Origin of the sequence: Nocardioides piscis (assembly GCF_011300215.1) — a bacterium.
Classification (GTDB): Bacteria; Actinomycetota; Actinomycetes; order Propionibacteriales; family Nocardioidaceae; genus Nocardioides; species Nocardioides piscis.
Genome location: NZ_CP049866.1, coordinates 1,131,143 through 2,036,836, shown reverse-complemented (window position 1 = coordinate 2,036,836; position 905,694 = coordinate 1,131,143). Strand labels below are relative to the sequence as shown.

Annotated in this window: 876 protein-coding genes, 7 tRNA genes, 24 pseudogenes and 2 riboswitches (1 of these 909 running past the window's edge); of the genes and pseudogenes, 377 read left to right on the top strand and 530 right to left on the bottom strand. The window is 69.6% G+C overall.

Features of this window, described 5'->3' with window-relative positions:
- From G7071_RS10020 to G7071_RS10000, 5 genes are all read left to right on the top strand, one after another.
- Positions 1 to 768: the 3' portion of a cytochrome P450 gene (locus G7071_RS10020; RefSeq protein WP_068111724.1), read on the top strand. Its footprint begins 639 nt before the window's first position; 768 of the gene's 1,407 nt are visible here — the last part of the coding sequence; the start codon falls outside the window, past its left edge; it ends in the stop codon at positions 766 to 768.
- Complete coding sequence (locus tag G7071_RS10015; protein ID WP_068111721.1) at positions 765 to 1,967, top strand: NAD(P)/FAD-dependent oxidoreductase; 1,203 nt, start codon at positions 765 to 767, stop codon at positions 1,965 to 1,967. Before G7071_RS10020 ends, G7071_RS10015 begins: the two co-directional genes overlap by 4 nt.
- A gap of 62 nt (positions 1,968 to 2,029) precedes the next feature.
- Complete coding sequence (locus G7071_RS10010; RefSeq protein WP_229856503.1) at positions 2,030 to 2,818, top strand: lysophospholipid acyltransferase family protein; 789 nt, start codon at positions 2,030 to 2,032, stop codon at positions 2,816 to 2,818.
- Positions 2,819 to 2,859: 41 nt separating this feature from the next.
- Positions 2,860 to 3,471: a TetR/AcrR family transcriptional regulator gene (locus G7071_RS10005; protein WP_135268398.1), complete on the top strand. Its 612-nt coding sequence runs from the start codon at positions 2,860 to 2,862 to the stop codon at positions 3,469 to 3,471.
- Positions 3,472 to 3,604: 133 nt separating this feature from the next.
- Positions 3,605 to 4,702 carry a BtrH N-terminal domain-containing protein gene (locus G7071_RS10000; RefSeq protein ID WP_068111716.1) on the top strand — a complete coding sequence of 366 codons (1,098 nt, stop codon included), beginning with the start codon at positions 3,605 to 3,607 and terminating at the stop codon, positions 4,700 to 4,702.
- A gap of 400 nt (positions 4,703 to 5,102) precedes the next feature.
- Here G7071_RS10000 and G7071_RS09995 read toward each other — a convergent pair whose 3' ends face one another.
- Positions 5,103 to 5,435 carry a MarR family winged helix-turn-helix transcriptional regulator gene (locus G7071_RS09995; protein WP_166318101.1) on the bottom strand — a complete coding sequence of 111 codons (333 nt, stop codon included), beginning with the start codon at positions 5,433 to 5,435 and terminating at the stop codon, positions 5,103 to 5,105.
- 333 nt (positions 5,436 to 5,768) lie between these two features.
- Between G7071_RS09995 and G7071_RS09990 the strand changes: the two genes are divergently transcribed.
- From G7071_RS09990 to G7071_RS09980, 3 genes are all read left to right on the top strand, one after another.
- Positions 5,769 to 6,371: a TetR/AcrR family transcriptional regulator gene (locus G7071_RS09990; RefSeq protein ID WP_068111710.1), complete on the top strand. Its 603-nt coding sequence runs from the start codon at positions 5,769 to 5,771 to the stop codon at positions 6,369 to 6,371.
- Between the two features lie 31 nt (positions 6,372 to 6,402).
- The gene (locus G7071_RS09985) at positions 6,403 to 8,742 is read left to right on the top strand and encodes an MMPL family transporter (protein WP_068111707.1); all 2,340 of its coding nucleotides are present in this window, start codon (positions 6,403 to 6,405) and stop codon (positions 8,740 to 8,742) included.
- 960 nt (positions 8,743 to 9,702) lie between these two features.
- Entirely contained in the window at positions 9,703 to 10,257 is a 555-nt protein-coding gene (locus G7071_RS09980; protein WP_068111705.1) for a TetR/AcrR family transcriptional regulator, read from the top strand.
- A gap of 333 nt (positions 10,258 to 10,590) precedes the next feature.
- Here the strand turns inward: G7071_RS09980 and G7071_RS09975 are convergent, their stop codons facing one another.
- Together G7071_RS09975 and G7071_RS09970 are read right to left on the bottom strand one after the other, a co-directional pair.
- Positions 10,591 to 11,070 carry a PaaI family thioesterase gene (locus tag G7071_RS09975; protein ID WP_068115057.1) on the bottom strand — a complete coding sequence of 160 codons (480 nt, stop codon included), beginning with the start codon at positions 11,068 to 11,070 and terminating at the stop codon, positions 10,591 to 10,593.
- A gap of 5 nt (positions 11,071 to 11,075) precedes the next feature.
- Positions 11,076 to 11,702 carry a TetR/AcrR family transcriptional regulator gene (locus G7071_RS09970; protein WP_068111701.1) on the bottom strand — a complete coding sequence of 209 codons (627 nt, stop codon included), beginning with the start codon at positions 11,700 to 11,702 and terminating at the stop codon, positions 11,076 to 11,078.
- Between the two features lie 229 nt (positions 11,703 to 11,931).
- Here G7071_RS09970 and G7071_RS09965 point away from each other — a divergent pair, with 229 nt between their 5' ends.
- A complete protein-coding gene (locus G7071_RS09965) occupies positions 11,932 to 13,110 on the top strand; it encodes a cytochrome P450 (protein WP_068111696.1) in 1,179 nt (392 codons plus the stop codon).
- A 360-nt stretch (positions 13,111 to 13,470) separates the two neighbouring features.
- A complete protein-coding gene (locus tag G7071_RS09960; RefSeq protein WP_166318098.1) occupies positions 13,471 to 14,067 on the top strand; it encodes a hypothetical protein in 597 nt (198 codons plus the stop codon).
- Between the two features lie 656 nt (positions 14,068 to 14,723).
- On the opposite strand, the gene G7071_RS09950 is transcribed toward G7071_RS09960, so the two are convergent.
- The 17 genes from G7071_RS09950 to G7071_RS09870 all read right to left on the bottom strand — a co-directional run bounded on the left by G7071_RS09950 (position 14,724) and on the right by G7071_RS09870 (position 28,487).
- On the bottom strand, positions 14,724 to 15,650 hold the full coding sequence (locus tag G7071_RS09950; RefSeq protein WP_084527694.1) for a tyrosine-type recombinase/integrase: 927 nt from the start codon (positions 15,648 to 15,650) through the stop codon (positions 14,724 to 14,726).
- Positions 15,651 to 16,070: 420 nt separating this feature from the next.
- The gene (locus tag G7071_RS09945; protein WP_166318095.1) at positions 16,071 to 16,397 is read right to left on the bottom strand and encodes a YidH family protein; all 327 of its coding nucleotides are present in this window, start codon (positions 16,395 to 16,397) and stop codon (positions 16,071 to 16,073) included.
- 200 nt (positions 16,398 to 16,597) lie between these two features.
- The gene (locus G7071_RS09940) at positions 16,598 to 17,725 is read right to left on the bottom strand and encodes a cation diffusion facilitator family transporter (protein ID WP_166318092.1); all 1,128 of its coding nucleotides are present in this window, start codon (positions 17,723 to 17,725) and stop codon (positions 16,598 to 16,600) included.
- On the bottom strand, positions 17,722 to 18,096 hold the full coding sequence (locus G7071_RS09935; RefSeq protein WP_166318089.1) for an ArsR/SmtB family transcription factor: 375 nt from the start codon (positions 18,094 to 18,096) through the stop codon (positions 17,722 to 17,724). The genes G7071_RS09940 and G7071_RS09935 overlap by 4 nt, the downstream gene beginning before the upstream one ends.
- A 77-nt stretch (positions 18,097 to 18,173) precedes the next feature.
- Entirely contained in the window at positions 18,174 to 18,836 is a 663-nt protein-coding gene (locus G7071_RS09930; RefSeq protein WP_206062756.1) for a hypothetical protein, read from the bottom strand.
- Positions 18,836 to 19,114: an SHOCT domain-containing protein gene (locus G7071_RS09925; RefSeq protein ID WP_166318086.1), complete on the bottom strand. Its 279-nt coding sequence runs from the start codon at positions 19,112 to 19,114 to the stop codon at positions 18,836 to 18,838. The genes G7071_RS09930 and G7071_RS09925 overlap by 1 nt, the downstream gene beginning before the upstream one ends.
- 68 nt (positions 19,115 to 19,182) lie before the next feature.
- The gene (locus G7071_RS09920; protein WP_166318083.1) at positions 19,183 to 19,536 is read right to left on the bottom strand and encodes a DsrE/DsrF/TusD sulfur relay family protein; all 354 of its coding nucleotides are present in this window, start codon (positions 19,534 to 19,536) and stop codon (positions 19,183 to 19,185) included.
- An 85-nt stretch (positions 19,537 to 19,621) separates the two neighbouring features.
- A complete protein-coding gene (locus tag G7071_RS09915; protein ID WP_166318080.1) occupies positions 19,622 to 20,287 on the bottom strand; it encodes an ArsR/SmtB family transcription factor in 666 nt (221 codons plus the stop codon).
- Entirely contained in the window at positions 20,280 to 21,593 is a 1,314-nt protein-coding gene (locus G7071_RS09910; protein ID WP_166318077.1) for an MFS transporter, read from the bottom strand. Before G7071_RS09910 ends, G7071_RS09915 begins: the two co-directional genes overlap by 8 nt.
- Positions 21,590 to 22,945 (bottom strand): MBL fold metallo-hydrolase, encoded by a 1,356-nt coding sequence (locus tag G7071_RS09905; protein ID WP_166318074.1) that lies wholly within the window; start codon positions 22,943 to 22,945, stop codon positions 21,590 to 21,592. The genes G7071_RS09910 and G7071_RS09905 overlap by 4 nt, the downstream gene beginning before the upstream one ends.
- Before the next feature lie 130 nt (positions 22,946 to 23,075).
- Positions 23,076 to 23,645: a hypothetical protein gene (locus G7071_RS09900; protein WP_166318071.1), complete on the bottom strand. Its 570-nt coding sequence runs from the start codon at positions 23,643 to 23,645 to the stop codon at positions 23,076 to 23,078.
- Between the two features lie 40 nt (positions 23,646 to 23,685).
- On the bottom strand, positions 23,686 to 24,159 hold the full coding sequence (locus tag G7071_RS09895; RefSeq protein ID WP_246209921.1) for a methyltransferase family protein: 474 nt from the start codon (positions 24,157 to 24,159) through the stop codon (positions 23,686 to 23,688).
- Positions 24,156 to 25,073 carry a cation diffusion facilitator family transporter gene (locus G7071_RS09890; RefSeq protein WP_166318065.1) on the bottom strand — a complete coding sequence of 306 codons (918 nt, stop codon included), beginning with the start codon at positions 25,071 to 25,073 and terminating at the stop codon, positions 24,156 to 24,158. Before G7071_RS09890 ends, G7071_RS09895 begins: the two co-directional genes overlap by 4 nt.
- The gene (locus tag G7071_RS09885; protein WP_343043482.1) at positions 25,073 to 25,867 is read right to left on the bottom strand and encodes a cation diffusion facilitator family transporter; all 795 of its coding nucleotides are present in this window, start codon (positions 25,865 to 25,867) and stop codon (positions 25,073 to 25,075) included. Before G7071_RS09885 ends, G7071_RS09890 begins: the two co-directional genes overlap by 1 nt.
- A complete protein-coding gene (locus tag G7071_RS09880) occupies positions 25,864 to 26,247 on the bottom strand; it encodes an ArsR/SmtB family transcription factor (RefSeq protein WP_166318062.1) in 384 nt (127 codons plus the stop codon). Before G7071_RS09880 ends, G7071_RS09885 begins: the two co-directional genes overlap by 4 nt.
- Positions 26,248 to 26,344: 97 nt before the next feature.
- On the bottom strand, positions 26,345 to 27,358 hold the full coding sequence (locus G7071_RS09875) for a site-specific integrase (protein WP_166318059.1): 1,014 nt from the start codon (positions 27,356 to 27,358) through the stop codon (positions 26,345 to 26,347).
- Between the two features lie 145 nt (positions 27,359 to 27,503).
- Positions 27,504 to 28,487: a nucleotide kinase domain-containing protein gene (locus G7071_RS09870; RefSeq protein WP_166318056.1), complete on the bottom strand. Its 984-nt coding sequence runs from the start codon at positions 28,485 to 28,487 to the stop codon at positions 27,504 to 27,506.
- Between the two features lie 94 nt (positions 28,488 to 28,581).
- On the opposite strand from G7071_RS09870, the gene G7071_RS09865 reads away from it, so the two are divergent.
- Complete coding sequence (locus G7071_RS09865) at positions 28,582 to 29,526, top strand: DUF4231 domain-containing protein (RefSeq protein ID WP_166318053.1); 945 nt, start codon at positions 28,582 to 28,584, stop codon at positions 29,524 to 29,526.
- Here the strand turns inward: G7071_RS09865 and G7071_RS09860 are convergent.
- The 10 genes from G7071_RS09860 to mobF form a co-directional block, all read right to left on the bottom strand.
- Positions 29,507 to 29,965, bottom strand: a complete 459-nt coding sequence (locus tag G7071_RS09860; protein ID WP_166318050.1) for a TIR domain-containing protein — start codon at positions 29,963 to 29,965, stop codon at positions 29,507 to 29,509. The genes G7071_RS09865 and G7071_RS09860 overlap by 20 nt on opposite strands.
- Complete coding sequence (locus G7071_RS09855) at positions 29,965 to 30,768, bottom strand: hypothetical protein (protein WP_166318047.1); 804 nt, start codon at positions 30,766 to 30,768, stop codon at positions 29,965 to 29,967. Before G7071_RS09855 ends, G7071_RS09860 begins: the two co-directional genes overlap by 1 nt.
- A complete protein-coding gene (locus G7071_RS09850; protein ID WP_166318044.1) occupies positions 30,752 to 32,068 on the bottom strand; it encodes a hypothetical protein in 1,317 nt (438 codons plus the stop codon). Before G7071_RS09850 ends, G7071_RS09855 begins: the two co-directional genes overlap by 17 nt.
- A 307-nt stretch (positions 32,069 to 32,375) precedes the next feature.
- A complete protein-coding gene (locus tag G7071_RS09845) occupies positions 32,376 to 35,177 on the bottom strand; it encodes a TrlF family AAA-like ATPase (protein ID WP_166318041.1) in 2,802 nt (933 codons plus the stop codon).
- A gap of 111 nt (positions 35,178 to 35,288) precedes the next feature.
- Entirely contained in the window at positions 35,289 to 35,999 is a 711-nt protein-coding gene (locus G7071_RS09840; protein ID WP_166318038.1) for a YgjP family zinc-dependent metalloprotease, read from the bottom strand.
- Positions 35,996 to 39,298, bottom strand: a complete 3,303-nt coding sequence (locus tag G7071_RS09835) for a type I restriction endonuclease subunit R (protein ID WP_166318035.1) — start codon at positions 39,296 to 39,298, stop codon at positions 35,996 to 35,998. Before G7071_RS09835 ends, G7071_RS09840 begins: the two co-directional genes overlap by 4 nt.
- The gene (locus G7071_RS09830) at positions 39,295 to 40,473 is read right to left on the bottom strand and encodes a restriction endonuclease subunit S (RefSeq protein WP_166318032.1); all 1,179 of its coding nucleotides are present in this window, start codon (positions 40,471 to 40,473) and stop codon (positions 39,295 to 39,297) included. Before G7071_RS09830 ends, G7071_RS09835 begins: the two co-directional genes overlap by 4 nt.
- The gene (locus G7071_RS09825) at positions 40,466 to 42,871 is read right to left on the bottom strand and encodes a type I restriction-modification system subunit M (protein WP_166318029.1); all 2,406 of its coding nucleotides are present in this window, start codon (positions 42,869 to 42,871) and stop codon (positions 40,466 to 40,468) included. Before G7071_RS09825 ends, G7071_RS09830 begins: the two co-directional genes overlap by 8 nt.
- A 348-nt stretch (positions 42,872 to 43,219) precedes the next feature.
- A complete protein-coding gene (locus tag G7071_RS09820) occupies positions 43,220 to 43,540 on the bottom strand; it encodes a sulfate permease (RefSeq protein ID WP_166318026.1) in 321 nt (106 codons plus the stop codon).
- A gap of 107 nt (positions 43,541 to 43,647) precedes the next feature.
- Positions 43,648 to 47,130 carry a MobF family relaxase gene (mobF, locus tag G7071_RS09815; RefSeq protein WP_206062755.1) on the bottom strand — a complete coding sequence of 1,161 codons (3,483 nt, stop codon included), beginning with the start codon at positions 47,128 to 47,130 and terminating at the stop codon, positions 43,648 to 43,650.
- A gap of 523 nt (positions 47,131 to 47,653) precedes the next feature.
- On the opposite strand from mobF, the gene G7071_RS09810 reads away from it, so the two are divergent.
- The 17 genes from G7071_RS09810 (at position 47,654) to G7071_RS09730 (ending at position 63,344) form a co-directional block, all read left to right on the top strand.
- The gene (locus tag G7071_RS09810) at positions 47,654 to 48,079 is read left to right on the top strand and encodes a hypothetical protein (protein ID WP_166318023.1); all 426 of its coding nucleotides are present in this window, start codon (positions 47,654 to 47,656) and stop codon (positions 48,077 to 48,079) included.
- Entirely contained in the window at positions 48,067 to 49,026 is a 960-nt protein-coding gene (locus G7071_RS09805; protein WP_166318020.1) for a hypothetical protein, read from the top strand. The genes G7071_RS09810 and G7071_RS09805 overlap by 13 nt, the downstream gene beginning before the upstream one ends.
- 33 nt (positions 49,027 to 49,059) lie before the next feature.
- A complete protein-coding gene (locus tag G7071_RS09800; RefSeq protein WP_166318017.1) occupies positions 49,060 to 49,731 on the top strand; it encodes an SAF domain-containing protein in 672 nt (223 codons plus the stop codon).
- 41 nt (positions 49,732 to 49,772) lie between these two features.
- The gene (locus G7071_RS09795) at positions 49,773 to 50,498 is read left to right on the top strand and encodes a CpaE/TadZ family protein (RefSeq protein WP_237089434.1); all 726 of its coding nucleotides are present in this window, start codon (positions 49,773 to 49,775) and stop codon (positions 50,496 to 50,498) included.
- Complete coding sequence (locus G7071_RS09790; RefSeq protein ID WP_206062754.1) at positions 50,495 to 51,964, top strand: TadA family conjugal transfer-associated ATPase; 1,470 nt, start codon at positions 50,495 to 50,497, stop codon at positions 51,962 to 51,964. Before G7071_RS09795 ends, G7071_RS09790 begins: the two co-directional genes overlap by 4 nt.
- Positions 51,961 to 52,818: a type II secretion system F family protein gene (locus tag G7071_RS09785; protein WP_068111637.1), complete on the top strand. Its 858-nt coding sequence runs from the start codon at positions 51,961 to 51,963 to the stop codon at positions 52,816 to 52,818. The genes G7071_RS09790 and G7071_RS09785 overlap by 4 nt, the downstream gene beginning before the upstream one ends.
- The gene (locus G7071_RS09780; protein ID WP_166318014.1) at positions 52,815 to 53,720 is read left to right on the top strand and encodes a type II secretion system F family protein; all 906 of its coding nucleotides are present in this window, start codon (positions 52,815 to 52,817) and stop codon (positions 53,718 to 53,720) included. The genes G7071_RS09785 and G7071_RS09780 overlap by 4 nt, the downstream gene beginning before the upstream one ends.
- Before the next feature lie 44 nt (positions 53,721 to 53,764).
- Entirely contained in the window at positions 53,765 to 53,953 is a 189-nt protein-coding gene (locus tag G7071_RS09775; RefSeq protein ID WP_068111631.1) for a hypothetical protein, read from the top strand.
- 22 nt (positions 53,954 to 53,975) lie between these two features.
- Positions 53,976 to 54,329: a TadE/TadG family type IV pilus assembly protein gene (locus tag G7071_RS09770; RefSeq protein ID WP_246209920.1), complete on the top strand. Its 354-nt coding sequence runs from the start codon at positions 53,976 to 53,978 to the stop codon at positions 54,327 to 54,329.
- Positions 54,326 to 54,751: a TadE/TadG family type IV pilus assembly protein gene (locus G7071_RS09765; RefSeq protein WP_166318008.1), complete on the top strand. Its 426-nt coding sequence runs from the start codon at positions 54,326 to 54,328 to the stop codon at positions 54,749 to 54,751. The genes G7071_RS09770 and G7071_RS09765 overlap by 4 nt, the downstream gene beginning before the upstream one ends.
- Entirely contained in the window at positions 54,748 to 55,173 is a 426-nt protein-coding gene (locus tag G7071_RS09760) for a pilus assembly protein TadG-related protein (RefSeq protein WP_068111623.1), read from the top strand. The genes G7071_RS09765 and G7071_RS09760 overlap by 4 nt, the downstream gene beginning before the upstream one ends.
- Positions 55,170 to 58,265, top strand: a complete 3,096-nt coding sequence (locus tag G7071_RS09755; RefSeq protein WP_166318005.1) for a LysM peptidoglycan-binding domain-containing protein — start codon at positions 55,170 to 55,172, stop codon at positions 58,263 to 58,265. The genes G7071_RS09760 and G7071_RS09755 overlap by 4 nt, the downstream gene beginning before the upstream one ends.
- A gap of 201 nt (positions 58,266 to 58,466) precedes the next feature.
- On the top strand, positions 58,467 to 59,372 hold the full coding sequence (locus tag G7071_RS09750) for a bifunctional DNA primase/polymerase (RefSeq protein WP_166318002.1): 906 nt from the start codon (positions 58,467 to 58,469) through the stop codon (positions 59,370 to 59,372).
- A 343-nt stretch (positions 59,373 to 59,715) separates the two neighbouring features.
- A complete protein-coding gene (locus tag G7071_RS09745) occupies positions 59,716 to 60,573 on the top strand; it encodes a hypothetical protein (protein ID WP_166317999.1) in 858 nt (285 codons plus the stop codon).
- Positions 60,566 to 61,552 (top strand): ParB N-terminal domain-containing protein, encoded by a 987-nt coding sequence (locus G7071_RS09740; protein WP_166317996.1) that lies wholly within the window; start codon positions 60,566 to 60,568, stop codon positions 61,550 to 61,552. The genes G7071_RS09745 and G7071_RS09740 overlap by 8 nt, the downstream gene beginning before the upstream one ends.
- Positions 61,553 to 61,580: 28 nt before the next feature.
- Positions 61,581 to 62,243, top strand: coding sequence for a hypothetical protein (locus G7071_RS09735; RefSeq protein WP_166317993.1), 663 nt, complete (start codon positions 61,581 to 61,583; stop codon positions 62,241 to 62,243).
- Positions 62,244 to 62,249: 6 nt separating this feature from the next.
- A complete protein-coding gene (locus G7071_RS09730; RefSeq protein WP_166317990.1) occupies positions 62,250 to 63,344 on the top strand; it encodes a M23 family metallopeptidase in 1,095 nt (364 codons plus the stop codon).
- Between the two features lie 12 nt (positions 63,345 to 63,356).
- Here G7071_RS09730 and G7071_RS09725 read toward each other — a convergent pair whose 3' ends face one another.
- Entirely contained in the window at positions 63,357 to 63,746 is a 390-nt protein-coding gene (locus G7071_RS09725) for a hypothetical protein (RefSeq protein ID WP_166317987.1), read from the bottom strand.
- Between G7071_RS09725 and G7071_RS09720 the strand changes: the two genes are divergently transcribed.
- The 5 genes from G7071_RS09720 (at position 63,745) to G7071_RS09700 (ending at position 67,997) form a co-directional block, all read left to right on the top strand.
- Complete coding sequence (locus tag G7071_RS09720; RefSeq protein ID WP_246209919.1) at positions 63,745 to 64,113, top strand: DUF6112 family protein; 369 nt, start codon at positions 63,745 to 63,747, stop codon at positions 64,111 to 64,113. The two genes, G7071_RS09725 and G7071_RS09720, sit on opposite strands and share 2 nt — an antisense overlap.
- Positions 64,110 to 64,841 carry a DUF6349 family protein gene (locus G7071_RS09715; RefSeq protein WP_166317984.1) on the top strand — a complete coding sequence of 244 codons (732 nt, stop codon included), beginning with the start codon at positions 64,110 to 64,112 and terminating at the stop codon, positions 64,839 to 64,841. The genes G7071_RS09720 and G7071_RS09715 overlap by 4 nt, the downstream gene beginning before the upstream one ends.
- A gap of 55 nt (positions 64,842 to 64,896) precedes the next feature.
- A complete protein-coding gene (locus tag G7071_RS09710) occupies positions 64,897 to 65,211 on the top strand; it encodes a DUF6112 family protein (RefSeq protein ID WP_425489391.1) in 315 nt (104 codons plus the stop codon).
- A 28-nt stretch (positions 65,212 to 65,239) separates the two neighbouring features.
- Positions 65,240 to 66,529 carry a type IV secretion system protein gene (locus tag G7071_RS09705; protein WP_166317981.1) on the top strand — a complete coding sequence of 430 codons (1,290 nt, stop codon included), beginning with the start codon at positions 65,240 to 65,242 and terminating at the stop codon, positions 66,527 to 66,529.
- Positions 66,530 to 66,719: 190 nt separating this feature from the next.
- A complete protein-coding gene (locus G7071_RS09700; protein WP_246209917.1) occupies positions 66,720 to 67,997 on the top strand; it encodes an SCO6880 family protein in 1,278 nt (425 codons plus the stop codon).
- Between the two features lie 57 nt (positions 67,998 to 68,054).
- Here G7071_RS09700 and G7071_RS09695 read toward each other — a convergent pair whose 3' ends face one another.
- Together G7071_RS09695 and G7071_RS09690 are read right to left on the bottom strand one after the other, a co-directional pair.
- Complete coding sequence (locus tag G7071_RS09695; protein ID WP_166317978.1) at positions 68,055 to 68,771, bottom strand: hypothetical protein; 717 nt, start codon at positions 68,769 to 68,771, stop codon at positions 68,055 to 68,057.
- A 43-nt stretch (positions 68,772 to 68,814) separates the two neighbouring features.
- Positions 68,815 to 71,406 carry a UvrD-helicase domain-containing protein gene (locus G7071_RS09690; RefSeq protein ID WP_166317975.1) on the bottom strand — a complete coding sequence of 864 codons (2,592 nt, stop codon included), beginning with the start codon at positions 71,404 to 71,406 and terminating at the stop codon, positions 68,815 to 68,817.
- Positions 71,407 to 71,673: 267 nt separating this feature from the next.
- On the opposite strand from G7071_RS09690, the gene G7071_RS09685 reads away from it, so the two are divergent.
- From G7071_RS09685 to G7071_RS09645, 9 genes are all read left to right on the top strand, one after another.
- Complete coding sequence (locus tag G7071_RS09685) at positions 71,674 to 72,078, top strand: hypothetical protein (RefSeq protein ID WP_166317972.1); 405 nt, start codon at positions 71,674 to 71,676, stop codon at positions 72,076 to 72,078.
- Positions 72,075 to 73,610 (top strand): ATP-binding protein, encoded by a 1,536-nt coding sequence (locus G7071_RS09680; RefSeq protein ID WP_166317969.1) that lies wholly within the window; start codon positions 72,075 to 72,077, stop codon positions 73,608 to 73,610. The genes G7071_RS09685 and G7071_RS09680 overlap by 4 nt, the downstream gene beginning before the upstream one ends.
- Positions 73,607 to 74,662 carry an ArdC-like ssDNA-binding domain-containing protein gene (locus G7071_RS09675; RefSeq protein ID WP_166317966.1) on the top strand — a complete coding sequence of 352 codons (1,056 nt, stop codon included), beginning with the start codon at positions 73,607 to 73,609 and terminating at the stop codon, positions 74,660 to 74,662. Before G7071_RS09680 ends, G7071_RS09675 begins: the two co-directional genes overlap by 4 nt.
- 2 nt (positions 74,663 to 74,664) lie before the next feature.
- Positions 74,665 to 75,153 carry a hypothetical protein gene (locus tag G7071_RS09670; protein WP_166317963.1) on the top strand — a complete coding sequence of 163 codons (489 nt, stop codon included), beginning with the start codon at positions 74,665 to 74,667 and terminating at the stop codon, positions 75,151 to 75,153.
- Positions 75,150 to 76,913, top strand: coding sequence for a type IV secretory system conjugative DNA transfer family protein (locus tag G7071_RS09665; RefSeq protein ID WP_166317960.1), 1,764 nt, complete (start codon positions 75,150 to 75,152; stop codon positions 76,911 to 76,913). Before G7071_RS09670 ends, G7071_RS09665 begins: the two co-directional genes overlap by 4 nt.
- 403 nt (positions 76,914 to 77,316) lie before the next feature.
- Complete coding sequence (locus tag G7071_RS09660; RefSeq protein ID WP_166317957.1) at positions 77,317 to 77,745, top strand: single-stranded DNA-binding protein; 429 nt, start codon at positions 77,317 to 77,319, stop codon at positions 77,743 to 77,745.
- 81 nt (positions 77,746 to 77,826) lie between these two features.
- Positions 77,827 to 78,342: a hypothetical protein gene (locus G7071_RS09655; RefSeq protein WP_166321026.1), complete on the top strand. Its 516-nt coding sequence runs from the start codon at positions 77,827 to 77,829 to the stop codon at positions 78,340 to 78,342.
- A gap of 121 nt (positions 78,343 to 78,463) precedes the next feature.
- Positions 78,464 to 78,760, top strand: a complete 297-nt coding sequence (locus G7071_RS09650) for a hypothetical protein (protein ID WP_166317954.1) — start codon at positions 78,464 to 78,466, stop codon at positions 78,758 to 78,760.
- 443 nt (positions 78,761 to 79,203) lie between these two features.
- Positions 79,204 to 80,076 (top strand): hypothetical protein, encoded by an 873-nt coding sequence (locus G7071_RS09645; RefSeq protein WP_166317951.1) that lies wholly within the window; start codon positions 79,204 to 79,206, stop codon positions 80,074 to 80,076.
- Here the strand turns inward: G7071_RS09645 and G7071_RS09640 are convergent, their stop codons facing one another.
- The 10 genes from G7071_RS09640 to G7071_RS09595 all read right to left on the bottom strand — a co-directional run bounded on the left by G7071_RS09640 (position 80,077) and on the right by G7071_RS09595 (position 87,706).
- Positions 80,077 to 80,400, bottom strand: a complete 324-nt coding sequence (locus tag G7071_RS09640) for a hypothetical protein (protein ID WP_206062752.1) — start codon at positions 80,398 to 80,400, stop codon at positions 80,077 to 80,079.
- Positions 80,384 to 80,758 carry a hypothetical protein gene (locus tag G7071_RS09635; protein ID WP_206062751.1) on the bottom strand — a complete coding sequence of 125 codons (375 nt, stop codon included), beginning with the start codon at positions 80,756 to 80,758 and terminating at the stop codon, positions 80,384 to 80,386. Before G7071_RS09635 ends, G7071_RS09640 begins: the two co-directional genes overlap by 17 nt.
- Positions 80,755 to 81,951, bottom strand: coding sequence for a tyrosine-type recombinase/integrase (locus tag G7071_RS09630; RefSeq protein ID WP_166317948.1), 1,197 nt, complete (start codon positions 81,949 to 81,951; stop codon positions 80,755 to 80,757). Before G7071_RS09630 ends, G7071_RS09635 begins: the two co-directional genes overlap by 4 nt.
- A 6-nt stretch (positions 81,952 to 81,957) precedes the next feature.
- Positions 81,958 to 82,188 (bottom strand): helix-turn-helix transcriptional regulator, encoded by a 231-nt coding sequence (locus G7071_RS09625; RefSeq protein WP_166317945.1) that lies wholly within the window; start codon positions 82,186 to 82,188, stop codon positions 81,958 to 81,960.
- Positions 82,189 to 82,370: 182 nt separating this feature from the next.
- Positions 82,371 to 82,444 (bottom strand) — tRNA-Met (locus G7071_RS09620).
- Positions 82,445 to 82,493: 49 nt separating this feature from the next.
- On the bottom strand, positions 82,494 to 85,391 hold the full coding sequence (locus G7071_RS09615) for a UPF0182 family membrane protein (RefSeq protein ID WP_246209915.1): 2,898 nt from the start codon (positions 85,389 to 85,391) through the stop codon (positions 82,494 to 82,496).
- Positions 85,388 to 85,930 carry a PPA1309 family protein gene (locus G7071_RS09610; protein ID WP_166317942.1) on the bottom strand — a complete coding sequence of 181 codons (543 nt, stop codon included), beginning with the start codon at positions 85,928 to 85,930 and terminating at the stop codon, positions 85,388 to 85,390. The genes G7071_RS09615 and G7071_RS09610 overlap by 4 nt, the downstream gene beginning before the upstream one ends.
- The gene (locus G7071_RS09605) at positions 85,927 to 86,976 is read right to left on the bottom strand and encodes a YlbL family protein (RefSeq protein WP_166317939.1); all 1,050 of its coding nucleotides are present in this window, start codon (positions 86,974 to 86,976) and stop codon (positions 85,927 to 85,929) included. The genes G7071_RS09610 and G7071_RS09605 overlap by 4 nt, the downstream gene beginning before the upstream one ends.
- A gap of 42 nt (positions 86,977 to 87,018) precedes the next feature.
- Positions 87,019 to 87,249, bottom strand: a complete 231-nt coding sequence (locus tag G7071_RS09600) for a hypothetical protein (protein ID WP_166317936.1) — start codon at positions 87,247 to 87,249, stop codon at positions 87,019 to 87,021.
- A gap of 4 nt (positions 87,250 to 87,253) precedes the next feature.
- Positions 87,254 to 87,706: a molybdenum cofactor biosynthesis protein MoaE gene (locus G7071_RS09595; RefSeq protein WP_166317933.1), complete on the bottom strand. Its 453-nt coding sequence runs from the start codon at positions 87,704 to 87,706 to the stop codon at positions 87,254 to 87,256.
- 36 nt (positions 87,707 to 87,742) lie between these two features.
- Here G7071_RS09595 and G7071_RS09590 point away from each other — a divergent pair, with 36 nt between their 5' ends.
- The gene (locus G7071_RS09590; RefSeq protein WP_166317930.1) at positions 87,743 to 89,056 is read left to right on the top strand and encodes a zinc-dependent metalloprotease; all 1,314 of its coding nucleotides are present in this window, start codon (positions 87,743 to 87,745) and stop codon (positions 89,054 to 89,056) included.
- On the top strand, positions 89,053 to 89,634 hold the full coding sequence (locus tag G7071_RS09585; RefSeq protein ID WP_166317927.1) for an NUDIX hydrolase: 582 nt from the start codon (positions 89,053 to 89,055) through the stop codon (positions 89,632 to 89,634). Before G7071_RS09590 ends, G7071_RS09585 begins: the two co-directional genes overlap by 4 nt.
- Here the strand turns inward: G7071_RS09585 and G7071_RS09580 are convergent.
- Entirely contained in the window at positions 89,624 to 90,433 is an 810-nt protein-coding gene (locus tag G7071_RS09580) for an SGNH/GDSL hydrolase family protein (RefSeq protein ID WP_206062750.1), read from the bottom strand. The two genes, G7071_RS09585 and G7071_RS09580, sit on opposite strands and share 11 nt — an antisense overlap.
- A gap of 155 nt (positions 90,434 to 90,588) precedes the next feature.
- Here G7071_RS09580 and G7071_RS09575 point away from each other — a divergent pair, with 155 nt between their 5' ends.
- On the top strand, positions 90,589 to 91,794 hold the full coding sequence (locus G7071_RS09575) for a helix-turn-helix domain-containing protein (RefSeq protein ID WP_166317924.1): 1,206 nt from the start codon (positions 90,589 to 90,591) through the stop codon (positions 91,792 to 91,794).
- Positions 91,795 to 91,796: 2 nt separating this feature from the next.
- On the opposite strand, the gene G7071_RS09570 is transcribed toward G7071_RS09575, so the two are convergent.
- The 3 genes from G7071_RS09570 to G7071_RS09560 all read right to left on the bottom strand — a co-directional run bounded on the left by G7071_RS09570 (position 91,797) and on the right by G7071_RS09560 (position 94,549).
- Positions 91,797 to 92,369 carry a M48 metallopeptidase family protein gene (locus tag G7071_RS09570; protein ID WP_166317921.1) on the bottom strand — a complete coding sequence of 191 codons (573 nt, stop codon included), beginning with the start codon at positions 92,367 to 92,369 and terminating at the stop codon, positions 91,797 to 91,799.
- Positions 92,362 to 93,396, bottom strand: coding sequence for a PHP domain-containing protein (locus G7071_RS09565; RefSeq protein WP_166317918.1), 1,035 nt, complete (start codon positions 93,394 to 93,396; stop codon positions 92,362 to 92,364). The genes G7071_RS09570 and G7071_RS09565 overlap by 8 nt, the downstream gene beginning before the upstream one ends.
- A gap of 334 nt (positions 93,397 to 93,730) precedes the next feature.
- Positions 93,731 to 94,549 carry an enoyl-CoA hydratase/isomerase family protein gene (locus tag G7071_RS09560; protein WP_166317915.1) on the bottom strand — a complete coding sequence of 273 codons (819 nt, stop codon included), beginning with the start codon at positions 94,547 to 94,549 and terminating at the stop codon, positions 93,731 to 93,733.
- Between the two features lie 148 nt (positions 94,550 to 94,697).
- On the opposite strand from G7071_RS09560, the gene G7071_RS09555 reads away from it, so the two are divergent.
- Together G7071_RS09555 and G7071_RS09550 are read left to right on the top strand one after the other, a co-directional pair.
- A complete protein-coding gene (locus G7071_RS09555; RefSeq protein WP_166317912.1) occupies positions 94,698 to 94,856 on the top strand; it encodes a DUF5679 domain-containing protein in 159 nt (52 codons plus the stop codon).
- Positions 94,857 to 94,978: 122 nt separating this feature from the next.
- Positions 94,979 to 95,506: a hypothetical protein gene (locus G7071_RS09550; protein WP_166317909.1), complete on the top strand. Its 528-nt coding sequence runs from the start codon at positions 94,979 to 94,981 to the stop codon at positions 95,504 to 95,506.
- A gap of 12 nt (positions 95,507 to 95,518) precedes the next feature.
- Here G7071_RS09550 and G7071_RS09545 read toward each other — a convergent pair whose 3' ends face one another.
- From G7071_RS09545 to G7071_RS09525, 5 genes are all read right to left on the bottom strand, one after another.
- Positions 95,519 to 95,677 carry a hypothetical protein gene (locus G7071_RS09545; RefSeq protein WP_166317906.1) on the bottom strand — a complete coding sequence of 53 codons (159 nt, stop codon included), beginning with the start codon at positions 95,675 to 95,677 and terminating at the stop codon, positions 95,519 to 95,521.
- A gap of 132 nt (positions 95,678 to 95,809) precedes the next feature.
- Positions 95,810 to 96,007: a hypothetical protein gene (locus G7071_RS09540; protein ID WP_166317903.1), complete on the bottom strand. Its 198-nt coding sequence runs from the start codon at positions 96,005 to 96,007 to the stop codon at positions 95,810 to 95,812.
- A 44-nt stretch (positions 96,008 to 96,051) separates the two neighbouring features.
- Entirely contained in the window at positions 96,052 to 96,381 is a 330-nt protein-coding gene (locus G7071_RS09535; protein WP_166317900.1) for a WhiB family transcriptional regulator, read from the bottom strand.
- Between the two features lie 152 nt (positions 96,382 to 96,533).
- A complete protein-coding gene (locus G7071_RS09530) occupies positions 96,534 to 96,788 on the bottom strand; it encodes a hypothetical protein (RefSeq protein WP_166317897.1) in 255 nt (84 codons plus the stop codon).
- 74 nt (positions 96,789 to 96,862) lie between these two features.
- Positions 96,863 to 98,914, bottom strand: a complete 2,052-nt coding sequence (locus G7071_RS09525; protein ID WP_166317894.1) for an ATP-dependent DNA helicase UvrD2 — start codon at positions 98,912 to 98,914, stop codon at positions 96,863 to 96,865.
- Positions 98,915 to 98,987: 73 nt separating this feature from the next.
- Here G7071_RS09525 and G7071_RS09520 point away from each other — a divergent pair, with 73 nt between their 5' ends.
- Positions 98,988 to 99,233 carry a mycoredoxin gene (locus G7071_RS09520; protein ID WP_166317891.1) on the top strand — a complete coding sequence of 82 codons (246 nt, stop codon included), beginning with the start codon at positions 98,988 to 98,990 and terminating at the stop codon, positions 99,231 to 99,233.
- Here G7071_RS09520 and nudC read toward each other — a convergent pair whose 3' ends face one another.
- Positions 99,234 to 100,100, bottom strand: coding sequence for an NAD(+) diphosphatase (nudC, locus tag G7071_RS09515; protein ID WP_166317888.1), 867 nt, complete (start codon positions 100,098 to 100,100; stop codon positions 99,234 to 99,236).
- Positions 100,101 to 100,181: 81 nt separating this feature from the next.
- Between nudC and deoD the strand changes: the two genes are divergently transcribed.
- Entirely contained in the window at positions 100,182 to 100,892 is a 711-nt protein-coding gene (gene deoD / locus G7071_RS09510; protein WP_166317885.1) for a purine-nucleoside phosphorylase, read from the top strand.
- On the opposite strand, the gene G7071_RS19660 is transcribed toward deoD, so the two are convergent.
- The 6 genes from G7071_RS19660 to moeZ all read right to left on the bottom strand — a co-directional run bounded on the left by G7071_RS19660 (position 100,889) and on the right by moeZ (position 109,640).
- Positions 100,889 to 103,720 (bottom strand): ATP-dependent helicase, encoded by a 2,832-nt coding sequence (locus G7071_RS19660; RefSeq protein ID WP_281351645.1) that lies wholly within the window; start codon positions 103,718 to 103,720, stop codon positions 100,889 to 100,891. The genes deoD and G7071_RS19660 overlap by 4 nt on opposite strands.
- On the bottom strand, positions 103,717 to 104,091 hold the full coding sequence (locus G7071_RS19655) for a UvrD-helicase domain-containing protein (protein ID WP_281351644.1): 375 nt from the start codon (positions 104,089 to 104,091) through the stop codon (positions 103,717 to 103,719). Before G7071_RS19655 ends, G7071_RS19660 begins: the two co-directional genes overlap by 4 nt.
- A complete protein-coding gene (locus G7071_RS19200; RefSeq protein WP_246210633.1) occupies positions 104,088 to 105,440 on the bottom strand; it encodes a PD-(D/E)XK nuclease family protein in 1,353 nt (450 codons plus the stop codon). The genes G7071_RS19655 and G7071_RS19200 overlap by 4 nt, the downstream gene beginning before the upstream one ends.
- 116 nt (positions 105,441 to 105,556) lie before the next feature.
- A complete protein-coding gene (locus G7071_RS19195) occupies positions 105,557 to 107,323 on the bottom strand; it encodes an ATP-dependent helicase (RefSeq protein ID WP_246209913.1) in 1,767 nt (588 codons plus the stop codon).
- Between the two features lie 132 nt (positions 107,324 to 107,455).
- A complete protein-coding gene (locus tag G7071_RS09495) occupies positions 107,456 to 108,331 on the bottom strand; it encodes a hypothetical protein (protein WP_166317882.1) in 876 nt (291 codons plus the stop codon).
- A gap of 109 nt (positions 108,332 to 108,440) precedes the next feature.
- Positions 108,441 to 109,640, bottom strand: a complete 1,200-nt coding sequence (gene moeZ, locus G7071_RS09490) for an adenylyltransferase/sulfurtransferase MoeZ (protein WP_166317879.1) — start codon at positions 109,638 to 109,640, stop codon at positions 108,441 to 108,443.
- 249 nt (positions 109,641 to 109,889) lie between these two features.
- Between moeZ and G7071_RS09485 the strand changes: the two genes are divergently transcribed.
- The 3 genes from G7071_RS09485 to G7071_RS09475 all read left to right on the top strand — a co-directional run bounded on the left by G7071_RS09485 (position 109,890) and on the right by G7071_RS09475 (position 111,179).
- Positions 109,890 to 110,489 (top strand): TetR/AcrR family transcriptional regulator, encoded by a 600-nt coding sequence (locus G7071_RS09485; RefSeq protein WP_166321022.1) that lies wholly within the window; start codon positions 109,890 to 109,892, stop codon positions 110,487 to 110,489.
- Positions 110,490 to 110,544: 55 nt separating this feature from the next.
- Positions 110,545 to 110,763 carry a DUF3107 domain-containing protein gene (locus G7071_RS09480; RefSeq protein ID WP_166317876.1) on the top strand — a complete coding sequence of 73 codons (219 nt, stop codon included), beginning with the start codon at positions 110,545 to 110,547 and terminating at the stop codon, positions 110,761 to 110,763.
- Positions 110,764 to 110,906: 143 nt separating this feature from the next.
- Entirely contained in the window at positions 110,907 to 111,179 is a 273-nt protein-coding gene (locus G7071_RS09475; RefSeq protein ID WP_166317873.1) for a GlsB/YeaQ/YmgE family stress response membrane protein, read from the top strand.
- A 78-nt stretch (positions 111,180 to 111,257) separates the two neighbouring features.
- On the opposite strand, the gene G7071_RS09470 is transcribed toward G7071_RS09475, so the two are convergent.
- Positions 111,258 to 111,959 (bottom strand): ferritin-like fold-containing protein, encoded by a 702-nt coding sequence (locus G7071_RS09470; RefSeq protein ID WP_166317870.1) that lies wholly within the window; start codon positions 111,957 to 111,959, stop codon positions 111,258 to 111,260.
- 64 nt (positions 111,960 to 112,023) lie between these two features.
- Here G7071_RS09470 and G7071_RS09465 point away from each other — a divergent pair, with 64 nt between their 5' ends.
- Positions 112,024 to 113,589: a DEAD/DEAH box helicase gene (locus tag G7071_RS09465; RefSeq protein ID WP_166317867.1), complete on the top strand. Its 1,566-nt coding sequence runs from the start codon at positions 112,024 to 112,026 to the stop codon at positions 113,587 to 113,589.
- 83 nt (positions 113,590 to 113,672) lie between these two features.
- Here G7071_RS09465 and G7071_RS09460 read toward each other — a convergent pair whose 3' ends face one another.
- Genes G7071_RS09460 through G7071_RS09450 form a run of 3 tightly spaced genes read right to left on the bottom strand, consistent with a single transcriptional unit; the run spans position 113,673 to position 116,111 of the window.
- Complete coding sequence (locus tag G7071_RS09460; protein WP_166317864.1) at positions 113,673 to 114,539, bottom strand: endonuclease/exonuclease/phosphatase family protein; 867 nt, start codon at positions 114,537 to 114,539, stop codon at positions 113,673 to 113,675.
- 60 nt (positions 114,540 to 114,599) lie between these two features.
- Positions 114,600 to 115,244, bottom strand: coding sequence for a L,D-transpeptidase (locus G7071_RS09455; RefSeq protein ID WP_166317861.1), 645 nt, complete (start codon positions 115,242 to 115,244; stop codon positions 114,600 to 114,602).
- Positions 115,245 to 115,247: 3 nt separating this feature from the next.
- The gene (locus tag G7071_RS09450; protein WP_166317858.1) at positions 115,248 to 116,111 is read right to left on the bottom strand and encodes a ParA family protein; all 864 of its coding nucleotides are present in this window, start codon (positions 116,109 to 116,111) and stop codon (positions 115,248 to 115,250) included.
- A 79-nt stretch (positions 116,112 to 116,190) separates the two neighbouring features.
- Here G7071_RS09450 and G7071_RS09445 point away from each other — a divergent pair, with 79 nt between their 5' ends.
- Positions 116,191 to 116,943, top strand: a complete 753-nt coding sequence (locus G7071_RS09445; protein WP_166317855.1) for an SDR family NAD(P)-dependent oxidoreductase — start codon at positions 116,191 to 116,193, stop codon at positions 116,941 to 116,943.
- On the opposite strand, the gene G7071_RS09440 is transcribed toward G7071_RS09445, so the two are convergent.
- The 5 genes from G7071_RS09440 to G7071_RS09420 form a co-directional block, all read right to left on the bottom strand.
- The gene (locus G7071_RS09440; protein WP_166317852.1) at positions 116,894 to 117,763 is read right to left on the bottom strand and encodes a PHP domain-containing protein; all 870 of its coding nucleotides are present in this window, start codon (positions 117,761 to 117,763) and stop codon (positions 116,894 to 116,896) included. The genes G7071_RS09445 and G7071_RS09440 overlap by 50 nt on opposite strands.
- 28 nt (positions 117,764 to 117,791) lie before the next feature.
- Entirely contained in the window at positions 117,792 to 118,421 is a 630-nt protein-coding gene (locus G7071_RS09435) for a DUF6758 family protein (protein ID WP_246209911.1), read from the bottom strand.
- Between the two features lie 30 nt (positions 118,422 to 118,451).
- On the bottom strand, positions 118,452 to 119,051 hold the full coding sequence (locus tag G7071_RS09430) for a histidine phosphatase family protein (protein WP_166317849.1): 600 nt from the start codon (positions 119,049 to 119,051) through the stop codon (positions 118,452 to 118,454).
- Positions 119,052 to 119,073: 22 nt separating this feature from the next.
- Positions 119,074 to 120,120, bottom strand: a complete 1,047-nt coding sequence (locus tag G7071_RS09425; protein WP_166317846.1) for a MaoC family dehydratase — start codon at positions 120,118 to 120,120, stop codon at positions 119,074 to 119,076.
- 77 nt (positions 120,121 to 120,197) lie between these two features.
- Positions 120,198 to 120,371: a DUF5302 domain-containing protein gene (locus G7071_RS09420; RefSeq protein ID WP_166317843.1), complete on the bottom strand. Its 174-nt coding sequence runs from the start codon at positions 120,369 to 120,371 to the stop codon at positions 120,198 to 120,200.
- 233 nt (positions 120,372 to 120,604) lie between these two features.
- On the opposite strand from G7071_RS09420, the gene G7071_RS19190 reads away from it, so the two are divergent.
- Both G7071_RS19190 and G7071_RS09415 read left to right on the top strand, forming a co-directional pair.
- Entirely contained in the window at positions 120,605 to 121,015 is a 411-nt protein-coding gene (locus G7071_RS19190) for an alpha-hydroxy-acid oxidizing protein (RefSeq protein WP_246209909.1), read from the top strand.
- Positions 121,015 to 121,782, top strand: coding sequence for an alpha-hydroxy-acid oxidizing protein (locus tag G7071_RS09415; RefSeq protein ID WP_425489390.1), 768 nt, complete (start codon positions 121,015 to 121,017; stop codon positions 121,780 to 121,782). Before G7071_RS19190 ends, G7071_RS09415 begins: the two co-directional genes overlap by 1 nt.
- A gap of 45 nt (positions 121,783 to 121,827) precedes the next feature.
- On the opposite strand, the gene G7071_RS09410 is transcribed toward G7071_RS09415, so the two are convergent.
- The 11 genes from G7071_RS09410 to G7071_RS09360 all read right to left on the bottom strand — a co-directional run bounded on the left by G7071_RS09410 (position 121,828) and on the right by G7071_RS09360 (position 133,125).
- Positions 121,828 to 122,847 (bottom strand): hypothetical protein, encoded by a 1,020-nt coding sequence (locus G7071_RS09410; protein WP_166317840.1) that lies wholly within the window; start codon positions 122,845 to 122,847, stop codon positions 121,828 to 121,830.
- A 27-nt stretch (positions 122,848 to 122,874) separates the two neighbouring features.
- The gene (locus tag G7071_RS09405; protein WP_166317837.1) at positions 122,875 to 124,074 is read right to left on the bottom strand and encodes an acyl-CoA dehydrogenase family protein; all 1,200 of its coding nucleotides are present in this window, start codon (positions 124,072 to 124,074) and stop codon (positions 122,875 to 122,877) included.
- A 133-nt stretch (positions 124,075 to 124,207) separates the two neighbouring features.
- Positions 124,208 to 125,290, bottom strand: a complete 1,083-nt coding sequence (locus G7071_RS09400; protein WP_166317834.1) for a hypothetical protein — start codon at positions 125,288 to 125,290, stop codon at positions 124,208 to 124,210.
- A 4-nt stretch (positions 125,291 to 125,294) separates the two neighbouring features.
- Positions 125,295 to 125,489 carry a DUF6752 domain-containing protein gene (locus G7071_RS09395; protein ID WP_166317831.1) on the bottom strand — a complete coding sequence of 65 codons (195 nt, stop codon included), beginning with the start codon at positions 125,487 to 125,489 and terminating at the stop codon, positions 125,295 to 125,297.
- Positions 125,486 to 127,075, bottom strand: coding sequence for a class I SAM-dependent methyltransferase (locus G7071_RS09390; protein WP_166317828.1), 1,590 nt, complete (start codon positions 127,073 to 127,075; stop codon positions 125,486 to 125,488). Before G7071_RS09390 ends, G7071_RS09395 begins: the two co-directional genes overlap by 4 nt.
- 7 nt (positions 127,076 to 127,082) lie before the next feature.
- Positions 127,083 to 127,985, bottom strand: coding sequence for a glycosyltransferase family 2 protein (locus G7071_RS09385; protein WP_166317825.1), 903 nt, complete (start codon positions 127,983 to 127,985; stop codon positions 127,083 to 127,085).
- A complete protein-coding gene (locus G7071_RS09380) occupies positions 127,982 to 129,049 on the bottom strand; it encodes a hypothetical protein (RefSeq protein ID WP_166317822.1) in 1,068 nt (355 codons plus the stop codon). The genes G7071_RS09385 and G7071_RS09380 overlap by 4 nt, the downstream gene beginning before the upstream one ends.
- Before the next feature lie 81 nt (positions 129,050 to 129,130).
- Positions 129,131 to 130,873, bottom strand: coding sequence for an RCC1 domain-containing protein (locus tag G7071_RS09375; RefSeq protein WP_484549353.1), 1,743 nt, complete (start codon positions 130,871 to 130,873; stop codon positions 129,131 to 129,133).
- Positions 130,813 to 131,055: a hypothetical protein gene (locus tag G7071_RS09370; RefSeq protein WP_166317816.1), complete on the bottom strand. Its 243-nt coding sequence runs from the start codon at positions 131,053 to 131,055 to the stop codon at positions 130,813 to 130,815. Before G7071_RS09370 ends, G7071_RS09375 begins: the two co-directional genes overlap by 61 nt.
- 165 nt (positions 131,056 to 131,220) lie before the next feature.
- The gene (locus G7071_RS09365; RefSeq protein ID WP_166317813.1) at positions 131,221 to 132,648 is read right to left on the bottom strand and encodes a phospholipase D-like domain-containing protein; all 1,428 of its coding nucleotides are present in this window, start codon (positions 132,646 to 132,648) and stop codon (positions 131,221 to 131,223) included.
- A gap of 78 nt (positions 132,649 to 132,726) precedes the next feature.
- The gene (locus G7071_RS09360) at positions 132,727 to 133,125 is read right to left on the bottom strand and encodes a hypothetical protein (protein WP_166317810.1); all 399 of its coding nucleotides are present in this window, start codon (positions 133,123 to 133,125) and stop codon (positions 132,727 to 132,729) included.
- A 103-nt stretch (positions 133,126 to 133,228) separates the two neighbouring features.
- On the opposite strand from G7071_RS09360, the gene G7071_RS09355 reads away from it, so the two are divergent.
- Genes G7071_RS09355 through G7071_RS09340 form a run of 4 tightly spaced genes read left to right on the top strand, consistent with a single transcriptional unit; the run spans position 133,229 to position 136,534 of the window.
- On the top strand, positions 133,229 to 134,497 hold the full coding sequence (locus G7071_RS09355) for a magnesium transporter MgtE N-terminal domain-containing protein (RefSeq protein ID WP_166317807.1): 1,269 nt from the start codon (positions 133,229 to 133,231) through the stop codon (positions 134,495 to 134,497).
- Positions 134,494 to 135,027, top strand: a complete 534-nt coding sequence (locus G7071_RS09350; RefSeq protein WP_166317804.1) for a DUF1003 domain-containing protein — start codon at positions 134,494 to 134,496, stop codon at positions 135,025 to 135,027. Before G7071_RS09355 ends, G7071_RS09350 begins: the two co-directional genes overlap by 4 nt.
- Positions 135,028 to 135,060: 33 nt before the next feature.
- Complete coding sequence (locus G7071_RS09345) at positions 135,061 to 136,206, top strand: Mrp/NBP35 family ATP-binding protein (RefSeq protein ID WP_166317801.1); 1,146 nt, start codon at positions 135,061 to 135,063, stop codon at positions 136,204 to 136,206.
- Positions 136,207 to 136,210: 4 nt separating this feature from the next.
- Positions 136,211 to 136,534, top strand: a complete 324-nt coding sequence (locus G7071_RS09340; protein WP_166317798.1) for a sec-independent translocase — start codon at positions 136,211 to 136,213, stop codon at positions 136,532 to 136,534.
- 16 nt (positions 136,535 to 136,550) lie between these two features.
- On the opposite strand, the gene G7071_RS09335 is transcribed toward G7071_RS09340, so the two are convergent.
- Positions 136,551 to 137,096: a hypothetical protein gene (locus G7071_RS09335; protein ID WP_166317795.1), complete on the bottom strand. Its 546-nt coding sequence runs from the start codon at positions 137,094 to 137,096 to the stop codon at positions 136,551 to 136,553.
- A 40-nt stretch (positions 137,097 to 137,136) separates the two neighbouring features.
- Entirely contained in the window at positions 137,137 to 137,733 is a 597-nt protein-coding gene (locus tag G7071_RS09330; protein WP_166317792.1) for a hypothetical protein, read from the bottom strand.
- Between the two features lie 164 nt (positions 137,734 to 137,897).
- Here G7071_RS09330 and G7071_RS19650 point away from each other — a divergent pair, with 164 nt between their 5' ends.
- Positions 137,898 to 138,608, top strand: a complete 711-nt coding sequence (locus G7071_RS19650) for a LysM peptidoglycan-binding domain-containing protein (RefSeq protein WP_281351643.1) — start codon at positions 137,898 to 137,900, stop codon at positions 138,606 to 138,608.
- Entirely contained in the window at positions 138,605 to 139,111 is a 507-nt protein-coding gene (locus G7071_RS09320; protein WP_166317789.1) for an Rv3235 family protein, read from the top strand. Before G7071_RS19650 ends, G7071_RS09320 begins: the two co-directional genes overlap by 4 nt.
- A gap of 1 nt (position 139,112) precedes the next feature.
- On the opposite strand, the gene secA is transcribed toward G7071_RS09320, so the two are convergent.
- The 13 genes and pseudogenes from secA to G7071_RS09255 form a co-directional block, all read right to left on the bottom strand.
- The gene (secA, locus tag G7071_RS09315) at positions 139,113 to 141,992 is read right to left on the bottom strand and encodes a preprotein translocase subunit SecA (protein WP_166317786.1); all 2,880 of its coding nucleotides are present in this window, start codon (positions 141,990 to 141,992) and stop codon (positions 139,113 to 139,115) included.
- 202 nt (positions 141,993 to 142,194) lie between these two features.
- A pseudogene (locus G7071_RS09310) lies at positions 142,195 to 143,100 on the bottom strand (winged helix-turn-helix domain-containing protein); the annotation flags it as partial.
- A 179-nt stretch (positions 143,101 to 143,279) separates the two neighbouring features.
- Positions 143,280 to 143,954 carry a response regulator gene (locus G7071_RS09305; protein ID WP_246209907.1) on the bottom strand — a complete coding sequence of 225 codons (675 nt, stop codon included), beginning with the start codon at positions 143,952 to 143,954 and terminating at the stop codon, positions 143,280 to 143,282.
- Between the two features lie 70 nt (positions 143,955 to 144,024).
- Complete coding sequence (hpf, locus tag G7071_RS09300; protein ID WP_166317783.1) at positions 144,025 to 144,648, bottom strand: ribosome hibernation-promoting factor, HPF/YfiA family; 624 nt, start codon at positions 144,646 to 144,648, stop codon at positions 144,025 to 144,027.
- 209 nt (positions 144,649 to 144,857) lie between these two features.
- A complete protein-coding gene (locus G7071_RS09295) occupies positions 144,858 to 145,565 on the bottom strand; it encodes a ComF family protein (protein ID WP_166317780.1) in 708 nt (235 codons plus the stop codon).
- 57 nt (positions 145,566 to 145,622) lie between these two features.
- A complete protein-coding gene (locus G7071_RS09290) occupies positions 145,623 to 147,362 on the bottom strand; it encodes an LpqB family beta-propeller domain-containing protein (RefSeq protein ID WP_166317777.1) in 1,740 nt (579 codons plus the stop codon).
- Positions 147,359 to 148,999: an MtrAB system histidine kinase MtrB gene (gene mtrB, locus G7071_RS09285; protein WP_246210596.1), complete on the bottom strand. Its 1,641-nt coding sequence runs from the start codon at positions 148,997 to 148,999 to the stop codon at positions 147,359 to 147,361. The genes G7071_RS09290 and mtrB overlap by 4 nt, the downstream gene beginning before the upstream one ends.
- A 7-nt stretch (positions 149,000 to 149,006) precedes the next feature.
- The gene (gene mtrA, locus G7071_RS09280; RefSeq protein ID WP_166317774.1) at positions 149,007 to 149,705 is read right to left on the bottom strand and encodes an MtrAB system response regulator MtrA; all 699 of its coding nucleotides are present in this window, start codon (positions 149,703 to 149,705) and stop codon (positions 149,007 to 149,009) included.
- Positions 149,706 to 149,720: 15 nt separating this feature from the next.
- Positions 149,721 to 151,148: an adenosylhomocysteinase gene (gene ahcY / locus G7071_RS09275; RefSeq protein WP_166317771.1), complete on the bottom strand. Its 1,428-nt coding sequence runs from the start codon at positions 151,146 to 151,148 to the stop codon at positions 149,721 to 149,723.
- A 129-nt stretch (positions 151,149 to 151,277) separates the two neighbouring features.
- Positions 151,278 to 152,306, bottom strand: coding sequence for a DUF808 domain-containing protein (locus tag G7071_RS09270; protein ID WP_166317768.1), 1,029 nt, complete (start codon positions 152,304 to 152,306; stop codon positions 151,278 to 151,280).
- A gap of 47 nt (positions 152,307 to 152,353) precedes the next feature.
- A complete protein-coding gene (locus tag G7071_RS09265; RefSeq protein ID WP_166317765.1) occupies positions 152,354 to 153,385 on the bottom strand; it encodes an SIS domain-containing protein in 1,032 nt (343 codons plus the stop codon).
- A 12-nt stretch (positions 153,386 to 153,397) separates the two neighbouring features.
- Entirely contained in the window at positions 153,398 to 153,562 is a 165-nt protein-coding gene (locus tag G7071_RS09260) for a Trm112 family protein (protein WP_166317762.1), read from the bottom strand.
- On the bottom strand, positions 153,559 to 154,944 hold the full coding sequence (locus tag G7071_RS09255) for a phosphomannomutase/phosphoglucomutase (RefSeq protein WP_166317759.1): 1,386 nt from the start codon (positions 154,942 to 154,944) through the stop codon (positions 153,559 to 153,561). Before G7071_RS09255 ends, G7071_RS09260 begins: the two co-directional genes overlap by 4 nt.
- A 110-nt stretch (positions 154,945 to 155,054) precedes the next feature.
- On the opposite strand from G7071_RS09255, the gene G7071_RS09250 reads away from it, so the two are divergent.
- Entirely contained in the window at positions 155,055 to 155,429 is a 375-nt protein-coding gene (locus G7071_RS09250; protein ID WP_166317756.1) for a hypothetical protein, read from the top strand.
- 178 nt (positions 155,430 to 155,607) lie between these two features.
- The gene (locus tag G7071_RS09245) at positions 155,608 to 156,414 is read left to right on the top strand and encodes a DUF222 domain-containing protein (protein ID WP_166317753.1); all 807 of its coding nucleotides are present in this window, start codon (positions 155,608 to 155,610) and stop codon (positions 156,412 to 156,414) included.
- Between the two features lie 734 nt (positions 156,415 to 157,148).
- Here G7071_RS09245 and G7071_RS09240 read toward each other — a convergent pair.
- Positions 157,149 to 157,508: a DUF3499 domain-containing protein gene (locus G7071_RS09240; protein WP_166317750.1), complete on the bottom strand. Its 360-nt coding sequence runs from the start codon at positions 157,506 to 157,508 to the stop codon at positions 157,149 to 157,151.
- A 50-nt stretch (positions 157,509 to 157,558) separates the two neighbouring features.
- On the opposite strand from G7071_RS09240, the gene G7071_RS09235 reads away from it, so the two are divergent.
- Positions 157,559 to 157,984, top strand: coding sequence for a metallopeptidase family protein (locus G7071_RS09235; protein WP_166317747.1), 426 nt, complete (start codon positions 157,559 to 157,561; stop codon positions 157,982 to 157,984).
- Between the two features lie 3 nt (positions 157,985 to 157,987).
- Here G7071_RS09235 and G7071_RS09230 read toward each other — a convergent pair whose 3' ends face one another.
- Genes G7071_RS09230 through G7071_RS09220 form a run of 3 tightly spaced genes read right to left on the bottom strand, consistent with a single transcriptional unit; the run spans position 157,988 to position 162,563 of the window.
- The gene (locus G7071_RS09230; protein ID WP_166317744.1) at positions 157,988 to 159,382 is read right to left on the bottom strand and encodes a DUF5719 family protein; all 1,395 of its coding nucleotides are present in this window, start codon (positions 159,380 to 159,382) and stop codon (positions 157,988 to 157,990) included.
- Complete coding sequence (locus tag G7071_RS09225; RefSeq protein ID WP_166317741.1) at positions 159,375 to 162,275, bottom strand: glycosyltransferase family 2 protein; 2,901 nt, start codon at positions 162,273 to 162,275, stop codon at positions 159,375 to 159,377. The genes G7071_RS09230 and G7071_RS09225 overlap by 8 nt, the downstream gene beginning before the upstream one ends.
- Before the next feature lie 30 nt (positions 162,276 to 162,305).
- Complete coding sequence (locus tag G7071_RS09220) at positions 162,306 to 162,563, bottom strand: WhiB family transcriptional regulator (RefSeq protein ID WP_166317738.1); 258 nt, start codon at positions 162,561 to 162,563, stop codon at positions 162,306 to 162,308.
- Between the two features lie 194 nt (positions 162,564 to 162,757).
- Between G7071_RS09220 and cofD the strand changes: the two genes are divergently transcribed.
- The 3 genes from cofD (at position 162,758) to G7071_RS19180 (ending at position 165,481) form a co-directional block, all read left to right on the top strand.
- Entirely contained in the window at positions 162,758 to 163,774 is a 1,017-nt protein-coding gene (gene cofD / locus G7071_RS09215; RefSeq protein ID WP_166317735.1) for a 2-phospho-L-lactate transferase, read from the top strand.
- 26 nt (positions 163,775 to 163,800) lie between these two features.
- Positions 163,801 to 164,697, top strand: coding sequence for a coenzyme F420-0:L-glutamate ligase (gene cofE / locus G7071_RS09210; RefSeq protein ID WP_246210595.1), 897 nt, complete (start codon positions 163,801 to 163,803; stop codon positions 164,695 to 164,697).
- Positions 164,698 to 165,070: 373 nt separating this feature from the next.
- Positions 165,071 to 165,481, top strand: a complete 411-nt coding sequence (locus tag G7071_RS19180; RefSeq protein ID WP_246210594.1) for a DUF3105 domain-containing protein — start codon at positions 165,071 to 165,073, stop codon at positions 165,479 to 165,481.
- Between the two features lie 16 nt (positions 165,482 to 165,497).
- On the opposite strand, the gene G7071_RS09200 is transcribed toward G7071_RS19180, so the two are convergent.
- A complete protein-coding gene (locus tag G7071_RS09200) occupies positions 165,498 to 166,580 on the bottom strand; it encodes a mannose-1-phosphate guanylyltransferase (RefSeq protein WP_166317729.1) in 1,083 nt (360 codons plus the stop codon).
- Between the two features lie 79 nt (positions 166,581 to 166,659).
- On the opposite strand from G7071_RS09200, the gene G7071_RS09195 reads away from it, so the two are divergent.
- Positions 166,660 to 167,376 (top strand): TIGR03089 family protein, encoded by a 717-nt coding sequence (locus G7071_RS09195; protein WP_166317726.1) that lies wholly within the window; start codon positions 166,660 to 166,662, stop codon positions 167,374 to 167,376.
- A 30-nt stretch (positions 167,377 to 167,406) separates the two neighbouring features.
- On the opposite strand, the gene G7071_RS09190 is transcribed toward G7071_RS09195, so the two are convergent.
- The 11 genes and pseudogenes from G7071_RS09190 to G7071_RS09145 all read right to left on the bottom strand — a co-directional run bounded on the left by G7071_RS09190 (position 167,407) and on the right by G7071_RS09145 (position 180,495).
- Complete coding sequence (locus G7071_RS09190; RefSeq protein WP_166317723.1) at positions 167,407 to 170,139, bottom strand: FG-GAP-like repeat-containing protein; 2,733 nt, start codon at positions 170,137 to 170,139, stop codon at positions 167,407 to 167,409.
- Positions 170,140 to 170,434: 295 nt separating this feature from the next.
- Positions 170,435 to 171,397: a hypothetical protein gene (locus G7071_RS09185; protein ID WP_166317720.1), complete on the bottom strand. Its 963-nt coding sequence runs from the start codon at positions 171,395 to 171,397 to the stop codon at positions 170,435 to 170,437.
- A 116-nt stretch (positions 171,398 to 171,513) separates the two neighbouring features.
- Positions 171,514 to 172,302, bottom strand: coding sequence for an ABC transporter ATP-binding protein (locus tag G7071_RS09180; protein ID WP_166317717.1), 789 nt, complete (start codon positions 172,300 to 172,302; stop codon positions 171,514 to 171,516).
- Positions 172,302 to 173,237 (bottom strand): ABC transporter permease, encoded by a 936-nt coding sequence (locus G7071_RS09175; protein ID WP_166317714.1) that lies wholly within the window; start codon positions 173,235 to 173,237, stop codon positions 172,302 to 172,304. Before G7071_RS09175 ends, G7071_RS09180 begins: the two co-directional genes overlap by 1 nt.
- On the bottom strand, positions 173,234 to 175,258 hold the full coding sequence (locus tag G7071_RS09170) for a glycosyltransferase (protein ID WP_166317711.1): 2,025 nt from the start codon (positions 175,256 to 175,258) through the stop codon (positions 173,234 to 173,236). The genes G7071_RS09175 and G7071_RS09170 overlap by 4 nt, the downstream gene beginning before the upstream one ends.
- On the bottom strand, positions 175,255 to 176,469 hold the full coding sequence (gene glf / locus G7071_RS09165) for a UDP-galactopyranose mutase (protein WP_166317708.1): 1,215 nt from the start codon (positions 176,467 to 176,469) through the stop codon (positions 175,255 to 175,257). The genes G7071_RS09170 and glf overlap by 4 nt, the downstream gene beginning before the upstream one ends.
- Positions 176,470 to 176,570: 101 nt before the next feature.
- Positions 176,571 to 177,023 (bottom strand): glycosyltransferase family protein, encoded by a 453-nt coding sequence (locus tag G7071_RS19175; RefSeq protein ID WP_246210676.1) that lies wholly within the window; start codon positions 177,021 to 177,023, stop codon positions 176,571 to 176,573.
- Between the two features lie 122 nt (positions 177,024 to 177,145).
- Positions 177,146 to 177,349: pseudogene (locus G7071_RS19170) on the bottom strand (glycosyltransferase); the annotation flags it as partial.
- 71 nt (positions 177,350 to 177,420) lie between these two features.
- The gene (locus tag G7071_RS09155; RefSeq protein ID WP_166317705.1) at positions 177,421 to 178,356 is read right to left on the bottom strand and encodes a glycosyltransferase family 2 protein; all 936 of its coding nucleotides are present in this window, start codon (positions 178,354 to 178,356) and stop codon (positions 177,421 to 177,423) included.
- 36 nt (positions 178,357 to 178,392) lie between these two features.
- Positions 178,393 to 179,910 (bottom strand): LCP family protein, encoded by a 1,518-nt coding sequence (locus G7071_RS09150; protein ID WP_166317702.1) that lies wholly within the window; start codon positions 179,908 to 179,910, stop codon positions 178,393 to 178,395.
- A gap of 81 nt (positions 179,911 to 179,991) precedes the next feature.
- Positions 179,992 to 180,495, bottom strand: a complete 504-nt coding sequence (locus G7071_RS09145) for an acyl-CoA thioesterase (protein WP_166317699.1) — start codon at positions 180,493 to 180,495, stop codon at positions 179,992 to 179,994.
- 274 nt (positions 180,496 to 180,769) lie between these two features.
- Here G7071_RS09145 and G7071_RS09140 point away from each other — a divergent pair, with 274 nt between their 5' ends.
- From G7071_RS09140 to G7071_RS09125, 4 genes are all read left to right on the top strand, one after another.
- Positions 180,770 to 181,720, top strand: a complete 951-nt coding sequence (locus G7071_RS09140) for an LCP family protein (protein WP_166317696.1) — start codon at positions 180,770 to 180,772, stop codon at positions 181,718 to 181,720.
- Entirely contained in the window at positions 181,717 to 182,583 is an 867-nt protein-coding gene (locus G7071_RS09135; RefSeq protein ID WP_166317693.1) for a crotonase/enoyl-CoA hydratase family protein, read from the top strand. The genes G7071_RS09140 and G7071_RS09135 overlap by 4 nt, the downstream gene beginning before the upstream one ends.
- A 120-nt stretch (positions 182,584 to 182,703) precedes the next feature.
- Positions 182,704 to 183,411 (top strand): PadR family transcriptional regulator, encoded by a 708-nt coding sequence (locus G7071_RS09130; protein ID WP_166317690.1) that lies wholly within the window; start codon positions 182,704 to 182,706, stop codon positions 183,409 to 183,411.
- Entirely contained in the window at positions 183,411 to 183,794 is a 384-nt protein-coding gene (locus G7071_RS09125; protein ID WP_166317687.1) for a DUF1707 SHOCT-like domain-containing protein, read from the top strand. The genes G7071_RS09130 and G7071_RS09125 overlap by 1 nt, the downstream gene beginning before the upstream one ends.
- Before the next feature lie 6 nt (positions 183,795 to 183,800).
- Here G7071_RS09125 and G7071_RS09120 read toward each other — a convergent pair whose 3' ends face one another.
- Genes G7071_RS09120 through G7071_RS09110 form a run of 3 tightly spaced genes read right to left on the bottom strand, consistent with a single transcriptional unit; the run spans position 183,801 to position 186,696 of the window.
- A complete protein-coding gene (locus G7071_RS09120) occupies positions 183,801 to 184,454 on the bottom strand; it encodes a helix-turn-helix transcriptional regulator (protein ID WP_166317684.1) in 654 nt (217 codons plus the stop codon).
- A 48-nt stretch (positions 184,455 to 184,502) separates the two neighbouring features.
- A complete protein-coding gene (locus tag G7071_RS09115) occupies positions 184,503 to 185,669 on the bottom strand; it encodes an acyl-CoA dehydrogenase family protein (protein ID WP_166317681.1) in 1,167 nt (388 codons plus the stop codon).
- 10 nt (positions 185,670 to 185,679) lie between these two features.
- Positions 185,680 to 186,696, bottom strand: coding sequence for a Gfo/Idh/MocA family protein (locus G7071_RS09110; protein WP_166317678.1), 1,017 nt, complete (start codon positions 186,694 to 186,696; stop codon positions 185,680 to 185,682).
- A 100-nt stretch (positions 186,697 to 186,796) separates the two neighbouring features.
- On the opposite strand from G7071_RS09110, the gene G7071_RS09105 reads away from it, so the two are divergent.
- Genes G7071_RS09105 through arfB form a run of 3 tightly spaced genes read left to right on the top strand, consistent with a single transcriptional unit; the run spans position 186,797 to position 188,066 of the window.
- Positions 186,797 to 187,237, top strand: a complete 441-nt coding sequence (locus G7071_RS09105; protein ID WP_166317675.1) for a nitroreductase family deazaflavin-dependent oxidoreductase — start codon at positions 186,797 to 186,799, stop codon at positions 187,235 to 187,237.
- Complete coding sequence (locus tag G7071_RS09100; RefSeq protein WP_166317673.1) at positions 187,234 to 187,650, top strand: CoA-binding protein; 417 nt, start codon at positions 187,234 to 187,236, stop codon at positions 187,648 to 187,650. The genes G7071_RS09105 and G7071_RS09100 overlap by 4 nt, the downstream gene beginning before the upstream one ends.
- Entirely contained in the window at positions 187,647 to 188,066 is a 420-nt protein-coding gene (gene arfB, locus G7071_RS09095) for an alternative ribosome rescue aminoacyl-tRNA hydrolase ArfB (protein WP_166317670.1), read from the top strand. The genes G7071_RS09100 and arfB overlap by 4 nt, the downstream gene beginning before the upstream one ends.
- Before the next feature lies 1 nt (position 188,067).
- Here arfB and purE read toward each other — a convergent pair whose 3' ends face one another.
- The 5 genes from purE to G7071_RS09070 all read right to left on the bottom strand — a co-directional run bounded on the left by purE (position 188,068) and on the right by G7071_RS09070 (position 192,042).
- A complete protein-coding gene (gene purE, locus G7071_RS09090) occupies positions 188,068 to 188,559 on the bottom strand; it encodes a 5-(carboxyamino)imidazole ribonucleotide mutase (protein WP_166321017.1) in 492 nt (163 codons plus the stop codon).
- A gap of 42 nt (positions 188,560 to 188,601) precedes the next feature.
- On the bottom strand, positions 188,602 to 189,759 hold the full coding sequence (locus G7071_RS09085; RefSeq protein ID WP_166317667.1) for a 5-(carboxyamino)imidazole ribonucleotide synthase: 1,158 nt from the start codon (positions 189,757 to 189,759) through the stop codon (positions 188,602 to 188,604).
- Between the two features lie 35 nt (positions 189,760 to 189,794).
- Positions 189,795 to 190,097 (bottom strand): winged helix-turn-helix domain-containing protein, encoded by a 303-nt coding sequence (locus tag G7071_RS09080; RefSeq protein ID WP_246210593.1) that lies wholly within the window; start codon positions 190,095 to 190,097, stop codon positions 189,795 to 189,797.
- 104 nt (positions 190,098 to 190,201) lie between these two features.
- A complete protein-coding gene (locus G7071_RS09075) occupies positions 190,202 to 191,218 on the bottom strand; it encodes an adenylate/guanylate cyclase domain-containing protein (protein ID WP_166317658.1) in 1,017 nt (338 codons plus the stop codon).
- 38 nt (positions 191,219 to 191,256) lie between these two features.
- A complete protein-coding gene (locus tag G7071_RS09070) occupies positions 191,257 to 192,042 on the bottom strand; it encodes a biotin--[acetyl-CoA-carboxylase] ligase (protein ID WP_166317655.1) in 786 nt (261 codons plus the stop codon).
- A 42-nt stretch (positions 192,043 to 192,084) separates the two neighbouring features.
- Here G7071_RS09070 and G7071_RS09065 point away from each other — a divergent pair, with 42 nt between their 5' ends.
- Genes G7071_RS09065 through G7071_RS09055 form a run of 3 tightly spaced genes read left to right on the top strand, consistent with a single transcriptional unit; the run spans position 192,085 to position 195,680 of the window.
- Positions 192,085 to 193,707, top strand: a complete 1,623-nt coding sequence (locus G7071_RS09065; RefSeq protein ID WP_166317652.1) for an acyl-CoA carboxylase subunit beta — start codon at positions 192,085 to 192,087, stop codon at positions 193,705 to 193,707.
- Positions 193,707 to 193,946, top strand: a complete 240-nt coding sequence (locus tag G7071_RS09060; RefSeq protein WP_166317649.1) for an acyl-CoA carboxylase subunit epsilon — start codon at positions 193,707 to 193,709, stop codon at positions 193,944 to 193,946. The genes G7071_RS09065 and G7071_RS09060 overlap by 1 nt, the downstream gene beginning before the upstream one ends.
- 45 nt (positions 193,947 to 193,991) lie before the next feature.
- Complete coding sequence (locus G7071_RS09055) at positions 193,992 to 195,680, top strand: DUF885 domain-containing protein (RefSeq protein WP_246210592.1); 1,689 nt, start codon at positions 193,992 to 193,994, stop codon at positions 195,678 to 195,680.
- Positions 195,681 to 195,714: 34 nt separating this feature from the next.
- Here the strand turns inward: G7071_RS09055 and G7071_RS09050 are convergent, their stop codons facing one another.
- On the bottom strand, positions 195,715 to 196,710 hold the full coding sequence (locus tag G7071_RS09050; protein ID WP_166317643.1) for a type IV toxin-antitoxin system AbiEi family antitoxin domain-containing protein: 996 nt from the start codon (positions 196,708 to 196,710) through the stop codon (positions 195,715 to 195,717).
- A gap of 144 nt (positions 196,711 to 196,854) precedes the next feature.
- Between G7071_RS09050 and G7071_RS09045 the strand changes: the two genes are divergently transcribed.
- Positions 196,855 to 197,454, top strand: a complete 600-nt coding sequence (locus tag G7071_RS09045; protein WP_166317640.1) for a Maf family protein — start codon at positions 196,855 to 196,857, stop codon at positions 197,452 to 197,454.
- Between the two features lies 1 nt (position 197,455).
- On the opposite strand, the gene G7071_RS09040 is transcribed toward G7071_RS09045, so the two are convergent.
- Positions 197,456 to 197,923 (bottom strand): GtrA family protein, encoded by a 468-nt coding sequence (locus G7071_RS09040; RefSeq protein WP_166317637.1) that lies wholly within the window; start codon positions 197,921 to 197,923, stop codon positions 197,456 to 197,458.
- Positions 197,924 to 198,031: 108 nt separating this feature from the next.
- A complete protein-coding gene (locus tag G7071_RS09035; RefSeq protein ID WP_166317634.1) occupies positions 198,032 to 199,246 on the bottom strand; it encodes an acyl-CoA dehydrogenase family protein in 1,215 nt (404 codons plus the stop codon).
- A 33-nt stretch (positions 199,247 to 199,279) separates the two neighbouring features.
- Between G7071_RS09035 and G7071_RS09030 the strand changes: the two genes are divergently transcribed.
- The gene (locus G7071_RS09030; RefSeq protein WP_166317631.1) at positions 199,280 to 199,933 is read left to right on the top strand and encodes an FMN-binding negative transcriptional regulator; all 654 of its coding nucleotides are present in this window, start codon (positions 199,280 to 199,282) and stop codon (positions 199,931 to 199,933) included.
- A gap of 43 nt (positions 199,934 to 199,976) precedes the next feature.
- Here the strand turns inward: G7071_RS09030 and G7071_RS09025 are convergent, their stop codons facing one another.
- Positions 199,977 to 200,462, bottom strand: coding sequence for a GNAT family N-acetyltransferase (locus G7071_RS09025; RefSeq protein WP_166317628.1), 486 nt, complete (start codon positions 200,460 to 200,462; stop codon positions 199,977 to 199,979).
- A 55-nt stretch (positions 200,463 to 200,517) separates the two neighbouring features.
- Positions 200,518 to 201,714 (bottom strand): acyl-CoA dehydrogenase family protein, encoded by a 1,197-nt coding sequence (locus G7071_RS09020; RefSeq protein WP_166317625.1) that lies wholly within the window; start codon positions 201,712 to 201,714, stop codon positions 200,518 to 200,520.
- An 84-nt stretch (positions 201,715 to 201,798) separates the two neighbouring features.
- On the opposite strand from G7071_RS09020, the gene G7071_RS09015 reads away from it, so the two are divergent.
- The 7 genes from G7071_RS09015 (at position 201,799) to G7071_RS08990 (ending at position 212,101) form a co-directional block, all read left to right on the top strand.
- Positions 201,799 to 202,812 (top strand): iron ABC transporter substrate-binding protein, encoded by a 1,014-nt coding sequence (locus G7071_RS09015; RefSeq protein ID WP_166317622.1) that lies wholly within the window; start codon positions 201,799 to 201,801, stop codon positions 202,810 to 202,812.
- 47 nt (positions 202,813 to 202,859) lie between these two features.
- A complete protein-coding gene (locus tag G7071_RS09010; protein ID WP_206062959.1) occupies positions 202,860 to 204,338 on the top strand; it encodes an ABC transporter permease in 1,479 nt (492 codons plus the stop codon).
- Positions 204,339 to 204,348: 10 nt separating this feature from the next.
- Entirely contained in the window at positions 204,349 to 205,374 is a 1,026-nt protein-coding gene (locus G7071_RS09005; RefSeq protein ID WP_166317619.1) for an ABC transporter ATP-binding protein, read from the top strand.
- Between the two features lie 46 nt (positions 205,375 to 205,420).
- Positions 205,421 to 207,919 carry an AMP-binding protein gene (locus tag G7071_RS09000; RefSeq protein WP_166317617.1) on the top strand — a complete coding sequence of 833 codons (2,499 nt, stop codon included), beginning with the start codon at positions 205,421 to 205,423 and terminating at the stop codon, positions 207,917 to 207,919.
- Positions 207,920 to 207,991: 72 nt separating this feature from the next.
- Positions 207,992 to 209,782 carry an acetyl/propionyl/methylcrotonyl-CoA carboxylase subunit alpha gene (locus G7071_RS08995; protein WP_166317614.1) on the top strand — a complete coding sequence of 597 codons (1,791 nt, stop codon included), beginning with the start codon at positions 207,992 to 207,994 and terminating at the stop codon, positions 209,780 to 209,782.
- 58 nt (positions 209,783 to 209,840) lie between these two features.
- Complete coding sequence (locus tag G7071_RS18685) at positions 209,841 to 210,449, top strand: TetR/AcrR family transcriptional regulator (RefSeq protein ID WP_206062958.1); 609 nt, start codon at positions 209,841 to 209,843, stop codon at positions 210,447 to 210,449.
- Positions 210,446 to 212,101, top strand: coding sequence for an FAD-binding dehydrogenase (locus G7071_RS08990; RefSeq protein WP_206062957.1), 1,656 nt, complete (start codon positions 210,446 to 210,448; stop codon positions 212,099 to 212,101). The genes G7071_RS18685 and G7071_RS08990 overlap by 4 nt, the downstream gene beginning before the upstream one ends.
- Here the strand turns inward: G7071_RS08990 and G7071_RS08985 are convergent.
- On the bottom strand, positions 212,081 to 213,316 hold the full coding sequence (locus tag G7071_RS08985) for a SpoIID/LytB domain-containing protein (protein ID WP_166317611.1): 1,236 nt from the start codon (positions 213,314 to 213,316) through the stop codon (positions 212,081 to 212,083). The genes G7071_RS08990 and G7071_RS08985 overlap by 21 nt on opposite strands.
- Before the next feature lie 126 nt (positions 213,317 to 213,442).
- Between G7071_RS08985 and G7071_RS08980 the strand changes: the two genes are divergently transcribed.
- Complete coding sequence (locus G7071_RS08980; RefSeq protein WP_166317609.1) at positions 213,443 to 213,739, top strand: antibiotic biosynthesis monooxygenase family protein; 297 nt, start codon at positions 213,443 to 213,445, stop codon at positions 213,737 to 213,739.
- Positions 213,740 to 213,916: 177 nt separating this feature from the next.
- Positions 213,917 to 214,687: a hypothetical protein gene (locus G7071_RS08975; RefSeq protein WP_166317606.1), complete on the top strand. Its 771-nt coding sequence runs from the start codon at positions 213,917 to 213,919 to the stop codon at positions 214,685 to 214,687.
- 4 nt (positions 214,688 to 214,691) lie between these two features.
- Here G7071_RS08975 and G7071_RS08970 read toward each other — a convergent pair whose 3' ends face one another.
- Both G7071_RS08970 and lpdA read right to left on the bottom strand, forming a co-directional pair.
- The gene (locus G7071_RS08970; protein WP_166317604.1) at positions 214,692 to 216,104 is read right to left on the bottom strand and encodes an NAD(P)H-quinone dehydrogenase; all 1,413 of its coding nucleotides are present in this window, start codon (positions 216,102 to 216,104) and stop codon (positions 214,692 to 214,694) included.
- A 1-nt stretch (position 216,105) separates the two neighbouring features.
- Positions 216,106 to 217,512 (bottom strand): dihydrolipoyl dehydrogenase, encoded by a 1,407-nt coding sequence (gene lpdA, locus G7071_RS08965; RefSeq protein WP_166317601.1) that lies wholly within the window; start codon positions 217,510 to 217,512, stop codon positions 216,106 to 216,108.
- A 45-nt stretch (positions 217,513 to 217,557) separates the two neighbouring features.
- Here lpdA and G7071_RS08960 point away from each other — a divergent pair, with 45 nt between their 5' ends.
- Positions 217,558 to 218,010 carry a gamma-glutamylcyclotransferase family protein gene (locus G7071_RS08960; protein ID WP_166317598.1) on the top strand — a complete coding sequence of 151 codons (453 nt, stop codon included), beginning with the start codon at positions 217,558 to 217,560 and terminating at the stop codon, positions 218,008 to 218,010.
- A 4-nt stretch (positions 218,011 to 218,014) separates the two neighbouring features.
- On the opposite strand, the gene G7071_RS08955 is transcribed toward G7071_RS08960, so the two are convergent.
- Positions 218,015 to 220,315 carry a PD40 domain-containing protein gene (locus G7071_RS08955; protein ID WP_206062956.1) on the bottom strand — a complete coding sequence of 767 codons (2,301 nt, stop codon included), beginning with the start codon at positions 220,313 to 220,315 and terminating at the stop codon, positions 218,015 to 218,017.
- Positions 220,316 to 220,422: 107 nt separating this feature from the next.
- On the opposite strand from G7071_RS08955, the gene G7071_RS08950 reads away from it, so the two are divergent.
- The 6 genes from G7071_RS08950 to G7071_RS08925 all read left to right on the top strand — a co-directional run bounded on the left by G7071_RS08950 (position 220,423) and on the right by G7071_RS08925 (position 229,028).
- A complete protein-coding gene (locus tag G7071_RS08950; RefSeq protein ID WP_166317592.1) occupies positions 220,423 to 223,212 on the top strand; it encodes an AfsR/SARP family transcriptional regulator in 2,790 nt (929 codons plus the stop codon).
- A gap of 106 nt (positions 223,213 to 223,318) precedes the next feature.
- Positions 223,319 to 224,125 carry a purine-nucleoside phosphorylase gene (locus G7071_RS08945; protein WP_246210591.1) on the top strand — a complete coding sequence of 269 codons (807 nt, stop codon included), beginning with the start codon at positions 223,319 to 223,321 and terminating at the stop codon, positions 224,123 to 224,125.
- A gap of 10 nt (positions 224,126 to 224,135) precedes the next feature.
- Positions 224,136 to 224,942 (top strand): NAD-dependent epimerase/dehydratase family protein, encoded by an 807-nt coding sequence (locus tag G7071_RS08940; RefSeq protein ID WP_166317584.1) that lies wholly within the window; start codon positions 224,136 to 224,138, stop codon positions 224,940 to 224,942.
- A 7-nt stretch (positions 224,943 to 224,949) separates the two neighbouring features.
- Positions 224,950 to 226,767 carry a helix-turn-helix domain-containing protein gene (locus tag G7071_RS08935; protein WP_166317581.1) on the top strand — a complete coding sequence of 606 codons (1,818 nt, stop codon included), beginning with the start codon at positions 224,950 to 224,952 and terminating at the stop codon, positions 226,765 to 226,767.
- A 78-nt stretch (positions 226,768 to 226,845) separates the two neighbouring features.
- On the top strand, positions 226,846 to 227,613 hold the full coding sequence (locus G7071_RS08930) for a 3-hydroxybutyrate dehydrogenase (RefSeq protein WP_166317578.1): 768 nt from the start codon (positions 226,846 to 226,848) through the stop codon (positions 227,611 to 227,613).
- 41 nt (positions 227,614 to 227,654) lie between these two features.
- Positions 227,655 to 229,028, top strand: a complete 1,374-nt coding sequence (locus tag G7071_RS08925) for an MFS transporter (protein WP_166317575.1) — start codon at positions 227,655 to 227,657, stop codon at positions 229,026 to 229,028.
- A gap of 52 nt (positions 229,029 to 229,080) precedes the next feature.
- Here G7071_RS08925 and G7071_RS08920 read toward each other — a convergent pair whose 3' ends face one another.
- Genes G7071_RS08920 through G7071_RS08900 form a run of 5 tightly spaced genes read right to left on the bottom strand, consistent with a single transcriptional unit; the run spans position 229,081 to position 232,538 of the window.
- Positions 229,081 to 229,581, bottom strand: a complete 501-nt coding sequence (locus G7071_RS08920; protein ID WP_166317572.1) for a gluconokinase — start codon at positions 229,579 to 229,581, stop codon at positions 229,081 to 229,083.
- Positions 229,581 to 230,891: a DUF2252 domain-containing protein gene (locus G7071_RS08915; protein WP_166317569.1), complete on the bottom strand. Its 1,311-nt coding sequence runs from the start codon at positions 230,889 to 230,891 to the stop codon at positions 229,581 to 229,583. The genes G7071_RS08920 and G7071_RS08915 overlap by 1 nt, the downstream gene beginning before the upstream one ends.
- A gap of 20 nt (positions 230,892 to 230,911) precedes the next feature.
- On the bottom strand, positions 230,912 to 231,319 hold the full coding sequence (locus G7071_RS08910) for an SRPBCC family protein (RefSeq protein ID WP_246210590.1): 408 nt from the start codon (positions 231,317 to 231,319) through the stop codon (positions 230,912 to 230,914).
- Between the two features lie 35 nt (positions 231,320 to 231,354).
- Positions 231,355 to 231,999: an MOSC domain-containing protein gene (locus G7071_RS08905; protein WP_166317566.1), complete on the bottom strand. Its 645-nt coding sequence runs from the start codon at positions 231,997 to 231,999 to the stop codon at positions 231,355 to 231,357.
- A 35-nt stretch (positions 232,000 to 232,034) separates the two neighbouring features.
- Positions 232,035 to 232,538 (bottom strand): SRPBCC family protein, encoded by a 504-nt coding sequence (locus G7071_RS08900; protein WP_246210589.1) that lies wholly within the window; start codon positions 232,536 to 232,538, stop codon positions 232,035 to 232,037.
- Positions 232,539 to 232,633: 95 nt separating this feature from the next.
- Here G7071_RS08900 and G7071_RS08895 point away from each other — a divergent pair, with 95 nt between their 5' ends.
- Positions 232,634 to 233,224 carry a TetR/AcrR family transcriptional regulator gene (locus G7071_RS08895; RefSeq protein ID WP_166317563.1) on the top strand — a complete coding sequence of 197 codons (591 nt, stop codon included), beginning with the start codon at positions 232,634 to 232,636 and terminating at the stop codon, positions 233,222 to 233,224.
- 28 nt (positions 233,225 to 233,252) lie between these two features.
- Positions 233,253 to 234,893, top strand: a complete 1,641-nt coding sequence (locus G7071_RS08890; RefSeq protein ID WP_166317560.1) for a phospho-sugar mutase — start codon at positions 233,253 to 233,255, stop codon at positions 234,891 to 234,893.
- Position 234,894: 1 nt separating this feature from the next.
- Here G7071_RS08890 and G7071_RS08885 read toward each other — a convergent pair whose 3' ends face one another.
- Positions 234,895 to 235,482: a hypothetical protein gene (locus G7071_RS08885; RefSeq protein ID WP_166317557.1), complete on the bottom strand. Its 588-nt coding sequence runs from the start codon at positions 235,480 to 235,482 to the stop codon at positions 234,895 to 234,897.
- Positions 235,483 to 235,534: 52 nt separating this feature from the next.
- Between G7071_RS08885 and deoC the strand changes: the two genes are divergently transcribed.
- Genes deoC through G7071_RS19640 form a run of 4 tightly spaced genes read left to right on the top strand, consistent with a single transcriptional unit; the run spans position 235,535 to position 238,851 of the window.
- Positions 235,535 to 236,500, top strand: a complete 966-nt coding sequence (deoC, locus tag G7071_RS08880) for a deoxyribose-phosphate aldolase (protein WP_246210588.1) — start codon at positions 235,535 to 235,537, stop codon at positions 236,498 to 236,500.
- 11 nt (positions 236,501 to 236,511) lie between these two features.
- Positions 236,512 to 237,987, top strand: coding sequence for an aldehyde dehydrogenase family protein (locus G7071_RS08875; RefSeq protein ID WP_166317551.1), 1,476 nt, complete (start codon positions 236,512 to 236,514; stop codon positions 237,985 to 237,987).
- 1 nt (position 237,988) lies between these two features.
- Positions 237,989 to 238,477, top strand: coding sequence for an aldehyde dehydrogenase family protein (locus tag G7071_RS19645; RefSeq protein WP_281351768.1), 489 nt, complete (start codon positions 237,989 to 237,991; stop codon positions 238,475 to 238,477).
- On the top strand, positions 238,474 to 238,851 hold the full coding sequence (locus G7071_RS19640) for an aldehyde dehydrogenase family protein (protein ID WP_281351767.1): 378 nt from the start codon (positions 238,474 to 238,476) through the stop codon (positions 238,849 to 238,851). The genes G7071_RS19645 and G7071_RS19640 overlap by 4 nt, the downstream gene beginning before the upstream one ends.
- Before the next feature lie 60 nt (positions 238,852 to 238,911).
- Here G7071_RS19640 and G7071_RS08865 read toward each other — a convergent pair whose 3' ends face one another.
- Positions 238,912 to 240,582 (bottom strand): VWA domain-containing protein, encoded by a 1,671-nt coding sequence (locus G7071_RS08865; RefSeq protein ID WP_166317548.1) that lies wholly within the window; start codon positions 240,580 to 240,582, stop codon positions 238,912 to 238,914.
- Positions 240,583 to 240,697: 115 nt separating this feature from the next.
- Here G7071_RS08865 and G7071_RS08860 point away from each other — a divergent pair, with 115 nt between their 5' ends.
- The gene (locus G7071_RS08860; RefSeq protein WP_166317545.1) at positions 240,698 to 241,297 is read left to right on the top strand and encodes a nucleoside/nucleotide kinase family protein; all 600 of its coding nucleotides are present in this window, start codon (positions 240,698 to 240,700) and stop codon (positions 241,295 to 241,297) included.
- Positions 241,294 to 241,872: a hypothetical protein gene (locus tag G7071_RS08855; protein WP_166317542.1), complete on the top strand. Its 579-nt coding sequence runs from the start codon at positions 241,294 to 241,296 to the stop codon at positions 241,870 to 241,872. Before G7071_RS08860 ends, G7071_RS08855 begins: the two co-directional genes overlap by 4 nt.
- Here G7071_RS08855 and G7071_RS08850 read toward each other — a convergent pair.
- Positions 241,838 to 242,914, bottom strand: coding sequence for an adenosine deaminase (locus tag G7071_RS08850; RefSeq protein WP_425489422.1), 1,077 nt, complete (start codon positions 242,912 to 242,914; stop codon positions 241,838 to 241,840). The genes G7071_RS08855 and G7071_RS08850 overlap by 35 nt on opposite strands.
- Before the next feature lie 33 nt (positions 242,915 to 242,947).
- On the opposite strand from G7071_RS08850, the gene G7071_RS08845 reads away from it, so the two are divergent.
- Positions 242,948 to 243,400 (top strand): MaoC family dehydratase, encoded by a 453-nt coding sequence (locus G7071_RS08845; protein WP_166317536.1) that lies wholly within the window; start codon positions 242,948 to 242,950, stop codon positions 243,398 to 243,400.
- Positions 243,401 to 243,406: 6 nt separating this feature from the next.
- Here G7071_RS08845 and G7071_RS08840 read toward each other — a convergent pair.
- The 15 genes and pseudogenes from G7071_RS08840 to G7071_RS19165 all read right to left on the bottom strand — a co-directional run bounded on the left by G7071_RS08840 (position 243,407) and on the right by G7071_RS19165 (position 261,346).
- Positions 243,407 to 244,692 (bottom strand): annotated as a pseudogene (locus G7071_RS08840) (thymidine phosphorylase).
- 2 nt (positions 244,693 to 244,694) lie between these two features.
- Complete coding sequence (locus tag G7071_RS08835) at positions 244,695 to 245,846, bottom strand: cytochrome P450 (RefSeq protein WP_166317533.1); 1,152 nt, start codon at positions 245,844 to 245,846, stop codon at positions 244,695 to 244,697.
- The gene (locus tag G7071_RS08830; RefSeq protein ID WP_166317530.1) at positions 245,818 to 246,210 is read right to left on the bottom strand and encodes a cytidine deaminase; all 393 of its coding nucleotides are present in this window, start codon (positions 246,208 to 246,210) and stop codon (positions 245,818 to 245,820) included. Before G7071_RS08830 ends, G7071_RS08835 begins: the two co-directional genes overlap by 29 nt.
- Positions 246,207 to 247,478: an ABC transporter permease gene (locus tag G7071_RS08825; protein WP_166317527.1), complete on the bottom strand. Its 1,272-nt coding sequence runs from the start codon at positions 247,476 to 247,478 to the stop codon at positions 246,207 to 246,209. The genes G7071_RS08830 and G7071_RS08825 overlap by 4 nt, the downstream gene beginning before the upstream one ends.
- Complete coding sequence (locus G7071_RS08820) at positions 247,475 to 248,578, bottom strand: ABC transporter permease (RefSeq protein WP_166317524.1); 1,104 nt, start codon at positions 248,576 to 248,578, stop codon at positions 247,475 to 247,477. The genes G7071_RS08825 and G7071_RS08820 overlap by 4 nt, the downstream gene beginning before the upstream one ends.
- Positions 248,575 to 250,155: an ABC transporter ATP-binding protein gene (locus tag G7071_RS08815; RefSeq protein WP_166317521.1), complete on the bottom strand. Its 1,581-nt coding sequence runs from the start codon at positions 250,153 to 250,155 to the stop codon at positions 248,575 to 248,577. The genes G7071_RS08820 and G7071_RS08815 overlap by 4 nt, the downstream gene beginning before the upstream one ends.
- A 149-nt stretch (positions 250,156 to 250,304) precedes the next feature.
- A complete protein-coding gene (locus G7071_RS08810; protein ID WP_246210587.1) occupies positions 250,305 to 251,390 on the bottom strand; it encodes a BMP family lipoprotein in 1,086 nt (361 codons plus the stop codon).
- Positions 251,391 to 251,514: 124 nt separating this feature from the next.
- Positions 251,515 to 252,708 (bottom strand): amidohydrolase, encoded by a 1,194-nt coding sequence (locus tag G7071_RS08805; RefSeq protein ID WP_166317518.1) that lies wholly within the window; start codon positions 252,706 to 252,708, stop codon positions 251,515 to 251,517.
- Between the two features lie 26 nt (positions 252,709 to 252,734).
- A complete protein-coding gene (gene meaB / locus G7071_RS08800) occupies positions 252,735 to 253,742 on the bottom strand; it encodes a methylmalonyl Co-A mutase-associated GTPase MeaB (protein ID WP_166317515.1) in 1,008 nt (335 codons plus the stop codon).
- Positions 253,732 to 255,873, bottom strand: coding sequence for a methylmalonyl-CoA mutase (scpA, locus tag G7071_RS08795; RefSeq protein WP_425489427.1), 2,142 nt, complete (start codon positions 255,871 to 255,873; stop codon positions 253,732 to 253,734). Before scpA ends, meaB begins: the two co-directional genes overlap by 11 nt.
- A 68-nt stretch (positions 255,874 to 255,941) precedes the next feature.
- The gene (locus G7071_RS08790) at positions 255,942 to 257,708 is read right to left on the bottom strand and encodes a methylmalonyl-CoA mutase family protein (RefSeq protein ID WP_166317509.1); all 1,767 of its coding nucleotides are present in this window, start codon (positions 257,706 to 257,708) and stop codon (positions 255,942 to 255,944) included.
- 60 nt (positions 257,709 to 257,768) lie between these two features.
- Positions 257,769 to 258,149 (bottom strand): VOC family protein, encoded by a 381-nt coding sequence (locus tag G7071_RS08785; protein WP_166317506.1) that lies wholly within the window; start codon positions 258,147 to 258,149, stop codon positions 257,769 to 257,771.
- A gap of 112 nt (positions 258,150 to 258,261) precedes the next feature.
- Positions 258,262 to 259,041, bottom strand: coding sequence for a succinate dehydrogenase/fumarate reductase iron-sulfur subunit (locus G7071_RS08780; RefSeq protein ID WP_166317503.1), 780 nt, complete (start codon positions 259,039 to 259,041; stop codon positions 258,262 to 258,264).
- Positions 259,038 to 260,888, bottom strand: a complete 1,851-nt coding sequence (locus tag G7071_RS08775) for a fumarate reductase/succinate dehydrogenase flavoprotein subunit (RefSeq protein WP_246210586.1) — start codon at positions 260,886 to 260,888, stop codon at positions 259,038 to 259,040. The genes G7071_RS08780 and G7071_RS08775 overlap by 4 nt, the downstream gene beginning before the upstream one ends.
- A gap of 26 nt (positions 260,889 to 260,914) precedes the next feature.
- Positions 260,915 to 261,346, bottom strand: a complete 432-nt coding sequence (locus G7071_RS19165; RefSeq protein WP_246210585.1) for a hypothetical protein — start codon at positions 261,344 to 261,346, stop codon at positions 260,915 to 260,917.
- A gap of 555 nt (positions 261,347 to 261,901) precedes the next feature.
- On the opposite strand from G7071_RS19165, the gene G7071_RS08765 reads away from it, so the two are divergent.
- The 3 genes and pseudogenes from G7071_RS08765 (at position 261,902) to G7071_RS08755 (ending at position 265,409) form a co-directional block, all read left to right on the top strand.
- Positions 261,902 to 262,585, top strand: coding sequence for a succinate dehydrogenase cytochrome b subunit (locus G7071_RS08765; protein WP_246210584.1), 684 nt, complete (start codon positions 261,902 to 261,904; stop codon positions 262,583 to 262,585).
- A 75-nt stretch (positions 262,586 to 262,660) separates the two neighbouring features.
- Positions 262,661 to 264,657, top strand: a pseudogene (locus G7071_RS08760) (fumarate reductase/succinate dehydrogenase flavoprotein subunit).
- Between the two features lie 8 nt (positions 264,658 to 264,665).
- On the top strand, positions 264,666 to 265,409 hold the full coding sequence (locus tag G7071_RS08755; protein WP_166321010.1) for a succinate dehydrogenase/fumarate reductase iron-sulfur subunit: 744 nt from the start codon (positions 264,666 to 264,668) through the stop codon (positions 265,407 to 265,409).
- A 75-nt stretch (positions 265,410 to 265,484) separates the two neighbouring features.
- Here the strand turns inward: G7071_RS08755 and G7071_RS08750 are convergent, their stop codons facing one another.
- From G7071_RS08750 to G7071_RS08745, 3 genes are read right to left on the bottom strand one after another with little or no spacing between them, the layout of a single operon-like run.
- Positions 265,485 to 266,543, bottom strand: a complete 1,059-nt coding sequence (locus G7071_RS08750) for a YihY/virulence factor BrkB family protein (RefSeq protein WP_166317497.1) — start codon at positions 266,541 to 266,543, stop codon at positions 265,485 to 265,487.
- A gap of 14 nt (positions 266,544 to 266,557) precedes the next feature.
- Positions 266,558 to 266,725, bottom strand: a complete 168-nt coding sequence (locus G7071_RS19160) for a hypothetical protein (RefSeq protein WP_246210583.1) — start codon at positions 266,723 to 266,725, stop codon at positions 266,558 to 266,560.
- Positions 266,722 to 267,078, bottom strand: a complete 357-nt coding sequence (locus G7071_RS08745; protein ID WP_246210582.1) for a 2'-5' RNA ligase family protein — start codon at positions 267,076 to 267,078, stop codon at positions 266,722 to 266,724. The genes G7071_RS19160 and G7071_RS08745 overlap by 4 nt, the downstream gene beginning before the upstream one ends.
- 24 nt (positions 267,079 to 267,102) lie before the next feature.
- Between G7071_RS08745 and trpS the strand changes: the two are divergent.
- Both trpS and G7071_RS08735 read left to right on the top strand, forming a co-directional pair.
- A pseudogene (gene trpS / locus G7071_RS08740) lies at positions 267,103 to 268,187 on the top strand (tryptophan--tRNA ligase).
- A gap of 141 nt (positions 268,188 to 268,328) precedes the next feature.
- A complete protein-coding gene (locus G7071_RS08735; RefSeq protein ID WP_206062955.1) occupies positions 268,329 to 269,558 on the top strand; it encodes a lipase family protein in 1,230 nt (409 codons plus the stop codon).
- 74 nt (positions 269,559 to 269,632) lie between these two features.
- Here the strand turns inward: G7071_RS08735 and G7071_RS08730 are convergent, their stop codons facing one another.
- Positions 269,633 to 270,766, bottom strand: coding sequence for an MFS transporter (locus G7071_RS08730; RefSeq protein ID WP_166317494.1), 1,134 nt, complete (start codon positions 270,764 to 270,766; stop codon positions 269,633 to 269,635).
- Between the two features lie 52 nt (positions 270,767 to 270,818).
- Positions 270,819 to 273,029 (bottom strand): NADP-dependent isocitrate dehydrogenase, encoded by a 2,211-nt coding sequence (locus tag G7071_RS08725; protein ID WP_166317491.1) that lies wholly within the window; start codon positions 273,027 to 273,029, stop codon positions 270,819 to 270,821.
- A 173-nt stretch (positions 273,030 to 273,202) separates the two neighbouring features.
- Here G7071_RS08725 and G7071_RS08720 point away from each other — a divergent pair, with 173 nt between their 5' ends.
- Entirely contained in the window at positions 273,203 to 274,273 is a 1,071-nt protein-coding gene (locus tag G7071_RS08720) for an MIP family channel protein (protein ID WP_206062954.1), read from the top strand.
- A 24-nt stretch (positions 274,274 to 274,297) separates the two neighbouring features.
- On the opposite strand, the gene G7071_RS08715 is transcribed toward G7071_RS08720, so the two are convergent.
- On the bottom strand, positions 274,298 to 275,005 hold the full coding sequence (locus G7071_RS08715) for a hypothetical protein (protein WP_166317488.1): 708 nt from the start codon (positions 275,003 to 275,005) through the stop codon (positions 274,298 to 274,300).
- 102 nt (positions 275,006 to 275,107) lie between these two features.
- Between G7071_RS08715 and G7071_RS08710 the strand changes: the two genes are divergently transcribed.
- Positions 275,108 to 276,094, top strand: coding sequence for a malate dehydrogenase (locus tag G7071_RS08710; RefSeq protein WP_166317485.1), 987 nt, complete (start codon positions 275,108 to 275,110; stop codon positions 276,092 to 276,094).
- 1 nt (position 276,095) lies between these two features.
- Here the strand turns inward: G7071_RS08710 and G7071_RS08705 are convergent, their stop codons facing one another.
- The 6 genes from G7071_RS08705 to G7071_RS08680 all read right to left on the bottom strand — a co-directional run bounded on the left by G7071_RS08705 (position 276,096) and on the right by G7071_RS08680 (position 282,207).
- Complete coding sequence (locus G7071_RS08705) at positions 276,096 to 276,548, bottom strand: DUF3017 domain-containing protein (RefSeq protein ID WP_166317482.1); 453 nt, start codon at positions 276,546 to 276,548, stop codon at positions 276,096 to 276,098.
- Between the two features lie 10 nt (positions 276,549 to 276,558).
- Positions 276,559 to 277,407 (bottom strand): bifunctional methylenetetrahydrofolate dehydrogenase/methenyltetrahydrofolate cyclohydrolase, encoded by an 849-nt coding sequence (locus G7071_RS08700; protein ID WP_166317479.1) that lies wholly within the window; start codon positions 277,405 to 277,407, stop codon positions 276,559 to 276,561.
- Positions 277,404 to 278,681 (bottom strand): MFS transporter, encoded by a 1,278-nt coding sequence (locus G7071_RS08695; RefSeq protein WP_206062953.1) that lies wholly within the window; start codon positions 278,679 to 278,681, stop codon positions 277,404 to 277,406. The genes G7071_RS08700 and G7071_RS08695 overlap by 4 nt, the downstream gene beginning before the upstream one ends.
- Positions 278,681 to 280,243, bottom strand: a complete 1,563-nt coding sequence (gene purH, locus G7071_RS08690; protein ID WP_166317476.1) for a bifunctional phosphoribosylaminoimidazolecarboxamide formyltransferase/IMP cyclohydrolase — start codon at positions 280,241 to 280,243, stop codon at positions 278,681 to 278,683. Before purH ends, G7071_RS08695 begins: the two co-directional genes overlap by 1 nt.
- A 20-nt stretch (positions 280,244 to 280,263) precedes the next feature.
- Positions 280,264 to 280,341: riboswitch (ZMP/ZTP riboswitch) on the bottom strand.
- 1 nt (position 280,342) lies between these two features.
- Positions 280,343 to 280,954, bottom strand: a complete 612-nt coding sequence (purN, locus tag G7071_RS08685; RefSeq protein WP_166317473.1) for a phosphoribosylglycinamide formyltransferase — start codon at positions 280,952 to 280,954, stop codon at positions 280,343 to 280,345.
- Positions 280,955 to 280,965: 11 nt separating this feature from the next.
- The gene (locus G7071_RS08680; RefSeq protein WP_166317470.1) at positions 280,966 to 282,207 is read right to left on the bottom strand and encodes a cell division protein PerM; all 1,242 of its coding nucleotides are present in this window, start codon (positions 282,205 to 282,207) and stop codon (positions 280,966 to 280,968) included.
- A 113-nt stretch (positions 282,208 to 282,320) separates the two neighbouring features.
- Between G7071_RS08680 and G7071_RS08675 the strand changes: the two genes are divergently transcribed.
- Positions 282,321 to 284,210, top strand: coding sequence for a hypothetical protein (locus G7071_RS08675; RefSeq protein ID WP_166317467.1), 1,890 nt, complete (start codon positions 282,321 to 282,323; stop codon positions 284,208 to 284,210).
- A 57-nt stretch (positions 284,211 to 284,267) separates the two neighbouring features.
- Here G7071_RS08675 and sucD read toward each other — a convergent pair whose 3' ends face one another.
- Both sucD and sucC read right to left on the bottom strand, forming a co-directional pair.
- Entirely contained in the window at positions 284,268 to 285,149 is an 882-nt protein-coding gene (gene sucD / locus G7071_RS08670; RefSeq protein WP_166317464.1) for a succinate--CoA ligase subunit alpha, read from the bottom strand.
- A 25-nt stretch (positions 285,150 to 285,174) separates the two neighbouring features.
- A complete protein-coding gene (gene sucC, locus G7071_RS08665) occupies positions 285,175 to 286,341 on the bottom strand; it encodes an ADP-forming succinate--CoA ligase subunit beta (protein WP_166317461.1) in 1,167 nt (388 codons plus the stop codon).
- 113 nt (positions 286,342 to 286,454) lie between these two features.
- On the opposite strand from sucC, the gene G7071_RS08660 reads away from it, so the two are divergent.
- Positions 286,455 to 287,774, top strand: a complete 1,320-nt coding sequence (locus G7071_RS08660) for a cryptochrome/photolyase family protein (RefSeq protein WP_166317458.1) — start codon at positions 286,455 to 286,457, stop codon at positions 287,772 to 287,774.
- A gap of 181 nt (positions 287,775 to 287,955) precedes the next feature.
- Positions 287,956 to 288,792 carry a M23 family metallopeptidase gene (locus G7071_RS08655; protein WP_166317455.1) on the top strand — a complete coding sequence of 279 codons (837 nt, stop codon included), beginning with the start codon at positions 287,956 to 287,958 and terminating at the stop codon, positions 288,790 to 288,792.
- Here G7071_RS08655 and pcrA read toward each other — a convergent pair.
- Positions 288,787 to 291,231, bottom strand: coding sequence for a DNA helicase PcrA (pcrA, locus tag G7071_RS08650; RefSeq protein WP_246210581.1), 2,445 nt, complete (start codon positions 291,229 to 291,231; stop codon positions 288,787 to 288,789). The two genes, G7071_RS08655 and pcrA, sit on opposite strands and share 6 nt — an antisense overlap.
- A gap of 302 nt (positions 291,232 to 291,533) precedes the next feature.
- Between pcrA and G7071_RS08645 the strand changes: the two genes are divergently transcribed.
- On the top strand, positions 291,534 to 292,553 hold the full coding sequence (locus G7071_RS08645) for a type IV toxin-antitoxin system AbiEi family antitoxin domain-containing protein (protein ID WP_166317452.1): 1,020 nt from the start codon (positions 291,534 to 291,536) through the stop codon (positions 292,551 to 292,553).
- A 26-nt stretch (positions 292,554 to 292,579) separates the two neighbouring features.
- Positions 292,580 to 292,933, top strand: coding sequence for a hypothetical protein (locus G7071_RS08640; protein WP_166317449.1), 354 nt, complete (start codon positions 292,580 to 292,582; stop codon positions 292,931 to 292,933).
- Between the two features lie 175 nt (positions 292,934 to 293,108).
- On the opposite strand, the gene G7071_RS08635 is transcribed toward G7071_RS08640, so the two are convergent.
- The 4 genes from G7071_RS08635 to G7071_RS08620 form a co-directional block, all read right to left on the bottom strand.
- The gene (locus G7071_RS08635; protein ID WP_166317446.1) at positions 293,109 to 293,582 is read right to left on the bottom strand and encodes a universal stress protein; all 474 of its coding nucleotides are present in this window, start codon (positions 293,580 to 293,582) and stop codon (positions 293,109 to 293,111) included.
- Between the two features lies 1 nt (position 293,583).
- Positions 293,584 to 295,011, bottom strand: a complete 1,428-nt coding sequence (locus G7071_RS08630; RefSeq protein ID WP_206062952.1) for an APC family permease — start codon at positions 295,009 to 295,011, stop codon at positions 293,584 to 293,586.
- 72 nt (positions 295,012 to 295,083) lie between these two features.
- Positions 295,084 to 295,767 carry a LuxR C-terminal-related transcriptional regulator gene (locus tag G7071_RS08625; protein ID WP_166317443.1) on the bottom strand — a complete coding sequence of 228 codons (684 nt, stop codon included), beginning with the start codon at positions 295,765 to 295,767 and terminating at the stop codon, positions 295,084 to 295,086.
- Positions 295,764 to 297,035: an ATP-binding protein gene (locus tag G7071_RS08620; RefSeq protein ID WP_166317440.1), complete on the bottom strand. Its 1,272-nt coding sequence runs from the start codon at positions 297,033 to 297,035 to the stop codon at positions 295,764 to 295,766. The genes G7071_RS08625 and G7071_RS08620 overlap by 4 nt, the downstream gene beginning before the upstream one ends.
- Positions 297,036 to 297,191: 156 nt before the next feature.
- Here G7071_RS08620 and G7071_RS08615 point away from each other — a divergent pair, with 156 nt between their 5' ends.
- The 3 genes from G7071_RS08615 to G7071_RS08605 are packed head-to-tail and all read left to right on the top strand — an operon-like array spanning position 297,192 to position 298,683.
- Positions 297,192 to 297,956, top strand: coding sequence for a PspC domain-containing protein (locus G7071_RS08615; protein WP_166317437.1), 765 nt, complete (start codon positions 297,192 to 297,194; stop codon positions 297,954 to 297,956).
- Positions 297,957 to 297,958: 2 nt separating this feature from the next.
- Positions 297,959 to 298,381 carry a LiaF domain-containing protein gene (locus G7071_RS08610; RefSeq protein ID WP_166317434.1) on the top strand — a complete coding sequence of 141 codons (423 nt, stop codon included), beginning with the start codon at positions 297,959 to 297,961 and terminating at the stop codon, positions 298,379 to 298,381.
- Positions 298,378 to 298,683, top strand: a complete 306-nt coding sequence (locus G7071_RS08605) for a hypothetical protein (protein ID WP_166317431.1) — start codon at positions 298,378 to 298,380, stop codon at positions 298,681 to 298,683. The genes G7071_RS08610 and G7071_RS08605 overlap by 4 nt, the downstream gene beginning before the upstream one ends.
- An 18-nt stretch (positions 298,684 to 298,701) precedes the next feature.
- On the opposite strand, the gene G7071_RS08600 is transcribed toward G7071_RS08605, so the two are convergent.
- Entirely contained in the window at positions 298,702 to 299,718 is a 1,017-nt protein-coding gene (locus G7071_RS08600; RefSeq protein WP_166317428.1) for a glycerophosphodiester phosphodiesterase family protein, read from the bottom strand.
- A 118-nt stretch (positions 299,719 to 299,836) separates the two neighbouring features.
- Between G7071_RS08600 and G7071_RS08595 the strand changes: the two genes are divergently transcribed.
- The 5 genes from G7071_RS08595 to G7071_RS08575 are packed head-to-tail and all read left to right on the top strand — an operon-like array spanning position 299,837 to position 306,050.
- Positions 299,837 to 301,549 (top strand): ABC transporter ATP-binding protein, encoded by a 1,713-nt coding sequence (locus G7071_RS08595; protein WP_206062951.1) that lies wholly within the window; start codon positions 299,837 to 299,839, stop codon positions 301,547 to 301,549.
- Complete coding sequence (locus G7071_RS08590) at positions 301,546 to 303,294, top strand: ABC transporter ATP-binding protein (RefSeq protein WP_246210580.1); 1,749 nt, start codon at positions 301,546 to 301,548, stop codon at positions 303,292 to 303,294. Before G7071_RS08595 ends, G7071_RS08590 begins: the two co-directional genes overlap by 4 nt.
- A 43-nt stretch (positions 303,295 to 303,337) precedes the next feature.
- Positions 303,338 to 304,378, top strand: a complete 1,041-nt coding sequence (locus tag G7071_RS08585) for an LLM class F420-dependent oxidoreductase (RefSeq protein ID WP_166317425.1) — start codon at positions 303,338 to 303,340, stop codon at positions 304,376 to 304,378.
- Positions 304,366 to 305,298: an oxygenase MpaB family protein gene (locus G7071_RS08580; RefSeq protein WP_166317422.1), complete on the top strand. Its 933-nt coding sequence runs from the start codon at positions 304,366 to 304,368 to the stop codon at positions 305,296 to 305,298. Before G7071_RS08585 ends, G7071_RS08580 begins: the two co-directional genes overlap by 13 nt.
- A complete protein-coding gene (locus G7071_RS08575) occupies positions 305,295 to 306,050 on the top strand; it encodes a phosphodiesterase (protein ID WP_166317419.1) in 756 nt (251 codons plus the stop codon). The genes G7071_RS08580 and G7071_RS08575 overlap by 4 nt, the downstream gene beginning before the upstream one ends.
- On the opposite strand, the gene G7071_RS08570 is transcribed toward G7071_RS08575, so the two are convergent.
- The gene (locus G7071_RS08570) at positions 305,968 to 306,489 is read right to left on the bottom strand and encodes a hypothetical protein (protein ID WP_166317416.1); all 522 of its coding nucleotides are present in this window, start codon (positions 306,487 to 306,489) and stop codon (positions 305,968 to 305,970) included. The genes G7071_RS08575 and G7071_RS08570 overlap by 83 nt on opposite strands.
- Positions 306,490 to 306,568: 79 nt before the next feature.
- On the opposite strand from G7071_RS08570, the gene G7071_RS08565 reads away from it, so the two are divergent.
- On the top strand, positions 306,569 to 307,717 hold the full coding sequence (locus G7071_RS08565) for an acyl-CoA dehydrogenase family protein (RefSeq protein ID WP_166317413.1): 1,149 nt from the start codon (positions 306,569 to 306,571) through the stop codon (positions 307,715 to 307,717).
- 16 nt (positions 307,718 to 307,733) lie between these two features.
- Here the strand turns inward: G7071_RS08565 and G7071_RS08560 are convergent, their stop codons facing one another.
- The 7 genes from G7071_RS08560 to arr all read right to left on the bottom strand — a co-directional run bounded on the left by G7071_RS08560 (position 307,734) and on the right by arr (position 314,006).
- Positions 307,734 to 308,012, bottom strand: a complete 279-nt coding sequence (locus G7071_RS08560) for a hypothetical protein (protein ID WP_166317410.1) — start codon at positions 308,010 to 308,012, stop codon at positions 307,734 to 307,736.
- A 22-nt stretch (positions 308,013 to 308,034) separates the two neighbouring features.
- Positions 308,035 to 309,420 carry a hypothetical protein gene (locus G7071_RS08555; RefSeq protein ID WP_166317407.1) on the bottom strand — a complete coding sequence of 462 codons (1,386 nt, stop codon included), beginning with the start codon at positions 309,418 to 309,420 and terminating at the stop codon, positions 308,035 to 308,037.
- A 184-nt stretch (positions 309,421 to 309,604) separates the two neighbouring features.
- Positions 309,605 to 310,558: a GNAT family N-acetyltransferase gene (locus tag G7071_RS08550; protein WP_166317404.1), complete on the bottom strand. Its 954-nt coding sequence runs from the start codon at positions 310,556 to 310,558 to the stop codon at positions 309,605 to 309,607.
- A 180-nt stretch (positions 310,559 to 310,738) separates the two neighbouring features.
- Positions 310,739 to 311,533 (bottom strand): hypothetical protein, encoded by a 795-nt coding sequence (locus tag G7071_RS08545; protein ID WP_166317401.1) that lies wholly within the window; start codon positions 311,531 to 311,533, stop codon positions 310,739 to 310,741.
- Between the two features lie 70 nt (positions 311,534 to 311,603).
- On the bottom strand, positions 311,604 to 312,419 hold the full coding sequence (locus G7071_RS08540) for a M4 family metallopeptidase (RefSeq protein WP_166317398.1): 816 nt from the start codon (positions 312,417 to 312,419) through the stop codon (positions 311,604 to 311,606).
- 4 nt (positions 312,420 to 312,423) lie between these two features.
- Positions 312,424 to 313,524, bottom strand: coding sequence for a hypothetical protein (locus G7071_RS08535; protein ID WP_166317395.1), 1,101 nt, complete (start codon positions 313,522 to 313,524; stop codon positions 312,424 to 312,426).
- A gap of 83 nt (positions 313,525 to 313,607) precedes the next feature.
- Positions 313,608 to 314,006 (bottom strand): NAD(+)--rifampin ADP-ribosyltransferase, encoded by a 399-nt coding sequence (arr, locus tag G7071_RS08530; RefSeq protein WP_206063001.1) that lies wholly within the window; start codon positions 314,004 to 314,006, stop codon positions 313,608 to 313,610.
- Positions 314,007 to 314,070: 64 nt separating this feature from the next.
- Between arr and G7071_RS08525 the strand changes: the two genes are divergently transcribed.
- Together G7071_RS08525 and G7071_RS08520 are read left to right on the top strand one after the other, a co-directional pair.
- Positions 314,071 to 314,664: a GNAT family N-acetyltransferase gene (locus G7071_RS08525; RefSeq protein ID WP_166317389.1), complete on the top strand. Its 594-nt coding sequence runs from the start codon at positions 314,071 to 314,073 to the stop codon at positions 314,662 to 314,664.
- 123 nt (positions 314,665 to 314,787) lie between these two features.
- A complete protein-coding gene (locus G7071_RS08520) occupies positions 314,788 to 315,477 on the top strand; it encodes a hypothetical protein (protein WP_166317386.1) in 690 nt (229 codons plus the stop codon).
- Positions 315,478 to 315,498: 21 nt separating this feature from the next.
- On the opposite strand, the gene G7071_RS08515 is transcribed toward G7071_RS08520, so the two are convergent.
- The gene (locus tag G7071_RS08515; protein ID WP_166317383.1) at positions 315,499 to 316,419 is read right to left on the bottom strand and encodes an MBL fold metallo-hydrolase; all 921 of its coding nucleotides are present in this window, start codon (positions 316,417 to 316,419) and stop codon (positions 315,499 to 315,501) included.
- Between the two features lie 111 nt (positions 316,420 to 316,530).
- Between G7071_RS08515 and G7071_RS08510 the strand changes: the two genes are divergently transcribed.
- Together G7071_RS08510 and G7071_RS08505 are read left to right on the top strand one after the other, a co-directional pair.
- The gene (locus tag G7071_RS08510) at positions 316,531 to 316,746 is read left to right on the top strand and encodes an amphi-Trp domain-containing protein (RefSeq protein ID WP_166317380.1); all 216 of its coding nucleotides are present in this window, start codon (positions 316,531 to 316,533) and stop codon (positions 316,744 to 316,746) included.
- Positions 316,743 to 317,078: an antibiotic biosynthesis monooxygenase family protein gene (locus G7071_RS08505; protein ID WP_166317377.1), complete on the top strand. Its 336-nt coding sequence runs from the start codon at positions 316,743 to 316,745 to the stop codon at positions 317,076 to 317,078. Before G7071_RS08510 ends, G7071_RS08505 begins: the two co-directional genes overlap by 4 nt.
- Here the strand turns inward: G7071_RS08505 and G7071_RS08500 are convergent.
- From G7071_RS08500 to G7071_RS08490, 3 genes are all read right to left on the bottom strand, one after another.
- The gene (locus G7071_RS08500; RefSeq protein WP_166317374.1) at positions 317,039 to 317,395 is read right to left on the bottom strand and encodes a hypothetical protein; all 357 of its coding nucleotides are present in this window, start codon (positions 317,393 to 317,395) and stop codon (positions 317,039 to 317,041) included. The two genes, G7071_RS08505 and G7071_RS08500, sit on opposite strands and share 40 nt — an antisense overlap.
- On the bottom strand, positions 317,352 to 318,431 hold the full coding sequence (locus G7071_RS08495; protein ID WP_166317371.1) for a hypothetical protein: 1,080 nt from the start codon (positions 318,429 to 318,431) through the stop codon (positions 317,352 to 317,354). The genes G7071_RS08500 and G7071_RS08495 overlap by 44 nt, the downstream gene beginning before the upstream one ends.
- Positions 318,432 to 318,494: 63 nt before the next feature.
- Positions 318,495 to 319,055 carry a sugar O-acetyltransferase gene (locus tag G7071_RS08490; RefSeq protein WP_166317367.1) on the bottom strand — a complete coding sequence of 187 codons (561 nt, stop codon included), beginning with the start codon at positions 319,053 to 319,055 and terminating at the stop codon, positions 318,495 to 318,497.
- 94 nt (positions 319,056 to 319,149) lie between these two features.
- On the opposite strand from G7071_RS08490, the gene G7071_RS08485 reads away from it, so the two are divergent.
- From G7071_RS08485 to G7071_RS08465, 5 genes and pseudogenes are all read left to right on the top strand, one after another.
- Positions 319,150 to 321,003 (top strand): AMP-dependent synthetase/ligase, encoded by a 1,854-nt coding sequence (locus tag G7071_RS08485; RefSeq protein WP_166317364.1) that lies wholly within the window; start codon positions 319,150 to 319,152, stop codon positions 321,001 to 321,003.
- Entirely contained in the window at positions 321,000 to 321,863 is an 864-nt protein-coding gene (locus tag G7071_RS08480) for a glycerophosphodiester phosphodiesterase (RefSeq protein ID WP_166317361.1), read from the top strand. The genes G7071_RS08485 and G7071_RS08480 overlap by 4 nt, the downstream gene beginning before the upstream one ends.
- Entirely contained in the window at positions 321,860 to 322,906 is a 1,047-nt protein-coding gene (locus tag G7071_RS08475) for a hypothetical protein (protein ID WP_166317358.1), read from the top strand. Before G7071_RS08480 ends, G7071_RS08475 begins: the two co-directional genes overlap by 4 nt.
- Positions 322,907 to 323,003: 97 nt before the next feature.
- A complete protein-coding gene (locus tag G7071_RS08470) occupies positions 323,004 to 325,151 on the top strand; it encodes an MMPL family transporter (protein WP_166317354.1) in 2,148 nt (715 codons plus the stop codon).
- A gap of 48 nt (positions 325,152 to 325,199) precedes the next feature.
- Positions 325,200 to 327,760, top strand: a pseudogene (locus G7071_RS08465) (bifunctional FO biosynthesis protein CofGH).
- On the opposite strand, the gene G7071_RS08460 reads toward G7071_RS08465, so the two are convergent.
- The 8 genes and pseudogenes from G7071_RS08460 to G7071_RS08430 form a co-directional block, all read right to left on the bottom strand.
- Positions 327,757 to 329,256 carry an arylsulfotransferase family protein gene (locus tag G7071_RS08460; RefSeq protein WP_166317351.1) on the bottom strand — a complete coding sequence of 500 codons (1,500 nt, stop codon included), beginning with the start codon at positions 329,254 to 329,256 and terminating at the stop codon, positions 327,757 to 327,759. The pseudogene G7071_RS08465 and the gene G7071_RS08460 overlap by 4 nt on opposite strands.
- A 29-nt stretch (positions 329,257 to 329,285) precedes the next feature.
- A complete protein-coding gene (locus G7071_RS08455) occupies positions 329,286 to 329,999 on the bottom strand; it encodes a type 1 periplasmic-binding domain-containing protein (RefSeq protein ID WP_166317348.1) in 714 nt (237 codons plus the stop codon).
- On the bottom strand, positions 329,996 to 331,570 hold the full coding sequence (gene guaA / locus G7071_RS08450) for a glutamine-hydrolyzing GMP synthase (RefSeq protein WP_206062950.1): 1,575 nt from the start codon (positions 331,568 to 331,570) through the stop codon (positions 329,996 to 329,998). Before guaA ends, G7071_RS08455 begins: the two co-directional genes overlap by 4 nt.
- A 232-nt stretch (positions 331,571 to 331,802) precedes the next feature.
- Positions 331,803 to 333,515 (bottom strand): GMC family oxidoreductase N-terminal domain-containing protein, encoded by a 1,713-nt coding sequence (locus tag G7071_RS08445; RefSeq protein ID WP_166317342.1) that lies wholly within the window; start codon positions 333,513 to 333,515, stop codon positions 331,803 to 331,805.
- Positions 333,512 to 335,128, bottom strand: coding sequence for a succinic semialdehyde dehydrogenase (locus G7071_RS08440; RefSeq protein WP_166317339.1), 1,617 nt, complete (start codon positions 335,126 to 335,128; stop codon positions 333,512 to 333,514). The genes G7071_RS08445 and G7071_RS08440 overlap by 4 nt, the downstream gene beginning before the upstream one ends.
- A 99-nt stretch (positions 335,129 to 335,227) precedes the next feature.
- Positions 335,228 to 335,773, bottom strand: a complete 546-nt coding sequence (locus tag G7071_RS19155) for a glycerol-3-phosphate dehydrogenase C-terminal domain-containing protein (protein ID WP_246210629.1) — start codon at positions 335,771 to 335,773, stop codon at positions 335,228 to 335,230.
- 66 nt (positions 335,774 to 335,839) lie between these two features.
- Positions 335,840 to 336,885, bottom strand: a pseudogene (locus G7071_RS19835) (glycerol-3-phosphate dehydrogenase/oxidase); the annotation flags it as partial.
- A gap of 44 nt (positions 336,886 to 336,929) precedes the next feature.
- Positions 336,930 to 338,036: a GuaB3 family IMP dehydrogenase-related protein gene (locus tag G7071_RS08430; RefSeq protein ID WP_166317336.1), complete on the bottom strand. Its 1,107-nt coding sequence runs from the start codon at positions 338,034 to 338,036 to the stop codon at positions 336,930 to 336,932.
- Positions 338,037 to 338,081: 45 nt separating this feature from the next.
- Here G7071_RS08430 and G7071_RS08425 point away from each other — a divergent pair, with 45 nt between their 5' ends.
- The 3 genes and pseudogenes from G7071_RS08425 to G7071_RS08415 all read left to right on the top strand — a co-directional run bounded on the left by G7071_RS08425 (position 338,082) and on the right by G7071_RS08415 (position 341,115).
- Positions 338,082 to 339,104 (top strand): AraC family transcriptional regulator, encoded by a 1,023-nt coding sequence (locus tag G7071_RS08425; protein WP_166317333.1) that lies wholly within the window; start codon positions 338,082 to 338,084, stop codon positions 339,102 to 339,104.
- A gap of 54 nt (positions 339,105 to 339,158) precedes the next feature.
- On the top strand, positions 339,159 to 340,292 hold the full coding sequence (locus tag G7071_RS08420) for an MBL fold metallo-hydrolase (RefSeq protein ID WP_166317330.1): 1,134 nt from the start codon (positions 339,159 to 339,161) through the stop codon (positions 340,290 to 340,292).
- Positions 340,289 to 341,115 (top strand): annotated as a pseudogene (locus G7071_RS08415) (SDR family oxidoreductase). The gene G7071_RS08420 and the pseudogene G7071_RS08415 overlap by 4 nt, the downstream one beginning before the upstream one ends.
- A 111-nt stretch (positions 341,116 to 341,226) precedes the next feature.
- Here G7071_RS08415 and guaB read toward each other — a convergent pair.
- Positions 341,227 to 342,729, bottom strand: coding sequence for an IMP dehydrogenase (gene guaB / locus G7071_RS08410; protein ID WP_166317327.1), 1,503 nt, complete (start codon positions 342,727 to 342,729; stop codon positions 341,227 to 341,229).
- A 21-nt stretch (positions 342,730 to 342,750) separates the two neighbouring features.
- The gene (locus G7071_RS08405; protein ID WP_166317323.1) at positions 342,751 to 343,644 is read right to left on the bottom strand and encodes a GNAT family N-acetyltransferase; all 894 of its coding nucleotides are present in this window, start codon (positions 343,642 to 343,644) and stop codon (positions 342,751 to 342,753) included.
- Between the two features lie 91 nt (positions 343,645 to 343,735).
- Here G7071_RS08405 and G7071_RS08400 point away from each other — a divergent pair, with 91 nt between their 5' ends.
- The gene (locus G7071_RS08400) at positions 343,736 to 345,250 is read left to right on the top strand and encodes a hypothetical protein (RefSeq protein WP_166317320.1); all 1,515 of its coding nucleotides are present in this window, start codon (positions 343,736 to 343,738) and stop codon (positions 345,248 to 345,250) included.
- Positions 345,251 to 345,269: 19 nt separating this feature from the next.
- On the opposite strand, the gene G7071_RS08395 is transcribed toward G7071_RS08400, so the two are convergent.
- On the bottom strand, positions 345,270 to 346,199 hold the full coding sequence (locus G7071_RS08395; RefSeq protein ID WP_166317317.1) for an NAD-dependent epimerase/dehydratase family protein: 930 nt from the start codon (positions 346,197 to 346,199) through the stop codon (positions 345,270 to 345,272).
- 81 nt (positions 346,200 to 346,280) lie between these two features.
- Between G7071_RS08395 and G7071_RS08390 the strand changes: the two genes are divergently transcribed.
- From G7071_RS08390 to G7071_RS08380, 3 genes are read left to right on the top strand one after another with little or no spacing between them, the layout of a single operon-like run.
- Positions 346,281 to 347,198: an NAD-dependent epimerase/dehydratase family protein gene (locus G7071_RS08390; RefSeq protein WP_166317314.1), complete on the top strand. Its 918-nt coding sequence runs from the start codon at positions 346,281 to 346,283 to the stop codon at positions 347,196 to 347,198.
- Entirely contained in the window at positions 347,195 to 349,384 is a 2,190-nt protein-coding gene (locus G7071_RS08385; RefSeq protein ID WP_166317311.1) for a glycosyltransferase, read from the top strand. Before G7071_RS08390 ends, G7071_RS08385 begins: the two co-directional genes overlap by 4 nt.
- Entirely contained in the window at positions 349,381 to 352,086 is a 2,706-nt protein-coding gene (locus G7071_RS08380) for an arabinosyltransferase domain-containing protein (RefSeq protein ID WP_166317308.1), read from the top strand. The genes G7071_RS08385 and G7071_RS08380 overlap by 4 nt, the downstream gene beginning before the upstream one ends.
- A 152-nt stretch (positions 352,087 to 352,238) precedes the next feature.
- On the opposite strand, the gene G7071_RS08375 is transcribed toward G7071_RS08380, so the two are convergent.
- The 5 genes from G7071_RS08375 to G7071_RS08355 form a co-directional block, all read right to left on the bottom strand.
- Complete coding sequence (locus tag G7071_RS08375; RefSeq protein ID WP_166317305.1) at positions 352,239 to 352,901, bottom strand: class I SAM-dependent methyltransferase; 663 nt, start codon at positions 352,899 to 352,901, stop codon at positions 352,239 to 352,241.
- Between the two features lie 216 nt (positions 352,902 to 353,117).
- Complete coding sequence (groL, locus tag G7071_RS08370; protein WP_166317302.1) at positions 353,118 to 354,740, bottom strand: chaperonin GroEL; 1,623 nt, start codon at positions 354,738 to 354,740, stop codon at positions 353,118 to 353,120.
- A gap of 91 nt (positions 354,741 to 354,831) precedes the next feature.
- The gene (gene groES / locus G7071_RS08365) at positions 354,832 to 355,125 is read right to left on the bottom strand and encodes a co-chaperone GroES (RefSeq protein WP_166317299.1); all 294 of its coding nucleotides are present in this window, start codon (positions 355,123 to 355,125) and stop codon (positions 354,832 to 354,834) included.
- Between the two features lie 201 nt (positions 355,126 to 355,326).
- Positions 355,327 to 355,926, bottom strand: a complete 600-nt coding sequence (locus tag G7071_RS08360) for a hypothetical protein (protein ID WP_166317296.1) — start codon at positions 355,924 to 355,926, stop codon at positions 355,327 to 355,329.
- A complete protein-coding gene (locus G7071_RS08355; protein ID WP_166317293.1) occupies positions 355,923 to 356,366 on the bottom strand; it encodes a hypothetical protein in 444 nt (147 codons plus the stop codon). Before G7071_RS08355 ends, G7071_RS08360 begins: the two co-directional genes overlap by 4 nt.
- A 62-nt stretch (positions 356,367 to 356,428) precedes the next feature.
- Between G7071_RS08355 and G7071_RS08350 the strand changes: the two genes are divergently transcribed.
- Positions 356,429 to 357,613 (top strand): class I SAM-dependent methyltransferase, encoded by a 1,185-nt coding sequence (locus tag G7071_RS08350; RefSeq protein WP_166317290.1) that lies wholly within the window; start codon positions 356,429 to 356,431, stop codon positions 357,611 to 357,613.
- On the opposite strand, the gene G7071_RS08345 is transcribed toward G7071_RS08350, so the two are convergent.
- From G7071_RS08345 to glmS, 12 genes and pseudogenes are all read right to left on the bottom strand, one after another.
- Positions 357,610 to 359,181, bottom strand: a complete 1,572-nt coding sequence (locus tag G7071_RS08345; RefSeq protein ID WP_166317287.1) for a glycoside hydrolase family 3 protein — start codon at positions 359,179 to 359,181, stop codon at positions 357,610 to 357,612. The genes G7071_RS08350 and G7071_RS08345 overlap by 4 nt on opposite strands.
- Before the next feature lie 226 nt (positions 359,182 to 359,407).
- The gene (locus tag G7071_RS08340) at positions 359,408 to 360,016 is read right to left on the bottom strand and encodes an MBL fold metallo-hydrolase (protein WP_166317284.1); all 609 of its coding nucleotides are present in this window, start codon (positions 360,014 to 360,016) and stop codon (positions 359,408 to 359,410) included.
- Positions 360,013 to 361,101 carry an S-(hydroxymethyl)mycothiol dehydrogenase gene (locus G7071_RS08335; RefSeq protein ID WP_166317281.1) on the bottom strand — a complete coding sequence of 363 codons (1,089 nt, stop codon included), beginning with the start codon at positions 361,099 to 361,101 and terminating at the stop codon, positions 360,013 to 360,015. Before G7071_RS08335 ends, G7071_RS08340 begins: the two co-directional genes overlap by 4 nt.
- 72 nt (positions 361,102 to 361,173) lie before the next feature.
- A pseudogene (gene tsaD / locus G7071_RS08330) lies at positions 361,174 to 362,219 on the bottom strand (tRNA (adenosine(37)-N6)-threonylcarbamoyltransferase complex transferase subunit TsaD).
- Positions 362,216 to 362,680, bottom strand: coding sequence for a GNAT family N-acetyltransferase (locus G7071_RS08325; protein ID WP_166317278.1), 465 nt, complete (start codon positions 362,678 to 362,680; stop codon positions 362,216 to 362,218). The pseudogene tsaD and the gene G7071_RS08325 overlap by 4 nt, the downstream one beginning before the upstream one ends.
- Entirely contained in the window at positions 362,677 to 363,324 is a 648-nt protein-coding gene (gene tsaB / locus G7071_RS08320; protein WP_166317275.1) for a tRNA (adenosine(37)-N6)-threonylcarbamoyltransferase complex dimerization subunit type 1 TsaB, read from the bottom strand. Before tsaB ends, G7071_RS08325 begins: the two co-directional genes overlap by 4 nt.
- Positions 363,325 to 363,334: 10 nt before the next feature.
- Complete coding sequence (tsaE, locus tag G7071_RS08315; protein ID WP_343043556.1) at positions 363,335 to 364,255, bottom strand: tRNA (adenosine(37)-N6)-threonylcarbamoyltransferase complex ATPase subunit type 1 TsaE; 921 nt, start codon at positions 364,253 to 364,255, stop codon at positions 363,335 to 363,337.
- Between the two features lie 14 nt (positions 364,256 to 364,269).
- Positions 364,270 to 365,310, bottom strand: coding sequence for an alpha/beta fold hydrolase (locus G7071_RS08310; RefSeq protein ID WP_166317272.1), 1,041 nt, complete (start codon positions 365,308 to 365,310; stop codon positions 364,270 to 364,272).
- A complete protein-coding gene (alr, locus tag G7071_RS08305; RefSeq protein ID WP_166317269.1) occupies positions 365,307 to 366,440 on the bottom strand; it encodes an alanine racemase in 1,134 nt (377 codons plus the stop codon). The genes G7071_RS08310 and alr overlap by 4 nt, the downstream gene beginning before the upstream one ends.
- Positions 366,441 to 366,461: 21 nt before the next feature.
- Positions 366,462 to 367,853: an NAD(P)H-hydrate epimerase gene (locus G7071_RS08300; RefSeq protein ID WP_206062949.1), complete on the bottom strand. Its 1,392-nt coding sequence runs from the start codon at positions 367,851 to 367,853 to the stop codon at positions 366,462 to 366,464.
- A 2-nt stretch (positions 367,854 to 367,855) separates the two neighbouring features.
- On the bottom strand, positions 367,856 to 368,209 hold the full coding sequence (locus tag G7071_RS08295; protein ID WP_166317266.1) for a holo-ACP synthase: 354 nt from the start codon (positions 368,207 to 368,209) through the stop codon (positions 367,856 to 367,858).
- Between the two features lie 2 nt (positions 368,210 to 368,211).
- Positions 368,212 to 370,068 (bottom strand): glutamine--fructose-6-phosphate transaminase (isomerizing), encoded by a 1,857-nt coding sequence (gene glmS, locus G7071_RS08290; protein ID WP_166317263.1) that lies wholly within the window; start codon positions 370,066 to 370,068, stop codon positions 368,212 to 368,214.
- Between the two features lie 65 nt (positions 370,069 to 370,133).
- Between glmS and coaA the strand changes: the two genes are divergently transcribed.
- Entirely contained in the window at positions 370,134 to 371,102 is a 969-nt protein-coding gene (gene coaA / locus G7071_RS08285; RefSeq protein ID WP_166317260.1) for a type I pantothenate kinase, read from the top strand.
- Positions 371,103 to 371,118: 16 nt separating this feature from the next.
- Here the strand turns inward: coaA and G7071_RS08280 are convergent, their stop codons facing one another.
- From G7071_RS08280 to G7071_RS08255, 6 genes are all read right to left on the bottom strand, one after another.
- Positions 371,119 to 371,439, bottom strand: coding sequence for a hypothetical protein (locus tag G7071_RS08280; protein ID WP_166317257.1), 321 nt, complete (start codon positions 371,437 to 371,439; stop codon positions 371,119 to 371,121).
- A 178-nt stretch (positions 371,440 to 371,617) separates the two neighbouring features.
- Positions 371,618 to 372,964 carry a phosphoglucosamine mutase gene (gene glmM, locus G7071_RS08275; RefSeq protein WP_166317254.1) on the bottom strand — a complete coding sequence of 449 codons (1,347 nt, stop codon included), beginning with the start codon at positions 372,962 to 372,964 and terminating at the stop codon, positions 371,618 to 371,620.
- 10 nt (positions 372,965 to 372,974) lie between these two features.
- Positions 372,975 to 373,484 (bottom strand): 30S ribosomal protein S9, encoded by a 510-nt coding sequence (gene rpsI / locus G7071_RS08270; RefSeq protein WP_166317251.1) that lies wholly within the window; start codon positions 373,482 to 373,484, stop codon positions 372,975 to 372,977.
- 17 nt (positions 373,485 to 373,501) lie between these two features.
- A complete protein-coding gene (gene rplM / locus G7071_RS08265; protein WP_166317248.1) occupies positions 373,502 to 373,945 on the bottom strand; it encodes a 50S ribosomal protein L13 in 444 nt (147 codons plus the stop codon).
- A 176-nt stretch (positions 373,946 to 374,121) separates the two neighbouring features.
- Entirely contained in the window at positions 374,122 to 374,793 is a 672-nt protein-coding gene (locus tag G7071_RS08260; RefSeq protein WP_166317245.1) for a response regulator, read from the bottom strand.
- Positions 374,790 to 375,914 carry a sensor histidine kinase gene (locus tag G7071_RS08255; protein WP_166317242.1) on the bottom strand — a complete coding sequence of 375 codons (1,125 nt, stop codon included), beginning with the start codon at positions 375,912 to 375,914 and terminating at the stop codon, positions 374,790 to 374,792. Before G7071_RS08255 ends, G7071_RS08260 begins: the two co-directional genes overlap by 4 nt.
- Positions 375,915 to 376,058: 144 nt before the next feature.
- On the opposite strand from G7071_RS08255, the gene G7071_RS08250 reads away from it, so the two are divergent.
- The 6 genes from G7071_RS08250 to G7071_RS08225 all read left to right on the top strand — a co-directional run bounded on the left by G7071_RS08250 (position 376,059) and on the right by G7071_RS08225 (position 382,603).
- The gene (locus G7071_RS08250) at positions 376,059 to 376,721 is read left to right on the top strand and encodes a hypothetical protein (RefSeq protein ID WP_166317239.1); all 663 of its coding nucleotides are present in this window, start codon (positions 376,059 to 376,061) and stop codon (positions 376,719 to 376,721) included.
- Between the two features lie 156 nt (positions 376,722 to 376,877).
- Positions 376,878 to 378,188: a citrate synthase gene (locus tag G7071_RS08245; protein WP_166317236.1), complete on the top strand. Its 1,311-nt coding sequence runs from the start codon at positions 376,878 to 376,880 to the stop codon at positions 378,186 to 378,188.
- 129 nt (positions 378,189 to 378,317) lie between these two features.
- Positions 378,318 to 379,490 (top strand): S1C family serine protease, encoded by a 1,173-nt coding sequence (locus G7071_RS08240; protein WP_166317233.1) that lies wholly within the window; start codon positions 378,318 to 378,320, stop codon positions 379,488 to 379,490.
- 95 nt (positions 379,491 to 379,585) lie between these two features.
- Positions 379,586 to 380,737, top strand: coding sequence for an acyl-CoA dehydrogenase family protein (locus tag G7071_RS08235; protein WP_166317230.1), 1,152 nt, complete (start codon positions 379,586 to 379,588; stop codon positions 380,735 to 380,737).
- 1 nt (position 380,738) lies between these two features.
- Entirely contained in the window at positions 380,739 to 381,842 is a 1,104-nt protein-coding gene (locus G7071_RS08230; protein WP_166317227.1) for an acyl-CoA dehydrogenase family protein, read from the top strand.
- A complete protein-coding gene (locus tag G7071_RS08225) occupies positions 381,842 to 382,603 on the top strand; it encodes an ABC transporter ATP-binding protein (protein WP_166317224.1) in 762 nt (253 codons plus the stop codon). Before G7071_RS08230 ends, G7071_RS08225 begins: the two co-directional genes overlap by 1 nt.
- Positions 382,604 to 382,618: 15 nt before the next feature.
- Here G7071_RS08225 and G7071_RS08220 read toward each other — a convergent pair whose 3' ends face one another.
- Positions 382,619 to 383,854: a PucR family transcriptional regulator gene (locus tag G7071_RS08220; RefSeq protein WP_166317221.1), complete on the bottom strand. Its 1,236-nt coding sequence runs from the start codon at positions 383,852 to 383,854 to the stop codon at positions 382,619 to 382,621.
- Positions 383,855 to 384,000: 146 nt separating this feature from the next.
- Here G7071_RS08220 and G7071_RS08215 point away from each other — a divergent pair, with 146 nt between their 5' ends.
- From G7071_RS08215 to G7071_RS08195, 5 genes are read left to right on the top strand one after another with little or no spacing between them, the layout of a single operon-like run.
- Positions 384,001 to 384,762, top strand: coding sequence for an ABC transporter ATP-binding protein (locus G7071_RS08215; protein WP_166317218.1), 762 nt, complete (start codon positions 384,001 to 384,003; stop codon positions 384,760 to 384,762).
- Entirely contained in the window at positions 384,762 to 385,466 is a 705-nt protein-coding gene (locus tag G7071_RS08210) for an ABC transporter ATP-binding protein (RefSeq protein ID WP_166317215.1), read from the top strand. Before G7071_RS08215 ends, G7071_RS08210 begins: the two co-directional genes overlap by 1 nt.
- Positions 385,467 to 385,480: 14 nt before the next feature.
- Complete coding sequence (locus tag G7071_RS08205; protein WP_166317212.1) at positions 385,481 to 386,359, top strand: branched-chain amino acid ABC transporter permease; 879 nt, start codon at positions 385,481 to 385,483, stop codon at positions 386,357 to 386,359.
- Entirely contained in the window at positions 386,359 to 387,432 is a 1,074-nt protein-coding gene (locus G7071_RS08200) for a branched-chain amino acid ABC transporter permease (protein ID WP_166317209.1), read from the top strand. The genes G7071_RS08205 and G7071_RS08200 overlap by 1 nt, the downstream gene beginning before the upstream one ends.
- The gene (locus G7071_RS08195; RefSeq protein WP_166317206.1) at positions 387,429 to 388,763 is read left to right on the top strand and encodes an ABC transporter substrate-binding protein; all 1,335 of its coding nucleotides are present in this window, start codon (positions 387,429 to 387,431) and stop codon (positions 388,761 to 388,763) included. Before G7071_RS08200 ends, G7071_RS08195 begins: the two co-directional genes overlap by 4 nt.
- A 3-nt stretch (positions 388,764 to 388,766) precedes the next feature.
- On the opposite strand, the pseudogene G7071_RS08190 reads toward G7071_RS08195, so the two are convergent.
- Positions 388,767 to 390,445, bottom strand: a pseudogene (locus tag G7071_RS08190) (ABC-F family ATP-binding cassette domain-containing protein).
- Between the two features lie 86 nt (positions 390,446 to 390,531).
- Between G7071_RS08190 and G7071_RS08185 the strand changes: the two are divergent.
- Entirely contained in the window at positions 390,532 to 391,242 is a 711-nt protein-coding gene (locus G7071_RS08185) for a sortase domain-containing protein (protein WP_206062948.1), read from the top strand.
- Positions 391,243 to 391,337: 95 nt separating this feature from the next.
- Positions 391,338 to 391,631, top strand: coding sequence for a hypothetical protein (locus G7071_RS08180; protein WP_166317203.1), 294 nt, complete (start codon positions 391,338 to 391,340; stop codon positions 391,629 to 391,631).
- A gap of 6 nt (positions 391,632 to 391,637) precedes the next feature.
- Here G7071_RS08180 and G7071_RS08175 read toward each other — a convergent pair whose 3' ends face one another.
- Positions 391,638 to 392,237, bottom strand: coding sequence for a class I SAM-dependent methyltransferase (locus tag G7071_RS08175; protein WP_166317200.1), 600 nt, complete (start codon positions 392,235 to 392,237; stop codon positions 391,638 to 391,640).
- Positions 392,230 to 393,066: a tRNA pseudouridine(38-40) synthase TruA gene (truA, locus tag G7071_RS08170; protein WP_166317197.1), complete on the bottom strand. Its 837-nt coding sequence runs from the start codon at positions 393,064 to 393,066 to the stop codon at positions 392,230 to 392,232. Before truA ends, G7071_RS08175 begins: the two co-directional genes overlap by 8 nt.
- A 36-nt stretch (positions 393,067 to 393,102) precedes the next feature.
- On the opposite strand from truA, the gene G7071_RS19995 reads away from it, so the two are divergent.
- From G7071_RS19995 to G7071_RS08150, 4 genes are all read left to right on the top strand, one after another.
- The gene (locus G7071_RS19995; protein WP_206062947.1) at positions 393,103 to 394,146 is read left to right on the top strand and encodes a thrombospondin type 3 repeat-containing protein; all 1,044 of its coding nucleotides are present in this window, start codon (positions 393,103 to 393,105) and stop codon (positions 394,144 to 394,146) included.
- A gap of 104 nt (positions 394,147 to 394,250) precedes the next feature.
- Positions 394,251 to 394,631, top strand: coding sequence for an ArsR/SmtB family transcription factor (locus G7071_RS08160; RefSeq protein ID WP_166317194.1), 381 nt, complete (start codon positions 394,251 to 394,253; stop codon positions 394,629 to 394,631).
- Positions 394,628 to 395,134: an SRPBCC domain-containing protein gene (locus G7071_RS08155; protein WP_166317192.1), complete on the top strand. Its 507-nt coding sequence runs from the start codon at positions 394,628 to 394,630 to the stop codon at positions 395,132 to 395,134. The genes G7071_RS08160 and G7071_RS08155 overlap by 4 nt, the downstream gene beginning before the upstream one ends.
- Entirely contained in the window at positions 395,131 to 395,700 is a 570-nt protein-coding gene (locus G7071_RS08150; RefSeq protein WP_166317189.1) for a TIGR03086 family metal-binding protein, read from the top strand. The genes G7071_RS08155 and G7071_RS08150 overlap by 4 nt, the downstream gene beginning before the upstream one ends.
- Here G7071_RS08150 and G7071_RS08145 read toward each other — a convergent pair.
- From G7071_RS08145 to G7071_RS19125, 14 genes and pseudogenes are all read right to left on the bottom strand, one after another.
- Positions 395,684 to 396,598 (bottom strand): PfkB family carbohydrate kinase, encoded by a 915-nt coding sequence (locus tag G7071_RS08145; RefSeq protein ID WP_166317186.1) that lies wholly within the window; start codon positions 396,596 to 396,598, stop codon positions 395,684 to 395,686. The genes G7071_RS08150 and G7071_RS08145 overlap by 17 nt on opposite strands.
- A gap of 88 nt (positions 396,599 to 396,686) precedes the next feature.
- Positions 396,687 to 397,508 (bottom strand): 50S ribosomal protein L17, sunset domain variant, encoded by an 822-nt coding sequence (gene rplQ, locus G7071_RS19830; RefSeq protein WP_166317183.1) that lies wholly within the window; start codon positions 397,506 to 397,508, stop codon positions 396,687 to 396,689.
- Positions 397,509 to 397,580: 72 nt separating this feature from the next.
- Positions 397,581 to 398,597, bottom strand: coding sequence for a DNA-directed RNA polymerase subunit alpha (locus G7071_RS08135; RefSeq protein WP_166317180.1), 1,017 nt, complete (start codon positions 398,595 to 398,597; stop codon positions 397,581 to 397,583).
- A 102-nt stretch (positions 398,598 to 398,699) separates the two neighbouring features.
- Positions 398,700 to 399,307, bottom strand: a pseudogene (gene rpsD / locus G7071_RS08130) (30S ribosomal protein S4).
- A gap of 29 nt (positions 399,308 to 399,336) precedes the next feature.
- The gene (gene rpsK / locus G7071_RS08125) at positions 399,337 to 399,732 is read right to left on the bottom strand and encodes a 30S ribosomal protein S11 (protein WP_010831742.1); all 396 of its coding nucleotides are present in this window, start codon (positions 399,730 to 399,732) and stop codon (positions 399,337 to 399,339) included.
- Between the two features lie 70 nt (positions 399,733 to 399,802).
- Positions 399,803 to 400,177, bottom strand: coding sequence for a 30S ribosomal protein S13 (gene rpsM / locus G7071_RS08120; RefSeq protein WP_166317177.1), 375 nt, complete (start codon positions 400,175 to 400,177; stop codon positions 399,803 to 399,805).
- 245 nt (positions 400,178 to 400,422) lie between these two features.
- Positions 400,423 to 400,536: a 50S ribosomal protein L36 gene (rpmJ, locus tag G7071_RS08115; protein WP_056707964.1), complete on the bottom strand. Its 114-nt coding sequence runs from the start codon at positions 400,534 to 400,536 to the stop codon at positions 400,423 to 400,425.
- Between the two features lie 26 nt (positions 400,537 to 400,562).
- Entirely contained in the window at positions 400,563 to 400,784 is a 222-nt protein-coding gene (gene infA, locus G7071_RS08110) for a translation initiation factor IF-1 (protein WP_056927040.1), read from the bottom strand.
- A gap of 346 nt (positions 400,785 to 401,130) precedes the next feature.
- Complete coding sequence (locus G7071_RS08105; protein ID WP_166317174.1) at positions 401,131 to 402,654, bottom strand: transglutaminase-like domain-containing protein; 1,524 nt, start codon at positions 402,652 to 402,654, stop codon at positions 401,131 to 401,133.
- The gene (locus tag G7071_RS08100; protein WP_166317171.1) at positions 402,651 to 403,289 is read right to left on the bottom strand and encodes a hypothetical protein; all 639 of its coding nucleotides are present in this window, start codon (positions 403,287 to 403,289) and stop codon (positions 402,651 to 402,653) included. The genes G7071_RS08105 and G7071_RS08100 overlap by 4 nt, the downstream gene beginning before the upstream one ends.
- Before the next feature lie 59 nt (positions 403,290 to 403,348).
- Entirely contained in the window at positions 403,349 to 404,527 is a 1,179-nt protein-coding gene (locus G7071_RS08095; protein WP_166317168.1) for a DUF58 domain-containing protein, read from the bottom strand.
- Positions 404,528 to 404,535: 8 nt separating this feature from the next.
- The gene (locus tag G7071_RS08090; RefSeq protein WP_166317165.1) at positions 404,536 to 405,504 is read right to left on the bottom strand and encodes an AAA family ATPase; all 969 of its coding nucleotides are present in this window, start codon (positions 405,502 to 405,504) and stop codon (positions 404,536 to 404,538) included.
- A gap of 35 nt (positions 405,505 to 405,539) precedes the next feature.
- Positions 405,540 to 407,366 (bottom strand): fibronectin type III domain-containing protein, encoded by a 1,827-nt coding sequence (locus G7071_RS19130; protein ID WP_246210628.1) that lies wholly within the window; start codon positions 407,364 to 407,366, stop codon positions 405,540 to 405,542.
- A gap of 821 nt (positions 407,367 to 408,187) precedes the next feature.
- Positions 408,188 to 410,995 carry an Ig-like domain-containing protein gene (locus G7071_RS19125; protein WP_246210579.1) on the bottom strand — a complete coding sequence of 936 codons (2,808 nt, stop codon included), beginning with the start codon at positions 410,993 to 410,995 and terminating at the stop codon, positions 408,188 to 408,190.
- A gap of 213 nt (positions 410,996 to 411,208) precedes the next feature.
- Here G7071_RS19125 and G7071_RS08080 point away from each other — a divergent pair, with 213 nt between their 5' ends.
- The 3 genes from G7071_RS08080 (at position 411,209) to G7071_RS08070 (ending at position 414,549) form a co-directional block, all read left to right on the top strand.
- Complete coding sequence (locus tag G7071_RS08080) at positions 411,209 to 411,619, top strand: hypothetical protein (protein WP_166317159.1); 411 nt, start codon at positions 411,209 to 411,211, stop codon at positions 411,617 to 411,619.
- A gap of 327 nt (positions 411,620 to 411,946) precedes the next feature.
- Positions 411,947 to 413,155: an FHA domain-containing protein gene (locus G7071_RS08075; protein WP_166317156.1), complete on the top strand. Its 1,209-nt coding sequence runs from the start codon at positions 411,947 to 411,949 to the stop codon at positions 413,153 to 413,155.
- Positions 413,152 to 414,549, top strand: coding sequence for a serine/threonine-protein kinase (locus G7071_RS08070; RefSeq protein ID WP_166317153.1), 1,398 nt, complete (start codon positions 413,152 to 413,154; stop codon positions 414,547 to 414,549). Before G7071_RS08075 ends, G7071_RS08070 begins: the two co-directional genes overlap by 4 nt.
- Before the next feature lie 12 nt (positions 414,550 to 414,561).
- On the opposite strand, the gene G7071_RS08065 is transcribed toward G7071_RS08070, so the two are convergent.
- From G7071_RS08065 to rpsJ, 25 genes are all read right to left on the bottom strand, one after another.
- On the bottom strand, positions 414,562 to 415,584 hold the full coding sequence (locus tag G7071_RS08065) for a TerC family protein (RefSeq protein WP_166317150.1): 1,023 nt from the start codon (positions 415,582 to 415,584) through the stop codon (positions 414,562 to 414,564).
- Between the two features lie 230 nt (positions 415,585 to 415,814).
- Positions 415,815 to 416,585 carry a type I methionyl aminopeptidase gene (gene map, locus G7071_RS08060; protein WP_246210627.1) on the bottom strand — a complete coding sequence of 257 codons (771 nt, stop codon included), beginning with the start codon at positions 416,583 to 416,585 and terminating at the stop codon, positions 415,815 to 415,817.
- Positions 416,586 to 416,649: 64 nt separating this feature from the next.
- Entirely contained in the window at positions 416,650 to 417,225 is a 576-nt protein-coding gene (locus G7071_RS08055) for an adenylate kinase (RefSeq protein ID WP_166317145.1), read from the bottom strand.
- 2 nt (positions 417,226 to 417,227) lie between these two features.
- Positions 417,228 to 418,526, bottom strand: coding sequence for a preprotein translocase subunit SecY (gene secY / locus G7071_RS08050; protein ID WP_166317142.1), 1,299 nt, complete (start codon positions 418,524 to 418,526; stop codon positions 417,228 to 417,230).
- A gap of 197 nt (positions 418,527 to 418,723) precedes the next feature.
- On the bottom strand, positions 418,724 to 419,164 hold the full coding sequence (gene rplO, locus G7071_RS08045; protein WP_166317139.1) for a 50S ribosomal protein L15: 441 nt from the start codon (positions 419,162 to 419,164) through the stop codon (positions 418,724 to 418,726).
- On the bottom strand, positions 419,164 to 419,346 hold the full coding sequence (gene rpmD, locus G7071_RS08040; protein ID WP_166317136.1) for a 50S ribosomal protein L30: 183 nt from the start codon (positions 419,344 to 419,346) through the stop codon (positions 419,164 to 419,166). The genes rplO and rpmD overlap by 1 nt, the downstream gene beginning before the upstream one ends.
- Positions 419,346 to 419,981 carry a 30S ribosomal protein S5 gene (gene rpsE, locus G7071_RS08035; RefSeq protein ID WP_166317133.1) on the bottom strand — a complete coding sequence of 212 codons (636 nt, stop codon included), beginning with the start codon at positions 419,979 to 419,981 and terminating at the stop codon, positions 419,346 to 419,348. Before rpsE ends, rpmD begins: the two co-directional genes overlap by 1 nt.
- Positions 419,982 to 420,026: 45 nt before the next feature.
- On the bottom strand, positions 420,027 to 420,410 hold the full coding sequence (rplR, locus tag G7071_RS08030; RefSeq protein WP_166317130.1) for a 50S ribosomal protein L18: 384 nt from the start codon (positions 420,408 to 420,410) through the stop codon (positions 420,027 to 420,029).
- A gap of 1 nt (position 420,411) precedes the next feature.
- Positions 420,412 to 420,954: a 50S ribosomal protein L6 gene (gene rplF, locus G7071_RS08025; RefSeq protein WP_166317127.1), complete on the bottom strand. Its 543-nt coding sequence runs from the start codon at positions 420,952 to 420,954 to the stop codon at positions 420,412 to 420,414.
- Positions 420,955 to 420,986: 32 nt separating this feature from the next.
- A complete protein-coding gene (rpsH, locus tag G7071_RS08020) occupies positions 420,987 to 421,394 on the bottom strand; it encodes a 30S ribosomal protein S8 (protein WP_166317124.1) in 408 nt (135 codons plus the stop codon).
- Between the two features lie 75 nt (positions 421,395 to 421,469).
- Positions 421,470 to 421,655: a type Z 30S ribosomal protein S14 gene (locus G7071_RS08015; protein ID WP_056599702.1), complete on the bottom strand. Its 186-nt coding sequence runs from the start codon at positions 421,653 to 421,655 to the stop codon at positions 421,470 to 421,472.
- A gap of 1 nt (position 421,656) precedes the next feature.
- Entirely contained in the window at positions 421,657 to 422,232 is a 576-nt protein-coding gene (gene rplE, locus G7071_RS08010; protein WP_166317121.1) for a 50S ribosomal protein L5, read from the bottom strand.
- Between the two features lies 1 nt (position 422,233).
- Positions 422,234 to 422,587 carry a 50S ribosomal protein L24 gene (rplX, locus tag G7071_RS08005; RefSeq protein WP_215727637.1) on the bottom strand — a complete coding sequence of 118 codons (354 nt, stop codon included), beginning with the start codon at positions 422,585 to 422,587 and terminating at the stop codon, positions 422,234 to 422,236.
- A gap of 3 nt (positions 422,588 to 422,590) precedes the next feature.
- Positions 422,591 to 422,959, bottom strand: coding sequence for a 50S ribosomal protein L14 (gene rplN / locus G7071_RS08000; protein WP_166317118.1), 369 nt, complete (start codon positions 422,957 to 422,959; stop codon positions 422,591 to 422,593).
- A gap of 103 nt (positions 422,960 to 423,062) precedes the next feature.
- Positions 423,063 to 423,347 (bottom strand): 30S ribosomal protein S17, encoded by a 285-nt coding sequence (rpsQ, locus tag G7071_RS07995; protein ID WP_166317115.1) that lies wholly within the window; start codon positions 423,345 to 423,347, stop codon positions 423,063 to 423,065.
- The gene (gene rpmC / locus G7071_RS07990) at positions 423,344 to 423,592 is read right to left on the bottom strand and encodes a 50S ribosomal protein L29 (protein ID WP_166317112.1); all 249 of its coding nucleotides are present in this window, start codon (positions 423,590 to 423,592) and stop codon (positions 423,344 to 423,346) included. Before rpmC ends, rpsQ begins: the two co-directional genes overlap by 4 nt.
- A complete protein-coding gene (rplP, locus tag G7071_RS07985) occupies positions 423,592 to 424,011 on the bottom strand; it encodes a 50S ribosomal protein L16 (RefSeq protein WP_166317109.1) in 420 nt (139 codons plus the stop codon). Before rplP ends, rpmC begins: the two co-directional genes overlap by 1 nt.
- A 4-nt stretch (positions 424,012 to 424,015) precedes the next feature.
- Positions 424,016 to 424,861 carry a 30S ribosomal protein S3 gene (gene rpsC, locus G7071_RS07980; RefSeq protein WP_166317106.1) on the bottom strand — a complete coding sequence of 282 codons (846 nt, stop codon included), beginning with the start codon at positions 424,859 to 424,861 and terminating at the stop codon, positions 424,016 to 424,018.
- Complete coding sequence (rplV, locus tag G7071_RS07975) at positions 424,861 to 425,325, bottom strand: 50S ribosomal protein L22 (RefSeq protein ID WP_166317103.1); 465 nt, start codon at positions 425,323 to 425,325, stop codon at positions 424,861 to 424,863. Before rplV ends, rpsC begins: the two co-directional genes overlap by 1 nt.
- Positions 425,322 to 425,603, bottom strand: coding sequence for a 30S ribosomal protein S19 (rpsS, locus tag G7071_RS07970; protein WP_166317100.1), 282 nt, complete (start codon positions 425,601 to 425,603; stop codon positions 425,322 to 425,324). Before rpsS ends, rplV begins: the two co-directional genes overlap by 4 nt.
- A gap of 5 nt (positions 425,604 to 425,608) precedes the next feature.
- Entirely contained in the window at positions 425,609 to 426,445 is an 837-nt protein-coding gene (gene rplB / locus G7071_RS07965; protein WP_166317097.1) for a 50S ribosomal protein L2, read from the bottom strand.
- Positions 426,446 to 426,467: 22 nt separating this feature from the next.
- Positions 426,468 to 426,770, bottom strand: coding sequence for a 50S ribosomal protein L23 (rplW, locus tag G7071_RS07960; RefSeq protein WP_056887115.1), 303 nt, complete (start codon positions 426,768 to 426,770; stop codon positions 426,468 to 426,470).
- A complete protein-coding gene (gene rplD / locus G7071_RS07955; protein ID WP_166317094.1) occupies positions 426,767 to 427,504 on the bottom strand; it encodes a 50S ribosomal protein L4 in 738 nt (245 codons plus the stop codon). Before rplD ends, rplW begins: the two co-directional genes overlap by 4 nt.
- A gap of 2 nt (positions 427,505 to 427,506) precedes the next feature.
- The gene (gene rplC / locus G7071_RS07950; RefSeq protein ID WP_166317091.1) at positions 427,507 to 428,169 is read right to left on the bottom strand and encodes a 50S ribosomal protein L3; all 663 of its coding nucleotides are present in this window, start codon (positions 428,167 to 428,169) and stop codon (positions 427,507 to 427,509) included.
- 8 nt (positions 428,170 to 428,177) lie between these two features.
- Positions 428,178 to 428,486 carry a 30S ribosomal protein S10 gene (gene rpsJ, locus G7071_RS07945; protein ID WP_007078637.1) on the bottom strand — a complete coding sequence of 103 codons (309 nt, stop codon included), beginning with the start codon at positions 428,484 to 428,486 and terminating at the stop codon, positions 428,178 to 428,180.
- Between the two features lie 554 nt (positions 428,487 to 429,040).
- On the opposite strand from rpsJ, the gene G7071_RS07940 reads away from it, so the two are divergent.
- The 6 genes from G7071_RS07940 to G7071_RS19120 are packed head-to-tail and all read left to right on the top strand — an operon-like array spanning position 429,041 to position 433,983.
- Complete coding sequence (locus G7071_RS07940; RefSeq protein WP_166317088.1) at positions 429,041 to 429,964, top strand: hypothetical protein; 924 nt, start codon at positions 429,041 to 429,043, stop codon at positions 429,962 to 429,964.
- Entirely contained in the window at positions 429,961 to 430,575 is a 615-nt protein-coding gene (locus tag G7071_RS07935; RefSeq protein ID WP_166317085.1) for a DUF4129 domain-containing protein, read from the top strand. Before G7071_RS07940 ends, G7071_RS07935 begins: the two co-directional genes overlap by 4 nt.
- Positions 430,572 to 431,690 (top strand): DUF4350 domain-containing protein, encoded by a 1,119-nt coding sequence (locus G7071_RS07930; protein WP_166317082.1) that lies wholly within the window; start codon positions 430,572 to 430,574, stop codon positions 431,688 to 431,690. Before G7071_RS07935 ends, G7071_RS07930 begins: the two co-directional genes overlap by 4 nt.
- A complete protein-coding gene (locus G7071_RS07925) occupies positions 431,687 to 432,667 on the top strand; it encodes an AAA family ATPase (RefSeq protein WP_166317079.1) in 981 nt (326 codons plus the stop codon). The genes G7071_RS07930 and G7071_RS07925 overlap by 4 nt, the downstream gene beginning before the upstream one ends.
- Before the next feature lie 24 nt (positions 432,668 to 432,691).
- Positions 432,692 to 433,705, top strand: a complete 1,014-nt coding sequence (locus G7071_RS07920; RefSeq protein WP_246210578.1) for a DUF58 domain-containing protein — start codon at positions 432,692 to 432,694, stop codon at positions 433,703 to 433,705.
- Positions 433,702 to 433,983 (top strand): hypothetical protein, encoded by a 282-nt coding sequence (locus tag G7071_RS19120; protein WP_246210577.1) that lies wholly within the window; start codon positions 433,702 to 433,704, stop codon positions 433,981 to 433,983. The genes G7071_RS07920 and G7071_RS19120 overlap by 4 nt, the downstream gene beginning before the upstream one ends.
- Before the next feature lie 6 nt (positions 433,984 to 433,989).
- Here the strand turns inward: G7071_RS19120 and G7071_RS19115 are convergent.
- A pseudogene (locus G7071_RS19115) lies at positions 433,990 to 434,597 on the bottom strand (stage II sporulation protein M).
- A 535-nt stretch (positions 434,598 to 435,132) separates the two neighbouring features.
- Between G7071_RS19115 and G7071_RS07910 the strand changes: the two are divergent.
- Complete coding sequence (locus G7071_RS07910) at positions 435,133 to 435,822, top strand: RDD family protein (RefSeq protein WP_246210576.1); 690 nt, start codon at positions 435,133 to 435,135, stop codon at positions 435,820 to 435,822.
- A gap of 7 nt (positions 435,823 to 435,829) precedes the next feature.
- The gene (locus G7071_RS07905) at positions 435,830 to 436,216 is read left to right on the top strand and encodes a hypothetical protein (RefSeq protein WP_166317076.1); all 387 of its coding nucleotides are present in this window, start codon (positions 435,830 to 435,832) and stop codon (positions 436,214 to 436,216) included.
- Here G7071_RS07905 and trmB read toward each other — a convergent pair.
- The 6 genes and pseudogenes from trmB to G7071_RS07875 form a co-directional block, all read right to left on the bottom strand.
- A complete protein-coding gene (gene trmB, locus G7071_RS07900; RefSeq protein ID WP_166317073.1) occupies positions 436,210 to 436,944 on the bottom strand; it encodes a tRNA (guanine(46)-N(7))-methyltransferase TrmB in 735 nt (244 codons plus the stop codon). The genes G7071_RS07905 and trmB overlap by 7 nt on opposite strands.
- A 180-nt stretch (positions 436,945 to 437,124) precedes the next feature.
- Positions 437,125 to 438,316 (bottom strand): annotated as a pseudogene (gene tuf, locus G7071_RS07895) (elongation factor Tu).
- Between the two features lie 81 nt (positions 438,317 to 438,397).
- Positions 438,398 to 440,458, bottom strand: coding sequence for an elongation factor G (fusA, locus tag G7071_RS07890; protein ID WP_281351780.1), 2,061 nt, complete (start codon positions 440,456 to 440,458; stop codon positions 438,398 to 438,400).
- Positions 440,459 to 440,597: 139 nt separating this feature from the next.
- Positions 440,598 to 441,068 carry a 30S ribosomal protein S7 gene (rpsG, locus tag G7071_RS07885; RefSeq protein ID WP_166317067.1) on the bottom strand — a complete coding sequence of 157 codons (471 nt, stop codon included), beginning with the start codon at positions 441,066 to 441,068 and terminating at the stop codon, positions 440,598 to 440,600.
- On the bottom strand, positions 441,068 to 441,439 hold the full coding sequence (gene rpsL, locus G7071_RS07880) for a 30S ribosomal protein S12 (protein WP_166317064.1): 372 nt from the start codon (positions 441,437 to 441,439) through the stop codon (positions 441,068 to 441,070). The genes rpsG and rpsL overlap by 1 nt, the downstream gene beginning before the upstream one ends.
- Positions 441,440 to 441,664: 225 nt before the next feature.
- Positions 441,665 to 443,125: an NCS2 family permease gene (locus tag G7071_RS07875; RefSeq protein WP_166317061.1), complete on the bottom strand. Its 1,461-nt coding sequence runs from the start codon at positions 443,123 to 443,125 to the stop codon at positions 441,665 to 441,667.
- A 64-nt stretch (positions 443,126 to 443,189) separates the two neighbouring features.
- Here G7071_RS07875 and G7071_RS07870 point away from each other — a divergent pair, with 64 nt between their 5' ends.
- Both G7071_RS07870 and G7071_RS07865 read left to right on the top strand, forming a co-directional pair.
- Positions 443,190 to 443,471: a DUF2530 domain-containing protein gene (locus tag G7071_RS07870; protein WP_246210575.1), complete on the top strand. Its 282-nt coding sequence runs from the start codon at positions 443,190 to 443,192 to the stop codon at positions 443,469 to 443,471.
- Positions 443,468 to 444,067, top strand: coding sequence for a class I SAM-dependent DNA methyltransferase (locus G7071_RS07865; RefSeq protein WP_206062946.1), 600 nt, complete (start codon positions 443,468 to 443,470; stop codon positions 444,065 to 444,067). Before G7071_RS07870 ends, G7071_RS07865 begins: the two co-directional genes overlap by 4 nt.
- Before the next feature lie 3 nt (positions 444,068 to 444,070).
- Here G7071_RS07865 and G7071_RS07860 read toward each other — a convergent pair whose 3' ends face one another.
- Entirely contained in the window at positions 444,071 to 444,871 is an 801-nt protein-coding gene (locus tag G7071_RS07860) for a DUF3027 domain-containing protein (protein WP_246210574.1), read from the bottom strand.
- 97 nt (positions 444,872 to 444,968) lie between these two features.
- Here G7071_RS07860 and G7071_RS07855 point away from each other — a divergent pair, with 97 nt between their 5' ends.
- Complete coding sequence (locus G7071_RS07855; protein ID WP_246210573.1) at positions 444,969 to 446,405, top strand: MFS transporter; 1,437 nt, start codon at positions 444,969 to 444,971, stop codon at positions 446,403 to 446,405.
- Positions 446,406 to 446,411: 6 nt separating this feature from the next.
- On the opposite strand, the gene G7071_RS07850 is transcribed toward G7071_RS07855, so the two are convergent.
- The 3 genes from G7071_RS07850 to G7071_RS19105 are packed head-to-tail and all read right to left on the bottom strand — an operon-like array spanning position 446,412 to position 448,323.
- Positions 446,412 to 446,807 (bottom strand): cold-shock protein, encoded by a 396-nt coding sequence (locus G7071_RS07850; RefSeq protein WP_166317052.1) that lies wholly within the window; start codon positions 446,805 to 446,807, stop codon positions 446,412 to 446,414.
- A gap of 59 nt (positions 446,808 to 446,866) precedes the next feature.
- Complete coding sequence (gene larE, locus G7071_RS19110) at positions 446,867 to 447,469, bottom strand: ATP-dependent sacrificial sulfur transferase LarE (RefSeq protein WP_246210572.1); 603 nt, start codon at positions 447,467 to 447,469, stop codon at positions 446,867 to 446,869.
- A complete protein-coding gene (locus G7071_RS19105; RefSeq protein ID WP_246210571.1) occupies positions 447,406 to 448,323 on the bottom strand; it encodes an HAD hydrolase-like protein in 918 nt (305 codons plus the stop codon). The genes larE and G7071_RS19105 overlap by 64 nt, the downstream gene beginning before the upstream one ends.
- Positions 448,324 to 448,461: 138 nt before the next feature.
- Here G7071_RS19105 and G7071_RS19100 point away from each other — a divergent pair.
- The 3 genes and pseudogenes from G7071_RS19100 to G7071_RS19095 all read left to right on the top strand — a co-directional run.
- A pseudogene (locus G7071_RS19100) lies at positions 448,462 to 449,784 on the top strand (S8 family serine peptidase); the annotation flags it as partial.
- A pseudogene (locus G7071_RS19990) lies at positions 449,673 to 450,152 on the top strand (S8 family serine peptidase); the annotation flags it as partial. The pseudogenes G7071_RS19100 and G7071_RS19990, both read left to right, overlap by 112 nt.
- Before the next feature lie 177 nt (positions 450,153 to 450,329).
- Positions 450,330 to 450,587: a hypothetical protein gene (locus G7071_RS19095; RefSeq protein ID WP_246210626.1), complete on the top strand. Its 258-nt coding sequence runs from the start codon at positions 450,330 to 450,332 to the stop codon at positions 450,585 to 450,587.
- Positions 450,588 to 450,589: 2 nt separating this feature from the next.
- Here G7071_RS19095 and G7071_RS07825 read toward each other — a convergent pair whose 3' ends face one another.
- Genes G7071_RS07825 through G7071_RS07815 form a run of 3 tightly spaced genes read right to left on the bottom strand, consistent with a single transcriptional unit; the run spans position 450,590 to position 453,548 of the window.
- Complete coding sequence (locus tag G7071_RS07825) at positions 450,590 to 451,687, bottom strand: RDD family protein (protein ID WP_166317046.1); 1,098 nt, start codon at positions 451,685 to 451,687, stop codon at positions 450,590 to 450,592.
- 17 nt (positions 451,688 to 451,704) lie between these two features.
- Complete coding sequence (locus tag G7071_RS07820) at positions 451,705 to 452,733, bottom strand: FHA domain-containing protein (RefSeq protein ID WP_166317043.1); 1,029 nt, start codon at positions 452,731 to 452,733, stop codon at positions 451,705 to 451,707.
- Positions 452,730 to 453,548 (bottom strand): PP2C family protein-serine/threonine phosphatase, encoded by an 819-nt coding sequence (locus G7071_RS07815; protein ID WP_166317040.1) that lies wholly within the window; start codon positions 453,546 to 453,548, stop codon positions 452,730 to 452,732. The genes G7071_RS07820 and G7071_RS07815 overlap by 4 nt, the downstream gene beginning before the upstream one ends.
- A gap of 63 nt (positions 453,549 to 453,611) precedes the next feature.
- Between G7071_RS07815 and G7071_RS07810 the strand changes: the two genes are divergently transcribed.
- Genes G7071_RS07810 through G7071_RS07795 form a run of 4 tightly spaced genes read left to right on the top strand, consistent with a single transcriptional unit; the run spans position 453,612 to position 458,705 of the window.
- Positions 453,612 to 455,882, top strand: coding sequence for a helicase-associated domain-containing protein (locus G7071_RS07810; protein ID WP_166317037.1), 2,271 nt, complete (start codon positions 453,612 to 453,614; stop codon positions 455,880 to 455,882).
- 16 nt (positions 455,883 to 455,898) lie between these two features.
- A complete protein-coding gene (locus G7071_RS19090; protein ID WP_166317035.1) occupies positions 455,899 to 456,423 on the top strand; it encodes a CGNR zinc finger domain-containing protein in 525 nt (174 codons plus the stop codon).
- 39 nt (positions 456,424 to 456,462) lie between these two features.
- The gene (locus G7071_RS07800) at positions 456,463 to 458,112 is read left to right on the top strand and encodes a DNA repair helicase XPB (RefSeq protein WP_166317033.1); all 1,650 of its coding nucleotides are present in this window, start codon (positions 456,463 to 456,465) and stop codon (positions 458,110 to 458,112) included.
- On the top strand, positions 458,109 to 458,705 hold the full coding sequence (locus tag G7071_RS07795; protein WP_166317030.1) for an HD domain-containing protein: 597 nt from the start codon (positions 458,109 to 458,111) through the stop codon (positions 458,703 to 458,705). Before G7071_RS07800 ends, G7071_RS07795 begins: the two co-directional genes overlap by 4 nt.
- Here the strand turns inward: G7071_RS07795 and G7071_RS07790 are convergent.
- The 4 genes from G7071_RS07790 to G7071_RS07775 all read right to left on the bottom strand — a co-directional run bounded on the left by G7071_RS07790 (position 458,702) and on the right by G7071_RS07775 (position 464,325).
- Entirely contained in the window at positions 458,702 to 459,424 is a 723-nt protein-coding gene (locus G7071_RS07790; RefSeq protein WP_166317028.1) for a GntR family transcriptional regulator, read from the bottom strand. The genes G7071_RS07795 and G7071_RS07790 overlap by 4 nt on opposite strands.
- A gap of 80 nt (positions 459,425 to 459,504) precedes the next feature.
- Positions 459,505 to 462,039, bottom strand: coding sequence for an ABC transporter permease (locus G7071_RS07785; protein ID WP_166317025.1), 2,535 nt, complete (start codon positions 462,037 to 462,039; stop codon positions 459,505 to 459,507).
- Between the two features lie 4 nt (positions 462,040 to 462,043).
- A complete protein-coding gene (locus G7071_RS07780; protein WP_166317022.1) occupies positions 462,044 to 462,799 on the bottom strand; it encodes an ABC transporter ATP-binding protein in 756 nt (251 codons plus the stop codon).
- A gap of 77 nt (positions 462,800 to 462,876) precedes the next feature.
- Positions 462,877 to 464,325: a tyrosine-protein kinase domain-containing protein gene (locus tag G7071_RS07775; RefSeq protein ID WP_166317019.1), complete on the bottom strand. Its 1,449-nt coding sequence runs from the start codon at positions 464,323 to 464,325 to the stop codon at positions 462,877 to 462,879.
- 180 nt (positions 464,326 to 464,505) lie between these two features.
- Between G7071_RS07775 and G7071_RS07770 the strand changes: the two genes are divergently transcribed.
- Complete coding sequence (locus tag G7071_RS07770) at positions 464,506 to 465,123, top strand: alpha-ketoglutarate-dependent dioxygenase AlkB (RefSeq protein WP_166317016.1); 618 nt, start codon at positions 464,506 to 464,508, stop codon at positions 465,121 to 465,123.
- 12 nt (positions 465,124 to 465,135) lie between these two features.
- Here G7071_RS07770 and G7071_RS07765 read toward each other — a convergent pair whose 3' ends face one another.
- From G7071_RS07765 to G7071_RS07735, 7 genes are all read right to left on the bottom strand, one after another.
- On the bottom strand, positions 465,136 to 465,588 hold the full coding sequence (locus G7071_RS07765) for a hypothetical protein (RefSeq protein ID WP_166317013.1): 453 nt from the start codon (positions 465,586 to 465,588) through the stop codon (positions 465,136 to 465,138).
- An 84-nt stretch (positions 465,589 to 465,672) separates the two neighbouring features.
- On the bottom strand, positions 465,673 to 466,239 hold the full coding sequence (locus G7071_RS07760) for a hypothetical protein (protein ID WP_166317010.1): 567 nt from the start codon (positions 466,237 to 466,239) through the stop codon (positions 465,673 to 465,675).
- 133 nt (positions 466,240 to 466,372) lie between these two features.
- Positions 466,373 to 468,010: a chaperonin GroEL gene (gene groL / locus G7071_RS07755; RefSeq protein ID WP_166317007.1), complete on the bottom strand. Its 1,638-nt coding sequence runs from the start codon at positions 468,008 to 468,010 to the stop codon at positions 466,373 to 466,375.
- 203 nt (positions 468,011 to 468,213) lie between these two features.
- On the bottom strand, positions 468,214 to 469,401 hold the full coding sequence (locus tag G7071_RS07750) for a hypothetical protein (RefSeq protein WP_166317004.1): 1,188 nt from the start codon (positions 469,399 to 469,401) through the stop codon (positions 468,214 to 468,216).
- On the bottom strand, positions 469,398 to 469,913 hold the full coding sequence (locus G7071_RS07745; RefSeq protein ID WP_166317001.1) for a SigE family RNA polymerase sigma factor: 516 nt from the start codon (positions 469,911 to 469,913) through the stop codon (positions 469,398 to 469,400). Before G7071_RS07745 ends, G7071_RS07750 begins: the two co-directional genes overlap by 4 nt.
- 135 nt (positions 469,914 to 470,048) lie before the next feature.
- Complete coding sequence (locus G7071_RS07740) at positions 470,049 to 470,927, bottom strand: ATP-grasp domain-containing protein (protein WP_166316998.1); 879 nt, start codon at positions 470,925 to 470,927, stop codon at positions 470,049 to 470,051.
- Positions 470,928 to 470,950: 23 nt separating this feature from the next.
- Positions 470,951 to 471,556 carry a LysE/ArgO family amino acid transporter gene (locus G7071_RS07735; protein WP_166316995.1) on the bottom strand — a complete coding sequence of 202 codons (606 nt, stop codon included), beginning with the start codon at positions 471,554 to 471,556 and terminating at the stop codon, positions 470,951 to 470,953.
- 87 nt (positions 471,557 to 471,643) lie between these two features.
- Between G7071_RS07735 and G7071_RS07730 the strand changes: the two genes are divergently transcribed.
- A complete protein-coding gene (locus G7071_RS07730; protein WP_166316992.1) occupies positions 471,644 to 472,825 on the top strand; it encodes a DUF2157 domain-containing protein in 1,182 nt (393 codons plus the stop codon).
- Entirely contained in the window at positions 472,822 to 473,316 is a 495-nt protein-coding gene (locus G7071_RS07725; RefSeq protein WP_166316989.1) for a GDYXXLXY domain-containing protein, read from the top strand. Before G7071_RS07730 ends, G7071_RS07725 begins: the two co-directional genes overlap by 4 nt.
- 37 nt (positions 473,317 to 473,353) lie before the next feature.
- Here the strand turns inward: G7071_RS07725 and G7071_RS07720 are convergent, their stop codons facing one another.
- From G7071_RS07720 to G7071_RS07700, 6 genes and pseudogenes are all read right to left on the bottom strand, one after another.
- A complete protein-coding gene (locus tag G7071_RS07720) occupies positions 473,354 to 473,632 on the bottom strand; it encodes a MoaD/ThiS family protein (RefSeq protein WP_166316986.1) in 279 nt (92 codons plus the stop codon).
- Between the two features lie 50 nt (positions 473,633 to 473,682).
- Positions 473,683 to 474,960 carry a threonine synthase gene (gene thrC, locus G7071_RS07715; RefSeq protein WP_166316983.1) on the bottom strand — a complete coding sequence of 426 codons (1,278 nt, stop codon included), beginning with the start codon at positions 474,958 to 474,960 and terminating at the stop codon, positions 473,683 to 473,685.
- 13 nt (positions 474,961 to 474,973) lie between these two features.
- A riboswitch (SAM riboswitch) is annotated at positions 474,974 to 475,108 on the bottom strand.
- Between the two features lie 66 nt (positions 475,109 to 475,174).
- The gene (locus tag G7071_RS19085) at positions 475,175 to 475,414 is read right to left on the bottom strand and encodes a trehalose-phosphatase (protein WP_246210675.1); all 240 of its coding nucleotides are present in this window, start codon (positions 475,412 to 475,414) and stop codon (positions 475,175 to 475,177) included.
- Positions 475,415 to 475,488: 74 nt separating this feature from the next.
- Positions 475,489 to 476,010, bottom strand: a pseudogene (locus tag G7071_RS19080) (trehalose-phosphatase); the annotation flags it as partial.
- A gap of 113 nt (positions 476,011 to 476,123) precedes the next feature.
- Positions 476,124 to 476,630 carry a LytR C-terminal domain-containing protein gene (locus G7071_RS07705; protein ID WP_246210569.1) on the bottom strand — a complete coding sequence of 169 codons (507 nt, stop codon included), beginning with the start codon at positions 476,628 to 476,630 and terminating at the stop codon, positions 476,124 to 476,126.
- 40 nt (positions 476,631 to 476,670) lie between these two features.
- Positions 476,671 to 476,967, bottom strand: coding sequence for a DUF3263 domain-containing protein (locus G7071_RS07700; protein WP_166316977.1), 297 nt, complete (start codon positions 476,965 to 476,967; stop codon positions 476,671 to 476,673).
- 162 nt (positions 476,968 to 477,129) lie between these two features.
- Between G7071_RS07700 and G7071_RS07695 the strand changes: the two genes are divergently transcribed.
- Positions 477,130 to 478,572 (top strand): alpha,alpha-trehalose-phosphate synthase (UDP-forming), encoded by a 1,443-nt coding sequence (locus G7071_RS07695; RefSeq protein WP_166316974.1) that lies wholly within the window; start codon positions 477,130 to 477,132, stop codon positions 478,570 to 478,572.
- Here G7071_RS07695 and G7071_RS07690 read toward each other — a convergent pair.
- The 4 genes from G7071_RS07690 to G7071_RS07675 are packed head-to-tail and all read right to left on the bottom strand — an operon-like array spanning position 478,569 to position 482,171.
- Positions 478,569 to 480,107 carry an FMN-binding glutamate synthase family protein gene (locus G7071_RS07690; protein WP_206062945.1) on the bottom strand — a complete coding sequence of 513 codons (1,539 nt, stop codon included), beginning with the start codon at positions 480,105 to 480,107 and terminating at the stop codon, positions 478,569 to 478,571. The two genes, G7071_RS07695 and G7071_RS07690, sit on opposite strands and share 4 nt — an antisense overlap.
- A 38-nt stretch (positions 480,108 to 480,145) precedes the next feature.
- On the bottom strand, positions 480,146 to 480,865 hold the full coding sequence (locus tag G7071_RS07685; protein ID WP_166316971.1) for an anti-sigma factor: 720 nt from the start codon (positions 480,863 to 480,865) through the stop codon (positions 480,146 to 480,148).
- The gene (locus tag G7071_RS07680) at positions 480,852 to 481,493 is read right to left on the bottom strand and encodes an RNA polymerase sigma factor (RefSeq protein ID WP_166316968.1); all 642 of its coding nucleotides are present in this window, start codon (positions 481,491 to 481,493) and stop codon (positions 480,852 to 480,854) included. The genes G7071_RS07685 and G7071_RS07680 overlap by 14 nt, the downstream gene beginning before the upstream one ends.
- Positions 481,494 to 481,529: 36 nt before the next feature.
- On the bottom strand, positions 481,530 to 482,171 hold the full coding sequence (locus tag G7071_RS07675; RefSeq protein WP_166316965.1) for a fasciclin domain-containing protein: 642 nt from the start codon (positions 482,169 to 482,171) through the stop codon (positions 481,530 to 481,532).
- A 100-nt stretch (positions 482,172 to 482,271) separates the two neighbouring features.
- Between G7071_RS07675 and G7071_RS07670 the strand changes: the two genes are divergently transcribed.
- From G7071_RS07670 to G7071_RS07650, 6 genes are read left to right on the top strand one after another with little or no spacing between them, the layout of a single operon-like run.
- Positions 482,272 to 483,573, top strand: coding sequence for an alpha/beta fold hydrolase (locus G7071_RS07670; protein ID WP_166316962.1), 1,302 nt, complete (start codon positions 482,272 to 482,274; stop codon positions 483,571 to 483,573).
- A 12-nt stretch (positions 483,574 to 483,585) separates the two neighbouring features.
- Entirely contained in the window at positions 483,586 to 484,932 is a 1,347-nt protein-coding gene (locus G7071_RS07665; protein ID WP_166316959.1) for an MFS transporter, read from the top strand.
- Complete coding sequence (locus tag G7071_RS19075; RefSeq protein WP_246210568.1) at positions 484,925 to 485,881, top strand: aminotransferase class V-fold PLP-dependent enzyme; 957 nt, start codon at positions 484,925 to 484,927, stop codon at positions 485,879 to 485,881. Before G7071_RS07665 ends, G7071_RS19075 begins: the two co-directional genes overlap by 8 nt.
- The gene (locus tag G7071_RS19070; RefSeq protein WP_246210567.1) at positions 485,839 to 486,363 is read left to right on the top strand and encodes a hypothetical protein; all 525 of its coding nucleotides are present in this window, start codon (positions 485,839 to 485,841) and stop codon (positions 486,361 to 486,363) included. Before G7071_RS19075 ends, G7071_RS19070 begins: the two co-directional genes overlap by 43 nt.
- Positions 486,360 to 487,088, top strand: coding sequence for a uracil-DNA glycosylase (locus tag G7071_RS07655; RefSeq protein WP_166316956.1), 729 nt, complete (start codon positions 486,360 to 486,362; stop codon positions 487,086 to 487,088). Before G7071_RS19070 ends, G7071_RS07655 begins: the two co-directional genes overlap by 4 nt.
- A 57-nt stretch (positions 487,089 to 487,145) precedes the next feature.
- Complete coding sequence (locus G7071_RS07650) at positions 487,146 to 487,919, top strand: dioxygenase family protein (RefSeq protein WP_206062944.1); 774 nt, start codon at positions 487,146 to 487,148, stop codon at positions 487,917 to 487,919.
- Between the two features lie 3 nt (positions 487,920 to 487,922).
- Here G7071_RS07650 and G7071_RS07645 read toward each other — a convergent pair whose 3' ends face one another.
- Both G7071_RS07645 and G7071_RS07640 read right to left on the bottom strand, forming a co-directional pair.
- Positions 487,923 to 489,479 (bottom strand): succinic semialdehyde dehydrogenase, encoded by a 1,557-nt coding sequence (locus G7071_RS07645; protein ID WP_166316953.1) that lies wholly within the window; start codon positions 489,477 to 489,479, stop codon positions 487,923 to 487,925.
- Positions 489,480 to 489,483: 4 nt separating this feature from the next.
- On the bottom strand, positions 489,484 to 491,109 hold the full coding sequence (locus G7071_RS07640; RefSeq protein ID WP_166316950.1) for a GMC family oxidoreductase: 1,626 nt from the start codon (positions 491,107 to 491,109) through the stop codon (positions 489,484 to 489,486).
- A gap of 97 nt (positions 491,110 to 491,206) precedes the next feature.
- Between G7071_RS07640 and pdxY the strand changes: the two genes are divergently transcribed.
- Positions 491,207 to 492,058, top strand: a complete 852-nt coding sequence (pdxY, locus tag G7071_RS07635) for a pyridoxal kinase PdxY (RefSeq protein WP_166316947.1) — start codon at positions 491,207 to 491,209, stop codon at positions 492,056 to 492,058.
- Between the two features lie 27 nt (positions 492,059 to 492,085).
- On the opposite strand, the gene G7071_RS07630 is transcribed toward pdxY, so the two are convergent.
- Positions 492,086 to 492,487 carry an HNH endonuclease signature motif containing protein gene (locus tag G7071_RS07630; protein WP_166316944.1) on the bottom strand — a complete coding sequence of 134 codons (402 nt, stop codon included), beginning with the start codon at positions 492,485 to 492,487 and terminating at the stop codon, positions 492,086 to 492,088.
- Positions 492,488 to 492,518: 31 nt separating this feature from the next.
- Positions 492,519 to 492,590, bottom strand: a tRNA-Thr gene (locus tag G7071_RS07625).
- A 108-nt stretch (positions 492,591 to 492,698) separates the two neighbouring features.
- On the opposite strand from G7071_RS07625, the gene G7071_RS07620 reads away from it, so the two are divergent.
- Complete coding sequence (locus G7071_RS07620; protein WP_166316941.1) at positions 492,699 to 493,904, top strand: DUF4032 domain-containing protein; 1,206 nt, start codon at positions 492,699 to 492,701, stop codon at positions 493,902 to 493,904.
- Here G7071_RS07620 and G7071_RS07615 read toward each other — a convergent pair.
- The 10 genes from G7071_RS07615 to cysS form a co-directional block, all read right to left on the bottom strand.
- On the bottom strand, positions 493,901 to 494,695 hold the full coding sequence (locus tag G7071_RS07615; protein WP_166316938.1) for a hypothetical protein: 795 nt from the start codon (positions 494,693 to 494,695) through the stop codon (positions 493,901 to 493,903). The two genes, G7071_RS07620 and G7071_RS07615, sit on opposite strands and share 4 nt — an antisense overlap.
- A gap of 77 nt (positions 494,696 to 494,772) precedes the next feature.
- A complete protein-coding gene (locus tag G7071_RS07610; RefSeq protein ID WP_166316935.1) occupies positions 494,773 to 495,306 on the bottom strand; it encodes a hypothetical protein in 534 nt (177 codons plus the stop codon).
- A 12-nt stretch (positions 495,307 to 495,318) separates the two neighbouring features.
- Entirely contained in the window at positions 495,319 to 496,995 is a 1,677-nt protein-coding gene (locus tag G7071_RS07605; protein ID WP_166316932.1) for a choice-of-anchor P family protein, read from the bottom strand.
- Positions 496,992 to 497,699, bottom strand: coding sequence for an ABC transporter ATP-binding protein (locus G7071_RS07600; protein WP_166316929.1), 708 nt, complete (start codon positions 497,697 to 497,699; stop codon positions 496,992 to 496,994). The genes G7071_RS07605 and G7071_RS07600 overlap by 4 nt, the downstream gene beginning before the upstream one ends.
- A complete protein-coding gene (locus G7071_RS07595; protein WP_166316926.1) occupies positions 497,696 to 498,478 on the bottom strand; it encodes an ABC transporter ATP-binding protein in 783 nt (260 codons plus the stop codon). Before G7071_RS07595 ends, G7071_RS07600 begins: the two co-directional genes overlap by 4 nt.
- Positions 498,465 to 500,420 carry a branched-chain amino acid ABC transporter permease gene (locus G7071_RS07590; RefSeq protein ID WP_166316924.1) on the bottom strand — a complete coding sequence of 652 codons (1,956 nt, stop codon included), beginning with the start codon at positions 500,418 to 500,420 and terminating at the stop codon, positions 498,465 to 498,467. Before G7071_RS07590 ends, G7071_RS07595 begins: the two co-directional genes overlap by 14 nt.
- Before the next feature lies 1 nt (position 500,421).
- A complete protein-coding gene (locus tag G7071_RS07585; RefSeq protein ID WP_166316921.1) occupies positions 500,422 to 501,903 on the bottom strand; it encodes an ABC transporter substrate-binding protein in 1,482 nt (493 codons plus the stop codon).
- Positions 501,904 to 502,069: 166 nt separating this feature from the next.
- Entirely contained in the window at positions 502,070 to 503,521 is a 1,452-nt protein-coding gene (locus G7071_RS07580; protein ID WP_246210566.1) for a metallophosphoesterase family protein, read from the bottom strand.
- Positions 503,522 to 503,558: 37 nt separating this feature from the next.
- Entirely contained in the window at positions 503,559 to 504,518 is a 960-nt protein-coding gene (gene rlmB, locus G7071_RS07575; RefSeq protein WP_166316915.1) for a 23S rRNA (guanosine(2251)-2'-O)-methyltransferase RlmB, read from the bottom strand.
- Positions 504,518 to 505,948 carry a cysteine--tRNA ligase gene (gene cysS, locus G7071_RS07570; protein WP_166316912.1) on the bottom strand — a complete coding sequence of 477 codons (1,431 nt, stop codon included), beginning with the start codon at positions 505,946 to 505,948 and terminating at the stop codon, positions 504,518 to 504,520. The genes rlmB and cysS overlap by 1 nt, the downstream gene beginning before the upstream one ends.
- Before the next feature lie 93 nt (positions 505,949 to 506,041).
- Here cysS and G7071_RS07565 point away from each other — a divergent pair, with 93 nt between their 5' ends.
- The 3 genes and pseudogenes from G7071_RS07565 (at position 506,042) to G7071_RS07560 (ending at position 507,270) form a co-directional block, all read left to right on the top strand.
- The gene (locus G7071_RS07565; protein WP_166316909.1) at positions 506,042 to 506,998 is read left to right on the top strand and encodes a C39 family peptidase; all 957 of its coding nucleotides are present in this window, start codon (positions 506,042 to 506,044) and stop codon (positions 506,996 to 506,998) included.
- Positions 506,935 to 507,108, top strand: a pseudogene (locus G7071_RS19985) (hypothetical protein); the annotation flags it as partial. The gene G7071_RS07565 and the pseudogene G7071_RS19985, both read left to right, overlap by 64 nt.
- A gap of 9 nt (positions 507,109 to 507,117) precedes the next feature.
- Entirely contained in the window at positions 507,118 to 507,270 is a 153-nt protein-coding gene (locus tag G7071_RS07560) for a cysteine peptidase family C39 domain-containing protein (RefSeq protein WP_166313523.1), read from the top strand.
- Here the strand turns inward: G7071_RS07560 and G7071_RS07555 are convergent.
- Positions 507,260 to 508,783, bottom strand: a complete 1,524-nt coding sequence (locus tag G7071_RS07555; RefSeq protein WP_166316906.1) for a molybdopterin-dependent oxidoreductase — start codon at positions 508,781 to 508,783, stop codon at positions 507,260 to 507,262. The two genes, G7071_RS07560 and G7071_RS07555, sit on opposite strands and share 11 nt — an antisense overlap.
- 94 nt (positions 508,784 to 508,877) lie before the next feature.
- Here G7071_RS07555 and ispF point away from each other — a divergent pair, with 94 nt between their 5' ends.
- Positions 508,878 to 509,291 (top strand): 2-C-methyl-D-erythritol 2,4-cyclodiphosphate synthase, encoded by a 414-nt coding sequence (ispF, locus tag G7071_RS07550; protein WP_425489426.1) that lies wholly within the window; start codon positions 508,878 to 508,880, stop codon positions 509,289 to 509,291.
- A gap of 21 nt (positions 509,292 to 509,312) precedes the next feature.
- Here the strand turns inward: ispF and G7071_RS07545 are convergent, their stop codons facing one another.
- From G7071_RS07545 to G7071_RS07520, 6 genes are all read right to left on the bottom strand, one after another.
- Positions 509,313 to 510,431 carry a uroporphyrinogen-III synthase gene (locus G7071_RS07545; RefSeq protein WP_166316900.1) on the bottom strand — a complete coding sequence of 373 codons (1,119 nt, stop codon included), beginning with the start codon at positions 510,429 to 510,431 and terminating at the stop codon, positions 509,313 to 509,315.
- Positions 510,428 to 510,742 carry a nitrite reductase small subunit NirD gene (gene nirD / locus G7071_RS07540; RefSeq protein ID WP_425489420.1) on the bottom strand — a complete coding sequence of 105 codons (315 nt, stop codon included), beginning with the start codon at positions 510,740 to 510,742 and terminating at the stop codon, positions 510,428 to 510,430. The genes G7071_RS07545 and nirD overlap by 4 nt, the downstream gene beginning before the upstream one ends.
- A 35-nt stretch (positions 510,743 to 510,777) precedes the next feature.
- Complete coding sequence (nirB, locus tag G7071_RS07535; protein ID WP_166316894.1) at positions 510,778 to 513,405, bottom strand: nitrite reductase large subunit NirB; 2,628 nt, start codon at positions 513,403 to 513,405, stop codon at positions 510,778 to 510,780.
- Between the two features lie 76 nt (positions 513,406 to 513,481).
- Positions 513,482 to 514,150: a class F sortase gene (locus tag G7071_RS07530; RefSeq protein WP_246210564.1), complete on the bottom strand. Its 669-nt coding sequence runs from the start codon at positions 514,148 to 514,150 to the stop codon at positions 513,482 to 513,484.
- Between the two features lies 1 nt (position 514,151).
- Positions 514,152 to 515,138: a hypothetical protein gene (locus tag G7071_RS07525; protein WP_166316891.1), complete on the bottom strand. Its 987-nt coding sequence runs from the start codon at positions 515,136 to 515,138 to the stop codon at positions 514,152 to 514,154.
- 160 nt (positions 515,139 to 515,298) lie between these two features.
- Positions 515,299 to 515,991, bottom strand: a complete 693-nt coding sequence (locus G7071_RS07520) for a GAF and ANTAR domain-containing protein (protein WP_166316888.1) — start codon at positions 515,989 to 515,991, stop codon at positions 515,299 to 515,301.
- A gap of 111 nt (positions 515,992 to 516,102) precedes the next feature.
- Here G7071_RS07520 and G7071_RS07515 point away from each other — a divergent pair, with 111 nt between their 5' ends.
- The gene (locus G7071_RS07515; protein WP_166316885.1) at positions 516,103 to 516,240 is read left to right on the top strand and encodes a hypothetical protein; all 138 of its coding nucleotides are present in this window, start codon (positions 516,103 to 516,105) and stop codon (positions 516,238 to 516,240) included.
- Between the two features lie 78 nt (positions 516,241 to 516,318).
- Here the strand turns inward: G7071_RS07515 and G7071_RS07510 are convergent, their stop codons facing one another.
- Positions 516,319 to 517,119: a DUF2382 domain-containing protein gene (locus tag G7071_RS07510; protein ID WP_166316882.1), complete on the bottom strand. Its 801-nt coding sequence runs from the start codon at positions 517,117 to 517,119 to the stop codon at positions 516,319 to 516,321.
- A gap of 96 nt (positions 517,120 to 517,215) precedes the next feature.
- Complete coding sequence (locus G7071_RS07505; RefSeq protein WP_166316879.1) at positions 517,216 to 518,013, bottom strand: mechanosensitive ion channel family protein; 798 nt, start codon at positions 518,011 to 518,013, stop codon at positions 517,216 to 517,218.
- 203 nt (positions 518,014 to 518,216) lie between these two features.
- Here G7071_RS07505 and G7071_RS07500 point away from each other — a divergent pair, with 203 nt between their 5' ends.
- Together G7071_RS07500 and G7071_RS07495 are read left to right on the top strand one after the other, a co-directional pair.
- Complete coding sequence (locus G7071_RS07500) at positions 518,217 to 519,002, top strand: TetR/AcrR family transcriptional regulator (RefSeq protein ID WP_206062943.1); 786 nt, start codon at positions 518,217 to 518,219, stop codon at positions 519,000 to 519,002.
- Positions 519,003 to 519,041: 39 nt separating this feature from the next.
- Complete coding sequence (locus tag G7071_RS07495; RefSeq protein WP_206062942.1) at positions 519,042 to 519,446, top strand: DUF1622 domain-containing protein; 405 nt, start codon at positions 519,042 to 519,044, stop codon at positions 519,444 to 519,446.
- Here the strand turns inward: G7071_RS07495 and G7071_RS07490 are convergent.
- From G7071_RS07490 to G7071_RS07480, 3 genes are read right to left on the bottom strand one after another with little or no spacing between them, the layout of a single operon-like run.
- Positions 519,443 to 520,840, bottom strand: coding sequence for an FAD-dependent oxidoreductase (locus tag G7071_RS07490; RefSeq protein WP_166316876.1), 1,398 nt, complete (start codon positions 520,838 to 520,840; stop codon positions 519,443 to 519,445). The two genes, G7071_RS07495 and G7071_RS07490, sit on opposite strands and share 4 nt — an antisense overlap.
- Complete coding sequence (locus tag G7071_RS07485) at positions 520,837 to 522,939, bottom strand: molybdopterin oxidoreductase family protein (RefSeq protein ID WP_166316873.1); 2,103 nt, start codon at positions 522,937 to 522,939, stop codon at positions 520,837 to 520,839. Before G7071_RS07485 ends, G7071_RS07490 begins: the two co-directional genes overlap by 4 nt.
- On the bottom strand, positions 522,939 to 524,492 hold the full coding sequence (locus G7071_RS07480) for an MFS transporter (RefSeq protein WP_246210563.1): 1,554 nt from the start codon (positions 524,490 to 524,492) through the stop codon (positions 522,939 to 522,941). The genes G7071_RS07485 and G7071_RS07480 overlap by 1 nt, the downstream gene beginning before the upstream one ends.
- A gap of 199 nt (positions 524,493 to 524,691) precedes the next feature.
- Between G7071_RS07480 and G7071_RS19620 the strand changes: the two genes are divergently transcribed.
- The 3 genes from G7071_RS19620 to G7071_RS07470 all read left to right on the top strand — a co-directional run bounded on the left by G7071_RS19620 (position 524,692) and on the right by G7071_RS07470 (position 526,355).
- On the top strand, positions 524,692 to 525,123 hold the full coding sequence (locus G7071_RS19620) for an IspD/TarI family cytidylyltransferase (protein WP_281351757.1): 432 nt from the start codon (positions 524,692 to 524,694) through the stop codon (positions 525,121 to 525,123).
- Positions 525,033 to 525,371 (top strand): 2-C-methyl-D-erythritol 4-phosphate cytidylyltransferase, encoded by a 339-nt coding sequence (locus G7071_RS19615; protein ID WP_281351779.1) that lies wholly within the window; start codon positions 525,033 to 525,035, stop codon positions 525,369 to 525,371. Before G7071_RS19620 ends, G7071_RS19615 begins: the two co-directional genes overlap by 91 nt.
- 96 nt (positions 525,372 to 525,467) lie before the next feature.
- On the top strand, positions 525,468 to 526,355 hold the full coding sequence (locus tag G7071_RS07470) for a mechanosensitive ion channel family protein (RefSeq protein ID WP_166316870.1): 888 nt from the start codon (positions 525,468 to 525,470) through the stop codon (positions 526,353 to 526,355).
- A 48-nt stretch (positions 526,356 to 526,403) separates the two neighbouring features.
- Here the strand turns inward: G7071_RS07470 and G7071_RS07465 are convergent, their stop codons facing one another.
- Positions 526,404 to 526,922, bottom strand: coding sequence for a 2-C-methyl-D-erythritol 4-phosphate cytidylyltransferase (locus tag G7071_RS07465; RefSeq protein WP_166316867.1), 519 nt, complete (start codon positions 526,920 to 526,922; stop codon positions 526,404 to 526,406).
- A gap of 41 nt (positions 526,923 to 526,963) precedes the next feature.
- The gene (locus G7071_RS07460; RefSeq protein ID WP_166316864.1) at positions 526,964 to 527,449 is read right to left on the bottom strand and encodes a CarD family transcriptional regulator; all 486 of its coding nucleotides are present in this window, start codon (positions 527,447 to 527,449) and stop codon (positions 526,964 to 526,966) included.
- Between the two features lie 190 nt (positions 527,450 to 527,639).
- On the opposite strand from G7071_RS07460, the gene G7071_RS07455 reads away from it, so the two are divergent.
- The 3 genes from G7071_RS07455 to G7071_RS07445 are packed head-to-tail and all read left to right on the top strand — an operon-like array spanning position 527,640 to position 529,788.
- A complete protein-coding gene (locus tag G7071_RS07455; protein ID WP_246210562.1) occupies positions 527,640 to 528,476 on the top strand; it encodes a UbiA family prenyltransferase in 837 nt (278 codons plus the stop codon).
- 21 nt (positions 528,477 to 528,497) lie between these two features.
- Entirely contained in the window at positions 528,498 to 529,013 is a 516-nt protein-coding gene (locus G7071_RS07450; RefSeq protein ID WP_166316858.1) for a hypothetical protein, read from the top strand.
- A 31-nt stretch (positions 529,014 to 529,044) separates the two neighbouring features.
- Positions 529,045 to 529,788 (top strand): phosphoglyceromutase, encoded by a 744-nt coding sequence (locus G7071_RS07445; protein ID WP_166316856.1) that lies wholly within the window; start codon positions 529,045 to 529,047, stop codon positions 529,786 to 529,788.
- Between the two features lie 64 nt (positions 529,789 to 529,852).
- On the opposite strand, the gene phoU is transcribed toward G7071_RS07445, so the two are convergent.
- On the bottom strand, positions 529,853 to 530,509 hold the full coding sequence (phoU, locus tag G7071_RS07440) for a phosphate signaling complex protein PhoU (RefSeq protein WP_166316853.1): 657 nt from the start codon (positions 530,507 to 530,509) through the stop codon (positions 529,853 to 529,855).
- Positions 530,510 to 530,628: 119 nt separating this feature from the next.
- On the opposite strand from phoU, the gene G7071_RS07435 reads away from it, so the two are divergent.
- The 3 genes from G7071_RS07435 (at position 530,629) to G7071_RS07425 (ending at position 533,598) form a co-directional block, all read left to right on the top strand.
- On the top strand, positions 530,629 to 531,825 hold the full coding sequence (locus G7071_RS07435) for a sensor histidine kinase (RefSeq protein ID WP_166316850.1): 1,197 nt from the start codon (positions 530,629 to 530,631) through the stop codon (positions 531,823 to 531,825).
- Positions 531,826 to 531,889: 64 nt separating this feature from the next.
- Entirely contained in the window at positions 531,890 to 532,567 is a 678-nt protein-coding gene (locus tag G7071_RS07430) for a response regulator transcription factor (protein ID WP_166316847.1), read from the top strand.
- 95 nt (positions 532,568 to 532,662) lie between these two features.
- Positions 532,663 to 533,598: a DMT family transporter gene (locus tag G7071_RS07425; RefSeq protein WP_166316844.1), complete on the top strand. Its 936-nt coding sequence runs from the start codon at positions 532,663 to 532,665 to the stop codon at positions 533,596 to 533,598.
- Between the two features lie 246 nt (positions 533,599 to 533,844).
- Here G7071_RS07425 and G7071_RS07420 read toward each other — a convergent pair whose 3' ends face one another.
- From G7071_RS07420 to G7071_RS07410, 3 genes are read right to left on the bottom strand one after another with little or no spacing between them, the layout of a single operon-like run.
- Positions 533,845 to 534,366: a type III secretion system chaperone family protein gene (locus tag G7071_RS07420; RefSeq protein ID WP_166316841.1), complete on the bottom strand. Its 522-nt coding sequence runs from the start codon at positions 534,364 to 534,366 to the stop codon at positions 533,845 to 533,847.
- Entirely contained in the window at positions 534,363 to 535,616 is a 1,254-nt protein-coding gene (gene mshA, locus G7071_RS07415) for a D-inositol-3-phosphate glycosyltransferase (RefSeq protein ID WP_166316838.1), read from the bottom strand. The genes G7071_RS07420 and mshA overlap by 4 nt, the downstream gene beginning before the upstream one ends.
- Positions 535,617 to 535,660: 44 nt before the next feature.
- The gene (locus G7071_RS07410) at positions 535,661 to 536,530 is read right to left on the bottom strand and encodes a ribonuclease HI family protein (RefSeq protein ID WP_166316835.1); all 870 of its coding nucleotides are present in this window, start codon (positions 536,528 to 536,530) and stop codon (positions 535,661 to 535,663) included.
- 42 nt (positions 536,531 to 536,572) lie between these two features.
- On the opposite strand from G7071_RS07410, the gene G7071_RS07405 reads away from it, so the two are divergent.
- Both G7071_RS07405 and G7071_RS07400 read left to right on the top strand, forming a co-directional pair.
- Positions 536,573 to 537,319 (top strand): SDR family NAD(P)-dependent oxidoreductase, encoded by a 747-nt coding sequence (locus tag G7071_RS07405; protein WP_166316832.1) that lies wholly within the window; start codon positions 536,573 to 536,575, stop codon positions 537,317 to 537,319.
- A gap of 17 nt (positions 537,320 to 537,336) precedes the next feature.
- Positions 537,337 to 538,029: an aspartate/glutamate racemase family protein gene (locus tag G7071_RS07400; protein ID WP_166316829.1), complete on the top strand. Its 693-nt coding sequence runs from the start codon at positions 537,337 to 537,339 to the stop codon at positions 538,027 to 538,029.
- 3 nt (positions 538,030 to 538,032) lie between these two features.
- Here G7071_RS07400 and G7071_RS07395 read toward each other — a convergent pair whose 3' ends face one another.
- A complete protein-coding gene (locus tag G7071_RS07395; protein WP_166316826.1) occupies positions 538,033 to 539,355 on the bottom strand; it encodes a M4 family metallopeptidase in 1,323 nt (440 codons plus the stop codon).
- Positions 539,356 to 539,526: 171 nt separating this feature from the next.
- On the opposite strand from G7071_RS07395, the gene typA reads away from it, so the two are divergent.
- A complete protein-coding gene (gene typA / locus G7071_RS07390) occupies positions 539,527 to 541,416 on the top strand; it encodes a translational GTPase TypA (RefSeq protein ID WP_166316823.1) in 1,890 nt (629 codons plus the stop codon).
- Between the two features lie 205 nt (positions 541,417 to 541,621).
- Here typA and G7071_RS07385 read toward each other — a convergent pair whose 3' ends face one another.
- Positions 541,622 to 542,221 carry a rhomboid family intramembrane serine protease gene (locus G7071_RS07385; protein WP_166316820.1) on the bottom strand — a complete coding sequence of 200 codons (600 nt, stop codon included), beginning with the start codon at positions 542,219 to 542,221 and terminating at the stop codon, positions 541,622 to 541,624.
- Positions 542,222 to 542,272: 51 nt separating this feature from the next.
- Entirely contained in the window at positions 542,273 to 542,911 is a 639-nt protein-coding gene (locus tag G7071_RS07380) for a hypothetical protein (RefSeq protein ID WP_166316816.1), read from the bottom strand.
- A gap of 103 nt (positions 542,912 to 543,014) precedes the next feature.
- Here G7071_RS07380 and G7071_RS19980 point away from each other — a divergent pair, with 103 nt between their 5' ends.
- The 4 genes and pseudogenes from G7071_RS19980 to G7071_RS07365 all read left to right on the top strand — a co-directional run bounded on the left by G7071_RS19980 (position 543,015) and on the right by G7071_RS07365 (position 545,791).
- Positions 543,015 to 543,431 carry an acyl-CoA dehydrogenase family protein gene (locus G7071_RS19980; RefSeq protein WP_425489419.1) on the top strand — a complete coding sequence of 139 codons (417 nt, stop codon included), beginning with the start codon at positions 543,015 to 543,017 and terminating at the stop codon, positions 543,429 to 543,431.
- The gene (locus G7071_RS19975; protein WP_425489418.1) at positions 543,428 to 544,174 is read left to right on the top strand and encodes an acyl-CoA dehydrogenase family protein; all 747 of its coding nucleotides are present in this window, start codon (positions 543,428 to 543,430) and stop codon (positions 544,172 to 544,174) included. The genes G7071_RS19980 and G7071_RS19975 overlap by 4 nt, the downstream gene beginning before the upstream one ends.
- Before the next feature lie 8 nt (positions 544,175 to 544,182).
- Positions 544,183 to 545,207 (top strand): annotated as a pseudogene (gene fgd, locus G7071_RS07370) (glucose-6-phosphate dehydrogenase (coenzyme-F420)).
- 59 nt (positions 545,208 to 545,266) lie between these two features.
- Positions 545,267 to 545,791 carry a type 1 glutamine amidotransferase domain-containing protein gene (locus G7071_RS07365; protein WP_166316813.1) on the top strand — a complete coding sequence of 175 codons (525 nt, stop codon included), beginning with the start codon at positions 545,267 to 545,269 and terminating at the stop codon, positions 545,789 to 545,791.
- On the opposite strand, the gene G7071_RS07360 is transcribed toward G7071_RS07365, so the two are convergent.
- Positions 545,788 to 546,477: a dihydrofolate reductase family protein gene (locus G7071_RS07360; RefSeq protein WP_206062941.1), complete on the bottom strand. Its 690-nt coding sequence runs from the start codon at positions 546,475 to 546,477 to the stop codon at positions 545,788 to 545,790. The two genes, G7071_RS07365 and G7071_RS07360, sit on opposite strands and share 4 nt — an antisense overlap.
- 32 nt (positions 546,478 to 546,509) lie before the next feature.
- Here G7071_RS07360 and G7071_RS07355 point away from each other — a divergent pair, with 32 nt between their 5' ends.
- Positions 546,510 to 546,749 carry a hypothetical protein gene (locus G7071_RS07355; RefSeq protein ID WP_166316807.1) on the top strand — a complete coding sequence of 80 codons (240 nt, stop codon included), beginning with the start codon at positions 546,510 to 546,512 and terminating at the stop codon, positions 546,747 to 546,749.
- Complete coding sequence (locus tag G7071_RS07350) at positions 546,746 to 547,411, top strand: dihydropteroate synthase (protein WP_246210561.1); 666 nt, start codon at positions 546,746 to 546,748, stop codon at positions 547,409 to 547,411. The genes G7071_RS07355 and G7071_RS07350 overlap by 4 nt, the downstream gene beginning before the upstream one ends.
- Here G7071_RS07350 and G7071_RS07345 read toward each other — a convergent pair.
- Positions 547,408 to 548,340, bottom strand: a complete 933-nt coding sequence (locus tag G7071_RS07345) for an alpha/beta hydrolase (RefSeq protein WP_166316801.1) — start codon at positions 548,338 to 548,340, stop codon at positions 547,408 to 547,410. The genes G7071_RS07350 and G7071_RS07345 overlap by 4 nt on opposite strands.
- Positions 548,341 to 548,373: 33 nt before the next feature.
- Between G7071_RS07345 and kynU the strand changes: the two genes are divergently transcribed.
- Positions 548,374 to 549,603, top strand: coding sequence for a kynureninase (kynU, locus tag G7071_RS07340; protein ID WP_166316798.1), 1,230 nt, complete (start codon positions 548,374 to 548,376; stop codon positions 549,601 to 549,603).
- Between the two features lie 39 nt (positions 549,604 to 549,642).
- Here kynU and galE read toward each other — a convergent pair whose 3' ends face one another.
- A complete protein-coding gene (gene galE / locus G7071_RS07335; RefSeq protein WP_166316795.1) occupies positions 549,643 to 550,656 on the bottom strand; it encodes a UDP-glucose 4-epimerase GalE in 1,014 nt (337 codons plus the stop codon).
- Positions 550,657 to 550,698: 42 nt separating this feature from the next.
- On the opposite strand from galE, the gene gmd reads away from it, so the two are divergent.
- From gmd to G7071_RS07320, 3 genes are read left to right on the top strand one after another with little or no spacing between them, the layout of a single operon-like run.
- The gene (gene gmd, locus G7071_RS07330; protein ID WP_166316792.1) at positions 550,699 to 551,679 is read left to right on the top strand and encodes a GDP-mannose 4,6-dehydratase; all 981 of its coding nucleotides are present in this window, start codon (positions 550,699 to 550,701) and stop codon (positions 551,677 to 551,679) included.
- Positions 551,676 to 552,608: a GDP-mannose 4,6-dehydratase gene (locus G7071_RS07325; protein ID WP_166316789.1), complete on the top strand. Its 933-nt coding sequence runs from the start codon at positions 551,676 to 551,678 to the stop codon at positions 552,606 to 552,608. Before gmd ends, G7071_RS07325 begins: the two co-directional genes overlap by 4 nt.
- Before the next feature lie 55 nt (positions 552,609 to 552,663).
- Complete coding sequence (locus G7071_RS07320; protein ID WP_166316786.1) at positions 552,664 to 554,097, top strand: sugar transferase; 1,434 nt, start codon at positions 552,664 to 552,666, stop codon at positions 554,095 to 554,097.
- Here G7071_RS07320 and rfbA read toward each other — a convergent pair.
- Complete coding sequence (gene rfbA / locus G7071_RS07315; protein ID WP_166316783.1) at positions 554,094 to 554,978, bottom strand: glucose-1-phosphate thymidylyltransferase RfbA; 885 nt, start codon at positions 554,976 to 554,978, stop codon at positions 554,094 to 554,096. The two genes, G7071_RS07320 and rfbA, sit on opposite strands and share 4 nt — an antisense overlap.
- A 54-nt stretch (positions 554,979 to 555,032) precedes the next feature.
- Between rfbA and G7071_RS07310 the strand changes: the two genes are divergently transcribed.
- The 4 genes from G7071_RS07310 (at position 555,033) to G7071_RS07295 (ending at position 561,411) form a co-directional block, all read left to right on the top strand.
- A complete protein-coding gene (locus G7071_RS07310) occupies positions 555,033 to 556,904 on the top strand; it encodes a DUF4012 domain-containing protein (RefSeq protein WP_166316780.1) in 1,872 nt (623 codons plus the stop codon).
- Positions 556,905 to 556,909: 5 nt separating this feature from the next.
- Complete coding sequence (locus tag G7071_RS07305) at positions 556,910 to 558,766, top strand: DUF4012 domain-containing protein (RefSeq protein WP_166316777.1); 1,857 nt, start codon at positions 556,910 to 556,912, stop codon at positions 558,764 to 558,766.
- A 10-nt stretch (positions 558,767 to 558,776) separates the two neighbouring features.
- The gene (rfbB, locus tag G7071_RS07300; RefSeq protein ID WP_166316774.1) at positions 558,777 to 559,775 is read left to right on the top strand and encodes a dTDP-glucose 4,6-dehydratase; all 999 of its coding nucleotides are present in this window, start codon (positions 558,777 to 558,779) and stop codon (positions 559,773 to 559,775) included.
- Between the two features lie 199 nt (positions 559,776 to 559,974).
- Positions 559,975 to 561,411: a sugar nucleotide-binding protein gene (locus G7071_RS07295; RefSeq protein ID WP_166316771.1), complete on the top strand. Its 1,437-nt coding sequence runs from the start codon at positions 559,975 to 559,977 to the stop codon at positions 561,409 to 561,411.
- A 40-nt stretch (positions 561,412 to 561,451) separates the two neighbouring features.
- Here the strand turns inward: G7071_RS07295 and G7071_RS07290 are convergent, their stop codons facing one another.
- Entirely contained in the window at positions 561,452 to 561,805 is a 354-nt protein-coding gene (locus G7071_RS07290) for a phosphomannose isomerase type II C-terminal cupin domain (protein WP_246210560.1), read from the bottom strand.
- An 81-nt stretch (positions 561,806 to 561,886) separates the two neighbouring features.
- Between G7071_RS07290 and G7071_RS07285 the strand changes: the two genes are divergently transcribed.
- Positions 561,887 to 562,174, top strand: coding sequence for a DUF2516 family protein (locus G7071_RS07285; RefSeq protein WP_206062940.1), 288 nt, complete (start codon positions 561,887 to 561,889; stop codon positions 562,172 to 562,174).
- 127 nt (positions 562,175 to 562,301) lie between these two features.
- Here the strand turns inward: G7071_RS07285 and G7071_RS07280 are convergent, their stop codons facing one another.
- Both G7071_RS07280 and G7071_RS07275 read right to left on the bottom strand, forming a co-directional pair.
- Positions 562,302 to 562,901: a hypothetical protein gene (locus G7071_RS07280; protein WP_166316762.1), complete on the bottom strand. Its 600-nt coding sequence runs from the start codon at positions 562,899 to 562,901 to the stop codon at positions 562,302 to 562,304.
- 50 nt (positions 562,902 to 562,951) lie between these two features.
- Positions 562,952 to 563,344 carry a helix-turn-helix domain-containing protein gene (locus G7071_RS07275; protein WP_281351756.1) on the bottom strand — a complete coding sequence of 131 codons (393 nt, stop codon included), beginning with the start codon at positions 563,342 to 563,344 and terminating at the stop codon, positions 562,952 to 562,954.
- Between the two features lie 121 nt (positions 563,345 to 563,465).
- On the opposite strand from G7071_RS07275, the gene G7071_RS07270 reads away from it, so the two are divergent.
- Positions 563,466 to 563,885 carry a VanZ family protein gene (locus tag G7071_RS07270; protein WP_166316759.1) on the top strand — a complete coding sequence of 140 codons (420 nt, stop codon included), beginning with the start codon at positions 563,466 to 563,468 and terminating at the stop codon, positions 563,883 to 563,885.
- On the opposite strand, the gene G7071_RS07265 is transcribed toward G7071_RS07270, so the two are convergent.
- On the bottom strand, positions 563,879 to 564,838 hold the full coding sequence (locus tag G7071_RS07265) for an asparaginase (protein ID WP_166316756.1): 960 nt from the start codon (positions 564,836 to 564,838) through the stop codon (positions 563,879 to 563,881). The two genes, G7071_RS07270 and G7071_RS07265, sit on opposite strands and share 7 nt — an antisense overlap.
- A 40-nt stretch (positions 564,839 to 564,878) precedes the next feature.
- On the opposite strand from G7071_RS07265, the gene G7071_RS07260 reads away from it, so the two are divergent.
- The 4 genes from G7071_RS07260 (at position 564,879) to G7071_RS07245 (ending at position 568,769) form a co-directional block, all read left to right on the top strand.
- Positions 564,879 to 565,619: a hypothetical protein gene (locus G7071_RS07260; RefSeq protein WP_166316753.1), complete on the top strand. Its 741-nt coding sequence runs from the start codon at positions 564,879 to 564,881 to the stop codon at positions 565,617 to 565,619.
- Positions 565,562 to 566,779: an adenylyl-sulfate kinase gene (gene cysC / locus G7071_RS07255; protein ID WP_206062939.1), complete on the top strand. Its 1,218-nt coding sequence runs from the start codon at positions 565,562 to 565,564 to the stop codon at positions 566,777 to 566,779. The genes G7071_RS07260 and cysC overlap by 58 nt, the downstream gene beginning before the upstream one ends.
- Positions 566,779 to 567,789 (top strand): sulfite exporter TauE/SafE family protein, encoded by a 1,011-nt coding sequence (locus G7071_RS07250; protein ID WP_166316750.1) that lies wholly within the window; start codon positions 566,779 to 566,781, stop codon positions 567,787 to 567,789. The genes cysC and G7071_RS07250 overlap by 1 nt, the downstream gene beginning before the upstream one ends.
- A gap of 140 nt (positions 567,790 to 567,929) precedes the next feature.
- Positions 567,930 to 568,769, top strand: a complete 840-nt coding sequence (locus G7071_RS07245; RefSeq protein WP_166316747.1) for a DUF559 domain-containing protein — start codon at positions 567,930 to 567,932, stop codon at positions 568,767 to 568,769.
- Positions 568,770 to 568,812: 43 nt separating this feature from the next.
- Here the strand turns inward: G7071_RS07245 and G7071_RS07240 are convergent.
- The 3 genes and pseudogenes from G7071_RS07240 to G7071_RS07230 form a co-directional block, all read right to left on the bottom strand.
- Positions 568,813 to 569,642, bottom strand: a pseudogene (locus G7071_RS07240) (beta-keto acid cleavage family enzyme).
- A 45-nt stretch (positions 569,643 to 569,687) separates the two neighbouring features.
- Complete coding sequence (locus G7071_RS07235) at positions 569,688 to 570,818, bottom strand: glycoside hydrolase family 16 protein (protein ID WP_166316744.1); 1,131 nt, start codon at positions 570,816 to 570,818, stop codon at positions 569,688 to 569,690.
- A 113-nt stretch (positions 570,819 to 570,931) separates the two neighbouring features.
- Positions 570,932 to 572,752, bottom strand: a complete 1,821-nt coding sequence (locus G7071_RS07230) for a polysaccharide biosynthesis protein (RefSeq protein WP_166316741.1) — start codon at positions 572,750 to 572,752, stop codon at positions 570,932 to 570,934.
- Positions 572,753 to 572,920: 168 nt separating this feature from the next.
- On the opposite strand from G7071_RS07230, the gene G7071_RS07225 reads away from it, so the two are divergent.
- From G7071_RS07225 to G7071_RS19965, 7 genes are all read left to right on the top strand, one after another.
- Positions 572,921 to 573,709 (top strand): YveK family protein, encoded by a 789-nt coding sequence (locus G7071_RS07225; RefSeq protein WP_166316738.1) that lies wholly within the window; start codon positions 572,921 to 572,923, stop codon positions 573,707 to 573,709.
- Positions 573,652 to 574,398, top strand: coding sequence for a CpsD/CapB family tyrosine-protein kinase (locus G7071_RS07220; RefSeq protein ID WP_166316735.1), 747 nt, complete (start codon positions 573,652 to 573,654; stop codon positions 574,396 to 574,398). Before G7071_RS07225 ends, G7071_RS07220 begins: the two co-directional genes overlap by 58 nt.
- 107 nt (positions 574,399 to 574,505) lie before the next feature.
- Positions 574,506 to 575,420 carry a sulfate adenylyltransferase subunit CysD gene (gene cysD, locus G7071_RS07215; RefSeq protein WP_166316732.1) on the top strand — a complete coding sequence of 305 codons (915 nt, stop codon included), beginning with the start codon at positions 574,506 to 574,508 and terminating at the stop codon, positions 575,418 to 575,420.
- The gene (locus tag G7071_RS07210) at positions 575,420 to 576,706 is read left to right on the top strand and encodes a sulfate adenylyltransferase subunit 1 (protein ID WP_166316729.1); all 1,287 of its coding nucleotides are present in this window, start codon (positions 575,420 to 575,422) and stop codon (positions 576,704 to 576,706) included. The genes cysD and G7071_RS07210 overlap by 1 nt, the downstream gene beginning before the upstream one ends.
- A gap of 656 nt (positions 576,707 to 577,362) precedes the next feature.
- A complete protein-coding gene (locus G7071_RS07205) occupies positions 577,363 to 578,256 on the top strand; it encodes a GNAT family N-acetyltransferase (RefSeq protein WP_166316726.1) in 894 nt (297 codons plus the stop codon).
- A complete protein-coding gene (locus G7071_RS19970) occupies positions 578,243 to 578,692 on the top strand; it encodes a polysaccharide deacetylase family protein (RefSeq protein WP_166316723.1) in 450 nt (149 codons plus the stop codon). The genes G7071_RS07205 and G7071_RS19970 overlap by 14 nt, the downstream gene beginning before the upstream one ends.
- A gap of 14 nt (positions 578,693 to 578,706) precedes the next feature.
- The gene (locus G7071_RS19965; RefSeq protein WP_166320989.1) at positions 578,707 to 579,030 is read left to right on the top strand and encodes a polysaccharide deacetylase family protein; all 324 of its coding nucleotides are present in this window, start codon (positions 578,707 to 578,709) and stop codon (positions 579,028 to 579,030) included.
- 1,299 nt (positions 579,031 to 580,329) lie between these two features.
- Here G7071_RS19965 and G7071_RS07190 read toward each other — a convergent pair.
- The 19 genes from G7071_RS07190 to G7071_RS07100 form a co-directional block, all read right to left on the bottom strand.
- Positions 580,330 to 581,196, bottom strand: coding sequence for an IS3 family transposase (locus tag G7071_RS07190; protein WP_166316720.1), 867 nt, complete (start codon positions 581,194 to 581,196; stop codon positions 580,330 to 580,332).
- Positions 581,193 to 581,489, bottom strand: a complete 297-nt coding sequence (locus tag G7071_RS07185; RefSeq protein WP_166316717.1) for a transposase — start codon at positions 581,487 to 581,489, stop codon at positions 581,193 to 581,195. Before G7071_RS07185 ends, G7071_RS07190 begins: the two co-directional genes overlap by 4 nt.
- Before the next feature lie 331 nt (positions 581,490 to 581,820).
- Positions 581,821 to 583,092, bottom strand: coding sequence for an O-antigen ligase family protein (locus G7071_RS07180; RefSeq protein WP_166316714.1), 1,272 nt, complete (start codon positions 583,090 to 583,092; stop codon positions 581,821 to 581,823).
- Positions 583,093 to 583,772: 680 nt separating this feature from the next.
- Positions 583,773 to 584,615 (bottom strand): glycosyltransferase, encoded by an 843-nt coding sequence (locus G7071_RS07175; RefSeq protein ID WP_166316711.1) that lies wholly within the window; start codon positions 584,613 to 584,615, stop codon positions 583,773 to 583,775.
- Positions 584,616 to 585,203: 588 nt separating this feature from the next.
- Entirely contained in the window at positions 585,204 to 586,136 is a 933-nt protein-coding gene (locus tag G7071_RS07170; protein ID WP_166316708.1) for an NAD-dependent epimerase/dehydratase family protein, read from the bottom strand.
- A gap of 582 nt (positions 586,137 to 586,718) precedes the next feature.
- A complete protein-coding gene (istB, locus tag G7071_RS07165) occupies positions 586,719 to 587,519 on the bottom strand; it encodes an IS21-like element helper ATPase IstB (RefSeq protein WP_166316705.1) in 801 nt (266 codons plus the stop codon).
- Positions 587,519 to 588,745, bottom strand: a complete 1,227-nt coding sequence (gene istA / locus G7071_RS07160) for an IS21 family transposase (RefSeq protein WP_166316702.1) — start codon at positions 588,743 to 588,745, stop codon at positions 587,519 to 587,521. Before istA ends, istB begins: the two co-directional genes overlap by 1 nt.
- A gap of 240 nt (positions 588,746 to 588,985) precedes the next feature.
- Positions 588,986 to 589,606 (bottom strand): methyltransferase domain-containing protein, encoded by a 621-nt coding sequence (locus G7071_RS07155; protein ID WP_166316699.1) that lies wholly within the window; start codon positions 589,604 to 589,606, stop codon positions 588,986 to 588,988.
- Positions 589,607 to 589,847: 241 nt separating this feature from the next.
- Positions 589,848 to 590,984 carry a glycosyltransferase family 4 protein gene (locus G7071_RS07150; protein ID WP_166316696.1) on the bottom strand — a complete coding sequence of 379 codons (1,137 nt, stop codon included), beginning with the start codon at positions 590,982 to 590,984 and terminating at the stop codon, positions 589,848 to 589,850.
- Entirely contained in the window at positions 590,981 to 592,126 is a 1,146-nt protein-coding gene (gene wecB, locus G7071_RS07145) for a non-hydrolyzing UDP-N-acetylglucosamine 2-epimerase (RefSeq protein ID WP_166316693.1), read from the bottom strand. Before wecB ends, G7071_RS07150 begins: the two co-directional genes overlap by 4 nt.
- On the bottom strand, positions 592,123 to 593,241 hold the full coding sequence (locus G7071_RS07140; protein WP_166316690.1) for a polysaccharide biosynthesis C-terminal domain-containing protein: 1,119 nt from the start codon (positions 593,239 to 593,241) through the stop codon (positions 592,123 to 592,125). Before G7071_RS07140 ends, wecB begins: the two co-directional genes overlap by 4 nt.
- Positions 593,238 to 594,284, bottom strand: a complete 1,047-nt coding sequence (locus G7071_RS07135; RefSeq protein ID WP_166316687.1) for a polysaccharide biosynthesis protein — start codon at positions 594,282 to 594,284, stop codon at positions 593,238 to 593,240. The genes G7071_RS07140 and G7071_RS07135 overlap by 4 nt, the downstream gene beginning before the upstream one ends.
- Positions 594,285 to 594,314: 30 nt before the next feature.
- Positions 594,315 to 595,010, bottom strand: a complete 696-nt coding sequence (locus tag G7071_RS07130; protein WP_166316684.1) for an HAD family hydrolase — start codon at positions 595,008 to 595,010, stop codon at positions 594,315 to 594,317.
- 5 nt (positions 595,011 to 595,015) lie between these two features.
- Complete coding sequence (locus G7071_RS07125; RefSeq protein ID WP_166316681.1) at positions 595,016 to 595,990, bottom strand: ATP-grasp domain-containing protein; 975 nt, start codon at positions 595,988 to 595,990, stop codon at positions 595,016 to 595,018.
- The gene (locus G7071_RS07120) at positions 595,983 to 597,227 is read right to left on the bottom strand and encodes a glycosyltransferase family 4 protein (protein WP_246210623.1); all 1,245 of its coding nucleotides are present in this window, start codon (positions 597,225 to 597,227) and stop codon (positions 595,983 to 595,985) included. The genes G7071_RS07125 and G7071_RS07120 overlap by 8 nt, the downstream gene beginning before the upstream one ends.
- A gap of 32 nt (positions 597,228 to 597,259) precedes the next feature.
- Entirely contained in the window at positions 597,260 to 597,877 is a 618-nt protein-coding gene (locus G7071_RS07115) for a sugar transferase (protein ID WP_166316675.1), read from the bottom strand.
- Complete coding sequence (locus tag G7071_RS07110) at positions 597,874 to 599,004, bottom strand: DegT/DnrJ/EryC1/StrS family aminotransferase (RefSeq protein ID WP_246210559.1); 1,131 nt, start codon at positions 599,002 to 599,004, stop codon at positions 597,874 to 597,876. The genes G7071_RS07115 and G7071_RS07110 overlap by 4 nt, the downstream gene beginning before the upstream one ends.
- Position 599,005: 1 nt before the next feature.
- Entirely contained in the window at positions 599,006 to 600,841 is a 1,836-nt protein-coding gene (locus tag G7071_RS07105; protein ID WP_246210558.1) for a polysaccharide biosynthesis protein, read from the bottom strand.
- A 130-nt stretch (positions 600,842 to 600,971) separates the two neighbouring features.
- Positions 600,972 to 601,265 carry a hypothetical protein gene (locus G7071_RS07100; protein WP_166316670.1) on the bottom strand — a complete coding sequence of 98 codons (294 nt, stop codon included), beginning with the start codon at positions 601,263 to 601,265 and terminating at the stop codon, positions 600,972 to 600,974.
- Between G7071_RS07100 and G7071_RS07095 the strand changes: the two genes are divergently transcribed.
- The gene (locus G7071_RS07095; protein WP_166316667.1) at positions 601,254 to 601,766 is read left to right on the top strand and encodes a hypothetical protein; all 513 of its coding nucleotides are present in this window, start codon (positions 601,254 to 601,256) and stop codon (positions 601,764 to 601,766) included. The two genes, G7071_RS07100 and G7071_RS07095, sit on opposite strands and share 12 nt — an antisense overlap.
- Complete coding sequence (locus G7071_RS07090) at positions 601,763 to 603,214, top strand: nucleotidyltransferase domain-containing protein (protein WP_166316664.1); 1,452 nt, start codon at positions 601,763 to 601,765, stop codon at positions 603,212 to 603,214. Before G7071_RS07095 ends, G7071_RS07090 begins: the two co-directional genes overlap by 4 nt.
- Here G7071_RS07090 and G7071_RS07085 read toward each other — a convergent pair.
- Positions 603,211 to 603,702 (bottom strand): hypothetical protein, encoded by a 492-nt coding sequence (locus G7071_RS07085; protein WP_166316661.1) that lies wholly within the window; start codon positions 603,700 to 603,702, stop codon positions 603,211 to 603,213. The two genes, G7071_RS07090 and G7071_RS07085, sit on opposite strands and share 4 nt — an antisense overlap.
- Positions 603,703 to 603,960: 258 nt before the next feature.
- On the opposite strand from G7071_RS07085, the gene G7071_RS07080 reads away from it, so the two are divergent.
- Both G7071_RS07080 and G7071_RS07075 read left to right on the top strand, forming a co-directional pair.
- Positions 603,961 to 605,052 carry a YveK family protein gene (locus tag G7071_RS07080; protein ID WP_166316659.1) on the top strand — a complete coding sequence of 364 codons (1,092 nt, stop codon included), beginning with the start codon at positions 603,961 to 603,963 and terminating at the stop codon, positions 605,050 to 605,052.
- Positions 605,040 to 605,393, top strand: a complete 354-nt coding sequence (locus G7071_RS07075) for a CpsD/CapB family tyrosine-protein kinase (RefSeq protein WP_166316657.1) — start codon at positions 605,040 to 605,042, stop codon at positions 605,391 to 605,393. The genes G7071_RS07080 and G7071_RS07075 overlap by 13 nt, the downstream gene beginning before the upstream one ends.
- A 6-nt stretch (positions 605,394 to 605,399) precedes the next feature.
- Here the strand turns inward: G7071_RS07075 and G7071_RS07070 are convergent, their stop codons facing one another.
- The gene (locus G7071_RS07070; protein ID WP_166316655.1) at positions 605,400 to 606,548 is read right to left on the bottom strand and encodes a glycoside hydrolase family 16 protein; all 1,149 of its coding nucleotides are present in this window, start codon (positions 606,546 to 606,548) and stop codon (positions 605,400 to 605,402) included.
- A gap of 226 nt (positions 606,549 to 606,774) precedes the next feature.
- Between G7071_RS07070 and G7071_RS07065 the strand changes: the two genes are divergently transcribed.
- Complete coding sequence (locus G7071_RS07065) at positions 606,775 to 607,362, top strand: hypothetical protein (RefSeq protein WP_166316653.1); 588 nt, start codon at positions 606,775 to 606,777, stop codon at positions 607,360 to 607,362.
- 1 nt (position 607,363) lies between these two features.
- Here the strand turns inward: G7071_RS07065 and G7071_RS07060 are convergent, their stop codons facing one another.
- The 5 genes from G7071_RS07060 to G7071_RS07040 all read right to left on the bottom strand — a co-directional run bounded on the left by G7071_RS07060 (position 607,364) and on the right by G7071_RS07040 (position 609,781).
- Positions 607,364 to 607,621: a hypothetical protein gene (locus tag G7071_RS07060; protein WP_166316651.1), complete on the bottom strand. Its 258-nt coding sequence runs from the start codon at positions 607,619 to 607,621 to the stop codon at positions 607,364 to 607,366.
- Between the two features lie 49 nt (positions 607,622 to 607,670).
- Positions 607,671 to 608,087: a DUF4395 domain-containing protein gene (locus G7071_RS07055; RefSeq protein ID WP_166316649.1), complete on the bottom strand. Its 417-nt coding sequence runs from the start codon at positions 608,085 to 608,087 to the stop codon at positions 607,671 to 607,673.
- Positions 608,084 to 608,404 carry a thioredoxin family protein gene (locus tag G7071_RS07050; protein WP_206062937.1) on the bottom strand — a complete coding sequence of 107 codons (321 nt, stop codon included), beginning with the start codon at positions 608,402 to 608,404 and terminating at the stop codon, positions 608,084 to 608,086. Before G7071_RS07050 ends, G7071_RS07055 begins: the two co-directional genes overlap by 4 nt.
- Before the next feature lie 220 nt (positions 608,405 to 608,624).
- Entirely contained in the window at positions 608,625 to 608,921 is a 297-nt protein-coding gene (locus G7071_RS07045) for a DUF1416 domain-containing protein (protein ID WP_166316645.1), read from the bottom strand.
- The gene (locus G7071_RS07040; protein ID WP_166316643.1) at positions 608,921 to 609,781 is read right to left on the bottom strand and encodes a sulfurtransferase; all 861 of its coding nucleotides are present in this window, start codon (positions 609,779 to 609,781) and stop codon (positions 608,921 to 608,923) included. The genes G7071_RS07045 and G7071_RS07040 overlap by 1 nt, the downstream gene beginning before the upstream one ends.
- A gap of 348 nt (positions 609,782 to 610,129) precedes the next feature.
- On the opposite strand from G7071_RS07040, the gene G7071_RS07035 reads away from it, so the two are divergent.
- Complete coding sequence (locus tag G7071_RS07035) at positions 610,130 to 610,930, top strand: class I SAM-dependent methyltransferase (RefSeq protein ID WP_166316641.1); 801 nt, start codon at positions 610,130 to 610,132, stop codon at positions 610,928 to 610,930.
- On the opposite strand, the gene G7071_RS07030 is transcribed toward G7071_RS07035, so the two are convergent.
- Positions 610,899 to 611,849 (bottom strand): glycosyltransferase family 4 protein, encoded by a 951-nt coding sequence (locus G7071_RS07030; protein ID WP_246210622.1) that lies wholly within the window; start codon positions 611,847 to 611,849, stop codon positions 610,899 to 610,901. The genes G7071_RS07035 and G7071_RS07030 overlap by 32 nt on opposite strands.
- 252 nt (positions 611,850 to 612,101) lie before the next feature.
- Positions 612,102 to 613,076, bottom strand: coding sequence for an NAD-dependent epimerase/dehydratase family protein (locus G7071_RS07025; protein WP_166316639.1), 975 nt, complete (start codon positions 613,074 to 613,076; stop codon positions 612,102 to 612,104).
- 196 nt (positions 613,077 to 613,272) lie between these two features.
- Here G7071_RS07025 and G7071_RS07020 point away from each other — a divergent pair, with 196 nt between their 5' ends.
- Together G7071_RS07020 and G7071_RS07015 are read left to right on the top strand one after the other, a co-directional pair.
- A complete protein-coding gene (locus G7071_RS07020) occupies positions 613,273 to 614,388 on the top strand; it encodes an acyltransferase family protein (protein ID WP_166316637.1) in 1,116 nt (371 codons plus the stop codon).
- On the top strand, positions 614,388 to 615,461 hold the full coding sequence (locus tag G7071_RS07015; protein ID WP_166316635.1) for a glycosyltransferase family 4 protein: 1,074 nt from the start codon (positions 614,388 to 614,390) through the stop codon (positions 615,459 to 615,461). The genes G7071_RS07020 and G7071_RS07015 overlap by 1 nt, the downstream gene beginning before the upstream one ends.
- Here G7071_RS07015 and G7071_RS07010 read toward each other — a convergent pair.
- Positions 615,403 to 616,617 (bottom strand): lipopolysaccharide biosynthesis protein, encoded by a 1,215-nt coding sequence (locus G7071_RS07010; protein WP_166316633.1) that lies wholly within the window; start codon positions 616,615 to 616,617, stop codon positions 615,403 to 615,405. The two genes, G7071_RS07015 and G7071_RS07010, sit on opposite strands and share 59 nt — an antisense overlap.
- Before the next feature lie 56 nt (positions 616,618 to 616,673).
- Positions 616,674 to 617,693 (bottom strand): YveK family protein, encoded by a 1,020-nt coding sequence (locus G7071_RS07005; RefSeq protein WP_166316631.1) that lies wholly within the window; start codon positions 617,691 to 617,693, stop codon positions 616,674 to 616,676.
- A gap of 62 nt (positions 617,694 to 617,755) precedes the next feature.
- Between G7071_RS07005 and G7071_RS07000 the strand changes: the two genes are divergently transcribed.
- A complete protein-coding gene (locus G7071_RS07000) occupies positions 617,756 to 619,009 on the top strand; it encodes an O-antigen ligase family protein (protein WP_166316629.1) in 1,254 nt (417 codons plus the stop codon).
- On the opposite strand, the gene G7071_RS06995 is transcribed toward G7071_RS07000, so the two are convergent.
- The 4 genes from G7071_RS06995 to G7071_RS06980 all read right to left on the bottom strand — a co-directional run bounded on the left by G7071_RS06995 (position 618,913) and on the right by G7071_RS06980 (position 622,566).
- The gene (locus G7071_RS06995) at positions 618,913 to 619,719 is read right to left on the bottom strand and encodes a class I SAM-dependent methyltransferase (RefSeq protein WP_166316627.1); all 807 of its coding nucleotides are present in this window, start codon (positions 619,717 to 619,719) and stop codon (positions 618,913 to 618,915) included. The genes G7071_RS07000 and G7071_RS06995 overlap by 97 nt on opposite strands.
- A 173-nt stretch (positions 619,720 to 619,892) precedes the next feature.
- Positions 619,893 to 620,822 (bottom strand): hypothetical protein, encoded by a 930-nt coding sequence (locus G7071_RS06990; RefSeq protein ID WP_166316625.1) that lies wholly within the window; start codon positions 620,820 to 620,822, stop codon positions 619,893 to 619,895.
- Positions 620,768 to 622,063 carry a carboxypeptidase-like regulatory domain-containing protein gene (locus G7071_RS06985; RefSeq protein ID WP_166316623.1) on the bottom strand — a complete coding sequence of 432 codons (1,296 nt, stop codon included), beginning with the start codon at positions 622,061 to 622,063 and terminating at the stop codon, positions 620,768 to 620,770. The genes G7071_RS06990 and G7071_RS06985 overlap by 55 nt, the downstream gene beginning before the upstream one ends.
- 206 nt (positions 622,064 to 622,269) lie before the next feature.
- The gene (locus tag G7071_RS06980; protein ID WP_166316621.1) at positions 622,270 to 622,566 is read right to left on the bottom strand and encodes a MoaD/ThiS family protein; all 297 of its coding nucleotides are present in this window, start codon (positions 622,564 to 622,566) and stop codon (positions 622,270 to 622,272) included.
- Between the two features lie 45 nt (positions 622,567 to 622,611).
- Here G7071_RS06980 and G7071_RS06975 point away from each other — a divergent pair, with 45 nt between their 5' ends.
- Positions 622,612 to 623,364, top strand: a complete 753-nt coding sequence (locus G7071_RS06975; RefSeq protein WP_166316619.1) for a winged helix-turn-helix transcriptional regulator — start codon at positions 622,612 to 622,614, stop codon at positions 623,362 to 623,364.
- Positions 623,365 to 623,422: 58 nt separating this feature from the next.
- On the opposite strand, the gene mshD is transcribed toward G7071_RS06975, so the two are convergent.
- From mshD to G7071_RS06955, 4 genes are read right to left on the bottom strand one after another with little or no spacing between them, the layout of a single operon-like run.
- Positions 623,423 to 624,229, bottom strand: a complete 807-nt coding sequence (gene mshD, locus G7071_RS06970) for a mycothiol synthase (protein WP_166316617.1) — start codon at positions 624,227 to 624,229, stop codon at positions 623,423 to 623,425.
- Positions 624,226 to 625,170, bottom strand: coding sequence for a CAF17-like 4Fe-4S cluster assembly/insertion protein YgfZ (gene ygfZ, locus G7071_RS06965; RefSeq protein ID WP_166316615.1), 945 nt, complete (start codon positions 625,168 to 625,170; stop codon positions 624,226 to 624,228). Before ygfZ ends, mshD begins: the two co-directional genes overlap by 4 nt.
- On the bottom strand, positions 625,167 to 625,601 hold the full coding sequence (locus tag G7071_RS06960; protein ID WP_166316612.1) for a Fur family transcriptional regulator: 435 nt from the start codon (positions 625,599 to 625,601) through the stop codon (positions 625,167 to 625,169). Before G7071_RS06960 ends, ygfZ begins: the two co-directional genes overlap by 4 nt.
- Before the next feature lie 5 nt (positions 625,602 to 625,606).
- Positions 625,607 to 626,101, bottom strand: coding sequence for a heme-binding beta-barrel domain-containing protein (locus G7071_RS06955; protein ID WP_166316609.1), 495 nt, complete (start codon positions 626,099 to 626,101; stop codon positions 625,607 to 625,609).
- Between the two features lie 23 nt (positions 626,102 to 626,124).
- Here G7071_RS06955 and G7071_RS06950 point away from each other — a divergent pair, with 23 nt between their 5' ends.
- The 4 genes from G7071_RS06950 to G7071_RS06935 all read left to right on the top strand — a co-directional run bounded on the left by G7071_RS06950 (position 626,125) and on the right by G7071_RS06935 (position 630,492).
- Entirely contained in the window at positions 626,125 to 626,487 is a 363-nt protein-coding gene (locus G7071_RS06950; RefSeq protein ID WP_166316606.1) for a DsrE family protein, read from the top strand.
- An 83-nt stretch (positions 626,488 to 626,570) separates the two neighbouring features.
- Positions 626,571 to 628,778, top strand: coding sequence for an RNA degradosome polyphosphate kinase (locus G7071_RS06945; protein ID WP_206062936.1), 2,208 nt, complete (start codon positions 626,571 to 626,573; stop codon positions 628,776 to 628,778).
- 85 nt (positions 628,779 to 628,863) lie between these two features.
- Complete coding sequence (locus G7071_RS06940) at positions 628,864 to 629,481, top strand: DUF47 domain-containing protein (RefSeq protein WP_166316603.1); 618 nt, start codon at positions 628,864 to 628,866, stop codon at positions 629,479 to 629,481.
- Positions 629,482 to 629,487: 6 nt separating this feature from the next.
- A complete protein-coding gene (locus G7071_RS06935; RefSeq protein ID WP_166316600.1) occupies positions 629,488 to 630,492 on the top strand; it encodes an inorganic phosphate transporter in 1,005 nt (334 codons plus the stop codon).
- Positions 630,493 to 630,589: 97 nt separating this feature from the next.
- Here the strand turns inward: G7071_RS06935 and G7071_RS06930 are convergent, their stop codons facing one another.
- The 6 genes from G7071_RS06930 to G7071_RS06905 form a co-directional block, all read right to left on the bottom strand.
- Complete coding sequence (locus G7071_RS06930; RefSeq protein WP_166316597.1) at positions 630,590 to 631,687, bottom strand: hypothetical protein; 1,098 nt, start codon at positions 631,685 to 631,687, stop codon at positions 630,590 to 630,592.
- A gap of 213 nt (positions 631,688 to 631,900) precedes the next feature.
- Entirely contained in the window at positions 631,901 to 632,671 is a 771-nt protein-coding gene (gene pstB / locus G7071_RS06925) for a phosphate ABC transporter ATP-binding protein PstB (RefSeq protein ID WP_281351777.1), read from the bottom strand.
- Between the two features lie 131 nt (positions 632,672 to 632,802).
- Positions 632,803 to 633,708, bottom strand: a complete 906-nt coding sequence (pstA, locus tag G7071_RS06920) for a phosphate ABC transporter permease PstA (RefSeq protein ID WP_166316591.1) — start codon at positions 633,706 to 633,708, stop codon at positions 632,803 to 632,805.
- Entirely contained in the window at positions 633,708 to 634,649 is a 942-nt protein-coding gene (gene pstC, locus G7071_RS06915) for a phosphate ABC transporter permease subunit PstC (RefSeq protein WP_166316588.1), read from the bottom strand. Before pstC ends, pstA begins: the two co-directional genes overlap by 1 nt.
- A gap of 22 nt (positions 634,650 to 634,671) precedes the next feature.
- Positions 634,672 to 635,637: a PstS family phosphate ABC transporter substrate-binding protein gene (locus G7071_RS06910; protein ID WP_206062935.1), complete on the bottom strand. Its 966-nt coding sequence runs from the start codon at positions 635,635 to 635,637 to the stop codon at positions 634,672 to 634,674.
- Between the two features lie 201 nt (positions 635,638 to 635,838).
- A complete protein-coding gene (locus tag G7071_RS06905) occupies positions 635,839 to 636,696 on the bottom strand; it encodes an NUDIX hydrolase (protein WP_166316585.1) in 858 nt (285 codons plus the stop codon).
- 44 nt (positions 636,697 to 636,740) lie between these two features.
- Here G7071_RS06905 and G7071_RS06900 point away from each other — a divergent pair, with 44 nt between their 5' ends.
- The gene (locus tag G7071_RS06900) at positions 636,741 to 637,814 is read left to right on the top strand and encodes a hypothetical protein (protein WP_166316582.1); all 1,074 of its coding nucleotides are present in this window, start codon (positions 636,741 to 636,743) and stop codon (positions 637,812 to 637,814) included.
- A gap of 12 nt (positions 637,815 to 637,826) precedes the next feature.
- Here G7071_RS06900 and G7071_RS06895 read toward each other — a convergent pair whose 3' ends face one another.
- The 6 genes from G7071_RS06895 to G7071_RS06870 form a co-directional block, all read right to left on the bottom strand.
- Positions 637,827 to 638,003, bottom strand: coding sequence for a hypothetical protein (locus G7071_RS06895; protein WP_166316579.1), 177 nt, complete (start codon positions 638,001 to 638,003; stop codon positions 637,827 to 637,829).
- Between the two features lie 189 nt (positions 638,004 to 638,192).
- Positions 638,193 to 638,396, bottom strand: coding sequence for a transcription antiterminator/RNA stability regulator CspE (cspE, locus tag G7071_RS06890; RefSeq protein WP_036491281.1), 204 nt, complete (start codon positions 638,394 to 638,396; stop codon positions 638,193 to 638,195).
- Positions 638,397 to 638,684: 288 nt separating this feature from the next.
- Positions 638,685 to 639,227 (bottom strand): class F sortase, encoded by a 543-nt coding sequence (locus G7071_RS06885; RefSeq protein WP_166316576.1) that lies wholly within the window; start codon positions 639,225 to 639,227, stop codon positions 638,685 to 638,687.
- Between the two features lie 100 nt (positions 639,228 to 639,327).
- Entirely contained in the window at positions 639,328 to 640,533 is a 1,206-nt protein-coding gene (locus G7071_RS06880; protein ID WP_425489425.1) for a DUF5979 domain-containing protein, read from the bottom strand.
- The gene (locus tag G7071_RS06875; protein ID WP_166316570.1) at positions 640,452 to 641,624 is read right to left on the bottom strand and encodes a DUF5979 domain-containing protein; all 1,173 of its coding nucleotides are present in this window, start codon (positions 641,622 to 641,624) and stop codon (positions 640,452 to 640,454) included. Before G7071_RS06875 ends, G7071_RS06880 begins: the two co-directional genes overlap by 82 nt.
- Positions 641,625 to 642,595: 971 nt before the next feature.
- Positions 642,596 to 642,668: transfer RNA gene (locus G7071_RS06870), tRNA-Lys, on the bottom strand.
- Between the two features lie 154 nt (positions 642,669 to 642,822).
- On the opposite strand from G7071_RS06870, the gene G7071_RS06865 reads away from it, so the two are divergent.
- Positions 642,823 to 643,470 carry a PaaI family thioesterase gene (locus G7071_RS06865; RefSeq protein ID WP_166316567.1) on the top strand — a complete coding sequence of 216 codons (648 nt, stop codon included), beginning with the start codon at positions 642,823 to 642,825 and terminating at the stop codon, positions 643,468 to 643,470.
- A gap of 3 nt (positions 643,471 to 643,473) precedes the next feature.
- Here the strand turns inward: G7071_RS06865 and G7071_RS06860 are convergent, their stop codons facing one another.
- Together G7071_RS06860 and G7071_RS19065 are read right to left on the bottom strand one after the other, a co-directional pair.
- Positions 643,474 to 644,442 (bottom strand): NAD(P)/FAD-dependent oxidoreductase, encoded by a 969-nt coding sequence (locus tag G7071_RS06860; protein WP_246210556.1) that lies wholly within the window; start codon positions 644,440 to 644,442, stop codon positions 643,474 to 643,476.
- 5 nt (positions 644,443 to 644,447) lie between these two features.
- Positions 644,448 to 644,948, bottom strand: a complete 501-nt coding sequence (locus tag G7071_RS19065) for an NAD(P)/FAD-dependent oxidoreductase (protein ID WP_246210555.1) — start codon at positions 644,946 to 644,948, stop codon at positions 644,448 to 644,450.
- Between the two features lie 232 nt (positions 644,949 to 645,180).
- Here G7071_RS19065 and G7071_RS06855 point away from each other — a divergent pair, with 232 nt between their 5' ends.
- From G7071_RS06855 to G7071_RS06845, 3 genes are read left to right on the top strand one after another with little or no spacing between them, the layout of a single operon-like run.
- Entirely contained in the window at positions 645,181 to 646,107 is a 927-nt protein-coding gene (locus G7071_RS06855) for an ATP-binding protein (RefSeq protein ID WP_166316564.1), read from the top strand.
- The gene (locus tag G7071_RS06850) at positions 646,104 to 646,499 is read left to right on the top strand and encodes a fluoride efflux transporter FluC (protein WP_166316561.1); all 396 of its coding nucleotides are present in this window, start codon (positions 646,104 to 646,106) and stop codon (positions 646,497 to 646,499) included. The genes G7071_RS06855 and G7071_RS06850 overlap by 4 nt, the downstream gene beginning before the upstream one ends.
- A complete protein-coding gene (locus G7071_RS06845) occupies positions 646,496 to 646,831 on the top strand; it encodes a fluoride efflux transporter FluC (RefSeq protein WP_166316558.1) in 336 nt (111 codons plus the stop codon). Before G7071_RS06850 ends, G7071_RS06845 begins: the two co-directional genes overlap by 4 nt.
- A 10-nt stretch (positions 646,832 to 646,841) precedes the next feature.
- On the opposite strand, the gene G7071_RS06840 is transcribed toward G7071_RS06845, so the two are convergent.
- The 3 genes from G7071_RS06840 to G7071_RS06830 all read right to left on the bottom strand — a co-directional run bounded on the left by G7071_RS06840 (position 646,842) and on the right by G7071_RS06830 (position 647,518).
- Positions 646,842 to 647,195 carry a metallopeptidase family protein gene (locus G7071_RS06840; protein ID WP_166316555.1) on the bottom strand — a complete coding sequence of 118 codons (354 nt, stop codon included), beginning with the start codon at positions 647,193 to 647,195 and terminating at the stop codon, positions 646,842 to 646,844.
- Positions 647,196 to 647,257: 62 nt separating this feature from the next.
- Positions 647,258 to 647,334: transfer RNA gene (locus G7071_RS06835), tRNA-Asp, on the bottom strand.
- Between the two features lie 111 nt (positions 647,335 to 647,445).
- A tRNA-Glu gene (locus tag G7071_RS06830) sits at positions 647,446 to 647,518 on the bottom strand.
- A 132-nt stretch (positions 647,519 to 647,650) separates the two neighbouring features.
- Between G7071_RS06830 and G7071_RS06825 the strand changes: the two genes are divergently transcribed.
- The 3 genes from G7071_RS06825 (at position 647,651) to G7071_RS06815 (ending at position 650,283) form a co-directional block, all read left to right on the top strand.
- Positions 647,651 to 647,727: transfer RNA gene (locus tag G7071_RS06825), tRNA-Phe, on the top strand.
- 69 nt (positions 647,728 to 647,796) lie between these two features.
- Positions 647,797 to 649,116, top strand: coding sequence for a hypothetical protein (locus G7071_RS06820; protein WP_166316552.1), 1,320 nt, complete (start codon positions 647,797 to 647,799; stop codon positions 649,114 to 649,116).
- Positions 649,117 to 649,209: 93 nt separating this feature from the next.
- Entirely contained in the window at positions 649,210 to 650,283 is a 1,074-nt protein-coding gene (locus G7071_RS06815; protein WP_166316549.1) for a Glu/Leu/Phe/Val family dehydrogenase, read from the top strand.
- Positions 650,284 to 650,348: 65 nt separating this feature from the next.
- Here G7071_RS06815 and G7071_RS06810 read toward each other — a convergent pair whose 3' ends face one another.
- The 7 genes from G7071_RS06810 to G7071_RS06780 all read right to left on the bottom strand — a co-directional run bounded on the left by G7071_RS06810 (position 650,349) and on the right by G7071_RS06780 (position 656,931).
- Positions 650,349 to 650,534, bottom strand: a complete 186-nt coding sequence (locus G7071_RS06810; RefSeq protein WP_166316546.1) for a DUF3073 domain-containing protein — start codon at positions 650,532 to 650,534, stop codon at positions 650,349 to 650,351.
- A gap of 145 nt (positions 650,535 to 650,679) precedes the next feature.
- Positions 650,680 to 651,741, bottom strand: a complete 1,062-nt coding sequence (gene purM / locus G7071_RS06805; RefSeq protein WP_166316543.1) for a phosphoribosylformylglycinamidine cyclo-ligase — start codon at positions 651,739 to 651,741, stop codon at positions 650,680 to 650,682.
- Positions 651,742 to 651,780: 39 nt separating this feature from the next.
- The gene (gene purF, locus G7071_RS06800) at positions 651,781 to 653,307 is read right to left on the bottom strand and encodes an amidophosphoribosyltransferase (RefSeq protein WP_166316540.1); all 1,527 of its coding nucleotides are present in this window, start codon (positions 653,305 to 653,307) and stop codon (positions 651,781 to 651,783) included.
- Between the two features lie 184 nt (positions 653,308 to 653,491).
- Positions 653,492 to 654,832, bottom strand: coding sequence for a dipeptidase (locus G7071_RS06795; protein WP_166316537.1), 1,341 nt, complete (start codon positions 654,830 to 654,832; stop codon positions 653,492 to 653,494).
- Positions 654,833 to 654,860: 28 nt separating this feature from the next.
- Positions 654,861 to 655,658: a GNAT family N-acetyltransferase gene (locus G7071_RS06790; RefSeq protein ID WP_166316534.1), complete on the bottom strand. Its 798-nt coding sequence runs from the start codon at positions 655,656 to 655,658 to the stop codon at positions 654,861 to 654,863.
- A gap of 1 nt (position 655,659) precedes the next feature.
- Positions 655,660 to 656,019: a sterol carrier family protein gene (locus tag G7071_RS06785; RefSeq protein ID WP_166316531.1), complete on the bottom strand. Its 360-nt coding sequence runs from the start codon at positions 656,017 to 656,019 to the stop codon at positions 655,660 to 655,662.
- A 63-nt stretch (positions 656,020 to 656,082) separates the two neighbouring features.
- Entirely contained in the window at positions 656,083 to 656,931 is an 849-nt protein-coding gene (locus tag G7071_RS06780; RefSeq protein WP_206062934.1) for an alpha/beta hydrolase family protein, read from the bottom strand.
- 116 nt (positions 656,932 to 657,047) lie between these two features.
- Between G7071_RS06780 and G7071_RS06775 the strand changes: the two genes are divergently transcribed.
- Positions 657,048 to 658,622 carry a M28 family peptidase gene (locus tag G7071_RS06775; protein WP_166316528.1) on the top strand — a complete coding sequence of 525 codons (1,575 nt, stop codon included), beginning with the start codon at positions 657,048 to 657,050 and terminating at the stop codon, positions 658,620 to 658,622.
- A 214-nt stretch (positions 658,623 to 658,836) separates the two neighbouring features.
- On the opposite strand, the gene purL is transcribed toward G7071_RS06775, so the two are convergent.
- Positions 658,837 to 661,152, bottom strand: coding sequence for a phosphoribosylformylglycinamidine synthase subunit PurL (gene purL / locus G7071_RS06770; protein ID WP_166316525.1), 2,316 nt, complete (start codon positions 661,150 to 661,152; stop codon positions 658,837 to 658,839).
- 90 nt (positions 661,153 to 661,242) lie between these two features.
- On the opposite strand from purL, the gene G7071_RS06765 reads away from it, so the two are divergent.
- A complete protein-coding gene (locus tag G7071_RS06765; protein ID WP_166316522.1) occupies positions 661,243 to 662,586 on the top strand; it encodes a glycoside hydrolase domain-containing protein in 1,344 nt (447 codons plus the stop codon).
- 37 nt (positions 662,587 to 662,623) lie between these two features.
- On the opposite strand, the gene G7071_RS06760 is transcribed toward G7071_RS06765, so the two are convergent.
- From G7071_RS06760 to G7071_RS06720, 9 genes are all read right to left on the bottom strand, one after another.
- Positions 662,624 to 663,076, bottom strand: a complete 453-nt coding sequence (locus G7071_RS06760; protein ID WP_166316519.1) for a DUF3817 domain-containing protein — start codon at positions 663,074 to 663,076, stop codon at positions 662,624 to 662,626.
- Positions 663,073 to 663,741 (bottom strand): phosphoribosylformylglycinamidine synthase subunit PurQ, encoded by a 669-nt coding sequence (gene purQ / locus G7071_RS06755; protein ID WP_166316516.1) that lies wholly within the window; start codon positions 663,739 to 663,741, stop codon positions 663,073 to 663,075. Before purQ ends, G7071_RS06760 begins: the two co-directional genes overlap by 4 nt.
- A complete protein-coding gene (gene purS, locus G7071_RS06750) occupies positions 663,738 to 664,010 on the bottom strand; it encodes a phosphoribosylformylglycinamidine synthase subunit PurS (protein WP_166316513.1) in 273 nt (90 codons plus the stop codon). Before purS ends, purQ begins: the two co-directional genes overlap by 4 nt.
- A gap of 68 nt (positions 664,011 to 664,078) precedes the next feature.
- Positions 664,079 to 665,365 (bottom strand): calcium-binding protein, encoded by a 1,287-nt coding sequence (locus G7071_RS06745; protein ID WP_166316510.1) that lies wholly within the window; start codon positions 665,363 to 665,365, stop codon positions 664,079 to 664,081.
- Positions 665,366 to 665,440: 75 nt separating this feature from the next.
- Entirely contained in the window at positions 665,441 to 665,626 is a 186-nt protein-coding gene (locus G7071_RS06740) for a hypothetical protein (RefSeq protein WP_246210553.1), read from the bottom strand.
- Entirely contained in the window at positions 665,626 to 667,182 is a 1,557-nt protein-coding gene (locus G7071_RS06735; RefSeq protein ID WP_166316507.1) for a long-chain-fatty-acid--CoA ligase, read from the bottom strand. The genes G7071_RS06740 and G7071_RS06735 overlap by 1 nt, the downstream gene beginning before the upstream one ends.
- A 123-nt stretch (positions 667,183 to 667,305) precedes the next feature.
- Positions 667,306 to 667,740 carry an SRPBCC family protein gene (locus tag G7071_RS06730; RefSeq protein ID WP_166316504.1) on the bottom strand — a complete coding sequence of 145 codons (435 nt, stop codon included), beginning with the start codon at positions 667,738 to 667,740 and terminating at the stop codon, positions 667,306 to 667,308.
- Positions 667,740 to 668,636 carry a phosphoribosylaminoimidazolesuccinocarboxamide synthase gene (locus G7071_RS06725; RefSeq protein WP_166316501.1) on the bottom strand — a complete coding sequence of 299 codons (897 nt, stop codon included), beginning with the start codon at positions 668,634 to 668,636 and terminating at the stop codon, positions 667,740 to 667,742. The genes G7071_RS06730 and G7071_RS06725 overlap by 1 nt, the downstream gene beginning before the upstream one ends.
- A 21-nt stretch (positions 668,637 to 668,657) precedes the next feature.
- Positions 668,658 to 669,209, bottom strand: coding sequence for an antibiotic biosynthesis monooxygenase (locus G7071_RS06720; protein ID WP_206062933.1), 552 nt, complete (start codon positions 669,207 to 669,209; stop codon positions 668,658 to 668,660).
- Positions 669,210 to 669,300: 91 nt separating this feature from the next.
- Here G7071_RS06720 and G7071_RS06715 point away from each other — a divergent pair, with 91 nt between their 5' ends.
- The gene (locus G7071_RS06715; protein WP_166316498.1) at positions 669,301 to 670,716 is read left to right on the top strand and encodes an MFS transporter; all 1,416 of its coding nucleotides are present in this window, start codon (positions 669,301 to 669,303) and stop codon (positions 670,714 to 670,716) included.
- Complete coding sequence (locus G7071_RS06710; protein ID WP_206062932.1) at positions 670,709 to 671,074, top strand: DUF5655 domain-containing protein; 366 nt, start codon at positions 670,709 to 670,711, stop codon at positions 671,072 to 671,074. Before G7071_RS06715 ends, G7071_RS06710 begins: the two co-directional genes overlap by 8 nt.
- A 12-nt stretch (positions 671,075 to 671,086) precedes the next feature.
- On the opposite strand, the gene purB is transcribed toward G7071_RS06710, so the two are convergent.
- The 4 genes from purB to G7071_RS06690 all read right to left on the bottom strand — a co-directional run bounded on the left by purB (position 671,087) and on the right by G7071_RS06690 (position 676,005).
- Positions 671,087 to 672,505: an adenylosuccinate lyase gene (gene purB, locus G7071_RS06705; RefSeq protein WP_166316495.1), complete on the bottom strand. Its 1,419-nt coding sequence runs from the start codon at positions 672,503 to 672,505 to the stop codon at positions 671,087 to 671,089.
- A gap of 1 nt (position 672,506) precedes the next feature.
- The gene (purD, locus tag G7071_RS06700) at positions 672,507 to 673,790 is read right to left on the bottom strand and encodes a phosphoribosylamine--glycine ligase (protein WP_166316492.1); all 1,284 of its coding nucleotides are present in this window, start codon (positions 673,788 to 673,790) and stop codon (positions 672,507 to 672,509) included.
- Positions 673,791 to 673,863: 73 nt separating this feature from the next.
- On the bottom strand, positions 673,864 to 674,670 hold the full coding sequence (locus tag G7071_RS06695; protein WP_166316489.1) for an SDR family oxidoreductase: 807 nt from the start codon (positions 674,668 to 674,670) through the stop codon (positions 673,864 to 673,866).
- A 51-nt stretch (positions 674,671 to 674,721) separates the two neighbouring features.
- Complete coding sequence (locus G7071_RS06690) at positions 674,722 to 676,005, bottom strand: adenylosuccinate synthase (RefSeq protein ID WP_166316486.1); 1,284 nt, start codon at positions 676,003 to 676,005, stop codon at positions 674,722 to 674,724.
- Positions 676,006 to 676,148: 143 nt separating this feature from the next.
- Here G7071_RS06690 and G7071_RS06685 point away from each other — a divergent pair, with 143 nt between their 5' ends.
- Positions 676,149 to 677,054 (top strand): diacylglycerol/lipid kinase family protein, encoded by a 906-nt coding sequence (locus G7071_RS06685; RefSeq protein WP_166320981.1) that lies wholly within the window; start codon positions 676,149 to 676,151, stop codon positions 677,052 to 677,054.
- Between the two features lie 14 nt (positions 677,055 to 677,068).
- On the opposite strand, the gene G7071_RS18675 is transcribed toward G7071_RS06685, so the two are convergent.
- The 3 genes from G7071_RS18675 to G7071_RS06670 all read right to left on the bottom strand — a co-directional run bounded on the left by G7071_RS18675 (position 677,069) and on the right by G7071_RS06670 (position 682,185).
- Positions 677,069 to 679,627, bottom strand: coding sequence for a hypothetical protein (locus G7071_RS18675; RefSeq protein WP_206062931.1), 2,559 nt, complete (start codon positions 679,625 to 679,627; stop codon positions 677,069 to 677,071).
- A complete protein-coding gene (locus G7071_RS18670) occupies positions 679,624 to 681,114 on the bottom strand; it encodes an NHL repeat-containing protein (protein ID WP_206062930.1) in 1,491 nt (496 codons plus the stop codon). Before G7071_RS18670 ends, G7071_RS18675 begins: the two co-directional genes overlap by 4 nt.
- Positions 681,115 to 681,255: 141 nt before the next feature.
- On the bottom strand, positions 681,256 to 682,185 hold the full coding sequence (locus G7071_RS06670) for a LuxR C-terminal-related transcriptional regulator (RefSeq protein WP_166316483.1): 930 nt from the start codon (positions 682,183 to 682,185) through the stop codon (positions 681,256 to 681,258).
- A 248-nt stretch (positions 682,186 to 682,433) separates the two neighbouring features.
- Between G7071_RS06670 and lysS the strand changes: the two genes are divergently transcribed.
- Positions 682,434 to 684,137: a lysine--tRNA ligase gene (gene lysS, locus G7071_RS06665; protein ID WP_166316480.1), complete on the top strand. Its 1,704-nt coding sequence runs from the start codon at positions 682,434 to 682,436 to the stop codon at positions 684,135 to 684,137.
- 60 nt (positions 684,138 to 684,197) lie between these two features.
- Here lysS and G7071_RS06660 read toward each other — a convergent pair whose 3' ends face one another.
- Positions 684,198 to 685,154 carry a hypothetical protein gene (locus tag G7071_RS06660; RefSeq protein ID WP_246210552.1) on the bottom strand — a complete coding sequence of 319 codons (957 nt, stop codon included), beginning with the start codon at positions 685,152 to 685,154 and terminating at the stop codon, positions 684,198 to 684,200.
- Between the two features lie 291 nt (positions 685,155 to 685,445).
- Between G7071_RS06660 and G7071_RS06655 the strand changes: the two genes are divergently transcribed.
- Positions 685,446 to 685,859 carry a DUF3151 domain-containing protein gene (locus G7071_RS06655; RefSeq protein WP_166316474.1) on the top strand — a complete coding sequence of 138 codons (414 nt, stop codon included), beginning with the start codon at positions 685,446 to 685,448 and terminating at the stop codon, positions 685,857 to 685,859.
- A gap of 122 nt (positions 685,860 to 685,981) precedes the next feature.
- Here the strand turns inward: G7071_RS06655 and fbaA are convergent, their stop codons facing one another.
- Positions 685,982 to 687,016, bottom strand: a complete 1,035-nt coding sequence (gene fbaA, locus G7071_RS06650; protein WP_166316471.1) for a class II fructose-bisphosphate aldolase — start codon at positions 687,014 to 687,016, stop codon at positions 685,982 to 685,984.
- 87 nt (positions 687,017 to 687,103) lie between these two features.
- Here fbaA and G7071_RS06645 point away from each other — a divergent pair, with 87 nt between their 5' ends.
- From G7071_RS06645 to G7071_RS06630, 4 genes are all read left to right on the top strand, one after another.
- A complete protein-coding gene (locus G7071_RS06645; protein WP_166316468.1) occupies positions 687,104 to 687,655 on the top strand; it encodes an RNA polymerase sigma factor in 552 nt (183 codons plus the stop codon).
- A 90-nt stretch (positions 687,656 to 687,745) separates the two neighbouring features.
- The gene (locus tag G7071_RS06640) at positions 687,746 to 689,851 is read left to right on the top strand and encodes a M14 family zinc carboxypeptidase (protein WP_166316465.1); all 2,106 of its coding nucleotides are present in this window, start codon (positions 687,746 to 687,748) and stop codon (positions 689,849 to 689,851) included.
- Between the two features lie 463 nt (positions 689,852 to 690,314).
- A complete protein-coding gene (locus G7071_RS06635) occupies positions 690,315 to 690,863 on the top strand; it encodes a hypothetical protein (protein WP_166316462.1) in 549 nt (182 codons plus the stop codon).
- A complete protein-coding gene (locus G7071_RS06630; RefSeq protein WP_166316459.1) occupies positions 690,860 to 691,357 on the top strand; it encodes a SigE family RNA polymerase sigma factor in 498 nt (165 codons plus the stop codon). Before G7071_RS06635 ends, G7071_RS06630 begins: the two co-directional genes overlap by 4 nt.
- Before the next feature lie 234 nt (positions 691,358 to 691,591).
- Here the strand turns inward: G7071_RS06630 and G7071_RS06625 are convergent, their stop codons facing one another.
- A complete protein-coding gene (locus G7071_RS06625; protein ID WP_166316456.1) occupies positions 691,592 to 692,260 on the bottom strand; it encodes an RNA methyltransferase in 669 nt (222 codons plus the stop codon).
- A gap of 37 nt (positions 692,261 to 692,297) precedes the next feature.
- On the opposite strand from G7071_RS06625, the gene G7071_RS06620 reads away from it, so the two are divergent.
- Positions 692,298 to 693,020, top strand: coding sequence for a DedA family protein (locus G7071_RS06620; protein ID WP_246210551.1), 723 nt, complete (start codon positions 692,298 to 692,300; stop codon positions 693,018 to 693,020).
- Between the two features lies 1 nt (position 693,021).
- Here the strand turns inward: G7071_RS06620 and pyrE are convergent, their stop codons facing one another.
- Positions 693,022 to 693,561 (bottom strand): orotate phosphoribosyltransferase, encoded by a 540-nt coding sequence (gene pyrE, locus G7071_RS06615; RefSeq protein ID WP_206062929.1) that lies wholly within the window; start codon positions 693,559 to 693,561, stop codon positions 693,022 to 693,024.
- Between the two features lie 30 nt (positions 693,562 to 693,591).
- Here pyrE and G7071_RS06610 point away from each other — a divergent pair, with 30 nt between their 5' ends.
- A complete protein-coding gene (locus G7071_RS06610; protein ID WP_166316453.1) occupies positions 693,592 to 694,782 on the top strand; it encodes a pyridoxal phosphate-dependent aminotransferase in 1,191 nt (396 codons plus the stop codon).
- Here G7071_RS06610 and G7071_RS06605 read toward each other — a convergent pair.
- The 3 genes from G7071_RS06605 to G7071_RS06595 all read right to left on the bottom strand — a co-directional run bounded on the left by G7071_RS06605 (position 694,748) and on the right by G7071_RS06595 (position 697,365).
- The gene (locus G7071_RS06605; protein WP_166316450.1) at positions 694,748 to 695,725 is read right to left on the bottom strand and encodes a hypothetical protein; all 978 of its coding nucleotides are present in this window, start codon (positions 695,723 to 695,725) and stop codon (positions 694,748 to 694,750) included. The genes G7071_RS06610 and G7071_RS06605 overlap by 35 nt on opposite strands.
- A 44-nt stretch (positions 695,726 to 695,769) precedes the next feature.
- Entirely contained in the window at positions 695,770 to 696,270 is a 501-nt protein-coding gene (locus G7071_RS06600; protein ID WP_166316447.1) for a hemerythrin domain-containing protein, read from the bottom strand.
- 66 nt (positions 696,271 to 696,336) lie between these two features.
- Positions 696,337 to 697,365 (bottom strand): NAD(P)H-binding protein, encoded by a 1,029-nt coding sequence (locus G7071_RS06595; RefSeq protein ID WP_206062928.1) that lies wholly within the window; start codon positions 697,363 to 697,365, stop codon positions 696,337 to 696,339.
- 146 nt (positions 697,366 to 697,511) lie between these two features.
- Here G7071_RS06595 and G7071_RS06590 point away from each other — a divergent pair, with 146 nt between their 5' ends.
- The 5 genes from G7071_RS06590 to G7071_RS06570 are packed head-to-tail and all read left to right on the top strand — an operon-like array spanning position 697,512 to position 701,885.
- Positions 697,512 to 698,075, top strand: coding sequence for a hypothetical protein (locus tag G7071_RS06590; protein ID WP_166316444.1), 564 nt, complete (start codon positions 697,512 to 697,514; stop codon positions 698,073 to 698,075).
- Entirely contained in the window at positions 698,072 to 698,890 is an 819-nt protein-coding gene (locus G7071_RS06585; RefSeq protein ID WP_166316441.1) for an NAD-dependent epimerase/dehydratase family protein, read from the top strand. Before G7071_RS06590 ends, G7071_RS06585 begins: the two co-directional genes overlap by 4 nt.
- A gap of 9 nt (positions 698,891 to 698,899) precedes the next feature.
- Entirely contained in the window at positions 698,900 to 700,039 is a 1,140-nt protein-coding gene (locus G7071_RS06580) for a CDP-glycerol glycerophosphotransferase family protein (protein ID WP_166316438.1), read from the top strand.
- Positions 700,040 to 700,056: 17 nt separating this feature from the next.
- Positions 700,057 to 701,475: an FAD-binding oxidoreductase gene (locus G7071_RS06575; RefSeq protein ID WP_206062927.1), complete on the top strand. Its 1,419-nt coding sequence runs from the start codon at positions 700,057 to 700,059 to the stop codon at positions 701,473 to 701,475.
- Between the two features lie 5 nt (positions 701,476 to 701,480).
- Positions 701,481 to 701,885 (top strand): DoxX family protein, encoded by a 405-nt coding sequence (locus G7071_RS06570; protein ID WP_166316435.1) that lies wholly within the window; start codon positions 701,481 to 701,483, stop codon positions 701,883 to 701,885.
- Between the two features lie 210 nt (positions 701,886 to 702,095).
- Here the strand turns inward: G7071_RS06570 and clpB are convergent, their stop codons facing one another.
- Positions 702,096 to 704,678 (bottom strand): ATP-dependent chaperone ClpB, encoded by a 2,583-nt coding sequence (gene clpB, locus G7071_RS06565; RefSeq protein WP_166316432.1) that lies wholly within the window; start codon positions 704,676 to 704,678, stop codon positions 702,096 to 702,098.
- Between the two features lie 174 nt (positions 704,679 to 704,852).
- On the opposite strand from clpB, the gene G7071_RS06560 reads away from it, so the two are divergent.
- The 11 genes from G7071_RS06560 to G7071_RS19060 all read left to right on the top strand — a co-directional run bounded on the left by G7071_RS06560 (position 704,853) and on the right by G7071_RS19060 (position 715,358).
- On the top strand, positions 704,853 to 705,587 hold the full coding sequence (locus G7071_RS06560; protein WP_166316429.1) for a DUF2786 domain-containing protein: 735 nt from the start codon (positions 704,853 to 704,855) through the stop codon (positions 705,585 to 705,587).
- Between the two features lie 156 nt (positions 705,588 to 705,743).
- Positions 705,744 to 706,070, top strand: coding sequence for a competence type IV pilus major pilin ComGC (locus G7071_RS06555; protein WP_166316426.1), 327 nt, complete (start codon positions 705,744 to 705,746; stop codon positions 706,068 to 706,070).
- Positions 706,071 to 706,150: 80 nt separating this feature from the next.
- Positions 706,151 to 707,251 carry a type IV pilus twitching motility protein PilT gene (locus G7071_RS06550; RefSeq protein WP_166316423.1) on the top strand — a complete coding sequence of 367 codons (1,101 nt, stop codon included), beginning with the start codon at positions 706,151 to 706,153 and terminating at the stop codon, positions 707,249 to 707,251.
- Between the two features lie 4 nt (positions 707,252 to 707,255).
- A complete protein-coding gene (locus G7071_RS06545) occupies positions 707,256 to 709,001 on the top strand; it encodes a GspE/PulE family protein (RefSeq protein ID WP_246210542.1) in 1,746 nt (581 codons plus the stop codon).
- Between the two features lies 1 nt (position 709,002).
- Positions 709,003 to 710,208, top strand: a complete 1,206-nt coding sequence (locus tag G7071_RS06540) for a type II secretion system F family protein (protein ID WP_166316420.1) — start codon at positions 709,003 to 709,005, stop codon at positions 710,206 to 710,208.
- A gap of 1 nt (position 710,209) precedes the next feature.
- Positions 710,210 to 710,692, top strand: coding sequence for a prepilin-type N-terminal cleavage/methylation domain-containing protein (locus G7071_RS06535; RefSeq protein ID WP_166316417.1), 483 nt, complete (start codon positions 710,210 to 710,212; stop codon positions 710,690 to 710,692).
- Positions 710,683 to 711,336: a type II secretion system protein gene (locus G7071_RS06530; RefSeq protein WP_166316414.1), complete on the top strand. Its 654-nt coding sequence runs from the start codon at positions 710,683 to 710,685 to the stop codon at positions 711,334 to 711,336. Before G7071_RS06535 ends, G7071_RS06530 begins: the two co-directional genes overlap by 10 nt.
- Entirely contained in the window at positions 711,333 to 713,444 is a 2,112-nt protein-coding gene (locus G7071_RS06525) for a hypothetical protein (protein WP_166316411.1), read from the top strand. Before G7071_RS06530 ends, G7071_RS06525 begins: the two co-directional genes overlap by 4 nt.
- Positions 713,441 to 714,226: a prepilin peptidase gene (locus G7071_RS06520; RefSeq protein WP_166316408.1), complete on the top strand. Its 786-nt coding sequence runs from the start codon at positions 713,441 to 713,443 to the stop codon at positions 714,224 to 714,226. The genes G7071_RS06525 and G7071_RS06520 overlap by 4 nt, the downstream gene beginning before the upstream one ends.
- A gap of 57 nt (positions 714,227 to 714,283) precedes the next feature.
- Positions 714,284 to 715,048 carry a lysophospholipid acyltransferase family protein gene (locus G7071_RS06515; protein WP_166316405.1) on the top strand — a complete coding sequence of 255 codons (765 nt, stop codon included), beginning with the start codon at positions 714,284 to 714,286 and terminating at the stop codon, positions 715,046 to 715,048.
- A gap of 67 nt (positions 715,049 to 715,115) precedes the next feature.
- Positions 715,116 to 715,358, top strand: a complete 243-nt coding sequence (locus tag G7071_RS19060; protein ID WP_246210540.1) for a hypothetical protein — start codon at positions 715,116 to 715,118, stop codon at positions 715,356 to 715,358.
- Here the strand turns inward: G7071_RS19060 and G7071_RS19055 are convergent.
- The 8 genes and pseudogenes from G7071_RS19055 to G7071_RS06475 form a co-directional block, all read right to left on the bottom strand.
- A pseudogene (locus tag G7071_RS19055) lies at positions 715,268 to 715,504 on the bottom strand (heat shock protein transcriptional repressor HspR); the annotation flags it as partial. The gene G7071_RS19060 and the pseudogene G7071_RS19055 overlap by 91 nt on opposite strands.
- Positions 715,505 to 715,510: 6 nt before the next feature.
- Entirely contained in the window at positions 715,511 to 716,686 is a 1,176-nt protein-coding gene (gene dnaJ / locus G7071_RS06505; protein WP_166316402.1) for a molecular chaperone DnaJ, read from the bottom strand.
- 91 nt (positions 716,687 to 716,777) lie between these two features.
- Positions 716,778 to 717,434, bottom strand: coding sequence for a nucleotide exchange factor GrpE (gene grpE, locus G7071_RS06500; RefSeq protein WP_246210539.1), 657 nt, complete (start codon positions 717,432 to 717,434; stop codon positions 716,778 to 716,780).
- Positions 717,431 to 719,292 (bottom strand): annotated as a pseudogene (dnaK, locus tag G7071_RS06495) (molecular chaperone DnaK). The gene grpE and the pseudogene dnaK overlap by 4 nt, the downstream one beginning before the upstream one ends.
- A 185-nt stretch (positions 719,293 to 719,477) precedes the next feature.
- Positions 719,478 to 721,178: an ABC1 kinase family protein gene (locus tag G7071_RS06490; RefSeq protein WP_166316399.1), complete on the bottom strand. Its 1,701-nt coding sequence runs from the start codon at positions 721,176 to 721,178 to the stop codon at positions 719,478 to 719,480.
- Positions 721,175 to 721,420: a CDGSH iron-sulfur domain-containing protein gene (locus G7071_RS06485; RefSeq protein WP_246210537.1), complete on the bottom strand. Its 246-nt coding sequence runs from the start codon at positions 721,418 to 721,420 to the stop codon at positions 721,175 to 721,177. The genes G7071_RS06490 and G7071_RS06485 overlap by 4 nt, the downstream gene beginning before the upstream one ends.
- The gene (locus tag G7071_RS06480) at positions 721,417 to 722,424 is read right to left on the bottom strand and encodes an iron-containing redox enzyme family protein (RefSeq protein WP_246210535.1); all 1,008 of its coding nucleotides are present in this window, start codon (positions 722,422 to 722,424) and stop codon (positions 721,417 to 721,419) included. Before G7071_RS06480 ends, G7071_RS06485 begins: the two co-directional genes overlap by 4 nt.
- Complete coding sequence (locus G7071_RS06475; protein WP_166316393.1) at positions 722,424 to 723,068, bottom strand: methyltransferase; 645 nt, start codon at positions 723,066 to 723,068, stop codon at positions 722,424 to 722,426. The genes G7071_RS06480 and G7071_RS06475 overlap by 1 nt, the downstream gene beginning before the upstream one ends.
- A gap of 420 nt (positions 723,069 to 723,488) precedes the next feature.
- Here G7071_RS06475 and G7071_RS06470 point away from each other — a divergent pair, with 420 nt between their 5' ends.
- Positions 723,489 to 723,938, top strand: a complete 450-nt coding sequence (locus G7071_RS06470; protein ID WP_166320973.1) for an SGNH/GDSL hydrolase family protein — start codon at positions 723,489 to 723,491, stop codon at positions 723,936 to 723,938.
- A 63-nt stretch (positions 723,939 to 724,001) separates the two neighbouring features.
- On the top strand, positions 724,002 to 725,201 hold the full coding sequence (locus tag G7071_RS06465; protein ID WP_246210533.1) for an MFS transporter: 1,200 nt from the start codon (positions 724,002 to 724,004) through the stop codon (positions 725,199 to 725,201).
- On the opposite strand, the gene G7071_RS06460 is transcribed toward G7071_RS06465, so the two are convergent.
- The 3 genes from G7071_RS06460 to G7071_RS06450 are packed head-to-tail and all read right to left on the bottom strand — an operon-like array spanning position 725,188 to position 726,733.
- Positions 725,188 to 725,793 (bottom strand): hypothetical protein, encoded by a 606-nt coding sequence (locus G7071_RS06460; RefSeq protein ID WP_166316391.1) that lies wholly within the window; start codon positions 725,791 to 725,793, stop codon positions 725,188 to 725,190. The genes G7071_RS06465 and G7071_RS06460 overlap by 14 nt on opposite strands.
- A gap of 20 nt (positions 725,794 to 725,813) precedes the next feature.
- Positions 725,814 to 726,299, bottom strand: coding sequence for a nitroreductase family deazaflavin-dependent oxidoreductase (locus tag G7071_RS06455; protein ID WP_166316388.1), 486 nt, complete (start codon positions 726,297 to 726,299; stop codon positions 725,814 to 725,816).
- Between the two features lie 11 nt (positions 726,300 to 726,310).
- On the bottom strand, positions 726,311 to 726,733 hold the full coding sequence (locus G7071_RS06450) for a nuclear transport factor 2 family protein (protein ID WP_166316385.1): 423 nt from the start codon (positions 726,731 to 726,733) through the stop codon (positions 726,311 to 726,313).
- Between the two features lie 41 nt (positions 726,734 to 726,774).
- On the opposite strand from G7071_RS06450, the gene G7071_RS06445 reads away from it, so the two are divergent.
- The 4 genes from G7071_RS06445 to G7071_RS06430 all read left to right on the top strand — a co-directional run bounded on the left by G7071_RS06445 (position 726,775) and on the right by G7071_RS06430 (position 730,998).
- Positions 726,775 to 727,653, top strand: a complete 879-nt coding sequence (locus G7071_RS06445; protein WP_166316382.1) for a TIGR03619 family F420-dependent LLM class oxidoreductase — start codon at positions 726,775 to 726,777, stop codon at positions 727,651 to 727,653.
- Positions 727,650 to 728,792 (top strand): hypothetical protein, encoded by a 1,143-nt coding sequence (locus G7071_RS06440; RefSeq protein WP_166316379.1) that lies wholly within the window; start codon positions 727,650 to 727,652, stop codon positions 728,790 to 728,792. Before G7071_RS06445 ends, G7071_RS06440 begins: the two co-directional genes overlap by 4 nt.
- A 269-nt stretch (positions 728,793 to 729,061) precedes the next feature.
- Complete coding sequence (locus tag G7071_RS06435; RefSeq protein WP_166316376.1) at positions 729,062 to 729,859, top strand: SDR family oxidoreductase; 798 nt, start codon at positions 729,062 to 729,064, stop codon at positions 729,857 to 729,859.
- Positions 729,856 to 730,998, top strand: coding sequence for a sulfotransferase family protein (locus G7071_RS06430; RefSeq protein ID WP_166316373.1), 1,143 nt, complete (start codon positions 729,856 to 729,858; stop codon positions 730,996 to 730,998). The genes G7071_RS06435 and G7071_RS06430 overlap by 4 nt, the downstream gene beginning before the upstream one ends.
- Here G7071_RS06430 and G7071_RS06425 read toward each other — a convergent pair.
- The 8 genes and pseudogenes from G7071_RS06425 to G7071_RS06395 all read right to left on the bottom strand — a co-directional run bounded on the left by G7071_RS06425 (position 730,961) and on the right by G7071_RS06395 (position 740,019).
- A complete protein-coding gene (locus tag G7071_RS06425) occupies positions 730,961 to 731,746 on the bottom strand; it encodes a sucrase ferredoxin (RefSeq protein WP_166316370.1) in 786 nt (261 codons plus the stop codon). The genes G7071_RS06430 and G7071_RS06425 overlap by 38 nt on opposite strands.
- Positions 731,743 to 733,422, bottom strand: a complete 1,680-nt coding sequence (locus tag G7071_RS19610; RefSeq protein ID WP_281351750.1) for a helix-turn-helix transcriptional regulator — start codon at positions 733,420 to 733,422, stop codon at positions 731,743 to 731,745. Before G7071_RS19610 ends, G7071_RS06425 begins: the two co-directional genes overlap by 4 nt.
- A 68-nt stretch (positions 733,423 to 733,490) precedes the next feature.
- Complete coding sequence (locus tag G7071_RS06415) at positions 733,491 to 734,666, bottom strand: ATP-binding protein (RefSeq protein ID WP_166316367.1); 1,176 nt, start codon at positions 734,664 to 734,666, stop codon at positions 733,491 to 733,493.
- A 56-nt stretch (positions 734,667 to 734,722) separates the two neighbouring features.
- Positions 734,723 to 734,851 carry a hypothetical protein gene (locus G7071_RS19605; RefSeq protein ID WP_281351749.1) on the bottom strand — a complete coding sequence of 43 codons (129 nt, stop codon included), beginning with the start codon at positions 734,849 to 734,851 and terminating at the stop codon, positions 734,723 to 734,725.
- Positions 734,852 to 735,136: 285 nt separating this feature from the next.
- A pseudogene (gene hutI / locus G7071_RS06410) lies at positions 735,137 to 736,335 on the bottom strand (imidazolonepropionase).
- Entirely contained in the window at positions 736,332 to 737,645 is a 1,314-nt protein-coding gene (locus G7071_RS06405; protein WP_166316364.1) for a formimidoylglutamate deiminase, read from the bottom strand. Before G7071_RS06405 ends, hutI begins: the two are co-directional and overlap by 4 nt.
- A complete protein-coding gene (locus G7071_RS06400) occupies positions 737,642 to 738,835 on the bottom strand; it encodes an allantoate amidohydrolase (protein WP_166316361.1) in 1,194 nt (397 codons plus the stop codon). Before G7071_RS06400 ends, G7071_RS06405 begins: the two co-directional genes overlap by 4 nt.
- A gap of 74 nt (positions 738,836 to 738,909) precedes the next feature.
- The gene (locus tag G7071_RS06395; RefSeq protein ID WP_166316358.1) at positions 738,910 to 740,019 is read right to left on the bottom strand and encodes a PLP-dependent cysteine synthase family protein; all 1,110 of its coding nucleotides are present in this window, start codon (positions 740,017 to 740,019) and stop codon (positions 738,910 to 738,912) included.
- Positions 740,020 to 740,044: 25 nt separating this feature from the next.
- Between G7071_RS06395 and G7071_RS06390 the strand changes: the two genes are divergently transcribed.
- Together G7071_RS06390 and G7071_RS06385 are read left to right on the top strand one after the other, a co-directional pair.
- The gene (locus tag G7071_RS06390) at positions 740,045 to 740,674 is read left to right on the top strand and encodes a nitroreductase family protein (RefSeq protein ID WP_166316355.1); all 630 of its coding nucleotides are present in this window, start codon (positions 740,045 to 740,047) and stop codon (positions 740,672 to 740,674) included.
- Between the two features lie 47 nt (positions 740,675 to 740,721).
- Positions 740,722 to 741,753, top strand: coding sequence for an NADPH:quinone reductase (locus G7071_RS06385; RefSeq protein ID WP_246210531.1), 1,032 nt, complete (start codon positions 740,722 to 740,724; stop codon positions 741,751 to 741,753).
- Positions 741,754 to 741,768: 15 nt separating this feature from the next.
- Here the strand turns inward: G7071_RS06385 and G7071_RS06380 are convergent, their stop codons facing one another.
- On the bottom strand, positions 741,769 to 742,542 hold the full coding sequence (locus G7071_RS06380) for a DUF427 domain-containing protein (RefSeq protein ID WP_166316352.1): 774 nt from the start codon (positions 742,540 to 742,542) through the stop codon (positions 741,769 to 741,771).
- Positions 742,543 to 742,630: 88 nt separating this feature from the next.
- On the opposite strand from G7071_RS06380, the gene G7071_RS06375 reads away from it, so the two are divergent.
- From G7071_RS06375 to G7071_RS06355, 5 genes are all read left to right on the top strand, one after another.
- Positions 742,631 to 743,179 (top strand): DnaJ family domain-containing protein, encoded by a 549-nt coding sequence (locus tag G7071_RS06375; protein ID WP_166316349.1) that lies wholly within the window; start codon positions 742,631 to 742,633, stop codon positions 743,177 to 743,179.
- 101 nt (positions 743,180 to 743,280) lie between these two features.
- Entirely contained in the window at positions 743,281 to 743,637 is a 357-nt protein-coding gene (locus G7071_RS06370) for a hypothetical protein (RefSeq protein ID WP_166316346.1), read from the top strand.
- 51 nt (positions 743,638 to 743,688) lie between these two features.
- A complete protein-coding gene (locus G7071_RS06365) occupies positions 743,689 to 744,759 on the top strand; it encodes an HpcH/HpaI aldolase/citrate lyase family protein (RefSeq protein ID WP_166316343.1) in 1,071 nt (356 codons plus the stop codon).
- A 2-nt stretch (positions 744,760 to 744,761) separates the two neighbouring features.
- Positions 744,762 to 745,634, top strand: a complete 873-nt coding sequence (locus G7071_RS06360; protein WP_166316340.1) for an HpcH/HpaI aldolase/citrate lyase family protein — start codon at positions 744,762 to 744,764, stop codon at positions 745,632 to 745,634.
- A gap of 91 nt (positions 745,635 to 745,725) precedes the next feature.
- A complete protein-coding gene (locus tag G7071_RS06355; protein ID WP_166316337.1) occupies positions 745,726 to 745,869 on the top strand; it encodes a hypothetical protein in 144 nt (47 codons plus the stop codon).
- A gap of 13 nt (positions 745,870 to 745,882) precedes the next feature.
- Here the strand turns inward: G7071_RS06355 and G7071_RS06350 are convergent, their stop codons facing one another.
- Together G7071_RS06350 and G7071_RS06345 are read right to left on the bottom strand one after the other, a co-directional pair.
- A complete protein-coding gene (locus G7071_RS06350; RefSeq protein ID WP_166316334.1) occupies positions 745,883 to 746,860 on the bottom strand; it encodes a hypothetical protein in 978 nt (325 codons plus the stop codon).
- On the bottom strand, positions 746,857 to 747,165 hold the full coding sequence (locus G7071_RS06345; RefSeq protein WP_166316331.1) for a hypothetical protein: 309 nt from the start codon (positions 747,163 to 747,165) through the stop codon (positions 746,857 to 746,859). Before G7071_RS06345 ends, G7071_RS06350 begins: the two co-directional genes overlap by 4 nt.
- A gap of 225 nt (positions 747,166 to 747,390) precedes the next feature.
- Here G7071_RS06345 and G7071_RS06340 point away from each other — a divergent pair, with 225 nt between their 5' ends.
- Positions 747,391 to 747,642 (top strand): hypothetical protein, encoded by a 252-nt coding sequence (locus G7071_RS06340; protein ID WP_166316328.1) that lies wholly within the window; start codon positions 747,391 to 747,393, stop codon positions 747,640 to 747,642.
- Between the two features lie 359 nt (positions 747,643 to 748,001).
- On the opposite strand, the gene G7071_RS06335 is transcribed toward G7071_RS06340, so the two are convergent.
- Positions 748,002 to 749,543, bottom strand: coding sequence for an Ig-like domain-containing protein (locus G7071_RS06335; RefSeq protein WP_166316325.1), 1,542 nt, complete (start codon positions 749,541 to 749,543; stop codon positions 748,002 to 748,004).
- A 259-nt stretch (positions 749,544 to 749,802) separates the two neighbouring features.
- Positions 749,803 to 751,458, bottom strand: a complete 1,656-nt coding sequence (hutU, locus tag G7071_RS06330; RefSeq protein ID WP_166316322.1) for a urocanate hydratase — start codon at positions 751,456 to 751,458, stop codon at positions 749,803 to 749,805.
- 111 nt (positions 751,459 to 751,569) lie between these two features.
- Between hutU and G7071_RS06325 the strand changes: the two genes are divergently transcribed.
- From G7071_RS06325 to G7071_RS06310, 4 genes are read left to right on the top strand one after another with little or no spacing between them, the layout of a single operon-like run.
- Positions 751,570 to 752,430 carry a hypothetical protein gene (locus tag G7071_RS06325; protein WP_166316319.1) on the top strand — a complete coding sequence of 287 codons (861 nt, stop codon included), beginning with the start codon at positions 751,570 to 751,572 and terminating at the stop codon, positions 752,428 to 752,430.
- A gap of 3 nt (positions 752,431 to 752,433) precedes the next feature.
- The gene (locus G7071_RS06320) at positions 752,434 to 752,790 is read left to right on the top strand and encodes a hypothetical protein (RefSeq protein ID WP_166316316.1); all 357 of its coding nucleotides are present in this window, start codon (positions 752,434 to 752,436) and stop codon (positions 752,788 to 752,790) included.
- Positions 752,703 to 753,707 carry a methyltransferase gene (locus tag G7071_RS06315; protein WP_166316313.1) on the top strand — a complete coding sequence of 335 codons (1,005 nt, stop codon included), beginning with the start codon at positions 752,703 to 752,705 and terminating at the stop codon, positions 753,705 to 753,707. The genes G7071_RS06320 and G7071_RS06315 overlap by 88 nt, the downstream gene beginning before the upstream one ends.
- Positions 753,704 to 754,327, top strand: a complete 624-nt coding sequence (locus G7071_RS06310; RefSeq protein ID WP_166316310.1) for a TetR/AcrR family transcriptional regulator — start codon at positions 753,704 to 753,706, stop codon at positions 754,325 to 754,327. The genes G7071_RS06315 and G7071_RS06310 overlap by 4 nt, the downstream gene beginning before the upstream one ends.
- An 18-nt stretch (positions 754,328 to 754,345) precedes the next feature.
- Here the strand turns inward: G7071_RS06310 and hutH are convergent, their stop codons facing one another.
- Entirely contained in the window at positions 754,346 to 755,899 is a 1,554-nt protein-coding gene (gene hutH / locus G7071_RS06305) for a histidine ammonia-lyase (protein WP_166316307.1), read from the bottom strand.
- Between the two features lie 175 nt (positions 755,900 to 756,074).
- On the opposite strand from hutH, the gene G7071_RS06300 reads away from it, so the two are divergent.
- The 4 genes from G7071_RS06300 to G7071_RS06285 all read left to right on the top strand — a co-directional run bounded on the left by G7071_RS06300 (position 756,075) and on the right by G7071_RS06285 (position 763,507).
- A complete protein-coding gene (locus G7071_RS06300; protein ID WP_166313521.1) occupies positions 756,075 to 756,683 on the top strand; it encodes a hypothetical protein in 609 nt (202 codons plus the stop codon).
- Between the two features lie 6 nt (positions 756,684 to 756,689).
- Positions 756,690 to 757,433, top strand: coding sequence for an IclR family transcriptional regulator (locus G7071_RS06295; RefSeq protein WP_166316304.1), 744 nt, complete (start codon positions 756,690 to 756,692; stop codon positions 757,431 to 757,433).
- Positions 757,434 to 757,491: 58 nt separating this feature from the next.
- Positions 757,492 to 759,939 carry an amidohydrolase family protein gene (locus G7071_RS06290; RefSeq protein ID WP_166316301.1) on the top strand — a complete coding sequence of 816 codons (2,448 nt, stop codon included), beginning with the start codon at positions 757,492 to 757,494 and terminating at the stop codon, positions 759,937 to 759,939.
- 157 nt (positions 759,940 to 760,096) lie between these two features.
- A complete protein-coding gene (locus G7071_RS06285) occupies positions 760,097 to 763,507 on the top strand; it encodes a (Fe-S)-binding protein (protein WP_166316298.1) in 3,411 nt (1,136 codons plus the stop codon).
- A gap of 123 nt (positions 763,508 to 763,630) precedes the next feature.
- On the opposite strand, the gene G7071_RS06280 is transcribed toward G7071_RS06285, so the two are convergent.
- Entirely contained in the window at positions 763,631 to 764,581 is a 951-nt protein-coding gene (locus G7071_RS06280; protein WP_246210529.1) for a siderophore-interacting protein, read from the bottom strand.
- A 40-nt stretch (positions 764,582 to 764,621) separates the two neighbouring features.
- Complete coding sequence (gene dcd / locus G7071_RS06275; RefSeq protein WP_166316295.1) at positions 764,622 to 765,197, bottom strand: dCTP deaminase; 576 nt, start codon at positions 765,195 to 765,197, stop codon at positions 764,622 to 764,624.
- Between the two features lie 58 nt (positions 765,198 to 765,255).
- Here dcd and G7071_RS06270 point away from each other — a divergent pair, with 58 nt between their 5' ends.
- The 5 genes from G7071_RS06270 (at position 765,256) to G7071_RS06250 (ending at position 769,082) form a co-directional block, all read left to right on the top strand.
- Positions 765,256 to 766,038: an SGNH/GDSL hydrolase family protein gene (locus G7071_RS06270; RefSeq protein WP_166316292.1), complete on the top strand. Its 783-nt coding sequence runs from the start codon at positions 765,256 to 765,258 to the stop codon at positions 766,036 to 766,038.
- Between the two features lie 17 nt (positions 766,039 to 766,055).
- Positions 766,056 to 766,131 (top strand) — tRNA-Gly (locus G7071_RS06265).
- Positions 766,132 to 766,302: 171 nt separating this feature from the next.
- Positions 766,303 to 767,382 (top strand): C39 family peptidase, encoded by a 1,080-nt coding sequence (locus G7071_RS06260; protein WP_166316289.1) that lies wholly within the window; start codon positions 766,303 to 766,305, stop codon positions 767,380 to 767,382.
- Complete coding sequence (locus tag G7071_RS06255; RefSeq protein ID WP_166316286.1) at positions 767,382 to 768,443, top strand: hypothetical protein; 1,062 nt, start codon at positions 767,382 to 767,384, stop codon at positions 768,441 to 768,443. Before G7071_RS06260 ends, G7071_RS06255 begins: the two co-directional genes overlap by 1 nt.
- Positions 768,444 to 769,082 carry a DUF2461 domain-containing protein gene (locus G7071_RS06250; RefSeq protein ID WP_166316283.1) on the top strand — a complete coding sequence of 213 codons (639 nt, stop codon included), beginning with the start codon at positions 768,444 to 768,446 and terminating at the stop codon, positions 769,080 to 769,082.
- Positions 769,083 to 769,086: 4 nt separating this feature from the next.
- On the opposite strand, the gene G7071_RS06245 is transcribed toward G7071_RS06250, so the two are convergent.
- Positions 769,087 to 769,539 (bottom strand): nuclear transport factor 2 family protein, encoded by a 453-nt coding sequence (locus G7071_RS06245; RefSeq protein ID WP_166316280.1) that lies wholly within the window; start codon positions 769,537 to 769,539, stop codon positions 769,087 to 769,089.
- A 321-nt stretch (positions 769,540 to 769,860) separates the two neighbouring features.
- On the opposite strand from G7071_RS06245, the gene G7071_RS06240 reads away from it, so the two are divergent.
- Together G7071_RS06240 and G7071_RS06235 are read left to right on the top strand one after the other, a co-directional pair.
- Positions 769,861 to 770,097, top strand: coding sequence for an acyl-CoA thioesterase (locus G7071_RS06240; protein ID WP_166316277.1), 237 nt, complete (start codon positions 769,861 to 769,863; stop codon positions 770,095 to 770,097).
- 53 nt (positions 770,098 to 770,150) lie between these two features.
- A complete protein-coding gene (locus G7071_RS06235) occupies positions 770,151 to 770,681 on the top strand; it encodes a hypothetical protein (RefSeq protein WP_166316274.1) in 531 nt (176 codons plus the stop codon).
- Positions 770,682 to 770,720: 39 nt separating this feature from the next.
- Here the strand turns inward: G7071_RS06235 and G7071_RS06230 are convergent, their stop codons facing one another.
- Together G7071_RS06230 and G7071_RS06225 are read right to left on the bottom strand one after the other, a co-directional pair.
- Positions 770,721 to 771,179, bottom strand: a complete 459-nt coding sequence (locus tag G7071_RS06230; protein WP_166316271.1) for an RrF2 family transcriptional regulator — start codon at positions 771,177 to 771,179, stop codon at positions 770,721 to 770,723.
- Between the two features lie 79 nt (positions 771,180 to 771,258).
- Complete coding sequence (locus G7071_RS06225; protein ID WP_166316268.1) at positions 771,259 to 772,164, bottom strand: sulfite exporter TauE/SafE family protein; 906 nt, start codon at positions 772,162 to 772,164, stop codon at positions 771,259 to 771,261.
- A 206-nt stretch (positions 772,165 to 772,370) separates the two neighbouring features.
- On the opposite strand from G7071_RS06225, the gene G7071_RS06220 reads away from it, so the two are divergent.
- From G7071_RS06220 to G7071_RS06190, 7 genes are all read left to right on the top strand, one after another.
- On the top strand, positions 772,371 to 774,245 hold the full coding sequence (locus G7071_RS06220; RefSeq protein WP_166316265.1) for an acyl-CoA dehydrogenase: 1,875 nt from the start codon (positions 772,371 to 772,373) through the stop codon (positions 774,243 to 774,245).
- A 160-nt stretch (positions 774,246 to 774,405) separates the two neighbouring features.
- A complete protein-coding gene (locus tag G7071_RS06215) occupies positions 774,406 to 775,302 on the top strand; it encodes an ABC transporter ATP-binding protein (RefSeq protein WP_166316262.1) in 897 nt (298 codons plus the stop codon).
- Positions 775,303 to 775,420: 118 nt separating this feature from the next.
- Positions 775,421 to 776,104, top strand: a complete 684-nt coding sequence (locus G7071_RS06210) for an ABC transporter permease (RefSeq protein WP_166316259.1) — start codon at positions 775,421 to 775,423, stop codon at positions 776,102 to 776,104.
- Positions 776,101 to 777,150 (top strand): sensor histidine kinase, encoded by a 1,050-nt coding sequence (locus G7071_RS06205; protein ID WP_166316256.1) that lies wholly within the window; start codon positions 776,101 to 776,103, stop codon positions 777,148 to 777,150. Before G7071_RS06210 ends, G7071_RS06205 begins: the two co-directional genes overlap by 4 nt.
- The gene (locus G7071_RS06200; protein WP_166316253.1) at positions 777,147 to 777,752 is read left to right on the top strand and encodes a response regulator transcription factor; all 606 of its coding nucleotides are present in this window, start codon (positions 777,147 to 777,149) and stop codon (positions 777,750 to 777,752) included. Before G7071_RS06205 ends, G7071_RS06200 begins: the two co-directional genes overlap by 4 nt.
- A gap of 53 nt (positions 777,753 to 777,805) precedes the next feature.
- Positions 777,806 to 778,624, top strand: a complete 819-nt coding sequence (locus G7071_RS06195; RefSeq protein WP_166316250.1) for a maleylpyruvate isomerase family mycothiol-dependent enzyme — start codon at positions 777,806 to 777,808, stop codon at positions 778,622 to 778,624.
- Complete coding sequence (locus G7071_RS06190; protein ID WP_166316247.1) at positions 778,621 to 779,544, top strand: oxidoreductase; 924 nt, start codon at positions 778,621 to 778,623, stop codon at positions 779,542 to 779,544. The genes G7071_RS06195 and G7071_RS06190 overlap by 4 nt, the downstream gene beginning before the upstream one ends.
- A 5-nt stretch (positions 779,545 to 779,549) precedes the next feature.
- Here the strand turns inward: G7071_RS06190 and G7071_RS06185 are convergent, their stop codons facing one another.
- From G7071_RS06185 to G7071_RS06165, 5 genes are all read right to left on the bottom strand, one after another.
- A complete protein-coding gene (locus G7071_RS06185) occupies positions 779,550 to 780,635 on the bottom strand; it encodes a hypothetical protein (protein WP_166316244.1) in 1,086 nt (361 codons plus the stop codon).
- 14 nt (positions 780,636 to 780,649) lie between these two features.
- A complete protein-coding gene (locus G7071_RS06180) occupies positions 780,650 to 781,003 on the bottom strand; it encodes a carboxypeptidase-like regulatory domain-containing protein (protein WP_166316241.1) in 354 nt (117 codons plus the stop codon).
- A 104-nt stretch (positions 781,004 to 781,107) separates the two neighbouring features.
- On the bottom strand, positions 781,108 to 782,742 hold the full coding sequence (locus G7071_RS06175) for a hypothetical protein (RefSeq protein ID WP_166316238.1): 1,635 nt from the start codon (positions 782,740 to 782,742) through the stop codon (positions 781,108 to 781,110).
- 659 nt (positions 782,743 to 783,401) lie between these two features.
- The gene (locus G7071_RS06170; protein WP_166316235.1) at positions 783,402 to 784,646 is read right to left on the bottom strand and encodes a fatty acid desaturase family protein; all 1,245 of its coding nucleotides are present in this window, start codon (positions 784,644 to 784,646) and stop codon (positions 783,402 to 783,404) included.
- A 25-nt stretch (positions 784,647 to 784,671) separates the two neighbouring features.
- Entirely contained in the window at positions 784,672 to 785,802 is a 1,131-nt protein-coding gene (locus tag G7071_RS06165) for a ferredoxin reductase (protein WP_166316232.1), read from the bottom strand.
- Between the two features lie 103 nt (positions 785,803 to 785,905).
- Here G7071_RS06165 and G7071_RS06160 point away from each other — a divergent pair, with 103 nt between their 5' ends.
- Positions 785,906 to 787,087, top strand: coding sequence for an RsbRD N-terminal domain-containing protein (locus tag G7071_RS06160; RefSeq protein WP_246210527.1), 1,182 nt, complete (start codon positions 785,906 to 785,908; stop codon positions 787,085 to 787,087).
- An 83-nt stretch (positions 787,088 to 787,170) separates the two neighbouring features.
- Positions 787,171 to 787,434, top strand: a complete 264-nt coding sequence (locus G7071_RS06155; RefSeq protein WP_166316226.1) for a hypothetical protein — start codon at positions 787,171 to 787,173, stop codon at positions 787,432 to 787,434.
- Here G7071_RS06155 and G7071_RS06150 read toward each other — a convergent pair.
- A complete protein-coding gene (locus tag G7071_RS06150; protein ID WP_206062924.1) occupies positions 787,418 to 788,938 on the bottom strand; it encodes an amidohydrolase in 1,521 nt (506 codons plus the stop codon). The two genes, G7071_RS06155 and G7071_RS06150, sit on opposite strands and share 17 nt — an antisense overlap.
- A 152-nt stretch (positions 788,939 to 789,090) precedes the next feature.
- Here G7071_RS06150 and G7071_RS06145 point away from each other — a divergent pair, with 152 nt between their 5' ends.
- The 4 genes from G7071_RS06145 to G7071_RS06130 are packed head-to-tail and all read left to right on the top strand — an operon-like array spanning position 789,091 to position 792,081.
- On the top strand, positions 789,091 to 789,336 hold the full coding sequence (locus G7071_RS06145; RefSeq protein WP_166316223.1) for a BatC protein: 246 nt from the start codon (positions 789,091 to 789,093) through the stop codon (positions 789,334 to 789,336).
- A 53-nt stretch (positions 789,337 to 789,389) separates the two neighbouring features.
- Positions 789,390 to 790,577 (top strand): cupin domain-containing protein, encoded by a 1,188-nt coding sequence (locus G7071_RS06140; protein WP_246210525.1) that lies wholly within the window; start codon positions 789,390 to 789,392, stop codon positions 790,575 to 790,577.
- A complete protein-coding gene (locus G7071_RS06135) occupies positions 790,574 to 791,449 on the top strand; it encodes a sucrase ferredoxin (protein ID WP_166316217.1) in 876 nt (291 codons plus the stop codon). Before G7071_RS06140 ends, G7071_RS06135 begins: the two co-directional genes overlap by 4 nt.
- A gap of 5 nt (positions 791,450 to 791,454) precedes the next feature.
- Positions 791,455 to 792,081 (top strand): hypothetical protein, encoded by a 627-nt coding sequence (locus G7071_RS06130; protein ID WP_166316214.1) that lies wholly within the window; start codon positions 791,455 to 791,457, stop codon positions 792,079 to 792,081.
- Positions 792,082 to 792,084: 3 nt separating this feature from the next.
- Here G7071_RS06130 and G7071_RS06125 read toward each other — a convergent pair whose 3' ends face one another.
- From G7071_RS06125 to G7071_RS06115, 3 genes are read right to left on the bottom strand one after another with little or no spacing between them, the layout of a single operon-like run.
- A complete protein-coding gene (locus G7071_RS06125; protein ID WP_166316211.1) occupies positions 792,085 to 793,122 on the bottom strand; it encodes a glycosyltransferase family 2 protein in 1,038 nt (345 codons plus the stop codon).
- 9 nt (positions 793,123 to 793,131) lie between these two features.
- Positions 793,132 to 794,124: a glycosyltransferase family 2 protein gene (locus G7071_RS06120; protein ID WP_166316208.1), complete on the bottom strand. Its 993-nt coding sequence runs from the start codon at positions 794,122 to 794,124 to the stop codon at positions 793,132 to 793,134.
- Positions 794,121 to 795,599, bottom strand: coding sequence for a serine/threonine-protein kinase (locus tag G7071_RS06115; protein WP_166316205.1), 1,479 nt, complete (start codon positions 795,597 to 795,599; stop codon positions 794,121 to 794,123). The genes G7071_RS06120 and G7071_RS06115 overlap by 4 nt, the downstream gene beginning before the upstream one ends.
- 20 nt (positions 795,600 to 795,619) lie before the next feature.
- On the opposite strand from G7071_RS06115, the gene G7071_RS06110 reads away from it, so the two are divergent.
- The 5 genes from G7071_RS06110 to G7071_RS06090 all read left to right on the top strand — a co-directional run bounded on the left by G7071_RS06110 (position 795,620) and on the right by G7071_RS06090 (position 801,304).
- Complete coding sequence (locus G7071_RS06110; RefSeq protein ID WP_166316202.1) at positions 795,620 to 796,168, top strand: RNA polymerase sigma factor; 549 nt, start codon at positions 795,620 to 795,622, stop codon at positions 796,166 to 796,168.
- Positions 796,165 to 797,676 carry a M1 family metallopeptidase gene (locus G7071_RS06105; protein ID WP_166316199.1) on the top strand — a complete coding sequence of 504 codons (1,512 nt, stop codon included), beginning with the start codon at positions 796,165 to 796,167 and terminating at the stop codon, positions 797,674 to 797,676. The genes G7071_RS06110 and G7071_RS06105 overlap by 4 nt, the downstream gene beginning before the upstream one ends.
- A gap of 10 nt (positions 797,677 to 797,686) precedes the next feature.
- Positions 797,687 to 799,159, top strand: a complete 1,473-nt coding sequence (locus G7071_RS06100; protein ID WP_206062923.1) for a carboxyl transferase domain-containing protein — start codon at positions 797,687 to 797,689, stop codon at positions 799,157 to 799,159.
- 331 nt (positions 799,160 to 799,490) lie between these two features.
- Positions 799,491 to 800,246 (top strand): SDR family oxidoreductase, encoded by a 756-nt coding sequence (locus tag G7071_RS06095; RefSeq protein WP_166316196.1) that lies wholly within the window; start codon positions 799,491 to 799,493, stop codon positions 800,244 to 800,246.
- 56 nt (positions 800,247 to 800,302) lie between these two features.
- Positions 800,303 to 801,304 carry a DnaB-like helicase C-terminal domain-containing protein gene (locus G7071_RS06090; RefSeq protein ID WP_166316193.1) on the top strand — a complete coding sequence of 334 codons (1,002 nt, stop codon included), beginning with the start codon at positions 800,303 to 800,305 and terminating at the stop codon, positions 801,302 to 801,304.
- 120 nt (positions 801,305 to 801,424) lie between these two features.
- On the opposite strand, the gene G7071_RS06085 is transcribed toward G7071_RS06090, so the two are convergent.
- The 3 genes from G7071_RS06085 to pdhA are packed head-to-tail and all read right to left on the bottom strand — an operon-like array spanning position 801,425 to position 805,091.
- On the bottom strand, positions 801,425 to 802,924 hold the full coding sequence (locus tag G7071_RS06085; RefSeq protein ID WP_166316191.1) for a dihydrolipoamide acetyltransferase family protein: 1,500 nt from the start codon (positions 802,922 to 802,924) through the stop codon (positions 801,425 to 801,427).
- Positions 802,925 to 802,935: 11 nt separating this feature from the next.
- Positions 802,936 to 803,922 (bottom strand): alpha-ketoacid dehydrogenase subunit beta, encoded by a 987-nt coding sequence (locus tag G7071_RS06080; RefSeq protein ID WP_166316188.1) that lies wholly within the window; start codon positions 803,920 to 803,922, stop codon positions 802,936 to 802,938.
- Positions 803,919 to 805,091, bottom strand: a complete 1,173-nt coding sequence (gene pdhA, locus G7071_RS06075; RefSeq protein ID WP_166316185.1) for a pyruvate dehydrogenase (acetyl-transferring) E1 component subunit alpha — start codon at positions 805,089 to 805,091, stop codon at positions 803,919 to 803,921. The genes G7071_RS06080 and pdhA overlap by 4 nt, the downstream gene beginning before the upstream one ends.
- Before the next feature lie 203 nt (positions 805,092 to 805,294).
- Between pdhA and G7071_RS06070 the strand changes: the two genes are divergently transcribed.
- Together G7071_RS06070 and G7071_RS06065 are read left to right on the top strand one after the other, a co-directional pair.
- On the top strand, positions 805,295 to 806,332 hold the full coding sequence (locus G7071_RS06070) for a family 43 glycosylhydrolase (RefSeq protein ID WP_166316182.1): 1,038 nt from the start codon (positions 805,295 to 805,297) through the stop codon (positions 806,330 to 806,332).
- 80 nt (positions 806,333 to 806,412) lie between these two features.
- Positions 806,413 to 807,651, top strand: coding sequence for a family 43 glycosylhydrolase (locus tag G7071_RS06065; protein ID WP_206062922.1), 1,239 nt, complete (start codon positions 806,413 to 806,415; stop codon positions 807,649 to 807,651).
- Here the strand turns inward: G7071_RS06065 and G7071_RS06060 are convergent.
- Complete coding sequence (locus tag G7071_RS06060) at positions 807,648 to 808,628, bottom strand: glutathione S-transferase family protein (RefSeq protein ID WP_206062921.1); 981 nt, start codon at positions 808,626 to 808,628, stop codon at positions 807,648 to 807,650. The genes G7071_RS06065 and G7071_RS06060 overlap by 4 nt on opposite strands.
- Before the next feature lie 46 nt (positions 808,629 to 808,674).
- Positions 808,675 to 809,748, bottom strand: coding sequence for a histidinol-phosphate transaminase (gene hisC / locus G7071_RS06055; RefSeq protein ID WP_166316179.1), 1,074 nt, complete (start codon positions 809,746 to 809,748; stop codon positions 808,675 to 808,677).
- A gap of 56 nt (positions 809,749 to 809,804) precedes the next feature.
- Here hisC and G7071_RS06050 point away from each other — a divergent pair, with 56 nt between their 5' ends.
- The 5 genes from G7071_RS06050 (at position 809,805) to G7071_RS06030 (ending at position 813,037) form a co-directional block, all read left to right on the top strand.
- Positions 809,805 to 810,194: a phage holin family protein gene (locus G7071_RS06050; protein ID WP_166316176.1), complete on the top strand. Its 390-nt coding sequence runs from the start codon at positions 809,805 to 809,807 to the stop codon at positions 810,192 to 810,194.
- On the top strand, positions 810,191 to 810,694 hold the full coding sequence (locus tag G7071_RS06045; protein ID WP_166316173.1) for a low molecular weight protein-tyrosine-phosphatase: 504 nt from the start codon (positions 810,191 to 810,193) through the stop codon (positions 810,692 to 810,694). The genes G7071_RS06050 and G7071_RS06045 overlap by 4 nt, the downstream gene beginning before the upstream one ends.
- Entirely contained in the window at positions 810,691 to 811,560 is an 870-nt protein-coding gene (locus G7071_RS06040; protein WP_166316170.1) for a fructosamine kinase family protein, read from the top strand. Before G7071_RS06045 ends, G7071_RS06040 begins: the two co-directional genes overlap by 4 nt.
- Before the next feature lie 69 nt (positions 811,561 to 811,629).
- Positions 811,630 to 812,343, top strand: a complete 714-nt coding sequence (locus G7071_RS06035; RefSeq protein WP_166316168.1) for an ANTAR domain-containing protein — start codon at positions 811,630 to 811,632, stop codon at positions 812,341 to 812,343.
- Entirely contained in the window at positions 812,336 to 813,037 is a 702-nt protein-coding gene (locus tag G7071_RS06030; RefSeq protein ID WP_166316165.1) for a GAF and ANTAR domain-containing protein, read from the top strand. The genes G7071_RS06035 and G7071_RS06030 overlap by 8 nt, the downstream gene beginning before the upstream one ends.
- Positions 813,038 to 813,055: 18 nt before the next feature.
- On the opposite strand, the gene G7071_RS19960 is transcribed toward G7071_RS06030, so the two are convergent.
- Entirely contained in the window at positions 813,056 to 813,190 is a 135-nt protein-coding gene (locus G7071_RS19960; protein ID WP_166320965.1) for an ANTAR domain-containing protein, read from the bottom strand.
- 166 nt (positions 813,191 to 813,356) lie between these two features.
- Here G7071_RS19960 and G7071_RS06020 point away from each other — a divergent pair, with 166 nt between their 5' ends.
- From G7071_RS06020 to G7071_RS06015, 3 genes are read left to right on the top strand one after another with little or no spacing between them, the layout of a single operon-like run.
- Entirely contained in the window at positions 813,357 to 814,046 is a 690-nt protein-coding gene (locus G7071_RS06020; RefSeq protein WP_166316162.1) for a response regulator transcription factor, read from the top strand.
- A 37-nt stretch (positions 814,047 to 814,083) separates the two neighbouring features.
- Positions 814,084 to 814,401 carry a hypothetical protein gene (locus tag G7071_RS19045; protein WP_246210523.1) on the top strand — a complete coding sequence of 106 codons (318 nt, stop codon included), beginning with the start codon at positions 814,084 to 814,086 and terminating at the stop codon, positions 814,399 to 814,401.
- A 14-nt stretch (positions 814,402 to 814,415) separates the two neighbouring features.
- A complete protein-coding gene (locus G7071_RS06015; protein WP_246210521.1) occupies positions 814,416 to 815,504 on the top strand; it encodes a sensor histidine kinase in 1,089 nt (362 codons plus the stop codon).
- 7 nt (positions 815,505 to 815,511) lie between these two features.
- Here the strand turns inward: G7071_RS06015 and G7071_RS06010 are convergent, their stop codons facing one another.
- From G7071_RS06010 to G7071_RS05985, 7 genes are all read right to left on the bottom strand, one after another.
- Positions 815,512 to 816,756 (bottom strand): anthranilate synthase component I family protein, encoded by a 1,245-nt coding sequence (locus G7071_RS06010; RefSeq protein ID WP_166316159.1) that lies wholly within the window; start codon positions 816,754 to 816,756, stop codon positions 815,512 to 815,514.
- Complete coding sequence (locus G7071_RS06005) at positions 816,753 to 817,313, bottom strand: anthranilate synthase component II (protein WP_166316156.1); 561 nt, start codon at positions 817,311 to 817,313, stop codon at positions 816,753 to 816,755. Before G7071_RS06005 ends, G7071_RS06010 begins: the two co-directional genes overlap by 4 nt.
- A gap of 15 nt (positions 817,314 to 817,328) precedes the next feature.
- Positions 817,329 to 819,056, bottom strand: coding sequence for a sulfatase-like hydrolase/transferase (locus G7071_RS06000; protein WP_166316153.1), 1,728 nt, complete (start codon positions 819,054 to 819,056; stop codon positions 817,329 to 817,331).
- Positions 819,057 to 819,145: 89 nt separating this feature from the next.
- Positions 819,146 to 820,642 carry an anthranilate synthase family protein gene (locus G7071_RS05995; protein WP_343043565.1) on the bottom strand — a complete coding sequence of 499 codons (1,497 nt, stop codon included), beginning with the start codon at positions 820,640 to 820,642 and terminating at the stop codon, positions 819,146 to 819,148.
- Positions 820,588 to 821,079: a hypothetical protein gene (locus G7071_RS19040; RefSeq protein ID WP_246210519.1), complete on the bottom strand. Its 492-nt coding sequence runs from the start codon at positions 821,077 to 821,079 to the stop codon at positions 820,588 to 820,590. Before G7071_RS19040 ends, G7071_RS05995 begins: the two co-directional genes overlap by 55 nt.
- A gap of 174 nt (positions 821,080 to 821,253) precedes the next feature.
- Positions 821,254 to 823,431, bottom strand: coding sequence for a HelD family protein (locus G7071_RS05990; RefSeq protein WP_166316150.1), 2,178 nt, complete (start codon positions 823,429 to 823,431; stop codon positions 821,254 to 821,256).
- 302 nt (positions 823,432 to 823,733) lie between these two features.
- A complete protein-coding gene (locus G7071_RS05985) occupies positions 823,734 to 824,477 on the bottom strand; it encodes an enoyl-CoA hydratase-related protein (protein WP_246210517.1) in 744 nt (247 codons plus the stop codon).
- 203 nt (positions 824,478 to 824,680) lie between these two features.
- On the opposite strand from G7071_RS05985, the gene G7071_RS05980 reads away from it, so the two are divergent.
- The 11 genes and pseudogenes from G7071_RS05980 (at position 824,681) to G7071_RS05935 (ending at position 833,940) form a co-directional block, all read left to right on the top strand.
- Positions 824,681 to 826,198, top strand: coding sequence for a molybdopterin-dependent oxidoreductase (locus G7071_RS05980; protein ID WP_246210510.1), 1,518 nt, complete (start codon positions 824,681 to 824,683; stop codon positions 826,196 to 826,198).
- 99 nt (positions 826,199 to 826,297) lie between these two features.
- The gene (locus G7071_RS05975) at positions 826,298 to 826,966 is read left to right on the top strand and encodes a fasciclin domain-containing protein (protein ID WP_166316144.1); all 669 of its coding nucleotides are present in this window, start codon (positions 826,298 to 826,300) and stop codon (positions 826,964 to 826,966) included.
- A gap of 36 nt (positions 826,967 to 827,002) precedes the next feature.
- Positions 827,003 to 827,617 (top strand): ECF RNA polymerase sigma factor SigK, encoded by a 615-nt coding sequence (gene sigK, locus G7071_RS05970; protein ID WP_166316141.1) that lies wholly within the window; start codon positions 827,003 to 827,005, stop codon positions 827,615 to 827,617.
- Positions 827,614 to 828,318: an anti-sigma factor gene (locus G7071_RS05965; RefSeq protein WP_166316138.1), complete on the top strand. Its 705-nt coding sequence runs from the start codon at positions 827,614 to 827,616 to the stop codon at positions 828,316 to 828,318. Before sigK ends, G7071_RS05965 begins: the two co-directional genes overlap by 4 nt.
- Positions 828,315 to 828,677: pseudogene (locus tag G7071_RS19825) on the top strand (NAD(P)-binding protein); the annotation flags it as partial. The gene G7071_RS05965 and the pseudogene G7071_RS19825, both read left to right, overlap by 4 nt.
- Before the next feature lie 203 nt (positions 828,678 to 828,880).
- Positions 828,881 to 829,630, top strand: coding sequence for an FAD-dependent oxidoreductase (locus G7071_RS18665; protein ID WP_246210506.1), 750 nt, complete (start codon positions 828,881 to 828,883; stop codon positions 829,628 to 829,630).
- Complete coding sequence (locus G7071_RS05955) at positions 829,621 to 830,367, top strand: DUF1365 domain-containing protein (protein ID WP_166313519.1); 747 nt, start codon at positions 829,621 to 829,623, stop codon at positions 830,365 to 830,367. Before G7071_RS18665 ends, G7071_RS05955 begins: the two co-directional genes overlap by 10 nt.
- A complete protein-coding gene (locus G7071_RS05950; protein WP_166316132.1) occupies positions 830,364 to 831,722 on the top strand; it encodes a class I SAM-dependent methyltransferase in 1,359 nt (452 codons plus the stop codon). The genes G7071_RS05955 and G7071_RS05950 overlap by 4 nt, the downstream gene beginning before the upstream one ends.
- Positions 831,723 to 831,753: 31 nt before the next feature.
- A complete protein-coding gene (locus tag G7071_RS05945; protein WP_206062919.1) occupies positions 831,754 to 832,365 on the top strand; it encodes an RNA polymerase sigma factor in 612 nt (203 codons plus the stop codon).
- Positions 832,362 to 833,240, top strand: coding sequence for a hypothetical protein (locus G7071_RS05940; RefSeq protein WP_166316129.1), 879 nt, complete (start codon positions 832,362 to 832,364; stop codon positions 833,238 to 833,240). The genes G7071_RS05945 and G7071_RS05940 overlap by 4 nt, the downstream gene beginning before the upstream one ends.
- Before the next feature lie 124 nt (positions 833,241 to 833,364).
- Positions 833,365 to 833,940 carry a protein-L-isoaspartate O-methyltransferase family protein gene (locus tag G7071_RS05935; protein ID WP_166316126.1) on the top strand — a complete coding sequence of 192 codons (576 nt, stop codon included), beginning with the start codon at positions 833,365 to 833,367 and terminating at the stop codon, positions 833,938 to 833,940.
- A gap of 6 nt (positions 833,941 to 833,946) precedes the next feature.
- On the opposite strand, the gene G7071_RS05930 is transcribed toward G7071_RS05935, so the two are convergent.
- The 6 genes from G7071_RS05930 to G7071_RS05905 all read right to left on the bottom strand — a co-directional run bounded on the left by G7071_RS05930 (position 833,947) and on the right by G7071_RS05905 (position 837,573).
- Positions 833,947 to 834,333, bottom strand: a complete 387-nt coding sequence (locus G7071_RS05930; RefSeq protein ID WP_246210505.1) for a PLD nuclease N-terminal domain-containing protein — start codon at positions 834,331 to 834,333, stop codon at positions 833,947 to 833,949.
- 38 nt (positions 834,334 to 834,371) lie between these two features.
- Positions 834,372 to 834,743 carry an MmcQ/YjbR family DNA-binding protein gene (locus tag G7071_RS05925; RefSeq protein WP_166316123.1) on the bottom strand — a complete coding sequence of 124 codons (372 nt, stop codon included), beginning with the start codon at positions 834,741 to 834,743 and terminating at the stop codon, positions 834,372 to 834,374.
- A 32-nt stretch (positions 834,744 to 834,775) separates the two neighbouring features.
- A complete protein-coding gene (locus tag G7071_RS05920; RefSeq protein WP_166316120.1) occupies positions 834,776 to 835,165 on the bottom strand; it encodes a hypothetical protein in 390 nt (129 codons plus the stop codon).
- Between the two features lie 49 nt (positions 835,166 to 835,214).
- The gene (locus tag G7071_RS05915) at positions 835,215 to 836,297 is read right to left on the bottom strand and encodes a phage tail protein (RefSeq protein ID WP_166316117.1); all 1,083 of its coding nucleotides are present in this window, start codon (positions 836,295 to 836,297) and stop codon (positions 835,215 to 835,217) included.
- A 12-nt stretch (positions 836,298 to 836,309) separates the two neighbouring features.
- Positions 836,310 to 836,795, bottom strand: coding sequence for a hypothetical protein (locus G7071_RS05910; RefSeq protein WP_166316114.1), 486 nt, complete (start codon positions 836,793 to 836,795; stop codon positions 836,310 to 836,312).
- A gap of 109 nt (positions 836,796 to 836,904) precedes the next feature.
- Positions 836,905 to 837,573, bottom strand: a complete 669-nt coding sequence (locus tag G7071_RS05905) for a winged helix-turn-helix transcriptional regulator (protein ID WP_166316111.1) — start codon at positions 837,571 to 837,573, stop codon at positions 836,905 to 836,907.
- 110 nt (positions 837,574 to 837,683) lie between these two features.
- Here G7071_RS05905 and G7071_RS05900 point away from each other — a divergent pair, with 110 nt between their 5' ends.
- The gene (locus G7071_RS05900) at positions 837,684 to 839,099 is read left to right on the top strand and encodes an FAD-binding oxidoreductase (RefSeq protein WP_166316108.1); all 1,416 of its coding nucleotides are present in this window, start codon (positions 837,684 to 837,686) and stop codon (positions 839,097 to 839,099) included.
- 3 nt (positions 839,100 to 839,102) lie between these two features.
- Here the strand turns inward: G7071_RS05900 and G7071_RS05895 are convergent, their stop codons facing one another.
- The 11 genes from G7071_RS05895 to G7071_RS05845 form a co-directional block, all read right to left on the bottom strand.
- Entirely contained in the window at positions 839,103 to 840,263 is a 1,161-nt protein-coding gene (locus G7071_RS05895) for an acyl-CoA dehydrogenase family protein (RefSeq protein ID WP_166316105.1), read from the bottom strand.
- Complete coding sequence (locus tag G7071_RS05890) at positions 840,260 to 842,215, bottom strand: ATP-binding protein (RefSeq protein ID WP_166316102.1); 1,956 nt, start codon at positions 842,213 to 842,215, stop codon at positions 840,260 to 840,262. Before G7071_RS05890 ends, G7071_RS05895 begins: the two co-directional genes overlap by 4 nt.
- Positions 842,216 to 842,282: 67 nt before the next feature.
- Positions 842,283 to 843,836, bottom strand: a complete 1,554-nt coding sequence (locus G7071_RS05885) for an acyl-CoA carboxylase subunit beta (RefSeq protein WP_166320961.1) — start codon at positions 843,834 to 843,836, stop codon at positions 842,283 to 842,285.
- 20 nt (positions 843,837 to 843,856) lie between these two features.
- Positions 843,857 to 844,324 (bottom strand): SRPBCC family protein, encoded by a 468-nt coding sequence (locus G7071_RS05880; RefSeq protein WP_206062918.1) that lies wholly within the window; start codon positions 844,322 to 844,324, stop codon positions 843,857 to 843,859.
- A complete protein-coding gene (locus tag G7071_RS05875) occupies positions 844,321 to 845,490 on the bottom strand; it encodes an acyl-CoA dehydrogenase family protein (protein ID WP_343043548.1) in 1,170 nt (389 codons plus the stop codon). Before G7071_RS05875 ends, G7071_RS05880 begins: the two co-directional genes overlap by 4 nt.
- Complete coding sequence (locus G7071_RS05870; RefSeq protein ID WP_206062917.1) at positions 845,487 to 847,211, bottom strand: acyclic terpene utilization AtuA family protein; 1,725 nt, start codon at positions 847,209 to 847,211, stop codon at positions 845,487 to 845,489. Before G7071_RS05870 ends, G7071_RS05875 begins: the two co-directional genes overlap by 4 nt.
- Positions 847,204 to 847,986, bottom strand: coding sequence for a TIGR03084 family metal-binding protein (locus tag G7071_RS05865; RefSeq protein ID WP_166316099.1), 783 nt, complete (start codon positions 847,984 to 847,986; stop codon positions 847,204 to 847,206). The genes G7071_RS05870 and G7071_RS05865 overlap by 8 nt, the downstream gene beginning before the upstream one ends.
- A 94-nt stretch (positions 847,987 to 848,080) precedes the next feature.
- The gene (locus tag G7071_RS05860) at positions 848,081 to 848,692 is read right to left on the bottom strand and encodes a TetR/AcrR family transcriptional regulator (RefSeq protein ID WP_166316096.1); all 612 of its coding nucleotides are present in this window, start codon (positions 848,690 to 848,692) and stop codon (positions 848,081 to 848,083) included.
- A 59-nt stretch (positions 848,693 to 848,751) separates the two neighbouring features.
- Positions 848,752 to 851,400, bottom strand: a complete 2,649-nt coding sequence (locus G7071_RS05855) for an FtsX-like permease family protein (protein ID WP_166316093.1) — start codon at positions 851,398 to 851,400, stop codon at positions 848,752 to 848,754.
- On the bottom strand, positions 851,397 to 852,113 hold the full coding sequence (locus G7071_RS05850; RefSeq protein ID WP_166316090.1) for an ABC transporter ATP-binding protein: 717 nt from the start codon (positions 852,111 to 852,113) through the stop codon (positions 851,397 to 851,399). The genes G7071_RS05855 and G7071_RS05850 overlap by 4 nt, the downstream gene beginning before the upstream one ends.
- Entirely contained in the window at positions 852,110 to 852,727 is a 618-nt protein-coding gene (locus tag G7071_RS05845) for a PadR family transcriptional regulator (protein ID WP_166316087.1), read from the bottom strand. The genes G7071_RS05850 and G7071_RS05845 overlap by 4 nt, the downstream gene beginning before the upstream one ends.
- Before the next feature lie 241 nt (positions 852,728 to 852,968).
- Here G7071_RS05845 and G7071_RS05840 point away from each other — a divergent pair, with 241 nt between their 5' ends.
- Together G7071_RS05840 and G7071_RS05835 are read left to right on the top strand one after the other, a co-directional pair.
- Positions 852,969 to 853,568, top strand: coding sequence for an RDD family protein (locus G7071_RS05840; RefSeq protein WP_166316084.1), 600 nt, complete (start codon positions 852,969 to 852,971; stop codon positions 853,566 to 853,568).
- 433 nt (positions 853,569 to 854,001) lie between these two features.
- On the top strand, positions 854,002 to 854,628 hold the full coding sequence (locus tag G7071_RS05835) for a hypothetical protein (RefSeq protein ID WP_166316081.1): 627 nt from the start codon (positions 854,002 to 854,004) through the stop codon (positions 854,626 to 854,628).
- Between the two features lie 10 nt (positions 854,629 to 854,638).
- Here the strand turns inward: G7071_RS05835 and G7071_RS05830 are convergent, their stop codons facing one another.
- The 4 genes from G7071_RS05830 to G7071_RS05815 all read right to left on the bottom strand — a co-directional run bounded on the left by G7071_RS05830 (position 854,639) and on the right by G7071_RS05815 (position 860,560).
- Positions 854,639 to 856,204, bottom strand: a complete 1,566-nt coding sequence (locus tag G7071_RS05830) for a hypothetical protein (protein WP_166316078.1) — start codon at positions 856,202 to 856,204, stop codon at positions 854,639 to 854,641.
- Positions 856,188 to 856,883, bottom strand: coding sequence for an ABC transporter ATP-binding protein (locus G7071_RS05825; protein ID WP_425489416.1), 696 nt, complete (start codon positions 856,881 to 856,883; stop codon positions 856,188 to 856,190). Before G7071_RS05825 ends, G7071_RS05830 begins: the two co-directional genes overlap by 17 nt.
- A 157-nt stretch (positions 856,884 to 857,040) precedes the next feature.
- Positions 857,041 to 859,242, bottom strand: a complete 2,202-nt coding sequence (locus G7071_RS05820; RefSeq protein WP_166316072.1) for a 3-hydroxyacyl-CoA dehydrogenase NAD-binding domain-containing protein — start codon at positions 859,240 to 859,242, stop codon at positions 857,041 to 857,043.
- Positions 859,243 to 859,348: 106 nt separating this feature from the next.
- A complete protein-coding gene (locus G7071_RS05815; protein ID WP_166316069.1) occupies positions 859,349 to 860,560 on the bottom strand; it encodes an acetyl-CoA C-acetyltransferase in 1,212 nt (403 codons plus the stop codon).
- 95 nt (positions 860,561 to 860,655) lie between these two features.
- On the opposite strand from G7071_RS05815, the gene G7071_RS05810 reads away from it, so the two are divergent.
- Both G7071_RS05810 and G7071_RS05805 read left to right on the top strand, forming a co-directional pair.
- Positions 860,656 to 861,267 carry a MerR family transcriptional regulator gene (locus G7071_RS05810; protein ID WP_166316066.1) on the top strand — a complete coding sequence of 204 codons (612 nt, stop codon included), beginning with the start codon at positions 860,656 to 860,658 and terminating at the stop codon, positions 861,265 to 861,267.
- Positions 861,264 to 862,562, top strand: a complete 1,299-nt coding sequence (locus tag G7071_RS05805) for a cation:proton antiporter (RefSeq protein WP_166316063.1) — start codon at positions 861,264 to 861,266, stop codon at positions 862,560 to 862,562. The genes G7071_RS05810 and G7071_RS05805 overlap by 4 nt, the downstream gene beginning before the upstream one ends.
- Positions 862,563 to 862,587: 25 nt before the next feature.
- Here G7071_RS05805 and G7071_RS05800 read toward each other — a convergent pair whose 3' ends face one another.
- The 9 genes from G7071_RS05800 to G7071_RS05760 are packed head-to-tail and all read right to left on the bottom strand — an operon-like array spanning position 862,588 to position 872,239.
- The gene (locus G7071_RS05800) at positions 862,588 to 863,763 is read right to left on the bottom strand and encodes an acyl-CoA dehydrogenase family protein (protein ID WP_166316060.1); all 1,176 of its coding nucleotides are present in this window, start codon (positions 863,761 to 863,763) and stop codon (positions 862,588 to 862,590) included.
- A gap of 11 nt (positions 863,764 to 863,774) precedes the next feature.
- Positions 863,775 to 864,926: an acyl-CoA dehydrogenase family protein gene (locus tag G7071_RS05795; protein ID WP_166316057.1), complete on the bottom strand. Its 1,152-nt coding sequence runs from the start codon at positions 864,924 to 864,926 to the stop codon at positions 863,775 to 863,777.
- 2 nt (positions 864,927 to 864,928) lie between these two features.
- Complete coding sequence (locus G7071_RS05790) at positions 864,929 to 865,831, bottom strand: 3-hydroxyacyl-CoA dehydrogenase family protein (RefSeq protein ID WP_166316054.1); 903 nt, start codon at positions 865,829 to 865,831, stop codon at positions 864,929 to 864,931.
- Positions 865,831 to 866,613: an enoyl-CoA hydratase/isomerase family protein gene (locus tag G7071_RS05785; protein ID WP_166316051.1), complete on the bottom strand. Its 783-nt coding sequence runs from the start codon at positions 866,611 to 866,613 to the stop codon at positions 865,831 to 865,833. The genes G7071_RS05790 and G7071_RS05785 overlap by 1 nt, the downstream gene beginning before the upstream one ends.
- 5 nt (positions 866,614 to 866,618) lie before the next feature.
- A complete protein-coding gene (gene pcaF / locus G7071_RS05780) occupies positions 866,619 to 867,815 on the bottom strand; it encodes a 3-oxoadipyl-CoA thiolase (protein WP_166316048.1) in 1,197 nt (398 codons plus the stop codon).
- Positions 867,812 to 869,458, bottom strand: coding sequence for an AMP-binding protein (locus tag G7071_RS05775; protein WP_246210501.1), 1,647 nt, complete (start codon positions 869,456 to 869,458; stop codon positions 867,812 to 867,814). Before G7071_RS05775 ends, pcaF begins: the two co-directional genes overlap by 4 nt.
- Positions 869,459 to 869,498: 40 nt before the next feature.
- Entirely contained in the window at positions 869,499 to 870,239 is a 741-nt protein-coding gene (locus tag G7071_RS05770; RefSeq protein ID WP_166316045.1) for an SDR family NAD(P)-dependent oxidoreductase, read from the bottom strand.
- 47 nt (positions 870,240 to 870,286) lie between these two features.
- Complete coding sequence (locus G7071_RS05765; protein ID WP_166316042.1) at positions 870,287 to 871,432, bottom strand: acyl-CoA dehydrogenase family protein; 1,146 nt, start codon at positions 871,430 to 871,432, stop codon at positions 870,287 to 870,289.
- Positions 871,433 to 871,444: 12 nt separating this feature from the next.
- The gene (locus tag G7071_RS05760) at positions 871,445 to 872,239 is read right to left on the bottom strand and encodes an enoyl-CoA hydratase-related protein (RefSeq protein ID WP_166316039.1); all 795 of its coding nucleotides are present in this window, start codon (positions 872,237 to 872,239) and stop codon (positions 871,445 to 871,447) included.
- 133 nt (positions 872,240 to 872,372) lie between these two features.
- On the opposite strand from G7071_RS05760, the gene G7071_RS05755 reads away from it, so the two are divergent.
- Positions 872,373 to 873,035 carry a TetR/AcrR family transcriptional regulator gene (locus tag G7071_RS05755; RefSeq protein ID WP_166316036.1) on the top strand — a complete coding sequence of 221 codons (663 nt, stop codon included), beginning with the start codon at positions 872,373 to 872,375 and terminating at the stop codon, positions 873,033 to 873,035.
- A 21-nt stretch (positions 873,036 to 873,056) separates the two neighbouring features.
- On the opposite strand, the gene G7071_RS05750 is transcribed toward G7071_RS05755, so the two are convergent.
- The 7 genes from G7071_RS05750 to G7071_RS05720 all read right to left on the bottom strand — a co-directional run bounded on the left by G7071_RS05750 (position 873,057) and on the right by G7071_RS05720 (position 881,090).
- On the bottom strand, positions 873,057 to 874,220 hold the full coding sequence (locus G7071_RS05750) for a luciferase domain-containing protein (protein ID WP_166316033.1): 1,164 nt from the start codon (positions 874,218 to 874,220) through the stop codon (positions 873,057 to 873,059).
- Entirely contained in the window at positions 874,217 to 874,726 is a 510-nt protein-coding gene (locus G7071_RS05745; protein WP_166316030.1) for a VOC family protein, read from the bottom strand. Before G7071_RS05745 ends, G7071_RS05750 begins: the two co-directional genes overlap by 4 nt.
- Before the next feature lie 143 nt (positions 874,727 to 874,869).
- The gene (locus G7071_RS05740; protein ID WP_166316027.1) at positions 874,870 to 876,348 is read right to left on the bottom strand and encodes a DEAD/DEAH box helicase; all 1,479 of its coding nucleotides are present in this window, start codon (positions 876,346 to 876,348) and stop codon (positions 874,870 to 874,872) included.
- 184 nt (positions 876,349 to 876,532) lie between these two features.
- Entirely contained in the window at positions 876,533 to 877,975 is a 1,443-nt protein-coding gene (locus tag G7071_RS05735; protein ID WP_206062916.1) for a flavin-containing monooxygenase, read from the bottom strand.
- Between the two features lie 17 nt (positions 877,976 to 877,992).
- Positions 877,993 to 878,727, bottom strand: a complete 735-nt coding sequence (locus tag G7071_RS05730) for a glutamine amidotransferase (RefSeq protein WP_166316021.1) — start codon at positions 878,725 to 878,727, stop codon at positions 877,993 to 877,995.
- Between the two features lie 2 nt (positions 878,728 to 878,729).
- A complete protein-coding gene (locus G7071_RS05725) occupies positions 878,730 to 879,878 on the bottom strand; it encodes a CaiB/BaiF CoA transferase family protein (RefSeq protein WP_281351744.1) in 1,149 nt (382 codons plus the stop codon).
- Between the two features lie 45 nt (positions 879,879 to 879,923).
- Positions 879,924 to 881,090, bottom strand: coding sequence for a trans-sulfuration enzyme family protein (locus G7071_RS05720; protein ID WP_246210496.1), 1,167 nt, complete (start codon positions 881,088 to 881,090; stop codon positions 879,924 to 879,926).
- Between the two features lie 96 nt (positions 881,091 to 881,186).
- Between G7071_RS05720 and G7071_RS05715 the strand changes: the two genes are divergently transcribed.
- The 3 genes from G7071_RS05715 to G7071_RS05705 are packed head-to-tail and all read left to right on the top strand — an operon-like array spanning position 881,187 to position 884,297.
- A complete protein-coding gene (locus G7071_RS05715) occupies positions 881,187 to 881,669 on the top strand; it encodes an Lrp/AsnC family transcriptional regulator (protein WP_166316015.1) in 483 nt (160 codons plus the stop codon).
- A 52-nt stretch (positions 881,670 to 881,721) separates the two neighbouring features.
- Positions 881,722 to 882,309, top strand: coding sequence for a PadR family transcriptional regulator (locus G7071_RS05710; protein ID WP_166316012.1), 588 nt, complete (start codon positions 881,722 to 881,724; stop codon positions 882,307 to 882,309).
- Positions 882,306 to 884,297, top strand: a complete 1,992-nt coding sequence (locus G7071_RS05705; protein ID WP_166316009.1) for an NADPH-dependent 2,4-dienoyl-CoA reductase — start codon at positions 882,306 to 882,308, stop codon at positions 884,295 to 884,297. Before G7071_RS05710 ends, G7071_RS05705 begins: the two co-directional genes overlap by 4 nt.
- Before the next feature lie 106 nt (positions 884,298 to 884,403).
- Here G7071_RS05705 and G7071_RS05700 read toward each other — a convergent pair whose 3' ends face one another.
- Positions 884,404 to 885,579, bottom strand: coding sequence for a DUF4062 domain-containing protein (locus G7071_RS05700; protein WP_166316006.1), 1,176 nt, complete (start codon positions 885,577 to 885,579; stop codon positions 884,404 to 884,406).
- A 127-nt stretch (positions 885,580 to 885,706) separates the two neighbouring features.
- Positions 885,707 to 885,871, bottom strand: a complete 165-nt coding sequence (locus G7071_RS05695) for a hypothetical protein (protein ID WP_166316003.1) — start codon at positions 885,869 to 885,871, stop codon at positions 885,707 to 885,709.
- Positions 885,872 to 886,058: 187 nt separating this feature from the next.
- Between G7071_RS05695 and G7071_RS05690 the strand changes: the two genes are divergently transcribed.
- Positions 886,059 to 886,919: an alpha/beta fold hydrolase gene (locus tag G7071_RS05690; RefSeq protein WP_206062915.1), complete on the top strand. Its 861-nt coding sequence runs from the start codon at positions 886,059 to 886,061 to the stop codon at positions 886,917 to 886,919.
- Between the two features lie 95 nt (positions 886,920 to 887,014).
- Here G7071_RS05690 and G7071_RS05685 read toward each other — a convergent pair whose 3' ends face one another.
- Both G7071_RS05685 and G7071_RS05680 read right to left on the bottom strand, forming a co-directional pair.
- Positions 887,015 to 888,265 carry an HNH endonuclease signature motif containing protein gene (locus G7071_RS05685; RefSeq protein ID WP_166316000.1) on the bottom strand — a complete coding sequence of 417 codons (1,251 nt, stop codon included), beginning with the start codon at positions 888,263 to 888,265 and terminating at the stop codon, positions 887,015 to 887,017.
- Between the two features lie 114 nt (positions 888,266 to 888,379).
- On the bottom strand, positions 888,380 to 888,802 hold the full coding sequence (locus G7071_RS05680) for a pyridoxamine 5'-phosphate oxidase family protein (protein ID WP_166315997.1): 423 nt from the start codon (positions 888,800 to 888,802) through the stop codon (positions 888,380 to 888,382).
- 159 nt (positions 888,803 to 888,961) lie between these two features.
- Between G7071_RS05680 and G7071_RS05675 the strand changes: the two genes are divergently transcribed.
- A complete protein-coding gene (locus G7071_RS05675; RefSeq protein ID WP_166315994.1) occupies positions 888,962 to 890,152 on the top strand; it encodes a nucleotide sugar dehydrogenase in 1,191 nt (396 codons plus the stop codon).
- Positions 890,153 to 890,209: 57 nt separating this feature from the next.
- Here G7071_RS05675 and G7071_RS05670 read toward each other — a convergent pair whose 3' ends face one another.
- The 6 genes from G7071_RS05670 to G7071_RS05650 form a co-directional block, all read right to left on the bottom strand.
- Positions 890,210 to 891,652 carry a glycosyltransferase family 2 protein gene (locus tag G7071_RS05670; protein WP_166315991.1) on the bottom strand — a complete coding sequence of 481 codons (1,443 nt, stop codon included), beginning with the start codon at positions 891,650 to 891,652 and terminating at the stop codon, positions 890,210 to 890,212.
- On the bottom strand, positions 891,649 to 893,358 hold the full coding sequence (locus G7071_RS05665; RefSeq protein WP_166315988.1) for a hypothetical protein: 1,710 nt from the start codon (positions 893,356 to 893,358) through the stop codon (positions 891,649 to 891,651). The genes G7071_RS05670 and G7071_RS05665 overlap by 4 nt, the downstream gene beginning before the upstream one ends.
- On the bottom strand, positions 893,355 to 894,329 hold the full coding sequence (locus tag G7071_RS05660) for a glycosyltransferase family 2 protein (protein WP_206062914.1): 975 nt from the start codon (positions 894,327 to 894,329) through the stop codon (positions 893,355 to 893,357). The genes G7071_RS05665 and G7071_RS05660 overlap by 4 nt, the downstream gene beginning before the upstream one ends.
- Positions 894,329 to 895,387: a sulfotransferase family protein gene (locus G7071_RS05655; RefSeq protein WP_166315985.1), complete on the bottom strand. Its 1,059-nt coding sequence runs from the start codon at positions 895,385 to 895,387 to the stop codon at positions 894,329 to 894,331. The genes G7071_RS05660 and G7071_RS05655 overlap by 1 nt, the downstream gene beginning before the upstream one ends.
- 83 nt (positions 895,388 to 895,470) lie before the next feature.
- Positions 895,471 to 895,725: a family 1 glycosylhydrolase gene (locus G7071_RS19600; protein ID WP_281351743.1), complete on the bottom strand. Its 255-nt coding sequence runs from the start codon at positions 895,723 to 895,725 to the stop codon at positions 895,471 to 895,473.
- Complete coding sequence (locus G7071_RS05650; RefSeq protein WP_281351742.1) at positions 895,722 to 896,819, bottom strand: glycoside hydrolase family 1 protein; 1,098 nt, start codon at positions 896,817 to 896,819, stop codon at positions 895,722 to 895,724. Before G7071_RS05650 ends, G7071_RS19600 begins: the two co-directional genes overlap by 4 nt.
- Positions 896,820 to 896,836: 17 nt before the next feature.
- Here G7071_RS05650 and G7071_RS05645 point away from each other — a divergent pair, with 17 nt between their 5' ends.
- Positions 896,837 to 897,520 carry a pirin family protein gene (locus G7071_RS05645; protein WP_166315982.1) on the top strand — a complete coding sequence of 228 codons (684 nt, stop codon included), beginning with the start codon at positions 896,837 to 896,839 and terminating at the stop codon, positions 897,518 to 897,520.
- 18 nt (positions 897,521 to 897,538) lie between these two features.
- Here the strand turns inward: G7071_RS05645 and G7071_RS05640 are convergent, their stop codons facing one another.
- Together G7071_RS05640 and G7071_RS05635 are read right to left on the bottom strand one after the other, a co-directional pair.
- Complete coding sequence (locus tag G7071_RS05640; protein ID WP_166315979.1) at positions 897,539 to 898,432, bottom strand: diacylglycerol/lipid kinase family protein; 894 nt, start codon at positions 898,430 to 898,432, stop codon at positions 897,539 to 897,541.
- The gene (locus G7071_RS05635; protein WP_246210494.1) at positions 898,432 to 900,003 is read right to left on the bottom strand and encodes an FAD-binding oxidoreductase; all 1,572 of its coding nucleotides are present in this window, start codon (positions 900,001 to 900,003) and stop codon (positions 898,432 to 898,434) included. The genes G7071_RS05640 and G7071_RS05635 overlap by 1 nt, the downstream gene beginning before the upstream one ends.
- Before the next feature lie 17 nt (positions 900,004 to 900,020).
- Between G7071_RS05635 and G7071_RS05630 the strand changes: the two genes are divergently transcribed.
- Together G7071_RS05630 and G7071_RS05625 are read left to right on the top strand one after the other, a co-directional pair.
- Positions 900,021 to 900,596, top strand: a complete 576-nt coding sequence (locus tag G7071_RS05630; RefSeq protein ID WP_166315976.1) for a TetR/AcrR family transcriptional regulator — start codon at positions 900,021 to 900,023, stop codon at positions 900,594 to 900,596.
- A complete protein-coding gene (locus G7071_RS05625; protein ID WP_166315973.1) occupies positions 900,593 to 902,254 on the top strand; it encodes a glycerol-3-phosphate dehydrogenase/oxidase in 1,662 nt (553 codons plus the stop codon). The genes G7071_RS05630 and G7071_RS05625 overlap by 4 nt, the downstream gene beginning before the upstream one ends.
- Here the strand turns inward: G7071_RS05625 and G7071_RS19955 are convergent.
- A pseudogene (locus G7071_RS19955) lies at positions 902,186 to 902,329 on the bottom strand (hypothetical protein); the annotation flags it as partial. The gene G7071_RS05625 and the pseudogene G7071_RS19955 sit on opposite strands and share 69 nt — an antisense overlap.
- Before the next feature lie 247 nt (positions 902,330 to 902,576).
- Positions 902,577 to 903,737, bottom strand: a complete 1,161-nt coding sequence (locus G7071_RS05620; RefSeq protein WP_166315970.1) for an FAD-dependent monooxygenase — start codon at positions 903,735 to 903,737, stop codon at positions 902,577 to 902,579.
- A gap of 59 nt (positions 903,738 to 903,796) precedes the next feature.
- Here G7071_RS05620 and G7071_RS05615 point away from each other — a divergent pair, with 59 nt between their 5' ends.
- The 3 genes from G7071_RS05615 to G7071_RS05610 all read left to right on the top strand — a co-directional run bounded on the left by G7071_RS05615 (position 903,797) and on the right by G7071_RS05610 (position 905,435).
- On the top strand, positions 903,797 to 904,405 hold the full coding sequence (locus G7071_RS05615; protein WP_166315967.1) for a TetR/AcrR family transcriptional regulator: 609 nt from the start codon (positions 903,797 to 903,799) through the stop codon (positions 904,403 to 904,405).
- Between the two features lie 232 nt (positions 904,406 to 904,637).
- Complete coding sequence (locus tag G7071_RS19595) at positions 904,638 to 904,766, top strand: hypothetical protein (RefSeq protein WP_281351741.1); 129 nt, start codon at positions 904,638 to 904,640, stop codon at positions 904,764 to 904,766.
- 96 nt (positions 904,767 to 904,862) lie between these two features.
- Complete coding sequence (locus G7071_RS05610; RefSeq protein ID WP_166315964.1) at positions 904,863 to 905,435, top strand: YceI family protein; 573 nt, start codon at positions 904,863 to 904,865, stop codon at positions 905,433 to 905,435.
- The last annotated feature ends 259 nt before the right edge of the window (positions 905,436 to 905,694 follow it).

The window sequence follows — 905,694 nt, the reverse complement described above, 5'->3', positions numbered from 1 at the left end:
CACAAGCTCGTCGAGTGGTCGGACCTGGCAACCTCGATGGAGCAGACCAACGGCGGCCCGGCCACTACCGACAACGACGAGCTGTTCCGGGGCATGCTCGAGATGGCGCGAGGACTCACTGAACTCTGGCACGACAAGGCCGCCCGGCTCGCGGCCGGCGAAGAGCCCGGGTTCGACCTGGTCACGATGCTGCAGAGCGATGAGAGCACCAAGGACCTGATCAAGCGTCCGATGGAGTTCATCGGCAACTTTGTTCTGCTGATCGTGGGCGGCAACGACACCACACGCAACTCGATGAGCGGCGGAGTTCTTGCACTCAACCAGTTCCCCGACCAGTTCGAGAAGCTCAAGGCCAATCCGGACCTGATCCCGAACATGGTCTCGGAGATCATCCGCTGGCAGACGCCGCTCGCGTACATGCGGCGGATCGCGAAGACCGACACCATGCTGAACGGTCAGTTCATCCGCAAGGGCGACAAGGTGGTGATGTGGTACGCGTCCGGCAACCGCGACGAGACGGTGTTCGAGCGGCCGGACGAGCTGATCATCGACCGTCGCAACGCCCGCAACCACATCGCTTTCGGCTTCGGCGTGCATCGGTGCATGGGCAACCGGTTGGCCGAGCTGCAGCTGCGGATCCTCTGGGAGGAGCTGCTCCCGCGCTTCGAGAGGATCGATGTGGTCGGTGAGCCGCAGTACGTGCAGTCCAACTTTGTTCGCGGCATCAGCAAGCTGATGGTCGAGCTCACCCCCAAGGGCAGCGGATGAGCTCAGGGCGCGCGGTGGTGGTCGGCGCCAGCCATGCCGGGGTGCAGCTGGTCACCAGCCTCCGCCGAGAGGGTTGGTCGGGTGAGATCGTGCTGGTCGGTGACGAGTCGGCGCTGCCGTACCAAAGGCCTCCGTTGTCGAAGGCATATCTGGCCGGGAAGTGCTCGCTGAAGGAGCTGGCCATCCGGTCGGAGGACTTCTACGTCAAGCAGGACGTCGAGCGCGTGACTGCCAGCGTGCAGGAGATCGACCGGCCGGCGGGCGAGCTCGTGCTCGGCACCGGGGACCGCTTGTCCTATGACGCTCTTGCTCTGTGCACGGGAGCGCACCCCCGACGTCTCCGCGCCGAGGGTGCCGACCTCGACGGGGTGCACTACCTGCGTCAATCGTCGGGGGTGGAGCGGATCCGCGAGGACGCGATCCCCGGGCGCAACGCCGTCATCGTGGGTGGTGGGTACATCGGGCTGGAGACCGCCGCCTCGCTGCGCTCGTTGGGCCTCCACGTCACGGTCCTCGAGGCCGCAGACCGGGTCCTCGAGCGGGTCACTGCCCCTGAGGTGTCGGCCTTCTTCACACGGATCCACCAAGAAGAGGGCGTCGACGTGAGGACGAACGCCTCGGTAGAGGCCCTGGTCGGCGACACCCGCGTGCGAGAGGTGGTGCTGGCCAGTGGCGAGTCGGTCCAAGCGGACTTTGTGATCGTCGGGATCGGGATCGAGCCGACCACCGAACTCGCCGAGGCAGCCGGCCTGGTCGTGGACGACGGGATCCTCATCGACGCCCACGCCCGCACCAGTGACCCTGACATCGTGGCGGCCGGGGACTGTACGTCGCAGGACATCCCCCGCTACGGCCGACGAATCAGGCTGGAGTCGGTCCCGAGTGCAGTGGAGCAGGCCAAGGTGGCAGCGGCGACTATCTGTGGAAATGACAAGGAGGTGGCGGCGCTCCCGTGGTTCTGGTCGGACCAGTATGACCTCAAGCTCCAGATCGCGGGACTCAACACCGCCTATGACGACATCGTCATGAGCGGTGACCCGACCCGTGACCGCGACTTCACCTGCTACTACCTCCGGAAGGGCGAGCCGATAGCTGCTGACTGTGTCAACCGTCCCCGGGACTTCATGACCACCAAACGCATGCTCACCCAGGGGACTGCGGCCGACATGGCCGCCCTGACAGCGGAGGTGGCGGTGTGAGAAGCCGCAGTGACCGCTGGTCGTGGTCACCATCGAGCCATTGCCCGCCGAGGTGAGCAAGGATGGCTTGGAGGTCGACGGTCTGGACGGCGATGGGAGTCCTGCGTATCGTTCCGGACTTGCGTGACTCGGGTCGGTCCGCGGGCGCGAGAGGCGTCCCCAGAGACGCCCGCGGGCCTGCGTGGTGGCTGGCGTTGCTCGTCTGCAAACCGCTGCTGCTGCTGGGCAGGAGAGCGGACTGGCGCGGTACGGAGCGCCTGCCCGGGTCGGGAGGCGCGGTGCTGGCGGCCAACCATGTCTCCCAGGCCGACCCGCTGTTCCTGGGGGAGATGATCCTCGCCCAGGGCCGGACCCCCCGGTTCATGGCCAAGGCGAGCCTGTTTCAAAGTAGAGCAGTCGGCTGGTGGTTCCGGTCGGCCGGCCACGTCGAGGTCGATCGGTCCGACGGCCGGTCAGGGATCCGTGCCGCGGTCGAAGCCGTGGAGCGTGGCGCTCTTGTCGTGGTGTATCCGGAAGGATCGATCACAAAGCGACCGGATGGACGTCTGATGTCGCTCAGGTCGGGTGCTGTCCGCATCGCACTCGAGACGTCGGCTCCATTGATTCCCGTTGCTCAATGGGGCGTGCAGGCGATCGTGCCAGCCTACGAAGGGAGGGTGGTGCTGGGCCGCCGCCGTCGTCGGGTCACCCTGCTGGTCGGGGACCCGGTGCAACTCGAGGACCTCCGAGAGTTGCCGAGGGCGACGGCAGTCGCTGTAGGGGTGCAGAGGCTTCAGGACACCCTCGCCGTCATGGTCGACCAACTGGCCCACGAGCACGCTAGGAGCGTGCGGGCGTGTCCAGGTCAGTGACGCGAGTCGGTCGCGAGACACGAATCGCTAACCTCTCTGACATGCGGGGACCCTCCATGCGCGAACGGTTCAGGGAGCACATGCGCGCCGCTGTCCTCGAGGCTGCCCACGACCTGATCGTCGACCGCGGCTGGGACCGGGTGCGCATGGGAGAGGTGGCGCATCGTGCCGGGGTGTCGCGAGCGGCGCTCTACAAGGAGTTCGGTGACAAGGCCGGCCTTGGAGAAGCCCTCGTGCTCCGCGAGGCCTCGCGCTTCCTGGAGGGCATCCAGAAGGCGCTGGAGGCACACATCGGCGATGCGAAACGCGGCATCGCAGCAGCCGTCGACTACACCTTGATCGAGGCCGAGCGCAGCCCCCTGCTCAAGGCAGTGCTCATCTCCAACCGAGACCTGGATGCGGGCAGTCAGCCGTCCACAGGGATGCTCCCGCTGCTCACGACATCCGCGCGGCTTCTCGACCTCGCCTCCGACACCCTAGCCGCATGGGTGGCGAAGAGTTACCCGAGTCTTCCCCCAGACGACGTCGTCGACGCGGCCGACACCATGGTGCGCCTGACGGTCAGTCATCTGGCGCTCCCCAAGTGGGACCGAACCGCGACGGCGCGCAAGATCTCCGACGTCGCCGTCCGGTTCCTGTCCCTCGAATCGTGACCTGCACCAGCCCTCACGACCGCCGTCGACCGCGAGCCCCTGCGTGCCTCAGCGAAATGTAGAGTCGCGGAACCCGCCGCGCCCGACCCACCGGCGTACGCACAGAGCGCTGCGAGCCCATCCAGGAGTTGCCATGTCAGCTGAGTTCCTGCCCCGACAGCCGGAGCCGCGGCGGATCCTGCTGGACTATCCCCACCGCGAGGCCGGTCATTGCGGTTCCGGAGCGCTGAGAGACCTCCTGGAGTGGGCCGGTCTCGGCTGGGAGGAGGTACCGAGCGAAGGTCTGGTCTTCGGGATGGGCGGCGGTCTGGGTTTCACCTATCTGCGCGTGCCGGCTCTCACCCCGCCCATCTACTTCGTCGGGCGTAGCAGCGACCTTGAGGTCGACCTTCTTTCGAGGCTCGGTGCAGAGGTCGACGTCCGTGGCACCGACGACCCCGTGACCGGTTGGGGCTGGGTCCGCAGGGAGCTCCAGCGAGGCCGTCCCGTGCTGATGTGGGCGGACATTGCTGAGCTGCCCTACCTCAATGTCCGCCTTCAGATGAGTCGGCATGACATCGTCGTGATCGGTTATGACGACGAGACGGAGAAGGCTTTTGTGGTGGACAACGACCGAGCCGAGGTGCAGGAAGTCTCCTACGAGGCTCTTGCGCGGGCGCGCGCGTCACGGTCGTTCCCCGTGCCCACGAGGCACACCACGTACTTCGTGAACTGGCCCCAGAGCCTGCCCGGTCTCCGCCCGACCGCGGCTTCGGCCCTCGTCGCCTCGGTCGAGAACATGCAAGCGCCGGTAACCGCGATTATCCCGGATACGTCGGCGCTGCCGCCGGATGCCGTTGCTGCTGCGGGGATCAGTGGAGTCGCGGTATTCGCCGAGGATGTCGACCGGTGGCCGGGGCTCATGCCCGAACCGGAACTAGACGTCGCGCTGCGTTCACTCCACGCCTTTGTGGAGAAGGCAGGGACCGGCGGCGGCCTGTTCCGCCGGTTGCAGGCACATTTCTGTGCCGACGTGGCTCGGCTAACGGGGTCCGCTGAGATGGCGAAGGCCGGAACCGCGCTCCTGCGCTGCGCGGACACGTGGTCGGCGCTGGCTGCGGCCGGCCGTAGCGACGCAGCGACGTTCGACCGCTGGCGACGGGTGAATGAGCTCGTCGCGACGCTCCCCAGAGACGAAGACCATGCCATCTCTCAGATGCGCAAAGCGGCGGGCGAACTCAGCGATGGGTGACCAATCGTAGGCAAGTCAGCGAACGCCAGCACGCGAGCACCACCGCCGAGCTCGGGACTGCTGGCTCGGACGTTTGTCTGCTACACCGGCCTCCTGGTGACTCTCGTGCCTGCATCTCCGATGGTGGGTGTGCCCGAAACAGAGGCGTCTCCAACTTCTCGAACCGGCGAACGTGCGCGGCCCCACTTCGCCCTGATGGAGGCGGCTTAGGTCAGACCCTCGCAGGTCCTACGACGGGGCGCAGGGGAGATGCGGGCCCTCGCGTCAGTCCGTCGGTCGTAGTCGGATGGGCTCGGCCGTCGCCGCCCGTGCCAACAGCTGGCCACGCACCACCCGAGCGCGCTCGTCCCGATCGGCCGGCCGCAGGCGCCGGCTCCTCCCGCGTCCGTGCGTGCAAGTGTCAGGCCAACTCCGAGACAAGGTCAATGATATGACGCAGCAGCGGGACCGCGATCGACCGCTCCTCGGCGCTGAGCGATGCCCAGGCCACTGATAACCGGTCGGCAACCAGTCCGCGCTTAGATGCCAGGAGGTCCTCACCGCGTTCGGTGAGCGTGAGGACCCGCCGGCGCCGATCGTTCTCGGCTGCGATGCGACGCAGAAGCCCGGCGGCTTCTAGCGCGGCGGCCTGCTGGGTCACGGTCGGTTGGCTGAGCAACGTGTACTCCGAGATTGCGACGATGCCTTCCCGCCCGCAGGCCTGGACAGCATCCAGCAGTACCAGCTGCGGCACGGTGACGTCCTCGAAGAGGGGCTGCAGTCGGCCCCTGGTCCGCCGAGCGACCGCCAGTAGAGCCAGCACGGCGTCAGCGAACTGCGCGCCGTCAGCCAGCTGCGTGAGGTCCGCTACGCGTCCAGCGTCCGTCCCATCCCCCGCAGTGCCCATGCGCGCACTCCCATCCTTGGACGCCCACCCAATGCCACCCGCGGCGCCGGAGGGCGATGGCGAGCTGTTGCCGCCACGCTACCGAGCGCGTCGGACTGTTGCGGTCCATGGCGCCCCGAAGCCACGGCTCTGCTCGGTGGGCAATGTTGCCCATTGGGCACGACAGGTCATACTGCGCACATGGATCGTGGACTGCGTGACCTCAAGCGAGAGGCGACGGGACAGACGCTGGCCGTGGCGGCGTTCCAGCTCACCCGAGAGCGTGGCCTGTTCGGTTTCGTCACCGCGGACGTGGTCGACCGAGCGGGCTACTCGCGACGCACCTTCGCGAACCACTTCTCCTGCAAGGAAGAGGCGGTCGCTTCGGTCGCGTTCGGCCGGGTCGACGACGTCAGCGAGATCCTGACCAGCCTCCCCGCAGACCTGCCCTTGCTCGATGCCCTGCTGGCCGTCATGAGGGAGCAGTTCACCGAAGACACGTTGCTGACGATGCGCGAGCTGATGACGATGGCGCGGCAGTACCCGACCCTGGAGCCCTACGTCCTGGGTGTTCAGCAGCGCATGCGTCATACCGCCCAGGAGCTCTTGGGGTCGGTGGCCGGGGACCGGTACCCCTCGATCTATGTGCCGCTGCTGTTCGGCGCGGTGTACGGCGCCGTGATGGCCGCCCTGGAGGGCACCCTCGACGTCCACCTCAGCGGCGAGAGCGACCTCAGCTCCGCCGCGATGGACTACAGCTCGTTTCTCGACCTGACCTTCGACTACCTACGCAACGGCCTCTAGAACCCCCTCGCCCTCAAGGAGCACCAGACCCATGTCCACCTTCCTGTACCGGCTCGGACGAACCGCCTTCGGCAAGCCGTGGCTGTTCATCTCGGGCTGGCTCGCGGTCCTCGCCGTGGTCGTCGGTGCGGTCGCTATCAACGGGGTCAGTGTCAGCTCCGAGATGAAGATCGAGGGCACCGAGGCACAGACCGTGCTCGACCGCGTAGCCGATGAGCTGCCTGCAGCCTCGGGAGGTCAGGCCAGCGTCGTCTTCACCGTCCCGGAGGGTGAACGACTCGACACCGCGGACCGCCTTTCGGTGATCACCAACACCGTCAACGACGTCTATGACCTCGACAAGGTCGTAAACCCCCTCGACCTTGCTCCGGGTGCGGCTGATCAAGGCGCTCCAGGCACTCCCGAGGAGAATGCACCGGGCACTCCCCCGACGGGATCGGCGCAGGGGCAGACGCCTCCCTACCAGCCGCTGCTGGTGGACGGAGCACCTGTGCCCGGCGTGCTGGTGTCCTCCGACGGTCAGGTCGCGCTGTTCCAATTCCAGTTCACGGTCGCCTCGACCTCCTTGACCGACGATGACGTCACCTCGGTGGTCGAGGTGGTGGAGCGCGCGGAGCACGGGACCGGGATCACCGTGCTCCCGAGCGACTCGCTCAAGGCCATCGAGATCCCGGTCGGCATCGGCGAGGTGATCGGTCTCGCCGTCGCCGCCCTGGTGCTGGTGCTCACCCTGGGCTCGCTGATCGCGGCCGGCCTTCCCCTGGTCACCGCGCTGGTCGGGGTCGGCATCGGCGTCGGCGGAGCGTACGCGCTCTCGACGGCCGTCGAGATGAACTCCGCCACCCCAGTGCTCGGTCTCATGGTGGGCCTCGCCGTCGGCATCGATTACGCGCTGTTCGTCGTCAACCGGCAGCGACGGCTCATCCTCGACCGCGGACTCACCGCGCAGGAGGCGGCCGGCAGAGCAGTCGGCACCGCGGGCAGTGCCGTCTTCTTCGCCGGCGTGACCGTCCTCATCGCACTGACCGCACTGACCGTGATCGGCATCGCCATGCTCTCCACGATGGCCCTGGTCGCGGCGTCCACGGTGGCCCTGGCCGTCCTCATCGCGCTGACCCTGCTGCCCGCACTGCTAGGGCTGGTCGGTGAGCGGATCTGCTCGGACAAGGCCCGAGCCCAACGCCGCGCCAAGGTCAAGGAGGAATCACACAGTGTCGCCGACCACTGGGTCAAAGGCGTGATCAGGTTCCGGTGGCCCGTCATAGTGGGTGTGGTCGCCATCCTGGGCGTGATGGCGATCCCCGCCGCCAGCATGAACCTGGGCATCCCCACCGGGGCCACCGCGAACCAGGACACCGCCGCCCGGCAGAGCTACGAGGCAGTCTCGCAAGGCTTCGGCGAGGGATTCAACGGTCCCCTACTCGTCACCGCAGAACCCACCGGCACCGCCGGCCGCGTCACACCCGAGCTGACCGCGAAACTGATCGCCGACCTCCAGGACCGAGACGACATCGTGCTGGCCGCCCCGGTCGGCGTCAACGAAGCCGGCGACCTGGCCGTGTTCAGCGTCATCCCCACTTCCGGCCCGAGCGACGAGGTCACCAGCGACCTGGTGACTTCGCTGCGCGAGCCCGACAACGCGATCGCCGGCGACAATGAGGTACAGTTGGGCGTAACTGGGTTCACCGCCATCGGCATCGACATGTCCGACAAGCTCGCCGACGTCCTTCCGCTCTACCTCGGCATCATCATCGCGCTTTCCGTGCTGATCCTGATGCTGGTCTTCCGCTCGGTAGTCGTCCCGATCAAGGCCACAGCCGGCTTCCTGCTCAGCATCCTGGCCACCTTCGGCGCCACCACTGCCGTCTTCCAGTGGGGCTGGCTCAGCAGCCTCTTCGGGTTCGACACCGGGGGGCCGCTGATGAGTTTCATGCCGATCATCGTCACCGGCATCCTCTATGGACTGGCCATGGACTACGAGGTCTTCCTGGTCTCCTCAATGCGCGAGGCACACATCCACGGTGAGGGAGCACGGCAGAGCGTCGTCCACGGGTTCGACCAAGCCAGCCGGGTCGTCGTCGCAGCCGCCATCATCATGGTCGCGGTCTTCTCCGGCTTCATCTTCAGCCACGACATCATGATCAAGCAGATCGGCTTTGCCCTCGCCGCTGGCATCCTTATCGACGCCTTCGTCGTCCGGCTGACGCTCGTCCCGGCGCTCATGGCCGTCTTCAACGAGCGAGCATGGTGGCTGCCCCGCTGGCTCGACCGCGTGCTGCCAGACCTCGACATCGAGGGGGACAAACTGCTCACGATGCTCAACGAGGAGGCTGAGGCTCCGGGTCGTCAACACCTCGAGGTCCGCAACTGAAGTAGGCGAAGCTTCCAGAGTCGAACGTCGGGCGATGTTTCAGGAGCCGCCCCAGACCTACGGCGTCTGCCAGCCTCTCTGAACGTGGGCGGCCATCGGCCCTTTGGCTCGACAGTCAGCCTGGACCGCTCCGCGAGTCACACAAGCGCAGCTCCGTTAGTGCCAGCTCGCTGCGCGGAAAGCGCTCAACGTCGCTGCTGGGGTTGATGGAGTTGCTTGGTGGCCGCCATCGCCGGGCCCCCGGACGGGGTGTCTGGGCCCGCCCATCAGCGATGAGTTAGCGAACGGCTGACCGAGGGCGTCCGGCGCGATGGAGGTTGGCTTACCGCCGGGGCGCGCCTGGGCGCCTCCACGTGCGAAACCGCGCGGGACGAGAAGGAACATCGTGGGGGCAGGCTGGACCGCGTTCGCGCAGGTACTCCTCGAGGTCGCCCAGCCCTCGGGCGATATCCCTGCGCAGCTTGCGTTCGGCAACGAACCGGAGGCGCGGAGGCGGATGCTCGCGAACCCACGCGGTGTACATGAACTGGCCCATGAACCAGCATGAGCCGAACGCGATGCTGCCAGCCACCAGCGTCCACAACACGACTGCCAACGCATCCCACAACGCGCTTCCCAGCTGTTGCCATGCCGGCCCGTACGGATCTCCGTACCTCACTTCGTTCACCTCCACCCCTAGCGGCGAGCCGGGCCTCACGATCACCCCAGCCACAGTGGCACAGCCCACGGTACGCCGAAATACATAGGAGGAACAGGGTAGATTCGGGAAGCGCGCTATCGAGCCTTGTCAGCGTCGATTCGGCTCCGCCGGCGATCCCCGGGACGGAGAGGCGACGCCAGCATCCACACTGAGCACGGAGTGAGTTGTGTATGGAGCAACCTTCTGGCCGAACAAAGACCCCCGGGACGGCAACGCCCAGGCTCAGCCCGGGAGGTTCAGGACGCCGACCGGGGCACAGCGTGACACGCGAGCAGATAGCTCGGGCCGCTCGCGAGCAGTTCGCCGCCGGCGGCTACGACCGCGTGACCATGAGGTCAATCGCGGCACAGGCAGGCGTCGATGCCGCCCTGGTGGCATACTTCTTCGGCTCGAAACGGGAGCTCTTCGACGAGGTGACCGTCCTCTCTTTCGATTCGGCCGCGTTGAGGGCTCAGCTCCTCGACGGCGACTCCAGGGACGTCGGCGAGCGCCTAGCCAGGTGCCTGATCGAAGCCCTCGATGAAGCAGGCCGGCGGCAGCGTATCCTCGCAATCATCCGCACCGCCGGGGTCGAAGCCGACACTGCCCGCATGATTCGGGACAAGTTCACGACGGGGGTGCTGGAACCGATCGTGTCCCAGCTCGGAGCCGGGCAGGCACCATTGCGCGCCGTGCTCGTCATGTCGCAGATCCTGGGCATTGCCGTGGCTCGCCACGTCGTCGGACTCGAAGATCTGACCTCGGCAAGCCAAGACGAGCTGGTGGCCGCGTTTGCTCCTACGTTGCAGCGCTACCTGGTCGGCAACATCTCCTGACACGGCGTCCGTCTGCCCGCGGACACTCGGCCCTATCTTCGACCCGCGTCGGCTTGCAGCCTGCCCACCGCCACCCGTGGGTCGCGGCGCCTGCGCAGGCGTCCCCGGCTATGGCGCAAGAGACAGAGCAGGATTCCCCCTCGGCTAGCGGTATGGGTGCTACATGCAACAAAAAGCGGAGGGCGAGCTGGTCTCGGTGGAGACAATCGAGCAGGAGCTGACGTTGTTGGTGCGTGGCGCCCAGAAGGTGCACTTGCGCGGCGGGATCGAGCGGCCCCCACGAGCGCGGCTCGGAACCCTCTGGTCCGGAAGAACGGCGCCGGACTGTCTGCGTCAGATTGGCAAGCCCTGGTTGAAGTGGGTCACGTCCACAGAAAGGAAGAGGGCCGAGGCGGAGGCGACACGTGACCCTCCGAGCTGCTTCATGTCGGCTTCCATGAAGAGTTTGCGCCCTTCTGTGCGGGTGACCCTGGCGGCGAGGTCGTAGGTAGTGCCGAGGATGACCGGTGAGTCGTAGAGCACCTCGAGCTTCCGGGTCACCGCAGGACCGCCCGTGAGGTAGAGCAGGAACCCGAAGAGGTCGTCGAAAACGGTTGCTACGGCACCGCCGTGGGCGATCCCGGGTGCGCCCACGTGACGTTCATCGAAGACGTGGGTCGCGTGCACCTCCTCTCCTCGACGATTGACGGTGAGGTGGTGGCCGTGCGGGTTGTCGGGTCCACAGGCGAGGCAGAGGGTGTGGTGCGGGGGAAGTTGAGCACCATCAGCGTGCAGCCGGAACTTCTCGTTCCAGCTGGCGAGGAGCTCCTCCATGCTGCTCACAGCGGGTCACCCCGCCGCTGGTCGCGACTGCCAGGTGTCGCGAGACCGTCGAGGACCAGCTCGGTGATCGCGGCGGAGAACCGTGCTGCGTCGGCGGACGGGTCGGCGGAGGGCCCCTCGACGGCCGCGCTGAGGCCAGCGACGGTGATGGCACCGAAGACGCTCAAGGCCACGGCTGCCGGGTCGGCGACCTGGCGCAGGGACCCGTCGGAGACACCGTCAGCCAATAGTTGCTCGATCGGTTCGTAGAAGGCAGTCCGCAGTGCCGCCGCCAACTCGGGCAGCCGGGTCGCGCGTCCGAGGTCGCCGACCAGTGCCCGGCACAAGGACGGGTGCTCGAGCATCACGCCCAGCTGCGCCAGCACAGCCGCCTCGAGTCGGGTCCGCGCGTTCTCCTCACTCGTGACCGCAACACCGACGGCTCCGGCGATCATGTCCAACAGGTCGCCGAGGAGAAACTCCAGCACGGCATTCTTGCCGTCGAGGTGGTAGTAGATCGTGGCCTTGGGGATGCCCGTGGCTTCGGCGATGTCTTCGATCTTGGTGCCGTCCAGACCGCGCTCCGCGATCAGCTCCGCCGCCCCGTAGAGCTGACTGGCCAACTTCGCCGGAAGCTTCCTCATCCCACACGTCTCCGTTCGGGTGCCGTCGATCTCGGTGAGGTCGCGGGTCTCGACCTATGCGACATCGTATGTTGTACTCACAGTACAAACCAAGAGTTCAGAAGATGACGCGGCCCACCGAGCGACGGTCGGTGGGCGGCACGGTCGTCGCCCCCGCCCACTGTCCGTACTCGACATCGATCACAGCCGAGGGCTGCGGATGAAGGAGCGACCGCGAAGGAGATGTTCGATGAGCGATCAGCCACTGACCTACAGCCCGTTCGACGCCGAGGTGATAGCTGACCCCTATCCCGTCTACCGAGAGCTGCGGGCCAACTCCCCGGCCCACTGGTCGCGCGAGGCCAACTCGTGGGTACTCAGCCGGTACGACGACGTCTCCGCCGCCCTGGCCGACCCGGCGACGTACTCCTCAGCGTCGGGCATCTTCCCAACCCCACCCGGGGTCGACATGACGGAACTGTTCCTGCCGATGCTCATCATGAGCGATCCACCCCGGCACACCCAGCTGCGCCAGATCGTCAGTCGAGCCTTCACCCCGCGTCGCATCGCAGCGCTCGAGCCGCACATCGAGACCTTGGTCAAGGACCTCCTCGACCAAACTCCGGAGGCAGGCAATTGGGAGTTCGTCTCCGGGTTCGCCGGCCCGCTTCCCGCCATCGTCATCGCGGACATGCTCGGCGTTCCGCGTGACGACCGTGATCAGTTCCGGGCATGGTCCACCACGCTGATCCAGTCGAATCCTGTCCGAGGAGAGTTCGGCGCCGGGCTGGATGCCGCCGCCGCGCTCTACGAGTACTTCACAGCCTTCCTCGCCGAGCGACGCGCGCACCCTCAAGACGACCTCATGACGGCACTCGTCCAGGCCGAAGTCGACGGCGAGTACCTCAGCGAAGAAGAGCTGCTCGGGTTCTGCCTACTGCTGCTCGTCGCCGGGCACGAGACCACCACCAACCTACTCTCCAACAGCGCCGTGGTGCTCGCCCAGCACCCCGATGTCCGACAGCAGCTGGCGGACGACCCAGAACTCGTGCCGGCCGCGGTCGAGGAACTACTTCGCTTCGACTCACCCGTCCAGGGCCTCGCGCGAACCCTCACCGCGCCGGTGGAGCTGCACGGGGAAAGCATGCAGACCGGTGACACGGTGCTGCTTCTCTTCGGTTCGGCCAACCGCGACGATCACGCCTTTCCCCACGCAGACCGCTTCGACGTCAACCGGCACCCCGAACGACAGGTTGCCTTCGGACGCGGCATCCACTTCTGCCTCGGCGCATCCTTGGCCCGCCTCGAAGCACGCATCGCTCTCCAGACACTGCTGACTCGCCGTCCTGACTGGGACGTCGACCTCGACGCGGCCGTCAGGCTCCACTCCGGCCCGATCCGGGGCTACATCTCGCTGCCCATGCAGTAGACGCCCAACGCGGAACGGACGACATACGAGACGATCCGCGATCGACCCGCACCGTGTCCTCGACACCGAGGACGTCGCAGACGCTCCGCTGGCTCCTGGCACGGGTCGTCCACCGCAGAGCCGAGCCAAGCACCTACGGCGACCTCCAAGACTGGGAGGGCACGGTCATCGAGGGCTGCGGCATGCCGTCGAGACGCTCCGGGAATGCTGTGGTCACGACCCTGTGCGAACGTCAACTTCGCCGCCGTTTCGTCACGGTCTGGTCGACCACTCCGCCGGTCCGCACACGCGCGAGTGCGGACTCCTGTCCCGGTCCGAGGACGTCCGCTGACCAGTAGCCGCGCGGGTACCCTGAGACGCATGCCCTACCGTCGCTGGACCCGGCTCGGGATAGTCGCCGTGGCCAGCCACCTCGGCTACGAGCTAGCCGTCGGGGTCGGGGTGCCGGGTGCCCCGCGGATCGGCGTGCGGCCCGCCGTCGCGGGGTACGCCCTGGCGACCGCCGGCGCCTACCGGACCGCCGGTCGTCTCCCTGGCCCGCGCGGAGACCGTAGGTTCGCGGCCGCGAACGGGCTGTTCGCGGCCGCGGTGATCTCGCACTATGCGAGCTGGCCGCGGGCGACCTGGCACGGACTCCCCTGGCTGGTGGAGTGCGAGGGGATCGAGGGCGTGTTGATCGTTCCCTACAACATGGTGCTCCAGGTGTCGGCCGTGGCCGTCGTGGGCGGACTGGTCGAGAACCTCAGCGCCTGGCCGTGGGCGCTCGCTCGCGGCCGGCCTCGTCGCCGTACCGGCACTGCGCTGGCTGACACCGCGCGAGTACGACCGTCTGCTGGCGCAAGCGGCCGCCCAGCCGGGCTGGTGGAACCGGCGGCTGGCAATCCGGATGCGAAGCGGCAGCTAAGAAGGCATGGGCACCGACAGATACCAAGCAGTCACGGACGGCACGGTTCATGAGCTCACGCGTACGGGCACGCTTCTGCGGGTCGAGGCCGGGTCGGCTCGCGACGAGGTCGGGAAGACCTGGTCGAGGATCTAGTCCATCCCCTCCGCCTGGACGAGCCCGTCTCGGCCAATGCCCATCAGCGAGTCCCGGAGATGCTCGGGTAGAGCACGTCTGCGTCGCAGAGGACGACGAACAGCACCGTCAAGCACGCCCTTCTCCTGGTCAGTCCGTCGGCGGCGTCGCGGGGCGGCCCCTGTTCATCACGGCCATGTAGACCATCAGGGGCTGGCCTTGATCCGGCGGTGCTTGCCGACCTTGCGGTACTCGTGGTCGCCGGCGGCGAGCAGACCGATGAGGCAGGGCCGGCTGACGTCGAGGAGCTCTGCGGCCTGCTGGGTGGCGAGCTCGACTGCGCCAGCACAACAAGCGTCTCCTTGGGGTCGCGGCCGGGAGGAGTCGGATGACGCTGTCGGGGTGGGTGGCGAGGTCGTCCTTGACGTGCGGCGCGGCGCGACGGCGGCGCTGCCGGGGTTGGACGGGACGAGTGGTCAATGCGGTCATGGTGCTTCTTTTCTCGAGGCGGGCACGAATTCGCAATACTCGAAGCAAACGGAGCGTTTCAATCTTCGGGTGGGTCTTCTTCCGCTCTCCCGAGGCTCCAACGCGTTCACAGGTTCCCGAGGTCGAGACGCCGGGCTTCGGCGGCGGCGCGTTCGCTGGCGTTGGCGCGGGTGTAGCGGATGAGCATCTCGACGCGGGTCCAGCCGGCCATGGCCATCAGGCCGGACTCGGAGCCGCCGGCGGCCAGCCAGCGGTGGGCCGCGGTGTGGCGGAGTCGGTGGGGTCGGAACCCGGTGATGCCGGCTCGTTCGGCGCGTCGGCGCAGGGAGCGGTAGAGGGCGTCGGCGGCGAGCCCGCAGCGACGTTCGCCGAGCCAGAGTTCTTCGCGATCGGCATGGGGCTGGGTGGTGCGAACGGCGAGGTAGGTGCGGATCGCGGTAGCTGTGGCCTGGCCGATGGGGATGACGCGGCCGCGGCCGCCCTTGCCGCGCCGGATCGTGACGAGGCCAGTCGCGAGGTCGAGGTCGCCCGCGGTGAGGGCGATGACCTCGCTGAGCCGGATCCCGGTCTCGGCCATCAGCCGGATGATTGCCTCGTCGCGGGCGTGCCGTAGCGGACGCGCCGTCGCGGGAACGTCGGCGGCCTCCGGCTGGCAGGTCTGCAGGAGCGCGCGGACCTGCGCGACAGTGAGCGGGTCGACCACGGGCTGGTCCAGCTTGGGCGAGGTCATGCCCTGGAACGGGGCACCATCCAGGTGCCCGACTGCGAGAAGCCAGGCAGCGTAGCGGCGCACGGCCTGTTGCCGGATCCGCGCCGTGCTGGGCGACCGACCGGCAGCCAGCATGGTCGTGATCCAGGTCTGCAGGCTGGTGCGTCGCATCGGCGGCAGGTCCTGGGTCTCGGTCCAGGTCAGGTAGCGGCCGACGGCGTCGAGGTAGAGGGCGATCGTCTTGGGGCTCTTGCGCTCGGAGGTGAGCGCGAGGCGCCACTCGGGCAGGAGGTCGCGGGCGGTGGTGGTAGTGAGGTCAGTCATGGCGACAACCGACCAGCGGGCCGTCAGCGTCACGCGCTCAGCAAAGGCCGACGACTACGACGCGAAGCGGGGACGTGGTTGGTCCGGATAACTCAGCCGTAAGTGGTACGAGAATCAAGTCTCTAAATGCTTTCAGGCTCGGAATCCGTAGATTCCGAGCCTGAACTTTGTAGCGGGGGCAGGATTTGAACCTGCGACCTCTGGACAAGATCGGAGTGCCTGCTCGCGCTACATCAAACTTCGGGTTCCTCTGGGAAACCTCGGGTGGTTGAGGAGGTTCCCCATCGAACGCCTTCAACTCTATCGGAACGTCTCGGAACAGTTGCTCATCGTTTCCGATGACCTTCTGATGACGTGTTGAATCCTTGACACCGGGATGGCCCACATGTCGCCAGCCGAGTGGGCGATGGGCCGCTCCAGTTAGGTGAGGACCAGAACGATGACCGCGAGCGACACGACACCGACAACGACGGCAAGGACCGCGTGGGCGCGCGGCGGCGGTGCGGGTCGCCCATCCAAGATCGCAGCTTCCACCTTCCGCCAGCGATCCCAAGCGATCACCGCTGCCGCCGCTGCCGCCGCAGCAAGCAGCACCGCGAGTCCCCGTTCCGCGAAGGCGGGCCAGGGCAGGTCAACGGCGACCAAACCTGCAGACACCGCCAGCATGCCCAACGACGTACGGATCCAAGCCAGGAACGTCCGTTCGTTGGCGAGCGAATAGCGCGGATCTACGTCGCCGCCCGTCATATCGACAGTCTCGCACCGACCGGGTCCAAATCTCGGTGCGACTCAACACCGGCAGGTGTCAGCCATTCACAGCGTTTTAGACGGCCTTCCGATTGCCGTGACGCGCTGGCCAGTGCGAGAACAACGGCGGCGCGGCAAGGATCGCGAATGGTGGGCGGCCTTCATGTTTAACAGGCATGCCCCTACTCGGGCGCCGGTGTTCAGTTGCGCGCCGACACGTGGTGATGGGCGAGCACCTGATGCGGGTCGCCGTTCTCGTCGCTGGGGCTGGTGTGCACGGTCGCGCCGACGAGTTTCGGGATCGCGTGAAGGAGCCGGTGATGGGCGTCGGTGGCGATCGCGTGCGCGGCGACGATATCGAGCGTGCTGTCAACGACGATGCCGGCCTCAGCACGGAGCCGGTGCCCGATCCAGCGAAGCCGGACCTGCTCGATGCCGCGGACCCCGTCGGTGCGCCGGAGGGTTGTCTCGGCGGTCGCGGTGAGCTCGGGATCTACGGCGTCCATGAGCCGCCGGTAGACGTCACGGGCAGCGTCGCGCAGCACCAGCAGGATCGCGATCGTGATGAGAAGTCCCACGATGGGGTCTGCGAGGGGGAAGCCGAGCAGCACCCCGATTGCGCCGAGAACGACAGCCAGGGAGGTGAAGCCGTCGGTGCGGGCATGCAGGCCGTCGGCGACCAGGGCCGCGGAGCCGATCTGTCGGCCGACCCGGATCCGGTAGAGCGCGACGAGCTCGTTGCCTGCAAAGCCGATCAGTCCGGCCGCGACCACGACCCACGGGTATGAGAGGGGCTGAGGGTCGAGCAGCTTGCGCAGCGACTCGTACCCGGCGATCCCCGCGGACAGGACAATCATCGCGACGATGAAGATCCCAGCAAGGTCCTCGGCGCGTCCATAACCGTAGGTGTACGACGAGGTCGGGCGTCGGCGACCGAGGACGAAGGCGATCCACAGCGGGATGGCGGTCAGGGCGTCGGAAAAGTTGTGAATGGTGTCGGCGAGCAGCGCGACCGACCCGGTCAGCACGACGATCACCGCCTGCGCGAAGGCGGTCACCAAGAGCACCAGCAGGCTAACCTTGACAGCTCGGATGCCCAGCGTGCTGGATTCCAGCGCGGAGTCCACTGAGTCAGCGCTGTCGTGACTGTGCGGCCGGAACGTCTCTGCGAGGAACCGCCGGAGCGCACCACGGGGCCCGTCCTCATGCCCGTGACCGTGACCATGCCCGTGACCGTGCTCGGCGCGATGCGCAGCCTCGTGGGCTCGGAGCGCCTCGGTGACCTCGGGATCCGGCTCGTGCTCGTGGGGAGGGAGTTCGTGGGTCATCGAGCGTCCTTGAGGTCGACGACGTCTCCGCGGTGGTGGGCAGGGACCCCGGGACCGGCGTGCTCGGCGTGATACAGAGCGTCGGCAACGAGCTGCCGGACGTGATCGTTGGCAACCCGGTAGAAGACCTGGGCTCCCTGCTTGCGGGGAAGGACGAGCCGGGCCAACCGCAGCTTGGCAAGGTGCTGGGAGACCGCGCTCTGCGGCTTGCCGAGGATCTCCACGATCTCGTTTACCGACCGCTCCTCAGCGAGTACGGCCCACAGGATCCGGACCCGTGTCGGGTCGGCGAGCATGCGGAAGACCTCGACTGCGAGGTCGATCTGCTCGTCGCCAGGCTGCCCTTCATCCGCAGCATCATATGCACGCATGCGCATATGATTACACATTGGGCCGCGAGGCGCCCTCGTGGGCGCCCAGGTCGTGGCAGGCCAACATGCTTGGTTGGCTACGAGCCCTCGGACATCTCTTGGAAGTCACCGTGCCAGTTGTGGTACCAGACGGCGCCGGTGATGGCGTTGACCGAGAGCATGCCCTCGATGCGTCCGTCGTTGAGGGTGTGCAGGGTGTAGTAGCCGGGAAAGGCGTCCGGTTCGGCGACGGTGAGACCGTCGCGGTCGGCGGACCACGCTTGGGCAATTTCCTGGGCCTGCTTGGGGCTGATCTGGGTCGGGGCGCCGGCTCGGGCCATCACCCCGTAGCGGGTGTTCCACATCATGGCGGGCCCGAACTCCAGCTGTACGGCCCCGGTGGACGGGTCGACCAGCACCTCGGTGGCCAGGGTCTCGTCGGGTTCCTCGAGCTCGGCGTAGTAGTTGTTGGCGAAGCGCATCACCTCGCCAACGCGCAGGTCCGGCGCGAGTCTGTCGGCGAACTCCTCGGCTCGGTCCCGCGCCTCGGCCAGGGCATTCACGGGGTCGCCATCCCCGGCCAGCCACCCGGCCCTGGGGTTGCCGCCCATCATGGGCCCGCCCATCATGGGGCCGCCCATCCCGCCCCAGGGACCGGACCCGCCTGCGAAGCCGTCCTCTTGGGTGGCCAGCCACGCGCCGGAGCCGAGCATCGCGAGCAGGGCAACCAGCGGGACCCACAGTCTGCTTGCCGTGCGCATCACCGGGGCTCGTTCTGGCCGGCCCGTGAAGTGCGCAGGGTGGTTCGCATTGACCGGTAGGTCTCTTCGTCCAGTTCCCCGGCCGCGAAGCGGCGGTCCAGGATGTCCTCGGCGCTGTCTGCCCCGTTGTCTTGCGGCGGCGTGGAGTCGCGGCCCCAGGCATTCCCGCTGAGCAGGGCGCGGGAGATGGTCCAGATGATCAGGGTAATCAGGGCGACCCAGAAGATGGTCATGGCGATCCAGCCTCCAGCGCCCATGCCGTACCCGTAGCCCATCATCGGTGGCTCCTCTCGTTAGGGGTGAAGATCGATAGGGCGGGCGGCGCTGTTCTCGCCGACGACCGGGTTCAGAAGGTGAGGACTTGGTCGGCTTCTACGGTCCATGCCGCGAGCTCGTCCATGTTGGACCGGGGCGCCTCTTCGATGAGGTGTTCCTTGGTGAGCCCGCGCGCGTCCAGGCAGGTTCCGCAACAGGCGATGTGCCCGCCATGACGGGCGAAGGTCTTCAGCATCCGGTCCAGGGTGTAGTAGCCGTCCGGGGTCTTCTGCCCGGCGATCGCGCAGGTCACCGCGTCCCCCATCAGGAAGACCGTGACGTTGGTGTCGTCGCGCTTGGTCAGCGCGGTTGCCAGGCGGATCGCGTTGAAGGTCTCGTCCGCCCCGTAGGCGGGCTGGTTGAGGATGAGCAGGACCTTCTTCATACCCCGATGGTCGCGCGCCTTGTGCTGTAGCCATAGGGAAGAAGGCCACATCTAGGAGGGTCACATGGCCGTTTGCCGAGGACCCTCAGGCGGCGCCTGTGGCGACCGGCATCCCGGCCAGCTTCCACTCCAAGATCCCCTGGGCGGCCCGTCGCGCGGTCAGACCGTGGGCGGCCAGAAGTCGGACGGCGTCGTGGGCCAGCACGCAGTACTGGCCGCGGCAGTAGGCCACGATCTCCCGGTCGCTGGGCAGCTCGGACAACCTGGTGGCCAGTTCCTCCAAGGGGATGTGGATCGCGCCGGGCAGATGGCCGGCGGCGTACTCCGGAGTGGGACGAACGTCGATCACAACGGCGTCACCGGCATCGAGCCGACGCAGCAGTTCCTCGGTGTCGACGGCTTCGGTGTCCTCGGGGCCGAGGTAGGTGCGACGGGCCAACTCAGTGTGGGGGCGGTGGATCTGCGCGACCCGACGCAGGTGTGCCCAGAGGGCGGCGACGTCGTCACCGCTGAGCGAGTAGTAGATCCGTTTGCCCTCGCGGCGGGGCTCGATGAGGCCTGCTTCCCGCAGGGTCTGCAGGTGCGCGGAGCAGGTGCTCATCCCCAGGGACGCCGTGTCTGCGAGCTCCTCCACGCTACGAGGGCCTTGGGCGAGCAGGTCGAGGAGTTCGAGTCGCTTGGGGTTGCCGAGGACCTTGCCGACGGCGGCGAACTCGGCGAACAAGGCTTCCTTGCTGGATCGGTCACTCATCGCTGGCCACCTCCTGCTCGGCCATCACGGGTCGGTGGTGGGTCTCGTACATGCGTAGGGCCACCACAAGGCCAGAGATCGCGGTGAGCACGGCGACTGCCCACACCGCGGCGTGGACTCCCAGGAGGTCGGCCACGATGCCGGCGAGCAGCGCCCCGACCGCGAAGCCCCCGTCTCGCCAGAGCCGGTAGACCCCGACCGAGCGGGCCCGCCAGGCCGGATGCGCCACATCGCCGATCGACGCGAGCAGGGTCGGGTAGACCATCGCCGTCCCGGCGCCGAGCAGCACCGCCGCGACGGCCCAGACCGGGAACGAGTCGGCCAGCGCAATCAGTCCGAGGGCGAGAGCCTGCAGCCACATGCCCGAGGCGATCAGCCACTTCCGCCCCCACCGGTCGGACATGGCGCCGGTGAACAACTGCCCCACTCCCCACACCGCCGGGTAGAGGGCCGCCAGGATGCCGATCTTCCCGACCGACAGGCCAGCAGCGGCGAACAGGATCGGGAACAGCCCCCAGGCGAGGCCGTCGTTGAGGTTGTTGACGAGTCCGGCCTGGCTCGCCGAGGACAGCGCGGGCTCCTTGAAGCTGGTCTGCACGAACACCTGGCCGTTGCTCAGCTCACCGTGCAGGTGGTCGTGCTTGCCGTCGGCGCGGGCCACGTGCCCGGCCGCCTCGAGGCGGGCGTGCTCGCGAGTCTCCCGGACCACCAGGGTCGACAACCCCAGGCCGAGGGCGGCGAAGGCGATGCCGAGGAAGAACGGCTCGGGACGCAGGCCGTAGGTCTCGGCCAGGTAGCCGGTGGCGAGCGCCGTGACCGCAACGGCGCCGTAGCCGGCGGCCTCGTTGAAGCCCATCGCCAGGCCTCGTCGCGCCGGGCCGACCAGGTCGATCTTCATCACCACGGTGGTCGACCAGGTCAGGCCCTGGCTGACTCCCAGCAGCACGTTGGCGACGATGATCCACGTCCACGAGGGCGCCCAGATCAGCATGAACGGCACCGGCACGGCGATCAGCCAGCCAGCCACCAGGACGGGCTTGCGACCGAACCGGTCCATCCAGGCGCCGGCGAAGTAGTTCGTGGCGGCCTTGGCGATGCCGAAGGCCAGGATGAAGCTCAGCCCGGCGGTGTAGGCGGTGAGGCCGAACTCCTGCTTGCCGAGAAGCGGGAGCACCGTCCGCTCCTGGCCCAGCATGCCCCCGACCAGGGCGTTGACCACGACCAGCAGCGTGAACTGGGCGGCGTTCTGCCGCAGTCCCAGCTCGATGCCACGACCGGTGCCGGTGGCCTCGGCGGTGGCGTTCACGGGCCGACCTCCAGCGCGTTGCCGGTCTGGTCGACCCAGTCGTCGGGTCCACCCTCGAGGACGGTGATGTCACGGCGGCCGGCGCGGGCCAGCATGCTGGCGGCGCTCATCGCACGTTCGCCGTGGCCGCACATCACCACCAGCGGCTCGTTCGGGACGTCCCTGGCATGGTCGATCAACGCGCCGAGTTCGAGGTGCTCGGCGCCGGGCAGGTGACCCGCGCGGTACTCGTTGTGCTGACGGATGTCGAGGACGCGGGCACCGTCGAGCGCCTCCACGCCCGCCACCGGGATGGAGCCGGTGGGCTCTCCGGCGGCGATCCAGGCAGCGACGCCACCGTCGAGTTCCCCGACGATCTGGTCGTAGCCCACTTTGCGGGCCTGCCAGAGGATCTCGCCCGGGTCCTGGTCGGCGTCGCGAACGATGACGATCGGCGTGCCGGCATCGACGAGCCAGCCGAGCCAGGTGGCGAACACCGGTCGCAGCGGGATCGACACCGAGCCCGGCACATGGGCGTCAGCGAAATCCCGGACCGGGCGGACGTCGACGACCTGTGCGCCGCTCGCGCGCAGCCGGACCACCTCGTCGGCGGTGAGGACGGGAAAGTTCTCGCCCTTCACGAGTTCCGGGCCGCGGCGGTTGATCTCGCCGAGGGTCAGGAAGTACGGCGGGAAGCTGCCCAGGGAATCGAGCAGCTGCTTGACGAAGGTGTCCTCGGAGTCCGCACGAAGCAGGGAGTTGGTGGCCCGTTCGGCGCCGATGGTCGTGGTCCGCTCCGAGCCCGGAGGTGCCGAGCAGAACGAACCGGCGCCGTGGGTCGGCCAGACCGCGACGTCGTCGTCGAGCTCAGCAAGACGGCGCAGGGAGCGGTACTGGGCACGGGCGAGCTCCTCGGTCCGATCAGGTGAGACCAGATCGGTCCGTGCCGCCGAGCCGACGATCAAAGAGCCACCGGTGAAGACGCCGAGGGTTCGTCGGTCGTCGAGCAACTCGAAGGCGATGTGCTCGTGGGTGTGGCCCGGGGTGGCCAGCGTCCGCAGTCGGAGCCCGCCGAGGTCGACCTCGTCTCCGTCCGTCAGGCCCCGGTGCGGGAACAACCTGTCGCCGGCGCGTGACGCGAGCACCGTGGCGCCGTCGTCAGCGGCCAGCTGGACCGCACCGGTGAGGAAGTCGGCATGCAGGTGGGTGTCGGCGGCGTACGCGATCCGAAGGCCCCGACGATCGGCCTCGGCACGCAACGCGCGCAGGTCCCGGCTGGCATCGACGGCAAGCGCGCGACCGTCGGCAAGGTCCACCAGGTAGGCGGAGTTGCCGAGGCCCTTATCGACGACCGGGGTGATGGAGAAGCTCATGACACGCACTCTACGTCATTCCATGGATCGTTGGAATGACGTAGCAGCTAGTCCCCTGCCGGCCTGGTGGCGCACAGGCACCTGATTCCGACCTTGAGCCGTTCGGACGCCTCCACGAGGAACCCGGCAGTCAGCGAAGCGTCAGGATGATCTGTTGGTTCGGCTCCAGGCGGAGTTCGGCCGGGTCTCCCGTGACGTCGGCGCCATTGCTGGTGAGCTGGACCTGTTGCCCGGGCTCCGCACGGACGCCGCCGATCTGCTGTCGTGTCAGGTCCACGCCCCACTGGGTGAAGAGTTGACCGAGGGTGAACACCTCACCCACGGAGTCGGCCTCAATATGGATGGTTCCATCGCCCTCGTGGGTGTGAAGCGCCGACATCGCACCGGTGGCGGGGTCGACTCCGATGTTGGACGGAACCGGGACGTCGGCGCCGTCGATGATGATGCGCAGCTGCGGGTGGTAGTGCTCGGCGGTCCCCATCGGGCCCAGGTCAAGTCCGGCGGCTGCCACGCGAGCGGACACATCGGTAGGCACCGACCACGGCGGCATCGAGGTGTCGTCGACAGTCGCAGCACCATTGGAGCCGGGTTTCGACATCAACGAATCTGAGCTGGGGTCAATGGGATCGGTGTCGTTGGCGCAACCACTCAGTGCGATGAGTGTGGCGAGTGCGAGGGCTGCGTACGGGCGGCTCTTCATACAGATGGCTTCCTTCGTGCGTGCGAGCGGAGGATGGAGATCAGAAGCTGAGCCATCGGGGTGCTCGGGCGGCATACTCGGCGTAGTCGTGACCGAAGAGCTCGGCCATGGCTGCTTCTTCGGCGGGTATCTGGACGCGGTCGATGACCGCGACGAACCCGAGGACCGGCAAGCCTGCGACCCAGTTTCCCCGGGTCACCGCATGTGCCAGGAGCAGTCCAGCCATCCCGACGTACATCGGATTCCGCGACCTTTGGTGAGGGCCGCCGGTTACGAGGGATGTTGCCTTGTCGGGTGCGACGGGGTTGACGGTGGTCTGGGCGCGCCGGAACTCGCGGACCGATCCGGCGATGAACCCGCCTGCGGCCAGTGCCAGAGCACCGCCCGCGAGCCCTCGGGCCGCCCCGATGTGTCGGTGTTTGCGTGAGAGCAGGTGTTGGGCGGCTGCGGCCGCGCCGAGGACTGCGACGGGCGGGACCGGGCGACGGCGAGACGTCGTTGGCGGCTCGGTCACCAGTTCACCTCGTGGCATCGATTGGTGGGCGTTTCCTCGACCTGGAGGGTGGCGTGCTCGATGTGATGGCGCTCAGCGAGGACACGATGCGCCGCGGCAAGCACCTCCTGGGCGGCGGCGCCGTCGCCGACGACGAGGTGGGCCGTGGCGACGTTCATCCCCGAAGTGAGGGTCCAGATGTGCAGGTCGTGGATGTCGCTGACGCCCGGAACCGACTCCAGGTCATCGACGACCTCTGCGAGCGTCATGCCTTCGGGGATGTGCTGGCCGAGTACGGCGAGGACCTGGCGGCCGAGCACGACGGCGCGGACGGCGACGAAGATGCCGATGGCGAGAGCGACCAGGGTGTCCCCCAGTCCGTTGCCGGTCAGGGTGACCAGCACACCGGCGATGATCACACCGACGCTGCCCGCGGCGTCGGCGACGACCTCGAAGTAGGCGCCCTTGACGTTGAGGGACTCCTGGGATCCGGCCCGCAGCAGAAGCATGCAGGCGATGTTGATCGCCAGGCCGAGGGCACCGACCACAAGCATCGGGGTCGAGGCGACGTCGGGTTCGCCGCTGATCCGGCTGATCGCTTCGATCACGACGTAGGCGGCGACGCCCAGCATGATCAGGACGGTGAGGCCAGAGGCGAACACCTCGGCACGATAGGAGCCGTAGGTGCGGCGTCCGGTGGAGTCGGGTCGGGTGGCGATCTTGGTGGCGACCAGGGCCGCACCGAGGGCAACTACGTCGGCGGCCATGTGCCCGGCATCGGAGATAAGCGCGAGAGAGCCCGACGCGATCCCGGTGACAAGCTCGACGACGAAGAACCCGGCAACAAGCGCGAACGCCGCAGCCAGTCGGGTCCGGTAGCGACCACCGGCATGTCCGGCGGGCGCAGCGTGGGCGTGTCCGTGCCCTGCGCCCATCAGCGACTGTCCTTCTTGAGCTCGCCGAGGGACATGAGCACCGGGCCGTCCGGGGCAGGGGTGCAGCAGCCATCGCCGCAGCCGGCATCGGCATCGGCGCCGGCGGCGGCTTCGGCGTCGGCGTCGGCGGCGGCGGCGGCGTCGGGGGTGCTCGTGCCGGTGGGCGCGCAGCAGCCCTCGCCGCGCCAGGCCTCGAGTCCTTCCTTGACCGCGACGGCGGCGATGACCAGCCCGGCGATCGGGTCAGCCCAGGACCAGCCGAGTGTCGCGTTGAGGACCAGGCCGACGAGCAGCACGGCGGACAGGTAGGTGCACAGCAACGTCTGGGTGGAGTCGGCGACGACAGCGTTGGACCCCAGGGCCTTGCCGGTGCGGCGCTGCGCCCAGGACAGGAACGGCATGATCACCAACGAGGCGGCTGCGAGCCCGATGCCGACCGGAGAGGGATCCGGGTCGTGACCGCTCGTCAGGGCTCGGACTGATTCGAACGTCACGTAGGCGGCGAGCGCGAAGAACGAGAACGCCATCAGCCGCAGTGCCTGCTGTTCGCGGGACTCGGGGAGCTTGTGACGGAACTGCCACAAGATGATGAGCCCGCTGGAGACCTCGACCACCGAGTCCAGGCCAAAGCCCACGAGGGCGACGGACCCGGCGACGATGCCGGCGGTGATCGCGATGATCGCCTCGATGACGTTGTAGCCCACCGAGGCGGCGGCGAGCAGTTGCGCCCGTCGCCCCAACTGCGCCGTCTCGGTCACGTCCAGGTCCTGATGGGTGTGCACGTGGGCGCTCACGAACTGCCCTCCAAGGTGGCCGCACCGAAGTTCGGGCACAGGGTCACGGCATCACCGGTCGCGGCGAGCAACCGCTCGGCGGCCGAGAGCAGTTCCAGGACGGTGTCGGTGTGGTTCAGCGACCACATCGAGGCCCGCCCCTCCGGTCGGGAGGTGACCAGCCCGCAGTCCTTGAGGCAGGCGAGGTGCTTGGAGACAGTGGACTGCGCGAGGCCCAGGTGATCGGTCAGGTCCACCACGCGGTGCTCGCCGAGGGCGAGGTGGCGCACGATCGTCAGCCGGGACGGGTCGGAGAACCCGTGGAACAGGCAGGCTGCTGCTGTCATGGCCGCGCTCTCGTCGAGGACGTCGGTCTCGGCGCCCGTCGCTTTCATCGTCATGCGGCGATGTTATCCGAGGGTGGCGGTCTGACGTCAAGTGGGTGGCTCTCGGCGGACGAGCCGGTGGTCGTCTGGCGCGGCCGGATCCCGTGGGGCTTCACAGGCCGAGATGCTTGCTAGAGGTGTGCGCGAGGGCTTCGAGTGGGCGGATGTAGCGGTTGACGAGGACGGTGAGGTCCTTGTGCCGGGTCTGGGCGGCGATCCGGTGCAGTGGGACTCCGGCCAGCGCCGCAGTGGTGGCGTGTCCGGCGCGCAGGGAGTGGGCGGTGATCCGGGTGCCGTCGAGGCCGGCGGCAACGGCTCGGGCGCGGAGCATGCGGGCGGGCACGTGACCCGAGAGCGGTTCCAGGCTGACCTTGGTGGCCCAGATCCGGGTGAACAGGGCGCCGGGGGCGTCGCCGCGTACGGCTCGCCAGGCGTTGAGGGCGGCGACTGGGTCGGTGAGGGCGTGTTGGCCGTGGGCGACGGCGACGCTCTGGCCGTGTCCTTCTTGGTCGGTCTTGGACTGGCGGATGGTGAGCAGCAGGCCGGCGGGCTTGTGCTCGACGTCGGCGAGGTGGAGTGCGACGAGCTCGGCGCGGCGCATCGCGGAGGCGAAACCGAGCAGGATGATCGCGGCGTCGCGAATGCCGATGGGTGTGCTGCGGTCGATGCAGCCGACGATCTGGCGGATCTCCTGCACCGAGAGCGGCCGAGCGAGTCGGCGTGGTGCGGCACCGTGGGTGCGGCGCAGCCCGCGCCGTACCTGGCGGACGGCCTCGGAGTCGACCGGGTCGGTGATGCCGCAGGTGCGGTGGACGTGCCGGATGACGGTGCAGGCCATGTCGAGGGTGCCGGTGGCCTTGCCGGCTTCGGCGCGCTCGGTGAGGTAGGCGCACAGCGCGAGCGGGTCAGCGGGCAGTGCACCGATCCCGCGCGCGGCGCACCAGCGTTCCCATTGCGCCCAGACCAGGGCGTAGAGGCGGCGGGTGGACTCGGTGCGGGCGGCCGCGATGGCCGAGCTGATGCGGGCGGTGTCGAGGTCGGTGAGTCCGGCGGGCAGCAGGTCGAGGTCGGGGGTGGGCGCAACTATGGCGGTGGCCGGCAGGGCGGCGGTCAGGAGGTTGGTCATGGCGCCGTCGTAGCGGCGTCTCCCCCACCGCCACGGGACCGGGTGCCGGGTCACCGGCGACCCCTCATGAGGAGGCAAGGTCAGATAAGGCTGACTAGCCCGACATTGGTCGCCAGCCCCTCAACGCCTTAGGTCCTGTTCGGCGTTAGACCATTGCTAATTCAGTGGCAGAGGCTGCGAGCTGCCATTTGGGTGGGAAGAACATCGAGATCGGATCCGATCGGGGATTGAATCGCGACTTGATGCGTGTGCGCGCACTCGTCAGCTCGGGCAGCGCGACTCGGCAGTACTTATCTGTCTCACAGAAAAGGTTCTGCGCGTCGATCGCGTGCAGGGGCCTACCCCACAGCCCGTTGAACGCAAGGCCAAGACGGTCAAATTCGATGACCTGGCGTTCGACCATCCAGTGGATGATCTCCGTTGGCGTGTAGTCGCCCAGCGACACAAAGCACTTTTTGATGCCACGCAGCGCTCCAGGTCCGGGCCGGGTGAAGTCGTTCTCACTAAAGTTGATGAGTTCTGAGTAGTTGAGATCGACAGCGACCTGGTAGGACATGAAGTCACCCATGAGCGGGAACCTACGAAGAAGCAGGAAGACCTCTTCAAGCGAGCATGCTTGCAGGACATCGTCATCGAGGGATCCAGTCAGGAACATGTGCCGAAAGAGTTCGACGTGGTTGCGGTGCTTAAGGCGCTGCCCGTAGGCGTCCGTGGCACACAAGATGAATGCGCCGGTGTATAGGCCGCCGTTAGTCGCACGTGCTTCGTCTAGGGCACGGGCGAAGGATCCATCGGCCAGGTCTTCCAGGGTCGGGTGGCGGCCAAGTAGCAACCGGATCGACTCCCAGGTCTCGATCTTGCTGAACGTTCGAAACGCCACGATCTGGAACACGCGGTCGTGAAACGAGCAAGGCTCGGCGTGGTAAGCGACCTCGCGAATCAGGTACTGAGATACCCGGTCCGCAGCTCTGAAGACGTTGCAGAACTTGTACGTCTGGATGATCTCGTCATCACTCCAGGGCCCAGGTTCACCTGCAAGTCGCTTCTCGAATGAATTGTGACGTTCAGCCGTGAAGCGCCAGTAGAGATCGAACGCCTCGGTTCGAGGGGTCGGCTCTGTCTTCACCACGTATCGATCCTATGGCGTGCGAGGCTCCAGAACCGGGACCCGTGATCCGCGGGTCCGATGCGACGGCCGTCGACGCTGCCCTGGACTCCCAACTGTGGCCGATACCATCTCGATCATGTTCGGACGGAATGATGCGGTTACTCCTGACCCGGAGCCACCTGTGATGGCAGACAGTGACTACCCGTCCCTATACACGTTCGCCAGCACAACGTCGACCACGGGCCGGGACAACACGTTCCTGCAGACGCGGTGGTATCTGGTGATGCTGACCATCGGCGCCCTGGCAGGTGCTGTCACTTGGAAGGTCGGTTCGCAGGACGCCATGGGGTGGGTTTCGGTGGTCGCGTTCCTGACTTCAAGCGCCCTAGCGCTGCTGCTTGCTTTTCGCCGCCCCGCCGAGGCCTGGTACCAGGGCCGCGCTGCCGCCGAGTCGGTGAAGTCGCTCACGTGGAGTTACGCAACGGGCGCCGACCCGTTCCCGATCGACGCCGCGGACGTCGACCAAACCTTCATCGACCGCCTGCGCCAAATCGTCCGCGAACTCAGCCAGGTCGATACTCAGGCAGCAACCGGTGAGCAGATCACAGCCCGAATGCGCGAACTCCGCGCTTCCACGTTTGAGGAACGGCGGGACGCGTATGTCCTGGGACGTATCGAGGATCAACGTGGTTGGTACGCAGGCAAGGCCACTTTCCATCGAAAGCGCGCGAAGCAACTCATTGGCGGCGCCGTCGCGAGCTCGATTGTCGGTCTCGTCCTCGGCGTGCTCCGCGCGCAGATGGTGATCTCGATTGACCTCCTCGGCGTATTCGCAGCGCTCGGCGCGGCCTTGGTGGCCGAGTCGCAGCTGCGGCAGCACACCATCAACGCGAGCGCTTACGCGCTGACCTGCCAGGAACTGGGGATGGCGAGTTCACTGGCCAGTCGCGCAGATGAAGAGTCCTGGCCGCGAGTGGTCAGCGAGGCCGAAGAGGCCATTTCCCGCGAGCACGTCATGTGGTGCGCTCGGAACGGCGTGCTCAACGCGAGCAGTGGCTGATCGAGTTTCGAGGCATGTTCTGACCTCTTGTTGTCCCTTTGACGGCGCGCTCAACCGCTGGGCCGAACTGGGCGACGTCGGCGGGCTTGTTCCAATCAAGGATCTCAGCGCCTGCTTCGAGCAGGCCCGCCGGAACTTCAGCACCTGGGTCAATCTGGATCCCGACGATCGCGTTGCCCTTCTCACGGCTCCACTCGATCTCGCGCGCCACCCAATCGCTCTTGGCTGTGTCCTTTCCAATGAGGACCACCGTTGCGCTGGTGTACTTGAGCTGCTCCTTGATCTTTCGCGAGATGTACTGTTGGTCCGAGCTCTTGACCGGGTCCACCAGGTGGCGAACCGAGAAATCCAGTTTGAGGTTCTTGTTGTAGGACATCAGGTTGAAGCCCTTGGCTCGCATCTGATCGCGGTGCTGATAGGACAGGAAGACCCGACGCATCAGCCCTCACCGCCGAGTTCGGGTGTGAGTGTTCCGGTTTCACCGCAGGCCGGGCACCTCTTCAACAATGCCTTGTTTTCGACGATCCGATCGCAACTGCCGCAGCGCCAGCGTCCGGTGGGGCTGCTGTTGGGAGTATCGACCGCCGGGGTTGCATCATCCAGGGGCAGATAGGTGGCGGCGTCTGACCAGTTAAACCCGGCCTCGCGGCCCCACGAGGGATACGCGAACTCTGAGTGCTCGCGCGAGAACTGCTCGAGCCGTGCAACTTCACCGATGTATTCGTCGGTTCGCGAGTCCCGACCATCGATCTCGTTACGCAGCTGATTGACGATCTGAGCATCGATCGGCTTCTGGGTGCGGAACTTCACGAGAAGCGCCGCCTTCGCCGGTTGCGAGAGAGTTCGGGGGTCGATGGGATCGACGAATCTGATGACGTCGGCTGCTAGCGCATAGTCCCCGCGGCTAGCCCCGCGCACTCCAGGTGCGTACCACCCGATGTGGTAGTAACCGGTCAGCCAGCGCACCCCTTCACGTGTTGTCATGAAGAAAATGGAACTCGCACCGCGAGCCACGATCGCCTTGCGCATCGATGGCTCGCAGGTGGAGAACAGGCCGTAGCTGCCTGTCTCGATGTTGGGGTCGCTCTTGTTGTCGGCTGGCTTGGTGATCTCGCGCACCGGCCAGCGCGCGAGAGGGTCGTTCAGATAGACCGACAGGTAGCCCCCGCCCTTGTCGACTAGAGGCTGCCACGGAGGGTTCGGCGGTCGGACGTCAGGATCCGACTTACTCATCAGCACCATCCCGCATAGTGAAAGGGGTCTTGGAGTATTTCAGGTGGCCGGCGTCCAAGTCCGCCAACACGAACCCGCCACGATTTCGGGCGAGCGCTCCCAGCACCGCGAAGCCCTGACAGATCGCCTCGGCCCAGAGCCACAACGGAAGCACAGACACTTCTAGGTCGTCGGTCACGCTGGCGATGAGTTCCAGTAGTTCTTCGGGGACCTTCCGCACATCGAGGTAGTTGTCGTTGACGAAGGCCTGCTTGGCCAGGATCGCAGCCAGCCCTTCCTCTGCAAAGATCGCGCGGGCACCGTCCTCGGCATCGTCGATCTTCGGGTCGAACTTTCGTTTCACCTTCAGGAGGCTGCGCAGGTTGGGTGACCACTGGAGCACGGCAAGGAACCCGAGGTGGATGGCGTCGTGATAGCGGTAGGCGTCGCTGGAGTGGGAGTTGTCGTTGACCGGGTCGCCCAGTCGTTCCCCTGCGGTGTAGCCCTTCCATTTGTCGTTCGGCAGTGGGATCGCGCCGTCGGGAAAGGCATTCGGGACGGCGTCTCGAAGGATCATCGTCACGACTGGTTCGCCGCTCTCTTGGCTTTCAACAAAGCGGAGTTGAAGTTGCCGAGGGAACCGTTCGTCAAGCGGGGCGTCCTCGTCGAAGGTCAGAAATCTCTTGGTAGCGCCCGCGAACTCCATGCCCTGCAGCCGGTCCGCGTCGCTCTGCATCACGACGTCGAGGTCCGATCCCAGATGCCGGCATACCGCCGAGACATACCAAAGGAGGTCGCCCAGTTCTTCGGCGATGAAGGCCGGCCAGTCTTCGCGCTCGCTGTCACCTCGGTAACGCTTCTTCTGCTCGAGAAACAGGCTTCCGACCTCGCCTGCCATACCTAGCAACGGCACGCTCAACTCGAGCGGATCAGAGCCCACTCCAATGTCCTGGTCCGTCTCCGCCGCGAGCCGACTGTAGGTCGAGAACGTGAGTGCAGTGCCCATATCTGGGACCAGTGCGGTGATTCCGGAGAGTCCCAGCTCTCGATGCCGCCGATCGACCTTGCGTAGGTTGGCGTGCGCGATCAGGTTAAGTTCCAAGCCATTCTGATTCGCGACTACCGCACACCAACGCACCAGGCGACCCAGGGCTCGCTCGATCGCACGGGTTCGACCTGGCGCAGATACTCGGTCGCGTAAGAATCTCTGCTGAGCGTCCAAAATCGCTCCCGCGTGCGCACCCGTCCCGAGAAGCGGCACGAGTTCGTGTGCCGTGTCGAACTCCCCTTGGAACGCGGTAACGACCGTCTGATACTCGGCGAACTCCACGAACCCACCTCCCCTCTCAACCCATCGGAACACTTGTAAACATGCTGCATGACAGATCTTGACACCTACCGCCGACATCAGTCGTGAACACAGCATCGCGCGTCGGTGCCAGACGCACATCTCACCAAGAGGACGACGATCGCAACCTCAGCCGTAGACCGGCCGGCGCGAGCGATTTCGGTTAGCCGCAGGCTGCTGAAGCGGTCAGCGCTGATCTGGACTTTCGGCATACATCGACCCTAGGGCGAGGTACCGACGCAGGCTCGGAACTTCGGCGAACAGGCGTTGCACGCGGTCTTGCCAGCGATCAGAACCCGTAGCGCTCCTTACGGAGCCTGAACGCCTTTTCCCCGCCCTCCATGACACGAGTGATCTCGTCCCGGACTGCCGGTACGTCGATCGCGCCCTCGAGCTTTACCCGGCCGCCCGACTGGTCGCCCTGTTTGCGGTAGTCGAAGGCAATGACAAGTTCGGCATCGCCGTTCACCACCAGGTTGGCGTTGTGGCTCGCGAAGATCAGTTGGCGCTTCTGTTTGGCAGACCAGATCCGGGTCACGACGTCCTGCACGACCTGACTGTCGAGGTCTTCCTCGGGCTGGTCGATGATCAGCGGCACGCCGGTCTGCGCCAGTAGAACCCGAAGCAGCGCCGTCGCCTGTTGTCCAGCCGAGGCTGCACTGAACGCAATGAACTCGTTCTCCTTGGTTTGGTACTCGAAGAGAGGCTCGTCTCGAATCGGCGTCAGGGCGAGATCCAACCACCCGTCAGCCGTCATGCGAGTCCTCGCTCGCTGCTGGTCAACAAGCGGGAAGCCCAGACGGGTGAGAATGGGGGTCGTTTCTGAGGTGTGGACGGCGTCCGCTTCCAGCCGGAGAAGACTCTCCAACTCCGTGAGAACAAGTTCCCAGGTACCGAGTGGGTCGGTCTCTCCACGAAGGCCGGCGAACAGCTGGTCGATCTTGCCGCCCCGAACGCCGGATCCTTGAATGTAACCTCGGAATCGCTCTTCAACGGGTGCGAGTCCCTGACCCAGGTTGATACTTGCCCTCAAGAGCCCCTCTGATAGCCCAGTCAGCCGTGCTGTTTCCTCGCTGAGCAGTTCGGATCGCTCTCGGTACTGGGCGATCAGCTCGCCACGTAGCTCGGTGTGCGCCTTGAATGGATCCCCGATCGCCTGGCGATCGCGCTTGTGAGTAGCCAGCAGCCCGGCGGCCTGGGTTCGGCGATCCTCGACCCCTGCGAGTTCATCCAACTTGGCCTGGTGTGCACTCGAGCGACGTTTGACCTCCTCGTAGCGCTCGTTAAACGAACTGATGGCCTCGCTGATCGTGACTGCTGCGGCGTGCTCCGCAGCCCCTTCGGTGCGCGCAGACGCCGCTGTGTTGAGTGCCTCAGAAATGGCGCCCTGGAGGTTCTGGATCAACTGCTGTCGAGCGGCGGCCAAGGCGGCAACCGCATCAGCAATGTCAGCAGGGACATCGGCAGGGACGTCAAGGTTGGTCTGCACAACGCCAAGCCGCTCCACTACGGCGTTCGCTTGTGCGAAGGCGTCCTGCAGCTCACGCTCCTGTGAGACGAGGGACTCCCGAACCGAATCAAACTGTGGCTTCGCGCTGAGTGTGGCGCGATCCTCCTCGGACAGATCGGTGAGGGCTCCACGCAGGTTGGCTGCCTGCTCTGCAAGTGATCGCTCGGTCAACTGTTGGCGCGATACGGACGAGTCCAGCTCGCGAGCCCGTTGCACCTTGGCGTAGTTCTCGCGCAACTTGCCGGCCGACTCCGCGACCCGCTGGTCGATGCTGTCAAGCGATCGCTGCACCGGCGCGGTCACGAAGCGCGTTAACTCATCCATCCGCAGCGCCACGCTGCTCAACTGCTTCTGACTGTAGGCGTGGACCGGCAGAAGCGATCGGACGTGCTCTTCTCGAACCTTTGCGAAGTCTTCCTCTCCGACCTTCAACTGGATCTCACCCGTGGCCGCGTCACGACGCACCACATGGGGGATCTCGTTGATGGTGAAGAAGACCTCGACCTGGCCGCCAACAGGCTTGAGGGTGTTCTCGATCAGCCGTTCGCGCCGAACCGTCGGGTTCGCCAACTCCTCGTCGCCCGCCTGCGCCGCTTGGTCGCACAGTCCCCATCGGACGTAGTCGAGGATCGTTGACTTACCGGTCCCTCGGCCACCGATGATGGCGTTGTACTGCGAGTTGAAAACGACATCGACGGGCCCAAGGAACTTGCTGTTGGAAACGGTGATCCGTGAAATGAAGACGGTCGGAATCTGAGGGACGACATGCGCGATGCGGGATTGATGTCCCAGGCATGCCTGCCGAAGCGCTTCGCCGGTCGGCTCGGCCCACTTAACCCAAGTCGAAGGTGCACCCAGGCTTGCGAAGTCCTCGGATCGGGCATCGGACGTCTGGAAAATGGCGAGCGGCTTGTTTCCCCACGAGGCATCCACACCGGCGAAAATACGCTGGTTGCCCGTCCCGATCTTGTCGACTGAGCCGTCCAGGTAGCCGCCCACGCAGGGCATGTCCTTGTACTCAGCCTGCATGCCCTTGCGCATGATCGTCTTGTGGCCGCTGTCGCTGGCGTTAGGCAAGACGATGTAACGGCCCTTCAGCCAATCGTGCTCGTCGAGCTTCTTGTGCAGGTCTGCCAGAGAGGTGATGTGATCCAGCGGCTTCACGTCGGGGAGGGTTGCTGCGGTCGGATCGTGCGGGGTAATCGCGAGAGCCTGGAGGACCGACGGCAGCCGATCATCTGGGAAGTCGGCGTCGAGTATGAGGAGCGCCTGTCGGGCGAGAGCCAATGTGAGTTCCACACCAGGGAACACCGTCAGACGCTGGGCGGGCGAGTAGTGCTCGCCGTGTTCGTCCAGTTCCTCTGCGGCAGCCCGTCGGATGAACGGAGCAAACACGAGGTCGTGGTGGTCGGTGATCGCGACCGCGTTCAGCCCGATCCGGCGGCAGGCAGCGACGAACGACTGCGCATAGGCCGCGCGGTCGTCATCAGAGACTGGCTTCTTTCCCTTCCACTGCCCATCCCTCGGCGTGTGAACCTGGAAGTCCGCCCGGTGGAAGTGCGCCCCGCGATCACGATCCACGGCGAGCTCCAGCGTCGGCAGTCAGCAAACTCATGCCATTCCCGTCCCCGAGGCGAACAGTTCCGCCTGCTCTAACATCAGCCCGACGGTCAAGTCTTGGGCAGCCCAGGCTCATGAGGGTCCTCCAATCCAGAGCCCAGCTCCGACTCGAGCGAGCTCGTTCTTGCGATCCTCGAAGTCCGGAAGAACCCGCCCAAGCAGTTGCCAGAACAACGGCCCATGGTGCGGCTCTCTGAGATGGGCCAGTTCATGAGCCAACACGTACTCGACCAGTGAGGGCCTTAGTTGAAGGGTTGCCCAATGAACACGGATGCGTCGGCCGGCGGTCGCGCTCCCCCACTTGTGCCCCAAGTCAGCCACCTCAAGTTCAGTTGGCTCGACTCGTAGTCGCTGAGCCCAGTCGGCGACTCGTGGCCGCAACCACTGAAGGCCGCGGGTGCGGTACCAATCGATGATGGCGGCTTCACCGGACTCAACATCCGTGCGGGGCATCAGGAGCCTCCCGCGTTCCAAACGAACGGTTCCAGAGTCATCGACGACTCGAAGTCGATAGCTGCGGCCGAGGTACAGGAAGCCTTCTCCGTCAACAAGCTCCTTGGTCACTGGTTCGTGTCGCAGGAGTTCCTTCTCCGACAACTTCCGATAGACCCAGTCACGCTTCGAGGCGAGAAAGTGCTGCAGCTCATCCGTAGCGACGTCGCCGGCCGCCCGGAGGCGCAGCGATCCGTCGGCCTCGATGGTCAGTCGCGCCTTCCGAGTCGAATCGTCCGTGTCCACGGGAACCGTCATACCGTCGAGTTCGAGGACGAGCGCGGTATTCATGCCGGCCCTCCCGCTCCATGGCGCTGAGCGATGAGCGGTTGGTTCGCCTTGGCCAGTTCCATCAATCGGTCGGCCACGGCCGCTTGCTCCTCGAACGGGAAGAGGTCGCAATCATCGAGGGTATGGATCAATGAGCGACGGAGCCCGTCCTGGGCGTGTGCGTTGTGCCAGAAGCGGACGATGCGCGCGTAGTGCACAACGTCGATGACGATGTCCTCGGCAAGACGGACAATGTCGACGCGAACCTCGCTCGGCAGGTCGGAGCCTGTCGCGAACTCGGCCTCCAGAACCCCGTAGAACCGAGCGATCAATGGGTCGTCGTGCACCGCGCCCGTGGGGCCCTCCTTGGCGTCATCGAGAAGTTCTTCAAGCGCCAGGCTCAGTTGCTCCCACTTGCCAGTCAGGGTCTTGAGGATCTCGTCGAGACGCTCTGACAGCTTTGTGAAGTGAGCCGGATCCTCGTCGAAGTTCTTGCGGATGTGGAACCGCAAGGCGTGCTCCATCTCAGAAGCCTTGGCCTTGTCCGAGGTGAGTCCCTTCACCTTCGCAAGGAAGTCAGGGTCAGTTATCGACACCGGTGGGATCTTGGTGGCGATGTCCAGCGCGGTGACGTGCTCGTCGATGAGTGCCCGCACCTTCTCGCCATACAGCGACGGGTCGAAGTCGCCGAGCCCGTCGTCGCGATACCGACGCCGGGCCACCTTCTGGATGATGCCCAGCCGCTTTGCATCCCGAACGAATGGCAAGCCCTCGGGCCGTGGCAGGACGGTGTCCAGCGTGTTGAGGAACTGCTTCAGCAGAACGCCGAAACGCGACCTCAGAGCCTCATCGGCCAACACGTCAACACAGGCTTCGATGTCCTCGGCTGTATCGAAGGTGTCGATACCCGCCTGAGCAAATACAGCCACGGTCCGAGCATGCCGATCCGTGAGTTTGGGAACCTCGTCCTTGATCGAGGCGAGCGCTCCCGTTGTGTCCGCAGCATCCTCGGGGGCGTACGCCTTGAGCGCCTTCTGTAGATGGGCTCCGACTCCGTAGTAGTCGACCAGGAGACCCGCGTGCTTGCCTGGAGCAGTTCGATTCACGCGAGCGATCGCTTGCAACAGCTCGGCATCTTGGATGAAGCGATCGAGGTAGAGCACCTGCTCGATCGGTGCGTCGAAGCCGGTCAACAGCATCGTGCGAACGAGCAGGAACGCGACCGGGCTCGAATTGTCCCCTGCCGGACCGAGGGGCTTCTTGAAGTCAGCGATGACTGTGTCTTGGCGGGCCTTGTCCGTCCACTGCGCCCAGGTCGGGTCGTCGTTGTGGTCACCCGAGATGACGGGCACAAAGTCCAGGATTCGAATCAGGTCGAGTTGGGGCAGTGCGCGGACAAGACCCTGAGTGCGTCTATCAAGACCGTCGATGTTCAGGGTGCCGTCAGCTGCGCCCGAGACGACGTTCTGGGGCAGGCCCTCGATCTCGGCAACGAGGTCATCCCGGGCTGCAAGAAGTGCCTCTCGGTAGCGGATCGTGGCCAGACGGCCGTTCGCAGCCACCTGTGCCTTGAACCCACCTGGAAGCACAGTCGTCACGTAGTGCCAGATCATCGAGCGCGCTTTGGCTGCTATGAGCTTGGGTGCGTCGAGCACGGCCCCCGTGGTGGCATAGCGCGCCTTCAGCTTCTCCAGTTCCTCTGGCGTGTGCTCAACGAACATGTCCTCGAACAGCTCGTCGAGGTCGGTGCCGCCGGCCACGGCTCCCTTGGCAGTACGCCCCTCGTAGAAGATCGGAACCACGGCGCCGTCAGCCTCAGCGTCGCGAATCGTGTACTCATCGATGTACGAGCCGAAGATCGCGGTCGTCTTCTTCTTGCCCTCGCTCATGATCGGCGTTCCCGTGAAACCGATCTTTGCGGCGTTCGGGAGCGCTGCCATCAGATTGGCATGCAGCGTCGACGTCTGTGAGCGGTGGGCCTCGTCGACCATGATCACGATGGCCTCGTCTGTGTTGAGCACTCCGAGTGTCTCGGTGGAGTCGTCTCCGGCGAGTGTCTGACCGCCCACACCCGCCTTGATCTCGTCAGTGTCGCGATACTTCTGGATCATGGCGAAGACGAGTGCTGGGCCCTTCTCAGAGAGTAGGGATCGGAGTTTGGCGGCTTTCCTTGCGCGCTGAATGACCTCGCCCGAGAGCTTGGCTGTCTCGGCGAGCTGCTTCTCCAGATCGGTGCGGTCGGTGACGATGACGACCTTGAAGGCACGCAGAACTGGATCGGAGCGCATGGCTCGAACCAGGAACACCATCGTGAGCGACTTGCCCGATCCCTGGGTGTGCCAGATCAGGCCACCGCGTCGATCGTGCTCTCCGTCGAGCGCCCGGGTCTTGCCTGCACGCATGCGGTTCAGTGCTCGACCCACAGCGCGGTACTGCTGGTAGCGAGCAACGATCTTGTACCGCTTACCGCCACCCTCGGCGAACAGCGTGAAGTGGCGGACGATGTCGAGCAGGTTCGACGGAGCAAACATGCCTGCGACGAGACGTTCTTGGCCAGTCAACGTCGCGGCAGGCTTGCCGAGGTGACCGGCGAGGTCGTCAAGAGACATGGGCGCGGGGTCACGCCACTCAAGGAAGTGTTCGGCGCCAGAAGTGAAGGTGCCGACACGAGCACGGTCTCCATACGTCGAGACGACGAACTGGTTTGTCCAGAACAACTGCTCGTTGCCCTCGGGCATGCCCATCCCACGCTGGTTGGCGTAGCGGCGCAGCTGCTTGATGCCCTCAGCCATCGGGTCGGTGATGTACGGGCTCTTGCACTCGATCACGACCAGAGGGATGCCGTTGACGAAGAGCACGACGTCTGGCGCGACGTACTTCTTGGCCTGACCACCCGGCTCATCCATACGGAACTGGTTGATCGCAAGGAAGTCGTTGTTCTCGGGGCAGTCGAAGTCGATGAATTTGATGCGCTGGCTGCGCCCTTGATCCCAATCCGGCGAGCCGGACACGGACACACCCTCCAGCAGGCGCTCAGTGATGACTTCGTTGATCTCGATGAGGCGACCCACGTCGACGCGCTTCAATGCGGAGACGGCCTCGGACAAGCGGGCGTCGTCGAGCCAGGGCATGCCATCAGGTCCGGGATTGATCTTGGCGAGGGCTGCTCGCAGCCGGTCCTCCAAGATCGACTCGCGGAATGACTCGCGTTCAGTGATGGTCGGATCCGACTTGGATCCTTCGATGATCTCCCAATCGAGGCCGGCCAGCTGATCTAGAAGCGGCCTTTCCACCTCTGTGAACTCGGGGCCATCGCTCATGAACTCGCTCCTGACGGAACGCGAACGAGACCAGTGAGCAGATCGCGCATTAGGCCGACCTTGAGCAACCTGGTCTTCTGGAGTTGTTCCAGTTCCAGGTCGAGTGCACTCCTCAAGCCAACAACGGCCGCGACGATCCGATCCTGATCCACGGGTGCGGGGACAGGAAGAGTCAACGCTTCGACAATCGACCTCGAGACCTTCACCATGCTCCCGGATGTCCCGCTCGCGACATTCATGATCTGGCGCCTGACACTTGCGCTGTTGAGCACGATCGCGAGGTATTCAGCGCCGATCGATTCGGACGGAACTAGTCTCATCATGAGGTCGGGGTAGTAGCAGGGCGCCCCTACGTCACGAAAGATTCCGACCTGCCCTACAAGCTCTCGAGTGTTCGATCGCGACATGAGCACATCGCCATCCCGGAGCAAGAAGGGTTGCAGTCGGGTATCTCTCCTAGGCGCGTGTTTGAGCTGCCTAGGAACGAACCCCCGCCTGGTAAGGCACCCCAAGCCGAGCATGTACGCCCCCGTTTGCTCCGACGCCGCTACCGGCGAGTATCCATTCTTGGGCGGGGTCAGGAGCAGATCCCCGAGTCGGCGGTCCGAGCCTTCCGGAATGCCACGGAGCAGGTCATTGAGCACAGCGCCCTCAATCGTGACCAGTTTTTCCGTGATCGATTCGGCCGCACGGATCTGCTCGTCCAACGTGTTCAGGACTTTGGCGATCCTCACTTGCTCGTTTCGTTGCGGCAGCCGTACGGAATGGCTCGCCAGGTCGCCCCTAGTGATGTGCTTCATGGTTGTTCCATGTGACCGCGCAGCCAGTGCCTCGAGGTGGAAGTTCAGCAGGTGATTCAAGAAGTCGCGGTCGACGTCGGCGGCCGGACTGACTTTGAAGAGGTGCTGGTTGAGGAGGGCCGGACCCCGCGTCCAGATCAGCGCGGCCAGGGTGGCGCTCCAAGAGAAGATCAGGTCACCGTCATCGATCTTGAACGCAGCAGCTTCGTTCCCCGCGTAGCGGTCGGGTTCAACATCTTCATCGAGGAGCTCGCGGATCCGCACGATAGGCAAACCCTCGTCCCCCCAATGGCGAGGCTTGAATGCGTACCCGTTGAGATAAGTCGCTAGTGACTCCAGGGTGCGGTCTGGCCACTCAAGTGTTGTGTCAGACATACCCGATGTCCTTCATCAGCGCTTCTAAGACTTCTCTGGCCTTCTCGCGTTCTGCGTCAAGACTTGAGAGCGGCACCTGGTACTTGTTCCACCACGTCTCAACAACAGAGATCACCTGACGACGGTGGCGGGTGATTCTGTCCTCCGCTTCCCCAAACAGGTCATGCTTCAAGGCAGTGAGGACGACCTCTCGAGCGGACTGACTGTCGAGTGCCTCACCCGCTTTGACCAGTTGGGTTGCAAACGCCTGCTTCTCGATCTTGAGCTTGCGCCTCACAGCGCCCAATCTCGTCTTGAGAGCCTTGATCTCGGTGGGCGACAGCGAAGCCTCATCCGCCTCTGCCTCATCCTCGTCATCGTCCGTCGACGTCGCCGTCTTGATGGTTGAGGCGAGTTCAGTTGCCTCCGCTTGAAGGTCGGCCAGAGCTTGCAAGTAGTCGGGGATCAAGGCCCGGGCAATTTTGTGGTCCAGTGGGTCGATCTTTGACTTCTCTTCGTCCAAGGCATCGAGAACTGTCGCCACCCAAGCCTCTACGAGGCCTTTGTACCCGATCGACGCAAGGGCCTTTAGATCCGGGAGGCTCTTGCCCCACCAAGATGCGACGACCCCACTGATCGCGAAGCGGTCAAGCAGCTTCGTTGCTTCCAAGGCTGTGTGGAAGGTGCCCATGAATTCCCGGTGGAGGTCAACGAGATCGCCCACCGACTGCAATTTGTCGAAGCGGGGTTCCTCGGCCGCCCACCACTGGCCGATCGAACTGATCACGGCTGATTCGGCTGCGGACACACCTGTGTCCACCTCAATCAGCGCCTTGATGTCACTGCGTTTCGCCACGCTGCTAGCGAAGTCCAAGTAGGAACCGTCCCTTGGGACCAACAGCCGAGCAGGATCCAATCCGTGAGCGCTGAAGAGCTCCGCCTTCGCTTCGACTTCAACCGTTGGGATGCCGCCGTGCATGTGAGCCCTCACATCCTGGGGCTCCGGAGGTGGCGTGGTGTCGACATACCGACGGATGTTGAGGGTGTCGTCGTTCTCTCTGAGTTCAGCGCGGGTGACAACGCGCGCGAAGTTCGGGATATCCGTGTACCGCCGAAAGGCGGAGACGATCTTCTCAATGTGGTCGGGCTCGAGATAGTTCTGAGCACGGCCCTCCCGATAGTCACGATCGGCGTTGATAAACAGGACCTTGCCTGCGCGGTCGTCCGGCTTCGAACCCGATGGACGCAGAACCAGGACGCAAGCAGGGATACCCGTGCCATAGAACAGCTGTGGGCCAAGCCCGATAACCGCTTCGATCGCATCAGCATCAAGGAGACCCGTGCGGATCTTGCCCTCGTCGCCAGCTCGGAACAGCACACCGTGCGGCATGACCGTCGTGACGACGCCGTCTGGTCTCGTCACCCCCAACATGTGCTGGACGAACATCAGATCGGCCTTCTTGCCCTTCTCAGGCGTGTAGCCGTACCGGAAGCGTTCGGGGAACGGGATGCCGTCCTTGACGTAGTTCATAGAGAACGGCGGGTTGGTGATGACGCGGTCGAAGCGTTGAAGTTCTCCGTTGACGACATGCGCGGGATCCTCGAGCGTGCCCTCATCGTTGTTGCGTAGATCGGCGTCGGCGATGCCGTGCAGGAGCATGTTCATCTTCGAGATGGCCCAGACGCTGCCGTCCTTCTCCTGGCCGGCAAGGTGCAGGTTCTGACCATCGCCGCCGTTCTCCTCGATGAACTCCTTGGAGAGGATGAGCATGCCGCCGGAGCCGGAGCACGGGTCGTAAACGCTCATGCCCTCAGAGGGCTGAGCGATCTGGACGAGCAGTCGCACGACGTCACGAGGTGTGTAGAACTCCCCGCCCTTCTTCCCCGCGGAGTCGGCGAAGTCCCGGATCAGGTACTCGTAGGCGGCACCGAGCAGGTCCGGGAACTCGAAGTCCTTCTGACGAAGCGGCTCCCTGTTGAAGTGCATGATGAGTTCGCGGAGCTTCTTGTCCGACATCGACGACTGGCCGACCTTGCGGTTGAAGTCGATGTGCTGCAGCACGCCGTCGAGAGACCTGTTCGAGTGTTCAAGCTCTTCGAGCGCCTTGTTGATGCCGCTACCCACGCTCTGGTGGAGGTGGTCGCGGAGCTGATCCCACCGGGCCCTCTTGGGGACGTAGAACGACTTGTAGAAGGCCGGCGACTCGGCGCGCTGCTCCGCCTCTGCCTGGGAGCGCCCCTTGGCGAGCTGGTCTGCGATGACCTTCTCCTGCTCCACCTCGAACTGGTCCGAGGCGTACTTCAGGAAGAGCATGCCGAAGATGTATTCCTTGTAGGCCGAGGCCTCCATGGAGCCTCGGAGCACGTCAGCAGCGCCGAAGAGATGGCGCTCAAGTTTGGCGAGTGTGAGACGAGCCATCAGACGACTCCCCTGCTCAGGGACTTAGGGCTCCAGAGGAACGAAGCGTTCCGGTTCCACATCTTCAACGCCACTACTACTCCATGCTCTCGTTGAGCAGCCTGCGCGACGGGCGACTGCGCTACTCGATCTCTCGACCCTGCCGCGACGAGCGACCGGTTCGACCACCCTAGTAAGGAGAGCCGACATCCTTGGGAGAACGAGGCGATACCCGCCGCTCCTAGCCGAAGAAGGCAGCGACTGGGCCGGGGCACGTAGTCAGCGATCGGCGCTTGCTGCCGGACTGACCGGGCGTTGCATCGCTGGATCGATCCCCCACGCCGTCAACGGTCGCCTCACGCAATGAGCCTACGAAGTGGCTGCCGTCCCTCGCCCCAGCATCGGCCTCAAGATGGCCAGCGGCGCAAGGACTGCGACCCATGCGAACTTGAGGGCGTTCCACAGGAAGATGATGACGAGAACGTTCATCCAGCCGAATCCCGGCGATGCTGAAATGACCGCAGCGATGCTCATCGCGTACAGGTACAACGGCGTCCCGACGACCGCGATTGGGATCGCCCATTTGAGGCCACGCGGGGTACGTAACCAGTCGAGGGCGCGGTTGGTCGGCATGTAGAAGCGCAGGTAACCGCGGATGGCGGCGCTGATGTTCCAAAGCAGGGCAAGCATTGGGTTCTCCCTTCGGTTCGTGTGACCGAACGTGGTACTGCCCGACGCGGCCGGGACTGGCTGTGGGCGGAGTGGTGGATAACCGCGACCAACGCCGACCTGTGGACCTACGCGATCGAAGCGGCGCGTCGGAGCACCCTGTTGTGATCGATCTTGGCGGCCTCAGCCTTCGAGGTGGACCGTGCCCGGCGAATGGCTTGTTCAGCTCGACCGGCGTCACGGCGTTGGGCCATCGTCGCGGGTTCTTCGCCGAGCGCCCTTCGAGCAGAGATCCCGTAGCGGTCGCGGTAAGCGGCGACAGTCGCGACCTCACGCATCCACCGCCGCCGCTCAGCGTCGTCCTCGGGTGCCGCGCCGAGCCGCTTGAGCCATCCTGCATCGGTTTCGACCGCAGATGCGGCGAGCGCAAGTGCTCGATCCTCGATGAGGTGAGCTCGCTCTCGCAGCGCGTCCGCCATGTCCCTCGCCATCGGACCGTCGGTCGCCGGGACCAGCCCGGCGATGAGGTTGGGCTCGGCGCTGCGCTTCCCGCGACGGGCACGCCCGGTCTCGTGGCTGATGCGACTCATGAGGACGGCGCCGACGTCGACGGCATCACCGAAGCCCCGCCTCCCGACAACCGACGGCAGGACGAGGTCGAGGTCGTAGTGGTTCGCCTCGGCTCGTCGAAGCTCGGCCGTCAGTGGACCGAAGGAGTCCGACTGGACGACGTCGTCAACCTGTTGGCGCGTGAGTCCCGAGCGATCGAGCAGTTCGACCCAACGGTCTCGTTGAGCGGCGGCCGCGATGGTTTCGTACTCAGCGGCCAACTGGGCGATCGAGCTCCAGGCATCCTGCTCAGTACGGATCGTTTGATGGGCGGACAACTCAACACCCGAGTGTTGGAGGACGCCGTAGATAACCGTTCGGGCAGTCACCTCGTCGGGCTCGGGAGCGGCGTGGCTGTCGTCCGGTTGGTCGAGCGCGACGTACGCGGTGTTGCACTCGCGCCCCCGGGTCATCGAGACGTAGAGGTTCTCGCGAGTGGTGTTGCCGGCGACGACGACATGTGAGGTATCGACCGTTATGCCCTGGGCGCGATGAGCGGTGACGGCGTACCCGAGGTCGACGTGTTCGGCGACGTACGACGCTGGCAGCCTGACGGTGCCGTGTCCGGTGCCGGAGACCCTGCGCACCTCGGCGGAGCCGTCCCTACCGACACTCAGAATCTGCCACCGGTCGCCATTTCGGACCCAGCCGCCTCGCAGCGGCTTGAGCCGCCGGTCATTGCGTCGGGTGATGATGAGGTCGCCTTCCGAGGCGTGGCTTCCGTCGACGAGCCGGACCTCGGTGCTGGCCCGAGTGTCGCCGTCGAGGATCCGCTCGGCCCGGGCCCGCTTGTTGAGCTCGAGGACGGACCGCGCTGCCTCCGTGACGAGCACGCTGGATCGGCCGGACCTGGTGTCGGCGCGCCAGGCGGCGTACGCGGCGTCCGTCATCTCATCCGTCGTTCCTTCCTTCAGACGGTCATGTTCGGCGTACACGCCGATGACCTCGCTGCGTCCGAAGCGGAGATCGAGCGACGCCTCGCGCTCCCACTCGCTGACGAACCGATGCACGTCGGTCAGTTCGGCGACATCCGGCCGTTCGCTGACGAGCAGCGAGAAGGCACCGCCGGCGTCGACCGACTGGAGTTGGGCCCAGTCGCCGACCAGCAGCACCTTGGCGCCAGCCTCGGCCGCGGTTCGGCTGATCCGGTCAAGCGTCAGGGTGCCGGCGAGGGTCGCCTCGTCGATGATCACGAGTTGGCCGGCGTGCAATCCGACTCGCCCGCGGTCGTACTCATGTAGCCACTTGGCGGTGTTCTCGCATTCGATGCCGAGGTCTTCAGCCAGGACCTGGGCTGCCACCGCGCTCGGCGCGAGACCGAGGACGCTGTCGCGCCCGTGCTCGGCGCGCCAGGCCCGTTGGAGAGCGTGCATGGCCGTGGTCTTCCCCGCACCGGCCGGGCCAACGAGTAAGTCGAGTTGACGCCCAGAGGTGCTGACCTTCGCGAGAGCGTCGGCCTGGCTCTCGCTGAGAGGGTGTTGACCGTCCTCCGTGGGAGCGGCTCGGGCGACTCGATCGGCGCCGACAAAGGGCGCGTCCGTGAAGCGGCTCAGTTCGAGGAGCCTGTCCTCGGCGGCCAGCAGATCCGCCGACGAGTACGTGGTCGAGTGGTGCGGCCGGAATCGCGAGGTGCCGTCCGTGCGGCGGAACATCTCCGGAACCGGCGCGAGATCGGGTGGGGTCAGCATGACCGACCGGTCCTTGGCCTCGGCGACGATCAGCCCGACGACATGCTCGCGGTCGTCGGCGCTCTGGAATCTCCATCCCATCGTCTGGCGTGAGGCCTCAGCCCAGAGGTTCCAGTGACGCCAGGTCGACCGTTTCTCGCTGACGGATCCGACGACTGCCACGGCGACCTCGTCGACTGCCTCCTGCGGGATGTCATCGGCGCGCAGTAGCCCTGCGGGATGAGGACGGGCGCCCGTCGGTCCTGTGACCCGGCGCGCCCATTGGGGGGCGCCCGTCCCAAGGATCTGACCCGCCCGTCCTCGCCACTCCTCCGTGAGATCCGCCAGGGATCGGATGGTCTTCTCGGGCCGCGTCGACAGAGTCGCCATGGCTCTGAACCGGATGATGGCGGCGGAGGACGGGCGCCCTCCGTGCTCGCGGACGTACGCCTCGACGAGGCGGTCAGTCTCCAGTTCGATGCCGCGTGATCGGGAGGAGAACTCGTGGACCAGTTCGTCCGGCACAGGCACCAGTTCCCAGGAGGACGACCGGTTGTCGCCGCGGGTTCGCTGTTCCCACTCGACTCCGAATGCGCGTGTGAGCCGGTCAGCCAGCACAGCGTTGTAATGCTCCGACAGGGCGACGACCGACGCGTGGAGGGGGCGCCCGTCCAGGCTGCGCCACCGCCCGTCCTCGGTCGTCCGGACCTTGTTCGAGACGACGACGTGAGTGTGGAGCTGCGGGTCGCCGAGACGTGAGTCCCAGTGGTCGAAGGCGGTCGCGATCACACCGACCACGTCGGCTTGGGCGACGGCGCCGCTGCCCGCGCTGACGCCTCGACGGGTGGCGGCGACCTCGCGCTCGACAAGATCCATGACGTCGGCCACCGCGCGGTGATGAGCCTCGACGATCAAGGCTTGGGTGCCCTCATCTGCCACGCCCCAGAGAGCCGACACCGACTTCGGGACGCTGAACGTCAGGTCGTACCCGGCGACGGCCCTGCGGGCGGAGAGCCGAGCATTGGAGCCGTACTCATCGGCCTTCGCGTCGTGCACTGGAAACGCGCGTCCGAGCGGCTGGCCAGTCACCGGATCGCTGCCCGTACCCAGAAGCAACGCGAGCTGCTGCTCGCCCACGACATCGCCGTGGCGGATCTCCCCATTGCCGAGCGCGTGGAGTCCCGACCCGAGCCAGCGGCCGGGCGGCGTACCCGCCTCGGTGTAGTACCTCGTGAGAGGCGTTGAGAGCTGCCTGTTGCCGTCACCGGCGGCCACGCTCCTGAGCAGGTACTGGTAGCCGGAGCCGGCTGACATCACGCGCAGGGAGACAGTCACCGCGCCTCACCTCCTCGACCAGGAGGTGTCGGTTCAGGTCCACAACCCGCCAGCAGCGGGTGTTCGTCCACAGTTGACGGCGGAGCCGGCCGGGCCTCGTTCTGCAAGAGGTGTAGGACGAAATCGAGGTCGGCGTGGCTGCAGGACGGGCGGCCTTCGACACCTGCAGGGTGACGGGCACTCGACTTGGAAAGGAGCCTCGGATGAGCAACGGTTGCGCAGGGACCATTTGTCGTGACTCAATAGGACTGATCGGCGTTCGCGTCGGACCGCTGGCCGGACGCCGTTTGAACTTCCTCGGGGGAATCTCGGGGAGTTTCGCAGGGACTCGGCCATGACGAACTCACGAGGAGCACTCTCACTCGCGACCGCGGTACTGCTGCTGGTCGCAGGGACGTCGTGTGCGGATGACGATGGCGATCCGACCGACCCGCGTTCCAATCCGCCGGCGTCGAGCCCTTCCTCCAGCAGCGCGACGCCCACGTCCCCCTCGGAGTCCGCGACAGCGGCAGCGACTGCGACGGTGAACGACTACTACGCGATCCGGAACCAGCTCCGGCGTGACCCGACCCAGCCGCTGTCGAGGCTGAAGTCAGTGGCGATCAGCACCGAGCTGACGACGCAGCAGACACTCTTCAAGCGGGAGCGCAAGCAAGGCCTGCACCAGACCGGCGAGACGAAGGTGGTCGAGCTTCAGGTCCAGTCGGTCAACCTCGACAACTCGGATCCGCAGGCCGGCAAGGTCCCGACCGTGCAGATCGATGTGTGCTTCGACGTCAGCGGCGTCGACGTACTCGACGCGGACGGCAAGTCCGTCGTAGCTCCGGAACGACCGGACACGGGATGGATCCGCTACTCGGTCGCGAACTATCAGTGGGACTCCGATCCCGATGGTGCGTGGCGTGTTGCCGCCAGCCAGGACATCGAGCGAACGCCATGCGACGCCTGATCACCGATGCCGTCCTCCTGCCGCTCGCCGTCGCGAGCTTCCTCCTCAGCGTTGGGTCGCCAGCAGCCGCCGACACGGTCTGCCAGGTCACTGACCCGGAAACTGGCGTCTGCCTGATCTGGATCGAGGTTCCCGGGAGTCCCGGCCAGCCGGGCGATCCGGGAGACGACGGGCCGAAGGACACAGGGTCCGGGCAGGCCTGCTACTGGGACGGGACGGCTCAGAACATCCACAAGCCGCCGCCGGGGCCGGTGCCGTGTTCGAGCGAGTACGGCTACTGGTCCAACAGCTACAACTGCTACATCCAGTTGGTCGATCCACAGCCGCCTGCGGGCGATCCAGCGTGGCAAGGACACGAGCCGGGCGATGGCGCCGTGTATAGGTGCTACCAACCGCAGACCGACATCGACATCTACATCTGGTCCGCCGACCCTCCGCCGAACTCAGGCGCAGGACCCAGCCCGCGTGAGGTCGCGACTCTCGCAATCGACCAGATGAACCTGTCGGCGATCAACATCGGCATCGCCCCGAAGCCCGGACCCGGCAGCATCGGCATCGTCGGCATGCCCGTCTGGATGTGGGCAGCAAACCCCGACAGTCACACGGTCGGGCCCATGAGCGCCTCGGCATCCGCCGGCGGAATCACGGTTACCGCGACCGCTCGTCTCCATCGCGTCACGTGGGACATGGGCGACGGCACCACGGTCACCTGCAACGGGCCCGGAACGCCCTACAAGGCCGAGTACGACGACGAGTCGTCACCGACGTGTGGCCACACATATCAGAAGTCGAGCGCCGGCAAGCCCGGCGACAAGTACACCGTCACGGCCACCTCGGACTGGGTCATCACCTGGGCCGGCGCCGGGCAGACCGGAACGATCCGACTGAACGGCCTGACCCGTGCTGTCGAGATCTCCATCGGAGAGGCGCAGGTGCTCGTGAACTGAGCGACCTGCGCGGGGAGGACAAGCGAGGGACCCATGACGACATCCATTCGGGACGACAAGACCATCGGCCGCGAACCGCAAGCGACTGACGGCGGGATCGCCCCGCCTCCAAAACTTCGACGGAAGCCCGGGATGGTCGCGATCGCGATCGTCGCCATCTGTCTGGGTGCGGTGGTCGCAGGCTGGACCTGGTCGGCGACGACCAACAGTCAGGAAGTCCTCGTTGCACGGACGGACATCGAGCGCGGCTCAGTCATCGACGAGAACGATCTGACGACGGTGCGCCTCAGTTCCGACCCGGCCCTCACCCCGGTGTCAGCGGACAGGTTCGAGTCTGTGGTCGGCCAACGCGCGACCTTCGATATTGCGAGCGGATCGGCGCTGACTCCCGGCTCTTTCTCGAACGCATCTCTGCCTCCGACTGGCCAGTCTGTCGTGGGTGTTGCACTCACATCGGCCCAGGCGCCCGGGTCGGCGTTGCACTCGGGCGATCACGTCAGGGTCGTTGTCACACCAGCCCAGGACGGCGATGCACCAGGCGGCACTCCGGAGTACAGCGAGGCCGAGGTAGTCGCCGTGCATGTCAACGAGGAGACGGGCGAGACCGTCGTTGACCTGCTCGTTCGCCACGAGGACGCGGCAGTGCTGGCGGCTCGGGTCGCCACAGGTCGTGTGGCTCTGGTTCTGGACTCCCGGGACCGCTGATGGCTGTCATCGCTCTCACGTCCGCGTCCGGCTCGCCCGGCGTGACCACCACCGCGGTGGCCCTGGCGTTCCTCTGGCCGCGTCCGGTGGTATTGGTCGAGGCCGACCCGACGGGCGGTTCCGCCATCCTGGCCGGCTACTTCCGAGGAACCCGCGAGTACGACGTGGGCATCGTCGAACTCGCACTCTCGGCGCTACCGCCATCCGACGCGCTCAGGGAGGCAATCGGACTGATTCCCGACACGCACGTCAGCCTGCTGGCCGGCACGCGCTCCCGCACCCAGGCGGCCGCGCTACGTGATGTGTGGACACCGCTAGCCGAGACCCTGGGCCAGCTCGAGGAGAACGGGCAGGACGTCGTCATCGACGCCGGTCGGCTTGGACTGTCGGGCTCCCCGGAGGCACTCATGGACACAGCGGACCTGACTCTGTTGGTTACTCGCACCAACCTCCCGGCGCTCTCCGCAGCGCGGACGTGGGCAGACGCGATTGCTCGACCAGCAGGTGATCTGCGGCAGGCAGGCATCCTCCTGATCGGCGAAGGCAAGCCGTATGGCGCCACCGAGGTGAGCTCGGTCGTGGGTCAGCCTGTGGTTGCCAGCATCGCCGACGACGCCGAGGGCTCTGCGGTCTTTCACCGCGGATCTCAGCAGCCCAAGCACTTCGACACGGCCCCGTACGTGAGAAGCATCCGGGCCAGCATCGAGGCGATCCATGGAGTCATCCAGCGACGGCGCACGGCACTCCTCGCGCAGGTGAACTCATGACTTCCGGGCGGTTCGTGGACGATCCAAAGTCCCTGCCGCTGTTCGCCCAGCCGGCAGCCGACGTCGATGCTGCAACGCCGCGCCACGTCGGGTCCGTGTTGCGGATGCCAGTCGCGCCCCCGCAAGCCGCCAAGGGCGTCGATTGGCAGGTGGTCGCTTCCCTGCGCGCGAAGGCCTCAGACCAACTCAGTCAGGCAGTCGCGGCTGACCGCGGTCGCCTCGACAAGACCGGCCAGCAGGAACTCGGACGTGCCATCGTCCTGGAGCTCATCGACACGGCCATGGTCGACCGGGTGAATGCCGGCTCCGCGTCGATGTCAGCGGCTGAACAGTCCCGCCTGGCCCACGCGGTGTTCGACTCCCTCTTTCGGCTCGGTCGCCTCCAACCGCTCGTCGACGACGACCGCATCGAGAACATCATCATCACCGGCCACGACCGCGTACTGCTCGAACTGATCGACGGTTCGCTGCTCGAAGGTCCCGCGGTCGCCGACTCCGACGAGGACCTGATCGACTTTCTGGTCTTCCTCGCCTCTCGCAGCGAGGTGAACGCACGCGGCTTCTCGGAGGCACAGCCTCGCCTACACATGCGGCTGGACGGCGGATCCCGGCTCGCAGCTGCGGCCTGGGTCACACCTCGACCCTCCGTCGTCATCCGCCGCCACCGACTCATGGAAGTCAGGCTCGAGGACCTCGTCGATCGTCAGACGCTGACGCCGGTGGCCGCTTCCTTCCTGTCGGCCGCAGTGAAGGCACGTCGGAGCATCGTCGTCTCGGGGTGTCAGGGAGCAGGCAAGACCACTCTCGTGCGCGCTCTGTGCGCCGAGATCGACCCGCTTGAGGCGATCGGCACGTTCGAGACCGAGTACGAGCTCCACCTCCACGAGCTGCCCGATCGGCACCGAATCGTGCACCCCTGGGAAGCCAGGCCGGGCTCCGGCGAGCGCGGTGCCGACGGACGGCAGGCGGGCGAGTTCACGCTCGACGAAGCCCTCGTCGACTCCTTCCGGTTCAACCTCGCGCGCCAGATCGTCGGCGAGGTTCGGGGCAAGGAGATCTGGGCGATGATCAAGGCGATGGAGTCCGGCACCGGCTCCATTTCGACAACACACGCCTCAGATGCCGCCGCAGCTGTCCGCAAGCTCGTGACATGCGCCATGGAGGCGGGATCTCACGTCACTCAGGCACTCGCCACCAGCAAGCTCGCGGCGACCGTCGACATCATCGTCCACCTCGACCTCCAGACGACCACTGGTCCGGCCGGACCGACACGTCAGCGACGGGTGGCCGAGATCATCGCTCTCGATCCTGGCGAGAAAGAGACCGGCTACGCCACGACTCACGTCTTCTCGCCAGACGCCAACGGAGTGGCCGCCCCGAATGTTCTGCCCGACGCCTACCGGGCGCTCACCGTGCACGGCTTCGACCTCTCTGGCTACCTGCTCCAGCAAGGACGCACGTCATGATCGTCCTCGTCCCGGCTCTCGCAGGTGCGTTGATCGTCGGCGGAGTGATCGCACTCGTCGTCGGCCTGACGCCGTCAGAAGTCGTGCAGCGACCGCCACGCAAACGCCACTTGAAGCCGCTACCGAGGCAGACCCAATGGCTTCTGGCCGCAGGAGCCATCACCGGACTGATCGCTGTCATGGTGACGGGCTGGGCGATGGCGCTCTTGCTCGTCCCGATCGCATTCGTCGGCCTTCCCGCTCTGCTGTCGTCTGGCCCAGCTCAGACGCGGATCGGGCGACTCGAAGCGATGGAGGAATGGACCCGGTCGCTCGCGGGCGTCCTCACGGTCGGTGTCGGACTTGAGCAGGCGTTGGTCGCAACGCTGCGATCCACTCCCGCTGCAATCGCGCCCGAGGTGACACGGCTCGTGGCACGGCTCCGGGCGCGTTGGTCGACAGAACAGGCCCTCCGCGCTTTCGCCGACGAACTGGACGACTCCACCGGGGACCTCGTTGCCGCCAACCTGATCCTCGGCGCTCGACGTCGCGGGGCGGGCCTGGCCAGCGTGCTCGACGGCCTCGCGGAGTCGGTGGCAGCTGACGTTCGCGCTCGGCGGCAGGTCGAGGCCGATCGAGCCAAGCCCCGTGCGACAGCGCGGTGGGTGACGATCATCAGCGCCAGCGTCCTCGTCGTGCTCGCAGTATCCGGGACGTACGTTGAGCCGTACCGAAGCCCGTTTGGCCAGGTGATTCTCGTCGGACTTCTTGCGGCGTACATCAGTTTGCTCGTGTGGATGAAACGGATGGCGATCGGCCGGGAGTTGCCCAGATTCCTCGGAGCTCGGATCGCTCGGACGGGTGATGCGGCATGACTCCCGGTCTCCTGACAGCCCTCGCCAGCGGCGCTCTCGTCTCGTTCGGGCTGGCACTTCTCGTCATCCGCATCATGCCGACAGAGCCGGACCTCGCCGACGCACTCAGTCGGCTCGCGCCCGGGAACCCTCGCCGGCCCGCGGGGCCATCGAACGTCGCACCGCAGGGCAAGGAACGGATTGGGCTGTGGGCCATCAAGTCGCTCCCTGCAGGCCTCTGGGTGCGCACGCCAACTCGCGAGCTTGCGGTGCTCCGCATCTCGGTGGCGCAGTTCTACGGCGACAAGATCGTCTTCGCGTTCCTCGGCCTACTGATTCCGCCCCTGCTGTCCCTGTTCTTCAACCTTCTCGGATTGGGGCTCCCGATCACCCTGTCTGGCGCAGCGTCGGTCGGCCTCGCCGCAGTGATGTTCTTCGTGCCCAACTACAACGTGATCGACGACGCCAAGAAGGCTCGACGCGAGTTCGCGCGTGCCTTGGGCGCCTACATCGATCTCGTGGCTCTGGAGCGCAACAACGGTTCGGGCGTCCGGCAAGCGATGGAGGCCGCGGCACTTGTCGGCGACTCGTGGGTGTTCACCCGACTGTCGGAGGAACTGACCCGATCCCGGTGGTCGGGTCAGCCTCCGTGGGACGCGCTCCACACCCTTGCGGACGAGCTCGGCCTCCCGGAACTCGACGACTTCGCAGACATCATGCGGCTCTCCGGAGAGGAAGGCTCCAGCGTGTACAGCCACTTGCGTGCCCGGTCGGCCGCCATGCGAACGGCGATGCTCAACGACGAGGTCGCCGAGGCCAATGCCGTCGGCGAGCGGATGACCATCCCCGGATCCCTGCTCGGCGTCGTGTTCATGGCGCTGCTCGTCGCACCGTCCCTGCTCCGGATGTTCAGCAACACCTAATAGCCAGCCCGACGGGGAAGGACCGCGGACAGGAAGGAAACGAGATGAACCGACTGATCGGACTCCTACTCGGAGTCGCCCTCGGGTTCGACGCACGGATGCGTGCGCGTACCGAGCGCGGCTCAGTGACCACGGAGCACGTGCTCTGGGCTGTCGCCGTGATCGCCATCGTCGGCGTGGTGGTGGCAGCGGTGAAGGCCTATGTCACAGCACAGGCCGGCAACATCAAGTAGGCGAAGGGACGAGCACGGGTCGGTGTCGATTCAGCTCGTGATCCTGCTGCCTGCGTTGTTCGCGGTGATGTTCCTGGGGATGCAGGCCGCGTTGTTCTACCACGCCCGAAGCGTGGCGATTGCCGCCGCGCAGGAGGGTGCTCGTGCGGCAAGTGCGGAGTCTGGAACGCAGTCGGACGGCGTCGCTGCCGCCGACGCGTTCGTCTCCGACGCTGGCGGCGACGACGTCTTGTCGGGCGTTAGCGTGACGGCTGATCGGACGGCTACGACAGTCACCGTGACGGTGATAGGGAAAAGTCTGAGCGTCATTCCGGGCTGGACGCCGCGAATCGAGCAGTCGGCTTCGCTTCCGACTGAGAGGATCACGGCGCCGTGAGCGGCCGGGACGAGCGAGGTTCTGCCGCCGTCGAGGCAGTGATTGGCGTGCCTGCCTTCGCTCTGTTCGTCGGCCTGATCATCTTCGGCGGGCGCACTGCGATGACTCACGGAGCGGTCGAATCCGCCGCCGCCGACGGTGCGCGAACTGCCTCGATCGCACGAACCAGCCAGGAGGCACGCTCCGGCGCCGAGGAAGCAGCGCGGGCCAGCCTGGCGAACCAAGACATCGACTGCATCACCGTCCAGGTCTCGATCGACTCATCCGACTTTGCGAAGCCCGTCGGAACCCCCGGGTCCGTCGAGGTCACCGTCTCTTGTCGTCTCAACCTCGGAGATTTGGCCGTTCCCGGCGTCCCCGGATCGCGGACCGTGACGGCCACGGTTACCTCGCCGCTTGACTCGTTCAGGGAGCGGTCATGACCCGCCGCGTGCGTGACGAGCGCGGCTCGATCAGCGTCTGGCTGGTCACCGCAAGTTTCGTGATGATCATGCTTGTCGGTCTCGCCGTCGACCTCGGTGGCCAAGTGCATGCTCAGCAGCGAGCCCACGACATCGCGGCCCAGGCCGCCCGCGCCGGAGGGCAGAGGATTCAGGCGCCGGCCGCGATCGAGGGCCGCTCGGTTGACGTCGATCTGGCCGCTGCACGGACCGCCGCCAAGGAGTACCTCGCGGCTGCTCACGTCGAAGGGACGGTCGAGATCACCGGCGGCGACACGGTCACCGTGACAGTGACCGACCACTACGACCCCCAGTTCCTCGGGGCCATCGGCTTCTCGAACCTGACCGTCACCGGCGAGGCATCCGCTCGGGTCGTACGAACCATTGGAGGCACGGAGCAATGACGACACTCGGCCAACGGATCCGCGGGCTGTCCGCCTGCCTTGCCCTGCTCGGGCTGGTGGTGGCCTTCCCAGCCATCCTCATCGCCATCGGCTTCGCCCCCTGGGACGCAGACCTAGCCGAACTCCGGCGAATGCTCACCCGACCAGATGACGGGAGTCTTGCGTTCGCGGCTTTCGCAGCCGTGGGCTGGTGCGCTTGGGCAGTCGTGACGGGATCCGTCCTGTTGGCAGCCGTCGCGGAGGTACGTCGTGTACCGGCGCCAGCGCTCCCCGGACTCGCAATGCCCCAACAGTTCGCAGCCCAGTTGGTCGGCGCTGCTGCCCTGCTCTTCATGGCCGCTCCGACCATCGCCGCCGCTCTGCCGAGTCCGCCTGCGTACGCCGCCGCTGCTGTTGCGCCCGTGTCGCCTACGCCGATGGGCGCCGAGGCGGTCTCGGCGGAGCCAGTTCCGCAGGTGTCTGTCGAACCCAAGTCGACGGCCGAGAAGCGACAGACACGCGAGTACACCGTCGCCCGGGGTGACAGTCTGTGGCGGATCGCCGAGCGGCTGCTCGGGGACGGCGCTCGCTTCCCCGAACTTGTCGGCCTCAACGCCGACGTACTCGATGGACGTCCGGACTTCATCACGCCCGGAACCGTCCTTCGCGTGCCGGTCGTCGAGTCGAGCGAATCCGAGACCGTCGTGGTTGAGCCCGGCGACACGTTGTCGGAGATCGCCGAGCAGGAGCTCGGAGACGGCACTCGGTATCCGGAGATCTTCGAGGCATCGCGCGCTACCGAGCAGCCCGACGGCGCCCGCTTGGAGGATCCCGACCTGATTCGCCCAGGCTGGGAGCTGACGATTCCGCAAAGGGACGAGCCGGCTCAGTCTCATGACGACGAGACCACGGACGGGCCGCCCCCAACCGCAGAGCCACCGTTTGCTGAGCGGCCCGAGGCTGAAGTCCCGGCGCCTCAGGCCGAGCCGACGCAGCCCGCGGCCGAGCCGAACACGCCGGTGGCCGATGCAGAGGACCCGGCGGCAGAAGGCGCGCCTGCCTGGCTGCTGCCGGGAGTGGCCGGCGGCGGGCTCCTCGCTGGTGCCGTTCTCCTGGCGGTGCGCGCACATCGCCGCACGCAACTCCGTTATCGCCGGCCGGGTCAGACCCTTGCCCCCAATCCGCCCGAGCTGATCAAGATCGACAAAACTGCGGCGACACACGGCGACCGGTCGGCCTACGACATCGAAGGGCTCGACGCCGCGCTCAACAACATCGCTGCTCAGTCGCGCGACACGGAAACGCCACTCCCGGCCCTGACATCCGTGTCGCTATCTCGTGGAGTCGCGACGTTCCATTTCGCCGAGCGCGTGGAGCTCGCTGCTCCATGGAAGGGCGACGAACAGCACTGGCAGGTCGAACTCGGCACCGTCAAAGTCGACGACGACGTGCTGTCGCCGTACCCCATGCTCGTCAGCGTCGGCCGTGACGACAGTCGAGCGTTGTGGTTGGTGAACCTCGAGCCGTTGGGCTCCATCGCTCTGACCGGCGACGGCGAACAGACCTTGGCATTCGCCCGGCACGTCGCCGCCGAGCTGGCCCTGAACCCATGGTCGGTACTCGTGCAGACCGACACCTTCGGCATCGGCGAGGAACTCGGCGACCTGGACACCTTGCGGCTGCGCACTCACGAGGCCGACGACGCTGCTGTGGACTCGGTGACGGCCGAGATCCAGACTGCGAGCCGACGGCAGGGCGACGAGCCCGATCCGTGGCAGGTGGTCATCGCGGCCAACGTCGACCTGGCCGCCGTCATTTCCGAAGCCCGGGCCCAGTCGGCAGGGCGATTCGGGGTCGCAGTCGTCACCGTGGCCGCAGCGCCGCCGGAGAGTGCGACCGCCTTCGAGTTCACTGCAGCTGGCCGCCTCATGGCGCCGTCCATCGGGATCGACGTTGCCGCTGCTGGGCTGACATCCGAGGAAGCAACGCTCTGCGCCGCCATCGTCGACGTCACGCGGGTGACGCCGACGACCGACATTCCGGGCTTCGCGCAAGCCGCAGATGGTTGGCGGTCGGTTGCCGATCAGGCCGGAGCGCTGCGCAGCGAGTACACGCGTCCGCGCCTGGTCGGCGCGACCGACTCCACCTCACTGCTGCCAGAGCGCACCCAGGCGTACGTCGAGGTCGCGGCGGCGACAGAGGAGGACATCAACGAGCTTGCGCCCAGTGCCACCCACGAAGTTGCTGAGGCTCTCGACGACCTCGACCCGATGCTGGACGCGGACGTGGCGGCATGGTTCGACGACGACTCACGGCTTCCACGGCTCACGCTCCTCGGCCCGGTGCGGGTCACGGCCCACGGCAAGGTGGTCGAGCAGATCGTCAAGCGCCGGCCGTACTACTCAGAACTGCTCGCCTTCGTGGCACTCCACCCCGAGGGCGTGATGTCGCGAACGATCGCTGAGGCATTCCACATCGGTCAGCCTCGCGCCCGAACAGACATCGGCTACCTGCGCGAATGGCTCGGCAAGGATCCACGTACCGGCGAGTGGCACATCCCCAAACAGGGCGACCACCCGGACGCGGAATGGCACGGGTATCAGGTCGAGGACCTCCTCGTGGACGTCGACCTCTTCCGTCGCCTCCGCGCGCGTGGTCAAGCACGGGGTCACGATGGCATGGCTGACCTCGTCCAGGCGCTGCAACTCGTGGGCGGCAAGCCTTTCGATCAGCTGCGCGACCAGGGGTGGAACTGGCTTCTCGACGGGGAGCGCCTACAGGACCTGATTCCGTGCGCCATCGCCGACACGGCTCACATCGTTGTCCTCGACGCCCTCCAGCGAGGTGACCTCGACCTAGCCCGTCAGTCCGCCGAGAAGGCGTGCACGGCCGCGCCGTACGACGAAGTCAGTCGGCTGGATCTCGCCAAGGTCCTGGAAGCTCAGGGCCACGCCGACGCCGCCGACCAGATGCTCAGCGAGGACGTCTTCGACCGGCGCGACGACCACGAGCCGCCGGTCGATTTGCCTGTGCGCACCAAGGAGATCGTGAAGAACAACGGCTGGGGTCAACAACGTGCGCCGAGAGCACCCCGCCGCCCTTCAGCCTCCTGAAGGCCACGAACTCTGTCGGCTCCGCGTGGGCATCACGACCAATCTCAGCGGCGCGCAAGGCCTCTGCTGAAACTTCTTCAACTTTAGGACGGGCCCCCACCTGACCTGCACAAACGCTTCCTGCCGGGGGCGCCCGTCCTTGGGACGGGCCCCCTGAGGACGGGCGATAATTGGTGCCCCCCTGGGCGCAACGTGGTCGGCATGAACGACTCAACCGCCACCACACGCTGGTCACCTCAGCTCGTACGCGACTTGGGCGCACCCGACGTCTCGACGGCATCCGCGGCGCGCAACCTGGCTGCGCACGGCATTCCGGTCTTCCCCTGTGCGCCAGGCGAGAAGCGGCCCCTGACTCCCCACGGATTCCACGACGCCACAGCGGAACCGGGCCTTGTGTCCCGATGGTGGTCGGCGTGGCCAACGGCGAACCTCGCGATCCCCACTGGCGCTGTGTCTGGCATCGATGTCGTCGACGTCGACGTTCACGCTGGCGGCTCGGGTTTCGACGCTTTCGAGAAGGCCCAGCACGCTGGCCTCGTCTCTGGCTGGGCGTGGCAGGTCAGAACGCCCTCAGGCGGCCTCCACGCCTACTTTCTGCGATGGCACGGCCAGGAGCACCGTTCATGGCAACTGCCTGGGGATCACGTCGACTTCCGAGGAGACGGTGGGTACGTCATCGCCCCGCCCTCGCGAGTTGTCGTCGCCGACGGCAGCGAGCGCGGGTACGAACTGGTCGCTCTCGCCTCCCACCAGCCTCGCTCCGTCGATGGGACAGCACTGCGGAACTTCCTCGATCCACCTCGACGTCACGCCCCGCCGCCTGACCTTCCCAGCGCGGGCGCCCGCCCGGACAAACTCGCGGGCTGGGTCGCGAGCCGCCCCGAGGGCGATCGCAACGGCAGTCTGTTCTGGGCCGCGTGCCGCATGGCTGAGTCCAACTACCCGTTCCAGACGGCGGCTGGCGTTCTGGGCGAGGCAGCCCAGCAGGCCGGACTATCCGATCGGGAGGCCACCGCGACCATCCGTTCGGCGTACCGGATCGCGACGAGACTCGGGCCGGCGAACCTCGCGGGCCCTACCCGAGCGGTTGAGGCGGTGACGTTGTGAACACCGACCCGTACGAGCGCCACCTCGACCGCTCCCTCGACGCCCCCGAGGAAGCCCGTGAACCGGCAGAGTCCGAGTTGAACGCGCTTGCCCAACACGCGGATCCGTCAGTTCGAACGGCCAGGAGCGCCGCGACACCGGGACCAGCCTCGTCCGTCGCATGGGTCCGCCCAAGCGACCTTCCGACGGTTGTCGGCTCCAAGTTCATCCGTCGCGGCATCGACCTACAGGCCGAACTGAACCGTCGAGCCCAGCGTGCGCCCCGCTCCGCCGCCCGGGTCACGCGACGCACGATCGCGCGCCCGCTGCCGAGCACACCCACCACAGATCGAGGAGTCGAGCTATGAGCGACATCCACCCGTTTGACGACCCCGAGCGCCTGCGCCTGCTCCTCGTCGACGTTCATTACGGAGGCGACCGTCCATGGGAGCACGACCCTGACGTCGCCGAACTGATGGCGCTGACCACCCGGAAGTACGCCGGCCTCGCAACAAAGCATCATCGCGATCCGGCCGAGGCCGCTGCCGCTGCGTGGGACGTCATGCGCACTCGCGCGGCTCGGATTGCAGACGACCCCTGGGCAGTGATCACACACGCCGTGGCGCTCCAGATGTTCTACGAGGAGCGCGCACAAGGACTGCTCTGCGGCACTGACCAGGTCCGCACCGACGACGTCACTGACTTCCACGACGCCGACCGCATCAGCGATCACGAGACGAGCCTCGCGGACTTCCATCCCTCGTTCTGGTCACTCGACGACCTGTCGGACGTGGAAGACCCGCTGGCGGTCGATCCCGACAGCGAGGAACCAGACGCCGAGCCGACGAACGCCTGGGTCGCGCTCGAGACTGCGGTCGAGTTCTTCGTGGATTCGGGATGGTCGCGAGCGGCGGCCCAGATGGCCTTGGAATGCATCGCCGCGCGCCTTATCCGAACCGGAAACAAGCGGAGCACCTTCGAGTCGCTACGCCGCGACCCTTCGATCCGATGCCATCTGGATATCGATCAGGACTCGTGGATCGCTGTCCTCCATGCGGTGCTCGGACACGATCTGCCGAATCTCGAACACACGGCCTCAGGGCGAGGCATTCTCAAGCGTCTCCTGACCGGTGAGCGCTACGACGAACTGTTTCACCTCACTGGCATCGCCGACGTCATCGCAAAGGCAGCCCCGATCGCAACGGAGCGTGCAAATGCCTGAGTCACGCGGTCGCGCCGAGCTCCAGCGAAGCATCGAGTCCATTCGGGTCGGCGCGCGTCACCGGCGCGATCCCGGCAACCTCGATCAGCTGAAGAAGTCACTCGAACGCTTCGGCCTCTTGCAGCCGATCACGATCACCACGGACGGCTTCCTGATCTGTGGGTTCCGTCGGCTCGAAGCGGCCCGAGAGCTCGGATGGAGCAACGTACGGGTTTGGGTGCGGTCGGGGCTCAGCGACGAGCTGACCCTCTTGCTCGCCGAGCGCGACGACAACCTGACCCACAAGCCGCTGACGACATACGAAGCGGCGCAGCTCTACAAGGAGATGGTGGCCCTTCTCGAAGAGGACGCAGCGCGTCGGCAGGAGGCCACTCAGTTCGGCGGCCCCCGCGATGACGGTGGCACTGAGGACGGTGCCGCCGATTCGGCGGCACCGTTCCCCCGGGGTCACGGCGACGGGCGACGACGGGCTGCCGAGATGATCACCGGCTCCGCGTCGTACACCCGGCTGAACCAGATCCTCGCGATGGAACGCGTGGCGGCTGACCGGGACCTGTCCGCTGGGGTACGTCAGGTGGCCACCGATGAACTTGAGCGGATTCGCAACGGCGGTCCTGTCGATCCCGGCTATCAACGCGTTCGAGCTGTGGTCGAGGCCGCCGAACGGCGCATGGATTCCCCTGACGTGGATGTGGACGCAGAGGCTGACGCGAAGCGCGCCCGGGACGACGCCGACCGGTTGCGACGGATGCGCGAGAACCGGGCGAGGCGAGCTGCCGCAGCAGCGAACGCCAAGCGGTCCGTGAAGTCGTTCGCGATGGTCTGGCGCGAGATGGACGGCTGGTCCAAGCACTACGACGCCAACCAAGTCGCAGCTGAGCTCTCCGCCGAGGACTGGGCGATGTTCAACCGCGTCCTGGACGAGACGGCGACCTTCGCGCGAACGGTCGAGGCGGAGCGCGCACTCACGCCGGCCTGATGGCCCACCAGAAACGAAAGGACGACGCATGTGGATCCAGCTTCCCGATGCGACCGAAACGCGGTGGCGCCGCCTCCTCGTGCTCGCGGTCGGTGTCCTGCTCCTCCTTGTGGCCGTGGTCAGCTATGCGTCGTTCGCGAACCGCGATCCGTCCGCGGAGCCACGTACGACGGCCGCACCTCCTTCGTCAGAACCGATCGCGACCCAGACCTCGCCGCCGGCACTGGACGCGGCTGAACCGCAAGCCTTCGCGCGACAAGTCGCGACGGCATTGTTTGCTTGGGACACACGGACTACGAGCTCTCCGAAGTCGGTGACCGAGCAGTTGGTCTCCGTGGCGGACCCGACGGGCGAATCGTCCGCAGGACTGGTTTCTGATATCGCCAACTACCTCCCGACCGACCGAATCTGGATCGAGCTCGGGACGTACGAGACCCGGCAGTGGATCGAGATCACCTCGGTCGAGATTCCGGATCTCTGGGCGACCGCCGAAGCACAGGCCGGTGACGAGCTCCTGCCTGGCACCACCGCGTTCACAATCAGAGGCACTCGCCACCGCGAGGGTGTCTGGGAGGGCGAGCACGTCGCTAGCCAGCACGGCGTCGCGTTCACCGTGTTCATCGTCTGCGCGCCGACGTATCCAACGTGCCACCTACTGCGCCTGTCCAGGCTCGACGATCCGCTGGAGTGACCGCGGATGCGCAAGGCAGTCCTCAGCGGCGTGCTGGCGTTGACCCTCGGTCCAGCCGCCTTCCTGCTCGCCCTCGGCGCCCTGCTCAATCCCGCCGCCCAAGCCTCCTGCCTGCCGACGACGACGAGCAGTGCTTTCAGCAACATCGGAAACACGCCTGTCTCGATCCCAGAGACCTCACACGTGGTGATGCCGTTGCCGGCCGGTACGTGGGTCAAGACGAGTGGGTTCGGTATCCGGGTTCACCCAGTCACCGGCGAGACGAAGCTCCACACGGGGGTTGACCTCGCGGCACCGACGGGAACGCACATCCTCGCCGCTGCCGACGGGCGCGTCGTGTTCGCCGGTGCTGCCAGCGGATACGGGAACCTGATTCTCATCGAACACAACGTTGGCGGCAGGACCATCGCCACCGGGTACGCGCACATGTACGCCGATGGGATTCACGTCGAGGTCGGCCAGTCCGTGACGGCTGGCGAGTACATCGCCGACGTCGGCGTGGCTGGCTACTCGACCGGTCCGCATCTCCATTTCGAGGTTAGGCCCGGCGGTGCGGACGGCACACCGATCGACCCGGAGCCGTGGTTAGCGAGCCACGGAGCGGTCGAGATCGAAGCCGGCGTCGACCCTGCCTCCGCGGGCTGCGCAGCCACTGGTGGCCCGGCATCACCGTTCAACGGCGACAACCCTGGAAACCTCGTCGACGACCCGACGACCGACGGCCAGATAACCGAGCGAACCGCGCACATTCTCGCCCAGATCCGGTCCAAGTTCCCGGAGAGTTCGTGGGCCTGCTGGTCGCCGCGGCCAGGCCAGCCCTCTGAGCACTCGCTTGGCCGCGCTTGCGACGGCACCTTCGGCAACGCCCTCGGCACAGCCGCGACTGGTCACGCCCTCGACTACGGCTGGCAGGTCACCAACTGGGTGAAGGACAACGCGAGAACCTTGGGTGTCGAGTACGTCATCTGGCAGGGCCGGATCTGGTCAGTCGCTCGCGCCGACGAAGGCTGGAGGAAGTACGACGGCGGCGGCATGCACGACCCCAATAACGTCACCGGCGGGCACTACGACCACTTGCACTGGACGGCTGAGCCAAAGTGATCTTGTCGACACTTAGCTCGGGGAGTCGAAAGCGGCCCGCAATCGCCGCGCAACGCTGGCAAAAGTTCGAGCTGAGTCTCGCAAGAAGCCCTCAACATCGCCACCCGTCTCCTGGTAGTAGTCGGGTACGCGACCGGTGTCGAGAACGTGCTTCAACCCATCGATCGCATCCGCCGCAACGAGCAGATGGTCGGGAAGGTCGCTGTCGTGCTTGTGGATCCAGTCAACGACATTCGCACCGAAATTTCCGTCGGCACCCTTGGTCTGGAAGCGCTCGGCGAAGGCCCGCCATCCCAAAACCTCGTGCCAGATGGTGGTCTCGTGAGGGGACGCTGCGTCGAACATCTCGTCGCGCGCAGCCATCACCGAGTTCCAGTCGACTGGGTGCTCGTTCTTCGCCATGGCAAAGACGATCGCACAAGCGTCCGACAATACGGCCGGTTTCCCTGTCGGCGAAGGTGGCAGCGGCACACCTGATGGCATGAGGCTTCGATCATTGCTCCCGCTCGTCGGACCGGACTTCGGTGCCGTCGGCGGCTCCAGCCAACTCCGGGCGATCGTGGGCGCCCTGCTCACCTACGGCCTGATCATCTCCGTGCTCATGGTCGTCACCTGCGGCGCGACATGGGCGATCTCCTCCTCGAACGGCAGTTGGCACGCGGCGAGCAAGGCGAAGACCGGACTGTTCGTTGCGCTCGGGGGCGCCGCATTGACCGGTGCCGCACTCGCCTGGGCGAACTGGCTGCTCGATGTCGGTGCGCAGCTGTGACCGATGAACAACTCGCCTTCGACATCGAGGCGATGCTCCACGCATCCGCCGTCGAAGCAGCGCCCGGGTGGTCCGGAGCTCCGTTGGGCTTCACTGCGGCGTACTGGCCGGCGGTAGACCTGGAAGCGGCACACGAGCACTGGCAGTTTCTGCACAAGCTCGACCAGTCACGAACGCAGAGCCGGATGTGGCACCGGGCGATCGCCGTGCCCGGCAGCGTCGCCGTTGGTGAGCACGGTTTTGATCTCTTCACGGCCGACCTGCGTTGCGAGCCTTGGACGCATGGCGAGGCGCACGGTGGGTGCCAGTGCGTCGGAGACCTGATCTACCAAGCGATCTGCGAGCCGGACGGCTGGCATGTGATCGCGGGTGATGAGAACACTGCGGTCGAGGGCTGGCACGACCACGCCTTCCCTGGCTGGCGCGAGCTGCCGATCGTGCCTGCGCGACTGCGTTCCGTTGACCAGCCCGGGCTGTCGAAAGCCGCAAAGAAGTGGATCGCGGAGCACTACCCACCGCCAATGCAGGTCGTCGGCGCACCGGTCATCACCGAGCGCAGCAACGGCGGCACTCGACACGTCCCAGGCCGCTCCCCCTGGGCCGGCTACGACATCTCTCATACGGCTGTGGAGCCCAACCTGAGGGTCTCGCAGCGTCGATCGAGAGCGGTGTCACGCGAACCAACTCGGCCTCCCACGGCGAGCCTTGGTCCCGCTCTCGGAGCTTGAGCGGACGACGACGAACACCTGACCGACGTAGGCCCTACCCAACCTTGGAGGAACCGTGAATCAGATCGGACTGCACTCAGTGGTGTCCCTGCTCCCTATGGACATCGAGATCGACCCCAACTCGAACGGCCTGCCCGGCATCGGCCAGTTGCGCGGCATCGTCGGCGCCTCGATGACCGTGGGCCTGATCCTCGCCGTACTCGCCCTGATCATCTCCGCAGTCGTGTGGGCGCTCGGCGCCAACTCGTCGAACCCGCACCTCGCGGGGCGAGGCAAGCTCGGCGTTCTCGTCGGCCTCGGCGCCGCGATCATCACCGGCGCGTCTGTCGCACTCGTGAACTTCTTCTGGAACGTCGGCCAGGCCGTCTGACCGGTGACTACGGATCAAGGAGGCCGTGATGGTCGACGTATGCGATGTGCCAGTGATCTCGGGGGTTTGCGACGTGGCTGGCGAGGCCGCGGGTGCTCTCGTGTCCGCGCCGTTCGACTGGCTCGCTCAAGCGATGGGCAATGCCGCCGCGTGGATGTTCGAGTCTGTTTGGCAGGTCTTTGACTCGACCACCATGGTCGACATCTCGAGCAGCCAGTACACGAAGGTCTACAACATCCTGTTCGGCGTCGCCGTCTTCATCATGCTCGGCTTCTTCATGCTCCAGGTGATCGGCGGGATGGTGCGCCGAGAACCGGCCGCGTTGACGCGCGCTGCCCTCGGTTTGGCGAAGTCCATCCTCGGATCGTTCGTCGCGCTCGCGCTGCTGGCGATCGCACTGGAGATCACCGATCAGCTCTGCATCGGGATCGTGAACGCCGCGGGCACCAACATGACCGAGATGGGTGATCGCATCGGCCTCCTCACGGCTGGGCTCGTCGGCATCAATGTCGCGGCGCCCGGCGCTGGCGCGATCCTTACGATCTTCCTCGCTGGGCTCGCGATCGGTGCGGCTGTCATCGTGTGGATCAGCCTGCTCGTCCGGAAGGCCCTCCTCCTCGTTGCCATCGTCTTCGCACCGATCGCCCTTGCCGGCTCGAGCTGGGACCAGACTCGCGGCTGGCTCGGCAAGTGGGCGCAGTTCGTTATCGCACTGATCCTGTCCAAGGTCGTCCTCGTCGTGATCTTCCTGCTCGCCACGGCTCAGGTCTCTGCGCCTATCGACGCCGACCTGCAGTCGGTCAGCGAACCCATCGCGGGCGTCGTACTGATGCTCATCGCCGGCTTCGCGCCGTACATGACCTACAAGGCGATCAGCTTCATGGGCTTCGACATGTACCACGCGATGTCGGCCGAGCAGGAGGCGAAGTCCGCGCTGAACCGGCCGATGCCGATCCCGATGAGCCGACGCCCGATGGCCGAGCCCGCCCAGGTCCTTGGCGGGGGTTCGGGTGGTGGCGGCGGTACGCCGCCCACACCAGCTATGGCGCCTTCGGGCGCGGGGAGCATGGGTGGGGCCGATGCTGCGTCGGGAGGCGGCGCAACAGCGAGCGGAGGTGCAGCGGCGGCAGGAGGAGCTGTGGTCGGTGGCGTGATGGTCGCGCGGGAGGCCGCCAGCGCCGGACCGCGAACAGGTGCGTCCGTCGCGGGCCACGCCGATCAGCAAACAGAGGCGGCATCACTGCCTGCGCCTCCTTCACCGCCTGTGCCGTCCACGGCCGATTCGGTACCTGCCGGCGCCGGACGTTCAGGGAGCTGACCATGAGCACCGCAAGCACTGGTCCGCGCGACTACGAGCTCTCGACCGTCAAGTTCTCCCGGCTGACTCGCCGCGGGGTACTTCTTGGGCTGTCCGCAAGCCAACTGCTCGTGGTCGGCGTCGGTGCAGTGGTGTTCGTCTTCGCGCTGTACTCGGGGGCGGCGCTGCTCTGGCTTACGCCCTTCCGATCATGGCCGTCTCAGCGGGACTTGCATGGATCGGGGTTGGCGGACGAAAGCTCGTCGAGTGGTTCCCGATCGTGTCCCGGTGGGTATGGCGCTCCAGCGGCGGCCAACTGCTCTTCCGGCGTCACGTAGTGAAGGCCCGGCCTGCGGGAACGCTGGCCCTTCCGGGCGACGCCGCGCGACTGCGCCAGTGGCACGACCCCGAGACCGGCGCCGTCATGGTCCAGGACCCGCACCGCTCCACGCTCACCGCGATCGTCGGCGTCACACACCCCGCGTTCATACTGCTCGACCCAATCGAGCAGCAGCGGCGTGTGACGAGCTGGGGACGCGTGCTCGCTACGGCATGCCGGTCGGGTCGCATGTCGTCGGTCCAGGTCATGGAGCGCACTCTCCCCGACTCGGGGAAGGGCCTCGCGGAGTGGTGGTCTCAGCACGGCGCGAACGACGAGTCCTTCACGTCAAACACCTATGCCGAACTGATCGAGCGCGCTGGGCCAGCCGGCGAGCGCCACGCGAGCACCGTCTCGATCTCGCTCGACATGAAGGCAGCCGCGCGCGCCATCAAGGCGGCGGGCGGCGGGAACCGTGGGGCGGCAGCCGTGCTGCGCCAGGAGATGGCGACGGTGACGGCCGCCTTGCGGGCTGCGGATCTCTCGCCCTCAGCATGGCTGGAGCCGGGCGATCTCGCAGTGATCCTTCGCTCGGCCTACGACCCCGTCGTTGCCGGAGCCCTGGAGCGTCACGGCGACATGGGGCGCGACCTTGCGACCGCCGGTCCGGTGGCGGTGAGCGAGAACTGGTCCAGCGTTCGAAGCGATTCCGCGCATCACTGCGTGCTCTGGATTAGCGAATGGCCGCGGTCGCTCGTCTACCCAGGATTCCTCGCGCCGGTCCTGCTCTCCTCTGGCGTCAGGCGCACCTTCACCCTGCTCTACACGCCGCTCCGCACGGACCAGGCAGCGCGAGACATCCGCAAGAAGAAGACCGAGTACATCTCCGACGCGTCCCAGCGGCAGCGCATCGGCCAGATCGAGGACGCGCAACAGAGCGCCGAGTTCAACGACGTCCTCCAGCAGGAAGCCGACCTGACCGCCGGCCACGGCATCCTCCGCACCACGGGACTCATCGCGGTCAGCGCTCAGGACCCGGATGAGCTCGAGCGTGCCGTTGCCGATATCGAGCAGGCGGCGATCCAAGCGTCCTGCGAGACCCGGCGGCTTTGGGGGCAGCAAGCGCAAGCATTCTCGGCGGCAGCCTTGCCCCTCTGCCGCCCCGTCTGAGCGACCAGCGTGGACTTTCTGGCCACTGCTGAGCACGACGTCCTGCCAGGTCAGCGGTCAGATCGCATAGCCGAGCTGCTTGAAGACGTTGCGGAGCCGCCCCTTCGGACCAACAGCAACAAGCCGGTTGCCGTTGCAATCGACCAGCTCAACGGCGAAGTTGAGGCCCTTGGCAGCGACCCGAACCGTCGCGATGTCGTCCTTGAAGACCTCGGCGAATCCCGAGAAGTTGCGGCCCATGAATTGCAGGGCCAGAACACCCTGCGCGGGATAGCTGTTGAGCACCCATGTTCCATCAAGCTTCGTTGAGAACCGGGAGCTCCGGAACTCCTCCCAGCCACCGTCGATGTAGCCGCCGGCGGTCGCTATCAGCGACGTGGGATCTGCATCGAGGGCGGGCTCATTACGAATGCCGCGCGACACTGGTAGCGGATCTTCCAGTTCGGACCCTGCGTCAGAATCAGCATCTCCGTCTGGAAGCGTTGCGCCGTCGAGCCGGCCCCCAGGTGCGACGTCCTCACTGATGTGGCTACCGACGTACTCGTAGAACCTGCGAACCATCCCGCAGTCGTCGAGCGTGTGCCCGACCTTGAGCCACCGTCCGGCGGCCTCAGCACCAGCGACTTGGGCCGCGAGAGCAGCCAGGTCCGGGGTGATGACAGCTCCGGGCTCCCCCACCGTTGCCATCGCGGCAAAGATCTCCCCCGCCACCTCGCCTTCATCAGGCAGCATCGCCATCATTCGCTGCCTCTCACGCTCGTCACGCTTCGACATTTGGTGCTCTCCTATAGGTCTGGCCATGGACGCCCGGCGTCGGTCAGCTGGTGATTGATCGCTTCGAAGTGCAGGCCGGGAAGCGGTTGCATGCCAGGAACGGTCCGTACTTCCCCTGCCGCACGACCATCAGCCCTCGGCCGCATTGCGGGCACCTCTCGGGAGCCTCGCCTGCCTCGTGGTCGCCAAGTAGGGATATCACTCCATCGCTGATCAACTCGGTCACGAACTCCGACTCGCGGCCGCCTCGGGCAATCAGTAGCACCGAGTCCCGCGCTCGGGTGAGCGCGACGTAGAAGAGTCGCCGCTCTTCTGCGTGCGGGTAGTCATCGCCCTCCGGTAGCGCAAGGCGCAGAAGCGGGTCGTCTTCCTTGGTGCTCGGAAATCCACCGCGGTTGAGTCCCGGGATGATCACGTGGTCCGCCTCGAGTCCCTTCGATGAGTGAACTGTTTGGAATGTGACGTCGAGCCCGCGATATCGGGTGCGCGGGACAAGCTCTTCCTCGTAGCGGTAGCGGCCAAGGATCTTGACCGACAGGCTCGACCCCTCGGAGACCGCTGCAGAAAGCTCGCTGAGTCTCTGGGCGATCGCGTCGGTGACCCCGGCGTCGGTGTCGACCAGGGCGAGTTCTACCGGCGCCGGGTGGGAGCCTTCCGAACGGACCTTCTTCGCCAGTTGGTTCGGGTTCTTCATGACGAAGTCGCCCGCGAGCGTGCTGAGCTCTTGGGAACTCCGGAAGGTTCGTTCCAGGCGCATGACGTGACCAGCCCCGAAGGTCTCCTCAAATTGCGTCATCGCCGAGATGTCGGAGCCCGCGAACCGGTAGATCGACTGCCAGTCGTCTCCAACGGCGAAGAGAAAGTGGGCCGGGCGGTTGACCAACGCCTTCACCAGCCTCGCGCGCGCGTGGCTGGCGTCCTGGAACTCGTCAACGAGGACGACCCGGAAGGGGGACAGCCACTTCCCGGCTTCGACGAGATCCGTCGCCTGGTTCAACATGTCTTCGAAATCGACTTCGCTCGCCTCGCGAAGCCGGGAGTCCCACTCCTCGCGCACGTCATCGAAGAGATCGAGGAACAGGGACTCGCGGAGATCAGGGGTGCCGTTCCGCGCCTTGGCGACGCGCGACCGAAGATCCGCTGGCTCAAGCCGGTTGCTCTTCGCGTGCGCCAAGAAGGTCCGAAACAGGTTGAGCATCTCCCTGTCCGTCAGGAGAGGGCTTCCGGGGACGGACCGATCCGGGTCGAAGTCAGGTTCGACGCCGCCGGCTCGGAGCTGGCGTTCCAGCTGGGCGAACAAACTGCCGTTGCCGAGGTCCTTCGCCGCAGTCTCGATGAGGGTGGTGCCGTTGGCAGAGTGAACTCTCTTCTTCCAGGCACTGGACTCGAGATACCCCTCGTACCCGGGAGGCTCCACCTGACCGTGCACCAGCGCCCAGTGCTCGTGGTACACACCGATCGATGGATAGAAGAAGTCGGGACGATACTGCGAGTGCTGCGCATCCGCGACGTTGACCTCGTATGGACGCTCGTATTCAAAATCGACACCGGCCTTGATGAGCCAGTTCGCGATCGCTCGCTCGCCGGCGCTCTTCATGATGTCGAGGTTGAGCGCGCGGTATCCGCTTCGACGTTTCTGCGGATCCCATGCGTCAGGCTCAGGCTCCGCCTCGGCGCTCACGGGGACACCCAAGACGTTTTGAAACAGCGACCAGCGTGCTGCGAACTCCGGCGACCTCCGTCGCAACGCCCGCACGACATCGGCCAAGAGACCGACCCCGTTGTTGTTGTCGAGGCCTGGGGCAAGGCGCGGCTTCTCACCGGTCGCTTCACCGATCACCCTCAACCCAAAGGCGTGGAACGTCGTGGCGTTGAGACCGTCGGACGGGATGCCTGCGTTGGCAAGCCGGGCCGCGCATCGGTCGCCGAGCTCCGCTGCGGCCGCCTTGTTGAACGCGAGCAGCAGTATCTCGTCGGCGTCGGCGAGGGCCTTCCGGATCGTCCATCCGGCCTTGGCGACCATCGTCGATGTCTTCCCAGAACCCGCGGACGCGACGAGCTGCACCCTGTTGTCGAAGCAGATGACGGCACGCGCCTGCTCGTCGGTGAGTGGGGTCTTCTCGATCCTGTCGAAGAATAAGCGTTCATCGATCAGTTCAAGGTTCACGAGCGCGTCGTTCTGATCGGCCGCGTGTGACCGGACGGTCCAGTCGCCGAATGCTGCGTTGAAGGCCTCCGCCTCGACGCCGCTCACCCTTGCTGAGAGCGCTCGCTGCTGGCCTGTAGAAAGCGCGGTGCCCGAGACCGTGTGGCCGAGGGACCGGTCCCACTCGACGATGAACTCCTCCGTGAGCCAATGCCGCATCTTCCAGGCATCGCGAGTCGCCTCTTGAAATGAGGACCACCAGAGAACCAACGCCTCGAGGAAGGGTTGGAGGTCAAACGTGGACTCGTACTCCGCGAACTCACGCGCCACTGCAGCGTTGAACGCCTCGACAGCCCGTTTCGCGAGGCCAGTCAACGGCTGAACGATCCCGAGCTCGGGAGCTGACAGGCGCACCCAAACAGACCCGCCCTCGAAGCGAAGCTTCTCGCGCTCGGCGACGTGAAGGTTCACGATCCCTGTCGGCGTCATGACGGTGATGTGCTGCTCAGCGACGCCGACCGTCCAATACGGGGCCCGACCGAAGTGTCGTGCCCAGATCGACGGGGACCAAGAGTTTTCCTGCCGACCTCCGATCACGTGCCCAACTCCTTCTCCCCGCACCTCATTCGTCGCTAGTGAGCCTGTCAGAGACGTCCGACGGATGCTGCGAAACGTGGTGCCCCACAGCAGAAAGCGCCGACACGTTCAGAGCACGCCACCTCTTCAGTGACGGACTGCCCAATGAGGAGCGACACGATGCCGACATTCGAGGATCCGGCGGCCGACGCCGACGAAGTACAGACTGCCCTGCGCGCGCTCGCCCACGCGACCCGCTCCATCGACGACCCGCGCGAGATCTATTCGGTGCTCGGCTCGCTGACAGCGGCGCTCGCTTCGATGAGTCAATCGCTGCACCAGATCGCCACGTTTCATGACGACGGTCCACGAAAGAGCGAGTGGATGCCCGAGGCATCCGCCAAGGCCCGCTCCGCCTCCTACCGGGTGTCGTGGGATCTGCACCGTGCTGGCGAGATGCTCCGCCAAGTCGGCGAGACTGTCGCGAACGCTCACGTGGCCGAGGCGATGCTCGCCTACCACCGAGAGTTCCCAGAGCACTCCCGGTCAACGACACCCGCGGCTGATCACAGGATCGGGCTGTGAGCGGCTGGCAGGATGGCCGGCTCCACAGCGCCGTGCTGGTCTCACCTCGCCGAGAGCGACGCGGTGACCGTCGATTGCGTAGAGCCGCAGCGAAGTCGCGGCTGGCCGAGGACCGCGAGACACGCAAGGCCGAGGCGAAGGCCAAATCCGATGCACTCACTGCGGAGCGCAAAGCAACGATCGTCTTGCCGAAGTCCGGCGACCATGGGCCGGCTGCTCTCCGGACGCCGGGGCGGCTTCGGATCCCCCGCCACCAGGACACGTCCGCAACTTTGGCCGGCGCCTACCCATTCCTGGCCGAAGGCGGTCTCGGCAGCGACGGCGTCTTCGTAGGCCAGGACCTCTACAGCGGCAGCTCGTTCGTCTATGACCCGTGGGTTCTCTACGCGCGCGGCCTGATCACCGCACCCAACCTCGTGCTCGCTGGCATCGTCGGCTCTGGAAAGTCGGCCCTGGCGAAGAGCCTCTACACACGGTCGATTCCCTTCGGGCGACGGGTCTACGTGCCGGGAGACCCGAAGGGCGAGCACACCGCCGTTGCCGAAGCAGTTGGCGGCCGCGCCATCGCTCTCGGGCACGGGATGTCCAACCGCCTGAACCCTCTGGACGAGGGGCACCGCCCCGAGTCGGTCGACGACGCCCAATGGCAGGCCCAGGTCACAGCTCGACGCCGCGACCTGTTGGGAGCTCTGGCGGAGACGGTCCTCGACCGTCGGCTCAGTCCACTCGAACACACGGCAATTGACGTCGCGCTATCCGATGCCGTCAGTTCGACCGAGGTGCCCGTGCTTCCGATGGTCGTCGAGCGGCTTCTCGCTCCGGACCGTTCGACCGATACTGACGGTCGGCTCGCCGAGGACGGGCGGCTCGTCGGACACGCCCTCCGACGGCTGGTCGCCGGCGACCTGGCGGGACTGTTCGACGGCCCGAGCACCGTGCGTTTCGACCCCACGTTGCCGATGGTCTCGCTCGATCTGTCCCGCGTCACCGAGAACGCCACCTTGATCTCGGTCCTCATGACCTGCGCTTCAGCCTGGATGGAGTCGGCGCTTCTCGACCCCGCTGGCGGGCAGCGATGGGTGGTGTACGACGAAGCCTGGCGCCTGATGTCGCACCCGGCCTTGCTACGGAGGATGGACGCCCACTGGCGCCTCGCCCGGCACTACGGGATCGCGAACATGCTGATCTTCCACAAGCTCAGCGACCTCGACAATGTTGGCGACCAGGGCAGCGCGATGCGCGCTCTCGCATCGTCGCTCCTCGCGAACGCCGAGACGCGGATCGTCTATCGGCAGGAGTCCGACCAGCTCGGCTCGACGGCCACCGCGCTCGGGCTTACCGGCACGGAGCAGTCGCTGCTGCCGACTCTGGGAACCGGCCAAGGGCTCTGGCGGATCAAGCACCGCTCGTTCGTTGTCCAACATCAGCTGCATCCGGCCGAGCTCGAATTGTTCGACACGACCGGTCGGATGAATGCGGCCAATCCTTCACACCTGCCTTCCGAGACGACACCGGACGGAGGAACACGATGAGGACTCAGACCAGCGGCCTGGCCGAACGCGAAGCCAAGATCGACGCCCTGCATCAGAAGCTCACCAATGCCGTCGGCGCGCTAGTCAGCGGCGACGACTGGCGACGTGCGTTGGAGTTCGCCGCACAGTTCCGAAGCCGGTCGTTTAACAACACCCTCTTGATCTTCAGCCAACACAACGCGGCGTACCAGGAGGGCCGGGTGCCCGGGCCTGTGCCGACGAACGTGGCTGGTTTCAAGCAGTGGTTGAGCCTGAACCGTCATGTGATGAAGGGGCAGGGCGGGTACGCGATCCTCGCCCCGGTGACGGCCCGGTTCGCCTCAGCGACCCCGCAGAATCCCGAGTCGTGGCGACGACTCGGGCGCGGTGAGAAGCCACATGGGGGCGAGACCGTCCACTCTCGGATGATCGGCCTCAAGCCAGCCCACGTCTGGGACATCTCCCAGACCGACGGCGAACCGATCCCCGAGCCGCCGCGCCCGCAACTGCTCGAAGGCGAGGCGCCGGACGGCCTGTGGGACGGGCTGGCAGACCAGATCGTTGCCCGCGGGTTCGAGCTGCGACTGGTCTCCACCGCTCGCTCGATCGGCGGAGCAAACGGACTGACCGACTACCTCACCCAAGAGGTCTCGGTCCGGATGGACATGGATGACGCTGCGCAGGTGAAGACGTTGGCCCACGAACTCGGTCACGTCATGCTCCACGGGCCCGACAACGTCGACGCAGCGATGCACCGCGGAATCGCTGAGGTCGAGGCCGAGTCGGTCGCGCTCATGGTCGGTGCTGCTCATGGGCTCGACACGACGAACTACACGGTTCCTTACGTCTCGACATGGGCCAGCGACGTGCCCGGCAAGTCACCGGTCGAGGTCGTCCAGGCAACAGCCGACCGTGTCCGCGCTGCGTCGCTCACCATCCTCGACAACCTCCCGACCACGAAGGTCGGTGACGGGAACCCTCCGGGGCTGGACCGAGACACTCCTGCAGCCCATCGGGCACCAGCACAGGCCTCGCCGGCCGCTCGGACTCACGTCGATGTCCTGGGGCACTGACCATGCTCAACACCACGGCGCCCTACCGGCGCGACGACCACGGAACGCTCAAGGTGCCCGTCGTGATGCCCTTGGTCGAGGTGGTCGTCAACGACACTGGATTTCTTGACGTCCGCCTTGACCGCGAGCCGTATGCCGCGGACGGGAGTGTGACCCGCGACGACCTCGCTAGCGTCGTGAAGTCGATTGCCGACGACCTCGGCGCACCCGTGCGTGTCGAGGTCTACGAGTCCGACGGCAACACCTTCACCGACATCGTGACTCCAAGACCACGACCCACTGAGCACCGTGCAGCCGACCAAGCTCCGACAGAGACCGCTGATGGATTCCTCCCCGACGAGGAGGTGTCCATCGCCGTCATCCTTGGACGTCACCAGCACGGAGTCGACCCGCTGGAGAACCGCCTGCCGCCTGCTTTGCTGTCCGCCCACCGAGGCAACGTCGTGTTGCTGGGGCGGACCTCAGGAACCGTCAGGGTGATCGGCGCATGAACCCGCGCGGCCAGTCGGTCGACAACGACTTGGTCAACCTCGGGCTCATCGGAATCGCTGCCCTGGGCTGCCTCGCTGCCGCACTGAGACTCGCAGGCACGGTCACCGCTTGGGCGACGGGTGCCGATCTGCCGAGGTACGGCTGGGCGTCAGGCTTGCGCGTCCTAGCCGACCCCGAGCGACCGGGGAGGGCGCTGGGCACGCCGGGCATGTCCCCATGGCTCTACTGGCTCGTGGTCGCCCTGATGGTCGCTGGCGTCGTCTGTGCGGCGCTCGTTGTCTGGCGACGAGTCAGCGGATGGCGCGAGCACACCACACGCGACCCGCACCGACTCGCCGGTACCGCCACGTCCCGCGACGTTCGAGTGACGGCATCGAAGAAATCCCTCCTGGCGCGCGGCCGAACTCTCCGACCATCGCTTGACCGGCCGGACGCCCCGGACATCGGCTACCTCCTGGGGCGAGCTCGCGGCACCGAGGTGTGGGCCTCGGTCGAGGACTCGATCCTTCTTCTGGGACCGCCTCGCTCCGGCAAGGGTCTGCACGTCGTTATCAACGCCATCCTCGACGCGCCGGGCGCGGTCATCACCACCGCAACGCGGCCAGACAACATCGCGGCCACGATCACTGCCCGCAGTCGACGTGGCCCCGTCGCGGTCTTCGACCCCCAGCGTCTGGCAGACGGACTCCCGTCCGGGTTGCGGTGGTCGCCGGTGCGGGGCTGCGAAGACCCGCTGACCGCGATGATCCGAGCAACGGGCCTTGCGTCCGCGACTGGCTTGTCGACGGGAGGGGTCGAGTCGGGCGGATTCTGGGAAGGCAAGACCCGCACGGCGTTGCAGTCCCTGCTCCACGCCGCAGCACTCGACCGGCGTAGCCCCGCTGAGTTGTTCGCGTGGACGCTCTCGCCGTCAGCAGCAGCGGACGCAGTAGCCATCTTGAGCAGCGACCCACACGCCGCCCCTGGCTGGGCCGACTCGCTCGAGTCGATGATCCACTCCGACCCGCGCACCCGGGACTCCATCTGGATGGGGGTCTCCCTCGCGCTGTCATGTCTGGCCGACCCGCGCGTCCTCGACGCGGTCTCGCCGGCAGCCGGCGAAGAGTTCGACCCCGCGAGCTTCCTGACCAGCAACGGCACGCTGTACTTGCTCGCGACCGGTGCTGGCGCCGGCGCCTCCTGGTCACTGGTCGCGGCGTTCATCGAGGACCTCGTCGAGACGGCCCGTCACCTCGCTGCGGCCTCCCCCGGAGCCCGGCTCGATCCACCACTGCTGATGGCCCTGGATGAGATCGGCAACTTGTCACCGCTGCCGTCGATGCCGGTCCTGATGGCTGAAGGCGGAGGAACTGGCATCACGACGATGCCGGTGTTGCAGTCCCTCTCGCAGGCACGCGACAAGTGGGGTGACCACGCGGCCGGCGCGATCTGGGACGCGTCGATCGTGAAGGTCGTACTGGGCGGGACATCGGCCGCGCGTGACCTGCAGGACCTCTCTGCCCTCATCGGCGAGCGCGACGAACGGACCGACACCATCTCTGTCGGCGACTACGGCTCTCGGTCCCTCCAACGCTCCATGCGCCGTGTGGCGGTCATGCCACCAGAGGCGATCCGGACACTGCCGTTCGGCACAGCTCTCGTCCTCCTCCGCAGCGCCCCGCCCGTGGTGACCGAATTACGCCCATGGACCGTGCGCCGCGACGCCGAGGAACTGCGTATCGACCGGACCGCCATCGAGGCAACCCTCCGACGCCGGTGACCGACAAGCTGGCGCTGATCACCACTGCCGCTGCTTCTGACTTGTCACGTGCCATGCCCCTCGGTGGCCCGAGAAGCAGGGATGGATCGACTGAACAGGTCGTCCCTGCTCTTGCAGTTTCTCCAACACGCGACGCGCGAGCCAGCGGTTGGCGTACGGGATCTTGGTGCACATGGCGCCCTCCAACAGAGATACCTGAATGGAGTGGCGCCTCGCCTCTAACGACGAACGACACGTTGGCGGTATGCGCTGATGCGCCCGGCTCACCCGCATTTGTAGGTCCATGGAGCCGAAGGGACACCCTCAGATTAGCAAGACACCGCCCCGGTTGCGGCCTGTCGCAGACACCTGATTTCTGAGAGCGGGCGCCATTCGAGGGTCCGCGAGATCGCAGGAGTCAGCAATGACCATCCCGACCCAGATGAGCCTCCACGGCTTCATCGCTACCGCACCCGAACTGAGCAAGCCCGACTCGAAGGACGCCCGGTTCTACGCCCGCGTCGGCGTCGAGCACTGGCGCAAGGAGCCCGACGGCTCGTTCACCAAGCTCGACCCGACGTTCCACAACCTCGTGATGTACGGCGAGTCCGCCAAGCGGGCCTACGCCCGCTTCAGGGTAGGCGACCAGTTCGTCGCCTCGGGCTACATCACCGAGTACGAGAAGACGTGGAACGAGCAGACCGTGACCCGGGAACAGTTCGTCGCCAAGCACATCGGCCACGACACCACCTGGACCCGGTACTCGGTCGATCGGACGCCGGCGAACCAGCCCGACCCGCCGGCCGACCAGTTGACCGCGGCGAGTGAGCCGCCGCGAGTCGTCGGCCTTTAAGTCGGAGCAACTGCCATGCCGACTGTCGACGGCCCGCAGGAGTCACTGCTCGACCCCGACTTCGACGCGAGCATCCATCCGATGTTCAACGGCTCAGTCGAATACTCCGGGCCCGAGGAGCCAGAAGAGCCGCTCCGGCCGCTGAACTGGAACCTCCTCTCCAGCGAAGAGGCTGAAGCGGAGTGGCTGGACCTCAACGCGTGGGTGGACTGGCTCCGGTCGACCTACGGTCTCCCGCCGACGGTGATCCCGCCTTTCTGGCATCGCCATGACGAGCTGGTCTGGGAGCTCTCAGCACTGCACCTGCACTGGCTGAACTCCTACGACCCGGATGGGTCGCCGTCAGCCCCGATCATGTGGCACCGCGACTTCGCCGACGCCCGCCAGCGACTGCGCGAATGGGTCGCCACCTGCGGGACCCGCCTCGACCACGACCGACCTACGCGACAGACGACCTGGCCGGGTGAAGACGCCCAACCTGCCGGGGCCGAGGTCGTCATTGAGGACCGCGGCGCCGACTTCATCGAGTTCGTGGTCGAGGACGTCGCTGCTCGCCGCCGGATCGAGGAGCGGGTCCGCGCTGCCCGGGCTGGCTGATCCACAGCAGCGACGCCGCCCAGCACCGTCCACAGCAATCCACACAGCCGGCCCTGGATGCCGTCCTGGCAGGTGGAGTCATCAAGCGGGACTCAGGTCCCGGAATCGAAAGGAACCATTCATGTTGCTCTCTCACGCGATCACTCTCGCTGAGGCCCGGTCGCACCTCGCGGCGCTTGCAAGGCGCGCGTACAACGACGAAGCATCAGCCGAGTACGAGCGCGTCCTGCTCCATCTCGATGTCATTCACGGCGACTACATCCCCGGCATAAGCGACGTCTACGACGAGGGCGCCGAGATCCTCTACGGGATCGCTGAGCGGGCGATCGAGGACCTCCTGGGCCACGGCGTCGACGCGCTCCAGGTCGAGCTTCTGCTTGACATGCTCGACGCGGCCAAGGCGAAAGACATCCCCTGATGTACGCCGAGAACGGCGGCCACCTGCGCGCCGAACTCAGCACACTGCTGCGCCAGCACCGCGTCCAGCAACGCCTCGGCGGCGCAGGAAGCCACAGCATTCCGGAGACCACAAGCGTCGACGAACGTCGCCTCCTTGGAGAGCAGATCGGCAGGTACCGCCATTCAGGGCTCGTGTGGTGCGTTCAGGCGGTACGCGCCGCAAACCCGCGGATGAACCTTCAAGGAACCAGCACGCGGACTCGCGGCCCGGCCGAGGAACTGCGCTACCGGCTCGATGTGGCGATCGCCCACTCGAGCGGGCTTCCTGGGCTCGACGAGCTGACTTCCGAGCAACCATTTGCGATGGTCGAGTCGTGGCGGCAGGTCGCGCGAGCCGCAACGCTCGGTGAACACGACTTCGATGCGGGCCTCGGATACGGCCGGCTCTCCCAGGTGCAGTGCATGACCTTGCTTAAGGACGCCTCCGCCGTGGCCCGGGGCCTCGTCGGACTCGACCGCCGCTACTCCAACATCCCCGGCTGGCAGCCGCTCAAGGACGCCGGCTGGCTCGCTCGCGCGGCGGAGACGTGCGCGACCTTCGCCGGGTACGACGAGCCCGACTACACGATCGACCTTCGCGGATGGCAGCCCCGCCGCACTCTCGTTGAGGGACCTGGGCTGCCCGGACTCACGGGCGTACTCCAGGCGCAGCACAACCTGCTTGTTCACCTCGGCGAGTTCCCCGACGCCCGAAGCCTGCGACTCGTCCTCGACTCCCAGCGCATCGTCTCCCGCGACGCAGCCACCCTCGATCCACGCGCCTCGGCCGAGTGGACCGACCGCGCCTCGACCTACCTCCGGCTCATCCACGCGACCCATGACATCGGCGGGATGGTTGGCAACGGCGGCCCTGCCGCCGGCCAAGCGGCCCTCGCAGCGAGCCGTATCGAGCAGTTCAGACGCGCTGTGCAGGCAGGAACCGCCACCGACGAGTCTGGGGCCCTTCGTCACCTCGCCCAACTCGGGCGCGAGATCGACGAGCGCATCACCCAGGTGATCCAGCAGGGCGCCCGAGAGCGGATCTACTTCGCCCGCGTGCCCTTCCCCCGTGTCGACAAGGACGCGGCTGGCTTCGTGAAGCCGGGCCGACAGCGCTACGTGCCCATGACCGCCGACGTGTGCCAGGAACTCCTTGAACTGGTGCGTAATGAACTGCGCCCCGAGGCTGAGACACCCCGGGCGCCGAAGAAGGCCGCTGCGAGTCGGGAAGAGCTCGCTGCAGCCCTCGTGCATCGACCTGAGGCGCGCCGGGCACAGTCCGGCCCGGCGATGTGATCAGGCGCTAAGCGCCTTGCGCCGTACCGCGGCCAGATCACTTTCGAGCCGATCGAGTGCGGCCTTCAGATCGTCCGCAGGTGCGATCGCCTGCAGCACGAGCATGCGGACGACCGTCGACACCGGGAGGCCGCGCTGGTCGGCGTACTCCGCGAGCTCGTCGAACTCCTCATCCCGAAAGCGGACCTGGAGGTTCTTCGAGCGCGCGGTTCCGCGAGTGACCTTCACGTGCGCCGGCAGCGGCGCGTTCGCGTCGCTGGTTGCCTCGGCCGCCTCAGCCGCTTCGGCCTCTGCTGCGAGCAATTCCTCAATCCCGTTGGTCATCCGCTTCTCCTTCGCTACCCGCGGCGTAGAGCCGTCGGTCCTTCTCGTTTGCTGCCCATCCGTTGACGCCGTACTCGGTCCCGTCGTTCTCCAGAACGATCACGCTGATCACGTCATCCGCCGCGACCGAGAATCCGATGATCCTGACGCTCTTGCCGCTCTCGCTGTTGTAGTCGGGGTCGATCATGACCCGGTTGGGGTCTTCGAGCGCCTCGTCGGCGATCGCTGGCGTGATGCCGTGCTTGCCTTGCATGTAGGCGCCGCGATGTGACCAGTCGACGCGCTCGAACACTCGCCCATCGTAATGCATTGCATTACGATTCGGAAGAGGCGTCGGTTCCACCATGTCGTCGTTCACGGCTGCCCCTCCACTCGCTTCGGGGCAAGCGCCTCCAGGATCTCGGCCGTCACCGGATCGACTGCCTCGTCGGGCTGGATGTAGTGCTCTTTGGTGATCTTCGACGAGGTGTGACCGAGAAGTTCGGCAGCGAGGTCAGGCCCACTTGCCCGATCGAGAACGGTCGCGACCGTGCGGCGGAAGGCGTGCGGGGTGACGCCCTCGATCCCCGCCTCCGACAGCACCGCCCGCAAGCGCCGGCGAATGTTGTTGGTCGTGAGAGGCGTGCCGTTGCGGGTGAAGAACAGCAACTGGTCCGGCCCCTCGGGACCGACGACGACGAGTCTCTGCCGGATAACTTCAGCTGCGAAGCTCGGAACCGACACCACACGTGTCGACTTCTGCGTCTTCGGGTGAGCCTGTCGGTACGTCGGCTTGCCCGCCGGCGAGACGATGGCCCCGCAGATCCGCACCGTGGCCGGCGACACGGTCACGTCGACATCGCACTTGCGGATCGCGAGCACCTCGCCGATGCGGGCAGAAGTGCCCAGCATGGCCTCGATGATCTGCTCCAACTGACCGTCCGGCGGCGGACCCGGCGTTCCTGGCGCGCGGCGCCAACCTCGTGCGGCGTCTCGGATGGCGTCGACTTGCTCAAGAGTCAGCGCCATGGTCTGCGACGGCGGCTTGTGCATCCGGGCGATGCCGCGGACCGGGTTCTCCTTAAGAGCGTCGTACCGGACCGCCAGACCAAAGGCGAGGCTGAGGACCGTTCGCGCCTGCTTGGCCGTGCTGTAACTCTTGGTGGACGCGAGCTTCTTGATGAACTGGTCGACCTTGCGCACATTGATCTCGCGGAGCGTGTGGGACTCGAAGGCCGGCATTACAAGTTGGCGCATGTTGCGCTCGTAGAGCGCACGTGTGCTCGGCGCAAGCTTGTCGGTGAGATCGAGATCTGCGAGCCACACCTCGACAAGACGACCGAACGTACTGTCGCCCGACAGGTCTCGGCTGCCGGCGGAAAAGCGATCACGACGCGTGAGCTTCTGCTTGAGTGCGCGCTCGGCAGACTTGCGAGTGCCTCCCGTCGCTTGGACGAGTCGAAGTTGTCCATCGTCGTCGCGGAAGCGCACGCGCGCCTTGATCCTGCCGTTGGGGGCCGGAACGTAGGTGAACTCGCCGAAGGTGCCGATCGCGGTGCGTGGTCGTCCCATCTCAGGTCACCGTCCGTCCGGGTTCCCGCCGGGCCGAACCTCGCGCTGGGCCTCGATCCAGGCGAGAACGTCGCTCTGTGTGAACTTCACATGGCGCCCAACACGGACGCCGCATGGACCCTTGCCGTCGACACGCCAGTCGTAAATGGTCGTGACTGGCACCCCGAGGTACTCCGCAAGGTCCTCGATGCTGAGCAGCGGGTCGAGCCCACTGAGTGGATGCGCTTGGGTCTTCATGACCAGTAGGTGGGCCGGACGCTCCGAGCCGCTCCATGGCAACCCGCGATGCTCCAAGGCAACCGGGCGCACGGACCGCGGATCGCACCTGCTGAACAGGTAGATGATGACTTTGTGATGACCGAGTCAAGTTAGAAAGCTTTCAGGCTCGGTTCCCCAGAGGGAACCGAGCCTGAAATTCGTAGCGGGGGCAGGATTTGAACCTGCGACCTCTGGGTTATGAGCCCAGCGAGCTACCGAGCTGCTCCACCCCGCGTCGGTGAACAGAACCTTACGGGATGCCCGGCGGCCGACCCAAATCGGGCCTACTGAGCGGCGAGCTCGACCGCCTCGGTGATCAGCTCACGGCCTTCTTCCATCAGCCGCGCCCAGCCCACGGTGTTGCCGTTGGCCTGGGCCTGGTCGGCAGCCTCGAACTTCGCCTCGGCCTGGTCGAGCAGGTCCCGGATCTGGTCGTCGACAGACCCCTGGGGTTGTGTCGGCGGATCCTCGTCACCGCGACCTGGTCGCTCCGGCTCGGGCTCCGGTGTCGGGTCGCTGGCATCGACCCCGAGGACGTCCGCGATGGCCTCACGCAGCGTCTCACCGATGCCGATCCGTCCGCCGTAGGAGACGAGCACGAACCGCAGGATCGGGAAGCTCGCTTCGGTGTCTGCGGACCGTTGGGTGTAGACGGGCTGCACATACATCAGGCCCTCGCCGACGGGCAGGGTCAGCAGGTTGCCATAGATCGGCGTCACCCCGCCCTGGGTGTAGCCGAGAAGCTCCTCGCGCACCCCGTCGTCGGAGCTCAGCTCGTTGGCGATCTGGCCCGGGCCCGCAGTGCGCTCGTTGGGCAGCTCGAGGACCGAGATCTTGCCGTAGTCCTCGCTGGTCGCGTCGCTGTTGACCGACATGAACGAGGCCAGGTTGTTCTTGCCGCGCGGCACGTAGACCGACGTCAGGGCCCAGGTGTCGTCGACGAAGAGGCGGTACGGCGGCTGCTGGGTCGTCGGGTCCTGCGGGTCCTCCGGCACCTCCCAGCGGTTGGCTCCGTCGTACCAGTCGCCGGGCTCGGTCAGGTGGTATCGGGCGAACTGGTGGCGCTGCACCTTGAAGAGGTCGTCGGGGTAGCGCACGTGCTCCATCAAGGTCTCGGGGATCTCCGACTTCGGCTGCACGACGCCGGGGAAGACCTCGCTCCACGCCTTGAGGATGGGATCCTCCTCGTCCCAGGCATAGAGGGTGACGGTTCCGTCGTAGGCGTCGACCGTGGCCTTGACCGCGTTGCGCATGTAGTTGATCTCGTCGGTCGGCAGCGTCTGGAAGCCCGGAGGATCGGCCAGCGAGTCCTCGGTCATCTCGTCGAGCGACTCCCGCTGCGACAGCGGGAACTGGTCGGTGACCGTGTAGCCGTCGAGGATCCACTGGATCCGGCCGTCGATCACGGCGGGATACGGGTCGGAGTCGACGGTCAACCAGGGTGCGACCTTCTCCACCATCCGGCGCGGGTTGCGGTCATAGAGGATCTTGCTGTCCTCGTGCACGCGTCCCGACAGCACCAGGTTGGGTTCGCCGAACTTCACCGCATAGAGCAGCTTGTCGATGGCGCTGCCAATCGGCACGCCGCCCTTGCCGTCGTAGGTCGTCGTCTGGTTCTCGTCGTCCCGCTCCCCCTTGGGCAGGTCCAGCTCGACAGCGGGCTCGTCGCCGCGCTGGCCCACGACTGAGTAGGAGGGACTGAGCTCACCGAAGTAGACGCGCGACTCGTAGCCACCCTCCGAGAGCTCCGTCAGGTCGCTCTCGCTGTCCTCCTGGCCCTCTGCCCACTGGATCGACTGCGACTGCTCGTCGTCCTCGTCGGCGCGCTGGTTGCCGTAGGCCGCGATCACCCCGTTTCCATGGGTGTAGACGACGTGCTGGTTGAACCAGTTCTTGTCACTGTCAGCCAGCCCGGACTGATCGAGCTCGCGCACGCCCAGGACCAGGGCCCGGTCGCGGCCGTCGATCTCGTAGCGGTCGACGTCGAGCACAGGCGGCACCGAGTAGTAGGCGCGCACCTGCTGCTGCTGCTCGAAGGTCTGGCTGACCACCTTGGGGTCGACGACCGGCACCTTGGCAGTGGCCTCGTCGAGCGCACCCAGCTCGCCGCCCGCGACACTGGGATCAGAGGAGTAGGACGTCTCCTCGACGGCGTCGAGGTTGTAGGCCATGCGGGTCGCGTCGATGTTCCGACCGATGTAGGGGCCCTCGCGGTCCGGGACGTTGGGGCTGACCTGGAACTGCTGGACGGTGCCGGGGACGATCAGGCCCAGGATCACCGCGGACAGTGCGAGCAGGGCGATGCCCATGGTCGGCAGCAGCCAGGTGCGTCGCCAGATGTTGAGGAAGAAGAGCACGGCACAGATCAGCGCGATGCCGGTCAGGATCTCCTTGGCCGGTAGGACTGCCTTGTCGTCGGTGTAGCCCATCCCGGTGAAGAGCGAGCCCGAGCCGGTGACGAGGTCGAAGCGGTCGAGCCAGTAGTCGGCGGCCTTGGCGAGCACGAAGACGCCCAACAGGGCGGAGATGTGGACCTGCGCCGCACCGCTGAGCCGGTCGCGTGCGACCGAGAGCCTGATGCCGCCGTACAGGTAGTGCACGAGGAGGGACGCCATCAACCCCACCACGGCGAGCGCCATCGCGAAGTCGACGAGGTAGTGCCACCACGGGAGCTCGAAGACATAGAAGCTCGCGTCGCGCTCGAAGTAGGGGTCTGAGTGCCCGAACGGCGTGGAGTTGCGCCACAGCGAGAACTCGCGCCACTGCCCGGCGGCCGAGGCGCCGGCGAATGCACCCATCAGCGCAGACACCCCGCCGAGGATCCAGCCGGTGGCGGGCGAGACAGCGTCGCGATAGCGCGCGAGGTTGACGTCCCCGCCGCCGCCCAGCAGCGGGCGCATCCGGTAGGCGAGGGCCAGGTTGAGCGCGACCACGGCGGCCATCACGGCGCCGAAGACGAGGAACAACCCGATCCGGGTCCACAGCAAGGTCCCGAAGACGCTCGAATAGCCGGCCGCCTTGAACCACAGCCGCTCGGTCCAGAAGCTCGCGAAGGTCGTCAGGCTGAGGAAGAGCACCACCATCACTGCGGCGGTGATGATCAGGGTGCGCGAGCGTCCGTTCCGCGGCGGCGGGGCGGGCGCCTCGGCGCCAGCGGACGGACGGCCATACATTCCGCTCATGCCTCACCCTCCAAGGTGCCGCGCAGCAGGTCGAGCAGACCCGGCACGAGCTCGGTGCCGTCGACCACCGACTGGTCGTCGTCATGGGCGCGCAGGCGCAGGGCACAGTAGGTCGCACCGGCCCGGGTGGCTCCGGCGACGATCCTGACCTCCTGGCGAAGCGGGTGCTCGCGCGCGAACTCCTCAGCCGCCTCGGGGTCCTCGGGGATCTCGTCGTCGACCTCCGGCGGCAGGACGAGACGCTCCACCACGGCAGCGCAGCCCGTGACCTCCGGCGGCCAGCCGATTGACTCCAGCGTCACCTCCAGGCGCTGGTCCTGTGGCGTGTCCTGCTCGACCGGGGTGAAGGAGCCCTCGGCCGCGGCGACGTCGAGGCCCATGTCCGCGGCCAGCTCCGGCTCCTGGGCCACGATCCTGGCCGTGTCGACCAACGCATAGAGCCGCGCCGGCTGGTCCCAGCCCCCGTCGGCGATGTGCGACTCGATCTCCAAGATGGCAGCGGCCAGCGCCGGATCTTGCGGAAGGGAAATCTCGCTCATGACTCGTCCTCACAGGTCGGCAGGGCTGCGTCTGGGTCGTCGACCCAGGTGGTGATCGCCTCAACGGCGTCGTGCATGGTCTCGACCCGGACCAACCGCAGGTCCTCGGTGTCGATCCCTGTCGTGTCGGAACAGTTGTCGGCCGCGACCAGGAAGAGCTTGGCGCCCGCTGCTGCTGCGCCGGCGATCTTCTGCTGGACCCCACCGATGGGGCCGGCCCGGCCCTCCGCGTCGATGGTGCCGCTGCCGGCGACCACCTCTCCCCCCGTCAGCGAACCCGGGGTGAGCGTGTCGTAGATGGCCAGGGAGAACATGAGCCCGGCGCTGGGTCCGCCGATGTCGTCGCCGACGTCGACGGAGACCTCGAACGGGAACACGAACCCGGGCCCGGGGGTGATGCCGATGCGCGTGTCACCGTCGACCTCGCGTGGGGTCACCCGCTTGGTGAGCACCTGTCCCTGACGCCGGATCCTGAACTCCACCGGTTGTCCCTGCGTCGCACCGTCGACCGCGTCGACGACGTCCTGGGCGGAGTCGATCTCCTTGCCGTCCACCTCGAGCAGGATGTCTCGGACCTTGAGGACGCCGTCGGCCGGCAGGTCCTCCTCGACATACAGCACCTCGGTCTTGGGCTCGACGTCGTAGCCCAGCTCCTTCAGCGCGGTCGCGACCGCCGCGTCCTGCGAGGAGACCATCTGCACGAACGACTCGGCATCGTTGGACTCGTCGGTGTCGTCGGGGCCATAGACGGCGTCATAGGGATAGACGGCACGCTCGGGGTCGATCCAGGCGCGCATCAGCTGGTCGAGCCGGATCCTGTCCTGGGGCTGATCGACATAGATGGTGGTCAGGTGGAGCTCACCGGAGTCGCGATAGGTCTCGGCTCCCTCGACCTCGACGATCTCCTCACCCTTGGGCGCTCCCAGGATGTCGACGGTCGGTCCGGGACGATAGGTGACATAGGGAAGTGGCTGGGTCGCCACGACGACCAGCAGACCGAGGAGCAACGGGACCGCGAGGATCGCCGCAAGCGTCCGCTGACTCATGGCGTCAGCCTCTCAAACGCCTGCAACTCGCGCAGACGCGCCCTAGGAGGCGCGACGGGTGGGGCGTACGGCGATCCCCGTGCTCCGGTCGACCGGACGGGTCGGTCCGTCGACCTGGCTCACGCCGTGGTCCTTCTCGAGGGCCCGCGCAAGACGGCGTATGGCGACGTCCCGGTCGACCTCGCCGCGACCCTCACGAGCCTGCCAGCCCACCCAGACCATCGTCATGACGGTCACGAGGGCGGACGGCACCAGCCACAAGAGGATCTCCACCCGGTCAGGGTAGGCCGACCCACTCCTCATCACCGTCCGCGAAACGCTGGTGCTTCCAGATCGGCACCTGCGCCTTCAACGTGTCGATCAACGCCCGCGAGGCCGTGAAGGCCACGTCGCGGTGGCTGGCGGTGGTGGCGACGATGACGGCGATGTCGCCGATGTCGAGGTGACCGACGCGGTGCACAGCCGCGACACCGTGCACCTCGTGCTCGGCCACCACCTGGTCGCACACCGCGCGCAGCCGCCGGAGGGCGGTGGGGTGGGCCGAGTAGTCGAGAGAGGTGACGCCCTGTCCCCCGTCGTGGTCACGGACGCGGCCGACGAAGAGCGTCAGCCCCCCTGCGGCCGGGTCGTCGAGGGCGTTGACGACCTCGCCCACGTCCAGCGGCTCCTCACGCAGGTCGACGAGGCGCACGGCAGCGTCTCGATCGGGTCGCTCGTGCTCGTCCACCATGCTCGCGAGTGTAGGGGCGGTGAGTACGGTTGTGGCATGAGCACCCCCGGCGATGGATCGGACGAGTCGAACCCGTTCAAGGGCACCCCGTTCGAACAGATCTTCAACGCTCTCGGGGGCGGGCTGCCCGGGCCCGGGCAGGGCGGCGCCATGCCCGACCTCGGTGCGTTGATGGGCCAGTTCCAGGCGTTCCTGCAGCCCCATGAGGGCCCGGTCAACTGGACGCTGGCGACCGACATGGCGCGCAAGGTCTCGGCGCAGCAGCCCGATCCCACGCCGACCCAGTCCCAGCGTGACGCCATCGCCGACGCGGTCCGGCTCGCCGACCACTGGCTCGACGCCGCCACCGACTTCCCCTCCGGGGTGACCACGACAGCCGCGTGGAGCCGGGCCGACTGGATCGTGGAGACCACCGAGGTGTGGAAGCGCCTGGTGGAGCCGATCGCGGGTTCCGCCGCCGGTGCGCTCGGCAACGCGCTGCCCGAGGAGGCCCGAGCGATGGCCGGGCCCCTGCTCGGCATGCTCGGCAAGGCCACGGGCGCGATGGTCGCCAGCCAGGTCGGCCAAGGCGTCGGCGCCCTCTCCGGCGAGGTCCTCGGGGCCTCCGACATCGGGCTCCCCCTGGGCCCCGACGGCAAGGCCGCACTGCTGCCCACCAACGTGCAGCGGTTCGCCGACGAGCTCGATGTCAGCACCGACGACGTGCTCCTCTACCTCGCCCTGCGCGAAGCAGCCCACCAGCGGCTCTTCGCCAATGCACCGTGGTTGCGCGAGCACCTCATCGGTGCCGTCACCGACTACGGCCGCGGCATCGAGATCAACACCAGCGGCATCGAGGAGAAGCTGCGCGGCATCGACCCCACCGACCCGGCCTCGATGCAGTCGGCGATGGAGGGCGGACTCTTCGACCTGGCCAAGTCGCCGGCCCAGCAGGCTGCCCTCGAGCGCCTCGAGATCACCCTCGCCCTCGTCGAGGGCTGGGTGGACGAGGTCGTCGGCCAGGCCACCGCGCAGCGCATGCCCGCCGCAGGCAAGCTGCAGGAGGCCGTACGCCGACGCCGGGCCGCCGGCGGTCCCGCGGAGCAGGTCTTCGCCACCCTGGTCGGACTCGAGCTGCGACCGCGCAGGCTCCGTGACGCCTCGACCCTGTGGGGGTCGCTGCGCACCCGTCAGGGCACCGAGGCCCGCGACGGCGTCTGGATGCACCCCGACCTCCTGCCGACTGCCGCCGACCTGGACGACCCGCTGGGCTTCCGGGAGGACGCGGCGGCGCCCGATTCCCTGACCGACGAGGACTTCGACGCCGGGCTGCGCGAGCTGCTCGACGGCCCGACCCCCGACGACGAGTGATCCACGACGACGCGCTGGCGGTCCTGGGCGCCTGGGCACCCCCGTCGCCGCGCGACGCAGCCTTGCGTGAGCGCTACCTCGACCACCTCCACGCACATCCGGACGGGTTGCTGCGGACCTGCTTCCCCGACCACCTCACGGCCGGGGCCGTGGTCGTCTCGCACGCCGGCGACGCCGTCCTGCTCAACCACCACCGCAAGGCCGACGCCTGGCTCGCCTTCGGCGGACACGTCGAGCCCGGCGACCAGACCCTGGCAGGTGCTGCCCGCCGGGAGCTGGTCGAGGAGTCCGGCCTGGTCGAGTTCGACTTCGACCCCGTGCCGCTCTCCCTCGACGAGCACGCTGTGGAGTTCTGCTCCGACGCCGGCACGGTGCACCACCTCGACGTACGCTTCCTCGCCCTCGCCTCCCCCGATGAGAACCACGTCGTGAGCGAGGAGTCCAACGACGTCCGGTGGTGGCCGGTGGCGGCACTGCCGAAGACGTTCGAGGACATGTATCTCCTCATCGAGGCCGCTGTGCGGCGGGCCCGGGAGGCGCACCCGCGAACGTCTTCGGCAGTGCGGGTCAGCCGATGACCGACCTCACCGCCGGGACATAGCCCTTCGCGTAGCCCGTGCGGGTCGGGTGATACATGTCGGCGACGCTCCAGGACTTGCCGTTGAGCCACGGCTCGCGCGTGCACACCTCGTGCCCGGCCCACGACTGGACCGAGCTCTTGTAGACGAAGTTGCTCCCGGCGGCTGCGACCCGCGCGCCGATGGTGGCGTCGAGCAGGTCTGCCGCCTCGTTGGCCCAGGTGGCCTCCTGGGCGGTGATGCCGTTGGCTCCCGCACAGGACAGGCTCTTGCCGAACATCCGGCTGTAGCCGAGGACGACGACCTTCGCGTTGGGCGACTTCGCCTTGATCGCGTTGTAGGTGGCATCGAGCTTGGCGGGCAGCTCGTCGGTGATCTTGGCCTTCATCTGGTTGACGGCGTTCTGGCAGTTGAAGCTCCAGCTGTCGGCGCAGTTGAAGATGACGTTGGCGAACCCGACGTCGTTGCCGCCGATGGTGATCGTGACGAAGTCGGTCGCTGCACTGAGCGACGGCACCTGCTTCTCGATGACGTCTCCCGTCACTGCTCCCCCGCAGGCCACGAACGTCAGGTCGGTGTTGGCACGCTGCTGGGCCACGAGGTAGGGGTAGGCGTAGGTGTTGCGGAAACAGCTGCCGAGGTTGTTGCTGAACGCACCGTTGCCGGCGGAGTAGGAGTCGCCGAGAGCGACGTATTCATCCGGGTCCACGGCCCCGGCACTGCCGGTCGGGACGACGGTCAGGGCGACGGCGGCGAGGCCGGCTGCGGCCAGGGAAGCGGCATTGCGGAAAAGACTCACGGGGATCCTCCGAGACAGGGTGGCTGGGGATCCCACGCTAGGCACGTCCGCGCCCGGCGGGAATCGTGCGGAGACCCAGCGTCCTGGAGTCCACGTGGTGACCGGTCACAACAGGGGTATTGCGCGGCCGGGCGGATGGGTTCACCATCACCGGCATGCTCCAGCCTGCGCGCGACGACCGGCTCGCGCTGCGTGAGCGGCTCGCCGGCACGCTGCCCGGGATGCTGGACGAGGCCCTGGCCCGGGTGACGAGCGAGGTGGCCTTCACCCGCCACACCGAGGCCGGGGCCAGCTCCGACGTGGAGCGGGTCATCCGGCAGAACCTCGACCACTTCGGCTCCCTCCTGCGGCAGGAGCGGCTGCCCGCTCCGGAGGAGATCGAGCTGATGATGCGCGCGGCTGCCCGGCGTGCCGAGGAGCGCGTGCCCCTGCCCGAGGTGCTGGCTGCCTACTTCACCGGCTTCCGCTACTGCTGGGAGCAGTCGGGCAAGCTCATCGAGGGCGACGAGTCCGCCGACCTCGTCGAGGTGGGCAGCCTGGCCCTGTCCTACCTGCAGACCGTGACGACCGCCGTCATCGACGCCTACGTCGAGACGACGACCGCGCTCTCGGGCCAGGACCGGGAGGGCCGGGCGACGCTGCTCGCGGCCCTGCTCGCCGGGACGGACAGGGCAACCGACTGGCACGCAGCCGGCCTCGACGTCTGGGACGAGCACTCGGTCGTCGTGCTGCGGCTCGCCAGGCCCCGGCACGAGGACGACGCCACCATGACCATCGAGGCGCGACGGCGGACCCGCGCCATACGCAAGGCACTCATCGAGCTCACCGGCAGCGAGGTCCTCGACGATCTCACGACCCTGGGAGGTGTGGTCGTGCTCGACGGGCGGGTCGACCCCGTCCGGCTGCGCCAGGCCCTCTTCCCGATCCTGGGGTCGCGCTGGCACGCGGGGCTCGCCGTCGCCGATGCTCACTGCCCCACCCCCGAGGCCGCGGCAGCTGCCGCTGACTGCGCGGAGGTTGCCGACCGGCTCAACCATCCCTCAGGCGTCCACCAGCTGGCCGACCTCCTCCTCGAGGTGCAGGTCACCAGGCCGGGCCCGGCCCGGACGGCGCTTCGACAGCTGCTGCGGCCGCTGGAGGACAGCACCGAGCTCGTGCAGACGCTGGCCGTCTATGTCGAGGAGAACGGGCGTCGGGCGGTGACGGCCGCACGCCTGCACGTGCACCCGAACACGCTGGACTATCGGCTGAGGCGGATCCGCGAGCTCACCGGCATCGACCCGTGCGAGCGGGAGGGCGGCCAGCTGTTGCGAGCCGCGCTGGTCGTGCGCGAGTTCGTGGAGAGCATCCCTCGACACTGACGTCAGTCGTCGCTGCCCGCCGTCTGGCCGGCTGACCCGCCGTCGTCGGCATAGCCGTCCGGCAGCTCCAGCCGCGCGGCCGCCGACCAGCCGGAGAGGTAGCCCTTGGCGCGCTCGGCCTTGGGATAGCGGTCCACCCACGCCCAGAAGGCCGGGCCGTGACCCGGCTCGAGGAGATGTGCGAGCTCGTGGAGCAGCACGTAGTCGACCACCCAGGTCGGCATCTGCTGGAGGCGCTCGGAGAGCCTGATCGATCGGTCGCCCGGCGAGCAGGAACCCCATCGGGTCTTCTGGTTGGAGACCCAACGCACGCTCGACGGGGAGGCCATGCCGCCGAGCCAGGCGTCGCTGAGCGTGATCGCGCGCGCCAGCAGCTGCTCGTCGCTCGGCCGGCGACGCGTCTCCTGCCGCTCGAGCCGGGCCACCATCTCGGCGACCCAGGTCCGCTCGTCGCGGCGACTCATCGCGGCCGGGATCTGCACCACGATGACGTCTCCGTCGCGGTATGCCGACACCGTGCGCCGCCGGCGCTTGGACCGGCGAACCTCGACCTTCGGACCGTGCTCGTCAGCCATGCTGGGCCCACTCAAGCAGTCGCTCCCGGGGCCAGGTGTTGATGATCCGCTCCGGCTCGATGCCTGCCTCCTCGGCTCGTTCGCAGCCATAGTCGAGCATGTCGAGCTGGCCGGGCGCGTGCGCGTCGGAGTCGATGGAGAACAGGCAGCCGATGTCGCGCGCCAGCTCGAGGAGCCGGGTCGGGGGGTCCCGGCGCTCGGGACGCGAGTTGATCTCGACCGCGGTGTGGTTGTCGCGGCAGGCCTCGAACACCGCCCGGGCGTCGAACTCACTCTGCTTGCGCACGCCACGGTTGCCGGTGACGAGGCGTCCGGTGCAGTGACCGAGGACGTTGGTCCGCGGGTTGCGCACCGCGCCGATCATCCGCTCGGTCATTGCGTCGGCGTCCATCCCGAGCTTCGAGTGGACGCTGGCAACGCGCAGGTCGAGCTGGGCCAGCATCTCCTCGGTCTGGTCGAGGGACCCGTCGTCGAGGATGTCGACCTCGATCCCCTTCAGCAGGGTGAAGTCTCCCCCGAGGTGGTCGTTGATCGCCTCCACGACCCCGAGCTGGCGCGCGAGGCGCTCGGCACTCAGACCCCGGGCCACCTTGAGTCGCGGCGAGTGGTCGGTGAGGACGAGGTAGTCGTGGCCCAGCTCCATGGCCGTCATCGCCATCTCCTCGATCGGCGAACCGCCGTCGGACCAGTCGGAGTGGGAGTGGCAGTCGCCACGGAGCAGCGCTCGCAGCGCCCGACCGCCCTTCGCCAGCGGCCCGGAGTGCTCGGCCTCGAGCCTGGCCAGCCGTTCGGGCAGCTCGCCACGGCAGGCGTCGGCGATCACGGCGGCCGTGCTGGGACCGATGCCGGGCAGGTCGGTCAACGTGCCGTTCCCCGCTCGTTGCGCGACCTCGTCGTCATCGAGGGGCAGGATCACTGCGGCGGCTGACCGGAAGGCCTGGATCCGGCGGGTGTCCTCCCTGGCCCGCTCCAGCAGGAAGGCGATGCGACGCAGCGCGGCGACCGGGCCGGCGGCATACTCGCTCATCGCTGAGCCTCTCGCTGGGAAAGAACCTTTGCTCCACAGGGCGTGGATGACCATTGTGGCCGGTCAGCGGACCAGCGCCGCCCCACTCCGGGCGTGTCCCCCACAGCGTTCTCCCCCGCGAGCCGGCACTTCTCCACCCTCACACCCCAGTCCTGCACAGCTTCTGCACAGGTCTCTCCACAGGCGTGGAGAACCCCGCGTTGACCTGCCCGTGCACCGGTGTCTAGGTTGGCACCCAGATGAGGCCCTCGATCCGTCGGCCCCGACCGACGTGGGGAAGCGTCCGGTCGGACGCCAGCGGACCGAGGGCCTCCTCTCATGCTCCAGCGCCTGCTCAGTGGCCGGTGAAGACCGGGGCTCGCTTCTCCCGGCTGGCCCGGATGCCCTCCTGCAGGTCCGCGGTGGCCAGGGTCATCGGCTGGGCCAACGCCTCCCACTGCAGGGCGCTCTCGAAGTCGGCGTGCCCACCGTCGGCCAGGGCCAGCTTCGTGAGCCGGGTCGCGATCGGCGCGTTGCCGGCCACGTCGGCGGCGATGGCCAGGACCTCGTCGGCGAACTCGTCGTGCTCGATCACCCGCGAGACCAGTCCGATCCGCAACGCCTCCTCGGCCTCGACGACCCGACCGGTCAGCAGCAGGTCGCGGGCATGCGCCTCACCGACGACGTTGGGCAGGAGGTAGGTGCCGGCCATGCCGGCGTGCATCCCGAGCTTCACGAACGGGACGCCGAGCTTGGCACCGGTCGCCGCGAACCGCAGGTCGCAGGCCAGCGCCAGGCACAGCCCGGCCCCGATCGCGTGGCCGTTGACAGCAGCGATGGTCGGCACCTCGAGCTTCCTGATCGAGAGCCAGGCGCGATAGAAGGGCACCATCCGGTTGCGCAGGTGGTCGACCGAGGCATCCGGCTCGCTCGAGATCCAGCCGGTGTTGCCGCCGGAGCAGAAGGCCGATCCCTCACCGGTCACCAGCACGGCTCGCACCGACCGGTCCGCTGCCAGGTCGTCGATGGCGCGGACCCAGGACTCGGTCATCTCGTCGCTCATCGCGTTGCGCATCCCGGGGTTGTCCAGGGTGATCCGGACGACCCCCTCGACCGGTCGGTCCAGCCTCAGGTGGGTGTACGTGGGCGTGCTCGTGCCAGCTTGTTCAGACATGGTCCGAACCCTACTGAGTGCGCGTCCTGCGGCTCGTGACAGCACCGTTGGCGTAGGATTTCTAGCGGACCAGCGGCTGAGTCGTCGGTCCCCGACGGGCTTCCCCACCCCTCCCGTCGTGACCAGACAGAGCAATCAAGGAGACGTCATGACGGAGACCTGGAGCGGCGAGTTCTACTGCGTCAAGTGCAAGGAGAAGCGCGAGGCGTCGGGCGAGGTCAAGGTCAACGACAAGGGCACCCGGATGGCGAAGGCCGTCTGCCCCGTCTGCAGCACCAACCTCAACCGCATCCTCGGCAAGGCCTGAAGACCCGGCCGATTCAGCCGGTCTGCCGGCGGCGCCACCCTGGCCGGGGTGGCGCCGCCGCTGCCATTTCCTCCTGTGGAGAGCCGCGTGCGAGGCCGCCGGGGTGCTGGTTGGGTGAGGGCATGTTCCCCAGCCGCCGACACGAGCCGCCCAGGGCCCAGGTGCACGCCCCGGGGCCGTACGCCGATGTCGTCACCACCGTCGTGACGGCAGCCGGGCTCCGTCCGTGCCCCACGGCAGACGTCGCGCTGCTCCTGACCACCTCCCAGGACCCGGGGGTCGCCGACCGGTGGCTGGTGGACTCGCTGCCCCACCTGGTGGTGAGCGTGACGTCGGACGAGGGACGCATCGGTCCCTTCGTCGATCCGGGAGCGACCGCCTGCTTGCGATGCCTGACGGCTGCCGGGGCCGAGCCCGGGCCCGCTCCTGGCGCTCCGGCTGTGCCCACGCTCTCCCCACCCGATCCTGCTCTGCTGGTGCTGACCCTGGGCTGGGCGGTGCACGAACTGGAGACCTGGCAGGCCGGGGAGCTGCCGGTCACCTGGTCGAGCACGATCACCGTGCGCCGTGGCGCCGAGCCCGAGGTCACCCGATGGTTGCGACACCCCCACTGCGGATGCGCCTGGGACCTGTTCGAGGTCGCCGGCTGACTGACCGGCGGATCACCACCACTCGCTGTCGAGCTTGCCCTCGATCGCCCGCAGGTTGGTGCGCGAGCACTCGTCGCAGTAGGTGCGCCGGCCGCCCGCCTCCACCGAGGTGATCCAGGTCAGGGCGTCGGCGTCGGTCGCCTCCCGCCCGCAGCGGTCACAGGTGCGCATGCCCAGCACGCTACGCCGCCGCTGCCCTCGGATCGAGCCAGGAGGTTCTGCGGCCGCGAATGCCAGTGCCGGCACGACCACGTGGTCGTGCCGGCACTGAGTGCATCACCCGCGATCAGGGCGAGGCTGGTCCTAGATCGCGCGGGCGAGCGCGAGACGCGCCTGCTGCGCGGCCTTCTCGGCCTTGCGGCTCATGCGACGGGCCAGGACCAGCTGGTGGGCCTGTCGCTGCAGCTGCGCCTCTCCCAGGCGCGCGGACATCTGCGCCCTGGCCAGGTCTTCGTGCATCGTGTTCATCTTGGTGTCCTTCGTGCTGGGGGTGAGTGTCATGGAAAGTGGTGCTCCGGTGGATCTCGAGAAGGGTTGGCGCCGCGTCACGCGGCGACCTCGTTCTTGCGGGGTCGACCGCGGGGGCGCTTGCGCGCAATCACCGCGCCCTGGAGGAAGAGCTCGCCGCCCCAGACGCCCCACGGCTCACGCCGCTCGAGGGCACCACTGAGGCACAGCGCCTGGACGGGACAGTCCTGGCACAGGGTCTTGGCGAACTCGACGTCGGACGGGGATTCGGCGAACCACAGCTCTGCGTTGTTGGTTCGGCAGGGCAGCAGCTCGTCCTCCACCTGGGCAGCCGCGTCGTGGAGGTCGCCCAGGTCGCGCGGGCTGACGTCCTCGGTCAGGTTGCGGTCGAGAACACTGATGGTCATGTGTGTCACCTCCTTCTCGTTGACCTGATCGCTGGTGCAAAAGACTGCTGACTAGGGGTTCGGAGCCCGCGGCTTCGCTTCGCGAGAAACGAAAAGGCCGCGGATCCCGGTGATGGGATCCGCGGCCTGGAGGTGAGCCGGTCAGTTGTTGGTCAACTGATCGGTGGTCTCCAGGCGGAGGATCCCCGGTGTGCTCGCTTGACGCGGACATCGACGCACACGTCGGCCGTGCCGAGCTGGTTGATGCCCGCCGGCGTGCCATAGGCAGCCGTCTGGGCAGCACGGAAGGCCGGACCGAATGCGGGCATGCCGAAGTTCGGCGCGACGGCCGTGGTGTGCCAGGTGTTGTTCTCCATGCGGTCCACCTCCTTCAGGTGCTGTGGGCGCTGACCGGTGCCAGTGGTCATGGGTGCGCGTTGGATGTTGGAAGAAAACTAGCGGCTGCTCGTTGTAATGGGCAAACCATTTAGTGCGTATTTCGTCAGATTTCTCGTCCGGCGAGCAGGGCAAGCACGTCGTCGCCGTATTTCTCCAGCTTGGAGGCGCCGACCCCGCTGATCTTGAGCAGCCCCCGCTGGTCGGTGGGGCGGTGTTCGGCGATGAGCTCCAAGGTCGCGTCGGTGAACACGACGAATGCCGGGACGCTGTCGTCGCTTGCGCGGGCGAGGCGCCACTCGCGCAGCCGCTCGAAGAGCGCCATGTCGTAGGAGGCCGGGCACCCCGCGCACCGGCCGATCTTCTTCTCCGCGGGCGACCCGAGGGCGCCGCCGCACTCACGGCAGTGACGGGCCTTGCGGTTTCGGTCCCGCGACGTGGTGACGGCGGCCGAGCGCTCGACCTCGGCGACCCCGTGCAGGAAGCGCGAGGGCTTGCGCGACCCACGCCCGCCCGGGTTGCGGGCAGCGGCCCACGAGATCGAGAGGTGGGACCTGGCTCGGGTCATGCCGACGTAGAGGAGGCGTCGCTCCTCCTCGACCGCAGCCGGGGTGTCGGCGTAGGTGATCGGCATGGTCCCGTCCTGCATGCCGCAGAGGAGGACGGCGTCCCACTCCAGGCCCTTGGCCGAGTGGAGCGTGGCCAGGGTGACACCGTCGGCGACCGGAGCGTGCTGCTCGGCGGCTCGCCGGTCGAGGTCGTCGACGAAGGCACCCAGGTCGGCGTCGGGATGCTCGATGGCGAACTCGCCGGCCTGGTCGACCAGTGCCTGCAGCGACTCCCAGCGGTTGCGGGTCTCACCGCGGGTGCTCGGCGGCTCGCTCGACCAGCCCATCCCGGACAGCGTGGCACGCACGAGCTGACTCACTGACCCGTCGGCCTGGCCGGAGCGGGCGGTCCCCCGCAGCAGGGTCACGGCCTGGCGCACCTCGGCACGCTCGAAGAAGCGTGCTGCCCCGCGCACGACGTAGGGGATCTTGCGCTGGGACAGCGCGTCCTCGAAGCTCTCGGACTGTGCGTTGATGCGGAAGAGGATCGCCATCTCCCCGGCCGGCACCCCGCCGGCCCGCAGCGACGCCACCTGGTCGGCTGCGGCAGCCGCTTCGGCCACCTCGTCGGGGAAGGCCCGGTAGGTCACCTCGGGCCCGGCCGGCCGCTGGGCGAGGAGCTTGACACCTGCACTGCTGGTGCCGGCGAGCAACCGGTTGGCGGCGGCGACGACCTGGGGCGACGAGCGGTAGTTGCGGACCAGCTCGATGGAGGTGGCGCCGGGGTGCTTGGTGGTGAAGTCGCGGAGGTAGGAGGCGTTGGCACCGGCGAAGGAATAGATCGTCTGGGCCGGGTCTCCGACCACGCAGATCTCGTCCCGACCGCCGAGCCAGAGGTCCAGCAGCGCCGACTGGAGGGGCGACACGTCCTGGAACTCATCCACGACCAGCCACTTGTACTGGCGCCGGACCTGGGCGGCCACGGCCTCCTCGTCGGCGAGGAGGCCGGCCGCGAACAGCAGCACGTCCTCCATGTCCATCCGGCTCTGGCCGCGCTTGATCTCCTCATAGCCCTCGAACACCCGCGCCACGGTCGCCGCGTCGAGATGGGCGACCGAGCGGTCGCGCTGCTCGGCCACCGACGCATAACGGTCGGGTGAGACGTTGCTGACCTTGGCCCACTCGACCTCGCTCGCCAGGTCGCGCAGCAACGCCTGGTCGCTCTGGATCCGCAGGCGACGCGCAGCGCCCGCCAACAGCCCGATCTTGGAGTCGATCAGGTCGGGCAGCTCGCGCCCGTGCACACGCGGCCAGAAGTAGCGGAGCTGGCGCAGTGCGGCCGAGTGGAAGGTCCGCGCCTGGACGCCGCCAGCCCCCAGGGTGCGGAGCCGGCCGCGCATCTCCCCGGCTGCTCGGGTGGTGAAGGTGACCGCCAGCACCTCGGAGGGGGCATAGACGCCGGTCGCGACGCCATAGGCGATGCGGTGGGTCACCGCCCGGGTCTTGCCCGTCCCGGCGCCCGCCAGCACCCGCACCGGACCGCGGATCGCCTCGGCGACCTGCCGCTGCTCGGGGTCGAGGGCATCGAGCAGCTCATCGGGCGTGGGCATCGGCTGGGAACATCTCCTGCGGGTGAGCGGTTGGTCATGACGGACACCTTGAACCCTAGACGTCAGGACCGACATGAGCTTCACGATGTACAGCACCCCCTGGTGCGGCTACTGCCACCGCCTGAGCGGCCAGCTGGACCGCGAGGGCATCAGCTATGACGTGGTCGACATCGAGCAGCACCCGGAGGCGGCCCAGGTCGTCGAGCAGGTCAACAACGGCAACCAGACCGTCCCGACCCTCGTCTATGCCGATGGGTCGGCGCAGACCAACCCGTCGCTGAAGCAGGTCAAGGAGAAGCTCGCCTCGCTGGCGAGCTGATCACCAGCCGTCCGCGAGCGGCTCCCCGAGCCAGCTCTCCATCAGCGACGACGAGATCGAGATCCCGGACGGTACGGCGATTCCCCGCTCGGTCTCGCCACGCAGGTCGGCGCGGGTGAACCAGTGCGCCTCGGCCAGCTCGTCGCCGTCGACGACGATCTGCTCGCTCAGCGCGCGAGCCGTGAACCCGAGCATCAGGCTCCCCGGCAGCGGCCAGGGCTGGTTGCCGAAGTAGGCCACCTCGCCGACGCGCACGCCGGTCTCCTCGAGCACCTCGCGGCGTACGGCATCCTCCAGGGTCTCCCCCGGTTCACAGAAGCCCGCCAGGGTGGAGAACCGTCCCGGCGGCCACGACGGCGCGCGGCCCAGCAGGATCTTCTCCTCGTCACTGCCCGGCTCCCCCAGCGTCACCGCCATGATCACCGCAGGGTCGGTCCGGGGGAACTGTGGCTTGCCGCAGCCTTCGCACGTCAGCTCGTGGCCGGCGTGGGTCGAGCGGAGCCGACCGCCGCAGCGCGGGCAGAACCGGGTCGACCAGTGCCACTCGGCCAACCCGATCGCGTGGAAGAGCCACGGCACCTGCGTCGCCAGCGCCGGGTCGGACGAGATCAGGCGGGGGAACAGCGCACGAACCCCGACCCACTCCTCTCGCCGGCCGGGCACGGAGTCGGGGTGGGCGATCACGGCGAACCGGGTCACGCCGTCGGTGTGACCGAGCAGCACACGGGTGCCGTCCGGCGACTCGGCCGGACGCACCCACTGCGGCAACCCGTCGACCGGCCGGAGCCTCGTACCGGCCAGGACCAGCACCTGCGTGGAGTCGTCGGCCCAGCGCTCCGCCAGCCAGGCCTCGTCGGTGCGGCGCATCCCTCCCGATCGTGGGCGTGCGCGGAGAGGGCGACATGGGGCAGCTCGCGGGTCACCCCCTCAGGGTGCCAGCATGGAGTGATGAGCACGCACATCGGCGCCGCGCCCGGCGAGATCGCCCCTGTCGTCCTGTTGCCCGGAGACCCCCTGCGAGCGAAGTGGATCGCGGACACCTTCCTCACCGACGCGCGCTGCTATTCGCAGGTGCGGGGGATGTTCGGCTTCACCGGGACCTGGCGAGGAAACCGGGTCTCGGTGCAGGGCTCGGGGATGGGCCAGCCCTCGGCAGCGATCTATGTCAACGAGCTGTTCCGCGACTACGACGTCGAGACGATCGTCCGCGTCGGCTCCTGCGGGGCCCTGACCGAGACGGTCGGGGTCCGCGACGTCGTCCTGGCCAGCGGGGCCTGCACCGACTCCTCCATGAACACCCACAGGTTCGGCGGCTACGACTACGCCCCGGTCGCGGACTTCGGTCTGCTGCGACGCGCGCATGACGCCGCGTCGGCGATGCCCGACGTCACCACGCACGTCGGCCTGGTCTTCTCGAGCGACTCGTTCTACTCCCCGCGTCCTGAGCTGACCCAGCGGATGGCCGAGCACCGGGTGCTGGCGGTCGAGATGGAGGCGAGCGCGCTCTACACCCTGGCCGCGGCCCACGACCGGCGGGCGCTGGCCGTGTGCACCGTCAGCGACCACATCGTGACGGGCGAGGAGACGACCTCGGCCGAGCGGGAGCAGAGCTTTCCGGCGATGGTCGAGATCGCCCTGGGCGCCGCGCTGGACTCCTAGCCGGAGACGATCTGCTCGAGCTCGGCACGACCGGGCAGGCCGTCGGGCTCCACGGTCCGTCCGGTCCTCACGTAGTGGAACGCCGCCCGCACGGACTCGGGCGCCAAGTCGTGGATCTCGGCCCAGGCGAGGCGATAGATGGCCAGCTGGAGCGGATCGGTGGTCTCGCTGCGGCTGGTCTTCCAGTCGATGATCGAGAAGGTGCCGTCGTCGTCGCGATAGACGGCGTCGATGCGACCCCGGACGACCTGCCCGGCGAGCACGATCGCGAAGGGAGCCTCGACCGCGTAGGGCGCCCGGTCGGCGAAGGGGCCGGCCTCGAAGCTGGCGATGACCTGCTGCAGCTCGTCGGCGTCGTCGAGGTCGGCGTCGGCTCGACCCCACAGGTCGTCGGGCTCGATCAGTGCCTGCTGGCCGAAGCGCTTCTCCACCCAGGCGTGGAAGTCGGTGCCGAACCGAGCCTGGTGCGAGGGTGGGCGAGGCATGGGCCGGGCCAGCTCGCGGGCGAGGGCGTCGGGGTCGGAGTGGAGCCGGGCCAGTGCCGTGGCCGACAGGCTCGAGGGGAGCGGCACGCTGACGTGCGTCGCGTGGACGCTGCGGGCCTCGGCCACCAGCTGGCCGAGGTCGTCGTCCCAGTCGGCGACCCGCGCCGCCTCGACGAGGTCGAGACCCTCGTCGGGCATCGTGGGATCGACAGCCCGGACGAGCTCGGCCGCCGCCCGTCGTCGGCGGGCCTCCTCCCCCGGACCCGGGACCGGCCAGGGCCGGGACAGGTCGATGTCGTCGTTGGGATTGGGCGGCCTGCCCTCGGGCTTGTCGAGCCAAGCCCCCACCGGCGCACCCCACGCCTCGAGCTGGTCGCGCACGACCCGCTGATAGGTCGAGGGGCCGAACGCGCTGGCTCGCTGGGCCCACACGTAGGACGTGACCGCGAGGTGGTGAGCCGCGCGGGTGAAGGCGACATAGCCCAGACGCAGCTCCTCCTCGGCGTCGTGCTCGCGGGTGGCGGCGCGATAGGCCTCGAGGGCAGGCTTGTCATAGCCCTGGAGCTGCGGCTGGTCGGCGCGGTCGCCGCGCAGGGGCGCCGGCAGCACCGCTGGGGAGGAGGTCCACAGAGTGCGCGACCGGCCGCTGGGGAACCGGGTCTCCCCGACGCCGACACAGAACACCGAGGACCACTCCAGGCCCTTGGCCCGGTGGACGGTGAGGAGCTTGACCGAGTCGGCGGCGCTCGGGGTGGCGATGTCGAGGCCGTTGCCCTGGTCGTCCTCGGCCGTGAGGTAGGCCAGGAGTGCGGGTAGGCTGACGTCGCCGTCGACGGACTGGAACTCCGCCACGGCCTTGACGAACAGGTCGAGGTTGTCGCGGCGAGCAGCCGCTGCGGGGGCGGTGGCCGACGCCAGCTCCACGTCGACGCCGGTGGTGTCGATGACCCGGCGCACGACGTCGAGGAGCGGATCGCCGACATGTCCGCGCAACCGGCGCAGCTCTGCCGACAGCAGGGCGAACCTCTCGCGGGCCTCGGCCGAGTAGGGGGCGTCGCCGGGATCTGCCAGGGCGTCGCTGAGCGCCGGCAGCTCGGAGACGTCGATCCCATCGGCGATCCGCAGGAGCTGCTGCGCGATCGAGGCCGCCTCATCACGGTCCCGGCCACCCCCGATCGTCGCGGCCCGCTCGGCGAGCAGGCGCAGGTCGCGGGGTCCGATGGCCCACCGTGGCCCTGCCAGCAGGGTCAGCACGGCGGTGTTGGCGGTGACGTCGTGGAGCAACGTCAAGGTCGCGACCACCTCGGCCACCTCCGGCAACCGGATGAGTCCCGAGAGGCCGACGATCTCCACCGGGATCCCGGCGCCGGTGAGCGCGTCGTAGACGTCCTCGGCCTGGGCGTTGTCGCGGCTCAGCACCCCGATCTCCGACCACGGAGTGCCTGCGTCGTGGACACGCTGCACCGCCGCGGCGAGCCACTCGAGCTCGTCGAGCGCGCGCTCGAAGACGTGGGTCTCCACCACCCCGTCCGGAGTCCCCTCCGGGGCCCGGAGCCGGGCGACCTTGTCGCCGTACGTCGCCAGCAGTGGCTCGGCGAGCCGGTTGGCGACGTCGAGGATCCGCCGGTCGGAGCGACGGTTGACGGTCAGCGGCAACCGTCCCGGATCACCGTCAGCGGCCGGGAACGTCTCTGCGAAGTTGAGGATGTTGGACACCGAGGCGCCCCGCCAGCCATAGATGGCCTGGTTGGGGTCGCCGACGGCCATGACGGGGTGGCCCAGGCCCGACCGAGCGTCGGGACCGGAGAAGAGCCGGGCCAGCATCGTCGCCTGGGCGACGGAGGTGTCCTGGTATTCGTCGAGCAGCACGACCTTGAACCGTGCTCGCTCGGCCACTCCGACGTCGGGCTGCTCATCGACCAGTCGGGCGGCCAGCGCGATCTGGTCACCGAAGTCCATCAGTCCCAGGTCGGTCTTGACCCGGCGATAGCCCGCCACGAGCTCGAGGAGCTCCGCCCGGCGGTCGAGGGCGTTGACCGCCTTGTCGATCACCTCGAGGTAGGTCTTGCGGGCCTTGCCCTGCATCTCCTCCGCGCGGGCGCGCTCGAACCCCTGGCGTGCCTCGGCGTCGACCCGACGGACGTCGTCAGCGTCCACGAGGTGTTCGCTCATCGCCCCGTCGAGGGCCAGGAGGTTCTGGATGACCGTCGCCGGGTGGTCGGAGAGGAGCTTGATGTGACCGGTGAAACGCTCGATCACCCGGGACCCGAGCTGGTAGCGGGAGGCGTCTGAGACGACCCGGGTGTCGGGTTCGTGGCCGATCCGCAGCCCGTGATCGGTCAACAGGGTCCCGGCGTAGGCGTGATAGGTCGCGACCGTGGGCTCGAGGACGTCCTCCCCTCGGCGACGACCGACTCGTCGAGGAGTCCCGCCTTCGACAGGGCGAGTCCGATCCTGCTGCGCAGCTCGGCCGCGGCCTTGGTGGTGAAGGTGAGGCCCAGCACCTCCTCGGGGCGCACCCGACCTGTGGCCACGAGATAGACGACGCGTTGGGCCATCAGGGTGGTCTTGCCGCTTCCTGCCCCGGCCACCACCACGGTGGGTCGTAGCTCGGCGGTGATCGCCTCCCACTGCTCCGGGCTCGGGGCATGGCCTCCCATCAGGGCCTGCAGGTCGGCCGGGGTGTCGAGCCGGATCGCGGCGGGCGCGCTCACTGGGCCGTCACCGACCCTGCACTGCGGGCCGGGCAGATCGAGGTGAAGGTGCAGTCACGGCAGTGGGGACCGGGAACGGCCGGGAAGGTCTCGTCGCGGATCATCGTCGCGGCGCGCGACAGTCCGAGCCGCAGACGCTGTCGCTCCGGGCCGTCGGCAGCGTGCGCCTCCTGCACCTGCACCTTGGCCACGGGCGTGTCGTCGGAGATGCCGAGCTGGACCAGCTCGGCGCCGCCGGAACGCAGCGACCTGCCGGCCTGCTCGTCGAGCGCTCCGGCATCGACTGCGTATTGATAGAGGGCCAGCTGCAGATTGGCCTTGACCGAGGGTCCGCTGGGCGCACCGCGACTGGTCTTGAAGTCGACCACGACGACGTCCCCGTCGCTGGTGAGCTCGAGCCGGTCTGCGGTGCCGTTGAGCATGATCTCCTGCCCGTCGACCTCCACGGCCGTGGCGAAGCGTGTCTCGGAGTCGAGGAACTCACGCGGATTGACCGCATGCCACTCGACGAAGCGCGAGATCGCCTTGCGGACACGGTCGTGCTCGCGCTTGCGCGACCACGGCGTCCGGAAGGCCAGACGCTCCCAGACGGCGTCGACCTCGAGCATCAAGGCCTCCACGTCGGCCGGCAGCTCCCCGGTGGCCACACGTTCGGCCAGCGCATGCACGATCTGGCCGAGGTTGACGGCCTGGTGCGCCGCGGAGATGCCGCCCGCCTCCCGTCCGAAGAACCACTGGGCCGGACAGGTCGTCAACGCCTCGAGCATGCTCGCCGAGATCGGGACGGGGCGGTCGGGGTCGCGAACCGGCCGCGCGGAGGTGGACGGCGCGCGGGTCCCCCACCACGACGCAGGGTCGGCCTGCGGGACCAGCTGACGGCCCCCGGCCTGCTCGGCCGCCAGGGCAGCCAGGCGCCGCGCGGCAGCCTCGCGCAGGGGCTGGGAGGTCGTGGGTTCGGCGACCGTGCGTCTCAGCTCAGCCACGAGACCTCCCAGGGACAGCGGCCGAGGCGGCCGGCCGATGCGGTGCTCGGGTGTGATCTCGAGCTCGGCCAGGAACCTGGACGGCTGCTCACCCTCGTCGTCGGTCGACGCCACGGCAGTCACCACGAGCCGCTTGCGGGCTCGTGTGCAGGCGACGTAGAAGAGGCGGCGCTCCTCCGTCAGGAGCGCACGAGAGGTGACCGGCGGGACGAGGTCTGGAGCGCCGGAGGGATCCAACCCGATCCGGTCGGCACCCAGCAGGCTCGAGCGGCGGCGCAGGTCCGGCCACCCGTCCTGCTGCACGTGAGCGACCACCACCAGCTCCCACTCGAGGCCCTTGGAGCGGTGGGCGGTGAGGAGCCGCACCGCCGAGCCGCGCACTCCACGCTCGGCCAGCGTGTCTCCGGGGATCTGCTGGGCCACGAGGTTGGCGAAGAAGGCGCCGACCCCGACGTGGTCCCGGTGCTCGACAGCGCGCGCGGTCACCTCGAACAGGGCGCAGATCGAGTCGAGGTCCTTGTGGGCGCGGCGCGCCCCGGCTCCGCCCTGGTCGACCTGACGCCGCAGCCGGTCGGGCCACCCTGTGCCCGACCAGAGGTGCCACAGGACGTCCTCGACACTGGCGTGCTCCTCGAGCAGCGCAGCACCGGCACGCAGGAGGGCGGCCAACGCCCGGCAGCGTTCCACCTCGGCCCCGTCGAGGTCGTCGAGGAAGCCGTCGGCGACCACGGCGAGCCGCAGCAGCTCTCGGCTGGGACGGGGCGAGTCGCTGGTCTTGTCGCGTAGTCGAAGCCGTCGCACCAGGGCTCGCAGGTCGCCGGCATCGAGCCCCCGAGCGGGGAGAGCAGCAGGGACTCGATCCGACCGGGGTCGAGGAAGTCGGCTGAGTCGGGGTCGTGGTTGTCGATGTTGACCACGGCCCGGAGACCGTCGAGGAGCGGCAGCACGGCCGGGTCACGCACGAGCGGCACCTCGTCAGCGGCAACCTCGACCGGGACCCCGGCGGCTGCCAGCGCCCGCCGCAACGGCGGGATCGAGGCCTGGCCCGACCTGACCAGGACAGCCATCTCGGACCAGTCGACACCGTCCTCGAGATGGGCCCGCCGCAGCAGGTCGGCGAGGTGCTCGGACTCAGCGCGATCGGTGTCGAAGGTGAGGACCTCGGCGCGGCCCTCACCGTGCGGGCCGGGGACGGCCTGCGGGGAGAGGAATGCCTCGCGTGCGTCCGCCCCGATGCTGCCGCTCAGGGGCAGCCGGCCGGCGATCCGGCCCGCGCAGAGCAGCAGCCGTGGCCCGAACCGACGCGTGCGACGCAGGACCAGGACCGGCGCCCGATCGCCGCCGCTGGTGGGGAACTGGCCCGGGAAGTCGAGGATGCCGCGCACGTCTGCCCCGCGGAAGCCATAGATGGACTGGTGCGGGTCGCCCACCACCGTCAGGTTGCGACCGTCGCCCGCCAGCGCTCGCAGGAGCGCGACCTGGCCCGGATCGGTGTCCTGGTATTCGTCGACGAAGACGTGACTGAACCGAGCGCGCAGCTCGTGTCTGTGGGCCTCGGCCGTGATGACGGCCCGCCGGATCAGGTCTGGATAGTCGGTGGCACCCAGGTTGTCGAGGATCGTGAGGTATTGCTCCAGGAAGCGCCCCGCGGCCACGAGCTCCGGGAGGCCGTTGGCCGCGCCCAGCGCCTCCAGCCCGGTCGGGTCGAGTCCCTTCTCCCGGGCCCTGGACAGGACCGCGTGCACTTCACGCGTGAAGCCACGTGTGCCCAGGGCGTTCCTGAGCGACGGGGGCCACGACACCGCCTCGGGGTTGTCGTCAAGCAGCTCGCGGAGCACCACGTCGGCCTCGGGTGCGGAGAGCAGCCGCAGCGGCGCGTCGTAGAGGTCGAGTGGACTGTAGGCCCGGATCAAGGAGTAGGCGAAGGAGTGGAAGGTCGAGCACGTCGCCGCCGAGGTGGTGCGCCCGACGCGCGACGCCACCCGGTCGCGCAGCTGCTCGGCAGCCTTCCGCGAGAAGGTCAACGCCAGGACCTGGTCGGGATGCACCCCCCGCTGCTCGACCAGCTCCGCGATGGTCTCCACCATCGTCGTGGTCTTGCCGGTGCCCGGGCCGGCCAGCACCAGCAGCGGCCCGCCGGGGTGGTCGACCACGGCCTGCTGGTGCTCGTCGAGCACCGGCGGCTCGACCGCCTCGCCACTCGCCCGGACCAGGCGATAGGTGCTGCGCGGCGCGGGGCTCGTGGGCATGGGAGCACTCAAACAGACGTCACCGACAACGACGGACCGGGGCGGGCTGTGCGTCGGCGTACGGCGCGAAGGAAATGACCGACGGCCCCACCCCCCACAGATGGAGCCGCCGGCGCTTGTCGTCCCCTGGGATCAGAGGATCGGGCTGAACGCCTCGGTGCCGGGCACGAGGCGGAGGCCGGTGAAGCCACCGTGCTGCTGGGCGTAGGACAGCTCGTGGTTCAGGTCGCCGACGCCGTTGGAACCGGCCAGCGGTGCGATGGCCAGTGTCGACAGGGTGCCGAGGGCGTTGCCGTCGGCGTCGAGGAACGCGCTCCCGGAGTCGCCGGGGACACCGGGGCTGACGGTGTAGACGGCGTGCGACCAGCCCTCACCCTCGGTGCCGACGCTGGTGCCCTCCTTGGGCGAGAGCTCCTCGACACCGGCGCGCAGGCTGGAGTTGCCGTAGGAGTAGACCGTGTCGCCGACGGCCGTGCCGGTCGTGTTGATGCCGACCGGGCCACCCCAGAACGGGATGGAGGGGTTGACCTTGGCGACGTCGGCGGCGTCGACCTTGACCAGGGCGAAGTCGTTGTAGGCGCAGGCGTTCTCGTCGGTCTCGCCGAGCTTCTGCATGGTCAGCCAGGAGGAGTAGACCAAGGTGCCGCGTCCGACGGTGGTGCCGTCGGTGACCAGCGACCCACCCTCGACGAAGTCGACGCGCGTCCCCAGCGGGAGCGAGCCCGCGTCGCAGCCGTTGGTGTCGGTGGCCGCGCCAAGACCTGCGCAGTGGGCGGCATAGCCGACGAAGGTGGCGCCGGAGCCGTCACTGAAGACGAAGTTGCCCGTGCACTGGGCACCGTCGGTGTACATCTGGACGCCGGGGTGGATCTGGGCCGTGGCGGCCGGGGCGTAGGAGACGGTGCGGGGCTTGCCCTTCTTGGCGGCGAGCGCTGGGGCGGAGGTGGCGAGCGCGGCCGTGAGGGCGACGCTGGCGGAAGCGGCGAGAATGGTGCGAGTCGAGCGCATGGGTTCCTCTCCCGATCGGTTTCTCCGCACCCGAGGCGGGCGGAGCAGTCCGAAACGCCAACGAGGCGTGACCCCGAAGGGTTACGCCTCGCTGGAGGGGAGCCTTGAGTCAGTAGGTCGGCTGGCTGGGGTCGATCTGGTTGACCCAGGCCACGACACCGCCGCCGACGTGCACCGCGTCGGCATACCCCGCGCCCTTGACGATCGCCAGGGTCTCGGCGGAGCGCACACCGGACTTGCAGTGCATCACGATCTGCTTGTCGCTCGGCAGGTCGCTGAGCGCGTTGCCGTTGAGGAACTCGCCCTTGGGGATCAGCACGGAGCCGGGGATCTTGTTGATCTCGAACTCGTTGGGCTCGCGCACGTCGATCAGGACGAAGTCCCGCTCGCCGTTGTCGCGTTCCTTGATCATCTGCTCGAGCTGGGTCACCGAGATCGTCGAGCCCGCGGCGGCCTCGACGGCCTCCTCGGAGACGGCACCACAGAAGGCGTCGTAGTCGATCAGCTCGGTGACCGTTGCGTTGTCGCCGCACAGGGCGCAGTTGGGGTCCTTGCGGACCTTCAGCTTGCGGTATTCCATCTCCAGCGCGTCATAGATCATCAGCCGGCCCGCGATCGGCTCGCCGATCCCCGTCAGCAGCTTGATCGCCTCGTTGACCTGGATCGAGCCGATGCTGGCGCACAGCACGCCCAGCACGCCACCCTCCGCGCAGCTCGGCACCATGCCCGGCGGCGGGGGCTCGGGGTAGAGGCACCGGTAGCAAGGCAGGTCGTCGCCCAGCATCGGCGCGAAGACCGAGGCCTGGCCGTCGAAGCGGTAGATCGAACCCCACACGTAGGGGATGCCGAGGAAGTATGCCGCGTCGTTGACCATGTAGCGGGTCGCAAAGTTGTCGGTGCCGTCGACGATCAGGTCGTAGCCGCGGAACACCTCGAGCACGTTGTCGTTGTCGAGCCTGTCCTCGTGGAGGATCACCTCGACATAGGGGTTGATCTCGGCGATCGACTCCTTGGCCGAGAGGCCCTTCGGCTTGTCGATGTCGCTGACGCCATGGATCACCTGGCGCTGCAGGTTGGACTCGTCGACGGTGTCGAACTCCGCCACTCCGAGCGTGCCGACCCCGGCCGCTGCGAGGTAGAGAAGCGCAGGGGAGCCCAGCCCGCCGGCGCCGATGACGAGCACCTTGGCGTTCTTCAGCCGCTTCTGTCCGGTCATGCCGACATCGGGAATGATCAGGTGGCGGCTGTAGCGCCGTACCTCATCGATGGTGAGCTCGGCAGCTGGCTCGACCAGCGGGGCGAACGACACAACAACTCCTCAGACGTCAGTGGCGGATGTCCGGCCCAACACCGGTGACCGCGCTTCTTGTTCCCCATCGTCGCCGCGGCCACCGATGGGGGGCGACCGATCCCGCCATCCGGACCCGACCACCGGATGGGCCCGCCCGCCTCCTCAGCAGGGCTACGTGTGAGTAGGCTTCGGGTCACTGCACCGGGAGGAACACACGTGAGCGTCGACCGCTTCGACTCCGGCGAGGCACGACCCCGAGGGGGACGGATGCCGCGCCGGGAGCGCCGTGCCCAGCTGATGGAGGCGGCCCTGGAGGTCTTTGCGACCCAGGGCTACCACGCGGCAGCGATGGACGACATCGCCGACCGCGCCGGGGTCTCCAAGCCGGTGCTCTACCAGCACTTCCCCGGCAAGCTCGACCTCTATCTCGCGCTGCTCGACACGTCCTGCGACACGATCATCGACAACTGTCGCCAGGCACTCGCGTCCACGACCGACAACAAGCTGCGAGTGCAGGCGACGATGAAGGCCTTCTTCGACTACGTCACCTCCGACACCGGCGCCTTCCGGCTGGTCTTCGAGTCCGACCTGACCAGCGAGCCAGCGGTCCGTGAGCACGTCGACCGGGTGACGACCGAGTGCGCGACCATGATCGCCGAGGTGATCCGGGAGGACACCGGCCTCCCCGACGAGGCCTCGCGCCTGCTGGCCGTGTCACTGGTGGGAATGTCCCAGGTCAGCGCACGGTTCTGGCTGCGCGAGAACGGCGTCAGCAGCGGGGCCATCCCGCTCTCCGACGCCGCTGCCCTGGTCTCCGGCCTGGCCTGGCGCGGCATCCGCGGCTATCCCAAGACCGAGGACAACTGACCCGTCGACACCCCGTCGACGACACACCCCCCACCAACTGCACAAGGAGTGACCCATGGAGGTCAAGATCGGCGTCCAGTACGCCCCCCGCGAGCTGGTCGTGGAGACCGACGTCAGCCCCGACGAGTTCGAGGCGCAGCTGCGTGAGGCCGTCAGCTCCGACGGTCTCCTCGCCTTCACCGACACCCGCGGGCGCCGCGTCGCCGTGCCGGGCAGCAAGATCGCCTACGTCGAGATCGGCTCCGGAGCCTCGGGCACCGTCGGCTTCCGCTGAGCCGAGGCCGCTAGCAGCACGAAACGGCTCGCCGCGCAATGGTCAGAATTGATCATCCGAGCGCGAACGACCATAGTGAGACCGTGCCAACGTCTTCGGCGGCATGCGCTGCTGCGCACAACTGAAAGGGAACCATCATGCTCATGACCATCCTCTTCTACCTGATCGTCGGCGCTATCGTCGGCCTGCTGGGCAAGTTCCTTGCCCCTGGCGACAAGGACAACATCCCGCTCTGGCTCACCATCCTGTGCGGCATCGGCGGCATGATCCTCGGTGGGTTCATCTACCAGGCCTTCGGTGGCGACGGCAGCGACGGCCTGGACTGGGTCCAGGGAATCGTCGCCGTGGTGACGGCACTCGTGCTCGTGATGATCGCGTCGACCGTGACCGGTCGCAACACGAAGTCGCACGTCTGAGACTCACCTGACAAGAAGGGCCCGCACCGATCGGTGCGGGCCCTTCTCCATGTCTTCAGCACGTATGGCGACGGGTGCTCAGGAGTCGAGCCCCAGGTCGCTCATCCGCCTGGCGTGGTTCTCGGTCAACCTGGCGAACATCCGACCCAGGGCGGCGAGGTCAAGCCCCGGGCGGTCGACGCCGCCGGCGAGCAGGGCGCTGAGGGCGTCGCGCTCCCCTGCGACCCGCTGGGCCTGCGTCAGCGCCTCCCCCATCAGCCGCCGCCCCCACAGGGCGAGCCGGCCACCCATGCGCGGGTCCGCCCGGATCCCCGCACGCACCCGGTCGACCACCAGCTCTGCGTAGCCCACGTCGACGAGCGACTCGATGACGGCGTCGCGGGTCACGGGGTCGAGGTAGGCCGCGATCTCGCGATAGAAGTCGGCAGCGAGGCCGTCGCCGACGTAGGCCTTGATCAGGCCCTCGTACCAGTCGGCGGGCCGGGTGTGGGCATGGAACTCGTCGAAGCCCTTCTTGAAGATCCGCATCGTGGCGTAGGGGTCGGCACCCAGCTCACGCAGTCGCTCGAGCAGCGTGGTCAGGTGTCCGAACTCGGCTGCGGCCATCGACATGAACGCGACCTTGTCCTCGAGCGTCGGGGCCAGCTTGGCGTCCTCGGTGAGCCGCTCGAAGGCGGTCAGCTCGCCGTAGGCGATCGCCCCGAGGAGCTCGGTCACCGCCTGGGTGTAGACCGGATCCTGGTCCGGGTCTGCTGTGGGGGCACCCGACGATTGAGTCATGGCCAAACCCTAGGCGATACAGTGACGGAACCGCGCGCGGCAAACATCTCGCTGCGCCGGTCGAATGTGCGCGGCAGGCTTTCTCTTACGAGTCCGCCGCACGACGACTCGCAAGACAACAGAAAGCGACACAGCCGTGACCACCACCTTCCGTGAGCTCGGGGTCCTGCCCCTGATCTGCGACGCCCTCGAGCGCGCCGGCATCACCACCCCGTTCGCCATCCAGGAGATGACCCTCTCTGTCGCGTTGATGGGCACCGACCTGATCGGCCAGGCTCGCACCGGCACCGGCAAGACCCTCGCCTTCGGCATCCCGGTGATGCAGCGCAGCGTCACCATGAGCGACCCGGCCTACGCCGACCTGCCCCAGGGCAAGCCGCAGGCGCTGATCGTCGCCCCGACCCGTGAGCTCGCGCTCCAGGTCTCCAACGACCTCCACCTCGCCAGCAAGGACCTCGGCCTGCGCGTGCTGACCGTCTATGGCGGCGTCGGCTACGACACCCAGCTCGACACGCTGGCCGCAGGCGTCGACATCGTCGTGGGCACCCCGGGTCGCCTCATCGACCTGGCCAACCGCAAGGCCCTCGACCTGTCCCACGTCCACGCGCTGGTCCTGGACGAGGCCGACGAGATGCTCGACCTGGGGTTCCTCCCCGACGTCGAGCGGCTGCTGAGCATGACCCCGGAGACGCGTCAGACGATGCTGTTCTCGGCCACGATGCCGGCTGCGATCGTCTCCTTGGCCCGCACCCACATGCGTCACCCGATGAACATCCGGGCCGAGTCGTCCTACGAGAACGCGACCGTCCCGGCGACGGCGCAGTTCATCTACCTCGCCCACGACCTCGACAAGCCCGAGATCATCGGGCGGGTCCTGCAGGCCGACGACGCGGAGAAGATGATCGTCTTCACCCGCACCAAGCGCCAGGCCCAGCGCATCGCCGACGACCTGGCCGAGCGCGGGTTCTCCGCCGCTCCGCTGCACGGCGACATGGCCCAGGTGGCCCGCGAGAAGGCCCTGGCGAAGTTCCGTGAGGACAAGCTCAAGGTGCTGGTGTGCACCGACGTCGCCGCTCGCGGCATCGACGTACGCGGCGTCTCCCACGTCGTCAACTACACGTGCCCCGAGGACGACAAGACCTACGTCCACCGCATCGGCCGCACCGGCCGGGCGGGCGCCTCGGGCACCGCGATCACCTTGGTCGACTGGCCCGACATCGCGCGCTGGAAGATGATCAACAAGACGCTCGACCTGCCGTTCCCGGACCCGCAGGAGACCTACTCCACCTCCGAGCACCTCTTCCACGACCAGGGCATCCCGGCCGGCACCAAGGGTCGGATCGTGGACGCTGCCCCGGTCGAGCGCAAGCCGCGCGAGGACCGTGGCAGTGACCGGGGCGGTCGCAGCGACCGCAGCTCCTCCGAGCGTCCCGCACGCAGCCGCGACCGCAACCGCACCCGTACCCGCAGCGGCGCCCCCGCAGCCCAGGACGCAGCCAGCGGCCAGACCGACTCCGCCGCACCCGCCACAGCGGGCGAGGGCAAGCCTGAGGTCAGCCGCACCAACCGGCGCCGGCGCACCCGTTCGGGTGGCAGCAAGCCGACCGGGGCCACGACCACCGAGGCCTGACCCGGCCCTCGTCGCGACCTGCACAAAGCGGCGAAGTCCCCGCCTGAGCGGGGACTTCGCCATCAGAGCTGTGCCGCGGCGGCCTACTTGTTGGACGGCACCCATGCCCGCGCGGTGAGCGCGGGGTGGTCGCTGATCCCGTTGTAGACCTTCTCGAAGTCGGAGAACTCGGCGCCCGAGCCCAGCATCCAGTCGGGACCACCGAAGCGCGGCACCGGGCACGGGTTCTTCGCCGTGCCGCCGTTCATCGACACCAGCGGGGTGGCCGCGGCGAACTTCTGGCAGAACTCCGAGCGCTCGTTCACGTCACCGATCACGAAGACCGGCCGGTCACGACCGGCCAGCATCTTCTTGACCAGCTTGATCTCCGCCGCGGTGGACACGTCGCGCTCCCGCTCCTGGCCGCCGGGGGCGTTGTGGATGGCCACGACCCAGAAGCCACGGCCGGTCTCACGGTCGCGCAGGCGGACGTAGGGGATGGGCCGCGCCCAGCCCAGGAACGGGCGCATGATGTGGCCGGTCTCCATCTTCTTCACCGTCTTGGTGTTCCAGGCGATCTGGATCGCCGAACCACGGGTGCCCAGCGAACGGCGGGGGAAGAAGCTGTAGCGCGGCATCACCGTCTGCATCTGGCGCAGCTGGTCCTTGGCAACCTCCTGGAAGGCGGCCGCGTCGGCGCCCTGGTCCTGGACCCACCGGGCGGCGCGGGTCGCGCGGTCGACGCCGCCGCGAGCGATGGAGCTGCTCAGAATGTTGAAGGTGGTCAGCCGCACGCCGTACCCGTTGCGGGGCGCCGGGGTCGCTGCCGACTCCGCGTCGGACGCAGAGGCCGCTGCCGACGCGGGTCCGGCCGTCAGGACGGGGGCCAGAGCGAGGGTGACGAGGAGGGCGACGACACCGGCCACGACACGGGACAGGGCCTTGGACAGGACAGTGGGTGAGCCAAGCATCCGGACACCATGGCAACGCCCCCGGCGGGTCGCCAAATCGTCGCCGCCGCGACCCGCACCTCAGACCACGACGACGGCGGTGCCCTCGGGGGCGAACTTCCACAGCGCGACCGCGTCGGCCCTGGCCTGCCGGATGCAGCCGTGGGACAGCGGCGTGCCCAGCTCGGCCCGGGTCTGCAGGGGTTGGCCGAGCTTGGTGGGGATGGTGTGGAAGCCGATCGCCGCGTGCTCCCCGCGGGTGAACCGGACGAAGAACTCCATCACCCCCGAGTCGTCGATCCCGACGGCCCAGCGCGAGCGCGAATAGACCTGATAGGTCCCCGGGTCCAGGTTGTCCTCGATGCTGCCCGAGACGAGGTGGGTACGGCGGACGCTGCCGTTGCCCCGCACGAGCCACACCCGCTGGTGCTCCTCGCTGAACACGACGCGCCTCCCCTCCCCCGATCCCTGCGGCAGCAGGGTCGCGGCGAGCGACTCGACCGCATCGGCCGGCATGCTCGGACCCGCCACCACCGGCTCCGGCGCCGACCGGACAGGTGGGGCGACCGCGCTCGGTGGCGTCACCGAGAGCCTCTCCCCCGCCGCGCTGGACGGCGTCGGGACCAGTCCGACCCCGCCGAGCACGGACACCGTCGTCACCCCCAGCGCCGCAGCGGCCAGCACGATCCGGCCGTAGCGAGGCGAGGCGGACCGGTGACGACTCATGGATCAGGCCTTCTGGGCCGACTTCTTCTGGGCCGACTTCTTCTGGGCCGACTTCTTCTGGGCCCCGGCCTTGCTCGGCCGCGGACGCTCGGCACGCTTGACCAGGTTGGCGGCGACCTCGCGGTAGGCCACCGCGCCCTTGTTGCTACGGCTGGTCGACAGGATCGACCGGCCGGCCGCCGGCGCCTCGGCGAACTTGATCGTCTTGGGGATCGGCGGGCCGACGACCTCGAGGTCGTAGGTGTCGCTGATCGTCTCGAGCACGGTGCGGGCGTGGTTGGTCCGACCGTCGTAGAGCGTCGGCAGGACCCCCCAGACCTCGAGCTTGCGGTTGGTGAAGCGGCGCACGTCGTGCACGGTGTCGAGCAGCTGGCCCACACCGCGGTGGGAGAGCGTCTCGCACTGCAGGGGGATCAGGACCCCGTCGGCAGCCGTCAGCGCGGCCACGGTGAGCACACCCAGGGAGGGCGGGCAGTCCAGGAGCACCCAGTCGTAGGCGACGTCGCTCTCCTCCAGGGCCTCGATCGCACTCTTGATGACGTGTTCACGGCCGGTGCGGGTGAGGAGGTCGGCCTCGGCGCGGGCGAGCTCGATCGTCGCCGGCATCAGGTCGACGCCGTCCGGGGTCTCCACGATCACCTCGGTCGGGTCGAGCCCCTTGGTCAGCACGTGGTGGACCGAGAGGTCGAGGTCCTCGGGATCGATCCCCAGGGAGAAGGTGAGGCACGCCTGCGGGTCGAGGTCGACGAGCAGCACCGAGTGGCCCAGCTCGGCGAGAGCAGCCCCGATCGAGGCGACGGAGGTCGTCTTGGCGACTCCGCCCTTCTGGTTGGCGATCGCGAGGGTCACCGTTCGTGGTCTGGTCATCACCGCCCATCATGCCCGACCGACCGATTCATGCCGGGACGAATTGCCGCGATTGGGACGACACCTGTTTGCTGATGGCATGACTTCCGTACTCGTGACCGGCGCGACCGCCGGCATCGGCCTCGAATTCGCCCGCCAGCTCGCGGAGCGTGGCCACGACCTCGTGCTGGTCGCCCGCGACGAGGCTCGGCTGGCGACCGTGGCAGCCGAGCTGTCATCGACGTACGAGGTGGAGGTCGAGACGATCGCCGCCGACCTCGTCGTCCCCGAGCAGCTCGCCACGGTGGAGGCGCGGCTCGCCGATCGTTCCCGCCCGATCGAGCTGCTGGTCAACAACGCCGGCTTCGGACTCAAGAAGCGCTTCCTCGAGAACACCATCGAGGAGGAGCACGCGATGCTCGAGGTGCTGGTCACCTCGGTGCTGAGGCTCTCGCACGCCGCTCTCGGGCCGATGGCCGAGCGCGGGCGCGGCGGGATCATCAACGTGTCGTCGGTCGCGGCGTGGCTGCCGCGCGGCACCTACTCGGCCGCGAAGGCCTGGGTCAACAGCTTCAGCGAGTGGGCCCACTACGAATACAAGCCGCAGGGCGTGAGCGTGATGTCGTTGTGCCCAGGCTTCACCAAGACCGAGTTCCACCAGCGCATGGACGTCGAACGCGGTGAGGGCTTCATGTGGCTCGACGCCGAGTTCCTCGTCCGGACGGCGCTGGCCGACTTCGAGAAGGGCCGCGCGTTCTCGATCCCGGGTGCTCAGTACAAGGCGATCAAGCAGCTCACGCGGATCATCCCGACGCCGCTCGCCCAGCGCTTCCAGTCGATGGGACGGAAGTAGCCTCGCTGAGGATGCGCTCGAGCTCTGCGGGGTCGGTGGTGTTGCAGCCGAGGTCGTGATCGACCTTGCCGAGGCCGTGATGGTCGCTGGACCCGGTGACGATCAGGTCGAGGTCGCGAGCGATGGCGCGCAGCGCGTCGCGCTCGCGGGGTGAGTGCTCCTGGTGGTCGACCTCGATGCCGCGCAGGCCCAGGTCGGCCAGCCGGGCGACCTCCTCCTCGGTGATGACACCGACCGAGCGACCCCACGCATGGGCGATCACCGGGACACCACCGGCTGCCACGACCAGCGACACGGCCTCGTCGAGCGGGCAGGCGTAGCGCTTGACGTAGGCAGGACGACCGGGGTTGAGGTAGGTCGCGAAGGCCTCCTCCCGACTGGCGACGAACCCCGCCGCGACCATCGCGTCGGCGATGTGGGGTCGGCCGGTGGCCGCGGCGTCGCCGGAGACGCGGTGCACGTCCTCCTCGGTCACCGCGAGCCCGAGGCCCTGCAGCTTGGAGCACACGGCGGGAAGGCGGGAGTTGCGTCCGTCGAGGATCGCGTCCAGCGCGGTCACCAGCGGCGGATGGGTCGGGTCGAGGAGATAGGCGAGCAGGTGGACGCTCGCGGACCCGAGCCGGGTGCTGATCTCGATGCCCGGCACGAACCCGATGCCGACCTCCTCCGCCGTGCGCTGCGCCTCGGCCCAGCCCCTGGCGGTGTCGTGGTCGGTCAGCGCAACCACGTCGAGGCCGGCCGCCTTGGCTGCGCGTACGAGGTCGGCGGGCGTATCCGTCCCGTCGGAGACCGACGAGTGGGTGTGGAGGTCGATACGCACGGTTCCAGTCTGGCATCTGCAGCCGAGATCACCACCGCGGCGGCGTGCCCCCGAAGGTCATCTCGATCAGCGCGGCTCCCGCACCGGAAGCGTCCCGGAGGATCCAGTCGTCGCGCATCAGGAGCATCGCCGACGCCGGGTGCAGGACGATCCACAACCATCGCCCCGAAGCCTCGCCGACGAGCACCGCCCGGTCGAACTCCCCGTCGGCTGCGCTCGTCGACACCGCCCACAACGGAACCTCCCGCCCGTCCACCTGGACCCTCGCGACCGGCGGCTCCTCAGCGACGTCGCTGGGATAGCTGCGGTCGAGGCGCGCGACCCGCGCACCGAGGCCTGTGCCGGGCTCCTCGGAGACGACGAACACGTCGACTGCTCCGTCGAGCTCGCTCACGCCCGAGCAGCACGTCACCGTCGCCTGCGGCTTCCGGCCCGCCCTGGCGACCACGCCGAAGTCGCTGATCTGCCAGCCCGGCGACAGGGGCCACGGCAGGAGCGTCGGGAAGCCGTCCGCCTGCTCGAGGTGGGCGACGAACGCGGCGTACGTCGATTCGCGCGCCCGCCACAACGGCGGCTGGACACCGTGCAGGCCGCACACCCGGTCCGGGCCCTCGGCGCGCACGGGCCGCGCGCAGCGGGGACAGCCGGCGTCGAGCACGCCCCCAGTCTCACGCCTGTCGCGGCGGCGTCAAGGGCCGACCAGTGCCACTGCGGAGTTCCAGCGCAGCAACACCGGCGTCTCGCGCTCGTAGCCGAGCACGGACAGGGTCGAGGTGTCGAGACGGTAGTAGCGACCGTCGGTCACCGATTGCTCGAGCCACCGCGCAGTCAGCGCCCGCAACGAGTGCCCGTGGGCGAAGACGAGGGTGCGGCCGTCGTTGGCGCGGGCCCTGGCGATCACCCGGTCCAGGCGCTCGGAGACCTGCTGGGCGTCCTCGCCGCCCGGCACCGGGTGGGACCACACCGTCCAGCCCGGCACCGTCTCGCGGATCTCTGCGGTGGTGATGCCCTCGTAGTCGCCGTACGCCCATTCAACGAGGTCGTCGTCGACGGCCGCATCGGGGAAGCCGGCGAGCTCGGCCGTCACCCGCGCACGCGTGCGCGGGCTGGTGAAGACCTGGGCGAACTCGACGCCGGCCAGCCGGGGACCGAGCGAGCGGGCCACCTCGGCGCCCTTGTCGGTCAGCGGGAGGTCGGTCGTCGACGTGTGCCTGCCATCGCGGCTCCACTCGGTCTCGCCGTGGCGGATGAGCCACAGCTCGGTCGTGATGGTGGGGTCGGCGCTCATGGGCCGACCCTAGACTCCTCGCTCAGACCGGGATCAGGGCCCAGTAGTCGAGGTCGAGCAGGACGCCGTCGGCATACTTCCCGTCGTCGCCGCGCAGCGTCATCGACTCGTCGCGGCCGCGGGTTGCCACGAGGCGAAGACGCAGAGCGCCGACGCCCGGCGCCTCGGTCTCGCCCTTCTCGAGGACCTCCGACCAGGCATAGACGGTGCGGTCCGCATACGCCGGAGCCGTGTGCGCGCCGGCGTTGATCGCGGCGACCAGCTGGGCGTTGGCGAGACCGTTGAAGCTCAGGGCGCGCGCCATCGAGATGACGTGGCCGCCGTAGACCAGCCGGTTGCCGTCCGCACGAGCCTGGGTGTTGAAGTGCACCTTCGCGGTGTTCTGCCACAGCCGGGTCGCCATCATGTGCTCGGCGTCGGTGAGCGTCACCCCGTCGACGTGGTCGATCTTCTCGCCGACCTCGTAGTCACCGAGGCGGTGCGGCTCCCCTGCCGCCGCGAAGTCGTAGGACGTGAAGTCGAGGCCGGCAGGGACCTTCAGGTCCGACGCCTCGAGCACGGGCTTGAGGTCCGGCACGAACGTGTCGGGCGCCGGGGCATCGACGTCCCGCTTGTGCACCATCACCCACCGGCACCAGTCGATGGCCGTCTCGCCGCGCTGGTTGACCGCGGTGGAGCGGACGTAGACCACGCCGGTCTTGCCGTTGGAGTTCTGCTTGAGGCCGATGACCTCACTCGTCGTACGCAACGTGTCGCCCGGCGCCACCGGCTGGTGGAAACGGCACTCGGCATAGCCGAGGTTGGCGACCGCGTTGAGCGACACGTCGGGGACGGTCTTGCCGAACGCGACGTGGAAGCCGATCAGATCCTCGACCGGGTGCCGCTCGAGACCGACCTGCCGGGCGAACTCCGCGCTGCTGGGGAGCGCGAACCTCGTGGGATAGAGCGCCTGGTAGAGCGCACGGTCGCCCTCGGTGATCGTGCGCGGCGTCGCGTGCTCGATCACCTGGCCGACGGTGAAGTCCTCGAAGAAGTTGCCCGCGTTGGTCTTGCTCGTCGTCTTGCTCATGGCCCACATCGTGCCGCACCCGCGCCCTGGTGGACGCGGGTGCTCACGTGGTCATTCTCACGACGGTGCCCCTCGGGTCAGCTGCCGCCGCCGCCTGCCTTGCGGCGATGCATCTTCGGGCCGGCGCCACCCTCGACTTCCGAGCCGTGCGCCTTCTCCGGCACCGGGCCGTCCTGGTGGACGCCCTTCTCCTTGTTGTTCTTCTTGTCCAGGGCCTCGCGCATCTTGGCCTTGAGGTCTTCGTTCGACATGTGGTCCTCCTCTGCTCAGGGGGCCAGCCTGCCAGTCGCGTCAACTCGGGGTCGAGGGGGTTTGTGGCCGGCGTCCCTAGCGGGCGCCGGGACGCCGCCCGATGCATTTCCACGCACCTGCGTCGATGTTCGGGCCACGCACGGCCCCGGGACCTGCACTTCCACGCACCTGCGTGGAAGTACGACGATGCGTGCGCCGCGGCCGGGCTCCTCCCGGCGACGCCGAACCCCGCATGTTGCATGCTTTCGCCCATGGCCAACCTCTCCGACTTCAACACCGGCATCTACTTCGCGGGACTCGGCGGGCAGCTGCCGCCGTACCCCTGACCCAGGAGAAGTGGGAGGCGGCAGCGGCCGAGGTCCTGGAGGAACGGCTCTTCGACTACGTGGCCGGCGGCGCCGGCGACGAGCAGACCCAGAACGCCAACGTGGAGGCCTTCAGCCGGTGGGGCACCGTGCCGCGCATGCTCTCCGGCGCCGCGGAGCGTGACCTGTCGGTCGAGCTCTTCGGACGGCGCTACCCCACCCCGATCTTCATGGCCCCGATCGGCGTCGTCGGGATCATGGACGCCGGGGGCACGGTGACCTGGAGGTCGCCCGCACGGCTGCCGCGACCGGCGTCCCGGCGGTCATCTCCACGCTGATGCAGGACCCGTTGGAGGACGTCGCCGCCGAGCTCGGTGAGACCCCCGGCTTCTTCCAGCTCTACACGCCCAACGACCGCGAGCTGGCCGAGAGCCTCGTGCGCCGCGCCGAGGCTGCCGGGTATGCCGGGATCGTGGTCACCCTGGACACCTGGACCCTGGGTTGGCGTCCGCGCGACCTGCAGCACGCGACGTTCCCGCAGATGCGCGGCGAGTGCCTGGCCAACTACTTCAGCGACCCGGTGTTCCGCAGCCGGCTGGAGAAGTCGCCGGAGGAGGACCTGGCTACGGCGACGATCACCTGGGCGCTCACCTTCGGCGATCCGACGCTCACCTGGGACGACCTGGCCTGGCTGCGCGGCCTGACCGACCTGCCGCTGCTGCTCAAGGGGATCTGTCACCCCGACGACGTCCGCCGCGCGAAGGAGGCAGGCGTCGACGCGATCTATTGCTCCAACCACGGCGGGCGCCAGGCGGCGAGCGCGCCCGCGCTGGAGCTCCTGCCCGGAGTCGTGGCAGCGGCCGAGGGGATGCCGGTGCTCTTCGACTCAGGGGTCCGCTCGGGCGTCGACGTGGTCAAGGCGCTTGCGCTGGGTGCGACGGCGGTCGGGGTCGGACGCCCCTATGGCTGGGGCATCGCGATGGGCGGCGCGGCCGGGGCGCAGCACGTGCTGCAGTGCATCCTGGCCGAGGCCGACCTGACCATGGGGCTCAACGGCCTCCGCACGGTCGCGGAGCTGGGACGAGACGCCCTGATCCGGCTCTAGCGAGCGCGGCTGGGGCGGGGTCTCGTGACAGGCCTTCGGCCTTCCTCAACCGTCGGTCCGGATCTGCTCGGCCAGCAGCCCGGCCAGCCCGGCGATCGCGGCGTCGGCGACGAGTGAGGCGTCGATCGTGGCCGGATCGACGCCCGGCACGTCGACGGGCGTGAGGTCGTTCCAGGCGCCGACGAGCGCCACGTCGAGGTCCTGAAGGGCCGTGACCATGTGGTCGGCGTGGTCACGGACCCACGGCGCGACGGGCAGTCCGGTCGAGGGCTCGACCGACTTGCGGGCCGCGAGGACCTGCTTGGCCAGCACGCCCTTGCGCAGGTCGGTCCCCTCCGGGAACGGCAGTCCGGCCTCGTCGAGGAGCTCGTTGAGCCGGCGGATGACCAGCGTCGAGGCCGCGCCGACGGACTCGTTGTCCAGCCGCGCCGGCGCGAACCCGTCGGGCGAGGTGCCGAGGACCGAGCAGAAGCGCTCCCACAGCAGCTCGCGTGGAGCGCCCGGTGGAGGCACGGTGACGAGGGTGACGGGCGCGCCGACCTCCTCGCCCCAGGTGCGGGCGATGCGGACGAGGTTCTGCTGTCGCCAGAACGTCCGCCCCGACTCGGGGGCGTCCCGGGACTCGTCGCGGTGGCCCGGGCGCCACTCCTCGATCCCGGCGAGGTAGTCGGCGAAGGTCCAGGTCCGGCCGTTCTGGACCGTCTCCTGCCACATCGCCGCGATCGACCGGTTGAGGTCGCGCGCAGTGACCACGACGTCGACCTGGTGGTCGGGGAAGGTGTCGAGCACTCGGCGTACGACGACCGGGCGCGCCGGCCCGAGATATTCCATCGAGATCACCGAGGTGCCCTCGTGGGCGTGCACCTTGCCGGCCATCTTGGCCCACTGCGCGTCACCGGAGCCCAGGACGTCGCGGGCAGCCATCACCTGCGAGAGCCAGTTGAGCCCCGGCACGAGGATGCCTCGCTCCTCCAGCAGCAGCCGCTTGTTGGCGAAGAGGCGCGACTGGACGAACGAGGTCCCCGACTTCATCACTCCGACATGGAGCACGAGACGGGGCGACATGCGCGTCACCCTATCCACGCGGGCCGGTCAGCCCTTGAGCTTGTAGTCCTTGAGCAGCGAGCGGCCGATGATCATCTTCTGGATGTCGGACGTGCCCTCACCGATGAGCATGAACTTGACCTCGCGCATCAGGCGCTCGATCTCGTATTCCTTCGAGTAGCCATATCCGCCGTGGATGCGGAAGGAGTCCTCGACGACCTCGTTGGCATATTCGGAGGCGACCATCTTGGCCATGCCGGCCTCGACGTCCAGCCGCTGGCCGGTGTCCTTGAGCCGCGCCGCGCGGACCATCATCGTGTGGGCGACCTCGACCTTGGTCGCCATCTCGGCGAGCCGGAACAGGACCGCCTGGTGCTCGGCGATGGCCTTGCCGAAGGTCTTGCGCTGCTGGGCATAGGCGACACCCAGCTCGAAGCCGCGCCACGCCAGGCCGCAGGCCCGGGCGGCGACGTTGACCCGACCGACCTCGACGCCGTCCATCATCTGGAAGAAGCCCTTGCCGGGCTCCCCACCGAGGATCTGGTCGGCGGAGATCTCGTGGCCCTCGAGGATGAGCTCGGTCGTCTCGACGCCCTTGTAGCCCATCTTGTCGATCTTGCCGGGGACGTTGACGCCCTGGGCGGTCTCGCCGAAGCCGGCTTCCTTCTCCACCAGGAACGTCGTCATGTTCTTGTAGACCGAGTCGGCGCCCTCGTCGGTCTTGACCAGCACGGCGACCAGGGTCGAGGTGGCGCCGTTGGTCAGCCACATCTTCTGGCCGGTGATGGAGTACGAGCCGTCGTCACCCTTGGTGGCCTTGGTGGTGATGGCCGAGACGTCGGAGCCCAGGCCCGGCTCGGACATGGAGAAGGCGCCGCGCACGTCACCGGCGGCCATGCCGGGGAGGTACTTCTTCTTCTGCTCCTCCGTGCCGTGCTGCATCAGCAGGTAGGCCACGATGAAGTGGGTGTTGATGACGCCGGAGACGCTCATCCAGCCGCGGGCGATCTCCTCGACCACGAGCGCGTAGGTCAGCAGCGACTCCCCCAGCCCACCGAACTCCTCGGGGATGGTCAGGCCGAAGACACCCAGCTCCTTGAGGCCCTCGATGATGTCGGTCGGATATTCGTCGGCGTGCTCGAGCTCCTGGGCCACCGGGATGATCTGCTCGTTCACGAACTGTCGAACAGCCTTGAGGATCTCGGTCTGGTCCTCGTTGAGTCCGTCGGTCTGGCACAGGCGACCCATCAGGCGTCCCTTCGTTCGTCAAGCAGCGTCGTGGTTATCGCGGAGTTTAGGCGCGTACGTCGACCGGCCGCCCCTCGGACCACAATGAGAGTTCTCACACGGCCCCGGCCCACACGGCCCCGACCGGCGGCGGTCAGCGGCCGCGCAGTGCCTGCATGAGCCTTGTCCGACGTGGGACGGGCTCGGGTCGGCGCTGACCGCGGTCGGCGCGACGTTGCAGCTCACCCAGCAGGGAGGCCGTCAGGTCGAGCGCCACGTCGGCGACCTCGGCGTCGGTCACCGAGTCGGGATGCCGGCGCTCCGGGAGCTCGTCGGGGACCAGCAGCAGGTCCACGTCCCCGATCACGTCGTATGCCGATGCGCGGATCTTCGCGACCGCACGCGCCCCTCGTCTTCGCGCATCCGCGACCTGGTCGGGAGCCGGCCAGAAGCGCTCGCCGCCGCGCGGCACCAGCATGGAGTCGGCGAGGAACGACCGGAGCCAGACCCCGCGGGCCCGGGCGGTGTTGAAGCCGCGCAGCCGTTCGTTGATCCGGCGCATCGTCTCTGCCTCCACCACCCCCATCGAGGCGTTGGCGAAGCCCTGCGAGGTGTCGCAGGTGTCGGGCGCGATGCCGAGGATCCCGCAGAGCCTGGTCCACAGCTCCTCGCGAGGTGCACCGGCCGGCGGGGGCGCGATCAGGTGGAGTCGCTCCGGCGGCAGCGTCGGCGACCAGCGGTCGAGCACGAGCCCCAGGTCGAGGGCACGCCAGTCCCACACGGCGCGGGGATCGTCGGACTCGCCCCGGCCGTAGTCGGCGAGGGGCGTGGTCGACTTGTTCTTCAACGACTCCTGCCAGCTGCTGGCGAGGAGCCCCAGGGAGTCACGGGTGGTGACGACCAGGTGGACCTCGGCCGGAGCCAGCTGGTCGACCATCCGCTGCGCCTGCAGATGCGAGGCGGCGCAGAAGAACTCATGGCTGATCAGCACGTCGCCGTCCCAGGCGGCGGTGTCCGCCAGGATCCGGTCCCACGCCTGCGCCGCGCCCGGACCGCGCCGGCTGACGCCCGGGTCGTCGCGCACGATCATCGAGGCGAACAGGTGGTCGCTCTTGCGCGCGCCCGGGAGCAGGACGCCGGCGTCACGGAGCCGTGCACGACCGGGCCAGGCGATGGCCTGGAGGTAGGACGTGCCGGTCTTCGGCAGCCCGATGTGGACGAAGACGCGACGAGCCATGCGCCTAGGAGCCCAGCTCGTCGACGTATCGCTCGACCTTCGACTGGTCGGCGCCCGGCAGCAGCTCGGTCACCACGTCGAGGAGCTCGGCGAACCGCTGGTGCAGCACCGCCCCCTCCTCCACTCGGGCGCTCAGCGCGGCCACCTGCTCCTCGAGCTCGCGCACGCGCTCCTCGAGGTCCTTGCGAGAACTCCTCATTGCCACTCCACCTCCAGGCGGCACGACCGCCACTGCTTGCCCTGGGACAACTCTTCCCCATAGCCGTAGTCGATCGGTTGACCGACCAGGTCGGTCCGTCCGGTGACCCGGCCACCGCGGCGCTCGACGTCCGCCACCACGTCCTCGACGAGCAGCGGCACCACGAGTGGCGGCCGCCCGTCGTCGTCGACGATCTCCTCGGTCAGGAACTCCAGGTGCACCCGCTCCCCCGGCCGCAGCACCATCGACACCAGCCGCCAGAAGTTGTCCACGCCGTAGGGCGAGGTGGAGTCGATGACGTGCCGGGCCAGCACGGTCCGCGGTCCGGACCGCGCGGCGAGCTTGGCACCCCAGGCCAGCACGTGTCGCAGCTCGAGCAGGTTCATCGTGCGCAGCTCGAGCGGCCAGTCGTTGGCAGCGGCCTTGGCGGCCACGAACTGCATCGCCACCCCGGAATAGTCGAGCCCGACGCACGCGCGGCCCTGCTTGGCGAGCCAGCGACCGTCGCGCCCGCGGCCGCACCCCACGTCGAGCACCCAGGCGTCCGGGTCCTCGCGCTCGTGGAGGACGCGGGAGATGTCGTGGGGCGGCTGGTAGGGCGGGAGCAGCCGGGCCAGCCCGTAACGGTGGTCCCAGGCGGCACGGTGGAGCCGGGTGCCGCGGAACCACTCGTCGAAGCGCCGCTGGACGGCCGGGTCCTTCTCGTAGCGGAACGCCGGGTCGGGGACCCGCCAGCCGGGCCCATAGGTCTCGACGAGCAGCCGCTCCGGGTCGGCCGGTGCCGGCAGCACGCGGCCGTCGAGGGTGACCGTGCCGAGCGGGAAGATCCACTCGCGCTCGTACGGCGCCCAGATCTCACCCAGCAGCGCGAGGTGTCCCTCGGAGAAGAAGCCGCCGAAGACGTCCAGCCCCCGCACCGAGCCGTCGGCGTCGGGGACGTCGATCTTGAACGCCGCACCGCTGTGCCGGCTCGTCGCATAGCCCTGGCGCTCCATGGCGCGCTGAACCCGGTGGGACTCACCGATCACGTCGATCGGGTGGGTGTGCTCGCTGACATAGCCGACGTCGGCGTCGTTGTCGTGGCCCAGGAAGGTCCCCTCGCGGACCGCTCCGAGCAGGGTGCCGTAGGCCGGGAAGGCGGCCAGTCCCTGGTCATGGAGGAGGTCGAGCACCGTCTCCAGCGCGTCGAGCAGCGGCGTGAGCTCGGCCTCGTCCTTGGTCTCGAACGTCTTGACGAGCCGGCCATACATGTCGATGCCGAGCAGCGCCCCGTCGCGGCCGACCACGGTCAGGCGCCGGTCTTCGTCACCGAAGCGCACCTCCTCGTCGACGACGACGTCCCCGTCGCCGAGGGTGAGGGTGAGCCGCGTGACCCCGACGAGGTGCATCGTGAGCCGCTCGGGCCACGCCACGCGCCGCGCAGCCGCCCCCGCGTCGTCGCCGTCGTCGGCGACGCTGTCGCGCAGCGACCAGAACGACCAGATCCGTCGACCGTCGAAGCCCACGTTGCACAGGACGTCGTCGACCGCGGTGAACCGCAGTCCGTCGTCGTCGATGCGGACGTCGCTCAGCCCAGCACGAGCCATGAGCGCATCACACCCGGCCGAGGAACCGGTCCGGGACGCGCACGAACGGCCGGTTGCGCATGGCCTGGACCTGGCCGCCGCCCACCGCTCGCCATACGTCCGGCGCCGACTGCTCCACGATGCCCGGCAGCTTCTTCAGGGGCGGCCCGAACGGCTTGATGGCGTCGTGGTCGATCTCGGCGGTGATCTCGTCGAGCAGGTTGACCATGTCGCCGCCGCTGCGCTCCCAGCTCGTCTTGGCGGCGCGACCGTCGGTGCGGAACATCTCGTGCCGCCGGTCGGCCACGGCCTTGAGGTGGTCGCGGTCGGCGAACTTCATGTGGAACATGAACAGCTCGGGGTCCACCTCGAACGGGCACCGGATGCCGTGGGAGGCCAGGGCCCAGTTGGCGGGCTCCCACTTCAGCGACGGCTTGCACATCAGCGGCAGGAACTTGGCCAGCTGGCGCTGGCCCAGGATCGGCTCACCCTCGACGAGCGCGGGCTCGCGGGTCACGTCGTGGACGAGGTTGAGACCCATCACCCCGACGGCCTGTCGGCCGGGACGAGCCGCCACGAAGTGGCGCAGGGACGCGTGGACCTTGGGATCGGCGACGATGAACTCGTCGACGTCGCAGAAGATCGCAGCGTCATAGGCCTCGAGCAGACCGGCCGAGAGCCCGCCGAGCAGGCCCATGCGTGCCGGCTCGAACGACTTCTTGGTCAGCGGCGGGATGCGCAGAACCGGGCAGGGCAGGTCGTCGGTCGAGCCGTCGGTGCTGTTGTCGTCGACGACGACGAGGTTGTGCGCGCCGACCTCGCGGGAGTAGTGCTCCACCCACCGACGCAGCATCGGCCCCTCGTCGCGTGCCATCGTGATCACCGCGACCTGGGGAAGGTCCGCAGGGGACGGACCGTCGGTGGGGCTCATGCCTTCCTCCGCTTCTTCGCGCGGCGCAACCGCTGCCGGTGCATCGCCTCGCGCTCCATGCTCAGCTCGGTCATCCGGGTCAGCCCGTCCATCGCCGCCTCCAGCTGGGTCTGGGTGGAGACCTGGTCGGGATGGATGCCGCGCACGGGTCGGGGCTGGAGCTCGTCGAGGTCGCCGATCACACGGTGCCCCTGCTTGCGCAGGGCCGTCACCTCGGCCGCTCCCCGCTTCATCACCCAGCGCTCGTCCACCCCCAGGGTCGGCTCGCCCGCCCGGGCGGCCAGGCTGCGCTTGGCCAGCAGGTGCTTGACGAGGAGGTCATAGAACTTGTGGTCGGCCGCGGGCGTGCCACCGCGTCCGAGCAGCTCGTTGAGCTGACGCAGCGTCAGTGCGGTCGCGAGCCCAATCGACCGGTTGGCCCGGACGTCGAGCTCGAAGGCGTCCGGGTCGAGCTGCAGCACGGTTGCGAACCGCTGCCACAACAGGTCGCTGGGCGCGCCCTTCGGCGGCACCGTCATCAGGGTGAAGTGCTCAGCGCCCACCACGTCGCTCCAGCGCCGCGCGATCGCAGCCAGGCCCTGGTGGTTCCAGAAGTTGCGGGCGACGGGCGACTTGCCGTCCTCGGAGCGTACGGCGGCGAGGTAGTCGTCCCAGGTCACAGCCGACCCGTTCTGCACCGACTCCAGCCACATGGCCGCGAGGTTGCGGGCAAGGTCACGCCCGGTCAGCACGACCTCGAGCCGTCCCTGCAGCCCGTCGCGGATGATCTCGATCTTGCGCGTCACCCGGGGAGCCAGGAACTCCATCGAGACGACCGCGGTGCCCGGCGTGGCATTGATCTCGTCGACCAGCGACTGCCAGGGCCCCTCAGGGTCGAGAGCGGCCTGGCGGGGCCCGCCGTGGGCGATCAGGTCCTGCACCGCGGCGACCTGGTCTCGCCAGCGCTCGCCGGCGAACGTGATGCCGTGCTGGGCCAGCGCCTCGCGGTTGTTGCCCAGGACGTTCTGGATGAAGCTCGTGCCCGACTTCATCGAGCCGATGTGGAGGACGACGCGCTCTGCCACGTCATTCCCCTTCCTGCTCGACTGCTCTTGGCCCCGCCGCTGCGTGACGTGCGGGTGGAGCCTATCGAGCGGACTGCCGGGCTAGGGCAGGCGTACGTCGACCAGCGCCATGTTGTGGTCGGTGACGAGGCTCAGCAACGGCGGTCGGGTGTATTCGAAGTTGCTGTACGCCGCCTCCGGTGACCCGAAGATCCAGTCCACCCGCATCCGGCTGGGTGGGTTGGTGCAGCGCTTGGTGACCGGGTCGTAGGAACCGCCGTACGGGCTGACGAGGTCGGTCTTCTTGAGCACGTTGCACAGCAGCGTGCGCTTCTCGTTCATGTCACCGATGTAGAACACCGGCACACCCGTGGCGCGCAGCTCGTTGATCTTGGCGAGCTGCACCCGCGTCGCCTTGTCCCGCTTGAACTGGTAGTCCCACGGGGCGTTGTGGACGTTCAGCACCCAGATCTCCTTGCCGGTGATCCGGTGACGCAGCCTGACCAGCGGACGCGGCAGCTCCTTGCTGATGAACTGCGTGGTCAGCGTGGTCTTCTCGACCGCCTCCCACACGCTCGTGCGCCAGGCCAGCGGGGCCTCGACCGCGTCGTCGCCCGACTCGGGCCGGGGCCACACGTCCCAGGTGCCGCGTGCGGCCTTGAGGAAGTGGAACATCTGGTCGGAGTTGGGCTCCTGCAGGCCCATGATGTCGATCGCGCTGTTGTCGAGCTGGTCGGCCAGCCAGCTCATCCGCGTGGTCGCCGGCGCGAAGGCGTCGTCGTGGGCGTAGGGGCGGGTGTGACCGTTGCCCAGGGCGTTGACGGTGGCGATCCGGAAGTCCGTGGCACCGGCGGGGTCGGGCGCGGGGAGGGGCTCGACCTCGAGGGGGGACGGGCTGCTGGTCAGGGTGCCGTTGCCGAGCTGGGCGCGGTCGTTGGCGCCCCAGCAGGTCGAGCCGGTGGCGGTGAGGCCGCAGACGTGTCGCCAGCCGCCCTCGATCTCGGTGAGACCGCTCGGCCCGGCGACGGGCTCGGCCGTGAAGGGGACGCTGCCGTCACCGATCAGGCCGTAGGCGTTGTTGCCCCAGCACCACGCCTGACCCTTGTCGTCGAGCAGGCAGGAGCCGCCCTCGAAGGTGGCCAGGTCGACTGCCTTGTGGTTGCCCAGCACGGTCTGCGGGCTCGGGGTGGTGGTGACGTTGCCGTTGCCGAGCGCGCCGTAGGTGTTGCGGCCCCAGCACTGGACGGCGCCGGCGGTCGATCGCGCACACGTGTGGGTCCAGGAGGTCGAGACCTCCGCCCAGCTGGTCGAGCCACCGATCCGGACCGGGCGCGACTTCCCGGCATACGAGCCGGTCCCGAGCTGGCCGAACAGGTTGCCGCCCCAGCACCGCAGTGAGCCGTCGGTCTTGGTGCCGCACACGAAGCGGCTGCCGACCGAGACGGTGGTCCAGCGACCGCCGGGGAGCTTCACGGGCTTGGGGGACTGCTTTGCCCTGGTCTTGGGGCCGAGCTGGCTGGCGGCGTTGTCGCCCCAGCAGAAGAGCTTCTTCTTGCTGGTGATGGCGCAGGTGTTGAACCAGCTCGCGTCGACGCTCTTCCACTTGGTCTTCTTCGACACGACGACGGGCTTGGCCCGGACCTTCGTGCTCCCGTCACCGATCTGTCCACGGTGGTTGAGGCCCCAGCAGAACAGCTTGCCGCTGTTCTTGATCCCGCACGTCGAGGCACCACCCGACGAGACCGAGCGCCACTTCTTGCCGCCGCGCACCGCCTGCGGAGCGCTCACGTCGGGGCCGACCTTGCCGTCGCCCAGCTGGCCGTACTGGTCGCGTCCCCAGCACAGCAGCGAGCCGTCACCTGGCAGGCGGCACCCGTGCTCACCACCGGCCGAGAGGGTGCCCCCGAGGAGGAGGCCCGCGCTGCGGGTGCGCTCGGGGCGGTGGTCGTCGGGGTGAGGGCGACTGCACCGGCAACCGGGGTCAGCAGGCTCGCGAGCAGGGCGATGAGGGCGATGTACGCCTTCATGGCGACCTCCGGGGTAGACGGCACGGACGACAGGTGTCACCAGCAACACCAGTCACGTTAGAACACATTCGTCACAGGAGCCAGCAGACCTCGTGGTCCCGACCCTGCAAGGGAGGGGACGCACGAGGTCCTGGATTGGTTGCCGATCAGGTCGGACGAGCGGGATCAGGGGGCCGGCGTCATCCGGCCCATGCCCATCTCGTCGCGGACCTGGGCGAACGGGTCGAAGCCGGCCCGCTGGCGCAGGATGATCTCCTTGGTGAGGTCCTCGCCCTGGGGCGGCGGGTTCTTGAAGAGGTAGTTGATGAAGCGCGAGTACTTCTGCTCCAGCTTCTTGCTGCGGATGATGAAGCCCTGCTCGTCGGAGAGGGTGCTCATGCCCGACCAGTTGGCGCTGCCCTGGTAGACGATGTGCGAAGCGCGCTTGCCGTCGTAGTTGCCCGAGATGGTCAGTGCCTTCATGTGGATGTAGCGGTCGACATAACCGTCGTCGTTGGTGTCCTCGAGGATCGTCCTGCGCGGGATGTCCTCCAGGTTGGAGCGCGACAGGTTGTTGAGGACGCCATAGACGATCTTGATCCGACAGCCGCGCTCGTGGAGACCCTTGAGCCTGCCGGAGACGGCCGAGCCGGGTCGTCCGTTGAAGACGGCCTGCGAGACCCGGATCACCGTGTGGCCGTTCCTGCCGGCCTCGCCGACCGCGCCCTTGCACTTGACCTTGTCGAGCATGCGCAGCACGTTGTAGTTGCGCAGCTTGCCCATGTTGGGGAAGAACCAGCCCTCGTAGGGACCGTCGGTGAACTTGTAGAACGCCTTCTTCACCGGCTTGTCGCGCGACATCTGCTTGAAGATCTTCTCGTAGTGAGCCCAGGTGACCGGGCGCTCCATGACGGTCAGCAGGTCGTTCCACTGGACGTAGGCGGCAGCATCGGTCAGGTTGGCGGAGGTCGACATGACGACGTTGTTGCGACCGCCGGTGTGGCTGAACATGAAGAACTTGCCGTGCTGGATGCCCTCCTTGCCGCGGCAGGAGTTCTTGCAGGTGCGGAACCAGCTGACCATGTCGTCGGCGCGCTTCTTGTTGCCCTTGGCCAGCGCGTCACGGGTGCGGGGGTAGTAGCTCCCCGGTCCCTGACCCTTGGCCAGGCCGTTGGCCATGATGATCTGCACGCTCACCCCGCGCTTGTGCGCTGCGATCACGTCGTTGACGAAGAGCGCGTTGCTGTAGTTCCAGGTCACGAGCCGGATCTTCGAGCCCTTCGGGCTGTTGGCGATGGCGTTGCGGATGTAGCGGTTGATCTTGTGCGACTTCTCGGCCTGACGCGGCTCGTTGAACCGCACCCCCGCCTTGGGCTCCCACTTGCTCGTCGACTGCGTCTCCTCCTCGGAGGGGGTCGCCGTGGGCGTGGCGGGCGGCGGGGTCGTCTCGGAAGCTGTCGGCGACGCCAGGACAGGAGCTGCGGTGGTCGTGGACGTGGGCTTGGACAGCACGCCGCTCGCCTGCGAGGCGTTGGCCTGGGTCGAGAGGGCGGTCAGCGGTGCGACGACCGCCAGGACCGAGGCTGCGACCGTGATGGTCATGCGTGACTTCATGAGGTGACTTGTCCCTTTGCTGTGAACTCGGGCGTGCTCGTTCCTGCTGAGATGCCGCCCGGCGATGATCGGTTGTCGTCAGGCCTGGCAGCTGCTCAGCAGCTGCTGGTAGTCGTCGTTGGTCTCGAGGTCGCCCGCGTCCGAGATCGGCTTGCCCAGCATCGCGAAGTAGCGGCCGTCGTGCTCGAGCAGCTTGGCTCCGAAGCCGCACGTGCGCTTGACCGGCTTGACGGTCTCACCGTCGCTGGTGCAGGCCGTGTAGTCCTTGGGCAGCGTCGCCCCGTCGACCCACACGTCGGCGCACTCGGGGATCGCACCGTCGGGGAGGGGTGACTCGCTGGATGACACCGACGGCGAGTCCGACGCCGACTCGCGCGTCGTCGGAGCCACCTCGGAGTCGTCGCCACAGGCGCTCAGCGCGGCCGTGGCGAGAAGGGCCACGAGCGCGGCGACGATCCGGTTCGGTTGGGTTGCCATGCGCTCGATGGTAGGTGACACCGCATGCCCTGACACATCTTCGCAGCCCCCGGCCCGTCGCGTTGCCGCCTGACGAGGGAGCAGCCCCGGTAGCCTTCGCGCCATGAGCAGCACGCCGACCCGGGTCTATCTGGCCCGCCTCGTGGGTCTGCCGATCTTCGACCCCCAGGGCGACCAGGTGGCGAAGGTGCGCGACATCGTGGTCGCGCTCCGCTCGGAGGCCAACCAGCCCCGGGTCCTGGGGATGGTGGCCGAGGTGTTCGGTCGTCGTCGGATCTTCGTCCCCATGACGCGGGTGACCAACATCGACAGCGGACAGGTCTACACGACGGGGCTGCTCAACATGCGCCGCTTCGAGCAGCGCTCGACCGAGACGCTGGTCATGGGCCAGATGCTCGACCGTCGCGTGACCATCAAGGACTCGGGGATCCAGGGAACCGTCTACGACGTGGCGATGGAGCAGGCGCGCAACCGTGACTGGGTGCTCTCGCGTGTGGCAGTCCAGGAGCCCTCCAAGGGATTCCGGCGCCGAGGCCAGTCCCACATCGTGGAGTGGCGCGACGTCGAGGGGCTCAGCCGGCGCGACGAGACCCAGGGCGCGACTCGCCTGATCGCCACCCTGGCCGAGATGCGACCGGCCGACGCCGCCAACGTGATCCACGACCTGCCACCCGAGCGTCGCGCTGCCGTGGTCGCCGCCATGGGCGACGAGCGGCTCGCCGACGTGCTCGAGGAGCTCCCCGAGGAGGACCAGGTCGAGATCCTCGAGCACCTCGACTCCGAGCGCGCCGCCGACGTGCTCGAGGAGATGTCGGCCGATGACGCGGCCGACCTGATCGCCGACCTCAGTCCGGAGACCGCAGCCACCCTGCTCGGCCTCATGGAGCCGGACGAGGCCGAGGACGTCCGCCGCCTCATGTCGTACGCCGACGAGACAGCGGGCGCCATGATGACCCCCGAGCCCGTGATCCTCTCCCCCGACGCCACCGTCGCCGACGCGCTGGCGCACGTGCGCAACCCGGAGCTCACCCCCGCCCTGGCTGCGCTGGTCTATGTCTGTCGCCAGCCGCTGGAGACCCCGACGGGGCGGCTGCTGGGCGCGGCCCACATCCAGCGGTTGCTGCGCGAGCCGCCGTCGACGCTGGTGGCCGCAGCCCTCGACGAGTCGATGGACCCCCTCCGCCCCGACGCCGGGATCGACGAGGTGGCGGCCCACCTGGCGACATACAACCTGGTGGCGGCTCCGGTCGTCGACGAGGAGGGGCGACTGCTGGGAGCCGTGACCGTCGACGACCTGCTGGACCACATGCTCCCGGACAACTGGCGTGACCAGGCGGTGCGGCCCGGTCCGATCTCGGGGAGCGGCCGATGAGCGAGCAGCGGACCCGGACCCGGACCCGGCTGGACACGCCCCGCGACACCCGTCGGGCGATCATGCCCCGGCGCTCCTACGACTCCGACGCCTTCGGCGTCTTCGCCGAGCAGTTCGCCCGCTTCATGGGCACGGCGAAGTTCCTGATCTACATGACGCTCTTCGTGATCGTGTGGATGCTCTGGAACACCCTGGCGCCCGTGGAGTGGCGCTTCGACAAGTTCCCCTTCATCTTCTTGACCTTGATGCTGAGCCTGCAGGCGTCCTACGCCGCACCCCTGATCCTGCTGGCGCAGAACCGGCAGGAGATCCGGGACAAGGTCGTGGCCGAGCAGGACCGCCAGGCCAACGCGCGCGCCCACGCCGACATGGAGTTCCTCGCCCGCGAGGTGGCCTCCCTGCGGATGTCGGTGGGCGAGGTCGCGACCCGCGACTTCCTGCGCTCGGAACTGCGTGGGCTCTACAGCGACCTGGAGGAGCTGACCCGGCCCGAGGACGGCATTGACCACCCCTCGCCACCCACGGACTGAGGTGCCCGGTGGGCTCGTAGACTCGGGACCATCATGAGCATCCCTTCTGTCGAGCAGGTCACTGCTGCTCTCGCCCAGGTCAACGACCCCGAGATCAAGCGCCCCATCACCGAACTCAACATGGTCGACTCCGTCGTCATCTCCGAGACCGGCCAGGTTGCCGTCACCGTGCTGCTCACCGTGGCCGGCTGCCCCCTCAAGGACACGATCACCCGTGACGTGACCGCCGCCGTCTCCACGGTGCCGGGCGTCACCGGCGTCGACCTCACCCTGGGCGTGATGAGCCCGGAGCAGCGCGCCGAGCTCAAGGGGGTGCTCAGCGGCGGCAAGGCCGAGCGCGAGATCCCCTTCGCGCAGCCGGGCTCGCTGACCAAGGTCTATGCCATCGCCAGCGGCAAGGGCGGTGTCGGGAAGTCGTCGGTGACGGTCAACCTCGCCCTCGCCATGGCGAAGCAGGGACTGAAGGTCGGTGTCGTCGACGCCGACATCTATGGCCACTCCGTCCCCGCCATGCTGGGCGTCGCCGACGCCCGTCCGACCCAGGTCGACGACCTGATCATGCCGGTCCCGACGCCCAGCGGTGTCTCGGTGATCTCCATCGGCATGCTCAAGCCGCGTCGCGACCAGGTCGTTGCCTGGCGCGGCCCGATGCTCGATCGGGCGCTCGTCCAGATGCTCTCCGACGTCTACTGGGGCGACCTCGACGTGCTCCTCCTCGACCTGCCGCCGGGCACCGGCGACGTCGCGATCTCGCTGGGCCAGCACCTGCCCAACGCCGAGGTCGTCGTCATCACCACGCCGCAGGAGGCCGCCGCCGAGGTGGCAGAGCGCGCGGGGACGATGGCCTCGATGATGCACCAGCGCGTCGTGGGCGTCGTGGAGAACATGAGCTTCCTGACCCTGCCCGACGGTTCCACGATGGAGGTCTTCGGCAGCGGTGGTGGCGACCGGGTCGCCCGGACGCTCTCGGAGCGGTTCGGCTACGACGTCTCGGTGCTGGGCCGGATCCCGCTCGACCCCTCGCTGCGCGAAGGGGGCGACGCAGGCAAGCCGATCGTCGAGTCCGACCCCACCTCACCGGCTGCCCGCGAGCTGCTGTCGATCGCCGACGCGCTCGCCGGGCGCGGACGCGGCCTGGCCGGGATGCAGCTGGGCCTCACCCCGAGCGCGAAGTTCTAGAGCCGTGTTCGACGTCGGGCTGATGGAGCTCGCGCTCATCGCGTTCGTCGCCATCATCGCCTTCGGGCCCGACCGGCTCCCCGTCCTGGCCAAGCAGGCCGGCGTCATGATCCGCAAGGCCAAGGCGATGGCCAACTCGGCACGCGACGAGCTCCGTGAGGAGCTCGGCCCCGACTACGCCGACCTGCAGCTGCGCGACCTCGACCCGCGCAACATCGTCCGGCGTCACATCATCGAGGCGATGGAGGACCCGGACCCCGGGCCACCCACGGGTGGGGCCGTGCTGCTCGAGGGGCAGCTGCCGCCGTACGACGTCGACGCGACCTGATCCCAGGCGCGAGGCCTCAGTCGCGGCTCTGCACCGCGCTGATCGACTCGAAGGCGACCAGCAGCCGAGCCTGGCTGGGGGTCAGCACCTCGACGAAGTCCGAACCCACCCGGCGCACCAGTGCCTCGTGCTGGGTGCCTTCGACCAGGTGCACGATGCAGCGGGCCTGCGACTCGGCCAGCCGGCGCAGGGCCGAGCCGAGTCCCAGCTTGTGCAACGGCGACCACGCGACCTCGGGCACGGACCGCTCAGAGGCGCCCTGCACGACGCGCACGGCGGCTGTCCGCACGATCCAGTCCTGGGCGTGACCGCTCATCAGTCCCCACCCCTCACCGACGCGCTGGAGCTCCCCGTCGATCCGGCCCACCCCCGCGACCTCGAGCGTCAGCTGCTCACCGAGGCTGGCCACCAGCCGCGAGTCCAGGGAGACGCGGTGATAGACGCTGCGGCTGCGGTCGACGAGCTCGGCATCGCGCTCCAGCTCGAAGCGAGCCGCCGCTTGGCCCTCCAGGTCGTCGAAGAGGGCGAAGAGCTGCTCGTCCCAGGACTCGTGGGGTGCCATGCAGGCAGCCTAGTGACGCGGGGGGAGACCGGGTCGAGCCTCAGCCGGCCCAGGACCAGCTGGCGAGCACGGAGCCGGTGACCTCGGCACGCTCCCTGTCGCTGACGTCCTTGCTGAAGGAGAACGTCACGACGAAGGTCTCGTCGTCGGTGGCGGCATAGAACTGCTCGACCTGGTAGTCGTTGTCGTTCAACGACATGCCGGCCGACACGTGGGCGGCCTCGCGGCCCCCCACGTCCACCCGGTCCTGCACGGCGACCCCGGTGGCCCCGGCTGAGGTCAGCTCGTCCTCGGCGCCCACCTCGGCCTGCTCGGCTGACATCGCTCCGCCGGGAGCCAGGAGCACGTTGACGTTGTCGGTGAAGCCGTCGTCGTCATCCAGGTCGAGTGCGAACGTGTCCGGGTCGAAGCCGGGGATCTCCTGGTCCGACGGCCCCCAGTCCTTGGGGACGCGGTAGGCGTAGCCGGCACCCTCCAGGCGCGGACCGTCGGCGGGGGTCGCGGACGGCTTCGCCGGCTCCGACGACTGTGCGGGCCTTGCTCCTGCGTCCGACGAGCCCGGCGACCCCTCGGAGCAGGCAGCGCAGGCGAGGACAGCAGCGGCCATGACCGCGGCACGGGCGAAGGTTCGAGGCATGGCGCGAACTCTAGGGGCGCCGCCGGGCACTTCCTCGGGCAGGGCGACAACAGACCCGCGACCGATGCGTGCCAACGACGGCGGTCGATCCTGTGCACAACTGGTTGACGACGTTGGCAAAGTTCCTTTAGATGAAGCAAACACACGCAAACGGAAGGTTCGCCATGACTCGGGACTTGGCGGTTTCAGCGACACCCGCACGGTGCCTGCTCGTCTGGCTCGTCGTGACGGTCGGCGCGATGGCGACCATGAGTACGGCGGGGGGTGCCGCCGCGACACTCCTCACCCCGGCTCCGTGGCACGACACCTTCGAGGGCCTGCTCGTGTCGGTCGCAGCAGCCGCAGTCCTGGCCTGCGCCTCCTGGCTGTGGCTGGTCACGACCCTCACCGTGCTCGAGCTCGCCGCCGGCCGCCCCCGGCACCGGACCGTCGGCGGCACCCGGCGGCTGGTGCTGATCGCCTGTGGGGCCGCAGTGGTCGCCGGACTCGGCAGCCCTGCCGTGGCGGGCAGCGGCACCGCGGGGGGCGCTCGCGAGGACCTGGTCGGCCTGCCGCTGCCCGACCGGGCCGTGGCTGCCGTCGTACCGGTTCGACCCCGACCCGCACGCCAGCCACCCGGGGCCGTCGTCGCCACCCCGGTGGCGCCGGAGCCCCCACCACACGTCGTCATCGTCCGTCCTGGCGACTCGCTGTGGTCGATCGCCGCGGCCTCCCTGCCGCCTCGCGCGACACCGGCCGAGGTGGATGGGGCCTGGCGGGCTCTCTACGCCGCCAACCGGGCGGCCATCGGCGCCGACCCCGACCTCGTCCTCCCCGGCACCGAGCTCGTCGTCCATCCCGCCCTCGACCCCGAACCGCGAAAGGCACGCCCATGAACGCCCCGGTCATCCAGCTGCGCCGCCAGGTCCCCATCGCCAGCGTCCAGGGTTCACTCGCCCTCGACCTCACTCCTCGGCTCGACCCGCCGGAGCCACCTCCAGCGGGGGTGCCCACCCGACGTGGTGACCTGGTCACCAGCGACCCGGAGCGCCGGCTCGCGATCGAGCGATTCGTGCACGCCTACCTCGTGCGCGCCGCGGAGATCGCGTCCGGCGACCGCCCTCCGACCCAGCTCCTGAGGCAGTCCAGTCCCCGGATCTACGCCGACCTGGGCCGTCGGGCCCAGCTCGTGACGGCCGCGGCCGGGACCTCTCCTGCCGGCGGCCGCGGTCGGGGCGCCGTCCGTCCGGTCATCCGCTCCATCCGCACGAGCCTCGTCGCCGACAACGCCCTCGAGGCCGCCGCCCACCTGCGCTACGGCGCCCGCTCCAGGGCGCTGGCCGGGCGGTTCGAAGTGGTCGGCGACCGGTGGCAGTGCGTGGCCCTGGAGTGGGCCTGAATCAGCTTCCGACCGCGGCCGAGCCGGTGGCCCCGCCCGGGGCGCCGTGGCACTTCTTGAACTTCTTGCCCGAGCCGCACGGGCACTCGGCGTTGCGGCCGGTGCCGGCGAACGGGTCGTCCGCCGCCGGCGGCGCCACGACCTCGGGCTCACCGTCCTCGCTGGGCGCCGAGTAGGCGAGCCGCGTGGGCGCCGCCTTGCGTTCGAGGCCCTTCGCCCGGATCTGGGGCGCCTCGGCCCGCGCCCGCGCCTGCTGGGCCTGCTGGGCCTGCTGGGCCTGCGCGAAGTCGATCTGCGGCTGGGCAGGGTCGAGCGTGGGCGCTGGGGTCGCCGCTCGGTCGGCCTCGGTGGACAGGTCTTCGTCCTCGCCACCGGCCTGTGGCTCCTCCTCGACCTCCACCTGGAGGTTGAACAGGAAGCCGACCGACTCCTCCTTGATGCCATCCATCATGGAGGCGAACATGTCGAAGCCCTCGCGCTGGTATTCCACGAGCGGGTCGCGCTGGGAGTAGGCGCGCAGCCCGATCCCCTCGCGCAGGTAGTCCATCTCGTAGAGGTGCTCGCGCCACTTGCGGTCGAGCACCGAGAGGATGACCCGACGCTCCAGCTCGCGCATGACCTCCTCGCCCACCTCGGCCTCGCGGCGGTCGTAGGCAGCCTGCATGTCCTGCTTGATCTGCTCGATGAGAGCCTCACGGCCAAGGCCGCTGCGGCCGCCGGCTGCAGTGACGACCCCGTCGGCGGTGAGGTCGGTCGGATAGATCTGGCGCAACGCGGTGAACAGGCCGTCGAGGTCCCAGTCCTCGGCGTAGCCCTCCGTCGAGCTCAGGACGTAGCCCCTGGCCGTGTCGTCGATGAAGGTCCGGACCTGCTCCTCGAGGTCGGCTCCCTCGAGCACCCGGCGGCGCTCGCCATAGATGACCTCACGCTGGCGGCTCATCACGTCGTCGTACTTCAGGACGTTCTTGCGAGACTCGAAGTTCTGCGACTCGACCTGGCCCTGGGCGCTTGCGATGGCGCCAGTGACCCTCTTGTTCTCGATCGGGACGTCGTCGGGGACCTTCAGCACCTGGAGCACCCGGTCGACCCAGTCCGACTTGAACAGCCGCATCAGCTCGTCCTCGAGGGACAGGTAGAAGCGGGACTCCCCCGGGTCCCCCTGGCGACCGGAGCGGCCACGGAGCTGGTTGTCGATGCGCCGCGACTCGTGCCGCTCGGTGCCGACGACGTAGAGGCCGCCGAGCGCCTTGACCTCGTCGTGCTCGTTGGCGACCTGGCTCTTGATCGTCTCGACCATGGCCGGCCACGCGGCGTCGTACTCCTCGGCGTTCTCGACCGGGTCGAGACCCTGCTTGCGCAGCGCGTCGTCGGCGAGGAAGTCGACAGAGCCACCGAGCATGATGTCGGTGCCACGCCCGGCCATGTTGGTCGCGACGGTGACAGCGCCCTTGTGGCCGGCGAGCGCGACGACCTTGGCCTCGTCGGCGTGCATCTTGGCGTTGAGGACGGTGTGCGGCACGCCCTTCTTCTTGAGCAGGCCCGAGAGCAGCTCGGACTTCTGCACCGACACGGTGCCGACGAGGATCGGCTGGCCCTTGGCGTTGCGCTCGGCGATGTCCTCGACGACGGCGTCATACTTCGCCGCCTCGGTGCGATAGACGAGGTCACCCTGGTCGACGCGCGACATCGGCTTGTTGGTCGGGATCGGAACGACCCCGAGGCCATAGATCTTGTCGAACTCGGAGGCCTCGGTCATGGCCGTGCCGGTCATGCCCGAGAGCTTGGTGTAGAGACGGAAGTAGTTCTGGAGCGTGACGGTGGCCAGCGTCTGGTATTCCTCGCGGACCGTCACCCCCTCCTTGGCCTCGATCGCCTGGTGGAGACCGTCGTTGTAGCGACGCCCTGCCAGCATGCGACCGGTGTGCTCGTCGACGATGAGCACCTCCCCGTCGATCACGACATATTCCTTGTCGTTGCGGAAGAGCTCCTTGGCCTTGATGGAGTTGTTCAGGAAGGAGATCAGCGGCGTGTTGACCGAGTCGTAGAGGTTGTCGATGCCGAGGTGGTCCTCCACCTTGGTGATGCCGGGCTCGAGGACCGAGATGGTGCGCTTCTTCTCGTCGACCTCGTAGTCGACGTCCTGGACCAACGAAGCAGCGATCGTGGCGAACTCGGCGTACCACTTCACCTCGTCCTGCGTCGGGCCGCTGATGATGAGCGGCGTACGGGCCTCGTCGATCAGGATCGAGTCGACCTCGTCGACGATCGCGAAGTTGTGGCCGCGCTGCACGCAGTCGGCGAGGTCCTCGGCCATGTTGTCGCGGAGGTAGTCGAAGCCCAGCTCGTTGTTGGTGCCGTAGGTGATGTCGGCGGAGTAGGCGACGCGCCGCTCGTCGGGGCGCATGCTGGGCAGGATGACGCCGGTGGTGAGCCCGAGGAAGTGGTGGATGCGGCCCATCCACTCGGCGTGGTACTTCGCGAGGTAGTCGTTGACGGTGACGACGTGGACCCCGTCGCCGCTCAGCGCGTTGAGGTAGGCCGGGAGGGTCGAGACGAGGGTCTTGCCCTCACCGGTCTTCATCTCGGCGATGTTGCCGAGGTGAAGCGCAGCACCACCCATGATCTGGACGTCGTAGTGCCGCTGGCCCAGGACCCGCTTGGCGGCCTCGCGCACCACCGCGAACGCCTCCGGCATCAGGTCGTCGAGCGTCTCGCCCTTGGCCAGCCGTTCGCGGAACTCGCCCGTCATCGCCTGCAGCTCGGCGTCGGACATCGAGACGAACTCGTCCTCGATGGCGTTGACCGCCTTGGCGATCGTCTCGAGCTCGCGAAGGATCTTGCCCTCGCCGATGCGGAGGAGCTTGTCGATGATGGCAGGCACGGGGATGCGACTCCAGAGACGAGGGTGAGCGGTGAGGATGGCCGTCGATCATGCTACCCACGTCACCCAGCGGCAGCCGCAGCGGCGGCGAGTGCGGGCGCCAGGTCGCCCCGGGGGCCACGACGAGCTCCGGGACCCCGAGCCAGCCGCCCAGCCTCGCCAGCTCGGCGGCCAGCTGCTCGGCGACGTCGGCCGGAGGGTGCGGCTCGGCATACGCACCCTGGACGAGAAGCCGTCCGGTGGCGCGGTCTGCCTTGAGGTCCACCCGGGCGACGATCCGCTCCCCCAGCAGGAACGGCAGCACGTAGTAGCCGTGGACCCGCTGGGCGGCCGGCACGTAGATCTCGATCCGGTAGTGGAAGTCGAAGAGCGCCTCGAGGCGCGCCCGCTCCCACACCAGCGGGTCGAAGGGGCTCAGGACGGCTCGTGCGCCGACGCGCCGAGGGAGCTTCGCGCCGACGTGGAGGAAGGCAGGGCGCGCCCAACCCTGCACCTCGACGGGGGTCAGCTCCCCCGCGTCGACCAGGGCCTGCGTGGCAGTGCGGGTGTCGGCGACGGACATGCGGAAGTAGTCGGCCAGGCACCGCACGCTGGCGATGCCGTGGTAGCGCGCAGCCCGACGCACGAGCTCGATGTCGGCGTCGGCCTTCGACGGGGTCGGGGCGGACAGGACAGCCGAGGGCAGGACCCGTTCAGGCAGGTCGTAGAGGACCTCGAAGGAGCTGTTGCGACCAGCGATGGCCACCTCGCCGACCAGGAAGAGATAGTCGAGGACCTTGCGGGCCTCGGACCAGTTCCAGCCCCAGTGCTCCCGGTTGCGCGGACCGCCGATGTCGCTGTCGAGGTCGCGCGCGGTGACCGGACCCCGCTGCGCCACAGCGGCCAACACCCGTTGTTCGATGGTGGGGTCCGCCACGAAGCCCCACTTCCCGCGTTGTGCGCGGTAGCCGGCCATCCGGTGCTGCATCACCGGCCAGAGCTCGACCGGCATGAAGGCCTGGACGTGGGCCCAGTACTCCACCAGCACTCGCTGTCGACGGCCGGTGCTGCTGGACGCCTGCCTCAACAGGTCGACGTCATAGGCACCCATGCGCGAGTAGAGCGGCATGAAGTGTGCACGTTGGAGCACGTTGACCGAGTCGACCTGGAGCACGCCGGTGTGGGCCAGCGTGCGCCGCACCGTCGCCATCGTGGTGGTGGCGTGGGGCCTGCGGGTAAAGCCCTGCGCGGCGAGCGCGATGCGCCGGGCCTGCAGGTTGGACAGTGACTGCGCGTGTGCCATCGCCGTCAGGGCAGGTCGAGCAGCTTTTCCTTCATGGCATACATGACGGCCTCCATGCGCGAGTGGAGCTGCAGCTTCTCCAGGATGTTGCGCACGTGGTTCTTGACCGTGTTCTCGGAGATGAACAGCTCCTTGGCCACCTCGCGGTTGTTCAGGCCCTTCGCCACCAGTCGCAGCACCTCGAGCTCGCGGTCGGTGAGCTTGAGCTGGGTGCCCTGCTGCTTGTCGGGCTTGGACATCTGCTTGAACTCGTCGATCAGCTTGACCGCCATCGACGGGCTGATCAGCGACTGGCCCTCGTTCACCACCCGGATCGCCTGGGCGACCTCCTCGATGGAGGAGTCCTTGAGGAGGTAGCCCGCCGCACCGTTCTTGACGGTCTCGTAGAGGTCGCCCTCCTCGTCGGAGACGGTGAGCATGATGATCTTGGCCGCCGGAACGGCCTCCTTGATCGCCCGGCAGGCCTCGACGCCGCTGCGCCGCGGCATCCGGACGTCCAGCAGCACGACGTCGGGTGCGAGCGACTCGGCCAGCTCGGTCCCGGTGATGCCGTCGTCAGCCTCGCCGACGACCTCGATGTCGGCGTCCTGCGTCAGCAACATCGTCAGTCCTCGACGGAAGAGCTCCTGGTCGTCGACCACGAGAACGCGGATGGGCTCATTGCCTGTTGCCTCGGTCACGTCGGCATCATGTCAGACGTGCGCTAGACCAGTGGCACCTCAGGCCCATCCGCGTCGCTCGTGTCATGCCTCAGTCGAGCTCGAGCGAGATCACGCCGTAGTCATAACCACGGCGGCGGTAGACCACCGACGGCTTCTCGCTCTCCTTGTCGACGAAGAGGAAGAAGTCATGGCCGACGAGCTCCATCTCGTACAACGCAGTGTCCAGGGTCATCGGCGTGGCCGGGTGAGACTTCTCCCTGACCACCAACGGCCCGTCGCCGGTCACCGTGATCGGACCGACCTTGCGCTCGGTCACCGTCTCGTCCTCGGAGGTCGACAAGGACTCGACCAGCTCGTCGGCGCTGCCGGCCAGCGCCTGGCCCACGGAGACGGGCGTGTGTCGACCACGGTGGACGCGACGCCGGTCGGCTGCACGTCGCATCTGGGAGGCCATCTTGTCCAGCGCCAGGTCGAGGGCGCCCATCTTGTCCTCCGCCGCGGCCTCGGCGCGGATCACGGGACCCTTCGAGAACGCCGTCAGCTCGACTCGGGTGGCTCGGTCATGTTGTCGGGGGTTTCGCTCCTGCTCGACCTCGACCTGGACCCGGATGATCCGGTGGTCGTGCTTCTCGAGCCGGGCGAGCTTGTCCGCGACGTGTTCACGAAACCTGTCCGACACCTCGCAGTGCCGACCGGTGACGACAACATCCATGTGAACCTCCTGGTAGCTGGGCTACTGAGCGCACACACCTGCACATTTGGCAGGGCGTGATGGAGCCGGGTGTGGCGCGACCCGCGCAGAGGCAGGTCGCCGGGTCCGGCAGCGCAGGACCGCGCGCACAGGACCTGAGGTACGAACACCTGGACCCGGACGGACTCCATGAACTGACGCTAGCCCCTCCGGGGTCAGGACAAAAGGAATCACGGGGTTTGGGACCAGCTCCGGCGGCGGGTCGCGGCAACGGCGGCGATCGCGACGGGGACGAGTCCCACCGCCGACAACGCGCGCTGGGCCTCTGCGGCCGTGGCGCCCGTGGTCAGCACGTCGTCACACACCACCACCCTCGCGTGCGTATGGCGCCTGGCGAGCCTGGCCAGGCCGGGTGACGGGCACGTCATCGACCCGGCCAGGTTGACCGCTCGCTGAGCCGCGTCCAGGCCCGCCTGGTCGACGACGGACCGGCTCGAGACCAGGAGCGGAGCCGCGCACGCCGAGTGCCCCTCCTTCCTCAGCCGGGTGGCGACGATCCGGGTCAGGGTGCCCATGGGGTCGTAGCCCCGCCGACGGCTGGACCCCGGCCGGGACGGCACCGGAACCAGCACCAGGGTCGCGCCCGGCTCCCCCGCCGCCGCTCGGACCGACTCGAGCAGGAGCTGGGCGAGGGTGCGCCTGAACGCGAACTGACCTCGGTCCTTGTGGCCCACGATCATCGCCCGCACTGCACCGTCGTAGTCGGTCATCACCCACGGCGTCGCCAGCCCGGGCGGCGTCGGGTGCGGCCAGGCGACGCGCGCCCGCCGGGGCAGGCCCTCTCGACACGCGCGACACAGCATCCGGCCGGGCGCCTCGCACCCCACACAGGCGCTGCCCGTCACCAGGTCCAGCACCACGTCGCGCACGTCCGTCATCGCAGCACCTCTCCGCGCGGCCCGGCAACCGTCGCGTGCGCGCCCTGTGGAGACGGATCAGCCGACGTAGGTCAACGAGACCAGGTCCTTGGGCAGGGACGCGACGGGGAGCTCGGGCGCGGTCACGTCGCTCACGTCGTCGCCCGAGAGTGCGAAGATCTCGATCCCCTCCACGGGCGATCCGACCAGCTCGCGCGTCCCGCCCTGCACGCGGGTCGCGCCGCCGATGCCGGGGTCGCCCGGGGCGCCGTCGACCGAGATGGTCTCGACCAGCGAGAGGTCGCGGCTGAGGTCGCTCAGCACCGAGATCGCGCTGGGCGAGCGCCAGGTGATGTCGCGGATGACCAACGAGGGCGCCTGCGGCGCGAACGCCAGCGGCACCGCACGGGTGGTTCGCAGGACCCCGCCGGCTTCGTCGTGGAGGATCCTGCTGACCAGGACGCGGTCGCCGTCGGGCCGGCGTACGACTGCCACCAGCCGACTCCCGTCGCGAGAGACCAGGACGTGCCGCACGTCGCGGCCGGTGACCCCCTGGACCTCGATCTCGCGTGGGGGCCGGTCGCCGGCGACGACGCTCACCCGCGCCCGGCCGGCGCCTCGTTCGACGAGCCAGAGACGGTCGGCGAAGTCCCAGGCAGGCGGGAGCAGGTCGCGGGCCGCGCTCACCACCTGGACGGCTCGGCCCTCCTCGTCGACGGGTGCGACCAGGACGCTGCCGCCGTCGCCCGAGACGGCAGCCACGCGCACGCCGGACAGGTTGACCCCGATCGACCTGGCACCCAGACGCTGGGTTCCCAACGGGCCGGCCGTGGGCTGCAGGGCACCGATGGACGACCCGCGCACCAGGAGCCCGTCGACCAGCCCGAAGAGGTCGCTGCTGGCCTCCGCGCCCGTGGGGTCGAAGGCGCTGCCGACGTCGAGCCCGATCTGGGTGGTGTCACCGGGGGCGACGAGCTCTTCTTCGCCCACGGTGAGGCTCACGGCCCGGATGCGGGGTTCCTGCCTCATCGTCCAGACGAGCTGGGTCAGGATCCGCTGGGTGATCTCGGCGTCCACCTTGATGGTCGGGCCGGCCAGCGAGACCTCGGCGATCCCGTCCTCGGTGATCGGCACCGACAGCCCGCGCAGCAGCTCAGGGGGGAAGAACGTGCGCGAGATCCGGGGGTCGATGCTCGGGTCGTTGACCAGCCCGTCGACCAGTGACGAGGCGAGCTGGTCGCCCTCAGGGACGAACACCGGCTCGGGGACGAGGATCTGGCCGGTGGGGTCGAAGTAGTAGAGCGAGACCCGTCGGAACTGGCTCTCGAACCACGACGCGGGCACCACCATGCCGTCGGGCAGCCGGTCGATGCGCCACTCGCCCTCCTCCGAGGTGAGGCCGAAGGACAGCTCCTGGGTGCTTCGCGACCGCTGCCAGGCCCCGCGGGCGTCGTACTGCTCGATCTCCTCCATCGGCAGCACGACCTCGAAGGTGCCCACCGGGTCGCCGAGCTCGGCATAGGTGAGGATCGACTCCTCGGGCTCCCAGGCCTTCTGCGCCTCGACGCTGAGGAACTCGCGCGCCACCCCCATCTGGATCGGGGTCGCTCTCATCGCCTCGAGGAAGTTGAGCACGATCTCGGTCTGCGACTCCCCCGGCTGGGGCGGCTTGGGGTCGAAGTAGGTCCCCGGCGTGTTGTCCGAGCGCGACTCGCTGTCGACCTCGGAGACCGGGCCCTCGCTCGGCATCCGGACGCAGGCCGAGGCCAGGATCACGACGCAGATCGCGATCACGGCGTGGGCCAGACGGGTCCTCATGCCGACTCCTTCGCATCGACCGGCACCAGTGGCAGCGGGCTGTGGCGCAGCGGCTGGCCCAGGCGTCGAGGCAGCGTCAGCCGGAACTGCGAGCCCTCGCCCGGCCGTCCCCAGGCCTGCAACCAGCCGCCGTGGAGACGGGTGTCCTCCAGCGAGATCGACAGGCCCAGGCCGGTGCCGCCGCTGGTGCGGGCACGGGCGGGATCGGCGCGCCAGAACCGGTTGAACACCATGGCCGACTCCCCCGGCCCGAGACCGACCCCGTGATCGCGTACGGCGATGGCCGCCGAGTGCTCGTCGCCCCCGACGAGCAGGTGGATGTCCCTGCGCTCGGCGTGGTCGATGGCGTTGGTCACCAGGTTGCGCACGATCCGCTCGACCCGTCGCACGTCCGCCTCGGCCAGGCAGGCGTGGGCAGGGCCGGTCACCAGCACCTTCGTGTCACGCTGCTCGGCCAGGGCGCGGGTCATGTCCACCACCCGGTGGGCGACGTCGACCAGGTCGACGTCCTCGGCGTCGAGGACGGCGGCGCCCGCGTCGAAGCGACTGATCTCGAGCAGGTCGGCCAGCAGGACCTCGAAGCGGTCGAGCTCGGTCTGCAGCAGCTCGGCCGCCCGCAGCGTGTCGGGGTCGAAGCTCCTGCGCGCGTCGTGGAGGACGTCGCCGGCCATCCGCACCGTGGTCAACGGGGTGCGGAGCTCGTGGGAGACGTCGGCGACGAACCGGCGCTGCAGTCGGCTGAGCTCCTCGAGCTGGCGGATCTGCTTCTGCAGGTTGCTGGCCATCTGGTTGAACGACATCGCCAGCCGGGCGAGGTCGTCCTCGCCGGTGACGCGCAGCCTCTCCTGCAGCTGCCCGGCGGCGAGCCGCTCGGCGACCCGTCGGGCCATCCTGACCGGGGTCACCACCTGGCGCGCCACCAGCCAAGCAAGACCCGCCACCAGGAGGAGCAGCAGTGCGGCCGTCGTCAGCAGGGCCCGGCCGACGAGGGCCAGCGTGCCCCGCTCCTCGTCCAGGGAGTAGAGGTAGTAGAGGGTGTAGGTGTCGTTGTTGTCGGCCGGGAGGGTGACCTGGCTGGCCACGACGATCCCGGGCCCTTCTGGAAGCCCCGGGATCGGCCGGGTCGTGCGGATGTCGGTGAACGTCCAGGCAGTGGAGGCCGGTCCGTCGAAGTGGCGCTGGAGGGACAGGGGCACGCTGTCCAGGTCGAGGCCCTGGGTGAACTTCGCCCCGCCGTCGGCCAGCCGGCCGCCGGTGGCCTCGGACGGGGAGAGGATCGCGGCGAAACCGCGCGAGGCGCCCCGGCTGATGATCGGCTCGATCAGGTCGTCCTGCTGCCTCGACTCGTCCACGTCCGTGCCGGGTGCGAAGGCGAGCTTGGTGCGCACGTCTGCGGTCTCGTTGAGTGCCTCCGCGACGACCTTGTCCACCCGGTTGTCGACCAGCCCGTCGCGGGTCTGCTGCATCAGGAACGCGCCGACGATCCCGACGACGGCCGCGGACAGCAGCACCGTGCTGGCGACCACGCGCGCCTGGACCGAGCGTCGCCAGAAGGTCAGGGCACGGCGCACCCCGTGTCTTGCCCGCTCCGGCGGACTGCTCAGGGGTGAGGCGGGGTGGGCCTCCGGGTCGGACACGGGAGGCCTAGGAGGTGCCGGCCTTGTATCCCACGCCCCGGACCGTCACCACGATCTCTGGGTTCTCCGGGTCGTGCTCGACCTTGGACCGGAGCCGTTGCACGTGGACGTTGACCAGCCGGGTGTCAGCACTGTGGCGGTAGCCCCACACCTGCTCGAGCAGCACCTCACGGGTGAAGACCTGCCAGGGCTTGCGGGCCAGGCACACCAGGAGGTCGAACTCCAGGGGCGTGAGGTTGACCGGCTGCTCGTCGCGGGTCACCGAGTGCCCGGCGACGTCGATGGTGAGGTCGCCGATGTTCAGCGACTCCCCGGTCGGCGTGTCGTTGCGTCGCACGCGCGCACGGATCCGGGCGATGAGCTCCTTGGGCTTGAACGGCTTGACGACGTAGTCGTCGGCACCGGACTCCAGCCCCACGACCACGTCGATGGTGTCGCCCTTGGCCGTGAGCATGACGATCGGCACCCCCGACTCGGCGCGGATCTCCTTGCAGACGTCGATGCCGTCCTTGCCCGGCAGCATCAGGTCGAGGAGCACCAGGTCGGGCTTGAAGCTGCGGAAGGCCTCGAGAGCCTGGTCGCCACGGGTGACGACCCGGCTCTCGAAACCCTCCTGGCGCAGCACGATCGACAGCATCTCGGCCAGTGACGAGTCGTCGTCCACCACCAGCACGCTGCCCCTCGTGGGCTGCTCGGTCGGGCTCATGCAGGCAAGTCTGCCTCAGTACCGATACAGATCGGACTTGTACGGTCCGGCGACGTCGACGCCGAGGTAGGCAGCCTGCTCCTTGGTGAGCTCCGTCAGCTCGACCCCGAGGGCGTCGAGGTGCAGGCGAGCCACCTCCTCGTCGAGGTGCTTGGGCAGGACGTGCACGCCGAGGTCGTACTCGTCGGCCTTGGTGTAGAGCTCGATCTGCGCCAGCACCTGGTTGGTGAAGGAGTTCGACATCACGAACGACGGGTGGCCCGTGGCGTTGCCGAGGTTGAGCAGACGGCCCTCGGAGAGGACGATGACCTTCTTGCCGTCGGGGAAGATCCACTGGTGGACCTGCGGCTTGATCTCGTCCTTGACGATGCCGGGGATCTTGGCCAGGCCCGCCATGTTGATCTCGTTGTCGAAGTGGCCGATGTTGCCCACGATGGCCTGGTGCTTCATCTTGTGGAAGTGCTCGACCGTGATGATGTCGAAGTTGCCGGTCGTGGTGATGAAGATGTCGGCCGTCTCGACGACAGACTCGAGGCGCTTGACCTCATAGCCGTCCATCGCCGCCTGCAGCGCGCAGATGGGGTCGATCTCGGTGACGATGACGCGGGCGCCCTGGCCACGCAGCGACTCGGCCGAGCCCTTGCCGACGTCGCCGTAGCCGCACACGACAGCGACCTTGCCGCCGATCATCACGTCGGTCGCCCGGTTGAGACCGTCGATGAGCGAGTGGCGGCAGCCGTACTTGTTGTCGAACTTGGACTTGGTGACCGAGTCGTTGACGTTGATCGCCGGGAAGAGCAGGGTGCCGTCGCGGAACCGGTCGTAGAGGCGCAGCACACCGGTGGTGGTCTCCTCGGAGACGCCCTTGATGTCCTGGGCGATCTTGGTCCAGTGCTGCGGACGGGTCTCGACCGAGCGGGCCAGGACGCGCAGCACCTCCTTGAACTCCTCGTTGTCGGTGCTGTCCTGCGACGGCACGACACCGGTCTTCTCGAACTCGACACCCAGGTGCAGGAGCATCGTGATGTCGCCGCCGTCGTCGAGCAGGACGTTGGGGCCACCCTCGGCGAAGTCGAAGACCTTCTCGGCCTCGTCCCAGTACTCGGCCAGCGTCTCGCCCTTCCAGGCGAACACCGGGGTGCCGGCGGGGGCGTCGACGGTGCCGTCGCGACCGACGACGACCGCAGCGGCAGCGTGGTCCTGGGTGGAGAAGATGTTGCACGTGGCCCAGCGCACGTCGGCACCGAGCGCGGTGAGCGTCTCGATGAGGACGGCCGTCTGGATGGTCATGTGCAGCGAGCCGGCGATGCGGGCTCCGGCGAGCGGCTGGCTCGCCCCGAAGCGCTCACGCATGGCCATGAGTCCGGGCATCTCGTGCTCGGCGAGCTCGATCTCCTTGCGGCCGTACTCGGCCAGGCTGAGGTCGGCGACCTTGAAGTCCATCGTGTCTCCTGAGTTCAGTGGAGCGAGTCTGCGCCGCACATCTGTGCACCGTCGGGATCTCCCGCGCTGACCTTGAAAAGCGTAGGACGCGGCTCACAGATTCACAGAATCCTCGGCGCCCTGCTCGTCTCAGTGCGCGGCGGCCGGATCCTCGTCGTGCTTGGCCGTGCCGTGCCCGAACGGCAGGACGCTCAAGATCGCCACCACGAGGGCGCCGACCACGACACCGACCAGCGCGGAGAGCAGCGTGTTGACCAGCCAGCCGGCGACAGCACCCGCGGAGCCGAGAGCGTGGTGGGCGTCTTCCTCGAGGCTGTGCACGAGGGCGTACGGCGCGTGCAGCACGTCGGCGAACGTCCCGCTCAGCGACGTGGACAGCTCGTCGAGGCTGATCAGCAGGATGTGCCCGCCGACCCACAGCATGGCGGCCGTGCCGATCACCGAGATGACGGTGAGCACCTTGGGCATCGCCGTCACGAGGGCACGTCCGACCTTCTGCGCCAGGCTGGAGGCCTTGGTGGCGAGGTGGACGCCCACGTCGTCCATCTTGACCAGCAGCGCGACGAAGCCGTAGACGGCGATCGTGATGAAGATCGCCACCACGATGAGGATCGCGGCGCGGGTCACGAACCCGGCGTCGGGCTGGGAGTCGACGACCTCCTTGAGGGCGATCACCATGATCTCGGCCGAGAGGATGAAGTCGGTGCGGATGGCGTTGGCGATCGTGGTCTTCTCGTGCTCCGGGCTGAGCTGGCCGGTCGCGGTCAGCTGCTCCTCGGCCTCTGCCTCGTGGTCCTCGTGGCCGCTGATCTTCTCCCAGACCTTGTGGGCGCCCTCGTAGGCGAGGAAGGTGCCGCCGAAGATCAGCAGGATCGGCAGCAGCCAGGGCGCGAACTCGCTGAGCAGCAGCGCTGCGGGCAGGATGAAGAGCAGCTTGTTGCGCAGCGACCCGATCGCGATCTTCTTGATGATCGGCAGCTCGCGGTCGGCTGCGGACCCCTCGAGGAACTGTGGCGTCACGGCCGTGTCGTCCACGACGACGCCCGCGGCCTTGGCGCTCGCCCGGCCGGCAGCGACGCCGATGTCGTCGACCGAGGCGGCGGCCAGCTTGGCCATCGCGGCGACGTCGTCGAGGAGGGCGAACAGTCCTGCGGCCATCAGGCGGGCTCTCTCGCGTCGTTCACGCAGGTCACCCTATCGAGGTCTCAGTCCTCGACGAGCCCCACGCGGAGGTATTCGGCCGCGTAGGTGCCTTGGAGCACCAGCGAGGAATAGCGCGCCACCTCCGTCGGGGCCTGGGTCGTGAGCGTCTCGGTGCGCACGCCCCGGCTCGCGGCGGCGGCCTGGAGGCGTCCGCGCTGCTCGCGCACGACCGGATCCTCGGTCCCGTCGTCGAGCACCAGGAGCAGGGGACGCAGATCGCCACCGCCGTCGGCGAACGGGTCCTGGAAGACGTCTCGCGCCTTGGCAGCCTCGATCAGCGGCAGCAGGTGCTCGGCGTCACCGGCGACTGCTCCCCGACCGCTGGAGCGCCGGAAGGACTCCGCGACCCGACGGGCAGCACGTGCCGCGAGGACCGATCCGCCCCACACGACGGGCAGCGCGTCGGCCAGCGAGATCGCCAGCATCTTGGCGGGGTTGACCGCGAGGTCACGGTGGGGAGAGCAGGCCTGCGCGACCTCGTCCAGCGCCGTGGCGACGCTGTCGGCGTCGGCCTGCGGTCCCAGGTTGACCTGCGCGAGGTAGTCGAGCATCACGACGGCGGTGGCGAGCTGGTCGCCGGTGACGGTCGGCAGGATCGTCGTGTAGCGACCAGCGGCGTGCTCGGCGACCAGGGAGTCGGGCGGGCAGGCCACGACCACCTGGGCTCCGCGGCGTACGGCCTCCGCGACCGCGGACGCCGAGCCCGGGTCGGAGCCTCCGGGCGCCAGCATGACGACCAGGTCGAGGCTGCCGGCCCAGCCGGGAAGCGCCGGGGCGGGCCAGGCGACGAACGGGACCGGGCAGCGCGGCTCGAGCACCGCGCGGAGCAGTCGGGAGTCGGGTCCGGCCGCGATCACCGCTCGCGGCTGGGACATGGCCAGGTCGCGGGCGATCGCCTCGGCGGTCGCCGTCGCAGCGTCGTGCGACTCTCGCCGCACCCGCGCGCCACTCTCAGCCAGCGAGCGCAACCGGGCGTCGATGGCGGCCAGCGCCGACTCGTCGTCGAGCCGGGATTCGTCGAACCACGTCGCCATCGCCGTCCCCGCTCAGGCCGGCTTGCGGGCCTCGTCGACCAGCAGCACCGGGATGTCGTCGCGGACGGGGTAGGCCAGGCCGCACGCGGTGCAGACCAGCTCCTCGGCCTCCTGACGGAGGTCGCCGTGACAGTCGGGGCACACGATGATCTCGAGCAGCTCGGGGTGGATGTTCATGACTGCCTCCTGATGACAGCTAGTACGTCGTCGCGGACCCGCTCCATGGTGGCGGTGTCACTGCCTTCGGCGTTGAGCCGCAGCAGGGGTTCGGTGTTCGAGGGCCGGACGTTGAACCACCAGTCGTCGTGACTGACCGTGAGTCCGTCGAGCCGGTCGACGGTCACACCGTCGCCATCGGCGTACGTCGCCTCGAGCTCGTCGACGATGCTCGCCTGGTCGGTGACGGTGGAGTTGATCTCACCGCTGGTGACATAGCGCTCGTATTCGGCGAGCAGCCCGCTCAGGGGCTGGTCGGTCTCCGCCAGGGCCGCCATCGCGTGGAGCGCGGCGAGCATCCCGGAGTCGGCCTTCCAGAAGTCGCGGAAGTAGAAGTGTCCGCTGTGCTCGCCGCCGAAGATCGCGCCGGTCTCGGCCATCGTCGCCTTGATGTAGGAGTGGCCGACGCGGGTCCGGACCGGCTTGCCGCCCAGCTCGGTGACCAGCTCCGGCACCGACCGGCTCGTGATCAGGTTGTGGATGATCGTCGAGCCGGGCTCCTTGGCGAGCTCGCGTGCCGCGATCAGCCCGGTCAGGGTCGACGGCGAGACCGCCTCCCCTCGCTCGTCGACGAGGAAGCAGCGGTCGGCGTCGCCGTCGAAGGCCAGGCCGATGTCGGCCCCGGTCTCGAGGACCTTGGCCTGGAGGTCGTGCAGGTTCTCCGCCTCGATCGGGTTGGCCTCGTGGTTGGGGAAGGTGCCGTCGAGCTCGAAGTACATCGGCACCATCTCGGCCTGCTCGGTGCCGATCAGGTCGAAGACCGTCGGCGCGGTGAGACCGGCCATGCCGTTGCCCGCATCGACCACGACCTTGAGCTTGCGGCCCTCGACCGGGGCGAGCGAGAGGAGGTGAGCGGCGTAGGCCTCGAGCACGTCCTGCTCGCTGATGCTCCCCGCGGTGGCAGCCGGCTCGTGCCCGCCACGGATGACGACGTCGCGGATCTCGGCCAGGCCCGTGTCGGTGCCGATGGGCAGCGCACCTGCGCGGCACATCTTCATCCCGTTGTACTGGGCCGGGTTGTGGCTCGCGGTGAACATCACGCCCGCATGGTCGAGGTGACCGGAGGCGAAGTAGAGCTGGTCGGTCGACGCGAGGCCGATCATGACGACGTCGGCGCCGGCCGCGGTCGCACCGGCCGCGAAGGCGCTGGCCAGGCCCGGCGAGCTGGGCCGCATGTCATGGCCGACCACGATCGTCGGCGCACCGATCACCTCGACGAAGGCTGCGCCCGTCGCCTCGGCAAGGGCCTCGTCGAGCTGGTCCGGGACGGTGCCGCGGACGTCGTAGGCCTTGAAGATCGCGTTGAGGTTGTCTGGGTCCAGGGTGCTGGAGCTTGATGCCATGGGTGCAGCGTAGTCAGGACGCGCCCCTCGTGGGCCGTGGCACTGGTCGTCGGGGCCGCTACGCTCGCCGCCGCAGGACCGCAGACGCGGTCCCGGAGGGGGAGCCGAAGATGACTCAGCACAGCGTCGCCGACACCAGCATCCACGAGACAGGCCACGAGACCAACGTCGACCGTGGCGCCCGCACGCGGGGACTGCTCGGTCTCGTGCTGTCCTTCGTCGCCCTGATGGGTGGCGGGGTCCTCGCCAGCGGCCTCTTCTACGTCCTGCTCCACAGCGAGCAGACATCAGACCCGCAGCTGGAGATCCTCGTCCGGGCGGTGCCAACGGTCCTCCTGGGAGTCGTCGGCGCAGCCCTTGGCGTCTCGGTGGCCAGGTCAGCCGACGACGTGGCAGCGCCGTCGGGTCAGTGCGCGGTGTTCCTCGGACTGCTTGCGGTGCTGGTGGCCGTCGGGATCGGTGTCGTCGACGCCTCGTACGTCTAGGGACAACTGGTCGCGGGGCGTCGCACCGACTGCGCCCGGTGGTTGAGGAAGGCCGGAGGCCCGTCACGAAACCCTGGGTGCCCGGGCCGGGAAGACTTGTGGAAGTAGTTCTCCCCAGACCTTGGAACCAGGCCATTTCCGGGGTCTCGTTGTCGGTGGTCCCTGCTTGGCTTGTCCCATGGCATCGACCACCACATCCGCGACCGAGACCCTGCCGGACACCCCGGCCGAGGTGCTGGCCGCGCTGCGGACCGAGCAGGACGAACGGTCCGCGTCCGAGGTCAAGTCGATGCGGCTCGCAGCGCACTGGGTCGCCCTGCACCCCGCGTTGGACCCGGAGTTCGCCGGCGCGTGCTTCCAGTCGCCGAAGACACTCGCCGGTGAGGGGTCCCCGGTCATCGACGAGTTCTGCATCCCCGAGATGGCCACCAAGCTCGCCATGACCTGTGACGCGGTCGGGTCCTACCTCACCGACGTCATCGAGCTGGCCTACCGCCTGCCCAACCTGTGGGCCGGGATCCTCTCCGGCCACATCACCCCCTGGCGGGGACGGATGATCGCCCAGACGACCGTCGACCTCACCCAACAGGCCGCGGCGTTCGTCGACGAACAGACCGCGTGGTGTGCCAACCGCCTCACCCCCTCCCAGCTCCGCCGGTTGATCGACCACGCCCGTGTCCGGTTCATGCCCGACGCGGTCGCGAAGGAGCACGAGGAAGCCCAGGACCGGCGCCACGTCACCTTCGAATGCGACCAGGTGTCCTTCGACGGCACCATCCACCTCGAGGCAGACCTCGAGTCCCCGACGCCCTCGGGCTTGCCGAAGCCGTCACCGCCGGCGCCGAGCGGCTCGCGCGCCTGGGGTCCACCGACACCATCGACGGCCGTCGTGCCACCGCCCTCGGCGACCTCGCCCGCCACCAGCTCGCGTTCGGGTTCCCCGACGACGAAGAAGACGAGTCCCAGGAGTCCGGAGGTCTCGTGACAGGCCCTCGGCCTTCCTCGACCACCGGATGCCGGCCCCCGACCACGCAGGCCGTCCTGCACGCCCACCTCTCGGTCGACGCCCTCACCGCTGCCGGTGTGCGCGACGAGACCGGTCAGTGCCTCACCGGGTTCGTCGAACAAGCCGGCGGCAGGGTGCTCACCGCAGAGCAGATCCGCGCCTGGTGCGGACGCCCCGACGTGTCCGTCACCGTCAAACCCGTCCTCGACCTCCACGAGCGCCTCGAGACGTCCGGCTACGTCCCCACCCAGCGCATCCGCGACCACGTCATCGCCCGCGACCGCACCTGCGCATTCCCCTGGTGCGGACGCACCGCCCGTTCATGCGACCTCGACCACATCACCCCCTACGACCACGAACACCCCGAGCTCGGCGGAACCACGTCGACCGACAACCTCGCCCCGCCCTGCAGGCGACATCACCGCCTCAAGACCCACGGCCGCTGGCGCTATGAGATGACCACCCCCGGCGTCTTCGTCTGGACCAGCCCCCTCGGCGACGAGTTCCTCCGCGACCACACCGGCTCCCGGCCCGTCACCCCCACCGCCGACCCGCCGACCACTAGCCACACCGCCCCGCACCCCGCAGACCAACACCTGCGGGGTCACAGGCACGCCCGAGCTCAGCAGCCGGCGACTGCAGCGCGAGCCATCGCGAGCCGACTGGCGCCGGGCCGGGACCGAGGGACAGCTCGCCCCTGGAGTCGCGACACCTCAGTCCGAGCTGAAGACCCGGAGGTGTCCCCGCTTCTCTCCGCGCTGCGGGTCGTCGGTGGAGTGCAGCGGCGCTGGAGGCTCAGGCGGACGGGCAGCCTCTCGAACTGCATCGGCGAGCGCAAGCAGGTCGTCGGAGCTCGGGCCGCGGGCGGGCTTGTCGGACGCCAGGCGCAGCACCTCCCAGCCACGGGGGGCGGAGAGTCTCTCGCTGTGCGCGTCGCAGAGGTCGTAGGCGTGGGGTTCGGCGTATGTCGCCAGCGGGCCGAGGACGGCGATCTGCTCGGCGTACACATAGGTCAGCGTGTTGACGGCGCTGCGACCGCAGGCAGTGCGCGAACAGCGACGGGCGAGACTCACGTCCCAGACGCTACCCGCGCTGGGGCCCTGCGACCCTTAGGCTCGCGGCTGTGAGTCAGCGAACCCGATCGACGCGCGACCGGCGCGGTCGGGGCCAGCGCGGACCGGGGATCGTGCCGCGCGAGCCGGGTGTGCCGGAGCGGCCGACGCGGCGCGAGCGCTTCGACCGGCTCGTCCTGGCCATCGTCACCGAGATCGACGAGCGGTGGCAGCGTCAGCTCGGGCTGGTGGAATATGCCGTCGAGGACACTCCCCTGCTGCCCGAGGACTGGGGCGACGAGACAGTCCCGCTGTCCAGCCTCATCCGCGGCACGGGCGGTGACCCGACCCGGCTGGTGCTCTTCCGCCGCCCGATCGAGCACCGCTGCGAGTCCCGCTCGGAGCTCGAGGCGATGGTGCTGACCGTCATCGTGGAGCAGGTCGCCGAGCTGCTGGACCTGCCGCCCGAGGACGTCGACCCCCGCTACGGCACCTGAGGCTCAGCGCAGCGCCGGTCTGACGTCCGCGATCCGGCCGGTGAGGACCAGCTCGGTCAGCGGCAGCACGGAGAGACCGGGTGGGCCCGCCTCCAGGGCCACGACGGCGCCCGCGTCCTCCATCCGCACATCCACCACGGCACCGTCGGCGGGCAGCTTGACCCGGCTCGAGGTCCCGGGCGTCAGCTCGACTCGCTCGCGTGCGACCTCCTCGCCCTCCTCGTCGGTCACGACGTAGGTCGCCGCCCCGAGGGCATCGGCCCCTCCGAGCACCAGCCGGGTCGGGCCCTGGGGCAACGCCAGGGCTGCGCGACTCTCGACGAGCTGCCCGGCGACCGCGTGGGAGAGGTCGCCGTCGGCGAGGGTGCGCAGGGACGCGGTGACCGGCACGTTGGAGACCAGGCGCAACCCCGTGGCTCCGGCCGCCGCACGCCCGCCCAACAGGTCGGTGAGGTCGACGGTCTCGGTCGACATCGGCGCCACCCGGATCTCCTCGACGTCGGCCGGCGCGAACTCGCTCTCCTTGGTCACCACCTGCAGGTCCACCCGGGCCTCGTCGGCGCCGGGGTTGGCCACGACGAGCGTCCGGTCACCCGCTCGACCCCCCAGCCCCAGGAGGTATGCCGATGTGCTGGCCTCGCTCTGGGACGGCAGCCAGTCGCGGCTGCGGGCGCCGCGTCCGAGCTCGTCGACCTGGTCGACGACACTCGCGCCCAGCCGACCCCGCGAGACCAGCACCCGCACGGCCAGCTCGTCGCGGGTGGGCACCACCTCGGCCAGGTCGAAGCGCAGCGTTTCACCACCCGGCACCGTGACGCCCCGCAGGGCCGGGACCTCGACCGGGCCGGTGGGGCCGAGCACAGTCACGTCGGCGACCGCCGGGCCGCCGTCGGGGTTGACCAGCTCCAGGGTGGACGAGTGCTCGGGGGCGGCACCGACCCCGGTGAACCATTGCTCCGGCTGCGGTGCACGGCACAGTGTGGCCGCGGCGTCGCCGTACCTCGTCGCGATCAGGCCGGCCGCGAGGTCGCCCTGGGCCTGCGCGACGAACGAGCGGTCCACGCCCCGGCGACTGGTGCCGTCGACCTCGATGACGTCCTCGTCGGGGATGCGGCTGGTCACCTCGCCGGTCGCGCCGTCGGCGTTGGCCAGGGCGACCGTGCGCGACGCGTCGAGTGCGGCGGGGCAGACGAGGGTGGCGCTCACCAGCGGTGCGTCCGTCGGTGCACGGTCGACGACCGGGTCGACGAGTGGCCGGACCAGCGCGAGAGCGGCGATGGTGAGGATCGGCAGCACGATCGCGACGAGCTCGACCGGGCCCAGCCTGGCGCCGAGACGACGTCGCAGTCCCTGGTCGGGCAGCCGGGCGGCTCGACGGCCGGGCGTGCGCTCAGTCATCGCGACCCCTCCGAACGGTCGGCGCGGCAAGCACCAGCACCACCACGACGGCCAGTCCCTGGACGACCAGCAGCACGATGCGCAGGACGCTCGTGCGACTCTCCACGCCCTCGGCAGCAAGGGGCCGGTCCACCCGCCACGCGCGGGTCGACCTGTCCTCGGCACTGGCCTGGTCGAGACCCGGGGTCGCGTCGAGTCCGGCTGCGACCGCGCCGTCAGCGGGCGAGGGCAGCACGACGTATTCGACGCCGGCGTCACCGAGGGTCTTGACGACCCCGGAGGTCGGCGCCGAGACGAGTGCGCGCACGGCGGCATCGAACTCCCGGTCGACGTCGGCCAGGGCCAGGATCTCGTCCTCTCCGAGGGTGACCCCGTCGCCCCGGAGGACGCGGTAGTCGATGCCCTCGTCGACCGAGCCGCGCACCACCAGCACGCCGTGCTCGTCGCCGAGCTGCGCGCTCTGCTCCATGTAGGCCGGCACGACCGACGCCTCGACCGCCGTCAGCGTGTGGTCGTCGGCCACCAGCCACCACCCGAGTCCGCCCAGCGGCACGGCGATGCCCACGACCGCCAGCAGCCCGGCGACCAGTCGCTGCCACGCAGGCTGCGTGCGCGCGTCCTGCAGGTGCCGGATCACGGCCTCCGCACCGATCACCGTCGCCGTCACGGCCACGCCCTGCAGCACGACGACGAACAGGCCGAGGCTCGGCCGGACCTCGACCATCGGCAGGGGCAGCCGCACCCAGGCGAGGGCGGCCACGACCACCGCGGCGGCCAGGGCGAGCAGCCAGCACACCAGCACCGGCAGCCGGGTCGAGCGCGGCACGAGCGCCAGCACCGCGAGCACCCCGACCAGGGCGCCCAGCCACCAGGGGGCGCCGGCGTCGCCGAGGCGTCCGGTGAGCAGCCCCACGAAGTCCACGCGGTCGCCCGGCAGTCGCCCTGCTTCGAGCAGCAGGCCCGACGCGGAGCCGGTGGTCACCAGTGGCAGCAGCCACGGTGCGAGCAGCAGGGGTACGGCGACGAGGCTGGTCACCGGCGGCCCCCACACCGACCGGTCCTTGAGCAGGCGCGGCGCGACGACGACCGACGCGCCCAGCACGACGGTCCCCGCCAGCAGCGCGAACAGCCACACGCCGGGGACGAACGCCGCGCCGAGGGCCAGCAGCAGCGCCGTACGCCATGCAGCGCGCCAGCGGCCGTCGGGTTCGGGATCGGCGAAGCCGAGGGCGGCGCGCACCATCCAGGGCAGGAGTGCGGCGACCGCGACGGTGCCGAACCGCCCCTCGCCCCACGCGCCCGAGGTCGCCGGCACGAGTCCATAGGTGATGGCGCCCCAGACGTGCACCCAGCGGGGCAGGTCACGGGTGTCGACCAGGTGCCCGATCACCGTCAGCAACCGCCAGGCACCCCAGGCGCCGAGCGGCACGGCCAACAGCATCAGGGCCGAGACGACCAGGCCCGTGTTGGCGCCCAGCAGCGTGCCGAGCAGCGCGAACGGCAGCAGATAGGCAGGAGCCGGGACGTCGGTCCCGGTCCCGAGCGGATGGCGGGCCTCGATGTGCAGACGCCACCAGTCGGCCACCTCGGGCGGCACGGGGGACAGTGCCCCTCCGGTGACGGCGCCGAAGGCCGGCCGGGCCGCGACGATCGCCAACACCCCGAAGACCAGGAAGATCACCGTCACCGGGTTGGTGAGCCATCGGGCCCAGGGTCCCGGCTCGGCGAAGAACTCCTCGTCCTCGCCGGGTGTCGACCGCGGGCCGCCCGTGGCGGAATTCGAGACCGGGTCGGCGACCGCGAGCCGGGCTGCACGACGTCGCTCGGCGACGTCGGCGGCCTGGCTGGTCGCCGCAGAGAGCAGGTCGGTGACGAAGTCGAGGCCGTGACGGTAGGGAAGCCACCACGGCGCGAGCAGTCGTCGGACGTCCTGGGGCTGGTCGACCCCTGCACGGCTGCGCGCCTCGGCCCGAGCCCGTCGCGCGCTTCGTAGGTGACCGGGCCGCGAATAGACCGACAGCACGGCCGCCAGCTCGTCGAGCGCCTCCCCCACCGAGCGGACGACGAGGAAGCCGAGGACCCGCAGGATCGAGCCCAGGAACAGCCGCACCACCTGCCACGGCAGCCGCCGGCCCGACGCGTTGGCCAGCATGGTGAACAGGGCGGCCCGCCGCTCCTGGTAGTGCGTGTGACGACCCGTCAGCGGTGTTCGCCGGGTGCCGCGGTGGGCAGCCTCGGCGTGGAAGACCACCGCCTGGGGGATCACCACGGTCTGGTGCCCGGCCCGGGCGGCGCGCCAGCCGAAGTCGAGGTCGTTGCCGAAGATGGGCAGCTCGTCGTCGAAGCCGCCGAGGCCCTCCAGCACCGAGCGGCGCACGAGCATGCCCGCCGTGTTGACGGCCAGGACCTCGCGCGGCTCGTCGTGCTGGCCCTGGTCGTACTCCCCCCGCTCCAGCCCGGTCTCGCGGCGGCCGGTGCCGGTGATGGTCAGGCCGAGCTCGAGCAGTCGGCGCAGCGACGGCCACTCCCGGAGCTTGGGACCGAAGATGTCGGCCGCGGGGAAGACCTGCATCGCTGCGGTCAGGGCGAGCAACGCGTCCGGGTCGGGGGTCGAGTCGTCGTGGAGCAGCCAGATCCAGTCATCGTCCGAGACCGCCGGCGGCAGCGTCGCGAGGCCGGCACGGACGGCCTGCGGGAAGGTGGTGCCGCTCTCCACGGCGTGGACCGCACCGGAGCCCCAGGCCTCTCGGAGCAGGGCGGCACTGTCGTCTCGGCTGCCGGTGTCGACGGCGACGAAGGCGTCGGGAGCCAGGGACTGGGCGGCCACGCCGGCGAGCACCGTCGGCAACCACCGGGCACCGTCATGGCTGACGAGCAGGGCAGTGACGGTCACCGGAGCACCCTAACGAGGGGTGCCGCAGGGTCAGACGGCGCGCTTCTTGAGCTTGCGGCGCTCGCGCTCGGACAGCCCGCCCCAGATGCCGAACCGCTCGTCGTTCATCAGTGCGGACTCGAGGCAGTCGTCGCGCACCTCGCACGTCAGGCACACCTTCTTGGCCTCACGGGTGGATCCGCCCTTCTCCGGGAAGAAGGCCTCGGGGTCGGTCTGCGCGCAGAGCGCACGGTCCTGCCACCCCATGTCCTCGGCGTCTGGCTCGAGGAGAAACAGTTCTGCTCTCATGGCTCTCGCCCTTTCGACCCTTGGTGGTGCTGTGTGTGGTGCTGTGTGTCGTGCTGGGGTGTCGAACGGTGTGAACAACACTGTGGGAATTACATGCCTGTCGTACCCACGAAGTCAAGCCCGAATCTGGTATAGCCCGAACGGGCCATGGACGCGCGACAATCGGGCGGTGGCGAGTAGGGCAGGCTATCGCCATGCAGAAGATCACCGTCCTCTCCGGTGGCGTGGGCGGCGCCACGTTCCTCCAGGGCCTGCTCCACGGCATCGCCGCCGGGTCGTTGCCGGGAGTGGCGGCCGAGGCCGAGGTGACCGTCGTCGCCAACACGGCCGACGACATCTGGCTGCACGGGCTCAAGGTCTGCCCCGACCTGGACACGGTGATGTACACCCTCGGCGAGGGCATCGACGCCGAGCGCGGCTGGGGACGCAGCGAGGAGACGTGGAGCGCCAAGGAAGAGCTCGAGCGCTATGGCGTCGAGCCCACCTGGTTCGGGCTGGGCGATCGCGACATCGCCACCCACCTCGTCCGGACGCAGATGCTCGAGGCCGGTTATCCGCTCTCCGAGGTGACGCAGGCGTTGTGCCGGCGCTGGAGCTCCGCGCCGTCGTGGGGCGGGGTCACGCTGCTGCCGATGTCCGACGACCGGGTGGAGACGCACGTCGCCATCGCCGATGCCCAGGCGCCGAGCGGGAAGCGGGTCGTCCACTTCCAGGAATACTGGGTGCGCCTGCACGCCGAGGTCCCTGCGGAGGCTCTCGTGTTCGTCGGGCTGGCCGAGTCGACCCCGGGTCCCGGGGTCCTGGCTGCCATCGCCGAGGCCGACCTCGTGATCGTTCCGCCGTCCAACCCGGTCGTGTCGATCGGCACGATCGTGGGGGTGCCGGGCATCCGCGACGCGCTCCGGTCCACGGCCGCGCCCGTCGTCGGGCTCTCCCCCATCGTCGGCGACACCCACGTCCGCGGCATGGCGCACCAGATGCTGACCTGCATCGACGTGGAGGTCTCCGCGGCCGGCGTCGCCCGTCACTACGGAGCGCGTGCGCAGGGCGGGATCCTCGACGGTTGGCTGGTGGACGAGCGCGACGCCCACCACGTGGCCGCGGTCGAGGCCGCCGGGGTCGCGTGCGCCGCCGTACCCCTGATGATGGTCGACCCCGCAGCGACCGCAGTCATGGCGGCCGAGGCGATCCGGCTGGTCCGGCCCTCGTGACTCCCGCGGGTGGGCCCAGGCTCGAGGTGACGGCGCCCGAGGGCCTGCCCGAGATCACCGTCGACAGCGACCTCGCCGCACTGATCGTCGCCGCGGTCGACCTCCTCGACGGGGATGTCGTCGTGGTCACGAGCAAGGTCGTCAGCAAGGCGGAGGGGCGGGTGCGCACCGGCGACCGCGACTCGGCCCTCGCCGAGGAGACGCAGCGCGTCGTGGCTCGCCGCGGCACCACCACGATCGTCCGCAACCGGCTCGGCCTGACGATGGCCGCAGCCGGCATCGACGCCTCCAACGTCGCTGCGGGGTCGATCGTGCTGCTGCCGATCGACCCCGACGCGAGCGCTCGCACCCTGCGCCGCCGGATCCACGACCTCACCGGCACCGTCGTCGCCGTCGTCGTCACCGACACCGCCGGCCGCGCCTGGCGCGACGGCCAGACCGACATCGCGATCGGCGCCGCCGGTCTGCAGGTGGCCGTGGACCATGCGGGCCTGACCGACTCCTACGGCAACGAGCTCGCCGTCACGCTGCCGGCCGTCGCCGACGAGATCGCCTCCGCCGCCGACCTGGTCCGCGGCAAGCTCGGCGGTCGGCCGGTCGCGGTGCTGCGGGGGCGGGCCGACCTGGTGCTGCCGCTCGACGACGCCGGGCCGGGCGCGGCGTCGCTGGTCCGGCCTGACGGTGCCGACCTCTTCGGGTATGGCGCCCGCGAGGCCGTCGTCCGGGCACTGGCCGGGGACCTCGACGACCAGGCTGCCTTCGGTGCCCGGGCCGAGCGGGCCGAGCTGGCGCAGGCCCTGGCCCGGGTCCCCGCCGAACCCGCGTCCCGGGCGGCTGTCTGCTTCGCGCACGGCTGGACGCTCGAGGACTGGCAGGCCGCCCAACCGGACGGGGCTGGCGCATCCCCACCCCACACTCCGTAGACTCCCCGAGGCAGCGCGCCCCCGAGCCGAGGACACATACGTTGAGCAAGAAGGACAGGACCGACCGACAGGCGGTCATCGACTCCATCCGCAACAAGCAGAAGGGCGCCGAGAAGCGGCGCGGCTACGCCGTCGTGGGCGCGTGCGTCGTCATCGCCCTGCTCATCGTCGGAGCCGCGGCCTACAAGCCCATCAAGAACTGGGCCGACCTGCGCGGCTACGAGGGCAAGTCCCTGGACGAGATCGGCGCCGCCGCCAAGGACGCATGCAGCGAGATCACGACCAAGAAGGCCAACGGCGAGCAGGACCACGTGCCCCCGGGCACGCCGATCCAGTACGAGGACTCGCCCCCGCCTTCGGTCAGCACTACGACGTGTGGGACACGATCGACCGCAAGCTCTACACCACCGCCGACCGTCCCGACGTCGGCGAGCTCGTGCACAACCTCGAGCACGGCTACACCGTCCTCTGGTATGACGAGACCATCGCCGAGGACGAGTCGATGATGGACGACCTGCGTGGCATCGCCTCGAAGTTCGACGACGACGCCAACCTCCGCAACAAGTTCAAGGCGGTTCCGTGGACCTCCGACGACGGCGAGGCATTCCCCGGTGGCAAGCACGTGGCCATGACCCACTGGTCGGTGGGCGGCACCGCGGCAGCGGAGGGTGAGCAGAAGGCCGTCGGTGCCTTCCAGTACTGCGACGCCCCGAGCGGCGACGCGCTGGCGGAGTTCATGGAGAAGTACCCCTACACCGACTCCCCCGAACCGGGCGCGATCTGACGCAGCGCCCCAGCGCTCAGGTCAACGACTCGTGGCCGTCCTCCTTGAGGGCGGCCACGATCGATTTCACGTCCTGGGCCCGCGCAAGCGTGGTGACGAGGACGGCGTCGCCGGTGTCGACGACCACGACGTCCTCCAGCCCGACGACGGCGACCAACCGCCCGCTCGCGGGAACGACGAGACCTGAGGCGTCGACCGACCGCACCAGCTCACGCTGTCCCACCACGGCCACCGGGTCTTCGTCGGACACGAGCGCGTGGAGGGAGCCGAAGTCGCCGATGTCGTCCCACGCGAAGGCACCCGGAACGACCGCCACCCGACCCGCAGCCGCGGCCGGCTCGGCGACGGCGTGGTCCACGGCGATCTTCGGCAGCGTCGGCCAGACTTGCGCCAGCGTCGAGGGATCGGCCGCGATGCCGCGCAGGGCCGCGGCGAAGGCCTGGTCCTGCTCAGCCAGGAGGTCGAGCAGGACGCCCGGCCGGGCGACGAACATCCCGGCGTTCCAGCGATAGCCGCCGGCGACATAGACCGCTGCGACCTCCACCGTCGGTTTCTCGACGAACTCCTCCACGACGTTCGCACCGGGCACGTCTTCGAGCGACTCCCCGACGCGGATGTAGCCGAAGCCGGTCGCCGGGTGCGTCGGCTCGATCCCGATCGTCACCAACCAGCCCTCGCGTGCTGCTGCGACCGCCGTCGCAGCAGCAGCGTGGAACGCCTCGGTCGCCGGGATGACGTGATCGGCGGCGAAGGAGCCCATCACCGCGTCGGGGTCACGCACCTCGAGCAGGGCTGCCGCGAGGCCGATCGCCGCCATCGAGTCACGCGCCGACGGCTCGGCGACCAACGAGTCTGCCGGGAGCTCCGGCAGCTGGCGAGCCACCTCGTCGCGGTGCGCCTCGCCGGTGATAACCAGCATCCGCTCCTCGACCAGCGGCGCGAGCCGGTCCCTGGTCGCCTGGATGAGGGTGCGACCCTCGCCGGTCAGGTCGTGCAGGAACTTCGGGGACCCCTGGCGCGACAGTGGCCACAGACGGGTGCCGGCACCTCCCGCGGGGATCACGGCCCAGAAGTGCTCGAGTTCGGTCGGCTCGCTCATGGCGCGAGACTAGGCCACGTTCCCCGCCCCCGACCCAGTCGGTCTCGTGGCGTCCAGGACGGCCTCTACGCTGGCTCGCGTGACCACCTTCCCGGCCGTCCTGGCCCGACAGCTCCGGGGGGACTCGGCCCGCCCCCTGATCACCTTCTACGACCATCGGACGCAGGAGCGCGTCGAGCTGTCGGTGACGACGTATGCCAACTGGGTGGCCAAGACCGCCGGGCTGCTCGTGGAGGAGGCCGACCTCGAGCGGGGCATGCGACTTCGCATCGACCTGCCGACGCACTGGCTCGGTCCGGTGTTCCTCGGAGCGGCGTGGACGGTGGGGCTCGTGGTGACCACCGACGACGACCCCGACGCCGTCGTGTGTGGCCCCGACTCACTGGCCCACTGGGCCGACCGGGCCGACGACATCCCCGTCCTTGCCTGCAGCCTGCTGCCTCTCGGCGTGCGGTTCGCCGAACCGCTGCCGCCGGGGGTGCGCGACGTCGGCGTCGAGGTGTGGTCCCAGCCCGACGCGTTCACCGCCTTCGACCCCCCGGCCGGCGACGACCTCGCGCTCGACGCGGACGGCGAGCAGTCCACGCAGCGAGAGCTGATGGAGGCGGCCGCCGCCGGGAGTCTTCTCACCGACGGCGGCCGTCTCTTCTCGGCGACGAACCCGGCTTCCCCACCGGGAGTCGTCACCTTCACCGAACCGCTCGCTCGGAGCGGCTCGCTGGTCCTCGTGCGGCACCTCGACCCCGAGCGGTCGCCGTCGACGTACGACGCAGAACGCGCCACGCACCGCTGCTGACCGATCGACCGGGCTCGGCCGCCAGCCGGGTCACCCGGCCAGGTCGTAGGCCCCCAGTCCCTCGCCGATGAACCGCGGTCGCGCGACCCCGGAGGTGGTCCCCGCATAGAGATAGAGGGCGCCCGTCGTGGCCTTGCGGACGAGGTAGTCGCCGGTGCCCTTGGCCTTGATGTCGCTGACGGGGATCACCCAGTCGAAGCGGGTCAGGTCTGCAGGCAGCCCTGCCCGTGACACCGAGCGGCCGGCCACCTCGCGACTGGGTGCGAGGCCGGTCCCGGTGCCGGCCCACACCGACAACCGACCGTTGGTTCCGGTTCCGAGCAGGTCCGGGAAGCCGTCACCGGTCACGTCACCCACCGCCGTGACTCCCGAGATGGTTCCCCAGCCGGAGCCGATCTGCGTGGGTGCGGCCAGCTGACCCGCGTTGTTGCCGCGATAGAGCCACAGGATGCCGTCGGTCGAGCGGCTGATGACGTCGCCGGCACCGTCACGGTCCCAGTCACCGGCATTGATGAGCAGGTCGGAGCCGGCGAACGAGACGCCGGTGTCGATCGGTGCACCGATCTCGTAGGTGCCCTTGTTGGCGACGACCATCAGGCTGTTGCCCTTGACCCCGACGAGGTCCGGCGCGGCGTCGCCGACGAGGTTGCCCGCCGAGCTGAGCGACCGGAGCGAGCGCACGTTGGCCGTCGGTCCGACCGCCGGCGAGAAGCTGCCGTCCCCGTGGCCGAAGTGGACGAACACCTTGCCCTTGCGGTCACGTCCGACCAGGTCGCCGCGACCGTCGCTGTTGAAGTCCGCGCCCCCGGTGACCTGGGTGTAGCGCGACCAGGGACCGGCCACCTTGGAGCGTGAGCCGAAGCCACCTGTCCCGGTGCCGGAGAAGAGCTGGAGGGAGCCCTTGACGTGACGGACCACGAGGTCGGCCGTCCCGTCGCCGTTCTGGTCACCGACGCCGATGAACTGGGCGTAGTTGCCCATCCCCTTGCCGAGCACCGTTCGCTTGAAGCCGCCCTTGGCCGTGCCACGCAGGGTGACCAGCCGGCCCTTGTGCCTGGCGACGAGGTCATTGCGGGCGTCACCGTCGAGGTCGCCGACAGCGGCCAGCAGCGTGTGGTCCCGAGTCATCTTGACGACCTTGGAGGTCGCCCCGAACTTGCCTTCCCCGCTGCCGGGACGGACGCGCAGCACCCCCTTCCTGCTGGTGGAGACGAGGTCGATCACACCGTCCCCCGTCACGTCGGGACTGACGAGCACCTCGGGCCGGTTCGACCAGCCCTTGGTCGACACGGCGGTCGCCTTGCTGAAGGCGGTCAGCCCGCCGGTCGGCAGGATGAGGCCCTGGCCGTCGCTGGCTCGCCGTACGACCAGGTCGGGATAGGCGGCGCCCACGAGGTTCGACTGCGGAGCCGGGTCGCCGATCTCCAGCGGCGGTGTGGGAGCCGGCGCTGTGGGAGCAGCCGATCCCGCATAGCTGCGGATGGTGCCGATCTTGGCGTAGAGGAACTTGCCCGGACATGCGGTGCTCCCGGCGTCGCGGTGGCCGCTGATCGCCGGGAAGGTGGACCGCCCGATCTTCTGCGACATCGAGGACGGCGAGACGCCGTTGATCCCGAGCTTCCAGGCGAACAACGCGCCATACGCGCGCAGCATGACGTCGGGTGCGGCCACCACCTCGAAGTTGCCGATCGCCGACATGGCGAAGGAGTACTCGTTGTAGCCCAGGGTGTGTGCCCCGACGACGTTCTTGTCGACACCGCCGTAGCGGCCTTCCCAGATGCGGCCGAAGCGGTCGACGAGGAAGTTGTAGCCGATGTCGCTCCAGCCTCGCGACTTCACGTGGTAGGCGTAGATGCTGCGCATGATGCCCGGCACCTGGGCCTCTGTGTAGTCGTTGGCGTTGACCGTGTGGTGGACGAAGCCGCCGTTGACCGAGCCGTAGCGCAGGCTCGACTTGTCGCGCATCGCCTCGTTGGCGCCCCACTGGGCCCGGGAGAAGATCGTCGGCATGGCAGCGGCCCTGGCCGACTGCAGCGAGATCGCCTCATCGGCGTTCTCGCCGGTCCGCTCGCCGAACTCCTCGTCGTAGGACGCGCCGGCCGAGGTGCCCGCCGCGGGGGCCACCTTCTCGGTGTCCTGTGCCGTCCCCGGCTCGATCACGGCGAGCTTGAGGTCCGCGGGGAGTGCGTCGCTCTCGGCGCCGTCCACGACTGCCTTGACCTGGACTGCATCGACGTCACCGATGATCAGCGGGTCGGTGCCGGGACGGGCGCCCTGCGCCTCGGCGCTCGCCGGGTCGGGACCGTGGTCGTCGTGGAACTCGACCGTGTCCCAGTCACCCCAGGTGGCGCCCTCGCGCGTTCGGACCAGGACCTCGAGACCGTCCTCGTCGACCTGTTCTCCGGCCGCCCAGGTGACACCGACCGCGCCATAGCCGGTGACCGGCTGCGGGCGGCTGGTCACACGGTCGGTCGACACGGTGCTCGGCTGGACCGTCGTGCCCGCCAGCGCACGGGCGCTGCCCGACTCGTCGGTCAGCGCGACCTCGGTCACCTCGGCCTCGACCGGGGTCGTCGGCACGGTCGCCGAGCTGAGAGCACCGGTCGGCGCGACGGGCGCTGTCCCGACGAGCTCGCTGCCGGCACTGCCGGAGACGATGTCGAGGGAGAGCACGGCGGCCGCCGGGGTGAGGACGGCGAGGACCACACCGAGAGCCAGGAACTGCTGGCAAGCGGTGACGAGACGAGCCTGAACAGGTTGCATGAGGGGCTACTCCAGTGCGCGGGGAAGGTCACACGAGTAGCAAGGTTCACATCAGTCACACGCGTTTCGCTAGACTTCGCGAGTAACTACAAGCATGTAATTTCCAGTCGACACGCCGACGCGCGCTCGATTTGTCAAGTTTTCTGGCTGAAACGTACCCGAGTCGGCGCGCAGTGACCCCCGAGATGGCGCGAAATACCCGCCGAGTCGGCGCGGGACGCACGCCGAGTCGGCGCGCGACGCGTGCCGAGTCGGCGCGGATGGCATGTCGAGTCGGCGCGGACCACGCCGACCCTCAGAAGATGATGCGGCGTCGCCGTAAGGCGAAGGTCTCCTTGGCCCGTTCGTATGCCGCCTGCAACCGCACCTCGGCATCCTGCTCGGCCCCGAAGACGTGCGTGTGGTCCAGCAGCTCGATCTCGTAGCCGTGCCGCTCGGTGAGCTGACGAAGGCGAGCGGCATCCAGGCTCCGATCCGCGGACGAAGAGTGCCACCTGCGGCCTTGGTATTCGACGCCGAACAGCAGCTCCGGCAGGCCGAGATCGACCCTGCGGACGACCACGCCATCGCGCTCGATCGGGATCTGGGTCGCGGGCCAGGGAAGGTCCGCAGCGTGCCATCGACGACGAGTGGCGGACTCGCCGAAGGACTCCGAACCCGCGTCCACGATCGGTGCGAGCTGGCGAAGCTGCACGACACCCCGCTGGCCCTTGAGCCTGCCCACTCCCCTGACCAGCTCCTCGACCTCGAACGCCCCGAGCCGCGCCACCGAGTCCATCCCTGCCAGGGCGACGTCCGGCAGCTGGAGCCGTCCGAGGTCGAGCGCGGTCCGCAACGGTGTCGTGGTCAGGACGCCATGCACCTCCATCAGGTCGTCCGAGTCCACCGCTCGCTCCCCACTCACGCAGAGTCCGTTGCGCAGTCGCCCTGCGTCACTGGGCCGGAAGAACGACACGCGAGGCAGCAACACGTCCTCGTTCGGGGCCAACGTCATGTCCGCACCCAACAGCCAGCCGGCGCACCGGTCGGTGACGAAGCAGCCGGCCGGCATCACCAAGGACAGACAGGCGGCACGCAGGAGCAGGTCGTCGCGTACGGCGCTGGACACGTACACCGAGCGCAGTGGGCGCCGCACGACGCGCGCCCGGAGCAGGTCCGGGAGCCGCCTGTCGACCCGCGCGGCGCGGGCCTGGTGAATGGTGAAGGGTTGGTCGGGCGGCAGGGGCCAGCCGGTGGGCAGTCTGTGTTCGGTCAACATCACCGAGTCATGCCCGCGATGGGCGGCGTGCTCACCTCATCGGGTCAGCCTGTGGACAGGCGCGCCGACTCGGCAGGTGCTCAGCGCCGACTCGGCAGGTGCTCCGCGCCGACTCGCTAGATGTCTGCGCCCAGGCCGTCGTCGGTCGAGCCCTTGGCGCCCTTGCCGTTGTCGTCGTCATCGTCGTCGTAGTGCAGGAACCGGATGCCCTCGTCGACGTCGCCGTCGTAGGCCAGCTTGCCGTGGTCGAGGATCAGGACCCGGCTGCAGAGGCTGCGGACCGAGCCGGGCGCGTGGGAGACGTAGAACATCGTCACGCCCGACTTCACGATCTCGTCCATGCGCTTGCGGCACTTGCGCTTGAAGGGCCGGTCGCCCACGGCCAGCGCCTCGTCGGCGATGAAGATGTCGGCGTCGACGTTGATCGCGACCGCGAAGCCGAGCCGGGCCTTCATGCCTGAGCTGTAGTAGGCGACCTCGGTGTCGAGGAACTTGCCGAGGTCGGCGAAGTCGACGATCTCGTCGAACTTCTTCTGCGTCTCCGCCTTGGACATGCCCAGGATCGCGGCGTTGAGATAGAGGTTGTCGCGGCCCGAGAGCTGCGGGTCGAAGCCGGCGCCCGTCGCGATCAGGCCCGCGATGCGTCCCCGCGTCAGCACCGACCCCGAGTCGGGACGCATGACGCCGCTGACGAGCTTGAGCAGGGTGGACTTGCCTGAGCCGTTGAGGCCCATCAGACCGATCGACTCCCCCTCCTGCACGGAGAAGGTCACGTCATCGACGGCGTTGAAGACGTCATGGGTCTTGCGGCCCGTGGCCTTGGCGATCGCAATCTGCTTCAGCGAGCGCTGGTAGGACATCGTGAACGACTTGGTGGCGTTGTCCACCTTGATCATGGTGGTCATCAGAGCCGCTCCGGGACGCGCGACTCGAGGCGCGCGAAGAGTCGCTGGGCCAGCACTACGCACACCATGGCGATTCCGGTCATGATCAGCCCACGGGTGAAGAGGTGATCGGGCAGGTGGACCGCCTCGGTGGCGCTGGGGTCCGTCGTCGTCCCCGTCCAGAAGCCACGTTGGATCAGCAGCACGGCCTCGGCCATGGGGTTGAAGAGGTAGTAGCTGGCGATCGGCTCACCGAACCGGTCCTGGACCATCGTGAACGGGTACATCATCGGGACGCTGAACGTGACGAACTGCGTCAGGGTCTGGGCCACCTTGCCGAAGTCGCGCATGAAGACGTTGGCCACACTGAAGACGAGGCCCAGCGAAAGCCCAAGCAGTGCCGTCAACAGGACTCCGAGGATCGCGGCGGCCAGACCGACGAGGTCGGGCCTCCAGCCCAGCAGGACGCACACGAACACCAGGATCAGGAGCATGGGCACGGTGTGCCAGGCCGCCACCAGCATCCGCGAGACCGGGAACATCTCGCGCGGCACCGGCAGCTTGGTGATCAGCGACCGGTTCTGGATCAGCGACTGGGTGCCACCGTTGAAGGTCTCGGTGAAGAAGTGCACGATGACCATGCCGGAGAAGAGGTGGACGGCGAAGTTCTCCATTTCGTCGCCGCCGCGCCCGATCATCACCTGGAACAGGAAGTAGAACAGGCAGAACCGGATGGCCGGCTGGATGTAGCTCCACACCCAGCCCAGCACCGTGCCCTGGTAGCGCGACTGGATCGTGTTGCGCACCAGCATCCGCAGCAGGTAGCGCCGGCGCACGACCTCGCGCAGGCCGGCACTGGAGGGAGCGACCAGGGGCAGCGCCTCCAGCTCCTCGGGGGTGCTGCGTCGGACCACTGTCGAGCCGGTCGATCCCTGCTGCTCGGCAGGCTCCGTCATCGAGGCTCGCTCGAGGTGTCCGACTCGTGCAGCCAGGGCTCGAACGTCTTCTCCCACGCCTCGGGCGAGGTGATCTCGGGCAGGGCCGCGCGGTACTGCTCGGCCAGGCGCGGCCACTCGCGGCTGAAGCGGCGGTGGATCTCGATCGTCCGCTTGAGCAGGTCGCGGTAGAGCTCGGGGTCACGCTTGTAGAGCGCAGCCGACGAACCGTCGTTCATCGACACGACCACCGAGTCATATTTCACGAGGTTGAACCACGCCGCGTCCATCGCCGGCAGCTCGGCCTCGGGGAACTCCCGAGACAGCGGCCGCAGCGGCCGCAGCTGGCGGATGGGAGCCAGTCCGGCGGCGACCAGGGTGCCGATCCGGCTCGGGATCTCGATGTCGCTCTTGCCCTTCTTCGGCGGCTTCTTGCGGCGCACCGGCGGGAAGTCCTCGCGGTCGGCGTGCAGCTGCGCGTCGCTGAACTGCTTGCGGAAGGCGTTGATCTCGCTGAGCTTCGTCGGCAGCTCGCTGTGCAGCGTCTGCGGACCCGCGAGGATGTCCTCGAGGGCGAGGTGGCGCAGCTCGGCGGTGGAGTACTGCAAGGACGCCAGGTGCTTGATCTGGTGGTTGAGGCTCTCGCGCACCATCCGTCCACCACGGGGGTATGGCGAGTGGAGCAGCGCCGCGATGAAGCGGTTGCGCTGGTGGAAGTAGGACTGCCAGTCGACGCCGTCGTTCTTGTCGGTCCACGGCACGTGCCACACGGCCGCACCGGGGAAGGTGACGGTCGGGAACCCGGCCTCCTTGGCGCGGAGGCCGAACTCGGAGTCGTCCCACTTGATGAACAGGGGCAGCGACAGTCCGATCTGCTCCAGCACGGGGCGCGGGATCAGGCACATGAACCAGCCGTTGAAGTCCACGTCGGCACGCTTGTGCATCCACCGGGACGAGCGCAGGTTGCGCGCCGCCAGGTCCCAGTCGCTGTAGCCGTCGAGGCGGGTCTGCCACCAGAAGCGCCACGGCTGGACGATCTCGCCGAAGGAGTGGAGGCGCGAGCGGGAGTAGATCGAGAACATGTGGCCACCGACGATGGTCGGCCGCTTCGCGAGGTCGCCGAACGTGACGGCGCGCACGACGCCCTCCGGCTCGCAGACCACGTCGTCGTCCATCATCAGGGCGTACGTCGCCGTACCCTTGCGCACCGATTCGAGCTGCCCGCGGGCATAGCCGCCCGAGCCGCCGAGGTTGCCCTGGACGATCACGCGCAACCGCTCGCCCAGGAGGTCCTCGGCCTCGCCGAAGAACTCCGACTCGGTGACCGGCTGGGAGCCCTGCTCCATCACGAAGACCGTGTCGAGATAGGGACGCAGGGTCTCGTCCTCACCCAGCTGGCCCAGCAGCTTGGCGCAGAAGTCGGGGCGGTTCATCGTGGTGATGCAGATGTCGACGCTGCCGTGCTCGGCCCGGTCCTGCGGCACCTGGGCGGTCCACTCGCCCGACTCCACGACCGCGTCCTCGTCACCGGCGACGACGTCGTACCAGTACCAGCCGCCGTCGACGAAAGGGATGAGCGTCAGGTCGAACTCGAAGGTCCCGGAGTCACCCTCGACGGTGCCGGAGTCGACCCGCTGGGAGTGACCCGCGGCCATCGACTTGTAGACGGTCACGCTGGCGCCGCGGCCCTTGAGCGTGACAGTCAGCCGGACCTTGTCCACGATGGTCCAGCGCCGCCAGTAGGAGGCGGGGAAGGCGTTGAAGTAGCTGCCGAAGGAGAGCTGCTGGCCCTGGGGGATGCGCAGGGCGGTCCGCGACAGGATCTGGTCGGGGTGCAGCTTGCGTCCGGTCGACGTCGACTGCCGGATCGCCGCGTTGTTGAGGTCCTTGGCGGCCTTGCTGCCGCCGACCTCGTGCCGGGAGGTGTCGAGCTTGGCCTCCTCGAGGTCGACGTAGAGCGCGAACACGTCGGTGTCCTTGTCGATCGGCAGGATCTGCCGCTGGAGCAGGCGCGTCACGGTCTCCGTGGTCTGCTGGCTCATTCGTCCACTCCTCCGCTCGTGAGCGGCACTCCGTCGGCGAAGTGCGGCTTGAGCTTGTTGTCGTACATCGACAGGGCGGACCCGATGGCCATGTGCATGTCGAGGTACTTGTAGGTGCCGAGACGGCCGCCGAAGAGGACCAGCGGCTCCTTCTTGGCCAGGTCGCGATACTTCAGCAGCTTCGCCCGGTCCTCGGCGGTGTTGATCGGGTAGTAGGGCTCGTCGTCGTCCTCGGCGAACCGCGAGTATTCGTGCACCACGATCGACTTGCCGGGCAGGTAGGTGCGCTCGGGGTGCAGGTGCTTGAACTCCAGCACCCGCGTCCACGGGACGTCCTGGTCGTTGGCGTTGACCACGCCGGTGCCCTGGTAGTCGTCGACGTCGACCGTCTCCTGCTCGAGGTCCACGGTCCGCCACGACAGCCGGCCCTCGCAGTTGTCGAAGTATTCGTCCACCGGGCCGGTGTAGACGACCGGCACCAAGCCCTTGAACTCGTCCTGGACGTCGAACCAGTCGGTGTCGACGCGGACCTCGATGTTGGGGTGGTCGGCCATCCGGGTCAGCCACGCGGTGTAGCCGTCGACGGGCAGGCCCTCGTAGGTGTCGTTGAAGTAGCGGTTGTCGAAGGTGTAGCGGACCGGGAGGCGCGTGATGATGTCGGCGCTCAGCTCCTTGGGGTCGGTCTGCCACTGCTTGGCGGTGTAGCCCTTGACGAAGGCCTCGTAGAGCGGTCGCCCGATCAGGCTGATCGCCTTCTCCTCGAGGTTGGTGGCGTCCTCGGTGGCGATCTCGCTGGACTGCTCGGCGATCAGCGCACGCGCCTCGTCGGGGGTGTGGGCCTTGCCGAAGAACTGGTTGATCAGCGCCAGGTTCATCGGGAACGAGTAGACCTGCCCCTGGTACTTCGCGAACACCCGGTGCTGGTAGTTGGTGAAGTCGGTGAACCGGTTGACGTAGTCCCAGACCCGCTTGTTGGAGGTGTGGAAGAGGTGGGTGCCGTACTTGTGCACCTCGATCCCCGTCTCCTCGTCGATCTCGCTGTAGGCGTTGCCACCGAGGTGGTAGCGACGCTCGATGACGAGGACCTTGAGGCCGAGCTCGGTGGCGCAGCGTTCGGCGACGGTGAGGCCGAAGAAACCTGAGCCGACGACGACGAGGTCGGGGCGGTCCTGGTCGGCGTGGTCAGCGTGGTCGGGTGAGCCCTGGGACAAGGGGATGACTCCTGTTGGGTCGAAGGCGAGCCGAGTCTAGCGAGGCGGAGCGGCCGAGCTCGTCAGGTGGCGCATCCCCCGCGCCGAGGCAATGGCACGGATCACGTTGCAGGCCTCCCCCGTCCGCCCCGCAGCGGGCTCAGGAGCACCACCACGAGCGCGATCAGCCAGGGCTTGAGCCGGACGAGGACGTTCTCGCCGTAGCGGAAGTGCACGACGAACAGGTTGCGGAACATGTAGAAGCCCTTCCAGCCAGCCAGGTCGTGCTGCTGGTTGAAGTCGAGCTGACGCACCAGGCGGGCGTCACGCACCGCCCAGATCCGATAGCCGGCACGCCGCGCGCGGATGGCGAAGTCGACGTCGTCGTAGAAGATGAAGAAGGAGGGGTCGGGGAAGCCGATCCGGGAGATCACCTCGCGGCGAACCATGAACCCCTCGAAGGCGACGTTCTCGATCTCGACCCGCTCGGGCAGGTCCTCGCGGGCGGCGTACGTCGAGTCGACGCTCGCCGTCTTGGGCCGGATCGCCAGCGGGTTGGCCAGGTCGAAGCGCACCGCGGCCTTCTCGACCAGGCCCCCTCGAGGTCCTCGCGGACCGCCATCAGGCACGCCTCGTCGGTGGCCATCAGCACAGCCAGGCAGGTGGGGTCGGGCACCACGTCGTCGTCCATCAACCAGATGCGGTCCCACCCAGCGTCGTACGCCGCCCGCATCCCCACGTGGAATCCGCCCGCTCCTCCGAGGTTGCTCTCGGTGGTCGTGACGTGGAGGGCCAGGTCGGTTCGCGCCGAGAGCACCTCGCGCGTGTGGTCGGTGCTGTGGTTGTCGACCACGATGACGGCGTCGGGCGGGTGGGTCTGGGCCGCGAGGCCGTCGAGCATGCGGGCCAGCAGGTCTGCCCGGTTGAAGGTCACGATGACCACCGCGACCGTCTCACTCAGCTCCGGACCGCTCATGCCAGGAACCTCTCGTGCCCGTCGAACTCCCCCGCCAGGCCGTCGGCCATCGCCCTGGCGCTGAGGCGCAGCCGGGCGAGGCTGGGGCGCGTGATGCTGTAGAACCACAGCGTCTTGACCACGAAGGCCAGGGCGTGGAGCGGACCCCGGTAGTCGCGCAGGTTGACCAGGTTGTTGCGGGCCATGCAGTAGTGCTTGAGGTCGCTGGGGCTGTGGTTGTAGGTGGTGCGGCCCCACATCATCGGCTTGCCGAGCTCCCCGACGCTCGGGTGCAGCACCACCGCGTCGGTGACCGTCGCGACTCGCGCCCCGGCCTCACGCGCCCGCCAGAGATATTCGACGTCGTCGCCCCAGATGAAGAACTCCTCGCGGGGCAGACCGATCCGGTCGACGAGCTCGGCTGTGACCAGCACGCCGTTGAAGGGGATGACGATGTCGCGGAGCACTCCCTCGACCGACCGGTCCCGGGCCTGCTGGAGGCTCTGGACGACCTTGGCCCGGCCGGGCAGCCTGATCGGGAAGACCAGCCGGTCGGGATCGGCCTCGTCCACCACCAGCGGTCCCCAGAAGTCGTAGTCGTGGGCCAGCAGGAGCTGGAGGCAGTCATGCTCCGGCAACCCGTCGTCGTCCATCAGCCACACGAGGTCGGCACCCCGGTCGATAGCCCAGGCGAGTCCGTCGTGGAACCCGCCTGCGCCACCCCGGTTCTGATCGAGGGTGCGAGCCAGCAACGGGGTCTCCCCCGTCGTCGGGGTCGCTGCGAGCCAGGCGCCGGTGCCGTCGGTGGAGGCGTTGTCGAGGACCAGCACCTCGTGGATCCCGGCCACCTCGCCGAGCCGTTCGAGCAGTCGCTGCAGCAGCGGAAGACGGTTGAAGGTCACCACGACCGCGATCGTGCGGCGGTCGGGGCGTCCGTCGTGGCCGTGGGTCACGGCGCCCACCCTAGGTCCACGACCGGCACCGGGTGATCAGCAGGCCGATCCCAGGTCGTCGGCCTGGTTGGCGGCGTAGCCCTCCTTGAGCGATCCGATCGAGCCGCCTGTGACCGACGGCGGCGGGACGGGCTCGCTGGTCGGCGTTGGATCGGGCGTCGGCGAGCCGTCACCTTCCGGCTCGGCCGGCGCCTGGGTTGCCAGGACGCTGGTCGGCTTCTCGCCCTCGGCGCGGTCGATCGCCGCAGCCACCATGGAGTGGACCACGTCGATGTCCGGGTCGGCGGTCACGACCTTGGGGGGCACCAGGCTGACGGTGCCGATCTTCTGCGACTTGGCCTTGACCGCCAGGTCGAGGAAGGTGTCGACCTCGCTCTGGGGGACGTTGGTCGAGATCATCTCGGACGAGGCGGCGGCTATCTCGGAGAAGTTGCTCAACGCATCCTGGGGGCTGATCTGCTGCAGCATCGCGTTCATGACGCACTTCTGGCGCGCCATCCGCGAATAGTCGTCCGAGCCGTCGCGCGCGCGGGCGAACCACAAGGTGTCCATGCCGTTGAGCTTGCGGGTGCCCGGCTCGATGAAGCGATAGAAGTCGTCGTGCGGCAGGCCGACCGGGATCGGGTCGCGGACGGTCAGGGTGACGCCACCGACCGCGTCCACGAGACTGCGGAAGCCGGCGAGGTTGACCATGGACCAGTAGTTGATCTCCAGCCCCGTGATGCCCTCGACCGCCATCTCGGTGGCGTCGACGCCCGGGGTCTTGGACCCCTTGAACAGCTCAGGGTGGTCCTGGGCCCAGGTCGAGACCCCGTTGAGATAGCAGTCGGGGCAGTTGAAGCCGTTCGGGAACTTCTTGGCCATGACCGACCCCTCGGCGAACGGGAAGTTGGCCATGTTGCGCGGCAGCCCGACGAGGACTGTCTTCCCGGTCCGGGCGTCGATGCTGGCGACCGTCAGGGAGTCGGGCCGCAGGCCCCAGCGCCCAGCCCCGGAGTCGCCGCCGAGGAGCAACACGTTGAACCGGCCGTCGGAGGCCCCGACGACCTCACCGTCCCCGAACATCGTGATCATGAACTGGCGTTGCACCCCCACCATGTGGGCGCCGAACAGCAGCGTGCCTGCGACCGAGAAGCACAGCAGGCCGTTGACCCCCACCACGGCCAGGCGCTGCCGCTGGTGCAGTCCCATCGGCTGTCCCAGTCGCCACGCGTCCAGGAACAGCAGGGCCCAACCGACGGCCAGGGCCATCAGCAGCAGGCGAAGCAGCCCGAGCAGCGCCGTGTTGGACACCGCCCAGAACGCGAAGCCGTGGAAGAACCAGGAGACCCCCATCGAGACGAGGGTGAGAACGAGCAGACCGATCCAGACGCGCATCGCGATCCGGCCGACCCGGCGGTTGCCCGCCACCAGCTGTGCCGAACCCGGGACGAGCACGGTCATGACCATCAGCGCGACGGCGCGACGGAAGCGAACTCGTTGGGCGCGGTCGAGGGTGGTGAACCTCGTGACCGGCGACCCGGGCGGGAGCCCTGGTGTCGAGCTGGGCGGCATCGGGGGTGCCTCTCTTGCTGGGGGAAGTCAGCCCGACCAGTATCACCAGTCACACCCGTCACACGCTGGTGCGACGCGCCGCTATTCGCGCCCCTGGTCGATCTCCATCTTGCGCGCGAGCCGGTGAGCGCGCCGGATCTGGGCCTCCCGCTCTCGGCGGACCTCGGTGGGTGTCTCGGTGATCAGCTCCGGCACCTGCCGTGACGAACCGTCGTCGTCCACGGCGACGAAGACGAAATAGGCACTCGCGACGTGGACCGGCTCGTCGGTGGCGTTGCCGAACGGCTGCGCCTCGACCCGGACCCCGATCTCCATGGAGGAACGACCCGCCCAGTTGACCTGCGCGTAGGTCTTGACGATGTCACCGACGTGCACCGGGCGCAGGAAGCTCATCTCGTCCATCGCCGCCGTGACCGCGGGGCCGTCGCTGTGCCGGAAGGCCACGGCCCCTGCCGTGGAGTCGGCCAGCTTCATGATCTCGCCACCGTGGACGTTGCCGAGGATGTTGGCGTGCGCCGATCCGACCGCGATCGCGAGCGAGACCCGGGAGAAGGACACCGGACGCGGGGTGAGCGCTGCACTCATGGCCGCACGGTAGCGTCACGGCCATGGCAGATCGTCCCAAGGGGCCGGGCGGCCCCGACGAGGGAACCCCGGAATACAACTGGCTCTACGGCTCGGGCGGATCCTCCTCCGACGACGCCACCCGGATGGTGCCGACCCAGAACGGCCCCGAGGAGACGCGGGTCATGCCCGCCCAGCCCGCAGCTCCCTCGTCGCCGCGCCGACCGCGTAGCCAGCAGCGGCCGGCTCCGAGCGCACCCCCAGCGGCTCCCCCGCGAGGTCACGGTCGCGGCGGTTGCCGCGGTTCCGCTTCGGCATCATCAAGCTGGTGCTGCTCGCGTGGGTGGTCTTCATGGTGGCCGTGCCGCTGTGGGCATGGTCGAAGGTCGACAAAGTGGACGCGATGCCCCCCGGGGAGCGCCCCGGCGACCAGCCCGGCAACACCTACCTCATTGTCGGCTCCGACTCTCGCGACGACCTCTCGCAAGCCGAGCGCAAGCAGCTCGGCACCGGCGGGGCGGTGGGTCAGCGCACCGACACGATCATGCTGCTCCACACCGGTTCCGGGCCCAACCTGCTGATGTCCATTCCCCGCGACTCGATCGTCGAGATCCCTGAACACGGCACCACCAAGGTCAACGCGGCCTACGCCTTCGGCGGCGCCAAGCTTCTGATCAAGACCTTGGAGAACGAGACCGGGATCCGCATCGACGACTACATCGAAGTGGGCTTCGGCGGCTTCGTCGGCATGGTCGACGCCGTCGGCGGGGTGGAGATCTGCCCCAAGGCGGCCATGGAGGACCCCTTGGCCAACCTCGACGTACCTAAGGGCTGCCAGGAGGCCGATGGCCAGACGGCGCTCGGCTATGCCCGATCGCGCAAGACCTACTCCCAGCTCGGCGACATCGACCGGGCCCGCGCCCAGCGCGAGGTCGTCTCGGCCATCGGCAGCAAGGCACTGTCACCCTGGACGTTCGTCAACCCGGTCCGCTACTTCCGGTTGAGCAGTTCATCCGCAGAGTCGTTCTCGGTCAGCGAGGGCACGAGCCCGATCTCGCTGGGTCGGTTCGCGTTTGCCATGACGCGCGTCGACGGGGAGAACGGGTTGACGTGCGGCGTCCCGATCAGGGACACGGCCGTCAACTGGGACGAGGAGCGGTCCGAGGCCCTCTTCGCCCTCATCCGGGACGACGACACCGCCTCGATCCCCGACCGCCTGTGCACCCCTAGCGGCCTGCCCAAGTGAACTTCGAGACGCTGGTCGTCGAGACCGACGCCGACGGCGTGACCCTGCTGACCCTGTCGCGGCCCGAAGCACTGAACGCCTTCTCGGTGACGATGGCCTACGAGCTCGAGAGCTTCTTCCACTACGCCGCACACGACGACGCGATCAGGGCGATCGTCGTGACCGGTGCGGGCCGGGCGTTCTGCGCCGGGATGGACCTCTCGGCGGACGGCAACGTCTTCGGCCTCGACGAGTCACTCTCCCCGGCCCCAGAGGAACTGCGTCGCCACCTGGCCGAGGAGCCCTACCAGTCCGGGGTGCGCGACACCGGCGGCAAGGTCGCGCTCGCGATCCACGCCTGCCCCAAGCCGGTCATCGCTGCGATCAACGGCGCCGCCGTCGGCGTCGGCGCCACGATGACGGTCGCGATGGACCTTCGACTGGCGTCGACCAAGGCCCGTATCGGTTTCGTCTTCGGGCGCCTCGGCATCGTTCCGGAGGCGTGCTCGACGTGGTTCCTGCCGCGGATCGTCGGCACCCAGCAAGCGCTGGAGTGGCTCTACTCGGCTGACATCCTCACGCCCGAGGCCGCCCTCGAGGGCCGGCTGGTGCGTTCGGTCCATGAGCCCGAGGAACTGGTGCCGGCAGCCCTCGAGCTGGCCCGATCCTTCGTGGTCGGCCGCTCATCGGCAGCACTCGCCCTGACCAAGCAGCTGATCCATGCCGGGACGGCCGCACCACACCCGCTGGACGCCCACGTCGCCGAGTCGATCGCGATGCACTACACGTCGATCAACGACGGCAAGGAAGGTGTCGCCGCGATGCGCGAGAAGCGCTCGCCCTCCTTCACCGGCCGCGCCTCGCAGCTGCCACGGATCTTCTAGACCGCTCCTCGGGGTCGAGTCCCCCGGATGACCTCTTGATCCGGCCGTGGCTTCGTGCCTACTATCGCGATATATCGCAATAGTTCGACGATATGTCGACCGAACCTTCAGGAGACCGGCATGGGACGCAACAACACCCCGTGGGAGCAACGCTTCCAGCAGCATGGCAACTGGCAGAGCAGCTGGGCGGGCTGGGAGGGCGGCCAGCGTGGGCGCCGTCACGGTGGCGGAGGGCCCGGCGGCCCGCCGCCGTGGGTGCAGGGCCTGATCGGGTGGGCAGTCCCTGGCGCGACCAGCGAGGGCCCGGGGCCGCGGGCCCGGCGCGGTGACGTCCGCCTGGCGATCCTGTCGGTCCTCGGTGGCGCCGCTCAACGCGAGGAGCCCTTGAACGGCTACCAGGTGATCCAGCAGATCGCCGAGCGCAGCGAGGGCGCGTGGCGTCCGAGCCCCGGGTCGGTCTATCCCACGATCCAGCAGCTCCAGGACGAGGGGCTCGTCGAGGCTGACGACGATCGGGGCCGCAAGACACTGAGGCTCACCGACGACGGCACGGCGTACGTCGCCGACAACTCGCGCGAGCTGGAGGCGATCTGGGCTCCCTTCGCACGCGCCACCGCGCGGGCCACGACCGGCACCTCCGGCGACCTCAAGTCCGAGATCGGGCAGATGATGAGCGCCGTGTGGCAGATCGTGACGCAGGGCTCGGACCTGCAGCGTCAAGCCGCGATCGGCGTCCTTGTCGACACCCGCAAGGCGCTGTACGGGATCTTGGCGGACGGCGCCCGGCCCAAGGAACGTGACGCGGAGATCGACGACGGAGACCTGTGATGGACCCTCGCATCGGCAACGCTGAGCGGGAGACTGCGACGGGACTCCTCGGGGAGCACTACGCCGCGGGCCGTCTCGACCACGAGGAGTACGACGAGCGGTTGGATGCCATCTGGTCAGCGCGCACGGCCGCCGACCTGGAACAGCTGTTCTGGGACCTCCCGCGGCCTGTCTCCGCCTCGCCCGCCCGAACGACTCGGACCCCGCGACGTCGCGGTCCGGGCGTCTCTCCGCTCCTGCTCGTCGCGGTCGTCGTCGCGTTCGCCGTGGTCCTCGAGGCGCCCTGGCTCGTGCTCGTCGGGGCGGCCTGGCTCTTCCTCGCCCGGCCCGGTCGTGCACGCGCGCACGCCTGGCACGGCGGACGCGGTCACGGCTGTCGCTGACCGGGACTAGGCAGTCAGACCGGCAGCCTCGGCGCGGGCCGGCTGGGCGAGATAGCCGCGGCGTACACCCCACAGCACTGCTTGCGTGCGCGAGGTGACCCCCATCTTGCGATAGGCGCTGCGGATGTAGGACTTCACCGAGTTGATGCTGATGCACCCCTGCTCGGCGATGGACTGGTTGTCATAACCCTGGGTGATCATCGCGATCACCTGCGCCTCCCGGGGAGTCAACGCTTCCACCATGCGGGGAGCGCTGGCAGGGCGACGCTCGTCACCGAGGTCCACCACAGGCCGACCGTGGTGGATCGACTCGAGGGCGGCCACCAACCGGGCTGCGGGCAGCTGCTTGGACAGCACGCCGCTCGCTCCGTTGCCGAGGGCCATCTCGACCAGGTCGGGCCGCGCGTTCCACGTCCAGGTGACCAGCTGACCGTCGTGGACCACGACGGGCGCATTGGCGACAGGAGGGGCTTCGGCGCCTGCGAAGGTGTCGTGCAGGGTCACGTCGGCCCCAGACGCCGGCTGGCCCCCGGGAGATGCGAGCAGCTCGATGCGGTGCGCGTACGGCGCCAGCATCACCGCCAGCCCGGCGGTGGCCAGCTCGGACTCGTGGGCAGTCGTGACGCGGAGGGCGCGACGTCGGTGGGGGATCGCAGTCATGGCCACCCCGTACCCCTCCGGGTGTGATGCATGCGGCGACGGTGAAGATCAGATTTGTGACTGGACCCCGGCCAGCAGCTGACGCGCCATCACGATCCGCTGGACCTGGTTGGTGCCCTCGTAGATCTGGGTGATCTTGGCGTCGCGCATCATCCGCTCGACGGGGTAGTCGCGGGTGTAGCCGTAGCCACCGAGCACCTGCACGGCGTTGACGGTCACCTCCATCGCGACGTCGGAGGCGAAGCACTTGGCGGCCGCGCCGAAGAAGGTCAGGTCCTTGTCGCCGCGCTCGGACCGGCCGGCGGCGGCATAGGTCATCTGGCGCGCGGCCTCGACCTTCATGCCCATGTCGGCCAGCATGAACTGCAGGCCCTGGAAGTCGGCGATCGACTTCCCGAACTGCTGGCGCTCCTTGGCATAGCCCAACGCATAGTCCAGCGCGCCCTGCGCGACCCCCACAGCCTGGGCCGCGATCGTGACGCGGGTGTGGTCGAGAGTCTGCATCGCGGTCGCGAAACCACTGCCGACCTCGCCGATGCGCCGGTCGTCACTGATCCTGACCTTGTCGAGATAGACCTCGCGCGTCGGCGAGCCCTTGATGCCCAGCTTCTTCTCCGGCGCGCCGAAGGAGACGCCCTCGTCCGACTTCTCCACCACGAAGGCAGAGATCCCGCCCCGGGTCTTCTTCTCGGGGTCGGTCACGGCCATGACGGTGTAGAACTCCGACTCGCCGGCATTGGTGATCCAGCGCTTGACGCCGTCCAGCACCCAGTCGTCGCCGTCGCGCACGGCACGGGTCTTCATGCCACCGGCGTCCGAGCCGGCGTCCGGCTCGGAGAGGCAGTAGGAGAAGCCACCCTCACCGCGTGCCAGCGCGCCGAGATACTTGGTCTTGAGCTCCTCGGACCCAGCGATCTGCACCGGCAGCGAGCCGAGCTTGTTGACCGCCGGGATCAGGCTCGAGCTCACGCACGCACGAGCCACCTCCTCGATCACGATGACGGTGGCGAGGGCGTCGGCACCTGCGCCGCCGTACTGCTCGGGCACGTGGGGGGCGTGGAAGTCTGCGGCCAGCAGGGCGTCAGCCGCTTCCTGCGGATAGCGGGCCTCCTCGTCCACCGCTGCCGCATGAGGTGCGACCTTCGCGTCGCAGATCGCGCGCACCGCTTCGCGGATCGCCTGGTGCTCCTCGGGCAGGGAGTAGAAGTCGCTCATGGCGCTGATCCTACTCGTGGGTAACCCCGGTGACGCATCGTGGTTTCTCCGACGACCCGCTGTCCACACGCGTGGTGCCGAGCTGGGTCAGTGTCTCCTCCATCACCCACTGCACGTCGAGGGTGTCGGCGAGCGGCATCGTGGGTGACTCGGTGAGACCCGCGGTCAGGCAGCGCGTGACCTCGTCGATCTCGTGGACGTAGCCGCGGCCACGCACCGGGCACTCGAGCATCTCCGCGCCTCCGCCGTTGCGACGCACGACCAGCTGGGTCGGGTGGTGGAAGCGCGGGGCGATCTCGATCGAGCCCCCGGTGCCCCACAGCACCGCGCGGCCGGGCGACTCGGTGGACAGCGCGAAGACCAGGGACGCGGCGCGCCCGTCGGCGTAGTGCAGCGTGACAACGGCGCTGGCGTCAGCCCCGTTGGGGTAGAGGCTCCCGCTGGCGACGACCTTGTCGGGGGTGCCGAGGAAGTGCTGGGCCATGGAGATCGGGTAGACCCCGAGGTCCAGGGTCGCGCCGCCGCCGAGCTCGATCGCGAACAGCCGCGACGCCGGGTCGTAGGCCCGATACGCACCGAGGTCGGCCTGGAGGGCGAACGGATCGCCGATCGCTCCCTCCGCGACGAGCCGCCTGGCCTCGACCACGGCCGGCTGGAAGCGAGTCCACATCGCCTCCATGCAGAAGACCCCTCGCGAGCGAGCGAGCTCGACCACCTCGCGGGTGTGGGCCAAGGACGCGGTGAAGGCCTTCTCCACCACGACGGCCTTGCCGGCCTCGATGGCCGCCATCGCCAACGCGTGGTGCTGGGCGTGCGGGGTGGCGACGTAGACGACGTCGACGTCCGAGCGCAGCAGGTCGTCGATGGTGCCGACGTCCGCGATCTCGTATGGCGCGGCGAACTCGCGGGCCCGATCGGGCGTCCGGCTGCCGATCCTCACGACCTCCGCCCCGTCGGCAAGCGCGAAGTCGGGGAGGATCGCCGCGGCCATCGACCCGGTGCCGGCGATGCCCCATCGCGTGGTCATGGGCCCGAGCCTAGGTGGGACCGTCACGTGCTGCCACCGTCGCCGGGGGCGCCCAGGCGGCCCGGTTGATCGGCGCGCGAGCGCGGAGGACAGTGGTCCCATGACACTTCAGGGAACCTACGAGCCCAGCCCCAGCGAATGGGTGCGCAACCACGTCGAGGAGTACGAGGCCTCCGGCGGCACCGCCGACATCAAGGTGATGGGGCGTCCGATCGTGGTGATCACCTCACGCGGCGCGAAGTCGGGCCTGCTGCGCAAGAACCCGGTCATGCGGATCGAGCACGACGGCGTCTACGTCGCCGTCGCCTCCAAGGGCGGCGACACCGACAACCCGTCCTGGTATGCCAACTTCAAGGCCAACCCGGTCGTCGACCTGCAGGACGGTCCGACGCCGCTGCCCTATCGTGCACGGGAGGTCACCGGCGACGAGCGCGCGCAGTGGTGGGAGCGAGCCGTGGAGGCCTTCCCGCAATACGCCGAGTACGCCAAGGCGACCGACCGCGAGATCCCGGTCTTCGTCCTCGAGCCGGTCGCCGAGTGAGCGCCGACTGGCAGGACCCAGCAGCGGTCGACCTGATGCTCGACGACCTCGACACGTGGGCGATCGTCGGGCTGTCGGGCGACCCCGGCAGGACCGCGTTCTCGATCGCGAGCCTCCTCCAGTCACGGGGGAAGCGGATCGTCCCCATCCACCCGTCCGCGCCGACCGTCCTTGGCGAGCAGGGCTATGCCAGCCTGTCCGAGGTGCCGTTCCCGATCGACGTCGTCGATGTGTTCCGGCGCTCGGAGTCGGCCGGTGAGTTCGCCGACCAGGCCGTCGAGGTGGGCGCCAAGTCCGTGTGGTTCCAGCTCGGGGTGATCGACGAGGATGCCTTCCAGCGGACCCGCGCCGCGGGCGTGCCGATGGTGATGGACACCTGCCCCGCCATCGAGTGGCGCAAGCGGAGCGCGTGAAGGTCTCGCCCGGCCCCGGGCTCCCCGAGGGGCTGGAGATCCCCGACTCCAGCCTCGTCGAGCGGTTCTCCCGCTCCCCCGGCCCTGGCGGCCAGTCGGTCAACACCAGTGACAGCCGGGTCGAGCTGGAGCTCGACCTCCGGTCCCTGTCCTGCCTGTCCACGGCCCAGCGTGCCCGCGCCCTCAAGCGCTGGCCCGGCGGTGTGATCGTGATCAGCGCCTCCGAGCACCGATCCCAGCACCGCAACCGCACCGCCGCACGCGAGCGGCTGGCCGACCTGCTCCGCTCCGCCCTGGCTCCACCACCGCCCCCGCGCAGGCCCACCCGGCCGACCCGGGGATCGAAGGAGCGGCGGCTGCGCGCGAAGAAGGAGCGTGGTCAGACCAAGGCGCTGCGCGGGCGGGTCAACGACTGATCTAGAAGCCCGTACGCCGCGTGCCGGTCGAGGAGTCGCGGACCACCTGCCCCTTGGCACGTGCCGTCTCCACCAGTGCGGCCTCGAACTCGACCAGCCGCTGTCGCAGCGCCTCGTCGGACGTGCCCAGGATGCGTGCGGCCAGGATGCCTGCGTTGCGGGCGTTGCCGATCGCGACCGTGGCCACGGGGATCCCGGCCGGCATCTGCACGATCGACAGGAGCGAGTCGAGCCCGTCGAGATACTTCAGGGGCACGGGCACGCCGATCACCGGGAGCGGGGTGACCGACGCCAGCATGCCGGGCAGCGCCGCAGCGCCACCGGCGCCGGCGATGAGGACCCGCAGTCCGCGCTCGTGCGCCTGCTTGCCGTAGTCGAGCATCTGCTGGGGCATGCGGTGCGCCGACTGGACGTCGGCCTCCCAGGTGATGCCGAACTCGTCGAGCACCTCGCCGGCGGCCTGCATCACCGGCCAGTCGGAGTCCGAACCCATCACGATCCCCACCCGGGGCGTCGCCTGCTCACTCACGTGCCGTCACTCACTTTCGTTGCCGAGGTCGCCCCGGAACCACGCGGCGGCGTGCCGCGCGCGCTCGAGACAGTCGTCGAGGTCGTCACCGTAGGCGTTGACGTGGCCGACCTTGCGGCCCGGTCGCAGGTCCTTGCCGTAGAGGTGCACCCGCAGCCCGGGGTCGCGGGCCATCGCGTGGGGGAAGCCGTCATAGAGGCGGCCGCTGTCGGTGGGCCCGCCCAGGATGTTCACCATCACCGTCCAGCGAGCCCGCGGGGCGGGTGAGCCCAACGGGAGGTCCATGACGGCGCGGAGATGATTCTCGAACTGGGACGTCACGGCGCCGTCCTGGCTCCAGTGGCCGGTGTTGTGGGGGCGCATCGCCAGCTCGTTGACCAGGATCCGGCCGTCGACGGTCTCGAAGAGCTCGACGGCGAGGATGCCCGTGACGTCGAGCGCACCCGCGACGCGCAGGGCGATCTGCTGCGCCTCGCCGGCCAGGGCGGGCGAGAGGTCCGGAGCCGGCGCCACGACCTCGTGACAGATGCCGTCCAGCTGGGTCGAGGCGACCACCGGATAGGCCGCTGCCTGGCCAGACGGTGACCGAGCGACCAGGGCCGACAGCTCGCGGCGGAAGTCGACGAGCTCCTCGGCCAGGATCTGGACCCCGGCTGCGGCGGCCGCCTCGAACGCCGCGCTCGCGGCGTCGAGGTCTCGGATGATCCAGACCCCCTTGCCGTCATAGCCGCCTCGGGTCGTCTTGAGCACGCACGGAAGCCCGAAGGCCTCGACGTCGGCCAGGTCGGCGACGACCGCGTTGCGGGGGCACGGCACGTCGAGCTCGGCCAGCCGGCGCCGCATCACGGCCTTGTCCTGCGCGTGCACGAGGGCGTCCGGCCCGGGGCGTACGGCGATGCCGTCGGCCGCCAGCGCATGGAGGTGCTCGGTCGGCACGTGTTCGTGGTCGAAGGTGACCACCGGGCAGTCGCGGGTCACCGCGCGCAGCGTGGCCAGGTCGGTGTAGTCGCCCACCAGCTGGTCGGGGATCACCTGGGCTGCGGAGACACCCGGCGCCTCGGCGAGCAGTCGCAGCGGCAGTCCCAGCGCGATCGCGGGCTGCGCCATCATCCGGGCGAGCTGTCCGCCACCGATCACGGCAAGGGTGGGGGCACGCTCGGACACGCACGGCACCCTATGCCAGGGCGACCCCTCGGCGGCTACCGCGTCGAGCCGGTGGCTGCGGTCGAGTCCGCCTCGAACCGCAGGCCGACTCCACGCACCGTCGTGATCAGCACGGGGCAGCGCGGATCGTCCCCGAGCTTGCGCCGCAACCAACCCAGGTGGACGTCGATGGTCTTGGAGGACGACCAGAAGGTGGTCTCCCAGACCTCGAGCATCAGCTCGGAGCGCGACACGATGGCACCCGCACGCACCATGAGCACCCGGAGGAGATCGAACTCCTTGCGTGAGAGCTCCAGCTCTCGATCCCCCCGCCACGCCCGTCGTGCCTGCGGGTCCAAGACAACATCCTGAACAGACAGCACGAGCACAACGTAGGGATCCCGGGCGGCCGTGACGACCGATCGTGCGAACTTCGCTGCACTGGTCCAGTCCAGTCGACCTCTCAGCGCCGGCGGACGGCCACCGGCTCGACGAGGCCGAACCCGCGCACCGGCCTGGCGGGGAGCCGACGCCACTCGAACTCGTCGGACGGCAGGAGGTCGGCGGTCGTCTGGTCGATGATGAGCCGGTTTCGCCGAGCCACGGTCGTCAACCGCGCCGCCATGTTCACCGGCGGGCCGAACACGTCGCCGAGCCGCGGGACCACCGCACCCGAGGCGAGACCGACCCGGACGTCGGGCATCCGCGCGTCCCGGCCAATGACGTTGATGATCCCCTCGGCGACCGCGATCGCCGCGGTCGGATCACTGATCACGAACAGCACCGAGTCACCCAGGCTCTTGATGATCCGGCCACCGTGGACCGAGACCACGTCGTGGCACCGCGCCTCGAACTTCTCCACGAGGTCGCCGAGCTCGTCCCGGTCGATCTGGTTGGACAACGCGGTGAAGGACACCAGGTCGGCGAAGCCGACCGTCACGTCGACGGTGTGGAGGTCCTCGCGCTCAGCGCCCATGGCCTCCATCCGCGCCACCGCTGCCGCGAGGTGTCGCCGCCACGCATAGACCAGCATCTCCTCGAAGGGTCCGCTCATCTCCTCGATCAGCCGCAACGCAGACCCGACCCGCGAGCCGGTCGCGTCCTCACCGGCCTCCAGCTCCTCCACCCTGCCGGCGAGCGTCGCGACCTCCCAGTCGGCCAGGCGCGACATCGTCTGCCCGATCCCCCGCGTCATGTTGACGGCCATGTCGAACTCGATCACCCCGGAGTCGACGAGTGTCATGAGGGTCGAGACGGCGGTGGCGTCCGACTCCCCGAACGCCCGCTCGGTCGCCATCTCGGGGAACCCCAGGGCTCGCCACAACCGGCGCACCTGGTCGATCGTCACGCCGGTCTCGGCGGCGACGTCGAGCGCCGTCAGGGTCGGCTGCTCCCGCAGGACCGCCTGGTCGAGGCGCTCGGGGACCGACCCCGGCTCGTCTGCGGCCGACGAGGTCGGACGACGACGCTCACGCGCCATGACGATGCCTGCTCCGTAGTGCCACGGGCCCGATCATGTCACTGCTGGGGACGCACGTGAACGACGTCGCCGGCACCCACGGTGAAGGTGCCCTCGGGACCGGCCACCACCAGTGCACCGCGGTCGTCCACGTCGAGCACCTCGCCCCGACGGACCTGGTCGCCGGGCAGGTGGACCTCGACCTGCCGTCCGATGGTGGAGCACACGTCGGCATACGCCGAGCGCAGTGCCGCTGTGTCACCGATGAGTCCCTGGAGGCCGTGCAGAGAGCCCAGGACCGTCCCGAGCAGGTCGGTCCGGTCCACGGGCTCGCCCGTCTCCAGCTCGACCGACGTGGCCAGCGCGACCGGCAGCTCATCGATGGACTGGGAGACGTTGATCCCGATGCCCACCACCGCGGCCGGGCCGGTCGGGGTGTCGATCCGCTCGACCAGGATCCCGGCGATCTTGCGTTCCTCGACCAGCACGTCGTTGGGCCACTTCAGGGCGATCTCGGGCAGCCGGTCGGCGAGCGCGGCCTGGACGGCATAGCCGGTGAGCAGCGACAGCCACGGCCAGTCCGCAGCAGGCGCGTCGGGGCGCAGCAGCACGGACAACGTCAGCGAGGTCCGCGGCGGGGTCTCCCACACGCGGTCCAGGCGGCCGCGCCCGGATGTCTGGTGCTCGGTGACGACGACGAGGCCGTCGGGCTCGCCGGCCCGGGCCCGGTCGGCGACGGCGGCGTTGGTCGAGGGCGTGGCCTCGGTGATCTCCACCCGCCAGCCGTGCGGAACGGCGAGGCGGACGGGATCGAGGGCTGGGCGAGGTGAGGGCGTGGAGGTCATGGGCACTAGATTGACCGACGCAGACGAGATGGAGGAACTCCAGTGAGCGCACAGGTTCAGCCCGGCGAGGGCACGGACGTCCCGGCGGACATCGACATCCACACGACCGCGGGCAAGCTCGCCGACCTCGAGCGTCGCCTCGACGAGGCCGTGCACGCCGGGTCGGCCAAGGCGATCGAGAAGCAGCACGCGAAGGGTCGCAAGACTGCCCGCGAGCGGATCGAGATGCTCTTCGACGAGGGGTCGTTCGTCGAGCTCGACGAGCTCGCCCGACACCGTTCCGTGGCGTTCGGCCTGGACAAGAAGCGCCCCTACGGCGACGGCGTGGTCACCGGCTACGGCACCGTGGACGGCCGGCAGGTCTGCGTCTTCTCCCAGGACTTCACCGTCTTCGGCGGCTCGCTCGGCGAGGTCTATGGCGAGAAGATCACCAAGGTGATGGACCTCGCGATCAAGACCGGCTGCCCGATCATCGGCATCAACGAGGGCGCCGGAGCCCGCATCCAGGAGGGCGTCGTCTCCCTCGGCCTGTATGGCGAGATCTTCCGCCGCAACGTGCACGCCTCCGGCGTGATCCCGCAGATCAGCATGATCATGGGCAACTGCGCCGGTGGGCACGTCTACTCCCCCGCGGTCACCGACTTCACGATCATGGTCGACCAGACCTCGGCGATGTTCATCACCGGCCCCGACGTGATCAAGACCGTCACCGGCGAGGACGTCACGATCGAGGAGCTGGGCGGCGCCCGGACGCACAACACCAAGTCGGGCAACGCCCACTACATGGCCTCCGACGAGGAGGACGCGATCGAATACGTCAAGGCGCTGCTGTCCTACCTGCCGCAGAACAACCTCGACGAGCCGCAGGTCTATGACGAGGACATCGACCTCGGCCTCAGCGACACCGACAAGGCGCTCGACACCCTCATCCCGGACGGCGCCAACCAGCCCTACGACATGCACACCGTGATCGAGGCGGTGCTCGACGACGAGGAGTTCCTCGAGGTCCAGCCGCTCTTCGCGCCCAACATCATCATCGGCTACGGCCGGGTCGAGGGCCGCCCGGTCGGGATCGTGGCCAACCAGCCGATGCAGTTCGCCGGCACGCTCGACATCGACGCGAGCGAGAAGGCTGCGCGCTTCGTCCGCACCTGTGACGCCTTCAACGTCCCCGTCCTGACCTTCGTCGACGTGCCTGGCTTCCTGCCCGGCACCGACCAGGAGTACAGCGGCATCATCCGTCGCGGCGCCAAGCTCATCTACGCCTACGCCGAGGCCACCGTCCCGCTCGTCACGGTCATCACCCGCAAGGCCTACGGCGGCGCCTACGACGTCATGGGGTCCAAGCACCTCGGCGCCGACATCAACGTCGCCTGGCCGACCGCCCAGATCGCGGTCATGGGTGCTCAGGGCGCGGTCAACATCCTCTATCGCAACGAGATCGCCGAGGCGACCGAGGCGGGCAACGTCGAGGAGCGTCGGGCCGAGCTGGTCCAGGAATACGACGACACCCTGGCCAACCCCTACGTCGCGGCCGAGCGCGGCTACATCGACGCGGTCATCGCCCCCCACGAGACCCGCGCCGAGATCGTGCGCTCGCTGCGGCTGCTGCGCTCCAAGCGCGAGACCCTGCCGGCGAAGAAGCACGGGAACATCCCGCTCTGATGACCGAGCCGAGCAGCCCCAGCAGCGACGCGCAGGGCGCGCCCCTCCTCCGCATCGTCAACGCCGACGCGACCCCCGAGGAGATCGCTGCGCTCGTCGCGGTGTTCGCCTCGATCGGGTCGGGCGGCGGTGGGGTCAGGCGTCGGCGTACGCCCGCGTGGTCGCAGCCGGCCCGTCTCGTGCGGACGCCCGTCGCGCACGGCCCCGGCGGCTGGCGCACCAGCGGCCTCCCCCGCTGACAAACCCCTTCGCACCCGCGGGCCCGCGATGGCAGGGTGGCCCCCGTGACCACCCGGACCATCGATGCCCTGTGTGACCAGTTCGTCGAGGACTACGCAGCCCTCGACCCCATCGCCGCCACCGGCATGGGGGTGGCTGGCCACGACGATCGGCTGACGGACCTCTCGCCGGCCGGCTACGACGCACGGATCGCGCTCGTCCGGGCCGCCGTCGAGGCCGTCGAGGCGGCGACGCCGGTCGACGACCGCGAGGCCGCCGCCCGTGACTCGTTCCTCGAGCGCAACCGGCTGGAGCTGGAGCTGGAGGAGGCCGGTCTGAGCCGCTCCCGGATGTCGGTCCTGTGGAGCGGCCTGCACGAGGTGCGGGAGGTCTTCGACCTCATGCCCACCGACGGTCCGGAGGCCGTCGCCGACATCCGCGCCAGGCTGGCGGCCGTGCCCGCTGCCGTGGAGGGGCTGCGGGTGACGCTGTCGGACGAGGCGCGCAAGGGCAACGTCGCCGCGTCGCGGCAGTATGCCGAGGTGGCCGAGCAGGTCCGCCGCTGGACAGGCGAGGTCGGCGACGGCGGCGACTTCTTCGCCGGACTGGTCGACCGGCTGGTGAGCGACGACAAGGACGAGCTGCGCTCGCTCGCCAGGGCGGCCAGCCGCGCCTTCGCTGGCTTCGGGTTGTTCCTGTCCGACGAGCTCGAGCCGCAGGGACGCGAGCGGCAGGCCGTGGGCCGGGAGCACTACCAGCTGGCCAGCCGCTACTTCCTCGGCGCCGAGGTCGACCTCGACGAGGCCTACGCCTGGGGCTGGGCCGAGCTGCAGCGGATCAACGACCTGATGTCCGAGACCGCCGAGGCGATCCTGCCCGGAGCGGGCGTCGACGAGGCCGTTGCCCACCTCGAGGCCGACGAGAGCCGGGTGATCAGGGGCCGCGAGGCCTTCCGCGACTGGATGCAGCAGCTGGCCGACCGGACCATCGCCGACCTGGCCGACGTCCACTTCGACATCCCCGAGCCGGTCCGCCGCATCGAATGCCTGCTCGCGCCCACCAACGACGGCGGGATCTACTACACCGGCCCGTCCGAGGACTTCACCCGCCCGGGCCGCATGTGGTGGTCGGTGCCCGACGGCATCGAGGACTTCCACCCGTGGCGCGAGGTGACCACCGTCTTTCACGAGGGCGTGCCGGGCCACCACCTGCAGGTGGGACAGACCGCCTATCGCAAGGAGAGCCTCAACCGCTGGCAACGCCTGATGTGCTGGACCAGCGGGCACGGCGAGGGTTGGGCGCTGTATGCCGAGCGGCTGATGGACGACCTGGGCCACCTCGCCGACCCGGCCGACAAGCTCGGAATGCTCGACGGCCAGTCGATGCGGGCCGCCCGCGTGATCGTCGACATCGGCATGCACCTCGAGCTCGAGATCCCGGCCGACAACACGCTGGGAGCCGGTGGTGCCGCGTTCCACCCGGGTGAGACCTGGACCCCCGAGCTCGGGCTGGAGTTCATGCGGCTGCACTGCCGGATGGACGACGAGGTCATCCAGTTCGAGGTCAAGCGCTATCTCGGACTGCCCGGTCAGGCGCCGTCATACAAGCTCGGCGAACGCATCTGGCTCGACGCACGCGCGGACGTCCAGCGACGCCACGGCGAGTCGTTCGACCTCAAGGCCTTCCACCGCGCCGCCCTCGACCTGGGCTCGCTCGGCCTCGACCCCCTCCGCGCCGCACTCGCCCGGCTCTGACGGCCAGCTGTGGGCGGTCGCAGTCAACTGTTGACTAGGACTGCCCACGGTCTCGCACCGCACAGTCGGGACCACAGGGGCGCGGAGCACCGGACCACCCGCGAGCCTGGAGGATGACCGCCACCGACGCGGCGACACGGCACGGTCCGAGCACCTGCGCCCACCCCAGCCTGATGGTCACCAGCGACTGCTCCGCCGCCGCGAGGTCCCGGTCGAGGTCGGCCCAGCGGTCGAGCGCGTCGGAGTGGCCGAAGCGGCCGTCGAGCTCGACCACCACCCCCTGCGCGGCATACTTCCCGTCGCGGATCGCCACGCGACCCCCCGCCCCCTCCCGGACCTGCCGCTGGGCAACGGGCAGTCCGTGCGCCCGCTCCACGTGTCGCAGGTAGCGCGTCTCCAGCACCGAGTGGGCGCCGCTCGACACGTCGTGGAGCACCTCCACCAGCGCGGCCCGACCGGGCAGCGTCGGGAGCCGTTCCACCGCGAGCAGCAGCCTCGTGACGTCGGTGCGTCGCTGCTGGCACCCGTCCGCGAGCACGGCGATCGCCCCCGCGAGGTCGCGTCCGGAGGCCACCTTGAGCAGGGCGAGCTCGACCTGGACGCGGGGCGGCCAGTGGTGCGGGGTCAGCCAGGACCGGGCGTCGCGGAGCCGCTCGACCTCGATGCCGGGGACGGTCGCGGGCGTACGGCGAGCAGCATCGATCGCCAGCCTGACCGGCTCCTCGGTGCGGCTGCGACGGCGGTCCTGCTTCAGGCCGTGGAGCTCCAGGGCTGACTCCCGGTGGACCGCCGCCGGCCAGTGGAGGAGGACCGCTGCCCACATGCGCTGGGCGCGGGTCAGCGGCCCCGTGTGGGCGACGTAGACGCCCGGATGCACCGGAGCCCACTCACGGCGGCGAATCTTTCGACGGATGTCCACGTCGTCACCGCCGAGCTCGAGGACCTGGGAGCGGCTGATCACCCCCTCCTGTCGCGCCATCAGCCGCGCAAGGGCGAGCGGCTCGAGCCGGCAGGTGCGGGTCCGGGGCATGCGCGGATCCTGCTCGGGTCGGCGGCGCCGTACACCCCGAGCCGGCCGGCTGTGGACGACCCGACTGTGGGCAGCTGCCGTCAACTGATGACCACGACCGCCCACGCTCATCGCGCCGAGGCGAGGCGCCCTAGGGTCAGCGCCATGGAGTTCGTCCTCGCCTCCGCCTCACCGGCCCGTCTCGCCACCCTCACCGGCGCCGGGCTCGATCCCCTGGTGATCGTCAGCGGGGTCGACGAGTCCGCGCTCGACGGGCTCGCGCCTGCCGAGCTGGCGCTGCGGCTGGCCGAGCTGAAGTGTCGAGCCGTGGCCGCCCGCGACGACCTACCACGTGATGCCCTCGTGCTGGGCTGCGACTCGGTGCTCGAGCTCGACGGCGAGGCGCTCGGCAAGCCGGGCACCCCCGACGAGGCGCGGCGCCGCTGGCAGCGGATGCGGGGGCGCAGCGGGGTGCTGCACAGCGGACACTGCCTGATCGACGTCGCCGCCAGCCGGGAGGCCGTCCGGCTCGTCTCCACCACCGTCGACTTCGCCGACGTGAGCGACGCGGAGATCGATGCCTACGTCGCGACGGGCGAGCCGCTGCACGTGGCCGGGGCCTTCACGATCGACGGCTTCGGTGGTGCCTTCGTCACCCGGATCGACGGGGACCACCACAACGTCGTGGGAGTCAGCCTGCCGGCGCTGCGTGAGCTGGTGATCGGTCTCGGTCACCAGTGGACTCACCTGTGGCGGCGCCCCTGACTCACACGTGGCTCGCCGGCTCCCCCTCGCGGTGGTGGGCGAAGACGAACTGGCGCGTGAGCACGAAGCGGGCTGCGTTGCCGAGGGCCAGCCCGATCAGGTTGGCCGAGATGTTGTCGGAGAACGGGTCGTCGAGGCCGAGCAGATTGCGGCTGACCCACAGGCACGCCATCGGGATCAGCATGGTCACCAGGCTGATCAGCACGAACGCGGTCCGACCGCCGTCGGGGTGGCTGGTGGTGCGGTGGCGGAAGGCCCACGACCTGGTGCCGCGGTAGGCCACCGCCGTACCAACGAGGTTGGCGAGGACGTAGCCCGTGATCGGGTGGTCGTTGAGCGGGGCCCAGTCGGCGGTGTTGAGCCCGTGCACGAGGAAGTTGAACAGCACGACCGAGACGATCGTCGCGCCCAGTCCGACGGCGAGATAGCGCCCGATCTCCCCGGCCAACCGGCGACTGCTCCCTGTCACACCCGCAAGGGTACGGCCAGCAGTCAGCGAACCCTCATCTCACTCCATGACACGCCCAGGTCGGTCGATGTCCACGCACTGGTCTGGTCCGGCCCGATGGTCGGCCGCTCAGCGGATGGGCGCACCCGAGATCGCCCGGGCGATGACCAGGCGCTGGATCTCGGAGGTGCCCTCGAAGATCGTGTAGATCCGGGCGTCGCGCGCCAGCCGCTCGACGGGGTAGTCGCGGGTGTAGCCGTTGCCACCCAGGATCTGCATCGCCTGGCCGGTCACCCTCACGGCGCTCTCACCGGCATGGAGCTTGGACATCGACCCCTCAGCAGACGTGAAGGTCTTGCCGGTGCTGGCCATCCACGCCGCCCGCCACACCAGCAGCCGCGATGCCTCGATCGAGGTCGCCATGTCCGCCAGGGTGAAGGCGATCGCCTGGTTCTCGATGATCGGCTTGCCGAACTGCTCGCGGGTCTTCGCATAGTCCAGGGCCACCTCGTATGCCGCGCGCGCGATCCCGATCGCCTGGGCACCCACGGCCGGGCGGGTCCGCTCGAAGGTCGCCATCGAGGGCTGGCCCTTCGACCGCGCGCCCTCGCGGGCCTTCGCGAGCCGCGCGTCCAGCTTCTCCTTGCCTCCCAGCAGGCAGCGGCCCGGCACGCGCACGTTGTCGAGCACCACCTCGGCGGTGTGCGAGGCGCGGATCCCGTGCTTGAGGAACTTCTGTCCCTGGCTGAGCCCGGGGGTCCCGGGTGGCACCACGAAGCTGGCTTGGCCACGGGTGCGGAGCTCCGGCTCCACGACACAGGTGACGACGTGGACGTCGGCCAGCCCGCCGTTCGTGGCCCACGTCTTGGTGCCGTTGAGCACCCACTCGTCGCTGGCCTCGTCGTAGGTCGCGCGGGTCCGCATCGCCCCCACGTCGGAGCCGGCGTCGGGCTCGGATGAGCAGAACGCGGCGAGCTTGAGGTCGCCCGGCTCGCCGAACATCTGCGGCACCCACTCTCCGACCTGCTCCGGGGTGCCGTTGGAGCTGACCGCCGCGGCAGCCAGCGCCGTACCGACGATGGAGAGACCGATGCCGGCGTCCCCCCAGAAGAGCTCCTCCATCGCGACCGGGATGCCGAGCCCGGTCTCGTCGAAGCTCTGGGTGGCGAAGAAGTCGAGCGAGTAGAGCCCGATCTTGGCTGCCTCCTCGACCACGGGCCAGGGGAACTCCTCGCGCTCGTCCCACTCGACGGCGGCGGGCCGGACCACGTCGCGAGCGAAGGCGTGCACCCAGTCGCGCAGGTCGAGGTGGTCCTGGCTGAGGCCGAACGAGGGCGTGGTCACGCGCCGATGCTACGAGGGCATAGCGTTCGGATCGTGTACACACCGCCGTTCAACCGTGCCGACGACGAGGACGCGCTGCGCGCCTTCGTCGCCGAGGTGCGCGCAGGGTGGTGGGTGACGAACGGCGGCCAAGCTGCCCCCTTGGCCACCTACCTTCCCGTGATCTGGCGCGGTGGCACCGTGATCGCCCACCTCGCCAGGGCCAACCCCCACTGGCGCGAGATCGGGTCCGGGACCCCGGCGCTCGTCATCGTCACCGGCCCCGACGCCTACGTCTCGCCGACCTGGTATGCCGCGAAGGCGGAGCACGGCAAGGTCGTGCCCACGTGGAACTACAGCGCGGTGCACCTGTCTGGCCTGGCGCGCGTGCACGACGACCCGGCATGGCTGCGTATGGCGGTGGAGGAGCTGACCGACGAGCACGAGCGTGGCCGCGACGCGCCCTGGCAGGTGTCGGACGCCCCCGGCTCCTTCGTCGACGGCCAGCTGCGCGGCATCGTGGGTGTTGAGCTCACGGTGTCCCGTGTCGAGGGCAAGGCGAAGCTCAGCCAGAACCGCACCCGCGCCGACCGCGCCGGGGTCGTCGATGGCATCCGCCAGGGCGGTCGCGCTGGCGAGCAGCCCGTCGCGGACCAGATGGCCTCGGCGCTCGACGACGAGCAGGAGCCCGAGGGCTCGGCCGGCTGAACGGGGACCGATCCTGCCTGCGCGGTGGGCACGAGATGAAGCGCTAGTCCAGTGCGGGGCGGCGCAGCTCCATCCAGATGTCGTCGGGCCCACCCTTCTCGTCAGGCCCGCGGTGAGTCTCGACGAACCCTGCCCGCTCATAGAACGCCTGAGCTGAGGAGTTGCCTTCCATGTACGCCACTGTCACCCGATCAGCGGAGTCACCGGTGGCAGAGATGACGCTGCGGAGCAGCGCGCGGCCCGTGCCCTCGCCTTGTCTCTCTGGACGGACGTAGAGCTTCCAGAGCTCTACGACGCGGTCCCTGACCCCGTACATCGCCATTCCTGTGATCTTGCCGTCGTCCTCCGCGACCCAGACTCGACCGTCCGCAATGGCAGTCATCGTCCCGGATTCGGTCCACCACGACCGGAGTGCCTCCTGGACGTAACTCTCGCCGACCAGGGGTGTGTAGGTCGGCGGCCAGGTGACCCGACCGACCTCGAGGACGCCCTCGAGGTCGGCGGGGTGCGCGAGGCGGATCACGGTCATGGCGGGCATGGTGCCGATCGCCGGGCCAGGCGGCGTCGGACAGGCTCGGACGACATCACTCGACCGGCAGGCCCAGACCCCGGGCGATCAGCATCCGCTGGACCTCCGAGGTGCCCTCACCGATCTCGAGGACCTTGGCGTCGCGATAGAAGCGGGCGACCGGATATTCCTCCATGAAGCCGTAGCCGCCGAAGATCTGGGTCGCGATCCGGGTGGCGGAGACGGCCGACTCGGTGGCATAGAGCTTGGCGATCGCCGCCGCCTGCTTGAAGTCCTTGGTCGAGACCCCCGCGCCGGCGTCCATCGCGTCCTTCATCGCCGCGGCCTTGTAGGTCAGGAGGCGTGACGCCTCGAGCATGACCTGGAGGTCGGAGACCTGGAACGCCACGCCCTGCTTGCGCCCGATCGGGCCGCCGAAGGTCTGGCGGTCGAGGGAGTACTCGACCGAGAGGTCGAGACATGCCTGGATGCAGCCGACCGCCAGGGCAGCGATCGCGACCCGGCCGTCGTCGAGCGTCGCGAGGAACTGCGCGTAGCCGCGGCCCCGCTCGCCGAGCAGGTTGGCCTCGGGCACGCGCACGTCCTCGAAGGACAACGGGTGGGTGTCGGAGGCGTGCCAGCCGAGCTTGTCGTAGGGCTTCTCGGCGGTGAAGCCGGGCGTCCCGCTCGGGATGATGATCGTGGAGAGCTCGGGCCGACCGCCTTCGCGCTCGCCCGTGCGAGCGGTGACGGTGACCAGCGAGGTGATCGAGGACCCGGAGTTGGTGATGAACTGCTTGGCGCCGTTGACGACCCACTCGCCGTCGGTCAGCACGGCCTTGGTCTTGGTCGCCCCGGCGTCCGACCCCGCGCCGGGCTCGGTCAGCCCGAAGCCGGCCAGCTGCTCGCCGGCGACCAGGGAGGGCAGGTGTGCCGACTTCTGCTCGTCGGTGCCATAGGTCAGGATCGGGTTGATCCCCAGGCCCACCGCGGCCTCGAGGGTGATCCCCATCGACTGGTCGACGCGACCGATCTCCTCGATGGCCAGGCACAGGCTGGTGAAGCCGCCGTCCTCGCCGGCGAGCCCGGAACCGCCGTACTCCTCGGGAGCGGTCAGGCCCATCAGGCCCAGTGCGCCCATCTTCTGCACGACGTCGGTCGGGAAGTGGTGGTCGCGGTCCCACTGCGCGGCGTGCGGCGCGATCTCGCTCTCGGCGAAGTCACGGACGCTGCGGCGGAACTGCTCGTGCTCGGGGGACAGCTCGAAAGTCATGGGAGCAGCGTAGCGGCGATGGGTTAACGTTCGCTAACCCAGTAAGGTTAGCCGACCCTAAGATCGACGTCAGGATCAGAAACCGTGACCTCCCTTCCCCGCCGCCTGCTCGCCGTCGCAGCCACGACCGCACTGCTGGCCCCGCTGAGCGCCTGCGGCGTCTTCTCCAGCCCCGACCTGGTCATCTACAACGCCCAGCACGAAGAGCTGCTCGACGAGATCGTCCCGCTCTTCGAGGAGCAGTCCGGCCTCGACGTCGAGCTGCGCAGCGGCAAGGACCTCGAGATGGCCAACCAGATCGTCGAGGAGGGCAAGGACTCGCCCGCTGACGTCTTCCTGACCGAGAACTCCCCGGCGATGAGCATCGTCGACAACGCCGGCCTCTTCGCTCCCGCGCCGGCGGCCGCACTCGAGAACATCCCGGCCGACTACGTGCCGGGCTCGAAGAACTGGGTCGGGTTCCTGGGCCGGTCGACCGTCGTCATGTACAACACCGACAACCTCGACGAGTCCGAGCTGCCGGCCAGCATCCTGGAGTTTGCCGAGCCGGAGTGGGAGGGCCGGGTCGGGTTCTCCCCCACCGGAGCCGACTTCCAGGCGATCGTCAGCGCCGTGCTGGAGCTCGAGGGCGAGGACGCGACGCGCGCCTGGCTCGAGGGCCTGAAGACCAACGGGGTCATCCTCCAGAACAACCTCGTGGTGATGCAGTCCGCCGACGCGGGTGAGATCGACGCCGGGATCGCCTACCACTACTACTGGTATCGCGACCGCGAGGAGAGCGGGACCGACTCGGACAGCTCGGCTCTCTACTTCTTCGCCGACCAGGACCCCGGCGCGTTCCTGTCCGTCTCCGGCGCCGGCATCCTCGCCAGCTCCGAGAACCAGGAGGCGGCCGAGGAGTTCGTCGGCTGGCTCACCGGCACCGAGGCCCAGCAGGCCATGGCCGAGTCCTACGCGCTCGAATACCCGCTCAACCCCGACGTGAGCCTCAACCCCGAGGTCAAGCCGTTCGACGAGCTCGAGCCGCCCACCGTCGACATCGCGAGCCTCAACGGTCCCCAGGTGACCGACCTGATGACCGAGGCCGGCCTGCTCTGAAGGCCAACGCCCAAGCCAAGACGCCACCCCTGCTGCTCGCAGCAGGGGTGGCTGTCGCGCTCCTGGCGCTGATCCCGCTGGCGTACGTCGCCACCTACACCGTCATCATCGGGCCGGTCGAGATCTGGGAACTCGTCGCTCGCCCGCGGATCGTCGAGCTGCTGCGCAACACGGTGACGCTCGCGGCCGCCTGCATGGCTGCGACCGTGGTGCTCGGCCTCGCCCTGGCCCTGCTGGTCGAGCGCACCGACCTGCCCGGGAGACGCCTGTGGCACGGCCTCCTGGTCGCTCCGCTCGCCGTGCCGGCCTTCGTCAACGGCTATGCCTGGGTCTCGATCGACCGCTCGATCAACGGCTTCAGCGGAGCCTTCCTGGTCATCACCCTGTCCTACTACCCCCTCGTCTACCTCCCCGCCGCCGCCGCCCTCCGGGGGCTCGACCCGGCGCTCGAGGAGGTGTCGTGGGCCCTGGGCCACAGCAGGTGGCGGACCCTCGGCAGGGTGGTGCTCCCGCAGCTGCGGCCCGCCCTGCTCGGTGGCGCCCTGCTGGTCGGACTCCACCTCCTGGCCGAGTTCGGCGCCCTGGCCCTGCTCCGCTTCCCCACCTTCACGACCGCCATCTATGACCAGTACGGCTCCACCTTCAACGGCTCGGCCGCGACCGCGATGGCCGGCGTGCTGGTGATGCTGTGCCTGCTGCTCCTCCTTGCCGATCTCCGCCTGCGCGGCCACCGGCACTATGCGCGGATCGGACAGGGCGCCGCCCGCGACGCGAGTCGCACCCCGCTCGGGGCGCTGCGCTGGCCTCTCGTGGCAGCCGTCGCCGCACTGCTCGTGCTCGCCCTGGGAGTGCCGACCTATGCGCTGGTCCGGTGGCTGGCCGTCGGCACCTCCACCGAGTTCCCCCTCGACGAGCTCGCCACCGCCGCCCTCACCACGGTGGCCCTGGCGGCGGCCGGTGCGGTCGCCACGACGCTGGCCGCGATCCCGGTCGTCTGGCTGGCGGTCCGCCATCGCAGCAGGGTCTCCACCCTCGTCGAGCGCAGCGCCTACGTCGCCAACGCGCTGCCGGGCATCGTCGTCGGCCTGGCCCTGGTGGTCGCCTCGCTGAAGGTGGTGCCGGTGATCTACCAGACCTCGCTCCTGCTGGTCATCGCCTACGCCATCCTCTTCCTGCCGCGCGCGCTCGTCTCGGTCCGGGCCGGACTCGAGCAGGCCCCGGTCGTGCTCGACCACGTCGCGCACAGCCTCGGCGTCGGCCCCGTCAGGACGGCCCAGCGGGTCACGCTCCCGCTGATCGCCTCCGGGCTGGGCGCGGGCACTGCGCTGGTCTTCCTGGCGATCTCGACCGAGCTCACCGCCACCTTGATGCTGAGCCCGATCGGGACGCACACGCTGGCGACCGAGTTCTGGTCGGCCTCCTCCGAGCTGAGGTACGGCGCGGCGGCGCCGTACGCGCTGCTGCTGGTGCTGATCTCCATCCCGGCCACGGTCCTGTTGATGCGGCACGAGAGGATCACCCCGTGAGGACCGCACCATGAGCCGGGTGACGCTGCGCGGCGTCAGCCGCAGCTTCGGCTCCGTCCACGCCGTCGACGGCGTCGACCTCGACGTCCAGCAGGGATCCCTGACGGCCGTGCTGGGCCCGTCCGGCTGCGGCAAGACCACGCTGCTCCGGCTCGTCGCCGGGTTCCTGACGCCCCAGGCCGGCACCATCGCCTTCGACGACCGGGTGGTGGCCGGCGAGGGTCGCTCCATCGCCCCGCAGGAGCGCCGGGTGGGATATGTCCCGCAGGAGGGTGCCCTGTTCCCCCACCTCGATGTCGCTGCCAACATCGCATTCGGCCTGCCGCGGGCGGAGCGCTCGGGCGGTCGGGTCGCCGAGATGCTCGACCTGGTGGAGCTGCCCGCCTCCTTCGCCCGCCGTTCGGCCCACGAGCTCTCCGGGGGGCAGCAGCAGCGGGTCGCGCTGGCGCGAGCGCTGGCGCCGCGGCCGTCGGTCGTGCTGCTCGACGAGCCCTTCTCCTCGCTCGACGCCTCGCTGCGGATCAGCACCGGCCGGGCCGTGGCTCGTGCGCTGCGTGCCGCCGGGGCGACTGCCCTGCTGGTGACCCACGACCAGGACGAGGCGCTCTCGCTCTCCGACCAGGTCGCGGTGATGCGAGCGGGTCGCCTGGTCCAGGCCGCCGACCCGCGCGACCTCTACCGCTTCCCGGTCGACGACGAGGTGGCCCGGTTCGTCGGGGGTGCGGCGATCCTGGCGGCGACCGTGACCGGCGGCGTCGCGACGTGCGCGCTGGGAAGCGCTCCCGTCCACGCCGACGTCGCCGACGGGGCGGTGCGGGTCGTCGTACGCCCCGAGCAGCTGGCCCTGGTCCACGAGGGTGCGCCGGCGCGGGTCGTCGACGTGTCCTTCTACGGGCACGACGCGGCCGTGCAGCTCGAGCTGCCCGACGGTCAACGCGTGGTGGCGCGCGGCCCGGGGCTGGACGCGCCCCAGGCGGGCAGCGAGGTCAGGATCGCCATCCAGGGCGCGGTGCACTGCCTGCCATCCGGTCTGTGACGCGAGACAACTTTGAAGTAGGTAAGGCTTACCTTACAGTTCTTGGGTGACCCTTCTGCTCCAGCCCGCGGAGACCACCGCTCCCCGGGTCCTCGACCTCGCCGCCCACGGCACGCGGGTCGCACTGCGCACGGCCACCGAGGTCGTGACGTATGCCGAGCTCAGCGGTCGGGTGGACGACGTGGCAGCGCGGCTGGGCAGCACCCGCCGGCTCGTGCTGGTCGAGGGAGCCACCGGCATCGAGCCGCTGGTGACCTATCTCGCCGCGCTCACCCACGGTCACGTCGTGCTGCTGTCTGCTCCCGGAGCCCCGGCCGACAACCTCCTGACCGCCTGGGATCCCGACGTGGTGGCCAGTGCCGGCGACCTCGTCGAACGGCGCGAAGGGTCCGCTCACGACCTGCACCCCGACCTCGCGCTGCTGATGAGCACCTCGGGCACGACCGGGGCCCCGAAGCTGGTCCGGCTCTCCCACGACAACCTGCTGAGCAACGCCGCGAGCATCGCCGACTATCTCGCCCTGACCCCGCAGGACGTCGCGATCACCTCGCTCCCGATGCACTACTGCTACGGCCTCTCCGTCGTGCACAGCCACCTGCTCGTCGGCGCCGGCCTGGTGCTCACCGACCTCTCCGTGGTCGACGAGTGCTTCTGGCGGCTGGCCAGCGAGTCGGGCGCGACCTCGTTCGCCGGTGTGCCCTACACCTTCGAGCTCCTGGAGCAGTCCGGGTTCGACCCCTCGCACGTCCCGACCCTGCGCTACGTCACCCAGGCCGGCGGACGGATGGACCCCACCCGCGTGCGGGAGTGGGCGACCCGCGGCCGCCGAGCGGGATGGGACCTGGTCGTGATGTACGGCCAGACCGAGGCCACCGCGCGGATGGCGTGGCTGCCCCCGGAGCTGGTGGCTGAGCGGCCCTCGAGCATCGGCCGGGCGGTGCCGGGGGGCGCGCTCCGCCTCGAGCCCGTCGCCGGAGCCGAGCCCGGCGTCGGCGAGCTCGTCTACACCGGGCCCAACGTGATGATGGGGTATGCCGACACGGCAGCCGACCTCGGCCGCGGACCCGAGCTGACCGAGCTGCGCACGGGCGACCTCGCCCGCGAGGTCGACGGCCTCTGGGAAGTCGTCGGCCGCTCCGGGCGCCAGGTGAAGCTCTTCGGCCTGCGCCTCGACCTGGACCACCTCGAGCGACTCGTCGGCGACGGGGCAGAGGTCCGTTGCGTCGTCGTCGACCAGACCCTCCACGCCTTCACGACCCGCCGACGGACGAGCGAGCGCCTCCGGCAAACGCTGATGGCGGCGAGCGGCCTGCCCCCGGTCGCGATCCGGGTCGTCGTCATGGAGGCGCTCCCCCGCACCAGCAGCGGCAAGCCCGACCTGGCCGCCCTCTCCAGCCATGCTCGCGCCCTCGCCCTCGCCGAGGCGGAGACCGCCGGCGCCGGTCCGGCGAGCCCCGAGGCGTTGCGCGCCGACTTCGCGGCGGTCCTCGGCCGCAGCGACGTCGGCCTGGGCGACACCTTCGTCGGCCTCGGCGGCGACTCCCTGTCCTACGTCGAGCTCGCGACCCGGCTCGGACGGCGGCTCGGCGACGTGCCGGCCGACTGGCACACCCGTCCGATCGGCGACCTGGCCGCAGCCACGCCTGCACCACGTCGGGGAGTGCCGCTCGACACCACCGTCGTGCTGCGAGCCGCAGCCATCGTGGCGATCGTCGCCTCCCATGCCGGACTCGTCACCGTCCTGGGCGGGGCACACCTGTTGCTGGCCGTGGCCGGCCACAACTTCGCGCGCTTCCAGCTGTCCAGGTCGACCCGGCCCGACCGCCTGCGCCACGGACTGGCGTCGCTGACGCAGGTGGCGCTGCCTGCCGCCGTGTGGATCGGTGTCGTCGGGCTCGTGGCCGGCACCTATGACCCGGCCACGGCCCTCTTCCTGAACGGTCTCGTGGGCAGCGACGCCTGGACGGACCAGTCGCAGTTCTGGTTCCTCGAGGCACTGGTGTGGACCACGGCGGTTGCGCTGCTGTTCCTCGCGGTCCCAGCCCTGGACCGGCTGGAGCGGCGAGCGCCATACGCCCTCGCGATCGGGCTGGTGCTCGCTGCCCTGGCCGTGCGTTTCGCCTGGGTCGGCCTGGAGGCCGGGCCGATGCAGCGCTACCGCGTGGGGGTCGTGGCGCTGTGGTTCGTCCTCGGGTGGGCGACGGCGCGGGCCGCGAGCCCGGCGCGGCGGTGGACGGTGGTGCTCCTGGCCGCGGTCGGCACCGTCGGCTTCTTCGGCGACCCGTGGCGCGAGGCGCTCATCGTGGGCGGCATCGCACTGATGGTCCATGTCGGGTCGGTCCGGGTCCCCCGCCGCCTCGTCGTGCCGATCTCGACGCTGGCGTCCGCGTCGCTGTTCATCTACCTCACCCACTGGCAGGTCTATCCGCACCTCGAGCCGACCTCCCCGCCGGCCGCCACCATCGCCTCGCTGGGCGTCGGAGCGGCCGTGTGGTGGCTCGCCCGGCCGGCACTGCGCCGGGTCGCCCGAGCGTTCCACGGTTGAGCAGACGCGGGTCACCGACCGGGATCCGACCACTGGCACGGACGCGCTTCCCTGAGCGATACGCTGCGCTGCGTGCCTGAGACGACGCCGCTGAAGAAGGTCCTGATCGCCAACCGGGGCGAGATCGCCGTTCGCGTGATCCGCGCCTGCAAGGATGCCGGCATCGGCAGCGTCGCGCTCTATGCCGACCCCGACCGGGATGCCCAGTTCGTCCGGTTGGCCGACGAGGCCCACGCCCTCGAAGGCGCGACCCCGGCCGAGACCTATCTCGACATCGCCAAGATCATCGCGGTCGCGGAGAAGTCCGGCGCCGACTCCGTCCACCCGGGCTACGGCTTCCTGGCCGAGAACGCCGAGTTCGCCCAGGCCGTCATCGACGCCGGGCTGATCTGGATCGGCCCGCCCCCCGCTGCGATCGAGTCCCTCGGCGACAAGGCCAAGGCCAAGCACATCGCCCAGAAGGCCAACGCCCCGCTCGCGCCCGGCCTCCCGGACGCCGTCAAGGACGCCGACGAGATCGTCGAGTTCGCTCGCGCCCACGGCCTGCCCGTTGCGATCAAGGCCGTCTTCGGCGGCGGTGGCCGCGGCCTCAAGGTCGCCCGCACGCTCGAGGAGATCCCCGAGCTCTATGAGTCGGCCGTCCGTGAGGCCGTCGGCGCCTTCGGCCGCGGCGAGTGCCTGGTGGAGAAGTTCCTCGACCGGCCGCGCCACGTCGAGACCCAGTGCCTGGCCGACCAGCACGGCAACGTCGTGGTCGTCTCCACCCGCGACTGCTCGCTGCAGCGTCGCCACCAGAAGCTGGTCGAGGAGGCGCCCGCGCCGTTCCTCACCGACGACCAGGTCGCCAAGCTCTACGAGTCCTCCAAGGCGATCCTCACCGAAGCCGGCTACGTCGGCGCCGGGACGTGCGAGTTCCTCGTGGCAGCCGACGGCACCATCTCCTTCCTCGAGGTCAACACCCGCCTCCAGGTCGAGCACTGCGTCTCCGAGGAGGTCACCGGCATCGACCTGGTGCGCGAGATGTTCCGCATCGCCGCCGGCGAGGAGCTCGGCTTCAGCGACCCCGAGATCATCGGCCACTCGATCGAGTTCCGGATCAATGCCGAGGACGGCGGCCGCAACTTCATGCCCGCCCCCGGCACCCTGACCGAGTGGCACCCGCCGCAGGGACCCGGCGTCCGCCTCGACGGCGGCTACAACAAGGGCGAGACCATCCCGGGCAACTTCGACTCGCTGATCGCCAAGCTGATCGTCACCGGCCGCGACCGCACCCAGGCCCTCGAGCGCTCGCGTCGCGCGCTCGACGAGTTCGTCGTCGACGGCATGCCGACCGTCATCCCCTTCCACGCCGCGGTCGTCAGCGACCCGGCCTTCGTGGGGGCGTCCACGCCGTCGGGTGAGGGTGACTTCACCGTCTACACCACCTGGATCGAGACCGACTTCGACAACCAGATCGAGCCCTACTCCGGCGACACCGCCGAGGACGAGGAGCCTGTCGAGCGCCAGCGCGTGACCGTCGAGGTCGGCGGGCGTCGGCTCGAGGTCGTGCTGCCGACGGGCCTCGGTGGCCTGTCGACCGGCGGCGCCGCGGCCGGTGGCGCCAAGAAGCCCAAGCGCTCGGCCAAGAAGGCCGGCGCCGCCGCATCGGGCGACTCGGTCACCTCGCCCATGCAGGGCACCATCGTCAAGGTCACCGTCACCGAGGGCCAGGAGGTCGCCGAGGGCGACGTCATCGTGGTGCTCGAGGCGATGAAGATGGAGCAGCCCCTCAAGGCCCACAAGGCCGGCACCGTGACCGGCCTCGAGGCCGAGGTCGGCGCAACGGTCACCAACGGCGCCGTGATCTGCGAGCTCAAGGACTGATCCACGGCAATTCCTAGTTAGAGAGCGACCGCTCTCTAACTAGTGTTACGGTTGTCCCATGCCGCCCCGCCGAAGCCAGGCCGAGCGCCGTGACGAGACCGTCGCACGGCTGCTCGACGCCACCGAGACCGTGATGGCCTCCGTGGGCTATTCCCGCACCACGGTCGCCGCCATCTGCGCTGAGGCCGGCCTCAGCCAGGGGGCACTCTTCCGCCACTTCCCGAGCCGTCGAGCCCTGCTCGTCGCCACCGCCGAAAGAGTGGCTGCGCGCCAGACCGACGAGTTCGCCCGGGAGTTCACCGACGTCGACCCGAGCCGCTACACCGTCTATGCCGCGCTGCTCGCCCTGCGCCGCCTGGTGCGCTCGCAGTCCAACCAGGTCTGGCACGAGCTCATCGGCGCCGCCCGCACCGACGCCGACCTGCGCGCCGAGCTCGGCCCGGCGCTGCGCGACTACCACCGCCGTACGGCGATCGCCGCCCACTCCTTCGCCGGGGACCTCTGGACCGAGGAGTTCCAGGGCGTGCTGCGCATCATCATCAACTACCTCGACGGCGAAGCCGCCGTCGCCAGGGTCCTGCCCGACCAGGAACGCGACGACGCGACGCTGCGTCTGCTCGCCGAGCTTGCCCGCCCCACCTTCAACCCACGGGAGCACCAGAAGTGAAGCCAGATGTCATCGTCGTCGGAGCCGGTATCGCCGGACTCGTCGCGACCCACGAGCTCGTCAAGGCCGGCAAGCGGGTCCTGCTGCTCGACCAGGAGAACCGCAACAACCTCGGCGGTCAGGCGTTCTGGTCCCTCGGGGGCCTGTTCTTCGTCGACTCGCCCGAGCAGCGACGCATGGGGATCAAGGACTCGCCGGAGCTCGCCATGCAGGACTGGCTCGGCTCCGCGGGCTTCGACCGCCTCGACGACGAGGACAAGTGGGGCGCCCGCTGGGCCAAGGCCTACGTCGAGTGGGCGGCCTCCGGCAAGCGCGACTACCTCGCCGACCTGGGACTCGGAGTCCTGCCCCTCGTCGGCTGGGCCGAGCGCGGCGGCACGGCCGAGGGTCACGGCAACTCGGTCCCCCGCTTCCACCTGACCTGGGGCACCGGCCCCGAGGTGGTGCGCGTGTTCGCCGAGCCCGTGCTGGCCGGCGAGGCCTCCGGATTCGTCGAGCTCGGGTTCCGTCACCGGGTCGACGAGCTCATCGTCGAGGACGGTGCCGTCGTGGGTGTTCGCGGCGCGATCCTCGCACCCGACGACGACCTCGAGCGCGGCAAGAAGTCTTCGCGCGAGGAGGTCGACTCCTTCGAGCTGCGGGCTCCAGCGGTGATCGTCAGCAGCGGTGGCATCGGCCACAACTACGAGCTGATCCGCAAGCACTGGCCCACCGAACGACTCGGCCCGGCGCCCGAGCACCTGATCGCCGGGGTGCCCGCCCACGTCGACGGGCGCATGCTCCAGATCAGCGAGGACGCCGGAGCGGCCATCGTGAACCGCGACCGGCTGTGGGCCTACACCGAGGGCATTCACAACTGGGACCCGATCTGGCCCGACCACGCCATCCGCATCCTGCCCGGCCCGTCGTCGCTGTGGCTCGACGCAGAAGGCAAGCGCCTGCCCGCTCCCAACTTCCCGGGCTTCGACACGATGTCGAGCATGCGCGAGATCCTGGCGACCGGCTACGACTACTCGTGGTTCGTGCTGACCCAGAAGGTCATCGAGAAGGAGTTCGCACTCTCCGGGTCGGAGCAGAACCCCGACATCACCGGCAAGGACGTCAAGTTCCTGCTCAAGAGCCGGCTCGCCAAGGGTGCTCCCGGCCCGGTGGAGGCCTTCAAGCAGCACGGTGAGGACTTCGTGGTCGCCGACACGATCGAGGAGCTGGTCGTGGGGATGAACGAGATCGCCCGCGGGCCCAAGCTCGACGTCGACGACCTCCGTGAGCTGGTCACCGCCCGAGACCGCGAGCTCGACAACTCCTACTCCAAGGACCTGCAGCTGATGGCGATCGCCAACGCGCGGCGTTCACGCACCGACAAGCTCGTCCGGGTGGCCAAGCCGCACGCGTTCCTCGACCCCGACAACGGCCCACTCATCGCCGTACGCCTCAACATCCTGACCCGCAAGACCCTCGGCGGCATCCAGACCGACCTCGACTCGCGGGTGCTGGGCGAGTCGGGCGACCCCGTCCCGGGCCTGTATGCCGCCGGCGAGGTCGCCGGCTTCGGGGGCGGCGGGGTCCACGGCTACAACGCGCTCGAGGGGACCTTCCTCGGCGGCTGCATCTTCTCCGGCAGGGCAGCCGGGCTAGCGGTCGCGCGCGGCTGAGTTGCGGGCCTGCAGCGGCGCGACGCTGAACGTGAACCACGAGGACTTCAGACCCATGAGGCTCCGCAGCGTGTCGCCGCTCAGGGCCACCCTGCTCCTCGAGCCGACGAGGGTCATGTCCTCGACCCGGCCGCCCCAGTCGCCGTTGCCGTCGCGCTCCACGACCTCGATCGAGGTCAGGTCGCCGATCTGGGGATAGTGCTTCTCGAAGTCACGATCCGAGAGGGTGACGGCCCAGGTGTGGTTGGTGTTGCCGCTCCAGCCGTCGTAGGGGTCCTCCTTCGCGACCAGATAGGGCACCGATCCTGCCGAGCTGAAGCCGCCGTTGCTCGAGGAGAACTGGGTGAAGGCAGGCTCGCCCTCGTAGAAGAGACCCTGCCTGGCGGTGTCCTGGATCGCCTGGGTGGCGGCCGGGTGTTCGACGTCGAAGCCGCCGTAGACCTGGCAGGCCGTGGTGTCGCAGATCTGGTAGTGCGAGCCGCGTCGGTCGGCGCGCTCCTTGGCGGCATAGGTCCGCGCGGCCACCGACTGTGCCCGGACCGCGTCAGCGCTCCACAGCGCCGGGATCTCCAGCGGCACGACCCCGCGCAGGTAGGACTCGAGGCTGAGGACGTTGACGGTGTCGCGGGCGGCACCGCCTGGGGTGACGAGAGCCGACCGGAGACGGCCCCGGTAGGTCTTCGGCCCGGCCGGGGTCCGCAACGTCAGCTTGTTGTTGGCCGACGAGAACTGACCGCTGCCACGGAATGCCTTCCACGTCCGCCAGGACCCGGACTTGCGGAACTGCAGCTGGCTGCGACCGCCGGACAGGCCGTTGATCCGCCACTGCTTGGCACCGTTGGCCGGCAGCGTCCAGGTCTTGCGGGGCGCGAGCCGGGTGACCTTGAGCCCTGATCGCGCTGACACGGCAACGTCGTCGCTCGTGTCGCCGGTGATCCACACCTTGATCGAGCCCCGATGCTCCCCCCATGAGGTGCCCGGGTAGTAGAAGTCGATGATCTGCTGCCACGTCAGCCCGGCCCGGGCGGCCCCCTCGGCGCCGTACTGCGACATGCCGTGACCGTGGCCGTAGCCGTGGCCCGTGAGCGTGATCGTGCTCGGCCCGGCGACAGCGTAGGCCTCACCGGCCCGACTCGCACTGGCTGACGGGCTCATCGAGGTGGCCACCAGCAGGGCCAGGACGACGGCGAGCCAGGGTTGGACGAGACGGCGCATACGAAGGGTCTTCCGTGGTCTGTGGGTCTGTTGTGACAGACGTGACCATCGATGAGAACACGCCGCTGACACAGCCACAACCGGATGGCGGGAACTACAAGCGTGTAGTTGTGCCACCATCCTCGGGTGATCCTCGAACACGCGCTCCTGCCCGTCGTCGCCGGCCGAGAGACCGAGTTCGAGGAGGCGTTCGCCCAGGCCAAGGAGATCGTCGCCGCGGTGCCCGGCTTCGCCGGTCTGACGCTGTCGCGGTGCCTGGAGCGGCCGTCGGGCTACCTCCTGCTGGTGCAGTGGGAGCGGCTCGAGGACCACACCGAGGGGTTCCGGGGCTCACCCGGCTATCAGCAGTGGCGTGCCCTGCTCCACCACTTCTACGAGCCGTTCCCGGTGGTCGAGCACTTCACGACCGTGCTCACGGCGTGATGTCACGAAATGGACGTCCGTCAGGCAGATCGCAACCTGACTGACGTCAGTCAGCTTCAGAAAAGGCCAGCGGCAGCGGCTGGCAGACCACGTCGATCGGGCCTATCTTGGTGCTGTCCCGGGGTGCGTGCTCGACGCTGGGCGGACCTGGGCGACGTGCGAACTTGGTGAGACCCAATGCCTAGATTCTCGATCGGCAAGTCGCGGCGAGAGGCCCGGCTCGCCGCCCTCGATGCGTTCCGGCACTCGCGCCGCGCTGTCAACGAGGACGTCACCACCTTCGGCGAGGAGCTCGCCGAGCTCCACGTGGAGACACTGGCCACCCCACTCGACGAGGGCATGCGCCAGGACTACCAGCGCGCGCTGGACGCCTACGAGGCCGCGAAGGACCGGCTTGCCAGGGCTGAGGTCGCAGACGACGTCAGCGCGGTCACCCGAGCCCTTGCCGAAGGCCGCTTCGCCCATGCGTGCGTCCTGGCAGCACGCGACGCGCGCCCCCGCCCGACCCGTCACGAGCCCTGCTTCTTCGACCCCGCCCATGGCCCTGCGGAGCGCGACGTCGAGTGGGCGCCCCCGGGTGGGGTCCCGCGCAGCCTCCCCGTCTGCTTCCGCGACTTCGAGCGACTGACGATCGGCGACGAGCCTGACGCCCGGCTGGTGCCACTCGGCAACCGTCGCGTCCCGTGGTTCGCCTCCGGTCCGCTCTACGCACCCTGGGCGGCGGGGTGGTACGACGACTACATCCACGACGGCCGGATGGAACCCGCGCGGCTCACGATGGTCTATGCAGCCGCCGGCATGGCCGGGACGGCAGCGGGGACCTGGTCGGACCCGGGGAGCTGGGACGGCGGCGGCTTCAGCGGCGGCCACTTCGGCGGCACTGTCGGTGACTTCGGCGGCGATGGCGGCGGGGGCGGCGGGGGCGGCGCCGACGGCGGCGGCTTCTGAGCCGTCAGGACTCCACGCGGTGCAGTCGACGGGCCGCCTCGGCGATCGAGCCGCTCATCGACGGATAGACCGTGAACGCCTGGGCTAGCTGATCGGCGGTGAGCGACTCAGCGACCGCGATCGAGACCGGGTGGATCAGCTCGGACGCGCGTGGACCGACCACGACCCCGCCCACCACGATCCCGGTGCCAGGGCGGATGAAGAGCTTCACGAACCCGTCGCGCACACCCTGCATCTTGGCCCGCGCGTTGCCGGCCAACGGCAGCGTCACCACGGTCGCGTTGATCTCGCCGGCGTCGACCGCCTGCTGCGACCAGCCGACCGTGGCGATCTCGGGCGCGGTGAAGACGTTGGACGAGACCTTCTTCAGGTCGAGGGGGGCCACGGCGTCGCCGAGGAAGTGCCACATCGCGATCCGCCCCTGCATGGCCGCGACGGAGGCGAGCATCAGCACGCCGGTGCAGTCGCCGGCGGCGTACACCCCACGCGCTGAGGTGCGGGAGACGCGGTCGACCTTGACGAAGCCACCGTCGTCGGTGACGACGCCAGCGTCCTCCAGCCCGAGATCGGCGGTGTTGGGGACCGACCCCAGGGCCAGGATGCAGTGGGAGCCGGTGACCTCGCGGCCGTCGGTGAGACGAACGGTCACGACGTCGCCCTCGCGCGTCACCGACTCCATCCGCGACTTCGACAAGACCTCCATGCCGCGTCGGGTCGCGACCTCCTCCAGCACGGCGCTGGCGTCTGCGTCTTCGCCGGGCAGCACCCGGTCGCGGGAGCTGACGAGCGTGACGGGGATGCCGAGGGCGAGGTAGGCACTGGCGAACTCCGCGCCGGTGACGCCTGACCCGACGACGATCAGCTTCTCCGGCACGTCGGTCAGGTCATAGACCTGCTCCCAGGTGAGGATCCGCTCGCCGTCGGGCACTGCGGTGGGCAGCACCCGCGGCGCCGCGCCGGTGGCGATCAGGATCGCGTCGGCCTTGATCGTCTCCTCGGTGCCGTCGGCGGCCGTTGCGACCACGGTGAGGTCGGGCGCCAGCCGCCCCCTCCCGTGCACCAACCGGACGCCGTCGCGGTCGAGCCGGGCCGCGATGTCGCTGGACTGGTCGGCGGCCAGCTGCTTGACGCGCGCGTTGACCTTGCCGAGGTCGACGCGCAACGTCGTCGCCACATCGCCCTCGTGGTCGGAGAAGTCGATCCCGAGCTCGGCGGAGTCGGCGACCTCCGTCATCAGCTCGGCCGTCGCGATCAGGGTCTTGCTCGGCACACAGTCGGTCAGGACCGCCGAGCCGCCGACCCCGTCGGTGTCGACGACCGTCACCTCGGCGCCGAGCTGGGCCGCGACGTGGGCGGCTTCATAGCCACCGGGGCCACCGCCGATGATGACGACGCGGTCCTTCGTGCCGGCGGCCATGTCAGAGATTGATCATGTGGCCGGTGATGCCGTGCACGGCTTCCTTGACGGCCTCGGTCAGGGTCGGGTGGGCGAAGACGTTGCGAGCGACCTCGTCGGCGGTGAGGTCCCACTGCTGGGCCAGGGTCAGGACCGGCAGCAGCTCGGTGACGTCGGGGCCGATCATGTGGGCGCCGAGGATCTCGTTGTGCTCGGCGTCGGCGACGACCTTGACGAACCCGACCGCCTCGCCCAGGCCCATCGCCTTGCCGTTGGCGGTGAACGGGAAGGTGGCCGTCTTGACGTCGTATCCCTTGTCCTTGGCCTGCGCCTCGGAATAGCCAAAGGAACCGATCTGCGGCATGCAGTAGGTCGCACGCGGGACCATGTCGTAGTTGACCGGCATGGTCTCGGCGCCGCTGATCGTCTCGGCCGCGACGATGCCCATCGCTTCCGCGACGTGGGCGAGCATCATCTTGCCGGTGCAGTCGCCGATGGCATAGACACCCTCGACGTTGGTGCGCATGTAGTCGTCGATCTCGATCGCCCCGCGCTCGGAGATCTTCACCCCGATCTTGTCCAGGCCGTAGCCCTCGACCCGCGGAGCGAAGCCGAAGGCGGCGAGGAACTTGCCGGCCTCGAGCACCTGCTCGTCGCCGTCGCCGGACGCGGGCGCGACGGTCACCTTGACGCCCGAGCCGGTGTCCTCGACGTTCTTGACCGCGGTCGAGGTGAGCACCTTCACGCCGAGCTTCTTGTAGTGCTTGGCCAGCTCCTTGGAGACGTCGGCGTCCTCGGTGGGGACCATCCGGTCGAGGAACTCCACGATCGTCACGTCGACGCCGAAGTTGGCCATGACATAGGCGAACTCCACCCCGATCGCACCGGAGCCACCGATGATGATCGACTCGGGGAGCTGGTCGGTGAGGATCTGCTCCTCATAGGTCACGACGTTGTCCGACAGCTCGACACCGGGGACGAGGCGCACGGTCGCGCCGGCCGCCACGATCAGGTTGTCGCAGGTGTATGCCGTCGTGTTGCCGTCCTTGTCCTTGACCTCGACCTCGGTGGGGCTGGTGATCGTGCCCCACCCGTCGATCTCGGTGATCTTGTTCTTCTTCATCAGGAAGTGGACGCCCTTGACGATCCCCGCGCTGACCTTGCGCGAGCGCTCGTGGGTGGGACCGAACGACATCGTGGCGTCGCCCTCGATGCCGAACTTGGCCTTCTCGTGCTGGAGCGTGTGGGCCAGCTCAGCGTTCTTCAGCAGCGCCTTGGAGGGGATGCAGCCGACGTTGAGACAGACACCGCCCCAATACTTCTCCTCGATCACGGCGACCTTCTGGCCGAGCTGGGAGGCGCGGATGGCGGCGACGTAGCCACCGGGGCCGGCGCCGAGGACGAGGGTGTCGAAGTGCGTGTCGCTCACGCCGCCCACCCTAGCCCTCGGCCGCACCCTCGCTACCCTTGCCCCGTGACGCTCTACGCCGCCTACGGGACCAACCTGGACCCGGCACGAATGGGCGAGCGTTGCCCGCACTCTCCGCTGCGCGGCACCGGCTGGTTGACCGGCTGGCGCCTGACCTTCGGCGGCGAGCACCACGGCTGGGACGGATCGCTGGCCACGATCGTGCAGGACCCCCTCGAGCAGGTCTTCGTGGCCGTCTATGACGTGACGCCCGAGGACGCCGGCCTGCTCGACGGCTGGGAGTCCGCCGACACCGGTCTCTATCGCCGGACCCGCGTGCGGGTGGCCACCATGGCCGGTGAGGTGGTCGCCTGGGCCTACGTCCTCGACGCCTACGAGGGCGGGTTGCCCAGCGCCTCCTACCTCGGCGTGCTCGCCGACGCAGCCGAGGCAGCGGACGCCCCCGTCGACTACGTCGCTGCCCTGCGCCGGCGAGCCTGCCGATCCACGGGCCTGTGATCGATCAGCGCCGGACCCGGAACTTCTCGACCGCCCGGGAGCCCTCGATCCCCTCCGAGCCCAGGAACCGCACCGTCACCTTGTAGGCACCGCGCGGCAGCTTGGGGAGCCTGACCGCCGCCGTACCGCCCGTGATCGTCGCCGTGCTGGAGATCTTCTTGCTGCCGGTGACTGCCCGGAGCAGGACCTTGGCCTTCCCGTCGATGCCGTCGATGCTGCCGAGGCTCGCGGCGCCGGTGACCTGCACCTTGAGCCGACCGCCGCGCGTGGTGGTCGGCACCTTCGTCAGCACCGCCTTCGTCACTGTCGACATCTGGGCCGCGGTGGTGGTCGTGGTGGTGGTCGTGGCGGTGGGACCGGTGGTCGGGGTCGCCGTGGGCGGCGTCGTGGGGGTCGCCGTCGCGGGGGGCGGCGGTGACACCACGGTCCAGGCCGCGGTCACGGGCGTGAGGTCGACGCGTCCGACCGGATCGATGGCGCGGGCCCTGAACTGGTGCGCGCCCAGGCCGAGGGACGTGTGGACCACCGGCGACGAGCACGGCATGAACGCCGCGCCGTCCAGGCTGCACTCCAGGGTCGAGCCGGGCTCGTTGGAGGCGACGGTGATGCTCACGCCGGTGGCTGTCGTCTCGCCCGACGGTGCTCCGGAGAGCGTGGTCTCGGGAGCGGTCGAGTCCTCCTGCCAGTCCGGCTCGATGTCGTGGCTGGTGGCCGTGTCGACGAACGAGCCCCCGGATCCGTTGGACGACATCACGGCCACGTTGCGATCGGTGCCGGCCGTGCCGATGTAGGCGATCTTGGTGCCGTCAGGGGAGAACACCGGGTCGGTGGCCGAGCGCGAGCTGTCGGTCGACACGCGGGTCATCGCGGACCCGTCGGGCTTGATCGTCCACACGGCCGGCAGTCCTCCGGCGTTGGGCAGGAACGTGTGGGTGTAGGCGATCCGGCCGTCCGGGGTCCACGACGGAGAGTCGTCGTGACCCTGGTAGGGCAACCCGGCGTACTGGCCGTAGGGCGTGAGGTTCTTGACGGCGCCCCCGGTCGGTGACATCACGTAGATGTTGCGGTCGGTGTCACCCGTGCGGGCGCTCACGAAGGCAATCAGGCCCTGCGGCGCGCCACCCAGCGGCTCCGACCAGGTCGGGTCGGTGTCGGGGAACGTGTTGTCGGTGAGCTGCGTGGCCGCTCCGCTGCCGTCCGCGGCCCGCACCATGATCTCCTGGTCGGCCCCGACGCCCCTGGCGGAATAGACGAGCCGCGTCCCGTCGGGTGACCAGTCGGGCGTCTGCTCGACCTCGGCGGTGTCGGTGATCCGGCGCTTGCCGGTGCCGTCGATGTCCATCGTCCACACGTCGCCGCCGTGGATGTAGGCGAGCCTGGTGCCGTCGGGCGAGACGGCCGGGTGCGTGTTGGCGCCGTCATGGGTGAGCCGGGCCAGCCTCGAGCCGTCGGGGTTCATCGAGAACAGCTCCATCCCGCCGGCCCGGTCGCTCTGGAAGAAGATGCGTCCCGTCACGGGTCCCGGGATCGGGGTCGGGGTCGGAGTGGGGGTGGGCGTCGGGGTCGGGGTCGGGGTGGGCGTCGGAGTCGGCGTCGGAGTCGGAGTCGGGGTGGGCGTCGGAGTCGGAGTCGGAGTCGGAGTCGGCGTCGGAGTCGGAGTCGGGGCCGCTCCGATCTCGACGGGGCCTGACACGGGCCTGAGGATGGGGTTGTCGTTGCCGTCGACGATCCGGACGGGAAGGGTGAAGGTCTTGATGCCGGGCGCAGCGGCGACCACCGGCACCTGGATCTCGTAGCCGACGCCCGTCGGGATCTTCCACGTCCCGCCGTCCGACTTCCCCAGCCCCACCGTGCCTCCGCTCTCAGGAGCCGAGGTCGTGGTCGGGCAGAGGCTGGTCTCCGGGGTCGGGCTCGCGGTCCCGCCCGAATAGGTCCACTTCGTGCACCGGATCGGGTTGGTGGACGAGATCGCCACGCTGATGCCGCTCGGGAGCGTCAGGTCAGGTCGCATCGACTGGTCGGCGCACGGATAGGGGTTGCCCACAGCCCCGACCTCGATCCCGACATAGAACACCTCCCCGGCGCGCGGTGGCTTCGCGTCGTCGTAGTGCACGGACGCGACCGCTCCTGCGCCGGTCTCGCGATAGGGGGTGCCCCACACGACGCTCTCGCAGTTGTAGACCGAGGTGAACAACGGGACTCCGTCGTGACGGGTGACCCCGGCCTGGGCGGGTGTGCCCGTGAGCAGGACGACGCTCGTGGCGAGGGTGAGGGTGCCGGCGGCGGCGATGGTCTTGCTGGACATGGCGACTCCAGGAAAGGGGTGGGTTGCGACGTCAGCAGGCTGGGCCAGAGCGCTCAACAATCGCTCAATCGGTTCCTTGAGCGGCGCGGCTGAGGCAGAGTTTCCCCATGTCACCTCCCCTGCGCTTCCAGGCGCTCGGTCCGCTCGAGGTCCGGCGAGGAGACGAGCTGGTGGACCTCGGCGCGGCCAGGCCGAGGCTCGTGCTGGCCATGCTCCTGGCGGCTGCCCCGGACGCCGTCCCGGTCGAGCGCCTCAGCGAGGAGATCTGGCCCGGTGGTGGGCCAGCCGATCCCCTCCGCAACCTGCAGGTTCACGTCTCCGCGTTGCGCCGAGCGCTGGGAGACCAAGCCGGGACCCTCGTCACCGTCGGTCGGGCCTACCGGCTCGACCTGGCCGCGAGCTCCTTCGACGTCGACGAGTTCTCGGCCCTTGCCGCGAAGGCCCACGACCTCCTGCTCGCCGGGCACAGGGAGGAGTCGTTGCGGGCCTGCGACCTGGCGCTGGACCTGTGGCGCGGCGAGGCCTGGCAGGACGTCCGCGAGCTGCGGGCGATCGATGCCCTCGCCCACAGGCTGGACTCGGTGAGGGTGGACGTGTCGGCCCGGCGCGCCGAGGTGCTGCTCTCCCTGGGGTGCCACCGCGACCTCGTCGCGGACCTCGAGGCCCTGGTCGCCGCCCACCCGCTGCGAGAGGACCTGCGTGGCCACCTGATGCTCGCGCTGCACCGCTCCGGGCGGCAGTCGGAGGCGCTCGCGACCTACGCCGCCGGCCGGGCCAGGCTCGTCGCCGAGACCGGCCTCGAGCCCGGCGTCGAGCTCCAGGGGCTCCACATGGGCGTGCTTGCCGACGATCCGAGCCTGCGCCTCGACGACGCCGACCTCAGGGCACGACGCCACCTGCCTGCTGCGGCCACCCAGCTCATCGGGCGACGGGTCGAGGTCACCGAGCTGGTGTCCCAGCTGGGCGCCGGTGCTCGTCTGGTCACCCTCACCGGACCCGGTGGGGTCGGCAAGACCCGGACGTCGATGCAGGCTGCGCACGAGTATGCGGCCTCGTGCGCCGACGGGGTCTGGTTCGTCGACCTCGCCAGCCTGGTCGATCCCGAGCTCGTGCCGCAGGCCGTGGCGGAGTCGCTGGGGATCGACGCGCTGGGCGACGACTTCCTCGCCCCCTTGTTGTCGCACCTGGCGAAGAGACGGCTCCTGCTCGTCATCGACAACTTCGAGCAGGTCCTGGGTGCGGCGGCGTTCCTCGCGTCCGTCCTGACCGCCGCACCAGGCGTGCAGGTGATCGTCACCAGCCGGATCCCGCTGCAGATCTATGGCGAACGGGTCCACGCCATCGACCCGCTTCCCGACGCCGACGCGGTCAAGCTCTTCTGCGAGCGTGCCACCGCCGCGGACCACCGGTTCGACACCTCACGGACCGAGGCCATCAGTCGGCTCTGCGCCGCCGTCGACAACCTCCCCCTGGCCATCGAGCTCGTCGCCGCCCGGGTGGGCGAGATGACCTTCGACGAGCTCGTGGCCCCCACCGAGATGCGGCTGGACCTCGCGGCCAGCGGCCCTCGGGAGCGGCCGGACCGGCAACGCGCGTTGCGCGCTAGCATCGACTGGAGCGTCAACCTGCTGGCGCCTGACGACCAACGGGCGTTCCGCTCGCTCGCCGTGTTCGCGGGCGGGTTCCAGGCGGCTGCCGCCGAGGAGGTCTGCACCGTGTCTCGAGACCAGCTCATGACCCTGGTCCGGGCCAGTCTCGTCGTCCGGGACGAAGCACGCTTCGGCTTCTTGGAGACCATCCGGGAGCACGCCCTCGAACAGCTCACCGCCGACCCCGACGAGGGCGCCGTCCGGGATCGGCACGCCGACCAGCTCGTGGCCCTCGCCGACCAGATCCGTGCCGGGATGGCCGGCACAGAGGCGACCGCGCTGATGGCGCGGCTGACCCAGGAACGAGCCAACCTCCGGGCCGCGCTGGAGCACCTGGAGCGCACCGGACGCTTCGACGACCTCCTGCGACTCGCCACCGCCCTCACCGTGTTCTGGTATCGCGTCACTCCGGCCAGCCCGGACGTCGAGTGGGCCGAACGCGCCCTGGCCCTGGCACCGCACGCCGACCCGCACCTGCGGGCACGGGCGATGTACGGCCTGGCCATCTGCCGCGGCGAACAGGGACGCAGCGACCTGAGCAACCCGCTCCTCGAGCGGAGCCGAGCCCTGTTCCAGGAGTCCGGCGACGAGCACTGGGCCGCCCGTGCCCTCAACAGCCTGGCGGGCGCGCTGCGCGACCTCGGACGCACAGCAGAGGCGGTCTCGCTCATGGACGAGTCCATCGCCCTGCGCCGCCGCCTGGACAACCCCGACCTCGACATCTCGATCACCCTCCAGAACCGGGGGCTGGCAGCCCTCGACCAGCGCGACTTCACCGTCGCGAGAGGTTGTCTGGCCGAGTGTCGCGCCCTGGCCGGTGACGAGCGTGTCCGCGCAGAAGCCGACCTGCTGCTGGCAGACCTCGAGCTGGAGGAGGGAAACCTCGCCGAGGCTCGACGGCTCCTGCTCGAGGCAGTCCCGGTCCTGGAGCGGCACGGCGTCGACTACCGCCGGATCGAGGCCCTGGACACCTTGGCGTTCCTCGCGATCCGGATGGACCGCCTCGAGGAGGCCGCCGTGCTCGTCGCGGCCGCCGACCGCGCGATGGCGATCGACGGCACCACCCAGGTGCCCGCCGACGCTGCGCTGCGGGAGCGCCGCGTCGGCGTCCCGCTGGCCGCCTTCGACGACCGGGCCAGGGACCGGGCTGCCGGCGTCGGCGGCCGGCTCGACCTCGACCAGGCACTCGACCGGGGGATGTCGCTGCTCTGCCGCGACGACCTGCCTGTTCCAGGCGAAGGTCAGTGACAAGCTGGTCGGATGACCGGAGCCGAGCCGGCACCGTGTGGCGGGGCAGCCCTCTCGGGGGCTGCCCTGCTGTCTGTCGTGACCGATGCCACCTACAGTTCGAGGCGTGACCGACCAGCACCCCGACACCCAGGCCCTCGCCGCTGCCGCCGCCGCTGAGCTCCAGGCACTCACCGGGGTGGAGTCCCACGACGTGGCGCTCGTGCTCGGCTCCGGGTGGCTGCCGGCCGTCGACGCCCTCGGCACGCCCACGGCAGAGATCGACAGCACCGACCTCCCCGGCTTCCACGCCGCCGCGGTGGCCGGTCACCGCGGCCGGATCCGCAGCATCCGGGTCGGCGACAAGCAGGTCCTGGTCTTCCTCAGCCGGACCCACTTCTATGAGGGCAAGGGGGTCGCGGCCGTCGTCCACCCGGTCCGGACGGCCGCCGCCGCGGGCTGTCGCGCCCTCGTCCTCACCAACGGGTGCGGCGGCCTCAAGCAGGGCTGGACCCCGGGCCAGCCGGTCCTGATCTCCGACCACATCAACCTGACCGCCACCAGCCCCCTCGTGGGCGCCACCTTCGTCGACCTCACCGAGGTCTACTCCCCGCGGCTGCGCGCCCTGTGCAAGGAGATCGATCCCGGTCTCGACGAGGGCGTCTATGTCCAGGTCACCGGACCCCACTACGAGACGCCTGCCGAGATCGGCATGGTCCGAGCGATCGGTGGCGACCTCGTCGGGATGAGCACGGCACTGGAGGCCATCGCCGCTCGTGCTGCCGGGCTCGAGGTGCTGGGGATCAGCCTGGTGACCAATCTCGCCGCCGGGATGAGCGGCGAGCCGCTCGACCACTCCGAGGTGCTCGAGGCCGGCAAGGCCGCCGCCAGCCGGATGGGCGGCCTGCTCGGCCAGCTCGTCCCGCGGATCTGAGAGGCACGCGATGCGCGTCCTGGTGACCGGAGCAGCCGGCTCGATCGGTCGCACCGTGACGATCGGCCTGTGCGAGCGCGGTCACGAGGTGGTGGGCCTCGACCTCGTGCCGGAGCCCGAGGGGTTCACCGGGGCCTGGCACACGGCCGACTGCGCCGACCCTGACGCCGTCCGCGCCGTGTTCACCGAGGAGCGGCTCGATGGGGTCGTCCACCTGGCCGGGGTCCCGGACGAGCGCTCACTGCCCGACGAGCTCACTTCCCACGTCATCACCACCGCTGCGCTGCTCGACCAGATGGTGAGCCACCGGATCACACGCATCGTCTATGCCTCCTCCAACCACGCCGTCGGGCGAACACCGCGGCCGAGCAGCAGTGACCCCGTCTCCGACCAGGCGCTCCCCCGCCCCGACACCTTCTACGGCGTCGCCAAGGTCGCCGCCGAGGCGCTGCTCCGGTTGTATGCCGACCGCCACTCGCTCGACGTCATCACCTGCCGGATCGGATCGTTCCTCGACGAGCCCACCACCGCGCGAGCCTTGTCGACGTGGCTCTCCCCTGCTGACTGCGTCCGAATGGTCGAGGCGGCGCTGCTCGCGCCCTCTCCCGGGTTCGCTGTCCTCTACGGCATCAGCAAGAACACCCGGGCCTGGTGGGACCTCGAGCCGGGCCGGCGACTGGGCTACGAGCCGCAGGACGACGCCGAGGCGTTCGCCGACCGCATCCCGGCGCGGGACGAGGACGACGAGGAGGCAGCCCACGTGGGTGGGCCCTTCGTCACCGAGCAGTTCCATCGACCCGCGCTCGACCCCGAGTGAGTCGCACATGCCCGACAACGGCGAGCAGAGCTTCGTCGAGCTTCTCTACACCGGCGCCCCGCGGGCAGAGTTCGACCGACTCGTGGCGGAGCGTCCGGAGACTGCGGGCGAGTACGACGTCGCGCTCCGCCTGCGCGAGCTGATCGCTCGCCACCGGGCTCGTGAGGCCGAGCTGTCCGCCCTCTACGAGACCGCCCACGACCTCACGGCCATCAGGGACCTGGACGAGGTCCTCAGTGCGATCGTGCGCCGGGCACGCCAGCTCCTGGGCGCCGACATGACCTACCTCTCGCTCAACGACGAGGTGGAGGGCGCCTCCTACATGAAGGTCACGGCCGGCGCGCTGACCCGCGAGTTCCAGGACCTCCGGCTCCCGCTCGGCACCGGCCTGCTGGGGCTGGTCGCCCAGACCGGCGCCCCCTACTTCACCGAGGACTACCAGGCCGACGAGCGATTCGTGCACCGCGGCTACATCGACGACGCAGTGGCCGGGGAGCGGATCCGGGCGATCCTCGGCGTGCCCCTCCTGGTCGAGGGGAGGGTCATCGGGGCACTGCTTGCCGTCCACCGCACGGTCCGGCGCTTTCCTCCGGACGAGGTCTCGTTGTTGATGTCCTTCGCCGCGCACGCATCGGTGGCGCTGGAGAACGCGCGCCTGTTCGCCCGGCTCGACGAGGCCAACCGCACGATGGCTGCCCATGCCGCGTCGGTCGAGGCGGCAGCCATGGCACACGAGCAGATGACGGGCCTCCTCCTGGCGGGTGGCGGCGTCGCCGAGGTGGTCGATGTCCTGGCTCACGTGCTCAGGGGCAAGGTGGCTGCCTGGAACCCCGCAGGCACCCTGCTTGCTGGCGTCGACGTGGAGCCCAGCGCGCGACCGGCGATCCTCGCGGCTGCTTCCGGGTCTGCGCGCTCGGCGCACACAGCGCACGTCGACGGCGCCTGGGTGGCGGCCGCGGTGGCGGCCGGTGAGCACGTGGCGACCCTGGTCCTCCACGGTGGCGGTCGTGCGCTCGACCCGGTCGAGCAGCGCACGCTCGAGCGCGGGGCGCTGGTGACGGCCCTGGTGCTCGTGTTCGCCCACAGCGTCGCGGAGGCCAGCGAGCGCCTGGGCACGCAGCTGCTCGTGGATCTCGTCGAGGGCCGCGAGACCGACCCGGACCGGCTCCGCGAACGGGCCCGGCGCCACGCGTTCGACACCGACGCCGCGCTCGCGATCGCGACCGCCGTGGTGGACCATGACGACCGGGCGCCTGCCGCCCGGGCAGCGTCCGGGGTTGCGATGCAGAACGACGGGATCTCCGCGGCCCACCACGGCGACGTGCTCGTCCTGGCACCGACGACCGACCCGCTTGCGCTGGGGCGGGCCCTGCGCTCGGCCCTCGGCCGGAGCGCCACCGTCGGGGTCGCAGCCACGACCGTGGGCGAGGTGCCGGCGGCATACGCAGCGTCGCGGCGAGCGGCTGTGGCTCTTCGCGCCCTCGGTCGGACCGGTGAGGTCGCCTCCGAGTCCACCCTCGGGATGGCCGGACTGCTCCTGGGCGATGCCACCCCGGGGGCCGTCTCGGACTACCTCGAGGCCACCCTCGGGCCGGTCCTCGAGCACGACGCCCGCAGAGGAACGGCCCTGCTGCCCACGCTTGCCGCCTGGTTCGACCATGCCGGGGCCCTGGTCCCCACCGCCGAGGCCCTGCACGTGCACCCCAACACCGTCCGGCAGCGGCTCGCCCGGATCGGGGAGCTGCTCGGGCAGGGCTGGCGTGATCCGGCCCGGGCGCTGGAGATCCACGTGGCGATCAAGCTTCGACTGCTCCAGGATGTGTGACGTCCCCACATCCGACATCGCCAACTGTGGCGACGTGAGCCATAGGAACCCACCCTGCCGAGGCCTACGTTGTGGCGCATGCCTGAGAGCCATGTCACACCCCTGACCGGGCGGACCGCTGTCGTGACCGGAGGCGCCAGCGGCATCGGCGCCGCCACCGCCACCCGCCTGGCCGACGCCGGCGCCAGCATCATCGTCGTCGACCGCGACGCCGCCGGTGCCGCACGCATCGCCGACCTGGTGGGCGGCAAGTCCCTGACACTCGACCTGAGTGACAGCGACGCCATCATCGACGCCCTGGTCGGGGTGGACGCCGACATCCTCGTCAACAACGCCGGCATCCAGCACGTGGCCCCCATCGAGGACTTCGACCCCGGGACGTTCGCCACCATCCACGCGATCATGCTCCAGGCGCCGTTCCTCCTGGCGCGTGCACTCCTGCCCGGGATGTATGCGCGCGGCTGGGGTCGACTGGTCCACATCTCCAGCGTCCACGGACACCGCGCGTCGGCCTACAAGAGCGCCTACGTCAGCGCGAAGCACGGGCTCGAGGGCCTCTCCAAGGTGATCGCCCTGGAGGGCGCCGAGCACGGCGTCACGAGCAACACCGTCTGCCCCGGCTACGTGCGGACCCCACTCGTCGAGGGCCAGATCGCCGACCAGGCCAGCACCCATGGCATCCCCGAGGACGAGGTCGTCGAGAAGGTCCTGCTCGAGCGCTCCGCCCTCAAGAGGCTCGTCGAGCCCGCCGAGGTCGCAGAGGTCGTCAACTTCCTGTGCACCGACGCCGCCCGGTCGATCACCGGCTCCTCCCACCTGATGGACGGCGGCTGGACCGCCGCCTGATCCCCCCGATTCCCGCGCCACCCCCGAGAAAGGCACCACCCATGTCAACGTCGACCCAGTCATCCGGAAGCCCGGCCAGCGCGACAGAGCCGGAGAAGGCCAACATCGTCAAGGTCGTGTTCGCCTCGCTCATCGGCACCGCCGTCGAGTGGTACGACTTCTTCCTCTACGGTTCGGCAGCCGCTCTCGTCTTCGGCAGCCTGTTCTTCCCCGAGAGCGAGCCGGCCACCGCGACGCTCCTCGCCTTCGGCACCTACGCCCTCGGCTTCGTGGCCCGTCCCCTCGGCGGCGTCGTCTTCGGCCACTTCGGAGACCGGGTCGGGCGAAAGAAGATGCTCGTCGTCTCGCTGCTGCTGATGGGCGTGGCGACGTTCGCGATCGGCCTGCTGCCGACGTACGCCTCCATCGGCATCGCCGCCCCGATCCTGCTCCTCGCCTGTCGGCTCGTGCAGGGCTTCGCCGTCGGCGGCGAGTGGGGTGGCGCGGTGCTGATGGCAGCCGAGCACGGGACCGACAGCCAACGCGGCTTCTGGTCCTCGTGGCCGCAGGCCGGCGTCGCTCTGGGAAACCTGTTCGCCACCGGGGTGCTCTGGGTGCTGGCCTCCGTGCAGTCCGACGACGCGTTCAACGCGTGGGGCTGGCGCATCCCGTTCCTGCTCAGCGCCGTGCTCGTCATCATCGGCCTGTGGGTCCGCCTGTCGATCGAGGAGTCGCCGGTCTTCAACGAGGCCCACGCCGAGATCGAGGCGAGCGGCAAGAAGCACCTGCCCATCCTCGCGGTGATCAAGCTCTATCCCCGGGAGGTCTTCGTGGCGATGGGCATGCGGATGGCCGAGAACATCTCCTACTACCTCTTCACCGTCATCTCGATCACCTTCCTGACGACATATGTGGGCACTGCCGAGGACAAGGGGATGATCCTCAAGGCGCTCCTCATCGGCGCGGTCGTGCACTTCGTGACGATCCCGCTCTTCGGAGCGCTGTCCGACCGGGTCGGCCGGCGTCCGCTCTACCTCGCCGGTGCCGTCGGCGTGGCCGCCTGGTCCTGGATCTTCTTCGACCTGATCGGCAGCAAGGACGAGTCCACGATCATCCTCGCGGTCGTCGTCGGGCTGATCCTGCACGCGTTGATGTACGCCCCCCAGGCTGCCTTCTTCTCCGAGCTGTTCGGGACCTCGGTGCGCTACACCGGCGCCTCGGTGGGCTACCAGCTGGCGTCGATCTTCGCCGGCGCGCTGGCGCCGATCATCGCGGTCGCACTGCTCGGCGCCGCCACCCTGGGTGACACCAACGTCAACCTGGTCGCGATCTACATGACGGTCGCCTCGGTGATCACGCTGGTCGCGGTCTACTTCGCCAAGGAGACGCGGGCATCCTCACTGCGTCATGACCGGGTGCTCCCCGACGCCCACTGACGCGTCAGCATCTGCCCAGGCCGGCCCGCGTCCCCGACGCGGGTCGGCCTGGTCACGTCCGGCCGGATGCCTCGACGTATTTCTCCACGATGTCTGCGACACCCGTGCCGGCGTCGACGACCATGCCTGGCTCATCGGGCTCCAGAGGCTCGAGCGTCTCCAGCTGTGAGCGCAACATGGCCGGAGGCATGAAGTGGCCAGACCTGCTCGCCAGGCGCTCCGCCAGCACGTCGGCGTCCGCGCTCAGGTGCAGGAAGCCGACAGCGGGGGCATGGCTGCGCAGCAGGTCGCGATAGGAGCGCTTCAGCGCCGAGCAGGCCGTCACGCCGCCGCCCTCGGCGTGGTCGGCGAGCCAGTGACCGACGAGCTCCAGCCACGGCAGTCGGTCGCGGTCGTCCAACGCTCGACCCGAGGCCATCTTCGCGACGTTCGCCTCCGGGTGGAGGTCGTCGGCGTCGCAGAACGGGACGTCGAGCGCGCGGGCGAGTGACGCGCCGACGGTCGTCTTGCCGGAGCCGGAGAGCCCGGTCACCACCACGAGCGGCGCCGGCATCAGGTCGCCGCGATCCCCATCTTGCCCTCGCGGAAGGCATCCACGAAGAGTGCGTGGTCCTCGCGCACACGCAGCGCGTAGTCGATCCCCCACTGGCCGAGCCAGTCGACGAACTCCCTGCGCCCACCCTTGACCGAGGCGATGACGGCGTCCTCGACGGAGATGTCGACGAGGTCCTGCTGACTGTCCTCGTCAGAGGCACAGTGGATCTTGGCGGTGGCCCGGCCCAGGTGGTCGACGACGACCTGCATCTGCTTCGGCTCGTTGATGTCGCCCCAGTCGAGGTCCACCTCGTAGGGCGAGACCTCGCTGACGACGTAGCCCACCCCGTCGATGCTCGTGTGACCCGCCAACGGGTCGGTGTGGACCTGGAGAGCGCGCTGGCTGACGATCGTGCGCTGTCCCTCGTGCTCGAAGTAGCTGTCGACCTCCTCGGTGTCGACGAAGCGTGAGACGGCCGGGACGTTGGCCTGCTTCATCGACAGCACGACGTCGTTGTCGAGCGCCTGGCTGTAGCCCTCCACCAGCACGTTGTAGGCAGGCAGCCCAGCGCTGCCGATCCCGAAGCCGCTCTTGGACACGACGTCGCGCAGCTCGTAGAAGAGGTCGCGGTCGAAGCGCTTCGACTCCGGGATGGTGTCGAGGTAGGCCCTGAACGCCGCGACCACCTTGGCGCGGTGCTCGCGGTCGAGGCGCTGCGCTGACTCGTCCTCGATGAACCGTCGCACCCCGCCGGTCACGACTGTCACCGAGTCGAGCAGGTCTGCCCGGCGGAGCATCCGTGCACGCTCCAACGCGCCGAGCACCGGACCGGTGGCGTTCTCGAGCGTGATCGCGAAGTCCTCGTCGTCGTCGACGTCGGCGTAGTGGTCGACCTGGGCGAGGTAGGAGCGGGCGTAGCGTGCGATGAGCCGTCGGACTGCTTCCTCGGGCAGCGCCTTCTGCCAGCCGATCAGGGCCAGGCTGGCGGCGAAACGCTGCAGGTCCCAGGTGTAGCGGCCGAGATAGGCCTCGTCGAAGTCGTTGACGTCGAAGATCAGTCGGCCGTGGGAGTTGAGGTAGGTGCCGAAGTTCTCCACGTGCAGGTCGCCGTGGATCCAGATCCGCTCGGCGCCGTGTTGCGCCCACCCGGCTTCCTCCTGGGTGACGTCGGCATAGAACAGGCACGCGGTGCCGCGATAGAACGCGTGCGGATCGCTCGCCATCTTTCGATACTTCGCACGGAAGGCTGTCGGGTCGGCCCTCATCATCGGCGCGAAGGCGTCGCGCAGCACCTCCACGATGACGGCCGTACGGTCCGCTCTGGGCATGCTTGGCACTCTAGGGGCACCTAGGCGTCGGGGCGCGCCGTCCGGGCTCCCAAGCCGCCCTCACATCCGGCCATCATGTGGTCGTGGTTCCACTCCAGCAGCGGACGGAGCACGCGGGCGGCAGCTGACAGCCCGCGGTGGGCCACGCTGACCTCCTGGGTGTAGGACACCCCGGTGCCGTCGGCGTCGCCCACGAGCTCGAAGGTCGCCGAGCCACTCAGGTCGCCATGGATCTTGACCTCCAGGAGGCCGGGTTCTCGGCGTCGGGCGTGGAGCACCAGGTCGAGGGTGTAGGGAAGCCGCGACCGGCACAACACGCGCGCGGTGTCGTCGTCGATCTTGGCCACCGCCATCACCTGGGGCCACCAGTGGGGGTAGTGCTCGAGGTCGACCAGGACACCCTGGACGTGTTCGACCGGGGCAGCCACCCACCATCGTCGATCGAACCGGAACGTGGCCGGCCTCATCGCCTGGCGGCCAGCCACTCGTGCTCCTCGGCCCAGAGCACCTCGGCCGCGAGGACCTGGCGGGAGAGGTCGCGATCGCCCATCAGCGCCCTGAAGACCATCGGCACCGTCACGTCGTGACCCGGACGTTCGACGACCTCGATCGGGTCGCCCCGTTCGATGACGCCTGCCTCGCGGACCGCGAGATAGGCACCGGTGCGTCCCCTCGCTGCGAACCGCCTGATCCACTGCGCCTCGCCCATGTGGGCGGCGAAGGTCCCGCAGGGGATCCGTGGTCCGCAGACCTCGAGCAACGCCGCTCCGACCCGCCAGGTCTCGCCGACCAGGGCGTCGTCGACAGCGAGCCCGCGGGTGGTGAGGTTCTCCCCGAAGACGCCGTCGGGCAGCGCACGCCCCAGGTCGGCAGCCCAGCGGTCGAGCTCCTCGCCGGCAAAGGCATAGACGGCCTTGGTGTCGCCGCCGTGGTGCTTGCGCGAGCCGATCTCGTCGCCGACCACCCCGCTGCCGAGCCCGTCGTGCCGCGGGCCCGGCCGGCGGACCTCGATCCGGGGCTGGGGCTGCTTGCGGATCGCGCTGCCCCTCCTCAGACCGGGCACAGGGCTCAGGGCGCCGGTGTTGACGGAGCGAACGGTGGCACGCACGTGGCACACGCTAGCCGGGTCGCCGACAGGCCGACTCAGCCCTCGGCGGCGACCTTGATCCGCTCGAGCGTCTCGCGCATGCCCGCGCGCAGGACCTGCGTGAAGACCTCCTGGCCCCCCATGAAGCCGTCGGTCAGCTGGCGGGCCAGGTCGGAGATCCCCTCCGGGACCGCACGCCGCTCGATGAGCCGGGTGCCGCCGTCGGCGCCGGGCTCGAGGGTGAAGGACCACACCGCCCAGTTCTCCTCCACCCGGAACGCGATCTCGCGTTCGGGGACGAACCTGACCACCTCGCTGTGGGTGGTCCACGTCAGGTCCTGCCCGTCCGGCGATCTCTCGAGGTTGTGGTTGACGAACCGGGCGCCCGACCCGATCTCGGCGCTGTCCGGGAGGAGCTCGCAGTGGGTCACCTGTGGGCTCCAGTCGGCCAGTCGCCGTACGTCACCGACCAGCTCCCACACCCTGCCAGGGGGCGCCTCGATGTCGACAGCGTCCTCGAGCAGCGGTTCGACACCTGCGGTCATGTCGTGCGTGGCCATGGTTCCTCCCAGAATGCGATCGATCGGACGTAGAGTTCTGCCGCAGGCTATCGATCCGCGAACTCGACGTCCAGTCGGACGCATACACTGGCCTCATGACCTCACCGCAGCGCCTCGACGGCCGTCGGGTCCGGGGAGACGCCACCCGCCGGCGGGCGGCGCGCCAAGCCGCCGACATCGCCACGACCCACGGCCTCGACTCGGTCACGGTGGGTTCGCTGGCGACCGCCACAGGCCTGAGCAAGAGCGGCATCCTCACCGTCTTCGGCAACCGCGAGGCCATCCTGGTCGCCGCGGTCGCCGAGGCCCGGACGGTCTACGTCGCCAACGTCATCGCCCCGGCGTGGCACCACGAGCCGGGGGCCCCAAGACTCCGCGCTCTCCTCGACTCCTGGGTGGACTACCTGCGCCGGAGGGTGTTTCCCGGTGGCTGCTTCATCAACGCCACCTCGACGGAGTTCAGCCACCGGGAGGGCCCGGTCGCCGACGCGGTCCGCGAGCTCGCCCGTGAGTGGCTCGACCTGCTGGAGACCGAGCTCGAGACGGCCGGCTCGGCCCGGCCGGCAGACGACGCCTTCACGATCGACGCCCTCCTCAACGCCGGCAACGTCCGGCGGGAGCTGTTCGACGACGACGCCGAGCTCGACCGCGCCCGCGCACTCGCCCTCGAGGTCATCGACCGCTGATCTGCGGCCACAGCGATAGCGTGCCCACATGGACGCCGACCTGATCACCCGTGCCCGCGCCTGGGCAGCCGAGGACCCCGACGAGCTGACGCGCGCCGAGCTGGAGCGGATCGTCGAGGCCGTCGAGGCGGGTGCCGACCGGGCAGACCTCGCCGACCGCTTCGCAGGCACCCTCGAGTTCGGTACGGCGGGCCTGCGCGGCGCCCTCGGGGCCGGACCCAACCGGATGAACCGCGTCGTCGTGGTCCGGGCGGCGGCCGGCCTGGCGGCCTACCTCAACGACACCGGACACCGCGGCGGCAGCGTCGTCATCGGCTTCGACGCCCGCCACAACAGCGACGTGTTCGCCCGCGACACCGCCGAGGTGATGACCGGCGCCGGACTCAAGGCGCTGGTCATGCCCAGGCCGCTGCCCACCCCGCTGCTGGCCTACGCCATCCGCGAGCTCGGGTGCGCCGCAGGGGTGATGGTCACCGCGAGCCACAACCCGCCCCAGGACAACGGCTACAAGGTCTATCTCGGGGACGGCAGCCAGATCGTGCCGCCGGCCGACACCGAGATCGCGGCCCGCATCGCCGCGGTCGGAGCGCTCGCCGACGTCCCACGCGGCGGCGTCGGCACCGTGGTCGGGGAGAACATCGTCGACCGCTATCTCGACACCGTCGCCGACCTGGCCCAGGACGGACCGCGCGACCTCAACATCGTCTACACCCCCCTGCACGGTGTCGGCGGCAGCACGGTCGTCCAGGTCCTCGAGACGGCTGGCTTCAGTGCCCCGCACGTCGTCGAGCAGCAGGAACAGCCCGACGCCGACTTCCCGACGGTGGCCTTCCCCAACCCCGAGGAGCCCGGCGCCATGGACCTGGCCATGGCCCTGGCGGCGAAGACGGACGCCGACCTGGTCGTGGCCAACGACCCGGACGCCGATCGCTGCGCCGCTGCGATCCGCGGTCCCCACGGCTGGCGGATGCTCCGCGGCGACGAGGTCGGCGCGCTCCTGGCCGACCACCTCCTCGCCGCCGGCCGACAGGGCACGTTCGCCTGCTCGATCGTGTCCTCGAGCCTCCTCGGCAAGCTCGCCGCCGCGGCAGGACAGCCCTATGCGGAGACCCTCACGGGCTTCAAGTGGATCGCCAAGGTCGACGGTCTCGCCTTCGGCTACGAGGAGGCCCTCGGCTACTGCGTCGACCCGGAGCACGTCAAGGACAAGGACGGGGTCTCCGCCCTGCTGATGGTCTGCGAGATCGCAGCGCAGGCCAAGGCGGACGGCCGGACCCTGCACGACCTGCTCGACGACATCGCAGCCCGGCACGGCTTGCACGCCACCGACCAGCTCTCGGTGCGCTTCGAGGACCTCGCCGCGATCCCCGCCACCATGCAGCGCCTGCGCGAGGCACCTCCTGCCGTCCTCGGTGGACTTGCCGTCGAACGGGTCGAGGACCTCTCGCTCGGCAGCGACGCCCTCCCGGCGACCGACGGCCTGCGGTTCTTCCTCGCCCACGGAGCGCGGGTGATCGTCCGCCCCAGCGGCACCGAGCCCAAGGTGAAGTGCTATCTCGAGGTCGTCATCCCGGTCGACGCCGAGGACGGGGTCGACGCAGCGCGCATCGCGGCGGTCGGGCGGCTCGACGCCATCAAGGGCGACATCCGGGCGGCCGCCGGACTCTGAGTCAGAGCAGGAGGGCGGCCACCAGGGCCACGGCCGAGGCGAGCAACAACCCCGTCGGCAGCCAGGCCACCTGTCGGCGTACGCCCCGGGCCAGCTCTGCCTGCTCGTCGGAGAGGAGGGTCACGCCCGCGGCGGTCCGGGCCCGCTCCATGCGCCGGTGGAGGTCCTCCACCACGAAGTCGGCGTAGTCGACACCGGCGACGCGCACCTCCTCCGACCGGGTCCACCCGCGGCGCTCGGCCACCACGTCCTTTCCCCACGACTTGCCCACGACCGGCGAGACATAGCGCTTGCCCGCACGCACCGCCAGCACCTGGGTGACCGCCAGCTGCTCGATCGCTGCCAGCGGGATCCGGATCGTGTCGACCATGTTGCGCATCACCAGCTCGTCGGCGGTGACCGTGAGCGTGGGCCGGAGCATCGCAGCCCACGCGAGGACTCCGACCAGGACGGCACCCGCGGCCCACGACGCCTCCGACTCGCGTATGGCGACCACCGCGACCACAGCGGCAGTGACCGCCACGAAGCTGCCCAAGAACCGGCCGGCCGTCGGCCGGATGGTCTGTGCCTCCTCGTGCTGGCCGGGCATGTGTGCTCCTCTGCGTTGCCGTGCTGGGCGCAGCCAACCCTATGCTGGGTCGGTGACGACACCTGCCGCCCCGACGACGAGCTCGGGAGCCTTCGACGACATCACCGCGTCGGACTCCTCGCTGCGCCGCTTCCTGCACGGACTCCCCGGTGTCGACCAGGTCGGGGCCGAGGCCCGGGCCGCCGGTCTGGGCACCCGCTCGATCAAGACGACCGCCAAGGCGTTCGCGATCGACCTGGCCATCCGGATGGTCGACCTCACCACGCTGGAGGGGCAGGACACCCACGGCAAGGTCCGCGCCCTGGCCGCCAAGGCGATGCGCCCGGACCCCGCCGACGCGACCTGTCCCTCGGTCGCGGCTGTCTGCGTCTATCCCGACATGGTCGGTGCTGCGAAGCAGACCCTGGGCGAGTCGGGCGTCAAGGTGGCTGCGGTCGCGACGGCCTTCCCGAGCGGGCGGGCAGCCCTCGACATCAAGCTCGCCGACACCCGCGACGCGGTCGAGGCGGGTGCCGACGAGATCGACATGGTCATCGACCGGGGGGCGTTCCTCTCCGGGCACTACCTGCAGGTCTTCGAGGAGATCCTCGCCGTCAAGGAGGCCTGTGGCGATGCCCACCTCAAGATCATCTTCGAGACCGGCGAGCTGCAGACCTATGACAACGTCCGGCGCGCTTCCTGGCTGGGCATGTTGGCGGGGGGTCACTTCATCAAGACCTCGACGGGCAAGGTCCAGCCTGCCGCGACGCTGCCGGTCACGATGATCATGCTCGAGGCCGTGCGTGACTTCCGCGCGCAGACCGGCCAGATGGTCGGGGTGAAGCCGGCCGGCGGCATCCGGTCCTCCAAGGACGCCATCAAGTACCTCGTGATGGTCAACGAGGTCGCCGGGCCCGACTGGCTCGATCCCGACTGGTTCCGCTTCGGCGCCTCCACCCTGCTCAACGACCTGCTGATGCAGCGCACCAAGATGACCACCGGCCGCTACTCCGGCCCCGACTACTTCACGCTGGACTGAGGCGAGCACACATGGTCAAGGTTCCTGAAAAGGCGACGCCCTTCTTCGAATACGCCCCGGCCCCCGAGTCGCGAGCGATCGTCGACATCAAGGCGTCCTACGGCCTGTTCATCGACGGAGAGTTCGTCGACGGGCACGGCAAGAGCTTCAAGACGATCAACCCGGCGACCGAAGAGGTCCTGGCCGAGGTCGCGGAGGCGGACGAGGCCGACGTCGACCTGGCCGTGCAGGCCGCCCGGCGCGCCCACTCCCGGGTCTGGGGGCGCATGCCCGGCAGCGAGCGCGCGAAATACCTGTTCCGCATCGCGCGGATCATCTCCGAGCGCAGTCGCGAGCTGGCCGTCCTGGAGTCGATCGACAACGGCAAGCCGATCAAGGAGTCGCGCGACGTCGACGTCCCGATCGTCGCGGCCCACTTCTTCTACTACGCGGGCTGGGCCGACAAGCTCTCCCACGCCGGCCTCGGCCCTGACCCGAGGCCCCTGGGAGTCGCGGGCCAGATCATCCCCTGGAACTTCCCGCTGCTGATGCTGGCGTGGAAGATCGCGCCCGCCCTGGCGGCCGGCAACACCGTGGTCCTCAAGCCTGCCGAGACGACCCCGCTCACCGCGCTGCTGTTCGCCGAGATCTGCCAGCAGGCCGACCTGCCCGCCGGGGTCGTCAACATCGTCACCGGTGCCGGCGCCACGGGTCAGGCGCTCGTGGCCCACGCAGGTGTCGACAAGGTCGCCTTCACCGGGTCGACCGAGGTCGGGAAGGCCATCGCCCGCACCGTGGCCGGCACGACCAAGAAGGTCACCCTCGAGCTCGGCGGCAAGGCCGCCAACATCGTCTTCGACGACGCCCCGATCGACCAGGCCATCGAGGGGATCGTCAACGGCATCTTCTTCAACCAGGGTCACGTCTGTTGCGCGGGCTCGCGCCTGCTGGTGCAGGAGTCGGTCGCAGACGAGGTCCTGGAGCGGCTCAAGCGCCGCATGTCGACCCTGCGGGTGGGCGACCCGCTCGACAAGAACACCGACGTCGGCGCGATCAACTCGGCCGAGCAGCTGGCCCGGATCCACGAGCTGTCGGACGTCGGGGAGTCGGAGGGCGGACAGCGCTGGTCGCCGGCGTGCGAGCTGCCTGCCAACGGTTTCTGGTTCCCGCCCACGCTCTTCACCGGCGTCACGCAGGCCCATCGCATCGCGCGCGAGGAGATCTTCGGTCCGGTGCTGTCCGTGCTGACCTTCCGGACTCCGGCCGAGGCCGTGGAGAAGGCCAACAACACGCCGTACGGCCTCTCGGCCGGCGTGTGGACCGACAAGGGTTCGCGCATCCTCTGGATGGCCAACCAGCTCCGTGCCGGCGTGGTGTGGGCCAACACCTTCAACAAGTTCGACCCGACCTCGCCGTTCGGCGGCTACAAGGAGTCGGGCTACGGCCGCGAGGGCGGGATCCCCGGCCTGGCCGCCTATCTCAACCCGGACTCGAAGGCAGGGGCCTGACATGGCGCGCATCGACGTGAAGAAGACCTACAAGCTCTACATCGGCGGCGACTTCCCCCGCTCGGAGTCGGGGCGCACCTTCGTGGTCAACGACGCGGCCGGCAACCTGCTCGCGAATGCTGCGCAGGCCAGCCGCAAGGACGCCCGAGACGCAGTGGTCGCGGCCCGCAAGGCGTTCGGACCCTGGTCGGCCAGGACCGCCTACAACCGCGGCCAGGTGGTCTATCGCATCGCCGAGGTGCTCGAGGGCCGGCGCGACCAGTTCGTCGCCGAGCTCCGCGCCAGCGAGGGGATCACGGCCGCCAAGGCCAACGCCTACGTCGACGCGGCCATCGACCGGTTGGTCTGGTATGCGGGCTGGGCCGACAAGATCACCCAGGTCGTCGGGTCGGCCAACCCGGTGGCCGGACCCTTCTTCAACATCTCCTCCCCCGAGCCGACCGGCGTCGTCGCCGTCGTGGCCCCCCGGGTCCGCTGCTGGCGCTGGTGAGCGTGGTGGCGCCGGTCATCGTGACCGGCAACACCTGCGTGGTGGTCGCCAGCGAGGCCTATCCCCTCACGGCGATCACGCTGGCGGAGGTGATGGCGACCTCCGACCTGCCCGGTGGGGTGGTCAACGTCCTCACCGGCTCGGTGCCCGAGATCGCGCCGTGGCTGGCCTCCCACATGGACGTCAACGGCCTCGACCTCACCGGTGTCGGCGACGGCGAGCTCGCGACGTCGCTCGAGGTGGCGGCGGCCGACAACCTCAAGCGCGTACGCCGAGCGCCGGCCGCCCCGGTGGACTGGCTGGCCACTCCCGGCATCGACCGGCTGACCGACTGGCTCGAGACCAAGACGGTCTGGCACCCGATCGGGATCTGACGGTCCGAAATGCAGTCCTCGCCGGTGCCCCGAGGGGCACCGGCGAGGAAGGTGTGACGACTAGCGGCTCAGCAGGGTGGAGGCGAGCACCGTCAGGATGTCGTCGGGCTGCAGCACCGGGTAGGCGCCACTGGCGGCGACGTCGGCGGAGGCAGCGATCTCCTCCAAGGTGGCCATGTCGGCGCTGTCCGTCAGGCCGATGGCGATGATCCGCACGGGCCGCTCGGGGTCGAAGAGCCCCGAGATCTCGCGCTTGAGCTTCGTGAGCGAGATCGAGTTCGCGTCCTCGTTGGGTCCGTCGGTGAAGACCACCAGGGAGTTCTGGTAGTACGGGTTGTACTGCCGGGTGGCCTCCTGGTAGGCGGCGAGGATCGAGTCATAGAGACCGGAACCGCCGCCCGTCTGGTTCGGCAGGCTTTCCGCCTGGTCGAGCATGAAGTCCACGTGGGTCCGGCCCTGCCCGATCGGGGCGTCGAGCCGCTTCAGCGGAGCCACCTCACGCCAGTCCTGCCCTCCGGGCCGCTGGTTGGTGGAGAAGACCCGGAAGCCGAGTCGAGCCGCGTCCGGGAACACCCCGAGGGCGGTCTTGGACGCGTCGGCGGCCAGCTCGACCCGCGACATGGTGCCGAACTGGGCCGCCATCGAGTCCGAGACCTCGATCAGGGCCAGGATGCTGGAAGGGGTCTTGAGGGAGTTGAAGCTCTTCATGACCGTGTCGATCTGCTCCTGCGGGACCGGCGGGAGCTGCTTCTGGGTGCTGACGCTCTCGCCGTCGGGCAGCGGCGACCCGTCCGGGCCACGCAGCTGGTCCTCGGCGATCGCCTCGACACCCTCGTCGGTCTTGAACCACGCCGCGATGGTCTCGCCGGTCCGTGCCACGACGTCGATGCCGCCCTGTCCGGGGGTGGTGACCTGGACGAGCGGGTAGTCGAGCATCGCGACGCCGTCGGCCGGGACCCGCCACTGCAGCGACTCGTTGCCACGCAGGGCGATCAGGTAGTCGCGCTCGGTGACGGGCACCATCTTGGGGCTGCCGGCCTCGAGGTTGTCGACGGTGACCAGCCCGGTCGTGCCGGAGGCGAGGTCGTCGCCGAACGCCTGGGCGACGGGGACCATCGTGTTCTGGGCAGCGGTCGGGTCGCCCTCACCGAAGGGGGTGACCAGCGCCATCGCGGACGCGCCGTCGCTGCTCGGGTCGGAGATCTCCAGGTGGGGCGAGGCCATGACCTCTGCCCAGCTGGCACCGGCCGGGGCCTTGATCCCGCCGGCGAGGCCGACCGGGGTGGTGGCGAGCGCGGGGACCAGGATGGTCCCGAGGCGCTCGTTGGCCACGAGCACGCTCTGCCACGCCGGGGAGTCGGGCACCCACAGGTCGGGCAGTGCGCTGTCGTCGTCACCGATGGCGGCCTCCTGGGCCTCGACGACGTCGGCGACGGTCGCGGTGGTGACCTCGATCTCGACGCACCGGATGTCGGTCGGCAACGAGTCCACCGCGTCCTCGACGAGGTCCGCCATGGCGGGGGCCGCGGCCACGCGAACCGTCGTGGTCTCGCACGCTACGCCGGCCGACTCGTCGTCGTTGCCGAGCGCCTGGGCGCCGGCCCAGCCGAGGGTTCCGACGAGAAGCACCGAGACGACCCCGATGATGGCGAGGCGTGACTTGCTGCGACCGGTGTCAGCGGGCTCGTCGTGGTGGTCGTCGGTCTCATCTTGCAGGTGGCTGCCGAACATTTGGTGCCTCTCGGTGTCGGCTGGGGAGCGTTGGGTCTGCGCAGACGATAGGCGCTGTCGCCCGCCACAGAAGGGCGAATGAACAAAATCGCGCCCGCCTGAGACACTCGTCACCGTGCGTGCCCGGGTGATCGTCCTCGCCGGCCCGAGCGGTGCCGGGAAGTCCCGGCTGGCCTCCCGCCTGGGACTGCCCGTCCTGCGCCTCGACGACTTCTACAAGTGCGGCGACGACCCCTCGCTGCCCCGGATCGCCCGCGGCGCCAACGCCGGCCTGGTCGACTGGGACGATCCGGCATCCTGGCTGCTGGATGACGCCGTCGCCGCGCTGAGCGACCTCTGTCACGACGGGACGGCCGTCGTGCCGATCTATGACATCGCCCTCAACGGACGCACCGGCACCCGCGTGCTCGACCTGGCTGGATCGCCCCTGTTCATCGCCGAGGGGATCTTCGCCCCGGAGGTGGTGCCGCCGTGTCGCGAGCGCGGGTTGCTGGCGTCGGCGTACTGCGTCACCCAGGCACCTCTGGTGACCTTCTGGCGGCGACTCGGTCGCGACCTGAGAGAACGCCGCAAGCCGCCCCTGGTGCTCGTTCGTCGCGGACTGGCCCTGCTGCGCGACCAGCGCCGCGTGGTGCGCCACGCCGTGCACCAGGGCTGCACGGTGGTCTCGCCCGAGGAGGCCTTGCGCCGCATCCGGTCAGGCGTCGGCTCATGACGCTCAGCGAGACCGGGAGGCTGGTGCTCGGCCGGCAGTTCCAGCAACCCGACCGTCGCAGCTGCGGTGCCGCCGTGGCCGTGGTCGCGGAGGCGCTGCGCAACGACACCTACGCCCGGCGGCTGCTCGCCGGCGGTGACGACGAGTTCGACCGCGAGGTGAGAGCCATGCACCGGCGGATCACCGGGCTCGTGGACGTGTCCGGCGCCCTGCAGCTGCCCTGGCCGCGCCCCTTGGGCACTCCCCCGGCGGCACTGGCCCGGCAGCTGGACCGAGGCCGGCGGCGGCGCGTGGTGGTGTCAGCGCGCACGCGACCAGGCGTGGCCTGGGCCCTCGTCGCAGCAGCCCTGCTTCGTGGGGACCTGGTCCCTGCCTATGTCGGCAGCCGCTGGCTGCCACGCCATGTCGTGCTGGTGGTCGAGGCCGGCGAGGAGGTGCTTCGCGCCTACGACCCGGCCACGGGACGAGTCCTGCGCATCACGCACTCCGAGTGGTTGCAGGGACGTCTGCGGGTGGCCGGCTGGCGTGTGCCCTGGCTGGTCATCGTGCCGCGAGAGCGGCATAGCCCGGCTTGATCACCTCGTCGATGATGGCGAGCCGTTCGTCGAAGGGCAGGAACGCCGACTTCATCGCGTTGATCGTGAACCACCGCAGGTCGTCGAGGTCGTGGCCGAACGCCTCGACGAGCCCGAGCATCTCGTCGGTCATCGTCGTCCGGCTCATCAGACGGTTGTCGGTGTTGACCGTGACGCGGAAGCGCAGCCGCGTCAGCAGGCCGATCGGGTGCTCGGCGATCGATGAGGCCGCACCGGTCTGGATGTTGGAGCGCGGGCACATCTCCAAGGGGATGCGGCGGTCGCGGACGAACGCCGCCAGCCGCCCGAGCTCGACCGAGCCGTCGTCGCGCACGGTGATGTCGTCGACGATCCGCACGCCGTGGCCGAGCCGGGCGGCGCCGCACCACTGGATCGCCTCCCAGATCGAGGGCAGCCCGAACGCCTCGCCGGCGTGGATGGTGAAGTGTGCGTTCTCCCGGCGGAGGTATTCGAACGCGTCGAGGTGGCGCGTGGGCGGGTGGCCGGCCTCGGCGCCAGCGATGTCGAACCCCGCCACCCCCCGGTCGCGCCAGGACACGGCCAGCTCGGCGATCTCCATCGACCTGGCCTGGTGACGCATGGCGGTCAGGAGCTGGCGCACGACGATCCGGCCACCGGCCGCCGCCACGCCCTCGTCGAACCCCCGTTGCACCGCCGCGACGACCTCGTCCGGGGTCAGCCCGCCGTTGACATGCTGCTCGGGGGCGTAGCGCACCTCGGCATACACCACACCGTCGGCGACGAGGTCCTCGACGCACTCCCGGGCGACCCTGCTCAGCGCCGGCGCGGTCTGCATCACGGCCACGGTGTGGTCGAAGGTCTCGAGGTAGCGCACCAGGGATCCCGAGTCGGCCGAGTCGACGAACCATGCTTCCAGCGACGCCGGGTCGGCCGCCGGCAGCTCGTGGCCGCACTCGGCTGCCAGGTCGAGCACCGTCTGCGGACGCAGTCCGCCGTCGAGGTGGTCGTGGAGCAGGACCTTGGGGGCGCGTCGGATCTCGCTGCGCGTCAGGGTGGTCATGCTCCTCATCCTGACAGCCCTATCCTTCGGTGCATGCGCACCTTCACCACGCTCGAGGAAGTCGCCGAGGCGGCCGGCACCGAGATCGGCACCACCGACTGGCTGCTCGTCGACCAGGCCCGGATCAATCTGTTCGCGGATGCGACCGGCGACCACCAATGGATCCACGTCGACGAGGAGCGCGCCAAGAGCGGCCCGTTCGGCGCCACCATCGCGCACGGCTTCCTCACCGTGAGCCTGCTCCCCCACTTCAACACCGAGTCGTTCGCGCTCGAGACCCCCGGCGCCCGCCTCAACTACGGGCTCAACAAGGTGCGGTTCCCGCACCCGGTCCCGGTCGACTCCCGGCTGCGCTCCCACGTGTCGTTCGGTGAGGTGACCGACCTGGCGAGCGGCAAGCAGCTGGTCATCAAGCACACCGTCGAGATCGAGGGCGTCGACAAGCCCGCTTGTGTTGCCGAGCTGGTCGTCCTGCTGCTGCCCTGACCGGAGTCAGCCGATCCGGTCGATGACGAGGTCCTGTGGGGTGAACGTCGCCGCACGCTGCTCGATGTCATAGCCGCCGTCGAGCGAGGCCAGCGCCCGCTCGAACCGGTCCGGCTCGTCGGTCAGGAGCGTGAAGAGCGGCTGCCCCTGCGTGACCGTGTCGCCGGGCCGGGCGTGCCACACGACCCCTGCCCCGGCCTGGACCGGGTCCTCCTTGCGGGCCCGGCCGGCACCGAGGCGCCAGGCGGCCAGCCCGACCGCCATCGCGTCGAGCCGGGTGAGGGTGCCGGCGGCGGGAGCCTCGACCACGTGCGACTCCTTGGCGACCGGCAGGTCGGCCTCCGGGTCTCCGCCCTGGGCGCTGATCATCGCTCGCCAGGCATCCATCGCGGAGCCGTCGGCCAGCTTGTCGGCCGGGTCGATGTCGGTGACGCCCGCTCCCGCAAGCATCTCGCGAGCCAGGGCAAGCGTCAGCTCGACGACGTCGGCGGGGCCGCCACCGGCGAGGACCTCGACCGACTCAGCCACCTCGATCGCGTTGCCGGCCGTCAGGCCCAGGGGCGTGCTCATGTCGGTCAGCAGGGCAACGGTGCGGACCCCTGCGTCGGTGCCGAGGCGGACCATCGTCTCGGCCAGCTCGCGCGCCCGGTCCACGTCCTTCATGAACGCACCCGTCCCGACCTTGACGTCGAGCACCAGGGCGCCGGTGCCCTCGGCGATCTTCTTCGACATGATCGAGGAGGCGATCAGCGGGATCGCCTCGACCGTGCCGGTGACGTCGCGCAACGCATAGAGCTTCTTGTCGGCGGGCGCGAGACCGTCGCCGGCCGCGCAGATCACGGCGCCCACGGACTCGAGCTGGGCGAACATCTCCTCGTTGGACAGCCCCGCCCGCCAGCCGGGGATGGCCTCGAGCTTGTCGAGGGTGCCGCCGGTGTGGCCCAGGCCTCGTCCCGAGAGCTGGGGTACGGCGACGCCGCACGCCGCGACCAGGGGGCCAGCGGCAGGGTGATCTTGTCGCCGACCCCACCGGTGGAGTGCTTGTCGGCGGTGGGCCGAGAGAGCGCCGAGAAGTCCATCCGCTCACCCGAGGCGATCATCGCGGCGGTCCAGCGGGCGATCTCTCGCTGCTCCATGCCGTTGAGCAGGATGGCCATCGCGAGCGCCGACATCTGCTCGTCGGCGACGTCACCGCGGGTGTAGGCACCGATCACCCAGTCGATCTGGCTGTCGGTGAGCTCCCGGCGGTCGCGCTTCGCGCTGATCACCTCGACGGCATCGTGTGTCGACATTCTCATCCCTCCACGGGCACGGAGACGTGCCCTCGCAAGACAAAGGTCCCCCGGCTGACCGGTTCTCCGGTCAGCCGCAGGTCGGGCAGTCGGTCCCACAGCGCGGCCACGGACTCGGCGAGCTCCATGCGCGCCAGCGGAGCACCGAGGCAGAAGTGCACCCCAACCCCGAAGGCGACGTGGGGGTTCCTCGCCCGGTCGGGCACGAACTCGTCAGGGGTCTCGAAGACGGCTGGATCGCGGTTGGCCGATCCCAGCAGCACCGCGACCTTCTCCCCGGCCCCGACTCGCACCCCGGCGACCTCGACGTCCTCGAGGGCAGTCCGCTCGAACAGCTGGAGCGCTGAGTCGAAGCGGAGCATCTCCTCGACCGTCGCCGTCACGTCCTCGGCCGGCCGGAGGCCACGCCCGAGCATCGCGACGGCCCCGTTGCCGAAGACGTTGACCGACGCCTCGTGGCCGGCGTTGAGCAGCAGCACGACAGACGCGACGACCTCGTCGTCGCTCAGCTCGGTGGCGACGAGATCGGTGATCAGGTCGTCGGCCGGGCGAGCGCGTCGGTGCGTCATCAGGTCGCGCACCAGGCTCGCGAAGTCGCCTGACGCAGCCACGGCAGCGTCGATCACACCGGGCGTGGGGTCGGGCTCATACATCCGCACGATCGCCTGCGACCACGCGCGCAGGTCGTCGGCGTGCGTGGCAGGCACGCCCAGCAGCTCGGCGATCACCAGCACCGGCAGCGGCTCGGCATAGTCGTGGACCAGGTCGAACGCCGCGCCGGCCTCGTCGAGGAGCGAGGCAGCGAGCTCGCGCACCCGGGGCCGGAGTCGCTCGACGTGGCCGCGCGCGAAGGCTGCCGCCACCGGGCGACGCAGCCGGGTGTGGACCGGCGGCTCGTTCTCCATCATCTGGTTGCGGTGCAGCAGGTTGAAGGGCTCGAGATAGGCCGCCGGCTCGCGGTCGCGCCACACCCTGCCCAGACGGCGATCGCGTTGGATGGCGGACACCGCCCGGTGGGAGAAGGCCAGCCAGCTCTGCGAGGGCTCGTGCCAGGCGACCTCGTGGGCCGAGCGCTCGGCCGCGAAGCGGGGATAGGGATCGACGACGAGGTCGTCGTCGGTCAGGTCAATGGAGGTTGTCGGGGCCGAAGGCATCCGGCAGCACCTCGTCCATCCGTCGGACTCCCGACACGGTCAGCAGCAGCATCTCCGGGCCGCCGGCCTCGAAGAGGAGCTGGCGGCAGCGGCCGCACGGCATCAGCACCTCGCCGGCGCCGTCGACGCACACGAAGTGGGTCAGACGGCCCCCGCCGGTGAGGTGGAGCTGGGAGATGACACCGCACTCGGCGCACAGGCCCACGCCGTAGGACGCGTTCTCGACGTTGCAGCCGGTGAGCACCCGCCCGTCGTCGGCCAGGGCCGCTGCACCGACCGGATAGTCGGAGTAGGGCGCGTAGGCGCGATCCTTGGCGGCCACCGCCTCGGCTCTCAGCGACACCCAGTCGAAGTCGTCGCTCACCCTGCGGAGCCCTTGCGATAGACCTGCCCGTCGGCCTTCGGCATTCGCAGCCGTTGGGCGGCGAAGGCCAGGACGAGAAGGGTGGCGACATAGGGCGTCATCGAGGTGAACTCACGCGGCACCTCGTCGGTGAGCAGGAACCACAGCGCGAAGAGCAACCCCCCTACCCCGAGCACCAGGGCGCGGCGCTTGTTGCCCTTGCGCAGGGTCACGACGGCGAAGACGGCCAGCCCGATCGCCACGAGCAGCAGCAGGGCGTGGATGGTGCTCGAGTCGCGCAGCCGGAGGCTGTCGGTGTAGCCGAACATCCCCGAGCCGAGCAGGATGCCGCCCGGGCGCCAGTTGCCGAAGATCATCGCCGCCAGCCCGATGTAGCCGCGGCCGTTGGTCTGACCGGTGGAGAAGCCGCTGGCCGACACCAGGGCGAGATAGCCGCCGCCGAGGCCGGCGAAGCCGCCCGAGATGATCACGGCCGCATATTTGTGGAACATGACGTTGATGCCCAGCGACTCGGCAGCCTGCGGGTTCTCCCCGCAAGAGCGCAGCCGCAGCCCGAAGGTGGTGCGCCAGAGCACGAACGCGGTCACCGCGACGAGCACGAGGACGAGCAGCGTCACCAGCGAGATGCGGGTGGTGAAGGCGGCCAGGATCGAGGCGACGTCGGAGACCAGGAACCAGTGCTTCTCGCCCAGCGAGGTCAGGGCGTCGGAGACTCCGGGGACAGTCAGCGACCCCGGCCCGTCGAGCCCCGTCAGCTTGTTCTGGCCCCCGGTGCCTCGCGCCGAGTTGAGGTCGGCGAAGAAGGCCTCGGCGAGGAAGGCGGCCAGGCCGAGCCCGATCAGGTTGATCGCGACCCCGGAGACGATGTGGTCGACGCCGAAGGTGACGGTGGCGATGGCGTGGATCAGGCCACCGAGGGCGCCGAGGGCGATGGCACCCATGATCCCGGTCCAGGGGCCGTACCAGTAGGTGAAGTAGGCCGCACCCCAGGTGCCGAGGATCATCTGTCCCTCGAGGCCGATGTTGACCACCCCGGCGCGCTCGCTCCACAGACCGCCGAGGGCCGCCAGCAGGATGGGACAGGTCGCGGTGATCGCTGCGGCGATGGAGCCCCGCGAGTCGATCTCGTTGGCCCCGGTGAGGACCCGGACGAGGGAGACGGCAGCCAGGGCGCCGACGGTGACGATCAGCCACACCGAGGCGAAGCGACGTCCGCGCTGCTGGCTGTTGGCCCCCGCGGGAGTCGGGTCCGTGACGAGGGTGCTCACACGCCCACCTCCTTCTTGTCCGCAGTGTCATCGAGGGCGGCACGCACCGCCCGTTGCTCGGCCGCTGCGCGCCAGCGCCCCACGACCTCGTAGGCGATCACGATCGTCAGGACGATCACGCCCTGCGTGACCAGCACGACGTCGTTGGACACGTCGACGCCCGCGAACTCCAGCCGGTTGGACTGGACGCTGAGGAAGGCGAAGAGCAGTGAGCCCAGGCCGATCCCGACCGGGTTGTTGCGTCCCAGCAGGGCCACGGCGATCCCGGTGAAACCGAGGTTGGCCTGGAAGACCGAGCTGGAGAAGTAGTTGCCCGATGACGTCTCGGCGAACAGGGTGGGCAGCCAGATGAGGCCGGCCACGGCTCCCGAGAGCATCATCGAGATCACGACCATGCGCTTGACCGAGACACCGGAGGCGACCGCGGCCGACTCGTTCATCCCGGTGGCCCGCAGGTCGAAGCCGAAGCGCGTGCGGTTGATCACGAACCAGAACGCGAGGCCGACCACGATCGCGAGCAGGGCCAGCGTCCAGATGGCGCCGTCCCTCTCCTCGAACGGCGCGAAGCCTGCGAGCATGCTGTCCTCGGCGAGCGGCGTCGTACGTCGCCCGTCACCCGCCTTCTCGCCGTAGTTGCTCAGGAGGTAGCCGACGAGGAAGACCGCGATCGCGTTGAGCATGATCGTGGAGATGACCTCGGAGACCCCGCGGGTGACCTTGAGGATGGCCGGGATGGCGGCCCAGGCCGCGCCCGCGGCCATGGCCAGCAGGATGCTGACGACGATGTTGAGCGCGCCCGGCAGGAACGCTCCGCCGGCGAAGACAGCGGCGACGTAGGACGCGACGCGATATTGCCCCTCGACGCCGATGTTGAACAGGTTCATCCGGAAGCCGATGGCCGCCGCCGTGGCGGAGAGGAAGATCATCGAGGCCTGGTTGACCACGTTGAGCAGGTTGCGGTTGTCCGGCCAGGTCAAGATGACCTGCCAGAACTCGACGGGCGAGGCGCCGACGAACACCACGACGCCGCTGGTGATGAGCATCGCTGCCACCAGGGCGAGCACGGGCGCCAGCACGGCGGACGCGAGCCGATGCATCATCGGGCTGCTCCTTCGGGGTCTTCGGGCGCGGCAGGTCCGGCGTCGTGACCGCCGATCATGGCGGACCCGAGGTCCTGCGGGGTGACGTTGCGCGGATCGAACTCACCCACGAGGCGCCCGCGCAGGATCACCTCGATCCGGTCGGAGAGGCCGATCAGCTCGTCGAGGTCCGCCGAGATCAGCAGCACCGCGAGTCCGCGGCGACGGGCCTCCTTGATGTGGTCCCAGATGGCTGCCTGGGCTCCGACGTCGACGCCGCGGGTCGGGTGGGCGGCGATCAGCAGGACGGGGTCACCACTCATCTCCCGGCCGACGATCAGCTTCTGCTGGTTGCCACCGGACAGGGCCCGCGCCGGGGTGTCGATGGACGGGGTGCGGACGTCGTAGTCGTCGACGATCCGCTGGGTGTCCTTGCGGGCGTCTCGTCGGTTGATGAGCGGCCCGTTGACGTTGGGCTCCCTGGTCTGGTGGCCGAGGATCCGGTTCTCCCACACCGGGGCGTCGAGCAGCAGCCCGTGACGGTGCCGGTCCTCGGGGATGAAGCCGATGCCGAGCTCGCGCCGCTCGCGGGTGTTGCTCCTGCCGATGTCGTTGCCGGCGACGCGGATGGTGCCGCTGCCCCTGCGCATGCCCATGACGGTCTCGACCAGCTCGGCCTGGCCGTTGCCCTCCACCCCGGCGATGCCGAGCACCTCTCCCCGGTGGATGGTCAGATCGATGTCGTGCAGGAGGTGACGCCCCCGGTCGTCGACCAGGTCGACACCGCTCAGCTCGAGCAGCACCTCGTCCGTGACCGTGGACTCCTCCGTCTCGGGGGACGGCAGCTCCGAGCCCACCATCAGCTCGGCCAGCTCGTGCTTGGTCACCGTCTTCGGGTCGGCCTCGCCGACGGTGGTGCCGCGCCGCATGACGGTGATGTCGTCGGAGATCGCCAGGACCTCGTCGAGCTTGTGCGAGATGAACAAGATGGTGTGACCGGACGCGCGGAGCTCGCGGAGGTTGGCGAAGAGTGCACTGACCTCCTGCGGGACCAGCACAGCAGTCGGCTCGTCGAGGATGATGATCCGCGCCCCGCGGAACAGGACCTTGAGGATCTCCACCCGCTGGCGCTGTCCGACGCCGAGCCGCTCGACCAGCTCGTCGGGGTCGAGGTCGAAGCCATACGCACCGGAGATCCGACGGATCTCGGCGCGCGCCTTGTCGCCGATGCCGAAGCGCTTCTCGGCGCCGAGGACGACGTTCTCGAGCACGGTGAGGTTGTCGGCGAGCATGAAGTGCTGGAAGACCATGCCGATGCCGGCCTTGATCGCGTCGGTCGGCGAGGAGAAGCTCACCTGCTTGCCCGCGACGGTGATGGTGCCCTCGTCGGGCTTCTGGACGCCGTACAGGATCTTCATCAGGGTGGACTTGCCGGCGCCGTTCTCACCGATCAGAGCATGGACCGTGCCGCTGCGGATGGTGATGTCGACGTCGTGGTTGGCCACCACGCCGGGGAACCGCTTGGTGATCCCCTGCACCGAGATCGAGGCGTCCGCCCCTGCGCCTGCACCGCCTGGTGCCGCTGCCGTCGCGGTCAACTCACGGTCCTCCTCATCGTGATCGGTGTCGTCCTGCACTGCTTGCGTGTGACCTGGGTCTCGGTCCTGAGAGGACACAGTACGGGCCCGCGGTCACACGCTCACGCGTGATCGCGGGCCCGCCTGGTCACTCAGGGCCGATCAGTCACTCAGGGAGCGACAGGAACCTCGAGGCCACCCTCGATCTCCTCGGCATAGCCGTCGAGCTCTTCGGTGATGTCGTCGACGAAGCCACCGGACGTGGAGTAGCCGACACCGTCGGCAGCCAGGTCATAGGTGGTGTAGCTGACGACCGGCTCACCGTCGACGACCGACTTGATCATGTCGTAGGTCGCGGTGTCGACGCGCTTGAGCATCGAGGTCAGGATGTGGTCCTTCTGGTCCTCCGGCGCAGTGAGGTACTGGTCGGAGTCGACGCCGATGGCCCAGTTGCCCTCGCCGGCCTCGGCCGCTGCCTCGAAGACACCGGCACCCGAGCCGCCCGAGGCGTGGTAGACGACGTCGGCGCCCTGGTCGTACATCGCAGAGGCGGCAGCCTTGCCGCCGGCGGGGTCGGCGAAGCCGGCCAGGTCGGACTCCTCGATGTACTTCACGTCGACCTTGATGTCGGGGTTGACGGCCTGGGCACCGGCGACGTAGCCGGCCTCGAACTTCTTGATCAGGTCGTTGTTGACGCCGCCGACGAAGCCGATGTGGTCGGCCTCGGTCTTGAGCGCGGCAGCGGCGCCGACGAGGTAGGAGCCCTCGTTCTCGGCGAAGCCGAGGTAGGCCACGTTGTCGTTGGGCTCCTCGTCGGGGTCGAAGCCGTCGATCACGCCGAAGTTGATGTCGGGGTAGTCGGGGGCGACGGCGTTGACCGACTCGGAGTAGGCGAAGCCCACGCCGATGATGGGGTTGTAGCCCTCGTCGGCCATGCCCCGCAGGCGGTCCTCGCGGGCCGACTCGGCCTCGCCGTCAGCAGCCTCGCCCTCGAAGCAGGTCGCGTCGAACTCCTCCACGGCCTTCTTGAGACCGGCGTAGGCGGAGTCGTTGAACGACTGGTCGCCCACCCCACCGACGTCATAGGCAAGACCCACCTTGGGGCCGTCGCCGTCGGCGGAGTCGCACACCGACTCGCTCGTTGACTCGCTGGCGGAGGCGTCATCGCCCTCCGACGAGTCGTCCTGCTGGGCGCAACCCGCAAGCGCGAGTGCGAGCACCGTGCTGGTTGCTGCGATCTTGGTCAGACGACGCAAGACGGCCTCCTTGAACTCGGGTGGCGAGCCAAGGGGTCGGCCCGCATCGCGAACACCGTAATCCTCCGAGGCGCCGATACGTGGGAGACACCGAAACCGTTATCTGCCGGTGACCGGCGCCCGGTCAGGTGAGCAGTGCAGCGACTGCCGCCTCGGCCAGCACCCGCGCGCCGATCGAGGTGGCAGCCTCGTCCACGCGCAGGTTGCCCTGGTGGAGGTCATAGGTCGGCCCGCCGGGCGTCCGGGTCCCGAGCCTGGCCATGGATCCGGGGATGCGGTCGAGATACCAGCCGAAGTCCTCGCCACCGAGGCTCTGCGTCGTGGGCACGTGGCCGCGTGGTCCGACCACCCGTTCGACCGCTCCGGCGAGGACCTCGGTGGCGGCGTGGTCGTTGACCACGGGAGGGACGCCGCGCTGATAGGTCACCTCGGCGGAGACGCCGTACGGCGCCACGATCTGCCCGACCAGCGTGCGCACCAGGTGCTCGGCGTCCGCCCAGGCCACCGCGTCGAGCATGCGCACCGTGCCCGAGAGCTGGCCACGACCGGGGATGACGTTGGGTGCGGCACCGGCCTGGACCATGCCCCACACGACGCTCACCCCTGCTCGGGGGTCGAGCCGGCGACTCAGGATCGCCGGGAGCTCGGTGATCAGCTTGCCGAGCGCGAAGGTGAGGTCCTCGGTCAGGTGCGGACGACTGGTGTGCCCGCCCTTGCCACCGAGGCGCACGAGCAGCGAGTCGGCGGCGCCGGTGAGCGGCCCGTCGCGCACGCCGAGGTAGCCGACGTCGAGACTCGGGTCGCAGTGCAGCCCGAAGACCTGGTGGACGTCGTCGAGCGCCCCGGCCTGGATGAGGTGGAGGGCACCGCCTGGCATGATCTCCTCGGCCGGCTGGAAGAGCAGCCGGACCCGACCCGGCAGGAGCCCCGACGCGTGCACCTCGTGGAGGGCGAGCGCAGCACCCACCAGCCCCGCAGTGTGGACGTCGTGGCCACACGCGTGCGCCACTCCCGGGGTGATGCTCGACCACGGGTCCTTGGTCAGGTCGTCGACCGGCAGCGCGTCCAGGTCGGCGCGGAGGGCGACGCGTCGCTCGCCCGAGCCGAGGTCGGCGATCAGGCCGCCGCCGGCCAGCAGGGTCACGTCCCAGTCGGTGTCGGCCAGCTCGTCGAGCACCTTGCCCGCCGTGCGCGACTCGGCCCAGGCCAGCTCGGGGTGGGCGTGCAGGTCACGGCGCAGCTCGACGAGGTCGGCGTCGCGCTTCTCGATGACGGTCGCGATCAGGGAGGAGGCGTCGGCGGAGAAATGTTGTGACATCAGACGACCATGCTACGTCGCGTGGGTCAGTCGCCGGCCCGAACTCGTGAGTCCTGGTCATAGGCGGAGAGGATCCGGTCGGCCGCCAGGGGCGCCGCCAGCCGACCTTGGAGGACGTCGTCGCGCACGCTGTCCCTGATCGCTGCGACCCCCGGCGAGCGACGCAGCCGCTCGGAGAGCTCGTCGCGCACCAGCGCCCAGGTGAAGTCGAGCTGCTGGCTCGCGCGCTTGCGGGCCAGTCCGTCGGGGCCGAGGTGGTCGCGGTGGCTCAGGACACGCGCCCAGACTTCGTCGACACCCACGTCGGTCAGGGCCGAGCAGGTGACGACAGGTGGCGCCCACTCGTCCTTGCCGCGCACGAGCCGCAGGGCGCCGGCGAGCTCCCGGGCAGCAGCCCGCGCCTCCTGCTCGCGGTCGCCGTCGGCCTTGTTGACGGTGATCACGTCGGCGATCTCGAGGATGCCCTTCTTGATCCCCTGGAGCTGGTCGCCGGTGCGGGCGAGGGTGAGGAAGCAGAACGTGTCGACCATCCCGGCGACCGTGATCTCCGACTGGCCCACGCCGACCGTCTCGACCAGCACGACGTCGAACCCGGCTGCCTCCAGCACCAGCATGGCCTGCGTCGTCGCTCGTGCGACCCCGCCGAGGGTGCCTGCCGACGGCGAGGGTCGGATGAAGGCGGAGGGGTCCACGGCCAGGCGTGCCATCCGGGTCTTGTCACCCAGGACCGACCCACCGGTGCGGACAGAGGACGGGTCGACCGCCAGCACCCCGACACGGTGCCCCTCGCCGGTCAGGCGGGAGCCGAGGGCCTCGATGAAGGTGGACTTCCCGACCCCTGGGACGCCGGAGATGCCGACCCGGACGCAGGGGCGGCCCGGCGCGCCTGCCGGGTCGGCGAGGCTGGCGAGCAGCTCCCGCGCGAGCACCCGGTGCTCGGGCTTGGACGACTCGACCAGCGTGATCGCTCGCGACACCGCCGACCGCTGGCCGGTGCGGATGCCCTCGAGGAGGGTGGGGACGTCAGGCCTCACGGAGCCGAGCGAGCAGGTCGAGCGCCGACTCGGCGATCACCGTGCCGGGCAGGAACACCGCGGCGGCACCCATCTCCTTGAGCGTGGCCACGTCGTCGGGCGGGATGACCCCGCCGATCACGATCATGATGTCGTCGCGCCCCTGCTCGGCCAGCGCCTTCTTGAGCGCGGGCAAGAGGGTGAGGTGGCCTGCCGCCAGCGAGGAGACTCCGACGATGTGCACGTCGGCGTCGATCGCCTGCTGGGCGACCTCCTCAGGGGTGGAGAAGAGCGGGCCGACGTCGACGTCGAAGCCGAGGTCGGCGAAGGCAGTGACGACGACCTTCTGTCCGCGGTCGTGGCCGTCCTGGCCCATCTTGGCGACCAGGATGCGGGGACGGCGGCCCTCCTCGGCCTCGAACTCCTCGGTGGCGGCCAGCACGGCTGCGACCTTGCTGCCCTCGGCTGCTCCCGACTCCTCGCGATACACGCCGCTGATCGTACGGATCACGGCCTGGTGGCGGCCGTAGACCTTCTCGAGGGCATCGGAGATCTCGCCGACCGTGGCCTTGGCGCGAGCGGCGTCGACCGCCAGCTTGAGCAGGTTGCCGTCGAGCGACCCGTCGCCGCTCGCCCCGGACTCGGCCGACCTGGTGAGGGCGTCGAGCGCGCGGCGTACGTCGTCGTCGTCGCGCTCGGCGCGCAGCCGCTCCAGCTTGGCGACCTGCTGGCGATAGACGTCGTCGTTGTCGACCCGCAGCACGTCGAGCTTGTCCTCGACGGGGAGCCGGAACGTGTTGACGCCGATCACCTTCTGGGCGCCGGAGTCGATGCGGGCCTGGGTGCGGGCAGCCGCCTCCTCGATGCGCATCTTGGGGATGCCCTGCTCGATCGCCTTGGCCATTCCGCCGGCCCGCTCCGCCTCGAGGATGTGGGCCCAGGCGCGCTCGGCGAGGTCGTGGGTGAGGCGCTCGACGTAGTAGGAACCGGCCCAGGGGTCGATGATCTCGGTGGTGCGCGACTCCTGCTGCAGCAGCAGCTGGGTGTTGCGGGCGATCCGGGCCGAGAAGTCGGTCGGCAGCGCGATCGCCTCGTCGAGTGCGTTGGTGTGCAGCGACTGCGTGTGGCCCTGGGTGGCAGCCATCGCCTCGATGCAGGTGCGGCCGACGTTGTTGAACACGTCCTGCGCGGTCAGCGACCAGCCGGAGGTCTGCGAGTGCGTGCGCAGGCTCAGCGACTTGGGGTTCTTCGGGTCGAACTCGCGCACGAGCCGCGCCCACAGCGCCCGGGCCGCGCGCATCTTGGCGACCTCCATGAAGAAGTTCATCCCGATCGCCCAGAAGAACGACAGCCGCGGCGCGAACGCGTCGATGTCCATGCCTGCGGCAAGGCCGGCCCGGATGTATTCGACCCCGTCGGCCAGCGTGTAGGCCAGCTCCAGGTCGGCCGTGGCTCCGGCCTCCTGCATGTGGTAGCCGGAGATCGAGATCGAGTTGAAGCGCGGCATCTCCGAGGAGGTGAAGGCGAAGATGTCGCTGATGATCCGCATGCTGTGCGCCGGCGGATAGATGTAGGTGTTGCGGACCATGAACTCCTTGAGGATGTCGTTCTGGATGGTCCCGGCGAGCTGTGAGGGCTTCACCCCCTGCTCCTCGGCCGCCGCGATGTAGAGCGCCATGACCGGCAGCACCGCGCCGTTCATCGTCATCGACACCGACATCTCGTCGAGCGGGATGCCGTCGAAGAGGGTGCGGGTGTCATAGATCGAGTCGATGGCCACGCCGGCCATGCCGACGTCGCCACGCACGCGTGGATGGTCGGAGTCGTAGCCACGGTGGGTGGCGAGGTCGAAGGCGACGCTCAGGCCCTTCTGGCCAGCCGCGAGGTTGCGGCGGTAGAAGGCGTTGGACTCCTCAGCGGTCGAGAACCCGGCGTACTGACGGATCGTCCACGGCTGGGTGGTGTACATCGTGGGGTAGGGGCCGCGCAGGAACGGCGCGATGCCGGGCCAGGTGTCGAGCGCGTCGAGGCCCTCGAGGTGCTCGGGGCCGTAGACGGGGAGGATGTCGATGCCTTCCGGGCTCCCCCACGCGTCCGTCGCCGCCGGTTTCGTGACAGGACCCTTCGAGACGGCCGCGGACGGCCTCCTCAGGACATCGCTTCGTCCCTCCTCAACCTCCGGCCGGAGCGGGATCTCGGCAAAGCTCTTCGGAATGCTGCTCATGCGAGCTTCTCCCTCGTGGTCGTCAAGAAGGCGAGCGCGTCCACGCCCATGGCGCAGGAGTCGTCGACACCCTCGATCGGCTTGCCGGCGATGATGACGTGCTCGGCGCCGGCCTCGCGCAGTGCGGTGACGAGGGCGGTGCCCCACTCGGCATACGCCGCATCGGCGCCCGCCAGGCAGACGACCTTCTGGTCCTCGTATGCCGCCAGCACCGACTCGACGCCGTCGGTCGCGCCTGCTGCCTCGACGGCCACGCCGCCGGCGGCGAACAGGTTGGTCGCGAAGGTGGCGCGGGCGGTGTGGACGGCGATCGGGCCCATCGTGGCGAGGAACACCGGCGACGCGGCGGGCTCGTCGCGCATCGCCTCGAAGGCGGCACCGTAGCGACGGACGTCTGCGCCCACCGGCGAGGGGTTGCGCTCAGGCAGCTGCTCGCCGAGGTTGGGGAACTCGGTCACGCCGGTCAGCGGCCGCTTGCGCTCGGCGACCTGCTTGTCGCGCTCGGTGGCCACGGCCTCGACGCGCTCGGTGAGGCCGGTGTCGGCACCGAGGCCGCCGCCGGCCTCGATGCGCTGGAGCTCCGCCCATCCGGCCGCAGCCAGGTCGTCGGTCAGCTTCTCGACGGCATACGAGCCGCCTGCCGGGTCCGCCACCCGCGCGACGTGCGACTCCGAGATCAGCAGCGACGAGGTGTTGCGGGCGATCCGGCGACCGAGGACGTCGGGCTGCCCGAGCGGCTCGTCGAAGGGGATGACCGTGACGGCCTCGGCACCGCCCACTCCCGCGGCGAAGGCGGCGACGGTGCCACGGAGCATGTTGACCCACGGGTCGTACTTGCTCATCTGGGGACGTGAGGTGACGACGTGCTGGCGCATCTGCGCGCTCGCGGCGTCGCCCGCCCCGCTCAGCTCCAGCACCCGCGCCCAGAGCCGGCGGGCTGCGCGCAGCTTGGCGATCGTGGGGAACTGCTCGTCGGTGGCCGCCAGCCGGAACTCGATGAGGGCAGCAGCCTCGTCGACGCCGAGGCCGCTCTCGGTGAGCGTGCGAAGCGCGGCCACCCCGGCCGCGATCGCGACGCCGAGCTCCTGGGCATCGCTGGCGCCCCGCTCGTGGATGTCGATGCCGGACGCCACGACGCCGAGCACACCGTGCTCCTGCGCAAGCTTCGCGACGTCGACCAGGTCGGGGGCTGCCGCGTCGGCGCCGAGGTTGGTGCCGGGGTGCAGGTCGGTGCCGGCATCGTCGGCAAGCGCGACCAGCTGCTGGGCCGCTGCGAGCGACGAGCCCGACAGGACGACGGGCGCCAGGTCGAGCAGGACCCCCTGAAGAGCACGCGGGAGGTCCTCGACGCCGAGCCCGGCGCCGAGCTCGACCCACAGCGACGTGGCGCCGTTGTCGAGGTCGAGCAGTGCCGCCTCGTTGGCCGCGGCCGCGTCCGGGCCGCTGAGGTGGGCGCGGATGTCCCAGTCGCCTGCCCGGGTCGGGCGGCCCGACGTCGCCAGCCCGTCGAGGTCGTCGGGCGTGCCGATGGGCGCGACGGCGATCCCGTCGAGGGTGGTGCGCGTGAGCTTGTCCCACACGAGCGAGTCGGGGTCGTCCTCACCGAGCCTGCGGCTCTTGCGCAGGACGGCAGCCGTGGCTGCCTCCCAGGCTGTGGCGTCGTAGTGGTCGTCTGGCGATGCCAGGCGGAGCGAGCCCTGCTCGGGCTCCAGCTCCTCGGGCTCGTTCAGGCCACCCTCGAGGTCGGTGGGGACGTCGGTCATGGAGGGCAGGATAGGCCCGATCACCGGACCGACCCTCGGGGTGGACCTATGGCATAGGTCTCACTGGGTGCCACCTGACCGGTCCGGGAGCTGCTGCAGGGTCCACTGGTTGCCGTCGGGGTCGCCGAAGGAAACGAACCGGCCCCACTCGAGCTCAGCCACCCCGGTCGCCTCGACCCCGCGCGACGTGAGGTCGGCGAGGGTCGCATCGGCGTCCGCGACCACCGCCTGCAGGTTGTCGAGCGAACCGGGTTGCATCCGGGTCAGGCCCTGACCGATCGCGATCGAGCAGGCTGACCCGGGTGGGGTCAGCTGGACGAACCTGATCCCCTCGCCCGGGGTGTGGTCGTGGTCGACGACGAAGCCGACCTTCTCGTAGAACGCCTTTGCTGCGTCGACGTCGGTCACCGGCACCATGATCAGCTCGAGCTTCATCTCCATGGTCACGACGCTAGGCCGACCTGCGGACAGGAACGGTCCGCTGCCGCACCAGGCGTGATCACCGGGCTGGCGAGCGTCGCCAGCATCGCGGTGAGAGCACGCAGTCGCATCGTCAGACCTCCGTGCGCCCGTCGTAGTCCTTGCTGCGCAGACCGATCTTGTTGCCCAGCCAGACGAGCGGGTCGTACTTCCGGTCCACGACGCGCTCCTTCATCGGGATGATCGCGTTGTCGGTGATCTTGATCCCCTCCGGACAGACCTCGGTGCAGCACTTGGTGATGTTGCACATCCCCAGACCGGCCGCCCCCTGTGCGCGCGCCCGCCGGTCGGCCGTGTCGAGCGGGTGCATGTCGAGCTCTGCATAGCGCAGGAAGAACCGTGGTCCGGCGAAGGCGGGCTTGTTGTCCTCGTGGTCACGCACGACATGGCAGGTGTCCTGGCACAGGAAGCACTCGATGCACTTGCGGAACTCCTGTCCACGTTCGATGTCGACCTGGGCCATCCGGCGCTTGCCGTCCGCGTCCCGCGGCCCCAGCTCGACACCCGGCAGCTCCTTGGCCTTCTCGTAGTTGAAGGACACGTCGGTGACGAGGTCACGGATGACCGGGAACGCCCGCATCGGGGTGACGGTGATCGTCTCGGTCGGCTCGAAGTCCGAGAGCCGGGTCATGCAGAGCAGCCGAGGCCGGCCGTTGATCTCGGCGCTGCAGGAGCCGCACTTGCCGGCCTTGCAGTTCCACCGGATCGCCAGGTCACCGGTCTGGGTGGCCTGCAGCCGGTGCAGGGCATCGAGGACGACCTCCCCCTCGGAGACGTCGACCGTGTAGTCGGCCAGGTCCCCGCCGTCACGGTCGCCGCGCCATACGCGCAGCTTGAGCTCGTACCCACTCATTTCGGCTCCTCGAAGTATTTCTTGAGCTCGTCGGGCATCTGGGGCAGGGGCTTCTCGGTGAGCACGACGCCGTCGCCGGTGTCGTCGAGGCTGACGATGAGGTTCTTGCGTCCCCACACCTCGTGGTCGGTCTCGGGGAAGTCGTCGCGCGTGTGGCCACCGCGTGACTCCTCACGCGCCAGCGCGGCCCTGGCGATCGACTCGGAGACGATGAGCATGTTGCGCAGGTCGATCGAGAGGTGCCAGCCGGGGTTGTACTGCCGGTGCCCCTCGACGACCATCGTCTTGGCGCGCTCCTTGAAGGCCTCGATCTCGGCCAGCGACTGCTCGAGCTCGGCGCCGGTCCGGATGATGCCGACGAGGTCGTTCATCGACTGCTGCAGGTCGCTCTGGATGGAGTAGGGATTCTCCCCGCCCTCGACCTCGAACGGTGCCAGCGCACTCGCCGAGGCGGCCTTCACGTCCTGCTCGGACACGGCGGGTCTGGCAGGACCGAGCGATGAGGCGTATGCCGACGCCGCCTCCCCCGCGAGCTTGCCGAACACCAGCAGGTCGCCGAGCGAGTTGCCGCCCAGGCGGTTGGAGCCGTGCATCCCACCGGAGCACTCGCCGACGGCATACAGACCGGTCACGGCGCTCTCCTGGGTGTCCGGATCGACCTCCACCCCGCCCATCACGTAGTGACAGGTCGGACCGATCTCCATCGGCTCCGCGGTGATGTCGACGTCGGCCAGCTCCTTGAACTGGTGATACATCGAAGGCAGCCGCTTGCGGATGAACTCAGGATCACGACGCGAGGCGATGTCGAGGAAGATCCCGCCGTGCGGTGACCCGCGACCGGCCTTGATCTCGGAGTTGATGGCCCGCGCGACCTCGTCGCGCGGGAGCAGCTCGGGCGGACGTCGGTTGTTCTTCTTGTCGTCGTACCAGCGATCGGCCTCCTCCTCGGTGTCGGCCGTCTCCGATCGGAAGAACTCGGGGATGTAGTCGAACATGAAGCGCTTGCCCTCCGAGTTGCGCAGGATGCCGCCGTCCCCCCGCACCGACTCGGTGACCAGCAGCCCCTTGACCGAGGGCGGCCAGACCATGCCCGTGGGGTGGAACTGCACGAACTCCATGTTGATCAGGGCGGCGCCGGCGCGCAGGGCGAGGGCATGTCCGTCGCCGGTGTACTCCCACGAGTTGGACGTCACCTTGAACGACTTGCCGATCCCGCCGGTGGCGAGGATGACGCTCGGCGCCTCGAAGGTGATGAACCGGCCGCTCTCGCGCCAGTAGCCGAAAGCACCGGACACCTTGGCCTCGCCGGCTCCCCGGTCGAGCAGGACCTCGGTGATCGTGCACTCCATGAAGACGTCGATCCCGAGCTGGACCGCGCGCTGCTGGAGGGTGCGGATCATCTCCAGGCCGGTGCGGTCGCCGACGTGGGCCAGCCGGGCGTACTTGTGGCCACCGAAGTCCCGCTGGGAGATCAGGCCGTCCTCGGTGCGGTCGAAGAGTGCACCCCAGTCCTCGAGCTCCTGCACACGCTCGGGGGCCTCCTGGGCGTGCAGCTGGGCCATCCGCCAGTTGTTGAGCATCTTGCCGCCGCGCATGGTGTCGCGGAAGTGCACCTCCCAGTTGTCCTCGGGCCACCGGTTGCCCATCGCTGCTGCGATCCCGCCCTCGGCCATCACCGTGTGGGCCTTGCCGAGGAGGGACTTGCACACCAGCGCGGTCCGCGCACCCGCCTCGTGGCTGGCGATCGCGGCCCGCAGCCCGGCGCCCCCCGCACCGATGACGACGACGTCGTAGGTGTGTCGCTCCATGCCGCCCGCGGCGTCGCCGGACATCTCGTTGCCGGTCATCGGGTGCCTGCTGGTGCTGTCGGTGCTCAAAAGAACCTCACGTCCTCGATGCGTCCGGTGGCGAGCAGATAGATGTAGAAGTCGACGACCGCGACGGAGAAGAGGGAGTACCAGGCGTATCGGCCGTGATGGGCGTTCTGCCTCGAGACCCAGGTCCACAACCGGTAGCGCACCGGGTGCTTGGAGAAGTGCCGCAGCCGACCGCCGACCACGTGCCGGCACGAGTGGCACGAGAGCGTGTAGAGCCAGAGCAGGACGACGTTGATCAGCATCAACAGGGTGCCCAGCCCCATGTGCCCCCACTCGTGCTCGGCGTTGCGGAAGGCCAGCACGACGTCGAAGCTGAGGACGAGGACGACCAGCACGGCGGCATACCAGAACCAGCGGTGGACGTTCTGCAGGATGAGCGGTAACCGCGTCTCCCCGAGTAGCTCTGGTGCGGCTCGGCGACCGCGCACGCCGGGGGCGAGAGCCAGAAGGCCCGGTAGTAGGCCTTGCGGTAGTAGTAGCAGGTCATCCGGAAGCCCAGCGGGAAGATCAGGATGAGCAGCGCCGCCGAGAACGGGAACGCCTTGAACGGCTGCCCGAAGTCCGAGGCGCCTTCCACACAGTCACCCAGGCACGGCGAGTAGAACGGCGAGAGGTAGGGCGAGGCGTAGTAGTCGCGCCCCATGAACGCCCGCACCGTGGCGAACACGACGAAGCCCGAGAACACGAGGAAGGTCAGCAGCGGAGCCAGCCACCAGTTGTCCTGCCGCAGGGTTCGATCAGGGATCCGCGCGCGGGTCGGCCCCCCGACCCCAGTCTCTGTCGCCGCCATCCAGCACCTCCGTCAGTCGGTGGACGCCACGACTATGGCGTGTGTCACACCCGATGGGAAGGGGGTGGGGCGGCACGGACCGAGGTTGACCCGTCGGTAACGGGGGGAATGTCACACGCCCGACGGGTCGACCGAGGAGTGGTCCGAGATACCGTGACCCCTTGTGGCGACCACAACTCAAACCCCAGCACTGGTGAAGGGGGCGCGTGCTTCGCGCTCGACCATTGCCCTCAAGATCCTGATGGCCCTGTCCGGCCTCATCTTCATCGGCTTCGTGCTGGTGCACATGTACGGCAACCTCAAGGCCTTCGGCGGTCACGACTCGTTCAACGAGTACGCCCACCACCTGCGGACCTTCGGCGAGCCGATGCTCCCCTACAGCGGGCTGCTGTGGATCATCCGCGTGGTGCTGCTCGGCGCGCTGGTCGTCCACGTGGGTGCGGGCGTGGCCCTGTGGCGTCGGGCGAAGAAGGCCCGCACCACGAAGTACGTCGTGAAGAAGAACAAGGGCTCCACGTTCGCGAGCCGGATGATGCGCTGGGGCGGCGTGACGCTGCTGCTGTTCATCATCTGGCACCTCCTCAACTTCACGGTGGGCAAGGTCAACGTCACCGGTGGCGAGACGAACGACCCCTACAACCTGCTCGTCGACTCCTTCTCGACCTGGTGGCTCACCCTGATCTACCTGGTCGCGATGGCCATGCTCGGCGCACACCTGCACCACGGCATCTGGAGCGCCGCCCAGACCCTCGGCCACACCGGAACCGCAGCGGCCCGCGCCAGGTGGCGGACGGTCGCCTTCGTGACCGCGCTGATCATCTCGATCGGCTTCTCCGTCGTCCCGGTCGCCGTCCTCGCCGGCGTCATCTCGAAGTAAAGGGTTTCCTCCATGGCTTACGAAATGCCCGACACCACGACCACCGCCGAGCCGTCCCAGGACACTCCGGCCGAGATGACCGACGACGCGGTCGACTACTACACCCCCGGCGAGCCGATCGTCGACACCAAGGCCCCGAGGGCCCGATCGCCGACCGCTGGCAGAACCGCAAGTTCGAGGCGCGACTGGTCAACCCCTCCAACCGCCGCAAGCTGTCGATCATCATCGTGGGCACGGGCCTCGCCGGCGCCTCGGCAGCCGCGACCCTGGGCGAGGCCGGCTACAACGTGAAGTCCTTCTGCTACCAGGACTCGCCGCGCCGCGCCCACTCGATCGCCGCGCAGGGCGGCATCAACGCCGCCAAGAACTACAAGGAGGACGGCGACTCGGTCCACCGTCTCTTCTACGACACCGTCAAGGGCGGCGACTACCGCTCGCGCGAGTCCAACGTCTATCGCCTCGCCGAGGTCAGCACCAACATCATCGACCAGTGCGTCGCCCAGGGCGTCCCGTTCGCCCGGGAGTACGGCGGTCTGCTCGACAACCGTTCGTTCGGTGGCGTCCAGGTCTCCCGCACCTTCTATGCCCGCGGCCAGACCGGCCAGCAGCTGCTGATCGGCGCCTACCAGGCGCTCGAGCGCCAGGTCGCCGCCGGAACGGTGGAGACCTTCACGCGACACGAGATGCTCGAGCTGATCACCGTCGAGCAGGGCGACGGCACCAAACGGGCCAGGGGCATCATCGCCCGCGACATGGTGACCGGTGCCATCGAGACCCACCTGGCCGACGTCGTGGTCCTCGCGAGCGGCGGCTACGGCAACGTCTTCTACCTCTCGACCAACGCGATGGGCTGCAACGTCACCGCCGCCTGGCGAGCGCACCGCAAGGGCGCCTACATGGCCAACCCCTGCTACACGCAGATCCACCCCACCTGCATCCCGGTCTCGGGCTCGCACCAGTCGAAGCTGACGCTGATGTCGGAGTCGCTGCGCAACGACGGTCGCATCTGGGTGCCCAAGAACAAGGCCGACTGCACCAAGGACCCGCGCGAGATCCCCGAGGAGGACCGCGACTACTACCTGGAGCGGATCTATCCCAGCTTCGGCAACCTGGTCCCCCGCGACATCGCCTCGCGCGCAGCCAAGTACGTCTGTGACGAGGGCCGTGGCGTCGGCCCGGAGGTCGACGGCGTACGACGCGGTGTCTATCTCGACTTCGCGGCCGCCATCGAGCGACTCGGTCGCGACGGCATCACCGAGAAGTACGACAACCTCCTCGACATGTATGCCCGGATCACCGGCGAGGACCCCTATGAGGTGCCGATGCGGATCTATCCGGCCGTGCACTACGTCATGGGCGGCGTCTGGGTCGACTACGACCTGCAGTCGACCATCCCGGGCCTCTTCGTGACCGGTGAGGCCAACTTCTCCGACCACGGCGCCAACCGTCTCGGCGCGTCGGCGCTGATGCAGGGCCTGGCCGACGGCTACTTCGTGCTGCCCCACACCATCCGCGACTACCTCGCCGACGGCCCCTTCGACAAGGTCGACGAGTCGCACCCCGCGGTCGTCGAGGCCCGCGAGTCGGTGGAGAAGCGGATCAACAGCCTGCTCTCCGCCAACGGCACCCGCAGCGTCGACTCCTACCACCGCGAGCTCGGCAACATCATGTGGGAGTACTGCGGGATGGAGCGGACCGAGGACGGCCTGAAGAAGGCCATCGACCTCATCCGCACCCTCAAGGACGACTTCTGGCGCAACGTCAAGGTGCTCGGCACCAACGAGTCGCTCAACCAGTCGCTCGAGCGGGCCGGTCGTGTGGCCGACTTCCTCGAGCTCGGTGAGCTGATGTGCATCGACGCCCTCAACCGGCGCGAGTCCTGCGGTGGCCACTTCCGTGCCGAGTCCCAGACCGAGGACGGCGAGGCGCTGCGCCACGACGACCTCTTCGCCTACGTCGCGGCGTGGGAGTTCACCGGCGAGGACGAGTCCGGCCAGATGAACAAGCCCGTCCTCCACAAGGAAGAACTGGTCTACACAGCCATCGAGATGAAGCAGCGGAGCTACAAGTGAGCGGCACCATGAACCTGACCCTGAAGATCTGGCGCCAGGCTGACGCAGCGGCCGCCGGAGCGATGCACTCCTACGAGCTCAGCGACGTCTCTCCCGACATGTCGTTCCTCGAGATGCTCGACGTGCTCAACGAGCAGCTCAACGCCAAGGGCGAGGACCCGGTCGCCTTCGACTCCGACTGCCGCGAGGGCATCTGCGGCGCCTGCGGCCTGATGATCAACGGTGACGCGCACGGGCCGGAGGTCACGACCACGTGCCAGCTGCACATGCGCTCGTTCTCCGACGGCGAGACGATCACGATCGAGCCCTGGCGTGCCGATGCCTTCCCCGTCATCAAGGACCTCATCGTCGACCGAGGGGCGCTGGATCGGATCATCCAGCAGGGTGGCTTCATCTCGGTCAACACCGGCTCCGCCCCCGAGGCCCACTCGGTGCCCGTCCCCCGCGACGACGCGCTGCGCGCGTTCAACGTGGCCACCTGCATCGGCTGCGGCGCCTGCGTCGCCGCCTGCCCGAACGGCTCGGCATCGTTGTTCATGGGCGCCAAGATCACCCACCTCGGCGAGCTTCCCCAGGGCCAGCCCGAGCGCGACACCCGCGTGGTCAACATGGTCGCCCAGCACGACCACGAGGGCTTCGGTGGCTGCACCAACATCGGCGAGTGCACCGCTGCGTGTCCCAAGGAGATCCCGCTCGACGTGATCTCACAGCTCAACAAGGACCTGCGCACCGCGCTCAAGCACGGTCACTGAGCGCCATACGGCGGCATCTGCTCTGGTCCTGGGCGGCGAGAACCAGCCTCACTCACCGCTCAGGACGGGCAGACCTCACCTGCGTCGGCGTACGGCGGCGACAACCGCGAGCATCGCGGCAGCACCGGCTGCGAACGACCCCCGCGAGACGCGGGCCGGCGGCGTCACCGTTCCACTGTCGAGTGCCACCTGGGCTGCCTGCGCAAGGTCGATCCGAGGCCCCTTGACCACCTGCTCGGCAACCTGCTCGCGCTCCCGCTGTTCTCGCGCAGCGCGAGTGGTGTAGGCCCAGGCGGCGGCAAGCACCACGACGCGAGAGAAGTAGTTCATCCACACGACCAGGATCAGCGCTATGCCGAACGCCTGGAAGGCCGGCTGGTCCTTGGTGCTGGCCAGCAGGTAGGTCGAGAGCTGCTTGAGCACCTCGAAGCCGATCGCGCCGAACAGCGCTCCCGACCACAGTGACCGCGTCGGCACGTTGGGCGCGGCCAGCAGCCGGAAGAAGGCGAAGAAGAGCACAGTGTTGGCCGCCATCCCCAGCGCCAGCCCGATCACCCAGATCACCGGGGACGCCCCGGCCCCGAGCTGGAGGAACTCCAGGATCGGCTTGGTCAGCTTGGTGGCGACCCCTGAGATCGCGACGCTGCTGATCAGCACGGTCCCGAGGGTGAGCAGAGCCAGGACGTCACGCAGCTTGCCGACGAAGAAGTTGGGCTGCTCCTTCTCCGGCTCCTCGAAGACGGCGATCAGGGCGGTGCGCATGCCCGAGAGCCAGCCGAGCCCCGAATACAGCGCAAGCAGCAGGCCGACGCTCAAGATGCCGGGTGCGTTCTCCTGGAAGGTCGAGATCTGGAGACCGTCCTCGCCACCGACGATCGAGGGCAGGACCTCGTTGATCGCCTTGACGAGGTCTTCGTCAGCGTTGGGATAGACGCGGGAGGCGAATCCGATGACGGCGAACGCGAGAGCCATGATCGGGAAGAAGGACAAGAAGGCGAAGTAGGTCACGGCAGCCGCGAGGGCGCTGCCCTTGACGTCGCCGTAGTGCTCGACCATCCGCACCACGTGGTCGAGCAGCGGCCAGCGTTCCCGGGCCTCCTCGATGCGGTGCTTGACGTTGTCGACGATCGACATGGTGCCTCCCGGGTTCAGGCGGTGACTGGACGGAGAGCGAACTCCTGCGTGGGGCGCCACCCGGCGCCGTTGTCGTGGACGTAGAGGGCGAAGCGGTCTGCGGCGAACTCGCACTCGAAGTCGGCCAGCTCGGTGAAGGCACGGTCGAGCTGGACGTCGGAGAGGTGGTGGGCGATGGTCACGTGGGGGTGGTAGGGGAAGGACAGCTCGACGTCGAGGGACCACGGCGTACGGCTTTGGCGAGCTGTTCACACCCGGAGATTCCTTCGACCACGGTCACGAAGACCACCGGAGAGACGGGCCGGAAGGTCCCGGTCCCCCGCAGGTGGACGCGGAAGGCGTCGACGCCGGCCGCCACGCCACACAGGTGCTCCTCCACTGCCGCCAGGTCGTCGTCCCCGATCTCGACTGGGGGGATCAAGGTGATGTGCGTGGGGATCTGGGTCGCCGTGAAGTCGCCGACCGAGGTCCGGTAGTCCTGCAGCTCGGTGGCCCAGGGCTCCGGAATCGCGAGGGCAACTCCGATCGTCGGCACCCGGCGACCCTACCCAACTGCCTCCTGGGTCCCAGCAGGCGGTTTGTAGGATCGCTCATCGTGAGCGACTCCTATCAAGCAGCCCTGGCGCGCAGCGCCGCGATCGAGAAGCGGCTGCAGGAGGATCCGGCGAGCCTGCGCATGCTGACGGGCGACCGTCCCACGGGCGCCCTGCACATCGGTCACTACTTCGGGTCCATCAAGAACAGGGTCAAGCTCCAGGCGAGCGGCGCCGAGATCTGGCAGCTCATCGCCGACTACCAGGTCATCACCGACCGCGAGCTGCTCGGAGACATCAAGGGCAGCGTGCACAGCCTGACGATCGACAACATCGCCGCCGGACTGGATCCTGACCGCGCGACCATCTTCACCCACTCGGCAGTGCCGGCGCTCAACCAGCTGATGCTGCCGTTCCTCAGCCTGGTGAGCGTCGCCGAGCTGCAGCGCAACCCCACCGTCAAGGACGAGGCGAAGTCTGCCGGGATCACGAGCATCGGCGGGCTGATGCTCACCTATCCGATCCACCAGGCCGCCGACATCCTCTTCTGCAAGGCCAACGTCGTGCCGGTCGGACGAGACCAGCTGCCGCACCTCGAGCAGACGCGGGTCGTGGCGCGGCGGTTCAACGAGCGCTATGGCGCCACCTTCCCCGAGCCCGACGCCCTGCTCTCCGAGGCGACCCTCATCCTGGGGCTCGACGGCACCAAGATGAGCAAGTCCAAGGGCAACGTGATCGAGCTGCGGATGACCGCGGACGAGACGGCCAAGAAGCTCAAGGGAGCCAAGACCGACAGCGACCGGGTCATCACCTACGACCCGGCCGCCCGGCCCGAGGTCGCCAACCTGCTGCTGCTGATCTCCCTGTGCGAGGGCGTGCCCCCGAGCAGGTCGCCGACGAGATCGGCGACGGCGGCGGAGGAACGCTGAAGAAGCGCCTCACGGAGGCGATCAACACCGAGCTGGCGCCGTTGCGGGCGCGGCGAGCCGAGCTCGCCGAGGATCCTGCGTACGTCCGCGACATCCTGCGTCGGGGCAACGAGCGCGCCAACGAGGTGGCCGAGACGACGCTGACCGAGGTCCGTGAGCGGATGGGCATGCTCTACACCTAGGCGAACGACATCGGAACGGCTTTACTACCAAATCGTAAGTTTCGCGACCGTAGCCCTAGCAAAGTGACGTGACTCACCAGTAGCATCCCCGGCACCGGGCTGTCCGGCCTTGGGGAGAAGTTGTCTGGGAGGGCACTGAAAATGAATCGCGCACGCACGATCGTCGCGACGTTCTGCACGGTGGTGGGTATGGGAGTGTCCACCGCCGTGCTGGCGACGCCAGCACACGCCGAGGTCGTCGAGCCTCCGCGCCCCGCGTTCTACGAGGCCCCGGCCACCCTGCCCAGCACCAACGGCAGCGTGATCCGGTCCGAGAAGCTCACCTACCTGCTCGACCCGCTCGACGCCACCAGCCTGGTGCGCAACTCCACCCGCGTGCTCTACAAGACCACCAACCGCGCCGGCAGGGCCATCGCCGTGTCCGGCAGCGTGCTGGTCCCCAACGCGCCCTGGATCGGCCCGGGCACCCGCCCCGTCATCGGCTATGCCGCCGGCACCCAGGGCATGGCCGACCGCTGCGCCCCGTCGCGGATGTATTCCGAGGGCCTCGAGTACGAGGCGATCGGCATCGAGCCGCTGCTGGCCCGCGGCTATGCAGTCGCCATCACCGACTACGAGGGCCTCGGCACCGCCGGCATCCACACCTACATGGACCGGGTGTCCCAGGGCAGGGCCGTCCTCGACATCGTCAGGGCCGCCCAGCGCCTCGGGGTCGGCATCTCCGCCACGAGCCCCGTCGGTCTCCAGGGCTACTCGCAGGGCGGGGGCGCGGCAGCAGCAGCGGTCGAGCTCGCCTCGACGTACGCCCCGGAGCTCAGGCTCAAGGGTGCGGTCGTCGGCGCCGTGCCGGCGGACCTGGCAGCGGTCGCCAAGAACCTCGACGGCAGCCTCTTCTCAGCCTTCGGCTTCTTCGCTCTGCGTGGGCTGGCGGACAGCTACGACATGGACTTCAGTCCCTACCTCAACGCCGCCGGCGTCAAGGCGATGACCGACGTCGAGCAGGACTGCGTCTTCGACCTGTTCAGCAACGCGTTCGTCAAGTCCGAGACCCTCACTGCGAACGGGCAGCCGATCTCGTCCTTCCTGACCCTGGAGCCCATCCGGTCCATGGTCGAGGCGCAGCGGATCGGCAAGATCAAGCCCCAGGTGCCGGTCCTGGTCAACCACTCGGCGCTCGACGACACCATCCCCTACGCCCAGGGCAAGGCGATGGCGAAGTCATGGTGTGGCAAGGGGGCCAACGTCCGCTTCCGCACCAACCTGGCGCCCCTGCACATCGGCGGGATGATCCCCCACCTCAACACGGCCCTGCCGTTCTGGGAGGCCCGCTTCACCGGGCTGCCCCAGCTGAGCAACTGCTGGACGCTCTGAGCGACGGCAGACATCGCGGGGCCCCCTCACGCCGTTCGGCGTGAGGGGGCCTTCTCGGCTCATCCGGCCCGCGATCAGGCCACACCGGAGGGGGTACGGCGGTGCGATGCCCCGGCGACGAGCAGCAGCCCCAGTCCGGCAGCACTCAGTGCGACCCCGACCAGGGCCGGGGCGCGGTAGCCCAGGCAGGCGGCGATGACCAGCCCGCCGAGCCACGCCCCCAGGGCGTTGGCGATGTTGAGCGAGGCATGGTTCAGGGCGGCCCCCAGCGACTGGGCGTCTCCCGCCACGTCCATCAGGCGCAGCTGCAGGTTGACCACGAGCACCGACCCCAGCGCCGTGATCGCGAAGACCACCGGCAGGGCCAGCCAGCCGCCCGGGGCCGCCAGCCAGAACAGCACCATGGTGACGCCCATCCCGGCGGCGCCCACGACCAGCGACCCGAAGTTGGACCAGTCGGCCAGGATCCCCGCGAGCCAGGTGCCCACCACCATCCCCAGGCCGAAGGCCAGCAAGAAGATGGGCACGGCCGACTCCGCGAGCCCGCCGACATCGGTGACCGTCGGCGCGATGTAGGTGTAGACCGCGAACATGCCGCCGAAACCCACGGCGCCCACCAGCAGCGTCAGCCAGACCTGCGGCACGGCGAAGGCGGCCAGCTCCCGTCGGCCGCTGGCCTCGCGATCGCCGGGGACGCTGGGCACGAAGGCCACGACGAGCAGGAACGTGAGCACCCCGAGTGCTGCCACGACCCAGAACGCCGAGCGCCACCCCAGGTGCTGCCCGAGCCAGGTGGCTGCCGGGACACCGATGACGTTGGCGACGCTCAGCCCCAGCATCACCGCCGCGACGGCTCGTCCACGACGACCGGGGGGCGCCATGCTCACCGCCACCAGCGACGCGACGCCGAAGTAGACGCCGTGCGGCAGGCCCGCCGCGAACCGGGCGACGAGCATCGCGCCGTACGACGATGCCAGCGCCGTGGCGACGTTGCTGAGCACGATCGCCCCGGTCAGCGCCAGCAGGAGTGCCCGCCTCGGGAGGCGGGCGCCGAGGAAGGCGAGGACGGGCGCCCCCACGACCACGCCGAGGGCGTAGGCCGAGATGACGTGACCCCCTCGCGGGATCGAGACCTCGACGCCCCGAGAGATCTGCGGCAGCAGACCCATCGTGACGAACTCCGTGGTCCCGATCGCGAAGCCGCCCATGGCGAGCGCAAGGACCGCGAGGCCGAGGTGGCGAACCTCGACCTCGGGGGCCTCAGAGCGAATCGAGCGCCTCGTTGAACGTCGTGCTGGGGCGCATGACCTTGGTGGCCAGCTCGTCGTCGGGCTCGTAGTAGCCGCCGATGTCGGCCGGCTGGCCCTGGACCGAGATGAGCTCTTCGACGATCCTCGACTCGTTCTCCCGCAGGGTGCCGGCGAGCGCCGCGAACGAGCTCGCGAGGTCGGCGTCGTCGGTCTGCTTCGCGAGCTCCTCGGCCCAGTAGAGCGCGAGGTAGAAGTGCGAGCCACGGTTGTCGATGGTCCCCAGCTTGCGCCCCGGGGACCGGTCCTCGTTGAGGAACGTCTCCGTCGCGCGGTCCAGGGTGTCGCTGAGGATCTTGGCGCGCTCGTTGTCGTCGTAGGACGCGAGGTGCTCCAACGAGGCGGCGAGCGCGAAGAACTCACCCAGGCTGTCCCAGCGCAGGTAGTTCTCCTTGACGAGCTGCTGGACATGCTTGGGCGCCGAACCGCCGGCACCTGTCTCGAAGAGCCCGCCGCCGTTCATCAGGGGGACGACCGAGAGCATCTTGGCGCTGGTGCCCAGCTCGAGGATCGGGAAGAGGTCGGTGTTGTAGTCGCGCAGGACGTTGCCCGTCACCGAGATGGTGTCCTCGCCCTTGCGGATCCGCTCGAGGGAGTATGCCGTCGCCTCGGCCGGAGCCATGATCTCGATCGTGAGCCCGTCGGTGTCGTGCTCGGGAAGGTATTGCTTCACCTTCGCGATCAGGTTGGCGTCGTGGGCGCGCGTCTCGTCGAGCCAGAACACGGCAGGCACACCGGTGGCGCGGGCACGGGTGACGGCGAGCTTGACCCAGTCGCGGATCGGCTCGTCCTTGGTCTGGCAGGCGCGCCAGACGTCACCGGGCTCGACGTCGTGCTCGATCAGGACGTCACCCCCGGCCGAGACGACCTGCACGCTGCCGGCGCTGGCGATCTCGAAGGTCTTGTCGTGCGAGCCGTATTCCTCGGCCGCCTTGGCCATCAGGCCGACGTTGGGCACCGAGCCCATGGTGGCGGGGTCGAAGGCGCCGTTGGCGCGACAGTCGTCGAGCACGGTCTGGTAGACGCCGGCGTAGGAGGAGTCGGGGATCACCGCGAGGGTGTCCTGCTGCTCGCCCGCGGAGTTCCACATCTGGCCCGAGGTGCGGATCATCGCCGGCATCGAGGCGTCGATGATCACGTCGGAGGGGACGTGCAGGTTGGTGATGCCCTTGTCGGAGTCGACCATGGCGAGGTCGGGGCCCTCGGCCAGGCGCTGCTCGACGGCTGCCTTGATCGCAGCCCCCTCAGGCAGCTTCTCGGCCGCGGCGAGGAGCCCGCCGAGCCCGTCGTTGGGTGAGATGCCGGCGGCGGTCAGCGCGTCGCCGTACTGCTCGAAGAGGGTGGGGAAGAAGGCCTGGACCGCGTGCCCGAAGAGGATCGGGTCGGAGACCTTCATCATCGTGGCCTTGAGGTGCAGCGAGAACAAGACGTCCTCGGCCTTGGCCCGGGCGACCTGCTCGGTCAGGAAGGTGCGCAGCGCGGCCACGCTCATGAAGGTCGCGTCGATGACCTCACCGGCCAGCACGGGCACCGCGTCCTTGAGCACGGTCTCGGTGCCGTCGACGCCGACGTGCTTGATGGTCAAGGTGTCGTCGGACTCGATCACCACCGACTTCTCGTTGGAGCGGAAGTCGTGCGCGCCCATCGTCGCGACGTTGGTCTTGCTGTCCTTGCTCCAGGCGCCCATCGAGTGCGGGTGGTTGCGGGCGTAGTTCTTCACCGCTGCCGGCGCACGCCGGTCGGAGTTGCCCTCGCGCAGGACCGGGTTGACCGCGGAGCCCTTGACCTTGTCGTACTTCGCGCGGGTGGCCTTCTCCTCGTCGGACTGCGGGTTCTCGGGATAGTCGGGCAGGTCGTAGCCCTTGCCCTGCAGCTCCTCGATGGCTGCCTTCAGCTGCGGGAGCGAGGCGGACACGTTGGGCAGCTTGATGATGTTGGCCTCGGGCCTGGTGGCCAGCTCCCCCAGCTCGGCTAGCGCGTCGTCGATGCGCTGGTCGGCCGTGAGCCGCTCGGGGAACTGGCTGATGATCCGGCCGGCGAGGGAGATGTCGCGCGTCTCGACCTCGACCCCTGCGGTCCTCGCGTAGGCCGCGATGATGGGGAGGAAGGAGTAGGTCGCCAGCATGGGTGCTTCATCGGTGTGGGTGTAGATGATCTTGGCCATGGGTACGAAGCGCTCCTTGGGACGTGGCGTGCGAGTACGCGGCAATTTGCCTTGACGTCAAGATACCTGATGCCGGTGTCCCCTAGCCTCGCACCACCGTCCACCTCGTCGCTAGAGTGCACCTTGGTCCACGGGGGTGGGCGCTTGCGACGACGTGAGGAAGGCAGCCGCACATGACTAGCCCGACCAGCCCGACCACCACGAGCGCGAGTCCGGCCGCGGCACCGACAGGCGGTCAGAAGTTCGCAGCAGAGCTGCTCGGCACCTTCGTCCTGGTGTTCTTCGGCTGCGGCGCCGCGGTGATGAGCAGCGGCGACTACCTCACGACCGGCCTCACCTTCGGCCTGACGGTCGTGGTCATGGCCTATGCGGTGGGCCGGATCTCCGGGGGACACTTCAACCCGGCAGTGACCCTGGGCGCCGTCCTGGGCGGCCGCCTGCCGTGGCGTTCGATGCCGCTGTACGTCGCCGCCCAGCTCGTCGGCGCCGTGCTGGCCGGCGCCGTGCTCTTCGGCCTGTTGCACGGCTTCGAGGGCTACTCCAGCGAGGGCAGCATCGGCGCCAACTCGTTCGGCGACGAGGGCAGCGGCTACGTGTGGTGGGCAGCGCTCCTGCTGGAGATGCTCCTCACCCTGATCTTCTTGCTGGTCATCCTCGCAGTCACCGACGAGCGCAACGAGCTCCAGGCGGTGATGGGTCCGCTGGCCATCGGCTTCGCGCTGGCGATGATCCACTTCGCGTCCATGGGCGCGACCGGCACCTCGGTCAACCCGGCCCGCTCCATCGGGGTCGGACTCTTCGGCGGGGTCGACGCGATGATCCAGCTGTGGCTGTTCGTCGTGGCCCCCCTGGTCGGCGCCGCTGCCGCCGGGCTCCTCTATCCGTTGGTCTTCGGGCAGGGCTCGGCGCCGGTCGCCGGATCCGGGCTCGGCTCCGGCGGTGGGCGCAGGCAGAAGCAGTCCTACGCGCCGCCGACCGGCTATGAGCAGCAGTGGAACCAGGGACAGCAGTGGGGCCAGCCTGCCGCCCAGCAGCAGTGGGGACAGCCGCCGGCCGCGCCCGTGCCCCCGCCGCCGGTCCCCCAGCCCGCACAGCAGCCCGCCCAGCACTGGGGACAGCCGTCGACCGATCCCTATGCCCGGCCGCAGCAGCCGCCCGCACAGCCGCCCGCGCCGCAGCACTGGGGACAGCCAGTCGGCGACGACGAGGAGGACGGCCGCACCCAGGTGCGGCGCCCGGACTGACCTTCGGCGCCGTCCGACTGCCCGTCAGGGCTGGGTGAACGAGACCAGCTGGGTCTGGGTCTGCGCCGTCTCGGTGAGGACCAGCCCGGTGCCCACCGCGTAGTAGGCCACGGCCCTCACCGCCGGATCCAGGCCGTCGGTCTCGCGGATCGCCAGCAGGTCGCTCCACTCGCCGTACGGCACCGAAGCGCTCGCGGACAGGTCGACCACCTCTGAGCGCCCGTCGGCGACACCCGGGACGAGCTGTCGGCGGAACCCGTCGCCGAGGCGCGGTCGTGCCGGCATCACCAGGCCCGCCTGGGCGCCGGCGACCCCCGCCGTCCAGTCCACGGCGTCGGACTCGGCCCCGAACGACCACACGTTGCCGGCCCGGTCCTGGGCCAGCCACCGCTTCGACGACTCGCTGCGGCGACCACGCTCGACCAGGGTCTCGACCAGGGTGGCCTCGACTCCCGCGATGAGCTCGGTCCCGCCGGGGACGGACACGGTGATGGTCTCGCCGTCACTGGACTCGTAGACCCAGCGGCTCCCCGGGACGAGCGGCAGCCACGGGTTGTCGATCGTGTCGACGAAGTCCACCGGATCGGGCGAACGGGTGGGGATGTCGAGGCCGTCCACCCCTGCCGGACCGATCGAACGCGGTTCGCCAGCGCTGCATCCGCTGACCGCGAGGACGACGGCGGTGACCGCGATCTGGACGGCTCGTCGTCGGACGAGGCGGGTGCTCGGCATGGGAGGAGAATGCCAGCCAGCCCTCGTGGGCTCGACGGCGAGCGGCGCTGCTAGCGTCGCTCGCAGATCAACCACACCTCAACTTGCCCTACAGGAGTCCTCGTGACCACCACTCCCTTGAAGGTCGCCGTCACCGGTGCGGCCGGCCAGATCGGCTACAGCCTGCTGTTCCGCCTCGCGAGCGGTTCGCTGCTCGGCGACCGCCCCATCGAGCTTCGACTGCTGGAGATCGAGCCGGCCCTCAAGACGCTCGAGGGCGTGGTGATGGAGCTCGACGACTGTGCGTTCCCGCACCTCGCCGGCATCGAGATCGGCCACGAGGCCGACAAGATCTTCGACGGCGTCAACCTCGCCCTGCTGGTCGGCGCCCGCCCGCGCGGTCCCGGCATGGAGCGTGGGGACCTTCTCTCCGCCAACGGCGCGATCTTCACCGCCCAGGGCAAGGCCCTCAACTCGGTCGCGGCCGACGACGTCCGCATCGGCGTGACCGGCAACCCGGCCAACACCAACGCCCTGATCGCGATGACCAACGCCCCCGACATCCCCAAGGAGCGCTTCTCCGCGCTCACGCGTCTCGACCACAACCGCGCGATCTCGCAGCTCGCGGCCAAGACCGGGGCGGCCGTGACCGACATCAAGAAGATGACGATCTGGGGCAACCACTCGGCCACGCAGTATCCCGACCTGTTCCACGCCGAGGTCAAGGGCAAGAACGCCGCCGAGCTGGTCAACGACCAGGGGTGGCTCGAGAACGACTTCATCCCCACCGTCGCCAAGCGCGGCGCGGCGATCATCGAGGCCCGCGGCTCGTCCTCGGCGGCTTCTGCCGCCTCCGCCACCGTCGACGCCGCGCGCGACTGGCTGCTCGGCTCCGCCAAGGACGACTGGGTCTCGATGGCGGTCGTGTCGGACGGGTCCTACGGCGTGCCGGAGGGTCTCATCTCCTCGTTCCCCGTCACGACCAAGGACGGCGACTGGGAGATCGTCCAGGGCCTGGAGATCGACGACTTCTCGCGCGGCAAGATCGACGCCTCGACGGCCGAGCTGGCCGAGGAGCGCGACGCCGTCAAGGAGCTCGGTCTGATCTGAGCTAGAAGCCCGGCTGGTCCGGGATCGAGGTGGCCAGGAAGATCAGCGCCGCCCCGAGCCCGGCCAGCAGGGTCGCGTCGAGCGTCTTGGCTCGTACGGCGAGCATGCCCGCGTCCCGCGGCTGCAGCACCAGGCGAACGACCGCGCCGAGGATCAGGGCCCCGCCCATCACCCGGATCCCGATGCGCCAGTCGACGAACGCGACGACGGCCAGCCCGGCGATCGTCGTGGCGAGCACAGCGAGATAGAAGGCTCCGCCGATCGTCGACGGATAGCGCCGCTCCTCCAGCACCCCGTCGGCCCCGGATTCGTCCCCGTGCTGCCCGTCGACGAGGTCCTCGGCCGAGATCGGCGGCACGTCCTCGGGCGGCGCGATCCAGGTCGTGGCGTCCTGGTCGTGCGGGCGATCGTCGTGCGGGCGTCCGTCCAGCGGTGGATCGAGGGGGTCGGTCACGAGGTCCTTCTCAGCTGGGGTGGGTCTGCTCGGCGATCTCCACGATATTGCTCAACAACATCGCGCGGGTCATCGGACCGACACCCTTGGGGTTGGGTGAGACCCAGCCCGCGACGTCCCACACGTCCGGCGCCACGTCGCCGGTGACCTTGCCGTCCACCCGCGAGACGCCGACGTCGAGCACGGCAGCGCCCGGCTTGACCATGTCGGCGGTGATGATTCCCGGCACGCCTGCGGCCGCGACCACGATGTCGGCGTGCCGCACGTGTGCTGCGAGGTCCACGGTGCCGGTGTGGCACAGCGTCACCGTGGCGTTCTCCGAGCGCCGGGTCAGCAGCAGGCCCAGCGGGCGCCCGACGGTGAGCCCGCGACCCACCACGACGACCTCCGCGCCGGCGATCTGCACGCCGTGCCGTCTCAGCAGCTCGATCGAGCCGACCGGCGTGCACGGCAGCGGACCCGGCTCGCCGAGCACGAGCTTGCCGAGGTTGGTCGGGTGGAGCCCGTCGACGTCCTTGGCCGGGTCGACCCGGGACAGCAGCGCGAACTCGTCGAGCCCGGTGGGCTGCTGGACGATGAAGCCGGTGCAGGCAGGGTCGGCGTTGAGCTCGTCGATCACGGCCTCCACCTCGGCCTGGGTGGCGCTCGCGGGAAGGTCGCGGCGGATCGACTCGATGCCCAGCTCAGCACAGTCCTTGTGCTTGGCCCCGACATACCAGTGGGATCCCGGGTCGTCGCCGACCAGCACGGTGCCCAGGCCGGGGGTGACGCCGCGGGCCTTGAGCGCAGCGACTCGTTGGGCGAGCTCGGCCTTGATGGTGCGCAGCGTGGCGGCGCCGTCGAGGGTCTGTGCGGTCATGTGGGCTCCTGGACTGGACGGGGGGCGAGCGACGCGGGCGCGATGTCGCCATGACGGGCAAGGTAGCGCTCTGCTGCACGCGCGGCAGGATGGGAGGCGATGGCTGCGGCCACGCCGATGGCGGCGATGACGGCCCAGCCGGGGGTGCCCCAGGTGAACGCGAGGTAGGTGTAGAGCGCCGGGAAGACGATGGGCTCGACGTGATAGCCGAGTCCCCAGACGCCTTGGTAGTCCCCGAGCCTGCGGGGGTCGGACAGCTGGGCGGTGAAGCCCCAGTCAGAAGCGGAGTTCCACAGCTCGGCGCCGGTGATGGTGATGTGGCCGGCCCAGATCAGCACGATCGAGACCCAGCCGGCGGTCTCGTGGGTGACGCTGAGGATCGCGCACGAGAGGACGAACGCAAGGCCGGACCGCCGCACCGCCCGCAGGGAGCCGTCCACCGAGTCCGCCCCACGCGAGGCGCGGACCTGCAGCAGCACCGCCAGCACCGTGTTGGTGCCGAACAGCCAGGCGATCAGGGCCTGCGGAGCGTCCGTGCGCTCGACCAGCCACAGGGGCACGACCACGTTGAGCAGCACCTGGTTGGAGGCCAGGACCCCGTTGCAGACCCCGAGGGCGACGAAGCCGAGGTTCTTGAAGGCACCCGGGGAGATGTGGAGGTCCGGCCCCGTGGTCACCTCGACCCGGCGTTCGAGAACGGGCAGGAAGGACACCATCACCGCGTTGACGACCAGCAGCGCCGCCGTCACGAGAGGTATGGCGATGATCGCCTCTCGGGTGCCGATGCCGAGCGCCACGCCGGCCGCTCCCGCCCCGAGCGTGTAGCCGACGTTGCGGGCCGCGCGCTGGTAGGCCATCGCAGCGACCCGCGTCTCACGGGGGAACACCTCGATCCGATAGACGTTGCGTGCCGAGCGTCCCGCTGTCTCCACCGACGCGAGGACTGCCAGCAGGACCACGAACGAGGCGAAGCCGGACGCCAGGGGCCAGGCCAGGTAGAGCAGCGACTCGAGGGCCGCACTGATGATCCACAGCCGCTTGGCTCCGACGCGGTCGCTGAGCCGCCCGAGCGGTATCGACAGGGCGAGCGACACCAGCGCCGCTGCCGACAGGCCCAGACCGATCTGGGAGCCGGTGAGCCCGACGATCTGGGTGAAGAAGACCGCCGTACCGGTGATGAAGGAGCCCGTGGCGAACGCCGACAGCACCGACTGCAGCGCCAGGTCGCGCTCGAGCTTCGTGGGTGGCAGGACCCCCTTGAGGGAGCGCAGCATCAGTGGAAGAAGTGCCTCGTGCCGGTGAAGTACATGGTGATGCCGGCCTGGGCGCACGCCTGGACCACCTCGCTGTCGCGCACCGACCCGCCGGGCTGCACGATGGCGCTGATGCCGGCGTCGATCAGCACCTCGGCGCCGTCGGCGAACGGGAAGAACGCGTCCGAGGCGGCCACCGATCCGGCAGCGCGCTCACCCGCGCGCTCGACCGCGAGGCGGCACGAGTCGACCCGGTTGACCTGGCCCATGCCGACGCCGACCGAGGCGCCGTCCTTCGCCAGCAGGATCGCGTTGGACTTCACCGACCGGGAAGCACGCCAGGCGAACACGAGATCGGCCAGCACCGCCTCGGACGCGGCCTCACCGGTGGCGAGCTCCCACGAGGCGGGGTCGTCGCCGGGAGCCTGGATCGTGTCGCGCGCCTGCAGCAGCAGCCCGCCCGAGACGGGTCGGATCTCGGCCCCGCTCCGGGCCAGCGGGGCGCACTCGAGCAGGCGGATGTTCTTCTTCGCCGCGAGCACCTCCACGGCACCGTCGTCGTATGCCGGCGCCACCACCACCTCGGTGAAGATCTCGGCCACCTGGCGGGCCATCTCCACCGAGACGGGCACGTTGGTGGCGATCACCCCGCCGAAGGCGGAGACCGGGTCGCAGGCGTGGGCCTTGCGGTGCGCCGACGCGACGTCGGTCCCCACCGCGATGCCACACGGGTTGGCGTGCTTGATGATCGCGACGGCGGGCTCGTCGAAGTCGAAGGCGGCCCGACGGGCGGCGTCGGCGTCGACGTAGTTGTTGTAGGACATCTCCTTGCCGTGCAGCTGGTCGGCCTGCGCGAGACCCGGCTCGGGGACGAATCCGTTGACATAGAGGGCTGCTGACTGGTGGGGGTTCTCGCCGTAGCGCAGGCTCGCCTGCTTGTTCCAGGTCGCGCCCATCCAGGCCGGGAAGCCGCTGCCATCGCTGGTGTCGGTCAGCACGTTGCCCATCCAGGAGGCGACGGCGACGTCATAGGTCGCGGTGTGCACGAACGCCTCCGCCGCCAGGCTCGTGCGCTCGGCGAGGGTGAAGCCCCCGTCGCTCGCGGCCCGCAGGACCTCGGCATAGCGATCCGGCGAGGTCACGATGGCGACACTGGGGTGGTTCTTGGCCGCGGCCCGCACCATCGAGGGACCGCCGATGTCGATCTGCTCCACGCACTCGTCGGGCGTGGCACCGGAGGCGACGGTCTGGGTGAACGGATAGAGGTTGGAGACGACGAGGTCGAAGGGCTCGATCTCGAGCTCGGCGAGCTGCTGGACGTGGGAGTCGAGGCGCCGATCGGCGAGGATGCCGGCGTGCACGCGCGGGTGAAGCGTCTTGACCCGCCCGTCGAGGCACTCGGGGAAGCCGGTGAGGCTCTCCACCTTGACGACCGGGACCCCCAGGCTCTCGATCAGCTTGGCACTGCCTCCGGTGGAGACGAGCTCGACGCCCGCCTCGTGGAGGCCACGGACGAGGTCCTCGAGACCGGTCTTGTCGAAGACCGAGACGAGGGCGCGACGGAAGGGGATCTGATCGGACACGGACTCTCCTGATGGATCGAGGCGAGCACCCAGGCGGTCGATGCTCTGCGCGGTCACTCCCTGGTGGTTGCCCACCTGCGCCAGTCGTGTGGGGTCAGACTAAGGGGCTGGGGTGCCGATGCGCACCTTGCGGCCCTCGACGACCAGCCCGTCGCGCGCGATCCGGCCGACTGCATCGACGAGCATCTGTCGCTCGGCCACCTTGATCCGCTCGTGCAGGGACTCCACGTCGTCGTCGTCCTCGACCGGCACGGCCACCTGGGCGACGATCGGCCCGGTGTCGATTCCCCCGTCGACCACGAAGAGCGTCGCCCCCGTGACCTTGACGCCGTAGGCGAGCGCGGCGGCCGGGCCGTTGGTGCCCGGGAACGCCGGGCACAGCGCAGGGTGGGTGTTGACGGTGGTGAGGCGGGCCAGGAAGTCCTCGGAGACGAGCTTCATGAAGCCGGCGAGCACCACGAGGTCCGGCTCGAAGGCGGCGACCTTGTCGGCGAGGGCCCGGTCCCAGTGCTCACGCGAGGAGAAGTCCCCCACCCGTGCGACGAAGGTGGCGATGCCGGCCCGATCGGCCCGGGCCAGGCCCTCGATGCCGTCCCGGTCGGCGCCGACGGCGGCGATGCGGGCGCCGTACGCCGGATCCGCGCAGGCGTCGATCAGTGCCTGCAGGTTGGTGCCGGCGCCGGAGACGAGGACGACGATGCGGGTGCTCACGCGGCGGAAGTCTAGGTGGTGATGGCGTCCGCGGATCGCCGTCGCTGCCACCAGGTCATGACCAGTGCACCCACCAGACCGCCCAGACCGAAGGCGGTGATGGCCGCGACCAGCACGTCGGGGACGAACGGGCCGACGTGACGCATCCGTCCGGGGCCGGCGGCGCCGCCGGCCAGCGAGGCGAGCAACCCGAAGGCCACTCCCGCGCTGATTCCGCCGCCGCACCCGCGAAGGGCAGCCTCCACCCAGCCGAGGGCGGGGTGCTTGCGCTGCCACCGAGCCGTTGCCACCGCAGCCACCACCGACGGCAGCAGCACCAGCGACGAGACCCACCCCGCGGGAACACCGGCCGCGGGTAGTGCGGCCAGCAGCGCGAACAGCGGGAGCGGGCCGAGGACGACGGCCTCGGTCGAGACCAGTGTGTTGCCTCCGACGGCGAACCCGGGGCCGAGCAGGAAGGACCCGGAGAACAGGGTGGCGTTGGGGACGAACACCGCGTTGCCCACGGCATAGGCAGCGCCCTCACCCCAGGTCAGGTGCAGCTGGTCCATCGTGGTCGCGGCCTGCCCGATACCGAGACCGAACGCGAGCAGGAGGGCGACGGCCGACGCCGCCAGGAAGCCCGTCAGGATCGCGAGTCCGGTGGCTGCACCCTGTCTCACCACGGCTGGCACCAGGGCCGCCCAGATCGCGGCCCGGCCAGAACCGATGGCGATCGCCGGCAGGGCCAGCACCACGCTCATCGCCAGGCTGGTGAAGACCACCCGGGGCACGCTCGGGGCGGATTGGACCGTCGCGGCCACGCTGGCTGCGACCACCGCGACGACCGCATAGCCGGTGAAGAACAGCACTGCGGCGGTGGGCACCGTCAGGTCGCGCTCGCCGTCCATGATCCGGTCGGCGTCGGGACCGTGGCCCGAGAGGAGGTCACCCACCCGGTGCGCCAGGCGCCACATCACCCACCCGCAGAGGAGCGTCAGGCCCAACGGGAGGACATCGACGTCCACACCGTCCACCGTGAAGCCCGAGCCGTGCGCCACCAGCCACGCGAGCACGCCGGTCCGCATGCCGTCGCGAGGTGCTCCGTGGGCCCCGGCATCGGCACCGAACCAGCCGACGACGCCGACCGCCGCGAACACCACCATCGGCCCCAGCGCGGCCACCATCCCGCCCAGCGTCGCGATCAGGACCAGAGGTCGCGCGGTCTGCGGACCGGCGGCCCGGGATCGTTGGTCGACGAGCAGTGAGGTCATGACTTCGCCATCATGGCGCGCGACGCGAGGCAGATGACGCTCCCACGCCGAGCCGTGTCCAGGCCCGCCTGAGTGTGCGCGCCCACCCCTGCTCACGTACCGTGGAACGCGTCATGGGCAGCCCCGAAACGTTCGACTCCTTCTACGCGCAGACGCGCGACGGCCTCATGCTGGAGGCCTATGCCCTGACCGGCGACCTGCCCGCTGCGCGAACCGCCGTCCGGGACGCGTTCTCGGTGGCCTGGCACCACTGGCGCAAGGTGTCGCGTCTCGACGACCCCGAGACCCACGTCCGGACCCTCGCCTATGCCCGGGCCCAGCGCCGGCACGCCGCGCGACCGTGGCACCGCGAGAAGGGCCTCGACCCGGCAGTCGTGGCCACCTTGGACTCGCTGTCCGAGCTGACCGGTGTCGAGCGCAAGGCCCTGGTCCTCGTCGCGCTGACACCCGCGACGATCGTGGAGATCGCCCGAGAGATCGGGCAGCCGCAGGCGGAGGCGGAGAAGGAGCTGCGCAGCGCGGTGGCGAAGTTCACCAGCGCGCGTGGCGTGCCGCTCAGCGGAGTTCGCGGCGCACTCGAGGAGCTGGCCGGACCGCTCGACGACATCCGTTGGCCTCGCAGCACGATCGTGCGCCGCGCAGGCACGGCGCGTCGCCGGACACACACCCTGATCGGATCTGTGGCGGCCACAGCGGCCCTCGTCGTCTCCGGCAGCATCGTCGCCTCCGGCGGCGCCGAGCCGACGTCGCTGGACGAGGAGAGCGCACTCCCCACGGTCGCCGTGCGCCAGCCCGCCCCGACCCAGCCCGCCGAGCTCGACGAGTCAGCACTCCTGGCCCCCGCACAGGTCGAGCGATATGCGCGCGGCCTGGACTGGGCGGCCGCCGAGACCAGCGACAACCTGGCCGGGAGCGGACTGGTGATGCCGTGCCAGCAGGCGAGGTTCGCCGATCCCGCAGGCGTCGACGCGCTCGTGCGGACCTTCTCCGGCACCGCCGAGGTGAGCAGGACCCGCAAGGTCAAGCGCAAGGGCCGGACGAGCACCAAGCGGAGCACCAGCACCGAGCAACAGGCCACCGCCGTCGAGATCCTCGAGCTCTCCACGGACGCGGGACAGGCACGATCGACCTACCTCACCGCCCGGTCGTGGTTCGCCGGCTGTATCGACGCGCGAGCCCAGCTCATCTCCACCGACACCGTGTCGCGGGTCGGCGACGAGGCGACGGTGATGAGGTTGCGGACCTGGAACAAGAAGCCGGCGGAGGTCACCGTCGGAGTGGCCCGCAGTGGCCGGCTGACGGTGACGACGATGGTCCGCTCGACGCGCAGGCCCGTCGACTCCCGCACGGCAGCCACCGCTCTCGCAGCTGCCGTGAACGCAGCGTGCGGCGAGACTGGTTCGGGTGTGTGCGCGGGCCCGCCGAAGGTCAGGGCCAGGGATCCCTTCTCCCTCGGCCGCCCCGCCGGCCTCCTCCAGGCCGTCGACCTGCCTCCGGTCAGCGGAGCCGTCGGCCCCTGGGTGGGCACCGACCCGGAGCGTGCCCGCAAGAACTACGCGTCCACCCGCTGCGACAACATCCAGTTCCGCGAGAAGGGCATGAAGCACAGCCTGACCCGGACCTTCGTGTTCCCGCAGAGCAAGCTCGACACGTTCGGCCTGACCCACACAGTCGCCTCGCTGCCCACCCAGCGCGCCAAGGCCTTCGTCGGAGGCGTTCGTGAGCGCATCCGCAAGTGTGGCGAGGCGTCCTTCGGCACCACCGTCGACACCTTGGTCACCCGCTCCTCCAAGCACACCGACCTGACGGTCTGGGACCTCGGGTTCGAGATCTCCGACCGGGTGACCATCCAGTTCTGGATGGCGATCATGCGCGACGGCAACGCCGTCTCCCAGCTCGGCTTCACCCCGTCCGACCGCATGACCATGCGGCGCGACGACTTCGTCACCACTGCCGAGCGGGCCCTCGAGCGGCTCAGCGACCTGCCCAGCGCCAAACGCTGACGAACGTCGTACGCCCCCGCACCAACTGGTGCGGGGGCGTATGACGTTGGACTGGTGTCAGAGGCCCTGCAAGATCTCCCGAGCCAGGTCAGCGGTCGCGGACGGCGTCTTGCCGACCTTCACACCGACCGCCTCGAGCGCCTCCTGCTTGGCCGCGGCGGTGCCTGCGGAGCCGGAGACGATGGCGCCGGCGTGACCCATGGTCTTGCCCTCCGGGGCGGTGAAGCCGGCGACGTAGCCGACGACGGGCTTGGTGATGTTGGCCTTGATGTAGTCGGCGGCGCGCTCCTCGGCGTCGCCACCGATCTCGCCGATCATCACGATCACCTTGGTGTCCGGGTCGTCCTCGAACGCCTGCAGCGCGTCGATGTGGGTGGTGCCCACGATCGGGTCGCCGCCGATGCCGATGGCGGTGGAGAAGCCGAAGTCCCGCAGCTCGTACATCATCTGGTAGGTCAGCGTGCCCGACTTGGAGACGAGACCGACCGGGCCCTTGCCCGCGATGGTGTGCGGGGTGATGCCGGCCAGGGACTCCTCCGGCGTGATGATGCCGGGGCAGTTGGGGCCGATCATCCGGGTGGACTTGCCCTCGAGGTAGGCGACGACCTCGGCGGTGTCCTGGACGGGCACCCCCTCGGTGATCACGACGAGGAGCGGGATCTCGGCGTCGATGGCCTCGATGCAGGCGTCCTTGGTGAACGCCGGCGGCACGAAGGCGACCGAGACGTCAGCGCCGGTCTCCTTCATGGCCTCGGCGACGGTGCCGAAGACGGGCAGCTCCTGGCCGCCGAGCTCGACGGTGGTGCCGGCCTTGCGGGCGTTGACACCACCGACGATGTTGGCCCCGGACTCGACCATCAAGGTGGTGTGCTTGGCACCCATCCCGCCGGTCATGCCCTGGACGATGATCTTGGAGTCCTTGTTCAGAAAAATGCTCATGGGGTTCTCTCTCGTCCTCGTGGTCTCAGGCGCCGTTGGCGAGCTCGGCAGCCTTGTCGGCCGCACCGTCCATGGTGTCGACCATCGTCACCATCGGGTGGTTGGCCTCGTTGAGGATGCGGCGACCCTCTTCGACGTTGTTGCCGTCCAGGCGCACGACCAACGGCTTGCTCTCCTTGTCACCAAGGATCTCGAGCGCGCCGACGATGCCGTTGGCGACCTCGTCACACGCGGTGATGCCACCGAAGACGTTGACGAACACGCTCTTGACCTGCTCGTCGTTGAGGATCACGTCGAGGCCGTCGGCCATCACCTTGGCGTTGGCACCGCCACCGATGTCGAGGAAGTTGGCGGGCTTGACGCCACCGTGCTTCTCCCCGGCATAGGCGACGACGTCGAGGGTCGACATGACCAGTCCGGCACCGTTTCCGATGATCCCCACCTGGCCGTCGAGCTTGACGTAGTTGAGACCCTTGTCCTTGGCCTTCGCCTCGAGCGGGTCGGCCTCCTCGCGGATCTCGAAGGCGGCGTGCTCGGGGTGGCGGAAGCCGGCGTTCTCGTCGAGCGAGACCTTGCCGTCGAGTGCCTCGAGCTTGTCGCCGGTCAGGCGGGCGAGGGGGTTGACCTCGACGAGCGTCGCGTCCTCCTCGACGAAGACGGTCCACAGCTGCTGGACCATCTGGATCGCCTGGTCGCGCAGCTCGGCAGGGAAGCCCGCCTCGTCGACGATGGCGGTGGCCTTGGCCTCGTCGACACCGGTGCCGGCGTCGATCGGGATCTTCTTCACCGCGTCCGGGTTGGTCTTGGCGACCTCTTCGATCTCCACCCCACCCTCGACGCTCGCGATGCAGAGGTAGGACCGGTTGGAGCGGTCGAGCAGGAAGGAGAAGTAGTACTCCTCCTCGATCGAGGCGCCCGGAACCACGAGGACGCGGTTGACCGGCAGGCCCTTGATCTCGAGGTCCAGGATCGCGCGAGCGGCCTCCTCGGCCTCCTCCGGCGTCTTGGCGACCTTGACGCCGCCCGCCTTGCCGCGGCCTCCGGCCTTCACCTGTGCCTTGACGACCACGACTCCACCGATCTCCTCGGCGGCCGCGCGGGCGTCCTCCGGGGTCTGAACGGTCTTGCCGAGGGCGCCTGCCACTCCGTGCTTGGCGAAGAGCTCCTTCGCCTGATATTCCATCAAGTCCACGACGTAACCCAGTCCTTTTGTTTGCGGATATGACTCCGGGAATTCTCCTTGGCACCTTAGACCTGTATTCCCGGTCACACGGAGGTCGGGTCACAGGCCGGTACCGTGACGCGATGTCCTCGGTGATGTGGTTCCGACGCGATCTCCGGCTCCGCGACAACCCGGCGCTGCAGGCCGCGCTGGCGCACGGTCCGACGACGGCGCTGTTCGTGGTCGACCCGGCACTGTGGTCCTCGGCAGGTCCCGGGCGACGTGCCTGGCTCGCCGCCAACGTGCTGGACCTGGCCGAGCGGATCCCGCTGACGATCAGGTATGGCGATGCCGCCGCCGTGGTCTCGCAGGTCACCGAGGACGCCGGGGCCGGGGCCGTCCACATCAGCGCCGAGACCACCCCCTTCGGTCGCCGGCGCGACGCCGCCGTCGGCGAGCGGGTCGACCTGGTCGCCACCGGCTCTCCCTACGCCGTGGGACCCGGGCTGGTCACGAACGGCTCGGGCGGTCCCTACCAGGTGTTCAGCGCCTTCGCGCGCGCCTGGCGCGACCACGGTTGGGCAGCACCCGCAGCAGCCCCCGACTCCCCCGACCTCGCGCCCGCCGACTCCGACCCGGAGGCCGTGCGCATGTTGACCGACGCGGTGGCTCGAGCGCCGTTCGAGCTGCCGCACGCTGGCGAGGACGCCGCCCGGAGCCGGTGGCACGCCTTCCGCGACGACGGTCTGGCTGACTACGCGGTCGAACGGGACCGGCCCGACCATGACGGCACGTCGCGGCTCTCGCCATACCTGCACCTGGGCCTGCTCCACCCGAGGACGCTGTTGGCGGAGCTGGATCCAGCCTCGACCTTCGCCACCGAGCTCGCCTGGCGCGACTTCTATGCCGACGTGCTGTGGCACAACCCCGGCTCGGCCTGGTCGGACCTCAAGCCCGCGCTGTCCGCGATGACCTATGACGACCCCGACGACGCCATCGAGGCCTGGCGCACCGGCACGACCGGCTTCCCCATCGTCGACGCGGGGATGCGCCAGCTCCGCGAGACGGGCTGGATGCACAACCGGGTGCGGATGATCACGGCGTCCTTCCTGACCAAGGACCTCCACGTCTGGTGGCCGGTGGGTGCGCGCCACTTCCTCTCACTGCTGCTCGACGGCGACATCGCCTCCAACAACCACGGCTGGCAGTGGGTGGCCGGGACCGGCACCGACGCGTCGCCATACTTCCGCGTCTTCAACCCGATCACGCAAGGCAAGAAGTTCGACCCGGAGGGCGACTACGTACGCCGCTGGGTGCCCGAGCTCCGCCACCTCGAGGGACCGGTCGCGCACGAGCCCTGGCGGTCCGAGGTCGGCCATGACGCGGGCTATCCACTGCGGATCGTCGACCACGCCGCGGAGCGTGTCGAGGCGCTGGATCGCTATCGTTCCGCGCGGGGCTGAGAGCGCCGGCAAGGCGGGGCGTGCCCGCGGTCACACGGGTGATCTGCGCCGAACGGCTGCGAGTCCGGACCCTGTCGTCCACAATCGAACCACCTGCATTTCGACACTCGTGATCAATCCGTTACAGTCTGTCGTCGCGTGTCCGAACACCCCCCGTACCCGGCCCCGAAGGACTTCATACATGGGAAACCACCGAGCGCACCGCGGCTCTCGCCGTGAGGTCTCGGCAACCCCTGTCGGTCGGCGCAAGGCGGAGAAGCCCAGCACCCGCCACCCCCTGCTCCGCACCCTTCCGTCGGCTCCGATCGTGGCCGGCATCGCTGCCCTTGCAGTGTCTGCCGGCGGCGCCGTCACCGCGGCCGACACCGACCTGGCCGGCACCGTCACCGCTCCCTCCAGCGCGATGGCCGCAGCCGGCAGCAGCCTGTCGAGCGTCGCACCCGCAGCCGGACACCGCGCCGCCATCGTCTCGCGTGACTCCCGCCGCGACGCCCTGGCCGACGCCGCCAACCAGAAGCTGATCGCCAAGGCCGAGGCGCAGGCCGAGCAGCAGCACGCCGCGCTCGAGCAGTTCGCCAAGGCCGCCGAGAAGCAGGCAGCCAAGATCAAGGAGAACCAGTGGGTGCTCCCGCTGGCCGACTACCGCGTCTCCGCCACCTTCGGCGCCTCGAGCTACCTGTGGTCGACGGTGCACACCGGGCTCGACATGTCAGCGCCGAGCGGCTCCACGATCATGTCGGTCGCCAACGGCGTCGTGACCGAGGTGGGCTATGACGGGTCCTACGGCAACAAGACGGTCATCACCCTCGATGACGGCACCGAGATCTGGTATTGCCACCAGACCTCGTTCCTCGTCGACGTGGGCGACGTCGTCCGCGGCGGCCAGCCGATCGGCACCGTCGGCTCCACCGGCAACTCGACCGGCCCCCACCTCCACCTCGAGGTCCGTCCCGGCGCCGGCGACCCGGTCGACCCGTTCACCGCACTGCTCGAGCACGGCGTCGCACCGCAGCTATAGCTTCTCGACCGGGGCATAGCGCAGCAGCAGGCGCTTGACGCCGTCGCTGCCGAAGTCGATCGAGGCGACGGACTTGTCGCCCGCGCCCTCGAGCGCCACGACGGTGCCCATCCCGAACGAGTCGTGCAGCACCCGGTCGCCCGGTGACAGCGAGGGGATCTGGCGGGCGGGCTTGGCCTTGGCTGCGACGTCGGCGCGCGCTGCAGCAGCCGAGAAGTTGCGACGACCGGCCGCCGTCGGGGCGCCCATCCGGGCAGGCGAGCTCGCAGCCAGGTCGGGCCTGCCCCAGCGAGTCTGGGCCTGCGCTGTCCGACGCCAGTCGACGAGGTCGACCGGGAGCTCGTCGATGAACCGCGACGCCGGGTTGTGCGAGGGCGCCCCCCAGGCCGACCGGACCATCGCGCGGGAGATGTAGAGGCGCTCGCGGGCGCGGGTCACCCCGACATAGGCCAGGCGTCGCTCCTCCTCCAGCTCGGGCTGGTCGCCGAGCGAGCGCTGGTGCGGAAAGACACCGTCCTCGAGGCCCGTCAGGAAGACGACGGGGAACTCCAGGCCCTTGGCCGTGTGAAGGGTCATCAGCGTGACGACCCCGGCGTCCTCGCCGTCGGGAGCATCGGGGATCTGGTCGGAGTCGGCGACCAGCGCCACCCGCTCCAGGAAGTCGCCCAGCCCGACCGCCACGATGCCGGCCTCGACGTCGGCCGGGTCTGCGGACGGCCCGGGCTGCGGGTCGTCGGAGAACTCGCGGGCCACTGCGACCAGCTCGGCGAGGTTCTCCACCCGGGTCGCGTCCTGCGGGTCGTCGCTGGCCTCCAGCTCGCTGAGATAGCCGGAGCGCTCGAGCACCGACTCCAAGATGACGTCGGGACGCTCGTCGGCGGCCACCATCGACTGCAGCTCCTGGATCAGCGCGACGAAGCCCGCGATGTTCTTGCCCGAACGCGTGGCGAGCCCGGGCGCCTCGTCGGCGCGGACCAGGGCCTCCCAGAAGGTCATCCGGTCGCGCTCGGCGAGAGCCTGGACGCATGCCTGCGCACGATCGCCGATGCCGCGCTTGGGAGTGTTGAGGACGCGGCGCAGGGAGATCTCGTCGGCGGTGTTGACCAGGACCCGGAGATAGGCCAACGCGTCGCGGACCTCCCGGCGTTCATAGAACCGCACACCGCCCACGACCTTGTAGGGCTGCCCGGTGCGGATGAAGACCTCCTCGAAGACCCGGGACTGGGCATTGGTGCGATAGAAGACGGCGACATCGGCGGCCTTGACCCGGCCGGTGTCGACGAGCTTGTCGATCTCCTCGGAGACGAACCGCGCCTCGTCGTGCTCGTCGTCGCCGACATAGCCGACGATCCGCTCGCCGTCACCTGCGTCCGACCACAGGCGCTTCTCGAGACGGCCGGCGTTGTTCTTGATCACCGAGTTGGCGGCGGTGAGGATCGTCTGGGTCGAGCGGTAGTTCTGCTCGAGCAGGATGGAGGTGGCGTCCGGGAAGTCCTTCTCGAAGTCGAGGATGTTGCGGATGTTGGCGCCCCGGAACGCATAGATCGACTGGTCGGCGTCCCCGACCACCATCAGCTCGCTCGGCTCGTTGCCGGGAGTGTCGCCCCGTTCGAGGTCGTGGCCGCAGAGCTGGTGGATCAGCGCGTATTGCGCATGGTTGGTGTCCTGATATTCGTCGACCAGCACGTGCCGGAAGCGGCGGCGGTAGTTCTCCCGCACGTCCGGGAGCGTCTGGAACAGGCGCACGGTCATCATGATCAGGTCGTCGAAGTCGAGCGCGTTGGCCTCGCGCAGGCGGCGCTGATAGCGCGTGTATGCCGACGCGTAGGCCTCCTCGAAGCTGTTGCTCGCCTCCTTGGCGGCGTCCTCGGGGTCGCGCAGCTCGTTCTTGTGGTTGCTGATCCAGTGGAGCACCGCGCCGGGCTGATAGCGCTTCGGGTCGAGCTCGAGGTCCTTGAGGACCAGGGACATCAGACGCTTGGAGTCGGCTGCGTCATAGATGGAGAAGTTGGACTTGTAGGTGGTCTCGTCGACGTCGAGGGCGGTGATCTCCTTGCGCAGGATGCGCACGCAGGCGGAGTGGAAGGTCGAGACCCACATGATCCGGGCCCGCCTGCCCACCAAGTCCTCGACCCGCTCCTTCATCTCGGCAGCGGCCTTGTTGGTGAACGTGATCGCCAGGATCGAGCCCGGGTGAACCCTCCGCTCGTCGATCAACCAGGCGATGCGCCGGGTCAGGACCCGCGTCTTGCCGGAGCCGGCCCCGGCGACCACGAGCAGCGGCGCGCCGGCGTGCACGACCGCCGCGCGCTGGGAGTCGTTGAGGCCCGCCAGCAGTTCCTCGGGCGCCGATCGGCGTGGCGTCGTGCGGGTCGGTCCGTCGGGTCCGCTGGGGTCGTCTGCACCCGTCGCGCCGGGCATCGGGAACAGGGTGCTCATCCTGGTCCAAGCCTACGTCGCGGCACCGACGGCGGTCCCGCGTCCTCCCGCCGTCGGTCCTCGGACCCGCTGGTTCGGGTCGCGCGTCAAGCCTCCGCCTGGCTGTAACCGGCGTTTAGTCCCACTGAACGGCCGACCCAACGACCGTTCAGTGCGACCAACTGCCGGTTACAGGTGGGATGCGACACGTCACAACCCACCCGTCGGCCAGAAACTGTCCACAGGGGACAAGGCTCAGGCACGCTTCACAGGCTCCGCGTACGCCGACGCCCCGCCGATCCCGGCAGCACCACTGTGTCGTCATGGACTCTCGCGCGATCGGACGCATGGCTGCCCAGCACGGCCTCATCACCCGCCGTCAGCTCCTGGAGCTCGGGAGCACACCGGCGTACATCTCGGTCCTCGTACGGCAGGGTCGGCTCGTCCTCGTGCGCCGAGCTGTTTACGCGGATCCGCAGGTGTTCAACGCGAACATGAGATGGGACCTGCAGCAACTGCTCCGCGACCGCGCAGCTTCGATGGTCACGACCGCCGAACACCGCCTCAGTCACGACTCATCAGCATTGCGGCTGGGGATGCAGGTGCTCAAGCAGGACGGGCGCACCCACCTGACCCACACCGGCCGGCGCGGCACCCACACTCGCTACGGCATCTCTCATCACTTTGCTCCCTTCCGCGCCGTGGACGCGGTCCCGAACAGCCCGCTGCTGAGCCCTGCGCGAACTGCGCTCGACATCGCTCGCGAGCACGGCGTCCGGTCGGGCACCGTGGCGGTGGACTCCGCGTTGCGGCTCGGGGCCACCTACGCAGAGCTCGACGCCGTCCTCCAGACCATGCGGCACTGGCCCAACCGATCGCACGCGCGCGCGGCCATCGACCTGAGTGACCCGGACACAGACTCCGTCGCGGAGACGCTCGCACGCGAGCTGGTGGAGGAGCTCGGACACGGGCGTCCGCAGACACAGTTCGGACTGGCGGCCGACGGACGCGAGGTCTGGTGCGACCTTCGCCTGGGCCGGCACTTCTTCGAGGTTGACGGGCGGATCAAGCTCACGCACGTCGCCCAAGGCGGACTGGCCACGGACCCGGACAAGGCGCTGTGGGAGGAGAAGATACGCCAGGACTTCATCACGGGGTTCAAGACAGGGGTCAGCCGGATCGTCTGGGACGACCTGTGGGGTGCTCAGCGCGAGATCGCCAAGCGACGCCTCGACCGCGAATACGCCGACACGGTTCGGCGGTTCGGGACTGACATCACCGACCTCGCGCAGTTCCGTCCGCGACGACCTCGACGCCGCCCGACACCACCGGCGGCTGCCTGAAGGACCGGCCTGCCTAGGCTGTGGCCATGGAGATCCTGCGGCTGGTCCTGCTGTTCGTGCACATACTCGGCTTCGCTGCGCTGCTCGGTGGCCTGCTCGTCCAGGCACGAGAGCCCCAGAAGAGGATCAACGCGGCGATGCGCGACGGCGCTGGCACGGCGTTCCTGGCCGGCCTGCTCCTCGTGGGCGTGCTCGAGTCGCTCGGCAGCCCTGATCACGCCAAGATCGGCGTGAAGTTCGTGATCGGCCTGGTGATCCTGGTGCTGGTCATGGCCAACGTCCGCAAGCCGAGCATCCCCCAGGGCCTCTACTTCGGGCTGCTCGCCCTCACGCTCGCCAACATCGCGATCGCTGTGTTCTGGTCGACCGCGCACGCGTGATGCCGCGCGGCGGTCGGCGCACGCGTCGCCGTACGTCGACACGATCTTCTGTGACCCGCTCGCTGTAACCGGCGGTTAGGCCGACTGAACGGCTGCCCAATTGGCCGGAAGGAACGAGTAACTGCCGGTTACTGGAGTCAACGGAGCGGAGGGACGCGCGGCAAGCTCGATAGGCCTACGCGCGACCCGCAGAGCGCTTCGCGCGGGGCTTGGGGCGTACGACGAGGACGGGGCACGGGGCGTAGTGCTGCACCCGCTGGGCGGTGCTGCCGACCAGCACGCTCTCGCTGATCCCGCGCCCACCGGCCGCGACGACGACCAGGCCGGCGTCGTACTGCTTGGCCGCCTTGATGATCTCGTTGGCCGCAGACCCGCTGCGGACGCGCCTGCTGACCTTCGGACCCCAGCCGTCGAAGACGTCGGCGATGACGGCCACCGCGTTGTCGGCCGCGTCGCGGAAGGAGGCCGACTCCCAGTCACCCTTCCTGGGCCCCGACGAGAGCTCGTCGGCGAAGGCCACCGAGGCGAGGGGGCGGATGACCGCGATCACCGAGATCTCGGAGATCTTGTCCGGGTCGGCGAAGGACTTCAGGTGCTTGGCGGCGGCGAGCGACTGCTTCGAGCCGTCGGTGGCGACGATGACGTGCATCTCAGACCTCGCGATCGTTGGTGTGGGAACGGGCAGATGATCCTGAGTCCGAGCTGCCGAAGAGCTTCTCCGCGAGATAGAGGACCACCCCGACGGCGAGGAGCGCGGAGCACCAGAGCAGCGACTTGGGGTCGTCCTGGATGACGTAGTAGAGGATGGCGAGGTTGCCGAGCAGACCCACGACGAGCAGGGGCGTGTTGGCCCGGAAGGCCCGCTCGTCCTCGTCCTGGCCGCGCAGCTTCAGGCACGTCACGATGACGAGCGCATAGATCGCGAGCAGGAAGACCACCGTCACCAGCGCGAGCCTGTTGACCAGGTCGATGCCACCACCGGCCGCGGTGACGGCATAGCCGGTGACGAGCAGGCCACCCACGACGAGGCCGCTGAAGAGGAGCCCGACCCACGGGCTGCGTCGCGAGGAGTGCACGGTCGCGAACACGCCCGGGACCACGTCCTCGCGGGCCATGCCATAGAGGATGCGCGGCTGCGTGACCAGGGTGACGAGGGTCGTGTTGGTGATGGCGATCAGGGCGATCACGGTGAAGAGCTTGGTCATGAACTCGTTGGAGATGGGCAGGATGCCCTGCTTGACGACCTCGAGCAGCGCGACGTCCGACCCGGCGAGCTGGTCGGTGGGCACCGTGAGAGCAGCCGCCATGGAGACCAGGACGTAGACCAGACCGGCCACGATCATGCCGCCGATGAGGGAGCGCGGGAACGCCTTGTGCGGGTCGATCGTCTCCTCCGCCACATTGGCGGTGTTCTCGAAGCCCGTCATCGCGAAGAAGGAGAGCGCGACGCCCGCGAGGATCGCCAGCGCCGGGTTGCCCGAGACGCTGATGTCGGTGAGCGTCCCGAAGTCCGCGTTGCCCTCGGCGATGAACCAGACACCGATGATCATCACGATGATCAGGCCGCTGAGCTCGACGAAGGTCATCGCCATGTTCATCACCACCGACTCGGTGATGCCGATGTAGTTGACCAGCACCAGCAGGGCGACGAACACCAGCGAGACCAGCAGGGCGGGTGGACCGCTCCAGAGCTCGGAGAAGTACGACGCGAAGCCCGTCGCCAGCGAACCGCTGGCCGCGAAGCTGGCGGAGAGGAAGGACACGGTGACCAGGAACGTGAGGGCCTTGTTGTCGAAGGCCTTCTGCACGTACAGCGAGGAGCCGGCGGCCTGGGGATACTTGGTCACCAGCTCGGCGTAGGCCGAGCCGGTGATCGCGGCGACCGAGACGCCGACGGCGAAGGCGATCCAGAAGGCCCCGCCGACGGCGGCGGCGACCAGGCCGATGAGGACGTAGATGCCCGAGCCGAGGACGTCGCCGAGGGTGTAGAAGAACAGTTGTCGACCAGTGATGGAGCGCTTGAGCTCGCCTTCGTCAGGCTCCAGGGTCGTCGTGCCAGCGGACGCTTGTTCAGCCACGGAGGGCCTCACTTCCGAGTCAGAGGGGTGATGTGACCCCACCCTGATTTGGTCCGGATGTCAACGACCGCGCTAGAGCAGGCGTCGGTCGTTGGCCCACCTGGTGAGCTCGTGACGACTCGAGAGCTGGAGCTTGCGCAGGGTCGAGGACATGTGGGTCTCCACGGTCTTGACTGAGATGAACAGCTCCTTGGCGACCTCCTTGTAGGCGTAGCCGCGGGCGATCAGGCGCATGACCTCGCGCTCGCGCTCGGTGAGCCGATCGAGGTCCTCGTCGACCGCCGCGACGTCGATGGACCCGGCGAAGGCGTCGAGCACGAACCCGGCCAGGCGCGGCGAGAAGACGGCGTCTCCGTCGGCGACTCTCGCGATCGCATCGACCAGCTCGGGCCCGGTGATGTTCTTGGTGACGTATCCCCGCGCACCACCACGGATGGTGCCGATGACGTCCTCCGCGGCGTCACTGACCGACAGGGCCAGGTAGCGCGCCTCCGCAGCGGGCATCCGCCGCATCACCTCAGCGCCCCCGCCTCCGGGGAGGTGGACGTCGAGGAGCACGACGTGCGGTCGCTGCTCGCGGATCGCCGCCACGGCCGAGTCGACGTCGGCGGCCTCGGCCACGATGTCGACGGTGCCGGCGCCGGCCGCTGCGAGCTCCGCGCGAACGCCTGCCCGGAACATGGCGTGGTCGTCGACGATGACCACGCGGACGGGTCGCGCCGCCGTCGCAGAGGCGGGCGTTGCGTCAGTCGTCATGAGGTTTCCTCGTTCTTCAGCGGCAGGTGGAGCCGGACCTCGGTGCCCTCGCCGGGCGCGGAGCGGACTTCGCCACGTCCGCCGTGGCGAGCCATCCGATCGACGATGCTCCCACGGACGCCTTGACGGTCCTCGGCGATCCTGGCGGGATCGAAACCGGCACCGCGGTCGCGGACGAACACGTCGACGGCGGTGGGCGACACCTCGGCGTACACGTCGATGCGCGCCACCCCCGCGTGCTTGGCAGCGTTGGTCAGGGCCTCGCGCGTGGCGTCGGTGATCGGCTTGAGCGACTCGCTCATGTCGACGTCGCCGACGGCGACCACGTCGACGACCAGGCCGTGCGTGTCCTCGACGACCGCCGAGATCGCCCGCAGCTCGCCGGCCAGGGTGACATCGGTGCCCACCGACTCGAACAGCCAGGACCGCAGCTCGCGCTCCTGGGAGCGGGCGAGCCGGGCGACCATCCCCGAGTCGGAGGCGTTCTTCTGGATCAGGGCCAGGGTCTGCAGCACGGAGTCGTGCAGGTGGGCGGCCATGTCGGCCCGCTCCTGGGTGCGGACCCGCTCAGCACGCTCGGCGCCGAGGTCGTGCACGAGCCGCAGCGCCCACGGCCCGACCACGATCGCGAGCCCCAGCACCCCGAGCAGCCCGGCGATCACGACCGGGCCGGCAAAGGCGACGCTGCCGGACCAGACCGCGAAGAGCACCAGCGCGGTCACGACGAGCGAGAGGCCTGCGAAGACCCGGAAGTAGGCGGCCCAGCCGCCCCCACCGAACACGGCGCGGATCGGGTCGATCCGGCCGGTGGAGTCGAGCCACCTCTCGCGCTGCGCCTCGTCGGCCTGCCGCCAGAGGAGGGCGACCCCGGCCAGGGCGATCACGACCGGCCAGAACAGCGCCCCCTGGCCGAAGGCCGCCTCGAAGCCGAGGACGGCACCGAAGAGCAGGGCGCCGATGGCGATCGCCGGACCGGCGTCTCGCAGCCGCGAGCTCCGGCGCGAACGCTTGCCGGTGCGCGTGGCGCTCTCCAGCCCGGGCGCGGACTCGTCGAAGTGGGAGTCGGTGGGCAGGAACATCCACAGCCCGGCATAGAGCATCAGGCCGACACCTTCGAGGACAGCGAGGAGCACGAAGCCCACGCGCACCCACAGCACAGGGACGCCGAAGTGACGGGCGAGGCCACCCGAGACGCCGCCGGCGATGGGCGACTCCGTGTCGCGAGCGGCGCGACGGAAGGGCCGCGGGCCGGGGGTGGGGGTGGTCATGGCGCTGCTCATCGTGGGTCCATCGTCTCAGGCGCAGCGGCGCCGGACCATGAGGTTGATCCCCCAAGGACCCCTGAGGCGCTGACAAGGACGCGCCGACGGTTTTCAGGGTCGTCCCCGATGGTGCGCAGTGCGCGCTCAGCGTTGACTGGTGCCATGACGAACCCCTCTCCACCTCCGGCGGTCGAGCCGGGGCCGGTCGACCAGCCCGGTCACGAGACCCGCCCGCCCCGCAACGACATCCTCGACCTCGGCCGGCTGCGCCGCAGCACCGACGACCGGCGCATCGCGGGTGTTGCCGCGGGGTTGGCCCGACACCTCGACATCGACCCGATCATCGTGCGGGTCACGCTCGTCGTGCTGGTCTTCTTCGGCGGCTCCGGCCTCCTGCTGTATGGCGCTGCCTGGCTGCTCGTCCCGGAGGAAGGGTCGCCCTCCCAGCCGCTCGGCCTGGACGACCGCAACCGCAACATCGGCCTGATCGGCGTCGGTGTCCTCGCGGCCCTCGCCGCCCTGGGCGACTTCGCCGGCGCGTTCTGGTTCCCGTGGCCGCTGGTCATCATCGGCCTGCTCGTCGTGTGGTTCCTGCGGCGCTCGGAGAAGGGACCACGCCCGCCGGGTCAGTGGTACGCGCAGACCGCACATGCCCAGGCAGCACCCGCGTCGGTGCCCGCCCAGGGCCCGCCGCCCCCCTACGCGCCGTACGACCCGACGGCCTATGCCCGGCCGCGCAACCCACGCAAGCAGGGCCCGATCCTGTTCTGGTTCACCCTGGCGATGCTCGCGACCGCGATCGGCACGCTCAGCTTCATCGACGTCTCCGGCGCCGACGTGCCTGCGGCCGCCTACCCGGCGCTCGGGCTGGCGCTGACCGGCGTGATGCTGGCCGTGGGCGCCTTCTGGGGCGCGCCGGGGGCCTGATCATGATCGGCCTGGTGCTGGCGCTGGCCACCCTGCTGACCACCCTCAGCGCCCAGCACGACGACGAGCCGGTGGTCTTCGCCCCGACAAGCGCAGCCGAGGTGCGTGACAGCTATGACCTCGGAGCCGGCGAGCTGCTGGTTGACCTGTCCAGGGTCGAGGACGTCGAGGGGCTCGAGGGGCGCGTCGTCACGATCGATGCCGCCCTCGGCGAGCTCGAGGTCGTGGTGCCCGAGGGGATGGACGTCTCGGTCGAGGCGACGACAGGGATCGGCGGCGTCGAGCTCTTCGGCGACGAGACGGGAGGCGTCGGCGGGATGCGCGAGGCCCTCCTCGACGGCGGCGAGGACGTTCCCGACATGCGCATCCTCATCGACCTCGGCGTTGGCCAGGTCACCGTCCGCGAGGCAGGAGAACAGCGATGAACGAGACGAGTGAGCAGGACAGCGTGCAGGACATGGCACCCGACACGGCCCGGGAGTGGTCACACGACGTGGAGCCCGCGGCCCGCCCCGACCTCTCCGGCCGCCACCCGGTCAACATCGGCCACCTGGTGATGGGCATCGCCTTCGTCGGACTGGCAGGAATCTGGCTGCTGTTCGAGACCGAGTCCGTGCAGGGCGAGGACCTGCGCTGGCTGCTGCCTCTCCCCTGGCTCGCGGCCGGGTTGGCCGGCCTGATCGGCATCGGTCTGACCGGACGCCGATCGAGGCCGGACCAGCACTAGGCCCGGGGCCCGGCCGACTCAGGCGACGAGCTCGCGCGCCGCCCCGATCGCGTGGTCGGGATGGTCGGTGATGACTCCGTCGACACCTGCGTCGAGAAGGGCCCGCACCTCTTTGGCCATGTCCCCGGGAGCGTCGGGCCCACCCGGCAGGCGCAGGTTGGTGGGGAGGTAGCGGTTCTCGCTCCGGACCGTCCAGGCATGGACGGTCAGCCACGACCGATGGGCATCACGCACGAGCGACGAGGGCTTCGAGATGGCACCTGTCGCGTCGCGCGGCAGCACCAGGTTCTTGTGGGGTCCGATGCCGTCGGCATATTCGTCGATGCGGGCGAGGCCCTCGGGGGTGCACATGCCGGCGTGTGCACGTCCCGCGTCGAGCAGCTGGACGATCGGCAGTCGCGTGAGCGCCGCCAGGCGCCGCAGGATGCCGGCCTCGAACGACATCAGCGTGATCCGGGCCCACGGCCGGTCGAGGTCGTGGCGGCGCAGCGCGGCGAGCAGCGGTGCGTCGAGCGGCAGGCCGACAGAGTCGAAGTAGGTCGCGTGCTTGAGCTCGATCATGACGCCGACGCTGCGCCCGCGCAGCATCGACTCCGCGTGCACCATCGCCAGGATCTCGGTGAGCGTCGCGACACCCTCCCGGCCGTCGTGGACGGCACTTCCTGGCCTGGTCGCGGGGAGCCGCTCGTGCGCGGCCAGTCGCTTGAGCTCGCTGAGAGTGAGGTCGTCGGTGAACCACCCGCTGACCCGGCGCCCGTCGATGGTCTTCGTGGCCCGGCGCCCCGACAGGTCGGGGTGGTCCGCCACGTCGGTGGTGCTGCTGAGCTCGGGCTCGTGCCGGGCGACGAGGACTCCGTCGAGGGTGCTGACCAGGTCGACCTCGATGTCGTCGACGCCCATCCGGATGGCGGTCCGGTAGGCCTCGAGCGTGTGCTCCGGACGATGTCCGCTGGCGCCCCGGTGGCCGACGATCGCCGGAGTGACGACCAGGCTCGGGGGGCGGTCGCGCACAGGCACCTGCCAGGTCACCGTCATGGCTCCACGCTCGCGCCGTCGAGCATCGGGCCCACGACGTCGAGATGAACGTCGGGTGATGACCCCCGGACAGAAAAGCGCTGGCACGCACAGCCGTCTGCTCCGTAGCCTCGTTGGAGTGCGTCAGCTCCCCGTCCCCGACCCCGGCACCGCCGACCATCGCTCGCCCGGCCGGTTCCTGTGGTGGCTGGCGACCGGGCAGTGGCGGACGCTGCTGGGCGGCATGGTCTTCGGGATCGCGTGGATGTCGTGCCAGGCCGTGCTCCCCGCAGTGCTGGGACGCGCCATCGACGAGGGCGTGGCCGCCCGCGACCAGGACCGGCTCCTGCTCTGGACCGGCGTCATGCTGGCGATCGGGCTCGTCCAGGCCGCCACCGGCATCATGCGACACCGGTTCGCGGTGACCAACTGGCTGACCGCGTCCTATCGGGTGGTGCAGCTGACGACCAGGCAGTCGGTGCGTCTCGGCGCCTCGCTCCCCCGCAAGGTCAGCACCGGCGAGGTCATCGCGATCGGCACCACCGACCTCGACCACATCGGCAACGTCATGGACGTCGTGGCCCGCTTCTCGGGCGCGATCGTCTCGTTCCTCCTCGTCTCGGCGATCCTCCTCAGCACGTCGGTCCAGCTCGGACTGGTCGTGCTCCTCGGTGTGCCGCTGCTGATGCTCGTGCTGGGACCGCTCCTGCGCCCCCTGCAGACGCGCGCCGCGACCGAGAGGTCGATGCGCAGCGACCTGTCCAACACCGGCACCGACATCGTCGGTGGACTGCGGGTGCTGCGCGGGATCGGCGGCGAGGAGGTCTTCCTGGCGCGCTACCGCCGGGAGTCGCAGGCGACCCGTGCTGCCGCGGTCAACGTCGCCAAGCTGCAGTCCGTCCTGGACGCGCTGCAGGTCTTCCTCCCGGGCGTCTTCGTGGTGCTCGTGGTCTGGTTGGGCGCCCGCTCGGCCGTGTCGGGACAGATCAGCGCCGGTGAGCTCGTCGCCTTCTACGGCTATGCCGCGTTCTTGATGATCCCCCTTCGTACGGCGACGGAGTTCGCCAACAAGCTGATCCGCGGGCGGGTCGCAGCAGCCCGGATCTGCCGGGTCCTCGCCCTCGAGCCGGACGTGCTCGAGCCGACCGTCACCGCCGCTCCCCCGCCACCGCACAGTGAGCTGCGCGACGCCCGGACCGGCCTGAGAATCCGACCGGGACTCCTCACTGCCATCGTGTCCGAGCGGCCCGACGACTCGGCCCTGCTTGCCGACCGGCTGGGACTCTGCGCGCCCGAGACCGACGACGACGTCACGCTCGGCGGGGTTGCGCTCACCGCGCTGCCGCACCGGGTCGTGCGCTCGAGGATCGTCGTCTCCGACACCGAGGCTGCCCTGTTCGCCGGACGGCTCGCCGAGCGCCTCGACGAGCGGGGGGTCGGCGACATCGACGGGGCGCTGCACACGGCCTCCGCGGAGGACATCCTCGAAGCGCTCCCCGACGGGCTGGACACGGTGGTCACCGAGAAGGGCCGGTCGTTCTCCGGTGGCCAACGCCAACGACTGGTGCTGGCGCGCGCCCTGGCTGCCGACCCCGAGATCCTGGTGCTGGTGGAGCCCACGAGCGCGGTCGACGCCCACACCGAGGCCCGGATCGCGTCCCGCTTGCGCCGGCACCGGGCGGGCCGCACCACCGTGGTGACCACGGTCAGCCCCCTGCTCCTCGATGCTGTCGACGAGGTCGCCTATCTCGTCGACGGCCGGGTCACCGCCGTGGGGACGCACGCCGACCTGCTGGCCCGGCACGACGGCTACCGCGCGTTCGTGGTCCGGGACGTGGAGACGGTCTCGTGAGCGACCAGACCCGGCTCCCTGTCGCAGACGGCCGCGCCGTACGCCGATATGTCGGCCAGGTCGCGCGTCGGCACCCACGCATGCTCTGGTCCGCGCTGGGGCTGCACGTCCTGGCCGCCCTGAGCGCCCTGGCCGCACCCCGGCTCCTGGGCGACCTCGTGCAGTCGGTCGAGGAGGGCACGACCGTCGCCCGGGTGGACACGATCGCGGTGTGGCTCGCGGTCTTCCTGCTCCTCCAGTCGGTGCTGACCCGCTTCGCCCGCTATCGCTCCCAGGTGACCGGCGAGCTGGTGCTGGCCGAGCTGCGCGAGGACTTCGTCGCCAACACCCTCGCGCTCCCGATCGGCACGGTCGAGGCAGCCGGGTCGGGTGACCTGCTGACGCGCACGGGTTCCGACATCGACCGTCTCGGCTGGTCGGTTCGCTGGGCCCTGCCGGAGTGGACCATCGCGGTGGTCTCGGCCGCGCTGACGCTGGTCGCCGCCGTGAGCGTGGGTTGGTGGGTCGCCCTGCCCTGCCTGCTGGCGCTGCCACCGCTGACCCTCGGGCTGAGGTGGTATCTCGCGCGCGCCAAGGACGGCTACCTGAAGGAGAGCGCGTCCTACTCCCAGATCACCACGACCCTCTCGGAGACGGTCGAGGGCTCCCGCACGGTCGAGGCGCTGGGCCTGGGTGAACAGCGGGTGCGACTGTGCGACGACGACTGCGCCGCCTCCTTCGCCGCCGAGCGCTACACCTTGGGCCTGCGTACCGTGTTCTTCCCGAGCATGGAGCTGAGCTATCTCCTGCCGGTCGTGGCCACGCTGCTCTTCGGTGGCTGGCTCTACACGCGAGGCTCGGTGTCACTGGCCGAGGTCACGACCGCGACTCTCTATGTGCAGATGCTGATCGATCCGGTCGACCGGATCGTGTCCATCCTCGACGAGCTCCAGCTCGGTGCCGCATCCCTGGCCCGGCTGCTCGGAGTGGCGCAGGTGCCCGACGACCGGGAGGCCACCGGCCGTCGACCGACCTCCGAGAAGCTCGACGCCTCCGCCGTCCGCTTCTCCTACGTCGAGGGGCGTGACGTGCTCCACGGTGTCGACCTGGACGTGGGCGTCGGCGAGCGGATCGCCATGGTGGGCCCGTCCGGCGCCGGCAAGTCGACCCTGGGGCGGCTGCTGGCAGGCATCCACCCGCCCCGGACCGGGGAGGTCACCGTGGGTGACGTGGGTCTGGTCGAGCTGCCCCTGGGCGACCTGCGCGGCCACGTCGCGCTCGTGACGCAGGAGCACCACGTCTTCGTGGGGACCCTGCGCGACAACGTCGCCCTCGCGCGCCCGGGAGCGAGCGACCCCCAGGTGCTCGGAGCACTCGCCGCTGTCGACGCGGACACCTGGGTCTCGTCCCTGCCCGCCGGCCTGGACACGGTGGTCGGCTCCGGCGGGCGCTCGCTCACGGCCGCCCAGGCCCAGCAGGTCGCGCTGGCCCGGTTGGTCCTGGCCGACCCGCACACGTTGGTGCTGGACGAGGCGACCTCGCTGATCGACCCGCGGGCAGCACGCCACCTCGAGCGGTCGCTGGCCGCCGTGCTCCACGGTCGCACCGTCATCGCGATCGCCCACCGCCTCTTCTCCGCCCACGACGCCGACCGGGTCGCGGTCGTGGAGGACGGACGGATCATCGAGCTGGGGTCGCACGACGACCTCGTGGCCGCCGGCGGGTCCTATGCAGCCCTGTGGGAGTCCTGGCACGGGTCTGCCTGACCGGTCTTGCGATTGTGACAGTGTTGCTGTCACAGTTGGCGGCATGAAGCTCTCGATGCCCCTGATGTATTCGGGCAACCCGCGCGACGCCGCCGACCAGGTGAGTGCCCTGGAGAAGGCGGGGCTCGACACCGTGTGGGTGGCGGAGGCGTACGGATTCGACGCCCCCACCCTGATGGGCTATCTCGCGGCCAGGACCGAGACGGTCGAGATCGGCTCGGGCATCCTCAACATCTATTCACGCACCCCCAGCACCCTGCTGCAGACCGCTGCCGGCCTGGACAACGTCTCCGGCGGCCGCGCCATCCTCGGCCTCGGCGCCAGCGGGCCCCAAGTGATCGAGGGCTTCCACGGAGTGCCCTACTCCAAGCCGCTCGCCCGCACCGCCGAGGTCATCGACATCGTCCGCCGCGGCCTCAAGCGCGAGCGGCTCGAGAACGACGGGATCATCAAGCTCCCGCTGACCAAGGAGGACGGCGGCGTCACCGGCCTCGGCAAGCCCCTCAAGCTCCTCACCCACCCCGAGCGCGACTCGATCCCGATCTGGGTCGCCGCCCTCGGCGTGAAGTCGGTGGAGCAGACGGCCGCGATCGCCGACGGCTGGATCCCGATCCTGTTCCACCCCGAGAAGGCGCACCTCGTCTGGGGCGAGGCCCTCGCGGCAGGCGCCGCCAGGCGTTCCGACGACCTCGGCCCGCTCCAGATCAACGCCGGCGGGATGGTCGCGATCGGCGAGGGCCCGGAGACGAAGGCGCTCCTCGACCTGGCGCGGCCGATCTTCGCCCTCTATGTCGGCGGCATGGGCGCGAAGGGCAAGAACTTCTACAACGACGTCGCGGTGTCCTACGGCTATGAGCAGGAGGCGGAGCAGATCCAGGAGCTCTATCTCTCGGGCAAGAAGAAGGAGGCCGAGGCGCTCATCCCGACCGAGTGGCTGGAGGCCGCCAACCTCGTGGGTCCCCCCTCCTACGTCCGCGAGCGGATCGAGGCCTTCCGCGAGGCGGGCGTCACCCATCTCAACCTGACGCCGGCGACCGACGACCCGGCCGCCACCATCGCGCAGGTCAAGGAGTGGGTGTCCTGAGACTGCGACAGCGCATCGCGCAGCGGCTGGCCCACCCCCAGCGCTACGACAACCTGCGTCGCATCCGACTCCTCGACCCCGACGTCGACCACGACGAGATCCTGGCGCTCACCTCGCGCCACGACTTCCCCTGGGACTTCGTCCAGGGGACCGGGATCGCCTTCCTGCGCGACTACGGCATCCCCTCGATCTCCCGGCTGCTGCACGAGACGGGCGAGTTCGAGCACGACGGCATCAAGCGCTACGACGACACCGTCCTGATCGGCGAGGAGTCGACGATCGAGGGCATCGACTCGCCTCGCTCGCACGCAGCCGTGCGGCGGCTCAACCGGATCCACGGCCACTACGACATCCCCGACGACGAGTTCGCCTATGTCCTGGCCACCACGATCGTCGGCCCGGTGCGCTGGATCTCCGAGTTCGGCTGGCGACAGCTCGACCCCCACGAGCTGGTGGCGATCGCCCGGGTCACCACCCGGTTCGGCGAGCTGATGGGGATCAAGGGGCTGCCATCGACATACGCCGGATATCTCGAGCTGCTGGTCGACTACGAGACCGAGCACTTCGCGCCCGACCCGGCCAACACCGCCCTGGCAGAGGCGACGATCAGCATCGCCCGGGCGGTCGCGCCGCTGCCGTTGCGTCCCTTCGTGCGCCGGATCACGATCGCCCTGATGGACGAGCAGCTGCGTCATGCGCTCGGGCTTCCCGCCCAGCCGGCCTGGCTCGTGCGGGGGGTGCGCCGGGGGCTGCGGCTGCGGGCGTTGGCGCTCCGCTTCGCGCCACCCCGCACCACGCCCTATCGCCACCGGGCCACGACCTATCCGGGTGGGCACGTGTTGACCCAGCTCGGACCGCTCTCGATGCTGGAGGAGCTCAACGACCAGTCAGGTCGCAGGGCCTCTGGAGGAGTCGCATGAGCAACCGACCTGCATCGCACCTGTCGGGCCTTGTCGCCGGGGCGCTGCCGGGAGCCGCTCTCGGGGCCGCGGCCCTGGTCGCCGGGCTCGTGCGACGCGACAAGCCCCTGCACCCGGTCGGTCACCACGCCGTCGGGATGTTGAGCGTGACCGATCCCGCCCCCGACCTCGGCGTCGACGTGCTGGCGCGCTCCGGCGGGCGGCCGGTGGAGGCGCGGTGGTCACGCGCGATGGGGCTCCCGCGCGGCTGGGGCGACATCGAGGGTATGGCGCTGCGCTTCCCCGACGGCGCCGAGGACGGCGGCGCCGCAGACCTGCTGTTCGCGGGCACCGGCTCCGGAGCCTGGTCGCGCTACCTGCTCGTCCCGAGCGGTCCGGGACGCTTCGGTCGGCTGACCACCCTGCTGCCGGTTCGCGCCGCCGACCGGGCCGTGACGTTCATGCTCGTGCCCGACGAGGAGGCAGCCGGCGAGCTGCCGCCGTCGGCCTACACGCTCCATGTCGCTCACGCCGCAGGACCATGGGAGCTGCTGGGCCGTCTGGAGGTCGAGTGGTCTGCCGACGACACCACCGAGCGCTTCGACCCGATCACCAACAAGCTGGCCGGGCTCGAGCAATATGCCGTCGTGACCGCCCTGCGGGAGCCGGCCTATGTCGCCGCCCGGGCCGTCACCAGCGCCGGTCGAGCAGGCCGGCGAGCCCGCGCTGCTGCTCACCGAGCTGCGCGTCGAGCACCAGCAGGGAACCCGTGAGCGCCGGAGTGGTCCACTGCAGCCACGCCAGCTTCCGGCGCGCCCGCTCGGCGGCCTCGGGATCACGCGGGTGACCGCCCTCACCGGACGCCTTGCCGAGTCGTTGGCCGTGGACATAGGCCGCTGCGGTGGACGCGACGGCGGCCGCGGTCAGCGCGGTCTTGGCGACCACCGCTGCGGCCGTCGGTGGGTGCGCCACCACCCGGTTCTTGTTGTCGGCGACGATCGCGAGCCCGGTCAACAGGTGCAGCGCGATCGCGCCACCCTGCACCGGACCCCAGCGCTCCCACCCGGTCCCGGACACCTCGACGCGCTCGCGCTCGGTGTCGGGTCGACGGGCGGCCGGGTTGAGCCCGACCGCGCCCATCAGCGAACCTCCGAACCACGCTGCGTTGGTCACGAGGTGGGTGGCACGGACGGTCGTGCTGCGCAGAGTCATGTCGCCAACCTAGGCACGCCGCCCCGGCGTCGCCTCACCCCGGCGGGCAGGGTCCCTGTCCGCCATACAAGGAGAACTGATGCCTGAACGCCCCTCCGTCCTCGAGCAGGAGCACGAGGACTTCCGCAAGACCGCGAGGGCCTTCTTCGAGCGCTCCGTCACGCCGTTCCACGCGCAGTGGGAGGCCGACGGGGTCGTGTCACGCGACGTGTGGCTCGCAGCCGGCGAGGCGGGGCTGCTCTGCTTCGACGTCGAGGAGGAGTTCGGCGGTCCGGGGATCAAGGACTTCCGCTACAACATGGTCCTCGCCGAGGAGGCCACCCGCGCCGGTGCCTCCGGGCCGGGCTTCGCGGTGCACACCGACATCATCGTTCCCTACATCTCCTCCCTCGGGACGCCGGAGCAGAAGCAGCGCTGGCTGCCCGGCCTCGTCTCCGGCGAGCTGATCTCGGCGATCGCGATGACCGAGCCGGGAGCCGGCTCGGACCTGCAGGGGATCCGGACCACCGCCGTCGACGCCGGCGACCACTACGTGCTGAACGGGTCGAAGACCTTCATCAGCAACGGGATCCTCTCCGACCTCGTCGTCGTCGTGGCCCGCACCGACCCGGACGCGGGTCACCAGGGCATCTCGCTGCTCGTCGTCGAACGCGGGATGGAGGGCTTCGAGCGCGGTCGCAACCTCGACAAGATGGGGATGCACGCCCAGGACACGGCCGAGCTGTCGTTCACCGACGTGCGGGTGCCGAAGACCAACTTGCTGGGCGCCGAGGGGTCCGGCTTCATCTCGCTGATGGAGAACCTGCCGCAGGAACGCATCTCCATCGCCTGCATCGCGGTGGCCGCGATCGAGCACGTGCTGGACATCTGCCTGGACTATGCCAAGACCCGCGAGGCGTTCGGCAAGCCGATCGGGAAGTTCCAGCACAACAGGTTCCTGCTCGCCGAGATGGCGACCGAGGCCCACATCGCCCGGGTCTTCGTCAACGACTGCGTGCTGCGCCTCAACGCCGGGACGGTCGACACGTCGCTCGCGTCGATGGCGAAGTGGTGGACGACCGAGCTGCAGCTCAAGGCGGTCAACGCCGGGGTGCAGCTGCACGGCGGCTACGGCTACATGAACGAATATCCGATCGCCAAGGCCTACACCGACTCGCGCATCCAGACGATCTATGGCGGGACGACCGAGATCCAGAAGGAGATCATCGGCCGAATGCTGGGAGTCTGAGGCCTGCCGGCTCTGATCAGAGCGGCTCGTCGGCGGGGACGATGCTGGTGACCGAGAGGTTGCCGCCGTCCTCGCCGAGCACGAGCTTCCTCCCGGCGTCGCGTCGCAGCGACTCGCGCACGGCCTCGATCTCGAGGCCGGTGTCGGTGGCGATGTCGACGTCGCGGATCGGCACGATGTGTGGACCCCACTCGCTGGGGTCCACCTCGAAGGGGTCGAAGTCGGTCTGAGCGGCCGCCCACAGCTGCAGGGCCGACTCGCTCACCATGTCGTCTGTCGTCTTCTCGTCCGGCATCTTTGCGACGCTACCCCCTCCGTCACGCGGCCTGGGCGATGCGTCGGGTGCCGGTGTTGTCCACGAGGTAGGTCGCGCCGACAGGGTCGCGCCACAGATAGATCCCGGGGAAGGGCTGCCTGACGTCCCAGCCCGCGTGCGTCTTGACCCGGTGGTGGAAGGTGGTCATCGGACCGTAGTTGCCGACCCTCGACTGCCCGGCGCCCGCCCGCGCCGCACCGCGCGAGTAGGGCACGGTGTGGTCGATCTGCTGGGTGCGGGAGGTGCTGGATCCCCAGGGGAAGGTGTCGGCCGGCGTCATCAGATGCACGGCCTGCCGATGTCGCTCGGGGATCTCGTAGGCGTCGACAGGTGCCTGTCCCTCGAGGTCGAGGACCGGGCGGATCGTGAACCTGGCGTGTGGGCCGAGAGTATGGCGGAGCCAGGTGGTGGTGACGGGGCCGTGTCCCTCGATCCGGGCGACCTGCTCGCCCTGGTCGCCCACTGCTTGGGCGTAGAGGTGGAGGAAGAGGGTCACCGTCGGCATCAGGGCGTCCCAGTCGACCTCGGGGCGATCGCCGCTGCGGGGTGTCTCAGGCTCGCTGCCTCGGTCGCCGTCGTCCGGCGCTGCCGGGTCGTCGGGCCGGTCGCGCCATTCGGCGTAGCGCCTCAGCAGCTCGCAGGCCCGCCGCGGGTCGGTGAGCAGCAGGACGGCCTTGACCCTGCGCTCATCGTTGGTGTCGGTGTCGCCGAGCTCGAGGAGGATGCGGGCGAGGTGGCTGACGATGGCGTCGAGTCGCGCGATCACGTGCAGCGGCGCGCGGACATAGAAGCCGCGCATGCCGTGCTCGGTGGAGCGCGTGGGCTGGGCGAGCTGCTTGGTCGCCGCTTCGCGCTCGCGCTCGGCAGCGGCTTCGGGGTCGCTCGCAGCGATGGCGCCCTCGACGAGAGCCTCGAACCGGGCCCACGGGATCCGGCCGTCCGCGGCGACGTGGACTCGCGCGTCGACATGGGCCGCCTGAGCGGCACCGAGATCGCGGGTCCTGCGGGCGACGTAGCGCGCATAGGAGGCCTTGACCTCGAGCGCCTCGACGCGGCCCCAGAGGCGGGGCAGGCGGTGAGCGATGTCGAGGGCATCGGCCATCAGGGCGTGGGCTGCACCCGTCGACACCCCGAGCCGCGCGCCGAGGACGGCCGGCGCGAACTCCAGGACCTTGGGTGTTCCGGCACCGCCGAAGCGTCGCGCCTGCTCCCGTCCCGGTCGTGCGGCCCCGTCGGGATCGAGCCGGCCGACGCTGTTGAGGACCGCGTGCTGCACGGCGATGCGGATCGTCTCGACCTCCGCCTGACGCTGGGCACGCGCCACTGCCTCGGCATGAGCGAGGAGCTCGGCCTCGCCCATGTCCTCGAGTGCGGTGGCTGTGGTCATGGGACCACTCAAGCACCAGCTACCGACAGTGCAGACCTCCCAACTGGGGGCCTGTGGACAAGCGATCAGGGCTTGGACGGGACTGTGACCGGGCGCCCCGATTCGCCCAGAATTTGCGCCCTCCAGACCGCCGACTTGCACAAGAGGTCGCCATCCATGACGAGGAACGCAACAGGGCGTTCCGCTAACGCGACAGAGTCCGGGCGTACGCCCAAAACGCGGTCCGCACCTCTAGACCTGCGCGCCGGTACACCGCCGGCGCGGAGTGGGCGTTCTCGCTGTCGACATGCAGCGCCAGATGCCCAAGACCTTCGCGGGTCGCAACCTCGAAGCCGTGCGCGAGCAACGCCGACGCGACACCGCGGCGTCGGAACTGCTCGAGGGTTGCGAGTTCGCTTACGTACATCGCCCCTTGGGTCTCGACGCGTCGAGACAGCAGCATCGCGGCCGCAGGCTCCCCGTCGATGGTGGCGAGGTAGCGCAGGTTCGGGTCGAACCCCGCCATCGTCTCCTCGACGGACAGCCAGTCCTCGAGAGTCGTCGGCGTGAACCCGTAGTGACCGACAAATCCCTGGTTCAAGACCGCATGGATGGCAGCCACGTCCCGGCTCGCCTCGATGACCAACCCGGGCACCTGTGGAGCGGTCCGGGCATCGTCGGTGACCGGGCCAAGCATCTCCCAGAAGGTGCGCTCTCGGGTGAACCCGGCTTCTGCTAGGTGCCGCGGGCTGGGAAGGCTGCCGGCCGGGCACCCGGAGTGCACCAGGATGTCGTCGTCGCCCTCCGGCGGGCTGGCCCGGATCCAGTCGAGCATCAGTGCCCAACCAGCTCGCGCGAGCACGTCCGCATCGGTGTCTGCTAGCTGTGGGTGGGTGGAGACCCATGAGTGTGTGATCGGATCTCCGGGGTCGCGGAGCACCCCCCACCACTGCACCACCTCTCCGTCGGCGTCGCGGACCAGGTACTCAGTGCTTGCTGCAGCCACTGGCGGCTCGAGCATCGAGCGCACGTCTTCCTCTGTGTCCGGGCAGAAACCGAACGCAGCTGTCTGCTCGGCCGCGACAAGCCGGAACGCCTCGGCCACGTGCGTGCCCGTGGCCGCCTCGAGGGTGAACCCGGCGGGGAGCAGGACGGACATAGTTCGAGTGTCTTCATTCGGTTGCCGCGCGGCAACCGAATTCGCTGCGCTGCCAGAACGCCGTTGCCGAGAGGGCCGGGTGGAGTCAAGGGGACTACAGGACTACGACGCCCACATTTGTGGACGGGCCAGCTCCCCACCCACTAACTCGAGTCGTGAAGAGGTACCTGGCCTCTGATCTCAGAAGCCCATGTCGAATCCGCCGCCGTCGAAGCCCCCTCCGTCCCCGCCGCCGTCGAAGCCTCCCCCGTCGCCTCCGTCGCCACCCCCATCATCAGCACCGCCCCGGTCGTCGCCACCACCGTCGTAGCCGCCACCGAGGTCGCCGAACATCATCCCGCCCATGAACATCCACGTCATCGGTCCGAAGGCGCCGAAGTAGCCCATGGCGTACGGCTCGTAGGCGCGACCGCCCTGCCAGTAGGGGACGCGCTGCGCGCCGACCATCACCTTGCGGACGTCCGGCTCGGCACCCGCATTCACGCGCTCCACGTCGAGGGCGCACGCGGGCACGTCACGCTCGACGCCGTCCGGCGGTACGTAGGAAACGTCCGCGACGGAGGGCCCGTGGCGCGGGTCGAAGAAGCAAGGCGGCCTCCTGATGGGCAATGGCCTCCCTTCGACCCGAGCACGCACGCACGCAATGGCGTAGCGACCGTCCTCGACGATCGAGGTGATGTGCCGGATGTCCTCCGGCTGGGTGATGGAGTCGCCGGCGGCCTTGGCCGACTCGTAGGCGTCGAGCGCACGCTGGTAGTCGGAGTTCGCGCCGGCGTCCAGCTCGTGACCGCTCATCTCCAGGTCGAGCTCCTGGAGGTCGACACCGAATGCGGTGGTGTCCTCGAAGGCCAACTTCCGAACCGGAGCGAGCTCGTCCTCGCGGCGCTGCAGCTCCCGCTGCTTGCTGCGACGCGCCTGGACCACGACGACCGCCGCCAGGGCGCCCAGGACCACCAACAGCAGGATCAACTCCATGACGAGATCGTATGTCGTCGCCGATGGACGACCCCTGGCTCCGGCCCACCGCGAACGTCGCTCTGAGGTCTCAGCAGGGCGTCACGCTGTCCACCACAAACCCAGCGGCGGTGACGAATGCGTCAGAGACCAGCACGACCGAGCCGACCGACGTCGGGATGCAGGTCAGCGGCGCGTCCGGGCCGAAGTTCCCGGTGTAGCCGCTCAGGACGTTGCCGTCTGCGTCCAGCACGTAGACGAAGTCGTAGCCATGCTCGACATCGAGCAGGCTGAAGTGGAAGGCGAAGCCCGGCGTCCCGTTGTCATGGGTCCAGATGCACTCGGTGTCGTCGGCATACGGGTGGGAGGACTCGAAGGGCACAGCCACGTCCGGGAACTCACACGGCGGCGTGGGCGGCGGTCCCGGCGCACAATCCTGGGCCACCCCGACGGCCTGCCACGCCGCACTGACCGCATCGGAGTCCGCTCCGGCAACTGCGACGGTGGCGTTGCGCGCGTCGCAGAAGTTGGCCGTCTCGACGAGGCTGGTGAAGCCCTCGTAGAAGATCTGAGTCGCGCGAGTCTGACCGACCCGGGGGACGTCGACGTCGCAGTCCAGGGAGTGGGTCGCCGGCCGGGTGGACGTCGCCGTACACCCGGCGTTGGACCCGCCCTGGGCGGCTAGGTAGAAGGCGTGCCCGGCAATGCCGCCGCGCAGGTGCGGGGCCGTCGTGGTGGACAGCTCGCTGTAGTGGTCGAGCCCGCCCTCGACCCGCGGGTCGGCGAGGCTGCGGAAGCCCGGCGTGCTGCTCGAGACGTCCACCGCGTCCTCACCGAACAACCAGTCGGCTGGCGCGGCCGGATCGAGACCTTCTGCGCCCGCATAGAACTCGATCGAGGCGGCCATCACGTCACTGAAACCCTTCGTTCAGCGACACGGACTCTGGACCGGCGAACAGCTCGGAGGTGTACTGGGTGATCCCATGGGTGAACTCGTGGGCGACGACGTCGAGGGCACCGGGGATCGGGCGGCACGTGCGTCCGGCCTGCTTCGCGAACTTCGCGGAATATCCGTCACCGAAGGATGCGGCCGACCCGTCCCAGTAGGCGTTGCAGAGCTCCCCATCGACATGGACGTGCGACTCGAGCGGGACGCCGGCGTCGTCGAGGCTGTCGCGGTTGAACTCGTCGCGATAGAAGCGGTCCACGACACCCGCGTAGTAGTGCGCGTCGACTCCCGGGCGCTGGTCCGGGCTCAGCCAGTTCGCCGGCAGGTTCCACTTGTCGTTGGAGTCGGTCATCAGCACGGCGCCGCGGTCGCGGCGCAGGTTCTGGTCGTCGTACGTCGCCTGCCGACCATCGGGACTGCGCAGCAGATAGAGGTTCTTGCCTGCCCTGGTGGTCGCGACCTGCTTGTCGTCGCCCTTGACGCCGATGCCCTCGCCGTCGCGCCGGAGATCGAGAGACCGGGTGATCTCCCCGCTGGCGGCATCGACCCACCGAACGGGGGCGCTGCCGTGCCGGGCGCTGCGCACCTCGTAGAAGAACGACCGGCTGCCGGGATCGAGCCGCAACTCCTGGTGCCACCGGCCGCGGTCGCCGATCTTGAGGGCGACGATCCGGCGGGCGTCGGCCTTGGAGATCCGGACGGAGTTGGACGGTGTGACATCTCCGAAACGACTGCCGATGACGTTGAGCTGGGCCCCGGCGACCGACCGGATGATGGTGACCTGGCCGCCCAGCACCGACGCGCCGGATTGCACCTGCTGGTAGCGCGACGAGGTGCGCCCGTCGGCGTAAGTCGAGGTGTGCTGCAGACGCATGTCCGCGGGCAGCCGGAACCTCTCCGCGACATCGCCGCTGAGGGCGAGGCCCGCGGCAGGATCGCTGTGCTTGCCGTGGTGGACGATCGGATCACCGGGTCGACCAGGATCCGTTGGTGCCGGCACCGGGCCGGCAGCGGTCAGGAGGACCGCCGAGACCGCGAGGACCAGGAAGGGACGAGCGCGCATGGCAGCGGCTTCCGCTCGAAACGGTGACCAGCCCGCCAATGGCCTTGAGTCTTCGACTGTGCTCTCCCCCGGCTCGGGTGGGCTCAGTTGATGATCTCGCCGCGTTCGTCGGCGCGGATGGCCGCCAGCCGGTCGCGCCATGCCCGGAGCGCCTCCGGGGTCAGTCGTGTCCAGTCGTCCACCTCGCCGACGATCCTGAGCGGCTCCCTGCTGCGATAGGACCGCGTCGGATTGCCGGGGAACTTCTTGTCGGTCACGTTCGGGTCGTCCTCGAAGGGCCCTGTGGGCTCAACGACATACACGCGAGGCGCTCCTTCGCCCACCGCCAGCTCCGCTGCGAGCCCGGCACCGTCTCGCAGGGCGGTGAAGTAGATGTGGTTCATCACGACGTCGGGCCGGTAGTTCGACCGGTTGCCCGCCGTGAGCAGTTCGCCGACCCGCAGATCGGCCTTCGTGCCGTGGAAGAACGGCCCCTCGTCCATCACTTCACTCACTTTGCTCTACTGAACGGGTTTCAGGGCGTCCTGCGGGAACTAGGGTCGCAGCATGCCCGACTTCACGTGGCTGCCGGCCAACCAAGCAGCGACGGAGGACGTCGAGGCGGTCTTCGCCGCGGGAGGAGCCCACAAGTGCCGTTGCCAGGCGCTGAAGGTGCCCGGCTGGATCTGGCGCGACACCACCCAGGAGCAGAGGGACACTGCGCTGCTGGAGCAGACCGCCTGCGGCAGCGCCGGACCGACGTCTGGGCTGATCGGCTACGTCGATGGTGAGGCGGCCGGCTGGGTCGCGGTCGAGCCGCGGGAGGACTACCCCAGGCTGTGGAGCCGGAAGCAGCCGTGGATGCGGACGGACCCCGATCTCGAGGGCGTCTGGTCAGTCACGTGCTTCGTCGTGCGCAGGGGTTGGCGACAGGCGGGGCTGACCTACGAGCTCGCCACCGCCACCGTCGAGTACGGCGAGCAGGTCGGCGCCCGCGTTCTGGAGGGCTACCCGATCGAGCCGCCGCCGGGCAAGACCGTCATCTGGGACGAGGCCTCGGTCGGACTGGTGCAGGTCTTCCTCGAGGCCGGTTATGAGGTGGTGGCCTCGCCCACCCTGCGTCGGCGTGTGGTACGTCGACGACTGGGCAACCACCCATGACCTTCGCCGACCCAGCCCGACGGAGGGCGTCACGCTGACCCTTTACTCCGCGAACAGGGAACTGCGAGAAGTAGGGCAGATTGCGTCCTGTCCGCACACGACGCGGAGGGCTAGGTTCGAATCGTGAAGTCACCACGCGACAACGCGCTCGAGTCCGAGCGGCGGCCCGTGCTTCCGCCGGGAGCCGAGGAGCGGGTCTCGGGCTACGGCGTCATGGGACAGCCGTTCGCATCCGGCCACGTGCTCGGGCTGCGCCGGTGGACGGCCTCGTCGGTCGGCGACCAATTCACCTCGATATGGCATCGCGACCCCGAGGGCAACTGGCACTTCTATGAGTCTGCCCAGCCAGAGTTCGCCTGTTCGCGCTGGTTCGGCCACGGCGTGCAGGAGTCGACAGTCGTCGACATCGATGTCGCCTGGGAGGCGGCCGACATCCTGCGCATCACCTCTTCTGGACTGATCGACTGGAGGCTCACCCTCGAGAGCTCGCCCATGACACGGGTCATGAGCTCCGTCGGCCGAGTTCTGCCGATGGCCGCCTGGCGGTCCCCCGTCATGCTCAAGACGATGGGCGCAGTCGCGTCGTCGACCTTGGGCGTAGGCAAGGTCACCATGACGGGGCTGACTGCCAATGGACTGCCGTTCGACGCCAACCCACGCCAGATCTGGCGGGTCGTGGATGCCAGCGCGACGATCGACGGTCACGACATCGGACCACCGGCGCCACTGCGTGAGCAGGCACGCCTGGGTGACTTCTGGATTCCCCAGCGGGGGATCTTCGCGATGGGGCGCGTCTTCGTCGGCACACCGTGACGGCTCTCGTCCGAGCCGCGGTCACGACAACCGGGCCCAGGGGTCCTCGCGTCGCCACACGGTCGGGAAGTGCAGCCGGACGTCCTGACTGGCAGCCAGCTCGCTGAAGACCCGCATGGTCACGTCGAGGTCGTCGCCGGCATAGGGCAGCGCCCGCAGCGGCTCGTCCAGCGGTCGGAAGAAGTCGTCCCAGTGCGTGAGGACAACGGTCCTCGCGCCGACGGCTTCGACGGTCTCGGCCCAGTAGGTGCGGATGTAGTCCTCGTCGCACAGCCCCAGCTGACCGATCCCGAGATAGGCCACGTCGGCCCGCTGCCCAGCGAGGGCACCCGACACATAGCCCGCGCTGCCCTGGACCAGCGCCGTCCTGCCGCCGGCGTGGGCGACGAGGATCGACCACGCCTCACCGCACCGGTAGGCCTTGGCCCGGACCGGCGGCACGACAGGCTCGGTGATGTCCCCGGGGAAGCGGTCCGGTGGGCAGTGGTCGGACTCGACCCAGGTCACCGTGAAGCTCCCCAGGGCCACCGTGTCGCGGGAGGACACGACCCGCATCCGCTCATCAGGAAGACCATGCCCGCGACCGATGTTGGCCGTGGACTCGCCACCGATGAGCAGCGCACCTGTTCGCTCGGCGACCACCGCGGAGTCCAGGGCGTGGTCGATGTGGGTGTGCACGGGCAGCACGCCGGCCAGCCGCTGGATCCCCGCCCGGGCGAGGGCCGAGTCGATGCGAGCAGCGTCGGGGGCGACCTTCCGCAGCCCCACCCGGGCCAGCGACGGCCGCGAGAAGTAGCCGTCGGTCAGCACGGCGGTCTCCCCGTCGTCGAAGAGCAGCGTCGAGACGCCGAGGAACGTGACGGCGAAGCCACCTCCGGCCGGGGGCACGTCGAAGCGCGCGGCGTGCCGACTCAGGTCCGGACGTCCGAGCTTCAAGCGCATGCGGGGACGCTAGCCCAACCAGGAGCCGGAAGACCCCGGCTGCGCGTCTGTCCTTTTCTCGCCCGGCGATAGGTTGATCGTGACCATCCGGACCCCGCGCCAGGAGACACCATGGACCTGTTCGAGATCGATGACACCCAGCACCTCAAGCGCGAGGAGGCCGCTGCCCGACTGCGCGCGCTGGCCGACGCCCTGTCCAAGCACAACTCGGTGGAGTTCGTCCGCGACGGCCGGCGGGTCACCGTCGCCATACCCGACGAGGTCGACCTCAAGATCGAGGTCGAGCTGGGCGAGAGCAACGAGCTCGAGATCGAGCTGACCTGGTGACGGTCATCAAGATCAACGCCATCACGGTCCCGGCCGACTCGGGCGACGAGCTGGCCCACCGCTTCGCGGCCCGCGCCGGCGCCGTGGACGGCGCGGCGGGCTTCGAGGGCTTCGAGCTGCTGCGCCCCACGGACGAGCGCGAGCAGTGGCTGGTCATCACCCGCTGGCGCGACGAGGAGTCCTTCCAGGGGTGGCTGAGCTCCAAGGACTTCGCCGAGGGCCACCGTTCCGCTGCCGAACGCTCGGGCGGCGACGCCCCTCGTCCGGTGTCGACCCACAGCGAGGTCTGGAGCTACGAGGTGGCCGGCGGTTCCACCCCGGGCGCCGACTGATCGGCCGACCCCGCGGAGGTCCCCTCACGACGCTCGTGCAGGCGCTGCCGCGCCGCGTCGACGTAGGCCAGGCACGGAGCGTCGGTGCCGGGGTGCTTCTCGACGAGGTGGAAGGTCCACCGATCCATGGCAGCCATGTAGCCGTTGTCGCCGCCGGGACGATAGGCCGACCACTTGCGGTGGCCCTTGGCGCGGCACACCGTGCAGGCGATCTTGTAGGCGAACTGCTTCTGCTCGTCCACGTCGATCTGGACGCTCGCCAAGGGGCCGGCCTCAGCGGCCGCCTTGCGTTCGCGGGCTGATCGGCTCGCCACCATGGGGCACCCCTTGCTCGGTCCGTCGTTGCGCAGCGAGCGTACGGCGCTGCACGACCTCCGCATCGGTGCGGGGTGGTGCTCCGTCGTGCCAGCGGTCCCAGGTCTGCAGCAGCCAGAAGACCAGCACCCCACCGATCATCCACGCCTCCAGCCAGAAGACCCAGTGGTCGGCGAGGTGGTCGATCCCGAGCCGGTCATGGCCGAGGAAGATGACGACGGCACCGATGGACATGACCGCTGCCAGCGTCCAGTAGATCCGGGCCCAGGCGGGTTCGGGACCTTCATCGAGCTCGGGGCGGTCTCGATGCTTGTCATGGCCGACCGCGACCACCGCCGCCACGATGAACACGAACATCACCACCGCCGACCACATGTGGGCGTCGGCATAGAGCCACACCCGGCCGGGCTCGTTGAACTTCACCAGTCCGAAGACCCACAGGGCAGCAGCCGCGAGCCACGGCCCCCAGAAGGCCAACGGCGTCTCCACGAGCCAGGTCCAGCGCCTGCCGGTCTGGGCGAGCACCCCGATCACGAGCAGGGCGACCAGCACGAAGCCAAGGGCCACCAGGTAGGCATACATGTTGTTGTCGATCGCAGCGTGGCTCGCGTCCAGGACCGCTTCCTTCTCCGCGTCGGAGACCTTGCTGCTTCCAGTCGGGTCGACGAGCAGGCACTTGTCGCTGTCGCTCGTCGGCACGAAGGCGACCACCGGGGCGAGCATCCCCGCGAGGTTGAAGAACGCGTCCTCGGCCGGGGTCCTGCCCCACAGCACGATCATCGTGAAGCCCAGGACGAGCAGCGCGCCCACGAACACCGACTGCACGGGCGTGTAGTAGTAGGCACTGATGGACGCCTGCAGGCAGTCCGGGTCGGCCTCGAACGACTCCCTGAGGATCGACAGGGCCAGCAGCACGATGACCGCGACCACGCCCAGGCGCAGGAACCTGTAGGTGCGCAGCGCCATGGTGGGCGGCGTCCCGGGACTGCCCGGCTGGTGTGAAGGGCTGGACGGGCTCCGGGTATTGGTCTGGGTCACGGCGCGCTCCGAGGTCGCGGGTGGTGAGGGACCCGAGGCTACTCCCCGCGCGTCACTCGCGCGTCACAGCTCGCGCACGGTCCGGGCGGGTGACCCCACGGCCACCACTCCTGCCGGGAGGTCGCGCGTGACGACCGACCCCGCACCGACGACCGTGTCCTTGCCGATCGTCACCCCCGGACAGACGATGACGCCGCCTCCGAGCCACACGTTGTCCCCGATCACGATCGGTTCCGCCGCCTCCCACTTGTCGCGCCGGAGGTCGGGGTCGAGCGGGTGGGTCGCGGTGAGCAGCTGGACGCCCGGCCCGATCTGCACGTCGTCGCCGATCTTCACGGTCGCCACGTCGAGCACGACCAGCCCGAAGTTGGCGAAGGACCGCGCGCCGAACGACGTCTGGAAGCCGTAGTCGCAGTGGAAGGGCGGCCGGATCTCGGATCCCTCGCCGAAGTGGGCCAGCAGCTCGGCGTACAGGCTGCTCAGCAGGGCCTTGTCGGTGGGATCGGCCGTGTTGATCCGGTGCGTGAGCGCTTGTGCCCGGGCCGAGTCGGCGGCGATCTCGGGGTCGTCGGCGACATAGGGGCGGCCCAACAGCATCCGCTCGCGCATCGAATCGGTGGCCATGAGGCCAACGTACGGATCAGCCCTAGCCACCGCACCCCCACGTGCACCAAGATTCGTGACGCCGATCACACTCGCACCGTTGAGGGAGCCCCCGATGACCGAAGACGTCCTGGCCGCACGAGCACGCATCGAGGAGCAGGTCGCCGGGCGCACGCTCATCGACGCGCTGGCGCAGACCGCACAGACGTATGCCGACGACCCGGCCTACAGCGACAAGCACCACGCACCGGAGGGTGAGACCTGGCGGACCATCACCTGGGCCGAGACCAGGGAGCTCGCGCTCGACGTCGCTGCAGCGCTCATCGCGGCCGGCGTGCAGCCCGGGGACACGGTGGCGATCATGGCCACCAACCGGATCGAGCACATGCTCGCCGACATGGGCGCCGTGCACGCGGCGGCGACCCCGATGTCGATCTACAACACGCTCTCGGTCGAGCAGGTGGCCTTCATCGCCGGCGAGTCCCAGCCGAAGGTCGTCGTCCTCGAGACCCAGGACCACCTCGACCGGTGGGCCGACGCGCTGGGGGGCGTGAGCCTCGTCGTCGTCCTCGACGCCGCCGCCAAGCCCGACGGTGAGGAATACGTCGACTGGCAGACGTTCGTCGAGCGCGGCCGGACCCATCGCGCCGACCATGCCGACGACATCGAGCAGCGCCACGCAGCCCTCGACCCGGAGGCACCGGCCACGATCCTCTACACCTCCGGCACGACCGGCAACCCCAAGGGCGTGGTGCTCACCCACCACAACGTCGTCTATGAGGCCATCTCGACCCTCGAGGCGGCGGGTCTGGAGCCGGGCCTGCGCCAGATCTCCTACCTCCCGCTCGCCCACATCGCCGAACGCGTCCTCGGCCTCTATGGTCCACAGATCGTCGGCGCCCACTCCTACTGCATCGGCGACCCCTCCGAGCTGCTCGCCACCCTGGGCGACGTCCACCCCACGGCGTTCTTCGGCGTCCCGCGGGTGTGGGAGAAGATCAAGACCGGCATCTCCGCCAAGCTCGCCGCCGATCCCGACCCCGCCAACGTGAAGATGGTGCAGGACTCGATGGCCGCCGGGCTCGCCTGGGTGCAGGCCCAGGAGGTCGGGGGCCAGATGACGCCCGAGATCGAGGCGGCATACAAGCAGGCGGACGAGGCGATCCTGGGTTTCCTCAAGCTCCTCCTCGGCCTCGACCAGGTCACCTGGGCGGGCTCGGCAGCAGCGCCGATGCCGATCGAGGTCGCCAAGTTCATGGCCGGGCTGGGCCTGAAGGTCTATGACGTCTATGGCATGACCGAGACCTGTGGCGCCGTCACCGCCAACGGCCCCGACGCGTTCCGGCTCGGCACCGTCGGCCGCGCTACCCCCGGGATGGAGGTCAAGCTCGGCGAGGACAACGAGGTGCTGGTCCGTGGCCCGGTCATCACCCCGGGCTACCACCACCAGGAGCAGGCGACCCGCGACCTCATCGACGCGGACGGCTGGGTGCACACCGGCGACATCGGCACCCTCGACGAGGACGGTTTCTTCGCGATCATCGACCGCAAGAAGGAGCTCATCATCACCAGCGCGGGGAAGAACATCGCGCCGTCCAACATCGAGAACTACCTCAAGGAGTCGCCGATCGTCGGGCACGCGATGGCCATCGGGGACGGCCGTCCCTATGTCGTCGCGATCCTCACCCTGGACGGCGAGGTCGCCCCCGCGGTCGCCCAGTCGATGGGCATCGAGTTCACCGACCTGGCGGACCTGTCGCAGAAGCCGGAGATCCGTGCCATGGCGCAGGACGCGGTCGACAAGGCCAACGCCCACCTCTCCCGCCCCGAGCAGGTCAAGTCGTGGGAGCTGCTCTCGCAGGAGTGGACGGCCGAGTCGGCCGAGCTCACCCCCACGCTGAAGCTCAAGCGCCGCGTCGTCAACGAGAAATATGCCGACGTGGTGGAGGGGTTGTACGCCGACGCGTGACCTTTGACCTGCAGGCCCACCGGGGCGGCGCCGGACGCCACCAGGAGAACACCCTGGCGGCGTTCGGCGACGCCTTGAGCATCGGCGTCTCCACGCTCGAGCTCGACGTGCACCTGACCCGCGACGACGACGTCGTGGTGAACCACGACCCGACCCTCGCCGACGCCCGACTGATCCGGCGGTTGACCCGCGCCGAGCTCCCGCCGTCCATGCCGCTGCTGTGCGAGGTGGCCGCCCTGCTCGAGCGGCGTCACGCAGATCCGGTCGGCATCAACCTGGAGATCAAGTACGACGCGTTGGCCGCCTCCGAGCTCACCAGCCGTGCCGACTTCGTGTGCGTCGTCGCCGATGCCATCCGCATCGACGGGCTGGTCGAACGCACCAGCATCCAGTGCTTCGACTGGGGCGTCCTGCAGCTCGTCGGCCTCGAGGAGCCCCGGCTGCGCCGCAACCTGCTGGTGTCGCCGAAGCACCTCGCCCCCGGCAGTGACGGCCCGTCCCCCTGGTTCGGCGGGCTCGGGGTGGCCGAACGGTTCGTCACCACCGCCGCCGAGGAGGGGTTCGACGCGATCTCCCCGATCCACGGTCACCCCTTCCGAGGCGGCGTCGAGGACTCGACATACGTGCCGTTCACGACCCCCGACCTCGTCGCGGAGGCCCACGCCGCAGGACTCGGCGTCATCCCCTACGTCGTCGACGACCCCGCGACCATGGCAGCGCTCGTCGGTGTCGGGGTCGACGGGCTGATCACCAACCGCCCCGGCCGCCTCCGAGACGTGCTCAGTGACCTCGGCCGGACCCTGCCCGATTCCTTCACCGAGACAACCCCTGCGACCTCTGGAGCGTCGATAGAGTCATGAAGCGCCTCGTCAGCATCCTCGCCGTTGCCCCACTCGCCCTCGCCCTCCTGGGGCAGCCCTCCACCGCGGCTCCGGTCGACGAGCGCGTCGCTCCGCGGCAGGTCCTCGACGTCTCCGACCTGCCCACGGGCGAGCCGCCGGCGATCGCCTACGCCGAGCTGACGGGCCGCAACCGGTGGAAGATCCATCGGCCCAGCGGACAGACCACCTTCCGCGGCAAGCTCCTCGAGCTCGCGCCGATGGGCTCCGGCTTCGTCGTGCAGACCAGCACCCGCACCGCCTACGAGACGCGCTGGATCGGCGCCGACGGCGCATCGGGCGCGCGCACGTGGCGGACGGGTCCGGGACTCGCGGTCTCCCCGAAGGGCGGCGCGGTGGCCTTCGCCGGCGCTCGAGGCAGGGTCACCGTCATCGACTCCGACGCAGACCGCGTGCTGCGGATGCCCCGAGTGCCCGGACGCGGCCTCAACTCGGCTGTCGTCGTCAGCGGCGAGGACTGCAAGGAGAGCGCGACGAGCAACGGCTGCGCCGTCTGGGTCAACTCCCACCGCCGGTCCCGCAGCTGGGTCACCTCGTCGCACGGCCTCGTCGACCGGACCCGGTTCAGGCAGGTGTCGACCGGTCGCGGCCGGTGGCTCGGGGGCATCACCGAGGCGAGCGACACCGGCACCTGCAGCGCCATGGTCCGTGGCCAGCGCACGAGGTGGACCACCTGTCGCAACCGGTTCTCCGACATCTCGACCGTCAACGAGCACGTGCTCGGACTCCCGGCCTATGGCGACGGGTTCGGTCCGACCACCCTTGACGTGCTCGACCTCCGCAGCGGCGACCGGGTCCGGTCCTGGGTGGCGGACCGCAAGGGCCGGTCGGCGACCTACTTCGGGGAGATCTGGGAGGACCCCGAGCACGTCCTGGTCGTGACCTTCCAGGACGACAAGTGGGCCATCGTCCGGCTGGGGCTGGACGGCTCGATGGAATACGCCGTCGTGCCGCGGACAGCTGCCGACGAGTTCTCGATGCCGCTGTTGCTGGCTGCGGGCTGAGGGCTGTCCGACCAACTTTGGGTAAAGCGATCGGCGACAGGCGTCCACGCGCCATAACCGGGTGCGCGCTGTCGGCGGCATCCGCTTCAATACGTTCATGAATCGCCGACTCGCCGGTGCGCTGACCGGTCGTGCCACCAAGTGGGCCGTGCTCATCGTCTGGCTGCTGATCGCTGCCGGCTCTGCCGGTTTCGCGGCCAAGCTGACCGACGTCCAGAACAACGAGGCGTCCTCCTGGCTGCCCGAGTCGGCCGAGTCGACGCGCGCACTCGCAAAGCTCGCTCCCTTCCAGGATCCTGACTCGATCCCCACACTGGTGGTCTATGAGCGGGCAGGGGGCCTGACCGAGGACGACCTGGCGGCGATCGAGGTCGATGCCTCCGAGTTCGCTGAGCTGGAGGGCGTCGCCGCTCCGGTCGAGGGACGCTTGCCACCGATCGTCAGCCCGGCGTTGGCGGCACAGGCCGGATTCCCGGCAGTCTCCGAGGACGGTGAGGTCGCCCAGACCCAGATCACCTTCGATCTCGGTTCCGAGGGTTGGGAGAAGCTCCCCGACATCGCCGACGAACTGCGCGAGATCGCGGCCATCGACGGGGGTCAGGTCTACATCGCCGGCACCGGTGGCCAGGCGTCCGACTCCGCCGAGGCGTTCGGCGGGATCGACAGCACCCTGCTCTTCGCGACCCTCAGCGTCGTCATCATCATCCTGCTCTTCACCTATCGCAGTCCGGTGCTGTGGGTGCTGCCCATCATCTGTGCCGGTGTGTCCCTCTTCTCGGCCCAGGCCCTGATCTACTTCCTTGCCAAGTACGCCGATCTCACCGTCAACGGACAGTCGCAGGCGATCCTGACCATCCTGGTCATCGGCGCCGGCACCGACTACGCGCTGCTGCTGGTGGCTCGCTATCGAGAGGAGCTCCGGCGTCACGAAGACCGGCACGAGGCGATGTCCTTCGCTCTGCATCGTGCGGCGCCAGCGATCCTGGCCAGCGCCTCAACGGTGGTGCTGGGCATGTTGTGCCTGCTCTTCGCCGACATGAACTCCACGGCCGGCCTCGGGCCAGTCGCGGCCATCGGCATCACCGTCACCTTCGTGGTGATGGTCACGCTGCTGCCGGCCCTGCTGGTCATCGCCGGTCGCTGGGTCTTCTGGCCGCGCCGCGCCACCTTCGGCTCAGCCGAGCCCACCCAGTCAGGCATCTGGGCCAAGGTCGGCCGGGCCATCGCTCCACGGCCGCGTCCGGTGTGGGTCGGGACGACCATCCTGCTCGCCGTCGCCTGCCTGGGCCTGCTCACCCTCGACACCAACGGCCTGACGAGCGAGGAGACCTACACCACCGAGTTCGAATCGGTCACGGGCCAGCAAGCGCTCGTCGACCACGGACTGGTCGACCAGTCCAACAAGGTGCTGATCGTGGCCAACGCCGACCAGGCCGACGCCGTCCGCGACGCTGCCACCGGGATCGAGGGCGTCGAGGAACCGTCCCCGCCGGTGTCCAAGGACGGCGTGGCGTTCATCGAGGCCACGATCGATGACGACCCGTCCACCCGAGCAGCCTTCGAGACCGTCGAGAGGGTGCGGACGGCTGTCCACGACGTCGACGGTGCCGACGCCCTCGTCGGTGGTGGTTCGGCGTTCTTCCTCGACACCCTGAACGCCTCCGAGCGCGACAGCATCGTCATCATCCCGATCATCCTGGTGGTGGTGCTGCTGATCCTGATGGCGCTGCTGCGCTCGATCCTCGCGCCGCTGATCCTGATCGCCACCGTCGTGCTGTCGTTCGGCGCAGCCCTCGGCCTGTCCTCGTTGCTCTTCAAGTACGTCTTCGGGTTTGCCGGTGCCGACCCGAGCTTCCCCCTCTTCGCCTTCGTCTTCCTGGTCGCGCTGGGCATCGACTACAACATCTTCCTGATGACGCGCGTGCGTGAGGAGACGATGCACCTGGGCACTCGGAGGGGCTCGCTCGTGGCGCTCACCTCCACCGGTGGTGTCATCACCAGCGCGGGCCTGGTGCTGGCGGCGACCTTCCTCGTGCTCGGGACCATCCCATTGGTGTTCCTGGTCGAGCTGGGCGTGGCAGTGGCACTCGGCGTCATCCTCGACACGATGATCGTCCGCTCGGTGCTGGTCACGGCGATCAACATGGACCTCGGCGGCAAGATCTGGTGGCCGAGCAAGCTCGACCGCGACGACCACCGCCTCACGCCCGAGGAGATCGAGGCACCCATCGAGACCGTCCACTGACCCGGACGCGACGCCACGCTGCTGGGCACGGCTGGAAGGATGGTGCGCATGACGACGGTCACGCCTGCCCAGATCCGCCGGGCGCTCGCGCGCGCCGAGCGGGGGGTGGCCCTCGACCTGGAGGAGGCCACCGCCCTCCTCGCGGCGAGCGGGGACGCGCTCGACCGGCTGTGCGCGGTGGCTGCCCGCGTCCGCGACGCCGGTCTGGTGGCTGCGGGCCGGCCGGGAGTGGTGACCTACTCCCCCAAGGTGTTCATCCCCGTCACCCGCCTGTGCCGCGACCGGTGCCACTACTGCACGTTCGTCGAGACCCCGGCGCAGGCCGCGCGGGAGGGGCGAGCGCCATACCTCTCCCCCGACGAGATCCTCACGATCGCCCGGGACGGCGCCGAGCTGGGCTGCCTGGAGGCGCTCTTCACCCTCGGCGACCGGCCGGAGGATCGCTGGCCCGAGGCGCGGGAGTGGCTCGACGAGCAGGGCTATGACTCGACCCTGGCCTATGTCCGGGCGATGGCGATCCGGGTGCTCGAGGAGACCGGCCTGCTTCCCCACCTCAACCCGGGCGTCATGTCCTGGGAGGAGATGACGCGCCTCAAGCCCGTCTCGCCCTCGATGGGGATGATGCTCGAGACGACGTCACGGCGGCTCTTCGAGACCCGGGGCGAGGCCCACCACGGTTCCCCCGACAAGGACCCCGCCGTGCGTTTGCGGGTGCTCGAGGACGCCGGCCGGCTCTCGATCCCCTTCACCACCGGGCTGCTCGTCGGGATCGGGGAGACGCTGGCCGAGCGGGCGGAGACGATCTTCGAGCTGCGGCGGATCGCCCGGCTCTATGGCGGCATCCAGGAGGTGATCGTCCAGAACTTCCGCTCCAAGCCCGACACCGCGATGCGCCACGCCAACGACCTCGGCCTCGACGAATATCGCGCCGCCATCGCCGTCTCGCGGGTCGTGCTCGGCCCGACCGTGCGGGTCCAGGCGCCGCCCAACCTGGTGGACGCGGGCGAGTGCCATGCGCTGCTCGACGCGGGCGTCGACGACTGGGGCGGCGTCTCGCCGCTGACCCCCGACCACGTCAACCCGAGCGCCCCTGGCCCTCGATCGACCGGCTTCGCGCCGTCACCGCCGACGCCGGCTTCGAGCTCGCACCCCGCCTCACCGTTCACCCGCACTACGTGCGACAGCGCGTCCCGTGGCTCGACCCACGCCTCGACGCCCACGTTGACGCATTGGCGCAGCCCGACGGCCTCGCGCGCCCCGGCGTACGCCCTGCGGGCCTGCCGTGGCAGGAGCCCGATCCCGTCCTCGACGGAGCGGGCCGGACCGACCTCAACACCACCATCGACACGCAGGGCCGCACCCACGACCGGCGTGAGGACTTCGACAGCGTCTATGGCGACTGGGCGGCGCTTCGCGATGTCGCGGCGGGGATATCCATGGGCGAAACCGGCCTCCGAGCGGCCTCGACACCCCGCGATCTCCCATGGATATCGGGTGAGTCGGGTGATGGCCACGCTGCGCTCACGGCTGCCGAGACCGACCCGGGGGGCCTCTCCGACGAGCACGCCCTGACGCTGATGACCGCCGAGGGCGACCTGTTGGAGCACGTGTGCCGACTCGCCGACGACCTCCGCAAGGACGCCGTGGGCGACGAGGTGACCTACGTCGTCAACCGCAACATCAACTTCACCAACATCTGCTACGTCGGCTGCCGCTTCTGCGCCTTCGCGCAGCGCAAGACCGACGCCGACGCCTTCTCCCTCTCCCTCGACCAGGTCGCCGACCGCGCCGAGGAGGCCTGGCAGCTCGGCGCCACCGAGGTCTGCATGCAGGGCGGGATCGACCCCGAGCTGCCCGCGAGCGCCTACTTCGACCTCGTCGCCGCCGTGAAGCAGCGGGTGCCCGACATGCACGTGCACGCCTTCAGCCCGATGGAGATCGTGAGCGGCGCAGCGCGCACCGGCCTGTCGGTGGAGGACTTCCTGATCAAGGCGCGCGAGGCCGGCCTCGACACCATCCCCGGCACTGCCGCCGAGATCCTCGACGACGAGGTCCGCTGGCTGCTGACCAAGGGCAAGCTCCCCGCCAGGACGTGGATCGAGGTCGTCACCACCGCGCATCGCGTCGGGCTCCGGTCCAGCTCGACGATGATGTACGGCCACGTCGACAACCCGCGCCACTGGGTGCAGCACCTGCGGGTGCTGCGACGGATCCAGGCCGAGACGGGCGGATTCACCGAGTTCGTGCCGCTGCCGTTCGTGCACACCAGCTCGCCGATCTACCTCGCCGGTGTCGCCCGCCCCGGGCCGACGCTGCGCGACAACCTCGCCGTCCACGCACTCGCCCGGATCATGCTCCACGGTCGCACCGAGGACGGCGGCATCCCCAACATCCAGACCAGCTGGGTCAAGCTCGGGGTCGAGGGCACGCGCGCCATGCTCCGGGCCGGCGCGAACGACGTCGGCGGGACCTTGATGGAGGAGACCATCTCCCGGATGGCGGGCAGTGAGCACGGCTCGGCAAAGACGGTCGCTGAGCTCGCCGAGATCGGCGCCGGCATCGGGCGGCCCGTGATCGAGCGCACGACGACCTATGGTCGCCCGGCCTAGCTCCCGACGACGCGCGAGGTCCCCAGCACCCGACCCCGACCATCGAGCGCCTCGGCCCGCACGAAGCGCTCACCCGAGAGCGGCGCCGAGGTCTCGAACCCCGCCCGTGGCACGGTCGCGACCTCGGCCAGCCCGTTCGCAGACGAACCGGCCAGGAAACGCCAGCTGACGACGTCAGTGGCACCGTTCCACGAGGCGTGTGCCGACCCGTCCGGGCCGAGGGCCAGATCGGGGACGGTCGTGGGTCGACCGCGCCACGGTGAGCGGTAGGAGCGGTAGGAGCCCAGGCCGAGGCCGCCCAGCTCGAAGACCACCTCGCCGGACTCGTCGAACTCGGTGGCGTAGGGGTCCATCCCCCAGCCGACGAGGACGTGGCCGTCGTCGAGGTAGTGGGCGTTGCCCATCGCATAGCCGTAGCGGTCCTCGTGGCGCAGCGCCTGGACGAGGCGCACGGTCATGGCCGTCTCGTCGACCTCGAGGCGCAGGGCGGCCGAGACCGACTCCGTCTCCTCCTTGCGGTCATGGTTGTCATAGATCGTCAGGGTGCCGTCGGGCTGGCGCCGGAGATCGTGCTGCCAGCCGAACGACGCCTCCTCGGGGACCTCGAAGTCGCTCCGCTTGCCGCCCATCCGCCACCTCAGCTCGCCGGTGACGCGGTCGATCTTGTAGAGGGCGCCCGTGTGCCGACAGCACAGGAGCAGTCCGTCACCGTCCTCGGCGACCGAGTTGATGTGGATCGGGTCGAAGGGCGCCTCGGGGCTGCCGGTGTCCTCGATCTCGTCGTAGGTCTCCTCGAGGTCGATGTGGTCGAGGCCCTCCCAGTCCAGCAGGACCTCTCCGGTCTCGACGTCGACCTCCTGGACCCGGGCACCCCAGACATACCCGTCAGCCGGGCCGCCGATCGGCGTCAGGTCGAGCGGCAGGGTCGGGTAGGAGGTCAGCAGCGCCGTGCCGCGTGAGGTCAGCTGGAACTCGTGGAGGTCGGAGAGGACACCGTTGCCGCAGCGCACCTCGGCGACGAGCTGATAGGACTCGTCGAGGATCACGCCCTTGCCGTTGCCGGTCCCCTGCTTGATCTCGCCGGTCCAGTAGGTCAGCACCGGCCGGCCGCGATAGGTCTGGACCCGCAGGTCGGTGGCGGCGTTGCCGTCGGGCTCGATCCAGACCGGGGAGCCGTCGTCGTCATAGATCACTGCACGGAAGGCCGGACTGCGCGGAGTCGTCAGCAGCAGGCCAGCCGAGGTGGTCGCGCCGTCCTTGCGCCACACGGTGGTCTGGGGAGCAGTGAGCTGGGTGCTGACGAAGCGTTGCGTCGGGGGCGGGGGCGGGGTGGTCGGGGCTGCTGGCTCTTCCTTGGCCGACTCGTCGCCGTCCTGGGAGGAGACCGCCCAACCCGTGCCGACGGCCGCGGCCCCCAGCGCAGCACCGGCACCGAACTTCAGGACGTCGCGTCGACCGGGTCGCGGACCGCTGGTTGGCTCATCGGGTGGGGTCACCCTCGACAACCTAGCCAGCGCGGAGCCTTCTAGACCAGACCGAACCGGGTGCAGCGCTCCAGGGTCTGCCCTGAACACAGGTCGTCGAGGCTCATGGCACCCGTCGCCACCACGACGCTCGTCAGGTCGTTGACCGTGACCTCCACCGGCTCGAACAGCCACGACGGCACGCCCTCGTGGTCGGTGCTCTCGCCGACCGGCTGACCCGCGAGCTCACCCACCGCGACGTCGGCGGCCTGGTCGCTCATCTCGGTCGCCGGCAGGTGCGTGAACGAGTCGCGGTCCCCTGAGATGACCTCGCGGGCAGCCTCGAGGTCGGTGTCCACGCCCGTGGTCGGCGATGGCGCCGTGGCGACCCCGACGAACCAGTCCGCTCCGGGGACGAGGGTGCCGTAGGCCAGCACAGGGACCTCGCTGCGCGCCACGAGCTCCTCGGCCGCCTCGGGTTCGACCGGGTCCAGGACGACGATGTCGGCGCTGGCCCCCACGGCCTGGTCGAGCTGGTCGTCCTGGGTCTGTTGATCGCCGGCGGCGTCGAAGACCTCGACCTGGCAACCGTCGCACCTCTGCTCGAGGCGCTCCCGGAGACCGTCGGCGTCGAGGGGCTGCTGGAGCTGCGACTCGGCATCGGCCGCGAGCACCGCGACGACGGTGGGGTCCACCGCCGAGCAGCCGCTGAGGGCGGCAGCGACCAGCAGGACTGCTCCGCCGAGCGACCTGCCGACGAGGCGGCCTCGCCTCACTCCCATTCGATCGTGCCCGGGGGCTTGGAGGTGATGTCGATCGTGACCCGGTTGATGTCGGCGACCTCGTTGGTGATCCGGGTCGAGATGCGCTCCATCACGTCATAGGGCAGCCGGGCCCAGTCGGCGGTCATCGCGTCCTCGGACGTGACGGGTCGCAGGACGACCGGGTGACCATAGGTGCGCCCATCACCTTGTACGCCGACGGATCGGACATCGGCGAGCAGCACGACCGGCATCTGCCAGATCTCCCGGTCGAGCCCGGCGCGGGTGAGCTCCTCGCGAGCGATCGCGTCGGCCTCCCGGAGCAGGTCGAGCCGGGCCTTGGTGACCTCGCCGATGATCCGGATCCCCAGCCCGGGGCCCGGGAACGGCTGGCGCCAGACCATGGTCGAGGGCAGGCCGAGCTGCTCGCCGACGGCGCGCACCTCGTCCTTGAACAACGTTCGCAGCGGCTCGACGAGCTCGAACTGCAGGTCGTCGGGCAGGCCGCCGACGTTGTGGTGCGACTTGATGGTCGAGGTGCCGGCACCGCCGCCCGACTCGACGACGTCGGGATAGAGGGTGCCCTGGACGAGCCACGCCGTGGCATCCCCGCCGGCCAGGCCGCCGAAGACGCGCACCTCGGCCGCCTCGAAGGTCCGGATGAACTCGCGCCCGATGATCTTGCGCTTCTCCTCGGGGTCGTGGATCCCCGCGAGCGCGTCGAGGAACTGGTCCTCGGCGTCGACCACGTCGAGGGCGGAGAAGACCTCCTCGAAGTCGCGGCGGACCTGCTCGGTCTCGCCCTTGCGCATCATCCCGTGGTCGACGTAGACGCAGGTGAGCCGGTCGCCGATGGCCCGCTGCACGATCGCTGCGGCCACGGCGGAGTCGACCCCGCCGGAGAGCGCGCAGATGGCGCGGCCGTCGTCGCCGATCTGCTCGCGGATGCGCTCGACCTGCTCCTCGACGATGTTGACCATCGTCCAGGTCTGGCGGCAGCCCGCGATCTCGTGGAGGAAGTGCTCCAGGACCAGCTGGCCGTGCTCGGTGTGCAGCACCTCGGGGTGCCACTGCACCCCGGCGAGGCCCTGGTCGACGTTCTCGAAGGCGGCGACCGGGGTGACGTCGGTCGAGGCCAGGACGGTGAAGCCGGCTGGTGCCGCCGCCACCGAGTCGCCGTGGGACATCCAGACGCGGTGCGACTCGGGGACCCCGGCGAGCAGGGTGCCGGGGGTGGTGACGGTGACGGGGGTGCGGCCGTACTCACGCGCTCCCGTGTGGGCGACCTCGCCGCCCAGCCCCTTGGCCATCAGCTGGAAGCCGTAGCACATCCCGAAGACGGGAACGCCCGCCGTGAACACCGACGTGTCGATGCCGGGGGCGTCCTCGGCATACACCGAGGAGGGGCCGCCGCTGAGGATGATCGCCTTGGGCTTGCGGGCCAGCATGTCGGCCACGGGCATCGAGTGCGGAACGATCTCGGAATAGACGCGAGCCTCGCGAACCCGCCGCGCGATGAGCTGGGCGTACTGGGCTCCGAAGTCGACGACGAGGACGAGATCGTGGTCGGCGGGGGGTGTCGTCACGACAGGTGAGTCTAGGCGACCCCCGACCCCGGGGCTGGCCCGGCACAAATAGGCACAGGGCCCGACCGGGGAGGGAGTGTGGTCGGGCCCTGATCGCCCGAGCGACTGCAGAACAGCGCTCTGAGCATCGGACCTGGCCTCTGGGAGGGAGAAAACACTGCCGGGTCCGTCACTGGTGCAAACGAACACTCCCATGAGGAGTTACGCGCTCGCAGCAGAAACTTCGAATTGTCTAGCTCACCCCCACGATGGGCAGCCGCAGCGCCGCCGGCGCCTCCTGCGGCACCACGGGGCGGGCCGGGGGCACGGGGGCCACCTGCTCGTATGCCGACCCGAGCTCGGGCCTCGTGTCGGGCTCGCCCTTGTTGGGCCAGAACGCCATCGCCCGCTCGGCCTGGGCCGTGATCGTCAGCGACGGGTTGACCCCCAGGTTGGCCGAGATCGCCGACCCGTCGACGATGTGGAGCCCCGGGTGGCCGTACATCCGCTGATAGGGGTCCACGACGCCGGTCTGGGGGCTGTCACCGATCGTGCATCCCCCGATGAAGTGCGCGGTCAGGGGCCGTTCGAAGGGCTCACCGATGTTGCCGCCGGGCTCGCCACCGATGACCCGCGCCATCCGGCGGACCGCGTCATAGGCGACGGGGATGTAGGTGGGGTTGGGCAGGCCGTGACCCTGCTTGCTGCTCATCCGCCAGCTGAGTCGGCCCTTGACCCCGATGGTGGTGATGGAGTTGTCGAAGGTCTGCATCACCAGCGCGATGACGGTGCGCTCCGACCAGTGCTTCATGTCGTAGAGGTCGAGGACCTGCTTGCGCTTGGCCCACATCTCCTTGCCCCAGGTCTTGAGCCGGGACTCGCCGGGGATCTCGTCCGCGAGCACGGTCTGCATGAACGCCATCGCGTTGGAGCCCTTGCCGTAGCGCACCGGCTCGATGTGGGTGTGCTCGTCGGGGTGGAAGGAGGACGTGATCGCCACGCCCTGGGTGTAGTCGGTGGTCAGGTCGGGTGCCAGCGCGCCGAGGATCGCCTCGGAGTTGGTGCGGGTCAGCACCCCGAGCCGGTCGGAGACGTGGGGCAGGTCGCCCTCGCCCTTGAGCTGGTGGAGGAGCTTCTGGGTGCCGAGGGCGGCCGCGGAGAACACGACCTGACCGGCGGTAAAGCTCTTCGTCGCCGTACGCCGCGACATCTTGGCCTTGGTCCAGCGAGCCTCGACGGTGTAGCCGCCGCCGTCGCGGGGCCTGACCCGGGTGACGGTGGTGAGCGGGTGGACGACGGCGCCCGCCTGCTCGGCGAGGTAGAGGTAGTTCTTGACCAGGGTGTTCTTGGCGTTGTGCCGGCACCCGGTCATGCACTCGCCGCAGCCGATGCAGGCGTTGCGCTCGGGGCCGGCACCACCGAAGTAGGGGTCGGCGTGTGCTGTGCCCTGCTGGTCGGCCTGGCCGAAGAAGACGCCGACCGGAGTCGGGTGGAACGTGTTCTCCACCCCCATCTCGGCGGCCACCTGGCGCATCACCTCGTCGGAGGGGGTGTGCCAGGGGGTCTCGGTGACGCCCAGCATCCGCTTGGCCTGGTCGTAGTAGGGCGCCAGCTCGGACTTCCAGTCGGTGATGTGCGCCCACGACGGATCGCGGTAGAAGGCGTCGAGGGGCTCGTAGAGGGTGTTGGCATAGACCAGCGAGCCGCCGCCCACCCCGGCGCCGGCCAGGATCAGGCAGTCCTTGACCATGTCGATGCGCTGGATGCCGTAGAGCCCCAGGGCCGGCGCGAACAGGAAGCGCTTGGCATCGAACGAGGTGGCGGGATAGTCGGCGTCCTCGAAGCGGGCCCCCGCCTCCAGGACCCCCACGCGGTAGCCCTTCTCGGTCAGCCGCAGCGCGGTCACCGAGCCACCGAAGCCGGACCCGATGACCAGGACGTCGTAGTCGAGCTGCTCGGTGCTCATGGGCGACCCATCTTCTTGAGCAGACGCAGGTTGAGCGTCATCATCTTGGCGTAGCCCGAGTCCGACATCCCGAACATCGGCGCGAACCTGATCCCGCGCTGGGTGGCGACCGACTGGGTCTCGGTGTAGCGGTGGATCCCCTCGCTGCCCTGGCGCCGGCCCATGCCCGACTGGCGCATGCCGCCCATCGGGGCGTCGATGCTGGCGAAGGTGGCCCCGAAGGCCTCGTTGACGTTGACCGTGCCGCACTTGATCTGGCGCGCGATGGCCCGGCCGCGGTCGCCGTCCTGGGTGTAGATCGAGGCGTTCAGGCCGTAGTCGCCCGCGTTGGCCCGCGCGACGGCGTCTGCCTCGTCGTGGAAGCGGTAGAGCGCGACCACCGGACCGAAGGTCTCGTCGCCGAAGCAGGTCATCTCGGGGGTGACGCCCTCGAGGATCGTCGGCTCGAAGAAGTAGGGACCCAGATCGGGCCGGGCCCGGCCGCCGGCCAGCACCCGCGCTCCCTTGGCGACCGCGTCGTCGAGGTGTGCCTGCACCGTGTCGAGCTGGTCCTGGGAGATCAGGCTGCCCATGTCGGTGCCCCACTCCAGCGAGGCGCCGAGCGTCATCGCCTGGGTGCGGGCGACGAAGCGCTCGACGAACCGGTCATAGACCTGGTCGGCGACGAACATCCGCTCGGTCGAGACGCAGAGCTGGCCGGCGTTGGAGAAGCAGGCCCGGACCGCGCCCTCGGCCGCCTTCTCGAGGCTGGCGTCGCGCAGGATCAGGATGGGGTTCTTGCCGCCGAGCTCGAGCGAGGCGCCGATCAGCCGGTCGGCGCACTGCTTGGCGATCAGCTTGCCGGTCGCCGTGGAGCCGGTGAAGCAGATGTAGTCGGAGCCCGTGATCAGCGGCGGGCCGATGTCGCGACCGGGGCCGGCGACCACGTTCCACACACCCTCGGGCAGTCCCGCCTCCTCGAGCAGCTGTGCACCGAGCAGGGCCGAGAGCATCGTCTGGGCGTCCGGCTTCGCCACCACGGTGTTGCCGGCGAGCAGGGCCGGGAGACCGTCGCAGACCGCCATCGTGAAGGGGTAGTTCCACGGCGAGATGATGCCGACGACGCCCTTGGGCACGTGGTTGACCTCGACCCTCGTCAGGCCCGGCACCACACCGATCCGACGCTCGGTGTCGAGGTGCTGGTGGGCGGTGCGCGCGTAGTAGCGGGCGGTCATCGCCACGTGCATCGGCTCGTCGAAGGCGTGCTTGCGGGCCTTGCCCGACTCGAGCACGATCAGGTCGATGATCTCGTCCTGGCGGTCGAGCACGAGGTCGTGGAACCGCAGCAGGATCGCGGCCCGCTCGTCGAGCGAGGTCGCGGCCCACGCGGCCTGGGCGCGCCGGGCGCGGGTCGAGGCCTCGAGGACGTCGTCGGTGCTCGACTGCGGGATCCGGGCCAGCGGCTGGCCGTTGAGCGGCGACTCCACCGGGACCCTCGCCCCCGTCGTGCTCACGATCCGACGCGTCAGGTTATCGACATACGCAGGCTCGAGGGCCAGGCTCGCTCGAGGGTCGTGCTCGGGGTCGAAGGGACCGTCGACAAGGTGGCCGGAGGCCGGGGTGGGCTCGCTCATCCTGCGAGCCTAGGCGGCCATGCCACGCCACGCCATGGATCGCTCGGGCCATCCCGAGTCTTGACACACTCAAGACGTTTGTAAAACGCCGATTCCAGGTCACACGATGTCGGTGACCTGCACCCTCGCCTCGTCGGCCTCCTGGTCGGTGATCTTCAGCTGGGACTGCCGTTCGGCCTCGACGCGCCGCAGGTAGTGGTCGACCTCCTCGGCGACCCTCTCCTCGTCCCAGCCGAGGGCCTCGGCCATCAGGAGCGCGGCCGGGCGAGCGGAGGCGACCCCACGGTCGAAGGTCTCGATGGAGATGCGGGTGCGTCGCGTCAGCACGTCGTCGAGGTGTCGGGCGCCTTCGTGGGAGACGGCATAGACGACTTCGGCAGCGAGATAGAGGGGCGCTCCCTCGAGCGGTCGGGCCAGTTCCGGCCGATCGCGCACCAGGGCGAGCACCTCGTCGACGAGCCCGCCGTAGCGACCCAGCAGGTGGTCGATCATCCCGATGCCGATGCCTGACTCGCGCGAGAGCGCGACCCGCTGGTTGGTGCGCGCCTCATGTCCCCAGGCACCGAGCAGCGGCACCCGCTCGGTGATGCTCTCCGGAGCCCGCTCGAAGTCACGGATGGCGTGGTCGACCGCGTCCTTGGCCATCACGCGGTAGGTCGTGAGCTTGCCGCCGGCGACCAGCACCAGGCCCGGCACCGGGTTGGCGACCGTGTGCTCGCGCGAGAGCTTCGTCGTCTCTCCCTGCTCGCCCTTGCGGACCACAGGCTTGAGCAGCGGCCGGAGGCCGGCATAGACCCCCACCACGTCGCGGTGGTCCAGCGGGTCCTTGAGCAGCGTGTTGACGTGCCCGAGGAGGTAGTCGATGTCGGTCTTGCTGGCCGCCGGGTGGGCCAGGTCGAGGTCCCAAGGGGTGTCGGTCGTGCCGATGATCCAGAAGGCGCCCCAGGGGATGACGAAGAGCACGGACTTCTCGGTCTTGGCGATGAAGCCGCAGTCGGAGCGGATGCGGTCGCGCGGCACCACCAGGTGGATGCCCTTGCTGGCCGCGACGTCGAGGGTGGCGTCTCCGCCGATCAGCTCCTGCACCTGGTCGGTCCACACCCCGGCGGCGTTGATCACGACCCTGGCCCGGACCTCGAAGTCGACCTCTTCCTCGAGGTCACGAGCCGTCACGCCGACGATCTGGTCTCCCTCGCGGAGGAAGCCGGTGACCTTGGTGCGCGTCGCCACGTGGGCACCGTTGTTGGCCGCCGTGCGCGCGATCGTCATCACCAGGCGCGCGTCGTCGACCTGGCAGTCGTAGTAGCGGATCGCACCGTGGAGGTCCTCGGTGCGCAGGTCGGGGCCATCCTGGCCAGCTGCTTGCGGAAGACGTGCTTGTGCTTGGGCACGCCCATGTCGTACTTGCCGGTCATGGCCATCACGTCGTAGAGCGCCACACCCGAGCCGACGTAGGGCCGCTCCCACGCGTGCTTGAGCGGATAGAGGAACGGCACCGGTCGCACCAGGTGGGGGGCCAGCCGGGTGAGGAGGAGCCCTCGCTCCTCCAGCGCCTCCTTGACCAGGGCGAAGTCGAGCATCTCGAGATAGCGCAGGCCGCCGTGCACCAGCTTGGAGCTGCGCGACGACGTGCCGGACGCGAGGTCGCGCTGCTCGAGCAGGCCGACGCCCAACCCTCGGGTCACCGCGTCGAGTGCGGCGCCTGCCCCGACGATGCCGCCACCCACGACGAGGACGTCGAGCTCGGTCGCGCGCATCGCCTCGATGGCGCTCGCGCGGTGGTCGGGGCTGAGTTGGTAGGTCACCCGATCACGACCTCCACCCGCTGGAACTCCTTGATGTCGGTGTAGCCGGTGGTCGCCATCGAGCGGCGCAGCGCGCCGATCAGGTTCATGGTGCCGTCGGCGACCCGGGAGGGGCCGAAGAGGATCTCGGTCATCGTCCCGACCGGTCCGAACTCGACCCGCTCGCCGCGCGGCAGGTCAGGGTGGTGGGCCTCGCCGCCCCAGTGGAAGCCGCGGCCCGGCGCGTCGGTGGCCCGCGCCAGGGGCGAGCCGACCATGACCGCGTCGGCGCCGCAGGCGATGGCCTTGGAGATGTCACCCGAGCGGCCGATCGAGCCGTCGGCGATGACGTGGACATAACGCCCACCGGACTCGTCGAGATAGTCGCGTCGTGCGGCGGCGACGTCAGCCACCGCGGAGGCCATGGGTACGGCGACGCCGAGCACCGTCCGCGTCGTGTGGGCCGCTCCCCCACCGAACCCGACCAGCACGCCCGCAGCGCCGGTGCGCATCAGGTGCAGGGCCGCCTGGTAGGTCGCACAACCGCCCACGATGACCGGGACGTCGAGCTCATAGATGAACTCCTTGAGGTTGAGCGGCTCGCTCTGCGAGGAGACGTGCTCGGCGCTGACGGTCGTGCCCCGGATGACGAACATGTCGACGCCGGCGTCCACCACGGCCTTGGCGAACTCCTTGGTGCGCTGCGGCGAGAGCGACCCGGCGACGGTGACCCCGGCCTCACGCACCTCCTTGAGGCGGGCGGTGATCAGCTCGGCCTTGATCGGCTCGGCATAGATCTCCTGCATCCGCCGGGTCGCGTCGGGGCCGCGGAGCCCACTGACCTCCTCGAGGAGGTCGGACGGGTCGTCATAGCGCGTCCAGAGACCTTCGAGGTTGAGGACCCCCAGGCCGCCGAACTTGCCGAAGGCGATCGCCGTCGCCGGCGACATCACCGAGTCCATGGGCGCTCCCATGACCGGGATCTCGAAGCGATAGGCGTCGATCTGCCAGGCGACGCTCACCTCCTCGGGGTCGCGCGTGCGCCGCGAGGGCACGATGGCGATGTCGTCGAATGAGTAGGCGCGACGGGCGCGCTTGGCCCGGCCGATCTCGATCTCAGTCACTGGCGCAGCCTATCGGTGCCCCAGCTGGCCCTAGCCTTTGCGACCATGGGCCCGATGATCCGCGCAGCGAGCCTGCGCGGCTTCGCTCCGCTCGTCCGCGAGCTGGGCGGCGACCCGGAGGCGTTCCTGCGCCGCTTCCACATCCCCGCGTCCGCCACGGAGTCCGACGACGGCCTGATCGACATCACCGCCCATGACCTGATGCTCGACACCGTCGCTCGCGAGCTGGACTGCCCGGACCTCGGCCTGCGCCTCGCTGTCGCGCAGGACCTGACGATCCTCGGCCCGCTGGCGCTGGCGATCGAGTCGGCGTCGACGGTCGCCGAAGCGCTCGCCTGCGCCTCGCGCTTCATGTTCGTCCACAGTCCGGCCCTGAGCATCGGTGTCGAGCCGGACCCGCGTGGCTGGGAGGGCGTGATCGCGCTGACCTACCGCAAGGACCTGCTGGAGTCGCCATACAGCCCGCAGGCGATGGAGCTCGGGATCGGCCTGTTCCACCAGGCCGCCCTGACGCTGCTCGGCGGCCGGGCCGGGCTCCGCTCGGTCGAGCTGCCGCACCGGCCGCTGTCGCCGATGGGGCGCTATGCCGACTTCTTCGGCGTCGACGTGCGGTTCGGCGCCCCGGTCGCCGCCCTGCGGGTCGAGCGCCGCATGCTCGACGCCTCCTTCGCCGGCGCCGACGACGAGATCCGACGGGTGGCCCTCGACCACCTCGCTCGCCACTACCCCGACCCCGCGACCCGCGTCTCGGTGCAGGTACGGCGGGTGCTGGCCCAGGCACTCGGACTGACCGAGGCCGCTCCCACGCTGGCCAGCACGGCACGGCTGCTCGCCCTGCACCCGCGGACCCTCCAGCGCCGGCTCGCCGAGGAGGGCACCAGCCACGCGGCGGTCCTGGACCAGGTCCGCCGCGATGCGGCCACCACCTTCCTCACCACGACCGACCTGCCGATGGCCCAGGTCGCAGCGCTGCTCGGGTTCAGCGAGCAGTCGGCGCTCTCCCATGCCGTCCGGCGCTGGCACGGTGCGAGCCCGCGACAGGTCCGCACCGCGGCGGAGCCACGCTGAGGGTTTGTCGTCCCAGGACAAGTTTTCACCGCGATCCTCACGCACCCTGTGCACATGACGACCGAGCTCTCCCCCACGACCGCCCTGACCGACATCGGCGCCCGGCCGATCCCGGAGTTCGACGGCGTCCACGACGTGTGGCCGCGCGGCGAGCGGCTGCAGGCGGTGCGGGACGCGGCGGCGGCCTACAAGACCCGGTTCAAGGAGCAGGGCACCGTGCGCGCGGTCAGGTCGGTGGACATCGCGGCGGCGCCGTACCCGGTGAAGTATGCGTTCCACGACGCGGTGTCGGTGCCGACCATGCCCCTGATCGCGATGATCAACCGGATGATCGTCGTGCAGTACGACGACTGGTTCGGCACCCCGAGGACGCTCGTCTTCGAGCCGACGGTTCCCGACGGCTCGGCCGAGGCGCCGTTCTATCGCAACCTCCAGGCCCTGATGGACAAGGTCCCGGGCGGCCGGTTCCTGGAGAAGGTCGTCCTGAAGTACTACAACGAGCCGGGCGACGTGCTCGCGCAGCTCGGCCTCACGCCGGGTGACATCGACATCTGCACCTTCGACCACCTGCACGTCCAGGACCCGCGGATGATCCTCGGCTCGACCGAGGTGGTCGAGGGCGAGAGCGTGCCGCGCCAGCCACTGTTCGGCGACGCCAGGATGCTCGTCCACAGCCGCGAGCTCGCCACCCTGCAGTCGCTTCACCCGATGCAGTGGGCGTGGTACGTCGACGGCGGGCTCGGCGGCGTCGACCCGGCGAAGCTCGTCACCTTCGACGGCGACATCGAGCTGGGGCCCGGCATCGCGCTGCTGTGGACGCCCGGCCACACCGACGGCAACCACTCACTGGTCGTCAACACCCCCGACGGGGTCTGGGTCTCCTCCGAGAACGGCATCTCGCTCGACAACTGGCAGCCCGAGCTGTCACGGATCCCCGGCGTGCGTCGCTATCACGAGCAGTTCGGCCGCGAGATCTGCCCGAACGCCAACACCCTCGAGGACTCCCTCGACCAGTACGACTCGATGATCAAGGAGAAGGTCATGGCCGACCCGTGCCGTCGCGACCCGCGCTGGTTGCAGATCCTGCCCAGCACCGAGCTGGCACCGTGGAAGCGGTTCTGGCCGGTGGTGCCGACCTTCTGCCACGGCGGCATCTCCTACGGCGAGATCACCGGCGGCGACCGATGAGCGCGTCGCCGGCAGGCGCGGTCGTCACCGGCGCGGGGCGCGGGCTCGGGAAGGAGATCGCGCGGCTGCTCGTCGCCCGCGGACACCTCGTCCTGGTGACCGACCTCGACCAGGCTGCCGCCGAGGCGACCGCCGCCGAGCTGGGCGAGCGTGCGGTGGCACGCGCCCTGGACGTGCGCGATGCGGCGCAGCTCGTGGCCGCCTGCGACGACATCGTGGCCCGGGCCGGGAAGCTCGACGTGTGGGTCAACAACGCCGGCGTCCTCCTCACGGGGCAGCCTGGGAGCAGGAGGCGGCCGGTCGTCGCCTGATGCTCGAGGTCAACGCCCTCGGCACGATCGAGGGCACCGTCGCGGCCATCAACGCGATGCGCGGCCATGGAGGCGGACACATCGTCAACGTCGTGTCGCTCGCCGGGCTCACGCCGGTGCCGGGCGAGGCCGTCTATGCCGCCTCCAAGCACGCCGCGATCGGGTTCAGCCTCAGCACCGCCACCGACCTGCGCCTGGCCGGGGTCCGCGACATCGATATCTCCTGCGTGTGCCCCGACGGGATCTGGACGCCGATGCTCCACGACAAGCTCGACGACCCCGCCTCGGCCCTGTCGTTCTCGGGCCAGCTGCTCCAGCCCCATGAGGTCGTCGACGCCGTACGGCAGGTGCTCGACCGCCCTCGCCTGGTCACCAGCGTCCCGCGCTGGCGTGGAGCGGTGGCACGCCTGGCCGACACCTTCCCCGCGGCGGCCGTGCGAGCCGCCCCGCTCGTGGTCGCCCAGGGACGCCGGACCCAGAGGAAGATGCTGGCGGAGCAGCAGCGCACCTGACGCGCGGTCGCGTCGGGCATGGGTCACCCGCGGGTGTTGGGGTCGGGTGGTTGCTGGGGCGGTGGCAGGCGCGGGTGGGAGCAGCAACAGGACCACACCACCCGCGGGTGGTCAGCTGCCGGAGTAGTTGGGCGCCTCGACCGTCATCTGCACGCCGTGGGGGTGGCTCTCCTTGAGCGACGCCGAGGTGATCCGCACGAAGCGGCCGCGCTCCTGGAGCTCCGGCACGGTGCGCGCCCCGGTGTAGAACATCGACTGGTTGAGTCCGCCGATCAACTGGTGGGCAACGGCGCCGAGCGGCCCGCGATAGGCGACCTGTCCCTCGATCCCCTCGGGGACGATCTTGTCGTCGCTGGTGACCTCGGCCTGGAAGTAGCGGTCCTTGGAATAGGACTTCTTGCCGCGGCTCGACATCGCACCGAGCGAGCCCATGCCGCGGTAGGACTTGAACTGCTTGCCGTTGACGAAGACCAGCTCGCCGGGCGACTCCTCGCAGCCGGCCAGCAGCGAGCCCAGCATCACCGAGTCGGCGCCGGCGACCAGCGCCTTGGCGATCTCACCGGAGTGCTTCATCCCGCCGTCGGCGATCACCGGCACGCCGGCCGGCTTGCACGCCAGGGAGGCTTCATAGATCGCGGTGACCTGGGGCACCCCGACCCCGGTGACCACGCGCGTCGTGCAGATCGACCCGGGCCCGACCCCCACCTTGACCGCGTCGGCGCCGGCGTCGACGAAGGCCTGGGCGCCCGCGCGCGTCGCCACGTTGCCGCCGATGACCTGCACGTGGCGGGTCGCCGGGTCCGACTTGAGTCGCCGGACCATGTCGAGGAGGAGGTGGACGTGACCGTGGGCGGTGTCGGCGACCAGCACGTCGACCCCGGCCTCGACCAGCGTCGTGGCACGCTCCCAGGCGTCGCCGAAGTAGCCGATCGCGGCACCGACCAGCAGCCGTCCGTCTGCGTCGTAGGACGCGTGGGGGAACTGCTCGCCCTTGACGAAGTCCTTGACCGTGATCAGTCCGCCGAGGCGACCGTCGCGGTCGATCAGTGGCAGTCGCTCGCGCTTGTGCGCACGCAGCAGGGCGGTGGCGTCCTCGCGGCTGATACCGACGTGTCCGGTGATCAGGCCCTCGGCGGTCATCACCTCGTTGACCTTGGTGGTGGCCCACTCAGCGACAGGGGTGAAGCGCAGGTCGCGGTTGGTGATGATGCCGAGCAGGCGGTTGTCGACATCGACGACGGGGAGACCGGAGACGCGGAACTCTCCGCAGATGCGGTCGAGCTCCTCCAGCGTCGCGTCGGGACCGATGGTGACGGGGTTGGAGATGATGCCGGTCTGGGTCCGCTTGACCAGGTCGACCTGGTAGGCCTGGTCGGCGATCGAGAGGTTGCGGTGCAGCACCCCGATGCCACCCTCACGGGCCATCGCGATGGCCATGCGTGACTCGGTGACGGTGTCCATCGCGGCGCTGATCAGGGGAACCCTGAGCGAGATGCCGCGGGTCAGGCGCGACGTCGTGTCGATGTCGGCGGGCGCCAGGTCGGACTCCCCCGGCAGCAGGAGCACGTCGTCGTAGGTCAGGCCCAGGGCGGCGAACTTCTCGGGGATCTCCACCCCCAGGAGTCTAGTGCCCGATCAGTGGCGAGCGGGCTTCAGGTCTCTCAGTGGAACGCGGACGCTCAGCACGTCCCCGGACATGCGGATCCGACCCCGCAGCCCGGAACCGAGGACCATCGGGAGCACGGCCAGGTTGTCCGCGCCGGTCTCGAGCACCAGCTCGTCGTCGCCCAGGCCCAGTGCGGCCCGCGCCGCTTCCAGCAGCAGGCGCGAGCCGATGCCGCGGCGACGCCACCCCGGGTCCACCTCGAGGGCCAGCCGGCGCCGCCCAGGACTCACGTGCTCGGCGAGCACGGCCCGACCCACGGTGGCGCCCTCCACCGTCGCCACGACCCCGTGACTCGTGGCGGCATAGTCCGGTATGGCGCCCGCGCCCAGCCGTCGACCGGACGCCCCCGACGGGGTCGTCGGGCTGCTGCGCCGCAGCACGTCGCTGACGAGTCCCGCCATCGCCATGCCGCGGGCGTGCTCGGTCGCCGTGAAGGGCGCTCGACGGTGGATCGACACCGAGACGTCCCCGACCGTCATCTCCATGGAGTCGCTGACGACCTGCGACCCCACCTCCTCCTCGGCCCCGGCGTTGAACAGCGCCGCAACCACCTCGGGGAAGCGGGCAGGCTGGCTCAGGATGGAGCGCGCCGCCTCCACGTAGCGCGTCGGCTGGTCGACGAGCGCCGCCTCCGTGCACGGGTGCGAGACCACCGATCGAGCGCCGGCCCGCTCGACCAGGGCGGCCACGTCGTCCGTGCGCCAGTCGGAGGGCACCTCGAGGACCAGGTCGTCGGTGACGGACTCGACGCCGGGGAACACCTGCATCGCCAGGATGTTGACCCCCGACCTCCCGCACTCGTCCGCCAGCACCGCCAGGGCGCCCGGTCGGTCCGGCAGGGTCGTCCTCACTCGCCACAACATGCGTCCACCCTCGGCCACCGAGGTTGCGGAGACGGATCAGCCATATTTCGTCCGCGAAAACCCTTGATGCCCCAGGCGGCACAATGACCGGGTGCCTCGCCTCCGCCTGTCCGTCCCACGCGTGGTCGTGGGGCTGGCGATGGTGGCCGTCGTCCTGGCGCGCTTCCCCTCGGCGATGTGGCCTCTCCGTCCCGACGAGGCCGGCTTCCTGCTCGTGGCGCGGGCGTGGGACCCGCGACCGGACAGCCTCTACGGCCCCTACTTCGTCGACCGGGCGCCCGAGATCATCGCGCTCGTCGGTCTGACCGACCGGATCGGCGGCGCCTATGCCCTCCGGGTGGTCGCGGCGCTCGGGCTGGGCGCCTTCGTGCTGCTGGCTGCCCTGACCGCTCGTCGCCTGGCCGTGCAGGCCGGCTCGACCCGGGTCGGTGCCGCGGCCGCGTGGACCGCTGTCGCCGCTGCCGCCCTGGTGAGCCACGCCGAGATCGACCCGGTCTCGGCCAAGGGGGAGCACCTCGGGATCCCGCTGGTGATGGCGGCCTGCTGGCTGTCCCTCGCCGCCCTGCAGGAGCGCTCAGTCAGGCGTGCGGTCGCGGCGGGTGTCGTGGCCGTGCTGGCCGTCGGCATGAAGCAGAGCCTGGTCGGGGGGCTGGTCTTCGGCGGCGTGCTGCTCGTCGGGTCCACGCTGGTCGGTCCGGCGCGCGTCCCGGCGCGCTCCGCCATCCGTCTGGCTGCAGCGGCCACGCTCGGGGCGTCGCTCCCGGTCGTCGCCACCGTCGGCTGGGCCCTGGTGGCCGGCGTCGACCTCGCGACGCTGTGGCACGCCGTGGTCGGCTTCCGCGGCGACGCTGCTGCCGTCATCGCGGCGCAGCCCAACGACGCGCTCGACGTCCGGGCCGAGGAGATGCGAGACGTCGTCCGCGGGAGCGGCATGGCTGCGCTCGCGGTGTGGTTCGTGGTGGCGCTGCCGTGGCTGCTGCGGCGTTGCGCGGCGCCTGCGCTCGCCGTCGCCGCGCTCCTCGCCGTCGACGCGGCCGGGGTGGTGCTCAGCGGCAGCTTCTGGATGCCCTATCTCCTGGCGCTCGCACCCGGGCTCACCCTCGCCGTCGGTCTGCTGGTCACCGCGCTGCCGGAGCGGCTGCCCAGCCTGGCCACCTGGGCGCTCATCGCGTTCCTGGTGGTCAGGAGCGCGGAGTCGCTTATGTGGTGGTTCGACACCTATGCCGACGCAACCCCCCAGGAGGTGGCGGCCGGCCGCGCGATCGCCGCCGCTGCCGACCCCGAGGACACGCTCGTCGTGTATGGCGGCCGCCCGGACATCCAGTGGGCCAGCGGCCTGCCGTCGCCATACCCGCACCTGTGGTCGCTGCCCATGCGCACCCTCGACCCGCGGCTCGACGAGCTCCAACGGGTGCTGACCGGGCCACAGGCGCCCGCGTGGTTCGTGCAGTTCCAGCGGCTCGACACGTGGTCGGAGACCGGCACCGCCGAGATCCGCGAGGAGCTGCTCACCGACTACGAGCTGGTGGCGATCGCCTGCGAGTCCTACCGGGTCTACCTGCGGCGCGGCCTCGACCGGCCGGCAGTGAGTGCCGACTGCGACTGAAGCAGCTGTTCCTTTCGACCTAGCGCATCGCCGCCTGCCAAGCGACCTGCTCCCCCAGACCCAAGCGCAGGCTCATCTTCGGACGCCAGTCCAGCAAGCGCTCCGCCTTGCCGGTCACGCCACCTGTGTGGCGCTGGTCCCCGGGCCGCGGGTCCCGGTGGACGAGCATGGCCGGCCGGCCCACGTGTTCCTCGATGTGGCGAACCGCGTCCAGCAGGGTCGCCCGCTCGGGTCCGGCAATGTTGATGGTCTCACCGGCGGGGCGGCGCTGCGCAGCCGAGACGGTGGCCTCGGCGCAGTCGCCGACGTAGGTGTTGGTCCGGGTCTGCAGTCCGTCACCGAAGATCTCCAGCTCGCGGCCCTCGGCGACAGCGTCGATGAGCAGGCGGTAGGCCATGTCGGGACGCTGCCGGGGACCATAGACGGAGAAGTAGCGCAGGATCGTGAAGTCGAGGCCACGGCTGCGCCTGTAGGCGCGCAGCAGTTCCTCAGCGGCCAGCTTCGTCACGCCGTAGGGGGAGTTGGGCGCGGTCGGGGTGGACTCGTCACCCACCGCATCCCGACCGTAGACGGAAGAGGTGGACACCTGGACGAGGTGGACGTCGGCCTGCGTGCAGGCCCGGGCCAGCTGTTCGACCACGTGCACGTTGCAGGTCGAGTAGAGGGCGAAGTCGCTCCAGCTGCGCATCAGTCCAGGCATTGCGGCCTCGTTGATGACCACGTCGATCTCCTCGAGCAGACCTGGCGGTAGCTCGTTGCGCAGGTCGAGCTCGAGGCCGTGCACTCCGGGCAGGGCCATGATCTGTTGCCAGGTGTTGCGCTTGGCGGCGGAGGAGTATGACTCATCCAAGAAGCAGTCGACCGCGAGCACGGTGTGGCCCTGGCTGACGAGACGTTCGGTGACGTGGCTGCCGATGAAACCGGCTGCTCCGGTGACCATGACGCGCATCGGAGTCCTTTGTGGGCGGAGGACGAGCGGCACGGGCCGCAGAGCGGTGCTAGCGTACGCGACCGGTAGAAGGAGGCTGGTATGCAAACCCTTGTCACCGGGGGGGCAGGGTTCATCGGGCGTCGTCTGGTGCGATACCTGACTGACATGGGCCACGAGGTCGTCGTCGTGGACGCGGGGTTCACTGGCCGCCTTGCCGAGCTGCCGTCGAGTTGCACGCTGGTCGAGCGTGACATCGCGGACTTGTCCGACTCGGACTGGGACGGCCTCCTCGACGGGTGCGATCTGGTGTTCCACTTGGCGGCGCGCAAGTACCGCACGCCCGGTGTGTCGGCCGAGCAGCTGCTCGCCACGAATGTCAACGCCACCTGGCGGTTGGCCGGCGCAGCCGCACGCGCCAGGGTTCAGCGGGTCGTCTTCACCTCGAGCCTCTACGCCTACGGCGCTTTGGGTCCTGAGGTCATGACCGAGAGCGACGTCCCGCTTCCCCGCACGCTGTATGGCGCGTCCAAGCTGATGGGTGAGCACGTGCTGCGCACCGTCGGTCTCGAGCACGGCCTCGCGTGGAACTGTGCCCGGCTCTTCTTCATCTATGGTCCGGGCCAGCACGCAGACGGCGGCTACAAGTCGGTCATCGTCACCAACTTCGAGCGCATGGCTGCTGGCTTGGCGCCCACGATCTGCGGTGACGGCGAGCAGTCGCTTGACTACGTCTTCGTCGACGACGCCGTCGAAGCTCTGTGGCGGCTCGCGTGCGCCGAGGCCACCGGACAGATCGTCAACGTCGCGTCGGGCGTCCCCCGAACCATCAACGCGCTCACCACGACCATGCAGGAGGTAGCCGGCACGGGACTCGACTTTGAGGAGCTGCCGGCAGACTGGACCGCAGGCACAGCGCGAGTGGGCGATCCGAGCCGCTGCCACGACATCTTCGGGTGGGCCGTGACCACCAACCTCCCCACGGGTCTGGCAAAGACGTGGGAAAGTCTGGTCCCGTGAACCCATCTGATCTTGCTCGTACTGCGATCGACCTCACGGTGGTCGCTCCGTGCTACAACGAGGAAGGCAACGTCGCCGAGCTTGCTCGACGGACACGCGACGCGCTTGACGCAGCCGGCATCGCGTTCGAGCTGATCCTGGTCGACGACGGTTCCACCGACGGCACCTGGGCTGCGATCAAGGAGGCCGAGGCCGACCATCCTGCTCAGGTGCGTGGCATTGCCCAGCCGATCAACGGGGGCATGTTCGCGGCGTGGCGCACCGGTGTTGCGGCCGCGACCGGCAACGTGGTGTGCCTGATCGACGCAGACCTGCAGAACCCGCCCGAGGCGATAACCCGACTGTGGGACGAGCTACACACCAAGAACGTGCACGTGGTCCAAGGGTTCAGATCCTCCATCGAGTGGGATCGCGATGCCCGGTTCGTCTCCTCGCGTGGGCTCAACCTGGTCCTCAATACGATGTTCGGCGACCGCGCGCGCGACAACAAGAGCGGTTTCGTGATGGCGCCCAGGTCGATCCTGGCCGACATCTTGGACTTCAAGCACCACTACAACTACCCCCAGACCTTCGTCCGGGTCGCCGCCCGCGCCAAGGGTTACGCCGTGGCGGAGACCGAGACCCTGTTCCAACCCCGCCGCGTCGGAACGTCGTTCCTCGACGCCACCCCTCCGGTCAAGGTGTACGCCGACGTGCTGACCGACGTGGTCCGCGGCCTCGGCGAGTTCGGCCGGGGCCGGCGTCACCCGGTAGAAGCGATGCACGTGACCGCGCCGCGCAGCGAACCCCCGGCGCACGGCTACCGGGGCGCCCGCAAGATCCTGCTGGACACCTACTTCGCATCCATGCCGATGCACGCTTGGCTCATCCGGTCTCAGACCAAGTCCATCTACGAGACCCTGCACCGCACCCAGTGGTTCGACCGGGACGAACTGCACGAGCTGCAGTCCTGGCGACTGCAGCGCCTGATCTGGCACGCCTACGCGCACGTCCCCTACTACCGGCGCGTGATGGGCGAGCACGGCCTGCACCCCCGCGACATATCGACGCCGGAGGACCTGACAAAGCTGCCCATGCTGAGCAAGGCCGATGTCGGCGCGAACCTCTACATGGACATGTTCGCCGACACCCACCGCAAGCGCGAGATGCACAAGATCGCGACCAGCGGGTCGACCGGGCAGCCGTTCGTGACCTACGTCGACCGCCAGCAGCTCGAGATCCGCTTCGCCTCGACACTGCGCTCGTTGGAGTGGACGGGCTGGCGCGTCGGTGACAAGCAGGTCCGGCTGTGGCACCAGACGCTCGGGATGAGCCCCACCCAGATCGTCCGCGAACGCCTCGACGCCACCATGCTCCGGCGTACCTTCATCCCGGCCTTCGAGCTCACCGACGGTGGCCTCGACTCGCTCGCGCGCCGGCTCGAGGAGATCAAACCGGTCTTGATCGACGGCTACGCCGAGTCGTTGAACTTCCTGGCCCTCTACCTCCAGCGAGGTGGACGGCTCAACTTCCAGCCCCGCGCAGTGCTCTCGTCGGCCCAGATGCTGACCAGCGACACCCGACGACAGATCGAGGACGGTCTCGGCGCCAAGGTGTTCGACAAGTATGGCGCCCGGGAGTTCTCCGGGATCGCCTACCAGTGCGACCAGGGCGACGACCACCACATCCTCGACGAGTCCTACATCGTCGAGATCCTCAAGGAGGGCCGCCCCGCGCTGCCCGGGGAGCTCGGCGAGGTGGTCATCACCGACCTCAACAACTTCTCGGTCCCGCTGATCCGATACCGCATCGGCGACCTCGCCGTGGCTGCCGACAACTCTCAGGCCTGCGAATGCGGTCGCGGTCTGAGCCGGCTCGGGCAGATCCAGGGCCGCACGCAAGCGCTGGTCCACTGCGCCAACGGTCGCTGGCTCCCCGGCACCTTCTTCGCCCACTTCTTCAAGGAATACGACCACCTCGTGCAGTTCTTCCAAGTCGTCCAGCACGAACACGGCACCTTCGCCCTGAAGATCGTCCAAGGACGACACTGGACCACGCCGGCCTGGGACGACCTCCTCACAGACCTACGTACCTACGTCGGCGACAGCCAGATCGACGTGCATTTCGTCGACGAGGTGCCACTGCTGGCAACAGGCAAGCGGACACCCGTTGTCTCCACCGTCCGCCCGGACTTCCAGACCCTATGACGCAGCCAACGCGCCTAGCCGCCCTCTTCGCCCTTGCTGCCCTGCTGACCGGCGTCGTCTTCGCTCTTGTTCCCTCGTCCTTTCACCGTGCGCAGATCGAGTGGAAGCCGACAACCGCGGCCGACGGCGGAAGCCTGCCTCTTACCCGTACTTATCCCGACGAGGTCGAGGTCTTCACAACCTGCGACCTCGTGAGGGGTGGAGACGACGGGGCGCTTCTGACGGCTGGCACCCTGGTGATGGCCCTCGACCAGGGTGCAGTCGCGGTCAGCACCACCCAGTACGACCCGGCCGCGCGCGTCGAGTTACCGCCGGGTTCCTGCGACGTGCACGCCGCCTACCGGGCCTCAACCTCGACACTTGCGTTGACTGCGGGTGACAACTCCGACGAGGTGCGGACACCCGCTCCGACGATCAACACGCTGACCACCGGTGACCTGCCGAGGGTCCAGCGAGTGGAGATCCTCACTCGCCCCGCGGGCGTGTTGTGGTCGTGGGGCAGAGCGCTGGCGGGCCTCTTGACGCTGGCGCTCGCCACCGCAGCCACGGTCTTGTTGGTCAGGGCTCAGCGCGGCCGTCCACCGGCGCGCACCAGGCGCCTGCCTCGCCACCACCTGGCTCCGGTCGACGCAGCCGTAGCTCTGAGCTTGCTCGGGTTGACATTCATCGTCCCCGCCCTGCTGGATGACGGGTGGGTTCTCGCGCGGACCGAGTTGCTCGTGCAACGCCACTGGTTCGGGAACGTCTTCGCCACCTCAGACGCTTGGCTGCCCCAGGGCTTCCCACACGAGATGGTCTTGGCCGCCCTGGCGGCCATGGGCGCAGAGTTCATACATCTGCGACTGTTCATGGCGTTGTGCCTCACCGTCGCCTGGGTGGTGCTTCGCACCCGCGTGCTGAGTCCTGTCATCGGCGAAAAGGCATCGAGGTGGCCACCAGTGGCAGCCACCTTCTTGGCCTTCGGCGGGGCATGGCTGACCACCATTCGGGCGGAGCCGATCGTGGTGCTATGTGGCGTGGTGACGCTGGCTGCGCTCGTGTCCATGCACCATCGCCCCGGTCCGTTTCCTGTGCTCACGGGCTTGCTGTCCGCGGGCCTGGCCATGACCGCGCACCAAACTGGCTGGGTTTGCCTCGGGCCTACCGTATTGCTGCTGATGGCGGCCGTGCGGGCCGTACGAATCGACCGACGGACCGCCTGGCTCTATGGTGCGGCCGTGCTCATTGCTGTCGCGACCAGCGCTGTGGCGCTATTCCTGGCACTCGACCTTCGAAGCACGCTCGATGGCGCCCGTGCCTTCAGCACGCAAGACAGCTACACGGGCATGTTCGGAGAACTGTCGCGCTACGAGCAAATTTTCTACCCAGGCACCACGGGGGCACGATCCTTTACCGTGCTTCTTCTAGTCGCACTAGGTCTGACGGCAGGCACGTGGGTCGCCATCACGAACGAGGCACAACGTCTCCTGTGGCTGGCATCTCTGCTGTGGATCGGAGGTCTGCTGCTCACGTCGAGCAAGTGGCCCTGGCACCTGGGTGTCTATGCGGTGCCCGCCACCGTGTTCGCCGCCCTTGCAGCTCATGCGGTGTGCCAAGACCGTCGCGTGACAGGGTTGCCAGGTCGCGCATTGCTACTTCCCTTGGTCGTTCTGGCGGCCGGGCTGACCCTCACCCGGTCTCAAGGTGGCTGGGGCGCCGCTGATCTATCGGTCCGGAGCTGGGCGGAATTCGGTGCGTTGATGAGACAGACCGTCTGGTACGTCGCGCTGGCAGCGGCCCTGTGCCTGGGTGTCCTTGCTGATCGACGGCTCCTACGAGGGCCATCGACCGTCATGCTGAGCGTGGCGATCGTCTTCCCACTGGTAGTGAACCTCTGCTGGATCGCGCTCGATGCGCGGGAGGACGGGTGGAGCTTCTCCGGCATGAACGCGCGGCAGCTGGCTGGGGACAATGCCTGCGGCGTACTCGACGGTGAGTTGATCACGCTGGCCGCGACCCCGCTGCCCACCGAGTCACCGCAGCCGCGGCGGGTCGGCCGAGCTCTTGCTCTCAATGGCTTTCCCCACATCGCTGGCACGTCAATCGGGCCACTAGCCGGGTCCGTGCCCGTCTGGGGGACGTGGACTGACCGCCCCGGCGCGGCCACACCGGACGCGGTGATGGGAGTCCTGAGTGGCCCTACCTTCTCGGTGAACGACGCCAAAGCGGTGAGCCTGTGGTCCGCCGCCGGCACTGTGGAGGGCGTTGCGGCCGAGGTGGTCTTCACCGCCCGAGGCGAAGACATCGAGCGAATTCCTCTTGCGCTGTCTGTCGAACGTCGCTGGTCCCTACACCGAGTGACCATTCCCGAGGCGGCGGAGCAAGCCTACGTCGTGATCAAGGACGAAACGGCGGGGGTCGGTGGCTGGGGTGCAGTGTCGGAGCCCGCGATCGTCGAAGAGGAGGAGGCCGACACCGTGCTCGCCTCCGCGCGCGCCTTCGTGGGACCCTACGAGTACACCCAGTATCCATGCGTCAATCTCCCGGACCTCGCCGACGGCTACTGGTCGAAGATCGACTATCTCATCCGGGCCAGTGACTACTTCGACCCGAACCAGCTCTCCGGGTTGACCCGTTCGCAGGTCGCGTGCGAGGACGACGGCCAATGTGTCGAGAAGCTCGACTACGCCATGGCCAACGTGATTGTCACGGGGCAGGGCTGACCGACCCGTCTTGATCACCGAGGTGACTGTGTTTCGATCAAGACGGACTGGATGCTGCTTCTGGGCCGGCAGAGCCAGCGAATGAAGCCTGACGGGTAGTGGGTAGTGGGTAGTGGTCGAAACAGTAGTCTCCAGTCGCGACCGAGACGCTGTCAGTTCCCCTCCGACTGGGGGCCGATCTTGCGCACGTGCACGATCTCGAAGAGCGACAGGTTCCAGGGTAGCCCCGGAACAGGGTAGCGAGTACGGCTCACGTCGTCGCCCGCAAACGTGCGGTCGATAAAGGTGCGCATCGCCGGATAGTGCACCTGGTGGCCCTGGTAGGCGAGCAACTCTGGGTCCTCGGCCCCGTGGCGACGTGCTCTGGGCCAGATAAATCCTGAGCGGGCAGTGCGGTTGAGCCAGCTCGGCTCGCATGGCACGTAGATCGTGGCGTGGCCGCCGTCCGTGAGCACCCTGCGCCACTCCCCCAACGCCGCATAGGGGTCTGGCAGATGTACTAACAAGCAGGTTGCCACGAGGCGATCAATCGTGCCATCGCCGAACTGCGACAGGTCCGAGGCATCTACCGAGGCCACCTGGAACCGCGGGTCTGCTTCCGGTATGCGCACCAGCTCGGCACGAAGATCGCTGGCGACGTAGCGATCGAAAGGGTGCTTGACGAAGTGCGCGTGCTGACCATGTCCTGCTCCCAGCTCAAGGACGGTCCCAATCCCTGCAAGGCTGCGGTATCGACGTTCCATAGCGGCGTGCACCCGACCCCACACCCAGCCGAGCACACCTGTGTAGTAGCAGGCTTCGTAGCCTGACGCCATCCACTCACTCTCGCTCGTACGGGACTGGTCAGGATCGTTCACTGCTCGGCACCATTCTGTGAAGGACGTCGGCATGGCATCGCGCCAGCCCTAGTGGACTATGGCATGCGGCCAACATTGCAAAGCGGTCAACCCATGCCATTACCCCATGCCATCCCAACACTGAGGGCCGGACTCACCGTCGAGGTGAGCCCGGCCCTTCTCTGGCTTGGTCGATCAGTGACCGTGGCCGTGGCCGTGCCCGCCAGCGGAAGCGGCCTCTTCGTCCTCGGGCTTCTCCACGATCAGGGTCTCGGTCGTGAGCAGCATGCCCGCGATCGAGGTGGCGTTGACCAGCGCGGAGCGGGTGACCTTGACCGGGTCGAGGACGCCCTGGGCCACCAGGTCTCCGTATTCCTCGGTCGCGGCGTTGTAGCCGTTGCCGACACCGAGCTCGCGGACCTTGGTGGTCACGACGTAGCCGTTGACGCCACCGTTCTCGGCGATCCAGCGCAGCGGCTCGTCGGCAGCCTTGCGCACGATCCGCACGCCGACCGCCTCATCGCCGGTCAGGCCGAGGTTGTCCTCGAGCACCGACACCGCGTGGATCAGGGCCGAGCCACCGCCGGGGACGATGCCCTCCTCGATCGCGGCGCGCGTCGCGGAGACGGCGTCCTCGATGCGGTGCTTCTTCTCCTTGAGCTCGACCTCGGTGGCGGCGCCGACCTTGATCACGCAGACACCCCCGGCGAGCTTGGCCAGGCGCTCCTGGAGCTTCTCGCGGTCCCAGTCGGAGTCGCTGTTCTCGATCTCGGCCTTGATCTGGTTGACCCGGCCCTCGACGGCGCTGGTCTCGCCGGCCCCGTCGATGATCGTGGTGTTGTCCTTGGTGATGACCACGCGACGGGCCTGGCCGAGGACCTCGAGCCCGACCTGGTCGAGCTTGAGGCCGACCTCGGGCGCGACGACGGTTCCGCCGGTCAGGATCGCGATGTCCTGCATCATCGCCTTGCGACGGTCACCGAAGGCCGGAGCCTTGACCGCGACGGCGTTGAAGGTGCCACGGATCTTGTTGACGACGAGCGTCGAGAGTGCCTCGCCCTCGACGTCCTCGGCGAGGATGAACAGCGGCTTGCCGGCGGCGATGACCTTCTCGAGCAGCGGCAGCAGCTCGGAGATCGAGCCGATCTTGCCCTGGTGGAGCAGGATGTAGGCGTCGTCGAGGACGGCCTCCATGCGCTCGGGGTCGGAGACGAAGTAGGCCGAGATGTAGCCCTTGTCGAACTGCATCCCCTCGGTGAACTCGAGCTCGGTGCCCATGGTGTTGGACTCCTCGACCGTGATCACGCCGTCCTTGCCGACCTTGTCGAACGCCTCGGCGAGCAGCTCGCCGATGTGCGCGTCGCGGCTGGAGATCGTGGCGACCGACGCCATGTCCTCCTTGGACTCCACCTCGCGGGCGGCTTCCTTGAGCGCGTCGCCGACGGCCTCGGCCGCGACGTCCATGCCGCGCTTGAGACCCATCGGGTTGGCACCGGCCGCGACGGCGCGCAGGCCCTCGTGGACCATCGCCTGCGCCAGCACGGTCGCGGTCGTCGTACCGTCGCCAGCGACGTCGTTGGTCTTGGTGGCGACCTCCTTGCACAGCTGTGCGCCGAGGTTCTCGAACGGGTCGTCGAGCTCGATCTCGCGAGCGACGGTCACCCCGTCGTTGGTGATCGTGGGGGCGCCCCACTTCTTGTCGAGGACGACGTAGCGGCCCTTGGGGCCGAGGGTGACCTTGACGGCGTTGGCGAGGGCGTCGACGCCACGCTCGAGGGCGCGGCGGGCGTTCTCGTCGAATTCCAGGATCTTGGGCATTCAGGTGCTCCTAGTGAAAGAGAACCGCCCGGACGTCATGAGAGCTGGTCGTCGGAACGACCGGATCCCATGACGTTCCGGGCGGAGAGGATCAGGAAACTACGGCGAGGACGTCGCGGGCGCTGAGGATGAGGTATTCGCCACCGGCGTACTTGACCTCGGTGCCGCCGTACTTGCTGTAGATCACCTTGTCGCCGACGGCGACGTCGAGGGGCACTCGGTTGCCGTTGTCGTCGATGCGACCCGGACCGATCGCCAGGACCTCGCCCTCCTGGGGCTTCTCCTTGGCGGTGTCCGGGATGACCAGGCCGGAGGCCGTGGTCTGCTCGGCGTCGAGCGGCTTGACGACGATGCGGTCCTCGAGGGGCTTGATGTTGACCGACACTTGTCGACCTCCACTTTCCACGTTGATGAACTTTGACTCGAGAAACGGGTGTTCCTCGCACGCTTGGGCTTGCCGTGATGCACGCCGTCGCGGGGGTCGCACGTCATTGCAAGCGCTGGCACCCTCATGGCGAGAGTGCCAGATCAGACGTTAGCACTCCGCCCGACCGAGTGCCAGACTGGCCGGTCGGGTCGACGCCCGTCAGATGAAGGCGCCGTGCGCCACCATGGCCTTGAACGTCGTGGGCCTCGAGCGCTCGCCCTTCTTGCCGGCCGCCTTCTCGGCCTCACCGGTCATGCGCGTGCGGACCTCGAACTGTCCCGTCGGGCGGTTCGGGTCGACCTCGAAGATCACGACCTGAGGATCACTGACGTCCTTCTCGAAACCGTCCGGCAGGGCGTCGTTGAGGGCGAAGGTCTCCACCGGCGCCTGGACATCGAGGAGGAACGTCGAAGCCGAGTCCTTCACCTCATAGGTCCCCGCGGGGCCCTCGAACTCGGGCGGCGCACCGGTCAGCAGCGTGAGCACCAGCCAGGTCCGGCCCTCCGGCGCCCAGCCCAGGCCCGCCACATGGGGCCGCTGGGCCGCCGACCGCACCAGGCACCAGTTGACGCTCTCGTCCACGGCGGACGCACCGGGGCTCCACAGCGGGTCACCGCACGGCTGAGGACCACTGGTGAGGCCGAGCTGGTAGAGCGGCGCCGCTGCGCCGATCTCGAGCTCCCCCGTCGGACCGTCGACGACCTGGTCGACCCCGTCATAGGCGACCCGCAGGCTGTATCCCGAGGGCTGCCCCTTCACTGCGACATACTGGCGACGAGCCAGCACCGCGATCTCGCCCCCTCCACCCAGCCGGTCAGGCCCTCGAGGACGTGTTCCTCCTCGTCGGCGACCAGGGTGAAGACCGGGTCCGCCAGCTCGGCATCGGGCAGGCGGTCCGCCACCAGCAGGTCCTCCTGGCCGGTCAGGGCCACCTGGACCCCGACGAGGCTCATCCCCTGGCCGACCTTCTTGCCCTCCGCGGTCTCGGTGAGCGGCTCGGAGAGGGTCACCTGCAGCCTCCCCCACGGGACCCGGACCTCGGCGGTGCGGCCGACGAGGGCCTCGGACGCCGTCTCGGAGACGAGGGTCCCGGCCTTCACCCGTTCAGGGCCTCGCAACGACAGCCACACAGCGCCTCCGACGAGGACGACCAGGGCAAGGACGAGGACGATGGCCAGGGGCCAGCTGATCTTGCGCACGCGCAGACCCTGCCACTGCGCACCCCGCCGGACGGCAGGGACCCACCTGACAAGATGCGCGGATGGACGTCACCACGCTCGACTGGCTGCAGACCGACGCCGGCCGCAGACTGCTCGACGTCGCGATGACGGCGTATGCCGATGCGCAGGGCGACCCCGTCCGCGCTGCCACGACGGTGCGCAGGCTGGAGCCGGATCCGGAGCGGGCGGCGGCGGCCCTGACCCAGGCTGACCTGCGCCTGCGGGCCGTGCCGAAGTTCGGGGACCTCGCAGTTCAGATGTTCTTCACGCCCGACGCCCTGGAGCAGGCCACGCGGTTCCGGGTGGCGGAGCACCGGGCGGCCCGTCTGGCGGCTGCACAGCCGACGAGCGTGATCGACCTCGGGTGCGGCATCGGCGGCGACCTGCTGGCGTTCGCGCGGGCCGGACTCACCGCTGCAGGCATCGACATCGACCCCGTGCGCGTCGCCATGGCCAAGGCCAACCTCGAAGCGCTCGACCTGCCCGGGGCGGTGCAGATGGCGGACGCGACGCAGATCGACGTCAACGCCTTCGGTGCTGCCTTCGCCGACCCGGCGCGCCGCGGCGCCCGCGGGCGCGTCTTCGACGCCGAGAGCTGGACGCCGCCGTGGCCGTTCGTCCTCGGCCTGCTCGAAGGAACAGCCGTCGTCAAGGTGGCCCCCGGCATCCCCCACTCGATGCTGCCCGCCGACGTCGAGGCCGAGTGGGTCAGCGACAACGGCGAGGTCAAGGAGGCGGCGCTGTGGTCCCCCATGCTGGCCACTGCGAGCAGGCGCGCCACCGTGATCGGCCCCGGCGGCCTGGCCACGCTCACCGAGGACGACGACCCCCATGACGGGGGACCCCGTCCTGTCCGGGAGCTGGGTGGCTTCCTCTATGAGCCCGACGGAGCCGTGATCCGGGCGGGCCTGGTCACCGCGGTCGCCGCCGGCGTCTCGGGCGGGCTCCTCGACGAGCACATCGCCTACGTCACCGCGGACGAGTCGTTCCGGACCCCGTTCGCCCGTTCCTATCGCGTCCTCGAACAGGTCCCCTATCGCGAGAAGCCCCTCAAGGCAGCGTTGCGCGAGCGCAGCATCGGATCGCTGACGATCAAGAAGCGTGGCGTCGACGTCGTCCCTGAGGTGCTGCGCAAGCGCCTCGACCTGCGTGGCGACAACACCGCCACCCTCGTCCTGACCCGGGTCGCCGGAGCGGGCACCGCCCTGCTGGTCGAGCCCTTCTAGCAGCCGCGGCGCTGAACGCCCTCGACCGCGACGGGCAGCGTGCCCGGAGCCCTCGCCCTGCCGAGGAGCACGTCGACCAGCGCGGACATCGCCCCCGGGGTGTCACCGAAGGCCGCCACCTTCACCGGGGCGGCCACGGCACCAAGGACGTAGGGCGTGTTGGTGGCGACAGCGACCTCGCCGTCATGGGTCGCGTCCTGATAGCCGGTGAACCCGATGTTGGTGCCGGCGGCCAGCCGCGCGTCCTCGGCGGCCTCGAACCGTGCGAGCGCAGCCGTGCGTCGGCGCTCGCGTGCCTGCCACGCCCGCTTGCGTCGCTCGAAGGCCTTGACGGCCTCCTTCTTCTTCCGCCGAGGGGCGGGCTCGGCGACCGCCACCGCGGCCGGGGCCGGCCGACGGGTCAGGACCGTCAGCCCTGCGGCACGCGCGGCGGCCGAGAAGTTGGTGACCGCGACCGGGTCGCCGACGGGTGTGACCGAGCCTGACACGTGCCGGGTCCCGCACGCCCCGCTGACCATCGTCAGCGCTGCGGCGCTGAGCTCCCTGGAGGCGGCCCGACCGCTGCCGGGCGGTCTGCCCCTCGAGCCGTCCCTCTCGACGTGCAGGAGGAGGGCGATCTGTCGCGCTGCTGCCTGCTCGAGCCGGGATCGCTGCAGCCGGCCCTGCCGGACGGCCTCGACGATGCCGGCACGCGCAGCCGCGGGCGAGGGCGGCATGAGCAGGACGTCGTTGCCGGCGCGCAGCCCCTGGACCGCCGAGTGCCGGGCGTCGTACGTCGAGGACACCCCCGCCATCGACAGCGAGTCGGTCACCACCAACCCCTCGAACCCGAGCTCGTCGCGCAGGACGCCGGTCACGAGCTCCCTGGACATCGAGGCGGGCACCCGTGGATCGATCGAGCGCACGTCGATGTGGCCGGCCATGATCGCCGACACCCCGTCGTCGACGGCTGCTGCGAACGGGGCCAGCTCGACCGCGTCGAGCTGCTTGCGGGTGCGGGTCTGCACTGGCAGCGTCAGGTGGCTGTCCTGGGGGACCGACCCGTGCCCGGGGAAGTGCTTGAGCACCGGAAGGACGGACGCAGCGGTGTAGCCGTCGACCGCCGCGCCGACGTGCTCGATCACGGTCTCCACCTCGGAGCCGGCCGACCTGGAGCCGATGGTGGGGTCGGTGGGACCGCTGGTCACGTCGGCGTCGGGCGCGAAGACCATGTTGAAGCCGAGCCCGCGCAGCTCCGCGCCGCTGGCCCGGGCGGCGGCGGTCGTCAGTCGCGGCGCGTCCGCAGCACCGGCGCTCATGAACGTCGGGAAGCGGGTGGCTGAGCCCTTGACCCGCTCGACGATCCCGCCCTCCTGGTCGACGGAGACGAGGAGCGGCCAGCGGCGGTCGACACTGCGGCGAAGCGTCGCGTTGACGGCGCGGACCTGCTCGGTCGAGGCGACGTTGTCGGCGAACGCGATCACCCCGCCCAGGTGGAGACTGCGCACGAGCGCCACCGGCGCCGCGGTTCCCCGCCACTCGGCGACGATCACCTGGCCGGCCAGGTCGGGCAGCCGCAGCCGGTCCACGATCCGGGCAGCGCGCTCGAGCTCGGCCCGGCTCGGCCCCCAGCCCTCGGCCAGGCCGAGCCTCTCGGCCGGCGAGGGCGGGGCCTCGACGGCCTCGACCTCGGGGCGGGGCTGCCCGACGACCGGTCGCCGGCGTCAGGGTCGCCGCTGCACGCCGCGACCGTCAGGCTCAGCGCGACCAGCACCCACGACCACCGACGCATCCGAGCAGTCTCGCACCCGGAGCTCAGCCCAGGCCCTCCCGCTCGGCACCGATCGTGGTGTCAGGGCCGTGTCCGGTGTGGACCACGGTCTCGTCGGGCAGCTCGAGCAGCGAGGCCCGGATCGACTCGACGATCTGGTGCTCGTCACTGAACGACCGCCCGGTCGCGCCCGGGCCCCCCTGGAACAACGTGTCGCCGGTGAAGACGCAACCGAGGTCGTGGACATAGAGGCACACCGCTCCCGGCGCATGGCCCGGCGTGTGCAGCACCTTGAGCCCGGCACCCCCGACCTTGATGGTCTGCCCGTCCTCGAGGTCGGCGTCCCACAGCTCGTCGGCGTGCGTCAGCTCCCACACCGGCCGGTCGGCCGGGTGCAGCAGGATCGGGGCCCGGGTCGCCTCTCGCAGTGCTGGCGCGACCCGGACGTGGTCGTCATGGGCATGGGTGCAGACGATCGCCTTGACGCTCCGGCCGGCGACCAGGGCCAGGATGTCGTCCACGGAGTGGGGTGCGTCGATGACGATGCACTCCTCGTCGTCGCCGATCACCCAGATGTTGTTGTCCACCTGGTGCGTCTCGCCGTCCAGGGAGAACGTGCCGGACGACACCGCGTGGTGGATGCGGACGCTCATGAGAAGACCACCACCGAACGCAGGACCGAGCCCTCGTGCATCTTGGTGAACGCCGCTTCGACCTCGTCGAGGGCGATCTCCTCGGTCACGAAGGCATCGAGGTCGAGCCTGCCCTGTTGATAGAGGTCGACGAGCATCGGGAAGTCGCGGGAGGGGAGGCAGTCGCCGTACCAGCTCGACTTGAGCGCCCCGCCGCGACCGAACACGTCGATCAGCGGGATCTCGGGGATCTTCATGTCAGGTGTCGGAACGCCGACGAGCACCACCGTCCCGGCCAGGTCGCGGGCATAGAAGGCCTGCTTCCACGTCTCGGGGCGACCCACCGCGTCGATCACGACGTCGGCGCCGTGTCCGTCGGTGGCAGCCTGGATCGCCTCCACCGGGTCGGCCTGCGTGGAGTTGACGGTCGCCGTGGCGCCCATCCTCGTCGCCCATTCGAGCTTGGCGTCGTCGATGTCGACGGCGACGATCGTGCTCGCTCCCGCGAGCACCGAGCCCGCGATGGCCGCCATCCCGACCCCGCCGCAGCCGATGACCGCCACGGACTTGCCGCGGGTGACGTTGCCGGTGTTGATCGCGGCGCCGAGACCGGCCATCACGCCGCAGCCGAGCAGGCCCACCGCGGCCGCCCTGGCCGTCGGGTCGACCCTGGTGCACTGTCCGGCGGCGACGAGCGTCTTCTCCGCGAACGAGCCGATGCCCAGGGCCGGGCTCAGCTCGGTGCCGTCGGCCAGGGTCATCTTCTGGGTGGCGTTGTGGGTGGCGAAGCAGTACCACGGCTCGCCGCGCTTGCAGGCACGACAGCTGCCACAGACGGCGCGCCAGTTGAGGACGACGAAGTCGCCCACCGCCAGGTCGGTGACCCCCTCCCCGAGGGACTCGACGACGCCGGCCGCCTCGTGTCCCAGCAGGAACGGGAAGTCGTCGTTGATGCCACCCTCGCGATAGTGCAGATCGGTGTGGCAGACCCCGCAGGCCTGGACCTTGACGACTGCCTCGCCCGGCCCGGGATCGGGGATGTTGATCGTCTCAACGGTGACGGGCTGGCCCTTCGCGCGGGCCACGACGCCCTTGACCTGCTGCATCTCGAGCTCCTTCTTCTCGTCGATGACGGATGTCGGGCCAATGTATGGCGTCGGTCCACACGACCGGTCGGGTCAGGCCACGACGGTGGTGATGGGCTGGGAGGAATCGGCCGGGAGGTCGAGCGCGGACGGGGCGCGCCCCCGTGACACGAGCTCGGCCCCAGGGCCGCCACCATCGCCCCGTTGTCGGTGCAGAGGCCGGGGCGGGGCACGCGCACGCGGATCCCCCGAGCCTCGGCGCGCTCGGTCGCCATCGCCCGCAGCCGACTGTTGGCTGCGACTCCCCCGCCGATCAGGATGTCCTCGATGCCATGCGCAGTGGCGGCGTCGAGGGCCTTGCGGGTCAGCACGTCGCAGACCGCCTCCTGGAACGACGCCGCCACGTCGGCGACGTCGATGGCCACCCCGGCGCGCTGCTGGGTCTCGACCCAGCGGGCCACCGCGGTCTTGAGCCCGGAGAACGAGAAGTCGAACCGGTGTCGCTCCAGGTCCTTGCGGCTGGTGAGCCCACGCGGGAAGTCGATGGCCACGCTGTTGCCGCTGGCCGCGGCGCGGTCGATGTGCGGGCCGCCGGGGAAGGGCAGACCCAGCAGTCGTGCCACCTTGTCGAACGCCTCACCGGCCGCGTCGTCGATGGTGGCCCCGAGCGGCTCCACCCCCACCGTGACGTCCTCGATCTTGAGCAGGCTGGAATGGCCTCCCGAGACGAGCATCGCCAGGCACGGCTCGGGCAGCGGGCCGTGCTCCAGCTGGTCCACGGCGACGTGTGCCGCCAGGTGGTTGACGCCGTACAACGGCTTGCCCAGGCCCAGCGACAGGGCCTTCGCGCTCGCCACCCCGACGAGCAGGGCGCCAGCCAGGCCGGGACCCGAGGTCACTGCGATCGCGTCGACGTCACGCAGCGCGATGCCGGCGGTCTCGCAGGCCCGCTCGATGGTGGGGACCATCGCTTCCAGGTGGGCGCGGCTGGCGACCTCCGGCACGACCCCGCCGAAGCGCGCGTGCTCGTCGACGCTGCTCGCCACGGCGTCGGCCAGCAGCGTGTGCCCCCGGACGATGCCGACACCCGTCTCGTCGCACGACGTCTCGATCCCGAGCACCAGCGGTTGGTCGGTCATGTGCGCATCCTCCCTGATCCGCCGCACCCTGCGACGAGCGACCGTCGCATCACGAGCGCGTCGGACCCGTCGCGGTAGTAGCGCGGCCGGACGTCGATCTGGCTGAAGCCCAGGCGGGCGTAGAACGCGACCGCGGCGCGATTGGCCGAGCTCACCTCCAGCAGCATCCGGTCGGCCTCGCCCGGATGGGCAACCAGGTCCTCCACCAGGGCGGTGGCCACCCCCGCGCGCTGGTCGCCCCGACGCACCGCGATCCGCAGCAGGTCGGCGGTGTCGCCCAGGGACATCGAGACGGCATAGCCGCGCAGCCCGCCCTCGTCAGGGGCGTCGACGATGAACCGCCGGCCGGGGCCGTCGAGCTCGCCCAGCAGGGCCGCTCGCGACCAGGCGTCGGCGCCGAAGAGCTCGGCGTCGAGCCGCTCGACGTCGGGCAGGTCGCTGGCGACGGCGAGGCGGATCATGGGCCGGGCAGGACCGGCTTGCGCGGCGCGTTGGCCACAGCGTCCGGACGACGGAGATAGAGCGGTTCGGGATCCAGCAGCTCGGCCCGCTCGTCCGCGACCACGCGTGCGAGCCAGCCCGCGCTCGGTCGGAGCGGGTCGACGGCGTGGGGGAAGTGCTCGGGATAGAGCCGTGCCCCCTGGCCTGCCACGGGCAGTCCGCTCGCCACGTCGGCCGGCCGCGCCACCACGGGACCGTCGAGGCGACGACCCTGGTCGTCGTACGCCGCGAGGTAGACCTCCTTGCGACGAGCGTCCGTGGCCACCAGGAGCTCGCCCGTCACGGCACCGGTCTCGACGGCCTCGACCGCCAGGACGTCGAGCGAGCACACCCCATAGATCGGGATCTCGAGCACGAAGCCCAGCGTGCGCGCCGTGACCAGGCCGACCCGCAGGCCGGTGAAGGGTCCGGGACCGACGCCGACGGCGATGGCGGTGAGGTCCTGGCGCACGACGCCGGCGTCGGCCATCACGGCTGCGACCAGGGGAGCCAGCTGCTCACCGTGCTTCATCGCCAGCTCGGAGGCCCGTTCGGCGACGACGTCCTGGCCGTCGTGGAGCGCGACGCTCACCAGGTCGGTGGCGGTGTCGAACGAGAGGAGCACGAGGGCGAGGCTATCCAGCGACCGTACGGCGGATGCGGACCACCCGGTGGTCGAGCCCGGCGCCGGCCGGACCGGACGTCGCGTCGTCCGCGAGGGCCCGCTCGATGGTGACCTCGAGCCGCGACTCGCTCAGCCCCTCGGCCAGCCCGGCGCCCCACTCGACGACGGTGACCGCCTCGTCGAGCGAGGTGTCCAGGTCGAGGTCGTCGAGCTCGTCGACGCCGCCGAGCCGGTAGGCGTCGACGTGCACCAGCGCAGGCCCGTCGACCAGGGACGGATGCACCCGCGAGATCACGAAGGTGGGCGAGGTGACGTCGCCGCGCACCTGCAGGCCGCGGCCGAGCCCCTGGGTGAACGTGGTCTTGCCCGCTCCCAGCTCGCCCGTCAGCACCACCAGGTCTCCGGCCCGGACGGCCCGACCCAGCCGTTCGCCCAGCTCACGCATGGCATCGGCGTCGGCGGCCGACCACGCGGTCGGGAGCTCGCGTCGCAGACGGACGTATGGCGACGTGCTCGCGACCGGCGAGAAGCCGTGCCGCTCCCAGAAGGCGACGGTCTCGGGGAGCTCCTCGCGCGCCAGCACCTCGAGCTCGCAGTAGCCCATGGCCGCCGCGACCGCATGCTTCACCAGTGCACCGGCGACACCGTGGCCCTGGGCGGACGGGACCACCCCGAACCTGCGCAGCATCATCGTGTCGCCGCGGTCACGGAAGACGAGGGCACCCACGGGCCGGCCGTCCAGGGTGGCCAGGAGCCCGCCGTGAGCACTCAGCTCCTCGGCGAGGGTCTCGGTGGTCTCCGCGAGCGCATCGGCCGGCGGGTCGAGGACCGGGCGGGCAGCGAAGGCGGCGAGGACGACGTCCAGCATCGCTGCGGCCGACTCGGCGCCGACCCGGCGCACCTGGACCGTCGTCTGCTCCGTTGCCTGCACTGTCGCCGGTCCCGTCACGAGGCCTCGAGCCGGGCGTGGGCCAGCGCGATCAGGTCGTCGAGCTCGGCGTTGACCTCGACGTGACGTTCGAGGATGACCATGTGGCCGGCGCCCTCGCACTCCAGCAGGCTCGAACCGGGGATCTTGGTGTGGAGCTTGCGGGCGTGGTCGATGGTGGTGATCTTGTCCTCGGTCCCGCAGATGACTGCCGTCGGCACCTGACCGAGCACCTCGAGGTGGTCGAACTTGTCCAGGCTCGCGAACGCCGGATAGAAGTCGGCGACGACGGCGAACGGGGTGGCGTTGAGCATGTCGAAGACGAAGTCGACGTAGTGCTTGGGCACGTCGCCGCCGAAGGCGTAGCGGTCGGTGACCGTGTCGGCCACGGCCCGGCCCCACTGACGGAGCAGGTCGACGACGAGGTGACCCCGGTCGAGGGTGCGCACCGTCCGCCCGATCACGCGACCACCCATGCCCAGGGGCAGCATGGGGAAGAGGATCCGGCCGGGGTCGAGACCGCCGGCGGTGGTGGCGATGAGCGCCACCCCGACCACCTTGTCGCCGAACAGCTCAGGGTGCTGCTCGGCGAGCGAGATGATGCTCATCCCGCCCATGGAGTGCCCGACGAGGACGCACGGTCCGGGCGACGTCTGCTCGATCACCTGGCGCAGGTCGTGTCCGAGCTGCTCGATCGTCGCCAGGTCCTCGGACGAGCGCATCGAGCGACCGTGCGAGCGCTGGTCGTAGAACACCGTGCGCACCAGCCCCCGATATCCGGCCCGCTGGAAGTGCCAGCTGTCGAGGTTGAGGGAGTAGCCGTGGGCGAAGACCATGGTCAGCTCGCTCTCGGCCTCGTCGATCTCGGCGTGCAGGTCTGTCCCGTCGTCGGTGATCACGTGCTGGGGCGCGCTGTGCAGCGAACCGAACGGAGTCCGGTCACCGGCGCCCCTGTCGGCGAGCACCCGGTGACGGTGGGAGACACCGACGGCAGCCCCGGCCGCTGCAAGGCCCGCTGCGCCGGCGGCGGCGCCCATGATCTTGCGTCCGACGCTCATGACTGCTCCTCGTCGACATGGGTCGTGACCAGTCGGCCGCCGACCCGGGTCACGATCTCGTAGGTGATGGTGTCGAGGGCGTCGGCCCAGTCCTGGGCCGTGGGCTCTCCCCTGTCACCGGGCCCGAAGAGCACGACCTCGGTGCCGGCGGGGGGAAGGTCGCCGTCGAGGTCGATCACGAACTGGTCCATGCAGACGCGGCCGCGGATCGGCCGGAGCCGGCCGGCAGACCACACCGTGGCGATGTTGCTCGCGGCCCGCGGGATGCCATCGGCATACCCCGCAGGGACCAGACCGACAGTCGTGTCGCGGTCTGCCACCCAGGTGTGCCCGTAGGAGACCCCGTCGCCGGCACTGATCGGCTTGCTCATGGCGAGCCGGGCGCGCAGGGTCATCGCCGGCACCAGCCCCAGGTCGGGAGTGTGCCCCGGCGCAGGGTCCAGCCCGTAGGACGCGATGCCGCAGCGCACGAGGTTGAACCTCGCGGACGGGCGCAGGACGGCGGCAGCCGAGTTGGCCAGGTGGCGAAGCTCAGGACGCATGCCCATCTTCTCGGCGAGGGCGACCGCTTCGCGGAAGGCGGCCTCCTGTGCGTCGTTGGCCGGGTGGTCGGGTTCGTCGCTCGCGACGAAGTGCGACCAGATCCCGGTGACGTCCAGCCGGCCGGCCTGCTCGAGACGCGCGGCGTGGCCGAAGACGTCGTCCCAGTCGGCACGGACCGCTCCTCCGCGCGAGAGACCGGTGTCGACCTTGAGCTGGACCCGCGCGCTGGGGCCGCATGCCGCGATCTCGTCGAGCTCCTCGACGGTGTAGGCGGTGACGTCGATACCGGCCGCCACGGCCAGGGCGTAGTCCTCGCCGGGCACGGCGAGCCAGCACAGCACCGGGCCGGTGTCACCGGCGGCTCTCAGGTCGAGGGCCTCGTCCAGGGTCGCGACACCGAGCCAGTCGGCGCCGCCCTGCCGCGCTGCCCGGGCCGCCTCGACCATGCCGTGCCCATAGCCGTCAGCCTTGACCACGGTCATCATGGCGACCCCCGGGCCGACGAGCTCGCGAAGTCGACGGACGTTGTGCCGGATGGCCCCGAGGTCGACCACGATCTCCGCGCGCGTGGATCCGGTCGACGTCATGGCGGTTGATTCTTCCACCGGTCAGTGGATCTCGCGCAGGATCCCTCGCAACGCGTGAGCCACGTCTCCTGCCACGATCGGCCCGCCGGCCGACGCCCGCGTGGCCGCTGCACCGTGGACCCACGAGCCGACGGAGGCGGCGTCCCACGGTGACAACCCGGTCGCGAGCAGCGACCCGATGAGTCCGGCGAGCACGTCCCCGGCCCCCGCGGTGGCGAGCCAGGGCACACCGGTGGTGGTCACCCGGACGTCTCCTCCGGGCCGCGCGACGAGCGTATGGCGACCCTTGAGCAGCACGACGGCATCGAACCTGGCCGCGGCGAGACGTGCGTGGTGCAGGCTCCGCTGCTCGACCTGCGCGCGCTCGACTCCCAGCATCGCGGCGAGCTCACCGGCGTGCGGAGTCAGGACCGCGGGGACGCCGAGGGGCCCGTCGACCGCGGCCAGCGCGTCCGCGTCGACGACCACCGGGACCCCGTCGGCCAGTGCCTCGCGCAGGGTGCCTGCCGCACCGTCATCGGCCCCCGGCCCGACCACCCAGGCCTGCACCCGGCCGGGTCCGACGACCTCCGGGTGGACGGTCCGGACCCGGTCGGCGACGGCATCGGAGCCGACGAAGCGGATCATCCCGGCGACGCCGGCCGAGGCGCCGGCCACGCACAGCAGCGCCGCCCCGGGATAGGTGTTGCTGCCCGCCCTGATGCCGACCACGCCTCGGGTGTACTTGTGGTCGGCGCCGTCGGGCCGGGGCAGGAGCGCTGCAACCTCACCCGGCTGCAGCGCCTCGACAGCGGCAACGGGGAGGTCGAGACCGATGTCGACGAGGTGGACGGCGCCGCAGGCCGATGCCGCCGGGTCGACGAGGTGGGCCACCTTGTGGGTGCCGAAGGTGACGGTCAGGTCGGCGACCACGTGCGCGCCGTCCACCTCACCGGTGTCGACGTCGACACCCGACGGCACGTCGACCGCAACGACCGGCACGCCCGCCAGCGCCGCCAGCGCTGCGGTCGCCTCGCTCCGCAGGCCCGGCCTGCCGCCGATCCCGACGATGCCGTCGACGACGACGTCGTAGTCCGCGACCGCGACCGCGACCGAGTCGACCGAGTCGATCAGGCGACCGCCGGCCGCCAGCAGGGCTGCCAGCCCGGCCTGATGAGTGTGCGGGCCCAGGACCAGCACGTCGACGGCCGAGCCGCGACGGCACAGCGTCGCGGCGGCGTACAACGCGTCTCCGGCGTTGTCACCGACCCCGGCGAGCACGAGGACCCGACGGCCGTAGCCGCCACCGAGCAGGTCGAGGATCGCGTGGGCCAACCCCGCCGCGGCCCGCTGCATCAGCGCACCCTCGGGGAGGTCGCGCATCAGGTCGGCCTCGCTCGCGCGGACCTGGGCGACGGTGTGTGCCGAGCGCACGCTCAGGTCTCCAGGACGACCACGGCCGAGGCGATCCCGGCGTCATGGGACAGCGACAGGTGCACATGGGAGGCGCCCAGCGCCTCTGCCTGGGCAGCGACGGTCCCGCGGAGCTCGAGCTGGGGCCGACCGCTCTCCTCGGCCACGACCTCGGCGTCGTGCCACGCCATCCCGGCGGGAGCTCCCAGCGCCTTGGCCATCGCCTCCTTCGCGGCGAATCGGGCCGCCAGCGACGCCAGCGGTCGCGAGGCCTCGCCCGGCGTGAAGAGGCGTTCGCGAAGCGCAGGGGTGCGCTCCAACGACTCGCCGAACCGTTCGACGTCCACCACGTCGATGCCCACGCCCACGACCGGCACGATTATTCGACCGTGACGGACTTGGCCAGGTTGCGCGGCTGGTCCACGTCGTGCCCCATCTGGGTGGCGAGCTCGCAGGCGAACAGCTGCAGGGGCACGACCGCGACGACGGGCTGCAGGAGGGTGGGCACCCTCGGGAGCCGGATGAGGACGTCGGCATAGGGGGCGATCGACTCGTCGCCCTCCTCGGCCAGCACGATGGTGTGCGCGCCACGGGCCCGGATCTCCTGGATGGCGCTGACCATCTTCTGGTGCAGCTCGTCACGCCCGCGCGGCGGGACCACGCAGAAGACCGGCAACCCCTCCTCGATCAGCGCGATCGGGCCGTGCTTGAGCTCGCCCGCTGCAAAACCCTCGGCGTGGATGTAGGCGAGCTCCTTGAGCTTGAGCGCGCCCTCGAGCGCGATCGGGAAGCCGGCGTGGCGCCCGAGGAACAGCACCGACCTGGTGGCGGCGTGCTGGGCCGCGATGGCATAGACCTCATCGGCCCGGTCGAGCACCGCCTGCACGTGCTCGGGCATGCGGGCCAGATCGTCGACGACGGCCGCGATCTCGTCACCGAACTTCGTGCCCCGGACCTGGGCGAGGTAGAGGCCCAGGAGGTAGCAGGCGATCAACTGAGTGACGAAGCCCTTGGTCGAGGCGACCCCGATCTCCGGACCGGCGTGGGTGTAGATGACGGCGTCGGACTCCCGCGGGATCGTGGAGCCGTTGGTGTTGCAGATCGCCAGCACCTTGGAACGCTGCTCGCGGGCGTAGCGGATCGCCATCAGCGTGTCAGCGGTCTCCCCCGACTGGCTGATCGCGACCACCAGCGTCTGCCGGGTCAGGATCGGGTCGCGATAGCGGAACTCGTGGGAGAGCTCGACCTCGCAGGGGATCCGGGTCCAGTGCTCGATGGCGTACTTCGCGACCATCGCGGCATAGCACGACGTCCCGCAGGCGACGATGATGATCTTGTCGATGTCGCGGAGCTCCTGCTCGGAGATCCGCACCTCGTCGAGCTGCAGCGCGCCCGACTCGGTGTGCCGACCCAGCAGCGCGTCGGCGACAGCGCGCGGCTGCTCGAAGATCTCCTTGCGCATGAACCAGTCGAAGCCGTCCTTCTCGGCGGCCGAGAGGTCCCAGTCGACGTGGTAGGGCTTGCCCTCCGCGGGGGTGCCGTCGAAGGCGGTGACCTCGACCGAGTCGCTGGTGATCGTCACGATCGTGTCCTGGCCCAGCTCGAGAGCGTCGCGGGTGTGCTGGATGAAGGCCGACACGTCGGAGCCGATGAAGTTCTCGCCCTCGCCCAGCCCGACCACGAGCGGCGAGTTGCGGCGGGCCGCGACGACCCGGGACGAGTCCTGGGCGTCCACGGCGACCAGGGTGAAGGCGCCCTCGAGCCGCTGGCACACCCGCTGCATCGCGACGGTCAGGTCGGCCCCGGTCTGCACCTCGATCTCGAGCAGGTGCGCCGCCACCTCGGTGTCGGTCTCGGAGGCCATCTCGTGACCGGTGGCCTCGAGGCCGGCCCGGAGCGCGGCGAAGTTCTCGAGGATGCCGTTGTGGACGACTGCCACCCTGCGGTCCTTGCCGAGGTGGGGGTGGGCGTTCTCGTCGTTGGGCGCACCGTGGGTCGCCCAACGGGTGTGGCCGATGCCGGTCGTGGCCGGCGGCAGGGCCGACTCGGCGATGGACTTCTCGAGGTTGGCCAGCTTGCCGGCACGCTTGTCCGAGGCGATCGACCCGGAACCCTGCGCGGTGTCGACCAGGGCGATCCCCGCGGAGTCGTAGCCGCGATACTCGAGTCGGCGGAGGCCGTCGATGATGACGTCCTGCGCCTGCTTGTCACCGACGTAGCCCACGATTCCGCACATGGGCGCGAGTCTACGCACCGGCACCGCCGAGGCTCCGCCCCGGAACCGGTGCAACAATCGCAGCCATGTCGGACGCAGCGGGGCTCCCGGGCGCCAGCGAGTCCTCGCCCTACGTCAACCTCGAGCGGGCCGCCTGGGCTGCCCTCACACACGAGACCGAGGCACCACTGAGCCCCGACGAGGTCGCCCGGCTCCGCGGGCTCGGCGACGAGCTCGACATCCAGGAGATCCAGCAGGTCTATCTCCCGCTGTCGCGCCTGCTCTCCCTCTATGTCGCCTCGGCCGGACGCCTGCACCTGCGCCAGGAGGAGTTCCTCCAGCGCCAGACACCTCCCCGGACGCCGTTCGTGATCGGCCTGGCCGGATCGGTCGCCGTCGGCAAGTCGACCACCGCCCGCGTGCTGCAGCAGATGCTCGCCCACTGGCCCGAGCACCCCAACGTCGCCCTGGTGACGACCGACGGGTTCCTCTATCCCAACGCCGAGCTCGAGCGCCGCGGCATCCTGCACCGCAAGGGCTTCCCCGAGTCCTACGACCGCAAGGCACTCCTGCGGTTCGTGGTGGACATCAAGTCGGGTCGCGACGAGGTCGAGGCGCCCACCTACTCCCACCTGGTCTATGACGTCGTCCCCGACGAGAAGGTCGTCGTCAGCCGGCCCGACATCGTGATCATCGAGGGGCTCAACGTGCTCCAGCCGGCCAGGATCCGTGACGACGGCCGCACCGGCCTCGCGGTCAGCGACTTCTTCGACTTCTCCGTCTATGTCGACGCAGCGCTCGCGGACATCAAGCGGTGGTATGTCGAACGCTTCCTGCGCCTGCGCGAGACGGCCTTCGCCGACCCCGCGTCCTACTTCGCGAAATATGCGGCCCTGACTCCCGACCAGGCCCAGGAGATGGCGACCCACATCTGGGACACGATCAACGGCCCCAACCTGATCGAGAACGTCGCGCCCACCCGCGGGCGCGCGACGCTGGTGCTGCGCAAGGACGCCGACCACTCGGTGCGCTACGTGCGACTGCGCAAGCTCTGACCTGACGATCCCTGCGTCAGGGCCGTTCGCTCCTGGCCCTCCGAACGCACAGCACGACGGGAGCCACCAGCACCAGCGCGAGCAGCAGGCTCACCAGGCTGAACGCCACCTCTGCTGCCGGCCCGACGACGAGGACCCCGGCCGCCAGCAGCAGCGCCGCCGCACAGGTCGCGGCGATCACCGCGGTGCACCAGGCGAAGAACCGGGCCTGCTCGGGGGTCACGAGACCGCCGACGGTCGCTGCGACCAGGGACGCCACGAGCGGCGCCGAGCCGAAGACGACCGTGACGACCGCCGAGCCGAACAGCAGGCCCCACGAATCCGTTCCGGCCTCCATCCCGCTCGAGTCGATGGCCTAGGCGGCGCCGTTCCAGGCCAGGACGACCATCACCAGCAGGACGAACGACCCGACCGCCAGGGCACGCCAGGAGGGGAGGTCTCGAGTCGGATGCATGGGGCCAGCCTGACGCCCGACCGGTGCTGGCACGAGAGCCCGGCTACTCAGCCGGGACGACCTAGAGGGCGAGCTGGGTCTTGACCACTGCGGCAAGACGACCGGCCACGTCACCGGCGATCTGGGCCGTGGGCGCCTCCACCATCACCCGGACCAGCGGCTCGGTGCCCGAGGGGCGCAGCAGGATGCGGCCGGTGTCGCCCAGGACGGCTTCCTCCTCGGCGACGGCCGCAGCCAGCACAGCGTCCTCGTCGGCGCGCGACTTGTCGACGTCGGGCACGTTGATGAGCACCTGCGGCAGCCGGCTCATCACCCCGGCCAAGTCCTGGAGCGTGCGGCCGGTGGCCGACATCCGCTCCAGCACCTTGAGCGCCGTCAGGATGCCGTCTCCGGTCGTGGCGTGGTCGGAGAGGATCACGTGACCGGACTGCTCGCCGCCGAGGGAGTAGCCGGAGATCTTCATCGCCTCGAGGACGTAGCGGTCGCCGACCTTGGTCTGCCGGACCCCCACTCCGGCGGCCCTCATCGCCTGCACGAAGCCGAGGTTGCTCATCACCGTGGCGACGACCGTCTCGCGGACCAGCAACCCCTGGTCGCGCAGCGCCAGCGCCAGGACGGCCAGGATCTGGTCGCCGTCGACGATGTTGCCGTCGTGGTCGACCGCGAGGCAGCGGTCGGAGTCGCCGTCCAGCCCGAAGCCCGCGTCGGCGCCGTGCTCGAGCACCGCGCGCTGCAGCGACTCGAGGTGGGTCGAACCGCAGTTGTCGTTGATGTTCAGGCCGTCGGGCTCGGCGTGGATCGCGACCACTTCGGCGCCCGCGCTGCGCAGGGCCAGTGGTCCGGCCTGGAAGGCAGCGCCGTTGGCGCAGTCGAGGACGACCTTGAGACCGGCCAGGGGCTTGGTCGTCGCGCCCACGAGGTGCGTGGCGTAGTCCTTCACCGCATCGGCGTACGGCGACACCCGGCCGATGGCTCCACCGGTCGGTCGCTGCCAGGACTCCCGCATGCGTCGTTCGATCGCGACCTCGATCGCGTCGTCGAGCTTGTGGCCGCCGCGAGCCAGGAACTTGATGCCGTTGTCGGGCATCGGGTTGTGCGAGGCGGAGAGCATCACGCCGAGGTCGGCGCCGAGGGCGCCGGTCAGGTGGGCCACACCGGGGGTGGGCAGCACCCCGAGCAGCAACACGTCGACACCGGCCGAGGCCAGTCCGGCCACGACAGCAGCCTCGAGGAACTGGCCCGAGATGCGGGTGTCCCGGCCGACGACGGCCACCGGCCGATGGCCCTCGAACTCACCACGGTCGGCGAGGACGTGTGCTGCTGCAACGGAAAGGTCCAGGGCCAGCTCCGCCGTGAGTTCGACGTTTGCCAGGCCCCGGACCCCGTCCGTGCCGAAAAGGCGAGTCATGCAGCCTGCGTCAGCGCTTGCTGAACTGCGAAGCCTTGCGGGCCTTCTTGAGACCGGCCTTCTTGCGCTCGACGGCGCGGGCGTCACGCGTGAGGAGACCGAGCTTCTTCAGCTCCGCGCGGTTGGCCTCGACGTCGATGGCGTTGAGCGAGCGGGCCACACCGAGACGCAGGGCGCCGGCCTGGCCGGCGATGCCGCCGCCGTGGATGCGAGCGAGGACGTCGAAGCGACCCTCGAGCTGCAGCGCAACGAAGGGCTCGTTGACGATCTGCTGGTGCAGCTTGTTGGGGAAGTAGCTGTCGAGCGTGCGGCCGTTGACCGTCCACTCGCCGGTGCCCGGGACGATCCGGACGCGGGCGACGGCTTCCTTGCGGCGACCGGTGGCGGCACCGGGAGCGATCGTCGCGGGACGCAGGGGGGCGTCGGCGGACGGGGCGCTCTCGGAGCTGTAGGCGACGCCGTCGGCGTCGGTCTCGAAGGTCTCGTCGACCTCGGGGGTGGTGTCGGTGTTCTCAGTCACTGTTCAGTCCTAAGCGCTTACTGGGAGACCTGGGAGATCTCGAACGGGATGGCCTGCTGGGCGACGTGCGGGTGCTCCGGGCCGGTGTAGACCTTGAGCTTCTTCAGCACCTGACGACCGAGCTTGTTCTTGGGGAGCATGCCCCAGACAGCGCCCTCGATCGCCTTGCGAGCGTCCTTCTCGAGGAGCTCGCCGAACGGCGTGGAGGACAGGCCGCCGGGGTAGCCCGAGTGGCGGTAGGCGAGCTTGGTGACCTTCTTGTTGCCCGACAGGGCAACCTTCTCGGCATTGATGATGATGACGAAGTCGCCCATGTCCATGTGGGGGGCGAAGGTCGGCTTGTGCTTGCCGCGGAGGAGGTTGGCGGTCTGGACGGCGAGGCGTCCGAGGACCACGTCGGTGGCGTCGATGACGAGCCACTCGCGCTGGATGTCAGCGGGCTTGGGGCTGTACGTGCGCACGGCTGTGTTCCCGTTCCGTTCGTAGGAGCGGCCGGGAGATGTCCTGGCCGGGGGTGCTGCTGCGCCTTCTGACGAACACTGCCTGGTTTCTCTTCACCCAGGTCTGCACCCGTCCACGAGCAACGGGCGCGGCAGGAGGCGCGACAAGCAAGAGTAGGGCGGGGCCACCACCAGCGTCAAAACGGCTCGGCTCCGCCTGGCACGACCACGTGGTTCTCGTAGGCGTAGATGACGGCCTGCACCCGGTCGCGCAGACCCAGCTTGGCGAGCACGCTGCTCACGTGGGTCTTGATCGTCGCCTCCGAGACGAAGAGCCGCGCCGCGATGTCGGCATTGGCCAGGCCCCGCGACAGCAGCCCCAGCACCTCCACCTCACGCGGAGTGAGGCGGGCCATCGCCGGGTCCAGGACACGGGTCGCCGGCGCCGCCCGCCGTACGAACGCATCGATCACCCGGCGGGTCACACCGGGCGCCAGCAGGGAGTCCCCCGCCGCGACGACGCGCACCGCAGCAGCCAGCTCCTCGGCGGGCGCGTCCTTGAGGATGAAGCCGGATGCTCCGGCCCGCAGCGCCTCGAAGACGTATTCGTCGAGGTCGAACGTCGTCAGGACCAGCACCCGGGTCGGCACCTCGTCCGCGACGAGGGCGCGAGTGGCAGCGAGCCCGTCGAGCACCGGCATCCGGATGTCCATCAAGGTCACGTCCGGCCGCAGGCGCGCCACGACCTCGAGCGCCTGCTCGCCGTCGGCCGCCTCGCCGACCACCTCCAGGTCGGGCTCGGCCTCGAGCAGCGACCGGAAGCCCGCGCGCACCATGCCCTGGTCGTCCACCACCACCAGCCGGATCACGGGGTCTCCTTCAGCGGCAGGCTCGCCACCAGGCGCGTCCCCCGCTGCTCACCGGGGACGACCCGCAGGGTGCCGGCATAGAGCGCGACGCGCTCGCGCACGCCGACGAGACCGTGGCCCTCGGCGGTGTCGGTGGCGGGATCGAAGCCGCGGCCGTCGTCCTCCACGGCGATGTCGAGACGGCCCGCGTCATAGGTCAGGGTCACGTTCGCCCGACGCGCTCCGGAGTGGCGCAGGGCGTTGGTGAGCCCCTCCTGCACGATCCGGTAGGCGGCGAGGTCCAGACCCGGGGGCAGGGTGCGGGGAAGGCCGTCGGTGCGGACGTCGACCGCGAGCCCCGAGGCACGCACCTGGTCGCACAGGCGGTCGAGCTCGGCCAGCCCCGGTTGAGGGCTGAGCGATGCCGACTCGCCGTCGCTGCGCAGCACACCGAAGAGGCGCCGCATCTCGGCCAGCGCGTCCCGGGCCGTGGACTCCACCGCGGCCAGGTCCTCGGCCTCGCACACCTGCTCGGGCCCCAGCCGACGGCGAACGGCCTGGGCCTGGATCGTGATGACGCTGAGCGAGTGGGAGACGATGTCGTGGAGCTCCCGGGCGATGCGGGTGCGCTCGGCGGCGGCCGCCGCCATCGCGTGCTCCTCCCGCTCCTGCTCGAGCCGGTGTGCGCGCTCCTCGGCCTCGGTCGCGCGTGCGGCCCGTCGACGCATCGCCACTCCGACGGTCCAGGGTCCGACCAGGAACACCAGCGCCGCCGCCACGTCACTCGGTTCGAGCCCCTCCAGCGCCAACGAGCCCAGGAAGGGTGTCACGACGACTGCGAGACCGATCCAGCTCCACGGAGGGTCACACTCGGAGCCGCACGTGAAGGACACGAGCACCATCGCCAGCAGTGTCGAGAACTGTCCCTCGGGGTTGACCGTGAGGTTGCTCGTCATCACCACGGCCGCGACCAGCACCGGCCACGACCGTCGCCAGGCCAGCGACACCATGGCGCCGCCGGCAACGGTGAGGTGCAGGGCCGGGGACGCGACCTCCGAGCTCAGCAACGCCTCGGCCGCGACCAGCAGCACGAAGGCGGCCGCGACCAGCACGTCGACCAGGGGCGGACGGGCCGGGCGCATGCAAGCACAGTAGGTCTCACGGTCGTTCCCGGCATCGGTCTTGCGACGGAGATCGATCTCCGCTCCGCGACCGATCCGCGATGAGGTCGTGTCGAGCGACGGTGTGACTGCACGTCCACAGCCACCGGAGAAGGGAACACCGAGATGACCACTGCACACGGAACCGTCGACCGCCAGACCCACGAGCAGCCGGGACTGCGCACCCTGGGGGAGGTCCTCGCCCACAGCTCCGGGCCCTTGCTGGTGGCCGGAGGACTGTCGTGGGTCGCGACCTATGTCGTCGAGGTGCTCATCGGCGTCACGCTCGGGGAGGAGGTCCATGCCTCGCCCGAGCTGAGCTCGTCCGTCCTGGTGTGGCTGTGGCCCGCCACCTTCATGGCAGCGATCTTCTTCCTCGGGGCAGGCCTGCTGGGCGTTGGCATGCAGGTCGGACGCCGGGCCCGCGTGCTGGCCGCGTCGGGTGGGCTGCTCGCTCTCGTCGCCTGTGGCGCTTCGCTGGTCAACCTGGTCAAGCTGACGGGGGTGGTCGGTGAGATGGATGCCTCGGACAGACTCGGCTTCCTCGGCGTGATCGGCGTCCTGGGGGGCTCGGTCGTCCTGGGCGTGGCAGCGATCCGTGGCCGGGCGCTCTCGCCCAACGTTCGTCTCACCCTGGCGCTGCTCCCCCTGTCGTTCGTGCCGGCCATCATCGCGACGATCCCGCTCGAGGGTGTCGCCCCTGACTACGTGGTCGCCGACCTGCCCTTCCCGGTCGTCGGCCTGGTCCTCGCAGTGGTCGGCCTGGCGCTGTCGAGGCAGCGGGACTGAGCGGGAAGGCCGGTCGACCTGCGGGCCGATCCGCCGCTCGTGGGCCCATCGGGGCGAGGCGTCGTCAGGTGGACACCGGGTTAGCGTGGGGTCAGGCACCGCGGCTAGGTTGGACGTCATCCAACGCATCTGAATCCTTCAAGGACAGGAGCCGACGTGACCGACGTAGCGGCCAACTCCACGGACTCCCTGACCGTACGCGACAACCGCACCGGCCAGGAGTACGACATCCCGATCACCGACGGGACCATCAACGCCAAGGACCTCGGACAGATCAGGACCGGTGACGACCAGCCGGGCCTGGCGACCTACGACCCGGGCTTCGTCAACACCGCCTCCTGTCGCAGTGCCGTCACCTACATCGACGGCGACAAGGGCATCTTGGAATACCGCGGATACCCGATCGAGCAGCTGGCCGAGAAGTCCAGCTTCCTCGAGGTGGCCTATCTCCTCATCCACGGCGCACTGCCGACCAAGGACGAGATGGACGCCTGGGTCCACGAGATCACCTACCACACGTTCGTCCACGAGAACGTCAAGTCGTTCATGGAGGGCTTCCGCTACGACGCCCACCCGATGGGCATGCTGATGGCGTCCGTGGGCGCCCTGTCGACGTTCTATCCCGACGCCCGCAACATCAAGGACGCCGACAACCGGCACATGCAGATCGTGCGGATGATCGCCAAGATGCCGACCTTGGGCGCCTGGTCCTTCCGGCACGCGCAGGGCAAGCCGTTCATCTATCCCGACAACGACCTCTCCTACACCGCCAACTTCCTCTCGATGCTCTTCAAGATGAGCGAGAAGAAGTACGGCGCCGACGAGCGCCTGGTCAAGGCACTCGACGTGCTGTTCATCCTGCACGCCGACCACGAGCAGAACTGCTCGACCAACGCCGTGCGCTCGGTCGGTTCCAGCGAGGTCGACCCCTACTCCGCCGTCGCGGCCGGAGTGGCGGCCCTCTACGGCCCCCTCCACGGTGGCGCCAACGAGGCCGTCCTGCGGATGCTCCGACGCATCGGCAGCACCTCGGAGATCCCGGCGTTCATCGAGGGAGTCAAGAACGGCAACGAGAAGCTGATGGGCTTCGGCCACCGGGTCTACAAGAACTACGACCCCCGGGCCAAGATCATCAAGAAGTCCGCCGAGGACGTCTTCGAGGTCACCGGCACCAACCCGCTCCTCGACATCGCCAAGGAGCTGGAGAAGATCGCCCTCGAGGACGACTACTTCGTCCAGCGCAAGCTCTATCCCAACGTCGACTTCTACTCCGGGCTCATCTACGAGGCCTTCCAGTTCCCGCCCGAGATGTTCACGGTCCTGTTCGCCATCGGCCGCACCCCCGGCTGGCTCGCGCAGTGGCTCGAGCTCGTCCAGGACAAGGAGCAGAAGATCGCCCGGCCCAAGCAGATCTACACCGGCGACCGCCAGCTGACGTTCGTGCCTGCGTCCGAGCGCTGGGCCTGACCACACCGCCACGCAGAACGGTCCGCACTCCTGGGGGGTGCGGACCGTTCTGCGTCGTACGGCGCGATTCTTCTCCGGCGCTTCGGCTCTTCTCAGGCGGTCCACAGTCTCGGTGGGCACGCTCGAGGCATGAGCACCTCAGCGCCGTACGACACCGTGGACCCGAACCAGGCCGCCCCCTTCTCCGCGCCACCCCCGAAGCGCCGAGCCGGGCTGGCGGCCGTCGCCGTGACCTCGCTGGTCGTCGGCGGGCTGGCGGGCCTCGGCGGAGCCGCCGCGTGGGACGCCACCCGCCCGGACCCGTCGAGCACGCCGTCGCCGTCCAGCACCGCTTCCTCGGTCGCGGACACCAGCGACCCGCCGGCCGCGGCGGGAACCGCTGAGGACGTTGCCGCGAAGGTGCTGCCCAGCGTCGTCAAGATCAACGTCCTGGGACCAGCCGGCTCCGGCTCCGGGTCGGGCATCATCCTCACCTCTGACGGCACGATCCTGACCAACAACCACGTCGTGGAGGGGGCCGGGGAGGCGGGTTCGCTCAGCGTCGAGCTCGCCGACGGCTCCAGTGCCGAGGCCGAGATCCTCGGCACCGACCCGTTGACCGACACGGCCGTGATCAGGGCCCAGGACGTCAGCGACCTGACCGCGGCGACCATCGGCAGGTCGGACACCCTCGACGTCGGCCAGGAGGTCGTCGCAGTGGGCTCACCGTTCGGCCTCGATGCCACCGTCACCAGCGGCATCGTCAGCGCCCTCGACCGACCCGTCAACGTCGGGTCGGACGCCGAGGGCAACTCCACGACCTATCCCGCCATCCAGACCGACGCCGCCATCAACCCCGGCAACAGTGGCGGTCCGCTGGTCGACATGAGCGGCGCGGTGGTCGGGATCAACTCATCCATCCGCACAGCCGCCTCGTCCTCCCCGTTCGGCCAGCAGGGCCCCGGTGGCTCGATCGGACTGGGCTTCGCGATCCCGATCGACGAGGTGATGCCGATCGTCGACCAGATGAGCGCGGGCGAGACCCCCACCCACGCCCAGCTGGGCATCCAGGTCGGCAACCCCGAGGAGGGCTCGGCTCCGGGTGCCCTGGTCACCGGGGTCAGCGACGGCTCGACCGCGCAGGACGCGGGCCTGGCCCCCGGCGACGTCATCACGGCGGTCGACGACGTCCGCATCACCGGCCGCGACTCGCTGGTCGCCACCATCCGCTCCTACCGGCCCGCCGACAGCGTCACCGTGACCTGGCTGCGCGACGGCGAGGAGACCAGCGCCGAGCTGGTCCTCGACTCCGACGCGGAGTGAATCGGACGGCGACTGGGCGGAGCGCCCATCGCGGCGGTTGCAGGCTGCGGTCATGATGGGGACACCCACCACCGGACCAGACGTCGAGGAGCACCATGCAGCTGGAGCTGTCCGCCGAGGACGCCGCCTTTCGCGACGAGATGCGTGCGTTCTTCACCACCCAGGTGCCCGAGGACATCCGCGAGACCGTGCTCGCGGGCCGACACCTGACGCGCGACCAGATCGTCGCCAGCCAGCAGACGCTCAATGCTGCCGGCCTGGCCGTGCCGCACTGGCCCGAGGAGTGGGGAGGCAGGGGCTGGACCGACCTCCAGCGACACCTGTGGCACGAGGAGATGCAGCGCGCCGGGGTGCCGGCGCCTCTGGCGTTCAACGCCTCGATGATCGGGCCGGTGCTGGCCCAGTTCGGCAGCCAGGAACAGAAGGAGCGCTTCCTGCCGGCGACCGCCAACCTCGACATCTGGTGGGCGCAGGGCTTCTCCGAGCCCGACGCGGGCTCCGACCTGGCGGGGCTGCGGACCACCGCCGTCCGAGACGGTGACGACTGGGTCGTCAACGGCCAGAAGACCTGGACCACGCTGGGGCAGTACGGCGACTGGATCTTCACCCTCGTCCGGACCGACCCCGACGTGAAGAAGCAGGCCGGCATCTCGATGCTGCTCATCGACATGACCCTGGACGGGGTCGAGGTGCGCCCGATCGAGCTGATCGACGGCACCCACGAGGTCAACGAGGTGTGGTTCGACGACGTGCGGGTCCCGGGCGACATGCTGGTCGGGGACCTCAACGCCGGCTGGACGATCGCCAAGTTCCTGCTCGGCAACGAGCGGGTCGGGGTCGCCCCCGTCGGAGCCACCAAGCGCGCGCTCGCCACGCTCAAGGACAACGCCGGCGACCTCCTCGACGACCCCCTCACCCGGGCTCGCGTCGCAGAGATCGAGAACGAGCTGCTGGCTCTCGAGCTCACCGCGCTGCGCGTGGTGGCGCACTCCTCCAACGGCGAACCACACCCCGCCTCGTCGGTGCTCAAGCTCAAGGGCTCGGAGCTCCAGCAGGCGGTGAGCGAGCTCGCCCTCGACCTCGCCGGGCCGGCCGCCCTCGCATCGGGAGCCGCCGACGACTCCTCGCTGCCCGGCTGGGCCAGGCGCTCGGCTCCGATCTACCTCAACCTCCGCAAGGCGTCGATCTATGGCGGATCCAACGAGATCCAGCGCCAGATCATCGCCCGCACGATCCTGGGACTCTGACATGGACTTCAGCTACGACGACGAGCAGAAGGCGCTGCGCGATGCCGTGCGCGGCCTCACGACCAAGGCCTACGGCGAGTTCGAGAAGCGGCGCCGAGTGACGGCTGCGGCACCCGGGTTCGACGAGGACCTCTGGGGCAGGCTGGCCGAGATGGGCGTCCTGGGACTGCCGTTCAGCGAGGACGACGGTGGTGTCGGCGCCGGACCGGTGGAGATGGGCATCGTCGCCCAGGAGCTGGGGCGGGTGCTCGCGCCCGAGCCGTTCCTGGCCTCGGTGGTCCACGCCGGCGGGCTGGTCGCAGCCGTCGGCACGCCCGACCAGCGCAGCGACCTGCTGGGTCGGCTCGCTGCCGGTGAGATCGTGCTGGCCGTCGCGCAGGGCGCAACCGCCGAGCTGGCCGATGACGCGTGGACGCTGAGCGGGGTCGCCGACCCGGTGGTCCACGGTGCCCGCGCCGACCACCTCGTGGTGGCAGCGACACTGCCCCGGGGCGGCACCGGGCTCTTCGTCGTCGCCGGCGACGCCGCGACGCGGGTCGACTACCCGACCTTCGACGGCGGCCGGGCCGCCCGCATCGAGCTCGACTGCACCAGCGCCGTGGCGCTGGGCGAGCCGGGTCTCGACCAGACGGCCGCCATCGACGCAGTCCGCGACCTCACCCGCATCATCGCCGCCAACCAGGCCCTCGGCGTCATGCAGTCGCAGGTGGCGGCGACGACCGGCTATCTGAAGAGCCGCAAGCAGTTCGGGGTCACCCTCAACACCTTCCAGGCGCTCACGTTCCGCGCCGCCGACATGTATGTCTCGCTCGAGCTCACCCACAGCCTGGTCGACTGGGCGACGATGGTCGCGGCGGCCGGGGATGCTGCAGCGACCACCCAGGCAGCCGATCGCGTCGGCCTCCAGGTGGGTCGCGCCGGCCAGCACGTCGGGCAGGAAGCCATCCAGCTGCACGGTGGCATCGCGATGACCGCCGAATACGCGGTGGGCGTCGGCACGGCCCACCTCGCCGCGCTCGGCCAGTGGCTCGGTGGCACCCACCACCACCTCACCAGGCTCGGAGGCCGTGTCCGCGACCACGGTGAGGTCGAGGCGCTCACCTGATGCCACCCGTCCTGCAGCTCCGCGACGTCAGCCTCAGCCGCGACGGTCGCGCCGTCCTCGACCGTGTCACCCTGGACGTCGGGGAGCGCCAGGTCCACGGGGTCGTCGGACCCAACGGAGCCGGGAAGACCACGCTCCTCGACGTCGCGTGCGGCCTCGTCCGTCCCGACCACGGCGACGTCGTGCGCCGAGGTGAACCCCTGCCCCTGATGCGACACCGCGACCTCCCGCGAGCCGAGATCGCGCGCACCCTCCAGACCCTCGAGCTCGACGAGCGCCGGACCGTGCTCGACAACGTCGTCCTCGGGGCGGACCACCAGCCGCGGCCGGGCGTGCTCGGAGCCCTGGTCGGTCGTCCGCGCAGCAGCGAGGACCCGGCGTTGCGCGAACGCGCTCGCGTGGTGCTCGACGAGCTCCGGATCGGCATGCACGCCCGCGAGCTGCCGGCGAGCCTGCCGCTGGCGGTCCGCAAGCGGGTCGACCTGGCGCGCGCGCTCGTCACCAACCCCAGCCTGCTGGTCCTCGACGAACCGGCCGCCGGCCTCTCCGGCCCTGAACGCGACGAGCTCATCAAGCTGCTGCGGTCGCTGGCCCGGCGGATGTCGGTGGTGCTGGTCGAGCACCATCTCGACGTGGTGAGCCGCGTGTGCGACGAGGTGACGGTCCTCGACGACGGTCGAGTGGTCGCACACGGCCCGTTCGACGTGGTTCGTGACGATCCCGCGGCCGCGGCGGCCTACTTCGGCCAGGCCGCGGGCTGACGACCCCGGACGCCCTCAGCCGCGTGCTGTGAGGGCGAGCCACAACAGCATGCGGTCACGGGGATCAGCCAGGTCACGGCCGGTGAGGCGCTCGATCTGCTTCATCCGATAGATCACTGTGTTGCGGTGGCAGTAGAGCTCGGCGGCGGCGTGGGTCGGTGAACGGTCATGGGCCAGCAGCGCGCGCAGGGTCGAGAGCAACGTCTCGGCCTGTGGGTGGTCGAGCAGCTCGCCGAACGCCTCGGCGACGAGCAACGGCGTCACGTTCGGGTCGCCGGCGAGCAGCACCTCGGGCAGCCGGTCCGTCACCCCGACGGCTCCGGCGTCGCCGTACGGCAGCGTCTCGGCGGCCCTGAGCGCGAGCTGGAACGCCGTGCCGAACCCGGCCATGCCACTCGGGCTCTCCGCGACAGCCACGCGCCCCACGGCCGCCGGCGCCAGCATCGCGACCAGCGCCGCCTCACCCGGCAGGGAGCCGGACACCAGGCCGTAGGACACCCCTGAGCGGACGTGCCAGTGGGAGACCAGGTGCTGGCGGTCGAGTCGGTCCTCGACGGGCCCGAGCACGTCCGACCCGGCGGCGTTCACGAGCACCACGACGCAGCACACGCCGTCGCCGACCCCCACCCCGAGCTCCGTCCTGGCCTGGTCGGCAAAGGTCGGGTCACCGCCGCGGCCGTCGACCAGCCCGTCCAGCACCGTCTGGAGCCGCTGCTGGTCGCGGCGCTGCACCCGCGCCCGTTCGCGGTGATAGGCCTCGATCAGCACGGCGTTCTGGACGTCGAGGTTGGCCCAGACGCCGCGCGCGGCGCCCAGCAGGTCGGCATCGGGCACGTCACCGTGGGTCGTGGCGGTCTCGATCAGCGCCTCCCACAGCACCCGCGCGCCCATCATGTAGGCGTTGAGGACCAGCTCGAGGGGCATACCCTGCCGCGCCCGGCGTCGTCCTGTCTCTCGCCACAGCTCCACGGCGGTCGCGGTGTCCGCGCCGACGCCCGAGAGGTTCTGCAGGCCACGGCGGATGTGCTCACGGCAGCTGTGCCTGATGTCCTCGGGCAGGTGCGGGCTGAGCGTCCGGTAGGCGTCGAGGTCCTTGGCGAGCAACCGCGAGGAGATGACGTCCGCGATCTCGTCGGCCCTCGGCAGCACCAGTCGCCACGCCTGGGCGAGCGGGTCGACGGCGGTGCCGGGCGCTGAGCCCTGACCCGGCGCCTGCGCGCTCGCGGTCGGCCGTCTCGAGAGCTGCGTCATCTGCCCACCGTGTCACCCCAGCACATGCGGCGCCACCATGGCGACTGAATTCGGCGCAAGATTTGTGCCGCCCGCCCAATGTGCTGAGCGACCAAGATCGCAACAGTGGTCGCCATCACACTTCGGGACCGGAAGGCCACCGCCTCGTGAGCGAACTTCGACTCAGCAACATCACCGTCACCTTCGGCGGTCTGACCGCGCTCCAGGACGTCAGTCTCAGCGTCGGCCCGCAGCAGGTGCACGGAGTCATCGGCCCCAACGGCGCCGGCAAGACGACCCTGTTCAACGTGGCTTGTGGCTTCATCCACCCCGACAGCGGCGAAGTGGTCCGCAACGGTCAGCGCATCGAGCGTCTCCACCCCCGCGACCTGCCGGGCCTCGGGATTGCCCGCACGCTCCAGGGCCTCGGGCTCTTCGACCGCATGTCCGTCCTGGACAACGTCATGGTCGGAGCAGACCACCACGCCCGCTCGGGGTTCCTCGGCTCCTTGCTCGCGCTCCCCCGCGCCGGCAGGGACGAGCGCGCGCTGCGTGAGCGCGCCCGGCGAGTCCTCGACGAGCTCGGGGTCGCGGCATACGCCGAGCGCTACCCACCCAGCCTCCCCTACCCGATCCGCAAGCGGGTCGCACTCGCCCGGGCCCTCGTCGCCGAGCCCGACCTGTTGCTGCTCGACGAGCCCGCCAGCGGTCTGTCCGCCGGCGAGATGGACGAGCTCGGCGATCTCATCCGGTCCCTGGCGGAGACGACCTCGGTGCTCCTGGTGGAGCACCACATGGACCTGGTGATGCGCGTGTGCGACGAGATCACCGTCCTCGACTTCGGTCGCGCCATCGCCCACGGCACCCCGGACGAGGTCCGAGAGGACCCCGCCGTGCTGGCGGCCTACCTCGGAGAGGAGGTGCAGTGATGCTGAAGCTGACGAGCCTCTCGGCCGGCTACGGCCCGATCAGGGCCCTGGACGATGTGACCTTCACCGCCGAGAAGGGCGAGATCACCGCGGTGCTGGGTGCGAACGGAGCCGGCAAGACGACGCTGCTGCGCACCGTTTCCGGACTCCACCGAGCCGACTCCGGCTCCGTGCACCTCGACGGCACACCGCTCGACAAGGTGCCGGCCGAGCGGATGCCGAAGCTGGGGATGGCCCACGTGCCCGAGGGCCGGGGCGTGATCACCGAGCTCACGGTCGACGAGAACCTCCGCCTCGGGGGCCTCGGTCGTGGCGGCAGGGTCAAGGACGGTGACCTCCAGCGGGTCTACGACCTGTTCCCGGTCCTGGGTGATCGCCAGGCAGCGCTCGCCACCACCCTCTCCGGCGGCGAGCGGCAGATGCTGGTCATCGGTCGTGCGCTGATGGCGCGGCCGACGATGCTGCTGCTCGACGAGCCCTCCCTCGGGCTGGCCCCCCGGATCGTGGCGCAGATCTTCGGCCTGATCCGCGACCTCGTGCGCGACGAGGGACTCAGCGTGCTGCTGGTCGAGCAGAACGCGCGAAGCGCGCTCTCCGTCGCCGATCACGGGGTCGTCCTCAACCTCGGCCGGGTCGTCGCCGACGCCCCCGCCGCCGAGCTCGCCGGTGACGACAAGCTCCGGCACGCCTACCTCGGATTCTAGGAAAGGCAGCCCCTGTGCAGCAGTTCTTCAACACCGCCCTCACCGGCCTCACGCTCGGGATGGTCTATGCCGCCTTCGCGCTCGCGCTGGTGCTCATCTGGCGGTCGACGCGGGTCGTCAACTTCGCCCAGGCACCGATGGCGATGGTCACGACGTTCATCGCCCTGGTCATCATCGATGCGGGCTACAGCTATTGGCTCGGGTTCGTCGCCGCGCTCCTGGCCGGGCTCGCGCTCGGGGCCGTGCTGGAGCGACTGATCATCCGTCCCGTCGAGGGCAAGTCCGAGATCAACGCGGTCATCTTGACCCTCGGCCTGTTCATCGTCCTGCACGCCCTGGCTGCGGTGTTCTTCGGCAACCGCTACCGCTCGTTCCCGGCCCCCTTCGGGCTGAAGGGCATCGAGGTCGGTGGCACGACCATCGCCCTCAACGGCTTCGGCATCTTCACGATCGTCTCCGTCCTGGTCGTGATGGGCCTGCTGGTCGCGCTCTTCCGCTTCACCGACATCGGGCTCAAGATGCGGGCGGCCGCCTTCAACCAGGAGGTGGCCCGGCTCCTCGGCGTCCGGGTTGGGCACATGCTGACCCTGGGCTGGGCGCTCGCCGCGCTCGTCGGCTCGCTCGCCGGGATACTGATCGCCGGCGGCAGCCTCGTCCACCCGTCCTACATGGACTCCGTCGTCGTCTTCGGCTTCGTCGCCGCCGTGCTGGGCGGGCTGGACAGTCCGCTCGGGGCGGTACTGGGCGGGCTGATCCTCGGAGTCTCCCTGAGCTTCGTCAGCGGATACGTCGGATCGCAGCTCGTGCCCCTGGCGGCTCTCGTGATCCTGATGCTCGTGCTCACGCTCCGCCCTGGCGGCCTGTTCGCCCAGGCCCCGGAGCGGAGGGTCTGATGCGGGCGCGGATGGCTGCGGCCTGGGGCTCCACGCTGGGCCGCCACCTGCTGCTCGCCCTCGCCGGCCTGCTCGTGGTGATCGTCGTGGTCGAGAGCGTCTCGGACTATCGCAACACCCAGCTGGCCGCGATGGCCTACCTCGGGATCGCCGCCGGTGGACTGACGGTCCTGACCGGGCTCAACGGCCAGCTCTCCCTCGGTCATGGGGCGCTGATGGCGATCGGTGCCTACACCGCGGCCCTGATGCTGTCCGATCGCGACTCCTCGATGCCGCTGTCGGTGGTCATCGTGACCGCCGTCCTCGCCACCTTGGCCGTCGGCACCGCGGTGGGGTTGGCGGCCGCCAGGCTCCACGGCCCCTATCTCGCCGGTGCCACGCTGGCCCTGGCCGTGGCTGTCCCGGGCATCGCTCTCTACTTCAAGGAGACCCTGGGCGGCGAGCAGGGACTCCGGGTCGTGATGCCCGAGATCCCGGGCTGGGTGCTGGAGCTCGCCTTCTTCGTCACCGGCCAGGACCTCAGTCGCTCACGCTTCACGTCGTACGTCGGCTGGTTGACGTTGATCGTGGTGTTCCTGCTGCTCGCCAACCTGAGCGCCGGTCGCGTCGGCCGCCGGTGGCGAGCGGTCCGCGACGACGAGGTCGCCGCCGAGCTGGCCGGCATCAACCTCGGCAGGGCCCGCGTCTCGGCGTTCATGGTGAGCGCGGCCGCTGCCGGGGCCGCCGGCGCCATCTTGGCCTTCACGGTCAAGCTTGCCGCTCCGAGCGCATTCACGCTGACACTCAGCCTGACGCTGCTCGCCGCGATCGTCCTGGGCGGGCTCGGCACCTTGTCGGGTGCACTGATCGGGGCGACACTGCTGACCTTCCTGCCCAGCGTGGTCACCGACCTGGGACGCACCGCCGGCCTCTCCGACATCCAGGCCGCCGAGCTTGCTCCACTCGTCTACGGCGTGGTGATGGTGGCGGTCATCCTGCTCGCCCCCATGGGCATCGTCGGCTCCTTCCGCCAAGCACGGGCACGCCGACGTATGAAGAAACTCAGCACCTCAGCGAAGGGAACAGCAGCATGAGAAGACACACCAGGGTCGTAGGACCCCTTGCGGTCGCACTCGCGGCCACCCTCGTCCTCGGCGCCTGTGGTGCCGGACGAGACAGCTCAGAGGGGGCCAACGGCGGTGCCACCGATGCCGGCGTCACCTCGGAGCGAGTCACGATCGGCGGGACCTTCCCGCTGACCGGCGTGGCCGCGCCCGGCTATTCCGAGATCCCGACAGGAATGCAGGCGTACTTCCAATACGTCAACGCGCAGGGTGGCGTGCACGGGCGCAAGATCGACTTCCTGGTCAAGGACGACGGCTACAACCCGAGCAACACCAGCACCGTGACCAACGAGCTCGTGCTCCAGGACGAGGTCTTCGCGACGGTTGGGTCGCTCGGCACCCCGACCCAGGCGGCGGTGACCGACTTCCTCAAGGACGAGGGAGTGCCGCAGCTGATGGTGTCCACCGGCTCGCTCCAGTGGGGCGACAACGTCGAGGAACTGCCGAGGACCTTCGGCTGGCAGCCCGACTATGAGTCCGAGGGCAAGATCATCGGTCAGTGGGTGGCGGAGAACATGCCCGACGCCAAGGTGGGCCTCTTCCTCCAGGACGACGACCTCGGCGAGGACGCCGAGAAGGGTGTCCGCCAGTTCCTGGACGAGCAGATCGTGGCCGTCGAGCGCTACACGTCGGGCAACACCGAGGTCGCGCCCCAGGTCAACGGGCTGCAGGCCAAGAAGGCCGACCTGGTGCTCTCGTTCAACACGCCGTCCTACACCGCGCTCACCCAGCTCGCAGCGCTCAAGACCGGCTACAAGCCCAAGTGGTTCTACGCCAGCATCGGTTCGGACCCGGAGCTCGTGGGGACGCTGCTGGGTCGGTTCTCCGAGGGCGCGGTGGAGGGCAGCGCCGCCCTGGACGGCGTGATGACGACTGAATACATCCCGGGCATCGACAGCGCCGACGACCCGTGGGTCCAGCTGTGGCAGAAGGTGTGGGACAAGCACGGCCAAGGCGTGGGCGGCGGCGAGCTCACCAACTACCGCATCTATGGCATGTCGTTGGCCTACGCGTTCGCGCAGGCGCTCGACGCGGCCGGTGAGGAGCTCACCCGCGAGGGCATCGTCGAGGCGATCGAGGAGAATGGCGCCGATTGGGAGGGCCCCCAGCTCGCTCCGCTCCGCTACAGCGCCGAGAGCCACATGGGCATCGCGGGCATGCGGATCGTCGAGCTCCAGGCCGGCCAGGGTGAACCGCTGACCGACGTGCTGGTGACCGACATCGGCGACGCCGAGATCACCCCGGACGACTCCGGCCAGGCCGACGACGCTCCCCCGGAGAACGGCGTCCCGACCAGCTGAACCTCACCGGGCGCGACTCACGCGCCCCTCGTCCCAGACGGGGCCGTCTGATTCATAGACGGCCCCGTCCTGGCCGTAGACCAGGAAGCGGTCGAAGCTGCGGGCGAACCAGCGGTCGTGGGTCACGGCAAGGACGGTGCCCTCGAAGGCCGCAAGACCGGCCTCCAGCGCCTCGGCGCTCTGCACGTCGAGGTTGTCGGTCGGCTCGTCGAGCAGCAGCAGGGTGGCTCCCGACAGCTCGAGCAGCAGGATCTGCAGGCGCGCCTGCTGCCCGCCACTGAGGGACTCGAACTTCTGCTCGCCGGAGGCGCTGAGCTCATAGCGGTCCAGCACCCGGCTGGCCTGTTCGCGTCCCATCCCCTGCCGGTGCTCGTCCCCGCGGTGCAGGATCTCCAGGAGGGTGCGGCCGACCAGCTCGGGGTGCTCATGGGTCTGCACGAACCACCCCGGGCGCACCCGCGCGCCGAGCTTGGCGCTGCCGGTGTGCGGCACCGGCCGTGGCGGCTCCCCGACCGGCCGGTGCTCCACGTCGGGGTCGCTCCCGCCGGCGGCCAGCAGCCGGAGGAAGTGCGACTTGCCCGAGCCGTTGCTGCCGAGGACGGCGACGCGCTCGCCGTACCAGACCTCGAGGTCGAAGGGACGCATCAACCCGGTCAGCTCGAGGTCGGTGCAGACGACGGCGCGCTTTCCGGTCCGGCCGCCCTTGAGTCGCATCGTCACCTGCTGCTCGCGCGGCTGCTCGGTCGGCGGACCGACCTCCTCGAACTTGCGCAGGCGCGTCTGGGCGGCGCGGTACTGAGACGACATGCCGTCGTTGTACTCCGCCTTGATCTTGAGCCGCAGCACGAGGGCCTTGAGCTTGGCGTGCTCCTCGTCCCAACGCCGCCGCTGCTCCTCGAACCGCAGGAAACGGTCCTCCCGCGCCTGGTGATAGCTCGCGAAGCCGCCGGGGTGCGTCCACACGAGGTTGCCCGCATGTCCCAGCTCCACCGTGACGATGCGGGTCGCGGTGTTGTCGAGCAGCTCGCGGTCGTGACTGATGAACAAGATGGTCTTGGTCGACTCGCGGATGCGCTGCTCGAGCCAGATCTTGCCGGGCACGTCGAGGTAGTTGTCGGGCTCGTCGAGCAGCAGCACCTCGTCGGGACCGCGGAGAAGGTATTCCAGGACCAGCCGCTTCTGCTCGCCCCCGAGAGGGTGCTCAACAACCTGTGCCGGGCGCGATCGAAGGGCAGCCCCATCGCGGTGGTGGTGCAGACGTCCCACGTGACCTCGATGTCGTAGCCGCCGGCATCGGCATAGTCGGAGAGCGCTGTCGCGTAGGCCATCTGGGTGGGCTCGTCGTCGACGTCCATGAGGGACAGCTCGCACGCTTGTACGGCGGCGTCCGCCGCCCGCACCGCGGCGGGCGCCACGCTCATGAGCAGGTCGGCGACCGTCTCGTCGCCACCCCCGTGTCCGACGAACTGCCGCATCACACCCAGGCCGCCGCTGCGGGTGACGGCACCGGCGTGGGGGTCGAGGTCACCGCTGACGATCCGGAGCAGGGTCGTCTTGCCGGCGCCGTTGGCACCCACCAGCGCGACCTTGGCTCCGTCACCGACCCGGAACGACACGTCGTCCAGGAGGACCCGCCCGTCAGGCAGCTCGTAGCGCACTCCGGCAACGTCGACATGTCCCACAGCAGGTCATTGTCCCCACCGCGGCGCCTTCCGGCGAATGCTTTGCGGTGGGCGGCTGCGGTTGAACGGCGGGCTAGCGTGGGGAGATGGCACCAGCCCGCCGCACTGCATCCCTCCTCGGGATGCTGCTCACCGTCGTCACCGTGGCGGGCTGCTCCTCCGATCCTGCGCCTGCTGGTGCGCCGAAGCCCGTGGAGTCGTCGACCCCGACGTCCACCCCGGCGTCCACTCCGGCGCAGCCCACACCGACCGTGTCGGCGACCGCCGAGCCACCACCGGCTCCCGAGCCGCGCACCTCCTACCTGTCCGTCCCGGCCCTGGGTCTCGAGGATTTCCCCGTACGGCGCTATCCCGGCTCCCCCGACGACGCACCCGGGACGGCCATCCAGAACCGCGGTGACATGGCGTCGCCTCGCGGCGCCCGAGGCGGGGTCGGGCCGGGAGAGGTCGGCAACCACATCGTCACCGGTCACCGCCTGACCTCGACGCAGCCGTTCCGCCATCTGCCCTCGCTCGCGGCCGGCAGCAGGGTGCTGGTCCGGGTCAGGGACGTCGTGCACGTCTATGAGGTGCGTCGGACGAGGTGGACGTCCTTCCGATCGACCTCGTCCCTGGCCGCGCAGCGAGCTCCCGTCCCGGGACGACCCGGCGTCAAGGCCACCCGAGCGATGATCACGCTCTCCACCTGCGCCACGATCGAGGACCACGCCGCGGGCAACTACTGGGCCGACGAGTTCGACAACCCGGAGCACCGCATCGACAAGATCGGGGTGCTGGTCGCGACGCGTCGCGCATAGACCTCGGCACCGTGGCGGCCGTGGTGGGAGATTGACCCGCCTGCGACGATGACGGCAACGCTCGCGCACTTCCGCCCTCTTCGAACGGAGCCCCCATGCCCTTGATCTATCCCGTCTCCGAGGAGACGCCCGACGATGCAGACACCACGTTCGACGACTTCGCCGACGACTGGTCGCAGACGTGGGTCGTCGAGATCGACACCGACCACGAGAGCGAGGAGGAGGGTGACTACGTCCGTCTGGGCCCCCTGGCCGCTCGAGAAGCCTGGGACCTGGCGCACGAGATCGAGGAGAAGCGCCAGACCTGGCTGGTCAGCATCCTACCGATCTTCCCGGTCGACATGAGCGCCGACGACGTGATCGAGCAGATCGAGAGCGACGAGGACTGACCTGGGTCAGCCGCGCCGGGTCTCGAGCACGCGAAACCCCTTCACGCTTGCGAGTCGCAAGGTCGGCCAGCCCTGCTCGGTGAGCCACCGCTGGAGTGAGTCGGCGCCGAGGTTCTTGCCCACCACCATGATCGCCCGACCGTCGGGTCGGAGCCTCGGCAGCCAGGTCAGCAGCAGGTCGTGGAGAGCCGGCTTGCCGATCCGGATCGGTGGGTTGGACCAGATCTCGTCGAAGGTGAGGTCGGTCGGGACCTGCTCGGGAAGGGCGGCCACGAACCGGGACGCCAGGCCCAGTGACTGCGCGTTCTCGTTGGCCAGCAGCAGCGCCCGTTCGTTGACGTCGACGCCGGTCACGGTCGCGAGGGGGACAGCGCGGGCGATCGCGAGCCCGATGGCGCCGTACCCGCACCCGAGGTCGAGGAACTGTCCCTGGGCAGGCGGGTCCAGCTCACGGAACAACACCGACGTCGCGTGGTCGAGGTGGCCGCGACTGAAGACGCCCGAGCCGCTGGCGAGCTCGAACGAGTGTCCCCACGCGTCGACCGTGAAGGTCTCGCGAGCGAAGGGGACGGTCGGATCAGCGGTGAAGTAGTGGTCGTCAGTCATCGGGCAGCGTCCTCAGGTTCCGAGCTCTCGTCGCCTGGACGAGGAGCTCCTCCCCGAGCGGATAGCCGACCTGCTCGAGAGTGAGGCCACGCGGCTCCACGACCTTGACGGCCTGCGCGCGCGACCGCCCCGCCATCACCTCCGCCGGCCAACCGACGGGACGGGTGCCGTCCCCGACGGCCAGGACGCAGCCGACCAGCGAGCGCACCATCGTGTGGCAGAAGGCATCGGCGACCACGCGGGCCTCGACGATGCCCTCGCGGTTGCGCGACCAGGAGAACTCCCCGAGGCTACGGATCGTGGTCGCTCCCTCCCGCCGCCGGCAGAACGAGGCGAAGTCCTGGAGCCCGACCAGCGGCAGCGACGCCTGGTTCATGGCCTCGACGTCCAGCGACCTGGGCCACACCAGGACATGGTGGCGGACGAGCGGGTCGACCAGCTCGGCACTGTCCGCGACCCGGTAGGCGTAGCGACGCCAGGATGCTGAGAAACGCGCGTCGAAGCCCGGCTCGGCCTCGGTCAGTGCTCGGACACGCAGGTCGGCCGGCAGCAGCCCGTTGAGCCGACGCATCAGCGCCTGGAGCGGGCCCTCCCTGCGACGACCGGCGAAGGCTTCGATCCGCTCGGGCGAGACGTCCGCATGCACGACCTGACCTCGCGCATGCACACCGGCGTCGGTGCGGCCGGCGCAGACCACACGGACGCTCGGGACTCGTAGCGCGGTGGCGAGCGCGTCCTCCAACGTCCCCTGGACCGTCCGCAGCCCCGGTTGGGTCGCCCAGCCCCGGAAGTCGGTCCCGTCGTAGGCCAGGTCGAGCCGGATGCGCACGATGCGATCCTAGGCGGCGAGATAGCCTGCCCTGCCATGGAGGCTCCCCGCATTCTGTCCTGGACGACGACCCTGGCCCTGGTGGCGGCGCCCGCGCCGCTCATGGTCCTCGCCGCGCCCGCAGGTGCCGCGGTCCAGCCCTGCACTGTCTCCTACGTCTCGGCGACGGGACGCACCATCGCCGCCAGGCCGGCCGACCAGCCCAACCACACGTGGAACCCGGTGGACCTCAACGTGGTCGACCCGCGCCTGGTGACCGACATCGACGTGAGCTTCGACCTCACCCACCCCGACGCCACCAACCTGAGTGCCCACGTGCTCGGGCCCAAGACCGACCCGGCCAAGCTGTGGCCGAGCATCCAGACCATCAACGCCGGTATGGCGAGCGGCACCCTCGACGGCGCATACACCTTCGACGACGAGGCCGGCGCGAAGATCTCGGGAGCCAACCCTGTCCCCGGACGTTTCAGGCCAGCGACCCCCGCCGCCGGCCTGGAGGGCAGCACGGGCACGGGCAAGTGGAGCCTGTGGCTGCTCAACGACAGCACCAGTGGCGGCATCCTGCGCAGCTTCACCGTCACCTTGACCTATGCCACCTGCGACTCCGACGGTGACGGGGTCGAGGAGTCGGCTGACAACTGCCCGACCCTGGCCAACGACCAGGCCGACATCGACGGCGACTCCGTGGGGGATGCGTGCGACGTCAACGACGACGGCGACGCGCTGCCCGACGCGACCGACGGCTGCCCCGCCACGGCCAGCGGCACCGGCAGCGGATGCCCGGCCGCCACGCGTTCGGCCGCCGTCACCCACCTCGCGAAGAAGAAGAGGGTCGTGCTCGCGACCCGCTCCTTGGTCGCGGCCTGCCGCCCCGGCGCCGAGATGACCTTCTGGCGCAAGAGGAGGGGCAAAGACCTTCGGGTCGTGGTCGCGTCGACCAACAGCTCCGGGAAGATCCGTCTGAGGTCGCCCAAGAAGGCAGGGCGCTACTACGCCACCGTTGCGGCCTCCTACGTCCCCGGGGCTGCTGAGTGCGGCAGCGCCCGCTCGAAGACGATCAGGATCAGGCACCGTCGCTGACCCCCGGCAGGCGGACCGGCTGCCACACTTGTCAACCCAACGGTTGACAAGAAGGACCACGCCTCCCTACCTTTGATCAACCAACCAGTTGAAGAAGGTGCCGCGTGACCGACCAGCTCTCCAGGGTGTTCGCTGCCCTTGCCGACCCCACGAGACGGGACATGGTGGCGCGCCTGACCGACGGCGACGCGACCGTCAACGAGCTGGCAGCGCCATACGCCGTGAGCCTGCAGGCCGTCTCCAAGCACCTCAAGGTGCTCGAGGAGGCGGGCCTGGTCAGTCGCAGCCGGGAAGCCCAGCGCCGACCGGTGCACCTGGAAGCCGAGGTGTTCGACCTGATGACCACGTGGATCGAGCGCTACCGCCAGCAGGCCGAGGGGCGGTTCGCCCGCCTCGACGCCGTGCTCGCGGAGCTGGCCGATACCGACACTCGCACCGACATCGACATCGACACCGACACCGTTCACGAAGGGACCGCATCATGACCACGACCCACGACCCCGCCACCCGCTTCGAGCACGCAGCGATCGAGGCCGACAAGACGATCCCCGCCATCCACATCTGGCGCGACTTCGCCGCCACGCCCGCGCAGCTGTTGCGGGCCCACATCGACCCCGAGGTGTTCGCCCGCTGGATCGGGCCCACCGACCTCGGCGCACGGATCGAGGAGTGGGACGCCCGCGACGGCGGGAGCTGGCGCTACACCGCGACCGGTCGAGAGGGCTTCGAGACGAGGTTCCGCGGCTGCTTCCACACCGTGCGCGAGGACCGGATCGTCCAGACCTTCACCTGGGAGGGGATGCCCGACGACGTCGCGCTGGAGACGCTCACGTTCGAGGACCTCGGCGACGGACGCACCCGCCTCCACGCCCTGTCGCTGTGCGACTCGTTCGAGGGACGAGACGCCTGGCTCTCGAGTGGCATGGAGGTCGGCATCGACGACGGCTACGCCGCCATCGACCGGATGCTGGCCGAGGGAGACCTGTGAGCGACTCGTCGCTGGAAGTGGCCGAACGACACCGGCGGTTCGCCGACTGCTTCGCCACCGTCGCGAGGAATGTCGAGGACTGGGCGGCACCCGCGCCGGTGGCGGGCTGGACGGCTCGCGACGTCGTCGACCACCTCACCGGCTGGTTCCTTCACTTCCTGGCCTCGGGCGGAGTCGACCTGGCACCAGCCCCGGCGGACTCCCACGATCCGGTCGCGACGTGGCTCCACCACGCCGCCGCCGTCCAGCAGCTGCTCGAGACACGGGGTGAGGAAGAGTTCACCCACCCGCACGCCGGCACCCACCGGTTGGCCGACGCGGTCGATCGCTTCTACTCCGCTGACGTCTTCATGCACACCTGGGACCTCGCGCGGGCGGGCGGTGTCCACGTGGAGCTGGACGAGGACTACGCCAGGCAGCTGCTCGAGGGCATGCGTCCGATCGAGGAGATGCTGCGGTCCTCAGGGCAGTACGGCGCCGCCGTACCCGTGCCCGACGACGCGCCCGTGGTCGACCAGCTGATGGGCTTCGTCGGTCGTGACCCGGAGTTCAGCCCAGCTCGCTAGAGAAGGGCGGGTCGGCGCCGGGCCGCGAGACGGTGACACCGGCAGCCCGCGTCGCGAAGCCGAGGACGTCCTCCACCACCCCGGGCGTGAGCCCGATCAGCCGCTCGGCCGCACCGGGACCGACCACCCCGAGGCGCCAGAGCGCGTCGACGGCTGCGGCCCCCAGGGTGTCGCCCGCCCCGATGGTGTCCACGACCTCGACGGCCACGGGTGGCACCTCGACGCGGACGTCGCGGGCGAACCAGGCGGCGCCGCGCGGACCGCGTGTCACCAGCACAGCACAGGCGCCCAGGTCGAGCAGTCGAACCGCTGCCGTCGCATCATCGACTCCCGGCCACAGGGCGGCCAGATCCTCGTCGCTGGCCTTGACCAGGTGGCTCCCGGCGACGAGGGCCTCGACCTGCGCAACCACACCGGCACCCGTCCCGGTGACCTTCTCCCGCACGTTGACGTCGTAGTAGACCAGTGCGCGATCACGCCATCGCTCGACCAACGAGCGCACCACGGCAGCACCGGGTTCGACCAGCGCCGCGAAGGAGCCGAACGCCAGGACCACCGGGCGCACGTCTGCAGGCAGCATCGGCTCCGGCAGCCGCGTGCCGATCGTCAGGTCGTAGTCGGCTGCCCCGTCGGGGCCGATCGTCGCCACGGCCCGGGACGTCTCCTCGAACACGCACGGCTGCGCAGCCAGACGGACGCCGTTGGCGGCCAGGTGGGACTCGAGCAGCGCCCCGTGGTCGTCATCGCCCCACCCGGTGAGCAGCCACGCCTCGCGTCCCAGCCGCGCCAGGGCGACGGCAGCGTTGGCCGCACTCCCGCCCGGCACGGTGCGGTCGCCCTCGGGCCCACGCACCACGTCGGCCACGGTCTCGCCGGCCACCAGGGCCACCTCTTCCATGACTGTGTGGTCTACCACGCTCCGGCAAATGCGTCAGGCCCGCCATCCCCGAGGGGGACGACGGGCCTGGCGTACGACAGGTGCTAGCTCACTCGCCTGCGCGGGTGAAGCCTGCCGCCTCGGCGGACTCGACGGAGTCGAACCACACCTCGGCGGTCGTCTGTGCGAACCACTGGCCGTCGGGCTCGTGGAACTTCATCGAGTCCTCGTTGCCCTTGATCGGGAAGCCCTCGGGGGCCTCGTCGACGTTCTCCATCGGCACGTGGGAGCCGTCGTACTTGCCTGCGAAGCCGCCGGTGGTCTCCTCGAAGACCTCGGGGTCGACGTTCTCGACCTCGGCGAACGGCGCCACGCCGGCCTCCTCGGCCTTCGCCTCGACCGGGTCGACGTCGACGACGTCGGCAGCTTCCCCGGTCGCCTGGGCCTCGGCGGTCTCGACGTCAGCGGGCTGGGTCTCGACGACGTCGCCCTCGGCCTCGACCTCGGCCGGAGCCGCCGTGGAGGGAGCGGTCGCAGCAGCCGTCTTCTTCGAGGAGGCAGCCTTGGGGCTGTAGGCCTCGGTCACCAGCTCGATGACTGCCATCGGGGCGTTGTCGCCCTTGCGGGGCCCGATCTTGGTGATCCGGGTGTAGCCACCCGGACGGTCGGCGAAGGTCGGCGCGATCTCGGTGAAGAGAACGTGGACGACGCCCTTGTCGCGGATGGTCTTGAGGACCTCGCGACGGTTGTGCAGGTCACCGCGCTTGGCCTTGGTGATCAGCTTCTCGGCGTGCGGACGCAGCATCCGTGCCTTGGTCTCGGTCGTGGTGATCCGGCCGTGCTCGAACAGCGAGGTGGCCAGGTTGGCCAGGATGAGGCGCTGGTGGGCAGCACTGCCGCCGAGGCGCTTTCCCTTGGTGGGCTTAGGCATGTGAGTTCTCGATTCTCTCCGGCCGTGTCAGGTACCGGGGTAGACGCCGCTCGGCGTGAGCGGCGGTTTGGGTTAGTACTGCTCGTCCTCGACGAAGGCGTCGTCGTCGTCGTCGCCGTATGCCGCGAGCGCGGCGTGCGGGTCGAAGCCGGGCGCGCTGTCCTTGAGGGACAGGCCCATCTCGACCAGCTTGGCCTTGACCTCGTCGATCGACTTGGCACCGAAGTTGCGGATGTCGAGCAGGTCCTGCTCCGAGCGGCTGATGAGCTCACCCACGGTGTGGATGCCCTCGCGCTTGAGGCAGTTGTAGGACCGGACCGTCAGCTGCAGGTCCTCGACCGGAAGGGCCAGGTCGGCGGCGAGCTGCTCGTCGACGGGCGAGGGGCCGATGTCGACGCCCTCGGCCTCGACGTTGAGCTCACGCGCAAGGCCGAACAGCTCGACGAGCGTCTTGCCGGCCGAGGCGATCGCGTCCCGGGGACGGATCGAGGCCTTCGTCTCGATGTCGATGACGAGCTTGTCGAAGTCGGTGCGCTGCTCGACACGGGTTGCCTCGACCTTGTAGGTCACCTTCAGCACGGGGCTGTAGATCGAGTCGACCGGGATCCGGCCGATCTCGTTGTCGGCACCCTTGTTCTGGACGGCCGAGACGTAGCCGCGGCCACGCTCGACGACCAGCTCGAGCTCGATCTTGCCCTTGTCGGACAGGGTCGCGATCTTGAGGTCGGGGTTGTGCACCTCGACACCGGCCGGGGGCGCGATGTCAGCGGCGGTGACGGCACCCGCGCCGGACTTGCGCAGGTACATCGTGACGGGCTCGTCGTGCTCGGAGGAGACGACCAGGCCCTTCAGGTTGAGGATGATCTCGGTGACGTCCTCGGTGACGCCCTCGATGGTCGAGAACTCGTGGAGGACGGTGTCCACCTTGATGCTCGTGACGGAGGCACCGGGGATGGAGGACAGGAGGGTACGGCGCAGGGAGTTGCCGAGCGTGTAGCCGAAGCCGGGCTCCAGCGGCTCGATGACGAACCGCGAACGGAACTCGTCGACGGACTCTTCGGAGAGGGTCGGGCGCTGAGCGATAAGCACTAGTTCTTTCCTTCCCGGGTCCAACCACCATTTGATGGACCCGAACTCACGTGAGGAGGAGGCGTCGGTGGCCGCTCGGGCCGAGCGGCCACCGACAAGGGATTACTTCTTCGAGTAGTACTCGACGATCAGCTGTTCGGTGACCTGCGTGTCGATCTGCGCACGAACCGGGACCTGGTGCACGAGGATGCGCATCCGGGTGGGGATGGCCTGGAGCCAAGCCGGGACGTGCCGCTCGCCGTGGGTCTCGCGAGCCACGATGAAAGGCGTCATCTCCAGGGACTTCTCGCGCACGTCGATGATGTCGTGGGCCGAGACCTGGAAGCTGGGGATGTCGACCTTGTGCCCGTTGACCTTGAAGTGGCCATGGACGACGAGCTGACGCGCAGCCCGACGGGTGCGGGCGAAGCCGGCGCGGTAGACGACGTTGTCGAGGCGGCACTCGAGGAGCTGCAGCAGGTTCTCGCCGGTCTTGCCCTGGCGACGGTTGGCTTCCTTGTAGTAGCGCAGGAACTGCTTCTCCATGACGCCGTAGGTGAAACGGGCCTTCTGCTTCTCACGGAGCTGGAGGAGGTACTCGCTCTCCTTGATGCGCCCGCGGCCGTGCTGGCCGGGGGGTAGGGACGCTTCTCGAACGCGGAGTCGCCGCCGACGATGTCGACACCGAGACGGCGCGACTTGCGGGTCATGGGTCCGGTGTAACGGGCCATGTCAGTCTCTCTTTCTCAGTCTCGGGTGGTCAGACGCGCCGGCGCTTGGGCGGGCGGCAACCGTTGTGGGGGGTGGGCGTGACGTCCTGGATGGTGCCGACCTCGAGGCCGATCGCACCCAGCGAACGAATGGCGGTCTCACGACCCGAGCCCGGACCCTTGACGAAGACGTCGATCTTCTTCATGCCGTGGTCCATGGCACGACGACCAGCGGCCTCGGCAGCCATCTGGGCCGCGAACGGGGTGGACTTGCGCGAGCCCTTGAAGCCGACGGTGCCGGCAGAGGCCCACGAGATCACGGCGCCGGTGGGGTCGGTGATGGTGACGATGGTGTTGTTGAACGTGCTCTTGATGTGGGCTTCGCCCTGAGCAATGTTCTTCTTCTCCTTGCGACGCACCTTGGTGGCGCGGCTCTTGGGAGGCATAGATATCTCCTACGGTGTCTGGTCTGGAAGCTTCGTGGAAGGGCCTGTGGTCAACGCACGAGGCGTCGGCTCACTTGGCCTTCTTCTTGCCGGCAACAGTGCGCTTGGGACCCTTGCGGGTGCGCGCATTGGTCTTGGTCCGCTGTCCGCGGACCGGCAGGCCCATGCGGTGGCGGCGGCCCTGGTAGCTGCCGATCTCGATCTTGCGACGGATGTCAGCCTGGACCTCGCGACGGAGGTCACCCTCGATCTTGAAGTTGGCTTCGATCGCGTCACGGAGCTTGACCAGCTCTTCGTCGCCCAACGTGTGGACGCGCGCGTTCGGGTCGACCCCGGTTTCGGCGAGGAGCTGCTGGGAGCGGGTACGGCCGATGCCGTAGATGTAGGTGAGTGCGATCTCGATGCGCTTGTCGCGCGGGAGGTCCACACCAACGAGGCGTGCCATGTGGCGTTTCCTTGTCTGTTCATCGCTTTGGTTTCTGGTCGTGTCGCGTCCCGATGAACTCCTCGTCGCGAGCAAGCTCGCGTCGATTCGCTCCGGTCGTCAGCCCCGGCGCCGCCGGGTCAGACATCCTCGCTCAGGCCCCAGCCAAAGCGCCGGGGGCGGATTCGGTCAGCCTCCCTGGGGAGGCCGCCTAGCGATCACGTTGTGGTTGATTCAGTTGTGGTCAGCTGCTGGTGAGCGTCAGCTCACCCTTGCCGCTGCTTGTGGCGAGGGTTCTCGCAGATGACCATGACGCGGCCGTGACGACGAATGACCTTGCACTTGTCGCACATCGGCTTGACGCTCGGGTTGACCTTCATGTCAACGCATCCTTGCTCTCGGCTGGCTACTTGTAGCGGTAGACGATCCGACCTCGGGTCAGGTCGTAGGGGGACAGCTCCACCACCACGCGGTCCTCAGGGAGGATCCGGATGTAGTGCTGACGCATCTTGCCGCTGATGTGGGCGAGAACCTTGTGTCCGTTGGTCAGCTCGACCCGGAACATGGCATTGGGAAGGGCCTCCACGACGGAGCCCTCCAGTTCGATCACGCCTTCTTTCTTCGGCATGTCCTCCGCAATCTTCTCGTTGGTCTTATCTACCGTTCTGGCACCGCTCCACGCTGTGGAGCCGGGTGGCCCGGGAACCTCCGCCGCTGGGACGGTGGACCTCGTGAAGTTGCGCGTGGTGACTCATCCCGCACGCGCAACGGTGACTCTGGGTGAGCCGTGCTGCACGTCCGGGCAGCCGCGAGGCACCACAAAACGCAGACCCACGTTGGGCCGACACGCCAGTTTAGTCGGAGGCCGGAGCAAAAGACCAATCACGACGCCCGGAACGACCTCAGGCTGATCGCGGCCCGCCACCGTTGGCGCCGGCCGACCTGCCGGGACATCTCCGCGCGCTCCGACTCGATCAGTCTCCAGTATGCCGCTGCCTGCTCGGCGGCCGGAATCGCCGGCCCGAAGACCGCGCCGTCCGCGTGCCGAGCCAGGCCCGGGGCGGACTCCGATCCGATGGAGGACGACTGCTCACGACGGGTGGCCGCACCCATCGGGACGTGCTGGCCCAGGTCTCGAGCGTGGTCGACCAGCTCGCGCCAGGCGCCCACGAATCGGGCTGACGTGACGTCCGCGGTGCGCCGTCGGCGCCGGCGCAGGGCCTTGAGACCGAGGATGGCGGCCAGGACGACCAGCACGAGGACCAGCGGCCCGGCGACATACTTGGCCACGAAGAGCAGCCAGGCCGGGACCGAGGCGCCGAGCACCTCGTCCTCGTCCCCTCGTCCTTGGTGGCCTTGCGCTCCTTGAGGTCCGCGTCGCTCTGCTCGCCGGCGTCCGAGGGAGGCGGGATCGGCGCCGGGGGCGGCACGATCGTCCCGCTCATCGGCGTCTTGGACTCCGGGAGCTTCTCCGCCGGCGGCTCCTTCGACATGAACCGGTCGGCCGGCAAGGTGCGCCACGTGCCGTCGGCTGCCTGCAGCTCCACCCACGCCTCTACCTCGGCCCCGGTGACGACGCCGCCCTCCGGCACGACCGCACCCAGCACGACCCGCGCGGGGACACCGACCTCCTGGGCCAGCAGGGCCATCACGGCGGCGTACTGCTCGTCGTTGCCGACCATCTGCTCGTCGTTGATGAACTCGTCGGAGAGCCGCCGCAGGTTGTGCCCGGGGTGATAGACCTGCTCGGCCTTGGTCACCCCGTCGGAATACTTCCCCTCTGACTTGAGGTGGTCGGCGATGGCCAGCACGCGTCCCATCGGCGTGGTGGCCTCCTTCGACCAGTCGTTCGCCGGTTCGGTCAGGAAGCCGGTGCCGGGCGGCAGGGCTGTGACCGCGGCCGCGGCGAGCGTGTCCTGGTCGACCTCGGCAGGCGGTTGGACGGCCTTGAAGGAATAGGTGTCGCCCGCGCGCAGGCCCGACGGCACGACCGCTGTCGACGTGGCGAGGTTGTAGCGGAAGGACTCCGCCTTCCGGTCGGGTTCGCCCAGGCCGAACTCGATTCCTCGCAGGGCCCCGACCGTGGGCAGCCAGACCCCGGAGTGTCCCTCGCCGATCGTCACCTCGGCCTCGACGTCCTCGCCCTCGGCCGGGTTGTCGATCGTCGAGGAGACCCGCTGGAACGAGTCGGCTGCTGCTTCCCCGGGCAGCGCGTCGTTGGAGGCACCCCAGACCATGCCGTCGTAGGTGTCCATCGCCGCGATGCGCACTCGCGTCCCCGCCGGCACGCCCCGCACGGTGAACAAGGTCTTGGTGAACACGTTGGTCGGGTCGTCCCCGGGCCGCAGGTCGACGTACTTGCGAAAACCTGCCAGCGGCGACGGGTAGCGGCCGATGTCGAAGGGTGGCTCGACCCACGCCCGCGCGACCAGTCGTTCGTCGTCGTCGCCGCCGGTGACCAGGGCGCTGGCCGGGAGCGCCAGCGCGGACGCCGTCACCACCAGCGCCGCGCCGAGCGCGACCCTCCCCAGCCGGACGTCCCGCCGTGCACGGAGGCCGAGGCTCGCCGGGCTCGGATGGCGAGCCAGGCGAGGGCTGCAGCCGCGAACAGCGCGCCCTGCACGATCACCGACTGGGGGTGGCGGACGCCCAGCAGGATCACGGCCACCAGGACCAGCGTCAGGACGAGGACGGGCAGGAGAGCCGTCATCCAGGCGCGCCGCAGCCGGACCCGGCTCGACGCCGTCCCCACCAGCCCGACGACCAGGCCGAGCAACCAGGGCAGGACCAGCAGCGGTCCGTCGCCGTCCACCGGAGGCAGCGTGGTCAGCATGTCCTTCCAGCCGAAGACCGCCTGGTCCGCCAGACCACTGAGCGTGGTGGGACCAGGGAGCAGCGCGGCGTCACCCGTCGAGCGCAGGCACAGGGGCCCACCGAGGAGGAAGAAGAGTGCCGTCACGACGACGACCGGGGCGACCAGCGGCCAGCCGAGCACACCAGCGGCGTGAGTCACCCCGATCGCGAGCAGGATCCCGCACACCCCGACGACGAGGAACGCCCAGCCGGTGAAGGAGGTGGCGAAGCCGCTCAGCGCGAGCGTTCCCAGGACGAGCACGAAGAGAAGGTCCAGCATGGGAGCCAGCCGCGGCCGGAGCCCACTGCGGCGGGACCTGGTGATGGTGTCGGCGTGAGTCACTTGACGCTCCACCGGAGCAGGCCGCCGAGGTCGTCCTTGTCGGCGAGGTGCAGGACCGGCAGCCCGCCGGTCTCGGTGACCCGGCTCTGGCCGTTCGCGTCGAACAGGATGGCATAGCGGCGCACTTCCGGGGGGAAGGCCGCACTGCCACGCAGCAGGTCGGAGAACTCGCTGGCGGGGCCGCCCACCAGGAAGAGCAGGCTGCAGTCGGGGGCGACGTGCGTGGCCCGGCGTGCTGCCTTCACGACCCCGACGTCTCCCGTGGTGGCACGACACACCGCGTCCAGGGCGAGATGGCCGTCGTTGCCGGTGGACGCCGTGCTCCCGCAGACGAAGGAGACGTCGAACTCGTCGAGCAGCGCGCGTACGGCGATGGAGGCGGCGACGGACATCGCGGTCTCGAACTCGTCGAGATCGGGCCAGGAGGACTCCATGTCGTCGACGACGATCGCGGCATGGCTGCGACGGGTGTCGAGGTATTGACGGACCAGGAGGCTGGACTCGCCGGTCGAGGCCATGACCTTGGCCGAGGACCGCCAGTGGATGTGGCGCAGGTCGTCGCCGGGCACGTATTCGCGCAACGCGTGGAAGGCAAGGTCGCTCTGCGAGATGGCGTCGGTCGAGACGCCCTCGAGGTCGCGCAGGAGGCCGGCGCCCAACGTGTCGAGAGGGACCATGGGCGGTCGGACCAGGACCTCACGCACGGGCGTCCAGACGACGTCGCGCGAGAAGACCCCCAGCGGATCGCCACGGCGCGTCGTCGCCGGTCCCACCCCGATGACGCCGCGGCGCTCGGTGCGGATGGTGAAGGACTCCTCGTGCCGGCCACCGGGCGGCAGGAAGGCGATCCCGTAGCGGTGGACCGAGGCCCCGACGGGGACCTCCAACGAGGTCGGCAGCAGGCGGCCGCGGGCGATGTTCTTCACGATCACGCCCGCCGCGACGGACTCCCCTGCCGCCACCCGCTCGGGCGCCAGCCGCAGATCCACGTCGACGTTGGTCCGACCGATGAGGAAGGGGGCGGTCAGCGCGAGGAGCAGCAGGCAGGCCGCCGCGATGACCGCGAGCTCGTGCCAGTCCGCCACCACCGCGACGTATGCCGCACCCAGTCCGATGCCGAGGATCAACCATCCCAGGGGACGGACGACGCCCAACAGCTGCTTGACCCGCTCCATGTCGTGGCTCAGGCCACCCGGTCGGTCGGCGGCTCGACGGCGTCGAGCAGACGCCCGATCACCGTCTGCACGCTGACCCCGCTGAACTGCGCCTCGGCGTCGAGGAGCAGGCGGTGGGACAGGATCGGTTCGGCCATCTCCTTGATGTCGTCGGGCACCACGTGGTCGCGTCCATCGGCGGCCGCCCACGTCTTGGCCACCCGGATGAAGGCCAGGCAGCCGCGCGGGGAGAGGCCGAGCTTGACGTGGGGCTGGCGGCGGGACTCCTCAGCCAGCTCGGCGACATATCCCACGACCGCGGGGTCGACGTAGACCTGGTCGGCCAGGCCGCTCATCTGCGAGATGGTGGCCGCCGTGATGACAGGGGTGACCAACGAGGCCCGGTCGCGGACCGCTGCGTTGACGAGGAGCTCGACGGTCGCGGCCCGGTCGGGATAACCCATCGAGGTCTTCATCAAGAAACGGTCCAGCTGGGCCTCGGGCAGGCGATAGGTGCCGGCCTGCTCGATCGGGTTCTGCGTCGCGATGACGAGGAACGGCCTGCCGACCGGGTGTGCGACCCCGTCGACGGTGATCCGTCCTTCCTCCATGACCTCCAGCAGCGCCGACTGGGTCTTCGGTGAGGCGCGGTTGATCTCGTCGGCCAGCACGATCGTGTGGAAGATCGGGCCGGGGTGGAACTCGAACGTGCCCTTGTGCTGGTCGTAGACGGTCACGCCGGTGACGTCGGAGGGCAGCAGGTCAGGGGTGAACTGGATCCGGGCCTGGGAACCCTGCACGGTGTTGGCCAGCGCGCGGGCCAGCATGGTCTTGCCGGTGCCGGGGAAGTCCTCGAGCAGGATGTGCCCCTCCGACAGCAGGCAGGTCAGCGCCAGGCGCACGACGTGGCGCTTGCCGAGGACGGCTTTCTCCATGTTGTCGGTCAGCTGGTCGAAGGTCTTCTTGAACCAGTCGGCTTGCTCGTGCGAGATGGTCATCGTGCTCCTCAAAAGTCAGTTGGTGAGCAAGGCTGCTACCAGTTGAGTGCTGCGGTCACTGAGAAGTAGTTGGGCCCACCCTGACCTGCCTCGCAGGTGACTTCGATGTACCCCGCATCGAAGACCCAATCAGTGATTGTTTCTCCGTTGTCCATGTTGCCCTCGTAGGCCCACATGTTCTGGTTGGCCGTGGACTTGGTCACCTGACAACCGAAGTGCACTCGCGCGCCCGTGACGTTGATGCCCATGAAACCGCAGCGATTGTTGGTACACCCGAGCATGCCCAAGTTGCTGCAATCGTTCGTTGTGTCACTGTCGCCGTCGTTGCAGGCGCGTTGCTTGTAGATCGAGACCGTCGGCGGGGGCGGATTGCCGGTCGTGGCCTGGCCCGATACCTGGGCCTCGCCACGGCCTGTGGGGGCATCGTCGAAGAGTCGAACGCGTATCTCGGTGCGGGTGTTGTAGTCAGACACCGTCACGGCCTTGGTCACCGAGAAACTGCCTCGTGAGTCCAGTGCGATGACTTCCTCGGCCCCGTTGTCCGTGCGCACACCCAGGAGCGCGGCGTCGCCGTTCGAGGTTCCACTGATGGTCCAGGTCACCTGCAACCCGTTGACCTGAGCGGAGACCGGGTTGAGGTGCTCTGTCCGCAAGGGACCGTATGTCTGAATCGACTTGGCGTCTGCCGAGACCGTGCACCCGGTCGGTGCATTCTCGTTGCACATCCGTAGCTGCACCGGGTATTCCATGGCATTGCTGGGGGTGGACACCACCTCGTTGATGGCCACACCCTCCGAGACGTCGGCCTCCCACACGACCTGCCCACCGACCAGGATCGCCGCCCTCGACGTCTTTCCACGTGAATCAGGGGCAGTCGCGGTGACCCGGGCCTGGTTGTCGGAACCGGTCGGAAAGGCTTGCCAGGCTCCCCAGCTTCTCGGCTTCCCGACGGCTTCGAAATTCACAGCACTGCTGGCGGGAGACGAGTTCAGAGCGTTGTGTGCTCGGACAGAGTAGGAGTAGATGCTCCCGTCGTACGTACGCCCGCCGTGAGTGCAGGCTGTGGATTGGATCCTCGAGCACCCGGGCACAGCGGCCGGCGCCTTGCCGGCCACGGAGTAGCTCACGGTGTAGAGCGTCGGAGCCTCGCCCTCCGGAAGGGTCGGCGACCACGTGGCCCGGACATCCGTGACCTGCTCGCCCGCCTGCAGGTCGACGACCTGGAGGCCGGTGGGCGCGAGGGGCGTACCGATGGACTGGAACGGCTCGGACTGCCGCACGGCTGACCACCCCACGCTGTTGCGCGCCTCGACGGAGAAGAAGTACTTCCGGTTGTTGTCCAGGTTGGGCACGACGAAGCTGGTGGTCGAGCCGTCCAGGGACACCGAGTTCCCCAACCAGGTCAGGAGGTATTCCTCGATCTCGGTCGTGCTGTCGGGCTTCTTCCAGCCCACGGTGATGGTGTGGTCCCCGCGGCTGAGCATGCTGATGGAGCGGACCCGGCCGGGTGGGGTGTCGGCGTACGCCGTCTTGGACTGGTCGCTGAACGCGCTCGTGCCCACCTTGTTGACCGCCGCCACCCGGAAGGCGTACTTGGTCGCGTCCTGGAGACCGGGGAAGTCGCAGACGGTGGTCCGGCAGGAGATCGATCGACCCGATCGGACCTCCTTGGCAACATATTTGGTGATGGGCGATCCACCGTCGTCCTTGGGGGCCTCCCACGAGATCCGGATGGTCCCCTTCTCGCGGTTGACGTAGGAGAACGGCTGGGACGGCGCCCCCGGCACACCCGCCACCGCGAACTCGATCCGGCCCTCCGCGGTGCGCGTGCTCGCGGGCGAGGCATCGGCGACGTCACTCATGATGACTCGCAGGACCGTCTGGCCCCGGGCTTCCGGACCGGCGCGCAGGGCGATGCGCGAGCCGCCTGACTTGCTGGCGCTCACCCCTGAGCCGCTGACCGTGATCACCGAGACCACGGTCGGATCCGGATCGGCGATCTCGGACTCGAGGTAGCGGGCGAGGTCGAGATCGCGACTCTGCCCTGCCTCCATGTCGTCCACGCGGATGGGCAGCAGGGTCGGCGGCGGCGCCTTGACGAGACGGAACCGGATCGACGCTGGTGCGCTCGCGCCCGCCGTGACCGCAAGGGCAGCCTCCCCGCCCTCCGTCGCACGCTCATCGGCACTCACACGCAGGACCGCACTGCCATTGCCGTCGACGCTCAGCCCGTCGACGGGCTGGGTCCACTCGCCGCGGTAGTCGAGGGTGGCTGCCTCGGCCGGGTCGAGGGTCCACACGTTGCACAGTGAAGCGATGTCGAGGTCATAGGTCTCACCGGCGGAGATGGTGATGGTGGTCTGCGGGCACTCGAGCACCGGGGTGTCGTCCCCGACCTGCACCGGGATCGAGAGCAACGCCGTGTAGCCGTCCGCCCGATCCTGGGGGTCCTCGTTCCCGGTGGCGTCGGTGGCCGTCGTCACCTGCACCAGCAACGCACCCGGTCCCCTGAAGCCGTCTCGGGCCGAGATCTCGAACGAGCCGTCACCGGTGCGCGTCGGATCGAGGTCCGACGGCGATGCGGAGACTGCATCGCGCCCGACCAGTCGGACCGTGCCCTGCGAGGGAGTCACGATGTAGTCCGACAGCTTGCCCTTGGCCGAGCCACCCTCAGGGATCTCGATCAGGGCGTCGGGCTTGACGTAGGGGATCCCCGTTCCGGTGGGAGGGACGTAGAGGGACGCGGTGGCAACCGCCCCGTCGGCGTCCTCCACCCGGAACGGCACGACGAGGGGGTTGGGGCTGCGGTCGACGCGGAGGCGGTCGCCCTTGACCGTGGGTGAGCCCTCCGTGCCCAGCGCCTTGACCAGCCGCAGGCCCTCAGCAGGACCGTCAGGGTCGTAGGCGCCTTCCAGCACGTCGACCGAGACGCTCTCGCTGTCGTCGGCGCCGCCGAACGCGTCGTGCACGATCGGCGGGTTGTTGAACGACTCGGCGAGATCGACCTCGATGACGGCGATCGAGCTCTCGATGCCGTTGCTGATCTCGTAGACGACGTCGGGGACGGGCGCGCGCACGTCCTCGGGGTCGGGACCGAGACGAGGTTGGTGTCGGGGTCGAGCTCGACGCCTGCGGACGGGTCGCGCAGCTCGATCGTCACGTCGTCGCTGGGCGCGATGTAGTCGTTGGCCAGTGGGTCGACGATCGCGGTGCGTCCCGGCTCCACCGTGAGCTGGTCCGAGACGGCCAGTGGCGGCTGCGGCTCCTCCGGAGAAACGACCGCGACGCGCACGACGCCGGACGCCACCGCTCCCCGGCTGTCCATGATCGAGTATTCGAACTGGTCGGTCCCGGTGCTGCGTGGGTAGGCCTGGTATTCCAGGAAGTTGCCGCCGTACGACACCACGCGCCCCAGCCGGGGCGCGGACGTGATGCCGACGACCGTCACGGGGTCGCCGTCAGGGTCGACCCCGCTGCCCGGGATCCGGATCTTCGTGGTCGCACCCGACACCGACCGCGCCTCGAGCGTCGGTGGCTCGGGTGGAGCGTTGTCCGCCCCTGCCGGGGTGACCGAGACCACCAGGCGACCCGGCGCGGTCTGGCCCGTGGTGTTGCGGGCGACATAGTGCACGTCGAAGGAGTCGCGCTCCTGCAGGTCCGGGGCGACGTAGCGGACCGAACGGCCCGAGACGTAGGCCGTGCCCAGGTCGCCCGTCACGTCCACCGGACGGTCGACCTCCAGCTCACCTGCGACACCATTCGCACCGTCCCCCTGCGTCGCAGCATCCGCGACGAGGCCGAGCCGGTCACCGGACGGCGAGAGGTCGTTGTCGAGCACGGGGACCGTGATCGAGGTGCCGGCGCGGACGGTCACGCGGTCGGTGGTGGTGATGGGTGCGTCGTTCTCGGGCCGGGGCCGGTGGTTCACCGATATCTCACCGGTGATCCCCGAGGTCGCACCGTTGCTGATGGAATAGCGGATCAGCTGGGGAGTCGGCGGGAGATCGCCCTGCCTGGCCGAGATCCGGACCCACCGACCATCGATGACAGCCACGTCGAGCAGGCCGGGAAGGTCTGCCTCGGCCCGTTGCACCACCAGCAGCCCGCCCGCCGGGTCCAGGTCGTTGGCGAGCACGTCGACGATCCCGGCCGACTGGCCGAAGAGGGTCATGGTGTCCGGCATGGCCACCGGGGCACCCGGGGAGCGGGGCTTGGGGCGGACGTCGACCCGGATGGTGCTCTTGTCGACCGGAGCGTTGCCGTATGCCGCGTCGTAGTCGAGGAAGTAGGTCCCGGGCCTGGCCGCGACGAGCGTGATCAGGCCGCTCTCGAGGTCCGTCTTGATCTCGGTGCCGGCCTGGCCGGGCAGCCTGCCGCCCAGCGCGAGCTCGGCGTTCGGCGAGCCCGGGTCGGAGCCGGGGAGGTCGTTGAGCAGCGGGCGGATCTTGATCGGCGTCCCGACCTCTCCGCGCACGACGTCTGGCTCGGCCACGGGGGGGAAGGTGGCGCGGTCGAGCCGCTTCTGGACATCGAACGTGAGGGTCTTCTCGACTGGTGCGGACCTGCCGTCGGTGACGGCGTAGGAGACCTGGAACTGGGCGCCGCCCTCACGCGAACCTGTGAAGCGGACCCTGCCGTCCGCGGTCGTGCGGGCGACCGCACCATCTTGCGAACCGCCGACGACCGTGGCTGAGTCGAGCACCAACGAGTCGCTGTCGCGGTCGTCACGCCAGTCACCCAGCACGGGCACGGACATGGTCCCGTCTGCGGGCACCCGCCACTTCTGGGGTCGATGTCCCTCTCGGGGACGCGGCGGCGCGTTGACAGCGCCAGCGCGAACGTCGACCCGCACCGTCGCGTGGGCGGAGAAGTTGCTGCGTCCGTCGTCGATGTAGTAGTCGAAGGCGATGTCGCGCGCCTTCTCCGGGAGGTCGAGCACGAGGCTCTGGCCATCCGGGCTGATCTCGACCCGGGCTCCGGCGCCCGGTTGGTCGACGTCGACGATGCTGAGCAGGCGACCCTCGGGGGCCGAGTCGTTGTCGAGCGGGTGCAGGACGCTGGCCCGCCCGGGCCGGGCGCCGTAGTTGTCCGGCTCCGCCTTGGGCGGACGCTTGTCGCCGCTGCTCTGCTCATCGTTCTTCTGGTCCTGGTCCTCGACCTTCTTGGTCGCGGTGAAGGCGTTCCAGTTGTCGATCTTCTCCGGCTTGGGGGTGTCGACGTCCCACACGGCCCCGCTGGCCGTGTCGTTGAGCACGATCTGTCCGCGGTTGACGCGGAACGCAAGCTGGCTGGCCTTCCCGCCGAGACCGCTGGTCCGCGGTTCTTCGTCGCCACAGACGACGGTGACCGCTCCCAGACCCCGCGCCCACGCACCATAGGAGCAGTCGCCGAGACGGACAGGCTGGACCGGATGGCCGGACACACCGGACTCCACCGTGCGCACGACACCCGAGTCGAGGTCGACGCCCAGCAAGGCGTCAGCCGCACCCACGAGCACCTCCCCGCGTCTGGCCCGGGCTGCTGCAGGCGACTGCCTTCGGGCACGGTCGCGGATCCGCCGCCGAGCACCGTCAGTGCACCGGTGGTGTCATCGAGCGTCACGACCCGATCGCCGACCGTGGTCACCGCGGTCGGGTCGCCCGCGGCCGACGGCAGGTCGTCCGTACGGGGCTCCCCGAGGTCGCCATCTCCGGCCGGTATGGAGGTGACCGTCTTCTCCTCGGCGGAGGTCACGATCACGGTCCCGGCCTGGCTGACTGCGAGCGCGGCGTTCGCCCCGACGCTCTCCAGCGGCTTGGCCTGGGCGTCGAGCGACGAGATCAGCGGTCGACCGCGCTGCGGGTCGAGCCGTACGGCCCAGACCTCGCCTGTCTCGCTGTCGACCGAGGCGAAGGTGCCGCCCGCCAGCTGCTGGTCGCCCAGGGTCGGCAGCGACACCCGGGCCGTGGCGTCGAGCTTGGCGGACTGCGGGTCGATGACCTGGGCGGTTCCGGCCCTTCGGTCGATGGCCGCGACGACGGCCCCGTCCTGGACGACGTCCAGCGGCCGCTCCCCGCCACCCTCGGCGAAGACGATGGCGTCGAGCTGGTTGATCGGCTTGTTGATCCGACCATAGATACCGCGGTCGCCGTGGAGGACCCACACGCCGCCGTCATTGAGCTGCGCCTCGTGCGCCTGGTAGCCGTCCGCGGTCACGGCGTAGCCGAGCACCGCCCCCGCCGCCAGCAGCAGAGCGGCGTTGGAGGAGAGGGCAACCTTGTGCCGAGCGATGAACCCGCCCCGTGCCATCTGCATCCCCCTACTGCCCGCGCCCGACCCCGGTGCGCACGAGGAGCGTATGTAGGTGTTCGCTGGAGGACAAGTTGAGACAGATCCCGCCCGATCAGGGACGATGAGGACAATGTGCCCTGAGGGCCGCTCGAGCTCGGGGGAGGAGGCAGCCATGGGGATGGAGATCAGGTATGCCGTCGGCGACGGCCTGCTGCTCGGCGCTGGGGACCTGTGGGTCCTCATGTCCGATCCGGGCGACGACGGGGTCGTCGAGGACGTGTGGGCGGTCGTCTCCGGCGCTCGGCCCGGCGACGCACCAGCCACGGAGCGAGTGCTGGCGATCACGGAGAAGGCCTTCGACGAGGGCTTCCTGGCCCTGGCCATGGTCGACCTCTCCCCCGGTGCTGCGATGTCGGTGTCCCGAGGTCGCGGACACGTCCGCATCTCGGGCGCCGACCGGATCCTGTCCCTCGACGGCGGAGAAGGTTCACCTCCCCAGTCGGGCCTGCGACGACTGGTCGGCGGCGTCGTCGGTGCCAGCCACGTCTCGCTGCGACCGATCGCCCACCGCGTCGCGCCCCCAGCGGAACGCGCGACCATCCCTCCTCCACCGCCGGACGGAGTGCTCATCGACGGCATCCCGGACGCGATCCTGGCTGCCACCGGACCGGACGGGCCTCCCCCACGACCGCGGCGGCGCCAGGGCGCCGACACCGATCCCGACACTGGTTCACGCACGGACACCACCGAGCCCGACCCTGCCTTCACGGCCCGCATCTCGCAGGGCGCGCACACCACGATCCAGCCTGCGCTGACGACGACGCCGTCGACGCCTGCCGGGTCCAGCGCCGACGACGACGGATCCACCGTGCATCGGCCCGGGCCCCGCGCACACCTGCGCCAAACGCCTCCACAGATGGTGCTCGCTCGCAGCTGCCCCGACGGTCACCTGACGCCGGCCGACCGGGCCACCTGCCGCACCTGTCGCCAGCCCGTGGCGCCGCAGGAGCCCCGCGAGGTGCCTCGACCGCCGCTCGGGGGGCTGCGACTGCCCACCGGGGAGGTCGTGCCCCTCGATCGCGGAGTGGTGCTGGGCCGCAAGCCGGCACCGTTGGAGAACAGCAACGACTGGCCGCACCTCGTGCACCTGCCGGCCGACCACACGTTCGTGTCACGCATGCACCTGCACATCGAGCTGAGTGGGTGGGACGTGCTGGCGCGCGACCTCGACTCGCGTGGTGGCACCATGCTCACCATGCTTGGACGACCGCCCGAACGCATGCGTTCAGGTGAGGCCTACGTCCTCGAGCCAGGGGCCGTGCTGGACCTGGCTGAGGTCTACGAGGTCCGGTTCGAGGTCGGCACGGTGGTGGGCCGGTGAGTGCCCCGGTCATCGCTGGGTTCACGTTCGTCGAACACCTGGGCAGCGGCGGTTTCGCGGACGTCTTCCTCTACGAGCAGCAGTGGCCGCGTCAACGGGTCGCGGTCAAGGTCGTACGACCCGACGTCCCCCTCAACGAGCGGGAGAAACAGCTCTTCACGGCCGAGGCCAACGCCATGGCGCGACTGGCCGACCACCCCTACATCGTCTCGGTGATCACCGCTGGGATGACGCAGGACGGCGGTCGTCCCTACCTCGTGATGCGCTACTGCCCACCACCCGACCTCGGGCTGCGTGTGCGCTCCAACCCGATGGCCCCCGCCGATGCGGTGAGCACCGGGATCAAGCTGGCCAGTGCCATCGAGACCGCCCACCGGTCGGGGATCATCCACCGCGACATCAAGCCGAGCAACGTGCTCGTGACGACCTACCACGAACCGGCGCTGACCGACTTCGGGATCGCCGGGCACCTCGCGGACGTGGAGGGAGAGAGCGACGTACGCATCTCCTATCCGTGGTCTCCCCCGGAGATGCTCGACGGACGGTCCAACGGTTCGGTCGCCTCCGACGTCTATTCGCTCGGTGCCACGATCTGGCACCTGCTCGTGGGACGCTCCCCTTTCTCCATCCCTGCCGGCGACAACTCGACGCGGGCGCTCAGCGCGCGAATCCTGCACGCCCCTCCCCCGGCGACGCAGCGACCGGACGTCCCACCTGCCCTCGACCGGCTGCTGCAGCAGTGCTTGGCCAAGAACCCGGCACACCGTCCGCAGAGCGCACTGGACCTCGCGCGCAGTCTCCAGCAGGTCGAGGCGGCGGCTGGCTGGGCGCGCACCAGCGTCGCGGTGGAGGGCGACCGACTCGACACCTCCGTGCAGGCGCTCGCGCCGGAGCACGAGGAGGACCGGACCGTCATGAAGGCGGTCACGGTGATCTCTGCGTCGTCTCCCCGCCGCGTCGCCGCGGCCCAGGTCGCCCAGCAACCGGAGGATCGACCGCGGGGCCGCACGACGTCGGTGGTGTGGGGGGTGATCGGCGTCGTCGCAGCGTCGGCGATCGTCGCAGGGCTGGTCCTCAGCGGCGGCCGCGACAAGCCCACCAAGCCAGCAGTCGCTCCGACCACCGGCACCCCGTCACCGCTCATCGCAGACACGTTGACCAAGCCTCCGACCCTCACGGGGGTCCGGGAGGGGCGCGAGGTGACGTTCCGGTGGGACAGCCGCGAGTCGGTCGATGCCGGCGACGAGTGGATCTGGCAGGAGGTGGGGCGTCAGGGTTTCCGGCGCACCACCAAGAGGGCCGCCACCATCAGGTCAGCGGGCGAGGTGTGCCTCGAGGTCAGGCAGGTGCGTGGTTCGGACGAGTCGCCCACGGCCAACGACTGCGTCCGCTGAGCGAGCGACCGCTCAGCCGTCTTCCCAGTCGCGCCGCGGACCGGTGTGAGCGTCCCTCTCCTGCTCCGACATCCTGCTGGACGCCCACAACGACACGACGGCCGTCACCACGAGCGTGGCGAGGATGACCACCAGGGAGAGCCAGATCGGGATCTCCGGCGCCCACTCGATGTGCTCGCCGCCGTTGATGAAGGACAGCTTGTTCTCGTGCATGGCGTGCAGGATCAGCTTGACGCCGATGAAGGCCAGCAGGAAGGCCAGGCCGTAGGAGAGGTAGATCAACCGCTCCAGGAGCCCACCGATCAGGAAGTAGAGCTGGCGCAGGCCCATCAACGCGAAGATGTTCGCGGTCAGGACGAGGTAGGGCTCCTTGGTGATGCCGAAGATCGCCGGGATCGAGTCGAGGGCGAACAGCAGGTCGGTGGTACCCAGCGTCAGGATCACGATGAACATCGGGGTGATGACGCGCTTGCCGTTCTCGACGCTGAAGATCTTCTTGCCGTGCCACTCCTTGGTGGCAGGGAACCGCTTCTCGACCCAGAGGACGAGACGGTTCTCCTCGTACTCGTCCTCGTCCTCGCCGCCCTCCTTGGCGAGCTTGACCGCGGTGTAGACGAGGAAGAGGCCGAAGACGTAGAAGACCCAGCTGAACTCGTTGATCGCCACGGCGCCGACGGCGATGAAGATGGCGCGCATCACCAGCGCCATCACGATGCCGACCATCAGGGCGTACTGCTGCAGCTCGCGGGGCACCATGAACTTGGCCATGATGATCAAGAAGATGAACAGGTTGTCGATCGAGAGGGAGTACTCGACGAGCCAGCCGGAATAGAACTCCAGGGCCGACGTCCCGCCGGCGGCATACCAGACCCCGAGCCCGAAGATCACCGCCATCCCGACATAGATCGACAGGTAGGTGGCGCACTCCTTCATCGACGGCTCGTGCGGGCGACGACCCACGACCGCGAGATCGAAGGTGAATACGGCGATGGTCACCACGGCGGTGGCGATCCAGACCCAGGTGGGCACGTCCACGAGCTTGCTCCTACAGAAGTTGGGGGAAATGGCGAGCACCGGCACCGCGAAACGGCGTGGCCGGAGGTCTCTTCCGCTCAACGCGTTCGGCGCGAGCCGATGGCACCGGGAGCGAGCTCATGCTCGCGCCGTACTGACGACACCATCGCTGAGGAATACTCCCCTCCTGACGCGCCAGTCTGCCATGCGCCTGGGTGCCGGACGAAAGCGCGACCGAGCGCCGGGCAGACTCAGCGACCGCCGTAGGGGATGCCGAGCTCGGCGAGTCGCGAGCGCCCGCCGTCGACCGCAGTCAGGACCCACGGCCCGGCTTCGGTCAGGGTGAAGGTGTGCTCGAAGTGCGCCGCGAAGGAGCCGTCGACCGTGGCCACGGTCCACTCGTCCTCGAGCAGGTCGGACTCCTTGCTGCCCAGGGTGACCATCGGCTCGACGGCAAGCGCGAGGCCTTGGACAAGCGTCGGCCCCCGGCCGGCACGCCCGAAGTTGGGCACGTTGGGCGGCATGTGCATCTCGGAGCCGATGCCGTGCCCGGTGTAGTCCTCGATGATCCCGAAGGACCCTTGGCTCCGCACGTGCTGCTCCACCGCGTGGGAGATGTCGGTGACCCGACCGCCCAGCCGCGCGGCGCACATGCCGTGCCACAGGGCCTCCTCCGTGACCCGCATCAGCTCGCGGACCTCGGCAGTCACCTCACCGACGCCCACGGTGATGGCTGCGTCACCGTGCCAGCCGTCCACGATGGCACCGCAGTCGATCGAGACGATGTCGCCCTCGACCAGGATGCGCTCGCCGGGGATGCCGTGCACGATCTCGTCGTTGACCGAGGCACAGATGGACGCCGGGAACGGGGGGTGGCTGTAGCCCTTGAAGGAGGGGATCCCCCCGTGGTCGCGGATGTTGGCCTCCGCCAGCTCGTCGAGACGCCCGGTGCTCACTCCCGGCTGGGCGGCGGCGCGGAGCAGCTCCAGGGTCTCACCGACGAGCAGGCCCGCGACCCGCATCTGGTCGATCTGCGCCTGGGACTTGATCTCCAGGCCACGGTCACGGAAGCCCACGGCCCCGGGCTCAGCTCTGGGGAACGACGTCGAGAGCGGCGAAGATGCGCTGGGTGACCTCGTCGATCTCGCCGAGCCCGTCGACCTCGATGATGAGGTCCCGGCCGCGGTAGACCTCGATCAGCGGCGCCGTCTCCTCGGCATAGATCTCCTGGCGCCGCCGGATCACGTCTGCCGTGTCGTCGGCGCGACCCTCGGTCTCGGCGCGCTGCAGCAGCCGGTCGACGACCTCGTCCTGGTCGACGGTCAGCACCACGACGGCGTCGAGCGCGTGACCGGTGTCCTTGATCATGTCGTCGAGCTCTTCGACCTGCGCCAGCGTGCGGGGATAGCCGTCGAGCAGGAAGCCGTTGCCGGCGTCTGCCTCCCCGATCCGGTTGCGCACCATGCGGTTGGTCACGGTGTCGGGGACGTATTCGCCGGAGTCCATGTAGCGCTGGGCCTCGATGCCCAGCTCGGTGCCCTGCGAGACGTTGGCCCGGAAGATGTCACCGGTGGAGATCGCCGGGATCTCGAAGTGCTCGGCGATGTACTTGGCCTGAGTGCCTTTGCCCGCACCGGGCGGACCCATGATGATGAGGCGCATTGTTAACGGAGGAACCCTTCGTAGTTGCGCTGCTGGAGCTGGCTCTCGATCTGCTTCACCGTGTCGAGGGCGACGCCGACCATGATCAGGATCGAGGTGCCGCCGAAGGGGAAGTTCTGGTCGGCGTTGATCAGCGCGAACGCGATCAACGGCACCAGTGAGATGAGGCCGAGGTAGAGCGCTCCAGGGAAGGTGATGCGCGAGAGGACGTAGGCGAGGTAGTCCTGCGTCGGCTTGCCCGCCCGGATCCCGGGGATGAAGCCGCCGTACTTCTTCATGTTGTCCGCCACCTCTTCAGGGTTGAAGGTGATCGAGACGTAGAAGTAGGTGAAGAAGATGATCAGCAGGAAGTAGGTCGCCATGTAGAGAGGGTGGTCTCCACCGACGAAGTAGTCGTTGATGACTCGGATGACCGGAGAGCTGCTGCCGGGGTTGAACTGGACGGCCATCGCCGGGAGGTAGAGCAGCGAGCTGGCGAAGATGACGGGGATGATGCCCGCCTGGTTGACCTTGAGCGGGATGTATGTCGATGAGCCGCCGAACATCTTGCGACCGACCATGCGGCGGGCGTACTGCACCGGGATGCGGCGCTGGGCCTGCTCGATGAAGATGACCGCCGCCACGAGCATCAGCCCGATGACCATGACGATCCCGAAGGTCACCCAACCCTCGGTGGTCTGCACCTTCCACAGCGAGGCCGGGAAGGTCGCGACCACCTGGCAGAAGATGAGGATCGACATGCCGTTGCCGATGCCGCGGTCGGTGATGAGCTCACCGAGCCACATGATGACCGCGGTGCCGGCGGTCATGGTGATCACCATGGTCAGGAAGGTCGCCGTCGAGTCGCTGTGGAGCAGGTCGCGGTCGCAGGTCGTGCCCAGCAGCGTGCCGGCACGGGCGAGCGCCACGATTCCGGTCGCCTGCAGGAGGGCGAGGCCCAGCGTGAGGTAGCGGGTGTACTGCGTGATCTTGGTCTGGCCGGACTGGCCTTCCTTCTTCAGCGTGTCGAGTCGCGGGATCACCACGACGAGGAGCTGCAGGATGATCGAGGCTGTGATGTAGGGCATGATCCCGAGCGCGAAGATCGTCAGCTGGAGCAGCGCACCACCGGAGAACAGGTTGACCAGCTGATAGAGCCCCTGGTCCTCGACGTCCTGGAGGCACGCCTGCACGTTGGCCACGTGGACGCCGGGCGTCGGCACCTGCGACCCGAGCCGGAAGATAAGGACGATCAGCAGGACGAACAGCAGCTTGCGCCGCAGGTCCGGCGTGCGGAAAGCGTTGGCGAACGCGCTGAGCACAGGATCCTCTTTCGTGAACGTTGCCGGAGCAGGCGTTGAGACCGCCCTGACCGATGAAGCCCTCGGACTACCTCCCCGAGGGCCCGGGGAAGCCTAACAGTGACCGCACCGCGCGGACCCCTGGGTGAACGCACGAGCCCGGTCGGACAGTTCCCACTGTTCGACCGGGCCGCATCGTTGAAGCCAGGAGATGGTCCTCAGACCACCGTGGTGCTGCCGCCGGCGGCCTCGATCTTCTCCTTGGCGGAGCCCGAGAAGGCCGCGGCGCTGACCTGGACGGCGACATTGATGTCGCCCTGGCCCAGCACCTTGACCGGCTTGCCCTTGCGGACGGCGCCGCCAGCGACGAGGTCGTCGACAGTGACGGTCCCGCCCTGGGGGAAGAGCTCGCCGAGCTTGTCGAGGTTGACGACCTGGAACTCGACCTTGAACGGGTTGCGGAAACCCTTGAGCTTGGGCAGACGCATGTGGATCGGCATCTGGCCACCCTCGAAGGCGACCGGGACCTGGTAGCGGGCCTTGGTGCCCTTGGTTCCACGACCAGACGTCTTGCCCTTGGAGCCTTCACCGCGACCGACGCGGGTCTTGGCGGTCTTGGCGCCGGGAGCCGGACGCAGGTGGTGCAGCTTGAGCGTCATCAGTCGACCTCCTCGACCGTCACCAGGTGACGGACAGTGTTGACCATGCCCCGGATCTCCGGGCGGTCCTCCTTGACGACCACGTCGCCGATCCTCTTGAGACCGAGCGTGCGCAGCGTCTCGCGCTGGTTGGCCTTGAGGCCGACCAGACCACGGTTCTGCTGAACCTTGAGCTGTGCCATCAGGAAGACACCCCCGCAGCGGCAGCGGCAGCTGCCTCGACCTTGCCGGCCTCGCGAGCCTTGAGGATCGCAGCCGGGGTGACGTGCTCGACGGACATGCCGCGACGGGCGGCCACCTGCTCGGGCTCTTCCAGCATCTTCAGCGCAGCCACGGTGGCGTGGACGATGTTGATCTGGTTGGACGACCCGAGCGACTTGCTCAGGACGTCGTGGATGCCGGCGCACTCCAGCACGGCACGCACCGGGCCACCGGCGATGACGCCGGTACCGGGGGAAGCCGGACGGAGCAGGACGACGCCTGCGGCCTTCTCACCCTGCACCGGGTGCGGGATGGTGCCCTGGATGCGAGGGACCTTGAAGAATGCCTTCTTGGCCTCCTCGACGCCCTTGGCGATCGCCGCAGGAACTTCCTTCGCCTTGCCGTAGCCGACACCGACGAGACCCTCGCCGTCACCGACGATCACGAGGGCGGTGAAGCTGAAGCGTCGACCACCCTTGACGACCTTGGCGACTCGGTTGATGGCTACGACGCGCTCGATGTAGACAGACTTTTCAGCGCCGCCACCGCGACGGTCGTCACGCTGACGACGGTCGCCCGAGCCGCCGCTGCGCTGTCCGCGCTGGGCTCCGCTCATGAGATGTGCTCCATATCTAAGATCTCTCTCTTACCGCGTTGGCGATCAGAACGACAGTCCGCCCTCACGGGCGGCGTCTGCAAGGGCCGCGATGCGACCGTGGTACTTGTTGCCGGCGCGGTCGAAGACGACAGCGTCGATGCCTACGGCCTTGGCGCGCTCAGCGACGAGCTCACCGATCTTCGTGGCCTTGGCGGTCTTGTCACCTGCTGCGGCGCGGACGTCCGCCTCCATGGTGGAGGCATAGGCCAGCGTCGCTCCCTGCAGGTCGTCGACGACCTGGACGGAGAGGTGCTTGGCCGACTTGGTGACGACCAGGCGCGGACGCTCGGGCGTTCCGGAGATGCGCTTGCGTCCCCGGACCTGACGACGCAGGCGCGACTTGACGCGCGCAGCGGTGTGCTTGTTGTTCGACAGTGAGATAGCCATGTCACTTACCGGCCTTTCCGACCTTGCGGCGGATGTGTTCGCCGGAGTAACGCACGCCCTTGCCCTTGTAGGGCTCCGGCTTGCGCAGCTTGCGGATCTTGGCCGCGACCTCACCCACGAGCTGCTTGTCGATACCGACGACACCGAGCTTGGTCGGCGACTCGGTGGTGAACGTGATGCCCTCGGGTGCGTCGAAGACGATCGGGTGGGAGTAGCCGAGCTGGAACTCCAGCTGCGTGGGGCCCTTGGGCAGCACGCGGTAACCCACGCCCACGATCTCGAGCTTCTTCTCGTAGCCCTCGGTGACACCGACGACCATGTTGTTGATCAGGGTGCGGGTCAGACCGTGCAACGAGCGGCTGTTGCGCTCGTCGTCGGGGCGGTTGACCGAGACGACGCCGTCCTCACCCTTCTCCACGATGATGGGCGAAGCCACGGTGTGGCTCAGCGTGCCCTTGGGGCCCTTGACGGTGACCGTCGACTCGTCGATGGCAACATCGACACCGGACGGGACCGGGATGGGGAGCCTGCCAATACGCGACATGCTTGTTTCTCCTTCTGGTCTAGTAGTCCGGGTTACCAGACGTAGGCGAGGACTTCGCCGCCCACGCCCTTCTGGTTGGCCTGACGGTCGGTCAGCAGGCCCTGGCTGGTCGAGATGATCGCCACGCCCAGGCCGCCGAGTACCTTGGGCAGGCCGGTGCTCTTGGCGTACACCCGCAGTCCGGGCTTGCTGATGCGGCGGACGCCCGCGATCGAGCGCTCCCGGCTGCGGCCGTACTTGAGCGTGACGGTCAGCGTTTTGCCGACCTCGCCCTCGGCCGGCTCGGCAACGCTGAAGGAGGTGATGTAACCCTCCTGCTGGAGGATCTCGGCGAGGCCGGCCTTCATCTTGCTGAAGGGCATCGACACCTCGTCGTGGTACGCCTGGTTGGCGTTGCGCAGACGCGTGAGCATGTCTGCGATCGGGTCGGTCATGGTCATAGCTGGATGTTCTCTCTCTTCTGTGGTTTCCGCGCTGGGCGGACCTTCAGCGGTTGTGAGGTGAAGTCTGGTGGCTTACCAGGAGGACTTGGTCACGCCGGGCAGCTCGCCGCGGTGGGCCATCTCGCGCAGGCAGATCCGGCACAGGCCGAACTTGCGGTAGACGGACTTGGGTCGACCGCACCGCTGGCAGCGGGTGTAGCCGCGAACCGCGAACTTGGGCTTGCGAGCGGCCTTGACCTTGAGAGAAGTCTTCGCCATGTCAGTTCTCCTTGAACGGGAAGCCGAGCTGCTTCAGCAGCGCGCGGCCCTCGTCGTCGTTGGTCGCGGTGGTGACGACCGTGATGTCCATACCGCGTGAACGGTCGATCTTGTCCTGGTCGATCTCGTGGAACATGACCTGCTCGGTCAGACCGAAGGTGTAGTTGCCGCGGCCGTCGAACTGACGGTCGCTGAGACCGCGGAAGTCGCGGATGCGAGGCAGCGCCAGCGAGAGCAGGCGGTCGAGGAACTCCCACATGCGGTCGCCACGCAGCGTGACGTGGGCGCCGATGGGCATCCCCTCACGCAGCTTGAACTGCGCGATCGACTTGCGGGCCTTGGTCACCGACGGCTTCTGGCCGGTGATGGCGGTCAGGTCCTTGATCGCGCCCTCGATCAGCTTGGAGTCGCGAGCAGCCTCGCCCACGCCCATGTTGACGACGATCTTGGTCAGGCCGGGGACCTGCATGACGTTCTTGATCTCGAACTCGGACTGCAGCGCGGGGAGGATCTCCTCGCGGTAGCGGGTCTTGAGCCGCGGGATCGAGGACTCGGTGGTCTGGGTGGTCTCAGCCATCTCAGATCTCCTTGCCGGTCTTGCGCGAGACGCGAACGCTGCGCTGGGCGGAGTACGTCGAACCGTCGGGACGACGCTTGGTGACCTCGTCGCGGCGGAAGCCGACGCGGGTGACGCCGTCGCCCTCGACCAGCATCACGTTGCTGACGTGGATCGGGGCCTCGGCGGTGATGATGCCTCCGGTGTTGCCACCCTGGACCGCCTTGGTGTGCCGCTTGACGCGGTTGACACCCTCGACGATCACGCGCTGCTCCTCGCGGAGCACCGTGATGACCTTGCCCTGGGCGCCCTTGTCCTTGCCGGCGATGACCTTGACGGTGTCGCCCTTCTTGATGTTCATGCTCTGCTTACCCATCTCTCACAACACCTCCGGCGCGAGCGAGATGATCTTCATGAACTTCTTCTCGCGCAGCTCGCGGCCGACGGGGCCGAAGATGCGCGTGCCGCGCGGCTCACCGTCCGCCTTGAGGATGACGGCGGCGTTCTCGTCGAAGCGGATGTAGGAACCGTCGGCACGGCGACGCTCCTTGACGGTGCGTACGACCACGGCCTTGACGACGTCGCCCTTCTTCACGTTGCCACCGGGGATCGCGTCCTTGACGGTGGCGACGATGACGTCACCGATGCCGGCGTAGCGACGTCCCGAGCCACCGAGAACACGGATGCAGAGGATTTCCTTCGCACCGGTGTTGTCGGCGACCTTGAGTCGCGACTCCTGCTGGATCATTGGTTTCTCCTGGTTGTCGAGCCGGTTCTCGTGATCTCAGTGGATCGCGAGCCTGGCCGAACTGAATGTTGATGAGATGGAGCTCGAGGCCGGAGCCTCGAAGTCACTTGGCCTTCTCGAGCACCTCGACGAGGCGCCAGCGCTTGGTGGCCGAGAGCGGACGGGTTTCCATGATCAGGACCCGGTCGCCGATGCCGCACTGGTTCTGCTCGTCGTGGGCCTTGAGGCGCGACGTACGACGCATGACCTTGCCGTAGAGCGCGTGCTTCACGCGGTCCTCGACCGTGACGACGATGGTCTTGTCCATCTTGTCGCTCACGACCAGGCCCTCGCGGACCTTGCGCTGGTTGCGCTTCTCGTCCTGGCTGGTCTCGGTGGTGTCGCTCATGCGTTGGCCTCTTCAGTCTTGGTGCTACCCGGGGTGCTGCGGATGCCGAGCTCGCGCTCACGCACCACGGTGTAGATCCGGGCGATGTCCTTCTTGACCGTCCGGAGACGGCCGTGGCTCTCCAGCTGGCCGGTGGCCGCCTGGAATCGGAGGTTGAAAAGCTCCTCCTTGGCCTCACGCAGCTTCGACTCGAGGTCAACGGCGTTGAGCTCGTCGAGCTCGTGGGCAGACTGCTTGCTGCTCATCAGAATTCACCTGCCTCGCGGGAAATGAACCGGCACTTCATGGGGAGCTTGTGCATCGCGCGGCGCATGGCCTCACGAGCGGTCTCCTCATCCACACCGGCAAGCTCGAACATGACGCGGCCGGGCTTGACGTTCGCCACCCACCACTCGGGGGAGCCCTTGCCCGAACCCATGCGGGTCTCGGCAGGCTTCTTGGTCAGCGGACGGTCCGGGTAGATGTTGATCCAGACCTTTCCGCCTCGCTTGATGTGGCGGGTCATGGCGATACGGGCCGACTCGATCTGTCGGTTGGTCACGTAGTGACCCTCGATCGCCTGGATGCCGAAGTCACCGAAGGCGAGCGTGGTGCCACCCTTGGCCGCACCGCTGCGCTTGGGGTGGTGCTGCTTGCGGTGCTTGACGCGACGGGGCATCAACATGGCTTCATCCCTCCTGTCCGGGGGTCGACACGGCGGGCTCGCCCGACGGGGCGGCCGACTCGGTCGCCGCCGGAGCGGCTTCGGCGGGTGCGTCGGTGCGGGCGGGACGGTCACTGCGCGTGCCGCGGCTGGGACGCTCGCCGCCACGCGTCGGGCGGCCACCTGCGCCACCACGGCCGGGAGCACCGGCGCGAGCAGCGGCCTGGGCCTGGCGCTCGGCACGCGTGCCGGCAACCTCACCCTTGTAGATCCACACCTTGACGCCGATGCGACCGAACGTGGTCTTGGCCTCGTAGAAGCCGTAGTCGATGTCGGCACGCAGCGTGTGCAGCGGGACGCGACCCTCGCGATAGAACTCGGTGCGAGACATCTCGGCGCCGTTGAGACGACCCGAGCACTGGATCCGGATGCCCTTGGCACCCGAGCGCATCGAGGTCTGCATGGCCTTCTTCATGGCCCGGCGGAACTGGACACGACCCGAGAGCTGCTCAGCGACACCCTGAGCGACGAGCTGGGCGTCGACCTCGGGGTTCTTGACCTCGAGGATGTTGAGCTGCACCTGCTTGCCGGTGAGCTTCTCGAGCTCACCGCGGATGCGGTCGGCCTCGGCGCCACGGCGACCGATGACGATGCCCGGACGCGCAGTGTGGATGTCGACGCGCACTCGGTCACGCGTCCGCTCGATCTCGACCTTGGAGATGCCGGCCCGCTCCATGCCCTTGGAGAGCAGCTTGCGGATCGCGACGTCTTCTCCGACGTAGGACTTGTAGAGCTTGTCGGCGTACCAACGGCTCTTGTGGTCGGTGGAGATGCCCAGGCGGAAGCCGTTGGGGTTGATCTTCTGACCCATCAGGCACCCCTTCCGTTCTCGGTGGCGCTGGCGTTCTTGGACGCGCCGGCGTTCTTCTTGGCGGCGGCGACGGCCGCAGGCTGAACGACCAGCGTGATGTGGCTGGTGCGCTTGTTGATGCGGGTCGCGCGACCCTGCGCACGCGGACGCCAACGCTTCATCGTGGGGCCCTCGTCGACCATCGCCACCGACACCACGAGGTCGGCCGCGGCCAGGCCCTCGGTGGTCTCGGCGTTGGCGACGGCGCTCTCGAGGACCTTGTAGACGGTCTCGGACGCAGCCTGCGGCGCGAACTGCAGCAGGGAGAGTGCGTCGGCGACGGGAAGGCCGCGAACCATGTCGACGACACGGCGAGCCTTCATCGGGGTGATGCGGACGTAGCGGGCGCTCGCGAAGGCTCCGGGCTGGTCGCCCAGCAGGGTCTCGCGACGGGCGCTCGTGCGCTGGCGCTCGGTGACACTCATCGACGCTTCCCCTTCCGGTCTTCCTTGACGTGACCCTTGTAGGTGCGCGTCGGGGCGAATTCACCGAGCTTGTGGCCGACCATCGAGTCGGTCACGAAGACGGGAACGTGCTTGCGACCGTCGTGGACGGCAATGGTGTGACCGATCATGTCGGGCACAATCATCGACCGGCGTGACCAGGTCTTGATGACGTTGTGGCTGCCCTTCTCGTTCTCGGCGTCCACCTTCTTCTGAAGGTGGTCGTCGATGAAGGGGCCCTTCTTCAGGCTGCGAGGCATGTCGGTTACTTCCTACCCTTGCCGGACTTGCGACGACGGATGATCTGGGAGTCGGAGGCCTTGCGCTTGCGCGTCCGGCCCTCGGGCTTGCCCCACGGGGAGACCGGGTGGCGACCACCGGAGGTCTTGCCCTCGCCACCGCCGTGCGGGTGGTCGACCGGGTTCATGACGACACCACGCACGGTCGGGCGCTTGCCCTTCCAGCGCATGCGGCCGGCCTTGCCCCAGTTGATGTTGGACTGCTCGGCGTTGCCGACCTCGCCGACGGTGGCGCGGCAGCGCACGTCGACGAAGCGCATCTCGCCCGAGGGCAGACGCAGCGTGGCGCGGCTGCCTTCACGAGCCACCAGCTGGGCGGAGTTGCCGGCCGAGCGGGCGATCTTGGCGCCGCCACCCGGTCGAAGCTCCACGCAGTGGATGGTCGTACCGACCGGGATGTTGCGCAGCGGCAGGTTGTTGCCGGGCTTGATGTCGGCGTTGGGCCCGGACTCCACGGGCGTGCCCTGGGTCAGGTCCTTCGGCGCGACGATGTAGCGCTTCTCGCCGTCTGCGTAGTGCAGCAGCGCGATCCGCGCCGTGCGGTTGGGGTCGTACTCGATGTGAGCGACCTTGGCCGGCACGCCGTCCTTGTCGTAGCGACGGAAGTCGATGATGCGGTAGGCCCGCTTGTGACCGCCACCCTGGTGCCGGGTGGTGATCCGGCCCTGGTTGTTGCGGCCGCCCTTCTTGGGCAGCGGACGCGTCAGCGACTTCTCCGGCGTGGTCCGGGTGATCTCGACGAAGTCGGCCACCGAGGAGCCGCGACGGCCCGGGGTGGTCGGCTTGTACTTACGAATAGCCATGTGTCATCAATCCTGTTCCGGGTCAGCCGACCTGGCCGAAGATGTCGATGCGGTGGCCCTCGGCGAGGGACACGATCGCGCGCTTGGTGTTGGCGCGCTTGCCGAGACCGGTGCGCGTCCGACGAGTCTTGCCCTGGCGGTTGATCGTGTTGACCGACGTCACCTTGACGTTGAAGACCTTCTCGACCGCGATCTTGATCTCGGTCTTGTTGGCGTCCGGGCGGACGATGAAGGTGTACTTGTTGGCGTCGAGCAGGCCGTAGCTCTTCTCGGAGACGACCGGCGCGATCAAGATGTCGCGGTGGTCCTTGTGCAGGGTGCTCACTTGTCGTCCTCCTCAGCAGCAGCGGGCTTGGCCGACTTCTTGGCGGCAGCCTTCTTGGCGACCTTCGGCTCGTCCTCGATCACGGCGTCGGCGGCCGGAGCCTCGACGATCGTGGCCTTGCGGGCGTTGGCTGCCTTGGCGGCGCCGCTCACGAAGGCGTCGTAGGCGCCCTGCGTGAACACGACGTCGTCGCTGGCGAGCACGTCATAGGTGTTGAGCTGGTCGACCGCCACGATGTGCACCTGCGGCGCGTTGCGCAGCGAGAGCCAGGTGAGGGTGTCGCTGCGCTCGAGGACCACCAGGAAGCGCACCCGGTCACTGAGACCGAGCAGCGAGGCCAGCGCAGCCTTGGTGGACGGCTTGTCGCCGGTCACCAAGGAGTCGACGACGTGGATGCGGTCGTTGACGGCCCGGTCGGAGAGGGCACCGCGCAGGGCGGCAGCCTTCATCTTCTTGGGGGTCCGCTCGCTGTAGTCACGCGGCTTGGGACCGTGGACGACGCCACCGCCGGCGAACTGCGGAGCGCGGGTCGAGCCCTGACGGGCGCGGCCGGTGCCCTTCTGCTTGTAGGGCTTGCGTCCACCACCGCGGACCTCGCCGCGACGCTTGGTGGAGTGCGTGCCCTGGCGGGCAGCGGCCTGCTGCGCGACGACGACCTGGTGGATCAACGCGACGTTGACCTCGACGCCGAAGATGTCCTTCGGCAGGTCGACCTTGTTGGTCTTGGTAGCCATGCTCACGCCTCCTGCGTCTTCTTGGCGGCCGAGCGCAGGACCACGAGGCCACCCCGGGGGCCGGGAACGGCACCCTTGAGGAGGATCAGGCCCTTCTCGGCGTCGATGGCGTGCACCGTGACGTTCTGCGTGGTGACGGTGTCGTTGCCCATGCGGCCAGCCATGCGCGTGCCCTTGAACACGCGCCCGGGCGTCGCGCAAGCGCCGATCGAGCCGGGCTTGCGGTGGTTGCGGTGGGCACCGTGGGAGGCGCCGACGCCGTGGAAGCCGTGACGCTTCATGACACCGGCGAAGCCCTTGCCCTTGCTCGTGCCGGTGACGTCGATCTCCTCGCCAGCGGCGAACAGCTCGGCGCTGAGCTCCTGACCGACGGTGTACGACGCTGCGTCGGCCGTGCGGATCTCGACCACGTGGCGGCGCGGCGTGACGCCGGCCTTGGCGAAGTGACCGGCCTCAGGCTTGTTGACCTTGCGGGCCTCGATCTCGCCGAAGCCGACCTGGATGGCGTTGTAGCCATCGATCTCGGGCTGGCGGACCTGGGTCACGACGTTGGTCGACGCGGCGATCACGGTGACGGGGACGACCTTGTTGTCGGCGTCCCAGAACTGGGTCATGCCGAGCTTGGTGCCCAGCAGTCCCTTGACATTGCGTTCCAGAGTGCTCATATCAGACCTCAGAGCTTGATCTCGATGTCGACACCGGCAGGCAGGTCGAGGCGCATCAGGGAGTCGACCGTCTTGGGAGTCGGGTCGATGATGTCGATGAGACGCTTGTGCGTGCGCATCTCGAAGTGCTCGCGCGAGTCCTTGTACTTGTGGGGCGAGCGAATCACGCAGAACACGTTCTTCTCGGTCGGCAGCGGCACGGGGCCGGCGACCTTGGCACCCGTACGGGTGACGGTGTCCACGATCTTGCGCGCCGAGGTGTCGATCACCTCGTGGTCATAGGCCTTGAGCCTGATGCGGATCTTCTGTCCCGCCATAGGTCTCTCTCGTCCTTATCGATCTCACACACCGACCCCCGCGGTCGGGCGTGTCGCGCCTGTCAGGCATGACACGAGACCTGGATCTCGATGTGTTGTGTGTGGAGGGCACCCGACGGGTTCGTCGGGCTGATCGGGTCTCCAGGTCGATTCTGGTGCGGTGAGGCGCACGCAGAGACTTCATCGATCCTTGGGAGACGCGATTCAGAAGTCAAAGTGCTGCCACACCCCGCCAGTCACGAACTTGGTGACCCACCGGAGCAACCGGACTATCTTGGCAGACATCGCCTGCCGCGCCAAATCAGGATGGATCGGGCCCGGTTCGCCCGCGTGGGACGACCTGACAGGATTGCTCCCTACGTCCGTGACCAGGGGGAGTCGATGTCGGATCAGTATCCACCGCCGCCGGGATGGCACCCTGGGCATCCCCCGCGCGCCCAGGAGCCCAACGGCGCCCCGACGTCGTCCCCGCCCCCGTGCACGTGCCACCTCCGGTGCCCGGTGCGGCCCACAAGCCCGGGGCCATCCCGCTCCGCCCCCTCACGCTCAGCGACATGTATGACGCAGCGTTCAAGATCATCAGGTTCAACCCGAAGGCCACGGTGGGATCGGCGGTCCTCGTGGCGGCCGTGGCCATGGCCGTCCCGGTGCTCGTGACGGCGCTGCTGGGCGCGTTGCTGGACCTCTCGATCGCCGGCGAAGCCTTCAGCGCCTCGCCCACCGAACCGAGTCCGGTGATGAGCGGCGAGGACGTCGCGGGACTGGTGGGCGTCGGCGGCTCGCTGGTCGTCGGCACGCTCCTCCAGGGCATCGGACTCGTCCTGGTCGGCGGGATGATCGCTCACGTCGTGGCTGCCGCCTCGGTGGGGCGCCGCCTCTCGCTCGGCGAGGCGTGGGCCGCCACGCGCGGGAAGAGGTGGCGCCTGATCGGGTTGACGGCACTGCTCGGCATCATGACGACGTTGATCGTGGTGACCTATGTCGTGATGTGGGTCGTCGTGGTCGCCGTCTCCGACGGCTGGCAGGGACCACTGCTGTTCGGGCTCGTCAGCGTCCCGGCCTTCCTCGCCTTCCTGCTGTGGTTCTGGGTGCGCGTCTACTACCTGCCGGTTCCGGCGCTCATGCTGGAGGATCGCGGGATCATGACTGCGGTCGGTCGTGGCTTCACCCTCAGCAGCACGGCGTTCTGGCGCACCCTGGGCATCGGGCTCCTCACCTATGTGATCGCCCAGATCGCCGGATCGATGCTCTCGGCGCCGATCAGCATCCTCAGCCAGGGTGTGCTGCTGGGCGGCCTCCCCGGCGAAGCCGGCCTCTTCCTGCTCATCATCGGCCAGGCGCTGGCGTCGGTGATCGCGGCAGCCTTCGTCGCGCCCTTCACGACGGCGGTCGCCACCTTGCAGTACATCGACCTGCGCATGCGGACCGAGGCCTTCGACGTCGTTCTGATGCAACGGGCGGGGATCATCCAGTCGTGACGACGCTGCTGGCGCCGGACCCTCCCCTCGACCCGACACCGGAGGAAGGTCGCAACCTCCTGCGCGGCGAGCTCCTGGACCCCGCCTACCACCAGGACGACCTGCTCCGGCGGCTGCTGGACGGGCTGGGGCGTCTCTTCGTCGACGTCCTCACCGCCGCGTCGAGTGCACCTCCGCTCTCCGCCCTGGCAGCGATGGTCGTGGGCCTGGCCCTGGTGGTCCTCCTCATCTGGCTGGCAACACGCGTGCGTTCCGCGCCGCGCCGCATCAACGGCGATCGGCAGGTCGTCCCCGACAGGTCCGTCACGGCTCGCGAGTGGCGAGAGCGGGCACAGGTCGCGCTCGACGAGGCTCGGTGCTCGGACGCCCTGGTCGACGCGTTCCGAGCCCTGGCGACGCGTCAGGTCGAGGTGGGCAGGCTGGACGAGACCCCGGGCGCCACGGCCCGTGAAGTGGTCGAGGCGCTGCGCTCGACATACCCCCACAGCACGGAGCGCATGTCGGAGAGCGCCCGCCTCTTCGAGCTGGTGCTGTATGGCGATCGCGAGGCCACCCGCGAACAGGCACTCCTCGTCATGTCCCTCGACGACGAGCTGGCCGGCGTCCGGTGAGGACCTGGCTCCAGCGCCATCGCGCGCTGCTCGTCGTCGGCGTGGGCACCGTGCTCGCCCTGGCTGTCGCTGTCTTGGCGAGCAACGGTCCGCAGACCGGCGCCGACCTCGATCCGGACAACCCTGGCCCCCGTGGAGCGCGCGCCCTGGCCCGCGTGCTCGCAGCCGAGGGCGTCGACGTCGACGTCGTGCGGTCGGCGGCCGCGCTCATCGAGAGCCGGCCCGACGCGTCGACGACGGTCGTGGTGACCTCCGCCGACAGCCTCGGTCAGAGCACGGCCGAGGAGCTGAGGTCGACGGCGGCCAGGAGCACCATCGTCGTCGCGCAGCCCGGTCCGGGGACGATCAAGGCCCTCGGCGTCGACGTCGAGTCCACGACCGACCGGATGCCGGAGCAGCGAGCAGGTGAGTGCACGGACACGGGCCTGGGTGACCTGTCGCCGCTGTCGATCCAGACTGATGTGGCCACCTCCTATGCCACGAGCGTCGGCTGCTTCGCCGAGGGCTCCGGGTGGCTCGTGGCCTCCGCAGATGAAGACCTCGTCCTGTTGGGCGCCCCCGGGATCCTCGAGAACGATCAGGTCCTGCGAGCCGAGAACGCCGCTGTCGCGCTGCGCCTGCTGGGTCAGCGCGAGCGGCTGGTCTGGTACGTCCCCAGCGTCGAGGATCTCGTCGCGGCGGACGGTGTGAGCCTGCGGACCCTGCTGCCCGCCTGGCTCGTCCCGGGGCTGTGGGTGTCGGGGATCGCGACGCTCGCGGTGGTCTGGTGGCGAGGCCGGCGGCTCGGCCCGCTCGCCGTCGAGCCGCTGCCCGTCTCCGTGCGGTCACTGGAGAGCACCGAGGCGCGCGGTCGCCTCTATCGCGCAGCCTCGGCACGCGCCCACGCCGCAAAGGTCCTGCGCAGGTCGACGCGCACCGCTCTTGCCTCCCACCTGCGGTTGCCGCCCGACGACGGCGGCGCCCTCGCGCGAGACGTCGCCGCGCGGGTGGGTCGTCCGGTCGCGGAGATCGAAGACCTGATCGGCGAGGGCGCCGCCCCACCGGGCGCCGACGACGAACTCATCCGCCTGGCCACGAAGCTGGCCGAGCTAGACAGAGAGGTACGCCGCACATGAGCCACACCACTGACGAGCCCACCGACCACCGAGCCGCCCGTGAGCGGCTCGGCGAGGTCCGCGCCGAGGTCGCCAAGGCTGTCGTCGGCCAGGAAGCGGCCGTCTCCGGCCTCCTCGTGGCGCTGCTGTGCGGCGGTCACGTCCTGATGGAGGGTGTGCCCGGCGTCGCCAAGACGCTGCTGGTGCGGACCTTGTCGGCGGCGTTGGACGTGGGGACGCGGCGCGTGCAGTTCACTCCCGACCTGATGCCCGGCGACATCACCGGCTCCATGGTCATCGACGGGCGCGCCGGTGAGCTGACCTTCCGCGAGGGGCCCCTGTTCACCAACCTCCTGCTGGCCGACGAGATCAACCGCACCCCACCCAAGACACAGTCGGCCCTGCTCGAGGCGATGGAGGAGGGCCAGGTCTCCGTCGACGGGACCTCGCGTCCCCTGCCACGGCCGTTCCTGGTCGCCGCGACACAGAACCCCGTCGAGTACGAGGGCACCTACCCGCTCCCGGAGGCCCAGCTCGACCGGTTCCTGCTCAAGATCATCCTCCCCGTCCCGGGACGAGGAGACGAGCTGGAGATCCTCGCGCGGCACGCGGCGGGCTTCGACCCCCGCGACGTGCTGGCAGCCGGGGTGGTGCCGGTGGCCGGGCCAGCAGACATCGAGGCGGGGCAGGTCGCCGTACGCTCCGTGCAGGTCTCCCCCGAGGTGGCCGGATACATCGTCGACATCGCGCGGGCGACCCGCGAGTCCCCGTCGCTCTCACTGGGAGTCTCCCCGCGTGGCGCCACTGCGCTGATGCGAGCAGCCCGAGCCTGGGCATGGCTGACCGGTCGCGACTTCGTCACGCCCGACGACGTCAAGGCACTCGCGCACGCGACGCTCGTCCATCGCCTGGCGCTGCGTCCCGAGGCCGAGCTCGAGGGGGTCGACGTGGCTGCCGTGCTGACGTCGTCCCTCAACTCCGTCCCGGTCCCCCGCTGAGACCGGCGGAGCCTCGTCCTCGCCATGGTCATCACCGGTCGCACTCCCCTGCTGCTGCTCCTGGGCATGGTGCCCGTGGTGCTGCGACCAGCCATGAGCACCGTGTGGCTGTGGGTGCTGCTCGTCAGCGTGGTCGTGCTCGCGGACTGGCTGCTGGCCGCTCGTCCCGACCGCCTCACCGTCCGCCGTGCGGACCTGCCACCGGTGCGCCTGGGCGCCGAGTCGCAGTCGTGCCTGCTGATCAGCAATCCGGGCAGGATGCTGGTGCGTGCGACGGTGCGTGACGCCTGGCAGCCGACTGCGGGCGCCACCGGCAACCGTCACCCGGTCCGGCTGGACGCCGGCCAGACGCTGCCGCTCATCACTGCCCTGCGTCCCCGTCGTCGAGGGGACCTGCGGGCGGTCGGGGTGACCGTGCGGATCCCCGGCCCGTTGGGGCTGGCGGCCCGGCAGTCGACCATCGACGTGCCCGGGAGGCTGCGCTCGCTGCCTGCCTTCGAGTCGCGCAAGCACCTGCCTTCGCGCCTGGCGCGCCTGCGCGAGCTCGATGGGCGCTCCGCCGTGCGCACCCGTGGTGCCGGCACGGAGTTCGACTCGCTGCGCGAATACGTCCGCGGGGACGACGTGCGCGCCATCGACTGGCGCGCCACTGCCCGCAACCGCAACGTGGTCGTGCGCACCTGGCAACCCGAACGCGACCGTCGGGTCGTGCTCGTCCTGGACACCTCGCGCGTCTCCGCAGCCCGGGTCGGCGACGTGCCCCGACTCGACTCGGCCATGGACGCGGCGCTGCTCCTCGCGGCGCTCGCCGCCCGGGCAGGCGACCGGGTGGACTTCCTCGCCGGGGATCGACAGGTCCGCACCCGGTTGCGTGCGGCACGTGCCCGCGACGTCGCCGCCACCCTCCAGGACGCGATGGCCGACCTCGAGCCGGTGATCGCGGAGGCGGACTGGCGCGCCCTGGCCGGGGCGGTCAACAGCCTGGGTCGCCAACGTGCGCTCGTCGTGCTCCTGACCCCCTCGAGCCGGCATCGGTGATCGAGGGCCTGCTGCCCGTGCTGCCTGCCCTGCTGCGCCACCACCGCGTCGTCGTCGCCTCCGTCGCGGACCCGGCACTGCATCGGCTCGAGGACAGGCGCGACACCCTGGGCGAGGTCTATGGGGCGGCTGCCGCAGCGGTCGTGATCCAGCAGCGACAGCGGGCCGGGGAGATCCTGACGGCCCTCGGGGTGGACGTGGTGGATGCCGATGCGGAGGCCCTGCCGCCGGCCCTGGCCGACCACTACCTGACCCTGAAGGCCCGCGGCCTGCTCTGAGCCGGCTCAGGCCTGGGTCGCGACGCGGTCCTCGAGCAGGGCTGCATCGATGTCGCCGGTGTGTCCGCGAGCCACCGCGTTGCGACCGACGACGAAGACGTAGGCGAAGAAGGCGAGCTCGGCGACCACCCCGATCCCGACCCTGGCCGGAGTCGGCAGGCCCGACGGGGTCACGAAGGCCTCGATGACGCCACTGACGAACAGCACCACGACGAGCCCCAGGGCGACCGTTCCGGCCGTCCGGCCCTCACGCGCCATCGACTGGGACCGGGTGAGGTCGCCGGGCGAGACCCAGGACCAGAACAGGCGCAGGCCGACTCCCCCGGCGACGAAGACGGCCGTCAGCTCCAGCAGCCCATGGGGACTGATCAGCCCCAGAAGTGGGCGCCGTGGTCGTGCCGGATCATGATCGAGCCGATCACGGCGAGGTTGGCGATGTTCTGGAAGAGCAGATAGATCACCGGCGCACCGAGCACCCCCAGGGCGAGGCACAGGGCTGCGACCCATGCGTTGTTGATCCACACCTGGGCCGCGAAGTGCGAGGCGGCGTGCTCGCTGTAGTAGTTCTCGAAGTCCTCGCTGACCAGCTGGTCGACCTCCGAGGGTGTGAGCATGCTCTGCTCGACGGCCGGGTTCTGCAGCAGCCACCACATCATCACGGCCGTCACCACGACGTTGGCCGCGAGCGTCGCCATCCACCACCAGCGCAGACGGTAGAGCGCCGCCGGGAACCGGTCGGTGAAGAACGTGCCGACGCTGCTCCACGTCGTCGCTCGCGTCCCCACCGTGCGCAGCCGCGCCCGGGCCAGGATCGAGGAGAGGTAGGCGATCAGTGCGGCATCGGGGGCCGAGGTCCGCACGACCGAGAGGTGGGTCGCGACCCGTTGGTAGAGGTCGACGAGCTCGTCGTTGTCGGCATCGCGGAGACGGCGTCGTGACGTGAGCTCCTCGAGCCGACGCCAGGCATCCTGATGAGCCAGCACGTAGGCGTCGAGGTCCACGGCCCCAGCCTATGCTGGCAGCGATGTCGAGCCCTGGTCCTGCCTTCGCCAGCCTCACCGTCGACGACCACGTCACGGGCGAGGCGGTCGCGCTCGACCTGCCCCCGCCAGCCTCGGCTCCCGGATCGTCAGCGGCCTGATCGACATCGTGGTGACGCTGGTGCTGCTGGTCGTCGTCTTCGTGGTCCTCGGCGTGGCCGCGCTGCAGAGCGGCGAGGCGCTGTTCCACGTCGCCACCGTCGCGACCCTGATCACGGTGTTCATCGCCATACCGACGACGGTGGAGACACTCACCCGTGGCCGCTCGCTGGGCAAATGGGCCTGCGGCCTGCGAGCCGTCCGTGACGACGCCGGCCCCGTGTCGTTCCAGCACGCCTTCGTCCGGGCACTGGTGGGCTTCGTCGAGATCTATGCCTTCACCGGCACACCGGCGTTCTTCTCCGCGCTTCTGTCAGCGAAGGGCAAGCGGCTCGGTGACCATGCAGCCGGCACCTATGTCGTGCGAGAGCGCGTGCGGTTGCGACTCGCGCCCGCGGCCCTGATGCCACCCCACCTGCAGGCGTGGGCGCAGAACGCGGATCTGGCCACCCTGCCGACGGGCCTCGCGCTGGCGATCCGGCAATACCTCGGCCGGGCGGCGACGCTCGACAGCCGCACGCGTCACGACCTGGGCTCACGGCTGGCGGCCGACGTCTCGGCCTACGTCGCACCACCACCCCCACCCGGCACCCACCCCCAGGACCTCCTCGCCGCGGTCATGGCCGCGCGCCGGGAACGGGACATGGCCCGGCTGGAGCGCGAAGCAGCGATGCGCCGCCGACTGGTGGGAGAGCGCTGAAGCTCTCATGTGGGAGAGCATCCTGACGATAGCCGCGGGCACAGCGCTGCTCGTGGCGGCGCTCTGGGTGGTGCTCTACGGTGCTGCGACCTGGCGTCTCGCCCGTCGCCACCGGCCCTCCCCGCCCGCGCCGGTCGGCCCCCCGATCGAGCGGGTCGCCGCCGACCTGCGGCGTCTGCGTGCCGCCACCGAGCGCATCGCGCCCGGGACGAGCCAGGTCCGTCGGGTCGCTGTGCTCGCGGCCTACGACGAGACCCTGGTCCAGGCCTGCCAAGCGCTTGGACTCCCGGACATGCTCAGCGGCGTGCCCGCCGGCCCGGACCGGGAGGCGGCGCGGCTGCGGGTCGAGGCGATGCTCGAGGAGCAGGGGCTGCGCTTCGCGCCGGGTCAGTGACTGGTGCGTGTGTAGGCGAGGTCGGTGATCGTCCGGCCCTTCTCGAGCCCCTTGCGCTCGAACCTGGTGACTGGGCGGTCGTCCCAGCGACCGACCCGACCCCCCTCGAGCAGCGGCTCCGCGTCGAGCACGTCAACCATCTGGTTGGCGTAGTCGGCCCAGTCGGTGGCCAGGCGCCATACGGCACCGTGCTCGAGCCGTGACGCTGCGATGGCGGCGTTGGTCGCGGTCACGAACCGTCGCTTGTTGTGCTTGGTCTTGTGCCAGGGGTCCGGGAAGAAGGTCCAGAGCTCGCTCAGGCTCCCGGGCTCGATCAGGTGCTCGAGCGACCAGACCGCGTCGACGCCGCAGAAGCGCACGTTGTCGGCTCCGGCCTCTGCGACCCGCCAGAGCGAGTCGGCGATCCCCGGCCGCCAGACCTCGAACGCCAGGATGTTGGCATCCGGTCGAGCGGCGGCGAGCGCGGCGGTGGCCTCGCCGACCCCGGAGCCGATCTCCACGATCAAGGGGGCCTCACGGTCCCACGCGTCGGCGATCCGGAAGCCGGGCCGATCGACTGCCTCGTCCGGTATCACCCAGTCGGCCTGGTGGGCGGCCCAGCCTGCAGCCTGCTTGGGCGTGAACCTGCTGCCCCGGCGCGAGTAGGTGAGCACCTCACGCACCCGCCGGCCGTCGTCGGTGAGCTTGTGGTGCGGGCGGGCGGGGCGGGCGTCGTTCACGCCGACCATTGTCCCAGCGCCGTCCCCGTGAGATGCCACGAGGCCCCACTCCCGAAGGAGTGGGACCTCGTAGACCGTTCAGCTGCTCGTCAGGGACGAGCGGGGATCACTTGGTGATCACGGACTCGCTTCGCTCGCCGGGATCACTTCAGCTCGGAGCGGGTACGAGCAAGCTCGACCCGCCTGTCCTCACTTCGTGATCTTGGTGACGCGGCCGGCGCCGACGGTGCGGCCACCCTCGCGGATGGCGAAGCGCAGACCCTCGTCCATGGCGATGGGCTGGATGAGCTCGACCGACATCTCGGTGTTGTCACCCGGCATGACCATCTCGGTGCCCTCGGGCAGGGTCACAACACCGGTCACGTCAGTCGTACGGAAGTAGAACTGGGGACGGTAGTTGTTGAAGAACGGCGTGTGACGGCCGCCCTCGTCCTTGCTGAGGATGTAGACCGACGCCTCGAAGTTGGTGTGAGGGTCGTGGTGCCCGGCTTGATGACGACCATGCCGCGCTCGATGTCCTCGCGCTTGGTGCCACGGAGCAGGAGGCCGACGTTCTCGCCGGCCTGGCCCTCGTCGAGGAGCTTGCGGAACATCTCGACACCGGTGACGGTGCTCTTCTGGCTGGTCTCGCGGATGCCGATGATCTCGACCTCCTCGTTGACCTTGACGATGCCGCGCTCGATGCGACCGGTGATGACGGTGCCACGACCGGTGATCGTGAAGACGTCCTCGACGGGCATGAGGAAGGGCTTCTCGGTCTCACGCTCGGGGTCGGGATGGACTCGTCCACCGCGGCCATGAGCTCGAGGACCGACTTGCCCCACTTCTCGTCGCCCTGGAGCGCCGGGAAGGCAGCCACGCGCACGACGGGGATGTTGTCGCCGTCGAACTCGTACTCGGAGAGGAGCTCACGCACCTCCATCTCGACGAGCTCGATGAGCTCCTCGTCGTCGACCATGTCGCACTTGTTGAGCGCCACGACCAGGGCCGGCACGCCGACCTGGCGGGCGAGCAGCACGTGCTCACGCGTCTGCGGCATCGGACCGTCGGTGGCGGCAACCACGAGGATCGCGCCGTCCATCTGGGCAGCGCCGGTGATCATGTTCTTGATGTAGTCGGCGTGACCGGGGCAGTCGACGTGCGCGTAGTGGCGCGACTCGGTCTGGTACTCGACGTGCGCGATCGAGATGGTGATGCCGCGCTGACGCTCTTCGGGCGCCTTGTCGATCTGGTCGAACGCCGACGCCTCGTTGAGGTTCGGGTACGCGTCGTGCAGCACCTTGGTGATTGCTGCGGTCAACGTCGTCTTGCCATGGTCGATGTGACCGATGGTTCCGATGTTGACGTGCGGCTTGGTCCGCTCGAACTTCGCCTTAGCCACTGGGGCTCCTCCTGGTTGGATTGGTACTAGAACTCGTGGGTGTGAAAAACGGGTGGTGCGTGTGCCGGTGGTCCGTGGCGACTATTCGCCGCGGACCTTCTTGACGATCTCCTCGGCGATGTTCGTGGGAACCTCGGCGTACGAGTCGAACTCCATCGAGTACGACGCCTGTCCCGAGGTCTTCGACCTCAAGTCGCCAACGTACCCGAACATCTCTGACAGCGGCACAAGGGCGTTGACGACCATGTCGCCGTGACGCTCCTCCTGAGCCTGGATCTGACCGCGACGCGAGTTGATGTCGCCGATCACGGTGCCGAGGAAGCTCTCGGGAGTCGTGACCTCGACGGCGAACATCGGCTCGAGCAGCACCGGCTTGGCCCGGCGGGCGGCCTCCTTGAAGGCCTGGTTGCCGGCGATCTTGAAGGCGAGCTCGGAGGAGTCGACGTCGTGGTAGGCGCCGTCCTCCAGCGAGAACTTCACGTCCACCATCGGGTAGCCGGCGAGGACGCCGAACTCCATGGCGTCCTGGCCGCCCTGGTCGACCGAAGGGATGTATTCCTTCGGCACGCGACCACCGGTGACGTTGTTCTGGAACTCGTAGCCCGCGCCCACACCGGTCTCGGGGTCGATGTTCGGACCGAGGTTGATGACGACCTTGGCGAACTGACCCGACCCACCGGTCTGCTTCTTGTGGGTGTAGGAGTGCTTCTCGACCGTGTTGCGGATGGTCTCGCGGTAGGCGACCTGCGGCTTGCCGACTGTCGCCTCGACCCGGAACTCGCGCTTCATCCGGTCGACGAGGATCTCGAGGTGGAGCTCACCCATGCCGGCGATGATCGTCTGGCCGGTCTCTTCGTCGGCCTTGACGGTGAACGTCGGGTCCTCGTCGGAGAGGCGCTGGATCGCGGTGCCGAGCTTCTCCTGGTCGCTCTTGGTCTTCGGCTCGATCGCGACCTCGATCACCGGGGCCGGGAACGTCATCGACTCGAGGACGACCTGGTTCTGCGGGTCGCACAGGGTGTGACCGGTCTTGGTGTCCTTGAGCCCCATGACGGCCACGATCTGCCCGGCGCCGACGGCGGCGATCTCCTCACGCTTGTTGGCGTGCATCTGGTAGACCTTGCCGACGCGCTCCTTGCGACCGTTGACCGAGTTGACCACGGTCGAGCCGGCCTCGAGCTTGCCGGAGTAGACCCGGACGTAGATCAGCTTGCCGAGGTGGGGGTCGGTGGCGATCTTGTAGGCGAGGCCACAGAAGGGCTCGTCATCGCTGGGGAGACGCTTGATCTCCTTCTCCTCGTCGTTGGGCGCGTGCCCGACGATGGCATCGATGTCGAGCGGGGAGGGAAGGAACTTCACGACCGCGTCGAGCAGCGGCTGGACGCCCTTGTTCTTGAACGCGGTGCCGCACAGGACGGGGTTGATCTTGTCGGCGAGCGTGGCGCGACGGATCGCGGCCTCGAGCTCCTCGACGGTGAACTCGCCCTCGTCGAGGAACTTCTCCATGATCTCGTCGTCGGCCTCGGCCAGGGTCTCGAGCAGCTTCTCGCGGTATTCCGCGGCCTGCTCGGCGAGGTCGGCCGGGATCTCCTCGACCTCGTAGTCCTCACCCATCGTGGTCTCGCCACGCCAGGTCAGGGCACGCATGCCGACCAGGTCGACGACCCCGAGGAAGTCACCCTCGGCGCCGATCGGGAGCTGCAGCACCAGCGGGGTGGAGTTGAGGCGCTCGACCATCATGTCGACGCAGCGGAAGAAGTCGGCGCCGGTGCGGTCGAGCTTGTTGACGAAGCACATGCGGGGCACGGAGTACTTGTTGGCCTGGCGCCACACCGTCATCGTCTGCGGCTCGACGCCGGCGACACCGTCGAAGACCGCGACTGCGCCGTCGAGGACGCGCAGCGAGCGCTCGACCTCGACCGTGAAGTCGACGTGGCCCGGGGTGTCGATGATGTTGATCTGGTGGTTCTTCCACCAGCAGGTGGTCGCAGCGGAGGTGATGGTGATGCCACGCTCCTGCTCCTGCTCCATCCAGTCCATCGTGGCCGCACCGTCGTGGACCTCACCGATCTTGTAGCTGATGCCGGTGTAGAACAGGATGCGCTCGGTGGTGGTGGTCTTGCCGGCGTCGATGTGCGCCATGATGCCGATGTTGCGGACCTTGTTGAGGTCGGTGGTGATTTCGACGGCCACGTAGTTTCTCAGTCCCTTGCGAGTTGGTGGGGCGTGCAGTGGGTCACGGCGTACGGCGGAGCAGCTGCTGCGCCGTACGCCGTGATCATCACCAGCGGTAGTGGGCGAAGGCCTTGTTGGACTCGGCCATCTTGTGCGTGTCCTCGCGCTTCTTCACTGCGGCACCGAGGCCGTTGGAAGCGTCGAGGATCTCGTTCATGAGGCGCTCGGCCATCGTCTTCTCACGACGGTCGGCCGCGTAGCCCACGAGCCAGCGCAGGGCCAGCGTGGTCTGACGGTTGGCCTTGACCTCGACCGGGACCTGGTAGGTCGCCCCGCCGACGCGGCGGGACTTGACCTCGAGGGCCGGCTTGACGTTGTCGAGCGCACGCTTGAGCGTGACGACCGGGTCGCTGCCGGTCTTCTCGCGGCAGCCCTCGAGCGCGGTGTAGACGATGCGCTGGGCAACGGCCTTCTTGCCGTCCTGGAGGACCTTGCTGACGAGCTGGGTGACGACCTGCGAGCCGTAGACCGGGTCGACGACGAGGGGGCGCTTGGGAGCGGGACCCTTGCGAGGCATTACTTCTCCTTCTTCGCGCCGTAGAGGCTGCGGGCCTGCTTGCGGTTCTTGACACCCTGGGTGTCAAGCGTGCCGCGGATGATCTTGTAGCGGACACCGGGAAGGTCCTTCACACGGCCGCCGCGCACAAGCACGATCGAGTGCTCCTGCAGGTTGTGACCGACGCCCGGGATGTAGGCCGTGACCTCGACGCCGGAGCTCAGACGCACGCGGGCGACCTTGCGGAGGGCGGAGTTGGGCTTCTTCGGGGTGGTCGTGTAGACGCGGGTGCAGACGCCACGGCGCTGCGGGGATCCCTTCAGGGCAGGCGTCTTGCTCTTGGACACCTTGTCCTGGCGGCCCTTGCGGACCAGTTGCTGAATGGTGGGCACCGAGTGGTTCCCTTTCTTTCTCATCTATCTCGCAACGACGACCTGTCGAGGCGGTGAGTTTCGGGAACTGCCGCTCGAGAGCGGTGGTGCCCGGCTGCGCGTGCGCAGGAGGTGAGTGCCTGACTAGGTTCTGGGCAGGCCAGAGGGCGGGCCAGACACAAGGAGACAATCTACCGGGGGGTCTACGGGCGGTCAAAACGCCACCGACGGCGACCTCCCGCGCGATCAGCGGTCGAGCAGGGCCGAGATCGGGCTGATCGCGAAGTAGAGGACGAACATCGCGGCCACGACCCACATCAGGGCGTGCACCTCGCGCGCCTTGCCTCGGACGACCTTGATCAGGACGAAGGCGAGGAAGCCGGCGCCGATCCCCGCGGAGATGGAGTAGGTGAAGGGCATCAGCACGATCGTCAGGAACGCAGGGATGGCGATCTCGAGGTCGTCCCAGTCGATGCCCCGCACCTGCTGCATCATCAAGAAGCCGACGAGCACGAGCGCAGGCACCGCTGCCTCGTTGGGGATCACGACCACGAGGGGGGCGAGCAGGGTGGCCAGCAGGAAGAGGACACCGGTGACCACGGAGGCGAGGCCCGTCCGCGCCCCCTCGCCCACACCCGAGGCGCTCTCGATGTAGGAGGTGTTGCTGGACACGGCTGCAGCGCCGCCCGCAGCGGCCGCGAGGGAGTCGACGATCAGGATGCGCTTGGTGTTGGGCGGGTTGCCCTCCTCGTCGAGCAGGCCGGCCTCGGCGCCGATGGCCGTCATCGTGCCCATCGTGTCGAAGAAGTCGGCCAGGAGCAGCGTGAAGACCAGCAGCACCACGGTGACGATCCCGGCGTTCTCCCAGGAGCCCAGCAGGCTGAAGTTGCCGAGGAGCCCGAAGTCGGGCAGGTCGAAGACCTTGTCGGGCAGCGCCGGGACGTTGAGGTTCCAGCCCTTCGGGTTGACCTCGCCGTCCTCGGCGAACGTGGGGCCGACCTGGGCGACCTTCTCCACGACGACGGCGACCACCGTGGTGACGAGGATCGAGATCAGGATCGCGCCCTTGACCTGGCGCACGTAGAGGGCGATGACGAGCACGAGCCCGAGGGCGAACACCAGGACAGGCCAGCCTGCGAGCTGACCACCGATACCCATCTCCACCGGCACCGGACCAGCGCCCGTACGGCGCACGAACCCGGCGTCGACCAGACCGATCAGCGCGATGAACAGACCGATGCCGACCGAGATCGCGATCTTGAGCTGCGCCGGCACCGCGTGGAAGACCGCCTCGCGGAACCCGGTGAGGACCAGCAGCAGGATGACCACGCCTTCGATCACCACGAGCCCCATCGCGTCGGCCCACGTCATCTGGCTCGCCACCGAGAAGGTGACGAAGGCGTTCAGGCCCAGGCCGGTGGCCAGGGCCAGCGGATAGTTGGCGACCACCCCCATCAGGATCGTCAGCACCCCGGCCGCCAGCGCGGTTGCGGCGGCGATCTGCGGGAACGTCCCGAGGAGCTCCCCGTTGATGTCCTCGCCCTGGAGCAGGATGATCGGGTTGAGGACGATGATGTAGGCCATCGTCAGGAACGTGACGATCCCACCGCGGACCTCGCGGGCCACGGAGGAGCCCCGCTCGGTGATGCGGAAGAAGCCGTCGATGCCGGTGGACCGTGGAGTCGCGGTCGCAGTCTTGTCAGTCACGGGGCGGAAGTCTGGCAGAGCGCTGCCGCGACCGGTCAGCAGCCTGCGCGGTAACGTGGCCCGCGTGGAGTTGAGGGACGACCGGACGACCCAGCACGAGATCGGCAGCCGCACCTACGTCGTGGCGCAGGTCGAGCCGCTCGACGTCGACGGCGTGCGCACCGTCGAGGTCGGGGTCGGCGTGTGGCTGGTCGCGTTCGTGGCGCTGCTGCCGTTCTACGGCACCCTGCAGGAGACGGGACGGACCTGGTGGCTGTGGACGTGCCTGGCCGGCTTCGGGCTGGGGCTCTTCGGCCTGGAGTACTGCCGCCGTCGCCGCAAGGCGCGCGCCGAGCAGGCATCGTGACCTCGCCTCCCCCCACCCGCTGGGCGCTGGCCGGGCAGCGCAACCGCGGCTACGCCGAGACGTTCGCGACCAGGCTGGCCGAGGGGGTCGACGTCGACGGTGAGGCGCGCCTCGCCGATGCGCTCGTCGCCCGCCGTTCCCGCATCCTCGACGTGGGCTCGGGCATGGGCCGGGTCGCGGCCGCGCTGGTGGCTCGAGGGCACGACGTGGTCGCCACCGAACCCGACGACGCGCTGCGGGCGCAGTCGCTGGCGACGTACGCCGAGGTCGCGGTGCTGCCACACGAGGCGCTGACGCTGCCCGACCTCGACCCCTTCGACCTGATCGTGGTCGTCGGCAACGTGATGGTCTATCTCGGTGAGGACACCGAGCGCGAGGTGCTGGCGCGCCTGCGGTCGCTGCTGGCGCCCGGCGGTCGGATCCTGGCGGGCTTCCACCTCTCGGGGACCAAGAACGGCAGTCGCGCCTATCCGGCGGAGGAGTTCGTCAGCGACGCTGCCGCGGCCGGCCTGACGGTCGACCTGAGGTTCGGCAGCTATGAGCTGCACGCGCCCAACGACGACTATGCGGTGTGGGTGCTGAGCCCCACGGGCTGAAGGTCAGAGCGACTCGAACTCGTCGTCGGTCAGCGTGTCGAAGACATGGTCGGGCACCGGGATCGGCTGCTGCTTGCGGGCCAGCTTGACCTCGGAGTGGGCACCGCAGCCGTGGTTGAAGGACACGACCCGGCCGTCGTCGTTGGCGTTTCCGTTGGCGCACACGCCGAAGGTGCCCGCCAGAGGTCCGGCTAGACGGACCAGGAAGCCGCACGACCAGCAGGTCTGCGGGGCGCTCTTGGCCAGCGCCGACTCCGGTCCCCCGTCACCGGAATACCAGCGCTCGGCCGCCAGGTCGCGCCCCTCCGGGGACAGCGTGCGCACGCGGCCGAGGCCGAGGTCGGCTGCGACCTGACGGATCTGCGCCTTGGCGTCGCTGTCGAGGGGGTCGTCACCGAAGGAATAGCTCGGAACCAGGCGGGGATCCTCGTCCTCCACCGGCAGCAGGTCACCGGGTGAGAGGTCACCGGGCTGCAGGCGCTCCTTGTAGGGGACCCAGGACGGGGCCACGATCGCCTCGTCGCCCGGCAGGAGCACCGCCTCGTTGACGGTCGCCGTGCTCGAGTCGGCCGCCCGCGTCAGCGTCACCGACCAGTGCCAGCCCACGTATCCGGGCCGGTTGCAGGCGAAGAGGTGGGTGGCGATCAGGTCCTCCTCGCGCCGCGCACCCAGGTGCTCGCCGACGTCTGCTGCGTCGGTGAGCTGGAGGACGACGTCGCGTGCGAGGTCGACGGCCCCGGCCAGGGTGGCGTCGGGTTCGTCGACAGGGTGGGCGTCGGCTGAGTTCTCGGCGAGGTCGATCACTGCCGAATCATGACGCACTTGCGCCGCGCTGTCAGTTCGGGCGGTCATACGGCGCCTGCTGGCGGGTTCGGTCGCACCGGCACGGCAGGATTGGCCCATGACTCCCGAGCACCCACGCTCCGACCCGCGGCCGGCCCCTGGGAACGGGGCGATGGGGCGCGGGGTGCGCGGTGCCGGTCGCGGGCTGCGCACTGCAGGTCAGGGCGTTCGTCGCGGGGTTGCCGGCGCCACGCGAGCCACCGGACGCGCGAGCCGCTACACGGTGCACCAGGCTCGTCGTGCCGCGCGCGCCGAAGGGGCCGGTGAGTCGGGCCTGTCGCGCTTGATCGGACTGCACTCCCTCAACGCGGCGGGCGACGCGGCGGTGGCCATCTCGTTGGCAGGCACCCTGTTCTTCCAGGTCCCGACCGGCGAGGCGCGCGGGCAGGTCGCCCTGTTCCTGGCCCTGACGATGCTGCCGTTCGCCATCGTGGCGCCGTTGATCGGGCCCTTCCTCGACCGCTTCAGCCACGGCCGCCGGTGGGCGATCGGGGCGACGATGGCGACGCGCGCCTTCCTCTGCTGGGTCCTGGCCACGGCGGTCGCCACCGACTCACGCTGGCTCTTCCCGGCTGCGCTCGGGGTCCTGGTCGCCTCCAAGGCGTACGGCGTGACGCGCGCCGCTGCCGTGCCCAGGCTCGTCCCGCCCGACCTGACCCTGGTCAAGGCCAACGCCCGCGTCTCCATGGCCGGCATCATCGGGGCCGCACTGTCCGCCCCGATCGCCATCCTCGCCTCGACCGCCGGATCCGACTGGTCACTGCGCTACGGGTTCGTGATCTTCGTCGTCGCCACCATCCTGGCCATCCGCCTGCCCGCACGGGTCGACTCCAGCCTGGGCGAAGGCACGCTGGTGCTGATGCCGGCCCCGTCCGACCGCCAGGCGTCGGTCCACACCTCGAAGCGCCGCCCACGGACCCGCATCCCTGCAGCAGTCGCCTTCGCGCTGCGTGCGAACTGCGGGCCCCGGTGGCTCTCCGGCTTCCTGACCATGTTCATGGCCTTCCTGCTGCGCGACAACCCGATCGGGGACTGGAAGCCTGAGGTGCTCCTCGGCCTCGTCATCGGCGCAGCGGGACTCGGCAACACACTGGGAATCACCCTCGGGTCGCTGCTCAAGCGCATCGATCCGACCCTGACCGTCGTCCTCGCCCTCGCCGCGGACGCCGTGGTGGCGTTCGTCGCGGCCCTCTTCTACGGGTTGCTGCCCCTCGTCGCACTCGGCCTGACCGCCGGCCTTGCGCAGTCGCTGGCGAAGCTGTCCCTGGACTCCACGATCCAGCGCGACGTGCCCGAACGCATCCAGGCGAGCGCGTTCGCTCGCTCCGACACCACCCTCCAGCTCGCCTGGGTCGTCGGCGGCTTCGTCGGGATCGCGATCCCGCTCCTGCCCGAGCTCGGTCTCGGCCTGGCGTGCGCCGTGCTCTCGGCGTGGGCGGTCTACGTCTTCGTCAGCCGGCCCGGACGCCTGGGCACGTCACCGGGCGGCGCCTGAGATCGCTCAGAGCTCCAGCTCGTCGGCCAGGGCCCGCAGCAGCTTCGCGGTCGGCCTCGCAGCCTTGGGCTCGGGGTGACGTCCGTGTCGGTAGGTCTCCCCGACGTTGTCGAGCAGCCGGATGAGGTCCTCGACGATCGCGGTCATCGTCTCGGGGTCCTTGCGCTGCGCGTTGCGCTTGTTGCGGGTGACCGAGGCCGGCGCGTCGAGGACCCGCACCAGCAGCGCCTGGTCACCGCGCCGACCCTGCGCGACGTCGAACTCGACCCGGGTGCCGTTCTTGATCGTGCTCATCCCCTCGGGGAGGGCGTCGGCGTGCAGATAGACGTCGGGGCCGTTGTCCTGGGACAGGAAGCCGAAACCCTTGTCGGCGTCGAACCACTTCACCTTGCCAGTGGGCACGGTCTGACCTCTTCTTCGTCTCCAGGCGTGGCAACGGCGGCCACGGTGCGGGGCAGACTCTAGGGGGCGAGTGCCGCGTTGAGCGAGCCGGACCGGAAGCCGAGCGGATCGAGCACGGCCTCACCGAACCCGGCCCGGGCCACGGCGTCGAGCACGCGTCGGCGTACGGCGCTCGCGGGCCCTGCGTCGGCCAGCGGACCGGCGAGCAGGGCCACATCGACCTCGATCGAGGCCCGGTCCCCCAGGTCGCGCACGCGCAGGTCGCGCACCTCGATCCCGGCCGCGTCCAGCGCGGCGCGCACCCCCGCCTCGGCGCGCTCGACGCGTGCCAACCGGTGGGGGGTGACCTCGATGCCATAGGCCACCCGCGAGGACAGGCAGGCGGCGGCGGGCTTGTCCCACGTCGGCAGGCCCCACCGCCGCGAGGCGCGGCGGACGTCGTGCTTGGTCAGTCCGGCGTCCAGGAGCGGGGTGACCGCACCCCGCTCTGCGGCGGCGCGGATCCCGGGCCGGAAGCCGGCGACAGCGTCGTCGGCGTTGGTGCCGGTCGCGACGTGGGCGATGCCACGCTCGCGAGCGATCGGCCCCAGGGTCTCGATCAGCTCCGCCTTGCAGAAGTAGCAGCGTTGGCCGGTGTTCTCGCGATAGCCCTCCCGGTCCATCTCGTGGGTCCGGGGGTGACCAGGTCGACCCCGAGGTCGGCCGCGAAGTCGCGGGCCGGGTCACGCTCGTCGGCCGGCAGCGAGTCGGAGTAGCCCGTGGCCGCAAGGACGTTGTCGACGCCGAGCGTGCGCACGGCCGCGGCGAGCAGCAGCGCACTGTCCGCCCCGCCGCTGAAGGCGACCAGCACCGAACCCAGCTGACGCAGTCGCTCCTCGAGAGCGGCGAGCCGCAGGTCGAGGACGTGGTCGTCGAGCCAGGCCGGGAACTCCTCGAGGCTGTCGAGGACGACATGGGTGCCGGCAGCCAGGAGCTCGTCGCGCGTGCTGCCGCCGGTGAGCACGGAGACGCTGACGACGCCCGCAGCAAGGGCGCCCTCCACGTCGTGCACGTGGTCGCCGACATAGACCGAGGCCCCCTCGCGCACCAGGGCGTCCGCCTTGCCGACGCCCCACACCATGCCCGTGAGCTGGTCGACGTCGAGTGCGAGGTGGTCCACGTGGCGTTGGGCGTTGGGCGCGAACTTGCCGGTGACGAGCAGGATGCGGCCGTCGTGGCGGCGTACGGCGGCGAGCGCGTCGACCGCACCGGGCAGTGTGGGCACCGCCGAGATGGCGTGGTCGACGTAGAGCTCGCGGAAACGGTCGGTCGCCGGGCCGATCGCGTCAGCTGCCAGGTGCGGCTCGAGGATGAGGTCGAGAGGCGGTCCGAGCTTTCGGGTGAGCTCGACGACGGGGAACGCCACCCCCAGCTCGGCACCGAGGGCCTGCAGCGTGGCGGCGAAGCCGGGCACGGTGTCGATCAGCGTCATGTCGAGGTCGAAGCCCACCACGAGAGCGGGGGCCTGGGACGTCATGCGTCCACCCTAGGTGTCCTCGTCCAGCCCTTTGATTCCCCGGGGTCTGGCTGCAACCATGGACGGTCGTGCGCGACTGCGCCACAATGGCGCGCCCATGCCCAGCCTCCCCCAGCCCACAACTCCTGAGGAGCGACCGTGACGTCGAGCCCCACCGCGACCCGAGCCGTGCGCCTCGCACTGTCCGGGGTGGTCGCTGGGATCCTCGCCGCGGGCGCGTTGGTCACTCCCGCGGTGCACGCCGTCGCGGAAGAACCGCCCAGCCTCCACCTCGTCACCCTGACCGGGCCCGGCACCTCCGCACCAGCCGCCGGGGGGTCGCGACCGACGAGGGCCGCGCTGCTCGCCCGGCAGGACTCCGTGCTCGCCGGCATCGACGCCGCGGAGCCGGCCTACCGGTGGACCACGGCGCTCAACGGGTTTGCGGTCGCGCTGACGGCCGACCAGGTCTCGGCGCTGGAGGCCGACAGCGAGGTCGTCACGGTCGAGGCCAACTCGGTGCGGCCGATGGCCGGGCGCCTCATGTCGCCCGAGGCCTCGGCCAACCCGCTGTCACGTCCGCGCGAGGAAGGCGGTCGCGGCGGTGCCGGGGTGGTGATCGGCGTCGTCGACTCCGGGATCGACCCCGAGTCCCCGCTGTTCGCCGACGTCCCCTACCTCGGCCCCGACGCGGCGAACTACTCAGGGCTCTGCACGGTCGGCGAGGAGTGGCCGGCGGCAGCCTGCAACCGCAAGCTCGTCGGCGCGGGCTGGTGGGTGGCCGGCTTCGGGGAAGACCGCATCCGTTCGTCCGAGACCCTGTCGGCGCGGGACGCGATCGGGCACGGCACCCAGGTCGCCTCCGTGGCAGCCGGCAACTCCGACGTCTCGGTGCGCATCGACCAGCGCACCACGGGCACCTTCAGCGGCGTCGCGCCTCGCGCGCGCGTCGCGGCCTACAAGGCGTGCTGGGCCGCGCCGGACCCGGTCGATGACGGCTGCGCGACGGCCGACCTCGTCTCGGCCATCGACCAGGCCACGGCCGACGGCGTCGACGTCCTCAACGTCTCCACCGCCGGACCCAGCACGGTCGACACGGTGCAGCGCGCGCTCCTCGGAGCCGCGGAGGCCGACATCGTGGTGATCGGTGCGGCCGGCAACGCAGGGCGCTCGGCTCTCGCCGGCCATCCCACGCCGTGGGTCACCACCGTCGGTGCGGCCAGGGGCAGCACCCTGCGCGGCCAGGTGAGGGTCGCGGGCGGCCCGAGCCTGACCGGTGCCAGCAGGTCTCGCCGTGACGTCGGGCCGGTGCAGCTCATCCTCGGATCGGACGTGGCCGCAGCCGGTGCGCGGGTGCGTGATGCGCGCGAGTGCCGTCCGGACTCCCTGGACGCCGGACAGGTCGCGGGCAAGGCCGTCGTGTGTGTGCGCGGCGGCATCGGTCGCGTCGACAAGTCGCTCGCCGTCTCGCGCGCCGACGGCGTGGCGATGGTGCTGGTCAACGACCGTGCTGGGGGACCCTCGACGACTTCCACAGCGTCCCGACCGTCCAGCTCGCCCAGGCACCGGGTGAGCGCCTCGTCAGCTGGATACGCAGGCGCCCCAGGACCACCGTTCGCTTCGAGCCGCTGCGAGCCAGCTCTGGGCAGGCGAGTGCAGCAGGCTGGTCGGCGCCCGGTGACGCCCGCTCCACGCTGCTCAAGCCCGACGTCGTCGCGCTCGGTGAGGGTGTCCTCGGCGCCATCCCCGACTCCTGGGCACTGTTCTCCGGCACCTCGGCAGCCAGCGCACGCGTCAGTGGGCTCGCGGCCCTGCTCCGTGCCGACCACGACTGGTCGGCGCCGATCGTCCGCTCGGTCCTGACGACGACCGCGACTCCCCTCGCGGGCGCCTCGACCCTCCTCCAGGGTGCCGGTCGCGTCGCTGCTTCGCACCAGCGGCCGGGGCTCGGGCTGGACGTCGCGCTGCCTGACTATCGCCGTGCACTCGAAGCCCTCTCCTGGCGTGACCTGAACGTGCCCTCGGTGATGATGCGAGGAGCGGGCACGACCACGCGCCGCGTCACCAACCTCGGTCGAGGTGCGACCTACTTCTCCGCACGGGTTCGTGGCTTCGCGCGGCACCGCGTGCAGGTGACGCCGGTCGCCCTGATGCTGGACCCCGGCGAGTCGGCCAGGGTGCGGATCACCGTGACCGGCGGTCCGGGTCGCTTCGACGACGGCTGGGTCGTATGGCGAGGGGCGCGCGGCACCTCGACCCGCATCCCCGTCGCCATCACCCGCTGAGCTCAGCCCTCGCGCTGGACCGTCATCTGGCGGTCGCCGAACGACACGACGTCCCCCTCGACCAGGGTGGCGGGGCGTCCAGGAGACAGTCGCCGGGCAACACCCCGCCTCCTCAGCACCGAGCCGTTGGTGGACCCGCGGTCCATCACCACCAGCACGCCGTCGGGCGCAGGACCGAGCTGGGCGTGGGTCTTGGAGACCGACATGTCGGACGAGCCGAGCGGGACGAGGTGGTGGACCTGTTCCCCCTGCCGCGGCACCGGGCGGCGCCCGACGAGAGCCAGGCCCTCGACCACGAGCGTCTCGCCGGAGTCGAACACGACTCGCCAACGCGGCGCGGTCGACGATGCCGACGCCTGGGCTGCGCCTGGCTTGGGACGCACCACGGTCCGTCCGCCCTCTGGCACAGGGCGCCCGGCAGATGTCGTGACCGCACCTGGAGAAGCGGGCCGGGGCGGCGTGGCCGGGGCATGCGCCGGGACCAACGTCGAGTCCTGCACGTGGCGTGCGGACTGCTCGGACCGTGGAGGGCTCGCCCGCCGCAGCGGTGCCTCCGGCTCGACCGGGGTGGCCGGGATGAGCCTCATCGCCGTCAGGTTGACCACGTGTCGAGGGGTGTGGTCCACCTCCTCCACCCGGTCGTCGACGGGACGGACGTCGACCACGATCGAGTGCGCGACGAGGTCGTGCCACCCGCGGCGCTGCCGCGCCCGGTCCTCGACCGCCGTCCACGCCAAGGTGGCCAAGCCGATGCCGAACGTCGGCAGCGAACCGACACCGAGCACGAGGGCGCGCAGGAGAGCCGGCCCGGGACCGATGGGCGTCCCCGAGCCGTGGTGCACGACCCGCAGGCCGAGCACGGACTTGCCGGGGGTGCGACCGCCCAGCCCGGTCAGCATCGCCAGTGCGAGCCACACGAGGACCAGCATGACCACGCCGACCCCCAGGGACAGCACCTCGTCACGGGTGGCCGCCCAGGTCAGCGCGCCGGCTGCTCCGACCAGCCCCCAGGCGAGGAGCCGGTCGAGCACGAAGGCGTAGAACCGGCGCTCGAGCTCGGCGACCGGACAGGTCGGACCGCCCGACACGGACCGGCTCACGCGGCTGCTCGTCACGCTCAAGGATTGGTGGTCTGGATGGTCACGCCGTCCCCGAGGTCCAGGATCGCGCCGGGGATGAGAGACACGGCGATGCCGGCCTGGAGGTCCTCGGGCGGCAGCCCCGGCTGGACGAGGACCGTGCCGTTGGTCGAGCCCATGTCGGTGACCACTGCCATGCCGTGGTCGGCGCCCGCCCCGGGGCGGATCTCCAGGTGGGTCGAGGAGATCTCGTGCGAGGGACTGGCCACGGTCACCAGGCGCGGCAGGTCGCTGGACGCGAAGCGGTGGGCCTCCGGGGCGCGGCCCACGAGGATCACCCGGTCGACGTCGAGGACCTCGCCGGTGGAGAAGATCAGCTTGGCGACCGGGTGGGCGACCACCGCCGGGGCCTGCTGCTGGCCGGGGGTGCCGAGCCGCGGCCGGTCGAGCCCGTCGACCGGCGACCCGACCGTGGTCTGGCCGTCGTGGTCGTCCTCGGCCTGAGCAGGCACCTCGGGAGTCGGCGCCAGGTCGGGCGCCGGCCCCTCGACGACAGGCGACTCCCGGCCATCGGCGACGGGCGGCTCCTGGTCACTGGTGCTGAGGGCCTGGCCGCCTTCGACGGGCGTCTCCCGGTCACCGAAGTGCATCACGCTGGCGCGGACGATGCCGTCGATCACGACGAGCTCCGGCTCGGTCGACGACCCGGCCACGATGCGACCGCCCGTGACGCCTTCGACCGATCGCTCGGACCACATCGTGCCCGGCTCGTGGACGACCTCGATCGGCCCGTCGGCGCCGACCACGGTGACGGTGACGTCGCCACGCACGAGCACCCGCACGCGGTCGCCATGACCCACGAGTGCGAACGCAGGCAGGTTGGAGAGGCCTCCCGCGACCAGCACGTCGAGCACGGTCTCGAAGTCCTGGCCCCGCTCGACGAGGTCCCAGAGTGCCGCGACCCGGTCGCGGCCCTCGGCAGCGATCAGGGCGGTGACACGGTCCCCGACCACGGCATACGAATCGCCCGGGGCGAACGTCCTCCTGCGCACGGCGTGGTCGCTCACGGTCGGGCCCCCAGCTTGTGTTCGAGACTCGCCCGCTGCTGGGCGGAGTCATATGAGTCGTCGCGCACCAATCCCACCACATCGACGACGACAGCGGTGGCGTTGTCGCGCCCCCCGGCATCGAGCGCTGCCCGGACCAGCTCGGCCGCAGCATCCCGAGGGTCGTGGACCCGCGCCAGGATCTCCTCGATGACCTCGTCGGCGATCATGCCCGTGACGCCGTCGCTGCACAGGAGCAGGCGCTCGGCGGCTGCGAGCGGCAACAGGTGGAAGTCCGGTGACACACCCCCGGGACTCCCGAGCGCCCGAGTGATGATGTGTCGCTCCGGGTGGGTCGCGGCCTGCTCGGTGGTGATCTCACCGGCGTCGACCAGCTCCTGCACGACCGAGTGGTCGACGCTGACCTGGTCGAGCCGGCCGTCGTTGAAGCGATAGATCCGGGAGTCGCCGAGGTTGACCAGCAGCCACTTGGTTCCCTCGTGGTCCTCGACCAGCACGGCCGCGACGCACGTGGTGCCGGCGTGCCAGCGCGGGTGGTCGCCACGGTGCATCTCGCCATACGTCAGGATCCGGGACTGTGCGCGGCTCAGCGTCTCGGCAACGCTCTCGGGTCCGCGGCGCGGGTCGTAGCCCTCCTCGGCGAGGCGGGCGAACTCCTCGGTCACGATCCGGCTGGCAACGTCTCCGCCCGCGTGACCGCCCATCCCGTCGGCCACGACGAACACCGGGGGCTCCACCAGGAACGCGTCCTCGTTGACCTTGCGCACGTGCCCGACCTCGGACGCCGCTCCGTGGTGGAGGTCAACGGGCTTCATGCGGGGTCCTCACCCTCGATGACGATGAGCCGCGACATGGGCTCGGCGAGTAGCGTAGAAGGGATGTCCACCACCGAACAGACGCCCCCGCGGACGCTGGCAGAAGAGCTTCGGCGCTGGCCCGACGACCGCCTGGCGACGTTGTTGCGGATGCGTCCTGATCTCGCCACGCCTGCACCTCATGATTCCGCGCAGCTGGCTTCGCGCGCTGCGACTCGCACGTCTGTCCTCAGGGCGCTCGACAACCTCACCCGCCTGGAGCTCTCGGTCCTTGATGCCCTCGTGGTTGCAAACCAAACCACCGAATCGAAACTTGTCCAGATCGTGCACGCCGACGAGTCCGCCATCCGGTCGGCGATCGACGTGCTCCGCTCCCTGGCCGTGGTCTGGGACGCACCCGGCGGGCTGCGGCCCCTGAGTGGGGTCGCCGAGGCCCTGCGGGGTGACGAGTCGGCCGGAGTCAGCGGCCTTCGACCGGTCTCACCCGAGCCGACCCCGGACGTCGCCGCCAGGCTGGACGCCATCAGTCCCCGGGCCCGCGCCCTCCTCGAGCACGTCCTGGCCAACGGCGGGGAGGGGACGACCGGCTCCGCCCGTCGCACCATCGACCCTGCGGCAGCGGCCACGCCGGTCGAGGAGCTGATTGCCAACGGTCTCCTCAGGCCCCGCGAGGGCGGCGTCCTGGTGCTGCCCGGAGAGGTGGGCCTCGTCCTGCGCGGCGGGCGCACGACCACGACGCCACGCGACCTGGTGCCGCAGCTCGTCACCACCGACCGGGACCCCGAGCTCGTCGACCGGACCGCCGGCGGGGCCGCCTTCGACGCCGTACGCCGACTCGAGCTCCTGCTCGACCACTGGGGCCTCCAACCGCCTGCCCTGCTGCGCAGCGGCGGTCTGGCGGTGCGCGACCTCAAGGCCGCAGCAGCCGAGCTCCAGGTCGCAGAACAGGACGCGGGCCTGCTGATCGAGGTCGCCGCCGCGGCGGGTCTCCTCACCACCGCGACCGACCCGGAGGGTGCACAGGTCTGGCTGCCCACCGACGCGTTCGACACCTGGGCGGCCGGCTCGACGGCCGAGCGCTGGGTCGCGATCGCCCTCGCGTGGCTCGAGTCGTCGCGGGTGCCCAGCCTGGTCGGCACGAGGGACACCGCGGGCAAGACCTGGAACGCCCTGGCTCCCGACCTGTCGAGCGTGATGGCACCCGAGGCCCGCACGCTCGCGCTGGCGCAGCTCGCGGAGCTGGACGAGGGGGCTGTGCTCGCGACGGGCACCGGCGTCCCCTCCCTCGTCGACCGGGTGCGGTGGCTCCGCCCCCGCCGTCCGGCCACCCACGGCGACCTGGTCGCCGCCGCGGTCCACGAGGCCGGCCTGCTCGGCCTGGTCGGTGCCGGGGGCCTGTCCCGAGCCGGACGAGCCGTCGTGGCCCACGACCACGACCGTGCACTGGCGGCGCTGGCGCCATACCTCCCGCAACCGGTCGACCACGTGCTGCTCCAGGCCGACCTGACCGCTGTGGCACCGGGGCCCCTCGAGACCGAGCTCGCCAGGACCTTGCACCTGCTGGCCGACGTGGAGTCGCGCGGCGGGGCCACGGTCTATCGGTTCACCAGCGGCTCGGTCCGGCGGGCCTTCGACGCGGGGTGGTCGGCCCTCGAGGTCCACGACTTCGTCGCCTCCGTCTCCCGCACCCCCGTCCCCCAGCCGCTGACCTATCTCGTCGACGACGTCGCACGGACCTTCGGCACGGTGCGCGTCGGCCAGGCCGAGGCCTTCCTCCGCGCCGACGACGAAGCCGCGCTGACCGAGCTCCTGCACCACCCCAAGGCCGACTCCCTCGGGTTGCGCCGCATCGCGCCGACCGTCCTGGTCTCCAGCATCCCTCTCGACCTCCTGCTCCCCCGGCTGCGTGACCTCGGCGCCGCTCCGGTGGTGGAGGCGCCCGACGGCACGGTCCGCGTGGCGCGTCGCGACCTGCTGCGGGCACGACGACCGCGGAGCTCGAGGAGCCGCGGCGCCGCCGAGGCGAGGACCGAGGCAGGGGTGGCCGCGGTCGTGACCGCCATCCGCAGCGGAGACCGCGCCAACGCCGACCGTCCCGCGTCGACGACCATCGCGACGACTCCCTCACGGGCCCTCGCGGCCCTGCGCGACGCGATCGAGGCTCGCGAGAGCGTCGTGATCGGATATGTCGACAACCACGGCGCCAGCTCCGACCGGGTGATCGACCCGTTGCGGCTCGAGGGAGGGCGACTGACCGCCCGCGACCACCGCGCCGACGACGTGCGTTCGTTCGCCGTCCACCGGATCACGACCGTCGCCGCCCTGCCGGGGTGAGTCGTAGGCTGACCGGGTGGACTTCCAGCAGTACGCCGAGGCCGCAGCGGCCCTGCTGAACGCGGATCTCCCCGACGTCGACGCCCTGGTGGAGCACCTCCACGAGCGCCAGCGCCTGCACCCCTTCGTGGTCGAGGAGGACGTCGCTGCCCTGCACGCCTTCTGCGCCGAGCTGCGGCCCGTCTTCGTCGCCTCGGACGCCGGGGACGCTCCCACCGTCGTGGGCACCCTGAACGAGCTGCTCGCCAAGCATCCCGTCACCCCGATGATCACCGGTCACGACTCCGACAAGCTGCACCTGCACGTCGCCGACCAGGCTTCCTCCGTCGCCGAGCTGCTGATCAGCGAGTCGCTCATGGGACTGGCCAACCTCGTCTGCGACCTGGGAGCCGGTCGCCTCGGGCTGTGCCGGGCCGAGAAGTGCGACCACGTGTTCGTCGACACCTCCCCCAACGAGTCGCGGCGCTACTGCTCGGAGCGGTGCTCCTCGCGGGCCAACGTGGCCGCCTACCGTGCACGACAGCGCGCTGCTGCCGGCTGACGACTCGGCGCGTGCCGACCGCACCCGTAGGCTGGGTCGGTGAACGACGGCCCCCTCATCGTCCAGTCGGACAAGACGCTCCTGCTGGAGATCGACCACGAGCGGGCCGCGGACTGTCGCAAGGCGATCGCCCCGTTCGCCGAGCTCGAGCGCTCCCCCGAGCACATCCACACCTATCGCCTCACACCCCTCGGTCTGTGGAACGCGCGCGCAGCCGGGCACGACGCCGAGCAGGTCGTCGACGCGTTGCTCACCTTCAGTCGCTATGCCGTGCCCCACGCACTGCTCGTGGACATCGCCGAGACGATGGGGCGCTACGGCAGGCTGCGGCTCGAGAAGCACCCCACCCACGGTCTGGTGCTGAGCAGCACCGACCGACCGGTGCTCGAAGAGGTCCTGCGCGCCAAGAAGATCGCCGGGATGCTCGGCGCGCGCATCGACGGCGACTCGGTCGTGGTGCACTCGAGCGAGCGCGGCAACCTCAAGCAGGCCCTGCTCAAGCTGGGTTGGCCGGCCGAGGACTTCGCCGGCTACGTCGACGGCGAGGCCCACCCGATCGCCCTGGACGAGGACGGCTGGGAGCTGCGGAAATATCAGCAGGAAGCCGCCGAGTCCTTCTGGCACGGCGGCTCCGGAGTCGTCGTCCTCCCGTGCGGCGCCGGCAAGACCATCGTCGGTGCGGCTGCCATGGCCCAGGCCCAGGCCACGACGCTGATCCTGGTGACCAACACCGTCAGCGCACGGCAGTGGAAGGACGAGCTGGTCAAGCGCACGTCGCTGACCGCCGACGAGATCGGCGAATACTCCGGCTCCGTCAAGGAGGTCCGGCCGGTCACCATCGCGACCTACCAGGTGCTGACGACCCGACGCAAGGGCGTCTTCACGCACCTCGAGCTGCTCGACGCCCGCGACTGGGGGCTGATCGTCTATGACGAGGTCCATCTCCTCCCCGCCCCGATCTTCCGGATGACCGCCAACCTGCAGGCCCGCCGTCGCATCGGCCTGACCGCGACCCTCGTCCGCGAGGACGGGCGCGAGGGAGAGGTCTTCTCGCTGATCGGCCCGAAGCGCTACGACGCGCCCTGGAAGGACATCGAGGCCCAGGGCTGGATCGCGCCGGCCGACTGCGTCGAGGTCCGTGTCACCCTGCCCGAGGGGCAGCGGCTCGCCTATGCGACGGCGGAGCCGGAGGAGCGCTACCGACTCGCCTCCTGCACCAACGCCAAGACCGACGTCGTACGCCGACTGGTGCACCAGCACCAGGGGCAGCCCACCCTCGTGATCGGCCAATACCTCGACCAGCTCGACGAGCTCGCCGAGCTGCTCGACGCCCCGGTGATCAAGGGCGAGACCCCGGTCAGGGAACGTCAGCGGCTCTTCGACGCCTTCCGGTCCGGGGAGATCGGGCTCCTGGTCGTCTCCAAGGTCGCCAACTTCTCGATCGACCTGCCCTCGGCCGAGGTGGCGATCCAGGTCAGCGGATCCTTCGGCTCTCGCCAGGAGGAGGCCCAGCGGTTGGGTCGCCTGCTCCGACCCAAGAGCGAGGGCAAGACGGCTCACTTCTACACCGTCGTCTCGCGTGACACCGTCGACGCCGACTTCGCCCAGAACCGCCAGCGTTTCCTGGCCGAGCAGGGCTATGCCTACCGGATCATCGATGCCGCTGCGCTGGAGCCGAACGAGCCGTGACCAACGTCCCGGCCTCGCTCCCCGACCGGTGGCCGCTGCGGACCCTGACCGGGGTCCGCGACGAGCTGCTCGTGGCGTGGGACCGGCCGGGCTATCACGACCTGCGTCACCTGACCGAGGTCCTCGACCGGCTCGACGAGCTCGATCGGGCCGGCGCCCGCTTCGACCGGGTGCCGGTGGTGCTGGCCGCCTGGTTCCACGACGCGGTCTATGACGGCGCCCCCGACGACGAGGAGCGCTCTGCCCTGCTGGCAGAGCGCTCGCTGCCGGACCCGCCGGCGGCCGAGGTCGCCCGGCTGGTGCGGATGACCGAGCACCACCACGCGTTCCCCGACGACGACAACGCGGCGGTGCTCAGTGACGCAGACCTCGCGATCCTGGCGGCCGATCGCACCCGCTACGCGGAGTACGCCATCGGCGTACGCACGGATTTTGCGCACGTTCCGGACCCGGAGTTCCGGCTGGGTCGCGCGCACGTCCTCAACGACCTTCTTTCGAGGCCGGCCCTCTTCTGGACGCCGCAGGGCAGGGAGCTGTGGGAGTCGCGGGCCAGGGCGAACGTCAGGGCGGAGCTGGGAGAGCTGGGCGGCTAGCTCAGGTCGCCGAGCTGGACATACATGGTGAAGCGGTCGTGCCGGAACGCGCTGCGCGACACCTCGACCACCTTGTCGCCGCAGAGCGCTCGCCGGGACAGGTGCAGGATCGGGTCGCCCGTCGGGATCTCCAGCAGGTCGGCCTCCTCCACCGTCGCCTTGTCGGCGGAGATGGCGTCCTCGGCCCATGTCGGCCTGAGCCCGCGCTCGCCGAGGGCGGCATAGAGACTGGTGGGCATGCCCGTCTGCAGGAAGCCGGGCAGCAGCACCTCGTTGAGATAGGCGTCCTCGATGCAGACGACCCGCTGGTCGGCACGACGCAGGCGCTTCCAGTGGATGACGGCGTCGCCGGTGGAGATGTCGAGGGCACGGGCGACGCCGGGGCCGGCCTGCTCGAGTCGCGCCACGAGGGTCTGCGACTCCGGCAGCATCCCCCGGCGCTTCATGTCCTCGGTGTAGCAGCTGAGCTGGCCCACGAGACGCTTCGGGTGGGCCACGAACGTGCCTCGCCCCGGCACGCGCTCCAGCAGCCCCTCGGTGACCAGGACGTCGAGTGCTTGTCGCACAGTCATCCGGGCGACCCCGAACCGGGCGACCAGCTCGCGCTCGGAGGGCGCCGGTGCGCCGGGGGCAGCGTCGGAGACGAGGTCCCGGACGTATTCGCGCACTTGGACGTGCTTCAGACCACCCTCAGGAACTTTGACCCCCACTGTGTCCATCCAACGAGGGTAGGTCCGGTCACGGCGTTGTGTGTTGCATTTTTTGGGAATTATGGTAACGGGACGTCCACAAGTCGTCCTCATTCAGTCCCGATGGCCTGAAGGACGTCCAATCGAGCCGCCCGACGCGCCGGCAGCAGCGCCGCCAGCACCCCGATGACGACCGAGACGAGGAGGAAGACCAGCAGCTGGTCGGCGGGCACGGAGATGACCTCGAGGCCCTCGTCACGCAGCGCGTGCATGAGTGCAATCCCGAAGCCGATGCCGAGCACGACCCCGAGCACGGCGCCGAGGACCGCGATCACCACCGACTCCAGCGTCACCATGCGACGCAGCTGACCCCGCGTCACCCCGATCGCGCGCAGGAGCCCCACCTCACGGGTGCGTTCGATGATCGAGAGCGCCAAGGTGTTGACGATGCCCAGCACGGCGATGAGCAGCGCGAGACCGAGCAGGGCGAAGATCATCAGCACCAGCTGGTCGATCGGCTCGCGCTGCTCGGCGGCGAACGCCTGCTGGTCCTTGACCGTGACGATCGGCGACTTCTCCACCACCTCCTCGAGTCCGGCCTCCACGCCGGCACTCCCGTCGCTGTCCACGATCAGGAAGTTGTCGGAGTCGCGGTGGCCGGCGTCGATCAGGGTCTGCGGAGTGGTCACGATCGGGAAGAACAGGATGGGGTTCTCGGCGAAGACGCCGACGACCTCCAGCTTCCGGTCTCCGTCGGCGAGCTGCACGGTGACGTCGTCCCCGACCTGGAGGTCCTCCTCGCCGGCGAAGGCCTCGTCCACCACGACCGTGTCGTCGACCAGGTCGGCGAGGTCACCCTGGAGCATCTCCACGTCGAAGCCGTCGCGCATCGTGGCCGGCTCTGCCGCTCCGACCCCCTGGCCGTCGCCGCCGAAGTCCACGATCGCGAACCGCTGTGCCCACACGCTCTCCACGCCCGGCACCTCGGCCAGCTGCTCTCCGATCCGGGTCGAGAAGCTCTGGCCGACGACACTGCTGACGACGTAGTCGCCGACGAAGTTCTCCTCGATCGTCTTGTCGACACTTGCCTTGGCCGAGTCACCGACGATCGCCATCGTGCAGGCCAGCGACAGCCCGATCATCAGCGCTGACGACGTCGCGGTCGTACGCCGAGGGTTGCGCAGCGAGTTCTGGCCGGCCAGGGCACCGATGGACCCGAACGCACGGGAGTAGGCCCAGGCGGCAGCGACGAGGAACGGGTGGCTGATGACCGGGCTGGCCGAGGCCACACCCAGCAGGATCCCGAGGACCCCGGCACCGACGAACCAGCCGGGGCGCGACACGACGTCGGCCAGGCCCGCGGCCAGGGCGACACCACCAGCCAGGATCAGCACCATGCCGAGGACGAAGCGGCGCCGCAGGGACGACTCGGGCATCGCCACGTCGTCACGCATCGCCTGCACGGGAGCGATGCGCGAGGTCCGGCGCGCCGGGAAGAACGCGGCTCCCATCGTCACCAGCACGCCGACCGCGTAGGCCGCGAGCACGGTCTTGGGGGCCATGATCAGCGAATGGCCTGACAGGTCCAGGCCGAACTGCGCGAACAGGGCCCGGATGCCCATGGCGAGCAGCACGCCCAGGCCCAGGCCGATGGTCGAGCCGAGGAGTCCGAGGACCAGCGCCTCGACGAGGACGGAGCGACTCACCTGTTTCTTGCTCGCGCCGAGGGCGCGCAGCAGTGCCAGCTCACGGCTGCGCTGGGCGACCAGGATCGAGAACGTGTTGACGATCAGGAAGGCACCCACCACCAGCGAGATGCCGGCGAAGATCAGCAGGAAGGTGGTCAGGAAGCCCACCGCCTCCTGGATCGCGGAGGCTGCCTCCTCGGCGGCGTCGTCGCCGGTCACTGCCTCCACGCCGGTCGGGAGGCGCTGCGCGACGGCCGCTGCCAGGCCCTCCTGGCTCGTGCCCTGCTCGGCGGTCACCCAGAGGTCGGTGAACTCGTCCTTGCCGTCGAGGAACAGCTCTTGCGCGGTGCCTGTGTCGAAAGCGGTGAAGGTCGCGCCGTTCAGCGATCCCCCCTCCGGGAAGTCGGCGATCCCGACGAGCTCCGCGCTCAGCGCGCCCTGGCTCGTGGCCGTGACGATGTTGACGGTCTCGCCGAGGCCCAGCTCCCCCTCGACGGCCGTCGCCCGGTCGAGGACGATCTCCCCGGACTTCTCGGGCGCGCGACCCGAGGTGATGTCCAGGCCCTCCAGGTCGTGTCCGGCGGGCGCCTCGCTCCAGTTGCCGCCGATGGCAGGAGCACCGTTGCCGCCGATCAGCTTGCCGTCCTGGCCGACGACATAGACCCCGAAGGCGGCCACGTTGCCGTCGACGCGGGCAGCACCCTCGACGTCGGCCAGCTCCGCGACGAGCCCGGCGTCGACGGTCCGGGTCGTGGGCTCCGACCCGGCGTCGCTGTTGGCGGGGCGCACGACGACATCGCCCACGGTCGAGGCCATCAGGGACGTGAAGCTGCGGCTGAGCGTGTCGCTGAAGACGAGCGTCCCGACGACGAAGGCCACCCCGATCACGATGGCGAAGGTGCTCATCAACAGGCGCACCTTGCGCCCGAGCAGGCTCTTGAGGGCTGCGCGGAACACGCCCTCAGCCCTTCGCGGGGGCGGACATGTGAGCCATCACGGCGAGCACCCCGTCGCGGTCGGGATCGCGCAGCTCGTCGACGATCCTGCCGTCGGCGAGGAAGACCACGCGATCGGTGTAGGAGGCGGCAACGGGGTCGTGGGTGACCATGACGATCGTCTGGCCGTGCTCGTCCGCGCTCCTGCGGAGGAGCTCGAGGACCTCGGCACCGGACTGGGAGTCGAGGTTGCCGGTGGGCTCGTCGGCGAAGACGATCGTGGGTCGGCTGACCAGCGCCCGCGCCACGGCCACCCGCTGCTGCTGGCCCCCCGAGAGCTGGTTGGGCCGGTGTCCCAGGCGGTCGCGGATGCCGACGGTGTCGACGATCGTGTCGAACCAGGCGGGTTCAGGCTTGCGCCTAGCGATCGACTGTGGGAGGAGGATGTTCTCCTGCGCGGTCAGCGTCGGCACCAGGTTGAAGGACTGGAAGACGAAGCCGATCTCGTCGCGGCGGAGCCGGGTCAGCTCCTTGTCCTTGAGGTTGCCGAGCTCGCGGTCCCCGATGAAGACCTCACCGGACGTCGCCGTGTCCAGCGCAGCACAGCAGTGCATCAGCGTCGACTTGCCGGAGCCGCTCGGGCCCATGATCGCGGTGAACTCGCCCGCTGCCAGGTCGAGCGTCACGTCGTCCAGCGCGCGCACGAGCGCGTCGCCCTTGCCGTAGGTCTTCGTCAGCCCGCGAACGCGCGCGGCGGCGGTCTTCTCCCCAGAGATCGTCATGCCCAACAATGTCCGGTCCACCAAGGCGGACGCCAGGAGGGTCGTCCCTGAGAGCTCCCGGAGACACCCGCCCGTCCTCAGCGGGCGCGACGGGCGCCACCGCGGGCGCTCCGGGACACCTCGGGGACGGTCTCCGCCGGGACCCTCGGGGTCGGCAGGGTCGTCCCGGGGCGGGCGTAGTAGCCGCCCACGTCTGCCACCCGGGGGCCGCGGTTGAACACCACGCCGAGGATCTTGGCCGACACCGCGTTGAGCTGCGACACCGCCTGCTCGAGCTCGGTGACGTTGGTCCGTCCGTGCGTGACCACGACCAGGCAGCCGTCGGAGTGTGCCGAGAGGACGGCGGCGTCGGTGACCGGGATCAAGGGCGGCGCGTCCAGGATGACCCACCCGGTCCTGGCGATCTCCGCGATCATCGTCTGCAGGGTCCGCGAGCCCAGCAGCTCGCTGGGGTTGGGCGGGATGGACCCGGCGACGACGACCTTGAGGCCCGGCACGTCGGGGTGCGGCTGCCCCACGTCGCTGATCGATGCGTGGCCGACCAACGCATCGGTGAGCCCGATGACGGTGTCCAGACCGAGGTTCATGGCGACCGACGGGCGGCGCAGGTCGGCGTCGATCAGGGTGACTGGCTGACCGCTCAGGGCGATCGCCGCGGCCAGGTTGGCCGCCACGGTCGACTTGCCGTCGGAGGGCTGGGGGCTCGTGACGACGATGACCCGAGGCGGGTCGTCGACGTTCATGAAGGCCAGGTTGGTCCGGAGCTTGCGGAAGGCCTCGCTGACGGCAGGTGAGGCCGAGCCGGGCAGGACCGCCAACGGCGCCTGGTCACCGTCCGAGGACATGAGCTGGTCGTGCAGCGGGATCTGACCGACCACCGGTGCACCGAACTGCCGTTCGACCTCGGTCGCCGAGCGCAGCCGGCTGTCGAGCATCGACCGCATGACAGCGAACCCCACGGCCGCGAGCAGGCCAAGGATCAGGGCCAGGCCGACGTTGCGGACCATGTTGGGCTCGGCGGGCGCGCCCGGGAGTGCAGCCGACTCGTAGGGGACGATGTGCAGCGCCTCCTTCGACCTGCCGCTCGGGTTCTCGATCTCGTCGACCTGGTCAGCCAACGCCCTCACCCAGGCGTCTGCCAGGCCCTGGGCGCTCTTGGGCGTGGACGCACGCGCGGTCACCCGGATCAGCACCGTCTCCGGCGGCTGGAACACCTCGATCTGCTGGATCAACGCACTCGGGTCGGCGTCCAGCGACAGCTCGTCGATCACCGACTGCGCGGTGGCCCGGCTCTTCGCGATGTCGATGTAGGACTGGGCGCGCGACTTGGCCACCGAGTCCGAGACCGAGGCCATCGACGCGGTCTGGTCGCCGGTGCCTGCGGCGACGAAGCCGCTCGAATCGGCGGCATAGACCTTCGGCTGGGTCAGGTTGAAGATCGTCGCGGCGACGAGCGCGGTGAGAACGCAGGCCAGCGCACCGCGCCAGTGGGTGCGCAGCGCGCGGAGGTAGTCGGCGAGTTCCATCGTTCCCTCTGTCTCGAGTCCGCCCGACTGCGGTCGCCATCGCGTTCAGCGCCGAGCGAGTCGCGATGGTGACGCCACCGTAGGTTACGGCGGGGCGAGCGACATGCTAACCGCTCCATCCCCTCCCTTGGGGTGAAGTCCACCTCGAACAGACGTTCGACCATGGGCTAGCATTACCGGGTGGACTTCCAGTCGACCCTCTTCGCCGCCAACACCGGGGACAGCGTGGCCGGCCAGCTCTCCCCCGAGCGGACACAGCTGGCGCACGGCGCCTGGCTCGACGTCCAGCACGACTGGCTGACGGGCGCCGACGACATCTTCGCCGTCATGCTGGCGCAGGTGCCCTGGCGCGCGGAGCGGCGTCAGATGTATGACCGCGTCGTCGACGTACCTCGCCTTCTTCACACCTACGTCCTCGGTGAGCCGCTGCCGCACGCCGGCCTCGAGCAGGCCCGCGACCGGCTGAGCGAGCACTACCACCCCGAGCTCGGCGAGCCGTTCGTCAGCGCCGGCTGCTGCTACTACCGCGACGGACGCGACTCCGTCGCCTGGCACGGAGACACGATCGGTCGCGGCAGCACCCACGACACCATGGTCGCCATCGTCTCCCTGGGCGACCCCCGCCGGCTGTGCCTGCGCCCGCGCGGTGGGGGTGACTCGATCACTGTGACGATGGGCCACGGCGACCTCGTCGTGATGGGCGGCTCCTGCCAGCGCACCTGGGAGCACGCCGTGCCCAAGGTGGCGTCGGCCGGCCCGCGGATCAGCGTCCAGTTCCGGCCCCTCAACGTCTTCTAGCGGTTGCTCCGCTCACCCTCGGTAGGCCTGCTCGTAGAGCTCGGCGAGCGGCCCGTCCTTGGGTCCGCTCAGGCCACAGACCGAGACCTCGCCCTCCAGGCTGCTGATGAGGTAGCTCCCCTGCACCTCGAGGTCGACCGCCAGCACCAGGTCGCGGAGGTCGGGGTCGGGCACGGCGATCCGGACCGTCTCGGCGTCGTCGCCCTCGTAGGTCTGGAGGACGTCGACGGTGGCAACGCCGTCGACGATCTCGGAGACGACCCCTTCGAAGGCGAAGTCCTGGACCTGCAGGCTCTCCACGCTCGGGACCATGCAGCGACCTGCCGGCGCCGCAGGCACGCTCAGCTCGACGATCGGCGCGACGCTCGACGCGTCGTCCGCGGCCCGTGGGCGCTCCGCACCGCCGCAGGCAGCGAGCATCACGCTCAGCGCAGCCGTCGTCGCGACCATCAACCAACGGGTCATGCGGCTCCCTTCGTCACGCCAACTGTTCCACACAGGTGGGACGGCGTCGGTCTCGTGAGCGTTCCCCGCAGCTCGCGTCCGGCGTCAGTCACGCACCGTCGCCGTGGTGCGGTCCTCGCCCTGCTCCTCGTCGATGCGGCGCTTGATCCTGCCCACGCCCGGGAGCTTCGCCAGCATGTCGTTGAGCTCGCGCGAGACCGTGAGCAGGTCGTGCACGTCGGGTGCCACGGTGCCGAGGGTGGCCATGATCGGCAGCACCTCCTCCTCCACGCGAGACGTCAGCTCGGGGAGGTGGTCGACGAGCCGGACCAGCGCCGCGACCTCGTCCGGGTGCGTCGTGTCCGCGAGCGCCTGGAGAGTCGGCTGCAGCCTGGTCAGCGACGGCTCGAGCGCGTCCAGCAGCGCGGTGAGCCGACCGACCTGCGCCTCGGCGGCGTCGACGACACCAGTGGTTCGTGTGACCACCTCCGCCGCCCGCCCGGACACCATCTCGACCTTGTCGACGGCCGCGGCCGCGCGCTGCAGCAGGACCTCGGCCTGATCGACGAGTGCGAGCACGCGCGGTATGGCGCCGAACAGGGCGTCCAGCTGGTCGGCGCCCTTCTCCAGCGCGCCGAGGACGTCGCGAGGGCCGGGGACAGGGAGCCGCATGCCTCTTCCTATCAGGGTGCTCGTCGGCACACCACAGGCTCGACGGCCGGACGCCAGTGGTCGGACTGCGCAGGGCCCCGGTCCGAAGACCGGGGCCCTGCCTGTCGAGCTGTGCTTCAGAGGAGGACCGGACTCAGAAGTCCATGCCGCCCATGCCGCCCATGCCGCCGTCGCCGCCGCCCATGGCCGGAGCCTTCTCGGGCTTGTCGGCCACGACGGCCTCGGTGGTGAGGAACAGCGCCGCGATGGAGGCCGCGTTCTGCAGGGCAGAGCGGGTCACCTTCGCGGGGTCGATGATGCCTTCGGCGATCATGTCGACGTAGTCGCCCGTCGCCGCGTTGAGACCGTGACCGGCCGTCAGGTTGCGGACCTTCTCCGCCACGACGCCGCCCTCGAGGCCGGCGTTGATCGCGATCTGCTTGAGCGGGGCCTCGATTGCGACACGCACGATGTTGGCGCCCGTGGCCTCGTCACCCTCGAGCTCGAGCTTGCCGAACGCCTCGGTGCCGGCCTGGACGAGCGCCACGCCGCCACCGGCGACGATGCCCTCCTCGACGGCAGCCTTCGCGTTGCGAACGGCGTCCTCGATGCGGTGCTTGCGCTCCTTCAGCTCGACCTCGGTGGCCGCGCCGACCTTGATCACCGCAACGCCGCCGGCCAGCTTGGCCAGGCGCTCCTGCAGCTTCTCGCGGTCGTAGTCGGAGTCGGACTTCTCGATCTCGGCGCGGATCTGGTTGACCCGGCCCTCGATCTGGCCCTGGTCTCCGGCACCCTCGACGATGGTGGTCTCGTCCTTGGTGATGACGACCTTGCGGGCCTGGCCGAGGAGCTCGATGCCGGCCGACTCGAGCTTGAGGCCGACCTCCTCGGAGATGACCTGGCCACCGGTGAGGATGGCGATGTCCTGGAGCATGGCCTTGCGGCGGTCACCGAAGCCGGGAGCCTTGACGGCGACCGACTTGAAGGTGCCCTTGATCTTGTTGACGACCAGGGTCGAGAGCGCTTCGCCGTCGACGTCCTCGGCGATGATCAGCAGCGGCTTGCCGGACTGCATGACCTTCTCCAGCAGCGGCAGGAGGTCCTTGACCGTGGAGACCTTGGAGTTGGCGATCAGGATGTAGGGGTCCTCGAGGACCGCTTCCATCCGCTCCAGGTCGGTGGCGAAGTAGGCCGAGATGTAGCCCTTGTCGAAACGCATGCCCTCGGTCAGCTCGAGGTCGATGCCGAAGGTGTTCGACTCCTCGACGGTGATGACGCCTTCCTTGCCGACCTTGTCCATCGCCTCGGCGATGGCGTCACCGACGGTGGTGTCGCCGCCGGCGGAGATGGTGGCGGTGGCCGCGATCTGCTCGCGCGTCTCGACCTCCTTGGCCATCGAGAGCAGCTGGTCGGAGAGCGCCGTCACGGCCGCCTCGATGCCACGCTTGAGACCCATCGGGTTGGCGCCGGCTGCGACGTTGCGCAGGCCTTCGCGAACCATGGCCTGGGCGAGCACGGTGGCCGTCGTCGTGCCGTCACCGGCGACGTCGTCGGTCTTCTTCGCGACCTCCTTGACCAGCTCGGCGCCGATCTTCTCGTAGGGGTCCTCGAGCTCGATCTCCTTGGCGATGGAGACACCGTCGTTGGTGATCGTGGGGGCGCCCCACTTCTTCTCCAGCACGACGTTGCGGCCCTTGGGGCCGAGCGTGACCTTGACGGCGTCGGCGAGGGTGTTCATACCCCGCTCGAGACCGCGGCGGGCCTCCTCATTGAAAGCAATCAGCTTAGGCATAACTCGTGAGACTTCCTTCGTCATAGAGTCAGGGTGGACGACCGGCGGGCTGCCCGCGACGGACGATCCCCGCTGCCCGGCGGACCATTCCCGCCGGCGCGTGGACCTCAGCTTCACCGGTCTCGCGTTGGCACTCTCATGACGAGACTGCCAGCGTCATGTTTAGCACTCGACCATGGAGAGTGCAAACGAATGACGACGCGTCACCCGATCGTGGTCGAGAGGTCGGCGAGGGAGGTGATGCGCCCGGGCCCGAGGATGTCGGCGACCCTGCGGACATCCGGGGTGTCCACGTGCCAGGCGAGGATCCTCTGCCCCTCGGTGCTCTGGGAGCCGAACAGGACCGTGTCCGCGTCCAGCCAGCCGAGTGCGACGCAGCAGCCCTTGCTCCGGGTGCCTTGTCCAGCACGGCCGAAGTCGAGCGCGAGCACCGACCGCCCACCGTCCCGGTCGACCATCACGGCCTGGGGGTTGCTGACCGAGCCACCGTCGATCGGACCCCGGACGAACGCTGCCTGTGCAGTGCCCTCGCGGGACGAGGCCACCGGCCCCCAGGGCTCGTCGTCCGGGCCTGTCCAGCCCTGCACCCAGTCGACGTCGACGGACGATGAGCTCCCGTCCAGTCGGTGCGCGGTGCCCTTCGAGTCCTCACCCAGGCTCTCCGGCACCCAGATCGCGTCCGGCAACACCCACCTCGCCCCCTCGGCCAGCCAGTCGGGAGTGTCCATCGACGTCCACTCCCCGGTCTCGAAGTCCAACACCTCGAGTGAGCTCCGCTGGATGAAGAATGCCCGGCGCCGATCCGCGGACAGGCTGTACGGCGACAGCGGGCTCCGGCCATTGCCCGCCTCGTCTGTCACCGGGTCGAGCCGCGAGGTGTCGATCTCGACGAGCCGTTGGCTGGCGGTCAGCGCGAACGCCCGCACGCCTCGACCGGACAAGAGCGCCAGCACAGGTTCGCCCACGTCGCCCACCTCTGCCGTCGCGAGGTCGATCGCCGGAGGAAGAGGGTTGTCGGCCAGCGGCGGGAGGCTCGGCTCGTCTGCCGCGGACGGTGCCCACCACACGCGAGCCCCTTCATAATCTCCGGCACGCTCGGCAACGGGCGGCCCTTGGGACGGCGAGCTCGGGGTCGACGTCGGTGAGGAGATCCTGTCGTCCGGCGAGCCGGGCGCTGCCCGATCGAACGGTTCGTCGAGCAAGGCGACGCCGGCGACCACTGCGACCGTCGCAGCGATCGAGCCGACCACCGCAGCACGAGCGGCGACACGTCGCCGGGTGCCGTCGCGCCAGGCACGATCGATGGCGCTGAGGTCGTGATGCGCAGGACGGTGGTGGTCGAGATCGGAGGCAGCGGACTGGAAGAGGTCGCGCAGGTCGCGGTCGGTCATGAGGGCTCCATGGCGAGCAGTTCGCTGAGCTCGGGCGCCAGCTCGCGCAGTCGGCGAAGGGCCAGGTGGGCGGTGCTCTTGACGGTGCCGGTCGAGACGCCGAGGGCGTGCGCGATCTCGGCCTCGCTGAGGTCCCCGAAATAGCGCAGGACGAGCACGGCCCGCTGTCGCTCCGTCAGCCGGCGCAGGGCGTCGAGGAGCAGCATCCGTCGTTCGACGCCGGCGTCACCCGGCGACGTACGACCCGGATCGGGCACGGCGGAGGCGACCTCGAACCGGTTGCGGCGCCACCACGAGATGTTGTCGCGGACCAGGATCTGGCGGACATAGGCGTCCGGGTTGCCCTCGCGCAGTCGGGGCCATCGTTGCGCGACCTTGGTCAGCGCCTCCTGGACGAGATCCTCGGCCCGACCGCCGTCACCGGTGACGAAGGTCGCGGTGCGCAGCAGCCGCGGACGACGAGCCGTCGCCCAGGCCGTGAACGACTCGCGGTCGTCCAGCTGCCGTTCCATGCCCACCACAACGCCATCGTGCCCCGTCAGGTTGGAGGGCGTGCGCAACTGATGTCCCAAGTTCCACGCAGACGCGCGGAAGTGCGGGCGGCTACTGGCCTGACGGGCCGCACTTCGACGCAGGTGCGTGGAAGTTCAGGACCGACCCAGCCGCCGCGCGAGCAGGTCGGCGAACGCGTCCGCATTGGCGGGGAGTACGCCGAGGTAGAGCCCCGGCTCCGTCACCTCGAGCTCGCTGACCAACCACTCCCCCTCGTGGTGCAGCAGGTCGACGCGGCCGTAGTCGAGGGGGCGGCCCGTGAGGCCGGCCGCCGCAGCCATCGCGCGCTCCGCCAGCCCAGCCATCTCGGGCCGGAGCTCCACCGGCGTCGACACACCGCCGTAGTGCTCGTGCACGCGGATCTCGTCGCCACCGGGCAGCTTGTCGACCTGGCTCACCGCGACGCCGTCGAGCACGAACACCGAGGTCTCGCCGAGGGTTCGCACCGACTCCAACAGCGGCTGCACGACCCACGGCCCGCGGGCCATCGGCAGCTCGGGGTGGTCGACGAAGTCGCGACCCAGGCGTTCGTCGGCCGGGTCGTCGACGACGAGCACGCCGGCACCACCAGCACCGACGCGGGGCTTGACGACCGATCGCCCGAAGCCGGCGACCGCCGCTGCCAGCGATGGCCGGTCGTCCGCGGGGACGGTCGGCACGACGGGCACCGCGTCGAGTCGCGTCAGATAGAGCTTGTCGAGGTTCCACCTGAAGACGTCGGCACCGTTGAGCAGTCGCGACTGCTCGAGCGAGCCCGCCCACTCGAGGAAGTCCGCGGGCCGACCCATGTAGTCCCACGTGGATCGCACCGCGACGAGGCCGGCGGACCAGTCGACGGCCGGGTCGTCCCAGACCACCCAGCAGCTCGCGACGCCGCGGGCATCGAGGGCGGCGTCGAGGGCGGCGGAGCCCGGCTCGCCCGACGGCCAGTCGGCACTGGTGGCGAGGAGCACGTCAGGGGAGGTCGAGGACACCGGGCGACCCTAACGAGACCGCCTCACCCCGCCGCGAGGCCGAGGGCGATCGCGACCATCACCACGGCGATCAACCCGTCGAGGACCCGCCACGCGGCCGGCCGCTCGAAGACTGGAGCCAGGGTGCGAGCGCCGTACGCCAGACCGAAGAACCACAGGACGCTCGCGGTCACCGCACCCGCCGCGAACACCCACCGGCCGGACGAGCCGTGCTGGTTGGCGATCGATCCCAGCAGGAGCACGGTGTCGAGATAGACGTGTGGGTTGAGGAAGGTGAGAGCCGCGGCGGTCACGAGCGCCGCCCGCAGTCCGGCCCCGGCGCCCTGGCCGTTGACGCGGAGGTGGTGGGGGCGAGCTGCCCGGCGGAGCGCGAGCGCCGCATAGCCGAGGAGGAAGACCACGCCGCCCCAGCGCAGCACGTCGAGGGCCAGGGGCGCACGCTCGACGACGGTCCCGATGCCGAGGACCCCGGCCACGATGAGGGCAGCGTCGGCCGCGGCGCAGAGAGCGGCCACCGCGAGGACGTGCTCGCGGCGGATGCCCTGGCGCAGGACGAACGCGTTCTGCGCGCCGATGGCCACGATGAGCGACAGGCCGGTCCCAAAGCCGGTGAGGGCGGTGCCGATCACAGGCGAAGCCTAGGCACACGAACGGGCCAGACCATCTGGTGGCGCGTACTCACGCCGTCGAGCAGCGCCGGGGTCCACGATGAGCCCATGGAAACCACTGCGCAACACCCGGTGAGCACGGATCGCTACCGGTGGCTCCGCCAGGAGGTCGACGCCTGGCAGACCGAGGGGCTCCTCGACGCGGCGACTGCCCACGCCATCACTGCACGCTACGTCGACGCAGGTGATCGCCGACGTCGCTTCTCGCTGGGTCGCCTGATGCTCTTCCTCGGCGGTGCTTTCGTCGGGATCGGGCTGATCTGGCTGGTCGCCGCCAACCTCGACCAGCTCCCCCCGCTGCTGCGCTTCGGGGTCGTGGCGGCCATCTGGCTGGCGCTCCTGGCAGCCGCCGAGCTGTCGAGGGCCAGCGGTGCGGGTCGCGGTGCGCTGCGGCTGATGGCCACGCTCGCCTTCGGCGCAGTCGTCTTCCAGGCCGCCCAGTCGCTCCAGGTGCCTGCCTTCTCCCCGGCACTCGTTGGCTTCTGGTCGGCCGGGGCGCTCGCCCACGCCTACGGCTTCCGGGCCCTCATGCCCCTCGTGGTCGGGGTCATCACCGGCGTGACCTGGTGGATCTGGTGGCCGTTGTGGGAGAGCGCCAGCGCTGCCGGTGCGGTCGTGGGCTTCGGTACGGCGGCCGTCGCCGCCGTGTCCCTGGCGGTGGTCCACGACCGCGGACTGACCGGCTTCGGGCAGGTATGGCGCTCGGTCGGCGCGCTCCTGGCCATGATCGGCCTCTTCATCGCCGCCGTGCCCTACTCGACCACCGACGGCTTCGAGTGGACGGGCTGGCTGGTCGTGGCGGCCGTTCTCGCAGCCGTCGCGGCGGGGGCGGCGTTGGCGCTGGGCCGTGGCCACGCCCGGTTCGAGCCGCTCGGCGCGGCAGCGGTCCTGGCCATCGCGTCGCTGATGGTGCTGTGGGACACCGGGACCGACACCACCCGGGTCGAGGCCGCGGACTGGGCGCACGCGGCCGTCGGGGTCGTTGCCTTCGTCGCGCTCGCCGTCGCCCTGGTCGCCATCGGGACCCTGCGCGACAACCCGGTCCTCACGGCGATCGCCATGGTGGGGCTGGTCGTCTTCACCACGTTCCAGAGCTTCGCGGTCTTCGCAGCGATCGTCCAGGGGGCCTGGCTCTTCGTCGTGCTCGGGCTCGTCTTCCTCGCCACCGGCTTCGGCTTCGACCGAGCACGGCGCGAGATCGCCAGCAACCTCGAGGGAGTGCAGTCATGAAGACCATCGCCAAGGTCGCCATCGTTGCGGCCGTGCAGGCCGTGCTCGTGGGCGCCGCCGTGGCGCCACAGCTCTCGGCGCGGCTCACGGGCGACACCTATCAGCTGCGGGTCGCGCCGCTGGACCCGATCGATCCGTTCCGCGGTGCCTACGTGACCCTGGACTATCCAGACCTCCGGCACGACGACAGCTGGAGCGACGGCGGAGGCATGGGGGCCATGGACGACGGCGAGAGCGGTCGGGTGTTCATCACCCTGACCGAGGAGGGTGGCGTGATGGTCGCCGACGAGTTCCTGCGCGACCGGCCCGACGAAGGCCCCTATCTCGCCTGCGACGACTCGGACTGGCAGATCCGCTGCGGCATCGACAGCTTCTTCCTCCCCCAGGACAAGGCCGCGGACATGGAGGCGCAGCTGGTCGACGGCGCGGTCGCCGAGGTCCGGATCGACGGACGTGGCAACGCCGCGCTCATCGACGTACGCGATCCTTGATCGAGGTCGACGTTGACCCGGCAGGTCTGCTGCCGGGTCAGCAACCGCCTGCGACGGCCGGGATGACCGAGACCTGGGTGCCGGCCGGGGTCGGAGTGTCGAGGTTGTCGAGGAAGCGCACGTCGTCGTTGCCCACGTAGACGTTGACGAAGCGGCGCAGGTTGCCGGACTCGTCGAGCACCCTGCCCTTGATGCCGGCGAAGTTGGCGTCGAGGTCGTCGAGCACGGCGGCGAGGGTGTCGCCCGAGGCGGTCACCTCGGACTCACCGTTGGTGTAGGTGCGCAGGATGGTCGGGATGCGGACCGAGACGCTCATGAGCTGGCTCTTTTCGATGGTCGAGGAGGCGCCTTGGCGCCGTCACGGAACTAGACGAGGTTGGCGGCGGTGAAGGCGGAGTAGGTGGGCTCGATGGTGGCAGCGGCACTGACCCGGTCGGCGACCGCGTCGAGCGTCTTGAGGCCGTGGCCGGTGTTGATGACGACCGTCTCGAGGCTGGTGTCGAGCTGTCCGCTCTCGACGAGCTTCTTGAGCACGCCGACCGTGGTGCCACCGGCGGTCTCGGTGAAGATGCCCTCGGTGCGCGCGAGCAGCACGATGCCGTCACGGACCTCGTCGTCGGTGATGTCCTCCACCGCACCGCCCGTGCGGCGGCACACGTCGAGGACGTAGATGCCGTCGGCGGGGTTGCCGATGGCCAGGCTCTTGGCGATCGTGTCGGGCTTGACCGGGCGGATGGCGTCGACGCCGGCCTTGTAGGCCACGCTGACCGGCGAGCAGCCGGTCGCCTGGGCGCCATAGACCTTGTAGGGCTTGTCCTCGACGAGCCCGAGCTTGATCAGCTCCTGGAAGGCCTTGTCGACCTTGGTCAGCTGGGAGCCGGAGGCGACGGGGATGACGATCTGGTCGGGCAGGCGCCAGCCGAGCTGCTCGGCGATCTCGTAGCCCAGCGTCTTGGAGCCCTCGGCATAGAACGGGCGGACGTTGACGTTGACGAACGCCCAGCCCTCCTCCTCACCGGCGATCTCGGAGGCGAGCTTGTTGACGTCGTCGTAGTTGCCGTTCACCGCGACGAGCTTGTCGGTGTAGACGGCCGAGTTGACCTGCTTGGGCTTCTCGAGGTTGCTCGGGATGAAGACGACCGTCTTGATCCCGGCCCGGGCACCGGCCGCCGCGACGGCGTTGGCGAGGTTGCCTGTCGAGGGGCAGGCGAAGACCTTCGCGTCGAGCTCGCGAGCCGCGCTCAGGGCGCAGGCGACGACGCGGTCCTTGAAGGAGTTGGTCGGGTTGGTGGAGTCGTCCTTGACCCAGAGGTTGTCGATGCCGAGCTCGCGGCCGAGGTTGTGGGCCTTGAGCAGCCGGGTGAAGCCGGGCTCCATGTTGGGGCTCTGCTCGATGTCGCTCGGCACCGGGAGCAGCGCCTTGTAGCGCCAGATGTTGGCCGGGCCTGCCGCGATCTCCTCCCGGGTCACGGCCGGGAAGTCGTAGGCGACCTCGAGGGGGCCGAAGCACTCCGGACACGCGTAGTGCGGTCCGAGCTCGACCTCGTGCTTGCACTCGCGGCACACGAGGGCACGGGCGTGCCCGAAGGCCCCGTCGCGCAGGGTGCCAGCGGTGGTGGCCGGGTTGTCGACAACAGCAGTCATGACGAAATCCTCCTTCTCATCTACCCCGGCGCGACTTTCGCTCCGGGACGGAATTGGCACCGTTTCCGCGACGCTCGCGTGCGAGCGGAGGTTCGTGGCGGTTGCCGGGACTTCGTCGGGCCGTTCCCTCAGTCCCTCGTGATGAGGTCTCTAGCGTAGACAGGCCGTCTCACCATGTGCACATCGTGTCCACATGGTGGCGCCGTTGGCCGGGTCAGGCGCGGGCGTCCGCGGCGAGGGTCCGCAGCAGCGCGAGCACACCGTCGGGACCGTCGACGACGACGTCGGCCAACGGCAGGAGGGCCTCCTGCTCGGTGGAGGCCGCGCAGACCAGCAGCGCCGCCAGACCCTGCTCGCGCAGCTCGGCCACGGCCTCGAACGCCGGGACGTCACCGAGGTCGTCACCGGCGAAGAACACCCCGCCGGCCTGCTGCTCGCGCACGAGCGTGCGCACGGCGTCTCCCTTGTGCTGCCCGGGGCCCGGACCTCGATCACGTTGCGGCCCGGTTCGACGACCAGTCCGTGCCTCTGGGCGAGCTCTGTCATCGGCGGCAGCAGCCGCTCGAAGGCCGCCTGCGCGTCCTCGAGGCGTCGGGTGTGTACGGCGACGGCCAGCCCCTTCTCCTCCACGAACGCCTCGCTCGCTCCGCTGCGCCGCAGCAGGTCGGGCAGGTCCCGCTGGAACGAGGACAGCCCGTGTGGCGGACGCGGCGAGACCACCCGACGCTCGGTGGAGGACCAGCGCTCGTTGCCGTACTGACCGAAGACGAAGAGCTCCTTGCCCGCTTCGCCCATGGAGATCCCCATCTCGTCGAGACCACCGAGGACGATCGCCTGCCGGGCGGGGCGGCCGGTCACGACCGCGACCGCGCGCACGACGCCCGCGAGGTCTCCGAGCACCTCCGCCGCATCGGCATGGATGTAGGCCGCGGCCGGGTCCTCGACGATCGGCGAGAGCACGCCGTCGAAGTCGAGACCGATGACGGTCTCGCTCGCGCGAGCAACGAGCTCGGAGTAACGCTGACTGGCGGCCTCGGACGTGAACTGCATGCGCAGAGCCAATCACGGGACCCGGTTCAGGTCGCCCCGGTGGTTGAGGAAGGCGCCCTGGCGCCTGTCACCGCCGGTGGTTGAGGAAGGCGCCCTGGCGCCTGTCACGAAACCTAGTTGGCGAGGATGACGGTCAGCCGGTCCATGTCCATGGCCGGCGGGACGGCCGGGGCCGTGCGGTCGATGCCGAGATCGAGGGCCAGCTGCTTGCCCGCAGCCTTGAGGCGCTCGGGGTAGTAGACGGTGGAGGTGGGGATGACGCCGACCCAGTTGTCCTCGCCGACGACCTGCCAGCCGACCTGGGTGGCCTTGGCTGCGGTGGAGGCGGCCAGGCCCTTGATGCCGGTGTTGTTGAAGACCTCGACGTAGACCTCGCCGCGCTTGACGACGGGCTTGGGCTTGGCGGTCCTGGTCGGCGCGAGGGGTGCGGCTGCGGTCGTCGGGGTCGGGCTCGGGGTCGAGGCGGCGGTGGTGACCTTGCGCTCCTGCGGCCCCGCGTCGCGGGTGGCGACGAAGGCGAAGCCGGCCATCGCGACCGCGATGACGCTGAGCATCACCAGCGGGGAGGGGAAGGCCACGCCACGCTCGGAGCGTGCTCGCGGGTCGGTCGTGTCGGTCACGGGTGCCTCACAGGGGGAAGTAGGCGAGCACATGGGCGGATCAGACGTCGAAGCCGAGGCGCCGGGCCGAGCGCTGGCGCTGCCGCGAGGCGCGCAGCCGGCGCAGCCGGCGCACCAGCAGCGGGTCGGCCTCGAGAGCCTCGGGACGGTCGATCAGGGCGTTGAGGACCTGGTAGTAGCGCGTCGAGCCCATGTCGAACTTCTCGCGGACCGCCTGCTCCTTGGCGCCGGCGAACTTCCACCAGTGCCTCTCGAACTCGAGGATCTCGCAGTCGCGGTGACTCAGCCCGGGGGCGTTCTCGCCCTCGGATGCGGCGTATGCGTTCGCGGCGTCCATGCGTAGCTCCTGAGTCGGTGTCCTGCGTTCACTATCACTGTAGGCGACGAACGACATCGATGTCATTCGCTCACGGCGAGTCGCGGGCGGACTCGCCGCCGGACTCCGTTCTCGCCGATCGGGGTGGCCCCCGAAGCCGTCAGCCCGACTAGGGTTGCCGCCGTGAGCAAACCAGGGCGTGCTGACCTCGTCATCGTCGCCAACCGTCTGCCCGTCGACCACGTGACCCTGCCCGACGGCACTGCTGGCTGGCGCCGTTCACCGGGCGGCCTGGTCTCCGCGCTGGAGCCCGTGATGCGGGCCAACGAGGGCGCCTGGATCGGCTGGCCCGGCTCCGGCGACGACACCGAGCCGGAGCCGTTCGTCGAGGACGGCCTGCAGCTGGTGCCGATGTATCTGAGCGAGGAGGAGGTCCGGGAGTTCTACGAGGGCTTCTCCAACGGAACCCTGTGGCCGCTCTACCACGACCTCGTCGCCAAGCCTGAGTTCCACCGCGAGTGGTGGGACTGCTACGTCCGGGTCAACCGACGCTTCGCCGAGCGTGCGGCCCAGATCGCCAACGAGGGGGCCACCGTCTGGGTCCAGGACTACCAGCTCCAGCTGGTCCCGCAGATGCTGCGTGAGCTCCGGCCCGACCTGCGGATCGGCTTCTATCTCCACATCCCGTTCCCACCACCCGAGCTCTTCAGCCAGCTGCCGTGGCGGCGGCAGCTCCTCGAGGGGCTCCTCGGTGCCGACCTGATCGGCTTCCAGCTGCCCGGCGGCGCGGCCAACTTCGTGCGACTCGTCAGGCAGCGGCTCGGCCACAAGACCCACCGCGACCTCGTCTACCTGCCCGACGGGCGGAGCGTGAAGGCGGCGGCGTTCCCCATCTCCATCGACGCTGCCGGATTCATCGAGCTCGCCCGCCAGGAGTCGGTGATGGAGCGTGCGGCCGCCATCCGCGAGGCCCTGGGCAACCCTCGCAAGATCTTCCTCGGGATCGACCGGCTCGACTACACCAAGGGCATCTATGCCCGGTTGCGCGCCTTCGCCGAGCTCATCGCCGAGGGGCGACTGGACGTGGAGGACGCCGTCTTCGTCCAGGTCGCGACCCCTTCACGCGAGCGGGTCGAGCAGTACCGCATCCTGCGCGACGACATCGACCGGCTGGTGGGCCGGATCAACGGCGACCTGGGTCGGATCGGCCGGCCGGCGATCTCCTACCTCCACTCCTCCTACCCCCGGGAGGAGATGGCCGCGCTCTATCGTGCGGCCGACATCATGGTCGTCACGCCCTATCGCGACGGGATGAACCTGGTGGCGAAGGAATACGTCGCCTGCCGCTACGACGACCAGGGCGCCCTGGTGCTCTCGGAGTTCGCCGGCGCCGCACACGAGCTGCGTCAGGCCTACATGGTCAATCCCTATGACATCAACGGCATGAAGAGCATGCTGATGGAGGCCTTCGATGCCGACCCCAAGGAGACCGCCAAGCGGATGCGGGCGATGCGCAAGCAGGTCGTCGACAACGACGTCACCGCCTGGGCCGACAGCTTCCTCAACGAGATGGCTCAGGTCCGTCCCGAGCACGGCAAGACGGTCCGGCCGGTTCGCGGCAGCTAGGCCGGCTCGGGGAGGTGCAGCTGCGCCATGATCGCCGTGATCTCCTCCGCCGCCGCGGGGCCGACGGTCCCCCACCGCCGACCGTAGCCATAGACCTCGCGCAACGGTCGCGATGACTGGAGCCCGTCGATCAGGTCGATGTCGTCGGCCGTGATCAGGGCCGGGTGTGCGACACCGACCGCCTCGGAGACCTTGAGCAGGTCGCGGCGCAGGGTCTTGATGTAGTTGGCCGCCCGCGCCGCCTTGAGGTCGGGATCGAGTCCGTGCATCAGCCACGGACGCTGGGTCGCGACCCCGGTGGGACACGAGTCGGTGTGGCACTTCTGCGCCTGGATGCAGCCGATCGCCAGCATCGCCTCGCGGCCGACGTTGACCATGTCGCAGCCGAGGGCGAAGGCGACGAGCGCGTTGTCGGGCAGGCCCAGCTTGCCGGCACCGATGAAGGTGATGTCGTCGGTCAGACCGGCCTCGGCAAACCGGCGGTAGACCTTGGAGAAGGCGACCCGGAAGGGAAAGGACACCGAGTCGGCGAAGACGAGGGGGGCTGCACCGGTGCCGCCCTCTCCCCCGTCGATGTTGATGAAGTCGACCATGCGCTCGGGGCTCATCGCGCCGATCAGGTCGTCCCAGAAGTCCATGTTGCCGACTGCACTCTTGAGCCCGACCGGCAGCCCGGTCGCACCCGCGACCATCTCGACGAAGTCGAGCATCGAGTCCACGTCGTTGAACGCCTGGTGCCGGCTGGGTGAGGCGCAGTCGACCCCGGCCGGGATGCCGCGGATCTGGGCGATCTCCTCGGTCACCTTGACCCCGGGGAGCATCCCGCCCAGTCCGGGCTTGGCGCCCTGCGAGAGCTTGACCTCGAGCATCTTGACCGGCGCACCGGCGCACAGGTCGACCAACCGGTCGAGGTCGAAGCGCCCCTGCTCGTCGCGGCAGCCGAAGTAGGACGTGCCGATCTGGAAGACCAGGTCTCCACCTTCGCGGTGGTATGGCGACAAGGCCCCCTCCCCGGTGTTGTGGAGGCAGCCGGCGAGCGCTGCGCCCCGGTTGAGCGCGACGATCGCGGCGCTGCTGAGCGAGCCGAAGCTCATGCCCGAGATGTTGACGACCGACTCGGGCCGGAAGGCCCCCCGACGCCCACGGGTGGCACCGATCACCTTCGCCGAGGGCAGCGGGGTCGCCTCCCCCGCGTGCGTGCCGGTGGCCGGTGCGACGTCGGCGAAGGTGCGCTGCTTGATGATCGGATAGCCGACGTGGCCCTCGAGGTCGTTGTCGCTCCCGAACCCGAAGTAGTTGTTCTGCAGCTTGGCGGAGGCGTAGACCCAGCGCCGCTGGTCGCGGCTGAACGGCCGCTCCTGGTCGTTGTCGGTGATGATGTATTGGCGCAGCTCCGGGCCGACCCGCTCGAGCAGGTAGCGCAGGTTGGCGATCACCGGGTAGTTGCGCTTGAGCGCGTGCTCCTTCTGGACGAGGTCGCGAGCCGCCAGCGCCCCGACTGCCGCTGCACCCATGGCCGCGAAGGTCTTCATCATGACCTGTGTCTAGTCCCGGGCGGCCTCGATGTCGAGGGTCAGGTCAGCTCTCCGCGTGCGACGCTCACCCCTGAGTGGGTGGGGTCGCCGTCGTCCGGCTCCACGGAGATGTCGACGATGCGGTAGCCCTCGTCGAGCAGCCGCTGGGGCACGTCGAAGTCACCCTCGTCCCCCACGGCCAGGAACCCCACGGACACCATGCGCGTGCCGTCGAGGTTGAGCAGCCACACCTCGCGCAGCTCGCCGTCGTCCTCGAGCGCTGCCGCCTCGACGTGCAGGACGACCGCGCCGTCGGCCTGCTCGACGCGCGCCAGCCCACGGGGGTCGGTGCCCCCCACGGTGGTGAGGTCGGTGGCGGCGAGGACCGTGGGGTCGGGGTCAGGGGACGGCGAGTCAGCTCTCCCCAGCGCCTGCCCGAGGCCGATTCCGCCGACGAGCGTGACCGCAGCGGCCAGACCGGCCGCCCAGGCCGGCACGCCGCGACGCGGTCGCAGCACCGTCGGCCGGTCGGCGGCTGGGTCCGTCGCCACGCCGACCGGCTCGGCCGTGGCTTGCCCGGTGGCGGCGAGCACACGCTCACGCAGGCCCGGGGGCGGTGGCACCAGTGCGTCGGCGCCGGCCGCTCGGCGTACGTCGACGAGGGACTCCACGAGCGAGCGGCACTCGGCGCAGGCCTCGACGTGGGCGGTGACCTCGGGCGGCGTGTCGTCCTCGCCGAGGACGAGCGCTGCCAGCCCCTCCGGCTCAACGTGAGCCATCGCGCACCTCCTCCAGTCGACGTTGCAGGTGTATCAGTCCCCGTCGGACGTGGCTCTTCACCGTGCCCAGGGGCAGGTCGAGCCGTTCGGCGATCTGGGTGCCGGTGAGGTCCGCCCAGAACGCCAGCATCACGATGGTGCGACGTGGTTCGGGAAGCTCGTCGACGCAGTGGCGGACCAGGACCTGGTCGACCACGGCCGGCTCAAACACCTCGGTCTCGACCCGGACGGCCGCGACCGCCGCGAGTCGTCGTGCGTCTCGCGCGCGCTCCGACCGGAGGTCGGCGATCTTGTGGCGGGCGATCCCGATCAGCCAGGCCGGAAGCGCGGCCGGCGAGGGCGTCAGGGTGTGGCGGCTGCGCCAGGCTGCGACGAAGACCTGCTGGGTCACGTCCTCGGCGTCCTGCGCGTTGGCGAGGGATCGCAGGGCGATCGTGTGCACCAGGGGCGACCATCGGTCGAAGACCTCGGCCAGGCTGGCGTGATCACCGTCCACGAGGCGCTGGGCCAGGGCGGTGACCTGGTCGTCGACAGGGTCGTGGGGCGCCTCGTCCTCGAGCGCAGCGCCGCCGATCACCCGTCCACCGTACTGGGCGGGCGGCGGGATGGAGAGCAGTGATGTCGTCATCTCGCGCCTCCACCCCGCCGACTGCGTCGGACCCGCTCAGAGGTTGATCGGGCGCAGCACCCGGTCGATGGCGTGGGCGACCTGCTTGTTGCCCTTGTTGATGTCGAGCGCGGAGAGCACGGCCCGGGGGTCGCGGTCGTTGCGGTCCTTGTCCTTCAAGATGACCTGCGTCGGGTGGTCGCGGACGACGACCTTGACCTTCTTGCCCGCGGCGGTGGCGAGCTTGGCGCCGTCTGCTGCCAGCACCTTCTTGCTCGTCAGGGTCTTGCCGGGGACGACGTGGTAGAGCAGGACGGTCTCGATGGTGTCGACGCCGGCAAGCTCGACCAGGGAGGAGAAGATCTTCTTCTCGCTCCGGATGGTCTTGCCGGTCAGGTCCTTGGCGAGGAGGCGGAACGCCTGGTCGGTGGGGGCGAACACGGTCGCCCTGCTTGATCCGTCGGCCAGCAGGGCCACCGGGGAGCCGGGCTTGGCGCCGATGACGGCCAGCGCGGCCTCGGTCACGATGTCGAAGTCCTTGGCGTTGTTGTCGAACTTGTTGTTGTCGGAGGTGAGCACCTCGGCCAGGCTGGTCTCGCCGGGTGCGGCGACCTGGGCCTGTGATGCCGGACCGATCGCCGTGACGCCGCCGAGCGCCAGGACCGCAGCTGCAGCCAGTGTGCTGGTGATTCGCTTCATGGGGAGAGCCTTCCGTCGGGGGCGCGGCGAGTTTGCGCCCATCACCCCCTTCTCCGGGCGCAGGGTCCAAACGGATGCACCGACCCGTAGATTTCTTTCCATGGACCTCATCCCGAAGCCCGACCAGGTGATCGCGGCCGCCAGCAACGTCGCACACAAGGCGTTGTACGGCGGCTTGGCGGACCTGCGGCCGATGGCTCGCACCCTGATCGACGAGGGTGAGCTGCGCGAGGTCTACCACTACCGTCCCGCGGCCGGAGTGACGGAGACGGGCGACCCGGTGCTGCTGGTGACCCCGCTCGCTGCGCCGGCCCTGTGCTTCGACCTGAGGCGGGGCTGCTCCCTGGTCGAGCACTTCGTGACACAGGGGCGGCGCACCTACCTCGTGGAATACGGCCAGGTCTCCTTCCGCAACCGCTCGCTCGGCATGGAGCACTGGGTCGACGAGGTGCTGCCCACAGCGATCGAGGCCGTGTCGGCCCACGCCGGCGGGCGACCGGTGCACCTGGTCGGTTGGAGCCTGGGAGGCATCTTCAGCCTCCTCACCGCCGCCGACAACCCCGGCTTGCCGATCGCCTCGCTGACCGTCGTCGGCTCCCCGGTCGACGTCTCCAAGGTTCCGCTGATGGCGCCCGTGCGCCCCCTGCTCAACCTCGCCCAGGGCCGCACCGGTGCGATCACCCGCGCCTACCGCGCCCTCGGCGGCATCCCCCAGCCGCTGGTCAACTGGGCGTTCACCGCGGCGTCGGCACAGAAGGTCGTCACCAAGCCATTGGTCGTCCTGACGCACCTCGACGACGCCGACTTCCTCGCCCAGCTCGAGGCGGTCGACCGCTTCATGGCCAACATGATCGCCTATCCCGGCAGGTCGTTCGGCCAGCTCTACCACCGCTTCGTCAAGGGCAACGCCCTCGCCGAGGGGGTCATGCCCTTCGGTGATCGTGACATCGAGCTGTCGAACATCGACGTGCCGGTGCTGGTCTTCGGCGGCGCCACCGACGGGATCGCGCCGATCAAGTCGGTGCGGCCCGTCGTCGACCTCCTCACCGGGTCCCCGGACGTCCGGTTCGAGATCGTCCCCGGCGGCCATCTCGGCATGCTGACCGGCCGTGCGGCGCGAGGCACCACCTGGCGCGTGATGGACGAGTGGATCCAGCAGTGGTCGAGCGCCGAGCCGCGCCGTACGAGCAAGAAGGCCGCGGCGAAGAAGGCAGCGACGGCGAAGACGGCCGCCGCCAAGAAGACTGCGACGAAGAAGACAGCGACGGCGAAGACGGCGTCCGCCAAGAAGGCCCCGGCGAAGAGGGCCCCGGCGAAGAAGAAGGGCGCAACCTCCGATGGGATCGGGGTGAACCCCGACCGCCGCTATGGCTCCGCCAGCTCACGTTCACTCGGACAGTGACGCGGGTCTGACGTGAGCGACGCATCCGGCCGCCTGCCACGCAGCGTCCGCATCGGCTATGGGTCGGGCTCGGTGGCCACCGGCGCGTTCGGCACGGTGCCGGGGTTGATGCTCCTGCCCTACCTCACCGACGAGCTCGGCATCGCCGCCCTGTGGGCCGGCCTGATCGTCTTCCTGCCCAAGGCCTGGGACGTCGTGCTCAACCCGATCGCCGGCCGGATCTCCGACCGCACGGTCGACCCCACCGGCCCCCGCCGGCCGTGGCTGATCCGCGCCGGCCTCATGCTGGCGGGCGCGTTCGCCCTCATCTTTGCCGCCCCCGATCTCGGGGCGCAGGGGTTGGAGGCCGCGTGGGTGCTGCTCTTCTTCGTGCTGGCCGCATCGGCATACGCGTTCTTCCAGGTGCCGTACGTCGCGATGCCGGCCGAGATCACCTCGTCCTACAACGAGCGCACCCGCCTGATGACCGCGCGCGTGGCGATCCTCGCCTTCACGATCATGCTGGCCGGGGCGTCGGCGCCCGTGATCCGCGACGCGGTCGGCGGGCGTGCGGGCTATCGCGTGATGGGCCTGGTGATGGCGGGCCTCATCGTGGTCGGCGTCGTGGCCTCGTGGTGGGGCACCCGCGACGCCCCCATCGGAGCGGTGTCTGCCGGTGCCGGCTCGCTCCGCGAACAGCTTCGGATCGTCGCGCGCGCCCGCGACTTCCGGCTGCTGCTGACGACCTTCGTCCTGCAGGCGCTGGCCACCGGCTGCATGCTCGCCGGTGTGGACTACCTGGCCGGTGACGTGCTGGACGACCGGGGCGCCGCGACGATCCTGTTCGTCTGCTTCGTCGGCCCGGCACTGCTCCTGACCCCGGTCTGGGCACGGTGGGGTGAAAGGGTCGGCAAGCGGCGTGGCTACGTGGTGGCCTCGCTCGTGCTGGCCGCCGGCGCGCTCCTCGCCGTCTTCGCCCAGAGCGCGCCCGCTGCTGTCGTCTTCGCCGCAACGGCGCTCGTCGGGGTCGGCTATGCCGGCTGCCAGGTCTTCCCGATGGCGATGCTCCCCGACGCGGCTGCCACCGACGCCGCGCGGACGGGCGAGAACCGCACCGGCGTCTACACCGGCGTGTGGACGGCCGGCGAGACGCTCGGCCTTGCGCTGGGGCCGGGCCTCTTCGCCGTCGTGCTGGCCCTCGGAGGCTACGTCTCGTCCGAGGGCGGGTCGGTCGCCCAGCCGGGCTCTGCCCAGACCGCGATCACCCTCGGCTTCTCGGTGCTGCCGGCGACGCTGGTGCTGGTCAGCCTCTGGTGGTTGCGTCGATACTCCCTGGATGCCGATGCGGTCGCCCGCGCCGAAGGAGCACACGTTGTCTGAGTCGGTCGACCCCCTCGCCCGGATGCGAGCCCTGCAGGCCCTCGACCTGCCCGTGCACGGCGGCCGGACGCTGGCCTACGTCTATGACAGCGGCGACGACGAGGTGGACCGGATCGCGCGTGAGGCCGTGGCGGCCTACGCCGGGTCCAACGCCCTCGACCCGACTGCGTTCCCCTCGCTGCTCACGATGGAGAACGAGCTCGTCGGCTTCGCCGCCGGCCTGCTCGACGCGCCCGACACCGTCGTCGGGACCGTCACCTCCGGCGGCACCGAGTCGATCCTCCTGGCCGTGCAGGGCGCCCGTGACAGCCGTCCCGACGTGCCGCGTCCACGGATGGTGCTGCCGTCGACCGCCCACGCCGCCTTCCACAAGGCTGCGCACTACTTCGGGGTCGAACCGGTCCTCGTCCCGGTGGACGCCGGCTTCCGCGCCGACGCCACCGCGATGGCTGCTGCGATCGACGACTCCACGGTCCTGGTCGTGGCCAGCGCCCCGTCCTATGCCCACGGGGTCGTCGACCCGGTCGCCGAGATCGCGGCAGCGGCAGCGGCCGCAGGCGTGCGCTGCCACGTCGACGCCTGCATCGGCGGGTGGGTGTTGCCATACGCCGCACGGCTGGGTCGCCCGGTCGCGCCCTGGACCTTCGCGGTGGACGGGGTCACCTCGATCTCGGTCGACACGCACAAGTACGCCTATGCCCCAAGGGCACCTCGCTGCTGCTGCACCGCGACGCCGGCCTGCGCCGACCGCAGTTCTTCGCCTCCGCGGCCTGGCCCGGCTACACGATGCTCAACCAGACGACCCAGTCGACCCGTTCCGGCGGACCCGTCGCCGGCACCTGGGCGGTGGTCTCGGCGATCGGCGACGCCGGCTACCTCCGACTGGCCGAGGACGTCTTCGCGGCTGTGGACCACATCGTCGCCGCGGTCACTGCCGAGCCTGCGCTGAGCGTCGTCGTACGCCCCGACTCGACCCTGGTCGCGTTGGCCACCGACACGTCCTGCGACCCCTTCACGCTCACCGACGAGCTCGTCTCGCGCGGGTGGTACGTGCAGCCCCAGCTCTCCTTCGCCGGCCAGCCTGCGACCGTCCACCTGTCGGTGAGCGCGGCGACACGTCAGCACCTCGACGACTTCACCTCCGCGTTGCGCGAGTCGGTGGTCGCTGCACAGGCAGCCGGGCCCGTGACCGTCGACCGGGGCGTCGTCGACTTCATCGCCGCGCTCGACCCGCACGCCCTCACCGACGCCGACTTCGACGGCCTGCTCGCGGCGTCGGGGCTGGTGGGCGAGGGCGCCGACGGGTCGCTCGCGCTGCCGGAGCGGATGGCAGAGGTCAACGCGATGCTGGACGTCGCGGCGCCCGCCATGCGGGAGGCGCTGCTGATCGCCTTCCTCGACCGGCTCTCCCGACCTCTTCCGCCGCGATGAGCGCACTGGCAGGTCTCGTCGACCGCGGCCTCGTCGCCCAGGACTGGGCACAGGCGTTGGCGCCGGTGGACGACCAGATCGCCACGATGGGCGGCTTCCTGCGCGCCGAGATCGCGGCCGGGCACGACTACCTGCCGGCCGGCGAGCGGGTGATGCGGGCCTTCGAGCGGCCGCTGCGCGACGTCCGCGTGCTGATCGTCGGGCAGGACCCCTACCCCACGCCGGGCCACGCGGTCGGGTTGTCCTTCTCGGTGGCGCCCGACGTGCGCCCGGTGCCGAGGTCGCTGGCCAACATCTATCGAGAGCTGGCCAGCGACGTGGGCGCCGAGCCCGTGCCGCACGGCGACCTGACCGCCTGGGCCGACCGGGGAGTGATGCTCCTCAACCGGGTGCTCACCGTCCGTCCAGGCGCGCCCGCCTCGCACCGCGGCCGGGGCTGGGAAGCCGTCACCGAGCGCGCGATCACCGCGTTGGCCCAGCGCGGCGGCCCGTGCGCGGCCATCCTGTGGGGACGAGACGCCCAGTCGCTCAAGCCGTTGCTCGGACCCGTGCCGTGGGTCGAGTCGGCGCACCCCTCGCCCCTGTCCGCGTCGCGCGGCTTCTTCGGCTCCCGCCCGTTCAGCCGGGTCAACCGGCTGCTGGAGGAGCAGGGGGCGGCGCCGGTGGACTGGCAGCTGCCCCCCCTAGTTCAGGACAAGAGGAACGTTCCCGAGGCTCGACCATGACACGGTTGTCCTGAACTACCCTGGAATAAAGTTGAAGCAACAACCATTGAGGTGGTCATGAACGCACGCATGCCGGCCCTCTACATCGGCCACGGAGCCCCGCCCCTGCTCGACGACCCCATCTGGTCGGGTCAGCTCGCGGCCTGGGCCCGCGACCTCCCGCGACCCAAGGCGATCCTGATCGTCAGCGCCCACTGGGAGTCCGCGCCAGTCAGCCTGAGCGCCAACTACGCCCCGTTGGTCTATGACTTCGGCGGGTTCGCGCCGAAGTACTACCAGATGACCTACGAGACCCCCGACGCCTCCGCGCTCGCTCAGCGCGTGGCCGCGATGATGCCCGCGGGCGAGCCGGTGCACCAGCACACCAGTCGCGGGCTCGACCACGGCGCGTGGGTCCCGCTGAAGATCATGTATCCCAAGGGCGACGTCCCCGTCCTGCAGATGTCGCTGCCCACCGACGACCCGGTCAAGCTGATGAAGCTGGGCGAGCGCCTCAAGCCGCTGCGCGACGAGGGCGTGCTGATCATCGGGTCGGGCTTCCTCACCCACGGCCTGCCCTTCCTCAAGGAGTTCCGCATCGAGGCTGCCGCGCCCGGCTGGTCGCGCGACTTCGACGCGTGGGCAGGCGAGGCGATGGCCCGCGGCGACGTCGACACGCTCGCGGCATACGCATCGAAGGCCCCCGGGATGCCCTACGCCCACCCCACCGTCGAGCACTACACGCCGTTGTTCGTCACCCTCGGCGCAGCCACCACCCCCGACGAGCCCGGCATCCAGGTCATCGACGGATTCTGGATGGGGTTGTCGAAGCGGAGCCTGCAGGTCGCCTGAGGATCAGAAGGGCAGTCGGCGCATGATCTTGAGCGAGGTGCGCATCGACTTGGCGTATGCCGAGTAGTCCTGCCCCGGCTGCGGACCCATCACCTGCTTCTTCAGCACCCCGACGTTCTGGCAGTCGGTGTACTTGAGCAGACCCTGGTCGCCGTGCCGGGCGCCGACACCTGACTGCTTGACACCGCCCGAGGGCGTGCCCTTCGAGGCATAGGCGGTGGCGAGGATGTCGTTGATGTTGACGTTGCCGGCCTCGATCCGGCGGGCGACGGCCATCGCGGCGTCGAGGTCGGTGCCCCACACCGAGGCGTTGAGGCCGTAGTCGGTGTCGTTGGCAAGGCGGATCGCCTCGTCGACGTCGGTGTAGCGGTGGAGCGCCACGACCGGGCCGAAGGTCTCGCAGGAGCCGGTGAGCATGTCGGGCGTGACGCCCTCGAGGATCGTCGGGGCGAAGAACGCCGGACCGACGTCGGGGAGCGGGTGACCACCGGTGAGCACCGTGGCGCCCTTGGCGACCGCGTCGTCGACGTGGGAGCGGACCCGCTCCATGTGGTCCACGGAGACGAGCGAGCCGAGCTCGGGGGTGTAGTCGTAGGACGCACCGATCACCATCGCCTCGGTCTCGGCGACGAAGCGGCGCCGGAAGTCGTCATAGAGCGAGTCGTGGATGAACATCCGCTCGATGTGCATGCAGATCTGGCCGGTGTTGCCGAAGGCAGCAAACAGCGAGGCCTTCACCACGTCGTCGAGGTCGGCGTCGGGAAGCACGATCATCGGGTTCTTGCCACCGAGCTCGAGGCAGCAGCCGATCAGGTTGCGCCCCGCCCGCTCGCCCACCACACGACCGGTCGCGGTGGAACCGGTGAACATGACGTAGTTGGCGTTGTCGATCAGGGTCGGCCCGACGTCAGGGCCCTCACCGCACACGACCTGCATGAGGCCGGCCGGCAGCCCGGCCTTCTCGAGCAGCTCGACGCCGTACAACCCCGAGAGGGCGGTCTTGTTGTCGGGCTTCATCACGACGCCGTTGCCTGCGACCAGCGCCGGGATCGCGTCGGAGATCGAGGTGGCGAAAGGGAAGTTCCAGGGGGCGATGATCCCGACCACGCCCTTGGGCTGGCGGATCTCGGTCGAGCCGGAGATGACGGGGATGGGGCCTGCGTGCTGCTTGTCCGCGAGCAGCTTGGGGGCGCGCTTGAGGTAGTGGGCGACGACCATCGGGATGTCGCAGGTCTCCTCCACCGCCATCCGTCGGTTCTTGCCCGACTCGGCCTGGATCAGGTCGGCGATCTGGTCCTGCGCGTCGACGACCAGGGTGTGGAACCTCTTGAACACCTTGAGCCGCTTCTTCAACGGCCACTGCGACCACTGCGCCTGCGCCTCGCGGGAGCGCACGAAGGCGTCGGCGATGTCCCCCGGGGTGGACTGGGGCAGCTCCACCAGCACCTCGCCGGTGTAGACCTCGGTGAGCTTCCAGGTGCCGCCGCTGGTCGAGGGCACCCGGGAGACGAGCCGTTGCAGGTTGTCGTCGGCCAGGGTTGCGGGGCGCTGCAGTGTCATGGGTTCAGTCCTTCAGGATGAGCTCGGCGCACTTCTCGCCGATCATGATCGAGGGTGCGTTGGTGTTGCCGCGGATGATCGTCGGCATGATGCTGGCGTCGGCCACCCGGAGGCCGTCGATGCCGCGCACCTTGAGCTCGGGGTCGACCACGGCCCGCTCGTCGACACCCATGCGGCAGGAGCCCACCGGGTGATAGACGGTGGTGGCTCGGTTGCGGATCTCGTCGGTCAGCCGCTCACCGGAGTAGGCCCGACCGGGCTCGTACTCGGTCTTGACGTGGCGGGCGATCGAGGAGTGGTTCATGATGTCGCGGATCATCTCGAGGCCCTCGGCCAGGACGGCGAGGTCGTCGGGCTCGGCCAGGAACTGCGGGTCGATCAGCGGGGCCGCAGTGGGGTCGGCGCTGGCCAGGCGCACCGTCCCGCGGGACTTGGGCTGGATGAGCGTCGAGAAGGCCGACCACGACGGACGCGGGTCGGGCTTGAGGCGGACGGGGGCGTCCTGGTTGGGCGCCGGATAGGCCCACGGCAGACCGAGCAGCTGCATGTCCGGCAGTCCGTCGGTGGCGTGCGAGGTGCTGAGGAACGCGCCCGACTCGAAGACGGAGTGCGCCATGAAGGTCCGCCCCTTCTGGAACTTCTCCTTGACGATGGCCTTGCCGAAGTAGAGCGCGTTGCCGACGTGGGGGCTGTTGTCGACGTGCCACGACGTCGGCACGAAGAGGTGGTCGTGGAGGTTGTCACCCACCGGCAGGTCGGCATGGACGGTGATCCCGAACTGCCCGAGGTGGTCGGAGTGGCCCACGCCGGAGAGCTGGAGGATCTGCGGCGACCCGTAGGCACCGGCGCTGACGATGACCTCCTTGGTGGCCTTGATCGTGCGCTTGGTGCTGCCCTCGAGCACCTCGACGCCGGTGGCGCGCCCACCCTCGATGACCACGCGGGCGACGGTCGCGTGGGTGACGAGGTGGAGGCTGGGTGAGGTGTTGTCGGTGACGTAGCTGCGGCTCGCGGAGTAGCGCACGCCGGCGCCGGTGCTCTCCTGGATGACGTGCATGCCCGACTGCTCGGCGCCGTTGTAGTCGGGGGTCTGCTCGACGCCCAGGGCAGCCTTGCCCGCGGCCACGAACATCTTGGCCGCGTCGGTGATGTGGTGGTTCTCGAGCACCTTCACCGGGCCGCTGCCGCCACGGTGGTCGCTGGCGCCGCCCTCCCAGGACTCGAGCTTCTTGTAGGTCGGCAGGACGTCGTCCCAGGCCCACCCCTTGTTGCCCTCGTCGGCCCAGGAGTCGAAGTCGGCGCGGTGGCCGCGCACGAAGATCATCCCGTTGACCGACGACGAGCCGCCCACGACCCGGCCGCGGGTGGCGGGCACCTTGCGGTTGTTCAGGTTGGGCTGCGGGACGTGGTAGTAACCCCAGTCGAACTTCGCCTTCAGCTTCGGCTCGGCGTGGATCATCGTGATCATGCCCGGGGTCTTGAACATCATCGACTTGTCGGGGCCGCCGGCCTCGAGGAGGACGACGCTGTGCCCCGCGTCCGCGAGCCGACCCGCGACAGCGCACCCGGCACTGCCCGCCCCCACGACGACGTATTCGGCCTCATTGACCTGCGGCTGGGACTTGGCCATGACGATCCACCTTCACTCACGGAGCTGCGTGCCGAAACTGTAACGCGTTCTAGTTCTGCCGGGAAGGCGTCGCGGCCCTCGGGCTTAGCCTGAGCCGGTGAAGATCCTGTCCATCCAGTCCTCGGTCGCCTACGGCCACGTCGGCAACTCCGCCGCCGTCTTCCCCCTCCAGCGGCTGGGCCACGAGGTCTGGCCCGTGTTCACCGTGCACTTCTCCAACCACACGGGGTATGGCGCCTGGCGCGGCCCGCTCCTCGCGCCGGCCGACGTCGCGGCGGTCGTCACGGGGATCGCCGAGCGAGGGGTCCTCGGTTCGTGCGACGCCGTGCTGTCGGGCTACCAGGGCTCACCCGAGATCGCCGACGTCATCGTCTCGGCGGTCGAGCAGGTCAAGGCAGCCAACCCGGCCGCGACCTACACCTGCGACCCCGTGATGGGCAACGCGACCTCCGGCTGCTTCGTCGACCCCGCCATCCCGCCGATCATCCGCGAGCGCGTGGTGCCGGTCGCCGACATCATCACGCCCAACCAGTTCGAGCTCGGCTTCCTCACCGACACCTCCCCGCTGTCCCTTGCGGAGACGCTCGCCTCGGCCGACCTCGCCCGGGCGATGGGGCCCTCGACCGTGCTGGTCACCTCGGTCCTGAGCGGCTCCGACCCGGAGGGCACGATCGGGATGCTGGCGGTGGACGGCGACGGCGCCTGGCTGGTGGAGACGCCCCGCCTGCCGATGAAGGCCAACGGCTCGGGGGACGTCACCGCAGCGCTGTTCACCGCTCACCTGCACGAGACGGGCTCGCCTGCGACAGCGCTTGCCCGGACGGCGTCGTCCATCTTCGCCGTGCTCGAGCAGACGCACGCGTCCGGCGAGCGCGAGCTGCGGCTCATCGCCGCCCAGGACGCGATCGCAGACCCGGCGTGCGAGTTCGAGGTCGTCCAGGTCCGCTGATCGCGGAGGCTCCGCGCAGAGTGATTCCTAGTACGACTTGCCCTCGAGATAACGCTGCCGTCGCCATGCTCGCCCTCTCCCTCGATTGCGCGACTTGAAGGTGGGCAGCTGGGAGTCACAGTTGGGGCAGATCAGCCGCAGGTTGTCTCGATGGTTGTTGGTGGAGTCGCCGTCGATGTGATCGCACACCAGGTTCAGGGGGAGGCCGTTCCAGGAGGCGGCGCGGCTGCAGATGGCGCACAGCCCTCGTTGGGCCTCGAGGAGGTAGGCCCTGATGAAGTGACCCAGACCGGTTCCGGGCACTCCCACCCCGGTCTCGAGCCACCGGGCGGTGTTCTCGGCCCTTTCCTTGGCGCGCTGGCAACGATTGCTGCAGAAGCGCTTCTGGTGACGCTTGGTCAGCTCGATCCCACACCCGAGACAGGTCATCTGGTGAAGCTACGACGGAGCACCGACACCGAGCCGCGTGAGAGATTCGAACTCTCGCAACCCAATTTACAAGATTGGTGCTCTACCCCTGAGCTAACGCGGCGTGCTGCAAGCAGCCCGGCAATCCTAGACGGACCAGCTTCGACACCTGGCTCGCGCACCGCCAAGCGGGCGCAACACCCACGAGGGATGAGGAGTAGGTTCACCAGGCATGGGCATGCGCATCGTCGCGAGCCGGCCGGACCCGGCGATCCTCACCCTGCCCTGGTCCCTGCCCCTGGCGGACTGGAGCGACGACTTCGTGGTCCCCCTGCCCCGCGGCCTGTCCCGCCACGTGGTGCGGATCGTGCGCCTCAAGGACCGCACCTATGCCGTGAAGGAGACGCAGGAGGAGATCGCCTTCCGCGAATATCGCCTGCTTCGCGACCTCCAGCGGGAGAAGCTCCCGTCCGTCGTCCCCCAGGGGGTCGTCACCGGTCGGACGCACGACGGCGAGGAGCTGCCGGCAGCGCTGCTGACCGAGCACCTCAAGTTCTCACTGCCCTACCGCAGCCTGTTCTCCCACGGCATGACGGCCGACAACCTGCCCAGCCTCATCGACGCCATCGTCGTCCTGCTGGTGCGCCTGCACCTCGCCGGGTTCTTCTGGGGTGACGTGTCGCTGTCCAACGTGCTCTTCCGCCGCAGTGCCGGCAGCTTCGCGGCCTACCTCGTGGACGCGGAGACCGGCGAGCTCAACGACCACGTGTCGACGGGCATGCGCGAGCACGACCTCACGGTCGGCTGCGAGAACATCTTCGCCGAGCTGATGGACCTCCAGGCCTCCGGCGCAGTCGGCACGGAGGTCGACGGGCACGCGATCGTGACCAGGCTGCGCGAGCAGTACGCCGCGTTGTGGGCCGAGCTCACCGACGAGGAGGAGTTCAGCGCGGGCGACCTGTGGCGGATCGAGCGACGCATCGAGCGGCTCAACGACCTCGGGTTCGACGTCGACGAGCTGGACATCGTCACCGACTTCGACGGCGACATCGTGCGGATCCGCCCCAAGGTCGTCGAGCTGGGCCACCACCGGCGCGAGCTCCAGTCACTGACGGGCATGGACGTCGAGGACAACCAGGCACGTCGTCTGCTCAACGACCTCGCCGCGTTCACCGCCCACTTCGACCTCGGTGGCGAGGACCGTCACCTCGTGGCGGCGAAGTGGATGACCGAGGTCTACGAGCCGATCGTGGCGATGATCCCGCCCGACGCGCGCGGCAAGCTCGAGCCGGCCGAGGTGTTCCACGAGATCCTCGTCCACCGGTGGTATCTCTCCGAGCGAGCCGGCAGCGAGGTCGACATCTTCGAGACCGCGCGCGACTACATCGCCAACGAGCTGACCCGCAGGCCGACCGAGATCATCGCCACCGAGGACTAGGGGAGGGCCTCGACCTCGGTCACCACCAGGTCGTCGCCGATCGGCTGCATCCGCAGCATCAGCCGCGACTCGCGTCCGCCCGGCTCGGTGGCCGTGACGACGCACCCCTCAGGTGCGCACTCCTCCGGAGCAAGGTAGGTGCGCCGGCCGATCAGCGACTCGAGCTGGGCCAGGGCAGCCCTGGTCACGACGCGGGCCCGCGGGACGATCGGGAGCCAGGTCGCCACCGCGATCACGCGCCGCGCCGTGGCCTCGGGGCTGACGGTGTCGGCACCCGGCCGGTAGCGCACCACGTCCAGGTCCTCGCTCAGGCACTGGCGCCCGCCGATGAAGACGGGCACTCCCCACCACGCGAGGTCCTGGCAGAACCGCACGTCCTGGCTGCCCAGGACGGCTCGCCACTTCGACCCGGACCGCTTGTAGATCACGCTGTAGCCACCACCCGGGCAGGGCTCGTACCAACCCTCGCCGGCCTTGACGAAGCCCCGCGAGTCGTAGCGATCGACGACGACCGTCGGCGAGGTGGCGCAGCGGGGACGGCTGCCGGCGTCGGCGTACAAGACCTCGAGACGCCTCGCGACGAAGCGCTTCAGGCTGCGCGGAGTCCCCGTCAGCCGTCGCTGGTCACCGCTCTGGCGGGCGATGACGATCCCGCTCCCCGGATAGTCGATCCGCTCCGCCTGCGCCGCCGGGCGATCCCGCCCGGCGGAGGCCGAAGCGGTGAGCGGGAGCAGCGAGGTGGAGCCGAGCGGCAGCAGCAGCAGCGCTGCGAGCAAGGGGCGCCAGTTCATGGTGGTCTCCTGGGGACACGTCGGGGTGGGAGGGAGGTCTCACCATGATGACGCGCGCGGAGGCCGGAAGGTTTGGTCTAGGGCTTGCAGACCCGACAGGCCGTGAGGTGGGTGTTGTGCTCCCCCACCGGGTGCAGGTCCTCGCGATGCGAGATCAGGGCGCAGTCGCGCCGGTGCATCGTCGTGCCGTCGCCCGCCGTGACCGGCAGGGCCGAGACGTCCACCCCGTCGTCACGGGTCGTCGCCGACCGCGAGGTCACGTCGGCCAGCACCAGCAGGGTGTCGGCCAGCCGCTTGGAGGCCTCCTTCTGGTCCGAGGCGATCCGGGCCAGCCACGCCCCGAAGTAGAGGAAGCCGCCACAGAAGGTGAGCCCCAGACCGAGCAGGCCGCCCGAGACGAGGTAGGAGAGCTGGTCGTACTGGTAGGGGGTGTTGGCGGCGCCGTACCAACCCAGGACGATGACGACCAGCCCGAGCGGCAGCAACACCGCGCCGGCCCAGAAGAGCACCACCTGGAGCAATCGGTAGTGGTTGTCTCGCAGGGGCGCAGCCCCGCTGCCGGATGTCCGGGCGGCCGCCCGGGGAAGCATCGTGGTCGTGGTGGTGGTCATGGTCTCTCCTGGTCAGGCTCTGCGAAGGTCGGGAAGGCCGGCGTCGAGACCGGCGCTGCATGTGCTGGCGGTGCCGAGGGCGAGCAGTCCGATGCGCCGCAGCCAGGTCCCGGCGGCGATGGCCGCCAGCACGCCGCCCATGGTGAGCGCGCCGGGGATGGTGTTGAGCGCGGGGAGACCGGCCGTCAGCGCCGTGTCGGTCAGCTCGCCACTGGCCGACGAGGCCGTGTCACCGGCCGGGGCGGCGGCAGAGCCCGTGGTCGCGCTGGTGCCGGGCGTCCCGGCGCCCGTGGTGCCTGCACCGCCCGCACTCGCGGCACCCTCGCCGCCGGATGCGGTCGCGGCAGGCTTCTCCCCCGTCGGTTCGCTGCCTGAGAGCGCAGGCATCGCCGGGGCCTTGATGGTCTCGGCGCGCGCGGAGACGTTGCCGAACGTCAGGACGATGCGCGGCGAGAGGTTGACGGCCGCACCGACCAGGCTCTTGAGCTCGGCAGCCTCGGCGGGGATGGCGCCGACTAGATCGTTGAGCGGCAGGTCCTTGAGCTGGGCCCGGAGCACCGTGAGGTCCCACTCGAGTCGTATGGCGCTCGCGGACCCACTGGCCCGCAGGGCCTTCGTCGTGAGGTCCTCCCGGGGCTCGACCACCGTGATGCCGAGCTGCGCCAGGGCCTTGACCGGGTCCTCGGGCAGACCCGGGACCGGCTCGGTGTCGTCTGCGGCGACGAGCCCGTCCGAGCCCAGCTCGAACGGGGTGCCGGCGATGCTGATGCCGCCGATCCTGGCGACGCCGTCGACCGTCGACTCCGCTCCGTCGCTGGTCGCCCTCATCCTGGCCGAGATGCCCTCCAGGACGACGAGCCCGTCGGCCAGGGAGACGTCACCGAGGGCCGACGTCGCCACCGTCGAGACCCGGTCGGCACCGGTGTTGGCGATCGACTGGGAGGTGTAGCCGCTGAGGTCGACGAGCGCAGCCAGCTCGGGCGGCAGACCGGGCGCACCCTCTGGAGCCCCCTCGGCCTCCTCCTCGGAGTCAGTGGGGTCCTCGCCGTTGATGGCCGAGCCGAAGTCGGTCAGCGCGGTCAACGCCTCGCTGGACGATCCGTCGGAGGAGCCGCCGCCCAGCACCGGCAGGGGCGGCAGGGCCGGGAGGCCCAGCCCTCCCCCCGCGGGCTCGTCGTCCTCCGGCTCCGACGAGGGCTCGGCCTCGGTCGGCTTTGCGTCCGGGGAGAAGCCGACCTGGGCATAGGTGCGCTCGGCCGATGAGCCTGTGCGCATGATCGAGCCGGGCACGGACTCGTCGCTGGCCTGCGACGGCTTGCCCGGGTGGCTGGAGTTGACCTGGACCGGATAGCCCCTCTCCGCGAGCTGCGCCGGGAAGCCTGCCTGCTCGAGGATCGTCTTGGCGCCCTCGCCCACGGGGTCGCCGGGCCACACCCAGCTGCCTCGACCCGAGGCGAGCCCGGAGTTGGCCTCGACCGTCGTGTAGCCCAGGGACGCCTCGGCCTGGGGGGTGGCCGGCAGTGGGATCGTCGGCTCATAGATCTCGATCTTCACCGGAGCGGCCCACGCACGCGCGTCATAGCCGGCGAACGCGGCGGGGCCCTCGGCGTCTGCGGTCGGGCCGACCAGGAGCGGCAGCATGCTGCCGATCGCTGCAGCGGACACGAGCGGAATCAGTGTGCGCCTCATGCGGCACCTCCCAAGATGACGTCGGACATGGTGTTGAGGACCTCGGCGGGCTCACCGGAGGCGACGATGCGACCGCCCGACATGACAGCGGCGTAGTCGGAGACCCGCAGGGCAGTGCGGGCGAACTGCTCGATGCACAAGATGGAGACACCGCTGGCAGCGATCTGGGCCACGGTGTCGTAGAGCTCCTCCACGATCAGGGGCGCGAGCCCCATCGACAGCTCGTCGAGCAGGAGGAGCGCGGGGTCGGAGGCCAGGGCCCGCGACATCGCCAGCATCTGCTGCTCACCGCCGGAGAGGGTGCCGGCGAGCTGGCCCCGCCGCTGGTGCAGCTTGGGGAAGTAGCCGAAGGCGGTGTCGAGGACGGCGGCGGCCGGCACACCGGCATACGACATCAGGCGAAGGTTCTCCTCGACGGTGAGGTTGGGGAACACCGAGCGTCCCTCCGGGACGGTGCAGAGCCCGACCCGCGCCAGCGCCTCGGGGGCCTGCCGCTGCACGTGAACTCCAGCGAGGTGGATGTCGCCCGAGGTCGGCTTCTTCTGGCCGCTGATGACCTGGATCAGGGTGCTCTTGCCGGCGCCGTTGGGTCCGAGCAGGGCCATCACGGCGCCCTTCGGCACGCTGAGGTCGACGCCTCGCAGCACCTCGATCCGACCGTAGGCGGCATGGAGGTCGACGACCTCGAGGATGGGCACGCTCATGCGACACCTCCGGGCACCGGTTCGAGCTCCTGGGTGTGGTCGCCGGCGTCCTCGACGTCGCTGTAGCCGAGGTAGGCCTTCTGCACCGCCGGGTCGGACCTGATCGCGCCGGGCGTCCCCGAGGCGATCACCGAGCCGAAGTCGAGGACGTGGACCTGGTCGCACACGGCCATCACCAGGTCCATGTCGTGCTCGACCATCACGATCCCCCGGCGTTCGGCCGCCAGCTCCTTGAGGAGGTCGCCGAACGCGTCGGTCTCGGCGTCGTCCAGCCCGGAGGAGGGTTCGTCGAGCAGGAGCAGCTTGGGGTCACCGGCCAGGCAGCGCGCCAGCTCGAGCAGCCGGGCGGTGCCGGTGGGGACGGAGTCGGCCCGCTCGGCGGCATAGGCGCTGATGCCGACCCGTGCGAGCAGCGCGTCGATGTCGGCCCCGGACGCGGTGAAGACGCCACGCAGCCCGCGATGTATGTCGAGCGCGACCCGCACGTTGTCGCGGACCGTCAGCGAGCCGAACGCCTCCAGCCGCTGGAACGTCCGCGCCATGCCGCGCCGGGCACGACGGTGCACCGGGAGCGAGGTGACCTTGCGGCGCTCGAAGAAGACGTCTCCGCGCGTCGGGCGTTGCAGGCCGGTGATGACGTTGAAGGTGGTGGTCTTGCCCGCGCCGTTCGGCCCGATCAGACCGGTGATCTCGCCGCGCTCGGCGGTGAAGCTGGCGTCGTTGACGGCTGTCACCCCGCCGAACTGGACGACTGCGCGCTGGACCTCAAGGAGCGGCATGGGCCGGCACCTCCCCCATCTCGTCGCGGGCGGCGCGCTCGGGCTCGGCGCCCTTCGCGGACTGACGTCCGGGGAGCTCCGGCAGGTCGGGCGCCAACGCCATGATCCGCGGCTTCAACCAGTGACCTGCCTTGAAGGCGAGGTTGGCCAGGCCGTTGGGGTCGCGCCCCAGTGCCACGGCGCCGAAACCGATGATGGCGAACATCAGCCCGGCGAGACCCGGGTAGTAGCTCTGCAGGACCGGCAGCATCATCAGCGCCGTCCCGCCCAGGGCTGCTCCCGACACGGAGGTGACACCGGCGACCACGGCCATCAGCAGCAGCGGCAGGCTGGCATAGAGCTGGAAGTCGGTGGCGCCGACGGTGCCCCGCAGGCCGGCGAACAGGGCGCCGGCGAGGCCGGCCAGCCCGGCGGAGAGACCGAACAGGGCGACCCTGAACCACCGCAGGTCGAGCCCGAGGGTGCCGCAGGCAGCGGGGCTGTCGCGCATGGCGATCAGCAGCCGCCCCAGGCTGCCGCGGCGCAGCATCAGCAGCCCGATCCCGGCGAGCACGAAGAAGACGACCATGACCACGACGTAGGCCCCGGTCGAGTCGAGCCGGACCCCGAGGATCGACATCCGCTCGGCGGTCAGGACACCGCCATACCCGAAGGCCAGGTCGGACTGGAAGACCATCTTGTCCATCAGCACCCCGAAGGCCAGGGTCGAGAGCGCGAGATAGAGACCGGTCAACCGGATGACGGGAAGGGCGACCAAGGCACCGACGACGGCCGCGATGGCCGCAGCGAGCACGAGGCCCACGAGGTTGGGCTGCTCGAGCTTGGCATAGGCCAGCGCCCCCACCCCGGCGAACGTGAACTGCGCCAGCGACACGTGCCCGCCATAGCCGGTCAGGAGGACGAGCGAGAGCATCACGATCGCGTATGTCGCCGCGGTGCCCACCAGCAGCAGGTTGGACGTGCTCATCAGCAGCGCGAGGACCGCCGTGGCGAGGACCAGGCCCCCACCCCAGCCGACCATCGCGCGGGTGGTGGGGATCGGCGCGGAGACGATGCCCTTGACCTGCCCGATCCGCAGCTGGGCCTGGGGCATGGCGATGATCACCGCGAAGAGGAAGAGCGCCGGCACCACGGCGCGGATGCTGGAGAGGAACCCCTCGGAGGGGAGGTAGGCCACGGCGTAGGACTGGAGGATGCCCAGCACCATGGCCCCGACGAAGGTCAGCGGCAGGCTCTTGAGCTTGCCCAGCATCGCCGCGGCATAGGCGTTGATGACGAGCAGCGTGAGGTTGAAGTAGTCGAGGCCGACGACCGGCGTCAGCAGGATCCCGGCGAGCGCTCCCAGGGAGATGCCGATCGCCCAGGAGAGGGCAGCGACCTGGTCGGGCTTGCCGCCGAAGTAGCGCAGGAGGGCGGGGTTGTCCACGGCCGCCCGCATGGCGGTGCCGATGCGGGTCTTGTTGAGCAGGAAGTAGAGGCCACCCGCGACGACCGCGGACATCACGATGGTGATCAGGTAGTGGGCGGTGATGAAGGTGTCGCCCACCTGGATCCCGGCCTCGGGGAAGTAGAAGGGGACCGTCCGCGGCGCCGGCGGCCAGATCTGCTGAGCGAGCCCGATCAGGCCGACGAACAGGCCGACCGTCACGACGAGCGAGACGCTGACCGGGGCGTCGCCGAGGTTGCGGGTGACGTAGCGCTGCACGGCATAGCCGGTCAGCGGGGCCACGACCAGCAGGACCAGGAGCAGGCTGAGCCAGACGGGAAGTCCCTGGCGCTGGCTGAAGTCCCAGTAGACGTAGGACATGACCATCCCGAAGGCCCCGTGGGCGATGTTGAAGACCCGGGTGGTCGTGTAGGTCAGGACAAGACCCGACGCCGCGATCGCGTAGGCGGCGCCGGTGAAGATGCCCAGGATCGTGAAGGACAGCAGCGAGGACACGTCAGCCCACCTTGGTCAGTGGTCCGCAGGTGTAGTCACCGGGCGAGATCTGCACCCACTTGCCGCCGGTGTACTGCACGAACTTGACGCAGCTGGCCGTCGTCTTGTCCTTCACCGCCTGCGGGGCGTGCAGCCCGTTGGCGGTCCAGTCGGTCGTCTTGGCGAACTCGGCCACGAGGCTCTCCCGGGACAGCTTCCCGCCCAGCGCGATCGATCGCTCCACGAACAGGCGAGCCGCCGACCACGCGAAGAGCCCATAGACGGACGGCTGCGCGCCGGGCTTCACCTGCTGCAGCCACGAGGCGTAGAGCTGCATCTCCTTGTTGCCGCTGTTGGTGAAGAGGTCGTTGAACAAGAAGGCGACCGTGCCCTCGGCGAGGCTGCCGGCCTCGGCGACGTAGCCCGCGTCGTAGACCGTGGCGTCCTGGTAGACGATCGGGTCGAAGCCCTGCTGCTTCATCGCCTGCTGGAGCTTGATCGTGTTCTGGTAGGGGCCGGTGTAGTAGACCATCTCGACGCCGGCACTCTTCATCTCCTGCACGTATGGCGCGTAGTTGAACTCCGAGACGTCCATGCCCTTGTAGTAGACGACCTTGGCGCCGTTGGCCTCGTAGCTCTTCTTGATCGCCGCGGTGGCCTGGGCGGCGGCGGCGACGTCGATGTAGATCATCGCGATCTTCTGCGCCGCGCCGCCGAACTTGCTGATCAGGAACTTGGGTGTCGCGCTCGGCAGCATCGTGTTGCTCGCCGACTGGGCGCCGAAGCAGGTGCTGCAGCCGGTCCGCTCGCTGGTGATCGCGGTCGAGCGGATGTCGGGCAACCCGCAGCCCTGGGCCGTGGCGGCCCCGCCCTGGTCGAAGGCCGACATCGAGCCGACGCCGGCGAAGGCCTGCTCACAGATCTGCGCATAGGCCTGCTGGTCGGCGCCGGCGTCGGCGCGGCTGTCAAGGTTGAGGACCTCGAGCTTGCGACCGCAGATGTCGCCGGTGGAGTTGAAGTAGGCGGCGTAGGCGCGGGTGCCGAGCTGGGCGGACTCGAAGATTCCGGGGACCGGTCCCGAGATGTCGGAGGCGTTCCCGACGACGATCTTGTCGTCGGTGATGCCGGTCTGGTTGGCGAAGCCGTCGCACGCGCCGGCCGCTGTGGCCCCGGTTGCGCTGTTCTCGCCGGTGCCCTTCGCGCCGCCTCCCCCGTCGGCGGGGGCCGCGGCAGACCCCGAACCCCCCGATCCGCTGGTCGAGCCGGAGCCGGTGGCGCCGGTGGCACCGGTGGCACCCGTGCCGGTGCTACCCCCGGTCGTGCCGCTGCCCGTCGAGCCGGCGGACCCGCCGGTCGTCCCGGTGCCGGGATCGGCCCCGAGCGCCGGGTCGATGACTTCACCGCCCTGCGCGGTGCCTGCACCCGCGGTGGCCAGGTCCTCGGGCTGGAGCTGGGAGCCACACGCAGCCAGGGCGAGCACCAGCCCGACGACCCCAGCGGTCACGCCCCGGGTCCTCAGCTGCGAGCCGGCGCGCGGACGGATGCGATCGGGGACCGCCATGGGATGCCTCCAGCCAATGGGTAGAACACGTTTCAGTTCAGGAAACGACTCACCCTTTGGAAGGTGACGGAGGTCACCGAAGATTTTTCCAGGACGCCTCGCATTGCGCCTATTCGGCGTCGAGCAGCAGCTCGACGAAGGGTTCGACCACGAAGCGGCCATCGGTGCGCAGACGCACGGCCTGGGTGCCGACGGGCCGGGCGTCGCGATAGGTGATCACCACCAGGTCCGCGTCACGGCGAGGCTTGCTGCCGACGGCGATCGCATAGGCCGCACCCCCGGTGGTGCCGTTGGTCAGGGTATAGCCGACCTCGCCGTTCTCGCCCAGGACCAGGGTCGGTCCGTCCGGCACGTGGGTGTGGCCCCCGACGACCAGGTCGACGCACCCGCGCTCCAGGGCGTCGCGTCCCAGGTTGGCGTCGTGGACCAGCAGGGTCGAGATCCGTTCGCCGTCACACGCCTCGTCGGCGAGCCGCTCCCCCACCTCGTCGAAGCTCAGGCCGGTCTCGTCGCGCCAGCTGCCGAGGCCGCTGGACCGCGGGTCGTCGATGCCGAGGACCAGGCCGCCCCACGGCGCGTCGACGGGCTCCCCGTCGAGCATGGTCCATCCGAGGTCGTCGAGATAGCGCCGTACGAAGGTGCCGTTGTCGTGGTTGCCTGCCACGCCGAAGCGGTCGTAGCCGTCGAACGCGCGGTCGAGCGAGTCGAGGCTGAACGCCTCCCAGGGCTGACCGGTCGACGTGTCGTCCCCCGCATCGAGCACCACACTGGCGCCGGCGCGATCACCGATGGCGCGCGCGACCCGGTCCATGCCGATGTTGTCGTGCCGGTCGCTCACGACCAGGGCCGCTGTCTCGCCCTCCTCGGGCTCGCGCAGCTCGAGGACCGCGGCGTCGGTCGCAGCCTGGTCGTAGAAGTCCTTGCTCTTCTCATAGGTGTTCACGGCGCTCTGGATCAACCGCTGCGTCTGCACGGTGGTCGGGCTGGTGCGGATCTCGATGCCCGCAGCCTCGGCAGGCAGCGGCACGCCGACCATGAAGGACTCGAGCGGTTCCCACTCGTGCTGTGCCTCCTGCGTCTCCTCGTCCGCGTCCCACGGCTGCCACAGGAGCAGCGGCACGCTCAGCAGGACGACGCCGGCGGCCGCCCCCTTGCGGGTGCGGACTCCCCGGAACAGCTCACCTCGTCGATGGGGCCCCAGCAACCACCACACCGCCAGTGGCACCAGTCCGAGGCCGACGCCACGCAGCGTTGCCGAGAGCGCCATCTCCTGCACCACGTCGCCCACCTTGGCGACCTGCGCGTCGGGTTCGCTGGCGATGAACGCATAGCGCGAGAAGAGCTCCTCGACCGAGGCGCTCTCGGTCTTCCCCAGCCGGATCTCCACACCGACCGGACCATCACTCGCCAGCCGGAGGTCGGGCAGCAGCGGACCGGTCCGCAGGACGACGTGACGGTCCAGCGTGGGGGCCACCACCGCGTCGTGGCTGGCGAAGACGATCGTCCGGCTGTCGGCCAGGAAGAACGCGAGGCCGGCGACGACGGCGACGCCCAGACACACAGCCGTGTGGGCGAGCCCGGTCAGGACCCGCCCGCGACTAGCTCCGGGCCTGGGCGATGGCATAGAGGGTCACCGACGCGGCCACGCCGGCGTTGAGCGACTCGAGCTGGTTGCCCATCGGGATCGACACCAGCTGGTCGCACGTCTCGGCCACGAGACGCCCCAGGCCCTTGCCCTCGGAGCCGACGACCACGACGAGCGGACCCGCGGCGAGACCCTCCGGTCCGGTGAGCTCCGGCAGCGTCACGTCGCCGTCGGCTGCGAGGCCGATGACCATGCAGCCCGCGTCCTGGTAGGCCTTCAGCTGGCGCACGAGGTTGACCGTCTGGGCCACCGGGATGCGAGCAGCAGCACCCGCACTGCTCTTCCAGGCAGCGGCCGTCATGCCTGCCGCCCGGCGCTCGGGGATGACGACGCCATGGGCGCCGAAGCCGGAGGCCGAGCGCACCACGGCCCCGAGGTTGCGGGGGTCGGTGACCGAGTCGAGCGCCACGATCAAGGCCTTCTCGCCAGCCTCGTCCGCCCGCGCGAGGAGGTCGTCGGCGTGCGCGTATTCGTACGAGGGCAACCGGGCCGCGAGGCCCTGGTGCACCGCGCCACCGGTCATGCGGTCCAGCTCGGACCGGGTGACCTCCATCATCGGATAGCCGTGCTCGGCTGCCATCTTGAAGGCGTCACGCAGGCGGCCGTCGCGCTCCGCGCCCTCGGCGACATAGACGCCGGTGACCGGGATCCCGGCCGCGAGCACCTCGACGACGGAGTTGCGTCCGGCCACCCACTCGGCCTCGGTCGACTTGGTGATCCGACGCTTCGGCCGGGTCGACTCGGTGCGCTCGGAACGCTTCGCGTCCTTGTGGGCCTTGTGATAGGGCCGGTCCTTGGCCTTCGGCGTCGGGCCCCGGCCCTCGAGGCCGCGCTTCACGCGCCCACCGGAACCGACGGTCGCGCCCTTGCCGCTCTTCTTGATGGCGCCCTTGCGTTGGCTGTTCCCTGGCATTAGATGCTCCACTTCGGCCCGGAGGGCGTGTCTTCGATCTCGATGCCGGCAGCCTTGATGCGGTCGCGGATCGCGTCGGCCCTGGCCCAGTCCTTGTCGGCGCGCGCGGCGGCCCGGTCCTCGAGCATGGCGGCGATGAGTACGTCGATCGCTCCCCGCAGCTTCTCGTCGTCGGCCCCACCGGTGGCGGCCCAGCCCTGGTCTGCCGGGTCGAGGCCCAGCACGTCGAGCATGGCGCGGACGGACGCCGCGTTGCCCCGCAGGGCGGCGCTCGACCCGTCGCCCAGCAGCTTGTTGCCCTCGCGCACGACCTCGTGGATCGCTGCGACGGCTGCCGAGGTGCCGAGGTCGTCGTCCATGGCCGCGATGAAGTCGGCGCACAACATGCCGCCCGGGGGCACCTCGCCACCGAGCGTCGAGGCCGCGCGCTCGAGGAAGTTCTCGATCCGGCGGAAGCCCTGGGCCGCCTCGTCGAGGGCCTCGAAGCTGAACTCGACGTGCGAGCGGTAGTGGGCCGAGACCATGTAGAAGCGCAGCTCGATGCCGCGCACGCGCTTGAGCACCTCGGGCACGAGCAGGGAGTTGCCGAGCGACTTGCTCATCTTCTCGCCGGCCGTCGTGATCCAGGCGTTGTGGAGCCAGTAGGACGCGAACGGCATCCCCGCCGCCCGCGACTGGGCCTGCTCGTTCTCGTGGTGCGGGAACCGCAGGTCGACGCCGCCGCCGTGGATGTCGAAGGCGGGACCGAGATACTTGCTCGCCATCGCCGAGCACTCGATGTGCCAGCCGGGACGGCCCCGTCCCCAGGGCGACGGCCAGGCGGCCGACTCGGGCTCGGTGGACTTGTAGCCCTTCCAGAGGGCGAAGTCGCGCGGGTCGCGCTTGCCGCGAGGGTCTGCGTCGCCGGCCGGTTCCATGTCGTCGAGACCCTGGCGCGTGAGCTCGCCGTAGGCGGGCCACGACCGCACGTCGAAATAGACGTCACCCGAGGCGTCGTCGGCCGGATAGGCGTGTCCCCGCTCGATGAGCGTCTCGATCAGGTCGACCATCTCGGGGATGGTGCCGGTCGCGCCGGGCTCGTAGGTCGGCGGGAGCACGTTGATCGCGGCCAGCGCGCGGGTGAGCTCGGCGTGCATGTCGTAGGCGAGGTTGTACCAGGGCCGGCCCTGCTCGACGGCCTTGGCGAGGATCTTGTCGTCGATGTCGGTGACGTTGCGGATGAAGTGGACGTCGTAGCCGCTCGCGGTGAGCCAGCGGCGCAGGACGTCGAAGTTGACGGCAGACCGGACGTGGCCGACGTGGGGCTCGGACTGCACGGTCAGTCCACAGACATAGATCCCCGCCTTCCCCTCCTCGAGGGGGACGAAGTCGCGGACCTCTCGGGTCGCGGTGTCGTGGAGCCGGAGCCGGCTCGTGTGCTGCTGCGTCACCCGCCAAGTCTAGGGGCCGCGTGCCGCAGGCTCGATTCCCCGACTCCTGTGACTGTTGGGACAGGTGGTATGTCGCGGGGTTACCGTCTACGAGTGTCTCGTCTCCTTCCCCCGGCCCTGTCCCTCGCGACCCGCGCCGCGCTCCTGATCTGCCTCACCCCCGCCGCGCCGGCCTCCGCCGGGGCGCTCGCGAACCAGACGGGGGAACGAGCGGCGCCCACGAGCATCGCCACCTCCTCGTGGTCGACCGGGGCGCAGTGGCGGTCGGGTGAGCTGAGGGGGCTGCGGGTCAAGGCGGGATCCCTCGTGCCCAAGCGCCCCGGGCGCGGCAAGCTGGGCGGCCGCGTCTACCAGGTCGGCACCTGGACCTCGCCCTGGTCGGCGCCCGGCTTCGGGCTGACCCAGCTCATCCCGTCGTGGGAGGCCGTCACCGAGGGCGACTCGGTGGTGAAGGTGCAGGTTCGCGGACAGGCAGCGGACGGACGGCTGTCGAGCTGGGACTCGATGGCCGAGTGGTCCCTCGACAACCCGACCCGGGCCCGGCGCTCCCTCGGCCGGCAGTCCGACGACCTGGCGGCCGTCAACGTCGACACCTGGCAGGCCGCGACGCCGCTGACCCAGTGGCAGGTCCGGGTCCGCCTCTATCGCAACCGCACCAGCAGGCCGGCAGTCCGTCTCGACCGCGTCGGCGCCATGGCCAGCGTGCTGTCACCCCGCAACAACACCCCGACCTCGGTCCCGGGAGCGGTCGCCGGCACCCCGCCGCTCGACGTCCCGGCCTTCTCCCAGATGACCCACTCCGGCCACTACCCGCAGTGGGGCGGCGGTGGCGAGGCCTGGTGCTCCCCCACCTCGACGGCCATGGTGCTGGCCTACTACGGCCTCCAGCCCGGCCCCTTCCCCGCGATCACCGCCGGACACGCCGACCCGCAGGTGGACCACACCGCCCGCCTGGTCTTCGACCACGCCTACGACGGCACGGGCAACTGGGCGTTCAACACCGCCTACGCCAGCACCCTGACCGCGGGGACGCCTACGTCACGCGGCTGACCGACCTCCGGGCCGCCGAGGACTTCATCGCCGCCGGGGTTCCGCTGGTCGCCTCCATCGCCTTCGGCAGGGGCCAGCTCAGCGGCGCGCCGATCTCGTCGAGCGCCGGGCACCTGCTGGTGGTCGTCGGCTTCGAGCGGGACGGCGACGTCATCGTCAACGACCCGGCTGCGGCGAGCAACAGCGCCGTACGCCGCGTCTATGACCGCGACCAGTTCGAGGACGTGTGGATCAACGCCAGCGGCGGGGTCGTCTACGTCATCAACCGCTGACGGCGCCGACCTGGATGGTGTGCCACCCGGTCGCGCCGTCCGGCAGCACGTCTCGGCGTACGCCCGTCTGCTCCAGGCCGTCCTTGTCGATGGCGCGCACCCGCAGCTCGTGGTCACCCTCCTCGAGGTCCACCTGCAGCCGCCACTGCACCCACGAGTCGTCGGTCGGCGTGGCCCCCAGCGTCGCCGGCTGCCACTCGCCGCCGTCGACGGCGACCTCGACCCCGGCGATCCCGGTGTGCTGGGCCCAGGCCACCCCGCCCACGTCGAGCGCACCGACCGGGACGTCGTCGCCGTCGCCCGGGACGTCGATGCGCGACGAGATCTTCACCGGCCCCTGCTCCGACCAGCCGCGCTGGGTCCAGAACGCCGCGACGTCACGAAAGCGCGTCACCTCGAAGTCGACGACCCACTTGGTGGCCGAGACATAGCCATAGAGCCCGGGCACCACGGTGCGGACCGGGAAGCCGTGCTCGATCGGCAACGGGCGCCCGTTCATGGCCACCGCGAGCATGGCGTTGCGGTCATCGGTCAGCGCGGTCAGCGGCGTCGCGCAGTTCCAGCCGTCCTCGGACGTCTGCAGGACGCAGTCCGCGGACGGGTCCAGGCCGACCTCGGCCAGGATGTCGGCGATGCGGACCCCGCTCCACCAGGCGTTGCCGATCAGGTCGCTCCCGACCTCGTTGCTGACGCAGCCGAGGGTGATCCAGGCCTGCGTGAGCCGGCGGGAGACGAGGTCGGCGAAGGACAGGGTGACCTCGCGGTCGACGAGGCCGTGGATGCGCAGCGACCAGTCCTTGGGCTCGATCGTCGGGACCGAGATGGCGGTGTGGATGAGGTAGAAGTCGTCGTTGGGGGTCTGCCACGGTGACACGCCGACCAGGTCGACCGTGGTCGCCGCGGGGGCCGGCTCGCGGGTGACCCCTTCGAGGCGGAGCAGCCGCCTGCTCTCCGCCACATGCCGCCGCCCCCTCCCCACGAAGCGGCCGGCCCCGGCGATCGCGATCGCCGCGACCCCCATCACACCGGCGACGACCAGGAACGTCCGTCGCTCCCGCGAGGCGAGCTCGGGGCGCTGCCGCGCGGTGACCAGGGGCTGGGTCACGGCCGACAGCACGACCACCCAGGTCACGAAGCCCACCACCACCGGCAGCACGTCGACCGCGTTGGCGCCCGGCTGGACCAGGACGGCGCCGGTCCCGATCGCACTGAGCACCAGCCACACCAGCAGGGGCTTGAGAGTGCTGGTGCGAGCGAGCACGCCGGCGAAGGCGCCCATGGCGAGGAGGAACACGACGATGCCCAGGAGCAGCAGCGGCTTGTCGAGCTGGCCCACCAGGTCGATCAGCCACTCGGCCACGGCTCCGGGCGTGATCCGGATGATGAGCTCGGCCACCGCGACGACGGGTGACTCGCGGATCGTCAGCACCATGGCCACCGCATAGCTGGTCGCGAGCCCGACCACCATGGTCAGGGCTCCCGCCAACGCCCATCGACCCGGTTGCTCATGCATTCGGCCATTGTGTCGGATCGGGCATGATGCGCTCGTGAGCCTTCCCCGCATCGGCATCGGCACCGACGTCCACCGCCTGGTCGACGGCGTTCCGATGCACCTGGCGGGCCTCGCCTGGCCGGACGAGCCGCAGGGGCTCGAGGGTCACTCCGACGCTGACGTGGCGGCGCACGCCGCCTGCGACGCACTGTTCTCCGCTGCCGGGATCGGCGACCTTGGCAGCCACTTCGGGACGAGCGAGCCCGAGTGGGCCGGCGCCTCCGGTGCGGCTCTCCTGGCCGAGGCGGCACGGCGGGTCCGCGCCGCCGGCTTCGAGATCGGCAACGTCGCCGTCCAGGTCATCGGCAACCGGCCACGGCTCGGCCCGCGCCGACAGCTGGCCGAGGAGGCTCTGTCTGCAGCCGTCGGTGCTCCGGTGAGCGTGTCGGCCACGACCACCGACGGTCTGGGCCTGACCGGACGGGGCGAGGGCGTGGCCGCGATCGCCACTGCGCTCGTCACCGGTTGACCCGGCACATCTGCTGCCGGGTCAACCCGGGACTGCGAGCCGATAGCCCCGCTTGACCACGGTCTGGACGACCTTGGTGCCCAGCGCGGACCGCAGGCGCGCGACGGCCATCTCGACGGCGTGCTCCGAGCCGGCGGTGCCGCTGGGCAGGACGGCCAGCAGGTCTGCCCGGGCCACCACGTGGCCGGGGTTGACCAGCAGCGCCGTCAGCACGGCCAGCGGAGCGGGCGAGAGCCTGATCTCCACGCCGTCCAGCAGGACCATGTCCCCGTGCAGCAGGAGCACGTGGCCGGCGACGTCGATCGACAGACCTTGTCTGCGAGACGGCAGCTCGGTCTCGACCAGCTTGACCATCGCGGCCAGCCGCGAGCGCTCCGGCATGATCGTCGGCACGCCCCACATCTCGAAGGCCGCCCCGGTCACCGGCCCGACGCAGGTCGCGACCACGTCAGCCTGGAAGGCAGCCACCACCTCGTCGCGCCGCCCGGTCACCTCGGCGACCGACATCAGCGCGGCCACCGCAGGCGCGGAGGTGAAGGTCACCGCGTCCAGCTTGCGCTCGGCGATCAGGTCCACCAGCCGGAACGTCGGCTCGGGGTCCTCCGCGCTCGCCACGCGATAGACGGTGACCACCTCGACCTGCGCGCCCTGGCGCTGCAGGGCGTGCGCGACGACCGACAGCGACTGCCCGTGTTCTTGTACGACGATGCGCTGCCCGACGAGGTCGCGTCCCCGCAGGTGCGCGAGCACGTCCTCGAAGCACTCCGAGTCGGGCGACCAGAGCTCGCGGATGCCGCGCCTGCGCAGCGCACCCACGGTCTTGGGCCCGCGTGCCAGCACCTCGGCCGAGGCGATGGCCCGCACGAGCTCGTCGTGCAGGCCCCACCCCTCGGCCGCCTCGAACCAAGCCTTCATCCCGACGCCGGTCGTGCCGACGAAGATGTCGATGGGGGCGGCGAGCACGGAGTCGGTGGCGGCTCGCAGCTGTGCGTCGTCGACCTGGTTGGGGTCGCTGGACAGCACGGGTGCCCACTCCACCTTGGCGCCGCGGCGTTCGAGCAGCGCGATCTGCTCCTCGACCTTGCGCGCGGCGGTCACGCCGATCCGATAGCCGGCCAGCGGCTGCGACTCCCCTGTCATGTCACCTCGCGATGCCGCGCCCCGACGAAGACGGCGCCGTCGTGGATCAGCACGTCGTAGGCGGGGACGGAGACGTCGCCGTCGTCGAGGCAGCGGCCGGTGCGCAGGTCGAAGGCGTGCTTGTGCATCGGGCTGGCGACGAACGGCACGCCCTCCCGGGTGCCGACGATGCCGCGAGCCAGCACCGACGCCTTGGCGAACGGGTCGTAGTTGCCGAGGGCATAGACGCCGTCGTCGTGCGTGCGGAAGATCGCCAGCGCCTGTCCGTGCACGAGGGCAGTGACTCCGCGCTCCAGCTCGAGGTCGTCCACAGGACACACCCTCTCCCAGATGGCGTCGAGACTGGTCATCCCAGCACCGCCGACCTGGCCGGGCCGACGGGGATGGTCGTGGCGAGCACGACCGGTCCCCCGGCTTCCGCGGGACGGATCTGGCCGCGCTCCTCGGTGAAGGAGATGGAGGGGTCGGGGGTGTCGGGGGCGTTGACGAACGAGACGAACCGCGACATCTTCTCCGGGTCCTCGATCGTCGCCTTCCACTCGTCGAAGTAGGACCCGACGTGACGCTCCATCTCCGACTCGAGCTCCGCACCGAGCCCGAGCGAGTCGTCCACGACCACCTCCCGGACCCGGTCGAGACCGCCGTCCAGCGACTCGATCCAGGTCGAGGTCCGTTGCAGCCGGTCGGCGGTGCGGATGTAGTACATGAGGAAGCGGTCGAGGTAGGAGATCAGGGTCTGGGTGTCGAGGTCGCCGGCCAGGAGCCGGGCATGGGCCGGTACGGCGCCGCCGTTGCCGCCGACGTAGAGGTTCCACCCCTTCTCGGTGGCGATCACCCCGAAGTCCTTCCCGCGCGCCTCCGCGCACTCGCGTGCACAGCCGCTGACCCCGCCCTTGAGCTTGTGCGGGCTGCGGAGCCCGCGATAGCGCAGCTCGAGCGCGATCGCCAGGCCGACGCTGTCCTGGACGCCGAAGCGGCACCAGGTCGACCCGACGCAGGACTTCACCGTCCGCAGCGACTTGCCGTAGGCGTGCCCGGACTCGAAGCCGGCGTCCACGAGCCGCTTCCAGATCGCCGGCAGCTCCTCCATCCGGGCACCGAAAAGGTCGATGCGCTGCCCGCCGGTGATCTTGGTGTAGAGGTTGAAGTCGCGGGCGACCTCGCCGATCACGATCAGCTTCTCCGGGGTGATCTCCCCACCGGGGATGCGCGGGACGACGGAGTAGGTGCCGTTGCGCTGGATGTTGGCGAGGTAGGCGTCGTTGGTGTCCTGGAGGCGGGCATTCTCCTTCTCCAGGACGTGCCCGTTGAACTGGCTGGCCAGGATGCTCGCGATCGCCGGCTTGCAGATGTCACAGCCGCGACCGCTGCCGTGCGCCTCGACGATGTCGTCGAAGCGGCGATAGCCGTGCACGGACACGACGTCGTAGAGCTCTTGTCGGCTGAGCCGGAAGTGCTCGCACAAGCCCCTGTCGACGACCTTGCCCTCGCTGGCGAAGTGCTCCTCGATGATGTTCTTGACGACGTTGACGCAGCTGCCGCAGGTGCTGCCGGCTCGCGTGCAGGCCTTGACGCTCTTGACGTCCTCACACCCCTCCTCGCGCACGGCGGTGAGGATCTGGCCCTTGGTCACGTCGTTGCACGAGCAGACCTGCGCCTCGTCGGGCATCCCCAGCGGCGCGGCACCGCTCGACGCGGGCAGGATGAGCTGCTCGGGGTTGTCGGGGAGGGTGAGCCCGCTGGCGACCATGGGCCGCAGGACGCCGTACGCCGATGCGTCACCGACGAGCACCCCGCCGAGCAGCACGAAGCCCCCGTCGCCGGCGTCGGACTCGGCGACGACCAGCTTCTTGTAGATGCCGGCGACCGCATCGGAATAGACGAGCTCGAGCGAGCCCTCGGTGGTCGCGAACGCGTCCCCGAAGCTGGCGACGTCGACTCCCAGCAGCTTGAGCTTGGTCGACATGTCGGCGCCGGTGAACGCGCCCGGTCCGTCGAGGAGGGTGTCGACGACCACCTCGGCCATCGAGTAGCCGGGGGCGACGAGGCCATACATCCGTCCGTCCGGGGCGGCGCACTCGCCGATGGCGAAGATGCTGGCGTCCGAGGTCCGGCACTGCTCGTCGACCAGGATCCCGCCCCGCTCGGCGAGGTCGAGGCCGCACTCGCGGGCCAGCGCGTCGCGCGGCCGGATGCCTGCGGAGAAGACGACGATCTCGACGTCGAGGGGCTGTGGCCTGTCGCGGAACCTGAGCCCGCTGACCTTGCCGTCGGCGTCGCCGTCGATCAGCTCGGTCATCACCCCGGTGTGGACGCTCAGCCCGAGTTGCTCGACGTGCCGCTTGAGCGTGGCGCCGCCGGCCTCGTCGATCTGAACCGCCATCAGCCGCGGCGCCATCTCGACCACGTGCGTCTCGACGCCGAGCTGGTGCAGCGCGTTGGCCGCCTCCAGGCCCAGCAGGCCTCCGCCGATCACTGCGCCGGCCGTCGCCTCCCGGGAAGCCTCCCGGATCGCCTCGAGGTCCTCGATCGTGCGATAGACGAAGACGTTCTCCAGCTCCCTGCCGGGGACAGGCGGGACGAACGGGGCTGCGCCGGTCGCCAGGACGAGGACGTCGTAGTGGAGGAGCTGCACCTCACCGGGGTCGGCGAGCGGCTCGGACGAGAGCCGCAGCGCCGGTGAGACGTAGGTGACCGTCCGGGCGGCCCGGTCGATCTCGGTGACGGCGGCATCGAGGACGAGCCGGACCCGCGGGTCGGGATAGTTCCCTTCGGGGAGCAGCGACAGCTCGTCGGCGCTCTCGGCCGCGAAGAAGCTGGTCAGCGCGACGCGGTCGTAGGCCGGGCGCGGCTCCTCGCCCAGGACGACGACGTCGTGGGTCTCGGTCAGACCGCGCTCGATGGCTGCCTGGACGAAGCGGTGGCCGACCATGCCGTGGCCGACGACGACGAGGGTGGGGCGCAGGTGGGTCATGCGACGACCGTAGGAAGTCGATGTTGTCGCAGGTGTCTCCTCGTGTTTCGGGGAGGAAAACCCTCACTCACTCACCTCACGGGTCGGTCAGCTGCTGGCGGGTCGGGTGGGCGACCACGACGATGTTGGCGTGATAGCCGCCGGCTCGGTAGTCGGTGCAGGTGGTGAGCACTGCCTGTCCGACCACGGTCTGGCTGAACAGGCGCTCGGCCACCTCGGCGAGCTGGTCCTTGGTGTAGCCACGCACCGCCTCCACCCGATAGGGGATCCGGCCTCGCGTCGTGGTGACGGTGAACCGGTCGCCCTGCTCGAGCAGTCCCAGGTCGTCGAAGACACCATCACCCGCGCTGTAGGTGTGGCCCGCGAGCAAGGTCGTCCCGCGCGCGACGCCCGCGACCGCGCCGTCGCGCCACCAGCCGACCAGGGTGGGGTCGGACGGAGGCACCAGCACATCGTCCTCGAGGCCGACTGCCACCACCTGGGCGTCGATCCCGAGGCTCGGCACCTCGATGCGCAGTGGCCTCCCTCGAGCGGGATCGACCGTCGGCCGCGGGTCGGTGCGCTGGTCGAGCTCCTGCGTGGTTCCCGGCACCGAGGCCGGCGCTGCCGCGTCGATGGCGACCTGGGGGTCCCGATCGGTCAACCTCACCACCAGCAGCCCCGCGAGCCCGGAGACGGCCAGCAGGAGGACGACGGACACCACGACGAGGCCCGCGGTCATCCGGCCGCGAGCCCCGCCTGCCATCTCAGGAGACCTCGAGCCGCCGCGCACCCAGCAGGGCACCCGTGGCCGCCAGGAGCAGCAGCGCGCCGCCGCCCACCAGGCCGATCCCCATCACCTCGGTGCCCGTCGAGCCGCTGGCCCCGGCGTCGACCGCCTTGGGGACAGCTGGCTTCGGCTTGGTGGCCTGCTCACCGAGCACCTCCACGTCCGCCGCCGTGGACGGGACGGCGGCCTCGCCGGCCTGCACGGTCGGCTCGGTCGGCTCGACCGGGGCGGTGGCCTCGTCGCCCAGCACCGTCGGTCCGCTCGGAACCGTCGGGACCGGCTGCTCGGTCGGAACCGTCGGAACCACCGGGACCGTGGGCACGACAGGGCACTCGACCGACGGGCGGTCGAAGGCGAAGACGAACTCCTCGTGGGTGACCGGAGCGACCGGGCGCTCGTAGCGGAACTGGGTCACCTGCTCGTAGGTCGCATCGACCCACTCCAGGTAGAACCAGTCGGCCTTGCCGGAGTGCACGTTGCTGCGGTCGTAGGCGCCCTCCACGCCTACGCCGTGCGGGTCACCCTCGACGTTGGACTGCCAGAACTCCTCTTCCGGATCGTCGGCAGGCACCACTGTGGGCTTGCCTTCGAGCGGACCACCGACCCAGGAGTAGCGCTGCCAGTGGCTCTCCTCCTCGAGGACGCCGTCCACGGTGCGGGTGTCCACCTGCTTCCAGCCCTCACCTGGAGGCGGGGCGGTCAGCCAGCCCGAGGACTCGGTGGTGGCCTCCTCGTCGGTGACGGTCCTGGACTCGACCAGATACCACCCGTTGCCGGGAGAGGCTGTCACCCAGCCGGTCTTCTCGGTCCTGGCTTCGACTGGCACGCACGCGTCGTCCAGCGCAACCGACGTGCTGCGGTTGTCGCGAGCGGGGTCCGACTGCGCAGGGCCACCGGTCACGATCAACAGGCCGCCCGAGAGGACCGCCAGGGCCCCGGCGAGGGAGAGCGCCAACGCTCTCATGGTCAAGCTCCGCGAACTGCGACTGCTCCATTTCATCGTCCACACCTCTTCGGCGGGCCTGGGGTCCTGCTGCCCGGCTACCTCCATCCTCTTCGCGCACGGAGAAGGGGCTCAGGGTCCTTGGTCCCGGATGTCATGTGGCGTCGCGCACAGTCCGTCCCTAGACCTTCGGGACGGTCCTGGTCTGGACGATCTGCTCGGCGAGCTCTCTCAGCTTCACGTTCTTCTGCTGCGACAGCCTGCTGAGGACGCTGAAGGCCCGGTCGGGAGCGAGGTCGAACCGCTCCATCAGGATGCCGGTGGCCTGACCGATCACAGTCCGGCCCCCGATCGCCCGCTCCAGGGTCTCCACCTCCTGCGCGCCGGCCAGGGCCACGCCGACGTGTGCTGCCAGGGCCACACCGTCGTGGACGGCGTCGGCCCCGAAGGCCGACCTGCCCTTGCCGTAGAGGTTCAGGGCACCCAGCGTCTGGCCGTGCGAGAACAAGCGATAGCTCACGATGCTGTGGAGGCCCAGCCGTTGCGCGACCTCGGGACCCCACCGGGGCCACCGATGGTCGAGCGCCAGGTCGTCGCTGTGCACGGTGTCGTCCTGCTGCAGCGCATCGAGGCAGGGTCCCTCGTCGAGGTCGTGCTGCAGCTCGTCGATCTGGCGCAGGTCATCCGTGCTCGTGGCGTGCGTGTCGATGCGGTCACCGCGATACACCACGCAGACACCTGCGGCGTCACAGCCGGGAAGGATCTTCGTCGCGATGATCACCGCGCGTTCCATGGCCTGCTTGCTGGAGTCGTCGTCCTGCATCGCTCGCGCGGCAGCAGCGAGGTCGCGGTTGAAGTCGGCGTGGTCAGGCACCCGCGCAGCATGACCGAGAACCCGGCTCCCGACAACCGGCCAGGGGGGCCAGGACCACGGCCGAGGCTGGGCGAGCGCATCATTCCTTGATCCAGCGGGTAGACCTGACGCATGAAACTACTGAGAAGTGCCGCCGCCATCGGCGTGGCCAAGAAGCTCTACGACGAGGCCCAGAAGCCCGAGAACCAGCGCCGGATCCGCGAGGCCGTGGACAAGGCGAAGACCAAGCGCGCCCGCCGACCCCGCTGACGCAGCCCCCGTCCCCGCGCAAGCCGATGGCGGTGCCGGCGGGCCACTGAGTGGCTCCCCGGCACCGCCATCTTCAGCTCAGTGCCGCTGGTCCGTGTCGCGAACAGCGGTGTCCGAGCCCTCGTCGAGCTCGATCTGCTCCTTGCGGACCTCTTCACTGACCTGCTGCTCGTCGGTGATCGTCTCCTTGTCGACGCGCACCCGCTCGACGGGGACGGTCTCCTTGTCCACCACGACGCGCTCCTCGTTGAGGACCACCTCGTGCTCCTCCGTCGTCAGGTCCGCACCGGACGTGGCGTCGCCGACGTTGCCATCGGTGATCGGCTCACGCTCGAGGCGCACCTCCTCGCGGCTGACCGGGACGGTGGTGGTGACGTTCTCGGTGACGATGTACTTGCGCAACCGGGCACGACCCGCCTCGCGGGTCTCGGTGCCGACGTTGAGCTGCTCCTCCGACCGCGTCATGGCGGAGTCGGTGTCGGGCCCGGAGGTGTCGTGCCCCGCACCGTGCGTCGAGGAGACGTCCGTGTCGCGGTCGCGGTCGGCCGCGCCGTACGACGAGCTCATGCCGTAGTACTCGTACAGCGTGGCCTCCTCGTCCTTGCTGAGGTGGGAGTCGGCGTCGGCGATGCGCGGGGCGTCCTTGACCTTGTCCTTGTCGAAGGGCACGCGCAGGTCGTCGCCCTCGACCTGGGCCTGGTCGAGGGGGACGAAGGACTCCCCGCCGCCGAACAGGCCGGTCTTGGTGGTCACCCAGGCGGGCTCGTTGGTCTGGTCGTCGAGGTAGACCTGGCCGATGCTGCCGATCTTGTTGCCGTCGTTGTCGATGACGTTGCCGCCGCTGCCGAGCAGGTGCTGGGTCTGGTCAGTCGTGATCATGTCGTGCTCCCTCTTCGTCGGTTCTTCCGAGCGGGCTCCCTGGCTGGGGGCCCGGCGTGCGTTGCGAGGACGCAGGCTGCGTCGTCGCCGTCGTGCTCAACGTGCAGTCGTGGTGGCACCAGTCGTGAAGGTGCTCGGGGGGTGCTGCTCGTTCGTGGTGTGCTGCGCCTTGTCCTTGGCGTGCTTGGCCTGGTCGGCGACGCTCGGCGCGTTGGCGGCCTCCCGCTTGATCCGCGGCGCCTCCTCCTCGGCCTTGGAGAGATAGCCCTCCCAGCGCTGCTGCATCGGGCGGACGAGTCCGCCACCGACGCCGACGATGATGACGCCGGCCACCGTGGCGAGGATCGCGACCAGCACCGGCGTGGTGACGGTCGTGGCCACACCGACCTGGTTGAGTGCGGCGACCACCCCGAGGAACAGGATGAAGATCGAGGCGATGTTGGCGATCGTCCTGCCGTACGAGAGACCACCGAGGGTGCCCTCGATCAGGGTCTTGACCGCAGCCGCGATGGCCGAGGCCACCACGATGATGATGATCGCCACCACCAGGCTGGGGATGAACGTGATGACGCGCTCGATCAGGTCACTGATCGGGTTGGGTCCGAAGACGCCGAACGCGAGCTGCAGGACGAAGAGCATCAACGTGTAGTAGATGAGCTTCGCGACCACGTCGCTGGCATCCATCTTCGAGTTGGCCATGGCGCGCTTGACGCCACCCCTCTCCACGGCGCGGTCGAATCCGGCCTTCTCCAGGACCGCGTTGAGGGCCTTGGCGATCGCCTTCGCGATCAGCAGCCCCACGATCAGGATGACCAGGAACAGCAGGAGCTTGGGGACGAACTCGGACACGAGGCCCACTCCGTCGCGCAGCCCGGAACGCAGCGTTTCTTCCATGAGCAAAGACCTCCAGGAACGATGGTGTGATGGTCGTTTACGTTGTAAACCTGACCTTCAATCAACCACACCGATCTCGGTCCATCAAGGCTTCCCGGTCCTTTCGGGTACCCACCGCTCGGAGTGGCAGCCGTCACACCCGCAACTCGTCTGCCGGTTCTGCTGATCCGCGGTTAGGCTCGAACCCCAGAGACAGGAGTGCGATGCCCCCGCCTGAGAGCAACCCGGACGTCCACACCGCGCCGCGGGACGCCGACGCCGACAAGGTCGCCGGCCTCCGGCCCCCGTCGGCGCGACAGCCCCTGTCGCGCGACCGGGTCATCCAGACGGCGATCGCCTTCATCGACGAGCACGGACTGCCCGGGCTCACGATGCGACGGCTCGGCAACGAGCTCGGGGTGGAGGCGATGGCGCTCTATCGCTACGTCCCCGGCAAGGAAGAGCTCCTCGACGGTGTCGTCGAGGCCCTGATCGAGAGCATGCGGCAGGACGAGGACGTGCTCGACACCCCGAGCGACGGCTGGCAGGACTTCCTGATCCGCCTTGCCCACGGGGTGCGCCGCGTCGCCCTCCAGCATCCCAAGGCGTTCCCGCTCGTCGCCTCCCGGCCACCCGAGGCGCCGTGGCTGCGCCCGCCGCTGCGCAGCCTGGCGTGGGTCGAGGTCTTCCTCTCCGGGCTGCTGGCGGAGGGGTTCACCGAGGACGCCGCAGTGGCGGCCTACCGCGCCTACACCAGCGTCCTGCTGGGGCACCTGCTCCTCGAGGTCTCCAACCACGGCGCCGACGTCGGGCCGCTCGATGCCCTGGGTGAGGACTCCGGCGACGACCCCGAGGAGGCCGCGGACGCCTCGACCGTTCGCGACTACCCCGTCGTCCACCGCCTCCGCGCCCAGCTGTCCCAGGACCACGCCGCGACCGAGTTCGAGGAGAGCCTCGAGGAACTGCTGGGGCGCATGACACTCCTGCGCAACGAGCACAGCCAGTCCTGAGACCTCGGTCCTGGCGGCGAGGTGTGCCAACCTTGACCGGTGATCGACGACGAGCGCTTCGACGCCCTGATGGAATCAGTGGTGCACGGCTTCGAGGTCGGCGGAGTGGCCGTCCTGGTGCTCGGCGCGCTGGCCGCGTTCGTCCACGCGGCCTGGTCGGTGCGAAGCCAGGGTGCCGCGGCGGCATACGAGAACGCTCGACGCAACGTGGGACGAGCGATCCTGCTGGGCCTGGAGCTGCTGATCATCGCCGACATCGTGCTGACCATCACCGTCGAGCCGACGCTGGCCAGCGCGTTGGCACTCGGCCTGATCGTCCTGGTCCGGACCTTCCTCAGCTTCTCGCTCGAGGTCGAGCTGGAAGGCACGCTGCCGTGGCGTCGGGCGGCCAGGGACGAGCCGTCGAGCACCCGAGGACAGGCGCAGGACTCCCCCGGCGCCTAGCCTGTGGCGACGGGCGTGCGCTCGCCGAGCAGTCGGCGTACGGCGCCTTCGCACCCGCCGCAACCAGTGGTCGCACGGGTGGACTCCCGACAGTCATCGAAGCTCACACAGCCCCGGATCTCCCCGGCCGAGACCCCTGCGCAGGCGCAGACCTCGATCTCGTCCGGCACTGACACCGACGTGGGGGCCGGCTCGCCCAGGAGCAGCTGGCCCGGCTCGTCCGGACCCAGCACGGTCCCGCGGTCATAGAGCTGGGTGATGAGGCCGACGCGCGACAGGTCGCCCACGAGGGTGGCCGCGACGATGACCCCGCCGTCGACGACCAGCCGGCGATGTGATCCCGCGATCGGGTTGGTCATCTCCACGACCTCGCCCCTCGCGTGCAGCGGGTCTCCGAGGACGGCGACGTCGAGGCCGGTGGCGCGCAGGCGGGCCACGCTGCGGGTGCCGTCGTAGCGGGAGCTCCCGCCGCACAGGGCGTCGGCCAGCACCCCTGCCTGCTCCCACGCCGGGGCGACGAACCCGGTCACCCGGTTGCGGTGCTCGGCGCAGTCGCCGATGGCGTGGACTCGGTCGTCGGTGACGGACCGGAGGGACGCGTCGACCACGATCCCCCTCCTCACCATCAGGCCCGCGCGCCGTGCCAGCGCCGTCGACGGCCGTCCGCCGGCGGTGAGCACGACCAGGTCGGCCGAGAGCACGTGGCCGTTGTCGAGCCTGAGCCCCTCGTCGGTGAGCCTGACCGCCCGGGCCCCGGTGTAGACCTCGGTGCCGAGCCGTCGCAGGTCGCGCGCGAGCACCCGGCCGCCGGGCTCGCCGAGCTGCGAGGCCAGCAGGTGCTCGGCCCCCTCGACGACCTCGGTGTGCAGCCCGCGGATCGACAGGGCGCGAGCGACCTGGAGACCGAGAAGTCCACCTCCGACGACGACGGCACGTGAGCCGTCGTCCAGCCCGGACACCTCGGTGTCGAGCCGTCCGCAGTCGGCGAGCGAACGGAACGCGTGCACCCGCGGGTGCAGCGAGCCGTCGACCCTGACCAGCCCCCGGATCGGCGGCAGCGTGGGGATGGAGCCGGTGGCGAGCACGAGCCGGTCGAACCCGAGACGCGTGCCGTCGACCAGCATCACCTCGCCGGCTTCGCGGTCGACCTCGAGGACCCGGGCGCCCAGCCGCAGGTCGACACCGTGGGCATCGAACCACGCCGGCGACCGCACGGTGAGCGCACTGGCTGTGTGCGTTCCCTCCAGGACCGCCGAGAGCAGGATCCGGTTGTACGGCGCATGGTGCTCGTCGGCGAGCACGGTCACCGCTCCGGCATAGGAGCGGGCGACGAGCTCCTCGACGAGCCGCACTGCGGCCATGCCGCCGCCGATGACGACGAGGCGTTCGGTCATCGGAGCGCAGGCTCCGTGACAGGCGCCAGGGCACCCTGCTCGACCGCCGGACGGACCGCTGCGGCGCACACCTTGAACTCCGGCATCCGCGAGGCCGGGTCGAGCGCGTCGTTGGTCAGCCGGTTGGCGCCGACCCAGTGGAAGGGCACGAAGATCGTGTCGGGCCGGATCGAGGTCACCACCCTCGCGGGCGCGCTCATGACTCCACGCCGGGTGGCGACCGTGACCGGTGCTCCGTCCTGTGCGCCGATCCGCCCGGCGAGCATGGGGTGCAGCTCGACGAAGGGGCCGGTGTCGGGGAGGTCGCGGACCCGCCGGGTCTGGGCGCCGGACTGGTAGTGCGCCAGCACCCGTCCGGTCGTCAGGTGCACCGGGAAGTCGGCGTCCGGGACCTCCGCGGGTCCGCGGTGCTCGACGGCGTGGAAGCGGGCGCGGCCGTCTGCGTGGGCGAACGAGTCGAGGAACATCCGGGGCGTGCCCGGGTGGTCGGGTGTCGGGCACGGCCAGAACACCCCCGCCTCGTCGCGGATGCGTTGATAGGTGATGCCCGCGTAGTCCGCCTTGCCGCCGGCCGAGGCGCGGCCCAGCTCGGCGAAGACCTCCTCCGCGTCGGTGGAGAAGGGGATCGGCGACTCGAGCCGCGCCGCCAGGCCGCTGAGGACGTCGAGGTCGGACCGCACGCCCGCCGGGGGCGACACCGCCTGCTGCCGCAGGATCACCCGGCCCTCGAGGTTGGTCATCGTCCCGGTCTCCTCGGCCCACTGGGTCACGGGCAGGACGACGTCGGCGACGGCTGCCGTCTCCGAGAGCACGATGTCGGCGACGACCAGCAGGTCGAGCGACTCGAGCCGGGAGGCGACGTGGGTCGCGTTGGGTGCCGAGACCACGATGTTGGAGCCGAAGACCAGCAGCGCGTGCGGGCCTGTCTCGGTCCCGAGCGAGTCGAGGAGCTCGTATGCCGATCGCCCCTTGCCCGGCAGGTCGTCTGGCTCGACCCCCCACACGCCCGCGACGTGGGCGCGCGCGGCCGGGTCGTCGATCATCCGGTATCCGGGCAGCTGGTCTGCCTTCTGCCCGTGCTCGCGCCCACCCTGGCCGTTGCCCTGGCCGGTGAGGCAGCCGTAGCCCGCCCCCGGCGTGCCACACATTCCCAGGGCCAGGGCCACGTTGATCCACGCCAGGACGGTGTCGGAGCCGGTGGAGTGCTGCTCGGCGCCTCTCGCCGTCAGCACCATGACCTTCGACGCCCCGCCGAGCAGGGCTGCGAGCTCGCGGACCTCCACCGCGGGCACGCCCGTGACGCGCTCGACCCGCTCGGGCCACCACGCACCGACCGACTCCCGCACGTCGTCCCAGCCGGTCGTCCGAGCCGCGATGTAGTCCTCGTCGACCAGGTCGCCCGCGACCAGCAGGTGCAGGACGCCCAGGGCCAGCGCGAGGTCCGACCCCGGCACCGGCTGGACGAAGACGTCGGCACGGTCGGCAGTCGCCGTACGCCGAGGGTCGATCACCACGACCTTGCCGCCACGCTCCCGCAGGGCATCGAGGTGTCGCGCCGCCGGCGGCATGGTCTCCGCCAGGTTGGAGCCGACGAGCACCACGACGTCGGCGTCCTCGACGTCGGCAAGGGGGAAGGGCAGCCCCCGGTCCAACCCGAACGCACGCAAGCCCGCTGACGCGGCCGACGACATGCACCAGCGGCCGTTGTAGTCGATCTGCGAGGTCCCCAACGCGACCCGGGCGAACTTCCCGAGCTGGTAGGCCTTCTCGTTGGTCAGCCCGCCGCCGCCGAAGACTCCGACCGCGTCCGGCCCCCGCTCGGCCCGCAGCGCGAGCAGCCGGGTCGCGACGGTGTCGAGCGCCTCGTCCCAGCTGACGGGGGTGAACTCCCCCGTCGCCCGGTCGCGCAGCAGCGGGGTCGTCAGGCGCTCCCGTCCGGCATAGAGCCCCGCGGCGCTCCAGCCCTTGCGGCACAGGGCGCCGCGGTTGACCGGGAACTCCGCCCACTCGCCCACCTCGGGGGTCGCCCTCGCCCGGCCGCGGCCCGTCAGGCGCATGCCGCACTGGAGCGAGCAATAGGGACAGTGCGTCGTGGTCATCAGACTCCAGCACCGGCCAGGCTCGGCGCGCGGCCGGCGAAGCTGACCGTGCGGACATAGACGAACCAGGTCGTGGCCAGGCACACGGCATAGAAGCCCGTGAAGACCGCGAAGGCGACCTTGACCGCCCCAACCGGGTCCTCGACCCAGGGGGCACCGAAGGTCATCGGGATTCCGAAGCCGCCCAGCGCCCCGATCGCCCCGGCGATGCCGATGACGGCGCTGGACTCCTTGGTGGCCTTCAGCATCGCGGCGGCGAGACCGTCCTGCGAGGCGTTCTTCCTCGCCTCGTTGGCCAGGATCAGCGGGATCATCCGATAGGTGGAGCCGTTGCCGACCCCCGAGGCTGCGAAGACGAAGAGGAACGCGGCCAGGAACCACGGGAAGATGGCGGAGTTGGCGTCCACGGCCGCCTGGGTCGCCGCCGAGTGGACGAACGTCGTGGGGTCGGCGGGGATCGCCGACGGCGGGACCGGGGTGAGCAGGGTGAGCGTGTAGATCACGCCGAGCGTGCCGGCGATCATCGCGGCGAACGTCCACAGCGTGACCCGCGCGCCGCCGTACTTGTCGGCCAGCCAGCCGCCGTACGGACGCGCGACCGAGCCGACCAGGGCCCCCAGGAACGCGTAGTAGGCGAAGTTGATGCCGATGCCGGGCACCGTGGGCACGGGCTGGTTCCAGAAGTTGAGCTTGATCAGCAGCGGCATCGCCGCCGAATAGCCGATGAAGGAGCCGAAGGTGCCGATGTAGAGGAACGACATCACCCAGGTGTGCTTGTACTTGAGCACCCGCAGCTGCTCGCGGGGTGAGGACTTCGCGCCCGAGAGGTTGTTCATGAAGACCAGGGCGGAGATCGCCGCGACCACGGCCAGCCCGGCGTAGAGATATCCCGCCCGCTCGAGGTGGAACCCGCCCTCGCTGGCCTTGACCAGGCCGAAGATGCCGGCGCCGCCGACGACGACGGGCAGGAAGAGCTGGATGACGGCGACCCCGAGGTTGCCGCCCGCCGCGTTGAGGCCGAGCGCCGCGCCTTTCTTCTTGATGGGGTAGAAGAAGTTGATGTTGGCCATCGAGCTGGCGAAGTTCCCGCCGCCGAGCCCCGCGGTGGCGGCGATGACGCAGAAGACCCAGTAGGGCGTCTCGGGGTGCTGCACCGCCCAGGCGAAGAGCAACGTCGGCACCAGGAGCGCGGTCGCACTCACGACGGTCCAGTTGCGTCCGCCGAACTTCGGTACGGCGAAGGTGTAGGGCAGCCGGATGAGGGCCCCCACCAGGTTGGGGATCGCCACGAGCAGGAAGAGCTGGCTCACGGTGAAGGTGAAGCCGGCCTTCGGCAGCAGTGCCGCGCTCACCGACCAGAGCAGCCAGACCGAGAACCCGAGGTGCTCGGAGAAGATCGACCACACGAGGTTGCGGCGCGCGACCGTCTTGCCGGTCGTCTCCCAGAACTCGTCGTCCTCGGGGGTCCAGTGGTCGATGGTGACCCCGCCTCGATAGGCGGACTCCAGGGACACGGCAGGGGGCATGGCACGGGGCGTGGCAGTGGGGGACATCGGCGACTCCTTGACTCAGGGCAGTGCCCGAACCGTAGGAAGGCGACGTTTCGCGTTCGCGTCCCTTTGTTTCACCCAGGGGTCAACTTGTCCTCACGGCCTCACGGTCGACCCGTCACGTCATGTGCCGGGTCGACGCGATCCGCGGGGGTCGACCCGTCACGTCATGTGCCGGGTCGACGCGATCTAGGCTCAGCCCATGCCTGCTGCCGTCGTCATCGTCGCCGCCGGATCCGGCACCAGGGTCGGCGCCGGGACCAACAAGGTCCTGCTGCCCCTGGGGGACGCGCCGGTGCTGGTGTGGTCGGTGCGCGACGCCCTGGCAGCCGAGGACGTGGCCCGGGTCGTCGTCGTGGTCCGCCCGGCCGACCGTGACGCTGTGGCCGCCGTGCTCTCGCCGCACCTCGGCGAGGACGAGGTGGTGCTGGTTGAGGGCGGCGCGACCCGGCATGCGTCCGAGTGGGCCGCCATGCAGGTGCTGGCGCCGGCGATCGTCGCCGGGGAGGTGGACCTGGTGGCCATCCACGACGCCGCCCGCCCCTGGCCGGCACGGCGCTGCTCGAGGCGACGCTCGTCGCTGCTCGCGAGCACGGTGGGGCCATCCCGGTCCTGCCGGCGACGGGTCTGCTGACGAGCGACCTACAGGCCGTGCCGGGCGAGCTCGGCGCCGTACAGACTCCGCAGGCGTTCCGCGCCGACCTGCTCCTCGCAGCCCATCGCGCCGCAGCCGAGTCGGGTTTCGAGGGCACGGACACCGCCGCCGTGCTCACCGAGCACGCCGACGTCGAGATCGTGGTCGTGGCCGGCCTGGTGCGCAACGTGAAGATCACCTTCCCCGAAGACGTGGACCTGGCCGGCCGGCTGCTCCGTCACGCGTGACGCACGTTTTCCGCACGCGTGGGTACAGCGTTCGAAAGGGATCCCAACCCTGTCGGCGCGACTGGCGTCGATCGATCTTTGAACCAGAGGAGCGTCATGGACATCGGCGAGAGCTTCGAGAACACCACAGACACCATATTTGCCTTCCTGCCCCGCTTGCTGGGCTTCCTGCTCGTCCTGCTGATCGGCTACATCATCGCCAAGGTGGTTGCCGGCATCGTCCGCAAGCTGCTGGACCGGATGCATGTCGACCAGAAGCTGCGGCAGTCGAGCTCCGCCAAGCAGATCGACGCCGTGCTGCCGGGGACCTCCGTCTCCGCCGGCATCGCCTCGATCGTCTTCTGGTTGATCTTCCTGATCTTCTTGTTCACCGCGGTCGGAGTGCTCAAGATCGCCGTGCTCACGACGTTCATGAACGACGTGCTGGCCTACCTGCCCAACGTCTTGGTGGCCATCGCCATCTTCATCATCGCGGCCCTGGTCTCCGGGGTCGTGGCGACCGCCGTCACCAAGTTCATGGGCGACACCCCCACCGGCAAGATCGTGGCGAGTGTCGTGCCCGCGCTGATCATGGTGATCGCGATGTTCATGATCCTCGAGCAGCTGCAGATCGCCCCGGAGATCGTCCGGATCGCGTTCGCTGCCGTGATGTTCGCGCTCGCCCTCGGCCTGGCCCTCGCCTTCGGCCTCGGTGGCAAGGACGTCGCGAGCCGTCTCCTCGAGGACGCCTACCGCAAGGGTGGCGACGCCAAGGAGCAGGCGAAGCAGGACCTCCAGCAGGGTCGCGACCGCGCCAAGGAGAGCTACGAGCAGTCCGACCTGAGCGGCTCGAGCACGACGGGCACGACGACCACGGGCTCGACCGGAGCGACCGCTGGGTCCGGCACCTACACGTCGCCCAGCACGTCCACCACCTCACCCGACCAGGGCCTGCAGACGCAGGCGTTCCCGGCCCCTGAGGACCCGGGCACGTTCCGCCCCTGATCCACACGACCGGCCCCCTTCGCCTCGGCGGAGGGGGTCGGTGGCATTTCACCCCTCGGTGAGGGCCTCGAGCATCGGCAGGTCCTCGGTCGAGGTGACGCGGCGGGCCGACGCAGGGGCCTCGACGAGCACGATCCGGTGTGACCGGGCCAGGTCGGCCACCAGCGACACCAGGTCGGTGTCCGGGGCCTCCGGCAGCGTCGCGACCACCGAGGGCGGCAGGACGACCGGCGACACGATCGCGGTCAGCCCGTCGCGGTCGACCGTCGGCCCCACCACGCCCTGCGCCAGCACCTTGACGGTGTCGGTGACGGGGCGGGTCGCGACCACCACGGCGTCCTCGACCCGGGCGCGCTCGACGCACGCGGCGATGAACGCGGCGGGCGTGAGGGGGCACAGCGAGTCGTGGAGCACGAGCGTCTCGTCCGCCTCGCGGATCGACTCCCACGTGGTGCCGGTGTCGAGCAGCGTGACACCTGCCTCGCCGAGTGCCCATGCGGCGCAGACGACGAGGGCCTCACCGTGGACGAGGGCAAATGGAAGCGACCCGCGTCCCTCCTCCAGCACGAGGCCGAGGGCGGGGAGCGGGTCGCTGTCGAAGAAGGTGCTCAGGACGCGAGCACTTCGTCGAGGATGGCCTCGGCCTTGTCCTCGTTGGTGTGCTCGGCGAGAGCGAGCTCGGAGACCAGGATCTGGCGGGCCTTGGCGAGCATTCGCTTCTCACCAGCGGAGAGACCGCGGTCACGCTCGCGGCGCCAGAGGTCACGAACGACCTCGGCCACCTTCATCACGTCACCGGAGTGGAGCTTCTCCAGGTTGGCCTTGTAGCGGCGCGACCAGTTGGTCGGCTCCTCCACGTGGGCGGCACGCAGGACCTCGAACACGCGGTCGAGGCCCTCCTTGTCGACCACGTCACGCACGCCCACCAGGTCGAGGTTGCACGCCGGCACCCGGACGACGAGGTCTTGCTGGGCGACGATGCGCAGGACCAGGTATTCCCGGTCCTCTCCCTTGATGGTGCGCGTCTCGATCTCCTCGATGACAGCAGCCCCGTGATTTGGATAAACAACCGTTTCGCCGACGGTGAAAGTCATGTAGTCGTACCCCTTCCTAGGTGAGCAGTCTAACACGCGTCCCCACCCGTCCCCGACGTCGTTTGCGCAGGTCAGAGGCCATATCCGGGCTTGACAGACCGGGGCGTGCTGTGGTGGGCGCTTGGACGTTTCACCGCGAAACGCACTCCTTCGTCCCCCAACCCGCCCCAGGATGGGGATACTGCGTGGCATGCCGCCCCTCAAGCGCCTGCGCAAGCGCACGCCCGCTGCCACGGCACGACCGGCGGACACCGCGCCGCCACCACCGGCTCGCACTGCCTCCGCGACCGCCGGGGAGCAGTCCGCACCGAGGCGGCCCTTCCGGATCAGCGAGACCCTGCCCGTGCTGCTGGTCCGCGCCGCTCACCCCAAGCAGGCACTGCTCACCGCAGCGGGGTTGTCGATCGCGGCCGCCCTCGCCGACCGACCCCTGCGCGAGGTCGGCCTGGTGTTCCTGATCGCTCTCGTGGGCCAGACCATGCTCGGATGGGACAACGACCTCGTCGACCGTGTCCGCGACGAACGCCACGACCTCCCCGGCAAGCCCGTCGCCACCGGCCTGCTCGACCCCGGGACCGTCTGGTTCAGCCTCACGTGCGCGTTGTTGCTCGTCGTCCCCCTCGCCCTCAGCGCCGGCGTCCGAGCAGGCGGCGCCTATCTCCTCGCCCTGCTCGTCGGCTTCGTCGGCAACCGGTTCCTGCGTGGCAGCGCGCTGTCGTTCCTCCCCTGGGCCGTCCAGTTCGCGCTCTACCCCGCCTTCCTCGCGTACGGCGGTTGGAACGGTCTCGGCGCCGACAGCGCGCCCACGGTGCTGATGACCGTGCTCGCCGCCCTGCTGGGCATCGGGATCCACGTCCTGCGCGCCCTGCCGGGCCTCGTGCCCGACAACAAGGACGGGCTCCGCTCCCTCCCGCTGCGGATCGCGCTGCGGATCGGCGCTCCGCGACTCCTGGTCGTGGCCGGTGTCTTCACCGCCGCCGTCGTCGTGGCGATGCTCATCACGGGACAGACTCTCGGCCTGACCTGAGGCGACGCTAGTCTGTGCGCCATGCAGCTCCGACGCTCCTTCGCGCTCACGGCCTTCGCCGTCGCACTGACCGCTGGCCTGTCCTCGTGCGGCTTCGACGCCGCCACCGACCGGGTCTACACCCCTGCGACCGGCGTCAACTCGTCCGGTGACGACGTCAAGGTGAGCGGCGCAGTGGTCGTCTCCACCGAGCCGGGCTCGGGGACCCTCATCGCCTCGCTGTCCAACAGCTCCGAAGGCGAGGAGACCGCCCTGACCGAGGTCACCGGCGACTTCGAGCCGGTCGAGCTCGAGCCCATCGCCATACAGCCGGGCGAGCTGGTCAACCTCGCCGAGCCCGCCGCGGACATCAAGATCACCGGCGACTTCGAGGCCGGAAACTGGGTGGAGCTCACCTTCGGCTTCGACAACGGCGAGTCCATCGTCCTGGAGGCCCCGGTCGTGGAGAACGCCAACTACTACGCCGACCTCGACGGCGCCGCGCCGCCCGAAGAGCCCGCGGAGGAGTCGGCCGAGTCCGACGAAGCCGCCCACTGAGCCACTCGTCCTCCCCCGGAAGGCACCTGGAATGACCTACACCCTCGTCCTGCTCCGCCACGGCGAGAGCGAGTGGAACGCCAAGAACCTCTTCACCGGCTGGGTCGACGTGGCCCTGACCGAGAAGGGCCGCGCCGAGGCGGTCCGCGGTGGTGAGCTCATCCGTGACGCCGGGCTGGCCCCTGACGTCGTGCACACCTCGCTCCAGCGCCGCGCCATCAACACCGCTTGCCTGGCGCTCGACGCGGCCGATCGCCACTGGATCCCCGTCAAGCGGTCGTGGCGGCTCAACGAGCGCCACTACGGCGCACTCCAGGGCAAGGACAAGAAGCAGACCCTCGAGGAGTACGGCGAGGAGCAGTTCATGCTCTGGCGCCGCTCCTTCGACACGCCTCCCCCGCCGATCGAGGACGGGGACGAGTTCTCGCAGGCCGACGACGTGCGCTATGCCGACCTGGGCGACGAGCTGCCCCGCACCGAGTGCCTCAAGGACGTGATCGCCCGCTTCCTGCCCTACTGGGAGGCGGAGATCGTCCCCGACCTGACGTCCGGCAGGACCGTGCTCGTGGCCGCCCACGGCAACAGCCTGCGAGCCCTGGTCAAGCACCTCGACGGCATCTCCGACGACGACATCGCGGCGCTCAACATCCCGACCGGCATGCCGCTGGTCTATCGCCTCGACGACGACCTGCGACCCACCGTGGCGGGCGGCGAATATCTCGACCCGGCGGCTGCCGAGGCCGCAGCCGCTGCCGTGGCCAACCAGGGCCGCTGAGGCGTCTCTCTGCCGACGTCGGAGTCCCCGTCCGGGCGGGGGGCTGAAGGAGTCGTTGGGCGACTCAGTTGTCGCGGCGCGACACCATCTCGCCGGTGACGACGAACACGACCCGGTTGGCGACCGACACGGCGTGGTCGGCGATCCGCTCGTAGTAGCGACCGAGCAGCGCGATGTCGACGGCTGCCTCCACCCCGTGGGCCCAGTCGTCGCCCAGCAGCTCGGCGAAGCTCTTGCGTCGCAGCTGGTCCATGATCTCGTCGTCGCGGCCGAGCTCGATCGCAGCCTCGACGTCGCGGTCGGCGATGATCGCCTTCACCCGGCGCACCATGTCCTCGGCCGTCTCGGCCATCCTCACCATCGTCTCGCGGATCGACTCCGGGACGGCGATGTTGGGCACCCGCAGCCGCGCGATCTTGGCGACGTGCACCGAGAGGTCACCCATCCGCTCCAGCTCGCTCACCATGCGCAGGGCGGCCACGACGGTGCGCAGGTCGCCGGCGACGGGCTGCTGCAACGACAGCAGTGCGAAGGCATTGTCCTCGACCCGCTCGCGGTTGGTGTCGATCTCGCGGTCGGCGCTGATCACCTGCTCGGCGATCCCGGCGTCGCCGGTCAGGAGCGCGGCAGTGGCACGGTTGACAGCCACCTCCACCTGTCCGCACATCTCGGCGAGGTCGACGAAGATGCCGTCGAGCTGGTCATGGAAGGCCTCACGCATGCACCCAGCCTATGCGGAGGCCACCCCCGCCGGGCCGGCGGCGGTGAACGACGCGTGAACAGTCGGTGCCCGACGTCGATCTGGCCGTTCGCGCCTGTGGCGATGCGTACGATCCAACCGTGGACCCGACGACCCAGGCAGCACTGGCCGCGGTCGTCGGGGCGATCGTCGCCGGCGGCGCCGTGCTCGCCTGGCACATCAGCGATCGCCAGCGGTCCCAGCTCCCGAACGTCGACGAGCCCCTGGTCCCGCCCGGGGTGGCCGCGGTGCTGGCCGTGCTCCGCTCCAGCGCCATCGTCGTCGACCCCGACGGCCACGTCCTCAAGGCGTCCGCGCCGGCCTATGCCCTCGGCCTGGTGCGCGGGAGCGAGGTGCTGGTCGAGGACCTGCGCGAGCTGATCCGCCAGGTGCGCCGCGACGGGCAGATCCGGGAGACCGAGCTCCAGCTCGGCGGGGAGGGCACGACCGCCCGCACCGTGGTCGCCCGGGTTGCGCCGCTCGGGTCCCGGCTGATCCTCGCGCTGGCCGACGATCGGACGCGCGAGCGGCGCGTCGAGGCCGTACGTCGAGACTTCGTGGCCAACGTCAGCCACGAGCTCAAGACCCCGGTCGGCGCGATCCGGCTGCTCGCCGAGGCCGTGACCGACGCGGCCGACGACCCCGAGGCCGTCCACCGCTTCGCGCGACGGATGCTGATCGAGAGCGACCGGCTCGGCACCCTGGTCCAGCAGATCATCGAGCTCTCGCGCCTGCAGGGCGACGACCCGCTCGAGAAGCCGGTCCGGGTGCGGCTCGACGAGGTGCTCGCGGCGGCCGTGGACTTCAGCGCCACCGAGGCCGAGGCCAAGGGCATCACCCTGGTCACGGCCGGAGAAGAGGACCTCGAGGTCTTCGGGTCGCTCGACCAGGTCAGCGCCGCGGTCAGCAACCTCGTCGCCAATGCCGTGGCCTATTCAGAGGTCGGCTCGCGGGTGCTCGTCACCACCAGGGCCCAGGACGAGACGGCACAGATCTCCGTGGTCGACCAGGGCATCGGCATCCCTGCGCGCGAGATCGACCGCATCTTCGAACGCTTCTATCGCGTCGACCCCGCCCGGCACCGGTCGACCGGCGGCACCGGGCTCGGCCTCTCGATCGTCAAGCACGTCGCCGCGACCCACGGTGGCGACGTGAGCGTGTGGTCCGTCGAGGGCCAGGGCTCGACCTTCACCCTCACCCTGCCCCTCAGCCCGCACCAGACGCCTTCTCCCAGTTCCCCGCCCAACCGTGACGTCGACCCAGGCGCCGACATCGATCAGCAGGAGGTACGCCGGTGAGCACCCCACCGCGTTGTCAGATTCCCCCGCTTCGCTCCTCCATCGAACGCGACGGGAACCCCGCATGACCCGGGTGCTCGTCGTCGAGGACGAAGAGAGCTACAGCGACGCGCTCGCCTACATGCTCCGCAAGGAGGGCTACGAGGTGGCCATCGCCGCTGACGGCAACGCTGCGATGAGCGAGTTCGAGCGCAACGGCGCCGACATCGTGCTCCTCGACCTGATGCTGCCCGGCCTGCCCGGCACCGAGGTCTGCCGGCAGATCCGCCAGACGTCCAGCGTGCCGGTCATCATGGTCAGCGCGAAGGACGACGAGGTCGACAAGGTCGTCGGTCTCGAGCTCGGCGCCGACGACTACGTCACCAAGCCCTACTCACCCCGCGAGCTCGTCGCCCGCATCCGCGCGGTGCTGCGTCGCGGGCAGGAGCCCGACCTCCTGCCGGACACCCTCGAGGCCGGGCCCGTCCGGATGGACGTCGAACGGCACGTCGTGACCGTCGACGGCACCGAGCAGCGGCTGCCGCTCAAGGAGTTCGAGCTGCTCGAGATGTTCCTGCGCAACCCCGGACGCGTGCTGACGCGCGGACAGCTGATCGACCGGGTGTGGGGGTCCGACTACGTGGGCGACACCAAGACACTCGACGTACACGTGAAGAGGCTGCGGGCCAAGCTCGAGCCCGACCCGAGCGAGCCGAGATATCTCGTCACGGTCCGGGGGCTGGGCTACAAGCTCGACCTCTGAGCGAGGCTCCTGTCCGAGGGCGTACGGCGGGAAGTCGCCGCTCGAGTGTCCGTAATCCGCTCGCGCGCTGTCATGGCCGTCCGTAGCCTTGACTCATGACGTCGTCCGCCTCCTCCCCCACCCAGCCTCCGACGCTGACGCTCGACGACGACGAGCCGCAGGGTCCGCCCACCTGGCTCCCGCTGACCGCGGTGGCGACGACGCTGGTGCTGTGGGCGAGTGCGTTCGTCGGGATCCGGCACCTCGGGGAGTCGGTTCCTCCAGGGGCGCTGTCCCTGAGCCGGCTGCTGATCATGGCGCTGGCGCTGCTCGTGCTGATGAAGGGGCGGCTGCCGCGGCTGCCGAGCAGGCGGGAGTGGCCGCTCGTCCTGGTCGGGGGCGCGAGCTGGTTCGGGCTCTACAACCTGGCGCTCAACGAGTCCGAGCGGCGCATCGACGCAGGCACCGCGGCGCTGATCATCCAGATCGGGCCGATCCTGACCGCCCTGTTCGCGACGTTCTTCCTCGGCGAGCGCCTCACGAAGTGGCTGCTGGTCGGGATGGCGGTCGGCTTCACCGGCGTCGTCATCATCGGCCGGGCCTCCTCACAGGGTGAGAACGGAGACCTCGTCGGCGTCCTGCTGTCGGTGGTCGCCGCCGTCACCTTCGCCGTCGGCGTCCTGACCCAGAAGAAGCTGCTGTCGGGGATGAAGGTCCTCGACATGACGTTCTGGTATGCCGTCGTCGGGGCGGCCGTGTGCCTGCCGTGGGCAGGCCAGACGGTGAGCGTGCTGAGCGACGCCAGCGCCGACACGTGGTGGTGGATCGTCTATCTCGGGATCTTCCCGAGCGCGATCGCCTTCAGCACGTGGACCTATGCGCTCAGCCACGCCGACGCGGGCAAGTTCGCCCAGTCGACGTTCCTCGTCCCGTTCATCACCAGCCTGATGGCGTGGCTGCTGCTCGACGAGGTGCCTCCGGCGATGGCGTTCCTCGGCGGCGGGCTGTGCATCGCCGGCGTGCTGGTCGCGCGGCGCAGAGCCCGTCCGTGACACAAGCGTGCGGAGAAAATCTTTCGGCCCGCGATGCTCATGACACAGGCGTGCTGAGTATTCGGCCATGGCCAGGAGCCCGGCGACACGCGCGTAGCGAAAACCCGCACACGTGTGTCACGCCGTCCACCCTTGGGCAGCCACTTTCCGCACACGTGTGTCACGCCGCCCACCGTCGGGACACGCGTTTCCGTACAGGTGTGTCAGCGCACGCCCGGGCAAGGACGAATTTCCCGCACGTATGTGTCACTCAGGCTGTGGCGAGGTCCCGGCCTCGAGCCAGCCGCGGAACGCCTCGAGGTTGGCGGTCGACTCGCCGCGGGAGATCCGCCACTCCCACTCCTTGCGGATCGAGCTGGCGAACCCGAGCTCGAGGATCGCGTTGAACGACTCGTCGGCGTGCGACAGCACCGAGCCGAGCAGCCGGTCCAGCTCGTCGTCGGCCGACTCCGAAGCCAGGATCGAGAGCGGCAGCCGGGCGTCGAGATAGATGTCGCCACTGTGGTCGACGGCGAACGCCACGGCATACATCCGCAGGTTGCGCTCCAGCAGCCAGCGATAGACGCGGGCGTGGTTCTCGTCGGGGTTGCGGCACACGAACGCGTGCACACCGAGGGCGTGTTCACCGATGTCGAGGCGCACCGGCGTCTGGAGCTTCTTCTCGCCCGGCAGCGTCAGCGAGAAGGACGAGGGAGACAGGGCCTCGTAGGCGATCTCGTGGCGGTCGAGATAGGCGCGGACGGTCGCGCTGAGGTCGGCAGGGCTCACGCCGACATCTCATCACGCATGAGGGTGCGCGCATCGTGATAGGCCGACAGCGTCAGCTCGGCCGTGCGCTCCCAGGAGAACTCCCGCGCGTGCTCCCGCGCACCGTCGCCCAGCCGCGCGGTGAGCACCGGGTCGTCGATCAGCCGTCGCAGCGCCCTCGCCCAGTCCTCAGCGTCGTGACCTTCGACGAGCAGGCCGCTCCGGCCGTCGGACACGACCGTGGTGAGACCGCCCACCGCCGCGGCCACGACGGGCGTGCCGGTCGCCTGCGCCTCGGCGGCGACCAGGCCGAAGGACTCGTTGTAGGACGGTACGGCGACCGCTGTCGCCGCGGCGCACCAGCGGGCCAGGTCGGGTTGAGACACCGGCGGGATGAACCGCACGACGTCCTCGAGCCCGAGCTCGGCGCTGAGCTGGGCCAGCGACTCGGGGTGCTCGAGGCCGGTGCCAGAAGGGCCGCCCACGATCGGCACGACGAGGCGCGAGCGCAGCGACGGGTCCTGCGCGAGCAGCACGCCCACCGCCCGCAGGAGCACGTCCGGAGCCTTGAGCGGCTGGATCCGGCCGGCGAACATGAGGACGACCGCGTCCTCGGGCAGGTCGAGCGATCGGCGTACGGCGGCGCGGTCCATCGGCCGGAAGACCGACAGGTCGACACCGGGGTGGATCACCTCCACCCGGCCGGGCTCGGCGTCGTAGAGGTTGATCAGCTGCTTGGCCTCGAGGTCGGTGTTGGCGATGAGGAGGTCGGCCGCCTCGACGACCTGTTCCTCACCGATCACGCGGGCCAACGGCTCCGGGGTGTCCCCGAGCGCCATCGCCTCGTTCTTGACCTTGGCCATCGTGTGCATCGAGTGGACGAGCGGGACGCCCCAGCGGTCGCGGGCCAGGGCCCCGACCTGGCCGGAGAGCCAGTAGTGGGAGTGGACGACGTCGTAGTGGCCTTGCGGTTGTACGGCCTCGGCGCGCAGCACCTCGCGGGCGAAGGCGCAGAGCTGACCGGGGAGCTCGCCCTTGGTCAGCCCCTCGAAGGGTCCGGCTGCGACGTGGCGCACCAGCACCCCGTCGGCAGCCTCGACGACAGGTGGGAGCCGCGAGGACGTCGCGCGGGTGAAGATGTCGACGGCGATCCCCTGGGCAGCCAGCCGCCGGGAGAGCTCGACGACATAGACGTTCATCCCGCCCGCGTCGCCCGTGCCCGGCTGGTCGAGCGGGGACGTGTGCAGGCTGATCATCGCCACCCGGTCCATGGGCGGTCTAACGCCGGTCGCGGCTGCGAGATTCCCGGCGGGGGTCACGCCTCGGCGGTGCCCTGGTGGAACCGCTGCTGCCACTGCCCGCCCGAGCGCTGCCACAGCGAGCTGCGCAGGCTGGTGCCCTCATCGGTCAACGCCCGCCAGACCAGCAGGATGAGATCGGGCGAGAGCCTCGCCGCCTCGATGACGTCGAGCGTGGCGGGCGACTCCAGCGGGCCGATTTCGTCGAGGAGGGAGTCGCGGTCCCACAACCGGCCGGACGCGCCGATCTCCTGCCACTGCGGGTGCAACAACGCGGCCACCGCCGCACGGTCGGAGCGCACCTCGTCGGTGAGCAGCGAGCGTTCGAGGGCCACCACCTGCTCCTCGTCGGAGACCTCCAGGTCGCTGAAGAGGTCGGGCTCCACCTCGACCTGGCCGACGGTCGCGGACGGGTGGGCCGTGCTGCTGCCGGCGAACCCGGGGCCGGGGTCGGCCTGGCCACCACGCTGGTAGGCGGCGGCGGCGGCGTTGGCGAGCGTGTCCGCGGCCTCGTTGAGCTCGTGCCCGCTGTGGCCCTTGACCCACTCAAACTTCACTCGTCGACCCTGCATCGCCTCGTCGAGCGCCTTCATCAGCTCGACGTTCTTCACCGGCGAGCCGCTGCCCGTCTTCCAGCCCTTGCGCTTCCAGCCCGCGATCCACTTGGTGACGGCGTTGATGACATAGGTGCTGTCGCAGAAGACGTGGAGCTCGTCGTCGAGGTGGGCGGTCTGCTGGAGCAGGTCGAGGACGGCCATCAGCTCGCCCATGTTGTTGGTGCCGTGCGGCCAGCCGCCGGAGGCCCAACAGCTGTCGTCGACATACCAGGCCCACCCTGCTGGTCCCGGGTTGCCGAGGGCCGATCCGTCTGCTGCCGCGATGATCACCGCGTCATCCAATCAGGAGGACGGTCCGCCATGATTGACCGCATGAGCACCCAGCGCACCGCCGTCGTCACCGGAGCCTCGAGCGGGATCGGAGAGGCGACCGCCAGGGCACTCGCGGCCGAGGGTTTCCGGGTCGTGTGCGCGGCCCGGCGGATCGAGCGGATCGAGGTCCTGGCCGCTGAGATCGACGGCCTCGCGGTGCGCCTCGACGTGACCGACGCGGAGTCGGTCGCCGCCTTCGCCGCCCAGGTCGAGGCCGTGCACGTGCTGGTCAACAACGCCGGCGGCGCGTTCGGCTCGGACCCGGTCGAGACGGCCGACCCCGACCAGTGGGCCGCGATGTATGACGTCAACGTGCTCGGCCTGCTGCGCGTGACCCAGGCGCTGCTGCCCGCCCTGCGCGCGAGCGGCGACGGCCTGATCGTCAACATCGGCTCGACGGCGGGCCGATGGGCCTATGAGAAGGGGGGCGGCTACACCGCGGCCAAGCACGCGACCCGGGTCGTCACCGAGACGCTGCGCCTCGAGCTCAACGGCGAGCCGATCCGGGTCTCGGAGGTCGCCCCGGGGATGGTGCACACCCCGGAGTTTGCGCTCGTCCGGTTCGACGGCGACCAGGCCGCCGCCGACGCGGTGTATGCCGGCGTGCCCGACCCGCTCGTCGCCGAGGACGTGGCGGACGCCGTCAGCTGGATCGCGACCCGACCGGCACACGTCAACATCGACGAGCTCGTGATCAAGCCACGCGCACAAGCCGCCGTACACAAGGTGCACCGCATTCCATCCTGATCTGGGAGACTGCTCGCGTGCAGACCATTGGACTCATCGGGGGGATGAGCTGGGAATCCAGCGCCGTCTACTACCGCGACCTCAACATCGGCGTGCGCGAGCGACTCGGCGGGCTCTCCTCGCCCAAGGTCGTGCTCAGCACGGTCGACTTCGCCGAGCTGACCGACCTCGAGGACCACGAGCGCTGGGACCAGATCGGCGAGCTGCTCGCCGACGCCGCCCGGGGGGTGGAGCGGGCCGGCGCCGACTTCCTGCTGCTGTGCACCACGACCTTCCACAAGGTCGCCGACGCCGTGGCCGCGGCCGTCGACATCCCGCTCCTGCACCTGGGTGACGTGGTCGCCGAGGCGTGCCGCGAGGGAGGCCACGAGACCGTGGGCCTGATCGGCACCAAGGTCGCGATGGAGGACTCCTTCTTCGTCGACCGGCTGGCGGCGCACGGCATCACGGTGCTCGTGCCCGACGCCAAGCACCACGACACCCTCAACGACGCGATCTATGACGAGCTGGTGCACGGGGTGGTCGAGGACGACACCCGGCGCAAGGTCGTCGCGATCACCGAGGAGCTGTGGGACGCCGGCGCCCGCGCGATCCTGCTGGGCTGCACCGAGCTCGAGCTGCTGATCCGCCAGCCCGACATCGAGCTGCCGGTCATCCCCTGCACCACCCTGCACGTGCAGGCGGCCATCGACCGCGCCCTCTCCGACTGACCCTCACCGCTCGTCCGACCCCAGCACGAGCGTCGCGAGGTCGTGGAGACCGGCGGTGAGCGCCTGTTCGGGCAGCGTCACCGGGTCTGCCGCGGCGATCTGGAACGTGTAGACGAACATGTCCGGCATCGGGCGGTATGTCGATGCGCTGGCCGCGGCAGCGTCGAGGTCCACCCGCTCCAGGAGCGACCGCACTCGTGCGTCCACGGCGATCTCGCCCTCCTGCACCCGGCCGGCGAAGCCGCCGGACCGCCTGACCCGCACGACCGCCGGCACCGGGGCCGGGGTGTCGGCGGGCTCCTGGGGCGGTCCGGTGGGACGTCGTGGTGGCAGGAGGCCCACCCCGACCGAGGCCCAGGCCTGCATCACCGCCTCGGCATGGTCGCCGGCCGCGGCGACGGTGGCTGCGGCGAAGGTGGAGAAGTCGGCGTCGGGGCGCAGGCCGCCCCGGGTGAGCGCGGAGTACCAGATCTGGCCCGCACCCTCGAGGCTCGTGCCCCCGATCGCCGTGGCCGCGAGGTGGAAGGCGCGGTTGGGGATGCCGGAGTTGAGGTGGACCCCGCCGTTGTCGTCGGTGGTGACCACGAAGTCGTCGAGGTGGGCGACCTGCGGGTCGCTGCCGAGCGCGGGGTCGTCGAAGGCGGTGCCGGGGCTGGCCATGTCGCGCAGGGCCCGGGCCCGGACCCCGGGGACGAACAGGCCCTCACCGATCAGCCAGTCGGCCTCGGCCGCGGACTCACCGGCGAGGCGTTGCTTGAAGCAGGCCGCGAAGACGTCAGCGAGCGACTCGTTGAGGGCGCCCGGCTGGTCGCGATAGACGAGGCCTGCTGCGTGCTCGATGACGGCGTGCCCGAACTCGTGCGCCAGCACGTCGCCCGCCTTGGTCAGGCGCTCGAAGACCATCCCGTCCCCGTCGCCGAAGACGAGGTGGCGCCCGTCCCAGAACGCGTTGGCGTAGTCGTGGCCGTAGTGCACCACCAGCGTCACCGGCGCCCCGGCGTCGTCATAGGAGGCTCGACCGAACCCGGAGGCGAACATCGCCAGGGTCTGCTCGATCCCCGCGGCCGCCTCGTCGACCGCCACGTCGACCGTGGTCGGCTGACCGGCTGATCGCACCGGTCGGCCCGGCAACTGCGTGGCGTTGTCGGCGTCGTGGACGGTCCACGGGGAGACCCCGACGGCCGAGGCCGCTCGGACGTGGGGCTCAGCTGCCCGGGCACTGCGCAGGGCGCGGATCTGGTCGTCGAGGTCCAGGGAACGCTCCGCACCGAGGCGGGCGAGCAGCCAGGGCGGGACGAACGTGCAGGCAGGCATCCGAGAGGTCATGGCCCATGTCTACGCCTCGCCACCGACGACGGCCAGGCTCTGCCCGCGAGGGGCCGTCGCCGACGAATCGGGCGTGCGAGCACACGCCACTACACTTCTTCACGGCCCGGACCGGGTCCGGGACCGGTGTTGCGGCCCCGTTCATCACTGCGAAAGCGATCCTCACCTCCGATGTCCCAGAAGCGCTCTGACCTCCGCAACGTGGCGATCGTGGCCCACGTCGACCACGGCAAGACCACGCTCGTGGACGCCATGCTCCGACAGGCCGGCGCCTTCACCGCGCACCAGGCCGAGAGTGTTGCGGAGCGGGTCATGGACTCCGGCGACCTCGAGCGCGAGAAGGGCATCACGATCCTCGCGAAGAACACGGCCGTGCACTACGCCGGCCCTGCCGGTGGCGGTGAGCCGATGGTCATCAACATCATCGACACCCCCGGCCACGCCGACTTCGGTGGCGAGGTCGAGCGCGGCCTGTCGATGGTCGACGGCATCGTGCTGCTCGTGGACGCCTCCGAGGGGCCGCTCCCGCAGACCCGGTTCGTCCTCCGCAAGGCCCTCAACGCCGACATGCCGGTGATCCTGGTCGTCAACAAGACCGACCGCGGTGACGCGCGCATCGCCGAGGTCGTCGACGAGACCTACGAGCTCTTCATGGACCTCCTCGACGACAGCCACAGCCAGGAAGCACTCGACTTCCCCGTCGTCTATGCGTCTGGTCGGGCCGGCATCGCGAGCCTCGAGCGCCCCGAGGACGGCACGATGCCCGAGGGCAGCGACCTCGAGCCGCTGTTCAAGACGATCCTGGAGACCATCCCGGCCCCGGTCTACACCGAGGGCGCGCCGCTGCAGGCCCACGTCACCAACCTCGACGCGTCCCCGTTCCTGGGCCGGCTCGCGCTGGTCCGGGTCCACGAGGGCACCCTCAACAAGGGCCAGACCGTCGCCTGGATGCGGCGTGACGGGTCGGTCAAGAACGTCAAGATCACCGAGCTCCTCGTCACCGAGGGCCTCGAGCGCCAGCCCGGCCAGTCGGCCGGCCCCGGCGACATCGTGGCCGTCGCGGGCATCCCCGAGATCACCATCGGCGAGACCCTGGCCGACGCCGAGAACCCGGTCGCGCTCCCGCTCATCCACGTCGACGAGCCGGCGATCTCGATGACGATCGGCACCAACACCTCGCCGCTCGTGGGCCGCACCAAGGGCGGCAAGGTCACCGCCCGTCTCGTCAAGGACCGCCTCGACCAGGAGCTCATCGGCAACGTGTCGCTGCGCATCCTCCCGACCGAGCGTCCGGACGCCTGGGAGGTCCAGGGCCGCGGCGAGCTGGCGCTGGCGATCCTGGTCGAGCAGATGCGTCGCGAGGGCTTCGAGCTCACCGTCGGCAAGCCGCAGGTGGTGACCAAGCAGGTCGACGGCAAGCTGCACGAGCCGTTCGAGCGCCTCACCATCGACGCACCCGAGGAATACCTCGGCACGATCACCGAGCTCCTCGCCTCCCGCAAGGGCCGCATGGAGTCGATGACCAACCACGGCACCGGCTGGGTCCGGATGGAGTTCGTGGTGCCTGCGCGTGGCCTGATCGGCTTCCGCACGCAGTTCCTCACCGACACCCGCGGCACCGGCATCGCGCACAGCATCTCCGAGGGCTACGAGGCCTGGGCCGGGGAGATTCGCTCGCGCACCAACGGCTCGCTCGTCGCCGACCGCAAGGGCGCCGCGACGGCCTACGCCATGACCAACCTGCAGGAGCGGGGCATCCTGTTCGTCGAGCCCACGACCGAGGTCTACGAGGGCATGATCGTCGGCGAGAACTCCCGTGCCGACGACATGGACGTCAACATCACCAAGGAGAAGCAGCAGACCAACATCCGGTCCGCCACCTCCGACAACTTCGAGAAGCTGATCCCGCCGCGCCACCTCTCCCTCGAGCAGTGCCTGGAGTTCTGTCGCGACGACGAGTGCGTCGAGGTCACCCCCGACGCCGTCCGGATCCGCAAGGTCGTCCTCGACGCCAACGCCCGCGCCAAGACCGCGTCCGTGGCCCGCAAGGCCAACAAGTAGTCACACCGTCCCCGTCGGCCCGTCACGCGTGAGCGTGGCGGGCCGATGTCGTTCCGCGGCCCCACCGGTCCCCGGGTGAGCGGTGCGTGAGGCTGGTTCTGGCGGCTGAGATCCAGCCTGTGCCACCGCCACGACGCGTGTCGCGGCACGACGCGCCCGGAAGCGGTGAGTGAGGCTGGTTCAGCCGCGGCAGAACCCGCCTCACTCACCGCCCGAAGGATGCGACGGCCCGCGGCCCCCGGTCAGCCAGCCACCAGGCCGCGAGCCCGCCTCCGACGGCACCGAACATGTGCCCCTGCCACGAGATCCCCGGCTGGCCCGGCAGCACGCCCCACAGGGCACCGCCATAGACGAGGAACACCACGACGCCGACGACGATCTGCCACGGATGGCGGGTGAAGAAGCCGCGCAGGATGAGATAGGCCAGCCACCCGAAGACCAGGCCCGACGCGCCGATGTGCACCGTCCCGGCGCCACCGAACAGCCACGTGCCGGCCCCGCCGACGATCCACACGATCAGGGTGAGGACCAGCCATCGGCTCACGCCCGAGAGCAGCACGATGAAACCCAGCACCAGCAGCGGCACGGTGTTGCTGATCAGGTGGCCGAAGCCCCCGTGCAGCAGCGGCGCGAACAGGATCCCGCTCAACCCGTCGGTGCTGCCCGGGCGGATCCCTTCGTCGTCGAGCCGCAGCCCCAGGGCGGCATCGGCGATCTCAAAGACCCAGAGCAGGCCGACGAAGCCTGCGCTCCAGGTCGCCGCCACGCCGACGCCGGGCCCTCGGGACTCGAGCTGATAGGTCATGTCGCGAGCCTACGAGGGCAGGTGGAAGCACCCGGCCGACCGACCGACCGGTCAGCGCAGCGCCTGCAGCCTCGGCCTCGCGGCCCAGGCCGCGTTGGCGCTGAGCGCGACGCCGATGAGTGCGGCCCCCAGCATCAGCACCTGGGCGGTCCGGGCCCAGTCCGGCAGGGCGTCCGCGAAGGGCATCCCGATCGGGTAGGCCACGAGCAGGACCGCCATCCAGCGGGCCACGACCCGCGTGAGGAGCAGTGCCAGTCCCAGCACCAGGAGCCCGAGCCCGAACGCGACCACGAACGCGCCCACGAAGCCGCGCAGGCCGAGGTCGTCTGAGACGGCGGCGAGCTCGACCGTCGTGATGGGCGCATGCAGGACCATCGCGCGGAAGAGGATCAGCAACGCGGCATACCCGGCCATCCCGATCGTGCCGAAGGCCAGCAGGGCACTACCGAGGACGGCGATCCGGGGCCGGTGGTGGAGCAGGTGGAAGAACGTGGGGATCCCGACGGTGAGCGCGAAGGCGGCGTACAGGAATGCGGCCGCAGCCATCAGCCACTGGTCGGGCTGCGCCTCGACGGTGCGCAGCAGGCCGGCGCCGCCGGACGAGGTGGGGAGGGACATCGCCCCCATGACCAGTGCGGTGGCACCCGTGGCGAGCGCAGCAGCGGTCCACGGAAGCCATCGGTCGGTCACAGGCGGTCACAGTACGGCGATGCGGAGCCCTGGCTGGCCTCGATAGCCCGCAAGTGGCCCGGATGGACTAGGCCGCAGGCACCTCCCGGTAGCCTCCGGAACCATGACAGCGTCGCGCAGCCTGCCGTCCGAGGAATCGATCGAGCTGCTCAAGCTGGTCCGCGCGATCGCGGCCAAGGAGCTCCTCCCCAGATCCGCCGAGGCGGAGTCCACCGAGACCTTCCCGCGCGACGTGTTCCGCCTGCTCGGGGACGCCGGCCTGCTGGGACTCCCCTATCCCGAGGAGTACGGCGGGGGCGACCAGCCCTACGAGGTCTATCTCCAGGTCCTCGAGGAGATCGGCGCGGTCTGGTCGTCGGTCGGGGTGGGTGTCTCGGTCCACGCGCTGTCCTGCTTCGGCCTCGCGAGCTTCGGCACCCCGGAGCAGCGCGAGGAGTGGCTGCCCGAGATGCTCGGGGGTCGCTCCTGGGCGCCTACTGCCTGTCCGAGGCCCACGCCGGGTCCGACCCGGCGGCGATGAGGACCACGGCCCGCCGCGACGGCGACTCCTATGTCCTCAACGGCGCGAAGGCCTGGACCACCCACGGCGGCCACGCCGACTTCTACAAGGTGATGGCCCGCACGTCCGACGACCGCAACGGCATCTCCTGCTTCCTCGTGCCGGCCGGCACCGACGGACTCAGCGCAGACCCGCCGGAGCGGAAGATGGGGCTGACGGGATCGGCGACCGCGACGATGCGCTTCGACGACGTCCGGATCCCTGCCAACCGTCGACTGGGCGAGGAGGGCGAGGGCCTCAAGATCGCACTGGCCGGCCTCGACTCGGGCCGGCTCGGCATCGCCGCCGTCGCCTGTGGGCTGGCCCAGGGGGCGCTCGACGCGGCCGTGGCCTATGCCCGCGAGCGGGAGACCTTCGGCAAGCCGATCATCGAGCACCAGGGTCTCGCGTTCGTGCTCGCCGACATGGAGGCCGCCATCCAGTCCGCGCGGGCCATGACGCTCCACGCGGCCCGTCTCAAGGACGCCGGCCGGCCCTACTCGCGGGAGGCCTCGATCGCCAAGATGGTCGCGACCGACAACGCCATGAAGGTCACCACCGACGCCGTGCAGGTGCTCGGCGGCTATGGCTACACGCGTGACTTCCCGGTCGAGCGGTTCATGCGCGAGGCCAAGGTGATGCAGATCTTCGAAGGCACCAACCAGATCCAGCGCATGGTGATCTCGCGTTCGCTGGCCAAGGACAACAACGGCTCGATCAGCTAAGGACCCCCATGCTCCGGTTCGGCTACAAGGCATCCTCAGAACAGTTCGCCCCCCAACACCTCGTCGACCTCGCCGTCCTCGCCGAGGACTCCGGCTTCGACTCGGTCTTCGTCTCCGACCACCTCCAACCCTGGCGCCACGACGGCGGCCACGCCCCCGCCGCACTCCCCTGGCTCGGTGCGGTCGCCGCGCGCACCAGCCGGGTCACCCTCGGCACCAGCGTCCTGACCCCGACGTTCCGCTACCACCCCGGCGTGATCGCCCAAGCCTTCGCGACCCTGGGCTGCCTGGCTCCGGGGCGGGTGATCCTCGGCGTGGGCTCCGGCGAGTCGATGAACGAAGCCCCCCTCGGGCTGCACTGGCCCGAGGGCAAGGAACGCTTCGCCCGCCTCAAGGAAGCACTCCAGGTCATCACCGCCCTGTGGGAAGGCGAACGCGTCACCTTCGAAGGCGACTACTACAGCCTCGACAAGGCCACCATCTACGACCTCCCCGAGACCCGGGTGCCCTTGTATGTCGCCGCCTCCGGCCCCGCCGCCACCCGCCTGGCCGGGCGGATGGGCGACGGTTTCATCTGCACCAGCGGCAAGGGCCGCGACCTCTACACCCAGACCCTGCTCCCCGCCCTCGCCGAGGGCGCCGGCAAGGTCGACAAGACCCTCGACGACCTCGACCTGATGATCGAGGTCAAGGTCTCCTTCGACCCCGACCTCGACCGCGCCATGGACGACACCCGCTTCTGGGGCGCCCTCGCGCTCTCCAGCGACGAGAAGACCGGCGTCGAGGACCCCGTCGAGATGCAACGCCTCGCCGACGCCCTACCCGTCGAACGCACCGCCTCGCGCTTCATCGTCTCCCACGACCCCGACGAGCACGTCGAACGCATCTGGGACTACGTCGACATGGGCTTTCGCCACCTCGTCTTCCACGCCCCGGCCCCGACCAGGAACGCTTCCTCGCCAGCTACGAACGCGACGTCCTGCCGCGGCTGCGCGCTCGCGCCGAGGCCCAGGGCATCGACCTGGCGGTCTGAGCCGGCCCCCCACCCCTACGAGTGTTGTCGGCCCCCGGCACGCGGACCATGGTGGAGGGATGACCAAGCGCATCGCATTCCTGACCGCAGCCGAGGGCATCGAGGCCGTCGAGCTCACCGACCCGTGGGACGCCGTGACCGGGGCCGGACACACGGCCGAGCTGCTCTCCCCAGAGTCCGGTGAGGTCCAGCTCTACAACCACCTCGACAAGGCCGAGACCCGGCCCGTGGACAAGACCGTCGCCGACGCCTCCGTGGACGACTACGACGCCCTGGTGCTGCCCGGCGGGGTGGCCAACCCCGACGCGCTGCGCACCGACGCCGACGCCGTCGCGTTCATCAAGTCCTTCGTCGACTCCGGCAAGCCCGTCGCCGCCATCTGCCACGCCGCCTGGACCCTCGTCGAGGCCGGCGTCGTCGACGGTCGACGGGTCGCGTCCTGGCCCAGCCTGCAGACCGACATCCGCAACGCCGGCGGCGAGTGGGTCGACGAGGAGGTCGTCGAAGACGGCAACCTCATCACCTCGCGCAACCCCGACGACCTGCCCGCGTTCAACAAGGCGCTGCTCGGCGCGCTGGGCTAGGGCCCGGGGTCGGGGTCGACCAACCAGCGGCCCAGCAGGGTGCCGTCCTGCTCCAGCAGCGACGCGAGCCGCAGGCGTACGTCGACGCCGACCCCCGCGGCGATCCGCAGCGACTCCCCGGCGACCAGCCGGGGAGTCTGCGTCAGGCACAGCTCGTCGACCACGCCGGCGGCCAGCATCGAGCCGAACAGCGCCGGCCCGCCTTCGCAGAGCTGGTCGCGCCAGCCCCTGGCTGCCAGCTCGGCCTTGAGGGCCACCAGGTCGACCTCGTCCCGACCGACGACCAGGACCCGGTCCTCGCCCAGCGCCTCGCGTGTCCGAGCCAGGCCGGGTGAGTCGGCACAGGTCGCGACGTGGACGAGGTCGGAGCCACGCACCGACGGCGGCACGTCGCCCGACCTGCTCACCACCACCAGCGGGAGCGTGGGTGGCTCATAGGCCTCGGCTCGTACGGTCCCGGCGCCCACCACCAGCACGTCGGCCCGGCGTCGCAGGAGGTGGAAGACCCGCTTGTCGGCCGGGTTGTTGATGCTCTTGCTGAGCCCGTCACCACCCTGGGCGGCGCCATCGAGGGTGCTGACGAAGTTGACCCGCAGCCACGGCTCCGACGGCGGCGCATAGACCTCGGCCAGGGCCCCGTCGTCGAGGTCGGCAAGCCGGACGAGGCTGAGGTCGCTGTCGCTCATGCCGGCCATCGTGCCGCACCTAGAGTGGCGTGGTGATCACGCTCGCCGACCTCGCAGCCCTGCAGCACGAGCACGCAGACGCCTGGTCGTCCACCGTCGATCCGGTGGTGCTCGCCGGCCCTGCTGGTGATGTCGTGATCGGTGAGGGTCCCGTGACGTTGATGGGCTGCATCAACCTGTCCCGCGACTCGACATACCGCGAGAGCGTCGCCACCTCCCCGCCGACGCCATCCGGATGGGCCGGATCCAGGCCGCCCAAGGGGCGTCCGTGATCGACCTCGGGGCCGAGTCGAGCAACGCCACGGCGGCGCGCGTCGGGGCGGACGAGCAGATCGCGACGCTGGTGCCGGCCGTCGAGGGCCTGGTCGAGCACGCGGTGGTGTCGGTCGAGACCTATGAGCCGCGGGTCGTGAAGGCGTGCCTCGCCGCTGGGGCGCGCGTGCTCAACATGACCGGGCGCGAGCACGAGGACGAGATGCTGACCCTGGCGGCCGAGCACGACGCCGCCGTCGTGATGTGCTTCGGCGAGACGGCCAACGTCCGCGAGGTCTCCGACGTCTCCCCCGACGCCGACCCGGTCCCGGTCCTGCTCGACCACTTCGGCGCGCGGCTCGAGCGCGCCCGGTCGCTGGGGGTCGACCGTGTCGTCATCGACCCCGGGATGGGCTTCTTCTACGGCAACCTCGTCGACCCGATGGTCCGCGTCCGCCACCAGACCAGGGTGCTGGCCCAGACCTTCCGGCTCCGGCCCCTGGGGGCGCCCGTCTGCAACGTGCTGCCGCACAGCTATGACATCTTCGGCGACGAGTTCCGCAAGGCCGAGGGCTTCTTTGCCGTCCTCGCCGTCCTCGGTGGCGCTCACCTGCTGCGCGTCCACGAGGTCCCCCACCTGCGCACGGTCCTCAACGCGCTCGAGCTGCTCGAGGTGCGCTAGCGCTCGGCCATCAGTGACCGGAAGCGGACATTCAGGTCGCTGACCGCGTCGGCCGCGGCCGAGCTGAAGGACACCATGTCGCAGAAGCCGTGGATCATCCCGTCGTAGCGGACCTGGTCGACGTGCACCCCCGCGGCGCGCAGCGCCTCGGCGTAGGCCTCGCCCTCGTCGCGCAGCGGGTCGAACTCGGCAGTCGCCACCAGCGCGGGGGCGACGTCCGAGACGTCACCGTGGAGGGGTGCGAGCCGCGCGAGATCGGTCTCGGGGTCGGCGTCGGCCGGCACGTAGTGGCCGCTGAACCACTCCATCATCGCTGCGGTGAGGAAGTAGCCCTCGGCGTTGTCGACCTTGGACGGATAGTCACCGAGGCCGTCGGTGGCGGGATAGATCAGGAGCTGAGCGGCCAGGACGTCGCCCAGGTGCTGGGCCACGACCGCCGACAGGTTGCCGCCGGCGCTGTCGCCGCCGATCGCCAGCCGCTCCCCGCCGCCGAGGTCGGCCAGGTGGGCCGCTGCCCATTCGGTCGCCGCCAGCGCGTCCTCGAGCCCGGCCGGGAACGGGTCCTCGGGGGCCAGGCGGTAGTCGACGCTCAGGACCGCGATCTCGGCGTCACGGCACAGCCGCCTGCAGGTCTGGTCGTGGGTGTCGAGGTCGCCGACGACGAAGCCGCCGCCGTGCAGGAAGACCAGCGTGTCCCACGGCCCCTCACCCTCGGGCTTGTAGAGCCGGGCATCGCGCTCGCCCGCGCCGCCGGGCACGGCCATGGGCGTGACCGACCCCACCGGCACGACGTCCTCGGGCTTGACCAGGTCGACCGACATCGCCCGCATGGCCCGGCGCCCCTCCTCGGGGCTGCCCTGGTCGATCGGCGGGTGGCCTGTAACAGCGATGAAGTCGAGCATGTCCTTGAGCTGGGGGTCCAGTGGCATGGGCACAATCTAGGTGCGTCGTACTCTGCGGGCATGCCCGACCCGACCCGTGACGCGTGCGAGACCCGCGACGCGCACGACCCCCTGCGCCCCTTCCGCGACGAGTTCGTCCTGCCCGACGGCCTGATCTACCTCGACGGCAACTCGCTGGGGGCGTTGCCCCGCCATACGGCCGAACGGGTGGCGCACGTCGTCACGCAGGAATGGGGCCAGGGCCTGATCAGGAGCTGGAACGACGCCGGCTGGTTCGACAAGCCACGGACCCTCGGCGACCGGGTGGGTGGCCTCATCGGCGCCGAGCCGGGGACGGTCGTGGTCTGCGACAGCACGTCGGTCAACGTCTTCAAGGCACTGAGTGCTGCCCTCTCGCTCCGACCCGACCGTGACGTCATCGTCGGTGACCGCGACAACTTCCCCACCGACCTCTACATCACCCAGGGACTCGCAGGAGACCACGAGCACCGACTGATCTCGGTCGACGGCCCGAGCCTGGCCGAGGTGCTCGACGAGCGGGTCGCGGTGGTGCTGCTCACCCACGTCGACTACCGCACCGGTCGGATGTATGACATGGCCGCCGTCACCGAGCAGGTGCACGCCGCCGGCGCGCTGATCGTCTGGGACCTGTGCCACAGCGCCGGTGCTCTGCCGATCGACCTCGACGGCTGTGGCGCCGACTTCGCGGTCGGCTGCACCTACAAGTACATCAACGGCGGGCCCGGCTCACCGGCGTTCATCCATGCCGCGACCCGGCACCACGAGGCGACCCAGCCGCTGTCCGGCTGGCACGGGCACGCCCGCCCGTTCGAGTTCACCGGCACCTACGAACCTGCCGCCGGCATCTCCCGCTTCCTGGTGGGCACGCCCCCGCTGCTCAGCTATGCCGGCCTCGAGGCGAGCCTCGACCTGTGGGACCGCGTCGACCTGACGGCCCTGCGCACCAAGAGCCTGGCGCTGACCGACCTCTTCATCGACCTGGTCGACAGCCGGCTCGGCGGCCGGGTCGAGGTGGCCACCCCCCGCGACCACGCCGTCCGCGGCAGCCAGGTCTCCCTGCGTCACGAGGACGGCTATGCCGTGATGCAGGCGCTGATCGCGCGTGGGGTGATCGGCGACTTCCGCGCGCCCGACCTCATCCGGTTCGGGTTCACCCCCCTCTACACCTCGTACGTCGATGTGTGGGACGCCGTCGCGACGCTGGCCGACGTCCTGGAGACCGAGGAGTGGCGCGAGTCCCGCTTCGCCAAGCGGCTGCTCGTGACCTGAGCACGCGCCGCAGCCCGTACCGTCGAGCCATCAGGCCGGTCAGGCCTTGAAGCCCTCCGGGTTCTGCGACTGCCAGCGCCAGGTGTCGGCGCACATCTCCTCGACGGACCGGCGGGTGCTCCAGCCGAGCTCGACGTTGGCCTTCGACGGGTCGGCGAACGAGGTCGCGACGTCGCCGGAGCGCCGGGCGACGACCTCGTAGGGCAGCTCGTGGCCGACGGCCTTCTCGAACGCGTGCAGCAGCTCGAGCACGCTGGTGCCGCGCCCCGACCCGAGGTTCCACACGCTGACCGGCTCGTGGGTGCGGGTGAGCTGTTCGAGCGCCGCGACGTGTCCGGCGGCGAGGTCCTCGACGTGGATGTAGTCGCGGACCCCGGTGCCGTCGACGGTGTCGTAGTCGTCGCCGAAGACGCTGAGCCTCTCGCGCTTGCCGACCGCGACCTGGGCGATGAAGGGCATCAGGTTGTTGGGGATCCCCGAGGGGTCCTCGCCGATGGTGCCCGACGGGTGCGCCCCGACGGGGTTGAAGTAGCGCAGCAGGGCCACCCGCAGGTGCGGGGCCGCCCTGGCGACGTCGCTGAGGATCTGCTCCTGCATCACCTTGGTCCAGCCATAGGGGTTGGTCGCATAGGTGCGCTGGTCCTCCGTGGCCCCCGCCTGCTCCTCGCCATAGACGGTGGCGCTGGAGGAGAAGACGAGCTTGGACACGTCGTTCTTCTGCATGGCCCGCACGAGGGAGAAGGTGGAGCCGAGGTTGTTCTCGTAGTAGTCGAGCGGCTTCGCGACGCTCTCGCCGACGGCCTTGAAGCCGGCGAAGTGGATCACCGCGTCGAAGTCCTCGGCCGCGAACAGGGCCTCGGTCTTGTCGTGGTCACACAGGTCGAAGGCGTGCAGCGGGACGGCCGTCCCGGTCAGCGCCTCGAGCCGCCCGAGCACCGTCGGGTGGGAGTTGCTGAAGTTGTCGACGATCACGACGTCGTGGCCGGAGTCGAGGAGCTGGATGACGGTGTGGGACCCGATGTAGCCGGCGCCGCCACTGACGAGGATCTTCATGGTGGGTGAGCCTACGGGCCGTGGCCTGCCACACTGAGCACCATGCCTACCGCACTCATCACCGGAATCACCGGCCAGGATGGCCTCTACCTCGCCGAGCTGCTGCTCGAGAAGGGCTACGAAGTCCATGGCGTGATCCGAGGACAGAACAACCCTCGCCGCGAGCTCGTCGAACGGCTCGTCCCCGACGTCAAGCTGCACAACGGCGACCTCACCGACCTCTCGAGCCTGATGCGTGCGCTGCGTGACTCCGAGCCCGACGAGGTCTACAACCTCGGTGCCGTGAGCTTCGTGGCCTATTCGTGGGAGAACGCGTTCGTCACCAGCGACGTCACCGGGCTCGGCGTCCTCAACATCCTCGAGGCGGTCCGGCTCCACGCCGGCTCCGACCCGGCGAGCATCCGCTTCTACCAGGCGTCGAGCTCGGAGATGTTCGGCAAGGTCCAGCAGGTGCCACAGTCGGAGGAGACGTTGTTGTGGCCGCGGTCGCCCTATGGCGTCAGCAAGGTCTACGGCCACTACATGACCATCAACTACCGCGAGTCCTACGGCATGCACGCCAGCTCCGGGATCCTGTTCAACCACGAGTCGCCGCGACGGGGTGAGGAGTTCGTCACCCGCAAGGTCAGCAAGGCGGTGGCGGCGATCAAGCTCGGGATGCAGGACGAGATCGTCATGGGCAACCTCGACGCCCGCCGCGACTGGGGCTTCGCCGGCGACTACGTCGAGGCGATGTGGCGGATGCTGCAGCAGCCGACGGCCGACGACTACGTCATCTCCACCGGTGAGACCCACTCCATCGAGGAGCTGCTCACGGTCGCCTTCGGACACGTCGGGATCAGCGACTGGCGCAAGCACGTGCGCCAGGACCCGGCGTTCATGCGGCCGGCCGAGGTCGACCTGCTCATCGGCGACGCGAGCAAGGCGCGGGACGTCCTGGGCTGGAAGCCCCAGGTCGGCTTCGAGGAGCTCATCACCATGATGGTCGACGCCGACCTCGCCGCTCTCAAGGCGGGCTGGTGACCCGAGCGCTCATCACGGGGGTTGGCGGCCAGGACGGCAGCTATCTCGCCGAGCGGCTCGTCGCCGACGGTGTCGAGGTGCACGCGCTGGTCCTGGACGAGGGGCGGCGACCGCCGTACTGCCCCAGCGAGGTGATCCTGCACCTCGGCGACCTCGCTGACGTCGAGGCCACCCGGAGGCTGGTCGTCGACCTGGCCCCCGACGAGATCTACAACCTGGCGGCGATCAGCTCGGTCGCGCAGTCGTGGTCGGAGCCCGACCTCGTCAGCCGGGTCAACGGCTTCGCCGCCGTCGCGCTGCTGGAGTCGGCGCGACAGGTCGGCGAGCACGTCCGCTTCGTCCAGGCCTCGAGCGCCGAGATCTTCGGGGAGCCTGCGACCAGCCCCCAGGACGAGGACACCCCCGTCGCCCCCACCAATCCGTATGGCGCCGCGAAGGCCTACGCCCACCTGTCGGTCGCCGTCCAGCGCCGGCGTGGCCTGCACGCGTCGAGCCTCGTGCTCTACAACCACGAGTCGCCCCGACGGCCCGAGCGGTTCGTCACGCGCAAGATCACTGCCGGCGTCGCCGCGATCGCCCAGGGACGCGCGGACGAGCTGGTGCTCGGCAACCTGTCGGCCCGGCGCGACTGGGGCTGGGCGCCCGACTACGTCGAGGCGATGCTCCTCGCGGCCCGCGCCGACGAGCCCCAGGACTTCGTGATCGCGACGGGGGTCGCCCACTCGGTGCGCGACTTCGTCGCCGCGGCCTTCCGCCACGCCGGGATCGAGGACTGGGAGGGGCTCGTCAGGAGCGACCCGGGGCTGACCCGACCGGCCGATGCGACGGAGCTGCGCGGTGACGCGACGCGGGCACGCGAGAGACTGGGGTGGCGCCCCTCGATGCAGTTCGATGAGATCGTGATCCGCATGGTGGACGCCGAGCAGTGAGACGGTGTTGGGTCGGCCGATGAGGTCGGGGAGCGCCGCCAGGAAGCGAGTCCCAGTGTGGTCGACCGACCTCGCTCGCCGGCGCGGGTTGCTGGCGATTCCGAGCGCGGCGGTCGTGACCGACGCGGCCGCCGTGACCCTGGCCGTGGTGATCGGAGTCCGGCTCCGGACCGCGCTCTCCGAATTCGGTCAGCCGCTTGTCTCCGACAGCTATGAGTGGACCGTCATCGTGCCGATCGTCGCGTTGTGGCTGCTGCTCATCACTGCGACCGGCGCCTACCGACGAGAGATCTTCGGCGCCGGCACCGATGAATACAAGCGCGTTGCTCACGCCTCCCTCCTCACTGCTGGAGCGGTGGGCATCGGCTTCTACCTCACGAAGTTCGAGTTCTCCCGAGGCCTCTACTTCCTGATGTTCGTCGCCGGCGTACCGCTGCTGGTGATCGGGCGCTACGCCCTTCGCTCGGTCCTCAAGGCCGTACGCCGACGTCGACTGTTGTGCCACCGGGTGCTGATCGCCGGCGGCCCGACGCAGATCGACGAGATCGCCAGGGTCCTGGCCCGCGAGTCCTGGCTCGGCTACGACGTGGTGGGAGTGCTGACGCCGGAGTCTGACGTTGCGACCCACACCCCGAGCGGACTGCCGGTTCGCGGCATTCCCCAGGACGTCGCTCGCATCAGCGCCGAGCTCAACGCCGACACCTTCTTCGTCACGGACGGGGCCTTCGCAGAACCCTCTTTCCTGAGGCAGGCCGTGTGGGACCTGGAGCCGCTGGCCGTCCAGGTCGTGGTCGCGCCGAGCGTGACAGACGTGTCCAGCGAACGAGTCAGGATCCGGCCAGTGGGAGGACTTCCCCTCATCCACCTCGATGCGCCCCGGTCGATCGCCGCAACCCGGTGGGCCAAGCGCGCCTTCGACCTGAGCGGCGCGAGCGCACTGCTGCTCGTCTTCTTGCCGCTGCTGGCCCTCGCCGCCATCCGGATCCGGCTCCACGACCACGGTCCGATCGTCTTCCGCCAGACGCGCGTCGGCCGGGACGGTCGCGAGTTCTCCTGCCTCAAGCTCCGAAGCATGGTCCTCGACGCGGAGGAGTGGTTGCCGACCCTGCACACGCAGACCGGCCACACCCATGGCATGTTCAAGATGGTCGACGACCCCCGCGTCACCCCACCGGGCGCTTGGCTGCGGCGCTTCTCCATCGATGAGCTGCCCCAGCTGATCAATGTCCTACGTGGCGACATGAGCCTCGTCGGCCCCCGGCCACCCCTGCCGGCTGAGGTGATGGCCTACTCCGACCACATGCATCGACGTCTTCGGGTGCGCCCGGGCATGACCGGGCTGTGGCAGGTGTCGGGCAGGTCTCGACTCTCCTGGGACGAGGCGATCCGGCTCGACCTCTACTACGTGGACAACTGGTCGATGGTCCAGGACCTGGTGATCCTGGCGCGCACCGTCCAGGCGGTGCTCAAGCGCGACGGTGCCTACTAGGAGGGCAACCCGCCGCTCTTCTCCTCGAGCAGTCCGAGGAGGTAGGCGCCATACCCGCTCTTGACGAGCGGCCTCGCCCGCTCGGCAAGCTCGTCGTCGCTGAGGAAGCCCATCCGCCAGGCGACCTCCTCTGGGGCGCCGACCTTGAAGCCCTGGCGGCTCTCGATCGTGCGGACGAAGTTGCTGGCGTCGTTGAGGGAGTCGAAGGTGCCGGTGTCGAGCCAGGCCGTGCCGCGGGCCAGCACCTCGACCTGGAGGCGACCCTGCTCGAGATAGCGCCGGTTGAGGTCGGTGATCTCGAGCTCCCCTCGCGGTGAGGGCTTCAGCTCGCGGGCATATTGGATGACGTCGTTGTCATAGAAGTAGAGCCCCGGCACGGCGAAGTGGGACTTCGGGTGCTCCGGCTTCTCCTCGAGCGAGAGCGCTCGACCGTTGTCGTCGAACTCGACGACGCCATAGGCGGTGGGGTCGGCGACGTGATAGCCGAAGACCGCTGCCCCCTCGAGCTCGGAGAAGCGCAGCAGGGTCGTGCCCAATCCGGAGCCATAGAAGATGTTGTCGCCCAGGACGAGGGCCGAGCGCTCGCTCCCGATGTGGTCGGCGCCGATGATGAACGCCTGGGCCAGGCCGTCGGGGCTGGCCTGCACGGCGAAGGTGATGCTCATGCCGAACTGAGACCCGTCACCGAGCAGCCGGTGAAAACCGTCGGCCTCGTGCGGGGTCGTGATGATCAGCACGTCGCGGATCCCCGCCAGCATCAGTGTGGAGAGCGGGTAGTAGATCATCGGCTTGTCATAGACGGGGACCAGCTGCTTGCTGATGCCCTGGGTGATCGGGTGCAACCGCGAGCCCGTGCCGCCGGCCAGAATGATTCCGCGCATGCGCGCACCCTATTGCCCGCCGCCCGCTTGCTGGCGTTTGGCACCATGTCGCCCATGCCTGGGCCTGGTTCACGACTCCGCACCCGGCTGGTCGTCCTGCTGCTGGCCGTCGTGTGCCTGTTCGCCCTGATGATCGCCGGTCCACTCGTGTGGACGTGGTGGCAGGGCAACCAGACCCAGGCCGCGCTCGAGGACGCCACTCGGGCCCTGGAGGACCAGGATCTGCACGAGGCGGACGACCACGTCGCCGACGCGCGGGCACACGCCGACCGCGCCGTCGCGACCCGGCACGGGCTGCTCGGCGCGATGTGGCGCAACCTGCCCGTCCTGAGGCAGGCACAGCCGGACGCCGTGAGGATGACCGACTCTGTCGACGACCTGACGACCATCGCCGAGGAAGGTCTGCGCGTCTATCCGCTGCTCACCGGCGACGAGGGCGATCTCGTGACAGACGGCCGGGTGGACCTCGCAACGCTGGACAGGGTGGTCGTCTCCTTCGAGGACATCGAGAGCAGGGTGCAGGCTGCGCATTCCTCGCTCACGGCGGTCGAGGGCGACGCACCCCTCATCGGCGGCCAGATCCGGGAGATGCGCGACGAGGGTCTCGATGGTCTGGCCCCCCTGGCCCGCGGCCTGGAACGCGTCGCTCCCCTGGTCGACGCGCTCCCCGCGATGCTCGGCGCGGAGTCCAGGCAGGACTACCTGATCGCCATCCTCAACCCCGCCGAGCAGCTCTTCTCCGGCGGCACCCCCCTCACCTTCACGCCGATGTCGGTGGTGGACGGCCGGATCGAGATGGGGACACCCCAGGACACCGCGACCCACGGAGAGGCCTTCCAGCCGCGCTACTGGAAGAAGGTCAAGGGAAACCCCTTCCACCGGGGCCGTCTTCGCATCGGTACGGCGACGTTCGCCCCGGACTGGTCCGTCTCCGGCGAGGAGGCACTGCGCGCCTGGGGCAGCCTGGGTCGCAGGAAGATGGACGGCCTGATCGCGATCGACGTGATGGCACTGCGCGACCTGGTCGCGCTCACCGGCCCGCTCGACGTCCCCTTCTATGGCGAGATCACGGCCGACAACTTCGTGCAGACCCTGATCGGCAGCTATGACAACCTGACCGACTACCGCGGGCGCCATCAGATCAACCAGGCTCTGGTGCCGATCTTCCGTGACCGGCTGTTCGCGACCGGCAAGTTCGTGGAAAAGCTCCAGGCGCTGCAGGCAGCCGCAGAGGGGCGCCATTTCGCGGTCTATCTGCGCGACCCCGCCAGGCAGCGCGCCTTCTCCGACCTCGGGTTGACCGGAGAGCTGTCGGACACCCGTCACGACTATCTCGGCGTCTTCACCCAGAACGCGGTGCCCAGCAAGACTGACTACTGGCAGAACCGCACCGTCACCTCCGACGTACGCCTCGATGTGGACGGCAGCGCCCGGGTCAGGGTCGCCACGCGGATCCACAACGACAGCACGCCTTATCCGTTCAAGGGCCCCGACCCGCGCAGTGGTTACTCCACCCGCTACGCCTCCCTGTCGGTCGCGCAGTTCCTGCCCCGGGGTGCCACGGACGTCGTGGCTCGGGTCGACGGCCAGGTGGTCGACCTGCCCGTCGCCGACTTCTACGGACGGCCCTACGTCCGGCGGACGATCGACTTCAAGCCGCAGGCCGAGCACACGTTCGCCCTCTCCTACGACGTCCCTCGCGCCGCCGAGGTGACCGACGGCGGCTTGGCCTATCGCCTCGACGTCGACCCCCAAGGTCTCGTGCGCCCTTCGGCCATTGCCGTGACCGTGCAGCTCCCTCCGGGTTTCGTGGCAGATGATCTGCCCGAGCACTGGTTCGAGGTCGGCGAGGGGACGATCGGCTGGGGTGGACCCGCACTTGTGGACTCGCCCTCGTTCGAGGTCACCGCCTCCCTGAGAGGATGACCGCCGTGCGTTCCCTCTCGTCCTTGCGCAAGCCGGTCGTGCTGCTGGCGGCGGCTGCAGGCGTGGTGGCCATCGGCGTCTCGTTGGCCAGGGTGCCGGGGGCGGCCGAGGGAGCACGTGCCGAGCTCGACGCAGCCGCGGCTGCCATCCAGGCCGGTGATCCGAGCGCTGCGACCGAGGCTGTCGACCGCGCGCGCGACGACGTCGACGTGGTCCAGGTGGGGTTGCAGGGCCCGGCCGGAGTGCTCGGACAGTGGCTGCCGGTGGTCGGCACCAGCGTCAACGATGCGCGTCAGCTCGGCGACGCGCTGGACGCGCTGACGACCGCGGCGGAGCTCGGAGCAGGAGCCGCTCCGGAGCTGACGGGTCCTGGGTCGACGTTCTTCACGGGCGACCGGGTGGACATCCCCACCTTGCGCCGACTGACTGACACAGCCGTCAAGGTCCGGATCGAGCTGACGCGGGCCGGCGACTCGCTCAACCGCATCGACGGCACCGGGCCGGGTGGGGGACGGATCGACGGTGCGCGCGACGAGGCGTTGGCGCGGGTGGTGCCGTTGCGCGAGGGTCTTGAGTCCGCGGAGCCGCTCCTCGAGGAGCTGCCGGGCATGCTCGGCGCCGACGGGCAGCGCAAGTATCTGGTCGCCATCCTCAACCCCGCGGAGCTGCTCTACTCCGGCGGCACCGCCCTGTCCTACGCGCCATTGACAGTTGATGACGGCAGCGTCGAGGTAGGTGAGACAGTCGACGGCACCACCGGCACCGGCATGTTCGGGGCGCAGCACTGGCGCAAGGTCAAGGGCAACCCGTTCCACCGGGGCCGGCTCAAGGTCCCGACCGCGGCCAAGGCGCCGTCGTGGCCGGTGTCGGGTGAAGAGATGCTGAACGCCTGGCGGAGCATCCGGGGACGCAACATGGCGGGGCTCATCGCCATCGATGTGGTCGCGCTGGGCCGCCTGACTGAGATCACCGGCCCGATCGACGTCGCTGGCTTCGGCCGGATCGAACCCGGGGGTCTGGTGGAGGCGGTCGTCGGCAGCTATGACGAGTTCGAGGACACCAACGAACGTCGCGCCCTCAACCGATCGTTGGTCCCGGTCTTCCGCGATCAGCTCTTCAACGGCGGAGACCTTGCGGAGAAGATCTCGATCCTCAACACGGCAGCGCAGGGACGCCACTTCGCCCTCTTCTTCCGCGACGACGCGGTGCAGGCCGCGGCTGACGAGCTCGGGATGACCGGCGACCTGTCCGACACCAAGCATGACTACCTCGGCGTGTTCACCCAGAACGCAGTCGCCAGCAAGACCGACTACTGGCAGAAGCGAGTGCTTCGATCGCGGGTGCAGCTCGCGCCCGACGGCAGCGCCGAGGTCCGCCTGCGCGTCGACATCCACAACGACACCCCGCCATACGCGTTCGCCGGTGCGGATCCGCGCACCGGCTACGCCACTCGGTGGCTCAACGCCTCGATCGGCGCCTTCCTGCCCAAGGGAGCCAAGGTGAGCGGGGTGTCGGTGAGGGGCAACCCCGTGGACTTCGTGGTCGGCGACTACTTCGGCCGGCCGTTCGTCCGCCAGACCGTCGTCTTTCCTCCGCAGTCGCGCGGCGACCTCGTCCTGACGTACGAAGTGCCCGCGGCCGCCGTCGTGGGCGAGGGCGGTTCGCTCTCCTACCGCCTCGACGCCGACCCTCAGGGCATGGTCAATCCACAGGGTGTCGACGTGACGGTCACGTGGCCCAAGGGATTCGTCCTGGGTGACGTGCCCGAGGACTGGCGGCAGGTCGACCGCCGTACGGCGCGTTGGCGCGAGCCTGCCCTGGAGTCCTCCCCGTCCTTCGAGCTGACTGCCCGCACCCCCTAGGCTGGCGGCCATGGATCGTCTTCTCGTCACCGGCGGCGCGGGCTTCATCGGCTCCAACTTCGTCCACTACCTGATGCGCGAGACCGACGTCCGCGTCACCGTGCTGGACAAGATGACCTATGCCGCGAGCAAGGAGGCGCTCGACGGCCTCCCCGAGGACCGCGTGTCGCTCGTGGTCGGCGACATCGCCGAGGCCGACGTGATCGAGCCCCTGGTGGCCGAGCACGACGCGGTCGTCCACTACGCCGCCGAGTCCCACAACGACAACTCGCTCAACGACCCCTCGCCCTTCATCCGGACCAACATCCTGGGCACCTTCCAGATCCTCGAGGCGGTGCGCAAGCACGACAAGCGCCTCCACCACGTCTCCACCGACGAGGTCTATGGCGACCTGGAGCTCGACGACCCGAAGCGGTTCACCGAGGAGACGCCCTACAACCCGTCGTCGCCCTACTCGGCGTCCAAGGCCGGCTCCGACCACCTGGTCCGCGCCTGGGTCCGGTCCTTCGGCGTGCAGGCGACCGTGTCCAACTGCTCCAACAACTACGGCCCCTGGCAGCACATCGAGAAGTTCATCCCCCGCCAGATCACCAACGTCATCGACGGCATCCGCCCCAAGCTCTATGGCTCCGGGGAGAACGTGCGCGACTGGATCCACGCAGACGACCACTCCTCCGCGGTGTGGACCATCCTCAACAAGGGCGAGATCGGCGAGACCTACCTGATCGGCGCCGACGGGGAGAAGAACAACCTCGAGGTCGTCCAGCTCATCCTGACGCTGATGGGGCAGGCGGCCGACGCGTTCGACCACGTCACCGACCGTGCCGGCCACGACATGCGCTATGCCATCGAGTCGGGCAAGCTGCGCCAAGAGCTGGGGTGGGCTCCGCAGTTCCAGGACTTCGAGTCGGGCCTGGCCAACACCATCGAGTGGTATCAGAACCACCAGGACTGGTGGCGTCCGGCCAAGCAGGCCGTCGAGGCCGCCTACGCCAGCAAGGGCCAGTGAACTTCTCGACGCTCCGGCGATTGAGGAGGGACGAAGTCCCGTCACCCCTCCGGCGGTTGAGGAGGGACGAACTCCTCCGGCGGTCGAGGAGGGACGAAGTCCCATCACCCCTCCGGCGGTTGAGGAGGGACGAAGTCCCATCACCCCTCCGGCGGTTGAGGAGGGACGAAGTCCCGTCACGAAACCAAGGAGCCCGTTGATGTCGCTGCCCTCCCTCGAGACCACGCCGATCCCGGGCCTGGTCGTCGTCCGACTCGATCGCCGCGACGACGCGCGCGGGTTCTTCAAGGAGAACTGGCAGCGCGAGAAGATGGTGGCGATCGGGCTGCCCGACTTCGGGCCCGTCCAGAACAACGTCTCGTTCAACGCAGACCGCGGCGTCACACGCGGGATCCACACCGAGCCGTGGGACAAGTTCGTCTCCCTCGCCACCGGCCGCATCTTCGGCGCGTGGGTCGACATGCGTGAGGGCGAGTCCTTCGGGGCAACGTTCTCGCTCGAGATGGACACCTCGGTCGCCGTCTTCGTCCCGCGCGGTGTCGGCAACAGCTATCAGACCCTCGAGGACGCGACGGCCTACACCTATCTCGTCAACGAGCACTGGCGTCCCGGCGTGACCTACCCCGCGCTGGCGCTCGACGACCCGACCGTCGCCATCCCGTGGCCGATCCCGTTGTCCGAGGCGATCCTGTCCGACAAGGACCAGAACAACCCCGTGCTCGACCCGGCGACAGCGATCGCGCCGAAGAAGACCCTGATCGTCGGGGCGCTCGGTCAGCTCGGCCGGGCGCTGCAGGTCGACTTCCCCGGCGCCGATCTCGTCGACCTCGCCGAGGGCGACGTCGACGGCTCCCCCGTCGCGGCGCTCGACCTGACCGACGCCGCGGCTGTCGCTGGCTGGCCGTGGCACGAATACGCGGTCGTCCTCAACGCGGCGGCCTTCACGGCGGTCGACGTCGCGGAGACGGCTGACGGTCGGCGTACGGCATGGGCGGCCAACGCCGGCGCCCCCGCGACCCTGGCGGGGCTGGCCCGCGACCACGGGTTCACGCTGGTCCACTACTCGAGCGAATACGTCTTCGACGGCACGGCCGAGGAGCACACCGAGGACGAGCCTGTCTCGCCGCTCGGCGTCTATGCCCAGTCCAAGGCCGCCGGCGACATCGCGGTGGGGCTGGCGCCGCGCCACTACCTCCTGCGGACCTCGTGGGTGATCGGTGCGGGGAAGAACTTCGTCCGCACCATGGCGACGCTGGCCGAGAACGGCGTCTCGCCGTCGGTCGTCTCCGACCAGGTCGGCCGGCTGACGTTCACCACCGAGCTGTCGCGGGCCACCCGCCACCTGATCGACTCGGGCGCCGACTTCGGCACCTACAACCTGTCCAACGGCGGGCCCGCGATGTCCTGGGCCGACATCGCGCGCGCGGTCTTCGAGCGCTCCGGGCGCTCGGTCGACGACGTCTCGGAGACCACCACCGAGGCGTATGCCGCGGGCGTCCTCGACAAGGGACAGCCGTTCGCCCCCCGTCCCCTGCGGTCGGCGATGTCACTGGCCAAGATCCGCGCCACCGGCTTCGAGCCCGAGGACGCGCTCACCGCGCTCGACCGCTACCTCGACGCACCGCCCGGAGGTTGAGGAAGGCCGAAGGCCTGTCACGAAACCCCGGTCCTCAGGCTCAGGTGGAGACTTCTCCGCGGCCGTAGTCGTCCTCGAGCCGGCAGATGTCGTCCTCGCCGGTGTAGGCGCCGTGCTGCACCTCGATGATGACGAGCTCTTCGGAGTGCTGGTTGGTGATGCGGTGGGCCGCGCCCGTCGCCACGTCGACCGAGTGACCGGGACCGCACACGATCGTCTCGCCGTCGACCACGCAGGTGGCGATCCCGAAGATGACGACCCAGTGCTCGGAGCGGTGCTCGTGGGTCTGGTAGGACAGCCGCTGGCCGGGCTTCACGTGGATGCGCTTGACCTTGTAGCCCGGACCCTCGTCAATGACGTGCCACGAGCCCCACGGCCGGTCTTCCGAATCCATTGCCATCCTCACAGCCCCGTCCATAGTTCACTTGCTTGCGACGGACACCTTATCCGCCGACGGATACGTAGGATGTGGAAGGTGACTGTCTTCGAGCTGACGGGCTATGCACACCTCCTGGCCCTGCTGGCGGTCCTGGCGGTCAAGGGGTTCGCGCTCGTCAACGCCGCCCTGTATCCCGCCGAGGCGTTCCCGGCCGCCAGCCGCGGGACCAAGCCGGGCTGGCTGATCGGGCTCGGGGTGGGGTTCGCGGCCCAGCTCCTGATCCCGACACCGACCAACCTGATCAACCTGGCCTTCCTCATCGGCGCCCTGGTCTATCTGGCCGACACCCGTCCGGCGCTGGCCGAGGTTACAAGCCACCGCTGACGCGCCGACTCGCGGTGCAGCCAGCGCCGACTCGCGGTGCACTCCGCGCCGACTCGCGGAAATGGCCGAAGCCCCGGGCGGGATGCCCGGGGCTTCGATCTCAGAACAGCGTCAGCTGGTCGTCTCTTCAGTCGCCGACCTTCTTGGTGGCGTCGGCGACGGCCTTGGTCGCGTTCGCGGCCGTCTTGGTGGCGGTGGTGCTGGTCGCCTTGGCCGACGACTTGGTCGTCGACGCCTTCTTGGCGGCCGGGCGGGTGCTGGTCTTGGCCGCGTTGGTGGCCTTCTTCGCCGCGGTCTTGGTGGTCGCGCGGGCCGTGGTGCTGGTCTTCTTGGCCTGCGTGGTGGTGGTCTTCGCCTTGGCGACGGTGGTCTTGGCGGAGGCCTTGGTGGCCTGCGTCGACTGCTGGCGACGGATCCGGCCGACGAGGCTCTCGCCGCGCTTGATCAGGTCGGTGTAGGCGTCAGCGGCCTGCGCGACGTTGTCGTCGACGATGGTCTGGACCTTGGCGGGGTAGGCCTTGGCCTCGGCCTGCAGCTCGGCGACGCGGGCCTCGATGGCCTTGCGACGAGCCTTCGGGTCGATGACCGTCTTCTGGACGTCGACGAGGAGGGTCTGGGTCTCGGTGACGAGGTTGCGGAGACGCTCCACGGCGAGGTCAGTGACACCGACGCCGGCGTAGAGGGGCTTGGTGGCTTCGGTCTTGATGTCGAACTTGGACTTGGCCATGTTCTTCTCCTTCGTTGGGTGGTTCAGGGGACTGGTTCAGGGGGCCCGATTCAGGGGGACTGTTCAGCCGGGTGGGTTCTCGAGCCCCGCGTTGAGCGCGAGGAACGAGGAATAGACGTCCAGCAGCGACTGCTTCTGACGCTCGGTGAGGCCGCTGTCCGCGAGGATGGCGAGCTCGACCGAGCCCCGACGTGCGACTCGGTGCTGACGATCCCGGCCTGGACATAGAGCTGGTCGGCCGAGATGCGCAGCGCCTTGGCGATCTGCTGGAGAACTTCTGCCGATGGGCGGCGCAGACCACGTTCGATCTGGCTGAGGTAGGGATTGCTGACGCCGACCTGGTCGGCGAGCTGCCGCAAGGAGAGTCGCGACGCGAGCCGCTGCTCCTTGAGGTAGTCGCCGAGCGACTCGACGACGGTCTTCCCGTCCTTGCCCTTGGCCATGACCCCATACTGCTAACACTTGTTAGCAAAATGCAAACAGGATGGCCGTGACTGCGCTCACATTCGAAGCCAGACTGGACTTTGCCCGCTAACAAGCCCCTCCACCCGTAGGCTCCTGCACATGTCCCCGGCGACGCGTCGACTCCTCGCGCTGGCGCTCGTCGCCTATGCCGTCCTGCTCCTCGTGGTCCTGCTCAATCCGTCCCCGGCAGCGCCCTCGACACTGGTGTCGAAGGTTGCCGACCTGGGTCTGCGCCTCGACCTGCCGGCCGTGCTGCTCGCAGGCGACCGGGTTGAGTTCGGGCTCAACGTGCTGGCCTTCATGCCGGTGTCCTTCCTCGGCTCCCTCCTGCGCCCGAGCATCCGGGTGACCACCTGGACCGCGGCCGGGTTCGCCGGGTCCTTCCTGATCGAGGTGGCGCAGGTGTTGCTGCCTGATCGGTCCGCGACGCATTCCGACGTGGTGGCCAACACATTGGGGGCCGCGCTGGGCGCGGTCGCAGCCTGGGTGGTCAGCACCGTCGCCGCTCGCCGTCAGTAGCAGGCGCGGATCTCGCCGACGGGTCGCCCAGCGCCGTACAGGACATGCATGCCGGTCTTGCGTATGGCGCTGGCATCGACACCCTCGAGGTCGAGCACGCCCGAGCGGCGGAGCGCCTCGGCCATCACCACCGGCCGGGCGCGGGTGGCACCGTCGTCGACCTTGAGGGCGAAGGCGCGCCCGTCGGCGAGCGCGACCGCATAGACCGACTCCGCTCCGGCCTTGCCGATCGCGCCGGGGATGGCGGTGAGCAGCGCCGCCTCGTCGCGCGTCGTCCCCGAGACATGGGTGGGGTGCAGGCGGATCGCCTGGGCGATCTCGTGCTCGGGTCCGTCGGTGGCCACGGCGAGGGTCCGGAAGGCGCGCGCGAGCCCGACCAGCGAGGTCGGCAGCAGAGGGGCACCGCACCCGTCGACGGCGATGTCGGCGACCGGCTCACCGGTGAGCTCGGTGAAGGTGGCGGTGATTGCCACCTGGAGCGGGTGGGCAGGGTCGAGGTAGTCGCTGGTCGACCAGTCGTTGACCACGCAGGTCGCGAGCATCGCGGCGTGCTTGCCCGAGCAGTTCATCAGGATCTTCGAGGGCCCTCCCCCGCTGCGGATGACGTCGTCACGCACGGCGTCCGCCAGGGGCAGGTCGAGCGGCGTCTGGAGATCGGTCTCGTCGAGGCCCGCGGAGTCGAGGATGCGGCGGACGCCCGTGACGTGGAGCTCCTCTCCCGAGTGCGAGGCGCAGGCCAGCGCCAACAGCTCCGGTGACAGCGTCAGGCCGGCCCGCACCATCGCCAGCGCCTGGATCGGCTTGTTGCACGAGCGCGGCAGCATGGGCCGGTCGACGACCCCGACCGACCAGTCCACGGCCCCCGTCGCGTCGAGCGCGACCACCGAGCCGTAGTGGTGGCCCTCGACGAACCCGGAACGCACGATCTCGGCCACGGCAACTGGTCTTGACATGCTGGCAGCGTAGGCGGCCGTGGCTGGCAGGATGTGCGGCGTGTCGACCCCACAGCACTGCCCCTCGCCGCGCGAGCTCGACGACCTCGAGCTCCTGACCACCGGCGCCCTGGTCCCACTGACGGCGTTCAACGAGCCGGGCAGCGTGGTGCGGATCGAGCTGCCCCCCGAGCTGGCCGCCGAACCCGAGGTCGAGCTGGTCGACCCCGAGGGCCTGCCGCTGGCCGTGCTGGCGCCTGCGAGTGGGGTGGTCACAGGACTCACCCACGCGCAGTTCGGCCCCTTCCGCCGACTTCACCTCACCCCTGCACAGACCCGCGAGCAGCACGCCGGGCGCACCCTCGTGCCGGTGACCGACGCGCTGACCGAGGCAGACCTCGACGGCATACGGCGACTGGGACCCGTCCTCCTGGTCGCCCTCACCGGCCACGGCACTCCCGAGCTGTCCCCCGTCGCCCTCGTCCGGGCCACCGTGGCGGCCGCCGAGCTCCTCGCCGACGCGGAGGTGGTCGTGGTCCCGCTCGCCGCCCACGACGACCCTGCCGCCGATCACGCCCTGGGCCTGCAGGTGCTGGCCAACTACGCCGGCAGCGACCCGGTGCACGCCCTTGCGTCCCCTTCGGAGGTTGAGGAGGGCGCTCTGCGCCCGTCACGAAACCTCTATCCCCCGCCATCGCCGCCATCGTCGACGCCGACGAGCCGGCCCCCGACGAGCAGGGCCTCGTGCTGTTCTTCACCGGTCTCTCGGGCAGCGGCAAGTCGACCCTGGCCCGGGCGCTGATGGACCGGGTGCTGGAGCAGGGCGTCCGCAGCGTCACCAGCCTCGACGGCGACGTCGTCCGCCGCAACCTCTCCGCGGGCCTGACCTTCTCCAAGGCCGACCGCGAGACCAACATCCGGCGCATCGGCTGGGTCGCGGCCGAGATCGCCCGCCACGGCGGCCTGGCGATCTGCAGCCCGATCGCCCCCTTCGCCGAGACGCGGGCCGACGTGCGCGCGATGGTCGAGGAGGCCGGCGGCGCGTTCTTCCTGGTCCACGTCGCGACGCCGCTCGAGGAGTGCGAGCGCCGCGACCGCAAGGGCCTCTATGCCAAGGCACGCCGCGGCGAGATCCCCGAGTTCACCGGCATCTCGTCGCCCTACGAGGAGCCCGAGGACGCCGCCGTTCGTGTCGACACGACCGGGCGCAGCATCGACGAGGCGCTCGACGACGTGCTCGATGCCCTGCAGGAGGCGGGTCACCTCGACCTGCGGAGCACGCTGCCGGAGGTTGAGGAAGGCCGAAGGCCCGAGCCGGAGGTTGAGGAAGGCCGAAGGCCCGAGCCGGAGGTTGAGGAAGGCCGAAGCCCCCAGCCGGAGGTTGAGGAAGGCCGAAGCCCCCAGCCGGAGGTTGAGGAAGGCCGAAGGCCTGTCACGAAACCCCAGGACCCCATCCACGTGCTCTTCGTCTGCACGGCCAACATCTGCCGCTCGCCCTTCCTGGAGCAGACGGCGCGGGCCCTGGCCGGGGACGCCCACATCACCTTCGCGAGCGCGGGCACCCACGGCTTCGACTCGCACCCGATGGACGAGGTCATGGCCGCGACCCTCGAGCCCGCCGACGCCGACTTCCGCAGCCAGCCGCTGACCCGCGCGGTCGTGGAGTCCGCCGACCTGATCCTGACGGCCGAGAGCTCCCACCGGACGTTCGTCCTCGAGGAGCACCCAGCTGCCTGGCGCAAGGTCTTCACCCTCGGTCAGTTCTGCCGCGCGGTCGAGGCGACTCCCAACCTGCACGGTCGCGCCCTGATCGAGTCGGCCGGCCAGCGCCGTACGGCGCCGCTGCCCCAGGACGACATCGCCGACCCCTATCGGCGGGGGGCCGCTGCCGCCGAGACGGCCGCAGGCAGGATGACCGCCATGGTGCGCGGCATCGTGCGTGCGTTGACCGAGGAGAACTGATGGCCGACCTGATCACCCTGACCGCCCTGTCGATCCTGGGTGCGGGGTTCCTGGTCGGCATCGTCGTCGGGCTCACCGGCATGGGCGGCGGCGCGCTGATGACGCCGGCGCTGATCTTCCTCGGCGTCGGGGAGGCGGCCGCGGTCGTCACGGCCGACCTGACGGCCGCCGCGGTCTACAAGACCGGCGGGGCGATCGTGCACAAGCGCGAGGGCTCACCCAACATGCAGCTGGCGAAGTGGCTGATCATCGGCTCGGTCCCGATGGCCCTGCTGGGGCCCTATCTCGTCTCGGTCTTCGCCGACCCCGAGGACCTCGACGACACCCTCAAGCTCTGCATCGGCTTCGCGCTGCTCTTCGCCGCCTCCACCTATGCCCTGCGGCTCTACATCAACCTCAAGCGCGTGCGTGGCGGCGGCGTCCAGGCCGAGGAGAACCCGGCCATCCGGCCGCTTCCGACCCTCCTGGTCGGCGCCCTCGGCGGCCTGCTGGTCGGCATCACCAGCGTCGGCTCGGGCTCGGTGATCATGATCGCGCTGCTGATGCTCTATCCCGGGCTCAGCGCGGTGAAGCTCGTCGGCACCGACCTCGTCCAGGCCGTCCCCCTCGTGATGGCGGCCGCGATCTCCAACATCTTCCTCCACGGCCTCGACTGGGGGATCCTCATCCCGCTCGTGATCGGCTCCGTCCCCGGCACCCTGATCGGCGCCAAGATCGCCCCGAAGGTCCCGCAGTCGATCATCCGTCGCGGCATCGTCGTCGTCCTGACCATGAGCGGCGTCGCGCTGCTCGACAAGGCCGGCTGGGCGCCGCTGGGAGCGGGCGAGGACGAGACCCACCCGATGCTGATCGCCGGGGTCGGGCTCTTCGTGCTGATCGTGCTGCCGATCGTGTGGGGCTTCCTCCGCAAGACCCAGGGGTTGCCGATGTTCGGCTCCCCGACGATCGCCCAGCTCGAGGATCCGAACTATCGGCCCGGGCTCGTCGGGATGAAACGCAAGGACGGCTGAGGGGCCACCCCGACGCGACGCCCGCCCAAACGTGCGGCGAGTCGCCCTCGGCGTACGGCGTGTCGCTGGCCCTGCGCCAGGTCGTGGCCCCCTGTGGACGACCCGCGCAGTCGACGCTGGCTCTCGGCAGACTCGGGTCCATGGACCCGGTCGCCGCGCTGACTCGCCTCGGCGGCATCGCCTCCGCTGCCGACGTGCTGGCCCTGACCAGCCGCAAGCGGCTGCGCCGTGCCGTGTCGGCCGGCCGGGTGCTCCACGTCTCCCGCAACCGCTACGCCCTGCCGAGCGCGGACGAGGCTCGGGCCGTCGCAGCCGCGGTCGACGGACACCTGCGCCTGCTGTCCGCGGCCGCGCACTGGGAGTGGGAGACCAGGCGACCGGCACCCTTCCCGCAGGTCCAGGTCGCCGAGAAGCCTGCCCACCCTGTCGACGCCCTGCTTGCCGTGGGTCCGCTCCCCCGTCGCGATCGTGACGGCTGGGCGACGTCGAAGGTCCGCACGGTCCTCGACTGCGCCGCTGAGCTGCGTTTCGACGAAGCGCTCACGGTCGCCGACTCCGCGCTACGCCACGGCGACGTGACGCGTGAGGCACTCCTGGCAGCACTGCCCGCCGACGCGGGCGCGGTCGTCCGGCGCGTGGTCGAGCACGCCAACCCGTTGGCCGCCAACCCGTTCGAGTCGGTCCTGCGAGCGATCCTGGTCGAGGCCGGGATCGAGGTCGTGCCGCAGTGGGCCGTCACTGCAGGTCGGGTCACGTTCCACCCCGACCTCGCCGACCCCTTCACCGGCCTCGCCATCGAGGCCGACTCGTGGGGCAGCCACGCGAGCCGCGCCGACCACGACCGCGACTGCGTCCGCTACAACGCCCTGGTGCTGGCCGGGTGGACCGTCCTGCGGTTCACCTGGGAGCAGGTGATGTTCGAGCCGGAGCACGTCGTGGCCACGGTCCAGGCCGCGCAGACGCTCAGAGCCACGGCCTGAGGGGCCACCCCGGCGCCAGGCCCGCGGGAAGGTCCGGCGACGGTCAGATCCCCAGCAGCTCGCGACACTCGGCGGGCGACATCGGCGTCCGCTGCGCGATCTCGCCGAGGGAGACGGCCCGCGAGACGAGCTGGGCGTTGGACTCCACCGGCACCCCGCGGCTGATCGTGAGGACGTCCTCCATGCCCACGCGCAGGTGGCCCCCATCGACAGCGAGGCGAGGGCGACCGACAGGGTCGAGCGGCCGATCCCGGTGGCCGCCCACGACGTCACCTCCGGCGGCAGGGCCTGGACGCCCGCGACCAGCGCCGGCGCCGTCCCCGGCATCCCCCCGGGGACGCCCATCACGAAGTCGCAGTGCACCTTCCCGCCGGCGGGAGGGCCGTATGTCGACAGCAGCCGCCCGAGCGCATGCACCTGCCCGAGGTCGAAGAGCTCGAACTCGGGCGCGACGCCGCGTTCGAGGGCCAGCTGATAGAGCTCTGCGACGAACGGCCAGGGGTTGAGGAAGACGTCGTCGCCGAAGTTGGTGGTGCCCATGGTCAGGCTGCAGCTGTCGGGTTGGGCGTCGAGCACCTTGAGCCGCTCCTCGAGCGGGTCGTGCACCGAACCCCCGGTCGAGAGCTGCACGACCAGCGACGAGGCCGACCGCACGGCTGCGACCCACTCGCGCAGCAGACCCTGGTCGAGCGTCGGCGCATGGGCCGCGTCGCGCACGTGGATGTGGATCATCGCGGCGCCGGCGGCCTCGCAGTCGGCGGCGGTCTGCGCGAGCTCCTCGGGGGTGGTGGGGAGCTGGGGGCAGTCGGCCTTGGTGGTCTCGGCGCCGGTGGGCGCCACGGTGATGAGGAGTGGTGTGGTCACGCCTCGCATCCTCGCACCCCGCGCGGGGACGCAGGGCAAGAGGCAGACCTCGCCTCAGCCCTTCTGCCAGACCCGGACCCAGTCGACGTCCATGGTCGCAGGGAGGCTCTGGGGCGAGGGCAGGTTGGGGATCTCCCAGTTGGAGACGAGCAGGCTGAGAATCAAGTATTCCTCGGTCTGCGCCACTCCTTGACCGGTCCGCAACGACACCTTCCCGTCGATCCGGAAGACATACTCGCTCGGCGTCCACTCGACCGAGAAGACGTGATAGCTCCCGGCCCAGTCGCTGCCGAAGGACGGCTGGTCGGGGACCCAGCCGCCGGCGACCCTGACAGGCGTGCCGGAGCTGTAGTCCCACACGCTGTTGGTCAGCCCGCCCGACCCGTTGCCGAACCACTCGATCACGTCGATCTCGGCGCCATACCCGCTGCCTTGGGGCTGGAGCCAGAACGCGCCGTGCTGGCCGCGCGGGTCGTGGAACTTCACCCGGGCGGCGGCCACGCCATAGCGGTAGGAGAAGCGACCCTGGGTGCCGACGTGGCCGTTGATGCGGTGGAAGGTGCTCTGCTGCTGGCCGTTGAGGGCGAAGGTGCACGCGTCGTCGCGGTCGGGGTCATCGAGCACCCGCAGGGCCAGCACACCGCCACCGACCGCGGTGGCCCGTGGATCGGTCTTCGAGCACGAGCGGCTCGGCACCTCATAGCCCTGGTAGCGGTGGTCCCACGGCGGTGACAGCGTCGTGCCGGCGAACTCGTCGGAGAAGATCGGGGTGCCCCAGGCGTCGGTGCGGACGCTGCCCGAGGCCGTCTCTTTGTAGGCCTGGTCCCTGGCAGCGAGGACGCGATAGGTCTCCGGGACGCCGTTGAGGGCGTATGCCGACTGGAAGCTCACCCGCCCGCCGGAGTCCTGGCTGCCGCGAGCCGTCTCGACCCACTGACGGCCCCGCTTGGCCTGCAGGATCGCCGTCCGGCCGGGGACCACGGGCGTGAAGGCCGCCTCCAGGGTCGTCAGGGCCGCTGCCGCCGGGCTCGGCGTCGTGCCTGCGTCGGCGAGCTGCGGCAAGGCGCGCAGCGAGGCGGTCTGCGCAGGTGGCGCGCTGCCAGCGGGCGCCGTCGTGGGCGCAGCGAGCGTGATGACAGCGGCGAGGAGAGTCGCGACGAGCGCGGCCAACCGGGAATGGCGCATGTGGTGTCCCTTGGGCGAGCGGATTTACAAAGTAAGCGCCCGGTCGACCACTGACCAGCGAAGTGGTCAAGTCTTTGACTTCCTTCACCCGAAGGAGGGTGAAGATGCGGCTGCTACCCGACGACCTCGGGGACGATGTCACCCTGCAGGCACAGCCCTGCCAGGGCCCGCGTGATGTCCAACGGCTCGCCGGCCCGTGGCAGCGCGAGCGCCGTGTCGACCTCGAGGCGCGGCACCGGCACGTGGGAGACGAGCGGGTGGGAGGGTCGGACGTCCTGGGGCTCGTCGTCGGCGAAGAGCTCCTCGTGCAGCTTCTCGCCCGGCCGCAGGCCGGTGAACTCGATGTCGACCTGCTGCCCCGACTGCCTGATCAGCTGGCGCGCGACATCGACGATGCGGATGGGTGCACCCATGTCGAGCACGAGGGCCTCGCCGTCGCGTCCGATGGCCCCGGCCTGGACCACGAGCTGGCACGCCTCCTCGATCGTCATGAAGTAGCGGGTGACGTCCGGGTCGGTCACGGTCACGGGCCCGCCGGCGGCGATCTGCTTGGCGAAGGAGGTGAGCACCGATCCCCTCGACCCGAGGACGTTGCCGAAGCGGACCGAGAGATAGGTGCCGTCAGCGAGCTCGGCGAAGGTGGTGGTGAGGCGTTCGGCGACCCGCTTCGAATAGCCCAGCACGCTCGCGGGGTTGGCGGCCTTGTCGGTCGAGATGTTGACGAAGCGTTCGACCCCCGTGCTGCGAGCTGCCTCGAGGACGTTGAACGTCCCCACGACGTTGCTCTTGACCGCCTCGTCGGGATATTGCTCGAGCATCGGCAGGTGCTTGAGGGCCGCCGCGTGGAAGACGACCTCGGGTCGGCGCCGCTCGAAGATTGCGCGCAGTGCCGTCAGGTCGCGGATGTCGTTGAGGATGACCTCGTTGGAGTCGAGCAGGGCGCGTCCGTGGATGGACAGCTGCACAGCGTGCAGCGCCGACTCGTCCCGGTCCAGCATCATCAGCTCTGCGGGGTCGAACCGGCTGATCTGACGACACAGCTCGGAGCCGATCGAGCCACCGGCGCCGGTCACGAGCACCCGCCGGCCGGTGAGATAGCCGGCGATGGCGCCGATGTCGGTGTCGAGCTGGTTGCGGCCGAGCACGTCGGTGAGGTTGATGTCGCGGATGTCGCGGATCCCGACGTGGTCGGTCAGCAGCTGCGAGGTCGCGGGGAGGACCTTGACCTCAGCCCCCGCCGCGACGGCCGCGAGCCGCAGCCGGGCGATGACGTCGGCCGACGCGCTCGGTATGGCGATCACGACGGTGGAGGCGTCATAGCGCGCCACTGCATCAGCAAGCTCCTCGGTCGCCCCCAGCACGGGCACGCCCCGGACGCGCAAGCGACGCTTGTGCGGGTCGTCGTCCAGCATGCCGACCGGGCGCCACTCGTGCTGAGGATCGCGCACCATCGAGCGAACCAGCTCCTGGGCCGCTTCCCCGGCGCCGATGAGCAACACCCGGCGGCCTCCCTCGACCTGGAGCGACTTCTCGTCCTTCTCCTTCAGCACGCGCCATACGGCTCGACCAGAGGTGGCCAGCACCATGAAGAAGACGGTCGCGCCCATCGGGACGCTGCGCGCGACCAGGATGGGCAGCAGGTTGGCGAGCGTGACGATGACGCCGGTGGTCGCCGCGGCCGTTCCGATCAGCACGAACTCGTCCAGGCTGGCCACCTTGGCCCGGCCCTGGTGCACGAGGAAGCCCCGTGCCACGAACACATAGACGGCGCCCGCGCCGAGGGCGGTCACCAGCAGCAGCGACCACGAGGGTTGCGCCACTCCGTCATAGCGGATCAGCGCGCACAGCACGAAGGCGACGACCCACATCGACAGGTCATACGCAGCCACCAGCGCTGCGCGACGACGCCGCAGCTTCGAGAAAAGATCGATCATGGAGGTCCCCCTAGACCACTGGTCCAACGACGGGTCGCCGTTTGGGTCACTCCCCGAAGAGGGGCCCGCTGTGCATAACGTGGATACTCGCTCCTGGTTAGAGTTGACCGAGGCGAATGGCAAAGATGTTGCCATCCTGTGCATCGAAAGCGACGGAAGTCACAACAAATGGACCTGAAGGACTATTGGCTGACCCTCCGACGCAGGTGGCGCATCGTCGTGGCCAGTCTTGGCGTCGTCGTGGCCATCGCCGCCATCCTCTCGTTCACCGCGACGCCGCAATTCGAGTCCTCGACGAGGTTGTTCGTGTCCACGAGCCAGGCGGACGACAGCACGACCTTCGCGGGCGGGGCCTATGCAACGCAGCGTGTCACCTCCTATGCCGACCTCGTCGGCAGCCGGGAGCTGGCCGAGCGGGTCGTCGAGGCCCTCGACGCCGATCTCGATCCCGCCGACCTTCCGAGCATGGTCACCGCGACCGTGGTGCCTGAGACCGTCCTGCTCGAGATCACCGTCACCAACCCCGAGTCCGAGGTGGCCCGTGATCTTGCGCAGTCCTATGCGGAGGAGCTCCAAGACCTCGTCGACGAGCTCGAGACACCCGAAGGCAAGCGTGAGGCACCGATCAAGGCGACGATCGTCGATGACGCGCAGGAGACCAGCGACCCGGTGTCGCCCGATCCCGTTCGCAACCTCGCCCTGGCGGCCGTGCTGGGCCTGTTGCTGGGTCTCGGCCTGGCCGTGGCCCGCGAGCTGCTCGACACCTCGATCCGGGCCAACACAGACGTCACCGACGTCACCGACGCGCCGATCCTGGCCAACATCGTGGCGGACGACGCCGCCATGCTCCCCCGAGCGAGACCCTCAAGAAGGCGACGCCGTGGGCCGAGTCGTTCCGGGTGCTGCGCACCAACATGCAATATGTCGAGATCGACGAGGACCAGAAGGTCATCGTGATGACGAGCGCCCTCCCCGGTGAGGGCAAGTCGACGACCGCGATCAACCTCGCGTTGTCCATGGCCCTCGCCGATCGCAGCGTCGCGCTGGTCGAGGCCGACCTGCGCCGTCCGCGCCTCGCCCCCAAGCTCGACCTGGACGGTGCGGTGGGCACCACCAGCGTCCTGCTCGGCAAGGTGTCGCTGGACGACGCGCTCCAGCCGTATGGCGACAGTGGGCTCCAGGTCCTGCTGTGCGGGCCGGTCCCACCCAACCCCTCCGAGCTGTTGCAGTCGCACGCGATGGAGACCTTGCTCTCCGACCTGCGGGCGCGCTTCGACCTCGTGATCCTGGACGCCCCACCGCTACTGCCCGTCACCGATGCAGCGCTGCTGGCCAACCAGGCCGACGGGGCTGTCGTCGTCGTCCGCCACAAGAAGACCACGAAGGACCAGCTCACCCACGCGTTGGAGCGGCTCGAGGCCGTCGGGTCGAAGGCGCTCGGCATCGTGGTCAACCGGAGCCCGGCCAGCAGCTCGTCCGGCGGCTACGGCTACGGGTACGGCTACGGCTACGGCGATGCCCTCGAGCGGAGCGGACAGACCGGAGGCAAGCGGGCCGCACGGGAGACCAAGGAAGAGGCCCGGGTCAGGGCCAGGGCCGAGAAGGAGCGCCGGGGCGACGTGACCCCGACGAGCCGCCGGGGCTGAACGGCGCCGGCGACCCCGCGCCAGTCCTTCACTGCGGCGTCAGTTCAGCAGCCGCCCCAATGCCGGATAGCATGTCGGCGCTGTCCAACGAGAGGCTCTCCGTTCCCATGACCCAGACGCACGTCGACTATCAGCTGAGTCAGCTCGACCAGCTCGAGGCCGAGTCGATCCACATCTTCCGTGAGGTCGCGGCCGAGTTCGAGAAGCCGGTCCTGATGTTCTCGGGCGGCAAGGACTCGATCGTCATGCTGCGGCTGGCGGAGAAGGCCTTCTATCCGGCCAAACTCCCCTTCCCGCTGCTCCAGGTCGACACCGGCCTCGACTTCGACGAGGTCCTCTCCACCCGCGACAACTGGGTCCAGCGCCTCGGCGCCCGCATCCACATCGCGAGTGTCGAGGACGCGATCGCCAAGGGCATCGTGATCGACGACGGCAAGACTAGCCGCAACCGCCAGCAGATCGGCGCCCTGCTCAACGCGATCGAGGAGAACGGCTTCACGGCCGCCTTCGGTGGCGGGCGCCGCGACGAGGAGAAGGCCCGCGCCAAGGAGCGCGTCTATTCCCACCGCGACGAGTTCGGCCAGTGGGACCCCAAGATGCAGCGTCCCGAGCTGTGGAGCCTCTACAACGGCCGCATCCACTCCGGTGAGCACATGCGGATCTTCCCGCTGTCCAACTGGACCGAGCTCGACATCTGGCACTACATCGACCGCGAGCAGATCGAGATCCCGGCGATCTACTTCGCCCACGAGCGCGAGGTCATCCTCCGCGACGGCATGTGGCTCTCGGTCTCCGACGCGGTGCAGCCCAAGGGCGACGAGAAGGTCGAGACCAAGATGGTCCGCTTCCGCACGGTCGGCGACAAGTCGCAGACCGGCTGCGTGGAGTCGACCGCCTCGACCACCGCCGAGATCATCGACGAGATCGCGATCGCCCGGGTCACCGAGCGCGGGGCGACCCGCGGTGACGACCGGTTCTCCGAAGCGGCCATGGAAGACCGCAAGAAGGAAGGCTACTTCTGATGGGCACCCCCCAGACCTCCTCTGACCACGGTCAGATGGATCTCCTCCGCTTCGCCACCGCCGGTTCGGTCGACGACGGCAAGTCCACCCTCATCGGTCGTCTGCTGCTCGACTCCAAGTCGATCTTCGAAGACCAGCTCGAGGCGGTCGAGGCGTCGTCGGTCTCGAAGGGCTATGACTACACCGACCTCGCGCTGCTGACCGATGGTTTGCGCTCCGAGCGCGAGCAGGGCATCACGATCGACGTGGCCTATCGCTACTTTGCGACGCCCAGCCGCAAGTTCATCATCGCCGACACCCCCGGGCACATCCAATACACCCGCAACATGGTGACAGGCGCCTCGACCGCCGACCTCGGCCTCGTGCTGGTCGACGCTCGCCAGGGCCTGACCGAGCAGTCCCGGCGCCACGCGGTGCTGCTGTCGCTGCTGCGGGTGCCGCACCTCGTGCTCGCGGTCAACAAGATGGACCTCGTCGACTGGTCGGAGGAGGTCTACGAGAAGATCCACAAGGAGTTCACGACCTTCGCGACCAAGCTCAACATCCCCGACCTCGAGGTCATACCGATCTCGGCGCTCCAGGGCGACAACGTCGTGACGCGCAGCGAGAACACCCCGTGGTATTCCGGGCCGACGCTGATGCACCACCTCGAGCACGTGCACGTCGCCTCCGACCGCGACCTCGTCGACGTCCGCTTCCCCGTGCAGTTCGTGGTCCGGCCCAAGTCCGACGAGTTCCACGACTACCGCGGCTATGCCGGCATGGTCGCCGGCGGCGTCCTCAAGCCCGGTGACGAGGTGGTCGTCCTGCCGAGCGGCATGACGTCCACGATCCAGGGCATCGACCTCTTCGACCAGGAGATCGCCGAGGCCTTCCCGCCCATGTCGGTCACGGTGCGCCTCGAGGACGACGTCGACGTCTCCCGCGGCGACATGATCGCCCGGGTCAACAACGCGCCGAAGCCGAGCCAGGACATCGACGCGATGATCTGCTGGATGACCAACGAGCCGCTGCGTCCTCGCCAGAAGCTCGCGATTAAGCACACGACGCGGACAGCGCGGGCGATGGTCAAGGACATCCAATACCGCCTCGACGTCAACAGCCTGCATCGCGACCAGGACACCAAGGAGCTCGGGCTCAACGAGATCGGCCGCGTCCAGCTGCGCACCACCGTGCCGCTGCTGTGCGACCCCTACTCGAAGAACCGGACGACGGGGTCGTTCATCTTGATCGATGAAGCGACGGGCGTTACGGTCGGCGCCGGAATGATCAACAACGCCACGTAAAGTTGCGGCACCTCCGATCGTGTCCCACCCTCCAGGCCGAGGAAGGCGTGGGTTGAGCGCCGTCCAACCCATCAACTTAGAGGGCATCGAAGGTTTCGCGTTTTTCACGCTAGGGGAATGCGTCTCATGTCCACGACACCAGACCGCGGCGGTATGCGCCTCAGCAATGACGAAACATGCCTACCCTTAAGATTGCGGAACCTACTCCGATGCCCCTGACGCCCGCGACTGTCTTACACGTCTCGAGCACTGCACTGCCTTCGCTAGGCACAGCGCTCAGAAGACACCTTGCGGGATGACTTCAGCGAAAGTGATCCTACGCCTATTCGACGGTGAACGTTTTCGCGCCTTAGAGTGCACGATTATGTCCGGCGAGCGGATCGTCGTCGCAAACCACGACATGGCCAACCGCTAATGCGCATCCCTGGCTCACGCGGACCACGCACTCATCCAATTGACTGTTCGGCCAATTCGCGTCCGTCAGGAATTCTTAGTCACACGAGCATGTCATTCTTCGACGCAGAGGGCATATGGCCGATATCGAGATTTACAGTCGGCCGACTCCCAAGATCCTGAGAACGTCCCCAGTCCCCAGCAGGGAATGAACTGAAAGGGTTTTCTTGATGAGTTCTAATACCACCTACACGTTTCGTAGATTGGACGAGTCCAACTTCGTCGACTTGAACACACTCAAGGCAGCAGTTTACCAAGCCGGGTCTCCTGAACCTCTAGAGCGCTTCTTCAGCGGTGGCGAAGAGCTTCGCACGATTGGCTACCTTGCTTACGATGCCGCGGATATGGCCTGCGCCTACTATGGAATCTTCCCCATGCACGTCACAAGAGGTTCGAGCCGCAAGTTGGCGGCCCAGAGCGGGTCGACGATGACCCATCCTCACCATCAGGGAAGAGGTCTCTTCAAGACACTCGCGGCGCAAACCTTTGCCACCGCCCGACAATCTCAGATAGAATTTGTTTTTGGATTCCCGAATCGTAACTCCTACCCAGGTTTTGTTCGAAGCCTCGGATGGGAACACCGGCGGACGATGACGAACTACCTGATTCCAGTTCGCACGCTTCCTTTCAACATGGCACGCCGCCATAGTTCAGGAGTCACAGCATGGCAAGCGAAAGTCCTGCGCAAACGGAGCGACGTCTTCTCCCCGACGGAGATACAGGCGCCGCATTACAGTTCGGGAAGAGGCGGGGCTGTCCGCGATGCAGCCTATCTTCATTTGAGGAAGAGCGGGCTCTACGCGATATCAGGTCTCAATTGGGCCTGCTATTTCAAAATCGGCCGGTGGATGGAGGTCGGCGACCTAATAGCAACTTCTGATTCGATAGACGATGCTCTCAGCGAGTTGAAGGGCCTGGCTGGTCAGTTGGGTACGAGTCTCATTAGCGTGCACACCGCTCCGGGCAGCCACCTTGATCGACTACTTTGGCTGAGAGCTCGCGCAAAGACCGGGCTGCCGTATTGCCACCTCTCTCTAAACTCACCCGAGGACCCCGATAATTACGACTTCGCTAGGATTGACTATGACACCTATTAAATCGCGCATTCGTTCGGTGCTAAGAAGTGCCGCGCTGGATGTACTGGGATCATCGGCACGCATCGGGTCGGGCGTACACCTTACCGCTGGTCATTTCATGGGACCCACCCATGAGCACCCGGCCGAACGATTTGATCGTCTTCTTACTTCGCTTGGACGCGTCGCCAGTCTGGTCAGAATCGAGGACGCCCTAGACGCAATTCAGGCTGGGGCCCGCCCGCGAAAGCCAATGATCGCCTTTACATTCGACGACGGATATCGAGATTGGGTTACTCATATCGCACCCGTCCTCGAATCACATCGAGTAAACGCTTTATTTTTCGTTAATCCTGGGCTTGTTGGACTTCCCCGCGACCGAGGTGGAGTCTTTGAGACATCGATCGGTGGCGGGATCGCGAATAAAACTCCCCTGTCCCCCAAGAGGTACAGCAATTAGGTGACCGTGGCCACATAATTGGCGCCCACACTACTCACCACAAGCGTCTGACCGGACTGACTCCAACTGTTCTACAGCAGGAAATCGTTGAGTGCCGGAGTAAGGTCGAGAAGTTGTCTCAGGCACCTTGCCAATGGTTCGCTTGGCCTTTCGGCAGGTACTCAGATATTGACGAGGCTGCATTGTCATTAGCACTGGAAACATATGACCTGGTGTTTAGTTCCGACGGCTACCCCAAGTACACTGGACACCAGGGGCGCGTTTTGAACCGACGGCATATCGAACCGTATTGGCCCGCTCGTCACGCGAAGTTTTTCCTGCGCGGCCAAAGGGTATAGATGCGCCGCGCCCTTGTCGTTCTCGACCAAGCGGTAGTTAGTGCATGCAATCTCATCGTAGTCCTCGCGTGCGCGCGGGTCTTACCTCCCGCAGCATTCGGCGCGTTAGCGATGGGAATTCTTGTCAACACCTTTGCCATTACAGTTTCGCGCGGAAGTCTTGGCATTTTGCTGGCCACTTCGGCTGACGGCGGGCTCACGACGCATGCGCGCCGGGCATTCTTGTCTTGGCTCTTCTATATAAGCTTTGCGATAGGCCTGACGCATTGGGGAATCTCGAGATTTGTAGAATCTGTCCCGTTATCAGCGCATACTCCATACTTTATTGTCGCAGCGTCGATCGTCCCGTTGGTTCTCCACGACAACGTCCGATACGCAGCACACAGTTTAGGAAAACGCCCGAACCATATTACTGGTGCTAACCTGCTCTGGCTCGTAGCTACGACAATCGGCTGGAGCCTGACTTTTACCAGTATGGGTTCAGCGACTCTTGCATTACTTTGCTACGCGGCCGGCAATCTGACGGCACTCGCCATAATTATGAGGGTTTCACGCCTTCGACCTTCCCTGCGCGGACTTCGTGCCATCTCGAAACATGTAGGTGAACTCCGCACACTAGTGGCGCAGTCGAGCCTAGTAGCAGCGCAGCCGCTAGTCGTTTCCTTCATCTGTATTGGCGTGCTGTCACTCAGAGAACTTGCGGGCTTGCGCGGGTCTAGCACCGCTCTCGGGCCTTTCAACGTAATATTTGCGGCAGTCCCGCTCCTACTTCTCCCTCAAATGAGCAACGCTCGTGGAGTTCACAACTCTCGGGTCCGACTTGTGCTGAGCATCTTGGTTGCGTCACTCATTTCCGCAGCCGGGATCTCCTATATTGTTCCCAATAGCGTGGGGCACTTTCTTCTTGGGGAAACTTGGAATGCGGCGCGTCCCGTCATTCCCGTGATGTTGTTGCAATACGCTATCGTGGCAGCAAGCATGTGGCCGAGGCTGCATTTATTGGCATTGCGAAAGTTCAATTCGACGCTTCGAGCCTCGGGTGCTGACATATTCATTGTCGCCGGGCTCGCAGGAGTTAGCGCATTGATCATAGGAACGGCTCAGGGCGTGGCCTGGGGATTGCTATTGGCATCGTCGGCTCAGTGGTTACTCCTGAGTGCTATCTGGCGCCAGGAGAGAACTCCGGCCACACTGCCGCGCGACTAAATTAGGGGATCATCGCCTTCCGGCGGCGCAGCGAGCGTCTGCGAACCCGAGTGCTTCGGATGTGGACTTGCCCCGGTCCGGTGGACACGGTGTTTAGGCGATTGCCTCTTGCTCGAACTCTGCGGGTGAACGGTATCCGAGCCGCTGCTTGATTCGGGTGGTGTTGTAGAAGCCCTCGACGTAGTCGAAGATCGCCGAGCGCAGCAGGGCCCGAGTTCGCCATGCGTGTTGGCCGTGGATCCAGGCGAGTTCGCGCTTGAGGACCGACCAGGTCGACTCGACGGCGGCGTTGTCGTAGGCGTCCCCGGTCGACCCGAACGAGGCGGCGATCCCGAGCCGCTCGAGCTGCTGCCCGAAGGCGAGCGAGGTGTAGGCGGCGCCGCGGTCGGCGTGGTGGATCGGCTTCTGGTCGGGCCGGCGGCGTTCGAAGGCCATCACGAGGGCGTCGATGACGAGGTCAGCGTCGGGGCTGTTGCCCATGGCCCAGCCGATGACTCGACGGGAGTAGAGGTCGATGACTCCGGCGAAGTGGAGCCAGCCTTCGTCGGTGCGGAACTGGGTGACGTCAGCGGCCCAGACCCGGTCGCGAACGGCGGGGTTGAAGTCCCGCTCGACGAGATCGGGTGCCCAGGCAGTGTTCGGCTTGCCGGTGCGCCACTTGCGGCGTGAGTGCGCCCCCACGAGGCCGTACTCACGCATGAGGCGGGCGACCCGCTTCCGACCGGTGCGGTGTCCAAGACGGCCGAGCTCGGCATGAACACGTGGTGCTCCGTAGGTCCGCCGGGAGCGGCTGTGAACCTCGCAGACCACTGCTGCCAACTCGAGGTCACGCTCGGCGTGCGCCGAAGGGCCGCGCATGGTCCAGGCGTAGTAGCCGGATCGAGAAACACCGAGAACTTGGCACAGCCGCTTCACCCCGTAGGTGTCGTGATGCTCGGAGACGAACAGGAAGCGGCTCACCGGGTCATCTCCTTGGCGAAATAGGCGGCTGCCTTGCGGAGGATCTCGCGTTCGACCTTGAGGTCGGAGACCTCCTTGCGCAGCCGCTTCAGCTCCAGTCGCTCGTGTTCGCTCAACGCGCCGGGCAGGGCGTCGAGCGTTTGCTTCTCACGCTCCTTGCGGACCCATGCCCCGAGGGTCTTGTCGCTGATCCCCAGGTCGCGGCCAACCTCGGCCATCGACTTGTCAGTGGTGAGGACCAGGCGGACAGCCTCGGCCCTGAACTCCGCCGGATACTTCGACGGACGGCCCATAACGGACTCCCTTCAGCAAGCCTGCGGCTCACTATCTGGTGTCCACCAGAGCGGGGCAAGTCCAATGCACTCACTAGGAAAAGCCGCGGGTCGTCGCCATCCCGACCGTCGCCAAGCGCCCAAGCGCTCCACGCACATAAGATCTGTCCCTCCGCGTCGGCCCCATAGGAAACCCTCACCGTCAACACCACTGGCTAGGTTGAGCCCATGATTCTCGAACGCTTCACTTCACCCTGCGCAACGTCCCCGCGATCGGGTACGAGCAGGCCCGCTCCATGCGCTTAAGGGCGAGCCGCATGCCGTATACGAACGGCCGAGAAACCTAGAAGGTTCATCCTGCAACTCGGCTAGGCGTAGCGAGCGATGTGAAGTCTGGGTTGTCTTCGATGGGTGACGTACAGGCCGCAGCACAACAAATCCAAAACAACCAGCTGACTACTTGGCCCGTCCCAAACAGAACCGACTCGGTCAAGCCCGTGGCCAACCCCAGGAGTACCGCTCCGCCTAGCCAAGCACCTACGCCTGTCCGGGGGGCGACCAATGCGCCTCGAGCGGCCGCAAAGAACAGCGCAGCGGCCACCGCCATTCCCAGCACACCAAGTTCGAGGAGCAACTGAAGGTAGCTGCTATGCGCAACTTCGAAGGACAAAGCATTGGTTCCGGCCGAATCGCGAAACACTGCTTCGCCCGATCTGAACCCGTACCCTTCGAGTGGACGCAGTTGCCACAGATCAATAGTCAACTGCCACGTTGAGGTACGGTTGCCGAATGAGTCGAAGGAAGCCCCATCGCTGAACCGCGCAAATAGCGGTTCGAGAAGCCCTGTTGTTGAGGGTTGATATGCAGAGGCAAATACGACCGCGAAAGGCACCAGAAACAACGAGGTAGAGACGACTACCCCAGCGCCACGTCGAACCATGACAAAGATTATTGCTAGAAGGCAGGCGACCACCGCGGTCCTTGAGGCCGACAGAAGGAGCGAATACGCGGAAACCGCCGCGAGAGCAAGCATGGTCGCAGACTTCCATCGGACCGGTTGAGATGCAGCGCTGCCGAAGGCAAGCAGGACGGTGAGGGCAGAGTTTGCACCCAAAGCGTTCGGGTTCGCGAATAGCCCAACGTAACGGCCGTGGTATGGACTTAAGTTTGTCACGCCGAATGTCGGAGCGATGAGACCAAGTACAGCAGTGACGCCGAGGACCCACGCGATCGCGGTCACATCGTCAGCGATGTCCTTGGGGACTCGCCATGCTCGGCAAATGCTCAAGTGCAGTAGCAGCGTTAGTGTGCCGAAGGCGGCGGCATTGGTGATGGTGTCAAGGGGGGCGACGGACCATGACGTCGAAGCCAGCGCGAGAAGAGTGAGTCCATACGCGCTTGCTACGAGCCTTCTGGCCGCGGGTGGTGCCTCGATCAGCCGCCGGTGCTGGGGCAGCGCCCACGTGACCAGCACCAGCCCGACCGGGCAGGCAAACCGCAAGAGTGTCAGTGCCGCGTTGCTGGGGACGACTTGTTCAGTAAAGGATGCGGTGAGTAACAGCAAAATCGTGATCGACAACAGCCGTCGTCGGATGCGATGCGTTTTTCCAGGTGCTCTTGCCACGGTCAGGAGTGTAGTTGTAAGCATCAGTAGAAGCGCTGCAAGTTAGAAGCCCGCTCCAACTTGCCTCCCGGAGCGTGTGCACCATACTGAAGAAGATCGAAGCGGCCCCTGGTTCTCTGCCGCTCCGGTACCCCGAGGGGCGAGCTCCCGGCGAAGAAATCGAGTTCCTCCGCAGGATCTCGTTGACCGCGCGCAACCTTCGGTTCTCGGCCTTCAGCTTCCCGATCTCAGCGCTCTCATCGCTCGAAATCCCGGGCCGGCCGCCGACATCGATGTCAGCCTGGACAACCGTCGACGCACCGCCTCCTACCCGATACCGAGCTGCTCCGCGACAGCCTCCGAGACCGCGGTCACCGCCGGGTTGGGTTGTCCGCCCGATGCTCAGCGACCATCCGACGCGCCGGCCCTAGGGCAGGGGCCACCTTCTTGGGCATGAGCTCATCCTCCTTGATTCACAAGGGGAACGACATCAAAACCCGTTACGGTTCATGCTTCGTCCGGACCCAGTTCCAGGTCAAGGACGCGAACCGCGTCAGCGACCGATGGTGACCGGACACTCGACGACGCAACCCCGCTCAAGATCTCGTGCCCAAGGTTGGCTAGCCCATACCCGCAGAACCAGGACGAGCGGTCATCTCCAGACCGACGAGCCGGTAACAACCAGCTCCTTATAGCGCGACCTAACGGCGTTTGAGGCCCAAGTCCTTAGCTAGCGAGTCCCACTCATAGATCGCTTGATCTCGCGTCCAGCTGATCCTTGAACTCTCAGACGCCACAAGTGACCCCTCGAGATCCAATAGTTCCAGTCCCAAACGACGCGCGATCTCAGTGTGCGCCGGAATTCGCGAGAAGACCAGCGGACTCCCCGCTAGCGCCGCCTCCGCCAAAGAAAACCCGAGGCTCTCCAGCCGGGATGGTAACACAATGAGGCTAGCCTGAGAGTAGGCTCTAAGCAGTGCCGCGTGTTGAAGGTAGCCAAAGAGAGCAGTCATGCCAGCGGCGGCTGCCTGTCGCTGGATCTCCTGCTGGCACCCCGAACCATCGTCGCCACCCGCGAAGATTACGGCCCGCAGTGCGGTGTGGTCACGGATATAGCGAAGCCCCCGCACTGGGTCCTTGTACCAAGTCACTGAACCTGGGACAAGCGCAAAGTTCTCGGAGCTAAGTCCCGGCCCGGGAACGTCCCCTATAGGGTAAACAGCCGGAGCCGTCACTGCTGAAACAGAAACATTCCTGTAACCGCGTTCGCTACAGAAATCTCCCATCGCGGACGTGAGGCAGACAACCCGATCAGCTCGCGAGAGGTTGACCGCAGCCAACGTTCTCCTCGCGATGATTCGTGATGCAATGCGAAAAGGATAGGGTTTGATTCTGGTCCAAAATTCGTCCCACGGAATAACATTCCAAGCATTCTGTGCAAGAACTATCTCGAATCCCGAACCTGTGGGCTTCTCGGTTTCCACTAAGGCTAGGCCTTCGCGCTGTGGCTCGTAGCCGACAAGCTCAAGAGACATTTCGACCATGCGCCCACCTGCGGACCGGCCTTCTTTCGCACCCATGGAACGGAACCTTAGCCGAGCTCATCTGCGTTCACGTTCTAGGAGGACGACGACGTATCGGCCAGCAAGTGACTCGACGACAGGAACGCGGGCGACTGAAGCCCGCTCAGGTTTGCTGGCGGATCCTGTCGAGTCCAGGAAGGTGAGCACATGCGGCTGGCATCTGCACGGTGTCCACAGTCGACCTAGAACTACATCACCCAGGTGCCTTCAGCGCCGTGAGGCTTCGGGACAGGTTCTCCTCACTCACTGGCAGCTGCGGTGTCGTGGCCAAGCAGCACGGGGTTGGCAAGAAATTCGCTACGACAAGAAATTCGCTATCAATGGTCCGTCGACTGGAGGAGGTCGACGATCCGAACTCCATGACGGCTTTTTCGCCGGAGACCTCTACGCCCGCGCTGGGTGACGATGGCGATCCCACGGAGCGGGCCCAGTCCGAGACCTGGCTGATTCTCAATCGACATCGGACCACCGCTGGGGCCCAGCCAAGACACCTCTGTCCGGGGGTAACAATGCGGCAAGCGATTCTCGAATTCTTGCCCCCTCAGTTGTTTAGCCAGATGCGCCCGACTGACGAAGCCAAGCCGCAATCGACCGTGGGGAGAAATCAAGGAGTCTATTGAGTTCCGAGATGTCTAACTGGGTGATGGGCGCATCGGACGCCCTTGCTGGTTGATGATCAATCAAAGGCTTAACGCTGTGGGCCTCGCTCAGAGCCTCGATAATCTCGGCGATTGATATCGCCGCGCCGCTTCCGACATTTAGCGCGCGCAAGCCATGCGGCTTCTCGGCCAGTCGGACCACCGCGTCCGCTAGGTCGTCGACGTGGATGTAGTCGCGACGGGCGCTTCCATCTCCGAACACGGTGATCCGTTCACCGGCCAGCAGCCTCGCCCGTGCGATTCCGATAAGCCCTTGTGACCCCACGGTTGGCTCCCCAGGTCCGACCACATTTGCGCATCGCAAGATGTCAGCGGCGAACTTGGCTTGCCGCGCATACATCGATACATACCTTTCAGCCGCCACCTTCATGATTCCGTACGAACTGATGGGCCACAGCGGTGCGTCCTCGCTAGTCGGAACAGGCGAGTCTGGGCCGTACACCGATCCGCCCGAAGAAAGAAACGTCAGACCTCGAGGAGGAACTGCGCGGGCTGCGCCAAGCACGGCCAACAACGGTTCCAAGTTACGCACCGCGTCGGAGACCGGGTCTAGGTTAGAATCGGCTGGTTTGCTAGTCCCGGCGGCATAGACGATGTGCGAGGCTCCCGTAAGGAACCGCGTCAGCAACACAGGGTCTTGGGCTGACCCCACAACTAATTCGACCGCATCGTCTCCCACGGGCTCGAGGTTTAGGGCCCGCACCTGCCAGCCGCGCTCCTGGGCTCGCTTGGCGATACGACGGCCGATGAAGCCAAACCCTACGATCGCCATCGATCCACGTGGGTTATGCAAGTGGTCAGTGGTAGCCGAAGTGTCATTCATGAACGCAGTCTCGCAGGGAGCGATGGTAACCGGACCCCTGGACTCGCGAAACTGCCGCCGATGCTCGAATCTGTAGCAGTTCTGACCGCTTGGTTTCCAGCGGCGGTGAACACCAACGCCGGCAACAGCTTCGTGGTGCCATCCCCTGGCGGAATCTCGCGCGGCGAGAGACACAAGTCGCACTGCGCTGCACCACCGGCCGCCCACACGATCCGGTGCTGCGGACGAACTTAAGGTCTGCTTCGTGCTGCCCCGTCGCGGACTATTGACCGGCACGACGCCCGCGCCGATGGTCGACTGCGGTGCGAGGCAGAAAGGGTGTGTCAACGCTGTCCCATCTGCGGAAACAGCCTGTTCTGGGCAGTGCCCGGAGATGGCGGTGAGCGCTGCTATGCGCCGAGCCGCCGCCTCCCCCAGCACGACGCCGTTACCACGAGGCCACCTAGGAGCCTGGCTGAGGCTCCCGCGACAGTCGCCACGAGCGTCACGTCGCATTGATCAGAGCGTTCCCGACGAGTGTCGGCAACGCTCGAAAATGAGGCCGATGCGACGCTCGAAAACGAGGCCACCGGTTCGTGTCTTCTAGTCTGCCGTGTCTTGGGTTCTGATGCTGGGCAGGGTGTCGATCCCGCGGTTGCGTAGCCGGTAGCTGGCGCCCTTCAGGGTCAGGACGTCGGCGTGGTGGACGACGCGGTCGATCATCGCCGCGGCGACGGCCTGGTCGCCGAACACACCGCCCCAGCCGCTGAAGGGCAGGTTGCTGGTGAGGATCAGCGAGGCGTGTTCGTAGCGGCTGGACACGAGTTGAAAGAACAGGTTCGCGGCGTCTTGCTCGAAGGGCAGGTAGCCGACCTCGTCGACGATGATCAGTCCGTAGCGCCGCAGCCGTGCGAGCTCTTGGGGTAGCCGTCCTGCGCGGTGGGCGTCGGTGAGTCGGGTGACCCATTCGGTGGCGGTGGCGAACAGGACCCGGTGGCCGTGGTGGGCGGCAGCGATGCCCAGGCCGGTGGCCAGGTGGGTCTTGCCGGTGCCCGGCGGGCCTAGCAGCACGACGTTGCGTGCCTCGGTCAGGAACCCACCCGATGCGAGTGCGGCGATCTGTTGTCGGACCTCGGGTTGGGCGTCCCAGTCGAACTCCTCGATCGTCTTGCGGGAACCGAACCCGGCGGCCCGGATCCGCAGCTGGGCACCGGATGCGTTGCGTGCTGCGACCTCACGATCCAGGACCGCGGCGAGGTACTCCTCGTGGGTCCACCCGGCGTCGCGGGCATGGTCGGCCAGCCGACCTGCTGCTTCGGTGATCCGGGGCGCCTTCAACGCACCCGCTAGGTAGGTCAGCTGCTTGAGTGCCTCGGTCGTGTTGCTCTTGGCCTTGGCTGCCATCAGGCCACCTGCCCGTCAGTCAGGCCGTCGATGAGGCCGAAGGCACGGTCGTAGTCGGCCAGATCGCGGGCTAGTTCCTCGTGCGGATCCGCTGCTGGTCGCGGGTGTTGGAACTCCTCACGCAGGACCTTCGCTGCGGCGACGTGGACGGGGTCGGTGATGGTCATGCCGCGCGCCCAGACACGGTCATGGGTGGCGACGAGGCGCCCCTCGTGGCGGACTTCGACACGACCCAGGTCAGCGGTCACGTCGACGAACCTGCCGATCACCGCAGGGTCGACGGAGTAGTCGCTGCTGTCGACGCGGACGTAGTAGTCGCGGCCCAACCTGACCCGGTTGACCCACCCGACCACGGGTGCGACGGGTGGCAGCGGCAGCATCGCTGCCCGATCGGCGGCAAGCCGGTCGACCGGCCTGGTCTTGATGGTGCGCACCACCCGGGCGTTCGCGAGTCCCAGCCACTCGGCGAACTGGGTGTTGAAGTCGGCCGGTGACGCGAAGTCACGCCCAGGCATGAAGGAGGTCTCGAAGAACCCGTTGCGTCGCTCGACGACTCCCTTGGACTCCGGGTCATACGGCTTCAACCGCTGCAGCGTGGTGGCCAGGGTGCCGGTGAACGCACCGACGCCTTCGGCATGACGCTTGCCGCGACCGATGCCGGACTCGTTATCCCAGATCAGACGGCGCGGGACACAGCCCAGCTGCTGCATCAGCTCCCACATCCCTAGCAGCAGGTCCTGGGTGTGCCGGGTCGGGATCATTTGGCCGAGGATGAACCGCGAGTGCGCGGCGGTGATCACCATGACCGGCAACAACACCTTGCTGCCGTCCTCGAGCGGGATCTTCTTCGGCGGGAACCACAGGTCGCACTGCGCCGCGTCACCTGGCAGCCAGGTCAGCCGGTCCGAGGGGTCGACCGGTCGATGTTCAGGACGCAGCCGGCGGACGTGGTCGCGGAACCAGGTGATCGAACCGGTCCAGCCAACCCGTTCTGCGATCACCGTCGCCGGCATGTCCGGCGTCGTCTTGAGCAACTCTCGCACCAACGGCTCGAACGGTTCGAACGAGGTCGGCACCGGCGGACGCTCATACTTCGGCGGCCGGTCCGAGGCCAACGCACGCTCGACCGTCGACCTACCGATACCTAGATCCCGTGCGACTTGCCGCTGCGGAACACCGTCCGCAACCAGCCGCCGGATCAAAGCCCAATCCTCCACTGAGATCACCCATCCAATCTGTCTGGGTGGCCTCGTTTTCGCCCGTCGCTATGGCCTCGTTTTCAAGCGTCGTCGACAACGAGCCCTCGGACACCGTACGACCCGAACGGGCAGACCCAGGTGTGCTAACGCTGTCAATAATCTGCTATCAAATCTCACCTTTGAACACTTGGACCATCTGGACCTCGGGGCCGCGTTGATGACACTTGCCCCGTGTATTGGGAAAACGATTCAGAGAAGTGCGACTGTTCAGTCCTGCAGCGGCCGTTGCGCAGGTTTCTGCGCAACCATCAAGTACCCCGACGGAAACTTCCAATCCATGTCCGAGCGCAAGCTAGCCGGGAGCTGCCGTCCTAGCCAGATCACGGCCTCCTGCTCCGCTGCGGCCAAAGCACGTCCCGACCGGCCACGAGAGGCAAGCAAGCGCGCCACCATGTCGCCTACCACCTCAACCGGCCCACCGAGCGTTTCCAAGGTCACGACCTCCAGTGCATTTGATTTTGCGAGATCATGCAACTTGAAGTGAGTGAACCGGTGGTGGTCGTGGGGTTCCTCATGAAGTCCATACAAGAATGGAACACCGATAATCAACTTACCACGTGGAGCCAAGAGGCGAGCAAAGTCAGCCATGGCGACTTCTGGCCGTGGCAGGTGCTCCAACACGTCTGTACAAAGAATGGTGTCAAAACTGGCATCAGGCAAATCCAAAGGCATCGTCAGGTCATGTTCGATATCGACATGTTTGTTCGTGTAGAAAGACGAGGGCCAGTCGATGCATGTCACGCTATCCGTCAGATCCCCATATGCGCCGTAAAGTGGAACAGCACCACAACCGATGTCGGCGAGACGTCCGGTTGCGTGCTGCTTCACTGCGCGAACATAACTTGTCGCGCATCGGTCAGAGGTGAGCCGCGCTGCGATCGATAGAGTCCCCCGGTCGCGGGACGCACGCCATACCCCCCTCCGGAGTTGAAATTTCGTTGGCCTCCACTCGGACGCGTTGCGCATGATCGGAATTCATTCCCTTCAGGAAGTCGAAGTGTCGCGAACAGAGTAAGGAGAGGCAACCACGCTCACGGAGCAGACCCGACGGTTGCCGCGAGTCGCCAAGCTACTTTCCAGCGACAGTGCGGTAGATGTCTCCTGTGGCTGAAGCCATTTGTATCGTCGTGTAGAGAGCCTCCGCTCGTGCGCGGCCAGCTTCTCCAAACTCCTTTCGTGTCTTTGAAGACGAGGCTAACTCTTTGAGTCGCGCAGCGAGCGCGACTGCGTCATCCGGCTGGACGAGGAAACCCGTCTCGCCGTGAACCACTTGCTCCTTCCCCGAAACCGCCGTCCGCACAACCGGCAGGCCTCGCAACATCGCGTCCACTACGACCAGCGGGAAGCCCTCCCACCTGCTGGACAAGACAAACACGTCGGACGCATCGAAGACCTCCGCGATGTCGCTGCGCCAGCCGACCAGGTGCACGATGTCTTGGGTGTGTGTCTCGCGACACCGGCGCTCTAGATCAGGACGCTCTTCTCCCTCCCCCACGATGACGACGTGAAAGTGAGGCATGTCCGCATCTGCCTGAAGTATGGCGGCAGCATCAATCAGCACATCGAAGCCTTTGGCTTCGTCCAACCGTCCCATTGCAACAAGCACTAGCCCCTCATCGCACGCTTCTAAGTCTGCTTTATCCAAACTGACTGGCTCAAAATCTGGCGTCGTGGACTCCACTCCGTTCGGGACGTAGTGGACCTTTCTTGCTGGCACGCCAAATCCTTCGAGTAAGTCAACCTCGATCGCCTCACTCGTTGCGACGAATTTTTGGGGAATTCTGTACAGAATTTTAGTGACCGCGGTATTCGCAATGGTGTTATGGACACTGAACACGACTCGGGAACGCCCTCGACCACTGGCCAAGAGCGCATATGGGAGCGTGCTTCGGGTGTGGCAGTGAATGACGGTTGGATTGAACTCCTCCACCATTGCGCGGGCATCCAGGTATCCTGCTGCCAGCGCGGCCCCAGAACGCACAAGCCCAACACCTTGACGAGAGAAGCCCAATTGATACGTGGTGAGGCCTCGATGTTCGGCATCCCGGACAAACCACTCGCTTGACGCCAACGACGAGTCCAGCGCGATTGCGACTGTCCAGCCCTGCGCCTTTAGCGCCGACGCCAACTGAAGCACGTGCCGAGTAAGCCCATTTTCGCGCACCTCTCCTGTCATCATCAGAACGCGCCCGTTCTCAGGTTTCATAGTCCCACCCCAAGATCGTTCTGGTACCGGATACCCGCCCATGCATGGTGCCGTCCAGCCGTTGACGCAATGAACCGCACTATCCGACTACTCGTGTCGGCGATCTCGTACCCAGCCGGGTGAGACGAGGTTACGGGACCGTCCGCCATCGATAGGCCGATCCCTCGCACCACGTCGTTAACATCGAGACCGGTCATGATGATTGATCCGCTGTCCAGGGCTTCGGGGCGCTCAATTGAGTCCCGCAGGGTGATCGCGGGAAAACCCAGAATCGAGGATTCTTCCGAGATCGTGCCCGAGTCGGAAAGGACGCACGCCGCCTCGAGTTGGAGCTTGTTGTAATCGTGGAAGCCGAAAGGCTCCATAAAATCGATGCCCGTGAGGTCGACTTCACTTTTCAGCGCCTCCAGCCGTTTTTGCGTGCGCGGATGTGTTGAGACAACGACGCGCTTGCCGAACTGCTCCCGCACAGCGACGAGACAGTCGAGCAGCATGTGCAGACGCTCAGTCAGATCCACGTTCTCCTCGCGATGGGCACTGACCAAGAAGTAGTCACCAGTCACAAGATTGAGCCTCTGGAGCACGTCGGAGGCGTCAATCTGGTTGCGATACTTCGCAAGCACCTCCCTCATTGGGGAGCCGGTTACCAACATTCGGCGAGGGTGCAGACCCTCTGCAAGCAAGTTGCGGCGCGCGTGCTCGGTGTAGGCGAGATTGAAGTCAGCGACATGGTCGACGAGTCGTCGGTTCGTCTCTTCCGGGACGTTCTCGTCGAAGCAGCGGTTGCCGGCCTCCATGTGGTAGGTCGGGACGCGCATGCGTTTACCCATGACCGTAGCGATGCAGGAGTTCGTGTCACCCAGAACAAGCATCGCATCTGGCCGTTCCTTCAACAATACGTTCTCCGTGCCCATGAGCACGCCGCCTAAGACCGACCCCAGGCTGGACGTATCCACCCCCAAGAAGTGGTTCGGGGCACGAATTCCAAGGTCGTCAAAAAAGACCTGATTCAGCGAGTGATCGTAGTTCTGGCCGGTGTGCACCAGGACGTGCTCGATGCCGTCGGTCTTGTCAAGACGGTCGATCACGCAGGCAAGCCGAATGATCTCGGGCCTGGTCCCGACTACGGTCATGACTTTCATGCGATTGCCTCCTGGGCGATGGTCTCAGGGAACTGATCGGGGTTCGCAGCGTCGAGCAATTGGTCGGACCAGAACATCGTGACCAGCTCGCTGTCGCCGACGTTTCGGATGTTGTGGACCCACAGCGTCGGCATGTCGACGAACGAGGGCTCGTCGCCGCTCAACCGGAAGGTGACCACCTCATCGTGTAGCAGGCGCCGGAGCTTGATCTCGGCCTCCCCCTTGACCACGAAGAACCGCTCGACCTTGTGCAGGTGATAGTGCTCACCGCGCTTCTGCCCCGGGCGAGTGGTGGACATGAACGCCATACCGGTGCCGCCGTGCGCACGGACGGTCTCGTACAGGTCACCGCGATCGTCGCAGTGCACCTGCGGCGAGATGGGCCACATTTCCGGGAAGGCCGCCGCCCGGTACGTGTTGAACAGATTGCGCCGCATCGGCGTGGACAAGTCCGGCACCTCGCCACGGGCCGCGTACAGCTCGTGGGTCTCGAGAAAAAAGTGCAACACGTCGCTGATCGCCATCGGCTCGGCAGACACCACTTCGGACACGTCCCTGCCCAGCGCTTGAATCAATAGCCCCGCTGCGTCCTGCGCGTGAAGCAGTTCGATCTTGCGGTCGTCCGTGATTGATGGTCTACGACCCGCCGCGACATCGTGCGCGAACGTGGCGACGAATGAGTTGTAGCCAGGGCGTCCGTGTTCACCGAACAGGTTCGGCAGCAACAGGTCAGCGAAGTGGCCACCCACGTCCTTCGCGGCCTCCTTCACGATCCTCGCGGCCTCCGCCTTACCCCGACCGTATGGGTTGTCCCGCTGCGACTGGACTGAGTTTGCAAAGACCAGGTCAAGCGGTTTGCCGACCTGGCGCATCGCACCCGCCAGGCCCAAGGCGATGGCAATGTTCCCCTGCTGAACCGCTCCATCGGAGTCCGAGCGGTTGATGCCGGCGATGTGGATCACTGCATCGACACCTGTCAAAGCCTCGATCAGACGCTGGGGGTCGGCAAAGTCGTTGCGCCCCAGGCGTATGGGCTCGACCCCGTGAATCGCCCGGAGGCGGCACGCGGTGTGCCATCCGAGGAAGCCGAACCCCCCGGTGACCGCAACCCTCATGCCTGCGACTCCGGGTCGCAACCGGCCGCACGCATCTCTCGACGAATTGGCTCCAAATTGAGCAGAAGTCGTTTTACCCCATCGAGGTCGAGCTGCACGGTGTTGTGCGAGGTGTAGTCGTGATCGACGACCTCGCTTTCCCCTTCGTCAAAGTACAGTTCGTACTCGAGGGATCGCGCGTCCAACGGCACCCGGAAATATGCGCCCTGATCGTCAGCCTTCTGCAGTTCCTCGCGACTCAGAAGCGACTCGTAGAGCTTCTCGCCGTGGCGGGTCCCGATTATCCTTACCTCTGGGTCGTTGTCGCCGAACAAGGAAGCAACAGCTCGCGCCAGCAACTCGACCGTGCAGGCAGGTGCCTTGTACACGAACAGGTCCCCGGGTGTGGCGCGGTCGAACGCGTACTGCACCAGGTCCACAGACTCCTCGAGGGACATCAAGAAGCGCGTCATCGTTGGGTCGGTGACCGTAAGGGGCTGGCCGTCCCTGATTTGCTGAACGAACAACGGGATCACTGATCCCCGGCTGTACATGACGTTGCCATAGCGCGTGATCGATACCGTCGTACCGCTGGTGGCAGAGCGGTTGCGAGCGTGGGCCTGAGCCACCTTTTCCATCATGGCTTTGGAGATGCCCATGGCGTTAATGGGGTACACCGCTTTGTCGGTGCTCAAGCACACAACCGACGCAACCCCCGCTCGCTCGGCGGCGCGGATGACGTTGTCGCTACCGGTGACGTTGGTGAGCACGGCCTGCTGGGGAAAAAACTCGCAGCTCGGCACCTGCTTGAGCGCCGCGGCGTGGAAGACATGCTGCACACCGTCCATTGCATCCTCAACGCTGCGAGTGTCTCGTACGTCTCCGACGTGGAACTTCACCCGCCCATCAGCGAGCTGACGTCGCATAGCGTCCTGCTTGGCTTCGTCACGGCTCAGGATCCGGATCTCTCCGACATCCGTCTTGAGAAGTCTGCTCACCATCGTCGAGCCGAACGAACCTGTGCCGCCCGTCACCAGCACCGGACCCGCGTGGGTGTGTTTCATGCGATCAGTTCCTTCTTTGGAGTTCGTTTGTCATTTGGTTTCGGCCTCGCGGGCCTCAGCGGCGCTTCTCGACAGGAGACCAACCAATCCGTGAGAGTCCAGCCGCGGGACCTCGGTGACGCCAGGTGGCGTGGCGAGTTGGTAGTGCAACGCACCTTCTCGCCTCACACGAACGGATTTCCAACCCAACGCTTGTGGGCCTTGAAAGTCCTTGATCGGGTTGTCTGCGACGTACACCAGTTCGTGGCCAGCAAGAGATAGACCCTTTTCCACAGCCAAGAAGACAGCTGGATCAGGTTTCGAAGTCCCCCATTCCGCCGTCACGACCACCACCTTCGCGAGTGCTCCCAAGCCAAGGGCCGCCACCTTGGCGCGCTGGCTACTCACGGGGCCATCCGTGACGACCCCCACGGGGATTGCGAGGCTCCTAGCAAGTTCAATGAGCGCGCGGGCGTCGGGCAACAACTCGATGTCCGGTATGTGCGCCCTGTAGGCGTCGACCACCGCCCGCCTCACCTCAGGCGTCACCTCGACACCCAAGTCCCGAAGCGCATCCGTCAGGGTCGTGCCGCGTCCTCCGTCCTCAAACAGACGCCAGGCACGCGCACCAACTCCCAGGACACCCAAACTGTTGGCGCACCACGCCTCAACGGCCGCGAAGCCGGAGGCGACGTAGGTCTGCTCCAGATAGACGGTGTCGTCGACATCGAGCACGAGACCTCGCACGGACATTACGGAAGTCCCCGCATGAACACCGCAGTGTCATAGCGCAACATCAGGTACTGATCCATCCACTCAAGACTGGCCGTGGGAGTCCGCCCCGAGCGTTCCTGAACCAGCCAGAGAGGAAACTGCGCCCCCGCAGCCCACGACAACGGATAGCCTCCTCCGAACCGGGCGTTCACCTCGATGACGCGCATGTCTCCATCGTCGGCGAGGAAGATCTGGACATTCAGCACTCCAAATGCCCCAGGCAAAGCGTTGGACACCCTGGTGGCCAAGTCAACCAGACCGGAATCGCGGACCGTCAGTCCTTTGGACACCTCTCCCGCCCGCGTCTCGAGGCGTCGCCGTGGAACGGCACTCCTGCATCGACCGTGCCTGTCCACCAAGAGGTCCACGGTGTATTCCTCACCGCTGGCAACCTCCTCGATGACGTAGTCAAGGCTCTCGTCGACACCCGTGAGTTCCTCGAGGCTCGTGATCCGGCGCAATCCGATCGACGACGATCCGCGGGCAGGCTTGGCGATAAGGGGGAATCTGAAGTCCCCTCCCCGATCGAGCTCGGCGAGGTCCCATTGCTGAACTCGCGGCAGATCGTGCTTGCCTAGCCATTCGTTGGTGAGCCGCTTGTCCTGCGCGGTCCGGATGGTCGACTGGTCGGACACCCACACGGTGGTGCCGAGTTCGGCGAAGCGTTGCCGGTGCTCGGAAAGAACTGGGAGTTCGGTGTCGATCGTAGGGATCAGGTCCGTGATCTGGCGACGCTCGCAGACCTGGAGCAGCGCGTCGACGTACCCTTGATCTGCGATGGGCGGCACGAGGTCGAGGCCGTCAGACAGCCAACCAGCGGCAGTGAGCGCCGACCTGTCGACAGTGAACACGCCTCCGCCCTGGCCATTGAGTTCGACCACTTCTCGCAGGATCTTGACGAGTTCACCTCGACGGCCAGCGCTCGTCACCAGGAAGTTGACGGGGTCACGCACGGCGGTCCTCAGAAGCTGCGCTCAGCGCGTGTGCCAGCCGATCAACACCTACTGCCTGCTTCATCACGCCCTCGTAGTAGTGCCTGCCTCGCTCTCCCATGGCCGTCAGCTCTGCACTAGAAAGGCCGACCATCTGGACGAGTGCGTCGGCGATCTTCGCCGTATCTCCCGGTGGTGCAACCACACCCGCACCCGACTCCCGGACCACACGCGCTAGATCTCCCGCAGCGCATGCAAGAACGGGCTGTGCCGCCGAGAGAACCGACTGGATCTTGCTCGGCATGGTGACCTCGAAGAGAGGGTTCTTGATAAGGGAGACGAGTTGGGCATTCGCCTGGCGCGTCAACGGTGAGAGATCGTCTCTGGTCATGAAACCGAGAAAGTGGACGCGCGCGGGCGCCATCGACTCTGCCAAACTCATGAGCCCCTGCTTCGCGACTCCATCACCCACGAGCACGAGGTGCACGGGGCGACCCGGGGCATTGAGCCGGACATCGGCCATAGCTCTTACGACCGCATCAAGGCCCTGCGCGTCGCCGTGGTTACCGGCGTACATCACCACGAAGGCTTCCGCTGGCAGACCTAGCATCGCTCGAAGATCTGCCTCCGCTCCCGTGGGAATGTCTTCACTCATTGTCTCGGGGGGAAGCCAGTTGTACACGAGACTAATTTTCTCGGCCTCAACACCGCGTTCCACCAGCAGGTCCTTCATGCCCGGAGAGATCACGACGATGCCGGAAGCTTGGCGATAAAAGGCCTGCACCATGGACTCGAGCAGACTTCGCACCAAGCGACCGGCACGACCGGGCAAGAATCCCGATGCGAACACTGAGTCGGGCCATAGGTCCTGTATCTGCAGAACGTAGGGCAGTCCTGCCATCCGTCGCCACATCAGGGGAGCGAGGGCTGCCGTCGCAGGAGACGAGTAAACGAGGACGACATCCGCTTCACGCTGGGCTCTCCAGCCGAAAAGAGAACTCGAGAGAGCCCATGACAGGTAGTTCACGATTCGGCCCAACGCGCTTCGATCGTGGCTGGGATATACAGGCGTCCTCAGGACGGGCACCTTGTCGACGGCGTCCTGGCGCAGCGCCCAGGCTTTATAGCCCGGGCGAACCCGACCGCTTGGGTAGTTCGGCTGCGCTGTCAGGACGGATACGTCTAGGCCGGCGTCTCGTAGTCCATCGACGATCCACCCAGGCTGGGTGACCGGTTCTGGGGCATACCACTGGCACACGAACAAGACCCGCAGCGGTTGCGAGGCAACTCTCACGGTGAGTTCTCACCGACTCCGAAAAATTCCGGCATCGTGACATCTTCGTCCGCATTGATCCCGTCTCGCTTGAGCACCTGGGCGACAGTGCGGAACAAGATCGTCACGTCCAGCAGGAGGCTTCGTCGGTCGGCATACTCCACGTCCTTGGCGAACTTGGCGTCCCAGGTCAGGGCATTGCGGCCACTGACCTGCGCGAGACCGGTGATGCCTGGTCGGACCTCATGTCGACGTGCCTGCTCCGGGGTGTAGCGGTCGAGATAGCGCACCAGCAGCGGTCGCGGGCCGACCAGGCTCATGTCGCCCCGCACCACGTTCCATAAAGTCGGAAGCTCATCGAGGCTGGTCGAGCGCAGGAAGGCACCGAAGGGCGTCAGACGCTGTTCGTCGGTCACGAGACCACGCGACTCGTCGGGCTCGAGCATGGTGCGGAACTTCACCAGCTCGAACACCTGGCCGCCCCGGCCCGGACGGTCCTGGCGGAACAGGACCGGCGAACCCAGGTTCTGTCGCACCAGGGCAGCGATGACCAGCTGGAACGGCGCGGAAAGAGCCAGGCCTACCGCTGCTACGAACACGTCGATCAGTCGTTTGGCCACGTCGTAGGGCTTCACGTGCCGATCACCCCGCGGATGACGTCCTCGACACGACCGAACTGCTCCTCAGTCAGGACCGAGCCGGCGGGGAGCGTGAGGCCGTTGTCGAAGACACGTTCCGAGCTGCCGTCGATGATCCCTCTCCAGCCCTTCGACACCGGCTGCAGGTGCATCGGCTTCCACACCGGCCTGGTCTCGATCCTGGCTGCCGTCATGGCACCCCCTAGATCCTGCGTGGTCCACGCTGACTGATCCGGGTCGACGACGATGGGGGTCAGCCAACAGTTGTCACCGGTGTCGTCCTGGCCGCCGAGGACTCGCACGCCAGGCTGGTCGGCGAAGAGCGCGTGATAGCGGTCGCGCCAGTTGCGGCGGCGCTTCAGCATGTCGTCCAGGCGAACCAGCTGCGCCCGCCCGAGTGCCGCAAGGATATTGGAGAGCCGATAGTTGTAGCCGACCTCTGTGTGCTCGTAGTGCGGGACCGGCTCGCGCGCCTGCGTCGAAAGCTTGCGCACGTGGGAGGCGAGACGCTCGTCGTCGGTCAGCAGCATGCCGCCCCCGGACGTGGTCATGATCTTGTTGCCGTTGAACGACAGGACCGATGCCGCGCCAAAGGATCCCGCCGCTCGCCCGCGGTATGTCGCGCCCAGAGACTCCGCGGAGTCAGCGAGCAACCGAGCCCCGGCACCGGTCGTGAGGGAGGCGATGGCGTCGTAGTCGACGCACTTGCCGAAGAGGTCGACCGGGATGACCGCTGACACCCGACTGCCCTCGGCGCGGAGCTGGTCGAGTCCCCGGGCGAGCAGGTCGGGGCTCATGTTGCCTGACTCGGGGTCGGCGTCGATGTAGAACGGTTCAGCGCCGACATAGCGGATGGCATTGACGGTCGCTGCGAACGTAAACGTCGAGACCGGCACCACGTCGCCCGGGCCAACACCCCAGGAGATCAACGCCAAGTGGAGTGCCGCTGTGCCCGAGGACAGGCCCACGGCATGGGCGACCCCCAGACGCTCGGCCATTTCGACCTCGAACGCGTTCAGGTCTGGTCCGGCAGGTGCGACCCAACCGGATCGCATCGAAGCGAGGACGTATTCCTGCTCGAGCTCGCCGACGTCCGGCGGCGACAGGAGGATGTCGAAGCTCACGTCAGCCCTGCACCACGCTGAGACGAGGTTCGGACTCGGGCTCGATCCGCACCCACTCCTCGTACAGGCTGAGGAGGCCGAGGTAGGGCACGTCGTCATAACAGCGTCGCACCTGGTCGAGCGGCAGCGGTGGCACGGGCGCGTGTGACAGCAGCGGGTGGGATGAGCGGACGTCCGGCTCGGCCTTGCCGAAGAGCTGCTCGTGCAGCTTCTCTCCGTCGCGCAGACCGGTGTAGACGATCTGGATGTTCTTGCCTGACTGCTCGATCAACTGCCGAGCGACGTCCTCGATCAGGACGGGCTCGCCCATATCCAGGATGTAGGCCTCGCCTTCGGTGCCGATGGCGCCGGCCTGGATGACGAGCTGAACAGCCTCTTCCACGGTCATGAAGTAGCGCGTCACCTCGGGATGCGTCACCGTCACCGGGCCACCGTTGGCGATCTGGGACGTGAAGGCAGTGAGCACAGAGCCGCGACTCCCGAGCACGTTGCCGAAGCGCACGCTGAAGTAGGAGCCCGTTGCCCGCCGGGCGACCTCGGCGGTGAGTCGTTCGGCGACGCGTTTGGAGTAGCCGAGGACGCTGCTCGGGTCGGCGGCCTTGTCGGTGGAAATGTTGACGAAGCGCTCGACGCCGACCTCAGCAGCGGCCGTGAGGACGTTGGCGGTGCCGAGAACGTTGGTCTTCATCGCCTCATGCGGATACTGCTCGAGCATCGGCAGATGCTTCAGCGCCGCCGCGTGGAAGACCACCTCAGGCCGGCGGGCCTGAAAGATGCGACGCAGGGCAGCTTCGTCGCGGATGTCGTTGAGGACGACATCGGTCCCGTCGAGCATCGCCTGCCCCCTGAGAAGGAGCTGCACCGAGTGGAGGGCCGACTCGTCCCGATCGAGCATGATCAGCTCCGACGGACCCCACCGGTCGATCTGTCGGCACAATTCCGAGCCGATCGAGCCTCCGGCGCCGGTGACGAGAACCCGCTTGCCGGTGAGATAGCCGGCGATCGACTCAATGTCTGTCTCGACCATCTTGCGTCCGAGGAGGTCACGCATGTCAAGGTCGCGGACATCGCGGACGTCGGCATTGGAGGAAAACGTCTCGTGCACGGGCGGCAGCACCTTGACCGCGAGTCCAAGCACCTTCGCCGCCTCCGACACCCGACGGACGAGGTCAGCCGACGCGCTCGGTATGGCGATGACCACCACCTGCGCGTCGGTTCTAGCCGTCGCCGCCGCGAGGTCGTCGACGGTGCCGAGGACCGGGATGCCGAAGTGACGGCGACGGCGCTTCCACGGGTCGTCGTCCAGGAAACCCACCGGTCGCATCGGTGACTGAGATTCCAGCATCGACTGCGTCAGGCGACGACCGCTCCACCCAGCACCGATCACCAGCGTTGGCGGATGAGCCAGATGCCCGCCCGAGAAGGCGTGGTCGGACTGATAACGCCACAGCGCCCGTCCGACGATGATGATGAAGAGGGCCAAGAAGGTCGCGGTGAAGGGGAGGCTGCGGGGGACCGGGTGCGCCGGGACCGCCATGTTGACGCCCCCAACAACCACGCCGCCGGCCACCGTTACCAAGCCGAGGAAGATCGTCTCCTCGACCGAGGCCACCGCGACGCGCCCCTGATAAACACGGAAACCGATGGCCAAGACCCAGTGCAGCAAGACTGCTGAGATGCCGACGAGAGCGAGGTCGGGGAAGTCCGTGGTGAGGAGACTCTCATCGCGCAAGATCGTGGCCATGACATAGGAGAAGGCAATCACTGCACCGTCGAAGCCCATCAGCACCGGGGTGCGTCGAGAGCGCAGCCCGCGTTCGACCGCTTCGCGTGACATGACTCCCCCTAGGACAGTTCGATGACCGCCGCAGCGGCTGCGAATTCTCGTTCGAGTGTTTCACGGACCGCCTGAACCGGTGGCGGATGCCGACAAAATGCGGACATAGATCCTGTGATGTCGCGCTCACCTAGGGTTGGCGCGTGCTGAGACTTGGAGTGACGCGTCTGACGGTCCGAGCTCTTGGTGTCGACATCGCGTTGGAGGTCGAGCCACAGATCGCCTCGGCCGTCGAACGTGCCTGGGCGGACTGCCTGTTGCCCCCGGTGAAGGGCGCGATGCGACCCCGCTCAAGATCGAGGTCCGGCTCGGGGCAGCCGGCGACGTCCACGGCAACAGCATCGACGAGCTGCTCCACCACTTGTCGCCGGTCGTCACGCAGCGTGCCATAGCGGCGCGAGCCGGCGACTTGGTGATGCTGCATGCCGCGGCACTCGCCGACCCTGTCACCGGGGCCACCGCGGTGCTGGTGGCACCGTCGGGAACCGGCAAGACCACGGCCTCGACCGTGCTGGGCCGACACCTTGCCTACCTCACGGACGAGACTGCCGGCCTCACCTTCGACGGCGCGGTGTTGCCGTACCGCAAGCCACTCTCGATCATCGAGTCCGGCCACCTCAAGGCTCAACGATCCCCGAGCGACCTCGGCCTGGTCACCTCTGTTCAGAACTGCCACCTTGTTGCGCTGCTCGTCATCGAGCGACGCCCCGCGCATGAGGGCGAACCACTGGTCCTCGAGTTGGAGACGGTGGACGCACTTGCAGCGCTTGCTCCTGAGGCATCCTCGCTCAGTCGACTCGACCGTCCGCTGCAACGACTTGTGACCCTGATCCGACATGCTGGCGGAGTGCGACACGTGACCTACTCCGAGGCGGCCACCCTTGCTCCTGTCATCCAGGCGCTGCTGGAACGATCTCCCCGATGATGGTCTATCGCGGCTCCCTGCAGGACGTCTACATCGAGGAGGGCCGATCCGCCGTCTTCGTCCGAGACCAGGTGATCGTCCTCTCTGAGATCGCCACCGCCATCCTCGAAGCCACTCCAGCCATCGGATCGGTCTCCCTGACGGAGATCACCCGAAAAGTCGTGGACACCTACGGCGATCCCGAGCCTCCGCTCGACGCCACTGACGTGACACACGAGCATGTCCTCGAGCTAGTCGCTCATGAAGTGCTTCGGGTGGACTCCGCGGCCCAACCCCAGCCATTCACCCCAGACAGCGTGGAGGCTCTGCGTGGTGCGCTGCGACACCTCCTGTCACACGACACCAAGCGATGGCAGCTGCCACGGGGCGTCACCGGCTCGCAGCTTGTCTCGGCCGCCGAGCGTCATCGGGTGGTGCCGACCCTGACAAATGGTCTCGATCGCTTGCTTCTCCCCGCCCATGAGCGCGCGCGACTAGGCGCCATCACGGCGCAAGAAGCCGCCACCGTTGCCGTGATGGGCGCGGAACTGGCCGAGCTCGTCGATGCCTTGGAACGCGCAGGAGTTCGCGTCCTGGCATTCAAGGGCCTAGCCCTCGCGGTCCAAGCTCACGGGGACGTGGCCGCGCGTGGAACTGGTGACCACGACCTTCTTGTGTCTCCCTCCGAGCTAGAACGCGCCTACGACATATTGCAGTCCCTCGGCTGGAAGGCCACCGGCGGCTTTCCCCGCCCTAGCGACTCGTGGGCGTGGTCTTACTTCGTCCGCACGTACTACGAGCTGTCCCTTGCACGACGTGGCCACATGATCGACCTGCACTGGCACGTCGGCCCGGTCAGGGCCGCGTTCCCGTCCTTCGATGAGCTGTGGGAGCGACATCAACGGGTCCGCATCCACGACAAGGACATCCCCACTCTGTCGCCGTACGACGCTTTGGCGCACTCTGCATCCCACAGCGCCAAGGATCACTGGCGCTGGCTACGCGGGCTGCTCGACGTCTGGCTGCTCATGCAAGACGACGCGACGTGGCGGGCAGCAGACCGTCCGCTGCGCCACGACCAGCTCCTCAGCCTCGGATTGGCTGCGCGACTGTTCGGGGTTCCGGTCGGCGTTCCCTCCGTCGTCCACGACGCCGAGCGATTGGTCACCACCGCGTCTGACGCAGCACTGGTGTGGCAAGCACGGCCGGCTCAGATCGACGTGACGTCGCGCATCCCGGGAGTTGGACTACTCCGGGCCGCTGGGTCTCTTCGTCGCGCAGGAGCAAGCGAGGGCGACCTTCGACGCCAAGTGTGGTTGTCGGTTGTTCCCCCGACGTCCACCACCGACATCACGACACGGTCGGCCTGCGTCGCGATCCCCCGCGTGCTTGGTCGCCGTACCAAGGAAGTACTGACGCTGTGGCGACGCGCTGCGCTCGAACGACTGCGCAACGGACCGAGCGTCTAGGGGACGAAGGTCACGCTGGCCGTGGTGGTGCCGGACACCGTCCCATCGGTCCATTCGAAGACCACGGTGATCGTGTTGAACACGGTGTTGCCCTTGGAGTCGATGTCGATCGCCGGCATCGTCATCGTGCCGGAAGCCGCGACCGAACCATTGCTGGGTGTGTAGATGCCGCTCGAGGCATTGCCGTTGGCGCCGCCCGACCATCCGGAGCCGGCGACGGTGGGCAGGAACTTGCCGGCTCCCGGCGTGCCGTTGAAGCTCACGGTGAAGGTCGCCCTGAGGACCGTGAGGGGAGCGCTCCCGGCTGTGAGCACTGGGCTCACGGTGTAGACGCCGTTGGAGACGGTCGGTGACGCGAGGGTGGCCGACGGGGAGGGGTTGGAGTTCGCGAACGCCGGCGACGCCACTGCGAGCGAGACCGCCGGAGCCGTCCAGACCGCAGTCCGCACGACGGTCCTGCGAGTGGGCATCAGGTTGTTCTTCGACATGTGTATGAGTCCTTCGTCGTAGGTTGGTGCTGAGTCCCGAGGAAGGCTCTGATCCGCCCGTTGCAGCAAGTCTCCGGGGGCGTGCCGCCCGGGTACCGCTCTGTGTTTGAGCCCTGTGCGACCTGTGGCTGAACTGTTTAGATCTGAACCACTTCGGTAGACTTCTCCTCGTTCCACCCCCAGGAATCGAGCCCGTGCCTAGACTCGACACGGGCAGTCGCCCTGCTAGAGCTGGCGATTTCGACAAGGGACGACTCCATGGAACTGGCCGACTATCTGCGGATCCTGCGCAACCACTGGATGGCCGTGCTGGTGCTGGTCACGCTCGGCGCAGGCGCCGCGTTCGGCTGGAGCTCGCTCCAGCCGAAGGTCTATGCAGCGAGCTCGTCGGGCTTCGTGACCTCAGGCGCCGGCGGCGACGCCGGCCTGGCAAATCTCGATGACACGTTGTCCAAGTCACGCGCGGCGTCCTACGTCGTGCTGGCGAAGGACCGCGACACGGCCTCGATCGTGATCGACGACCTCGACCTCGACGTCGCGCCTGAGAGCCTCGTCGGCAACATCACCGCCGCGCAGACGCCCGACACCGTGATCATCCAGATCACCGCCCGCGCCCCCACCCCCCAGAGCGCCCAGGAGCTCGCCGACGCCTGGGTCTCTGCGCTGGCCGAGCGCGTCTCGGACATCGAGTCGGGGGGCAGCCGCAGCGGCGGGATGCGGATCGATGTGTCGGAGTCGGCGCAGCTGCCCACCAGCCCCGTGTCTCCCAACGTCATGCGCAACGTGCTCCTCGGAGCACTCCTCGGCGGCATGCTCGGCATGGGCTATGCCGTGGTGCGTTCGATGCTCGACCGTCGCATCAGGTCCTCCGAGGACGTCGACCGAGTCTCAGACACCGCCGTCGTCGGCGCCGTGCCCGACCTGGGCAACGCCCCGGGCGTCTTCGTGACGTCAACCGGGATCGGGGTCCACAGCCAGGCCGCCGAGGCCATCCGACGACTGCGGACCAACCTCTCCTACATGGACGTGGACAATCCGCCGCGGGCGATCGTCGTCACCAGCCCCAAGCAGGGCGACGGGAAGTCCACGTTGGCCGCCAACCTGGCTGGCGCCATCGCCCTGTCCGGTCAGCCGGTGACCTTGGTGGATGCAGACCTGCGCCGGCCCAACATCGCTCGCCTCATGGAGGTCGACGACGCCGTGGGCCTGACGGACGTGCTCACCAATCGGCTGGCCCTCAGCGAAGCAACCCAACCCCACCCCGCCATCGATGGGCTCACGGTCCTGACGTCCGGGTCTCGTCCCCCAACCCCAGCGAGATCCTGGGCTCACGGGCGATGGGCGAGCTGATCAGGGAGCTGGCTGCGAGGGGGATGGTGATCATCGACGCGCCCCCGCTGCTGCCGGTCACCGATGCGGCCATCGTCGCCCATCAGGCCGACGGCGCCATCGTCGCTGTGTCGACCGGACGCACGCTCGACACCGAGCTCTCCTCGGCGCTCGAGCACCTCCGCGCCGTGCACGCGCGGCCGCTCGGCGTGATCCTCAATCGGGTCTCTCGGCGCAACGTGGGCTCGGGCAACTACGCCCGCTACGGCTACGCCCCCGACGACTATGTCGAGAACAGCGAGGCGACGCGGAAGGGCCTGCGGTCTGACAAGTCCCAGGCCAAGGACAGCTCAGCGGTCTGAGTCGCCTCACGCCTCAGTCGGGGCCCAGACCTTCACCCAGTCGACGTCCATGTGCTGAGGCAGGTTCTCGTCGCCCTGGAGGTGCTGGATCTCGTAGTCGGAGCTGAGCAGGCTCAGGACGAGGAACTCCGGGCGACCCGAGATTCCCTCGGTGATGGTGTTGGTGACCTGGCCGTCGATCCGGAAGACGTACTCCTCCGGGGTCCACTCGACCGAGAAGACGTGGAACTTCTTCGACCAGTCGTCGCCATACTGCTCGGGCTTCTTCAGCCAGCCGCCGGCCATCTTGCCCTTGGCCGTGGGGTGCCAGTAGATGAAGCTGGTCAGACCGCCGTCGGGGTGGTCGTCGCCGAAATATTCGATCACGTCGATCTCCGCACCGGTGTCCATCGGGTCTCCGACCGGCACGGTGCCGAGCCCCTGGAGCCAGAAAGCGCCGTGCTGGCCGCGGAGCTCCTGGAACTTGATCCGCGCGGCCGCGTGGCCGTAGGTGAAGTTGAAGGTGCTGCCGATGTGACCGTTGAGCCGGTAGGCGAACTTGTCCTTCTTGTAGGTGCAGTCGCCCTTGTCGGGGTCGTCGAGGACGCTCAGCCTCACCACCCCGTCGACCCACTGCGCCGCGTCGTCGGAGGCCTTGGAACACATCCGCACGCCGGCATAGCCCTGGTCGCGGGTCGCCCACGCAGCCGGGTCCTGGGCATCGAACTCGTCGACGAAGATCTCGGCGGGGGCCTCGGCGGTGGAGAGGTTGATGCCGACCGGCTTGTCGCCCAGAGCGATCACACGGAACTCCTCGGCCGCGCCGGTCGTCAGCGACACCCTTCCGTCTGCGTCGGTCTCGGCCGAGTCCTTGACCCTCCACTCGTCGCCCTCGGCGACCTGCAGCTCGACCGTGCGTCCTGCCTCGGCACCCTGGACGGTCGCGTCCACCACGAAGTCCGCATCGGTGGAGGCCTGGACGTCATCACCAGGAGCGGCCAGCTGAGGCAGAACCGTGGCGCTGATGCCCTCGCCGTCCTCGTAGTCCGCCTGGGTGAGCGAGCTGGTCTTGCCCTTGGCGTCCTCCGCGCAGGCGGCGAGCGCGGTGATGCAGACAGCGGCTGTCGCCAGGGTGGTCAGGCGGCGGACAATGGTCGTTCGTTGAGAGCGGCGCATGCGCAGCATCTTCACAAAACCGACAGCCGGCGACCAATCCCCGGCACATGCTGGGAACGAAATCCCCACCTACGCCAACGTAGATACAGCTCTCAGCCACCATTCACCCACAGGCCGATCGCTCCCCTGCAGCAGCCCCTTCGTGGCCCCTAGAGTCACGCTCGCACCCTCTCGGGGCCTACCAGCGCAGCCGCTCGCGGCGACGGACCAGCGGAGTCGAGCCTGAATGACCAACCACAGCCTGCTGCGCCGCGCGCCCCAGATGCCGCCTCATGAGGTGCCCGGCTTCAGCCACGCCCGCAAGAACGGCGCGGCCCCCCACGTCTCCTACACGCCGCCGTTCCTCTCGGTCACGCCCTCGTCGAAGAGCCGCCTGCTCCAAGGAAGCGGGATGGTCGGCGGCTGCCTCGCCGTGTGCTTTGCGGCCGGGTTTCTCGGATCGACGGGCGGGCGGCTGACGATCCTGGGCGCCGTCGGGGTCCTGGTCTCGCTCGCCGCCGCGATGGTCCTGGTCAGCCGCACCATCCGGTCGTTCGAGCGCGCACTCCTCTCCGAGCTCCAGCAGGGCTACACCACCACGCGAGCCCGCGGGACCTGGTGGCTGAGCAGCAGCCCCCACGGCGTCGTCAAGGACGGCTTCACCCGGTGGGACTTCCGGGGCACCTGGGTGTTGAGCGCGAAGGGCGTCGTCGTGACGGTTCCCGAGGCAGGTCACGAGCCCCCCGGCCTCTACCCGTCACCTCGCGCCATGGGGATGCTGGAGCTGTGGACCGGCCGGGAGTGGACCGGCTACCGGGTCCCCGATCACCACTGACTCAGGCCGGGCCGCCCGCCTCGCTGTCGGATGCCAGGGCTCGTACGTCGACGTCCTGACCGTCGGAGATCCGTTGCGCGACGTCGTCGCGCTGCTCGGGCGTCAGCGTCACGCCGGCCTCGGCCAGGCCGCGGTCGAGCTCGTCGTGGATGGTGCCCTCGGTCGCCGACTCCTGCCACGAGGTGACCCGGTCCACCACGCCCTGCAGCGCCTCGATCCGTGCGTCCTGCTGGTTCATGTCTTCTCCGCTTGTCGTCATGCACGCTCGGTGCCCAATGCCGGCGGCGGCATGCACAGGCGCGTGACGCTCAGGCGGAACGGACCCGCATGCCCAGGAGATAGAGCTCGCAGCCCAGGCAGAAGCCGAACACCGCGTTGAGCAGGGCGGCGGCGACCGCCATACCGATCGCGACCTGCGCGACCACGACCGCACCCGCGGCGAAGGCGACCAGCGCCACGAGGGTGAACCCGAGCCCGACGGCCTGGGCGAAGCGCGGCGGCCGGGGGTCCTCGAGCTCAGCCGGCGGCGACAGGCGCGGCCGGACGAGGCTCTTGAACACCAGCGCGGTCGGGGTGCGCTGGACGCCCAGGCCCGCACCGATGGCGAAGAAGACGGCCTGGAGCGCCACGATGGCGACCGCGACCGGCGTCGGCACGAGCAGCGCGGTCGCGAGCAGCACCAGCGTCACGGCGGCGGTGAAGCGAGGTCCGCGGGGATCGATCACGAGGTGGCTCCGGTCGGTAGGGCGGCGAGGACCTGCGCGCGCTGGGGCGCACCAGCAGCGCGGGTGAGCTCCCGGCCGACGTGGTCGAGGATCAGGGTCGTGGGCGTACGGCGGACGTCGAGCATCCGGACGAGATCGAGGTGCTTCTCCGCGTCGATCTCGACGTGGTGCACACCCGCCTCGCGGCTCGCGACGTCGTCGAGCACCACCCGGGTCGTGCGGCAGGGGGCGCAGAAGGCCGACGAGAACTGCACGAGGGTGGCCCGCTCACCGAGCGACTCCTCGGGAAGCGCATCGCTCACGCGTTGCCAAGCCATGCCCTGCTCATCCGGGGTTTCGTGACGGCGCTGGGGCGCCTCCTCAACCGCCGAGGAATCACGAAAGCCTCCGTCCGTGGCGCGACGAAACAGCCCGAAGGCGAGCGCCAGCACGAGGGCAGCGCCGAGGATCCAGATTCCGGTCACATCAGCCTCCAACGCAGCGAGCGGCCCCCGGAATTCCGGAAGCCGCTCGTGGTCTGCATCATGTCGATCGGTCTCAGACCGCGACCTGGACCTCGGCGACCGAGCCGACGGCCGCGACCACGCGGGTGTCGACAGGCTCGGCCTTGGGCGCCAGGGTGCGCAGGGTCCACTCGCCGTCGCCGGCGAAGAACCGGAAGTGACCGGTGGCCGAGGTGGGGACCTCGGCGGTGAACTCACCGGACCGGTCGAGCAGGCGGACGTAGGCGTTTGCCACGGGGTCCTGGCCACGCAGGACCTGGCCCTGGATCACGGCCTCCTTGGCGACGTTGACGCCGTCGAGCGACAGACCGCCCTCGGTCGCGCCGCACATCAGCGGGCCTCGTCGGCAGAGCCGGGCTCGTCGCCGAGCGCGATCGGGACACCCACGAGCGAGCCGTACTCGGTCCAGGAGCCGTCGTAGTTCTTGACGTTCTCGTGGCCCAGCAGCTCCTTGAGCACGAACCAGGTGATCGACGAGCGCTCACCGATGCGGCACAGGGCGATGGTGTCCTTGGACTCGTCGATGCCGACCTCGGCATACAGCGCCTTGAGGTCCTCGTCGGACTTGAAGGTGCCGTCGTCGTTGGCGTTCTTGCTCCACGGCACGTTGAGCGACGTGGGGATGTGGCCGGCGCGCTGCGACTGCTCCTGCGGCAGGTGGGCCGGGGCGAGGAGGCGCCCGGCGTATTCGTCGGGGCTGCGCACGTCGATCAGGTTCTGCACGCCGATCGCGGCCACGGCGTCGTCGCGGAAGGCGCGGATCGAGTGGTCCTGCTCGGTCGCGGTGTAGCTCGTCCTCGCGCGGGTCGGCAGCTCGTCGGTGAGCTCGCGGGAGTCGAGCTCCCACTTCTTGCGCCCGCCGTCCATCAGCACCACGTCGCGGTGGCCGTAGAGCTTGAAGTACCAGTACGCGTAGGCGGCGAACCAGTTGTTGTTGCCGCCGTAGAGCACGACCTTGTCGTCGTTGCTGACGCCACGCTCGGACAGGAGGGCCTCGAACTGCGCCTTGTTGACGAAGTCGCGGCGGACCTGGTCCTGCAGGTCGGTGGTCCAGTCGAGCTTGATCGCGTTGCGGATGTGGCCCTTGTCGTAGGCCGAGGTGTCTTCGTCGACCTCGATCAGGACGACGCCGTCGGTGTCGAGGTTGTCCTCGACCCACTGGACGGAAACGAGTGAGTCTTCGCGGCTCATGCGGGTGTGCTCCTTGATTGGTCGGACAGCTGTGGATGCAGAAGGGCTCGGCGGGGCAGCGCAGGGCATGCGAGAAGGTCCGCGCTCACGAGGGGTCCACGTAGAACGGTGGACGTCGGCCGAGATCGAGCAGGCGGATTCGTCAGGACATTCGACACAGCGCCGAGCGCGTGCGGCAGTGGTCCACTGCGCGGCGCTTGGTCAGCATGGTCGTGGTCATGATGTGGACTCTAAGGGCGGTGCCGCCCCGGGCATTCCATCGTCTCGCGATGTGGATGGCCGTTCCATGATGTGGGACGGGCGTGGGCGCACATAGGCTGAGAGCGTGACCGACGAGCACTCCCCAGCATGGCCGAGCTCCAGGAGGCCGACTATGGCGAGGGGCGCGACTACGCCTATGGCTCGCCGCACCTGACCCACGCCGGACTGGGCCGCCGGATCGAGGCCGAGCTGCGCGACCTGGTCGCCGCGATCGTCAGCGAGCGTGGCGAGTGCCGGGTCGTGGAGGTCGGCGCCGGGCACGGACCGATGACGGCCCACATGCTGGCCGCCGGCGCCAGCGTGACCGTCACCGAGATGAGCGAGCCCAGCGCACGCGTACTGGCTTCGACGTATGGCGATCGCGACGACGTCCGCGTCGTCCACGACCCTGACGGCGCGCGGACCCCGGACCTGGTGGCCCAAGGCTGCGACCTGTTGGTCTTCATCGGCGTGCTCCACCACATCCCTGACTACCTGACCGAGGTCGGCCGTCTCGTCGAGGCGATGCCCGAGGGCGGCTCGTTCTATTGCACGATGGATCCCACCTTCTATCCCACCCGGCCGCGCGGCCACCACGCCGCCGAGCGTGCGTCCTATCTCCTGTGGCGGGTCGCGCAGGGCAATCTCAGACGCGGCATCGCCACGCGCTGGCGGCGAGTGCGCGGGGTCTGGGACGAGACGCTGAACTCCGACATGGTCGAATATCACACCGTCCGACAAGGGGTGGACCAGGAAGCGCTGGCCGCCCTGCTCCGGCAGTACTTCACCGACGTCGACCTGCGGATCTACTGGTCCACGCAGGGCGGGGCTTTCCAGCGGCTCGGCGAGCGATTCGGGTGGACGTCGACGTTCGGGATCACCGCACGCGGCCGGACCGGGCGCGGCTGAGGACCTCCTCGAACACGTCAACGCAGGCGTCGAGGGAGAACTCGCGCTCCGCGAGCTGGCGGGCCTCGGCCCCCAGCTGGGCGAGCCTGTCGGGATTGCGCAGCAGGGCGTCTGCCCAACCAGCCGCGGCGGGCAGCGAGGAGCGCGTCGGCGGCGCCACGAACCCACCGGCGGCGGCCACCAGCTCGGCGGCCAGGTTCTCCGGCGGCATCAGCCCCAGCACCGGCCGACCGGCGGCGAGATAGGACAGCGTCTTGGACGGCACGGAGAACTCGCCGGCATCCTGCTCCAGCAGCACGACGAGCAGGTCGCCCGTGCCGAGCACGTCGGGCAGGTCGGCGTAGTCCTGGAAGGGAAGCAGCGTGAGCGGTACGCCGAGTCGCTGGGCCGCCGCACGTACGACCCCTTCGGCGGGGCCCTCGTTGACGACGACCAATCGGACCGGCGTCCCGGCGGCGCGGATCTCGTGGGCCAGCTCGACCAGCAGCTCGGGGTCGTGCTTGAGACCCAGGGTCCCGCTGTAGAGCAGGGTCTGCACCCCGACGAGGTCGTGCGAGCGGGCCCACTCGTTGGCGCGCGGCTGTGGGGTGATCTCGTCCAGGGGCGCCCAGTTGGGGATCACCCGCACCTTGGCCGCGGTCCCCCACTTCTCGTGCACAGCACGGAAGGCCGGCGTGATCGCGACGATCGCCGCAGCGCGCCGCGATCCCCACCGCTCCCCCCACTCCAGGACGCGGGCCAGCACGCCGAAGACCGGCGAGAGCTTGGTCCCGGCCAGCCGAGCCACCGCCACCGCCTGGACGTCCTGGTGCCAGAGCACGAACGGCCGCCGGCGCAGGAACAAGAAGGCGGCCAGCATCACCAGCATCGGGATCGGGGTGTTGGCCACGAGCACCAGGTCCGGGCGGGCCCGACGCAGGAGCTGCAGGAGGTCGAGCCCGATCCGCAGCTCCTGCAGCGATCGGCGTACGTAGCTCGTCTTGGCGATCCCCGGCCAACCGAGATCGGCTCGAAGCGGGTGGTCTCACCCGGTGCTGCGACCAGGTTGCCGTGCCCGCTGACATAGGCACCGCACCAGGAGTGGACGACATCGTGGCCCCGGCGGGACAGCTCGCGACTCAGCTGTGCCTGGAAGGGGTGTCCGCTGAAGTCGAAGACCAGCAGTCGCACGTCAGCCGAGCGATCGCTTCAGCTGGTCGTGCACCCAGGCGTAGGTGGTCTCGAGGCCGTCCAGGAGCGTGGTGGACGGAGCCCAGCCGTAGCGCTCCTCGATCAGGGTGTTGTCGCTGTTGCGCCCGCGCACGCCCAGGGGAGCGTCGAGCCGATAGCTGCGCGTGCAGGTGATGCCGGCGATCTGCTCGACGATGTCGACGAGCTGGTTGACGGTGACGAGCTCGGCGCTGCCGATGTTGACGGGGTCGGGGCTCGTCCCCCGCATCACGAGGTCGGTGCCCTGCAGGCAGTCGTCGATGTAGGTGAAGCTGCGGGTCTGCTCGCCGTCGCCCCAGATCTCCAGCTCGTGGTGACCCGTGATGGCAGCCAGCGCGATCTTGCGGCAGACCGCGGCCGGCGCCTTCTCGCGCCCACCCTCCCAGGTGCCGTGGGGGCCGTAGACGTTGTGGTAGCGCCCGACGCGGGTCTCCAGGCCGAAGTCCTCGAGGAAGTGGCGGCACATCCGCTCGGAGAAGAGCTTCTCCCAGCCATAGCCGTCCTCGGGCATGGCCGGATAGGCGTCGGCCTCCTTGAGCGCCGTCACCTGGGCCGTGTCCTGCAGGCCGGCGGGATAGACGCACGCCGACGAGGAGTAGAAGTAGCGCTCGACACCCTGGGCCTGGGCGGATGTGAGCATGTGGGTGCTGGTCAGCACCGACAGCATGCACGCGGCCTTGTTGTTCTCGATGAAGCCCATCCCGCCCATGTCGGCGGCGAGCATGTAGACCTCGCTGACGCCCTCGGTCGCCGACATCGCAGCATCGAGCAGGGAAAGGTCCTGCACCTGGTTGTCGGCATCGGCGTGCACCTGATGCCAGTCGCTGACGGGTTTGACGTCGACGCTGCGGACGTTCCTGCCCTCAGCGAGCAACCGACCGACCAGGTGGCCGCCGATGAAGCCGCCACCACCTGCCACCAGCACGTCCGCGCGCATGTCCCAGCCCTCCCATGTCCACTCCCTCATCCGTGACCGACGGGTGGGGGGTTAGGTCACTCTGCCACTTATTGGTTTCCCTGTGACGTGAGTCTCGATAGTTCAGGACAAGTGGGTCACCACGAGCCCGTCAAAACGACCGTCTTGTCCTGAACTACCCCCCACATCGGCGCACGCGGAGTGAGAGGGTGACGCCGTGGCGAGCACCGACGGCCGGACTCCCGGCACACACCCGTTGGCGACCCGGCGACCCATTCCCCCGCCGCTGCCGTGGACCGACGGCATCCGGGCGCTCGCCTGCCTGTGCGTGGTGTGGTGGCACGCCCTGCTCACGGTCGTCCCCAGCGACCCGACCGCCGCCCAGCGGCTGCTCGTGCTCCCGCTCGGCGGCGCTGCGCGCGCGAGCGTCCTGGTCTTCATCGTGCTCTCGGGCTATCTCCTCGGACGGCACTGGCGCCCGGGGTTGCGGCGCTACCTCGTGCGCCGGTCGTGGCGCCTGCTCCCGCCGTACTGGGCGACCGTCGCCCTGACGGTGGTGGCGATGGCCTTCCTCGGCCTCCGCAACGCCTCCGGCAGCCACTGGGACTCCGGTCTCCCCTTCACCTGGGAGCGGGTCGCAGCCGACCTCCTGCTCATCACCGACTTCACCGGCGAGGTCCCGCTGAGCCACCAGCTGTGGACGATCCCGGTCGAGTTCCACCTCTACTTCCTGGCACCGCTGATCGTCCTGCTGTGGCGCCCCCGCTGGTTGCTCGCCGTCGCGGCCCTCGGCACCCTCGCCGTGGTCCTGCTCGCCCCCCAGCACCCGGCCCCGTTCTTCGTCTTCGCGTTCATGGCCGCCTTCTTCTCGGGCGTACGCCGACAACAGCTCACCAGCGCGACGCCGGTCGTCGTGCTCCGACTCCTGGCGCCGTTGGCGGCCGTCGGGCTGGCCGTCGGGGTCGTCGGGTTCGCGGCCGGCACCCTCGGCGAGAGCCAGGCCCGCTACTACCTCCTCGACGCTGCGGTCGCGCCGCTCGTGCTGGGCCTGTTGCTGTGGGGTGACCTGTGCGCCCCGCACGCGGCGCCACTGCGCTGGCTGACCGTGCGACCCCTCGCCTGGGTCGGCACCCGGTCCTACAGCATCTATCTGGTCCACGGCCTCGTCCTCGAGCTCGTGTGGCGGGCGCTGGTGCGACCGTTGGACCTGACCGACAGCCCGGCCATCGGCACGGTTGCGGTGCTCGGCACCGTCGCCTCGCTGGCCGCCGGCCTCGCCCTCTATCTCGCCGTCGAGCGCCCCTCCGCCCGACGCAGCGCGGCCGTGCGCTGATGCGTCTGGTCATCGACGCGACCGGGGCCGAGCTGGGGGGCATCCACACCTATGCCCGACACCTGATCTCCGCCTGGCGCCGGACCACTGACGACGACCTGCACGTCCTCACGCCCGCGAACGGCATCGAGGGTGTCGACCCGAACGGTCTGCACCTCTATCCGGTCCCGGCGCGGCCACCGGCGCTGCTGCGCCGCCCAGTCGCCCAGACCCGGCTGGTCAGTCGCCTGGTCGACGACCTGTCACCCGACGCGGTGCTCGCCGCCCACCCCGCCACGACCCTCCTGCACCCCGGTGTCCCGCTCGTCGTCGTCGTGCACGACCTGCGCCATGAGCTCCGTCCGGCCCAGTTCAGCCGCGTGCGCCGGCTCAGCCGCGCGCTGGCCTACGAACGCAGCTATCGCCTCGCCGACGGCTTCGTGGCGATCTCGCAGCGCACCCTCGACGACCTGCACCGACTCCACCCGGCGACGGCGTCAAGGCGGGCGAGCGTGGTGCATCACGGAGCCGACCACGCCGACGGCTGGTCCGACGTCGCCCCGCACGGTTCGGCCGTGACCTTCGCCCACCACTCCAACAAGAACCTCGACCTCGTCCTCGACGCGTGGTCGATGCTCCCGGGTGCTCCGCCGCTGCGGGTCCTGGGCGTCGCGCCCGAGCGTCGTCCGGGCCTCGAGGCCGAGCTGCGACGCCGGCGGCTGCTCCACGTGGAGCCGGCGCCCTACCTGAGCGACGAGGAGTTCGAAGCAGCGCTCGCCGGGGCGAGCGCGATCGTCTTCCCCTCCGACTTCGAGGGCTTCGGGCTGCCGATCGTCGAGGGCATGCGGCGAGGCGTCCCGGTCGTCATCGGTCCCGATGCCGCCTGCCTCGAGGTCGCCGGCGGTCACGCCTTCGCGATGACGGCCTTCACCGCGAGCGAGCTCGCTCGCGCCACCCTCGACGCCCTCGCCTCCTCCGAGGCGCAGCGCGAAGCGGCTCGGGCGTATGCCGAGAGGTTCACCTGGGAGCGATCGGTCACCGCGACTCGCCTGCTGCTTGCGTCAGTGTCCTCCGCAGCACGAGGACCTGGCTGAGCAGGGTGACGGCCCCGCCGAGCGCCAGCGCCCACCCCGCCCACGTCAGCGGGGCGTCGGGGATCAGCAAGGAGAGCATGACCACGACCATCGTGAGGAAGCCGAGCAGCTCGCACCTGGTCGCCGCCTTCGCCTGACCCAGCCCCACCAGGCAGGCGGCCGCGACCCGGCGCAGCCCGAGGAGCACGCCTGCCACCACGAGCACCCGGGCGAGCGGCAGGGCCGGCAGGGCCTCGGACCCGAAGGCGAGTCGCAGGACCGGCTCGAGCACGGCCTGGATCGCCAGGCACGCGACCACTCCGAGCGCCAGGGCGCGCAGCAGCCACGTTCGCACGAAGGCCGCCCGGGCGTCGACCCGCAGCACACCGAGCCGCGGCCCGACGAAGCTCGCCAGCGCGACCAGGACGAGCACCGGCCCGGTCTCGAAGGCCCATCCGACCGTGAAGAGCCCGAGGACATAGGACCCTGCGATCAGGCCGAGCAGCAGCTGCTCGATGCCGAGCGTGTCGATCGGGGCCGCCGTGGCGACCATCGCCTGCCTGCCATAGGTCGCCACCTGCTCGAGCGCCGGGGACGCGGCTGCTGGCGGGTCGAGGGCGGCACCTCGGCGTACGACGACCAAGGACGCAGCGGCGACCACGACCCAACCGGCGAGGTTGACCGCCAGCAGCAGCGCGACCGAGCCGGTGTCGAGGACGAGCAGGACCGCCGCCGTGATCGCATAGGTGACAGCCGGGACGGGGGTGAGCCAGGCGAGGGCCGCGAACCGCTGCTGACCCTGCAGGGCAGCGAACCCGAGCAGGGCGACCATCGCCCCGGCAGTGCCGACGGCGACGACCAACGCCAGCAGCCAGGGCGTGGGGAGCGCGCGGCCGCTCGCGTCGAGACCCACCACCACCAGCGCCGACAGGGATGCTGCGACGCCGACCTGACGCGCGAACCTCGGCTGGAGCCGCGCAAGCAGCTCAGGCGCGTCCAGCCGCCGCGAGGCCACGAACCACGAGACCGCTGCCGGCACCCCGAGGACCCCGACCTGACTGGCCAGCATCGCGACGGCGAAGACCAGCGCGAGACGCCCCCGGTCCTCGACGCCGAGCAGCCGCACCACGACGGGCCCCGAGACGACCAGCGCGAGCTGGGACACCACGGAGGCCACCAGGACCCTGCTGGCGGGATGGCGCCACCGACCCCCACGAGCGGGAGCGGGGCCTGTCACCCGAGGCGCTCGTCGCGCAGCACGACCCCCAGCACCCGGGCGCCGACGTCCTGCATCTCCAGCACGGCCTCACGCAGCTCGGCCCTGGAGGTGCGGCCAGCCGTGGCTACGATCACGGCACCATCGCCGCGACGGGCTGCCGCGCGCGCCTCGGCCACCTCGCGCGTGGGACCGGCATCGACGAGAGTGATCCCGTCGCCGGCCATGGCTGCCTGCAACCCCGCCGTCACCGAGGGGTCGACGTCCTTGCTGCTGCACGGCGTGACGACGACCGTGCGGCCCGCCAGGCCGTCCAGCTGGGCGTCCAGGCCCACCCGCGCGCGGGCGAAACCCTCATCGCCGACGGTGGCACCCGTCGGCACCACGGCCAGCGGGGCGAGTCCGAGCCGTCGCAGGTCGGTCGGCCCGCTGACGCTGTCGTTCGCGAGGTCCCGCAGCACGGCCGCCCCGACACCGAGGAGGAGGCCCGCGACCAGCCCGGCCAGCAGGTTGAGCAGTGTGCGTGGTGACTTCGGCGACTCGGGGAGGGACGGCTCCGCCACCATGGCCACCTCGACGGCGAGCTCGCCCTCGTCTGCAGTCTCGAGCTCTGCGAGCACGTCGTTGTAGTTGTCGACGACCGTCTGGGCCACGTCCTGGGCCTCCTGCGCCGTTTCTCCCTCGGCCTCGAGGTTGATCAGCACGGTCGCGAACGGCACCTCGGTGTGGACCCTCGAGCTCGTCTCGTCGAGCGGCTCGTCCAGGCCGAGCTCGTCGGAGACCACCCGCGCCATGGCCTCCGACGAGGCGACCGCGGCATACGACAACGCCCGGCCCTTGACCTGCACGCCGTCGGCGACGATCGCTTCGAGGTCGGCCTCGTCGCCGGCGCTCGCGACATAGAGCGTGGCCTCGGAGACATAGGTGACCGGCGTCGTCAGCGTGATGACGAGTGCAACGAGGAGCAAGGCCGCGGTGACAGCGCCGATCAGCCGCCAACGTCGCCAGAGCCGGTGCAGATAGACGCTGACTGACATCGATTGCTGCCTTCTCCTTGGCCCCGGTTGCCGACTGCGCGGAAGTATGGCAGGTGAGTAGGGTGACGCGCGTGTACGCCGCGTGGTCGCCGCTGTGGGTGCTGATGGGCGCGATCGCCTTCCTGCAGCCGCTCAACGGCGTCCGGCCATGGACGCCCAGCGCCTCGGTCGGCGACCTGGCGCTCGTCGGGCTCAGCCTGGCCTGCCTGCCGTTCCTCTCGCGGCTGCGGATGCCCCCACGACTGCTCGTTCCGTTCGTCGGCGTCCTCACGATGGCGGCCGGCGGGCTGCTCGGGATGGTCGCGACCGACGGCTGGTGGCAGCTGGAGTGGCTGGCCCGCTTCGTGCTGGGGATGCCGTTCGTCATCGTCACCCTCTCGGTGGTGCGCCCGTCGCCCCGCCTCGCGACCTGGCTGGCCGGCTGTTACTGCGCCGGCGCGGCCGTGAGCGCGGTCGCGGCGGTCTTCGGGCCGGTCGTGCCCGGCTTCGCCCGCGCCCACGGTCTTGGCGAGCACCTGATGCACCTGGCCGTGTCGACGATGTTCGGCGTCGTCTTCGCGATCGGATGGTTCGTCAGCGCCACCACCTGGAAGGTGCGGGTCCTTGCGGTGGCACTCGGCCTGCTCTGCCTGTGGGGCCAGTTGTTGACCGGAGCCCGGTCGGCGCTGATCGGCACCCTGATCGCAGCCACCTATCTGGCCATCCTGGGGCGGCGGCGGGGGCTGTATGCCGCCGCTGGTGCCACCGTCGCGGGAGCGGTCGCGCTGGCCGCCGCGATGCCCTTCATGCCACCGGGCAGCACCCTGCACCGGATCTTCGGCGGTGAGCTCACCGGGCTGGTCGACCTGAGCAACTCCGCGCACATCCAGGACGCTCGCGACGCCCTGGCCGAGATCGGGCAGCACCCGCTCACCGGCCTCGGCTTCGCCCAGGGACTGGACGCCCACAACCTCGTGCTCGAGGCGGCCAACATGGGCGGCGTCCTGGGGCTCGCCGGCTTCTTCCTGATCTGGAGCACCGTGGGGTGCCTGCTCGTGCGGCAGCTGCGCCTCGGCATCCGCCCGCAGCACTGGGTGCGGGCCGCTCCACTCGTCGGGGTGATGGGCTACTTCGCCCTCGCCCAGCTGGAGAACATGGTCTGGGACCGGCACCTGTGGTTCTACATCACCGTCGCGCTCTTCGCGCTGCCTCCGACCCTGGCGGATCCTGACGACGAGGCTCAGGACCCCTGGGACGACCAGAAGGTCGGCAACACGCTCGACAGAGCCGCAGCCCCGACGCCGTCGTCGGCGTGCACCACCGCGACGTCCCAGTAGTCCTTGGTGAAGCTGGGTCCGTCGAGCTCAGCCGCCCGGGCGGGCATGTCCGCCAGGGACGCCCGAAACAGCGGACGCCCGTGGTTGTCCCACACCGCCGCCTCGACGTAGCCCAGGTCGGTCAGCGCTGGCCACAGGGTGCGCGGGTCGTGGCCCGCGAGGCGGGTGAGGCGGTGGTCGAGCTCGAAGAACAACACCGGCGTCGAGTCACCCCAGGCGGCGGCCAGAGCTGGCACGAGCGGGACGTCATACCCGTCGGTGTCGCACTTGATCAACCGCAGCCCGGCGAAGTCGGGATGGGAGGCCCGCAGCTCGCCCGGGCTGCGCAGGCGCGCCGAGCCCGTCGTCCCTGCTGCCTCGAACCTGGTCGTCCCGCCTCGTCGGACGGGCGCCATGGTCGCGTCGCTCTTCAGGCTGACCAGGCTCGGTTCGACGACGACCCGGGGGTCGGAAGCGACGTTCAGCTCCAGCCAGCGGAGCCAGTAGGGGTCGCCCTCCACGCACAGCACGCGGGCATCGGTCCGGGCCAGGATCGCCAGGGCGGTGTCGCCGACGTTGGCTCCGACGTCGAGCACCCGCAGCGGCGCGGGGTCGGAGTCCGACAGCGCCTGCGCGAGGTCGACGATGTTCACGCCGTACGTCGGGTGCACCGCCACGTAGTCAGGCAACCGGTGCGACCACGGCAGCCTCAGCTCGACGCCGTGAACCACCCGGCGCACCTCGCGGTCGGGGCGACGGACCGCACTGCACGACGCACCGCCCGAGCAGCCCTGGTCAGGTTCTCCACGCCGCGCAATCTCTCACATGCACGGGCGCGCTCGCGCGCGGAACGCGACAGGGCCCCGTGGTCTGAACCATCGGGGCCCTGCGCATCAACCGGACGTCAGCGCTTGATCTTGCGCTTGATGTCGTTGGAGCCGACCTTGCCCTTGCCCTTGAAGAAGAACACGACCTTGTGCTTGCCCTTCTTCAGCTGGCCGAGCGAGAGCTTGCCCTGGCCCTTCTTGATCTTGGTCTTGCCCAGCTTCTTGTACTTGATCTTGCCGTTCTTCTTGACCTTGACGATCTCCTTGGCGACGACCGTGCCCTTGACCTTCTTCCCCTTGACCGGCTTGGCCTTGATCTTGAAGGTAACGCTGGAGCCCTTCACCTTGGCCTTGATCTTCGGCTTGTAGCCGACCTTGGCGGTCTTGGCCGTCGTGGAGGTGCCGACCAGCTTGCCGTTCTCAGCGGTCACCCGCACGACGAGGCGCTTGCCGATCAGGGACTTGCTCGGCGTGAACGTCGCGCCGTTGCCGACCACCGTGGAGCCGTTGAGCCACTCGTAGGTGTAGGTGGTGCCCGACGAGAGGTTCCAGGAACCGGAGGTCGCCGAGACCGGCTTGCCGACCCACGGGTAGTTCTTGACCTCGGGGCGCTCGGTGGTCGACAACGTGGCGGCGAGCACCGCGTTGAGGCCGGAGACCATCTGGCCCGGCTTCACCGTGATGGTGGTGGCATCGGCGAAGGTCGCGTTCTTCCACCACTCCGCGGCGTGGTTTCCCTGGGTGTCGGCGAACTGCACTTTGTAGGTCCCCGGGTAGATCGACCGGCTCTTGAAGGTGTTGTCCGCCTTGGTCGCGGAACCGCCGACGTTGTCCCCGTCGGCGTCGAGGAGAGTGGCGGAGCCGCTCAGGCCGAGACCGGCGACACCGGTGATCGAGCCCTCGATGCCACCGGCACGCAGCAGCGAGATGTCCGCACCCGCGGCCGGGACCGTCACGACAGGCGACCGGTCGTAGTCGGTCTTGCCGCCATACCAGGAGTCGAACACGCGGAACGCGTTCTCGTCACCGGGAATGTATCCGTCGGAGGGGGCGGCCTCGATCTTGAACTGGTTCTCGCCGGCGACCTGGTCGAGCTCGGTGAAGCTGTAGACACCCTGGCGGTTGGAGCGGACCGTCTCCACGATCTTCTCGCTGGCCGAACCGTTCGGGGTGCTCCAGGCATGCACCGGGACGCCCACCAGCGGAGCGCCGGCGTCGTCGCGGACGGCACCGGAGACCTCGACCGTCGGGCCGGGACCTCGGCCGCTTCGGGTGTGAGGTTGGCGTTGATGCCGGAGACGACCTGGCCGGGCGAGACCGTCAGCTCAGTGGCCTCGGCGCGGGTCTGGACGTTGTTGTAGTACTCGTCGTCGTACTCCCCGATGGGGTCGTAGAACCAGATGTCGAAGTTGCCGGTCGGCACGTTCTCGATGACGTAGACGCCGTTCTTGTCCGTCACGTCGACGTAGTCGTTGTAGGAGGAGTCGCTCACCGTCCAGACCTCGACGTATTCCAGCGGGACGCCGGCGTCGTTGGTGACCTGCCCGGTGATCTTGCCGGCCGGAGCGAGCGCGATGGCCAGGTTGGTGCCGGCGGCCGACCCGGACACCGCGTCGGCGGTCGCGAAGGTCGGCTTGTCGTTGTACCACTCGTCACTGAGGTTGTACCTGTAGGACGTGACGTGGAGCTTCACCGGCGCGCTGCCGACGGGGACGTAGAAACGACCCTGGTCGTCAGTCGAGTCCGAGTTGACGCGGGTCTGGGTCGATGCGTTGTAGGCAGTCACCTGCGCACTGCCCACCGGCCGACCACTGGGGTCGGTGACCGTTCCCGTGACCAGCGGCTGCTCGACCGTCCACGTGCCGAGGTTGGCCGTGGTGCCGTCGGCGACCGTGACTGCGTCGGCGGAGGCGAGGTCGGCCTTGTCGCGGAAGAACTCCGTGTAGGACGCGTCGACGGAGGAGTACTGGAACTTGTAGACGCCCGCCGGGTAGGAGGTCCGCGTGAACGACCCGTTGTCGAGGGTGAGCGTGCTGTAGGTGGTGAAGCTGCTGTCGCCCTGCTGGCGATAGATGGCGACCTTGCCCTCGGCCGGGTTGCCCTGGGCGTCGACGAGCTGGCCGGTCAGGCCCACCACCGCGTGCGCGGGGACCGTCACCCCCAGGCTCAGTCCAGCCGCCACCAGCGCGGCGCCCGCACCGATCGCAGTCGTGCGGCGCGCGAGGCGCCGGAGAAGAGAATTGTTCATACTGCCCCCTTTGTTGGTTGTGCAGGGCAGAGTCAACGTCCCGCCCCCGTGGTCATGCGTCGGCGGGCCCAGACAGGCCCGCCTGCGGGGAGTGTAGACGCGATGTCGGGGTGGCAGTCACCAGACAGGGACCCCGTCATATTTCAACTACTTCGCGGGGTGCCCGGGCGCATCTCGAGCGAAGCGTCCAGCGCCAGGTTCGTTCGTCAGCCCCCGGCGAACGGCGGCAGGAACTCGACGGTCGACCCGGGGCCGACCTCCACGTCCGCAGCATTGCGTGAGCTGACCGGCCGATCGCCGACGAGCACCGAGCAGGCGCGGATCGTCGGCTCGACGGCCGGCGCCGGGTGGGCGGCCAGCACTCGGCGTACGACCTCGGCGAGGGTGACCGGACCCGCCACCTCGAACACGTCCTGGTCGACCCCGGCGGCGGCACGCGCCCCGGCCCAGTAGCGGACGAGGATCGTCTCAGCCGCGACTTCTCCACCTCGCTGAGCGCTCACGCGCCCTATCCTTGCTTATCCGCCATCGTGGTGAGGAGGCAGAGCATGAGCACGCTGATGCTGCTGACCAGCGCCCTGCAACCCTCGGCCGACGTCCTGCCGGCCCTGTCGCTGCTCGGCCACACGGTGAAGATCCTGCCCGCCGAGGGCAGCGCGCTCCTCGAGGCCCCCGGTTCCGACCTCGTGCTCGTCGACGGCCGCCAGGAGCTCGCCAACGCGCGCGACCTCTGCCGGCTGATCCGCACGACAGGCACCGACGTGCCCGTGCTGCTCATCGTCACCGAGGGCGGCCTGTCGGTCGTCGCCCACGACTGGGCGATGGACGACGTCGTGCTGCACACCTGTGGGCCGGCGGAGCTCGAGGCACGCATCCGCCTCGCGGTGAGCCGGTTGGCCGCCGCGCGAGACGCGGCCGACCCCACCTCCCACGTGATCCGCAGCGGCGAGGTGGTCGTCGACGACGCCACCTACACCGCCAAGATCCGCGGCCGGCCCCTCGACCTGACCTACAAGGAGTTCGAGCTGCTGAAATATCTGGCCCAGCACCCGGGCCGGGTCTTCACCCGCCAGCAGCTGCTCCAGGAGGTCTGGGGCTACGACTACTTCGGCGGCACCCGCACCGTCGACGTCCACGTCCGGCGGTTGCGGGCCAAGCTCGGCCCCGAGAACGAGCACCTCATCGGCACCGTGCGCAACGTCGGCTATCGCTTCGTCCTGCCGGTCGAGGACACCGACAACTTGGGTAGTTCAGGACAAGACGGTCGTTCAGAGGGAGCGCCGACGACACACTCGTCCTGAACTAAGCGTCACGCGAAGGAAGACGCACAGGTCGCGCACCGGACGACACAGAGGCGCGTCAGGAAATCCGGCGATAGAGCACGTGCGTGTCGGTGTCGGCGTGGGTGAAGCCGAGCCGGGCATAGGTCGAGCGGGCGACGTGGTTGTCGGCCTCGACATAGAGGATGGTCTCGGAGACGCCGAGCCCAGCCAGGTGGTGGAGCCCGGCGAGGGTGAGCGCGCTCCCGAGACCGCGACCCTGGGCAGCCGGGTCGATGCCGACCACATAGACCTCACCCAGCTCGGGCGAGTGCTGCTTGGTCCAGTGGAAGCCGAGCATCCGGGGGCCGTCCATCGCCACCAGCAGACCCGCCGGGTCGAACCACGGCTCGGCCATCCGGGCGGCGAGCCCGGCCACGTCGAGCGCGCCCTGCTCGGGGTGGGCGGCGAACGCGGCCGCGTTGACGCGCAGCAGCTCGGGTTCGTCACCAGGCGCGAACGGGCGTATGCCGACGCCGGACCCTGGCGGCAGCGGCTCGCTCATCGCCCGACGCATCACCCACAGGTCGCGCACCCGGTCGAACCCGAACCGCGCCGCCAGCCTGGCCGCCGCCGGATGGTTGCCGTGCGACCACGCCTGCGCCGGGCCCTCGACCCCCGCGAGCCGGCGGGCGCCGAGACCCCGACCGCGGTGGTCGGGGTGCACGACGAGGTGCACCTCGCTCCCGCGCCGGAGCAGGAAGCCGGTCTCGTCGACCGCCGCGCTCTCGCCCTCGCCCAGACCGGCACGCAGCCACAGCCAGGTCGCCTCGTCGAGCGGCGCCGCCCCGTCGGCGGCCTCCGCAGCGGCCGCGATCGCGGAGACCCGCTCGAGCAGGTCGTTCACCGGTTGGGCCGGAAGTGCAGGCCGACCTCCGGGTCCACGATGACCTCCTGGGCGGCCGGCATCTCGTCCACCGTCAGCCCGGCGTCCACCGCCAGGTTGCGCTTGAGGAGCGCCAGGGCGATCGGGCCGAGCTCGTGGTGGCGTGCGCTGGAGCCCACGAAGCCGACCGACTTGCCGCCCGCCGTCACTTCAGAACCCCGCACGGGCAGGCGGTTCTCCGAGCCGTCGAGGTGGAGCAGGGTGAGGCGACGCGGCGGCCGGCCGAGGGTGTGTACCCGCGCGACCGTCTCCTGTCCGCGATAGCAGCCCTTCTGCAGGTGCACCGCCGACCCGATCCAGCCCAGCTCGTTGGGGATCGACCGGTGGTCGGTGTCGAGCCCGAGCCGCGGCTCGCCCCGCGCGATCCGCAGCGCCTCGAACGCCCACGTGCCTGCGGCAGGGCCGGCGGCGTCGGCATACGCTTCGAGACGGTCCCGCGGCACGAAGTCGTATGTCGCTGGGCGCTCGGCGGTCGCCGGCCGCCAGGCCACGGCCGTCTCCGCCGTCTGCACGCTGACCTCGACCCGCATCATGAACCGCATCCGGTCGAGGAAGTCGACCAGCGGCTGCCCCGCCCCCGGCTCGGTGTGGGCGACGAACGCGGTGCCGTCGTCGACCCCCGCGAACGCGTGCTCGACATGGCCCTGCGGGCTGAGGACCAGCGCCTGGGTCCACGCGCCGGGTTCGAGGCCCTCGAAGAACTGGGTGGTCAGCGAGTGCAGCCAGCCCAGCCGGTCGGGACCCTCGACCCGGATCACGTCACGGTGGGAGAGGTCGACGAACCCCTCCCCCGCCTCCAGCGTCCGCTGCTCGCCGTTGAACGACCCGTAGTGGGCCGCCACGGGTGCGTCGATCCCGTCGCCGGCGACGGCGCCGGGAAGGTGGAGCAGGGGCGAGGTCATGAGGTTTCTCCTGGGGAGCAGTCGAGGCAGTGACCGAACACCGCCAGGTGTCCGAGGTCGACGGCGAAGCCGTGGTCGCTGCGCAGCGTGGCCACCAGGGCGGTCGCCACATCGGGTTCAACACTGCGGACGCGCTGACACTTCCGGCACACGAGGTGGAAGTGCTCCGGCTCCCGCGTGGAGTGATAGGTCGGCGCCCGGTCGCTGAGGTGGGTGTGCCGGACCAGGCCGAGCTCCTGCAGGACCTCCAGCGTGCGATAGACCGTCGAGGCGTTGACCGCGCTCGCCTGCTCGCGCACGCGGGCCAGCACCTCGTCGGGGGTGGCGTGGCCGAGCTCCTCGACGGCGCGCAGGATCAGCTGGCGTTGGGGCGTCAACCGGTAGCCGCTGCCGCGGAGGCGGTCGGCGAGGTCGTCCGGCCCTGAGGACATCGCCCTCAGGCCCGTCGCAGGCGCGCCCAGGTGTGCGGCTGGAGCTCCTGGCCCATCGCGGCCATGTCGTAGGCGTAGAGCAGGTCGCCCTCGACGTTGCCATACATCCGGGAGCCGGCCGTGACCTGCTTGGCGGTCTCGGTGAAGGCCACCCCGGCGGTGTGCAGCTCCATCTTTCCGGCCTCCGCAGCGCCATACCAGACCTCGGCGAAGCCGGTGTTGTGCGCGAGCAGCAGCTCGAGCTTGCCCGGCTCGGGGCAGCGCAGGAAGCCGGTCTCCATCGCCGCCTCCCGCACGTGCTTGCCCTCGGCGTCGACGATCCAGGCCCGCGCCATGTAGTGGAAGAAGGGCCGACCGTCGTGGGTGAAGATCAGCTCCTGGCCGAACTCGAACTCCCCGATCGTGGGGTAGTCGCCGTGCCCGTTGCCCTGCCAGGTCCCCAGCAGCCAGGCGACCGGGCCGCAGTTGGGGTGCAGGTTGTCGGGGATCTCGAACGGCATGCGGCGAAGTCTAGAGTCTTGTCATGGCTCGCTCACTCGTCGTCAAGGTCACCTGCGGCTCCGAGGACGCCGAGCGCTGCAACCAGGCGTTCACGGTCGCCGCCGCCGCGACCGCCGCGGGGGCGGACGTCTCGTTGTGGCTCACGGGCGAGGCCGCCTGGTTCGGCGTCCCCGGTCGCGCCGAGGAGTTCGTCCTCGAGCACGCCACGCCGCTCGCCGACCTGATCGGCGTCGTCGTCGCCAACGGCCGGGTGACGGTGTGCACGCAGTGCGCGGTGCGGCGCGGCATGGTCGAGGGCGACCTGCGCGAGGGGGTCACCATCGCCGGCGCGGCCGTCTTCGCCGAGGAGATCCTCGCCGACGGGGTCCAGGCCGTCGTCTATTGAGCCAGACGTCCGAAGACCTCGACGGGGGACGCCCCTGACCGTCGATCACCCCGCGTTCACCGAGCGGTGGAAGACTGACCTGTATGCCGGACACAGCCGAAGCCACCGAAGAGCCGTCCAGCACCCGGCTGCCCAGCTCCGTCGGCGCCTCCATCGAGGACGGCCCGGTGCCGGGTGAGGCCTTCGGCCACCCCACCGACACCTTCGACGTCGAGCCGCCCTACGTGCCCGACCCGACCGAGATCGCCGCCGTGGAGAAGTTCGAGGACCGCTTCCTCGACCGCGAGCTGTCCTGGCTGCACTTCAACCAACGGGTGCTCGAGCTGGCCGAGGACCCCACCGTGCCGCTCCTCGAGCGGGCGCGCTTCCTGGCGATCTTCGCCAGCAACCTCGACGAGTTCTTCATGGTCCGCGTCGCCGGGCTCAAGCGACGCATCGCAGCCCACGTCGCCGTACGCGCCGCCAGCGGGCTGATGCCCCGCGAACAGCTCGAGCAGCTGTGGGCCACCAGTCGTGAGCTGATGAAGCGCCACGCCCTCGTCTTCAACGAGCAGGTCATCCCCGACCTGCGCGACGAGGGCATCGAGATCGTGCGCTGGTCCGATCTCGACCGCGACGAGCGATCAGTCTGCAAGAAGCTCTTCAAGGACCGCATCTTCCCGGTCCTCACGCCGCTGGCCGTCGACCCGGCCCACCCGTTCCCCTACATCTCCGGGCTCTCGCTCAACCTCGCGGTGCTGGTCCGGCACCCCAAGACCGGCACCGAGCACTTCGCCCGCGTCAAGGTCCCGCCGATCTTCAGCCGGTTCGTGCCGGTCGGCAACCAGCGGTTCGTGCCTCTCGAGGACGTGATCGGCGAGCACCTCAAGAAGCTCTTCCCCGGGATGGAGGTCGTGCACGCGCACACCTTCCGCGTCACCCGCAACGAGGACCTCGAGGTGGAGGAGGACGACGCGGAGAACCTGCTCGCCGCGCTGGAGAAGGAGCTGCTTCGACGCAAGTTCGGCCCGCCCGTGCGGCTCGAGGTCGAGGAGTCGATCGACCCGACGGTCCTCGACCTGCTCGTCTCCGAGCTCGGCGTCCGCCGCGAGGAGGTCACCCGGCTGCAGGGTCCCCTCGACCTGCGGGGCCTGCACTCCATCGCCGACCTGCCGCGCGACGACCTGAAGTTCCCGGCGTTCGTGCCCACCACGCACGCCCATCTCGCGGAGTTCGAGTCGGCCAAGCCCGTTGACGTCTTCGACGCCGTACGCCGACAAGACGTGCTGCTCCATCACCCCTATGACTCGTTCGCCACCTCCGTGCAGCGCTTCCTCGAGCAGGCTGCCGCCGACCCACACGTGCTCGCGATCAAGCAGACCCTCTATCGCACCTCGGGTGACAGCCCGATCATCGACGCCCTGATCGACGCCGCCCAGGCGGGCAAGCAGGTCCTCGTCATCGTGGAGATCAAGGCCCGCTTCGACGAACAGGCCAACATCCGTTGGGCCCGCAAGCTCGAGCACGCCGGCTGTCACGTGGTCTATGGCCTCGTCGGCCTCAAGACCCACTGCAAGCTCTCGATGGTGGTCCGCGACGAACCCGACGGCATCCGCCGCTACACCCACATCGGGACCGGCAACTACAACCCGAAGACCGCGCGGCTCTATGAGGACCTCGGGCTGCTGACGGCCGACCCGGCGGTCGGCGAGGACGTGGCCCACCTGTTCAACAACCTCTCGGGGATCAGCCGCAACACGACATACGACGGACTTCTCGTCGCCCCCGACAACGTCCGCAACGGCCTGATCGAGCAGATCCACGCCGAGATCGCCAACCACCAGTCCGGACGCCCTGCCGGCATCCGGATCAAGGCCAACTCGATCGTCGACGAGGCGCTCATCGACGCCCTCTACCTCGCCTCCCAGGCCGGCGTCCCCGTCGAGCTGCTGATCCGCGGCATCTGCGCGCTCCGTCCCGGGGTGCCCGGACTCTCCGAGACGATCACCGTGCGCTCGATCCTGGGCCGCTTCCTCGAGCACAGCCGGGTCTTCTGCTTCGTCAACGACGACTCCCCCCGGGTGTGGATCGGCTCCGCCGACCTGATGCACCGCAACCTCGACCGTCGCGTCGAGGTCCTGGTCCGGCTGCCGGAGGGGCCCAACGTCGACGCCGTCGGCGAGCTCCTCGACCGGTCGTTCAGCCCCGAGACGAACGCCTGGGAGCTGGCCAGCGACGGCGAATGGCACCGCAACACAGGTGACCTGCATCTCCACCAGGCACTGATCGACCGACAGCGCAAGCGCCGCTAGCCGACTGGGGGGCCGCTGGTTGCGCCCAGCGGTCGCCGACCCCCTAGCATGTGGGCGTTCACTCCCCCCTCTTTCGGAGTTCACCGTGCGTTTGAAGTTCCGACCCGTCGACGCCTCGTTCTACGACCTCTTCAGCGAGGCAGCAGCCCACATCGTGGTGGGGGCCCAGCTCCTCGCCGAGATGCTCGCGGACGGCAGTGATCGCGAGGCGATCGCCAAGCGCATGCGCGACGCCGAGCACGCCGCCGACGAGACCACCCACGCCATCATCCGCCGGGTCAACAGCACCTTCGTGACGCCGTTCGACCGCGAGGACATCTATGCCCTCGCGTCCGGCCTCGACGACGTGATGGACATGATGGACGAGGCCGTCGACCTCGTCCTGCTCTACGAGGTCACGCACCTGCCCGCCGAGACGACCCAGCAGGTCGAGGTGCTGCAGCGCTGTGCCGAGCTCACCGCGGCGGCCATGCCCTCACTGGAGTCGATGAAGTCCCTCGACGAGTTCTGGATCGAGATCAACCGTCTCGAGAACACCGGCGACAAGGCCTTCCGACGGATCCTCGCCAGCCTCTTCAGCGGTGAGTACGAGGCCCTCGAGGTGCTGAAGATCAAGGACGTCGTTGAGTCCCTCGAGGGGGCGATCGACGCCTTCGAGAAGGTCGCCAACATCGTGGAGCAGATCGCCGTCAAGGAGTCCTGAGTCCCGATGGAACTCGGCATCATCATCGCCGTCGTCGTCGTCGCCCTCGTCTTCGACTACACGAACGGCTTCCACGACGCGGCCAACGCCATCGCCACCTCGGTCTCGACCGGGGCGCTCAAGCCGCGCGTCGCGCTCGCCATGGCGGCCGTGATGAACTTCGTCGGCGCCTTCCTCGGCCAGAAGGTCGCCGAGACCGTCTCGGACACGATCGACCCGGGCGCCGGGAGCCACGGGCTGGTCATCGTGATGGCCGGGCTGGTCGGCGCGATCACCTGGAACCTCATCACCTGGTACTTCGGCCTGCCCTCCTCCTCCTCGCACGCCCTGATCGGTGGCCTCGTCGGTGCCGCGGTCGCTGCTGGCGCCACCGCGAACTGGATGGTCGTGCTGGAGAAGGTCGTGCTGCCGATGTTCATCTCGCCGCTCGTCGCCTTCAGCCTCGGCTTCGCGTTGATGCTGGCGATCATGTGGGTGTTCCGCAACGCCAACCCGGCACGCGCCAACCGCGGCTTCAAGATCGCCCAGACCGTCTCGGCCGCCGCGATGGCGCTGGGGCACGGCCTCCAGGACGCCCAGAAGACGATGGGCGTCATCTTCCTGGCCCTGGTCACCGGCGGCTACGTCGCCTCCGTGGAGGACGGCGGCACGCTGCCGCTGTGGGTGATCATCGCCGCCGCCACAGCCATCTCGCTCGGCACCTGGTCCGGCGGCTGGCGGATCATGCGCACCCTCGGTCGGCGCATCATCCACCTCGACCCCCCGCGCGGGTTCGCCGCCGAGTCGGTCGCCGCGTCGGTGCTCTACACGACGGCATACGTCTTCGAGGCTCCCATCTCCACCACCCACACCATCACGTCCGCCGTGATGGGTGTCGGTGCGACGAAGCGCCTCTCCGCCGTGCGCTGGGGTGTCGCGAAGTCCATCCTCACCGCCTGGGTGCTCACCTTCCCGGCCGCCGGCCTCGCCGCCGCGCTGACCTACTGGTTCATGGCGCTCTTCCTCCCCTGAACGCACGGCTCTCTCTCGGGGGGATATCCATGGGAGCTTGAGGGGCAGATCCGGTCGTTTGACCCCGACTGCTCCCATGGATATCCCGTCGACGCCCTCACGCCGCTGCCCTTCGCTGCCAGCCCAGCGCCACGTCGCGCTGAGTCGCGGTCAGCGCCCGTCGCCGTTCGACCGTCGATGTGTCGACCCACCAGGACGGTTGCTCGATGGTCCAGAGCCGTTCCTCCGCAGGGATCCGTCCGGCTCGCGCATAGGCGTCATCGAGCCGTTGCAGGAACGGGTCGGGAGCGAACCTGTCAGCGGCGAGCATCGTCACCTGCTCGAGCCCGACGCGACGTACGGCCCCCTCGCGACGCACATCCCTCGATCGCTGGGACCTGGTGAGGTGCACGTCGCCCTGGTATTCGCCACACACGCCGCTCATGGGATCCAAGAGACCCGGGGTGGCGATGTGGCGCCCTGACCGATCGAACACCGGGGTGTTGAACAACGGTGCGGGCTTCCGGCCCCGTGCCACCCAGAGATAGAACATCTCCGGCTCCATCGGTGACCACGCGTTCTCGGTCAGCAGCGGGATCGCGGTGCGGACCTTGTCGACACCGGTCTTGGCAACGAGCCACCTCTCGGTGAAGGCGGCCAGCTCGCTGATCGAAACCAGGTCGTTGTATGCCGCCATCGCGAACCACTTCAGCGCCGCGACGACCGACATCGACCGCCGCATCTCAAAGCTGACACTGCGGACAGCCGTGGTGACGCGAACCCCGTCGACGCGCAGCTGGTGACTCGGCGGGACGTGAGCATTGCTGACGTGGAAGCCAGGCTGCTCGGTCATCGGGTGGTTGCGATCAACTGCCAGAGGGACGGGCGACGGCGTCACACCGTCACCGTCGAGGCCGGCGCACCAGACGGCGCCGAGCCAGCTCAGCCCTGCCCACCCAGTGACGCCGCCCCAGCCACGGAGCAGGGCTGCCGCTTCCACGACCCGTTGCGAGACAAGGGAGCCGTCAACCCCAGCGGGGACATAGAGGCCTCGGCTGCTGCGCCGCCAGTTCGGGCCCCGGGCAGCGTCGGGCGTGGGTCCCTCGCAGCCGCTCCGATCGACCGGCACCGGCCAGACCAGGCCTAGCCTCAACCCCTCGCGCGGTCCAGCTCCGCGCGCCGGCGGAGCGCCGGCGCCGTACTCCGTGGTGGACATCTGGCGATGATGCGCGTTCCGGCGCCCAGTTCGCCGGGCTCCTCCACATGCCATCCCCACCGCGAGGCCTGCGACTGTTGTCCACAGCTCCTCACGGTCGTGTGCATCAGCGCCCTCGGGATATCCATGGGAGCAACCGGGGTCACGGGCCGGTCATGACCCCGCAAACGCCCATGGATATCCCCCCAAGACCAGAAGCAGGCGGAGGACGGCTCAGCCGAAGCGGCCGGAGATGTAGTCCTCGGTCTGCTGGTTGCCGGGGTTGGAGAAGATCTTGGCGGTGAGGTCGTACTCCACCAGCAGGCCGGTCCGGTTCCCGGTCGTCTCGTCGGGACGGGCGGTGAAGAAGGCGGTGCGGTCGGAGACCCGGGCCGCCTGCTGCATGTTGTGCGTGACGACGATCAGCGTGTAGTCGTCGCGCAGCTGGAGCATCAGGTCCTCGACGCGCGCCGTCGCGATCGGGTCGAGCGCCGAGCACGGCTCGTCCATCAAGATCACGTCGGGCTTGGTGGCGATGGTCCGCGCGATGCAGAGCCGCTGCTGCTGGCCACCGGAGAGACCGTATGCCGACTGCTTGAGCTTGTCCTTGACCTCGTCCCACAGCGCAGCGCCCCGCAGGGCCCCCTCGACCAGGTCGTCCATGTTGTCGACCTTCATGCCGGTGACCCGCGGGCCGTAGGCGATGTTGTCGTAGATCGACTTGGGGAACGGGTTGGGCTTCTGGAAGACCATCCCGACGTGCGTGCGTACGGCGATGGGGTCGACGTCGCGGGCATAGATGTTCTGCTCGTGATAGATCACCTCGCCCTCGACCCGGGCGCTCGCGACGAGGTCGTTCATCCGGTTCAGGCAGCGAAGCACGGTCGACTTCCCGCAGCCGGACGGGCCGATCATCGCCGTGATCTCGTTCTTGCCGTAGGCCAGGTTGACGTCGTGCACGGCGTGGAAGTCGCCGTAGAAGACGTTGAGGTTGCGCGCCTCCATCACCGGGTCGAGCGGGAACTCCGGCAGCTGCCGGTTCGCGTCACCGTGGACGTCAGAGAGAGAACCCATGGAGGCATTCTGCTTGGTGGCACTGGTCGTGGCAGTGGCAGGGGCGTTGGCCATGAGGGTCCTCACCAGGATCGCTGGAACTTGTTGCGGATGTAGATGGCAAGTGCGTTGAGCCCGAGGATCATCACCAACAGCACGATGATGGCCGCCGAGGCGGCCTCCTTGTAGGCCTCCTGCGAGCTGGAGGTCAGTCCATAGATCTGGATCGGCAGCGCGGTGATCGGGCTCATCAGCCCCTCCGGGTCGAAGCGGAGCGAGCCCGCCAGCCCGAGCATCACCAGCGGCGCAGCCTCCCCGATGGCGCGTGAGAGGCCAAGGATCGTGCCGGTCGCGATGCCGGGTATGGCGCTGGGCAGCGTCTGGCGCCACGTGGTCTGCCACGTGGTGGCCCCGAGGGCCAACGAACCGTCCCGGATCTCACGCGGCACGGCCCTGACGGCCTCGCGGGTGGTGATGATGATGACGGGCAGGATCAGCAGCGCGAGGGCGATCGCACCACCGAGCACGATGCCCTTGCGCTGGAAGCCCAGCGTCGCCATCACCGCCACGGCCAGCAGGCCGTAGACGATCGCCGGCACGGCGGCGAGGTTCTGCAGGTTGACCTCGATCAGGCGGTTGTACCAACGCTGCGAGTTGGCGAACTCCTCCAGGTAGACAGCGGCGGCGATGCCCAGGGGCACAGCCATCAGCGCCGTGAACAGCATCAGCCACAGGCTGCCGAGGATGCCGGCCCGGAAGCCGGTGCGCTCGGGGAACAACGTCGAGTCGTAGCTGGTCAGGAGGTCGGCGTCGAAGCGGCTCGCGCCGGAGATGGCGGTGTCGACGATCAGCACCACGAGCACCATCACGCCGAAGAACAGCGAGAACCACAGGGCGCACAGGAAGACGATGGATCCGACGTTGCGGTCGCGGCTCCTGCCGGTCGCGAGGCGGACGGTGTCACCAGCGGTGACGGTGGCGATGCTCATCAGTAGGCCTGCCTGAAGCGACGTACCAGCGCGATGCTGATGATGTTGATGACCAGGGTGATGACGAACAGCGTCAGGCCCACGGCGAACAGGTTGTTGTAGGACGTCGACCCGACGGGGTTCTCGCCACCGGCCGTGCTGGCCATGAAGCCCGTCATGGTCTGCATGCCCTCACGCGGGTCCCAGGAGAGGTTCTTCATCGAACCGGCCGCGATCGTGACGATCATGGTCTCGCCGATCGCCCGCGACAGGCCCAGGACGATCGCCGCGGCGACCCCGGACAGTGCCGCCGGCAGGACGACCCGCAGGGTGGTCTGCATCCGGTTGGCGCCCATCGCCAGCGAGCCCTGGCGCAGGGCCTGGGGCACGGCGGTGAGGGCGTCCTCGGCCAGCGAGGCGATCGTCGGGATGATCATCACCCCGAGCACCAGACCCGCGGACAGGACGTTGAGGAAGCTGATCTCCAGGGCGAGAAAGCCCTTGAGCAGCGTCGGCGTCACGAACATCACGGCGAAGAAGCCATAGACGACCGAGGGCACTCCGGCGAGCAGCTCGACGGTCGGCTTGAGGACCTTGCGGGCCCGCGCCGAGGCGTACTCGGAGAGATACATCGCGGCCCCCAGGCCGAGGGGTACGGCGACGAGCAGCGCGATGGCGGTCGACATCATCGTCGCGGCGATCAGCGGCCCGACCGAGAAGGGGGAGCTCTCGTCGAAGGAGAAGAACTCCGAGGGCGCGATGTCAGCGAAGAACTCGATGACCGGCTGGATCAGCGCGGCGATGATCCCGAAGGTGATGACGACCGACAGCATCGCCGAGACGAAGAGGACGGCCTTGATGACGGACTCGCCCGGGCGGCTGCGGCCCTTCAGGTTGACGGGAGCACCGGGCAGGCCCGCCCCGAAGGACGAGCCTGCACCGGCGCTGACGTTGGTGCTCATGCGAGGAAGGTACCCCGGTCGATCAGGACGACAGACCCTCGAGGGCGGACTGCGTCTCGCCGTAGAGCTCCTCGCTCAGCGGGATGTACTTGGCCGCCGACGCGATGGTCTCGAGGTTCTCGATGTAGAAGTCGACGTATTCGGCCACGGCCGGCTTGTCGGCGTACGCCTTGTTGCTGACGTAGATGAACAGCGGACGCGACAGCGGGGTGTACTCCCCGGCCTGGGCGGTCTCGGCCGAGGGCTCGACGCAGCCGTTGCCGTCGTCGATCGAGAGCGCCTTGAGCTTGTCGGCGTTCTCCTCGTAGTAGGTGTAGCCGAAGTAGCCCGTGGCGCCTTCGGTGCCAGACACGCCCTGGACCAGGACGTTGTCGTCCTCGGAGGACTCGTAGTCGGTGCGGGTGGCCTCGGACTCGTCGCCGACGACGTCCTCAGCCATGTAGCTGTAGGTGCCGGAGTCGGTGCCGGGGCCGAAGAGGGCGATCTCCTGGTCGGGGAAGCTGGGGTCCAGCTGGCTCCAGTTGGAGATCTTCGAGTCCGGCGCCCACAGCTCGACGAGCTGCTCGGTGGTCAGGCAGTCGACGGCCAGGTCGGGGTGGACCACGACCGTCAGGGCGTCGGTGGCGACCTGGAGCTCGGTGTACTCGACACCGTTCTCCTCGCACACCGGCACCTCCTCGTCGTCCTTGATCGGCCGGGAGGCGTCGGAGATGTCGGTCTCGCCGACGCAGAACTTCTCGAAGCCGCCGCCGGTGCCGGACGCGGCCACGGTCACGCGGACGTCGGGGTTCTCCTCGGAGAGGAGCTCGGAGGCGGCCTTGCTCATCGGCTCGACGGTGGAGGAGCCGTCGACGGCGACGGAGCCGCTGGCCCCGGAGCCCTCGGAGCCACCTTCGGCGCCGGCGTCGCCGCCACCACACGCGGCGAGCGAGAGGACGAGGGCGGCAACGCCGGGAACGATCGCGCCACGGAAGGAAGTGCGGTTCACTTCGATACTCCTGAAGGTCTGTGAATGGTGCTGACGCCGTCAAGGTAGGCACGCCAAGTGACCGACTGCGGCGGCCTCGATGAACGTGGGGTGAACGAGACGGGTCCGGTCGGCCACGCTGGGCCGGGAACGAGACGTCCGTCACATGAACAAGCCCGAAGATGCTTGACGGGGGCGTATGCCGAGGCGTAGCGGCACGCCTCAGAGGGCGACCCGGTCGGCCGAGACGACCTTGCCCTTGCGGTGGTGGATCACCAGCATCTCGGCGGGCTCGAGGGCGACCTTCTCGAGACCGAGCGCCTCGAACACCGCGGGCAGGAGCGGGCGGTGCGTGCACACCACCGACCCCGAACCGGCCATCAACAGCCCCGCCAGCAGCGCGTCGATCGTCGGCCGGTCCACACCTTCCTCGCTGAGCTCGTCGTAGGTGTGCAGGGGCCACCCCGTGGTGTGGACGAAGGGCGTCACGGAGGCGACGCACCGGACGCTGGACGACGAGTGGACCTCGCTCACCCCGTAGGCCGCCAGGAGCGGCACCAGCCGCTGCGCCTCCAGCTCGCCGGAGAGCAGGAGCGGGCGACGACGGTCGTCGCCGCGCCAGGCCCGCCTCGACCGTGCGTGACCGTGGCGCAGCACCACCAGCGCCCGGCTGTTGCGCCGCAGCCGCTTGGCCTGCTGGAGCGTGTCGCGGTCGTAGTCATAGGTCAACCGATCGACCGCCCGGCTCCACGGCACCCACTCGACCCCGTCGATCTCGTCGTTGAAGGCGTAGCCGCTCACGTCGTCGTTCCCCAGCACCCGAGCCACCCAGTAGTCGACTGTCTTCATCCGCCCGCGATCGGTGTCATAGCGCTGGGAGGGCAGCGACGGACCGAGCCGGACGTCCAGGCCGGTCTCCTCCGCGACCTCCCGCACGCAGGCCGTGATCGCGTGCTCGCCGGCGTCGAGCTTGCCCTTCGGGAAGGACCAGTCGTCATAGCGTGGTCGATGGACGAGCAGCACGTCCCCGCCCTTGCGGGTCACGACCGCTCCGGCAGCGCGCACATCCGGGGCCGGCATGGGCGCTAGTCTCACATCACCCCCCGTTCCCTGAGGAGTCCCCCGTGCTGCGTCGCTTCCCCCGGGGCCTCACCGTGGCGGTCATCGTGATCTTCACGCTCCTGCTCGCGGTCGTGGCGACCATGTCGGTGCGCGCCTGGCGCGAGAGCCAGCGGTCCGACCTGGCGCGTGCGGTGTCGATGGCGCCCGCCGAGACGCAACGCCTCTCGTGGACCGACTGGAGGGCCGTACGCCGAAGCGTCGGCCAGGACCTCGGACAGCGACCCAGCACCGAGGACGTCCAGGCCTTCCTCGACGCGGCCTTCGCCCGGGACCTGTCCACCTCCTCGGCGCTGGTGGCTTCTGGTCCGACCCTGCACGAGGAGTTCGGGTTCTCCCCGGCCGACCTGGAGTGGGAGCTGCTGGCCCAGGGGCCGGAAGGGGCCGTGGAGATCCTCAAGTTCGCCGACGACGCCGACTTCGACGAGCTGGGCCAGACCCTGGAGGCCCTCGGCTTCACGCGCCCCGACTCCCGCGGCGGCGTGTGGGAAGGCGGCCCGGACGTGCTCGCACGGATCGGTCCCAACCTGACCCCGGAGCTTCAGTTCTTCGCCCTGCTGCCCGACGCCGGCGTCGTCCTCACCTCCGACACGCGTGGCTATCTCGAGGACGCTGTTGATGCTGCGAGGGGCGAGTCAGCCAACCTGACCTCGGTCGACGAGGTGGTGGCGGACTCCGGCTCACCGGTCAACGCGGCAGTGTTCACCGGTTCCTACGCCTGCGAGCACCTCGCCATGGCCGGCGCCGACCAGAGCGACCAGGAGCAGGCCGACGTCCTGATCGAGGAGGCCGGCGGCGTGCACCCGCTCGATGCCTTCGCGATGGCGCGCCAGCCGAACGGCTCGGTGCGCGTGAGCATGTCGTTCGAGAACGAGGACGCAGCCAGGAGCGACGCCGACTCCCGCGCTCGGCTGGCGGGTGGAGCAGCGCCGGGACAGGGCGGGGACTTCGCCGACCGCTTCGCGATCGAGTCGGCCACGGCGCAGGACCGGGTCGTGCGACTGGTGCTGGACCCGGCTCCGGGTCAATACGTCCTCTCGGACCTGACGAGCGGCCCGGTGCTCTTCGCCACCTGCTGAGCGCAGATCTGCTCAGGCGGGGGCGGGCGGGGCGGGCGGCGCGGACGGGGTCACACCGAGGAGCTCGTCGATCTCCGCCTGGGAGAGGTGGTCGTCGGACTCGCTGGCGGCGATGATGAGGGTGGTGGTCAGCTCGACCTCGCCGAGCAGGTCGTCGTCCTCGAGGGTCACGTCGAACTGGTCGTGCATGAGACACCTCCAGTCATCGACGTCGAAGAGACACCTTGCCCACCCTCGACCACCTCAAACCAATTAGAACGCAGAAACTTCCCGATGCGACCAAAGATAGTCCGAACGGCAACGAGGCCCCACCCAACTGGGTGAGGCCTCGTCGTCTTGAAGTCGAGGACAGGTGCTGTCCCGGCCTTCGCGTGGGGTTCAGACCGCGCGAACGTTCTCCGCCTGGGGGCCCTTGGGGCCCTGGGTGACGTCGAACTCGACCTTCTGGTTCTCGTCCAGCGACTTGTAGCCGTTGGACTGGATGGCGCTGTAGTGCACGAAGACGTCGTCGCCGCCGTCCTCCTGCGCAATGAAGCCGAAACCCTTCTCGGCGTTGAACCACTTCACGGTGCCTTGAGCCATTGCTCTGTACTCCTAATCGGTGCGATGAGGCCCTCACTTCGAAGACCCCGCATCAAGTGCGGTGACACGTCGCTCCGACTCGCGGACTAGAGGCCCGAAGAAGAAACGCCGTTGGATCACAAACTCCGCGGGCGTCGACCTGCTGGAACTTGCACCTGTTGCAACTCAGACCCTAGCAACTCTGTGCCGAATCTGAACCCCTGTGGTGGCACGGATTCACCCCAGAAGGTGAATTCCTGGTGCCAGTGGGACGTCGGGTTGCGCAGGGGAACCACAGCGGGGCCGTTGTCAGACCTTCTCGGCGTACACCAGGATCCGGCTCGCATAGACACCGGTCGTCGCCGAGCGGTCCCCGCAGGTGATCAGGACGACGCGGGAGGGTCCCCGATCGGAGAAGAGGTCTCGCACCGCGCGCGGCCCGAGCGTCTGCACCCTCCGTACGCGGTTGACGACAAAGACCGATCGGCCCACCGAGAAGCGGTCACCTGCCCCCAGCCTGCCAAGGTTGTCAAAGACTCCCGCTCCCCTGGACCAGGTGTGGCCGGCGATCACCGCACTGCCTGGCTGGCCGGGACGTACGCCGTTGTTCCAGACGTAGACGGCCGTCACGCTGGGACCGACGGCGAGTTGCCCTCCCCTGGTCAGCCCGACCGGAATGATCCTTGCCCCGGTGATGCCCAGCTTCGGCACCTTGAGCGGTGCGCGGACGACGACTCTCTCGTTCTGGGTGACCGCATTGCTGGTCGTCGCCTGGCTGGCGCTGGCGATGCCAGCGCCCCCCAGTGAGAGCAGGAGGGTCGGCACGATCAACAACCGCTTCGTTGTCCTCATGCCGCCTCCTTCGCGAGAGTCGTTCGCAGACGTGGCTCCCTGCACGTGTACATCTCGTCGTCCGGGGACCCTTCAGGGCGTCCCCGTGGACGAGGGTGACTCAGGACTGGCGCAGACCCGTCGCGGGCAGCACCTCGGGGACCGCGCAACTGCCGGGAACCCGCTTCTTTGCAAGGACCTTGCTTCCGAGCATCAGCTTCGCAACCGACCGGTTGGGGCCGGTGGTCGTGTAGCGCCGCGTGCTCTCGGCCTTGACCCTGACCCTCGTGACCTTCTTGGCCACGACGACCTTGTAGGTGACGGCGCTCGACGTTCCGTTGCGCATGGTCACCCGGACCGTCCCCTGACAACTGGTGGAGAGGCGACCAGTTGCGCGGCCGCTCTCCTGCACACCCTCGACTTCAGGTGCCGGTGCCACTACTACAGGTGCAGGTTGCAGCGTGTTGGTGAAGGAGACCGAGCCGCCCGCCGTCGCGTTGCTGGTCGCGCGATCGACGGACCATCCGGACGGCACGCGCTCGGTGACGAGGCACGAGAGCCCGGTGGGGACACCGGTGACCGTTGCTGACGCGGTGGCACCGTCGGTGCTCACGGTGATACTGACGCCGTTGCGTGTGAACGACTCACCGCCACCGGTACACGACACGTCGAAGGTGAACGTCCCCGTGCCGCCGACTGCCGTCTTGTTGATCGTGAGCGAGGTTGTCTTGCGGGTGTTGGTCACCGTCACGGTGACCGTCTGTCCGGCAACGATGGTGGCCGGACTCGTCTCGATCTGGACGTCGTACAGCGGCTGGTCGCCCTCGGTGACCGAGCAGGAGGAGCCGGCGACGATGTCGTTGATCGTCGACGACTGGCCGCCGCCCAGGTTCACCGTGCCGTTCGTGCCGTCGGTGCAGTCGTAACTGATGGTGAACGTCGTCCCGGCCGGGGCACCGTTGGCGATCTTCGTGATCTGCAGCGACCCGTACCGTGTGTTGGTGAAGCTCACGGTTTCGCCCGGTGACGCATCCTGCGACGCGTCGTCGACCGTCCACCCCGAGTGAGCGCCTTCGGTGACCGTGCAGAGCAGCCCGGTCGGCACGTCCACGCTGGTCGCAACGGGGTCGCCCTCGCCCAAGGTGGTGATCGACACGGTCGTGTGGAAGGTCTCTCCGTTCGAACCTTCGCACGACACATCGAAGGAGAACGTCCCAGTCCCACCCCAGGTCGTCTTGCTGACGGTCAGCGGCAGGGTGTCTCGCGTGTTGGTGACCGAGACTTCGGCCGTTCCACCGGCGACGATCCCCGTCGTGCCAGGAGAGATGGTGACGGTGTAACCAGCGGCAGTCTCGGTGACGGTGCACGTGCTCCCCCGAGGATCCTGGGAATCGTTTGGGACCCACCGTTGGCCAGGCTGACCGAGCCAGTGGTGCCGTCGGTGCAGTCATACCTGATGCTGAAGAGAGTTCCTGCCAGTCCGCCCACCTGGGTCTTGGTGATCCTCAGGGAGCCGTAGCCGGTGTTCGTGAAGGACGCAGTTCCGCCGGCGTCGACGACGATGGGGTTCTCGTCCGGTTCGAAGCCCGCGGGAATGTTGACCTCGGTCACCGTGCACGAGGAGCGCCCGGGCACCGTGAGGTCGATGTCGCTCGTGGCGCCCGCCTCGTCGATCGCGATCTGGACGCCGTCCTGGCTGAACACCACGACGCCCGCGGTGTCCGTGCATGAGACGTCAAAGGTGAAAATGCCCGTGCCGCCGACGGACGTCTTGGAGATCGTCAGAAGCTGTTCGGTGACCTCGTTGATGACCGCCACCAGCACGACGGGTTGGGGGACGTCCCTGGTCGGCGTCGGCATGGTGAAAGCGGCCGGGGTGATGCTGACCAGGGCGTATCCCGTGGGGAGTACCGGCTCGGACACTGTGCAGGCGGCCCCGGCCGGCGCTGTGATGCTCGCAGATTGACCATCGACCAAGGACACGACGGAAGGCGTGGCCAAGTTCGTCTCACCCTCACCCAACCGGCAGTCAACATGGATCAAGAAGGACTGCGTGGAGTCCCCATCCCCGTTCACTGTCTTGGTGATGGTTGCGGTCACCAACGGAGGGAGGGCGCAGATGGCGAACTGGCTGAAGTTGGCGTCGTTCGGCACCTCCAGACGCGGCGAGTCGTTCGTCAGGTCGAACGTCCACACGGGGTTGGCTGAGGAAGAGCCACCGACAACGGCTTCGAAGAAGATCAGGTTGCCGAACTGGTCGACCACGTCAAAAACTTTGAAGGATCCCTCGGATGCCTCGTACTCGGCTGACCAATTGGGGCTGCCCGAGTTGGCCGTGCCCGACGCGAGGACCGGCCCGCCGGTCGTGAACTTCACCCAACGACCGCCGTCGTCCCCACACTCGCCGCTGTCCGGCACGTTTTGCATCGTGCCGCTCGGCGGGAGCAGGTCCTCCGCGTGAGCGGGGGCTGCGACGTAAGCGGTCCCCGTGAGAGCCAGAGCCAGTGCTGCAAGGCGGCTGATGATGGTGAACCCTCGTGAAGACCGGCGGGTGGAGCTCGGGTGGTTCATGGGTACCTCGGGCTTTCGACTCCCATGAGGAGCGCGGTGGTGACGGGTTGCGAGCGGAGCACCCGCGGGATCCACGTCCCGAGCTGTGGTCGTGCGGGGCTTTCGAGGATCTTGTGTCAGCTGGAGTCGGCCTCTCCCGAGGGCACAGGCACCAAAGGGGCTCGACTTGATGAAAGAATGCACCGGGATCGTCGGATATCCGCGATTTGTTACGAATTGTGGGCCAACCGGTGATCACATGCCTTTCCCAAGAAGTTCGGCATCTCCAGTAGGTACGAAAGAGCCGCCACGAGCCCGTGCGGGCTCGTGGCAGACGGTGCATCGCCACTAGTCGTCGCGTAGCCGATGTCGAAGAGTCGTCGTGCTCAGCGCGGCCGATCTCAGCCAGGTGTCTTGTCGCAACGATCAGACGCACATCGACCGCGACGGTTCACCAGTGGCATGCACGACCGCCAAGCACCGGAGAGGGTGGCGTGTCGTGGGTGGGAGGCAGGCCCAGCCAATGAAGACATCATGTTCCTAATGGGAATGAATGGTTAACCTCAGCTATTGTCTTCACCCAAATGGGTGAACCTTGCTGTACCAGTCCGGGCATGCTCCGTGTCTGCCTTGTTACCTCACCGGCCCTGCCGGCACCGTCGTTGTCCACAGACCCGACGACAGCGCGGCACGGACCCACGCGGCATACAGCCCTAGGGCGTGCCTCGGGGTCTCGAGGGACTGCGCTCGGCGGTAGGACGGGTCTAGGAGGGGCGAATCATGCACCACGAACCAGTAGGGGTCACATGATTCTGTGTCCTACCAGCGCAAACAACGAGTAGGCCCTGTCGGGCTCGAACCGACGACCAGCGGATTAAAAGTCCGACGCTCTACCAACTGAGCTAAGGGCCCGGGGCCGCGACGGGGTGGACTCGCCATCCGCCGACGGTGGTCGCAGGTTAGCCGAACTCACCTCGCAGAGTGCGGGCCGGCTCCAGCGTGGAGCCATGACAGTGCCGACCTCCTCGGGCCACGCGACCGCCGGCGTCACCCGTAGGGTGCCGCCATGAGTGGCTACCAGGTCGATGACGCGACCGTCGAGGAGATCGAGACCGAGCGGGCGACCTATGAGCCCATCACCGAGGCGACGCGGCGGTTGGCCGACCTGTGCATCCGCAGCCAGGTCGATGCAGCGTCGACCGCCCGGGCCCTGGAGCACCTGCAGGCGGCCATCGACGTGCTCTCCCAGGACGTCGCCGAGGGTCCCTACGGCCTGCGCCACTCACGCCAGGGTCCGACCCGCCCGTGGGGCAACGCCGTGGTGGGGGTGCGCAACCCCGTCGCTCCCCCGCTGAAGGTCGTCCACGAGACCGACCACGTGTGGTCCGACTTCGAGCTCTCCTCGGCATACGAAGGCCCGCCGAGCCTGGTCCACGGCGGCGTCTCGGCGCTCATCCTCGACCAGCTGCTGGGTGAGGCGGCCGCGGCGGCGGGGAGTCCGGGGATGACCGGCACCCTGACGGTCCGCTATCGCCGCGGTACGCCCCTGGGAGCACTGCGCGCGGAGGCGCGGGTCGAGCGGACCGAGGGCTACAAGACGTTCGCCGTGGGTCAGATCTGTGACGCCGAAGGCGTCTGCGTCGAGGCCGAGGGCGTCTTCATCCTGCCCAGGTGGGCGCGCAGCGAGCAGGAGCAACCAGAGCGCTTCGAGTAGCGCTCAGCGCTGCTCGGTCGGAACCCCGCGGGCGCCGCTGTCGGTGAGGCGGGCCTCTTCAGCGGCCAGCGCCTCGAGCTCCTGGCGACGGGTTGTCTCCATGAGCTCGCGCGCGGCGTCATAGGCGCCGGGGGCCGACACGAGGTCGGTCGCCCCGCCCTGGAGCCGGGCCAGCGCGGCGCGCGCGAAGATCTGCTGCTCGGTCGTCGTCCGCTCCGAGCGGCCACGCCCCAGGAACGAGATGGCCCAGTGGAGGACGGCGGTGACGCGGCTCTTGAAGCCGGTGATGTAGACGAGGTGTACGGCGAGCCACATCAACCAGGCGATGATCCCGGTGAGACGTAGCTTGCCGACCATCGCCACCGCGTTGAACCGGCTGATGATGGCCATCGAGCCCTTGTCGAAGTACTTGAACGGCTGCTGCGGTGCCTTGTCGTGCAGCCGGTTGTGGATCTCCTTGGCGGCATACTTCGCCCCCTGGATCGCCACCTGCGCGACGCCGGGGAGGTTGTCGAGCGCGATCATGTCGCCGACGACGAAGACCTCCGGGTGGCCCGGCAACGTCAGGTCCGGGTTGACGCCGATCCGGCCGGCCCGGTCGAGGGGGGCTCCGGTCTGCTCGGCGAGGGTCCGGCCCAACGAGCTCGCCTGGACGCCGGCGGCCCAGATCTTGGTGACGGTGTTGATGCGTTCGACGCGGCCGTCCTTGAACTTCATCTCGATGCCGCGCTCGTCGACCCCGGTCACCATCGCCCCGAGGATGACCTCGACGCCGAGGTCCTCGAGCTCGGACTTGGCCTTCGCGCCGAGCTTCTGACCGAACGGCGGCAGGACCTGGGGCGCCGCGTCGAGCAGGATCACGCGAGCGCTGCGGGTGTTGATGGCGCGGAAGTCGCGCTTGAGCGTGCGGTGGGCCAGCTCGGCGATCTGTCCGGCCATCTCCACGCCGGTGGGGCCGGCGCCGACGACCACGAAGGTCAGGAGGTGGTCGACGTTGTCGCCGCGGTTGGCCCGAGCTCGGCCATCTCGAAGGCGCCGAAGATGCGGCCCCGCAGCTCCAGGGCATCGTCGATGCTCTTCATGCCGGGGGCGTGCTCGGAGAAGTGGTTGTTGCCGAAGTAGGACTGCGTCGCGCCCGCCGCCACGATCAGGGAGTCGTAGGGGGTCACCGTCTCCCGGCCGAGGACGTGGCTGGTGACGATCCGCGACTCGAGGTCGATGCCGGTCACCTCACCCAGCAGGACCTGCGCGTTCTTCTGGCTGCTCAGCACCTCGCGGGTCGGCGGAGCGATCTCGCCCTCGCTGAGGATGCCGGTCGCCACCTGGTAGAGCAGCGGCTGGAACAGGTGGTGGGTGGTCTTGGCGACCATCGTGACGTCGACAGGCGAGCGTCGCAGCGCCTTGGTGCCGAAGAGGCCGCCGAACCCGGAGCCGATCACGACCACCCGGTGGGCGGATGGGGCCTGGACCGTCGACATGTCTTTCCTCTCGAGAGCCGAAACGTCGCGAGCCGCGCGCACGAATCAATGCATGCTGCTCGATGATGTCCTTCAAGTCTCCTGCCTGCGACTCCCGGAAGCGAACTCGGGGGACGGGTCGGGTTCGTCACACGCAGGGACTGGGAGAAATAATGTCGAAGATCACGTTTGCCCCTCCGGACCACTGGGTAGGCATGCGACGCCGGACTGTCCTCTTGCCCGAAAGAGCCCCTTGCCGCTGAACCAGGCCCCGCTGCCGCTGGCCCAGTCCCCCCGCGCCGCCGCCGACGCGCGGCGCTGGGTCGCGCGACTGATCCAGCAGCTCGGGCGCCAGGACCTGCTGGAGTGCGCGGAGCTCGGCACGGCAGAGCTGGTCGCGAACGCGATCCTGCACGGCGCGGCGCCCATCTCGGTGCGGCTGCGCGGAACCGCTTCGCACCCGCGGATCGAGGTGCTCGACGGCTCGCCGAAACCACCGGAGTCACCAGCGCACGCGACCGACTCCGACGACTACCTCGCGACCTTCGGGCGGGGCCTGTCGATGGTGGCGATGGCCTCGGTCGCGTGGGGTGCCTCGATGGAGCCCCAGGGGAAGGTGGTGTGGTTCGAGCCCGCGTCGAGCATGGACGGACACCCGCCGCCCTCACCGGTGTTCGACAGCCACGTCGAGCCGGCGTTCGCACCACCCACCGGCAACGCGGTTCCGGTGAGCCTGCGCGGCCTCGACGTCGCCCTGGCGATGACCTTGAGCAGGCAGTACGCCGACCTGCGACGCGAGCTCCGACTGCTCGCAGTGGCTCACCAGGAGGCCTATCCGCTGGCCGCCAACCTGTCCTCGATGTTCGCCGACTACGAACGCCACGTCCCGCGCGAGGTGCACATGGCGGTCAAGAGCGCGCGACGTGCCGGCGCAGCCACGATCGACCTGGAGGTGTCGGTCGAACCCGAGGCGGCCCCGCTCCTGAGCACCATGATGGAGATGTTCGACCTGGCCGACGCCTTCTGCAAGGCCGAGAGGCTCCTGTCGGTCCAGCGCTCGGCCGAGCAGCGCGCCTTCCACGTCTGGTATCTCAACGAATACATCCGCCAGATCGGCGGCGCGGCGCCGACGGCCTTCAACCCCGCTGCCCCGCCGATCGGCAACCAGCAGGTCTCGTGAGCGCCCCGCTCCGACCTGGCGACCTCGTCGTCGTCGCCGCGGGCGCCGCCGTGGGAGCTGCACTCCGCTGGGGTCTCGGTCTCGGCGTCGCGGACGGCCCCGGATTCCCGTGGACGACCTTCGCCATCAACGTCGTGGGGTGCTTCGCCCTCGGCCTGCTCCCCCTGATCGACGGCCGCAACCACCTGGTGACCCTCTTCGCCGGACCGGGCCTGCTCGGCGGCTTCACGACCGTCTCCACCTACGCCGACCAGGCACGCGCGCTGGCGACGGCCGGTGACCTCGCGCTGGCGGGCCTGTATGTCGGCGGCACCCTCGCGGTGGCGATGCTTGCGGCCTTCGCCGGGCGACGCCTTTCACACCGCCCCGAGCCAGCGGACGCCCTCACGTGAGCGTGCTCCTCGTCGCGCTGGGCGCCGCCGTCGGAGCGCCCCTGCGCTATGCCTGCGCCCACACGCTCGATGGGCGGTGGCCATCGGGGACGCTGCTCGTCAACACCGTGGGATCGTTGCTGGTCGGCCTGTTCGCGGCGCTCTCGCTCGGCGACCATGCGTGGGCCTTCCTCGCCACCGGCTTCTGCGGGGCCCTCACGTCCTTCTCCTCGTTCGCGGTGCAGTCCGTGGAGCGTGGGCCGCGGCTGGGTCCTACCTATGCAGCAACGACCGTGGCGCTGGCCCTCGCGGCGTGCGCCCTCGGGTTCTGGCTCGGCTCAGCGGTCGCGTGAGGGGCCTGGCTCAGGCATAGCCCAGCTCGTCGAGACGCGCATCGTCGATGCCGAAGTGGTGGGCGATCTCGTGCACCACGGTGATGCGGACCTCCTCCTCCACCTGCTCGGCGGAGTCGCAGAAGGCGAGGAGGTTGTCGCGGAAGAGCAGGATCCGGTCGGGCAGGTCGCCGGCGTGGTTGGCCGCCCGCTCGGTCAGGGCAACGCCGTCATAGATGCCCAGCAGGTCGGGATCCTCCGGCGGAGCCGTCGGTTGCACGAGCACCACGACGTTGTGGACCAGGCGGGCGACCTCGTCGGGCAGGGCATCGAGCGCGTCGGTCACCAAGCGATCGAAGTCGTCGGGTGAGAGCTCAACTGGCACGCGTCCAGCCTAGGCGTGCGACGAAATGAGGACTGGCCCGGAGCAGTGCTCCGGGCCAGTGCTGGCGACCCCGACGGGACTCGAACCCGCGGCCTCCGCCGTGACAGGGCGGCGCGCTAACCAACTGCGCTACGGGGCCATGATGATGCTGCCGCGACGCTGCTGGTGGTGACGCAACTGTCGAAGCGGTGGAACTCTAACCCATCGTCCAGCCCCCCTCCCAATCGAGAGGAAGCCGGGCGAGAAGCTGCACCCCCAACGGGATTCGAACCCGTGCTACCGCCGTGAAAGGGCGACGTCCTAGGCCGCTAGACGATGGGGGCCTGCCTGCCGGGACCCTGTCGAGACAGAGACCGCTGAGGCGTCGTACAGCATAGGGCTGGGCCGGGGAGCCGCCCAAATGCGGGGACTGGATTCCTGACCGGACCAGCGCCTCATGTATTCTTCCCCCGCTTGGCCAGGTAGCTCAGTTGGTACGAGCGACCGACTGAAAATCGGTAGGTCGGCGGTTCGACCCCGCCCCTGGCCACCAGCAGACGAAGCGCCCGGTCACGTCCCGACCGGGCGCTTCGCTCGTTGCACCCGATGACACACTCACCGGGTGCTCCCCCGCCTCGAGATCGTGCGGCGACTTCGGCCGATCGACCTCCTCGCACCCGGGTCCTCGATCGACCTGCCGGTGGCCGGAGCCCATCCGATGCCGATGCCCGCGCCGGGAGCAACGGTCGTGATGCCGGGCGGCGAGGGGACACTCGCCTTCCGGCTCGGCGACCACCGCCTGGCGGGCAGCGTCGCGCGTGGGCACGCGGCGCTGGTGTTCGACCACGCCGGCCGGACATCGACCCATCGCAGCCGCAGGCACGGCCGCTGCGACCAGGAGCCGAGCGCCATGGCGCTGACACTGACAGGCACGCAGCTCACTCTGCTCACCTGCGAGGCCGAGCGCTGGGTCGGGCGGGCGAGGATCGACCTCGCCGACCCCGCGACCCGCGTCGACGTGCACGACGAGGCACTTCTCGCCGGCCTGCAGGTCGAGTGCAGCGCTCCGGCGACGGCGGGACGGTTCGGGCAGCTCGGCCTGCGCGACATCAGGCTCGTGACCGCACGCGACGGCAGCCCGGTGCGTGACCGAGCCCGGCTGCTGATCAGCGCCACCTCCGCCGGGCCCGGCTTCTTCGCCACGGCCCACACGTCGGTGTGGTCGTTCGACCCCGACTCCTTCGACCTCGAGCACCGCAGCGACCTGTGGTTCCGGCGTCCCGACCGTCCCGGCGTGTATGGCGACCACGCCACCCACGTCGTCCGCGACGGTGACGGCTGGCTGGTCGCCACCAGCACCTGGGGCGACTTCCGGCACGCCGACCCGAAGCGCTCGGTGCGGGCCACGATCGCTCGCACCCGCAGTGACGTGACGACAGGCGTCCACGTTCTCGACACCGAGGAGCTGCCCCTGCCCACCGACGGCTTCCGCTCCGTCGGGGTGTGGGACCCGCACCTCGTGCACACCGGGCACGAGTGGCTCGTCGGCTTCGCCAGCGCCCGGAAGTTCTTCCGGTTCCATCCAGCGCTCGCGAGCGGCCGCAGGCTCGAGGAGCTCTCGCTGCGCGCGGCCGCGACCGACCGTCGAGCCACCGAGGGGACGACCCTGGTGAAGATCGACGGCCAGTGGCGGGTCCTGGCCAGTGACGGTCCGGCGGGACGACGTGGACAGCGCCGGCGCCACCCGGTCTTCGACCTCGACCTGCGCGAGGTGGGCGAGCTGGCGGCGGCATACCCGACGAACCTGCCCTGGCCCACGCTGGTCGAGACCGAGGACGGCTGGCTCATGCTCACCTTCAACGGTCGACCCACGGGCGGACGGCTGCTCGGCTACGGCACCCACGGCGACCTCGTCGTGCAACGGGAGACCGGGCGCGTCTAGGCTGGATGTGACAGCGGTCACCACCCATGTGGTCGCTCGACCAGGCCGCGCCACCGCGTGGTCGCACCCACGAGAGAAATAAGGACAGCACCCATGTCTGTTGACGTCTTCGAGCTCGGTCACGAGCACGAGCAGGTGGTCTTCGCCAACGACGAGGCGACGGGCCTCCGGGCGATCATCGCCATCCACTCCACCGCCCTCGGCCCGGCCCTCGGCGGCACCAGGTTCTATCCCTACCCGTCCACGGACGCGGCGATCGAGGACGTTCTCGCCCTCTCGCGAGGGATGTCCTACAAGGCGGCGCTCGCCGGTCTCGACCTCGGCGGCGGCAAGGCCGTCATCATCGGCGACCCGGCTGCGCTCAAGACCGAGGCGCTGCTCCGCGCCTATGGCCGCTTCGTCCAGTCGCTCAACGGTCGCTACTACACCGCCTGCGACGTCGGCACGTTCTCGGCCGACATGGACCACATCGCTCGCGAGTGCGACTTCGTGACCGGCCGCACCGTCGCCCACGGCGGTGCGGGCGACAGCTCGGTGCTGACTGCCTTCGGCGTCTTCCAGGGCATGCGCGCCGCGGCCGTGGCCACGTGGGGCACCGACACCCTGGCGGGTCGGACCGTCGGCGTCGCAGGCGTGGGCAAGGTCGGACGACACCTGGTCCGCTACCTGATCGAGGACGGCGCGAGCGTCGTCGTCACCGACGTGCACGCGCCCTCGGTCGAGGCGGTCCGCGAGGAGTTCCCCCAGGTCGACGTCGTCGCCTCCACGCAGGCGCTCGTGTCCTCACCGATCGACGTCTATGCGCCGTGCGCCCTCGGCAACGCGCTCACCGACGAGGTGGTCGACGCGCTGAGCGCCGAGATCGTCTGCGGCGCCGCCAACAACCAGCTCGCGCACCCGGGCGTCGAGAAGCAGCTCGAGGACCGCGGGATCCTCTACGCGCCCGACTACTGCGTCAACGCCGGCGGCCTGATCCAGGTCGCCGACGAGCTCGAGGGCTTCTCGTTCGAGCGTGCCAAGCAGCGCGCTGCCGGCATCTTCGACACGACCAGGACCGTGTTCGAGATCGCTCGCGCCGAGGGCGTGCCGCCGGCCATCGCGGCCGACCGGCTCGCCGAGCGTCGCATGCGCGACGTCGGACGGCTCCGCGGCGTGTGGCTGCCCTGATCCTCGTACGGCGAGGTCGGTGACCCGGTCCTTCGGGTCATCGACCTCGGCTCAGAGCAGCTGCGTCAGTCGCGCGAGGGCTCGATGACGTCGGACCACTTCTCGAGCACCTCGGGATCCACCTCGTCCTGCTGCTTGCCACTGTCGCCGTGCAACTCACTGGCGAGCGCCCCGAAGTCCGTCTCGTGCGTGCGGTACTTCAGGTCGCGTGCGACCTTCGTCTGCTTGGCTTTAGCTCGGCCGCGCCCCATAGGGTCAGCCCCCTCGCAACTCGGCCGGGGCAACGAGGCGCCCGGACTATCCATAAGATTTCTCGTGGGTGCAACGCTACCTGCTGCCTGGGTGTTCCCGCACGTCGGGGCGCCGTAAACCCATGAGATTCTCAGGTCGGCAGCGTCAGCGGTGGTCCCCGGTGAGCGTCACCCGGCCGTCTCCGCCCTCACGGACCTCGCCGGCCACCCACGCCGGGATGTCGTGGCGGGCCAGCAGCGTGATCGCGACGTCGGCCGCCTCCGGGGCCAGCAGAGCGACCATCCCGACGCCGCAGTTGAGCGTCGCCTCGAGGTCCTCGCGGGAGACTCCGCCGACGTCGGCGACCAGCGAGAAGACGGGCGGCAGGCTCCAGGTGGCGCGGTCGAGCGTCGCGCTGAGCTCGACCGGCATGACCCGCTCGAGGTTGGCCGCGAGTCCCCCGCCGGTGACGTGCGACATCGCGTGCACCTCGACGCCGTCCGCCAGGTCGAGGCAGGCCCGGGCATAGATGCGGGTCGGCTCGAGGAGCTCCTCGCCCAGGGTGCGCCCGAGGACGTCGACGTCGCGGTCCAGGGCCCAGCCGGCGGTGTTGAGCAGGACGTGACGCACGAGGGAGTAGCCGTTGGAGTGCAGGCCGCTGGAGCCCATGGCCAGCACCACGTCACCAGGTCGCACGCGGCCCGGGCCGAGCAGCCGGTCGGCCTCGACGACGCCGGTCGCTGCCCCGGCGACGTCGTACTCGTCGGGGTCGAGCAGTCCCGGGTGCTCGGCCGTCTCGCCGCCGATGAGCGCGCAGCCGGCGACCACGCAGGCCTCGGCGATGCCCTTGACGATCGCCGCGATCCGTTCGGGCACGACCCGGCCGGTGGCGATGTAGTCGGTCATGAAGAGCGGCTCGGCCCCGCACACCACGAGGTCGTCGACGACCATCCCGACGAGGTCGAAGCCGATCGTGTCGTGGACGTCCATCTGCTGGGCGATGGCGACCTTGGTGCCGACACCGTCGGTCGACGTGGCGAGCAACGGGCGCTCGAACCTGGTCAGTGCCGTGGCGTCGAAGAGCCCGGCGAACCCGCCGAGCCCACCGATCATCTCGGGCCGGCGGGCCTTCTCCACCCAGCCCTTCATCAGGTCGATCGCGCGGTCGGCGGCCTCGATCGACACGCCGGCCTCGGCATAGGCACCACTGGTGGGAAGGTCGGTCACGTGGTCTCCACTCGCGTCGATCGGTTCGGGGTCGAGCCGTCAGGGGTTGTTGAGGACAGGCAGCGCAGTCGCGTCGGCGGGCACCTCGAGCAGGTGCTTGCCCAGCCGGTCGGCGTCGGGCAGCTCGATCGGGTAGACCCCGTCGAAGCAGGCCCGGCACAGGTCGGGCTTGGGGACCGACGTGGCCTCGATGAGGTCGTCGAGATCGATGTAGCCCAGCGAGTCGGCGTCGATGGAACGGCAGATCTCGTCGGTGGTGAGGCCGTTGGCGATGAGCTCGGCCCGGGTGGCGAAGTCGATGCCGTAGAAGCACGGCCACTTCACCGGCGGGGACGAGATCCTCACGTGCACCTCGCGCGCACCCGCCTCCCGCAGCATCCGCACCAGTGAGCGCTGGGTGTTGCCGCGGACGATCGAGTCGTCGACCACGACCAGGCGCTTGCCCTCGATGACGTCGCGCAGCGGGTTGAGCTTGAGCCGGATGCCGAGCTGGCGGATCGTCTGGCTCGGCTGGATGAAGGTGCGGCCGACGTAGGAGTTCTTGACCAGGCCCATGCCGTAGGGGATGCCGGAGGCCTCCGCATAGCCGATGGCGCTCGGGGTGCCGGACTCAGGCACGGGTATGACGAGGTCGGCGTCGGCCGGGAACGCCTTGGCCAGGCGGCGGCCGATCTCGACGCGCACGCTGTGCACCCGCTGGCTGACCATGATCGTGTCGGGGCGGGCGAGATAGACGAACTCGAACAGGCAGTGCTTCGGCGCCGCCTCGGCGAACCGCTGGGTGCGCAGGCCGTTCTCGTCGACGGCGATCAGCTCACCCGGCTCGATCTCCCGGATGAACGAGGCCCCCACGATGTCCAGGGCTGCGGTCTCGGAGGCGACGACCCAGCCGCGCTCGAGCCGTCCGAGGACCAGGGGCCGGATGCCTTGGGGGTCGCGAGCGGCATACAGCGTGTGCTCGTCCATCCAGATGAAGGAGTAGGCGCCCTCGATCTGGGGCAGCAGCTCGGCGGCCCGCTCCTCGACCGTCTGGCCGGGGTGGTGGGCCAGCAGCTCGGTGACCACCGAGGTGTCGTTGGTGGCGGTGGCCGGCATCCGCACCTTGAGGTCGAGGAGTCCCTCGGACTCACCGCTGGCGACCATCTCGGCCAGCTCGGCGGTGTTGATCAGGTTGCCGTTGTGGGCGAGCGCGATGGAGCCGGTGGCGGTGGGGTGGAAGGTGGGCTGGGCGTTGTGCCAGGTGCTGGCGCCGGTGGTCGAGTAGCGCGCGTGCCCGACCGCGAGGTGCCCCTTGAGCGAGGCCAGGGTGGACTCGTCGAAGACCTGCGAGACCAGGCCCATGTCCTTGTAGACCAGGATCTGGCGACCGTTGCTGACCGCGATGCCGGCCGACTCCTGGCCACGGTGCTGGAGGGCATAGAGGCCGTAGTAGGTCAGCTTGGCGACGTCCTCGCCGGGGGCCCAGACGCCGAAGACGCCACAGGCGTCCTGGGGGCCCTGGTCGTGGGGGTCGATGGCCGCGGTGAGGCGGCCGTCGCCGCCCTTCCGGCTGGTCGGCTGAGGCACGGGCGTCAGTCTAGGCGCGCCCGGGCCCTGGCCCGAACCGGCGAGCACCGGGGTGGACGGGCTGGCCGCCTGCGGGGCGGACGGTGGCCGAGGACAGGATCGGCGGGTAGTTCAGGACAAGAGTGTCGTTGCGGGCGGCCTCCAACGACCATGTTGTCCTGAACTACCCCGATAGAGGCCGCGCTCAGAGCTGCCCGACGTTGCGCAGCAGCAGCGCCTCGGCGAGCACGACCTTCTCGAACTCCGCGAGGTGCAAGCCCTCGTTGGCGCCGTGGGCCCGTGTGTCGGGGTCCTCCACACCCGTGACCAGCACGCTCGCCTGCGGGAACGCCTCGAGGAACTCCGCGATGAAGGGGATGGACCCGCCGACGCCCATGTCGACCGGCGCGGTGCCGTCCCATGCCTCGGCGAACGCAGCCCGGGCAGCGTCGTAGGCAGGACCGGTGGCGTCGATCCGGGTCGCCTCCCCGGTGTCGACGACGACCGTGTCGAGGGTCGCGCCCCACGCGACGTGCTTCTCGAGGTGGCGCTGGAGGCACTCAACGGCGTTGGCCGTCGTGTCGCCCGGGGCGACCCGGAGGCTGATCCGACAGCGCGCGGCCGGGACCAGGGTGTTGGAGGCGCCCTCGACCTTGGGCGCGTCGAGGCCGGTGATGCTCAATGCAGGCTTCGTCCAGAGCCGCTCGACGGCCGACCCAGAACCGATCCACTGCACGCCCTCGGCTGCACCGGACTCAGCACGCAGACGGGCCTCGGGATAGTCGACGTCGGCGGCGGGGCCGCTGTGCAGGCCCTCGATCACCAGGTTGCCGTCGTCGTCGTGGAGGCTGGCGATGAGCCGGCTCAAGGTCATGATCGAGTCGGGCACGAGACCGCCCCACATGCCGGAGTGGACGGCGTGGGTGAGCGTGCGGACCTCGACGTCCATCCGGACGAGGCCTCGGAGGCTGGTGGTCAACGCGGGTTCGCCGATGTCCCAGTTGCCGGAGTCGGCGATCACGATGACGTCGGCCGCCAGGCGGTCCTTGTAGGTGGTGAGGAGCTCGACCAGGGTGTCGGAGCCGACCTCCTCCTCGCCCTCGATGAACATCACCAGGTTGACGGGCAGCTCGTCGCCGAAGATGCGGACGGCGCCGAGGTGGGCCGCGATCCCGGCCTTGTCGTCGGCCGCTCCCCGGCCGTAGAGACGGTCGCCTCTCTCAGTGGGTTCGAAGGGCGGGGAGTCCCAGTCGGTGTGGTCGTTCTCCGGCTGCACGTCGTGGTGGGCATAGAGCAGGACCGTCGGCGCACCCTCGGGCCCGGCCTTCTTGGCGATCACGGCGGGCGGGGCACCCTCGAAGGCGCGGACGATCTCGGTGTCGAAGCCCTCGGCGGCGAACAGGTCGCGTGTCGCCTCGGCACTGCGCTCGACCTCGCCGGCGCGGGCGGGGTCGGCGGAGACGGACTCGATGCGGACCAGGTCTTCGAGGTCCTTGCGGATGCCGGGGAGGACCTCGGTGAGGCGGGCGCGGATGTCGACGGTCATGACTGCACCATATGAGCCGCAGCCGTCGTCAGCTCCAGCGAGGTGCAGCCAGCTCCAGCGCGACCTGGCGCCCGGTCTCGGTGAAGCCGAGCCGGCGATAGAGGCCGAGCGCCTCCCCGTCGACGTCCGCCACGATGACGAGCGTCCTCGCCGCGAGATCCGTCAGGGCGTGCTGGCCGGCCGCGTGCACCACGCTCGCGCCGATGCCCTGGCGCCGATGGGCTCCGGCCGTCTCGACGGTCTGGAAGCGCGCCAGCCCCGGCTCGGGACAGAACACCGCGGCGGCGCTCACGAGCTCGTCGCCGAGGAAGGCACCGAACCGTGCTCCCAGCCCCTGCTCGACCAGTCTGCGTTCCTGGTCGTTCCTGGCCGTGGCATAGGCGAGGAAGGCGCCCTGCGAGACGTTCGGATAGCCGGCCCGCCCGAGCATCGCCCATCGCTCCCAGTCGTCGTCGGTGGTGAGCTGTCGGACCTCGACCTCGGCGGCCGGGGCCAGCGGCTGCACCAGGCGCTCCGTGGTCAGGACGGCACAGACCTCACTCGTCAGCCCGGCGTCGTGCCAGGGCGTCAGGTCCTCGGGGGGCTCGGTGCCGTCGATGCCGATGGCGACGTGTGCGGCGGTCGGGAACTCGGTCCAGAAGGCGCCGACCACCTCGCGCTCTCCACCCGGGACCGGCGGCGCCCCGAGGAGGATGAAGTTGCCCCAGAAATAGGTCGGGTTGTCGGGCGTGCGGACCACGAGGTGGGTGCCCCGGTCCTCCACGACGCTGCCGGCCTTCTGCAGCAGGGCGACGTCGGTGCGGAACCCGAGCGAGCGGATGTCCATGTCAGTCCTCGTTGGTGGGGGTCAGCGGCAGGTATGCCGACAGGTCGGTGCGCTCGCCGCTGGCGACGACGGCGCCGGCCGCGACCGCCTCGGCCCAGGTCGTGCCGCCGGTGGCCAGGGCGATCCAGGTCGCGGCGTCGGTCTCGACCACCGCCGGCGGGGTTCCCCGCGTGTGTCGCACGCCGGGGACGACCTGCGCGGCGGCGTACGGCGGGACACGCACCTCGACCGACGCGCCGGGCGCCCGCTCGGCGAGAACCGCGAGGAAGTGCTTCACCAGCAGCTTGTCGTCGGCGCTCGTGCGCGACGCGAGTGCAGCTGCGACTGCGTCCTGGGTCGCGGGACGGAGTCGGACGGGCACGCCGCAAGCCTAGTCTCGCCGCTCGCGGCCGCCCTGACCCGCACCGAGCGCGGGCCTGCTCGATCAGCCAGCTGCCGGGCTGACGTCGTCGAGGATGTCCACGATCCGACGCCAGGCCGGGCTCGCGACCTCGATCACCGCGAAGTGGCCGCCCTCGACCTCTACGAGCTCGGCCTCGGCGCCGGCAGCCCGCGCGGCGGCGACGTAGTCGCGCGACTGGCTGATGGGCACGACGTCGTCGTCAGCGGCGTGGACGAACCACGCGGGTATGTCGAGGGGCACCTGCCGACGAGGGTCGGCGAGCTCATAGTCGGGGTGGTCCGGTGCGCTGCCCATCAGGGCCTGGACCGCGCCGCCGCCCTGCCCCTCCTCGTGGGCCGTCGTCAGGTCGACCACACCCGCCTGGGAGACGACGTGGGTGATCGGCACCCGCACAGGCCAGGGGTCGAACCGGCCGCGCGCGGCCGCCCAGGTCGCGAGGTGCCCGCCGGCCGAGTGCCCCAGGGTGACCAGGGTGGAGGTGTCCACGTCGGTGGCGGCGAGGGTCTCGATCGCGGCGTGCACGTCGTCGAAGGTCTCGGGGAAACCTCCGCCGTTGCCGACGCGGCGATATTCGATGTTGAGGGTCGTCCAGCCCCCGCGGGTGAGCTCCTCGGCGAGCGGCTCCCCCAGCGAGGCGTCGTATTCCGCCTTCCAGAAGCCGCCGTGGATGACCACGACGGCGCCACGGCTCACGGTCTCGGGTCGGCGCAGGTCGGCCCACTGGGAGGCGTCGGGGCCATAGGTGAGTCGCTCGGTCCTGCCCACGGGGCCTCCTGTCGGCTTCTTCTTCGCGGTGGACGTACACGCGTTCAGACCGCCCGCCACCGTGGCGATCAAGGCCGTACGCCGAAGTATTTGTGGTGAATCCACCGCCTGATCGTAGATCCGCTCTTGCAAGTGACGCCGGTCACACCTAGGTTTCCCGGTGTTGCCCGGGGCTTCCCCCGGGCAATCTCTCGGCTCTCGGCTCTCGGAAAGGTTTCACCATGTCCACATCCCCACGCAGGACGTCGCGGTCAACCCGCACGGCGTTCCTGGCTCTCGCCTCGTCGGCAGCGCTCGCCACCGCAGCGTTCTCCGCCCCGGCCGCCACGGGCGACACCCCCGACGGCAGCTCCAACTCGGAAGCGCTCCGGGCAGCCGTCACCACTGAAGGAGTCTTCGAGCACCTCAACGCGCTCCAGGCGATCGCCGACCGCAATGACGGCACGCGCGCCTCCGGGACCCCGGGCTACGCCGCCTCCAAGGACTACGTCGTCTCGAAGCTTCGGGCCGCCGGCTACAAGCCGACCGTCCAGGCGTTCGACTTCCCGTTCTACCGCCAGCTCGAGCCGGCGACCTTCGATGTGAGCGCCCCCTCTGCGGCGTCCTACGTCGACGGCGAGGACTTCGCGCTGATGACCTACTCCGGGTCGGGCAGCGTCACCGACGGCACCGTCCAGCCGGTCGACCTCAACCTCGGCGGCACGTCCACCAGTGGTTGCGAGACCTCGGACTTCAACGGCTTCACGAGCGGGAACATCGCCCTCGTCCGTCGCGGGACCTGCGCCTTCGCCGTCAAGGTGGTCAACGCCCAGGACGCCGGGGCGTCCGCGGTGATCGTGATGAACACCAACCCGGGCAACCCGGCCTTCGGTGGCACCCTCGGCTCGCCGGTTGGCACCGTGCCCTCCCTCGGCACCAGCTATGCGATCGGCGAGTCACTGGCGCAGGGTGGCACCGCCACCATCAAGGCCCGGACCGAGTCCGAGATCCGCGAGACCTGGAACATCCACGCGGACAGCAAGACCGGTGACCGCGAGACCATGGTCCAGACGGGTGCTCACCTCGACAGCGTCGTCGTCGGCCCCGGCAGCAACGACAACGGCTCCGGCTCGGCGGCCCTCCTCGAGGTGGCCGAGCAGATGGCCACCACCAAGCTGACCAACCGGGTGCGTTTCTCCTGGTGGGGTGCTGAGGAGCTCGGCCTGCTCGGGTCGGAGCACTACATCGACGACCTGGCGACCAACAACCCCAACCTGCTCGAGAAGATCGCGATCTACCTCAACTTCGACATGGTCGGCTCGCCCAACTACGGCCTGTTCGTCTATGACGGCGACAACTCCGCCTTCCCTGTCGGCCCTGGTGCCGCCAAGGGTCCGGAGGGCTCGGCCCAGATCGAGAAGCTGTTCCACGACTACTTCGACTCGCAGGGGCTCAACTCCGCCGAGACCGCCTTCAGCGGCCGCAGCGACTACGGCCCGTTCATCGCCATGGACATCCCCGCCGGCGGTCTCTTCACCGGCGCCGAGGGCATCAAGACCGAGTCGCAGGCCGAGCTGTTCGGCGGCCAGGCGGGCGTTGCGTACGACGAGTGCTACCACGCCGAGTGCGACGACGTGACCAACAACAACCCCGACGCCATCAACTTCAACTCCGACGCGATGGCCCACGCGGTGCTGACCTACGGCCAGGACCTGAGCTCGCTCAGCCAGCCCACCACCAGCACCGTCCGCGGTGACGGCACGCCGAGTGGTGGCGGTCTGCACGAGGACCACGACCACGAGCAGCCCAGCAGCTGATCGAGTCACCAGTGCGAAGGGCCCCCGCCTCGGCGGGGGCCCTTCGTCGTTCGCGCGATCGTCGCGGGTCGCCCCGCGCACCCCACGGTCGTGGCGTCACCCGCGGGTGGTGGGGTCCGGTTGCTGCTCAGGCGGTGGCGTGCGCGGGTCCCAGGCGCCATACGCCCCCACCACCCGCGTGTGACAAGGGAGAGCGGGCTCAGGCGGCGGCTGGTCAGCCCAGGGCGTCAGGGAGCGTGGCGCTCCACGCCGCGCGCAGCTCGGCCACCGAGACCTCGAACTGGCCCTCGACGCTGATCGTGTCGCCTCCGGTGCGACCGATCGAGGCGATGGGGACGCCGTGCTGCTCGGCCAGGGCGACAAGGCGCTCGGCGTTGTCGGGGGTGACCGTCACGATGGCGCGAGCAGCGGACTCGGAGAACAGGGCCACGAACGCGTCGCCGCCCGCGACGTCGGCCAGCGACACCGAGACCCCGACCCCGTTGCGGAAGGAGGACTCCGCCAGGGCCTGACCCAGTCCACCGTCGGACAGGTCGTGGGCACCGGTGACAACTGAATCGCGCGCAGCCTCGACGAGCAGCTTCGACAGGGCCCGCTCGGCGGCGAGGTCGACCCGCGGCGGCAGGCCGCCGAGGTGGTCGTGGACGACGTGGGCCCACTCCGAGCCGGAGAGCTCCTCGCGGGTCTCGCCCAGCAGGAACACCTGCTGGTCGGCGGCCGGGAAGCCGCTCGGCGTACGGCGGGTGACGTCCTCGATGACGCCGAGGATCGCGACCACCGGGGTGGGGAGGATGGCCGTCTCGCCGGTCTGGTTGTAGAGGCTGACGTTGCCGCCGGTCACGGGGATGCCGAGCTCCAGGCAGGCGTCCTTGAGGCCCCGGCAGGCCTCGGCGAACTGCCACATGACGTCGGGGTCCTCGGGCGAGCCGAAGTTGAGGCAGTCGCTCATCGCCAGCGGGATCGCGCCGACGGTGGAGACGTTGCGGTAGGACTCCGCGAAGGCGAGCTGCGCCCCGGTGTAGGGGTCGAGCTTGGCGAAGCGGCCGTTGCAGTCGGTCGACAGCGCGACGCCGAGGTTGGTGTCGTCGTCGATGCGGATCATGCCGCCGTCCTCGGGCTGGGCGAGCACGGTGTTGCCGCGGACGTAGCGGTCGTACTGGTCGGTGACCCATGACCGGTCACAGAGGTTGGGGCTCGCCACCAGGGTCGTCAGGGTCGACGCGAGCTCCTCGCCCGTCGTCGGACGCCGCAGCGCCTCGGCCCGGTCGGCCTGGAGCGCGTCCTGCCAGGCGGGGCGCGCGAACGGACGGTGGTAGGTCGGACCGTCGTGGGCGACCGAGGCGGGCGGGACGTCGACCACGCGCTCGCCGTGCCAGTCGATCTCGAGGCGACCGGTGCTGGTGACCTCGCCGATGACGGCGGCCTCCACCTCCCACTTCGCGCAGATGGCCATGAAGTCGTCGACGTGGTGCGGCTCGACGACCGCCATCATCCGCTCCTGCGACTCGCTCATCAGGATCTCTTCGGGAGCCAGCGTCGAGTCACGCAGCGGGACGCGGTCGAGGTCGCAGCGCATGCCGCCGTCGCCCGCGGACGCCAGCTCGGACGTCGCGCACGAGAGCCCGGCGCCGCCGAGGTCCTGGATGCCGTTGACGACGCCGGCGGCGAAGAGCTCGAGGGTGCACTCGATGAGGAGCTTCTCCATGAACGGGTCGCCGACCTGCACGCTGGGGCGCTTGGCGGGGCCGCTGGTGCCCCCGGCACCGTCCGGCGCTGCGTCGAAGGTCTCGCTGGCCAGCACCGAGACGCCTCCGATCCCGTCGCCACCGGTGCGGGCGCCGTACAGGATGACCTGGTTGCCCTCGCCGGCCGCCTTGGCGAGGTGGAGGTCCTCGTGGCGCAGGACGCCGAGGCCGAGGGCGTTGACGAGCGGGTTGCCGAGGTAGGTCTTGTCGAAGACCACCTCGCCGCCGATGTTGGCCAGGCCCAGGCAGTTGCCGTAGCCACCGACGCCGGCCACGATCCCGGGCAGCACGCGGTGGGTGTCGGGGGCGTCGAGCGGGCCGAAGCGGAGCGGGTCCATCACCGCGATCGGACGGGCCCCCATCGCCAGGATGTCGCGGACGATGCCGCCGACGCCGGTCGCCGCTCCCTGGTAGGGCTCGACGTAGGACGGGTGGTTGTGGGACTCGACCTTGAACGAGACGGCGTAGCCCTGGCCGATGTCGATGACGCCGGCGTTCTCACCGATGCCCGCGAGCATCTTGCCGACGGGCGTCTCCTGGGGGACCTCGCCGAACTGCTTGAGGTGCACCTTCGACGACTTGTAGGAGCAGTGCTCGGACCACATGACGCTGTACATCGCGAGCTCGCTGCTGGTCGGGCGGCGACCGAGGATCTCGCGGATGCGGCTGTATTCGTCGGCCTTGAGGCCCAGGTCGGCCCACGGCTGCTCGCGCTCGGGGTCGCCGGACGCGACGGCGACGGTGTCGAGGGTGGAAGTACGGCGGGCCTGCTCGGTCTCGGACACGGGCGCCAATCTACTCAAGGCGCACCGGACGGCGACGCCGATGCCTGCGAACGTGGGACGAATGTGACTGGTGGGATCTAGGGTGAGGCGGTGCGCCGACTTGCTGCTGCCCTGATCGCCCTCGCCCTGCCGCTGACGGGCGCCGCCTCGACGCTGGCCGCCGCGTCCGAGCGTCCCGGATCCGAACGTCCCGACCGCCGGGGCAACGTCGTCACCCCCGGCGACTTCACCGGCTACGGCTTCGACCAGTGCCTGGCGCCGACCCAGAAGGCCATGGACGCCTGGCTGAACAAGTCACCGTTCCTCGCCGTGGGCATCTACATCTCCGGCGACTCCCGCGCCTGCCGCCAGCAGCCCAACCTCACGCCGACGTGGATCAGCACCCAGCTGGCGAAGGGATGGCGACTGCTGCCCATCGCCCTGGGCCCGCAGGCCAGCTGCCTGGACCGCTTCCCGCGCTACGACGACGACTTCAAGATCAGCCCCAGGCCCGGCGACGCCTACGCCACCGCCCGCGCGCAGGGAGCCGTGGAGGCCGACAAGAACGCCGCCGACGCCGCCGCGCTCGGGATCGCCGCCGGCAGCACGCTGTGGTACGACCTCGAGGCCTTCGACCTCAAGGACACGCACTGCCGCGAGTCGGCCCTCGCGTTCGTCAGCTCCTGGGTGACCCGGATCAAGGAGCGCGGCTTCGTCAGCGGCTTCTACTCCAGCGCCAGCTCGGGGATCAAGATGCTCGACGACGCCAGGCTGCAGCGCCCGGGGCAGTTCGCCCTTCCCGACCGCATCTGGATCGCCCGTTGGGACGGCGTGGCCAACACGTCCACGACCTACATCGGCGAGGACGGCTGGCGTCCCGGCGGCCGGGTGAAGCAATACCTCGGTGGGCACAACGAGACCTGGGGAGGCGTCACCATCAACATCGACAGCAACTTCCTCGACCTCGGCGCCGGCTCCCAGCCCACCCCCGACAGCCACTGCGGCGGGCTCAAGGTCGCCTTCTGGAAATATCCCGACCTGACGCCGACCGCCGCCAGGCGAAACCGCGTCAAGGTCCTGCAGTGCCTGCTCAAGGAGAAGGGCATCTATGCCGGCGACGTCTCCGGTTCCTACGACCAGGCCACGGTCGCCGCGGCCAACGCGTGGCAGTCACAGAGCAAGCTCCGCACGAGCAGCACCTTCTCGGCCCGCCACTGGACGGGGCTCCTGGCCGCAGGGAGCACGCCGGTGCTCAAGGTCGGCTCCACCGGCGAGGCGGTGCACCGCCTCCAGCGAGCCCTCAACGCCTCGGGCGCGGGACGCCTGAAGTCGAGCGGCCTCTATGACGCGCGGACCGGCGCCGCCGTACGCACCTATCAGGCCCGCCGCAGCATGCCGGCGACCGGCGTGGTCAACCGCTCGACCTGGAAGAAGCTGCTCAAGGGGGTTTCGTGACGAGCCTTCGGCTCTCCTCGACCACCGAGCCGCGGGCCTACCCGACGGGCGGGCCGACGACCAGTGCCGCGGTGGTGAGCCCACCGACCGCGAGCACGGCCAGGCCGAGGGCGAGAGCGGCATGCCCCAGCAGCCAGCTGACCGCGCGCTGCACGGCGCTCGGGCTGTCGGGAGCCGAGAGCCAGGCCGACCCGAGCAGCCCGCGTCGCTCGGCGTAGACCTCGAAGGGAAGCGTCGCAAACGGAGGTATGGCGGCCGCCAACCCGAGCGCGGTCCGCGACAACGACCACCTCTGGTCCGCAGCCACGACCACCGTCGTCAGGCAGTAGGCGATGAAGACGACCCCGTGCACCATGCCGAAGACGCGGACGCCGAGCTCGGTCGTGCCGGTGACGTACTTGAGGAACATCCCGGCGAGCAGGAGCGCCCAGGTGATCGCCTCGGCAACGGCCAGCGAGCGGAAGAGGCGTCGCGGGGAGAGAGTCGTCATGCGAAGGTCGCGGCCGCGAGCGAGGTGAAGAACCCCAGCCCGTCGGTCCCGGGGCCACACAGGTCCTCCACCGCGTGCTCGGGGTGGGGCATCAGCCCGACCACGTTTCCGCGCGCGTTGGTGATGCCGGCGATGGCGCGCATCGAGCCGTTGGGGTTGTCGTCGAGGTAGCGCGCGACGACCCGCCCCTCGCCCTCGAGCCGGTCGAGCGTGTCCTCGTCGGCGATGAACCCGCCCTCGCCGTTCTTGAGCACGATCGTCACCTCTTCGCCCGGGGCGTAGGCGGAGGTCCACGGGGTCGAGGTGTTCTCGATGCGCAGCCGCTGGTCGATGCACGCGAACTTGCGGTGGTCGTTGCGGATGAGTGCGCCCGGCAGGAGGTGGGACTCGCACAGGATCTGGAAGCCGTTGCAGATGCCGAGCACCGGCATCCCCTTGCTCGCAGCCTCGATGACCTCGGTCATCACCGGAGCGAAACGGGAGATGGCGCCGCAGCGGAGGTAGTCGCCATACGAGAATCCGCCGGGCAGGACGATCGCGTCCACGCCTCGCAGGTCGTGGTCGCCGTGCCACAGCGCGACGGCCTCGTTGCCGCCGAGTCGGATGGCACGCTGCGCGTCGACGTCGTCGAGCGAACCGGGGAAGGTGACGACCCCGACCTTCATGCTGTGTGCTTCCCGCCGACGCCGTCGCCCTCGACGTGCACCGCGAAGTCCTCGATCACCGGGTTGGACAGCAGGGTCTCGGCCATCCGCTGCACCTCGGCGAGCAGCTCGTCGGAGGCCTCGCCCTCGAGCTCGATCTCGAACCGCTTGCCCTGGCGGACGTCCTGGACGCCGGCGAAGCCCAGGCGCGGGAGTGCGCCGTGCACCGCCTTGCCCTGCGGGTCGAGGATCTCGGGCTTGGGCATGACATCGACCACGTATCGGGCCACGGGTGCTCCTGGGCGTCGGGGGATTGCGGGGTCGATCCTATCGGCGTCCACGGACGCCCCGAACGCGGTCAGCCGCGGCGGACCCTGAACACCTTCCTGGCCGGGCTGGCGTCGACCGCCGACCCGACGACCGCGCGCACCAGCAGCTTGTGCTTGCCGGGCTCGAGCTTCCTGGTCCTCACCTTGTACGGCGACGTGCAGGCCTTCCACGCCTTGCGGTCCACCTTGCACTGGAAGGTCGCCCCGGCGGTCGGTGAGGAGAACGTGAACTTCGCCGTCCTCGGCTTGGTCACCTTCGACCTGCCGCTGATCGAGAGGGTCTCCGGGGCGGCCGGCGCGACCGGGGTGACGGCCGGCGGAACAGCCGGCAGGTTGACCGTCTCGCAGCCGATGACCACGTCGGCAGCGTCGGCGGTCACCGCGTCGACCCCGGCTCCGCAGTCGACGAGGTCGACCTCCCCGTCGCGTGCGTCGACGGTGTCGTTGCCGTCGCCACCGTCGATGTCGTCCGGTCCAGCCCCGCCCGTGAGGGCGTCGTCGCCGCTGCCGCCATCGAGGGAGTCACGACCCGGACCACCGGTGAGGGCGTCCGGCCCACCCAGCGCACGCACGTCCTGCCGTCCGGCGAAGGCGGCGCCGTTCCAGACCTGTCCGGAGCTCGCCATCGTCACCGTCACCTGCTCGACCGTGGTGGCCGCAGTGACCTGGGGCTGGATGCCCGGCATCGTCACCACGAGGGAGCCCTGGTCGAGCACGACCGTCGTGCCCGCCTCGCCGGCCACCGTCTCCAGCTCGAGGTCCCACGTGTCGGTCCCGAGCCCGCCGTCGATCCCGAACTGCGGCCTGATCCGGATGAACCGGTCGTCCCCCTCCCCGCCGCTGGCGAAGCCGACCACCGACCTGAAGACGTCGTCGCCACCCTCCCCGCGAGCGTCCTTGGCGCCGCTGATGCTGTCGTCGCCCTGGCCGGTGGTCACGACGTCCGTCGAGTCGCCCGTCACGAAGTCGGAGAACGGCGAGCCGATGATCGTGTCGACGTTGTTGACGTTGCCGGCCGCGAAGACCGAGATCGCCTGCAGGTTGGAGAACGCCGACGGCACCACCTCGGCGAGCTTGATGAAGTCGGTCCCGGGTCCGCTGATCACGGTGATGGCGAAGAGCTGGCTGCACTGCCGCATGGAGTCGCTCGTGCCGGCGCGCATGGTCCCGCTCGAGCACCGCACGGCATACGAGTCGTTGGCGCCGTCGTCGAAGACGTCCCCGCTGAAGTCTGCGGTGACGACTGCGGACGACGGCGAGGCGCTGGCCATCACCAGTGCCACCGTCGTGGAGGCGACCAACGCTCGACGCAACATCCCCCGACAGTCGCCGGGGCACAGCCCCGGGTCAACGCCGGTCCAGACCAGTGACCGCCGACGGGGTCGCCGGGGCTAGTGGCGGGGGCGGACAGCGACGATCAGCAGGGCAACCCCCAGGCCGGCGACGACCGGCCCGATCATCGCCCAGGTGTCCTCACCGGTCATCGGGCTGCCCTCGAGGTAGCCCAGCCCCTGGAAGGTCCAGACCGCCCCGGCCAGGGTCATCAGGACGCCGAGCACGATCAGCAGCGGCTTCATCAGGCGAGCTCGCGCTTGAGGATCTTGCCGGTGGCGGTCATCGGCAGCTCGTCGACGAACTCGACGATGCGCGGGTACTTGTAGGTCGCCATCTGCTCCTTGCTCCACGCGACGAGCTCGTCCTCGGTCAGCTCGGCGTCCTTGGTGCGGATCACCACGGCCTTGATCTCCTCGCCGTGGCTCTCGTGCGGGACACCGATGACGGCGGCCAGGCTGACCCCGGGATGGGTGATCAGGACCTCCTCGATCTCCCGCGGATAGACGTTGTAGCCGCCGCGGATGATCATGTCCTTGGACCTGTCGACGATGTAGTAGAAGCCGTCGTCGTCCTTGCGACCGAGGTCGCCGGAGCGGAACCAGCCGTCGTGGATCGCCTCTGCTGTCGCGTCCGGGCGGTCGTAGTAGCCCTTCATGATGTTCGGGCCCTTGATCGCGATCTCCCCGATCTCCCCGCTCGCCTCCGACCAGTCCCCCGGCTCGGGGTTGATCAGCTTCATCTCCACCCCGGGGATGGGAACCCCGATCGACCCCACGCGGACCTCTTCGCCGTACGGCGCGAAGCTGGCCACCGGCGACGTCTCGGACAGGCCGTACCCCTCCAGGATGGTGACGCCGAACCGCTGCGCGAACTCCTTGTGCACCTCGACCGGCAGTGCCGAACCGCCGGCGACGGCGACCCGCAGCTGGTCGGCCAGGGCCCGGACGTCGACACCGGAGTCGTCGAGGGCACCGAGGAGTCCCCAGTACATCGTCGGCACCCCGGCGAAGAAGGTGACCCCTTCCCCGGCCATCGTCTTGAGGGCCGCGTCCGCGTCGAAGCGCGGAAGCATCACGACGGTCCCGCCGAACGCGAAGCCGCCGTTCATGATCACGGTCTGGCCGAAGGAGTGGAACAGCGGCAGCACGCACAGGTAGGTGTCGGGGTTGGCCGCGTCGGCGCCGAACAGCTGCTCGCTCACCAGCGCGTTGGAGACCATGTTGCGGTGGCGCAGCTCGGCGCCCTTGGGCTGCCCGGTCGTGCCGGAGGTGTAGAGGATGACAGCCGTGTCTTCCTCGCTGACCTCCACGGACTGCATCGTCGGCGGCTGGCCGGACATCGCCTGACCGAGTGTCTCGGTGCCCTCGACCGGCGAGGCGGCTGCCGGGTCTGCCGTGATCATGAAGAAGTGCTCGCACGAGTCGGTCTGCTCGAAGCCGGCGTGGCCCTCCTGCCCGATCGGCAGCTCCGGGGTGCCCTGGAAGCAGAAGTAGGCCTTCGCGTCCGAGTCGGCGAGGTGGTAGGCGACCTCGCGCCCCTTGAGCAGGACGTTGAGGGGCACGACCGTCGCGCCGGCCTTGAGGATGCCGTAGTAGACGATCGGGAAGTAGGGCAGGTTGGGGCAGCTGAGCGCGACCTTGTCGCCCGGCTCGATGCCCCGGGCGACCAGCAGGTTGGCCACCTGGTTGGCCGCACCGTCGACCTGGGCATAGGTCAGGCGCGTGTCACCCAGGACGACCGCGGTGCGGTCGGGATGGGCGACGGCGGACTTCTCGAGCAGGGAGGCGAGGGTCGTCATGCTCGCCAACCTACCGAGGACCAGGTCGATATCCATGGGCGATCGCGGGGTGAATCCGCCGGTCGCACCCCGATTGCTCCCATGGATATCCCTGGAAGGCGTCTGGATATCCCGTGGTAGGCGTCAGAGGCGTCGCGCAAGGATCCGGCCCGCCTTGCGGAGGTCGGCGCCGATCGCGACACCCGCGAGCCGTGCTGCGAGGGCGGCGGGGGCGGCATACGGCCCACGGCCGGTGACCTCACCCTCGGCCACGACCCGGCAGCCGGTCGAGCGCTCCTCGAAGTCCAGGCTCAGCGTCGCCGAGATGCCCCGCCAGGAGCCGACCTCCGCCCAGGCGTGAGGTCGCTCGAAGCGGGTGATCTCCATGCGCGGTCGCACGCCCACCATCGTGGTCTCCCGCCACTTCTGACCCAGCCTCGGCTCCGCGCCACGCTCGGCCAACGTCACCGAGAGCAGCGACGACTGCCACTCGGGGCGGTTGCGCGGGTCCCCGAGGTAGTCGAACGCGACGTCGCACCCGACAGGCAGGTCGACGGTCGCCCGGAAGCGCCGGGGCATCAGAACCGCTCCCCCGTCAACAGCTCGTAGGCCTCGACATATCTCGCGCGTGTCCGGTCCACGACCGCCTGGGGCAGCGGTGGCGGGGCGTCGCCCGACGACCGGTCCCAGCCGGACTCCGGGGAGGTGAGCCAGTCGCGGACGATCTGCTTGTCGTAGGACGCCTGCGCGCGACCCGGCTGCCAGTCGGCGGCCGGCCAGAACCGGCTCGAGTCGGGTGTCAGGACCTCGTCGGCCAGGACGATCGTGTCGTCGGGTCGGCGGCCGAACTCGAGCTTGGTGTCGGCCAGGATGATGCCGCGCTCGCGGGCGACCTCATGGGCCTGGGCATAGACCGCCAGCGTCAGGTCGCGCAGCTCGTCGGCCGTGCTGCGGCCGACGGCCGAGACGACCGCGTCGAAGGACACGTTCTCGTCGTGATCACCGACGGCAGCCTTCGTCGCGGGGGTGAAGATCGGCTCCGGCAGGAGGGAACCGTCCTCCAGGCCGGACGGCAGGGGGATGCCGCACACCTCGCCGGCGCTGCGGTAGTCGAGCAATCCCGACCCGGTGAGATAGCCGCGAGCCACGCACTCGACTCCGAACATGTCGAGCGACTCGCAGACGACCGCGCGGCCGGCGACCTCGGCAGGGACGTCCAGCGACACGACGTGGTTGGGCACGAGGTCCGCCAGCTGGTCGAACCACCACGACGACATCCGGGTGAGGATCTCGCCCTTGTCGGGGATCGTGGTGTCGAGGACGAAGTCGTAGGCCGAGATCCGGTCGCTCGCAACCATCAGCAGCCGACCGGCGTGCTCGCCGGCGTCGATGCGGTAGAGGTCGCGCACCTTCCCCGAGTGGAGGTGGGTCGTGCCAGCGATGGCAGGCGCGTCGGGGATGTTGAAGTCAGCCACCGGGCGAGCCTATCCGCGTCCTCAGCGGTGCAGGAACCACGCCATCTTGCGCGTCATCCACGGCAGCAGGACATAGGTCATCAGCGGCGTCATCACCAGGACCGAGACGAGCACGCGTAGCGGCAGGGGCCAGTCGCCGATCAGGTGTCCGGAGACCCAGTTGGAGGCGAGGCTGAGCGGGAAGAAGACCAGGAAGATCACCACCATCTGCTTCCAGCGCGGCGGCGCAACGGCCGGCGCAGCAGCGGCGGGCTGCACGGTGGCGGGCTCGTCGAACCACCCCTCGATGCCCGTACGGCGCTCGACGCGCGTGGCCTCGATGCGACCCTGTGCGGCCTCCAGCCACCATGCCCGCTGCGGGCTCGCCTCCCAGGCGGCCAGCGAGGCGGAGTCGGCGAAGCGATAGAGCATGTGCCACTCGGGCGAGTCCTCGCTCGGCCGCACCCAGCCACTGCCGAGGAACCCGTCGAACTGCTCGGCCAGCGCCGTCCCGGCCTGGACCCAGGCGCGCATCTCCGTCGTCCGTGACGGGTCGACGTGGCGGGTGACCGACGTGGTGACGGGGGCTGACATGTCATCCATTGTCAGCAGCGCACGCCCGTGGGGACGAACCGGCGACGACGAGATCCTGGCCACGCCGGGGCGGGTGAGAGGCTGGCCCGCGATGAGTGAGCACGCCGCGCCATACGTCCCCGACCCGCGCCGTTGGCGCGTGCTCGCCGTCTCGTTGCTGGTCGGCTTCATGTCGCTGCTCGACGTCACGATCGTCAACGTCGCGGTCCCCTCGATCCGGGCCGGTCTCGACACGAGCGCAGCGACGATCCAGTGGGTGGTGTCGGGCTACGCCCTGGCGTTCGGGATGACCCTGGTCGCGGGTGGGCGACTCGGCGACGCGCACGGCCGACGGCGGCTGATGACGATCGGCATGGTCGGGTTCGTGCTGTCCAGCATCGCGGTCGGCCTCGCCCCCAACGCCGTCACGATCGTCCTGGCCCGCCTCGCCCAGGGCGCGAGCGCCGGGCTGCTCACGCCGCAGAACTCCGGCCTGATCCAGCAGCTCTTCCGCGGCGCCGAGCGCGGCCGTGCCTTCGGGATGTTCGGCTTCACCGTCGCCATCGCCTCGGCCACCGGCCCGCTCATCGGGGGTCTGCTCATCGCCCTGCTCGGCGAGGAGAACGGGTGGCGTGCGCTGTTCCTGATCAACGTCCCCATCGGGCTCGTCGCCCTCGTCCTGATCCACCGGCTCGTCCCCGACAACGACGTCGGCGCCCAGGCCGAGCAGGACCCCCGGGTCGACCTGCCGGGGGCGCTGCTGCTCGGGCTGGCCGTGCTGGCGGTGCTCTATCCACTGATCAGCCTCGAAGCCGGGCCGGGTCCTGCGCTGCTGCTCCTGGCAGCGTTCCCGCCGCTGGCGTGGACGTTCGTCCGCTGGGAGAAGCAGACCGTGGGTCGGGGACTCCCACCCCTGCTCGACGTGACGCTGCTGCGCGGCCTCCCGGGCTATGCCAACGGACTGCTCGTCGGCACGTTGTACTTCACCGGCTTCACGGGGATCTTCCTCGTCCTCTCCGTCCACCTGCAGGAGGGGGTCGGCCTCTCGCCGTTGCAGGCCGCCCTGCTGATGACGCCCTTCGCCGCGGGCGCGGCCACGACGGCACCGCTGGCCGGGCGTCTCGTGGGACGGATCGGGCGACGGGTCACGCTGCTCGCGCTGAGCGTGATGATGACCGGCACAGCGCTGTCCGCCTGGCTCGTGACGTCACCGACGGACTCGCTGTGGTTCACGCTGGCGCCCGCGATGTTCCTGGCCGGGGTCGGTGGTGGCGGCGTCATCTCCCCCAACTTCACCCTCACCCTGGCCGAGGTGCCGCCGCGGATGGGAGGCGCCGCCGGCGGGGCCCTGCAGACGGGCCAGCGGATCGGCTCGGCCCTCGGCGCCGCGCTGCTGATGACGGTCTACCTCACCGCCGCCAAGGTCATGGATCCGGCGCAGGCAGCTCGCTGGGCCCTGGTGGCCGCCCTGGTCGTGCTGTCGATCGCCCTGGCGGCCGCCGTGAAGTCCTGGAGGTCCGGTGACTGACGTCGGCCCCGCGGACTTCTTCGCCGACTCGCCGGCCGGGCTGGTGATCTTCGAGCAGATCGCCCGATCGGTCTCGGAGCTCGGAGAGGTCGAGACCCGGGTGACGAAGAGCCAGATCGCCTTCAGGCGTGACGTCGCCTTCGCCTTCGTGTGGCGTCCCGGGCGCTATGTCCGCTCGAGCGTTCCCGTCGTGCTGTCCATCGCCCTCCCGACACGGCTCGACTCCCCCCGCTTCAAGGAGGTCGCCCACCCGTCACCGAAGGTCTGGATGCACCACCTCGAGGTCGACGACGTCAGCCAGGTGGACGACGAGGTCCGCGGCTGGCTGTCACAGGCGTGGGGACACGCCGCGCGTTGACGCCGGCGTGCGTCAGAGGATCGCGCCGGGCGCGTATGCCGACGCGTCGGGGTGGCGTCGTACGACGTCCTCGACACGGGCGAGCACCGCCTGCACCTGCTGGACGGCGGCGCCGGTGAACTCCAGCGGCGACGAGACGAGCTCGTCGATCTGGGCACGACTCAGACCCAGGCGGTCGTCCGCCGCGAGCCGGTCGAAGACGTCGTTCTCGGCCTGGCCCTGGCGCATGTCCAGCGCGACGCCGACGGCGGCCTCCTTGATTGCCTCGTGGGCGACCTCGCGCCCGACGCCGTTGCGCACGGCCGCCATCAGCACCTTGGTCGTCGCCAGGAACGGGAGGTAGCGCATGAGCTCGCGCTCGATCACGGCCGGGAAGGCCCCGAACTCGTCGAGCACCGTCAAGAACGTCTGGAACAGCCCGTCGGCGGCGAAGAACGCGTCAGGGAGCGCCACTCGGCGTACGACCGAGCAGGAGACGTCGCCCTCGTTCCACTGGTCGCCGGCGAGCTCGCCGACCATGGAGAGATAGCCGCGGATCACCACGGCCAGGCCGTTGACGCGCTCGCAGGAACGGGTGTTCATCTTGTGGGGCATGGCCGATGAACCGACCTGGCCCTCCTTGAAGCCCTCGGTCACCAGCTCGATGCCGGCCATCAGCCGGATGGTGGTGGCGAGGTTGGAGGGAGCCGACACCAGCTGCACGAGCGAGCTGAGGACGTCGAAGTCGAGGGAGCGGGGATAGACCTGGCCGACGCTCATCAGGACGTGGTCGAAGCCGAGGTGGGAGGCGACGCGGTGCTCGAGGTCGTCGAGCCTGGCCTCGTCGCCGCCGAGCAGGTCGAGCATGTCCTGCGAGGTCCCCATCGGGCCCTTGATGCCCCGCAGGGGATAGCGCGCGAGCAGCTCCTCGACGCGCTGCAGCGAGATCATCAGCTCGTCGGCGACGGTGGCGAAACGCTTGCCGAGGGTCGTCGCCTGCGCGGCGACGTTGTGCGAGCGGCCGGCCATCACCGTGGTCTCGTGCTCTGCCGCGAGGCGAGCGAGCCTGGCGAGCACCGCCACGGCGCGGTCGCGCATCAGCTCCAGCGACTGCTTGACCTGGAGCTGCTCCACGTTCTCGGTCAGGTCGCGGCTCGTCATCCCCTTGTGGATGTGCTCGTGCCCGGCGAGCGCGGCGAACTCCTCGATCCGCGCCTTCACGTCGTGCCGGGTGATCCGCTCGCGCGCCGCGATCGAGTCGAGGTCGACCTGGTCGACCACGGCCTCGTAGGCCTCGACGACACCGTCCGGCACCTCGATGCCGAGGTCGCGCTGCGCCCTGAGCACAGCCAGCCACAGCCGCCGCTCCATGACGATCTTGTGCTCGGGCGACCAGATGGCCGCGAGGTCGGCCGCGGCATAGCGGGTGGCGAGCACGTTGGGGACGGTCATGTCAGGACTCTCCGGTCGGGGTGGTGAACGAGGCGCCCTCGACGACACCGAGCGGCTCGGCCGCGATGTCGCGGCGCCACTGGGCGCCGGGGAACGAGATGGTGGCGACGCCCTCATATGCCTTGGCCCGGGCATCGGCGACGTCCGATCCCGTCGCGCGTACGGCGAGCACGCGCCCGCCGGCGGTCACGAGCCCGGCGTCGGTGCGGGCCGTGCCGGCGTGGATCACGTCGACGTCCGGCTCCTTGGCGAGGGTCTCCGTCCCCACGATCACGTCGCCCTTCGATGACGACTCGGGATAGCCGGCGCTCGCCATCACGACGGTGACGCAGGCGCCGTCGGCGAAGGTGGGCTCGGGCACCGAGTCGAGGTCGCCGTCCGCGGCTGCCTTGAGCAACCCACCGAGGGGCGAGGTGAGCAGGGCAAGGACGGGCTGGGTGTCGGGGTCGCCGAAGCGGCAGTTGAACTCGATCACCCGCGGCCCGCCCACGGTCAGCGCGAGGCCGACGTAGAGGGTGCCGACGAACGGGGTGCCACGGCGGTTCATCTCGTCGAGCGTCGGCTGGACGACGGTCGCGAGCACCTGGTCCGCCAGCCCGGGCGGCGCCCAGGGCAGCGGAGCGTAGGAGCCCATGCCGCCGGTGTTGGCGCCGTGGCCACCGTCGAAGATCCGCTTGAAGTCCTGGGCCGGCATGAGGGCCCGCGCCTGCTGCCCGTCGCAGACCGCGAAGACGGAGACCTCGGGCCCGTCGAGGAACTCCTCGATCACCACCCGCCCACAGGTCGCAGCGTGGGCCAGCGCCTCGTCGCGGTCACCGGTCACCACGACACCCTTGCCGGCTGCGAGCGCATCGTCCTTGACGACGTATGGCGCTCCGAGCTCGTCGAGTGCGGCGGCGACCTGCTCCGGCGTCTCGCACGTCCGCGAGGCTGCCGTCGGCACACCCGCGGCTGCCATCACCTCCTTGCTGAACGCCTTCGACCCCTCGAGCTGCGCGGCGGCCTGCGACGGCCCGTAGACGGCGATCCCGGCCTCACGCACTGCGTCCGCGACGCCCGCCACCAGCGGCGCCTCGGGCCCGACGACCACCAGGTCGATGTCGAGGGAGGAGGCGAGGGCCGCGACCGCGGCACCGTCCATCGGGTCGACGTCGTGGAGGGTGGCGACCGCGCCGATGCCGGGATTGCCCGGCGCCGCGTGGACCTCGCTGACCTCAGGATCGAGGGACAGGGCCAGTGCGAGGGCGTGCTCGCGGCCTCCGGTGCCGATCACGAGAGTCTTCACGGGCGCTGATCCTATCGGCGGCGCAGCGACTCCCCGAACCCGTTCATCTCGCTGGTCGGTCGCAGGGACTCGATCAGCTGCGTCGCACGCGCTCCTCGTAGGCGGAGCGGGCAGCGTCGTCACGCTCGGCCAGCACGTTGGCCTCGAAGCGGTCGCTGATGACCTGCTGGACGCGCTTGGGCAGCATCGTCGTCACTCGCGACATGGGCTGGGTCCAGCGCGGCACCCACATCTCGGGCCTGGGCTTGCGGATCATCAGCTCGATCACCTCGGCCACGTCCTCGGGCCCGATCTCCTTGACGCCCTTGGCCTGCCTGATGCCCGCGGCCAGCTCGGTGCGGACCACGGTGGGCATCACCAGCGACACCTCGATCCCCTGCGGGGCCAGCTCCAGGCGGGTCGCCTCACTGAAGCCGACGACCGCGAACTTGCTGGCCGTGTAGGTCGCACCGTCGGCCGTGGCCACCCGGCCGACCGCCGAGGCCACGTTGATGATGTGTCCACGCCCCCGCTCGGCCATCTGCGGGGCGACCGCCTTCGTGCCGATGATGACGCCGTGCAGGTTGACGTCGACGACCGCGCGGGTGACGGCTTCGTCCTCCTTGAGGATCGAGCCGATCGGCATGATGCCGGCGTTGTTGACGAGCACGTCGACGGCGCCGGCTGCTGCGACGAAGTCTCGCCAGCTCGTCGCGTCGGTGACGTCCAGGGGGTGGCTGCGGACACCGAGGTCGCGCGCCGTCGCCGCGAGGACGTCGGCGTCCCGGTCACCGATGACCACGTCCGCGCCGGCCCGCTCGAGCCGCTCGGCGGTGGCGGCCCCGATGCCGCGGGCGCCGCCGGTGATGGCGACGGTCAGGTCGTTGAGTTCGCGAGCCATGCCCACACCATGGGGGTCAGGCGCCCGCGGCGCAACGAGGCGTCTCGAACCTCAGTCGTGGACGACGAGCGTCTGCTCGCGGCCGGGCCCGACCCCGACGCCCCAGATCTTCGAGCCGGACATCCGCTCGAGGGCCTCGACGTAGACCTGCGCGTTCTTCGGCAGGTCGGCGAAGGACCGGCACCCGGAGATGTCCTGCTGCCAGCCGTCGAAGTATTCATAGATCGGCTTGGCGTGGTGCAGCTCGGTCTGGGTCATCGGCATCTCCTCGACCCGCTGGCCGTCGATCTCGTAGGCCACGCACACGGGGATGCGCTCCCAGCTGTCGAGGACGTCGAGCTTGGTGAGGAAGAACTCGGTGAGGCCGTTGACCCTGCTCGCGTAGCGCGCGATCACCGCGTCATACCAACCGCAGCGGCGGGTGCGGCCGGTGGAGACGCCGATCTCGCCACCGATGCGCTGGAGCTCGGCGCCGTCCTCGTCGAAGAGCTCGGTGGGGAACGGCCCGGAGCCGACGCGCGTGGTGTAGGCCTTGATCACGCCGATGACCCGGTCGATACGGGTCGGGCCGATGCCGGCGCCGATGCAGACACCGCCGGCGACGGCGCTCGAGGACGTCACGAACGGATAGGTGCCGTGGTCGACGTCGAGCATGGTCGCCTGCGCACCCTCGAACAGCACGGTCCTGCCGGCGTCGAGCGCCTGGTTGAGCAGCAGCGACGTGTCGCACACCATCGGACGGAGCCGGTCGACGTAGGACAGCAGCTCCTCGACCACTGCCTCCACCTCGATCGCCCGCCGGTTGTAGACCTTGGTCAGGAGGTGGTTGCGGACGTCGAGCGCACCCTCGACCTTCTGCCGCAGGATGTCCTCGTCGAACAGGTCGGCGATGCGTATGCCGACGCGGTTGACCTTGTCGGCATACGCCGGGCCGATGCCTCGGCCGGTCGTGCCGATGAGGTTCTTGCCCAGGAAGCGCTCGGTGACCTTGTCGATCGTCGCGTGGTAGGTCGCGATCACGTGGGCGTTGGCGCTCACCTTGAGCTCGGCGACGTCGACCCCGCGCTCGATCAGGCTGTCGAGCTCGCGGAAGAGGGCCTCGGGCGAGACGACGACGCCGTTGGCGATGACGCTGGTGGCCCCCGGGGTCAGGATGCCGCTGGGCAGCAGGTGGGTGGCGAACTTCTCGCCGTTGACCACGATCGTGTGTCCGGCGTTGTGGCCGCCGCTGGTGCGGACCACGTAGTCGATGGTGTCGGTGGTGGCGAGCAGGTCGGTCGCCTTGCCCTTGCCCTCATCGCCCCACTGGGCACCGAGTACGACGATCGCGGGCATCGCAGCCCTCCTGACGGAAGTAGCCTGTTGGAAGTTGCACTGTGGAACGACCAGGGAAAGAAAACAGCCCCGGCGCAAGTGCACCGGAGCTCTTGCCACAACACGTTAACGCACCGTCGACTACTGTCCGCCGGGTGGATCCCATGCTGGTCATCACCAACAGCGACGCCGGCACCTCCGACGAGGCGTCGCTCGAGCAGGCCTTGGCGATCCTCCGCCACGAGGCTTCGGTCGAGGTGTGCGCGACCTCCAACCCCGGTGAGCTCGACGGCGTGCTGCACCGCGCGGGTTCGCGCCGGATCGTGGTCGCGGGCGGCGACGGAAGCCTCCACGCGGTCGTCGCGGCGCTCCACAAGCGCAACGAGCTGTCGACCAAGACCCTCGCACTGCTCCCCATGGGCACGGGCAACGACTTCGCGCGAGGCACCGGCATCCCCCTCGACATCGAGGAGGCCGCACACCTCGCGCTGGACGGCGAGCCGAGACCGGTCGACCTGATCATCGACGAGACGGGCGCGGTCGTCGTGAACAACGTCCACGTCGGCGCCGGCGCCCAGGCCAGTCGGCGAGGCCACCGGTGGAAGGGGCGACTCGGCAGCGTCGGTGTCGGCCGGCTCAACCTCGGCAAGCTCGGCTATCCGATCGGGGCGGTCCTCGCCGCGTTCGAGCCCCCCAGCCAACGGCTGCTCGTCGAGGTCGACGGCAAGGTCGTCAACGACCTCGACCGCCCCGTCCTGATGGTGGCCGTCGGCAACGGCGCCAACGTCGGCGGCGGGACCGAGCTCACCCCGGAGGCCGACCCCGAGAGCGGGAGCCTGGACGTGATGATCTCCCGAGCCGTCTCCGTCACGGCCAAGCTCGGCTATGTCGCACACCTGCGGCGCGGTGAGCACCACGAGCGCGACGACGTCCTCTATGTCCGCGGCAACGAGGTCTCGGTGCGCGGTGACGAGTTCTGGGTCTCCGCCGACGGCGAGGTCTATGGCCCCGAGCGCAGTCGCTCCTGGCGACTCGAGCGCGCCGCCTACCAGATGGTCCTGCCCCGCTAGGACACCCGGACGGATCAGGGTGTGGCGGTCGGCGACACCGTTCCGCTCGACGTCGACGTCGATGCCGTCGACGTCGAGGACGACTGGGTCGTCGACGGTGACGGCGACGACGTCGTGGTCGGCGACGGCGTGGTGGTCGTGGTCGTGGTCGGCGAGCTCGTGGTCGTCGGCGAGCTGGTCGTCGTGGGTGAGCTGGTGGACGTGGTCGGCGCCGGCGTCGTGCTGCTGCTCTGGGTGGGCGAGGGCGAGGACGTCGTCGACGGACTGGTCGTCGTCGACGGAGAGGGCGTGGCGGTGCCCGACGTCGTCGTGGTCGGCGACGGACTTGTCGAACCGTCGGCAGGAGTCGCCGTGGTCGAGTCGTCCAGCTCCACCACGGGGGACTCACCGAGGATCGTGATGATCTCCTCCTTGAATGTCTCCAGCTGCTCGGCGACCTCCGTCAAGGTGTAGGACGTGATGTTCTGACCGAACTCCAGCAGCCGCGTCCAGACGTCAGCGAGGTCGTGCAGCTCCTCCTCGCCCGGTGCCTCCTGCACCGACAGGACGAGCTGGTTGGCGATGGCCGCGGTGATGCACCGCAGGCACTCGTAGTTGGCGGCTGTCGCGAGGTTCTGCGGGATCACCACCTGGGCGTCGTCCATGATCAGGACGACCTGGAAGGCGACCGCGACGGCGGCACAGTCGGTGCACGAGGCGTAGGCGTGGGCCTCGTTCACGTTGAGGACCTCGTCGTCCTCGGCCCACACGAGGGCGAAGGCCAGGTCGTAGGTGACGGAGCCGTCGGTGGTGTTGACCGCCAGCGCCTGGTTGTCGCCCTCCTCGGGTGCCAACGGCTGGTCGAACGGGAAGACCCACGTGCCACCGGGGGGCTCCGTGGCCACCGGAGTCGTCGCAGGGGGAGCGGCAGTGGGAGCGGGCCCGTCGGACGGCAAGACGTCCGGGGAGCTCGTCGCCGAGGCGGTGGCACCCGGCTCGCTCGTCGGGACGAGCACCATCGCCATGACCGGGTCCTGCTTCGTCGGGCGCTTCTCACCCTTCTCCAGGACCGCGACCAGGGGTTCGCCGCTGGAGAGACGCTCCTGGGCCGCCGAGCCGATCGGGCGCGACCCGGGATCGGCCAGCATGCCGGGCGCGGCGCGACCCACCACGTCAGCTGGGCCCGTGCTCGACACGGGCAGGAGGCTGGTGACGAGGCCGCGCTCATCGGGGCCGATGGGACGGTAGGTGCCAGGATTCGGCCACCAGGCCCAGGAGAGCCCGGTCACGAGCAGGGCGCTCGCGGCAGCGGCCAACACTCGCTTGGGGGCCGAGCCGCGGCTCCACTTCGCCAGTCCGCCGAACCACCTGACGCCGATCCGGCCCAGGATCATCGCGCAGGCGAGGATCGGCAGGACGACCGCCAGGACCTGGAGCACGTGGGCGGCGACGTCGATGGCACCGCCGTCTGCCCACGCCCGGGCCACGGCTTCGGTGTCACGCTCGATCGCGCCTCCCGCAGTGCCGAGGAGCCTGGGGACGGCCATGACCAGCGCCCACAGCATGAGCGCCATCATCGGGATGGTGATCAAGACCCACAGGGTGATCACGGCGCGCGACCACGGCTTGAGGACGGCGTTCTCGGGGTCGTTCCAGCGGTGCGGCAGCAGGCCGAGCAGGGTCGGGCGGATCCGGTGATAGAGGTCGGGGACGCCGGCGATGTCGGCGAGCAGGTGATAGCCGTCGAAGCGCAGCAGGGGCAGGAGCTGCTGGGCCATCTGGAGGACCTGGGTCGCGACCAGCAGCAGCAGCGCCTCCCAACCGGTGGCCCACCACCAGACGAACGTCAGGCACACGACGATGGCGTTGAAGTAGAGACCGCCCAGGTCGGTGCGGATCCGGCCGGCCCGGCCGAGCCGGTAGCTGTCGGTCACGTCGGTGTAGAAAGCCGGCCAGACGAGATAGAGCCCGGCCCCCATCACACCGGGCTGGGCGCCGCTGTAGCGCGCTGCGGCGGCATGCCCGAACTCGTGGAATCCCCCTGACAGGACCGAGACGGCGAACACGAGCAGCAACAGGTGCGGGCGGTCGAAGGCGTCGTACGCCGATCTTCCCAACCCGCGGTCGAAGAAGACCCAGGCGACGACCAGCACGAAGCCCAACGTGACCGCGGCCGCGACGACCGGCCGGAACAACGGCCTGAACGGGTCGGTGAGCCGACGGGTGGTGCTGGGGTCGGTGGCTGCCCAGCGCAGCTTCAGGCCGAGGAGCGGGTCGGAGCGCTTGAGCTCCGGCTCGGACCCGTCAGCCTTCCGGAGCAGGCCGAGTGGGCGCAGCTGCCCGTCGACCAGCGTCCGGATGTTGTCCTCGCTCACCGACCGACCCATCGCAGGGCCCACGAGCCCTGCGATGTCTGCACAGCTGCGCCGGCCGTCGACAGCGCTCAGGACGAGGTAGAGCAGCGGGGTGAGCTGGAGCACCTGCCCGTCGGCGCGGCGCACCAGGGACGGTGGGGTCCGATAGCCGGACCCCACCATCTCGCCGATGAGCTGGACGCCGTCGACGCGCGCCGGGGCGTCGACCAGCGTGGTCACTGCGTCGTGGTCTCCGCCGGAGCGGGCGTCGTGGTGTCGGTCGCAGTCGACTCATCGGTGGGTGTCGTCGCGGGGTCCTCGGCGACGACCTCAGGAGCGGGGTCCACCTGCGCGGGGTCGGTCGTCCCCGTCGACTCGGTGTCGCCCGAGGTGACCATGCCGTCGACACCGTCAGCGGAGGCCGTGTCCGTGTCGACCGGCTCGACCGAGGACTGGTTGATGTCCGAGGTCTGCTCGGAGGTCGCCTCCGCGACACCGGTGATCGACTGGGTGATGATCGCGTCCTGCTGGGCGAGGGCGGTCGCCTCGGAACCCTCGGACAGGATGTTGGCCGCGACCGCGGCGTCGATCGGCGCCGCGACGTTGGCATTGGCGGCCACGGCGCCGTTGATCGGCGCGGCCAGGTCGGCGTCGAGGTCGACGTTGACGTCGACGTTGAGCAGGTCGCCCTTGAGCAGGTCGCCCGTGTTGAGTCCGCCGAGCGTGTCGGTGACGTCGTCGACGACCTGACCGACCGTGCCCACGATGTTGCCGGCGGCGTCGAGGACCTGACCGGTGATCGGGTCGAGCGCGCCGATGACGTTGCCGGCGGAGTCGACGACGTTGCCGGTGACGCCGTCGAGGGTCCCGACCACGTTGCCGGCGGAGTCGAGGACCGTCGTGCCGTCGACGAGACCGGTGACCGTCCCCACCACGGTGCCGACGGTGTTGAGCACCTCACCGGTGAGCGGGTCAAGGGTGCCGACCACGTTGCCCGACGCGTCGAGCACGTTGCCGGTCGCGGCATCGAGGACGCCGAGGACCGCACCGTTGGAGCCCACGACCGTCGCGCCGTCGATGATGTCGGTCACGGTGCCGATCAGGTTGCCGGCCGAGTCGACGACCACACCCGTCGTCTCGTTGAGGGAACCGAGGATGGCTCCGTCCGACCCGATGACGTTGCCGGTCGCGCTGTCGAGCGTGCCGATCACGTTGCCGGCCGAGTCCACGACGACGCTGCCGTCGACGGGCTCACTGTTCGTGGCGGAGAGGGCCTCGGTCTGGGGCTGGGTCGCGTCGTCGGTGGTCGTGGCAGCCGTCAGCATGCCGTCGCCCGAGGTGCCGTCGGTCGTGGCGCCGCCCGTCGTGCCGGTGCCGGACTCGGTGGTGCCGGGGACGACGGTGTCGCTCTGGTCGATCTGGCTGTCCTGGACCCCTGTTGCCAGCGCGTCGGCGTCGATCGTCTGCGTGATCTGGACGCCCTGGTCCGCCAGTGCCTGGCTGGTGGAGTTGTCGCTCAGCAGGTTGGCGCTGACGGCAGCGTCGATCGGGGCGACGATGTTGGCGTTGAGAGCCACGGCGAGGTCGATCGGGGCTGCTCCGTCGATCGCGAGGTCGACGTCAGCGGCGAGGTCGAGGATCGAGATGACCTCCTTGTCCGGCAGCGCCGTGATGCCCTCCCCGGCGAGCTCCTCGGGTGTCAGGGGTGCGTGCTCTTCGGTGCTCATGGGTGTCCCTCCCTGGTCCCCGCCACGATCGGTGGCGGGCCGTAGATCGGTGTCGTGACATGTGGTCGATATCCCACATTAGACCGATCAAATGCCTCAGATCAGCCGCGATCCATCCCTATGGGTGAGGCTGCCACGCGCCTACAGCCAGCCCCGGCGTGCGGCCTCTGCACCGGCCTGGAACCGGCTGTCCACGCCGAGTTCGTCCATCAGCGAGGCGACGCGCCGGCGGACCGTTCGCAGGCTGGTCCCGAGGTTGCGCGCGATCTGCTCGTCCTTGGCGCCGGCGGCGAGCTGGGCCAGCAGCAGTCGCCGCAGGTCGGGTCGTGCCTCTCCGCGGTCGAGCATCGGTACGGCGGTCGCCGATCCCCACAGCAGGTCGAACCACGCGGTGAGGCTCGCCACGATGGTCTGGTGCTGCACGATGAGCCACCGCTGGTTGCGGACACCGAGGGGGTCGGGCAGCACGGCTCGGGTGGCGCCCACGATCGCCAGCCTGCTGGGGACCTCGGGCAGCACCCGGATCTGCTCGCCGATGGCGGCTCGCCCGATCAGGATCTCGGGCGCCTCCTTCAGCGCCCCCGCCGGATAGATGGCGCGCACTCGTCGTCCTGACCTGACGGCACTGTTCACGGCCAGGGCCATGGTCGACTCGCTGGAGAGCCGCCACTGGTCCGGACGGAGGAAGCACAGGTCACCGTGCGACTCCGCGATCATGCCGAGCAGTGACTCCAGGGCCTCGCTGTCGGTGTCGACCTCGGCACCGATGACCGTGGAGGGGGCATGAGCGGGCTCGCCCCCCATCTCGACCAGGACCGGGAGGGACGAGGCGATCCGACGCAGCTGGCTGCCCGCCTCAGCGAGCGCGTCGGCCTGGGCGGTCACGAACCTCGACACCGCGTCGACCGGGGAGGCCACGTCCAGGGTGTCGCCGTCGACCCGGACGATGTCGTTCGCGATCAGCGGGCCAAGACGTTGCAGGAGCTGCTCGGGCGTCACGAACAGCGACTGGGCGAGCTCGCCGAGCGAACCACCCGACCCGGTCAGCACTGTGCGATAGAGCTCGTCCATGGGCGCCGGGAGACCGAAAGCTTGGGCGAGCGGACGACGGGGCACGACTGGCAGCATAGTGTCACCGGCCGCTTTGGGCCACGGATAGCGCATCGCACTTGTTCACAATGGGGGTTGCGTCGAGGTCGGGCGAAGCACCGGGGGGTGTGCCGCCCGACCGCCGACATGGCAGCAGACGCACAAGGCACCGGAGTCGCCGCAGGGGACGACTTCGGTGCCTTCGTCGTGCGCCGGATAGCCTTCCGGCCATGACACGAGGCGGACAGTCCGGCGACCCCATCGACTGGGTCACGCGCGCGGCTGACGACGCCGTCCGGCACGCCGGCGAGGGCAACCTCGTCACGGTCGCGTCCGGCGCCAGCCCGTCGGGACCCATCCACCTCGGCAACCTGCGCGAGTTCCTGACCCCGCACCTCGTGGCGGAGGAGCTGCGGCGCCGGGGCATCGCCGTGCGCCACCTGCACTCCTGGGACGACTACGACCGCTTCCGCAAGGTCCCTGCCGGGGTCCCCCCGGAGTGGAGCGACCACATCGGGCGGCCGCTGTCCGCCGTACCCGACCCGTGGGGGTGCCACGACTCCTGGGCCACGCACTTCAAGTCCCCGCTGCAGGCGTCGCTGGCCGAGCTCGGCGTCGAGATGGACGAGATCAGCCAGACGCTGATGTATCAGGCCGGGACCTATCGCGACCAGATCCTGCACGCCATCCGGCACCGCGACCGGATCGAGGACGTCCTCGCCGGCTATCGCACCAAGACCGGTCCGGTCGCCGAGAGCGACGAGGAAGCAGCCTCGCTCGCCGAGTCCGTCGCCAACGAGGAGGAGACGACCGGCTCCGGCGCTCTCTCCCGCTTCCCCTACAAGCCGTGGTGCGGTCAGTGCGGTCGCGACACCACCGACGTCACGGCCTATGACGACGACTCCACCGACCTCTCCTACACCTGTCAGGTCTGTGGCTTCAGCGGCGTCACCAACGTCACGAGCGAGGACGGCGGCAAGCTCGTCTGGAAGGTCGACTGGCCGATGAGGTGGGCCTGGGAGAAGGTCAACTTCGAACCGGCCGGGCTCGACCACATGACGCCCGGCTCCTCCTACACCGTCGGCCAGGAGCTCGTCTCGTCGATCTTCGACTGGCGGGCACCGGCGCGCGTGACCTATGCGTTCGTCGGGATCGCGGGGATGCAGAAGATGTCGTCGTCGAGCGGTGGGGTGCCGACGCCGGCCGACGCGCTGGCCATCCTGGAGGCGCCGATGGTGCGCTGGCTCTACACCCGGCGGGCTCCCAAGCAGGCGTTCACCATCGACTTCGGCCCCGAGGTCGTGCGGTTGTACGACGAGTGGGACGCCCTGCGACGCAAGGCCGCCGACCCCACCAAGCGCGACGCCCAGGTCCTCGCCTTCGAACGCGCCTCGGCCACCGCCGCCGGTCCCCTGCCGACCTCGGCGGTCCCGGTGCCGTTCCGGACCCTGTCCTCGGTGGCTGACGTGACGGCCGGCTCGGCCGACCTGATCAGCCGGGTCATCGAGCACCTCGGCTTCCCCCACACATCCGTCGCCGACCTCGAACCGCGCCTCGGCCGAGCGATGGCGTGGACCGCATCGCTGCCCGAGTCGGAGCGCACGACCGTGCGGGCCACGCCGGACACCGCACGGCTCGCGTCGCTGTCCGAGGACGAGGAGCTGTGGCTGCGGCTCTTCCTCGACCGGCTGCCCGAGGAGCTCGAGCTCGAGTCGGTGACCACGGTCGTCTACGGCGTCCCGAAGGTGGCTCGGGGCCTCGGCTTCGACGACGCCCCGACCGATGAGGTCAAGGCCGACCAGAAGGCGTTCTTCAGGTTGCTCTACAACCTGCTGGTCGACGCCGACCGCGGCCCCCGCCTGCCGACGCTGATCGTCGCGCTCGGCCAGGACACCGTCCGCTCGTTGCTCGGCGCGCCGGCCGTGTCCTTGTAACGCGCTGCTACTCGCACTGCCGCGCCACTGCAACGGGGCGGGTGCGCAGCTAACAGCGCGTTACAGACCCACGGTGGGGGTGCGACGCCCGCGCAGCCGCCTCGCCGCGATCTCCAGGTGGTCGGGCAGCCTCGCACCGAAGCGAGCGGTGGTGATCGCATGCTCAGCGGCCAGGCGTTCGAGTGCCTGGGCGCGCCGCAAGCCGAAGAAGTCAGCCCACACGAGGTGGCTGATCCCCAGCCCGACGGCGCCCAGCTCTCGGTCACGTTTGCGGTCGTCCCACACGACCCGGGCAGCAGACCTGGTCGCCACCCCACCATCGGCGGCCGGCAGGAGCTTGATGAACCCGTCGACCTCGAATAGGTGGCATCCCACTCGCAGGTCGGCCCACCGGACCCGGTTGTCGACGACGACCGGGAACTGGGTCTCCACCGGACCGATCCCCAGCTCGTTGACCAGGATGCGCGCCAACGTCTCGGCGGCGCTCTCGGCTCCCGCGTCGGCGTCGTCCACGACGGCGCGACAGCACGAGACGCCCGGCCAGGAGCGCATGTCGGCATACGCATCTCGAAGCTCTCGGACTGTGGCCCCTCTGCGCAGTGCGGCGTCGGCAGCCACCAACCCCGCCTCGTAGCCGTGCTCCCGGGCCAGGTCCGCGACGGTGCGGGCGATGGGCAGCACGGGCAGCCCCTCGACGTCGATCACGGAGGCCGGGGCGTATGGCGCGCCGTGATGCCGCACGCCGTGACGGACCCTCGATCCCAGGCACCTTGCCCGGGTGAGGTGCACGTCGGCAGTGCGCGCGTCGATGAGCGGCAGCCCGTGGATCAGCGCCGCGGAGTCGTGACTGAACACATGTGGCAGCGACACCGTGCGGTGCACGGACTGCACCCGAGCCAAGGGGCGCCCGCTGAACTCATCGAGCGCGTCCCACCGTGCGGCCGTGGTGTAGACACCGCGGCGTACGGCGACGAGCTCTCGGTCGCGGACGGCTCGCGTGATCCTGCGCGGATCCACGCCCAGCTCCCGGAGGCATCTGGCTGTGACCAGACCTCCTCCCGCGGCTACTGCTGCCTCGATCCGTGTCTCCATGGCGTCAGGGTGACCCTCGGCTCCGGCGTCGCGTCGCCCGAGCTGCGACTGCCTGTGGACGCACCACCGCCGGGTCCCCCTGTGGATGCCTGCCTCCCCACCCCCGTGCGCGTTGTAACGCGCTGTCCGGCGCACAACTGCGCCGTAGCGACGGGTCGGGACTGCCGCGGACAGCGCGTTACAAGGTGAATGGGGCCCCGCGCCTAGGCTGGCCCCATGAGCCACGTCGATCTCCTAGCCGGTCCCCCGCCCACGCATCTTCCCGTCGATCCCGCTGCTGCCGAGGTCGAGGCCGGGGACGCGCCCGAGGCCGTGGTCCGCCGGCACCCCGACTCCCCCGCGGCGTGGGCCGCCATGGCGCGGCGGGCCCAGGACGAGGGCGCTGACGACGTGACCATCTATGCCTATTCGCGCGTCGGCTACCACCGCTCGCTCGACATGTTGCGCCGCAACGGCTGGAAGGGCCACGGCCCGGTGCCGTGGGAGCACGAGCCCAACCGCGGCTTCCTGACCTGCCTGGCGATGCTCGCCCTCAGCGCCCGGGCCATCGGAGAGACCGCGGAGTGGGAGCGGTGCTCGACGTTCCTGCGCGACTCCAGCCAGTCGGCGTACGACGCGTTGCTGGCCTGACGCCTGACGCAACCCCTGCGGCAACTGCTCCGACGACGAAGCACCCCCGCTCCCACTGATGGGGGCGGGGGTGCTCACGTGGACCACTCAGCGGAGGCTGGTCCGCGACAGAGAAGGAAGGCTCAGGCCCCCAGCGAGGTCCCTGCCGAGCGGAGGTTCTCGCACGCCTCGACGACACGCGCGGCCATGCCGGCCTCGGCAGCCTTGCCCCATGCGCGGGGGTCGTAGGCCTTCTTGTTGCCGACCTCGCCGTCGACCTTGAGCACGCCGTCGTAGTTGGTGAACATGTGCGCGGCGGCGGGGCGGGTGAAGGCGTACTGGGTGTCGGTGTCGACGTTCATCTTGATGACGCCGAAGTCGACGGCAGCACCGATCTCCGCAGGCGTCGAGCCCGACCCACCGTGGAAGACGAGGTCGAACGGACGAGCGTCGTCGGCCAGACCGAGCTCGGCGGTCACGGCCGACTGGGCGTCGCGCAGGATCTCCGGGCGGAGCTTGACGTTGCCGGGCTTGTAGACCCCGTGCACGTTGCCGAAGGTCAGCGCGGTGATGTAGCGACCGTTCTCGCCGGTTCCGAGCGCACGCACGGTGGCCAGCGCGTCCTCGGGCGTGGTGTAGAGCTGGTCGTTGATCTCGTTGGCGACACCGTCCTCCTCGCCACCCACGACGCCGATCTCGACCTCGAGGATGATCTTGGCGGCAGCACACTGCGCCAGGAGCTCACGGGCGATCTCGAGGTTCTCGTCGAGCGGCACCGCGGAGCCGTCCCACATGTGCGACTGGAAGAGCGGGTTCTCGCCGCGAGCCACGCGCTCGGCGGAGATGGCGACCAGCGGCCGGACGAAGCCGTCGAGCTTGTCCTTGGGGCAGTGATCGGTGTGCAGCGCGATGTTGACGGGGTAGTTCTTGGCGACCTCGGCTGCATAGGCGGCGAAGGCGACCGAGCCCGTCACCATGTTCTTGACCGAGGGGCCCGACAGATATTCGGCACCGCCCGTGGAGACCTGGATGATCCCGTCGGAGCCGGCGTCGGCGAAGCCCTTCAGGGCAGCGTTGAGGGTCTGCGACGAGGACACGTTGATGGCCGGGAAGGCGAAGGACTTGGCCTTCGCGTCGTCCAGCATCTGCGCATAGATCTCGGGGGTGGCGATGGGCATGTGTTGCTCCTCGGAAGACATCGACGCTGTCGACCACGACCCTAATCGGTCCACGGCCCCCGCGGGAACGAGGCCCATCGCAACCAAATGGGCAGCTGGAGCGTCAACAACTACATGACCACCAGCATCGACTGGGTGCACGAGATCGACGCGTCCCTGGTCGGCACACCACTGGACTGGCGCTGCCCGCCCTCCGCTGCGTTCTTCGACTACGCCGCCGAGCGCGGCCCCTACGTACGCCGCCTCGCTCACGCCATCTGCTGCGACTGGACCCAGGCCGAGACGCTGTCGCTCGCCATCCTGACGAGCCTGCAGCTCGGCTGGTCCCGCATCGGCGATCCCGCCCGAGCCGACGAATTCGTCCACCGCGCCCTCGGGAACGCCGTCGTCACGGACTCGCCCACGCCGCGCAGCTGCAACGCCCGCGGGGACGACTACCCGTTCGAGGACGAGTCGTTGCTCTTCGACGGCCTCCAGTCCCTGACCGTCATCCAGCGCAAGGCGCTGGTGCTCCACCACTGGCTCGACGTGTCGGTCCCCGACGTCGCGGACATCCTCCAGATCACCGCCGCCGAGGTCCAGCGCCACGCCGCCCGCGCTCGGTCGGCCATCAACTTCCTGATGCTGGAGCCGGCCTGAACCCAGCGTGACCTCCGGCACTCCTGGCCGTTGATGGTGGTCATGCGGCGAAGACCCGCCGCAGACCTCATCCCCCGGAGGAATTTTCCGATGCGTCTTCGCTCCTCTCGCGGCCGCCCGGCAGCGGCCGCTGCCCTCGTCGCTCTCGCCCTCACCGCTGCGGCCTTCACGGTCCCGTCGTCCGCCCAGGGCGTCCCGGTGCTCACCGACGTCTTCGCACCCCAGCTCGTCACGGTCGACACCCCCGACCGAGACGCGAAGACGCGTCTGCAGGCTCTCGGCCTCGACCTCACCGAGCACGCCGGCCACGACTACATCGAGGTCGTGCTGCACACCGCCGCAGACCGCGAGGCACTGCGCGCGGCCGGCTTCACCTATGACGTACGGATCCCCGACCTGCTGCGTCGGGAGGCGGAGATCAACCGGCTCGACGACCTGTTCGCAGCCACCACCCTCCGGACGTCGCTGCCCTCGGGACGCGACGCCTATCGCAGCCTGGCCGACTACAACGCCGAGATGAAGGCGATGGCCGAGGCCAACCCCGGTCTGGTCAAGCTGCTCACGCTGCCCGAGAAGACGCTGGACGGCCGGACCGTCCATGGCGTCGAGATCGCCAAGAACGTCGCCGCCCGCGACGGCCGGCCGACCTTCGCGATGTTCGGCGTCCACCACGCACGCGAGTGGCCCTCGGGCGAGCACGCGATGGAGTTCGCCGTCGACCTGGTCAAGGGTGCCCGCGCCGGCGACCCCCGGATCAGCGGACTGCTCGAGCGCGGTCGCATGGTCGTCGTACCTGTCGTGAACCCCGACGGGTTCCACCTGTCCTTCACCGACGGCCAACTCGTCGACCTGCGTGAGATCGACGGTGGTGGGACCGCGACCATCCTCGGCACCCCCGGCAACGCCTACAAGCGCAAGAACTGCCGCGTCGTCGACGGTCAGGACACCCCCGACGGCACCTGCGCGGCCTTCAGCGCCACCAGCCCCGGCGGCTTCCTCATCGGCACCGACCTCAACCGCAACTACGGCGGCCTGTGGGGCGGGCCCGGCGCCTCCGACCTGTTCGCCGACCCGACCTATCGCGGGGCCGAGCCCTTCTCGGAGCCGGAGACCCGCAACGTGCGTGACCTCATCTCCACCCGCCAGGTCACGATGATGATCTCCAACCACACCTTCTCCAACCTCGTCCTGCGGCCCAACGGGGTCAACCCGACCACCATCGGGCACGACGGGCTGCCGGTCGGCGACGCCCCCGACGAGGAGGCGATGAAGGTCCTGGGCGCCGAGATGACGGCCAACAACGGTTATGCGAACATCCACGGCTGGGAGCTCTACGACACCACCGGCACCACCGAGGACTGGTCCTACAACGCGACGGGTGGCTACGGCTACACCTTCGAGATCGGCCCCAACGAGTTCCACCCGCCGTTCGCCCAGGTCGTCGACGAATACGTCGGTGCCGGTGCCTATGCCGGGAAGGGCAACCGCGAGGCCTACCTCGTCGCCTTCGAGAACGCTGTGGACCGCTCCTCCCACGCAGTGATCTCGGGCAAGGCCCCCGCCGGTGCCACGCTCCGGCTGCGCAAGGAGTTCTCGACCCCGACGTGGAGCCCGGAGAACGACTTCACCGACTCGCTCGAGACCAGCATGGTCACCAGCGGCAAGACCTTCACCTGGGACATCAACCAGTCGACCCGCCCAGTCGTCCAGTCCCGGCTGATCAAGCTGCTCGAGGAGGAGCCGACGCGCTCGGAGACCTTCACCGGCACGCCGCCGCCCGGCGGCTCGGTGGACCACGAGTTCGTGGTGACCGAGGCCGACCAGGAGATCCTGCAGGTCGACCTCGACTGGCCGACGCCGGACGACCTCGACCTGGAGGTCTATCGCAAGAACGCCGACGGCTCCCTCACCGCGGTCGGCAGCTCGGGCAACTTCGTGGGCGACAAGGAGAAGGCGACGATCAACGCGCCGACGCCCGGCACCTACGTGCTGCGGGTGATCAACTTCGCCTCCGTGACGCCGACCTACACGCTGACGGCCGCCCTCTACAACGCCACGGAGCAGCAGACCGCTCCACTGGTCGAGGCCTGGACGTTGACCTGCGAGGTCGACGGGCAGGTGCGCCAGACGGTGCCCGTCGTGATCGACCGGGGGCAGCACCTCAGCGTCGACCTGCGGGCGTGCAGCCGCAGGTAGCCACCGCACCCACAGACGGCGACCGTCCTCCACCCGGAGGGCGGTCGCCGTCTTTTCACGTGCCGCACGAGGCAACCGATCGCCTGCACGCTCCGTCTGGGTGGTGACAGGCTGACGTTGAAGGGGGATCGATGAGCACCGACATCGACTGGGGCCATGAGCTCGACGCCTCCTTCGGCACACCTGAGGGGCGACCACCGGCCGACTACCTGCACGCCGGGCGCGCGGCACTGCGCCGGCGCCGTATGGCGATGGGCGCCGCCGCCCTCGCCAGCGTCCTCGTCGTCGGCGGCGTCGGCTGGGCCATGTCACCGGGCGCCGGGACCCCCCGCACGGGCAGGTCGCGACACAGGCGCCGAGCCCGTCGCCCGAGCGCGGCGCGTCCGAGGAGACCAAGGCCGCCGAGCGCCAGGAACGCGTCGACTTCCTGGGCAACCCCGCGGCCTTCGACTCGAGGACCGAGGTGCGCGTGGCCCCGGGCTGGACGGTGGTCGAGACCATCGACAACCCGATGGGCTACACCCGTCCCGGGTGGCGCTCGGTCGGCCTGCACGTCGTCCGCGACGGGCTCGAGAAGTTCGTGATGCTGGCCGGCACCCGCAACGGCTTCAGCACCCACGCCAACGACGCAGCGGGATCACTCTCGGACTGGCTCCCCACCGTCGTGGCCAACCAGCGAGCGCTCGACGGGGCCAGCGGCAGACCTGCCGGGGCGTCAGCGGAGCCCTTCAGGCAGGTCCGGATGACGGCGGACGGTGACCTGGCCATGCCCGCGGGGGCACGCGTGGTGGGGGTCCGGGCCGCTGCGGACCTGCCGCCGGTCCTGACGAGCCAGGGTGACAAGCCGATCGCCGCCCAGGTGGCCACGGCAGACGGCCGACCGCTGTGGGTCTTCGCCCGTCTCGTCGAGGGCCGTCCCCAGGTCGACGAGTTCGCCACCAGGCACGCCGACCTCGACGCCTTCGTCATCTGGGTAGCCGCCCAGTTCGAGTCGGGTGGGGGCGTGCGATGAGAGCCGCCCAGCGAGACGCTGCCTTCACCGCCTATGTCGCCGCACGGCAGACCCATCTGCGGCGGATCGCCTATGCGGTCTGCGGCGACTGGCACCAGGCCGACGACCTGCTGCAGACCGCGCTGACCAAGCTCTATGTCGCCTGGCCGCGCATACAGAAGGACGGCGCGGAGGACGCCTACGTGCGGCAGATCATCGTCCGTTCGCACATCGACGACACCCGCAGGCCGCACCGCCGCGAACGACCCGGGCTCGACGGTCACGACGCCGAGGTCCGCGAGCCGCTGCCGGTCGAGGAACGATCAGCACTGTTCGAGGCGTTGCAGGCGCTGCCCGTCATGCAGCGCAAGGTGGTCGTGCTGCGCCACTGGCTCGGACTCGACGTCCGCGAGACCGCGCGCGAGCTCGACATCGCCGAGGGCACGGTCAAGAGCCACAGCTCGCGCGGCCTCAGCGCGCTGCAGCAGGTGCTGGGCCCGACAGCCTCGCGCTAGGTCGGCCGCGACAGGCGGGCGGCGACAAGCACCAGCCCGGTCACCCGCGGCTGGTGGGGTCAGGTGGTCGCTCATGCGGCGGTCTGCGCGGGTCCCTGTCGCCATACGCCCACAACACCCGCGTGTGACAGGGGTGACCGGCTGACCGGCGCGGGAGCTTGGGGCCCGCGGTCCGGCGCGGGAGCCCGGGGCCGCGGTCCGGGTTGGAGCCACGCACCGTATGCCGACGGACCCTCAGCCGCGCCAGGCATCTCCGGTCGAGACGTCGGCATGCTCACGGATCCAGGAGTGCATCGCGATGGCCGCTGCCGAGCTGGCGTTGATCGAACGGGTCGAGCCGAACTGGGCGATGGAGAAGGTGCCGTCGCAGACCTCTCGGGCGCCTGCGGACAGGCCAGGACCCTCCTGGCCGAAGAGGAAGCACACGTCGCGCGGGATCATCATCGTCTCGAGGTGCTCACTGCCGGGCAGGTTGTCGATGCCGAGGAGCCGGACCTCGCGCTCGTGCAGGTAGTCAGCCAGCGCGGCGGCGGTCTCGTGGTGGCGGACGTGCTGGTAGCGGTCGGTGACCATCGCGCCGCGGCGGTTCCAGCGACGGTTGCCGACGATGTGGACCTCGGCGGCGAGGAAGGCGTTGGCGGTGCGGACGATCGTGCCGATGTTGAAGTCGTGCTGCCAGTTCTCGATCGCGACGTGGAAGCAGTGCCGCCGCGTGTCCAGGTCGGCGACGATCGACTCGAGGGTCCAGTAGCGATAGCGGTCCACGACGTTGCGCCGGTCGCCGTCGCGCAGGAGCTCGGGGTCGTAGTGCTCGCCCGCGGGCCACTCGCCCTCCCAGGGCCCGAGCCCGACCTCGGCCGGGCCGTGGGGCATGGGGTCGTACGGCGCCCGTTCCTCGTCCATGCCAGAACCCTAAGGATCTCTCGTTAGGGTTGCTCGTGTGACCGCGCTACTCGAGCTCTCCCCGCTGCTCCTCCAGCCCCAGCTGCTCGGCCTGGACTGGATGGACCCGCAGTGGTGGCTGGACAACTACGGTCAGCACTTCTTCTGGATCAGTCTCGTCATCGTCTTCGTCGAGTGCGGGCTGCTCTTCCCCATCCTGCCGGGCGACTCCCTCCTCTTCGCGATGGGCATGTTCATCGCCGGGGGCGACATCGACATCAGCCTGTGGGTCGCCATCCCCGCACTGATCGCCGCCGGTTTCGGCGGCAACGTCGCGGGCTACGAGATCGGCCGCTTCATCGGGCCCGCCCTCTATGAGCGCGACGGTCGCATCCTCAAGCGGAAGTACTTCGACCAGACCCGGGTGTTCTTCGACAAGCACGGCAACAAGGCGCTGGTGCTGGGCCGGTTCGTGCCCGTCGTCCGCACCTTCATCACCGTCGTCGCCGGTGTCACCCGCATGGACCGTCGGCGGTTCTTCACCTGGAGCTTCATCGGTGCGGTGCTGTGGGTGGCCTCGATCGTGATGATCGGCTACTTCCTCGGCACGGTCCCGGCGGTCGAGAACAACCTGGAGACCGCGATCCTGCTGATCGTCGCCTTCTCGGTGCTCCCCATGGCCTTCGAGTGGTGGCGGCACAAGCGCACCAGCTCACCCGAGGCCGACGACAACGACGGCGACGGTCGTCCCGACCGCGACATCCTCGGCCAGGACGTCTGACCTAACCCTGGGCGGCGTCGAGCTGGGCCCGGGTGAGGACGGAGCGGACCTCGAGGTCGACGTCGGCGAGGGGGTTCTCCCCGGCCGGCGACCGGTCGATCGCGCACACGACGGTCTCCACGACGGCGCCCGCCGCGCGCAGTGCCTGCGTCGCGTCCCGCACCGCACCCCCCGTGGTGATCACGTCCTCGATCAGGGTCACTCGGCGACCGGCGATGTCAGGACCCTCGGCGAGCTTGCAGGTGCCGTACTCCTTGGCCTGCTTGCGCACGAAGAGGGCGGACATCCCGGTCTTCGCGCTCACCATCGTCGCGATCGGGATCCCGCCCATCTCGAGCCCGCCCAGGAGCTCGGTGTCGGGCGGCAGCAGGGCCACCATCTGCGTCGCCACCCGGTCGAGGAGGGACGGGTCGGCCTCGAAGAGATACTTGTCGAAGTAGGTGTCGGCCACCTGACCCGAGCGGAGGGTGAACTCGCCGGTCAAGCGGCAGATCGCGTCGATGTCGGCGGCAAGGGTGGGGTCGGCCATCTGGTCGGACATGGCCGCGATTGTCGCACTAGGGTCGAGCGCATGCCCCACGACCGGCCCAGCGACCAGCGACGCCAGCAGGCCCGGCGCGTCCGATCGATCCCGCCGACGGTCTTCTCCGAGATGTCGGCGTTGGCGGTTCGCACCGGGGCGATCAACCTCGGGCAGGGCTTCCCTGACGTCGACGGGCCGTCGTCGGTGATCGCGGCCGCGATCAAGGCCCTCGAGTCGGGCGCCAACCAATATGCGCCGGGCCTCGGCGTCCCCGCGCTGCGCGAGGCGATCGCACGGCACCAGCACCGCCACTACGGCATCGAGCTCGACCCCGACCGTGAGGTCGTGGTCACCACCGGCTGCACGGAGGGCATCGCCGCAGCCCTCCTCGGTCTGGTCGACCCCGGGGACGAGGTGGTGGTGCTGGAGCCCTTCTACGACTCCTATCTCGCGATGATCGAGATGTGTGGCGGCTCCCGCCGACCCGTGACCCTGCGAGCCCCCGACTTCCGCCTCGACCCGGCCGACCTGCGGCGGGCGGTCGGTCCCCGGACCCGCGCGATCCTCCTCAACTCACCGCACAACCCCACCGGCACGGTGCTCACTCGCGACGAGCTCCGGGCGGTCGCAGACGTGGCGATCGAGCACGACCTGATCGTGATCACCGACGAGGTCTACGAGCACCTCGTCTTCGACTCCAACGAGCACGTCCCGCTGGCCACCCTGCCGGGCATGCGCGAGCGCACGCTGACGCTCTCCAGCGCCGGCAAGAGCTATTCGTTCACCGGCTGGAAGGTCGGCTGGGCCACCGGACCGGTCGACCTGGTCGCTGCCGTGATGGCAGCCAAGCAGTGGCTGACCTTCACCTCCGGATCACCGCTGCAACCGGCCGTCGCCCACGCGCTCGACCACGAACCAGACTTCCCCGCCGCTCTGGCCGAGGACCTCCAGGCGCGTCGAGACCTGCTGGTCGCGGGCCTCGCCGGGGCCGGGCTCACGGCCCGGGTGCCCGAGGGGACCTATTTCGCGACCACCGACATCCGTCACCTCGGCTGGGAGGACGGCCGGGCGTTCTGCCTGGCCCTGCCCGAGCGTGCGGGTGTCGTCGCCATCCCCAACCAGGCGTTCTACGACGACCACGAGGAGGGGCGACACCTGGTCCGCTGGGCGTTCTGCAAGCAGCCTTCGCTCATCGGTGAAGGCGTCAGCCGGCTGGCGGCGGCCGACCTGCGTCGCTGAACCACGCCCGGGACTCCGGACGTCGTAGCAGGGAGACCGTGAGGATCGCGGCGATGGCCGGGACGAGCGCCGCGAGCGAGGCCAGGGCCGCCATCACGCACAGGACGGCACACACGGCGGCACAGATGACGAGCCCGCGCGCGGCCCAGCCCCGGCCGGCACCCGTGAGGACTGCGAGCGCGATCGCCAGGAGCGACCAGAGCATGCCGATGCCGCCGGAGACGTAGGACGTGGCGACCAGCGTCGCCTCGCTCAGGCCGCTCTCCTCGATGTCGGGGTTCTGGCGGCGGAGCTCGTCCAGCACCAGATCGGGCTGAGTGGCGAACAGCACCACGCTCGCCAGGGTCATCACGAAGACCAGGCCGGCGGTCACGATGGTGATGACCACCGCGCTCGTCACCGGGTCGGGTCGGCGCCGGGCCGGGGTCGAGGTCGAGAGCGGGGGCGAGATCGAGGCCGGGGTCGAGGTCGCGGTCGGGGCCGCGACGGGTCGGTCCTGCGCGGGCCGTGGTGCATCCTGCCCGGCCAGCCACTCACGCGACGGGGACAGCCACAGCAGGGCGGTCGCGACGGCGACGATGGCCGACATGAAGCCGCCGGCGACGAGGCCGGTAATGAACAGCGGTATGGCGACCAGGGACAGGACCAACCGCGCCGACCGGCTGCGCTGCAGGACCTGCCAGCCCAGCGCGACGGCCGCGATGGCGCACGCCGCCGCGATCATCGACGTCACGTGCAGGACGTCGATGACCGACTCCACGGAGAGCGACAGCTCGTTGCCGGGCGGCTCGGCGAGGAACTTCTCGATCGCCTCGCGGGTCTCGATGGACCGCAACCTCGAGACCGAGTCCCACACCGACACGACGACGAAGAAGCCCGCCAGCATCACCATCACCCCGGCCATGGTCGTCTGGCTCGGGCGGGTGCTGGTGGCTTTGGTCACCCCATCATTGGATCATCGGGGTGGTTGGATCACGCAGTCGGACCTCAGGAGATGACTGCGTCGATCGTCTTCTTGAGCGCGCTCGGCTGCGACGGACGCTTCGGTGCCTTCTTCTTGGCGGCGATGAGCTCGTCGCCGATCTCCTGCAGCGCCTTGCGTCCGAGGCCCTCACGCACCTTGGGGAACCACTCCTGCTCCTCTTCGTCCATGTGGTGGCGGACGTTCTCGATCAGGACGGTGGTCTTGGCGTCGAAGCGCTCGTCGCTCGGCTTCATCGCGGCGAGCTCGACGACCAGCACGTCGGCGACGTGGTGCTCCTCGTAGGACTCGAGCACGTCGTCCTCGAGGTCCGGGAGGAGCTCACGCACACGCGGGTACATGACCTCGTTCTCGATGTAGGTGTGCGCGGTCAGGAGCTCGATCATCTTGTCGACGAGCTTGCCCTTGGTGACCTCTGCGTTCTCACCGGCGTTCTCGAAGTCGGTGAAGACCCGACGGACTTCCTGGTGGTCTTCCTTGAGCAGGACGATGGCGTCGTTGGACATGTGTGTGCCTCCAGGAGTTCGAAACGTTTGCTTGGCTGCTGGCGCCGTACCCCCGGAGGCGCCCGATCATGCGTCCGGCAGGACGTCCTTGACCGCGTCGACCACCTTGGCGAGGACCGGGCGGTCGTCGCCACCGCTGGCCCATGAGGGGTCCTGCGGCAGCGGTCCCATCGGGTCGGCGTCCTCGGGTCGCGTCGCGGGTGGCGCGAGGGAGCGGCCGAACGCCTCGTCGAGCCCGACGAGGGAGTGCGCCGGAGGCAGCAACAGCGCGGCGAAGTCGTCGTCGGCAGCCACCATGTCGTGGCGCAGGCTCTCGACGAGGGCCTCGACCGTCGGTCGCGGCACGTCGGTCAGGCTGCCGACCAGCGTCCCGACGAGCGCGGTGGGGAGAAGCGGGACGTCGACCTGGGGCCGCGCCAGACCCGCGTGCGCGGTGTAGGCCTCGAGCAGAGCGCCGTAGCGGAGCCGGTCGGGTCCGCCCACGTCGAAGTGGCGCGAGGGGCCGGAGTAGTCGAGGGCTCCGACGAGCGCCTCCAGCACGTCGACGACGGCGATCGGCTGGACCATCGAGTCCATCCAGGTCGGGACGGTGTGGACGGGCAGGCGCTTGCTGACCTGCCTGATGATCTCGAACGAGGTCGACCCGCTGCCCAGGAGCACGGCCGCGCGCAGGACGACCACCAGGGCGGGCGACTCGGCCAGGATCCGCTCGACCTCGCGACGCGACTCGATGTGCTCGGAGAGCTCGTCGTCGCTGACGTCCGGCACGACGCCGGACAGGTAGACGACCCGGGGCACCCCCTGGGCGCGCACGGCGTCCGCGAGGTTGTTGGCTGCCGCACGGTCGGTCTGCGCGAAGTCGTCGCCACCCATCCCGTGGATCAGGTAGTAGACCGCGTCGACGCCATGGCAGGCGGCCGCCACCTGCTCGGCGTCGAGGGCATCCATGACGACCGTCTCGACCCGGTGTCCCCACCACGCTGGCTCGCGGTCCGGGTTGGACGTCGTCGTCCGGACGTCGTGGCCGCGCTCGAGCAACAGGGGGACCAGTCGGCCGCCGACATAACCAGTCGCGCCCGTCACCAGGATCTTCATTCGGTCGACTGTAGCCGCGGGCCCGCAGCCGGCCCGGCCGCCGAGATGTCTAGTCCAGGTGGCGAATTCTGCCGGTTCTGCCGCGACCTCCCGCAGCGAGGCGCACCCTCGAAAGCGAACATGACGCCCGCAGGATGGTGAAGAACGTGGAACTCACAGGGGAATGGCACACCGCCGCAGGTCTCGGGACAACCACCGCTGGAGCCGATGAGGTCGCCGGCTCGACCGACCTGAGCCTGGCCGTCCTGGTGAGGCAGTGGGTCACCCTCTCGGAGGCCGTCGAGAGCCGGGCCCGGGCCCACGGGGCCCCTGCAGCCCGGCCGGTGTGGATGCCCACCGCGATCGACCACGACGACCCAGAGGAGCACGACGTCGTCCGGGCGCATCGCCGGACGCAACAGCAGCTGGACGCCTGGCTGGAGGCGCTGATCCACCAGGACGTCGCGTCCTCGGGGTCGACGCACCCCCTCGTGGCACGGCTGCGCACGTCCAGCCTGCAGGTCGCGGCCTACGGCAGCTCGGTCATTCCCGAGGACGTCAAGGTCCTGTGCCACGAGTTCGTGGACCTCCCCCGCACGCTGCACCCCGTCAACGCCAAGCACCGCGCCGAGCGCGGTGATCGCGGCCGTCCCATGCTGAGCGCCGCCACCCTCGCGATGCTGGCGCGCACCGCGTGGCCGCCAGGGCGCCCGCGTACCGTTCAACGGTGACCTCAGATGTCCTCCTGGTCGGGTGCGGCGACCTCGGCGCGAGCGTCGGCCTGCGGCTGGCCGAGAGCGGGCACGACGTGCTGGCCCTGCGCCGCAACGCGAGCAGGGTGCCCTCTGGGCTGCGCGCGCTGTCCGTCGACCTGACCCGGGAGGCTCCGGTCCTGCCTGACCTGCGAGCACGGTTCCTGGTCGTCGCGCTCACCGCACGACCACGCACCGAGGAGGCCTACCGGGCGACCTACGTCGACGGCATGCGGCGGGCCCTCGATGCGCTGGCCGACTCCGGGTCGCTGCCCGAGCGCGCGGTCCTGGTGTCGTCGACCGCCGTGATGGCGAGCCGGCAGCTCCCGCCCCTCGACGACGAGTCCACGCCGGCGCACCCGGTCGACGGGCCGGGCCGGATGCTGCTTGCAGCCGAGGAGCTCTTCGCCGAGAGGTTGCCGAGCGGCACCGTGCTGCGGTTGTCCGGGTTGTACGGCGGCACCAGCACCCGGTTGCTCGACCGGGTCCGCCAAGGCCGGATCGACGACCCGCATCGCTGGACTAACCGCATCCACCGCGAGGACGCGGCGAGCGCCGTCGTCCACCTGCTCACCCGTCCCGACCCGCCGGAGCGGCTCTATCTCGGCACCGACGACGAGCCGGCACAGCTGGGCGACGTCGCCGCGTTCCTCGCCGAGCTGCTGGGCGCACCCTCCCCTCCCGCCGCCGATCCCGCCCAGGGGCACGGCAAGCGGCTGTCCAACGCACGCCTGCGTGCCAGCGGTTGGCAGCCCACCCGTCGTAGTTTTCGTGAGGGCTACACCCGCGACTAAGATCCGTGTGTGAACGGCGCCCACGCCCTTGCGTACTACGCAGATGACCCCACGCGGAGCTATCAGCTGATCCAGTGGCTGGAGGTCCTCGAGGTGCTGGACGCACAGCAGCCGGTGGCGCTGGTCGTGCGCGACCCTGACGTCGCAGCCATCCTGCGCGACCGGACGAGGCTGTCGATCTTCCTGGCGCCGACCTTCTCCGAGCTGACCGAGCTCTATGCCGCGCTCGAGGCGAAGGTCGTCCTCTACTGCAACAACTCCGCGCTCAACTTCCAGTCACTCGTCAACGGCGAGATGCTCCACGTGCACATCAACCACGGCGAGAGCGACAAGCAGAGCATGGCGAGCAACAACGCCAAGGCCTACGACCGCGTCTTCGTCGCCGGGGAGGCCGCGGTGCAGCGCCACCTGAGCGGACTGCTGGAGTTCGACCCCGCCCGTCTGGTGCGGGTCGGTCGACCTCAGCTGGACCTGCGGCCGGCGCCCGTGATCGAGCCGACCACGCGCCGTACGGTCCTCTATGCCCCCACGTGGGAGGGCGACGCCGACTACAACGACTACACCTCCGTCGACACCATTGGTCCCGAGATCGTCCGCAGCGTCCTGGCAGTCCCCGACGTGCGGGTCGTCTACAAGCCGCACCCGAAGGTGACCACCAGCCTGACACCGGCCATCCAGTCGGGCCACCTGGCGATCCTGGAGATGATCGCCGAGGCGGCCGCGCGGGAGCCCGAGGCCGGCCACACCACCGTGCTGACCGGCAACATCCTCGCGGTCATGCCCGATTGCGACGCGATGGTCACCGACGTCTCGTCGGTGGGACTCGACTGGCTCTATCTCTGCACCGACAAGCCGATCCTGATCACCGATCGCCACTGCGACCCTGCCCGGTTCCGCGACGAGGTCCCGGTGAGCCACTGCGCCGACGTCGTCGACGAGTCCAACGTCGACGACCTGGCCTCGCTGCTGACGGCCCGCCTCGCGCAGGACTCGCACCACTTCGAACGCCACGCGATGCGCCACTTCTACTTCGACGACCTGCAGGTCGGCGACAGCACCACCCGCTTCCTCGAGGCAGTGGCCGAGCTCGTACGGCGCCGCGATCGCCTGGTTCACGCCAAGGCGCACGGCGACGCCATCACCGCCTGAGCGCGATGATGGACCCCGTGACTCCTGTGCCTTCCTCGTTGACCACCGACCTCGCGGCTGTTGTCGGAGCCGACCACGTGCTCACGGACGCGGCCGACGTCGCGCCCTATGCCACCGACTGGCGGGGTGCGTATGCCGGCACGCCGCTCGCCGTGGTGCGGCCGGGGTCGACCGACGAGGTCTCGGCGGTCGTACGACTCGCCCACGAGGCCGGCGTCGCGATCGTGCCGCAGGGCGGCAACACCGGCATGTGCGGGGGCGCGACCCCGTCGGGCGACGGATCGCAGGTCGTGCTGTCGCTGGGAAGGATGCGGAAGATCCGCGACGTCGACCCGGTCAGCAGCACCATGACCGTCGACGCGGGCGTGGTGCTGGCGGAGGTCCAGCAGGCGGCGGCCTCGGTGGACCGGCTGTTCCCGTTGTCGTTGGCGGCGGAGGGCAGCTGCACCGTCGGCGGCAACATCGCCACCAACGCCGGCGGGACCGCCGTGCTGCGCTACGGGATGATGCGCAGCCTCGTGCTGGGGCTCGAGGTCGTCCTGCCCGACGGCCGCGTCTGGGACGGGCTGCGGTCGCTGCGCAAGGACAACACCGGCTATGACCTGACCCAGCTGTTCATCGGGGCCGAGGGCACCCTCGGCATCGTCACCGGCGCCGTGCTGACCCTCCACCCGGCCACCCCCGCCCGGGCGACCTCGTGGGTGGCCCTGCCGTCGGTCGCCGCGGCAGCATCGCTGCTTCCCCTCCTGCGCGACCACGCCGCCGAGCGCCTCACCACGTGGGAGCTGGTCTCGCGGCCGGCGCTGGACCTCGTCGTGTCGCAGGGCGTGCCCGACCCGCTGGCCTGCGACGCGCCGTGGTTCGGGCTGATCGAGCTCGCCGGGCCGGCCGGAGCCACGGTCGGCGACGACCTCGAGTCGGCGCTGGGTGCTGCCGTCGAGGCCGGTTTGGTCCTCGACGCCGCCATCGCCGGCTCGCCCGCGCAGCGCGACGGGCTCTGGGCGCTGCGGGAACGGATCTCGGAGGCCCAGGAATCGCTCGGACCGACCATCAAGCACGACGTGTCGGTGCCGATCACCTCGCTCGACGACCTCGTCTCCCGGCTCGCACCAGCCCTGGAGCAGGCCCTGCCCGGCATCCGGCCGATCGTCTACGGCCACGTCGGCGACGGCAACCTGCACTACAACCTGAGCCGGCCCGAGTCCCTGGAGCCGGACGCGTTCTGGGCGCGAGCGGCCGAGCTCTCCGCGATCGTCCACGACTGCACCGTGGAGCTCGACGGCTCGATCAGCGCCGAGCACGGGCTCGGCTCCTCGAAGGCGGCCGCCGCATCGGCATACAAGAGCGAGGTGGAGGTGTCGTTGATGCGCTCGGTGAAGGACGCACTCGACCCCCGTGGACTGATGAACCCCGGCAAGGTCCTGCCCCTAGGCTGACTGGCATGGCCTCTCCCGCACGCACGATCGCCCGGCTCACCCTCGGCGCCGCGATGGTCGGGGCGGGGGTGCTCCACCTGACCGCGCAGCGCGCTGAGTTCCAGGCCCAGGTGCCTGACTGGTTCCCGCTCGACGACGACTTCACGGTCCTGGCCTCGGGCGCTGTCGAGATCGCGCTCGGCGCGACGTTCATCGCGGTGCCGCAGAAGAAGCGGCTGATCGGCGGGCTGCTCGCCGCGTTCTTCGTGATCATCTTCCCGGGCAACATCGCGCAATACGTCGAGGGCACCGACGCCTTCGGGCTCGACACCGACCGCAAGCGCCTCGTCCGGCTGTTCTTCCAGCCGGTCCTCGTGCTGTGGGCGCTGTGGGGTGGCGGCTGGCTACGCCGCCGTACTGCTCGCGACTGACTTCCCTGTTGGCGAGCCCCCCGTCGGCCCCATCCAGATGCAACCGGCGGTTGGTCGCACTGAACGACCCTCCGAACGGCCGGGAAGCCCTGCTACTCGACTCCCCCACGGGCACTTGTCAGGCAAGTCCCTCACGTATCAGGGGTTGCAACGCCTGACACGTGGTGGAGTCCCCGGTCAGCCGGGGACTCCACCAGGCGCACCCAAACCTCAGCGGATGACCAACCCGTCGTCACCGACGTCGACCTTGACGGTGCCGCCGTCGGTGACGTCGCCGCCGATCAGCAGCCGGGCGAGCGGGTCGCCGATGGCCGTCTGGATCAGTCGACGGAGCGGGCGAGCGCCGTACGCCGGGTCGAAGCCGGTCTCCGCCAGCCAGCCCCTCGCCGCGTCGCTCACCTCGATGCTGATCCGGCGGACCGCGAGGCGCTTCTCGAGCAGGCCCAGCTGCAGGTCGACGATGTGCGCCAGGTCGTCCTTGGTGAGCGCGTCGAACATGACCACCTCGTCGAGCCGGTTGAGGAACTCGGGCTTGAACGAGGCGCGCACGATGCCCATCACCGAGTCCTTCTTGGTCTCCGGATCCATCGTGGGGTCGACGAGGAAGTGGGAGCCGAGGTTGCTGGTCAGGATCAGCAACGTGTTGCGGAAGTCGACCGTGCGGCCCTGGCCGTCGGTGAGGCGGCCGTCGTCGAGCACCTGCAGCAGGATGTCGAAGACCTCCGGGTGGGCCTTCTCCACCTCGTCGAGCAGCACGACCGAATAGGGCCGGCGCCGCACCGCCTCGGTGAGCTGGCCGCCCTCGTCATAGCCGACATAGCCGGGAGGAGCCCCGACCAGCCGCGAGACCGAGTGCTTCTCGGAATACTCGCTCATGTCGATGCGGACGATGGCCCGCTCGTCGTCGAAGAGGAAGTCGGCGAGCGACTTGGCCAGCTCGGTCTTGCCGGTGCCGGTGGGCCCGAGGAAGAGGAACGACCCGGTCGGGCGGTTGGGGTCGGAGATCCCGGCCCGCGATCGGCGTACGGCATCACTCACGGCTTGTACGGCGCTGCGCTGGCCGATCAGGCGCTGCCCGATCACCGACTCCATCTCGAGGAGCTTGGCCGTCTCGCCCTGGAGGAGACGGCCGGTCGGGATGCCGGTCCACGCCTCGACGACGTCGGCGATCTGCTCGGGACCGACCTCCTCGCCGACGAGCGGCTCGAGGTCGGCCTCCTCGGCCTTCTCGACCTCGGCGATCTGCTTCTCGAGCTCGGGGATCTGGCCGTACTGGATCTCGCTGGCGCCGGCGAGGTCGCCGTCGCGGAGCTTCTTCTCAGCCTCGATCTTGAGCTGGTCGAGCTGGCGGCGCAGCTCACCCTCACCCTGGAGCTGGTCCTTCTCGCGCTCCCACCGCGCCTCGAGCCCGCGCAGCTCCTCCTCCTTGTCGGCGAGGTCGGCCTTGAGGACCTCGAGCCGCTCGCGGGAGGCGTCGTCGGTCTCCTTCTCGAGCGCGAACTGCTCCATCTTGAGCCGGTCGACCTGGCGGCGGAGCTGGTCGATCTCCTCCGGGGACGACTCGTGCTCCATCCGCAGCCGCGAGCTGGCCTCGTCGATCAGGTCGATCGCCTTGTCGGGCAGCTGGCGGCCGGTGATGTAGCGGTCGGAGAGGGTCGCGGCGGCGACCAGCGCGGCGTCGGTGATCCGGACCCCGTGGTGGGCCTCGTACTTCTCCTGGATGCCGCGCAGGATCTGGATGGTGTCCTCGACGCTCGGCTCGCCGACGAAGACCTGCTGGAAGCGGCGCTCGAGGGCGGGGTCCTTCTCGATCCGCTCGCGATATTCGTCGAGGGTCGTCGCGCCGATCATGTGCAGCTCACCGCGCGCGAGCATCGGCTTGAGCATGTTGCCGGCGTCCATCGCGGAGTCGCCGCCGGCGCCCGCACCGACGACTGTGTGGAGCTCGTCGATGAAGGTGATGACCTGGCCGCCGGCGTCCTTGATCTCCTCGAGCACGGCCTTGAGCCGCTCCTCGAACTCGCCGCGATACTTCGCGCCGGCCACCATGGCCGCGAGGTCGAGGCTCAGGACGCGGCGGCCCTTGAGGCTGTCGGGCACGTCGCCGTCGACGATGCGCTGCGCAAGCCCCTCGACGACGGCGGTCTTGCCGACGCCCGGCTCACCGATCAGGACCGGGTTGTTCTTGGTGCGCCGGCTGAGGACCTGGATGACGCGGCGGATCTCGGCGTCGCGGCCGATGACGGGGTCGAGCCGACCGTCCTGCGCGGCCCGGGTCAGGTCGACGGAATACTTCTCCAGGCTCTCGTACGTCGACTCCGCGTCCTGGCTGGTGACGCGACGGTTGCCCCGGACGGCCGTCAGGCCCTCGCGGAGCCCGGCCTCGCTCAGACCGGCGTCGTTGAGGATCTTGCGCGCCGACGACTCGACGGTCGCGACGGCGATGAAGAGGTGCTCGGTCGCGACGAAGTCGTCCTTCATGCCGGCCGCGAGGTCGATCGCGCTCGCCAGCACCCGGGTCAGCGCCGCGCTCGCGGAGGGCTGCTGGACGGTCGAGCCGCTCGCCCTGGGGATCGACGACAGCACCCGCTCGGCCTCGGCCGTCAAGGTCGCGGGATCGAGGCCGGCCTTGGTGACGAGGCTGCGAGCGGTGCCGTCCTCCTGCCGGAGCAGCGCGACGAGCAGGTGGATCGGCTCGGTCTGGGTGTTGCCCGCCGTGGTGGCGGCCAGCTGGGCAGCCTCGATGACCTCACGGCTGCGGGTGGTGAACTTCTCGACGCCGAACTGGCTCATCGGGGCTCCTCTGCACACTCCATGGTCATCACCGTGATGACATCTACGACAACGCTCGACAAGTTGAGTCGATTCCCCTCAACTTTAACCAACGTCGTGTCGACCTCTGTGGACAGCCTCCACGCAGTGTCGGTGATGCGTGCCATCGTGCGGAGTCACCACGTGAGGAGACGCATGAACGACGACAAGCTGGCCCGGGTCCGCAAGCTGCTGGCGCAGGCCGAAGACCCGGCCGCCACGGCTGCGGAGGCGGAGGCGTTCAACGCCAAGGCCACCGAGCTGATGGCCAGACACGGCGTCGACGCCGCCCTGCTGGCCGCCAGCGACCCGGGTCGCGAGGTGGTCGGCGACCTCACCGTGGAGCTGCTGGCGCCATACGCCCACGAGAAGGGCAGCCTCGGGGCGGCAGTCGCGCGCGGGCTGCGTTGCAGCGCGGTCCTGCGCAAGCGCCGAGAGGACGGGTCGACGACCTACTCGCTGCACCTGTTCGGGGCGACCACCGACCTGCTGCTGGCCGAGATGCTGCTCACCAGCCTGCTGGTCCAAGGCACCGGCGAGATCACCCGGCGCCCGGTCCCGCGCGGCGAGCACGCCGCGGCCTACCGCCGCACCTGGTGGCTCGGGTTCGCGGCCGCGATCGGGCATCGCCTCGAGGAGGTGGAGCGGGCGGCCGCCCGCGAGTCCGAGACCGACTTCGCCGCAGCCGGCACGTCGGCCGCCCTGGTCCTGGCCGACCGGGCCGCGCTCGCCGACCGCACCGCCGCCGAGTTCTATCCCGACCTGCGAACGGCAGCGCCGCGCCATCTCTCCGGAGGTGGAATCGCCGACGGGCACGCCGCGGGCCGGCGGGCCGACCTGGGACGCACCGGACGCGTCGCGACTCCGTCCCGCGCTCGCTTGTCGGTCTGACCCCTGACCCCCTTTGGGGTGGTGAGGGCTCCTCTTAATTGGGTATCAAGCGCCGCTTACAACTAGATGGCGCCTACCTCCTCTTTCACTGCATGTCAGCTCGAGAGCACAACCACTCACTGACATCCAAGAGGGGACACCATCATGATCCGAACCATGCGAACCCGCCTTGCCAAGCGTCACGAGAACGAGGGCGGCTTCACGCTCATCGAGCTCCTGATCGTCATCGTCGTCCTCGGCGTCCTCGCCGGGATCGTCGTCTTCGGGGTCGGCACCTTCCGCCAGGACGCCGTGACCGCGGCCAAGGGAGCCGACTGCAAGACCGTCTCGGTCGCTGCCGAGGCGTTCGCCGCTAAGTCGCCCACCGGTGCTTACCCGGCCAACGTCCAGAAGCTGGTTGACGACAAGTACATCAAGTCGGTGCCCACCTCCATGACTGGAGCCACCGCGATCGACGCCGACGGCAAGGCCGCCGGCTGCTGATCGCCTCCTGACGGGAGGGCCGCGGCCAGCCGCGGTCCTCCCGGCTCAGCACTTCCAGCGACGCTTGAGGGGACCCAAGCATGCACACCAACATCCATCACATCGGCGGCCGGATCGACGGGCTGCTCGCCGCGCTGTGGCAGGCCGGCGGCACCGACCTCCTGCTCTCCGTGGGCCTGCCGCCGATGCTCCGGGTCGACAGCGTCCTGACCCCAGCGCCCGACACCAGCGCGCTCAGCGCCGAGGACACCGACGCGCTCCTGGCAGAGGTGCTCACGCCCGAGCAGGGCCAGACCTGGGCCGGCAGCCACGAGTACGACTTCTCGTTCTCCTGGCGCGACGACGCCCGGATCCGCGGCAATGCCTTCACCCAGCGGGGGCTGACCGCCGTGGCGTTGCGGATGATCCCCCGCTTGATCCCGTCGCCCGACCAGCTGGGCCTGCCGCCGGTGCTGCGCGAGCTGTCGCTGCGGCACCAGGGCCTGGTGCTGATGACCGGCCCGACCGGGTCGGGCAAGTCGACCACGCTGGCCTCGCTCATCGACCTGATCAACAGCACCCGTGGCTGCCACATCATCACGGTCGAGGACCCGATCGAATACGTCCACGACCACAAGATGTCGGCGGTGAACCAGCGTGAGGTGGGCACCGACACGGCCAACTTCCCCGACGCGTTGCGCAGCGTGCTCCGCGAGGACCCCGACGTCCTCCTCGTCGGCGAGATGCGCGACCTCGAGTCCATCCGGTTCGCGCTCACTGTGGCCGAGACCGGCCACCTCGTCTTCGCCACCCTGCACACCAACGACACGGCGCAGTCGATCGGTCGGATGATCGACGTCTTCCCAGCTGAGCAGCAGGCACAGATCCGGGTCCAGCTTGCGGCCGCCCTCAGCTGCGTGGTCTACCAGCGCCTGGTCCCCCGGATCGGCGGCGGGATGACCGCGGCCTACGAGGTCCTTGTCGCCACACCTGCGGTGCGCAACCTGATCAAGGAGGGCAAGACCCACCAGCTGCGCAACAGCCTCGTCACGGGGATGCGCGACGGCATGGTCACGTTGGAGCAGTCCCTCTCGGTCCTGATCCAGAACGGTGTCGTCAGCGAGTCCGACGCGGCCGCACGGAGCCTCTATCCCAATGACATCGACACCAGGCCGCGCATCGCTGCCGCGGGCAGGTTCTGACGCCATGAAGATGCGCGCCCGCCACGCTCCGGACAAGCCGGCGCCGATCCCTGCCGCCGACGGATATGACGAGCGGATGGCCACCATCCTCGTCACGTCGCGTCGCGTGGATCCGCACCGCCTCGACGCTGTCCGCAGCACCTGCACCCAAGGCACGCTCGCGTCCGCGCTGATCGAGGCCGGCGTCATCACCGACGATGAGCTCGCGTGCGCCGTGGCCGAGCACTACGGCGTCGAGGTGCTCGACTTCCGCAGCACCGCGCCGCAGCAGGAGGCGGTTGCCCTCCTGGCGGGCGACGTGGCCCGGTCGCTGATGGCGCTCCCGGTCACGGTCGACGGCGAGAAGGTCGTCGTGGGGGTCCTGGACCCCGCCCCGGAGCACCTGGCGGCCGTCGCGGCGGCGATCGGTCGGCCGGTGATCGCCAGGGTCACGACGCAGCCAGCCCTGGAGAGTGCCCTCGGCAGCGCCTACAAGGCCACCGGGGAGGTGAGTCGGCAGATCCAGGAGTTCGAGGCACGCGACAGCCTGCGCCGTGAGGCCGCCCAGCTCGAGACCGCACACGTCAACGAGGCTGCGCCCGTCGTCCGGGTGGTGCAGATGATCGTCACCCAGGCACTGCGCGACCGTGCGTCCGACATCCACATCGAGCCGTCGGGTGAACGCGTCCGAGTCCGCTACCGCATCGACGGTGCCCTCACGGACGTGCTCGATCTCCCCGGTTCGATGGGACCCGCGATGGTGAGTCGGCTCAAGATCCTCGGTGGCATGAACATCGTCGAGCGGCGGCGACCCCAGGACGGCCAGATCTCCATGGAGGTGGAGGGCCGCCCGGTGGACATCCGAGTGGCGAGCACCGCCGTGGTCGGTGGCGAGAAGGTCGTGATGCGGCTGCTGGACAAGTCCCGACCACTGTTCCGGGTCGAGCAGCTCGGCATGCCGCCGGACACGGCCGACCGCTACAGCACGCTGATCCACGCGCCGTACGGGATGGTGATCTGCGCCGGCCCCACCGGAGGTGGCAAGACCACCACGCTCTATGCGTCGCTGGGGGAGCTCAACACGCCCGACCGCAACATCATGACGATCGAGGACCCGGTGGAATACACCTTCGACTCGATCAACCAGATCCAGATCAACGAACAGGCCGGCATCACGTTCGCCGGTGGCCTGAAGTCGATCCTGCGCCAGGACCCGGACGTGATCCTCGTCGGCGAGATCCGGGACGCCGACACGGCGCGGATCGCGGTCCAGTCCGCCCTGACCGGCCACCTCGTGCTTTCCTCGCTGCACGCCACCGAGGCGGTGTCCGCTCTCTACCGGCTGCTCGACATGGGGATCGAGTCCTTCCTGATCGCATCGTCGGTGACGGCGGTCGTGGCCCAGCGCCTGGTCCGGCGCAACTGCCCTCACTGCCTCGAGCCCCACGAGCCGTCCGCCGAGGAGATGGCCTTCCTCCGCATGGTCGGAGGTGCCGGCGGCCCCGAGCCGGTCGAGAGTTTCCGGCACGGTGCCGGGTGCCACTTGTGCGCCCAGACCGGCTATCTGGAGCGGACCGGGGTGTACGAGCTCCTCACGGTGACCGACGAGGTGCGCGAGCTCATCGTGCAGCGCGCTCCCCACGACGAGATGCGCAAGCTTGCGCTGAGCCAGGGCATGCGCACCCTCCAGGAGCAGGCGGTGCGGCTCGTGCGGGACGGGTCGACGACGGCGGCCGAGGTCATGCGCTCCATCTACGTGGCGGGAGTCTGAGATGCCCAAGTTCGCCTATATCGGCGTGGACGTGGAGGGCGTCGAGGTCAAGGGGACGCACAAGGCAGCCAGCCGCGCCGACGCCGAGGTCTCGCTCTACGAGCAGCAGGTGCGTCATCTCCAGGTGACCGAGAAGAAGAGCATCCTCCACTACGAGATCTCCGGCCCCCGCATCAAGCGCGAGGCGGTCATGCACCTGTCCCGGCAGATCGCCGCCTTCCTCCGGGCCGGCCTGCCGATCCTCGAGGCGGTGCACACCATCGGCAAGGAGAGCGAGAACTCCTCCGTGAGGCGGATGATGAACACCATCGAGGACCAGCTTCGGTCCGGCGAGCGGTTCTCGGACTGCCTGGACGCCTTCCCGAAGGTCTTTCCCCCCTTCTACCGCGGCATCGTCCGGTCCGCCGAGCTCACCGGCGAGCTCGACACCGTGCTCGCGCGCCTCTCGGGCTACATCGAGCGCGACCTGGAGGCACGGCGCAAGCTCAAGTCCGCGATGACCTATCCGCTCGTCGTCGTCGTCATGTCGATGGTCACCGTGGTGATCCTGGCGATCTACGTGCTTCCCAAGTTCGAGGACTTCTTCGCCGACCTCGATGCCGAGCTTCCGCTGCCGACCCGCATCCTGATGGGGATCACCGGCTTCCTCGGGGACTGGTGGTGGGCGATCGCCGCCGGGCTCGTGGCCATCGTCGTGCTGTTCATCGCGATCACCAGCACCAAGCAGGGCAAGTACGCCCGCGATGCACTGCTGCTCAAGGTGCCGGTGCTCGGGGTCACCATCCAGTACGCCCTGGTCGAGCGCTTCTGCCGCGTGCTCGCCTCGATGGTGGGCGCCGGGGTCAACCTCACCGAGGGGTTGGCGGTGACCACCGAGGCACTGCGCAACCGGGTCTACGTCAAGCGGCTGGGGGAGGTGAACGAGCAGATTCTCGAGGGACAGGGCGTCGCAGGGCCGCTGGCGCGGACAGGGCTCTTCCCCGGGACCGCCACCCAGATGCTCCGGGTGGGCGAGGACACCGGCTCCCTCGACACCCAGCTCGAGGTCACGGCGGAGTACTACGAGACCGAGCTCAACTACAAGATCGCGAAGCTGACCGCGCTCTTCGAACCGATCGTCATCGTCGTCATGGGCCTGATCGTCGGCTTCGTCGCGATCGCGCTGGTCTCTGCGATGTATGGCATCTTCCGGCAGGTCGACGTGTGACATGGAATCCCGTCGAACGCCGCAGCGCACTGACCGTGGCGAGACCCTCGTGGAGCTGGTGGTGGCAATCGCCATCATCGGCATCGCCGCGGCGGCCATCCTCGAAGGGCTCCTGGTGGGCATCCAGACCTCGGTCATGCACCGCAACGACGCGTCGGGCGGCGCCTATGTCCGCAGCTTCGCGGAGGCGATCCAGACCGATGTCGACACCAACGGCTACAAGACCTGCGCGAACGCCCAGTCCGGCTACGCGCTCGTCACCGTGCGCGACCTGCCCGCGGGCTACACGAAGACAGTGACGGCGGTGCAGTCCTGGAACGGCTCCGCATGGGGCCCCTGCACCACCGACGGCCTGCAACGGCTCGACCTCAAGGTGACGACGACGGGGGATGCCCTCCACCGTGCTGACGAGAGACTGACCGTCATCCTGCGCCGCCCCTGCAACGGCAGCGCGGCCACCGCGGGGGCAGACCCATGCAGCTGATGACTGGAGGTCGAGGTCGCAGGCACGCAGATGACGGCTTCACGCTGATCGAGCTCGTGCTGAGCGTCGCGATCCTCGGCATCGTCTCCGCCGCGCTCTGCGAGATCGTGCTGCAATACCTCAAGACCACCACCGACACGAGTGCGCGGCTCACCGAGTCGACCGACCAGCAGTTCATCTCGACCTACTGGCAGAACGACGTCAGCAGCCTCGGACGGCAGACGCTCAACTCGTCGAGTGCCCTGACGCCTGACCAGTCGGTGTTCGTCGGCTCCGCCGGGCCGGGGAGCTGTGGTACCGCCGTGGGAACGGTCGTGGTCGCCTTCGCCTGGAACGAGTTCAACGTCAACGCCGCGAACCCCGCGAACGCCTGGGACGTCACCCCGCACGAGGTGGCCTACGTGACCGTGCCCGCCGGCAGCCGCCTGCTGCTCCGGCGGGTGCGGTGCCGCAACAGTGCGGCGAGCCAGCCCCAGACGGTCGCACGCAACCTCACGGTGTCACCCACCATCGACTGCGACACCACCTGTGGGGCCGCCACGCCGCCCAACCGGGTCTCGATGACGTTCAGCGTCAAGGACGCCGCGAACCCGAACAGCCAGGGCTACACCACGACTGTCTCGGCCGACCGGAGGCAGGGATGAGAACGCGTCTTCAGGAGCTGCGCGCCGACGACACCGGGGCGATGCTGATCGTGGCGCTCATCATCATCACCGCGGTGGCCCTCGTGACCGGGGCCCTGCTCTCCCACGGCCGGACCAACTTCCGGGCGACGGCAGCGCTCGAGGGTGTTGCCGCGTCGTCGTACGCCGCGGACACCGGCGCCAAGGTCGCGCTCAACGACCTGCGCCTCGGGGCGAGGGCACCTGGCTGGGTGACCCCCACCTTCCCCGGCTTCTGGAGCGACTGGGTCTACACCAACAACGCGGACGGGGCCGGCTGCTTCGGCGCCGATGGGGTCCTGCCCAAGAACACGCTCGAGCTGAAGAACCTCTATCCGAAGGCAGGCGACCAGTCGGCCGACGGCTCGGCTCGGGTCGAGTGCTCCGTCGTGCCCGGCACGGGCATCTTCGGAGCAGGCAGCGGTGTCGGCATCGAGGACCCGGACCCGACCGACGCCTTCGCCCGGTCGCTGACAACCGTCGGAACCGCCGGGGTGAGGCAGGGGATGATCCTCAAGCCACTCGGGACCGGCAACACGGCGGCGATGCCGGTGCGCGGCGGCATCGCCTCGAAGTCCTACATCACCGTCGACAACGGCGCGCTCGTGACCGACGGCTACGTGAAGGCGGAGGGCACCTGCACGGGCGTGATCGTGAGCAACCCGGCGAAGGCCTGCAACCAGGCGGGCAGCGTCCCGATGCCGGTGGCACCGCCGTCGCCGCTGGCCTCGGTGCCGCCCTACCAGAACCCTGCTTCTGTCACGGGCTGCGTGTTCTCGCCCGGGTTCTACAACAACGCCGCGGCCCTGTCGGCCGCCGTCAACGCGTGTGCGACGGCGCGCTTCGCCTCCGGCACGTACTACTTCGACTTCAACGACGAGATGCACGGTGGCCAGAACGTCTGGAACATCACCAGGACTGTCGTCGGCGGCGAATACGTCGGCGGCACGATCCCGGGCACGTGCAAGAGCCCCATCTTCAACGACCCGATCGCCGGAGTGCAGTTCGTGTTCGGTGGGACCAGTCGCCTCACCGTCAGCGACACGGCGCACGTCGAGCTCTGCGGACCGTCGAACGGCGGCGAGCCTCCGCTGACACTCTTCCAGCAGCAATCAGGGGTAGCGGTCGCACCGATCACGATGGGTCCGGTCAGCGCCGGCAACGTCGACCAGCGGACAGGCAACGCCGGCGGCGACAAATGGACCGCGGGAACGGTGGCACCGGTGACGACGCCGCCGACCTCCCTCCAGAGCGCCATCGCTGCCGCGGACGCGTCGAACGTCACCTGGACCATCGCGGGGAACAACGACGACGTCGGCATCGACCTGCGCAACTTCCCGGGCCTCTCGGCCATCCCGGCCGGAGGTGACATCTCCTCTGCAGAGCTGAGGGTGAGATATGCGAAGTCGAGCGCCCGCCCCTTGCAGGTCACCGTGAACTCCCAGCTCCCTGCTGCCCTGCCCGTCAGCGCTCCGGACGGAGCAGGCTGGGGATCCGTGCAGCTCGCCGACCAGCTGCGCAACCTCCTGGCCGGGGGTGGGTTCGACGCCACCAGGCCAACCCTCGAGCTGCGGATGATGGACGCCGCCAAGAACGACACCCTGACCATTGACGCCGCCACCTTGACGCTCACCTACGCGCCTGCCTCCCTCCGCGCAGCACAGGACGTCGCCTTCGTCCTGGCTCCCGGCGGCAACTTCCACGGCGAGTTCGTCGTGCAGGGCGCGACGTTCGCACCCAGGGGATACGTCGACCTCGATCCGGGCTCCTCCACCAGCGCACTGGTCGCCTTCCGCTGGGGACTGGTCGCTTCGGGCGTCGACCTGAAGGCGCAGCCCTCGCAGACCTTCGGCTATCCGCTGGTCTCGATGCCGGACGCGGGCCACGGCCTCGGCAACAAGGTGACGGTCGTCGACCTCGCGGTCCACGTCTGTGTCGAGCAGCCCACCTGCGCCAGCGGGGGCACCCATGCCCTGACGGTGCGCGCGAGCATCACCGACCCGCCGTACACCACGTGGGGCAGCGGGCCGGCGCGCCCGGAGCCGGGTCGCCGGCGGGTCGAGGTCCTGAGCTGGGCGGAGCAGCGATGAGCGAGATCCCGACCGCGATGATCGCTGCCCTGTCAGCCGTGCTCGGCCTCGCCATCGGCTCGTTCCTCAACGTCGTGGTCCACCGGGTGCCGCGGGGCGAGTCCGTGGTGAGCCCACCTTCGGCCTGTCCACGCTGCGGCCGGGCGATCAGGGCTCGGCACAACGTCCCGGTGATCGGCTGGCTCGTGCTGCGTGGACGGTGCTACGACTGCGGCCTGCCGATCAGCGCGCGCTACCCGGTCGTCGAGCTGGGGACAGCCGCGCTCTTCGCCCTGGCGGGCTGGCGGTTCGCGGATCGACCGGCGCTGCTGGGCCCCTATCTCGCGTTCGCCGCCGGTGCGATCGTGTTGGCACTGATCGACCTCGACACCCATCGCCTCCCCAACGCCCTGGTGGCGCCGGCCTACCCTGTCCTCGCGGCCCTGCTCCTGCTCGATGCGGACCCAGCGGGCCTGCTGCGCGCTGCGCTCGGCGCGCTGATCCTGTTCACCGTCTTCCTGGTGGTCGCAGTGTGCGCCCCCGGGGCCATGGGGTACGGCGACGTCAAGCTCGCCGGGGTCGTGGGGGCGATGACGGCCTACCTCTCCTGGGGCGCCCTGCTGACGGCCGGGTTCGGCGCCTTCGTGCTGGGCAGCATCGTGGGCCTGCTCCTGATGGTCGGCGGGAGGGCCGGACGCCGTACCGCCCTGCCCTTCGGCCCGTTCATGCTCATGGCGGCCTGGGCCTCCGTCCTCGGCGCCGGCGGGTGGGGCGAGGTCTACCTGGCCGGACTGCACCTGTAGCCCCATTGAGCACCGCTACCCACGCGCGAGGTGGCGCTCGCGCACCACACTGTCCAGATGATCACCCCCTCGTGGCAGCAGCCCGGCCTCCGGGCCGCCGTCCTCTACGCCCTCCTGACCAGTCTGGTCGGCACCGTGGCGGGCACCGTCAGCCGGCTCGAGCTCACCCGCCGGGCGATGCCCGACCACCCCCTGCCTGCCGGTCCGGTGATCGTCGTGGCCAACCACACCGGCTTCGCCGACGGCTTCCTGCTGGCCATCGTGGGGCGGCGCCTGGGCCGGTCCCTGCGCCTGATGGCCACCGGTGGCGTGTTCCGCCACCCCCTCCTCGGCCCGTTGCTGCGCCGACTGGGCTTCATCCCCGTGCTGCGTGGCACCGCGACCGCGGCCGACTCGCTGGGCCAGGCCGAGCTGGCGCTGGCTGCGGGCGAGGCGGTGGGACTGTTCCCGGAGGGCCGGATCACGCGCGACCCGGCGAAGTGGCCCGAGCGCAGCAAGACCGGGGCCGTCCGGCTGGCGCTGCGCACCGGCGCCCCCATCGTCCCGGTCGCCCTGGTCGGCGCCCACGACGTCGTCGGCACCACGCGGGTCGTCACTCGCCTGCTGCGCAACCTGCTGTGGCGCCCCGTGGTCCGGGTCGCGGTCGGCGAGCCCATCGACGTACGCCGCCTGGCAGGCGTCGTCGGGGACGAGGTGCCCGACGACGCGACGATCCGTCGGCTCGCCGACGAGGTGATGGGTCAGCTGATCAGCCGGGTCGCAGAGCTGCGTGGCGAGTCGGCGCCCCACCCGCTCGGCGTGCCGGAGTCCGCGCTGGCGTGATCGCCGCGCGTGCCGCGACCGTGCGTCAGGAACCCTGACGCCACAGCAGGACCGAGCGGCCCACGCCGTGCTCGCGCAGCACGGGCAGCCGGCTCGGGGGATGGCGGCCCCGGCGGCGGCTGCGGCCTCGAGCGCCTGGCGCAGGGCCGCACGCGTCGCCTTCAGCTCCGCGACGAGCTCCTCGTTGCGCTGGCGCAGGGCGGCAACCTGGTTGTCGAGCTCCAGGATGCGGCGCACGCCCTCGATGCCGATCCCGGACGACGTCAGGTCGGCGATCTCCCGCAGCAGCTCGAGGTCGCGGTGGGAGTAGCGCCTGCCGCCGCCACCGGTCCGGCCCGGAGTGATCAGGCCCATCCGCTCATAGGCGCGCAGCGTCTGGGGGTGCAGGCCGGTCAGCTCGGCCGCCACGCTGATGACATAGACGGCTGCGTCGGGGGGTGGGGCACCGAAGCTCATCAGCACTCACCTCGCCTGCGAGAAGAGCTGGTCGCGCAGCGGGATGCCGGCCGTGGCGCTGCGATAGGCCTCGAGCGCCTCCCGGGCAGCGGGGTCGAGGGTGGGCGGGACGCTCACCTCGATCGTGGCGAGCAGATCACCCCTGGTGCCGTCCTTCTTCGTCGCGCCCTTGCCACGGACCCGGAAGGTGCGGCCGTTGGGGGTCCCGGGCGGGACCTTCAGGGTCACAGGCGCGCCGCCGAGGGTCGGGATCTTGATGTCCGCCCCCAGCGCAGCCTCGTCGAAGGAGACCGGGACGTCGATCGTCAGGTTGTCGCCCTTGCGACCGAAGACCGGGTGGGCTGCGACCGCCACCTTGACGAGCAGGTCGCCGGCCGGGCCACCGCTCTCCCCGGTCGCGCCCTTGCCACGAACCCGGATCCGCTGGCCGTCCTTGACCCCGGCCGGGATGCGCGCCTGGATCGTCCGGGCCGAGGTGCCTCGTCCGCTCCCACGGCAGGACGGACACGGGTCGTCATAGACGAGCTGGCGACCACGGCAGGTCGGGCACGTCTCGTTCATCGAGAAGGCGCCGCCGACGCCTGCGACGACATAGCCGGCCCCCTCGCACTCCGGGCAGATGTGCGGCCGGGTGCCGGGCTTGCCGCCCGATCCCTTGCAGGTCGCACAGGCGGCGTCGGAGGTCAGCCGCAGGGAGATCGTGACCCCCTCCAGCGCGTCGGTGAACCCGATGTTGGCAGTGGTCTCGATGTCCTGGCCCTTGCGCGGCCGCGGCTGGCGCTGCTGGCGGGCACCCCCGCCGAACAGGTCGCCGAACATGTCACCGAAGCCACCGGCACCGCCCTGCTCGCGCAGCAGGTCGTTGATGTCGAAGCCGCCCGCACCCCCGCCGCCGCCCCCGCCGCGGTTGAACCCGCCGGGGAACCCGCCTGCGGACAGCGATCGGAACTCGTCGTACTTCTTGCGCTTGTCGGCATCGCCCACGACGTCGTAGGCCTCGGCGACCGACTTGAACTTCTGGTGCTTGGCGTCGTCGTCGGGGTTGGAGTCGGGGTGGTTGGCGCGCGCCAGCTTGCGGTAGGCCTTCTTGATCTCCTCGGCGCTGGCGTCCTTGCTGACGCCGAGGACCTGGTAGAAGTCCTTGGTCGCCCAGTCGTTGCGGAAGCTGTCGTTCTCAGCCATGCGCGCACCTCCTCTCGTGTGTCCGGTCTGCTGGGACGTCATGGGGACTGGCTGTCAGGGTGACCAGCCCCCATGACGTGTCCGGGTCGGGCTAGGCGCTGACGGGATCCACCACCAGCACCTGGGCCGCCCGCACCACCCGGTCGTTGATCTTGTAGCCGGCCTTGGCCACGACCTTGGCCGTGGTGACCTCGACGTCAGGATCCTCGCCGATGTGGCTCAGCGCTTCGTGGATCGTCGGGTCGAAGACGTCGCCGGGCGCGCCGAACTTGGTCAGCCCGAGTCCGGTGACGATGCGCTCGAGCTGCTCGGCCACGGCCTTGAACCCACCGTCGAGCTCGCCGTGCTCACGGGCCCGGTCGATGGTGTCGAGCACCTCGATGATGGGCTGGAGGACCTTGTAGGTCGCGTTCTCCGCGATCAGAGCCCGGTCGCGGTCGACCCGGCGCTTGTAGTTGAGGAACTCCGCCTGCAGCCGCTGGAGGTCTGCGGTCATCTCGAGGAGCTGCTCGTCGGCCGAGGGCCCGTCGTCCTCTGACTCCTCCGGGCCCTGCTCCGAGCTCGCCTGCGAGCCCTCCTGCGAGTCCGCCTCCGCGTCCTCCTGCTGGACCTCCGGAGCGACGGCCGGGGCCGAGGCGCCCTCGAGGGGCACCTCGACCTCGGTCTGGTCGGTCATCTCCGCAGCCTCGTCACCGAAGGACCCCTCCTGGCCAGTGCCCTCCGCGCCCGTCTCGGAGGAGCTGGTCACTTGGACTCGCCCTCACCGGAGCCGTCGACCGGCTCGTCGACGATCTCGGCGTCGACGATGTCGTCGCCCTGCTCCGCGTCCGGCGCAGCCTCGGCCCCGTCAGCGGTGCCGGCGGCCTCGGCCGCGGCATACATCGCAGCACCCATCTTCTGGCTGGACTCGCTGAGCTTGGTCACCCCGGCAGTGAGGTCCTCGGCGCTGGCCTCTTCGTTGACCAGGGTCTCCTTGAGGGCGTCGACGTCGGCGCGAACCTCGGTCTTGACGTCGTCGGGGACCTTGTCCTCGTTCTCGGAGAGGAACTTCTCCGTGGAGTAGACGAGGCCGTCGGCCTGGTTGCGGACCTCGATGGCCTCGCGACGCTTGGCGTCCTCCTCGGCGTACTGCTCGGCCTCCTTGACCATGCGGTCGATCTCGTCCTTGGACAGCGCCGAGCCGCCGGAGATGGTCATCGACTGCTCGCGGCCGGACGCGTGGTCCTTGGCAGAGACGTGGACGATGCCGTTGGCGTCGATGTCGAAGGTGACCTCGATCTTGGGCACGCCGCGGGGGCGGGCGGCAGGCCGGTGAGCTCGAAGTTGCCGAGCGGCTGGTTCTGCGCCCACATCTGGCGCTCGCCCTGCGCGACCTTGATCTCCACCGACGGCTGGTTGTCGTCGGCGGTCGTGAAGATCTCCGAGCGCTTGGTCGGGATCGTGGTGTTGCGCTCGATCAGGTTGGTCATCACGCCACCCTTGGTCTCGATGCCCAGGGACAGCGGGGTGACGTCGAGGAGCAGCACGTCCTTGACCTCGCCCTTGAGGACACCGGCCTGGAGGGCGGCGCCGACGGCGACGACCTCGTCGGGGTTGACGCCCTTGTTGGGCTGCTTGCCCCCGAGGAGCTCGGTGACGAGCTCGCCCACGGCCGGCATCCGGGTCGAGCCACCGACGAGGACCACGTGGTCGATCTTGCTGACCTCGACGCCGCCGTCCTTGAGCACCGACTTGAAGGGCTCACGGGTGCGGTCGAGCAGGTCGGCCGTCAGCTTCTGGAACTCGCTGCGCGTGAGCTTCTCCTCGAAGTGCAGCGGGCCGCCCTCGCCGTGGGTGATGTAGGGCAGGTGGATCGTGGTCTCGCTCGAGGACGACAGCTCGATCTTGGCCTTCTCGGCCGCCTCCTGGAGGCGCTGCTTGGCGATCTTGTCGGCCGCGAGGTCGACGCCGTTGTTGTCCTTGAACTTCTTCACCATCCACTCGACGACGCGGTTGTCCCAGTCGTCACCACCGAGGTGGTTGTCACCGGAGGTCGCCTTGACCTCGACGACGCCCTCGCCGATCTCGAGCAGGGACACGTCGAAGGTGCCGCCGCCCAGGTCGAAGACGAGGATGGTCTGGTCGTCGCCCTTGTCGAGGCCGTATGCCAACGCGGCCGCCGTCGGCTCGTTGACGATCCGGGAGACGTTGAGGCCCGCGATCTCGCCGGCCTCCTTGGTGGCCTGGCGCTGGGCGTCGGAGAAGTAGGCCGGGACGGTGATGACCGCGTCGGTGACCGGCTCGCCGAGGTAGGCCTCGGCGTCGCGCTTGAGCTTCTGCAGCACGAACGCGCTGATCTGCTGGGGCGTGAAGTCCTTGTCGTCGATCTTCTGCTTCCAGTCGGTGCCCATGTGGCGCTTGACGGAGCGGATCGTGCGGTCGACGTTGGTGACGGCCTGACGCTTGGCCACCTCACCGACGAGGACCTCGCCGGACTTGCTGAACGCCACGACGGACGGGGTGGTGCGCGCGCCTTCTGCGTTGGCGATGACGGTGGGTTCTCCACCCTCAAGGACGGCCACGACGGAGTTCGTCGTGCCGAGGTCGATGCCGACGGCTCGAGCCATGGTGGTGCCTCTCTCTCGCAAGGGATGTCCGGGAGCGGCCAGTGTGCCGTGGTCTTGATGACCAGACAAACAACTTGCGCCGCATCCACTCAACTTGGTTCACAGGCTACAACGCAGGCGTCGCCGGATTGTTCCCGGGGTCGGGGCGAAATCGCCCCGGTCCGCTGTGACGAAGGTCGCGAGGCTCAGCTGCGGGAGTCGGTGCGACCGGAGGCCCGGGTGGTGCGCGCGACCTTGCGGTCGGTCGACACGATCCAGACCGTGAGCGCGACCCCCGCACACACGGCGAAGGTGAAGAAGAACAGGGCGACAGCGGGCAGGCCGAAGAGCTCGGCACCACCCGGCACCCGGGCCAGCAGCGCGGCGCCCATGATCGTGGCGGCGATGATCAGGCCCAGGGTGAGGCGGTTGGCCACCCGCTGCAGGACGGTGTGCAGGCGCTCCTCGTCGATCGCGTCCACCCGGACGTGGAACTCGCCGTCGGCGAGGGTGTCGAGGATCCGGTTGGCGCGCTTGGGCAGCATCGCCGTGAACTCCTTGGCCTCCATCGCTGCGGCGATCAGCCCGCTGGGGCTGATCCCGATCCCGTGCGAGAGCATGCCGCCGACGTTGTCGCGCAGCGCCTCGGCGGGCGAGAAGTCGGGGTCGAGGTGCAAGGTGGCCTGGTCGATGTTGAGCAGCGCCTTGCCCATCATCGACATCTCCGCCGGCGGCTGGAGGCCGTGCTGTCCCGAGAGCCGGCTGAGCTCGACGAGCACCGAGCCGGCCTGCAGGTCGGAGCCGGCGTTGACCGCCTCGGAGACGAGGTGGGTCACGTCGTCACGGAAGGCTGCCGCGTCATAGTCGGCCAACGGATGTCCCATGGCGGCGAGCACCCGGGCCGCTTCCTCGCCCTCGCCGTCGCTGATCGCCAGGAGCAGCTTCAGCACGTGGTCCTGCATGCGGGAGGGCACCGTGGCGATCATCCCGAAGTCGATCAGGGCCAGCCGGCCGTCGTCGGTCAGCATGAGGTTGCCCGGGTGGGGGTCGGCGTGGATGACGCCCTTGTCGAGCATCATCTCCAGGTAGCACGCGAACAGCTGCTCCACGATCGGACGCGCGTCGATGTCGATCAGCCCGAGGCGCCCGACGTCGGTGACCTTGCGTCCCTCGACGCGGTCCATGGTCAGGACGCGCCCGGTGGTGTGGGTCATGACCGGTTCGGGCACGACGAGCAGGTCGTAGCCCTGCGTGAGGTCGATGAAGCGCAGGAGGTTGCGCGCCTCGCGGCGGTAGTCGAGCTCTCCGGCCAGGGAGCGCCGGAACTGGGTCAGCAGCTTCTCGAAGCCGTAGCGCCGACCCAGGTCGGTGCGCTTGTCGGCGGTGGCGGCCAGCCGGCCCAGCACCTCCATGTCGGCGCGGACGACGTCGCGCACGTGGGGCCGCTGGACCTTGACGACAACCTCGCGTCCGTTCCGCAGGGTGGCCCGGTGCACCTGCCCCAGGGACGCGGCCGCGATCGGCTCGGGGTCGAAGTCGGCATACAGGTGTCGAAGGTCAGCGCCGAGCTCGGCCTCGACGATCTCCTTGACCGTCTCGAAGGCGAAGGGCTCGACCTCGTCCTGCAGCCGCGCCAGGGCCGTCGTGTAGCTCGCGGGCAACAGGTCGAAACGGGTGGACAGCAGCTGCCCGAGCTTGATGAAGGTGGGACCCAGCTTCTCGAGGTCGCGGGCGAGCGCCTCGCCCCGGTCCGCCTCGCCCAACGGCTGCTCGTCGTCGACGAAGCCGAAGTCGTCCGACGACGACCCCGACAGCAGGTCTGAGCGGCCGTGGCGCCACGCCAGCCTGGCCAGCGCGGCGTAGGTGACGCTGGACGTCGCGGCCGTCTCGGACGGGTCGGCCTTCATGAGTCGTCTCCTGCTCTGGGGGTGCGCTCGTTGTCCTCGCGGTTGAGACGGGCGCGCTGGAGCGCGCGGTGGGTTCCGTCGCACCAGGGCATCCGTTGGGACATGTCACACCGGCAGACGGCGACGACCGGGCGAGTCACCGGGTGGACGACGCCCTGCTCGTCCGTCAGCTCGTCCGCGCCGCGAAGGAGCAGCGGCCCGTCCGGGCAGGCGGTCACGCGGACACGGGCGACCGAGGTCACGACGCGACCCGCTCGCCGGTGGCCTCGCGCAGGCTGCTGCGCCCGTCCTGCCATGCCTGCAGCAGGACCTCGCCCGCCGCCGCCTCGACCACGAGGCAGCTGGCAGCTCCGAACAGCACGACGGGCTCGTTGGCGCGATCGTGGTCGACCAGCGCGCCGCAGATGTCGCGGAGCACCAGCTGCTCGTGCACGGCGTCGGCCTCCACGTGCTCCTCGAAGTAGTCGCGGACCGCATCCGGGAGCCCGAGTCGCTCAGCACCCGACGCGAGCTGCTTGCTGGGTGCGGAGCTGGTCGCCTCGAAGACGCCGTAGTGGCCCGCAGAGGCCGGCGCCAGCTCGCGGCGCAGCGCGAAGAGGTGCATCACGTTGACCACGGCCAGCGTGGTCGCGGGAACGGAGTCGACGTAGCCCCCGGGCTCGCTGACCAGGCCACACTGCTCCATCGCCCGGGCGTAGAGCAGGCTGTGCAGTCGGTCAGGGTGGCCGCCGCCGTATTCGTCGTAGGCGAGCTCTGCCATCGCCACCTGGGCACGCCCGGGCAGACGCGGCATCGCGAACATCTGCGGATCGGTCTCACGCAGGTTGTAGATGCTGCGGTGGACCAGCAGCTCGGCGAACTGGTCCGCGGTGGCCTCGCGCTGGATGAAGCGCGCCACGGACGGTCCGGGAAAGGAGTCGCACAGCTCGAAGATGCGGTCGGCGAGGGCAGCCTCGCCGTCCGCCACCTGGTCGACCACCTCGGCCGTCCGGGTGCGCAGCGCGTCCAGCACCAGCCCCTCCAGCGAGCGACGGAGCCGGATCAGCTCGGGGTCCCACTCCAGCGCAGGGTCGACGTCGTCCAGGCCCTCGTAGTGCAGGGAGTAGAGCAGCCACAGGGACAGCTGGATGTCTTCGTCGGCCAGCGGATCGGGGCTGGGCCGGACGACGACCTCGGCGAGGGTTCCAGAGGTGAGCGCCGCGATGACGGCCTCGGAGACGGGCCCGCGGGAGCTTGGCAGACGCATCAGTCACTTCCCTCGTGTCGGTCCAGGCGGATCAGCGAGCCCCGGTCGCCCTCGTGGCGTACGTCGACGACCACGAGCCCGTTCGTGCCGGCGCGCTCGGCCACCCCCGCCTCCTGGCCGGGACCGACCTGCAGCAGCAGTGACCCGCCCTCGACCAGGTGTTGCCCGGCAACGGTCAGGACGGCGCGCACGAGGTCGAGCCCGTCAGCCCCGCCGTCGATGGCGTGGGGCGGGTCCTCGGGGAACTGCTCGATCCCACCGCTGGGGACCCACGGCGGATCCGCGACGACCAGGGCGAACCGCTCGTCGGGCGCCAACGCCTCCTCCAGCCGGGCGCACCGCACCTCCACCCGGCCTGCCAGCCCCGCCGCCTGCGCATTGCGGCGGGTGTAGTCGCAGGCGACCTCGGCGTCGTCGACGCACACCAACGCACGGTCCGACTCCAGCACCGCGTGCAGCCCGATGTGCCCGGCGCCGGAGCAGAGCTCGAGCACCCGCCCGGGCGGGGTCGTCCGGAGGATCTCGCTCGCCCAGCGGGACTGCGCGAGCGTCCACTCCCGCGGCACGAGCAACCGGTCGTCATAGGCGATGTCGAGCTCACCGAACCGCATCGTCGCAGCGGTAGGCAGGCTGCCTGGCGACATGCAGGGTGGTCCTTTCGCGGGGGCTTGAACGGCCCATCGACTATCCCACAGGGCACCCGAGGGGGTTCCACCCCAATGGCCATCGTGCGCGCTCCTCTTTGTGGGGGAAGACTTGCCCAAACGGGGTACGGCGGTGGGTTCGACGGAGGATGATCGCCGGGTGACACCCCGGGCCGGCTTCCTTCGCCCTCTCCCCTCAGCACGCCAGCTCACCGCGCTGGCGGTCGTCGTGGTCGTCATCGCCACAGCGATGGCGGCGCTCGCGACCGTGCGAGCACGCGCCTCCGCGCAGGCACTGTGCGAACGGCACCAGGTCGACGCCGCCGAGCGTGCCCGCGGCACCACCGGACGCGGTGGCTCGACCGTGGTGATCGGCGACTCGTGGAGCGTCGGCCTGGGCCTGCGTGACCTGCATCAGTCCTGGCCGGCCCGACTTCCGGGACGCGTCGACGTGGCAGGCTTCTCCGGCTCCGGGTTCAGCAGGGGGCCAGCCACTGTGGCGACCGGTCCTTCGCGACCCGGGTCCGCGCCGCGCGGGATGCCGACCTGGTGGTCGTCGCCGGCGGGCTCAACGACCACGACCAGTCGGCTGCAGACATCCGCGCGGGGCTCCGCTCCCTCGTGAACAAAGTGGGCACCCACGAGCTGGTCGTCGTGGGGCCGGCGACCGCCCCGGCCCGAGCGGCCCGTGTCGGCCGGGTCGACACCGTGCTCGAGCAGCTGTGCGCGGAGCTCGACGTGCCGTACGTCGATGCCAGCGCCATACGCCTGGACTACCTGCCTGACCGCCTGCACCTGACTGCGGCCGGCCACGCCGCCTTCGGTGACTTCGTCGCCGCGGAGCTGCGCACGCTGGGGCTGCTGGACTGACGCAACGGCGTCGACGGGCGGCCTGCTCGAACGCCGCGCGCGGCCACCGCGGACAATGGCCGGGTGAAGGCCGACACCGCTGGGGCGGACACCGACTTCCGCCTGCGCGACATCGCGCTGGCGGCCTACGCCCCGATGGTCGTCAACGCGATCGGGCACGGCGCGGTCATCCCGATCCTGGTGCTGCGTGCCCGCGAGCTCGGCGCCGACGTGTCGACCGCCGCGATGGTGGTGGCCCTGCTCGGACTGGGCAGCCTGGTGGCGTCGCTGCCGGCCGGCGCGCTGGTGGCGCGCATCGGCGAACGCCGGGCCCTGACCACCGTGGGGTTCCTCGACGCCGTCGCGATGGCCGCTGCCGCACTCACCGACTCGGTGTGGGCCCTCGGGCTCGCCGTGACGTTCAGCGGGATGACGTGGACGGTGTTCCTGATGGCCCGCCAGGGCTACATGATCGACGCCGTCCCCGTGGCGTTCAGGGCCCGCGCGATGGCCGGGCTCGGCGGCAGCATGCGGGTCGGAGTGCTCGTCGGACCGCTGCTCGGCGCCGGCCTGATCCACCTCAGCGACCTCACCTCGGTGTTCTGGCTGGCAGCCGCGATGTCGCTGGCCTCCGCCGTGCTGGCGCGGCTGATGCCGGACTACGGCTCGGACGAGCGCAGTACGGCGACGCACCTGTCGGTCGTCTCCGTGCTGGTCGCCCATCGGCACACGCTGCTGACGGTCGGCGTGGCTGTCGTCATCATCGCCGCGAGCCGGTCGCTGCGCATCGGGCTGCTGCCGCTGTGGGCCGACCACCTCGGACTGTCCGCGAGCACCACGTCGTTGATCTTCGCCGTGGCGGCTGCCGTGGACATCGCGTTCTTCTTCCCGGGCGGCTGGCTGATGGACAACCACGGCCGGGCCGTCGTCGCCGTGCCTGTCGTTGCGACCACCGCCCTCGCCTGCCTCCTCCTGCCGCTCACCTCCGGCGTGGTGGGCGTCGGGGCGGTGATGGTGCTGATGGCGGTCGGCAACGGGCTGGCCTCAGGGATCGTGATGACGCTCGGGGCTGACACGGCCCCGGTCGAGGGACGGGCTCAATATCTCGGCGCCTGGCGCCTGTGCGGCGACATCGGCATCTCTGGCGGCGCACTCCTGGTCAGCGTCGCCGCCGCCGTCGCACCCCTGGCGGTCGCCTGCGTGGTGATGGGCGGGCTCGCGGGAGCGGGCACCGTGTGGGTCGGCGTCTTCACCCGCCGGCTCGACCGGCTCAACCGACGGTGACGACGACCTCGTTGGAGAACAGGTCGGTGTCGGTGTCGATCACGCGGAACTTGTTGGGACCGGGCCGGCTCGTCTGGACATAGGTCGAGAAGGTCTGGTTGCTGACCGACATGGTGACCGGGAAGTCCGACCAGGCGCCGTCCTCGAAGCGCTGCACCTGCAGGATCGCGCCCTCACCGGCGGGATAGGTGCCGGTCAGGTCGATCTGCTGCATCGGGCCGACCGACGACTGGTTGGCGGACAGCGAGATCTCGGTCGTGGCGGCCGTCGTGGACGGCTCGCTGGTCGCCGGCGCCTCGGCGTCCACCGGCGGGGCCTCGGAGGTGATCGTCGGCTCGGGGAGATAGAGCGAGCTCCCGCTGGTGGCATCCGACTCGGCTGCTGACGAGGCATCGCCGTCCAGGCCCAGGACCCTGCTGCCGACGAGCGCGGCCACGCCGCCGAGGACCCCGACCACGACCGCCACCGCGACCAGGGCGACCAGGCCCATCACGACCGGTCGGTCCTGGATGCGAGGGCCGCTCTCGTCGCGCCCGTCGTCTCGGGGGTCGCCGAGGGCGCCGGCGCTGAGGCGGTCCCGGTCGTCGGTCACGTGCTGGTCTCCTCGAGTGTTCAACGTGGTTCGCAGATCACGACTGGGATGTCCCGGTCGGTCCACGACTGGTAGGACGCGAAGTCGGCATAGAGGTCGACCAGGCGGGGCCAGAGTCGCGCCTTCTCCTGCGCGGACGCCAGCCGGGCCCGCACCGGCACGACCTCGGACCTGATCTGGAGCTCGGTCTCCGGGGCTGCCAGCAGGTTGCCGAGCCACTGCGGGTCCCTGGGCATCCCGCCCGAGCTCGCCACCACGACCACGTCGGGTCCGTCGTGGAGATAGAGGAGCGGGGTGGTGTAGCTCGTGCCGGACTTGCGACCGACGTGGCTCAGGAGGAGCACCGGGGCAGGCTTGCGGAACGCGGAGCCGACGCGCCACTTGCCGCCGACCCGCCCCCCGGTGTGCTGGTAGAGCCACACGTTGACCTTGGCCATGCGCCGGGTCGCGCTGAGCGCGGAGTCCTTGTCGAGCCACCCCGGGCGCGGCTTCGGCGGGGTCGTCATCTGTCCCTCCATCAAAATCCTCGGTGCCAGACCATGTCGTCGATGATCCCGCGCGAGCGCCAACCTATCGGCGTCCGCACGAGGTCGTGGTGGTAGAAGCCGCCGACCTCCAAGAGCCGCTCGGTGCCGTCCGGCGCGACGCTCACCATCGGGTTGGTGAAGTAGGCCGTGGCGCTGGCGCTGTCGCCGTCCAGCTGGATGGCGATCTGACCGATGACGTGCTGGAAGCGGTCGAACCCGGCCAGTCCCTGCTCGATCCACGGGACGACTTCGTCGGGGGGACCCTTCGGACCGCCGACCATCGAGTAGTCCATGACGGCGTCCGGGGTGAACACGTCGAAGAGGTCGGCATAGGACTTGGTGTCGACCGACAACGTGTAGCGGGTGATGAGATCGATGATCTCCTGGCGATCGCAGAGCTCCCGGACGTCCACCCCACTACTGTGACACTGAAACACGTTCTAGTGTGAGTCCCATGCGATTCACGTATGCCGAGGCCATGACCCAGGCGCAGTTCTACGCCCCGCTCGCCCAGGCCGCCGAGCAGTCCGGCTACACCTCCATGACGGTGGCCGACTCGCTGATCTATCCACGCGAGTCCGACTCGACCTACCCCTACACCGACACGGGTGACCGCGAGTTCCTCGAGGGCAAGGAGTTCGTCGAGACGATGATCCTCTGCGCACACCTGTTCGCAGTGACCTCGACGCTGCGCCTGACGCCCTTCGTGCTGAAGCTGCCCGTCCGCCCGCCGGTGCTGGTCGCCAAGCAGGCGTCGTCGTTGGCCTTCTTGTCCGACAACCGCCTCGGGCTGGGTGTCGGCCTCTCGCCGTGGCCCGAGGACTTCATCGCGATGGGCGTTGCGTGGGAGCGCCGGGGCAAGCGGATGGACGAGTGCATGGACATCCTGCGCGGCCTCACCGGCGGCGAGTTCTTCGGCTACGACGGGGAGTTCTACAGCTTCCCCGAGCTCAAGCAGAGCCCCGCCCCGACGCAGCCGATCCCGCTGCTCGTGGGCGGCCACAGCGACGCGGCGCTGCGACGCGCCGTACGCAAGGGGGACGGATGGATGCACGCGGGCGGCGACGGCGAGGAGCTGGACCGGTTGCTGACCCGGCTGGCCGAGATCCGCGCCGAGGAGGGCGACACCCGCGACGACTTCGAGGTCCACGTCATCTCCTACGACGCCTACTCCCCCGACGGCGTCAAGCAGCTGGCCGACAAGGGAGTCACCGACTGCATCGTCGGCTTCCGGGTGCCCTATGTCGTGGGCCCCGACACCGAGCCCCTGGCGAAGAAGGTCGAGCACCTCGAACGCTATGCCGAGTCCGTGATCGCGAAGGTGAACCCATGAGCCTGGAGCTGTTCCGCGCAGCGATCGCGGAGGCCGAGGCGCTGGTGCGCAACCCGCCGTTCGAGATCACCGAGCAGGAGCTCGCCGAGGGGCTGGACTATCTCGCCGGGTCGATCCGCTCCTCGATCCAGATGGCGTTCGACTACGACCTCGACCACCCGGTGCTGATCAACCCGACACACCAGTACGCGCGCCAGGGCCTCGACAACCCCGACGCGGTCTACCTCAACGCCTACCTCACGCACGGTGCCTCCTACGTCGTGTCGGGTCGCCGCGGGTCGAGCGCCGACCTCTCCTTCCAGGTGATGGCAGGCACCTACTCCGACGCGGGCGCGCCCGAGACCCTGGCCGCCTTCGACGACCGCGAGCTCGACATCGCCGCGGACGGCACCTTCGAGTGGCGCTTCGGGCCCGAGCTGGGCCTGCAGAAGGGCGCGACCCTGATCGTGCGTGAGGTCTTCTCCGACTGGTCCACCGAGGAGCGCGGCCAGTTGCGGATCCAGCGGCTGGACACCGCGGGCGTGCCTCGCGGTCCGGTGACGTCGGAACGCGTCGAGAAGAGGTACGGCGTCGCGGCCAAGATGCTCACCGGGCGGATCAGGACGTGGTTCGCCTTCCCGGAGTGGTTCACCTACAAGGAACCGGTCAACACCCTGACCGTCCCGGCGACGACTCCGGGCGGGCTCACCACGCAGTTCTCCTCGATCGGGCACTACGCGCTCGAGCCCGACGAGGCGCTGGTCGTGACCGTCCCGGCGTGCGAGGCGGCGCCATACCAAGCGATCCAGGTCGGCTCGAAGTGGTATGTCTCGACCGACTACGAGCATCACCAGACCTCGCTCACCCGCGCCCAGTCGCACGTCGACGACGGCGGGCTGATCCGCTACGTCATCGCCGAGCGCGACCCCGGGCTGGCCAACTGGGTGGAGACGACCGGTCACGCGGCCGGTGTGATGATGCTGCGCTGGCAGCGGGTCGAGCGGTCGCTCGGGCAGGCCGACGGTCCGCAGGTGGAGGTCGTGCCGTTCGCGTCCCTGGCCGGCCGGGCCGACCTCGCCGCGCAGCGCGTCACTCCCGAAACCTGGCGCGCGCGGATCGAGGCCCGTCAGGTCGGCATCGCTCGGCGGATGATCAGCTGAGTCGGCGCACAACACCTGTCGAGCCGGCGCGCAACACCAGCCGAGTCGGCGCGCAACACCCGTCGAGTCGGCGCGCAACACCTGTCGAGCCGGCGCGCGTGCGCACGGTCTGCGGGCAGCGCCGACTCAGTGCGCGCCCGGCGCCGACTCGGCCTGCACCCCACGCCGACTCGGCGGGTGCTAAGCGCCGACTCGGCCTGCACCCCACGCCGACTCGCCGGGAGCGGACAGCTCTCGACGGTTGCTAGAACACGTTCTAGTGTGCTCGCATGAGCGTCGACGCGTTACCCCCAATCCTGGCCGACAAGGTGATCGTGCTGTCGGGTGTCGGCCCGGGACTCGGCCGGGCCCTCGGCGAGGAGGCTGCTCGCATGGGCGCAGACCTGGTCCTGGTCAGCCGCACGGAGAAGCGGCTGGAGAAGATGGCCGAGGTGGTGCGGTCCCACGGGAGGCGGGCACTCGTCGTGCCCACCGACATCACTGACGAGGAGCAGCGCGCTGCGCTCGTCGCGCGCGCGGTCGATGAGTTCGGCCGGGTCGACTGCCTGATCAACAACGCGTTCGCCATCCCCCCGATGGACCCCATCACGACTCTCGACCTCGACGGGTTGCGGGCCGCCCAGGAGACCAACGTGCTCGCGCCGCTGCGCCTGAGCGCGCTGTTCGCCGACGCCCTCGCGGCGACCAGCGGGTCGATCATCAACATCACGTCGTGCGTGGTCTACAGCTCACAGCCGGAGTTCAGCGGCTACAAGCTCTCCAAGGGCGCGCTGGCGCACCTCAGCTCGAGCCTGGCCACCGAGCTGGGCCCGCGCGGCATCCGGGTCAACTCCGTCGCCCCGTCCTACATCTATGAGGACGTCAACAAGGCCTACTTCGACTGGATCGCCTCGGAGTCCGGACGAACGCACGACGAGGTGTACGCCGAGAAGGCCGCCCCGACGGACCTGAAGCGACTCGCGACACCGGACGAGATCGCGCGGGCGGCGCTGTTCCTGGCCAGCGACCTAGCGAGCGCCGTGACCGGCCAGACCCTCAACGTCGACTGCGGGGAGTTCCACTCGTGAGCACCGCTGCTCCTCGGGTCCGGGGCGACGTCGGTTCGCTCGACGACATCACGGCCGCCGCCGTACGCGCCACCGGTCTCAGCGACTTCGGCGACGACGCGCACGTGGAGGGACTGGGCGTCCTGGTCGACGACTACGCCTCCGCCGCCGGGCTGACCGGGGAGGGCAACTACCGCATGCGCTCGATGGTCAAGGGCCTGCTCGTGGCGAAGCTGATGGCGCAGCAGGGACGCGCGAGGAATCCCGGCGTGGACGGCGTCGCGATCGAGCGACCCGTCTTCATCATGGGTCTCCCCCGGTCCGGGACGACCCTGCTGCAGCGGCTGCTGACCGCCGACCCCCGCCACCAGGGCCTCGAGCAGTGGCTCGCCGATCTCCCCCAGCCGCGCCCGCCCCGGGAGACCTGGGACGACGACCCCATCTTCAGCGCGATGCAGGGTGGCTATGCCGCCTTCCACGAGGCCAACCCGGAGCTGGCCGGGCTGCACTACTCCGACGCCGCCTCGCACGAGGAGTGCTGGCGCCTGCTGCAGCACTCCGGCCAGTCGGTCGCCTTCGAGACCCAGGCCTACACCCCCGGCTACTCCGCCTGGCTGGGCCAGCAGGACTGGGTCCAGGCCTACCGACGCCACCGCAGCCTGCTGCAGCTGATCGGGTTCAACGAGCCGGACAAGCGCTGGATCCTGAAGAACCCCAGCCACCTGATCGCGCTCGACGCGCTCAAGGACGTCTATCCCGACGCCGTGGTCGTGGTGACCCACCGTGACCCGGTGGCTTGTACGGCGTCGATGTGCTCGCTCGCGGCAGCCTCCACCCGGGGCACGTCCGAGGTGTTCGTCGGCGAGACGATCGGCCGCACCCAGCTCGACCTGCTGGCGCGCGAGCAGGCTGCGTTCCGCGCCAGCGCCCACCCCGGCGATGCCATCGACGTGGCCTACGACGACCTCGTGGCCGACCCGGTCGCGACGGTGCGCGGCGTCTATGCGGCCGCAGGGCTGGCGTGGGACGACGAGACCGCGACCTCGGTGACCGAGGAGCTGGAGCGTTCGCGCAGCGGCGTACGCGCTCCGCGACACGACTACGACCTCGCGGACTACGGCCTCACCGAGGCGCAGGTGCGGGACGCCCTCGAGGCCTGACCTCGAACCGGGTGGTCGCCTTGAGCTCGAGGCCGCCGCAGCTCTGCCGCCGATCCGGGCCCGCGACCTCGACCACCTCGTCGTCCGGGTCACCGCCGGCCAGCGCGTGCAGCTCGCGGACCTGGTCGGCTCCGCTGCGGCCGGCGCGGCCCCGGCTCAGGTCGAGCGGCACCCCGCCCGCCTCGAGCTCGGCACAGGCCGCGACCACGTTGTCGGCGCTCAGCCGGCCCAGGGTGTGTCCGCTCGGTAGCGCCAGCAGGGTGCCGGCGAACCGGTGGCCACCGAGATGGGTGGTCTCCCAGGTCTCCTCGGGCCAGCGGGCGGCGAGCCCGGCCGCGATCGGGCGGCCGACCTCGGCGCAGCAGCGGTCGCGTCGCCCGTTGGTGCACACCAGCCACAGCACTCCCTCGTATGGCGACAGGCTCCCCAGGTCGAGGGCGAGCAGGTCGTCGACCTGGGCCAGCCGGGCGGTGGTGACCCGGAAGCCGGCCTCGGTCGCCGTGGCGTGGAAGACCCGCACGCCCGGCCCGCCGACCCCACCGGGCCTGCGGACCAGCTGGACCCGTACGCCGTCGAGCGCCGCCAGGTGGTCCTTGACCTCAGCGGGGAGCCGACTCTCGGCCACGGCCTGACGTCCCCACGGGCCGGGGTGCTCGACCAGCAACAGCTCGGTGTCGGCCGGCGCAGTCCCGGCGAGCTGCTCGTGGTCGTTGCGGCTGTCGACCGAGCAGCGGAAGTCGTCACTCACAGCAGCCCGACCCGCCGGGCGATGGCTGCGGCCTCGGTGCGCGAGGACGCATCGAGCTTGCCGAGGATGTTGGAGACGTGCACCGAGACTGTCTTGGTGCTGATGAAGAGGTGCTTGCCGATCTCCCCGTTGGTGCGCCCCTCGGCGACCAGCGCCAGGATCTCCGTCTCACGCGGTGTCAGGGACGTGCCGGTCGAGCGCTCGAGCGGCTGCGGCGTCGAGCCGAGGGCGGTGAGCTCGGCCACCAGGGCGCTGGCACCGAGCTGTCGCGCGCCGTCCCGGGCGAGGTCGGCGCTCGCGCGCGAACCCGCCAGGTCGCCGGTGGCCCGCAGCACCTGGGCGAGCCGGGCACGGACGCGGGCGATCTCATAGGTGTGGCCGTGTGCCACGGTGGCGCTCTCGGCCTCGCGCCACGCGGCCACGAGCTCGTCGGCGGTGGGCGCATCGATCTCGCTGAGCCAGCGCCAGCGCAGCTCCTCGGCCGCGCGGCGCGCCACCCAGGCCTGGTATTCGGGGCCACGGGAGGTCTCGTACTCGGCATAGAAGTCGATCACCCGGGCGCCGTCCTCCAGCAGTCGGCGCACCACCTCGGCCGCTGCCGCCCGCTCGGACGCGCTCTGGGAGGCGGCAGCCGACGCATGGATGGCCACCACCGTCGTCGACAGGCGAAGGCGTGCCTGGAACCACTCGTGCCACAGCGGCCGGACCGTCTCGACGAGGTGGTCGTAGGTCTCGAGCGCACTCGCCGGGTCTCCTGTCCGCTCGGCCATCTGCAGCTCGGCAGAGGCGGCGACGATGGCGATGAGCCCGTCGCGGGACCAGTAGTCGCGCAGGGTTCGCAGCGGGTCGGGCCTGCATCCCTCGCGCAGGGCGCAGACCAGCATCTGGTGGGCGAAGTAGAGCCATTCGTAGACGAGCGGCGGGTTGAGGCCCGACACGTCGAGCAGGGCGAAGGCCTCGTCGAGCCGGCCGAGGTGGGTGAGGATGCTCGCCTTCATGTAGCGCGCTTCTGCGGGCAGGGGTGCCCATCGCTGGCCGACCTCCTCGCCGCGGCGGATGACCTCGCCATAGGCCTGGAGAGCGGCGTCGAGGTCGCCGCGGTCGTGGTCGGAACGGCCGAGGAAATAGGTGGCCCTGAGCTCGGCCTCCAGGTGTCCGGAGTCGCGGGCGCGCTGGGCGATCTCGCGCCACGAGTCACGCAGCTGTTCGAGGTCGGTGGTGTCGTCAAGACGGATCAGGGTCGTCGAGATCTCGACGACCTGCCCGGTCAGGCTGTGTCGCTCGGCCAGCGCCAAGGCCTCCATCGCGACGGCCCGGGCCCGCTCCTCGTTGCCGCGGGCCATGCACTGGGCATAGACGTTGAGCGCGCGGGCGCGGAGTCGCGGTGGCGCCTCGGCCAGCAGCGTCACAGCCTCCGCCGCGATGGCCTCGGGGTCCTCGGTGCTGTCGGTCAGCAGCAGCGCGCCGGCCAGGGCGGTCAGCAGCTGTCCACGGTCGAGGTCGGGGGAGTCGTCGGGGAGCAGGGCCAGCTGGCGGCGGAGCACCTTGACAGCCTTGGACACGCGGCCGGACGCGATAAAGGCCTCCGCGCACCGACGCACGAGCGCAAGCAGGTCGATGTCATCGGGCACCTCCACGTCGGTGGCGAGGAGGTCGAGGGCCTCGAGGAACTGCATCGCCGCCTCGTTGGGACCGCCGACGGCGAACGCCTGGTTGCCGGCGTCGACGCTCGCCCTGGCCGCCGTCAGCCGGTCGCCGGCCCGGCGGGCGTGGAGCGCCAGCTCGGCCGCGGTCCCCGGGCAAGGCCCGACTGCAGGGCCGCGCTGAAGGCGGTGTGGAGCCGGACGCGCTCGCCGGGCAACAGGTCGTCATAGACGGCCTCGCCCAGCAGCGCGTGTCGGAAGCGGTATGCCGATCCGCGGGTCTGCTCGAGGACGTTGGACTCGACCGCGGAGCGCAGGGCGGCTTCCAGCTCGGCGGGGGCGAGCCCGGTGACGGCGGCCAGCAAGGTGTGGGAGACCCGGCGGCCGGCGACACTGGCCGCCCGCACCACCTCCAGCGTCCGCTCGTCGAGCCGGTCGAGGCGGACCAGCAGCACGTCGGCCAGCTCCGAGGGGATGGGCCCGTCGGTCGACCAGCTGACGCCGACCAGCTCCTCGACGAAGAAGGCGTTGCCCTGGGCGCGGTCGATGATCTCGGCGACGCTCGCCTCGGCGAGCGGGGACTCGGTGTGCATCGCGTGGATCAGCCGGCGGACCTGGGTCTCGTCGAGGGGGTCGACCTGGATCCGCTCGACGCCGCGCAGCCGCGCCCACTCGGCGACCTGGGGGCGGAGCGGGTGGCGGCGGTGCAGGTCGTCGGAGCGATAGGAGACCACCAGCGCAACCTGGCCGTCGAAGGGGCGGGCGAAGAGGAAGCTGAGCATGTCGCGGGTCGACTGGTCGGCCCAGTGGGTGTCCTCGACGACGACGAGCAGCGGCGCGCTCTGCCCCACCGCCTCGAAGAGGTCGTGGACCGCGGCGAAGACGTTTCCCCGGTCGAGGGACTGTGCCTCGTCCCGGTCCTCACTGACCTGCAGCCTGCGGCCCGGCGCGAGACGGGCGAGGGTGGGATGGCGTTCGATGACGCTCGCCGCCACCTCCGGCCGCTCGGTCAGCACGCGCCCGAGGATCTCGGTGAAGGGGAGATAGGGCATGGACCCCTCGGCGAGGTCGAGACAGTGTCCGGCGAGCACCAGCCAACCCGCCTCGACGGCGACGTCGCGCAGCTCGGTCAGCAGGCGCGTCTTTCCCACCCCTGCGTCGCCGGCGAGCAGCACTGCGCGGCTGGTGCCCGGGAACGAGCTGATGCCCAGCTGTGAGACCAGGGCCGACAGCTCGTCGTCGCGTCCGACGAGGTCGACACTGCGCGAGGTGGACACGAACGACATTGTGTCCTCCCCCGCCGACACTGCGACGGGTGTGGTCGTCGAACGGGTCAACTGATCGCGGCGTCCCGCCGGCGACGGGTCGTGGTCAGGACCCGACGCCGTCCCAGGTCGTTGCGCATCCGCTGGGTGCGGTAGGCGACCTCGGCGTTCATGAATGTGATGTCCGTGGTGAACATGGTTCTCGTCTCCTTCATCTGGTGTGGATGAGAAGACAGTGCGTCGCTGAGGTAGCCCCACACATCAGTCAGGCTCCCTAGTCGAGCGCTCGCGCTACCTCAGATTGCCGACGACCGGGCGTCCCGCCGGCATCCCCGTCACACGCGGGTGGTGGGGTCGTGTTGTCGCTGGGACCCGCGCAGACGACCGCACTAGCAACGATCAGGCCCCACCACCCGCGTGTGGTGGGCGAGTGGGCTGACGGGTTCGCTCTGACGCAGGCCCAGCCGGCGGCTGGGCTCGCGCTACCTCAGACTGCCGACGACCGGGCGTCCGCCCTGCCAGACCCCCGCGACGAGCGGGACACCGGGGCGATAGGCGAGATGGACGTATGACGGGGCGTCGAGGAGCACCAGGTCGGCGGCCTTTCCCGGGGCGATCGTGCCGACGTCGTCGCGGTCGAGCGCCCGCGCCCCCATGGCGGTGGCGGCGTGCAACGCCTCGGCCGGGCTCATCCCCATCTCGCGCACGGCCAGGGCGATGCACAGCGCCATCGAGCTGGTGAAGCACGAGCCGGGGTTGCAGTCACTGGCGAGGGCGACCCGGACACCGGCGTCGATCAGCCGCCGGGCATCGGGATAGGGCTGCCGGGTCGAGAACTCCACGCCCGGGAGCAGGGTCGCGATCGTGCCGCTCTGTGCCAGCGCGTCGACGTCGTCGTCGGTGAGGTAGGTGCAGTGGTCGACCGCCACCAGGCCGAGCTCCGCGGCCAGCTGCACGCCCCCGCCATACGTCAGCTGGTTGGCGTGGAGGCGACCGCGCAGGCCGTTGTCGGTGCCGGCGGCCAGGATGGCTCGTGCCTGGTCGACGTCGAAGGCGCCGTCCTCGCAGAACACGTCGATCCAGCGGGCATGGGGCGCCGCCGCCGTCAGCATGGGGCCGGTGACGAGAGCGACGTAGTCCTCGGGGTGGTGCCATCGGGGACGACGTGGGCGCCGAGGAAGGTGGTGTCCTGGGTGAACTGCCGCGCCACGGCGAGCGAGCGGGCCTCGTCGTGGACGCTCAAGCCGTAGCCGCTCTTGATCTCCACGGAGGTGGTGCCCTGGGCCCGCATCTCGGCGACGAGACGGGCGACGTGTGACAGCAGCTGCTCGTCGCTGGCCGCTCGCGTGGCGGCGACGGTGGTGCGGATGCCACCGGCCGAATAGGGCTCACCGGTCATCCGGGCGGCGAACTCCTGCGCCCGGTCGCCGGCGAACACGAGGTGGCTGTGGCTGTCGACGTAGCCCGGGATGACCGCACGCCCGCCCGCGTCGAACGCCGTGTCCGCCACGGGGGCGTCATGGGCGGGTCCGACCCACGCGACGGTGCTGCCCTCGATGACGACGGCGGCGTCACGCACGATGCCGAGGAACCGGTCGGCATCGTCGTTGCCCTGGATGGTCGAGTCGTTGGTGACCAGCTCGCCGATGCCGGTGACCAGGATGCTCGTCGTTGGGCTCATGTCCAGATCCTCCCGATCGCCTGGGCCAGGGCGTGCCCCACCTCGCCGCGCTCACCCGCGGAGAACACGAACCGCCCGTCGACCATGGTCGAGACGACGTCCTCGGCCACCGCCGCGAAGACGACGGTGTGCTCGTCTGACCCGGTGCCGGCGGTGCGGGGGCTCTGGGTGTCGAGGGTGACGAGGTCGGCTCGCTGGCCGACCTCGATGCTCCCGGCGTCGGCCCACCCCAGGCTGGCGTGTCCGGAGACGGTGGCGGCCTCGACGAGCTCGCTCGCCTGCCAGTGTCCGCGCTGCTGGCTGACGAGCCGCTCGTCGAGCTCGACGGCTCGCATCTCCTCGAACAGGTCGATGACCGCGTGGCTGTCCGAGCCGAGGGTCAGCCGGGCGCCCGCGTCGGCGAGCCGCCGGCTCGGCCCCACGCCGTCGCCGAGGTCGCGCTCGGTGGTGGGGCAGAAGGAGACGAACGCCGTCGCTCCACCGAGGAGGGCGATGTCCTCCTCGCTCAGGTGTGTCGCGTGCACCGCCGAGGTGAGCGGTCCGAGCAGCCCGTGGTCGGCGAGCAGGCGGGTCGGGGTCACGCCGTGTGCCGACCGGCACCCGTCGTTCTCGGCGACCTGCTCGGACAGGTGGACGTGCAGGGGCCGGTCGGTGGCCCAGTCGGCGAGGAGGGCCAGGGTGTTGCCCGGGTCGGCGGGGAGCGCCCGGACGGAGTGGAGGGCACCGGCCACGATGGCGGTGTCCGTGGGAGTCAGGGCGTCGACCCGGTCACGCCAGGCGTGGGCCGACGCATCGGCATACCTGACCTGGACGCCCTCGGGCGGCGCACCGAACCCGCTCGAGAGATAGAGGGTGTCGAGCAGGGTGATCCGCAGGCCGGCGACCCGTGCTGCCTCGACCAGCGCGAGCCCCATCGCGTTGGGGTCGTCGTAGGGGCGGCCGTCGGGGCGGTGGTGGAGATAGTGGAACTCGCCGACACAGGTGATCCCGGCGGCGACCATCTCGCGGAAGACCGCGGTGGCGAGCGTGAGGTAGGAGTCGGGGTCCAGCCGCTCCGCCACGGCATACATCTGCTCGCGCCAGGTCCAGAAGCTCCCGCGCTCGTGCTGCGTGCGGCCGCGCAACGCACGGTGGAAGGCGTGGCTGTGGGTGTTGGCCAGACCGGGGATGGTCAGGCCGGGCAGCCGTTCGGCAGCGCTGGCGAGGACTCCGGGCTCGACCGCGGCGAAGCGGCCGTCGACGACGTCGACCAGGACGTCGTCGTGGACCCCGTCGGGCAGGAGGGCGCGCTCCAGGAGATAGGTCGTCACGAGGCGAGCTCGCTCAGCACGTCGGCGAGGGCCTCGACGCCCGCGAGGCAGTCGGCGGTCTCGGCGAGCTCCGCAGGCGAGTGGGACACCCCCGTCGGGTTGCGGACGAAGAGCATCGCGGTCGGGATGCCGGCGTCGGACAGGATCCCGGCATCGTGGCCGGCCTGGGTCGCGATGACCGGCCAGTCGCCGATGGCGGCCAGGGACCGCGTGAGGTCCGCATCGAAGTGGACCGCACCCGAGACCGACTCAGCGGTCACCGAGAGGGCGGTGCCGTCGCGCTCGGCCCGGTCGTCCCCGTGGCGCGAGATCGACTCGACCAGCTCAGCGAGGGCCGCGTCGGAGGAGCAGCGGGCATCGAGCCACGCGCTGACCCGCGACGGCACGGCATTGGTGCCGTTGGGCGCGACGTCGATGCGCCCGAAGGTCGCCCGCTCGCCGGTGAGCCGGGCCTGCTCGTCGGCCGCAAGAGCCGTCGCGGCATAGGAGAGCATGGGGTCGCGCCGGTCCTCCATCCGCGTCGTGCCGGCGTGGTTGGCCTCACCGGTGAAGTCGAAGCGCCAGCGGCCGTGCGGCCAGATCTGGCTGGCGAGCCCGACCGCGACGTCGCGGTCGACGAGGTCGCGGCCCTGCTCGACGTGCAGCTCGACGAAGCATCCGACCCCCTCGAGGGACAGCAGACCGGCGGAGGGGTCGAGGCCGGCGGCGTCGAGCGCGTCGAGGAGATGGACGCCGTCGCGGTCCTGCCGCTCTCGTGCCGAGTCCCACGTCGTCGCGCCGGTCACCAGGCGCGAGCCGAGGCAGGCCAGCCCGAACCGCGAGCCCTCCTCCTCGGTGAAGACCGAGACGCCGATCGGGCGGGTCGGCTCGACCCCTCGCTCGCGCATGACGTCGATCGCCGCGAGTGCGGAGACCACGCCGAGCGGGCCGTCGAAGGCGCCACCGTCGAGGACCGAGTCGAGGTGGGAGCCGGTCAGCACGCTCGGGCCGGCCGCCCCGGACGGGCGCCACCAGGCGACCTGGTTGCCCATCGCGTCGGTCTCCAGCTCGAGGCCGCGAGCGATCGCCGCCTCGGCGAACCACGCCCGCAGCTCCGACTCCGCCGACGTCCAGGGCTGGCGGAAGTAGCCGCCCGACGACGTGGACCGCCCGACCGGGTGCAGGTCGCGCCACATCGCCTCGAAGGTCATGGCCGCCAGTCCACTCCTCTGCGGGTCCGGGGTCAACGCGGCACGCTTGAGCCCCGTCTCGGATCCGAGACGTCTCAGCCCGTCCAGACGCCTTCGTCCCAGGCACGCGCGAGCACGTCGAGGTATGGCGCCAGGTCCCAGCCCTGCTCGGCGACCCACTCGAGGTCGAAGTAGGTGTCGAGATAGCGGACCCCGTCGTCGCACAGCAGCGTGACGATCGAGCCGGACTGCCCGGCCGCCGCGAGGTCACAGGCCAGCTTGGTCGCTGCATAGACCGCGGTGCCGGTCGACGGCCCGGCCAGCGCGCCGGTCCGGGTCCGCAGGAAGTGGATCGCGGCGACCGACGCCGGGTCGGGCACCCGCACCAGCCGGTCGACCACGTCGGGCAGGAAGGACGGCTCGGCGCGCGGGCGACCGATCCCCTCGATCCGCGATCCGCAGGTGGTCTCGCCACACCCCGGATCACGGAAGGCGGCGAGGAAGGCGGAGTTCTCCGGATCCACCACGCACAGCCTGGTGGTCAGGCCGCGCCAGCGGACGTAGCGGCCGAGCGTGGCCGACGTGCCGCCGGTCCCGGCGCCGACGACGACCCATTCGGGCGTCGGGAAGCGTTCCATCGAGAGCTGCTCGAAGATCGACTCGGCGATGTTGTTGTTGCCGCGCCAGTCGGTGGCCCGCTCGGCATAGGTGAACTGGTCGAGGTAGTGCCCACCCGACTCGGCCGCGAGGCCCCGAGCGACGTCATAGACCGACGACGGGTCGTCGACCAGCACGCACCGGCCTCCCTCACGCTCGATCAGCGCGACCTTGGCGTGCGAGGTCGTCGACGGCATCACGGCCGTGAACGGCAGGCCGAGCAGCCGCGCGAAGAACGCCTCGCTCACGGCGGTCGACCCCGACGACGCCTCGACGATCTGCGTGCCCTCGGAGATCAGGCCGCTGCACAGGCCGTAGAGGAACAGCGAGCGGGCGAGGCGATGCTTCAGGGACCCGGTCGGGTGGGTCGACTCGTCCTTGAGATAGAGGTCGACCCCGGGCAGCGCCGGGATGTGGATCGCGTGCAGGTGGGTGTCGGCGGACCGGGTCTGGTCGGCCTTGAGCCTGTTGATCGCCTCGATCACCCAGGCGCGCTCGGCGTGCCCGGACTGATCCACCTCGACCAGGCCCTGCACCGTGCCATCCATGCTCGGAGCGTGCCACAGTTGCCCGGTGGAGTTCCAAGAGGTTGTACGCCGACGCCGGATGATCCGCACCTATGCCGACCGCCCGGTCGCCGCCGAGTCCGTCGACCGCATGCTCGCGAACGCCCAGCGAGCCCCCAGTGCCGGGTTCAGCCAGGGGTGGGCGTTCCTGGTGCTCGACACGGCCGCCGACGTGGCGCGTTTCTGGGAGTCGACCTCTCCCGACCCGGACGCGGCCAGCCCCTGGCTCGAGGGGATGCGGACGGCACCGGTCGTGATCGTTCCCCTGGCGTGCAAGGCGGCCTACCTCGACCGCTACGCCGAGCCGGACAAGGGGTGGACCGACAAGGACGAAGCGCGGTGGCCGGCGCCGTACTGGTTCATCGACACAGGTATGGCGACGCTGCTGATCCTGCAGACCGCGGTCGACGAGGGCCTGGGGGCCTGTTTCTTCGGCATCCCGCCGGAACGGACGGACGCGTTCCGGGCAGCCTTCGACGTGCCGGTCGACCACCACCCGATCGGCGCGGTCACGGTCGGGCACCGGGTCGCCGACACCGGCCCCGCGGGCTCGCCCGCCCGCCGCCGCCGGCGCGCCGACGCGGTTCATCGCGGCCGCTTCTCGCCCCAGTCGCCAGAAGCCCCGGGTCCGGGGTAGGCATGGACCCTGACCCGCTGGGGTAGCCCCCAGTGAGGCGACACCCGATGAAGGAGACCCCCATGCGTGCAGTGGTCTACACCGAGAGCGGCGAGTCCTCCGTCCTCGAGCTCGTCGAGCGGCAGTCCGCGGAGCCCGGCCCGGGCGAGGTGCGGGTGCGCATCGCCCGCGCCGGGGTCAACCCCACGGACTGGAAGTTCCGCTCCGGCAAGATGGGCGAGCTGGCCTTCCCCGAGATCGTGCCCGGCCAGGATGGCGCCGGTGTGGTCGACGCGGTCGGCCCCGACGTGGCCCACTTCGCGGTCGGGGACCGGGTCTGGACGATGCTGGCCCAGCACACCCGTCCCGGCGGCACGGCGCAGGAACAGGTCGTGCTGCCGGTCGAGAACGTCACGCCGTTGCCCGACAGCGCGTCGTTCGACGTGGGTGCGGCCCTCGGAGTGCCCGCGGTGACCGCCCACCGCGCGCTGACCACCTCGGAGGACGGCCCCGACCGGCTGGCTCCTGGCGCGCTGGCCGGAGCGATCGTGCTGGTCGCGGGCGGGGCCGGCGCGGTCGGCAACGCGGCCATCCAGCTCGCCAGCTGGGCCGGCGCCACCGTGATCAGCACCGTCAGCAGCGACGAGAAGGCCACGCTGGCCGCGGCCGCCGGCGCCCAGCACACCGTGAACTACCGCGAGCAGGACCCGGTCGAGGCGATCCGCGAGCTGGCTCCCGACGGTGTCGACATCGTCGTCGAGGTCGCCCCCGCGCAGAACCTGCGCCTCGACCTCCAGGTGATCAGGCCCCGCGGGACGATCGCGATCTACGCCAACAACGGGGGCGACGAGGTCACCTTGAGCGTGCGCGAGACGTTCTCGACCAATGCGCGCTTCCAGTGGGTGCTGCTCTACACGGTCGGCGGGGCGGCGCTGCGGGCGGCGGCCGAGGACATCACCGCCGCACTAGCCGACGGCGCCTTCGGGGTCGGCGACGGGCACGGTCTCCCGCTGCACCACTTCCCGCTCGAGCAGACCGCCGAGGCGCACGCGGCCGTCGAGGAGGGCGCGGTCGGCAAGGTGCTCATCGACGTGACCTGACGAGGAGATCGACCGCTACTCCGCTCCGGGGCGCTGCTGGGGCTTGCTGAACGGCGATTCCGGACGCTCCAGGAGCCTCCCGTCGACACGCATGTCGACGATCTCGTTGTAGAAGCAGACCCGTCCCGCGATCGGCGCCACCGCCGGGAGCGGGGCGGAGTACGACCACGCGACGTTGGCCACGGCCGGCGGCCCAGGAAAGCTCCAGTAGGAGTCGGCGGTGCCCTTGTAGGGACAGGCCGAGACGTTGTCGGTCGCGGTCAGCAGGTCGAGCCGGACATCCTCCCGGGGCAGGTAGTAGCGAGTCGGCAGGTCGGTCTCGAGGAGCAGGACCGGGTGCGCACTGGTCGCCACCACATCACCGTCGAGGAGCACCTCCACGTGTCGTGAGCTGTGCAGCGTCTCCACCCGCTTGTGTGGGTCACGGGGGTGGAGTCCCACGGGCTCCTCCTCCTCGGTCCACGCCAACCGCCTCGGTTCCCACGTCATCACCACCCGGTCGGGCAGGTCCGCCAGCGTCCAGGCCCCGCACTCCACGACCTGTTCGCCCGCGACGACATCGAACCATTCGGCCACCGGCAGCTGCGGACCGAAGAAGAAACCCCCTGGGTACGTCGAGGCGCTGGCCGGCCGCAGCGAGCCCGGCGTCACCTCATCGTGGGCGAAGGCATAGACGGGCGGGAAGCCGGCTTGCCACACGAGCAGCGGGTCGCGGGTCTCGACGACGAGCACGTCGCCGAGACGGCCGCGCACCCACTTGTCGATCCACTCGGTGCGGGGCTGGCTCATCTCTCGATGGTGGCACCGAGGTCGCGCTCGAGCCACCCTTGGTTGGACCCGAGAATTATCGTGGTGACAGCCACGAACGGAGTCGCCCATGAGCCAGGACCGGGACCGCGACACAGGCCACCACGAACCTGCACGTGACGAGCGCACCGGACAGACCGCGGCGGCGGCCCGGATCGCCCACCAGTCGCAGTGGGTGGAGCAGCAGCTGCGCGTCGCCTTCGAGCGTGGTGACTTCGACGACCTCCCCGGTGCGGGCAAGCCCATCGAGGGACTCGGCACCGAGCACGACCCGGACTGGTGGATCAAGAAGCTCATCGAGCGGGAGCGGCTCAGCGTCCTGCCGCCCGCCCTGCAGCTGCGCAAGGACGACGCCGAGCTCGACGGGCTGCTCGACCGGCTCGGCAGCGAGCGCGAGGTGCACCGCGCTGTGGACGACTTCAACGCGCGGGTCCGCCGAGCCCGCATGCAGCTCGAGGGCGGCCCGCCGGTCGTCACCCCCCTGCGCGACCCGGACGCGGAGGTCGAGGCCTGGCGCGGTCGGCGCGAGAGCAGGATCCGGGCAAACCGTGCTGCCCTGCGAGCCGCCGAGGAGGCTGATCGCAGTGCTGGCCGCCGGTGGTTCGGCCGGCGGCGGTGACCTGACGGCCACGGGCTGATTTCCCCTGAAGTGGCGATGCGCCGACCCCCGGTCGGTGCCTAGCGTCGGACCTCCCGCGACGAACGATTCGAGGTCGAGACATGTCGGAGTCAGCACTGTTCATCGGTTGGGGCCAGACGGTGCGTGGGCGCGAACAGCGGTCCCTCGACGTCTTCAACGACGCGGTGACCTACTACGGCGAGCGTCTGCAGGACGGATCCATCGAGAGCTTCGACCCGGTCATCCTCGATCCTCATGGTGGCGACCTGCAGGGGTTCTTCCTGATCAAGGGCTCGGCCCAGGGGCTGGCCGCCATGATGGACTCCGAGGAGTTCCAGCGCCTGCACGTGCGCGCCACCATGATCGTCGACAACCTGGGGATCATCAGGGCCCACGTGGACGACGAGGTCCTCACCCAGCTCGGCTACTTCAGCGACGCAGCCGGCGAGTTCTCCTGACGAGACGCACGCCATACCGACGGGTGGGCGGCGCGCGATAAGTTCCGCCCCATGCGTTCAAGCAAGGACTTCTTCCGCCCGCTCGCCGTGGGCGCCCCCCAGCCCGTGACCGAGATCCCCGCCCGGCCCAGTCGCGCGATCCACTTCTTCGATCCGTCGAACGAGAAGATGGCCGCCAAGATCCCGCAGATGGTCGGCACCGTCGACGTGCTCCTCGGCAACCTCGAGGACGCCGTGAAGGCCGACAACAAGGAGGCCGCCCGTGCCGGCCTCGTGCGGATCGCCAAGGACACCGACTTCGGTCCCACCCAGCTCTGGACCCGGATCAACGCCCTCGACAGCCCCTGGGTGCTCGACGACCTCACGACCCTGGTCACCGAGATCGGCGACAAGCTCGACGTGATCATGGTGCCGAAGGTGCAGGGCGCCGAGGACATCCACTACATCGACCGCATCCTGGCCCAGCTCGAGGCGCGCGCCGGCCTCGACCGCCCGATCCTGGTGCACGCGATCCTCGAGACCGCGCGCGGTGTCGCCAACGTCGAGGAGATCTGCGGCGCCTCGCCGCGCATGCAGGGGCTCTCGCTCGGTCCGGCCGACCTCGCCGCCGACCGGCGGATGAAGACCACCCGCGTCGGCGGCGGTCACCCGGGCTACCTGGTCCGACAGGACCCGGACGCCGAGACCCCGGACGCCCCGCGCGCGACCTTCCAGCAGGACCTGTGGCACTACACCATCGCCCGGATGGTCGACGCGTGTGCGATGCACGGCATCTACCCCTACTACGGCCCCTTCGGCGACATCGCCGACGTCACTGCCTGCGAGGACCAGTTCCGCAACGCGTTCCTCCTCGGCTGCGTGGGCACCTGGAGCCTGCACCCCAAGCAGATCGAGATCGCCAACCGGGTCTTCGCTCCCAGCGTCGAGGACATCCGGCACGCCCGCGAGGTCGTCGCTGCCATGGGTGACGGCACCGGCGCGGTCATGCTCAACGGCAAGATGGAGGACGACGCCTCCCTCAAGCAGTGCCTGGTCATGGTCGAGCTCGCCGAGCAGCTGAGCAGGATCGACCCCAACCTGAAGGCGCAGTACGACGCCATCAGCACCGACAGCGAGGTCTGAAGATGCCTGAGTCAGCACAGTTCCGCCCACGCCGCTCGGTGCTCTACATGCCGAGCTCCAACGCCAAGGCGCTGGAGAAGGCCAAGACGCTCCCGGTCGACGGCATCATCTTCGACCTCGAGGACGCGGTCGCTCCTGACGACAAGCTGACGGCCCGCGACGCAGCGTGCGCCGCCGTACGCAGCGGTGAATACGGCCGCCGCGAGCTGACGATCCGGATCAACGGCGCCGACACCGAGTGGCACGCCGACGACCTGGCCGCGGTCTGCGCCGCCGGACCGGACGCCGTCGTGGTGCCCAAGGTCGACAGCGCCGACGCCGTCCTCGCGCTCGTCGACGCCATGGCCAGGCACGACGCCCCCGAGCACACCAAGCTCTGGGCGATGGTCGAGACGCCCTACGCCATGCTGCACGCCGAGGAGATCGCCGCCGCCTCGGAGCGACTGACCGTGCTGGTGATGGGGACCAACGACCTGGTCAAGGAGCTGTATGCCGAGCACGTGCCGGGCCGCGCGCCCGTGCTGACCGGGCTCTCCCTCGCGCTGCTTGCTGCCCGTGCGACCGGCAAGGTGATCATCGACGGCGTCTACAACGACGTGAAGAACGTCGAGGGCTTCCTCGCCGAATGCGAGCAGGGACGGCAGATGGGCTTCGACGGCAAGACGCTGATCCACCCCGGTCAGGTGGAGGGCGCCAACGCCGCCTTCGCGCCCAACGAGAAGGCCGTGGAGGACGCCCGCGGGATCCTCTCGGCCTGGGAGTCGCGCACCACCGGCGTCGTCACCTACAACGGCCGGATGGTGGAGAACCTCCACGTCGAGTCGGCCCAGCGGACACTGAGCATCCACGAGGCCATCGAGGCTTTGCAGGGCTGAGCACACCCGCGGGGGTGTTGGACTAGACCGTCGCGATCGGGCATTGTGTAGTGATGTGGCCTCACGGTGAGGCCCGCTAGGAGGCACAACCATGGTCGTTCTTGGCCTGATTCTCTTGATCATCGGTCTGGTCATCACCCAGAACCTGCTCGTCACGATCGGCGCGATCCTGATCGTCGTCGGTCTGATCCTCAACTTCGTGCCGATCGGTGGTTCGAGCCGCCGGGTCTTCTAGCGACCCGCACGACCTAGACCCTGGCCCGGTTCCCCTCACGGGGGCCCGGGCCAGGACCTTTTCCGACCGCAGGTCCGTCGGGCCAGACGGACCCCAGGAGCTCGTCGAGCGAGAGCTGGTGGCCGCTCTCCGATTCGGCGGAGCGGCGCCTGACCACCAGCGTCAGGATCCGCAGTCCCAGCCCCAGCAGGAGCACGCCGACGATCGCGAACAGTCCCCAGGGACGGATCGTCACTGCTTCGGCGACTGCCGCGTCCTCGCCACCGGCCAGGACCGACCCCGCGACGACGAGTCGCCCGTTGGCCAGGGCATCGAACTGCACCGGGACCTCCACGGTGGTACTGCTCCCCGGCGCGAGTGCGGACAGCCGCGGCACCTGGACGAAGTTCGTGGGTTCGGCCCCGGCCTCTCCCCACCCGAGCTGGAGCCGGGGCACGGCGGCGAGGCTGCCACCGTTGGCGAGCCGCACGGTGAGCGTCCGGGTCGCCGGGAGGCCGAACCAGCCGGCGACCGAGGTCCCCGACTCGACGTCGGACCCGACGACCTCCACCTGCGCCTGCGGTCCGGAGGTCGTATGCCGATCGGTTCGTCCACGCAGGACAGGGTGGCCCTTGATCCGGAGGGGCGCCACGAGCTGCTCGGGCGTCCCGCCGCTGGCCACCACCACGCAGGGGCACGGCATCGGCGGCGCCGACACCCGCATCGACGTCGCGAAGGACCCGTCTTCCTGCACGCCGACCTCGACCGTGGAGCCGAAGGCGCAGTCGAGGCTTCCCCGCTGGGCGTCGTTGCCACACAGGACGGCGGAGACGAGCGAGCCCGGGGAGAGTCCTCGTCCCGCGACCTCGACGTCGGAGTCCACCCGCACCTCGCCCCGCGAGAGCGACAGCGAGGGCTGGTCGTCGGACACCGCGCCGGCGTGGGCGGGTGCCACGCCGAGCACGCCCAGCACGCCCAGCACGCCGAGCAAGGCGGCGAACCGGGTCGTCACCGCACCGCGATCGGCTCTGGCTCGCTGTCCGGGACCACCGCGGACTGCGCCCGAGAGCTGAAGAACCATCGACCGCCGAGGTGCCGGCGCCGAGCCCACCAGGCCGAGGCCGCCAGTGCGAGCAGCAGCATCGGCAACCACGGCACCGACCAGACCGTACGGCTGACCTCGGCACCCGCGTCCTCCGCGGAGACCGTCATCCGGGCGGAGAGCTTGCCGTAGGGCGGAAGCGAGTCCAGCTCGGTCGTGCCGGAGAGCACCCCGCCGGGGAGCAGCTCGGGCACGTCCACCGCCACGTCGTCCACGACCCCACCCAACGGCCCGACCAGCTCGATGGTGGCCTGGGGGTCGAGGCGGGAGTTGCCGGTGTTGGTGATCGACCAGTCGATGGCGACGACTCCGTCCCCGGTGACATAGGGGACCAGCGGAGCCGACGACTTCGCGGAGAACTCCGAGACCGCCAGGCCGGGGTCGAGCGCGCCCTCGACGCGCAGATAGATCCGCGCCCCACCCGTCGCCGGACGTCGAAGGTGACGTCGCCCTTCTTGTTCCCGCTCTCCAGCTTGGCGTTCGCAGCCACGATGGCGCCTGCGTGGTCGCCCGGCTGGGCGTTCTCGGGCACCGAGATCTCGAAGGGGATGCGCACCCCCTGGCCGCGAGGGAGGTTGAAGCGGCTCTGCCTGCCCAGCCGGACCCAGCCGCCGACCCCGGTCTTGGGCTCCTCCGGGTTGCGCAGCGCGAAGGCGCCGTCGGCCGGGACGTTGAACGCGTCGACGGTGTAGAGGTCGAGCATCACCGGCCTGCGACCGGTGTTGAGGACGGTGACGTAGTCACGCAGGACCGACCCCGGTCGCAGGGTGTAGACGAACCGGCTCCGGTCGGCGCCGCCGTTGGCACCTCCGGGCTGCACGGCCCAGGACGCCTTCTCGGCGTCCGGACGGCCCTCGGCAGCGTGGGCGGTCGGGGTGCTCAGCAGGCCCGCGCAGAGCAGCAGGGCACCGCAGAGCAGGGCAGGAAGAGAACGTGTGGACGGACGACGGGCGTGGATCGACATCGGGGCCTCGGGGTGATGAGTGGGGCGTACGACGCGGGGCGGGTGCAGCCCCGCCCCGCGCCGTACGCGGATGAACCTCTGGCCGACTCAGACCAGCGTGAGAGTCAGGGTCGCCTGGTAGAGACCCTTGGCAGCCGAGGCAGGGATGCCCAGGCCGATGGCGCCGCCGCAGTCGAACGTCCCGCCGCTGCGGGTGTCGGGGGACGAGCAGAGCGTGTGCGTAGTGGCCAGGCCGTCCCACGTGCCGGGAGCACCGGTCGTGCCGGGGATGGCCGGAGCGCCGGCGTTGACCGTCGCGACGTCACCAGGGATCTGGATGTGCGAGACCGCAGCACTCGGACCCCAACCGACGTTGCCGCCGGGGATGCAGTGGTTGTCCCACTTGGTCTTGTCGTTGACGGGACAGACCCCGTCGCCGGTGCCGTCGCTGAAGTCAGAGGTCATCTGACCGGTCAGCGTCCAGCCGGCGTCGGTGCCGCGAGCGTTGACGACCGTGAGGCCGTTGAGCGCCCCCTGCGTCTTGAGGGACTGCCCGTTGAGGGTGACGGGCGGCAGGGTGATGAGCGAGCCGGCCTGCTCCATCGTCATCGCGGCGCCGTTGACCTGCACCTCGATGATCTGGTCGAGCCCACACCCACCGCTGGTGGCGTCACAGGTGTTGCCCAGGATGCTGATGTTGACGGTCGCCGGGTCGCTGACCAGACCGCCCGCGTCGGCGACGGTGTAGGTGAAGCTGTCGCTCACCGCGGCGGCCGTGTTGGTGTAGGTCACCGTGCCGTCGGGGTTGGCGACCGCCGTGCCCGCGCTCGGTCCGCTGACGATGTCGACCGTGCCGGGAGCCAGGTCGTTGTTGACGTCGGTGTCGTTGGCCACCACGTTGATCGACGCGGCCTGGTTGGCACCGACGGAGGCCGAGTCGTCGGCAGCGACAGGAGCCGCGGGCGGGACGACGATCTGGGTGCTGCTGATCGGCGCACCGACGCCCCAGGTGGCGGTGTTGGTCGCGGTGTCCACGGTGCCCGGGCTGCAGCGGAACTGGACGACGAAGCCGAGGTTGGCGTCGATGGACAGGCCACCACCGCCACCCGCGTTGGCGATCGGCACGGCCGCCTCGCGCAGCGTCACGGTGCCGGAGTTGGCGGCCGTGAACGACATATCGGCGAAGGACACGTTGAAGGTGATGGGGGGTGCCGTCTCGTCGCCCGTGCTGCGGACGCCGTCCGGGTCACTGATGTCGATCGGGCCGATCGAGGCGCTCACCGAGTTGGTGTCCTTCTGGCCCTCGACAGTGTTGCTGGCTGCGATCTTGGCCTTGATGGTGCCTGCGACGCTGCCCCCGTCCTGGAGCAGCCCGAGGTTGTAGCCGCTGACGAACACCTGGCCGGGCATCGTGATGGCTGCACCGAGGTTGGTCGCGGTGACGGTCCCGCCCGGGGCGACCGAGCCCGGCGAGGTGGCTGAGAAGTCGGCCGTCACCGGAGCGATCGCCGTGGTCGCGCTGTTGTAGCACGCGTTGTCGGTCGGGGCAGCGAAGGCGGGAGTGGCCGCAAGGATGGCCACCCCCGCACTCGCGGCGAGCACCACGACCGCTGACGCGGCGCTTCGGTGCAGGGTGAATCGTTGTTTCATGTTCCCTCCCAGGAAAATGTGTTGCGAGACAGGGACAGAGATTTCCGTCCCAGACCTGGGATCTGGTGCCAACCCGACGCATTCCAACAAAAGGTCACGGCGCACTGCGGCGCCGCATACTGTTGGTCTCCCTCAAGACTGCAACAGGTTTCACGGTCCAGCTCCCGCCCGGCACCATGGCAGGGGGCGTGTCGGAGCGTCAACGGTGACGTAACCGTTTCGCCACATGTGTCACAACGGTCTAGACCAGTTGGGGTCGTCAGCCGTCCATCGGGATCTTGACGTCGCGTTCGTCCGCGACCTCTCGTGCCCGGTCATAGCCGGCGTCGACGTGGCGGATCACGCCCATGCCCGGGTCGTTGGTCAGCACCCGTTCGATCTTCTCCGCCGCCAGGGCCGTGCCGTCCGCAACGCACACCTGGCCGGCGTGGATCGATCGGCCCATGCCGACACCCCCACCGTGGTGGATCGAGACCCAGGTCGCACCGGACGCGGTGTTGACCAGCGCGTTGAGCAGGGCCCAGTCGGCGATCGCGTCCGACCCGTCGAGCATCGCCTCGGTCTCGCGATAGGGCGATGCCACCGACCCGCAGTCGAGGTGGTCGCGGCCGATCACGACCGGGGCCTTGAGCTCGCCGCTCGCCACCATCTCGTTGAACTTCAACCCCGCGAGGTGACGCTCGCCGTAGCCCAGCCAGCAGATGCGGGCAGGGAGTCCCTGGAAGGCGACGCGTTCGCCCGCCATCTTGATCCACTTGTGCAGCCGCTCGTTGTCGGGGAAGAGCTCGAGGATCGCCTTGTCCGTCGCGGCGATGTCCGCCGGGTCGCCGGACAGCGCGGCCCAACGGAACGGCCCCTTGCCCTCGCAGAACAGTGGCCGGATGTAGGCGGGGACGAAGCCGGGGAACTCGAACGCCCGGTCATAGCCGCCCTTGCGTGCCTCGTCGCGGATCGAGTTGCCATAGTCGAAGACCTCGGCACCGGCGTCCATGAAGCCGACCATCGCCCGCACGTGGGCGGCCATCGAGTCCTGGGCTGCCTTGGTGAACGCGACCGGGTCTGCCTCGCGCTGCGGCTGCCACTCCTCGAACGGGACGCCGACCGGCAGGTAGAACAGCGGGTCGTGGGCGGAGGTCTGGTCGGTGACGATGTCGATCGGCGCCTCCTGCTCCAGCAGCGCTGGCACCATCTCCGCGGCGTTGCCCAGCACCCCGATGGAGAGCGGCTTGCGGGCATCACGCGCCTCGACGGCGAGTGACACGGCGTGCTCGAGCGAGTCGGCCTGGACGTCGAGGTAGCGGTGCTCGATGCGTCGTTCGATCCGCGACTGGTCGCACTCGATGCAGATCGCGACCCCGTCGTTCATCGTGACGGCGAGCGGCTGGGCGCCGCCCATGCCGCCGAGGCCGGCGGTCAGGGTGATGGTCCCGGCGAGAGTGCCGTCGAACCGCTTGTCCGCGACGGCTGCGAAGGTCTCGAAGGTGCCCTGCAGGATCCCCTGGGTGCCGATGTAGATCCACGATCCTGCGGTCATCTGGCCATACATCGTCAGGCCGAGGTCCTCGAGCCGGCGGAACTCCTCCCAGTTGGCCCAGTCGCCGACGAGGTTGGAGTTGGCGATCAGCACGCGCGGCGCCCACTCGTGGGTTCGCATCACGCCGACCGGCTTGCCGGACTGCACCAGCATCGTCTCGTCGTCCTCGAGGTCGCGCAGCGTGCGGACCAGCGCGTCGTAGGCCTCCCAGCTGCGGGCAGCCTTGCCGGTGCCGCCATAGACCACGAGGTCCTCGGGCCGCTCGGCGTTGGCCGGGTCGAGGTTGTTCATCAGCATCCGCAGCGGGGCCTCGGTCTGCCAGCTCTTGGCAGTGAGGGTGGTGCCGGTCGCGGCGTGGATGGGAAGACGGGGATTGCTCATGCGGCCCATCAAACGCCTCCTGAGGCTCTGGCGGCAGCCCCGTGACGCACGGCTCGTCTCGGATCCGAGACCTCGTTGCACTGGCGCCCGTTTTGAGCATATGCTCAAAACATGGACGACGAGCTGACCCCCCGCACCCGGCTCGTCACGATGCTCGTCGTCGTGGTCCCGATCGCGGTGGCGGCCACGATCCTCGCGGCGTGGATGGGTCGGCTGGACACTGCACTCTTCTTCGTCGGCGTCCCCTGCCTGATGGCCTTCGTGATCGGGATCCTGCCGGGCCGGACGTCCGCCGGAGCCGTGTTCCAGGTCGTGACCGTGGCGCTGCTGCTCGTCTCCGCCTTCCTCCACGAGGGTGCGCTCTGCGTCCTCCTGGTCAGTCCGCTGGTGTACGGAATGGCCTTCACCGTCTACGGGCTCGCTCGGTTGGCCGAGCAGGCTGACAAGCGTCGCTACGGACTCGGCGCACTGCTGGTGCTCGTGGCTCTCGAGGGGGCCACCCCTGGCATGCGTGTCTCGCCCCAGCACGAGGTGGACGCCGAGCGCATCGTGGCCGCGGACTGCGCCGACTTCGAGGCCTCGTTGGCTCGCGGCCCCAGGATCGACCAGGAGGCCGACCGGGGCTGGTTGCTGCGCGTCGCGCAATACCCCACCCCGACCACCGCCACCGGCGCCGGCCTCGACCTGGGTGACACCTGGGAGCTCGGCATGCCGGCAGGCACCATCACCACCGAGGTCGTGGAGCGAGCGGAGCGCCGGATCGTCTTCGACGTCACCGCAGACGGTGCGCGCACCACGAGGTGGGTGACCCTGCAGCAGGGCACCCTCACCTGGGAGCAGGCCGACGAAGGGTGCCGCGCCGACCTCAGCCTGAGCTTCGTCCGCGACCTGGATCCGGCGTTCTGGTTCGGTCCGCTGGCCGAGCTGTTCATGGGCGCGGGCGCCGAGGCCTTCCTGGCGAGCCTGGACTGAGTCGTGGACGCCGACCTCGCCCGCAACCTCGTCCTCGCCTGGCCACTCGCGCTGGTTGGCCTCGCCGCGACGCTCCGGACCCTGACGGATGGCGCCACGGAGCTCATGGCTCGCGTGCCGCCCGCCTTCCTCGCGACGCTCTGGGTCTGGCTGGTCGTCCACGCGGTCGAGGCGAGCACCTCCTGGTGGTCCTTCACTGACGCGCCGGCCAGCATGCTCGGCGTCCCGGTCGAGGTGTCGCTCGGCTGGGCGCTGCTGTGGGGGCACTTCCGGTGCTGGCCGGTGGACCGCTCCCGCTCTGGTTCGTCGGGCTCGCCTGGATCGACCTCGTCACGATGGAGCTCGCAGGGGAGCTGGTGAGCCTGGAGAACGGCTGGCTGAGGGGCGAGGTGCTCCTGCTGGTCCTCGGTCTCGCCCCGGCGCTCGTCCTCGGGTGGGCGACCCGACGTCGTCGATGGCTCCGCGTGCGGGCGTTGCTGCAGGTTGTCCTCTTCACGGGTGTCTTCGGCTGGCTGGTCCCGACCGTGGCGATGGCCCGCGACCGGCTCGGCTGGGCCGACGTCGTCGCTCACCCCTATCCCGTCAGGTCTCTCCTGCTGACGGCGGCGGTCGTCGTCGCCATACCTGCCCTGGCTGCAGTCACCGAGCTGGTGCGAGCCGGCGGCACTCCCTATCCCTGGGACCCGCCCACGCGGCTCGTCACGACCGGCCCCTATGCCTACGTCGCCAACCCGATGCAGATCGGCATCGCCGGGCTGATGGTCGTCCTGACCCTGGCCTCGGGCTCCGCCACCCTGGCTCTCGCGACCGTGTTCTCCCTGGTCTTCTCCGTGGTCCTGGCCGAACGGCACGAGGAGCTCACCCTGCGGGCCCGGTGGGTCGCCTACCGCGACTATCGGCGCGAGGTGCGCAACTGGCTGCCGCGGTGGCGACCCTGGGTCGGTGAGCCCGCGATGCTCTGGACGAGCGAGTCGTGCACCCTGTGCGCGGCGACGGGGACCATGCTCGACACCATGGAGCCCATCGGCCTGTCGCGCCACCCGGCGGAGACATCGCCCCGCCCACTGAGGCGGATGACGTGGGAGGGCCCGGACGACCGCAGTGACGGCGTGGCCGCCTTCGCCCGCGCCCTGGAGCACACCACCCTCCCCTGGGCCTGGCTCGGCTGGTGGATCCGACTGCCAGTGGTCTCCGCGTGGTTGCAGCTCATGGCGGACGCCTGCGGACTGGGGCCACGCACGATCGCGAGCAGCGACGACCCGCGGGTGGGGCCATGAGCACCGAAGCGACCAGGGTCGCCCTGATGGACGCTGCCGTCCGCGTGACGGCGACCGTCGGGACGAAGGGCCTCACTGCCCGTGGCATCGCCGCGGAGGCGGGTGTCAACCAGGCGCTGGTCTACTACCACTTCGAGGGGGTCGAGGGACTGCTGCAGGCGGCCTACCAGCGCGCGACCGCGGCGATGGTCGCCGGCTTCGCCGAGGACCTCGCCGCCGCGACGACCTTCGAGGAGCTCTATGGCGTCGGAGCGCGCCTCGCAGCAGGCGCAGCACAGGACGGCAGCGCCGCCCTGCTCAGCCATGTCATCTCCGCTGCACACACCGACGACCAGATGGCCGCGATGCTGCGGGACGCACTGTCCCTGTGGCGTGCGGCGGTCTCGGACAGCGTGCTCAGGATCCTGTCTGCCCGGGGGCTCGACGGCGCGATGGACGTGACGGCCCTGAGCGACTCCTTGGCAGCCTCGACCATCGGCATGGTGACGCTCGGTGCCGTGCCGGGCCAGCCGCTGGGCAACCCGCTCGAGGCCGTGCGCGGTCTCCCGCCGGTTCTCGACCGGGTGCTGCGCCTGGTCCCACGGCCGCTGGTGCGCAGGATCTTCGCCTCCCGCGCCTGAATCACCCCGCTCCGGGGCTCAGGCCAGCGCGCCGACCACCGACTCGGCTGCGGCCAGCACCGCGCCGGACTGGACGAGCGAGACGGCTGCCTCGATCTCGGGGGACAGGTGGCGGTCGGGTCCGGGACCCGCGATGCCGGCCTCGCGGAGGGTGGCCACGACGGCCGCGGTCGCCGGCGAAGGCGTCAGCGGCCCACGCATGTCCAGTGCGCGAGCAGCGGTCATCACCTCGATGGCCACGACGCGGGCGAGGCCGTCGACCGAGCGACGCAGCTTGCGAGCCGACGACCAGCCCATCGAGACGTGGTCCTCCTGCATCGCGCTGGACGGGATGGAGTCGACCGAGGCCGGGTTGGCGAGCCGCTTGAGCTCCGAGACCACCGCCGCCTGGGTGTACTGCGCGATCATCAGGCCCGAGTCGACGCCCGGGTCGTCGGCCAGGAACGGGTGCAGCCCGTGGCTGCGGGTCTTGTCGAGGAAGCGGTCCGTACGTCGCTCGCTGATCGAGGCGACGTCGGCGGCGACGATCGCGAGGAAGTCGAGGACGTAGGCCACCGGCGCTCCGTGGAAGTTGCCGTTGGACTCGACCCGGCCCTCGTCGGCCAGGACGACGGGGTTGTCGACGGCCGAGGACAGCTCTCGACCGGCCACCACGGCGGCATACTCCACCGTGTCGCGCGCTGCACCGTGGACCTGCGGCGAGCAGCGCAGCGAATAGGCGTCCTGGACGCGGTTGCAGTCACCGGTGCGGTGGGAGGCGACGATGGCCGAGTCGGCCATCAGTGCCACCAGGTTTGCGGCGGAGAGCGCCTGACCGGGGTGCGGGCGGATCGCCTGGAGCTCGGGGGCGAAGACCCGGTCGGTGCCGAGCTGCCCCTCGACGCTCATGGCCGCAGCGATGTCGGCCGTGCGCAGCAGCATCCGCAGGTCCGCGATGGCCATCACGAGCATGCCCAGCATGCCGTCGGTGCCGTTGATCAGCGCGAGGCCCTCCTTGGCCGCGAGCTCGACCGGCGACAGTCCGGCTGCGACCAGGGCGTCCGCCGCCGGCATCAGGTCTCCCGACGCGTCGCGGACCTCACCTTCCCCCATCAGCGCCAAGGCACAGTGGGCCAGCGGTGCGAGGTCCCCGGAGCAGCCGAGCGAGCCGTACTCACGCACCACCGGGGTGATCCCGTGGGTGAGGAGGCCGGCGAGCAGCTGTGCGGTCTCGCGGCGGATCCCGGTGTGCCCGGTCGTCAGGGTGGACAGGCGCAGCAGCATCAGCGCCCGCACCACCTCCCGCTCGACCTCGGGCCCCGACCCGGCGGCGTGGGATCGCACGAGCGACTTCTGCAGCTGCGCCCGCATGGGCGTGGGGATGTGCCGCGTCGCCAGGGCACCGAAGCCGGTCGAGATGCCATAGGCAGGGGTCGGTGCCGCCGCCAGCTCCTCGACCACTTCACGTGCCCGGTCGATCGCCTTGAGGGCGTCATCACCGATCTGGACCTCCGCGCCGTCACGCGCGACGGCCAGCAGGTCGACGAAGGAGACGGGGCCCGTGCCCACGGTGATGCTGCGGCGATTGCTCATGACCTCATCAAACGCCCACTGCGGCCGTGCCAACAGGCCAGGGACAGCCACGAATGTCTTGGATACGAGACTTTCACCCGCGGGGAGGTGGCTTCTGGCATGGCGATCTGCCACGGTGAAGGGACTTGCGCGGCACCGACCGAGGTCGCCGCGCGCAGGAGCAAGGGAGTCAACGATGACCACCGAGCAGATCATCTGGGCGATCGTGATCGCCGTCGCCGTCCTGATCGTGATCGGACTGATCATGGCCGCGACGCGCAAGAAGAAGCACGCCGAGCGGCAGACCCAGGCCGAGCAGCTGCGCCAGAAGGCCGACGTCGAGGCCGCGGGCCTGCCGGACGCGCAGGCTCGGGCGGAGCAGCAGGAGCGGGAGGCCGAGCACGCGCGCCTCGAGGCCGAGCGTGCCGAGCGTCGGGCCCAGGAGGCCAAGGCCGAGGTCGCCCAGCACCAGGCGACGCAGGAGGACCGGATCCGCGAGGCCGACCGCCTGGACCCCAACGTCAACCACAAGGCCAAGGACTACACGCCGCAGGTCTCGACGCCCGCCGGCCCGAGCAGCGTTCCGCAGGAGGGCACGACCGGGACGACCGGCACGACCGGGACCACCGGGACCACCGGGACGACCGGGACCACCGGGACCACCGGGACCACCGGCACGCCGAGCGCGGCCGATGGCTCGACCCACGCGACCCAGGGCTCGACCGGCACCGACGACCCCGACACGATCCTCGACGACACGCACCGTGGTGATCAGGACGGCACCGGCGGCACCCACCGCGCCTGATCGCAGATGAGCCAGGTCCCCGCCGCAGCGCGCGCCCTGCGCGTGCTGCGGTTCCTGGCCAGCCAGCCCGATCCCGTGGCACTCGACCGGATCGCGCGCACCTGCGAGCTGCCCCGCAGCACGGCCTACCACCTCGTCAACACGATGATCGACGAGGGCTTCGTGGTCCACCTCGAGGACGAGCGACGCTATGGCCTCGGGGTGGCCGCCTTCGAGGTCGGCAGCGGGTTCGCACGCCAGGAGCCCCTCCAACGGATCGCCCGGCGCCCGCTCGCCGCCCTGGTCGACGAGACGGGGTACGGCGGTCACCTGGCCGTCCTGCACGGGCGCGACGTCCTCTACGTGCTGGAGGAACGAGCGCCCGGTCGACCGCCGCTGGTCACCGACGTGGGGGTCCGGCTGCCGTCACACCTGACGGCGAGCGGGCGCGCCATCTTGATGGCGCTGCCCGCCTCGCAGGTGCGGGCCCTCTATCCCGACCGGTCCGCCTTCGCCGACCGTCGCGGCACCGGACCCACCTCGCTCAGCGCTCTGCGCACCCTGCTGAGCGAGGCCCGCCAGCGGGGATACGCCGTCGAGGACGGAGACGTCTCGGAGGGGTTGGCCAGTGTGGCGGCGCCGGTGCTGGACCACAACGGCCACCCGGTCGCCGCCGTCGCCGTGACGTTCCCGACGGGCGAGGCTCCCGACGCGGCGGCCGTCGCCGTACGAACGACTGCAGGTTCCCTGTCCCGCCGTCTCGGTGGATGATCGGGCGTACCCGTGTCGACGCAGCCTCGTTGTCCGGTGACAACCTGGGAGGTCCACCGTGCACACCAGCCCCCGCCGGTCCATCCGCCGGCTCGTCGCCGCTGCCCTCGTCGCGAGTGCGCTGGTCGCCACCGCCCTCGTGCTGCCCGACTCCGTCGCGCCCGCGACCGGCGCCCTCCGCACGTCGCTCGAAGCAGGCAGCACCCCCGCGCTCGCCGATGACGGGCACGACCACGACCACGGCGACCCCGAGAGCAAGAACGCGATCTCGCGGGGCGGCACGGTCTCAGCCGCCACCGAGGACCCGACCAGCCGCCGGGAGGCCCGGGACGCCGCGGCATACGTCGCCTCGCAGCGCCGGCTCCGCGACCCACGGCTGACCACGGTCCCGGTCAGGCCCAAGCGCACCCGGACCCCTGCGAACCGCTACGCGATGGCGGGAGGCTGCTACACGCTCCTCCGCGGTGGTGAGCCGGTCCGCTTCCGGGCCACCCGGCTGGGGAGCTATCTGCTGATCGACCGCGACCGCGCCTTCCTCGCCGCCGACGGGAGCCGCAGCGCCCAGCCCTCGCCCAGCACCGAGTGGGTCGCCACCCAGGCGGGCCGCCGGATGCGCCTCACCGCCCAGGGCAGGGCCCTCACGGTCGACGACAAGTCGTCGTTCCGCCTGCGCGTCGCCCGCGGCTGCCCGGGATATGCGGAGTCGCAGGTCGGCGTGAAGGGACGTCCGCACGCCGGTGTCACTCCGTTCCAGGAGGTGCGCGGATATGTCGACGCGCACACCCACGGCATGGCGTTCGAGTTCCTCGGCGGAGCCGTCCACTGCGGCCGCCCGTGGCATCCCTACGGCCCCGAGCTCGCGCTGGTCGACTGCCCCGACCACTCCGCCACCGACGGCTACGGCGCCGCCCTCGAGACCGCACTGGGCGGAAAGCCGGGCCACGACCCGGTCGGCTGGCCGACCTTCAAGGACTGGCCGGCGCCGGAGTCCTTGACCCACGAAGGCACCTACTACAAGTGGCTCGAGCGCTCCTGGCGTGCCGGCCAGCGGATCTTCGTCAACCTGCTCGTCGAGAACAACAAGCTGTGCGAGCTCTATCCGCTCAAGAAGAACTCCTGCGACGACATGGACTCGCTGCGGCTGCAGGCCAAGCGGATGTATGAGCTCCAGGACTACATCGACGCACAGGCAGGCGGCCCAGGCCGCGGCTGGTATCGCATCGTCCGCTCCCCCTGGCAGGCGCGTCGCGTGATCAACGCCGGCAAGCTCGCCGTGGTGATGGGCATCGAGACCAGCGTGCCCTTCGGCTGCACCTACAAGAAGGTGCCGACCGGCGACGTCAACCAGTGCGACCCAGCCGGCATCGACCAGCAGCTCGACGAGATGCACGAGCTCGGCGTACGCCAGATGGAGCTCGTCAACAAGTTCGACAACGCACTGTCCGGGGTGGCCGGCGACAACGGCGAGACCGGCGTCGTCGTCAACGCCGCCAACTTCCTCGAGACGGCCTCCTACTGGGACATGCGGCACTGCGAGCCGGCCGACGGCGAGAGCGCGGACAAGACGCAGCTCGCGGCCCCCGACATCAGCGCCGGCCAGCAGGACGCGCTCTTCGGCGCCGTCGGGCAGGTCAGCGGTCTGCTCAACCTCGCCGCCCTTCCGCTCTACGGCACACCGATGCACTGCAACACCCGCGGGCTGACGGGCCTCGGCGCCCACCTGGTCGACCGGCTCGCCGACAAGCACATGCTGATCGACCCCGACCACATGAGCGTCAAGGCCCGCGACGCCCTCCTCGACCGGCTCGAGGCGCGGCGCTATCCCGGAGCGCTGTCCAGCCACTCGTGGTCGACCCCGGACGCCTACCCGCGGATCTATGCCCTCGGCGGCTACGTCGCGCCATACGCAGGCGACTCGACGGGCTTCGTGGCCAAGTGGCGGCGTCACCTCGGGTGGGCGGACGAGCGCTACTACTTCGGCTTCGGGTACGGCGCCGACATCAACGGCCTCGGAGCCCAGGGCAACCCACGTGGTGCCGACGTGCCCAACCCGGTCAGCTACCCCTTCACCGGCTTCAACGGGGTCAAGGTCGCCAAGCAGCGCGCCGGCCAACGGGTCTACGACCTCAACATCGACGGGGTCGCGCAGTACGGCCTCTACCCCGACTGGATCGAGGACATCTCGAAGGTCGCCGGCGCCGAGGGAGACGCGATCAAGGACGACATGCTGCGCGGCGCCGAGGCCTACCTCCAGACGTGGGAGCGCGCCGAGGGGGTGGCCGCCGACTCGTGCCGCAACCCCGGACTGCGCAAGAAGGTCTCGCGGTTCCTACGGCTGGCCCGACCGGGGACGTCGACCAAGCGGCTGCTGTTCCGCGTCGGCCAGCCCTACGAGCGGCTCGGCGACACGTTCACCTACTGCGCCCGCACGGGCGGCGACCGCAAGGTCGTGCTGCGGGTGGAGCTCGGTCGCAGTGGTCGTGTCGTCGACGTACGGCGACGCTGACCCACCCTCGGGTCGCGAGTCAGACGGCTCACATCGGCGACCTGCTCAAGTTACCTGCGGGTAGGATTGTCCGCACTCGCGTAGGTCCCATGCCACCCCTCCCCCGGGGTCATAGGCTCCGCGCAGACACACCCATGTGAAGAGGAGCCTGTCCCTCATGCAGATCGCCGCGATCGTCGTCTCGTTCGGCCTCACCATCGCCGCCCTGGCGCTGTTGGTCCCCGCCGTACGAAAGATGCTGGCCGTCATCCGGAGCGGCCAGCCCGCGCCCGGCCGTGCCGACAACCCCGCCGCTCGCGCGGTGACGATGCTGAAGGAGACCTTCCTCCACACGCGGATGCTCCAGTGGCACTGGGTCGGGATCATGCACTGGTTCGTCTACATGGCGTTCCTGCTCCTCAGCACCGCGGTGCTCGCTGCCTACTTCCAGCTGTTCAAGCCCGACTTCGCCTATCCGATCGTCGGCCACTGGGTGCCGTTCGAGTGGCTGATGGAGGTCATCGGCGCCCTCAGCACGATCGGCATCGTCTTCCTGATCATCTATCGGCAGAGGCACCACCCCCGCCGCGAGGGACGCAACAGCCGGTTCTTCGGCTCCACCTTCTGGCAGGCCTACTTCGTCGAGGCGCTGGCGCTGCTCGAGGGCGCGGCGATCCTGTTCGTCCGCGCGGCCGAGTGGAAGCTCGACAAGGGCGCCGGCCGGATCCACTACCCGTTCTCGTCCTTCCTCGGCGACGCGATCTATCCCTCCAACGTCACCTCGCTCGAGAACCTCATCTACATCATCGCGACGTTCAAGATCGCGCTCGCGATGATCTGGCTGATGGTGATCGCGCGCAACATCACCATGGGCATCGCCTGGCACCGGTTCACCGCGTGGTTCAACATCTTCTTCAAGCGCGAGTCCGACGGCAGCACCGCGCTCGGCGCGATGAAGCCCCTCATGTCGGCCGGCAAGCCGGTCACCCTCGACGACATCGACGACCTCGACGAGGAGTCGGTCCTGGGTGTGGGCTCGGCGGAGGACTTCTCGTGGAAGGGCATCCTCGACTTCACGACCTGCACCGAGTGTGGCCGTTGCCAGTCGCAGTGCCCGGCGTGGAACACCGAGAAGCCTCTCTCCCCCAAGCTCCTGATCATGGGGCTGCGCGACCACGCCTATGAGAAGGCCGGCGCCAAGACCGCGCCCGGCAGCAGCACCAGCGACACCGGCGAGGGTGGGGTCGCCGTTGCGGAGAAGTCGCTGATCGGCTCGGGCGACAAGGAGTGGTTCTACAACCCCGAGGGCGCCGACTTCGTCATCGACGAGGACGTCCTGTGGTCCTGCACCTCGTGTGGTGCCTGCGTCCAGCAGTGCCCCGTCGACATCGAGCACGTCGACCACATCATGGACATGCGCCGCTACCAGGTGCTCGTCGAGTCCAACTTCCCAGCCGAGCTCAACGGCCTGTTCAAGGGCCTGGAGAACAAGGGCAACCCGTGGAACATGTCGTCCTCGGCGCGCATGGACTGGGCCAAGGGCCTCGACTTCGACGTCCCCGTCGTCGGTGAGGACCTCGAGTCGCTGGAGTCCGTCGACTGGCTGTTCTGGGTCGGCTGCGCCGGCGCCTACGAGGACCGCGCCAAGAAGACGACGCGAGCCGTCGCCGAGCTCCTGAACATGGCCGGGATCTCCTTCGGGGTGCTCGGAAACGGTGAGACCTGCACCGGCGACCCTGCCCGTCGCGCCGGCAACGAGTTCGTCTTCCAGGGCCTCGCGCAGCAGAACATCGAGACCTTCAAGGAGTTCAAGGTCAAGAAGGTCGTCTCGACCTGCGCCCACTGCTTCAACACGCTCAAGAACGAATACAAGGACTTCGGCATCGAGCTCGAGGTCGTGCACCACACCCAGCTGCTCAACCGCCTCGTGCGCGAGGGCAAGCTGACCCCGGTCAAGGAGGGTGCGGGCGCCGCGAAGCGCTCGATCACCTACCACGACCCGTGCTTCCTCGGCCGTCACAACCAGGTCTACTCCCCGCCGCGCGAGCTGCTGGAGATCCTGCCGGGCGCCGAGTACGTCGAGATGGAGCGCAACTCCGAGAAGTCCTTCTGCTGCGGCGCCGGTGGTGCCCGCATGTGGATGGAGGAGAACATCGGTGAGCGGATCAACGTCAACCGCACCAAGGAGGCCGTCGGCACCGGGGCCGACCAGATCGCGGTGGGCTGTCCCTTCTGCCGCGTCATGCTCTCCGACGGGTTGACGGCCGAGCAGGCCAACGGCGGCGCCCGCGAGGAGGTCGAGGTCCTCGACGTGGCGCAGATGCTGCTCGCGTCGGTCAAGGGCGAGTCGGCCACCAAGGCAGCGCCGAGCGAGAAGAAGAAGGTCGCCGCTGCGGCAGCTGCCACGTCCTCCTCGGCCGCTTCGACCGCCGATGCCGACGTCGCGACCAAGGACGAGCCCGAGGCCGGCGACGTGACCGTCACCGACGAGACCGTCACCGAGACCGCCGACGTCGGTCCGGCCGCCAAGGCCTCCGGTGGTTCCTCGCTCTTCGACACCCCGGAGCCCGAGACGCCCGAGACGAAGACTCCGGCCAAGGACTCCGGCGGGTCGTCGCTGTTCGACACCCCGGCACCCGCGCCCAAGGCTGCAGAGTCGAAGGCATCGGAGCCGGCCGAGGAGCCCCAGACCGAGACGGCGGAGCCGGCGACGAAGGTCGATCCGGGCGCCGGCGGTTCGCTCTTCGACCTCGCAGCCGACGACACCCCGGCGAAGAAGGCCGCGCCCGCGCCGAAGGCGGACTCCAAGCCCGAGGCTGAGCCCGCGGCCGAGCCTGAGGTGGAGGCAGACTCCAGGCCCGAGCCCGAGGTGAAGACCGAGGCGAAGCCGGCTGCGCCAGCCGACGACCTCGGCAGCGGTGGGTCGCTCTTCGACCTGGCTGCTCCCGCGGAGCCCAAGGCGGACTCCAAGCCGGAGCCGGAGCCCGAATCGGAGCCCGAATCCACGCCGGAGCCCGAGGAGAAGGCGGAGCCCGAGGAGAAGGCGGAGCCCGAGGAGAAGGCGGCGCCCGCCGCGACGGCCTCCGGCGGGACAAGCGCCCCGGCCACGTCGATCCCCGACGGTGATTCGCTCTTCGACCTGGCGGCCCCCGAGCCTGCGCCCGCTGCGGCCAAGCCGGCTCCTGAGCCCGAGCCCGAGGCGAAGCCCGAGCCCGAGGCGAAGCCCGAACCGGAACCGGAACCGGAGGCCGAGGCCGAGGCCGAGGCCGCGCCCGAGCCTGCTGCCGACGGCCTGGCTGGCGGCGCCGCGTTGAGCCAGGCAGCCACCTTCACCGACGACGACACCGAGGCTGCAGAGCCCGAGGCTGCAGAGCCCGAGGCTGCAGAGCCCGAGGCTGCAGAGCCCGAGGCTGCAGAGGCCGAGGCTGCGGAGCCCGAGGCTGCGGCGCCGGAGGCTGCGGAACCCGAAGTTGCACCGGAGGCCGAACCGGAGAGTGCACCCGCCGCGCCGACGAAGTCGGCGAGCGACTCGCCCAAGCCGAAGTCGGACGTGGACATCAACAGCTCGGGCTCGCTCTTCGACATCTGAACGACCTCGACGAGCAGTCGACCCCGTACTTCCACGCAAGTGCGTGGAAGTACGGGGTCGATCAGCGTCCCTGGCCCGAACTTCCACGCAGGTGCGTCGATGTTCAAGCGGGAGAGAGTGCGGTCAGGACCGCATCGCCACCCCGCGCCGCCAGTAGCCCATGAACGCGACCTGGCTGCGCTCGACGTGCAGGTCCTTGACCAGGTGGCGTCGAAGCCCGGTGACCACCGCGGACTCACCGGCGATCCAGGCGTAGAGCCCGTCGAGCTCGTGCCCCACGACCCGCACGGGCGCGACGTCCTCCCCCGACGAGGAGTAGGACGGCGTCTCCCACAGGTCCGGGTCGACCTCGTCGGCGGTCACGTCGAGGGTGGCGCCCGGGAGGCCGAGGTGGGCGACGACCGCATCATGCAGGCGGCGGCCCAGCGGCTCCCCGTCACGCGGCAACCACGTGACGCTGACCCCGGCCGGCGCCACGACCGGCAGCACGTCCGCCGACAGCGGGACCTCCATGAAGACGGCCCCGGTGGCCGACGCAGGCAGCTGTTCGAGCACGGCACACACGGCTGGTACGGCCGTCTCGTCGGCCACCATCAGCAGCTCGGCTCCCAGCGGCGGGGCGAACTCGATGCCGCCGTACGGAAACCCGCGACGGGGCGCGAGCAGGACGAGCCGGTCACCGACCGTCGCGGACGCGGCCCAGGTCGAACCGGGGCCGACAGCGTCACCCTCGAGGTGGAGCACGATGTCGACGACGATCGTGGTCGCGGCGTCCGCACCCCGCACGTCGCGGATCGTGTAGGTCCGCATGTGCCCACGTTCGGTCACGGGCAGGTCGAGCCAGGTTGCCAGCCAGGTCTCGTCAGCGCCAGCCACAGACGTCAGTCCCCCCGTGGCCGGGTCGGGGAAGACCAGCTTGATCCGCTGGTCGAAGCGGTCACCATCCACACCGAAGTCGGCCAGCTCGGGGCTGCCCAGCTCGACCCGGACGAAGCTCGGACTGAGCCGCTGATGAGAGACGACCTCGACCTCGACCAGCAACATGGGCAGGACATCGGTCGTCGCAGTCGTCATGAGGCAACCCTAACTTAGGGTCACCTAACTTCAAGGACCGTCAGATGTCGGTGCGATGGAACTTCTGGAACGACCTCGACGGGGTCGGGCCGCGCTGGCCCTGGTAGCGCGAGCCGTACTTCTCCGAGCCGTAGGGGTGCTCACTCGCCGACGACAGGCGGAAGAAGCAGAACTGGCCGATCTTCATGCCTGGATAGAGCTTGATCGGCAGGGTCGCGACGTTCGCGAGCTCGAGGGTCACGTGCCCGCTGAAGCCCGGGTCGACGAAGCCGGCCGTGGCGTGGGTCAGCAGGCCCAGGCGTCCCAGGCTCGACTTGCCCTCCACCCGCGCGGCGACGTCGTCGGGCAGGCTGACGACTTCGTACGTCGAGCCGAGCACGAACTCGCCGGGGTGCAGGATGAACGCCTCGTCGCCCTCGGGCTCGACCTCGCGCGTCAGGTCGGACTGGTCGACGGCCGGGTCGATGTGGGGATAACGATGGTTCTCGAAGACCCGGAAGAACCGGTCGAGGCGTACGTCGATGCTCGACGGCTGCAACATGTCGGGGTCCCACGGCTCGAGGCCGATCCGGCCGGCGTCGATCTCGGCGAGGATGTCGCGGTCTGAGAGAAGCACGCGCACAACCTAGCCGCCCGGGCGGGGCACGAGTCAGGCGTCCAGCCACAATGGTGGCGTGACCTTCCAGCGCTACGTCGCCATCGGCGACTCCTTCACCGAGGGTGTGGGCGACCCCGACCCGTCCCGACCCAACGGGCTGCGCGGCTGGGCCGACCGGGTCGCCGAGGTCCTCAGCACGCACGCGCCGGGGTTCGGCTATGCCAACCTCGCCGTGCGTGGCCGCAAGCTCGACGGCGTGATCGAGGGTCAGGTCGAGCCCGCCATCGCCCTCGAGCCCGACCTGATCAGCATCTATGCCGGGGGCAACGACATCCTGCGGCCGCAGGTCGACATCGACGCGATCGTCAAGCGCTACGACGCGGCCCTCGCCCGGCTCGCGGCGACCGGAGCCCGGCTGCTGGTCTTCACGGCCTACGACCCCGGCGGCTCCGCCATCTTCCGGCCGCTGCGCGGACGCTTCGCGGTCTACAACGAGATGGTGCGCTGGTCGGCCGACCGGCACGGCGCCACCATCGTGGACTACTGGCGGATCCGCGACCTGCGCGACCAGCGCCACTGGGACAGCGACCGGCTGCACATGGGCCCGATGGGGCACCAGCGGATCGCGATCGCCGTGCTCGACACCCTGGGAGTCCCCCACGACCTGGCCGTCGAGCTGCCCGACCACGCGGTGGGCTCGCGGCTGGCGGCGTGGAACGAGCACGCGGCCTGGACTCGTCAGAACCTGGCGCCGTGGGTGCACCGTCGCCTCACCGGCCGTTCGTCGGGCGACACCGTCTCGGCGCGCTGGCCCACGCTGACCACTCTCGACGCTGGCACGGCCGGCCGCGTCGGGTAGCATTCCCGCCGCACCATGCGGATGTAGCTCAGCTGGTAGAGCGCGACCTTCCCAAGGTCGATGTCGCGAGTTCGAATCTCGTCATCCGCTCCATTTCCACTCCGCGCGTTGCTCGTGCCGAGCGCGTCGCTCCACCGAACGTCGATGCCGCGTCGTCGGCGTGTCGGTCCACGCATTCTGCTGTGACTGGTGGGACACTTGCGTCTTTTGGGATCAAAGGGGATGGTGGGACGCACGTTCCCCTCTCGGAAATGTGGTCCCTCCATGCCAACAACCTCGCTCGGCCGCCTGGGCGCGGCCGCTCTCGGCAGCGTCGTCCTGCTGGTCACCGCTGCCCTCCCGGTCACTGCCGTCGCCGACAAGGGCTCCACCGCGGGCACGCTCACGCCCGCGATGCACGCCGAGATCGAGCGCGTCGTCGCCGAGGGAAGACGTATGTCGATGCCGGCCCGCGCGTCCGCCCGTGAGCTGGCCACCGCCGGCACCCGCTGCGCGACCTTCGAGGGCGAGCGCTACTGCCTGGGCCTGGGTTGGACGAACCTGACCCAGGACCAAGCGGCCGCCCGGCTCGCCCGCCGTGGAAGCAACACCGCGACCGAGACCACGGGCGATCTGGCGCCGGCTGCCGACCTGCGACGTCGCGCCCGGATGTCCCCCGACGCCCGGGCCGACGCGGAACGCCGGGAGCTGACCGAGGCCGCCGTGGCCGTGGACAAGGTGCTGCGCCTGCGAGCGGAGATCCAGGGCACCACCGCCGCGCGCACCGTCGCCTCGGACTACCCGGAACGCACGACGATCCTCCACCGGCGCAAGGTCCGCGCGCAGAACCGCTACTACTTCTGCGGTCCCGCCACCATGCAGATGATCGCGTGGGGCTGGTCGGGCAACCGCAAGCCCCAGAACAGCTGGGCGAAGAAGCTGGGGACCACCAGCGCCGGGACCTCGATCGTGGACATGGTCCGCATGGTCAACCGGGCCACCGGTTATGACAACGACGAGCACGCCGGCGACTACATCGCCCTCGACATCAGCGACTTCAGCTTCGAGCAGTGGTGGCTGCTGATGATGAGGCACGTGCACGACTACCAGGCGCCCGTCGTGCTGCACCCGGTCCTGCTCAAGCAGTACTTCCCCTACCTCGACGACGACGCCTCCGGCCACTTCCAGGTCGGCCGCGGCTTCGACCAGAATCCCGACGGGCCACCGCTCCTGAGCTACTTCGAGCCGTGGGACCAGAGCAGGTTCGACCCCACCGAGCCCAGGATCCGCCGCACCCAGTGGCAGTCCGCCTACAAGAGCTATCGCGCCAACCAGGCCCACTTCCAGCACAACGTCGGCGTCTGATGCACCTGCGGGCCCGTATGCCCATCGCCGCCCTCCTCCTCGTCGCGACCGGCTGCGCCGAGGAGAGCGCTCCGGTGGACGCCGACCCGCCGGCTTCGACGCCGGCGCCCTCCGGGAGTGCCGCGCCGTCGACCCGAGAGCTCACCTGGAAGCCGACCGAGCACGACCCGGGGCAGCGGGTGATCGTGGGCGCGAGGTGGACCGCGCTGGCCTCCGAGTCGGAGGTGGTCTTCGAGGGCCGGGGCGAGGACGGTGGCGAGCGCATCGCCATACCTGTCGACGAGGCGGGCACCGTCGACGCCGTGCTCCTCGAGGGCGACACCGCGGTGATCTCGGCCGGCTTCGGTGGTGAGACCACCGCCGGCTGGGGTGTGCGGGTCGACCTGACCACGGGGCAGGCGACCGAGGTCGTCAGTCCCGAACCGGCCAACGGAGGCGACTGGGCGCTCGTCGACGACAGCCTCTACTACCCGACGCTCGGCGAGGGCGACACCCTGTGCCTGGCGACCCTCGCGGTGAGCGACGGCAACGGCGAGGACGGCTGGTGCGCGCCGGCCCGCACCGGTTTCACCAACCTCACCGCCGGCACCCACGGTGTGGGGCTCATGAGCTTCGACGCCGCGCGACCGGTGTCGTGCCGCACCCTCCACCTGCTCGACGACACCGCGACCCCGTCGCCCGTCGAGGGTCCTAGCGACTGCAAGGGATGGGACGTGACGGCCACCGACACCGGCATCGTGTGGTCCGAGGTGCCCGACGAACGCCGGCAGGAGGTCGGCAGGTTCGAGGCGCTCGCCGACGGCAGCCAGCAGGAGCTCGGCCGCGGCACGACCGGCTCCCTGACCCCCTGCGGCGGTGACGCGTTCTTCGTCCGCGACCCGGCGTCGCCCCAGGATCCAGCACGGCTGATGCGCTGGGACGGCAGCGCCCTGACCGTGGCCTGGCAGTCGAGCTCGAGGGGCAACGTCTTCCTCGGCGACCCCGAGTGCGCCGACGGCATCCTGACCGTGACGGCCTTCGGCGAGGACGGCGACCAGCAGGTCTGGGCTAGCGTCGGCTAGATGAGCTTCACCGGATTCCCCGTCGCCGCCCTCGACTTCTATGACGACCTGGAGATGGACAACACCCGGTCGTTCTGGGAGGCCAACAAGAGCGTCTATGCCGAGTCGGTTGCCGCGCCCATGAAGGCGCTGACGGCGGCCCTCGAGCCCGAGTTCGGCGCCGCCAAGGTGTTCCGTCCCTATCGCGACGTCCGGTTCGCCAAGGACAAGACGCCCTACAAGACCCACCAGGGCGCCTTCGTCGGAGTCGCCCCCGCGACGGGTTGGTATGTCGAGGTGTCGCCCCGCGGCATACGCACCGGCGCAGGCTTCTACAACGCCGATCCGCCGACCCTGGCTGCCTTCCGCGACGCGATCACCGACGACACGACCGGGGCGCGGCTCCAGCGATTGTTGGCCAAGATCGAGAAGTCGGGCTTCGAGATCTCGGGCGAGCAGCTCAAGACCGCGCCACGGGGCTATGACCGCGAACACCCGCGGATCGGCCTGCTCCGGCACAAGCAGCTCTTCGCCGGCCGGCTGATCGGCTTCGATCCCGTCATCCACACCGCTGACCTCGTCGACGTCGTCCGCGACGACTGGCGCGCGTTCAGGCCACTCGTCGACTGGCTCAGCTCCCTCGACCCGGTCCGTCCCTGACCGCTCAGGCGGACGGCTTGCGATAGGTCGCCATCGCCCGCTCGGGCTCCCAGTGGGCGCGCATCGAGGCCACCGAGCCGTCGGCGTTGACGCGATAGACCATCACCAGGTCGGTGTCGACCTGCCCACCGTCGTGGAAGGTGGTGGTGATGGTGCCGATGTTGGCGCACTCGTCACCGTTCGCGTGGCTGTCGGTGATGTGGAAGTGGAACTTCGCGATCGGCTCGATCGCCGCCGTCCAGAACTTCCGGATCGCGTCGTGCCCGCGGTGACCCTCGCCCTCGGGATCGAACATCGACGGCCCGACGGGGTCCTCGATCACCGCGTCCGGGGCATAGACGCCGAGCCACTCCTCGAGGTCTCCGCGAGACACGGCCGAGTAGGAGCGCTGCGAGGCGCGGCGGGCGGGGTGGTCCCCGTCGGGCGCGTCCCAGGTGATGTCGTCGCTGGTGATCATGCCGCGATCGTACGGCGACACGAGAACGTGTTCTAGTGCGCCGACCCGGTGGTCGCCGTCCAGCCGCCGGTCCCCCACGGGCACACTGCTCCCCATGGCAGAGAGGTTCACGACCGAGATCCAGGCCCGCTATCGCGACATCAACCTCGCCGGCCACGTCGACAACGTGGAGGCGGTGCGGGTGCTCGACGAGGCGCGGCTGGAGTTCTTCCGCTTCGCCCCCTTCCCGGCCTGCCCGCCGGATCCACCGGTCTGCTCCACGGACTGGACGACGGGGTCTCGGAGCTGGTCGCCTCGCAGGCGATCAGCTATCACGCCGAGATGCGGTTCGTCCCCTACCAGCCGTTCCTCGCCACCCTGTGGCTCAGCCGCATCGGCCGGTCGTCGTTCACCGTCGCAGCAGAGATCCGGGTGCAGGAGGGCGGACATCCAGCGGTCACGTGGGAGTGCGTCAACGTGCTGTGGGACCACGCCACCCAGACGTCGTGGCCGATCACCGACTCCGTGCGCGCGGACCTCGAGCGCTATCTCGGCGACCCGCTGCCGACGCGCGGCTGACCCATCACCCGGTATTCACCGGCCGGTCGCCGAGGGATGCCACAGTGCGCCACATGGGCAAGCACCACGTCTTCCTGCACATCGGCCCCGACGACCTCGCCGTCGACGACTCGCTCCTCGAGCGGCTGGGCGAGGTCGGCGTCTCGACCCCCGACGTGGGGCCAGAGCTCCTCGATGGCGCCGCCCTGGAGATCAGGCGGACCCACAGCAGCGCCGGGCTGCGGCGCAAGGACGTCGAGGGCGCCTGGGCGAGGGTGTGCCGCAAGACGTTCGGCCTCCGCGGCGACGCCTTCCTGAGCGTGCCCGGCTTCGCTGCGGCATCCACCGAGCAGGCGCAGCTGGCGATCGACGTGCTCCACGGCCTGAAGGTCCACCTCGTCGTCTCTGCCGACGCACCGCCCCCGGCGTGGGCAGGGTCGGTCAGGACCGCCCGGATCCACTGCGTGCCCGCCGGCCTCTCGACCGCCGCCTTCGCGGACGCCCTGGTCGAGGTCGTCCTGGCCGACCGGGCCGCTCGCCTGGAGCGGAAGTCGATGAAGCAGGCGCTCCGCCGCAAGGAGCGTACCGACCAGCTGGTCGCCTGACCCGCCCGACTCCGTGGGCGAGTCCTGGACCGACACACCTCAGTGCGGCTGCCAGGCGTCGTCGTCGGCAGTCAGGTCGGCCACGGCCGGAGGCAGCGTGCCGTCGGCGAGGTCCTGGATGGAGACGCCCTCGAACACCGTGCGCAGCGATCGCCTGGCAGCGATCCACACGTGCTGGAGGACCTTGGCCGATTCGCCGTAGTCGACGGCCTCCGGTCGCAGGCCATAGACCGAGACCAGGGGGCCGTCGACGGCGCGGATGACGTCGGCCACCGAGACCGACCCGGGCGAGCGGGCGAAGCGCCAGCCGCCGGACTGGCCCCGCTGGGAGACCACGATGTCTGCGCGTCGCAGGTCAGCCAGGATCGCCTGCAGGAAGCCGTGCGGGATGTCCTGGGCCCTGCCGAGCTGCTCGGCACTGACGGGCGATCCGCTGGTCACCGAGGCGATCTCGATCAGCGCCCGGAGGGCGTAGTCGGCCTTGGCTGAGACACGCATGGAGCCAGTTTGGCAGATCACTGCACTTTGTCTGCCAAGTCACTCCACCAAGACGGCAATCCGGCGTCAGGCGACGTCGTCAGGCCGGCGCCAGCTCGAGGTCGCGCCCGGTCCCAGCGTTCGAGGCACGCGAGATCCGCTCCTGCTTCACCGCCCAGACGATGCCGCTGATCCACAGCACGAAGAGCACAGCCGCCACGGCGGCCACGCCGACGCCCGGGACACCGAGCGCCTCGAGGATCGTCTTGGAGTTGGTCAGCACGATCAGTCCGCCCGCCGCGACACCGAGGACGCGCGCGGCCAGGTGGCGAACCAGCCAGGCGGCGATCGGAGCGGCCACGACACCACCGGCGAGCAGCGCGGCGGCATACCCCCAGTTGATGCCCTGGGAGCCGAGGGCGAGCAGGAAGCCGAGGGAGCCGCCCACCGCGACGACGAACTCCGAGGTGTCGATCGAACCGACCACCTTGCGGGGCTCGAGGCGGCCGCTCGAGAGCAGGGTGGTGGTGCCGACCGGTCCCCAGCCGCCTCCGCCGACGGCGTCGAGGGTGCCGCCCACGAGACCCATGGGCGCCAGGAACAGGACCGACGGTCGCGTCTTGAACTGAGGACGGCGACCACCGAGCCGCAGGAAGCGATAGATGACATAGATGCCGAGCGAGAGCAGGATGCCGGCGACGATCGGCTTGGCGACCGCCGCATCCATGTTGGAGAGCAGGGTCGCCCCGGCGAAGGCCCCGATGAACCCCGGCGCGGCCAGGATCCACACGGTGCGCCAGTCGACGTTGCCGAGCTTGTGGTGCGAGGCACCGGACACGAGCGAGGTGCCGATCTCGGAGAAGTGCACGGCGGCCGACGCCGCCGCGGGTGCGACGCCGGCCGCGAGCAGGAGGGTGGAGCTGGTGACGCCGTACGCCATGCCCAGCGAGCCGTCGATGAGTTGTGCGATGAGGCCGACGACCCCGAGCACGATGAGCTTGCGCATGTGGCAGGCACCTTCCAAGAATGTATGTTGAGTGTCTGACTATACATACCTAACTTGCTAGTGCGACTACACAACGTGGAACCAGCCTGTGACGAGCCACATGCGCCGTTGTTGTTGCATCCCGCCACCGGGCGAGGCATCCTTTTGTTACTAGCGAGTAGCAGCACCAGCTGCTCGCTGCCAGACCCGAGCGGAATAGGTGGATCGTGACCCACTACAAGAGCAACCTGCGCGACATCGAGTTCAACCTCTTCGAGGTCCTCGGACGCGACGAGATCCTGGGCCAGGGCCCCTTCGCCGAGATCGACGGTGAGACCGCGCGCGAGATCCTCGCCGAGGTCGACCGGCTCTCGCGCGAGGACCTGGCTGCGTCCTACGTCGACAGCGACCGCAACCCGCCCGTCTTCGACCCCGCCACCAACACGGCGCCGGTCCCGGAGTCGTTCAAGAAGAGCTACCAGGCCTGGATGGACGCCGAGTACTGGCGCCTGGGCATCAACGAGGAGCTCGGCGGCACGCCTGCCCCCTCGACCCTGAACTGGGCCATCGGCGAGATGGTGCTCGGCGCCAACGCCCCGGTCCACATGTATGCCGCCGGCGCACCCTTCGCCGGGGTCGTGCACCGCAACGGCAACGACCGCGACAAGCGCGTCGCCCAGATCATGGTCGAGCGCCAGTGGGGCTGCACCATGGTCCTGACCGAGCCCGACGCGGGCTCCGACGTCGGTGCGGGCCGCACCAAGGCCACCGCCAACGAGGACGGCTCGTGGAACATCACGGGCGTCAAGCGCTTCATCACCTCCGCCACGCACGACATGAGCGAGAACATCATGCACCTCGTGCTCGCGCGCCCCGAGGGCGTCGAGGGCGTGGGCGGACCCGGCACCAAGGGCCTCTCGCTGTTCTGGATGCCCGACCACCACTTCGACCACGAGACCGGCGAGCTCACCGGTGAGCGCAACGGTGTCTATGTCACCAACGTCGAGCACAAGATGGGCATCAAGGTCTCCAACACCTGCGAGGTCACCTTCGGCGACCCGCAGGTCGGCGGCGGCGAGCCGGCCAAGGGCTGGCTGCTCGGCGAGGTGCACGACGGCATCGCGCAGATGTTCCAGGTCATCGAGAACGCCCGGATGATGGTCGGCACCAAGGCCATCGCCACGCTGTCCACCGGCTACCTCAACGCCCTCGACTACGCCAAGACCCGCGTCCAGGGTGCCGACCTGACCCAGGCGGCCGACAAGACCGCTCCGCGCGTCACCATCACCCACCACCCCGACGTGCGCCGGTCGCTGATGACGCAGAAGTCCTTCTCCGAGGCGATGCGCTCCTTGGTCCTCTACACCGCGTCGTGGCAGGACAAGGTCATGCTGGCCGAGCACGCCGGCGAGACCGACGCGCTGGCCGCGGCCGTCAACGACCTGCTCCTGCCGATCGTCAAGGGCTATGGCTCGGAGCGCTCGTGGGTGCTGCTCGGCACGGAGTCGCTGCAGACCTTCGGCGGCTCGGGCTTCCTGCAGGAATACCCGATCGAGCAATACGTCCGCGACGCCAAGATCGACACCCTCTACGAGGGCACCACGGCGATCCAGGGCCAGGACTTCTTCTTCCGCAAGATCGTCAAGGACCAGGGCCGCGCGCTCGGGCACCTGGCGAAGGAGATCGAGTCGTTCATCGGCGCCGAGTCGGGCAACGCGCTCCTCAAGAACGAGCGGGCGCTGCTCGCCACCTCGCTCGAGGACGCCAACGCGATCGTCGCCCACATGATCAACGACCTGATGTCGGCCGACGCCTCCTCCGAGGGTGGCGACCTGCGCAACATCTACAAGGTGGGCCTCAACACCAGCCGCCTGCTGATGGCGCTCGGCGACGTGGTCTGCGCCTGGCTGCTGCTGCGCCAGGCCGAGATCGCGCTGGAGAAGCTCGCGGGCGACCCCGGCAAGGACAAGGCCTTCTACGAGGGCAAGGTCGCGGCCGCGCAGTTCTTCGCGCAGACCAACCTGCCGCGGATCACGGCCGAGCGCGCCATCGCCGAGGCCACCGACCTCGCACTGATGGACCTCGACGAGGCCGCGTTCTGACCGACGCCTGAGCACCACAGCACCAGAGCCCCGGTGATCCGGGGGCTCTCGTGCTGCTTGTGGGCTCGGCGTCACCCGCACATCGACAGATGACAGGTGTCATGCGCAGGTCGTGACGTCCCCCGCAGGGGGGTTGCCATCGGCGTACGACGCTGGGCGCATGACCTCCCCACCGACCCCCGCGATCCGCACCACCGGGCTGCACAAGGCCTTCCGCAGAGGAGATGGCTCAGCCGTGGTCGCCGTCGACGACCTGGACCTGACGATCGACCCCGGTGAGATCGTCGCCTTCCTCGGTCCCAACGGCGCCGGCAAGACCACGACCGTCGACATGCTGCTGGGACTCACCGCGCCCACCGGCGGGACGGTCGAGGTGTTCGGCACCACGCCGCACCGCGCCGTCGTGGACGGGAGGGTCTCGGCCCTCATGCAGACAGGGGGGCTGCTGCCCGACTTCACCGTGCGGGAGACGGTCCGCGCGATCGCTGCCCTGCACGGCCGGCCGGAGCGGGTCGACGTCGCCATCGAACGGGCCGGGGTCGGTGGGATCGCCGATCGCCTGGTCAAGGCGTGCTCGGGGGGCGAGCAGCAGCGCCTGAAGTTCGCGCTGGCCCTCGTCCCCGATCCCGACCTGGTGATCCTCGACGAGCCGACGACCGGGATGGACGTCGGCGCGCGGCACGAGTTCTGGGAGACCATGCGGGCCGACGCCGCCGACGGCCGCACCGTCGTCTTCGCGACCCACTACCTCGCCGAGGCCGACGCCTTCGCCGACCGCACGGTGCTGATGTCGCGTGGCCGGGTCGTCGCCGACGGCGCCACCGCCGACGTGCGTGCGGCGTACGGCACGCAGACGGTGACCTTCCGCCCTCCGGCCCACGTCGTCGGGACCAACGGGCTCGACGAGGCCTGGCTCGACGAGGTCCGCCGGGCGGTCGCCCCCCTCGGCATCCTCGAGCTCGAGGTCGCGAGCGCCAGCCTCGAGGCGGCGTTCCTCGCCCTCACCGCGACAGCCCCGACCAGCTCCGCCACCGAGGCCGAGGAGGCCCTGCGATGACCACCCTCACGACCACCGACCCCCGTGTGGCGGCGACCGCTGCTCGCCGCCAGGCCCGCCCCGGGTCGTCGGCTATGCCCGGCTCGACCTGAAGCGGCAGCTGCGGGACAAGGTGGGGATGTTCTTCACCGTGGCGCTGCCCGCGTTCTTGTTCTTCGTGTTCGGGATGGGCGACGACGAGGCCTATGGCAGTGCCAACGTCGCCATGTACGTCATGGTCTCCATGGCGGCGTACGGCGCCGTCACGGCCACCACGACGGTCGCCGGCGCCGCGGCGACGGAGCAGACGATGGGGTGGGGCCGGCAGATCGCGTTGACGCCGCTGGCCCCGTTGTCCTTCGTCGGGATCAAGACTGCGGTGGCGATGCTCGTCGCGGCGGTCCCGATCACGCTCATCTATGCGATCGGTGCGGCCACCGGATCCTCGGGGAACGCTCTCGACTGGCTCGCCACCGCGGCGATCGTGTGGGTCGGCTCGGCGCTGTTCGCCGTCTATGGCCTGGCGATGTGCCTGCTCTTCAAGGGCGAGAACGCCGCCGGCATCGCGTCCGGGCTGATCGTGATCATGAGCTTCCTCGGCAACGTCTTCACACCGATGGACGGGGTGATGCTCGACATCGGCCGCTTCACCCCGCTCTACGGCTATGCCGGGTTGGCGCGATATCCGATCACCGAGGGCCACCTGCCGATGGACGCCGGCCACGACTCGGTGTGGCTGCTGCTGGCTAACGTGTGCTCGTGGACGGTGATCTTCGCAGCGCTGGCGGTCTGGGGGCTGCGGCGACGCCGGGAGCGGGTGTGAGCGCTCGTCAGCCACGCTCGGTCGTCGACCCCTGGGAGCGGTGGGGCTGGGTCGTCGCGTCGATCTGGCTGGTCTTCCTCATCTATCCGGTGACCGAGGCGCTCCAGGTCGACTCGTCCGTGCCCGTCAAGGCACTGGCGCTGGGGCTCATCGCGACCTATGCGGCGATCTATCTGCTCGGCTGGAGCGTGTGGCGCAGGCACGCACTCCGGATCTGGTTCGCCATGCTGGCGCTGCTCCTGGCCACCATGCCGATCATCGGCGTCGAGGCGATCGGGCTCACCCCCTACCTCGGGGCGTTCTCCGCGTTGATGGTGCCCGCGCCCTGGTGGAAGTGGACGACGGTCCTGAGCGCCGCGTTGCCCGTGCTCTCCCTGGTCGAGGGCGACTTCCCGGCCTTCTTCTTCTTGATGGTGTGGCCGATCATCGGCTTCTGCAGCGCGATGCGGGTCTTCTCCGAGCTCGACCAGAAGTCCGACGAGGCCAGGTCCGAGCTCGCCCTGGTCGCAGAGCGGGACCGGGTGGCCCGCGACGTCCACGACGTGCTCGGCCACTCCCTGACGGCGTTGGCCATCAAGGCTGAGCTGGCCGCGCGACTGATCGACGTCGACCCCGACCGTGCGCGGGCCGAGCTCGAGTCGATCCAGGAGACCGCCCGACTGGCGCTGGCCGAGGTGCGCGCCACCGTCGGCGGGCTGCGGGCCGCCAACCTCGAGGCCGAGCTGGCCGCCGCTCCCCTCGTGCTGGCTGACGCCGGCGTCGAGACCCACCTCGTCGGAGACCTCGCCGACACCGACCCCCGGCACCGCGCACTGCTGGCCTGGGTGCTGCGCGAGTCGGTGACCAACGTCGTCAGGCACGCCCGGGCGACGCGCGTGGAGATCAGGCTCGCGCCCGACGGACTCGAGGTCTGCGACGACGGCGGCGGGATGCACGGCCCGGAGGGCAACGGCCTGCGCGGCATGCGCGAGCGGGTGTCGGCGGCGGGTGGCAGGCTGGAAGTCACGGGGGCCCCCGGGACACGTGTGCGGGTCGTGCTGCCGTGATCCGGATCCTGCTCGCCGACGACCAGGCCCTCGTCCGAGGTGCGCTCGCGGCTCTCCTCGACCTCGAGGCCGACCTCGAGGTCGTGGCCCAGCTCGGCCGCGGCGACGAGGTCGTCGGGGCGGCGCGCGACCACGGCGCCGAGGTCTGCTTGCTGGACATCGAGATGCCGGGACTCACGGGCATCGAGGCGGCAGCTGCGCTGCGGACGGAGCTCCCGGCCGTGCGCTCCCTGATCGTCACGACGTTCGGGCGAGCAGGCTATGTCCGCCGAGCCCTGGACGCAGGGGCGACCGGCTTCGTCGTCAAGGACACCCCCGCCAAGCAGCTCGCAGACGCCGTACGCCGCGTGCACGCCGGGCTGCGTGTCATCGACCCCGACCTCGCGACCGAGTCGTTGATGGCCGGGCCGAGTCCGCTGACCGAGCGCGAGGCCGAGATCCTCCGTCTCGCGCTCGACGGCTCCCCCGTGGCCGTGATCGCTGCACGGGCACACCTGTCGTCGGGGACGATCCGCAACCACCTCTCGGCGGCGATCGGCAAGACCGGCGCGACCACCCGCGCCGAGGCAGCGCGGCTGGCCCGGGACAACGGCTGGCTCTGAGCGGCCGGTGGCGCGTCAGCCCGCACACCTGGCTGCACCACTAGGCTCACGCCATGACTGATGCCGCCGAGGAGCTGGGTGCCTGCGTCGACGTGTGGTGGGAGGCGATCAACGACTTCACCGCCCTGCTCGAGAAGGTCCCCGACGACGCCTGGGACACCCCGACGGACCTGGCCGGTTGGGACGTCCGCGCGATCGCAGCCCACGTCGCACATCTCGAGTCGCTGCTGGCCGGCGCCGAGCACGAGGAGGTCGACATCGGCGAGGCACCCCACGCGCGGGGAATGATGGGCCGCTTCACCGAGCAGGGAGTCGTGGCACGGCGCGACCAGACACCCGACGAGCTCATCAACGAGATCCGCACCAGTGCCGGCGCCCGGCACACCGAGCTGCTCGCGGATCCTCCGACCGATCCCGACGCCCCGGCGCCGGGCCTGTTCGGTGCGATCGGGTGGAGCACCCGCACCCTCCTGCGCAACCGTCCGCTGGACGTGTGGATGCACGAGCAGGACCTGCGCCGCGCGCTCGGCATGCCGGGTGGCATCGACACGCCTGCGGCGGCGCACGTCGTCGACTACCTCTCCGAGAGCCTCGGCTACGTCCTCGTCAGGCGGGTCAAGGCAGCGCCCGGGACGACGGCCGTGCTCGAGGTCGAAGGACACCCGCCCGTCGCCGCGCTGGTCAATGCCGACGGCCGGGGCGAGCTGCTCGACGAGGTCCCGACCGACCCGACCGTCGGACTCCGCACCGACCGCGAGTCCTTCATCATGCTGGCCGGCGGACGACGCCAGCCGGCCGCGGGGCGGGTCGAGCTGTTCGGCGACGAGGTCCTCGGCCAGCGGCTGGTCCAGCAGCTGGCGGTGACGCCGTGACCGGCTGGCGCCTCGACGACATCCCCGACCAGACCGGTCGCACCATCGCGGTCACCGGCACCACCGAGGGCGGGCTCGGTCACTACACCGCGCTGGAGCTCGCGCGTCGGGGCGCACGGGTGGTGCTGGCCGGACGCAGCGCCGACAAGCTCGACGCCACCGAGGCGGCCATCCTGGCCGAGGCCCCGGGCAGCACCCTCGAGAAGCTCGTCGTCGACCTGTCAGACCTCAGCTCGGTCCGCGCTGCGGCCGTCGCCGCAGCCCCGCTGGGCGCGATCGACGTCCTGGTCAACAACGCCGGCATCATGGCCCCACCCCTGCGCCGGACGCCGGACGGGCTGGAGTCGCAGATGGCGACCAACCACTTCGGGCCGTTCCTGCTCACCGGGCTCCTGTTGCCACAGCTCGTCGCGAGCGGCGATGCCCGCGTGGTGACCGTGTCCTCGCAGATGCACCGCATGGCGCGGCAGGCTCCCACCTGGGATCCGCGGGCCGAGCGGCCCTATCGCCGGTGGCCCGTCTATGCCGAGACCAAGCTGGCCAACCTGCTGTTCACCTTCGAGCTCGACCGGCGCGCCCGCCAGGCAGGCCTGCCGGTACGGGCGCTGGCCGCCCACCCCGGCTTCTCCGGCACCCACCTCGCGGCCAACGGTCAGTTCGGACGCGGGAGCGGCGGCGTCGCGAGCATCCTCGACGCAGCCGTCAAGGCGGTCTCGCAGTCGGCGCACGCCGGAGCCTGGCCGACGCTGATGGCTGCCACGGACGACCTCCCCGGCGAGACCTACGTCGGGCCCTCCGGGCTCGGGCAGCTCTCGGGCACACCCCAGGTCGTCACGCCACGTGCGCTGGCCCGCAACCCCGAGGTGCAGCGCCGGCTGTGGGAGCTCAGCGAGGAGACCGTGGGCCTGCGCTGGCCCTAGCCCGCTCAGCGGACCTTGCCCACCTTGATGGTGCGGCTCTTGGTCACCCCGTTCGAGGTCGCCTTGACCTTGACCTTGAGGGCCTTGCCCTTCATCGCCTTGGTCAGCGCGAGCTTGGGCTTGGTCGCCTTCTTGATCTTCGACGACCCGGCATACCACTGGATCTTGTAGGAGACCGTGGTGCGGAAGAACGAGTCCAGCCCCTTGAGCTTGACCGTCGTGCCGACCTTGGGTGCCCCCTTGACGGCGACGTCGGCGAGGATCGCGGAGATCTCTGCGGCGACCTGTGTCTGCGTCGGGGCGGTGGTCGTGGGCGCCGCTGTCGGCGCCGGTGCGACCGAGGTCGTGGGCGCGACCGTGGGCGCGACCGTCGGGGACGTGGTCGGACTGGACGTCGGAGTCGTGGTCGGGGTCGTCGTCGGGGTCGTCGTCGGCGTGGGAGTGGGCACGACCACCGGCGCGGTGACGACAGCGTTCTTGCCCGAGGCCACCTGCTGGTGGACGAGCACGATCTCGTCGGCCTCGCCCAGGGTGGCCCTGTCCTGCCAGTACTCCCTCACGCCCCCGTCGGGGTCGAACTCGAGCACATGGGTGCCGGCCGCCAGCCCCCCGACGTCGTAGTCGCTCGTGCCGGGCTCGACCCAGTCACTTCCCGTCTCCCACCACTCGTCCCACTCCGCGTCATAGGTCAGGACGCCGACGTAGACGCCGTTGACCAGGGCAGCGCCTCCGGATCCGGTGACTGTGCCGCTGATGTGGGCCCCGGGGTCGAGAGCCACTGCGGACAGGGCTCGCGACTCGCCGGCGGCGACCGAGATCGCGTCCGGCGTGCTCGGGTCGACCGTCGTGTCAAAGCACTCGTCGAGGTAGTTGTTGCCCTCGTCCTCGAAGCAGATCTCGTACGTTCCGGCGCCGAGGTCGCGGATGTCGTAGCTGCCATCGGATGCCACTCGTGCGGATGCGAAGTTGAAGGGGTCGGTGCCCTCCACCGGGTCGGCATAGACCATCACGTCGTCGAGGCCACCCGCCCCACCGGTCACCGTGCCGGTGATCTGGGCACCCAGGGTGAGCGCGGCATCGATCCCCGTCACGACTTCGCCGGCCGTCAGCTGGATGAAGTCCGCATCCAGGATCCGGGAGAAGTCGTTGTAGAACTCCTTGAGGTGTAGCCCCTCGGTGTCGAAGAACCCGACGTAGAAGCCCCCGTCCCCGTGCTCGGCAGGCCGGTGAACGAGTACGACCCGTCAGAGGCGGTGACGGTGTCGCGATATTCGCCATAGCTGTTGTTGTAGAGCTGCACGAGCACGCCTGGCAGCGGGTCCGTCCCGTCCGTCACCGTGCCGGAGATGCTGGCGGTGTCGGCTGCGGACGCGGAGGGCGGATGCGCCGAGAAGGCGATCGCCACGACGGCGACCATGAGTGCGGCCAGAAGCAGACGGAACCTGTCGATTGCGACCATGGCGCTTCCCCCAGAGGGTGACGAGAGCTTCAGCCGACTGTAGGTCTGCATCGCGCGATTGCAATGGGTTCGCCCGACAACCACCCCAATGGGCGCACGGTGGTCTAGCCCGGTCCGGAGGTCGTTCGCGCGACCGCGTCAGAAGGAGCCCGGTCGCGCACCCGGACCAGGCCCGCGAGCGTGGCGATCCACGCCGCGCCGTCCGGGGCGATCGTCATCGCGGCATAGTGGTTGTTCATCAGGACACCCGTCCCGGTGCGGACGCTGAAGGCAGTGCGGCCACTGTCGACGTCGATCGCCGTGAGATACCAGGCGCTCACGCCCCACCAGTTCGGCTTCTTCGTGTAGGCGTAGGCGAGCCCGGTCGCCAGGGAGACCTTGGCGACGCTCGAGGGGGCGACCTCGTCGCTCGTCCAGGCCACCCGGCACTCCCCGCCGGCGACGTCGACGCGGGCCAGGCCGGGGCTCGTCCCGCGTCCGAGGACCGTGGTGAGCGGGCTGCCGTAGCCGTGGTTGTTCTCCACGATGACGCCGTCCCCGACGGAGATGAGGGAGTTGTCGGTGGCGCTCGCGTCGTCGTCGAAGACCGGCGCCCGGCAGATCTCCCGGCCGCTGGAACGCTCATAGAACGCGACGTTCATCCTGGGCTCGGCGTTGTCGGTGATGGCCACGATGCCCCCGTCGATGATCGTCGGTGTCGTCCCGCTGCCCTGGCTCAGCTGCCCCTTCTTCTTCTCCGAGCCGCGGTCATACTCCGAACGCCAGTCCACCACCGGAGCGCCGCCGGGACCGACGGTGAGGCGGTGGAGCGCGTGCGTGGTGACGACATAGGTGCCACCGGTCTCGTCGGTGGCGAACGAGTTGGAGATCTCCTCACCGAGTTCGAGCGTGCGGACCTTGCCGCTCGCCGGGTCCACGGTGCCGACGAGACCGTCCTGGGTCTCGAACCAGATATGCCCCGACCAGTCGGGCAGCAGTGCGATCAGGCAGTCGTCCTCGGGGATCGCCTTCGCCAGGTCCCAGGTCTGGTCGGTCGTCAGGTCCGGGTCGCCGTCGGCGTCGGCCGTGCTGATTGCCAGGATGCGGCGGTCGGTGGTCGCCACGACCGCCCGGTCCGCGGCGTCGAGATAGAAGTAGGCCCCGCCGCAGAGGTCCTCCCACGGCTTCTTCTCACTCTTCGCCCGGTCGGGCAGGTCCTTGGTCGCGAGCTTCCGCATCGTCTCGGGGTCGAGGACGTGCATGGTCGGCCCCTTGAGGTCGCCGCACAGCGCGATCAGCCGATCCCGCGAGTCGAAGGCGAGCGTCGCGCATTCCTCGATGCCGAACCACGACGTGTCGACCTCGGGCTCCAGACCGAGCGGACCCGCCCACGGATAGGCGTCGGACGCGGCAGCGTCGTTGTGCATGGAGCTGGCGCCGTTGCGAGCCAGGTGAGGGTTCTGCGGGATCGCCGAGACCTGGACCGGTGGCTCGGAGGCCGGCCGTCCGACGTACGACGGCGTCACCAGCAACCCCGGCGACTGCGGGATCGGCAGCCAGCCGTCCGGGACCAGCACCACCAGCCCGAGGATGACGGCGAGTACGGCGACGCCCACCCCCGCTCGGCGCCAGGTGATCCACAACCGGTCCTGGACCCACCACCGCAGCCGCGGCACGCACAGGGCCGCAAACACGGCGACGAGCACCCACGGTCCGAGCGCCACCCAGGCAAGCAGGACACCGAGGAAGATCCAGATCACCGGGCGATGCTACGGGCGAGCCGATCCAGATCACCGGGCGATGCTACGGGCGAGCCGCACCCACCTGGGGGACGTGGACGCTAGGAAGCCCGGTCGACCGGATGGGGATGCAGCCAGGTGGCGGGCTTGAACTGCGGGCCGTCCTTTGCCCCCAGGACATACATCCGACCGCCCCACGCCTCGACATGGTGACGCTCCGGTGCGGGCTCGGGGTCCGGTTCTGGGTCCGGCTCTCGTGGCCCCAAGGACCCGAACGGATCCTGCAGCTGCAGAGCCCGCAGGCGCCGGCTCATGTCGAAGGGTTCTTCCTGTGGCGACTTCTTGTGCATCGTCGCGTCCTCAAGTTCGCATCGTGCAAGTGTCGAATGATGAGGGGCCGCGGCCCGAGCCGGGCTCGTGATGACTGCCCGCGGAGGCGCTCCGCTTCGGCGAGGCGCCTCCAGACGCTCCTCTCGGAGGTCGCTTCGACGCTAGGCGCGTCGCGGCGCGATTGGGAACCCTGGAGGACGATTCGTGGCGAACCAGTTCACTTCTGGACTAGACCGTTCGTGGGTCACGTCCGGCCACGCGCGCACCCGCAACTGGCGGCGGCCGACACCCGGAGCGTGTCCGTGGATGTCGGCCGCCGCCAGTTCGCGAGCAGCGTGGGTGGAGAGGGATCAGGCGGCGGTGGCCATCTCCCGGTGCTGGTTGCGGCGCGCCTTCTGCTCGAGCTTGGCCTGCTCGGCGCGACGGGCCTTCCGGCCGCCCGTGACCATCTTGTAGAGGACGCCGAGCTGCGAGGGTGCGTTCTTGACGGTGGTCGTCGCGAGCCAGTCGTTGGGCAGCGAGAGCCGCACGACCTTGTGCCAGGCGGAGTAGACCTGCGGGATGAGCGGACGCGCGAGGTAGGTCAGCTCGTACTTGTCGAACACGGCCTGCACCTTGGGCGCGATCTCGGCGTAGCGGTTGGACGGCAGGTCGGGGAACAGGTGGTGCTCGATCTGGTGGGAGAGGTTTCCGCTCATCAGGTGGAGCGCCTTCGAGCCCGAGATGTTGGCCGCACCGAGCATCTGGCGGACATACCAGTCGCCCTTGGTCTCGCCCTCGATGGAGCGCTTCTCGAACGTCTCCACGCCCTCAGGGAAGTGACCGCACAGGATGATCGAGTTGGACCACAGGTTGCGCACGACGTTGGCGGTGAAGTTGGCCGCCAGGGTCGGCAGGAACGAGCCGGTCGGGATCGAGAGCACCGGGTGCGCGACGTAGTCCTTGGTGGCCTGCTTGCGGATCTTGGTCAGGACGTCCTTGGCCCGCCGACGGAAGTCGGGGTCACCGGTCTGCTTGCGCTTGATCACGGCGCCGAGGTCGAGGTCGTAGGCAGCGATGCCGTACTCGAAGAAGACGGCGTTGATGAAGCACCAGATCGGCTGGCCGAGGTGGAACGGCGCCCAGCGCTGCTCCTCGTCCACGCGCATGATGCCGTAGCCGAGGTCGTTGTCCTTGCCGACGACGTTGGTGTAGGTGTGGTGCACCTGGTTGTGGCTGTGCTTCCACTGCTCCGCGGGCGACGCCATGTCCCACTCCCACGTGCTGGAGTGGATCTTCGGGTCACGCATCCAGTCCCACTGGCCGTGGAGGATGTTGTGGCCGATCTCCATGTTGTCGAGGATCTTGGAGATGCTCAGACCCGCCGTGCCCAGCAGCCACGCGGGCGGGAAGGCACTGAACAGCAGCACCGCGCGCGAGCCGAGCTCGAGCTTGCGCTGCGCGCTGATCAGGTTGCGGATGTATGCCGCGTCGTCGGCGCCGCGGCTGTCGAGGACCTCCTGGCGGATGGCGTCGAGCTCGATGCCGATCTGCTCGATGTCGGCCTCGGTGAGGTGGCCGATCGGGTTGGTGTCCTGCTTCTGGATGGTCGTCATGTGATCTCCTCCGGTCGGGGGATGGTCAGTGGTCGAAGTGGCAGGAGCCGGCGGCGGCGTTGATGCAGGTCTGCACCTTGATCGCCCCGGTCTCGCCAGGGATGGCCGTGGTGATCTCGCCGTTGCGCAGGTCGCGGACCGAGCCCTCCTTGAGGGGGAGCACGCAGCTCATGCAGATGCCCATGCGACAACCGCTCGGCATCAGCACGCCGGACTGCTCGGCGACGTCGAGGATGGGCGTCGCGCCGTCGGCCTCCAGGTCGGAGCCGTCGTTGAACACGATGGTGCCGCCGTCGCCGGGCTCGACACGGGAGGTGCGGAACTGCTCGACCGTGAGGTCGAGGCCGTTGGTCTCGTAGTGGGCACCGAGGGCGTCGAGCAGGCCCGCCGGACCACACGCGAAGGTGCGACGGTCGGCCAGGTCGGGGACCAAGGAGTCCAGGTCGGTCACGTCGAGGACGCCGTCCTCGTCGTCATACCTCGCCACCAGCTTGATGGCACCCGACGCAGCCAGCGCCTCGAGGTCACGGATGAAGATCGAGTCCGGGCGGCTGGGCGCGACGTGCACGACGACGATGTCGAGATCGGCGCTGCGCGGCAGGCGCAGGACCCCGGAGTCGGTGGACGGGAAGAGGTTGCGCAGCATGCCGATCACGGGCGTGATGCCGGAGCCGGCGGTGACGAACAGGAGGCGGTCGTGGTCGCTGGCCAGGACGAACTCGCCGGCGGCCTGGTCGAGGTGGACCAGCGTGCCAGGGCGAGCCTCGTGCACCAGGTGGTTGCTGACGAGCCCGTCGGGCACGGCCTTGACGGTGATCGAGATGCGGCCGTCGGCGCGGGGGCCGTGGGTCAGGGAGTAGGCGCGCCAGTGGCGGACACCGTCGACGTCGATCCCGATCCGCAGGTATTGGCCGGGCACGTGACCGGCCCAGTCGGCACCCGGACGGATCACGATGGTCGCGGCGTCGGCCGTCTCGGCGCGGACCTCCTCGATGCGGCCTCGCAGGTCGGTGCCCGACCGCAGCGGAGCGAAGAGGTCGAGGTAGTCGGCCGGCAGGACAGGCGTCGTCACCGTCTCGGCCAGCCGCACCATCCGGTCGCGCAGGCGGGTGCCGCGGACCGTGGCTGAGGGGGCGGGGTCAGTGATGGTGCTCATGACCTCCACTCTGGTCGAGAAAGGGCCACACTTCCTGCCCGGAGAAAGTGAATCAGGACTAGACTCTTGTTCGTATCGAACAAACCCCTCACCAGGAGGCGCCGTGACAAACCGACCTGTGCGCCCTGCAACGCAAGAAGCCCGCACGGTCGACCTCGACCCGGTCGTGATGGAGGCCCTGCGCGCAGCCCTGCCGGAGGTGGCCGAGAAGGCGGTCGCCGCCATCGTGGAGGAGGTGCCCAGCTATGCCCGTGCCTTCTCCGGATCCCTGGGCGACACGATCCGTCAGGCCGTGCAGATCGCCCTGGGCGGCTTCCTCACGCTCGCCACGCGTCAGGACGCCGGCAGTCCGCCGCCCCCCGCCATCGACGGCGCCTACCAGCTGGGCCGGGGTGAGGCACGGACCGGGCGCAGCATGGAGGCGTTGCTGGCGGCCTACCGGATCGGGGCCCGGGTGGCGTGGCGCGACATGTCCCGGTCGGCCGTGGACGCCGGCAGCGGCGCCGCTGAGCTCTCCCGCTTCGCCGAGCTCGTCTTCGCCTACATCGACGAGCTGTCCGCGGCCTCGGTGGCCGGGCACTCCGACGAGCTGGAGAGCAGCGGTCGCGCCCACCAGCGCAACCTCGAGCGGCTGGCTCGCGCACTCGTCACCGGTGCCGCTCCGGCTGCCGTCGCCCTGGCCGCCGAGCGGGCCGAGTGGGAACCGCCGAGCGCCCTGACAGCCGTTCTCCTGCCGGAGTCCCAGGTCTCCCACGTCCTCTCGGTGGTCGATGCGCGCACCCTGCACGTCACCGACGACCTGGCTGGCGTGGCCGAGGGCACCTCGGTCCTGCTCGTCCCCACTACCGGCTCCGACACGGCCCGTCAGAGCCTGCTCCGCGCCCTGCGCGGGACGCGCGCAGTGGTCGGGCCGGCGAAGCCGTGGCTCGACGTCGGCCGCTCCCACCAGCGCGCACTGCGGGCCAGGGACCTCGGGCTCGACGGAGTCGTCGACGCCGACGCTCATCTGGCTGCGCTGCTCCTCGACCTCGATCCGCTCACGCGCGGCGAGCTGCGCGAGCAGGTCCTGGCGCCGCTGGCGTCCCTGCGACCGTCGACGCGCGACAAGCTCGCCGAGACGCTGCGGTCGTGGGTGCTCAACCAGGGCCGACGCGAGGCCGTGGCCGAGGAGCTCTTCGTCCACCCGCAGACCGTCCGCTACCGGGTCGGCCAGCTGCGTGAGGCGTACGGCGACCGGCTCGAGGATCCCAAGTTCGTGCTGGAGGCGACGCTGGCACTCGCCTGACGGCCGCTAGGGTCTGCAGTGTGTCGACCGCGGACCCGCCTCGCAGAAGCGCGCCTGCCGCGTCGAACGTGAGGGTCTGGCCGTTGCTGGCCTTGGGCTTCACCGGGCACCTGATCGGTTCGATCCTGATCCACTGGCTGGTGAACACGTCCCACCCGACGTTCTCCACCAATGAGTTCGAGCAGTGGATCTGGCTCACGACCGCGTTGGGGGTCGCCCTCGTGGCTGGGACCTGGGTGTGGCGTCGCAGTCGGAAGGCGGCTGTGTGCGTAGGACTCGGTGCGGCGGCCGCCCTGGTGGTCGAGCTCACCTTCCTCGCCGGCTGGGTGATCACCCACTCGCAGTAGCCCCGTCCGCAGCCAAGGTCGGACGCGCCTGACTGACGTCAGTCAGCGTCGTGCACGACCTCACCGGCGACCCAGGTCCGACGGACGTGGTCGCCCATGGCCCGCAGCCGTCCGGCATGGGCGGCGTCGTCGTCACCGGCCAGCGGATCGACGTCGAGCAGCACGAGATCGCCAGGGTGACCCACGGCCACGGTCCCCAGCCGTCGGTCGAGGCGGCCAGCGCCTCGCGCGCGGTGATCGCCTGCTCGGGGTGCCAGGGCTCCTCGCCGCCAGCCGCACGGTGGACGGCAGCCGCGATCGCCAGCCACGGGTCGAGCGGAGACACCGGGGCGTCCGAGCCGAGGACCACGTCGACGCCCTCGTCGAGCATCCAGCGCAGGGGGAAGGAGCGGTCGCCACGACCGGGCCAGAGCAGCTCGGTCACGACACGGTCGTCGAGCAGGTGAGCAGGCTGCACGCTCGCCCGCACCCCGAGCTCGGCCATCCGGCGCACGTCCTCGCGAGTGGTGAGCTGGCAGTGCTCGACGCTGCCCCGGGCGCCGGTCTCGGCGAACGCCGCCAGCGCCTCGGTGACCGCTCGGTCACCGATCGCGTGGACTGCCACCTCGAGATCGTGTCCAGCCGCGCTGCGCAGGAGCGAGCGCAGCTCCTCGGGCGTCTGGTTGGGCTGGCCGTGCGGGAAGCCGAGCAGGGCCTTCTCCGCATAGGGCTCGCAGCACCACGCCGTGCGGGTGTTCAGCGAACCGTCACTGATGATCTTGAGCGGACCCATCGTCAGGCGGGGATCGCGATCGAGCGGGTCGCGCGTGCGCAGCCCGCGGTCGATGACGTCGGCCAGCCCGTCGGCGTACGTCGCCATCCGGACGCGCAGCAGGTCGGCACCCTGATCCCAGCGATCGAGCCACTCTGCGACCCCACCGCTGAACTCGAAGTCGACGAGACCAACGATCCCCTGGGCCGCCGCCGCCGTCATCGCGTGCTGGTAGGCCTCCGGGCCGGTGCCGTCGGCGCCGATCACTGCCCCGAGCCGGCCGTAGAGCATGAACCACTCGGCTTCGGCGACGACGCCCTCGCGGGTCGGCAGCGCGAGCATGTGGAGGGCGCGGGTGTTGAGCCAGCCGTGGTGGCCGTCCCCACAGATGAGCACGATCGGCTGGTCGGTCTCGATGGCGTCGAGGTCGGAGACCACCGGCGGGTGCTCCCAGGCGGTGGGCCGGTGGCCCCAGCCGATGACCGGCCAGTCGGGCCGCTCCGCGAGATGCTCGCGGACGATCTCCACCGCCTGGGCGCTGGACTTCGCCGGCGCCAGGTCGACCCGGGCCGAGGACAGCGACCACTGGCCCAGGTGGACGTGCTGGTCCCACAGACCCGGCATCAGCCAGCCGCGAGCGGGGTGGCTGGAGGGGCTGATCTGCGTGACGATCCCGTCGGTGACGGTGACGTCGACCGGCCCCGCCGGGGCGGGCTCGGTCACCTCGACCAGATGCACTCCTTCGATCCGCATGCGCCCACGGTATGGGCGTCTCCTCGTCCTTGCGCGAGCGGCTACCTGCACGGGGGTGGGCAAGGCTTGTGGATGCCGATATACATCAATGCGACGACGCCGACCGGCGCCGCTCCGTTGGGCCAGCGGCCCAGATCTGCAAGGAGGACGAGATGACCCAGTCCGAGACAGAGGGCCCCGCCGACGGCGGTGCTGAGGGAGTTCCCGGCGTCCAGGACGGTGGTGCCGACGGTGGCGCTGACGGTGGCGCTGACGGTGGTGCCGACGGCGGTGCCGACGGCGGTGCCGACGGTGGCGCGGACGGCGGTGCCGACGGTGGCGCGGACGGCGGTGCCGACGGTGGGGCGGACGGCGGTGCCGACGGCGGTGCCGACGGTGGGGCTGACTCCACCTCCTGATGTCACACGCCTTGTCTGATGACTGCGGGCCCGGGGACCTCTCCGGGCCCGCAGTGGCGACCGCCCCCGAGGAACGACCGGCGCTGATCCGGCTGGTCGGCGACGTCACCGCGTTCGCGACCAGCACCTGGAGCCGCCAGCCAGAGCTGCGGTCGGCGGCGGACGCAGACGGGTTCGCCGACCTGCTCGACGAGGCCGCGGTCGACGAGCTCCTCAGCGAGCGCGGCCTGCGCACACCCTTCCTCCGGGTCGCCAAGGACGGCCGGACGCTCCCGGGCTCGGCCTTCACCGCACCGGGCGGAGTCGGTGCGGGCGTCGCCGACCAGGTCAGCGACGACAAGCTGAGCGCGCTCTTCACCGACGGCTCGACCCTCGTGCTCCAGGCGCTGCATCGCGTCTGGCCGCCGCTCATCGACTTCTGCCAGCAGCTCGCAGCCGACCTGGGCCACCCCGTCCAGGCCAACGCCTATGTCACCCCGCCGCAGAACCAGGGCTTCGACGACCACTACGACGTCCACGACGTGTTCGTCCTCCAGGTCGCCGGCCGCAAGAAGTGGTCGATCCGACCGCCCGTGCTGCCCGCGCCACTGCGCGACCAGCCATGGACCGACCGGCGCGATGCTGTCGGTCGGGCCGCCGCCGAGGAGCCGCTGCTCGAGGCGACGCTCGAGCCCGGCGACTCGCTCTACCTGCCGCGTGGCCATCTGCACTCGGCCGTCGCACTGGGCGAGGTGAGCATCCACCTGACCCTGGGCGTGCACACCTGGACGCGTCACGCCGTTGCCGAGGAGCTGGCCGCCCTCGCCCTCGACGCGCTCGCCGATGACGAGGAGATGCGCGGGTCGCTGGCCCTCGGCACGACGCTCGGGGCAGGCGAGCTCGACGCCGAACAGGTCACGGCCAGGCTGCTCGACGCCCTGTCATCGATCGACCCGGCGGTCGTCTCCGAGCGCCTGCGGAGCAGACGCCGCGGCACCCAACGCGCCGCCCCGCTCGGTCCGCTGGCCCAGCACGCGCTCGCCGAATCGCTCACCGACACCACGGCCCTGCGCCTGCGCGACCACCTCGACGCCGGCCTGGAAGCCGACAACCTGTGCTCGCGAGCCGGCACCGTGTCGGTGGCAGGCGTGCCGGACGACGTCCGGGACAGCCTGCTCGCCGGGGAGGTAGTCACGACCGCCGAGCTGGGCGAAGCCGCGGCCCGGGCCCTCGTCGCGGCCGGACTGGTCGTCGCCGGATGACCCTGCGCTGCTCCGAGTCCGCTGCGGAGCGGGGCGACCCGATGGTCGGGACGGCGCCTCCGCAGCGTGAGTGGCTGTTGGTGGAGCACCACGGGCCGTGGCCGGTGCGGGCGCCGTTCGACACCGAGCTGTCCGTCGACCTGCTGCGCAGGCTTCGACACCCGGAGCAGCGCGTCGTGCTCGTCCGGCCGCACGTGCGGGAGCGGGCGGGCGCCATACGTCGACGATGGTTCCGCTGCCGCGACGGCGAGCTGCGAACCGGTCACTGGGAGCGACCCGAGGACCTGCTCGAGACGCTGCGGCCCGAGGCAGGCACTCCTCATGTCGGACCGCTGCTGCTCGTGTGCACCCACGGCGTGCACGACACGTGCTGCGCGGTCAGCGGGCGACCGGTGGTCGCGGCGCTGTCGCAACGGTGGCCGGCGGAGACCTTCGAGTGCAGCCACCTCGGCGGTGACCGGTTCGCACCCAACCTGCTGCTGCTGCCCGACCTGGCCTGCTATGCCCAGATGTCCCCTGAGGGCGCGGTCTCCCTGGTCGAGGCGCACCTGGACGGCCGCGTCGAGACCGGCTCGCTGCGGGGCGTCGCGGGCCTGCACCCGGCCGAGCAGGTCGCCCTGACCGCCGCGCTCGAACGCTGGGGCCCCGCTCCCCTGTCGGCGGCCCGAGCCAGGCTGGTGCACCAGGCCGGCACCCTCGACGACGGGCGGTGGACCGTCGACGTCGCCGGCAGCGACCCACTGCCGACCCAGGCACAGGTCGTGGTGGCGAGCAGCCGCCGGGCCGAGGCCCGGTTGACGTGCCGTGCCACCCGGGCCACTCGCGCACTGCAGTGGGACGTCGTCTCGTGGAGCACCGCGACGCTAGATTGAAGGGCATGGAATGGCGGGGGCTGGTCGGAGTGGCGGTGTTGTTGGCGGTGGGCATCGCCGGCGGCGTCGCTGTGGCGGCATCCGTCGAGGACGACCCCGACACTGCTGGTGATCCCACCCCGGTGGTGGCCGTCGACCCCAGCGTCCCCAGCGTGCCCGTGCCGCTGCAGGAAGACCCGACGACCCCTCCCATGCCGACCAGGCTGGCGATGACGGACGTCTCCGTGGGCTCGGGCAAGAACGAGTTCACCTTCCCCGTGCCCGTCGAGTGGCAACGCTCGGAGCCGTCGTCGAACGAGGTGAAGTACAAGCCGGCCGGCCATCCGGCCAACACCTACGTCCTGCGGGTGGAACAGGTGGAGTCCCAGGACCAGACGATCCCCGACATCGTGGCTGCGCAGGTCGACGAGCTGAAGCGGGACGAGGAGCAGGTCGACTACGTGCAGACCCATGACTCGATCAGGGCGTCCTACGTCCACGACGGCTACCGCCGCTTCACCATCACCTACTGGCTGGACCTCAGCCGCTCCGGGAAGGCCGAGGCGGAGATCGCCGTGACCGGCCGCGAGGTCGACGTGCCAGGCATGGAGAAGCTGGTCCTGCGGGTCATCCGGGGGATCAGGAACGGGTGAGGATCAGCCTCGGCGCTGCAGGAACCGCCGAGGTGCCGGTGCCAGCAGCTTGCGGGCCCGTTCGACGTCGCCGCCCGGCTCGAAGCAGGACTTGTCGACGCCGGCCAGCTCGCCGACCATCGACTCGAGAGCGCTTGGGACCGTCGAGGACTCCAACGGTCGATGGGTCCCGGAATCGGGATCCAGGTGCAGCAGCACCCCCATCCGCGACAGGAGGTCGAGGTCGTCGCGGACGTGGCGGTCGAAGAGCGTCAGCATCAGCTCACGGCGATCGTCGGGCGGCAGGTCGAGCTCGACGAGGCCCCGGACGGCCGCCGCCAGGTCGGACCGCGCGCCGCGGGTCCTGACCGGCGGACCCGACGTGGCCAGGTTGGTCCACTTCCGGATGAACTCGTCGCCGGTGTGCGACTCGTAGTGCAGCAGCCGCAGCCACGGGGCGTCGAAGGTCGGCTGCTTCTCTCGCTGGGCATCGACCACGTGGTGGGTGCCGATCCAGAGTCGGTCGACCGGGCGCATCGCGACCTTGCCCCCGACGTGCCCGTGGAAGTACTCGTTGTTGGTGGCCTTGTCGATCCCCCCGAGGGAGAAGAGCAGCGAGAGCTCGGGTTCGCTGAGCAACCGCTTGAACGCCGTCACGTCGCCGTTCGGCCAGTCGCGCTGGCTCACCGCCTCGCAGGGGGCGAGTCGGACGGCCCCGACCGAGTCCGGCAGGGCGTCGAGCTGGGCGCGGTCGATGACCGCGACCTCGTCGGAGTCGAGGTGGAGAACCCAGTCGACGCCGGGCACCACGGTGCCGATGGCGCGTACGGCGTTGGCGTTGATCCGCTGTCGGACATTGAGCCCGGCGGGTCGCCGATCCCCCCACCAGAGCAGGGAGTCGACCGGCGTGACGTGGGACGTCGAGGCGAGCCAGTCGAGGACCTCGGGATCGGCGTCGTCGACGAAGACGACGAGGTGATCGACCCCGTTGGCGAGGTTTCGCCCGACCCAGCGCTCCAGTCGCTGCCGGGTGTCCTTGACGGTGCTGACAGCGACGATCACCCGGCGAGTCTATGCAGGCGGGGCAGTGCCGGGGCGCAGCGGAAGGAACTCGGCCCGGGGCCTGGCCTCCTGCCCGTGGATCGCGGCTTCCAGTGCCGTACGGCGTCGTGCGCCCAACGGTGTCGAGGTGGGCGGCAGGGCCCGGACGTCGATCCGTTCCAGGACGCCGGCCGCCTCCAGGCCGGCGACGTCCTCGGCGACATGCACGTCATAGAGCTCACGCACGACCACGTCGCGCCGGGCCGGGTCCGGTTCTGCGGTCAGGGCGATGAAGGCCTGGAGGATCTCGGCGCGCCGCTCGCGCATCCCCGGAGGTGGCCCTGATGCCGCGAGCGCGGTCCACTTCCGGTCGAACTCGCTCAGCGTGGGCGACTCGTGGTGCAGGTGTCGCAGCGCCGGGTGCTCGTAGGCCGGCACCTTCTCACCGTTGGGCAGCTCGGCGGCGTGCACTCCCAGCCGGACGTCGGCGGCGGGACGCACCCCGACCTTCCCGCTGACGTGGCCGTGGAAGTAGCGGGCGTTGTTCGCCTTCTCCACCAGCCCGAGGCGCTTGAGCCGGCGCAGCTCGGGGCGGGTCAGCAGCCGCTTGAAGAGATCACCTCCGCCCGCGACCGCCTCGAGGGGTCGCAGGCGGACCGCGTCGAAGTCGGCCGGGACGTCTGCCAGCACCTGTCGGTCGACCAGCGCGATCTCGTCGCCATCGACGAAGAACAACCAGTCGACGAGTCCTGCGTCGGCCGCAGCCGCTCTCACGAGGTTGGCGACCACCCGCTGCCGGCCGTTGAGCGTGGCGACCCGCTCACCTCCCCACCAGCGGTCGTCGGCCACGATCGTCGTCACCTGGGGGTGGCCCTCGAGATGGGCCTCGACGTCCGCAGCAGGTCCGTCGAGGACCACGACCAGATGATCGATCCCGGCTCCCAGGTTGCCCTCGACGAAGCGGTGGACGTTGGGCAGCGTGTCGCGCACGAGCGTGACGGCCACCAGCACCAGGTCGCTCACAGTCCGGAGACGACCGAGTCGAGCACGTCGTCCGCCACGCCTCGGTCAGGCGCCCGGACCTGCACCCAGAGCAGCTGGTTGGCGAGCACGTGGACGATGCGCTCGACCGTCACCCCGCCGCCGGCGCAGTCGGGGAACTCGACCTCGACGTAGTCGTCGCCGCTCCGGTTGATCTCGACCGGTCGCGGCTCCTCGCACTCGGGGTGCTGCGGCACGTCCGAGGGCAGCTCCTCGCCGGGCATCAGGCCCACGAAGACGCCGTGCCCCGAGGCGTCCTGGGCGTTCCACCCGACCGCGGTCCCGGCCGACAGCGCCGCATACCCGACCTCGGAGCCCGGCGGGGTCCACTTCCCGGTGTCGACCTCACGCGCCCACTCCTCCGGCACCGTCACCTCGATCCCGCTGTCGGCGTCGCGCACGACCCGCTCGGTCCGCGCAAGCTGCCAGCCGACGAAGCCGGCCACGAGTCCCACGACCAGCGCGATCGCGCCCGCCGCCCGGAACGAGCGGTTGTGCAGGAGAGGCCCGGCGTCGGCCGCCGCACCGGTCGACGTGGCCCCGACGACGATCCCCTCCGTGGGCTCGGCCCCGGTGACCGGGGGCGATGTGTCGGAGTCGTCGGCGCCGACAGCCGCGATCCAGGGCGGGGGCTCCGGTGGGTGATCGGGCAGGGCAGCGGTGAGCGCGGAGACGAAGGCCGGCACGTCGGCATACCGCTCGTCACGGTCCTTCGCCAGGGCCTTCAGCAGCACGCGCTCGGCCTCCGCCGGCAGCCGACCCTCGAGCGGGGGCGGCGGGTCCGGGTCTGCGGCGGCGCGCAGCGTGGCGTGCTCGTATGGCGGCCGGCCGCTCAGCAGGAGATAGGCCAGCGCTGCGAGGGAGTACTGGTCGGCCCGGGCGTCGAGCTGCTCCCCGCGGGCCTGCTCGGGCGCGACGTAGGAGGGCGTGCCGCCGATCATGGTGAGCCGCGAGGACATCTCCATCGTCTTCCCGAGCCCCAGGTCGCCGAGCATGGCGTTGAGGTGAGGGGTGCCGTTGCGCTCGTCACCGCGGAACAGCACGTTGCCCGGCTTGACGTCGCGGTGCAGGACACCGCGCTCGTGGAGGGCGTGCAGGCCGGCGCCGATCTGGGCGATGACCTGCACCGCCTGGCCGGTCGTCAACGCTCCGGCTTCCAGCCGCTCGGCGAGCGTGCCCTGGTCGGCGAACGACATGACGAGGTAAGGGCGTCCGTCCCCGAGCAGACCGGCGTCATAGACCGACACCACGTGGGGTGAGTCGACCTTGCGCAGGAAGCGCCCCTCGTCGATGAACCGCTGACGAGCATGCTGGTCCTCGGTCCAGTTCTCCGCCAGGACCTTGATCGCCACGGGCGAGTCGAGGTGGTCGTCATAGGCGAGCCACACGGTGGCAAAGGCTCCCGAACCGATGCGACGCCGCACGGGGTAGCGACCGAGCCGAGAGGGGGTGGACACCCCTGCATTATGTTGCAGGCGTGAGTCCGGATGACATCGACGACCTCGCACGGCGCGCCCGTGACGGTGACCGCGATGCTCTCGAGGGGCTGCTCGGCGCCGTACGCCCACGGGCCCTCAACATCTGCCGCGGGGTGCTGCCCTACTCCGGGGACGCCGAGGACGCCTGCCAGGAGGCGCTGCTCAACGTGGCCACCAAGATCGGCTCGTGGGACGGTCGCGGGCGCTTCACGACGTGGCTGCACGTCGTGGCGCTCAACTGTGCGCGGTCGACCTATCGCAAGCTCCGCAACCAGGCTGTCCCGACGGACTTCGAGGGCACCCACCACGACCGTCCCGACCCGCGCACGACCTCGATCATCGCCGGCACCAGGCTCGACCTGCTCGAGGCGATGGAGACGATCGAGACGACCCACCCGCAATACGTCGAGCCGCTGCTGCTGCGCGACGTCTATGGCATGGCCTACGAGGACATCGCCCAGCTCGTCGGCGCCCCGCTGGGGACCGTGAAGGCGCAGATCCACCACGGGCGCAAGCTCGCCCGCCCGCTGCTGCGGGGGGACGCGTGATCCGCGCCGGCGTGGGCGCCGGGGTGGCAGCACTGTCGCTGCTGCTGAGCGCCTGCTCCGGCCCCACCGAGTCGCCCGAGCAGCCCGACGCGTCGCCCTCCTCGACCGCCACCGGATCTCCTGACGCCGGCGACTCCCCGGCCACCGAGGGCTCCCCGGTCGTCAGCGACCGTGTCGAGCCCGACCTCGACCTGGCGCTGAGCGAGCCGGTCGAGGACTCGGTCTATCCCGAGGTCGGCGGCCCCGGCATCGACGCGTTGCTCTATGACCTCGACCTGTCCTGGGAGCCGGAGCAGCGCACCCTGACCGGCACCGCGACCATCACCTTCCGCGCAGCCCGCTCGGCCAGGAAGGTCACGCTCGACCTGGCGGCTCCGCTCGAGGTCGAGAGCGTGACCGTCGACGGTGAGCAGGCGGCATACAAGCACCGCGGCAAGGACCTGGTGGTCCGCCAGCGGGTCGCCGAGGACGACCGGCACGAGCTGGTGGTCTCCTATGCCGGGCAGCCCCAGCCGATCCCGGCCCCCACGACCCGCAGCGACCTGTCCACGGTGGGCCTGACCGTCACCGACACCGGCGCGGTGTGGACGATGCAGGAGCCCTACGGCGCCCACACCTGGTATCCCGTCAACGACCAGCCGGCCGACAAGGCGCTCTATGACATCACCGTCTCGGTGCCGGACCCGTGGACCGGTGTCGCCAACGGGCGGCTCGTCGAAGACACCACCGCGGACGGCGTCCACACCACCGCCTGGCAGCTGGACGAGCCGGCCTCGTCCTATCTCCTCACCCTCGCGATCGACGACTACGAGCACTCCTCCGACAGCTCGGCCAGCGGCGTGCGGCTCGACTACTGGTTCCCGCGCGGCAGGCGGGCCGTGCTCACGGACATGCAGGCCGCGGCCGGCGGCGTCGACTGGATCGAGGACAGGCTCGGCCCCTATCCCTTCAGCTCCGCGGGCATCGTCCTGGTCGACTCCGAGTCGGCCATGGAGACCCAGACGATGGTCACGATCGGCGACAACGACTATGTCCGGTCCCCGGCCGTGATCGTGCACGAGCTCGTCCACCAGTGGTACGGCGACCAGGTCTCACCCGCCGACTGGCGCGACGTGTGGCTCAACGAGGGCATGACGATGCTGATGCAGGGGCTGTGGGAGGCCGACGAGGCCGGCGCCCCGATCGAGGCGACCATGAGCCGCTGGCGCGCCGCCGACCAGACGCTGCGCGACGACTTCGGCCCGCCGGGTGCCTATGACGAGGCCCAGTTCGGCTCGAGCAACATCTACTACTCGCCGGCCCTGATGTGGAACGAGCTGCGGGTCGAGCTCGGCGACGAGGAGTTCTTCCGGGTCGCCCGCTCGTGGCTGGAGGCCCAGGACAACGAGTCCGTGACCCGCAACGAGCTCTATGCCCACTGGGAGGGCGAGACGGGCCTGGAGCTGACGCGCTTCTTCGCCGCGTGGATCGACGGCTCGACGACCCCGCCGAGGGGACTGCTCGGCTAGCCTGCCCTGCGTGAGCCGCCTCAGCGCCAAAGACCTGATCGACCTCGTCCTCGACCCCGGCTCCTGGGTCTCGTGGGACACGCCGCCGAACCGGCTGGGGATCAGTGAGGCGTATGCCGCCGAGCTGGCCGCCGCTGCGGACAAGGCCGGCACCGACGAGTCCGTCGTCAGCGGTGAGGGCCGGATGCGGGGTCGACGCGTCGGCGTCCTCCTCGGGGAGTTCGGGTTCCTCGCCGGCTCCATCGGCCGCGCCTCGGCCGACCGCGTCGTCGCCGGCATCGAGCGTGCCACCCGCGAGGGGCTCCCCCTCCTCGCCGCACCGGTCTCCGGGGGCACCCGGATGCAGGAGGGGACACCCGCGTTCATCCAGATGGTGCGGATCTCGGCCGCGGTGGCGGCGCACCGAGCCGCAGGGTTGCCCTATCTCGTCTATCTCCGCAACCCCACGACCGGCGGGGTGATGGCGTCGTGGGGCTCGCTCGGACACGTCACCGTCGCGGAGCCCGGCGCGCTCGTCGGCTTCCTCGGTCCCCGCGTCTATTCCGCGCTCTACGGCCGCGACTTCCCGCCCGGTGTCCAGACGTCCGAGAACCTCTATGAGCACGGGATCATCGACGCCGTCGTCCCCCCGGAGGAGATCGCCGGCATCCTCGACCGCGCGCTGACCATCCTCCAGGCTCCGCGTGAGGGCGTGCCGCCGGTCCCCGACCCCGGCCAGGAGGACGTCCCCGACGTCGACACCTGGGAGGTGGTCACGCGATCGCGCAAGCCCGAGCGGCCCGGCGTGCGCCGGCTGCTGCGCTATGCCGCCGCCGACGTCGTGCCCCTCAACGGCACCGGGCAGGGCGAGTCCGACCCCGGTCTGCTGATCGCGCTGGCGCGCTTCGGTGACGCGCCTTGCGTCTTCCTCGGCCAGGACCGGCGCGGGCAGACGACCGACCACCCGATGGGGCCGGGGGCCCTGCGTGAGGCGAGGCGCGGGATGCGGCTCGCCTCCGAGCTGGGCCTGCCCCTCGTCACCGTGATCGACACCCAGGGCGCGGCGCTGTCGGCCGAGGCGGAGAACGGCGGGCTGGCCGGCGAGATCGCGCGCTCACTGGCCGACCTGGTCACCCTCGATGCGCCCACCCTGTGCCTGATGCTGGGCGAGGGCAACGGGGGCGGCGCGCTCGCGTTCCTCCCGGCCGACCGGGTCATCGCAGCCCAGCACGCGTGGCTGTCCCCCCTGCCGCCCGAGGGCGCCTCGGCCATCGTGCACCGCGACCTCGACCACGCGCCCGAGATGGCGCGCGCCCAGCAGGTCCGGGCCATCGACCTCTATCGTCGCGGTGTCGTGGACCGGATCGTCGCCGAGAAGCCCGACGCCGCCGACGAGCCGGAGGACTTCTGCCGTCGCGTGGGAGCCGTGCTCGAGCACGAGCTCGCCGCCCTGCTGCTCACCGGGGCGGGGTCCGCCGAGGCGAGGACGCGGCGATACCTGTGACGTTGCGCCCCCGCCATACGCGGGTGGTGGGGTCGTGTTGTGGCTTCCACCCGCGCAGACCCCCGCAGCAGCAGCCACCAGACCACACCACCCGCAGGTGACGACGTGCTGTGAGGTTGCGCCGACGCACCGACCGCGATGGTCGAGGGCAGATGGGCGGATGGGACGCGGTCAGCGCCGTGCCCGACGCGCACCGGGTCTTCGTCTCGACGATCAGCGTGTATGCCGACAACAGCTCGCCGGCCGTGGAGCCGCTCCTCAGCGGTCGGCCTGTCGCCGACCCGCGAGGCAGCCGTCCTCACGGCCTGGCACGCGCGCTAGGTTGCGGCCCATGAGGACCTTCGCCGTCACGGGCGCCGCGTCGGGCATCGGCGCCGCCACCACCGAGCGGCTGCGCGCCGACGGCCACCGCGTCGTCACGATCGACCGGGCCGACGCCGACGTCGTTGCTGACCTGTCCACGCCGGCCGGACGATCGAGCGCCGTCGCGGGGGTCCGAGAGGTCACCGACGTGCTCCACGGCGTCGTCCCGTGCGCCGGGGTCGCCGGTGGCACCGGCGGGGACGGGGCCCTCGTCGCCTCGGTCAACTACTTCGGCACCGTCGAGGTGGTGGAGTCGCTGCGGCCGTTGCTCGCGGCCGCCGACTCGGCCAGCGTCGTCGTGGTCTCCTCCAACTCCGTCGAGTGCCAACCGGGCTGGTCGCGCGAGCTCGCCGCCCTCATCGCCGACGGCGACGAGCCGGCCGCCCGCGCGGCGGCAGCGGCGACCGAGGCGGTGCACGTCTATCCCGCCTCCAAGTCCGCACTGAGGACCTGGGTGCGCCGCAACGCGCCTGCCTGGGCCGCGGACGGGGTCCGGCTCAACGCGGTCGCGCCGGGGCTGGTCGAGACCGCGATGGCCACCGTGATGCGCGCCGACCCCGAGCTGGGTGTGTTCGTCGACGCCTATCCCAGTGCGATCGGCCGGCCGGGCCGGCCCGAGGAGGTCGCCGCGGCCATCGTCTGGCTGCTGTCGGACGAGGCGTCGCTGGTCGTCGGCACGACCCTCGTGATCGACGGCGGCACCGACGCCCTCCTCAACCCCTGACGCGACTTCCCGGCGTTTGCCCACGCGGCAGGGCGTCGGCATGTTGAAATCCATTGGTGGACCCGAAGTTGCTGGCAGCCAGGGACGTGCTGGAGCGCGTCGACCGCCGCCTCCTCGACCCCGAGTCGGACGCGATCGTGTGGCCGACCGGTTTTGCTCTGCTCGACGGTGAGCTCGGCGGCGGGCTGCGAGCGGGGACACTCACCCTGCTCGCCGGTGCGCAGGGCCAGGGCAAGACGACCTTCGCCTTCCAGATGGCTCGACACGCGGCCAGGTCCGGGCGGCCCGTCGTGCTGCTGTCCTTCGAGCTCGAAGCCGAGACGCTGCTGCAGAAGGCCATCTCCGCGGCGGCCGCAGAACGATCGAGCTCGACCCGCTCGGCGCTCACTGTCCAGGATGTGCGCGCCGCCTTCGAGGCGTCCGACAACACCGGGATCGGCCTGCCGGAGCGCCTCAGCGAGCACCCCGGGGGCATCGACGCCCTGACGGCGGTGACCCAGTACGCGCCCCAGCTCTACATCCACCGCTCCACCTCGACCCAGACGACGCTGGACGTGATCAGGGCGGCCGTGAAGGACGTGCTGGTCGAGCAAGGCGTCGCGCCCCTGGTGCTCGTGGACTACCTGCAGAAGGTCTGCATGCCTGACCACCTCAGCGAGGAGGAACAGGTCACCCGCGTCACCGAGGGACTCAAGGACCTCAGCATCGAGTTCGAGTGTCCCGTGGTCGCCATCTCCGCCTCCGACCGCGCGGGTCTCGAGCCGGGCACCCGGATGCGCGCCCGCAACATGCGCGGGTCCACGTCGCTCGCCTACGAGGCTGACGTCGTGCTGATCCTGAGCAGCAAGTCCGACGTGGTCGCCCGCCATCACCTGATGTATGCCGCGAACGACGGAGCCCACTTCAAGGAGTGGTCGGTGCTGACCATCGAGAAGAACCGCTCGGGCCGCACGGGCGGCGAGCTCGAGTTCCGCAAGCAGTTCGAGTGGGGTCGCTTCGTCGCCGAGGGGCAGTACGTCTCGGAGAAGCTGGTCGACGAACGGATCTACACCGAGTAGCTCGCCGAGTCCTCAGAGGAGGATCGACGGCGGCGCCGTGCTCAACGGCGGCTCCACACCAGCTCGTGAGAGAGGCCGGCGCCAGATTGACTGACGTCAGTCAATCTGGCGCCGACTTGGTCAGTAGAGCAGGGCGGTGCCCGGGTCGGAGAGAATTCCGGCGACGTCGGCGAGGAAGCGCGACCCCTTCTCGCCGTCGATGTGACGGTGGTCGAAGGAGAGCGCCAGCGTCGTGACGTCGCGCACGCACAGCTCACCGGCGTCATCGACCCACGGACGCTTGTTGATCGCGCCGAAGCACAGGATCGCCGACTCGCCCGGGTTGATGATCGGCGTACCGGCGTCGACGCCGAAGACGCCGACGTTGGTGATCGTGAAGGTCCCACCCGCCATCTCGGCCGGTTGGGTCCTGCCCTCACGAGCCGTCGCGGTCAGCTCACCGAGCGCGGAGGCCAGCTCGAGCATCGACAACCGGTCGGCGTCCTTGACGTTGGGCACGACCAGACCGCGCGGGGTCGCCGCGGCGATGCCGAGGTTGACGTAGTTCTTGAGCACGACCTCCTGGGCCGCCTCGTCCCAGAACGAGTTGACCTCGGGCGTCGACCTCATCGCGAGCATCACCGCCCGCGCGAGCACCAGCAACGGCGAGACCTTCGCGTCCTTGAACTCGCGGCGCTTCTTCAGCTTCGCCACCAGCTCGACCGTCGCGGTGACGTCCACGGTGATCCACTCGGTCACGTGTGGACTGGTGAAGGCCGACTGGCTCATCGCCGCCGCCATCATCTTGCGCACGCCCTTGATCGGCTCGCGCGTCTCGCGCTCGCCACCGGAGGTCGAGGAGGGCGCCCTGGCGTCCGTCACGGCACCGGAGGGTGCCGCACCGGAGGTCGCCCCCTCGACGTCAGCCCGCGTGATGACCCCGTCGGCACCGGAGCCGGTCAGCGTCGACAGGTCGACCCCGAGGTCCTTGGCGAGCTTGCGGACGGGCGGCTTCGCCAGCGGTCGTATGTCGCTGGGCGACTGCGCCGAGGCCGGGACCAGCGCCGGGGCCGGCGCGCTCGGGGCCGTCGCGGCGGAGGTCGCCGGCACGGCCGGCTCGTCGACCGCGGCGACCTCGTCGCTCTGGGCGCCGCCCGGGGCGAACGCGCCCTGGACCTGCATCTGCGCCTGGGCGCCGGCGGTCGTCGACGGTGAGGCAGACCCGCGGCGGGCACGCCGCTGCGGACCACGCTCGGCCTTGTTGCGACCGACGAGCGACTCGCCCTCGCCGCCGCCCGAGGCGGCGGGGTTGGACAGGTCCATGTCGGACAGGTCGATCTCCTCGGCGGTCGAGGAGGGCGCCCCGCGCCCGTCACCAGACCCCGAGGCCTCGTCGGCCGCGTCGTCGGCGGACCCGACCGAGATGATCGGGGTGCCGACCTGGACCATCTCGCCCTCGGACACCAGCAGCGCCAGCACGGTGCCGGCGTAGGGCGACGGCAGCTCGACGATGGACTTGGCGGTCTCGATCTCGACGATGATGTCGTTGATCTCGATGACATCGCCCTCCTTGACCTTCCAGGCGACGATCTCGGCCTCGGTCAGTCCTTCGCCCACGTCGGGCAGCTTGAACTCGCTCATCAGAACACTCCTCAGTAGTCCAGGCTGCGGTCGACGGCGTCCATGACCCGGTCGAGGTCTGGCAGCCACTCCTCCTCGATCCGCGAGGGCGGGTAGGGGGTGTCGAAACCGCCGACCCGCAGCACCGGCGCCTCGAGGGAGTAGAAGCACTCCTCGGTGATCCGGGCCGAGAGCTCAGCGCCCATGCCGAGGTTGACGTGCGCCTCGTGGGTCACGACGACGCGCCCCGTGCGGCGCACCGACTCGAAGACCGGAGCCATGTCGAGCGGGGACAGCGTGCGCAGGTCGATGACCTCGAGCGAGCGGCCCTCGGACTCGGCAGCCTCGGCGGCCTTGAGAGCCGTCTTCACCGTCGGGCCGTAGGCCAGCACCGTGACGTCGGAGCCGGTCCGCACGACGCGTGAGGTGAAGAGCGGGGCGGGCGTCGCCGACTCGTCGAGCTCGAGCTTGTCGGCGTGATACTGCCGCTTGGGCTCGAGGAAGATCACCGGGTCGTCGTGCGCGATGGCCTGCTGGATCATCCAGTAGCCGTCGACGGGGTTGGAGCACGCGACCACCTTGAGGCCGGGCGTGTGCGCGAACTGCGCCTCCGGCGACTCGCTGTGGTGCTCGACCGCGCCGATGCCGCCGCCGAAGGGGATGCGGATGACCATCGGCATCTTCGACTTGCCCTGGGAACGGAAGGTCATCTTGGCGACCTGGCAGACGATCTGGTCGTAGGCGGGATAGACGAACCCGTCGAACTGGATCTCCACGACGGGGCGGTAGCCACGCAGCGCCATACCGACGGCCGTGCCGACGATGCCGGACTCGGCCAGCGGGGAGTCGATGACCCGGTCCTCGCCGAAGTCCTTCTGCAGCCCGTCGGTGATCCGGAAGACGCCACCGAGCTTGCCGACGTCCTCGCCCATGATGAGGACCTTGGGGTCGTCCTCCATCGCCTTGCGCAGGCCCATGTTGAGGCCCTTGGCGAGCGTGATCTTCTGCAGCCCGCTCATGCGTGCTCTCCTTCGAACGACGCGAGGTAGGCCTCGTAGCCGTCGCGCTGGGCGACGAGCTCGTCGGTCGTCTCGGTGAAGACGTGGTCGAAGACGCTCAGCGGCTGCGGGTCAGGCAGCGCCTTGCAGCCCTCACGCAGGTGGTGGCCGAGGTCCTTGGCCTCCTGGTCGAGGTCGTCGAAGAACGCCTGGTCGACCAGCCCGTTGCGGCGCAGGTAGACCCGCAGCCGCTCGATCGGGTCCTTGAGCTTCCAGTGCTCGACGTCGTCGGAGAGGCGGTAGCGCGTGGGGTCGTCGGTCGTGGTGTGGGCGCCCATGCGATAGGTGTAGGCCTCCACGAGCGTGGGGCCCTGACCGTCACGGGCGCGCTGGAGGGCGGCCTTGGTGACGGCGTAGGTCGCGAGGACGTCGTTGCCGTCGACGCGGACTCCCGGGAACCCGAAGCCCAGCGCGCGCTGGTAGAGCGGGATGCGGGTCTGGCGCTCGATCGGCTCGGAGATCGCCCACTGGTTGTTCTGGCAGAAGAAGACGACGGGCGCGTTGTAGGAGGCGGCGAAGATGAAGCCCTCGTTGACGTCGCCCTGCGAGGAGGCACCGTCGCCGAAGTGGGCGATGACTGCCGCGTCGCGGTCGGGGTCGCCGGTGCCGACGGCTCCGTCGCGCTGGATGCCCATCGCGTAGCCGACGCCGTGGAGGACCTGGGCGCCGATCACGATCGTGTAGAGGCCGAAGTTCTTCTCGGCCGGGTCCCAGGAACCCTGGTCGACGCCGCGGAAGAGCCCGAGGAGGTTGAGCGGGTCGATGCCGCGGCAGTAGGCGACGCCGTGCTCGCGATAGGTCGGGAAGACGTAGTCCTGCGGCCGCAGCGCACGCCCGGCGCCGATCTGCGCGGCCTCCTGGCCCAGCAGCTGGGCCCAGATGCCGAGCTCGCCGTGGCGCTGGAGCGCGGTGGCCTCGGTGTCGATGCGCCGGGTGAGCACCATGTCGCGGTAGAAGCCGCGCAGCTCCTCGGCGGAGAAGTCGTGGTCGAACTCGGGGTGGTGGACCCGCTCGCCCTCGGGCGTCAGGAGCTGGACGAGCTCGGGACCGCCGTCCTGCTGAGAGGGGCCGAAGACCTCGACGAGGTCGGGACCGAATGTTCCAGTGCCGACTGTGGGCCTGTCACTCATGGCGCTCCATTCGCTAGCGGCGGCTCGGGGTCTCCGGCGCACCGACGGCTTGTTGCTGAGGGTCCCATGTCGAGCGGTGGGTGTGACCGCGACCACATGGGAGGGCAAAACTATCGCCCCGCCCCCGGCCGCGCGAATCGACCCTGCCCGGCGGTTGACGAGGCGCGCCAGCGCCGTCACGAAACCCCGCTAGGTTGTCGGCCGTGCCCTCGATCCCTCGCGTCGTCACCGCCGTGGTCGTCGCGCTCGCGGTCGCCCTCATCGGCACCCCCGCGCTCGCCGAACGCGCCCCTCGCCCCGTGCTCGACACCAACTTCGCCGACCCGGCCGTGACGGTCCGGGGCGACGGCTTCGTCGGCTTCTCGACCGGCAGCCTGGTGCCCAGCTCGCACTCCGACCGGCCGGGCGCGTCCTGGCAGCGGGCCGGCTCCGCGCTGGTCCGCCTCCCGTCCTGGGCGCACGCCGACGGCGACGTGTGGGCCTCCGACATCGCGCGCGTGCAGGGCTGGTGGGTGCTCTACTTCGCTGCCCCGGTGCGCGGGATCGGTGAATACGGACGCTGCATCGGCGTCGCCCGCTCCCGCTCCGCGGTGACCGGCTTCAGGCCCGTCGGTGGGCAGCCCCTGGTCTGCCCGTCCTACGTCTCGACCCCGCCTGCCGAGGACCAGGTGCCGATCACGCTGCCCGGACTCCCGCGCGCGGGCGTCATCGACCCGTCGCTGGTCGTGGTGGAGGGCCGGCCACACCTCGCCTACAAGACCGACCGCCTCCCGTCCTCGATCAGGTTGCTCCCGTTGTCGGCCAGCGGCCTGCACGCCGCCGCCCCGAGCGTCGAGCTGTTCCGTCATGACGGCGTCCTGGAGAACCCGGTGCTCATCGAGCGGCCGGCGGGCTGGGTGGTGCTGCTCTCGCAGGGTGACTTCACCCGCTGCTCCTATCGCACCGTGTGGCGACGCAGCACCGACCTCCTCGACTGGTCGGCCGCGACCTCCGGGGTGCTGCTCGACCAGTCCTCGGGGCTCTGCGGTCCGGGTGGCGCCGACGTGACACCCCTGCCGCGCTCGCGCCGCCTGCGCCTCTACTTCCACGCCTGGACCTGCCACGGTCGGTCCACCCCCTGCGACCCCGACATCCACCGCGACCGGGTCCGGCGCCGATCCCAGGCGATCCGGCCCATGTATGCCGCCGAGCTGGACTGGGTCGACGGAGTGCCGGTCGTGGCTTCGTTCCTCTCCCGATAGCCCAACCTCTGGCCCCCGACTTGCGTCGAAGAGGGGTGGACGGGATAGGGATGGACGTGACCTGAGGAGGTCTGTGCCCGATGCGAGTGATGAAGGTGGTCGCAGCGCTGAGCGCCGCGGTGTCCCTGCCAGCCGTGCTGGCCCTGTCCGTGGTGACGCCTGCCAGCAGCGCCGACGAGCGCCGGGCGCCGACGTCCGACACGCCGGCAGAGGCTCCCCGGCCGCTGATCTGGGACCGCGACTTCGCCGATCCGACCGTCGTCCTGGACGGGACGCGCTGGTTCGGCGCCGCGACCGGCTTCCGGGCGCGCGCCTCGACCTCCGAGCAGGACTGGGGACCCTGGGCCAACCGCGGGGAGCTGCTCGTCGACAAGCCGGCCTGGGCGAGGTATGCCGGGGTGTGGGCCCCGGAGATCGAGCGCGGTCCCAACGGCTGGCTGGCCTACTACACGATGCCGTCGCGTGGACTCCCCCACCAGCAGGACCGCTGCATCGGCGTCGCCACCGCGGCCAGCCTCGACGAGAAGTTCGTGCCGGTCAGCGACCGGCCGCTGGTGTGCCCCGACTACTCCGCCACCACGCCCGCCAACGACCAGGTCCCCGGTCGCTCCGGTCTGCCGCGGCGGGGCGTGATCGACCCGTCGTCATACATCGCCCCCGACGGTCGTCGCTTCCTGCTCTACCGCACGCAGGGCAAGCCCTCCACCATCCGCATGGTCCGACTCAGCCCGACCGGCACCTACACCTTCGGTCGCAGCCGCGAGCTCATCCGCGACGCCGGCGTCCTGGAGAACCCCGTCATGGTCAGGCACGGCAAGTGGCACTACCTGATCAGCTCGCGCGGCGACTATGCCGAGTGTCGCTATCGCACGATCTGGCGCCGCTCGAAGTCGCGTCACCTCGGCTGGCAGGGGACCCGCGGCCACCGGCTGGTGAACCGCCAGAACTCGCGCGTCTGCGGCCCCGGCGGCGCGGACTACGTCGAGGCGACGGACACGCAGGCCAACCGGCTGTTCTTCCACGGCTGGGTCTGCAAGGGCACCAACCTGCCGTGCTACCAGAGCTACCACGGCTCGAAGGACTACGAGGACGTCGGCAAGCGTGCGCTGTATGCCGCCCGGTTGCTGTGGACCAGGGATGGCCCGCGTCTCTCGGCGTTCGTCCAGGGGCCGATCCCTGCTCCGGCGACGCCCGAGCCCACGCCCACACCCGAACCCACGCCCACGCCGACCCCGACCGCGACCGCGACCGCGACCACGACGCCCTCACCCACACCGACCGAGACGACGATCCCGGCCCTGCCCCGGACTTCGGGCTAGCCCCGCCCGTGCGGCGTCAGCCAGCCTGCGGTGTCGGGGCCGAGCGGCACGATTCCGGTCGGGTTGATGTCGGTGTGGACGACGTAGTAGTGCGCCTTGATCTGCTCGAAGTCGATCGACTCCCCGAAGCCGGGCGTCTGGAAGAGGTCGCGCGCATACCCCCACAGCGCCGGCATCTCGCTGAGCTTGTTGCGGTTGCACTTGAAGTGCCCGTGATAGACCGGGTCGAAGCGCGCCAGCGTGGTGAACAGCCGCACGTCGGCCTCGGTGATCGACTCCCCCATCAGGTAGCGGCGGTCGGTGAGACGCTCCTCGAGCCAGTCGAGGGCGGCGAAGAGGCGTTCGTATGCCGACTCGTAGGCCTCCTGCGAGCCGGCGAACCCGCAGCGGTAGACCCCGTTGTTGACCTCGGTGAAGACGCGCTTCATCACCGCTTCCATCTCCTCGCGGCACTCGTCGGGCCACAGGTCCGGAGCGTCGGGACGGTGGTGGTCGCGCCACTCGAAGAAGAAGTCGTGGGTGATCCACGGGAAGTCGTTGGTGACGACCTGCTTGGTCTCGACCTCGACGATCGCCGGCACGGTGATGCCCTTGGCGTAGTCGGGATCGCGGTTGAGGAAGGCCTCCTGGAGCCGCTCGATCCCGAGCACCGGGTCGACGCCGCCGGGGTCGAGGTCGAAGGTCCAGCTGCGCTCGTCGTGGGTCGGGCCGGGCAGCCCGAGCGAGATGACGTCCTCGAGCCCGAGCAGGCTGCGCACGATGATCGACCGGTTGGCCCACGGACAGGCCTTGGCCGCCACCAGCCGGTAGCGCCCCGGCTCGACCGGCCACACAGGGGCGTCGGCGTCGGCGCCGTACTCGCCCTCCAGCGCGTCGGCGGGCTGCTCGCCCGCCCTCAGCCGGTCGGGGATGTAGTCCATGTCGCGCTCGAAGGCCTTGCCGGCCTCGGTGTATGTCGGCCCCGAGAAGTCACTCATGCACCGAGACTAGTTGCACGAGCAACCATCTAGGCGTCGCGTCGGCTCAGGGCCTGAACGACCGCGCCAGCTCGATCACCCGGTCGTTGCCCTCGGGCTCGCCGATGGAGACCCGGGCCCCCTCCCCTGCAAAGGGTCGGACGACGATGCCCAGCTCGTCGGCGGCAGCAGCGAAGTCAGCGGTCCTCCCGCCCAGCTCGAACCACACGAAGTTGCCCTGGGCGTCGGGGATCTCCCATCCGGCGGCTCGCACCCCGGCCACGACGCGGTCCCGCTCGGTGACGAGGGCGTCCACCCGCTCGAACAGCTCGTCGGTCGCAGCGAGCGAGGCGACGGCGGCCGCCTGGGCGACCGACGACACGCCGAACGGGAGCGAGACTGCGCGCAGGGCGGCGGCGATCGGAGCGGGGGCGACGGCATAACCGACCCGGAAGCCCGCCAGTCCGTAGGCCTTGGAGAACGTGCGGGTGAGCACGACGTTGTCGTGGGAGCGGTAGGTCGCCAGGCCGTCGACGGCGTCCACCATCCGCACGAACTCGACGTAGGCCTCGTCCACGACGACCAGGACGTGGGACGGCACCTTGGCCAGGAAGGCGTCCAGCTCGGACTGCGTGACGGCCGGGCCCGTGGGGTTGTTGGGGGTGCAGACCAGGACGATCCTGGTGCGGTCGGTGACGGCTGCCGCCATCGCGTCGAGATCGTGTCGACCGTCGGGCAGGACGGGCACCTTGACGCTGGTCGCCGCCGCAGCGGTGATGGCGATCGGGTAGGCCTCGAAGGACCGCCAGGCGTGGACGACCTCGTCGCCGGGGTCGCAGAAGGCCCCGACCAGCTGATAGATCAGCGCGACCGAGCCCGTGGCAGCCGCCAGGTCGTCGACCGGCACACCGAGGCTCTCGGCGAGGGCGGCGTAGAGCTCGGCATTGCCCATGTCGGGATAGCGGTTCATCGCCCCGGCGGCCCTGGTCGCCGCCTCGACGACGCCGGGCAGCGGCGGGTAGGGGTTCTCGTTGGACGAGAGCTTGAACGTCGTCAGACCGGGCCTGGGGGTCGGCGGCTTGCCGGGGACGTAGGTCGGGATCGCCGACACGTTGCTCCGCGGATGGGGTGTTTGGGCCATGTCCGGGACCCTATCGGCGGATGTAGCTGCGCGAAGCGACCACTAGGCTCCGGCGCATGCGGATCGTCATCTATGTCATGACCCACTTCCTCGGGCTGGCAGCAGCCGCGTGGCTGCTGCAGGGCATCGCCTTCGACGGTCCCGTCGGGGGAGGCGAGCTCGAGGTCCGCGAGAAGTTCCCGTCCGTGCTGGCCGTCGCCGCGATCCTGGGGCTCGTCTCGGCCGTGCTGAAGCCCGTGACCAAGTTCCTCAGCTGGCCGTTCGTGATCATCACCCTGGGGGCGTTCCTGGTGATCATCAACGCCACGATGCTGGTGATCACGGCCTGGATCGCCGGACAGGCCGACCTCGGCTTCCACGTCGACGACTTCCTCAGCGCCATCTTCGGGGCGCTCATCATCTCGGCCGTCACCCTCGCCGTCCAGACCGTGGCGGGCAAGGATTGACCACTCTTCCCGCGGCCCGGCTCCCTGGGCGCTACCGGATCGCCTTCATCTGCTCGGGCAACATCTGTCGCTCACCGAGCGCCGACGTCGTGCTCGAGCACCTGCTCGGCGAGCACGACCTCGGTGACCGGGTCGAGGTGGTCTCCGGCGGGATCGGTGACTGGCACGTCGGCAACCCGATGGACCCCCGCTCCGCCGTCGCGCTGTCGGACCGCGGCTACGACCCCGAGCGCCACCGCGCCCAGCAGGTCGGGCCCGGCTGGTTCGAGCGCGACGACGTGCTCCTCGCCATGGACCGGGGCCATCACGACGACCTCGTCCGCCTCGGTGGCGCAGACCGCGTCCGGCTGTTCGGGGACTTCGACCCCGAGACGCCGGGTGTGGAAGTACCAGACCCCTACTACGGTGGCGGAGACGGTTTCGAGGAGGTGTTGGACATGATCGAGCGCACGTGCCGGGCCCTGGTCCCCCACATCGAGCGAGCCCTCGCAGGCCGATGACCCGCCAGCCGCTGGTCGCCAGGCGGGCCGAGGAGCTCCTCGGCCTCGCCGTCGTGTCCACGGCGCCCGTCGCCGGTGGTGACATCGCCACGGCCACCCGACTGCGTCTCTCCAGCGGCCAGATGGCGCTGATGAAGACGCTCTCGCACGCCCCGGACGGATTCTTCGAGGCGGAGGCGGCCGGTCTGCGCTGGCTGGCGGAGGCCTCGGCCACCGGTGGCGTGCGAGTCCCCGAGGTCCTCGCGGCCGCAGCCGACTGCGTGATCCTGGCCTGGGTCGAGCCGTCGTCCAAGACGCACGTCGAGACCGCGATCGGGTTCGGGCAGGCGCTCGCCGCGACCCACCGGGCCGGCGCATCGACATACGGCGCCGCCCACGACGGCTTCATCGGCAAGCTCCCCCTGCCCAACAAGCCGGCCGCCACCTGGGCGGAGTTCTATGCCGTACGCCGCCTGCTGCCCTATCTCAAGCTGGCGCGGGACCGCGGTGCCGTCACCGACGACGAGGCCACCACGATCGAGTCGGTGATCGGTCGGCTGCCGGGCCTGCTCCCGGAGGAGCCGCCGGCCCGGTTGCACGGGGACCTGTGGAACGGCAACTGCCTGTGGGGGCTCGACGGGGCCGTCCACGTCATCGACCCGGCGGCCTACGGCGGTCATCGCGAGGTCGACATTGCGATGCTGCACCTCTTCGGCCTGCCCCACCTCCCGCGGGTCGTGCAGGCCTACGAGGAGGTCACCCCGCTGGCCGAGGGCTGGGAGGACCGCCTGGGTCTCCACCAGCTGTTCCCGCTGCTCGTGCATGCGTGCATGTTCGGTGGTTCGTTCGGTGCCCGCGCCGCGGCGGCAGCCGGCCGCTACTCCTAGCAGCGCACCACCCGTGAGGCCCGCGACCGGGCTATGGTGGAGGGCTCGGATCCCGGTGAGGAGTGCGCTGTGTCGAACCCCGACGACCTGCTCGTCAGGCTCGCGCGCGCCATCGCCACCACCCCCGCGACCGATGCTCTCAGCGAGCGCTTGTGCCTGGCCTCTCGTGACCTGGCCGGTGCCGACGCCGCCGCGCTCACCGTCGTCTATGCCCAGTCCGACCGGGTGACGCTCTGCGCGACCGACGCCGTGTCCGCCCGGTTGGAGGACCTGCAGGACGTGATGGGCGAGGGACCGGGGCTCTCCGCTGTGATCGACAGGCAGGTGACCGTGTGTGCCCTGGGCACCTTCGGTGCGCAGCGGTGGCCGGGCTTCGCCGAGGCCGCCGTCGAGGTGGCCGGGCCCCTCACCGTGCACGCCGTCCCGATGCTGCCCGCAGATCGGCCCTTCGGAGTCATGACGCTCTATCAGGTCGAGCACACCGCGCAGCCGCTCGCGCTGGACCGGGACACCCTGCTGCGGCTTGCATCGGCGACGGGGGCCGCTCTCATCCGTGACCCGCAGGCGGTCGAGGACGACCTGGACCGCGGACCGTGGTCGTCCCGGGCCAAGGTCCACCAGGCGACGGGGATGGTGGTGGCGCAGCTGGGCCTCGGCATCGACGACGCCCTGGCCGTGCTGAAGGCGCATGCCTACGCCGGCGACACGACCTTGGACGACGTGGCGACCCACGTCCTCGACCACACGATCCGGTTCCATCAGCCAGGGAGCGACGATGACTGAGCACAGGGGGATCACCGGGCTCGCACGCCTCTCCGGGCTGCTGGTGAGCGAACACGACCCGATCGGCATCATCACCGCCGGGATCGTCGAGGCCTGCGCCAGTGTCGGCGCGGACGCCGGCGGGGTGCTGGTCGGCGGCGGCACCGACTTCGAGGTCCTGGCCGCGACCTCGCACCGGCTCGCTGACCTCGAGGCCTACCAGGCCGGCGCCACCGAGGGGCCGTGCGTGGAGGCGGTGCGCGAGCACCGCAGTGTCTCGTTCGCCGACGTGGACGAGGCCACGACCCGCTGGCCCGGCTTCGCACGACCGCTGGTCGCCGCCGGCTACACCTGCGGCCATGCCGTGCCGATGACGTGGGACGGCACCGCTCTCGGCGGGCTCAACCTGTTCTGGAAGGAGCCCGCGCCCCAGCCGGTGGACCAGGTGCTGCTCCAGGCCTTCGCCGACATCCTCACCCTGGCCACCGTCCAGGTGCGCCCGCTCTCGACCCCGGAGACGACCAGCCGGCTCCAGGAGGTCCTGGCGACGCGCAGCACGGTCGAGCAGGCCAAGGGAGTGCTGGCCTGGCAGCGCAGCCTGGAGATAGCCGACGCCTATCACGCACTGCTCACGATCGCCGACGAGCAGGGCCTCACCCTCAGCGAGGCAGCGCGCGCCGTGCTCCGTCACGCCCGCTCGGGCGAGCAGCTGTGAGGCCTCGTTGCTCGAGGGTCAGGAGTCCACGCGTGCGACGAAGTCGTCGACGATCCCCGCGGCCACGTCCCTCAGCTTGATGTTGGCGTGGGACGAGGCACGCGTCAGGTAGGCGAATGCGCGCTCCTCGCTGCCTGGGACGCGAACGCCAATGCGTCCCTGAGCGCGTCACCGGACACGCGACAGCCCTTCGACGCGAGCCCCGGGGAGCGTCTTGCCCCGGGAGAGTGGGTGGCCGCGACCGGCGCACACCCAGCACGCCCGTGGGTCTCGGACTCGCCCTCAGCCCACCCTCAGGCGCGGCTGGCATCCTTGGGTCGTGTCCCAGACCCGTCCCCGCGTGCTCGTCGTCGACGACGACAAGGCCGTGCGCGAGTCGCTGAGGCGCTCGCTCGAGTTCAACGGCTATGACGTCGCCCTGGCCGCGGACGGTGCCGAAGCGCTGGCCCGGCTCGGCTCGACCAACCCGGACGTGGTCGTGATGGACGTGATGATGCCGCGGCTCGACGGGATCGAGGCGACCCGCACGCTGCGCGCCACCGGCAACGACGTCCCGGTCCTGGTCCTCACCGCGCGCGACGCCGTCGGCGACCGGGTCGAGGGCCTCGACGCCGGCGCCGACGACTACCTCACCAAGCCCTTCGCCCTCTCCGAGCTGCTCGCCCGGTTGCGTGCACTGCTGCGCCGAGTCGTGCCGGCCGAGGAGGACGAGACGCTCGTCTTCGCCGACCTGACGATGGAGATCGCCTCCCGCGACGTACGCCGAGGCGAACGCAGCATCGAGCTGACCCGCACCGAGTTCACCCTGCTGGAGATGTTCCTGCGCCGACCGCGCCGGGTGCTCGAACGCTCGTTCATCCTCGAGGAGGTGTGGGGCTACGACTTCCCGACCAGCGCCAACTCCCTCGAGGTCTATGTCGGCTACCTGAGGCGCAAGACCGAGGCCGAGGGGGAGCCGCGGCTGATCCACACCGTGCGCGGGGTCGGCTACGTCCTGAAGGAAGCATGAGCGAGCGAGTCGTCCACGACACCGTGACCTGTGCCCGGTGCGCGCACGGAGCGAGGCGAGCATGCCGGTGAGCTGGGCCGCCCGGCGCTGGCACTACCGCCGGTCGCTGGCCTCGCGGGTCGCCCTGCTGACCACGATGGCGGTCGGCGCCTCGATCGCGGTGATGGCGTTCGGCGCCTTCATGGTGATGCGCCACCAGATGCAGGCCACCCTCGACGAGTCGCTGCTCAACCGCGCCGACAAGGCCGCCGGCTCGACCGCGCTGTCCGAGGTGACCGTCCAGGGCGCTCCGGCCTGGATGCTGGGCGCCGCCGACGTCCGGGTCATCTTCATCAACCTCGAGCGCGGGGTCTGATCTCGGCCGACAGCGTGCCGACCTTCGAGCTGGGCAGACCCGAGCTCGACGTCGCCGCCGGCAAGTCGAGGTCCTCCATCCGCACCCTCAGCGACGACGAGGGCGCCCGCTATCGCGTCGCGACGGTGCCCGCCGGGAGCGGGCAGGCGCTGGTGCTGGCCCAGTCGCTGGAGTCCCAGGACCTGATCCTGACCAAGCTCGGCACCGTCATGCTCGTCTCGGGTGGGCTCGGCGTCCTCGCCGCCGCCCTGGCCGGCTGGGCCGTCGCGACCAACGGGCTGCGACCGGTCCGGCGGCTCACCAGCTCGGTGGAGAAGATCGCAGTCACCGAGGACCTCACGCCGCTGCGCGTCGAGGGCGACGACGAGGTCGCGAGGCTCGCCACCGCCTTCAACCAGATGCTGGGGGCCCTGTCCGCGTCCCGCGACCGGCAGCGTCGTCTCGTGGCCGATGCCAGCCACGAGCTGCGCACCCCCCTGACCTCGTTGCGCACCAACCTCGACCTGCTGGCCCAGGCGTCCTCCGACGGCTCGGCCGACCTGCCCGAGGCCGCCCGTCGCGAGCTGCTCGACGACGTCCGCGGCCAGATCGAGGAGCTGACCACGCTCGTCGGCGACCTCGTGGTGCTGGCGCGCGAGGACCACCCCGAGACCGCGGTCGGCGCCCTCGACCTCGCTGAGGTCACCGAGCGCGCCGTCACCCGGGTGCGCCGTCGCGCCGCCGGGGTCGACTTCGACGTACGCCTCGAGCCGTGGGCCGCCCAGGGTGACGCGACCGCGCTGGAGCGCGCGATCACCAACCTGCTCGACAACGCCGCGAAGTGGAGCCCGGCCGATGGCCGGATCACCGTGCGGCTCGTCTCCGGGGTGCTGACCGTCGACGACCAGGGACCGGGCATCAAGCCGGCCGACGAGGCGCACGTGTTCGAGCGGTTCTGGCGATCGGAGGAGTCCCGCTCGATGCCCGGGTCGGGGCTCGGGCTGGCGATCGTGCGCCAGGTCGTCGACCAGCACGGCGGCCGGATCGTGGTCGGCGAGGCGCCCGGCGGCGGGACCCGGATGTCGCTGTGGATCCCGGGCGTCCCGGCTGAGCACCCGGCCTGATCCGCACTCAGTCGGGCTCGAGCACCGACAGCAGCCGTTCGGCCTTCCAGCACGACTCGGCCCACTCCTCGTCGACGTCGGACCTGACCGTGATCCCGCCACCGGTCCCCAGGGACCACTCGCCGTCGCCGGCGGTGACCACCGACCGGATCACCACGCCGAGGTCGGCGGGCCCGTCCCCGCTGATCCAGCCGAAGGCGCCGGCATAGGCCCCCCTGGGTGACGACTCCACCTCGTCGATGATCGACATCGTCCGCAGCTTGGGCGCGCCCGTCATCGAACCCGCGGGGAACAGCGCCCGCAGGGCCGCCAGGGTCGAGACGTCGTCGCGGAGTCGACCGCGCACGGTCGAGACCAGCTGGTGCACCGAGGCATACGACTCGACCTGCATCAGCGCCGGCACCTCCACCGAGCCGACCTCGCACACCATCGACAGGTCGTTGCGCAGCAGGTCGAGGATCATCAGGTTCTCGGCACGGGTCTTGGGGTCGCTCGCCAGCCGCTCGCGCAGCGCGTCGTCCTCGGCCGGGGTCTCACCGCGCGGTGTCGTGCCCTTGATCGGCTTCGTCTCGATCGTGCGGTCCGGCCCGACCAGGGCATATCGCTCCGGGCTCGAGCTCAGCAGCCAGGCCCGGTGCCCGGCCACGTCGTGCTGGAGGAAGCCTGCGTATGGCGCTGGGTTGCTGTCGCGCAGCGCGAGGTAGGTGCTGGCCGGTTCGACGCCGGAGGTCACCCCCAGCCGGTAGGTGAGGTTGACCTCGTAGGAGTTGCCGGCGTGGAGCTGCTCCTGGACGGCGGCGAACGCTTCGGCATACTCCGCGGGCGCCGTGGTGCCCGTCGCACGGCCACTGTGTCGGCGAGTCTGGCTGGTGGGGCCTGAAACGCCCTCCGCGTGCTCGAACACCCGCACCTGGCTGGCGCGCATCCACACGGCGTCGGGCAGGGCGGGGTCGGGCCGGGCGGGGAGGTCGGGGCGGCAGGCATAGCCGAAGTAGCCGAACCACTGCTCGCCGGGCGCCATCGCGGCTTCGAGGACGGCGAAGATGTCGTCGCCGACGACCTCGGAGCCGCCGCCGGTGTGCCGGGTGACCTCCCGACGGGCCGCGTCATAGGTCAGCGAGACGTCGTCGTCGTCGAGCCAGCCGATGAGCGAGCGGCGCCCCGACCACTCGCGGGCACCGCCCCCGTCGAGCCAGAAGCAACGGGGGTGCTCGGCAGCGACGGCGGCGAAGAAGGCGGTGGGGTCGCTCACGCGAGGAAGTTCTCGATCAGGGCGGCGCCGTGGGCGGACAGGACCGACTCGGGGTGGAACTGCACGCCCTCGAGCGGCAGCGACCGGTGCCGCACCCCCATCACGACCCCGTCGTCGGCCCAGGCGGTCGCCACCAGGGCCGGCGGGAGGGACACCGCGGCCAGGGAGTGGTAGCGGACCGCCTCGAACGGGTCCGGCAGGCCTGCGAAGACGCCGGCTCCGTCGTGGCGCACGCTCGCCACGTCGCCGTGCGCGGGCGGCACCCGGTCGACGACACCGCCGTACGCCGTGACGAGGCCCTGCATCCCGAGGCACACCCCCAGCACCGGCACCGTGCCGGCGAGCAGCACCTCGGTGCCGACCGCGAAGTCGACTGGCACCGACGGGTGCCCCGGGCCGGGCGAGAGGACGACGTGCGAGTGGGCCAGCACCTCGCTCGCGGTCACCGCGTCGTGCTGGACCACTCGGGGCAGGACACCGGTGACGGCCGCGACCAGGTGGACGAGGTTGTAGGTGTAGGAGTCGTGGTGGTCGACCACGATGACGTCCGGCGGCACAGGAGGACGCTAGTCCTACCGCGTGATGTCCCGACAGCCGCCGCGCACCGGGTCGCTGCCGGACTGGCCCGAGCAGTCGTCGAAGGCCTCGAGCTTGGCCAGCAGCCCGGACACCTCCGCCCGGTAGCGCGGCATTGCGAAGGAGTTCGTCTTCTCCCAGACCCGGTTCTTGTAGGGATAGAACTCATAGCCATGGACGACGCGGTCGGCGGCGTTGTCGAAGTCGTAGCGGATCAGCACGCCGGTGCGGCTGCGGACGGCGACATAGGACGGGATCCGGTCGAGCTCGTCGCCGCGGAGCGCCGAGTCGGGGTCGGCCTTGGTGAGCGCCTGCGCGGTGTGCTCGATGAACACGTGGTTGCGGCGCACCAGCGTCGGGTCGCCGAAGGTCGGCACCAGCGAGGCGCCGAACCGGTAGGGCCGCGGCGTCAGTCCGGCCAGCTCCTCGAAGGTCGGCGCGAGGTCGATGTTGGAGGTCAGCTCGGCGCGGGTGCCCTTCTTGACCCCGGGGCCGACGACATAGAGCGGGACGTGGACGTCGGTGTCGTAGGCGGTGCCCTTGCCGCGGCCGAGCCCGTTCTGGCCCAGGTGGAAGCCGTTGTCGGAGGTGAAGACGACATAGGTGTTGTCGTCGACCGCGCGCAGGATCTTGCGGACGGTGCGGTCCACCGACTGCGCCATCATCGCCCGGGTGCGCAGGTCGTTGATGCTGACGGCCGCACGGAACGGGTTGGGCCGGGTGTTCCACGCCCGCGACGGCTTGCCCTTGCGGGTCAGCGGCCGGTTGTCCCTGCGGTCGTCGCCGAAGCCGGGCAGGTCGCGCCTGGTCAGGTCGGCGCACGCCACCGGCCCGCAGTTGCCGGGCTTGCCGGCCCGCGGGCGGTCACGGAACATCGGCGGGAAGACCGGGTCGCCGGGGTAGTGCGGCTGGGGCTGGGTGCGGTTGTGCGGGGCGTAGGCCGACACCTCGAGGAAGTATGGCGCCGCGCCGGGCTGGTGGCGCTTGATGAAGCTCAGCGCGGTGCGCTCGATCATGGCGCCGGCATAGGCGCGGTCGCGCACGGCCGGCGACGCGGAGGCGGGCGGTGCGGCGTGCTCACGGATGCGGAGCTGACCGCCGCTGAGGTAGGTCGATGCGTAGCCCCAGCCGTCGTAGGCGGAGCCGAAGACCACGTTGAGCTCCGACCAGCCGGGCAGGGCCGGGGGCGCGGCGCGGCCAGGGCTCCACTCGTACTCGTTGAGGTACTTGCCGACGAAGCCGGTGGTGTAGCCGGCCTGCTGCAGCGCGACGTTGAACGCCCGCTCCGGGTTGCCATAGCCCTGGAAGGCCGGCCAGCCACCCAGCGGCGACCCGGGAGCGGTGCCGGAGGTGTTGGTGCGGACGCCCGTCTGGTGCGGGTACTGACCGGTGAACAGGCTGGCCCGCGAGACGCAGCACAGGGAGTCGACGACGAACGCGTGGGAGTAGTCGGCACCGCGGCGACGCATCTGTCGCATGGACCGCATCGTCTGGACCAGGTCGAGGGAGAAGTCGTCCATCAGCACCAGCACGATGTTGGGCCGGGCGGCCGCCTCCGCGCGGGGGACAGCCACCGCGGGGACCACCGACGGCTCGTCCGCCTGCTGGCGCGCGTCGGCGGTGAGGACGAGCGGGCCCTCGTCGCCGGACACGCCGGCGGCGGCCCCGCAAGCAGTCAGGGCGAGCAGGCAGAGGGCAGCAACCCCTCGTCGTACGAACTGCAAGGACTCCCCGTCCAGATGGTGTGGTGCTTCGGCTATCAACTCTGACGCATGGCGTGGCAGATGCGTTGCCCGCCACGCCCTGCGAATGTCTAGCGAACCGGGCGTGGGTTGCAGACGAGGGCCTGGACGAGGTCGTGGATCAGGTCGTAGCCATTCTCCGTCAGGATCGACTCGGCGTGGAACTGAATCCCACGGAAGTGCGGTCCTGAGACGAGATGCACGTCACCCGACGCCTCGTCGCGCTCCACGGTGACGCCGTCGGGCAGGGTCGCGGGGTCGGTGACCCTGCCGACGAAGGTGTTGTAGAAGCCGACGCGCTCGGTGCGGCCCGCGTGGGGGATCGACGACTGCGTCCCCTGGAACACGATGTCCTTGAAGACCAGCGGGATGCCCAGCCGGTCGCAGAGGGTCTGGTGGCCCAGACAGACCGCCAGGAACGGCTGGCGGGTGTCCAGCAGGTCGTCGACGGCACGCCTGAACTGCGCGATCTTGGGGTGGTCGCCGGCCCGCGGGTCGCCGGGTCCGGGGCCGACGATGACCAGGTCGGCGCCGTCGAAGTCACCCGGCGCGTAGTCCTCGTGGCGCACCACCGTCGAGGTCATCCCGAAGACCCCGAGGACGTGGCGCAGCATGTTCACGAAGTCGTCCTCGCCATGGAGGATGACCACGCTCTTGCCTGCCAGCTCCGGGTCGGGGGTGGCACCCTGCTGGTCGGTGAGCCAGAAGCGGCTCAGGCGCTGGTTGCGCGTCCCGAGGGCGAGCAGCACGTCCTCGTCGCGGGCGAGCGCGGCCACCGCGTCGCCGTCCACCGTCGCCGCCGGGACCAGCCCGAAGGCGCTCAGGATGCCGCCGGCCTTGGCGTGGGTCTCGGCCACCTCGTATGCCGCCTGGCTGTCGCGCACCAGCGTGGCACCGGCGGTCACCTTGAGCCTTCCGTCCACCGAGACGTCTGCGGTGCGGATCAGGATCGGGCTGTCCATCGTCTGGTTGCCGTGGGTGTCGCGCCCGAACAGCGCCAGCGCCGCGCTGTAGTAGCCGCGGCCCTCGGTCTCGTACTCGCTGATCAGCCGGCAGGCGTTCTCGACCGGGGCGCCGGTGACGGTGGCGGCATACATCGTGTCCCTGAGGATCTCCCGCGGGTCGCGGTCGCTGCGCCCGGCGAGGAGATATTCGGTGTGCACGAGGTGGGTCATCGGCTTGAGGAACGGGCCGAGGACCTGCCCGCCCTCCTGGCACACGTCGCACATCATCTTCAGCTCCTCGTCGACGACCATGAAGAGCTCGAAGATCTCCTTCTCGTCGGCGAGGAAGTCGAGGAGTCGGTCCTTGAGCTGCTCCGGGTCGTCGGTGGCCGGGCCGACGCGGAACGTCCCGGAGATCGGGTTCATCCGGACGTCGCTGCGCCCGTCGTCGGCGGCCTTGACCGAGACGTGCCGCTCCGGGCTCGCGCCGATCAGGTAGCGGTCGCCGGTGAAGAAGATGAACGTCCAGTAGGCGCCGCGCTCGCGCTCGAGCAGCCTGCGGAACACCGTCAGCGCGCGGTCGGCGTCCCAGTCGGCGACGACCGCGCGGTAGTGACGCCCGATGACCAGGTTGGCGCCCTCGCCCAGCCCGATCTCGTCGGCCAGGATCTTGTCGACGACGACTCCGTAGTCGTCGTCGCTGACCACGAAGCCCCGCGGTCGGCGAACTCGACCGGCAGGTCCGGCAGCGCCGCGAGCAGGTCGCCCACCGAGACCTCGTGCTCCTCGGTGATGTCGACCACCACCAGCGGGGTGCCGTCGTCGATCACGTCGAAGCCGCGCTCGGCGATCTGCCGGAACGGGACGGCGACGAGCCGGTCGACACTGCGCCCCTCCTCCGGGACACCCGTCTCGAGGGGGATGTCGAGCAGCGAGTCGACCTCGCTTCGCGTGCCGCCGACGATGCCGGCCGTCGGCGCCGCCTTGCGTCGGATGACCGCCCACGCCTCCTGCCCCTGGACCTGCTCCAGGAGGGTGCGGACGTCGGTGGGGCCAGTCATGACGGGAACCCTACGGTCCCTCCTGCCCCAGCCCGTGCCCGTGCTCGCCCGCTGGTCCGCGAGGGTGCACAACGTCGGCAGTTCGCCTCGGCTGACGTGGGGTCCACGCTCACGGCGTACGGCGAAGCCTCGAACTGCCGACGTCAGCGGGCCGTCGCGGCGAGCAGCGGAGCGTCAGCTGACGACGGTGAGCAGCTGCGTCGCGCGGGTGAGCACGACATAGAGGGTGGCCCGGCCGGTGGCCGACTCGTCCTCGATCTCCTGTGGTCGCACGACCACGATGCCGTCGAACTCGAGCCCCTTGGTGTCGAGCCCGGTCAGCACCACGACCCGGTCGGTGCCGCTGGGAGTGACCGAGGAGTCGACCGCAGCACGGGCACCGGCGGCGTCCTGGGCCAGCTCGGGCCACGACGCCAGCCACCCGTTGACCTCGGAGCGGCGGGCGACCGGCACGACGATGCCGACGGTCCCGGTGACCCGTCCTGCGGTCGCGACGACCTGCTCGCGCACGGTCGCCTCGAGGTCGGTGGCGGAGACCTCCAGGGGCGGGGTCCCAGTGCGGCGTACGGCGTCGGGCAGGTCGGCGTCGAGCCCGACCCGCTGGGCGTAGGCCGCGGCGTATTCATAGATCTCGGCCGAGTTGCGGTAGTTGGTCGAGAGGTGGAACTCGTGGGTCGGCTTGCCCTCGAGCGCCTCGGCGCGCGCGGCGGCGGACTCCTCGGGGACCGGCCACGACGACTGCGCCGGGTCGCCCACGATGGTCCAGCTCGCGGTGCGCCCACGGCGCCCGACCATCCGCCACTGCATCGGAGTGAGGTCCTGCGCCTCGTCGATCAGGACGTGGGCGAAGGCGTCGTCCTCGATCCGGTGGGTCGGCGGAGCCCAGGAGCGGCCCGAGGGGGCGTATTCGCGGTCGGCCGCCGTCGTCAGCTCCTGCAGGTCGACGCCACCCTCCAGCGCGGTCAACGTGTCGTCGCGGTCGTGGTCGGCGTCGGTCTGCAGGGGCACGTCACCGAGGGCATAGCGCAGCTCGTCGATCAGGGGGACGTCCTCGACGGTCAACGTCGGGTCGGCCCAGGACTTCGTGAGCAGCCGCTGCTCCTCCGGGGTCAGGAGGCCGTCGGCGACCCGGCGGAGGAACTCGGGGTCGTGCAGCCAGGACAGGACCGTGGGCGCGTCGAGCGGCGGCCACCAGGCGGTCGCGAACTCGAGGAAGCGAGGGTCGGAGAGCAGCTCCTCGTTGAAGAAGTTGCGGCCGGGCTCGCGGCCGCGCTCACCCCGCACCTGGCGCCACAACGCGTCGAGCAGCGCGTTGGCCACGCGCGGCAGCTGCCGGTTGCGCCTGCCCTGCGACATCAGCTGTCGGCGTACGCGACCCAGGACGCCGCGGTCGAGGATGAGCCGGTCGTCGCGCCAGAAGTAGGCGAAGTCGCCCGCGCTGCCGGGAGCCTGCTGCCTCGCCGTACGGCGGAGCACCTCCGCCATCCGCGCCGAACCCTTGACGTCGGCCACCGCGGGCTCGTCGTGGCGGGTCGCGCGCATGCCGTCGACGACCTCGCCGAGGCTGCGCAGCGCCACCGCGGTCTCGCCGAGGCTGGGCAGGACCCGCTCGATGTAGCGCATGAACACCCCGCTCGGGCCGACGACGAGGACGCCGCCGGACTCGTAGCGGCGGCGGTCGGAATAGAGCAGGAAGGCCGCGCGGTGCAGGGCCACGACGGTCTTGCCGGTGCCGGGACCGCCCGAGATCGACACGACGCCCTTGCCGGGGGCGCGGATCGCCTTGTCCTGCTCGGCTTGGATGGTCGCGACGATGGAGTGCATCGAGCGGTCGCGCGCCCGCCCGAGCTGGGCCATCAGTGCGCCCTCGCCGATGATCGGCAGGTCGGTCTCGATCTCGGTGTCGAGCAGCTCGTCCTCGACGCCGACGACGGTGCGGTGCTCGGCGCGCAGCACGCGCCGGCGGATCACACCCTGGGGCTCGGCCGCGGTCGCCTGGTAGAACACCGCAGCGGCCGGGGCACGCCAGTCGATGAGCATCGTGTCGCGGTTGGAGTCGCGCAGGCCGATCCGGCCGATGTAGCGGGGTTCGGCGTCGATGTCAGGCGTCAGGTCGAGGCGGCCGAAGACGAGGCCCTCGTGGGCGGCGTCGAGCTGGGCGATCCGCTTGGCGGCGTGGAAGACCATCGCGTCGCGCTCGACGAGCCCGCCCTCGTGGCCGAGCTTGCCGCGGCCGTGCCCCTCGGTAGCGAGCTGCTGGGCGTTGCGGGCGCTGGCCTCGAGCTGGACGTAGACCCGGTCGACGAAGTTCTGCTCGGTCGCGATCTCGCGTTCCTCGAGCTGGTCACTCACCCGGCTGCTCCCCGTGTCTGCTCGGTTGTCGGCGCCGTACGTGCGAAACGGCAGAAGGAGAAGACTACCGACTCGATGACCGGTTCGTAGTCTTGCGGGGCGACTGCTCACGGCACGCCAGGCAGGCACAACTGGCGGCGGGCGACAGCGGCCGACGTGAGCCGCGCCCGCTCCCCAGGCAACTGGCGGCGGACGACGGGCATTCGACCGATTCCCACGTCGGGCGCCGCCAGTTGACGCGCGCGTCCACGACCGACCGTCGCGCGCCGCCAGTCTGCGGCCACCGGCGTGCCGACGCCGCCCTACTTCTTCCGCGACAAGAAGGCCGTCATCGCCTCACGGGCCTCGTCGGAGGCGAAGAGCCGGGCACTCAGCGCAGCCATCTCGGCGCCCTTCGCGTCGATGGTCTCGAGCAGGTCGGCGTTGAGGATGCGCTTCGACTCCCGCAGCCCCTGGGCGGCGCCCGTGGCCAGCGACCGGCACACCGCGGCCACCCGGTCGTCGAGGTCGTCGTCCGGCACGGCCATCGTCACGAGTCCGTATGTCGCTGCGTCGGCCCCGCCGAACACCTCACCGCCCAGGGTGGTGAGCGCGGCGGCGCGGGGCGTCATCCGGTGGTGGACGGTCAGGGAGATGATCGCCGCCGCCAGCCCGAGCTTGACCTCGGTCAGGGCGAAGGTGGTGCTCTCGCTCACGATCGCGATGTCAGCAGCTGCGACGATGCCGATGCCGCCAGCGCGCACGGGACCGCCGACCCGCACGACGACGGGCTTGTCCATCGAGACGATCAGCCGCTGGAGCTCCACGATCCGCTTCGCGCCCTCCTCCATGCCGTCCGTGGTGGCCTCGGAGAGGTCGGCCCCGGAGCAGAAGACCCGCCCGGCGCTGACGATCAGCACGACCTTGACCGCGTCGTCGCCCGCCGCGGCCTCCAGGTGACCGAAGAGCTCCGTCACGAGCTGGCGCGAGAGCGCGTTGCGGTTGTGCGGGGAGTCGAGGGTGATGGTGGCGACCGCGTCGGCGACCGCGTAGTGCACGAGTTCCATGGGCGTCATCCTGCCCTGCGCCATACGGTCACCTGCGCTGTGGTCCGTCGCCTGACCCGCTGAGTTGTAACGCGCTGTCAGCAGCACCTCCGCGTCGTTGCGGCGGGTCGTGGGTGACCTGAACAGCGCGTTACAACCAGTGGGAGGCAGGTACGGCGGCGCCCGCACCAATCCGATCGGCGGTCGCGCACCGAACACCCCTCGTGCTGATCCGACTGCTCCACGCCATGTTCGGAGTGCTGGCGACACTCACCGGCGTCGCGGCCGCCCACCTCGTGGCGGCGCTGACCGTGCCGGCGGCCTCGCCCGTCCTGGTGGTGGGGTCCACGGTGATCGACCTGACCCCCACCCCGGTCAAGGAGTGGGCGATCAGGAGCTTCGGGACGGCCGACAAGCCCATCCTGATCGGCTCGGTGATGCTCGGCGTGCTCGTCCTGGCCGCGATCGCCGGCATCGTCGCGGCTCGCCGCATCACCGCCGGGCTGCTGATGATCGTCGGCCTCGCCATGCTGGCCGGGGTGCTGGCGCTGCTGCGCCCCTCGGCCGGCCCCCTCGACCTGCTGCCCAGCCTGGTCGCCGCCCTCGTCGGTGCCGTCGCCCTGTGGTGGCTGCACCGGCTCGAGGAGTCTGCGCCGGGAGCGGGCGTGGAGGGTGCGGCAGGACCGACCCGCCGCGGCGTGCTCCTCGCCGCCGGCGGGTTGGCCGCCGCCGCCGCCGTGCTCGGGTCCGCGGGCCGGTTCATCTCGGCATACCGCCTCAAGGGCACCGACATCGACCTGCCGACCGCGACGGGCACCACCCCGCCGCTGCCGGACGGGCTGGACGGCAAGATCAAGGGGATCTCGCCGTTCCGCACCCCGACCGCTGACTTCTATCGCGTCGACACCCGCCTCTCGCTGCCGATCGTCGACGCCGAGACCTGGTCGCTGACCATCGACGGGGATGTCGACCAGGAGGTGACGCTGACGCTCGCCGACCTCTACGAGCTCGAGGTCATCGAGCGCGACATCACCCTGACCTGCGTGTCCAACGACGTCGGCGGGCCCTATGTCGGCGCGGCGCGCTGGCTCGGCGTACGCCTCACCGACGTCCTCGACCTGGCCGGGATCGACAACACGTCGGCCGACCAGATCCTCTCCACCGACGTCGACGGGATGACGATCTCCACCCCGCTGGCCACCGCGACCGACGGCCGGGACGCGATGATCGTGTTCGGGATGAACGGCGAGCCGCTGCCGCGCGAGAACGGCTTCCCGGTGCGGATGGTGGTGCCCGGCCTCTATGGCTTCGTCAGCGCGTGCAAGTGGATCACCAAGATGACGCTCACGACGTATGACGACCAGCAGGCCTACTGGACCGAGCGCGACTGGGCCACCGAGGCACCGATCAAGATCTCCAGCCGGATCGACACCCCCAAGCCCCTCTCCGACAGCTCGCCCGGTCGCATCGCCATCGGCGGGGTCGCCTGGGCGCAGGGCGTGGGCATCAAGGGCGTCGAGGTGCGCATCGACGGCGGCCCCTGGCAGCCGGCCACGCTCGGCCCGGACGCCGGCGACGACTACTGGCGCCAGTGGTTCCTCGAGTGGGACGCCGCGCCCGGACAGCACTTCCTCGCGTGTCGGGCCACCAACAACGACGGCGACGTGCAGACGCCGGTGCGCGCGACCCCGTTCCCCGAGGGCTCGACCGGCATCCAGGAGATCGCCGTCAACGTCGGCTGAAAAAAGTTTGAGTCACACCAATCCGCACCCAGCACAGCACCGAACACCCTCCGGAAACTCACTCGGGGCCCACCGCCCCCCACCGAAAGGCAGCTCCCCATGAACCACATCGCCCGCAAGACCGGTCTCGCCACCATGGCCCTGACCCTGTCCCTCGGCATGGCTGCCTGTGGCGGCAGCGAGGAAGAGCCCGCCAGCGCCTCCGACACCTCGAGCGAGTCGTCGAGCGAGACCCCCTCCGAGGAGCCCATGGAGGAGGAGTCGGCCGCATCTGACGCCGCCGAGGGCACCTTCGGCGAGGGCTGCGCCGCCATCCCGACCGACGAGTCCGACCCGGGTTCGTTCGCCGGCATGGCCACCGAGCCGGTCGCCACCGCCGCCTCGGGCAACCCGCTCCTCAAGACGCTGGTCGCCGCCGTCACCAAGGCCGGCCTGGTCGACACCCTCAACTCCGCCGAGGGCATCACCGTCTTCGCCCCGACCGACGAGGCCTTCGCCAAGATCCCCAAGAAGACCCTCAACGCGGTCCTGGCCGACAAGAAGACGCTGACCGCGATCCTCACCCACCACGTCGTCCCGGAGACCCTGACGCCGGACAACCTGGCCGGCACCTTCACGACCCTCAACAAGGACGAGCTCACTGTCGAGGGAAGCGGCGACATGTTCACCGCTGACACCGAGGAGGCTGCCAACGTGATCTGCGGCAACATCTCCACCGCCAACGCCAAGGTGTACGTCATCGACACCGTCATGATGCCCCAGATGTGATTGTCGTCTGAAGACCGATCGACAAGGATCATTGACGTGGACCACGTGAAGCGCGTGCCGGACGGGGTGCCCTCCCACGAGGGTGCCCCGTCGGGGGGCGACCACGCCCGGCGACTCGGCGAGCTGCTCCAGCTCGCCAGCCGCGGCGACGAGGCGGCGTTCGCCGAGCTCTACGACGCGACCTCGGCGCGGGCCTACGGCCTGGCCCTGCGGGTGGTCCGCAACCCGGCGCACGCCGAGGAGGTCACCCAGGAGGCCTACCTCGACGCGTGGCGCACCAGCAGCCGTTTCGACCCCGCACGCGGCAGTGCCGCGGGCTGGCTGCTCACGATCGTCCACCGCAAGGCCGTCGACCGGGTCCGCTCGGCCGAGGCGGCCACGGCCCGCGACGAGAACTATCGGCGCGAGAGCCAGGTCACCGAGCACGACACGACAGTCGAGAGTGCCCACGCCTCCCTCGAGGCCCAGCGCGTCCGCGGAGCGGTCGCCGGGCTCACCGAGGTGCAGCGCGAAGCCGTCGAGCTGGCGTTCTTCGGCGGCTACACACATACAGAAGTGGCATCGATGCTCGACGTCCCCGTCGGCACGGCCAAGACCCGCATCCGAGATGGACTCATCCGGTTGCGCGACGCGATGGGAGTTGGCGCATGAGCGACATCCACAAGCTGTCGGGCGCCTACGCTCTCGACGCGGTCGACGAGTTCGAGCGTGCCCAGTTCGAGCGCCACCTCGCCGAGTGCGAGGACTGCCGGCTCGAGGTGGCGAGCCTGCGCGAGACGACGGCCCTGCTGGCCGAGTCGGTCGCAGTCCCCCCGCCGGCCTCGCTGCGCGACTCGGTCCTCGCCGGCATCACCCAGGTTCGCCCCCTCCCGCCGGTGGTCGAGCCGCCGGCCCGACGAGCCGCCTGGTTTCCACTCCTGGTCGCCGCGTCCGTCGCGGCCATCCTCGGCGTCGGCGTTGCGATCTGGCAGCCGTGGGCCACGTCCCCGGAGACCGATTCGCTGACCGCCGCCGAGCAGGTGCTCCGCGCGCCTGACGCCGAGGAGGTCAGCCTCGACCTCGGTGAGGCCGGCCGCGCCACCGTCGTCCGCTCCGTCTCGGTCGGCAAGGCCGTCATCCAGACCGAGGACATGGTCTCGGCGCCGAGCGGCAAGGACTACGAGATCTGGCTGCAGGTCGAGGGCGAGATGGTGCCCGCCGGGCTGATGGAGGACGACCCGGACCTGACGATGGTCCTCGAGGGTGACGCGGCCGAGGCGACCGCAGCCGGCATCACCGTCGAGCCCGACGGTGGATCTCCCGCGCCGACCTCCGAGCCGATCGCCCTCTTCGACTTCAGCAGCGCGACATGACCACCCCGCACCGCAACATCGGAGTCGTCGGTTCCGGTGTCGCCGGACTGACCGCCGCCTACGTCGCCTCGCGCACGGCGCACGTCACGCTGTTCGAGGCTGACGAGCGTCTCGGCGGCCATGCCGACACGCATGTCGTCGAGGCCCCCGAGGGTCGTCTGCACATCGACACCGGCTTCATCGTGCACAACCCGCGGACCTACCCCACGCTGCTGCGCCTGTTCGCCGAGCTCGACATCGCCACCCAGCCCTCCGAGATGTCCCTGTCGGTCTCCGACCAGGGTTCGGGGGTCGAGTGGGCCGGCGCCCTGGGCGCGCGGGGGCTGTTCCCGACTCGCGCCGCCGCGACCTCTGCCGACCACTGGCGGATGCTCGCCGCGATCCCCCGCTTCCACCGTCGGGCCCGCGCCGTCCTCGCGGCCGCTGACCGGTCACGTCCCGACGCGTCATCCGGAACCGACGCCCTGGGTGCTCCTTCGTATGACGCATCCACGACAGCCGACCAGACGCTGCGCGAGTTCCTCGTCGAGGGGGCTTCTCCGCCCACTTCGTGCGGCACTTCATGGAGCCCCTCGTCGCAGCGGTGTGGTCGTGCGACCCCGAGACCTCGCTCGACTACCCCGCCCGCTACCTGTTCACGTTCCTCGAGCACCACGGCATGCTCGGCGTGTTCGGCTCGCCGCAGTGGCGCACCGTCACCGGGGGTTCGAGGACGTATGTCGACGCAGTGGCCGCGCAGCTGCAGACCGTCCGCACGGGCACCAAGATCACCTCGGTGCACGAGCTGCCCGACCGCGTGGTCGTCACCGACGGCAACGGTGGAGTCCACTCGTTCGACGCCCTCGTGATCGCCACCCACCCCGCCCAGGCCATCTCGATGCTGGAGTCCCCGACGACCGCGCAGAGCGAGGTGCTCTCGTCGATCCCGTACGTCGCCAACACCGCCCTGCTCCACACCGACACCTCCCTGCTGCCGCAGGCCCCCAACGCCCGGTCGAGCTGGAACTTCCAGCGCCCGACGACCGCCACCGGTCAGGTCACCGTCACCTACGACCTCACCCGGCTCCAGCGTCTGCCGACGAAGACCCACTACCTCGTCACCCTGGGTGGGGAGCACCTCGTCGACCCGGCGACGGTGATCGAGCGGATGGAGTACGAGCACCCGCTCTACACCCCGACCTCGGTGGCGGCCCAGCAGCGGCTGGCCGAGGTCGACACCGGGCGGATCGCGTTCGCGGGGCCTACCACGGCTGGGGCTTCCACGAGGACGGCGCCCGCTCGGGCCTCGCGGCGGCGACGCGGTTGGGCCTGACCTGGCCGACCACGGCGACCCCCGCGGCCCGGGTCGAGGCCGGGGTGTTCGAGACGACGGTGAGGCACACCCGCCGTACGCCCTTCAAGCGCGGGTTCGAGCACCGCTCACACCTGTGGTTGGTCGACCTCGACGACCTGCCCCGGCGTCGGGGCCTCGTCAGCTTCGAGGCCCGCGACCACCTCGGCTCTGCCAACGCGACGATCCGCGAGAACGTCGAGGCGTTCCTCGACCTCCAGGGCATCGACCTGGCGGGTGGCCGGATCCTGATGGCGGCCAACCCGCGGTCGCTCGGCCACTGCTTCAACCCGATCTCGGTGTTCTGGTGCTTCGACGCTGACGGCGTGGAGGCGGCGGTGGTCGTCGAGGTCCACAACACGTACGGCGACCGGCACGCCTATCTCGTCCAGCCCGACGACCAGGGCCGCGCCCGGGTCGACAAGGCCATGTATGTCTCGCCCTTCCACGGCGTCGAGGGCTACTACGAGCTCGCGGTGCCGGTGCCGGAGCGGCGACTGCACGTCGCCGTGACCCTGCACACCGCCGACGGTCAGCCGTTCAGCGCGAGCGTCACCGGCGAGCGGGTCGGTGGTGTCCACGACCGTCCCGGCGGCTGGCGGACCCTCGGCGCGACCCTGAGGAGCAGCGCGCTCATCCGCGCGCACGGCATCTGGTTGTGGGCCCGCCGGCTCCCGATCCACTCCCGCCCCCCACACCGTCAGGAAGGCGTCCGATGACCAGCCTCGAGTCCAGGCCCTCCACCGACGAGCGCCTGCCTGCCCTGGAGCCCGTGCCGGCCAGTCCGCGCACGGCTGTCTCCGCCGCCGTCGCACGCCGGCTCTTCGCCGCCGCCATCCGGCGCCTCGACGTCACCGTGGAGGAGGCCCCCAACCGGCGCGGCATCGGTCGCACCCTGGGCCGTGGCGGACCGCGGATGGTCATCCACCGGCCCGACGAGTTCTATGCACGCCTCGGACGCGACGGGCTGATCGGCTTCGGCGAGGCCTACCTCACCGGCGCCTGGGACGCGGCCGACCTCGCCGAGTTCCTGACCGTGCCGGCAGCGCGGATCGCCGACCTCGTCCCCCAGTCGCTGCAGAACCTCCGGGCGCTGGTGACCCACCGCACCCCGCGCCACCAGCGGAGCACGGCTGCCAACAGCAGGGCCAACATCGCCCACCACTACGACCTGTCCAACGAGCTCTTCGCGATCTTCCTCGACGAGACCCTGAGCTATTCGTCTGCTCTCTTCCCCACCTCCTTCCGCGCTGGTCCGGACGGACCTCACCACCTGCTGGCCACCCCACCAGACCCCGCCGACACCGGGGCCGCACCCCTCCACAGCGCCGACTTCGCCGAGGCGCAGGCCCGCAAGATCGACCGCCTGCTCGACGAGGCCGGCGTCACCGAGGGCACCCGGGTCCTCGAGATCGGCACCGGCTGGGGCGAGCTCGCACTGCGTGCTGCCCGGCGCGGGGCGCGCGTCCACTCCATCACCCTCTCGAGCGAGCAGCTCGAGCTCGCCGAGCAGCGCGTGGCCGCAGCCGGCGTGGCCGACCTGGTGCGGATCGAGCTGATGGACTACCGGGCCCTGGCCGAGCCTGAGTTCGCATCGGCGTACGACGCCGTGGTGAGCGTCGAGATGATCGAGGCCGTGGGCCACGAGTTCTGGGGCACCTACTTCCAGACCATCGACCACACCCTGGCACCGGGGGGCCGGGTCGCGATCCAGGCGATCACGATGCCGCACGACCGGATGCTGGCCACGCGGGGCACCCAGACGTGGATCAACAAGTACGTCTTCCCCGGTGGATTCCTGCCCAGCGTGCAGGTGATCGACGAGATCACGAGTGCACAGACGTCTCTGCGGCGCACGGGACTGCTGGAGTTCGGCAGTCACTACGCCGAGACGTTGCGGCGCTGGGACACGACCTTCCGGGCCCAGCGAGACGCTGTGCTCGCCCTGGGCTTCGACGAGACCTTCCTGCGGATGTGGCACTTCTATCTCGAATACTCGCGCGCCGGGTTCGCCAGCGGCTACATCAACGTGCAGCAGCTGACGTTCGTCAAGCAGGGTCACCGAGCCGTCTGACCCAGCACGGACGTCTGGTAGAACCTCGCCCGTGTCCGCGCCCGACGATCCGCTCGACCTCCACGTCGAGCGGATGCGTGCCGGCGACGAGGACGCCATGCGGGTGGTCTATCGCGACGTCCAGCCCCGGCTGCTGCGCTATCTGACCGTCATGGTCGGCGTCGCGGACGCGGAGGACGTCGCGAGCGAGACCTGGGCCCAGGCGTTCCGCGACCTCGACCGGTTCGCCGGCGACGCCGACGGATTCCGCGGCTGGATCACCACGATCGGTCGCCACCGAGCCCTCGACCACCTGCGTCGCCGGCAGCGCCAACCCGTGGGCGACCTCGACCTCATGGAGCTGCTCGACCGCCCCACCGGGGAGGACGTCGAGGGTCTCGTGCTCGACGCCGTCGGGACACAGGACGCCCTGCGGATGCTGGCGGGCCTGCCGCGAGACCAGGCGGAGGCAATCCTGCTGCGCACCGTGCTCGGCTTCGACGCACCCACCGCGGCCCGGATCCTGGGCAAGCGCCCGGGGGCGGTGCGCAGCGCGGCGCACCGCGGGCTGCGCGCCCTGGCCCGGCAGCTGGAAGACCCGGAGAAAAATGTTCGCCCCACCCGTGACACTTCACCCGAGCCCGACGCTGAAGGTCTGAGATGAGCAACCACCACCGCCTGACGCGCCGCGAGACCGAGAGCATCCTCGATGCTCCGGTCGAGCCCGCATCCCGGCTCTCAGGGCTGCTGGGCGCGCTGCGCGCACCCGCTCGTCCCGCAGAGCTGCGGCGAGAGAACCTCGCGGTGGCGGCCTTCCACACGGCTCGTCTGGAACCCGTCACCAGCACCAGGAGTGTCATGACCACACCTCGCAGGGCAGCCACCCGGGCGGTCGTCGCCACCGGCATCGTCGTCACCCTCGCCTCCGGCGGGTTTGCGCTCGCGGCCACCGACAACCTGCCCACGTTGCCCGGCCAGGCGTCCGACCAGGCCACCGCGTCGGTGGCCAAGGTTCAGGCCGCGGCCAGCGGGAGCGAGACGGTCGACCCCACCGAGACCACCCAGCCCGCCGACAACGCCTCGGCGACCGAGTCGGCCTCGCCCACGCCCAGCTTCAAGGGCCTGTGCAAGGCCTACCAGAACGGCAACAGGCAGACCCGGGGCAAGTCGCTCGACAGCGCGGCGTTCACCGCCCTCGCCACCGAGGCAGGCGGCAAGGAGAGCATCGCGACCTACTGCGTCACGGTGATCGGCGAGCCGAAGGCCAAGCCGAGCAAGCCCGCCAAGCCCACCCAGGCCGCGACGCCGAGCAAGCCCGCCAAGCCGACCAAGCCCACCCAGGCCGTGACTGCGACGAAGCCCACGCCTCTCAAGCCGACCAGGCCGACCAGGCCGACCGGGCCGGCGCCGGTCAAGCCGACCCAGGCCACGACGCCGGTCAAGCCGACAGCCACCCCGACCACGGCCACGACCTCGGCCCAGGACGCGAAGGACACGAAGGACGCGAAGGGCAAGCCGGCAGGTGCCGGAAGGCCCTGACCCACCGCGGCGACACCACAGCGCCAACCCCCACACTCCCGAGACGGCCACCGCTCCCCCGTAGGTGGCCGTCTCGGGTCTTTTTTCCTACAGACATCGAGGCGCTTCGAGGCAGACTCGAGACGTGGCCGACAAGTTCCTTCCACCCGACCGCGTCGCGGGTGCCTTCCGCGCCCATCCGCGGGCGGGTTTCCTGCGGCGCGCCGAGCGTCGTCGGGCCGCGCACGACGGACCGCTGTCGATCGGCCACGCACAGACCAACTCCCAGCCCCGCACCGTCGAAGCCATGCTCCGCCTGCTGGACGTGCGACCGGGTCAGCGAGTGCTGGACGTCGGGGCCGGATCGGGCTGGACGACCGCGCTGCTGGCGCACCTCGTCGGGCCGGCCGGCCGGGTGCTCGGCGTCGAGCTCGAGCCGGAGCTGGTGAGGTTCGGTCAGAAGAACCTGGCGGCGACCCGTCAGCCCTGGGCCAGGATCATCGAGGCACGGCCCGGGGTGCTGGGCGATGACCGGGAGGCGCCGTACGACCGGATCCTCGTGTCGGCCGAGCCCGCACGCCTGCCCACCGAGCTGGTCGCCCAGCTGAGCGACGAGGGAGTGATGGTCATCCCGGTGGCCGGCACGATGCTTCGCGTCACCAACCCCGGGGCGGTCGTCACCGAGCACGGGCGATATCGGTTCGTCCCGCTGCGCGATTGAGTGGCCTCAGTCAATCGCGTCGGCGTCTCCCGCGCCGTCCTGCTCGGCCTGGCGGCGCTTCTGCTGCTCGTGCCGGCGACGCTGCTCCTCCGCCCGCTCGCGCACCTTCTTGAGGAAGTCCTCGTCCTTCGCCGGATCGTTCGCCGCCATCCGGCCGGGACGGTCGTATTCGGGGAAGGCAGGCGTGGAACCGGGTCGGGGACCGGTGGTGGCGGGCCGCCCTGCGACCAGCCAGGCGATGGACCCCGCCAGCGGGAAGAACAAGATGAGCAGGATCCACCACAGCTTGGGCAGGTTGCGGATGCGGCCCTCGTCCGTCGAGATCGCCTCGATCAGGCACCACACCATCAGCACGATGCTGACGACCGACATCAGCGCATAGATCTTGAACACCTGCACAGCATGGTGCCTGCGCGGCCAACCCGCCACTGTCAGGGGCGCGACACCTGGGCGACGAGGCGCGCGGGCGCCTGCAGGCAGTAGGAGTCGGTCAGCAGCTCCGCGAGCTCGGTCCAGTCGGTCTCGTCGTCGAGGACCAGCCCGATGACGTTGCCGCCCCAGCCGGAGCGGAAGTAGGGCGGGCCGAGGTGCTCGAAGGCAGCCACCTCGTCGGGCTCCCCACGGAAGGTGATCCGGAAGAGCTGGTCCTCACCACCGAAGACGTGGGCCACCGTCGCCTGCCCGACCCGCCACCGGGTGCCGGTCCAGGCAGCCTCCTGACGACAGTCGGGCAGCGCAGCCAGGAGGGAGTCGAGCCGCAGCACCCACTCCTCGGGCACGAGCGGTCGGTCCTTCAGCGCCATGCGCACAGGCTAGGCCGAAGCGCCGACAGCGGTCACTGCGTCGGGTCCTTGCACCAGAAGGGCTGGCGGTCGCCGCTCGAGTGGTATTCGTGGTCGGCGCCGTCGACCCGCAGCGTGATCCGCAGGCCCTCGACCATGGCCTGGGTGTAGGACATGCCCGGTCGCGCACAGCCCAGGCTGCCGTCTCGCCACGTGACGGGTTCCTCGGCCACCACCTCGATGGCGGCCGGGTCTGTCTGGAGGCGGGCAGCCAGGTCATCGACCGCTGCCCTCGCCTGTTCGCTGGGGTCAACTCCCGACGAGGCTGAGGGGGGTGGAGTGTCCATGGGCTGCTCCTTCACCGTGTCATCGGTGGGACCGCAGCCCGGCGCGAGCAGCAGGACAGTGAGCAGCGACGCCGCGCCCCACGACCCACGTGCCACGACCCACCTCCTGGCCGTGAGGCTACGCCGAAAGCGATCCCTCCGGTCCTCAGGCGCGGACCACCCGGACCTTCACCTTGGCGGGCGTGGCGTCGACCGACGTCCCGGTCACGGCCCGGACCTGCAGCACGTGCCTGCCCATCTTGAGGCGCGGCTTCCAGGCGCTGGTGCAGGTCTTCCAGCCGCCGCCGTCGACCTTGCACTGGAACTTCGCTCCCGACAGCGTCGCGTGGAAGGTGACCTTGACCCTTGTGCGTGTTCCCTTCGCCGTCACGCGCCGTCGGGGCTTGCTGTCCAGGACCGTGTCGGGCGTGGGGCTCGCTGCCGGCGGTGTCGGGGCGGACGTCGCGGGCGGGGGCGGAGTGGCGGTGGTCGGGGTCGTGGTCGTCGGTGGTGGAGGCGGCGGCGGCGGCGTGGCGACGGTGAACGCCCGAGTCACGCCCGGCCCGGCGTTGCCCACGGCGTCGCGGCCCCGCACCTCGAAGACGTAGCCACCGTCGGCCAGCCCCGAGGCGGTGTGGGATCCCGGACCACTGCAGCCGCCGAAGGCCGGTGCGGTGGTGCCGGCGGCGAACAGCCGACACTGCCACGTGGCACCGTCCTCACCGGCGAAGATCCAGGTCAGGGGACCGGGCGCCACCGTCGCGCCCGACGCAGGCCCGCTCGTGATCGTCGTGGTCGGGCCGGTGGCGTCGATGCTGAAGAGCCGCTCGGTCGCTGCCTCGAGCCCGCCGGCGTCCCTGGCGCGCACGAGGAAGCGGTAGTCGCCTTCGGCCAGTCCCGAGACCGAGTGACTGGTGCTGCCACCCGAGCAGGCGCCGTACGACGCGGGCGCACCGGCAGCGACGATCCCGCACTCCACGGCCGCGATCCCGCTCGTGGCGTCGGAGGCGGTGAAGCCCCAGGTCTGGGTCGAGGCGGGACCGAAGGTCTGGCCGTTCGGGCCGCTCGTGACGTTGACCACCGGCGCGGTGTTGTCGATGATGATGCTTCTCGCGGCCGAGGTCGAGACGTTGCCCGCCGCGTCGTAGGCCTTGGCGGTGAGGGAGACCGTACCGTCGGACCGGGTGGTGGTGTTGTATGCCAGCTCGTAGGGCGCCGCCGAGTCCTCGCCCAGCTTTGAGGCGCCCATGTAGAACTCCACCTAGGTCACGGCGGCGTTGTCGCTCGCCGTCGTGGCCAACGTGATGGTGCCGCGATGGACCCCACTGCTCGGCGAGGGGGCCGCGACGGTCGGGAACTGGGCGTCACGGAACCGCGCCTGGACGCTCCCGCTCTCGTGGACGGTCAGGGAGCAGGTTCGGTCGCTGACCGACTCGCACCCCGTCCAACCGTCGAAGACGAACCCGTTGGAATCAGGGCCGGCCACGAAGCTCACGAGCGGCGCCTCGTTCACGTCCCAGCATGGAGGCTTCCGCTCCGGGTCGCACTCCTGGTAGGTCGTGTCGGCATAGGACTCCGAGCAGTCCGGCCCCCCGCTCTGGGTGCAGCTGATCCCCTCCCCCGACACCGACCCCTGGCCGACGACCGACACCGTGACCGTGCCGGCGGCCAGCGCGGGCGCCGGCACCAGGACGAGCGCTGCCAGCGCCAGGACCAACCCCGAGACCATCGAGACCACTGAACGCACGGCTCTTCCCCTTGCACGACGAGGCAAGAACCGTACGTCCGGTGCGTGTGCGTGGCGAGCACCAGAGCGCCGGTGGTCCAGACCACCTGCGCTGTCTGCGTTCCTGCGGTCAGGCCGGGATCGGGACGTCGGCGAAGTCGCTGCGAGCGAACCACGTCGGGAGCGCCCGCACGAGGGTGCGTGGCCCGAACACGTCGAGGTCTCCCGCTCGGACGGCGGTCTTGAAGTCGGTGCGCCCCATCCAGTAGTCGACCATCGTGGAGATGTGACCGGCCACCTCGAGGTCGACGTCGTGGCCGGGGTCGGTCAGGCACAGGTCGACCGTCGGCGCGTCCAGGACGAGCCAGAAGTGGCTCTTGCGGTCCCTGGAGCCCTGCAGGTGGAAGTGGACCACCACGCGTCGAGGGGGCAGCGCCGCGACGACGATGTTGCGGTGGATGTCCCACATCAGCAACGACGCGTCGTGGTGCTTGGCCACCACGTCACCACGGGCCCACCGCTGGCCCCAGACGCCCAGTGACTCGATCACCGCCCGCAGCTCCTGACCCGCCGGCGTGAGGTGATATCCCCCGTCGCGACGCTCCACCACCCCCACCCGCTCCAGGGTCTTGAGCCGCTTCGAGAGCAAGGCCGGCGACATCAGCGGGACGCCGCGACGCAGGTCGTTGAAGTGGGTGCTGCCGCACAGCAGCTCGCGCACCACCAGTGGCGTCCACCGCTCGGTGAGCACCTCGGAGGCCATCGCCACCGGACAGAACTGGCCGTAGGTCGTCGTCATCCTCCGACGGTATGACCGGTATGGGTTCTGTACCAGTACACATTCGGTACTGGCCGGCCCTTCGACGTGCGGCTCACGCTGGGACCACCATTCCAGGGAGGAAGCACACCATGACCACACTGACCACCTCACCCGGCACCAGCCTCGACCAGGCGGCCGTCGACGCGCTCGGTGCCCGCTTCGGCGGCGACCTGATCGGCCGCGACCACCCGGCGTACGACACCGCCCGTCAGGTCTGGAACGGCGACATCCAGCGCCACCCCGCCCTCATCGCCCGCTGCCGGGGGACGGCCGACGTCCGCGCCGCAGTCCGATTCGCCCGTGACCAGGACCTCCCGGCGTCTGTCCGTGGTGGCGGCCACGCGGTGGCCGGGCACGCCGTCGTCGACGACGGTCTCGTCATCGACCTCTCGGCGATGACCGGCACCCGGGTCGATCCGGCCGCCCGGACGATCCGGGTCGAGGGCGGCAGTCTCCAGTCGGACCTCGACCGCGAGGCCCAGGCCTTCGGGCTCGCGGCCACCGGTGGGTTCGTCAGCCACACCGGCATTGCCGGACTCACGCTCGGCGGTGGCATCGGACACCTCATGCGCAAGCTCGGGCTGGCGATCGACTCGTTGCGCGAGTGCGACGTGGTGACGGCCGAGGGGGACCTGGTGACGGCCAACGCCGAGCAGCACCCGGACCTGTTCTGGGGCCTGCGCGGCGGCGGGGGCAACTTCGGCGCCGTCACCAGCTTCACCTTCGACCTGCAGCCGCTGGGGCCGACGGTGCTCGCGGGACTGATCGCCTGGCCGGCGACCCAGGCCCCGACCGTGCTGGCCTTCCTCCGCGACTTCATCGCCGACGCCCCCGACGACCTCGGCTTGATGGCCAACCTGCGCCTCGCGCCACCGCTGCCGGTCTTCCCGCCCGAGGTGCACGGCACCCCGATCGTCGGACTGGTGGTCACCTGGGCCGGCGACATCGCAGCGGGCGAGGAGCACCTGCGCCCCCTGCGGGCGCTCGGAACCCCACTCGTCGACGCGATCGCACCGAAGCCCTACGTCGCGCACCAGAAGATGCTCGACCCTGCGGTCCCGCACGGTCGCCACTACTACTGGAAGTCGCACCGCCTGGGACCGCTGAGCGACGACGTCATCGCGATCATCTGCGACCACCTGTCGCGGATCAGCTCGCCGCTCTCGTCGGTGCCGATCTTCAGCTTCGGTGGCGCCATGGCGCGGGTGCCTGAGGACACCACCGCCTTCCCCCACCGCGACGCCGCCCACGACATCAACATCGTCGCCTCCTGGCTGCCCGAGCAGGCAGGAGAGGCAGACCGGCACCGGGCGTGGGTGCGCGGCTTCTTCGACGAGCTGGCTCCCCACAGTCGCGGGGTCTATGTGAACTTCACGTCCGACGACGCCGCGCAACGCGTCGCGTCGGCCTACTCCCCCGCACAGCTCAAGCGCCTCGGGCGGCTGAAGTCGACGTACGACCCGACGAACTTCTTCCGGTTCAACGCCAACATCAGGCCGTCCTGACGATCAGTAGGACTTGGGCAGACCCAGCGAGTGCATCGCCACGTAGTTGAGGATCATCTCCCGGCTGACCGGGGCGATGCGGGTGGTGCGCGACGCGACGATGAGTCCGGCCACGCCGTACTCCTGCGTGATGCCGTTGCCACCGTGGGTCTGTACGGCGGCGTCGACCGCGTGCACGCAGGCCTCGCCGGCGGCGTACTTGGCCATGTTGGCGGCCTCGCCGGCAGCCATGTCGTCACCGGCGTCGCACAGCGCTGCCGCCTTCTGGGTCACCAGCCGGGCCAGCTCGATCTCGATGTGCGCCTGGGCCAGCGGGTGGGCGATCGCCTGGTGGGACCCGATGGGCGCCTTCCAGACGGTGCGCTCCTTGGCGTAGGCGGTCGCCCGGTCGAGCGCGTGGCGGCCCAGGCCGGTGGCGAACGACGCCGCCATGATCCGCTCGGGGTTGAGGCCCGCGAAGAGCTGGACGAGCCCGCCGTCCTCGTCGCCGACCAACGCGTCGGCCGGCAGGCGCACGTCGTCCATGAAGACCTGGAACTGCTTCTCGGGGCTGACGATCTCCATCGCGATCGCGTGCGCCTCGAAGCCCGCCGAGTCGGTCGGGACCACGAAGAGGCACGGCTTGAGCTTGCCGGTCCTCGCGTCCTCGGCGCGCGCCACGACGAGCACGTTGTCGGCCTCGTCGACACCCGAGATGTAGACCTTGCGGCCCGTCAGCAGCCAGCCGTCGCCGTCGCGGCGTGCGGTCGTGGTGATGTTGTGGGAGTTGGTGCCGGCGTCCGGCTCGGTGATGGCGAACGCCATCGTGGAGGTGCCGTCGGCGATGCCGGGGAGCCAGCGCTGCTTCTGCTCGTCGGTGCCGTAGCGGGCGATGACCGTGCCGCAGATCGCCGGGCTCACGACCATCATCAGGAGCGGGCAGCCCTGGGCCGCCAGCTCCTCGCAGACGGCTGCGATGTCGCCGATGCCGCCGCCCCCGCCGCCGTACTCCTCGGGGATGTTGATCCCGAGATAGCCGGCGCGGCCGATCTCGAGCCACAGCTCGGTCGTCTTCTCACCCGCGCGCGCCCTCTCGGCGAACCAGTCGCGGCCGAACTTCCCGGCAAGCCTGGCGACCTGGCGACGCAGCTCGAGCCGCTCGTCGGACTCGGTGAAGTTGGTCATGCTGGTTCTCCTTGGGCGTCGTCGACCACGGCGAGGACGTCGCCGGAGGCGACCTGCTGTCCTGGTGTGGCGTTGAGGGTGGTGACCCTGCCGTCGGCGGGGGCCGTGATCGTGTGCTGCATCTTCATCGCCTCCATCACCAGGACGACGTCACCGGTGGTGACCTCGTCGCCCTCGGCAACGGCGACCTTGACGACCGTCCCGGGCATCGGGGCCAGCAGGCTGCCGCTGGGGATGGCGTCGGCGGGATCGGTGAAGCGTGGGACCTCGCGCAGGCAGGCGGACCCGGCCGGGCCGTCGACCCAGAGCTCCCGAGCGGCGCCCGGGGCAGTGGTGCTCCGCACGCCACGGACCAGCGTCGCCACGCCCTCGACCTCCAGGCGCGCATGCGTCGGCGAGACGTCGAGGACCGTGATGCCGTCCACGGCGAACCCGTCCCGCGTCCCCCACCACTCGACGGGCCGGTGGTCCTCGAACGTCGTGCGCTGGGGCTGGCTGACGACGTTGCGCCAGGCCGCAGGGATGCCGCGCTGGACCGTACGGCGCTCGGCGTCCTCCGCGGCGAGCATCAGCGCGCCGGCGACGGCCGTCGCCCGGTCGGGGACGCCCACCTTGGGCAGCTCGGCCCGTTCGAGCCACGTGGTGGTGACCTCGTCGGCGGCGAACTCGTCCGCGAGCAGGATCGCCACCAGGTGGTCGCGGTTGGTCACCACGCCGTGGATGCGAGCCCGGCGCAGCGCGCTGACGAGCTGCCGGACCGCCTGGCTCCGCGTGGGCGCCCAGGAGATGACCTTCGCCAGCATCGCGTCGTAGTGCGTGCCGACGAGCGCGCCGGACGCGAAGCCGGAGTCGACGCGGATCCCGGCGCGCGCGAGCGGCCCGAACTCGGCGTCGGCCGGCAGGTCGAGGGTGACCAGCGGGCCGCTCTGGGGCGTGTAGTCGGCATCCTCGGCATAGAGCCGCACCTCGATCGCGTGCCCGGCGGGCCGAGGAAGGCGCTCTGCGCCTGTCACGAAACCCCGGCCCTCGGCCACGGCGAGCTGCAGCTCGACGAGGTCGACGGCGTGCACCAGCTCGGTGACCGGGTGCTCGACCTGCAGGCGGGTGTTCATCTCCAGGAAGAAGAACCGCTCGGTGTCGGGGTCATAGAGGAACTCAACGGTCCCCGCCCCGCGATAGTCGACGGCCGCTGCCGCGCGCCGCGCGGCGTCGTGGAGCGCACTGCGGACGTTGGCCGGCAAGGAGGCGGCCGGCGCCTCCTCGACCACCTTCTGGTGGCGCCGCTGCACCGAGCAGTCGCGCTCACCGAGGACGAGCACGTCGCCGCAGCCGTCGCCGACGACCTGCACCTCGACGTGGCGTGAGCGCTCGACATACGGCTCGATGAAGACCGTGCCGTCGCCGAACGCCGACTCGGCCTCGGCCTGCGCCGTCGCGACCTCGCCTGCGAGGTCCTCGAGCCGGCGCACCACCCGCATGCCTCGACCACCCCCGCCCGCCGACGCCTTCACGAGCAGCGGCAGGTCGACCGCCGTGGGTCGGTCGGGTGCTTGGAGCGTCGGGACGCCGGCGTCACGCATCAGGCGCTTGGCCTCGACCTTGGAGCCCATCGCCTCGATCGACGTGGGCGTCGGCCCGACCCAGATCAGGCCGGCGGCCTCGACGGCGCGGGCGAAGTCGGCGTTCTCCGACAGGAAGCCGTAGCCCGGGTGGATCGCGTCCGCTCCGGTCCGCCGGGCGGCCTCGATGATGAGCTCTCCGCGCAGATAGGTCTCGCTGGGAGCACTGCCCGGCAGACGTACGGCGACGTCCGCCTCGGCGACGAAGGGCAGCCCGGCATCGGCGTCGGAGTGCACGGCGACCGTCTCGATCCCGAGGCGGCGGCAGGTGGCGAAGACGCGGCGGGCGATCTCGCCCCGGTTGGCGACAAGAAGTCGGTTGATGGTCGTCATCTCGGGGTCCCCTCGGCGTTGTTCGTGGAGGAGCGCAGCGGGGGAACGCTGAACGTCGTGGGGTGAGTCATGTGCGGAACACTCCGAATCGGTCGGTTCCGACGATCGGTCTGTTCGCGATCACCGACAAGCAGATGGCGAGCACCGTCCGGGTGTCTCGGGGGTCGATCACTCCGTCGTCATAGAGCATCCCGGAGAGGAAGTAGGGCAGCGACTGCTCCTCGACCTGCGCCTCGACGATCTCCTTGATGCCGGCGAAGCCCTCGGCATCGAAGGTGTTGCCCTTCGACTCCGCCGACTGACGCGCGACGATCTCCAGGACCCCGGCGAGCTGCGCCGGGCCCATGACCGCGCTCTTGGCCGAGGGCCAGGTGAAGAGGAACCGCGGGTCGAAGGCGCGCCCGTTCATGCCGTAGTTGCCGGCGCCGTACGACGCCCCCATGATCACGCTGAGGTGCGGCACCCGGCTGTTGCTGACCGCGTTGAGCATCTGGGCGCCGTGCTTGATGATCCCGCCCTGCTCGTATTCCTTGCCGACCATGTAGCCGGTGGTGTTGTGCAGGAACAGCAGCGGGGTGTCGACCTGGTTGGCGAGCTGGATGAACTGCGTCGCCTTCTGGGCCTCCTGGCTGAACAGCACTCCCTGGGCGTTGGCCAGGATGCCGATCGGCTGACCGTGGATCTTCGCCCAGCCGGTCACCAGGCTGGTGCCGTAGAGCGGCTTGAACTCGTCGAAGACCGCTCCGTTGGTGGCACTGCGGCCGTCCACGATCCGGGCGATCACCTCGCGCGGGTCGAAGGGCTCCTTGAGGTCCTGCGGGATCAGGTCGAGCAGTCCGTCGGGGTCGGCCTCGGGCTCGGCGAAGCTCTCGGCTGCGGGCGCCCCGCCCTTGCGCCAGTTGAGCCGCGCGACGATCCGACGGCCGATCCTGATGGCGTCGTGCTCGTCCTCGGCGAGGTAGTCGGCGAGCCCGGAGGTCCGCGCGTGCATCTCGGCACCACCGAGCGACTCGTCGTCGGTCTCCTCGCCGGTGGCCATCTTCACCAGCGGCGGCCCACCCAGGAACACCTTGGCGGCGTCGCGCACGAAGACGGTGTAGTCGCTCATCCCGGGGACATAGGCACCGCCGGCGGTGGAGTTGCCGAAGACGAGCGCGATCGTCGGCTGCTTGGCGGCCGAGGAGCGGGTCAGGTCGCGGAAGAGCTTCCCGCCGGGGATGAAGATCTCCTTCTGCGTCGGCAGGTCCGCGCCGCCGGACTCGACCAGGGAGAGGGTGGGGAGCCCGTTCTCCTCGGCGATCTGCGAGGCGCGGAAGATCTTCTTGACCGTCCAGGGGTTGGAGGCGCCCCCCTTCACGGTCGGGTCGTTGGCGCTGATCATGCACTCGACACCCTCGACCACGCCGATGCCGGTGATCACCGACGCCCCGACCGTGAAGTCGGAGCCCCAGCCGGCCAGCGGGGACAGCTCGAGGAACGCCGAGCCGGGGTCGACGAGCAGCTCGATCCGCTCGCGGGCGGTCAGCTTGCCGCGCGCGCGGTGGCGATCGACATACTTCTCACCGCCGCCGGCGACGGCGACCGCGTGCTGGGCGTCGAGGTCGGCGATCTTGTCGAGCATCGCCTCGCGGTTGGTGACGGTCACTGCGACGTCCCCTCCACGACTGCCTTCATCCGCTCCAGCGTGGTGCGCATGCCCTTGCGGTTGGTGCGCGAGCGCAGCGGGCCGAGCACCAGCCAGTAGGCCCTCATCGCCAGGTTGCCCTCGAGCCGGAAGTACTCCGTCACGTCGGTGCCGCCCTTGCGCGGGGTGAGGCGGTAGCCCCAGTTGTTGACAGTGACGGCGTCGGTGCCGACGGCGAACTCGAACACCTTCCCCGGCTCGCACGCCGTGACCTGGCACGGCGACCAGTAGGTCGGGCCGACGCCGTTGCGCTTGACGTGGCCGGCGAAGGACGCGCCGACCTCGGGGCCGGTCGAGCCGCGCGTCCACTTCCCCTCGAAGGTCTCGGGACTGAACTCCCCGATCCGCGTCACGTCGCTGACCAGGTCCCACACCTCGTCGGGCGACGCGTCCATCCAGACCGTCACCTCGTCACCCATCTTCATGACGCATACCCCAACAACTTCGCAGCCAGATCGGTCAACACTTCGCTTGCTCCTCCTCCGATGGGCAGGATCCGGGCGTCGCGGTAGTGCCGCTCAACCTCGGTCCCGTGCATGTAGCCGGTGCCGCCGTGCAGCTGCACCGCCTGGTCGCAGACGTATGTCGATGCCTCGACCGCCGTCTGCTTGGCCAGCGCCGCCTCGGCGATGACCTGCTCGCCGGCAACGTGGCGCTCGACGACGGCGTGCGTGTAGGCGCGGGCCACCTCGACCTGCCGGTGCATCTCGACCAGCTTGTGCTGCACGACCTGGTTGGCGATGAGCGGCTTGCCGAACGTCTCGCGCTCGCGGCAGTACGCCGCCGTCAGCTCCAGCGACCGCGCCGCGATCCCGTAGGCGTGGACGGCGAGCGCGATCCGCTCGACCACGAACTGGGCTGCGATCTGGTAGAAGCCCGAGCCCTCCTCGCCGACCAGGTTGGCGGCGGGGACCCGGACGTCGACGTAGGACAGCTCGGCGGTGTCGCTGCAGTGCCAGCCCATCTTGCGCAGGTTGCGGGTGACGGTGAACCCGGGGGTGCCTCGCTCCACGACGAGCAGGCTGACCCCCGCGTGGCCGGGGCCGCCGGTGCGCACGGCGGTGGTGACGAAGTCGGCGCGGACGCCGGAGGTGATGAAGGTCTTGGAGCCGTTGACGACGTAGTGGTCGCCGTCGCGCTCGGCGCGGGTCGTGATCCCCGAGACGTCGGACCCACCGCCCGGCTCGGTGACGGCGAGCGAGGCGATCGCCTCGCCGGCCAGGACCGGCCGGACGAACCGGTCGACGAGGTCGGGGTTGCCGGAGGCCGCGATGTGGGGCAGGGCGATGCCGTTGGTGAAGAGCCCGGCCATCAGCCCGCTGGAGGCACCGGCGGCGAACATGCCCTCCTGGAGCGCGACGGTGTCGGCGAGGTCGCCGCCCTCACCACCGACGTCCTCGGGGAAGGACACGCCGAGGAGTCCCTGCTCGGCCGCCTTGAGGTGGAGCTCGCGCGGGATCTCGCCCGCGTCCTCCCAGTCCTGGAGGTGGGGTGCGACCTCGCGCCGGACGAACTCGGCCGCAGTCGCCCGCAGCGCCTCCCGGTCGGAGGTTGAGGAAGGCGCCGTGGCGCCTGTCACGAAACCGCTCACATCAACCCCTGCTCGATCGAGACGTGCCGCGACCTGATCCACTCGCCGAGCCCCTTGGCCTGCGGGTCGAACCGGGTCGACGCCGCGACCCCGTCGCCGAGCAGCCCGTGGATGACGACGTTGACCGCTCCCAGGTTGGTGAGCGGGAAGACCTCGATGTCGAGGCCCTCTGCTTCCGGGACCAGCTCGGCGACCTTGCGCGGAGTGATCAGCTTGCACAGCCACTCTGCCCGTCGTTCGCGGTGAGGCGAGCCGTCATGGGCGACCCAGAGGCCGATGTTGGCGTCGCCGCCCTTGTCGCCCGACCGGGCGTGGACGAACGTGCCCAGGGGGTGGCGCTGCGTGAGCACGTCCGCGGGCGCGCTGCGGTCGGCGTCGGTCTCGCTGTCGGTGGCGGGGTGCAGGGTGGAGACCGGGGGCTCCCCCACGCTCTCCCGGGTTCCGTCTGCGTGGACCACGACGTGTTCGACGGCCGACCGGTCGACGTACTCCGCACGATAGATCCCGAACGGGGTCGCCGGGCCGGGCGGGGCGGTCAGCGTGAAGCCGGGATAGGAGCCGAGCGCGAGCTCGACGACCGCAGCGGTGAAGGGCTTGCCGACCGGTCCCGGGTCGGGGTCCTTGACGGTGCAGCGCAGCAGCGTCGACGCACCCTGCTCGGTGTCGGCGTCGGGGGTGGGCAGGTCGAGCGGCGACCAGACCACCTCGGCGGGCGCGGGGACCAGCGCCGCGGTCACCTGGTCACGGACCCAGTCGCGCTTGGCCTCGATGTCGAGCCCGGTCAGGACCAGCTCCACCTGGTTGCGCCAGCCGCCGAGCTCGTTGACGCAGACCTTGAGCCGCTCCGGCGGGGCCTCGCCGCGCACGCCCGAGATCGCGACGCGGTCGGGACCGGCCTCGGCCAGGGTGATCGTGTCGAGCAGGGTGGTGACGTCGGGGCCGAGATAGCGGGTCGACTGGATCTCATAGACCAGCTGCGCGGTGACGGTGTCGACCGTGACGGCGCCGCCCGTGCCGTCGTGCTTGGTGATCACGCTCGAGCCGTCGGCGGCGACCTCGGCGAGCGGGAAGCCGAGCGGGCGGCTGCGGTCGGGCAGCGAGCCGAAGCCGCTGAAGTTGCCTCCGGTCGCCTGGGTGCCGCACTCGAGGACGTGACCGACGACGACCGCGCCGGCGAGCTCGTCGAGGTGCTCGTGGGTCCAGCCGTGGTGGGCTGCGGCGGCACCGACGACGAGCGAGGCGTCGGTGACCCGGCCGGTGACGACGATGTCAGCGCCCTGGCGCAGCGCCGCGGCGATGCCGAACCCGCCGAGATAGGCGTTGGCCGTCAGTGCCTGGGGCCACAGGGCCAGCGGGCGCAGGTCGTCGCCCTCCACATGGGCGATCGCCGGGTCGAGCCCGAGGCCGCGCGCGACCTCGCGGAGCTTGTCGGCCAGGCCCGCGGGGTTGAGCCCGCCGGCGTTGCTGACGATCCGCACGCCCTTCTCGAGCGCCAGCCCCAGGCAGTCCTCGACCTGACGGACGAAGGTCCGGGCATAGCCGAGCGTCGGGTCCTTCATGGTGTCCTTGCCGAGGATGAGCATGGTCAGCTCGGCGAGGTAGTCACCGGTCAGGACGTCGAGGCTCTGCCCGTCGTCGGCACCCTCGAGCATCTCGCGCATCGCGCTGAGGCGGTCGCCATAGAAGCCCGAGCAGTTGCCGATGCGCAGCAGCTCAGCCACGGCCGGCCTCCCGTCCGGATCCGGGCGGACCCGCAAAGCACTGCGCGATGTCGAGCCACCTGTCGGCGCCGGCGCCGGTGGCGACGAGGTCGGTGTCGGCGCGGTGGACCCGCTGGGTGGCGAGCAGGCACAGGTCGAGCGCGGAGCCGGTCACCGTCTCGGCGGCCGTCTCGGGCCCGAAGGACCAGACGTCGCCGTCGGGCGCGACCAGGTCGATACGGAACTCCTCGGCCGGCGGTTGCAGCGAGTTGTTCAGGAAGGCGAAGTCACGGGTGCGTACGGCGAGGTGCGCGACGTGGCGGATCCGGTTGCTCGGCTCCGGGGTGACCCCGAGCGCCTCGTGCACGTCGAGGCTGTGGGCCCACGTCTCCATCAGCCGGGCGGTGGCCATGGAGGTCGGCGACATGGGGGGCCCGAACCAGGGCATCTTGCCGGCGCCGTACGTCGACAGCGCGCTCTTCAGCGCCGCGCGTGCCGTGCGCCAGCGAACCAGCAGGTCGGGGTCCTGGGCGATCGCGAGCGCGCAGGTGTCGACATAGCCGGTCACGTCGGCGAGCGCCTCGGTGACGACCTGGTCCCAGGCCTCCTTGTCGGTCGCGGCCTTGGTGGCGACCTCGTCGGTCCAGGCGAGGTGGGCGACCTGGGCGGCGACGTCCCAGCCGGCAGCGGGGGTCGGGGTGTGCCACCCGGCTTCGTCGAGATCCGCGACCAGCGCCTCGAGGGCGTCGCCCTCGGCCTCGAGGTCGCTCAGGACGGTGGTGAGGACGTCGTTCATGCGGACCTCTTGTGGGTTGGGGAACCGGGGCGGGGTGATGAGGGCAGGCGCAGCCCGCCCGCGTTCCCCAGGCTCGGTGCAGTGATCAGGACAGTCATCGCGCCAGCTCTCGGTCGAGCACGTCGGCCCAGTGGTCGAGGATGCGACGGCGCCGGGCGGCGTCGTCGGAGAAGGTGTTGGCCAGGCCGAGTCCGCGGACGAGGTCGAGGGTGGCCTGGACGAGCTCGCGCACGCCGGGCTGCGACTCGTCGGCACCCAGGGCCGCGACCGTCAGCCGGTGCACCTCGCGCCCGACCCGCTGCTCGAGGGGCTCGACGGCTGCGAGCAGGACCGCGTCGGTGCGGGCTGCGACCCACAGCTCGAGGGCGGCGGTGAAGACCGGTGAGCTGAAGTGGTCACCGAGCATCCCCAGCACCGCGCGGGTCCGTCGACGTCCGTGTGGCAGCTTGGCGACGGCGGCCGAGAGCTCGGCGCCACGGAGCTCGGTGAGGTGCTCGACGGCGGCGACGACGAGGTCGTTCTTGGTCGGGAAGTGGTGGAGCTGGGCCCCGCGTGAGACCCCTGCGCGCTCGCTCACCAGCGTCGTCGAGGTCCCGGAGTAGCCGCGCTCGACCAGGCACTCGACCGTCGCCTCGAGCAGACGCAGCCGCATCGCACGGGTGCGCTCCTCCTGCGGGACGCGCGCTGTCGTGGTCACGGACACCATGGTGGCCGTTCATGAACAAACAGTCAAGCCTGACTTTTAGTGGTGATGGTCCCGTTGGGTCAGGTGAGCCGGGCCGCCAGCGGCAGCCGGGAGCGAGCGGTCAGCCCGACGATGAGGGCGGTCAGCAACGGCAGCACCACCACGAGCCCCAGGATCATCAGCCAGGGGATGTCGAGGTAGGGCCCGGACTCGCACACCAGCGGTACGTTGTTCGTGGCGGTGCAGATGCCCTCGCCCATGGTGGTCAGCGGATAGGTGATCGCCACCCCCGGGATGAAGCCCACGATCGTCCCGAGGACGGCCCCGATGACACCGACCATGAGTGCGTACGACGCCGCGACCCCACGGCGAGCCCGGGGCGCAGCCCCGACCGCAGCCAGGGTCGCCAGGTCCGGCTTCGCGTCGGCGAGTGCCAGGAACGTGGCGGTCAGGGTGCCGCCGAGCATCAACACCGCGCCGAGGGTGAAGAGGATGAGCAGCAGGATGAAGACCTCATCGGGTGCCTGATAGCCGCGCTCGACGTAGAGCTGGCTGTTGGCGGCGACCGAGCCGAGCGCCTCGTCGAGGCTCTCCTCCGCACTGGTGCTCAGCGTCTCGCCGATGAGGATCCCCGCCGGCATGACGTCGGTGTCGAGCTCCGCAGCCAGGACCGTGGGCAAGATGGCCTGGGCAGCGGGATAGCGCTCGGCTGATCGGACGTAGGCAGCCGGCCAGGTGAAGTCGTCCTTCCCGGACTCGTCGGTCGCCGGGTCCCAGCTATGCGCACGCACGCGAACCTCGTCACCGCTCACCGCCCGGCTGGCGAACACGACCGCCCGTCCGGCGGACAGGCTGCGGGACACGGTCGCGCGCTGCTGGTCGTCCAGGCCAAGGAAGCTGGGCGCGGTGTCGGCGACCACGACGCTCGCCCCGAGGCGACCGCCCCAGCCTTCGAGGAGCGCGTCCTCCCGTCCCCGGCCCGGCTGCTGGAACTCGAGATTGAGGGTTGCACCGTCAGCGGAGTCGAAAGGCAACCCCCGGACGACCTCGACGTTGCCCTCGTCCTCGACCCGACCGCGCACCACGGCCTCGACGTCGGCCCACGCACGCTCGGAGGGCACGTCGGACGCACTGCCCATCGACGACGTCGAATAGAGGGTGACGACCCCGACGCCCATCGGCAGCTCGGGGACGTAGGTCGCCCGGTTCTCGGCCTCGTCGCTGCTGTTGGCGATGCCGAGGGCAACCACCCCGGCGACCGTCGCAGCCACCGCGGCGATGGCCGGAACGGTGCGGGTCCGGTGCCGGGCCGCGTCCCGGACGGCATAACGCATCACCAGGGGGAGACGACGCGCGAGCCGCCCCACTGCCCCGACCACCAGGGGCACGACGAAGACCATCCCCAGGACGGATACGACCGCGCCGAAGGCGATCGCGAGCTCACCGCCCTTGACGCCGATGACCGACAGCGCGACACCGACGCCGAGCAGGACGAACCCGAGGGCCGGCGTGCGGGCCGACGGGGGCGGATCCCCGCGTCGACCTGCCAGGACCGCGACGACATCCTGGCGCGATGCCAGCCACGCCGGCACGAGCGCAGCCAGGAACGCGCTGAGCAGGCCGAAGGCCGCCACGATCGCGACGACGAGCCAGTTGACCTCGACCGGTCCGAACCAGACGCCGCTGAAGCGCTGGACGAGCGGCACGAGACCCAGGCCGAGCACCACACCGACGACAGCGCCGACCAGGGCGGCGATCGTCCCGAGGACGACGCCGGTGCCCAGCACGACCCGGCGCGCCTGGCGCGGGGTTCCTCCCGACGCCGCGATCAGGGCGAGCGTCCGGGCCTGGCGTCGGGCGCCCACCGCGAAGGCGGGGCCAGCGAGCAGGACCACCTCGAGCAGCGCCATCGCGACGACGAGAGCAGCGACGGTGATGTAGGTGCTGGATCCGTCGTCCATGTGCGCGGAGACGTCCTCGACTTCCGGCGGATCGGTGATGACTGCCCGGGAGAAGACGAGGGCCCCCCGCTCGTTGAGGTCGCGGACGTTGCTCCACAGCACGGGATCGCCGCCGACGAGCCAGTCGGTCGTGGTGTCGTCGCTGGCGAAGGCGCGGCCGAAGGTGCCGGGCGGGCCGGTGACGGTCGGGGTCTCGCGATGGGTAGCGTCTCGGCCGATGCCGACCACCTCGACGCTCTCGCCCAGCACCTCGAGACGGTCGCCGATCTCCACGCCCCTCTCGGCGGCAGCCTCGTTGACCACCACATCGCCGGCCGCTCCGGGAAGCTCCCCGGTGTGCAGCTCGAAGAGCCCGTGGCTCAGCGGGTCGCGCAGGTCGACCTCGACCGGGACGGAGGGCACCGCGCGCTTGTCGAGGACGACCTCGGCATAACCCTCGTCGATGGTGATGACATCGCGATCACCCAGGACCTCGGTCAGCGTCGACCGGGTCGGAGCGTCTCCCCGGCCGGTGACACTGAGCTGGCCGTTCGAGGGGTCGGGGCTCTGGACCACCACGCCTCCGACGGGCTGGACCCGCGCCTGTGCCGCCCCCATCTTGCGCGGGATCGCGTCCACAGCGCTGACGTCGGCGGTCGCCTGCACCACTGCAGCGGCAGTGACCGCGAGCACGGGCAGGGTGATCAGTGCCAGCACCAGCAGGCTGCGGCCCTTCGACCGGGCGACGTCGCGCCAGGCGAGGCGCAGGGCTGGCCGCCAACCCCTCACGGGGCGACCTCCAGCAGCTCTTCGGCCACGTCGGCGCCGGACTCGTCGACGACGAGACCGTCCCGGAGGAAGACGACGCGGTCTGCCCAGGCGGCGTGGCGGGCCTCGTGGGTGACCAGCACCCCCGCGGCGCCTGCGTCGCAGCGGCCACGCAGCAGCCGCAGGATCTCCTCACCGGTGTCGGTGTCGAGTGCGCCGGTGGGCTCGTCGGCCAGGATCAGCCGCCGCTCCCCCACGATCGCCCGCGCTATCGCGACCCGCTGCTGCTGTCCTCCCGACATCTCGTCGGGGAACCGGTCGGCGAGGTCGACGATGCCGACCTCCTCGAGCGCGGCCAGCGCCAGCGCCCTGGCGGCCCTGGTCCGTTCGCCGTCGAGCTCGCGCGGGAGCGCGACGTTCTCCGCCGCGGTGAGGGCGGGAATGAGGTTGAAGTCCTGGAAGACGTAGCCGATCGACGTACGCCGCATGCGTGCTCGGCCGGCGCCGCCCAGCTCGCCCAGCAGCGAGCCCTCCACGCTGACCGTGCCGCTGGTCGGCTCGTCGAGGCCGCCGGCGATCGTGAGCAGCGTGGACTTGCCGGAGCCGGAGGGGCCCATGACGGCGACGAGCTCGCCGGCGCGGACGGTGAAGCTGACGCCACGCAGCGCGTGCACCAGCGTCGCCCCCTCGCCGTGCACCCGGGTGACGTCGTCGAGACGGAGCACAACACTCATGAGCTGACTTCCTCTTCGTGGTTCGCCGGCACGGGGCGGGCAGGTGTGTGGAGCTGACCCTCGGCCGCGGCGCGCCGCAGACGCGCCTCGCAGTGGTCGAGCCAGCGGATCTCCGCCTCGGCGTCGAAGACCAGGGAGTCGAGGACGAGGGACCAGGCGAGGTCCTCGGGCTGGTCGGGTCGGGCGGCGCGACCGGTGCGCTTGAGCCGGGTGTAGTCCTGCAGCGCCTTCATCGTCGCCGCCCGCTGCTTCTGGACCAGGCCGGTGACGTCGACGCCGGGAAGGGTCACGGCGATCGCGAGCTTGATCGCCAGCTCGTCGCGGGGAGGTTGGGTGCGAGGCACCGGCGTGGAGAACCACGCCGCCACCTCGCCCCGTCCGGAAGAGGTGATGCGATAGCTCACCTGGGCCGCCTGGTCGGGCGCGTCCTGCGACCCCCCGTCGCTGACGTGCTCGACCAGGCCGTCGCGCTCGAGCCGGGTCAGGGTCGTGTAGACCTGCCCGACGTTGAGCGGCCACGTCGACCCCGTGCGCTGCTCGAACTCCGCCCGGAGCTGGTAGCCGTACATCGGCCCCTGCTCCAGCAGGGCGAGCATCGCCGCGCGGATCGTCATCGCTCGCCTCTCCCCCGCCGGCCCCCGTGACCGGCGATGGCAGGACTGTATACCAAGTATGCATACCCGGTATACCCCCCAATTTCCGGACCTGAGGATTCCGTCCGCGACGCAGCCACGCACCGGGTGTTTCGGGGCCGGCAGAGCGGGGCAGGACATGACCGGTCGTCATCAGTAGGGTGGCCGCCGTTCGAGCAGGGCTCGACCACCATCGACCTACCGGTCTTCACGAGGGGAACACATGTCCAGCTATGAGAACCCGCCCACCGATCCGTACGGCGCGGGCCCGCAGGACCCGAACGCACAGCAGAGCGGCGCGTACGGCCAGCCCTACGGCCAGCCCTACGGCCAGCCCGCCGGCGTCCCGCAGGGCGTCACCTTCGCCCACTGGGGCAAGCGCGTCGGCGCCTACGTCATCGACGCCTTGATCGCGATCCCGCTGTTCATCCCCTACGGCATCGCGGCGGGCATGGCCTCCAGCTCGGCCGAGGTCGACCCCGTCACCGGCCAGATGACCATCGACGAGGGCTCCACCGGCCTCGCGCTGATCCTCATGCTGCTGAGCCTGGTGCTCTACCTCGCCTACTTCATCTGGAACTACTGCATCAAGCAGGGCAAGACCGGCTACACCATCGGCAAGGGCGTCATGGGCATCAAGCTGGTGAAGGCCGAGACCGGCCAGCCGGTCGGCGCCGGCATGTCGTTCGTGCGCCAGCTCGCCCACATCCTCGACAGCCTGCCCTGCAACATCGGCTACCTGTGGCCGCTGTGGGACGCCAAGCGCCAGACGTTCGCCGACAAGGTGATGGGCACCTACGTCATCGACCAGCCCAAGGGCTGACCCACGCTCCACCTGCCGACCCGTCCGGTCCTCCGGGCGGGTCGGTCCCGTTGTGGCCGGTGTCACACCCCGTCACTAGGCTCACGGCTCTTCAGCACCACCACACACACGAGGGAAGCATGACCAACTACGGCGACACCCCAGACGAGACCCCGCAGAACCCCTACGGCCAGCAGCCCCCGCAGGGTCCGCCCGGCGAGCCCGGCTACGGACCGCCCCCGCAGGGCCCGCCCGGCTACGGACAGCCCCCGGCCGACCCCTATGGCCAGCCCTACGGCGCCGGCGGCGGCCAGCCGCCGTACGGCCAGCCGCCCTATGGCGGGACCAGCGGCCCCGGGGGCCGGGTGGGCCCGCGCAGTTCGGCGTCGGTGACGCGTTCGGCTGGGGCTGGCGCAAGCTCCAGGCCAACCTCGGGTCGATCCTGCTCGCCGCGGTGGTGCTCTTCGCCGCCGTGGCGATCATCCAGATCATCCAGGGCGTGGTGACCGGTGGCTTGAGCGCGGGCTCGAGCTCGACGATGGAATACAACCCCGAGACCGGCGAGTTCGAGGGCGGCCCCGCCAGCAGCGGGCTGCTCGGCGCGTCGATCATGGCCTCGATGTTCTTCGGCGTGGTCAGCCTGGTGGTCCAGCTGGCGATCCAGGCCGGCATCGTCAAGGGCGCGCTCGACCTCACCCACGGCAGGCCGATCTCTCTCGGTTCGATGTTCGCAGGCATCAACTGGCTGCAGGTGCTCGTCGCGTCGCTGATCATCGCCGTCGCCACGTTCATCGGCTTCCTGCTCTGCATCCTGCCGGGGTTCGCGGTGATGTTCCTGACCTCGTTCACGCTCCACTTCATCATCGACAAGGGGCTCCCAGCCGTCGAGGCGATCAAGGCCAGCGTCTCGTTCACCATCGCCAACGCCGGCACGCTGATCGTGTTCTTCATGGCCTGCCTCGCCGCCTACATCGTCGGCGCGCTGCTGTGCCTCATCGGCCTGCTCGTGGCCATCCCGGTCGTCGTGCTGGCCCAGGCCTACGCCTACCGCACCCTCCAGGGCGAGCAGGTCGCTGCCTGATCGACGCCGATCACACCGCAGCGACGGTGAGCGCGATGCGGGCGCGGACCGGTGGCGAGAGCCATCGCGTCCGCGCCCGTCGCAGTCGCAGCCCCGACCACAGCAGGAAGACCGGGGCGACCGCCAGTGGCAGCCACCAGATCCCGGTTGCCGCGAGCCCGCCGAAGAACAGCGACGTCATCGTGGTGGACGCGGACAGCCGACCCGCATAGCCGGCCATCACGGCGTGGGGGGCCGGGGTGGCCCGCGGTGAGGAGAGGTCGACCGAGAACGGGTTGCGGACAGACCACGACATCGTCACCGCCAGGACCTGGACGAGCACGACCAGCCAGCACGCCGTCACGGCGATGCCCATCGCCGGCGACGGCAGGCCCGTGCCGACGGCCGCCAGCACGACCGTGATCCCCGAGACGACGACCATGCACTCGCCCGTCACCCACGCCCGTGCCGCCCAGGTCACGCCTGCGGGAACCGGGAGCGACTCGCGCCAGACCATTCCGCGCCCGTCGAGGCACCAGGCGTTGACGCCGAACAGCAGCGCGGCGCCACTCGCGGCCAGGCCGGGCAGCATCAGCACCGTGCCCCACTGCATGGGGGTGACGAGGGCGATCAGTCCGGGTCCGAGCCCCAGCACGATCAGGCCGCGGCGCATCCCCACCGACCGCCAGACCGAGCCCCGGTCCAGCCGCAGCAGCAGGGCCAGCTCGGGCGAGAGCAGCCGAGGTCGCGGCGCGTGCCTGGCCTCGTGCACCCCGGAGTCGGCCTTCAGCTCCTCGCGCGGCGGCAGGCCGAGGGCCCAGCGAGCCGGCCAGGCGCCCAGCCAGCCGGCGGCCACGGCGACGAGTGCTGCGGCGACGGCAGCCGCCTCCCACTCCTGCGTCAGCGAGGCCTCGGCGAGCCAGGTGGTGGGCAGTGCACGACCGACGTCGACCAGCCGGCCGCTCAGCTGGAGCGCGACGACAGCTGCGGCGACCAGCCCCAGACCGAGGCGTACGGCGCCGACACCGTGCTCGAGTCGGCGTACGCCCTCGACCCCCCAGCCCACCAGCTGGGCGATCGCCGTGGCCGCCAGCACCCACAGCACGACGACCACCTGGGCGCCGGGCAACCGTCCGGGCGGAGCGACGAGGGCGGTGATGGCGAGCAGCCCCCACAGCTGGATGAGCCAGGCGAGGTTGACCGGGCTCAGCGCCAGTGCGCCGAGGTGCTCGGTCCGGGGACCCACCGGGTGGATCGCCAGCTCACTGCGTGAGAGCAGCTCGCGGCCACCACCGGCGCCCATCGAGGCGCCGATCCCGAGGAGCAGGCACGAGGCGTAGCCGAGTCCCAGGTTGGCGCGCAGCCCGTCGGCGAGGTCGCGGACGAGCGTCGCGAGGACACCGGAGCCCTGCTCGTCCCAGCCTGCCGGGGAGGCGGCCAGCAGGACGGTCAGCCCGAGGACCCCGACGAGCGCTGCCGTGGCGGCACGGCGCCGGCGGACAGTACGGCCTCGGAACCGCAGGACGTGGCCCAGGTCGGCGGCCGCGTCGAGCCAGGTCTGCGACGACGGGCGGCCCGTCTCAGTCGAGGAGCGCACGATAGGCCTCGCCGGTGAGGTCGCCGGCGTCCATGGTGGCGACCCGCGCCCCGCCGCGCAGCACCACCGCCGAGGTGCAGGCCTGCATCGCCAGCTCGCGCAGGTGGGTCGAGACGAGCGTGCACGCTCCCCGCGCCCGCGCGTCCGCGATCACCTCGAGGGTCGCCTCCACCCCGATCGGGTCGACCCCGTCGAAGGGCTCGTCGAGCAGCAGCACCGCCGGTTCGTGGAGGGCCGCGAGGACGACGCTGAGCCGCCGGCTCATGCCGTGGCTGAACCCGCCGACGACGCGATGGGCGACGTCACCGAGCTCGAAGCGCTCCAGCAGCTCGCGGCCACGGGCCTCCCAGGCCGGCATCCGGCGCAGGCTCGCCGAGAGCTGCAGGTGCTCCCAGGGCGTGGCCCGCGGCACCAGGCCGCCGACGTCGGGGCAATAACCCACCGATCGCCGTACGCCCAAGGGGTCGGTGCTGGCGTCGTGACCGGCGACCAGGACCTGCCCGGCGCTCGGCGGCACCACGCCAGCAAGCACCTTCATCGTGGTGGACTTGCCGGCCCCGTTGCGACCGAGCAGCGCCGTCGCGTGGCCGGCATCGGCGACCAGGTCGACGCCCGAGACGGCCTCGACGTCGCCGAAGCGCACATGGAGGTCACGGACGGCGATGGCGGGCTGGCTCACTCGCCCCATCCTCCCCGAGTCGGCTCGTCTGCACATGAGAACGGGCCGAGTCCCCCGGGGACATGTAACGCGCTGTCCGGTGCACTACCGCGCCGTCGCAACGACGCGGTGGTGCGCTGAACAGCGCGTTACAAGGTGAGGAGCGTGGTGGCAGACCTCAGGCGGGGAAGGACTCGCCCTTCGCCGCGAGGTCGCGCAGATAGGCGCTGGGAGCGAACTTCTCGCCGTACGCCGCTGCGAGCTCGTCGGCGCGAGCGATGAACGCCGACAGGCCGACCTGCCCGTCGCGCTCGTAGCCGAGCATGAACTGCGCCGCACCGCCGGTCCGCGCAGGGAAGCCGATGCCCATGATCGAGCCGATGTTGGCCGCAGCCGCCGAGGTGATCACGCCCTCCTCGAAGCACTTCGCGGTCTCGATCGCCTCGATGAAGAGCAGGCGCTCCTGCATGTCCTGGAACGGGATCTGCTGCTCGGCGACCGGGAAGAGCTCGCCGAGACCGGGCCAGATGCGGGTGCGACGGCCGTTCTCGTCGTATTCGTAGAAGCCGGCACCCTTGAGCCGCGAGGGCCGACCCGCCTCGATCATCGTGGTGACGACGTCGTCGGCGGGGTGGACGGGGGCGTCCTTGCCGTCGCGCTCGGCCGCGTCGATGGTGGCCTTTCGGATCTTGGCCATCAGCTCCATGTTGAGCTCGTCGGAGAGCTGCAGCGTGCCGACCGGATAGCCCGCCTGGGTCGCGGCCCGCTCGAGAGAGACCGGGTGGACGCCCTCGGCCAGCATCGCCAGGCCCTCGTTGACCATCGTGCCGATGACGCGCGAGGTGTAGAAGCCACGGCTGTCGTTGACCACGATCGGGGTCTTCTTGATCTGCTGGACGACGTCATAGGCCTTGGCCAGCGCCTCGTCGGAGGTCTCCTTGCCGCGGATGATCTCGACCAGCGGCATCTTGTCCACGGGGCTGAAGAAGTGGAGCCCGATGAAGTCGGCCGGGCGGTCGACACCTTCGGCGAGCTCGGTGATCGGCAGCGTCGAGGTGTTGGAGCAGAGCAGCGCGTCGGGGTTGACGAACGGTGCGATCTCCGCGAACACCTTGGCCTTGAGGGCGGGGTCCTCGAAGACGGCCTCGATCACGAGGTCGCAGCCAGCGAGGTCCTCCGGCGATGCGGTCGCGGTGATGCGACCGATCAGCTCGTCGGCCTTCTCCTGTGTGAGCTTGCCGCGCTCGATGCCCTTGGCGTTGAGCTTGGCGGTGTAGTCGCGCCCCTTGTCGGCCGACTCCTGCGTCACGTCCTTGAGCACGACCTGCATGCCGGCGCGGGCGCACGAGTAGGCGATGCCCGCACCCATCATCCCGGCGCCGAGGACGCCGACCTTGGTGGCCGTGAACTTCTCCACGCCGTCGGGGCGCAGCGAGCCGGAGTTGATCGCCTGCAGGTCGAAGAAGAACGCCTGGATCATGTCCTTCGACTGCTGGTTGACGATCAGGTTGGTGAGATAGCGCGACTCGATCCGCGAGGCAGTGTCGAAGTCGGTGCTGGCACCCTCGACCGCCGCGCTGAGGATCGCGCGGGGGGCGGGATAGACCGCGCCCTTGGTCTGCTTGCGCAGCAGCGCCGGGAAGGCGGGCAGGAACGCGGCCAGGCCGGGCGAGCGCGGCGTGCCGCCGGGCATCTTGTAGCCCTTGCGGTCCCACGGGTTCTGCGCGGCCTCGGGGTCGTCCTTGACGCTCATGATCCAGGCCTTGGCGGCCGGGACCAGGTCCTCCTGCGTGGCGACGACCTCGTCGATGAGGCCCTTGGCGAGCGCCTTCTGCGGGTCGAACTGGGTGCCCGACATCAGCACGTCCATCAGCGCGGGCTGCAGGCCGAGCATCCGCACGACGCGGGTCACCCCGCCGCCGCCCGGGAGGAGTCCGAGGGTCGCCTCGGGCAGGCCGAGCTTGATCGAGCGGTCGTCGACGGCGATGCGTCGGTTGGCGGCCAGCGCGATCTCGAAGCCGCCGCCGAGCGCGGCGCCGTTGATCGCGGCCACGACGGGACGCGGGAAGAGCTCGAGGCGTCGCAGGCCCGCCTTGACCGACTCGGCCATCTCGAAGATGCGCTCCGCGTCGGCCTTCGTCGCCTGGATCATGTTCTTGAGGTTGCCGCCGGCGAAGAAGGTCTTCTTGGCGCTGGCGATCACCACGCCGGTCACGTCCTCGACCTCGGCATACAACCGGTCGACGGCGTTCTCCATCGACTCCTTGTAGAGCTCGGTCATGGTGTTGGCGCTGGCCGTCGGGTCGTCGAGGGTGAGGGTGACGATGCCGTCGGCGTCGCGGTCGTAGCGGACCGCGGTCTGGGTCTGGGTGTCAGTCATGGGGTGCTCCTGGAAGTCCTGGCCGGAACTGGCGGCAAACGACACGCGCCAGGCCGAATTGGTTGTCGTACGCCGCCAGCTGGGCAGCGATCAGCGGGCGGAGCGATCAGACGAGCTCCACGATCGTCGCGATGCCCATGCCGCCACCGACGCAGAGCGTGGCGAGGCCGCGCTTCTGGCCGCGGCGGGCGAGCTCGTCGACGAGCGTGCCGAGGATGATCGCGCCGGTCGCGCCGAGCGGGTGGCCCATCGCGATGGCGCCGCCGTTGACGTTGGTGATCTCGTCGGAGATGCCCATGTCACGCATGAACCGCATCGCGACGGCGGCGAACGCCTCGTTGATCTCGAACAGGTCGATGTCCTTGACGTCGAGACCGGCCTTGGCGAGCGCCTTGCGGGCGGCCGGGGCCGGTCCGGTGAGCATGATCGTCGGGTCGGCACCACTGACGGCGGTGGCGATGATCCGCGCCCGCGGGGTCAGGCCGAGGTCGCGGCCGACCTGCTCGCTGCCGATCGCCATGAGCGCGGCGCCGTCGACGATGCCCGAGCTGTTGCCGGCGTGGTGGACGTGGTTGATCTTCTCGACCCAGTGGTACTTCTCGAGCGCGACGTCGTCGAAGCCGGCGTCGGCGCCCATCTGGGCGAAGGAGGCCTTGAGGCCCGAGAGGCTCTCGACCGTGGTGCCGGGGCGGATCAGCTCGTCTCGCTCGAGCACCGTGACGCCGTTGATGTCCTTGACCGGGATCACGGGGTCGGCGTAGTAGCCCTGGTCCCAGGCGTTGGCGGCCCGGGCGTGGGACTGTGCGGCATAGGCGTCGACGTCCTCGCGGTTCCAGCCCTCGATCGTGGCGATCAGGTCGGCGCCGATGCCCTGCGGGACGAAGCCGGTCGCGAGCGCGGTCGCGGGGTCGGAGGCCCAGGCGCCACCGTCAGCACCCATCGGCACGCGGCTCATCGACTCCACGCCGCCGGCGAGGATCAGGTCCTCGAAGCCGCCGCGGACGCGCGAGGCGGCTTGGTTGACGGCCTCGAGGCCGGAGGCGCAGAAGCGGTTGAGCTGCACGCCCGCCACGGTCTCGGGATAGCCGGCCTTGAGCGCCGCCGTCTTGGCGATGTCGCCGCCCTGGTCGCCCACGGGGGTCACGACGCCGAGGACGACGTCGTCGACGCGGTGGGGATCGAACTCGGGGTTGCGGTTCTTGATCTCGTCGAGGAGTCCGACCACGAGGTCGACGGGCTTGACCTCGTGGAGCGCACCGGCGGCCTTGCCCTTGCCACGCGGTGTGCGGATGTGGTCATAGATGAATGCGTCTGCCATGCAGGGATTGTGACACCATTACTGTCAGAATCGTCAACGTGTGTGGCCGGAGTCACGCACGCCCCCGACCCTGGAGTCCCGAGGAGGCACGCCGCATGACACCCACCACGCCCGTCGCGCGCGAGCAGGACGCGGGCCCGCAGGTGCTGCTCAGCCTCGAGGAGCTGACCGAGCGGGTCGGGATGAGCGTGCGCAACATCCGCTTCTACACCTCCAAGTGCCTCATCCCGCCACCCCTGCGGCAGGGCAGGTCGGGCTTCTACTCAGCCGACCACGTCGCCCGCCTCGAGCTGGTGCGCGAGCTCCAGGAGCACGGGTTCACGCTGTCCGCGATCAAGGGGTACGTCGATCGCATCCCCGACGACGCCACGCCCTCCGACATCGCGCTGCACCTGTCGCTGCTGGCTCCGGTCACCGGTGAGCGGGACGTCGACGTGCACGACGGGCTGGTCGGCCTGGGTGTCCCGACCTCGGCGGCGCAGGCCGTGGCCGAGGTCTATGCCCGCCACGGACAGCAGGTCGCCGACGAGCTGTCCGAGATCGTCCGCACCCACGTCTGGCCCGCTGTGCGCGATGCCGGCGGCGACGTGGAGAATCTTCGTGAGCTGGTGCACCGGCTCAAGCCGCTGACGATCGCGGGCCTGGTCACGGCCTATGAACAGGCCATGGACGAGAGCGCGCAGTCCCACCAGAACAGGGATCGATGACCCCCTTCGCGATCTATGCCCTCCTCGGCGTCTCCCTCCTGGTGGCCACGCTGCTGCCGGGACTGACCCACCGCATCGCCCTGTCCCCGCCGATGGTGCTGGTCGCGATGGGGATGCTGATCGGGCTGCTCCCCCTGCCCGACAGCGTCAGCCTCGACCCCGAGGCAAACCGCTCGGCCATCACCCATGTCACCGAGTTCACCGTCCTGGTCTCGCTGATGGGGGTCGGCCTGGCGCTCGACCGGCGACTGCGGCTCCGGTCGCTCGCGTCCCTGCGGACGTGGTCGCCCGTATGGCGACTGCTGGCCGTCGCGATGCCGCTGACCGTGCTCGGCGTTGCCCTGCTCGGCTGGTGGGTCGCCGGCCTGGCGCCCGCCGTCGCCCTGCTCCTCGGGGCGGTGCTCGCGCCGACCGACCCGGTGCTCGCCTCCGACGTCCAGGTGGGCAAGCCGGTCACCGAGGAAGGTGAGCGCGACCCCGACGAGGACGACGACATCCGCTTCGCACTGACGGCCGAGGCCGGTCTCAACGACGGCCTGGCCTTCCCGTTCGTCCACCTGTCCCTGCTGCTGCTCGCGGGCGGCTTCGGCGCCGCCGAGCTGGCCGAGTGGGCGGGGTTCTATGTCGTTTTCAAGATCGTCGTCGGTGTCGCCGTCGGCCTGCTCGTGGGCTGGGGCCTGGGCCGGCTCGCCTTCCACTCACGCACCGCTGCCCTGCGGTTGGCCGAGCAGGGCGAGCCGCTGCTGGCGTTGGCGGCACTGCTGATGGCCTATGGCCTCGCCGAGCTCGCCCAGGGCTACGGCTTCCTCGCGGTCTTCGCCTGTGCCATGGCGCTGCGCAACGCCGAACGCGGCCACGGCTACCAGGCCGACATGCACGCCCTGGTCGAGCGGCTCGAGCGGCTGATGACGCTGGCCGTGCTGCTGGCGCTCGGCATCGCGATGACCAACGGGCTCTTCAAGGCGATGGACTGGCGCGGCGTCGTGGTGGCCCTGGCGCTGCTCCTCGTCGTCCGGCCGCTGGCCGCGTGGGTGGCGCTCGCCATACGCGCCCGCAAGCACGACGTCGCGGGCGGCCTCCACTCCGACGAACGACGGGTCGTGGCCTTCTTCGGCGTGCGTGGCGTCGGCTCGCTGTTCTATCTCGGCTATGCCGCCACCCACCACGAGCTGCCCAACGAGGACTGGTTGTGGGCGACCGTGTCGCTGACGATCGTGATGTCGGTGTTCCTGCACGGGGTGACCGCGACGCCGGTGATGGCGCGGCTCGACGAGCGCCGCGACCGCGCTGCGTGAGCGCGGGCGCGACGGTCGGGCCGGATCAGCGATAGGCCGCCTGGCCGGTGAGCGCCTGGCCGATGACGAGCTGGTGCACCTCGGAGGTGCCCTCGTAGGTCAGCACCGACTCGAGGTTGTTGGCGTGGCGCATGATCGGGAACTCCAAGGTGATCCCGGCGGCGCCGAGGATGGTGCGGCACTCGCGGGCGATCGCGATCGCCTCGCGGGTGTTGTTGAGCTTGCCGAGACTGACCTGGCGGTGGTCGAGGGTCCCGGCGTCCTTGAGCCGGCCGAGGTGCAGCGCGAGCAGCATGCCCTTGCCGAGCTCGAGCGACATGTCGGCGATCTTGGCCTGGGTGAGCTGGAACCCTGACAGCGGCTTGTCGAAGATCTCGCGGTCTCCTGCATACGCGATCGCGGTCTCCAGGCAGTCGCGCGCCGCACCGAGCGCGCCGAAGACGATGCCGAAACGAGCCTCGTTGAGGCACGACAGCGGGCCGGAGAGCCCGGTGACGCCGGGCAGCACCGCAGAGTCGGGGAGACGGACGTTGTCGAGCACGAGCTCGGAGGTCACCGATGCCCGCAGCGACATCTTCTGCTTGATCTCGGGTGCGGAGAAGCCGGGTGTGTCGGTGGGCACCACGAAGCCGCGGATGCCCTCGTCGGTCTGCGCCCAGACGACGGCGACGTCGGCGACCGAGCCGTTGGTGATCCACATCTTGTTGCCCGACAGCACCCAGTCCGTGCCGTCGCGCTTGGCGCGGGTGCGCATGCCGGCGGGGTTGGAGCCGAAGTCGGGCTCGGTCAGTCCGAAGCAGCCGATCGCGTCACCCGCGGCCATCCGGGGCAGCCACTCGTTCTTCTGCTCCTCGCTGCCGTGCTTCCAGATCGCGAACATCGCCAGCGAGCCCTGGACCGACACCAGCGAGCGCAGGCCGGAGTCGCCCGCCTCCAGCTCCATGCAGGCCAGGCCGTACGCCGTCGCGCTGGTCCCGGCACAGCCGTAGCCCTCGAGGTGCATCCCCAGCACGCCGAGGTCGCCGAGCTCCTTGGCGAGCTCGCGGGCCGGGATCGAGGCCGACTCATACCAACCGGCCAGCTGCGGCTTGATCTTGCTCTCCACATATTTGCGCACGGTGTCGCGCATCGCGATGTCGTCCTCGCCGAGGAGCGAGTCGGTGTTGAAGAAGCCCAACGGGGACTGCGGGGTGGTGGCCATGAGGTGTCCTTTCAGAGGAAGGCGCTGATGCCGGTCTCGGCGCGCCCGATGAGCAGCTTCTGGATCTGGGAGGTGCCCTCGTAGAGGGTCATCACACGAGCGTCTCGCATGTACTTCTGGACTGGGTACTCATCGACGTACCCATAGCCGCCGAAGGCGGAGATCGCGAGGTTGGCGGCCTTCACCGCGGCCTCGGACGCGAAGTACTTCGCCTTGGAGGCCTCGACGCCGAACGGTTCGCCGCGCTCGATCAGGTCGGCGGCTCGCCAGGTCAACAGCCGCGAGGCGTCGGCGTCGACCGAGATCTGGGCGATCATGTCCTGGATCATCTGGAAGGACGCCAGCGGGCGGCCGAACTGCTTGCGCTCCTGCGAGTAGGACACGACAGCCTCCAGGCAGCCCTGGACGATGCCCGTGCAGCCCGCTGCGACCGAGACCCGGCCCTTGTCCAGGGAGTGCATGGCGATCGAGAAGCCCTGCCCCTCCTCGCCGAGCCGGGTCGAGGCAGGCACCCGCACGTTGTCGAACGACAGCTCGGCGGTGGCCTGACCACGCAGCCCGAGCTTGCCGTGGATCTCGGTCCGGCCGAAGCCGGGGGTGTCGGTCGGCACCAGGAAGGCGGAGATGCCCTTGGGGCCCGGGCCCCCGGTGCGGGCGAACACCAGGCAGACGTCGGCCCAGGTGCCGTTGGTGATGAAGATCTTGGACCCGTTGATGACGTAGTCGTCGCCCTCGCGGGTCGCGCGGGTCTTGAGGTTGCCCGGGTCGGAGCCGTTGTCGGGCTCGGTGAGGCCGAAGCAGGCGAGCTTGGTGCCGTCGGCGATGCCGGGCAGCCATTCGGTCTTCTGCTCCTCGGTGCCGTGGGACAGGATCACCTTTCCGACCAGCCCCATGGAGACCGACACGATGCCGCGCACCGACGAGTCGGCTCGGCCGAGCTCCTCCATGCCGATGCAGTAGGTGATGTAGTCGCCGCCCAGACCGCCGTACTCCTCGGGGATGGTGAGGCCGAAGAAGCCGATCTCGCCCAGCATCGGGATGATCTTGGTGTCGACCGACTCGTCGCGGTCCCACTGGGCGCGGTAGGGCACGACCTCCTTGTCGAGGAAGTCACGAGCCAGCTGCTGGAAGCTGCGCTGCTCGTCGGTGAGTGACAGGTCCATGGTCAGGCTCCTGGGGTCTGGGTCGAGGGGTCGTAGGTGTAGAAGCCGCGGCCGCTCTTTCGCCCGAGGTGGCCGGCCGCGACAAGCTCGGTCACGGTCCGGCTGGGCAGGTCGGCCGGGTCTTGGGTCTCGGCGTGACGAGCCATCTTCGTCCGATAGCCGATGTCGATGCCGGTCAGGTCCATCAGCTCGAACGGACCCATGGGATATCCCAGTGCCGTGCGACAGGCGAGGTCGATCGACTCGACCGAGGCGACACCCGCTTCGAGGAGGTGGATCGCCTCGTCGCGCACCGCGTTGAGGATCCGGTTGGCGATGAAGCCGTTGATCTCCTTCTCGAGCACCACCGGCTGCTTGCCCAGGCTCTCGACGAACGCCACCGAGCGAGCTGCGACGTCGTCGGAGGTCTCCGGGCCACGCACCACCTCGACGCACTTCATCACCAGGGCCGGGTTGAAGAAGTGCAGGTTGACGAAGCGCTGGGGGTATGGCGCTGCGTCGGCCAGTCGCGAGGGGACGAAGCTCGACGTGTTGGAGGCCAAGATGGTGTCCGGCCGGCACACCTCGCCGAGCGTGGCGAAGAGCTGGCGCTTGACCTCGAGGTCCTCGACCACTGCCTCGATGACGAGGTCGACGCCATCAGCACCGGCGGCCAGGTCGGTCTGCAGCGTCAGCCGGGCGAAGGCAGCGCTGACGTCGTCGGCAGTCCGCCGGCCCTTGGCGACCTGCTGTTCCATCCGCTTGCGCAGCTGCTGATCGGCGCGCCCGAGCGCCTCGGCGTCGAGGTCGGCGAGCCGGACGTCGTGACCGGCGAGGGCCGCGACGAGGGCGATCTGTGACCCCATCGCGCCCGCGCCGACGACGAGGACGGTGAGCCCGGCGGAGAGATCAGTCGTCTCGCTCATCAGCGCCCCTGGAAGACGGGCGGCCGCTTGGCGAGGAACGCCTCGGCGCCCTCCTGCTTGTCGTCGCTGGTGTAGAGCAGCGCCTGCGCGAGACGCTCGATCACGAGGCCGGTGCGCTGGTCGGTGTCCATCCCGGCGCGGACCACGAGCTTGGCGAGCCGGACCGCGAGCGGGCCCTTGGACAGGATCTGGCGGGCGACGTCGCGGGCGGTGTCCAGCAGGTCGGCCGCAGGCACCACCGACGTGACCAGGCCGTGCGCCAGGGCTTCGTCGGCGCGCACCATCCGGCCGGTCAGGATCATCTCGATGGCACGGCCGGTGCCGACCAGCCTGGCCAGTCGTTGGGTGCCGCCGGCGCCGGGGAGGACCGACAAGGTGGTCTCCGGCACGCCGAACCGGGCCGAGTCGGCAGCGATGCGGATGTCGCACGACATCGCGAGCTCACACCCGCCGCCCAGCGCATAGCCGTTGACGGCGGCGATGGTCGGCTTCTCGAAGGCCTCGATCTCGTCATAGACGCGCTGCATCTCCGAGGCCAGCGCGGTGTGCAGCGTGTAGTGCTGCAGCTGGCTGATGTCGGCGCCCGCGATGAACGCCTTGTCACCGGCACCGGTGAAGACCACGACGCCCGCGGCATCGTCCTCACGCAGGCCGGCCAGGACGCTACGCAGGTCGGCGAGCACCTGGCGACTGACGGCGTTGCGGACCTCGGGGCGGTTGACGGTGACGAGGGCGACGCCGTCGGCGACGTCGAGCAGGAGGGTTTCGTAGGTGGTCGACATCGTGCTCACACCGCCTCGAACAGCACCGAGATGCCTTGGCCGACGCCGACGCACATCGTGGCCAGAGCCCGCCGGGCGCCGCGGTCGTCGAGCTCGAGGGCAGCCGTGAGCGCCAGCCGGGCGCCGCTGGCGCCGAGCGGGTGGCCGAGGGCGATCGCGCCGCCGTTGGGGTTGACGTGGTCGGCGTCGTCGGGAAGGCCGAGCTCGCGCAGGACGGCCAGCGCCTGGGCGGCGAACGCCTCGTTGAGCTCGACCACGTCGAGCTGGGCGACGTCGAGGCCGGCTCGCGCCAGGAGCTTGCGCGTGGCCGGGACCGGTCCGATGCCCATGATCCGCGGTGGCACGCCGGCACTCGCCGCGGCGGTGACCCGGGCCAGGGGCTGGAGGTCGTGCTTCGCGACGGCTGCCTCGGAGGCGATGAGCACCGCGGCGGCACCGTCGTTGACCCCGGACGAGTTGCCCGCGGTGATGGAGCCGTCAACGACGATCGGACGCAGGGCGGCGAGCTTGTCGAGAGAGGTGACGCGGGGGTGCTCGTCCTCGGTGACCGTGGCCGTCGTCCTGCCCGACGCCACCTCCACCGGCACGATCTCGCGGGCCAGTCGGCCGTCGGCGACCGCCTTGGCGGTGCGCTCCTGGGAGCGGAGGGCGAAGGCGTCCTGGTCGGCCCGGGAGATGTCCCGCTCGGTCGCCAGGTGCTGCGCGGTCTGCGGCATCGCGTCGACGCCGTACTGCTCGGCCATTGCGGGATTGACGAAGCGCCAGCCGATGGTCGTGTCGTGCACCTCGGCCGAGCGCGACCAGGGCTTGTCGGCCTTGGCCATGACGAAGGGGGCGCGCGTCATGCTCTCCACGCCACCGGCGACGACCAGGTCGGCGTCGCCGGCACGGACGGCACGCGCGGCCGTCGCCACGGCGTCGAGCCCGGAGCCGCAGAGGCGGTTGAGGGTGCCACCGGGGACGTCGACGGGGAGGCCGGCGAGCAGGGAGGCCATCCGGGCGACGTTGCGGTTGTCCTCGCCGGCCTGGTTGGCGCAGCCCATCAGCACGTCGTCGACGCTCCCCCAGTCGACCCCGGGCAGGCGCTCGACGAGCCCGCGCAGCGTGTGCGCGGCCAGGTCGTCGGGACGCACCGGGGCGAGCGCGCCGCCGTAGCGGCCGAAGGGTGTCCGGACGCCGGCCACGAGGTAGGCCGTCCTCATGCCGATGCCACCTCCTTGCGCAGCGCGAACTTCTGGATCTTGCCGCTCGGGGTCTTGGGGAAGTCGTCGAGCAGCACCAGCTTCTCGGGCCAGTACTGCTTGGCCACGCCTTTGGTGGCGAGGAACTCCTGGAGCCCGGCGAACGACAGCGGCTCGGCGCCGGGCTTGAGCACCAGGCAGGCACACGCCCGCTCCTGGAGCCGCGGGTCCGGCACGCCGACCACCGCGACGGCCTCGACGTCGGGGTGCTCGTAGAGCACGTTCTCGACGTAGGACACCGGGATGTTCTCGCCACCGCGGATGATGACGTCCTTGGTTCGCCCGGAGATCCGGAGATAGCCGTCCTCGTCGATGTGGGCGAGGTCGCCGGTGTCGAACCAGTCGCCGTCCGGGTCGGGCCGGAAGAGGGAGCGCGTCAGGTCGAGGCGCTCGGCATAGCCGACGAACACGAACGGTCCCCGCACCTGCAGCGCCCCCTCGGTGCCGGGAGGCAGGGGCCGGCCGTCGGGGTCGACGACGCGGATCTCCATCCCGGGATAGGGACAGCCGTCGGTGTCGATGACCTTGTCCTCCGGGTCACCGGGGATGCCGAGCGTCACCAGGCCCTCCTCGGTCTGGCCCCACCCGCCGAGCACGGCCAGGCCGGGCAGCTTGGCCTTGGCCTCGCGCACGAGCACCCTCGGGATCGGGGCGCCCATGCAGCAGAACCGGGTCAGCGAGGACAGGTCGCGCTCCCCGAGGTCGGGCACAGCCAGGAGGTCGTGGAGGAACGGGGTGGCGGCCGAGGTGTAGGTGATGGCGTGCTTCTCGACGAGGTCCACGAAGGCAGCCGGGTCCCAGACGTCCTGCAGCACGCAGGTGGCGCCGTTCTGCACGCTGAGCCGGGCGCCATAGAGGAAGCCGGTGAGGTGGGCGAGCGTCGAGGCCATGTGGAAGACCGTGTCGGCGGTGATGCCCAGGCGCTCGGGGAGCGCGTCGTTGGCGGCGACCACGGTGTTGTGGGTGTGCATCACACCCTTGGGCTCACCGGTGGTGCCGGAGGTGAAGATCAGCAGGGTCACGGCATTGGGGTCGGGGCGTACGGCGGCGAGGTCGGCCGGGTCGCGTCGCTCCTCCCACGGCGTGGCCATGAACTCCTCCCACGAGGTCGGGCCGCTCGGACCGCCGACGACGAGCACGCGCTCGAGCGCCGGCCAGTCGCCACGCATCCGCTCGACCATCGCGGGATAGTCGAAGCCCCGGAAGGACTGCGGGACCACGATCAGCTTCGACTTGGCCAGTCCGACCATGAAGCCGACCTCGCGCTCGCGATAGATCGGGATGAGCGGGTTGCTGACCGCGCCGATCCGGCTGGCGGCGTAGTGGACGACGACCCACTCGATCCAGTTGGGGAGCTGGAAGGAGACCACGTCGCCGGGCTCGATGCCCAGCTCGAGGAAGCCGAGCGCGCACCGGTCGACCTGCTGCTTCAGCTCACCGAAGGTCACCTGGGTCCGGGAGTCGATGAAGGCGACCTTGTCGGGAGTGGCCTCGGCCGCCTCGTCGAGGAAGTCGGTGATGGTGCGGTCGCGCCAGAAGCCGGCGTCGGTGAACTTCTCGATCTGGTCGGCGGTGAGGGTGGTCTCGAACATGGCTGGGCTCATGACTGGGCTCCGGAGACGTCGGGATGGGTGGGTGTGGCCGTCACGCCATCGTGAGTCCGCCGCTGACGCTGACGGTCTGGCCGGTGATGAAGGCAGCCTCCTCGGAGGCGAAGAAGGCAACCGCGTTGGCGATGTCCTCGGGCTGGCCCAGCCTGCGGAAGGGGATGGCGCGGGTCAACGCCTCGCGCAGCTTGTCGCCGCCCATGCTGGCGAACAGCTCGGTGTCGGTCGGGCCGGGGCACACGCAGTTGATCGCGACCTGGCTGCGGGCCATCTCGCGGGCCGTGGCCTTGGTGAACGCGATGACTCCGCCCTTGGCAGCCGAATAGACCGCCTCACCGGACGAGCCGGCGCGACCGGCGTCGGAGCCGAGGTTGACGACGCGACCGCCGCCCTGCTCGGCCATGATCGGCAGCACGGCCTTGGAGGTGTTGAGCACGCCGTAGAGGTTGATCGCGATGACGCGGTCCCAGGTCTCGGGCTCGGAGTCGACGAACGGCTCGGCCTTGTCCCAGCCGGCGTTGTTGACCAGCACGTCGATGCGGCCGAACTGCTCCTTCACCTGCGCGACCATCGCGTTGACCGAGTCGCGGTCGGTGACGTCGGTGTGCATGCCGATGGAGTCGTTGCCGAGCCCGCCGGCGGTCTCCTTGGCGGCTCCCTCGTTGATGTCGGTGACGACGACGGTGGCGCCGTCGGCCGCCAGTCGCTGCGAGATGGCCTTGCCGATGCCCTGGCCTGCGCCGGTGACGATCGCGATCTTGTTGTCGAGCTTTCCCATGGTCGTGCCTTTCGTGAGTCGTGCCTGGAGGTGGTCGCCGGCCGCGCTCAGGGAGCGAAGGCGCGACCCAGGAGGGAGCGGGAGATGACGAGCTTGGAGACCTGTGCCGTGCCGTCGCCGATCTCGAGGCCGATCACGTCGCGCAGCCGCTGGCCCACGGGGCTCTCGGTCGAGTAGCCGAGGTGTCCTAGGGTCAGCAGGCACTGGTGGATGACCTCGGTGGCGAGCTTGGGTGCCCAGAACTTCGACATCGCCGCCTCGGCCGAGTGCTCGAGGTCCTGGTCCTTGCGCCAGAGCGCCTCATAACAGACGTGGCGGGCGCCCTTGACGTAGGTCGCCTGCTCGGCGAGCGGGAAGGCGACGCCCTGGAAGGTGCCGATCGGCTTGCCGAAGGCCTCCCGGTCGCGCGACCACTGCAGCGCCTCGTCGAGCGATGCCTGGGCGGCGCCGAGGCAGGCCAGGCCGATGATGGCGCGGGAGTAGTCGAAGCCCTGCATGACCGAGACGAAGCCGTCGCCCTCGTTGCCGATGAGCGCGTCGGCGCCGACCGGCGTGCCGGCGAAGTGCAGCGAGGCGCGGCCGATGGCCCGGCTGCCGAGGTCGTCGAAGGGGGCCCGGGTGACGCTCTCGTGGGAGAGGTCGACCCAGAAGGCACTGACCCCACGAGCACCCGGCCCGCCGGTGCGGGCGAGCACGACCGCGCGGTCGCTGGCCATGCCGAGGGTGATCGACGTCTTCTCCCCGTGCAGCGTCCAGCCGTCGCCGTCGCGGACCGCCTTGAGCTCGAGGCTGGCCGCGTCGGTCCCGTGGCCGGGCTCGGTGATGCAGATGCACGGCACGGTCTCGCCGCTGGCGATGCCGGGGAGCCATGCCGCCTTCTGCTCGTCGGTGGCGTTGCGGACGATGACGTCGCTGATGAGGGCAGTGTTGATGATGAGGTAGGTCGCGTTGAAGTCGGCCCGGCCGACCTCCTCGGCGGCCACGCCGGCGATGACGGCCGTGGCGTCCTGGCCGCCGTACTCCTCGGGGATGCGCAGGCCCGTCAGGCCCATGCCCGCCATGTCGAGCGCGAGCTCGCGGCGGAACTCCGCTGCCTTGTCGTCGGGCTGGTAGTGCGGTGCCAGGACCTTGGTGGCGAACCGGCGGATCTCCTGCCGGAACGCCTCCTGGTCCTCGTCGTCTGCATAGAACATGACCGTCGTCCCTCAGTGCCAGTTGACGTGCTGGTTGAAGTCGGGCTTGCGCTTCTCCGCGAACGCCGCGGCCCCTTCGAGGCCCTCGGGTGAGGCGGTGAACATGTCGAGCGCCGTCATCGCCATGTTGCTGTAGCCGGCCTGGTGGTCGGTGTCGGCGTTGAAGGACTGCTTGAGGAAGCGGATCGCGGTGGGGCTCTTCTCGGCCACCTCGGCGGCCCACTCCTTGGCCTCCTTCAGTAGCTGGTCAGCCGGGACGACCTTGTTGACCAGGCCCATGCCGAGGGCCTCCTGCGCGTCATACATCCGGCACCAGAACCAGATCTCGCGAGCCTTCTTCTCCCCCACCACGCGGGCGAGATAGGCAGACCCGAAGCCTGCGTCGAAGGAGCCCACCTTGGGACCGGCCTGGCCGAAGCGGGCGGTCTCGCTGGCCAGCGACACGTCGCACAGGACGTGGAGCACGTGGCCGCCGCCGACCGCAACGCCGTTGACGGCGGCGATCACCGGCTTGGGGATGTCACGGATCAGCTTGTGCAGGTTGCCGATCTCGAACATGCCCGACTCGCTCGGACCGTAGTCCCCGGTCTCGGCCCGCTGCTTGACGTCGCCACCGGTGCAGAAGGCCTTCTCGCCGGCGCCGGTCAGGATGACCGACTGGACCTGCTTGTCGGCCCAGGCGAGGCGGAACGCCTTGATCAGCTCCTCCACCGTCTTGGCGCGGAACGCGTTGTAGCGGTCCGGGCGGTTGATCGTGATCACGGCCGCGGTCTCCTCGACCGCGTAGGTGATGTCCTCGAATGTCATCGCAACCCCTGAGCTCGAAAATGAATCTTCCTTCACTGGTGATGAATCTAGATTCATTTTGAGACCGTGTCAAGGGTCGGATCGGCTAGGATGAACCCGGGTTCATTTTTTTCGATCACCGCCAGGAGACTCCATGACTTCCGCTCCCACCCGCGACCCGGCTGACGCAGCCAAGCGCGCACGGGCCGAGCACCGCAGCACCCAGCTGCTCGAGGCGGCGGCGCGCCTGATGGAGCGAGACGGCTCCCACGCGGTGTCGATGCAGGCGGTGGCGGCCGAGGCCGGCGTGAGCGTGGGCCTGATCTATCGCTACTTCGGCGGCAAGGACGACCTGCTGCTGGCCGTCATCGTCGGAGTCCTCGACTCGTTCGCCACGCAGGTCCCCGCTGCGGTCGAGGCCGCCGGGGAGGACCCCGTGCACCGCCTGGCTGCGGCGTTCCGCTCCTTCTGCGAGGTCATCGACGAGCGTCGCCACGCCGCCGTGCTGACCTATCGCGAGACCAAGAGCCTCGACGAGGCCGGCCGGGCCCGGATCATGGAGCTGGAGGTGCAGACCAGCGAGCCGCTGCGACAGGCCCTGCGAGACGGTGTGGACGCCGGGCTCTTCGACGCCCCCGACATCGACCTCGCGGCCTACGACCTGCTCCTCCTGGCCCACGCCTGGGCCCTCAAGCACTGGTACTTCGAGCGGAGCCAGTCCCTCGACACCTACGTCCAGCGCCAGCTCGCACTCATCCTCAAGGCGATCCTCGTGCCCGGGCAGCGCAAGGCGTATGCCGAGCTGCTGGCCCACTGACGACCAGCAGCCGACGACACCTCAGCCGAGGCGGCCGAACGCATGACGGTGGGACGCCTCGACGATGCCCGCGACGACGTCGAGCTCGGCCTCGTCCCGGGGCCCGTAGACCATCAGGAATCCCGGTGACAGGCGAACGCCCGCCCACATGTGGCTCTGCGCCCAGCCCTTGGCGATCGCGTCGGCAGCCAGGTCGTGCGGGAGGGCGACGTGCAGCGAGCCGTCGTGCTCGGGGTGCAGGTGGGCGAACTCCTTGACCTCCGCGACCAGGAAGGCGTCGTCCGGGCCGTCCGCGTCGGGCGCGACGAGGCCCCGCGCTCCCGGGACCGAGATCATCGACGGACCGCTGTCCACGCCGTCGAGCCCGGACAGCCGGGCGAAGAGCGCCTCCTGCAGCTGCGGCGGTGAGGTGTCGGTGAGCTGGCTCTGCGGGATGCGGAAGTGGACCTCGGGCCGATCCCCTGTCCGGGCAGGCAGCGTGCCGCCCGGGAGCGTCGGCCACCCGGCCGGCTCGGGCGCCATACCCACCGGACCCTGTCCGCGGCGGGTGAGCCACGCGAGCCGGTGGGCGAGCCACTCGGCGAGCTCGACCGCCGTGCCCTGGGTCAGGCCGTGGCCACCCGTGTCTCGGCGGGCCGAGGGCGCCGCGCCCGATGCGCCGAGCAGGTAGGACCAGGTGCGGGAGAGGAGCTCGGCGGGGATGACGTGGTCCTGGTCGCCCTGGGCGACGAAGACCGGCAGGCCGGTCAGGCGCCCGGCCTCGACGGGGACGCCCGCGTCCTCGAAGGGAAGGGTGCCGTAGAGGATGGCGGCTCCGGCGAACCGGGCGGGGTCGCTGAGGACCAGCCCGCCCGCGAACGCCGCGCCTCCGCTGAAGCCGGCCAGGACGACCGGGCGACCGGCAGGGGCGACCTCGTCCAGCCACGTCCGGAACCACGCCATCGTCGCCGCCAGGCTCTCGGCGACCGGTCGGCCGATGCCGCGGTTGGCGAACCACGCATAGCCGCCGCCCTCCTCGATCGGTGCGCGCACAGCGGCGTACGACGCCTCGCCCGGCAGGTGCCCGGCCAGGCCGACGATCTCGGTCTCGTCGGAGCCGCGACCGTGCAGCAGGACCACGAGGGGACGCGACGGGTCGTCCTCGCCGCTCGCCCAGGCGACGACGGGAGCAGCGAAGGCACTCATCGGGCGACCGCCTCGGTGACGACGCGGCCCGCCGTACGCACGCCCGACCACGAGGCGACCTCGGCGCCGAGGTCGAGTCGCTCGACCGGAGCCTCGTGCTCGAAGCGGCCCCAGTGCTCGCGCGGCAGCATCCACATGACCTCGAACTCGTTGCCGTCGGGGTCCTTGCCATAGACGCTCTTGGTCGCGCCGTGGCTGGACTCGCCGGTGTAGGCGTCGTGGTCGGCCAGCGCCAGGCGAGCCTCCTCGAGCTGCTCGATCGTGTCGACCTGCCAGGCGAGGTGGTAGAGCCCGATGCCGGGGCGCTTGCGCTCGCCGGCCCCGATGCCGAAGAGGCCGAGGTCGTGGTGGTTGTCGCCCTTGGTCAGGCGCAGGAACGCGGCGTCGGCCCGCGGCTCGGTGGCGGCGACCTGCATGTCGAAGACGGAGGTGTAGAAGTCGATCGAGCGCTGCAGGTCGGCGACGAAGAGGACGGCGTGGTTGAGGCGGACGGCGGGGATGCTCATGGGTCACTCACTTTCGGTCAGGGCCAAGGTAGTTGTTGCTTTAACTAACTGGACTGCCGAACCATTCCCGGAGCCGGGAAATGACAGGACGCGCGGACACCAGGGGTGTCCGCGCGTCCTGTGCGTGAGGCGTTGAGCCCCGGTCAGCGACCGGAGAAGGAGGCGGCCGAGTGTGAACGACCACCGGTCGAGCCAGAGGTGCTGCGGTTGCCGCCGCCGCTGCGACGACCGCGGCTGCCGCCGGAGGGCGCGCCTGCCGGAGCACCCTGACCGCCGCCACCGGAACGGCGGCGCTGACCGCCACCGGAGCCGCCGGCCGAGCCGGAGCCACCGGTCGGGTTGCCCCGGCGCGACTGGCCGTTGGTCTCGCCGGTCTTGCGGGCGCGCTTGCGCTGGGCGTTGCCGCCGGTCGAGGAGCCGCCACCCGAGGGGGCGACGTCGGCGACGAGGCCGCCGGGAGTGGTGCGCTCACCGGGAGCGAGCTGGACCAGCATCGGGTGGTCGGGACCGTGGACCTTGGTGGTCGTGGCCTTGATGCCCGCGAGCCGGGTGAGGTCGCGGACGTCGCGCACCTGGTCGTCGGTCATCATCGTGATGACGGTGCCGACGGCGCCGGCACGCGCGGTGCGGCCCGAGCGGTGCAGGTAGGCCTTGTGCTCGGTCGGCGGGTCGGCGTGCACCACGAGGGCCACGTCATCGACGTGGATGCCACGCGCGGCGATGTCGGTGGCGACCAGCGTGGTGGCCTTGCCGGAGTGGAACATCGCCATGTTGCGGGTGCGGGCGTTCTGCGACAGGTTGCCGTGCAGGTCGACGCTCGGGATGCCGCTCTTGTTGAGCTGACGAGCCAGCGCCTTGGCGCCGTGCTTGGTGCGGGTGAACATCACCGTGCGGCCGGGCGCGCTGGCCAGGTCGACGAGGATCGGCACGCGCTGGTCGCGGCTCACGTGGAGCACGTGGTGGCTCATCGTGGAGACGGGTGACTGCGCCGAGTCGGCCTCGTGGGTGACGGGGTTGGTCAGGAAGCGCTTGACCAGGACGTCGATCGCCTTGTCCAGCGTCGCGGAGAACAGCAACCGCTGGCCGCTCTGCGGGGTCTTGTCCATGATCCGGCGCACGCCGGGCAGGAAGCCGAGGTCGGCCATGTGGTCGGCCTCGTCGAGGATGGTGACCTCGACTGCGGACAGGTCGCAGTACTTCTGCTGCATCAGGTCCTCGAGGCGGCCCGGGCAGGCGACGACGATGTCGACGCCCTTCTTCAGGCCGGTGGTCTGCGGGCCCTGGCCCACGCCGCCATAGACGACGATCGTGGAGAGGCCGGCGGCGTCGGCCATCGGCTTGAGGGCTGCGTGGATCTGGCCGACGAGCTCGCGGGTCGGGGCGAGGATCAGCGCGCGCGGCTTGCGCGGCATGGCCGGCAGCTTCGCGGCGTCGAGGCGGGTGACCAGCGGCAGCAGGAACGCATACGTCTTGCCGGAGCCGGTGCGGCCCCGACCGAGCACGTCGCGCCCGGCGAGGCTGTCAGGCAGCGTCGCGGCCTGGATGGGGGTGGGGGAGGTGATGCCCTGCTTGTCGAGGATGTCGATGAGCATGCTGGGCACGCCGAAGTCGGCGAACGTCATGGTGGATCACTTTCGTTGGCGTCTCGCCAACACATCGCGCGTGCTGCGCGGCATGGCCTCGAAGAAGTCGAGGTGAGCGGGCCCTGTTTCGAGTTCCCACTGCGATCCGGGGCAAGACTGGCCGGACCGACTAGTCGGCAACCCTAGGGGTCAGCGGTGACAACAGGCGAATCCTTGGTCGAGGTCAGCCGAAGCCCAGCACCCCGTCGTCGATCGGGGCGCGCCGGATCTTGAGCATGTCGTAGACGTAGTTCTGCTTCAGCTGCCACGGCTCGACGTCGCCCTGCTTGGGCAGCCGGTCGAGGGCGCGCAGGACGTAGCCGGCGGTGAAGTCCATGAACGGCATCGGCCGCACGGCCGGGTCCGGGCGGGCCACGGCGTAGCGCCGGCCGGTCTTGTCGAGGTGGCTCAGCAGTCGGCACACGAACTCGGCGACCAGGTCGGCCTTCAGCGTCCAGGACGCGTTGGTGTAGCCGATGGTGAAGACGAAGTTGGGAACGCCGCTGAGCATCAGCGCCTTGTAGGCCATGGTGTCCGCGACGTCGACCGGTGCGCCGTCGACCGTGAGGGCGATGCCGCCGAAGGCCAGCAGGTTGAGCCCGGTCGCGGTGACGACGACGTCGGCCTCGAGCTCCTCACCGGACGCGAGCCTGATGCCGGTCGGGGTGAAGGTGTCGATCGCGTCGGTCACCACCGACGCGCGACCGCGGCGGATCTCGTTGAAGAGGTCGCTGTCGGGCACCAGGCACATCCGCTGGTCCCACGGGTCGTAGGGCGGGTTGAAGTGCGTGTCGACGTCATAGCCCGCGGGCAGCAACGACGTGTTGAGCCGCCGGATCAGCTTGCGCGCAGCCGCCGGCCGCCGCTGGCTGAACTGGTAGAGCGCGGTGGAGACGGTGATGTTGCGCCACCGGTTGGCGACGTGCGACGCCTTGGGGCCGAGCGCCCTGCGCAGCCCGACGGCGAGCTTGTCGACCGACGGCACCGACAGGACGTATGTCGGTGTCCGCTGCAGCATCGTCACGTGCTCGGCGCCCGACGCGGCCAGGGCTGGGACGAGCGTGACGGCGGTCGCGCCGGAGCCGATCACGACCACCTTCTTCCCGGCATGGTCGAGGTCGGCCGGCCAGTGCTGCGGGTGCACCACCTGTCCTGTGAACTCGCCCAGGCCCGCGAAGTCGGGGGTGAAGCCCTCGTCGTAGTCGTAGTAGCCGCTGCACATCCACAGCAGGTCGGTCGTCCACTCCTGCGATCCTGTCGGCGTGGTGATCGTGACCGTCCACCTCGCTGACCCGGAGTCCCACGACGCGCTCGTGACGTCGTGGTCGTAGTGGATGTGATCGTCGAGGCCGTGCTCCGTGGCGGTCTCGCGGACGTAGGCCAGGATCGAGGGCCCGTCGGCCAGCGACCGCTCGTCGGTCCACGGCTTGAAGCGATAGCCGAGGGTGAACATGTCGGAGTCGGAGCGGACGCCCGGATAGCGGAACAGGTCCCAGGTGCCGCCGCTGACCCCGCGCTTCTCCAGGATCGCGAAGCTGCGACCGGGGTGCTCGCGGGTCAGCTGGGCGGCGGCGCCGATGCCGGACAGGCCGGCACCGACGATCAGGACGTCGACGTGGTTGGTCACGGGCCTCGGGTCTCTGGTCATGAGCGGGCGTAGAGCTCCACGAAGCGAGCCAGCAGCCGGACGGGCTCGACGACCAGCGCCTCACGGGCAGCCGCCTTGAGCGACTCGCGCTCGTGCGGCTCGTAGTAACCGTGGTCTGCGTAGGCATCGATCCGGTCGCACAGCGCCACCGGGTCGAGCTCGGGGTGGAACTGCGTGGCATAGACGTTGCGGCCGAGGCGGAACGCGTGGACGGGGCAGGTGTCCGACGAGGCGAGCAGCACCGCGCCGCCGGGGAGCCGCGAGACGGCCTCCTTGTGGCCGAGGTAGGCCAGGAACACCTCGGGCAGCTCGCCGAACAGCGGATCGGCCGTCCCCTCGGCGGTGAGCCGGATCGGCAGGGCGCCGATGGCTTCGCCGTAGGTCCGGTCGACGACTCCGCCGTCCAGGACGCCGAGCACGCCGACGCCGTAGCAGGCGCCGAGGAACGGCATGTCAGCAGCGACCACGCGCCGGGCCAGATCGCGCAGCTCGGCCTCGACGCGGTGCTGGGTCGGGGACTTGAGGTGGTCGGGGTCGGAGGCGTTGAACGGGCCGCCACCGAGGATGATCCCCGACCAGTCGTCCAGGTCGATCTCCCCCAGCGGGCCGGACTCGACGCGCACGCGCGCCAGCTCGTCGGGCTGCAGGCCGGTGCCGGCCAGGACGGCGTCGTACTCCTGCTGGGCGACGTCGTCCTCGGCGCGGGTGCCGAGGAAGAGGAAGGGGCGCATGCTCACGCCTGGGTGGCCGCGCCGGACTCGATGAGCGCGTCGACGTCCTCGATCCCCCAGGCTGCGAGGGCGTCGCGGGTGTGTCCGCCCGGACCGCCGGGTGGCATCGAGATCGTCGCCGGCGTGCGGGAGAAGCGGGGAGCCGGGGCAGGCTGGGTGATGCCCGCGCTGTCGACGAACGTCTCGCGGGCCACCAGGTGCGGGTGCTGAGTCGCCTCGGCCAGCGGGATGATCGCGGCCACGCAGGCGTCGGTGCCGTCGAAGACCTGGGACCACTCGGCCTGGGTCCTCTCCTTGAAGCGGGTGGTCAGCGCGTCCCGGATGGCGGGGAAGTTGGCGGGGTCGTTGCGGTCGGGGAGGTCGAGCTCGAGGCGGCTGATGAGCTCGGCATAGAACTGCGGCTCCAGGGCGCCCACGCTCATGTGCTTGCCGTCGGCCGTCTCATAGATGTCGTAGTAGGGCGTGCCGCCGTCGAGGAGGCCGGAGGCCCGCTCTCCCTTGTCCATGCCGAGCGCCGCGAAGGTCGCCGACATCGCGTTGAGGTGGGCCGTGCCGTCGACGATCGCGGCATCGACGACCTGGCCCTTGCCGCTCACCTTCGCCTCGAGCAGGGCGGCGAGGATCCCGATGACGAGGTATGTCGATCCGCCGCCGAAGTCGCCGACGAGGTTGCCCGGGAAGTGCGGGCGCGCCTTGTCCTGACCGAGGCCGTGCAGGGCACCGGTGATGGCGATGTAGTTCATGTCGTGGCCGGCGACCTGGCTCCACGGGCCGTCCTGGCCCCAGCCGGTCATCCGGCCATAGACCAGGGCCTCGTTGCGGGCCCAGCAGTCGTCCGGGCCGAGGCCGAGCCGCTCGATCGCGCCGGGGCGCATCCCCTCGACGAGCACGTCGGCCTGCTCGACCAGGTCGAGGACCGCGGCGACGGCAGCGGGGTTCTTGAGGTCCATCGCGACGCTGGGCCGGCTGCGCGTGAGCACGTCGTGCTGCCCGCCGCCGAACATCCCGCCGCCCGCCCGTTCCACCCGGATCACGTCGGCGCCGAGGTCGGCGAGGATCATGCACGCGTGCGGGCCGGGACCGATCCCGGCGATCTCGACGACCTTGACCCCACGGAGCGGTCCGGTGCCCTGGCCCAGTTCATACGTCATGGGACCGATCATGACACCGGCGCTGTCACGGTCGCGAGGGGCGTCTCAGCGAGCAGCCGTCAGCGCCTGCGCCAGGTCGGCGCACAGGTCGTCGGGGTCTTCGAGCCCGATGGAGAGCCGCAGCGTGTCGGCGTGCGGCCGCGCCTCGGGCGCGACCGGTCGGTGGGTGAGGCCGGCCGGGTGCTGGATGAGCGAGTCGACCCCACCCAGGGAGACGGCGTGGGTGAAGAGCCGGACCGACTCGGTGACCGCGCACGCGGCGTCATAGCCACCTTCGAGGCTGAAGGCGATCATCGCGCCCGGACCGCGGAGCTGTCGCCCGACGAGGTGCAGCGGGTCGCACTCGGCGAGCCCCGGATAGCGCACCTCGCGCACGCCCGGCTGGGAGGCGAGCCAGCCGGCGACCTTGCCCGCGCCGTCCTGCTGCGTCCGCACGCGCACGGGCAGGGTGGCCAGGCCACGGTGCAGCAGGTAGGCGCCCATCGGGTGGAGCAGCGCACCCGTCACCGCACGCACCCGGCGCAGCGCCTCGGCCCACGGCTCGGGGCAGGCGATCACGCCGCCCATGGCGTCGCCGTGACCGCCGAGGTATTTCGTGGCGCTGTGCAGGACCAGCGTCGCCCCGTGGTCGGCCGGGTTCTGCAGGACAGGCGTCGCGAAGGTGTTGTCGACCAGCACCGGGACCCCGCCGGCGGCCTCGACGACGGCCGTGATGTCGACCAGCTCGAGCGTCGGGTTGGCCGGGGTCTCGACGACCACCAGGCAGGTGTCGGACCGGACAGCGCCCGCCACCTCGTCGGGCGCGCAATAGGTGGTCTCGACGCCGAGCATCCCGGACGCGAGGAGGTGGTCGCTGCCGCCGTACAACGGACGCACGGCGACCACGTGGCGGCCGTCGCCCTCGGTCGCCGCCGCGAGGACCGCTGCGGTCAGCGCCGCCATCCCGGTCGAGAACGCGACGGCCGCGTCGGTGTGCTCGAGCAGGGCAAGGGCCTCCTCGAACCGGGCGACGGTGGGGTTCCACAGCCGCTGATAGACCAGGCCGCCCTCGGTCGGGTGGCCGCCGGTCGCCATCGCCTCGTAGGAGGCGCCGCCGCTGTCGATGCTCGGCAGCGGGTTGGTGGTGGACAGGTCGAGCGGGAGCGCGTGGACGCCGAGCGCCGCGAGGTCGGTCCGGCCGGCGTGGACGGCAAGGGTGTCGAGACTGGTCACGCGGCCCACGGTGGTGGAATCCACGTTGATCGGCAACACTGAGTGAAGAACTGCCCGTCGATCGTCGGTCACACCGCAGATCATGGAGTTTCTCGTATGTCGCCAGCCCCCTCCTCACCCGATCCTGCACCGCTCGACGCGCTCGACCGGCGCCTCCTGACCGAGCTCGCCGCCGACGGGCGGATCACCAACGCCGCCCTCGCCAAGCGGCTCGGGATCGCCGAGTCGACCTGCCTCCAGCGCGTCCGCACGCTGCGCGAGCGCGGGGTGATCCGCGGCGTCCACGCCGACATCGACCTGGCCGCTCTCGGCTTCCCGATCCAGGCCGTGGTCAAGGTGCGACTGGGCAGCCACAACCGCGACCACGTCGCAAGCTTCCACGAGGTCCTGGCCAAGGTCCCGGGAGCGCTGCGGATCCTGCACGTCGGCGGCGAGGACGACTACCTGATCCACGTCGCCGTCGCCTCGACCCAGCAGCTGCGCGACCTGGTCCTCGAGCACGTCAACGTGCACCCGGCCGTCCGGCACACCGAGACGCAGATCGTCTTCGAGGAGATGCCGGGCTCGGGCGTGCTGTGACTCCCACCACCCACCCTTGCAACTAGTTGCATAGGTCTGGCACCATCGCGGCATGGCCCTCGAGCACGCACTTCTCGTGGCGCTCAGCGAGAAGCCCGGCGCCGGGCTGGAGCTGGCGCGCCGCTTCGAGCGCTCGCTGGGCTTCTTCTGGCATGCCACCCACCAGCAGATCTATCGCGTGCTCTCCCGGATGGAGTCCGACGGCTGGCTCAGTGTGGAGACGGTCCCGCAGACGGGCAAGCCCGACACCCGCGTCTACACCGTCTCGACCGCCGGGGCGCAGGTGCTCGCCGACTGGCTGGCCGAGCCGACGCAGATGGAGACGTTCCGCAGCGACCTCGCGGTGAAGCTCCGCGGGGCGTCGTACGGCGATCGCCCCACCCTGCTGCGGCACGTGCGCGAGACCCTGGCCGACCACGAGGCCCGGCTGGCGCACTACCGCGTCCTCGAGCAGCGCGACTATCCCGAGCCCGCGGCGCTCGACGGCCACGCGCTCGACCAGCTGCTCGTCCTGCGCGGCGGGATCCGCCTCGAGGAGTTCTGGATCGGCTGGCTCTCCGACTATCTCCACGCCCACGGTTTCGTGACGGGCGCCAGGGCGCCCTCCTCAACCTCCGACAACAGCAAGGACACGCGATGACGCCCTACCCCCACCTCCTCGCCCCCGTCACCCTGGGCAACCTCACCCTGCGCAACCGCGTGGTGATGGGCTCGATGCACACCGGGCTGGAGGACCACCCGTGGGACATCGACAAGCTCTCGGCCTACTTCGCCGAGCGCGCCCGCGGCGAGGTCGGGCTGATCATCACCGGCGGCTATGCGCCGACCAAGCGCGGCTGGCTCAAGCCGTTCGCCTCCGAGATGACCAACCGCCTGCAGGCCAAGCGCCACGAGCGGATCACCGCCGCGGTCCACGACGAGGGCGGTGCGATCGCGCTGCAGGTCCTGCACGCGGGCCGCTACGGCTATCACCCGCTCTCGCAGAGCGCCTCGGACAAGAAGTCCCCGATCACCCCGTTCAAGCCGAGCGCGATGTCGACCAAGGAGGTCGACGCATGCGCCACGGCCTTCGCCAAGAGCGTGGCGCTGGCCCGCAGGGCCGGCTATGACTGCGTCGAGATCATGGGCTCCGAGGGCTACCTGATCAACCAGTTCCTGGCCGCCCGCACCAACGACCGCGACGACCAGTGGGGCGGCAGCGCCTCGCGGCGGATGCACTTCGCCGTCGAGGTCGTCCGTCGCTCCCGCGAGCTCGTGGGCGACGACTTCCCGATCATCTATCGCATCTCGCTGCTCGACCTCGTCGAGGGCGGCCAGTCGTGGGAGGAGATCGCCGAGCTGGCGCTGCACCTCCAGGCGGCCGGGGTGACGGTCTTCAACACCGGCATCGGCTGGCACGAGGCGCGGGTGCCGACGATCATCACCCAGGTCCCCCGCGGCGCCTGGCGTTCGCACACTGCCCGGCTCAAGGAGATCGTCGACGTCCCGGTCTGCGCCTCCAACCGGATCAACACCCCCGAGCTGGCCGAGGACATCCTCGCCAGCGGCGAGGCAGACCTCGTCTCGATGGCCCGCCCGCTCCTGGCCGACCCCGACTTCGTCGCCAAGGCCGCCGCAGACCGCGCCGACGAGATCAACACCTGCATCGCCTGCAACCAGGCCTGCCTCGACCACGTCTTCGCCAACAAGCGCGCCTCGTGCCTGGTCAACCCGCGCGCCTGCCACGAGACCGAGCTGGTGCTCACGCCCACGATGCGCAAGCAGACCGTCGCCGTCGTCGGCGCCGGTCCGGCCGGGCTCGCCGCGGCCGTCAACGCCGCCGAGCGCGGCTTCGCGGTGACGCTCTTCGAGCAGGCCGCCGAGGTCGGCGGCCAGTTCCGCCTGGCGATGCAGGTGCCCGGCAAGGAGGACTTCGCCGACACGCTGCGCTACTTCACCCGCCGGCTCGAGGTGCTCGAGGTGGACGTGCGGCTCGGCACCCCCGCGGCGCCGGGCGACCTGTCGACATACGACCACACGGTTATCGCCACCGGCGTCGTCCCGCGGATCCCCGACATCCCCGGCATCGACCACCCCAAGGTCGTGTCGTATGCCGATGTGCTGGCCGGCCGGGTCACGGTCGGGCGCCGCGTCGCGGTGATCGGCGCGGGCGGGATCGGCGTCGACGTGAGCCACTACCTCAGCCACGACCCCAGCGACACCGACGAGGACTGGTATGCCCACTGGGGCGTCGGCGACCCGGCCGTGCACCCCGGCGGCCTGACCGAGCAGAAGCCCCGCACGCAGGTGCGTGAGGTGACGCTGGTGCAGCGCAAGAGCACCCCCATCGGGATCGGGCTGGGCAAGACGTCGGGCTGGGCCCACCGGGCCGTGCTGAAGCAGTCCGGCGTGCAGCTGGTCAGTGGGGCGACGTACGACCTGATCGACGACGCCGGCCTGCACCTCACCGTGGACGGGGAGCCGCGCGTCCTCGACGTCGACCACGTGGTGGTCTGTGCCGGGCAGGAGTCCGTCCGTGACCTGCACGACGAGGTCGGCGGTCACCTGATCGGCGGTGCCGACGTCGCTGCCGAGCTGGACGCGAAGCGGGCGATCGACCAGGCGACGAGGCTGGTCGCTGCGTTGTAAGGGGTCTGGTCAGAGATGCTCGAGGCAGGCTGTTCAAGCGGCGGGCGGTTCCGTCGAAGCGCCCACTGTGACGCAGATGCAGAGCGCCCAACCACCCCAGTCCGGATCAGTCTTGTTCAGCGGCCGGGACTTCAGCTTCTGATTCTTCTTCCAGCGACGCGGGGTAGTCAGCGCGGAGCAGCGACTCCTCGCCGGCTTGCAACGCGCGGAGTTGCACGAGGCGGGTGTGCCCGTAGGGCGTGAGTGACCAGTAGTTCGCCGTATCCTTGACGGACCGATTGCGCTTCGAGTGCTGAATCAGTCCAAGCGCGTTGAACTGCAACAGGAGAGTCTGGAAGTCCTCGTCTGAAACCTCCAAGCCTTCCCACCACCACTTGAAGCGGGTGTCGCCCGACTTCCCGACTTCTCCCTCAATCTCTGCTTGGAGCGCCTTCCGAACGTCGTCGCTGTTGTCGAACTCCGCTACGGAGCACAAATCGGTCTTGAGGGTGGGCTCATCGGCCTCCTGCATCATCCTGAGCCCGAGGTAGCCAAATGCGCGGTCCCAGGTCATCTCTACTGAAGTCCAAACACCCACTGAGTACCTGGGGTATCCGGAGATGTCACTCCACTTCCCCTTGGCATACAGAGGAAGAGAAAACTTGCCTTCTCTCTGCGCCAGCCGATCCGTCCCGGGCGGCGCCTGGGTGCGAACACTCTCGAGTTGCGCCCTTAGCTCTTCGATTTCCTTCTGGGCCTTCGCTAGAGCTGTAAGGGATTCCTTGTTCGTCGCCTGATCGGCCTTGATCCAACCCGTCGCTGGGTATCGCCGTCGGAATGTGTTCCAGGTAAGGGCCACCTTGCCGGCGAGATCCTCGGGCGACGTCCAGTACTTCACATGCTTGGCGGTCTCCACCTTCCTGCGGAATGCCGCCAGCGCCTCGCGTCGCGCGTCCGAGTCTTCCGTCCGTTCAGCCAACAATTTGCCGGGCTGCCCGTGAAGAAAGGCCATGACCGGCTTCTTCAGGCGAACGGCCGTGTCGTACTCCCGCTCGGTAAAACTGATCTCCAGATCTGGATCAACGGAGCCGTACTTGCCTCCGATGATGAGCAGGTAGTAGTCGGAGTCCGCGATCACGTCCTCGATCAACGTCCAGGCGTCGTCGTCGGCAGCGGGAAACAACTCCATGCCAGCGGGGATCGCGTCAAGGTTCAGCAGAGCCGAGACTACGGCCGCGCGAGCCTCCATGAGGTCGAGATATGTCGAGCTCACGAAGACTTGATACCGCTTGTCCGCGTCCATGCCGGCGACCCTAGGTCATGGCGTAGACACACGGGCGGCTTCGAGGCGTCCGACCGCGTTGGAGTGCCGTCAAGGAGGGACAGCAGGGGATGGAACCAATGGGTGATACCGCCGCCTGACGACGTAGTCAGTTGCGGAAGTGCTTGCGAACCTGGTCCGCCTGCTCTGTGGATAGTTCCCATCGGCGATACGGAGCGCTCTGCCAGCCTTGGTCGCGCAGCCACTGACGGATCGTGGTCGGACTGAGGCTGAGTTCTACTGAGAGCTGTCTGGGCGTGATCGGCTCGGTCATCGCTCGAGAGTAGGCGAGCCTGGCTGGCCCCGCCGCACAACAGTGCAACCGACCGGCTTGGCGTGCGTCATCCCGCCGCTTGTCGGCGCGGGCCAAACAGCCGACGCAGCCCGGTCTGCATGGCACGGCAAGTCAGGGCGCTCAGCGCCGGTCGCATTCAAACGTCCGGATCTAGCAGCGGTGGAGTGTGTGGATCAGTGTCTCTCGTTGCGGATCGGCTCGCGGTGGCGATGCACAGATTTCCGCGTGGGCTAGCGTTCAAGAAATGACGTTGAACCATGCGCGCCGCGGAAGCGGCAGGCCCTTGTTGCTCGTGCACGGTCTGGGCGCTGGATGGCGATCCTGGTCCCCGATCATCGACGGACTGGCCGAGAGCCGTGAGGTCATCGCCGTCGACCTGCCGGGTTTCGGCGAGTCGCTTCCTTTGACCGGCGAGGTCTCGATAGCCACCCTCACCGACTCCGTCGCAGAATTCATCCGCGAACAAGGTCTGGACGGGGTGTCGATCGTCGGCCAGTCGATGGGTGGCCGAATGGTGCTCGAGCTCGCACGGCGAGGCGTCGGCGGCGACACCGTGGCGTTGGACCCGGGTGGTTTCTGGAGCGACCGCGAACTCGCCGTCTTCGGCGCCACGCTTCGGCCATCGATCGCTCTGGTCCGGGCGCTTCGAGGCACGCTGCCAGCACTGCTGGGCAACCCCGTGGGAAGGACGCTGCTGCTCGCGCAGTTCTCGGCGCGGCCCTGGGCACTCTCGCGCGAGACCGTGCTGCCGGATGTGCGCGGGCTGGCCGACTCCCCGTCGACCGGCGCGGCCTTGGACGCACTGACCAAGGGGCCCAAGCAGCAGGGTGCGCCGGCCGGCACTGTGCCCGGCCGGGTCACGATCGGTTGGGGTCGTCGTGACCTGGTGACCATGCCGAGACAGGCCGCACGTGCCACGGAACTGTTTCCGGACGCAAGGCTGCACTGGTTCGAGCGGTGTGGCCACTTTCCACAATGGGACGCACCGCAAGAGGCGACCCGACTGATCCTTGACAGCACCAGTTGAGGTCGGTCGCGCTGCCCGGCCGACGAGGGCGCTTGTCGCTCTAGCCGGATCGTCATTCGGAACGGGTCGAACTGCGTCTTAACGCCGCGAACGCCTCACGTCCGCCGACTGAAGAGCACCTTCCCGTGCTTGTCGAGGGAGTGCTGGAACGCCGGGTCGTGGATGCGCGTGTGGTGCTTCGAGCAGAGCAGCCTCCCCTGCTCGACACTCGTCCCGCCGCCCTTCGACCAGGCGACGTCGTGGTGGGCATGGCACAGACCCGGCGGCGCATCACATCCGGCGGCGGTGCAGCCACCGTCGCGCACACCCATTGCGATGCGTTGCGCCTCGGAGTGGAAGCGTCGCTTGCGCCCGACGTCGAGGACGACGCTCCGCCCGCCCAGCACGACCGGGATGATGCCAGCCTTGCAGGCGAGCCGGCGGGCCTCACCAGCGCTGATCCGCGCACCGGTGTCCAACGATGCCGCCCTCAACCCACCCAGCAACGTCGAGAGCTTCATCGTCACCACGACCGTGGCGGGCACCCCGCCAGCAGACGGCACCGAGTCGGCTGGCCGGGACTCGATGTAGTCCATGAACGCGCGACCCATCCGGTGCCGCGACAACCCCCGCTCCCCCGGCTGCGTCGGCGCAGTGGTCCCTGCCCGGGCCGGAGAGGCCAACGCCATCAGGTGCTTGCGCAACATCTCCGCGTGCAGCGTCGGCAGCGTGAACCGGCCATGGCACCTGCCGTGCCCGTCGTCGGACATCGTCAACGCCGCCGCCGCCCGCGCCTCGCGCTCCTCGGCCTCCAGCCGGCGCGCCTCCTCGGCGTCCGCAGCCTCGGGATCGATGACCTCCAGGAGCCGCCGGCCCAGGACCCGCAACGCCTTCGCGTCATGGTCATGCGCCCTGGCCAACAAGAACTCCGTCGCTGCCGGAGGCACCCACTCGGCGACGTCGTCGGGCAGCGCGTCGACCGCGTCCACGATGACCCGCGCCTGATCGGTCAGCACCTCACCCGCCGCCAGCGCCTCCCGGACGCAGGCGTGGCGCTCGAGGCCCTCGGCCAACCGACGCATCCGGTGCGCCTCGGCGCGCGTCGTCCTCGTCTCGTGGGACCACCAGCTCGTCGTCGACACCGCGCCAGTCTCCAGGCCCGTCTCGACCGTCTCACCATGACGCAAGACCCGCATCAACAGCTCGTCGAGCTGCGCCCGCGCCCGGGTCAGGACCAGCAGCGTCTCCCCCACCTCACCCGAGCCCATCGACCACAACGGCGCATCCGACACCGACTCGACCGCCTCGGCACACCGGCGCGCGGCGGCTGCGACCTGGTGGTCGAAGGAGTGAGGGAGCGCCGTCATGAGAGCACTCTTCCAGAGACCACCGACAACGGATCGGCCCAAGAATCACCCTCTCCACGGGCGCTCCCGAACGGCCCCTGATCGACGCGGCGGCATGCGTCCTGAGGGTGCTTGTCAGTCGTGCGGCCGCAGGTGCAGCCAGGGCCGGGAGAGGTGGAAGGCGCGACCCGAGACCACCCTCGGCTGCAGCTCGACGACGTTGTACTTCTCCTCAGCCACCCAGGGCCTGAGCGGGACGTTCTCCGCGCGGTGCGCCTCGTCCTCGGGCAGCAGACGCGCGGCGCCACGGACGACCACGCTGCGCGCGAAGTCGTCGTTGTAGTGGTCGACCTCGAACGCGACCTCGGAACCCATCACGATCGCCAGGAGCTTCTCGCCCTCGGCGCTGCGGAACAGCAGGCTGCGGCCGTCGACCGCGTAGTTGATCGGGGTGATGTGCACCTCGTCGACCAGTCGGAACGCGATGCGCCCGAACTCCTCCTGCTCCAACATCTCCCAGCACTCTTCGGTGGTGAGCGCGGTGACTGCCTCGTCCATGACAGCTCCTCTCGAGGTCGCTGCAGATGATGTCCCCACCACCATGACGCCCCGACCCCGTGCTCGACAAGGACCGAAGGTCACCCCCTCGACTGCCGTTCATCCCCCGGCGACCGAGGGGTCACCGCGTCCGGCGCCCGCAGCGGGCACAATGACGGCGTGACCACGAAGATCGCCGTTGCCGGCCTGGGCTATGTCGGACTCTCCATGGCCTGCCTGTTGGCCCGCGACAACGACGTGGTCGGCCTCGACCTCGACGAGGGTCGCATCGAGCGGCTGCAGGCCGGGCAGAGCCCGATCCACGACGACGACATCAGCAGGTTCCTCGCCCGCGAGGACCTGACGCTCACGTTCACCACCGACCCCGCGCAGGCCTATGCCGACGCCGATTTCGTCATCATCGCGACGCCGACCAACTACGACGAGGTGAGCAACTACTTCAACACCGACTCGGTCGAGGCAGTCATCGCCGACGTGCTGAAGGCGGCTCCCGGCGCCACGATGGTGATCAAGTCGACGATCCCCGTCGGCTTCGTCGAGGACGTGCGCCAGCGGCTCGGGACCGCAGACGTCATCTTCAGCCCGGAGTTCCTGCGGGAGGGGCGCGCCCTCCACGACAACCTCAACCCGTCGCGGATCGTGGTCGGAGAGGACTCCGCGCGGGCGCGTCGGTTCGCCGAGCTGCTGGTCAAGGGCGCCGACATCGACGACGTCCCACTGCTCTTCACCGAGCCCACCGAGGCCGAGGCGATCAAGCTCTTCGCCAACACCTATCTGGCGATGCGCGTCGCCTTCTTCAACGAGCTCGACTCGTTCGCGCTCTCCCGCGGTCTCTCGACGCGACAGATCATCGACGGCGTCGGCCTCGACCCGCGGATCGGCACCCACTACAACAACCCGTCCTTCGGCTACGGCGGCTACTGCCTGCCCAAGGACACCCGCCAGCTGCTGGCCAACTACTCCGAGGTCCCGCAGAACCTCATCCACGCCATCGTCGAGGCAAACACGACCCGCAAGGACTTCGTCGCCTTCGACATCCTCGACCGACACCCCAAGGTCGTGGGGATCCACCGGCTGCTGATGAAGGCCGGCTCGGACAACTTCCGCGAGTCGTCGGTGCAGGGGATCATGAAGCGGATCAAGGCCAGGGGCGTGCGGGTCGTGGTCTTCGAGCCCGAGATCGAGGCGAGCCACCTCGATGCCGACGGCAGGTTCTTCGGCTCCGAGATGTGCGACGACCTGGCCGACTTCAAGGCGACGGCCGACGTGATCGTGGCCAACCGGATGTCGCCCGAGCTCGAGGACGTCCGCGACAAGGTCTACACCCGCGACCTCTTCGGCTCGGACTGAGCGCCTGCGTCGCTGGCGTCCCGCTGGCCGGGTGTGAGGAGTGAGGGCCGCACGAGATCAGTCCCGAGGGACCGGCGGCTTCATCTTCCCCTCGTAGCGCGGCACCTCGCGCTCGTCGGTCGCCACCCAACCGACGTCGCTCGCCGAGCGCCGGACGAGGCCGTACGCCGAGTCGAGCTCGTCGTCGCCCAGCCGGCCGTGGACACGCAGCACCCGTGACACGGCGGCGGTGCGCTCCAGGCGGCCGACGCCCTCGATCACCGCGGCGCCGTCGTGGTGGCGCTCGAGATCGTCGAGCAGGTCCTCGAGGGCCGACTCCCCCGGCGCCGTGGTCACGCCGTCCAGGGTCAGCCGCCACGGCGAGCGGCGGGTCGTCGGGAGGTCGGTCACCAGCTCGACGCGCTGGTCCCCGGCATAGGTCCGCTGGACGATCCGCGCCTCCAGGCGCGGGTCTCGCACCGGGGAGATGCGCTCCTGGGTCAGCGACGACCAGTCCCCGACCAGGACGACCCGCAGGTCGTCGAGCGTGGAGTCCAGGACCGCGTCGACGACCCGCTGCACGCGCTCGCCCGGGTGCGCACGCGAGTCCAGGACCACCTCGAGGAAGGGCACGTCGTAGCGCCGCCCACGTCGGTTCCGCTTGGGTCGCATCGTGGGCACGAGGTTGGCGAGGAACGCGTCGTTGTAGCGGTTGATCGCGTCGCGGTGCTCCATCACGTGGGTGCGTCCGAGGTGCCAGGCGCGCGACGAGTGCTCCGGGAGCAGCACGCCGCCTGCCTCGGCGAGCCGGTGTCCCAGCTCCATGTCCTCGCCCAGGCGCAGGCTCGTCGCCATACCTCCCGCAGCGTCGTAGAGCGAGCGCGTCAGCGACCCGGTGGCGCCGACGTGGGCACGGAACGCACGCGGGCCGGCGAGGGTCAGGTCGTTCGTACGCCGCCACATCCCCTCGACCCACTTGTGCGTCTCCTCGGCGTCCCAGTCCCAGGTCGTGGCGATCGCTCCGTCGGCGACCGCGTCGCGGACGGCACCCGGCTCGATGCCGACCAGGGCCGACGGGTCGACGAAGCGCTTGGTGCCCAGGACGACCGCGTAGTCCACGAGGTGGTGCCACCGTGCCTGGGCCGCCACGTGCTCGGCGAAGCACAGCATGTCGGCGTCGAGCCACTGGATGATCTCGCCGCTGCTGGCCTGCACGCCGGTGTGGCAGGCGTTGGCGCGGCCCCAGCCGTCACCCACCCGGACGAGCACCGTGTTCTCGGGCCGGACCTCGGGCAGCACCACCGGGTCGGGGTTGCCGTCGTCGACGACGACGACCTCGAGCAGGTGGGTCGGATAGGTCTGCGCCGCGAGAGCGGCCAGGACGACGGGGAGCGTGGCCCCGGCCTGCCAGGTCGGGATCACGACGCTGACGCTCTTCTCGGGCTCCCAGTCGTCGAGCGGCGCCGGGGTGAGCGAACGCCACTCGTTGCGCCGGACCAGCGGCTGCAGCTCGCGCGTCATGGCAGGTCCGCCTGTTGCACGGTGAGCTCGCGGCTGGCGTGGAAGCCGGTCCACTCGCGCTCGAGGATCTCGGGTCGGCGGAAGGACTCGGGGTCGGAGGCCCAGGTGTGCCCCGACCCGGTGCGTCGAAGGACATATCCCAGACCGTGGGTGCGATAGATCCGGCCACCGCCGGCCTCGACCGCGTTGAGGAGCTGGGCGTCGACGAAGCGGCGCACGCGCCGGAACCCGCCCACGCCACGGAGCACGTGACGGTCGATCATGATCGTCCCGCCCGCGACGAAGCGGTTGAAGACCTCGGTCGGGTGGTTGCGGCGGGCGGTGACCCCGAGCTCCTCGAGATAGACGAACTCGCTCGGCATCCCGACCACCTCCGCGCCGGTGTAGCGACGAGCGAGGAGCAGGTCGTGGACGGCGTGCGGGGAATACCAGTCGTCGTCGTCGACCTTCATCAGGACGTCGCCGCCGGCCGCGGCCGCCGCGTCGTCGAGCACGTCGCCGAAGAACGCATCCTCGTCATGGGTTCGTACGACGACGTCATGCCCTGCGAGCCGGGCGCGCACCTGGTCCTCGTCCACCGTCCAGCCGTGGGTGCCGAGGACCACCTGGAGCTCGACGTCGCGCTGGCGCGCGAGCTGGCGCAGCGCGAAGTCGAGCTGGTGGGGGCGCATCGTGGCGAGCAGGACGCTCACCTTCGGCTGCGCCACGAACCGGACACCTGCGCCCCGGGCCAGGTCGCGTCGCCAGGCGAGCGTGGAGTGGGTGTCGAGTGCCGCGCGCCTGGTGGCGACGCTGTGCTCCTCGCGGGCGAGTCCGTCGTCGAGGTCTGCAGGCGCTGCGAGCGCGGCGGCGAGCTCCGGGCTGAGGTGGGGGTTGGTGCCCTCCGCGAGCAGCGGGACCCCCGCCGTCGCCAACCCCGCCACGACCCGAGGATCGGCGGTGGCCAGGTCGACGCGAAGGCCCTGGACCGCCCTGAGCCCCTCGATGGTCCGCTCGGTCAGCCGCAGCCGTGGGTCGAGGTCGCGCACGGGCTCGTCCCAGTCCTTGCGCCAGCCCACCGGGTTGACGACCAGCTCGTCCACGGGCTCGAGGCCCGGGTCGGTGACCACCAGGGGGGCCCGGTCGGTCACGTGGTGGACCTCGGGTCCGCCGGGCTGGGAGGAGATCACCACGTCGGGGGGCACGTCGCGCTCAGGGTCACCGGCCTCGGTCGCGTCGTGGAACCAGGGCGCGCGCACGTCGAGTCCAGCGGCAGCCTCCCGCCCGGCATATCCGACGACCAGCCCACCGTGCCCGTGGTCGCCGCCGGCCGCCTGCCGGGCACACTCGACCAGCACCTGGTGGGCCGCCACGGGGCGGACGAAGCGCAGGACGGTCAGCACCCCCCGGTCGGTCTCGCGGGCCATCAGGCTGGTCAGCGGCGGCCACTCGGGCCGGGGGTGCACCACGAGCGGGTCGGTGGCATCGGTGAGCCAGAGGGCCACCACCCGCACCTGGCCCACGCGTGGCAGGGCCGAGGCCCGCTGGCGCAGGGAGGCGCGGTCCGCCGTCATCCACAGGACGGACTTCCAGCCGCGGCCGATGTCGGCGGCCCCGGCCAGGGTCGTGAAGGTGGACCCGGGCGGGGCCAGGTCTGCACCTGTGTCGTCGTCGCCGATCGCCAGCAGGGGAGATGGGGAGGTGAAGCCGTCGAGGGGATGGGTCACGAAGGAGCCCCCGTCCGCCGGCTGCCGGTCGACCTGTCCCGTTCCCGCAGCGATGCGGGCAGGGAGTGCTTGACGAGGGGCCGCGGCTGCTGCCGCAGCCACGTGCGCGTGACGTGGTCGATGATGTGGACGCCGGGCGGCGCGTCGACCCGGACCAGGCCGCCGAGCTCCTCGGCACGTCCCGACCGGATGGCGTCGTCGACCTCGAACTCGCGCAGCTTGCGATAGAGCCGGGTGTTGGTGAAGTCGACTCCCTCGGTGCGCCAGTGGGCATATTCATCGGCGTCGAGCCACTTGACCTCCACGCACAACCCCTGCTGGAGGACGAGCCTCTCGGTGTCGGCCGGGAACTCGCGCAGCTCCCAGTCGAAGGCCTTCACGAACGTGAAGTCCGGACCCATGGGATAGACCCAGGGCTCGAGGAACCGCAGCGACAGGTCGAGCCAACCGGTGGACTCGTCGACGACCGTCAGCGGGTGGCGCGGCATCGCCACGATGGTGCGGGTCGACTCGAGCTGCCACGAGAGGTCGCGCAGGATGCCCGCGCCCTCGGGCGTGAGCACCATGTCGCCGTCCCACTTCATCGAGTAGGCGGTGCGGACCTGGCTGAAGCACCAGTTGTAGAAGTGCGTCAACGAGTGGACGCTGGTGGCGGGAGTGGCGAGGTGCTCACCGCCGGCCCGGGCGACCTCGTGGGGATAGACGAGCCCGGTGAACCGGTCCGCGGCGCCACAGTCGTCGGCGATCCGCCGCGCCACGTCGAGCGTGCCGTCGTCGGAGCCGTTGTCGACCAGCAGGACGTGCTGGACGGCGTCGAAGATCGGCGGCAGCACCCAGGGCAGGTTGCGTGCTTCGTTGCGCACCCGGAAGACGCAGGTCAGGCCGGGCGTGAGCGACTCGCCGCGCGTCCACGGCCAGGTGATGTCGTAGTCGACCAGCCCCTCGAGCGAGGGGATGTCCGGGCCCGACATCAGGCCTCCCGGCTGCGTCGTCGCGTCAGCGCCTTGCGAAGCCCCCGTCGAGCCCGCGGTGGCACCATCGCCCGGACGGCGTGCGGGAGTCGCGGCGCGCCGCCGGCCTCGACGGCGGCCTCGGCGGCGGCCTGCTCGATCTCTCGCCGGGCGGTGACAGCGCCCTCGCGCCGCGCCGCCAGGGTCGTGGAGTGGGCGAACGCCTCGGCGTCGGCATACATCTCGTCATAGGCGACGCGCAGCTGGTCGCTGCGGGCGTGTGCCTCGGCGCTGTCGCCGCCCTCGGTGGCCAGCCCGTCGAGCGTCTGCCAGGTCTCCTCGGCGAGATCACGCAGCGAGCGCGGGACCTCGACGTCGTCCCAGGTGAGGGTCACGCGGCGCAGTGAGGGGTCGATGAACTTGTGGACCTGGGCGATGTCGTTGGCCATGGCCGTCTTGACGGCCTGGAGGTCGAAGGCCTCACCGAGGGCGAAGACCGGCTGGGTCCAGTCGTCCAGGAGGTCGGAGTAGCGGACGAACCGGCGGGCCTCGCCACGGGTCGCACGCTCGGTGTGGAGCATCATGTTGATCCAGGCGGCGGTGCGGGTGACGTCGCCCTGGCGCTGGTCGTAGTACTTCTTCTTCGAGCCCACGACCTCGGTGACCGGGCGGAGCATGGTGACGTAGGAGGGGGTGGCCTCGCAGCGGTCGGCACACGCCCGCCAGAGGCCGAGGAACCAGGCGGCGCGCGGGTCCTTGATCACGAGCTCGTCGCCCTGGTCGAACTGCGACTCCAGCCACTGGGTGACCCGCTCCCTCACGGCGTGGTCGGCGCTGAGCCGCCCCGCGTCGAGCCAGGCGCGCGGCCGGGCGTCGGAGACCTGCACCCCGCAGCGCCCGAGCAGCTCCTGGTGGAGGTCGACCACCCACTGCGGCTCGCCGAACCCCTTCGGGTTGGTGGAGTCGGCGACCACCTCCGGCTGGGGCACGTGCAGTCCGAGCGTCTGCAGGGTCCCGCTCATGGTGCTGGTGCCACTGCGGCCCGATCCGACCACGAACACGACCCGGCGACTCCCCATGCGAGGCAGCCTATCGGCCCGCTGCGTCGACGCCGCCCAGGTTGCGTCCCCCGCCGGCAGGCCGGCGCCGTACGGCGAAGGGCTCAGCCCGCAGCCGGGGTGGAGGCCTGGGCGGCGATCACGTCGGCATACCACTGGAAGGACTTCTTCGGCGTCCGCTTCAAGGACTCGAAGTCGACGTGCACGAGGCCGTAGCGCTTGGTCAGACCCTCGGCCCACTCGAAGCTGTCCAGCAGCGACCAGCAGTAGTAGCCGCGCACGTCGACGCCGCGTTGCACGGCCTGCTGGACGGCTCTCAGGTGGGAGGCGAGGTAGTCGATCCGGAGCTGGTCGTTCACGACCCCTCGGCGTCGGGCTCGGTGTTGTAGGCCGCCCCCGACTCGGTGATCACGATGGGCGGGAGTGCGGCGCGATAGCGGGCGCGGAACATGATCAGCCACTCCCGCAGCGCATCCGGAACGACCGGCCAGCCCCGGTCGGTGATCGGATAGCCCACGACGTCGCGATATTCGAACGGCAGGTCCGCGTCCTCGTCGGTCGCGGCGATGCGCATCGGGTTGTAGTAGTTGACGCCGTAGAAATCGAGCGGCTGCCTGATCGTCGCCATGTCGCCGGGTTCGGCCAGGCCCTCGAGCAGCGGCATCAGGTCGGCCGGATAGCGCCCGAGCAGCATCGGCTCGAGCCACATGCCGTTCCACAGTGCGTCGAAGAGCTTGCTCGCGCCGACGTCGGCGTCGTCGTCGGTCGCCGGCCACACGGGGGCGTGGTTGTTGGCGCAGCCGACACTCGTCGCGCCGTGCCTGCGCAGCTCGATGGCCGCGCGACCGTGGGCCAGGAGGAGGTGGTGGGAGGCCCACAGCGAGTCGAACATCAAGGATCGACCGGGCGCGTGCATGCCGATGCCGTAGCCCAGGAACGAGGCGACGTTGGGCTCGTTGAGGGGGATCCAGTGCTCGACCCGGTCGGCGTAGCGCTCCCCCACGATCGCGGCATATTCGGCGAAGGCGTCGACGGTGCCCCGGTTGAGCCAGCCGCCGTCGTCCTCGAGTGCCTGCGGCAGGTCGTAGGCATAGAGGGTCACCATCGGCGAGATGCCGTTCTCGAGCAGGGTGTCGAGCAGGCGGTCGTAGAACTCCAGGCCCTTGTCGTTCACCCGGCCGCGGCCCGACGGCAGGATCCGCGACCAGCTGAGCGAGAGCCGGTAGTCCTTGGTCCCCAGCCGCTTGAGCAGCTCGAAGTCCTCGGCGAAGCGGTGGTAGTGGTCAGCAGCCACCGCGCCGCTGCTGCCGTCGATGATCCGCCCCCGCTGGCCGGCGAAGGTGTCCCAGATGCTGGGTCCCCTGCCGTCGAGGTCAGCAGCACCCTCGACCTGGTACGCCGCCGTGCTGGCGCCGAACCGGAAGCCGGCCGGTAGCTGGGGGAAGTCATCCACTGGTTGAAGATATAGCCATGACAGGGGCTGTGTACGCCGGTTCGGCGAGGTTCACGACTCTCGCGCCAGGGCGGGTCACCCGGCACTCGTTCTCGTTCGCGGAGCACTACGACCCCGCCAACCTCGGCTTCGGCCCCATGGTCTGCCACAACGACGACGTCCTCGAGCCTGCCGGGGGCTATCCCGACCACCCGCACCGCGACCTCGAGATCGTCACCTGGGTGCTCGAGGGGGTGCTCGTCCACACCGACGACGCCGGCCGTGCGCTGGCGCTGGAGCCGGGGGACGTCCAGGTGATGAGCGCCGGCTCGGGCATCCGGCACGCGGAGGTCGCCGACCCGTCGAGCGGGCGGACGCGCTTCCTCCAGACCTGGCTGCGCCCCGACGAGCCGGGCCTCGCGCCCAGCTGGCGCGTCGAGGGCGTCGAGCCGGGGCCGGGCCTGACGGCGGTCGTGGGGGCCGGCGCTCTGCCCATCGGGACCGAGGGGGCTCGCCTCGACATCGCCCGCCTGTCTCCCGGCGAGCACGCCCAGCTCCCGGACGCACCCCTCCTCCACGCGTTCGTCGCGGTCGGCGGAGGACGGCTCGGCGGGCTCGAGCTGGGAGCCGGCGACGCCGTACGCCTGGACGACGAGTCGAGCACTGCCTTCGAGGCGACTGCCGCCGGCACCGAGCTGTTGGTGTGGTCCTTCAGCTCCTAGCCCTCAGGCCACGGCGGATCAGGCGAGGACGTTCAGCGCACCCGGCAGCACCGACACCCTCGTGGGCGCGGACGGTGCGGAAGGCAGCACGCCGAGCGGCTCACCGTCACCCCCGACCGGGACCGGGGTGCGCGAGGTCGCCGAGATGGTGACGACGCGGCCGGTGAAGACGTGCACCTCGTCGAGGTGGACGTGGTCACCGTCATAGACCTTGGGCAGTGCCCGGACGAGCGCACGCTTCGACGCCGCCTCGATCACGATGATGTCGAGCAGGCCGTCGTCGAGGGAGGCTGCCGGGGCGATCTTCATGCCCTTGCCGTAGTAGCCCGAGTTGGCGATCACCGCGGTGGCACCGTCGATCTCGTGGGCGACCCCGTCGATCGTCAGGTGGTAGCGGGCGGGCGTGTAGGTCGCCAGCGCCCGGATCGCAGCCAACGGGTATTGCGCGGGCTTCGGCACCCAGGTCGCGCGGTCCACGATCTCCGCAGCCTTGGCGTCGACGCCGGCATAGACCGAACCGGCGACGATGCGCTCGTCGCCATAGGCGATGAGGTCGACGGTGCGCCGGCGTCCCGCGAGCAGCGCGTCGGCCTGGGCGAGCGGGTCGTCGGGCAGGCCGAGCATGCGCGCGAAGTCGTTGCCCCGGCCGGCGGGCACGATGCCCAGCGTGCCGCCGAGCCGGGAGACGGCCCCGGCGACGGACGACAACATCCCGTCGCCGCCGGCGGACACGACGACGTCCCCACGGGCGACGGCCGCGGAGACGAGGTCCATGGCCGCGTGCGGGCCGGGCGAATAGGTCACCTCGACGCGGGCGCCCGCGTCGCGCAGCCGGCGCGCGACCGGGACGACGGCCTCGGGAGCGGCGCCGCCGCCGGAGGCGGGGTTGACGAGGAACGAGAAGGAGTCCATCAGACCAGCACCCCCGGGTTGAGGAGGCCGGCCGGGTCGAGCGAGTCCTTGATCGCCCTCAGCGTCTGCACGCCGAGGGGGCCGATCTCCTGGGCGAACCACGGCTTGTGGTCGGTGCCGACAGCGTGGTGGTGGGTGATCGTGGCGCCGGCCGCGACGATCGCGTCGGAGGCCGCCTGCTTGGCCGCCGCCCACTGCGCCAGCGGATCGTCCGACTCCTTGGCCGCGACGGTGAAGTAGAGCGAGCACCCGGTCTCATAGACGTGGGAGATGTGGCACAGCACGAGCGCCCCGTCGCCGAGCGACGACTCGAGGGCCGACTTCACGTCGGCATACAGCCGCTCGCGGTTGGACCAGAAGGTCGCCGTCTCGAGCGTCTCGACGAGCACACCGACGTCGAGCAGCGAGTCGCGCAGGTATGGCGCGTTGAACCGCCCGTGGGCCCAGGCCGCACCCACGTCGGTGCCGACGTCCGTGCCGCCGAGCTCGGTCAGCAGCGCGGTGACCGCCGTGCGCTTGGCTGCGACAGCGGCCGGGGTGCCCTCGAACCCGGTGATCATCAGGCAGCCGGCCTCGTCGGCGCCGCCGATGGCGGTCGGGTCGGCGAGATTGATCGCCGTCTCCGCCTCGTCGGAGAGCCGGATGACCGTCGGCAGGAGACCGGTCTGGGCCAGCGTGCGCATCGCCGCGGCGCCGGCGGCGAACGAGGGCCAGCGCCACCCGACATAGACCTTGTCCTGGGGCACCGGGCGGACCCGCACCGTGACCGAGGAGATGACCCCGAAGGTGCCCTCCGAGCCGAGGAAGACCTGCCGCAGGTCCGGTCCGGCCGCGTTGGCCGGCGACGAGCCCACCGAGATCGTGCCTGACGGGGTGACCACGGTGAGTCCGACGACCAGCGCGTCGAAGCGGCCGTAGCCGGCGCTCGACTGACCACTGGAGCGTGTCGCCGCGAAGCCGCCGATCGAGGCGAACTCGAAGGACTGGGGGAAGTGGCCGATCGTCAGGCCGTGCTCGGCGAGCAGCGCCTCGGCCTCGGGGCCGCGGAGCCCGGGCTCGAGGGTGGCGGTCATCGACTCGTCGTCGACGGCGAGAAGCCGCTTCATCCGGACCAGGTCGAGGCTGACGACGCCGGCGAAGGGCTCGCGTGCGGCGACCAGCCCGCCGGTCACCGAGGTGCCGCCACCGAAGGGGACCACCGCGAGCCGGTGGGTGGTCGCCACGGCCAGCACCGCCTCGACCTCGGCCTGGTCGCCGGGGCGCACGACCACGTCGGGGGCGTCGGAGAGGTCACCGGTGCGCGCCTTGAGCAGGTCGGGCGTCGACTTCCCGCGGGTGCGCAGCCGACGCGCGGCGTCGTCGGTCAGGACGTTGTCGCCCCCGACGGCCGTGCGCAGGGCGTCGACCGCCTCGTCGGGGATCCTGGCCGCCGGCACGGCGACGTCCTCGGCGGCCGGCCGCTCCACGATCTCGCCGAAGGCCAGCTCGATCAGGCCGCGGGCGGAGTCGGGGAGCGAGGTCTGGGCTGCCGGGTCGCCCCAGCGCTGGGGGTGCATCTCGTGGTTGGTCACGTGTTACAGTGTGACACATGACGTCACTTCGTCACAACGACCCAGGCAAAGGTTCCGAGAACGCCTATCTCGACGCCGCCCGCGACTGCATCCTCGACCTCGGCTGGCGCCGGACCACGCTGACCGAGGTGGCTCGCCGGGCCGGTGTCTCACGGATGACGATCTATCGCTCCTGGCCGGACATGACCCAGCTGCTGGCCGACCTGATGACCCGGGAGTGGATCGGGATCGTGGCGGCGAGCTCGACCGGAGGAGACATCGTCGAGCGCGCGCTCGAGACAGCCCGGACGCTGCGCGACAACGAGCTGTTCCTGCGCATCGTCGAGCTCGACCCCGACCTGCTCCTGCCCTATCTCCTCCACCGGCGCGGCCGCTCCCAGGACCTGATCCTGGCCCAGATCGAGGAGGCCGTCCGGGCCGGCCAGGCCGACGGCAGCGTCCGAGCCGGCAACCCGGCCCTCATCGCCCGCTCGCTCGTGCTCGCGGGCCACGGCTTCGTCCTGAGCGGACACACCATGATCGACGACGAGGTGAGCGAGGAAGACCTCTATGCCGAGGCCCGCCTGCTGATCACGCGGGCGCTGGCACCATGACGGCGCGACGCATCACCCCCGGTCTGGCCGGCAGCCCCGACCACGTCGACGTCCTGGTCATCGGGCTCGGCATCACCGGCGCGGGTGTGGCGCTCGACGCTGTCACCCGGGGTCTGTCGACGCTCGCCGTCGATGCCCACGACCTCGCCTTCGGCACCTCGCGATGGTCGTCCAAGCTGGTGCACGGCGGTCTCCGCTACCTCGCCACCGGACAGGTCGCGGTCGCCCACGAGAGCGCCGTCGAGCGCGGCATCCTGATGGAGGTCACAGCGCCTCACCTGACCCGCGCGATGCCCATGCTCGTGCCCCTCATGCCGAGCGTCTCCCGCTTCGCCGCCCTCCAGGCCAGGGGCGGGTTCTTCGCCGGCGACCTGCTGCGCCGCACCGCGGGCACGTCGGCCGCCACCCTGCCGCGACCGCGGCGGATCTCGGCCACCGAGACCAGCAACCTGGCTCCGGGCCTGCGCGTCGGCGGACTGCGCGGCGGGCTCCTCTGCTGGGACGGCCAGCTCGAGGACGACGCCCGTCTCGTCACCACGGTCGCCCGCACGGCGGCGTCCTACGGCGCGCACGTCCGGACGCGGGCACGGGTGCTCAGCGCCACCGGGACGCGCGTCGAGCTGCGTGACGAGCTCACCGGCGAGACCCGCACGATCACCGCGGGGACGGTCATCAACGCGACCGGCGTGTGGGCCGGCAGCCTCGTGGAGGAGATCGCGCTGCGGCCCAGTCGCGGCACCCACCTGGTCCTCCGCGCCGAGACGCTGCCCCACCTGCGCGTCACCGTCACCGCGCCGGTGCCGGGCTCGACCAGCCGCTTCGTGATGGTGATCCCGCAGCCGGACGGCACGCTCTACGTCGGCCTGACCGACGAGGCGGTCGAGGGGGCGATCCCCGACGTGCCCACCCCCTCGGAGGCCGAGATCGGCTTCCTGCTCGACGTGGTGTCGGCAGCCTTCGCCCGCCCGCTGCGGCGCAGCGACGTGGTCGGTGCCTTCGCCGGGCTGCGTCCCCTCATCGACACGGGCGACGGATCGACCGCCGACATCTCTCGACGCCACGCCGTGCTCACCAGCCGGACCGGTGTCATCACGATCGTGGGCGGCAAGCTCACGACCTATCGGCGGATGGCCGAGGACGCCGTCGACGCAGCCGTGGCCGCGGCTGGGCTCGACGCCGGCCCGTGTGTCACCGCGACCACCCCGCTGCTCGGTGCCGCCAGCCGCGCCGAGCTCGCTTCGTCCGAGCAGCACCCCCGGCTCGTGCGCCGGTTCGGTACCGACGCCGCGCTGGTGCTCGACACCGCTCGCACCGTGACCGGGTTCGGCGACGACGAGCTGCTCGCGCCCGTCAGCGAGCGACTGCCGGTCACGCTGGCCGAGCTGGTCTTCGGGGTCACCCACGAGGGCGCTGCCGACGTCGACGACCTGCTCGACCGCCGGACCCGCGTCGGCCTCGTCGCCGAGGACCGCGAGGCGGCGCTACCCCTGGCGCGCCGAGCGCTCGAGCTCGCCGGACGCGGGATCGCGCACCAGCGCTCCGACCGCCACGAGGCAGCCCAGCCCCAGCAGGACGATCGGCGGGGGTGGCAGCAGCAGGGCGCTGAGCACCAGCGCGGGCGCCAGCACGAGGGAGAGCAGCGCCAGCACGGCGCGTGACCCCTCGACCAGCTCGGGTGCTCGCCGCTCGACCAGGAGCACCAACGCCCCCAGGCCCACCAGCAGCAGCGCCATCACCAGGCTGAAGCCCGTGAACAGCTGCCAATAGGTGCGCTCCAGGCCCCGACGGCGACCGAGGTCGTCTCCATCAGGGCGCGCACTGCTCGCTCGTCACCCGGAGTCGGGCTCGCACTGCCGACCGCGACGAGCGTGGCGTGGCCGGCTCCGGTGACGACGAGCAGCCAGCCCACGACCCTCGCGGCGAGGGAGCGGACCGTGCGGGGACGCGCAGTCGGAGCGGTCAGGGTGGTCGGGGTGGTCATCAGGTCTCCTGGTGCGTGGGCGGGGCGATGGGCGGAGCGATGAGCGGGGGGCACCAGTCCGCGGCAGCGCCGACCGCGCGACGAGCCAGCCGGTCGGGGATCGCCCTCATCGCCAGGTCTCGTATGCCGATGGCACCCCGTCGCTCCAGGCGAGCGAACCGGCCGATCTGGCGCGACTGGCGAGCCAGCGCCGTCACCCGAGGTGCGCGGGCCGCGGCGTAGTCGGTGAGGGCGTCCTCGATCGAGGGCCGGGTCGAGAGCGCATGCGCCAGCACGACCGCGTCCTCGATGGCCAGGCCGGCCCCCTGACCGAGATTGGGCTCCATCGCGTGGGCGGCGTCGCCGACCAGCACCCGGCGACCGTTGTGCAGGCGGGTCCGCCCCGGCGGCAGGTCGAAGATGTCGTGGCGCAGGACGCTCCCGGGCTCGACGCGGCTCAGCACGTCTGCGATCGGGGGGTGCCAGTCGGCATACCTGCGTCGGACCTCGGCCAGCTCGTCGTCGCTGCGCGCACCCTGCGCGGTCGTCGCCGCGGCATAGACATAGGTGGCGTCCGGGCCGGCCGGCACCATCCCGAAGCGCATCCCGGCGCCCCACGTCTCGCTCAGCTCCGCCTCCCCGCCCAGGGCGTCAGCGCCGCCGGGGACGAGCGCGCGCCAGACCGTGTAGCCGCGAAAGCCCGGCTGGGCGTCCGGGCTGATCGACGTCCGGACGACCGAGCGGACTCCGTCCGCCCCGACCAGCAGGTCAGCGGCAGGCTCGGCGGCGACGGCGGTGACGGGGTCGCCCAGCCTGAGCACCTCGGGTCCGAGCGCCGAGGCCAGCGCCTCGACCAGGTCGGCCCGGACGATGCCCAGCGGCCGGGCACCGACCGCCCGCGCGTCCACCGTGACCCGCGACAGCACCCGTCCGTCGGCGCGGCGGATCACCGACCCGGTCAGGGGTGTGGAGCGCGAGCGGACCGCCTCGGCGATGCCGAGCTCCGCCAGGCAGCGCATCGCGTTGGGCCACAGCACCAGTCCCGCGCCGCCACGGTCCAGGGCGTCGCGTCGCTCTCGCACGGTGACCTGCCAGCCGACGCGCTGCAGGGCGAGCGCCGTCGCCAGTCCACCGATCCCGCCGCCGACGACCACCGCCGCCGGAGCTGTCCCTCTGTCCATGCCGCGACACTACAGATGTAGAGGCCTGCTGCCAACTCTACGGCAGTAGAGTGCGGCGCATGGAGCAGGAGAGACGCCAGCTGATCGCACGGACGGCGCTGCACGTGCTCGCCACGGCCGGCGCCCGGGGGCTCACCCATCGGGCCGTCGACACCGCGGCCGGCCTCTCGCCGGGGTCGACCTCCTACTACTTCCGCACCCGCGCAGCACTGCTCAGCGCCTGTCTCGACGACCTCGTCGCGCAGGACCACGAGGACCTCGACGTGATGGTGCCCCTGGTCACCGCCGCCGACACCGACGCGATGGCGGCAGCGATCGCCGACGTGCTCGAGCGCTGGCTGACGGTGGGTCGCGAGCGCCATACGGCTCGCTATGAGCTCTTCATGGAGGCGTTGCGCCGGCCCGACCTCGCCGAGGTGCTGCACCGCGGCGGGATGGCCGTGCGTGCCCGGGTGGCCGAGGTGCTGGCGGGCCTGGGGGCGGACGATCCCCAAGGACGGGCGCACTGGTTGGTCGCAGCCCTGGACGGGGTGGTGTTCGACCGACTGGCCGGAGCCAACGCTGCCGCACCGGTGGACCGGGACGAGCTCGAGGTGGTCGCGCGGCGCCTCGTGGCGGGCGCCCTCGCACTTTCCCTCGATCTCAAGACACATGGCCCGCCGGGGTGAGAGGCTTGGCTCCGCGCCCCTTGCTGACCCCATGCAGCAAGGGGCGCGACGCATTTCGTGCGTCGCCGACCACCACCGCTCACCGAGCGCTGGTCAAGGGTGGAGCGGGCTCGGCCCCCCGTGCCCCGCCAGGGCCTGCCAGTGGAGCAGTCGCGTGCATTTCGGTCATCACGGACGAGTCCGGTGGGGATGGGATATCGTTGGTGAACAACGAGTGAACGGGAGATGTCTGGTGAGCAACATCAAGGAGCGGGGACGGCCGACCTGCGTGTGGGTCCGGACGACCGACACCCAGGGGCGCACACACATGGAGGCCCGCTGGTTGATGCCGCTCTTCGCGGCCATCGACGACGCGGCCTGACGAAGTCCGGAAACTTTTTCTCGGGCGGCGGAATATCCCGGGCGGGAGATGGTTGGAAGTAGTACAACCTTCAACCAATCCCCTCAAGGAGACACCATGTCCGTCAACCAGTTCGACGCTTCCACCACCGCCATCGACGACATCACCGGCGACTACGTCGTCGACGCCTCGCACAGCTCGCTGGGCTTCGTGGCCCGCCACGCGATGGTGACCAAGGTCCGCGGTCAGTTCAACGTCTACGAGGGCACCGCCCACGTCGACGAGGCCAACCCGGCCGCCTCCAAGGTGGACATCACGATCGACGCCGCGAGCGTCGACACGCGCAGCGCCGACCGCGACGGCCACCTCAAGTCCGGCGACTTCTTCGACGTCGAGACCTACCCCACCATCCGCTTCGTCTCCACCGACGTCGCCCGCGACGGTGCCAGCTGGACGATCACCGGCGACCTGACGATCAAGGACGTCACCAAGCCCGTCACCGTCGAGTTCGAGCAGACCGGTTCGGCGATCGACCCCTTCGGCAACACCCGCGTCGGCTTCGAGGGTGAGACGGTCGTCAACCGCAAGGACTTCGGCCTCACCTGGAACGCTGCGCTCGAGACCGGCGGCGTGCTCGTCTCCGAGAAGGTCAAGCTGCAGTTCGACATCTCGGCGATCAAGTCCGCCTGAGCCAGCCCCGAGTCGGCGCTCAGCGCATCCCGAGTCGGCGCTGAAGGCGTACCGAGTCGGCGCTCAGCGCATCCCGAGTCGGCGCTCAGCGCATCCCGAGTCGGCGCTTCCCGCACCCTGTCGGTGCGTGGAGGCGCCGACTCGTTGCGTCTCTCGGGCCGACTCGCTGCGCAGCGCGCGCCGACTGGGCCGGTCAGGTGCGCCGACTCGGCCGGTCGTGAGCGCCGACTCGCTGTGCAGCGAGCGCCGGCTCGGCCGG

Bases quoted from the DNA above. Each gene is read 5' to 3' on its own strand.
- G7071_RS06625 (WP_166316456.1), bottom strand. From the start codon at position 692,260: ATGGACGAGGAACGGGCGCCGTACGACCCCATGCCCCACGGCCCGGCC.
- G7071_RS09930 (WP_206062756.1), bottom strand. From the start codon at position 18,836: ATGCGCACGGCAAGCAGACTGTGGGTCCCGCTGGTTGCCCTGCTCGCG.
- G7071_RS09655 (WP_166321026.1), top strand. From the start codon at position 77,827: ATGTTCAACGGCTCAGTCGAATACTCCGGGCCCGAGGAGCCAGAAGAG.
- G7071_RS09465 (WP_166317867.1), top strand. From the start codon at position 112,024: ATGTGCGCGGCAGGCTTTCTCTTACGAGTCCGCCGCACGACGACTCGC.
- G7071_RS06690 (WP_166316486.1), bottom strand. From the start codon at position 676,005: ATGCCCGCGATCGTCGTACTCGGTGCCCAGTGGGGCGATGAGGGCAAG.
- G7071_RS10015 (WP_068111721.1), top strand. From the start codon at position 765: ATGAGCTCAGGGCGCGCGGTGGTGGTCGGCGCCAGCCATGCCGGGGTG.
- fbaA (WP_166316471.1), bottom strand. From the start codon at position 687,016: ATGCCCATCGCCACCCCCGAGATCTATGCGCAGATGCTGGACGACGCG.
- G7071_RS09730 (WP_166317990.1), top strand. From the start codon at position 62,250: ATGCGCAAGGCAGTCCTCAGCGGCGTGCTGGCGTTGACCCTCGGTCCA.
- rpsQ (WP_166317115.1), bottom strand. From the start codon at position 423,347: ATGAGCGACACCACCGAGACCAGCCAGGACGAGAAGCGCAACCAGCGC.
- G7071_RS09915 (WP_166318080.1), bottom strand. From the start codon at position 20,287: ATGAGTGACCGATCCAGCAAGGAAGCCTTGTTCGCCGAGTTCGCCGCC.
- G7071_RS19650 (WP_281351643.1), top strand. From the start codon at position 137,898: ATGACTCGGGACTTGGCGGTTTCAGCGACACCCGCACGGTGCCTGCTC.
- G7071_RS18665 (WP_246210506.1), top strand. From the start codon at position 828,881: ATGGAGCCCCTCGTCGCAGCGGTGTGGTCGTGCGACCCCGAGACCTCG.
- G7071_RS08635 (WP_166317446.1), bottom strand. From the start codon at position 293,582: ATGCACGTCATCGTCGCCACCGACGGCTCGAAGCAGTCGCTCGCCGCC.
- G7071_RS08615 (WP_166317437.1), top strand. From the start codon at position 297,192: ATGACGAACCCCTCTCCACCTCCGGCGGTCGAGCCGGGGCCGGTCGAC.
- G7071_RS19040 (WP_246210519.1), bottom strand. From the start codon at position 821,079: ATGACTGGCCCCACCGACGTCCGCACCCTCCTGGAGCAGGTCCAGGGG.
- G7071_RS19980 (WP_425489419.1), top strand. From the start codon at position 543,015: ATGACAGCGTCGCGCAGCCTGCCGTCCGAGGAATCGATCGAGCTGCTC.
- G7071_RS09120 (WP_166317684.1), bottom strand. From the start codon at position 184,454: ATGACTGCGATCCCCCACCGACGTCGCGCCCTCCGCGTCACGACTGCC.
- G7071_RS09075 (WP_166317658.1), bottom strand. From the start codon at position 191,218: ATGGCGCGTGAGCGTCGTCGTCCGACCTCGTCGGCCGCAGACGAGCCG.
- G7071_RS09860 (WP_166318050.1), bottom strand. From the start codon at position 29,965: ATGCGTCGGGTCTTCCTGTCCTATCAGCACCGCGATCAGATGCGAGCC.
- G7071_RS09255 (WP_166317759.1), bottom strand. From the start codon at position 154,944: ATGGCATCAAGCTCCAGCACCCTGGACCCAGACAACCTCAACGCGATC.
- G7071_RS08970 (WP_166317604.1), bottom strand. From the start codon at position 216,104: ATGGCCGCCGGCACGAAGGACCGCGTCGTCATCATCGGCGGTGGCCCC.
- G7071_RS06210 (WP_166316259.1), top strand. From the start codon at position 775,421: ATGTTCTTCACCGTGGCGCTGCCCGCGTTCTTGTTCTTCGTGTTCGGG.
- rpmC (WP_166317112.1), bottom strand. From the start codon at position 423,592: ATGAGCAGCAAGCAGTCTGCCCACGAGCTCGACGAGCTCAACGCCGTT.
- G7071_RS09265 (WP_166317765.1), bottom strand. From the start codon at position 153,385: ATGGCGACGTGGTTCGACGAATCCCGGCTCGACGACGAGTCGGCGCTG.
- G7071_RS06395 (WP_166316358.1), bottom strand. From the start codon at position 740,019: ATGGATGGCACGGTGCAGGGCCTGGTCGAGGTGGATCAGTCCGGGCAC.
- G7071_RS08790 (WP_166317509.1), bottom strand. From the start codon at position 257,708: ATGACCGACGTCCCCACCGACCTCGAGGGTGGCCTGAACGAGCCCGAG.
- G7071_RS07620 (WP_166316941.1), top strand. From the start codon at position 492,699: ATGGGCATGCGCATCGTCGCGAGCCGGCCGGACCCGGCGATCCTCACC.
- G7071_RS08090 (WP_166317165.1), bottom strand. From the start codon at position 405,504: ATGACCATCTCGCACGAGCAAGCCGACTGGTTCAAGAAGACCTTCGAC.
- G7071_RS06030 (WP_166316165.1), top strand. From the start codon at position 812,336: ATGACTGAGCACAGGGGGATCACCGGGCTCGCACGCCTCTCCGGGCTG.
- G7071_RS09855 (WP_166318047.1), bottom strand. From the start codon at position 30,768: ATGGTGCTGATGAGTAAGTCGGATCCTGACGTCCGACCGCCGAACCCT.
- G7071_RS06955 (WP_166316609.1), bottom strand. From the start codon at position 626,101: ATGCCGTTCGAGATCCCCGACAACCTGCACCCCAACTGCGGCCCGGTC.
- G7071_RS05880 (WP_206062918.1), bottom strand. From the start codon at position 844,324: ATGAAGATGGGTGACGAGGTGACGGTCTGGATGGACGCGTCGCCCGAC.
- G7071_RS06475 (WP_166316393.1), bottom strand. From the start codon at position 723,068: ATGTCGCCAGGCAGCCTGCCTACCGCTGCGACGATGCGGTTCGGTGAG.
- G7071_RS09295 (WP_166317780.1), bottom strand. From the start codon at position 145,565: ATGACGGACGTGCGCGACGTGGTGCTGGACCTGGTGACGGGCAGCGCC.
- G7071_RS09735 (WP_166317993.1), top strand. From the start codon at position 61,581: ATGTGGATCCAGCTTCCCGATGCGACCGAAACGCGGTGGCGCCGCCTC.
- G7071_RS08075 (WP_166317156.1), top strand. From the start codon at position 411,947: ATGGGGATGGAGATCAGGTATGCCGTCGGCGACGGCCTGCTGCTCGGC.
- G7071_RS08985 (WP_166317611.1), bottom strand. From the start codon at position 213,316: ATGCGCCGTCTCGTCCAACCCTGGCTCGCCGTCGTCCTGGCCCTGCTG.
- G7071_RS09355 (WP_166317807.1), top strand. From the start codon at position 133,229: ATGAGCAGCACGCCGACCCGGGTCTATCTGGCCCGCCTCGTGGGTCTG.
- G7071_RS09835 (WP_166318035.1), bottom strand. From the start codon at position 39,298: ATGAGCGATGGCCCCGAGTTCACAGAGGTGGAAAGGCCGCTTCTAGAT.
- G7071_RS09050 (WP_166317643.1), bottom strand. From the start codon at position 196,710: ATGCCCCGGACCCGCACCTGCCGGCTCGAGCCGCTCGCCCTTGCGCGG.
- G7071_RS08350 (WP_166317290.1), top strand. From the start codon at position 356,429: ATGGACGTCACCACGCTCGACTGGCTGCAGACCGACGCCGGCCGCAGA.
- G7071_RS07650 (WP_206062944.1), top strand. From the start codon at position 487,146: ATGAACGCACGCATGCCGGCCCTCTACATCGGCCACGGAGCCCCGCCC.
- rplF (WP_166317127.1), bottom strand. From the start codon at position 420,954: ATGTCGCGTATTGGCAGGCTCCCCATCCCGGTCCCGTCCGGTGTCGAT.
- G7071_RS08935 (WP_166317581.1), top strand. From the start codon at position 224,950: ATGCCCGACAACGGCGAGCAGAGCTTCGTCGAGCTTCTCTACACCGGC.
- G7071_RS08200 (WP_166317209.1), top strand. From the start codon at position 386,359: ATGCGGGCGCGGATGGCTGCGGCCTGGGGCTCCACGCTGGGCCGCCAC.
- G7071_RS09535 (WP_166317900.1), bottom strand. From the start codon at position 96,381: ATGACCATCAGTGTTCTCGACCGCAACCTGACCGAGGACGTCAGCCCG.
- G7071_RS05840 (WP_166316084.1), top strand. From the start codon at position 852,969: ATGTCCAGCTATGAGAACCCGCCCACCGATCCGTACGGCGCGGGCCCG.
- G7071_RS09360 (WP_166317810.1), bottom strand. From the start codon at position 133,125: ATGGCAACCCAACCGAACCGGATCGTCGCCGCGCTCGTGGCCCTTCTC.
- G7071_RS08645 (WP_166317452.1), top strand. From the start codon at position 291,534: ATGGACTCTCGCGCGATCGGACGCATGGCTGCCCAGCACGGCCTCATC.
- rplQ (WP_166317183.1), bottom strand. From the start codon at position 397,508: ATGCCTAAGCCCACCAAGGGAAAGCGCCTCGGCGGCAGTGCTGCCCAC.
- G7071_RS09675 (WP_166317966.1), top strand. From the start codon at position 73,607: ATGAGGACTCAGACCAGCGGCCTGGCCGAACGCGAAGCCAAGATCGAC.
- G7071_RS06570 (WP_166316435.1), top strand. From the start codon at position 701,481: ATGGCCTCTCCCGCACGCACGATCGCCCGGCTCACCCTCGGCGCCGCG.
- G7071_RS06170 (WP_166316235.1), bottom strand. From the start codon at position 784,646: ATGACGACCATCCAGAAGCAGGACACCAACCCGATCGGCCACCTCACC.
- ahcY (WP_166317771.1), bottom strand. From the start codon at position 151,148: ATGGACTTCAAGGTCGCCGACCTCAGCCTGGCCGAGTACGGCCGCAAG.
- pyrE (WP_206062929.1), bottom strand. From the start codon at position 693,561: ATGTCCGACCAGATGGCCGACCCCACCCTTGCCGCCGACATCGACGCG.
- G7071_RS07460 (WP_166316864.1), bottom strand. From the start codon at position 527,449: ATGACTTTCACCGTCGGCGAAACGGTTGTTTATCCAAATCACGGGGCT.
- G7071_RS07050 (WP_206062937.1), bottom strand. From the start codon at position 608,404: ATGGCTTGGCAACGCGTGAGCGATGCGCTTCCCGAGGAGTCGCTCGGT.
- G7071_RS07445 (WP_166316856.1), top strand. From the start codon at position 529,045: ATGACCTACACCCTCGTCCTGCTCCGCCACGGCGAGAGCGAGTGGAAC.
- G7071_RS08325 (WP_166317278.1), bottom strand. From the start codon at position 362,680: ATGATCCGCCTCGCCGTCGCCAGCGACCTGCCCGACGTCGAGCGGCTC.
- G7071_RS05730 (WP_166316021.1), bottom strand. From the start codon at position 878,727: ATGCGCCCCTTCCTCTTCCTCGGCACCCGCGCCGAGGACGACGTCGCC.
- G7071_RS09185 (WP_166317720.1), bottom strand. From the start codon at position 171,397: ATGTTGACCGAACACAGACTGCCCACCGGCTGGCCCCTGCCGCCCGAC.
- G7071_RS07270 (WP_166316759.1), top strand. From the start codon at position 563,466: ATGTCCCCGGCGACGCGTCGACTCCTCGCGCTGGCGCTCGTCGCCTAT.
- G7071_RS09320 (WP_166317789.1), top strand. From the start codon at position 138,605: ATGAACGCCCCGGTCATCCAGCTGCGCCGCCAGGTCCCCATCGCCAGC.
- G7071_RS07235 (WP_166316744.1), bottom strand. From the start codon at position 570,818: ATGCGCCATTCCCGGTTGGCCGCGCTCGTCGCGACTCTCCTCGCCGCT.
- G7071_RS06335 (WP_166316325.1), bottom strand. From the start codon at position 749,543: ATGAAACAACGATTCACCCTGCACCGAAGCGCCGCGTCAGCGGTCGTG.
- G7071_RS06520 (WP_166316408.1), top strand. From the start codon at position 713,441: ATGAGCGAGATCCCGACCGCGATGATCGCTGCCCTGTCAGCCGTGCTC.
- G7071_RS08700 (WP_166317479.1), bottom strand. From the start codon at position 277,407: ATGACCGCACAGACCCTCGACGGCGCCGCCACGCTGCGCACCATCAAG.
- G7071_RS08925 (WP_166317575.1), top strand. From the start codon at position 227,655: ATGTCAACGTCGACCCAGTCATCCGGAAGCCCGGCCAGCGCGACAGAG.
- G7071_RS05865 (WP_166316099.1), bottom strand. From the start codon at position 847,986: ATGAACGACGTCCTCACCACCGTCCTGAGCGACCTCGAGGCCGAGGGC.
- G7071_RS07210 (WP_166316729.1), top strand. From the start codon at position 575,420: ATGGGCACCCCCCAGACCTCCTCTGACCACGGTCAGATGGATCTCCTC.
- G7071_RS09470 (WP_166317870.1), bottom strand. From the start codon at position 111,959: ATGACTCAATCGTCGGGTGCCCCCACAGCAGACCCGGACCAGGATCCG.
- G7071_RS09005 (WP_166317619.1), top strand. From the start codon at position 204,349: ATGAGCCGGGTGACGCTGCGCGGCGTCAGCCGCAGCTTCGGCTCCGTC.
- G7071_RS09175 (WP_166317714.1), bottom strand. From the start codon at position 173,237: ATGACGGAGCCTGCCGAGCAGCAGGGATCGACCGGCTCGACAGTGGTC.
- G7071_RS06040 (WP_166316170.1), top strand. From the start codon at position 810,691: ATGACCCGCCAGCCGCTGGTCGCCAGGCGGGCCGAGGAGCTCCTCGGC.
- nudC (WP_166317888.1), bottom strand. From the start codon at position 100,100: ATGCGCCGCACCGACGAGGCCTGGCTGGCGGAGCGCTGGGCCGACGAC.
- G7071_RS05785 (WP_166316051.1), bottom strand. From the start codon at position 866,613: ATGTCGACCACCTACGAAACCCTCCTGCTCGACGTCGCCGACGGCGTC.
- G7071_RS06380 (WP_166316352.1), bottom strand. From the start codon at position 742,542: ATGAGCCAGCCCCGCACCGAGTGGATCGACAAGTGGGTGCGCGGCCGT.
- G7071_RS08250 (WP_166317239.1), top strand. From the start codon at position 376,059: ATGACCACTGCACACGGAACCGTCGACCGCCAGACCCACGAGCAGCCG.
- G7071_RS08550 (WP_166317404.1), bottom strand. From the start codon at position 310,558: ATGTCCGTCCTGCTCCCCGCCGGGTTCACCCTCGAGGCGGCCACGGGC.
- G7071_RS09530 (WP_166317897.1), bottom strand. From the start codon at position 96,788: ATGACCACTGGCACCGGTCAGCGCCCACAGCACCTGAAGGAGGTGGAC.
- G7071_RS08885 (WP_166317557.1), bottom strand. From the start codon at position 235,482: ATGCCCGGCCAGCACGAGGAGGCACAGACCATCCGGCCGACGGCCGGC.
- G7071_RS08180 (WP_166317203.1), top strand. From the start codon at position 391,338: ATGCCCTTGATCTATCCCGTCTCCGAGGAGACGCCCGACGATGCAGAC.
- G7071_RS05760 (WP_166316039.1), bottom strand. From the start codon at position 872,239: ATGACATTCGAGGACATCACCTACGCGGTCGAGGAGACCGCGGCCGTG.
- G7071_RS09595 (WP_166317933.1), bottom strand. From the start codon at position 87,706: ATGGTGGACGAGCACGAGCGACCCGATCGAGACGCTGCCGTGCGCCTC.
- G7071_RS07630 (WP_166316944.1), bottom strand. From the start codon at position 492,487: ATGACCTGTCTCGGGTGTGGGATCGAGCTGACCAAGCGTCACCAGAAG.
- sucD (WP_166317464.1), bottom strand. From the start codon at position 285,149: ATGAGCATTTTTCTGAACAAGGACTCCAAGATCATCGTCCAGGGCATG.
- G7071_RS08820 (WP_166317524.1), bottom strand. From the start codon at position 248,578: ATGATGCATCGGCTCGCGTCCGCCGTGCTGGCGCCCGTGCTCGCCCTG.
- G7071_RS05655 (WP_166315985.1), bottom strand. From the start codon at position 895,387: ATGGGGAGTCGCCGGGTCGTGTTCGTGGTCGGATCGGGCCGCAGTGGC.
- G7071_RS05775 (WP_246210501.1), bottom strand. From the start codon at position 869,458: ATGAGCCCAGCCATGTTCGAGACCACCCTCACCGCCGACCAGATCGAG.
- G7071_RS07720 (WP_166316986.1), bottom strand. From the start codon at position 473,632: ATGAGCGTCTCGGTCCGCATCCCGACCATCCTGCGCACCTACACCAAC.
- G7071_RS08185 (WP_206062948.1), top strand. From the start codon at position 390,532: ATGGCACCAGCCCGCCGCACTGCATCCCTCCTCGGGATGCTGCTCACC.
- G7071_RS08900 (WP_246210589.1), bottom strand. From the start codon at position 232,538: ATGGCCACGCACGACATGACCGCAGGTGTCGAACCGCTGCTCGAGGAC.
- G7071_RS08875 (WP_166317551.1), top strand. From the start codon at position 236,512: ATGGTCAAGGTTCCTGAAAAGGCGACGCCCTTCTTCGAATACGCCCCG.
- G7071_RS08445 (WP_166317342.1), bottom strand. From the start codon at position 333,515: ATGAGCACCGAGCAGCTCGACTACGACGTCCTGGTCATCGGGTCCGGC.
- G7071_RS06295 (WP_166316304.1), top strand. From the start codon at position 756,690: ATGAGCCAGGTCCCCGCCGCAGCGCGCGCCCTGCGCGTGCTGCGGTTC.
- G7071_RS05805 (WP_166316063.1), top strand. From the start codon at position 861,264: ATGACCCCCTTCGCGATCTATGCCCTCCTCGGCGTCTCCCTCCTGGTG.
- G7071_RS09640 (WP_206062752.1), bottom strand. From the start codon at position 80,400: ATGACCAACGGGATTGAGGAATTGCTCGCAGCAGAGGCCGAAGCGGCT.
- G7071_RS06760 (WP_166316519.1), bottom strand. From the start codon at position 663,076: ATGACGACTCTCTCCCCGCGACGCCTCTTCCGCTCGCTGGCCGTTGCC.
- G7071_RS07485 (WP_166316873.1), bottom strand. From the start codon at position 522,939: ATGACCACGACGCACTGTCCCTATTGCTCGCTCCAGTGCGGCATGCGC.
- G7071_RS09920 (WP_166318083.1), bottom strand. From the start codon at position 19,536: ATGAAGAAGGTCCTGCTCATCCTCAACCAGCCCGCCTACGGGGCGGAC.
- G7071_RS08220 (WP_166317221.1), bottom strand. From the start codon at position 383,854: ATGACGCAGCTCTCGAGACGGCCGACCGCGAGCGCGCAGGCGCCGGGT.
- G7071_RS07685 (WP_166316971.1), bottom strand. From the start codon at position 480,865: ATGGCTCACGTTGAGCCGGAGGGGCTGGCAGCGCTCGTCCTCGGCGAG.
- G7071_RS07920 (WP_246210578.1), top strand. From the start codon at position 432,692: ATGGTCATCACCGGTCGCACTCCCCTGCTGCTGCTCCTGGGCATGGTG.
- G7071_RS05710 (WP_166316012.1), top strand. From the start codon at position 881,722: ATGGCCCTCGAGCACGCACTTCTCGTGGCGCTCAGCGAGAAGCCCGGC.
- G7071_RS08575 (WP_166317419.1), top strand. From the start codon at position 305,295: ATGAGCAACCGACCTGCATCGCACCTGTCGGGCCTTGTCGCCGGGGCG.
- G7071_RS09650 (WP_166317954.1), top strand. From the start codon at position 78,464: ATGTTGCTCTCTCACGCGATCACTCTCGCTGAGGCCCGGTCGCACCTC.
- G7071_RS07225 (WP_166316738.1), top strand. From the start codon at position 572,921: ATGGACCTGAAGGACTATTGGCTGACCCTCCGACGCAGGTGGCGCATC.
- G7071_RS07045 (WP_166316645.1), bottom strand. From the start codon at position 608,921: ATGTGCGGCGCGACCGAGGGCGGTCTGTCGCTCGACGGCGTCAACGTC.
- pcrA (WP_246210581.1), bottom strand. From the start codon at position 291,231: ATGAGCACCCTGTTCCCGATGCCCGGCGCGACGGGTGCAGACGACCCC.
- G7071_RS07810 (WP_166317037.1), top strand. From the start codon at position 453,612: ATGTCCACCACCGAACAGACGCCCCCGCGGACGCTGGCAGAAGAGCTT.
- G7071_RS06355 (WP_166316337.1), top strand. From the start codon at position 745,726: ATGGTCGTTCTTGGCCTGATTCTCTTGATCATCGGTCTGGTCATCACC.
- G7071_RS07185 (WP_166316717.1), bottom strand. From the start codon at position 581,489: ATGGGCCGTCCGTCGAAGTATCCGGCGGAGTTCAGGGCCGAGGCTGTC.
- G7071_RS07135 (WP_166316687.1), bottom strand. From the start codon at position 594,284: ATGAAACACACCCACGCGGGTCCGGTGCTGGTGACGGGCGGCACAGGT.
- G7071_RS09420 (WP_166317843.1), bottom strand. From the start codon at position 120,371: ATGTCGAACGAAGACCTCAAGGCCAAGATGCGCGAGGCCCTGGACAAG.
- G7071_RS08780 (WP_166317503.1), bottom strand. From the start codon at position 259,041: ATGAGTGGGTACGAGCTCAAGCTGCGCGTATGGCGCGGCGACCGTGAC.
- G7071_RS07700 (WP_166316977.1), bottom strand. From the start codon at position 476,967: ATGGACGCCGCGAACGCATACGCCGCATCCGAGGGCGAGAACGCCCCC.
- G7071_RS07775 (WP_166317019.1), bottom strand. From the start codon at position 464,325: ATGGAACTCGCCGACTACCTCCGCGCGCTGCGCACCCACTGGCGCGGT.
- G7071_RS07080 (WP_166316659.1), top strand. From the start codon at position 603,961: ATGGAACTGGCCGACTATCTGCGGATCCTGCGCAACCACTGGATGGCC.
- G7071_RS08425 (WP_166317333.1), top strand. From the start codon at position 338,082: ATGGGCCCGATGATCCGCGCAGCGAGCCTGCGCGGCTTCGCTCCGCTC.
- arr (WP_206063001.1), bottom strand. From the start codon at position 314,006: ATGGACGAGGGGCCGTTCTTCCACGGCACGAAGGCCGATCTGCGGGTC.
- G7071_RS08280 (WP_166317257.1), bottom strand. From the start codon at position 371,439: ATGGAGGCCGGAACGGATTCGTGGGGCCTGCTGTTCGGCTCGGCGGTC.
- G7071_RS09170 (WP_166317711.1), bottom strand. From the start codon at position 175,258: ATGAGCCAGCAGACCACGGAGACCGTGACGCGCCTGCTCCAGCGGCAG.
- rfbA (WP_166316783.1), bottom strand. From the start codon at position 554,978: ATGCGCGGAATCATTCTGGCCGGCGGCACGGGCTCGCGGTTGCACCCG.
- G7071_RS08850 (WP_425489422.1), bottom strand. From the start codon at position 242,914: ATGACCACCCTGACGCGCAGCGAGATCCGACGCGCCCCCAAGGTCCTG.
- G7071_RS19645 (WP_281351768.1), top strand. From the start codon at position 237,989: ATGGCGCGCATCGACGTGAAGAAGACCTACAAGCTCTACATCGGCGGC.
- G7071_RS09045 (WP_166317640.1), top strand. From the start codon at position 196,855: ATGGAGTTCGTCCTCGCCTCCGCCTCACCGGCCCGTCTCGCCACCCTC.
- G7071_RS07290 (WP_246210560.1), bottom strand. From the start codon at position 561,805: ATGGATTCGGAAGACCGGCCGTGGGGCTCGTGGCACGTCATTGACGAG.
- G7071_RS07510 (WP_166316882.1), bottom strand. From the start codon at position 517,119: ATGATCACGACTGACCAGACCCAGCACCTGCTCGGCAGCGGCGGCAAC.
- G7071_RS06815 (WP_166316549.1), top strand. From the start codon at position 649,210: ATGTCTGTTGACGTCTTCGAGCTCGGTCACGAGCACGAGCAGGTGGTC.
- gmd (WP_166316792.1), top strand. From the start codon at position 550,699: ATGCCTACCGCACTCATCACCGGAATCACCGGCCAGGATGGCCTCTAC.
- G7071_RS07600 (WP_166316929.1), bottom strand. From the start codon at position 497,699: ATGAGCGTGCCCATCCTCGAGGTCGTCGACCTCCATGCCGCCTACGGT.
- G7071_RS05660 (WP_206062914.1), bottom strand. From the start codon at position 894,329: ATGTCGGGCCCGGACATCCCCTCGCTCGAGGGGCTGGTCGACTACGAC.
- G7071_RS09450 (WP_166317858.1), bottom strand. From the start codon at position 116,111: ATGACCAGACCACGAACGGTGACCCTCGCGATCGCCAACCAGAAGGGC.
- G7071_RS06440 (WP_166316379.1), top strand. From the start codon at position 727,650: ATGAGCCTGGAGCTGTTCCGCGCAGCGATCGCGGAGGCCGAGGCGCTG.
- G7071_RS07310 (WP_166316780.1), top strand. From the start codon at position 555,033: ATGCCTGGGCCTGGTTCACGACTCCGCACCCGGCTGGTCGTCCTGCTG.
- G7071_RS07675 (WP_166316965.1), bottom strand. From the start codon at position 482,171: ATGAAGCGAATCACCAGCACACTGGCTGCAGCTGCGGTCCTGGCGCTC.
- purB (WP_166316495.1), bottom strand. From the start codon at position 672,505: ATGACCGTCCCCAACGTGCTCGCCACCCGCTATGCCGCGGCCGACCTC.
- G7071_RS08625 (WP_166317443.1), bottom strand. From the start codon at position 295,767: ATGACGACTGACGCAACGCCCGCCTCTGCGACGGCGGCGCGACCCGTC.
- G7071_RS09840 (WP_166318038.1), bottom strand. From the start codon at position 35,999: ATGAATACCGCGCTCGTCCTCGAACTCGACGGTATGACGGTTCCCGTG.
- G7071_RS07605 (WP_166316932.1), bottom strand. From the start codon at position 496,995: ATGAGGCGCACACTGATTCCGCTCGTGTCCGCTGCAGCGATCGGCAGC.
- G7071_RS06245 (WP_166316280.1), bottom strand. From the start codon at position 769,539: ATGATCACCAGCGACGACATCACCTGGGACGCGCCCGACGGGGACCAC.
- G7071_RS05845 (WP_166316087.1), bottom strand. From the start codon at position 852,727: ATGACGATCCGCGCGGCGATGCTCGCCCTGCTGGAGCAGGGGCCGATG.
- G7071_RS07450 (WP_166316858.1), top strand. From the start codon at position 528,498: ATGCAGCTCCGACGCTCCTTCGCGCTCACGGCCTTCGCCGTCGCACTG.
- G7071_RS06360 (WP_166316340.1), top strand. From the start codon at position 744,762: ATGCCTGAGTCAGCACAGTTCCGCCCACGCCGCTCGGTGCTCTACATG.
- G7071_RS09725 (WP_166317987.1), bottom strand. From the start codon at position 63,746: ATGGCGAAGAACGAGCACCCAGTCGACTGGAACTCGGTGATGGCTGCG.
- G7071_RS07295 (WP_166316771.1), top strand. From the start codon at position 559,975: ATGTCGCTGCCCTCCCTCGAGACCACGCCGATCCCGGGCCTGGTCGTC.
- G7071_RS09625 (WP_166317945.1), bottom strand. From the start codon at position 82,188: ATGAAGACCCAAGCGCATCCACTCAGTGGGCTCGACCCGCTGCTCAGC.
- typA (WP_166316823.1), top strand. From the start codon at position 539,527: ATGTCCCAGAAGCGCTCTGACCTCCGCAACGTGGCGATCGTGGCCCAC.
- rpmD (WP_166317136.1), bottom strand. From the start codon at position 419,346: ATGGCACAGCTCAAGGTTCAGCAGAACCGTGGTCTGGTCGGCCTCAAG.
- G7071_RS09755 (WP_166318005.1), top strand. From the start codon at position 55,170: ATGACGACACTCGGCCAACGGATCCGCGGGCTGTCCGCCTGCCTTGCC.
- G7071_RS19065 (WP_246210555.1), bottom strand. From the start codon at position 644,948: ATGTCGACGGTCCAGGCCCCATCCGCCCACCGGGTGGTCGTGATCGGC.
- G7071_RS09070 (WP_166317655.1), bottom strand. From the start codon at position 192,042: ATGACCTCCACGCCCTCACCTCGCCCAGCCCTCGATCCCGTCCGCCTC.
- wecB (WP_166316693.1), bottom strand. From the start codon at position 592,126: ATGAAAGTCATGACCGTAGTCGGGACCAGGCCCGAGATCATTCGGCTT.
- G7071_RS09935 (WP_166318089.1), bottom strand. From the start codon at position 18,096: ATGCGTGCATATGATGCTGCGGATGAAGGGCAGCCTGGCGACGAGCAG.
- G7071_RS09410 (WP_166317840.1), bottom strand. From the start codon at position 122,847: ATGTCGCCCCGTCTCGTGCTCCATGTCGGAGTGATGAAGTCGGGGACC.
- groL (WP_166317302.1), bottom strand. From the start codon at position 354,740: ATGCCCAAGATCCTGGAATTCGACGAGAACGCCCGCCGCGCCCTCGAG.
- G7071_RS09020 (WP_166317625.1), bottom strand. From the start codon at position 201,714: ATGACTTTCGAGCTGTCCCCCGAGCACGAGCAGTTCCGCCGCAGCGTC.
- G7071_RS09830 (WP_166318032.1), bottom strand. From the start codon at position 40,473: ATGTCTGACACAACACTTGAGTGGCCAGACCGCACCCTGGAGTCACTA.
- G7071_RS09110 (WP_166317678.1), bottom strand. From the start codon at position 186,696: ATGACCACGCGATGGGGCATCGCCGGCACCGGGTCGATGGCCGCGGCG.
- G7071_RS09105 (WP_166317675.1), top strand. From the start codon at position 186,797: ATGACACTTCAGGGAACCTACGAGCCCAGCCCCAGCGAATGGGTGCGC.
- G7071_RS08310 (WP_166317272.1), bottom strand. From the start codon at position 365,310: ATGAGCGTCGGACGCAAGATCATGGGCGCCGCCGCCGGCGCAGCGGGC.
- G7071_RS07815 (WP_166317040.1), bottom strand. From the start codon at position 453,548: ATGAAGCCCGTTGACCTCCACCACGGAGCGGCGTCCGAGGTCGGGCAC.
- G7071_RS09395 (WP_166317831.1), bottom strand. From the start codon at position 125,489: ATGAGGAGTTCTCGCAAGGACCTCGAGGAGCGCGTGCGCGAGCTCGAG.
- G7071_RS06400 (WP_166316361.1), bottom strand. From the start codon at position 738,835: ATGACCTTCGAGGCGATGTGGCGCGACCTGCACCCGGTCGGGCGGTCC.
- G7071_RS08785 (WP_166317506.1), bottom strand. From the start codon at position 258,149: ATGGAGATGAAGCTCGAGCTGATCATGGTGCCGGTGACCGACGTCGAC.
- G7071_RS18685 (WP_206062958.1), top strand. From the start codon at position 209,841: ATGCCGCCCCGCCGAAGCCAGGCCGAGCGCCGTGACGAGACCGTCGCA.
- G7071_RS06050 (WP_166316176.1), top strand. From the start codon at position 809,805: ATGCGGATCGTCATCTATGTCATGACCCACTTCCTCGGGCTGGCAGCA.
- G7071_RS05925 (WP_166316123.1), bottom strand. From the start codon at position 834,743: ATGGCGCTGAAGGACCGACCGCTCGTGCCCGAGGAGTGGGTGCTGCGG.
- G7071_RS05750 (WP_166316033.1), bottom strand. From the start codon at position 874,220: ATGAGTGCCTTCGCTGCTCCCGTCGTCGCCTGGGCGAGCGGCGAGGAC.
- G7071_RS09455 (WP_166317861.1), bottom strand. From the start codon at position 115,244: ATGAGTCGTCACCGGTCCGCCTCGCCTCGCTACGGCCGGATCGTGCTG.
- G7071_RS05815 (WP_166316069.1), bottom strand. From the start codon at position 860,560: ATGGCAGACGCATTCATCTATGACCACATCCGCACACCGCGTGGCAAG.
- G7071_RS07480 (WP_246210563.1), bottom strand. From the start codon at position 524,492: ATGTCCCCCACTGCCACGCCCCGTGCCATGCCCCCTGCCGTGTCCCTG.
- rpsE (WP_166317133.1), bottom strand. From the start codon at position 419,981: ATGAGCGGAGCCCAGCGCGGACAGCGCAGCGGCGGCTCGGGCGACCGT.
- G7071_RS09900 (WP_166318071.1), bottom strand. From the start codon at position 23,645: ATGAAGAGCCGCCCGTACGCAGCCCTCGCACTCGCCACACTCATCGCA.
- G7071_RS05820 (WP_166316072.1), bottom strand. From the start codon at position 859,242: ATGACTGACACCCAGACCCAGACCGCGGTCCGCTACGACCGCGACGCC.
- G7071_RS08565 (WP_166317413.1), top strand. From the start codon at position 306,569: ATGCCTGAACGCCCCTCCGTCCTCGAGCAGGAGCACGAGGACTTCCGC.
- G7071_RS09945 (WP_166318095.1), bottom strand. From the start codon at position 16,397: ATGACGGGCGGCGACGTAGATCCGCGCTATTCGCTCGCCAACGAACGG.
- rpsG (WP_166317067.1), bottom strand. From the start codon at position 441,068: ATGCCTCGCAAGGGTCCCGCTCCCAAGCGCCCCCTCGTCGTCGACCCG.
- G7071_RS06535 (WP_166316417.1), top strand. From the start codon at position 710,210: ATGGAATCCCGTCGAACGCCGCAGCGCACTGACCGTGGCGAGACCCTC.
- G7071_RS07455 (WP_246210562.1), top strand. From the start codon at position 527,640: ATGCCGCCCCTCAAGCGCCTGCGCAAGCGCACGCCCGCTGCCACGGCA.
- deoD (WP_166317885.1), top strand. From the start codon at position 100,182: ATGAGCACGCACATCGGCGCCGCGCCCGGCGAGATCGCCCCTGTCGTC.
- G7071_RS09790 (WP_206062754.1), top strand. From the start codon at position 50,495: ATGACTTCCGGGCGGTTCGTGGACGATCCAAAGTCCCTGCCGCTGTTC.
- G7071_RS09805 (WP_166318020.1), top strand. From the start codon at position 48,067: ATGCGACGCCTGATCACCGATGCCGTCCTCCTGCCGCTCGCCGTCGCG.
- G7071_RS08210 (WP_166317215.1), top strand. From the start codon at position 384,762: ATGCTGAAGCTGACGAGCCTCTCGGCCGGCTACGGCCCGATCAGGGCC.
- G7071_RS08930 (WP_166317578.1), top strand. From the start codon at position 226,846: ATGCCTGAGAGCCATGTCACACCCCTGACCGGGCGGACCGCTGTCGTG.
- G7071_RS09970 (WP_068111701.1), bottom strand. From the start codon at position 11,702: ATGAGGAAGCTTCCGGCGAAGTTGGCCAGTCAGCTCTACGGGGCGGCG.
- G7071_RS08175 (WP_166317200.1), bottom strand. From the start codon at position 392,237: ATGACTGACGACCACTACTTCACCGCTGATCCGACCGTCCCCTTCGCT.
- G7071_RS09330 (WP_166317792.1), bottom strand. From the start codon at position 137,733: ATGCCTCGAACCTTCGCCCGTGCCGCGGTCATGGCCGCTGCTGTCCTC.
- G7071_RS06230 (WP_166316271.1), bottom strand. From the start codon at position 771,179: ATGCGTGTCTCAGCCAAGGCCGACTACGCCCTCCGGGCGCTGATCGAG.
- G7071_RS07680 (WP_166316968.1), bottom strand. From the start codon at position 481,493: ATGACGACATCACTGCTCTCCATCCCGCCGCCCGCCCAGTACGGTGGA.
- G7071_RS06610 (WP_166316453.1), top strand. From the start codon at position 693,592: ATGCCCCACGACCGGCCCAGCGACCAGCGACGCCAGCAGGCCCGGCGC.
- G7071_RS07150 (WP_166316696.1), bottom strand. From the start codon at position 590,984: ATGAAACCTGAGAACGGGCGCGTTCTGATGATGACAGGAGAGGTGCGC.
- rpmJ (WP_056707964.1), bottom strand. From the start codon at position 400,536: ATGAAGGTCAACCCGAGCGTCAAGCCGATGTGCGACAAGTGCAAGGTC.
- G7071_RS09460 (WP_166317864.1), bottom strand. From the start codon at position 114,539: ATGCTTGGCTCACCCACTGTCCTGTCCAAGGCCCTGTCCCGTGTCGTG.
- G7071_RS06300 (WP_166313521.1), top strand. From the start codon at position 756,075: ATGACCACCGAGCAGATCATCTGGGCGATCGTGATCGCCGTCGCCGTC.
- G7071_RS05755 (WP_166316036.1), top strand. From the start codon at position 872,373: ATGACTTCCGCTCCCACCCGCGACCCGGCTGACGCAGCCAAGCGCGCA.
- G7071_RS05975 (WP_166316144.1), top strand. From the start codon at position 826,298: ATGAACCACATCGCCCGCAAGACCGGTCTCGCCACCATGGCCCTGACC.
- G7071_RS08640 (WP_166317449.1), top strand. From the start codon at position 292,580: ATGGAGATCCTGCGGCTGGTCCTGCTGTTCGTGCACATACTCGGCTTC.
- G7071_RS09540 (WP_166317903.1), bottom strand. From the start codon at position 96,007: ATGACACTCACCCCCAGCACGAAGGACACCAAGATGAACACGATGCAC.
- G7071_RS19975 (WP_425489418.1), top strand. From the start codon at position 543,428: ATGAGGACCACGGCCCGCCGCGACGGCGACTCCTATGTCCTCAACGGC.
- G7071_RS08585 (WP_166317425.1), top strand. From the start codon at position 303,338: ATGAAGCTCTCGATGCCCCTGATGTATTCGGGCAACCCGCGCGACGCC.
- G7071_RS08895 (WP_166317563.1), top strand. From the start codon at position 232,634: ATGACCTCACCGCAGCGCCTCGACGGCCGTCGGGTCCGGGGAGACGCC.
- G7071_RS07470 (WP_166316870.1), top strand. From the start codon at position 525,468: ATGGACATCGGCGAGAGCTTCGAGAACACCACAGACACCATATTTGCC.
- G7071_RS08775 (WP_246210586.1), bottom strand. From the start codon at position 260,888: ATGACCGGCAACGAGATGTCCGGCGACGCCGCGGGCGGCATGGAGCGA.
- G7071_RS05715 (WP_166316015.1), top strand. From the start codon at position 881,187: ATGTCGCCAGCCCCCTCCTCACCCGATCCTGCACCGCTCGACGCGCTC.
- G7071_RS07725 (WP_166316989.1), top strand. From the start codon at position 472,822: ATGAAGACCATCGCCAAGGTCGCCATCGTTGCGGCCGTGCAGGCCGTG.
- G7071_RS07500 (WP_206062943.1), top strand. From the start codon at position 518,217: ATGCCCCCGCCTGAGAGCAACCCGGACGTCCACACCGCGCCGCGGGAC.
- G7071_RS07760 (WP_166317010.1), bottom strand. From the start codon at position 466,239: ATGCGGCTCCCTGTCCCCGGCCCTCGCGACGTCCTCGGCGCGCTGGAG.
- G7071_RS08340 (WP_166317284.1), bottom strand. From the start codon at position 360,016: ATGAGCGTCCGCATCCACCACGCGGTGTCGTCCGGCACGTTCTCCCTG.
- G7071_RS09405 (WP_166317837.1), bottom strand. From the start codon at position 124,074: ATGGGTCGCCTGTGCCAGACCGACGGACTCAACGAGGACCAGACCGAG.
- G7071_RS09690 (WP_166317975.1), bottom strand. From the start codon at position 71,406: ATGACGCCGACAGGGATCGTGAACCTTCACGTCGCCGAGCGCGAGAAG.
- G7071_RS06935 (WP_166316600.1), top strand. From the start codon at position 629,488: ATGGAACTCGGCATCATCATCGCCGTCGTCGTCGTCGCCCTCGTCTTC.
- G7071_RS07670 (WP_166316962.1), top strand. From the start codon at position 482,272: ATGGACCTCATCCCGAAGCCCGACCAGGTGATCGCGGCCGCCAGCAAC.
- rplB (WP_166317097.1), bottom strand. From the start codon at position 426,445: ATGGCTATTCGTAAGTACAAGCCGACCACCCCGGGCCGTCGCGGCTCC.
- G7071_RS08380 (WP_166317308.1), top strand. From the start codon at position 349,381: ATGACGCAGCCAACGCGCCTAGCCGCCCTCTTCGCCCTTGCTGCCCTG.
- G7071_RS08500 (WP_166317374.1), bottom strand. From the start codon at position 317,395: ATGGTGGCGAGCCGATCAGCCCGCGAACGCAAGGCGGCCGCTGAGGCC.
- cspE (WP_036491281.1), bottom strand. From the start codon at position 638,396: ATGGCTCAAGGCACCGTGAAGTGGTTCAACGCCGAGAAGGGTTTCGGC.
- G7071_RS09965 (WP_068111696.1), top strand. From the start codon at position 11,932: ATGAGCGATCAGCCACTGACCTACAGCCCGTTCGACGCCGAGGTGATA.
- G7071_RS09960 (WP_166318098.1), top strand. From the start codon at position 13,471: ATGCCCTACCGTCGCTGGACCCGGCTCGGGATAGTCGCCGTGGCCAGC.
- kynU (WP_166316798.1), top strand. From the start codon at position 548,374: ATGCCCGACCCGACCCGTGACGCGTGCGAGACCCGCGACGCGCACGAC.
- G7071_RS05670 (WP_166315991.1), bottom strand. From the start codon at position 891,652: ATGACGCGCGAGCTGCAGCCGCTGGTCCGGCGCAACGAGTGGCGTTCG.
- G7071_RS05790 (WP_166316054.1), bottom strand. From the start codon at position 865,831: ATGAGCGAGACGACTGATCTCTCCGCCGGGCTCACCGTCCTCGTCGTC.
- G7071_RS08620 (WP_166317440.1), bottom strand. From the start codon at position 297,035: ATGACCACCCCCACCCCCGGCCCGCGGCCCTTCCGTCGCGCCGCTCGC.
- G7071_RS09220 (WP_166317738.1), bottom strand. From the start codon at position 162,563: ATGAGAGCAGAACTGTTTCTCCTCGAGCCAGACGCCGAGGACATGGGG.
- G7071_RS10010 (WP_229856503.1), top strand. From the start codon at position 2,030: ATGGCTTGGAGGTCGACGGTCTGGACGGCGATGGGAGTCCTGCGTATC.
- G7071_RS08720 (WP_206062954.1), top strand. From the start codon at position 273,203: ATGACTAGCCCGACCAGCCCGACCACCACGAGCGCGAGTCCGGCCGCG.
- G7071_RS09670 (WP_166317963.1), top strand. From the start codon at position 74,665: ATGCTCAACACCACGGCGCCCTACCGGCGCGACGACCACGGAACGCTC.
- rplE (WP_166317121.1), bottom strand. From the start codon at position 422,232: ATGGCTGAGACCACCCAGACCACCGAGTCCTCGATCCCGCGGCTCAAG.
- G7071_RS07040 (WP_166316643.1), bottom strand. From the start codon at position 609,781: ATGAGCCGCGAAGACTCACTCGTTTCCGTCCAGTGGGTCGAGGACAAC.
- G7071_RS06645 (WP_166316468.1), top strand. From the start codon at position 687,104: ATGGGCAGCTGGAGCGTCAACAACTACATGACCACCAGCATCGACTGG.
- rpsK (WP_010831742.1), bottom strand. From the start codon at position 399,732: ATGCCTCCCAAGAGCCGCGCCACCAAGGTGCGTCGCAAGGAGAAGAAG.
- G7071_RS09485 (WP_166321022.1), top strand. From the start codon at position 109,890: ATGCCGCGCCGGGAGCGCCGTGCCCAGCTGATGGAGGCGGCCCTGGAG.
- G7071_RS07640 (WP_166316950.1), bottom strand. From the start codon at position 491,109: ATGGCCAAGTCCCAGCCGCAGGTCAATGAGGCCGAATACGTCGTCGTG.
- G7071_RS06225 (WP_166316268.1), bottom strand. From the start codon at position 772,164: ATGCGCAAGCTCATCGTGCTCGGGGTCGTCGGCCTCATCGCACAACTC.
- G7071_RS05630 (WP_166315976.1), top strand. From the start codon at position 900,021: ATGACGTCACTTCGTCACAACGACCCAGGCAAAGGTTCCGAGAACGCC.
- G7071_RS05950 (WP_166316132.1), top strand. From the start codon at position 830,364: ATGACCAGCCTCGAGTCCAGGCCCTCCACCGACGAGCGCCTGCCTGCC.
- G7071_RS06235 (WP_166316274.1), top strand. From the start codon at position 770,151: ATGGGCAAGCACCACGTCTTCCTGCACATCGGCCCCGACGACCTCGCC.
- G7071_RS06945 (WP_206062936.1), top strand. From the start codon at position 626,571: ATGCCGGACACAGCCGAAGCCACCGAAGAGCCGTCCAGCACCCGGCTG.
- rplC (WP_166317091.1), bottom strand. From the start codon at position 428,169: ATGAGCACTCTGGAACGCAATGTCAAGGGACTGCTGGGCACCAAGCTC.
- G7071_RS08600 (WP_166317428.1), bottom strand. From the start codon at position 299,718: ATGACGGTGACCTGGCAGGTGCCTGTGCGCGACCGCCCCCCGAGCCTG.
- G7071_RS06165 (WP_166316232.1), bottom strand. From the start codon at position 785,802: ATGAGCACCATCACTGACCCCGCCCCCTCAGCCACGGTCCGCGGCACC.
- G7071_RS06085 (WP_166316191.1), bottom strand. From the start codon at position 802,924: ATGAGCGAGTTCAAGCTGCCCGACGTGGGCGAAGGACTGACCGAGGCC.
- G7071_RS08950 (WP_166317592.1), top strand. From the start codon at position 220,423: ATGTCACCTCCCCTGCGCTTCCAGGCGCTCGGTCCGCTCGAGGTCCGG.
- G7071_RS06445 (WP_166316382.1), top strand. From the start codon at position 726,775: ATGCGATTCACGTATGCCGAGGCCATGACCCAGGCGCAGTTCTACGCC.
- G7071_RS08920 (WP_166317572.1), bottom strand. From the start codon at position 229,581: ATGCCGGCGCCGCTCGTGGTGGTGACCGGGCTCTCCGGCTCCGGCAAG.
- G7071_RS09425 (WP_166317846.1), bottom strand. From the start codon at position 120,120: ATGAGCAAGACGACGAGCAAGACCAACGCGGGCAACTTCTTCGAGGAC.
- G7071_RS07905 (WP_166317076.1), top strand. From the start codon at position 435,830: ATGTGGGAGAGCATCCTGACGATAGCCGCGGGCACAGCGCTGCTCGTG.
- G7071_RS09685 (WP_166317972.1), top strand. From the start codon at position 71,674: ATGCCGACATTCGAGGATCCGGCGGCCGACGCCGACGAAGTACAGACT.
- G7071_RS09760 (WP_068111623.1), top strand. From the start codon at position 54,748: ATGACCCGCCGCGTGCGTGACGAGCGCGGCTCGATCAGCGTCTGGCTG.
- G7071_RS07070 (WP_166316655.1), bottom strand. From the start codon at position 606,548: ATGCGCCGCTCTCAACGAACGACCATTGTCCGCCGCCTGACCACCCTG.
- G7071_RS08230 (WP_166317227.1), top strand. From the start codon at position 380,739: ATGGACTTCAGCTACGACGACGAGCAGAAGGCGCTGCGCGATGCCGTG.
- mtrA (WP_166317774.1), bottom strand. From the start codon at position 149,705: ATGAGCCCGACCGAGCAGCCCACGAGGGGCAGCGTGCTGGTGGTGGAC.
- G7071_RS09740 (WP_166317996.1), top strand. From the start codon at position 60,566: ATGCCTGAGTCACGCGGTCGCGCCGAGCTCCAGCGAAGCATCGAGTCC.
- G7071_RS09180 (WP_166317717.1), bottom strand. From the start codon at position 172,302: ATGACCACCATGATCAAGGTGGACAACGCCACCAAGTCGTTCACGATG.
- G7071_RS05765 (WP_166316042.1), bottom strand. From the start codon at position 871,432: ATGTTCTATGCAGACGACGAGGACCAGGAGGCGTTCCGGCAGGAGATC.
- G7071_RS08475 (WP_166317358.1), top strand. From the start codon at position 321,860: ATGAAGCGCCTCGTCAGCATCCTCGCCGTTGCCCCACTCGCCCTCGCC.
- G7071_RS08940 (WP_166317584.1), top strand. From the start codon at position 224,136: ATGCGCGTCCTGGTGACCGGAGCAGCCGGCTCGATCGGTCGCACCGTG.
- G7071_RS09520 (WP_166317891.1), top strand. From the start codon at position 98,988: ATGAGCTTCACGATGTACAGCACCCCCTGGTGCGGCTACTGCCACCGC.
- G7071_RS07345 (WP_166316801.1), bottom strand. From the start codon at position 548,340: ATGCCACTGGACCCCCAGCTCAAGGACATGCTCGACTTCATCGCTGTT.
- G7071_RS08610 (WP_166317434.1), top strand. From the start codon at position 297,959: ATGATCGGCCTGGTGCTGGCGCTGGCCACCCTGCTGACCACCCTCAGC.
- G7071_RS09940 (WP_166318092.1), bottom strand. From the start codon at position 17,725: ATGACCCACGAACTCCCTCCCCACGAGCACGAGCCGGATCCCGAGGTC.
- G7071_RS06065 (WP_206062922.1), top strand. From the start codon at position 806,413: ATGCGAGTGATGAAGGTGGTCGCAGCGCTGAGCGCCGCGGTGTCCCTG.
- G7071_RS19995 (WP_206062947.1), top strand. From the start codon at position 393,103: ATGGAGGCTCCCCGCATTCTGTCCTGGACGACGACCCTGGCCCTGGTG.
- G7071_RS06960 (WP_166316612.1), bottom strand. From the start codon at position 625,601: ATGTCCTCAGGGCCGGACGACCTCGCCGACCGCCTCCGCGGCAGCGGC.
- G7071_RS08510 (WP_166317380.1), top strand. From the start codon at position 316,531: ATGGACCTGTTCGAGATCGATGACACCCAGCACCTCAAGCGCGAGGAG.
- G7071_RS05645 (WP_166315982.1), top strand. From the start codon at position 896,837: ATGACAGGGGCTGTGTACGCCGGTTCGGCGAGGTTCACGACTCTCGCG.
- G7071_RS07090 (WP_166316664.1), top strand. From the start codon at position 601,763: ATGATGGTCTATCGCGGCTCCCTGCAGGACGTCTACATCGAGGAGGGC.
- G7071_RS08755 (WP_166321010.1), top strand. From the start codon at position 264,666: ATGAACCTGACCCTGAAGATCTGGCGCCAGGCTGACGCAGCGGCCGCC.
- G7071_RS08915 (WP_166317569.1), bottom strand. From the start codon at position 230,891: ATGCCCAGAGCGGACCGTACGGCCGTCATCGTGGAGGTGCTGCGCGAC.
- rpsJ (WP_007078637.1), bottom strand. From the start codon at position 428,486: ATGGCGGGACAGAAGATCCGCATCAGGCTCAAGGCCTATGACCACGAG.
- G7071_RS09230 (WP_166317744.1), bottom strand. From the start codon at position 159,382: ATGACTGAGCGCACGCCCGGCCGTCGAGCCGCCCGGCTGCCCGACCAG.
- G7071_RS08535 (WP_166317395.1), bottom strand. From the start codon at position 313,524: ATGCGCGCTCGTCCCTTCCTGGTCCTCGCGGTCTCGGCGGTCCTCCTG.
- G7071_RS08735 (WP_206062955.1), top strand. From the start codon at position 268,329: ATGAATCGCGCACGCACGATCGTCGCGACGTTCTGCACGGTGGTGGGT.
- G7071_RS09745 (WP_166317999.1), top strand. From the start codon at position 59,716: ATGAGCGACATCCACCCGTTTGACGACCCCGAGCGCCTGCGCCTGCTC.
- G7071_RS08805 (WP_166317518.1), bottom strand. From the start codon at position 252,708: ATGTCACAACATTTCTCCGCCGACGCCTCCTCCCTGATCGCGACCGTC.
- G7071_RS07750 (WP_166317004.1), bottom strand. From the start codon at position 469,401: ATGACCGACCGCGACCTGCGCGACCTCTTCCAGTCCGCTGCCTCCGAT.
- G7071_RS08570 (WP_166317416.1), bottom strand. From the start codon at position 306,489: ATGACTCTGCGCAGCACGACCGTCCGTGCCACCCACCTCGTGACCAAC.
- G7071_RS09130 (WP_166317690.1), top strand. From the start codon at position 182,704: ATGGGACGCAACAACACCCCGTGGGAGCAACGCTTCCAGCAGCATGGC.
- G7071_RS05640 (WP_166315979.1), bottom strand. From the start codon at position 898,432: ATGGACTCCTTCTCGTTCCTCGTCAACCCCGCCTCCGGCGGCGGCGCC.
- G7071_RS06775 (WP_166316528.1), top strand. From the start codon at position 657,048: ATGTCCACATCCCCACGCAGGACGTCGCGGTCAACCCGCACGGCGTTC.
- G7071_RS07175 (WP_166316711.1), bottom strand. From the start codon at position 584,615: ATGGTCGAAATGTCTCTTGAGCTTGTCGGCTACGAGCCACAGCGCGAA.
- G7071_RS07730 (WP_166316992.1), top strand. From the start codon at position 471,644: ATGGAAACCACTGCGCAACACCCGGTGAGCACGGATCGCTACCGGTGG.
- G7071_RS09925 (WP_166318086.1), bottom strand. From the start codon at position 19,114: ATGATGGGCTACGGGTACGGCATGGGCGCTGGAGGCTGGATCGCCATG.
- G7071_RS07085 (WP_166316661.1), bottom strand. From the start codon at position 603,702: ATGTCGAAGAACAACCTGATGCCCACTCGCAGGACCGTCGTGCGGACT.
- G7071_RS08605 (WP_166317431.1), top strand. From the start codon at position 298,378: ATGAACGAGACGAGTGAGCAGGACAGCGTGCAGGACATGGCACCCGAC.
- G7071_RS08405 (WP_166317323.1), bottom strand. From the start codon at position 343,644: ATGTTGTGGCGAGTGAGGACGACCCTGCCGGACCGACCGGGCGCCCTG.
- G7071_RS08055 (WP_166317145.1), bottom strand. From the start codon at position 417,225: ATGCGCCTCATCATCATGGGTCCGCCCGGTGCGGGCAAAGGCACTCAG.
- rplO (WP_166317139.1), bottom strand. From the start codon at position 419,164: ATGACGCTCAAGCTGCACCACCTGCGTCCGGCTCCCGGCGCCAAGACC.
- G7071_RS07065 (WP_166316653.1), top strand. From the start codon at position 606,775: ATGACCAACCACAGCCTGCTGCGCCGCGCGCCCCAGATGCCGCCTCAT.
- G7071_RS09665 (WP_166317960.1), top strand. From the start codon at position 75,150: ATGAACCCGCGCGGCCAGTCGGTCGACAACGACTTGGTCAACCTCGGG.
- G7071_RS09250 (WP_166317756.1), top strand. From the start codon at position 155,055: ATGACTCAGCACAGCGTCGCCGACACCAGCATCCACGAGACAGGCCAC.
- G7071_RS06810 (WP_166316546.1), bottom strand. From the start codon at position 650,534: ATGGGGCGCGGCCGAGCTAAAGCCAAGCAGACGAAGGTCGCACGCGAC.
- G7071_RS07100 (WP_166316670.1), bottom strand. From the start codon at position 601,265: ATGCAGCATCACCAAGTCGCCGGCTCGCGCCGCTATGGCACGCTGCGT.
- G7071_RS08835 (WP_166317533.1), bottom strand. From the start codon at position 245,846: ATGCCTTCGGCCCCGACAACCTCCATTGACCTGACCGACGACGACCTC.
- thrC (WP_166316983.1), bottom strand. From the start codon at position 474,960: ATGACTGCTGTTGTCGACAACCCGGCCACCACCGCTGGCACCCTGCGC.
- G7071_RS09345 (WP_166317801.1), top strand. From the start codon at position 135,061: ATGAGCATCCCTTCTGTCGAGCAGGTCACTGCTGCTCTCGCCCAGGTC.
- G7071_RS06530 (WP_166316414.1), top strand. From the start codon at position 710,683: ATGCAGCTGATGACTGGAGGTCGAGGTCGCAGGCACGCAGATGACGGC.
- G7071_RS09475 (WP_166317873.1), top strand. From the start codon at position 110,907: ATGACCATCCTCTTCTACCTGATCGTCGGCGCTATCGTCGGCCTGCTG.
- G7071_RS09615 (WP_246209915.1), bottom strand. From the start codon at position 85,391: ATGAGCGGAATGTATGGCCGTCCGTCCGCTGGCGCCGAGGCGCCCGCC.
- G7071_RS07505 (WP_166316879.1), bottom strand. From the start codon at position 518,013: ATGGAAGAAACGCTGCGTTCCGGGCTGCGCGACGGAGTGGGCCTCGTG.
- G7071_RS09630 (WP_166317948.1), bottom strand. From the start codon at position 81,951: ATGGGACGACCACGCACCGCGATCGGCACCTTCGGCGAGTTCACCTAC.
- G7071_RS07405 (WP_166316832.1), top strand. From the start codon at position 536,573: ATGAGCACCCAGCGCACCGCCGTCGTCACCGGAGCCTCGAGCGGGATC.
- G7071_RS06905 (WP_166316585.1), bottom strand. From the start codon at position 636,696: ATGCCGGCCCCGGATGTGCGCGCTGCCGGAGCGGTCGTGACCCGCAAG.
- rpsH (WP_166317124.1), bottom strand. From the start codon at position 421,394: ATGACCATGACCGACCCGATCGCAGACATGCTCACGCGTCTGCGCAAC.
- G7071_RS19970 (WP_166316723.1), top strand. From the start codon at position 578,243: ATGACACCTATTAAATCGCGCATTCGTTCGGTGCTAAGAAGTGCCGCG.
- G7071_RS06715 (WP_166316498.1), top strand. From the start codon at position 669,301: ATGAGTGAGCACGCCGCGCCATACGTCCCCGACCCGCGCCGTTGGCGC.
- G7071_RS07275 (WP_281351756.1), bottom strand. From the start codon at position 563,344: ATGGCCAAGGGCAAGGACGGGAAGACCGTCGTCGAGTCGCTCGGCGAC.
- G7071_RS05860 (WP_166316096.1), bottom strand. From the start codon at position 848,692: ATGGTGTCCGTGACCACGACAGCGCGCGTCCCGCAGGAGGAGCGCACC.
- G7071_RS09115 (WP_166317681.1), bottom strand. From the start codon at position 185,669: ATGAGCGACTTCTACTCCCTGCCCGAGGAGCACCAGGCGATCCGCGAA.
- G7071_RS08440 (WP_166317339.1), bottom strand. From the start codon at position 335,128: ATGAGCGAGCCCACCCCGGCCTCCGGCCACCTTGTCGACGGTCCCTTC.
- coaA (WP_166317260.1), top strand. From the start codon at position 370,134: ATGTCGGACGCAGCGGGGCTCCCGGGCGCCAGCGAGTCCTCGCCCTAC.
- G7071_RS09875 (WP_166318059.1), bottom strand. From the start codon at position 27,358: ATGACCAACCTCCTGACCGCCGCCCTGCCGGCCACCGCCATAGTTGCG.
- G7071_RS06375 (WP_166316349.1), top strand. From the start codon at position 742,631: ATGAGCCAGGACCGGGACCGCGACACAGGCCACCACGAACCTGCACGT.
- purQ (WP_166316516.1), bottom strand. From the start codon at position 663,741: ATGAAGGTCGGGGTCGTCACCTTCCCCGGTTCGCTCGACGACGTCGAC.
- G7071_RS05885 (WP_166320961.1), bottom strand. From the start codon at position 843,836: ATGCTCGACAAGATCGCCGACCTCGACGCCCAGCACGCGGTCGCCGTC.
- G7071_RS09820 (WP_166318026.1), bottom strand. From the start codon at position 43,540: ATGCTTGCCCTGCTTTGGAACATCAGCGCCGCCATCCGCGGTTACCTG.
- G7071_RS19605 (WP_281351749.1), bottom strand. From the start codon at position 734,851: ATGTTCACCACGGACATCACATTCATGAACGCCGAGGTCGCCTACCGC.
- G7071_RS06260 (WP_166316289.1), top strand. From the start codon at position 766,303: ATGCCAACAACCTCGCTCGGCCGCCTGGGCGCGGCCGCTCTCGGCAGC.
- G7071_RS18670 (WP_206062930.1), bottom strand. From the start codon at position 681,114: ATGAGCACCGAAGAGCACGCACCCCTGACACCCGAGGAGCTCGCCGGG.
- G7071_RS06145 (WP_166316223.1), top strand. From the start codon at position 789,091: ATGACCCAGTCCGAGACAGAGGGCCCCGCCGACGGCGGTGCTGAGGGA.
- G7071_RS07005 (WP_166316631.1), bottom strand. From the start codon at position 617,693: ATGTCAGTCAGCGTCTATCTGCACCGGCTCTGGCGACGTTGGCGGCTG.
- G7071_RS08235 (WP_166317230.1), top strand. From the start codon at position 379,586: ATGCAGCTGGAGCTGTCCGCCGAGGACGCCGCCTTTCGCGACGAGATG.
- G7071_RS05915 (WP_166316117.1), bottom strand. From the start codon at position 836,297: ATGGGCGCCTCAAAGCTGGGCGAGGACTCGGCGGCGCCCTACGAGCTG.
- ygfZ (WP_166316615.1), bottom strand. From the start codon at position 625,170: ATGACCTCGCCCCTGCTCCACCTTCCCGGCGCCGTCGCCGGCGACGGG.
- G7071_RS09880 (WP_166318062.1), bottom strand. From the start codon at position 26,247: ATGACGATGAAAGCGACGGGCGCCGAGACCGACGTCCTCGACGAGAGC.
- G7071_RS05850 (WP_166316090.1), bottom strand. From the start codon at position 852,113: ATGAGTGTTGTGCTCCGTCTCGACGACGTCACCCGGGTGCACGGCGAG.
- G7071_RS07745 (WP_166317001.1), bottom strand. From the start codon at position 469,913: ATGGAACGGCAGCTGGACGACCGCGAGTCGTTCACGGCCTGGGCGACG.
- G7071_RS09290 (WP_166317777.1), bottom strand. From the start codon at position 147,362: ATGAGGACCCGTCTGGCCCACGCCGTGATCGCGATCTGCGTCGTGATC.
- G7071_RS06325 (WP_166316319.1), top strand. From the start codon at position 751,570: ATGGACGACGAGCTGACCCCCCGCACCCGGCTCGTCACGATGCTCGTC.
- G7071_RS08715 (WP_166317488.1), bottom strand. From the start codon at position 275,005: ATGCCGAGCACCCGCCTCGTCCGACGACGAGCCGTCCAGATCGCGGTC.
- G7071_RS07250 (WP_166316750.1), top strand. From the start codon at position 566,779: ATGGCCGACCTGATCACCCTGACCGCCCTGTCGATCCTGGGTGCGGGG.
- G7071_RS09575 (WP_166317924.1), top strand. From the start codon at position 90,589: ATGCTCCAGCCTGCGCGCGACGACCGGCTCGCGCTGCGTGAGCGGCTC.
- G7071_RS08420 (WP_166317330.1), top strand. From the start codon at position 339,159: ATGACGACCGAGCTCTCCCCCACGACCGCCCTGACCGACATCGGCGCC.
- G7071_RS07280 (WP_166316762.1), bottom strand. From the start codon at position 562,901: ATGGCCAAGTCCAAGTTCGACATCAAGACCGAAGCCACCAAGCCCCTC.
- G7071_RS05770 (WP_166316045.1), bottom strand. From the start codon at position 870,239: ATGGGAAAGCTCGACAACAAGATCGCGATCGTCACCGGCGCAGGCCAG.
- G7071_RS06790 (WP_166316534.1), bottom strand. From the start codon at position 655,658: ATGGACATCCGCTCGCTCGGGTTCCGCACCGACGTCGCCCTGCTGCAG.
- hisC (WP_166316179.1), bottom strand. From the start codon at position 809,748: ATGGCCCAAACACCCCATCCGCGGAGCAACGTGTCGGCGATCCCGACC.
- G7071_RS19610 (WP_281351750.1), bottom strand. From the start codon at position 733,422: ATGCAGTTCCTCGAGGCCCTCGACCTCCTCGCCACCGACGTGGAGGTG.
- G7071_RS09525 (WP_166317894.1), bottom strand. From the start codon at position 98,914: ATGCCCACGCCCGATGAGCTGCTCGATGCCCTCGACCCCGAGCAGCGG.
- G7071_RS07780 (WP_166317022.1), bottom strand. From the start codon at position 462,799: ATGACGATCTCTGGGGAGAAGACCGCCGCCGCGCGCGTTCGCGGGCTG.
- G7071_RS08100 (WP_166317171.1), bottom strand. From the start codon at position 403,289: ATGCTGGACCTTCTCTTCGTGCTCGTCCTGGGAACGCTCGCGCTGAGC.
- G7071_RS05625 (WP_166315973.1), top strand. From the start codon at position 900,593: ATGACGGCGCGACGCATCACCCCCGGTCTGGCCGGCAGCCCCGACCAC.
- G7071_RS05705 (WP_166316009.1), top strand. From the start codon at position 882,306: ATGACGCCCTACCCCCACCTCCTCGCCCCCGTCACCCTGGGCAACCTC.
- G7071_RS06950 (WP_166316606.1), top strand. From the start codon at position 626,125: ATGGCTCGCTCACTCGTCGTCAAGGTCACCTGCGGCTCCGAGGACGCC.
- G7071_RS06985 (WP_166316623.1), bottom strand. From the start codon at position 622,063: ATGAACAATTCTCTTCTCCGGCGCCTCGCGCGCCGCACGACTGCGATC.
- pstC (WP_166316588.1), bottom strand. From the start codon at position 634,649: ATGAGCACCAACGTCAGCGCCGGTGCAGGCTCGTCCTTCGGGGCGGGC.
- G7071_RS09060 (WP_166317649.1), top strand. From the start codon at position 193,707: ATGACCGAGCCGAGCAGCCCCAGCAGCGACGCGCAGGGCGCGCCCCTC.
- G7071_RS09260 (WP_166317762.1), bottom strand. From the start codon at position 153,562: ATGAACATCCACCCCGAGCTGCTCGAGATCATCGTGTGCCCCGACTGT.
- G7071_RS08395 (WP_166317317.1), bottom strand. From the start codon at position 346,199: ATGCGCGTCATGGTCACCGGAGCAGCCGGTTTCATCGGCAGCCACGTC.
- G7071_RS08955 (WP_206062956.1), bottom strand. From the start codon at position 220,315: ATGTCCAGCAAGACCATCGCCGCCGCCGGCACCCTCACCCTCGCCACG.
- G7071_RS07610 (WP_166316935.1), bottom strand. From the start codon at position 495,306: ATGACCACCACCACGACCACGATGCTTCCCCGGGCGGCCGCCCGGACA.
- G7071_RS08525 (WP_166317389.1), top strand. From the start codon at position 314,071: ATGCCCGACTTCACGTGGCTGCCGGCCAACCAAGCAGCGACGGAGGAC.
- G7071_RS09905 (WP_166318074.1), bottom strand. From the start codon at position 22,945: ATGAGCTTCTCCATCACCCCGGTCGTCGATAAGGGCCTCGGCAACTCC.
- G7071_RS07105 (WP_246210558.1), bottom strand. From the start codon at position 600,841: ATGTCACGCGAAGCGGTCGAACGCGGGCTGCGCTCTCGACGCACCCCG.
- G7071_RS09025 (WP_166317628.1), bottom strand. From the start codon at position 200,462: ATGACCGTGATCCGCCTCGCGCACCCCGCCGACCTCGAGGGCGTCCTC.
- cofD (WP_166317735.1), top strand. From the start codon at position 162,758: ATGCAGAAGATCACCGTCCTCTCCGGTGGCGTGGGCGGCGCCACGTTC.
- G7071_RS08695 (WP_206062953.1), bottom strand. From the start codon at position 278,681: ATGCTGCGCTCCCTCAAGGGGGTCCTGCCACCCACGAAGCTCGAGCGC.
- G7071_RS06080 (WP_166316188.1), bottom strand. From the start codon at position 803,922: ATGAGCGGGCTGCAGAAGATCACGCTCGCCAAGGGCCTCAACATGGGC.
- G7071_RS09990 (WP_068111710.1), top strand. From the start codon at position 5,769: ATGGATCGTGGACTGCGTGACCTCAAGCGAGAGGCGACGGGACAGACG.
- G7071_RS09190 (WP_166317723.1), bottom strand. From the start codon at position 170,139: ATGCAACCTGTTCAGGCTCGTCTCGTCACCGCTTGCCAGCAGTTCCTG.
- G7071_RS08485 (WP_166317364.1), top strand. From the start codon at position 319,150: ATGACCGAAGACGTCCTGGCCGCACGAGCACGCATCGAGGAGCAGGTC.
- G7071_RS06480 (WP_246210535.1), bottom strand. From the start codon at position 722,424: ATGCGTCTGCCAAGCTCCCGCGGGCCCGTCTCCGAGGCCGTCATCGCG.
- G7071_RS06640 (WP_166316465.1), top strand. From the start codon at position 687,746: ATGCGTCTTCGCTCCTCTCGCGGCCGCCCGGCAGCGGCCGCTGCCCTC.
- rpsC (WP_166317106.1), bottom strand. From the start codon at position 424,861: ATGGGTCAGAAGATCAACCCCAACGGCTTCCGCCTGGGCATCTCCACC.
- glmS (WP_166317263.1), bottom strand. From the start codon at position 370,068: ATGTGCGGAATCGTGGGCTACGTCGGTGACAAGCAGGCGCAGGACGTC.
- G7071_RS07790 (WP_166317028.1), bottom strand. From the start codon at position 459,424: ATGGACACAGTGGGGGTCAAAGTTCCTGAGGGTGGTCTGAAGCACGTC.
- G7071_RS06060 (WP_206062921.1), bottom strand. From the start codon at position 808,628: ATGAGTGACTTCTCGGGGCCGACATACACCGAGGCCGGCAAGGCCTTC.
- G7071_RS06745 (WP_166316510.1), bottom strand. From the start codon at position 665,365: ATGTTGCGTCGAGCGTTGGTCGCCTCCACGACGGTGGCACTGGTGATG.
- G7071_RS06670 (WP_166316483.1), bottom strand. From the start codon at position 682,185: ATGGACGAGCTCTATCGCACAGTGCTGACCGGGTCGGGTGGTTCGCTC.
- G7071_RS08675 (WP_166317467.1), top strand. From the start codon at position 282,321: ATGGGCAGCCCCGAAACGTTCGACTCCTTCTACGCGCAGACGCGCGAC.
- G7071_RS06600 (WP_166316447.1), bottom strand. From the start codon at position 696,270: ATGTCCAACGACGCCATCGTCCTGCTCAAGGAAGACCACCAGGAAGTC.
- G7071_RS19105 (WP_246210571.1), bottom strand. From the start codon at position 448,323: ATGACGTCCCAGGCCCCCGCTCTCGTGGTGGGCTTCGACCTCGACATG.
- G7071_RS06130 (WP_166316214.1), top strand. From the start codon at position 791,455: ATGGAATGGCGGGGGCTGGTCGGAGTGGCGGTGTTGTTGGCGGTGGGC.
- G7071_RS09365 (WP_166317813.1), bottom strand. From the start codon at position 132,648: ATGAAGTCACGCATGACCATCACGGTCGCAGCCTCGGTCCTGGCGGTC.
- G7071_RS07690 (WP_206062945.1), bottom strand. From the start codon at position 480,107: ATGATGAAGACCTTCGCGGCCATGGGTGCAGCGGCAGTCGGGGCGCTG.
- G7071_RS08855 (WP_166317542.1), top strand. From the start codon at position 241,294: ATGACGCTCAGCGAGACCGGGAGGCTGGTGCTCGGCCGGCAGTTCCAG.
- G7071_RS06310 (WP_166316310.1), top strand. From the start codon at position 753,704: ATGAGCACCGAAGCGACCAGGGTCGCCCTGATGGACGCTGCCGTCCGC.
- G7071_RS07170 (WP_166316708.1), bottom strand. From the start codon at position 586,136: ATGAATGACACTTCGGCTACCACTGACCACTTGCATAACCCACGTGGA.
- G7071_RS07395 (WP_166316826.1), bottom strand. From the start codon at position 539,355: ATGACCTCTCGGATGCCTGCCTGCACGTTCGTCCCGCCCTGGCTGCTC.
- G7071_RS09660 (WP_166317957.1), top strand. From the start codon at position 77,317: ATGACCATCCCGACCCAGATGAGCCTCCACGGCTTCATCGCTACCGCA.
- dnaJ (WP_166316402.1), bottom strand. From the start codon at position 716,686: ATGGCTGAGAACGACAGCTTCCGCAACGACTGGGCGACCAAGGACTTC.
- G7071_RS08555 (WP_166317407.1), bottom strand. From the start codon at position 309,420: ATGACCACAGCCACCGCACTCGAGGACATGGGCGAGGCCGAGCTCCTC.
- G7071_RS09750 (WP_166318002.1), top strand. From the start codon at position 58,467: ATGAACGACTCAACCGCCACCACACGCTGGTCACCTCAGCTCGTACGC.
- G7071_RS07615 (WP_166316938.1), bottom strand. From the start codon at position 494,695: ATGAACTGGCGCCCCTTGCTCGCAGCGCTGCTGCTGCTGCCGCTCGGC.
- istB (WP_166316705.1), bottom strand. From the start codon at position 587,519: ATGGCAGCCAAGGCCAAGAGCAACACGACCGAGGCACTCAAGCAGCTG.
- G7071_RS07425 (WP_166316844.1), top strand. From the start codon at position 532,663: ATGACGTCGTCCGCCTCCTCCCCCACCCAGCCTCCGACGCTGACGCTC.
- map (WP_246210627.1), bottom strand. From the start codon at position 416,585: ATGCGGGTCGCGGGCCTGCTCGTCGGTGAGACCCTGGAGCTGCTCCGC.
- G7071_RS09825 (WP_166318029.1), bottom strand. From the start codon at position 42,871: ATGGCTCGTCTCACACTCGCCAAACTTGAGCGCCATCTCTTCGGCGCT.
- G7071_RS06280 (WP_246210529.1), bottom strand. From the start codon at position 764,581: ATGACGACTGCGACGACCGATGTCCTGCCCATGTTGCTGGTCGAGGTC.
- G7071_RS06930 (WP_166316597.1), bottom strand. From the start codon at position 631,687: ATGTCCACCACGGAGTACGGCGCCGGCGCTCCGCCGGCGCGCGGAGCT.
- G7071_RS07545 (WP_166316900.1), bottom strand. From the start codon at position 510,431: ATGACAGGGGAGTCGCAGCCGCTGGCCGGCTATCGGATCGGCGTGACC.
- G7071_RS09890 (WP_166318065.1), bottom strand. From the start codon at position 25,073: ATGGGCGCAGGGCACGGACACGCCCACGCTGCGCCCGCCGGACATGCC.
- G7071_RS05620 (WP_166315970.1), bottom strand. From the start codon at position 903,737: ATGGACAGAGGGACAGCTCCGGCGGCGGTGGTCGTCGGCGGCGGGATC.
- G7071_RS08240 (WP_166317233.1), top strand. From the start codon at position 378,318: ATGAGCACCTCAGCGCCGTACGACACCGTGGACCCGAACCAGGCCGCC.
- G7071_RS05615 (WP_166315967.1), top strand. From the start codon at position 903,797: ATGGAGCAGGAGAGACGCCAGCTGATCGCACGGACGGCGCTGCACGTG.
- larE (WP_246210572.1), bottom strand. From the start codon at position 447,469: ATGGACCGGGAGGGCTATCGCGAGAACACCGGCCAACGCTGCTACTTC.
- G7071_RS08255 (WP_166317242.1), bottom strand. From the start codon at position 375,914: ATGCGCCCGGCCCGTCCGCCCCTGGTCGACGTGCTGGTCGCGGCCGCC.
- G7071_RS08845 (WP_166317536.1), top strand. From the start codon at position 242,948: ATGCGCACCTTCACCACGCTCGAGGAAGTCGCCGAGGCGGCCGGCACC.
- groL (WP_166317007.1), bottom strand. From the start codon at position 468,010: ATGCCTAAGCTGATTGCTTTCAATGAGGAGGCCCGCCGCGGTCTCGAG.
- G7071_RS06630 (WP_166316459.1), top strand. From the start codon at position 690,860: ATGAGAGCCGCCCAGCGAGACGCTGCCTTCACCGCCTATGTCGCCGCA.
- G7071_RS06735 (WP_166316507.1), bottom strand. From the start codon at position 667,182: ATGACGACCCTCGCCTCCCTGCTCGAGAAGTCCGCCGTCGCCCATCCC.
- G7071_RS07490 (WP_166316876.1), bottom strand. From the start codon at position 520,840: ATGACCGAACGCCTCGTCGTCATCGGCGGCGGCATGGCCGCAGTGCGG.
- infA (WP_056927040.1), bottom strand. From the start codon at position 400,784: ATGCCGAAGAAAGAAGGCGTGATCGAACTGGAGGGCTCCGTCGTGGAG.
- G7071_RS07245 (WP_166316747.1), top strand. From the start codon at position 567,930: ATGGACCCGGTCGCCGCGCTGACTCGCCTCGGCGGCATCGCCTCCGCT.
- lysS (WP_166316480.1), top strand. From the start codon at position 682,434: ATGACACGAGGCGGACAGTCCGGCGACCCCATCGACTGGGTCACGCGC.
- G7071_RS05795 (WP_166316057.1), bottom strand. From the start codon at position 864,926: ATGGACCTGTCACTCACCGACGAGCAGCGCAGCTTCCAGCAGCTGGCT.
- purE (WP_166321017.1), bottom strand. From the start codon at position 188,559: ATGGGTTCGGACTCCGACTGGCCGGTGATGCAGGCCGCCGGCGAGGTG.
- trmB (WP_166317073.1), bottom strand. From the start codon at position 436,944: ATGGTCGGCGTGAACGACGCCCGCCCCGCCCGCCCGCACCACAAGCTC.
- G7071_RS09370 (WP_166317816.1), bottom strand. From the start codon at position 131,055: ATGAAGGCGTACATCGCCCTCATCGCCCTGCTCGCGAGCCTGCTGACC.
- G7071_RS06560 (WP_166316429.1), top strand. From the start codon at position 704,853: ATGAACGACGACAAGCTGGCCCGGGTCCGCAAGCTGCTGGCGCAGGCC.
- G7071_RS06695 (WP_166316489.1), bottom strand. From the start codon at position 674,670: ATGGCTCGCGAACTCAACGACCTGACCGTCGCCATCACCGGCGGCGCC.
- rlmB (WP_166316915.1), bottom strand. From the start codon at position 504,518: ATGCCAGGGAACAGCCAACGCAAGGGCGCCATCAAGAAGAGCGGCAAG.
- G7071_RS19195 (WP_246209913.1), bottom strand. From the start codon at position 107,323: ATGCCCACGAGCCCCGCGCCGCGCAGCACCTATCGCCTGGTCCGGGCG.
- G7071_RS19620 (WP_281351757.1), top strand. From the start codon at position 524,692: ATGCCTGCTGCCGTCGTCATCGTCGCCGCCGGATCCGGCACCAGGGTC.
- G7071_RS08865 (WP_166317548.1), bottom strand. From the start codon at position 240,582: ATGTTCGGCAGCCACCTGCAAGATGAGACCGACGACCACCACGACGAG.
- G7071_RS06540 (WP_166316420.1), top strand. From the start codon at position 709,003: ATGCCCAAGTTCGCCTATATCGGCGTGGACGTGGAGGGCGTCGAGGTC.
- G7071_RS08660 (WP_166317458.1), top strand. From the start codon at position 286,455: ATGTCCTCGGTGATGTGGTTCCGACGCGATCTCCGGCTCCGCGACAAC.
- G7071_RS10000 (WP_068111716.1), top strand. From the start codon at position 3,605: ATGTCAGCTGAGTTCCTGCCCCGACAGCCGGAGCCGCGGCGGATCCTG.
- G7071_RS08490 (WP_166317367.1), bottom strand. From the start codon at position 319,055: ATGGCCACCGATTCGATGCGCGAGCGGATGCTGTTGGGCCGCCCCTAT.
- G7071_RS08470 (WP_166317354.1), top strand. From the start codon at position 323,004: ATGAATCGCCGACTCGCCGGTGCGCTGACCGGTCGTGCCACCAAGTGG.
- G7071_RS19095 (WP_246210626.1), top strand. From the start codon at position 450,330: ATGATGCGAGGAGCGGGCACGACCACGCGCCGCGTCACCAACCTCGGT.
- phoU (WP_166316853.1), bottom strand. From the start codon at position 530,509: ATGCGTGAGGCCTTCCATGACCAGCTCGACGGCATCTTCGTCGACCTC.
- G7071_RS09480 (WP_166317876.1), top strand. From the start codon at position 110,545: ATGGAGGTCAAGATCGGCGTCCAGTACGCCCCCCGCGAGCTGGTCGTG.
- G7071_RS08730 (WP_166317494.1), bottom strand. From the start codon at position 270,766: ATGGGCGGCTTCGCGATCGGGACCACGGAGTTCGTCACGATGGGTCTG.
- G7071_RS06555 (WP_166316426.1), top strand. From the start codon at position 705,744: ATGCGAACCCGCCTTGCCAAGCGTCACGAGAACGAGGGCGGCTTCACG.
- G7071_RS07430 (WP_166316847.1), top strand. From the start codon at position 531,890: ATGACCCGGGTGCTCGTCGTCGAGGACGAAGAGAGCTACAGCGACGCG.
- G7071_RS07925 (WP_166317079.1), top strand. From the start codon at position 431,687: ATGAGCCACACCACTGACGAGCCCACCGACCACCGAGCCGCCCGTGAG.
- ispF (WP_425489426.1), top strand. From the start codon at position 508,878: ATGCACCTGGCGGGCCTCGCCTGGCCGGACGAGCCGCAGGGGCTCGAG.
- G7071_RS05685 (WP_166316000.1), bottom strand. From the start codon at position 888,265: ATGACGGCGCTCCCTCACTCCTTCGACCACCAGGTCGCAGCCGCCGCG.
- G7071_RS08145 (WP_166317186.1), bottom strand. From the start codon at position 396,598: ATGGAAGAGGTGGCCCTGGTGGCCGGCGAGACCGTGGCCGACGTGGTG.
- pstA (WP_166316591.1), bottom strand. From the start codon at position 633,708: ATGAGCATCGCCACCGTCACCGCTGGTGACACCGTCCGCCTCGCGACC.
- G7071_RS09720 (WP_246209919.1), top strand. From the start codon at position 63,745: ATGGCAAAGACGATCGCACAAGCGTCCGACAATACGGCCGGTTTCCCT.
- G7071_RS08560 (WP_166317410.1), bottom strand. From the start codon at position 308,012: ATGCCGGACGAGAAGACGACAGACGACATGGTGAGCGAGTCGGCCCTG.
- G7071_RS09335 (WP_166317795.1), bottom strand. From the start codon at position 137,096: ATGGCACCCCACGAGTCCTGGGACGAGCAGCTCTTCGCCCTCTTCGAC.
- pcaF (WP_166316048.1), bottom strand. From the start codon at position 867,815: ATGAGGACGGCCTACCTCGTGGCCGGCGTCCGGACACCCTTCGGCCGC.
- G7071_RS05810 (WP_166316066.1), top strand. From the start codon at position 860,656: ATGACACCCACCACGCCCGTCGCGCGCGAGCAGGACGCGGGCCCGCAG.
- hutH (WP_166316307.1), bottom strand. From the start codon at position 755,899: ATGAGCAATCGCCGCAGCATCACCGTGGGCACGGGCCCCGTCTCCTTC.
- G7071_RS07525 (WP_166316891.1), bottom strand. From the start codon at position 515,138: ATGAGAGCGTTGGCGCTCTCCCTCGCCGGGGCCCTGGCGGTCCTCTCG.
- G7071_RS07765 (WP_166317013.1), bottom strand. From the start codon at position 465,588: ATGACCCGTTGGTTGATGGTCGCGACGACGGCTGCGCTGAGCGTGATG.
- G7071_RS09775 (WP_068111631.1), top strand. From the start codon at position 53,765: ATGAACCGACTGATCGGACTCCTACTCGGAGTCGCCCTCGGGTTCGAC.
- G7071_RS08195 (WP_166317206.1), top strand. From the start codon at position 387,429: ATGAGAAGACACACCAGGGTCGTAGGACCCCTTGCGGTCGCACTCGCG.
- G7071_RS06550 (WP_166316423.1), top strand. From the start codon at position 706,151: ATGCACACCAACATCCATCACATCGGCGGCCGGATCGACGGGCTGCTC.
- G7071_RS07515 (WP_166316885.1), top strand. From the start codon at position 516,103: ATGAAACTACTGAGAAGTGCCGCCGCCATCGGCGTGGCCAAGAAGCTC.
- G7071_RS09705 (WP_166317981.1), top strand. From the start codon at position 65,240: ATGGTCGACGTATGCGATGTGCCAGTGATCTCGGGGGTTTGCGACGTG.
- glmM (WP_166317254.1), bottom strand. From the start codon at position 372,964: ATGACTCGCCTTTTCGGCACGGACGGGGTCCGGGGCCTGGCAAACGTC.
- G7071_RS09565 (WP_166317918.1), bottom strand. From the start codon at position 93,396: ATGAGCGAGTATGCCGCCGGCCCGGTCGCCGCGCTGCGTCGCATCGCC.
- G7071_RS06885 (WP_166316576.1), bottom strand. From the start codon at position 639,227: ATGAGGACAACGAAGCGGTTGTTGATCGTGCCGACCCTCCTGCTCTCA.
- G7071_RS06435 (WP_166316376.1), top strand. From the start codon at position 729,062: ATGAGCGTCGACGCGTTACCCCCAATCCTGGCCGACAAGGTGATCGTG.
- G7071_RS05965 (WP_166316138.1), top strand. From the start codon at position 827,614: ATGAGCGACATCCACAAGCTGTCGGGCGCCTACGCTCTCGACGCGGTC.
- G7071_RS07530 (WP_246210564.1), bottom strand. From the start codon at position 514,150: ATGGCAGGCGGGGCTCGCGGCCGGATGACCGCGGGCCTCGTCGTGGTG.
- rpsM (WP_166317177.1), bottom strand. From the start codon at position 400,177: ATGGCACGCCTCGTTGGTGTGGACCTCCCGCGCGACAAGCGCATCGAG.
- G7071_RS06215 (WP_166316262.1), top strand. From the start codon at position 774,406: ATGACCTCCCCACCGACCCCCGCGATCCGCACCACCGGGCTGCACAAG.
- G7071_RS07855 (WP_246210573.1), top strand. From the start codon at position 444,969: ATGACTCCCGAGCACCCACGCTCCGACCCGCGGCCGGCCCCTGGGAAC.
- G7071_RS07360 (WP_206062941.1), bottom strand. From the start codon at position 546,477: ATGAGCGACAGCGACCTCAGCCTCGTCCGGCTTGCCGACCTCGACGAC.
- G7071_RS19130 (WP_246210628.1), bottom strand. From the start codon at position 407,366: ATGAGTGACGTCGCCGATGCCTCGCCCGCGAGCACGCGCACCGCGGAG.
- G7071_RS08335 (WP_166317281.1), bottom strand. From the start codon at position 361,101: ATGCAGCAGGTCAAGGGCGTCGTGGCCCGCGCGAAGGGCCAGCCCGTC.
- rplD (WP_166317094.1), bottom strand. From the start codon at position 427,504: ATGGCTACCAAGACCAACAAGGTCGACCTGCCGAAGGACATCTTCGGC.
- G7071_RS06135 (WP_166316217.1), top strand. From the start codon at position 790,574: ATGACCCTGCGCTGCTCCGAGTCCGCTGCGGAGCGGGGCGACCCGATG.
- G7071_RS06095 (WP_166316196.1), top strand. From the start codon at position 799,491: ATGAGGACCTTCGCCGTCACGGGCGCCGCGTCGGGCATCGGCGCCGCC.
- rplV (WP_166317103.1), bottom strand. From the start codon at position 425,325: ATGAGTGTCACCGAGCGCCAGCGCACGAGCGCCCGTCGCGAGACCCTG.
- G7071_RS06740 (WP_246210553.1), bottom strand. From the start codon at position 665,626: ATGAAGCCGCTGCTGATCGTGCTCGGCGTCCTGATGACCCTGGCCGGG.
- G7071_RS06515 (WP_166316405.1), top strand. From the start codon at position 714,284: ATGATCACCCCCTCGTGGCAGCAGCCCGGCCTCCGGGCCGCCGTCCTC.
- G7071_RS09150 (WP_166317702.1), bottom strand. From the start codon at position 179,910: ATGCCGCCCAGCTCGACACCAGGGCTCCCGCCCGGGTCGCCGGTCACG.
- G7071_RS08390 (WP_166317314.1), top strand. From the start codon at position 346,281: ATGCAAACCCTTGTCACCGGGGGGGCAGGGTTCATCGGGCGTCGTCTG.
- G7071_RS07645 (WP_166316953.1), bottom strand. From the start codon at position 489,479: ATGACACTGCAGCGCCCCGCAACCCTGGCCGACGACAACCTGCAACGG.
- cysD (WP_166316732.1), top strand. From the start codon at position 574,506: ATGACCCAGACGCACGTCGACTATCAGCTGAGTCAGCTCGACCAGCTC.
- G7071_RS09800 (WP_166318017.1), top strand. From the start codon at position 49,060: ATGACGACATCCATTCGGGACGACAAGACCATCGGCCGCGAACCGCAA.
- clpB (WP_166316432.1), bottom strand. From the start codon at position 704,678: ATGAGCCAGTTCGGCGTCGAGAAGTTCACCACCCGCAGCCGTGAGGTC.
- G7071_RS06795 (WP_166316537.1), bottom strand. From the start codon at position 654,832: ATGACCGTCGACATCCGCGCCCGCCTCACCGAGGTCCTCCCCGGCATC.
- G7071_RS09545 (WP_166317906.1), bottom strand. From the start codon at position 95,677: ATGCGCACCTGTGACCGCTGCGGGCGGGAGGCGACCGACGCCGACGCC.
- G7071_RS09780 (WP_166318014.1), top strand. From the start codon at position 52,815: ATGACTCCCGGTCTCCTGACAGCCCTCGCCAGCGGCGCTCTCGTCTCG.
- G7071_RS08095 (WP_166317168.1), bottom strand. From the start codon at position 404,527: ATGGAGCGGGTCAAGCAGCTGTTGGGCGTCGTCCGTCCCCTGGGATGG.
- G7071_RS19155 (WP_246210629.1), bottom strand. From the start codon at position 335,773: ATGGCCAAGGACGCGGTCGACCACGCCATCCGTGACTTCGAGCGGGCT.
- G7071_RS08750 (WP_166317497.1), bottom strand. From the start codon at position 266,543: ATGTCGATCGTCGACAACGTCAAGCACCGCATCGAGGAGGCCCGGGAA.
- rplP (WP_166317109.1), bottom strand. From the start codon at position 424,011: ATGTTGATGCCCCGTCGCGTCAAGCACCGCAAGCAGCACCACCCCAAG.
- G7071_RS09445 (WP_166317855.1), top strand. From the start codon at position 116,191: ATGACTTCCGTACTCGTGACCGGCGCGACCGCCGGCATCGGCCTCGAA.
- hpf (WP_166317783.1), bottom strand. From the start codon at position 144,648: ATGGATGTTGTCGTCACCGGTCGGCACTGCGAGGTGTCGGACAGGTTT.
- G7071_RS08375 (WP_166317305.1), bottom strand. From the start codon at position 352,901: ATGGCGTCAGGCTACGAAGCCTGCTACTACACAGGTGTGCTCGGCTGG.
- G7071_RS05800 (WP_166316060.1), bottom strand. From the start codon at position 863,763: ATGGCCACCACCCCGCAGTCCCCGTTGGGCTTCTTCAACACCGACTCG.
- rpsS (WP_166317100.1), bottom strand. From the start codon at position 425,603: ATGCCTCGCAGCCTGAAGAAGGGCCCCTTCATCGACGACCACCTTCAG.
- G7071_RS07140 (WP_166316690.1), bottom strand. From the start codon at position 593,241: ATGAGGGTTGCGGTCACCGGGGGGTTCGGCTTCCTCGGATGGCACACC.
- G7071_RS06195 (WP_166316250.1), top strand. From the start codon at position 777,806: ATGACTGATGCCGCCGAGGAGCTGGGTGCCTGCGTCGACGTGTGGTGG.
- G7071_RS06240 (WP_166316277.1), top strand. From the start codon at position 769,861: ATGCGGTTCGTCCCCTACCAGCCGTTCCTCGCCACCCTGTGGCTCAGC.
- G7071_RS09350 (WP_166317804.1), top strand. From the start codon at position 134,494: ATGAGCGAGCAGCGGACCCGGACCCGGACCCGGCTGGACACGCCCCGC.
- fusA (WP_281351780.1), bottom strand. From the start codon at position 440,458: ATGGCGCACATCGACGCCGGCAAGACCACCACCACCGAGCGCATCCTG.
- G7071_RS05895 (WP_166316105.1), bottom strand. From the start codon at position 840,263: ATGACCAACTTCACCGAGTCCGACGAGCGGCTCGAGCTGCGTCGCCAG.
- G7071_RS07385 (WP_166316820.1), bottom strand. From the start codon at position 542,221: ATGACCTATCAGCTCGAGTCCCGAGGGCCCGGCGTCGGCGTGGCGGCG.
- rfbB (WP_166316774.1), top strand. From the start codon at position 558,777: ATGGATCGTCTTCTCGTCACCGGCGGCGCGGGCTTCATCGGCTCCAAC.
- G7071_RS07230 (WP_166316741.1), bottom strand. From the start codon at position 572,752: ATGATCGATCTTTTCTCGAAGCTGCGGCGTCGTCGCGCAGCGCTGGTG.
- G7071_RS08975 (WP_166317606.1), top strand. From the start codon at position 213,917: ATGCCTAGATTCTCGATCGGCAAGTCGCGGCGAGAGGCCCGGCTCGCC.
- pdhA (WP_166316185.1), bottom strand. From the start codon at position 805,091: ATGAGTGACAGGCCCACAGTCGGCACTGGAACATTCGGTCCCGACCTC.
- G7071_RS05610 (WP_166315964.1), top strand. From the start codon at position 904,863: ATGTCCGTCAACCAGTTCGACGCTTCCACCACCGCCATCGACGACATC.
- G7071_RS09245 (WP_166317753.1), top strand. From the start codon at position 155,608: ATGGCATCGACCACCACATCCGCGACCGAGACCCTGCCGGACACCCCG.
- G7071_RS07075 (WP_166316657.1), top strand. From the start codon at position 605,040: ATGGGCGAGCTGATCAGGGAGCTGGCTGCGAGGGGGATGGTGATCATC.
- G7071_RS06975 (WP_166316619.1), top strand. From the start codon at position 622,612: ATGAGCACGCTGATGCTGCTGACCAGCGCCCTGCAACCCTCGGCCGAC.
- G7071_RS09495 (WP_166317882.1), bottom strand. From the start codon at position 108,331: ATGCGCTCGACTCGCACCATTCTCGCCGCTTCCGCCAGCGTCGCCCTC.
- G7071_RS06685 (WP_166320981.1), top strand. From the start codon at position 676,149: ATGCTGGTCATCACCAACAGCGACGCCGGCACCTCCGACGAGGCGTCG.
- G7071_RS09785 (WP_068111637.1), top strand. From the start codon at position 51,961: ATGATCGTCCTCGTCCCGGCTCTCGCAGGTGCGTTGATCGTCGGCGGA.
- G7071_RS19190 (WP_246209909.1), top strand. From the start codon at position 120,605: ATGTTGCATGCTTTCGCCCATGGCCAACCTCTCCGACTTCAACACCGG.
- pstB (WP_281351777.1), bottom strand. From the start codon at position 632,671: ATGGAGGCGCGCAACCTCAACGTCTTCTACGGCGACTTCCACGCCGTG.
- G7071_RS06455 (WP_166316388.1), bottom strand. From the start codon at position 726,299: ATGACGACCCCGCCGAAGCCGCGCCCGGGGTGGCTCGACAAGGACTCC.
- G7071_RS05905 (WP_166316111.1), bottom strand. From the start codon at position 837,573: ATGACGACGACCTACGGCCAGTTCTGTCCGGTGGCGATGGCCTCCGAG.
- G7071_RS09560 (WP_166317915.1), bottom strand. From the start codon at position 94,549: ATGTCTGAACAAGCTGGCACGAGCACGCCCACGTACACCCACCTGAGG.
- hutU (WP_166316322.1), bottom strand. From the start codon at position 751,458: ATGAGCAATCCCCGTCTTCCCATCCACGCCGCGACCGGCACCACCCTC.
- rplN (WP_166317118.1), bottom strand. From the start codon at position 422,959: ATGATCCAGCAGGAGTCGCGACTCAAGGTCGCCGACAACACCGGTGCG.
- G7071_RS09570 (WP_166317921.1), bottom strand. From the start codon at position 92,369: ATGGCTGACGAGCACGGTCCGAAGGTCGAGGTTCGCCGGTCCAAGCGC.
- G7071_RS05725 (WP_281351744.1), bottom strand. From the start codon at position 879,878: ATGACGTATGAACTGGGCCAGGGCACCGGACCGCTCCGTGGGGTCAAG.
- nirB (WP_166316894.1), bottom strand. From the start codon at position 513,405: ATGACCCACCTGCGCCCCACCCTCGTCGTCGTCGGCCACGGCATGGTC.
- G7071_RS06595 (WP_206062928.1), bottom strand. From the start codon at position 697,365: ATGAAGATCCTGGTGACGGGCGCGACTGGTTATGTCGGCGGCCGACTG.
- G7071_RS06370 (WP_166316346.1), top strand. From the start codon at position 743,281: ATGTCGGAGTCAGCACTGTTCATCGGTTGGGGCCAGACGGTGCGTGGG.
- G7071_RS09385 (WP_166317825.1), bottom strand. From the start codon at position 127,985: ATGAGCCCCACCGACGGTCCGTCCCCTGCGGACCTTCCCCAGGTCGCG.
- G7071_RS07035 (WP_166316641.1), top strand. From the start codon at position 610,130: ATGGCCGAGCTCCAGGAGGCCGACTATGGCGAGGGGCGCGACTACGCC.
- G7071_RS05700 (WP_166316006.1), bottom strand. From the start codon at position 885,579: ATGGACGCGGACAAGCGGTATCAAGTCTTCGTGAGCTCGACATATCTC.
- G7071_RS08225 (WP_166317224.1), top strand. From the start codon at position 381,842: ATGCCACCCGTCCTGCAGCTCCGCGACGTCAGCCTCAGCCGCGACGGT.
- G7071_RS09700 (WP_246209917.1), top strand. From the start codon at position 66,720: ATGGCCGTCTCAGCGGGACTTGCATGGATCGGGGTTGGCGGACGAAAG.
- G7071_RS08680 (WP_166317470.1), bottom strand. From the start codon at position 282,207: ATGACCTCACTGCTCGTCGACCAACGATCCCGGGCCGCCGGTCCGCAG.
- G7071_RS08545 (WP_166317401.1), bottom strand. From the start codon at position 311,533: ATGGAGTTGATCCTGCTGTTGGTGGTCCTGGGCGCCCTGGCGGCGGTC.
- G7071_RS07265 (WP_166316756.1), bottom strand. From the start codon at position 564,838: ATGTCAAGACCAGTTGCCGTGGCCGAGATCGTGCGTTCCGGGTTCGTC.
- G7071_RS07595 (WP_166316926.1), bottom strand. From the start codon at position 498,478: ATGCCGCTCCTTGAGGTCCAGCGCGCAGTCGTCCAGTTCGGCGGGGTG.
- G7071_RS09555 (WP_166317912.1), top strand. From the start codon at position 94,698: ATGACGGAGACCTGGAGCGGCGAGTTCTACTGCGTCAAGTGCAAGGAG.
- rplR (WP_166317130.1), bottom strand. From the start codon at position 420,410: ATGGCTATCTCACTGTCGAACAACAAGCACACCGCTGCGCGCGTCAAG.
- G7071_RS09390 (WP_166317828.1), bottom strand. From the start codon at position 127,075: ATGGCTCGTGCTGGGCTGAGCGACGTCCGCATCGACGACGACGGACTG.
- G7071_RS06180 (WP_166316241.1), bottom strand. From the start codon at position 781,003: ATGGTCGCAATCGACAGGTTCCGTCTGCTTCTGGCCGCACTCATGGTC.
- G7071_RS09975 (WP_068115057.1), bottom strand. From the start codon at position 11,070: ATGGAGGAGCTCCTCGCCAGCTGGAACGAGAAGTTCCGGCTGCACGCT.
- G7071_RS07940 (WP_166317088.1), top strand. From the start codon at position 429,041: ATGTATGACGCAGCGTTCAAGATCATCAGGTTCAACCCGAAGGCCACG.
- G7071_RS08890 (WP_166317560.1), top strand. From the start codon at position 233,253: ATGGACGCCGACCTGATCACCCGTGCCCGCGCCTGGGCAGCCGAGGAC.
- G7071_RS05745 (WP_166316030.1), bottom strand. From the start codon at position 874,726: ATGAGCATCCCCGCCGTCCGCCTCAACCACGCCGTCCTCTTCGTCGCC.
- mshA (WP_166316838.1), bottom strand. From the start codon at position 535,616: ATGGACCGGGTGGCGATGATCAGCCTGCACACGTCCCCGCTCGACCAG.
- G7071_RS08515 (WP_166317383.1), bottom strand. From the start codon at position 316,419: ATGCGCTTGAAGCTCGGACGTCCGGACCTGAGTCGGCACGCCGCGCGC.
- G7071_RS09270 (WP_166317768.1), bottom strand. From the start codon at position 152,306: ATGGCCGCAGGACTGTTCGCCCTCCTCGACGACGTCGCCGCGATGGCC.
- G7071_RS05900 (WP_166316108.1), top strand. From the start codon at position 837,684: ATGACCACACTGACCACCTCACCCGGCACCAGCCTCGACCAGGCGGCC.
- G7071_RS09550 (WP_166317909.1), top strand. From the start codon at position 94,979: ATGTTCCCCAGCCGCCGACACGAGCCGCCCAGGGCCCAGGTGCACGCC.
- galE (WP_166316795.1), bottom strand. From the start codon at position 550,656: ATGAAGATCCTCGTCAGTGGCGGCGCCGGCTACATCGGGTCCCACACC.
- G7071_RS06655 (WP_166316474.1), top strand. From the start codon at position 685,446: ATGAGCCACGTCGATCTCCTAGCCGGTCCCCCGCCCACGCATCTTCCC.
- G7071_RS09145 (WP_166317699.1), bottom strand. From the start codon at position 180,495: ATGAGTGCAGCGCTCACCCCGCGTCCGGTGTCCTTCTCCCGGGTCTCG.
- G7071_RS06250 (WP_166316283.1), top strand. From the start codon at position 768,444: ATGAGCTTCACCGGATTCCCCGTCGCCGCCCTCGACTTCTATGACGAC.
- alr (WP_166317269.1), bottom strand. From the start codon at position 366,440: ATGACGTCGACCGGATCCACGCGCGCGGAGATCGTGGTCGACCTCGGG.
- rplX (WP_215727637.1), bottom strand. From the start codon at position 422,587: ATGGGTAAGCAGAGCATGAACATCAAGAAGGGCGACACCGTCAAGGTC.
- G7071_RS09125 (WP_166317687.1), top strand. From the start codon at position 183,411: ATGGACCCTCGCATCGGCAACGCTGAGCGGGAGACTGCGACGGGACTC.
- G7071_RS07655 (WP_166316956.1), top strand. From the start codon at position 486,360: ATGAGCGCACTGGCAGGTCTCGTCGACCGCGGCCTCGTCGCCCAGGAC.
- G7071_RS10005 (WP_135268398.1), top strand. From the start codon at position 2,860: ATGCGGGGACCCTCCATGCGCGAACGGTTCAGGGAGCACATGCGCGCC.
- G7071_RS05680 (WP_166315997.1), bottom strand. From the start codon at position 888,802: ATGGACGAGGCAGTCACCGCGCTCACCACCGAAGAGTGCTGGGAGATG.
- G7071_RS09645 (WP_166317951.1), top strand. From the start codon at position 79,204: ATGACCTTGCTTAAGGACGCCTCCGCCGTGGCCCGGGGCCTCGTCGGA.
- G7071_RS06255 (WP_166316286.1), top strand. From the start codon at position 767,382: ATGCACCTGCGGGCCCGTATGCCCATCGCCGCCCTCCTCCTCGTCGCG.
- G7071_RS07555 (WP_166316906.1), bottom strand. From the start codon at position 508,783: ATGCATGAGCAACCGGGTCGATGGGCGTTGGCGGGAGCCCTGACCATG.
- G7071_RS09695 (WP_166317978.1), bottom strand. From the start codon at position 68,771: ATGTCGAAGCGTGACGAGCGTGAGAGGCAGCGAATGATGGCGATGCTG.
- G7071_RS08540 (WP_166317398.1), bottom strand. From the start codon at position 312,419: ATGGCCGCCTCGATCGAGTTCTATGCGGGCGCAGAAGGTCTCGATCCG.
- G7071_RS08155 (WP_166317192.1), top strand. From the start codon at position 394,628: ATGACCACGACCCACGACCCCGCCACCCGCTTCGAGCACGCAGCGATC.
- G7071_RS05940 (WP_166316129.1), top strand. From the start codon at position 832,362: ATGAGCAACCACCACCGCCTGACGCGCCGCGAGACCGAGAGCATCCTC.
- G7071_RS09200 (WP_166317729.1), bottom strand. From the start codon at position 166,580: ATGAGCGAGCCGACCGAACTCGAGCACTTCTGGGCCGTGATCCCCGCG.
- G7071_RS05985 (WP_246210517.1), bottom strand. From the start codon at position 824,477: ATGGAACTCGTGCACTACGCGGTCGCCGACGCGGTCGCCACCATCACC.
- G7071_RS06720 (WP_206062933.1), bottom strand. From the start codon at position 669,209: ATGTCAGCCCCCGTCACCACGTCGGTCACCCGCCACGTCGACCCGTCA.
- G7071_RS08655 (WP_166317455.1), top strand. From the start codon at position 287,956: ATGGGAAACCACCGAGCGCACCGCGGCTCTCGCCGTGAGGTCTCGGCA.
- G7071_RS07025 (WP_166316639.1), bottom strand. From the start codon at position 613,076: ATGCGCGCGGACGTGCTGGTGGCAGGTGGTGGCGGCTTCATCGGCGGC.
- G7071_RS09610 (WP_166317942.1), bottom strand. From the start codon at position 85,930: ATGAGCGAGATTTCCCTTCCGCAAGATCCGGCGCTGGCCGCTGCCATC.
- G7071_RS06895 (WP_166316579.1), bottom strand. From the start codon at position 638,003: ATGCACGACCAGTTCGACGTGACCCTCGAGGACGACGACCTGCTCGGC.
- G7071_RS06545 (WP_246210542.1), top strand. From the start codon at position 707,256: ATGAAGATGCGCGCCCGCCACGCTCCGGACAAGCCGGCGCCGATCCCT.
- G7071_RS05695 (WP_166316003.1), bottom strand. From the start codon at position 885,871: ATGACCGAGCCGATCACGCCCAGACAGCTCTCAGTAGAACTCAGCCTC.
- G7071_RS05890 (WP_166316102.1), bottom strand. From the start codon at position 842,215: ATGACGACCATCAACCGACTTCTTGTCGCCAACCGGGGCGAGATCGCC.
- G7071_RS06150 (WP_206062924.1), bottom strand. From the start codon at position 788,938: ATGCGGATCGAAGGAGTGCATCTGGTCGAGGTGACCGAGCCCGCCCCG.
- G7071_RS06285 (WP_166316298.1), top strand. From the start codon at position 760,097: ATGCAGATCGCCGCGATCGTCGTCTCGTTCGGCCTCACCATCGCCGCC.
- G7071_RS06490 (WP_166316399.1), bottom strand. From the start codon at position 721,178: ATGAAGGCCGACCCGTCCGAGACGGCCGCGACGTCCAGCGTCACCTAC.
- G7071_RS09605 (WP_166317939.1), bottom strand. From the start codon at position 86,976: ATGAGTCAGCGGACGCTTGCGGCGATCCTCGCGGTCCCGTTGCTCCTC.
- G7071_RS09430 (WP_166317849.1), bottom strand. From the start codon at position 119,051: ATGAGCGCCGACCCCACCATCACGACCGAGCTGTGGCTCATCCGCCAC.
- G7071_RS08015 (WP_056599702.1), bottom strand. From the start codon at position 421,655: ATGGCGAAGACTTCTCTCAAGGTCAAGGCCGCTCGCAAGCCCAAGTTC.
- G7071_RS06865 (WP_166316567.1), top strand. From the start codon at position 642,823: ATGAGTGGCTACCAGGTCGATGACGCGACCGTCGAGGAGATCGAGACC.
- G7071_RS09985 (WP_068111707.1), top strand. From the start codon at position 6,403: ATGTCCACCTTCCTGTACCGGCTCGGACGAACCGCCTTCGGCAAGCCG.
- G7071_RS06730 (WP_166316504.1), bottom strand. From the start codon at position 667,740: ATGCCCCGGCGCTTCCGGGCGACCGTCGACCTGCCTGTCGGGTGCGAC.
- G7071_RS07060 (WP_166316651.1), bottom strand. From the start codon at position 607,621: ATGACGACAAGCGGAGAAGACATGAACCAGCAGGACGCACGGATCGAG.
- G7071_RS09590 (WP_166317930.1), top strand. From the start codon at position 87,743: ATGAGCACCCCCGGCGATGGATCGGACGAGTCGAACCCGTTCAAGGGC.
- G7071_RS05740 (WP_166316027.1), bottom strand. From the start codon at position 876,348: ATGACGTTCGCCGACTTCGGCGTGCCCAGCATGCTCATCGACATCCTC.
- G7071_RS09415 (WP_425489390.1), top strand. From the start codon at position 121,015: ATGCAGGACCCGTTGGAGGACGTCGCCGCCGAGCTCGGTGAGACCCCC.
- G7071_RS07015 (WP_166316635.1), top strand. From the start codon at position 614,388: ATGCGTCTGGTCATCGACGCGACCGGGGCCGAGCTGGGGGGCATCCAC.
- G7071_RS08725 (WP_166317491.1), bottom strand. From the start codon at position 273,029: ATGGCCAAGATCATCTACACCCACACCGATGAAGCACCCATGCTGGCG.
- G7071_RS06365 (WP_166316343.1), top strand. From the start codon at position 743,689: ATGCGTTCAAGCAAGGACTTCTTCCGCCCGCTCGCCGTGGGCGCCCCC.
- G7071_RS09400 (WP_166317834.1), bottom strand. From the start codon at position 125,290: ATGGCTCGTCGCGTCTTCGTCCACATCGGGCTGCCGAAGACCGGCACG.
- G7071_RS06525 (WP_166316411.1), top strand. From the start codon at position 711,333: ATGAGAACGCGTCTTCAGGAGCTGCGCGCCGACGACACCGGGGCGATG.
- G7071_RS07365 (WP_166316813.1), top strand. From the start codon at position 545,267: ATGACCAAGCGCATCGCATTCCTGACCGCAGCCGAGGGCATCGAGGCC.
- G7071_RS06385 (WP_246210531.1), top strand. From the start codon at position 740,722: ATGAAGGAGACCCCCATGCGTGCAGTGGTCTACACCGAGAGCGGCGAG.
- G7071_RS09950 (WP_084527694.1), bottom strand. From the start codon at position 15,650: ATGACTGACCTCACTACCACCACCGCCCGCGACCTCCTGCCCGAGTGG.